The sequence below is a fragment of the Variovorax sp. PBL-H6 genome (genome assembly GCF_901827155.1).
In the GTDB taxonomy this organism is placed as follows: Bacteria; Pseudomonadota; Gammaproteobacteria; order Burkholderiales; family Burkholderiaceae_C; genus Variovorax.
This window is the reverse complement of record NZ_LR594659.1, coordinates 334,213-1,233,143: the sequence shown is the minus strand read 5'-3', so window position 1 is coordinate 1,233,143 and position 898,931 is coordinate 334,213. Positions and strand designations below refer to the sequence as shown.

Genomic DNA, 898,931 nt, shown 5'->3' with positions numbered 1-898,931 from the left:
CTGGGTTGCAGGGTGCCTAAAGACACGCCTGCTGCTCGAGTCCATATGGTCGTTGATCAAAGCGTTGCCGCCAATCGCGTTGAGGCAAACCATATGCGTGACTTGCGTCCGTCCACAAAAGGCCGACGCCCAGATGCAGCACACGTCCATGTCGCATCAGCCCAGCCTTCCTGGTTAATGTTGTACACCAAATCTGCAAATCAACTCCAAGAATGGAAATTTGAAGATGGAAAATCCACCAATCGATCAGCGCGCAGCTTATTTGACACTCGCCTCGTGCTTCGCCATTATGGCGATTTACTATTTCATCGATCCGCCTTTCTCACGTCCGGCAGGAGGGCGATGGTCAAGTTTTTTGCATGGATCTGGGACATTTTTGGAGCAAGCGGAATTCAAGGTTATTGTTGGCGACAATTTTCTTTGGTTGTTATCTTGGGATCAAAAGATGAGTTATGTCTTTTTATAACCCGCGTCCTCTTGGCGCCGAGATGGTGGATTTGCAGCCACCGTAGCGCTGACTACAAAAGAGTTTGCAGAAACAAGTGAATTGATTGTTGAGGGCAGACTTCGTTCAATGTGGGCGACGTCGCTCAAGTCATCCTCGGTGGAGAATTTTGCATTTTTGAACTATGAATAAATCAAATTATATTCTTAATTTATTGATTATGACATCCTGTCTTGGCCCGGCAGCATTGTTGTTGGCGGGCCAATTTGAGAACGTGGATTTAATTGCTATTTCCATGGCTGGCGTTGCTCTCTTGACCTTTGTTGCCTCGATCATTTTAATGAAGAGAATAAAGAAGGAAGAGTCCTTCCTTGTACCAGTTAGTCCATTCAAAGATGTAGCTGCACGCGAGCTGTCCAAGTTGGAGCTTGGTGGAGTTTGGATATTTCCCAGTGAACATGCATGGAAGATTAGTGATCATCAATGGAGATTGGCAACCAACTCCTTTGGATTGACGGTCAATGCTGCCTTCGAGGCAACCAAAAATTTACCTTATCTGCTTTTTGGATTTTTGTGTTTGATGAGCTTATATATAGGCTTGACAGGTGACTTTGGGCCGAGCTTTAGGCTTTTTATCAACAAAGAGGTCGGGGGCTGGTTTGCGCAGGTTGTTGCCACCTTAACTTCTTCTTGGGCCGCATCTGGTTTTTTGCTGTTGGGTTCAAATCGCTTGATTTTTAGGTTAATGAGGAGAAGGTTAATATGAATGCCTACTACTATTTCGAAGGCGGAGTTATAGCAGTCCGTGGCGGCCCCGAGGCCATTGGTGCCTTGAGAAATTTTGCAGATGATATCGCATCGCGATTAAATAGGATCAAGGATATTGGGGATCAAGCTGATCTTTTGCTAAAAGAATTCAAATCAGCAATCGATTTTGCAAGTGGCTCGGAAGAGTTGGGAAAGAGTCTCGCGATCACGGGAGGCGTAGCCTTTGGCATTGGACTGGGGCTTGCTATTGGAGGCGCCGGAGCTCTTGCGGTTGGCGCGGGGTTGGCCCTCGGCTGGTTGGGGGACAAGTTGTATGAAAAGGCTATTCAGGAAGCTAACGGAATCGGCCAACGGGCCGGGGAGGCGGCTTATGACTTATGGGGGCGGCCAAAAGCCGATGACTTCACTAATGAAGGATTCCGTAGCGCCCGCAATTGGCGCCAACCCGTCGATCCCCTGATGCTCGACCTCGACGGCGACGGCCTCGAACTCAAGCGCGCCGACGGCTCCGTCCTCTTCGACCACAACGCCGACACCATCCGCACCGCCACCGGCTGGCTCGGCGCCGATGACGGCATCCTCGTGCGCGACCTCAACGCCAACGGCACCATCGATTCCGGCCGTGAGCTCTTCGGCATCGACACGATCAAGTCCGATGGCCAGAACGCCGTGAACGGCTTTGATGCCCTGGCCGATCTGGACAGCAACGCCGACGGCCAGCTCAATGACGCCGACCTCGCCTGGGGTTCATTGCAGGTCTGGCGCGACCTCGACCAGGACGGCATCGCCGACGCAGGCGAACTCTTCAGCCTCGACGCCCTGGGCATCAGCCGCATCGGCGTGGTCGGCAGCACCACCAACGCCACCGGCGGCACCCAGGCCGGCACCACTGTCAACGGCAACCTCATCGCCCAAAGCGCCAGCTTCACGCGCGAGGTCGATGGCGTGCAGGTCAATCGCACGGTCGGCGCGATCGACGTCGAATCGAATCCCTTCTACCGCGAGTTCACCGTGGCCGTGCCGCTGACCGAGGAGGCCAAGGGGCTGCCCCAGATGCAGGGCTCGGGCCGTGCCCGGGACTTGGCCGAGGCCGTCAGCCTGAGCCCGACCCTCGGGATCAGCCTTTCTGCCTTCGGCAGCGCCACCACCCGCGATGCCCAGCGCGCCCAGCTCGACGAGCTGATATCCCAATGGGCCCAGGGCTCGGACTTCTGGCAGAGCCTGGAGACCAGCCTCGACGGCAACGTCAAGATCAGCGGCCTGCCCACGGGCATGACCGAGGCCCAGTACCGCAACCTCGTGGGCGTGCTGGAGGTCTTCAACGGCGAGCGCTTCTACAGCACCGGGGCCAACGGCATCACCATGACCGCGGGCACCACCCGTACCACCACCACCGACGCAGCCACCAATGTGACGCGCGCGGGCTACGGCATCGCCCCGCCAGCGGCGCAACTCACCCTTCTGCAGCAGAGCTACGACGCCTTGAAGGAAAGTATCTACGGCGCGTTGGTGCTGCAGACCCGGCTCAAGCCCTATCTGGATGCGATCGAACTCACCATCGACGAGAACGGCATCCGATTCGACACCACGGCGCTCGCCGGCCTGCTCGATCAACGCAAGGCCGCTGGCGATCGCGAGGCCATCATCGATCTGGTGGAGCTCAACCGCTTTGCGCTGCCCACCCTGCAGGCCGTGGGCTTCGCGGGCCTGGACCAGCTGCGCGGCTGGGTCGAGGCCTTGCCGGCTGGCTCGGCGCTGAGAACCGAACTCGCCAGCTTGAATGTCTACGCAGGAGCAGCCACCAGCGGCACGGCCAAGCCGGACATCTACCTGGGCGATGCCAATGCCAACAGCTTCAGCGGCGGGGCCGGGAATGACATCGCCGATGGGGGTGCAGGCAACGACATGCTGTATGGCGGGGATGGCGACGACCGCCTGTTGGGCGGGGCCGGCAACGACAGCCTCTGTGGCGACGCCGGCAATGACATCCTCGACGGCGGAGCGGGCAACGACTACCTCAATGGCGGCGCCGGCTCGGACCTCTACAGGTTTGCCCGTGGCTGGGGCCAGGATGTCATCTCCAACTACGACACCAGCACCGGCAAGACCGATGCGATCGAGTTCGCCGAAGGCATCGCGGCCAGCGACATCGTGGCCACCCGCTTGGGCGACGACCTGGTCCTCAGCCTCAGGGGCAGCACCGACCGCATCACTGTCAGCGCCTGCTTCTACACCGATGGCGTCAGCGGCTACAAGATCGAGGAGATCCGCTTTGCCGACGGCACACGCTGGGACATGGCCCAGCTCAAGCAGATGGTGCAGCAAGGCACCGAGGGCAACGACACCCTGCAGGGCTATGCCACGGCCGACACGCTGTCCGGCGGCGCGGGCAACGACTACATCCGCGGCTGGGGAGGCAACGACACCCTGGACGGCGGGGCCGGCAACGACACGCTGGTCGGCGACGAGGGCGACGACGCCCTCGCCGGCGGCACGGGCGACGACTCGCTGTCGGGTGGGAGCGGCAACGACACCCTGCTCGGCGGCGACGGCAACGACACCCTCTATGGCGAGGCCGGCAATGACATCCTCGACGGTGGAGCCGGCAACGACTACCTCAATGGCGGCGCCGGCTCGGACCTCTACAGGTTCGCCCGTGGCTGGGGCCAGGATGTCATCTCCAACTACGACACCAGCACCGGCAAGACCGATGCGATCGAGTTCGCCGAAGGCATCGCGGCCAGCGACATCGTCGCGACCCGCTCGGGCGACGATCTGATCCTCAGCCTAAGGGGCAGCACCGACCGCGTCGCTGTCAGTTCCTGCTTCTACACCGATGGCGTCAGCGGCTACAAGATCGAGGAGATCCGCTTTGCCGACGGCACTCGGTGGGACATGACCCAGCTCAAGCAGATGGTGCAGCAAGGCACCGAGGGCAACGACTCCCTGCAGGGCTATGCCATCGCCGACACGTTGTCCGGGGGCGCGGGCAACGACAACATCCGTGGCTGGGGAGGCAACGACACCCTGGATGGTGGGGCTGGCAACGACACCCTGTCCGGCGACGACGGAGACGACGCCCTCGCCGGCGGCACGGGCGACGACTGGCTGTCGGGTGGAAACGGCAGCGACACCCTGCTCGGCGGCGAAGGCAACGACACTCTCTATGGCGAGGCCGGCAATGACACGCTCGAGGGTGGCGCAGGCAACGACTACCTCAACGGCGGCGCCGGCTCGGATCTCTACAGGTTCGCCCGTGGCTGGGGCCAGGATGTCATCAACAACTACGACATCAGCACCGGCAAGACCGATGCGATCGAGTTCGCCGAAGGCATCGCGGCCAGCGACATCGTCGCGACCCGCTCGGGCGACGATCTGATCCTCAGCCTAAGGGGCAGCACCGACCGCGTCGCTGTCAGTTCCTGCTTCTACACCGATGGCGTCAGCGGCTACAAGATCGAGGAGATCCGCTTTGCCGACGGCACCCGCTGGGACATGGCCCAGCTCAAGCAGATGGTGCAGCAAGGCACCGAGGGCAATGACACCCTGCAGGGCTACGCCACGGCCGACACGCTGTCCGGCGGTGCGGGCAACGACAACATCCGCGGCTGGGGCGGCAACGACACCCTGGACGGCGGAGTCGGCAACGACACGCTGATTGGGGACGACGGCGACGATCGCCTCACCGGAGGTGCGGGCGACGACTCGCTGTCAGGTGGGAACGGCAACGACACCCTGATCGGCGGCGACGGCAACGACACTCTCTATGGCGAGGCCGGCAATGACATCCTCGACGGTGGAGCCGGCAACGACTACCTCAATGGCGGCGCCGGCTCGGACCTCTACAGGTTCGCCCGTGGCTGGGGCCAGGACGTCATCAACAACTACGACACCAGCACCGGCAAGACCGATGCGATCGAGTTCGCCGAAGGCATCGCGGCCAGCGACATCGTCGCGACCCGCTCGGGCGATGACCTGGTCCTCAGCCTCAGGGGCAGCACCGACCGCATCACTGTCAGCGCCTGCTTCTACACCGATGGCGTCAGCGGCTACAAGATCGAGGAGATCCGCTTCGCCGACGGCACCCGCTGGGACATGGCCCAGCTCAAGCAGATGGTGCAGCAAGGCACCGAGGGCAATGACACCCTGCAGGGCTACGCCACGGCCGACACGCTGTCCGGCGGTGCGGGCAACGACAACATCCGCGGCTGGGGCGGCAACGACATCCTGGATGGTGGGGCTGGCAACGACACCCTGTCCGGCGACGAGGGCGACGACGCCCTCGCCGGCGGAACGGGAGACGATTGGCTGGGGGGCGGGAATGGCAACGACACCCTGCTCGGCGGCGAAGGCAACGACACCCTCTATGGCGAGGCCGGCAATGACATCCTCGACGGTGGAGCCGGCAACGACTACCTCAATGGCGGCGCCGGCTCGGATCTCTACAGGTTCGCCCGTGGCTGGGGCCAGGACGTCATCTCCAACTACGACACCAGCACCGGCAAGACCGATGCGATCGAGTTCGCCGAAGGGATCGCGGCAAGCGACATCGTGGCCACCCGCTTGGGCGATGACCTGGTCCTCAGCCTCAGGGGCAGCACCGACCGCGTCACCGTCAGCTCCTGCTTCTACACCGATGGCGTCAACAGCTACAAGATCGAGGAGATCCGCTTTGCCGATGGCACTCGATGGGACATGACCCAGCTCAAGCAGATGGTGCAGCAGGGCACCGATGGCAACGACTCCCTGCAGGGCTATGCCATCGCCGACACGCTGTCCGGGGGTGCGGGCAACGACAACATCCGCGGCTGGGCAGGCAACGACACCCTTGACGGCGGAGCCGGCAACGACACCCTGGTCGGCGACGAAGGCGACGACGCCCTCGGTGGCGGCACGGGCGACGACACGCTCTACGGCGGGAACGGCAACGACACCCTGCTCGGCGGCGAAGGCAACGACAGCCTGTATGGCGACGCCGGCAATGACATCCTCGACGGTGGAGCGGGCAACGACTACCTCAATGGCGGCGCCGGCAACGACACCTATGTATTCGGCCGAGACTCGGGCCGGGATACGGTGAACGACTACGACACGACCAGCGGCAATACCGATGTGGTGGCATTCGGCTCGAATGTGTCAATGGACCAGCTCTGGTTCCGCCACATCGGCAACAGCCTAGAGGTCAGCATTCTGGGCACCGACGACAAGCTCACCTTGAGCAACTGGTACTCCGCCGGCGCGTACCACGTCGAGCAGTTCAAGACCTCCGACAGCAAGGTGCTGCTGGACAGCCAGGTCGATGTGCTGGTCGCCGCCATGGCCGCCTTTGCGCCCCCTGCACCTGGCCAGACCTCACTGCCGCCTGACTACCAGACGGCGTTGAACCCGGTGATTGCCGCGAACTGGAAGTAGGCGCCCCGCCCGAGGGAATCGCCCGTCCCCCTCGCTCTGCCCAGAAGGCTACTGGCCGGAGCTTGGGGGTTTTTTGTATTGCTAGGGCTTCTGCTTACGACCAATGGCTGTCGACGCTGCCAACCTTTGCGCGTATCCTACAAAAGTTCCTGCTTGTTGATCGCGGGACGCTAGCCACCCCGGGCTCCGGTCCAGAGAACCGCGAGGGTGGAGCGATCCTTGTGGGGGAGGACGACTGCCGGTTCAGCGCTCATCGATACATCCATTACCGGAGGTGGCATGGAGCTAAGGACGGAGCAACTGGCTGCGGGCATCGAGAAGATCAGCCTCATCGGCCGCCTGGACAGCGCCGGCACCCAAGAGATCGACAGGCGCTTCTCCGCGCTCGTCGCGACCCGGAAACTTCTCGCTGTGGTCGACATGTCCGAGGTGTCGTTTCTGGCGTCCATCGGCATCCGGGCCCTGATCACCAATGCGAGAGCCCAGAAGCAGCGCGGCGGCGAGATGGCCCTGGCGGGCCCTCCGCCGCTGGTAGCGGATGTGCTCAAGGTTGCGGGGGTCGACACGATCATTCCGCTGTACCCCGATGTCGACACCGCCTTCAGTGCGCTGAAGGCGGGAGCCGAGTGAGGCCCTGATGTCCTCCAGCGACAGGGAGCCCCAGGCCTCCCTGATCGTCGGCTCCGAGCTGTGCGAGCTCTCGCGTGTGAGCGCATGGGTGCACGACTGGGCGCAGCGCCAGCGGCTTCCGAACCGGGTTGCGCAGCAACTCGACCTCTGCTCGACCGAAGCGCTGACCAACATCATGACGCACGGCAGCAGCGAGGAGGCTGCGCATTGCAGCATCTTCCTGCGGCTGGGGTGGCAAGGCGAGGACGTGGCCCTGGAAGTCGAGGACGAGGGGCGCCCCTTCGATCCGCTGCAGGCACCGAACCCGACGCATGCGAACAGCCTCGATGACGCGCAGGTCGGCGGCTGGGGCATTCCCATCGTTCGCCATTTCTCCGACGGCATGCACTACTGCCGCGAAGACGGCCGCAATCGCCTGACGCTGCTCTTCCGGCCGACGGCGCCGCCCTGAATGAGCGGCCCGGCATCCACCACCCCACGGGCGCCGCCCCAACGGCGTCAACCTTCACGAAGCACCACCACGAGGAATCACACCATGGCAACCACAGCAAAACCCCTCCCCACCATCGACGCGCAGACGGCGCTGGCCGCGCAAGCGGCGCTTGCCACCCAGTCCAACGGACAGGGCGAGGCCTCCTCGGGGGTCGACAAGATGCGCGAGCTGCTGTTCGGCAACCAGATGCAGGACTACGACAAGCGCTTCTCGGTTCTCGACGACCGCTTCCAGCACAGGCTGCGCGACCTGGAGGCGGAGTCGTCCCGAAGCCTGACCAACCTCGAGGGCACGATCAAGAAGCAGCTCGAATCGGTCGCCGGGCAGTTCCGCGAAGAGAAGGACCTGCGCGCCGACGCCGACAAGGAGCTGGAGCGCAACCTGCGAGAGCAGACGCAGGCCCTCGAGAAGCGCCTCGCCCAGTTGTCCGACCAGCTCGCGCGACAGGGCCGCGAGTTCACCGAGAGCCTCGGCCATGAGGTCCAGGGCCTGCGCGACGACATGCGCAAGCGCCAGGACGACACCCGCGCCACCATCGAGCGCATGTTCTCCGAGCTCAGCAACGTCAAGACCGACCGCAACCTGCTCGCGGGGCTGTTCGTCGAGATCGCCAAATGCCTGAACCAGGACACGTCGCCGAAGAGCGGCAACGGCGCAAGCGCTTGAGCCGCACGGTCGCTCCGAAGGCGAAGGTGCTTCCGTGAGCCGCGTGGAGGCCACGTGACAGCGCGCCTGCCGCTGGCCGCGACCAGTGCGCCTGGCGGTGCTTCCGAAGAAACTCCGAATCAGCGCCTGGCCGGGCTGTTGCTCGAGCTGGCGCGCTGCGTCGACCCGACGGTGGTTGCGACGCTGCCGCCCCGCCCCGCAGTCGATCCGCGGCTGGAGGCGCTGCGCGACGTGCTGCTCCAACGCGAGCAGGTCGCGCTGGCGAGGCTGCAGCGCAAGTTCGACGATCCGCAAGAGTTCGCCGATGCGGTGGGCGCCGTGCTGCCCGCCGCCTTCGAGCTGGCGGCGCAGGACGAGCGGCTCGGCCAGGTGATCGCCCCCACCGTCGAGAAGGCGACTCAGGCGTCGATCCGGAAAAATCCGGACACCATGGTCGACATCCTGTACCCCGTCATGGGGCCGGCGATCCGCAAGGCCATCGCCGAGACGCTCGAAGGCAAGCTGCAGTCGCTCAACCAGGCGCTCAAGCACAGCCTTTCGTGGCGCGGCCTCAAGTGGCGCCTCGAAGCGTGGCGCAGCGGCAGCGCCTTTGCCGACGTGGTGCTCAGGCACACCGCCGTGTTCCGCGTCGAGCACCTGTTCCTGGTCCACCGCAAGACCGGCCTGCTGCTGGCGCACGAGGCGGCGGAAGACGCCACCACGCGCGACCCGCAGCTCGTATCGGCCATGCTTTCGGCCATCCAGGACTTCGTGCGCGACTCCTTCGATGAATCCGCCGAAGGCGGCGCGAAGGGCCGCAGCATCGACAGCCTGCGCCTGGGGGACCTGCTGCTGTGGTGCGAGGAAGGACCGTCGGCCTTTCTCGCCGCGGTGATCCACGGCAACCCGCCCCCGGCGCTGCGCGAATGCCTGGGGGAGACGCTGGCTGCCATCCACGACGAATGGCGCAGCGCGCTCGATGAGTTCGAGGGCGATACCACTCCCTTCGAAGAGGGCGCACAGCAGCGCCTGCGGCCCACCCTGTGGTCCCAGTCGGCCGAGTCGAAGAGAAGGCTGTCGCCGCTGCTCTGGGCCATCCCCCTGGCGCTGCTGCTGGCACTCGGCTGGTGGATCGGGCAGCGGGTGATCGAGGGCCAGCACGTCGACGACTACGTCGCGGCGCTGCGCGACGAGCCCGGCATCGTCGTGATGGGCGCCGATCGCCACGACGGCAAATGGTGGGTGTCCGGCCTGCGCGATCCGCTCGCCACGCGGCCGGAAGCCCTGCTGGATCCGGCGAAGCTGGACCCCGCACTCATCGTCGGCCGCTGGGAGCCCTACCAGGCGCTGCATCCGGCCATCATGCTGAAACGCCTGCAGGCGACCCTGAATCCGCCACCGACCGTCAGCCTGTCGCAGGACGCGGACGGCATCCGCGCCGACGGCAGCGCCCCGCAGCACTGGATGGACAAGGCGCGGGCGTTCGTGCAGAGCCTGCCCGCGGGCGCACCGCCGGTGGACCTGAGCGCCCTCAAGGACGTGCAGGACCCGAACTACATCCGCCTGCGGGACGCCCTCCAGGCTCACGTCATCCCCTTCGAGAACAACGCACCGCGGCCCACTGCCGAGCAGGGCATCGAGCTCGACACCGTGGCCGCGGAACTTCGCGAGCTGGTGCGCGTGGCCCGCGGACTCGGCTTTTCGGTGCGCGTGACGATCGTCGGCCATGCCGACGCCACCGGCAAGGACACCGCCAACCTCGCCCTCAGCCTGGGGCGCGCCGAGGTCGTGCGCTCCATGCTGCGGGCGCGTGGCATCGACCCCAACCTGCTCTCCGTGCGCGGCGCCGGCCCGCTGGAGCCGCTGCGGCCCGGCGCCAGCGCCGACGAGTTGTCGATCAACCGGCGCGTGTCCTTCGTTGTCGGCACCAGCGACTAGGACCCTCTCCCCATGCTGCAAAAAAAGATCTGCCTGCTCGGGGCATTCGGTGTCGGAAAGACCAGCCTGGTGCGCCGCTATGTCGACACCATCTTCTCCGACGCCTATCTCACCACCGTCGGCGTGAAGATCGACAAGAAGGTGATGACCCTCGGCACCGAGCCGCTCGCGCTGATCCTCTGGGACATCGCCGGCGAGGACGACATGGCCGCGGTGCGGCTGAGCTACCTGCGCGGCGCCGCCGGCTACCTGCTGGTGGTGGACGGCACGCGGCCCGAAACGCTGGAGACCGCGGCATCGATCCAGTCGCGCGTCAACGCGGAGGTGGGCCGCATTCCCTTCCTCGCCCTGCTCAACAAGGCGGACCTCGTGGAAGACTGGGCGCTGCCGCCGGAACGCATCGAGACTTTGCAGGCCGCGGGATGGACCTTCCGCCGCACCAGCGCCAAGACGGGCGATGGGGTCGAGGCAAGCTTCCAGGACCTCGCGGCGCTTCTGGCGCGGTAGCCATGCTGGACCTGCCGGAGCGCATTTCCGACTCGCTCATGGTGCTGGTCCATGGGCAGCGCGTGCTGGCGCACCTGGCGGTCGACGAGGCGCAGAAGCTGGTGCATGCCGGCGGCGAGCTGGCGCACTATGGCCTGGCGGGCATCCGGCCCGGCGACTCCGCCTGCGACCAGGTCCCCTTTCTCGAGGGCCTGCTGCCGCTGGCGGAGAACCCGTTCCTGCTTCGTTCCATGGAAATGCCCAGCGGGCGAGTGGCCGACGTCCACTTCTTCGCGGACGACGCCACGGTCTGGATCGTGCTGCTCGACGTGACGAGCGAACACGAGGAGGCGCAGCGGGTGCAGCAGAAGGCCTACGACATGACCCTGCTCAGCCAGCGCGAAGCCAGGCTGATCGAGCAGCTCGAGGCCGCCAACCTGGAACTCACGCGCGCGCATCGCGAGCTCGCCGCTTCGCGCGAAGCGCTGCAGCGCACCCACGACCGGTTGCAGCAGGAATTGCGCGATGCCGAGCGCTACGTTCTTTCCATCCTGCCGGCACCGTTGACGGAACCGATGACGGTCGACTGGCGCTTCGTGCCTTCGACCGAACTGGGCGGCGATTCCTTCGGCTATCACTGGATCGACGCCGATCACTTCGCGCTCTACCTCATCGATGTCTGCGGCCATGGCGTGGGCGCCGCCCTGCTCTCGGTGGCGGTCGCCGACACACTGCGCTCGGAGGCCCTGCCGCGGACCGATTTCCACCGGCCCGCGGAGGTGCTCGCCGCGCTCAACCTCGCCTACCAGATGGAGCGCCACAACGAGCTGTTCTGCACGGTCTGGTATGGCGTCTATCACCGCGGCAGCGGCCAGCTGCGCTACGCGTCTGCAGGCCACCCCCCGGCGGTCCTGGTGAGCGGGGCGCGCGAGTCACCCGGCGAATGCCAATCCCTGAAGGCAAGCGGCCCGTGTATCGGCCTTTCGCCGACTGCGCGCTACGGCGACGAACAGTGCGTCCTGCGGTCGCCCGCGCGGTTGTTCGTGTTCAGCGACGGGACTTACGAGATCACCCGGCCCGACGGGTCCATGCTGGCGTTCTCCGACTTCACCGACGTGCTCGCGCAGCCGGTGCGTGACGGACAGTGCGAGCTCGACAGGCTGCTCGACTACGCGCGGGACGTGCACGGGCCTGGCGTGCTCGAGGACGACTTCACCGTCATCGAGATGGCTCTGTGAGCGCGGTTTCGATGCGTGTTCCCGGCGCTCGCTCGGCTGGATGCAAATCGTCGCTGGGTGCAGCCCGTCAACCGTGCACCCGCCCCAGCTGCAGCTCCCTCAGCCGCTTCACGTCCCGTGCCGGCGGCGAGCCGAAGAAGCGGCTGTACTCCCGGTTGAACTGCGACTGGCTTTCATAGCCCACGCGGTGGCCGGCCGTGGCGGCATCCACGTTCTCGCCGAACATGATGCGGCGCGCCTCCTGCAGGCGCAGCTGCTTCTGGAACTGCAGCGGGCTCATCGCAGTGACGGCCTTGAAGTGGTGGTGCAGCGATGACACGCTCATGTGAACCTCTTCGGCGAGCGCCTCGACGCGCAGTGGCTCCTGGAAGCGTCGCGAGAGCACGCTGATGGCCTGGGTGATGCGCTGGCTGTGACTGTCCACCATCGCCATCTGGGCCAGGCGCCAGCCATCGGGCGACTTCAGCAGCCGGTACAGGATCTCGCGAATGACCAGCGGCGCCAGCGCAGGAAGGTCCTCGGGCGAAGCCAGCAGCTTGACCAGGCGCAGCACCGGGTCGAGCACCGCCGTGGACAGCTCGCCGGTGTAGATCCCACGCGGCGAGGCGCGCGCGGGAGCAGCCTCGCCGAGGCTGAATTCCAGCGCCGCGGCAGCGATGTCCTTCACGTCGAAGCTCAGCTTGAGGCCGAGATACGGCGCATCGGGCGACGCGTCGATCACCTGGCCCGACACGGGCAGGTTCTGCGCGACCACGAGGTACTGGCCGCTGTCGTAGATATAGACCTCGTCGGCCAGCAGCACGCGCTTGCTGCCCTGCGCGAGCACGCAGAAGGCCGGATCGTAGACCGCGTGCACCGGATGCTGCGATTGCGTGGCACGCGCAATCGACAGGCGCGGGACCGCGGTCGCGTGAAGGCCGTCGGCACCGCCGGCGAGCCGGTCGATCAATGCAGCAAGTTCGGCCCGCATGACGGTGACCTGCAACTGCTCCGAGGAGCGGTCCTCGTGCGGCGCTTTCTGGATGGATGTCAGCATGCGCGCAAGCTTAAGCAGCTCGCTGCCGTTTGTCTCGACCGCGGCTTGCGGGTTGCAGGATCGTGCAAACATGCGCAACGATCCTGCAACCCGCACCGGGCCCGCGCGCTACTGCCCGACGCGGAGCATGCCGCCGAGCACCCGGTGCTTGGACTGCTCGATGTGGGACATCATGCGCTCGAGCGCGCCTTCGGCATCCCCGTCGGCCAGGGCGCGAAGGAACTCGAGGTGTTCGCGCATGGCAGGCACGACCTGCACCGGGCGCATCGAATCCGCGTCGTACCGGATCAAGCGTACGTGCAGGCTGTTGACCCGATAGATCTCCGACAGGATCTCGTTGCCGATGCTGTCGACCATGCTGTCGTGCAGGCCCCAGTCGACCGCCTGCGCGTCCTTCTCGAGTGCATCGTCCGGCCGAGGCTGCAGTGCGCGCTCGAGGATGGCCTCATGGTCGGCAATGAGGCGCGCAATGGTCTCGGCACTGGCGACGCGCGCGAAGTGCACGACGGCTTCACGCTCCACCATCGCACGGACCTGCCAGGCGTTGCGGATCAGTTTCATGTCCACCGTGGCGATCTGCAACCCCCGCTTGGGAACCGCCTTGATGAGCCCGGCCGCCTCGAGCCTGGGCACCAGCTCGCGCACGGCGGCCAGTGGCATTTCGAGCAGCTGCATCAGCTCGCGCTGCGAGACGAACTGCCCCGGCCGGATCCGCGCGTCGATGATCTGCTGGCGAAACCCCTGGTAGGCCCGGTTCCGCTGAGTGACCGGCTCGGGTTCGGGGCCCCGGCGCGAAGACGCTTTCTGCAACTCGGAGGGCGCGATGGCGGAGGTGTTCATGCCCGGATGGTACGGGCAAACATGTTTCAGGGAAGCGCTGATGGACAACCTAGGGTTATCACTAGCACCTTTCTAACATGTTAGTCGGGTTATAGTCCGGTGCAAGCACGGACCATCACGCGGCGCATCGCTGCCGCACCGCTGAGCCGTTTCACCACCGCAAACCTGGAGCCTTTTCATGGGTCTTGATCTCTCGGGCGTCATTCCGCCCCTCGTCACCCCCTTCACCGCCGACGGCGACATCGATGAAGCCGCATTCCGCAAGGTCATCCGCTTCAACCTCGACAAGAAGGTGCACGGACTGTGCCCCGGCGGCAGCAGCGGCGAAGGCCATACGCTCACGATCGACGAGTTCAAGCGGCTCCTGGAAATCACCAGGGAGGAAGTCGCGGGCGCCGTGCCGGTCGTCGCCGGCATCATTTCCAACAGCACGCGCGATGCGATCAACCGTGCCAAGGCGATTTCGCACCTGCCTGTCGCGGCGCTGCAGGTCACGCCCGTGCACTACCTCTTCAAGCCCGACGAGGACGCGACCTTCCGGCACTTCAAGGCGCTGACGGAGGCCGTGGACATCCCGGTCATCATCTACAACGTCGTGCCCTGGAACTACCTGAACCCGGCGCAGATGATCCGGCTGATGAAGGAACTGCCCGGCGTGCAGGGCATCAAGCAGAGCCAGGGCGACCTGAAGCTCATGGCCGACCTGCTCCTGGGCGTGCCCCAAGGCTGCAAGGTCTTCTCCGCCGTGGATGCGCTGCTGTATTCGTCGTTTGCACTGGGCGCGCACGGCACGATCGCTGCGACCCCGGCCGCGCTGCCGGGCGTCTGCGTCGCGCTGTGGAACGCCGTGCAGGCAGGCGACCATGCCAAGGCTTTGGAGATGCACAAGTCGATGCTGGCGTTCTGGAACGCGGTCGTGGCCGACAACCTGCCTGCAAACCTGAAGACCTCCATCACGCTGCAAGGCTGCAACGCGGGCCTCCCGCGCGCGCCGATGCCGCCGACGAGCGAGGCACAGCTCGCAAAGATCAAGAGCGCGCTCGACGACGTCCTGCGTTTCGACAACTGATGCGCAAACCAGGTCCCCTCGACACAGGTATCGGAGACAGGCAATCATGAACATTCAACGTCGCAAACTGCTGAACCTCGGCGCAGTCACTGCCGCCGGCAGCCTCCTGGGCACGAGCGCCTGGGCGCAGGCATTCCCCAACAAGCCGGTCACGCTCGTCGTGCCCTTCACGCCGGGCGGCAACACCGACATCGTCGCGCGCACGGTGGCGGTCGCCCTGGGCAAGGTGCTGGGCCAGTCGGTGATCGTGGACAACCGTGCCGGCGCGGGCGGCTCCATTGGCGCGATGCAGGTCGCACGTGCCGCCGCCGACGGCTACACGCTGCTGCTGTGCGGGGCCGGCGTGATCGTCACTGTCCCGGAGATGGTCAAGACCAGCTACAGCCGGTCGAGCTTCGCGCCGATCGGGCTCGTGAACAAGAGCTCGATGGTGCTGCTGTCGCGCAAGAACGAGACCCGCTTCAAGAACTTCAAGGAACTCGCCGCCTATGCACGCTCGGGCGACGGCAAGCTGATCGCCGCCCACTCCGGGCCGGGCACGCCGAACCATCTTGCGCTGCTGCAGCTGGAGAGCCTGCTCAAGACGAAGTTCACCGTCGTCAGCTACAAGGGTTCGGGCCCGGCGCTGGTCGATCTGATCGGCGGCCAGGTCGACGTGCACTTCGACCAGGTCACGAGCTCGCTCCAGCATGTGAAGGCCGGCACGCTGCAAGCGCTGGCCGTCCTCGGCCCGGCGCAGGACCCCTCGCTGCCCGGCGTGCAGACGGTGGCCGAGCAGGGTTTCGGCGAGCTCGACGGCACCACCTACGTCGGTGTGCTGGCGCCTAGCGGAACCCCGAAGGATGTGCAGGACAAGCTCGCTGCCGCGCTCGCCCAGGCCGTCAAGGACCCGCAGACGGTCAACAGCGCCCGGGAGCTCGGGAGCGTCGCCTTCTCCGGTACGCCGCAGGAATTCGCGCGCATCCTCGACGCCGAATACGCGCTGGCCACCCAGGCCACCAAGGACGGCCGGCTCAAGGCGGACTGAACCGGTGAAGAAGATCCTCAACGCCTCCGGAGATTAGGTCGACGAGATGCTCGACGGCCTGTGCATGGCCCACCCCGAGCTGCAGCGCCGCGGCGATGGCGGACGCTCGTAGGGCGCTATGCCACCTCGATGGAAATGGCCGGCGCTTCGCTCAGCTCCGGCCGAGTGTCCATTCTGGAGGGTGCGTTGATGCTGAACGCAGCGCGACTCGCGGCCGCCCTGCGCCAATGGTGCGCCGGCGTGCATGCCGCGGCAGTCGAACTTAACGCACTCGACCATCGGGCTCGACGAACCCGGCATGGTCGCGTTGCCAACGGATGATCGACAGCCTGTAAGTGGCCGCGCTGCCAGCGCCATTGCCTCGTCACGAATGGAGTGCAATTGCGAAGCGCATTCGCTCGCAGAATTACCGTTCCGGGACACCAGTTTTGCAGGGCTCGCCAATAAGATTAAAGTCGAGTCTTCTTCACATCCTGGAATTCAAACCGAATGACTCAGAGTTACGAGCAGATTCAGAAGCAGATCGAGACTCTCCAGCGTCAGGCTGAAAAGCTTCGCGTGCGAGAAATCGATGAAGTCGTCGCCCGTATCAAGGTCGCCATCGAGCACTATGGGCTCAGCGCCGAGCAACTGGGCTTTGGCGCTTCAACCAACGGCGCGAAGAGGAATGCGAAAAAGGCAGCCCCCGTCCGCGTGGCGAAATACAGCGATGGCCAGGGCAATTCCTGGTCAGGCATGGGGAAGCGGCCAGGCTGGCTGCGCACTGCACTCGACGGCGGCAGGACACTCGAGGAATTCGCCACACAAGGCGCCTCACCGGCAACGGCAGGCGGCAAGCGCAAGGCGGCAAAGAAGCGCAAAGCGAAGATTGCCTATAAGGATGATGCCGGGCATACATGGTCCGGCATGGGCCCGAAGCCTCGCTGGTTGAAAGAAGCGCTCGATGCGGGAAAGACGCTCGACCAAATGATGGCCTGACGAAGAATCTTGCCCGCACGTCCCTTCACGGCCGTCGGGCTCGATCCTGAATGGATGCTGACCTGACCCGAGGTCCTGCAAGCTGAGCGCCGCGACCGCGATCAGCATAGATTGATCCGCAAGGAGCCCCTTGCTCCCATCTCTGCCCCTGCGAGTCCACACATGCTGCGCCTCTATGACAGCCGCTTCTCCGGCAACTGCTGGAAAGTCCGCATCCTGCTGAACCAGCTCGGAATTCCGATCGAGCGGGTGACGCTCGATCTCGCCAAAGGGGAAGCCGCCGATGCGTCGTTCCAGCAGAAGAGCCGCTTTGGGCGCGTCCCGGCACTCGAACTGGAGGACGGCCGCACACTGGTCGAATCGGCAGCCATCCTGCTCTATCTGGCCGAGGGCACCCGATTCATCCCCGAGGACCTGTTCCTGCGGGCGGAGATGCTGGGCTGGTTGTTTTTCGAGCAGGCGGATCTTCAAAAGCCGATCGCGACACCACGCGTCTATCACCTGCGGGGCCTGGCGGCCGAGATGGCGGATGAGATCGCCCGTTTCCAGAAGGACGGCAACGCCGCGCTCGCGAAACTCGAGCACTGGCTCGACAAGCACACCTGGTTGGTCGGCGAGCGCTACACGCTCGCCGACCTGGCAGTCTCATGCTATGTGTCGCTTGCCGGGCAAGGCGGCTACGACATGGCCCGCTACCCGGCCATCCAGGCGTGGACGGCCCGCGTCAGCGAGCAGCCCGGGTGGGTTCCGCTGCTGAGCGGCGAATGACCTGCCTTCTCAGGCGACGGTGACGCCGTTCGGCGTGCCGCGCAAGGCCCTGGCGACGGTGGCGACCCGCCGCCCCTGGAAGCGGGCCACGTCGAGGTGCTCGGAATCGGGCTCGACGGTGTCGAGCTTCGAGACGTGCGTTGCGCCATAGGGCGTGCCTGCCTTGAACATCGCGGCATCGGCATAGCCCAGCGGAACAATGATCAGCCCCAGGTGTGCCATCGGCGTGTACATCGACAGCAAGGTCGACTCGTTGCCGCCATGCAGCGACGAGGTCGCGCCGAAGGCCGAGCCCACCTTCCCATTGAGCTTGCCCTGGAACCACAGTCCCCCGAGCCCATCGATGTAGACCTTGAGCTCTGAAGAGATGGAGCCGAAGCGCGTCGGCGTGCCCAACACGATCGCATCGGCCCATTCGGCATCGGCTTCGGTCGGCGCCTCGTACCGTGCGTTCATCTGTTCCGCGCGCTCGGTCCAGCCGGGCGACTGCTGCATGACGGCCGGACTGACCACTTCGCGCGCCCGCCGCAGCCGCACCTCGGCGCCCTCGCCTGCCGCGCCTTCGGCGATCGCCCTGGCCAGCAGCTCCGTCGAGCTGTTGCGCGAGTAGAAGGCGACCAGGACCTTGGGTTTGAAGATCGCGTTCATACCGAGATGGGCTCCAGCCGGCCGAGCAGTTCTTGCTTGCGCTCTTCAAGCCATGGCGGCAACTGGAACTCTTCGCCGAAGTGACCCGGCTCCTCGTCGATGGCAAACCCGATGTCGGTGGTGGCCGCCTCGAAGATCACGCCGCCCGGCATCTTGAAATACATCGAACGGAAGTAGTTCCGGTTGACCGACTCGGAGGTGTCGATGTAGCCCATGCCCATCAGCTTGTCCTTGATCTGCATCTGCTGCTCCTGGCTGTCGACCGCGAAGGCGACATGGTGGATGGTGCCTTCGCCATAGATCGACGATCCCTGCAGGCGATCCGGCTCGTGAAGAAACTCGACGATGGTGCCGGGCGCGCCGCCCTGCGTCTCGAAACGGTGGTAAGGCCCCGCCTCGCCCGCATAACGAAAGTCGATGGCTTCCTGCATGAAGGTGATGGACTCGGCAACCTCCCGCAACGACAGCGTGATGCTGTGCACGCCACGGATCGCGAACGCTTCGGGAATGTCATTGGCCAGGCACGGCAAACGTTGATCGCGGTCCGACGCAACCAGGTCGAACTCGATGCCGCAGGGGTGATGAAAGCGCTGGCGCTGCTCCCCGAAACGATCGACCACCTCCTTGTCGAAGGCAATGCCATGGGTCGCAAAGCGCTCGCGCCAGAAGTCCAGCGAACCCGCGGGCACAGAGTAGTTGATGACTCGGATCTGGCCCGAGCCGCGCCGTCCCTTCACGCCTTTCTGGCTGAAGGGAAACGACGTGACGAGCGTTCCGGCATCGCCCTTCGGGTTGCCGTAGTAGAGGTGATAGATCGGGTCTTCCCCGTCCAGCAGCACGGTCTTCTTGACCAGGCTCTGGCCGAGCAGCTTGACGTAGAAATCCACGTCCTCCTGCGCACCGCTGACGCAGGCGGTCAGGTGATGAAAGCCTTTGATGATCGACATCCGGGTTCCTTGTTGAGTGGTTTGGGTGGGTGAAGCGCTGAATGCATTCAGGCGGCGATGAAGGTGGTGAACTCCTCGACCTCCAGCTTGTGCAGGGCCATGCGGTTCTCCGGCATGCTGTTGTCCGCATAGCCGAGCGACATTCCCGCGACGACCATCTCGTCCTCGGGAATTCCGAGCTCGGCGCGAAGCACCGGGTACTGCAGCGACCAGATCTGCTGCGGGCAGGTGTCCAGGTCCCGTGCCTTGGCAGCGAGCATGATGTTCTGCAGGAAGCAGCCGTAGCAGATGAAGCTGGCCCATTCCAGGCGCCGGTCCATCGTGAAGATGATTCCGACCGGCGCATCGAAGAAGAGGAACTGCCGCTCCACGTCCCGCATGCGGCCCGCCTTGTCGCTGCGGTGCACGCCCTGCGCGTCGCCGAGCTGGCCGCGGAAGGTGTTGAAGCGCGACGAGTAGGGATCGGGCAGCGGCTGCGGGAAGAAGGGGTACTCGGGGGCGAGTTTCTCGGGCCCGGCGCGGAACGCCTCGACGGCCGCCGTGGTCACACGATTGCGCGCCTCGCCCGTGACCACGTAGCAGCGCCACGGCTGCGTATTGCTGGAGCTGGGCGCGTACTTTGCGACAGAGAGGATGTCCCTCACTGTCCCGATGGATACCGGGCGTTCGAGGAAGCCGCGCTTGGTGCGGCGCTCGCAAATGAGTTCGTCGATGAGCGAGTTCATTGAAGTGTCTCCATCCGTGGGTGGTGGTGGTCGTGAGCGGCTGCGATCGACCAGGCGGAGCAAATCGTATGAACCGCGGGCACGCTTGAGAAGCCGGCGCGGCTTGCACGCAAGGTTGCGGATTCCTGGACGATGGCCGGTTCGTGGCGCCGCGGCGATATGCTCGCCGCGATTCCTCCCCGACACGGCACACCGATGCTCGATCTCAAGGACGTCTACTACTTCGTGCAGGTCGTCGACCGCGGCGGCTTCACCTCGGCCGGCCAGGCACTGCGCCTGCCCAAATCGACACTGAGCCATCGCGTGCAGGAACTCGAGGCATCGCTTGGCGTGCGGCTGCTCAACCGGACCTCGCGCCAGTTCGGCACGACCGACATCGGCAAGGAGTTCTACCAGTACGCCGTCGCGATGCTGCGCAGCTCGGACATCGCCGAAGAGGCCATTCGACAGCGACTCGGCGAACCCAGCGGGGTGATCCGCATCACGACCGCAGTGGAGATCGCGCAGTTCGCCTTGCGGGACCTCCTGCCGGTTTTCCTCAACCGCCATCCCAAGGTCCAGATCGTCGAGATTGCGACGGACAGGCTGGTCGACATCGTGGGCGAGGGCTTCGACCTGGCCATTCGCGGGCATACGGTGCCGCTTCAGAACTCGACACTCGTGCAGCGCGCCATTGCGAGCGTGCCCTGGTACCTCTTTGCCAGCCCGGCCTACCTGGCGAAGATGAAGGAACCGCAAAGCCCGGAAGACCTCCTGCACCATGCGAGCATCTCGATCGTGCGAAACGGCCCGGTGCAGTGGCAGCTGAAGGGGCCTGGCGGCAAGGAGTTCGTCGTGGCCATGGCCCCGCGCTTCCAGAGCAACAACATGGTGTCCCTCAAGGAAGCTGCCTGCACCGGGCTCGGCATCGCGGCATTGCCGGGCTACATCTGCCGAAGCGAAATCGCGGCAGGTTCGCTGCGCCAGATCCTGCCCGGATGGATCGCCGCCGATGCGCGCCTCGCGGCGCTCATTCCCTACCGCACCGGCCTGCTGCCCGCCGTGCGGTCGCTGGTGGATTTTCTGGCTGTCGAGATTCCGAAGGTGACCCACTTCGGCGGCCACTGACGCTCGTGCAGCCATCGTCCAGAACATTGGACGCAGAGTCCTTGCCGAGGTAGCCCCAGCACGGCACGAGCGCCTTTATCGTCGCGGTCCACCGACTCCATCGGATCAGGACTGCCGACATGAACCATCTGAACTGCCTGCCGCAAGACGCGGTGTTCTGGGGCGAGAACACGCTGACCCATGCGCTCCCGCGCATCGGGGACTACGGCATCGAGCGGCCGATCCTCTTCACTGTCGAACCGCTCGAAGCGCTGGCCCGCGACCACGTCGAGCCGCACCTCGACGGCATGGCCGGCCGCTTCCTCGACCTGCCCGCGCATGTGCCGGACGTGGCCGTGCAAGCGGGGCTCGAGGCCTGCCTGCGCTCGAATGCGCGCGCCATCGTGGGACTCGGCGGCGGCTCGGTGCTCGACGCCGCCAAGGCGGTCTCCCACCTGCATCACGGCCGGACCGGCAGGTATCTCCCGATCGTCGCGCTGCCGACGACGCTCTCGGGCTCGGAGTTCTCGCACTACTTCGGCATCACCGAGACCGACGGGCGGCAGAAATTCAAGCGCAGCTACGCGGTACGCGAGACCACGCCGAAGGTCGTGCTCATCGATCCGCTGCTGGTGCGCGGCACCCCGCGGGCGCTGCTGCTGTCGTCCGCCATCAAGGGCATCGACCACGCGGTCGAGGGCATGCGCAAAGTGATGCCGAGCCATCCGCACGCGGTCATGGCGGCCAGCGGCGTGGACCGCTTTCTCCGGGTCCTCGAGAAGTGGCCCGCCAGGCTCGAGACGCGCCAGGCCCTCGAGGCAGGGCTCGTGACCGACGACGACCTGCTGCAGCTGCAGCTCGGCGCCTGGCAGTGCTATTTCTCGCCGGCCTCCGTGGTCTATGGATTGAGCCACCGCATCGGCCACATCCTGGGCGGCAGCTTCGGCCTGCCGCACAGCGCGACCTCGTGCATCACCCTCGCGCCGGTCATCCAGGCGTGCGCCCCTTTCTACGGTGACAAGCTCGAAGCCCTGTCTCCCGGTGGGCCGGGCGCGGCGGCGCGGCTGGCAGGGCGCATCGCCGCGGCCGTCGAGGCGCTCGGCTTGCCGAGCCGCGTGTCCGGGTTCGACCTCGACCGTGCGAAGCTGCCGGAAGTGGCCGCGCTGCTCAAGGCCAACTATCCCCAGGAGGTCGCGGATCTCGGCGACGACGCACCCACGCGCCTCGATGCGCTCCTGGAGCGCCTGTGGTGAGCCCGCACGCGCCGCGCGCCGCGCCATCGCTGCGGCAATCGCTGGACGATCTCGGCGCTGGCCGGATGAGCGCAAGCGAGCTCGTGCGCGACACGCTGCAGCGGGCCGACGACACGCAGCGCAGGCTGAACGCCTTTGCCGTCATTCCGCGCGAACTGGCCATGGCCGCGGCGGACGCGAGCGACCGCCGGTACGCCGACGGCACGCAGCGCCCGCTCGAAGGCCTGCCCATCGGCGTCAAGGACCTGATCGACACCCAGGGGATCGAAACGCGCTACGGATCGCCGGCCTTCGTCGGCAACATTCCTTCGGCGGACGCTGCGGTCGTGCGCACGCTCGTGGAACAAGGTGCGATCGTTGTCGGCAAGACGACCACGCACGAATTCGCCTGGGGCGTCACCACGGCGAGCGCGGCGTTCGGCGACACGCTCCATCCGCTCGACGCCGGTCGCATTCCGGGCGGCTCGAGCGGCGGCGCGGCCGTGGCCATCGCCGATGGTGTGATGGCCGCCGGGCTGGGTACGGACACGGGAGGCTCCGTGCGCATTCCCGCCGCGCTCTGCGGTGTTACCGGATTCAAGCCGAGCTACGGTGCGCTGCCGACCGAGGGCGTCTTTCCACTGGCCGCGAGCCTCGATCATCCGGGTCTGCTCGGCGCCAGTGTCGGCGACGTGAGCGTTCTTGCCGAGGCGCTGCGCATCGTCGGCCGCAGCGACACAGCGGATGAATTCGATGGCGCACGGGTCGGTGTGATCTGCGGCATCCCTTCGCTGCCGCCGGCCACGAACGTCGCATGCGCATTCGCCATCGCAGCGGATGCGCTGTCCTCTGCCCTCCGTCTCGAGGAGTTGAACCCGGGGGATCTCTTCAGCGGCAGCTTCGATGCGTTCGCGCGCATCGTGCTGGCCGAAGGCGCACTCGTCCACTTCGCGAGAAGAGACCCGGACTGGATCGCCTCGCACTACGGCGAGGAGACCGTCGAACGGCTCACCCATGCGAGGGCGACGCGAGTGGAGGACTACGCGTTGGCACAACAGGCGCGACGAATGTTCACGGCGGGGCTCGAGCGCCTCATGGGCAGGCACCGCTTCATCGTGCTGCCCGCCACACCGTGCAGCGCGCCGCTCGTCGGCGAGACAAGGCTGGCGATCGGCGGCTGGACCGGCAGCGTGCGCGAAGCCCTGATGACCTATACGGCGCCCTTCAACCTTGCCGGCTGCCCCGCCATTTCGATCCCGCTGCGCCGAAGTACCGGCGCGCTCCCGGTCGGGCTGCAGGTCGTCGGCCGCCGCGGCGATGACGCCGCACTGCTGCGGATCGCAAGGCAGATGGAGCGAGTGCTGCATCCACCCCATCGATCTGCCTGCCTGCCATGCCAGGCCGATCGTGAATCGTCGACCTGCCAGCCGCACAGAAAAGGAGAAACGAGATGACACACCCGTTGATGACGATGGCCGCTTCCGCCCGCGCCGCCATCCAGGACCCAGGCCGCACCACGGTCGTGGGTGACAGCGCGAATCCGCGCTTCGAGCTGTTCCACGCTGCGAGCTCTCTCTGCTCGCAGAAGGTGCGCACGGTGTTGTACGAGAAGGCGCTGCCCTATCGCTCGAACGACATGCTCATCCTCAGTTCGATGGGACCGGCCGGCCTCGTGCCGGCCGAGCACTACAGCCCGGCCTACATCCGCCTGCGGCTGATCGCTGCGCGCGAGCTGGATCTGGAATTCGTGAGCGGCTACAGCGGGCGCACCTCGGTCCAAACCGAAGGCTTCGACCCTTGCGTGGTGCCATTGCTCGTCGACTACCAGGCAGGTCGCGTGGTGGCGGATTCGCGGCGGATCTGCTGCTATCTCGATGCGGTCTCGCACGCGCCGGTCCGGCTCGTGCCGGACGACCCCGAAGCGCGCACAGAGGTGATGCGCCAGGTCGGCATTGTCGACAGGATTCCGAATGGAGCATTGCTCTACGGCTTTCATCCTGATGCCGACCGGCGGCCCAATCCGCTCAAGTCATCCATGGAGACGGTCTACGACTACAAGATCATGGCGCTGGAGCGATTGATCGCTACCCATCCCGACGACGCCGAGCTGGTTGCCGCCTGCCGCGCCAAGATCGCGAAGGAGAGTGGCGGCAAGAAGGTATGCCGCGACCCTGCGTTTCAGCGTGCATCTCGCCAGCACGCGGGCGATCTCTTGAAGGCCCTGGAACGAGACCTCGCGGCGAAGTCGTTCTCCTGCCTGTGGGGTAACGCCTTTTCGCTCGCCGACGTGCTGTGGGGCGTCAATCTTGTCCGCCTCAACTATCTCGGGCTGGGCTCCCTGTGGGCAGGGCTTCCCCACGTCGAGCGCTACTTCGACACGCTCACCCACCGGCCTTCGCTTTGCAAGGAAGCGGTCCAGGCATCCGTCCAGTCGATGCCGCACTCTGCGTACATGAAAGCCGTCGCGGACTGCGCCGCTGTCACCGCGGCTTGAACTCGTCGGCACCCCGTGAACACAACCAGGAGCACGAAATGAGCGATACCGATACCCTCCAGAGCCTCGCGAACGCCGAAGCGCCGCGCACGGCCGCCGGCCAGACGCCCTACAGCGCATGGATCCAGACCGACGTGCTTCACTCGCTGCAGCGCACGGTCAGCGACCATCCGGGCGAGCATGCGTGGATCGTCCACGTGCAGGTGTCCGAGCTCTACTGGATGCTCATCATCAAGGAGATCCAGACCGCACAGACGTACCTGCGCGCCGACGACCTGGCCCAGGCCCGGCGGACCTTGCGGAGGGTGGTTGCCCATCAGGAGCCGCTGGACGCGATCTGGCGTTCCATCGCGTGGATGACGCCCAACGACCTGCTCGCCATCCTGTCGCGCGCGGCGGCGACGCACGGCAAGGACACGGCGCTGCAGGGATGGACCTACCGGCACATGGCCTATCTGCTGGGCATCAAGCAGGCGGAGCATCTGCAGCACTTCGCTCCCCAGCCTCAGCGCCTCGCCCAGCTCACCAAGGCACTGGCCGAGCCGAGCCTCTACGACGACGTGCTGGCCTGCTTCGCACGCCTGGGCATGGAGGTGCCGCGTGCCTGGCTCGAGCGCGACCTGAGCGCACGCTACGTGCCCAGCAAAGAGGTCGAGCAGGTCTGGCGCAACATCTATGCAGACCCGGACAGGCACCTCGAACTGCAGCAGCTCGGCGAGACGCTCGCCGATATCGCAGAGGGTTTCACGCACTGGAAGTACCGCCACCTGATGGCAACGCGCCGGACCTTCGGCGCCAGGCCGGCGTACTTCGGCACCGAAGGCATCGCCTGGCTGGCGCCCACGATGGACGAGATCCCGTTCCCCGAGCTCTGGTCGGCTCGCACCTTCATTGGTGATCCGCAGCCGGGTTCGCTCGCGGTGTGCCCGCACATGTCCAGGCGATGACGGCGCGGTCCGGGGCCCTTATTCAGGCTGCGCGTCCAGCGCGGCCGCGCGAATCCGGCCCCGCTCGCTGTGCAGCATGTAGAGCCCCGAGCCGACCAGCAGCGCAATTCCCAGCCAGGCCCACCCGCTGGGGACCTCGCTCCATACGGCGTAGCCCAGCAGCATGGCGAAGAGAACGGCCGTGTAGCGGAAGGGCGCCGTCAGCGAGACCTCACCGGAGCGCATGCATTGCACCAGCAGGAAATAGCCCGATGCCAGGAAGCCTGCCGCGACGCCCAGCAAGCCCAGGTCGCGCAGCGCGAATGACTGCCAGCCGCTCACCAGGGTCAGGCAGCCGGCCAGCAAGGTGACGGCCAAGGCCGTGGCAAGGGTGATGATGACGGACGGAATGGCCCGATCGATACGCCGCGTCATCAGGTCGCGCGTGGCGTGGAACAGCGTGCCGCCCAGGCACAGCAGCGCCCACGCGTTGAAGCCTTCCCCGTTGGGCTGGACCACGCAGAGCACGCCCACGAAGCCCAGCACCACGGCGGACCAGCGCGCCACCCCGGCGCGCTCGCCCAGGAAAAGCACCGCGAACACCGTCATGAAGAGCGGCGCAGCGAGGTTGATGGCGGTGGCGTTCGCAATCGGCAGCCGGAACAGCGACAGCAGGTACATCATGGTCGCGCAGGCGTCGACCGTGCCGCGAAGCGCCACCAGCGGATTCAGCACCGCGCTCGCGTGGCGCAGCGCGCCCAGGCGCCGTGCGACCAGCAGCACCAGCGCCGAGGCCATCAACCCGCGCACGAAAATCAGCTGCGCCGAGGGCATGGACTGGCTGACGTACTTGACCAGCGCATCGTTGAGCACGAAGCAGCACATCGCACCGATCATCATGGCGATGGCGCGCCCGTTGACGCGGGCGGGGGACAGGGAGGAGAGGAGCTGCGCGGCCATGAGACCTCGAAAAAAGGCCCGCACGAGGCGGGCCTGAAAGGGTTGGTCCTTGATGCCCACCCGGGAGAAACCAGAACGAAGATTAGTAGGATGTTTCCTACAAATCAAGTCCGGAGAAAGTTCGCGTTCCGGCTTGTTACACATGTCCCGGACCACTGAGGTCGAGCCGCGGTGCCGCCACCTTGCCGTGCTCGAGTTCGAGGGCGAAATGCACCTGCCGGCCGTCGACAAAGAGCTGGAGCTTGAGTCCCGCCGCGATCTCGTCGCATGCCAGCTGCGCGCCCTTCCACTTCGCGACTGCGTTGCGGGCCGCCAATGAAGCCATCTCGACCGCCAGCCCGCGGCCCACGGCCTCGGAGCGCAGGCCTACCGCATTGCGGCCTTCGCTGCGTCCCTCCATCTGCACCTGGAGGCCCGGCACGGCGAAGCGCCCATCGCCCAGTTGCACTTCGCCCGACAGCGCGGTGCGGCCCAGCAACAGGCGGGCCTGCTCCGTCAATCCCTGGCCCTGGCCGCCGCGCCCCTGGCGCAGCATCGATTGGGCGAAGGGCTGCAGCTCCAGCTTCCCGCGTTCGGAGACCCACGGACTCAGCAAGGCGCCGCGACGCTCGAATTCCACGCCTGCGATGGGTGCCGACGTGAACTGGTAGAGATAGCTGCGACCATTCGGCGCATCGACATAGAGGCCCAGCCGGCTCACGCCCATGCGGGAATCAGGCCCCACGTGCTCGACCGTCGCGTCGTTGAAGTCGATCTGCCCGTGCCGTATGGGCACGGTCACGTCGGCGTCGAACAGCAGGTGCGCGTCGGTGATCTTCCCGCGGATGGTCCCGTCGGCCTCGCCGAGGGGGCCGAGGCACCAGGCATCGGCTGCAGCCTGGCGCGCCGTGACCTCGGCAGGTGCTGCTGCCCGGCCCGGTCCCGGCAAGCCGTCCCACACCTGCTGGAGCTGCGGCGACATGCTCAGCGGACCCTGCAGCTTCACGCCCGAGAACTCGGCCTCTGCCGCTGCGAGTGCCGAGAGACGCGGCACGCCGGCCTCGACACGCACCTGGCCGGCCAGTTCATGCAAGGCGATCCGGCCGATCTCCAGCATGAGGGCGCCCGATGCGAGCCGAAGCGCTGTCGCCTCGAGTTTGCGGATCCGGACATCGATCGCTCCCGCCTGGCCGGGATGCCAGGTGACGCCCTCGACCGCGCAGCGGTTGGAAGCCGACTTGTCGGAAGGCCCGAGTTCAAGGCCGAGCACGAGATCGATGAGTGATGCCGCGAGTGGGACGGTCATGCGGCTTTGTACCGCATCGGATGCGAGTGCCCGGGCAGGACTGCGCGCCGCGCTGCGCACCGGTCTGATCGCTGGCGCAATGGCCAGACGGACTTCTTCATCTCTTCCTTTCTGGTTCAGCCGCGTCTCCATCCCCGCGCTCGCGAGCGCGACGCTTGCGTTCGTGGATGGCGCCCTGCAATGCCGCATGGCTGCGCTTGGCCGCTGCTTCGCAGCGTTCATGAAGCACGGCGAGTTGCTTGTCGGTCAGCTTCTCGATGCCGATGAATTCGTCGCCGGCACTCGATGAACGGATCAGTTCGTCGAGCTTGGTCTGAAGCGCGACGCCATCGCGGTTCTGCGTGTTCTGGATCAGGAACACCATCAGGAAGGTGATGATGGTGGTCGCGGTATTGATGACCAGTTGCCAGTTTTCAGAGAAACCAAAGAGGGGACCTGAAACCGCCCAGCCGATGACCAAGGCAACACAAAAAAGAAAGGCGAACGGACTGCCGGCGGCACGCGCGGTCGCGTTGGCGAAAGAGGCAAAGAACTTGTCCATGGGTTCATGCTGGGATGCTTTTGAACCAGCGTGGCGCATTCGCAGGCCAAAGGCGGTCGTCCATTTCCCACAGAAGCACGCTGAAAATTCCCACGGCGCTGTGAGTCGCAACCCATTTGTTCAGGCGCTTGCACCACCGCTGGCCGAAGTCATCCGCTACGAGCGCTCGTCGGCCAGCGCGTGATCCCGGTTGACCGCGTGCGACAGCAGATTCTGCCGTCGCGACCCGCACAACCGCAGCCTGCTTTGTGCAAGCCCCTCATTGAAGCACCGGCTCGCAGGGCGTGCAGCCTAGACTTTTGGACATCCAAAAGGCCAGGCCCCAGCCCCTTCATGCCCTACCCCTCGCACCACCCGGCATCCGTGGCCACGCCTGCGCAGAGATCGCAATGAACAATCCTCACAACATTTCCGAAGGGCCCACTCCATGAACGCCTCCGTCATCGAGCACTTCAAGAGAGCTGGTCATCTGGATCGCATGTTCATCGGCGGCGAGTGGGTCCTGCCGGAAACGCTGGCGCGCGTCGGCGTGGTCGACCCTTCGACCGAAGAGACTGTCGCGGAGATCGCACTGGGCAGTGCAAGAGATGTCGATGCAGCGGTGGCACAGGCGCGAAGCGCCTTCACCACCTGGTCGGTGAGTCCGGTCCAGGGCAGGGCCTTGCTTCTCGATCGCGTCCACGCGCTGATCCTCGAGCGCGCAGAACTGTTCGCCCAGGCGATCTCGCTGGAGATGGGCGCTGCCATCTGCTTTGCGCGCAGCACGCAGGTGCCATCTGCGGCACAGCACATCCGCGTGGCACGGGACAACCTGACCCGCTATCCGTTCATCACCCATCGCGGGGACATGGCCATCGTGCGCGAGGCCATTGGCGTCTGCGGCCTGATCACACCGTGGAACTGGCCGCTCTATCAGATCACCGCCAAGGTCGGACCAGCCCTGGCAGCCGGATGTACGGTCGTCTTGAAGCCCAGCGAGCTGTCGCCACTGAGCGCCCTGCTCTTCGCCGAAGTGATGCACGACGCCGGCATCCCCCCGGGCGTCTTCAACCTGGTGAACGGCAATGGTCCGGAGGTCGGTGCCGCCTTGGCTTCGCATCCGGACGTGGACATGATCTCGATCACCGGTTCGACGAGGGCCGGTGTCCTCGTTGCCCAGGCCGCCGCCCCGACGGTAAAGCGCGTGGCCCAGGAGCTCGGCGGCAAATCTCCCAACCTCATCCTGCCGGATGCGGACCTCGCGCGTGCCGTACCGCCAGGCATCGCGGCCGCCTTTCGCAACGTCGGCCAATCCTGCAGTGCACCGACCCGCATGATCGTGCCCCGCGAGCGTCTCCGGGAGGTCGAGCGGATCGCGCTCGAAGCGGTGTCGGGCATCGTCGTGGGCGATCCGCGTTCGCAGCAGACGACCCACGGCCCGGTGGCGAATCGCGCGCAGTTCAATCGGGTGCAGGAAATGATCGGCATCGGAATCGCCGAAGGCGCGCGACTCATCTGCGGCGGCGCCGGCCGGCCCGAGGGCTCGAGCCGCGGCTTCTACTGCCGTGCGACCATCTTCACCTCGGTGCAGTCTCACATGCAGATCGCGCAGGAGGAGATCTTCGGCCCGGTGCTCGCGATCATTCCCTATGACAGCGTGGACGAAGCGGTGGAGATCGCCAACGACACCGTCTACGGCCTGGGCGCCCACGTGCAAGGCCATGACCTCGGCGCGGCACGTGCCATCGCGGCGCGCATCCGCTGCGGGCAGGTGCACATCAACTACCCGGCCTGGAATCCCCATGCCCCCTTCGGCGGCTACAAGCGCTCGGGAAATGGCCGCGAGTACGGCCTGGAGGGCTTCGAGGAGTACCTGGAAACCAAAGCCATTCTGGGCTCCCAGGATGCCCCTGCCGCACCGACGCGAAATCCCGAGAGCCAGGCTTTCGATGAGTCGAACGGACTTTGAATCACCAGCGAGATCCATCATGTCCCCTCCGCTGCAACACATCCAGACTTCGCCCACGCTGCCGGCCTCGGCCGATGTCGTCGTGATCGGCGGCGGGATCATCGGTGTCTTTACCGCCTACTACCTGGCCAAGCGCGGCGTTTCGGTCGCCCTGGTGGAAAAGGGCAGGATCGGCGCCGAGCAGTCCAGCCGCAACTGGGGCTGGTGCCGCCAGCAGAACCGCGACGCGCGCGAACTGCCGATCGCAAGCAAGAGCCTGGATCTCTGGGAACGGTTCGCCGCCGACAGCGGCGAAGACACGGGCTTCCATCGCTGCGGGCTCCTGTACCTCAGCAACGACGAAGCCGAAATTTCCCGCTGGGCCCACTGGCGCGATTTCGCGAAAACCGCAGGCGTGACGACCTACATGCTGAGTGGCCGCGAAGCCGCCGAGCGCGGGGAGGCCACCGGCCGCGCCTGGAAAGGCGGCGTTTTCTCGCCGAGCGACGGCACTGCCGATCCCGCCAAGGCTGCGCCGGCCGTGGCCGCTGCGCTCATCAAGCTCGGGGGCAGCATTCATCAGAATTGCGCAGCCCGCGGCATCGAGACGGAAGGTGGGCGGGTCAGCGGTGTCATCACGGAAGCCGGTGTCATCAAGACCAGGACGGCCGTGCTCGCCGGTGGCGCCTGGGCGTCCTCGTTCTGCCGGCAGCTCGGCATCCGTTTTCCCCAAGCCTCGGTCCGCCAATCCATTCTCAGCGTGTCCCCCGTGGAACATCGCTTGCCGGATGCCCTGGTGAGCGCGGGCGTGTCCGCCACGCGTCGCAACGACGGACGCTACGCACTGGCCATCAGCGGCCGCGCGCGCGTGGACGTGACGCCGCAGTTCATGCGCTTTGCCCCGCAGTTCCTGCCGATGTTCGCCAAGCGCTGGCGCAGTCTTCTGCCGGGAGGCCTGGAAGGCATTCGTGGCGGACATGAAACGCTGAAGCGGTGGCGGCTCGATGCGCCGACCCCGATGGAGCATGTGCGCATCCTGGACCCGAAGCCGGATCTGGCGGCGGTCAGGGAGACCCATCGGCGCGCCGTCGAACTGCTGCCCCAGCTTCGCGATGCCAGGATCACGCACGCCTGGGCAGGCTTCGTCGACAGCACGCCGGACGGTGTTCCGGGCATCGGCGAAGTGCCGTCGATGCCGGGCTTCATCCTGGCCGCTGGTTTTTCCGGACACGGCTTCGGCATCGGCCCTGGCGCTGGCCACCTGATCGCGGACCTTGCCACCGGTGCCGAACCGATTGTTGATCCCGCGCCGTACAGGCCGGGGCGGTTCAGCGGCTCCGCCTGGGGCAAGGTCGCTGACTTCTAGGCTGCGCCTGCGCTGGCTTCCAGGCTGCGCCTGGGTCGCGACAACCGGCAGCGAAGCCGCATTCGTCGCGCGAGCGATGTGGCCCGAAGAACTGCTACAGCTGCCCCTGGCACAGGTACTTGATGTGCATGTAGTCGTCCAGGCCATGCACCGAGCCCTCGCGGCCGTAGCCCGACTCCTTCACGCCGCCGAAGGGCGCCGCCTCGGCGGCCAATGCGCCTTCGTTGATGCCGACGATGCCCGACTCCAGCGCCTCGGCGACGCGCCAGATGCGGCGCACGTCGTTCGAATAGAAGTAGGCCGCCAGGCCGAAGGGCGTGTCGTTGGCGGCGGCGATCACCTCGGCTTCGCTCTCGAAGCGCGTGACCGGCACCACCGGCCCGAAGGTCTCCTCGCAGCTGCATTCCATCCTGGCGTCGGCGTTCACCAGCACGGTCGGTGCGTAGTAGTGCGGGCCGTCGCAGGTCGCGGAGCGCAGCCGCTGGCCGCCGACCACGATGCGTGCGCCCTTGGCAACCGCGTCCTTCACATGGCGCTCGATCTTCTCGACTGCACGCGCGTTGATCATCGGGCCGATCTGCGAATCCGGCTGCGTCGCCGGGCCAACCTTCAACGCACCGACGCGCGTGGCGAGCTTGTCGACGAATGCGTCATGCACCTTCGCCTGCACGAACACGCGGTTCGGGCATACGCAGGTCTGCCCTCCATTGCGGAACTTGGCCGCCATCAAGCCTTCCACCGCGGCATCGAGGTCGGCATCCTCGAACACGATGAAGGGCGCATTGCCGCCCAGCTCGAGCGACAGCTTCTTCAGCGTATCGGCCGAGGCGCGCGCAAGGTGCTTGCCCACCGGCGTGGAACCGGTGAAGGTGATCTTGCGCACGCGCGCATCGGCCAGCCACGCGTCCACCACCCCGGGCGTGCGTTCGCGCGAGGCGGTCACGATGTTGAGCACGCCCGCCGGCACGCCGGCCTCCTGGGCCAGCTTGACCAGCGCAAGCGAGGTGAGCGGCGTGTCCTCGGCCGGCTTGCACACCACCGTGCAGCCAGCCGCCAGCGCCGGCGCGATCTTGCGCGCGATCATGGCAGCCGGAAAGTTCCACGGCGTGATCGCCGCCACCACGCCGACCGGCTCCTTCAGAGCGAGCATGCGGCGGCCCGTCACCGGCGCCGGAATCACCTCGCCGTTGGCGCGCGTGGCCTCCTCGGCAAACCACTCCACGTAACTCGCGGCATAGGCGACCTCGCCGCGTCCCTCGGCGAGCGGCTTGCCCTGTTCGCGCGAGATCAGGCGGGCCAGGTCTTCCTGATGCGCGAGCATGAGGTCGTTCCAGCGCTTGAGGATCTGCGCGCGTTGCTTCGCGGGCACGGCGCGCCAGGCCGGGAAGGCGGCGTGCGCCGCATCGACCGCGGCGCGCGCATCGGCAGCCGTGCCGTCGGGCACGCTGGCGAAGACGGCGTCGCTGGCGGGGTCGGTGACGTCGAGGCGGCGCTCGTCGCCGGCTTCGCGCCAGTCGGCGCCGATGAGTTGCAGGCCGGGCATCAGGTCCTGGCGTTCGAGGGTCAGTGTCATGGTTGGGAGTCGGAGTGGAAAAGGTTCAGCCCGCGGCAACGCGCTCGGCGATCGCAATGCCGATCTCGGTGGTCGAGGCCGTGCCGCCGAGGTCGCGCGAGCGCGGCCCTTCCCTCAGCACCGCCTCGATCGCGCCGAGGATCGCGTCATGTGCGGCGCGCCCTGCGCCCTGCCCCTGCGTGAGGAAATCCAGCATCAGCGCCCCCGACCAGATCATCGCGATCGGGTTGGCGATGTTCTGGCCGTAGATGTCGGGCGCCGAGCCGTGCACGGGCTCGAACAGCGAGGGGAACTTGCGGTCCGGGTTGAGGTTGGCCGACGGCGCGAGTCCGATGGTGCCGGTGGTCGCGGGGCCGAGGTCGGAGAGGATGTCGCCGAACAGGTTGCTCGCCACCACCACGTCGAAGCGCGTGGGCTGCAGCACGAAGCGCGCCGACAGGATGTCGATGTGCTGCTTGTCCATCTGCACCTCGGGATAGTCGCGACCGATGACGTCGGCGCGCCCGTCCCACCAGGGCATGCTGATCGCGATGCCGTTGCTCTTGGTCGCCACCGTCAGGCGCTTTCTCGGGCGCGCGTGGGCGAGCTCGTAGGCGTACTTCAGCACGCGGTCGGCGCCGTGGCGCGAGAACACCGATTCCTGGATCACGATCTCGCGCTCGGTCCCTTCGTACATCACGCCACCCAGCGAGGTGTACTCGCCCTCGGTGTTCTCGCGCACCACCAGGTAGTCGATGTCCCCGGGCTTGCGGCCGGCGAGGGGGCACGGCACGCCCTCGAACAGGCGCACCGGGCGCAAGTTGATGTACTGATCGAACTCGCGGCGGAACTTCAGGAGCGATCCCCAGAGCGAGACATGGTCCGGCACGGTGGCGGGCCAGCCGACCGCGCCGAAGTACAGCGCGTCGACGCCCTTCAGCTGCTGCTTCCAGTCGTCCGGCATCATCTGGCCGTGCTCGGCGTGGTAGTCGCAGCTCGCCCAGTCGATGGTGCGGCAGTCGAGCTCGAAACCGAAGCGCGCTGCCGCTGCCTGCACCACGCGCACGCCTTCGGGCATCACTTCCTTGCCGATGCCATCGCCGGCGATCAATGCGATGCGGAAGGTCGGTGTCATTTCGGTTCTGATCATCTTGCTGCCGCGGCAATGCGGTCCATGTCGTCCAGCCAGCCCTGGCGCAGCTCGGGCACCGAACGGGCGAGCAGTTCGTAATAGGGGTGGTGCGGCCCACGCTCGTAGTCGCAGCGCGCCACCTGCGCCAGCTTGCGGCCGTGCTGCATGACGACGATCTCGTCGCACACCGCGCGCACCGTGTGCAGGTCGTGGCTGATGAACAGGTAGGACACGCCGAGCTCGCGCCGGAGCTCGGCCATCAGGTCGAGCACTGCCGCGGCCACCACGGTGTCGAGCGCGGAGGTCACCTCGTCGCAGAGGATGAGGTCGGGGTCGGCCGCGAGTGCGCGCGCCAGGTTCACGCGCTGCTTCTGCCCGCCCGAGAGGCCGCCCGGCAAGCGGCCGGCGACGGATTGCGGCAGCTTCACCAGGTCCAGCAGCTCGCGGATGCGGCGTTTCAGCGGCTCGCCGCGCAAGCCCTTGTAGAACTCCAGCGGGCGCGCCAGGATGCGCTCGATGGACTGCGAAGGATTGAGCGCCGTGTCGGCCATCTGGAACACGATCTGGATGCGGCGCAGTTCATCGCGGTCGCGCTGCTGCAGCGTCGGCTTGAGCGCGTGCCCGCGGAACAGCACGCTGCCCTGGCTGGGCTTCAGGAGACCGGCCACCGCCCGCGCAAGCGTGGTCTTGCCGGAGCCCGACTCGCCGATCACGCCGATGGCCTGCCCGCGGTGCAGCTGGAGGTTGATGTCCTGCAGGATCGGCATGGCCGGGCGCCCCTGCGCATCCACCGGACCGTAGCCCGCCGAAAGCTGGCGTATGTCGAGCAGCAGCTCGGGGTCGTCGTTCGCTGCCTTGGCCGACGCACGCGGCACGGGGCGCGCGGCGGCCAGCAGGCACTTGGTGTAGTCGTCCACCGGTGCCGACAGGACCTGCCCGGTCGCGTTGAGCTCGCGCATCTTGCCGTCGCGCAGCACCAGGATGTGGTCGGCCATCTGCGCGACCACGGCCAGGTCGTGGCTCACGTACACCGCAGTGGCGCGGCGCTCGCGCACCACGCGGCGAAAGGCGCGCAGCACCTCGATCTGCGTGGTGACGTCGAGTGCGGTGGTCGGCTCGTCGAGGATGACGAGCTCGGGGTCGCCGATCAGCGCCATCGCCGCCATCAGCCGCTGCAGCTGGCCACCGGAGACCTGGTGCGGATAGCGGTCGCCGATGGTTTCCGGGTCGGGCAGCGCCAGCTCGCGGAACAGCTGCACCGCCTTCGCCTCGGCCTCCGAGCGCTTGCACAAGCCGTGGATCACGGTCGGTTCGACCACCTGGTCCATGATCGTGCGCGAGGGATTGAAGGAGGCGGCCGCGCTCTGCGCGATGTAGGAGACGGTGCGGCCGCGCAGCGCACGCTGCTGCGCCACGTCCAGCGCGAGCACGTCCGTGGCGCCGATCTGCACGCGCCCCGCCGAGATGCGGCAGCCGTGGCGGGCATAGCCCATCAGCGCCAGCGCGGTGGTGGTCTTGCCGGAGCCCGACTCGCCGATCAGCGCCAGCACCTCGCCGGGCTGCACGGAGAAGCTCAGGCTGTCGACCAGCGTGTTCGCCCCGGCGCAGATGCTGAGGCCCTGGACGGTGAGTGGTGCGCCCATCAGCGTGCTCCTCTTTCGCGGGCGGTGCGGCCCGGCAGGTTGTCGATGACGAGGTTGACTGCGATGGTCAGGCTCGCGATGGCCAGCGCCGGCACGATCACCGAAGCGCCGCCCATGGCCAGCGCGCCGATGTTCTCGCGCACCAGCGAGCCCCAGTCGGCCGCCGGCGGCTGGATGCCCAGGCCGAGGAAGCTCAGGCTCGCCAGCAGCAGCACCACGTACACGAAGCGCAGGCCCAGGTCGGCCAGCATCGGGCCCACGATGTTGGGCAGGATCTCGCGCAGCATGATGTAGAGCGTGCCTTCGCCGCGCGTGCGCGCCACCGTCACATAGTCGAGCGCATTGATGTTGACGGCGAGCGAGCGCGCCATGCGATAGGCGCCCGGCACGTAGATGATGCCGGCCGTGACCACCAGCATGGGCACCGAGGAGCCGAAGCCGGCCACCATGATCAGCGCAAACATCTTGCTGGGGATCGCGGTCAGCGTGTCGAGCCCGCGACTGAGCACCGCATCGGTCCAGCGCCCGCTGGCGGCGGCCAGCAGCGCCAGCGTGATGCCGGTGCCGCTCGCCAGCACGGTGGCCAGCAGCGCGACGCCGATCGTGTAGCGCGCGCCTTCGACGACGAGCGCCAGCATGTCGCGGCCAAGGAAGTCGGTACCCAGCCAGTGCGTTGCGCTGATCGGCGCGAAGACGTTCGAGGTGCCCGAGACCGCCGTGCCCTGCGAGAGGAGCCAGGGTCCGAGCAGCGCCGCGAGCAGCCAGAACAGCAGCACCGCGAGGCCGAGCAGTCCCGAGGGCCCGAAGCCGCCGAGCCAGCGCAGCGGGCCGCGCCTGCGTTCTTGTGGCGCCAGCGCCAGGGAAGCCGTGGCGCTCACGACCGTGGCAGAGGTGGACGTTTCCATGGTGCCTCCCCTCAACGGTGCCGAAGCCGTGGGTTGGCGAGGATGCCGCAGATGTCGGCCGTCGTCACCAGGATCAGGTAGGCGCAGCAGAAGATCATGGCGCAGGTCTGCACCAACGGCATGTCCCGCTGCGAGACGCCGTCGACCATCAGCTTTGCGATGCCGGGGTAGTTGAAGATGGTCTCCACGATGATCACGCCGCCCAGCAGGTACGACAGGCTCAGCGCCACCGCGTTGGCGATCGGGCCCACCGCATTGGGCAGCGCATGCGCCAGCACCATGCGCATCGGCGAGGCCCCCTTGAGCCGCACCATCTCGATGTAGGGCGCCTCGAGCTGGTCGATCACCGCGGCACGCGTCATGCGCATCATCTGCGCCACGATCACGCAGCACAGCACCAGCACCGGCATGGCGAAGGCACGCAGCATCTGCCCGATCGACTCGATGTCGTTGACGAAGGACAGCGCGGGCAGCCAGCGCAGCTGCACCGCGAACACCAGCACCGCCAATGTCGCCACCAGGAACTCCGGCACCGACACCACCCCGACCGCCGCAGTCGAGGCCGCACGGTCGAACCAAGAGCCGCGCCACACGGCCGAGGCGATACCGAGCGTGAGAGCGATCGGCACCGAGAACAGCGCCGTCACCGCCGCCAGCAGCAGCGAGTTGGGCAGGCGGCTGGCAACCAGCTCGGCCACCGGCATCTGCGTCGTTGATGAGCGGCCGGGATCGCCCTTCACCATGCCGAGCAGCCACTTGGCATAGCGCTCGGGCGCCGGCACATCCAGGCCCATCTGGGCGCGCAGCGCGGCGACCGTCTCGGGCGTCGCGTCCTGGCCGAGCTGTTCCTGCGCGGCATCGCCGGGCAGCACCGCAGTGATGGCGAAGACGACGACCGACACCGCCAGCAGCGACAGCAGCGCCAGCGCAATGCGCTGGGCGAGAAGCTTCAGGATCACGTGGTTCATCTCGGTGCTCCTTGAGGGGAGGCGAGCGGCTGGGCAGCCGTCATGCCTCCAGCCATACGTTCTCGGCAAAGTTGTAGCCCATGAGGCCGCCCAGCGGGATCGGCGACAGGCCCTTGAGCTTGGAGGTGTGGCCGTCGATGCTCGCGAGGAACAGCGGGATGCCGATGCCGGCGTCCTGGTGGATCATGGTCTGCATGTCGGCATACATCTGCTTGCGCCTGGCCAGGTCGGTCTCGGCGCGCGAGGCCAGCAGCAACTGGTCGAACTTCTCGCTCTTCCAGCGCGATTCGTTCCACGCCGCACCCGACTGGAAGAACTGGGTCAGCAGCACGTCGGCACTCGGGCGTGGGTTGACGTTGCCGAAGCCCACGTGGCTGTTGAGCCAGTGGTTCGACCAGTAGCCGTCGGCCGGCATGCGCTTGATGTCGAGCTCCAGTCCGGCGCGCTGCGCCGTCTGCTGCAGCAACAGGGCCATCTCCACCGAGTAGAGTGCCGCGGGCGACACCACCACCGGCACCTTGCCCGTGACGCCTGCCTTCTGCAGATGGAACTTCGCCTTGTCGAGGTCGAAGGGGCGCTGCGGCAGCCCGGCGAAGTAGAAGCGGTTGGTCGGGTCGATCGGCTGGTCGTTGCCGAGCACTGCGTAGTCGAGCGCGATGGTCTTCTTCATCTGCTCGCGGTCGAACAGGTGCTTGATCGCCAGCACGAACTCCGGGTTGGCGCCGGGCCCTACGTCCTTGCGCATCACGAGGTCGGAGTATTGGCCGGACTGGGTGGTGAAGATGGCGAAGCCGGGGGTTCCCTTCACGCGCTCGACCGAACGCGGATTGACCGAACCCACCAGGTCCATGCCGCCCGACAGCAGCGCGTTGACGCGTGCGCTCTCGTCGCCGATGCCCACGAATTCGATCTCGTCGAGGTAGGGCTTGCCCGGCTTCCAGTAGGCGTCGTTGCGCACCACCAGCGAGCGCACGCCCGGCTTGAATTCCTTGAGCTTGTAGGGGCCGGTGCCGATGCCGGCATTGAAATCGGTCGTGCCTTCCTTGACGATCTGGAAGTGGAAGGTGCCGAGGATGACCGGCAGGTCGGCATTCGGCGCGCTGAGCACGAAAGTCACCTCGTTCGGGCCCGTGGCCTTGACGCTTTCGATCTGGTCGGCGAGCACCTTGGCCTTGGAAGCGGTGGCCGGGTCCTTGTGGCGCATCACCGAGAACACGACATCGGCCGGCGAGAGCGCCTTGCCATCGTGGAACACCACACCCTTGCGCAGGGTGAAGACCCAGGTCTTGGCGTCCTTGGTGGTGAAGGACTCGGCCAGCGCGGGCTGCGGCGTCAGGCTGCCGTCCAGCGAGGTCAAGCCGTTGTAGACCATGTTGCAGCGCGAGTAGTCGGTCTGGTTCGACTGCTTGGCGGGATCGAGCGTGTCGGTGGCGGCGGCGGTGGCGCTGGCGACCCGGATGCGCCCGCCCTTTCTCGGGGTCTGCGCGTGGGCAGACATCGCGGCGCCAGCGATGCCTCCGGCCAGCGTGGCCTGCATGCCGCCGGCCATCAGCATCGCGAGGATGTCGCGACGCGTGGCGCCGCGCTTGAGCGACTCCATCACGCGAAGGCTTTCGCCGGGACCGACGAGCGTCTCGAAGCGAGTGTTGCTGGTGCTGTTCATGGGGTGTCTCCTCTTGGTGGGTCGATGATGAAGGGGCGCTCAGGCCAGCCGGTCCTTGAGCGTGTAGTACAGGCCAACCGCCGGCAGGAACCAGGGCGGGCCGAGGTGGCCGGGGATGGCGGGCCAGTCGTGGTCGCGCCATGGGTTGGCGCCCGCATCGCCCGCCATCACGGCCGCCATGCGCTGGCCCATGTGCACCGACATCTGCGTGCCGTGGCCGCTGTAGCCCATCGCGTAGTACAGGCCCTCGCGCTCGCCCGCATGCGGCAGGCGGTCCTGCGTGATGTCGACCAGGCCGCCCCAGCAGTAGTCCAGCCGCACGTTGCCGAGTTGCGGGAAGATCCGGGCGAGCCCTGCGCGCAGGATCTCGCCGCTGGCGGCATCCGATTGCGGGCTGGAGATCGCGAAGCGCGCGCGCCCGCCGAACACCAGGCGGTGGTCCGTGGTGAGCCGGAAATAGTGGTGGATGTTCGCGACCGTCACGTAGGTGCGCCGTGCCGCGAGCAGGGCTTGCGCGCGCTCGGCGCCCAGCGGCTCGGTGACCACGATGAAGCTGCCGATCGGCACGATGCGCCGGCGCAGCCAGCCGAAGCTGCCGTAGCCGCCGTGGCGCGTCGCGCCGGTGGCCAGCAGCACCTGTTGGGCAGTGACGGTGCCGCGCCCGGTGTGGAGCCGGTGCGCATGGCCCCGGTCCAGGCGCTCGATGCGCTGCACCCCGGTGCCGAGGTGGATCTGCGCGCCATTGCGCTCGGCCGCGTTCGCCAGGCCCTGGGCGAAGCGGCCCATGTGCATCTGGCCGCTGCGCCTGTAGAGCAGCCCTCCCTGGAAGTGGTCGCTCTGCACTTCGTCCCGCACGCGCGCCGCGTCGAGGATCTCGACATCGGTGTCGACACCATCGCCGATCAGGCGCTCGGCACTGCGTTCGAGCGCAGCCATCTGGCCCGGCCGCGTGGCGAGCTTGAGCTTGCCATTGCGCAGGAAGTCGCAGTCGATCGCTTCGTCGCGCACCAGCCGTTCCACCGTGTCGACCGCGTCGTCGTAGGCGCAGTACCAGGCGCGTGCGCGCTCGGCGCCGAACTTGGCAGCCACCTCGGCGTAATCCACGGCCAGCCCGTTGTTGACATGGCCGCCATTGCGCCCCGAGGCTTCGGCCGCGACACGCTCGCCGGCCTCGAATACCGCCACCTTGGCGCCGCGCCTGGCCAGGGCCAGCGCCGCAGACAGACCCGTGAAGCCGCCGCCGACGATCGCGACGTCGGCCTGCGCCGGGAGCTCGCGCGACTGCGCAGCGAAGGCGGGCGCCGAATCGGTCCAGTAGGAGTCGAGCTTCATGGCGTGGTGCGCTCGCAGAACTTCAGAGACCGACGACGCCCGGCAGGCCGCCGATGTCCTTGATCTCGACGTAGCGGTAGGCCGGATTGCCGGGGCCGTGACCGCGGTTGACGAACACCTTGTTGACGATGCCCAGGTCGTCCGCCGACATCAGGTCGTAGCGCAGGCTGGAGGACACGTGCAGCAAGTCTTCGGGGTTGCAGCCCAGAGAGTCGAGCATGTACTCGAAGGCCTTGAGCCGCGGCTTGTAGGCCTGCGCCTGCTGCGCGGTGTAGACGCGGTGGAAGGGCGCGCCGAGCAGCGCCACGTTCTTCTGGATCTGGTCGTCCGACGCGTTCGAGAGGATCACCAGCGGGATCTCCTTCGCGATCCTGGAGAGCCCGGCCGAGACGTCTGCATGCGGGGTCCAGGTCGGCACCGCGTCGTAGTATTTCTGCGCCTCGTGGTCGAGGTACTGGATCTTCCACTTCTTGCACAAGCGGCGCAACGAGTTCTTCAGCACCACTTCGTAGGGCTGCCAGTCGCCCAGCACTTCATCGAAGCGGTAGGCACTGAAGTCTGCGACGAACCGCTCCATCTGCTCGGCAGGGATACGGTCGGCGAACATGTCGCGAGCCAGGTCGCCCATGCGAAAGCGCGTGAGGGTGCCGTAGCAGTCGAAGGTGATGTACTTGGGACGAATGGTCATGATGGTCTCGGTTCCTTGGATGACAAACACAACAAGCTCAGTACGACGTGATTGCAGCATGCCGTCGCATCGAGGTTGTAGGGAAATGCGGCACGCGGCGCGCGGAAGCTGCGGTTTGGAGGGGGTGCCGCGGCATGCCGTGCGGTCTGCCCCTTGCGTGTGCAGCGACGCACCTCGGCGCGTCGCTGATGCGCACGCTTTTGAAGCGGCAGCGGCTGCGCCATGCTCAGGCCATGATCCATACCTTGCGCACGGTCTCGAGCGTGCGCCAGGTGCCGGTGTAGCCGGGCTTCATGATGAAGCAGTCCCCGGACCTGTAGGTCACCGGAGGCTGCCCCTCCTCGGTGAGTTCGACCACGCCGGACAGGATCAGGCAGAACTCCCAGGTCTCGCCCTTGATGGAGCGGTTGACGCCGGGTGTCGACTCCCAGACGCCGGCACGCACCTTGTCGTCCTTGGCGCTGTCGATGTCCCAGTTGCGGCACACGATGTCGCCTTCGATGACGCGTTCGGCCGGCGGCCGGTATTCGCGCGGGATGCCGAGTTGGTCGAAGTTGAAGTTGATAAGCAGATTCTTTGACATGGAGAATGAACTCTCAGGAGGGGTGGAACACGGCACTGATGCTAGGTTTGTGTGTCGTCGCGTGGGTGCCGAAACCGGCGTCGAAAACAGCGGCAAATGCGCGATTGGCTGGCGCCAAAGCGCAATCTGCTTGCCCGGCTCTCCGCATCGGGATTGCCCGGGCCGATTGCAGAAGAGGGATGGCAGTCGTTGCCTGGAGACTCGCGGCATATAGATGCGTAAGCAGGCCCGTCGCCGCAGCGAATTGCAAAACAGGCACGCCTTGCAGGCGAAGCTTGCGAGTTGACTGGGAGCGCGCATCAGGTCTGGTGCGAGCCGTCGAAGTCGTCCAAGATGAAGGCGTCTTCCTTCGCAGAAAGAGCCTCTTCAATGCCTGATCGCACCCTGGATGCACCTACCGCAGACGGCGTGGTGCTGAGACCGATGACGACCGACGACTTGCCGTTTGCGCACGCACTGTCGGCGCAGATGCGCTGGCCGCACCGCCCGGCGGACTTCGCGCAGTCGTTCTCGCATGCCGAAGGGATCGTTGTCGAGTCCGACGGCGAAATCGTTGGCACCGCGCAGCGCTGGCGCTGGGGCGCGCGCCACGCCACCATCGGCCTCGTGATCGTGGCGCCCGCCTGCCAGGGGCGACGCATCGGCCACCGGTTGATGAGCGCGCTGCTCGAAGGTCTCGACGAACACACCGTGCTGCTGCACGCCACTCCCGAAGGCCGCGCACTGTACGAGCGGCTGGGCTTCGTGCGCACCGGCGAGCTGCGCCAGCACCAGGGGATTGCGCAACCCGCGCCCCTGGTCGCGCTGCGCCCGGGCTGGCGCCTGCGGCCCGCGGGCCTGAACGAGGCATCGGCGCTGCAGGCGCTCGACGCTGCCGCGCGCGGCATGCCGCGCGATGCACTCATTGCCGACCTGCTCGGCAGCGCCGATGCTTGCGTGGTGCTCGACCAGGACAATGCGCCGCGCGGCTTCGCCATGCTGCGCCGTTTCGGTCGCGGGCACGCGATCGGCCCCGTCGTCGCACCCGATGCCCAAGGCGCGAAGGCGATGATCGCGCACCTCGTCAGCCAGAACGCAGGGCATTTCACGCGCATCGACATCGACGTCGCGAGCGGGCTGGCCGAATGGCTCGAGGGCAGCGGCCTGCCGGGCGTGGATGCGCCGACGACGATGGTGCGCGGCACGCCGCTCGCCGTGACGCCGGAGGGCCCGGCCCTGTTCGCCATCGTGACCCAGGCCATGGGCTGAAGGGGCAGGCGAAATGGGCACCACGACCTTCCTTTACAAATCCGACCCGGTGCGCGGCCGCCAGTGGGCCGAGGTGTTTCGGCGCCGGGCGCCGGAGATCGACTTCCGCATCTGGCCCGACATCGGCGACGCAGCGCGTGTGCGCTTCCTCGCGGCCTGGGAGCCGCCGGAGGCGCTGGGCTCGCGCTTTCCCAACCTCGAGGTGTTGTTTTCCTCGGGCGCTGGCGTCGACCAGTTCGACTTTGCCGCGCTGCCCCCCGCGTTGCCCGTGGTGCGCATGGTGGAGCCCGGCATCGTGCAGGGCATGGTCGAGTACGTGACGCATGCGGTGCTCGGACTGCATCGCGACATGCCGCGCTACCGGCGCCAGCAGCAGCAGGGCCAGTGGCGCCCCTTGCCCGTGCGGCCGGCCGGGGAGCGGCGCGTGGGCGTGCTGGGGCTCGGCTCGCTTGGGCAGGCGGTGCTGGCGCAACTGGTGAGCCTGGGCTTCGACTGCGCGGGATGGAGCCGCTCGCGGCACGCGGTCGACAGCGTGCAGTGCCATGCGGGCACCGACGAATTGCCCGCTTTCCTCGCGCGCACCGAGATCCTCGTGTGCCTGCTGCCACTGACCGATTCAACGCGCGGCTTCCTCGATGCGCGGCTGTTCTCGATGTTGCCTTCCGGCGCAGCGCTGGTCCATGTCGGCAGGGGGCCGCAACTGGTCGACGCAGACCTGCTGGCCGCACTGGCCTGCGGCCAGATCGGCGATGCCGTGCTCGATGTGACCGACCCCGAGCCGCTGCCGCCGGCGCATGCCTTCTGGCGCCATCCCAACATCCAGCTCACACCGCACATCGCGAGCGTGACGCAGCCGTTGAGCGCGGCGGAGGTGGTCCTGGACAACCTGCGGCGCTTCGAGGACGGCGAGCCGATGATCGGGCTCGTCGATCGCGCGCGGGGGTATTGAGGCCCTTCATGCACGACGGCAGGATCTGCTGTCGCGACGCGCACAACCGCAGCCTGCTTCGCACGAGACCCTCAATGCAGCACCCCGATGAGGGACGCGCGGCCTAAGCTTTGGACATCCAACGGCTCGACCAACGCCCCTCATGACACACCCCAATGCATTGCCCAACAAGGCCGCGCTCGACGCGATCGACCGCGCCCATCTCATCCACCCTGTCTCGCCCTGGCGCGTGCACGAGGAGCGCGGCCCCACCGTGCTCGCCTCGGGCCGCGGCGCCTGGCTGACCGACGCCAACGGCCATGAACTGCTCGACGCCTTCGCAGGCCTGTGGTGCGTGAACGTGGGCTATGGGCAAGAGAGCGTGGTGCAGGCCGCGGCCGAGCAGATGCGTCGGCTGCCGTATGCCACGGGCTACTTCCATTTCAGCAGCGAGCCTGCCATCCGCCTGGCGGAGAAGCTGGTCCAGATCACACCCGCCTCGCTGACCCGCGTGTACCTCACGCTGGGCGGCTCCGACTCGGTCGATGCCGCGGTGCGCTTCATCGTGCAGTACTACAACGCGATCGGCAAACCGTCGAAGAAGCATTTCATCGCGCTGGAGCGCGGCTATCACGGCTCGTCGTCCACCGGCGCGGGGCTCACGGCGCTGCCGGCCTTCCATCGTGGGTTCGACCTGCCGCTGGCCACGCAGCACTACATCCCCTCGCCCAACCCGTACCGCCAGGCCGACGGCGCCGATGCGCAGGCGCTGATCGCGGGCTCGGTGGCGTCGCTGCGGGCCAAGGTCGCGGAGCTCGGCGCGCACAACGTGGCGGCCTTCTTCTGCGAGCCGATCCAGGGCTCCGGCGGCGTGATCGTGCCGCCCAAGGGCTGGCTCAAGGCGATGCGCGAGGCCGCGCGCGAGTTGGACATCCTCTTCGTGGTGGACGAGGTCATCACGGGCTTCGGCCGCACCGGCCCCATGTTCGCGTGCGGCGCCGAAGGTGTGGAGCCTGACCTCATGACCGTGGCCAAGGGCCTGACCGCGGGCTATGCGCCGATGGGCGCGACGCTGATGTCGGAGCAGGTCTATGCAGGAATTGCCGACGGTGCGCCGGCCGGCGCATCGATCGGCCACGGCGCCACGTATTCGGCGCACCCGGTGAGCGCCGCGGTCGCCCTCGAGGTGCTGCGGCTGTACGAGGAAGGCGGCGTCCTCGCCAACGGCCAGCGCGGCGCCGTGCATTTCGCGGCCGGACTCGACGCGCTGCATGCGCACCCGCTGGTGGGCGATGCGCGCCACCGCGGCCTGCTCGGCGCGCTTGAGCTGGTGAGCGACAAGGCGAGCAAGCGCGGCTTCGACGCGTCGCTCGGGTTGTCGGACCGCATCTTCGCGGCGGGCTACCGCAACGGCCTGGTGTTCAGATCCTTCGCGGACCACATTCTCGGATTCGCGCCGGCGCTCACCTTCACCGAGGACGAGTTCGCGCAGATGTTCGTGCGGCTGCGCAAGACGCTCGACGAGGTGCTCCAGGCACCCGACGTTCGCGCTGCGCTGGCGGGCTGAGGAGGACAAGGGAGAACACTGGACTCGGCGCGCCACGGCAGACGCAGAATCGAGTTCTCCGCGTTCATCGGCACCACCCATGTCAGAAGCATTCAAGATCGACCGACTCGACCTGCGCATCCTCGCCCAGCTGCAGAAGAACGGCCGCATGACCAACGTGGACCTCGCCGATGCGGTGGGCCTGTCGCCCAGCCCCTGCCTGATTCGCGTCAAGCGGCTGGAGCAGGCCGGCTACATCGCCGGCTACGGCGCGCACCTGCGGCTGGAGAAGCTGGGCGACACGCTGACCGTGTTCACCGAGGTGACGCTGCAGGATCACCATCGCGAGGACTTCGTGCGCTTCGAGGCCGCGATCCGCGACGTCGACGAGGTGCTCGAATGCCATCTGGTGAGCGGGGGCTACGACTACCTGCTGCGCTTCCTCACGCGCGGCGTCAACCACTACCAGGAAGTGGTCGAGGAGCTGCTCGAACGCAACATCGGCATCGCGAAGTACTTCAGCTACATCGTGATCAAGTCGCCCTTCATCAAGACGCACTGCCCGATCGAAAAGCTGTTCCCCAACCCGCGGTGACGGGGAGCAAGTTCACCCCGGTGATGCTCATGCATCGGCTTGAAGGCCGAGGTGGAGGTGCTCATCCCGCGAGTGCACGCTCGGCCACTTCGCACAGCCAGCGCACGCCCGGTGCCAGCGCGTCGTCGTTGAAGTCGTAGCAAGGATGGTGAAGCGCACGCTCCCCGTCCGGGCCCGGGTGGGCGCTGCCCTGCCCCAGCCACAGGTAGGCACCCGGGCGGCGCTGCAGCATGAAGGCGAAGTCTTCGGAGGTGAAGGCTGGACGCGGCGCCATGCCCGCGTCCAGGCCCACCGCCCGGGCCGCAGAGAGCGCGAGCGCTGCTTCTTCGGGCGTGTTGAGCGTGGCGGGGTAGTAGCGCACATAGCGCAGATCGGCCGTCACGCCGCTCGCCAGCGCCACGCCTTCGACGGTGGCGCGCAATGCGGCCTCGATGCGGTCCTGCGAAGCGGGATCGAAGCTGCGCACGGTGCCGGTGATCGAGACCTCCGCCGGCAGCACGTTGTGGCTGTGCCCGCCCTCGATGCGCGTGACCGAGAGCACCGCCGATTCGCCCGGATCGATCCGCCGGGAGACGATGGTGTGCAGTTGCGCGACGAGCTGGCTTGCCGCGAGGATGGCGTCGGGCGTGTGATGCGGCTGCGCGGCATGGCCGCCGCGGCCGCGCAGCACGATGTCGAAGCGGTCGGCCGCCGCCATGATCGGGCCGGCGCGCGTCTGCGCGCTGCCGAGAGGCAGGTCGGGCCAGTTGTGCAGCGCGTAGACGCTGTCGCAGGGGAAGCGCTCGAACAGGCCGTCCCCGATCATGGCGCGCGCGCCGCCCTTGCCCTCTTCGGCCGGCTGGAAGATGAAGTGCACGGTGCCATCGAAGTGCCGCGTGCGTGCCAGCTGGCGCGCGGCCCCGATCAGCATGCTGGTATGGCCGTCATGGCCGCAGCCGTGATGGATGCCTTGCGTGCGACTGGCATGGGCGGGGCGCCCCAGCTCGACCATCGGCAGCGCGTCCATGTCGGCGCGCAAGCCGACACTTCGCGAACCGCTGCCGCAGCGCAGCGTGCCCACCACGCCGGTGCCGCCCACGCCTTCGTGCACCTCGAGGCCCAGCAGGCGCAGCGCCTGTGCCGCGACACCAGCCGTGCGCCGTTCCTCGAAGGCGAGCTCCGGGTGCGCGTGCAGATCGCGTCGCAGTGCAATCAGCTCGGGCAGCAGGTCGGCGACCGGCGCGGCGATCACGTCCGGGCTCAACGCGCGGCTTCGACAGCGTCGGCCAGCGCGGCCAGCGTGTGGAAGTGATAGTCGGGTACTGTGTGCTCGGATTCGAGCGTGCCGCCGGAGCCCTTCTGCCCATGGCGCCGCTCGATCCAGCACGTGGCGATACCGAGCCGCTTGGACACGCCGATGTCGTGGTACTGGCTTTGCGCGACGTGCAGGTTGTCAGCCTGCTTGTAGCCCCAGGCACCCTCGAAGCGACCGCGGGCGTAGGCGAAGTAGCGCGGGTCCGGCTTCTCGCACAGCGCGTCGTCGCAGCTCAGCAGCATGTCGAAGGGCGAGCCCAGGGTCTTGTCGAAGTGGGCCAGTGCCCACTGCTGCGCGTTGGTCATGGTCACCAGCTTGAAGTGCTTGCGCAGGCGCTTCAACGCTTCCACCGAATCGGGGAAGGCGGGCCATTGCGCCACCGAATCGCGCAGGCCCTGCGCGAGTGCGCCGGTGTCCGGCAGGCCCAGCTTCGCTGCGATGGCATGCCAGCAGCGCTCCAGATCGTCGGGGTACCAGCCGGCGTTGCCGTCGGCGCGCGCGTGACGGTAGGTGGCGAGGAAGTCCTCGTCCGTCACGCGGGCCTCCGGTACCGCGGAGCGCAGGTAGGCGAGCATGCCGCCCTCGAAGTCGATCAGCGTGCCGACGACGTCGAAGGTGAGCACCTTGAAATCTTGCAGGGACATGTTGAAGAGCTCCAGTGATGACGGCAATGCCGTTGCCACCAGCATAGGGGCCGCCCTCTGCGCCGCTGAACCGAAGTGGGTCCGCGCCGCGGCACAAGATTTCGTTGTCGGAGCGCCAGCGGAATGTTCTTCCGTGGCCTTGCCGCGTTGCGGTGCCCAGCTCAACGTGCGACGGTAAAACGCGCGCGCAGGTGCCTGGGTTGCTCGATTTCGTCGACGATGGCAACGGCCAGGTCGGCCACTGAAATGCCGGCGGGCTTGCCGTCTTCGAGCAGCAGGTCTTCGCCGCCGAGGCGGTACTTGCCGGTGCGCTCGCCCGGCGCCAGCATGGCAGCAGGGCTCAGGAAGGTCCAGTCGAGCGCCGTGTTGCCGCGCATCGCGGTCAGCGTGTCGCGCGCCGCCTTCGCGCCGGGTACGACGTTGGGGGGCACATGCGATGCGAACTCGGGCGTGTCGACCACCTGCACGCCGGGCGCGACGAACAGGCTGCCGGCGCCGCCGACGACCAGCAGGCGCTTGACGCCCGAGGCCTCGACGGCGCGGTTGATGCCAGCGGCACCTTGCATGAACTTGTCGTAGAGGCCTTCGACGTCCCAGCCGGGATTGAACGCGGAGATCACCGCATCGTGGCCGCGCAGGGCGACAGCCAACGCGTCCACGTCGTTCACGTCCAGCGCCAAAGGGCTGACGTCGGGGCGCGGATGGAGCTTGGCGGGGTCGCGCACCAGCGCGGTGACGTGATGGCCGCGCGCGAGGAGTTCGGCGAGAACGGCGGTGCCGACGAATCCGGAGGCACCGATCAAAGCGATTTTCATGAGTTGTTCCAGCGAGTTGTTGTCGACGGCTACGATAGCCAGCGCCCACCGGTTCGATAAGCCAGGGCCCATCGCTATGAACTTGAAGCGGAGCTTATAAGTGGACGATCTGAAGCCGCTGGCGGTATTCGCCGAAACCGTGGCGGCCGGCTCCATGAGCGCGGCGGCGCGGCGCTTGGGCATGAGCCCTTCGGCCGTGAGCCAGGTGATCCGGACGCTCGAGGTGCAAGGCGGCGTGACGCTGCTGCACCGTTCGACGCGCAAGCTCGCGCTGACCGAAGCCGGCGAGCGCTACTACCCCCACTGCAAGCGCCTGCTGGAGGCCGCGCGCGCGGCGGCAGAGTCGCTGCAGCAGGCGCGCGATGCACCCACCGGGGAGCTTCGGGTGTCCGCGCCGGTGGGGTTCGCGAACCACATCGCACCGGCGCTCGCGCCCCTGCTGGCCGAGGCGCCGCAGCTGCGACTTCGCCTGCTGGTGGACGACGCGATGATCGACCTGATCGACGCGCGCATCGACGTCGCCGTCCGCGTGGGACGGCTCGCCGATTCGAGCTGGGTTGCGCGGCGGCTGTGCGACTTCGGGACCGTGCTTTGCGCTTCGCCCGCATACCTCGAGCGCCGAGGCGCGCCGGTTGGCCCGGAAGAACTCCCCGCGCATCAGTGGCTGGCATTCTGGCGGGAAGCATCGATCGAGACACCGCAGGAGAGCTTCGTCGCGCCGGAAGGCGTTGGAACACACGGCTTTCGGCGCGGCGCGCTCAAGCGGGCGATGTCGACGTCGCAGGCGGAGTCGATGCCGCTGGACCTGTACGCCGCGGATGGACAGCACCAGCGCGTGCACGTCGAGGCACGCATTGCCAGCAACAACGCGATCGCACTGCAGCAGATGTGCGAACACGGCCTCGGCATCGCGCGGCTGGCGCGCGCCGACGTGCTGCCCTCGCTGCAACGCGGCATGCTCGTCGAGGTGCTGGCGCCGTGGAGGCTGCCGTCGATGCCTGTGTGGGCGATGACGCCGCGGCGCGAAGGTCAGGCTGCGAAGGTGAGCGCCGCGGTGAACTACCTCAAACGGCATTTCGCGATGCTCCCTGGAACCATTGACGCAAACGCAGGCATCGTCAAGGCCGCGCCAGCGCGTTGACGGCCGCGCCGCAACCCGCCCGGCGAGCGGCCCGAGGGTTGGCGCGGCAAGGTGGCTAGCGGCGACCGGTGACGAACGGGTCGGCGACCGATCCGCTGCTCAGCCTCGCGTCTTGCCGACCAGTCGTATGCCCGGCATGAGTTCAGCGGCGAGCTCCGGGCGTTCCAGCGCGTAGTCGAGGTTCATGCGGGCGATCTCGACATGCTCTTCTCCCAATGCCTGTGCGCGCGAGCCCTGCCCTCGTTCGATCGCCTGCACCAGCGAATGGTGGGTGCGGTGCGCCTGCTTCATCCACTGGTGACCTTCCTCCATGGACGACTGCATGGGCAGCATCGCGCTGGGGGACGCAAAGGGCTGCCGGTCGAGCATCTCCATGACGTGACCTGGCCACCTATGCCGTGCGCGTCGAAGGGCACCAGAACCATCACCTGCAATGACGGCACGGCGTTGCAGTACGACTTCCTGCTGATCGCCACCGGCGGAATGCCGCGCCGCCTGGGCTTGCCGGGCGCCGATCTGGACAACGTGCATTGCCTGCGTCGCGCGAGCGATGCCGCCGCACTGAGGCAATCCATCCAGCGATGCGCGCAGATGCGTCTGCGGCTGCTGGTTGTCGGAGGCAGCTGGATCGGACTGGAGGTGGCCGCCACCGCGCGAGGAGCGGGCGTCGAGGTCACTGTCGTCGAGCCGGCACAACAGCTGTGCAGCCGTACGCTTCCCTCAGCGCCCGCGCACCTGCTCGAGACACTTCACACTGCGCGTGGCGTGGACCTTCGACTCCGGACTTCCGTCGTCGGCCTGGAGGGCGACCGGGAGGTGCGGAGCGCGCGACTGTCCGACGGGTCGGCGTTCTCGGTCGGCGCGGTCGTGGTGGGCATCGGAATCACGCCGAACACCTCCCTGGCGCAGCAACTGGGCCTTCTGATTCGCAATGGCATCGTGGTCGATCGCCATTGCAGATCCTCGGTTCCGGAGATCTATGCAGCCGGCGACGTCGCCGAGCAGGCGTGCCTCTGGCATGACGATTCCCTTCGCATCGAAACCTGGGAGAACGCCAACCGCCAGGGTGAGAGTGCCGCGATGCATATGGCGGCCCTGGCCGCCGGCGCCGCAGAACCCGATGCGCCCGATCCCGGGGCCCCGCCCTGGTTCTGGGTCGGATCAATACGACATGAACCTGCAGGTGCTCGGCGCGCCGGTGTGCAGCGACGCAGTGCTGGCCGCTCAGTCGAGCGAAGGCGAGCGGCTCTTCGTTCACCTGAGAGGCGACCTGGTGGTCGGTGCCATCGGCATGAACAAGCCGCGTGAAATGCGGCGGCTTCGCAAGCTCCTGACGCAGCGCCTCGATCTGCGAAGGTCCGAACTGCCGCAAGAAGTCTTCGGTGTTCATTGAGCGCTTCGTCGAGACGGCAGCTGATTCAACTCTGCAACGGATCGGCAAGGCACACTGTTGCCCACCGTGGCCGGCGATTCCGGCTTTTGGGCTGCTACCTCAATCCCACCTGGCGATCCGCCATGTTCACCAGCTGCACCAGGCTGGGACCGATCGTCTTCAGGAGGTCCGCGGGTTTGGCCCGGTAGCCCGGAACCGCGCAGTTGAACAGCAGACGCCTCGATCCATAACGGATGTTCGAAGCAACGCCTACAGCGAGCACGCCGAGCCCGGCATCGCCCATGTTGATGGCAAAGCCGCGCTTGCCGTAGTTGGCCAGGCTGTCCTTCAGGCCTTGCGTGCTGCGCGAATACTCGTCGGCGCGCTCCTGCCGCGCGCGCGCCAGGAAGCGGTTGCGCTCCGCCGCCGTGAGTTGTGCAAGCCAGGCCCGGCCCATCGCAGTCTCCGCGATGCCACGCACGGCGCCGACGCCGGGCCGCTTGAGCGTGCCGTGCTCATGCGCGCACGTCTCGACGTACACCACGTCGAGGTCCATTGCCACACCCACGGATACCGCGCCTTCGAAGCGGTCGGCCGTTGATTGCAGCGCAGGCCGCAGCTGCGCGAGCAGCGGCGTGTTGATGACATACGGGTAGCCCAATGTCACCGCGGCCGGTCCGATGAAGTAACGATCGAGCCGATCGTCGTGGTCGAGAAAGCCGAGTGCCTGCAGGCTTCGGCAAAGGCGGCTGACAGTCGGCCGCGGCAAGCCGAGGCGTTCGGCGAATTCGCTGTTGGCGTGAGCGCGCGGGTCCCTGACGAAGCTCTGCAGAATCATCAGTCCCTTGGCCAGGGTCCCGGAGAAGTTCGGGTCGTCCTCGCGCACCCGTCGGAGATCCTTCTGGTCCTTGAGCTGGTGCACGGCGCGGGGTTGTCGCATGAGGCAATTCTCGGCGATCAGGAGAAAAGTCGAATCGTCGTTTCAATATTTGAAACGCATGTTCGGTATGGGGGACTCCCCGGCCTACAGTGCGCCGCATGATTCGTGATCAAGCAAGCCTCGAGGTCCTGCTCGCCCGCACCCGCCGCTTCGTGCGCGAACGTTGGCACCCGCTCGAAGACCAGGTCGACCGGGCCGGTGAGATCCCGTGCGCCCTTGTCGACGAGTTGCGTCGCGAGGGCTTCTTCGGCTGGAGCATTCCCGAGGCGTACGGGGGACTGGGCCTCACCGCGGAAGAGCTGGTCCTGTGCGCGATGGAGCTCTCGCAGTCCTCGGTGGCCTTGCGTGCGCGCGTCGGCACCAACACCGGCATCGGCTCCGAGGCACTTGCTGCCGACGGCACCGAGGCGCAGAAGGCCCAATGGCTGCCGCGCATGGCGCATGGCGAGCTCACCGGCTGCCTCGCCCTGACCGAGCCGGATGCAGGCTCGGACGCCACCAACATCCAGACCACTGCACGCAGGGAAGGAGACCACTACGTCCTGAACGGCACCAAGCGTTTCATCACCAACGCGCCCGTCGCCGACGTCTTCACCGTGGTCGCTCGAACCGCGGAAGACACGCGCGGTCACGCAGGGCTGACCGCGTTCCTGGTGGAACGTGGCCCCGGCCTGCGCACCGGCGAGCCGTACCGCAAGATGGGCCAGGCCGGCTCGCCCGTGTCCGACGTGGTCTTCGAGGACTGCCGCGTGCCGGCGGGCCAAGTCATCGGCGAGAAGGAAGGCGTCGGGTTCCAGACGGTGATGAAGGTGCTCAACAAGCAGCGGCTGCACCTGGCCGCGCTGTGCACCGGACCGGCCATCCGCATGCTGGACCTGGCGGTGGCGCATACGTCGAGGCGAGAGCAGTTCGGCCAATCCGTTGCCGGTTTCCAGCTGGTGCAGGCCATGATCGCCGACTGCCGCACCGAGATCTTTGCCGCCCGATCGATGATCCTGGAGGCTGCGCGCGCGCGCGACCGCGGCGAGGACGTCGCGCTTGCCGCCTCGATGTGCAAATACTTCGCTTCCGAGATGTGCGGGCGCGTGGCCGACCGGTGCGTGCAGATGTTCGGCGGGTCCGGCTACATCGCGGACTTCAGCCCCATCGAGCGCTACTACCGCGACGTGCGCCTGTTCCGGCTGTACGAAGGCACGAGCCAGATCCACCAGCTGAACATCGCCAAGCTGACGCTGCGCGAGCACGAGGCGAGCCGGCGATGAACCTCATGGACGTACAGCGCGATCCCGCATTGGCCGAGTTGCGCCGGCGAGTGCGCGACTTCGTGGCGCAGCACGCCATACCGCTCGAAACCCGGGCCCATGTGCACGACCCACGTGCCCTGGACACCGCGCTGGCGCAGCTGCGGCCCATCGCACGCAGCCTGGGCCTCTATCTTCCCCAGCTGCCGCGCGAGCACGGCGGGCTCGGTCTCGGCTGGGTCGAGCGCAGCGTGGTCCTGGAGGAGGCCGGCCGCAGCTACCTGGGCCCCGGCGCACTCAACTGCGCCGCGCCGGACCAGCCGAACATGATCAGCCTGCTGCGCCAGGGCAGCGCGGGCCAACGGCGTGCCTATCTCGGCCCGCTCGCTGCCGGGGAGATCCGTTCGTGCTTCGCCATGACGGAGCCGGCGCCCGGCGCAGGGTCCGATCCGTCGATGCTGGCCACGCGTGCCGAGCGCCGGCCGGGTGGATGGGTCATCAACGGGCGCAAGTGGTTCATCACCGGCGCGGTCGGGGCGAGTTTCGCCATCGTGCTCGCGACGACGGACGCCGGGCCCACGCAGTTCATCGTCGAGACCTCGAACCCGGGTTTCCGGCTCCTGCGTGCCATCCCCGCCATCGATCCCTATGCGATCGGCGGCCATGGCGACATCGAGCTGGCGGATTGCTTCGTGACCGACGAGGCCGTGCTCGGTGAAGCCGGCGAGGGATTCGCCTATGCGCAGCAACGGCTCGAGCCTGCGCGGCTCTCGCACTGCATGCGCCTGCTGGGACGCGCGCGCCGCGCTCTCGAACTCGCCCAGGACTACGTCAATGAGCGGCGCTCGTTCGGCGAGCGCCTGGCCGATCTGCAGCAGGTGCAGGCGATGGTGGCCGACTGCCACATGGACCTGCACGCCAGCCGGTTGATGACGCTCGATTGCGCCGCGCGCATGGACGCGGGCCTGCCCGTCAAGACCGAGTCCGCGATGGCCAAGGTGTTCGTGTCGGAGGCGCTGTACCGCGTCGCCGACCGGTCCGCGCAGCTGATGGGAGCGCTCGGCATGTCCGAGGACGCTCCCGTCTCGCTGATTCTGCGGGAGCTGCGGCCCTTTCGCATCTACGACGGCGCCTCCGAGCTGCACAGGGCCACGCTCGGGCGCCGGTTTCTCTCATCCAGACAAGGAGACATCCGATGAACCCCCACCGAATCCGCCGCGCCGTCGTGGCGCTGTCCGCCACGCTCGTTGCCACCGCCGCCCTGGCCGCCTATCCCGAGCAGCCGATCAAGCTGATCGTCCCATTCCCTGCCGCGGGCAGCACGGACCTCGTGGCGCGCACGCTCGCGGTCGACCTCGGCGCCGCACTCGGGCAGCCGATCGTGGTCGAGAACAAGGCGGGTGCCGGGAGCCTCATCGGCTCGGAGTTCGTGGCCAAGGCGCAGCCCGACGGCTACACCATCCTGATGGCCGGGCTCACCAACGTGTTCCTTCCCTACGTGCACAAGGATCTCAAGTGGAGTCCGGTCGACGACTTCGTGGGCATCGGGCTCGTGGCCGACCTGCCCAACGTGATCGCTGTCAACACCAGGACGCCGTACCGGAAGCTCTCTGACCTGATCGCGGCGGACAAGGCCAACCCCCGCTCGCTGTCGTTCGGCTCCGCCGGCGTAGCCACTCCGTCGCACCTGGTGTGCGAGATGGTGAACCACCAGACGAAGTCCCAGCTGCAGCACGTGCCCTACAAGGGCAACGCCCCGGCCGTCAACGACCTGATGGCCGGCCATATCCCGGTGATGTGCAACAACCTCGGCGGCACTCTTCCGTACATGCAAGGCGGGCAGATCCGCATCCTGGCTCAGACCGGCAAGACGCGTTCGGCCTCGGTGCCCGACGTCCCCACATTCGCCGAGCTGGGCCTGCCGGGCCTCGATGCGGGCTTGTGGATGGGGCTCGTCGCACCCAAGGGCACGCCGAGGGACGTGGTGGACACGCTCAACCGGGCGCTGACGAAGGTCCTGGCGACGCCCACCATGAAGGAGAAGCTGGCGAAGCTCGGCGCCACCCCGCTCAACCCGAGTGCAGCCGCCTTCAAGGAACGCCTGAAGGCCGACAAAGCAGCATGGGACCCGGTGCTCAAGGCGGTTGAACTGAAGACGAACTGATGCAGCAGAGCGAATATCCGCTTCGCGGCATCCGCATCCTGGACATGGCGACCGTCCTGGCGGCGCCGTTTTCGTCCACGCTCTGCGGCGACATGGGCGCCGAGGTCGTCAAGCTCGAGCTGCCGCAGGGCAACGACGCGCTGCGAGGCCTGGCGCCCGTGCACGAAGGTCACGCGCTGTTCTGGAAGACCGCCAACCGCGGCAAGAAAGGTATCTCGCTCGACGTGCGGCAAGCCGAGGGGCGCGACCTGTTCCTTCGGCTGATCGAGGGCTTCGACGTGCTGGTGGAGAACTTCCGCACCGGCACGCTGGACAACTGGGGCCTCGACCTGGCAACGCTGCACACCCGCAATCCGCGGCTCATCGTCCTGCGGCTGACCGGCTTCGGTCAGACCGGGCCCTACGCGCGCAAGCCCGGCTTCGCGCGCATCTTCGAGGCCATGAGCGGGTTCACGCACCTCAGCGGCGAGGCCGCCGGGCCGCCGCAGCACATGAACTATCCGCTCGGGGATGCCATCGCGGGCCTGTTCGGCGCATTCGCCATCGCCACCGCGCTGGCCGAGCGCAACGCCATGCCGCGCGAGGAACAGCGCGGCTCGGAGATCGACCTCTCGGCGACCGAAGCCTTGCTCCGCCTGCTCGACCCGCTCGCGGCGGAGTACCGGTTTTCCGGGGCTGCGCGCGATCGCACCGGCTCCCGCGCCGGGTACACCGCGCCCTCCAATGTGTACCGGACCGCGGATGGCGCCTGGGTGACGCTGGTCGGCTCGTCCGATCCGATCTTCGTGCGTCTCTGCTCGGCCATGGAGCAGCCCTCCCTGGCGATCGACCCGCGATTCAGCACCAACGTGAACCGCACGAGGCACCACGTGGAGATCGACGACATCGTCGCCGCTTGGTGTTCGAGCCTGCCGCTGCAGGCGCTGTCTGCCAGGCTCGAGCGCCACGAGGTGCCGTTCAGCAAGGTGTATTCCATTGCGGACGTGCTGGAAGACCCGCATCTGCGCGCCCGGAACGCACTCATCGAGCTCCAGGACCCGGAACTCGGCGCAATACCGGCACCGGCGGTGGTTCCACGCTTCGTCGGTCGCACGCCCGGCGTCCCGGCCGTGGGGCCGCGCACGGGACAGGACAACGCGGCGGTGTACGGCACGCTTGGCGTCGGCCCGGAGGAACTGGAGCGCCTGGGCCTGCGACGGGTGATCTGACGAGAAGCAGATCACCTGCATGCCAGTGCTTCCGAGCGCTCAGCCGGCCCGCACCAGCGTGCGCACCGCCTCCCCGGCCTGCGCGCGCAGCCGCGCCAGGTCCAACCCGGGGATGCCATCGTCCTCCACGGCCACGTCGCCGGCGCACAGCAGCCAGCGCAGGCGCGGCCGGCCCCCGCTCACGATCGGGCCGATCGCCGGATCATGCAGGCCGAAGTAGCGCGGGTCGTCCAGGTCGAAGACGGCGAGGTCGGCCGCCTGGCCCACCTGCAGCGTGCCGACCCCCTCGAAGCCGAGCACGCCGGCGCCGCCGGCCGTGGCCCAGTGCACGATCTGCTCCACCGTCACCGCATCGGCGCCGGTTTCGCCCTCGCCTTCCGGGCGCGGCCGTGACAGCGCACCGGCCTGGGCGCGATGCACCAGCCAGGCGAAATGCAGCTCGCTGATCATGTCGGCGGCCTCGTTCGAAGCCGCGCCATCGACCCCGATCGACACCCGCGCACCCAGGCGATCCAGCGCCGGCGCAGGTGCGATCCCGTCGGCCAGGCGCGCATTGCTCTGCGGGCAGTGCGCGATGCCGGTGCCGCTGTCGCCCAGCATCTTCATCTCGGCGGGCGCCAGGTGGACCAGGTGCGCGAGCCACACGTCCGGCCCGAGCCATTCGTTGTCCGCGAGGTACTCGATCGGCAGGCAGCGGTGCACCTCGCGGCAGTACTCGATGTACGCGACCGACTCCGACATGTGGCTGTGCAGCGGCACGCCGAGGGCCCGTGCGGCGCGTGCCACCACCTTGAGGTGCTCGCGCGGGAGCGACACGTGCACCGAGGTGGGCGCCATCGCGACGCGGCGGTGCGCGAAGGGGCCGTGCTGGTGGAAACGCGCCGCGGTCTGCTCGACGGCGGCGAGCATCTGGTCGAGCGTCTCGGGCGCCTGGTGCAGGCGTTCGCTGTCCTCGAGCTGTCGCGTGACGGTGGCACCGCCGCGCAGCAGCATGAAACGCATGCCGAGCGCCTCTGCCTCCTCGAACAGCAGCGCCGCCGCGTCGTGGTCGGCGCCAGGCTGGAACAGGTAGTGGTGGTCGGCCACGGTGGTGCAGCCCGAGCGCAGCAGTTCCACCAGGCCGATGCGCGCGGCGATGCGCAGGCGCTGTTCGTCGAAAGCGCGACGGAAGGCGAAGGGCACGGCCTGCAGCCAAGGGCTGAGCGTGGCGTCGATGCCCGCCGGCACGCCCTTGAGCAGCGACTGGAAGAGGTGATGGTGGGTGTTGACCCAGCCCGGGTAGATCACGCAGTCGCTCGCGTCCAGCACGCGCTCGCCAACGTCCGCGCGAAGGCCGCGGCCCATTTCGGTGATGAGGCCGTCGGCGATGCGCAGGTCGGTGGCGCCGCTGCGCGCCGGGGCGCCGCGCAGCCCGGTGAACAGGCTGTGGGCATTCGTGATCAGCAAGCGCTGGGTCATGGCTTGGGCAACAGGCCTTCGACGCCCTGCACCAGGTAGTTCATGCCGGCCAGGTCGGCCGCCGAGATGGTTTGACCGGCCGGTACGCGCACCTTGCCTTCCTGGTCGAGCACCGGCCCGGCGAAGGGATGCAGCCGCCCTTCGGCGATGTCCTTCTCGAGGCGGCCCACCTTCTCGCGCAGGTCGGCCGGCAGCGCGGGGTTGAGCGGCGCCATCCTGATCATTCCTTCGCGCAGCCCGCCCATCACGTTGTCGGACTTCCAGCGCCCCGCCAGCACGTCCTCCACCACCTTGATGTAGTAGCCACCCCAGTTCTGCACCACGGAGGTGAGGTTCGTCTTCGGGCCGAAGCGCGACATGTCGGAGTAGTAGCCGAGCGTGTAGACGCCCTTCTCCTCGCCGGTGGCGACGATCGACACGCCCGAAGTCGCGTAGGCCAGCGTGTCCGCGCCGAGCTTCACCAGCGCATTGGCCGCATCGCGCTCGCGCCCCGGGTCGTACCAGGCGTTGACCCAGATGAGCCGGAGCTGCGCCTTCGGGTTCACGCTGCGCATGCCTTGCGCGAACGCGTTCACGCCCTGCAGCACCTCCGGGATCGGGAAGGCACCCACGTAGCCGACCACGCCGCTCTTGCTCATGGAACCGGCGATGACGCCTTCCAGGTAGCGGCCCTCGTAGTAGCGCGCGTTGTACACGCCGACGTTCGCCGTGGTCTTGTAGCCGGTGCCGTTCATGAAGATCACCTTCGGCGCCTGGCGTGCCACCTTGAGGGTCGGCTCCATAAAGCCGAAGGACGGCGTGAAGATCAGCTTGCAGCCCTCCTGCACGAAGTTGCGGATCACGCGCTCGGCATCCGGCCCCTCGGCGATGTTCTCGACATACTTGGTGGTGATGCGATCGCCCATGGCGGCGACCAGTTCCTTGCGGGCCAGCTCGTGCTGGTAGGTCCAGCCGCTCTCGCCGATCGGATTCGAATAGAGGAAGCAGGTCTGCAGCGGCTCGCTTGCGGATGCGGTCGCACCCAGCGACGCCAGCAGGCCGGCTGTCAAGAAGAATCGGCGGGCCTTGCGGCGCGCGAGCAATAGTCCTGGTGTCATCGGGTTGTCTCCGTGTGTGATGGAACGAGCGAGAAATCAGCGGTCGGGCCGGAAGGCCCGCCCGAGAGACGCCGGCGAGTTCAGCCGGATCGCGGCGGGGTTGCGCGAGATCAGCACCAGCACGCCGATGGTGGCCAGGTACGGCAGCGCGGACAGCAGTTGCGCCGGGACCTCGATGCGCAGCCCGGCACCCTGCACGAACAGCTGCGACACCAGCACGCCACCGAACAGGTAAGCGCCCAGCATCACGCGCAGCGGCCGCCAGGTCGCGAAGACCACCAGCGCCAGCGCGATCCAGCCCCGCCCGGCCACCATGCCTTCGGACCACAGCGGCGTGTAGAACACCGAGAGGAACGCCCCGCCCAGCCCCGCCATCGCGCCGCCGAAGGCCACCGCCGCATAGCGGATGGCGATCACCGGATAGCCGACCGCATGCGCCGCGGAGGGCGACTCGCCCACCGCACGCAGCACCAGCCCGGCGCGGCTGCGCTCGAGGAACCAGGCCGTGCCCGCGACCAGCAGCCACGACACGTACACCAGCACCTGCTGGTTGAACAGCGCCGGCCCGATCAGCGGCAGGTCTGCCAGCCCGGGGATGCGCAGCGGGGGCACCGCGGGCAGCGGTGCCGACTCGTAGGACTTGCCGAAGAAGGCCGCGAGGCCGACGCCGAAGATCGCCAGCGCCAGCCCCGAGGCCACCTGGTTGGCCTGCATCGTCAGCGCCAGATAGCCGAACAGCAGCGCCATCGCGGCGCCTGCAGCCATGCCCATGGCCGCGGCCAGCCATGGATAGGCCCCCGCATGGGCCGCAGCGAAGCCGGCGACGGCGCCGACGGCCATCATCCCCTCGGCGCCCAGGTTGAGCACCCCGGCGCGTTCGGTGACCAGCTCGCCGAGGGCCACGATGATCAGCGGCGTGCCGGCCACCAGCGTGGCGGCGATGACGGAGGCGATCAGCGACGAGTCCATGCGAACCTCCTCCAGGCGATGCGCTCCCAGCGCAGCCGATAGCCGATGAAAAGATCGGAAGCCAGGAGGAAGAACAACAGCATCCCCTGGAACACCTTCGAGATCGACGAGGGCAGGTTCAGGTGCTGCTGCGCCTGCTCGCCGCCCAGGAAGAGCAGCGCCATCAGCAGGCTGGCACCGAAGATGCCGGCCGGATGCAGCCGGCCGACGAAGGCGACGATGATGGCCGCGAAGCCATAGCCGGCGGACACCTGGGCGGTGAGCTGCCCCATCGGCCCGGCCACTTCGGTCATGCCCGCGATGCCGGCCAGCAGGCCGCCGCCCAGCAGCCCGACCCAGACTGCGCGCCGAGCGGAAAAGCCGGCATAGCGCCCGGCCTGCCCGGCCTGGCCCGCCACCTGGAGCTGGAAGCCCTGGAAGCTCAGCTGCAGGAACACGTAGCCCCCCAGCAGCGCCGCGAGCGCCAGCAGGAAGCCCGCGTGCAGGCGCGTGCCCTCCACCAGGATCGGCAGCAGCGCGCTGTCGCCGAAGCTGCGGGTCTGCGGGAAGTTGTAGCCGCCCGGGTCCTTCCAGGGGCCGTAGATGAGCCAGGACGCCAGCAGCTGCGCCACGTAGACCAGCATCAGCGACACCAGGATCTCGTTGGTGCCCCAGCGGGTGCGAAGCCATGCCGGTATGGCCGCCCACAGGGCGCCGCCGAGCGCACCGGCGAGCACCATGGCAGGCATTGCCCACGGGGCCGCCGCATCGCCGACGCGCAGTGCGACGGCGCTCGCGCACAGTGCTCCGAGGATGAACTGGCCCTCCGCGCCGATGTTCCACACGCCCGCGCGAAAGCCGGCTGCCAGCCCGATGCCGATCAGCATCAGCGGCGTGGCCTTCAAGAGCAGCTCGCTCAGGCCATACAGGTCGCCCAGCGGCTGCAGGAAGTACACCCTGAAACCCACCAGGGGGTTCTGACCGAGCGCGGCGAACAATGCCAGCCCGCCTGCCATCGTCAGCCCCATCGCCAGCAGCGGCGAGAGCCAGCGCATGCGGCGCGAAGCCTCGGGACGCGCCTCAAGCCTGGGCCACATGGCGCACCTCCGCATCGGTTGCAGGCGTGCGCGGCGACACGGTCGCGGTCGCGGCGCCGGCCTCGGGCCACATGCCGCTCATCCACAAGCCGATCGTCTCCACGTCGGTCTGCTGCGTGGGCACGGCGGGCGACAGCCGTCCGTTGGCCATGACCGCGATGCGGTCGCAGACCTCGAACAGCTCGTCGAGTTCTTCCGACACCACCAGCAGTGCGGCGCCCGCGTCGCGCAGGGCGATCAACGACTGGCGAATGAAGGCCGCCGCCCCCACGTCCACGCCCCACGTAGGCTGCGCGGCGACGAGCACGCGCGGGCGTTGCAGCAGCTCGCGCCCCACGATGAACTTCTGCAGGTTGCCGCCCGACAGGGCCTCGGCGTGTGCCTGCGGACCTGCACACTTGACCGAGAAGTCGGCGATGCAGCGCTGCGCGAAGGCCCGCACCGCGCCGCGCCTGACCAGGCCGCGCCTGACCAGGCCTTGCCGGTGCGCGGTCAGCAACGCGTTGTCGGCCAGGCTCATCGCCGGCACGGCGCCGCGGCCCAGCCGCTCCTCCGGCACGAAGCCCAGGCCACGCGCACGGCGAGCACCGCTGCCCAGGTGGCCCACCGGCCGGCCGTCCAGCGACACGGAAGCGGCCGCCGCGCGCGGCAACGGCGCCTCGCCGGACAGGGCCTGCAGCAGTTCCTGCTGGCCGTTGCCCGACACGCCGGCGATGCCGACGATCTCGCCCGCGCGCACCTCCAGCCCCACGTCCCGCAACGCGACGCCGAAGGGATGCTGCGCGCGCTGGGTGAGCGCGTGCAGCGCGAGCCGCACCTCGCCGGGCTCGGCTGGCACGCCGCGCCTGCAGGCCGTCAGTTCCTTGCCGATCATCATCCGGGCCATGGAGGCCGGCGTCTCGCATGCGGGCACGCAGTGGCCCGTGACCCGCCCGCCGCGCAGCACGGTGGCGTTGTGGCAGAGCTCGCGCACCTCGTCGAGCTTGTGGCTGATGTAGAGGATGCTGCAGCCCTCGTCGGCCAACTGGCGCAGCGTCTCGAACAGCTTGCGCACCGCCTGAGGCGTGAGCACCGAGGTGGGCTCGTCCATGATGAGCAGGCGCGGGTTCTGAAGCAGGCAGCGGATGATCTCCACGCGCTGGCGCTCGCCGACCGACAGCGAATGCACCCAGCGGCGCGGGTCCACCGGCAACCCGTAGCGGCGGCCGACGGCGTCGATGCGCTGCGCCAGGTCGTCCAGGTCGGGCCGGCCGGGCAGCGCGAGCGCCACGTTCTGCACGACCGTCAGCGTCTCGAACAGCACGAAGTGCTGGAACACCATGCCGATGCCCAGGCTGCGCGCGCGGCTCGGACTGCCGATCGCCACGCGCTCGCCGCGCCAGCGGATCTCGCCCGCGGTCGGCGCGGTCACGCCGTAGATGATCTTCATCAGCGTGGACTTGCCCGCGCCGTTCTCCCCGAGGATCGCGTGGATCTCGCCGGGCTGCACCACCAGGTCGATGCCGTCGTTGGCGACCACCGAGGCGTAGACCTTGCGGATACCGGCGAGCTCCAGCTGCGGCCCGGCGAGTGCACCGGCCGCGCTGCGCAGATGCGCGCCCACCTCAGGCGACTCCGCGCGCGACGCTGGTCGACGGATGGGTCGACTCGCGGGTATTGAACAGCAGGTTCAGCAGCACGGCCGCGAGCGTGCCCAGCAGGATGCCGTTCTGGCAGAAACGGGCCAGCAGGTCCGGCAGCTGCACGAAGAAGCGGTCGGCCACCAGCGGGATCATGCCCAGCGCCAGGCTGACCGCCACGATGTACGGATTCTTCTTGTTGCCCACGAAGTCCACGTGTCCGAGGATGCGGATGCCGGTGGCCGCCACCATGCCGAACATCACCAGCGCCGCCCCGCCGAGCGCGTACTGCGGGATCGAGGCGGCCAGCACGGCGAGCTTGGGCAGGCAGCCCAGCACCATCAGCAGCACGCCCGCCGCCGCGCACACCCAGCGGCTGCGCACGCCGGTGACCTGCACCAGGCCGATGTTCTGCGCGTAGGAGGTGTAGGTGAAGGTGTTGAACACCCCGCCCACGATCGCGCCCACGCCGTCGGCGCGCAGCCCGCGCGCCACGTCGTCCTTCTGCAGCGGACGCCCCACGACTTCGCTGAGCGCGAGGAACTGCCCGACGCCCTCCACCATGATGACCACCATCACCACGCACAGCGTGACGGAAGTCATCAGGTCGAAGGTCGGCAGCCCGAAGTGGAAGGGCGTGATGACCTGGACCCACGACGCAGTGGCCAGCCCGGCGAAGCTCACCTGGCCCAGCACCAGCGCGATGACGAAGCCGGTTGCAATGCCCAGCAGCACCGCGATGTTGCACAGGAAGCCCTTGCAGGTGGCGATGATGAACAGGATGGTGAGCAGCACCACGCCGGAGATCGCCAGGTGCATCGGCACGCCGTAGTTCGGATTGGGAATCGGGCCGGTCGGGCTCGAAAGGGTCGGACTGCCGCCGGCTGCCCAGTTGATGCCCACGCGCATCAGCGAGATGCCGATGACGAGCACCACCGTGCCCGTGACCACGGGCGGGAACCATCGCACCATCTTGCCGACCTGTCCCGCGACCATCAGCGTGAAGAGGCCGGCAACGATCACCGCCCCGAACACCGCGCGCAAGCCGAGATCCGGATTGGACCCGGCCGTGATGATGGGCGCGATGGCCGTGAAGGTGACGCCCATCATCATCGGCAGGCGGATGCCCACCTTGCCGATGCCCACGCACTGGAGGATGGTCACCAGGCCGCAGCAGAACAGGTCGGCCGAGATCAGGAAGGCAATGTCCCCCTTGGGGAGCTTGAGCGCGCCGCCGATGATGAGCGGCACCGCGATGGCGCCGGCGTACATCACCAGCACGTGCTGCAGCGCCAGCGTGCCCATCTTGGGCAGCGGCAGGATCTCGTCGACGGGATGCACGGAGGACGTGTCGGACCGCGCGTTGGCAGATTCAATCATGGTGCTTGTCTCCTGGTTTTTGTGTGCTTGCAATTCAGCGGCGGCCAGCGCGGGCGAGGAAGGCCGCGGCGCGTGCCATGGCCGCATCGTCGATGCGGGCGCGCACGCCATCGAAGGCGGGGCCCCGCGTCGCATCCAGCCCCATGCGCGAGGTGGTCCCCGCACCGGAGGCCGAGGGGTCGAGCGCGCTGCCCGGCAGGCCCTCGACCATCACGATGTCGAGGTGCGGCTGGAAGTGCGTGGCCATGGCCCAGAGCACTTCTTCATCGCGCGTGATGTCCACGTCCTCGTCCACCGCGATCACGGTCTTGAGATACGGGTCCCAGCCCAGCAGCCCCAGCATCACCTGGCGCGCCTCGCCGGGACGCGACTGCTTCAGCGCCACGTAGGCGTGGAAGTGCGTGCCCGAGCTCGGGTAGTGCACCGCGGTCACGCCGGGGAAGCGCTCCCTGAGCTTCTCCACCATCTCCGACTCGCGCGGGATGCGGCCCAGGTTGAGGTGCTCAGCCGAATTGCCGCCCACCACGTCGAGCAGCCAGGCGTCGTCGCGGCGCATCAGCGTTTCGACCCGCAGCAGGTTGTTGGTGGAGCGGTCGGACGAGTAGCCGGTGAACTCGCCGAAGGGGCCTTCCTCGGCATGGCCCTCGGGGTCGATCACGCCTTCCAGCACGAACTCCGCGTGCGCCGGTACGGCGATGCCGTACCTCGGGGTGCGCACCACGTCCAGCGGGGCGCCGAACAACCCGCCTGCCACGTGGCGCTCGTCCACGCCGTAGGGCAGCCGCGCCGCGCCGGCCAGCATGAAAAGCGGATGCGCGCCGATCACCATGGCCACGGCGAGTGGCTTGCCACGGGCCTGGGCCGCCTGCAGCATGCGCCACAGGTGGCCGCGCGAGTGCAGGCTGGTGGCGATCTCGTCGCGCGAATGCACCATCGAGCGGTGATAGCTCAGGTTGCCGATGCCGGCCTCCCGGTCTTCCGCGGCAATGATGGCGTTGGTGATGTAGGGACCGCGGTCGGTCGCGAAGTGGCGGATGGTCGGGAGCTCGGAGAGGTCCACCGGCCCGCTCGTCACCCGCTGCGTCACCGCGCCGGATGCAACTTCGCGCGGGGCCGTCATGCGACGGCTTCGCGCCTGGTATTCGGCGTGGATGCCCGCGGGCGAGACCCCGCCGAGCATGCGTCCCACGCGCTCGCGGGAGGCGAACAGGTTGGTGACCAGCGGCGCGCCGATCCCCCGGACCTTTTCGAACACCAGCGCCGGATGGCGGCCCTGCGCCGCCAGCGACCAGACCGCCGCGGTCACGTCCTGGTCCGGCTCGACGGGCTCGCGCAAGGTCAGCACGTCGTCCGGGAAGAGCTCGCGATAGGCGGCCATGAACCGGTGCAGGTCCTGGCCGTTGTCCTCGAGCAGCTTGGCTTGCAATGTCATGAAGCAACTCCTGGGCGGGTCCGGGGTCCGTGCGCCGGCCCTCGCGGGCCGGCGGCGGACGCTCTACTTCAGCGTGGCGTAGGTGCCGGTCAGGCGCACCTTCGCCTCTTCCTGGTCGCGCGGCGGCCGCGTGGTCTCGATGCCGCACAAGCGCGCGATGTTGTTGCCCAGGTAGTCCTCGAGCTGGTCCTCGTCGATGCCGATCCCGTGCGGCGGGGGCCGGCACAGCATCTCGAGCTCGCGCAGCCACATGCCGGGCTCGTTGGGCGGGCTGTCCGTTCCGAACACGAGCTTGTGGCGCGGCAGCTCCTTGGCGAACTCCGCGATGCGGGCCTGGAAGCACCAGCCCGATTCCACATACACGTTGGGTGTGTCCATCGCCATCCAGAAAGTCTCGAACGAGTAGTTGCCGCCGGTCTGGATGCCGAAGTGCGCGATGACGAAGTTCACCATCGGGAACTCTCGGATGATCGGGTAGAACATCGTCGGGATGGTGAAGGGCCCGTCGCCGGTGTGGATCAGCACCACGGTGTTGTACTTGGCGCAGACCTTCATCGCGGGGCGCAGCCATTCGAGCGCGCGATCGGGCCGGTAGCCATGCATGTTGGCGTGCAGCTTGATCATCTTGAAGCCGTACTCCTTGATGTGGAATTCAAGCTCCGCCGCGCCGTTCTCGGGGCCCCAGCGCGGGTTGTAGTTGAAGTTGCCGATGAAGCGGTCCGGGTACTTCTGCGTCAGCTCGGCGATGTAGGCCATGTAGTCGCGGATGCCCTCGCGGCCTCGCCGGTTGCCGTCGCGGTAGCCCGTGTTGCCGGGCGGCGGCTGGATGAAGCCCATGTCGATGCGGCGCGGCTTGCCGTTGATCATGTAGGGCCCGTCCATCAGCTTGAGCATTCGTTCGCCGTTGAAGGGCGTGCCGGTGTGGCGCCAGGCCTCGTCGACCAGGTTGGTGGGGTGCAGGTGGGTGTCGATGATCATGTTCTCGTCTCCGGAAGGTCTTGTCAGTAGAGGTCGATCACGGGCTGCGGATCGAGCTGGCGGCCCAGGCGCTTGCAGGCTTCGTCGAAGCTGCGCGGGGCGGAAGACGTCTCCAGGCCCACCATGCGAGCGATGTTGTTGCCCAGGTAGTCCTCCAGCGTGTCCTCGCTGAGGTTCAGGCCTTGCGGCGGGTTGGTGCACAGCACCTCGAGCAGCCGCAGCCACATGCCGGGCTCGTTGGGCGGCGTGTCGGAACCGAAGATGATCTTGCTCGGGTGCAGCACCTTGGCGAACTCGACGATGCGCGACTGCAGGCACCAGCCGGATTCGCAGAACACGTTGGGCAGCTCCTGCGCCCACTGGAAGGGCTCGAAGCAGTAGACGCCGCCGGTCTGCACGCCGAAGTGCGCCATGATGAAGTTGACGCTCGGAAAGGCCTTGATCATGGGCACCCACTCGGTGGGGATGCTGTAGGGCCCGTCGCCGGTGTGCAGCTTGACGGGCACCCCCAGTTCGGCGCACTTCTCGAAAGCCGGGCGCACCCAGTCCAGCGCGCGGTCGGGCCGGTAGGCATGCATGTTGGCCTGCATCTGGACCATCTTGAAGCCGTGCTCCTTGACGTAGCGCTCGATGGCATCGACGCCGTTCTTCACGCCGCAGCGCGGGTTGTAGACGAAGCAGCCGATGAAGCGGTCGGGATGTTCCTGCACGCACTTGAGCGTGTAGGCCATGTAGTCGTCGATGGACTGGCGGCCCGACTTGTCGCCGTCGGTCCAGGTGTAGATGGTGTTGCCCTGCGGCGGCTGGATGAAGGCCTTGTCGATGCGCCGCGGCTTGCCGTTGACCCAGTAGGGGCCGTCCATCGTCTCCAGCAGGCGCTCGGCGGTGTAGGGCTCGCCGTCATGCCACCAGGCCAGGTCGACCTGGTCGGTGGGGTAGCAGCTGATGTCGATGATCATGGTTGGTGTCTCCTGGTCGAAAAAGTTGAAGCGCTTCAGGCGGCTTCCAGGGCCTCGTGGGATGCGGTCGGGGTTCGGGGGTCGGCCAGGCAGGCCTCCAGCCGGGCGCGCAGCTTCTGGTCCTGCAGGTGGCGGCCGATGAAGACCAGCTTGCTGGCCGGTGTTTCGTCCCACCAGGGCATGGAGGGCTTGAGCTCGAGGATGCGGTGCACGCCTTGCAGGACGTGCCGGCGATCGTCGCCCTGCACGTGCAGGATGCCCTTCACCCGGAAGATGTCGTCGCCTCGGATCGACAGCAGTTCCCCGAGCGAGCGCTGCAGGCGCTGCGCGTCGAAGGGGCGGTCGAAGGTGAAGGACACCGAGGCGACCGAGGGGTCGTGGGTGTGGCCGGGTGCCGCGACGAGGGGCGGCACGGCACCGTGCCCGCAGTGCGCGTCGCAAACGTGGTCGTGGTCGTGGCCGCGCCCTTGCACATCCTCCAGGAAGTGCGGATCGGTCATCGACAGCGCGTCCGATTCGAAGGACTGCAGTCCCAGGATGAGCGACAGGTCCACTTGCGCCTGCACCGTGCGCAGGATGGGCGCGCTCTGGTTCAACGACCGGATGCGGCGCTCGATCTCCTGCAGCTGCGCGGGCGCTACCAGGTCGGACTTGTTCAGCAGGATGCGGTCGGCCACGACGATCTGCGTCACGGCCTGGTTGTCGTATTCGGCCAGGGCCGGATCGTCCAGGTGAGGCTGCACGTGCAGTGCGTCGACCAGGGTGACCACGCCGTCGAGCACCACCTTCTTCGCGACCTCGTTGTCCATGAAGAAGGTGGCTGCGACCGGCGACGGGTCGGCCAGTCCGCTGGTCTCGACCAGGATGTGATCGAACTGGTCCTGCCGCTCGAGCAGCTTCTGCAGGATCTTCACCAGGTCGTTGCGCACGTCGACCACGCAGCAGATGCAGCCATTGGCGACCTGGAAGATCTCCTCTTCGGAGGCCAGCACCAGGTCGGAGTCCACGTCCACCTCGCCGAACTCGTTCTCGATCACCGCGATGCGGTGGCCGTGGCGCTCGGTGAGGATGTGGTTGAGCAGCGTCGTCTTGCCGGCGCCCAGGAAGCCGGTGAGGATGGTGACGGGGACCGGGCGCCGTGCTTCGTTGTCGTTCATGCGGAAACTCCTTCTTCGTGCGGGGAATACAGATCGGCCTGCTGCTCGCGGAGCGCCTGCAGCACCTGTTCGGGTTTGATCGGGTAATGGCGAAAGCGCACGCCGATGGCGTCGTACACGGCGTTGGCGATCGCCGGGCCGATGGCGACGATCGGGTCTTCGCCCACGCCCTTGGCACCGAAGGGACCGCCGGGGTCGGGCGCGGTCTCCAGGATCACGGTGCGGATCGACGGCATGTCCATCGACAGCGGCATCTTGTAGTCGACGAAGTTCGCGTTGAGCGAGCGGCCGGTCTTGAGGTCGATCTGGTAGTCCTCGTACAGCGTGTGGCCGATGCCTTGCTGGATGCCGCCCTCGATCTGGCCTGCAGCGGCGACCGGATGGATCACCTTGCCGATCTCGTGCACCGGCACCACCTGCAGCACGGTGATCTGCCCGGTCTCGATGTCGACGTTCACTTCGACGAAGTGGGCTGCGAACGAGTACGACTTGGTCGGGTGGTAGGTCGCGCTGCCGACGAACTGCGCCGCCGGAATGCCCTTGCGCGGCGCCACTGCGTCCCGCACGCTGAGGCTGCGGTCCGTGCCGCGCACGTGGATCATGCCGTCCGCGGACTCGAGGTCGCCGGGCATCGCCTCGAGCAGTGCGGCGGCGCGCTCGAAGAGCTGGCGCTTGATCTCCTGGGCCGCGAGCTGCGCCGCCCTGCCGCCGAGGTAGGTGGTGTGGCTGGCGAAGGCGCCGATGTCCCAGGGGACCACATCGGTGTCGCCATGCATGACGGAGACCGACTCGAAGCGCACGCCCAGTTCCTCGGCCACGATCTGCGCGAGCGCGGTGTGCGCGCCGGTGCCGAGGCCCGCCGTGCCGGTGAGCAGCACCACGGTGCCGTCCTCGTTCATCTTCACGATGGCGTTGCCCTGCTCCTTGATGCCGGGGTAGGCGCTGCTGCCGTGCATCTCGCAGCCCATGCCCCAGCCGCGGCGCTGGGCACCCTCCTCATGACGCGAACGCCGGCGCAGTGCGGCCCAGCCCACCTCCTGCATGCCGCGACGGATGCAGTCTTCCAGCCCGTGGCCGATCAGCGGATGGTTCGACGGTGCGAGGTCGCCCTCGCGCACCGCGTTCTTCAGCTTCAGCTCGGCCGGGTCGATGCCGAGCTTTTCGGCAGCCTCGTCCATCTGGATGTCGAGCGCGTAGTAGGTCTGCACTACGCCGTAGCCGCGGAACGCGCCTGCGATCGGGCTGTTGGTGTAGAGGCAGCGGCCTTCGAGCTGGACGTTGTCGCAGCGGTACAGCGAGGTCATCGCGTTGGTGCCGACGATGGTCACGCCCGGGCCGTGCGAGCCATAGGCGCCGGAGTTGTAGACGATGCGCGCCTGCCGCGCGGTGAGGGTGCCGTCCTTGCGGAACCCCTGCTTGAGCCAGATCTTGACCGGGTGCCGCGTGCGCCCGCCCAGGAAGGTTTCCTCGCGGGTGAACTCCATGCGCACCGGCCGGCGCGTCTGGCGGGCCAGCAGCGCGCAGAGGAACTCGCTCTGGAACAGGTCCTGCTTCGCGCCGAAGCCGCCGCCCATGTGGTCGACCAGCACGCGCACCTTGTGCAGCGGCAGTCCCAGCACCTCGGCCATGATGCCGCGCACCATGAACGCGGTCTGCGTGGAGATCCACACCGTGAGGTTGCCGTTGCCGTCCCACTGGCACATGCAGGCGTTGGGCTCCATGTAGGCGGGCGTGGGGCGGCCGCCCTCGTACTCGCCCTCGATGATGAGGTCGGCCTGCGCGAACCCTTGCGCGATGTCGCCGCGGCTCACCACCACCGGCGGCAGCACCAGGTTGCCACCGGGCTCGCGGTCGTGGATCTGCGGCGCGTCCGGACGCGCGGCGTCCTCGAGGGTGAAGACCGCGGGCAGGGGCTCGTACTCCACCTCGATCAGGTCCAGTGCCGCTTCGGCGATCTCCTCGCTCGTGGCCGCCACCACGGCGACGGTCTCGCCCCAGTAGCGCACCTTGTCGTCGAGGATGTACTGGTCGCAGGTCACCGAGGCGGAGCGCGGATGCGGCGAGCCCGCATGCAGCACGCGCGGCACGTTCTCGTGCGTCAGCACCGCCTTGACGCCCGGCAGCGCCAGCGCGCGGCGGGTGTCGATGCGGCGGATGCGCGCATGCGCGACGTTGCTGCGCTTGCTTAGGGCATAGAGCAGTCCCGGCAGCGCCATGTCGGCGACGTACTTGGCATCGCCCGTGACTTTGGCGAGCAGGTCGGCGCGCTTGACGCTGGTGCCGACGATCGCCTGGCCGGGCTTCTTCATGGCGCCACCTCTTCATGGCTGTCCCGGCGTTCCGCCCGGCCCCCGCTTCGCGCGGCCAGCGAGATGGCGTCGATGATCTTGGTGTAGCCCGTGCAGCGGCAGATGTTGCCGGCGATGGCGAAACGGATCTCGTCCACGCTGGGTTCGGGGTTCTCGTCGAGCAGTGCCTTGGCGGCGACCAGGATGCCGGGCGTGCAGAAGCCGCACTGCGCCGCGCCGCACTGCATGAAGCACTCCTGCAGCGCGTGGGGGGTGCCGTCGCTTGCCTGCAGCCCCTCCACCGTCGTGATCTCGCTGCCCTCGGCCTCCATCGCGAGCACCAGGCACGCGTTCACGGGGCGTCCGTCCATGAGGACGGTGCAAGAGCCGCACTCGCCGACGTCGCAGCCCTTCTTGGTGCCGGTGAGTCCGGCCTCGTTGCGCAGCGCGTCGAGCAGGCTTCGGTTGGGTGCCACAGCGATCTCGCGTGCCTCGCCGTTGACGGTGAAGGAAACGGCTCTCTGCTTCATGCCTGGATCTCCTCTAGAGCCTGCTCGAGTGCGCGGCGCGTGAGCACGCGCACCATGTCGCGCCGGTAGGCGGCGCTGCCGCGCACGTCGCCGATGGGGCGGGCTTCCCCGCTCGCCGCCAGCGCGGCCTCGGCCAGCCGTTCGGCCGTGGGCCTGCGTCCGCGCAGCACCGCTTCGGCCCCTGCGGCGCGCAGCGGCGTGGGCGCCACCGCGGCCAGCACGATGGCCAGGTCGTCCACGGCGCCGCGCTCGTCGAGCGTGACCCGCACCGCCACGCCGACGGTGGCCAGCTCCATCTGCGAGCGCCGCCCGTGCTTGAGGTAGGCCTTGCCGGTGCGCGGCGGCGGCGCGGGGATCTCGATGTGGGTGACGATCTCGTCCGGCGACAGCACGGTGCGTCCCGGGCCGGTGCAGTAGTCCTCGACCGCGCAGCGTCGCGGGCCGGCGGGGCCGTGGATGCGCAGCACCGCGCCGTCCGCGATCAGGGGCGGCAGCGTGTCGGCCGAGGGCGAGGCGCGGCACACGTTGCCGACCACGGTGGCGCGATGGCGCACCTGGATGGAGGCGAAATCGGTGGCCGCGCGTGCCAGGCTCGCGTAGTGGCGCAGCGTGACGGGCGAGGTCTCGACCTGCCGCGTGGTGACCAGCGCGCCGAGCAGCAGGCCGCCGCGCGGGTCGAACGCGAAATCGTCCATCCCCGGGATCTTCTTGATGTTGATCACGTGGGCCGGCTGGCGCACGTGCTCCTTCATCTGCACGATCAGATCGGTGCCGCCCGCGATCAGGCTGGCCGGCGCGGGCCCGCCGCGCAGCAGCGCGACCGCCTCGTCCAGCGAGGCCGGCTCGCTGTACTCGAAGTACTTCATGGTTCGTTGTTTCCTGCCTTGGCTTCGTCGAAGGAACGCCCCGAAGCGGGCCCCGTCCAGCGCCTGACTGCGCCGACGTCGATGTCGAACAGGTCCAGCACCCGCCCGAGGGTGTGGTCCACCATCTCGTCCAGGTCCTGCGGCCGTGCGTAGAAGGCCGGCACCGGCGGCGCGACGATCGCGCCCATCTCGGTGACGGCCAGCATGTTGCGGATGTGCGTGAGCGTCAGCGGCGTCTCGCGCGCCAGCAGCACCAGGCGGCGGCGCTCCTTGAGCATCACGTCGGCGGCGCGCGCCACCAGCGTGCCGCCGGTGCCATGGGCGATCTCGGCCAGCGTCTTCATCGAGCACGGGGCGACCACCATGCCGAGGGTCCGGTAGGAGCCGCTGGCGATGCAGGCACCGATGTCCTCGTTCTTGTGGAGCTTCGTGGCGAGGGCCGTCACGTCGGACAGGTGAAGCGTGGTCTCGCAGGCCATGGTGAGCTGGGCGGCACGGCTCACGATCAGGTGGACCTCGATGCCGGTGGGACGCAGCAGCTCGAGCAGGCGATGGCCGTAGACGAAGCCCGAGGCGCCGGTGATGGCAACGATCAGGCGCGAAGGGGTGTTCAGTGGCGTACCTTCGCCTTGGGCTGCGGTGCCATTCGCCTTCGGAGCAGCTATGTGGCTCATGCACCAGCCCTCCCGCTTGCGCGCACATTCGGGCATAGTGGCGCCGCCACCTCGCCACCCGCATGCGCACCCTCGACCCCGACACTGCCTGGAACGGCATCGCAGCGCTCTATGCCGATGCCGCGCTGGCGCAATCGCTGCTGCGCCGCCAGGACGAGGAGCAGCTCGACGTGGTGCTGCACCTGTTCGCGCAGTGGGCGGCCACGCAGGGCCATGCACTCGACGCCGACGCACTGGCGCAGGCCGATGCGCTCGTGGCCCCGTGGCGCGCCGAGGTCATCGCCCCGCTGCGCGCGCTGCGCCGCTCGATGAAGACGATGCCCGCCGACCTGGACTCGCGCGAAGCGGTGCGCGACAAGGTGAAGGCGGCCGAGCTGGCAGCGGAGCGCGCACAGGTGCAAATGCTGTGCGAGTGGCTGCAGGCGCGATGACATCGGGCTCGTCATGGCAGCGCTTGGGCTCCTGGGAACGTTGGAAGCCGACCCGGCGAAAAACCGCTTCGCCACGGGCATGGCCCCATGCTGTCAGAACTGCCCTATCTGAAAAACACTCGCATCGCTATATATTCATCGTCTTTCACTATGAATATCAGCCTGCGTCAGTTGCGTGTGTTTGTCGCGGTCGCCGAGGCGCTGAGCTTCACGCGTGCGGGCGACGCCCTCGGGCTGCCGCAGTCCAGCGTCAGCACGCAGTTGCGGGAGTTGGAGGATGTGCTGGGGCTGCGCCTGTTCGACCGACACACCCGGATGCTGCGGCTGACGGAAGCTGGCGGCGAGATTCTGCCGCTCGCGCGCAAGACCTTGGCCGACCTCGATGCCGTCGTCGGCAGCTCGGCGGAGCTCAAGACGCTGGGGCGCGGGCGGGTGTCGATCGCCGCGTCCTCGCTCCAGGCCGCCATGGTGCTGCCGCGCGTGATGGGCGCGTTTGCCGAGCGCCATCCCGGCATCAAGGTCGAACTGTTCGATGTGTCGCAGGACGAGGTGCTGAGCATGGTGCACAGCGGTGCGGTCGATTTCGGGCTCGGCACCGCCTTCGGCAGCCACCAGGAACTCGGCATGCGATCACTGTGGCACGAGAACTTCTTCGCGGTGCTGCCGAAGGGCCACTCGCTGGCGACCAAGCGCGACCTGGCCTGGCGCGACCTGCTCGCCGAGCCGCTGATCGGCCCGCGCAAGGGCAACCCGGTGCGCACGCTGCTGGACTTCGCGCTGGCCAGCGAGGGCCTCGTGCTGACCCTGCGGCACGAGGTTTCGCTGCCGCTCACGATCGCCGGCATGGTCGAAGGTGGCCTGGGCATCGGCATCCTCACGAGCTCGATGCAGCCGCTGGCGGAGGCGCTGCACCTGCAACTGCGGCCGATCCACCGTCCGACCATCCAGCGCGAGGTGGTGCTGGTGCTGCATACCGGACGCTCGCTGTCGCCGGCAGCCAAGCAGTTCAGCGACGCGTTGATCGCCTGGTCGCGCAAGCTCGGCTGAAGCCGCCCGGTCGCGCCACTTGACCGAGCTGGTCGTTCCGGGGTCGGGCCACTGGCTGATGCAAGAGACGACCGACACGACATTGAAGGCGGTGCAGGATTTCCTGGCGTCCCCCTGGAACATCGGCTCGCCCGTGGGCAGATGCTTCTGGCCAGTCCTCAAGCCAGGCCGAGCGTCTTTCTCAGGCTTGCATCGACAGGTCCCGCAGGCATGAAGCGGCGCAACTTGCTCAAGAGGGATGCCTGCCCTGCCGGCGTGCGGCGCATGCGCCAAGTGCCAAGCGCCGCTTCGACGATCGTGTTTGCCACGCCATCGGGTTCAGGGGCATCGCTCACGCTGCGAGCGACAGAGCGCGATGCGATGTCGCGTTCGCGCTCGTAGTCCGCGATTCCTGACTTTGCCTGAGGCGAATTGGCTTCCAGATTGGTCCTGGTGAAAGTCGGCTCGACCAGCGAGACGCGGATGCCGAACTGCCGCACCTCGTGATCCAGGGTTTCGGAAAGACCCTCCACCGCATGCTTCGACGCCGAGTAGAGCCCCATGTACGGCGCCGGGAGAAAGCCCAGCACGGAGCTGACGTTGACAATCCTTCCCCGACGTTGCGCTCGCATGTGCGGAAGTACTGCCCGTGCTGTGCGCAACATGCCGAACACGTTGATGTCGAACAGCGATGCGGCCTCGCCGGGGGTTGTTTCCTCGACCGCGCCGATCATGTTCATTCCCGCGTTGTTGACCAGTACGTCGATATGGCCGGTCTGCTCGATGACAAGTGTGATTCCACGCTGGACGGAAGCCTCGTCACGAACATCCATCTCGACAAGTTCCACGCCGGCCAACGGGACCGTTTTGCCGATGCTGCGCACGGTGCCGAAAACACGGCAATCCCGCTTGGCAAACTTCTCGGCGGCGGCACGTCCAATGCCTGACGACACACCAGTAATGACTACAACTGTCGAATTCAACATGGGAATTTCCTTTCAGCACACATGGAAGAAGATGAAAAGCGGATCAACGGCGCGACCACTCATGCCGGCTTCTCCACCAAGGACCTGCTGGCGTCTTCCGGCCTGATCCTGAACCAGATGGCGTACATGGCCGGCAAGAACACCAGGGTCAAGACCGTTCCCGCAAAGGTCCCGCCGATCAGCGTGTAAGCGAGCGCCCCCCAGAAGACCGAGTGGGTGAGCGGAATGAAGGCCAGGATCGCGGCCAGGGCAGTCAGGATCACCGGTCGAGCACGCTGCACGGTTGCCTCGACGACCGCGCGGAACGGGTCCAGACCCGCCTGTTCGTTGTGGTGGATCTGCCCAATCAATATCAGCGTGTTGCGCATCAGGATTCCCGACAACGCAATCAGGCCGACCAGCGCGTTGATGCCGAATGGCTGCTGGAACAGAATCAGGGTTGGCACTACACCGATCAGTCCCAGCGGGCTGGTCAGGAAGACCATGACCATCGCGGAGATCGAGCGCACCTGCAGGATGATGATGAGGAGTGTGATTGCCAGCATGATGGGGAAGAGCGGCAACATCGCGACCGTTGCCTTGCCTGACTCCTCGATGGAACCAGCCTCCTCGATGCGGTAGCCGCTCGGCAGTTTCTCCATGACGGTCTGGAGCTGCCGGGTGATGGCCTCCGACACGTCAGGCGGCTGCAAGCCATCTGCGATGTCGCCCCGAACGGTGATGGTCGGCATTCGGTCGCGCCGACGCATGATCGGTTCCTCCATGCGCACCTCGGCGTTTCCCACCTGTGACAGCGGAATACGCTCCCCGTTTGCCCCGGCCAGCGTGAAGTCTCCGATCCTGCCCGGGTCGAGCCTGATGTCGCCGGCCGAGCGTGCGACGACCTGTACCGTTCGAATATCCTCGCGCACTGCAGTGACAGGTACGCCGCTGAGCAGGAACTGGAGTTGTTGCGCCACCGAACTGGAGCTCAGCCCCACGGCCTGCAGTCGGTCCTGCTGCAAGGTGAAGTGCAGCGTGGGCGTGCGCGTGCCCCAGTCGGTGTTGACCGCGCGCATCATCGGGCTGGCGTCCATGACCTGCTGCACGTCAGCAGCAATCTTGCGCAGCCGGTGCGGATCAGGGCCACTGACCCGGTAGGCCACCGGGAACGGCGAATACGGGCCGAATATGAGCTGGGTGACGCGCAAGCGGGCCTCAGGAGCGAGACCGTCGGCGATGGCCTGTCGCAATCGGTGTTTCAATGCCTCGCGCTCGTCCTGGCTGTCCGTGCGCACCACGATCTTGGCGAATGCCGGATCGGGCAGCTCCGGCTCCATGGAGAAATAGAAACGTGGCGCACCCTGGCCGACGTAGGCCGTGACGATCCTGGCTTCCTCCTGTTTGCCCAGCCAGTCTTCCACCTTCGCCGCGGCGGCGCTGGTCTGGGCGATCGACGTGCCATGGGGCATCTGCACCTCGATCAGCACTTCGGGGCGGTCGGAGATCGGGAAGAACTGTTTCTTGACCACCGCCATGCCGAGTACGGCCAAGACGAAGAGGCCCATGACCGAAGCCGCGACCCACCACTTGCGGTTGATGACGCGCTCCAGCAGCTGACGGAAGCGGTTGTAGCGAGGCGTGTCGTAGAGCGTGTCGTGGCCGCCTTCGAGCTTCTTGAAGTCGGGCAGCAGCTTGACGCCCAGGTAGGGTGTGAAGATCACTGCGACCACCCATGAAGCGATCAACGCGATGCCGACGATCCAGAACATGTTGCTGGTGTACTCACCCGCAGTGGATCGGGCGAAGCCGTTGGGCATGAAGCCAACAGCGGTCACCAGCGTGCCCGAGAGCATCGGCGCTGCCGTATGGCTCCAGGCGTAGGCGGAGGCGGCAGCGCGGCTGTAGCCCTCTTCCATCTTCACCACCATCATCTCGATGGCGATGATGGCGTCGTCGACCAGCAATCCGAGCGCGAGGATCAGGGATCCCAAGGTGATGCGATCGAAATTCTTGCCGGTCGCGAGCATCACCACGAAGACCATTGCGAGTGTCAGCGGCACGGCCGCGGCGACCACGAGGCCCACGCGCCAGCCCATGCTCACGAAGCTCACCAGCATGACCACCAGCAGTGCGGCGAAGAACTTGACCATGAACTCATCGACCGCAGCGCTGATGTTGACGGATTGGTCCGTCACCTTCGTCAGGCTCATGCCCAGCGGCAGCCCGGCGTTGATGGCACCGACCTCGCTGTCCAGGGCCTTGCCCAGGTCGAGTCCGTTCCAGCCCTCGCGCATGACAATGCCCAGCAGCAGGGCCGGCTCGCCGCCGTTGCGGACCAGGAAAGTCGCCGGGTCTTCATAGCCGCGCTTGACCGTGGCGATGTCCGACAGCTTCAGCGTGCGCCCCTGCGCCACCACGGGCGTGTCGCGGATCTTCTGCAGCTCGTCGAAGGCGCCGTCGAGGCGAACAAGCACTTGCGGCCCCTTGGTTTCCACGGAGCCGGCCGGCGTCAGGACATTCTGGCTGTTGAGTCCGGCGAACACCTCCTGCGGAGCGACACCCAGTGTCGCCAAGCGCTCGTGCGAGAACTCGACATAGATGCGCTCCGACTGCTCGCCGACGATGTTGACCTTCTTCACGCCCGGCACGTGCAACAGCCGCTGGCGCAGCGTCTCCGCGTCGCGTACCAGCAAGCGCTGTGGTTCACCCTGGGCCTTGAGCGCGAACAAGGCGAAGCTCACGTCGGAGTACTCGTCGTTGAGAAACGGCCCGATGACGCCGGTCGGCAGGTTGCGCGCCTCGTCTCCGAGTTTCTTGCGAGCCTGGTAGAACTCTTCCTGCACGTCCGACGGGGGAGTGCTGTCCAGCAAGGTCAGCGTGGTGAATGCGAGGCCAGGGCGGGTGTAGGTCTCGGTGCGGTCGTACCACCGCAGTTCCTGCATGCGCTTTTCGAGCTTCTCGGCGACCTGATCCTGCATTTCCTGCGCGGTGGCGCCGGGCCAGGCAGTGACGATCGTCATTACCTTGATCGTGAAGGCCGGGTCTTCGGCACGGCCCAGTCTCCAGAATGAAACGAGTCCCGCCAACGAGATCAGGCAGATCAGGAACAAGATGATGGAGCGCTCGCGCACGGCGAGCGCAGACAGGTTGAAACCGCCTTCGCTCACGGACGTGTTGCCCCGGTCGCAGCGGCGGCGGCTGGGTCGGCCACTCGCACCACCTCGCCCTCGCGCAGAAGGTGTGCGCCCAGCGCGACGATCCGGTCGCCCTGCTTGAGCTGACCGGCGATGCGTGCGCCATCATCGTCCACGCGCTGGACAAGGACCGGCCGCCAGTTGACTTTCGCTGGCTCACCGCCGATGACCCACACGCCCGGTCCCTTGCCAGCGTCGAAGAGGGCTCCGATCGGCACTTGCAGGCCACCTTCCAAGGAAGCAAGTCCATCGGCAATCTGGATGGTGACCGTGGTGCCCAACGGCGCGTTGGCCAGCTCTCCTTCGAGCACATAACGGGCCTCGAAAGTGCGGGTCAGCCGGTCCGCGACATCCGAGAGCTGTCGAAGTCTGGCCGCAGTGCCAACGCCCTCCTTGCCGAAGAGCGTGGCGTGCCCGATCGAACCGACCACGGGGCGCAGGGTTTCCGGCAGCTGGATCACGGCCTCGCGTCGCCCGGCGTGGGCCAGGCGCACCACGGCTTGTCCCGCGTTCACGACTTGGCCGGGTTCGGCCAAGGTTTCCATGACGACGCCATCGGCATCGGCCACCAGCTCCGCATAGCGGTTCGCATTGCGGGCGACTTCGGCCTGGGCTTCAGCCGCACGGAGCTGGGCCTTGGCGGCATCCGCGGAAGCCTTGCTCTGGTCGTAGGCAGAAGCCGATATGGCACCGGTGCCGCGCAGGTCGCGGTGGCGCGCTTCGTCCTCTGCCGTCTGCTGCGCCCGCGCTCGCGCTGCTGCCACCGTTTCTTGCTGTGCATGCGCGGCAAGTTTCAGATCGACGGCGTCCATGCGCATGAGCGGCTGGCCGCGTTTGACGTTCTGCCCGCCATCCACGAGCCGCTCGAGCACCTTGCCGGCGACGCGAAACCCCAAGTCGCTCTGGACCCGGGCGGCTACTGTCCCCGTGAACGAACGTGAGGCCGGGTGCGCTCCCTGGATGGCGACGGCCCGCACCAGCTGCGCCTGGGTGCGCGGATCCGGTCTTGCCTTTTCGCCGCATGCGGCCAGCGCAAAGGGCAATGCACAGAGGACCGTAGAGCTAACGAGGCGGCGCCGAAGCATGAGAGTCCCATCGAATGGATGATCAGGACCTTCATTTTGGTTCTTGTGACCAAACTAGTCAATAGTCACTACAGTTTCGATCACGGCGAGAGGCTGCGCAGCACCAGGTTGGACAGGCGCGCCGGCGCCTCCTCGATATGGTCAGCGCTGTTCTTCAGCAACACAGGGTGGACGTAGGGGCGCAGGACCAGGTAGATCGCCATCGCCGTTTCGTCCAGCGGCGTCTTGCGCTCGAAGTCCCCCGTCTGCCGACCGGCCTGCAAGACATCCCGAAGCAACGTCTGGATGCGTTCCTCGTAGGCAAGCACCGACTGCCAACGCTCCATGGCGGCCGATGCCGCAATCTCGTAAAGCTTGGGGTCTTGCAAAAACAAGCGCAGGCTCGCCTCTGTAGTGGCCTTGAAGAGCCGCCGCAACTTCTCTGGCGGCAGGTCGGTCTCTGCCAACGCCGCACCGACCTCGGTTTCGATCTTGCGCAGACAGTTCGCGCAGATCATCTCGCCGATGGCTTGCTTGGATTCGAAGAACTTGTAGATGTAAGCCTTGGAAAAGCCGATGGCCTTGGCAAGGTCGGAGACGGTCGTTTTCTCGTAGCCGTAGTGGCTGAAGTGCTCGGTGGCCGCGACAACGATCTGGTCTCTCACCTCATGGTCGGCCGGGCCCCGCGCCGAAACAGGGTAAGTACTTGATTTCGTCATGGGTTCCAGCTTACGCGAGCCGCGATCATCGGGCAACTTGTGACTCTTTTGTCATTTGGTCACACAGCGACCTCTCTTCATGACATCGGCTCAGAGTGGCCGGGCGCGCGGCTGAGAAGATGGGTTCGAAGGTTGGCGCTGAGCGAGCGGTAGCGCTCGTACTGGCGCAAGATGTCCGCAATGACCTCCTCCATGCGCAAGTACTGGATGTCATAGCCCTGCCGACCGTCCTCGAAGAACGTGGTCGGCTCGAACACTTGTGCCCGCCCATCCTCGCTCGCGTCCTGAACCGTGAAGACCGGAAGGTGGCGATGAGCGATGCGAACGCCGTAGATGAAATCGCGCAACTCCGGGTCCGGTATGGTGAGGCGGACCGTGGCGCCTTCGTCCAGGTCATGCTGCACATCGGCCAGGACGCCACGCCTGCGCAATTCGTCGGACACCTGATGCATTGCAGGCAGCACGGTCGCCTGCATGAATCGGAAGACATCCTCGCGCGTCGAATCATGAACGATCTGCTCCAGGCGGCGGCGCCAGTGCTGTCCGCTCCAGAAACTGGTTGCGGGCGCCAGGTCCTGCGTCGAATGTGCCTGATCGGCAAGCAGCCCCCGCCACAGGCCATAGCAGAGCATCAACAGAATCAGCGTGACGGGCAGTGCCGCAACCAATGTCAATGCCTGCAGCGCCTTCAACCCGCCCGACAGCAGCAACACCATGGCCGTCAAGCCGAGCACCATGGCCCAGAACAGGCGTTGCCAGACCGGGGACCGGGGATGACCGCGCGAGCCGATCGCATCGACAACGAAAGCACCCGAGTCCGCAGAGGTGACGAAGAAGATGGCGATCAACACGACGGCCAGCCATGACGCTGCCCTCGTTGCGGGCAGGTACTCGAAAAAGCGAAACAGCAGTGCATCGACATTGCTCGCGGTCTGGGCCAGAGCACCATTTGCAACGTGCGAATCCATCCAGATGGCGCCATTTCCGAACGCAGTCATCCAGAGCAGGTTGAATGCGGTCGGCACCAGCAAGACGCCGATGATGAACTCCCTGATCGTGCGTCCGCGCGAGATGCGCGCGATGAACATGCCGACGAATGGCGACCAGGAGATCCACCAGGCCCAATAGAGGATGGTCCACCCCGCGAACCATCCCTGCTCGCGCGGCGGCTCATAGGCGAAGGTCCGCAGCGACAGGTCGACAAGACTCGAGAGGTACCCGCCGACGTTCTCGGCCAACGCTTGCAAGAGAAAGACCGTCGGTCCCGTGATGACGACGAATCCGAGCAATAGCAGCGCAAGCGACAGGTTCAGTTCACTCAGCCTGCGCACGCCCTTGTCGAGGCCGGACACCGCCGAAACTCCCGCGAGGCCGACCACCACGACGATGATGCCCAGGCGAAAGGCGGCAGTCGAGGTGTTCCAGCCTGTCAGCAAGTGCAATCCGGCAGCGAGTTGCAGCGCGCCATAGCCTAAGGTCGTGGCGATGCCTGCGATGGTTCCCACCAGCGCGAAGGCGTCGACGCCATGCCCGATGGGTCCGTTGATCCGACCCCTGAGTATTGGATACAGGCCTGAGCGCATTGTCAGAGGCAAGTTGTAGCGAAACCCGAAATAGGCAAGCACGAGGCCCATCGTTCCGTAGACCGACCACGCATGAAACCCCCAGTGAAAGAACGTGACCTGAAGTGCCTCCTTCGCCGCCGCTGGCGTGCCTCCGAGCGCGGTGGGAGGCTTCAGGAAGTGCTGCAGCGGCTCGGCGACGCCAAAGTACATCAGGCCAATGCCCATCCCGGCCGCAAACAGCATCGCGGTCCAGGACAGGAAGGTGAAGTCGGGAACGGCATCTTCCGGGCCCAGCCTGATTTGGCCGAAGCGGCTGACAGCCAGCAGCAGCAGGAATACCAGGAAGATGGACACCGCCACGGTATAGAACCAGTCGAACTGCCGGACCACCCAGGCCTGGACGCTCGGGAAGATCCGACCCGCCTGCTCCGGGTAAAGGGCACAAAAGGCCAGCAACGCGCCGAGGCCGAGGAGTGCAGGAAGCACGACAGGCGCGGAAAACGTGGTCTTGGGGCGCTGCTCCTCTTGATTGCTGTCCTTCATGAACGCGCCCTTTCACCTTCAGATCACCTGAATCGTGTGAGTCGCTGCGTTCGGCAAATGGCGTGCCTGACAAGGCGTCAGTGCGCCGCTCCCGGAGCTGGTTGGCGAGGACTCTCGCGAGATTTGAAATTTCGCACACGACCGTGCAAACAGAACTTGTTGCCCTCGCGCAAACCGATGGGGAATTTCATCACTTCGGGAGGGACGATTCGGACCACGGCAACGCGATCAGGCATTCGGTTCACCAGTGAATGTGCAGGCCGCGTGTGACTCGGCTGGGCATCAGGCAAGCCGTAGAAATTGCAGCAATCTTTGCAGTGGGCCATGCTCGGTGTCGTGGGGAGGCCAGGCAACGCCGGGGCTGCTGACGGCGGTGTTTTCCTATCTCGCAAGGATCACGCTGGTATGGACGCCCGGCATTCCCATCGCGCTGTCGGTCTTGGCCGTTGCGCAGATGGGCATGCACCTGGTGCTCTTCCTGCATCTCCTCAGTGCGCAACGCGCACGGTCATGCCCCCGATTTCCGGAATCGACGCCTCCAGAACGTCGCCGGGCACGACCGGCCCCACCCCCGCAGGCGTGCCGGTCATGATCACGTCCCCCGGGTTCAGCGTATAGATGGCCGAGGCGTACTCGATGAGGCGCTGCACGTCGAAGATCAGGTACTTCGTGTTCGAGGCCTGCTTCACCTCCTGATTCACACGGATGCTCAAGTCCAGCACGTTCGGGTCGGCGATCTCGTCCTTCGTGACAATCCACGGGCCGAGCACGCAAAAGGTGTCGGGGGACTTGCGATAGGTCGGGAACTCCGGGCCACGCACGGTCATGTCGAGGCCGATCGTGTAGCCGAACACGTAGTCCAATGCTTCTTCCCGAGACACGCGTTTGGCCTTGCGGCCAATGACGACCGCGAGTTCGACCTCATGGTCCGTGCGGCGATCAGCGAAAGGAATCTCGATTTCCTGGCTGCACCCGATGAGCGAGCTGTTCGCCTTCAAGAACAGGCCGAATTGGTCCAGTTCGGTGAACGTCTTGCCGTGGTTGATCTGTGCGTCGGCGTTGGCCTCCGCAATGTGGTCCTTGTAATTGATCGGCGCGCCGATGATCTTGCCCGGGTTCGCCACCGGGGAGCGCAAGCTCACCTCCGACAAGGGCGTGCGCGCGCTGGTCCGGGACAGCTCCTCGACCTTGCCGCGCACATCGTCGAAATGCTGGATCACCCAGTCGGACTGCGGGTACGGCCAGGTTGGCTTCGGGACAGCCGCAAACGCTTCGGTGACGTCGACCACGTCTTCCTCAACAGCGATGCCGATCCTGCAGTCGTTGAATAGGCAGAGTTTCATGAAACAGGTTCTTCAGGTTGAAGCGGCTTGCTCAGCCGCGGAGTTCGCGCAAGAGCCCGAGCTTTTCGTGCACGGGGCGATCGGAGTAGCTGAAGACAACTGCGTCCTGCTGCGCCGCGACGGTCCACTCGCTCCAGCCCGGTACGACGGCGATGTCATTCGGGCCGATCCTCAGGGTGGTCCCGGACACCCGGATCTCGGCCTCGCCTTCGAGGCCGACGAGGACCGTGCTGTCGGTCGAGCGGTAAGGCCTCGTCGTGAAACCTTGGGGGTAGTAGCGCAGCACCGTGCCAATCGTCGGCATCGTCCAGCCTCCCGTGACCGGGTTCACATAGCGCAGGCATACACCCAGGTGCGGATCGGGCGGCGCGGAACGCGCCTGCACCTCGATGGCTTCTCGCGAGCGCGCGTAGGGGTAGCTGAATAGCGGCGAGGTGAGTCCGCGAGGGACATAGTCCAGCGGAAGCAGGCCGGAGCTAAAGCGCGCCGCGCTCTCGCCTGCTGCCTGGAATGTGGTCTGCGCCTTCTGCGTGTATTCCTCACGGAAGCCGGTTCGCAGGAACGAGACGAGTGGAACGTCCAGCCCGTCAAGCCACACCACGGGCTCGCTGCCTTCGTGCCCGTGGTCATGCCAGGTCCAATGCGGCGTGATGATGAAATCGCCGCGCTCCATCGGAGTCTTTTCACCATCGACCGCGGTGTACGCGCCCGATCCGTGGAGGACAAAGCGCAGCGCCGACTGGGTATGCCGGTGCGCCGGCGCCGTCTCGCCCGGCAGGATCAGTTGCAGCCCTCCGTAGAGCGTGTCGGTGATCTTCGACTTGCCCGGCAAGCCAGGATTCTCCAGCACCAGGACCCTGCGTTCGGCCTCCTCCGCAGAGATGAGCCCGCCTGCGCGCAGCAGTTGCGGATACACCTCGTCCCAAGCCCACTTGCATGGCTCGGCCTCGGGTACCGGCTGGGCAGGGACAAGGCCTTTCAGCACGCTCCATAGCGGAGCGAGGTTCAACGGCCGGATTTCGTCGTAGTAGCGCTCGCGCGCAGCGTGGTCGGCTTGCGACGTTCCACTGTCATTCATGTTGATTTCCTCGGTTGATGTCCCTGGTCAGGCCGCCTTCCGCCAAGCCTCGTATCCCTCGACGAAGCGCGGTGACATCGCCCTCAGACGTTCGGTGTCGATCCGCCCGGACCGGCCGATGTAGTTCATGGCAAATTCCCAGGCCGGCAACTTCAGGTGCTCCGCGAAGCTGTCGTACCAGGTCGCGCTGCGCGTGGCCGCTGCCGCGAGCTTGTCCACGATAGGTCGCCGCTGTGCCTCGAACGCAGCGAGCGCATCCTGAACGTTGCGCGGATGGTCGGCCAGCGCATGCGCGAGTGCCTGGACGTCTTCGAGCGCCAGCCGCGTTCCCGAGCCGATGGAGAAGTGGGCGGTACGAAGCGCATCACCGACCAGCACCCGATTGCCGACGGACCAGCGCTTGTTGCTGATCACCGGGAAGCGTCGCCATAGCGACTTGTTGGTCACCAGCCTGGCACCATCGAGCTCCTCGGAGAAGACGTCCTCACAATACGCACGGGACTCGTCTTCGGTCATGCGGTCGAAGCCCACGCGCTCGAAGGTACGGGCATTCACCTCTACCAGAAAGGTGCTCATCGAAGGCGTGTAGCGGTAGTGGTGCGCGTTGATGCTGCCCTGTCCGAGCTCCTTGAAGGTCTGCGTCAGGAAATCAAAAGGGCGCGTTGCAGCGAACCACGCGAACCGGTTGTTCAACAGCGTGACCTCCGTGCCGAACTCCGCCTCGTGTGACTTGCGCACCAACGAGTTGACGCCGTCGGCGCCGATCACCAGGTCGGCATCCTCCAGTTCTGCCATGTCGCGCACCAAGTGGCTGTTGATCAGCTTCGCCCCAACGGATAGCGCGCGCTGGCGCAAGATCTCGAGCAGGCGCAAGCGTGCGATGGCAGTGAACCCGACGCCATCGATCCGGATACGTTCGCCGTGCACGCGCAGCTCGATATCACTCCACTTCTCGAGGCCCGCGGTGATGAGAGCCAGTGTCTGCGAATCTTCCGCGCCGAGGAACTCCAGCGCCTTGTCAGAAAACACCACGCCGAAGCCAAAGGTCGTTTGCGAGTCGTTCTGCTCGTACACCATCACGTCGGCATCGGGCAGTTCGCACCGGATGCGGTAGGCGGCGTAGAGGCCCGCCGGACCTCCACCGAGGATCTTGACCTTCATCATTCGTTTCCCTTGCTCGTTCGGTTGTCAATCTGCCCAGCATCTCCGGCGCCTTGCTGCAGCAAGGCCCGCACGTGCTCCGGCACTTGCAGGGTGCGCAAGGCGCGTGGGTTGCCGAGCGGGTGCTCCGCCCATACACGCGTCTCTTCCGCCTCCATCAGCAACTCGTCGCCGCGCAAGAATCGATGCTGGAATGCCATCGATTTGCCGCCGACCTTTGTCACGGTGATGTGGTGGCTCACGGTGTCGTGCAGAGCGGGCGCGCTCAAGAACTTCATCGAAAGACCGAGTACGGGCAGGCCGCCCAAGGCGTTGCCGCCCGTCGGCGCGTTCGGATCGATCCCGAGGCTGAGGAACATCTCGTTCAGGCCGTCGACCATCCATCGCGCGTAGTGCGGGAAAAAAATGATCCCGCCCGGATCACATTCGCTCCAGTTCAAGCGGCGGTCATAGGTGTAGTGGCGCATGACGCTGCTTAGCCCCCCTGGGTCTCGCCTGCGAGCTTCTCGGCAATCGCCTGGCGCATCTGCTGCCGGTCGAGTTTTCCCACACGCGTGATCGGGAAGGTGCTGACCGCCTCGATGTGCTCGGGGCACTTGTACTTGGCGAGCCCGCGTGAAACGAGAAACGCCGCAAGCTCCGGCACCGACGGGAGGGCAGCACCCTCCCGCGGGATCAGGTAGGCGCACGCCTTCTCGCCATAGATCGGGTCTGGCATGGCAACAACTTTTCCGTCCGCGATCTGCGGATGCCGCGCGAGCAGCAGTTCGATGTCCTCTGTGCCGAACTTCTCGCCGCCGCGATTGATGTTGTCGCGCATGCGCCCTTCGAACTGGTAGACGGTCAGTTGGCCTTCACGGCAGGCGCGGACCATGTCTGCAGTCCGGAAAAATCCGTCGGAAGTCATGGATGCGGCCGTGATTTCAGGGGCGGCGTAGTAGCCCCGCAGGGACGACGGACCGCGGAAGCACAGCTCCCCGGATTCGCCCAAAGGAACCTCCTTCTCCGTTCCAGGCTCAAGAATGCGAACTTCGTCGTGCTCCCAGCAAGCCGTCCCGATCGAGCCGTGCCGGACGGCGGGCGGGAAATGGGGTGCGCTGGCCAGCACAAGGCCCTCGGTGATGCCGTACATGTTCGTCGCCGGGCGCGCCGTGCCGCGCTCGATCGGCTCCGCGCCAATGAGCGTCAGCGTGAGTTTCAGCGAGGAAAGGTCATGATTCGCTGCGCCGGGAAAACCGGCAATCGATGGCGCATGCGGCCCGATCGTGAACGCGTGCTGCACGCGCTCGCGTTCCATCAGCGAAAAGAAGCGCGCGACATCCCATTTCGGCATCAGCACGGTCGTGGCGCCATACAGCACGGAGCGCAACAGCGAGAACATCATCCCGGCGTTGTGCAGCATGGGAAGCGCCCAGATCCCGACATCCCCATCGCCGCACCCGAAGTGGTCGCACCACGCCTTGGTGTGCGCGAGGTATTCACCGTGGTATCGGGGAATGACCTTGGGCACGCCCGTAGAACCACCCGACAGCTGCAAAGCCGCCACATCGCAATGGTTCCACTCCTCCGGCGGCGCCCCTGACGGATGCTGCGCCATCAGCGATTCGATGCTGCACCCGGGCGAGCTCGCATGTCCGCCGCTCACCAGCAAGTGCGGGATGTGGTGCGCCTCGGCCATCTCGGCGGCGAAGCCCACCTGGTCGAAGTTGGGCGAAACGTCGGCCTGCACGAAGAATGCGCGGGGTCGAGTCACCTGGGCCAAGGCAGAGATCTCCACGGAGCGGTACTGCGGGATGGTGCATACCGGCAGCACGCCGGCCTTGAAGCAGCCGAAGAGCGCCAGCGCCGTCTTGATGTCGGTTCCCATCTGGAAGAGCGCGCGATCTCCGGGCCGAAGCCCCAAGGCGTGCAGACCTGCCGCGAGCCGCGAGCTCTTCTCGTCCACCTCGGCGAAGCTGATGCGACGGTCATCGCAGACGTAGGCAGTTCTCTGCGGAAACTCACGAGCGGCTTGCCGCAATGCGTTCCCGATGGTGATCGGCCGCCAAGCGCCTTCTCGAAGGTACCGCTCGGCCTGCGCCGCAGGCGTGTAGACGACCTCGGGCAGCGGAAGCCGGGGGCGGGTTTCGATTCCGCTCATTTGATGATTCCTGGCAGCCAGGTGGCTAGGGGTGGGAAGAAGAACATGGCGGCGAGCAGCAACACGCTCATCGCAACGTAAGGCACGACTGCGCGGAAGATGTGGGCCATGCTCACACTCGACGGCGCGACGCCCTTCATGGTCATCAGAAGCAGGCCGTGCGGGGGCAGCAGCAGGCCCATCTGCATGCACATGAGAAACATGATTCCGAACCAGATCGGATCGACCCCGAGCTTCTGGACGATCGGCATGAAGATGGGGATCGTGATGAGCATCATGCTCACCTGGTCGACGAAGATGCCCAGGAAGATCAGGATCAGCATCATCCCCGCGATGATCGCCATCGGTCCCAGTCCGGTGCCGGTGATCGCCTCGACGATGCCATTGGACGCACCGGAGAAGGTGAGGATCTGCGCGAAGGTGGTCGCGCCCATGATGATCAGCAGGATCATTCCCGAGATTCCGATCGTCCCACGCAGCGACTTCATCAGCGCTTCCATGGACAGCGCTCGGTAAGCCAGGGCGATGACCAGGGTCGCGACCACCCCCAGCGCTGCGCTCTCGGTCGGCGTGGACCAGCCCGCCACCATGGCACCGACGACCACTCCGAAAATCGAGAGCAGCGGCAGCACGTACTGGAAGAACGGCTCGAATCGTTCCCACCCGTGGAAGTGCTTGAATTCGGTGGCCGGTGCCAGGGATGGATTCATCGCGGAGCGCAGCACGATCCAGGCGACGAAGCCGATCGAAAGCAGGACGCCGGGGACGATCCCGCCAATCAGAAGCCCCGAGATCGAGATGTTCGCGAGGCTTCCCAGAAGCACCGAAAGCGCGCTCGGCGGGATCAGCATGTCGACCGCGCCAATTGCCATGATGGGGCCGGTGGCCATGGTCGGGTGATACCCCCGCTGCAACATGACGGGCACCATCAGGGAGCCCAACATCGCCGTGGTGGCAATCGTCGACCCGGAGATTGCGGAGAACACGGTTCCGGCAACCACCGCCACGACCGCCAGCCGGCCCGGCACGCCCGTGATCAGCCGCTCGACGCCCTCGATCACCTTCACCGCCAAGCCGGTGTGGAAGAGGATCTCGCCCATGAGAATGAACAGCGGAATCGGCGTCAACGAGAAGCTGGTCACTGCAACGACGCTGTTGCGCACCAGCTGCCCCAGTCCAGCCTCACCGCCCAGATAGATCCAGGCGCCGAGCAGGTTGGTGACCAGGAAGGCGAACGCCACCGGCAGGCCGACGAAGAGAAGCAACGTGGACCCGCCGAGGAGCAGCCACGCAGGAAGGATCCAGGCACTCATGCTGCTGACACCGCGTCGGAACGCGGCTCCTTGGGACCCTGCGCCAGTCGCCGCATGCGAAATGCAAACTCGATGGCAAGCAGCGCAAACACGACTGGAAGCGGCGCCATCACCCACCATTCCGGAATGACGATGCTCTTGATCTGGATCGCGCCGCTTGCATAGCTCTTGAACGCCATGACAACGCCCATCCATGCCAGCACGAAGCAGCCCCCGAGGGCCATGACGTCCGACAGCCACTCACAGCCATAGGCAAGCCTGGGCGGAATGGCACGCAGCACGATGTCGACGCGAATGTGCTGGCCTGCGCGTAGCAGCCAAGGGGCACCCAGCAGAGTGCAGAAGTACAAGGCGTACTCGGAGATGTCGTTGGAAGCGGGAAAGCCGCGAGGCAGGCCCGGTATCTCGATGTTCCGCAGGAGCACGTCGAGGGTGATGGAGCTCACCATGACCAGCAGCAGCAGGCAGGCCGCCAACATCATGAGCTCGTACAGGCGCCCGCAGGCCGCCGCCAGGGTATCCAGGGTGTGGCCTGCGGCCGGCGCGGCCAAGGCTTCTTGGTGGGCCATGCTGCTCACGGCTTCCTGGACAGCAATGCGCGCAGCTTCGGTCCATGCACCGGGCTGGTCTTGATGAGGTCGGCCCAGCCCGCTTCGTACACGGCGTCGAGGTACTTCGCGGTGTCCGTCGCGCTGAAGGTCAGCGGCTGGATGCCCGAAGCATTCTGCTTCTTCTTCTCGTCCTCTCCCTCCTTGCGCCAGTAGGCAGTGTTGGCCTCCACCTCCATGGCCATCTTCTGGATGAACTCACGCTGCTGCGGTGTCATGGCCCTCCACTTGTCGAGGTTCATGATCAACGACACGTCAGCGTCATAGAACCCGGGGTCGACGCGGAATTTCGTGTGGCTCGCGAGGTTCAGATCGAAGATGCCGCCGACCGACCACCCGTACCCGTCGATCACGCTGCGTTCCAACGCGGTGTAGATCTCGCCCGGCGGGATATTGATCACGTTGCCGTTCAGCGTCTGCACCGCCGGCCGAATGGCGGGGGATACGCGAATCTTCTTGCCGGTGAGGTCCAGCTTGTCGATCTTCTTCGACAGGAAGATGTGGAACGGGTAGCCCTCGACCATCCGCGCGAGGTACTGCATGTTCCCCTTCTCGTTCCAGACCGCGTTGATGTAGTCGACAGCGCCGTTCTTGCGCTGCTCGGAAACCGGGATCTGCGCCATCTTGAGCATGTCCGCCTCGGGGAACACATTCGTGTAGAACGCGCCAGGGCTCAAGGCCATGTCGACGACGCCGCTTTTCACCGCATTGCCGATCTCGAAGGTCGGGACCGCCCGCGGGCCGCCGATGAAGTTGATCTTGACAAGCCCCTTGCCCTGCGCGTTCACCCGCTCGCTCCACTTCACGAGTTCCTGCGACCAGGCGGTGTTCTCAGGGAATGCCGTGACCAGCCGTATCTGCATTTCCTGTGCAGCCGCCGGGAAGGCCAGGAGCCCCAGGGCGACCGTGGCCGCCAGGCGCTTGAATGCAATGATCATGATCTGTCTCCTTTTGTGATTGATGGAACGTGGCGTCAGGCCGCGAGTGCGACGGGCACGATCTCGATGCTGCGAGGCCGCTTCAGGCCGGACAGCAGGCGCTGCGCCTCTGCCTTCGCTTCCGTCGCGGCCGCTGACTTCACCGACTCGTAGCCGCGTATGGCTTGGGGCAGCCGCATGAGCTCGGCGACTCCGGCGGCGTTGCGCCCGTCCAGCAGTTCCAGCCCTTGCGCCAACACACTCTCGTACCAGGCAAGCAGGGCACGCTCCTCCCGCCGGGATTGCAGCGCGCCGAACGGATCCAACGCCGTCCCACGAAGGACCTTCAGTGCAGCGAGGACCTTCAGCATGGGGTACATCCATCCGCCGACGCGTACCTTCCCCTTCAGGCCCAGCGTGCGTGCAAGAGGCGGCTGCAGGTTGTATTTCAGGCGGACGGTCCCGGAGAACATGTCGGCCACTCGTTTCTCGAAGCCCGAACTGGTGAGCAGCCGGGCCACCTCGTACTCGTCCTTGTACGCCATCATCTTGTGCAGGCCGTCGGCAACAGCCGCGGTCACCTCATAGGCGTGGCGCTCTCCGCGGGCAGCCGCCTCGGCTTCGACGAAGGACGTCACCCGCTCCAGATAGCGCACCGCATACGCCATGTTCTGGTAGTCCGCCAGGTCCACGGAACGCAGCAGCACACGGTCACGAAGCTGCGTTGGCAGCTTCGCCAATCGCGCCTCGAAGGCGACCAGCTCGCCCAACCGGCCCTCGCTGCGCAGGGCATGCAGGCGCTCCGTGCGGTCCGCGAGCGGTTGCAGCCTGAGCGTGCCCAAGGCCTGGATGCGCTCTGGTGCGTGCACCCACAGCCGGCCTGCCCGGAAGGCCGTGGTGTTCGCGTTCACCTGAGTGCCGTTCAGGGCGATGGCGGCCTCGATCCATTCCGCGCGGATCGGCAACCAGCCCGCCTGGTAGGCAGCACCGATGGCAACCATGTTGGTCATCATGTAGTCGCCGAACAGCGCCTCGGCGATGCGCTGGGCATCCAGCGTCAAGGCGCCGTCTTCCCGAACGGCGGCGGCGACGGTTTCGCACAACTCCTGGGTCGGAAGAGCCTTGCGAGAGTCCCTGATGACCTCTCCGTTCGGGAACACGCCAGCGTTGATGACAGACCGCGTGCGTTCGGCATCGCAGCACTTCAGATTGCTCACGTCCACCGCCGCCAGGAGATCGAGTGCGAGATAGAGATCCGCTTTGCCAATGCCGACCTTGTTCGTGTGCGGCGGCCGGTCCGCGGGAGCGAGGATGAGGCTGGAGAGCACCGCGCCCCACTTCTGGGACGCTCCGGTCTGGTCATAGGTCTTGACCTGCAGGCCTTGCATGGCCGCCGCCTGCGCGAGGATGGCGCTGGCCGTGAGGACACCGGACCCGCCGAGGCCCGGGATGTACACGTGGTACGGCGCCTGCAAGGCTTGCGGCTCGATCTCCGGAATTCCCGCTGCGTCGATGGAGGGCAGAGCCGGCTTGCGGAGCCCCTTGCCCGGCTCCACTTCGACTGTCACGAAAGAAGGGCATTCGCCCTGGATGCAGGCCTGATCCTGGTTGCACGTCGACTGGTGGATCTGCGTCTTGGCACCGAACTCCGTCGGCACCTTCTGCAGCGACATGCAATTCGCCTTGGCGCCGCAGTCGCCGCAGTTCTCGCACACCTCTTCGTTCACAAACGTGAAGACCGAGGGCGCGGGCAGCAGCCCCCGCTTCTGGCGGCGGCGCCGTTCGTTCGCGCAGGCCCCGTCGTAGATCAGGATGGTGACGCCCTGGGTCTCCGAGAGCTCCTTCATGGATTGTTCGAGCTCGTCGGGCGAACGGCGCACCAGACCGGCGGGGAGCTGTACTTTTGCGTACTGGGCAAGCTCCTTCGAGACCAGGACCACGCGGGACGCGCCGTCCTGCAACAGGCGGCCGGCCAGGTCCGCGATCGCGCTTGCGCCCACGGCTTCCTGCCCGCCGGTATTCGCTAGAACACCGTTGATCAGGAGCTTGAACGTCATGTTCGCGCCGGTGGTGATCGCAAAGCGGATGTTCTGATAGCTGGAGTGGAACAAGGCGCCGTCACCGACGTTCTGAACGATGTGAGGGCGGCTCGTGTACGGGGCGAGTCCCAGCCAGGGCACCCCTTCGCCACCCAAGGGCGTCGTGGCTTCGACGCGCTTCTGCGGCTTGTCCATGAGGGCTGCGAACAGGTGACAGCCTGGGGCGCCCCATGCCATCTGGCCAGGCGCGAGCAGCGTGGAAACGTTGTGCGGACAGCCCGAGCAATAGTTCGGTGCACGACCGGGCAGTGCGGGGTTGCGCTGCACCGTCTTCTGCTGCAGGTATCGCACGCGCTCCCGGCCGCGCACTGGCAAGGTGATGCTGCGCGCCAGCACGCGGCCGAGGCGTTCGGCCACCATGTCGCTGGTCATGCCGCCTTCGACAGGGAAGAGGCGGGTTCCGTCCACGTCTTGCTTGCCGAGCAGTGCACGCACGCTGGTTCCGACGATGCCCGCAGCGACCTGCCTTTCGAGAAAGTCGCGTTTCTCTTCGACCACGATGACGCTTTCGAGGCCCTCGGCGAATTCGCGGAAGAACGTGCTGTCGGAGGGGCAAAGCAGGCCGACCTTGGCCAGGCGGATGCCATTCGCCTCGAGCGCGCGCGCGTCGAGTCCAAGATCCTCGAGGGCCTGCATGGTGTCGGCCCAGCTCTTGCCAGCGCTGAGGATTCCGATCCGATCCTCCGGTGACGATCGCACGATCCGGTTGAGCCCGTTCGCCCGCGAGTAAGCCAGGACGGCGGCATGGCGCTCGTCGTAGAGGCGCCGCTCCGTCTCCACGTTGGTAACCGGGAAGAAGCGGTGATTGGCGAGCTTGGCGAAAGGCTTGCCCGCGATCTGCAGGTCCGGGGTTCGGGTCGTGATCCCTGCAGGGTGCAGTTGCACCACCTCACCCCCGTCGCATAGCGTGCCAACGAGCTTCAGGGCCACCCAGCAGCCGGAGTACCGCGACAGCGCCGCAGCATGCAGGCCGTAGTCCAGAAACTCCTGCACGCACGACGGATACAGCACCGGCATGCCGTGGTGCTCGAAGGAGAAATCCTGCTGGTACGGCACCGTGGAGCTCTTTGCCTCATGGTCCTCGCCGCTCAGAATGACGACGGCCCCATGACGGCTCGTGCCCGCAAAGTTCGCATGCTTGAGAACGTCGCCCGAACGGTCCAGGCCGGGTCCCTTCCCATACCAATAGCCCACCACCCCGTCCACTTCCGGGTGCGGGTGCTCGTCGAGCATCTGGGTGCCGCTCAGCATCGAGACCGCAAACTCCTCGTTCTGAGCGGCCCGGTGCGTGATGCCATGCGCATCGAGTGTTCTGCGTGCCTGGCGCAATGCGATGTCGATGCTTCCCAAAGGGGAGCCGGGATAACCCGTGACGAAGGCCTTGGTGCGCAAGCCGGCTGCAGCATCGGAGCGCATCTGCTCCGTCATCATGCGGATGAGCGCGTGATTCCCGTTCAGGAATGCGACCGGCGAATCCGGTTCGAAGCGAGCATCCAGGCTGCCGGTCATCGATTCACCCCGCTGGCGAAGCCCGCATACGAGTCGGCGTTGCCGCCCGGAATCCCCAGGATCTGCATGTGTTGTCTCCGGCTGCCGGGCGGCTGGTGCCCGTGCTGTTGCTGTCAAGGGTCGGGAGGATTGACCAGTAACGAGATTTGGGCAATAAACGCCGGCTTAATTCCAATATTTACGCCGCAAATGTCATCGCGCTTCGACCTCAACCTGCTGCGTGTGCTGGTTGCCCTTCACCGTTGGCGCAGCGTGTCGAAGGCTTCGGCGGACCTGGGGCTCAGCCAACCGGCAACGAGCCTTGCCCTCGGCCGGCTTCGCAAGAGTCTCGGAGACCCTCTGTTCGTGCGATCACCTTCTGGAATGCTGCCCACGCCCAGGTGCACGGAGGTGGTTGAATGCGCAGTCGAGGCGCTTTCCGGCATCGACGAAACGGTTCTCCACCGCAAGACCTTCGATCCAGCCAGTTCCAGGCGCGACTTCGTCGTCACCATGGCGGACGTGGGCGAATTGCACTTTGCGCCGCCGCTGATGGCCTACCTCGAGCGCGAGGCACCTCTTTGCAACCTGAGATGCGAAACGTTCGCGAGGCAAGACATCGAAGCGGCCCTGGAGGAAGGTCGCTGCGATCTCGCTCTCGGCTTTTTCCCGAATCTGCACCGCCCGGCGCTCTATGCGCAAACACTGTTCATGCACACACTCGTCTGCCTGGTGCGCGCCGACCATCCGCAAGTCAAGTCGTCGCGCATCAGCATGAAAAGGTTCCTCCAGCTGTCGCATGCGGTGGTGACGCCGATGGGCCGAAGCGGCGAGTTGTTCGAAACCAGGCTCAAGGAAATGGGACTCCAGCGTCGAGTGCAGCTCGCATCCGTTCACTTCCTCACGGTGCCCGCGATCATTGCGACGACCGACATGATCGTGACGGTCCCTCGCTCGATCGCGGACTACTACACGCGGCTGGAGAACCTCCGCATCATCGATCCACCCATTCACATCAAGCCCTACGCAGTCAAGCAGTTCTGGCATCCCAGGTTCAATGCGGATCCCGCCATCCGTTGGCTGCGTGAGTCTGTCGTTCGTCTTTTCGGACCGTCGGCCGAGGCTGTCCGAACCTAGAAAGGAGCTTCGTGGCTGCCGTGGGCCACTGCCCGCGTCCCCCGCAGCGGGACATACGTCCGGGCAAGTTCAGAAGAACATGGACCTCTCACAGCGAGGTAGAGAGCCATGCAGAGCGTCGTGATACTCGGAGCCGGGCACGCCGGCTTCCAATGCGCAGCCGCCTTGCGACAGCAAGGTTTCACGGGCGACGTGTCCCTTGTCTCCGAGGAGCGCGGATTGCCCTATCAGCGCCCCCCTCTTTCAAAGGCGTACCTGCTCGGCAAGACCTGCGTCGCCGATCTGGCCTTTCGTGCAGAGGCCTTCTTCAGCGAGCACCGGATCACGCTCATCTCTCACGCCGCAGAGCACATCGACCGCGGTGCACAACGGGTCACACTCGGCAATGGTGAGTCGCTGGCCTACGACTACCTGGTCATCGCGACCGGCTCGCGACCTCGGGCGCTGCCGGTCGCGGGTGCAGGACTTGCCGGGGTGCTGCCCCTGCAAACACTGGACGACGCCGATCGGCTCCTCGCGGCACTTGCGGGCTGCACGAGAGTCGCCGTGATCGGCGCGGGCTTCATCGGCCTCGAATTTGCTGCTTCCGCGCGCCTGCTCGGCCACGATGTCACCGTCGTGGACATCGCCGATCGTCCGATGGCGCGCGTGTTGTCTCCGGAATGCGCCGTCGCGTTTACCAACGCGCATCGCGCGCTTGGCACGAAGCTGCTGCTGCAGACCGGCGTGGAACGGCTCGAAGGAGAAGATGGAAAGGTCGCGGCGGTCGTCACCACGCGTGGAGAGCGGATTCCCGCGGACCTCGTCCTTGTCGGGATTGGCGCGATTCCACGGGTCGAGCTCGCAATGGAAGCCGGCCTTGCCGTCGACAACGGAATTGTCGTGGACGCCATGTTGCGCACCGCCGATCCACGAGTCTCGGCCATCGGCGACGTCGCATCGTTTCCGAGGCGCGATGGTGGCCCGCGAGTTCGGCTCGAGTCAGTCCAGAACGCAACCGATCAGGCGCGCGCGGTGGCGGCCCGCATCGCCGGACATGCCGCGCTCCCGTACGAGGCCGTGCCATGGTTCTGGAGCGACCAAGGGAGGCTGAAGCTCCAGATCGCCGGGCTGCGCGGCGACGCCGATGAATGCGTGGTGACCGGCGATGTGACGGCCGGGAATTTTTCCGTCCTGTGTATTTCAGACGGCATGCTGTGCGCCGTGGAATCGGTGAACCGGCCAGCAGACCATATGCTGGCACGCAGGCTTCTCGCCAGGCAAACCCGTGTTTCGCCGGACAACGTGCGCGAGCCCGGATTCACGCTGAAGATGCTTTGATCCGGCTGGTACGCCGCCGCGCATTCACGCCTGCAGATCCCCGCGCTCGAAGAGCAGTTGCCGAATGTCCTTCTTGACGATCTTCCCGTAGCCCGACTTCGGCAGGGCGTCCCAGAAGAACACATGGTGCGGCCACCGATAGCGCGCACAACGGTTTTCCAGATGCGCCAGGAGCGCGTCGACATCGAGCTGCGCGCCTCCACGAGGGACCACGACCGCAACACCGACTTCGCCCCATTTCGGATCCGGCACGCCAAGGACCGCAACCTCCGCCACGGCAGGATGCGTCAGCAACACCTCTTCCACTTCACGCGGATAGACGTTGGAGCCCCCTGAGATGTACATGTCCGACTCGCGGCCGGTGATGTACAGCAGACCACGTTCGTCCAGCCTTCCGAGGTCGCCCGTGTGGAACCAGCCGCCGCGAAGCGCCTTTGCCGTCGCATCGGGGTTGTCGTGATAGCCGGAGAAAACTGCAGGACCGCGCACGCAGATCTCACCCACTTCACGCACGGGCACCGGCTCGAGCTCCGCGTCGAGGATGGCGACTTCCATGCCGGTGCGAGGGCGCCCGCACGAGCCGATGTTCGCGTTCGGGTCGTCGTCATCGGCCGAATGCATGTCGGGCGACAGAACGGTGATATTGCCCGTGACCTCGCCGAGCCCGAAATACTGCACCAGCACCTTGCCCAGCTTCTGCAGCGCGAGCTTCTGGTCGGCGCGATACATGGGCGCTCCCGCGTAGATCATGTATCGCAGACTGGAGTGGTCGTAGCGATCGACGGCGGGATGCTCCACGAGCATCTTGACGATCGTCGGGACCGTGAACAGGTTGGTCACGCGATGCTTCTGGACCGCTTGCCAGAAGATCTCGGCGTCCAGCTTCTCGCCAGGCAGCAGCACGGAAGCTGCCCCTCGAGCCACGTTCAGCAAGGCGTGGATGCCCGCGCCATGCGATAGCGGCGCCACCACGATGGAGCAATCGCGCTCGCTCGTCCCGGGAATGAGGTCGGCGAGGTGATTGGTCACCACGAACGCCATCTGGCCGTGCGTCAGCACACCGGCCTTCGGGCGGCCCGTCGTTCCCGAGGTGTAGAAGAACCAGAGCGGGTCGTCATACGCAACCGTTTCGTGAGCGCCTTGCGCGCCCAGGTGATTGCGAACGAGCGCTTCATAGCTGTGCTCGCCGGGACGCGGTTCGCCGATCGTGATGACGTGCTGCAGCGCAGGCGCTTCGGCACACACCGCGTCGACATGGCCGGCAAACGCGTCCTCCACGATCATTGCGCTTGCGCCGCTGGAGGCGCCCAGGTAGGCGACCTCGGGCGGCGTGAGCCGGAAATTCGTGGGCACCCAGACGCAACCGAGGCGGAACGCCACCCAGCAGCTCTCGAACAGCTGCACGTTGTTGCGCGACTGGACCAGGATGCGATCACCCTTGCGAAGGCCCAGCCCACGCAGAGCATCCGTCATCGCGGCCACGCGCTGCTCGACTTCGGCCCAGGTCCAGGTCTGTTCCCCCCGGATCAATGCGGGACGGCCCGGAAACAAGCGGGCGGTCTGCGTGAGCAGCTGCCCGAGGTTCATGACCTGCGCTGCGTTCACGCCGACTCCAGGAGGCTCAGGTAGCTGGCGACCGCGGAGCCTCCCATGTTGAACACGGCGCCCGCACTGGCATTGGGCACCTGCATGCCCCCAGCCGTGCCCGACAGCTGCATCGCCGCCATCACGTGCTGCGAGACGCCGGTAGCGCCGATGGGATGGCCCTTGGACTTGAGGCCGCCCGACGGGTTGACCGGCAGCCTGCCATCCTTGCGCGTGACGCCATCGAGGATGACACGTGCGCCTTGCCCGTGCGGTGCCAGGCCCATTGCCTCGTACTCCAGCATCTCGGCGATCGTGAAGCAGTCGTGCGTCTCGACGAAAGACAGATCTCCCAGGTCCATTTGCGCAGCGGCGAGTCCCCTTTGCCACGCCAGCGCTGCGCCTTCGAAACGCGTCGGGTCGCGCCGCGACATCGGCAGGAAATCGTTGACGTGCGTGCGCGAACGCCAGCGGACCGGCGCGACCTTTGCGCCACGCAGCGGCTCGGTCGAAAGCACCAGCGCAGCGGCGCCATCGGAAACGAGCGAACAATCCGAGCGCTTGAGAGGGCCCGACACGAACGGGTTCTTCTCCGACGGCGTGCGGCAGAAGTCGAACCCGAAGTCACGCCGCATGTGCGCGTACGGGTTGTGCATCCCGTTGCTGTGGTTCTTGGCCGAGATCGCCGCCAGCGCATCGGACTGGTCGCCGAAGCGCTCGAAATACTTGCTGGCGATGCCGCCGAAGATCCCTGCGAAGCCGGCAGGATCAGTGCCTTCTTCCTTCACGTAGGAGCACTTGATCAACGTGGCCGCCACTTGCGGGGTGGTGAGCTCGTTCATCTTCTCCATGCCGATCACCAGCGTGCGCTTCATGCGCCCGGCCGCCATTGCATCCAGTGCTGCCCAGATCGCGGCGGAGCCGGTGGCGCAGGCGTTCTCGGCGCGCACCGCGGGCGTGTGACGGAACTCGGGGATGGCCACGGCCGGCAGGGAAGCCGTGAAGTCCTGGCCCACGAAGCCGGCGTTGAAGTGGCCCACGAAGATGCCGTCGATGTCCTTGGCCTCGAGTCCTGCGCTGTCGAGCGCGGGCTGCACCGCATCGCGGATCATCTGCTCCAGGTCCAGCTTGTCGAGTTTGCCGAAGGGCGTGTGGCCCCAGCCGACGATGTATGCGTTGCTCATGATGGTCCTTTGTGACGAATGCGGAGAGATCAGGCTGCTTCAAGCAGCTTGCGCTCGATCAGCCAGCCCCGGATCAGGGCGGTGGCGACCTTCAGCAGCTCGGGCTGCCCTGCGTAGTAGTGTGTCGCGCCATTGACGACGCGGAAAGTCTTGTCGGCGGAGGCCGCGGCTTCGAACAGCATCTTGGGATGCGTCTGCGGTACCGCGTCGTCCGCGCTGTTCTCGATCACCAGCAGCGGGGCTCGCATGCGCTTCGCATTCTCCAGTCCGTTGCCGCAGGAGTCGTCGAGCGACCATTGCGAGAGCCAGGAGCGCAAGGTGGTGAATCGCGCCAGCCCCACAGGGCCCGTGTTCACCGTCTCCGGATTGCCCATGTAGCACCAGCGCGGCCTGCGGTCGTTCGGGTCGAGCGAAGGATCGAGAAACCGCGGATCGGCCAACGTGCGATGGACGATGAACGGCCGCTCCATCTCGCCGGTGTTGCGTTCCTTCAGTTCCTGCAGCCTGGCCTTCGCCCACGCCGTGATGCGCCGCATGCGCGCAAGCTGCGCCGCGCGGTAGTGCGCCATGAACGCCTGCGAGTACGGCGGCTGGTTGGGGTTGCGCGGATCATAGATGTCGAGTTCGACGTCGCGATCGTCCGGATTTGCTTCGTCGCGAACGGAAGGATCGATCGCCTCGGCCAGCAGATGCGCGCGCGACAGGTGGGCGGCCTGGTAGATGATGGCGTCCGCCGGGATAAGGCCTGCACCCTTCACAGTGACAGGGTCGCCCGCGGGCGTGTGCGTCAAGCTGGGGTTCTCCGCTTCCGCCTGGTAGCTCACGGCGAGCGCGCCACCGCCGCTCCAGCCAACGAGGACCACGTACTTGTAGCCCCACACCTGCCTGGCATGCCGTATGTAGGCGCCCAGGTCCAGCAGCACCTTTTCCATGATGAGTGCCGCGTCGTTGCGCTGATAGCGGCTGCCCGCACACAGCACGTGCGCACCCGTTGCGGCCATCGCACGAGGGACGGGCAACAACTGCAGCGTGGATGCGGGATGCATGAACACCATGAGCGTGTCCGAGGCGTGTCCCTCGGGACGGAAGCGGATGCCTTCCAGGTTCACCGCTCCCTGGTTGCCGGCGAAACCATAGGTTTCGGTGAAAGTGGAGCGCTCCTCGTACTGGAGGTGCACCCACTCGGTCTGGATGTCGAATGCTTGCGTCATGGGGTCACTCTAGGGGCGAGCCGACCAGCCCGCAGTCCCCCACGAGGGGACAGACACCGCGCCGCCTCCGCCGGACAGTCAGCAATGAACAGCGTGTTAGGCTCGTTTCCTTCGAGGCATGGAAGTACAGGAGCCCAGGGGATGAAAGGCGAGCACGAACCTGTGGCCGACAGCGACGCCGATGTCGAAAGCGGCGGAGTGCAGGCGGTCGATACTGCACTGCGAGTGCTCACCGCCCTGGTGGAAATGGGCCCCCCGCTCATGCTCAAGACGGTGGCGGAGCGCGCCGACATGCCGCCACCGAAGGCACATCGGTATCTGGTGAGTTTCTGCCGTGGCGGCCTGGCGGAGCGCGACCCTGCTTCCGGCGGCTACCGGCTCGGGCCGCTTGCGGTGCGCCTGGGGCTCGCGGCAATCCGACACCTGCATGTGGTGAACGTGGCCGCGCAGGCGCTCGGCGAGTTGCGCGACGAGGTGGGCTACACCGCCGGCCTTGCGATCTGGGGCGCCAGCGGCCCGACCTTCGTCCGCGTCGAGGAGACCAACGACGCCTTGATCGTCAGCGGCCGTCCCGGCTCTGTCATGCCGCTCCTGTCGTCATCGACCGGCCGGGTGTTCGGAGCGTACATGCCGCGCAGCATCACGGAGCCCTTCTTGCGCCGGGAGCTGGCCGGCGAGCGCCATCCGGGCGCCAGCCCTTCCACGATTCCGCGACTCACGAAGCAACAGATGGAAGCTCTCTTCCAGCATGTGCGCGAGCATGGCTTGGCACAGGTGCGCGGAGACCTCAACCCTGGCCTGCACGGCCTGTCCGCGCCTGTGTTCGACCATGCGGGTGGCATTGCCGGGGTGATCACCGTGATGGGGCCGGCCGGGGTCATCGACGTCGAGCTGGAAGGGCCTATCGCACGGGCATTGCGAACGAAGGCACAGCAGGTCTCCAGGCGCATGGGCGCCTCCTGAAAAAACACCTGCAGCTCAGCCACGACGTGACGCGCGTCGGGGCGAATCTCCAAGGCGTGCGCAGACGCAAGTACATGCCCGAGCCTCACCGGCCCGGGTCAAAACAGCCAACGAGTGAGCCCTCCGGTCAAGGGTATTCCCTCATCGCTTCAATTACGTTAAGCGTAATATGATTACTCTGTGGGTAAACGCCAGCGAACTTCGCGGAGCGCTGGCAGCTCATCGGTGGGCCCTTCAGGAGACAAGCGATGACGATCATGACCATTCATCAGGGCATGGCCTCCATGTCCACAAACGACCGCGCCATCGCCACTCTGGTGGACACCATTGGTGAAGACGGATTCGGACCGGCCCTTGCCCGCTTCTTGAACGAACTCTGCGGTGCTGATCACTTCGCCGCATTCCGGCTGCAGCAGGACGAACTGCACGAAGTCGCGGCCTGCTGCGTCGAACCCGCGCGGACGGCGCGGGACCGTGTGGAAACCTATGTCAACCAGGGCTGGTGGAAGCGCGACCCGGCGATGGCTGAAGCGCAGCGCTGCGCGCAGGCAGTTCGCCCCAGCATCATCCACGTGGATTTCAGCGCGGACGGCTATGCCGCGTTGCGACCCAGCGTGTTTCCCACCGTCCGCGACCGCTTGCTGCTTTGTGGCCGCACCACGAACGCCGACTTCGGCCTGAGCATCGTGCGCGCGGACCCCAATGCCCCGTTTGCCGACGAGGCGATCGAGCAGGTTGCCCACTCTGCCCAGCTCCTCATGGCCCTGCTGGCCAAGCATGCAGACATCCGGCGCACGCGGCCCAACGTGGCACAGGCTCTCACGGCGCTCGATGAAATCGAGCACTGCATCGACGCGATGAAAGCGCTGCCCAGGCGAGAGGCCGAGGTGGCCGCGCGCATCCTGTATGGCATGTCCTCTGTGGGCATCGCGCTCGACCTGTCGGTCAGTGAAGAGACGGTGAAGACCTATCGCAAGCGCGCCTATCACCGACTTGCGATCGGCAGCGAACGCGAACTGCTCACGTGGTACCTGGCGCACTGGAGCGAGTGGCGCGGGCACCATTTCGAGCTCGCCCCTGCCGGCGCATTGCACTGACCTGACCCCTCGCCGGGGACTGGCCGTTGGCAAGGCCAACCATGCAGTTGCCCCGCTCTCGAGCGCCTCCTGGAAGACCACGAGGCGCTGGCCTCGTTGCTCATGTGAGCTCACCGTCGTGACCACCGTCCCGTTCGAGGGGGACTGACCGCAACGCCGCCCGGCACTAGGCTTCACCCATACCGGCATGAAGCCGGCCCAAGGAGATTCCATGCGGCTTCTATCCACCGACGCGTCCTCGCAAGCGCAAGGTCCGATCACACCGGCGAGCGAACGCTTCAACCCGTTCGACCCCGACTACGTCCGCGATCCCTACCCGACTCTGAAGGAACTGCGGGAGAGCGAGCCCGTGTTCTTCTCGCCCGAGATCGGTTCCTGGGTGGTCACGCGCTTCGAGACCGTGAAGGCCATCCTGCGCGACACGCAACGGTTCTCCGCCTTGATCGCATCCGATCCGCTGACGCCGCTGTGTCCGCATGCACGCAGCATCATCACCGAGTCAGGGTTCGACGTGCCACCGATGCTGGTCAACAACGATCCGCCATCGCACACGAAGTATCGAGCGTTCTTTGGGGCGCCGCTCACGCGCGAGCGCTTGCAGTCGCTCAAGCCGTTCACGGAGAACACCGTCGACACCTACATCGACCGCATGCTGGCCGGCTCACAGCCCGCCGACCTCGTGGCCGGCCTCACGTGGGACGTGCCCGCGCTGGTCCTGTTCCAGTTGCTGGGGGTGCCGGCCGAGGATGTGGCACGCGTCAAGGAATGGGCTTCCAGCCGCGTGGTGATGACGTGGGGGCGGCCCACGGAAGCCGAACAGGTAGAGCTTTCGACCGGCACTGTCTCCTACTATCGATACGCCCTCGACCTCGTGCGCAAGAAGGCCGAGGCACCTCAAGACGACTACATCAGCGACCTGCTGCGTGCCCACAAGGACGGCAGTGAGGTGACGATGCACGAGATCGGCGCCACTGCCTTCAACCTGCTGTTCGCAGGCCACGAGACGACTTCCAGCGCCACAGCCAACATGTTCAAGGCCGTGCTGGCCGACCGCAAGCTCTGGAAGGCAATCTGCGCGGGTGAGCAGCCGATCGCGCCGGTCCTGGAGGAATCACTGCGGATCGATCCGCCCGTGCAGGCCTGGCGCCGGCAGGCCAAGGAAGATGTCGTGCTCGATGGCGTCGCGATCCCTGCCGGAAGCCGCATCCTGATGGAATTTGCAGCGGCCAATCACGATCCCCAGCAATTCCCGGAACCCGATGCTTTCACGCCGGGCCGTCGCAATGTGCTGCAGCAAGTGGCATTCGGCGCCGGTACCCACTTCTGCCTCGGCGCGCCACTCGCACGCTTGGAGATGGAGGTGATGCTGAGACGTGTCGCTGCGCGCATGCCGGATCTGGCGCTGGTGCCGGATCAGTCGTTTCCGTACACCCCCAATACCTCATTTCGCGCGCTGCGGCGCCTCCTGGTGACTTGGTAGCACCTGCGGGCACAGGGCCCATGCATCCGGGGCGGTGTCGCGAGGACAACACTGCTCGCGAGGCTCGGCACCGAGACACCTTCCATTCACTCCGAAACAGATCATGCATATCACCCGACGTCATTTCGCTATCAGCACCGCGGCATCCGTCATCGCGCCGGCCTGGGCATCGGCTACGGCGCTGGCGGTGGTGTCGATGTGGTCATGCGAAATCTGGCGCCGGGCCTGGGACAGCGGCTGGGCCAGTCGGTGATCGTTGAAAACCGGCCCGGTGCAAGCGGCATCCTTGCCGCAAGCTACGTCGCCAAGTCGGCTGCCGAAGGCCACACCTTGTTCGGCACCGACGGGGGCGCCCTCGCCCTCAACGGTGCGCTGTTCTCCAAGCTGCCGTATGACCCTGCGGATTTCGCGCTCGTCTCGATGGTCATCCGTGCGCCGATCCTCATCGTCGCGCATCCAGAGGCTCCGTTCTCCGACTTGCGCGGACTGATCAGCCATGCCAAGCGCGAGCAAGGCGGTATCGCATACGCCTCACCAGGCAGCGGCACCTACCACCAGCTCTCGATGGAGTTGCTCAGGCGGCGCGCCGGGTTCGAAGCCAGGGCGGTCCAATACAAGGGAGCCGGACCTGCCGTGCAGGACGTGGTCAGCGGCCAGGTGTCGATCGGGGCCATCGATTCGATCGTCGCGATGCAGCAGGTTCTCGGCGGAAAGCTGAAAGCGCTCGTGGTGCTGGCTCCCAAGAGGATCGCGCAACTGCCGAACGTCCCCACGGCCGCAGAAGCCGGTGTCGAAGGCGTGGAGGCCTCCCCTTGGGTCGGCGTTGCCGCTCCACGCGGAACGCCGGCGAACATCGTTTCGCGCCTCAGCTCCGACATTCGCGAAGTCGTCACCAGCCCGGAGATTTCCAAGCGATTCACCAGCCTGGGCATGGAGCCATTCGCAACGACACCGGAGCAGTTCGGCGCGTTCGTGAAGCAGGAGATCGCCCGTTGGCATCCCCTCATCAAGGAATTGAACATCCGGCTCGATTGAGCCTGGTCGTCGCGAGACCGCTGCGCTGGTCGACATCCGTTCACACAAAGGAGACAACATGCAAATCACTCGGCGGCAGTTCACCATCGGGGCCGCGGCAGCGGCCATTCAGCCCGCCTGGGCCCAGACCTATCCCACCAAGCCCATCACGGTCGTCGTGGGCTTTGCGGCTGGCGGGGGCGTCGACGTGGTCATGCGAAACATCGCGCCTGGCCTGTCGCAGCGCCTCGGCCAGACCGTCATCATCGACAACAAGCCCGGCGCCAGCGGCATCCTTGCCGCGAGCCAGGTCGCCAAGGCCGCCGCGGACGGTCACACATTGCTGGGGGGCGAGGGAGGCTCGCTCGTCCTCAACGGCGCCTTGTTCTCGAAGCTGCCCTACGACCCTGTCGCCGATTTCGCGCCGGTCTCGCTGGTGATCCGGGCGCCGATGCTGATCGTGGCTCACCCACAGGCTCCGTTCAACGATTTGCGCGGCCTGATCGAGCATGCCAAGCGCGAGCCGGGCGGAATCCCCTACGCCTCGCCTGGCAACGGCACATACCACCAGCTGTCGATGGAACTGCTCAGACGCAAGGCCGGGTTTCCGGCGCAGGTCATCCAGTACAAGGGCGCAGGCGCCGCCATCCAGGATGTCATCAGCGGTCAGGTGCCGATCGGGCCTATCGATTCGATCGTCGCACTCCAGCAGATCCTCGGGGGCAAGCTGAAGGCACTGGCCGTGCTGGCGCCGAAGCGCATTCCGCAACTTCCCAACGTCCCGACCGCGGCCGAATCGGGTATCGAAGGGGTGGAGGTCTACCCTTGGGTGGGCGTGGCCGCTCCACGATCCACTCCCACCGGCATCGTCTCGCGCCTGAGTTCCGACATCCGCGAAGTGGTCATGAGCCCCGAAATCTCGAAGCGATTCACCGACCTCGGGATGGAGCCGTTTGCGACCACCCCGGAGCAATTCAGCACCTTCATCAAGCAGGAAGTCGCACGCTGGCATCCGTTGATCAAGGAACTGAATATCCGCCTCGATTGAAACCCGACAACCAGGACGCTCATGAAAGCTTTCATCGCCACCGCCAACGGCCTTCGGCTCGTGGACACACCCCGGCCCACCCCGAAAGCCAACGAAATCCTCGTGCGCACGCGTGCGGTCGGCGTCAACCGCATCGACCTTCACTCGCTCGCGAACCCCGCCGACCAGACCATCGGCATGGAATGGTCCGGCGAGGTGGTCGAGGTCGGCGCCGAGTGCCAGTCATTCAGCGTCGGCGATCGTGTGATGGGCACCGGGTCCGCCGCCTACGCGGAATACGTGGTGACGGACCATGGCCGCGCGGCGCCCATCCCCAAGCCGGAGGTCGACTGGGCGGCAGCGGCCTCGGCCATGCTCGGGCTGCAGACGATGCACGATGCCCTCGTGACGCGCGGAAGGCTCCGGCCCGGCCACGCTGTCCTCATGCAGGGCGCCGCTTCCGTGATGGGACTGATCGGCATGCAGATCGCCAAGGCGCTTGGCGCTGGCCTCGTCCTGGGAACTTCCGGAAACGCGGAACGACGCGGAAAACTCGAGGCGTTCGGCTGCGATGCAGCGATCGACAGCAGCGAGGAAGGATGGTCGCGCAAGGTGCTGGATGCCACCGACGGCAAGGGAGCGGACATCGTCGTGGACAACGTCTCCGGAACCGCGTTCAACCAGTGCATGGCGGCGGCCGCGCTCGAAGGCCGTCTGGTCAACGTGGGCCGACTCGGTGGTGCCACGGCAGCATTCGACTTCAACCTGCACGCACTTCGCCGGCTCGAGTACATCGGCGTGACCTTTCGCACCCGCACCGTCGAACAGGTGCGGAGCCTCAATTCGCGCATGCTCGCCGACCTTGGTCAGATGCTGGTGGATGGCGGGCCTCGCATCCCCATCGCGGGTCGGTTTGCGTTCGACCGGGCTGCGGAGGCTCTGGAGGCGATGCGACGCAGTGAGCACTTCGGCAAGCTGGTGCTGGAGTTCTGATGGATCGAGGGAACGCGCTTCTGCAAGCGAGTGAGATTCTCTGGAATGAATGGCAGCACGGAACGGTGATCCCTTCACTGTCTGGTGATTGCCGCCCAAGCACGCGTGCCGAGGGGTACCAGGTGCAGGCGGCGATCGAGGCGCGCTCGGCGGGCCCGCTCTTTGGGTGGAAGATCGCGGCGACAAGTCCGGCAGGTCAACGCCACATCAACGTGAAGGGTCCGATCGCAGGCCGCCTGCTGCGCGAGCGTGTGCATGCCTCGGGGTCACGGCTGTCGCTCGCACGAAACCGCATGGCGGTCGCCGAGCCCGAGTTCGCGTTCCGGATGCGTTGCGACCTCCCGCCCAAGGGGCTGCCCTACTCCAAGGAGGAGGTGCTGGCGGCAACCGCCAGCTTGCATCCTGCCATCGAGGTCCCGGACTCGCGCTTCGTCGACTTCACCATCGTGGGTGAGGCACAGCTCATTGCGGACAACGCATGCGCGCATGACTTCATCCTGGGCGACCCGGCGCCGAACGACTGGCGCACCATGGATCTTTCGCAACACCAAGTGCGGGGACAAGTCTCTGGCGCGGCACGCAGCTATTTGCGTGAAGGCAGCGGGGCGGCCGTGCTCGGCAATCCCCTCGACGCGCTCGTCTGGCTCGTCAACGAGTTGTCCTCGCTGGGCATCACATTGCATTCGGGCCAGGTGGTGACCACGGGGGCATGCACCGTGCCCCTCGAAGTTCTGCCAGGGGACACGGTGGTCGCCGGTTTCGGGCCATGCGGGACAGTCTTCGCGAGCTTCAGCGACTGAACCTTCCAAGACACGAGGAGAGATTCGATGACGGCAGGCAAAGGCTACCTGTTTGCGGAGCTGGACGTGGTCGACGCGGCGCATTTCTACAACGAGTACATGCCACGCGTGCGCCCGGTCCTCGAGAAATATGGTGCCGCTTTCCTGGCGGCGAGCGACGCACCCGTCGTCAAGGAGGGGGACAGGAACGTCAAGCGCATCGTGCTGCTGGAATTCGAGTCCTTGCAGCGGGCGGAAGCTTTCTATCACTCCGACGACTACCAAGCCGTCATCGGCTACCGCCTCGACTCGGCGCGCTCGCACCTGTACATCTTCGAAGGACTGGGGCCGCGGCAGCCTGGCTAGTGCTGTGCTCCTGGCCTCACGCCGACTCGCGCGGCGGGCACGAGCCGTAACGTCCCCGCAGAGGGGACTGACACCACTGCACACGTGGAAGACATTGGAGCCATGCCCCACGTCATTTACACCCATCCCACCGGCGAGCGCAGAGAGGTTGAAGTGCCTGTTGGCCAGAACCTCATGCTGGGCGCCGCCGCCCACGGCATCGACGGCATCGTCGGCGACTGCGGCGGCGCCATGAGCTGCGCCACCTGTCATGTCATCGTGGACGAGGCGTTCGCCGCGTTGCTGCCTGCGCCCGACGACACCGAGAGCCAGATGCTGGACTTCACGGCAGCGCCGCGTGAAGCGAACAGCCGCCTGTCTTGTCAGATCATGATGAGCGACAGCCTTGACGGGATCGCCATCCGCATCGCCCACACTCAAGTCTGAACCGCAATCAACCGGAGAATCCATCATGCAAACTGCAGCGCCCGAAGTGACCAATGTCAGGCCCGCGGCCCTGACGCCCAATCCTGGCCTGACGCCGATGATGCTGAATCATGCCGCCTGGGTGACGCCCGATGCCGCCGCGACGACCGACTTCTACACCCGCATCATGGGAATGGAGCTGGCGAGCACGGTCCTGGACGACAGCATCCCCTCCACCGGTGACGACATCCCCTACTTCCACATCTTCTTCCGCATGCAGGACGGCTCGACGCTGGCCTTCTTCGAAGCGCCCGGCGTGCCGCCGCCGGCGAAGGCCAGCCATCCTGCGTATGACCTCTTCAACCACATCGCCCTGCAAGCGAAGGACCGTGCCGAGGTACTGCGCTGGTATGAGTGGCTGACATCGCAAGGCGTAAAGGTCATCGGCCCGACGGACCACAAGGGGCTGATCCTGTCGATCTACTTCCACGACCCTGCGGGCGTCCGCATGGAAATCACGACACCACTCGATGTGGAGTGGAACCGCCACACCGAGAAGGGCTACGCCGACCTGAAGCTATGGGAAGACTGCAAGGCCAGGGCCAAGGCGGAGGGCAAAGATGTGCCCCAGGCCCTCGTCGAGATGATCAAGGACGTGCGCAAGCGCTACGAGGCGAAGGCCTGACTCCTGACCTGACATGACCGACACGATCGACGCTCTCCCGAAGCGACCCGACCTCTCGCTGAGTGTGTCCGGGCCGCCCAATCCCGGCCTGACACCGATGATGCTCAATCATGCGGCGTGGGTGACCCCGGACGCCGCGGCAACGGCCGAGTTCTACACCCGGATCATGGGGATGGACCTGGTCAGCACGGTGATCGAAGACACCAGTCCGTCTACCGGCCTGAAGATCCCCTACTTTCACCTTTTCTTCCGGATGGGCGACGGATCGACCCTCGCGTTCTTCGAAGCGCCTGGCGTGCCGCCTCCGGCGAAGTCCTCGCACATCGCCTACGACGTGTTCACGCACGTGGCGCTGCAGGCTGCCGATCGAGACGAGGTGATGCGGTGGCATGAGTGGCTGACGTCCAACGGCGTGGACGTCCAGGGCCCCACCGACCACAAGGGCTTGATCCTCAGCATCTACTTCACCGACCCGGCCGGCCTTCGCATGGAGATCACGACACCGCTGGACAAGAACTGGAACCGCCACGATGCAAAGGCAAAAGCAGATCTTGACCTGTGGGTGCAGACCAGGAAGAAGGCGATGCAGGAGGGGCGCGACGTCGTTGAAGCACTGACCGATCTTTGCGTGCAAGTGCGAAAGCGGCATGAACGCGACACGCAGGCCGCTGGTCACGGGTTGCCGGGGTAGGCTCTCGCTTCCATGCAAGCTGATCGGCTTGCCCGCCGAACAGTCCGGACTATCTTGTTGGCCGCGACCTGCGCGATGACGTCGAGCTGCCCACCACCGGTTTTGGATTCAGCGGTAGAAGGCGGGCACTCCGACTCAACCCGGTCCTACACCAGGACCTGCTTGGTTCGGGCCAATGTCGCGCAAAGGAGATTCAGCATGAAAATCATTCTTTGGATCATCGGAATTATTTTCCTCATCGGCCTGCTCACTGTGCTTGGTGTTGGCAAATTGATCTTCTAACCCTCGATACCTTGCGTGTGCGAAAGGGCGCGACCTCCGCTCCGGCTCCCGCGCCCATAGCGCACGACGCAGCCCGCGCAAAGGCCGGAGTTCGATTTCAGCACGAGATAGAGAGAGAAGCACATGAAAAGTCTGGTTTCCCTTCTGGTGGCTACTGCGTTCGCAGCTGGCCTCGCCGGATGCGCCGGCATCGCCACGCAGGCGCCGCCGGCGCTGCAGCCGACCCCACCGGGGGCCATTGCGAAGGGCAAGGCGGAAGTGCTCTGGCTCGGTCAGTCTGCCATGCGCATCACCACGCCCGGCGGCAAGGTCATCGTGATCGACCCCTGGCTTATCACCAACCCGAAGACGCCCGCCGGCTTCAAGCAGCTGAACGCGCTCGGCAAGGTCGACCGGATCCTCGTGACGCATGCCCATTCAGACCATTTCGCCGATGCCCCCGCGCTGGCCAAAATGCACAACGCGCCCATCTACAGCGCGGGCGGGCTGGGCCAGAGCATCGTCACCCTGGGCATCGTGCCAGCGGCGCTCTCGCAGCGCTTCGGCAAGGGCGGCACGGTCGCGCCCTTCGGCCCGACAGGCCCGAAGATCACCGCGGTGCATGCCGAGCATGCCTCCGAGCTGGTATGGAAGAACCCGGCCAACGACAAGGACGAGACGCACTACGGCGGCGAGCCCGTGGGCTACATCATCGAACTGGAGAACGGCTTCAAGATCTGGCACATGGGCGATACCGCCCTGTTCGGCGACATGCGGCTGATCGGCGAGACCTACAAGCCCGACCTGGTGCTGATCCCGATCGGCGGGCACTTCACCATGGGCCCGCAGGACGCCGCCACGGCGGTGCGCGACATGATCAAGCCGAAGTACGCGATCCCCATGCACTACGGCACCTTCCCCCTGCTGCGCGGCACGCCCACGGAGTTTGCTTCCGCGCTCGGCACCGCTTCCGCCACCCGCGTGGTGGTGCCGGAGCCGGGCCAGAAGGTGGACTTCTGAGGACCGCCACGCGCCGGGACAGACCGCCGCCCAGTGAGCTCGATGCTCAGGATGCGGCGGCTTTCAGGACCGCCCACCCCGATTCGATGTGCTTGCGCATCGCGAGCATGGCGCCGGAGGCGTCGCCGGTGGTGAGCGCGCGCAGGATCTCTTCGTGCTCGTGCACCGCATCCTTGCCGCGGCCCTCGACCGCGTTGATCAGATCGAAGGGATAGCGCGCCCAGAGGATCTGCACGAAATGCAGGGTCTGCGGCATCTCCGCGATGTCGGACAAGCGGCGGTGGAAACGGTAGTTGATCCCGCGCGCCGTGGCGCGGTCGCCGCTCTCGAAAGCCTTCTCGAACTCTTTGGCCAGCGCGCGCAGTTCGGTGATGTCCTGTGACGTGACCTTCTCCACCGCGCCGCGCACGAGTTGCGTTTCGAGAAGCAGCCGAAGCTGGAGGATTTCGCCGGAGGCCGCGGCATCGAAGGGCACGACGCGCGCACCGCGGTAAGAGTCGCCGTTGACATAGCCTTCTGCCGCCAGCAACTTGAGTGCCTCGCGTACCGGCGTGATACTCAGGTGAAGTTGTTCGGCGATCTCCGCCTGCTTCAGGCGTGAACCGCGCGGGTACACCCCGGAGATGATCCGCTCGCGCAGGTAGTCGGCAACCTGCTCTTCTTTTGTTCGATAGTCCATCTGCTGCAGCCTGATTCGATTGTTTTCGCCCGGCTGCCCCGCGACATGGGCCTCGTCCGCGGTCAACGCCCCGGCGTGCCACCTGTCCCTTTCTATTCTATGCGGCGCCCGCTGCCTGAACCCCGTCGACGATGCGCCGCGCGCGCTCGACGACGGGCTTGTCGACCATCTTGCCGTCGACGACTGTCGCCGCGCCGCGGCTGGCGCGGAATGCATCGAGCACGCGCAGCGCCCATTGCAGTTCGGCCGGCGTCGGCTCGAACGCGGCGTTGACCACCGCCACCTGGCGCGGGTGGATGCACAACTTGCCGCCGAAGCCCAGTTGCCTCGAACGCAGGGCATGGGCGCGCATGGCCTCGGCATCGCCCAATTCGAGGCTGACGCCATCCACGGGCGCCGGCAGGCCGGCGTGGCAGGACTCCAGCGCGATCTGGGTACGAATGGCGGTCATCGCGTCGCCCTCGTCCACGATGCCGCTCTCGACGGCAAAGTCCACGCTACCAAATGCGAGGCGTGCCACGCCCGCGACGGCGGCGAGCGCCCGCAACCCCAGATAGCCCGCCACCGTCTCGACCAGCGCGACGATCGGCCGGCCGCGCAGAACGCCGGCCGTGCGGGCCAGCGTGTGCGCCTCGGCCTTGGGCAACATCACGCCCGCGCCCGGCACCGATGCCAGCATCGCCAGGTCGTCCTCATGCCACGCGGTGTCGGCCGCATTGATGCGCACGATGGCCCGGGTTTGGCCGCCCTCGAGCCAGCGCGCCACGGCATCCCGCGCGCCCGACTTGCCCGCCGGTGCCACCGCGTCCTCCAGGTCCAGGATCACCGCGTGCGCACCGCTCATGGCGGCCTTGGCGAAGCGCTCCGGGCGGTCGCCCGGAACGAAGAGCAGGCTGCGCGCCACGCGCCCTGCCTGCGCCTCACTCGAAGACGACATCGTGCGAATTCGTGATGCGGCAGAAGCGGCGCAGACCGTTGATGGCCTGCTCGTGCTCCTCCGCCGAGAGGCCGCAGCAGGCGTCCTCGAGCACCACCATCTCGTAGTCGCGATCGTGGCCCTCGCGCACGGTGGCCTGTACCACCGCATTGGTGGAAATGCCTGAGCAGTAGATGCGCCGGATCGCGTGCGCGCGCAGGACCGCCTCGAGCGACGTGGCGTAGAACGGGCTTACGCGATGCTTGACGATGTCGAAGTCGCCGGGCTGCTGGCCAAGGTCGGGGTGCACTTGCGTGCCCCACTCGCCCAGCTTGAAGATGCCGTTCTTGCGAGCACCCGAGAAGATCGGCGAGTCCGGCGGGCACTCACGGTAGTCGGGCGAGAAGCCGACGCGCACGAACCCGATGTGCATGCCGGCCGCGCGCGCCTTGTCGAGCGCCGTGCGCGTGTGCTCCAGGACGCGGCGGCCGCGCACCTGTTCGCCGTAGGCGGCCCTGCCGTTCGGCCCTTCTGCGTGGACCAGGTCGTTCTCCATGTCCAGCACCAGGTAGATGGCGTCTTTCACGAGAGGCTCCTTTCGTTCGTTGAATGGATGCAGATGCGCGATGGCCAGGAATTCACAGGATCACCTCCCGCGCCTCGAGGTCCGCGCGCTGCGCGGAGTTCAGGCCCAACAACTCGCCGAACACGTAGTCCTCGTCCTGGCCCAGCGAAGGTGTCAGGCGGCGGATGCCGACGTCGTCGGTGCGCCCGAAGCGCGCGGGCGCGCCCACGGCAAGGCGCGGCGGGATGTCCGGCGCGCTCACTTCGACAAGCGCCTGGCGCTCACGCAGGTGCGCATCGTCGGCGATGTCCTGCATGTTCCAGGAAACATGGGCGCTGACGCCCGCCTGCTGCAGGCGCGCCGCAGTGTCGTCGGCGTCGCAGGCCGAGAGCCAGCGCGCGACAAGCGGGTCGAGCTCGTCGCGATGGCGCAGCCGCCCCTGTACGGTGGCGAAGCGCGCGTCAGGCCTGTATTGGCGCAGCACGCGCACGAGCGCCTGCCATTGCAGGTCGGTGCGCACAGCCAGCGTGAGCCAGCGGTCGGGCGCGGCCGTCGCGTATACGCCATGTGGCGCCATCGCAAGATCGCCATTGCCCGGACGTTCGGGCGTGCCGCCCACGCTCGCCTGCACCAGCGCGTCGCCGATCATGGCCGAGGCCACTTCGCGCGCCGCCAGGTCGACATGCTGCGCCCCGCCGGTGCGGCGCCGCTGGTGCAGGGCCGCCATCGTCGCCAGCGCAGCATGCAAGCCCGCGGAATGGTCCATCACGTGCCGCATCTCCATCGGCGGGCCGTCGCTGTAGCCGCTCATCCACCCCAGGCCGCCCCAGGCGCCGAACAGCGGCGCGTAACCGGCAAAGTGCGAGTCGGGCCCGGTCTGGCCGCAGGAGGACAGCGAGAGCATCACGATGTCCGGCTTGACTTCCCGCAGCGCATCGAAGTCGAGGCCGAGGCGCCTCATCACGCCGGCCCGGAAGCTCTCCGCCGCGATGTCGGACCGGGCCACGAGCCGCTTGGCCAGCGCCAAAGCCTCCGGTTGCTTCAGGTTGAGCCGCACGGAAAGCTTGTTGGCCGAAACCTGGTCGAAGGTGGCCGCCTGCATCCGGCCATAGACAGCATGTGGCTTGCGGAAGGCGTCAGGGCGGGTTCGGCTCTCGATCTTGATGCACTCCGCGCCGAGCTGCGACAGCAGGTGGGTGCAGAACGGACCGGCGGCATGGATCGTGAAGTCGGCGATGCGCACGCCGGCAAGCGGTGCCGCGCCTCGGTTCATGGCAGCGCCTCCTGCGCCGTCTCGTGCGCGGCCTCTTGCGACATCTCGCCGAGCGCGGGCACCCGGCCGCCGCCGGCCAGCGGCGTGCACCGGAACTGGAACGGCGCCACCAGCACCTGGGCTGGCGTCCCGCCTTCGAGCACCGCGGGGGCGAACAGGCCCCGAGCGCGCTCCTGCTCGCCGTGAATCACCTCGTCGGGTGTGCGGTACTTGGCCGCCGGCACGCCGAGCTGCTGGGCGCGCCGAACGATGTCTTCCACCGCGTGGCACGCCATCCATGCGCGGATGTGGCCGTTGATCTCGTCGCCGCGGCGGCTGCGTTCGAGCGGGTCGCGCAGCGCCTCGTCGGTGGCCCAGGCCGGGCTGCCGAGAAGTTCCACCAGCGCGCTCCACTGGCGATCTTCCAGCGTCAGCAGTTCGATGAAGCCGCCCTGCGCCTCGAACACCCCGCCGTAGCGAAAGCGCCGGCTCGTGCGGTGCTCGAGCGAGCCGTCGCCCAGGCGCTGCAGCGCGAATGCGCCCACCGAGAGCACCGCGTCCTGCACCGAGACGTCGACGAACTGGCCGCCGGCCGTGGGCTGCACCCACCAGGCGCTGAGCGCGCTCAACGCCGCCATGCACCCGCCCTGGTAGCCGCCGAAGTGGCCGTAAATCTTGAGCGGCGCACGATCGGGAAAGAGCTCGTTCGACAGCCCGTTGGGCAGCAGGAAACCCTCGCCGCCGGCGTGCAGCAGATTGACCTCCTCCGCGCTCCAGTCCGCCTTGGGGCCGGTAGCGCCGAAGGGCAGCACGCTCACATGCACCAGCTGCGGATGGTGCGCCCCGATCTTCAGCGCATCCAGCCCCTGGGCGGCACGCTCGCGCAGCGGCGTGTCATCGATGAAGATGTCGGTGCTGTCCAGTTCGCGCGCCAGCAGCGCGCGCCCCGCGGCGCTCGTCACGTCGCACACGAGGCTGCGCTTGCCGACCGCAAGATAGGCGAAGAGCGCGCTGTCTCCGCTGTTCTCGAGCAGCGGCGGCGCCTGCCGAAGCGGCGAGCCGTCCGGTGGTTCGAGCATCACCACCTGCGCCCCCAGCGCGGCGAGCATGCGGCCCGCATACGCGGCGGCAACCGTGCGCGAGCGCTCCAGGACCCGGCAGCCCGCCAAGGGCAGCAGCTCTGTGGTTTGCGGCGAGTCATCAGACACCATGTGAACTCTCTCTCGCGGGATTGCCGTGGGCGGGCCGATCAACGGACGATCGGCAGTTCGAGATCAATGCCGGAACCGTCGATGAAGGCCGGCAGCCGGACATCGCGCGAGGGCAGCGCCACGGTAGCGATGCCGGGCGTGGTCACCTCGCCGCGCTGGTTCTCGGCGGCGATCTCGATGTCCACCAGCGCCGTCTCGTCCTTCACGTACTTGCGCACGACCTTGCCCTTGCAGAAGGTGGTGTCGCCGACGATGTTGAAGCGACGCATCTCGGTGCGCACGCGCTTGAGCACGCCTGCGTCACCCATCCAGTTGGTGACCAGCGAGCACATCCACGCCGAGCGCTGCGGGCCGTAGTCGTAGGTGCCGGGCACGCCGACTTCCTTTGCAACCGACTCGCGGTGGTGGCCGATGCCGGTGTACTCCACGCCGCCGCCCGCCTCCGGGTTGCGAAAGTAGTGGCCCGGGTGCTTGACCGCCGCCTGCAGCACCACGCCGTGCGTGTGGCCGCGGCCGCAGCCCACCAGGAAGCCCATGGTATCCATCAGGGACAGCGGGCCGCGCGCAATGGTGGGGAGCTGCTCGCCCTCCTTCACGTCTTCCCAGAAGCGCACGTTGGCGCCTCGCACGTTCTTCGGCTCATCGAGCACCATCTGGTCGATGCGGTCCTGCTCCTCGTTCGTGTACTCGTGCTGGACGATTTCCTTGTACTTGCCAGCGTCGCGCGCCGCCTTTCGCTCGTGCCGCGTGCAGGTGCCCAGCGCGCGCGCCACCAGCTCGCTGCGCTGGTTGTAGTAGCAGGCCTCGACGTACTGCAGCACCAGGCGGCCGGAGAATTTGCTCTCCTTTTCCTCGACGCCGACGACGCGTTCGATCGCCGTGATGCGGTCGCCCGGGCGCACGTGGCGGAACAGCTCCCAGTCGTTGCCGGCGTAAAAGCCGTGCACGCCGGGCAAGCCCCAGCGGGTGCGCCCGAGCCACCCGAAGGCCATCGGAAACATCGGGTGGCCGACCATCGAACCGTAACGCGTGGCGTTGCCGTAGCCGATATCGCGGTACAGCGGATTCAGGTCGCCGATGCCGTTGCACCAGTTGCGCAGCGTGTCGGGCGTAGCGTCCTGAAGGTACGGCCCTTCGGGCCGCAAATGCAGGCCGATCATGGCCCTCGCGTCGGCGACGGCCTGGTCGGTAATACGGCCTTCGGCGGGTGCGTTCCCGACTTCTGCTTGGGGTGCGTCAATGACAGTGCTCACGTTTCAACTCCTGGTTTCAAAATTGAGAATGCAGAATGCATTCCTGTGGAAAAGACAATTGGGCTTCGTTCACGCGAATGCCCAAGCGTTAGTCGACGCGGATCTCGGCCGCCTTGATGATTCCGCCCCACTTCGGGCGCTCTGCCCTGACAAACGCTTCGAGCTGGGCCGGGCCCATGTAGAGGGGCTCGACACCGCTGTCCATCATCCGACGGCGGGTCTCGGGCTGTTGCAGCGCGCGCTGCAAGTGCTCGCTCAACTTCTGCACTGCCTCCGCGGGCGTGCCGCGGGGCGCGAACAATGCATCCCAGGCCACGACGTCGAAGCCCGGAACACCCTGCTCCGACACCGGCTTGACACCCGGCAGCATCTCGCTGGCTTTCAACGAGGTGATGCCGAGCACCCGCAGCTTGCCGCCTGCGATCTGCGGCCGCGCGGCCGTCACGGTGTCGATGGCCAGCGGGATCTGGCCGCCGAGCACGTCGGTCATCGACTGGCTCGAGGACTTGTACTTCACACCGAACAGGGGCGCCTGCGCGGACTTCACGAACTGCGCGAACACCACGCTCGCCGTGGTGCTGGGCAGCCCTACATTCAAGGTGTTGGGCTTGCTGCGCGCGTGGGCGATCAGGTCGGCGATGCCATTGATCGGGAGATCGGTCGCCGAGGTGACGATCACCATCGGCAGCAGCCCGATCATGGCCACGGCCTCGAAATCGGTCGCGGGATTGAAGCCCGGGTTCGGGTAGAGGAATTCGTTGGCAGAGTTGGTTGCGTTCGTGCCCAGCATGAAGGTGTAGCCATCGGGGGTGGCCTTGGCCGCGAGCGCCGCGCCGATGTTGCCGCCGGCACCGGCGCGGTTCTCCACCACGATGCTCTGGTTGAGCGACTTCGACAGCTCCTGCCCCACCAGCCGCATCAACGCATCGGCACCCTGCCCCGCCGCGTAGGGAACGATGATGCGGATCGGCCGATCGGGCCAGGCCTGCTGCGCGGTGGCGGGCACCGTCACCGCGCCGAAGGCCACGGCCATCAGGGTCGCACTGGCATGCAGGAAGTCGCGCAGGCCTTTGGGAGTGACTGAGTTCATGGAAGCTTTCATGCGAAGAGTGGCAGGCCGGCCCGCGGCCACGGCGCGGCAATCAACTGGCCGTAGCCGGACAAGGTGACGAAGGCGGTGCGCCGGTCGGCGCCACCGAAGGCGATGTTGGTGCAGTAGCCCTCTGGCGCCGCGTGGAACTCGAGCAGTTCGCCAGCGGGCGAGAACACGCTGATGCCACCGCGCACCAGCGTCGCGACGCAGATGTTGCCGCCCTCCTCCACTGCCAGCGAATCGAAGCGCTGGAAGCCACCCAGGCCGTGCACCAGCCTTCCGCCATTGGGCGACGGCCAGGGCTCGATCCCGAGCTCGCCCGGCCCCTGGATCGGGTACGACCAGAGCCGGCTGGTCTCGGTCTCGCTCACGTAGAGCGTGCGACCGTCGGGCGACAGGCCCACGCCGTTGGGCGTGAGGAACGGATGGGCGGCACGCCGGATGAAGCGGCCGTCGGTGCGCGCGTAGTAGACGGCGCCGCGCAGGATGCGGTCCTCGAAGGTCTTGCCGAAGTCGCTGAACCAGAAGCCGCCGTGCGCATCGAAGACGATGTCGTTCGGGCCGTGCAGCGGAATGCCGTCGCAATGGGTGTAGAGCATTTCCACCCCGCCGGTCGAGAGGTTCACGCGCTGGATGGCGCCACCCTCGTAGTCCACTGCGGCGCCTGTGGGCCGCGAGAAGCCGTTGTCGGTGCGCCAGCTGAAGCCGCCGTTGTTGCAGACATAGCAGTGGCCGTCGGGCCCGAGCGCTGCGCCGTTGGGACCGCCGCCCAATCGGGCCACGACATGGATCGCGCCATCGGGCGCGACGCGCACCAGCCGGCCGGCGGCGATCTCCACGACGAGCACGCTACCGTCGGGCATCGCCACCGGGCCTTCGGGGAACTGCAAGCCGGTCGCGATCACGCGGCCCCCCAACTCGAGATTCATGGCATTGACCCCATTGACGTTGTTCATGCGGGCACCCCTGCGCCTGCGCCCTGCCGCGCGCCGAGGTAGGCATCGATGGCCTGCTGGCGGCCCTCGCGGCTGCGCAGCGCCTCTGCATCGAGTTCGCCCACGATGCGCCCTTGCCGCATCACCCAGGCCCGCGCCGCGAGCTTGGCCGCCGCGTGAAAGCTCTGCTCCACCAGGAGCGCCGAGAGCTTCTGCTCCTTCTGGATCGCGGCGAGGCGCTCGTAGACCCGGGTGACCAGCATCGGCGCCAGGCCGAGCGAGGGCTCGTCCAGCAGCAGCAGCCGCGGCGCCGACATCAGGGCACGCCCGATCGCCAGCATCTGCTGTTCCCCGCCGCTCAGCAGGCCTGCGGGCGCATCGAGCCGGTTGGCGATTTCGGGAAAGAATTCCAGCACCACCCGCCGGCGCCGCGCGCGGGTCCGGCCGTCGACGAAGAACGAGCCGAGCGTGAGGTTCTCGGCGACGGACAGGTCGGCCACGATGGCACGGCCTTCGGGCACGTACACGATCCCCGCGCGAAACCGCGCCGCGCTCGAGAGCCTGGAGATGTCGTGCCCGTCGAAACGCACCGGGCCGTGCGAGGGGATGAGTCCGGCGATGGCCTGCAGCGTGCTCGACTTGCCCGCGCCGTTGGCACCCAGCAGTGCCGCGACCGTGCCACCCGCGACGCCGAAGCCGACGCCGTGCACCACCGGGCCCGCGCCGTAGCGCACCGTGAGGCCTTCCACCTGCAGCAGGTCGGACATCGACTCACTCATCGTCGTCTCCCAGGTACACGCCCACCACCTCGGGGTTCGCCCGGATCTGCTCGGGCTTGCCCGAGGCCAGCAGGCGGCCGACGTTGAGCACGTGGATCGTGTCGCAGATTTCCATGATCAGGTCCATGTCGTGCTCCACCACCACCATGACCAGTTGCGGCGAGCGCAGCTTCATGAGCGCGGTGGACAGGTCGGCCGTCTCGACCGAGTTCAGGCCCGCGGCCGGCTCGTCGAGCAGCAGCACGCACGGCGAACCCGCGATGGCCCGCGCGATCTCGGCCAGGCGCAGCACGCCGGGCGGCAGCTGCGACGGCGATTCGTCCGCGACATGGGCGATGCCCAGCCGCGCCAGCGCCGCGAGTGCGAGTTCGCGATTCAGTGCGCGTTCGTGCCGACCGGCGGCCCACGGCAGAAACGCGTCGAGCCAGCCCGCGCGCGACTGGCGGTCGAGTCCGATCATCACGTTCTCCCCGACGCTGAGCTCGGGACACAGGGCCACGTGCTGGAAGCTGCGCGAGAAACCGAGCGCCGCGCGCCGCGTGGGCGGCACGTTCTCCAGACGCACGTCGCCCAGCCTGATGCTGCCTTGGCGCGGCGAATAGAGGCCCGTGAGGCAGTTGAAGAAGCTTGTCTTGCCCGCGCCGTTGGGGCCGATGAGGCCGGTGATCTCGCCGGGCCGCAGCTGCAGCGCGATGTCCTGAAGGACATGGTTTCCACCGAAGGAAAGCGCGAGTCCTTCGACCACCAGCGGCATGGCGTGGGCGACGGCGACGCGGCTCACTGGAGTGCCTGCGCCTTCGGCTGCGGTGCCATTCGCCTTCGGAGCGGCCGTGCGGCTCACTGGAGTACCTTCGCCTTCGGCTGCGGTGCTATTCGCCTTCGGAGCGGCCGTGCGGCTCATTGGAGTACCTGCGCCTTCGGCTGCGGTGCTATTCGCCTTCGGAGCGGCCGTGCGGCTCATGTCTGTCCTCCTGCGAGCCGCGCCCGCACCGACGCCGGCAATGCATTGACGCCCAGCACCACCGCGAGCAGCGCGCCGCCATAGAAGATCGGCACCCAGTTGCCGGCGCCCGCCAGCAGCAAGGGAATCAGCGTGAGGAACAGTCCGCCCACGATGCTGCCCACCAGGGACAGCGAGTACAGGCTCACGACCGAGCCGACCAGAAGGAAGATCGACGTCCACAGCGTGAAGCTGTTGGGCGACACCGTCGACGAGCTGAAGGACAACAGCGCACCGCCGACTGCGGCGATGGCCGCGCTCAATGCCATGCAGGACAGGCGCGCCCAGCTGCGGCGCACGCCGAAGGATTCGGCCGCGTGCGGCGAGGTGCGGATCAGCAGAAGCGCCATCGCCTGGCGCGAGCGGCGGAAGTGCCGCAGCAGCAGAACGACCACCATCGCGCCCACGAGCGGCAGGTAGTAGCGCTGCAGCGATTTGGGCATGCCCGGCAACGCGTCGAGCTTGACGTACAGCCCTTCGTAGCCACCGGTGATGCTGGAGAAATGCAGCAGCACTTCCGGCAGCGCCAGTGCGAGCGCCATCGTGGCCACGGCCAGGTAGATGCCCGACAGGTTGCGCGACGGAAACGCGAACAACATTCCGAGCACCCCGCCCGCGACGGCAGCCAGCGGAAGGCTCGCCAGCACCGACCAGCCGAGGTACTTCTCGACCAGCGCCACGGTGTACGCACCTGCCGCGACGAACACGCCATGGCCGATCGAGACCTCGCCGGCGTAGCGCACCAGGAAGCTCACCGACATGATCGCGATCGCGTTGGCGAAGCACACGCCCAGCGTGAAGGTCCAGTAGCCGCCTGCCACCAGGGGCAACAGCAGAAGCGCCGCGAGACCCAGCGCGCTGCCGATGTTCAGCGGCCAGCGGCGCGCGGCCGGCCGCGTGGCGCCATCCGTCGATGCAGCGGTTGTGTCGGCAGTCATGGGCACGCTAGACACGGGCACCTCCGCGCACGGCGAGCACGCCCTTGGGGAACAGGTTGAGCACGATCAGGATCGTGAGCAGCACGTAGGTGTTGTTGAACTCCGCCGCCACGTAGAACGACAGCAGGTTCATCAACACACCGATGAAAATGCCGCCCAGCACCGCGCCCGGCAGGCTGCTGAAGCCGCCGACCACCGCGGCTGCGAAGGCCTGCAGCATGAATGACGCGACGCTGGTGGACGACAGGAAGGTCGTCGGCACGATCAACAGTGACGCCACCAGCCCCAGCAGCCCCGCGACCACCCAGGAGAACAGGTGCACGCGCCGCAGGTTCAGCCCGCACACCCGGCTCGCGAAGGGGTTCGCCGACACGGCACGAAAGGCGATGCCAATGCGCGTGCGCTCGATCAGCAGGTACAGGAGGCCGATGGCGAGACCGGTCACCGCGATCACCGCGAGGTCGTATGCGGACACGCGGAGCAGGCCGAGGTCTGCACGCCACCGTGGCAAGGGCAGATCCATCGACACCACGTTGGAGCCGAACATCAGCTGCGTCGCGCCCTGCGCGACCAGGCCGACGCCGAGCGTCGCGATCGTGCTGGTCAGGTCGGACTTGAACACCAGCGGCGCAATCAGCAGATAGGTCGCGGCCATGACGGCGACCATGATCGCGAGCGTCAGCAGCACCGCCGGCGCCCAGGCCATCTGCGCGAAGGTGCCAGCGGTGAATCCGTAGACCAGGAAGGCCGCGAGCCCGGCCAGGTTGCCATGCGCGAAGTTCACGACGTTCGAGCTCTTGAAGATCAGCACGATGCCGATGGCGCCCATGGCATACAGGCAGCCGCTCACCATGCCTGCCCAGACCAGGCCGATGAAATCGCTCATGGCATCAGGCCTTGGCCTCGGCCTGCGCCGGGCCGATATTGCGGTCGATCACCTCGATCACCGCCGGAAAGTAGCGCCCGCCGAATCCGTTGGCCGCCGTCGCTGCGTAGTACCGCTGCGCAAGCTCGGTCACATGCGCCGAGACGCCGGTCTGGGTGGCGAGTTCGAGCACGTAGCCAATGTCCTTCAGCGCGTACTCGGGCGGGAAGGATTTCTCCGGGAACTGCCGCGGCAGCATCGACTTGCGGCCGTGGTTGCGCAGCACGAAGCTGTCGCCCGAGCCTTTGGAGACCGCGTCCAGCAGCACCGCCGATTGCACGCCGGCGCGCTCGCCCAGCACCATCATCTCGGCCAGCGCCACCGTGTTCTCGAACACCAGTGCGTTATTGATCAGCTTCACGACCTGCCCGCAGCCCACGTCGCCGCAATGGGTCACGTCGGTGGCGATGTAGCGCAGCAGCGGCTCGATGCGCGCATAGAGCGATTCATCGGCGCCGACCATGATGCTCAGCTCGCCCCGCTGCGCGGCCTCGCGGGTGCGGGCCACCGGCGCATCCGAGAAAGCGGTGCCCAGGGAGGCGAGCTTCGCGCCCACGGCGCGTGCGGAGGCCACGGTGGTGGTGCTCAGGTCGACGATCACCGCAGGCTTCCTCGCGCCGCTGGTCAGGCCCTGGGCACCCAGGCACACGGCCTCCACCTGCGGCCCGCCGGGCAGCGACAGGAACACCACGTCGGCCTTTGCCGAGAGTTCGGCCACCGTACCGACGATGCGCGCCTTCGTGCCCTCCAGCACCTCGAAGGCCTTCGGGTTCGTGTCGAACGCGATCACCTCGCCGGCATGCTTCAGGGCCATGTTGCGGCACATCGCGCCGCCCATGACGCCGAGACCGATGAAGCCGATGACCGGCACTGCGTTGGCTGCCATTGCGCTTCCTTCGCCTCAGTTCATCCACATGCCGCCGCTGATGTCCAGCGACGTGCCCGTGATCCAGTTGGAAGCCGGCGAGCACAGGAAGAGCGCCGCCTGCGCGATGTCGTCGGCGTTGCCGTAGCGGCCAAGCGGCACCGTGGTATTTGCCGAGGGTGCCGCGGTGCCGCCGGTGACGTTGGCCCACATGGCGGTCTCGACCGGTCCGGGCGCCAGGGTGTTGGCATAGACGCCGTGCGGGGCGCCGGCCTTGGCGATCCAGCGCATCATCCCGTGCACCGCGGCCTTGGACGCCACGTAGGCGGGCCCCGAAGCCACGCCGCCGTTCTTCGCGGCAATCGAACCGGCCGCCAGGATCTTCCCGAAGCCGCGCTCGCACATCAGCGGAAAGAGCTTGCGCGCGGGATTGACCACGCCACGCACGTTGACCGACATGATGGCGTCCCACTCGTCGTCCGTGCTGTCGCCCAGCGGCGTGCGCGCGATGATGCCGGCGCACAGCACGAGGATGTCGACCCTGCCGTGCTCCGCGAGCACCGCATCGATGACCTTGTCGGTTTCCGAGCGCGAGGTGACGTCGTACGCGCGGTACTGGATGCCCGGGCCGATGTCCTCGTGCGCCGCGCGGTCGGTGGCAACCACGCGCGCGCCCGCCGCATGGAAGGCCTTGGCGATCGCGCGGCCCATGCCGCCTGCGCCGCCCGTGATCAGGGCAACCTGGCCTTCGAGGTTCGCGGGGCCGCTCAGATGTTGTGCCATGTTGTTCGTCTCCTTGCGATGTGAATTGGTCTCTGTTCGGATCGATGGTTCATCGGAACGCGGCGGTGGCGGACATCGCCAGTTCGCCGGCGGGACCACGCGCCCACAGCGCGAGCGTGCCGTCCTCGGCCTCGCGGCCTTCGAGCTTGAAGGCGCGACCGACGAACAGCGGGCTGACGCCGCGGAACTCGAAACGCCCCAGCGGGCGCCCGCCGCCTTGCGCCAGCGCAAGCTGCTGCAGCAGCGTGGCGGTGAGCGGGCCGTGCACCACGAGATCGGCATAGCCCTCTTCGTCGCGCGCATAGGCCTGGTCGTAGTGGATGCGGTGGCCGTTGAAGGTCAGCGCCGAGTAGCGGAAGAGCAAGGTCGTATCGGGGACGACCTCGCGGCCCCACTGCGCGACGCCGTCGTGCGGCTGCGGTGTGGCTGCCGGTGTCGCGGGTGGTGTCGCTTCGCGGTAGACGATGTCCTGCTCTTCGACAATGCAGGTCTGGCCCGCACAGGTGGTGGTGTGCTCCACGGTCACGAACCACAGCGCGCCGCGCTTGCCCGTCTTGTTCTCGACCTTGAGGATTCGGCTGCGGCGCGTCGCCTGGGCATCCACCGGCAGGTCCGCGAGATAGCGCAGACGGCTGCCGGCCCACATGCGGCGCGGCAACTCGATCGGCGGCAGGAAGCCTCCTCGCTTCGGGTGACCGTCAGGGCCGAGCCCGCTGCGCGCCACGGCGGGATTGAAGAACATCCACTGCCACCCGGGCGGCAGCGGCTCGCCCGCCGCAGGCGCGGCATCCAGGTCGAGCGTGGCCGCCATGGCCTGCGCCGCCTTGGCCAGCACGCGTTCGCTGCGCTCTTCCTCGCGGCCGATCCAGGCGTCGTAGGCGTTGCTCATGCGGTACGTCCTCTCATGCGAGCTTGGCGTCGAACACTTCGGCCGGGTACGGGTGGAACTCACGTACCAGCTTGAAGCTGCCGTTCGCCTGCGCCTGGATGATCCCCTCGGCCCGCGCGCCCCGGTGGTCACCGGCCTTGAAGCTCACGCCTCTGGCGCCACCGATGTTCTGGTTGGTCATGGTCTCCATCACGGCCACCAGGTTTTCGCGCGTCAACGGCTTGCCGCTGGCCAGGAGCATCTGGAAGCCTTTCACGAACAGCGCGCCGTTGCTCCAGCCGTTGAGGCCGAAGACGCCGATCGGGTCATTGGGGTAGAGCTTGCCGACGTTGTCGCGGTAGGCCTTCACGTCCACGTCGTCCGAGGTCACAGGCAAGAGCCACGACGAGAAGTACACACCGTCGAGGAGGGGTCCGGCAAGCTTGCGCGTGGTCGGGTCAGCGGTGAAGAACGGCGCCATCCACTTGGCCTCGTAGCCGATGCGCTCCGCGGCCTTGAGCGCCGCGGCCAGGTTGGCGTTGGAGCCGAACAGGATCACCACCTCCGCCTTCGCGTTGGCCAGGCGGCGCACGTGCGGCGTGAAGTCCGTGTTGCGCACTTCGAAGGGAATCGACTCCGCCGGCTCCTTCTTGCTCGAGGCCATGTGCAGGTCGAGCCCGCGCTTGGCCGAGCGGCCGAGTTCGTCGTTTTCCCAGAGCAACGCGACGCGGCTGGCCTTGAGGTCGGTCCAGGCGTAGTCGAGGTTCGCGGCGGCCGACCAGCCATAGTCGGGCAGGAGTGGGAACACCAGCCGCTCCGAGAACAGCGCCGAGGCGCCGCCGATCGGGCCGATCATGGGGAGACCGATTTCCTTCGCATAGGGGATGACGGCCACCGACTGCGCGGTGCCCGTGGCGGCCGTAAGCGCGAAGATCTTGTTCTCTTCCACCAGGCGCCGCGTGACGGCCACGCTGCGGGCCGGCTCGTAGCCGTCGTCGTAGGTGACGAAATTGATCTTCCAGCCATTGAGCGCGTTGGTCTCGTTGGCCCATTTGAAGCAGGACTCCGCCGCGTGCGTGAGGATCGTATAGAAGGGCACCGGTCCCGAAATGGGCGTAAACGCGCCCACGGTGACGGTCTTGCTCGCTGCATCGATGCCGGGCGACGCCGGCTGCGCCTGCGCCCAGCCCGGCAGGGCCACTGAGGCTGCAACGGCACTGCTGGAGAGAAAAGTCCTTCTGCGCATGTCTTGTCTCCGGAAAGGTTGGAGGGCTCGCGTTGGCGGGACATTGCCGCCCCTAAGAATGCATTGTATATGAGCTATCGCACCGCCTTGAACCGGGTTTTCCCCCAGTAAACCTGGTAGAGCTGGCCTTATCCTGCAATATAGAATGCATTCTTTTAAGGAAGAGACCTGAAATGGACCAAGCTCCCCTGGCGGGCCGCCGCGTGATCGAACTGGGAACCATGCTGGCCGCCCCTTTCGCGACTCACATCCTTTCGCAGCTCGGCGCGGAAGTGATCAAGGTGGAGTCCCCCGCCGGCGACCCCACCCGAAGCCTGGTGCGCGGTGGCCCGAGCGGCACCTTCATCGCGTACAGCCACGGCAAGAAGAGCGTGTGCATCGATCTGTCCAGGCCGGACGGCCACGCGGCCTTTTGCAAGCTGCTCGCCACGGCCGACGCCCTTGTCCACAACCTGGCGCCGAAGGCGGCACGCAAGCTCAGGCTGACGCGCGAGGAATGCGAGGCCGTCAACCCCCGCCTCATCTACTGCCACATTCGCGGCTACGCCGCCGGACCGCAGGCCGACGACCTCGCCTCGAACCCGGTGGCCGAAGCCTCGACGGGCGTGATGGAGGCCAACCGCATCAATGGACGGCCGAGCCGCCTCGGGCCCTCCTACCACGACCAGTTCGCGGGCGCGTACGCGGTGATCGGCATCCTCGTGTCGATGCTTCAGGCCCAGGCGGGCCGCCCCGCCCGGCCGGTGGAGGTCGGCCTTTATGAGACCGGCCTGCACGTCGCGTCGCGCGACCTCGTGGGCGTGCAGCTGAAGACGCAGTTGCTGGGCCGCGCCGAGCGTGAGCCGCACGGCGAATTCAGCATGCCGGGCTATGGCGCCTACCTCACGTCCGACGAGCGCTGGATATACCTGCTGATGCTCAACGACGGCCATTGGCTGAAGTTCTGCCAAGCGATGCAGTTGCCGCAGGCGAACGACGCATCGCTCGCCACCCTGCGCCAGCGCAAGAAGGCACGCGAGCAGTGCGAAAGCCTTGTGAAGGCAGCCATCGCGGCCCATCGTTTCGACGACGCCGCGGCGCGCCTGCGGGCCGCCGGCATGGGCTTCACCGAGGTGCTTCCGCTGGAGCGCGTGCTCGAAGCGCCGCAGGCCCATCAGCCCGGCAAGCTGCGGGACGTGCGCTTTCGCGGCCTGGCCTTCGAGGTGCCCGAGTTCCCCGCACTCGATGCCTCGCGAGAAGGTGTGCAGACCCTTCCGCCGGCGGACCTCGGCGAACACACGCTGGAAGTGCTCCAGACGGCCGGAGTGTCGCCGCGCGAATGCGAGGCGCTGGTCATGGCGGGGGCCGTCGCCACCACAAAGCCGGGAAATTTCGCCTGGGCACCAGTGCGCGAGGTCGCGTGAGCCGACAACGCCGGAGCTGGCGATGACCGATCACATCGAACGCAAGGAGATCCACCACCGCCGGCTCGCGCAGCTGTGGCCGCATCTCGACCGGCCTGCGCCGAACGAAGACATCGTCCGCCCGGAATGAGCGCACGCCGGCGCCGAATCAACTGCAAGGAGACAAACATGCGCAACTCAGTTCCGGGCCGGCGAAAGGCGTTGGTCACCTGCCTGCTGCTCGTGGCCGCGGCCGCGGCCCATGCGGCGGGGTTCCCAGAGCGCCCGATCCGCCTGATCGTGGGCTTCCCGGCCGGTGGAGGCGCCGACTTCGTCGCGCGTCAGGTAGCGCAGAACCTGGGGCAGGCCCTCGGCGGCAGTGTCGTCGTCGAAAACCGGCCCGGTGCCAACGGCACGATCGCCGCCGCCGACGTCGCGCGCAGTCCGGCCGATGGCTACACGCTGCTGCTGGGAGCGACTGCCAGCCAGTCGATCAGCCCCGCGCTTACGTCCAAGCTGCCGTACGACGCGCTGCGCGATTTCACGCCGATCACGATGGTGGGCTCCACGCCGCTGGTGCTGGTCGTCAATCCGAAGATGCCGGCCAAGACGGTGGGCGAATTCCTCGCCCACGTGAACACCGGCGACAAGCCTCTCACCTACGGATCCGCGGGCACGGGCAACATCACGCACATGACGGCGGAACTCTTCATGCAGTCGACAGGCGCGACCCGGCTGCAGCACATTCCCTACAAGGGCAGCAGCCAGGTCATTGCGGACCTGCTGGGCGGCCACATCGGCGCCTACTTCGACACGCTGCCTTCGTCCCTGCCCTTCATTCGCAACAGCCAGTTGCGGGCGCTGGCCGTGACGAGCGCAGAGCGCGCGGGCGCCGCGCCCGAGATCCCGACCATGCGGGAATCGGGCGTGGCCGGCTTCAACGCCAGCACCTGGTTCGGCGTGCTCGCACCGGCGAAGCTGAGCCCAGAGCTGACGAACCGCCTCTACGAAGCGCTGCGCAGCAGTGGCAGCACACCCCAGGCACGCCAGGCCATGACGGAACGCGGCGTTGAACCGGTGTTCGTCACGCCTGCGCACTTCCAGGCGGAACTCGAGGCGGATCTCGCGCGGTGGCGTGAGGTCACGCAAAAGGCCAGGATCAGCCTGGACTGAAGTCCCGCCGACCAGGCGCAGTTCGCGGATCGAAGCCGAAGTGCCGACACAATGGCGACGGGTACATAAAGACCCATTCCGGCACAGGTGGCTATTCCACGATGACAGCGTGCCCGGCGTTTTCGCTGCGGGCGATGTACAGGATCATGTCTACAGGCAGGTGCTCCTGCGTGACTTGAGGCAAGCGTCCGCGGCGGCGCGCTTAAACTCGACCGCAAATGGTCGACACGCTTTCTGCCGTCACGCGAGAGCGGCTGCGGCGCTTCATGCGCATCTTGCGCATGGCCGCGGTCATTGGTGTTGGCGTCGGGGCAGTCTACGGCGCCGCCATTGCCGGACCGGGCGTTCGCGCGCTACTGCGTTCAGCACTGATCTCTATCCCGATTGGTGTCGTTGACGCCTTGCTCACGGCTGCATGGATCGCCGGCATCGAGCTTTTCCTGCTGCCTCGCGTTTCAATGCGATGGCTCGACGCACTGCCCTTCGTCGCGGTGTTTGCCCTGAAGACGCTTGTCTATGGCGCCATCGCAGGGTTGGTTCTCGCTGGACAGCCGGGAGAGCGCTTGTTAGGCGTTGTCACCGTCTATAACGCGCGCACCGGCCTGATTGCGGTTTTCCTGTCGCTCGTGCCAGTTGCCGTCATCGTGATGATGTTTCAGGCCGCCGGCCTCGTTGGCTACCGCACTTTCATGGCCCTTTTGCTCGGAAAGTATCGCCGGCCCTTCGTCGAGCGACGCTTCTTCCTTTTCGTCGACGTGGTGGGCTCCACCGCGATCGCCGAGCGCCTCGGGCCGCTCGAGGCACACCGCTTCCTCGCCGCTGTATTTTCTACGGTCGCCGAACCGATCGAGATGTGTCGGGGCGAAATCTACCAATACGTCGGTGACGAGATCGTCATCACCTGGGTCGAGGCCGACGGCGTTGCCGACGCGAGGGCGTTGCGCTGCTTCTTCGCGATGCGCGCGGCGCTCAGCGCGGACGCAAACCGGTTCGTTCAACGCTTTGGAGTTCAACCGGAGTTGCGCGCGGCCCTGCATCTGGGCGAAGTCATTGCCGGCGAGGTCGGCCAGGTGCGCCGTGCGATCGTCTTCCATGGCGACGTCATGAACACGACCGGGCGGCTCGAGCAGGCGACCCGCGAAATCGGATGTTTGTTCATCGCATCGGAAGACGCGCTCGCCTGCCTTGTTCCACCGTCCGAAATCCGTATTCAGGACCTTGGTGCGCTGGCGCTGCGCGGTAGAGTCGAGCCCATTCATGCCTTCCGTGTCGATCATTCCGAAGGCAGCGCTCCGAGGAGCGGTTGAAGTTCGGGTTGGTCTCTCAACGATCATCGGGTGGCGCTGATTTGTCGGTGATCCTGCGGCCAATCCCCGTAGTCGCCTCACCAACAGCGATCGTCAATTTCGCATCTGCGCGCGACCTCATCAAGGACCTCGCGGTCATAGGTGATTCCCGGCGCGGACCGCGATCAGTATGGAGAGTGTGCATGTGAGCGATCCCAATGGGTTCGAGAGCTGTCGGCGGGAAGAGGATCAGATCGATCCGGCCGGCGCAACGGCAGGAAAGTCCTTCTCTGGGTCGAACACGTTGTTGAAGAAGTTCGTCAGCGAGTACATCGCCACAAGCGCGACGATCTCGATGACGTTCGCTTCCGTGTAGCCGGCGTCGCGCACGGCTTGCACATCGGCATCACCGACCTTGCCTCGGCTCTCGATGACTTGGCGCGCAAACTGGACGGCAGCGTCCCGTTTGGAATCGCTCGCGTGGCCCTTTCGCGCGAGGATGATGTCATCGGCCGGCATCTTGGCCATGTGCTCGGCGGTGAAGCTATGCACCCCCAGGCAGTAGTCGCAGCCGTTCACTTCGGAGACGGCCAGGCCGATGCTGTCGCGGGTCTTCACATCGAGCGCCTTGCTCAAGGAGCCAAGCAGGGAGGCCCATGCATTGAAAGCGATCGGGCTCTGCGCGAAGGCGGCCATCATGTTCGGGGTGAATCCAATGTTCCTGGTGAACGCATCGAGAGTCGACTTGGATTCGGCCGGCACTTGTTCCGGCTTGAGAGCGTTGGTTCGGGTCATGGTGTTTCTCAGTTGGTTGAGCAGAGGTCAAACAAAGTCCAGTACATCGGCCACTGGCATGCGCGGCTTCTGAGGCCAGTTGCCAATGCGCTCCGGCCCAACGGTCAGCAACATCACCGGGATTTCATCGTCGGCGAGGTCGAACTCGCGATGCACAGCTTCTGCGTCGAAACCGATCATCGGCGTCGAACCCCAGCCCAGCGAGCGGGCTGTGTAGATCATTGCCGCGGTGCCAAAGGTCGCAGTGCGCACCGCCTCGTCTCGTTGCCGTTGGGGTTGATCGTCATACAACCCGCGAGCTGGCATCTCCCATTCCGGCACGAACCGCGCCGGCATGATGCCGGCCTCCACCACTGGCGCGAGCCGATCGGGGATGGTGCTGGCATCGGCCAACCGGCCAATGACGATGAACGTGACAGCTGCGTCGGTGATCGCCGGCTGATCCCAGGCGATCGGGCGCAACCGGGCCTTGGCCTCAGGTGTGCGCACGGCAATGAATCGCCAGTTCTGCAGATGAAAGGATGTCGGCGCGGAAGTACCGATACGCACGAGGTCGCGGATCTGATCGTCGCTCAGGGTCGCTGCAGGGTCGTAATACTTGGCGGCACTACGGCTCAGGATGGTTTCGATGACGGCGTTGCTCATGGTGAATTCCGTTGGGTGGAGGTAATGAAAGAGCCTCCACTGTAGGGCGACGAAATGAGTGTTTCGAGACTTCATTTGCTCAAAAACATGCTCTGAAGGATCACGTTAGAGGTGGCGCGGAAGCGCTCCAAAAAAGAGAGGGGCCCGAGGGGTTTGGTTGTGAACTGGCGGCATCCCCTAAGCAGCGGGTGGCGCGATGCCCCAAAAGCCGCTGCTGCATGAGCCAGCCTCATGCAGTTCAGTGTGGATGCGCCAACGCCGGTAGGGGCGCGCAGGCTTTCGAGGCCACGAGCCGCCGCATCGGGCGGAGGCTCGAACACTGGATCACACGCCCCGAGGCGCCGACCCAGCCTGAGGCCACATCGAGGCGGCTGATGGTCAGTCCTTCTCGGCTACGGGCGTGCGTGCCTGAAGGTTTCACCATGGATCGCCAATTCCGGCTGGACAGTAAAGAAGAACGCGGCGCCCTTGCGTACTCTGCCCTTGGCCCAGATGCGCCCGCCGTGGCGTTGGATGATGCGCTGAGCGGCCGTGAGGCCGATGCCTTGTCCCTCAAACTCCGCTGAAGTCGGGAGTCGATGGAATGGCTTGAAGATCCACTTCGCGTCACCCGGATCGAAACCGGGGCCGTTGTCGCGCACGAAGAAGATCGTTTCGGTCAGTCCCGCCCGCGCCCCGACCTCGATGATGGCCGCCGGCGTGAGCGCCGTGAACTTCCATGCGTTGCCAATGAGGTTAAACAGCACCACCTTCAGAAGTCTGGCATCTGCCGTCGCGTACATCTTCTCCTGAATGCGGACGTCGACCGAGCGGGTCGGATTTGCGGCCTCTAGCGACCGCACGATTTCATGCGCCATCAACGTCACGTCGAGATCCTGCCGCTTGACGGCGGTCTTTCGCGCAAGCGCCAAGGCTCCCACATCTTGAGCGAGTCTTTCCATCTTGATCGTGGACGCTACGATTTCGTCGCGCAACGCGGTCACCTCCTCGGGGTCAGCTTGCAGGATGTTGCGCAACCGACCGAGCGGTGTCGAGACTTTCTGCGACAGCGAGATCGACATGTCTTCGATCTGATCGATTTCTTGGCGCAGCTCGCTTTCCTTCCTTTCGAAGCCTTCTTCCACAGCTCGTATTTGCTGGCTATATCTCTGGTAAACAAACCAACCTGCGTAGCACAGCGCAGCAAACACGCTCAGGCACGACGCCGTCCAGGTCACACGTTCTCGGGCGAAGTCTCGCCATGGTGCAAGCACCTGATCCAGAGGAAAGCCAACCCGCATCACGACATCGATGCCTTCGAGTTCTCGATAGCTGAGGATCCGCGTAACGCCATCAAGCTCGCTCGTGGATTCGTATGAGCCGTCCTCATGGATCGGACTACGGTAGAAACCAATGACGCCGTCGATGAAGGGGTGGCGGAGAATGACCTCCCCGTTGCGCGCAAGGATCGAAAAGCTGGCGCGCCGCAGATTTCCCAGCTTCTCGTAAAGGTCTCGAATGTACGAGAGGTTGATCGCCACGCCGACCACGCCCAGCATCTTTCCCTCGCTCGACGCAACGATGCGTGAAATGGGCAGAACCCATCCACCGGTCATCTCGGAATACTTGGCATGGTCGATGTGAAATCCGAGATCCGTCGGGTGGCTGAGGTGGTAGGCGACCACCGGGCGGCTTCGCACCGACTGACCTTCCTGAGTCTTAGTCATCCCAACGCTCGCCACGACCGTCCCGGTCGCATCGACCACGAACATTGCTTGCGTGCCGACAGAGTCACCGGCTGCGCGCTGTAGTTCCGCGCGCACTTCTGAGGCTGCGAGACCGCGCGGCCCCCCGTGCGCTTCCATCGAGATGCAAACGGCGTTCAGGCTGGAGATGGCGCTGCGCGTGACCGCGGAGAATTGCTCCGCGAGACTGAGAGTCTCGTGCTGTGTCTCTTGGCGCGCGTTCTCAAGCGCCGCGTCACGCATGGGTAGCGTCGACCACCAGGCGGCAAAGGTGACAAGAACGATGGCAGCGAGGACGGCCAGCCCCGAGAGAACGCGGAGTGCTACGGAGCGGGACAACATGCCATCGAGGGGAAACTAGAGGGGCGTGATACTAGTGGCGGCGCCAGCAGATTGATTTCGCCCGCGCGCGCGAACCACTTGCGTTTGCCGGGCCGCGTCAGAGCGGGCCGATGTACTCGCCGCGCGCCGGGTAGGCGTTCTTCACGATGAAGTCCAGGGCCTGGACCATCTCGCCGAAGGGGGGCCGCACGAACGGCATCGACTGGACGGAAAGATAGTAGACAGTACGATCTGGCCGAATCAGGAACACGCCGGGTTCCGAGAAGAGCGGAGGTTCCTCGATGCCGATGGATGTCTTCCCGCGGGACTCGGAGATGTACAGGCCCCAGTCGCGCGCCACCGCCAGTGGCAGACCGTACCCGACGCGGAGCTGCGACGCCCGGATCTTGTGCGACATTTCCCTCGCACGCGCTTCGCCGTCGGAGCTGATGGCGATCGTACTCACGCCGCGCTCCTCGAAGACCGGCGTCAGCCGCTCCAGCTCCTTGAGGTAGTTCGTGCAGATGGGGCAGTGCAGGCCACGATAGAAGCAGACGAGCGTCATGCTCCGAGGCTCTTCCCGGGCAAGATCGAAAGAACCGTGGGCGACAGTGTCGACGATGAGTTGCGGTGCGGCTTGGCGTGGAACGAGCATGGCACGGGGGCTGGGTAAGTGGAGGTGGATGGCATTGTTTCGCGTCGAGCAGTCTCGACCGTCCGGATTCTGTGTCGGCGAGTCCAGGTCTTCCGCCGAGCCCATGTCGTCGCGCCGTGGTCCATGAGCGGTGTATGCCGACTGTTCTCGCAGAGGTATGCGCTACATTGGGCGCTGGTACCAGGACGACGGAAAAGAATGCCAGCCGGAGCATTCCGCGCCGGTGGGTCGGGTTGGTGTCTCGTGCCACCGTTTCGGCGACTTCACCGTCCATCGACGAGGAGTGCAAACTCGCTTGTCCTTCCCGAGCCGTCACGAGCGGACGCGGATGATCGTCTTCCCAGGGCGTCGCACGGTCGGACTGAAGGCCGCGACGGCATCTTCAAGGGACGCGGCGGTGCCGATGTTCGTCCGCAGTCGCCCATCCCGCACACGCTGCACGATCTCATGCAGTTGGGCGCGATCGGACGCGACGACGAAGTCGATCGCCACACCGTCGGCGGGTCTCACCTCCGACGGCCCTACGATGGACACCAGCGTCCCTCCCGCCCGAAGCAGGCGCGCCGACCGTTTCCCGATCTCGCCGCCAATCAGATCGAACACCAGGTCGACTCGGCCAACGTCTTCCAGCGCCTCGCTGTCGAGGTCGACAAACTCGTTCGCCCCGAAGTCGAGCGCAGCCTGGCGGTCGGCGGCGCGCCCGGTGCCGATGACGTAAGCACCGAATTCCCGCGCGAGTTGCGTCACCATCGATCCGACCGCGCCTGCAGCACCATGCGCAATGACGCTCTGCCCTGAACGAAGGCGGCCGTGCTCGTGCAGGCCCTGCCACGCAGTCAGGCCGGAAATCGGCAGGCTCGCGCCGACGGTGAAGTCGACGTCACCCGGCAACGGTGCGAGGTTGCGTGCCTCGACGGCCACGTACTCGGCGAGGGTGCCGTCGCGGTACCAGTCCGCGAGGCCCAACACACGCTGCCCGACCGACAGACCCGTCGTGCCATAACCGAGGGACGTGACCACTCCGGCCAGCTCGTGCCCCGGAATGGTCGGCATCCGGTCGCGGCCGGAGCGGTCGGCCCAGGTCGAAGGCCAACTCAGCTCGGTGTTGACGAATCCCGACGAATGCACTTGAACCACTACATCGTTGATCGCCGCCTGCGGCTCGGGCCGCTCCGCCAGCTTCATTCCGGCCATTCCCGCGGCCTGGTCCGTGACTGTGATTGCCTTCATCGTCCACCTTTCATGTTGAGTGTTCGCCTGCACTGCAGGTAATCCATCTGTTGAGCGCCCTAGTGTGGTGCTCTCGAAACTCCAGGGATCGCTGACCATGCCGTTCGTCCGAACTGCGATGCGTCGAATCGCGCACTCCGTTGTCGAGGACACAGAATGGCCGGTCTTCGAGACTTGCCCAGATGCATGCACGTATGCACGCAATGACAATCCGAGAATCCTGTGCCAAGGGCACGCTCCGCAGGGTGATCAACATGGGAATTGCGTCGGACGCAAAGCTACAGCGACTCGTTGATAAGTACAGAACAGAGTGGCGCAAACACTAGCGACCCGCCTTCGTCGCAGGAAGCACCCAATCCGGCCGGACGTAATGGCAGGTGTAGCCGTTCGGCCTGCGTTCCAGATAGTCTTGATGTTCCGGCTCTGCTTCCCAGAAATCACCCGCCGGCACAACCTCTGTCACGATCTTTCCCGGCCACAAGCCGGTCGCATCCGCTTCGGCGATGGTCTCTTGCGCGATGCGCTTCTGCTCCTCGCTGGTGTAGAAGATGGCAGACCGGTAGCTCGTGCCGGTGTCGTTGACCTGCCGGTTCCGGGTCGAGGGATCGTGAACCTGGAAGAAGAACTCCAGCAGATCGCGAAAGCCAAGTCTTTTGGGATCGAAGATGACTTCGATGGCTTCGGCGTGCGTGCCGTGGTTGCGGTACGTGGCGTTAAAGACGTCCCCGCCTGAATACCCCACCCGGGTTGTTATGACGCCGTCACGGCGCCGGAACAGCTGCTGCATCCCCCAGAAGCAGCCACCGGCGAGAATCGCGCGTTCCGTGGTCATGGTCATGCCGTCTCCTCTTCGCTGCGAAACTTGATCATGGTGAACCTTTCCTGGCCGCTTCGTCGGACCCTCGACGATCCACAACTTTCGGGTCGCCATTCCCCTGCGCCAGGGAGAATTCTCCCCGGCGCCATCAGCCTCCCCGTCCGGCAAATGTGTCGACCCGTCCTCGAGTGCCGTCGAGCTGGCTGCGAGTTGGGTGAACTGGACACGCGGGTCTTCCTCGGGAAATCGGAAGTTCGAACGCGCTTGAGGAGGGTCGGTGCTCCGGAGTCCGGAAAACGTTGCAACGCGTCTCCGGCATCTAGGCCGGCCGGCCCTCGCTGGATACGATGGGACTCTGCTCACTCGCGCAGTCAGACCAAAGAAGGAGCTCCCCGTGGCAACCAGAGGCTTTACCGGCCGTCGCGTCGATCCCGAAACCGCTGCTCGCTTGCCGCCGGGACAGCACGCGACCCAGGACTTTCCGGTTCTGTCGGCGACCCCGACACCGCAGATCGATCTGGGCGACTGGAGGTTCACCTTGAAGCAGGGTTCCAGGCCGATCGCCAGTTGGTCATGGCTGGAATTCAGCCGGCTGCCTCGCACCCTTTGGACAGGCGACATCCACTGCGTCACCTCATGGTCGAAGTTCGATACGGCCTGGGAGGGGGTGTCCATCGACCACCTCTTGAAGGAGGCGGGTGTCGGGGAGCTGACATCATTCGTTCTGGCCGAGTGCTACGGCGGCTACACGACCAACGTCCCCACTGCGGATCTGGTGGGCGGGAAGGCGATGGTGGCGACCATGTACGGAGGGCGCCCCCTGTCTGCGCAGCACGGAGGCCCTTCGCGCCTGCTGGTTCCGCACCTGTATTTCTGGAAGAGCGCCAAGTGGTGCAATGGCCTGAAATTCACCGAGCGCGACGAAGCAGGATTCTGGGAACTGCGCGGCTATCACATGCGGGGCGATCCGTGGAAAGAGCAACGGTACTCCGGTGACCGTTAGCCCAATGACTCGCCTGCCCTGGTCGCCGGCGACGGTACAGGCGAAGCGCCTTGCCACCCCTGACGCCGTCAGCCTGCTGCTGGAGAACACCATCGGCGAATACCTGGCAGGCCAGCACGTGGACGTGCGTCTCGTCGCCGAAGACGGGTACGAGGCGCGGCGCAGCTACTCGATCGCGTCCGCCCCCGGCAGTTCGGCGCTGGAGTTCCTGGTCGAGCGCCTTCCCGGCGGAGAGGCGTCCCCGTTCATCGCGGACGAACTCCAGCCTGGCGACACTCTCGAGATTCGCGGCCCTGTCGGCGGACATTTCACGTGGACGCCTTCGGATCGCCACCCCATTGCCCTCATCGCGGGCGGCTCGGGCATCGCACCGCTGATGTCGATGGTCCGGCATCGGTCTGCAGCGCCGGACCCGGAAGCTCCGGCGCTGCTCCTGTACAGCGCCAAGAAGTGGTCGCACATGGCGTTCGCGGCGGAACTGGAGAGCCTGGCGGCGAGCGACTCAAGCTTCTCCTTCGTCGCAACGACGACCAGAGAACCGGCGCGCCGGCCCGGCGACTTCGGCCGACGCATCGACATGGAAATGCTGGCTGCGGTGCTTGACTCCCGGGGCGACCGCCGGGAACTGGCGTGCTTCATCTGCGGGGCCACCGAATTCGTGGAAACGGCGGCCACCGCCCTCGTGCGGCTGGGGGTACCAGCGGAGGCGGTGAAGACGGAGCGATACGGAGGCGCCTGATCCAGCCTCCAGCGACGCCCCTCGTCGTCGCCCTCCGGGCCTCAGGCAACCGCCTGGATCTTCCAGTCGCGCCCGCGGAATGCAACGGCATCGCCAGCCGCCGCCCCTTCGAGAGCCTTGTAGATGGGAGCGTCCGTTGAGATTCCCATGTACGTCACGCCGTCGCACTCGAAAGCCTGGCTTGCAACGCCTATGACGTACCAACGGTCGTCGACCTGGACGGCAGCGCCCTCCTCCACGCGCGACTTCGGCCCGAAGTCGATGGACTGCAGGCGCTTCAGCGCAGCCTCATAGGTTCGCGTCGGCCCCTCGAAGTACTCCGCCAGTTCGGCATTGCCGAATTCTCGCGACGCCTGGTCCTGGTCGGCGGGTTCCGTGCGGTCCCGCCTCGCTGCGGCGAGGTAAGCCGCATAGGCATCGCGCGACTGCCGCAATTGCGCCTCCTGGAGATTCCTGATGGTCGTCTGAAGGGAAGTCTTGCTCAACATGGTCTGCTTTCGGTGGAAGGATCGGTAGCGAACACGGGATGCGGAACGTCGCACCCGGCAGCAAAGCTTGCGCCCGGTAGTCGCGGAGGTCCATCCCATAGGCATTGCGGAACGCACGAATACCGATGGGTGCAGGCGCGGTCCGCTCAGGTTTCCGCCAGGACGATGGCTCCGTCGCAGACGTACCGGCAGAAATTCGCGAACGGCATGGCCGCCTCCTCTCGCCAATTGTCTTCCGACCACGTGAACACGGCGTCACCTGAGGAGAATGTGATCTCGACCGAGCCCTTCCGGATCTCCAGGAGCGGACCTTCTCCCAGGCGAAACTCCACGCGTCCCAGGATGTTCGCCGTCACGGAGGAGGGCGTTTCCGTACTGAGCTTGAAGAACGAGTTCAGCTCCCTGCCGCTTGCAGGCCTGCCGAAGTAGAAGCGGCCGTCTTCGGCGATCGACCGCGCGGCGCGCATGAAACCACCCCAGGCGCTGCGCGCGAGCGCCGCCCCTACGCTGATGCGCCGCACGCCGAGGGAGGCAATGTCGTCGAAGGTCAAGGCCGTGCCTGGCCCGACGAGCACGTTCAGCGGCTTGGGGCGCACGGCATTCACGAGCGCCGCGATGTCCTCGCGCCTCGTAATTCCGGGGGCGTAAAGGACGTCGGCGCCTGCTTCGGCATAGGCCCGCAGGCGCAGGATGGTGTCCTCAAGGTCGGGATTCCCGGCCGAGAAGTTCTCCGCCCGTCCGATTAAAAGTGGTGCATCGGACCCGTGCCCGTCGAGCACGGCACGTGCCACCCGCAGCCGTGCGACAGAGGAGGCGATGTCCCGAACGGGATTGGAAGGAATGCCGCTGGCATCCTCGAGCGAGATGCCGGCGACCCCGGTGTCTACGGCCTTGCGAAGGTTATCGGCGAGTCCGGCCGCACTTTGCGCGAAGCCGGATTCGAAGTCGGCGTGCACGGGAATGGCCGTCGCGTCGACGATGTCCTGCAGGTGCTCGAGCATATCGTCCAGTGACAGGTTCCCGTCCGCGCGTGCTCGCGACCAGGCTGCGCCTGCACTGGTGGTTCCCAAGGCCTTGAACCCCAGAGCCTGGAGGTAGCGTGCACTGCCCCGGTCCCAGGGATTTGGCATGACGAAGCATCCGGACCGATGCAGTTCACGAAAGGCGCGGCGACGTTGGGCAATGTCGGAGGATTGGGGTGACATGGAATTGCTCCTGATATCGCCAGCGAGCCGGTATGCGGCGATGCCTTCGTGTTCCAGTGCGAGGGCCGCCTGCATGACCGACACGTCCCTGGATGCGTCGTTCGACTTGCGCCCAGCCGCCATCGCGGGAGTGGATGCGGCAACGAGGCCCGAGCCTGCCAGGCCGAGGAATACCCGGCGCGGCTCCTGCGCGATCGGCTGATTCAGGGGTGAAGACATATAGCTGGCGTTCCTTCGGTGAATTGAAATTCCGTTGCACACGGGCCCACAGTTCCCATGATTGAGTCCACTCGGTTTCGCGCGTGCGCCAATGTCGCACCCGCCTGGCGATTCACTCTAGCGGCCATCTCACGCCAAAGACCGGATGAAGGCGTTGAAACGGATGCGGTGGTCCATGTGCAAGACTTCAGGACACGGACCCGTCACTGCCCATTGCGCCGAGCGTGCTGCCGCGCCCGAGTTCAGTCCGCGCTGTACTCCTGGACGCTGCCGATCCGGATGCGGCGTGCGGAGAAAACGGCAAAGTAACCGTCCGGAAGCACTTGGAATGGGGAATTTCGCATCGGAAGGAAACCGAGAATTTCTGCAGCGCACCGACATCCACGGGACATCGAGACAACGTCCGGCGCCGCGAGAGCGGAGCCGCATTCGGCCCCGCTACAGCTGTCGTGGCCTCCTGATTCGGTCGCGTCCCATCCCGTGGTGTAGCTCCACAGCCCGGAGAAGGCTGAGCTGCACGGTACTCAGCGTGCCACTGCGGACAGCCGAGTGGGCGCAGTATCGCTCAGCGTCTGCAAGCCCTCCAACTGCATATAGCGCCGGTTGAGCGACCACTCGTCGTTCTGCTCGAGCATCATGGCGCCGACGAGCCGGGTGATCGAGGCGTCGTTGGGGAAGATGCCCACGACGTTCGTGCGACGCTTGATCTCGGCGTTCAGCCGTTCCAGAGGATTCGTGCTGTAGATCTGCGTCCAGTGCGCCCGCGGGAAGGTCATGAAGGCCAGCACATCGTTCTCCGCTTCGTCCATCAAGGTGCCGAGCTTGGGGAACTTGTCTCGGAGCTGGTCGGCCACCGACCTCCATTGGGCTCGCGCAGCATCGGCGGAGTCCTGCACGAACACCGTGCCGATGGCGGCCGAGACCATGCGCCGCTGCGTCTTGCCGGCATGCGCCAGAGCGTTGCGCATGAAGTGCACCCGGCAACGCTGCCAGGTGGCCTTCAGGACCTTCGCAGCCGCCGCCTTGATGCCTTCGTGGCTGTCGCTGATCACGAGCTTCACACCGCGAAGACCTCGACGGTTCAGGCTGCGCAGGAACTCGGTCCAGAAGGGCTCGGCTTCCGACGCACCGACCTTCAAACCCAGCACTTCACGCTGGCCGTCGGTATTCACGCCCACGGCCACTATCACCGCCACGCTCACGATGCGGCCGGCCTCGCGCGTCTTCACGTAGGTGGCGTCGATCCACAGGTAGGGCCAGTCGCCCTCGATCTGCCGTCCCAGGAAGGCGTTGACGCGCTCATCGAGCTCGCCGCACAGTCGGCTGACCTGGCTCTTGGAGACGCCGCTCATGCCCAGCGACTTGACCAGGTCGTCTACCGAGCGGGTGGAGATGCCCTGAACGTAGGCTTCCTGGATGACGGCGGTGAGCGCCTTCTCGGCGGTGCGCCGAGGCTCCAGGAACTCGGGGAAGTAGCTGCCTTGGCGTAGCTTGGGGATCTTCAGTTCGACGCTGCCCGCACGGGTATCCCAGGTGCGCTCGCGGTAGCCGTTGCGGCTGTTGAGCCGTTCGGCGGGATTCTTCTCGTCGTAGGCAGCGCCGCAGCGGCCTTCGACATCGAGCTCCATCAGGCGCTGGGCCATGAACTGCACCATCTGGCGCAGGACGTCGACATCAGCTCCCTTCTCGGCGAGCTCGGCTAATGCCATAGTGGCGGTGGTCATTGTGATTTCCTTTATGGACAGGTTTGGTGGGTCGCACCTCAAACTTATCCGGACTTCACGATGGCCACCCCCGAAGGGAGCGGTCGCTGCGCGGCAAGCCGCTCCGGGCTACGCCCTACGCGCCTTGCCGCGCAGCGAGTGAAAGAAGACTTACACCACTTCCCGGGACATCAACCCTGATTCTTCCCACCAGGCGCTACAACGGTCAACGCGCGGATGTGCTCGCCCGCCCGGCAAATGCATCCAAAAAGTCGCAAGCGCCTTGCGGGCGGCGAGAGGACCACCGATGATTTCGTACCATCCGGGGTCGGGACGCGTTTCTTCAGAGCGTCACCTGGAGCCTGAGCTTGCACGAACATTCAGTCCTACGCGCTTCTCCCGCTGATCTCGAGAGCCTTCTCGGAACTCTGGAGGTGAACTTCGTGGCCCTCACCGAGTGCTTGGTCAGCATGGGATACAGCCTGGAGTTAGGCGGCGTGAACGCGCCGGGAATCCACTACAACCTGGTCGGCAACGGTCGGGCCGTGGTGGATAACGGGGATCCCATCCCATTGATGCCGCACACGCTGATCGTCGTTCCGCCCAAGTCACTGTTCCGCATAGAGGTTGAAGGGACCAACGGCTTTTCCGGCTTGCTGTCGATCAACGGTCGAGTGCAAAACAGGTCCCCGGACGCAATCCGGAAGGTCACGGCAGGAAATGACGACCCGTCGCTGGTTCTTGTCTGCGGTTACTTTCACGCCACCTATGGCGCGTGCACGGACCTCTTCGGCGGGTTGACGGAACCGATTTTCGAGCAGTTCAGTGCCGAAGATCAGGTGGATGTCAAACTGCAAGCAGCAATCAACGAGCTCGTCGCGCAGGAGATCGGAAGCGGCGCGATGAGTGCCGCCTTGTTGAAGCAGGTCATCGTCCTACTCTTGCGCAGGTCACTTGTTTCGATGAACGCATGGGTGGAGCGCTTCTCGGTCATCAGTGATCCCCTGGTTGCGCGCGCCTTCGCCGCGATGGCCATGCGCCCCGGGGACGACCACTCGCTCCACAGCCTTGCCCATCTGGCTTGTCTCAGTCGCTCCGCCTTCGTGGCCCGATTCACGGACACCGTCGGAAAGCCGCCGATGCAGGTCCTTCGGGCGCTGCGATTGCGACAGGCGATGTCCCAGCTCAAGGCGAGCGGCTTGCCAATCGAAGCAGTCGCCCGCAACGCGGGATATGCCAGTCGCAGCAGCTTCGTCAAGGCGTTTCGCAAGAGTTTTGGGATCGAACCTTCCGAGGTGCGTCGCATTAAGCCCGCGCAGGGATGACGCCACGTGTCTGCGTTTGTCCGGTGCAACTTGGGGTGCCGCACACGCCACCACCACGACCGTCATTCGTTCCACAACTTTGGTAAACCTACGGCGCTCGTAGGTTTCCTAAAGTTGTGGTCATTCTTGACTAAACCTGGGTGCCCGCCGTCGCTTTTCTGCAGCGCATCTCCGCCTCCACTCTCTTGGGGCCAGTCACCGAAACCAGCCTGCGTCCCATGGTTGTTTAGAGCGCGACGATTGGCTTGAGCGCCTCGGCTTGATGCTGCTAGAGATCCCCGCCATCTCGGCCAAATGCCATCCTCTTGCCGACATGCTCGGCAAAGGCTTTCACCTTGGCTGAGTGCCTGCGCTCCTGAGGACTCACCAGATGGATGGGCATAGTGACCGTCTGCCAATCCGGCAGCAACTGCTGGAGCTCGCCGCTTGCGATCTCCCTGTCGAAGAGCCATTCCGGCGAGTAGCCGATGCCCATGCCCGAAAGGATCGATGCCCTGATCACCTCGCTGCTGTTGGTCTGCAGGTTGCCTTCCACATGCACGGTCCGCTTCGTGCCCACCGGTTGCGCCGCTCCGGGGCCGGCCGTGAAGCCCCAGGCTTTGCGCATCGGGACCTCCGTATAGACCACGCAGTTGTGGCGGGCTAGGTCCTCCGGCACCTTGGGCGCCTTCGTGCCCTTCGGCAGCAAACGCAGATAGCTGCGGTGGGCCACCAGGACACGGCTCGACGTCCCCACGCGCCTGGCGAGCAGACTGCTGTCCGGCAGTTCGCCGATGCGCACCGCCACATCGATGCCCTGTTCAACCAGGTCAATGAAGCCGTCGTGAAGACGCGGGTCACGAGGCAGGCCAGGCCCTGGCCGCCGAGCTGCGCGCGCTGGGCGCTGAAGCCGAGTTCCTGCGGGCCGACGTTCGCTTTGAGGCAGAGGTCCGCAGCCTCGTCGAGCAGACCGTCGAACGCTTCGGCCGCATTGATGTGGCAGTGAACAACGCCGGCACCGAAGGGGAACTGAGCCCGATCGCGGAGCAGACGGTCGCCAACTACGAAGCCACCTTCGCGACCAATGTGCTCGGCACGCTGCTGTCGCTCAAGCATGAGATGCGCGTGATGCTGGCCCAGGGCTCGGGCTCCATCATCAATCTCTCCTCGATCGCGGGCCAGGTCGGCATTGCGGGCGCTTCGGTCTATGCCGCCAGCAAGCACGCCGTCGAGGGCCTGACCAAGAGCGCCGCGCTCGAAGGCGCTGCCGCCGGCGTGCGCGCGAACGCCGTGGCGCCCGGGCCCGTGGCTACCGAAATGCTCGACCGCTTCGTCGGCGGCAGCGAGGAAGCCAAGGCGGGCTTTCTCTCCACGATCCCTGCCCGCCGCGCCGCGACGCCGGAGGAGATTGCCGAGACCATCGTGTTCCTCGCCAGCGACAAGGCGCGCTACCTCACCGGGCAGCGCATCGCGGTCGACGGCGGCTACACGGCGCAGTGACGCGTCGCTCGCTCCCTTCCCCTCAACCGTCCTTTCAACCGAACTTTTCCATTGGAGAACACCATGACCACGATCAACGTCCCCACCCGCGAAGAAGTTTCCCCTGCCAATCAGGCGCTCTTCGACCAGCTCACAAAGAGCATCGGCAAGGTCCCGAACCTGTATGCGACCTTCGCTCATTCCGAGACCGCGCTGGGCGCCTATCTCGCTTTCCAGAACGCCAAGAGCAGCATCACCGGCAAGGCGCGTGAGGCGGTGAACCTGGCCGTAAGCCAGGTGAATGGCTGCGAGTACTGCCTGGCGGCGCACACCGTCATGGCAAGATGCACGGCTTCAGCGATGCGCAGATCCTCGAGGTCGGCGGCGGCAGGGCCAGCTTCGATGCCAAGCTCGATGCGCTGGCGCAGCTGGTGCGCAACATCGCCAGTGAACGCGGCCATGCCGATCCGGCGCTGGTGGAGGCCTTCCTCGCCGCCGGCTGGACCAAGGCCAACCTGGTGGACACGATCGTGGCGATTGGCGACAAGACGGTGACCAACTACCTGCACGCGACCACACGCGTCCCGGTGGACTTCCCCGCCGCTCCCAATCTCTCGGTCTAAGCATCGGCCACGCAAGTAGAGCAGCATGACTCTGCACAATCCGGCTTTGCCCCTCGTGGCATCCAAGGAAGATTTCAGACGGCTTGCCCACGGCGTGGCAGTCGGATTGCTGGCGGCGGGTATAGGCGCCGTCTACACCGTCTATGCTCATTAAGGCATTGCCCGTGTCCCTGTGCCACGCGAGCCCGGTGGCCGCTGCTCGGGGGGCTGCGACCGCTATCGGTTAGTCTGAAGCGGAAGCCGGTCGGCCAATAGTTGGTCTGCTTCTGGCCAACTGTAGGGCCGTCACGGCCGCCCATTGGAGAACTCGGGCCACAAGTGGAGGAGCAATGCGCCGCATATAAGACCGAATGCAAGGCGCGGCGCAACGAAAGCGACAACCGTCGCTACGGCAAAGATCGCAAGAGCCGCGAGAGATCGGCGCCTCGCCATGCGCCTTGCCCGGGCGGGCACCTGCGAGGCATCCGCTCGCCGTAATACCTCTCGCTCGAAAACGTTGAAGGCAATGTCCACGCATACGAAGAGCGCCGCGTAGAACACGACAGGCGCCGACGCAAGCTGGGTACGGGCAATCCATGCTGTCGCGAACGGCAGGAACGACACCAGGAAGAGATGGGCGAAGTTGAACCAAATCAATCGAAGCGTGGGAGGGCCCACGAGGCTCATAAGGTAGTGGTGATTGATCCAAATGATGGCGATGAACAGGTAGCTGACGGCATAGCTGACAACCGTGTGCCAAAGGGGCCAGAGGGCAGAGAAATCAGCGTGCTCCGGTGCTTTGAGTTCAAGCACCATCACGGTCATGATCACCGCGATGACTGCGTCTGAGAACACACCCAACCGATGCGCGCTTACCGCGCTTGTCCTTTCTGCGTGCATTTCTTGCTCCAAGGATTGGGCGATCTGCCTGCTATCGGTGCTTGAGCAGCTACTTGGCCTTGCTGCCGCGAGGTGCCCGCTCGCGATGCGCAGCCTGCTTGGCCCGATTTCCGCATACAGCCATGCTGCACCAGCGACGCATGTGTCCCCTCGTGGTGTCGACGAACAGCAAGGTGCAGGTGTGCCACTCGCAACCCTTGACTTGCGTGAAATCGACCGTGGTGACCAGGTCTGCCATCACCTTCGCAAGCGGCAGCAGCAAGGTGTCTGGGGAGCGCCAGCGTCGGTCCGCAACGAACTCGAGTCCCGAGATGGTTTCGCCGTCCGAGCCCGCGCTTCGGGGAACTATCTGGCCATACACCTCGTCGCGAGCCAGCAGCCGGTTCAAAGGCTCCAGCTCTTGAATCGCCTTGGGCCGGAGCCGGGCGCCCATGTGAGATGTCACGAACGAGCGAAACCAGTTGCGAAGCGCCCGCGCCTGCGCTGCCACGGCATCGAGCTCCCCAGGGCCGGCCGACCTGCGCATGTGCTCCAGCGTTTCTGGCTGAACCAGATTCGCCTTCGACAACCAGTTCAAGAAATCTTCGCCTGAGCCGAGCCATTCCACCGGGACGTCCACTGGCGATGCAATCGAATTGAGGAAGTCCAACGCGAGGACGCCCCCGATGAAGAAAGGCGAAGGCAACTCCTGTGTGGCACGAGGTGTTGCGGTCTTCTCATGACTGGGGTGTGGTCGAGCTGCCACCGCGGCTTTCCGTGAGTTCATGTGAATACCCATTCTCGCCGATAACCCTTGTTTAGGCGCTTGACAGGTTACCAGGCCGGTGAGTAACCTCTGAGTAGATGGTAGCAGGGTTACAGCTCTCGAAGAGTCAGATCGGACGTATCCATGTATCTCGCGGCGTTTGCTGACTAGGGCGAAGTACAGATCGATGTTTCATACACCGACAGCTGAAGCACTACGTAACCTATCAGAAGTTAGCGCCAAGGTTAACCGGCTTGAAAAGGATGAAGATGAACGCCATCAAATACAACCGTGTCGATGTCGACGGTTACGGCGTAGCCTATCGAGAGGCCGGTCCGGCGAACGCCCCGGCGCTGCTCCTGCTGCACGGGTTTCCGACTTCAAGCCACATGTTCCGGGACTTGATTCCGAAGCTTGCCGACCGATACAGAGTGGTCGCGCCGGACCTGCCTGGCTTCGGGCAGTCCGATTTGCCCTCACGTGAAGAGTTCAAGTACACCTTCTCGAACCTGGCGAAAGTGATGACGCGTTTCACCGAGGTGCTGAAGCTCGATCGCTTCGCGATATATGTGTTCGACTACGGCTCGCCTACGGGCCTGCGAATGGCGGTCGAACATCCAGAGCGGGTGACCGCGATCATCACGCAGAACGGCAACGCCTACGTCGAAGGACTGAGCGACGGCTGGAATCCCATTCGGGCGTACTGGAAGGAGCCATCGCAGGCCAACCGGGACGCATTGCGGGCGTTGTTGACGCCCGAGACAACCTACTGGCAGTACACGACCGGCGTCAAAGAGAGATCGCTGGTTTCTCCGGACGGCTACAACCTGGACAACCACTACATGACCCGACCCGGCGCGCACGAGGTGCAGCTGGATCTATTCCTTGACTACGCAAGCAACGTCGATATGTACCCGGAGTTCCAGGCTTACTTTCGGAAGCACCAGCCAGCGCTGCTCGCCGCATGGGGCAGTGGGGACCCGTTCTTCCTTCCCGCAGGCGCCGAGGCCTTCAAGCGCGACATCAAGGATGCCAAGGTCACGTTCTTCGACACGGGACACTTCGCTCTCGAGACGCATTGCGACGAAATCGCCGCGGCCATCCGGGACTTCCTGCCGGCGGAGAGGTGATGACTCCGCGCATCGGCGACGCACCGCGGGAGTGATGATGCTCGCCTTGGAAGTCGTTCAGCTGCCTGTGGCCGACATCGACCGTGCGCTCGCCTTCTATACGGCGCAGGCCGGCTTCTCCCTCGACGTCGATTACCGTCCCACGGCCGACTTCCGGGTCGTGCAGCTCACCCCGCCCGGCTCCGCATGTTCGATACAACTGGTCGTTGCAGACTCTCCTGTGCGGGTGCACAACCTGTACCTGGTGACGACTGACCTCGCGCATGGGCGCGCAGAACTCATCGCGCGCGGCGTGGCCGTCGGCGCCGTCCGGCACAAGGATCCTGTGCCGACATGGGCCGGCGCTTGGGGCACGGGGCTGGACCCACAGCGCCGCGACTACGCCAGCATCGCCGATCTCGCTGATCCCGATGGCAACACCTGGATCCTGCAGGAACGCGGTCACCGCCCACAATGATCTCGCCCACCAGCACCAAAGGAACACATTGCCGGCTTGATCGCCTCCCCGACGACCCGAGCGTTCGTGCGCTGCGCGAGATCGCCGCAATACTGCGAGCGATGATCTTGGTCCAGGTGACCTTCTTGCGCCTTACCATTCAGCGGCGCCCTCTACTCAGAGGGCTTTGACCAGTTCCGGCACCGCGGTGAACAGGTCCGCCGCGAGGCCATAGTCGGCCACCGAGAAGATCGGCGCTTCTTCGTCCTTGTTGATCGCGACGATCACCTTCGAATCCTTCATGCCCGCCAGATGCTGGATCGGGCCGGAGATGCCCGCGGCGATGTAGAGCTGCGGGGCGACGATCTTGCCGGTCTGGCCCACTTGCCAGTCGTTCGGGGCGTAGCCCGCGTCCACTGCGGCGCGGCTGGCACCCAGGCCCGCGTTGAGCTTGTCCGCCAGAGGCGTCATCACTTCGGTGAACTTCTCGGCGCTGCCGAGTGCTCGGCCGCCGCTGATGATGATCTTGGCTGCGGTGAGTTCAGGACGATCGCTCTTGGTCACTTCGCGGCCGACGAAGCTCGACTTGCCGCTGTCCGCCACGCCTTCGGCGTTCTCCACCGTGGCATTGCCGCCGGTCGCTGCTGCCGGGTCGAAGCCGGTGCGCACCGTGACCACCTTGATCGCATCGCTGCTCTGCACGATGGAAATGGCGTTGCCCGCGTAGATCGGGCGCTCGAAGGTGTCGGGTCTGTCGACCTTGGTGATGTCGCTGATCTGCGCGACGTCGAGCTTGGCGGCAACGCGGGGCGCCACGTTCTTGCCGTTGGCCGTGGCCGGGAACAGGATGTGGCTGTAGTTCTTGGCGATCGCCAGGACTTGCGCGGCGACGTTCTCCGCCAGGTTCTCGGCGAGGCTCGGGCTGTCGGCCGCGATGACCTTGGCGACGCCCACAATCTTGGCTGCGGCGGCCGCGGCTTCGGCTGCATTGGCACCGGCCACCAGCACATGCACATCGCCGCTCTGGCAGGCGATGCCCGCGGTCACGGTGTTGAGGGTCGCCGGCTTGACGGTGGCGTGGTCGTGTTCGGCAATGACGAGGACGGTCATGTTCAGATCACCTTTGCTTCGTTCTTGAGTTTGTCGACCAGCGTGGCCACATCGGGCACCTTGATGCCGGCGCCGCGCTTGGGCGGCTCGCTGACCTTCAGGGTCTTCAGGCGCGGCTTGACGTCCACGCCCAGGTCCTCGGGCTTCACGACGTCGGGATCTGCCGCAGATTGCGCCGCTGTTTCCGCGATTTGGTGGCCTCGATCGCGAGCGAGGTCGCGAGCTTGTCGGCATAGGGATCGAGCTTGCTCGAGCTCGCCCGCTTGGCGTAGCGCGGCGCTTCTTCGCCGGCTCGCAGGTACTTCTTTACGGTGTTGCGAGACAGGCCTGTACGCCTGGCTATCTCGCGAATGGACATCTGCTCGCGCAGGGCCCAGCGTCTGATGACACTCAATGTCGCCACGTCTATCACTCCTAGGATCCCCTGCCTTAAAAATGAGCAGGGTAGAGTTTTACGTGGGTCAGTCTTAGACGGAAATTAGTGCGTTAGCCGGGTCAATTTTCGGCGGCAATCAACAACTAAGGACGCTTACGCGCCGAGCCACCGAAATCACTCCACCGTCACACTCTTCGCCAGGTTGCGCGGCTTGTCGACGTCCGTGCCCCGCGCACACGCAGTGTGATATGCCAGCAACTGCAGCGGCACGACGTGCAGCATGGGCGACAGCGCTCCGTAGTGCTCGGGCATGCGGATCACGTGCAGGCCCTCGCCGTGCTCGATGTGCGTGTCGCCGTCGGCCAGCACGTAGAGCACACCGCCACGCGCACGCACTTCCTGCAGGTTGCTCTTGAGCTTTTCCAGCAGCGCATCGTTGGGCGCTACGGCCACCACCGGCATCTCGCTCGTGACCAGGGCGAGCGGCCCGTGCTTGAGCTCGCCGGCGGCATAGGCCTCCGCGTGGATGTAGGTGACTTCCTTGAGCTTGAGCGCGCCCTCGAGCGCGATCGGGTAGTGCAGGCCGCGGCCCAGGAAGAGCGCGTTCTCCTTGCGCGCGAAATCCTCGGCCCAGCTGATGATCTGCGGTTCCAGCGCCAGCACGGACTGCAGTGCGACGGGCAGGTGCCGCATCTCCTTGAGGTAGCGCGCCTCGTCCGCTTCGCTCAGGCGCTCCTTGGCCTGCGCCAGCGCGAGCGTGAGAAGGAACAGGCCCGCAAGCTGCGTGGTGAAGGCCTTGGTAGAAGCCACGCCGATCTCGACGCCGGCTCGGGTGATGTAGGCCAGCTTGCATTCGCGCACCATCGCGCTGGTCGCAACGTTGCAGATGGTCAGGGTCTGCTCCATGCCCAATGAGCGCGCATGCTTGAGGGCGGCCAGCGTATCGGCTGTCTCGCCGGACTGGCTGATGGTCACGACCAGGGTCTTCGGGTCGGGGACTGAATCGCGGTAGCGGTACTCGCTCGCGATCTCGACCTGGGTCGGCACCTTCGCGATGCTCTCGAGCCAGTACTTGGCGGTGCAGCCGCTGTAATAACTGGTGCCGCAGGCCAGGATGAGCACCTTGTCGATCTCCTTGAAAACGCGCCAGGCGGCGGCGCCCGGAGTGCCGTCCTGGCCCACGCCGTCGAAAAGCTCGGGCACGATGCCTTCGATGCCCTCCAGCGTGTCGCCGATGGCGCGCGGCTGCTCGAAGATCTCCTTCTGCATGTAGTGGCGGTACGGGCCGAGCTCGGCCGCGCCGCTGTGGGCGAGCACGGTGCGCACCGGCCGCGTGACGGGCTTGTGGGCGCGATCGACGATCCAGTACCGGCCTGGCTGGATGTCGACCACGTCGCCCTCTTCCAGGTAGACGATCTGGTCGGTCACGCCGGCCAGCGCCATGGCGTCGCTGGCGAGGAAGTTCTCGCCGCCTTCCGGACCGGCGCCGAGGATCAGCGGCGAGCCGGCACGCGCACCCACGACGCGGTGCGGCTCGTCGCGGCAGATCGCCGCTATCGCATAGGCGCCCTGCAGTTGAAGCACGCTGGCCTTCACTGCCTCGAACAGGTCGCCGTCGTAGTGGCTGTCGATCAGGTGGGCGATGACCTCGGTGTCGGTCTGGCTCGCGAACACATAGCCCTTGGCCTGCAGCTTCGCGCGAAGGGCCTCGTGGTTCTCGATGATGCCGTTGTGCACCAGCGCCACGCGACCGGGACGGGCGGCCTCGGCGTCGTCCCCCGGGCCATGGCTGAAATGCGGATGCGCGTTGTGCACGGCCGGCGCACCATGTGTGGCCCAGCGCGTGTGAGCGATGCCCGTGCTGCCTTCGATGCGATCGTCGCGCACCTGCGCCAGCAGATCCGCCACGCGAGCGGTGGTGCGGGCACGCGACAGGCCGTTCGCATGCACGGCAACGCCGCAGGAGTCGTAACCGCGGTATTCAAGGCGCTGCAGGCCCTGGACGAGGATGGGAACGATGTTGCGGCCGGAGACGGCGCCGACGATGCCACACATGGGAAGCTCCTGCGAATTGAAGTCGGAGGATGGTAATCAGCCGCGAACGAAATTTCTGGTCCAATTCCGCGCACAAACGACTCAGGATTTCATTTTTTCGGGTTGAGGCAATTATCATTCATTATGATTTTGTATTTGAAATAATTGATCATGGATTCCGTCGACTGGCAGCTGCTCGATGCGCTTCAGCAGGACTCGTCCCAAAGCAACCAATCGCTCGCCGAGCGCTTCGGCCTTTCCCCCGCGACCTGCCTGCGGCGTGTTCGCCGGTTGCGCGAGGCGGGCTGGATCGTGCGCGAGGCCGCGATCCTCGACCCCGAGCGGGTGGGGGCCCTGCTCACGGCGGTGATCGAGGTCTCCCTGGACCGCCAGGACGCCGGCGCGCTCGATGCCTTCGAGACGAGGGTCGTGGCCGAGCAAGCGGTGCAGCAGTGCTACCGCGTTTCGCCAGGGCCTGATTTCGTGCTGATCGCCACGGTGCGCGACATGCCCGGCTACCAGGCGCTCGCGCAACGCCTGTTCACCACCGACGCCAATGTGCGCAACGTGAAGGCCTTCTTCAGCGTCAAGCGCGCGAAGTTCGATCCGCGCGTCCCGCTGCCTAGCCCTTCGGAGCCTTCTGCGGCCGCTTCCAGTTCGCGAAGCTGACCTGCCGGCCGCGCGAAATGGTCAACACGCCAGGCTCGGTGCTCTTGGTGACGGTCGAGCCGCCCCCCACCGTGCCGCCGGCGCCGATGGTGACCGGCGCCACCAGCACGCAGTTGCTGCCCACGTGCACGTCGTCGCCGATCACCGTGCGGTGCTTGTTGGCGCCGTCATAGTTGGCGGTGATGCTGCCGGCGCCGTAGTTGACGCGGGCGCCCACGCTGGCATCGCCGAGGTAGGCCAGGTGGTTGGCCTTGGCGCCGGCCGCCAACGTGGAGTTCTTGACCTCGACGAAGTTGCCGATGTGCACCTCGGCACCGAGCCGGGCGCCGGGCCGCAGCCGTGCGAAGGGGCCGATGCGCGAGCTGGCGCCGACCGTCACGCCGGCCCTCTCCCCGTCGATGTGGGTGAAGGGATGGATCACGGCGCCGGTCTCGATCCGCGCATTGGCGATCACGCAGTTGGCCCCCACGCGGACGCCGGCGCCCAGCGACACCGCGCCCTCGAAGACGCAGTTGACGTCGATCTCGACGTCCGACTCGCAGGCCAATGTGCCGCGCACGTCGATGCGCGCCGGATCGGCCAGCCGCACGCCCTGCGCCATCAACGCATCCGCCTGGCGCCGCTGGTAGGCGCGTTCGAGCGCCGCCAACTGGGCCGGCGTGTTGATCCCGGCCACCTCCAGCGGGTCATCGATGCGATGCGCCAGCACGGGCACGCCGTCGATCGTGGCGAAGCCGACGACGTCGGTCAGGTAGAACTCGCCCTGCGCGTTCTTGTTGTCCAGCCGCGCGAGCCAGGGCTTGAGGAGTTGGGCCGGCACGGCCATCACGCCGGTGTAGACCTCGCGGATGGCGCGCTGCGTCTCGCTCGCGTCCTTCTCTTCCACGATCGCCTGCACCTCGCCTTCGCCTTCCGCGGCGGGCGCCCGCACGATGCGCCCGTAGCCGGTGGGATCTTCCACGCGGATGGTGAGCAGCGCGAGCCGGCGACCGGCGCTCTGGGCGATCAACGCGCGCAGGGTGGCGTCGCCGATCAGGGGCACGTCGCCCGAAAGCACCACCACCGTGCCGTCGTCGGGCAGGAGCGGAGCGGCCTGTTGCATCGCATGGCCGGTGCCCAGTTGCGGCACCTGTCGCGCGAATTGCGGCAGCACGCCCGCGGCACCGTCGCCGAGCGCAGCCTCGACGTCGGTCGCGCCATGGCCGGTGACCACCACCACCTTGCGCGCGCCGACGCGCGCGGCCGTGTCCACGACGTGTGCCACGAGCGCGCGGCCACCTAAACGATGCAACACTTTGGGCAGGCTGCTTTTCATGCGCGTGCCCTTGCCCGCCGCCATGATGACGACATCGACCGGTTCCCGGTTGTCCTGCGGAATCTTGTTCATGCCACTTTCTCGAATACGTTGGGTCTGGCTGGCGCGCATTATCGGCGCGCTGCTCGCCGCCGCCACGATGGCAGCCTGCAGCACCCTCAAGCTGGCCTACAACAACTTCCCCGAGCTGAGCTACTGGTGGCTGGACGGCTACCTGGATTTCAACGGCGCGCAGATGCCCCGGGTGCGCGATGACCTGGCCGAGCTGCTTGCCTGGCACCGCCGCCACGAGCTGCCGCGGCTGGCCGAGCTGCTGCGGCGCGCGCAAGCGCTGGGGCCGAACGATGTCACGCCCCAGCAGGTCTGCGAGTTCGCCGATCGGATCCGCGAGCGGCTGCTCGCAGTCGCGGTGCAGGCCGAGGGCCCGGGCACCGGCCTGGCGCTGAGCCTGGGCGAGGCCCAGCTGCAGCAGCTGGAGCGCAAGTATGCAAAGAACAACGCCGAGTACCACAAGGACTGGGTCGAAGGCGGTCCGGCGCGCTGGCAGAAAAAGCGCTACGAGCGGCTTCTCGAGCGCACCGAGGACTTCTACGGCCCGCTCGAGCCGGCCCAGCGCGAAATGCTGAAACAGCAGGCAGCGCAGTCCGCCTTCGATCCGCGTGCCGTCGACGCCGAGCGCCGCCGGAACCAGCACGAAGTGCTCTCGATGCTGCGCCGCTTCCAGGCCGAGCGCACACCGGCCGCAGAGGCGCACGCGGCCATTCATGCCTACGTGCTTCGCGTCGCCGACCCACCGCCGGGGGCGTGGCACGATCGTCAGCGGGCGCTTCAGCAGGAAGGCTGTCGCAACGTGGCGGCCCTGCACAAGACCGCCAGCGCGGCGCAGCGCGAGCAGGCGGTGCGCCGTCTGCAGGGCTACGAGCGCGACCTCGACGCATTGTTTGCCTCGCATTGAGCCGGATGTCACGCGAGCATATAGAACATTTGTTTACACTCAAACCGCAACGCTTCAACACGCTTCATGAACATCACGCTCTGCACGCTCTTCGAGAAAAACTATCACTTCGGCGTGGCGGCGCTGGCGAACTCACTGGTCGCGGCGGGCTACGAAGGCGAGCTCTGGGTGGGCTACCGCGGCGCCCTGCCCGCCTGGATCGTCGACGCACCCGCCTTCGATCGCGCCAGCGGCCGGCTGCAGGTGGCGCCCCGGCTGACGCTGTGCATGCTGGAACTCGACACGCCACTGCACTTCACCTACTACAAGCCCACCTTCATTCGCGAGATGCTGGAAAAGCACGCGCCGCAGGCTGACATCTGCGCCTACATCGACCCCGACATCGTGGTGAAGTGCGACTGGCCGTCGCTCGCGGGCTGGTTCACCGAAGACGGCATCTCGCTGGCCGAGGACGTCAACTGGTGCTTTCCGGCGCGGCATCCCAAGCGACTGCTGTGGGCCCGATTTTTCGCGCCGCACGGCGCCGCACCGCGGCGGGGGCTGGACCGCTACTACAACGCGGGCTTCATCGCGGTCTCGCGCGCGCACTTCGAGTTCCTGGACCTGTGGCGCCGGCTGTGCGACCTGGTGGTGGACTACAACGAGGGCGCCAAGCAGCTCAAGGCGGGTGGTTCGGCCGCGCTCTTCCATTCGACCGACCAGGATGCGCTCAACTTCGCGCTGACGGTGTGCGAGGCCCCCCTGAACACGGCCGGCCCGGAAGCGATGGACTTTGCGCCCGGTGGCTACTACCTCTCGCACGCGATCGGCTCGGTCAAGCCCTGGCACGGTGGCTTCATCGGACAGGCGCTGCGCGGGCGGCCGCCATCGCTCGCGAGCAAGTGGTACTGGCGCTATGCCAATGCGCCGATTCGTGTGTATTCCGATGGCGCGCTGCGCAAGAGCGAGCTAGCCTTGAAGATCGCGGCAGCGATCGGGCGGGTCTACAAGCGCGCCTGAGCGTCGTCCTTGCGCCACTCCCGCCAGCGCATTGCCAGCAGCGCGTACTGGTAGGCGAAGTTGGCCAGGCTGGTGGCAATGCCGAACCACAGCACCGAGCGCAGATCGCTCACGCCCACCAGCCACAGGAAGAGCACTTGCGTGATCAGCGTCACCGCGATGCTGTAGGTCTGGCCGGCTGTCGCGCCGCGAACCGAGAGGGTGCGAAAGGCAAAGCCGGATGCGTTCATCACGATGGATGCCAGGAAAACCATCCACACCAGCGGCGTCATGCTCGCGTACTGCTTGCCCAGCAGCAGAATCCAATATTCCGGGAAGACGACGGAGGTCAGCAGCACGGCTGTGCCCATGGCGAAGTAGGCCAGGTGGGCCTGCGCCACGATGGCGCCCAGGCGCGGGCCCATCGGCGCACGCGCGATCGCGGGGAACAGCAGCACGTTGGTCACGCGATCCACCACCATCAGCACCATGGCGAGCCGGCCGAAGGCACCCACCTCGGCCAGCATGCTGGCAGTGCCGAACAGCGATACCAGGAACACGGTGATCACTCCCTGCACCTGGTAGAAAACGCCCGGCAGCACCAGCGGCTTTGCGATGCGCAGGATTTCGGTGTCCACCTTTTTCGTGTCGCCGGCGTCCAGGTCCGCGTTGGGCACCTGCTGCGTGCGGAAGGCCCTGCGATAGAGCACCACGCTGACGAAGCTGGCGGCCGCCGTCGCAGCCACGATGCCAACCATCGACCAGGAGGTGATCGGCAAGAGCAGCACTGCGCCGACGAATGCGATGCGCACGCTGTACGAGGCGAGTGCGATGCGGTTCAGCGTGCCGATCTGGCTGAGGATCAGCAGCACCGTGCTGGCATAGTGTTCCCTGAGCGTGAGCAGGACCACCGACACCATCAGGACCGAACCGGCGAGGTAGGCGGCGCCGGACCAGCCGTGCTGCTGCGAGCTGTAGTACCAATAGGGCCCGACCAGCACCAGCCCCAGCGCCAGCAGCACCCATCGCTTGCGGAAGACCTGGTGGCACACGCCCACGACCCACGGCCGCTCGTTTGCACGCTGGCCCACGATGGGCATGCAGCAGTGTGCCAACCCCAGGTCCGTGACCCCGATGATCAGGGTCATGCAGGCCACCAGGAAGGTGTACGCCGCATATTGATCCTTGGGCAGGACGTTGACGATGAGCAGGCCGGCGATGCCGCCGATGGCCACGCCGAAGGTTTCGACGCTGCCGACCATGGCGATCTGGCGCAGACGGGGCAGGAGCTTCACGGATGAGCGGGCGACGGTCAATGGAGTTGCCGGCAGTTGCCGGTTCAGGCTTCGTCCACGTTGCGGACAGGGCCTCTACGATACGCGATGGCGGTTGCGCAACGGCGCCTCAGGTGTCGATAGCGCGCGCGCAGCGGGCGGAATGAACGTGCGGCGCGTATTCGTTCACACCTGCTTCAGATCAGGGGCGTGGGCTGCAGCGGCCGATCGAAGTAGTCGCCCAGCGTCTCGAGCGCATGCGGCTCGAGGATGCGCAGCCATCCGGCATCGAGCTTGTAGAGCCCCAGTTGCTGCAGCCGTCTCAAGGTCTTGTTGGTGTGCACCAGCGACAGACCCAGCGCATCGGCGATGTGCTGCTGGTTGAAGGGAAACTGGACCCAGCCCTCGCGCGCCATGCCGACCCGCTCGGCGCGCCGGTAGAGATGCATCAGCAGCATCGCGACCCGCTCGGCCGCATTGCGGCGGCCCGCGGTCACGAGGTTGTCGTCGACGATCTTCTCCTCGCGCGCCGCCAGCCAGGTGATGTGGTAGCCCAGCTTGGGCTGGGCATGGAACAGCTCCCACAGGCGGTCGCGGGCGAAGCAGCAGACCGTGACGTCAGTCACCGCCTCGACGCCGTGCGTGTGGCTTTCGGCGAACTCGTCCTGCAGCCCGACGAAGTCCCCCGGGAGCAAAAAGCCCAGGATCTGCCGCCGGCCGTCGCTCAGCGTCTTGAATCGGAAGGCCCAGCCGGAGTAGATCGTGTAGAGCAGCGGGCTGGGACGGTCTTCCTCGATCAGTGGGCGGCCCGCGTCGATGGTGCGCGTGCCGGTGCGGAAAGACTCGATGAGGCGCAATTCCTCGATCGTGATGGGCAGGAAGGCGGGAGTGGAGCGCAGCAGGCAGCGGTCGCAAGGGTTCTGACCGGTGGGCGGATGACTGAGCGCTGGATAGTCGAAAGTCACCTTCGGACTATAGGGCGGCGATCTATGTCTTTTCACATTTCGCTCGCTGCGAGGCACTCCTACACTGCGGGCGCCCTCCACCCACGAACGAATGACAGAACTCCACGAGATCCTCTATTGCAGCCTGCTGGCGCCGGACCAGCCCGCCTCCGTCGTGGGCCAGATCGTGGCCCGGGCGCGCGCCCGCAACGCGAAGGAGGGGATCACGGGCCTGCTGGTCTTCGACGGCATGCGCTTCTGCCAACACTTCGAAGGCCCGCGCCGCAACGTCCTGCACCTGATGGAGCGCCTCGACACGGACTCCAGGCACGTGCAGATGCGGGTGGTGTATGAAGGCGCGCTCTTGCAGCGCCGCTACCACGCCTTCGATCTTGGACTCGCCGAGGTGGAGGACAGCGAGGAATTCGCGGTCGTCGAGAAGTTCGACGGGCCGGAGGCGCTCGCGAGCTTTCTCGCGCTGCGCCCCCGGCTGGACATCTAGGCCGGCGCTCAGGCCCTTTCGGAGGCGGAAGCGAGGTCCCAGCTGTAGGTGGCGCCCTGGCCGTCCCACGGCTCCATCACGATGCGCTCGCCGGACTCGACGCGCAACGTCTCGCCCGGCGCCAGCACCAGGTCCTCGCTGCCCCATTGGGCAGTCGCGTCGCGCGTGACCCAGACCCGGCCCTGCCGTATGCGCAGGATGCTCGCCCCGGATGCCCGGAGACTGGTCGCTTCGCCCGCGCTCAGCTGCCACGCACCGCGGCGAACAGCCGGCGGAACTGCGGCCGGACGTGTCGCCAGGGCCGGGGACGTCGGAAATGTGGAAGTGGTGCAGGCGGCGGACATGAGGAGCTCCTGGAAGAGGGTTTCTTCGTCAGCGCAATGGCGCGCTTCGGGAATGAATGATCGACGCTGGCTCGGTCGCGGTCCAATGAAAACGCGGTACTCTACTGATTCCGCTTTCGCATCAATCCGCGGACCGCGGCCCCATCGCCATGCAGCATTCCCAGACCCACCTGCGCTCCCGCCCGATCTCCGCCGGCCACCTGCGCGCCTTCGAGGCGGTGGCCCGCCACCTGAACTTCCGGGCCGCCGCCGAAGAGATGGCGCTGACTCAATCCGCCGTCAGCCGGCAGATCCAGTCGCTGGAAGAAGAGGTGGGCGTCGGCCTGTTCCTGCGGCATACGCGCGCCGTCGAGCTCACCAGCGCCGGCGCCCAGCTGCTGCTGTCGGTGCAGCAGGCGCTGCCGCGCATCGACGGCGCGGTGCGCCAGATCCGGCAAAGCGCGGGGCGCAAGAGCGTCTCGCTCACCACCTTCGCCTCATTTGCCTCGATGTGGCTGATCCCGCGGCTGGAAGCCTTCCAGCGCGACAACCCCGAAATCGACATCCGCATCGACGCGAGCGATTCGGCGCTGGACCTGGACCTCGCTGACATCGACATCGCCCTGCGCTATGGGCCCGGCGAGAACATGCCGGCGGGGTCGATACGCCTGTTCGGCGAGAACCTCACGCCCGTGGCCAGCCCGTGGCTGATCAAGAGCAACCCACCGATCAAGACGCCGGCAGACATTGCGCGTTTCGCGCTGATCGAGGCCGGCGACGCGCACCGCACGCACCTCGAATGGCTGACCTGGCGTCGTTGGTTCGAGGTGAACGACCTGCAGCGCGCGCAGCCCAGGCGCTGGCTCTACTTCAATTACGCCTACCAGATGGTGCAGGCCGCGCTCACCGGCCAAGGCGTGGTGCTGGCGCGCAGCTCGCTGATTGCCGAGAGCCTGGCCAACGGCGACCTGGTGGAGGTGCTGCCGCAGCACCGCATGGATTCACCCATGGCCTATTGGCTGATCGTCGGCCCGCGCAGCGCCCAGCGGCCCGAGATCCAGGCCTTTCGCGACTGGCTGGAGGCGCAGGCGGCCACCACGCGAGAGACCATCGGGGAGGTGCCCGACCCCGATACCGTGGATCAGTTCGACTGAAGGAGCCGGCAAGCGGCGATTCAACCCACCGGCCAGACCACCCCGTTGTCGTTGAGGATCGCGTCCAGTGGCAGGTCATGCGGCTCCGGCTCGAAGTCCTCGAGAAAGCCGTTGGTGAAGCCCAGCCCGACGGTGAAGGGCCGGGGCTCCAGCGCCGCCAGCGTCCGGTCGTAAAAGCCGCCGCCGTAACCGAGCCGGTAGCCGCCGGCGCTGTAGCCGACGCAGGGCACGAAGAGCAGCGTGGGCACGATCAGCTCGGTGTCCTTCGGCTTCGGGATTCCGAAGGCGTCCTCTTCCATGGGGCAGCCAGGGTGCCAGGCATGGAAGGTCAAGGTCTTGTGCACCTTGTTCATGACCGGCAGGCCGATGCGGCGGCGCTGCGGCTCGCCCTGCAACTCGCCGTCTTCCTTCCAGCGGTGCAGCGCCGGCAGCGGATCGAACTCGCCCTTGATCGGCCAGTAGGCGCCGATCACCGTGTCGGGCCGGCCCACCAGCCAGATCCGCATCACCCGCTGCAGCAAGTCGGCGCGCGCCAGCCGGTCGGGCAGGGCAAGCCGCTGCGCAACAAGTGCAGAACGCAGCTGTTGCTTGAGAAAGTTGGCAGTTGCCGAGGTGTCGGCGCCCTTTGACTTGTCCATAATGCCCCGATGCAGTTCGCAAGCATTTTGTCACCTGCGCGCAGTCGTCCTCGCGCCCCCTTTCCCACCCTTCTTCTTTCGCTCGCATTCGCCGCCGCGGCATGGCTGCAGCCGGCACACGCGCAGAACGGAAGCGACGACGTGATCGTGCAGATGAAGCAGACTGCGCAGCGCGGCGACAAGGCCCGCCTGTCTGCCCTGTTGCCGCAGGCCCGCGGTCACCTGCTCGAGCCGTGGGCAGCGTATTGGGAGCTCAAGGCGCGCCTCGATGAAGCCAGTCCCTCGGAGGTGCAGGACTTCCTCACGCGCTACGCCGGCACCTACCAGGAGGACCGCCTGCGCAACGACTGGCTCATCCTGCTCGGCCAGCGCCGTGACTGGGATGGCTTCGCCGCACTGCACCCGGCGTACCGCATGAAGGACGATGCCCAGGTGCGCTGCTACGCCGTGCTCGTCGCGGCGCTGCGCTCGGGCAGCCCCACCGCCGAACAAGCCGCCGAGGTGCGCCGCAATTGGCTGGGCCAGCGCGAGCTCGACGACGGCTGCCTGAGCGCGGCCGACCGCATGATCTCGGCACGCATGATGTCGCCCAATGACGCCTGGAAGAAGGCGCGGCTGGCAGTCGAGGCAAACCGCCCGCAGGCTGCACGCGCCGCAGTGCTGCTGGCCGCGCCCGATGCGGTCCCGCAGTTCGACGAGCTCAATGCCAGCATGGCCAAGTTCCTGGCCGGCCGTGGCGTGGCACCGGGCAAGGCGCGGCGCGAGCTGGTGGTGCTGGCGCTCATCAAGATGACCATCGCCGACCCGGACATGGCCGCCTCCCAGCTCGAGAGCAAATGGAGCGTGATGCTCTCGCCCGAGGAACGCAACTGGGTCTGGGGCGCAATCGGCCGCCAATACGCGGTGAAGCTCTCGCCGGCCGCCGGCGGTGCCTTCGCCCACGTCACCAAGAACGCCGACCTGTCCGACGACATGCTCGCCTGGAAGGCCCGCGCCGCCCTGCGCAGCGGCAACTGGAAGGAAGTGCGCACCGCCATTGCCGCCATGAGCGAATCGACCCAGGAAGACCCGACCTGGGTGTACTGGAAGGCGCGCGCCCTGCAGGCGCAGGGCGGTGACGAGCGCCGGGCCGAGGCACGCACGCTGTACGAGAGCATTGCCGGCACCCGCGGCTTCTACGAGCTGCTGGCGCTGGAGGAGCTGGGCCAGCGCGCTAGCGTGCCGACGCGTCCCGCGCCGCTCACGCTCGAGGAGAAGGCGGCAGCGCGCAGCAATCCGGCGCTGGCCCGCGCGCTGTACGCGATCGAGATCGGCCTTCGTTCCGAAGGCGTGCGCGAGTGGAATTACGCGACCAACCTGCACGACAAGGGCGGCATGGGCGACCGCGAGCTGCTCGCCGCCGCGGACCTCGCCTGCCAGCGCGAGGTCTGGGACCGCTGCATCAACACGAGCGAGCGCACCAAGGGCATGATCGACGTCGAGCAGCGCTATCCCATGCCCTTCCGCGAAACGGTCGTTGCCAAGAGCGTGGAGATCGGCCTCGACCCCGCTTACGTCTACGGCCTGATCCGCCAGGAGAGCCGCTTCATCATGGACGCGCGCTCCGGCGTCGGCGCCTCGGGCCTGATGCAGGTGATGCCCGCCACGGCGCGCTGGACCGCGCGCAAGATCGGCCTCTCCGGCTTCACGCCCGGCCAGATCACCGACCGCGACACCAACATCACTATCGGCACCAACTACCTCAAGCTCGCGCTCGACGACTTCGACGGCTCCATGGCGCTGGCTGCCGCGGCCTACAACGCCGGCCCGGGCCGGCCGCGCAACTGGCGCAATGGCCCGGTGGTGGAGGCGGCGATCTGGGCCGAGAACGTGCCCTTCAACGAAACCCGCGACTACGTCAAGAAGGTGCTGGCCAACACCACCAACTACGCGGCCCTGATCACCGGCCGTCCACAGTCGCTCAAGGACCGCCTCGGCACCGTGGGTCCGCGCGACGCCGCCGAGCCCGAGCCCAGCAAGGACCTGCCCTGAGCGTGGCCCGGAAGTACACGAAGTGACAAGCCCCGGGAAGGTCGTCGAATGACCTGGTGGGATCAAATCGCAGCCACGGTCGCGGCCGAGTTCTCGGACGTGGGCGATGTCGCCCAGCTCACCCGCATCGCGGTGCGCCTGGTGCTGGCCTCGGTGCTGGGATTCGTGCTCGGCTTCGAGCGTGAGCAGCAGGGCAAGGCGGCCGGCGTGCGCACCCACATGCTGGTGGCGATCGGTTCGGCGCTCTTCGTGCTCATCCCGCAGCAGACAGGCATCGAGCCCGCCGACATGAGCCGCGTGATCCAGGGCCTGGTGGCGGGTGTGGGGTTCCTTTGTGCCGGCACGATCCTCAAGCAGGGCCGCGACGAGCGGCATGTGCAGGGCCTGACCACCGCGGCCGGCCTCTGGATGACGGCCGCCATCGGGATGGCCTGCGGTCTCGGCCGCGAGGTGACGGCGGTGCTCAGCACCCTGCTCGCACTGGCCGTGCTCTCGCTGGTGCCGCATGTGGTGAAGGCGGATGAAGGCGCGGCCGGCCCGCAGCCAGGGCGCGACGGCAAACGCAAGTTCGCTCCGCCGGGCAGCGATGAGGGCGACGACGACGCGGGCAGGCGCTGAGCATCAATTCCACGCGACTTCAGCATCAATCGCCCGGCGGCCGGGCACTAGCATCGCAGCCTTTTCCAGCAAAAACCGGAGATCGCATGCTCAAGCTCTACATCGGCAACAAGAACTACTCGTCCTGGTCGATGCGTCCGTGGGTGCTCATGAAGGAGGCCGGAATCGACTTCCAGGAGGTGATGGTGCCCTTCGACTCCTTCGATGCCGACTCGCACTTCAAGAAGACCATCGGGGCCTTGAACCCGGCCGGCCGCGTGCCCGTGCTGGTCGACGGCGAGATCGTCGTCTACGACACGCTGGCGATCTGCGAGTACCTCGCCGAGACCCACCCTGACCACGCCCTCTGGCCGCGCGACAAGGCCCTCCGCGCGCATGCGCGCAGCGTCTGCGCCGAGATGCACGCGGGCTTCGCCGCGCTGCGCACCCACTGCGGCATGAACATCGAGGCCGACCTGCGCGTGCAGGGCAAGATCATCCTTCGGGACCAGCCGCAGGTGCGCGCCGACCTCGCGCGCATCGTGCAGATGTGGAGCGGCCTGCTGGAAGCGCATGGCGGGCCGATGCTGTTCGGCGCGTTCGGCATCGCTGACGCGTACTTCGCACCGGTCGGGGTGCGCATCAAGACCTTCGGCCTGCCGGTGCCCGCCGGGATCGCCACCTACATCGAGCGCGTGCAGCAATTGCCTGGCGTCAAGGCCTGGATCGAGGAGGCGTTGGTCGAGAAGCGCTTCGTCGTCATGGACGAGCCCTACCGCATCACTGGCTGAAAGAACACGGACATCTCGCGTATTGCGCGTACCGATGTCCGCTTTCTCTCGACAGCTCGCGTGACGCCGCAGCACCTAAACTGAGGCGCATGCAAACCTACCTCGTCGGCGGCGCCATCCGCGATGCCCTGCTGGGCCGTCCCGGAAGCGACCGCGACTGGGTCGTGGTCGGCGCCACGCCCGAGGAAATGACCGCGCAAGGCTACCTGCCCGTCGGCCGCGATTTCCCCGTTTTCCTGCACCCCGAGACCCGCGAGGAGTACGCGCTGGCCCGCACCGAGCGCAAGAGCGCGCCCGGCTACCGCGGCTTCGTCGTCCATGCGTCGCCGGAGGTGACGCTGGAGCAGGACCTCGCGCGGCGCGACCTCACGGTCAACGCCATCGCGCTGCCGTCCGGCAAGGCCGGCGCCACGCTGGACCTCGCGCATGTGGTGGACCCCTTCGATGGCCGGCGCGACCTTCGCGAGAAGGTGCTGCGCCACGTGACCGATGCCTTCCGCGAGGACCCGGTGCGCATCCTGCGCGTCGCGCGTTTCGCCGCGCGCTTCGCCGACTTCCGCATTGCGCTCGAAACCATGTCGCTGATGCGCGAGATGATCGCTGCAGGCGAGGCCGATGCACTGGTGCCCGAGCGCGTCTGGCAGGAACTCGCTCGCGGCCTCATGGAAGCCAAGCCCTCGCGCATGTTCGAGCTGCTGCGCGAATGCGGCGCCCTCGCCGTGCTGCTGCCCGAGGTGGATCGGCTCTGGGGCGTGCCCCAGCCCGAGGCCCATCATCCCGAGGTCGACACTGGCCGGCACCTGATGATGGTGCTGGACATGGCAGCACGCCTGGACGCACCGCTCCCGGTGCGCTTCGCCTGCCTGGTGCACGACCTCGGCAAGGGCACCACGCCGGCGGAGGTGCTGCCGCGCCACATCGGCCACGAACAGCGCAGCGTGGGCCTGCTGCGCGAGGTCTGCGAGCGCTGGCGCGTGCCGGTGGAGCTGCGCGAACTTGCGGAGGTGGTGGCGCGAGAGCACGGCAACATCCACCGCAGCGGCGAATTCGGCGCGCTGGCGTTGGTGCGGCTGCTCGAGCGCTGCGACGCATTCAGAAAGCCGGCGCGCTTCGAGCAGGCGCTTCTGGCCTGCGAATGCGACGCGCGCGGGCGGCTGGGGATGGAAGAGCGGCCGTACCCGCAGCGGGAACGCCTGCGGGCAGCGCTGGCGGCCGCGCGGTCGGTGGCAACCGCGCCGATCGCAGCGCAGGCGCAGGCCGAGGGCGCGGCCGGAACGAAGATCGCCGAAAGTATCGCCCGGGCCCGCGTGACGGCCGTGGCAGAGGCTCTCGCGCTCCCGCCCTGAACCCGGATAGGAGTTGCGCGCACACGGGCAGATCGATGCAGCCCACCGCGCCCGCGTTGTTTCAATTGAATTGGTTTCTTGCCGTCCCCCCTGGCTCGCGGAGTCTGCTATGGTTTTCCCCATGCAGATGCCCCCCCACCTCAACCATGACGCCGCGCTCTTCCTCGACTTCGACGGCACGCTGGTGGCGATCGCCGAGACGCCGGAGGCGATCCAGGTGCCCAGCGCCCTGGTCCCGCTGCTCAGCGACCTGCATGACCTGCTGGGCGGCGCGCTGGCGGTGGTCTCCGGCCGGCAGATCGACGTGCTCGACCGCTTTCTCGCGCCGCTGCGCCTGCCCGCCGCCGGCGAGCACGGCGTGCAGCGCCGCGATGCCGAAGGCGAGATGCAGGAGCAGCGCCCGCCCGATCTGACCGACGTGCTGGAAACGGCCAACGAACTGGCCCGCATCTACGAAGGCCTTCTGGTGGAACGCAAGCACGCTGCGATCGCACTCCACTACCGGCTCGCACCGCAGCTCGAGGCGGTGTGCCGCGATGCCCTGCTGCGCACCATCACCGACCAGCCGCAGCTGGAGCTGATGCACGGCAAGTTCGTGTTCGAGGTCAAGCCCTCCGGCGTCAACAAGGGAATCGCGATCGACGCCTTCATGCGGGAGGCGCCGTTTGCCGGCCGCACGCCGGTCTTCGCCGGCGACGACACCACCGACGAAAGCGGGTTTGCCGTCGTGCAGCCGCGCGGCGGCGTGGCCATCAAGGTCGGATCGGGCCCCAGCCTGGCGTTGCACCGGCTGGATTCCCCGCTCGCCGTGTTCGAATGGCTGGTCGAAGCCCGCAAACTGCTGGCTGACACGCCGTCCGGCACCCAAGGAAAACCCGCATGACAAAAAACCTTCAAGAGGTCGAGCCCAAGGAGGAGGAACTGCAGCAGCGAAGCCGAGCCGGCGACTCGATCGCCGGCGCCGCCAGCGCCAGCGACAAGCCTGCCGACCACCCCCAAGCCGTGACCCGGCCGGCCGCGCGCGGCGGCTTCGGCCCCCCGGCCGATCCTTCGCTCAATCTCGGCGTGATCGGCAACTGTTCCTTCAGCGCGCTGATCGACGCGCGCGGCCGCGTGGTCTGGTGCTGCCTGCCGCGCTTCGATGGCGAGCCGGTGTTCAATGCGCTGCTGCACACGGGCGAGGACGCGAGCGCCTGGGCCATCGAGATCGAGGACTTCGCCTCCAGCAAGCAGTGGTACGAGCCGAACACGGCCGTTCTGCGCACCCAGCTCTTCGACAGCGCCGGCCAGGGCGTGGAAATCACGGATTTCGCACCGCGCTTCTACAGCCGATCGCGCTACTTCCGGCCACTCACCATGGTGCGCCGGGTGAAACCCATCCAGGGCACGCCGCGGGTGCGCGTCTCGCTCGCGCCGCGCTTCCAGTGGGGCAGCACGCCGCCGCAGATCACGCGCGGCAGCAACCACATCCGCTACGTGGGCCCGGACTTCGCGTTGCGCCTCAACACCGACGCGCCGGTCTCGCACGTGCTCTCCAAGCAACCCTTCGTGCTCTCGCGCGAGCACAACTTCGTGCTCGGCGCCGACGAGACGCTGATGGACGGCATCGCCGACACGGCGCGCCACTTCGAGCAGGAGACCATCGCCTACTGGCGCACCTGGAGCAAGCGGCTCGCGATCCCCTTCGAATGGCAGGACGCGGTGATCCGTGCCGCCATCACGCTCAAGATGTCCCTCTACGAGGACACGGGCGCCATCGTGGCCGCGATGACCACCAGCATCCCCGAGGCGCCGGGCAGCGAGCGCAACTGGGACTATCGCTACTGCTGGCTGCGCGATGCCTTCTTCGTGGTGCGTGCGCTCAACAGCCTGTCCGAAGTCGGCACCATGGAGGACTACCTGCGCTGGCTGGCCAACGTGGTGATCGGTTCGCACGGCGAGCACATCCAGCCGCTCTACGGCATCGGCCTCGAGCGCGAGCTGCCCGAGTCCTTCGTCGAGGGCCTCGGCGGCTACCGCGGCATGGGCCCGGTGCGTTTGGGCAACCAGGCGCAGGAGCATTTCCAGCACGATGTCTACGGCAACATCGTGCTGGGCGCCTCGCAGGCCTTCCACGACCACCGGCTGCTCAGCCGCGGCGGGGTGGCCGAGTTCCCGCACCTCGAGGCGGTGGGCGAGCAGGCGATCCGCGTCTACGGCACGCCCGACGCCGGCATGTGGGAGCTGCGCACGCGCGCGCGCGTGCACACCAGCTCGGCGCTGATGAGCTGGGCCGCTTGCGACCGGCTGGCCAAGGTGGCGCGCGCGCTGGGCCTGACGGATCGCGCAGCCTACTGGCACGGCCATTCCTCGCGAATGCGCGAGGAGATCCTCGCCAAGTCCTGGTGCGAAGAGCGCCAGGCCTTCGCCGAGAGCTTCGGCGGCCACGAGCTCGATGCGAGCATCCTGCTGATGACCGAGGTCGGCCTGATCGACGCGCGCGACCCGCGCTTCATCTCCACGGTTGAGGCCATGGAGAAGTCGCTGTGCGACGGCCCCTACATGCGCCGCTATGAAGCGGCCGATGACTTCGGCAAGCCTGAAACCGCCTTCAACATCTGCACCTTCTGGCGCATCGACGCCCTCGCCAAGATCGGCCGCAAGGCCGAGGCGCGGCAGATCTTCGAAACCATGCTGGCCGCGCGCAACCCGCTGGGCCTGCTGTCGGAAGACACCCACCCGGTCACGGGCGAGATGTGGGGCAACTTCCCGCAGACCTACTCGATGGTGGGGATCATCAACGCGGCCGTGCGGCTGTCTGCACCTTGGGACTCCTGCATATGACCATTACAAACCCATGAGTCGTCTCGTCGTCCTTTCAAATCGCATCGCCGATCCACGCAAGCCTGCTGCCGGAGGACTGGCCGTCGCGCTCGGCGAAAGCCTTCAGCAGACCGGTGGGCTGTGGTTCGGGTGGAGCGGCAACATCGTCGAGGATGGCCCCACTGGCGAAGGCGAGTTGCGCATCCAGCAGGCCGGCAAGGTCACGCTCGCCACCATCGACCTGAGCCGCGAAGACCACGACAGCTATTACCTGGGCTACGCCAACGACGTGCTCTGGCCGGTGTTCCACGACCGGCTCGACCTCGCGAACTTCGATGCCGGCTTCATCGGCGGTTACCGGCGCGTCAACCAGCTGTTCGCGCGCAAGCTGCTGCCGCTGCTGAAGAGCGACGACATCATCTGGATCCACGACTACCACCTGATCCCGCTGGCGGCCGAACTGCGCGGCATGGGCTGCCGCCAGCGCATCGGCTTCTTCCTGCACATCCCGCTGCCGCCGCACATCATCATGGCCGCGATCCCGCAGCACGAGTGGCTGATGCGTTCGCTCTTCGCCTACGACCTGATCGGCTTCCAGGCCCAGCAGGACGTGCAGCACTTCGAGCAATACGTGCGCAACGAGGCCAACGGCGAGGCTGTGGGCCGCGACTTGTACCGCGCCTACGGCCAGACGGTGCGCTGCAGCGCCTTCCCGATCGGCATCGACGTCGACGAATTCGCGGCCCTTACCCACGGCAAGGAGTCGCGCGACATGTACGAGACGATGCGGCGCGAGTACTCCAGCCGGCGGCTGCTGTTGGGCATCGACCGGCTCGACTATTCAAAGGGCATCCCGAACCGCGTGCGCTCCTTCCGCGAGTTGCTGGCCAACTACCCCGAGAACCGCCGCAGCGCGACGCTGATCCAGATTGCCTCGCCCACGCGCGAGACGGTGGATGCCTACGCCGACATCCGGCGCGAGCTCGAGGCGCTGTGCGGAGCCATCAACGGCGACTACGGCGAGCTCGACTGGATGCCGGTGCGCTATATCCATCGCATGGTGGCACGCAAGCGCGTGCCGGGGCTGTGCCGAGCCGCGGCGGTCGGCCTGGTGACGCCGCTGCGCGACGGCATGAACCTCGTGGCAAAGGAATACATCGCCGCGCAAGACCCGGCAGATCCCGGCGTGCTGGTGCTGTCGCGCTTCGCCGGGGCGGCCGAGCAATTGAGGGAAGCGCTGCTGGTCAATCCCTATGACACGCACGGCACCGCCGAGACCGTGCAGCAGGCGCTTCAGATGCCGCTGGAGGAGCGCCGGGAGCGCCACCAGAAGCTGCTGTCGCGCATCCGCGCACAAGACGTGCACTGGTGGCGGCGCACCTTCCTCGACGCGCTGCGCGAGGCGGAAAGCGTGCGCTAGCAGGCAGCAGGGCTCAGGCGAGCAGCAGGCGCAGCAGCCGGGCCACTGGCGAAGGCCGGGGCGCAGTACTCGACACCGGCTGCGGCAGGCTGTAAATCCGTGCGGGTGCCGAGGCGAGCGCATCGACCTCGACCCAGCCGCCGCGCTCGGCGACATAGGCCTCGCCTTCGTGGAACTCGTTCTTCACGGCGAACGCCGTTTCGCCGAACCAGGACGGCGGCGAAATGATCCGCACGCGACCTTCCAGCACCATCAGCGCGGTGCCGGCATCGAGCGCCACGCGCAACGACTGCCCGGGCAGGAGCTGCGTGGTGGAAGGGAAATCGGTGGACATCATGGCGGGCCTCTGGAGTGGTGGTGGTTGCTGAAATCGTAGGCAGCAAGCCGCTCGAAGAACAGGCACAGCCGGGGACGATCGAAGGCAGAACAGCCGCTCCTTCACCCCATCTGTTATGGTGGTTTTCGCCGCTGTCTGCATCTGTTCCCGCCACCGTCCTTCCCGCAGCATCGCTCCATGGACTCCGCCCCGCTCTACCGGCAGTTGGCCGCGCACTACCTCGACGCGATCCGTGCCGGCTCGCTCAAGCCCGGCGACAAGCTGCCCTCGCTGCGCCACCTGATGCGCCAGCACGGCATCAGCCTGTCGACGGCGCTGCAGCTGTGCCGCTCGATGGAAAGCGAAGGCTGGCTCGAGGCGCGCGAGCGCTCGGGTTATTTCGTTCGCCGGCCCCGGCGCCTGGCGATGGCGCCGATGGATGAGCCGGCGGCCGACCAGGCGCCCGACCCGGCGCAGTACGTGGGCATCCACGCCAAAGTGTCGGACTTCGTGGCGCGGCGCCGGCAGGTGGCCGAGAAGCTCGATCTCTCCATCGCGCGCGGCGCGCCGGAGCTCTATCCCGCAGAGGCCCTGCGCAACGCGATGACACGCTTGCTGCGCCAGCGCCCCGGCATGCTGGCGGTCGCTGCTCCTCTCAAGGGCGATCGCCAGTTTCGCGAAGTGCTCGCGCAGCGGAGCCTGCGCGTGGGCATGGCGATCTCGCCGGACGACATCCTGGTCACCAACGGCTGCATCGAGGCGCTGAACCTCGCGCTGCGCGCCGTCGCGCAGCCGGGCGACACCGTGGCGGTGGAGTCACCCACCTTCTACGGCCTGCTGCAGGTGCTCGAAAGCCTGGGGCTGCAGGCGCTGGAGATCCCGACGAGCCCGCAGACCGGCCTCTCGATCGAGGCCCTGGATCTCGCCATTCGCACCTACGACAACGTCAAGGCGGTGGTGGTCGTGCCGCACCTGCAGAACCCGCTCGGCAGCGTGATGCCCGATGCCCACAAGGCCCGGCTTGCGCAGCTGTGCGAACAGCACGCCATTCCGCTGATCGAGGACGACACCTACAGCGAGCTCATCGAAGCGCCGGTGCCGCCGCGCGCCCTCAAGTCCTTCGACGGCAGCGGCAACGTGATCCACTGCGCCTCGCTGCACAAGATCCTCGCGCCGGGCCTGAGGCTGGGCTGGATCGCGGCCGGTCGCTGGCAGGCGCGGGTGGAGATGCTCAAGTTCGCGCAGACGCGCAACAACGAGGCGCTCGCGCAGGCTGCGGCCGGCGAGTTCATGGGCACCGGCGGCTACGACCGCCACCTGCGCCATCTGCGGCAATGCCTGAAGACGCAACGCGAGCAGACCGCCGACACAATCGCCGGCTGCTTCCCGCCGGGCACGCGCATCAACCTGCCGCCGGGCGGACTGCAGCTGTGGGTGGAGCTGCCCGAGCGCCTTTCCTCGACGCGGCTCTTCGCCGCCGCCCTGGCCGAACGCATCGTGGTGGCGCCGGGCACGCTGTTCTCGAACTCCTCGCGCTTCGACCACTACCTGCGCATCAACTGCGGCTGGCCCTACGGCGAGGCGGTCGATGCCGCGCTGCGGCGCCTGGGCGCCATCGCCACCGACTTGCGCACTAGCGCAGCAAAGGCGACAGTGTCTGCGCCAGCCAGTCGAGCATCGCCTGCACGCGCTGCGACAGGTTCCGCCGATGCGGATAGAGCAGCGTCACCGGCATCGGCTGAGCCGTGGCCTGCGGCATGACCTCCTCCAGCAGCCCCTGGTCAATTCGCGCCTGCAAGCCGAGCACCGGCGCCTGGATCAGGCCCAGGCCTGCGAGGCACGCGGCTTCGTAGGCCTCGGAGCTGTTGACCGTGATCAGGCCACCCATGGGCTGCAGGCGGTAGCGCTCGCCGTCGTGGTATTCCCAGCCGGGCGCCGGACTGCCCAACGTGGGCGCGTAGTGCACCAGGCAATGCCGTGCCAGGTCCTCCAGTGTCCTTGGGACGCCGTGGGCGCGCAGATAGCCGGGACTCGCGCAGTTGATCAGCCGCAGTTGGCCGAGCGGGCGCGCCACCAGCCCCGAATCGCGCAGCGGCCCGATGCGCAGCACGCAATCGAAGCCTTCGTGCACCGGGTCGACCAGCCGGTCGGTGGTGCTGAGCTCCAGCGCCAGTTGCGGATGCGCGGCAAAGAACTCCGGCAGCCGCGGAATCACGATGCGGCGCGCGATGCCCACGGGCAGGTCCACGCGCAGCCGCCCGCGCAATGCGCTGGGCGCCTGCTGGAACATCGATTGGAGTTCTTCCGCGTCCGCCACCAGCTCCTTGGCACGTTCGAGGAATTGCTCGCCGTCTTGCGTCAGTCGCACGCTGCGCGTCGTCCGGTGCAGCAAGCGGGTGCCGAGCTGGCCTTCGAGCTGCTGCACGGCGGTGGAGACGCGCGCCTTCGGATGGCCCAGCTGCTCGGCGGCACGGGTGAAGCTGGCCAGTTCGGCCACCTTGGCAAAGATGCGGAGTGTGTCGAGGTCCATTGCGAGAAGGCGCTTGCCAGGCGCTTGCCGGCAGTGATTGTTCTACGTATTTGAACAGTCCTATCTGATTCAGGCAGTTTATCGGCTTACTGTTCTTCCCTAGAGTTCACTCACCGGAGCACTCTTTCAAAGGAAGCCACATGAGCACCCCAACCAGCACCCCCGTCGCCCTCATCACCGGCGGCAGCCGCGGCCTGGGCAAGAACACCGCGCTGAAGCTGGCCGAGCGCGGCGTCGACATCCTGCTGACCTACCGCAGCGGCGCCGACGAGGCGCAGCAGGTGGTAGCGCAGGTCGCAGCCCTCGGCCGGCGCGCGGTCGCCTTGCCGCTCGACGTTGCGAACAGCGCGAGCTTTGCCGGCTTTGCGGCGCAGGTGAAGACCGCCCTGAGCGAGGTCTGGCAGCGCGAGCGCTTCGACTACCTGGTGAACAACGCCGGCATCGGCATTCACGCGAGCTTCGAAGAGACCAGCGAGGAACAATTCGACCAGTTGATGAACATCCAGCTGAAGGGCCCCTTCTTTCTGACCCAGAAGCTGCTGCCGCTGATCGCCGATGGCGGGCGCATCGTCAACATTTCGACCGGCCTCGCGCGCTTTACCCTCCCGGGCCATGCGGCCTACGCGGCAATGAAGGGCGGCATCGAGGTGCTGACGCGCTACCAGGCCAAGGAGCTGGGCGCGCGCGGCATTGCCGTCAACGTCGTGGCACCGGGCGCGGTCGAGACCGATTTCAGCGGCGGCCTGGTGCGCGACAACGCCCAGGTGAACAGCATGATCGCCTCGCAAACCACGCTGGGTCGCGTGGGCCAGCCCGACGATATCGGCGGTGCAATCTCTTCGCTGCTCCGGCCGGAGAACCGCTGGATCACCGGGCAGCGCATCGAAGTGTCGGGCGGGATGTTCCTTTAATCGAGCAAGGCCAGGGCGGCGTAGTCGCCGACCGCATCGCCCAGCCCCGCGGGCACCAGCACCGCCTCGCGGGTGAGCGCGACCAGTTTGCCGTCGATCTCGGCCTGCAGGCGTGGCAACAGGAAATCGCGGTTGTGCCAGAACACGCTGCCGCCGAGGCTGATGCGCTCGAGGTCGAGCGTGGCGATCAGGTTGTAGAGCATGCGGCCCATGACCCGGCACAGCGCCGTCGTGGTGGCCAGCGCTTGCGCTTCGCCGGCGGCGGCGGCGGCGAACAGGTCCGGCGACGGCTGCCCGAAGCGGCGAGCGATGGAGTTGCCGGCGACCAGGGCTTCGACGTCCCCGACATTGCCGCAGCCGCACAACGCATCGCTGTCGTCGTCGGCCACGAAGCTGTGGCCCGCGTGGCCGGCATTGCCGTTCTTGCCGTGCAGGATGCGGCCGTCCACACACAGCCCCACGCCGACGCCGGTGCTCCAGGTGACATAGGCGCAATGGTCCATGCCTTGCAGCGCACCCCAGGTGCGCTCGGCCTCGAGCGCGGCCACGGCGTCGTTCTCCACCCGCACATGGCTGAAGCGCTTGCTGAGCGGCGCCTCCAGCACAGCCGTCATCCAGTCGTTGGGCAGGCCGCGCGCCGGGCCGGCGATGCCGCCGCAGATGTTGGGCGTGGCGAGCTCGACCCGACCGTCGCGCAGCACGAAGGGACCGGCCGAGGACACGCCCACGCGGTCGACCGATGCGCCGGCGATGCCCTGCTCGGCGCAGATCTCGTCGATGAGCCGCAGGATCTGCTGCGCCACGGCATCGTTGCTGCCGGTCTTGGCGGTGGGCTCGCTGCGGCGGCCGATCAGCTCGGTGCTGCCGTCGGGCGAGAGGCTCACGGCCAGCTTGGTGCCGCCGATATCGACGCAGGCTCTCATGGGGTCAGATCCATCGTGCAATCAAGGCCGCGATCATGCTGAGCACCACGGTGCTCCCGATCGGCAGCTGCCATTCGCGCCCGAAGGCGCGAAACTCGAAGTCGCCAGGCAGGCGACCGAAACCGAAGCGCCGCAGCCATTGCGTCAGGCCGCTCATCAGGAGCAGCGCGAGCACGACAACGATCAGCCAGCGAATCATGCGGACAGTCTAGCGCCCGCGGTGGCGAGACGTGTTTGCACGCGCCGCAGGCGATGTCCTTGGACAGCCGTTCGCCGCTCAGGCCGCCAGCCGCAGCGCCTCTGGTTCGCGGCCGGCCGGCAGCATGATCATGCGCTGCGCGAAGGCCGCCCGCAGCGCGCGGGCGGGGCCTCCGCCCTCGCGCAGCTGGCGCGGCGTCACGCCGGCCGTCTCCGAGAAGGCGCGCGTCATGTGGGCCTGGTCGGCATAGCCCTGCTCCGCCGCCACATGGGCCAGCGGCACGCCCTCGGCGATCCCGCAGGCGGCGCGCTGGAAGCGCACCAGCCGCGCATAGCCTGCCGGCGCGACGCCCAGCCAGTGGCGGAAGTCGCGCTCCAGCTGGCGCCGGCTCACCAGATGCTGGCAGGCCAACATGTCGACCGACAGCGCCGGCGCCTCCAGCAGCGACATCGCTGCCGCCGCGACGCGCTCGGCCTGCCAGCCCAGCGCGCGGCGCTCGCCGATGCGGGCCTCGAGCCAGCGCCCGAAGACCAGGCAACGCTCCGGACCCGCCGCCGCATCGATCAGCGCGCCATGCAGCATCGCCTCCAGGTACGGCGGGACGAGCTCGCGCAGCGGCAGGCGTTCGTTGCACAGGTTGTCCCAGGGCCGTCCGAAGGCGCGCAGCAAGCCCAGCGGCGTGAGCATCGCGACCGCCATCTGGCCGCGGCCCTGCGTCTGGAAGTCCACGGGGCGGGTGCGCAGGGCCGACACCATCACGCGCAGCGCGCCGCCATCGCTGGCGCTTCGGCAGTCCAGCCGCTCGTCGCAGTAGGCCGTGACCATGAAGAGCTCATGCGGCAGCCCCCGGTGCACACCGCCTCCGAAGGCGTCGACATCGACCAGGCCCAACGAGGCCACGTGCAGCCCCGGCAGCGCCGCTGCGGCGCAGGCATGCGCAACATGGAAGCGCTTGGCGGGCGCGGCATGGATCGCATGGATGGACATCGAGGACTCCCATGAACCATGAAGGGGAGCATCGATTGTTCGCTGCCGTTTGCATCCCGTCCCAGGACGCCTGTCCCGTTTTTTCCCGGACCAGGCCCATGGCGCGGCGCAAGAGTGGGACATCCGTCCCGTCCGCACTCGCGCACTGCGAAAGGCGGGCAATGAAGGGAAATCCATAGGCTCAGGGTAAGTACTTGGCACTACACTGAATTGGGATTGAGGCCAATCTACGGGCGAGCGGAGCTTGTCCAGCCCAGGGGTCTGCTGCTCTTAAGAAAAATTCTTAACGCGAGAAGAAGAGGAATGCCATGCTCCGATCACCTGGGCGCAATGAGGGGGCTCGCCCAAGCCCTTCGACCGGTCTCATCGACCTGACTGACCGGGAACCCTGGAGCAACCTGAACAAGAACGCCTTCGCGTTCAGGCACAACCTGCAGGGACATCCGCTCTTCACCATCCAGAAGCTCGCGGAGCTTTCGAAACATGTGTTCGATTGGCCCGACTACCAGCGCTACTTCCCCTTCGACCAGCGATCGCTTCCGACGTCCGAGCTGAAGCGCATCTTGAGAGACAGCATCCTCGACGTCGCCAACAATGGCCGCTGGCTTGCGCTTCATCAGATCGACATGGTGGCGCCGGAGTACGCCGAGTTGCTGGATCAACTCTTTGCGGACATCGAGGAACTCACCGGCACGCCGATCCGCTCGCGCATGGCCTGGGGCAGCATGTCGATCTTCATGAATGCACCGGGGCTCAGCGTTCCGTATCACTTCGACCACGAGACCAATTTCCTCATGCAGATCGAAGGCGAAAAGGAGGCGAGGCTTTATCCGCCGGCACTCCAGACGTTGACGATCGAGGAGATCGAGGACTTCTACCGTCACAACCCGATTGCCGCTCGCTACCGAGACGAACTCGCCACTGCGGGAACGGTATTCACGCTCACCCCGGGGATAGCGGTTCATCATCCTCCGCTGGCTGCCCACAAGATCCAGAACGGCAACTCCGTGTCGGTGAGCCTCTCGATCTACTACACGACGCCGGATATGGAAGACCGTGCGCGCGTTCATCAGGCCAATTACTGCATGCGCAAGCTTGGCCTGAAGCCGCGCCCGATCGACGAATCCACATTCTGGGATGGTGCCAAGGCCAAGTTCATGCGAACGCTGTCGAAGTCCAATCCGAAGACGCACGATGAAATGCTGTATTCGGGTGTCGAGCGCCTGGGCGCGCCGTTCCGATGGGCAAAGGCACTGAAGCAACGGACGCGGCAGCCGTCCATCCCGGTGTAAGCCCTTGCGCTGACCGCCGCCCTCGCGGGGCGCTCACAAGAATGCTCAATCTTCGACGATCGGCACATGTCGTCCTCGGCACTTTCGCCGTGCTGGTGCTGCTGGTCGTCGGTGTGGTGGCGTTCTGGGACGATGATGTGCCCGCCGCGGTGGCCGGCTCTTCCGTGCCCGCGAATGCAATACCGCTGGCCGTGCTCGGCGACTCGACGAGCCACTCCTACCAGGATCTCACGGCCTTCCCACCTGGAACTCCGCTGCGTGGCGGCAAGTTCCATGCGCGTACCTTCCAATGGACCGAGGTGCTGGCACGACTGCGCGGCAACGAGATCGACCTCGGCCCCTGGGTTGCCTGGGGACAGCCCGGTGGCATTGCCTTCATGCGCGAATCGATCGGGCTGCCAACCTCCCGTGCTCCGCGAAAGGAAGACTACCTCTACAACTTCGCGAATTCGGGCGCCGCCTGCAAGAACCTCATGGGCGAGCGGCTCGGCCAGCGGTTCCGGCAGGTGCCTCGCCTCGTCGCGCTGATGAATCGCGAGCCCGAACGCTGGCGTCGCGGCGTCGTGGTCATCTACATGGGTGGCAACAACTGGAACGGCTGGCTCGATCTGCAATCCCGAGACCCGCTGGCGGCCGAACTGCGAGAGACGATCGACTACTGCACGCAACAGATACGTGCCGCGATCACGCTGATCCATGCGTCACATCCGTCGACCCGCATTCTTCTCGTGGGCCTGGTCAACCAGGCAGACGACCCGGAGAACCTCGCCAAGTACCGCAGCAGCATCGCGACGGCGAATATCAAGAAGTCGCTGGCGAATGCGAACGCCGAACTGCGCAAGATCGCCGAAGCGGATCGGCAGCGCATCACATTCGCCGACATCAACGACTGGTTTTCTCAGCGGTGGGGCGAGCGCAGCCCGAACGGAGATCCCGACTACAACACGGTCACGATCAGCCCGGGTCTGCGCGTCACCAACACCGGCGGCGACAGTCCCAGCCATACCGTGCTGAGCGATGGACACTGGGGGGTGGTGCCCAACGCCATCTGGGCGCAATCATTCGTCGCGCAGCTGCGCGAGGCGTTCGGCCTGCCGTTGACGCCGATCAGCAACGAGGAACTGGCCCGCTTTCTCGCCGGATAGCCTCACTCGGCCAGGCTGCGAGCACACGAATCGGGCACGCTGCTGGCGCTGGCTCGATGTCCGGATGCCGATCGCCCGACTACCGCCTGACCCAACGCCCTTCAGGCGTTGCACTGTTCTCCGGCCGCGCATACATCGACATCTCGGTCTGGATCTTCCACTCCAGCAATGCCTGTTTCAGCGAGTTCGCTTCAGCCGCCTTCGGTGCTGGCAGCGGGACGTTTTCGGCGGGATCGGCCGCCAGGTCGAACACCATGAAAGGCGCGCGGTCGAAGTTGTAGATGTACTTCTTCTCGCCGCGACGCAGCGCGAGGTACGACGATTCGATGCTTGCGGAAAAAAACATCTCGCGCTCAGCCGACACGGGCTGCAGCAGCGAAACGCCCGGCAGCCTCGCGTTCTGCACCTCGTAGCCGAGCAGCTCGGCAACGGTCGGCAACACGTCGATCTGCTGGCGTGGACCCTTGATCACGCCCTTCAGCTCGGCCACACCTGGCGCATAGATGACCATGGGGATATGAACGCCTTCCTGGTAAAGCGCATTGAACGCCTGGTTCACGCCATGCTCACCGAAGAACTGCCCGTGGTCTCCGAGAAACAGGAACACGGTGTCGTCCAGCACACCCAGTTCCTTGTAGCCGGCCATGAGCTTGGCAATGACATCATCGATGTAGGCCAGGCAGTTGTAGTACGCCTCGAGCGTCGGATTCGCCGCGTTCGGAAATGACAACTTCTTCCAGGTGCTCGGCGTCGTGTAGGGATGATGGCCCACGCTCGTCATCACAGCCGTCATGAAGGGCCGGTTGGCCATTTTCTGCGCGCGTGTCCAATCGAGGATGGGCTTGATCATCACCTCGTCGGCGCCGCCCATGTAGTTCGCATGAAGCGACTGCAGCTTGCTGAAGTCTTCGTCATCCATCACGGTCTCGAAGCCCAGGGCGTCGACCATCCGGTTCTCGTTGAGCAGGTGCAGGTGGGTTGGCGTGAAGAACGAAGTGGCATAGCCCACATCGCGCAGTGCCGCGGGCAGTGCCCGGATGCGTGGCAATTTGCTGTTCTCGGCACTCCAGCGCACGCTGCCCTCGTTGGTCAGCGGATACTGTCCTCCCAGGATCGCGATCCAGGCGCTGGAGGTGCGCGGCACCACGGCACTCATGTCCGACACCACCAGTCCGTCCTGGCCCAGCTTTGCGAGAAAAGGCGTCGTCCCCAGGTCGGGGCGGTGGATCGACGTGGATGCCGCTCGCACCGACTCCATCATCACGATGACCACGTTCTTCACTTTCTTGGGAGCTCCGGTGGGCTGCAATTTCATGCCGGCGCTGTGCCAGCGCGGCCGGTTCTCGTCATTGAATGCCTTTTGCGCAGCAGCTTCGGCTTCGGCATAGGGTGCCGAGATGGCTGTCTTCGACAGTGCGATCAACGAGCCCTCGGCATAGCGTTCCAGCGGCACGCTGCCGACCGGAATGACCGGCAGGAACAGCGCGGCGGTGCCCACCAGCGCAAACACCAGACCGCGTCCGGCACGCGGTTCCGCCTCCCGCGGGCCCGGAGTTCCGATGTCCCGAAAATACCAGGCCCAGCCGAGCGGCAGCAGGATACAAAGCGTGAGCGCGGCGACCCGCCCAAGCGTCACTTCAGCACCCACCAGCGGAGCGAGATCCTGCGGATGCGAGAGGCTGAACAGCAGCACTGCGACATTGGGCGGCTGGCCCACCGTGACCTCGTAGACCAGGTCGACGCCGACCAGCGCGCACAGCACGACGATGAGGGCCTGGAACAGTCTGTACGCGCTGCGGAACACAGGCGCGGGTGCGAACCTGAGCACGGCGCCCATCAACAATGCAAGCAAGGAGATCGTGGCAAATTCTCGCCAGACGATGGTCGCGAAGACCACCGGCTCCTTGTAGAGGTTATAGGCCCAGTCCCACAGGACGCCGACAACCGTCATCTCCGGCTTGGCACGCAACATCACGATCACCGAGGCGAGGAACACCCCGGCAAAGATGACGACGCTCGCGATGCGGCGCTTCGGAAAAAGGAATCGCTGGACCAGCCAGGAGAAAGCAATCATTCCCGCGAGCCGCAAGACCCGGACACTGAGCGGGCTGGAAAACACGATCGCGGCCATCGCGACGTCGACCTTCATCATCTTGGCCCCGATGAGGCACAAGGCCAGCGGGGCCACCAGCAGCCAGGCGACAAGCCAGGGATTCTGTGAGGTCAATCCGCGCAATTTGGGTGGGGTTCGCTGCACCGGAAGTCCTTTGGAGGGGCGGCCAAACGCCCGGTAGGTCACACCCATCGATTTGATGAGAACTTTTGTCATCAAATTTTCACATGAAATTACGCAAACGCTGAACCGGCAAAACCCCCTTCTTGCTTCAGCTCGGGTGAACAACCCGTTGGGAAACTACAGCTAGGGATTCAGGATCGCCAGTGCCTCGCGGTGCAGCGCGGGCGTGGCGGCGGCAACGACGCGGCCGTTCGAGGCCAGCCCCAGCGGCCGGCCCTCCCAGTCGGTGATCACGCCGCCGGCCGCCTCGATCAGACCGGCGGGACCGAGGTAGTCGTAGGGCTGCAGGCCGGTTTCCACCACGAGGTCGATGGTGCCGCCGGCGAGTTGAGCGTAGCTGTAGCAGTCACCGCCGAAGCGGCGCATCGCGCAGCGCCGGCTCAGCCGGTCGAAGGCGTCCCAGTCGGCGGGCCCGAAGATGTCCGGGGACGTGGTGAAGATGCGCGCCGCCACGACGCTGTCGCACGCGCTCACGCGAACCGGCTGCCCGTTGCGCTGCGCACCCAGCCCGGCTTGTCCGACCCAGCGCTCGCCCAGCACCGGCATGTCGACCATTCCCAACTCGACGCGGCCGCCGCGCAGGAGTCCGATGAGCGTCCCCCAGAGCGGCGAGCCAGTGATGAAGCTGCGCGTGCCGTCGATCGGATCGAGCACCCACACGGCCTCTGCGTCCACGCGCGCAACGCCGTGCTCCTCGCCAAAGATGCCGTCGGCTGGCCGCTCGCTGCCCAGGATCTCGCGCATCGCTGCCTCTGCCGCGCGGTCGGCCATCGTGACCGGGCTTTCGTCGGCTTTCGTGATGACCTCCAACGGCGTGCGGAACAGGCGCAGCGAATGGGCGGCGGCGGCGTCGGCAAGGGCGTTGGCGATGCGCAGGGCATCCTGAGGCGAGGCAGTGGAGCTCATGGAAGAACGGGTCAAAGAAGCCGATTAGACCCGAGGCAACGGTTTGACACGCCGCCCGGGCTGGGCGAGCATGGCCTTCAAACAGCTCGAACAAGAAGGCCACATGCCCGATCGTCGCCGGTGCCTGCGCATCGCAACCCTCGCCCTGCTTGCCGCCATGGCGCCGCTCGCCGCCGCCACCCCATCGGAGCAGGAACACAAGTTGATCCTGGCCCTGATCGCGCATGTCCAGGGCATGACGACAATGAAATTCCTGCGCAATGGCGAGCCGCACGACGCCGCCGAGGCGGCCGAGCACATGCAGGCCAAGTACAAGCACTTCCGCGAAGAGATCGTGACGGCGGAGGACTTCATCGAGCGCTGCGCCTCGCGCTCGGAGCTGACGGGCAAGCCCTACATGGTCACGCTCGCGGACGGCAAGGCGCGCGAGGCGCGCGGCTTCCTGATGCAGGAACTGCGCACCATGAGGCAACAGGGACGCGGCTGACACACTGCCGACGGACGCGATGGTCCTGATGCGGCCCGTTCCCACATCTGCCGGACGGGCTGCCGCGGCCAAGCCGCTGACGCGCCTGCCGGTTCGTGAATCCTGCCCGCGTACGGCTCGAGGCTAAGCCGGCCCGTCTTCCAAGGCAGACAGCAGGTCGAGCGGATGCACCATGGCCTCTCGCACGCGCTTCGCGGTTTCGTACTGGTACAGCGCCGAGCGCAATCGAGGCTCTTTCGCCAATGCGTCCCATACAGGAAGGAGGTCAGAAGCCGGCGGCGCCTCGCCGCGAGCAAGCCGGCACGCGAATTCGAAGGCCGCGGGTTCGCCGAGCAGGACCGCCTTGGTCGCCGCACTCAAGAACGGCGGATGCGATTCGGTCGGCGCGGAACAGCAATAGATCACGTGCGGCGGGAGCGAATGGCCGTCGGGCCGGAGCCTGCAAAGCGACATGCCTGCAACATGCGCCTCGCCGGCTGCCGAAGCAAAGGCATAGGTACGATCGGGGTCGGCATGCGCGAGTCGCTTCAAGCCGCGCAGGAGTCGCGAGAAGTCGGACGTCGCAGCAGCGGGCGAAGCCTTGATCTCGGCAAGAAGAACGATCTCGCCGGCACCGCCCTGGCCGCTTCGCACGATCGCCGCGTCCCATTCGTCCTTTGCCTTGTTCGTCTCTCCGGGGAAGCCTCGCGGTGGCCGAAGGCTTCGCACGACACGGTAAGCGGCGCCCTGTTCGTGGTGGCGGTTCAGCAGGTCGGTGATGGCGCCGAAAGCCTGCGCCGTGGCGTGCTCGGCCATCTCGCCCAGGCGTGCCGAGGCGCGCCCCGACGCAGCCGCGGCATCGCTGCCTCCCAGCGGCCCCCTTCGCTCGCTCAGCCGCAGGTAGCGTTGCACGGCTTCGTCGCGCAACAATGCGCTGCCATGCACTAGGCGCTGCAGCGACGGGCTCGATCGGAGCTCCTCCAGCAGTGGACGCACCGGCTCCCCTGCCGCGATGTCCTGCGCAGACGGCTTCTCGGCCGCCGCGGCAAGCTCTGTCCAGGCACCGTCGGCCGCGAGACGATGCAATCGGGCCAGCGCATCCCGGGTCCTGCCGCTCGGCATGTCGCGCAGCTTGCCGGGATGTCCCATGGCATCGGTGGCGGCACGGACTGCACGACGGTCGCTCGCGACCTGCGCAGCCAGGCGCACATGCTCGCGAACCTCCGCGCTCTGCGCCTGCAGCACCAGTGCCTGGAATGCCGGATCGCCGCCCTCCGGCGCGAGCGCTCTGCGGATCAGCTCGGCGAGCGCGTGCGTAAAGAATGCCTCCGTGCGAGGCGGTGTCGGCGATCCGCTTTCGTGCACGGTGCGTGCGCCTTCGAGCGCGAAGGCCAGTGTGGCGCCCACTCCGACCGACGCGGCCGCAGCGGCATCCGGCGGCAACGGCGGCATGCAGTACCTGCGCGGCGCGGCGCGCACAGCGGCCAGTAGAAATGTGTCGAGGTCCTGCAATCGCGCTCCGGGCCGGGTGCCCGCCTGTTCCACGCTGGTGAGGACGATCCTACAGGCGCAGCATGCACGCGCCCACAGCGGGCGTCTGAACGGCGTCCAGCATGGTGGATCGGCACTTTCGCCGCCAGCGACATGAAAGGAAACACCATGCCCAAGCGCCCACAGAACGACCCTGGAGACGACAGCGGCCGCCCCGATGCGATCGGCCCGCACGGCATCAACCCCCCCTCACGCGGACGCGCGAGCGGTGGCGATGCCGGCGCGGAACCTCAAGTCGACTTCGACGACGATGAGATTCTTTCCGGCACCGGCAACAACGCACGCCGCGGCGGGACCTGGAAGGCGACCGGCGGCGACAGCGGCGAACTCGGGCCACCCTCCGAGCAGCTGTCGGACAGCAACCAGCCGCGCGAAAAGCATCCGCCCGGAACCACGGGGGGACAGAGCGGCAGTGCCTGAGGCCGTCTCAGGATCCCGCGATGGCCTGCCAGGTGGAACTGGTGCAGCACGTGGATCTCGAGCGGCCCGAAGCGGCGGCAGAAATCGATGTGCTGGTCGGGCGTGATCCGCTGCTCGCGGAAGACCAGCACAGGGTGGCCAGGTGCGCGCGACGGATGCGTGCGAACTTATGTCACGTCACAGCGTATGGCTGCGGTCGCCCTCGGCGAAGCCGACCGCATCCCAGCCCTCGCCGGCCGCGAAGCCGATCACCTTGAACAACTCGCCCATCTCGTGCTCGTGGATCAGCCGCGCCGCCAGCGTTCGCTCGGCGAGCGAGGCCGCTTCCATCATCGGCAGGAGCCCGGCATTGAGCAGGAATCTCGCCTGGCTGGTGTAGCCCAATACCGCGAGGCCGGCGTCCTGCCCGGCCAGGGCGATGCCCGTGAAATCGACATGGGCGGTGATGTCCTTGGCGCCGACATCGGCCAGCGGATCGGTGTCGGCCAGATGGCCACGGTGGCACATCACGGTGCCCATGTGCCGCTGCGGGTGGTAGTACTCGGCCTCGGGAAAGCCATAGTCGATGAAGAAGGCGGCGCCCCGTTCCAGGCGCTCCGCCAGCGTGGGGATGAAGGCGCGGGCCTGTGGGTGGATCTCGGTCAGGTAGTCGTGCGCGCCGGCGATCTCCACCGGCGGACGCAGTTCGGTCGGACGGTCTTCCCAGCCAAAACCCGCATCCCGCGCGAGCACGCCGCGCTCGAACCACGCCCCACCACGGCGCGCCAGCAACTGGACGGGCATCGCGTCGAGCACTTCGTTGCCCACCACGACGCCACGCATCCGCTGCGGCAGCTCAGAAAGCCATTCGACCTTGGCGGCCCAGGGCGCGAGCGCCTGCTGCTGGCGCTCGCGCAAGCTGCCGGACAGGTCGACGATGCGGTAGCGCGCGACGCGTTCGCCCAGTGCGCCGAGCAGCTGCGCGGCCAGCGCGCCCGAGCCGGCGCCGAACTCCCAGATCTCGTCGGTTCCTGTGCGATCCAGCGCTTCGGCCAGCTGCAGTGCCAGCGTCCGGCCGAAGAGCGGCGTGAGTTCGGGCGCGGTGACGAAGTCACTGCCCGAGTTGGGCATGCGGCCGAACTTGCGGCTCGCGTTGGCGTAGTAGCCCAGCCCCGGCGCGTACAAGGCCAGGGCCATGAAGCGGTCGAAGGACAGCCAGCCGCCGTCGCGCTGCAGGGCGGCGTCGATAATCCGGGTCAGGGGGTTGGCGCGCGCGGCGCCCGGCTCCTCGTTCATAAGACAGGAAATCTATCAGCATGCGCGAATCCACCCCAAGCCCCGGCGTGCTCGTGACCGGCGGCGGCCGACGGCTCGGCGCCGCGCTCTGCGAAGCCTTTGCGCGCGCGGGCTGGCCGGTGTGGTGCCAGTACCGCGCCTCGCAAGAAGAGGCCGAGGCGCTGTGCAGACGGCTGCGCGGCGAAGGGCACCGGGCCACCGCGGTCGAGGCAGACATCGGCAGCGCCGCGGGACGGCGCGCCCTGCTCGATCGCATCGAGGGCCCTCTCGGGTGCATCGTCAACAACGCCTCGGCCTTCGAGCCCGACACTGGCATGGACTTCGACGAGGAAACCGCCCTGCGCCAGATTGGCGTCAACCTGATCGCGCCGCTGGACTTCGCGCGCCTGTTGGCGCAGCGCGCCACGGCAGGCGACGGCATTGACCGCTGCGCAATCCACATCCTCGACCAGAAGGTCCACAACCTGAACCCCGACTATTTCTCCTACACCGTGTCCAAGCTCGCACTGGAGCGCGCGGTGGCGCTGCAGGCGCAATCACTGGCGCCGGCGGTGCGCGTGTGCGGCGTGGCGCCGGGCATCCTCTACCGCAGCGGCCCGCAGGACGAGGACAACTTCCAGCAGGCAGCATGCGCCAACCTGCTGCGCCGGCCCATCGATCCGGCCGATGTCGCGCGCACCTGCGTCTTCCTGGCCGGCACGCCCAGCGTGACCGGCAGCACCCTCAACGTGGACAACGGCCAGCACCTGGTGCCGCTGCCGCGCGACATCATGTTCGTCGTCGACGAGCTGCTGAAAGGACCCAAGCCATGAGCCGCACGGCCGCTCCGAAGGCGAATAGCACCGTAGCCGGAGGCGAAGGTACTCCACTGAGCCGCCGGGCCGTTCCCAAGTCGAATACCGTAGCGCGCAGCGCGGAGGTTTCCTTATGAGCTCAAACTCCATCGACCCGCTGCTGAGCACCTGCCGGCGTCTCTTCCTGCGCGACTACGAGGTCTGGATCAACATCGGCGTGCACGAGTTCGAGAAGCGCGCCGAGCAGCGCGTGATCATCAACGTCGATCTCTACGTGCCGCTGGACGTCTCGACACCGAAGGCCGACGAGCTCGACGAGGTGGTCGACTACGACTTCATCCGCCGCACGGTCGCCACTCGCCTGTCGAAGGGGCACATCCACTTGCAGGAGACGCTGTGCGACGACATCCTCACGCAGGTGCTCTTGCATCCGAAGGTGCAGGCAGCGCGGGTGTCCACAGCCAAGCCCGACGTGTATCCCGACTGCGCCGCCGTCGGCGTCGAAGTATTCAGGAGCAAATGAATGGCTCTCCCCCAGGTTGGCTCACTTCGTGTAGCCGCCCACCCCCTCACCGGGGGCAACACCAGCGGCCTGGCAAAGCCAGTTCCGCGGTGTTCCTGGAATCAGTTTCTTGTTAGCTGTATCGGAAAGCGGGTTGCACCATGAGCGCTCTTTGGACTGACGTTGAAATCGGGCCGCCTCGCGCCACACTGCCCAGGATCGAGCGCGAGACCCACAAGCTCGAGAAGCGGCTTTGCCGCGAAGTCGGCCGCGCCATCTTCGACTACAACATGATCGAGGCGGGCGACAAGGTCATGGTCTGTGTCTCGGGCGGCAAGGACAGCTACGCGCTGCTGGACATCCTGCTCAAGCTGCGCGCCCGTGCCCCGGTGCACTTCGACATCGTCGCCGTCAACCTCGACCAGAAGCAGCCCGGCTTTCCGGAGGAAGTGCTGCCTACCTACCTGAAGGCGCTGGGCGTGCCCTTCCACATCGAGGAGCAGGACACCTACTCGATCGTCAAGCGCGTCATTCCGGAGGGCAAGACCACCTGCGGCCTGTGCAGCCGGCTGCGGCGCGGCATTCTCTACCGCGTGGCCGACGAGCTGGGTGCCACCAAGGTGGCGCTGGGGCATCACCGCGACGACATGCTGCAGACCTTCTTCCTCAACATGTTCTTCGCCGGCAAGCTCAAGTCGATGCCGCCCAAGCTGGTGAGCGACGACGGCCGGCACATCGTGATCCGGCCGCTGGCCTACGTGGCAGAGAAGGACCTCGTGCGCTGGGCGCAGCACCGCGCCTTCCCGATCATTCCGTGCACGCTCTGCGGCAGCCAGGAGAACCTGCAGCGCAAGCAGGTCGGCGAGATGCTGCGCGAATGGGAGCGCAAGCATCCTGGGCGCATCGAGAACATGTTCAACGCGCTGCAGAACGTGGTGCCCTCCCATCTGCTGGACGGAACGGCCTTCGACTTCAAGGGTCTGAGGACCACCGGCGTAGCCGATGAAGGAGGCGACAAGGCCTTCGATCCGCCGGATTTCCCGTCGCCTTCGCCCCTGCGCGTCGTGCAGCTTTGAGGGCGGGGCCTCTCGCGGGGCCTCCGCCGGACGAGGAGATTTGCATGAAACACACACTCGCAGTCCTCTCGCTTTGCACCGGCCTCGCGGGCTGCGCCACCCGTTGGGTCGTCGACAGCGATGTCCGCAGCTTCTCGAGCCTTGGCGCCCTGCCGGCTGGCGCCACCTACCGCTTCGAGCGCCTGCCCTCCCAGCAGGCCAGCGAGGCGCGACAACAGCAACTGGAGGCGATGGCCGCCACCGCGCTCGAGCGCGTCGGCCTGCGCCGCGACGATGCCAGCTCCCAATACGCGGCGCAGATCGGCGCGCGCGTCACAGCCGAACTCTCGCCCTGGGCCGACCCCTGGTACTTCCAGGGCGCCTGGGGCCCAGGCTACCGGCCCTGGGGCTACGGCCCGAGCGGGTACGGGCGCGGCTGGTATGGCAGCGGCTGGTATGGCAGCGGCTGGTACGGGCCAGCCTTCACGCCGCCGGCCAACCCCTGGTACGCGCGCGAGGTCAGCATCGTGCTGCGCGAGCTGCCCTCCCACCGCGTGGTCTACGAAACGCACGCCCGCAACGACGGCCCCTACACCGCGAGCGGCGCGGTGCTGCCTGTCATGTTCCAGGCCGCGCTGCAGGGATTCCCCAATCCGCCCGTGGGCGAGCGGCGGGTGAACATCGAGATCCCCACCACCAGGAACTGATCTTCGGTGCACCCCTCCTAGAATCTTCCGAATGGAGGCCACCCGACTCATCGCCGTGCGTCACGGCGAAACCGCCTGGAATGTCGACACCCGCATCCAGGGCCAGCTCGACATCGGCCTGAACGACACCGGCCTGTGGCAGGCCCGGCGTCTCGGACAGGCGCTGGTGGATGAGCCGATCGCCGCCATCTATGCCAGCGACCTGGCGCGCGCCTGGGAGACCGCCCTCGAGATCGCGCGTCCGCGCGGCATCGAGGTGCAGCCCGAGCCGGGGCTGCGCGAGCGGGCCTTCGGCCACTTCGAGGGCCGCACCTTTGCCGACATCGACGCCTCGCTGCCCGAGCAGGCCCGCCTCTGGCGCACCCGCGACCCGGCATTCGCGCCCGAGGGCGGTGGCGAATCGCTGCTGGCGTTCAGGGAGCGGGTGACGGGCATCGCGGGGCAGCTCGCCCAGCGGCATCCGGGCGAGCTGGTGGTGCTGGTCGCGCATGGCGGCGTGATGGACGTGCTTTACCGCGCCGCCACCCGCCAGGAACTTCAGGCACCGCGTACCTGGCACCTGGGCAATGCCGCCATCAACCGGCTCCTCTGGACCCCACAGGGCTTCGCGCTCGTCGGCTGGGGCGATATCGGGCACCTCGACCAAGGCACGCTGGACGAAGCAACGGTCTGATTCGCCTGTGCGGTGCTTCGCACTCGAAATAGAACTTTTCTATGAGTTTTTTCCTATTTCGAGGCCATGATCGTAGCCTGTTTGTATTCAATTTGTAAAAACGCGGGCAGAATCGTGTCCGTCCGAGGTTTTGGCTGACACGCCGAACGCAAGCGAATGCGTCAAGTGTTGCAAGGCATCCAAACGGCATAGGCGACCGGCATGGCTTTCGTAAGAGTGGCGCATTGCGCGCTCCCGGAGCAATATCGGCCGGCAGCGGTTTGAATGCTTTGTAATTACCACCGCAGAAGCGGATGCATGTGTTGCAGAACCGACGTGGCGAGATCGACACACACTGGGTTACGAAGAGCAAGGGGCCTGTTCAATGCGAAGTCAACAGTTCATGGAGCACGAACCTCTTCCCCCTTCCTCGGCCGAGACCGATGCATTGACGCTCGCCGACCTCTTCGCTCCTCGTTCGGGCAAGGCGGCGCAGGCCGCGGTGCAGGTCTCCAGCCTCGACCTCCCGACGGCGCTCGCGGCGCGCTGGGCCGTGGAAGCCCAACAGGGCGGCTACCTCCCCGACACGCTGTTCGCCGCGGCCTGGCTCCTGTTGCAATCCCGCTGGCTGGGCACGCCGACGCCAGAGTTCCACGAGGCGCTGGGCACCGGCGCCTCGGCGCGGCTCACGCTGCACTGCAATCCCGACAGCTCCGCCTGGCAGTGGATCACCGAGGTCGACGGCGCCCGCCGCAACCCCCATCCGGTCGAAGCATCGTCCCGCGTTTTCGCGCGGTGGTTGCGCGAAGGCGCGGCCCATGAATCCGACGGCACGGTCATGCTCCAGCTGGGCGTCCAGGCACCGACCGGGGGGGCGCCGGCGCTGCGGTTGACCGGCGCTTCCGCGCTGCTTGACAGCGGAGCCCTGCTGCTGGCCGTGGCTGAAGCCGCCGCCGACCTGCTCGATCACCCCGAGGCACGCCTGCGCGAGATCCGCACCCTGCCGGCCTCGGACCGGCAGCGGCAGCTCGAAACCTGGAACGCCCCGCCCGGCCCCTTCGACCTGGCGCTGAGCGTCCACGCCCTGTTCGAGCGCCAGGTCGCCGCGCGCGGCGACGCTGACGCGCTGATCGGCGAGACGGGTGCGCTGAGCTATCGCGAGCTGGACCGGCAGGCCGAATCGCTGGCCCGCCGACTGCAGGCGCGCGGCGTGCGCGCCGGCCATACCGTGGGCGTGCTGCTCGACCGCTCGAGCGCCGCCGTGGTCGCGCTGCTCGGCATCCTGAAGGCCGGTGCCGCCTATGTGCCGGTGCAACCCGACTTCCCGGCCGAGCGTATCGCCTTCATGCTGGCGCATGCCGATGTGGGCCTGGTCCTGACGCAGGCTGCCTACAAGGCGCTCGTGCCCGCGGAGCGGCCGCTGCTGGCGATCGACGAGCCAGGCACGGGCGCAAGCGAAGCCGCGCTGCCGCCCTTCGCGCCCGCGGCCGCGACCGCAAATGGCGAATCCGTCGCCTACGTGATGTACACCTCCGGCTCGACCGGCACGCCCAAGGGCATCGAGATCTGCCATCGCTCGATCCTGCGGCTGGTGGTCGATGCGAACTACGTCGAGCTGCCGGCCGGCGAGGCCATGCTGCATGCCGCGCCGCTCGGCTTCGACGCCTCGACGCTGGAGATCTGGGGCCCGCTCCTCAACGGCGGCATCTGCGTGGTGCACGACGAAAAGGTGCCCAGCGGCGCAGGCCTGGCGCGCACCATCGACCGGCACCAGGTCAAGACTGCCTGGCTGACCGCGGGCCTGTTCAACGCCGTGATCGACGACGACCCGGCGCAGCTGGCCGGCCTGCGGCAGCTGCTGACCGGCGGCGAGGCGCTGTCGGTGCCGCACGTGCGGCGCGCACTCGACGCGCTTCCCGGCACCACGCTGATCAACGGCTACGGGCCGACCGAGTGCACCACCTTCGCGGCCACCCACCGCATTCCGCGCGAGTTGCCCGCGGATGCGCGCTCGGTGCCGATCGGCCGTCCCATCAACGAGACCGTGCTGCGCGTGCTGAGCCCCACCATGGCGCTGCTGCCCGCGGGCCTGGTGGGCGAGCTGTGCATCGGCGGGCGCGGCCTGGCGCGTGGCTACCTGCAGAACCCCGCGCTCACGGCCGAGCGCTTCGTGCGCGATCCCTTTGTCGACGGCGAGCGCCTCTATCGCACCGGCGACCAGGTCCGATGGCTGCCGGACGGCACCATCGAGTACATCGGCCGCATCGACGGCCAGGTGAAGATCCGCGGCCACCGCATCGAGACCGGCGAGGTCGAGACCGCGCTGCTGGCCCACCCCGCCCTCAAGTCCTGCGCGGTCGTGCCGCAGAAGGACGCGGCCGGCCGCCTGCGCCTGATCGCCTACCTCGTGGCGCGCGACACCGAGCTGCCCTGGAACGCGCTGCGGCAGCACCTGGCCGAGCGCCTGCCCGAAGCCATGATTCCCTCGGCGGCCGTGTGGCTCTCGCAGCTGCCCGTCACGACCAACGGCAAGCTGGACCGCCGCGCCCTCCCCGAGCCGGCGCGCCAGCGCCCCGAGCTCGCGCAGCCCTATGCGGAAGCGCGCAACGAAACAGAGCGCCGCGTCTGCGCGGCCTTCGCCCGCGCACTCGGCATCGACCAGGTCGGGCGCGACGACAACTTCTTCGACCTGGGCGGCGATTCGCTGCTGGTGCTGCGGGTACTCAAGGACCTGCAGCAAGGCAGCACGCGCCGGCTCAGCACCAACCTGTTCTTCCGCCAGCCCACGCCCGCAGCGCTGGCAGCCGACATGCAGGCCGCCGAAACCCCCGCTGCGGTGGCAGCCCCTGCCGAACGCGCCCCAGCCCGGCACGCGGCCGGCGCCGACAGCGAAGCCGTCGCCCTCGTGGCGATGGCCGGGCGCTTCCCGGGCGCCGCGGATGTCGAGCAGTTCTGGGACAACCTGATGGCCGGGCGGGAGTCGATCAGCTTCTTCGACGACGCGACGCTCGATGCCGGCGTGAGCGCCGCGTTGCGCGCCGACCCGCTGTACGTGCGCGCCCGCGGCGTGCTCGATGGCATCGAGAACTTCGACGCCGCCTTCTTCGGCATCAATCCGAAGGAAGCCGAGCTGATGGACCCGCAGCAGCGCGTCTTCCTCGAGATCTGCTGGGAATGCCTGGAGCGCGGCGGCTATGTGCCCGACCAGGCGCCGGGCCCGGTCGCCGTGTACGCCGGCATGTACAACGCCAGCTACTTCCAGCGCCACGTGTCCACGCGGCCCGACCTGGTCGAGATGGTCGGCGAGTTCCAGGTGATGCTGGCCAACGAGAAGGACTACATCACCACGCGCGTGGCGAACAAGCTCAACCTGACCGGCCCGGCCGTCAGCGTGCACACCGCCTGCTCGACGTCGCTGGTGGCGGTGGCACAGGCCTTCCACGCGCTGCGCACCGGGCAATGCCGCATGGCGCTGGCCGGCGGCGCGTCGGTCACCTGCCCGCCGAGGAGCGGGTATCTCTACAACGAGGGCTCGATGCTCTCGCCTGACGGCCACACGCGCAGCTTCGATGCCAAGGCCACGGGCACGGTCTTCAGCGACGGCGCGACGGTGGTACTGCTCAAGCGCCTGTCCGACGCGATCGCCGACGGCGACACGATCTATGCCGTGCTGCGCGGCGCGGCGGTCAACAACGACGGCGGCGCCAAGGCCAGCTTCACCGCGCCCAGCGTGGACGGCCAGGCCGCCGTGATCGAGGCCGCACTCGCGCAGTCCGGGGTGGAAGCGCGCAGCATCTCCTACGTCGAGACGCACGGCACCGCCACGCCGATGGGCGACCCGATCGAAGTCGAGGGGCTGGCGCGCGCGTATGCCGCGCACACCTCCGACAAGGGCTTCTGCACGATCGGCTCGCTCAAGAGCAATGTGGGCCACATGGTCACCGCCGCCGGCGCGGCGGGGCTGATCAAGACCGCGCTCGCGCTGCACTGCGAGGCCATCCCGGCCAGCCTGCACTACGAGGCGCCGAACCCGGCCATCGACTTCGACGCCACGCCCTTCAGCGTCAACAGCCAGCTGCGGCCCTGGCCGCGCGGCGCCGCGCCACGGCGAGCCGGCGTCAGCGCCTTCGGCGTGGGCGGCACCAATGCGCACGTGATCGTGGAAGAAGCGCCGCCGCGCGAGCCCTCCGATGCTGCCACCGGCCCGCAGCTCCTGGTGCTGTCGGCGCGCTCACCGGCCGCCCTCGCCACAGCCGCGGCCCAGCTGGCCGATCATCTCGATGCCCACCGCGAATTGCCGCTGGCAGACGTCGCGCACACCCTGCGCGTCGGCCGCAAGGCCTTCGCCCAGCGCGCCTGCGTGGTGGCCTCGTCCATCGACGAGGCCGTGGCCGCCCTGCGGACTGCTGATTCCCCCGCACGTGCCGGCGCCGCCGCACCGGCCTGGGTGCCGCAGCCGGTGTTCATGTTCCCGGGCCAGGGCGCGCAGTACGCGGGCATGGGCCTGGCGCTGCACGCCGCCGAGCCGGTGTTCCGCGCCGCTTTCGACGAATGCCTGCAGGCCTTCGAAGGCGTGGTGGACTTCGATCTGCGCGAGCGCATCGCCTCCGACGACCCGGCCGCGCTCTCGCCCACGTCGGTGACGCAGCCGGCCACCTTCGCGCTCGAATATGCGCTGGCCCGCCAGCTGATGTCGCTCGGGGTGCAACCGGTCGCGATGATCGGCCATAGCGTGGGCGAGTTCGCCGCCGCCGTGCTGGCCGGCGTGATGCGCCTGGAAGACGCAGCGCGGCTGGTCGCGCGCCGCGGCGCGCTGATGCAGGCGCAGCCGGCGGGCATCATGCTCTCGGTGCGCCTGGGCGCGGCCGAGCTGCTGCCCCTGCTGCCCGAAGGCATTTCGCTGGCTGCCGACAACGGCCCCGCGGTCTCGGTCGCCGCCGGGCCGGCCGCGGCCATCGAGCAGCTGCGCGCCGCGCTCGAGGCCAAGGGCATCGTCGCCAAGGCGCTGCAGACCTCGCATGCCTTCCACTCCGCGATGATGGAACCGGCCGTCGCGCCCTTCGAGGCGCTTGTGGGCGAGCTCAGCCTCTCGGCGCCACGCCTGCCGATCTACTCCACGCTCACGGGCCGCCTGCTGACGGCCGAAGAAGCGACCGACCCGCGCTACTGGGCCCGCCATCTGCGCGAGACGGTGCGCTTCTCGCCCGCGGTGCGCGAGGTGCTGGCCCAGCTCGCGCATCCGCTCTTCGTCGAACTCGGCCCGCGCAACACCCTGGCCACGCTGGTGCGCCAGCACGCGAGCAAGGCCCAGCCGGCGCCCGCCGTCTCGCTGCTGGCCGACCAGCCTGCGAACGAATGCGCCGCGTGGCGGCTCGCCGCGGGCCGGCTGTGGGCGCAAGGAGCGGAGATCGATCTCTCGCCGCTGGACCGTCGTGCGCGCAAGCACCGCGTGCGCCTGCCCACCACGCCCTTCGAGCGCAAGCGCTTCTGGGTCGACATCGCATCGTCGGTACAGGCAGCGCCTGCACCGGCTTCTTCTTTCATACCCGAACCTGGACCCCAGGCCCTCTCGATTCCGGAGTTGACACCCATGTCCGTCGCAGCCGCCATTTCCCCACCGCCCGCGCGCCGCGCCTCGCTCGTCACACGCCTGCGGGAGCTGTTCGAGAACCTCTCCGGCGCCGACATGGCCGAGGTCGACGGAGCCGCACCGTTCGTCGAGATCGGGCTGGATTCGCTGACGCTCACCCAGGCCGCGCTGCAGGTCAAGAAGACCTTCAAGGTCAACCTGAGCTTCCGCCAGCTGATGGAGAGCTATCGCAGCTTCGATGCGCTGGCCGAATTCCTCGATGCAACGCTGCCTCCGGAGGCCGCGCCCGCCATGCCGCCCGCCGCGCCCATGCCCGCGGCCGTGGCGCCCCAGCAGGCCGTGGCAGCGGTGCCGACGATGGCAGTGCCAATGCAGGCCCTGCAGCCCGTATCTGCCGCCGCGCAGGCCGGCGGCAGCCTGGTCCAGCAGGTCATCGCGCAACAGATGCAATTGATGCAACAGCAACTCGCATTGCTGTCGGCGGCGCCGACGGTACCGGTCAGCCCCGTGCTGCCGGTGCCGGCGGTGGAGCAACCCACGCCCATGGCCACCGCCGCGGCCACGGCGTCCAACACCCCCGAGCCGGCTGCCGAGGCGCCGGCTCCGGCGCCGACGTACGACGTGAAGAAGGCCTTCGGCGCGATCGCACGCATCCACACGCAAAGCAAGGAGCCGACCGAGCGCCAGAAGGCGCGGCTGGCGGCCTTCATGCGCCGCTACGTGGAGCGCACGCAAAAGAGCAAGGCCTTCACCGAGCACAACCGTTCGCACATGGCCGACCCGCGCGTGGTCAACGGCTTCCGGCCGGCGACCAAGGAGATCACCTACCAGATCGTGATCGAGCGCTCCAAGGGCTCGCGCATGTGGGATATCGACGGCAACGAGTACGTCGACACACTCAACGGCTTCGGCATGAACCTCTTCGGCTGGACGCCGGACTTCATCAACGAGGCCGTGAAGAAGCAGCTCGAGCTGGGTTACGAGATCGGCCCGCAGCACCCGCTCGCAGCCGACGTGACCCGGCTGCTGTGCGAGCTCACCGGCTTCGACCGCGCAGGCCTGTGCAACACCGGCTCCGAAGCCGTGATGGCGGCGCTGCGCATCGCGCGCACCGTGACCGGCCGCAGCACGGTGGTGCTGTTCACCGGCTCCTACCACGGCACTTTCGACGAGGTGCTGGTGCGTGCCGGCCGCAGCGCCAAGGGCATGTCGGCCGCTCCGGGCGTGCTGCAGGGCATGTTCGGCGACGTGCGCGTGCTGGACTACGGCACGCCCGAGGCGCTCGAATTCATCCGCGCCAATGCCGACGACCTGGCCGCGGTGCTGGTCGAGCCGGTGCAGAGCCGCCGGCCCGACTTCCAGCCGCGCGAGTTCCTGCGCGAGGTGCGTGCCATCACAGAAAAGTCCGAGACCTGCCTGATCTTCGACGAGGTCATCACCGGCTTCCGCTGCGACCTGGGCGGGGCGCAGGCGCTGTTCGGCATCCGCGCCGACCTCGCCACCTACGGCAAGGTCCTGGGCGGCGGGATGCCCGTGGGCGTGATCGCCGGCAAGCGCACCTACATGGATGCGCTGGACGGCGGGCCCTGGCAGTACGGCGACGACTCGGTGCCCAGCGTGGGCGTGACCTACTTCGCGGGCACCTTCGTGCGGCATCCGCTCGCGCTCGCCGCCTCCAAGGCTGCGCTGGAGCACCTCAAGCAGGACAACAACAAGCTGCAGACCCAGCTGAACCTGCACACTGCAGCCATGGCCGATGAGCTCACGGCCTTCTGCCGCGAGGTGGGTGCGCCGCTGGAGATCCGCTATTTCTCGTCGCTCTGGCGCGTGAGCTGGCTGGAAGACCATCCGCTGCAGGACCTGCTGTTCGCGATGATGCGCAGCCGCGGGGTGCACATCCTGGACAACTTCCCCTGCTTCATGACCACCGCGCACTCGCAGCAGGACATCGCGACCATCAAGTCGGCCTTCAAGGAATCGGTCGCCGAGATGCAGGAAGCCGAGCTGCTGCCGCGCCGCGCGGCCCCTCGGATGGCGCTCGATCCGGCGCATCCTCCTACGCCCAACGCCCGCCTCGGACGCGACAAGGACGGCCAGCCGGCCTGGTTCGTGCCGGACCCGAAAGCCCAAGGCAAATTCACGAAGTACCAAGCATGAGCCGCCCCGCCGTTTCGAACAACGCTCACCGCACCGCAGCCCGCAGGGCAGAGGTGATTCGATGAGCGCAGTCGCCACTCTCGCTCCCGACGACACCGCCGAAGATTTCGACCCGTTCGCCTCGGGGCTGATCGAGCGCATCGTTCCCACCACGGAGGCTCAGCGCGAGGTCTGGCTCGGCGATCGCCTGAGCCCGGAAGCCTCGCTGGCCTACAACGAATCGATGTGCCTGCGCCTGAAGGGCTCCCTGGACACGGCCGCGCTCGCACTGGCGCTGGACCGCCTGGTGGGACGCCACGAGTCGCTGCGTGCCACCATTTCCCCGGACGGCACGCAACTGCTGATCGGCGAGCCGGCCCCGATCGTCCTGGCCGAGCATGACCTGAGCACGCTCGATGCGGCGGCGCAGGAGCGCCGGCTGGAGGACGAAGGCCTGGCCGTGGTGCTCGAGCGATTCAACCTGGAGCAGGGCCCGCTGTTCCGCGCTGCGCTCTACCGGCTCTCGTCCGTCGACCATGTGCTGGTGCTGAGCGCGCACCACGCCATCTGCGACGGCTGGTCCTGGGGCGTGATCAGCGAGGACCTGGGGGCGCTGTACGCCGAGCAGATCGGCGCCGGTCCGGCGCTGGAGCCGGCCGCCCAGTACTCCGACTACGCCGCATGGGAAGCCCAGGAGGCGAACAGTCCGGAGATGAACGCCCACATCGGCTACTGGCTCTCCCGCTTCGCCGGCGGCAGCCTGCCGGTGCTGGAGCTGCCGCTGGACCGCCCGCGTCCGCCGGTGCGCACCTTCAACGCCTACCGCATCGAACATCTGCTGGAGCAGCCCCTCATCGATGGCCTGCGCAAGTCCGGCGCCCGCGCCGGCACCAGCCTGTTCGCCACGATGTTCAGCGCCTTCGCGGCCATGCTGCACCGACTCACGGCGCAGGACGACCTGGTGATCGGCATCGCCGCTGCCGGCCAGATGCCGAGCGACATGCCCTCGCTGGTGGGCCACTGCGTCAACCTGCTGCCCATCCGGGTCGCGGTCGACGCGCAAGTGCCCTTCGACAAACTGGCAGGCGCCTGCGGCAGCGCGCTGCTCGACGCCTTCGAGCACCAGACGCTGACCTACGGCGCGCTGCTCAGGAAGCTGCCGGTGCCGCGCGATCCCAGCCGCCTGCCGCTGGTGAACGTGCTGTTCAACGTGGACCGCGACGGGGCGCCCGGCGACGGCAACTTCCCGGATATCAAGGTCGAGCAGAGCACCATCGGACGCCGCTACGAGAACTTCGAACTCTTCCTGAACGTGACGCCCGTTGCAGGCGGCATGCAGATGGAGGCGCAGTACAACGCCGACCTCTACGACGAGGAGACCGTGCGCCGCTGGCTCGCGATCTACGAGCAGTTGCTGCGCTCCGTGGCACGCGAGCCCTCGCAGGCCGTCGGCCGGCTTGGCCTCCTGTCGCCCGAGGAAGGCCGCGCGCTTGCAGCGCTGCAGCCGCCGCTGACGCCGCTGACGGGCGCGCCGCTGATGCATGCGGGCTTCGTGGCCCGCGCCGGGTCGCAGCCGGATCGCCCGGCGCTGCGCGACGGCAGCCAGCGGATGCGCTACGGCGAACTCGACGAGCGCTCCAACCGGCTGGCCCATGCGCTGCGCGCACGCGGCATGGGCCGTGGCGAGCGCGTCGGCATCTGCCTGGACCGGGGCTTCGACATGGTCGTCGCCCTCCTCGCAGTCCTCAAGAGCGGCGCCGCCTATGTGCCGCTGGACCCGGCCTTCCCGCAGGCACGGCTGGACTATTACGCGGAAGACGCGAAGCTCGGCCTGCTGCTGACATCGAGCACCATCGCCGCCGCCCCGATGGCCTGGCGTGAAGACGCTGCCCAGCGCGTGCTGCTGCTGGACCGCGACAAGGCGTGGCTCGAACAGCCGGGCACCGCCCTTCCGCCGAGCCCGCAGGACGCGCAGGCCGAGGACGCCGCCTACGTGATCTACACCTCGGGTTCTACCGGGAAGCCCAAGGGCGTGTGCGTGCCGCACCGTGCGGTTGCCAACCTGATCGAGAGCATGCAGCGCGAACCGGGCATCGGCCCGGACGACCGCCTCGCGGCCGTGACCACGCTGTCCTTCGACATCGCGGTGGCCGAGATCGCCCTGCCACTGGCCACGGGCGCGGAGGTCGTGATCGTTCAGCGCGAGGATGCGATGGACGGGAACCGCCTGCGCGCGCTGCTCGAGTCCGAAGCGGTCACCATCCTGCAGGCCACGCCCGGGATGTGGCGCATCCTGCTGGACGCGCAGTGGTCGGGGCCGCGCGGCTTCCGTGCCTGGGTCGGCGGAGAGCCGGTGCCGGCGGACCTCGCCTTCGCGCTGATGGACCGCACCAGCGAAGCCTGGAACGTCTATGGCCCGACCGAAACCACCGTGTGGTCCACCACCTGGCGCATGGAGCGGCCGATCGTGGCGGCGCGCGGCGTCTCGATCGGCAAGCCGATCGCCAACACCGGCGTCTGGATTCTCGATGGCAATCTGCAGCGTTGTCCGATCGGCGTGCCGGGCGAGATCTGCATCAGCGGCCTGGGTGTGACCCTGGGCTACCTGGAGCGCCCGGAGCTCACGGCCGACCGTTTCGTCACCACCGCGATCGACGACACGCAGACGCTCGTCTACCGCACCGGAGACCGCGGCCGCTGGCGCAACGACGGCTTGCTGGAACACATGGGCCGCTTCGACTTCCAGGTGAAGGTGCGCGGCTACCGCGTCGAGCTCGGCGAGATCGAGGCGCGCTGCAACGAGATCGACGGGGTGGCGCGCAGCGTGGTGATCACCCGCGAGGACCAGCCCGGCGATGTGCGCCTGGCGGCCTATCTCGCGCCATCGCCCGGCGCCGCGGTAGACCTGGACGTGCTCGACCGCCACCTGCGCGCCTGCCTGCCGCAGTACATGGTGCCGCAGCATGTGGTGGTGCTCGACGCCATTCCGCTGCTGCCCAACGGCAAGGTGGACCGCAAGGCCCTGCCCCAGCCCAGCGCCACGCACAAGGACGACAGCGAGCGCCTGGCGCCGCGCAACGAGCGCGAGCGCGTCGTGCTGCAGACGATGGAGCGCGTACTCAATCTGCCGGGCCTGGGCATTCGCGACGACTTCTTTTCGCTCGGCGGCCATTCGCTGCTGGCGGCGCGGCTGACCACGCTGCTGAGCCGCGAGTTCGAGCTCACGGTACCGCTGCGCATGCTCTTCGAGGCACCGACCGCCGAGCGGCTGGCCGCGGCGATCGATGGGCTGAGCGGCAGCAACGCGCCGCGCAGCGCGCCGATTGCGCACGTGGCCGATCGCCGCAGCGCGCCACTCACGCCGATGCAGGAGCGCATCCGTTTCGTCGAGGAGCTGCACCCGGGTCGGCCGACCTACAACGCGCCCTCCGCGCACCGCCTCGGCGGACCGCTGGACGTCGAGAAGTTCAAGGCGGCGCTCGCCATGATCATCGAGCGCCAGCCCTCCCTGCGCACTGCAATCGGCCCCGATCCGGCCACCGGCGTGCCCGCCGCGCTGATCGCGAGGGAGCTGTCCTACGAGCTGCCCGTCGTCGACCTCGGCACGCTGCCGGCAGACCAGCGCGAGGCCGAGCTGGTCGAGCGCATGCATGCCATGGCCGAGCGGCCGATCGACATCCACCGGGCCCCGATGTTCCACGCGGCGCTGTTCCGCATCGCGGATGACGACCACGCCTTCGTGTTCGTGCCGCACCACCTGATCTGGGACGGCTGGTCCTTCGACGTGCTGCAGAGCGAGCTCTCGACCATCTACGGCGCGCTGGTGCGAGGCGAGCCGCATGGCCTGCCCGAACTGGCCGTGACCCACGGCGACTACGCCGACTGGTATGCGAACTGGCTGACCGGGCCCGAGTTCGAGCCGCAGCTGCGCTACTGGAAGGACCGTTTCGCCAACTCGCCCGCGCCCAAGGCGCCGCGCACCGACATGCCGCGCAAGGCGGGCATGAGCGGCGAGGGCGGCGCCCACTGGATTACCGTCGAGAAGGCACTCGCCGAGCGCCTGCGCGAGATCGGCCAGCGCAACGACGTCACGCTCAACATGCTGACGCTGGGCGTGTACATCCTCATGATGAGCAGCATCATCGACACCCGCACCGTCGTCATCGCGACGCCGGTGCGCGGCCGGGAGGCGCCCGAGCTCGAGCCGGTGATGGGCTTCTTCAACAACGTGCTGCCGCTGTCCTTCCAGGTCGATCCCTCCCTGCGCTTCGGCGAATTCATGCGCTATGTCAGGCAAGAGCTGATCGCGGTGATGAGCCACCAGCAGATCCCCTTCGAGCGCCTGGTGAGCGAGCCCGAGTTCGTGGAGCGGGCGCAGGGCGCGGGGCTGTACCAGGCCCTGTTCTCTTTCCAGGACGCACGCGAGCGCCCGCGCGACATCGGTGGCCTCGCGCATCGGCAGATGCACCTGCCGCAGCGCGGCGCGACGGACGACCTCGGCATCTGGCTGATGGACAAGCCGCAGGGCCTCGAGGGCGCCGTGGTCTACAACGCCGATATCTACCGGCGCGAGACCGGCGAGGCCTTCAAGGAGCGCTACATGGAGCTGCTGCGCCGGGTGGCCCAGCTTCCGGACGCGACGCTCTCGGCGCTCTCGGCGCCCGAGGGTTCGGCAAGTGCCGTCTACCTGGAACGCCTGGCCGCCGACTCGGCACCCGCGCCCAGCACGGCCGAGACCGTGGCCGCGCGTCCGGCACAGGTGCAGCCGGTGCTTCTGCTGCCCGAGCAGGCCAAGCTGGCACAGATCTGGGCCAGCGCGCTCACCATCGACGTCAACGACATCCGCGTCAACGACAACTTCTTCGATCTGGGCGGCGACTCCTTGCTGGCCATGCGCGTGGTGCAGCAGGCCGAACAGGTGATGGGCTTCCGCGTGGAGCCGCGCCGCTACGTGTTCGAGAGCCTGGGACAGCTGGCCTCCGCCGCCGCCGGAACCGCGATCGAGACGCCCCCCGAAAAGCCCGCCGACAGTGGCGAGAAGCGCGGCGGGCTGCTCGGGCGGGTGCTGGGCTGGGGACGCAAGAGTTGAGGGACATCGGCATGACGATCCTGCAGCTCCCCTCCTCGATGAACTGCCGCCTCTGGCAGGTGGACCTGGACGCCGCGCCGGCGCCGCAGGCCGTCGCCGCCCTTTCGGAAGCCGAATGGGACCGCGCCCGGCGCTTCGTCTTCAAGCGCGACCGCAGCCGCTTCATCGCCGCCCATGCCGCGCTGCGCGAGACGCTTTCCTCGCAATGCGGCAGCCCGGCCTCCACGCTGGAATTCGCGCTGGGGCCCTTCGGCAAGCCCGCCCTGATCGAGCACGGCGAGCTGCGCTTCAACCTGAGCCACAGCGAGTCGCTGGCCCTGATCGCAGTCAGCGACGACGCCGAAGTGGGCGTGGACATCGAGCTGCTGCGCCCGATGCCCGACGCCGAGGCGTTGGCCGAGACCTACTTCAGCGCGGCCGAGCGGCGCGCGCTGGCCGCGCTGCCGCAGGAGGCTCGCGGCCGTGCCTTTCTCTGCTGCTGGACGCGCAAGGAGGCCTGCCTCAAGGCCACCGGCATGGGCCTGTCGGTGGACACGCGCAGCTTCGAGGTGGGCGTTTCGCCCGAAGCGCGCGAAGTGCAGATCGACGCCGCGGACGGCTGCGCGCGGCTCGCGCTATCCTCTTTCCACGATGTCCAGGGAGCGCAATGCGCCGTGGCCCGCGTGCTGGCCTGCGGGCCGGCCCAGGCAGCGTGCCGGCCCCTGGTCGACAACGAGATGTACGCATGACCCCCATGCTCTTCGGTCCGGCCTCCCGGCAGCTGTTCGGCCTTTTTCACGCCCCCGAGCGCGACGCGAAGCTCGCGGTGGTGATCTGCATGCCGCTCGGCCAGGAAGCCGTGCGCGCCCACCGGCTGTTCCGCGTGCTTGCCGACCGGCTTGCGCGGGCAGGCGTGGCGGTGCTGCGCTTCGACTATCACGGCAGCGGCGACTCGCCCGGCGAGGACACCGACGGCGACCTCGAGGGTTGGCGCCGCGATGTCTGCGCCGCGCACGAGGAACTGCGGCGGCGCACCGGCAGCCGGAGCATCGTCTGGCTGGGTGCGCGCCTGGGCGCGACCCTGGCGGTGATGGCGGCCAAGAGCGGGCGCTGCGATCCGGCACGGCTGATCCTGTGGGACCCGATCGTGGACGGCGCGCGTTATGTGGACACCTTGCGCGCGGGCCACGTCGATGCGCTGGAGCGCTCGTTCTGCGTGCCGAAGCTGGCCTGGCGCCGCCAGCTGGCCCGCGATCCCGATGTCTTCACCGAGGAGCTCTTCGGCTTCGGCGTGTCGCCGCTGATGCGCGAGCAGCTGCGCGCGCTCTCACCGTCCAGCCTGCAGCTGACGGCGCTGCACGACACGGTGGTCCTGGCCGACGCCGAGGACCAGGCGGCCCGACAATGGGCGGACCAGGAGACGGCCCGCCACATGCCGCTGCGGATCTCGGCCTTCCAGCACCCGCTGGTCTGGACCTCCGATCCGCATCCCAATAACGCGATGGTTCCCACGGAGGCGCTGCAGCGACTGCTGGCGGTCATACATGAGTGAATACAAAGAGACACCCGTTCAGTTCGGACCCGACGGCTCGCTGATCGGCATCATCACGACGCCGGCCGAGGGGCCGCTGGCGCCGGTGGCCTGCCTCATGCTGAACATGGGCGCCAACCACCGCATCGGGCCGCGGCGCATCAACGTCAAGCTGGCGCGAGAGATGGCGTCACGCGGCATCAGCTGCGTCCGCATGGACCTCGCCGGCCTCGGCGACAGCGGGCCCGCCAGCGGCGCCGAGCACTTCCTCACGCAGGCCGTGCTCGACCTTCAGGCGGCGATGAACCTGATCCAGACCATGCTGGGCGTGCGCCGCTTCATCGTGATCGGCCTGTGCTCCGGCGCAACCAACGGCTTGTCGCTGGCGGTGGCCGACTCCCGCGTGGTGGGCCTGCTGATGTTCGACGGCTATGCCTTCCCCGGCCGGCGCGCGCAGCTGGAGCGCAGCTTGTGGCGCGCGTTGGCACTGACCAATCCCGCGGTGATCGGCAAGACGGTGCGCTGGTTGCAGCGCAAGTTCTCTGCCGCTGCTGCAGCCGCCGCCGCGCCGCAGATCTTCGAGCCCGATCCGCCGGAGGTGACCGCCGCGCTGTTCCGCCGCTCGATGACGCAGATCGCGGAGCGCAACGTGGCCGTGCTGCTGCTCTACAGCGGCACCATGCACGTGACCGATCGCAAGCGCGACCAGCTCGGCCCCTTCGCGAAGGAGGCCTTCACCCAGCGCTTCGAGTACCAGTTCATCGGCGAGATCGACCACAGCCTCACTTCGATGGCCTCGCAGCAGATCTTCATCGAAGTGGTGTGCGACTGGGCGCTGCGGGTGGTGCAGGGTGCGCCGGTGACTACTTCCTTGCCGCATGCCGCGGCAACAGCTCGCGCCGGAGGCCAGTTCGCGAGCAGCAGGCCGGCGGTGGCATTGCAGCGCGATCCGGTGATCTGAGATTCCTGCTCGACGAAGTGGTGTGCCCTTGACCCGGTCAGCCCGGGGCGCAGGGCGGTCCATCCCTGGGGAACTCCGATGTGGGAGCGAGCTACTCAGTTCGCGTCTGGACGCTACCGCCCCCCGCCCTTGGCCGGGGCAAGAGGGAGCAAGACCTGCACGCGCGCTCAGGCGGCCGGTCCAGGCGCCACGTGTGCCAGCTTCTCCCCCGGCAGCTCCTGCATCGGCCCGCTGCCGCTGTAGCGGTCCAGCGCCAGGTAGATGGCGGGCGTGATGTAAAGCGTGATCACCTGCGAGAACAGCAGGCCCCCGACCACCGCCACGCCCAGCGGCTGGCGCAGCTCGGCGCCGGCACCCAGGCCCAGCGCGAGCGGCAGCGCACCCATGAGGGCAGCCAGGGTGGTCATCAGGATCGGGCGGAAGCGCAGCCGGCAGGCCTCGCGGATCGCGTCGACCGGCTGCATGCCCTGGGAGCGCTGCGCGTCCAGCGCGAAGTCGATCATCATGATCGCGTTCTTCTTGACGATGCCGATGAGCAGCAGGATGCCGATGGTGGCGATCAGCGTCAGGTCGAAGCCGAAGAGCTTGAGCGAGAGCAACGCACCCACCGCCGCCGAGGGCAGGCCGGCCAGGATGGTGAGCGGGTGGATGTAGCTCTCGTAGAGCACGCCCAGCAGCACGTAGATGACCAGCACCGCAAGCACGAGCAGCACGGCCTGGCTGGCCTGCGAGCTCTGGAACACCGCGGCGTCGCCGCCGTAGCTGGTGATGATCGAGGGCGGAATCTTCAGCTCGGCCTTGAGCCGGTCGATCTTCGCGGTCGCGTTGCCCAGCGGCACGTCGGGTGCGAGGTTGAACGACACCGTCACTGCCTGCAGCTGCCCCTGGTGGTTGACGGAGGTCGGCCCCACCGTGCGCTTGACGGTCGAGAAGGCCGACAGCGGCACCAGCTGCCCCGCCTTGTTGCGCACCGACAGGCGCGACATGTCCTCCTCGAACTGGCGGTCGTCGTCGGCCGCCGAGAGGATCACCTGGTAGGTGTTGCTGGGCGCGTAGATGCTGCCGATCTGGCGGTCGCCGTAAGCGTTGTAGAGCGCGGTGCGCAGGTCGCCCACCGCGACGCCGAGCACGCCGGCCTTGTCGCGGTCGATGTCGAGGGTGGCCTGCAGGCCGCGGTTCTGGGAGTCGCTGGTGACGTCGCGGAAATCGGGGTCGGCGCGCATGCGCTCCATCAGCTTGTCGGCCCAGCCGACGAGGGCGCCTGCGTTCACGCTCTGCAGCGTGTACTGGAAGCGGGCCTTGCTCTGGCGCCCGCCCAGGCGCAGGTTCTGCACCGGCTGCATGTAGACGGCGACGCCCGGGATGTCGCGGAAGCGCTTGCGCAGCTGCTCGAGCACCTGCGGCATCCGCGGCCGCTCGCTGCGCGGCTTGAGCACCGCGAACAGCCGGCCGGCGTTCTGCGTGGCGGTCGGCCCGCCAACGCCGATGAAGGAGTTGACGTAGGCCACGCTCGGGTCGGCCATCAGCGCATCGGCCACGCGGTCTTGCAGGGCCTTCATCGCGGGAAACGAGATGTCCTCGGCGGCCTCGGTCGTGATCTGGATCTGGCCGATGTCTTCCTCGGGGAAGAAGCCCTTCGGGATGGTGACGAACATCCAGGCCGTCAGGACGAAGGTCGCAGCCGCCAGGCCCAGCATGAGATGGCGGTGGTGCAGCGTCCAGTCGAGCGTGCGCATGTAGCTGCCATGCACCCAGCGGTAGCCTCGCTCGAAGGCGCGGCCGATGGCGGTGCCGGGTTCGGGATGCACTTCCTCGTGGTCAATATCGGCCCCCCAGCTCGCCACTTCGTGTGCTTCGCCACCCCCCGAGGGGGAGGCGTGGCCGCCTTGGGGCGGCCCGGCGGCGGCCACGGCGGCCACGCCGCCCTCGCGCGGCTGGTGTCGCAACAGCCGGCTCGCCAGCATGGGCACCAGCGTCAGCGACACGATGGCCGAGACCATCACCGCCAGGCCCACGACCACCGCGAACTCATGGAACAGCAGGCCGATCACACCCGGCATGAAGAAGACCGGGATGAACACCGCCACCAGCGAGATGGAGATCGAGATGATGGTGAAGCCCACCTCGCGCGAGCCGCGCAGCGCGGCAGCCATCGGCTCCATGCCCTTTTCGACGTAGCGCATGATGTTTTCGAGCACCACGATGGCATCGTCCACCACCAGGCCGACCGCCAGCGTGATGCCCAGCAGCGACACGTTGTCCAGGCTGTACCCGAAAGCGTAGAGCAGCGCCACGGCACCGATCAGCGAGATCGGGATGGTGGCGGCGGGGATGAGCGTGGCCACCACGCGGTGCAGGAACAGGAAGATCACCAGCACCACCAGCAGCACGGTGCCCAGCAGCGTGAGCTGCACGTCGTGCACTGCCTGGCGGATGGAGATCGAGCGGTCGTTGACCATGTTGATCTCGACCGACTGCGGCAGCTCGTCGCGGAAGCGCGGCATCAGCGCGCGCACGGCGTCGACCACCTGCACCGTGTTGGCGTTCGGCTGGCGCAGCACCGCGAGCGAGATCGAGCTCTCGCCGTTGAAGCTGCTCGCCGTCTTGACGGACTCGAAGCTGTCCTCGATGGTGGCGACCTCGTCGAGCCGCACCGGCGCGCCGTTGCGCTGGCCGACGATCACCTTGGCGAAGTCGGCGGCCTTGAGCATCTGCTCGTTGGCCTGGATGGTGAGGGTCTGGCGCGGGCCGTCGAGAACGCCGACCGGCGTGTTGGCATTGGCCAGGCGCACCGCGTTGGCCAGCTCGTCGAGCGTGATGTTGCGTGCGTTCAGCAGGTCGGCATCGGCCTTGACGCGCACCGCGAACGCCTTGCGCCCGTAGACCGCGACCTGGGCCACGCCGTCGATGGTGGAAAGCGTGGGCGAGATCAGGTTCTCGGCATAGTCATTCAGCTCCGCGGGATTCATCGAGGGGGAGACCAGCGAGATGAACAGCACGGGCGCGTCGGCAGGGTTGACCTTGCGGTACGAGGGCATCTGCGTCAGCTCGACAGGCAGCTGTCGCTGCGCCCGAAGCAGCGCCGCCTGCACGTCGACGGCGGCGGCATCGATGTCGCGGCTGCTGACGAATTCGAGCGTGATCGAACTCACGCCCTGGGTGTTCGACGAGCTGATCGTCGAAAGGCCCGGGATGGTGGAGAACTGCTTCTCCAGCGGCAGCGCCACCGAGGACGCCATGGTCTCCGGACTGGCCCCCGGCAACTGTGCGTTGACGTTGATGACCGGCGTGTTGTAGCTCGGGAGGGCCGCAACCGGGATCTGGAAGTACGCGAAGATGCCGGCCACCACCGCCGCGGCCGAGAGCAGCACCGTCATCGCGGGACGACGGATGCAGAGCTCGGAGATGTTCATGTGCGCTCCCGCTCCGCCACCACGCTCCCTTTGCCCGGCGACGCGGCGGCCGCGCTGCCGGGCGCTGCCTCGGGCGCGTTGCCGTTGGGGCGCTGCTGCGGCTGCGCTGCGGTGTCGAGCCGCACCTTGCCACCCGGGCGCACGTTCTGCTTGCCCTCGATCACCACCTGTTCGCCGGGCTCCACGCCGCGCACCGCGACCTGCGTGCCGAAGGTGTACAGCGCCTGGACCTTGCGGCGCGTGGCCGTCCGCTCGGCATCGACCACGTAGACCGAGCTGCCCTCGGCCAGCATCATGATCGCGGCCGCGGGAACCACGGTGGCGCCCTCGAGCGTGCGCACGGTCACGCGAGTCTCGACGAACTGGCCCGGCCAGAGGCCCTGGTCGGCGTTGTCGAACACGGCCTTGGCACGCACGGTGCCGATCAGCGGGTCGACGGTGTTGTCGACGAAGTTGAGGGCACCCTTCATCGGCGTCTTGCGCCCGCTCACCAGCGCCTCGACCGGCGTGTGCGAGCGCGCCGCGGCCAGCAGGTCCTGCAGCCTGCCTTCGGGCACCGGGAAGCTGACCGCGATCGGGTCGAGCTGGGTGATGGTCACGAGCGACAGGCTGGGCTGCACCAGCGTGCCAGGGTAGATGTTGATCGCGCCGATGCGTCCGGCAATGGGTGCGCGCAGCGTGGCGTAGCCCAGCGCCACCTGGGCCGATTGCACCGCGGCTTTGTCAGCCGCCACGGCAGCGCGCTGCGCCTCGAGCTGCGAGAGCGTGGCATCGGCCGCGGCCTTCGCGATGAAGTTCTGCGCCACCAGTTCCTGGCTGCGCCGGTACTGGCGCTCCAGGTCGGCCATCGTGGCCTCGTCCTTCTGCTGCTGGGCGCGGGCCTTGGCGAGGTTGGCCTGGTCGGGGCGGTCGTCGAGCGTGAAGAGCAGTTGACCTTGCTTGACGAACTGGCCCTCCTTCACGTGCACCTCGCGCACTGTGTTCGTGACCTGCGGGCGCAGGTCCACGCTGTTGAGCGAGACCACGCTGCCGTTGACCTGCACGGTGACCGGAACGTCCTGCTTCTGCGCCGCCGCCAGCGTGACCAGGGCCGGCGTGGCGGCGCCCGGACCGGCGCCCTTGCCGGGCGCGGAGGCGCTTCCGGCGGCGGGCGCGCCTGTGTGCGCCACGTCCTGCGTCCTGTTTCCCGCCCAGCGCCACGCGCCGGCTGCGGTCAGGATCAGCACACCCGCAAGGGCGAGGACGAATTTCTTGTTCATGAGCACTTCTGGATTGGTAGAAAGCCGGCCGCTGTTTTTTGGCGCGCACTTTTGCCTGACATTTGCTATTGGAGCAGGGGTCAGGGACTGCCGTCCATCGGTGCCGTAAAGATAAGTAAAGCGGGTATGAAGCACCGCACGGAAGGCGCTCCGATCTCGGGGAAGCGCCGGAAGCGCGCCGCTAGAATCGCCGCTGCCCCACAGCCTCTGGATGAACACCATGAACCGCTGCAACATCCCTTGGACTGCTCTCTTTCTGGCAGCCATGTGCGCCGTCACCGCACCCGCTGCCGCCCAGGAGCCCGTCCAGACCCAGAACGAGGCCGCCCTCGGCGGTCGCAACTTTCCCATCGGCACCCTGCGCGGTCGCTTCATGGTCGTGAATGCGCCCGAGATCCAGCTCGACGGCCAGTCCGAGCGGCTCTCGCCGGGCGCACGCATCCGCAGCGCTCAGCAGATGCTGGTCATGCCGGCCGCCCTCACTGGGCAGAACCTGCTGGTCAACTACAAGCGCGATCCTGCCGGCATGGTGAGCGAGGTCTGGATCCTCACGCCCGAGGAAGCCCAGGCCAAGCGCGAAACTGCCGAGAAGCCGCTGCTGAACTTCTGGCCCTTCGTGGCCGACACCGGCCCGCGCGACGACGGCAAGACGCCGTTCGACCAATTGCCGCGCTACGGCCAGTAGCTCTCGAATTCCGGGTACCGGGTGCGTTTCCTGGTTCCCTTTTCTTCTTCTCGGAATCCATGCACCCAGCAGCCGGATGTCCGCTTTCCGACGGCACCACCACGGAGCCCCTCATGACCCCCAGAGTTTTCATCAAGACCTTCGGCTGCCAGATGAACGAGTACGACTCGGACAAGATGGCCGACGTGCTGCGCGCCGCCGACGGCTACGAGCCCACCACCAACGTCGAAGAGGCCGACCTGATTCTCTTCAACACCTGCTCGGTACGCGAGAAGGCCCAGGAGAAGGTGTTTTCCGACCTCGGCCGTGTCAAGCACCTCAAGGCGCGCGGCGTGAAGATCGGCGTCGGCGGCTGCGTGGCCAGCCAGGAAGGTGCGGCGATCATCGCGCGCGCCCCGTACGTCGACGTGGTCTTCGGCCCCCAGACGCTGCACCGCCTGCCCGAGCTGCTGCACCAGCGGGAGCGGGCCGGCCAGCCGCAGGTGGACATCAGTTTCCCGGAGATCGAGAAATTCGACCACCTGCCGCCAGCACGCGTCGAAGGCGCGACCGCCTTCGTGTCGATCATGGAAGGCTGCTCCAAATACTGCAGCTACTGCGTGGTGCCGTACACGCGCGGCGAGGAGGTGAACCGGCCGCTGGACGACGTGCTGATCGAGGTCGCCGGCCTCGCCGACCAGGGCGTTCGCGAGGTCACGCTGCTGGGCCAGAACGTCAATGCCTACCGCGGCCGCATGGGCGACACGACCGAAATCGCCGACTTCGCGCTGCTGATCGAGTACATCGCCGAGATCCCCGGCATCGAGCGCATCCGCTACACCACAAGCCATCCCAACGAGTTCACGCCCCGCCTGATCGAGGCCTATGCCCGCGTGCCCAAGCTGGTGAGCCACCTGCACCTGCCGGTGCAGCACGGCAGCGACCGCATCCTGATGGCGATGAAACGCGGCTACACGGCGATGGAATACAAGAGCACGGTCCGCAAGCTGCGCGCGATCCGCCCCGGGCTCTCGCTGAGCAGCGACTTCATCGTCGGCTTCCCCGGCGAGACCGACGCGGACTTCGAGAAGATGATGAAGCTGATCGACGAGCTCGAGTTCGACAACAGCTTCAGCTTCATCTTCAGCCCGCGACCCGGCACGCCGGCGGCGCAGTTGCACGACGACACCACGCACGACATCAAGCTTGCGCGACTGCAGCGGCTGCAGGCCGTGGTCGACGGCAACGTCAAGCGTTTTGGCCAGGCGCTCGTGGGCACGACACAGCGCGTCCTCGTCGAAGGCCGCTCGCGCAAGGATGAGAGCGAGCTGATGGGCCGCACCGAGTGCAATCGGGTGGTCAATTTCGAGGGCGATCCGCGCCTGGCCGGCCGCATGATCGACGTGCGCATCACCCGTTCGCTGGCCTACACGCTGCGCGGCGAGGTGCCCACTGCGGAATCGACCGCGTCACCGGCCGGCCTCGCCGCGCCAGCGGCCTGATGGCGAGCCTGAAGTCGGCGCGCGGCTCGTTCCAGCAGTTGCTGTTGTTCGCGTTCCTGCTGATCACGGCGCTGCTGGTGGGCGTGGCCCTGCGCTCGGTGTTCCAGTACGACGTGCTGATGACCCAGAGCCGCAACGCAGCGGGCCGCGCACTCACGCTTTCGGGCGCGGCGCAGTCCCTGGCCGAGCGCAGCGCCGCGATGGAGCGCGCCGGGCGCCAGTCGCTGGTGCTCAACGATGCGGTGCTGCGCCGCCGCTTCGACGACGCAGCCCGCGACGCACACCACGCGCTCGACCGCCTGGGCGCGAACGGCCTGCCCGCCACCGGCCTCGATCTCTGGCGGGCGCAGCTCGCCGTGATCGAGGGCTTGATGAGCGGCGCGTCCGAGACCGCGCTCGCGCGGGAGAGCTCGATGGCGATGCAGTTTCGCGACCTCGACGCGCTCAACACCAACATCGCCCAGCAGGCCCAGATCCTGATCGAGGCGCAGAACAACGCACTGGCGCAGCGCATCGAGAACGCACGCCGGCGGCTGATGCGCGAAGTGCTGGCCGCCAGCGCACTGGCCGTGGCGCTGGCGCTGGCCTTCGGTGTGTGGCTGGCGCGGCCCTTGAAGCGGCTGCAGCGCGCGATCGTCGGGCTGGGCGAGAACCGGCTCGACGAGCCGATCGACATCCGCGGGCCGGCCGACGTGCGCCGCATCGCGCAACAGCTCGAATGGCTGCGGCTGCGGCTGACGGAGCTGGACGCCGACAAGGCACGCTTCCTGCGCCACGTCTCGCATGAGCTCAAGACCCCCCTGGCGGCGCTGCGCGAAGGCGTCTCGCTGCTGGAGGATGGTGTGACCGGCGCGCTGAACCCGGCTCAGCGTGAAGTGGCGCAAATCCTTCAGCAGAACACGGTCGCGCTGCAGGGACAGATCGAAGCCCTGCTGCGCTTCAATGCGGCGGCGTTCGAGGCGCGCGAGCTGCGTCGACAGCGCACGCCGCTGCTGCCGCTGATCGAGGAACAGATCGAGGCCCAGCGCCTGCAATGGCAGGCCAGCGGGCTCACGGTGAGGGCCGAAGGCGAGCCGATTGCGGTGGTGGTCGATCCGGTGAAGCTGGGCACTGCGGTGGCCAACCTGCTGTCCAACGCGATCCGCTATTCGACACGCGGCGGCACCATCGCGATCACCGTATCGAGCACGCCCGACATCGTCTGCATCGACATCCAGGACGCCGGGCCCGGCATCGCCGAAGGCGACCGCGACCGCATCTTCGAGCCCTTCTACCGCGGCGAGCGCCAACCCCAGCATGCCGTCAAGGGAACTGGCATCGGGCTGTCGATCGTGCAGGAGTACATTGCAGCCCATGGCGGTCGCATCACGCTGCTGCCGGAGGGACCCGGGGCGCGCTTCCGAATCGAGCTGCCGCGCTCCACCTGACCACAGCCCCCCTTCAAGCGTTTGCTCCGACCCATGCTCTTCAGTCCGATCGCTCGCAGATCCGCATTCGCCATGACCGTCCTCGTCATGCCGCTGCTGCTCGCTGCATGCGCCGCCCCGCTCAAGCCCCCGCCGGAACCAGTGGCCGTGCGGCCGCCGCCACCGCCTCCGCCCCCGCCGCCGCCTGTGCAGCCGGTCGAGGCCGAACCGATGGCGCCGGCCACGCAGCCGGCGCTGGTCTTCACTCAGCTCACGCAGGGCCCGGTGGCCGCCCTGCTCGGTTACGCCGACAAGGTGCGCCCTCTTGGCGGCAACGAGCTTGCCAACGAGATTTCACGCCTGGGTGAGCCGGGCGAGCAGCCCCTGGTGCAGATGCAGCTGGCACTGCTGCTCTCGCAAACGCGCGTGCCGGCCGACCTCGCGCGGGCGCTTGGCCTGGTGCAGCGCGTGATCGCGAATTCGGCGAGCGAAGCCCAGCCCCTGCACCCGCTTGCCCGGTTGCTGGCGGCGCGCTACCAGGAGCAGCGACGCGTCGAGGACGAGCGCGACCGGCAGGCGCAGCAGGTGCGAGACAGCCAGCGACGCATCGACCAGCTGAGCGACCGCATCGAGGCGCTGCGTGCCATCGAGCGCAGCTTCTCGCGCCCCAACAGCCCGCCACCACCGGTCGCGCCGGCGGCTCCGAAGCCCGCACCATGAACAATTCCGGCCCCGCCAAGGAATCGGCCAGCCCGCCCGGCGCCCGCCTGCTGGTGGTAGACGACGACGCGGACATGCTGCGCCTGCTCTCGATGCGGCTGACGGGCGCCGGCTACCAAGTCACCGCCGTGACCTCGGCCGAGTCGGCACTGACGCAGCTCGAGATCGAGCATCCCCAACTGGTGTTGAGCGATGTGCGGCTGCCAGGCCGCGATGGCCTGCAGCTCTTCGACGAGATCCGCAAGCGCCACCCCACGCTGCCGGTGATCCTGCTGACTGCGCACGGCACCATTCCCGACGCGGTCGAAGCCACGGCTCGCGGTGTCTTCACCTATCTCACCAAGCCCTACGACGCCCGCGAGCTGCTCGACAAGATCGCGCAGGCGCTGGCGCTCGGTGCGCCGGCTCCCAGCGGCGGGAAGGGCATCGACGAGAGCTGGCGCTCGGAGATCGTGAGCCGCAGCAATCGCATGGCCGAGCTGCTGGCCGAGGCCCGGATGGTGGCCAAGTCCGATGCCAGCGTGCTGCTGCGCGGCGACAGCGGCGCCGGCAAGGAACTACTCGCCCGCGCCATTCATCGAGCCAGTGCGCGCGCCGAGAAGCCCTTCGTGGCGGTCAACTGCGGCGCCATTCCCGAGGCACTGTTGGAGTCAGAGCTGTTCGGCCATGTGAAGGGCGCCTTCACCGACGCCGTGGCCAATCACAAGGGACTGTTCCAGCAGGCAGACGGCGGCACCCTGCTGCTCGACGAGATCGGCGACATGCCGCCGGCGTTGCAGGTCAAGCTGTTGCGGGTGCTGCAGGAGCATGCGGTGAGGCCGGTGGGCTCGACCCAGTCCATTGACGTCGACGTGCGGATCATCTCCGCCACCCATCGCGACCTCGATGCCGCCATGGAGGCCGGGCAGTTCCGGGAGGACCTGTACTACCGTCTCAACGTCGTGACGCTCCAACTGCCGCCGCTGTCGGCGCGGCGCGAGGACATCCCGCTGCTGGCCAATCATTTCCTGAATCGGCTGTCGAGCAAGTACGGCAAGCGCCTGTCGGGCTTCGCGCCCGAAGCGCTCAAGGCGCTCACCATGGCGCCTTGGCCGGGCAATGTGCGCCAATTGTTCAACGTGGTCGAGCAGGTCTGTGCACTGTCCAGCTCGCCGCTGATTCCCCTGGCGCTGGTGCAACGGGCACTGCGCTCGCCCAGCGTTGAGGTCCAGACCTATGCAGAGGCCAAGCAGCGCTTCGAGCGCGAGTACCTGGTCGGCCTGCTCAAATTGACCGATGGCAACGTGGCCGACGCGGCACGTCTGGCGGATCGCAACCGCACGGAGTTCTACCGGCTGCTGCAGAAGCATCAACTCACACCTGGGCACTTCAAATCCGATGCCGCGTCGCCGGGCGGCGATGCGTCGCTGACGAGCGACAACCCTAAGTAGTTGATTTTGCTGCGAATTAACGCAGGCTTTACCGAGGCTGTCGGGAACCGGCGACAGATTCGGGGTTTTTGGTGGCCTTTTGGTTTCAAAAACCGCCCCGGGGACTGCCGATCAGGCGCAAGCCCTTGATCTAAAAGGCTTTTTCGAGGCTGGCACGGGGTTTGCCCTAAGAAGGGCATGACAGCACTTACCAGCCCATCTTTCGCACTGCGTCCGCAGCGCGACGGCCTGCGTCAAAAGCAGTTTTCCCTCTCGCGGTCCCGCGCCGCGGGTCATCCGCCTGCTGGCCTGAGCAACGCCGGCGGCGCGGCACCGGACTGTGTCTTCAAGCGTCTTCCGGCGATTGGCGACACCCCTTCCGTCGACAAGCAACGTTGATGAGCCGCACATGAAGCCCAACGATTTCTCCCAGCTCAACGTTCTCACCGAGGCGGATTTCTCCCGCCGCAGCGTGCTGCGTGAAGAACGCCATCCCAACTCGGTGACAGCGCCGCCGATCAACCGCGGCTCCATGGCCCCACGCCCCTGGCGCGGCTTTTGGAACAGCATCGGCACGGCACTGCTGGTCAAGCTCGGCGCCGGCGGCAAGGCCGCAGCCGGCGCATCCCACGCGCCGCGACGCTCGCAGGCGTGGGAACGCGCGGCCCAGCAACGCCGCATGGCCTTCATGGCGCTGACACTGTTCAGCACGGTCGTGGCCTCCACGCTGTTCGCCCGCGTGCAGCCCGACTACGACAACCTCTGGCTCGAATACAGCCAGATCGCGCTCTACGGTCTGCTCTCGGGCTGGGTGGTGACCGGCTTCGTGACTGCGCTCATGGGCTTTTACGTCGCTGTGCGCGGGGACAAACACGCGCTATCGGCCAAACAGGTCGCCGACCACCCGATGAACCCGGAAGCGCGCACGGCGATCATCATGCCGATCTGCAACGAGGACGTGGCCACGGTCTTTGCCGGCCTGCGCGCGACCTGCGAATCGGTGGCCGCGACCGGTCATGCGCGGCAGTTCGACGTCTTCGTGCTGTCCGACAGCTACACGCCCGAGGTCGCCGCCGCCGAGCGCGCCGCCTGGGAAGATCTGCGCGCCGCGTTGGCCGACAGCCCGAACCAGCCGCAGGTCGAGGTGTATTACCGCCTGCGCAAGCGCCGCACCCACCGCAAGGCCGGCAACGTGGCCGACTTCTGCCGCCGCTGGGGCAAGGACTATCGCTACATGGTGGTGCTCGATGCCGACAGCGTGATGAGCGGCGACTGCCTGACGTCGATGGTCAAGCTGATGGAGGCCAATCCGACGGCCGGCATCATCCAGACCGCGACGCAGGCCATCGGCCACGTCACCCTGCACGCTCGCGCCCAGCAGTTCGCCTCGCGCGTGACGGGCCGCCTGTTCACGCTGGGCATGCAGTTCTGGCAACTCGGCGAGTCGCACTACTGGGGCCACAACGCCATCATCCGCGTCGAGCCCTTCATGCAGCACTGCGCGCTGGCACCGATCAAGGGCACCGGCGGCATGTCGGGCGGCATCATGTCGCACGACTTTGTCGAGGCTGGGCTGATGCGCCGCGCCGGCTACCACGTGTGGCTGGTTGCCGACCTGGTCGGCAGCTACGAGCAGCAACCGCCGGACCTGCTGGCCGAGCTGCAGCGTGATCGCCGCTGGTGCCAGGGCAACCTGCAGAACGCTCGCCTCATGGCCGAGCCCGGCCTGCACCCGGTGCACCGCGCGATGTTCGTTACCGGCACCATGGCTTATGCCTCCGCGCCGATGTGGCTTGCGTTCCTGACACTTGGCACGGCTCTGTGGCTCACGGGCTCGAGCGTGGTCGCGCATTGGCTGGCAATGCCGATGGAACTGGCCGGGCTCTGGCTGTGGACCTTGTGCCTGCTGTTCCTGCCGCGCATGCTCGGCATTGCAGCGGTGGTGCTGCGTCGCGAGCAGCGCCAGTACGGCGGTGTCGGCGGCCTGCTCAAGAGCGCGGCACTTGAAAGCGCGCTGGCCATCGTGCAGGCGCCTGTGCGCATGCTGGCCCACTCGCTGTTCGTGGTAGTGGCGCTTACCGGCATCAAGCTCGACTGGAAGTCGCCGCCTCGGGAAGCCGCCGCCGTGCCGTGGCGCATTGCTTTCAGCCAACTCGCGCCGATGTCGCTGGTCATTGCCGCCCTGGCGGTGGGCATTGCGCTGATCGACGCCAGCGCGCTGGTCTGGCTGATGCCGGTTGGACTGCCGCTGCTGCTGGCCATCCCGCTGACCGTGCTGACCAGCCAGATCGCGCTCGGCAATGCAATGCGCGACCGCGGCTTCCTGGTGATTCCCGAGGAGTCGCGTTCCCCGGCGGTGTTGCGCAGGGCGTGGATGCACGCTGTGAGGCTGGCACGCGCCTGACGGTTCGCCGCCCATGAAAAAGCCCGCTCGATCAGCGGGCTTTTTCTTTGCGCCTCACCGCGAAGGGGCGGGGAGCGAAGTCAGAAGCGCGGCATGCCGCCCCCGCCTCCGCCCATGCCAGGCAGCCCCTTCATGCCGCCCATGCGCTTCATCATCTTCATCAAACCGCCGCCCTTCATCTTCTTCATCATCTGCTGCATCTGCTCGAACTCGTTGAGCAGCCGGTTCACCTCTTGAACCTGCACCCCCGCCCCGGCCGCGATGCGCCGCTTGCGGGTGGCCTTCAGCAGCTCCGGCTTGCGCCGCTCCAGCGGCGTCATGCTGTTGATGATGCCCTCCTTGCGCCGGATGTCGCGCTCCGCGCGGTTCATGTCGGCATCGGTGGCCTTGGCGGCCAGCTGCTGCGGCAGCTTGTCCATGATGCTGGACAGCCCGCCCATCTGCTTCATTTGCTGCAGCTGGCCGAGGAAGTCGTTCAGGTCGAAGCCCGCGCCGCTCTTGACCTTGGCAGCCAGCTTCTGTGCCGCGGCGACGTCGACGCCGGCCGTGACCTGCTCGACGAGCGCCACGATGTCGCCCATGCCGAGGATGCGACCGGCATGGCGCTCGGCGTCGAATACCTCCAGGCCGTCGATCTTTTCGCTGACACCCGCGAACTTGATCGGCACACCCGTCACCTGCCGCACCGACAGCGCGGCGCCGCCTCGCGAGTCGCCGTCGGTCTTGGTGAGAACGATGCCGGTCAGCGGCAGCGCCTCCTTGAAGGCCTTGGCGGTATTGATCGCATCCTGTCCCTGCATCGCGTCGACCACGAACAGCGTCTCGACAGGGTTCAGCGCCGCGTGCAGTTGCTGGATCTCGTTCATCAACACCTCGTCGATGGCGAGGCGTCCGGCCGTGTCGACCAGCAGCACATCGAAGAAATGGCGCCGGGCGTGATCGAGCGCCGCGCGGGCGATGTCGAGCGGCTTCTGGTCGGGCGTGCTCGGGAACCACTCGGCCCCGGCCTGTTTCGTGACGGTCTTGAGCTGCTCGATGGCCGCCGGCCGATACACGTCGCCCGAGACGGTGAGCACTTTCTTCTTGCGCTTCTCGATCAGGTGCTTGGCCAGCTTGGCCGTGGTGGTGGTCTTGCCGGCGCCCTGCAGGCCGGCCATCAGGATCACGGCGGGCGGTTGCGCCACCAGGTTGATGTCTGCCACGCCTTCGCCCATGGTCGCGGCGAGCTCGCGGTTGACGATGCCCACGAGCGCCTGGCCGGGCTTGAGCGAGCCCAGCACCTCCTGGCCCATCGCCTTGTCCTTGACGCGGGCCACGAAGTCGCGCACCACTGGGAGTGCGACGTCGGCCTCCAGCAGGGCCATGCGCACCTCGCGCAGCATGTCCTGCACATTGGCTTCGGTGATGCGGGCCTGTCCGCTGACCTGCTTGACGAGGCGTGAGAATTTTTCGGTGAGGGCGCTGGCCATGGTGTTTCCCGCGGGCGGGATCGGTAGGTGGGGAGCGGGGGCGTCCTCGCGAAGGACCACGCAAAGGCGAGACGCTAAACTCCGACCGATGATTTTAGCGATCCCCTCTCCACTCGGCGTGGCGCTGGGCATCGCCACCGCCGCCGCCTACGGCGCCACTGCCGCAGCCTCTTCCTTGCTCGGGCGGCCTTCCACGCAATGGATGCTCGGCCTGGCCTGGGTGCTGCACGCCTGCGTGCTCGCCTGGTCGCTGGTCGGCGGCGACCCGCGCTTCGGCTTCGCACCGGCGCTGTCGGTGACCGGGTGGCTGGTGATGACCGTCTACGCGATCGAAAGCCGCCTCTATCCGCAACTCAAGGTTCGGCGCGTGCTCGCGGTGCTGGGCGCGGCGGCCGTGCTGCTCGCGATGATCTTTCCGGGTACGCCACTGCACGTCTCGGCCTCGCCCTGGCTGCCCTTGCACCTGGCGCTGGGCATCGCCTCGTACGGACTGTTCGGCGCGGCGGTCATCCACGCCTGGCTCATGACGCGCGCCGAGAAGCAGATCCGGCTGGCCACCGAACCGCAGGCGGGCGTGCCCCTGCTCACCATGGAGCGGCTGACCTTTCGCTTCGTGACCGCCGGCTTCGTGCTGCTGTCGGCCACCCTGCTCGCCGGGCTGCTGTTCAGCGAGCAGCTATACGGCGCCAATGCGCGAGGCTGGAAATGGGACCACAAGACCGTGTTCTCGGTGCTTGCCTGGATCAGCTTCGCGGTGCTGCTGATCGGGCGGGCACGCTTCGGCTGGCGTGGCCGCACCGCGCGACGCGTGCTCTATGCCGGCGCCGCCCTGCTGCTGCTGGCCTATGTGGGGTCGCGCTTCGTGCTCGAGGTGGTACTGGGGCGCGCAGCGACATGAAATACCTGCTGGTCCTCGCGATCATCCTGGTGGCGGTATGGCTCTGGCGCAAGGGGCGGCGCGAAGAGCTGCAGTCGCGCACGCCGCCGCGCCCTCCTGCGCCTCCACCGGACAGCATCGGGCCTCCGCAAGCCATGCTGCGCTGCGCGCATTGCGGGCTGCACCTGCCGGCCAGCGACGCGCTGCGCGGTGCCGATGGCACGGCGTACTGCAGCGCGGCGCATCGCAGGGCGGCAACGCACTGATCGGGGCTCCATCCATGAGCCGCACGGCCGCTCCGAAGGCGAATAGCACCGCAGCCCAAGGCGAAGGTGCAGTGAGCTGCCGGGCCGCTCCGAAGGCCACCGGCAGCGCAGCCCGCAAGACGGAAGTTGCCCGATGAGCACTTTCCTCTGGTCGCGCGCAGAGACCAGGACCGACTGGACGCCGCTCGACCAGGCGCCCGGCCGCGAAAGCTCGGCCCTGCTGCGCTTGTGGCGCGGCTTCGTGACCGCGCGCAGCTGCGTCGCCGTCGTGCTGCTGCTACTCCAGGCCCTCGTGCTGGCGCTAGGACAGGCCGTGCAGCCGATCGTCGTTGCGCTGACGGGCGGCTATGTGGTCGCCACTCTGCTGGTCGCGCGCTATGCGCACTTCCAGCCGCCGGTGCGGCGCTTCGGCACGGCCTGGCTGTCGACGATCGGCGTCGACCTGGTGGTCTTCAGCGCACTGCAGCTGCTGCAGGTGGGCAGCATCAACTACACGCCGCTGTTCGCCCTGCCGGTGCTGATGGGCGCCGTGTTGGGCAGCGGAGCCGTCGGCCTGGGCACCACGGCCATCGTCACCCTGCTGCTGCTGGCGCATGCCGGCTGGTACTGGCTGCAGCAGCAGGCAGAACCTTCGGCGCGCTTCGTGCAGGCCGCGCTGACCGGCACCGGCCTGTTCGTGGTGGCGCTGCTGGCGCACGAGCTGGCGCGGCGCCTGATGCGCGAGGAGGCATTGGCGCATCGCAACCGGGGCACGGCGCAGATGCATGCCCTGGTGAACGACCTCGTGATCGAAACGCTCAGCGAAGGCGTGCTCGTGATCGACGCCAAGGGCCAGGTGCACGCAGCCAACCCCGCGGCCGACGCGATCCTCGGGCAGGGACTGGCCCAACTCGAGCTGCCCTTCACGCTGGGCACGCAGCCGGCCTGGATGCCACTGGCCGCGATTGCGCGCAATACCTTCGCGCGGCGCTCACCGCAGTCGCGCGAGATCCCGATCGCGCAGGCCCAAGGCGCGCCGCGCGAGGTGCGGGTGCGCACCCGGCTCACGCGCGCGGCCGATCGCGGTATCGAGAGCCTGTGCGTGATGTTCCTGCAGGATCTGCGCGAGCTCGAGGCACGCATTCGCACCGAAAAGCTCGCGGCCATGGGGCGCATGTCGGCCGCGGTCGCGCACGAGATCCGCAACCCACTTGCCGCCATCACCCAGGCCAGCGCGCTGCTGGGCGAGGACCTGGTCGATCCGGGTCATCGGCGGCTGACGACCATGGTCCAGCAGAACGCACAGCGCCTGTCGCGCATCGTCGACGACGTGCTCGACGTCGCGCGGGCTCGTCAACAGCGCGTGCTGCCGCTGGGGGAGCAGCTGGTGCTCGATCCGACAGTGCGCACGCTGGCCGAGGAGTGGGTGCGGCAAACGCAGCGCCAGGGCGTGTTGCTGGTCCTCGAGGCGCCCGGCAGCGTGGTGCGCTTCGACATCGAGCACTTGCGGCGCATCCTGGTGAACCTGCTCGACAACGCGGCGCGCTACGCCGGCGCGCGCGACGGCTCGATCCAGGTGGCGACGCGGCTGAACGCTGCCGGTCGCGCCAGCCTTCAGGTGTGGAGCGATGGTGCGCCGCTCGAGCCCGCGGTGCAGCGCCATCTGTTCGAGCCCTTCTTTTCGTCCGAGAGCCGCTCCAGCGGCCTCGGCCTCTATCTGTGCCGCGAGCTGTGCGAGCGCCATGGCGCCACCATCGGCTACGAGCGCCGCGCCCTGCCTGCAGGCGGGCCGGAGGGAAATGAATTCGCCGTCGTCTTCATGCCAGGCGAAGTCGGGCTGACACAATAGCGCCGTGAGCAGCCCCAATCCGCCCGCGCCGCGCCCCGCCCAGATCCTGGTCGTCGACGACGAGCCCGACCTGCGCACGCTCTACGAGCTCACGCTGCTGCGCGAGGGCTACCGCGTCGAGGCGGCAGGCAGCGTGTCGGAAGCACGCGAACACCTGGACGCGGGCCGCTTCGATGCCGTGATCACCGACATGCGCCTGCCCGACGGGCTGGGCATGGAGATCCTGCAGCGCATCCAGCAGGAGCAGCGCAGCGAGCGCTGCGTGGTGATGACCGCCTACGGCTCGGCAGAGAACGCGGTCGAGGCCCTGAAGGCGGGCGCCTTCGACTACCTGACCAAGCCGGTGGACCTGAAGCAGTTCCGTACCGTCGTGGCTTCGGCGGTACAGGCGCGGGGCGCGCCCGCGCGGCCAGTGCGCCAGGCAGAGGGCAACGGCACCAAGCTGGCAGCGACCATCGGCAACGTCGGCACGGCGGCGCTCGAAAGGCTGGTCGGCAACTCCGAGCCGATGCGTCAGGTCAAGTCCCGCATTGCCAAGGTCGCGCGCGGCATGGCCCCGGTGCTCGTACGCGGCGAGTCCGGCACCGGCAAGGAGTTGGCGGCGCGGGCGGTGCATGCGTGCAGCCAGCGCAGCGATGGCCCCTTCGTCGCGGTCAACTGCGGTGCCATTCCCGAGAACCTGCTCGAGGCCGAATTCTTCGGCGCCAGAAAAGGCTCCTATACCGGTTCCTCGCAGGACCGCGACGGCTATTTCCAGGCCGCCCGCGGCGGCACGCTCTTCCTCGACGAGATCGGCGACCTGCCGCTTGCGATGCAGTCCAAGCTGCTGCGCGCGATCCAGGAACGCAGCGTGCGGCCGATCGGCTCGACGCAGGAAGACGCCGTCGACGTGCGCATCGTGAGCGCCACGCACAAGGACCTGCAGGCCGAGGTGCAGGCCGGCCGCTTCCGCCAGGACCTTTTCTATCGTCTCAACGTGATCGAGATCGCGGTGCCGGCGCTGCGCGAGCGCCGCGAGGACCTGCCGGCGCTCTGCGAGGCGCTGCTGGCCCGGATAGCGCGCGACGCCGGCATGCCGATCCCGGCACTGTCGCCCGACGTGCTGCACCGGCTGTCGCAGCACCCGCTCAACGGCAATGTGCGCGAGCTCGAAAACTTGCTGCACCGGGCCGTCGCCCTGAGCGACGGCGATGTGCTGCACATCGATGTCTCCAGCGGCGCTGCGCTGTTGGAGCCGGCGAGCACGCCGCCCGCGACTGTGGTGCAGGCACCGGCCGAACAATCGCCGGCCGCGCCGCTTGCGTCGAAGCCCGCCTCGGTCCCGAGCGACCTGCAAAGCTATCTGGATCAGCAGGAACGCGAGATCCTCGTGCGCGCGCTGCAGGACAGCGGGTTCAACCGCACCGCAGCCGCGGCGCGACTGGGCCTCAGCCTGCGGCAGATCCGCTATCGCATTGCGCGCCTCGGCATTGCGACGCCCGGTGGCGACGACAACAATGGCAGCGGCACCGACGACTGACGCGCCCGGCAACGAGCTCTGGCAGGACGGCTGGTACCGATTCGCCCGATCGTTGCGCTCGCCCAACTTCGGCCCGCGCCCACCAGGCGCGCAGATCGACCTGATCGTGCTGCACTCCATCAGCCTCCCGCCCGGGCGCTATGGCGGCGACGAGGTGCAGCGGCTCTTCACGAACCAGCTGGACTGGAATGCGCATCCCTATTTCGACAGCATCCGCGGCCTCGAGGTCTCGGCCCATTTCTACGTGCGCCGCAACGGCGAGCTCTGGCAGTTCGTGAGCTGCGACGAGCGCGCCTGGCATGCCGGACCCTCGTTCTGGCGCGGCCGCGCCAACTGCAACGACGATTCGATCGGCATCGAGCTCGAGGGCCAGGAGGGCGAGCGCTTCGAGCTCGCGCAATACGAAACGCTTGCCAGTCTTTGTCCCGCCATCGCGCAGCGCTACGCCATCGCCTTCGTCGCGGGCCATGAACACATTGCGCCAAACCGCAAGGCGGACCCGGGCGGTGGCTTCGACTGGCTGCTTCTGCAACAGCAGCTGGGCTGGCAACGCGCGATGTTCCCCGACACGGTCATGGCGCGCTGAATTTTTTCAATCTTCACCTCGGCCCTGATGCGCCGGCGCCACGTGACGCGATCTGCGCCTTCGATCGCAGCTGCTCAGCAACCATGCGCCTTCCAGGCCCAAATGCGTGCGCAGGGCGCATGGGGAGTGGCACGCGCTAAGGTCGTTCAGTAACGATGCGGGATAACTCCCCATCCAGCCCGTTTTCGGGTGAATGCATGCCATTGAACTACAAGGAAAACACTACATCTAGTGGGTTGTAGCCCTCTGAGACCCCAGATATAGTGTGCCCTGCCCCGTGCCTTCATCCAAGCCACCGGCCACACGCGGCACGGCCGCCCCAACAAGAATTGCCCAACAGAGGACCGAATGCAAACTGCCCAGAACCATCCCGCCACGCCCCGCGCCGTTTCCTCGACGCCGCAACAAGCCCGTGACAAGGCCGGCTCGCCCGCCGGGAATGCGCTCGCCAACTATCAGATCATCCGCCGCAACGGCGCGGTCGTTCCCTTCGAGCCCAACAAGATCGCCATCGCGATGATGAAGGCCTTCCTCGCCGTGCACGGCACGCAGGGCGCCGCATCCGCCAGCGTGCGCGAGACAGTCGATACCCTGACCCAGGGCGTGGTGCGTGCCATGCTTCGCTCGCGCCCCGGCGGCGGCACCTTCCACATCGAGGATGTGCAAGACCAGGTCGAGCTGGGCCTGATGCGCGGCGGCCACCACGAGATCGCCCGCGCCTATGTGCTGTACCGCGAGCGTCGCGCGCAGGAGCGCTCGAAGCAGGGCGAGCAGGAGGCCCCTATCGCCGTCTCCACGCTGCATGTGCTCGACCGCGGGGAGCGGGTTGCGCTCGACCTCAACGAGCTCAAGGGACTGATCGCGTCCGCCTGTGCCGGCCTGGGCGAGAGCATCACCGACGGGCCGATCGTGGCCGAGACCATGCGCAACCTCTACGACGGCGTGCCGCTCGACGAGGTCTACAAGGCTTCCATCCTCGCCGCCCGCACCCTGATCGAGAAAGACCCTGACTACACCTTTGCGACCGCGCGCCTGCTGCTGCACACGATCTTCAAGGAAGTGATCGGCCGCGAAGTGCCGGCAGCCGAGCGCGCTCAGGCCTACGCCGACTACTTCCCGCAGTTCATCAAGAAAGGCGTCGACAACGAGCTGCTCGACGAACGGCTGCAGCAGTACGACCTGGCCCGCCTGGGCGCCGCGCTCAAGCCCCAGCGCGATCTGCAGTTCGACTACCTCGGCCTGCAAACCCTCTACGACCGCTACTTCCTGCACGTGCGCAAGACCCGCATCGAGCTGCCGCAGGCTTTCTTCATGCGCGTGGCGATGGGCCTCGCGCTGAACGAGATCGACCGCGAGGCGCGCGCGATCGAGTTCTACGAAGTGCTGTCCTCCTTCGACTTCATGTCCAGCACGCCCACGCTGTTCAACAGCGGCACGCTGCGCTCGCAGCTCTCGAGCTGCTACCTGACCACGGTGCCCGACGACCTGGACGGCATCTACGAGTCCATCAAGGAAAACGCCCTGCTCTCCAAGTTCGCAGGCGGCCTGGGCAACGACTGGACCCGCGTGCGCGCGCTGGGCAGCCACATCAAGGGCACCAACGGCGAATCGCAAGGCGTGGTTCCCTTCCTCAAGGTCGTGAACGATACCGCCGTCGCGGTCAACCAGGGCGGCAAGCGCAAGGGCGCGGTCTGCACCTACCTGGAAACATGGCACCTCGACATCGAGGAGTTCCTGGAGCTGCGCAAGAACACGGGCGACGACCGCCGCCGCACGCACGACATGAACACGGCGAACTGGATTCCTGACCTGTTCATGCGCCGCGTGATGGAAAAGGGCAGCTGGACGCTGTTCTCGCCCTCCAACGTGCCCGACCTGCACGACAAGTTCGGCGCCGACTTCGAGGCTGCCTACGTGGCCTATGAAGAGAAGGCCGCTCGCGGCGAGATCAAGCCCAGTCGCACGGTCCAGGCCACGGATCTCTGGCGCAAGATGCTCACGATGCTGTTCGAAACCGGCCATCCCTGGATCACCTTCAAGGACGCCTGCAACGTGCGCTCGCCCCAGCAGCATGCGGGCGTGGTCCACTCGTCCAATCTCTGCACCGAGATCACGCTCAACACCAGCGACACCGAAACGGCCGTCTGCAACCTGGGCTCGGTGAACCTGCTGCAGCACCTGAAGGACGGCAAGGTCGACCAGGAAAAGCTGCAACGCACGGTCGCGACCGCGATGCGCATGCTCGACAACGTGATCGACATCAACTACTACGCGGTCAAGAAGGCGCGCGACTCCAACCTGCGCCACCGCCCGGTCGGCCTGGGCCTGATGGGCTTCCAGGACGCCCTGTACGAGCTGCGCATCCCCTACGCCTCGCAGGAGGCAGTGCAGTTCGCCGACGAATCGATGGAAGCGATCTGCTACCACGCCTACTGGGCTTCGACGGAGCTGGCGCGCGAGCGCGGCCGTTATTCCAGCTACAAGGGATCGCTGTGGGACAAGGGCGTGCTGCCGCCCGACACGCTGGACCTGCTCGAGAAGGCGCGCGGCGGCTACGTCGAGGTCGACCGCTCGTCCACGCTGGACTGGGACGCGCTGCGCCAGAAGATCAAGGCCGACGGCATGCGCAATTCCAACTGCGTCGCCATCGCGCCGACCGCCACCATCTCCAACATCATCGGCGTGGACGCCTCGATCGAGCCCTGCTTCGGCAATCTCTCGGTCAAGTCCAACCTCTCCGGCGAGTTCACCGTGATCAACCACTACCTCGTGCGCGATCTCAAGCGCCTGGGCCTTTGGGACGACGTGATGGTGATGGACCTCAAGCACTTCGACGGCTCACTGCGCCCGATCGATCGCGTGCCGCAGGACGTGAAGTCGCTCTACGCGACCGCTTTCGAGGTCGAGACCACCTGGCTGGTCGAGGCCGCCGCGCGCCGTCAGAAGTGGATTGACCAGGCGCAATCGCTGAACATCTACATGGCCGGCGCCTCGGGCAAGAAGCTCGACGATACCTACAAGCTCGCGTGGCTGCGCGGCTTGAAGACCACCTATTACCTGCGCACGCAGAGCGCCACGCACGCCGAGAAGTCGACGGTGCAATCAGGTCGCCTCAATGCGGTGTCCTCGGGCTCGATGGATGCGCCTTCATCGGGCATGAGCGCGCTCGAAGCAGCCGCGGCGGCTGCGCAAGCGCAGCTCAGCGCAATGCCCGCGACCGACATCGCCTTCTGCGGCGTTGACGATCCGACGTGCGAAGCATGCCAGTGATGTCGGCGTGAAGGCGCATCGATTCGCGGCATCGCCCGACAAATGACGATGCATGCGAACAACATAACGGCAACATAAACAGAGCGCGATGTGAAGAGCACTTTGCAACTCACATCGTTGCTCACATAATTTGAGCATTGGATTTTTCTATGTTGACCTGGGACGAAGAAGTCAAGCCCTCCTTGCCAAAGGATCTGCAACAAGGCATGCGGCAACCATCGAGCAGCGACGCGCAAGCCAGCCGCTCGCTGGAGCATCCGACTTCGCAAACAGCGCCCTCACTCGCTCCCATCGCGCGCACGCTTGATGACGGCGCCGTCACGCGCGCACCGCAGCAGACCGCGCCCGCGATGCCGGCCGCACGCCGCGTCAAGGCGGCGGACAAGCGCATCATCAACGGCCAGACGGACGTGAACCAGCTGGTGCCGTTCAAGTACAAGTGGGCGTGGGAGAAGTACCTCGCCACCTGCGCCAACCACTGGATGCCGCAGGAAGTGAACATGACGCGCGACATCGCGCTCTGGAAAGACCCGAACGGCTTGAGCGAGGACGAGCGCCGCATCGTCAAACGCAACCTCGGCTTCTTCGTGACAGCCGACTCGCTGGCCGCCAACAACATCGTGTTGGGCACCTACCGCCACATCACGGCGCCCGAATGCCGCCAGTTCCTGCTGCGCCAAGCCTTCGAGGAGGCGATCCACACGCACGCCTACCAGTACATCGTCGAGTCGCTGGGCCTGGACGAGAGCGAGATCTTCAACGCCTACAACGAGGTGCCGTCGATCCGCGAGAAGGACCAGTTCCTGATCCCGTTCATCGACGCCATCAGCGATCCGAACTTCCACACCGGCACGCACGAGAACGACCAGACGCTGCTCAAGTCGCTGATCGTCTTCGCCTGCCTGATGGAAGGCCTGTTCTTCTATGTCGGCTTCACGCAGATCCTCGCGCTGGGCCGCCAGAACAAGATGACCGGTGCTGCCGAGCAGTACCAGTACATCCTGCGCGACGAGTCGATGCACTGCAATTTCGGCATCGACCTGATCAACCAGCTGAAGCTCGAGAACCCCAACCTCTGGACCGCAGAGTTCAAGGCGGAAATCAAGGCCCTCTTCCTGAAGGCCGTGGAGCTCGAGTACCGCTACGCCGAAGACACCATGCCTCGCGGCGTGCTCGGCATGAATGCCTCCATGTTCAAGGGCTACCTGCGCTACATCGCCAACCGGCGCGCACAGCAGATCGGCCTCGAAACGCTCTTCCCGAACGAGGAAAACCCCTTCCCGTGGATGAGCGAGATGATTGACCTGAAGAAGGAGCGCAATTTCTTCGAGACCCGGGTGATCGAGTATCAGTCGGGTGGTGCGCTTTCCTGGGATTGAATTGTTCCGACAACAAAAATGCATCAAGAATAGCCATCACCGCCGACATGCACCGGAGAGTGCAGCGGCGGTGAAGGCGCAGGTGTTCATTGCGCTGGAGCTCGATCCAACGCCATGAATCGCTTCACGTTGACCAACATGCGTGGAGTGCTTCAAAGGTTGATTTTTTCAACTTGATCAAGGAGAAAAGAGAAATGGCAACTGCAAAGAAAGCGCCGGCTAAGAAAGCCGCTGCAAAGAAGGCTCCGGCCAAGAAGGTCGCTGCTGCAAAGAAGGCACCGGCCAAGAAGGTCGCAGCGAAGAAGGCTCCTGCCAAGAAGGTAGCGGCCAAGAAGGCGCCGGCCAAGAAGGTCGCAGCGAAGAAGGCTCCCGCCAAGAAGGTAGCGGCGAAGAAGGCGCCGGCCAAGAAGGCAGCAGCGAAGAAGGCTCCCGCCAAGAAGGCAGCAGCCAAGAAGGCGCCGGCCAAGAAGGCAGCAGCGAAGAAGGCTCCCGCGAAAAAGGCGCCGGCGAAGAAGGCAGCGGCCAAGAAGCCTGCCGCCAAGAAAGCAGCGAAGAAGCCTGCTGCCAAGAAGGCCGCGAAAGCGCCCGCCGCTGCTGCTGCGCCTGCGCCTGCAGCGCAAACGACGCTGAACCCCCAGGCAGCCTGGCCGTTCCCGACGGCCAGCAAGCCCTGAGTCGCTCAGCAGCCTCGAAGGCGAAAGCCCGGCACTTCGGTGCCGGGCTTTTTTTGTTTCAGCGTGGGGCTCAGAGGCCCAGCGCCTGGCGATCCACCTGGTAGTTCTGCGGGCCGCGCTGTGCGATCTTGAGTGCGCCGAGGCGATTGCCCAGTGCCGCGCAGCGCGAGAGCGGCCAGCCCTGCTCCAGGCCATACAGCAGCGCGCCGCGCCAGGCGTCACCGCAACCCGTGGGCTCGATCACGGCGGTGGGCTTGACGGCCGGCACATGCTCGCGCTCGCCCCGGGTCCACACCTCGCAGCCCTCCGCGGCGAGGGTGACAACCAGGCCCTTCACCCGTTCGGAGATCTCAGCGAAACTCCAGCCCGTACGCTGCGAGAGCATTTTCCCTTCGTAATCGTTGACGACCACCCAACTCGCCAACTCCACAAAATGCCGCAGCGCCTCACCGTCGAACATCGGCAGGCCCTGCCCCGGGTCGAAGACGAAGGGGATGTTGGCAGCCTTGAACTGTTCTGCATGCTGCAGCATGGCCTCGCGTCCGTCGGGCGCCACGATGCCCAGCCGAATATCGTCCCGCCCCGTCACCTTGGTGATGTGGGCCTGCTGCATGGCCCCCGGATGAAAGGCCGTGATCTGGTTGTTGTCACGGTCATTCATGATCATCGCCTGCGCGGTGAAGCTGTGCTCCACCTGCCGCACGAACTCCGTGCTGATGCCGAGCGAACGCAGCCGCTCCACATAGTCGCCGCCATCGCTGCCAACCGTTGCCATCGGCAACGCCCTTCCGCCCAGCGCGTTGAGGCTGTAAGCGATGTTGCCGGCGCAGCCTCCGAAATCGCGCCGCAGGCCAGGAACCAGGAAGGACACGTTGAGGATGTGCAGTTGATCAGGAAGGATCTGATCGGCGAACCGTCCCTCGAAAGTCATGATCGTGTCGAACGCGAGAGAACCGCAAATCACTGCTGCCATGGATGGACCACTGGTTGATTGAAAGACAAGAGAAGAAGAGAGACCATCTTCAGGGATAGAAGGCCAGCAGGTGAAAGCCTGCGACCGGCGGCAGCGCCGCCGCCTCGGGTCCTGTGAGCGCGAGCGGCAGCGAGGCTGCGCGCTCGGCGCGCCCCGGCAGCACGGACGGCGCACCGAACTCCGCGGGCATGAGCACGCGCCGCACCACCGCCCGCTCCTGGGTGTCGAGCAGGGACAGCTCGATGGCCGGCATCGCGAGCGGCAGTGGCGCGCCGTTGCGCAAGGTGAAGTTCAGCCGAAAGGCGTCGCCGCTCTTCTCGCGCGCGAAGGAGGCACCATCGATCGTGATGTCGGCGATCTGCTTCGGCGCCGAGAGTTCGCAGCCCGTCAGCCCACACAAGGCCGCGAGCGCAGGTCGCAGCGAAGGCTGCCGCGCCGCGAGCAGGTCGCGCTCTTGATGCAGCACCTGCAGGACCAGGAGGATTGCCGCGAAAACGGCCACACCCACCAAGGCGCGACGCACACTCGTGCGCTGCCAAAATGCCGCGCCCCCGGCGGCGGCCGCAGCAAAGTAGGGCAGGCGCCGCGGATGGTCGAGCAGGGGCTCGGGCTCGCTGGCCGCCAGCACCACGGGCGCCGACTCGCGCGCAGCGCGCTCTTCGCCCCGTGCCTTCGCGCGTGCGATCTTGGCGGATTTGGCGCGCGCGCGGCGCAAGGCTTTCTGCAGTTGCACACTCGCCGCGTCCTCCTCGGCGGTGCTTGCAGGCACGGCCTTCGCCTCGAGCGGCTCCGGCGTTGCCGAACGCGCCTCGCGGCCGATGGGCGGCTCGGGCAGGTTCAGGTCGATATTCGGGAAGGGCGGAAAGGAAGGGTACGGCGGCACCACATGCGAGCTTGCTTCGACCGTGGGCGCTGGTGTCTCGGGCCAAGGTTCGTCGGCCACGACGCCTGTGAAGTACTGAGAATCGGATTTCTGCAGTGGTGCCTCCTCCTCTCGAGCAGGCATGGCCGACGCCGCTGCAAGTGCAGGTGCAGGTGCAGGTGCAGGTGCCGGTGCTGGAGGCGGCGCGCTTTCCGCTGTGTCGTCGAGCGCCGGTGGCATCTTCGACGCAACGGCCGCGTCGGGTGTCTCGTGCAGCTCGAGCGTTGCATCGAAGACTTCACTGCAGCGACCGCAGCGCACCCAGCCCTCGGAAATGCGAAGCTGATCCCTCACCACCTTGAAGGTGGTGCCGCAGGCAGGGCAGCGGGTGACCAGGCTCATGAGGCGCCGATTGTATTGGGGCGCGCCCCAACGCCGGCGAACTCAGAGGCTGGCGGTCATCAGTATCCAGCCATCTTCGGCGTCGCTCACTTCGAGCGCGGCATAGGGCGCATAGGCCAGCTTCAGCTCATCGGCCTGGCGCTCGAGAATGCCGGCGAGCACCAGGGCGCCGCCGCACGCCACGTGATCGCACAGGAGCGGCGCCAGTACCTTGAGCGGGGTGGCGAGGATGTTCGCGAGCACGATGTCGTAACGACCCCGCGCGAGCTCGCTCAGGCCGGCCTTCAGCTGCACGCCGTTGGCCTCGGCATTGAGGCGAGTCGCGTCGACCGCGGCCTCGTCGATGTCCACGGCGTCGATCTCGGCAGCGCCGAACTTGGCCGCGCCGATCGCGAGGATGCCGGAGCCGCAGCCGTAGTCCAGCACGCGCTTGCCGTCCACCTCGGCTCGTGACGCAATCCAGCGCAGGCACATGCGCGTGGTCGGGTGCGTGCCGGTGCCGAAGGCCAGCCCCGGGTCCAGCCGGATCACCTGCCGCGCTCCCGCCGGCGGATCGTGCCAGGTGGGCACGATCCAGAACTCAGGCGTGATCTCGACCGGCGTGAACTGCGATTGCGTGAGCCGCACCCAGTCCTGTTCGGGCACGTCGACCAGGCCCAGCAGTTGGCAGCCGTCGAAGAAGTCCTGCGCCGCCAGCACCTTGGCCGCCTCGCGCGCCTGCGCTTCATCGGCAAAGAGAGCGATCACGCGTGAGCGCAGCCAGCCCTCCTTCGGCGGCGGCATGCCCGGCTCGCCGAAGAGCGCCTGCTCGGCATCGGTCTGGGCATCCGCGTCTTCGACCGAGACGCTCAGCGCGTCCAACGCCTCGAGCGCTTCGCTCAGCGTCTCGACATGGTCTTCCGGGACGAGCAGGCGAAGTTCGAACATGGGGTGGCGCTGCTCAACGCTTGTGGGCCGCGAGCCATTCTTCGAGGTAGTGGATGTTGGTGCCGCCGCTCATGAACTTGGCGTCGACCATCAGCTCCCGGTGCAGCGGGATGTTGGTCTGGATGCCCTCCACCACCGTCTCGTTCAGCGCCGTGCGCATGCGCGCCAGCGCCTGTTCGCGGGTGTCGCCGTGCACGATGATCTTGCCGATCATCGAGTCATAGTTCGGGGGCACGAAGTAGTTCGTGTAGACGTGGGAATCCACCCGCACCCCCGGGCCGCCCGGCGGATGCCACATGGTGATGCGACCCGGCGAAGGCGTGAACTTGTACGGGTCCTCGGCGTTGATGCGGCACTCGATGGCATGGCCCCGCATCTCGATCTGCCGCTGCGTGAAGGGCAGCCGCTCGCCGGCAGCGACCATGATCTGTGTCTTCACGATATCGATGCCGGTGGTGAACTCGGTGACCGGATGCTCGACCTGCACGCGCGTGTTCATCTCGATGAAGTAGAACTCGCCGTTCTCGTAGAGGAACTCGAAGGTACCGGCGCCGCGATAGCCGATCTTCTTGCAGGCCAGGGCGCACCGCTCGCCGATCTTCTCGAGCAGCTTGCGCGGAATGCCCGGCGCCGGCGATTCTTCGATGACCTTCTGGTGGCGCCGCTGCATCGAGCAGTCGCGCTCGCCTAGATAGACGGCGTTCTTGTGCTTGTCGGCCAGCACCTGGATCTCGATGTGGCGCGGGTTCTGGAGGAACTTCTCCATGTAGACCGAGGGATTGTTGAAGGCCGCAGCGGCCTCGGCCTTGGTCATCTGGATCGCGTTGACCAGCGCCGCCTCGGTATGCACCACGCGCATGCCGCGCCCGCCCCCGCCGCCCGAGGCCTTGATGATGACGGGGTAGCCGATGGCGCGCGCTATGCGCTTGTTGATGGCGGCGTCATCGGACAACTCGCCCTCCGAGCCGGGAACGCAGGGCACGCCGGCCTTGATCATCGTCTGCTTGGCCGACACCTTGTCGCCCATGATGCGGATCGACTCCGGCGTCGGGCCGATGAACTGGAAGCCGCTCTGCTCGACGCGCTCGGCGAAGTTGGCGTTCTCGCTCAGGAATCCGTAGCCCGGGTGGATGGCCTCGGAATCCGTCACCTCGGCAGCCGAGATGATCGCAGGCATGTTCAGATAGCTCTGGGAAGAAGGCGCGGGGCCGATGCAGACTGCTTCTTCGGCCAGCTTCACATACTTGGCTTCGCGATCGGCCTCGGAATAAACCATCACTGCCTTGATGCCCAGTTCACTGCAGGCGCGCTGAACGCGCAGGGCAATCTCTCCGCGATTAGCGACCAGAATCTTCTTGAACATGGTCACTCGATGATGAACAGCGGCTGGCCATATTCGACCGCCTGACCGTTTTCGCCGAGGATCTGTGTGACAGTGCCGGACTTGTCGGCCTCGATTTCGTTGAGGATCTTCATCGCTTCGATGATGCAGACCGTGTCGCCTTCCTTCACCTGACTGCCGACTTCGACGAAGGCCGGCGCGCCCGGACTGGAAGAGCGATAGAAGGTGCCGACCATGGGCGACTTGACCACGTGGCCGGTAGGCGCAGCCTCCGGGACGGCCGCCGCCGGCGCGGCCGCAGCAATGGCGCCCGCGGGTGCGGCGCCAGCCACTGGCGAAGCCAGAGGAGCCGGGACCGCTTGTACGTATTGGATCGGCGCCGCCGCTCCAGCCTTCACGATTCGGACCTTGCCTTCGGTCTCAGTGATTTCCAGTTCGGAAATATTCGATTCGGACACCAGGTCGATCAGTGTCTTCAGCTTGCGCAGATCCATGGGACTCCAACGCCGGGATTCCGGCCATGAGGACATAACTCACGAGAAAATCGGGCTATTTCGGCGTTCAGCCGCCAAAGCGCTCGATTCGGGAGAGCGATTCTAGCTTTGAACTATGCCCGTCGCCACGCCTGCAGGTCAGCCGGCTCGATCTTGCCGATCTTACGCGCCGCAATTGCGCCTCCGGCGTCCACCACCAAGCTGAAGGGCAGGCCGCCGGCCGTGTTTCCCAGATTCTTGACAAGTTCGGTGCCCTGCAGGCCAGCCAAACCGATCGAGTAGCTGACTGGCGTCTTGGCGAGAAACTTGCGGACGGCGCTGGGCTGATCGATCGCGAGGCCAACCACTTGCCAGCTGTTCGAAGCATTTTCGCGGAAGAACGCGTCGATCATCGGCATTTCTTCAACGCACGGCGGACACCAGGTTGCCCAGAAATTGATCAGAAGAGGCTTGCCTCGAAACTGCTCCAGGACGATCTCGCCGCCTTCAGGCCGCTCGAAGCGCTGGGTCCAGAAACCGGCATCCAGCGGCTCGCCACCGCCAGTGGCGCGCCGGTGCCATACCGCGCCGCCGATGCCGGCGATCGCCGCCAGGGTGGCAACGCCTCCGAAGAGCCAGCCGCGGCGCGTGGGCGTCGAATTCATCCGCTTTCCTTCTCGATGAGCCTCCGCAAGGCAGCCATATTGCCCCTGGGTACGCGCCCCTGCGCGTCGGGCTTGAGAGCGCCCCGCAGGTCGTCGAGGTCATAGATCAGCAGATGGACCCCGATCTCCTCGCCGAGCGCGCGGCTGGCCACATGGACGCTTAGCGCCTCCACCTGCTCGCCATGAAAGCCTGTGACCATGCGCGGCTCGTAGTCGACATGGTGGTCGATCAGCGTGATCTCCGCGGACTTCGAGTCGTCGCAGAACAGCTGGATATAGATGTCCGAGAGCCGCGTCGCCGTGCCGTGCCACACGGCGCCGCCGATGTGCGGCCGGTACTGCGCCATGTGCTCCATCCATTCGAGCGCCAGCATGCGCAATGCATACAGCTCCTTCGGCTGCGTGTCGGCGCAGTAGAGCCGTATGTAGTCCCTCACTTCGGCCTCGACATCGTCGTTGTGGGGCAGCGCGGTGCGCGCAGGCAGGCCCAGGTCGCGCAGCGCGCGGCGTTTGGCCGGGCCGTACTCCAGCCCCTCCTCGACGATGAGGCGGGCGGCTGCGGCGGCTATTTCCTGCTTGGGCACGTCCATCGACCCATTTTGCACAAAGGAGGGCGCCTACAGAAGAGCCGCCTTCGGGTGGTCCCTAGAATCGGCCGATGCACATTCACATCCTCGGCATCTGCGGCACCTTCATGGGAGGTCTGGCAGCGCTGGCGCGCGAGGCCGGCCACCGGGTGACCGGCTGCGATGCCGGCGTCTATCCGCCGATGAGCGACCAGCTGCGCGCCCTCGGCATCGAGCTGATCGAAGGCTACGGCGCCGATCAGATGGCGCTGGCGCCGGATGTCTTCGTCGTCGGAAATGTGGTGTCGCGGCTCCGGCTTGCCGACGGGACGCCCAAGTTCCCGCTGATGGAAGCGATCCTGGACGCTGGCGCGCGCTACACCAGCGGCCCTCAATGGCTGGCGGCAGAGGTGCTGCAGGGCCGGCATGTGCTGGCCGTTGCCGGCACGCACGGCAAGACCACCACGACCTCCATGCTCGCCTGGATCCTCGAGCGCGCCGGCCATTCACCGGGCTTCCTGGTGGGCGGCGTGCCGCTGGACTTCGGTGTCTCGGCCCGGCTGGGCAGCAACACGCAAAAGCTTTTCGTGATCGAGGCCGACGAGTACGACACCGCATTCTTCGACAAGCGCAGCAAATTCGTTCACTACCGGCCGCGCACCGCGATCCTCAACAACCTCGAGTTCGACCACGCCGACATCTTCGATGACCTGGCTGCGATCGAACGGCAGTTCCACCACCTGGTGCGCACGGTACCGGCCAGCGGCCGCGTGGTCGTCAACGCGACGGAAGACAGCCTGCAGCGCGTGCTGGCCCAAGGCTGCTGGAGCGAGCTGGCCCGCTTCGGCCCCAGCGGCGAATGGCAGGCGCGGGGGACTCACGACGCCTTCGATGTCCTTCGGCAAGGCGAGAAGGTCGGGCGCGTCGAGTGGGCGCTTTCGGGGCTGCACAACCAGATGAACGGGCTGGCCGCGATCGCCGCGGCCGAGCATGTGGGCGTGGCGCCGGCCGAGGCAGCCGCGGCGCTGGCGGGCTTTCGCAACGTGCGCCGACGCATGGAGGTGCGAGGCACGGTGGATCGGCCGGGCGGGCCGATCACCGTGTACGACGATTTCGCCCACCACCCGACCGCCATCCGCACCACGCTCGAGGGCCTTCGCAACAAGCTGGACGCCGGCGGGCATCGCGGCGAGCGGATCCTGGCCGCGTTCGAGCCGCGCAGCAACACCATGAAGCTGGGCACCATGGCCGCCCAGCTGCCGTGGAGCCTGGAGCAGGCCGATCTCGCCTTTTGTCACAGCGGCGGCCTCGAATGGGACGCAGCGGCCGAGCTCGTGCCGATGGGCGCACGCGCTCGCGTTGCCGGCACCCTCGAGCCGCTGATCGCGCAGATCGTGGCTGCCGCGCAACCGGGCGACCATATCGTCTGCATGAGCAACGGCGGTTTCGGCGGCGTGCACGAGAAGCTCCTTTCGGCCCTGCGCGCGGCAGAATGAGCGGATGCGCGCACAGGAACTGATCGACACCCTGAAGTTGGCGCCCCATCCCGAGGGCGGCTGGTACCGCGAGGTGTTCCGCTCTGCGGCGCAGGTCTCGCCGGCTGACGGGCGCACGCCGCGACAGGCGCTCACCACCATTTATTTCCTGCTCGAGGCGCAGCAGCATTCACGCTGGCACCGCGTGCTCTCCGACGAGGTCTGGGTCCATCTCGAGGGGGCACCGCTGGCGCTGTGGACCAGCGACGCGGCCTTGCGAACGCCGCCGGCGCACATACGGCTCGGCCCGGTCGACGTGCATGGAACCCATCCGCAGCACACGGTCACGGCCGGCCGCTGGCAGGCGGCGAAGCCGCTGGTGTCGCCGGGAAGCGCCGACTACACCCTGGTCAATTGCACCGTGGGACCTGGCTTCGATTTCAACGACTTTTCCTTCATGCAGCCCGACGGCGACGAGGCGGCGCTTCTGCGGCACCACTGGCCTGCGCTCACCGAGCTGATCTGAATCGGCGAACAGGCCTTTTTCTTCAACCCCGGCGTGCCTTGACTGCCTCCGACAGCAGCGTCAGCACCTGCGCCGAATCGTCCCAGCCCAGGCAGGCGTCGGTGATGCTCTTGCCGTATTCGAGATTGGCGACGCTGTCCTTGCCGGCGCTGAACTTCTGGGCACCGGCGTTCAGATGGCTCTCGACCATCAGGCCGAAGATGCTGCGTCCCCCATGCGCGATCTGTCCCGCGATGTCCTGGGCCACCTCGATCTGCTTCTGGTGCTGCTTGCTGCTGTTGGCATGGCTGCAGTCCACCATCAGTGTCGGCGGCAGCCTGGCGGCCTCCAGGTCCTTGCAGGCGGCAGCCACGCTCGTGGCATCGTAGTTGGGCGTCTTGCCGCCGCGCAGGATGACGTGGCAGTCCTTGTTGCCGTTGGTCTGCACGATCGCAACCTGGCCGTTCTTGTGCACCGAGAGGAAATGATGGCCGCGCGCCGCAGCCTGGATCGCATCGGTGGCGATGCGGATGTTGCCGTCCGTGCCATTCTTGAAGCCGATGGGCGCCGACAGCCCCGAAGCGAGTTCGCGGTGCACCTGGCTCTCCGTGGTCCGCGCGCCGATGGCGCCCCAGGAAATCAGGTCGCCGATGTACTGGGGCGAGATCACGTCGAGGAACTCGCTGCCGGCCGGCAGGCCGAGCCGGTTGATCTCGATCAGCAATTGGCGCGCGATGCGCAGCCCTTCGTCGATGCGGAAGCTCTCGTCGAGGTAGGGGTCGTTGATCAGCCCCTTCCAGCCCACCGTGGTGCGCGGCTTCTCGAAGTAGACCCGCATCACGATCTCCAGCGTGCCGGCGTACTTGTCGCGCTCCGCCTTCAGGCGCCGGGCATATTCGAGCGCGGCATCGGGATCGTGGATCGAACAGGGACCCATCACCACCAGCAGCCGGTCGTCCTTGCCGCTCATGATGTTGTGAATGGACCGGCGGGTGCCGGTGATCAGCGTCTCGACGGGCGTGCCGCGGATCGGGAAGAAACGGATCAGGTGTTCGGGAGGGGGCAGCACGGTGATGTCCTTGATGCGTTCGTCGTCGGTTCGGCTGGTTTTCTCGACGCTCGCATGCCAGTTCTCGGTCGCGGGGACGGTGCTCGTGCTCATGGTTCGTTCCTTCAAGGGATGGAAATCATCGGGGCATAAAAAAACCGCCGGGGCTCGAGGCGCCGGCGGTTCTGGGAGGGGTGTTCAGTGTGCTTTACGCGCTCGCCTCTCGTCCGCCGGAGTCCGGGAACCAAAAGTACGAAAAGAAAAACACGGCGCGCGAAGACATAGGGGCGGAATGTAGCACAGGAAAACGAAGCGGCCGTTGCGCAAATGCCTCAGGCCGTGCCGCCGACGGTCAGGCCGTCGATGCGCAGGGTGGGCTGCCCAACGCCCACCGGCACGCTCTGGCCTTCCTTGCCGCAGGTGCCCACGCCGGAATCGAGCGCCATGTCGTTGCCGATCATGGTGACGCGCGTCAGTGCGTCCGGACCGTTGCCCACCAGGGTCGCGCCTTTCACCGGATACTGGATCTTGCCGTTTTCCACCCAGTAGGCCTCGCTGGCCGAGAACACGAACTTGCCGCTCGTGATGTCGACCTGGCCGCCGCCGAAGTTGGTGGCGTAGAGCCCTTTCTTGATGCTGGCGACGATCTCTTCTGGCACCTTGTTGCCGCCAAGCATGTAGGTGTTGGTCATGCGCGGCATCGGCACGTGGGCATAGCTCTCGCGGCGGCCGTTGCCGGTGGGTTTGACCTTCATCAGGCGCGCATTGAGCGAGTCCTGGATGTAGCCCTTGAGGATGCCGTCCTCGATCAGCACGTTGCGCTGTGTGGCGTTGCCCTCGTCGTCGACGTTGAGCGAGCCGCGGCGATCGGCGATGGTGCCGTCGTCCAGCACGTGCACGCCCTTGGCGGCCACGCGTTCGCCGATACGCCCGGAGAAGGCGCTCGAACCCTTGCGGTTGAAGTCACCCTCCAGCCCGTGGCCGATCGCCTCGTGCAGCAGGATGCCGGGCCAGCCCGGACCGAGCACCACGGTCATCTCGCCCGCGGGTGCCGGACGCGAATCCAGATTGGTGAGCGCCTGCTGGACCGCCTGGTCGACGAACTCGGCAATGCGCGCCTCGTCGAAGTAGGCAAGGCCGAAGCGCCCGCCCCCGCCGCCCGAACCGACCTCGCGGCGGCCGTTCTGCTCGGCGATCACCGTGACCGAGAGACGCACCAGCGGCCGCACGTCGGCCGCCAGGGTTCCGTCGGCCCGAGCCACCAGCACCACGTCGTACTCGCTCGCCAGGCCTGCCATCACCTGGGCGACGCGCGGATCGCGCGAGCGCGCGAGCTTCTCGACCTTGCCCAGCAGTTCGACCTTGGCGGCGCTGTCGAGCGTCGAGATCGGATCCACCCCGCCGTACAGCGAACGGCTGGTCGCGACCTTGCGCGTCGGCGCCTTCACACGGCCGTTGCGTCCGGCGGCGGAAATGGTGCGCACGGTGCGCGCCGCGTCGAGCAGCGAAGCCTCGGAAATGTCGTCGGAATAGGCGAAGGCCGTCTTCTCGCCGCTGACGGCGCGCACGCCTACGCCCTGGTCGATGCTGAAGCTGCCGGTCTTGACGATCCCCTCCTCCAGGCTCCAGCCTTCGCTGCGGGTGTACTGGAAGTAGAGGTCGGCGTCGTCCACCTTGTGGGCCGTGATCTCGGCCAGGGCGCGCAACAGATGCGATTCGTCCAGGCCGAAGGGCGTGAGCAGGAGCTGCTGCGCCGTGGCGAGGCGCTCGAGGGTGGGTTCGCGGGAGATCATCGAGGGATTCTAGGCTCGCCCCCTGGATGGTGCTCGGAATCCGTGAATGCGCTTCTCAGCTCTGCATCAGCCTCTTGGCCCGCGCGATCGCCATCAGGATGCCCAGCCCCGATCCCAGCGTCACCATCGCAGTGCCGCCGTAGCTGATGAAAGGCAAGGGCACGCCCACGACCGGAAGAATGCCGCTGACCATGCCCATGTTCACGAATGCATAGGTAAAGAAGATCATCGTCACCGCTCCGGCCAGGAGGCGCGAGAACAAGGTGGGCGCGTCCAGCGCGATGGCCAGTCCACGGAAGATCAGGAATATGAAGCCCGCGATCAGCGCCAGGTTGCCTGCAAGGCCGAACTCCTCGGAATAGGCGGCGAAGATGAAGTCCGTGGTGCGCTCTGGAATGAACTCCAGGTGCGTCTGCGTGCCCTGCATGAAGCCCTTGCCGCCAATCCCGCCGGAGCCGATGGCGATCATGCCCTGGATGATGTGGAAGCCTTTGCCCAGCGGGTCCTTGGTCGGGTCGAGCAGCGTGCAGATGCGCTGCTTCTGGTAGTCGTGCAGGACGCGCCAATCCACGCCGTCGGCGCACAGTTGCGATTCGAAGCCCACGATCAGCGACACCGCGATCGCTGCGATGATCACAGGCGGAATGATCAGCTTCCACGAGAGGCCGGCAAAGAAGATCACCGACAGGCCGGCGGCCAGGACCAGCAGTGCCGTGCCCAGGTCGGGCTGCTTCATGATGAGCCCGACGGGCACCGCCAGCAGCACTGTCGCGACCACGAAGTCCAGTGGGCGAAGCTGGCCTTCGCGACGCTGGAACCACCAGGCCAGCATCAGCGGCATGGCGATCTTCAGGATCTCGCTCGGCTGGATCACCATGCCGACATTGATCCAGCGGGTGGCGCCCTTCTTGGTGATGCCGAACAGCGCCACCGCGACCAGCAGCCCCACGCCCACCACGTAGATCGGCACGGCGAAGAACATCAGTCGCTGCGGCGGCACCTGTGCCACCACGAACATGATGAAGCCGGCCAGCAGCATATTCCGGCCGTGATCCATGAAGCGCGTGCCGTGGTCGTAACCGGACGAGTACATGGTCAGCAGCCCGGCGCAGGCCAGCAGCAGCACCGCGAAGGCGAGAAAGCCGTCGAAGCCCTGGAACACGGGCGCGATGCGTCGTGCGAAGGACGGCTGGTGGAACACGGCAGACATGGGCGCGGATTATCCGCTGGCGCCGCCTGCTTCACCGACAATCGCGGAAGCACTGCGGCCCTTGAGTAAGACAAAGGCATGAACCTCGCGCCCGCCACCCACCTGCTGTACCTCCACGGCTTTCGTTCCTCGCCGCAGTCCACCAAGGCACGGCAGATGGCGCAGCGTGTCCGCGAGCGGCATCCGCAGGTGCACTGGTGGTGCCCGCAGCTGCCGCCTTCGCCGCAGGCGGCCATCGACCTGGTCATGCGAGGCATCGCGCAATGGCCGCGCGACGGCATGGCAGTCGTCGGCTCCTCGCTGGGCGGCTTCTATGCCACCTACGTGACCGGCCTGACGCGCTGCCGCGCGGTGCTGCTGAACCCGGCCGTGCATCCGGCGCGGGACCTGGCGAACTACATCGGCGAGCAGACGGCGTGGCACGATCCGTCCGACCATTTCTATTTCTGCCCCGAGTACATCGACGAGTTGCGCGCGCTCGACGCCGGCCCGCTGGCGCAGCCGGAACGCGTCTTCGCCGTCATCGCCAAGGGGGACGAGCTGCTGGACTGGCGGGAAATGTCGGCCCGCTATCCCGGCAGCCGCATCAAGCTGCTGGACGGCGGTGACCACGCCCTGTCCGATTTCGAGCGCAATCACCTGGACGAGACGATGGCCTTCATCGATCCAGTCTGAGGCGCGGCGCGCGCCGGCCCCCATGGGACAATCCGCCCCATGTTTGTATTGTTCGAAGAAGCCGGCAAATACCTGGGCGGCCGTGTCCTGTCGGAGGCGGAGTCCTCGGCACAGGTGGAGCTCGATTCCGGCAAGCGCGTCAAGGTGAAGGCCGCCAACATCGTGCTGCGCTTCGAGAAGCCGGCGCCGGCCCAACTGCTCGATGAAGCCCGCGCGCTCGCCGCCGGCATGGACCTCGACCTGGCCTGGGAATTCGCCCCCGAAGGGGAATTCGGATTCGCCGAGCTGGCCTCCGACTATTTCCAGGCCCAGCCCGCTCTGGCGCAGCAGGCCGCTTCGCTGCTGGCGCTGTTCGAGGCGCCGCACTACTTCCGCCGCGCCGGCAAGGGCCGGTTCAAGAAGGCGCCGACCGAGATCGTGCAGCAGGCGCTCGCCGCCATCGAGAAGAAGAAGCTGGTGCAGGCCCAGATTGCCGGATGGGCGGCGCAGCTCGGCGCCGGCGAGTGCCCCGCGCCGGTGCGCGAGCAGCTGTACAAGATCCTCTTCAAGCCCGACAAGAACGCGCCCGAATACAAGGCCGTCGTGGAGGCCGCGCGTTCCACGCAGCGCCCGCCCCTCGAACTGCTGCAGCGCGCCGGAGCCATCGACTCGCCCTACCAGTTCCACTGGCGCCGATTCCTCTTCGAGAACTTCCCCAAGGGCACCGGCTTCCCGGTGCTCAAGGCCCCGGCCATCGCCGACGAGCTGCCACTCGCCGAGGTGCAGGCCTTCTCGGTCGACGATTCCCATACCACCGAGATCGACGACGCGCTTTCGGTCAATCGCCTCGGCAGCGGCACGGTGCGCGTCGGAATCCACATCGCGGCGCCGGCCCTTGCGCTGGCGCCCGGCAGCCCGATCGACCAGGTGGCGCGCGCGCGCATGTCCACCGTCTACATGCCCGGCCACAAGATCACCATGCTGCCCGACGAGGTGGTGGAAACCTACACCCTTCAGGAAGGCCGCGACTGCCCGGCTGTCTCGCTGTATGCCGACTTCGACGAGGCCACGCTGGCACTGAAAGCCACGGAGACCCGCCTCGAGCGCGTGCCCATCGTGGCGAACCTGCGGCACGACCAGCTCGACGGCTTCATCACTCAAGCCTGGCTCGAAGACGCCTCGGTCGTCAGCGCGGGCACGCCCGAGGTGGCCGTGCGCCTGCGCGAGCCGCTGTCTTTCCTGTTCCGACTGGCCAAGCAGCTGAAGGCGCAGCGCGAGGTGGTGCGCGGCAAGCCTGAGAGCTTCAACCGGCCCGACTACAACTTCCGCTTGACCGACGCGCAGGGCGAGCCCACCGGCGACGAGCGGGTGCAGATCACGACGCGCCAGCGCGGCGCGCCGCTGGACCTGATCGTGTCCGAGGCGATGATCCTGGCCAACAGCAGCTGGGGCAGCTGGCTCGGCGAGCTCGGCGTGCCGGCCCTCTACCGCAGCCAGGCCAGCCTGGCACCCGGCATCAAGGTGCGCATGGGCACCAAGGCGCTTCCGCATGCCGGACTCGGCGTGAAGAGCTACGCCTGGAGCACCTCTCCACTGCGCCGCTACACCGACCTGGTGAACCAATGGCAGATCATCGCGGCGGCGCGCCATGGCAAGACCGCCGCGCTGGCAGCGCCCTTCAAGCCCAAGGACGCCGATCTGTTCTCCATCCTCTCGGGCTTCGATGCCGCCTATGCCGCCTACAACGCGCACCAGGGCGCCATGGAGCGCTTCTGGACGCTGAAGTACCTCGAGCAGCAGGGCATCTCCGAGCTCGATGCGACGCTGATCAAGGACGTGCCCAACGGTGCCCTCGCGCGTGCCGACGCACTGCCGCTGGTGTTGCAGGTCACCGGCAACCAGGGCCTCGCGCGCGGAGCCCGCGTGCGCGTCAAGCTCGGTGAGGTCGACGAGATCGCCCTCGATGTGCACGGCACCGTCATCGAGCGCCTCGATGCCGCGCCGGCCGAACCAGCGGCCGAAGAGGAAGGCGACGAAGAGGAAGTCGCCGGGCCGATTGCCATTGCGGTGGACCTGGCCGACGGCGACGAGGCGCCTGCGCCCTCGAAGGTGCCTGCATGAACCTGCGCGACCTGAGCAGGCTGCAGCTCGCGCTCGGCATCTCGGTCGCCGCGCACGCCCTCCTGCTCGCGTTTCGCTTTGCCGATCCCGAGTCCTTCAACCGCGTCTTCACCGAGACGCCGCTGGAGGTCATCCTGGTCAACGCCAAGACCAACGATCGTCCCGAGAAAGCCGTGGCCATCGCCCAGAGCTCGCTGGCCGGCGGGGGCGACCTCGAACGCGGGCGCGCCACCAGCCCGCTTCCGCCCTCCACCTTCACCACCATCGGCGACTCGATGGAAGACGCGCAGCGCCAGGTCGAGGCCATGCAGGCCCAGCAAATGCTGCTGCTGACACAGATCAAGGAGCAACTCGCCGCAATGCCACTGCCGGACCCGCGGCACCAGGGCAACCCCAGCGAGAACGCCGCGCGCGAGGAAAAGCGCCGCCAGCTGGTCAAGATCCTGGCCGAGATCGAGCGCCGGGTGAACGAGGAGAACGCGCGCCCCAAGAAGCGCTACCTCAGCCCGGCCACGCGTGAGGCTACCTACGCTGTCTACGTGGACGCGCTGCGCCGCAAGATCGAGGCGCGCGGCACCGCAAACTTCCCGGAGCTCGCCGGCAAGAAGCTCTATGGCGAGCTCACGATGATGGTGACGGTCAACTTCGACGGCGCGATCCTCGGCACCGAGGTCATCGAAGGGTCGGGCAATTCCACGCTTGACCGGCGCGCGCAGGCCATCGTTCGCAGCATCGGCAGCTTCGGCAAATTCACGGACGCGATGCGGCGGCAGACCGACCAGATCGTGCTGCCTTCGCGCTTCAAGTTCACGCGCGACGAGACGCTCGAGGCCCAGGTCTCCTCGTCGTCCAAGCAGTGAGCGAGCGAGACACCATGGACCTTTACTGTGTGATGGGCAACCCGGTCGAGCACAGCCGCTCGCCCTGGATTCACGCGCGCTTTGCCGAACTGACCGGCCAGGTGCTGGATTACGGCCGCCGCCTGGTGCCGCTCGACGGCTTCGAGGCGGCCGTGGCAGCGTTTCGCGCCGAGACAGCCGGCACGGCGCGCGGCTGCAACATCACCGTGCCCTTCAAGTTCGAGGCCGCAGCGCTGGCGCAGCACCTGAGCCCCCGCGCCATGCTGGCGCGCGCGGTCAACACGCTGCGCTTCGACGTGGACGGCATCCACGGCGACAACACCGACGGCGCCGGGCTCGTGGCAGACATCACGCAGCACGCCGGCGTCACACTGGCGGGCCACGAGCTGCTGCTGCTGGGCGCCGGCGGTGCCGCGGCCGGCGTGCTGGGCCCGCTGCTGGAAGCCGGCCCGCGCCGCGTGGTGGTGGCCAACCGCACGCTCGCCAAGGCGATCGCCCTGGTGCGGCACCATGCGGCACTTGCGCTGCAGCACGGCATCACCCTGGAAGCGCACGAACTGCAATCCGTGCCCGGCGAGTTCGACATCATGGTGAACGGCACCGCGTCCAGTCTCGCTGGGGGTGAAGTGCCGGTGAAGGCCCGCGTGCTGCGGCGCGGCGCACTGGCCATCGACATGATGTACGGCCCGGCGGCCGCCGGCTTCCTCGACTGGGCCCGCGAACATGGCGCCGTGCCGCGCGACGGGCTGGGTATGCTGGTTGAACAGGCTGCCGAGTCCTTCGCCTTCTGGCGCGGCGTGCGGCCGCCCTCGGCGCAGGTGCTCGCCGAGCTGCGCGCGGTGGTCGACCGCCAATGAAGGCCCTCCTGCGGTGGGTGCTCTGCCTGTTGTTCGCGGCGGTCGCGCTCGAGGTCTTCTTCATCGGGCGCATCGCCGCGATGGCGGTGTTCGATCCGCAGTCGACCGCTTTCCAGCGCTCAGAGGCCTGGCAGCTCGCGACCGAGGAGCGCAGCAACGGCGAGCGCGGCTGGAAACAGCGATGGGTGCCGTATGGCCAGATCGCCGACAACTTGAAGCGCGCCGTCATCGCGAGCGAGGACGGCGAGTTCATCTATCACAACGGCGTCGAGTGGGAGGCCGTCGAACGTGCGCGCCAGCGCAATGCCAGGGCCGAGCAGATCGCTGCCCGTCGCGCCGCACAGATGCGTGCGCGCGGCAAGGAGCCACGCGCGGTGCAACTGCGCGGCGGCTCGACCATCACGCAGCAACTCGCGAAGAACCTGCTGCTGTCGGGCGAGCGCACGCTGCTGCGCAAGGGCCAGGAGCTGGTGCTCGCGGTCGTGCTGGAACTGCTGCTGGACAAGCAGCGCATCCTGGAGATCTATCTCAACAGCGTGGAGTGGGGCGAAGGCATCTTCGGTGCCGAGGCGGCTGCGCAGCACTACTTCAGGAAACCGGCCTCGCGGCTCGGTACCCAGGAGGCGGCGCGGCTGGCGGTGATGCTGCCGAGCCCCAAGCTCTTCGAGCGGCGCTCCCAGTCTGCCTATCTTGCAGCCCGCGCGGCCACCATTGCGGCGCGCATGCCCTCGGCCGAGCTGCCCTGATCTGACACGCAGCTCGGGTCTTGGCGTGGCACCGGCTGGGGGTAGGCGAGGAGAAATCTGGAGCGGGAAAAGAGTCTCGAACTCTCGACCTCAACCTTGGCAAGGTTGCGCTCTACCAACTGAGCTATTCCCGCGTTTGAAGGGTGCGAATCATAGCCGAGAAAAACACGCATGCGCGGCCCGTATCATCGCCGCCATGCTTGCAAAGTTCACGGGGTGGGTGTTGCTGGGCCTGATCCGGCTTCTCACCGGTGCCCAGGCGCGCTGGTGGGGCTGTCCGCCCAAGGCCGAGCAGCGCATCTACTTCGCCAATCACCAAAGCCATCTCGACCTGGTGATGATCTGGGCCGCGCTGCCGGAGGAACTGCGCAGCATCACACGGCCGATCGCGGCGCGCGACTACTGGGCCACGACGCCCTTCAAACGCTGGATCACCACCGAGGTGTTCAACGCCATCTACGTGGAACGCGGCGGCAGCGCGCCCGTGCCCACTCCCGTCGCGGCGCCGCGCGAACGCATCGAGCCCGTGTTCGAAGAGGCCATGCCGATGGTCTCCGAGCCGATCGAATCCGCCGATCCGGCGCCCATGCCGCAGCCGGGCAGCGCCGAAGCCCTGGTGCCGCTGCAGCCGCTGATCGATGCGCTCCAAAGCGGCGACTCGATCATCATCTTCCCCGAGGGCACGCGCGGCCACACCGGCGAGCCGCAGAAGTTCAAGTCGGGCCTCTACGCACTGGCGCAGATGTTCCCCGAGGCGGTGCTTGTCCCGGCCTGGATCGACAACGTGCAGCGTGTGATGCCCAAGGGCGAGGTGGTGCCGGTGCCGATCCTCTGCTCGGTCACCTTCGGCGAACCCATCCGGCTCGAAGAGAGCGAGGAGCGCCGCCCCTTCCTCGACCGAGCGCGCGAAGCCGTGGTCGCATTGCGCTACGTGTAGGGCCTGCCGACCGAATGAACGAATACCTTCGCCAGCTCTCGCCCACCCACCAGGTCGCGGCGCTGTTCTTTATCGTCTTCGGCCTGCTCGTCATGGTGAGCACCGTGGCTTTCCTGCTGACCTTCCGCGAGCGTCGCAACCCCCAGCACGACGAGCGCTGGCAGCGCGAACTGGCGCACTTCCGCGGGCTGCTGGGAACCACCTGGTTCATGGCGGTGATCTTCTGGATCGGCTGGGCGCTGGGGGAAACCGTGGCCACGGTGCTGTTCGCGCTGATCTCCTTCTTCACGCTGCGCGAGTTCATCACGCTGTCGCCCACGCGGCGCGGCGACCACCGCAGCCTGATCCTCGCCTTCTTCGTGGTGCTGCCGATCCAGTTCTGGCTGGTCGCGACGGCGCGCTTCGACCTGTTCACCGTGTTCATCCCGGTCTACGTCTTCCTCGCCATCCCGGTGGTGAGCGCGCTGGCCGACGACCCCCATCACTTCCTCGAGCGCAATGCGAAGCTGCAGTGGGGCATCATGGTCTGCGTCTATGGCATGAGCCACGTGCCGGCGCTGCTGCTGCTCTCCTTTCCCGGCTACGAGGGCAAGAGCGCATTCCTGGTGTTCTTCCTGGTTTTCGTGGTGCAGACCTGTGTCCTGGTGCAGCACCTGATCTCGCGGCGCAGCAGCGTGCCGGGCAGTGGGGACGAGGACGGCATCGAGCTACGTCGAGGCTTCCTGAGGCGAACCGGCGACTGGCTATTCAGGGACGCGCCGGCCGCACCGCACGTGAGCAGCAGTTTCAACTGGCGCAGCTGGGCCATCGGCATGGCGATCGCGAGCCTGGTCGGCGCGATGTTCTCGTTCGTCACCCCCTTCCGCTTCGGCCAGGCGCTGGCCGTCTCCCTGCTCGCCTGCGTGGCAGGCTCCATGGGTCACCTGGTGATGAAGGCGCTCAAGCGCGACCGCGGCATCCCCAACTGGGGCGGGCGCGGCATGGGCGTGACCGGCGCCAACGGCCTGCTGGACCGCGTCGATGCGCTGTGCTTCGCGGCCCCGGTGTTCTTCCACTCGGTCCGCTGGTACTTCGACGCCTAGAACATGCGCATCCTCGGCATCGACCCCGGCCTGCAGACCACCGGCTTTGGCGTGGTGGACATGGACGGCCATGCGCTGCGCTACGTCGCCAGCGGCACCATCAGCACCCGCAGCGTGCTCAAGGGCGAACTGCCGGCGCGCCTCAAGGTGCTGTACGACGGCATCGGCGAGATCGTGGCGACCTACCGGCCCGATGCGGCGGCGATAGAAATCGTGTTCGTCAACGTCAATCCGCAATCCACCCTGCTGCTCGGCCAGGCGAGAGGCGCCTGCATCACTGCGCTTGTGACCAACGCCCTTCCCGTCGCCGAGTACACCGCCCTGCAGATGAAGCAGGCCGTCGCCGGCCATGGCCGCGCCGCCAAGCCTCAGGTGCAGGAAATGGTGCGACGCTTGTTGTCGCTGCCCGGCGTCCCGGGCAGCGATGCCGCTGACGCCCTGGGCATTGCGATCACCCACGCACACGTGGGCAGCTCGATGGCACGTATCGGCCAGGCGGCCGTGCTGATGCGCGGGACCCTCAGCGCGTACCGCGGAGGCCGCACGCGCTGATGGCGCCGGCGAAGCAATGACTGCTGCGCCGCCGCTGCTGCTCGCACTTGCCGGGCTGGCGCTCGCACTCGGTTTGGCCCTCCTGACATGGCTCGCCAGCCTCGTGCGCGGCGATGCGAGCCTGGCCGACCGGGCCTGGCCCTTCCTGATTGCGGGCCCGGCACTGCTCTACCTTGGGATGCAGCCCGGCACAGGTTCGCGCACCTGGCTCATGGCGGCCCTCGGGCTGGTCTGGGGGCTGCGGCTCGGCATCTACATCACCTGGCGCAACTGGGGGCATGGCGAAGACCGCCGCTACCGGGACATGCGGCAGCGCAACGAGCCGGGGTTCGGCTGGAAGAGCCTGTACCTCGTCTTCGGACTGCAGGCGGTTCTGGCCTGGATCGTCTCGGCCCCTTTCCTGGCCGCAGCCGACTCCGCGCGCCCGCCCAACTGGCTCGACGCCGCAGGTGCTTCCCTGGCCGCGTTCGGTATCGCGTTCGAGGCGATCGGCGATATGCAGCTCGCGCGCTTCAGGGCCGATCCCGCGCACCGCGGCGAAGTCATGGACCGGGGCCTGTGGCGCTACTCACGCCATCCCAACTACTTCGGTGAAGCTTGCGTGTGGTGGGGCTTCTGGTTGATGGCCCTTGGCGCATCGGGATTTCAAGCCCTGTGGAGCGCGATTTCGCCGTTGCTCATGACGGGGCTGCTGCTCGAGGTCTCGGGCGTGCGCCTGCTCGAGAAGGACATCGAGGAACGCCGGCCCGCCTACCGCGACTACATGGCACGCACCAGCGCCTTCGTGCCGGCGCCGCCTCGCAGGGAGCGTTCATGAATCTCGCAGGCGCAGCCGGCCGAGCCGGCACCCCAACGTGATCTGCGAACGGCTTTCGAGCGTAGAGAGCCCTGGGGTCGCCTCGGCTCCTTGGTCCCAGGAGCCTCCATGTTCATGCGCCAGTTCCTCACCGCCTATGCCAGCTCGGCCCTCGTGTTCCTGGCGCTCGACGCCGCCTGGCTGGGCACGATGGCCAGCCGCGTGTATCGGCCTGCGATCGGCCACCTCATGCGGCCCGACATGGACGTGAAAGCCGCCTTGACCTTCTACGTGCTGTATGTCGCTGGCATCGTGATCTTTGCCGTCGCGCCGGCGGTGGAGGCACGATCGTGGACCTCGGCTCTCGGGCGTGGCGCATTGCTCGGCCTGTTCGCCTATGCGACCTACGACTTCACCAATCAGGCCACGCTGAAGGACTGGCCTTGGCGGTTGACCCTCATCGACCTGGGCTGGGGCACCTTCGTCACGGCGGCGGCTGCAGCGGCGGGATGCCGCGCCGTGCTGGCTTTCGGCGGCGCCGCCCGCTGAGGCGTCGCGGCGGCTACATGCCGATCAACGCGGCCAGCGTTCGCGCCAGGCGGCCGTCGAAGCGCATGCGGCCCTCGACCGAGGCGAGACAGATGCAGTCGCCGCCGTCCTGCACCATCGGCTGGTGATGAACGGTGTCGTCGGCAGCATCGAAGTCCCCCGCACCGAACAGGTCGCGGCCGTCATGGAAAGCGCCATGCAGCACCTGCGTGAGCTCGCAATCGCTGTGCGTGTGAGGTGCCAGGCTCATGCCCGCGCCGATGCGCAGCAGGAACAGCTTGGCTTTCGGATCGGCCGGCAGCACCAGTCGGCTCCAGCGCATGCCAGGGCCCAGCCAGCGCCAGGGCGTGGCACTGCAGGCTTCGAGTGCGCGCGGCCAGGCCATGCCGGGCGGCAGTGGCGGTCGTGCGCGCGGCACCACGTCGGGGGCGCGCGTACGAAGCGGCGGGGCGTCAATGGCGGCCAGGGTCTTCGCCAATGCCTGGGAAGAGAGCGTCTCGGGCGGCAACGCCTCGAGCATCACGCCGCCGGCTATCTCCAGCGAATGCAGCCGGCCGCGGCAATCGGCGCACGTCTCCAGGTGGCTGGCCACGACCAGCTCGGGTCCGGCGGACAAAGTGCCCGCCGCCATCGACAGCAGCAGATCGTCCGGCGGATGGTGGCGGATCATGGTTCGAGCCCCTCGAGCAATCGCCGCAGGTGGTTCACCGCGAGGCGCACGCGCGACTTGACCGTGCCCAGCGGAAGCCCGAGCTCCTCCGCGATCCGGGCGTGGGGATGCTCTTCGAAGAAGGACAACCGCAGGATGTGCGCCTGGTCTTGCGAGAGCCGGGACATCGCCACTCGAACGCGCGACTCGCGCTGCCTGGCGAGCACCTGCTCGTCGAGACCGGGCAGCGGATCTGGAATCTGGCTCGCCTGATCGTCCTCATCGGCAACGGCACGGTTCGCCGGACGCCGGAGGTGGTCGACCCGCAGGTTGCGGGCAATGGCGAAGATCCAGGTGGACAGCCCCGCCCGTTCAGGGTCGAACAGGGCGGCCTTGCGCCAAAGGGTGACCATGGTTTCCTGCGTCAACTCTTCGGCCACGGCCTCGCCGGTGCCGCGCAGCATCAGGTAGGCCTTGACGCGCGGTGCGAAGTGCTTGAACAGCGCCGCGAAAGCCTGCCGGTCGCCGGCAAGGGCCACGGCTCTGAACAATGCGTTGAGTTCCTCGGGGGTCGGCACGGATCCTCGCCGCTCTTCCTTGGTCACGATCGACAGCCAGGGCGCTCGCAGTCCGGCGGGTCCGGAAGCGGCGTTCTCTGACTGTGGGGCGATGCGCATGCGGTTCTTACGCGTCGCGCGCGGCATTAGATCACAGCGTTTCGCGCAATCAGATCCAAAAGCGTCGCTGGCACGTACAACTCCCAGCGTCAAAACCGAAACCATCACCCACAAGGCCAGCCATGCGCCTCGCGAACGGCATCGAAGAGCATCCGCCATCCCCCGTGGGCCCGGACGGCCCCGTGCTCGACATTGCCGTCGTCGGCAGCGGCATCTCCGGCCTGTCGGCCGCCTGGCTGCTGGGGCAGCAGCACCAGGTGACGGTGTTCGAGGCCGATGGCCGGCCGGGCGGCCACAGCAACACGGTCGAGCTCTCCGGCCCCACCGGCGCCGTGGCGGTCGATACCGGGTTCATCGTCTACAACGAGGCGACCTACCCGAACCTGAGCGCGCTCTTCGCGCACCTCGGCGTGGCGACCGATCCCACCGATATGTCATTCGCGGTGAGCCTGGACGGCGGCGCCCTGGAGTACGCCGGCACGGACCTGCGCGCCCTGTTTGCCCAGCGTCGCAACCTGGTCAGCCCGCGCTTCTGGTCGATGCTGCGCGACGTGCTCCGCTTCTACCGGCGGGCGCCGGCGGACGCGGGGTCCGTCGGACTCATGCCGCTGGACGCCTACCTGGACCTGCACGGCTACGGCCGCGCCTTTCGCGAGGACCATCTCTATCCGATGGCCGCCGCCATCTGGTCCGCCTCGCCAGCGCGCATCGGCAAGTATCCGACCGAAGCCTTCGTGCGCTTCTGCGAAAACCACCAACTGCTGGCGCTCGGGCAGCGCCACGCGTGGCGCACGGTGCGGGGCGGCAGCCGACGCTATGTCGAGCGCCTGACGAAAGGGCTGGGACCACGCCTTCGCCTGGGCAGCGCCGTGGTCCAGGTGCAGGCCGGCGCGGGAGGCGTGCTCGTGCAGACGGCGGACCGGCCGGCGCCCGAGCGCTTCGACCACGTCGTGATCGCGACCCATGCCGACCAGGCCCTGCGCCTGCTGGCCGATGCGAACGCCGAAGAGCGAAGACTGCTCGGCGCGTTCGAATACACCCGCAACCACGCCGTGCTCCACGGCGACGCCACGGTGATGCCCCATCGACATCGCCTGTGGTCGAGCTGGAACTACACCGGAACGCGAGGGATTGCGGAAGCGCCTCGCGTGAGCTACTGGATGAACCGCCTGCAGCAGCTGCCCGGCGCCGCTCCCTTGTTCCTCACGCTGAATCCCAGGGACGAGCCGGCACAGGTGTTCCACACCGAGGTGTACGAGCATCCTCTCTTCGACGCCGCCGCGATCCGGGCCCAGCACGCGCTCTGGTCGCTGCAGGGCCGGCGCGGCGTCTGGTTTTGCGGCGCCTATTTCGGCGCGGGCTTCCACGAAGACGGGTTGCAGGCCGGACTCGCCGTTGCCGAGGCGCTGGGCGGCGTGCGCAGGCCCTGGGCAGTGGCCGACGAGTCGGGTCGCATTCACCGGCATGCGACGCTGGCCCGTGCTTCATGAGCGAACACTCCGCGCTCTACAGCGGCAGCGTCATGCACCAGCGGCTGCGGCCGGTGGTGCATCGGCTGCGCTACCGCGTGTTCTCGCTGCTGCTCGACCTCGACGAGTTGCCTCGGCTGGCAGACCGGCTGCGGTTCTTCTCTCTCGACCGCTTCAATCTCTTCAGCCTGCACCAGCGCGACCACGGCGCTGGCGGCGATCAGGGCTTGCGCCCCTACGTCGAAGATCAGCTCCACGCCGCAGGTTTCGCCACCGGCGGCGCCATCCGCCTGCTGGCCATGCCGCGCATCCTGGGCTACGCCTTCAATCCCCTGAGCGTCTACTTCTGCCACCACCCGGTCGGCGGCCTTCAGGCCATCCTCTACGAGGTCAACAACACCTTCGGCGAGCGGCACAGCTACCTCATCCCGGTGGACGAGGCGCATCGCCAGGCAGGCGAGCTCACGCAGCACTGCGCGAAACGCTTCCACGTCTCGCCCTTTCTTGCCCTCGACATGCGCTACCGCTTCGCCATCACCACCCCGCGAGAGCACGACGAACGGCTGCGCATCGCCGTGACGGCGAGCGACGGTGAGGGGCCAGTGCTCACGGCCTGCTTCGATGCACGGCGGCGCACGCTCGACGACCGGCAGCTGCTGCGTGCCTTCGTCGCCTTCCCGCTGCTCACGCTGAAGGTGATTGCGGCTATCCACTGGGAGGCCCTGCATCTCTGGGCCAAGGGCCTTCGGCTGCGTCGGCGTCCAGGCGCGCCCGAGCGGAAGGTCACCGTCGTCGACAACAAGCATTCATGAGCACCTCATCTCCCACGCCGCAAGACCCTTCGGGCCTGTTCGACGCGATGGCGACGGCCAAGCCCTCCATCGGCCCTTTGGCGGCCCTGGCCACGCGCCCATTGCGCCACCTGATGACGCGCCTGCTGCGCCGCCTGCACTTCGGCACGCTCTCGGTCGAGCTGCCGGACGGCGAACGCCTCGAGGGCCGTGGTGCCGCCCCGGGCCCGCACGCCTCGGTCGTGCTGCATCGCTGGCGCCCGCTGCTGCGTCTGCTGCTGCAGGGCGACATCGGCCTGGCCCGCTCGTACCGCGACGGCGACTGGTCGAGCCCGGACCTGGCCGCGCTGCTGGCGTCGGGCCTGCACAATGAGTCGAGCTGGGCCGGATCGCTCGAGGCCGCCCTGCCGGCACACTGGCTGCACCGGTTGCACCACCTCGCAAGGCGCAACACGCGCCGTGGCAGCCGCGAGAACATCGCCTTCCACTACGACCTCGGCAACGACTTCTATGGGAAGTGGCTCGACCAGGAGCTGATCTACTCGAGCGCGCTCTACACGCGCGGGGACGAGCCGCTCGAAGCCGCGCAGGCGGCCAAGCTCGACCGCATTCTTGATCTGCTCGCACTCGAAGCCGACGCCTCGGTGCTGGAGATCGGCTGCGGCTGGGGCGCACTTGCGGTGGCGATGGCGAGGCGCCATCGTGCGCGGGTGACCGGACTGACGCTGTCTCTGGAGCAATTGACGCATGCGCGCCGGCGTGCTGTCGACGAGGGCCTGGCCACGCGGCTGGACCTGCGCCTGCAGGACTACCGTGATGTCGGCGGACAGTACGACCGCATCGTCTCGATCGAGATGCTCGAAGCCGTCGGTGAAAGCTACTGGCCGCTGTACTTCAACACCCTGCGCCGCCGGCTGAAGCCTGATGGCGTCGCCGTGCTGCAGGTGATCACCATCGCCGACGCCCACTTCGATCGCTACCGCGAAGCTGCGGACTTCATCCAGCGCTTCATCTTTCCTGGCGGAATGCTGCCGCCGGAAGCTGCACTGCACGCGCATGCACAGCGCGCCGGCATGGTGCTGGAAAAGGCGCTGTCCTTTGGCGAAAGCTACGCGGCCACGCTGGTCGAATGGCGGGAGCGATTCCTGCGTGCCTGGCCCGACATCGAGAAACTGGGCTTCGACGCGTCCTTTCGCAGACTGTGGGAGTACTACCTCTGCTATTGCGAGGCCGGATTCCGTGCGGGGCGCGTCGATGTCGGTTTGTACAGGCTGAAGTTCCCGGCCAGCGCCTAGGCGACGCGCTCGGCAATGAGCACGGCGAAGAAACCCAGGGCCGCCAGCAGCGTCCACTTGAGCACGACCCAGCCGAAGCGCTTGTACTTGGGCTGACCGGTGCCCGCATAGAAGGCGAAGGAAGCGCCGGCCACGAGCAGCAGCAACAGGATGGCCCAGCGGAACAGCAGCATCGTGTGTCTTGGCGACTTACCAGGCCCGCGCGACTTCGGCGAAGCCGGCCGGCGCCTGCCGCTGGTCGTCGAAGCTGACGATCTCGTAGGCGTCCGGCTGGGCCAGCAGCTCGCGCAGCAGCTTGTTGTTGAGCGCATGCCCCGATCGGAACGCGCTATAGGCCGCGAGCAGTTGGCGGCCGATGACGTAGAGGTCGCCCATGGCGTCGAGGATCTTGTGCTTGACGAATTCATCGTCGTAGCGAAGCCCGCCGGCATTGAGCACCTTGGTGTCGTCCATCACGATCGCGTTGTCGAGACCGCCGCCGAGCGCCAGGCCCTTGGAGCGCATGTACTCGACCTCTTTTGTGAAGCCGAAGGTGCGCGCGCGCGCGATGTCGCGGCTGTAGGAGCCCGAGCCCAGGTCGAATTCGAAGCGCTGGCCGCTCGCGTTGACGACGCGGTGATCGAAGTCGATCTCGAAGCTCAGCTTGTAGCCGTGGTAGGGCACGAGGCGCGCCCACTTGAGCTCATGCCCCTCGCCCTCGCGCACCTCGACAGGCCGGGTGACGCGGATGAAGCGGCGCGGCGCGTTCTGCAGCTCGATGCCCGCGCTCTGCAGCAGGAACACGAAGGACGAGGCCGAGCCGTCGAGGATCGGCACTTCGTCGGCCGTGATGTCGATCAGCAGGTTGTCGATGCCCAGCCCCGCGCAGGCCGACATCAGGTGTTCGACGGTCTGCACCTTGGCGCCCTTGGCAGAGACGGTCGATGCCAGCCGTGTATCGGTCACGGCCTCGGCCCGCATCGGGATCTCGACGGGCTCGGGCAGGTCGACGCGGCGGAACACGATGCCGGCATCGACCGGCGCCGGCCGAAGCGTGAGCTCGACCCGCTGGCCGCTGTGCAGCCCCACGCCAACGGCGCGGGTGATGGATTTCAGGGTTCGTTGCTGGAGCACGGCAGCGATTCTAGGAGCGCGAGGCATCCGGCGCGCCGTGCGCCTCGCTATCTCCGCAATAGCCGTCATCGAGCCGTCCGCCGCCGGGCCGCCCCAAGGCGGACGCAGCCCCCTCGGGAGGCAGCGAGGACACGAAGTGCCGAGCGTGGGGGCAACATCAGTCTGCCTGGCGGCGCAGGAAGGCCGGGATCTCGATGTCGTCCATGCCCCCTGTCGACAGCGCATCCACCTTGGCCGCAGCCATGGTGCGGTTGGTGCGCCACACACTGGGCACGGCCATGCCGTCGTAGTTGGGCTGGCCAGGCTGACCCTGCATCGTGCCGCCGAGCGTCGGCACGCCGAACGGGATGTTGTCCGTGCCGGTACGGATCACCTCCAGGGTCGGCGCCTGGCGGCGCGCGTCCTGGCGCGACAGGCCGGTGGCGACCACGGTCACGCGCATCTCGTCGCCCAGGCTCTCGTCGTAGGCGGCGCCGTAGATCACGTGCGCGTCTTCCGCGGCGAAGGCGCGGATGGTGGTCATTGCCAACTTCGATTCGCTCAGCTTGAGCGAGTTCTTCGACGCCGTGACCAGCACCAGCACGCCCTTGGCGCCCGACAGGTCGATGCCCTCGAGCAGCGGGCAGGCCACCGCCTGCTCGGCTGCGATGCGCGCGCGATCGGGGCCGGAGGCCGCGGCCGTGCCCATCATGGCCTTGCCGGGCTCGCCCATGACGGTGCGCACGTCCTCGAAGTCGACGTTCACGCCGCCGTACTCGTTGATGATCTCCGAGATGCCCCCGACGGCGTTCTTCAGCACATCGTTGGCGTGCGCGAAGGCCTCGTCCTGCGTGACGTCCTCGCCCAGCACGTCGAGCAGCTTCTCGTTGAGCACCACGATCAGCGAGTCGACGTTCGCCTCGAGCTCGGTCAGGCCGCTGTCGGCATTGGTCATGCGGCGGCCGCCTTCCCAGTCGAAGGGCTTGGTCACCACGCCGACCGTGAGGATGCCCATCTCCTTGGCCACGCGCGCAATCACCGGCGCCGCGCCGGTGCCGGTGCCGCCGCCCATGCCGGCCGTGATGAACAGCATGTGCGCACCGTTGATGGCGCCGCGGATGTCGTCCACCGCCGCCTCGGCCGCATCGCGCCCTCTCTCGGGCTTGCTGCCCGCGCCCAGTCCGTTGGTACCGAGCTGGATGGTCTTGTGCGCGTTGCTGCGCTGGAGCGCCTGCGCGTCGGTGTTGGCGCAGATGAACTCGACACCCTGCACACGGCGCTCGATCATGTGGGCGACCGCATTGCCGCCGCCGCCGCCCACGCCGATCACCTTGATCTGCGTGCCTTGGTTGAACTCTTCGATTTCGATCATTTCGATGGCCATTTCTGACTCCTTGATATTGCAGTTGCCTTGTTTGTACGAATGGGTTGTTTTGAGGGTCACCGTCTACGCTCCTTTGGCGGTCCGGTGCGCCGCCATCGCTCATTGAAATGCCGTGGGGGGCTGCCCCTTGCGCGCCAAAGTGGTGTGCTGTCCATCGTCAGAAGTTCCCCACGATGAAGTCCTTGAACCGGCCGAACGCGGTTTTCACCGAGCCGTTCTTCTGGGCCACCTTGAAGCCGCGCAGCCGTGCATGGCGTGCCTCCTCGAGCAGGCCCATCACGGTCGCGGCGCGCGGCTGCGCGACCATGTCCGAGAGCGCGCTCGAATACTTCGGAATGCCGCGCCGCACCGGCTTCAGGAAGATGTCTTCGCCGAGCTCGACCATGCCGGGCATCACCGCGCTGCCGCCGGTCAGCACCACGCCGGAGGACAAGACCTCTTCGTAGCCCGACTCGCGCACCACCTGCTGCACCAGCGAGAAGATCTCTTCAACGCGCGGCTCGATCACGCCGGCGAGCGCCTGCTTGCTGAGCATGCGCGGCCCGCGGTCGCCGAGCCCGGGCACCTCGACCTGCGTCTCGGGATCGGCCAGCAGCTGCTTGGCATAGCCGTTCTCGACCTTGATGTCCTCGGCGTCCTTGGTGGGCGTGCGCAGCGCCATCGCGATGTCGCTGGTGATGAGGTCGCCCGCAATCGGGATCACCGCGGTGTGGCGGATCGCGCCGTTGGTGAAGATGGCCACGTCGGTGGTGCCCGCGCCGATGTCCACCAGCACCACGCCGAGCTCGCGCTCGTCCTCGGTCAGCACCGCCAGGCTGGAGGCCAGCGGGTTCAGCATCAGCTGGTCGACCTCCAGGCCGCAGCGGCGCACGCACTTGATGATGTTCTCGGCCGCGCTCTGCGCGCCGGTGACGATGTGGACCTTGGCTTCCAGGCGCATGCCGCTCATGCCGATCGGCTCCTTCACGTCCTGGCCGTCGATGACGAATTCCTGCGGCTCCACCAGCAGCAAACGCTGGTCGCTGGAGATGTTGATCGCACGCGCGGTCTCCACCACGCGCGCCACGTCGGCCTGCGTGACTTCCTTGTCCTTGACCGCCACCATGCCACTCGAATTGATGCCGCGGATGTGGCTGCCCGTGATGCCGGTGTAGACGCGGCTGATCTTGCAGTCGGCCATCAGCTCCGCTTCCTTCAGCGCCTGCTGGATGCTCTGCACCGTGGCGTCGATGTTCACCACGACGCCGCGCTTGAGCCCGTTGCTCGGCGCGATGCCCAGCCCCGCCAGCTTGAGCTCGCCCGTCGGCAGCACCTCGGCCACCACCGCCATCACCTTGGCGGTGCCGATGTCGAGTCCGACAACCAGGTCTTTGTATTCCTTGGACATGAATTCCTCTGTTCTCTATTTCTTCCTGGGGGATGGCGGCTCTGTCGTGACCGTGGTGACGCCGCGCAGCCGGAGCGCATAGCCCTCGTTGTGCCGCAGGTCGGCGCCCTCGATGGAGGCAACGGTGCGCCCGTACTGCCGGGCGACCTGCGTCACCGTGGTCAGGAAACGCTGCGTACGCGCGGCCACTTCCTCGGCGCGACCGCGCCCGAGTTCGAGCACCGCGCCGCTGTCCAGCACCACGCTCCAGCTGCCGCGGCGCGACAGCTTCAATTCCTCGATCACCAGCTCGTGGGGCGCGAACAGCGGTTGCAGCACGCGGTACATGCCCAGCACCTGGCCCGCCTGCTCCGGCGGGCCGTCGAGCCGAGGGAGCAGGTCGTCGACCTCGGCGACATTGGCATCGAAGACTTCGCCGAAGCCGTTGATCAGGCGCGAATCCGCCTCTTCGCCCCAGTGCGCCACCGGCACATGCTCGGTCAGCGTCGCGCGCAGCTTGTTGGGGAACTCGCGCCGCACCACCGCCTTGCGCACCCAGGGCACGGCCTCGAAGGCGGCGCGGGCCTTCGCCAGGTCGACAGTGAAGAAGTTGCCGGCCAGTTGCGGCGCGACATTGGCGCGCAGCGTGACCGCATTGTTGTGCGTGACTTCGCCGTCGACCTTGATCCCGGCGAGCGGAAAGAAGGGCTGGCGCAGCACCCACCACGCACCCGCCGCGAGCAGCACGAGCGCGAACAACGCGTACACCAGCGTCGCGGTCACGTTCATGAGCTTGACGTCGAAGGGCACGGGGATGCTCTCGGCCATCAGATCTCCGCCTTCGAATCGAGCGTGGCGGAAGCCAGCACGCGCAGGCACAAGTCCTCGTAGGAAATGCCCGCCGCGCGCGCCGACATCGGCACCAGCGAATGGCTGGTCATGCCCGGCGAGGTGTTCATTTCCAGCAGGAAGGGCTTGCGGTCGCTGGCGCGGATCATCAGGTCGGCGCGGCCCCAGCCGCGGCAGCCGAGCTGGTGGTAGGCCGCCAGCGAGATCCGACGGATCTCCTGCTCCTCGGTCTCTGGCAGGCCGCTCGGGCAGTGGTATTTCACGTCGTCGGTGAAGTACTTGTTCTGGTAGTCGTAGGCGCCCTCGGGCGCGGCGATGCGCACCACGGGCAGCGCCTGCGCGTCGAGGCCGCTGCCCAGCACGGCGCAGGTGACTTCCTCGCCTTCGATGAACTCCTCGCACAGCACGTCGGAGTCGTAGCGCACGGCGAGGGCGACGGCGTCCTGCATCTGCGAGTAGCCCTGGACCTTGGTCACGCCGATGGAGGAGCCCTCGCGCGGCGGCTTCACGATCAGCGGCAGGCCCAGCACGTCGGGGACCGCCATGATCTGCTTGCGGCTCTGCTGGTCGAAGGCCAGGCGCGCGTAGCGCGGGGTGGGCAGCCCATCGGCCTGCCAGATGCGCTTGGTCATGACCTTGTCCATGGCCACGGCAGAGGCCATGACGCCGGAGCCGGTGTAAGGGATGCCCAGCAGCTCCAGCGCCCCCTGCACCGTGCCGTCCTCGCCATGGCGGCCGTGCAGCACCACGAAGCAGCGCGCGAAAGCCTCGTGCTTGAGTTCGACCAGCTCGCGGTCGGCCGGGTCGAAGGCGTGCGCATCGACGCCGCGCGAGCGAAGTGCCTCGAGCACGCCGGTGCCCGACATGATGGAAATCTCGCGCTCTGCCGAGGTGCCGCCGAACAGCACCGCAACCTTGCCGAAGTCTTGCGGGTTCACAGGGACCTCCCTTCGCGCATGTCCTGCCCGGACGTGCGCTCGGATGTGATGGAGGACGACGCCGCGCCGCCCTGCTCGACCACCCTGGCGGGCACGGCGCCGATGGAGCCCGCGCCCATGCAGATGACGACGTCGCCGTCGCGTGCGTTGTCCAGGATGGCCTGCGGCATGGCGGTGATGTCGTCGACGAACACCGGCTCGACCTTGCCCGCCACGCGCAAGGCGCGCGCCAGCGAGCGGCCGTCGGCGGCCACGATGGGCGGCTCGCCGGCGGCATAGACCTCGCCCAGCAGCACCGCGTCGGCAGCGCCGATGACCTTGACGAAATCCTCGAAGCAGTCGCGCGTGCGGGTGTAGCGGTGCGGCTGGAAGGCCAGCATCAGGCGGCGCCCCGGGAAGGCACCGCGCGCGGCGGCAATGGTGGCCGCCATCTCGACCGGGTGGTGGCCGTAGTCGTCGATCAGCGTGAAGCTGCCCAGGCTCTGCGCGCTGCCGCCCAGTGCGACATCCCCATAGCGCTGGAAACGCCGGCCCACGCCCTTGAAATCGGCCAGGCCGCGCTGCACCGCCTCGTCAGGCACGCCGAGCTCGACCGCGACCGCGATCACCGCCAGCGCGTTGCGCACGTTGTGCTCGCCGGGCAGGTTGAGCACGATGTCCAGGTCGGGCAGCGTGACGCCGTTGCGCCGCTGCGCGGTGAAGTGCATCTGCTGGCCCACTGCGCGCACGTCGATGGCGCGCACCTGGGCGTCGTCGCCGAAGCCGTAGCTGGTGATCGGGCAGGAGACCTCCGTCAAGATCGTGCGCACTGCCGGGTCGTCGGTGCACAGGATCGCCACGCCGTAGAAGGGCATGCGGTGCAGGAAGTCGACGAAGGCCTTCTTGAGCTTCGCGAAGTCGTGTCCGTAGGTCTCCATGTGGTCGGCATCGATGTTCGTCACCACGGCCATGACCGGCAGCAGGTTGAGGAAGGAAGCGTCCGACTCGTCGGCCTCCACCACGATGTAGTCGCCGCTGCCCAGCTGCGCATTGGCGCCCGCGCTGTTGAGCCGGCCGCCGATGACGAAGGTCGGGTCCAGTCCGGCGGCGGCGAGCACGCTGGCCACCAGGCTGGTCGTGGTGGTCTTGCCGTGCGTGCCGGCGATGGCAATGCCCTGCTTGAGGCGCATCAGCTCGGCCAGCATCAGCGCGCGCGGCACCACGGGAATGCGCTTCTCGCGTGCAGCCACCACCTCGGGATTGCCTGCATGCACGGCGGTGGAGGTCACGACCGCATCGGCGCCCGCGATGTGGGCCGCATCGTGGCCCACGAAGGTGCCGATGCCCAGGCCGCCGAGGCGCTTGAGCGTGGCGCTGTCGGCCAGGTCCGAACCCGTGATCTTGTAGCCCAGGTTGAACAGGACCTCGGCGATGCCGCTCATGCCGGAGCCGCCGATGCCGACGAAGTGGATATGTCGGATTGCATGCTTCATGCGCGGCCTTTCGTGCAGCCCGGTTCGTCGGCGTGCTCGCTGGACGCGACGAAGTGGTCGATGTGCCTGATGGCGTGCTTCATTTGGCCAGTTCCTCGCAGGCGCGCACCATCACTTCGACGGCCTCGGTCTTCTGCATCGTCTTGGCCTTCACGGCGCGTTCCATGAGCGCGGGGCGCCCGGTCTTCTGTAGCAAGTCGGCCAGCAATTCGGGTGTCAATTCGGTTTGTTGGACAAGCCAGCCCCCGCCCGCGTCGACCAGGAAGCGGGCGTTGGTGGTCTGGTGGTCGTCCACGGCGGAAGGGAAAGGCACGAACAGGGCAGCCGCGCCGACGGCCGCGATCTCGGTGACGGTGCTGGCGCCGGCGCGCGCGACGATCAGGTCGGCATCGGCATAGGCGCGTGCGGTGTCTTCGATGAAGGGGGTGAGCTCGCCCTCGACGCCGGCAGCGGCGTAGTTGGCGCGCAGCTCGTCGATCTGCTTCGCGCCGCTCTGGTGCGTGACGGTCGGCCGCTGCTCGGGGGCGATGCAGGCCAGGGCCTTGGGCACCACGGCATTGAGCGCCTTCGCGCCGAGGCTGCCGCCCACCACCAGCAGCTTGAGCGGGCCGTTGCGGCTTGCGAAGCGCGCCGCCGGGTCGGGCTGCGAGAGGAAGGCTGCGCGCAACGGGTTGCCGATCCATTGCGCCTTCTTCATCACGTTCGGGAAGGCGGTGAAGACGCGGTCGGCCACGCCGGCCAGGATCTTGTTGGCGAGCCCGGCCACCGAGTTTTGTTCGTGCAGCACGAGCGGCTTGTTGAGCAGCACGCTCATCATGCCGCCAGGAAAGGTGATGTAGCCGCCCAGGCCCAGCACCACGTCGGGCCGCACGCGGCGCACGACGGCGAGGCTTTGCCAGAAGGCGCGAAGCAGGCGCATGGGCAGGAGGGCCAGGGTGATGGGGCCCTTGCCGCGCACGCCGCCGAACTGCACGGGCTCGAAGGCGAAGCCGCGCGGCGGCACCAGCTTCTCTTCCATGCTGCCGGGCGCGCCCAGCCAGTGCACGCGCCAGCCGCGCTCGCGCAGGGCTTCGGCCACGGCCAGGCCGGGGAAGATGTGGCCGCCTGTGCCGCCCGCCATGACCAATGCCGTTCTGCTCATGTGTGGACCCCCACGCTCGGCACTGGCGTGTCCTCGCTGCCCCCCGAGGGGGCGTTCGCTTGCTTGGGGCGGCCCGGCGCGGCGCTCATACCGACCCCCACGCTCGGCACTGGCGTGTCCTCGCTGCCCCCCGAGGGGGCGTTCGCTTGCTTGGGGCGGCCCGGCGCGGCGCTCATACGCGGCCTCCCCGCATCAGCACGCGGTTCTCGTAATCGATGCGCAGGACGATGGCCAGCGCCACCACGTTCATCAGGATCGCCGAGCCGCCGAAGCTCATCAGCGGCAGGGTGAGCCCCTTGGTCGGCAGCGCGCCCAGGTTGACGCCCATGTTGATGAAGGTCTGGAAACCGATCCAGATGCCGACGCCCTGCGCCACCAGGCCCGCGAACACGCGGTCGAGCGCAATGGCCTGGCGGCCGATGTGCATGATGCGGCGGGTCAGCCAGAGAAAGAGGCCGATGGCCAGCAGCACGCCGACGAGGCCGAACTCCTCGCCGATCACCGCCATCAGGAAGTCGGTGTGCGCCTCGGGCAGCCAGTGCAGCTTCTCGACGCTGCCGCCCAGGCCGACGCCGAAGATCTCGCCGCGGCCGATGGCGATCAGCGAATGCGAAAGCTGGTACCCCTTGCCCAGCGCATGCTCTTCGCTCCACGGGTCGAGGTAGGCAAAGATGCGCTCGCGCCGCCACGAGCTGGAGGCCACGATGGTGGAGAAGGCCACCACCACCAGCGCCGCGATCAGGAAGAACATGCGCGCATTGACCCCGCCCAGGAACAGGATGCCCATGGCGATCACGGCGATCACCATGAAGGCGCCCATGTCGGGCTCGGCCATCACCAGCATGCCGACCACCACCACCGCCACGCCCATGGGCAGCACGGCGCGGAAGAAGCGCTCCTTGATCTCCATCTTGCGCACCATGTAGCTGGCGGCGTAGAGGATCATCGCGAGCTTGGCCAGCTCCGAGGGCTGGAAGCGCATGAAACCCATCGGCAGCCAGCGGCGCGCACCGTTGACGTTGATGCCGATGTGCGGGATCAGCACCGCGACCAGCAGCAGCAGCGAGGCCACGAAGAGCCACGGCGCCGCGCGCTCCCAGGTCCGCATCGGCACCTGGAAGGCCAGCAGCGCCGCGACGAAGGCGATCACGATCGAGGCGATGTGCCGCGTGAGGAAGAAGACCGGGCTGTAGCCGGCGCGCGCAAAGCGCGGGTTGTCGGGCAGCGCGATCGAGGCCGAATAGACCATCACCAACCCCCAGGCCAGCAGCGCGACCGTGACCCAGGCCAGCGCCTGGTCGAAGCCCAGCACGCGCACCGGCGCGGCCTTGGTCTGCGTCATGCCGGCGCTGCCCAGGCGCACCGGCAGGTGCATGGGCAGGGCGTCCATGCCGCTCTTGGCACGGCTGAACCAGCCCTCCCAGAAGCGCGGGGCCTTGTTGGGCGTTGCGGCTGCCGTCGAGCTCATAGAACCGCCCCGTTCGGCAAGTCCGCATCGAGGCCCGCCTCGCGCGGCGACTCGGCCCAGTCCTGCACGGCCTCGCAGAACACCGCAGCGCGGTGCGCGTAGTCCTTGAACATGTCGAAGCTGGCGCAAGCCGGCGACAGCAGCACTGCATTGCCGGGATGCGCGCGGCCGGCGGCGGCCTTCACCGCCTCTTCCATCGACGCGGCGTGGAGCAGCGGCACGCCGGTGGAGGCGAGCGCCGCCTCGATCAGCGGCGCGTCGCGGCCGATCAGCACCACCGCGCGTGCGTACTGACGCACCGGCTCGGCCAGCGGCGCGAAGTCCTGGCCCTTGCCGTCGCCTCCGAGGATCACGACAACGCGGCGCTCCTCGCCGAGGCCGCCCAGGGCCGCGACCGTCGCACCGACATTCGTGCCCTTGCTGTCGTCGAAGAACTCGACCTCGTCCACGATGGTGACCGGCTCCACCCGGTGCGGCTCACCGCGGTATTCGCGCAGGCCGTAGAGCATGGGTCCGAGCTGGCAACCGGCCGCAGTGGCGAGCGCGAGTGCGGCCAGCGCATTGAGCGCGTTGTGCCGCCCGCGGATGCGCAGTGCATCGGCCGGGATCAGGCGCTGGATATGGATCTCTTCCTCTTCGACCGCCGCGCCGCGCTTGCGCTTCTGCGTCTCGTCGGCCTCCAGGGCGCGCACCAGCCAGGCCATGCCGTGGACGCGCTCGATGCCGTAGTCGCCTGGGCGCAAGGGCATGCCGGCGCCGAAGGTCACGACCGGGCGGGGCGACTGGCCCCTGGCCAGCTTGACCTGCGGCGGCTTCATCGCCATGACAAGGTCGTCTTCGCGGTTCAGCACCACGATGCTCTTGCTGCCGAAGATGCGCGTCTTGGCGGCGGCATAGGCTGCCATGTCGCCGTGCCAGTCGAGGTGGTCCTGCGTGACGTTGAGCACGGTCGCCGCGGTGGGCTCGAAGTCCTGCACGCCGTCGAGCTGGAAGCTCGAGAGCTCCAGCACCCACACCTCGGGCAGCGTGCCGGCATCGATGTGTGCTGCGAGGGTGTCGAGCAGCGTGGGGCCGATGTTCCCGGCCACCGCCACCGTCTTGCCGGCGCGCGCGACCAGCTGGCCGGTGAGCGCCGTGACGGTGGTCTTGCCGTTGGTGCCTGTCACGGCCAGTACCGCGGGCCCGTAGCCCTTGCGGGCCGGCGGAACGGGCACGGGCACCGGCGTCGGTGCCTCGGCATCGTCGTCGTCTTCGACGGGCTCGGGCTCGGGGCTGGCTTCGGCTTCGGCTTCGGCTTCGGCTTCGGCGGCAAGCTGCGGATCGTTGGCCGCAGCGGTTTCCTCCGCCTGCGGCATCACCGATGATTCCGGCGCACCGTCGGGCTGCAACGCCTCCAGGGCCGCATTCGTTTCCGGCCGGGCCGGCGGCGCTGGCTCTTCTGTGCGCTCTGGCACCCGCAGGTCCGCCAACGCGCGCGCGAACAGGTCCAGTTCGCTCCCCACAGGCAAGCCCACCGCCTTGGCCGCCTCGACGACCACCGCGATCGAGGCCGGCGACAAGCCCGGCGAACGGTAGACCGCGCGCACCGCGGTGCCCTCGATCAGCGCGGCCGACAAGGGCCCGCCGACGAAGACCGCGTCGGGCAGCCCGGCACGCAGCGCTTCGAGCTGCGGCGGCGCCTCGCGGGTGTCGGCCACGGTGACCTTCGCTCCGTGGCGCGCGCACCAGCGCGCCATCGCCAGGCCTGAGGCGCCCAGGCCCAGGATCAGCACGTGTTGGTCTTGAAGATGGCGCATCGAGCTCACCTCAGCTTCAAGGTCGACAGGCCCACCAGGCACAGCAGCATGGTGATGATCCAGAAGCGCACGACAACCTGCGTCTCGCGCCAGCCGCTCTTCTCGAAGTGGTGATGCAGCGGCGCCATCTTGAGCACGCGGCGGCCTTCGCCGAAGCGCTTCTTGGTGTACTTGAAGTAGGCCACCTGCGCCATCACCGAGATCGCCTCGACCACGAAGATGCCGCCCATGACGAAGAAGACGATCTCCTGGCGCACGATGATCGCGATGGTGCCCAGCGCGCCGCCCAGCGCGAGCGCGCCCACGTCACCCATGAAGACCTGCGCCGGATGGGTGTTGAACCAGAGGAAGGCGAGGCCCGCACCGGCCATCGCGGAGCAGAACACCAGCAGTTCGCCCGAACCCGGGATGTGCGGGAACAGCAGGTAGCGCGAATAGACCGCGCTGCCGGTCACGTAGGCGAAGACGCCCAGGGCGGAGCCGACCATCACCACCGGCATGATGGCCAGGCCGTCGAGGCCGTCGGTCAGGTTGACGGCGTTGCTGGCACCCACGATCACCAGGTAGGTCAGGATCACGAAGCCGATGCCGCCGAGCGGGTAGCTCACTTCCTTGAAGAAGGGCACCAGCAGGTTGATCTTGGGCGGGAAGTCGAGGTCGAAACCCGAGCCTACCCAGGCGTAGAACAGCTCGAGCACGCGCCAGTTGGAGCTCTCCGAGATGCTGAAGAGCAGGTAGAAGGCGGCGGTCAGGCCGACTGCCGACTGCCAGAAGTACTTCTCGCGCGAGCGCATGCCCTCGGGGTCCTTGCGCACCACCTTGCGCCAGTCGTCGACCCAGCCGATGGCACCGAAGCCCAGCGTGACCCACAGCACGATCCAGACGAAGCGGTTGGAGAGGTCGAACCACAGCAAGGTCGCGAAGGCGATCGAGAACAGCACCAGCACGCCGCCCATGGTCGGCGTGCCGCTCTTGCTCAGGTGAGTTTCCATGGCATAGCCGCGCACCGGCTGGCCGATCTTGAGCGCGGTCAGGCGGCGGATCACGTACGGCCCCGCGCCCAGGCCGAGCAGCAGCGCGCTCAGCGCCGCCATCAGCGCGCGAAAGGTGAGGTATTGGAAGACGCGCAGGAAACCGAGATCCGGCGAGACCGTCTGCAACCATTGGGCGAGACTCATCAGCATGATGCGAACGTGCGCGGCGCATGAATCACGGCCGGCCCTCCTTGTTGTTGTCTTGTTGTGCTGAAGCGCAGGCGAGGGCCTGGACGACGCGCTCCATCCGCATGAAGCGCGAGCCCTTGACCAGCACGCTGGCGACGCGCGGCAGTTGCGCCAGCACGGCGGCGTTGAGCCTGTCGATGTCGTCGAAGTGGCGCGCCTCGCTGCCACCGCTGCGCGTGTAGGCCGCGGTCGCATGGATCGATGCGTCGCCCATTGCGAACAGCGATTCGATGCCGCGCTCGGCCGCCCAGGCGCCGACCTCGGCATGGAACTGCGGACCACGATCGCCGACCTCGCCCATGTCGCCCAGCACCAGCAGGCGCGGGCCCGGCAGGCCGCCGAGCACGTCGACGGCGGCGCGCACGGAATCGGGGTTGGCGTTGTAGCTGTCGTCGACCACCGTGATCGCCCGGCCGTCCGCCAGCAGTACCTCGCTCGCCCGCGAGCGCCCCTTGACCGGCTCGAAGGCGGCGAGCCCTTCGGCGATCTTTTCGAGCGATACCCCGCAGGCCAGCGCGCAGGCGATGGCCGCCAGTGCGTTCACCACGTTGTGACGCCCGGCGATGCGCAGGGTGGTGGAGATTTCGCCGAGCGGCGTGCGGGCCTCGAACTGCCAGGCGCCATGCTTCCACTCGGCATGGCCGAGCGCGATGTCCGCGTTGGCTTGCTCGCCGAAGCTCAGGCAGCGCCGCGGCGCGCCCTCGTGCGCCATCTCGTTCCACAGCGACGTGAAGGTGTCGCCGTAGGGGAAGACGGCGGTGCCGTTGTCCGGCAGCGCGGCGAACACCGCGCCGTTCTCGCGCGCGACGGCCTCGACCGTGGCCATGAACTCCTGGTGCTCGCGCTGCGCGTTATTGACCAGCGCGATGGTGGGACACGCGATTGCCGACAGCCGGGCGATTTCGCCCGGATGGTTCATGCCCAGCTCGACCACGGCCAGCTGGTGCCGCTCGCGCAGGCGCAGCAGCGTCAGCGGCAGGCCGATCTCGTTGTTGAGGTTGCCGATGGTGGCCAGCGCCCGGTCCACACCGGCAGCCCGCAGGATCGAGGCGATCATCTGCGTGACGGTTGTCTTGCCGTTGCTGCCGGTGACCGCGACCAGCGGCAGATCGAACTGGGCTCGCCAGCCCGCGGCCAGGGCGCCGAGTGCGGCGAGGGTGTCGGGCACTTCCAGCCCGGCCAGCCCGGCCGCCTCAAGCCCGCGATGGGCGATGGCCGCGACCGCGCCGCGCGCACGCGCATCGGCCAGGAAATCGTTGGCGTCGAAGCGCTCACCCTTCAGCGCGACGAACAGGTCGCCTGCCGCGAGAGTACGGGTGTCGGTGTGCACGCGCGAGACGGCCACTTCCGGGTCGCCGACCAGGCGTGCGCCGGGCACCCAGGCGAGCGCCTTGGCGAGCGTCATCATCGGTGCGTCTTCCTGCGGCGCGCTCATCTTGCGCTCCTTGCATGCGTCAACGCATCGATGGCGTGCGCCCGGTCGGAGAACGCGATGCGCTCACCGGCGATTTCCTGCCAGGCTTCGTGGCCGCGGCCGGCGAGCAGCACCACGTCGTCGGGCGCGGCCTGTGCCAAGGTCTGGCGGATCGCCTCGGCGCGGTCGGGCTCGACCTGGGCCGCTTCGGGGCGCGACAGCCCCAGCAGGATCTGGCTGATGATCGCGCCGGGCTTCTCGCTGCGCGGGTTGTCGCTGGTCAGCACGACCCGGTCGGCCTGCTTCTCGGCCACGGCCCCCATCATCGGCCGCTTGACGGTGTCGCGGTCGCCGCCGCAGCCGAACATGCACCAGAGCTGCCCACCGCGCTGGCGCGCCAGCGGCCGCAGGCCGGCCAGCGCCTTGTCGAGCGCGTCGGGCGTGTGGGCGTAGTCCACCACCGCCAGCGGCCGACCCGGAACGCTCACACGCTCCATGCGGCCGGGCACGCTGTCCAGCCGCGCGCAGGCGGCCACGGCCTGGGCGAGCGTGAGGCCGAGCGCGCGCAGGGTGCCGAGCACGCCCAGCAGGTTGGCCACGTTGTACTGGCCGATCAACTGCGTCTCCAGGCGCAGCGGCGCCTCGCCCTGCTCCACCACAGTGAACTGCAGGCCCTGGGCGTCGTGGCCGATGTTCTTCGCCGCGAGCCGGGCCGGCGCGCCGGCGGCCGACACCGTCCAGACCTCGGGCGCACCCTCGCCGCGTTCGACGAGGCTGGCCACGAGGCTGGCGCCGTGAACGTCGTCGATGTTGACCACCGCGGCGCGCAGGCCCGGCCAGCGGAACAGCTCGGCCTTCGCTTGCCAGTACGCGTCCATGCTGCCGTGGTAGTCCAGGTGGTCCTGGGTGAAATTGGTGAACACTGCCACCGCGATGCGCGTGCCGTCGAGCCGGCGTTCGGCGATGCCGATCGAGGAGGCCTCGACGGCGCAGGCACCGAAACCGCGATCCGCAAAGGCGAGCAGCTCGCGCTGCAGCATCACCGGGTCGGGCGTGGTGAGGCCGGTGTAGGTGAGATCCGGGGGCACGCCGATGCCGAGCGTGCCCATCACGGCGCAGGGCCGCGTGGCGTCGTGCGCGGCAAGCGCCTGCGCCAGCCACCACGCGGTCGAGGTCTTGCCGTTGGTGCCGGTGACGGCCAGCAGGTCCAGGCGCGATGACGGGTCGCCGTGGAAGGCGGCAGCGATCGGCCCGGTGGCCGCCTTCAGGCCGGCATAGCGCGCAATGCGCTCGTCGCCCTCGTCGAAGCCGAAGGACTCGACGCCGTCTGCCTCCACCAGGCAGGCCACCGCGCCCTGGCCAAGCGCGGCCGCGACGTGGCGGCGACCGTCGGTGGCAGCGCCCGGCCAGGCGACGAAGCCGTCGCCCGCGCGCAGCGGGCGGCTGTCGCCATGCAGCGCGCCGCCCACGCGGGACTTCAACCAGCCCGCGGCATCGAGAGGACTGTGGAGCGCCAGCATCAGAAGCTCTCCTCCACGCCGTTGGTCACGACCAGCGGTTTGACTGCGAGATCCGGCGGTACGTTCATCATGCGCAGCGTCTGCTGCACGACCTCGCTGAACACGGGTGCCGCCACCAGGCCGCCGAAGTACTGGCCGGCGCTCGGCTCGTCGATCATCACCGCCACGATGATGCGCGGCTTCTCGATGGGCGCCATGCCGGTGAACCAGGCACGGTACTTGTTGCTCGCGTAGCCCTTGCCGACCTGCTTGTGCGCAGTGCCCGACTTGCCTCCCACCGAGTAGCCGATGGTCTGCGCGCGCTGGCCGGTGCCGCCCGGGCCGGCCGCCATCTGCAGCATCTTGCGCACGGCCAGCGCGTTCTGCGCCGAAAACACCTGCACGCCTACCGCCGGATCGGGGCTCTTGAGAATGCTCGCGGGAATGATGGCGCCGTCGTGCGCGAAGGCGGTGTACGAATGCGCCATCTGGAAGAGCGAGGCCGAGAGGCCGTAGCCATAGGCCATGGTGGCCTGCTCGACCGGCTTCCAGCTCTTCCAAGGGCGCAGGCGACCGGTCACGGCGCCGGGGAACCGGAGCTGCGGCTTCTGCCCGTAGCCGAGCGCGGTGTAGGTGTCCCACATCTCGTGCGGGGTCATCTTCTGCGCGATCTTGAGCGCGCCCACGTTGCTGGACTTCTGGATCACGCCCTCGACCGTCAGCAGGCCGTAATTGTGGGTGTCGCTGATGGTGAAGCCGCCAATGCTGTAGCGGCCCGGGGAGGTATCGACCGGCGTCTGCGGCTTGATGCGCCCTGCCTCCAGCGCCATCGCGATCGTGATGGGCTTCATGGTCGAGCCTGGCTCGAAGGTGTCGGTGAGCGCGCGGTTGCGCAACTGCTCGCCGGTGAGGCTCTGCCGCTTGTCGGGCACGTAGCTCGGGTAGTTGGCCATTGCCAGCACTTCGCCGGTGATGGCGTCCAGCACCACCACGCTGCCCGCCTTGGCCTTGTTGGCCGTGACCGCGTCGCGCAGCTTCTGATAGGCGAAAAACTGCACCTTGCTGTCGACCGAGAGCTGGATGTCCTTGCCGTCGAGCGGAGGGACCTGCTCGCCGATGCCTTCGACCACGCGGCCGAGCCGGTCCTTGATCACGCGCCTGGAGCCTGGGCGTCCGGCCAGTTCCTTGTTGAAGGCCAGCTCGATGCCTTCCTGGCCGTTGTCCTCCACGTTGGTGAAGCCCACCACGTGCGCGGCGGCTTCGCCCTCCGGGTACTGGCGCTTGTATTCCTTGCGCTGGTACAGGCCCTTGATGTTGAGGGCAGCGATCTGCTTGGCGATCGGCTCGTCGACCTGGCGCTGGATCCAGACGAAGGTCTTGTCCTCGTCCTCCAGCTTCTTGTCGAAGTCCTTCTGCGCCATGCCGAGCAGCTTCGCGACCTGGCGCAGCTTGGCCTTGACGTCCGGGTCTTCGCGCTCGATGTCCTCGGGAATGGCCCAGATGCTGGGCGCCACCACGCTGGAGGCGAGAAGCAGCCCGTTGCGATCCAGGATGCGGCCGCGATTGGCTGGCAGCTCCAGCGTGCGGGCGAAGCGCACCTCGCCCTGGCGCTGAAAGAACGCGTTGCCGACCACCTGCACATAGGCCGCACGGCCGGCGAGCACCAGGAAGCCGAAGGCGATGGTGGCGACGATGAACTTGCTGCGCCAGACTGGCGTCTTGCTCGCCAGCAGCGGGCTGGTGGTGTATTGGACGCTGCGGCTGCGACGGCTCATTGCGCGCTCCTGCGGGCTGGCGCGGCGGCGGCTCCGGGGCGCACTGATGGCGCCGCAGTCGGGGTCGCGGGCGCCGCGACCGCCGGAATCACCGTGCCGTCGGCGCGCACGTACTGCGTGATGGCCGGCGTGGTGGTGCGCATCTTCAGCTGTTCCTTGGCCAGCCGTTCGACCCGCAACGGCGTGGCCTGGGCACGCTTCTCCACCTCCAGCCGGTCGCGTTCGAGCTCCAGCCGGCGCGCTTCGTTTTGCACCCGGTGCAGCTCGGTGAACAGCTGGCGCGACTGGTATTGCGTATGCACCAGGTAGATCGCAGAGGCGATGACCGCGGTGAGCAGGAGGAGGTTCAAGCGCACCATATCAGCGCCCGCCCGGCCGCCCGAAGGGCGATGAGCGCCCCCTCGGGGGGCCGCAATACACGAAGTGATGAGCGTGGGGGCCAAACATTTTTCACGGCTCCCCGGTGCGTTCGGCCACCCGCAGGATGGCACTGCGGGCCCGGGGATTCGCGTCCACCTCGGCCTGCGTGGGCCTGATGCGGCCAAGTGCGCGCATCTTCATCGCGCGCGGCGCGGCAAAGGGCGCGCGGCGATCGTAGACCTCGCGCGAATGCCTGGCGATGAACTGCTTCACGATGCGGTCTTCCAGCGAGTGGAAGCTGATCACCGCAAGCCGGCCCTGGGGGTGCAGCACGGAAAGACTCGCCTCTAACGCCTGTTGCAGCTCTTCAAGCTCGGCATTGATGAAAATCCGAAGAGCCTGAAATGTGCGCGTTGCAGGGTTCTGGCCCGGCTCGCGGGTTTTGACCGTGCCAGCCACGAGCTCGGCCAGCTCGGCGGTGGTTGAAATTGGGCCCCGTTCTTGTCGGCGAGCTGCAATCGCCTTTGCAATCTGAACAGCAAACCGTTCTTCGCCATAGTCACGAATTACCTCCGCCATCTGCTGCACTTCGGCCGTTGCCAGCCATTCGGCCACGCTCTGCCCGCGCGTGGTGTCCATGCGCATGTCGAGCGGGCCGTCGAAACGAAAAGAAAAACCCCGAACGGGGTTGTCGATCTGGGGGGAGCTCACGCCGAGGTCCATCAGCACGCCAGCGACGCTGCGCGGCGGCAGCTCCCCCAGGTGGTCGAAGCTCTGGTGCCTGATGGAAAAACGCGCATCCTCGATGCGCGCTGCCTCGGCCACCGCTTCCGCGTCCTTGTCGAACGCGATCAAGTGACCGGCCTCTGACAGTCTTTCGAGGATTGCCCGGGAATGGCCGCCTCGCCCAAAGGTGGCATCCACGTAGGTGCCAGAGCCGGGCGCGGTGCCGGGAAGGAGTGCCTCCACTGCCTCCTTCAACAACACGGTCGTATGGCTCCATGGCGCTTGCACTGCCGGCCTCAAAAAGAGAAATCCTGGAACACATCGGGCATCTCTCCCTGGGTGGCCTCGGCCTCCTTCGCGTCGTAGGTGGCCTTGTCCCAGAGCTCGAAGTGGTTGCCCATGCCGAGCAGCAGCGCGTCGCGCGTGATGCCGGCCGCCGCGCGCAGCTCGGGGGAGATCAACACGCGGCCCGTGCCGTCCATGTCCACGTCCATCGCATTGCCGAGGAAAACCCGCTTCCACCACTGTGCCGACATCGGGAGCTCCGCGATGCGATCGCGGAATTTCTCCCACTCAGGACGCGGGAACACCATGAGGCAGCCGTGGGGGTGCTTGGTGATCGTGAGCTGGCTTCCTGCCGTCGCGCTCAGGACGTCACGATGCCGGGTCGGCACGGAAAGCCGCCCCTTGGCATCGAGATTGAGCGATGAAGCCCCTTGAAACACGACCGCGAACCCCTGTCTTGGAAAGGCACCGTGCACCTCGGCGAGGCACGAACGGACACTTTTTCCCACTTAACTGCACTTTTTTCCACTGTAGCAGGAAACACCTACCCTGCAACGAGGGGTCGCGGCTATTTTTTGTAATGGAATCAACAACTTAGCAGTGTTTTCGAAGGCTCGAAAACACCGAATTCCCGTTGCAGGCTAAGTACTTAGCTCACGCAATGAATGTGTTGCGCGAACCGTATGAGTGCAGAAGCCGGATCAGAGGATGAACCGGGACAGGTCTTCGTCCTGACTCAGCGCCGACAGACGTGCGTCCACGTAGGCGGCATCGATAAGCACCGCCTGGCCTTCCAGCTTGGCGGCGTCGAAGCTCACCTCGTCGAGCAGGCGCTCCATGACAGTCGACAGGCGGCGGGCGCCGATGTTCTCGGTGCGCTCGTTGACCTCGTAGGCGATGCTGGCAAGCCGGGTGATGCCGTCCGCCGTGAACTCCAGCGTCACACCCTCGGTCGCCAGCAGCGCCTGGTACTGCTTGACCAGCGAGGCGCGGGTCTGGGTCAGGATGCTTTCGAAATCTGCCACCGAGAGCGATTGCAACTCGACGCGAATCGGAAAGCGGCCTTGCAGTTCGGGAATCAGGTCGCTGGGCTTGCTCAGGTGGAAGGCGCCGCTGGCGATGAAGAGGATATGGTCGGTGCGCACCACCCCGTACTTGGTACTGACCGCGGTACCCTCCACCAGCGGCAGCAGGTCGCGCTGGACGCCCTGGCGCGACACGTCGGCGCCCTGTGCTTCGCTGCGGGTGGCAACCTTGTCGATCTCGTCGATGAAGACGATGCCGTTCTGCTCGGCGTTGTGAATCGCCTGGGTGCGGATCTCTTCCTCGTTGACCAGCTTGGCCGCCTCCTCGTCGATCAGCAGACGCATCGCCTCGCCGATCTTGAGCTTGCGCGTCTTTCGCCGGCCCTGCGTCAGCTGGCCGAACATGCCGCGCAGTTGCTCGGTCATGTCCTCCATGCCGGCCGGGCCCATGATCTCGAGCGGGGCCCGTTGCTCGGCCAGCTCGATGTCGATTTCCTTGTCGTCGAGCTGATGCTCGCGCAGCTTCTTGCGGAAGGCCTGGCGGGTGGCGTTGCTGCTCTCGGCATTCGAGCCGTCCGCGGTACGGGCCGGGGGCAGCAGCACGTCGAGGATGCGCTCCTCGGCGCCATCCTCGGCGCGCATGCGCACCTTGGCGCTCTCACTCTCGCGGGTCTGCTTGACGGCCATCTCGGCCAGGTCGCGCACGATCGAGTCGACGTCCTTGCCCACGTAGCCCACCTCGGTGAACTTGGTGGCCTCGACCTTGATGAAGGGCGCATCGGCCAGGCGCGCAAGCCGGCGCGCGATCTCGGTCTTGCCCACGCCGGTGGGGCCGATCATGAGGATGTTCTTGGGCGTGATCTCGCTGCGCAGCTTCTCGTCGACCTGCTGGCGGCGCCAGCGGTTGCGCAGCGCAATGGCGACGGCGCGCTTGGCATCGGGTTGCCCGACGATGTGATTGTCGAGCTCGGAGACGATTTCCTGTGGGGTCATGGGCATGGGGTCACTCGCTGGGCTCACAGGGTCTCGATGGTGTGGTGCATGTTGGTGTAGATGCAGAGTTCGCCCGCAATCTCGAGCGACTTCTTCACGATGTCGGCTGCGCTCAGCTCGGTGTGGTCGAGCAGCGCCTTGGCCGCGGCCTGGGCATAGGCGCCGCCGGAGCCGATCGCGATGATGCCGTTCTCGGGCTCCAGCACGTCGCCGTTGCCGGTGATGATCAGTGAACTATGGGCGTCGGCGACGGCCAGCATCGCCTCCAGGCGGCGCAGCACGCGGTCGGTGCGCCAGTCCTTGGTCAGCTCGATGGCAGCACGCGCCAACTGCCCCTGGTGCTTCTCGAGCTTGCCCTCGAAGCGTTCGAAGAGGGTGAAGGCATCGGCGGTCGCGCCGGCGAAACCGGCGAGTACCTTGCCCTGGTAGAGCCGGCGCACCTTGCGCGCGCTGCCCTTGATGACGATGTTGCCCAGCGTGACCTGGCCATCACCACCGATCGCGACCTGGTCGCCGTTCGGGGTCTTGCGGCGCACGCTGATGATCGTGGTTCCGTGAAATTGTTCCATCGAGGAAATATGGCGATAGCCTGCACGAATGCAAGCCGGGATGGGGATTGGGTGGGAAACAGAATACCGTGTTGTGGCGACCTCTTTGGCGCAGAGGCCAACACCCGGCGCATGGCGCCCGTGAGCTCGGGTCTCAGTTCGCCCTGATGGCGACGTCGGCGTGGTCCGCGATCCCGATCACGCCAAAGAAGGCGGCGATCAGGCGATGGGCATCGACAAAGGCGACCCGCTCGCCGCGCGCGTCGCGGGCAGTGACCCAGTTCAGCAGCGAACCGCCCGCCACGAAGTCCAGGCGCACCAGCCCCGAGCAGGAAATGGACAAGCCCTGCGCACCGGCCAGTTCCCGGTCGAGCCGCTCCCAGGTCGAGAGCGATTCGCCATCGAGCTCTCCTGCCAGCGAGCCGTGGCCGGCCGCGGCGTGCGTCGGCGTGGCGTCGGCCCCGATCAGTTCGTCGTCGTGCCCCGAGATCGAGAATCCCGATGACACGGAGGGGCTCGTATCGGACGACACGGGGGACCGCGTCGTCGACGACGACACCTCGAGCTCACCAAAATCGCCCTTCGGGTCTTCCCAAGGCGGGGGCGACACTTCGTAGGTAATGCAGTAGTTGAGCGCCAGCAGTTCGAACTCGTCGGGGCGGTGCATGACACGCAATGCGGCCATGTGCAGCTGCCACCAGATGGCGTCGACACGGCGTTCGTTGACCGGCGTGGCCCCGGTGAGCGCGATCTGCAGCCGGTCGGCGCCAGCAAAGCGCAACTGCACGGCCGAGTCGGCCCAATGGTTGAAGAGCGCACGCAGCGGACCGGCGGCATCGGGCTCGATGGCGTCGAGCACGCTCCAATCCAGCTTCCAGGTGGGGCCCGCCGCGCCGAGCGCGCGCGTCAGGCCGAGCAGGTCTTCGCGCCTGAGCACCGCGGGGCTGGCCCAGTCGGCGCCGCCTGCGGGCGCCGGCGGCGGGGCGCTCAAGGCCGATGCCGCCGAGACCTGGGCATGGCGCGCCACAGCAGGCAGCGAGATCCATACGGGCGGATTCCGCCGGGTGCGCTGCGTGTAGCGCACAGCCGCTGCCGCGAACTTCTCGGCATCGCCGACAGCGCGATAGAAGTCGAACAGCGCTCGCCAGGTGTCGTCGTGATCGGCACTCGACGCTTCGGGCGCCAGCGCCTGCAGAAGAATGGCTTCCGCGCCGGCGTCGTCTCCATGGGCGAAGCGGATCGCGGCCTCTTCGATGCAGCCGTCGGAAACCGAGGGCGCGGCGGCCGTGCCGGAGGCGCCCTGCTGCTGCGATACCCCAGGCACGGTGTCGGCATAGGCGCGCGCGTGCTGGGCCGCCATGTCGCCGCTTGCCTTGTTCTCCCCGGGGCCCTGTTCTCCGCCCGGGCCGCGGTTCTTCCACCATTGCTGCGACATCTGCTCTTCGATCTCGGCGATCTTCTTGAGCGTGAGAGCACGGCCTTCGGTCTTGCCGGTGGTGCTGCTGATGTTGAAGGAGGACGGCGTGCCCCCCGGATCGCGGCCGCCGGCCGCCTCGCGCTGGCGCAATTTGCGCAGCATGTCGAACTCGCGGCGACGCACGAAGTCATTGCGCTGCCGCCGCTCAATCATTTCCTTGAGCATCTCGCGGCTGTAGCCGTTCTCGAGCTGCGAGGACTCCTCGGCATCGAGCTCGGACCAATCCTTGAGCGGATTGCGAACGAACTTCGCCACCTTGGACAGCAGCCGGCCGGTGTCTTCCTTCGCCATGCGCAACGACTCCCTTCGATGCTGCGGCGACTCAGTCGCCGAACATCTTCTGCTTGAGCTCCCGGCGCTGCTGCGCCTCGAGCGACAGCGTGGCGGTGGGGCGGGCCAGCAGGCGGCCGACGCCGATCGGCTCGCCCGTCTCGTCGCAGTAGCCGTAGTCGCCGGCGTCGATGCGCTGGATCGACTGCTCGATCTTCTTCAGCAGCTTGCGCTCACGGTCACGCGTACGCAGTTCGAGCGCGTGTTCTTCCTCGATGGTGGCACGGTCGGCCGGGTCGGGCACCACGACGGTGTCCTCCCGCAGGTGCTCGGTGGTCTCACCGGCGTTCTCGAGAATCCCGCGCTTGAGCTCTTGCAGCTTGAGCCGGAAGAAGGCCATCTGCTTTTCGTTCATGTACTCCGAGTCCGGCATGGCAATCACCTCGGCGTCGGTGAGCTCCTCGACCGGCTTCGTCTTCCAGTTGTTGGCCAGCTTGGGATCTTTCTTGATGGCGACGGGCGGGGGCGGCACCAGCGCGGTCTTCAAGTCCTGGACGAAGCTGGACTTGGCCGCTGTGGAGGCCACCGATTGCGGCATCGAGGGCACGGTCAGCTGCGACAGCCGCGAGACGCGCCCACCGCGAGCGGGTGCCGGTGCGTTGGAGGAAGAAGTGTCGGTGGGAGTGGTCGGAGTGGTCATAGCAGGTGTCGCTGCGGCAGGGGCCGCAGCCGCCTTTTTAACGGGAATCGATGAAGCTGGTGCGGCGGCTCGTGGGCCGGCCGCCAGGGTTGATGAGGAAGCACCTGCACCCGCAGCCTTGGCCTTGCTCGTGGCAGAAGGCTTCGGCGGCGCGACAGGCCCGACGGTCTTGGGCGCGGAAACCTGCTTCGCGGCGGGCACAGCCTGCTTTGCAACCTCCGTCTTCTTGACGGCCGGCTTGGACACGGGCTCTGCCTGGGCGACTGGTTTCTTCACGGTGACTGGCTCCTTCGACGAACTGGTACGCGCTTTCAAAGGGATCTACTTCCATGGGAACCACTGCTGCCCGAGGGCTTCGCGGGACCCCGCCTTGTCAGGGGCTCGCCAGCGGCGAACCCAGGGGTTATACCCCCGAAAGCAGGCCGAAAACGTGTGCCGCCCTATGCCAAAAGTCACACATCGTCCCGGGAAGGACGATGCCTGACCTCCGGAACAGGCGCGCGATTGTATAGAAGGTCAGCCGACGACGGTCAGACCAGACACTGCTCCAGTCCCTGTTCCAGGATCTCGCGCGGCAGGTCGATGCCGATGAACACCATGCGGCTGTTGCGCTTCTCATCCGGCCCCCAGGCCGGGCCGAGGTCGCTGCCCATCAGCTGGTGCACGCCCTGGAAGATCACCTTGCGCTCGGTGCCCTGCATGTCCAGCACGCCCTTGTAGCGCAGCATGCGCGGGCCGTAGATGTTGACGATCGCGCCCAGGAAGTCCTCCAGCCGGGCCGGGTCGAAGGGCCGGTCGGCGCGGAAGACGAAGCTCTTCACGTCGTCATCGTGGTGATGGTGGTGGCCGTGGCCCTCTTGCTCGTGCGAGGGGTGGTCGCAATGCTCGCCGTGCGCGTGATCGTGGTGGTCGTGCTCGTCTTCCTCCTTCAGGAAGTCCGGGTCGATGTCCAGCTTGGCGTTGAGGTTGAAGCCGCGCAGGTCGAACACGTCCGAAAGCGGTACCTCGCCGAAATGCACCTTCTGCTGCGGGGCACGCGGGTTCATGTGCTTGAGGCGGTGGATCAGCGCATCGGTCTCCTCGCCCGCCACCAGGTCGGTCTTGCTGATGAAGATCTGGTCGGCAAAGCCCACCTGGCGGCGTGCTTCCTGGCGGTCGTTGAGCTGCTGCGGCGCATGCTTGGCGTCCACCAGCGTGAGGATCGAGTCGAGCAGATAGCTTTCGGCGATCTCGTCGTCCATGAAGAAGGTCTGCGCCACGGGGCCCGGGTCGGCCAGGCCGGTGGTCTCGATCACCACGCGGTCGAAGTCGAGCAGCCCCTTGCGCTTCTTGGCGGCCAGCAGCTGCAGGGCTTCGCGCAGGTCCTCGCGAATGGTGCAGCAGATGCAGCCGTTGTTCATCTGCACGATCTGCTCCTTGGACTCGGTGACCAGGATGTCGTTGTCGATGTTCTCCTCGCCGAACTCGTTCTCGATCACGGCGATCTTCTGCCCGTGCGCCTCGGTCAGGATGCGCTTGAGCAGCGTGGTCTTGCCGGAGCCGAGAAAGCCGGTGAGGATGGTGGCGGGGATCAGGGCCATGGGTGCTCCGGGAATGGGGGACGAGGGGGAAGGCGGGAAGTTTAGCCACGCGCCCCAAGCCGCGCTCCGACAGGGGCTAAGGGGCCACGCGCCGCTGATTCTTCGCAAGGGCCGTGCGGCTCACTTGCGCACCACCACCAGGCCTTTCAGGTACTCGCCCTCCGGAAACTCGATGGTCATCGGATGGTCCGGCGCCGCGCCAAGACGCTCGCTGATGTAGCCGTCCACGCCCGCATCGATGCCGGCAGAGGCCACGATCTTGTGGAACAGGTCGGCGCCGATGCCGCCCGAGCAGGAGAAGGTCAGCAACACCCCGCCCGGCTCCAGCAGCTTCAGGGCCAGGCGGTTGAGGTCCTTGTAGGCCCGCGCCGCGCGCTCGGCATGGGCCACGGTGGGGGCGAACTTGGGCGGGTCGAGCACGATGGCATCGAAGCTGCGGCCCTCGTCGAGAAAGCGGCGCAGCGAGGCATTGACGTCCGCATCCAGGAACTCGGCGCGGGCTCCTCCGAAACCATTGAGGGCCACGTGTGCACGCGCACGCTCCAGCGCCGGCAGCGACGAATCGATGGACAGCAGTTCCGCCCCGTCGAGCGCACCCGCGGCCTTCAGCCCCGCCATCGCCGCCACCGTGAAGCCGCCCGTGTAGCAGAAGCAGTTGAGCACCCGCCGGAAGCGCCGGTGCCGCGCCAGTTCGGCGAAGCGCCCGCGGCTGTCGCGCTGGTCGAGGTAGAAGCCGGTCTTGTGCCCCGTGGCGATGTCCAGCGTGAGCTGCCAGTCGTGCTCGCGGATGGCCAGCTGGGTGGGCCCGCTACCGCGGAGCCAGCCGGCTTCGGGCGCCAATCCCTCTCGCTCTCGCCCGCTCGCGTCGGAACGCTCGTAGAGCTTCTCGAGTGCGGTGGCCGCAAGCAGCGCATCGGCCAGCACGCTCTTCCAGCGCTCGGCCCCGGCCGACAGGAACTGCGCCACCAGCGTGTCGCCGTAGCGGTCGACGATCAGCCCCGGCAGGCCATCGGCCTCGCCGTGCACCAGGCGCACGCCGTCGCTCGGGAGCTCGAAGCGCTCCCGTGCCGCCACCGCGCTCGCTACCCGCGATGCCATGAAGGTGGCATCGATGCGCTGCTGCTCGTCGAAGCTCCAGGCGCGCGCGCGGATCTTGGAATGCGGGCTGAAGGCCGCCCATGCCAGGAAGCGGCCGTCGTCGGTCTCGATGCGCACCGTCTCGCCGGCATCGCCGCCGCCCTTGGCGATCGCCGATTCGAAGATCCACGGATGGCGGCGCAGCAGAGAGCGTTCCTTGCCGGGGCGCAGGCGGAGTGTTTTCATTTCTTGCCGCCCTCTTCTTTCACCCGGGCACGCGGATGCGCCGCATCGTAGGCCTTCGCCAGGTGCTGGAAATCCAGCCGCGTATAGACCTGCGTCGTCGAGATGCTCGCGTGTCCCAGCAGTTCTTGCACCGCACGCAGGTCGCTGCTGGACTGCAGCAGGTGGCTCGCGAAGGAGTGGCGCAGCATGTGCGGATGCACGGGCGCCGCGAGGCCCGCCTTCAGGCTGCGCTGGCGCAGCTGGCGCCAGATGGCATGGGGCGACAGGCGCGTGCCCGTGCGGCCGATGAAGAGCGCCGCGGCGCCGGCCGGATCGCGCAGCCGCGCAGCGGGCAGGGCCGCGCAGTCTTCGCGCCGCGCCAGCCAGTCCGCCAGCGCCTCGGCCGCCTTGGCGCCCACCGGCACGGTGCGCCGCTTGCTGCCCTTGCCGAGCACGCTGGCTTCCTGCGCGTCGAGATCCACCCAGCCGCGCGCCGTGTTGCTCGCGCGCAGATCAAGGCCGGTGAGCTCGCCCACGCGCAGGCCGCAGCCGTAGAGCAGCTCCACGATGGCGCGGTCGCGGGCCTCGGTCCAGGGATCGGCCTCCTCGTCGTGCAGTTGCGCAAGTTGCACCGCCTCGTCGACCGCCAGCGCCTTCGGCAGCGGCCGCGCTGCCTTGGGTGCGTGCACGTCCTGCACCGGGTTCGAGCCGATCCGCCCCTCGTGGCCGAGCCAGCGGTAGAAGCCGCGCCAGCAGGACAGCACCAGCGCGATGCCGCGCGACTCCCGGCCCGCGCTGTGCAGCTGCGCCATCCAACGGCGCACATGTGCGGTCTGCACCTGTTCCAGGGCCAGGCCGGCGGCCGCGGCGTTCTCGATCAGCGTCTCGAGGTGGATCGCATAGAGCTCGACCGTGCGATCTGCCAATCGACGCTCGACCCGCACGTGCTCGAGGTAGCGCTCGACGAGCGGCGATTCAGTGGAGGTATCCATGGGCGGCATTGTTCACGATGGCCAGCGGCTCGCGCAACGCACCCCGGAACGCCATGCCCCAGCGCTGCCAGCAGGTGGTGGGCGCGGCGGCGTACTGCACCTCGAAGCGGCGATCGAAGCCCGCCGCATGCGCCAGCCGCTCGACGCGCCACAGGTGGTAAGGCTCGGATACGACGATCACGCGTTTCACACCCGCCGCCTCGAGCAGCGGGCGCGACATCGCGAGGTTCTCGCGCGTGGACTGCGAGACCGTCTCCAGCAGCAGCGCGCCCTCGTAGCCCGCGGCACGCGCATGCTGCTGCATCACCTCGGCCTCGATGCGGCCGTCTTCCTTGTCCATGCCGCCCGAGAACAGGAGCTGGCGCACGAGGCCGGCGCGCGCCAATGCAACGGCGGCATCGACGCGCCCGGTCAGGCACGGATTGGGCCGACCGTCGCGGTATGCACGGTTGCCGAGCACCAGCGCCACATCGGCCACGCGCGCCGGCGGATGCGCAAGCCGCTTGCGCGCATGCAGCCAGACCGCGACATGGACAGCGGCGTAACCCATGAGCAGCACGACGAGCGCGCCAGTGAGCGCGCGCCGCGCAATCAAGAACGCAGCCGCGACAGCGCCGCCGAGGCCAGCTCGGCGATGCGCTCCAGGAAGTCGGTGCCCATCTCGGCGTTGAAACGATGCGCATCGGGCGAAGCGAGCACCAGCAGGCCGAAGGCCGGCGTCTCGGGGTCGGGCCGAAGCGGGATCAGCGCAATCGACACCGCCGCCTGCGGTTCGGTCAGCCAGCCGGCGACCTCGAAGCCGGCGTTGAGGCCGCAGTAAGGCGCGGTCAGCGAGGTGGCCAGTGCCTTCATGTCCTCGCTCACCTGCTGCGCATAGGGCTCGTGGAGGTAGCTGCTGTCGCAGTCCCAGATCTTGATCGTGACCTGCGGCACGACGAACAGCGTCTCCAGGTCGCTCGCGATCCGCATCGGCAGCGCGCGCGGATCGCGCGTGGTCAGCAGGCCGCGGGTCCAGCGCTGCAGGCGATCGGCGGTGACGACGTTCTCGGTGCCGTGGCGCACCATGTCCATCACGCGGTGCTCCAGCGCCTTGATCTTCTCGCGCAGCATCTCGGCCTGGCGCTCCTGCAGGCTGACGGCGCGGTTGCCGTGCGGGCTGGTGAGCTGCACCTGGGCCAGCAGCTGCGCATGGCGTTCGAAGAAGTCGGGCGTGTTCGAGAGGTAGTTGGCGATGTCGTCTTCGGTGATGGGATTCATGGCGTCTTGGTGGATGGGGTTCATGGGGCGTCGGGGACCTCGATGTCGCCCTCGAACACGGTGACGGCAGGGCCGGTCATCAGCACCGGCGCGCCGTCTCCGGCCCACTCGATGGTCAGCAGGCCGCCACGGGTCTGCACGTCGACCCGGGCGTCGAGCCGCGCGAGGCGGATGCCCGCGACCACCGCGGCGCAGGCGCCGGTGCCGCAGGCCAGGGTCTCGCCAGCGCCGCGCTCGAACACGCGCAACCGCACATGGCCGCGGTCGACGATCTGCATGAAGCCGGCATTCACGCGCTGGGGAAAGCGCGGATGGTGCTCGATGGCCGGCCCCTGTTTCGCGACCGGCGCGGCATCGACATCGGGCACGATCTGGACGGCGTGCGGATTGCCCATCGAGAGCACCGCCACCGACACCTTCGCACTCTCGGCGTGCGTTCCCAGGGCCAGGTTCCAGGTATGCCAGCCGTTGTCGCTTTGCGGGTCCAGGCCGGCGGTGTCGAAAGGCACCCGCTGCGGCTCGAAGATGGGGGCGCCCATGTCCACCGTCACGCGGCCGTCTTCGCCCATCCTCGGCTCGATCACGCCGGAGAGCGTCTGCACCCGCACCTGGTCCTTGTCGGTCAGGCCGTGCTCGCGCACGAAGCGCATGAAGCAGCGCGCGCCGTTGCCGCACTGCTCGACCTCGCCGCCGTCGGCGTTGTGGATCACGTACTGGAAATCGACGCCTTCGGCCGGCGCGGGCCGCACGCTGAGGATCTGGTCGGCGCCCACGCCGAAATGGCGGTCGGCAAGGAAGCGGTACTGCGCGTTGTCAAGGCCGAGCGCGCCGCGGGTCTCGTCCAGAACGACGAAGTCGTTGCCGGCGCCCTGCATCTTGGTGAAGCGGATTCGCATCGCCGGATTATCTGCCGCGCCGCGCAGTGCTTGCGGTCAGCTGCGCAGCCGGTCGAGCGCCCGGTCCAGGAAGCCCAGCCGGTCCTGCCCCCAGAAGCGCTCGCCTTCGAGAACGAAGGTCGGCGAGCCGAACACCCCCTGCTCCACCGCCTCGGCACTGTAGGCGCGATAGGCGGCCTGCGTCTCGGCGGCCAGTTCGAGCGCCTGCAGCGACGCGCCGTCGTAGCCGTTCTCGTCAGCCACTGCAACGCGGACCTCGGCCTCCGAGGTGTCTCGTTCCTCGGCCCACAGCGCGCGCAGCAGCGCATGCGACAGCGGCTGCGCGTCCAGCCCCTTCGACTGGGCAGCGATCACCATCCAGCCGGGGTACTTGTTCCAGTCCGGATCGGCGGGCTGGCCTTTCGGATAGTGAGCGGGCTCCAGCACCAGCGGCATGCCCAGGTAGTCGCGCCAGCGCGCGAGCTCGAGCGCGTGATAGGTGCGGCGAGCCTGCGGCCGCGTCTTGAGCGGGATGCCGCCGGTCTGCGGCACCACGGCCTGGAAGTCGTATGGCTTGAGCGTGAGGTGCACGTGATGGCGGCGCACGATGTCCTGCAGTTGCGGGCCGCCGAGGTAGGCCCACGGCGAGGAGAGGCTGTAATAGCAGTCGAGGGCAATCATCATCTGGATTATCTTCACGCCATGCCCCAGGACACTTCCATCGCCGCATTGCCGCCGGTGCCCCCTCAGTTCACCACGAGCCCGCGCAACGCCGCAGCGCTCGAAGCCCTGGCGACCCAGGCCCGTGCCGACCTCGAACGCATCAACGTTCCGCCTCCCGCCTGGATGCTCCCGGCCGAGGCCGCCACCGACGCGCAGCCGGTCCTCGACGTGCTGGTGGCAGGCGCCGGCATGTGCGGCCAGACGGCTGCCTTCGCCCTGCGCCGCGAGGGCCTGACGAACATCCGCGTGATCGACCGCGCCGCACGCGGCGAGGAAGGCCCCTGGGGCACCTACGCGCGGATGCTCACCCTGCGCAGCCCGAAGCAGGTCGGCGGGCCGGACCTGGGCATGCCTTCGCTCTCCTTTCGTGCCTGGTACGAGGCGCAGCACGGCAGCGACGGCTGGCAGGCACTGCACAAGATCGGCCGCATCGACTGGCGCGACTACCTGCTGTGGGTGCGCGACACCGCCGGCCTGGCGGTGGACAACGGCGTCAGCCTGCGCTCGGTTTCTCACGGCGAAGGCGGCCGCCTGCTCTCGATCGAGCTGGAAAGCCCCGGCGGCCGGCGCGAGACCGTGCGCGCGCGTCAGCTCGTGCTGGCGCTGGGCCGAGACGGCAGCGGCGCGCCACGCTGGCCGGATTTCCCGTCGCTGCGGCACGACGACCCTTTGGCGGCCGGCCGGGTGTTCCACTCGGCCGATGCGATCGACTTCGCAGTCCTCGAAGGCAAGCGCATCGGCGTGCTGGGCGCCGGCGCATCGGCCTTCGACAACGCGGGCAGCGCGCTGGAGGCCGGCGCCGCCGAAGTCCAGCTGTTCGCCCGCCGGCCGCAGCTCCCGCAGGTCAACAAGAGCAAGGCGGCCTCGAGCCACGGCTTCCTGCGTGGCTTCGAGGAGTTGGACGACCCGCGCAAGTGGCGGGTCTACACCTACATCTTCGACGAGCAGGTGCCGCCGCCCTGGGAGAGCGTGCGCCGCTGCGACGCGCATGCGGCCTTCACGCTGCGCCTGGGCACGCCCTGGCTGGACGTCGCGCCCGGCGAAGGCGGGGTGAACGTCGCCCTGCCCGATGGCAGCAGCGAGCGCTTCGACGCCGTGATCTTCGGCACGGGCTTCGACGTCGACCTGCTCGACCGGCCCGAGATCGGCCGCTACACGCCGCTGATCGACACGTGGGCGCGCCACGTGCCCCCCGAGGAGGCGCGGCGCCATCCCGAGCCCGCGCGCTTTCCGTATCTCGGCTCCGGCTTCGAGCTGCGTACCCACGCCCAAAGCTCCCAGGAAACGGCCGAGGCGCTCTCGCGCATGCGCCTCTTCAACTGGGGTGCCACCATGAGCCACGGCGCGCTCGCGGGCGACATTCCCGGCCTCGCCATCGGCGCCACCCGAGTGGCCCAGGCGATCGCGCGCGACCTGTTCGTGGAAGACGCGGACCGCCATTGGGCACGGCTGCAGGCGCATGACGAGCCGGAGCTGATCGCGACCCGCTGGCATGTGCCCGGCGGAAGCGCCGAATGAGCCGTCGCGGAATTCGCTGATGGACACCCGCCAGATGCGCTGCATCCTCGCCATCAGCGAGGCGGGCAGCCTCACGCGCGCGGCCGAGCAGTTGGGCATCGCCCAACCGGCCCTCACCCAGACGCTGAACCGGCTCGAGCGCGAGATCGGCACGCCGCTCTTCACGCGCACGCGGCGCGGCGCGACGCTCACCGAAGCCGGGCTCGCGGTCGTGGACGACGTGCGCGCCAGCCTGGCCCATTCCGACGCGGCGGCCGAGCGCGCACGCGCCATCGCGGCGGGTCGCGCAGGCCGGCTCACGGTCGGCTTCGTGACCCATGCCATTTACGAAGTGCTGCCGCGCGCGCTGCGCCTGCTGCGCGCCGAGCACCCGCGGCTCGAAGTGGTGCTGCGCGAGATGAGCAACGCAGAGCAGGTCGATGCGCTGGCGGGCGGGCGCATCGACATCGCGCTGCTGCACCCGCCTGTGTCGGTCGATGCGCGCGTGAACGAACTGCACCTGGGCGAGGACCCGATGATCGCCGCGCTTCCGGCGAACTTCGAGGTGGCCGAGGACGGCTGCGTGTCCTTGGCCGAGGTCGCGGAGCACGGCCTCGTCTGGTTCCCCGAGCAGCAGATCCCCGCCTTGCGCAGCCAGATGCTGGGCGCAATCCGCCGAGCCGGGCATCCCGTGCAGGTGGTGCAGGACGCGAACCGCACGCTGACCGTGCTGGCCTGCGTGGCGGCCGGACTCGGCTGGTCGCTGCTGCCGCGCTCGGCGCGCGCGCTGCGCCACGAGGGCGTGCGCTATGCCGAAGTGCGCGATGGCGAGGGCCTTCCCGCTTTCGAGCTGTCGGCGATGTGGCTGGCGCGCTCGCGGCCGACTTTCGCCGACGCGTTCGCGCAGAAGCTGGGGCCGCTTCAGTCGAGCTGAAGCTTGTTGTCTTTCGCGAGCCGGCTCCATTTGACGAGCTCGGCGCGGCGGAAGGCATCGAGTTCGACCGGGCCGGCGCCGATCACTTCGGCGCCCAGGGCCTCCAGCCGCTGGCGCACGTCTGCATCCTTGAGCGTCGCGGCGATATCGCCGGAAAGGCGTTCGATCACCGCTGCCGGCGTGCCCGCGGGCACGAACACCGCGTTCCACTCGTACATCTCGTAGCCCGGCAGGCCCGACTCGGCGATGGTCGGCACCTCGGGCAGCGCGGGCGAGCGCGTCCTGCCGCCGATCGCGATCGGCCGCAGCTTGCCTGCCTGGATGTAGGGCATGCCCGAGCCCAGGCTGGCAAAGAACACCGGCACCTGCCCTGCCATCACGTCGGTGAGCGCAGGGCCGCCGCCCTTGTAGGCCACGTGCGTCATGCGCGTCTTCGCCATCGAATCGAAGAGCTCGGCGGCCAGGTGCGGCGATGAGCCGTTGCCGGAAGACGCGTAGTTGATCTCGCCCGGCCGCGCCTTGGCCTGCGCGATCAGGTCCTTGACGCTCCGGATCGGCGCCGCGGGATGCACCACCAGGATGTTCGGGACCTTGACCAGGAGCGACACCGGCGCGAAGTCGCGCAGCGTATCGAAGGGCATCTTGCTGCGCAGCGCCGGGTTCTGCGCATGGTTGGACGCGTCGAGCATCACGGTGTAGCCATCGGCCGGACTCTTGGCGACCAGCTCGCCGCCGATCGCGCCGCCGGCGCCACCGCGGTTGTCGACCACCACAGGCTGGCCGAGCCGCGCCGAGAGCTTCGGGGCGAGGATGCGGGCCACCGCATCCACAGTGCCGCCGGGTGGGTAAGTCACGACCAGGCGTACCGGCTTGGCCGGCCAGCCCTGCGCCTGCGTGGCGAGTGCCGCCAACAGAAGGGCAGCGCCGCCGAAGGCTTGGAGGACGACTCGCCTCAAGCATGAACCATGGGCCATTTCTTGTCTCCTTTGCGCCCTGCCGGGCGCCTCTTGTCGTGCGGTCAGGCGAAGCGGAACAGCGCCGCCGGCGTGTCGACCAGGATGCGACGCCGAGCATGGTCATCCTGCACCCAGTCGGCCAGTGCCTGCCGGGTGGCCCCGAAGTCCGCCAGCGCCTGGTGCTGCGTATGCGGCCAGTCGCTGCCCCAGAGAAGGCGCCCGGCGCCGAGCGCCAGCAGCAGCGCCTGGGCGGCGGCCCGGGCGGCACTGCCGCGCTGGTCGGGCCAGCTGCGGTAGGCCGCGGCCAGCTTGACCCAGACGCGCTGCGTGGTCGCGCTGTCAAGCAGCCATGCGAAGCCCTCATCGTCGGCGAGCACCTCGCCGGGGCGGCCGAAATGGTCGACCACCAGCTTGCAGCCGGCGTCGAGGATGGGCTGGCCGGCACGCCGCAGGTCGCGCGATTCGCGATGCAGTTCCACATGCCAGTCGAGCGCGCGCACCCGCCCAAACAGGCTGCGCCATTCGGCGCTCCCGAAATCGGGAATGGGCAACCCCACCAGGTTGAGCCGGATGCCGCGGACGCCTTGCCGGTCCAGGTCCGCCAGCGCTTCGTCGCCGAGCGTGGGTTCGATGATGACCACGCCGCGCAGCCGCTCCGGACAGGCACGCAGCGCATCGAGCAGGAAGCCGTTGTCGGTGCCCAGGAAGCTCGGCTGGACCAGCACGCCGTGCGACACCGCATGCGCATCGAGCAAGGCCAGGTAGTCGGGCAGGAGGGCGTCGTAGTCCGGCGCATGGCGGTGCACCGGCGCCAGCGGCAGGCCGCGCCGGAACACGTGGGCGTGGCTGTCGATCGCGGTGATCGCGCGGACCGCGCAGGTCGCTGCGATCGGCTCAGGCATAGCGCCGGTCGAGCGCGTCGTACTCGTTCTTGCGCACCAGCGCCTGGCGCTCGGCAAAGGTCGCAACGAGGCCACTCGCCTCGTCGAGCCGGCCGCCGTCGCGCAGGGCCTGCAAGGCCTGTGTCATGCCACGCACGGCGCCCTGGAGCGCGGCGTTGGCGTACAGCACCAGGCCGAAGCCCATCGCACCGAACTCCGCCGCATCCAGCGTGGGTGTCTTGCCGCCGATCACCACGTTGACCACCTGCGGGCAGGCCAGCTCGCGCGGAATGCGGCGCAGCGCGTCCAGCGACTCGGGCGCCTCGACGAAGGTGATGTCGGCGCCGGCCTCGGCATAGGCCGCGGCGCGTGCGATCGCAGCATCGATGCCTTCGATCGCAGCCGCGTCGGTGCGCGCGATCACCAGGAAATCGCCGTGCGCGCGCGCGTCGACCGCCGCCTTCACCTTGCCCAGCATCTCGTCGCGCGCGATCACGGCCTTGCCCTCGAAGTGCCCGCACTTCTTGGGACTGACCTGGTCCTCCAGCTGGATCGCGTTGGCGCCTGCGCGTTCCAGCGTGCGCACCGTGTGCTGCACGTTCAGCGCGTTGCCGAAGCCGGTGTCGGCGTCGACGACGATCGGCAGCTTCACCGCATCCCGCAACGCGGCCGTGTGCTGTGCCAGGTCGCCCAGGTGGACGAAGCCCAGGTCGGGCATGCCGTAGAAGGTGTTGGTGAGCCCCGCACCGCTCAGGTAGACGGCTTCGAAGCCGAGTTCCTCGATGACGCGCGCGGCCAGTGCATTGGCCGCGCCCGGCACGACAAGACCGCGCTTTGCCGCCACCTTCTGGCGCAGCAGCGTACCGGGATGGAGGTCGTCGTTGCTCATCTTCATTCGTCCTTCATGCCGGTGGCCTTGACCACTGCGCCCAGGCGGCCGCGCTCGGCATCGACGAACTGCACGAAGGAGGCGCGCGTCCCGCCGACGGGCTCGATGCCCATGCCCTTGAGCTTCTCGGCGGTGGCCGGCGTCTTCATGGCCGTGTCGATGGCCGCGCTCATCTTGTCGAGGATCGCGTCGGGCGTCCCGTGCGGCGCATGCACGCCGGCCCAGTGGGCGATCCGCACGTCGGGGAAGCCCTGCTCCGCGGCGGTGGTCAGCTGCGGGTAGGCCGAGATGCGCGTCGTCCAGGTATTGGCCAGCGCCTTCAGCTTGCCGCTCTTGAGGTAGGGCAGCGCGACGATGCTGGCTTCCGACGTGGCCTCGACCTGCTTGCCGAGCACCGCGGTGATCGACTCCGAGCCGCTCTTGTAGGGCACCACGTCCAGCTTGGCGCCGTATTTCGTCTCCAGCATGCCCTCGACGAAATGCGGCGTGCTGCCGGTTCCGGCCGTGGCCCAGTGGAAGCCCTGGCCGGTCTTCGAGGCAGCGATGAACTCCTTCAGGTCCTTGTAGGGCGCGTCGGCCGGCACCAGGATCACCGAGGGCGCGAGACCGATCATGCCGACCGGCACCAGGTCGCTGTCCTTGTAGGGCAGGTTCTTCTTGATCATGCTGTTCGAGATCACGCCCGCCGCGCTCACCAGGAAGGTATAGCCGTCGGGCGCACTCTTGGCGACGATGTCCGCACCCAGCGTGGCGCCGGCGCCCGGCTTGTTGTCGACGACGATGGGCTGGCCCAGGGCCTTGGAGGCGCCATCGGCCGCGGCGCGTGCCATCAGGTCGTTGGCCCCGCCGGCCGAGAAGGGCACGACCAGGCGGATCGGCTTGGCGGGCCAGCCCTGCGCGGCGGCGCCGTTGGCGGCGAGAAGAGTGGCAAGGCCGGCCAGCAAGGCCAGACGACGAGAAGGATGCATGAACGGGTCTCCAGGAGTGTGGGTATGCCTGGAAGTATCGGCATGAGCCCGCCCGAACAGAACGCCCCTGCCCGTTGCTTTTGCATAAGCAACGGTTATGGCCGCGGCCGCCCCGACTGCGGCAGAACTAGCCTTCTGACCGGATGCCCCGCATCAGGATCACGCCGCCCAGCTGCGACGTGTCGGTCCGCATGCGATAGGCCAGCGCCTGCGGCGTCCCGGCCTCGCTCTGCCAGCCCGCCTTCAGCAACTGCGTCTGGATTTCGGGAGCGCGCAGGACCTCGCCAAGCGCCGCATTCAGCCGCGCCACCGCCGGCCTGGCCATTCCGGCCGGCGCCGCAAGCGCGGTCCAGATCTCCAGGTCGGCGCCACGCACCTCGGCCTCGCGCAGCGTGGGCAGTTCCGCGAAGAGCGGGCTGCGCAGCGGCGAAGTCACGCCGATGGCCTTGAACTTGCCCGAGGCCACATGCGGCCTGGCGAGCCCGGGCGGCAGCAGCGCCAATTGGATCTTGCCGGCGAGCATGGCCTCGATCACCTGCGGGTTGCCGTTGAAGGGCACGTGTTTCGGCGCAATGCTGGTGCGGGTCTTCAAGAGCTCCATGCCGAGATGGCCCACGGTGCCGACGCCGGGGGTGCCGTACCTGCCCTTGTCGCCCAGGTTGCGCGCCCACAGCAGCAGCTCGGCCGGCGTGTTGCCCACCGCGTCGCCGGAGGCCGCCAGCACCAGCGGGGCAGTGCCGATCAGCCCGATAGGCGCGAAGTCCTTCTCGGGGTCGAAGGGGGTGGCCGGATTGAGCAGCTTGGCGATCGTGAGATTGCCGTTGATCAGGGCGCCGATGGTGTGGTCGTCCCGCGCCTTTGCCACCAGGTCGGCCGCCACGTTACCGCTGGCGCCGGGCTTGTTCTCCACGAGGAACGGCTGGCCCAGCAGCTTGGCGAGCGGCTCGGCAATCGCCCGCGCCGCCAGGTCGGGGGAAGCGCCGGCGGGAAAGCCGACCAGGACGCGGACGGGCTGGGTCGGCCAGGCGCCCGGCGATGCGCTGGCGCGGGGAGCACGCGGCGTCGCCGCCGAAAGAGTCTGCTGAGCCCAGGCGGCACTGCCGCACAGGGAAGCGGCCAGGCCTTGAAGCAGGCGGCGTTTGGTGATCATGAGAAAGCTCTGGGAGTGTTGCACTTGTCGGTAACCGGAAGTTACGCGACCCCTTGCCGCTGCGCAAGACAACCAAATGCTTCACCGGCCGGGCCGGGCCGGGCCGGGCCGGGCCGGCTGCGGTCGGGCGTTAACGCGCCCGCAGCGAGAGCTGAACCGTCGCGCCGTCGACGGTCACCGGGTAGCCGAGGCCATCGGCCAGCGCCTGGAACGCCACGGCATCGATGGCCAGCTTGCGCGGCGCGCGCAGCGCACCGGCTATCGGTATCGGGTCGGCGGACACCGAATCGCCGGGGCTCGCGATGAAGCGCAGGCCCTCGGGTCCGTCCGGCTCGACGCGGATCGCCCCGAGCCGCTGCGTGTTGTCATGCAGGTAGCCCAGCGCGCCCAGCACCATGTAGCGCAAGGCCGCACCTTCCGGAAAGCGCGCTTCGTCCGGCTCGCCGGCGGCCAACGCGTCGTCGAGGTGCAGCCGGATGCCATGGAGTTCATAGGCCGCGCGCATCAGGGACGTGCAGCGCTGCACCAGCGCGCTGCGCGTGATGCCCTCGTCGCTTGCGGCCAGCTCCCAGTCGCGCAGCGATCGAACACCGTTGGCGAGCGCGTCGACCTGCTCGGAGATCGATTGAAACTGGTGTTCCCAGCCCCCGTCGTCGGCCGTCGCGGCCGAGGCTGCGCGATGGCGAAGGAGCAGCAGGCTCATGCGAATCACCGACAGCGGCGCCGCCATGTCGTGGCGAAGTGCCGGCAGGGCGCGCGTGAGCAATTCGTGCCGCACGCCGGCGACGATCCAGCTGCTGGCTCCAGGCGAGGCTTTCACTTTCAATCGATCGTTTTCGGGAATTGAGGGCTCCGAAGTATGGGCGTGCTCCGGAGCTCGGCCATGTAGGAGGAGACCTTCTGCTCCGGCGCTGTCATCCGCTACGAGGCGCGAGGCATGGCGCCGCGCGCCCGGCGAAAAGCCCGCGCGTCGCCTGCGCGTGGCGCCGCGGGTCGAAGCAGGCCGTCATCGGCAGCAACGCCAGGACCACGGCGGCCAGGTACACCCAGGCTGCGCCGAAACCGCCGCTCGCCGCGCGCACCCAACCGGTGGCAAAGGGCGCGAGCGCTGCGATCATGAAGCCGAAGCATTGCATGAAGGCGGCCAGCGCGCCGGCCTCCGCGGGGTCGGTCCGGTGATCGAGCGCGAGGACCATGCACAGCGAGAAGGCGCCGCCGAGCCCGAAGCCCAGCAGCACGACCACGCCCGCGGCCGCGGGCAGTTCCGCCAGCAGGCCGCCGAAGCCGGCGAGCTGCATCAGCAGCAGCGCCGCGAGCCACGCACGCAGATCGCGCCGCCCTCGTGCCAGCACCGGCATCGCGAGTGCGGCCAGCACCTGCGCGGCCGTCATCAGCGCGAGCAGCGCGCCCGCCTCCTGATTGCTCCAGCCCCGCTGCGCAAAGGCAGGCGGGAGCCAGGCGACGAGGCTGGTGTAGCCGCCATTGAGAAGACCGAAGTAAAGGGCCAGCAGCCAGGCCCGCCGGTTGCGCAGGCACTGCGCCAGCCAGCCGCCGCCGGTGCCCCCGACGCCGGCCGGCGCCGTGGCGGAGCGACCGGCCAGCCCCCAGGCCACCAGCGCCCCGAGCGCGGGCAGCGCCCAGACCGCCAGCCCCGCGTGCCAGTCGCCGGCCTCGCGCGCCACCCACGGCGCGCCCACGGCGCCGAGTCCGCCGCCGCCCATGAGCGCGGCCGAGTAAAAACCCATGGCCAGGCCCATGCCCACCGGATAGGCCCGCTTGATGATCGCGGGCATCAGCGCCTGCACCAGCCCGACGCCCAGGCCCGCCAGCACGGCACTGCCGAGCAGCGGTGCCGCGGCGTTCGCCAAGCCGCGGGTCGCGCAGGCCAGCGCGATAGCGGCCAACCCCAGCAGGATCGCTGCGCGCTCGCCGAGCCGCCGGCCCAGCGTGACGCCGGCGAGCGACATCGGCCCCATCGCCAGCATCGGCAGCACGGTGAGCATTGCCGCCTCGCGAAAGTCGAGCCCCGTGGCGGCGCGGATCTCGCCCAGCAGCGGACTGCTGGCCGTGAGAAAGGCGCGCAGGTTGAGCGCGACCGCCACGATCACCAGCGCGAAGCCGAGGCCGCGCCGCGCGTCTGCACTCATGCCGGCACCGCTTCAGGCAGCAGCGTCCCGTCGCGCGCCACGATGCGTCCGCCCGAGACCACCAGCCGCCGCGGCGGGCGGGCGACCACGGCGTGGGCAAAGGTCTGCGCCTCGACCAGCACCAGGTCGGCGCGGCAGCCGGGCGCCAGGCCGTAGGCCTCGAAGCCGCAGCCGCGCGCGCCCGCCCCGGTCACGCAGTCGAGCGCGATCGCGAGCTCGTCGTCGCGCCGCAGGTTGAAGCGCAGGCCGATCAGCATCGCGCGCTCGAGCATGTCGGGCGTGCCGTAGGGGGTCCAGGTGTCGCGGATGCCGTCGTTGCCGCCCAGCACCGTCACGCCGGCGCGCCGGCAGGCCAGCAGCGGCGGCACGGCGCGCGCAGCCGGGGCGCTGGTGATCAGCACCACGCCCAGCTTCGCCATGCGCGCCAGCAGCGCCTCGCATTCGCGCTCGGGCAGGTCGCCCAGGCAGAAGCCGTGGCTGATCGCGACCCGGCCCTGCAGGCCCAGGGCGGCCGTGCGATCGAGGATCAGTTCGAGCGAGAAGGCGCCCATCGCGCCGGGCTCGTGCAGGTGGATGTCGAGCGGCCGGCCGTGGCGCTGCGCGATCTCGAACAGCACGTCCAGCGAACGCACCGGGTCGCCGTCGATCGCGCACGGATCGAGGCCGCCCAGCACGTCGGCACCCCGGGCCAGGGCCTGGCCCAGCAGTTCGGCGGTGCCGGGGCGGCCCAGCAGGCCGGATTGCGGGAAGGCCACGATCTGGATCTGCTGCACCTCCTTCATCGCGTCGCGGGTGCGCAGCACGCCTTCGAGATGGCGCAGACCGGCCTCGGTATCGACGTCCACATGGGTGCGCAGCCGCGTCGTGCCCAGGGCCAGGAAGGCCTTGGCCAGCGCCAGCGACTGCGCCGCCGCGTCGTGGCCGCTGGCCCGGCGAAAGTCGCGCTCGTTGTCGATGCGGTCGACGAGGCGCGGGCCGACCTCGTTGCAGTACCAGTCGAGTCCCCACAGGGTCTTGTCCAGGTGGGTATGGCCCTCGACCAGGCCGGGCAGCAGCAGTGCGCCGCCACCCTCCTCCACCGCGCCATCCGCCGGTGCTTCGAGCGCAGGGCCGAGAGCGGCGATGCGGCCGTCCTGCACGAGCAGGTCGATTGCGGCGCCGCCCCGCGGGCGCACATTGCGAAGCAGCAGCGGGGGCGAAGCATGTGACATGGCAGATCCAAGGAGAAAGAGGAACCGGCCGGCAGCAAGCCAAAAAAGCCGATACTGGATACCGAGATTGGTTAACGATTATTATATTTTTTGGTTAACCAAATTCATGTTAAAGATTGACCATGACTTCGTCAATCCTGGCGAAGCGCGCCCCCGCGAGAGAGCGCCGGTTAATATTTCGGCACGCCTCTCCTGCTTCTTCATGCCTACCGCTCGCAGCCGCACGCCCTCCGCATCTTCCCCCTCACGAACACGCGCCGTGCGCGCGCGCGAGCTTGTGTCAGAGGCTCCCATTGCCGACACGAGCGTGGACGAGCGCGTCTACGCGGCCGTGTCGAAGGCCCTGCTGAGCGGCAAGCTGCGCCCCGGCACGCCATTGCGCGAACGGGCCCTGGCCGACGCGCTGGGCTGCACCCGCGGCGCCGTGCGCAAGGTGCTGGCGCGGTTGGGCACGGAGAAGAAGCTGGTGCTCGAGCACAACCGCGGCGCCTTCGTGCCCAACCCTTCGATCGAGGACATGCGCGGCATCTACCGGGCGCGACGCATCGTCGAGGCCGGGGTGGTCGCCACGCTGTTCGGACAGCTGTCGCGCGAGCAGGGCGCGGCGCTGCGCAAGCATGTCCAGGTGGAGCAGCGCGCCTTCAAGGAAGGGCGGCGCGAAGACGCGATCCGCCTGGCGGGCGAATTCCACCTGCTGCTCGCACGCATGACGCACAGCGAGGAGCTGCTGTCCTATCTTCAAAGGCTGATCGCCAACACCGAGCTCTACAAGGCCCTGTACGACGCGGCCGAGGCCGCGAGCTGCGCGCCACGGGAGCACGGGCAGATCATCGAGGCGCTCTCGGGTCCCTCGCTCGCGCGCGCCCTGGCCGTGTCCCTGGAGCACCTCGACGAGCTGGAGCAGCGCGTGATCGCCGGGGCCGCCGCCGCGCAGCAGGCGCCTGACCTGGCCAGCCTCTTCGCCCCTGGTCCGTAGCGGCCCTCTAGACCCACCCCGCGCGCCGGAAGCGGTAGTACAGGTAACTGCAGAAGCTCGCAATCAGGCCCAGCGCGGTCCAATAGCCGTAGCGCCACTTCAGCTCCGGCATGTGCTCGAAGTTCATGCCCCAGATGCCGGCGAAGGCCGTGCACACGGCAAAGATGGCGGCCCAGGCCGCAAGGCGCTTCGTGACCTCGTTGTCTTCGATGGTGACCATCGACAGGTTCACGCTGATGGCGGTTCCGATGGTGTCGCGCATCGAATCGATGGAGCTGTTGATGCGGCCCAGGTGATCCACCACGTCGCGGAAGTACTCCTGCGTGCCGGCGCAGATCTGCGGCACCCGTCCACCGTGCAGCTTGCTGGTGCCCTCGAGCAGCGGCGCAACGGCGTGCTTGAGCAGCGTAAGACGCTGCTTGAGCTCGTAGAGCTGCTTGATGTTCTCGCGGGCCGAGCCCTTGGTGAAGATGCGCTGCTCGATGGCCTCGAGCTCGACCTCGAAGGCATCGATGACGGGGAAGTAGCGGTCGACCACGGCGTCCATCAGCGCATAGAGCACGAAGCCGGACCCGTTCTTCAGCAGCTCGGGCTCGCGCTCGCAGCGCTCGCGCACCTCGACGAAGCCGTGGTCGCTGCCGTTGCGCACCGAGACCACGTAGCTGCGGCCGACGAAGACGTCGAGCTCGCCCACGGACAGCTCGGAAGTGTCGCCGGCCTGGCCCGGCTCCAGCAGGTGCATCACGACGAACAGCGAGTCCGCGTACTCCTCGACCTTGGGCCGCTGATGGCCGTGCTGCGCATCCTCGACCGCCAGCGGGTGCAGTCCGAACTCTTCCTGCACCTCCGCCAGCTCCTGCGGCGATGCGTCACGCAGCGCGACCCAGACGAAGCAGCCGGGCAGCGAGACGTACTCGCTGATCTCTGAAACGGGAATATCGGCCAGCTTGGTGCCGTTCTCGTAGACGACGCAGTTGATGAGCATGCGAGGGCCAGGGGTGTGAGGGAACAGGACGCGGCATCTTGCCATGCGACGCAACGGAGGGCCGTGGACAGGCCGGGTGCCCTCTGACCCACCCTCGAACTATTTGCGCAACGACTGCAACAGCGGCCCCACGATATCCAGCGGCAGCGGAAAGATGATGGTGGAGTTCTTGTCTGCCGCGATCACCGTCAGGGTCTCCAGGTAGCGCAGCTGCAGCGCCTGCGGCTCGCGCGCGAGGATCTCGGCCGCCTCCGCCAGCTTGACCGAGGCCTGCAATTCGCCTTCCGCATGGATCACCTTGGCGCGGCGCTCGCGCTCGGCCTCGGCCTGGCGAGCGATGGCGCGCACCATGTTCTCGTTGAGGTCCACGTGCTTGATCTCGACGTTGGTCACCTTGATGCCCCAGGCGTCGGTCTGCGACTCCAGCGTCTTCTGGATGTCGAGGTTGAGGCGCTCGCGCTCGGCCAGCAGGTCGTCGAGCTCGTGCTTGCCCAGGACCGCCCGCAGCGTGGTCTGCGCCAGCTGGCTGGTCGCCTCGAAATACCTCTCGACCTGGATGATCGCCTTCTCCGCATCGACCACCCGGAAGTAGAGCACCGCGTTCACTTTCACCGAGACGTTGTCGCGCGTGATCACGTCCTGGCTCGGGATGTCCAGCACCATCACCCGCAGGCCCACGCGCACCATCTGCTGGATGCCGGGGATCAGGATCACCAGCCCGGGGCCCTTGACCTTCCAGAAGCGGCCGAGCTGGAACACCACCGCGCGCTCGTACTCGCGCAGGATGCGCAGCGAGGCGGCGATGAGCAGCACCGCCAACACCATGACGAAAAGCGTGAGCGCAATGCCGAGATTGGAGAACATGTTCAGACCTTCGCGGCCGACTCCTGGCCTTCCGGCGCCACCTGCAGCGCACTGCCCTGCACGCCGCTGACGCGGACCCGCCGCCCCGCGTACAGGTCGCCCGCGCCGGTCACGCGCCAGTAGTCTCCCTGGATGTGCGCCCAGCCTTCGCCGTCTGCGAACTCGACCAGCTCGCCCGTGGTACCCACCAACGTCGTGACGCCGCTGACCACCGGGCGCCGGTTCGCCCTGGCCGCCATCCCTGCGACCACGATGATGAAGAGCGCGGAGACGGCGCTGCTCAGCGCGATCACCCAGAGCGGCACCCCGAAGCCCGGAACGTCGTTGTCGATCAGCAGCACCGCGCCGAAGGCAAAAGCGGCGATACCCCCTAACCCGAGCACGCCGAAGCTGGGCAGGAAGGCCTCGGCGATCAGGAAGGCGACTCCCAGCAGGATCAGCGCGAGGCCGGCGTAGTTGACCGGCAACATCTGCAGCCCGAAGAGCGCCAGCGTCAGGCAGATCCCGCCCACCACCCCGGGCAGCACGAAGCCCGGGCTGGAGAACTCGAACAACAGGCCGTAGATGCCGATCATCAGGAGGATCAGCGCCAGGCTGGGCTCCGTGATCACCGACAGCAGGCGGCTGCGCCAGTCGGCCTCGAACACCAGCAGCTGCGCGCGCTGCGTGGCGAGCCGAACGGAGCCGCGCTCCATCTCCACGTCGCGCCCGTTGACCTGCATCAGCAGGTCGGCCACGTCCTGCGCGACGTAGTCGACCACCCGCTTCGCCCGGGCCTCCTGCGCGGAGAGGCTGACCGATTCGCGCACCGCCTGCTCGGCCCATTCGGCGTTGCGATTGCGCAGCTGCGCGAGGCTTCGGATGTAGGCCGAGGCATCGGACAGGCGCTTGGCCGTCATGGCATCGGCCGTGGGCTCGGCCGCCTTCTCGCTCTTGCCGCGCTGTTCGCCGCTTTCGCTCTTGTCGTCCTTGTTGTCCTTGCCGCCAGGCTTCGGGTCCGCCCGGCCCGGCGTCGGCATGCCGATGGCCACGGGTGTCGCGGCGCCGAGATTGGAGGCGGGCGCCATCGCGGCGATGTGGCTGGCATAGAGGATGTACGTGCCGGCACTGGCGGCCCGCGCACCGCTGGGTGCGACAAAGGTCGCGACCGGCACGCGGGAGACGAGGATGTCCTTGACGATGTTGCGCATCGAGGTGTCGAGCCCGCCGGGGGTGTCGATCTGGAGCACCGCGAGCTTCGCGTCCTTGGCGGCTGCCAGCGCAAGACCGCGCCGCACGTAGTCGGCAGACGCCGGGCCGATCGCGCCTTCGAGCTGCATGAGGACCACGAGCCGGGGCGAAGTGGCCGCGGGAGACCCGGCTTCAGCGCTGGCCGCTGCTCCAGGCGCGCCGCCCGGCCGCCCGAGGGCGCTCACACCGAAGCCCCAGGCGAAAGTACTCCCATACCAAAGGAGGACCAGTCCCATCAACCATGTTCTGGCGGACCTCATGCGGCGGATTCTAGGAGTGGGCTGCGGCGGTGTCATACGCTCGCAAACCCTCGCGCTCCTGCTCAGCCCTCCATGAAAAGGAGCGCGGGGGACTCGAGCGCGGCCCGCACCGCCTGCACGAACTCGGCCGCGAGCTGGCCGTCGATGACGCGGTGGTCGAAGGAGCAGGACAGGTTCATCATGCTGCGCGGCTGCATCGCACCATCGCGCACGACGGGCCGCTGCACGATGCGGTTGACGCCGACGATCGCCACTTCGGGCTGGTTGATGATGGGCGTCGAGGCGATGCCGCCGAGCGCGCCCAGGCTGGTGATGGTGATGGTGGAGCCGCTCAGTTCGTCGCGCGTGGCATGGCCGGCGCGTGCGGCGGCGGCAAGGCGTGCGATCTCGGCCGCGCTCGACCACACGTCGCGCGCCTCGGCGTTGCGCAAGACCGGCACCATCAGGCCGGCCTCGGTCTGGGTGGCGATCCCCACATGCGCCGCACCATGGCGCGTGAGCACGCCGGCCTCGTCGTCGAAGCGGGCGTTGACCTGCGGATGGCGCTGCACCGCCAGCACCACGGCACGCACCAGCAGCGGCAGCAGCGTCAGGTGCGGGCGCTCGCCGGCCCACCGTTCGTTCAGCGTGGCACGCAGGCGCTCGATCTCGCCGACGTCGATTTCCTCGACGTAGGTGAAGTGCGGGATGCGGCGTGCCGACTCCTGGGTGCGCTGCGCAATGCGGCGGCGCACGCCGGTGATGGGCACGGCCTCTTCGTCGTGGCGCTCCACGCCGCTCGGCACCGCTGCGGCCTGTTGGGGCGCGCGCGGCGCACCGGGGTGGCGGGCCAGCCAGGCGTCGAGGTCGGCCTGCACGATGCGGCCGGCCGTGCCGCTGGCCGTGATCTGCCGCAGGTCGATGCCGAGCTCCCACGCACGACGGCGCACCGCGGGCGAGGCGATGGGGCGCTCGCCTGCTTGCGCTTGCGCTTGAGCGCCCGGTGAGGCGAACGCGCGCGCCGGTGCGGGCTTGCGAGCGGCAGGTGCAGGTGCCGGGGCGTTTGCAGGCGCAGGCGCAGGCGCAGGCGCGGGTGCGGGTGCCGGTGCGGGTGCAGGCGCAGGCCCCAGCGTCGGCCCGTCCGTCTGCGTCGCGGTGATCTCGGTACGCCCACCCCCCTCCACCTCGATGCGAATGAGCTCCGCGCCCACCGCGACCAGTTGCCCGACGGTTCCGCCCAGCGCGAGCACCTTGCCAGCCACGGGCGAGGGAATCTCGACCGTGGCCTTGTCGGTCATCACGTCGGCCAGCACCTGGTCTTCGGCCACGGTCTCGCCGGGCTGGACCCACCAGGCGACCAGTTCCACCTCGGCGATGCCTTCGCCGATGTCCGGCACCTTGATCGCGAGTTCGCCCATTCGCTCAGTCCTCCATCACGCGCCGAAAGGCGGCGCCGACACGCGCCGGGCCGGGGAAGTAGGCCCATTCCTGCGCATGCGGGTACGGCGTGTCCCAGCCGGCCACGCGCTCGATCGGCGCCTCGAGGTGGTAGAAGCAGTGCTCCTGCACCAGGGCCGCCAGCTCGGCGCCGAAGCCGCTGGTGCGTGTGGCCTCGTGCACGATCACGCAGCGGCCGGTCTTCTTCACCGAGGCGACGAGCGTGGGCAGGTCGAGCGGCCACAGGCTGCGCAGGTCGATGATCTCGGCGTCGATGCCGGTCTCGCGCGCGGCGGCCTCGCAGACGAAGACCATCGTGCCGTAGGTCAGGGCCGTGAGCGCGTTGCCGGGCCGGAACACCGCGGCCGATTCCATCGGCACCGTGTAGTAGCCCTCGGGCACCTCGCCGAGCGGATGCTGGGACCAAGGCACCAGCGGCCGGTCGTGGTGGCCGTCGAAGGGCCCGTTGTACAGGCGCTTGGGCTCCAGGAAGATGACCGGGTCGTCGTTCTCGATCGAGGCGATCAGCAGGCCTTTGGCATCGTGCGGGTTGGAGGGCATCACCGTGCGCAGCCCGCACACGTGGGTGAACAGCACTTCGGGGCTCTGGCTGTGCGTCTGGCCGCCGTAGATGCCGCCGCCGCATGGCATGCGGATGGTGATGGGAGCGAAGAAATCGCCTGCGGAGCGGTAGCGCAGTCGCGCGGCCTCGGACACGATCTGGTCGTACGCGGGGTAGAAGTAATCGGCGAACTGAACCTCCACGACCGGGCGCAGGCCGTAGGCGCCCATGCCGATGGCCGTGCCGACGATACCGCCCTCGGAGATCGGCGCATCGAAGACGCGCGAGCGGCCGTACTTGGCCTGCAGGCCCTCGGTGACGCGGAAGACACCGCCGAAGTAGCCGACGTCCTGGCCGTAGATCACGACGTTGTCGTCGCGTTCGAGCATCAGGTCCATGGCGGAGCGCAGGGCCTGGATCATGGTCATGGCGGGCATTCGAAAGCCTCCTCCAAGGTGCTGCGCCCGTCTTGCTCCCTCGCCCTCTGTGGGTTGGCTGGGGTGGGGGCACCGGGCCCTTGTTGTTGCATTGCGCCTGGATTGAGGCTGGAGCCGGGGCGTCGTCCCGGCAGCCGAGTCACTTTCCTTTGCTTCGCCAAAAGAAAGTAACCAAAGAAAAGGCGACCCCACTGCGCGTGACCCTTCGCTTCGCTACGGGCAACCTGCGGTGCTCGCTTTTCGCGGGGTCCGCGCAAACTCGCTGCGCTCAAACACGCGCGGCCCTGATCCGCGAAACGCTGCGCTCCTCGGCGCGGCCAGAGGGGATCTGAACTCCAACGCGCCATGGCGCGTCCTTGTGTGGAATGCAGATTGGCGTGAGCCTCGGGTCCTCGCACACGATGACTCTCGCGCACACGCACACGCACACGCTCATGCCCATGCATACACACACGCCCGTGCCGGTGCCGGTGCCGGTGCCGGTGCCGGTGCTCGTGCTCGTGCTCGTGCTCGTGCTCGTGCTCGTGCTCGTGCTCGTGCTCACGATCGAACGCGCACGCATGCCCCTGTTCCAGGCCTCGCGCAGCGAGGCCGTTGGTGGCCGAGCGAAGCAATGGCCCGAATGGTTTCCACTCCCCTCTGCGCGTGCCGAGGAGCGCAGCTTTTCGCGGATCAGGGCCGCGCGTGTTTGAGCGCAGCGAGTTTGCGCGGACCCCGCGAAAAGCGAGCACCGCAGGTTGCCCGTAGCGAAGCGGAGGGTCACGCGCAGTGGGGTCGCCTTTTCTTTGGTTACTTTCTTTTGGCGAAGCAAAAGAAAGTGACTCGGCCGCCGGGACGAACCCCCGGCTCCGGCCTCCGAACAAGCGCAACGTAAAAATCGAAGTAAACGTACAAATCAAAGGCCCGGTGCCCTCACCCCAACCCTCTCCCAGAGGGAGAGGGAGAGGGAGCAGGACGGTGCCCCCACCCCACCCCTCCCCCAGAGAGCAAGACAGCAAGACCGAAGCGCGTCGAAGCGGCCGCGTGAAGCTCATGCGCATCACCCTTTCCGCACCAGCCCAAGCTGCCGCCGCTGTTCCTCAAGATGCCGCGGCATGACCTTGTAGACGTCCTCGAACATCGCCGCCGGGCTGTGCAGGTGCCCGTCGGCCAGCGAGCCGTAGCGCTCGGCCTCTTTCATTGCGGCACTCACCTGCGCGTCGAGTTCGGATTGCGCCTTCTGGTGCTCCTCCTCCGACCACGCGCCGATCCTGCGCAGATGCTGGGCGAGCCGCGCGACCGGGTCCCCCAGCGGGAAGTGCTTCCAGTCATCGGAAGGCCGGTAGCGCGAGGGATCGTCCGAGGTGGAATGAGCCCCTGCCCGGTAGGTCACCCATTCGATCAGCGTCGGCCCGAGATTGCTGCGCGCTCGCTGCGCCGCCCAGCGCGAAGCCGCGATCACCGCGAGGAAATCGTTGCCGTCCACGCGCAGCGAAGCGATGCCGCAGCCGACGCCACGCGCCGCGAAGGTGGTGGCCTCGCCGCCCGCAATGGCCTGGAACGTGGAGATCGCCCACTGGTTGTTGACCACGTTGAGGATCACCGGCGCGCGGTACACGTGGGCGAAGGTCAGCGCCGTGTGGAAGTCGGATTCGGCTGTGGCGCCGTCGCCAATCCAGGCCGAGGCGATGCGCGTGTCGCCCTTGATCGCCGAGGCCATGCCCCAGCCCACTGCCTGGACGAACTGCGTGGCCAGGTTGCCCGAGATCGAGAAGAAGCCGGCACGCTTCATCGAATAGCACACCGGCAGTTGCCGCCCCTTGAGCGGGTCACGCTCGTTGGACAACAGCTCGCAGATCAGGTCGACCATCGGCACATCGTCGCGCGCCAGCAAAAGCCCCTGCTGGCGATAGGTCGGAAAGCACATGTCGCCCTGCCGCAGCGCCAGCGCATGGCCGGTGGCGATGGCCTCCTCGCCCAGGCACTGCATGTAGAACGAGATCTTCTTCTGCCGCTGCGCGATCAGCATGCGGGCGTCGAAGGTCCGGGTCTTCATCATCGCGAGCAGGCCGCGGCGCAGCAGCGCGGCATCGGCCTCGGGCGCCCAGGGCCCAATGGCGTCGCCTTCGTCGTCGAGCACGCGCACCAGCGTGTAGGCCAGGTCGCTGGTGTCGGCCGGCGAGGCCTCCACGGGCGGGCGCCGCACCTCGCCGGCCCGCGAGAGATGCAGGTAGGAGAAGTCGGTCTCGTGGCCCGGCCGGCCAGTGGGCTCCGGCACGTGCAGACGAAGAGGGGTTTCGTCCTGGCTCATCGCGTTGTCTCCGCGTTGTCGTGAGCCAAAGCCTAGCGAATTTCGGCCGCCAGCGCAGCCGGGCAAGTGCGCGAAGTCTTTTCTGACGTGCTACTGATAGTCCTTTTCCCGCTGGTGGCGAACTGCGCACATGGTGACAAGCGCCTCGTAGCGAGCGGCGTCAATCGATGCTGACCTTCGCCGCCTTCGCCACCTCGGCCCACTTCACGCGGTTGGCATGGACCGTCTGCTTGAACTGGGCCGGCGCCTCGATGCGCACGGTATTGCCCTGCGCCTCGAATTTCTCGCGGATCTCGGGCTGCTCCAGCACGGCGGCGATCGCGGCGTTGAGCTTCTCGACGATGCGCGCGTCGGTGCCCTTGGGTGCGAACACGCCGAACCAGATCGAGCTGTCGAAGCCCTGCGTGCCCGGAAGCCCGCTGGACGCGATGGTCGGCACCTCCTTGACTGCCGTGACCGGCTTGGCCGTCGTCACGCCCAACAGCCGCACCTTTCCCGCCTTGTACTGCGGCAGCACGGTCTGCACCTGGTTCATGATGCAGCAGGTTTCGCCGCGCACCACCGAGGTGATGGCCTCCGGTCCGCCCTTGTAGGGCACGTGGATCATGTCCAGGCCCAGGCGCGAATTGAACTCGGCAAAGGCCATGTGGGTGCCGGCTCCGTTCCCGGTCGAGGCATAGTTGTACTTGCCCGGGTTCGCCTTGACGAGATCGACGAAGTCCTTGAGCGTCTTCACGTTGATCACGTCCGGATTGATAGTGAGCACGTTCGAGACATCGAGCACCGGCGCCACCGGCACGAAGTCGGCCTCGACGTCGAAGGGCAGCTTCTTGTAGAGCGCGGCGTTGCTGCCGTGCGTGGCGGCGGTCCCGAAGGCCAGCGTGTAGCCGTCCGGCTTGGCGCGCGCCACGTACTCGCTGGCGATGTTGCCGGCGGCGCCCGACTTGTAGTCGATCACGACCGGCTGGCCGAGCTTCTGCGCGAGCGGCTCCTGGATGGTGCGGGCCACCACATCCACGCCGGAACCGGCGGGGAATCCCATGATCAGCGTGACCTGCTGTTGCGGCCAGTCGGCCTGGGCGATGGCGAGGGGTGCCGCCAGGACGAAGCCGGCAGCGGTGAGGAGCGAGCGGCGCAGGCGGCCGCGAAGAAAAGCAGGCATGACAGTCCTTCGAAGAAGACGGAAGCGAGTGCACATTGTGGCGCGCGGCTCATGCGTGATGGCATCGAAGCTTATGCAACACGACCATGCCATGTGCAGGCCGCCGACCGCCTCCGATAATGACGGCCCATGGTCCGCCCCACGCAACAACTCCATCCCTCGCGCGAGCCCGCCGCCGTGCTGCCCGCCGCCACCGTCCTGCTTCTGCGCGACACGCCAGAAGGCCTCGAAGTGCTGATGACGCGGCGCTCCGCCAGCGCCAGCTTCGCACCCGGCGCCTATGTGTTCCCGGGCGGGCGCATCGAGGCCGCGGATGCCGTGGCCCAGGCCGTCGCCACGCGCCGACCCGCACAGAGCGATCTGCAGCTCACCCAATCGGTCGCCGCGGTTCGCGAATGCTTCGAGGAGCTCGGCGTGCTGCTCGCCCGCCATCCGGACGGTCGCCCCGTCGACCCCGACGTGGTCGCGGCGATGGACCGCAGCACCACCTCCGCGGTGGCGCTGGCAGACCAGTGCACGGCACTCGGCCTGCTTCTGGCCACCGACCAGGTCTACACGCTGGCCCACTGGATCACCGACCGCGACCTGCCCAAGCGCTTCGACGTGCCCTTCCTGGTCGCGCGCATGCCCGAGGGCCAGACGCCGGTGGCCGACGAGGCCGAGCAATTCGAGCCCTGCTGGGTGCGGCCGGCCGACGCGCTGGCGCGCCACCAGGCGGGCGGCTTCTTCATGATCTTCCCGACGCTGCGCACGCTGGAGCGGCTGGCGTCCTACGCAACCGTCACGGCGGTGCTCGACGCCTGCGCAAACCGCCCCGGCGGCGAAGGCCCGTTGTGGACCAGCTGCCCACGTGCCGGCCTGCTGCGCGGCAAGGAAGCGCGCTACATGGAGCACGAGTCGCCCTACGGCGAGCTGGCGATGGTCTGTCCCGACGGCCAGATCGTGCACGAGCTCGGCTGGCAGAGCGAGGCGCCGGTCGCGCTGCTGAAGAACCTGCGGCGCCTCACCGCGCCCAACCCCGGCGCGATGACCGGCCCCGGCACCAACAGCTACATCGTGGGGGACGCGGCGACCGGCTACATCGTGATCGACCCGGGCCCGAACGACCCCGCCCACATCGAGCGGCTGCGGCAGGCGACCGGCGGCGACATCCGCCTGATCGTCTGCACCCATTCGCATGCCGACCATTCCCCGGGCGCGGCGCCGCTGCAGGCGCTGTGCGCGGCGCCCAGGCCGCCCATCCTGGGCCTGCCCTCGGCGCCGACAGCGCGACCGGCGTCGCATTTCGCGCCCGAGCGCGTGCTGCACGACGGCGAGCGCCTGTTGCTGCAGGACGGCCAGGGCACGACGCACACCCTGCGCGCCGTGCATACGCCGGGCCACGCGGCCAACCACCTGTGCCTGGTGCTGGAGGAAGATGGCCTGCTCTTCTCCGGCGACCATGTGCTCAACGGCAGCACGACGGTGGTCGACCCGCCCGACGGCAACATGAATGCCTACCTCGATTCGCTCGACCGGCTCGATGCGGTGTGCGCCGAGGGCGGCATCCGCTTCATCCTGCCGGCGCACGGCCATGTGCTGGGGGAGGCGCGTGCCGCCATCGCCTACCTGAAGGCGCATCGCCTGAAGCGGGAGGCCAGGATCGCCGCCGCCATGGAGCGCCTGCCCCAGGGCACGCCCGAGGACTGGCTGCCGCTCGCCTACGACGACGTGCCGCAGCGACTGTGGCCGGTGGCCGCGCGCTCGCTGGCCGCCCACGTGGAGCGCATCCGCCAGCGCGCGACGCAATGAACGACAGCGACGAAGGCATCCGCCTGGCCAAGCGCGTGGCCGCGCTGGCCGGCTGCTCGCGGCGGGAGGCCGAGCTGCTGATCGAGAACGGCGCGGTGCGCGTCGATGGCGCGCCGGCGCTGGTTCCGCAATCGCGCGTGCAGCCGCACCAGCAGGTCGAGATCGAGGCCGGCGCGCGGCCCGCCCCGGTGGTGCCGGTCACGCTGCTGCTGCACAAGCCGGCCGGCACCGCGATGGAGCAGGCGCATCGCCTGCTCGTGCCCGCGAACCACCACGCGCCCGAGCGCGCCGGCCTGCGCTTCCTGCCGCGCCACGTGGCGGGGCAGCGCGGCATGACGCCGCTGGAGACCGGGGCCAGCGGCCTGGTCGCCTTCACGCAGGAATGGCGTATCGAGCGCAAGCTGCAGGAAGACGCGGCGCTGCTGGAGCACGAGGTCATTGTCGACGTGGCCGGCCCCGTCGGGCCGGAGCACCTGGCGCGGCTGAACCGGGCGCCCGCACGCGTGAGCGTCAGCCAGCAGGCGGAGGGGCACACCGGGCTGCGCTTCGCCGTCAAGGGGCTTCAGCCTGGCCAGATCGCGCACGAGTGCCAAGCCGTGGGCTTGCAAATCCTGGGCATGCGGCGCCTGCGCATCGGCCGTGTGGCGCTGTCAGGCCTGCTGTCAGGCCAGTGGCGCTATCTGCTGCCGAGCGAGCGCTTCTGAACATCGGCCATCGGTGGCAATCGGCCGCTCGAAGCCGATCTGAAGAAAGTGTGAAGCGCGCCTGTAAGCCGGATTCTGTGCGTTGGAGTTTCCCCCAACGTGACCGCCATTACTCTGGGCCGTTCGTCGCCGAACGGCTCGGTGCCACCTACCCGCCAGCTCTCCTTGCGGAACCACAAGGTGGAGAGTCACGGCGAACCGCGCCGCTCCAGGCTGGCCTACTTGGTGTTGCTGCGCGCAGAGATTGCCCGTTTCACCCGGCCGGGTTGCCCCGGCCGACTCGTCTCTGTTGCTCTGATCCTCACCTCGCGGTGGAGAGCCGTTAACTCCTGCGCTGTCCTGTGCAGTCCGGACTTTCCTCCAGTGCGCCCTTTCGGGACTTGCACCAGCGGCGGTCCGGCGCGCTTCACGGGCACGATTATCTCCTGCAGGGCGGGCGGCCGCTGGCGAACCGCTGCCGACACACCGGTCATATGGCCAATGACCGCAGCATGCCAGCCGGCGGCGCGGAGACAGGCGCGTTCGGCTCCATTCGGCCGAGGATCGTTTCCGCGCGGGCGATGAGCTGGTCTGCATCGACGATCTCATCGACGAGGCCGTTCCGCTGTGCCTCTGTCGCGTCGATCGTGTCCGCCGTGAGGATGAGCTGCAGCGCGCGGCCCCGGCCGACGAGACGCAGGAGCCGCTGCATTCCGCCGAAGCCGCGAACGAAACCAGGCAGCGCTTCCGGCCGGCCGAATCGCGCATGCGCCGTTGCAAGACGCAAGCTGCAAGCCATCGCCAGTTCGCACCCTTCGCCCGACACGCAGCCATTCACGGCGGCGATGACGGGCTTGCCAAGCTGCTCGATCAGGTCGAACGCAGATCGGCGGCTATGCATCAACTCTTCCGCGCCCATCGAGGAGTCCCATGCATTCCCTGTCACTTCGGCGCCGGTGACGAAGGCCTTGTCGCCTGCGCCGGTCACGATGACGCCGTGGACAGTGGGGTCCGCCCGCGCGTCCTCCATCACCGATCGCAGCTCGTCGAGCACCTTGTGGCTCAGCGCATTCATCGCCTGCGGGCGGTTGATCGTGATGTAGGCGATCCCCGCCCTCTTTTCATAGAGGAGGTCTTGCAGCAATTGCATGTGGGTCTTCCGTCACCGCCAATTCGGGTGCAATGAGCTGATGAGCTTGTTGCAGTCGCCGCGCGTCAGGAGGGCGTGCACATGCACCTCTCGGGGGGTCAGGTCCTGCAGAACGAAGGAAGCGGCCAGGTCTTCCGCCATCCGCGCCGAAAGGTAGCGTTGCGAGCGTGCGGCCGCGACGAGCGCGGTGCGGATCTCGGCGGGCTGGTCAGTCTTTTCGACAAAGCCGCTGGCACCCCAACGTATCGCCTCGCGCACAAAGTGCGGCGAATGCACGTCGCTGATGAGCACGACGCGCACGCCGGCAGCCATCATCCGGAGCAATTGCATGAATGCGCGCAGCCCGTGCGGCCCAAGGGCCGGATCCATCAGAGCGATGCAATCCCCGCTGTCCATGCAGCCGGCGATCAGACGGTCTGTCGTGGGCGCCGAGCACCCGAAAGCGAGCCCCGTGGTGCTGCTCACCAGCGATTCCAGCTCGCACCGAAGTGTGGGCGAGGGGACGCCGATGATGACCTTCACAAAACTGCCGGATGGACCGGGGTTGGCATGCATGGCGGTGTGCTCGTGGTTCATGTCGATGACGCAGCGCCAGGAAGCAAGACTTGCCCGGGTCCGCGCAGCGCGGTCTCGATGCAGGCGAGCAGGTCTTCCGGACGGAACGGCTTCGCGAGAAAGCAGGTCACTCCCGTCTTCAAGGCGCGCACGCACACTTGTTCGTCGGCGTATGCGGTGATGAGGACCGTGGGAATCGGAGTGCCGCAGGAGACCAGATGGCTGTACAGCTCGAGCCCCGTCATGCCTGGCATGCGCATGTCGGCAACGAGGCATCGGATGGCGCACGTGCTCTTCGATTGCAGGAAGCTCTCGGCCGAGTCGAAGGTGGCGCAGGACAAGCCCGCCGAGTCGAGCAGGTCCTTGGTGGTATCGCGGACCGACGCATCGTCGTCCACGATCGCAATGGTTGGCTTGTCGGGCACTTGGATTTCCTGGCGGGTCTTGAGCGTCGACGCAAGACTAGGCCGCTTGCGCGCGCACGACCATTGCACATGCGTCGCGCGCTCTACGACTTTGGTTTAGGCGCCTACGGCGTCGGCGCGGAAAGGCCGAGCGTGTCGGCGATGCGCACGAGCTGCGCCAGCGATTTCGCCTGCATCTTGCGCATGATCTGCCCGCGATGGACCTTGACCGTGGCCTCGCTGATGCCCAGGTCGGCGGCGATCTGCTTGTTCACGCGTCCCGCGCTCACCAGCGCCATGACCTCGCGCTCGCGCGGCGTGAGCGCGGCGAAGCGCTGCCGCAAGTGCGCGGCGTGCGTCGTTTCGCGGCGCTTCCCACGGTGCCGCTCGACCGCGGCATCGATCGCATCGAGAAGCTCCTGGTCGCGGAAGGGTTTGCTCAGGAACTCGACGGCACCGGCCTTCATCGCGCGCACCGTCATCGGAATGTCGCCGTGCCCCGTGATGAAGATCACCGGAAGATCGATGCCCGCTCGCGGCAGGTCTTCCTGGAAGCTCAATCCGCTTGCGCGGGGCAGCCGCACGTCGAGCACCAGGCAGCCGGGCGCGTCCGGGCGCTGCGCCTGCATGAACTCTTGCGTCGAGCCGAATACCCGCACCTCCATGCCGACGGAGGCGAGGAGATCCTGAAGCGCCTCGCGCATGGCCAGGTCGTCGTCGACCACGTAGACGACGGGCTGCTCGGTTGCCACTACGGCTCCTGGTGCCCGGCCGGCAGCGAAAACCGGAACACGGCGCCGTAGGGCAGGTTCGGCATGGTCCAGAGCCGGCCGGCATGGGCTTCGATGATGGAGCGGCTGATCGAAAGCCCCATGCCGATGCCCTGCGCCTTGGAGGTGTGGAAAGGCTCGAAGAGCTTGTCCGAAATCTCGGGCGAGATGCCCGGGCCGGAGTCGCGCACTTCGATGAACACGCCGCCCTCCGCTTCGCTGGCACTGACGAGCAGCTGTCGTGGGCGATCGCCGGGCCCGGGCCCCGTCATGGCCTCGATGGCGTTGACGATCAGGTTGAGGACCACCTGCTGGAGCTGCACCCGGTCTCCCCACACGGGCGGCAGGCGATCGGCGAGCGCGGTCTCGAGCGCAATGTCGTTGCGGCGCACCTGGTCGCGCGTGAACGCGACGACGTCGAGGACAAGCTGGTTGACGTCGATGCGATCCCGCCGTGGCGGCTGGCGCATGACCAGGGCGCGAATGCGGTCGATGACTTCGCTCGCGCGCTTGCCGTCCCTGGCGATTCGTTCGAGCGAGCGCTGTGCCTTTTGGAGCTCGGGCGGCTGGGCCGCGAGCCACCGCGCACAGGACCCGGCGCTCGCCACCATCGCCCCCAGCGGCTGGTTGACCTCGTGCGCGATCGAAGCTGCGAGCACCCCGAGCGTGGTCACGCGGTTGACTCGCGCAAGCGCTGCCTGCGCCTCCCGAAGGGCTTCCGACGCGAGGACGTGGTGCGTGAGATCGCGCGTGATCACCAGCGCAGCCTCCAGGCGCTCCGTGCCGAGCCGCAGTGGCGAGTACGACACCGACAGGTAGGCGCGCCCCGGCTCGGTCGTGAACCATTCTGCGAACGTGAACTGCTCTCCGGAAAAACAGCGGTCGAGACTCGGCTTCACGGCGTGCTCGAAGAAGTCGTTGCCCAGGATATCGGCGACATGCATGCCGACGATCGTCTCGGCCGCCATGCCCCAAGTGCGCCCGTAGACCTCATTGACCCTTCGGTAGCGGTAGTCGCGGCCGATCACGGCCACGCCATCGGAGGCGCTCTCGAACACCTGTCTTGTCAAATGCTCGCTCTCGCGCAGGCTGCGGAAGATGAAAAGACTGGTGAGCGCGTCGGCCAACCGATGTCCGATCTCCTCGAACAGCCGCCTTTCCTGCGCCGTCCAGGTGCGCGGGCGCGAGCACTGGTGCAGCCCGAACAGATAAGGCTGATCGGCCTTCGGATACAGCGCCATGGCAAGCACGGATCGGATGCTGAATCGCTCCGCGAGCTGCGCCGGCACCTCGAGCTCGCAGCCAGGACCAAAGGGCACGGCACCGGTCGCGGCGCGCGCTGCCCGGAACACCATGGCGACGTCGGGATCGAGGGGCAGCTCGGCGCCGAGCCTGAACGCGCCAGGAAACCCGGGCCCGGTCTGTTCCATGACCGCGCGCCAGGAGTCCGCCTCCGGGTCGCACGGATAGGTGAGCCATGCCCGGTCGCAGGCAAAAATGCCGAGGACTGCATCGAGCACATCGCTCATCATCTTCTCGAGGTCATTGGTCCCCTGCATGGCGCGGTTGACGCGATCCATGCTTTCCAGAAACCACAGATGCGCGCGCAGCGCATCTTCAGCGCGCTTGCGCTCGGTAATGTCCCGCCCGACGCCGCGGTAGCCGATAAAGCGCTCCGCCTCGTCGAACATCGGCAGCCCGGAAACCGACACATGGCGTATGCCGCCGTCGGGCGTAGCCCGCGCGAGTTCGAAGTCACGGAACGGCACATGGGCATCGAGCCCTGCGCGGTGCCGGCGCCAAGCCTCCTCGTCCGGCGCCAGATAGGGCACCTCCCATCGCGTCTGTCCGATCTCCGAGCCGGCCGCCGGCGCGCGGTCGAACTTGGCGGAATACTCCTGCCGGGTAAAGCGATGCTGGACGTCGCTCTCCCAGTACACGTCGAAAGAGAACTTCACCAGCGTGCGAAAGCGCTCCTCGCTCTCGCGCAACGCCTCCTCGGCGAGCCTGCGCTCCGTGATGTCCTCGCACGCCACGAGCAGCACCGGCCCGCTCCGGAGGACGACCACGTTCGCCGACTCCCGGACCCACAGTACCTTGCCGTCCTTGCGGATCTTGCGCGCCTTCCAGCGCATCACGCGCCCGGGTTGCCGGAAAGCCTGGTCCGCGTTGCGCTGGACAAACTCCCGATCGGCTTCGTGGAACACGTCCAGCACCGGCTGGCCGATCAGCTGGCTCACGCGCCAGCCCAACTGCTCCGCGCCGACGGGGTTCACCGACTGGATCGCACCGGCCGCATCGATGATGAAGTACATCGTGGGATTCGCTTCGAAAGCGGCTCGCCATTGCTCCTCGAGATCCTGCCGAGCGTCCTCGGCCCGCTTGTGCCGCGTGATGTCCGTATTGGTCGCCAGGACCGCCACCGGCTCGCCCTGCTCGTCTCGCTGCAATGCCATGCGGCTCGCCACGACCAGCGGCGTTCCGTCTCGCCTGTGATGCACCAGCTCGCCTTCCCAGCGTCCGGTGCGCAGCACCTGCGATTCGATCTGCTCGAGGGGCTCGGTGGACATGGTCTTGAGCAGCTGCAGGGCGGACTTGCCGAGCACCTCCTCGGCCGTCCATCCATACATCTCCTCGGCCCCGCGGTTCCAATACTTGATCGCTGCTTCCATGTCGCGCACGAACATGGCGTCGTGCGTGAGATCCAGCAGGTCGGCGCGCTCGCGCAGCAAGGCTTCGGCCTGCCGCTCGAAAGGCTGGCATGCTGGACGGGACTGGGTTTCCTCGCCTTTGCGTTTCGTCACGAGCGACTCCCGAGAGGCGTCGCGGCATGTGGGCCGCAGCATGTCGCGCAGCGCCTGTGATAAGGCCTTCTGCCCGTTGGGCAGTGGCGAGCGCTATTCTGAACGCCCTCGCCACCGCTGTCACGGCGCAGCACGGGAATCTACAATCGCAGCCCCCTCAAGCGCCACCTGCCCGATCACCACGGGCCGCCCGCCATGATCCGCGTCTCTGAACTCAAGCTCCCCCTCGACCACGCGCCCGAGGCGCTGCCCGCGCTGGTCGCGTCCACGCTGGGCATCGCGCCCGGCGACATCGTCTCGCACACCGTCTACAAGCGCAGCTTCGATGCGCGCAAGGCCGAGCTGCTCACGGTCTACATCGTCGACGTGTCGCTCGTCGACGCGCAGGCCGATGCCGCGGTGCTGGCGAAGCATGCCGGGCGCCCGCATGTGCAGCCCACCCCCGACATGGCCTATCGGCCGCCCGCGCGAGCGTCCCACGCTGCGCCGCGGCCGGTGGTCGTGGGCTTCGGCCCCTGCGGCATCTTCTGTGCGTTGATGCTGGCGCAGATGGGCTTCAAGCCGATCGTGCTGGAACGCGGCAAGACCGTGCGCCAGCGCACCAGGGACACCTGGGGCCTCTGGCGCAAGAGCACGCTGAACCCGGAGTCGAACGTGCAGTTCGGCGAGGGCGGGGCCGGCACCTTCTCGGACGGCAAGCTCTACAGCCAGATCAAGGACCCGCGCTTCCTCGGGCGCAAGGTGATGGAGGAGTTCGTCAAGGCCGGCGCGCCGCCGGAGATCCTCTACGTTGCGCATCCACACATCGGCACCTTCAAGCTGGTGAAGGTGGTGGAGAACATCCGCGAGCAGATCGTCGCGCTGGGCGGCGAGATCCGCTTCGAGCAGCGCGTCACCGACGTGCTTGTCGAGGATGGGCAATTGCGCGGCCTGACCGTGCTCGACCAGCGCACCGGCACGAGCAGCGAGTTGCGCGCGGACCATGTGGTGATGGCCCTGGGCCACAGCTCGCGCGATACCTTCGAGATGCTGCACGAGCGCGGCGTGCACATCGAGGCCAAGCCCTTCTCCATCGGCTTTCGCGTGGAGCACCCGCAGGGCCTCATCGACCGCGCGCGCTGGGGCCGGCATGCCGGCCATCCGCTGCTGGGCGCGGCCGACTACAAGCTGGTGCACCACGCGAACAACGGCCGCTCGGTCTACAGCTTCTGCATGTGCCCGGGCGGCACGGTGGTCGCGGCCACCAGCGAGCCTGGCCGCGTGGTCACCAATGGCATGAGCCAGTACTCGCGCAACGAGCGCAACGCCAACGCGGGGATCGTGGTGGGCATCGATCCAAGCGACTACCCCGGATGGGAGGACGGCCGCACCGGATCGCCGCTGGCGGGCATCGCGCTGCAGCGGACGCTGGAATCCAACGCCTTCGTGCTCGGCGGCGGCGACTACCGTGCGCCGGGCCAGCTGGTGGGCGACTTCGTCGCCGGCAGGCCCTCCAGCGCACTCGGCAGTGTCGAGCCCTCGTACAAGCCAGGCGTGACGCCGTGCGACCTGCATGCCGCCCTGCCCGCCTACGCCATCGAGGCCATGCGCGAGGCCTTCCCCGCGTTCGGCCGCAAGATCAAGGGCTTCGACCTGCACGACGCGGTGCTGACCGGCGTGGAGACTCGCACCTCCTCCCCGATCAGGATCACGCGCGGCGAGGATCTCCAGAGCCTGAATGTGCGCGGCCTCTACCCGGCGGGCGAAGGCGCGAGCTACGCCGGGGGCATCCTCTCGGCGGGGGTGGACGGCATCAAGGTCGCGGAAGCGGTTGCGCGCGGGATCGCAGAACCCCGTAAAAAAGCCGCCTGAACGGCGGCTTCTTGCTCGAACCAGAGGCCTTCAAGCCTGCGCGCTGTTCTGCAGCGCCGCGATGCGCTCCTCGATCGGCGGGTGCGTCGCAAACAGCTTGCCGATGCTGCCCGTGATGCCCATCGCTTCCACCGCCTTCGGCAGCTCGCCGGGCGGCAGGCCGCCCAGGCGGGCCAGGGCATTCACCATCGGCTGCTTGCGGCCCATCAGCTGGGCCGCACCGGCATCGGCGCGGAACTCGCGCTGGCGCGAGAACCAGGCCACGACGATCGCGGCTGCGAAGCCCAGCACGATGTCGAGCACCAGCGTCGTGACCATGTACCCGATGCCGGGGCCCGTGTTGTTGTCGCTGCCGCGGCGCAGGAAGCCGTCGATCGCATAGCCGATCACACGCGAGAGGAACACGACGAAGGTGTTCATCACGCCCTGGATCAGGGTCATGGTCACCATGTCGCCGTTGGCCACGTGCGCCACCTCGTGGCCGATCACGGCCTCGACCTCTTCGCGCGTCATGTTGGCGAGCAGTCCGGTGGACACCGCCACCAGCGAGGAGTTCTTGAAGGCACCGGTGGCGAAGGCATTGGGCTCGCCCTCGAAGATGCCGACCTCGGGCATGCCGATGCCGGCCTTGTCGGCGAACTTGCGCACGGTCTGCACGATCCAGGCCTCGTCGGGCGACTGCGGGTCGTTGATGATGCGCACCCCGGCCGTCCACTTGGCCATGGGCTTGCTGATCAGCAGCGAGATGATGGCGCCGCCGAAGCCGATCACCAGCGCGAAGCCCAGCAAGGCCGTCAGGTTGAGACCGTTGGGCGTGAGGTAGCGGTTGACGCCGAGCAGGCTGGCCACGATGCCCAGCACCGCGACCACCAGCACGTTGGTCAGGACGAACAGAAGGATGCGTTTCAAGCTGATTTCTCCGTGGATTCAGGCGAGGCGCTCGCCGTGGCGAAAAGATGAGGCCCCGCAGTGGAGTTTCAAGCGCGCGGGGCGGATCGTGTTGTCTTGGTCGAGGGCGGCCGCAACGCAGGGCTTCGGATTGATCATAGGAGCAAAAGTTCGCGCTCCATGAACACGCCACTACGTTCACTCGGGATAAAGCCGGCCCGACAGCGTGGCGCTGGCCTTGCGCAGCGCCGGCAGGAAGGCGTCGCGGAACTCGACGAAGCTCATGCGCTCCGTGCGCACCGCGATGCTCATGGCAGCGACCATCGCGCCGCTGCGGTCGTGCACCGGCACGGCCATGGAGCGCACGCCGAGCTCCAGCTCGCCGTCGTTGCCGGCGTAGCCCTCCTCGCGGCAGCGCGCGAGCAGCGCCAGCACCGGCTTCAGCTCGTACACGGTGCGCGCGGTGAGCGGCTCCCGCGGCATCGCGCGCACGCGCCGCTCGGCCTGGGCCGGAGGCAGGCTGGCGAGCAGCACGCGCCCGAGCGCCGAACAGTAGGCCGGCAGCCTGGAGCCGATGCCCAGGCCGGCGCTGAGGCTGCGCCGCGCCGTGGAGCGGGCAATGATGATCGCGTCGTCGCCCAGCAGCTTGCCGAGAGAAGCCGACTCGCGCGTGCGCTCCGACAGCGCATCGAGCAGCGGCTGCGCCAGCGAGGGCGTGGCCCGCGAAGCGAGGTAGGCATGGGCCACCAGCAGCGCCTTGGGCAGCATCCAGAATCGCTTGCCGTCACTGTCGAGATAGCCCAGCGCCTGCAGGGTCAGCAGCGAGCGGCGCGCCGAGGCCGGCGAGCAGCCGGTGAGGCGTCCGACCTCCGACACGGTGAGGCGGCTGTGCTGGCGGCCGAAGCAGGTCAGCACCTCCAGGCCCTTCTGCAGCGAGGCGACGAAATTCTTGCCTTCGACAACGGCAGCTCCAGGCGACTCGACGAGTTTCTTGCGCATGGCGCAAATCTAGCTTGTCCGCGATGCCCTCGGGCGAGACACTTATTGCAGCCCCCTGAATGTCTAGCCACGGAGACAAGACCCCCATGCTGAAATCCTTTGCACGGCGCGCAAGTGCCGCCTGCCTGGCCGGCGCCTGCCTGCTCGGCACCGCCACCGCCCAAGGCCCCCAGGCGCTGAAACTCGTCGTGCCCTACCCGGCCGGCGGCACCGCCGACATCCTGCCCCGCGTGGTCGCCGAAAAGCTGCGCCCGCAGTTCCCCGGCGGCGTGCTGATCGACAACCGCACCGGTGCAGGCGGCAACATCGGCGCCGAGGTGGTGTTCCGCTCCGAGCCCGACGGCAACACCTTGATGGTCTCGCCGCCCGCGCCGATCGCGATCAACCAGCACCTCTACAAGAAGCTCTCCTTCGACCCGTCCAGATGGGTGCCTGTCACGGTGCTCGCGACGGTTCCCAACGTGCTGGTGGTGAACCCCAAGCTGCCGGTGAAGAACGTTCAGGAGTTCATCGCCTACGCCAAGGCCAACCCCGGGAAGCTGAGCTATGGCTCGCAGGGCAACGGGACCACCTCGCACCTGACGGCCAGCATGTTCATGCAGTTGACGGGCGTGGAGATGGTCCACATCCCCTACAAGGGCACGGCACCCGCGCTGGTGGACCTGGTGGGCGGCCAGATCGACGTGTTCTTCGACAACCTCAGCTCTTCGCTGCCTTTCCACCAGGCCGGCAAGCTGCGCATCCTGGGCGTCGCCGACGGGCAGCGCTCGCCGGCGCTGCCCGATGTGCCCACCTTCGCCGAGCAGAAGCTGCCCGCCATGAACGCGGTGACCTGGTTCGCGGTGGTGGCGCCGCCCGGCACGCCGGCGTCCAAGGTCGCTTCGACGCAGAAGGCCTTCGCCGACGCGCTGGCACAGCCCGAGGTCAAGCAGAAGTTTGCCGAGCAAGGCGCCGAGCCCCGTGGCTGGAACCCTGCCCAGACCGGCAAGTTCATCCAGGCCGAGTCCGCCAAGTGGGAAAAGGTCATCAAGAGCGCGAAGGTCTCGCTCGATTGAAGTCGACATCGAAGTTGAAGCCATGAACGACATCGCATCCCAACCCGTCCGTTGGGCCGGACCCGGCCTCACGCGCATCCCCTTCGCGCTCTACAGCGATGCGCAGACTGCCGCCGACGAGCAGGCCCGCATCTTTCGCGGCGAGGTCTGGAACTATCTCTGCCTCGAGGCCGAGCTGCCCGACAGCGGCAGCTACCGCACCACCTTCGCGGGCGAAACGCCGGTGGTGGTGGTGCGCGACGAAGACGGCGAGATCTACGCCTTCGAGAACCGCTGCGCCCACCGCGGCGCGCTCATCGCGCTGGAGAAGTCCGGCCGGGCCGAGAACTTCCAGTGCGTCTATCACGCCTGGAGCTACAACCGCCAGGGCGACCTCACCGGCGTCGCCTTCGAGAAGGGCGTCAAGGGCCAGGGCGGCATGCCGCCCGATTTCTGCAAGGAAGCCCACGGCCCGCGCAAGCTGCGCATCGCCACCTTCTGCGGCCTGGTGTTCGGCAGCTTCAGCGAAGACGTCCCCGCCATCGAGGACTACCTGGGCGAGGAGATCTGCGCGCGCATCGAGCGCGTGCTGCACAAGCCGGTGGAGGTCATCGGCCGCTTCACGCAGGCGCTGCCCAACAACTGGAAGCTCTACGTGGAGAACGTGAAGGACAGCTACCACGCGAGCCTGCTGCACCTGTTCTTCACCACCTTCGAGCTCAACCGCCTGTCGCAGAAGGGCGGCGTGATCGTCGACGAGAGCGGCGGCCACCACGTAAGCTACTCGATGATCGATCCGGCGGCGGAGAAGGACGCCTCGTACAAGGAGCAGGCGCTGCGCTCCGACAACGACCGCTATCGCCTGAAGGATCCGAGCCTGCTCGCCGGCTTCAAGGAATACGAGGACGGCGTGACCCTGCAGATCCTCTCGGTCTTTCCCGGCTTCGTGCTGCAGCAGATCCAGAACTGCCTGGCGGTGCGCCAGGTGCTGCCCAAGGGGGTGGCGCGCACCGAGCTCAACTGGACCTACCTGGGCTATGCCGACGACACGCCCGAGCAGCGCCGCGTGCGCCTGAAGCAGTCGAACCTGATCGGGCCCGCGGGCTTCATCTCGATGGAGGACGGTGCGGTCGGCGGCTTCGTGCAGCGCGGCATCGCCGGCGCGCGCGACCAGCAAGCGGTGGTCGAGATGGGCGGCGACAGCGCCGGATCGAGCGAAGGGCGCGCCACCGAGGCTTCGGTGCGCGGCTTCTGGAAAGCCTACCGCCACCACATGGGTGCCTGAGACAAGAGAGAGACACGATGATCGACCTGCTGGCGCTGTGCGCCTTCAACGCGGCCTATGCCCACACCATCGACAGCGACGCGCTGGAGCAATGGCCCGACTACTTCACCGAGGACTGCCACTACCGCATCACGCACGTCGAGAACGAGCGCGACGGCCTGGCAGCCGGCATCGTCTACGCGGACTCGCGCGCGATGCTGGAAGACCGCATCGCGGCACTGCGCGAGGCCAACATCTACGAGCGGCAGCGCTATCGCCATCTGCTGGGCATTCCGCTCGTGCAGCAAGCCAGTGCTGACAGTGCCGAGGCGAGCACACCCTTCGTCGTGGCACGCATCATGGCCACCGGCCAGACCGAGGTCTTCGCCACGGGCGTCTACCAGGACCGCTTCGTGCAGCAGGACGGCCAGCTGAAGTTGCAGTCGCGCGTGGCCGTGTGCGACAGCACGGTGACCGATACCTTGCTGGCGCTGCCGCTGTGATGACGCCCGTTCGACGGCTCGCGCTCGCTGCGGGCGATCCCAACGGCATCGGGCCCGAGATCGCGCTGAAGGCGCTTGCCGCGCTGCCGTCGCAGGCGCGCGCGCGCATCACCCTCTTCGCGCCGCCGAGCGTGCTCGAACGCACGGCCGCGCAACTCGGGCTCGAATCATTGCTGGCGGATCAGGCCGTGGTCGGCGCAGGCGAGTTGCCGGCCGCAGCGGCGCGCCCCGGGCAGATCGACGCGGCGGCCGGGGCCTCGGCCGTGGCCTCGGCCAGCGCCGCCATCGAAGCCTGCCGGCGCGGCGAATTCGATGCCGTGGTGGCCTGCCCGCACCACGAGACCGCGATCCACCGGGCCGGCATCGCCTTCAGCGGCTACCCCTCGCTGGTGGCGCGCGTCTGCGGCCAGCCGGAAGACAGCGTGTTCCTCATGCTGGTGGGCGGCGGCCTGCGCATCGTGCATGCAACGCTGCACGAAAGCGTGCGCACCGCGCTCGGCCGGCTCACGCCCGGACTCGTTGCGGACGCGGCGCGCGCCGGTGCCCGCGCCTGTGCGCTGCTGGGCGTCGCGGCACCGTCCATCGGCGTCTTCGGGATCAACCCGCATGCCTCCGAAGGCGGGCTCTTCGGGCCCGAGGACGAAGCCATCGTCGAGCCAGCGGTACGCATGCTGCGCGCCGAGGGCCTTCAGGTCGACGGTCCGCAGGGCGCCGACCTGCTGCTGGCGCAGCGCAGGCACGACCTCTATGTCGCGATGCTGCACGACCAGGGCCACATTCCCATCAAGCTGCTGGCGCCGAACGCGGCCAGCGCGCTGTCCATCGGCGCCGATGTGTTGCTGTCCAGCGTGGGCCATGGCAGCGCGATGGACATCGCGGGCCGCGGCATGGCCGACGCCGGTGCGCTGCTTCGCACCATCCACCTTTTGTCCGGCATGGGGAACATCACACCATGAGCCGCGCAGCCGTTCCGAACGCGAATAGCACAGCAGCCGGAGGCGAAGGTACTCCAGTGAGCCATCGCATCGCCATCGCCGGCACCGAGATCGCCTTCGACTGCGCCGAGAACCAGAGCGTGCTCGACGCTGCGCTGCGCGCCGGCATCGAGCTGCCCTATTCCTGCCGCAAAGGCGTGTGCGGCAACTGCGCCGGCGGCATCGCGCAGGGCGAGGTTGCCGGCCTCGAAGGCAGCTCGATACGCAACGAGAGCTGCACGCCGGAGCAGGTGCTCTATTGCATGTGCACGCCGACGGCGGATCTGCAGATCGCGCCGGTGTCCTGGCACCGCATCGACCCCGGCGCGCGCAAGCGCTTCACCGCCAAGGTGTTTCGCAACCAGTTGGCAGCGCCCGATGTGTCGGTGCTGCAGTTGCGCCTTCCGGCCGGCCAGCGCGCCAAGTTCCATGCCGGGCAGTACCTGCAGCTCGCGGTGGGCGACGGCAGCACGCGCTGCTACTCGATGGCCAATGCACCGCACGAGAGCGATGCGCTCACCCTGCACATCCGCCACGTGGAGGGCGGCGCCTTCAGCGCCCGCGTGCCGGCACTGCAGCAGGGAGACCTGCTCGATGTCGAGCTGCCCTTCGGCGCCGTGACGCTGGAGGCCGCCTCGACGCGGCCCATCGTCTTCGTGGCCGGCGGCACCGGCTTCGCGCCCATCAAGTCCATCCTCGACGACATGGCGAAGCGCCGCATCGAGCGGCCCGTCACGCTGATCTGGGGAGCACGCCGCGCCGAGGGCATCTACCTGCAATCGGCAGTGGCGAAGTGGCAGCGGCAATGGCCGGGCTCCTTCCGCTTCGTCGCCGCCTTGAGCGAGGAAGCCGGCGATGCGGCCGAGGACGCGTTCTCGGGCCGCGTTGACCAGGCCCTGCAGGCCCACTGCTGCGAGCTTGCGGGACACGAGCTCTACTGCTGCGGCTCACCCGGCATGGTGCAGGCGGTGCGCGACCTGGCGGTGCGGCAGTTGGGCCTCGCCGCCGCCGACTTCCATGCCGATGTGTTCGTGGATGGGCCGGCGCTCAGTGCCGCGGAGACCGCGGCGGCCTGAAGACTGCCACGTCGTCGTAGAAGCCGGGCACCTCGTTGGCCGGCCACCAGCCCGGCACGCCCAGCACCGGCAGCGGCGCAAAGGGCTTGGCGGCGAGGTGCGAGGGTGCCAGCGCGGCCGCGATGGCTGCATCGTCGATCGCGATCGACCGGATCGCACCGGGCGCCCACAGCACATGTGCCGTGAGCGCCTTGCGCGGCATGGCCAGCTTTTCGAGCAAGGCGTGGCCGAAGACCAGCAGCCGTGCTTCGTGCCACCGCGCGCGTTCGCTCACGAAAAGGCGCGGCCAGTCGCGCGCGAGCAGCGCCTGCCACAACGCCGCGGGCGCATCGAGTACCGCTCCGTTCTCGTCGAACACGGTCAGTGCATCCCGCAGGGGACCGCGCGTCGCGCCGATGCCGGCGCGCGCAATCTCGCCCGCCTGCAACTCGTTGAGCCGTTGCTTGGCGCGCGGGAAGTGCAGCCAGACCAGGCCATTGAAGAAGTCGTGCAGGTCGTCGCGGGTGGGCACCTGCGCCGTCCGGAAGATGAAGGCCTCGTAGGCTTCGCCGGCCGGCGCGGCATCGGGTTGCACGAAGCGCAAGGGGCCGGCCGGCAACTCGATGCCGGGCGCCGCATTCGACAGCACCGCCGCCGCATCATGGCCCTGCGCCAGCGATGCCGCCATGGACGCGGCCCGCGGCGCATAGGGCGCGAGCCAGGGCCGGCCGGGGTCGAAGCTCCGCGCGGCGCTCACCGGAGTACCCTGCCCTCGGCTGCCGTGTCGTTTGCCTTGGATACGGCTGCGCGCCTCACGTCCCGGCAGGGCCGACGTACTTCACCTTGTTCGGTGTCTTCTCCGGCGTCAGCAGGAAGTGCTCCGGGAATTTCTTGAACAGCTTGGGCGAGCTCGCGCTCTTGCCCAGCAGCTTGGCGCCCCGCAGGCGCTCGGCCGCGTGATTGAGCTCGACCCGCTCGCCGCGAAGGAGTTCGGGCACCGCATCGAGGATGCGCAGCACGTCATCCGGCAGCACGGGCGCCGGCGGCGCCACTTCCTCGGCCTTGGTGCGTCGCGCGCGAGCGGGCCGCTTGGCCGCGGCAGGCCGGCTGGCGGGCTGGTGCTGCAGGTCGATGAAGCTGTCGTAGACGGCCACCGTGTCTTCGCCGGTCTTGCCTTGCTGCCCGATGCCGCACACGCGGCAGCCCTTCTCGCGCAGGCGAATCACCAGCGGCGCGAAGTCCGAATCGGAGGACACCAGCACCACGAGATCAGGCCGTTCCGTCACCGCGAGGTCCATGGCGTCGACCGCGAGCGCGATGTCGGTGCAGTTCTTGCCGGCGGCGAGGTTGACCATCGGCCGCACGGAAAGCCGCTTGAAGAGCGCTTGCTGCTTGAGCGCGGTCTCGGCATTGCAGTAGGCCCGCCGCACATGGATCGCGCCCTGGTCGGCCAGCGTGCGTTGCACGGCCTGCTCGATCACGTCGGCCGAGACATTGTCGGCATCGATCAGCAACATCACCATGCTCATGCCAGCCTCCAGGCCAGCGTCTCGCCGCCGCGCAACGGCTTGAGCGTGGCCTCGCCGTAGGGAAGTGTCTCGGGCACGGTCCAGCTTTCGCGCTTCAGCGTGACCGTGTCGGTATTGCGCGGCAGGCCGTAGAAGTCGGCGCCATGAAAGCTCGCGAAGCCTTCGAGCCAATCGAGCGCACCCGCGTTGTCGAAAGCTTCGGCGTAGAGCTCCAGCGCGGTCAGCGCGGTGTAGCAGCCGGCGCACCCCAGCGCGTGCTCCTTGAGATGCGCCGGATGCGGGGCACTGTCGGTGCCGAGGAAAAAGCGCGGGCTGCCGCTGGTGGCGGCCTCGACCAGGGCCAGGCGATGGGTCTCGCGCTTGAGGACCGGCAGGCAGTAGTAGTGCGGCCGGATGCCGCCGGTGAAGATCGCGTTGCGGTTGTAGAGCAGGTGGTGCGCGGTGATGGTGGCGGCGGTGAAGCGGTCCGCATCGCGCACGTAATGGGCGCCCTCCTTCGTCGTCAGGTGCTCGAACACGATCTTGAGCTCGGGGAAGTCGCGGCGCAGCGGGATCATCACGCGCTCGATGAAGACCGCCTCGCGGTCGAAGAGATCGACCGCCGGGTCGGTCACCTCGCCGTGCACCAGCAACAGCAGGCCGTGCTCCTGCATGGCTTCGAGCGTCGGGTAGGTCTTGCGGATGTCGGTGACGCCGGCATCGCTGTTGGTGGTGGCGCCCGCGGGGTAGAGCTTGAGGGCGCACACGCCGGCGGCGGCAGCGCGCGGGATCTCCGCGGGGGGCAGCTTGTCGGTCAGGTACAGCGACATGACCGGCTCGAAGTCCAGGCCCTCGGGCACCGCAGCGCGGATGCGGTCGCGGTAGGCCTTCGCCTGCTCGGCGGTGGTCACCGGCGGGCGCAGGTTGGGCATGATCAACGCCCGGCCGAACTGGCGCGCCGAATGCGGCACCACCGCTTCCAGGGCGGCGCCGTCGCGCACATGCAGGTGCCAGTCGTCGGGGCGGGTGAGGGTGAGGGTCTGTGCGGGGCTGGTCATGGGGCGGATTGTCCCATTGGGCCGGCATGGGGTGCACGTCGACGAGTCACGGCTGACGGTGTCGCGACTTGGCTATGCTGCTGAGTCCTTTCAAAATCCGAAAGAAACTGAACTGCGATCAAGGGAGAGGAAATGGCGTATCTCAAGGAACTCAAGGTCACCTTCACGAGAAGGCGAGTCGACGATGACCTCCTGAACAGGCCGGTCGAAAGCCCACGCCATGTTTACGAGCTGTTCAGGGACATGCAGGACGAAGCCAAGGAGAAGGTGATCGTTCTTCACCTGAACCCCCAACTCGAGGTGCTCTCGTATGAGGTGGCAGCGATCGGCACAGGGCGCGGTGCGCTGATCGAGCCTGTCGAGATTTTCAGGAACGCGATACTTGCCCGCGCCACGACGATCATCGTGGTCCACAACCATCCCTCCGGTCACTGCCAGCCTTCGGTGGCAGACATCGAAACAGCCGATCGCTTGCACGCACTTGGCGAGCTGCACCAGCTGCTTCTGCAGGACTTCATCATCATCGGCGACGGCGAGTTCTACAGCTTCAGGGAGCACTCGCGCTTCTGATTGTTTTGCCCAAGCGCATCGCCGAAGCTCGCCGCGGTGATGCAAGGCCCAGGTCTGGGCCCGCTCAGCTTTGCCAGCGCGGCGTCGACAGGGGCCCTTGCCCTGCAGGGCCCGCCTCCGCGAAACTCCCGCTCCTCATCAATCGGAGAATCGCATGGCAAAGGGATACTGGATCGCACGGGTCGATGTGGCCGACACCGAAAAGTACAAGGCCTACGTCGCGGCCAACGCCGAGCCGTTCGGCAAGTTCGGCGCCCGCTTCCTGGTGCGCGCGGGCAACTTCGAGAATCCGGAAGGAACGAGCCGAAGCCGCAACGTGGTGATCGAGTTCCCTACCTACCAGGCTGCGCTGGATTGCTGGAACTCACCCGAGTACCAGGCGGCCATCGCGCTGAGGGCGCCGCCGGTGTCGACCATCGACCTGGTCATCATCGAAGGCTACGACGGACCGCAACCGGGCTGATGCGGGCGATGCAGGTCGAGCAGGCCTGGATGAACGCGAGCAGATTGGTGTTCACCTCGTCCTTGTGGGTGGCGCAGGGGGCGTGCGGCGCGCCGGTCAGCTCGGCAATGTCGTCGTGGCTTCCTCAGTGGTGGGATGGCGGAAAAGGAAGCGAAAGAAAGTGGTGCACCTCGGGCTTCCCGGGCCCGGTGTGAAAGCGCAGCGCCTCGGCCTGCAGATCGGCGTCGGCATGCGACACGCGCCGGTGCTGGCGCAGATGCTCGGCCCAGGACTCGACAAGGAACCACTCGATCACGCGTTCGGGGTCGCCGGTGTGCTCGGCCACGCCCCACGCGTAGGCACCGTCGCGGCGGCGCTCGAACGACAGGCGCTTCATCGCTTCCATGAACGCGGGCCGGTCTTCGTGGCGGATGCGGTAGTCGACCTGGACCATCACCGGCCCGCGGTCATTCGCCACGGGCTCGGCCAGCAGCGGCTCCGGCCAGTGGTTCGAGGCTTGCAGGTCGGCTTCGCCGGTGGGCAGGCGAACCCTGTGGAACAGGAGGCCGGCCAGGACGAGCCCCACGGCGCCCGCCACCAGCGTGTACGGCACACCGACCTGCTGCGCGACGAGGCCCCACCCCAGGCTGCCGGCCGCCATGGCGCCGTTGAACACCGTGAGGTAGACGGCCAGGCCACGGCCGCGCACCCAGTTCGGCAAGATGGACTGCGCCACGCCGTTGAGCGTGGTGAGCGCAATGATCCAGCCGAGGCCCAGCAGCAGAAGCAGCAATATCGCGAGCCACTGCGGCGGCGCGAAGACCAGCCCGCCCATGACGGCAGCACTGAGCAGCGACGCCAGCAGCAGCATGCCGTCTGCATCGAGCCGGGCGCGCAACCGCGGCATCACCAGCGCACCGCCGATGGCGCCCGCGCCCACGGCGCCAAGGAGCACGCCGTAGAAGCCGGCGCTGCCGCCGAGCATCTGGCGTGCGACGAGGGGCAGCAGCGCCCAGACGGAGCTCGCGAAGAGAAAGAACACCGCCGCGCGCAGCAGCACCACGTGCAGTTCCTTGCTCGCTCGCGTGTAGCGGATGCCCGCGCGGAAGGCGCCGAAGAAGTTCTCGGAAAGTCCGGTGTCGACGGCCGCCGGGCGCTTCCACCACAGCAGCGCCGCAATGACGAACAGGTAGCTCAGCACGTCCAGCCCGTAGGTGACCGCGGCGCCGAAGCTCGCGAGAATCAGCCCGCCCGCCGCCGGCCCGATGGAGCGCGCAATGTTGATGCCCAGCGAGTTCAGCGCCACGGCGCTCTTCAAGTCGCTGCGCGGCACGAGCTCGGGCACGATCGATTGCCACGTCGGCCCCATCAGCGCGGCCCCGATGCCGCCCACGAAGGTCAGCGCGATCAGGTACTCGACCGTGAGTGCACCGGTGTGCGAGAGCACCAGCAGGGTGCCGCTCACGGCCGCGAGCACCAGCTGCACGAAGATCAGGAAGCGGCGGCGGTCGAGGATGTCCGAGAGCACGCCGGCCGGAATCGCCAGCAGGAAGATCGGCAGCGTCGCTGCGGTCTGGATCAGCGCCACTGCGGTCGGACTGGCGGAGAGATCGGTCACCAGCCACGAGCTCGCCACGTCGCGCATGAAGCTGCCGATGTTGCCGAGCACGGTGGCCGCCCACAGCACGGCAAAGACCGGTTGGCGCAACGGTGCAAAGGCGCCGGGCGACACGGGCGGCGAAGCGGCGGCACCTTTGGGGATATCAGTCATGGGTACGCGCTTTCAGGTCGAACCAGGCCACGAGCAGAAAGCCGCCGACCAGTCCCAGATGCTCGAAGAAGGAGTTGGCCGCCATGAAGCGCCCGGGCTGCGGCATTTCCCAGAAGCGCAGCGCGACGAAGGTCGCGAGCAGCGTGAAGCCGCCCAGCGCCAGCGCACCGAGCCAACGCAGGAAGCCCGTGAGGATGAGCGCCGAGGCGCCCAGTTCGAGCACGATGACGGCCACCGCCATTGGCGCGGCCGGCGACAGACCGAAGTGGTTCATTTCGGCGATGGCCGCGTTGAAGTCCATGGCCTTGTTCAGCCCGCCCTGCAGGTAGGCCGCGCACAGCAGCAGCAAGGCGACCCAGCGCACTGCGGGTGAGGTGGTCCAGCGCGCTGCCATCACACCGCCCAGCAGGCGCAGCCCAGCGCACCCCAGAAGCTCTTCAAGTCGGCAATCGGCAGCTTGCTGCTCCAGGCCGTCGCGTGCTGGTGGCCATGCACGCTGCAGTTGTTGGCACAGGCACAGGACATGGCTGCGTGGCGCCTGGCGTTCTGCAGCGGCGCGCCCTCGGCGTTGCCCCAGCCGGCATAGCCACCGAAGCTGCGCACCGGCGACCAGTCGGGCATGGCCGGCGGCGGCGCGCCCTCGTCGTGCGGCTGGAATGGCCCTGCGGCATACACCACCTTGCCACCGACCAGGGTCAGGAGCGCCGTGGTATCGGCAATCTCCGATTCCGGGCAGTTGAAGAAGTCGCGGTCGGGCACCATCAGGTCGGCGAGCATGCCGGCTTCGATGCGGCCCTTCTTGCCCACCTCGTTCGAGAACCAGGTGACGTTCTCGGTCCACATGCGAAGGGCAGCCTCGCGGTCGAGGCAGTTGCGCTGCGGATAGAGCTGCATGCCGCCGACGGTCTTGCCCGTGACCAGCCACGAGAGCGATACCCACGGGTTGTACGAAGCGACGCGCGTGGCGTCGGTGCCCGCGGACACCTTCACGCCACTTTCGAGCATGCGCTTGACCGGCGGCGTCGCCTCTGCCGCGCCGGCGCCGTAGCGCTCGACGAAGTATTCGCCCTGGTAGGCCATGCGGTGCTGCACCGCGATGCCGCCGCCGAGCGCCGCGATGCGGTCGATCGATCTTTCGGAGATGGTCTCGCAATGGTCGAAGAACCAGTTCAGGCCCGCGAGCGGCGTGTCCCGGTCGACCTTCTCGAACACGTCGAGCGCGCGGTCGATGGTCTCGTCATAGGTGGCATGCAGGCGCCACGGCCACTTGTTCTGCACCAGCACGCGCACCACTTCCTCGAGCTCGCCTTCCATCTCGGGCGCCATGTCGGGTCGCGGCTGGCGGAAGTCCTCGAAGTCGGCGGCCGAGAAGACCAGCATCTCGCCCGCGCCGTTGTGGCGAAAGTAGTCGTCGCCCTGCTTGTACTTCGACGTGGCGGTCCAGTCGAGGAAGTCCTGCTTTTCCTGCTTGGGCTTTTGCGTGAACAGGTTGTAGGCCAGGCGGATCGTGAGCTGGCCGGCATCGGCCAGCTGCTGGATCACCTGGTAGTCCTCGGGGAAGTTCTGGAAGCCGCCGCCTGCGTCGATCGCCCCGGTCATGCCGAGGCGGTTGAGCTCGCGCATGAAGTGGCGCGTCGAGTTGAGCTGGTAGTCGAAAGGCAGCTTGGGGCCCTTGGCCAGCGTGGCATAGAGGATGCTCGCATTGGGCTTGGCGAGCAGCAGGCCGGTCGGGTTGCCGGCAGCATCGCGCACGATCTCTCCGCCGGGCGGCGCGGGCGTGTCCTTGGTGTAGCCCACCGCCCGCAGCGCCGCGCCGTTGAGCAGCGCGCGGTCGTACAGGTGCAGCAGGAACACCGGCGTGTCGGGCGCTGCCGCATTGAGTTCATCAATGGTCGGCAGGCGCTTTTCAACGAACTGGTGCTCGGTGAAGCCGCCCACCACCCGCACCCATTGCGGCGCCGGCGTGATCGCGACCTGGCGCCTCAGCATCGCCATGGCATCGGCCAGGCTGCGCACGCCGTCCCAGCGCAACTCGAGGTTGAAGTTGAGACCGCCGCGAATGATGTGGAGGTGGTTGTCGATCAAGCCCGGCAGCACGCGCCGGCCCTGCAGGTCGATGCGCCGTGTGCTGCCGTCCGCCAGCGGCAGGATGTCCTCGCCGCGGCCCACGCGGGTGAAGCGCCCGTCCGTGATGGCCACGGCATCGGCCACCGGGTTGGCGCGGTCCAGCGTGGTGAAGCGGCCGTTGTGAAGGATCAGTTGGGGGGCGGTGGTGCCTGCCATGTCGGGTGGCCTCGATGGATGGGGTTGGGCCGGTGCGGAACCGGCAAGCGCGGCGCCGAGCGTACCGAGGCAGAGCCGGCGGCGTTGCGCGTCGAAGGACGAGTCGCTCATGTTGGCTTCGCGGGCGTGGCGGCCGGATCGGCCTTGGCGCATTGCGGCAGCTCGCCGAACACGTGCGGCTTGACCTGGTGCCGCAGCCACGAGGTGGCGGTGGACTCGGTCTTGAACGCGCTCTTGATGAGCGGCGGAATCTGCTCGCCGAGCAGGATTCCGAAAAGCCCCACCAGGGCGATCACCGGCGGCGCCGGGGAGCGCACCTGGAAGAGCGCGTAGATCACGCCGACCAGGAGGCCCAGCGCAAGCGACAGGACATAGGGCTTCATCGGAACGCGCCCGTTCAGCCTTCGTGCGCGCCGAACATGGTCTTGGCGTAGGTTACGCCCAGGCCGTAGGCGCCGCCGAACTTCCTGGCGATGCCGGTGGTCAGCTCGTAGGTGTCGCTGCGGGCCCAGTCCCGCTGCAACTCCAGCAGATATTGCAGCGAGGTCATCGGCTGCGCGCCGGCCTGCACCATGCGGTCCATGGCGCGGTTGTGCGCCTCGGCGGACACGTCGCCGCAGGCGTCGGCAATCACGAACACCTCGAAGCCCTGGTCGATGGCCGAGAGCGCCGGCCCGACGATGCACACGCCGGTCCACAGGCCCGCGAGCACGATGCGCGGCTTGCCGATTTCGTTGATGCGCCTGATCACCGCCGCATCTTCCCAGGTGTTCATCGAGGTGCGGTCGAGCATCTTCTGGCCCGGGAAGGCCTCGGTGATCTCGCTGAACATCGGGCCTGAAAAGCTCTTCTCGGCGACCGTCGTGAGGATGGTGGAGACACCGAAGCCTGCGGCCGCGTGAGCCACGAGGGCGGCGTTGTTGCGCAGGTTGACTGCGTCGATCGAGTGTGTGGCAAACGCCATCTGCGACTGGAAGTCGATCATGACCAGCGTGTGGTCGGCGGGGGTCAGCAGCTTCGCGCCGGGGGTGGGGGTGGCTTGGATGGACATGAGGCTCTCCGTGGGTTGGCTTGAAGAAAACTGCGCTTGGGTGTCGATGCTGTGTTCGATCTGATTCACAATGAGACGGAGAACATGCCTCCGAGCCATGACTGAATCATCATTGGTTCAGTGAAGCCTATCGACGAAATTTTTGCCTTTCGATCATCGAATTTTTCGATGATCGATTTCCAAGGACCCGCCCTTGCTCAGACTCAGCCTCGAAGCCATCGAACTCGTGGACGCCATCGCGCACCACGGCTCCTTCGCCGCCGCCGGCGCGCGCCTGAACAAGGTGCCTTCGACCATCTCCTACGCGGTGGGCAAGCTCGAGCAGCAGCTCGGCATGCCGCTGTTCGTGCGCAACGGGCCGCGCGTGACCCTCACTCCGGCCGGCAAGGAAATGCTCAAGGAAGGCCGTTGGCTGCTTGGCGCTGCGAGCGATCTCGAATCGCGCATGCGGCAGATCGCCACCGGGTTCGAGTCCGAGTTGCGGCTGGTGCACGATTCGCTGATTCCCACGCAGGCACTGATGGACGACATCCGCGCGTTCGAGGCGTTGCGCTGCGGAACGCGGCTGCGCATCGGGTGCGAGGCGCTCAACGGCTGCTGGGAGGCATTGCGCGAAGGGCGGGCCGACATCGTCGTTGCCGCGGGCGAAGGGCCCGCCGGCGGTGGCTACCAGGCGGTGATGGTGGGCAGCCTCGATTTCGCCTTCTGCGTTGCCCCCACGCATCCGCTGACCCGGCTCGACCGGCCTGTGCATCGAGCCGACCTGCTGGAACACAACGCCATCGTGGTGAGCGACAGCGCACGCACCCTCTCCGACCGCACCGTCGGGCTGCTCGCCGGCCAGCACCGCATTGCCGTACCGAGCATCGCCGCGAAGATCGCCTGCCAGGTTGCAGGCCTGGGGCACGGATTCCTGCCGCGGGCCTGCATCGGGGGCGAACTGAAGCGCGGCGCGCTGGTCGAGCTGCAGACCGAGGAGCCGCGCGCGCCCGAGGCCTTCTGGCTGGCGTGGAAGACCGGCGCGAAGGGAAAGGCGCTGCAGTGGTGGGGCAAGCAGCTGGACCGGCAACTGGTGCCGGCGCTGCTGCCGAGGTCGACCTGAACGCGAGCGGGAGCATGACGTGCTCGGCGAGCCAGCCCGCGCGCACGGACGGCCACCGGCACCGAGCTCACGCCGCGGGCATCCCCCGCGCCCGCTCCAGGATGAACTCGATGAAGGTCCGGGTCGCCCTCGTGTGCTGCCGATTCGGCATGTACAGCATGAACATCTGCGTGCCGAAGATGCTGAGCCGCCAGTCGTCCAGCGTGGTCAGCACCTCGCCGCGCCGGACGTCCTCCTGCACCACGTAGTCGGGCACCAGCCCGATGCCGAGTCCGGCGAGGATCGCCTGGCGCAGGAACAGGAAGTTCTCCGAGATCAGCGTCGGCTCGAGCACCACCTCGCGCCGCTCCTCGCCCTGGTAGGCCGACATGCGCAGCTGCCTGCCGATCACGGCCGCGGTCACGACCGGCGCGCTGCTCAGCTGGTCGAGCTGCGTGGGCAGGGCGTGTTCCTGCGCGTAGGCGCGCGAGGCGCAAGCCACGTAGCGCACCGGGCCGAGCGCGCGCGCGACCAGGTTCTGCGGCGGCTCGGGAATCACGCGGACCGCGATGTCGACCTCGTCGCGCAACAGGTCCTCGATGCGGTTCTCGAACAGCACGTCGAGCACGATGCCGGGATAGAGCCGCTTGAAGTCGATCAGCCAGTCGGACATCACCAATTGCCCGTAGCCGCTGGGCACACTGAGCCGCACCCGGCCCACCAGCCCCTGCCCCAGCGCCGAGGCGGATTCGCGCGCGGCCTGCAGCTCGCTCTGGATCGCCAGGCCGTGCTGGTAGAGCCGCTGCCCGATCTCGGTGGCCTCGGCGCGGCGCGTGGTGCGGCGCACGAGCTGGGCACCGACCGAGCGCTCCAGCTGGTTCAGGTGGTAGCTGACGTTGGCGCGGCTCATCTTGAGCCGGCGCGCGGCGGCGCTCAGGTTGCCGGCATCGAGGATCTCGACCAGCAGGGTCAGCGACTGCAAATCCATGTGGCGGCATTCTGTCAAAGATTCTTTGACAGTCTGTCAACAGCCCAGGCAATTGTCAAAGCGCGAGCGCTGACCAAGAATGCTGGGTTACCGCCGTTTTTCCGCCTTTTCCCCGCGAGCCGGCACAGGTTCGCTCCCATGGAGACACTCCACATGGCCACCACCGCCACTTCTTCTTCCGTTCCCGAACCCGTCCGCTTCGAGCGCCAGGCCGATGTGCTGGTCGTGACCATCGACAACCCGCCCGTCAATGCGCTGGGCGTGGACGTGCGCCGCGGCCTCGTGGCCGCCATCGAGGCGGCCGAGGCCGATGCCGCCGTGGCCGCGGTGCTGCTCGTGGGCGCCGGCCGCAACTTCATCGCCGGTGCCGACATCCGCGAGTTCGGCAAGCCGCCGCAGCAGCCCTCGCTGCCCGAGGTTTGCGGCCGCATCGAGGCTTGCAAGAAGCTGGTGGTCGCCGCCATCCACGGCGCAGCGCTCGGCGGGGGCCTGGAGATCGCGCTGTCGGCGCACTACCGCCTGGCCACGCCTTCCGCCAAGCTGGGCCTTCCCGAGGTGCAGCTGGGCCTGATGCCCGGCTCCGGCGGCACGCAGCGCGCGCCGCGGCTGATCGGCGTGAAGGCGGCGCTGGACCTGATGCTGAGCGGGCGCCACGTGGGCGCCCAGGAAGCGATGGACCTGGGCCTGGTCGATCGCCTCGGCAACGGCGCGGATGCGCGGGCCGAAGGGCTGGCTCTTGCGCACGATTTGATCAGGCTCAAGTCGCCATTGCGCCGCTCGCGCGATGCGACCCTGGCCTTGGTCGACAAGGAGGCGCAGCGTGCCGCGCTCGAAGCGGCCCGCGCAGAGACCGCGAAGAAAAGCCGCGGCCTGTTCTCGCCGATGAAGATCGTCGAAGCCGTCGAGGCCGCGCTCACGTTGCCCTTCGACGAAGGCATGGCGCTGGAGCGCAAGCTCTTCCTGCAGTGCATCGACAGCCCGCAGCGCGCCGGCCTGATCCATGCCTTCTTCGCCGAGCGCGAAGTGCTGAAAGCGCCCGAGACCAAGGCGGCGAAGCCGCGCCCGATCGAATCCTGCGGCATCGTGGGTGGCGGCACCATGGGCGCGGGCATCGCGGTCGCGATGCTCGATGCCGGCCTGCCGGTGACCATGATCGAGCGCGACGAGCCCAGCCTCGCGCGCGGCCGCGCCCACATCGAGAAGGTGTACGACGGCCTGGTCCAGAAAGGCCGCATGACGGCCGAGAGCAAGGCAGCGGTGATGGCGCGCTTTTCGGGCTCGACGGCCTACGACGCGCTCGCGAACGTCGACCTCGTGGTGGAGGCCGTGTTCGAGGACATGGCGGTCAAGAAGGCCGTCTTTGCCGAGCTCGACCGCGTGTGCAAGCCAGGGGCGGTGCTGGCGACCAACACCTCCTACCTCGACATCGACGAGATCGCGGCCAGCATCTCGCGCCCCGGCGACGTGCTGGGCCTGCATTTCTTCTCGCCGGCCAACATCATGAAGCTGCTGGAGATCGTGGTGCCGGCGAAGGTCAGCGCCGACGTGGTCGCCACCGGCTTCGAGCTGGCCAAGAAGCTGAAGAAGACGCCGGTGCGCGCTGGCGTGTGCGACGGCTTCATCGGCAACCGCATCCTCGCGGTGTACCGCCAGGCGGCCGACCACATGATGGAAGACGGCGCCTCGCCCTACCAGATCGACAAGGCGGTGCGCGACTTCGGCTACCCGATGGGGCCCTTCCAGGTGTCCGACCTGGCCGGTGGCGACATCGGCTGGGCCACGCGCAAGCGCAAGGCGGCCACGCGCGACCCGAAGGCGCGCTACGTGCAGATTGCCGACCGCATCTGCGAGCGCGGCTGGTTCGGCCAGAAGACGGGCCGCGGCTATTACCTGTACCCCGAGGGCGCGCGCACCGGCACGCCGGATCCGGAGGTGGAGGCGATCGTCGACGCCGAGCGCCAGCGCGCCGGCATCACGCCGCGCACCTTCACCGACGAAGAGATCATGCGCCGCTACATGGCCGCGATGATCAACGAGGGCGCCAACGTCGTGCACCAGCGCATCGCGCTGCGCCCGCTGGACGTGGACGTGACCTTCCTCTACGGCTACGGCTTTCCGCGGCACCGCGGCGGGCCGATGAAGTACGCCGACACGGTGGGCCTGCCGAAGGTGCTCGCCGACATCCGCGAGTTCGCCAAGGAAGACCCGCTGTTCTGGAAGCCGTCGCCGCTGCTTGTCGAGCTGGTCGAACGCGGCGCAGACTTCGCGAGCCTGAACCGATCCGAGTAAGCCGAGGAGACACTCACCATGCGCGAAGCCGTCATCGTTTCCACCGCACGCACCCCGCTCACCAAGGCGCACCGCGGCGAGTTCAATGCCACACCCGGACCCACGCTCGCCGCCTTTGCGGTGCGCGCGGCGGTCGACCGGGCGGGCATCGACCCGGCGCTGATCGAGGACGCGATCCTCGGCTGCGGCTACCCCGAAGGCACCACCGGCCGCAACGTGGCGCGCCAGGCGCTCGTGCGCGCCGGGCTGCCGATCAGCATCGCCGGCACCACGGTCAACCGCTTCTGCGCCTCGGGGCTGCAGGCCATCGCAATGGCGGCGGGCCGCATCGTGGTCGAGGGCGCGCCGGCGATGATCGCGGGCGGCGTGGAGAGCATCTCGCAAATCCGCACCCGCAGCGCGACCGACAGCGGCGATTCCGGCATGGACCCCTGGATCGTCGAGCACAAGCCGGCTCTCTACCTCTCGATGATCGAGACCGCCGACATCGTGGCCAAGCGCTACGGCATCAGCCGCGAGGCGCAGGACCGCTTCTCGGCCGAGAGCCAGCGCAAGACGGAAGAGGCGCAACTCGCGGGCCGCTACAAGGACGAGATCGTGGCCTGCACCACGACCATGGCGGTGACGGACAAGGAAACCAGGCTGGTCAGCTACAAGGAGGTGACTGCCGACGCCGACACCTGCAACCGCCGGGGCACCACCTACGAGGCGCTGGCCAGGCTGGAGCCGGTGATGGGCGCCGGCAAGTTCGTCACCGCAGGCAATGCCTCGCAGCTCTCCGATGGCGCTTCGGCCTGCGTGCTGATGGAAGCCAGGGAGGCCGAGCGTGCCAACCTGAAGCCGCTGGGCGCCTTCCGCGGCTTGGCGCTGGCCGGCTGCGAGCCTGACGAGATGGGCATCGGCCCGGTGTTCGCGGTGCCGAAACTGCTGGCGCGCAACGGCCTCAAGGTCGACGATATCGACCTGTGGGAACTCAACGAGGCCTTTGCCTCGCAGTCCCTCTACTGCCAGGAGAAGCTCGGCATTCCGGCCGATCGGCTCAATGTCGACGGCGGCGCGATCTCGATCGGCCACCCCTTCGGCATGACGGGCGCGCGGCTCGCGGGCCACGTGCTGATCGAGGGACGGCGCCGCGGCGCGAAGTACGCGGTGGTCACGATGTGCATCGCCGGCGGCATGGGCGCTGCCGGCTTGTTCGAAATCTTCTGAGGAGCTCGGCAATGGACCTCAACTTCACGCCTGAAGAACAAGCCTTCCGCAAGGAGGTGCGCAGCTTCCTCGCGGAAAAGCTGCCCAAGCGCCTCTCCGACAAGGTCGCTTGCGGCAAACACCTGAGCAAGGCCGACATGGAGGAGTGGCACGCCATCCTCAACGCGCGCGGCTGGCTCGCGAATCACTGGCCCGAACAATACGGCGGCCCGGGCTGGACCGCGGTCGAGAAGTTCATCTTCGAGAACGAATGCGCGCTGGCCCATGCGCCGCGCATCGTGCCCTTCGGCGTCAACATGCTGGGGCCGGTGCTGATCAAGTACGGCAACGAGGAACAGAAGCGCCATTGGCTGCCGCGCATCCTCGACGGCTCGGACTGGTGGTGCCAGGGCTACTCCGAACCCGGCGCGGGCTCGGACCTGGCCTCGGTCAAGACCTCGGCCGTCAAAGGCGTCGATGCGCAGGGCCCGCACTACATCGTGAACGGCCAGAAGACCTGGACCACGCTGGGCCAGCACGCCAACATGATCTTCTGCCTGGTGCGCACCAACCGCGAGGCGAAGAAGCAGGAGGGCATCAGCTTCCTGCTGATCGACATGAAGTCGCCGGGGGTCGAGGTGCGGCCGATCATCACGCTGGACGGCGACCACGAGGTCAACGAAGTGTTCTTCTCCGACGTGCGCGTGCCGGCCGAGAACCTGGTGGGCGAGGAGGACAAGGGCTGGACCTGTGCCAAGTACCTGCTGACCTACGAGCGCACCAACATCGCGGGCGTGGGCTTCTCGGTGGCGGCCATGGAGCAGCTCAAGACCATCGCGGACAGGCAGACGAAGAACGGCAAGCCGCTGTCGGAAGACCCGGCTTTCGCGGCGCGCATGGCGCGCGTCGAGATCGACCTGGAGAACATGAAGACCACCAACCTGCGCGTGATCGCGGCGGTGGCGGGCGGCGGCGTGCCGGGGGCCGAGAGCTCGATGCTCAAGATTCGCGGGACGGAGATCCGCCAGGAGATCTCGTCGCTGATCCGGCGCGCGATGGGGCCGTATGCGCGGCCTTACGTCGAAGCGGCGCTCGAAGAAGGCTTCACCGGCACGCCCTTTGGCCCGGCCGAGGCGGCGCCTGCCGCGGCCAAGTACTTCAACAACCGCAAGCTGTCGATCTTCGGCGGCTCCAACGAGATCCAGAAAAACATCATCTCCAAGATGATCCTGGGACTGTGAACAAGCTCGCCCCCCAGGTTGGCCCACTTCGTGTAGCCGCCCACCCCCGACCGGGGGCAACACCAGCGGCCCGGCAAAGCCGGTTCCGCGGTGGAGATGTTGCTCACCCCCAGGTTGGCTCACTTCGTGTAGCCGTCCACCCCCGACCGGGGGCAACACCAGCGGCCCGGCAAAGCCGGTTCCGCGGTGTTTCTGGAATTGCCCTTTTTTTGGCCGCTCCTGTCCACGCGGCGCGCGTTGCACAAGACGCATAAGGAGAGTTGGAATGAATTTCGAACACACCGAAGACCGGCGCATGCTCGCCGACAGCCTGAACCGCTTCATCGCCGAGCAGTACGCCTTCGAGACGCGTGACCGCATCGCGAAGTCGGATCAGGGCTTCAGCACGAAGATCTGGGAGCAGTTCGCCGAGCTGGGCGTGATCGGCGCGCTCTTCCGCGAAGAGGATGGTGGCTTCGGCGGTGGCGGCTTCGATGTCGCCGTGGTCTTCGAGGCGCTGGGCCGCGGCCTGGTGGTCGAGCCGGTGCTGGGCGCGGTGATGGCCGGCGAGGCGATTGCCGCGGCGGGCAACGAAGCGCAGAAGGAACACCTGGCCGCCATCATCGCGGGCAGCACCATCGCGGCGCTGGCGCACGACGAGCCGGGCGCGCACTACGAACCCGCGCAGGTGCAGACGCGCGCCGAACGCAGCGGCGATGGATGGCTGCTCAACGGCGCCAAGGCCGTGGTGCCCCACGGCGAGCAGGCGGATGTCTTCGTGGTCTCCGCACGCACCTCCGGAGCGAACGACGACCAAGCCGGCATCTCGCTCTTCCTCGTGCCGGCAAAGGCGCAGGGCTTGCACGTGCGCGGCTGCCCCGCCATCGACGGCGGCCGCGTGGCCGAGCTCGCGTTCGACGGGCTGAAGCTGGAAAGCGGCGCGCTGCTGGGCAGCGAAGGCCAGGGCTACCCGACGCTGGAGCGCGCCATCGGCCGCGGCCTGCTCGCCTTGTGCGCCGAAAGCCTGGGCGCGATGGAAGCGGCCAAGGCGGCCACGCTCGAGTACCTGCGCACGCGCAAGCAGTTCGGCCAATTGATCGGCAGCTTCCAGGCGCTGCAGCACCGCATGGCCGACCTGCTGCTCGAAGTGGAGCAGGCGCGCTCGGCCGTGATCAATGCAGCGGCGGCGATCGACGGCGACGACCGCGTGGCGCGCGAGCGCGCGCTCTCCGCCGCCAAGGCGAGCATCGGGCGCATCGGCACACTGGTGGCCGAGGAAAGCATCCAGATGCACGGCGGCATCGGCATGACGTGGGAGCTGCCGCTGGCCCACTATGCGAAGCGGCTGGTGATGATCGACCACCAGCTCGGCGACGAGGACCATCATCTGCAGCGCTTTGCCACGCTCGGGCGGCAAGCCCTCCCCGCGGCGCACTGACGCATCCACAATGGGCCATGCGTGCCGCGGCGATTCGGCAGCCCGGCGCGCATCGGCCCACGCCAGAACGAGGAGACCCGTCATGAGCACGAGCGAGACACGCGCCACGGGCGCGCCCTTCAGCGCGACCTTCCCCATCCGCAGCATCGACGACGTGCGCCGGCTCGAGCAAACCCCGCTGTCCGAGGCGCTGACGGTGCGCAGCACCTACGAGATCTTTCGCAACGCCGCCGCGGCTTTCGGCGACAACACGGCGCTGACCTTCCTGCGCAGCGGCGACCCGGCCGACGAGCCGATTCGCTGGTCGTATGCCCAACTGCTCGCAGGCATCCACCAGACCGCGAACCTGCTGCACACGCTGGGCGTGGGGCCGGAGGATGCAGTGGCGATCCTGCTGCCGGGCTGCCTCGAGTACCACCTGGCGCTGTGGGGCGGCGCGGCGGCGGGCATTGCGCAGCCGCTCAATCCGCTGCTCACCGACGAAAAGCTGGTCTCGCTGATGAAGGCCGGCCGCGCCAAGGTGCTGATCGCCTGGGGCGCGGACGACGACGGCGGCATGTGGTCGAAAGCGATGCGCCTCCGCAGCCAGGTGCCGACGCTCACCACCGTGCTGCGCGTGGCGCCGCACGATGAGCCGCCGGGTGCCGCGGGCGCGCTGCCCGAGGGCGTGCTCGACTTCGCTGCGCGACGCGCGATGGAGCCCGACGACCACCTCGCAAGCGGCCGCGACATCGCGCCGGCCGACATCGCCGCCTACTTCCACACCGGCGGCACCACGGGTGCGCCCAAGCTGGCGCGCCACAGCCACGGTGCGCAAGTGTTCACGGCCTTCGCCAGCATCAAGATGACGAGCCAGGGGCCGCACGACATTTCCATCAACGGCTACCCGCTGTTCCATGTGGCGGGCGTGCTGCCGGCGTCGCTGGCCTCGCTCTCGGCCGGGGTGGAGGTGATCATTCCCACCACCACCCTGCTGCGCAACCGGCAGGTGATGGCGAACTACTGGAAGCTGGTGGAGAAGCACCGCCCGACTTCGCTGTCGGCCGTGCCCACCGTGCTCGCGGCGCTGGCCAATGTGCCGCTGGACGGCGCCGACATCTCCTCCATCCGCTACTGCCGCACGGGCGCCGCAGTGCTGCCGCCCGAGCTGGCGGCACGCTTCGAGCGCCTGTTCGGCCTGCACGTGCACGAGAGCCTGGGCATGACCGAGATGGCGGGCATTTCCACCATCACGCCGCCGGGCGTGATCGGGCCGCCGGGCTGCGTGGGCTTGCGCCTGCCGTGGACGCAGATCCGCATCGTGGCGCTGGATGCGCACGGCAATGCCAGCGACCAGGAGCTTCCGCCGGGCGAGCAGGGCATGGTGCTCTTCAAGTCGCCCAACCTGTTCTCCGGCTTCGTCGATCCGGCCGACAACGCGAAGACCTTCACCGCCGACGGCTGGCTGGCGAGCGGCGACCTCGGCTGGATCGACCAGGAGGAGCGCCTCCATCTCAGCGGCCGCTCCAAGGACCTGATCATCCGCAGCGGCCACAACATCGACCCCAAGACCATCGAGGACGCGCTGGGCGCGCATCCCGCGGTGCAGCTGTGCGCCGCGGTCGGCGCGCCCGATGCCTATGCGGGCGAGCTGCCGGTGGCCTTCGCCACGCTGGTCCCGGGCAAGACGGCGAGCGAGGCCGAGCTGCTGGCCTTCACCGCCGCGCGCGTGGACGAGGCGCCGGCCAAGCCGAAATCGGTGGTGGTGATCGAGCAGATGCCCATGACCAATGTCGGCAAGATCTTCAAGCCCGACCTGCGCGCCCTTGCCGCGCGCCGCGTGGCGGAGGCGCTGGTGGAGGAGGCCTGGGCCGACCTCGACCTCCCCGGCACCGCGCGCCCGGCGGTGCGGGCCGAGGGCGAGAAGGCGCTGATGGTGACCATCGACGCCGCCACGACCGGCCCGGCGACGCAGGCGCTGCAGGGCCGGCTGCAGGACACGCTCGGGCGCCTGCCGCTCAAGGTTCAGGTGCTGGTGAAGTAAGGGGCGCTTCTCGGCGCCGGGCGCGTCGGCCGACTGGATCGACCCCGGCCCTAAGGAAAGCCCCGATGGGGCAAACGGTTATGGATCGTTACGATCCTGGGTGGCCGAATCCTGGCCGCTGCCTCCGTTCCCCCTGATGTCCTCCCCTCCCGAGTCCGGCCCCACGCTGGACGCCGCCAGTCCCCTGCCCCCCGAGATCGAAGCCGCCGACGAGCCCACCCGCGTGCCGCTGGCCATCGAGGACTGGGCCACGGTGATCATCATGGGCCTGCTGGCCTGCATCACCTTCGCCAACGTGCTGGTGCGCTACTTCACCGATTCCTCCTTCGCCTGGACCGAGGAGTTCTCGGTGTTCCTCATGATCCTGCTGGCCATGGTCGCGGGCTCGGCCGCGGTGGCGCGCGACCGGCACATCCGCATCGAGTACTTCGCGGACAGCGGCTCCATCGGCCGGCGCAAGCGGCTCGCGCAGTTCGGCGCGCTGATGGTGGCTGCGCTCTTCTTCCTGATCGCGGCGCTGAGCGTGCGCGTGGTGTGGGACGACTATCGCTTCGAGGAGACCTCGCCCGGCATCGGCGTGCCGCAGTGGTGGTACTCGGTCTGGCTGCCGATCGTCTGCTTCGCGATCGGGTTGCGCGCGGTGGGCCTGTTCATTCGGCGCAGCCGCGAGCGGCGCGTCGAGGACGCGCGCGAATGATCCCCGCACTGCTCTTCGCCGCCTTCATCCTGATGATGCTGGTGGGCGTGCCGATCGGCGCGGCGCTGGGACTCGCGGGTGCCGTCGCCATCGGGCTGGCGAATGCCGATGCCCAGTGGTTCGGGCTGCTCGCGGTGCCGCAGAACTTCTATGCAGGGCTGGGCAAGTACCCGCTGCTCGCGATCCCGATGTTCGTGCTGGTGGGTTCGATCTTCGACCGCTCGGGCGTGGCGCTGCGCCTGGTCAATTTCGCGATCGCCATCGTCGGGCGCGGGCCCGGCATGCTGCCCCTGGTGGCGATCGTCGTCGCGATGTTCCTGGGCGGCATCTCGGGCTCGGGCCCTGCCAATGCAGCGGCGGTCGGCGCGGTGATGATCGGGGCGATGTCGCGCGCGGGCTATCCGGCCGCCTACTCGGCGAGCGTGGTCGGCGCCGCCGCCGCGACCGACATCCTGATTCCTCCCTCGGTGGCCTTCATCGTCTACTCGGTGCTGGTGCCGGGCGCCTCGGTGCCTGCGCTGTTCGCGGCCGGCATGGTGCCCGGTGTGCTGGCGGGCCTGGCGTTGATCGTGCCTGCCGTGTGGATGGCGCGCCGCCATCGCATGGGCGCGCTCGAGGCCACGCTGCCGCGGCCGCCCTTCTGGCAGAGCCTGCGCGATGCGATCTGGGGCCTGGCGGCGCCGGTGCTCATCCTCGGCGGCATGCGCGCGGGCTGGTTCACGCCGACCGAGGCGGCGGTGGTGGCGGTGTTCTACGGTCTCTTCGTCGGCATGGCGGTGCACCGCACGATCCGGGTCAAGGACCTGTTCGTGATCCTGCGCGAGTCGGGCGAGCTGTCGGCGGTGATCCTGCTGGTGGTCTCGCTGGCGGGGATCTTCGCCTACTCGCTGTCGACGCTGGGCGTGATCGATCCGGTGACGCGCGCGATCGTGAACTCCGGGCTGGGCGAATACGGCGTGCTGTCGCTGCTGATCCTGCTGCTCATCACGGTCGGCATGTTCCTCGATGGCGTTTCGATCTTCCTGATCTTCGTGCCGCTGCTGTGGCCGATCGTGCAGCACTACAAATGGGACCCGGTGTGGTTCGGCGTGATCCTCACGCTGAAGGTGGCACTGGGCCAGTTCACGCCGCCGCTGGCGGTCAACCTGATGGTGTCGTGCCGCATCGCCAAAGTGCGCATGGAAGAGACCGTGCGCTGGGTGGGCTGGATGCTGTTCGCGATGTTCCTGGTGATGGTGGCGGTGATCGTGTGGCCGCAGCTGGCGCTGTGGCTGCCGCATGCGCTGGGTTACTAGGGAAGTTGATTCTTATTGTTCACATGAAGGAGACGCACATGAAATTCCGTCGTTCACTGATCGGCCTGCTGGCGGTGGCTGCCACGCTGGGCAGCTTCTCGGTCTCCGCGCCGGCGCAAGGCTACAAGGCCGAATACAAGATGTCGCTCGTGCTGGGCCCGCCCACGCCCTGGGGCCAGGCCGGCAAGATCTGGGCCGACCTGGTGAAGGAGCGCACGCAGGGCCGCATCAACATCAAGCTCTACCCTGGCGTCTCGCTGATCCAGGGCGACCAGACGCGCGAGTTCAGCGCGTTGCGCCAAGGCGTGATCGACATGGCGGTGGGCTCGACCATCAACTGGTCGCCTCAGGTGAAGCAGCTCAACCTGTTCTCGCTGCCTTTCCTGATGCCCGACTACGCGGCCGTCGATGCGCTGACGCAGGGCGAGGTCGGCAAGGAGATCTTCAAGACGCTGGACAAGTCGGGCGTGGTGCCTTTGGCGTGGGGCGAGAACGGCTACCGCGAGATCACCAACTCCAAGCGTGCCATCAAGTCGCCTGAAGACCTGAAGGGCATGAAGATCCGTGTGGTCGGCTCGCCCATCTTTTCCGACATGTTCAGCGCGCTGGGCGCCAATCCGACGCAGATGAGCTGGGCCGATGCGCAGCCCGCCCTGGCGAGCGGCGCGGTGGACGGGCAGGAGAACCCGCTGTTCCTCTTCACCGTGCTCAAGATGCACACGGTCGGGCAGAAGTACGTCACGACCTGGGGCTACATGGCGGATCCGCTGGTGTTCGTGGTCAACAAGGACACCTGGGCCTCGTGGACGCCGGCCGACCAGGCCATCGTGCGCCAGGCGGCCATCGATGCCGGCAAGCAGGAGATCGAGATCGCGCGCAAGGGCCTGGTGGAAGCCGACAAGCCGGTCCTGAAGGAGATCGCGGGAATGGGCGTGACGGTGACGCAGCTCACCCCGGAAGAGCGCGAAGCCTTCGTGAAGGCGACGCGTCCTGTGTATGCCAAGTGGAAGCCGCAGATTGGCGCGGACCTGGTGACGAAGGCTGAGCAGGCGATTGCTGCTCGTAAAAAGTAGCGCGCGTTCGGCCCGTGGACGCGGCGGAAAGAGCGTTCTACGGCCAGGTGTGCGAAGGCGTGGATAAGCTCGGGGTGAGGCTCCAGACGTTCGAGGTCTGAGGTCCGAGGTGCACGCAACGCCCGAACACTCCCAAGCCCGGTATGCGGTGCGGGTTGGGCGACCCCTCTGCGGCGCCGAGGAGCGCAGCCTTTCGCGGATCAGGGCTCGCGACTGTTTGAGCCGCAGGCGAGTTTGAGCGAGACCCCGCGAAAGGCGAGCACCGCAGGGAAGCCCCGAAGGGGCCGCCGCAGTGGGGTCGACCGGCCCGTATCGCGTGCCGGGCGCCCTTCCATGGGGCAAGCCCCGAACCAAAGCGCGAACAAAAAAGGCCCCACATTGGAGGCCTTTTTTAACTGAGACGGCAATTCCGTTCAGTGCTGCAGGATCTTGTTGAGAAAGTCCCGCGTCCGTGCCTGCCGGTTCTCGGGATGCGCGAAGAACTCGTCCTTCGAGCAGTCTTCGAGAATCCGCCCACCCACGTCGATGAAGATGACACGACTCGCCACCTTGCGCGCGAAGCCCATCTCGTGCGTCACCACCATCATGGTCATGCCTTCCTTGGCAAGCGCCACCATCACGTCCAGCACCTCGCCGACCATCTCGGGGTCGAGCGCCGAGGTCGGCTCGTCGAACAGCATCACCATCGGGTCCATGCTCAGTGCGCGCGCGATCGCCACGCGCTGCTGCTGGCCACCGGAGAGCTGACCGGGGTACTTGTCCTTGTGCGCCATCAGGCCCACGCGGTCGAGCATCTTCAGGCCGCGGGTCTTGGCCTCGTCCTGCGAGCGCCCCAGCACCTTGATCTGCGCGATCGTGAGGTTCTCCGTCACCGACAGGTGCGGGAACAGCTCGAAATGCTGGAACACCATGCCCACCTTGGAGCGCAGCTTCGGCAGGTTGGTCTTGGGGTCGTGCAGCGGAATGCCATTGACCGTGATCTCGCCCTTCTGGAAGGGCTCGAGCGCGTTCACCGTCTTGATCAGCGTCGACTTGCCCGAACCCGACGGGCCGCACACCACCACCACGTCGCCCTTGGCGATGCTGACGGAGCAGTCGTTGAGCACCTGGACCGGCCCATACCACTTCGAGACGTTCTTGATTTCGATCATTTTGTCGGCCATGACTTTGCCTTTCGATGTTCAGCGGATGATGGCGATCTTCTTGTGAAGACGCTTGACCAGGAATGACAGCGCATAGCAGATGACGAAGTACACCACCGCCGCCAGCAGGTAGGACTCGATCGGCCGGCCGAAATTCTTGCCCGCCGTCTCGAAGCCCTTCAACAGGTCGTAGGCGCCGATGGCGTACACCAGCGACGTGTCCTGGAACAGGATGATGGTCTGCGTCAACAGCACCGGCAGCATGTTGCGGAAGGCCTGCGGCAGGATCACCAGCGTCATGTTCTGCTTGTAGGTCATGCCCACCGCCTGCGCGGCATGGACCTGGCCGCGCGGGATCGACTGGATGCCCGCGCGCATGATCTCGCTGAAGTAGGCGGCTTCGAACGCGACAAAGGTGACGATGGCCGAGATCTCGGCGCCGATCGGCCGGCCGATGATGAACGGCACCAGCAGGAAGAACCACAGGATCACCATCACCAGCGGAATGCTGCGCATGCCGTTGACGTAGATCGCGGCCGGCGCGTCCAGCCACTTCTTGCCCGACAGCCGCATCAAGGCCAGCAGCGTGCCGAAGAGAATGCCGCCGAGCGTCGAAACGACGGTGAGGAAGACGCTGAAGTACAGGCCCTTCAGCAGGAAGCCGCTGACGACGTTCCAGTTGTAGAAGGAGAAATCGAGGTTGGCCAGCATGTCAGTGCCCTCCCCCGCCCGCTTGGGCAATGAAGCCGGGTACGCGCGTGCGCTTTTCGATCGACGCCATGATCCGGTTGATCGCAAATGCCGAGATGACGTACAGCACCGTGACCGCCAGGTACATCTCCATGGGACGGGCAGTCTCTTCGCCGGCCTGCATGGCGAACTGCGTCATTTCGGCGATCGACACGGCGAAGGCCACCGACGAGTTCTTGAAGATGTTCATCGACTCGCTGGTCAGCGGCGGAATGATGATGCGGTAGGCCATCGGCAGCAGCACGTAGCGGTAGTACTGCGGCGTCGTGAAGCCCACCGCCATGCCAGCGTAACGCTGCCCGCGCGGCAGCGCCTGGATGCCGGAGCGCAGCTGCTCCGCGATGCGCGAGGAGGTGAAGAAGCCCAGCGCCAGCACCACCAGTAGCAAGGGAGGCACGTCGCGCATGACCGGGAACAGCGCCGGCACCACGTGGTACCAGAGGAAGATCTGCACGAGCAGCGGAATATTGCGGAACAGCTCGACCCATGCATTGCCCAGCCGCACCAGGAACGGGCTGTTGGGCAGTGTGCGGATCACGCCGACGATGGAGCCGAGAACCAGTGCCACGACCAGGGCCGACAGGGCCACGGACACCGTCCAGCCCCATGCGGAGAGCAGCCATTGCCAATACGTCGGGTCCTTGCCGCCCGGGTCCTGCAGGAAGACCTGCCAATCCCAACTTCCCATCGGGACCTCCTCGTCGTTGTTGCTTGAAGAAGAAGAAAAGAAAACCTGAAAACAAACGCCCGCCGAAGAGGGCGGGCGCTTCGATTCAACCCATGCGCATCATTTCTTGACGTAGTCTTCCATCGGCTTGCTGTTGGGCGCGGCCCACGCGGCCTTGGTGGCTTCGGACAGGGGCAGGCCCACCTTGGTGTTGGTCGGCGGGATCGGCTGCATGAACCACTTGTCGTACAGCTTGGCCAGCGAGCCGTCCTTCATCTGCGCCTCGATGCTCTTGTTGACGGCTTCGAGGAAAGCCTTGTCGCCCTTGCGCACCATGCAGGCGATCGGCTCGACCGACAGCGGGTCGCCGACGATCTTGAAGCCGGCCGGGTTCTTGGATTTCGAGATGTTGCCGGCGAGGATCTGACCGTCCATCACGAAGGCGTCGGCACGGCCGGACTCGAGCAGCAGGAAGCTGTCGGCGTGGTCCTTGCCCATGACTTCCTTGAAGTCGATGCCCTGCGCGCGCTCGTTCTTGCGCAGCGTCTGCACGGAGGTCGTGCCAGTGGTCGTGGCCACGCTCTTGCCGTTGAGGTCGGCGACCTTGGTGATGCCGGAGTCGGCCTTGACGGCGATGCGCACTTCCTCGACGAAAGTGGTGACGGCAAAGTCCACGTCCTTCTGGCGGGTGGCGTTGTTGGTGGTCGAGCCGCACTCCAGGTCGACGGTGCCGTTCTGCACCAGAGGAATGCGGTTCTGCGAGGTGACCAGCTGCTCCTTGACCTCCAGCTTGGGCAGGCCCAGTTGCTTCTGGATGTCGCTCAGGATCTTGCGGGACATCTCGGTGTGGAAGCCGACGTACTTGCCGTCGCCGATGGTGTAGGCCAGTGCACCGGAAGAATCGCGCACCCCCATCGTGACAACGCCGCTGGCCTTGATCTTGGCCAACGTGTCATTGGCCTGCGCCAGTGCGCCGCCGGCGGCGAGCGCCATCACGGCCAGTGCCAATACTTGCTTCTTCATGTGGAAAACTCCTGTGACTGAGAGGATACAAATTCTAGACATCCGCATTCTGCGCCACACCCGGGCCAACCCGGTGCGCAGCGCACCGTCCGCAATCGCGCGAAGTGTGCCGCAGTTCCGAGTCGGTGCGGTGTGTTGCAGAGCGCTTCATGCAACCACACCAAGCAGCCTTTGTGCCCGCAAGAAAGCACTCGCGCGGCGCGCGTCTTCCAGGCCTCGGGTGATGAAAGGTCGGGGCAGACTTTAGGGGGGCGGCAGTGCGGAAGGCAAATGCCCATTGCAGCAGTCCGCATGCCGGCGCGTCATAGTTTGTGCACTGCACAACATGAGCGGGGGCGCGCCTCCTCAGGTGGGCGGCTGGGTACCGACCAGGTACGCCCACAACGCGTCGACCGTGCTTTTGTCTGCGCGCGCGCCGATGCCTTCTCCCTTGCCGGCGCGTGTACCGGGTTTGGCGGGGACGATGGCGCCCGGACGCTCGCGGTAGGCGCGGATCTCCATCGTGGCCTCGAGCTTCTCGATCTCGGGCGGCAGCGCGCTGACCAGCGTGCGGGCCCGCGCCTCCTTGCGCACTGCGCTCTGCGGCAGGAAGGCGATGCCGTGGCCTTCGAGCGCCATCACCTTGAGGCCTTCGGCCATGTCGGTCTCATAGACCCGGTCGAGGTGGATTGGCGTGTGCGATTCCTTCAGCAATTGATCGACCACGCGGCCCAGGTAGGCGCCGGGCGCATAGCCCAGGTACGGCAGCGGCTGGCCCGCACGGCCCGGAAGCCGGTAGCGCGGCGCGCCCTCCGCATCGGGCTTGACCCAGGGCGCGACCACCTCCTCGCCGAGGCTCACCATCTCGTAGCGGGTCGCATCCAGCGGCAGCGGCTGCGAGGGATGGTGATAGGCGATCAACAGGTCGCAGCTGCCTTCGACGAGGCGCAGCACGGCATCGTGCACGTTAAGCGCGATGAGCCGGCTCTTCAGCGGGCCGAACTGCTCGCGCAGGCTGGTGACCCAGGCGGGGAAGAAGGTGAAGGCCAGGGTGTGCGGCACCGCAACTTCGATCACGTCCTGCGCCGCCGCCGAATGGCCGCGCAGCATGGCGCGCGTGCTTTGCAGGGCCTGCAGCATCTCGATGGCCTGTCCGTAGAGCGTCTGGCCGGCCGGCGTGAGCCGCGTCGGATAGGAGCTGCGGTCGACCAGGTCGGTGCCCGCCCAGCCCTCGAGGGCCTGGATGCGGCGCGAGAAGGCCGGCTGGGTCACATGGCGCAACTGGGCCGAACGGCTGAAGCTGCGTGTCTCTGCAAGGCTGACGAAGTCTTCAAGCCACTTGGTTTCCATGAACGGCGATTATGTCCGGGCAGTCCCTCGTGCCTGGAACGAGGCGCCGCTGCACACTACACTCCAAGTATTAAACAAGCGATTAATTTATGGATTCCCCGAGCCAGTCGCCTCATGTCGCGAGCGCCGCAACGGCCGCGCACAAGCGCCGCAGCAAGCAGAAGGGCCCGGGCCGCCCCGGCGGCGCGAGCGTGGTGCGCGAGGAGATCCTCGACGCGGCAGAAGGCCAGTTCGCCAATCTCGGCTACGCAGGCACCACGTTGCGCGAAGTCGCCAACCAGGCCAAGGTCACGCAGGCCCTGATCAGCTACTACTTCGGCTCCAAGTACGGCCTGTACGAGGCAGTGTTCCTGCGCCGCGGCCAGGTCATCTCGCAGCAGCGCATGGACAACCTGGATGCCCTGGGCAAGGGCGGCAAGCCGCGCGTGCGCGACATCGTGCGCGCCTTCCTGCTGCCCACGTTGCAGCTGCGCGCCACGCCGCAGGGGCGCTCCTTCCTGCGGCTGCAGGCACGGCTGCACACCGAGCCGCCGGAGATCTCGTACAAGCTGCGCACCGATGCCTACGGCGGCTCGACGCGGCGCTATGTGGAGGTGCTGCGGGAGGCCCTCCCCAAGCTCGGAGAGCTCGACGCGTACTGGCGCGTGACGCTGATGATCGGCACGTACCTCTACGCCTTCTCCGACACCCACCGCATGGAGGAGATGACGCCCAAGGGCCTGTACGACCCGGACGATACGGACGCCCTCATCGAGCAGGTCACGCGCTTCGTGGTCGGCGGCTTCGAGGCGCGCTGAGCGCCTTCAGGCCGCAGCAGGCAGGCGCTCGCGCAGCTCGGCCGACGTCATCACGTCGGCGTACTTCTGTTGCATGTCGAACAGGCTGGCCTCGTGCGGCGCGATGGCGCGGTCGCCCACGCAATCGGCCAGCACCAGCGGTCGAAAGCCCCAGCACATGGCATCGACCACGCTGGCGCGCACGCAGCCGCTGGTCACGCAGCCCGCGACCAGCAGCGTGCGCACGCCCCGCTGCACGAGCCAGGGCGCGAGCGTGGTGCCGAAGAAGGCGGACGGAACGTTCTTGCGCACCACCAGCTCGCCCGCCTGCGGCGCGAGCGCGTCGACGATCGCGCTGGCAGGCGAGGCTTCCTTCAGCGTCAGCATGCCGGGCACCTTGTCGCTGAAGACGTTGGCGTCGCCGTCGTCGTCGGCATAGACGATGCGGCTGTGCGCCACCGGCCAGCCGCGCTCGCGCACGAGCGCCAGCAGCGGCACCGTGCTCGCGATCGCCTGCGGGATGTTGCCGCCGCCGAACACGGCAGGGTCGGCGAAGCCGTTGACGAAGTCGACGATCAGAAGCCCGAGCGGCGGCTGCACGCCCAGGCCGGCGCCGAAGCCCTGGCGGCGGTAGACCTCGGTCTCTTCAGGCATGGGCCGCCTCTTTGCGCGGCGGCTGCGCCGTCATGAGTTCCTCGACCACCTGGCCGTCGCGCACCACCTGCAGCTCGTCGACGAAGACGTTGCAGCGGCGCATCGGAATGTCGATGTGGCAGGCCGTGGTCCGGCTGCCGCCTGCCTCGTTGTTGGGGCCGAGCGAGAACAGGAAGTTGCCGCTGACCGCGCGTGCATCCATGCCCAGCGTGGCTTCGCGGTCGTAGAGGCCGAGCGTCGACCAGTAGGCGCGCTTCTGCAGGCCCCAGCCAATGTGCGAGATGGCGTAGGCCTCGGGGTCGCCGAAGGACTCGATGTACTCGCGCAGCATCTCGGCCTCGACCGCGCCATCGATGCGCGTGACGAAGCCGTCCTTCACCGTCAGCTCGATCGGCTCGCCCACATAGGACTTCATCGGCAGCAGCACGTCGCCCTTGGCCAGCACGATGCGGCCCTGCGCGCCGCCCTCGTTCGGCCAGGTGAACGCGAAGCCGCTGGGCCAATGGTCCCAGCGGCCGGGCTGGTCGACGAAGCCGTACTCGGCGGTGATCGGGTATTCGCCCAGCGGCAAGTGCAGGTCGGTGCCGGCGGCCGAGCTCACGCGCATGGTGCGGCGGCCCTTCAGCAGCGCGACGCCCGCCTGCACGCGCTCGAAGTCCTCCAGCGTGGGCACCATGCGCAGCAGCACCTCGGGCGGCTCGACGGCCAGCAGGATCTTCGTGCCGCCTTGCAGGATCTCGTGCTGCTCGGGCGAGAACAGCAGGGTCATGAGGTCGAGCACGAGGTCGCTGGCCTTGAGCGCCGCGATGGCAGCGCGATTGCCGGTGAGCGGCGTGGTGCCGAGGTAGGCCAGCGGATCGCGGCTCAGGGACTTCTCGGCATTGACGGGGGGCAAGTCCAGCCGGCTGACGCAGGCACCCATCATCGTCGCGGCGGTGATGGCGCAGCGCAGCGTCTGCGGGTGCGTGTGCTCGCTGGTGAGGACGGTGACGGCGTCGCCGGCCTTCAGTTTCGAAAGGGTGAGGACCTGCGTCCAGGCGCGGATCAGGTCGGTGTCGCGGACAGCCATGAAGTTCTCCTTTCTTCTCAATCGAGCGGATGGCCCAGGAAGTCGCCGAAGGCCCGATAGAAATTCGCCTCGTGGTCCCAGGGAATCATGTGGCCGGCGTCGGGCACGCGCACTTCGGCCAGCTGGGGAGCGAGGCGGCGCATCTCCTCGACGTCGCCGGGCCGCACCACGTCGCCGCGCTCGGCGGTGATCAGCAGGAGGGGCACCGCGATGCGCGGCAGGTCGGCATGGATGTCGTCGGTCTGGAACGCCTCGAAGCTGGTCACGATGGCGCGCTCGTCGCAGGTGTGCAGCCATTGCGCGCGCAGGCGCAGCTGCTCCTCGGTCCAGGTGGGACAGAACTCGCGCATCTGGTCCAGCGTGATGCCGCGACGCGCGAGACGAATGGAGTCGACGTACCAGGGCAGCTTTGCCGGGTACGCACGCCGGCCGGGCCCGGAGACCGGCGGATCGACTGCGACCACGCGCGTGAGCCCTGCTGGCTGCCGCCCGGCGGCGCGGATCGCGATGCGTCCGCCCATCGAGTGCCCGACCAGCGCGAAGCGCGGCAGCGCCAGCGCCTCGGCCAGCGCGATCACGTCGGCGGCTTGCGCATCGAGGCTGTAGTCCAGCGTGTCCGAGGCCTCGCTGAGGCCGCGGCCGCGCACGTCGAGCACATAGGTGTCGAAGTGGCGGCCGAAGCGCTCGGCCACGAAACCCCAGGTCACGGCCGGGCTGGTGATGCCGGGGACCAGGATCACCGCATCGCGCGTTGCGCGCTCGCCGCCGGAGCCGCCGTAGCGCAGGTAGTGCTGGCGGATGCCATTGGCGTGCACATGCGCGCCATACAGGTAGTGGCTGCTGCTCATCGCTTCTCTCCCGGATAGGCCCCGGAGAGCAGCGCGCCCGCGCCGGGCACCACCGGCTCCAGGCCGAGCGCACCGAGCATCGCGTAGGTGGTCGCCACGGCCGCCGTGATCACCGGCTTGCCGGTGGCCGCCTCGACGCGCGCGATCGCGGGCAGCGAGGGCATCTGGACGCAGGCGGAGAGCACGATCGCATCCACGTCCGAGGTCTTCATGCCGGCGACGATGCCCGGCAGCCGCGCCGGGTCGTGGCGGCCGACCTCCAGGTTGTCGGGAATCTCGAGCGCGCGCCAGTCCGCCACCTCGAAGCCTTCATGCTCGATGTAGTCGATCACCAGCTTGGTCAGCGGCACCATGTACGGCGCGACCAGCGCGATGCGGCGCGCACCGATGACGCGCAGCGCATCCACCAGGGCCCCGGCGCTGGTGACCACCGGCGCCTCGCCCTGGTTGCTTGCCGTGGCCGAGCGCAGGCGCGTCTCGGACTGGCGGTGATAGCCGCGGCCCATTGCCATGATGGCAACCAGGCAGGCATAGCCGAGCACGTCCACGCGTGCATCGCTGAGCTCCAGCGCGCAGCGGTCGGATTCGGCGTCCATGGCCGCGAGCTCTTCCTTGTTGACCTGCTTCATGCGCATGCGCGCCGAATGGAAGGTGAAGCGCTCCGGCCGCACCTGCTCGCGCAGGCGCAGCATGGCGGGGATCTCGGTCTCCATCGTGGTGTTCGAACTCGGCACGATCTGGCCGATGCGATAGCTCTTCATGTTCATCCTCCGGTTCAGGCCACCGAGGCCAAGGTGTCGAAGCGTTCCTCGCAGCGGGTCGCGTCGTATTCGTAGACCCATTCGGCCTTGATGCCGACGGCGTTCGGATCCTTCGCCTGCTGCTGCTGGAAGGCCAGGTCGCGCTGGCGCTGCTCCTCGGGCGTGGACAGGTGATAGGTGCGGCCGCGCTCGCGCGCCTCGAGCTGAACGCGCGCCGTGCGCGGCAGACGCTCGGCCTCGTAGGCGCGCAGCGCAGCCGTGCAGTCGCCGGCGTGGTGCGCCAGCGCGGCGGCCAGCACGTAGGCGTCCTCGATCGCCATCGCCGCACCTTGCGACAGGAAGGGCAGCATCGGGTGCGCGGCGTCGCCCAGCAAGGTGGCCCGCCCCTGCGACCAGGAGGTCATCGGGTCGCGGTCGAACAGCCCCCACTTGAAGATCTGCGAAGTGTCGGTGCGCTCGAAGAGGCGAATGATGTTCGGGTGCCAGCCTGCATAGGCGCCCAGCAGTTCCTCGCGGGTGCTGGGCTCGGTCCACGACTCGGCCACCCATTGCGCGCTCTCGTTGACGGCCACGATGTTGACGGCCGCGCCGCCCTTCACGTAGTAGGTCACGATGTGCGCCTTCGGCCCCATCCAGAACGAGGCGTCCGGGCTCACGAACGGCAGCGGATGGTGCTCCACCGGCACCAGCGCGCGCCAGCACATGTGGCCGGTGAAACGCGCATCCGTCTTGCCCCACAGCGAATCGCGCACGGCGGAATGGATGCCGTCGGCGCCGACGATCAGGTCGGCCTCGAAGCGGGTGCCGTCCGAGAACAGCGCAACCGCCCGCTCGCCGTGCTGCTCGACGCCGGTGCACTGCACATTGAATCGCACGCGGTCCGCCGGGATGCCGTCGCAGAGGATGGCGTGCAGGTCGGCGCGGTGCACGTGATAGAAGCCGGCCCCGAAGATCCGCGGGCACACCTCGCGCAAGGGGGTCCGGAACAGCTCGCGCGCGTCGTTCCAGTTGCGCCCGACCATCGCCTCGGGCAGGAAGCCGATGCGCTCGAGCCCCTCGCCCACGCCCAGCCCCTTCAGCACCTTGGCGGCGTTGGGCGTCATCTGCACGCCGGCGCCGATCTCGCCGAAGGCGGAGGCGCGCTCGAAAACATGGGCGTCGATGCCGCGCAGCCGCAGCGCCCGTGCCAGCGCGACACCGCCGATGCCGCCGCCGACAATGCCTACGCGCATTGCTTTGCTCATACCAGATCTCCTGTTGGATTGCTTTTGAATGAATGAACGAATGAACGAATGAACGAATGAACGAATCGTTGCTCGATGAAGGCCGCGGGGTTGATGACGCCCGCGCGGCTCACTGGAATACCTTCGCCTTCAGCTGCGTTGCCACTCGCCTGCGGAGCGGTTGTGCGGCTCACGCGCCGAGGTAGGCGCTCAACAGTTCCGGGTCCTGCAACAGCCCGGCCGCATCGCGCTCGGCGACCACCCGACCGGTCTCGAAGACATAAGCCCGCGACGCGACCGACAGCGCGTTGTGCACGTTCTGCTCGACCAGCAGCACCGTCACGCCGTGCCCATGGATCTCGCGCACGAAGTCGAACACCTCCTCGGCCATGCGCGGGCTCAGGCCCAGGCTGGGCTCGTCGAGCAGCAGCAGCCGGGGCTCGGACATCAGCGCGCGGCCGATGGCCAGCATCTGCTGCTCGCCGCCACTGAGCGTGCCGGCCAGCTGCCGGTGGCGCTCCTTCAACCGCGGGAAGCGGGCGTAGACCTTGGCGATGCGCTGCTCGATGTCCGCGGCCGACTTGCACAGGTAGGCCCCGAGCGAGAGGTTCTCGTACACGGTCATCGCCGGCCAGACGTGGCGCTCCTCGGGCGACTGCGCGATGCCCAGCGCGACCACGCGGTCGGCCGGCATGCCGCCGATGGCGCGGCCATCGAACAGGACCTCGCCGCGCGTCGGGCGCATCAGGCCGGAGATCGTGCGCAGCGTGGTGCTCTTGCCGGCGCCATTGGCACCGATGAGCGCGATCACCTCGCCGGGCTGCACCGTGAGGCTGACACCGTGCAACGCGGCGGTCTTGCCGTAGCTGACATGCACGTCCTTCAGCTCGAGCAGGTGGCCGCCGGCGGGGCGGGCGCCTTGCAGGATGGGGTTCGGCATCACGGCGCTCATGACTTCTTTCCTCTGCCCAGATAGGCCTCGATCACCCGGGCATCGCTCTGCACCTCGGCTGGCGCGCCCTCGGCCAGCTTCTCGCCGAAGTGCATCACCACCACGCGATCGCACACGCCCATCACCAGGCCCATGTTGTGCTCCACGATCAGGATCGACTGCACCAAGGCGCCACGCAGCTTCCTGAGGATCTCGCCGAAGGTCTTCGCTTCCTGGCTGTTGAGGCCGGCCGCAGGCTCGTCGAGCATCAGGATCTCGGGCTTGGCGGACAGCGCCAGCGCCACTTCGAGGAGGCGGAGCTCGCCGCAGGACAGCATGTACGCAGGCACATCCATGCGCTGCGCGAGCCCCATCGTGTGCACGATCCGCTCCGCGCTCTCTCGCACCGCACGCTCGGTGCTGCGCACGCGCGCGCCCGGGAAGAAGGTGCGCCAGAGCGGCTGGCGCGCTTCCAGGTAGTGGCCCGTGAGCACGTTCTCGAACACCGTCAACGACTTGAGGATGTTGGTCTTCTGGAAGCTGCGCACGATGCCCAGCCGCGCCATGCGGTAGGGCTTCTCGCCCGTCACGTCGCTGCCGCGGAAGTGCACCCTGCCCTCGCTGGGCGAGTAGAAGCCGGTGATCAGGTTGAAGCAGGTGGTCTTGCCCGCGCCGTTGGGCCCGATCAGGCCCACGATCTCGCCGGGCTGGACGTCGAAGCTGATGTCCTTCACGGCATGGATGCCGCCGAAGGACTTGCTGAGGCCGCGGACCTCCAGGGTGCCCGCCGCGTTCATGCGGGCCTCCGGGTTGCGCGCGGGGTACTCGGTGTGGCTGCGGGCGCTGCAGCCATGGCACGCGTCTCCCGCCGCCGCGCGATGAAGCCCATCAGGCCGCGCGGCAGGAAGAGCACGATCGCGATCACCGCCAGCCCGAAGAGGGACAGGCGCAGCTCCTTGGCTTCGCGCAGGTACTCCTCGAGGAAGGTCACGAGCAGCGCCCCGATCAGCGGCCCCACCAGCGTGCCCTTGCCGCCGATCAGCACCATGATGATCATGCTCACCATGAAGGCGAAGCGGAACACCTCGGGCCCGACGAAGGAGATGTAGTGCGCATAGAAGCCGCCGGCCATGCCCGACAGGAAGGCGCCGAGCACCAGCGCGAACATCGAGTAGGTCAGCGGCCGGATGCCGATCGATTGCGCGACGTAGCGGTTCTCGCGGATGGCGACGGCGGCACGGCCCGCATTCGAGTTCACGAAGCGGTACGAGAGGTACAGCGCGATCGCGAGCAGCAGCCACGCAACGGCGTAGTAGAACTGCTTCGCCCCGAGGTTGTCGGCTTGTGCCAGCAGCGCCGGCTGCGGCACGCCCGCGATGCCCATCGGCCCGTTGGTGAGGGCGATCCAGTTGTCCGCGACCAGGCGCAACACCTCGGCGAAGGACAGGGTCACGATCACGAAGAACGGCCCCTGCAGCCGCAGCGTGATCGCGCCGATGATCACGCCCATCAGCGCAGCCAGCAAGCCGGCGACGGGGATGGTGGCCCAGATCGGCCAACCATGCACGCTCGACAGCAGGGCCGCCGCATAGGCCCCCGTGCCGAGGAAGGCGGTATGGCCGAGCGAGAACTCCCCGACGTAGCCCACCACGAGGTTGAGGCTGGTGGCGAGCACCGCGTAGAACAGCACCATGATGGCGATGTGCAGGAGGTACTGGTCGCGCACCAGCAAGGGCACCAGGGCCGCGAGCAGCATCAGCGCCCAGAGACAGCGACGTTCGAATTTCATGCGCGCTCCACCCGCCTCGCGAAGAGGCCGTAGGGCCGGAACACCAGCGCCAGGATCACCAGCGCGAAGCCGATGATGTCGACCCAGCCGGTGGCGACATAGCCGCCCCACAGTGCTTCCGCCACGCCGAGCAGCAGGCCACCGGCGATGGCACCGGCAAAGCTGCCCATGCCGCCGAGGATCACGACCACGAAGGCTTTCATGCTGACCAGCCCGCCCACCGACACCTGCGCCGAGTAGATCGAGCCGAGCAGCATGCCCGCCATCGACGCGATCACCGTGCCCATGGCGAAGGTGCTGGCGTAAACGCTGGAGGTGCGGATGCCCACCAGTCGCGCGGCCATCGGGTCCTGGAAGGTGGCGCGCATCGCGCGGCCGAGCCGGGTCTTGTGGATCGTGAGCCAGGCGGCCACGATCAACAGCGCGCACACCGCGACGGCGAACAGCCGCAGCTTGGTGAGCACCACCGTGCCGAGGAAGACCGGGCCCGCGGCGATCGGCGCCTCCACTTTCAACGGCGCGGTGCCGACCATCAGCAGCGCGGTGTTGGCCAGGAAGATCGACAGGCCGATGGTCAGCAGGATGCCGGGCTCCTCGCCCTGGTCGCGGATGCGCTCGATCAGCAGGCGGTCGACCAGCCAGCCGAAGGCGCCCATTGCGACGGCCACCAGCAGCAGGCCGCTGAAGAAGTCGAGGCCGAGGCGCGTGGTCGCCCACCAGCCCATGACGCCCCCCATCATGTACAGCTCGCCATGCGCGAAGTTGACGACGCGCATGAGGCCGAGGATGAGCGTCAGGCCCAAGGCCGACAGGGCGTAGAACGAGCCCGTCACCAGGCCGTTCACGAGATACTGTGGCAGTTGCTCCATGCCGTTCCTCAGGGCTTCTCGGTCGCGCTCTGCGCCACGACGCGCGGTTCCTTGTTCACGATCTGCACCAGCACCACGTCGAAGCCGTAGCCCTCGCCCTTCTCGGTGAAGCGGTAGCGGCCGTTCGGGGCGGCGTAGTCGGTCTTGCGCAGGGCATCGCGCACTGCGTCGGGCTCGGCCTTTCCGGCGCGGGCGAGCGCTTCCATCATGATGTTGAGCGCGTTGTAGCCGGCCGCGTCGTACTTGCCCGGCTTCTGCTTGTAGCTCGCGGCGTAGAGATCGACGAAGGCCTTGTTGCGCTCGCCCGGCAGGCTCGACGCGTAGGGAACGGCGGCGTAGATGCCCTCCGAGGCCTCGCCGGCCAGGCCGACGAAGTCCGCCGTCGCCCAGGAGCCGACGCCGAAGATCTTGGTCTTGAGGCCGAACTCCTTGAACTGCTTGACCAGGATCGATCCGTCCTGCGTCTCGGCCGCGACGAACACGCCATCGGCGTTGCTGGCCTTGAGCTTGGTGAGCAGCGTGTAGAAGTCGGTCGCCCCGTGGTCGAAGTACTCCTTCATCACGGTCTTGACGCCGAGCTCGCCGAGGTCCTTGGAGAAGTCCTCGACGCCGCCGCGGCCCCAGTCGTCGTTCACGCCGATGTAGGCAACGGTCTTGAGCTGCAGCTTCTCGGCCAGGATCTTGCTGAAGGTCTTGGACATGAGCCGGTCGGTCTCGGCCGAGCGGAAGAAGTACTGCATGCCCTTCTCGGTGAGGTCGGCCTTGGAAGACACGCCGGTCAGCAGCGGCACCTTGTACTTCTCCGCCACCGGCATCACCGCGGCGGTGGCCGAGCTGCAGAAGGCGCCGGTCAGCGCCACGACCTTGTCGCGCTGGATCAGCTTCTCGGCCGCATTGACCGAGTTGGCGGGGCGGCACTGCCCGTCTTCGATCACCAGTTCCACCTTGCGGCCGAACACGCCGCCGGCTGCGTTGCGGCGCTCCACCGCCAGCTTCGCGCCGCTCACGAAGGCCTGGCCGTTGTAGGCCACCGAACCGGTCAGCGGCTGAATGACGCCGACCTTCACCGTGTCTTGCGCCCAGGCGCCTCCAGCGGCCAGGCCCAGGACGCCCGCCGCGCCGAACACACGCATCAACTTCTGCATTTCGATCTCCAATCAAGGGGAAGGCCCGGGGCCGGCAGTCCGGTCGGGCGTCTAACTAATTAATCACCCAATTAATTAACGTGCGAGGTTAGCCTCGCTCCTCGTGCACCGAGATGGGGTTAACCCTGCTTCTTAATTAATCGTTCAGCCAAATAGCAAGACCAATGCCAGCGCGCCGGCGCTGGCGCGTCGGTGTCGCACCCGGCCTTCAGATCGGCGACACCACGCCGCGCCCGGCAAAGTGCCCTTCGGCATTTGCCATGAAGCGGTCGACCGAGGCCTGCGTGGCCTCGGGCGACCAGCCCGCCATGTGCGGCGTGAGCAGCACGTTGTCGAGGCCGATCAGCGGCTCGGGACGTTCGGGCTCGCTTTCGTAGACGTCGAGCCCTGCACCTGCGATGCGCCCCTCGCGCAGCGCGGCGGCGAGCGCCTCGGTGTCGACCACGCTGCCGCGGGAGATGTTGACCAGGAAGCCCTGCGGCCCGAGCGCATCGAGGATGCCGGCATCGACCATGTGCCGCGTGCCGGGGCCGCCGGGGGTGGCGATCATCAGTACGTCCGCCCAGCCGGCCAGCGCCTTCAGGCTGTCGAAGTAGCGGTGCGCCGCGCCCTCGCGCGGCTTGCGGTTGTGATACCCGACCTCCATGTCGAAGCCGGCGGCGCGCTTGGCGATCTTCTGGCCGATGGTGCCCAGGCCGAGGATGCCCAGGCGCTTGCCCGAGACGTTGGGCGGCTGGGGGATCGACTCACGCCATACGCCCTCGCGGCATTGCCGGTCGAGCATGCGGATGCCGCGCACGATGCCGATCAGCAGGCCGAAGGCATGGTCGGCCACGCAGTCGTCGTTGGTGCCGGCGCCGTTGGCGAGCGCAATGCCGCGCGAGCGCGCCGCCTCCAGTGGCAGGCACTCGTAGCCTGCACCCATGGCGCAGATCAGCTCGACCTTCGGCATCGCTGCCAGCTCGTCGGGCGTGAGCCCGATCACGCCGATGGTCAGCACCGCGCGGTAACGGGCACCCTGCGCGGCGATGGCAGCCGCGCGCTCGGCTGCAGTGGGCGCGTAAGTCATGTCATAGACGGCGGCAATCTGGGCCTGGTGGGCGCTCGACAGGCTGTTGAGCACCAGGAGGGGAATCTTGTCGGGCATCCGATCTCCGGAAACAGTAGGAATCAAAGAACGGGCTCGGCAGCCTCGATCTGCTGCAGGGCCCACATCTGGGCATAGCGCGCATCCCTGGCGAGCAACTGCGCATGGGTGCCGCGCTCGACGATCACGCCGCTTTCGAGCACCAGGATCTCGTGCGCGTCGACCACGGTCGAAAGGCGGTGTGCGATGACCAGGGTGGTCTTGTTCTGCGCCGCGCTCTTGAGCTCGGCCTGGATGGCGCGCTCGTTCGCCGAGTCCAATGCCGAAGTCGCTTCGTCGAAGATCAGGATCGGCGGGTCCTTCAGCAGCGTGCGCGCGATCGCCACCCGCTGCTTCTCGCCGCCCGAGAGCTTGAGGCCGCGCTCGCCGACCGGTGTCTCGTAGCCCTTTGGCGTTGCGGCGATGAAGTCGTGGATGCGCGCGGCCCGCGCCGCCTGCTCGACCTCGGCTCGGCTGGCGCCCGGGCGGCCATAGGCAATGTTGTATTCGATGGTGTCATTGAAGAGCACCGTGTCCTGCGGCACGATGCCGATGGCCTGGCGCACGCTGGCCTGGGTCACCTCACGGATGTCCTCGCCGCCGATGAGGATGCGGCCCCCGCCGGCGCCGGGCCGCCCCAAGCCGGCGGCGGCCCCCTCGGGGGGCAGGGAGCCACGCGTAGCGGGCGACCGTGGGGGCTCGATACCGACGTCGTAGAAGCGATAGAGCAGCCGCGCCAAGGTGGACTTACCAGAGCCCGACGGCCCGACCACCGCCACGGTCTTCCCGGCCGGAATCTCGAAACTCACATGCTTCAGGATCGGCCGCGAGGGCTCGTAGGCAAAGCTCACGTCCTCGAAGCGCACGCTGGCGTCACGCCCCGCGAGCGGCCGGGCGCCCGGGGCATCGCGCACCTCGCGCTCCTTCTCCATCAGCACGAACATCTTGTCGAGGTCGGTCAGGCTCTGCTTGATTTCGCGGTAGATCACGCCCAGGAAGTTGAGCGGGATGTACAACTGGATCATGAAGGCGTTGACCATGACCAGGTCGCCCAGCGTCATGCGGCCTTCGACCACGCCCGCGGTCGCGCGCCACAGCATCAGCACCAGGCTCACCGCGATCAGCATCTGCTGGCCGGTGTTGAGCAGGCTCAGCGTTCTCTGGCTCTTGATGGCGGCGCGGCGGTAGCGGTCGAGGCTGGCGTCGTAGCGCGTCGCCTCGAACTCCTCGTTGTTGAAGTACTTGACGGTCTCGTAGTTCAGCAGCGAATCGATGGCACGGCTCTGCGCCAGCGAGTCGAGCTCGTTCATGGTCTTGCGGAACTGCGTGCGCCACTCGGTCACCGTGACGGTGAAGGCGATGTAGAGCACCAGCGCGGCACCCGTGATCCAGACGAAGAGCGCATCGAACTTCACGCCCAATATCGTCAGCACCAGCGTCAGCTCGATGATGGTGGGCACGATGCTGTAGAGCGACATCGAGATCAGCGAATGCACGCCGCGCGTGCCGCGCTCGATGTCGCGCGTCATGCCGCCGGTCTGCCGCTCCAGATGAAAACGCAGCGACAGCGCATGCAGGTGCCGAAACACCTCCAGCGAGATGCTGCGCGCCGCGCCCTCGGTCGCCTTGGCGAAGACCAGTTCGCGGAGCTCGCCGAACAGCGAGGTCGAAAAGCGCAGCAACCCGTAGGCGACCAGCAGCGCGATCGGCACCACCAGCAGCGCCTGCGCGATGTCGGGCTTGGGCGTCATCGTGTCGACCAGGTTCTTGAGCAGCACCGGCACGCCGACGTTGGCCACCTTGGCACCCACCATGAAGAGCAGCGCCGCCAGCACCCGCCATTTGTAGCGCCAGAGGTAGGGAAACAGCCGGCGAAGCGTGGCCCAGTCGGAGCGGTCGCTCCGGGCCGGCTCGCTGGCCGAGGCGTGATGGGGATGGGAAAGGGCTTCGCCGCTGCGGCGCATAGGGAGACAATCGTGGCTGTTGCTTTCCCCGGATTGTGCCCATGTCTGTTCCCGCCAACGTCTCCGCCACCCTCAAGAGCCTGCCTGCCGATATGGAACTCGTGCTCAAGGTGATCCCGCTGCCGGCCGACGTCAACGCCAACGGGGACATCTTCGGCGGCTGGGTCATGGCCCAGTGCGACCTCGCGGGCTCGGTCATCCCGGCGCGCTACGCCAAGGGCCGCATGGCCACCGTCGCCGTCAACGAGTTCGTCTTCAAGCAGCCGGTGCGGCTGGGGGACATCCTGTCCTTCTATTCGAAGCTGGTGCGGATCGGCCGGACCTCGGTGACGGTCTTGGTCGAGGTCTTCGCGGAGCGCTTCAAGGCGCAGGGCGAGTACATCAAGGTGACCGAGGCCACGTTCACCTATGTTGCGATCGACGAGAACGGAAGGCCGCGGGCGATCGTCAGGGAGTGATTGCGCCGCGCGGTCAGACGGGGATGCGGTGAGGCGGCCTGCGTGCCGCGGCAGGCCGGCTGCGCGAGCCTCGCAGGGCAGTCGGCGCGAAGCGACGACCGCCACAGTGGCACGCCGCCCCGCACACCCGCAGGCGCCTTTGCAGCGCGCAGCCCATCAAGCGCGCTCTTCGACCTTCGGTCGCCTTGCCATCACACCTTCGAGAAGTCCGGCTTGCGCTTCTCCATGAACGCGGTGAACGCCTCCTTGGCGGCCGGCTCGCGCAGCAAGCGACCGAAGGTCTCGCCCTCTTCACCCATGCGTTCGACCACGCTCGCCTGCTGGCCCTTCTTCATCAGGCGCTTGATCTCCATCAGCGCCGACAGCGGCTTGGCGGCCAGCTTGCGCGCCTGGGCCTGAGCGATGGAATTGGCCTCCGTGGGCGGCAAGATGCGGTTGACCAGGCCGACCTCGAGGGCCGCCTCGGCCATGAAGGGCTCGCCCAGCAGCAGCGCCTCGGCCGCACGGTGGTAGCCGAACATCTGCGGCACCAGCAGGCTGGACGCGGCCTCGGGACACAAGCCGAGGTTGACGAAAGGCATCGAGAAGGCCGCGTTGTCGCCGGCGTAGACCAGGTCGCAATGGAAAAGCATCGTGGTGCCGATGCCCACCGCCGGGCCGCACACTGCGGCGACCAGCGGCTTCGGAAAGGCCGCGATGCCATGCAGGAATCGGAACGCCGGCGAATCCGATGTCGAGGGCGGCGCGTTCAAGAAGTCGCCGATGTCGTTGCCGGCGCTGAAGATGGTGGCATCGCCCTGGATCAGCACGGCGCGCACCGCGCTGTCCCCGGCGGCCTTCTCCAGCGCGTCGGCCAGATCCACATACATGGCGCGAGTGATGGAGTTCTTCTTGTCGAGCCGGTTGAAGGTCAGGGTCATCACGCCGGCTTCGGTGTGGACGAGGATGTCGCTCATGAAAGGTCCTTGCTGCAAAGAAGTGGGCAGAGTATCGGGCCTCGCGGAGGCTCTCACTCCTTGAAGTAGACGATCTGGTTCGAGGTGGCGAGCAGGGCACCGGCCTCGCTCCACAGCTGGGCAGCCTGGTCGAAGTAGCCGTTGCGAAACTGCTGGCCGGTGGCGCGGCCGAGCAGGTGGCCGTCGCCCACCTCGGCCAGTTGCACTGCGTCGACATGGAAATAGGTGGTGATCGACACCGTGCCGATCGGCACCGGCTTGGCGCGCCGCAGCCAGACACGCGGGAAGAAGCAGTCGCTCAGCGCTGCGAGCGCCGCGAAGTCGAGCGGCCGGGGCGGCACATCGCGTACCCACATCCGGGTCTCGCTTTGATCGCCGCTGCCGTCCCACCGCTTGGGAAGCGTTCCGCTGATCGGGCGCATCTCATAGCGTTCGATCCAGGCCACCTTGGCCGGCCCGATGCTCAGGCGCTCGACTTCCATCGGCGGCGGCACCTCGGGCATCGGCAGGTCGTTGGCGCCCCATGTCTCGCGCCGCAGGGCCGTCACCGCGGTCCCGGTGCCCACCACCTGCGACTGGCCCTCGGCATCAGCTTGCGACAGCTGGATCGTCCAGTGCTGCGTGGAGCGGTTGGTGCGCACCGGTACGGCCAGCACTTCGAAGGCACCCGCCTCGAGCGCGGCTGCGTAGTTCACCGTCAATGCGACCGGTGCTCCGAGCAGCTCGGGATGCTTCAGCACCGACTGCAGCATCACCGCCGCGGTCGTGCCGCCGAAGGGCCCGACCATGTTCCAGTAGTCGGGGCTGGTGGCGCCGCTGAAGTGGCCGGCGCGCACGTCGCTGTGTGCGAGCGCAAGCGCCTTGTCCAGGGGGTGTGTGCTCATGTCGGGAGTGTGCTCCGGCTGAAGAACTGAGGCAGTCGTTTGCGGGACGTTTGCTGTTGCCAAGGAGGAGCTCAAGGGTGCGATCCGCTGCAGGCCGTGCCAGCGATCACACCCGTTCGAAAATGCCGGCGGCGCCCTGCCCCATGCCCACGCACATCGTGACCATGCCGTACTTGAGCTTCCTGCGCTGCAGCGCGTGCACCACGGTGGCCGAGCGGATCGCACCGGTCGCACCCAGCGGATGACCCAGCGCGATCGCGCCGCCCATCGGATTGACCTTGGCCGGGTCCAGGCCCAGGGTGTCGATGACCGCCAGCGACTGCGCGGCGAAGGCCTCGTTGAGCTCGATCCAGTCGAGGGCGTCCTGCGTCAGGCCCGCGTAGCGCAGCGCAGCGGGAATGGCCTCGATCGGCCCGATGCCCATGATCTGCGGCGGCACGCCCTTGCTCGCAAAGCTCACGAAGCGCGCCAGCGGCTTCAGGTCGAACTGCTGGCAGGCCTTCTCGCTCGCCAGGATCAGCGCGCCGGCGCCGTCGGAGGTCTGCGAGCTGTTGCCGGCGGTGACGGTGCCACGCGCGGCGAAAACGGTGCGCAGCTTCGCCAGGCCCTCGAGGCTGGTGTCCGGGCGCGGGCCTTCGTCGAGAGTCACCACGCGGGTCTTGACGACAGCCTCGCCGCTGTCCAGGTCGGGTGTGCGCTCCGTCACCTCGACCGGCGTGATCTCGCCGTTGAATTCGCCGGCCTGCTGCGCCGCCAGCGCGCGCTGGTGCGACTGCAGCGCAAAGGCGTCCTGCGCCTCGCGGCTCACCTTCCACTGCTGCGCCACCTTCTCGGCCGTGAGGCCCATGCCGTAGGCGATGCCGACGTCGCCGTCGCGCTCGAAGATCGAAGGCGACAGCGATGGCGAGTTGCCCATCATCGGCACCATGCTCATGCTTTCGACCCCTGCGGCGATCATCACCTCGGCCTCGCCGACGCGGATGCGGTCAGCCGCCATCTGCACCGCCGAGAGACCCGAGGCGCAAAAGCGATTGACGGTGATGCCGCCGATGCTGGTCGGCAGCCCGGCCAGCACGGCGCCGATGCGTGCCACGTTCAGGCCCTGCTGCCCCTCGGGAATGGCACAGCCGCAGACGATGTCCTCGATGAGCTTCGGGTCCAGGTTCGGCACCGCCGCGAGCGCCGCCTTCAGCGTGGTCGCGAGCAAGTCGTCGGGGCGGGTGTTGCGAAAGTAGCCACGGTGCGAGCGGCCGATGGGAGTGCGGGTGGCGGAGACGATGTAGGCGTCTTGGAGTTGCTTGCTCATGGGGATTCCTTCAGTTGCGCAGCGGCTTGCCGGTATTGAGCATCCCCATGATCCGCTCCTGCGTCCTGGGATGAAGAATCAGCGAGCAGAAGGCCTTGCGCTCCAGCGCCATCAGGTATTCCTCGCTCACGAGGCTGCCCGCATCGACATCGCCGCCGGTGACCACGCCCGCGATGAGGCTCGCGATGTGGAAGTCGTGCTCACTGATGAAGCCGCCGTCGCGCATGTTGACCAGCTGCCCCTTGATGGTGGCGGCACCGCTGCGTCCGGCGACCTTGAAGCGCCGCCGCATCGGCGCACGCCAGCTGCCGTCGGCCATCGCCTTGGCCTCCTGCAGCGCGACGTACAGCAGTTCGTCCTTGTTGGGCACGATCACGTCGCTGTCCAGCAGGTAGCCCAGCTTCCTCGATTCGAGCGCACTGGTGCCGACCTTGGCCATCGCAGCGGCGGTGAAGCCTTCGGTCAGGAAGGGCAACAGGTCGCTGCCGGTGGAGGCTGCCGCGTTCTCGGCCGCGCGGCGCGCGATGTAGGTCAGTCCGCCCGCGCCGGGCACCAGGCCCACGCCGACCTCGACCAGGCCGATGTAGCTCTCCATCGCCGCGACGCGCCGTGCCGAATGGATGGCCAGCTCGCAGCCACCGCCGAGCGCCATGCCGCGCACCGCCGAAACCACCGGCACGCCGGCGTAACGGATCTTGAGCATCACGCTCTGAAGCTCCTGCTCCGCCCCCTCGACCGCGCCGATGCCGGCGACCACGAAGGCCGGCAGCATGGCCTGCAGGTCGGCACCCACGGAGAACATCTCGTCGGGCGACCAGATCACCATCGCCTTGTACTCGCGCTCGGCCAGCTCGACACCGGCCGCCAGTGCGTCGGCCACATCGGGGCTGATGGCGTGCATCTTCGAATGGATGCTCGCGATGAGCACCTCGCCGTCCAGCGTCCAGAGGCGCACGTCGCCCTCGTCCTGGATGGTGGTGCCGGCCTGGGTCGGGACGGGCGCGTTGCTGCCCAGCACGCTCTCGGGGAACAGCTGGCGCGCGTGCACCGGCAGTCGGCGCTGCGTGACGAACCGGCTCTCCGAGGCGCTCCATGAACCCTCGGGCGTGTGCACGCCGCCGGCCTCGGCCACCGGGCCTTCGAACACCCACTTCGGCAGTGGCGCGTTCGACAGTGCCTCGCCGGCATCGATGTCCTGCTGGATCCACTGTGCGACTTGCGTCCAGCCCGCCTCTTGCCAGAGCTCGAACGGGCCCTGCTTCATGCCGAAGCCCCAGCGCATTGCGAAGTCGACGTCGCGCGCACTCTCGGCGATGTTGGCCAGGTGCACGGCCGCATAGTGAAAGCTGTCGCGCAGGATCGCCCAGAGGAAGCGGCCCTGCGCGCCCTCGCTCTCGCGCAGCAGCTTCAGCCGTTGCGCTGCCGGCTTCCTGAGCATGCGCCCGTAGACCTCGTCGGCCTTCTCGCCCGAGGGTACGTAGTCACCCTTCGCCAAGTCGAAGCGAAGGATGTCCCGGCCCGCCTTCTTGTAGAAGCCCGCCTTCGTCTTCTGCCCCAGGTTGCCCAGCTCCAGCAGCTTGGCCAGCACGGGCGGCGTCGCGAAGTTCGCATAGAAGGGATCGGTGTCGGCGCTCAGGTTGTCCTGCAGCGTCTTCACGACATGGGCCAGGGTGTCCAGGCCCACCACGTCCGCCGTGCGGAAGGTGCCCGAGCTCGCACGGCCCAGCTTCTTGCCGGTGAGATCGTCCACCACGTCGGGCGTGAGGCCGAACTTCTCGACCTCCTTCAAGGTGGCCAGCATGCCGGCGATGCCCACGCGGTTCGCGATGAAGTTGGGCGTGTCGTGCGCGCGCACCACGCCCTTGCCGAGCGCGCTGGTGACGAAGGCCTCGAGCTGGTCCAGCACCTGCACCTCGGTGGTCGGCGTATCGATCAGCTCGACCAGGAACATGTAGCGCGGCGGATTGAAGAAGTGGATGCCGCAGAAGCGCGGCTTGAGTGGCTCGGGCAGTGCCTCGCTCAGCCTGGTGATCGACAGGCCCGAGGTGTTGGAGGCCAGGATCGCGTGCCTGGCGACATGGGGCGCGATCTTCTTGTAGAGATCGAGCTTCCAGTCCATGCGCTCGGCTATGGCTTCGATCACCAGGTCGCACTCGCCGAGTTTCGCGAGGTCGTCCTCGTAGTTGGCCTGCTCGATCAGCTCGGCATCGGCGACGTCGCCGAGCGGCGCGGGCTTGAGCTTCTTGAGGTTGTCGATGGCGCGCGCCACGATGCCGTTCCTGGCCCCCTCCTTCGCAGGAAGATCGAACAGCACGACGGGCACGCGCACATTGACGAGATGCGCCGCGATCTGCGCGCCCATCACGCCGGCGCCGAGCACGGCGACCTTCTTCACTTGAAACTTGGACATGGAATTTCCAACAAATAGGTGTCTTACTGGACGCGGACCCAGGTCTGCGTGCGGCCGATGCCCAGCACCGAGCCGCGCACTTCGAGCTTCTTGCCACCGTCGATGGGTGTGAGCCGCAGCGTGTAGCTCTTGCCGTTCTCGGGGTCGAGGATCTTTCCGTCTTCCCAGACCTCCTTGCCATCGGCCTTCTTCGCGCCGCGGATGATCTCGAGGCCCACGAGCGGCTTGCCCTTGCGGTCGTCGGTGCATTCGTCGCACACCGCGTCCTGCTTCGCTTCCTTGCGCAGCAGCTTCTCGATTCGCCCGCTGAGCGCGCCATCCGCTTCGCCGATGCGGATCTGCGACTTGGCCTCCCCGGTCTTGTCGTCGATGCTCTGCCACACGCCCACGGGTGTCGTCTGCGCGAAAACCGTGCCGGCCCATGCGAAGGCCATCACTGCCAACAGTCGCTTCATGGTGATCAAGCCAGGGCGGCGTCGGTGTTCATGAGCGGCGCCGCGCCCGCGCGTGCGGTGCGCATCAGCGTTGCGGTCTCGGGAAAGAGCTTCGCGAAATAGAAACGCGCGGTCTGCAGCTTGGCCTGGTAGAACGGGTCGGCATTGCCCGCTGCGATGGCGGCGAGCGCCACGCGTGCCTGCAGCGCGAACATGTAGCCGAACACGAAATGGCCCGCGACGCGCAGGTAGTCGACCGCCGCGGCGCCCACCTCATCGGGGTTCTGGAAACCGCGGAAGCCCAGCTCGGTCGTGAACTTGGTGAGCTGCTCGCCGAGCACGGCGATGGGTGTGATGAACTCGCTCATCTTTTCGTTCACGCCCTCTTCCTCCACCAGCTTCGCCACCAGCTTGCCGAACTTCCTGAGCGTGGCGCCGTTGTTGCCCAGCACCTTGCGCCCCAGCAGGTCGAGCGACTGGATGGTGTTGGTGCCCTCGTAGATCATGTTGATGCGGTTGTCGCGCACGAACTGCTCCATGCCCCATTCCTTGATGTAGCCATGCCCTCCGAAGACCTGCATGCAGGCGTTGGTCGAGATGTGGCCGTTGTCGGTGATGAAGGCTTTCACGATGGGCGTGAGCAACGCGACCAGCTCGCCCGCCTCCTTGCGCACCTTCTCGTCGGGGTGGTGATGCTCCTTGTCGAGCAGCAGCGTGCAGAAGATGGCCAGCGCGCGGCCGCCTTCGGCATAGGCTTTGGCCGTCATCAGCATCTTGCGCACGTCGGGGTGCACGATGATCGGGTCGGCGTCCTTGTCCTTGGCCTTCACGCCCGAGAGCGAGCGCATCTGGATGCGGTCCTTGGCATAGGCCAGCGCGTTCTGGAAGGCCACCTCGGTCAGGCCCAGCGACTGGTTGCCCACGCCCAGGCGCGCCGCGTTCATCATCACGAACATCGCGGCCAGCCCCTTGTTGGGATCACCCACCAGCGTGCCGCTGGCGCCTTCGAGCACGATCTGTGCGGTGGCGTTGCCGTGGATGCCCATCTTGTGCTCCAGGCCGCCGCAGTAGATGCCGTTGCGTGTGCCGAGCGAGCCATCGGGCTTGACGTTGAACTTGGGCACCACGAACAGGCTGATGCCCTTGCTGCCCTTGGGCGCGTCCGGCAGGCGGGCCAGCACCAGGTGGATGATGTTCTCGGCCATGTCGTGCTCGCCGGCCGAGATGAAGATCTTGTTGCCGGTCAGCCGGTAGGTGCCATCCGGCTGCGGCTCGGCCTTGGTGCGCAGCAGGCCCAGGTCGGTGCCGCAGTGTGGCTCGGTCAGGCACATGGTGCCGGTCCATTCGCCGCTGGTGAGCTTGGGCAGGTAGGTCTTCTTCTGCTCGTCCGTGCCATGCGCAACGAGCGCCTCGTAGGCGCCATGCGAGAGGCCGGGATACATGGTCCAGGCCTGGTTGGCCGAGTTGAGCATCTCGTAGAAGCACTGGTTGACCACGAAGGGCAGGCCCTGTCCGCCGTACTGCGGGTCGCAGGACAGCGCCGCCCAGCCGCCCTCGACGTACTTGGCGTAGGCCTCCTTGAAGCCCTTGGGCGTCTTCACCTCGTGCGTGGTCTTGTCGAGCACGCAGCCTTCCTCGTCGCCCGAGATGTTGAGCGGGAAGGTCACCTCGGCGGCGAACTTGCCGCCCTCTTCGAGTACTGCGTTGATGGTGTCGGCGTCGACCTCTGCATGCTTGGGCAGTGCCTTGAGTTCATCGGTGACCTTGAGCACTTCGTGCATCACGAACTGCATGTCGCGAAGGGGCGGGGTGTAGGCGGGCATGGAAAAAGTCTCCGGAAGAAAGAGGAAAAGAGTTTGAAAAAGTTGTCGAGTCGCGTGCGCTCAGCGCACCGGCTTGAACCTGCGCGACGAGGCGGTGGCCGCTGCGGAGGCGGCCAGCGCATCGGGCGTTGCGCAGCGCGCGAGGATGTTGTCGAAGCCGGCGTTGGCACGTGCCAGCGAGTCGGGAGAGCGAAGGAAGCGTGCTTCGTAGTGCAGCGCGAGGATCAGCGCGTGGATCTCGAAGGAGATCTGCTTGGCGTCCGCATCGGCGTGCAGTTGGCCTTCCTCCTGCGCCTGCAGCACGGCGCGCAGCATGGCGGCCAGCCAGGTGTTCACCGATTCGGCCAGCGCGTCGCGCACCGGCCCGGGCCGGTCGTCAAACTCGACGGCGCCGCTGATGTAGATGCAGCCGGAGTCGATCTCGGCCGAGGTGCGCTTCATCCAGTTGGCGAACAGCGCACGCAGCCGCGGCAGCCCGCGCGGCGCCTGCACCGCCGGATAGAACACCTCCTGCTCGAAGCGCGCGTGGTATTCGCGCACCACCGAGATCTGCAGTTCCTCGCGCGAGCCGAAATGGGCGAACACGCCCGACTTGCTCATGCCGGTGACCTCGGCCAGAGCGCCGATCGACAAGCCCTCCAGGCCGATCTGCGCGGCCAGGTTCAGTGCCGCGTCGACGATGACGGCCTTGGTCTGCTGGCCTTTCTGGGGCGCGCGGGAAAGTTTGGAGGAGCCGGGGGTTGGCATGAGCGATCGGGCCTGGCAATAAAACGAACGATCGTGCTATTTTGCAGGCCTTTCGCCGCCGGCTCGATGAAAGCCCGACAGCGGCAGAAGGTTATGGACCTGGGTCAGGCGACTCATCAGGTTCTTTGTCCGCCATCACCGCTCAGGCCGCGAACCCGTCCTTCAACGACTCCCTCAGCCAGGCCACGAACACCGTCACCGCCGTCGGCACATGGCTGGCGTAGGGGCGCACGGCAAAGAGCTGCTCCGCAAAGGCGCCCACGGGCGTCCATTGCGGCAACACCTGCACCAGCTTGCCGGCCTGCAGTGCGCCTTGTGCGCTGAAGTCAGGGACCAGCGCGATGCCCAAGCCGGCCAGCGCTGCATCGCGCAGGGCCTCGCTGTTGTTCGCGGCGAAGGGGCCGGCCACCGGGATCGTGACGCGTTCAAGCGGGCGGCGGCCGTTCGACGACTCCAGCGTCCACGCCGGCTGGTCCTGCGCGCGCGGGTAATGCAGGCAGTCGTGTTGCGACAGCGCCTGCGGCGTTTGCGGCGCGGGACGGCGGCGCAGGTAGGCCCGGCTCGCGACCAGCACCGATCGCGTGGCGCACAGCCGCCAGGCGACGTGGGTGTCGGGGACCGAGGCGGCATGCCGGATCGCGAGGTCGAAGCCTTCCACCGCCAGCGCGCTGAGCCGGTCCGACAGGTCGAGCGCCAGGCGCACCTCGGGATTGGCGCGCAGGAAATCAGCGGTCCGCGGCACCAGTTGCTGGCGCGCGAAGGCAACCGGTGCAGTCACCCGCAAGAGACCGCGCGGCACGCCCGCGAGGTCGCGCACGCCGGCGAAGCTGTGGGCAATCTGATCGAAGGGCGCGCGCGTGTCGTCCACCAGCCGCTGGCCGGCCTCGGTCAGGCGCACGCTCCGGGTGGTGCGGCGCACCAGCGGCACGCCGGCGGCGCGCTCCAGTTCGGCGATGCGCTGGCTCATCGCTGCCTTGCTCACGCCCAGGCGAGCGGCAGCGGCCGTGAAGCTGCCCTGCTGCTCCAGCACGGTGAGCCAGTGGATGTGGGTCCAGAGCAGCTCGATATTTTTGGCATCCATGGCTGGATTGTTCACCATTGCGAACAATCAATTCAGTCCTGTCGCCTTGGCAGGATGCATCGTGCTTCCTAGACTCGCCAGACTTCCAGTACGCAGCAGCAACCGCAGGAGATCCGCCATGACCAAGCAGCCCTCGACCCCCACGCCCATCGCGCACTACATCGGCGGCCAGCGCGCCGGCGGCACGTCCGAGCGTGCGCAGGACGTCTTCAACCCCGCCATCGGCGCCGTCACCGGCCGCGTGTCGCTGGCCGGCCGTGCCGACGTGGATGCAGCCGTTGCGGCCGCCCGCGCCGCCTTCCCGGCCTGGGCCGACACGCCGCCGATCCGGCGCGCACGGGTGATGTTCAAGTTCCTGGAGCTGCTCAACAAGCACCGCGACGAGCTGGCCCGCCTGATCACCGCCGAGCACGGCAAGGTCTTCACCGATGCGCAGGGCGAGGTTTCGCGCGGCATCGACATCGTCGAGTTCGCCTGCGGCATCCCGCAGCTGCTGAAGGGCGACTACACCGACCAGGTCTCCACCGGCATCGACAACTGGACGATGCGCCAGCCGCTGGGCGTGGTGGCCGGCATCACGCCCTTCAACTTTCCGGTGATGGTGCCGATGTGGATGTTCCCGGTCGCCATCGCAGCGGGCAACTGCTTCATCCTCAAGCCCAGCCCGATCGATCCCAGCGCCTCGCTGCGCATGGCCGAGCTGCTGAAGGAGGCAGGCCTGCCCGATGGCGTGTTCAACGTGGTCCAGGGCGACAAGGAAGCGGTCGACGCGCTGCTGGAGCACCCCGAGGTGAAGGCCGTGAGCTTCGTCGGCTCCACCCCGATCGCCAACTACATCTACGAGACCGGCGCGCGCCACGGCAAGCGCGTACAGGCGCTGGGCGGCGCCAAGAACCACATGGTGGTCATGCCGGATGCCGACCTCGAGCAGGCGGTGGACGCACTGATCGGCGCCGGCTACGGCTCGGCCGGGGAGCGCTGCATGGCGATCAGCGTCGCCGTGCTGGTGGGCGACGTGGCAGACAAGCTGGTGCCGATGCTGGCCGAGCGAGCCCGCACCCTGAAGGTGCTCGACGGCATGAACCTCGCGGCCGAAATGGGCCCGATCGTCACCCGCGCTGCGCACGAGCGCATCGCCGGCTACATCGCGCTCGGCGAACAGGAAGGCGCCAAGCTGGTCTTCGACGGGCGCAAGTTCGACGGCAGGCAAGCGGGTGAAGGCAACGGAGCCGACACGTCCGGCGGCTTCTGGATGGGCGGCACGCTTTTCGACCATGTCACGCCCGAGATGCGCATCTACAAGGAAGAGATCTTCGGCCCGGTGCTTTCGTGCGTGCGCGTGCGCGACCTGAAAGAGGCGGTGGAGCTCGTCAACGCACACGAGTTCGGCAACGGCGTGGCCTGCTTCACCCGCGATGGCAACGTGGCGCGCGAGTTCTCGCGGCGCATCGAAGTGGGCATGGTGGGCATCAACGTGCCGATCCCCGTGCCCATGGCCTGGCACGGCTTCGGCGGCTGGAAGCGCTCGCTGTTCGGCGACATGCACGCCTACGGCGAGGAAGGCGTGCGCTTCTACACGCGCCAGAAGTCGATCATGCAGCGCTGGCCGGAGAGCACGCCCAAGGGGGCCGAGTTCGTGATGCCGACGGCCAAGTAGGCATTGTTCCCTCCCTCGAGAAGGGAGGGAACAAGCGTCAGGCCTTGAACCCGATCACTTCCTGTCGCTGCTCGCCCAGCCCGTCGATTCCCAGCGTCATCACGTCGCCCTTTTTCAGATAGAGCGGCGGCTTCATGCCCAGCCCCACGCCGGGCGGGGTGCCGGTGGTGATCACGTCGCCGGGCACCAGCGTCATGAACTGGCTCACATAGCTCACGATCTTGGCGATGTTGAAGATCATGGTCTTGGTATTGCCGGTCTGCATGCGCTTGCCGTTGAGGTCCAGCCACATCGCGAGCTTCTGCGGGTTGGGCACTTCGTCGCGCGTCACCAGCCAGGGGCCGATGGGGCCGAAGGTGTCGCAGCCCTTGCCCTTGTCCCAGGTGCCGCCGCGCTCGATCTGGTACTCGCGCTCGCTCACATCGTTGATCACGCAGTAGCCGGCCACGCAGTCGAGCGCGCTCTTCTGCGAGACATAGCGCGCGTTCGCGCCGATCACCACGCCCAGCTCCACTTCCCAGTCGCTCTTGACCGAATTCTTGGGCAGCATCACCGGATCGTTCGGGCCCTGGACGCAGCTGTTGGCCTTCATGAAGACGACGGGCTCGGCCGGAATCGGCAGGCCCGATTCGGCCGCATGGTCGGCGTAGTTGAGGCCGATGGCGATGAACTTGCCGACGTTGGCCACCGGGCAGCCGTAGCGCGGCTTGCCCCTGACCAGCGGCAGCTTGTCGAGCTTGACCTTGCGCAGCTTGGCCAGGGCGGCATCGCCGAGCTGCTCGGGGCCGATGTCCTTGACCACCGCGCTGAGGTCGCGCAGCTGGCCGTTGTCGTCGACGAGCCCGGGCTTCTCCTTTCCCGGATTGCCATAGCGAACGAGTTTCATGAGGTCCTTTCTTCTGGGAAAAACTAATAGGTGGAGCGGCCGCCCGACAGGTCGAACACCGCGCCCGTGGAAAAAGAGCAATCATCGGTGCAAAGCCACGCCACCATGGCGGCAACCTCCTCCACCGTTCCGAAGCGGCCCATCGGGATCTTGGAAAGCATGAAGCCGATGTGCTCCGGCGTCATCTGATCGAAGATCGCCGTCTTGACCGCGGCCGGCGTCACGCAGTTGACGCGCACGCCGGTGTCGGCCAGCTCCTTGCCCAGCGACTTGGTGAGCGCGATCACCGCCGCCTTGCTCGCGCTGTAGGCGCTGGCATTGGGATTTCCCTCCTTGCCCGCGACCGAGGCGATGTTGACGATGCGCCCGGAGCCCTGCTTGCGCATCTGCGGCACCACCTCGCGGCAGCAGAGAAAGAGGCCGTTGAGATTGACTTCCATGACTTGGCGCCAGGCATCCACCGGGTAATCCCACAGCTTGACGTTGGGGCCGGTGATGCCCGCGCTGTTGACCAGCGCGTCGATGCGCCCGGCCTGCGAAAGCGTCGCCTCCACTGCAGCGGCGACCGAGGGCTGTTGTGCGACGTCGACCTTCAGCGCGGAAGCCCCTGGGCCGAGGGCCCAGGCCGCCTTCTCCGCGGCTTCGGCATCGCGGTCCCACAGCGTGACGGTGCCGCCCGACTCGATGAGCCGCTGCGCAATACCGCGCCCGAGCCCGGTGGCGCCGCCGGTCACGACCGCATGCCGGTCGCGAAAGTCGAGCTGGTTCATATGGTGATCCCGCCGTCGGCCGCATAGGCCTGGCCGGTGACGAACTGCGACTCGTCGCTGGCGAGGAAGACCACCAGCGGCGCGATCTCCTCGGCCTGCGCCAGCCGGCCCATGGGCTGGCGGGCGATGAAGGCCTTGCGCGCCTCCGCCGGGTCGGCATTGGCGTTGATGCGGTCGGCCAGCGAGGGGGTGTCCACCGTGCCCGGGCACACCGCGTTGCAGCGGATGCCCTGGCCCACGTAGTCGGCCGCGATGCTCTTCGTCAGCCCCAGCACCGCCGCCTTGGTGGTGCCGTAGACGCAGCGGTTCGGCAGGCCCTTGATGCTGGAACACACGCTCGCCATGTTGATGATGCTGCCTCGCCCCGCGGCCAGCATGCCCGGGAGCACGGCCTGGATGGTCCACAGCTGGGCGCGCACGTTGAGCCGGAAGGCGAAGTCCAGGTCCTCGTCCGTGGCCTGCAGCGCGGCGCCGTTGTGGACCACGCCGGCGCAGTTGAAGAGGATGTCGAGCGCGGGCAGCGTCTTCGCGAAGCCGTCGATCGCGGCCTTGTCGAGCACGTCGAGCTTCGCGATGGTGATGTTGTCGACGCCCGCAAAGCGCGCCAGGAGTGCCTCGTTGATGTCGGTCGCCCAGACCTGCGCGCCCTCGGCGGCCAATGCGAGCGCGCTCGCGTGGCCGATGCCCTGACCGGCCGCGGTGACGAGCGCGGTCTTGCCCTTGAGTCTCATGGGATGTCCTTGTCGCTGTGGAACGGATCGACGATGCCGGCGTTCAGGGTTTGGCCCGATGGCTGCATCGCGCGGCGCCTCGTATTCTGAATTGGCCTGACCACCTGGCCAATCCAGGACAACCCCTAAGTGCCGCTGCAGACTCTCGAACCCCGACGCCTCTACCGCCAGATCGCCGACCAGCTCAGTGCGCTGATCGCGAAGGGCGAGTTTGCCGCGGGTGCGCGCCTACCAGCCGAGCGCGACCTGGCCAAGCAGCTGGGCGTGAGCCGGCCCTCGGTGCGCGAGGCGCTCATCGCGCTCGAGGTCGAGGGCTGGGTCGAGGTGCGCACGGGCTCCGGCGTGTACGTGCTCGACCGCCCGCGGCCTGCGCCGGCGCCCGCGCCGGAGGCCAGCACCGAATGGGGCCCGCTCGAGCTGATTCGTGCACGCCGCGTGGTCGAGGGCGAGACCGCGGCCATTGCGGCGACCACGGCCAGGCGCAAGGACATCGAGGCGATGACGCGCGCCATCGAGCTCATGCGCGGCCTGGCCGACCGCAACGTGATGCCGCTGGAGGGCGATCGCGCCTTCCACATGGCCATCGTCGAATGCTGCGGCAACGTGGTGTTGTCGGAGACGGTGCAAGGCTTCTGGGATTCGCGCCGCGGGCCGATCTTCACGCGGCTGGGGGGCTACTTCGAGAGCATGAAATCCTGGCGCTCGGCAATCGCCGAGCACGAGGCGATCCGCGACGCCATTGCCGGGCGGGACGCCGAAGGTGCCCGCCGCGCGATGCACGCCCACATGGACAAGTCGCACCAGCGTTTCAGCGCCAGCTGGCGCCGCGCCAACCTCTTCTTTCAACCACCGATGGAGACAAGAAAATGACCCCTGCCAAGCGAGTCGCACTCAAGACGATCGCCGCCTGCCTTCTCGCCGCGGGTGCCCTCGGCGCCGCGCAGGCGCAAACCAAGCTCAAGTGGGCCCACGTCTACGAGACTTCGGAGCCCTTCCACAAGTACTCGGTCTGGGCCGGCGAGGAGATCAAGAAGCGCACCAACGGCAAGTACGAAGTCCAGGTGTTCCCGGCCTCCACCCTGGGCAAGGAGGCCGACATCAACCAGGGCCTGACGCTGGGCACCGTCGACATCATCCTCTCGGGCGCGAGCTTTGCGGGGCGCACGTACCAGCCTTTGGCGGTGTCGTACTTTCCCTTCATCTTCCGCGACGCGGAGCACCAGCTGAAGTACGCCAAGAGCGATGTCTTCAAGGAACTGGCCAAGGGCTACGACGACAAGAGCGGCAACCACATCACGGCGCTGACCTACTACGGCGCGCGCCACGTCACCTCCAGCGCCGCCAGGCCGGTGGCCAAGCCCGAGGACATGAAGGGCCTGAAGATCCGCGTGCCGGATGCGCCGGCGTACCTGGCCTTCCCGAAGGCATTGGGTGCCAACCCGACGCCGATCGCCTTCGCGGAGGTGTACCTCGCGCTGCAGAACGGCACGGTCGATGCGCAGGAGAACCCGCTGCCGACCATCGAGGCCAAGAAGTTCTTCGAGGTGCAGAAGAACATCTCGCTGACGGGGCACATCGTCGATTCGCTGCTGACCATCACCTCCGGGCAGCTGTGGGGCAAGCTCTCCGCCGACGAGAAGAAGATCTTCACCGAGGTGATGCAGGAGGCCGCGGAGAAGACCGGGCGCGAGATCATCGCCTCGGAAGCGCGGCTGGTGGAGGAGTTCAAGAAGAAGGGGAACAACGTGATCACGGTGGACAAGAACGCGTTCCGCGAGGCGGTGTTGAAGAACACCAAGCCGACGGACCATGGCTACCGGCAGCAGGACTACGACCGGATCACCGCGATCAAGTGACTTCACTCCCTCCCCCTCCGGGTGGGGGAGACCAAGCCATGACCGAACAAAAAATCATCGACGACGAAGGCCACTTCCACGCCGAGGACGAGGAGGTGGACCTCTCCGACACCATCGTCGAGGGTTGGGCCGCGCTCGCGATCTTCTGGCTCCTGGGGCTCACCGTCTTCTACCAATTCGTCACCCGCTACGTGATGAACGACTCCGCCGCGTGGACCGAGGAGGTGGCGCGCTACATGCTCATCGGCGTCGTCTTCATCGGCGCCGCCATCGGCGTCTCGAAGAACAACCAGATCCAGGTCGACTTCTTCTACCGCTACCTGCCCGGCGCGATCGGCCTCTGGATATCGCGCGCGGTCGACGTGCTGCGCGTCGCCTTCTTCGCGGCGGCGGTCGTGATGACCGTGCAGATGATGCTGAAGATCGGCAACCAGACGCGCATGACCATTGTCGACCTGCCGATGAACCTCGTGTATGGCCTGTGCCTGCTCGGCTTCGCGGCGATGGCCTGGCGCTCGCTGCAGGTGGCACGGGTGCACTGGCGGCGCGGCTATAGCGTGCTCGAACGCCCCGAGTCCACGCTGGCCGATTCGTGAGCGCGCCTCCGGCCCGCCTATAACCAACCCAAAAATGCTCAAGATCTTCTTCCTGCTCTTCATGGCCGGCGGCGTTCCCGTCGCCATCGCCATGGCCGGCGCCTCGCTGGTCTACATCCTGCTGTCGGAAAGTCTCCCGCCCTTCGTCGTCATCCACCGCATGGTCAGCGGCATCGACAGCTTTCCGCTGCTGGCGGTGCCCTTCTTCATCCTGGCCGGCAACCTGATGAACAACGCCGGCATCACCACCCGCATCTACAACTTCGCGCTGGCACTGGTGGGTTGGCTCAAGGGCGGACTGGGGCATGTGAACGTGCTGGGCTCGGTCATCTTCGCGGGCATGAGCGGCACCGCCATCGCCGACGCCGCGGGCCTCGGCACCATCGAGATCAAGGCGATGAAGGAGCACGGCTACTCGACCGAGTTTGCGGTGGGCGTGACGGCGGCTTCGGCCACGCTGGGGCCGATCATCCCCCCGAGCCTGCCCTTCGTGATCTACGGAATGATGGCCAACGTCTCGGTCGGCGCGCTCTTCCTGGCGGGCATCCTGCCCGGCGCCCTTCTGGCGCTGCTGATGATGTTCACCGTCGGCTGGTACGCGCACCGCAACAGCTGGGGCGGCGACGTCAAGTTCTCCAGCACGCGGCTCTTCAAGGCGCTGTGCGAGTTGGCGGTGGTGATCGGCTGGCCGCTCCTGCTGTGGGTCGCGGTGACGAAGCTGGGCGCGCCGGCGCAGATCACCGTCTTCGTGGGCCTGGCGCTGCTCTTCGTGCTCGACCGGATCTTCGCGTTCGAGGCGCTGCTGCCCATCATGACGCCGGTGCTGCTGATCGGCGGCATGAGCACCGGCCTCTTCACGCCCACGGAGGGCGCGATCGCCGCCTGCGTGTGGGCCATGATCCTCGGCTTCGGGTGGTACCGCACGCTGTCGTGGAAGATGTTCGTCAAGGTCTGCCTCGACACCATCGAGACCACCTCCACGGTGCTCTTCATCGTCGCCGCGGCCTCCATCTTCGGCTGGATGCTGACGGCCACCGGCGTCACCACCGACATCGCCAGCTGGGTTCTGGGCTTCACCAAGGAGGCCTGGGTCTTCCTGCTGCTGGCCAACCTGTTGATGCTGTTCGTCGGCTGCTTCCTGGAGCCGACCGCGGCGATCACGATCCTGGTGCCCATCCTGCTGCCCATTGCGACGCAGCTGGGCGTGGACCCGATCCACTTCGGCCTGGTGATGGTGCTGAACCTGATGATCGGCCTGCTGCACCCGCCGATGGGCATGGTGCTGTTCGTGCTGGCGCGGGTGGCCGGCCTGAGCTTCGAGCGCACCACCATGGCGATCCTGCCCTGGCTGGTGCCGCTGCTGCTGAGCCTGGGCATCATCACCTACATGCCCAAGTTGGTACTGTGGCTGCCGAAAATGTTCTTCTGATCTTCCGACGCAGGACATCCACGATGAATCCCTTTATTCGACTCCACCCGGCTGACGACGTCGTGATCGCCCGGGGCCAGCTGGTCGGCGGCACGCCCATCGAAGGCGTGACTGCCCGCGGCCTGGTCCCGCCCGGCCACAAGGTCGCCGTGCGCGCCATCGCCCAGGGCGAACCGGTGCGCCGCTACAACCAGATCATCGGCTTCGCGAGCCGGCCGATCGCACCCGGCGAGCACGTACACACGCACAACCTCGACATGGGCCCCGACAAGGGCCACTTCGAGCGCGACTACGCCTTCGGCGCCGACGTGAAGCCGCCGCCCGCGCGGCGCGAGGCGAGCTTCATGGGCATCCGGCGCGCCGACGGCCGCGTGGCCACGCGCAACTACATCGGCGTGCTGACGAGCGTGAACTGCTCGGCCACCGCGGCACGCGCGATCGCCGACCACTTCTCGCGCCGGACCAACCCGTCGGCACTCGCGCCGTATCCCAACGTCGACGGCGTCGTCGCGCTCACGCACGGCACCGGCTGCGGCATGGACACCGGCGGCATGGGCATGCAGCTGCTGGAACGCACGCTCACCGGCTATGCGACGCACGCCAACTTCGCCGCCGTGCTGGTGGTGGGCCTGGGCTGCGAGGCGAACCAGATCAATGCCTGGCTGGCCACCGGCAACCTGCGCGAGGGCGACAACCTGCGCGTCTTCAACATCCAGGACACGGGCGGCACGCGCAAGACGGTGGACAAGGGCGTGGCGCTGATCAACGAGATGCTGCCGCGCGCCAACGCGTCGGAGCGCGAGCCCTGCAGCGCCGAGCACATCACCATCGGCCTGCAGTGCGGCGGCTCCGACGGCTATTCCGGCATCAGTGCCAACCCGGCGCTCGGTGCGGCGGTGGACCTGCTGGTGGCGCACGGCGGAACCGCCATCCTCTCGGAGACGCCAGAGATCTACGGCGCCGAGCACCTGCTCACGCGCCGCGCGGTTCAGCGCGAAGTGGGCGAGAAGCTGGTGGAGCGCATCCGCTGGTGGGAGCACTACACCGCCATCAACGAAGGCGAGATGAACAACAACCCCTCGCCCGGCAACAAGGCCGGCGGGCTCACCACCATCCTCGAGAAGAGCCTGGGCGCGGTGGCCAAGGGCGGCACCAGCAACCTCGAGGCGGTGTACGAATACGCGGAGCCGGTGAGCGCGCACGGGTTCGTCTACATGGACACGCCGGGCTACGACCCGGTGAGCGCGACCGGGCAGGTGGCGGGCGGCGCCAACATGATCTGCTTCACCACGGGCCGCGGCTCGGCCTACGGCTGCGCGCCCTCCCCTTCGCTCAAGCTGGCCACCAACTCGGCGCTGTGGCAGCGGCAGGAGGAGGACATGGACATCAACTGCGGCGAGATCGTCGAGGGCAGCGTGTCGATCCAGGAGATGGGCCAGCGCATCTTCGAGCTGGTGCTGGCGACGGCATCCGGCGCGCCGAGCAAGAGCGAGAAGCACGGGTACGGGCAGAACGAGTTCGTGCCGTGGCAGGTCGGGGCGGTGATGTGATGGCCCGGACACTTTCCGCCTCCACCCTCCGCACGCAGGTCGCCGCCATCATCGCCGGCACCGGCAGCACCGCTGCCGAAGCCGAGCAGGTCGCCGCCAACCTCGTGCTCGCCAACCTCAGCGGCCATGACTCGCACGGCGTCGGCATGGTGCCGCGCTACGTCGACGCGGCGGCCGAGGGCGGCCTGAAGCCCAACACTGCCGTCAAGATCAACCTCGACAGCGGGCCCATGCTCGCCCTCGACGGCCAGCGCGGCTACGGGCAGATCGTCGGCGTGCAGGCCATGCAGATGGCCATCGAACGCGCGAAGCAGCACGGCAGCTGCGTGCTCTCACTTGCCAATGCGCACCACCTGGGCCGCATCGGGCACTTCGCGGAAATGGCGACGGGGCAGGGCCTGGTCTCCATGCACTTCGTCAACGTGCTTTCGCGTCCGGTGGTCGCGCCGTGGGGCGGCGGTGACGGGCGCTTCGGCACCAATCCCTGCTGCATCGGGATTCCGCTGAAGGGCGCCGAGACCCGCCCCGCCGCCGGGCCGCCCCAAGGCGGGGCAGCCCCCTCGGGGAGTGGCGACCCACACGCAGTGGGGGAGCCTGGGGGCCAACATTTCATCCTGGACTACGCGACCAGCCGCGTCGCCCAGGGCAAGATGCGCGTCGCCCACAACAAGGGCGAGCGGGTGCCGCCTGGCTACCTCATCGACGAGCACGGCGCCCCCACGGACGACCCGGGCGTCGTCGTGGTGCCGCAGAGCAACGGACTGTTCGGCGCGTTGATGACCTTCGGCGAGCACAAGGGCTACGGCATGGCCGTGGCTTGCGAGTTGCTGGGCGGCGCGCTCACGGGCGGCGGCACCTGGCATCGCCAGCCCGACACCGCTCGCACCGTGCTCAACGGCATGCTCGCCATCGTCATCGACCCGGCGAAACTCGGCACCCAGGCCAGCTTCGAGCAGGAGGCCCGCCTCTTCATCGAATGGCTGCGCCAAAGCCCGCCGGGCCAGGGCTTCGAGGGCGTGCAGATCGCCGGCGAGCCCGAGCGCCAGGCGCGCGCGGCGCGCGAGCGCGAGGGCATCTGGATCGACGACGCAACCTGGGGCGAGATCGTGGCCGCCGGCGCAAAGGTGGGCGTGGCGATCGGCTGACCGGCCGGGAGCCTGCCTACAGCAAGGCCATGAACTCGCTCAGGTTCAGCGGCTTCAGCAGGTGGTGGTCGAAGCCGGCCGACGCGATGCGGTCCCGGTAGCCCTGCTGCCCCCAGCCCGTCAGCGCAATCAGCTTCAGGTTTGCGCCTCGGGGCTCGGCGCGCAGGTGGCGCGCCAGCTCGCAGCCGTCCATGCCCGGCATGCCGATGTCGAGCACGGCGATGTCGATCTCGTGCTCCCGAGCCACTTGCAGCGCTTCTTCGCCGCCGTAGGCCACCAGCGCGTTCGCGCCCATCGTCCCCAGCAGCTCGGCCAGGCTGTCGGCCGCGTCCCGGTTGTCGTCGACGACCAGGATCGTGCCTTCGATAGAGGGCGCCCAGCCGTCCTGCGACACCCGCGTGCGCCGCCGGGACACGGACGTGCTCTTGGCCAGTGGCAGGCGCACCGTGAAGGTCGCGCCGCGGCCCAGCCCCTCGCTCGTGGCCTCGATGCTGCCGCCTTGCAGTTCGACCAGGCTCTTCACCAGCGTCAGGCCGATGCCGAGCCCGCCTTGCGCCTCGCGTGAGGTGCCGCTCACCTGGACGAACATCTCGAAGATCGACTTGAGCATGTCCGGCGCCAGGCCGGTTCCCGTGTCGCTCACCGCAACGACGGCCTGCCGGCTTTCCTGCCGCGCGGTGACCGTCACCCGGCCTCCCGGCGGCGTGTACTTGGCGGCGTTGTTCAGCAGGTTCGAAAAGACCTGGGTGAGGCGCACCGCATCGCCCCGCACCACCAGCGGGTCGGGCCCCAACTCGAGGGTGAGCGAATGGCCGGCGCGATCGAACAGCGGCCGGCTCAGCTCGATCGCGTCCTCGATCACCGCGTCGAGCAGCACGGGGCCCAGGTGCAGCTCGATCTTGCCGCGCGTGATGCGAGAGACCTCCATCAGGTCGTTCACCAGCCGCACCATGTGCTCGACCTGGCGGCTCATCAGCTCGTAATACTTCACGGCCTCGTCCGGCGGAGGCTTCTTGCGCGACAGCAGCGACAGCGCCGTGCCCAGGGGTGCCAGCGGGTTGCGCAGCTCGTGGGCCAGGGTGGCGAGGAATTCGGTCTTGCGCTGGTCGGCATCGCGCAGCCCTTCGAGGAGGCTGCGCAGCTCGTACTGGCGGCGGCGCGAGCGCAGTGCCGTGCGCACGGCGCTCACCAGCGCGGCCACGCGCATCGGCCGCTCGATCACCGTGACGTTGGCGAACTCGTCCATGGCGTTGGCCACTGCGCGGGAGTCTGCCCCCTGCCGCGCCAGGACCAGCACCGGCACGTCGGACCAGGCCGGCTGCGCGCCGAGCGCACCCGTGAGTTCGACCAGGGGCGGGCCCGCGAGCACCTCCTCCGCGAGCATGATGGCGCCGGCACCAAGCGCCAGCTCACGCACCAGCGCGCCCATGTCCTCGCACACGTGGGAGACGAAGTGCGCGCGGTCGAGCACCGCGCTTGCCATTGCGGCGTCCCTCGAGGTCGCCGTCCGCAGCAGGATGCGCTCGTCGCGATCGGAAGGCGCCGCGCTCACGATGGCGTCCGGACGCCGTCGATCGGGATAGGGATACCGGTGAGGATGCCTCTGAAGTTGCGCAGCGGCAGGCCGACATGGATGCCCTGCGCATCCAGCGAGAAGGAGCGGATGCTGCGCTCGTGCGCGCCGCTGCGCTTCTTGAGCACCGAGATGGCCTGCCTCACCTCGCCCTCGTCCTCGAAATAGCGCAGCAGCACCACGGAGTCCGCCAGGTAGCTCGCGTCCACCGGCGTCTGCATCTGCATGCCGATCAAGCCATGCTGCGCGCCGATCAGCATGGTGGCCACGCCATGCTGACCGAGGTAGGTCAGCAGCTCATGCAGCTGGACGATCAGGAAGCGTTCGTCCGGCATGGCATTGAGATAGCCGTTCAGGCTGTCGATCACCACCACCGTCGCATGGTGCTGCTCGACGGCCTCGCGGATCTCATGGACGAACTCGCCGGGCGACAGCTCCGCGGGGTCGACCTGGCGCACGCGGATTTGGCCTGACTCGAGGAAGGGCCCGAGGTCCATGCCCAGGCCCAGGCAGCGCGTGCGCAGGGTGTTGATGCTCTCGTCGAAGATGAAGAGCGCCGCGCATTCGCCCCGCTTTGCCGCTGAAAGCGCGAACTGGACCGCCACGGTCGACTTCCCGGTGCCCGGCGCACCCACGAAGAGCGTGCTGGTGCCCCTCTCGATGCCACCACCGAGCAACTCATCGAGCGCGGGCAGCCCACTGGCCATGCGCGTCTGCTGCACCGGCAGCGCGTGCTCCGAGGCGACCAGCCGCGGAAACACCTGCAGCCCGCCGCGGGTGATCTTGTAGTCGTGATAGCCCGCGCGGAACTCCTTGCCGCGGTACTTGGTGACCACCAGCCGCCGGCGCGATGTGCCGTACTCGGGGTTGAGCTGCTCCAGCCGGATCACCGCGTGCGCGATGCTCTGCACCTGCAGGTCCTGGTCCGTGGCCGTGAGGTCGTCCAGCAGCAGGACCGCGCATTGCCGGCCGGTGAAGAACTGCTTGAGCGCCAGGATCTGCCGGCGGTAGCGCAGCGACCCGCCCGCCAGCAGGCGCAGCTCGGAGAGCGAGTCGAACACCACCCGGCTGGGCTTGATCTTGTCGACGTCGGCCAGGATCCTGATGGTGGTCTCGCCGAGCTCCACCTCCGAGGGGTGAAACATCGTGTATTGGTCGTCTGGCTCCAGTGCGTCCTGCGACGGCAGCATTTCCCGCACCTCGATGCCGGTGAGGTCCCAGCCATGCGAGCTCGCCACGCCCTGCAGCTCTTGCATCGTTTCCGAAAGGGTGATGTACAACACCGCCTCGCCATTGGCGACCCCCTCGCGCAGGAACTGGATCGCCACAGTCGTCTTGCCCGCGCCAGGCGCCCCCTCCAGAAGGTAGAGCCGGTGGGCGGTGAGCCCCCCGCCGAGCACGTCGTCGAGGCCGGGCACGCCCATTTTGAGCAGCCGGTCCTCATGCTCATGGTGGTTGCCGCCGCCGCGTGGCAGGGTGCTTGCGCTCATTTCCAGTTCCAAAAGACGTTATAAAAAATAAATCAAATAGGCGCCGAATTTAAGGCTTGTCGGCCAAACACGTTGTAGGGGGTCATCCCCTTCCTTGTGTCCGCCGGCGCCTGCCCCGCTCGTGTTCTCGTCCTCCCGGAGGATGACGGCCGGGCCGCGCCGGGGCCCAATCGGCTCACGCGGTCGAGGGTTCGGCCGCGAGGGAGCACGACATGAAGTCACCAGTTTCCGTACCCGCGCTCGCGCTGGGCTGCGCGCTGCTCGCAGCCTGCAACTTGCAGCCGGGCATCCTCTACACCACCAACGGCGCCGATTTCGACGTGATGAGCCTCACGGATGCCCAGGGCGATTGCGAGGGCCTCGCCCGCGTCGCCTACCTGACCTGGTGGGGCAGCGAGACCGTGAAGGGCTGCTGGGTGCGGGAGCGCGGCGAGGTCGTCGGGCGCTTTCCGGGGCTGGAGGACCGCCGGCTGCCGGTGGGCGAGTTCCAGCGGACCGAGCTCGCCGAGTACCGGGGAGCCGCGCTCAACTGAGGCAGTGCTCCGGGGCGGGACCCCGTTGCATGCGGCGGCGCTTTGGACTGACACTCGCCTGCATCGGATTGCGTCACGATGCGCAGATGCCTCCAGACGACCGCCAACCCGAACAACGCCCTCCCCCTTCCGCGGGAGAGTCCGCGGGGCCCCGCGCAACCCGACCCATGCCTCTTCGCCGAGCTCTCGCAGTGCGCCTGGGGTCGCGCCCCTTCGCTGCCCTGCGCACGCTGGTCTTGCCGCTCGTCGCCGGGTTGGGCGTCGTGTTGTTGCTGTTGGCGTTTTCGCTCCTGGCCAGCGAAGTGCTCGAGGGCGACACCCACAGCCTCGACATGCAACTGCTCGAGGCCGCCGAGCGCATCAGGTCGGCACACCCGCGCTTCGGCGTGGTCATGCGAGACCTGAGCGGCCTGGGCAGCGCCGTGGTGCTGAGCTTTCTGGTCGTCGCCACCGTGATCTACCTGGCGCTGCTTTCGGCGCGCACCTCCGCGGTCCTGGTGGCCGCTTCTACGGCGGCTGGTGCCGTGCTGATCCACCTGCTGCTCAAGCCCGCTTTCGGGCGCCTGCGGCCCGACCTCGCCTTTGCCGATCATGCGGCGTGGGGCATGAGCTTTCCGAGCGGGCACGCGAGCATGTCGGCGATCGTGTTCCTCACGCTCGGGGCGTTGTTGGCGAACACGCGCAGCCGCCGGGTGGAGCGCGTGTTCATTCTGGCGATGGCCGCCGTGGCGACCTTCCTGGTGGGCGTGAGCCGCGTGGCGCTGGGGGTGCACTGGGCGACGGATGTGCTGGCGGGCTGGGCGCTCGGGGCCGCATGGGCCACCGGTTGGCTGCTGATGGCGCATTGGGTGCTGCGTGCGAAAAGGACGGATTCCCGCGACAGCGGAGACAGAGCGGGCTAAGGCAGGGCAGTTGCAGATCCCGGACAGGCGTGCCGCGTCGAGAATGCGCCCAGGAGGGAAAGCAATGCAAAAAGTTGCAGTCATCGGTTCCGGGCCCGGCGGGTTGGTCGCCGCGCGCTACCTTCAATCCGAAGGCTTCGCGCCCGTCCTGTTCGAGCAGGCGGCGATGCCGGGCGGCCAGTGGAGTGGCGACGCGAGTTGCAGCGGCGTATGGCCGTCCATGCGCACGAACACCAGCCGCGTGCTCACGCAATTCAGCGACCTGCCGCACGCGCCGGGGCTGGCCACCTACCCCTCGAACCGCGAGATCGGCGAATACCTCCAGCGATATGCGGGCAGTTTCGGGCTGCCCGGCCGGACTCGTCTGGGTACGCCCGTGCGCGAGATCCGTGCAGCACCCGGCGGATGGGCGGTTCGGCACGGCGCTCGGGAGGAAGTCTTCGAGAAGGTCGTGGTCGCCAGCGGCCGGTTCCAGCAGGCGTGCGTTCCCCAGGTGGCGGGCCTGGAGTCGTTCGCAGGCGATGCCGGCGTGGCGCATACCAGCGCCTACAAGGACCCGGAGCGATACCGAGGCAAGCGCGTTCTCGTGGCGGGCTGTGCCATCAGCGCCCTCGAAATCGCCGGCGATCTCTGCATGCTCGGCGCGGACCGCGTCGTCGTCTGCAACCGGCGACAGCGCTACGTGCTTCCCAAGCTGATCGCCGGGGTCCCGTCCGACCATCGCGTGTTCACGCGCTACCAGGCCCTGGCAGAAGAGTCGCTGCCACCCGCCGAGTTCGGTGCGATGCTGAAGGAACTGGTGCTCGATGCGGTGGGCAGCCCCGAACAGTACGGCGCACCCAAGCCCGCCGACAGCATCTTCGACGCTGGCCTGACGCTCAGCCAGCACTATCTCCCGCTGGTCGCAGAAGGCCGCATCGAGGTGCGTCCGTGGTTCGACCGTGTCGATGGCACGCAGGTCCGCTTCGTCGACGGGCGAACCGAGGCGTTCGACGGCATTCTCTTCGGCACGGGCTTCGAACTGCGTCTGCCGTTCCTGAGCGAACCGATCCGCCGCACGCTCGACATGGCTGCACAGCGCCTCGACCTGTACAAGCACACCTTCCATCCGGAACTGCCGGGCCTGGCATTCGTGGGCATGTGGGACCAGTCCGGGCCGATGTTCCCACCGCTTGAACTACAGGCGCGATGGCTGGCTTACGTCTGGAGCGGCGCCATCGCATTTCCGACGCCCGAAGCGATGCATCTGGGCCTTGCCGAATGTCGCGCCCTTGGCGACAAGCCGCGGAAAACGAAGATGAACCTGATGGCGTTGCTGTTCGCGCGCGCCGCCGGCGTGGAGCCCGACCTGGAACGCTGGCCTGGGCTGCAGCGTGCCCTGCTCTTCGGCCCGCTCGCGCCGATTTCATTTCGACTGCAAGGCCGGGATGCGCTGCCCGACGCGGCGAGCCGGTTTGCCAGCGAGGCCATGGCGTTCGGGTGCGTGCGGTCCCCCGAGTTCTGCACTGCGGAGTTGCAGAAGCTGGAGCGATTGGGCTCAGGGCCCATGAACTGCCCCATCAGCCCGGGGATGGCCGGCCGGCGTTGACCGCCCATTGCGCGGCGAATGCGCGCTTGTATGCGGGCCGCGCTTCCCCGCGCGCGACATAGGCTGCCAGGCTTGGGAATTCGTCGAGGATGCCCGAAGGCCTCAGCCTGAGCAGCACCGACACCATCATCAGGTCGCCCGCGCTGAAACCGCCGTCGAGCCATTCGGCATCGCCGAGGCGAGCAGCAAGCTGGCCCAGCCGATCGCGGATGCGATCCACCACCAGAGGCAGGCGCTCCTTGCTCCACGACTTGTCGCGCTCCAGGATTCTCGCGGTGACGAGGTCGAGAATCACCGGCTCTACGGTGTTGAGCGCAGCGAACATCCACGTGATTGCACGTGCACGCGCATTCGCATCGTCCGGCAACAGGCCCGCATGCCGCTCGGCGAGATGCAGGACGATCGCGCCCGTCTCGAACAGGGTGAGATCGCCTTCCTCATAAGTGGGAATCTGGCCGAAAGGATGAAGGGCCAGGTGGGCGGGTTCCTTCATTGCACGGAAAGAAACGAGACGAACCTCGTAAGGCTGGGCGACTTCTTCGAGCGCCCACCGAACGCGCGTGTCGCGCGCCAAACCCTTGCCGCCATCGGGCGATCGTTCGAAGGCGGTCATGGTGATGGTCATCGCAAGGCTCTCCTGTTCATCGGTTGCGGACGTACTCTGGCATGCCAGAGACCATGGTAAGTGCTTCGGGCTTGCTGATTGCCGTCTCCTAAAAGGCTTATGGTTCTACGCGGAGTTGCAATGAACTCGACGTCATCACAATCCACATGTGCCTTGCCGGCGCCCTAACCCCTGAAAACGCCTGAGACATGACACCACTCCGAAATGCAGCAAGAATTCTCTCGTTCATTGCTGCTTCCAGCTTCCTCGTCGCCATCGATTCCGCGGCAATCTGGAAAGCCGTCGTCCGACGTTCTCTGCCGTTGACCATAGGTCTGTGCCTACTCGCATTCGGGCAGCTGGGGCATGCGCAGTTGCCCACACTGGGCTTCATGCAGTTGCCACAACCCGGCGGCGGTCTCGTCACTGTCTTTTATCCGTCGTCCGACACTGAGGCGCCTTTCATGCAGGGGCCGTTCAGGCTGTCGTGGGCTGCCAACGGCCACGTGTTGAAGGGCAATGGACACCTCATCGTGATCTCGCACGGCTCGGGTGGCAGCCCTTGGGTGCATGTGGACTTGGCGCGGGTATTGGTGCAGAGGGGATTCACGGTCGCCATGCCTCAGCACGAAGGCGACAACTATCTTGACCCATCGGAGCCAGGGCCTGCGAGCTGGATCAAACGGCCCATCGAAGTCTCTCGGTCAATCGATGCTGTAGCCGGTAGCAAGCCACTGGCAGCGACGCTGCGCCTTGATTCGGTAGGCATGCTTGGAGGGTCTGCTGGTGGACATACGGCTTTGTCCTTAGCGGGCGGGAAATGGTCAAAGGCGCGCTTCAGGAACCATTGCGAAGAGCACATTCGAGACGACTTCTCATCGTGCGTCGGTTTCTTCACGCTACTCAAGGGCAACTGGCTGGACGGCCCAAAGATTTGGCTGGCTAAGTCCGTCATCGCGGCGCGTTTCTCCGACGACACAGTTCAAGGCGGCTTCGACCCGCGAATCAGGTCCGTGCTGGCCATGGTTCCATTCGGCGCGGACTTCGATCCCGAAAGCTTGAAGCAACCTACGACTGCCCTCGGGCTCGTGATTGCGGAAAAAGACATCAACCAGGTGCCTCGCTTCCACGCGGAAGCAATCCTTGCTGCATGTGAACCTCGCTGCGAAGTCGTCATGCGCCTGCCGGAAGGTGGCCATGGTGCGATGCTCTCGCCAATGCCTCCGTTGGAGGCTGGCAGCGTGGCGCAACGCCTCCTGAGTGACCCGCCTGATTTTGACCGGGGACGGGTGGTACCCACACTCAATTCGCGAATTGCCGATTTCTTCCTTCGGACCCTGGGTCGTGAGTCAAGCCATCCAGGAATACCTCGATAGCGACGACGGACTGGACGCTGCGCCTTTCAGACCCAGCTCAAGTTGCTCTTGAACGGCCGCATGACGAAGCTCGTGCGGCAATCCTGCACGCTGGGATGCTTGAGCAGCGTGTCCATGACAAACCGGGTGTAGTGGTCCATGTCGGCCACTACCACCTTCAGCAGGAAGTCCATTTCTCCCGTGAGAGACACGCACTCCACCACTTCGGGCCAGGTCTCCACGGCCACGGCGAACAGGTCCATCGGATTGCGCTTCTCGCGGCCGCTCTGCTTTTCCATGCGCACGTTGATGTAGGCAGTAAGGCCCAGGCCGATGCGCCGCGCGCGCACCAGGGCCACGTAGCCCGCGATCACGCCGGCGTCTTCCAGGCGCTTGACCCGGCGCAAGGTAGCGGATGCAGAAAGGCCCACCTTGCCGCCCAACTCCTCGTAGGACAGGCGACCGCTCCGCTGCAGCGCAGCAACAATGCGCTGATCCATCGCGTCCAGTTCGACTGAGTCTTCCACTCGCCCATTGTTGCATGATTCGTGCGTCGAATCCGATCCTTGCCGCTGATCTGCACGATAACTGCAGGCCGAAGTGCCTACAGTGAACCATTCATGCAGAACCCCACTTCACCGGAGCAAAGAGACATGGCCGACCTGTTTGACAACCCCATGGGACTGTGCGGATTCGAGTTCGTCGAATTCGCGTCGCCCGACGCCAACCTGCTGGAGCCCTTGTTCAAGAAGATGGGCTTCTCCCTCATCGCGAAGCACCGGTCGAAGGATGTGGTGCTCTACCGCCAGGGCGACATCAATTTCGTCGTCAACCGTGAGCCCAAGAGCCTGGCCGGCTACTTCGCAGCGGAGCACGGCCCCGCGGCCTGCGCGCTCGCCTTTCGTGTCAAGGATTCCCACAAGGCCTATGCCCGGGCGCTGGAGCTCGGGGCGCAGCCCGTCGAAGTGCCCACCGGTCCGATGGAACTGCGCCTGCCCGCCATCAAGGGCATCGGCGGCGCCCCGCTTTACCTGATCGACCGCTTCGAGGACGGCAAGTCGATCTACGACATCGATTTCGAGTTCCTGCCGGGTGTCGACCGGCACCCGAAGGGCGTGGGCCTCAAGGTGATGGACCATCTCACGCATAACGTCTACCGCGGCCGCATGGCCCACTGGGCCGCCTTCTACGAGCGGCTGTTCAACTTCCGCGAGATCCGCTACTTCGACATCAAGGGTGAATACACCGGCCTGACCTCCAAGGCCATGACCGCGCCGGACGGCCTGATCCGCATCCCGCTCAATGAGGAGGCCGGCAAGACCTCGGGCCAGATCGAAGAATTCCTGATGAAGTTCAGCGGCGAGGGCATCCAGCACATCGCCCTGTCGACGGACAACCTGATCGAGACGGTGGACCAGTTGCAGATGGCCGGCGTGCCGCTGATGACAGCCCCGAATGACATCTACTACGAGATGCTGGAACAGCGGCTGCCCGGCCACGGTCAACCCGTCCCGCAACTGCAGGCCCGGGGCATTCTTCTCGATGGCGACACCGGCAATGGTCAGCAACGCCTGCTGCTGCAGATCTTCAGCGAGACGCTGCTGGGCCCGGTGTTCTTCGAGTTCATCCAGCGCGCCGGCGACGAGGGCTTCGGCAACGGCAACTTCAAGGCGCTGTTCGAGTCCCTGGAGCGCGACCAGATCCGCCGTGGCGTGCTGCAAGTCGAGAAGGATGCGGCATGACGCGCGCGACCGAAGCTGCCCAGAAGCTCGACGCGCACCAGCTCGATCCTCTTCTGGCGGGCCTGCCGCAATGGAAGCTGAGCCCCGAACGCGGCGGGACCTTGAAGCGCGAGTTCGTGTTTCACGACTTCGCGCAGGCAATCGGCTTCATGACGCAGGCTGCCGTGCATTGATCCCGAGGTAGCACGATGCTCCAACAATTGAAGGAAATCACCAGGCACGGCCTGGCGGCCGGCACCGAACAGCCCGTGCGGCCGAACTGGACGATCGACCAAGGGTGGGACAGGTACACGCCGCAGGAACACGCGGTGTGGAAGACCTTGTTCGAGCGGCAAAGCAAGCTGCTGCCCGGGCGCGCATGCGACGAGTTCGTCCGCGGCATGCAGAACCTGCCGATCGGGCCCGATCAGATCCCGCATTTCGAGCAGTTGTCCGAGACGCTGATGAAGCGCACAGGCTGGCAGGTCGTTGCCGTGCCCGGACTGGTTCCCGACGACGTCTTCTTCGAGCACCTGGCAAACCGTCGCTTTCCGGCGGGGAACTTCATCCGCAAGCCATCCGAGCTGGACTACCTGGAGGAGCCCGACGTATTTCACGACGTGTTCGGCCACGTTCCCATGCTGATGAACTCGGTGATCGCCGACTACATCCAGGCCTACGGCGAAGGCGGTCTGCGAGCGAAGCGCATGGGCGTGCTTGAAAAGCTCGCGCGCGTGTACTGGTACACCGTCGAATTCGGGCTCGTGAAGCAGCCCGATGGCTTGCGAATCTACGGCGCTGGCATCGCCTCCTCGGCAACGGAGACGCTCTTCAGCGTCGAGGATGCCTCGCCCAACCGGATCGGCTTCGACCTCGAGCGCGTGATGCGCACCCGCTACCGCATCGACGACTTCCAGGAAAGCTACTTCGTGCTGGACCATCTGGACGACCTGCTGCGGCTGGCGCACATCGACTTCGCTCCGCTGTACGAGCGGGTCGGCGGCGCCAACGACTTCGAGCCGGGGGAGGTACTGCCTGCCGATACGGTGGTCACGCGCGGCACCGGCCGCTACCACGCCGCCAAGCGCAGTGGAGCGGGCGCATGAACGTGCTTCCGGCCCGGCTTCGCCACTTGGGTCACGAACGGACTTTTCCGCGCCTGATCTGCAGCCGCCGAGCGCTATGCGGCCGAGGGCGCGCCGCGTTTTCTCACCGCAGCAGGCTTGCGAATGCTTGAGGCTGCGCGCCTCACGTCGCCTTGATCGCAAACCGCTTGATGATGTCCCCGTACTGCTTCGTCTCCGCACGCATGCGCTCGGCAAACTCCTTGCCGCGCATCGCGACCAGGTCGGTGCCCAGCGCGGTGAGCTTGGTGCGCGTGTCGGGCCGCTGAAGCACCGCAAAGGCGGCCTTCTCCAGCTGCTGGACGATCTCCGCCGGCGTGCGCGCAGGCACCAGCACCCCGTACCACGCGACGAAGTCCTCGTCACGCATGATGCCCAACGCCTCGCCCACCGTCGGCACCGCAGGCACGAGCGGCGAGCGCTTCGGCTGCGTCACCGCCAGCGCCAGCAGCTTCCCCGTCGCGAGGTGCGACAGCAGCGGCGGCGCGCCCACCAGCGCGAAGGACACCTCGCCGCCCAGGACCCCGACCGTTGCCGGCGCGGCGCCCTTGTAGGGCACGTGCACGATGTCCAGGCCCGTCTGCGAGCGCATCAGCTCCACCGCGATGTGCTGCGGCGTGCCGTTGCCGGGGGTGCCGATGGTGATGCCGCCCGATGTCTTGCGCGCCGCATCGAGCGCCTCGCGCAACGTCTTCGCGCCCAGCGACGCGTTGGCAACCAGCAGGTTGGGCGACTGGGACACCAGCGCCACCGGCGTGAAGTCGGTCAGCGGCGCATACGACATCCTGGCGTGGAGAGAGGGCGTGATGGTCAGCTCGGGGTTGCCCGCGAGCAGCACGGTGTAGCCGTCCGGCGCCGCCCTGGCCGCGGCCTCGGCACCGAGCATGCCGCCGGCGCCCGCGCGGTTGTCGACCACGAAGTTCTGCTTCAGCTCCTCGCCCAATCCTTGCGCCATCAGACGGGCGACCGCATCGATGCCGCCCCCGGCGGAATAGGGCACGATCATCTTGACGGGCGCGTTGGGGTAGCCCTGCGCGAAGGCCGTGCCGATGCCCCCGAACAGGGAGGCGCCTAGGCCAGCGAGGACGGTTCTGCGTTGCATGCGATGTCTCCTTCGTTCTGATCGAATATGCGGCCGGGGTTGAGCAACCGGGCCGGATCGAGCGCCTGCTTCAGCCGACGCATCAGCTCGACTTCCGCCGGGCTGCGCGACACCTGCAGGAACTCCTTCTTCAAGCGACCGATGCCATGCTCGGCGCTGATAGTTCCGCGGCGCCCGCGCAGCGCGCCGTAGGCGATCTCGTCGACCTCGTGCAGGGCCTGTGCATCGACCGGGCCGCTGATGAGGTGCAGGTTGTTGTCACCAAGGTGGCCGAGGAACAGGTGATCGGCCGACGGAATGCGCTGCCGCAAGGCCGCCTCGACCTCGCCGATGTAGCCGGCCGTCTCGGCCCAGGGCATGCCGATGTCCAGCGCAGCCGTGGGCTTGAGGTGCGACAGCAACTCGGGAATCGACTCGCGCAGGCGCCAGAAGGCCTCGCGGTGGGCGAGCGTGGCGGCGAAGGCGCAGTTGGCGATCTCTTCGTTCTCCAGCGCATCGGCCAGGGCCGACTGCAGCTCGTCTTCCATCGACTGGCCGGCCGATCCGGCGGCCTCGATCAACACGTGCCAGGGCGCCGCGCTGCCCAGCGGGGGCTCCTGCTTGCAGAGCTCCGACGCCATTTGCACGAAGCGGCCCGACATGAACTCGAAGGCGCACAGCCCCGGCCCCATGCGGCTCTTGAGCGCGCGCAGCAATGCCGGCAGCGCCTCGAAGCGAGCGGCCGTCACCCAGGCCGCCGCCACCTCCCCCATCGGCGGATGCAGCCGCAGCGTGAGCCGAGTGATGATGCCCAGCGTGCCCTCGGTGCCGATGAAAAGGAAGCGCGGATCGAAACCCGTGCTGTTCTTGACCAGCCGCGTGAGCGACGACACCACCGTGCCGTCGGCCAGCACCGCCTCGACGCCCAGCACCGAATCGCGCATGGTTCCGTAGCGGATGACGCGGATGCCGCCTGCATTGGTCGCCGCATTGCCGCCCACCGTGCAGCTGCCGCGCGCGCCCAGGTCGACCGCGAACATCCAGCCCTGTGCGGCCGCCGCTTCCTGCACCTGCTGCAGCGTGGCGCCGGCCTGGACCTGCATCACGCCTTCGAGCTCGTCGATGTCCTCGATGCGGTTCATGCGCTCGAGATTGATCACCACGTCGCCGTCGCCAGGCACCGCGCCGCCGGCCAGGCCGGTCATGCCGCCCTGCACGGTAATGCGCCGCTTCTCGTCGCGGCAGCGGCGCACCAGGGCAGCGACCTCCTCCGTGGTGGTCGGCCGGTGCAGCTCGCTCGGCATGCCGTGCGGCAGGCCGCTCCAGTCCTTCAGGTAGCGCTCGTCGATGCCGGTCGTGATCATGTTGCGTGCCTCACACCTTGACCGGGGTCGACGTGGACGATCCCAGCCGGTGCGCCGCATCCGGCCCACCGTAGTGCTGGATCAGCCGCGCCTGGTCGACCTGCGCCTGGCGGTCGACCGCATCGGGGTCGCAGATCGCCAGCAGCGCCTCGTGCATGGCCTCCAGCACATCCGCATGCGCCGCGCTGCCGGCGAGGTCGGCCAGCTCTTCCGGATCGTCCTGCAGGTCGAAGAGCTCGGGCCGGAAGCCGACGTAGTAGTGATACTTCCAGCGGCCCTTGCGCAGCATGAAGCCGCCCGTGTTGCTGCCGGCGGCGTGATATTCGCTCAAGATCGGGCGCTCGGGCTCCGGCGCGGACGCGGCCACTTCGTACAGCGAGCGGCCAGGCCGCCCCGCCATCTCCGGTGCCGGGTCGAGCCCCGCACCTTCGAGGATGGTGGGGAAGAGATCCAGCAGGTCGACCGGCGTGTCGCACACCGAGGGCGTGACGCCCGGACCGGCCAGCAGCATCGGCACCTTCACGCTCTCTTCGTACAGCGTCGACTTGCCCCACACGCCGCGCGCGCCCAGATTGTCACCATGGTCGGAGGTGTAGATCACCTGGGTGCTGTCTTCCAGCCCCGCGGTGTGCAGGGCCGCCATCATCTGGCCCACGTTGTGGTCGAGCCAGGTGCACAGGCCGTAGTAGGCCGCGAAGGCGCGCCGCCGCTCGTTGGCATCGACGAAGCGCTCTTCGGAGGCCATAAAGTCGCAGTACTCCTGCACCCAGGGGTGGCGCTGATAGCCGGTGGCGGGGTGCAGCTTGGGCTCGGGCAGGCGGTCGGTGGGGTAGAGGTTGTAGAAGGCCTCGGGCACCACCAGCGGGAAATGCGGTGCCACCAGGCCCACGTACAGCACGAAGCCCTGCTCGGCGCGCTGGGCGGCCTCGCCCAGCCATTGCGCGGCGCGCTGCGTCACCGCGCGGTCGTACTGCGTGTACGACGATTCGCCGGGGCCGATGCGCTCGCCCAGCATGCGCGGGCCGTCGGACCGCGGGCGGAAAGGGTTGCGAATCGACGCCCACACCATCCCGTGGCCGCCGACCACATGCATGGGCAAGTGCTCGGCGTCGAAGCCCGCCGGGTCTTCCTCGCTGCGGTAGTGCAGCTTGCCGATGCTCTCCACGCGAATGCGATGCTCCTGCAGCACATGGCCCCAGCCGCGCTGCTCGCCGGTGTAGGGCATCGCGTTGTCCCAGAGGCGCAGCTGGTGTACCCGCAGGCCGGTCGCGAAGGCGGCCCGTGCCGGCACGCAGATCGGGCTGGGCGTGTACGCGTTGGTGAAGCGCACGCCGCGGTGCGCGAGCGCGTCGAGGTGGGGTGTCTGGACGAAGGGATGGCCGGAACATCCCATCATCCGCGGGTCGTGCTCATCGGACATGATGACCACGACGTTTCTCTTCTGTGCCATGCGTTGTGTCTCCTGGTGCGCCGTGCGCCGTGCGTCGGCACCGGCGCCTGGTGGAGACTGTGATCGCTGCTGCGCCAGGAATCCAATACTGTCTCGGGATACGCCGCTTTCATTTTTTCTTATGGCTCGCGCCGGGGATGCGGCCGTTCAGCCGGCCTTCGCGCACCATGCCGCGCACGACCTCGACCAGCGTGTCGCGCACCGCCAGCGCCGCGAGGCTGAGCGGGCGGTCGCGCGGCCACACAACCGCCTGCATGCGCGTGAGCTCCGGCTCGACCACCAGTCGCCCCGCGATGGCCTTCGCCGCCACCGCCTCCTGGCAGGCACTGGGCGGCATGATCGAAAACGCCAGCCCTTCGCGCACCACCGAGATCAGCATGGCCGGGCTGTTGAGCTCGTAGCGCACGTCGAGCCGCTTGTCAGCGGCGCTCGCGGCCCGTTCGATGATCTTGCGCAGGTCGTGGGCGCCGTCGGGCTCCGCCAGCGCGAGCGCCGCGACCTCGGCAAAGGGTATCTGCGCCGGCTTCCGGCGCATCGCCGCACAGGTGCCGAAAAGCATGAAGCGCTCCTCGAACACCGGCAGCGACTCCATGCCTTGCAGCTCCGACGGGCTCGGCATCGCCGCCAGCTGCGCCTGGCCCGACTCCACCTGCGTGCGCACTTCGGACGACATCCCTTCGCGCACCGTCAGCTCGACCTCGGGGAATCGCTCGGCCACCGCCCGCAGCAGCGGCGCGACCAGCAGGCCGGCGAGCGAGCCGGCGATCGACAGGCGCACCGTGCCGGAGGGCCGCACGTCGCGGCCCGCGACCTGCTCCTTGAGCGCGTCCGTGCGCGCCAGCAGGTCAACGGCCTTGTCGAAGAGCAGCCGGCCCGCGGGGGAGAGCTCCGCGCCGCGGGCATGGCGCTTGAAAAGCACCACCTCGAGGTCTTCCTCCAGCGCGGCGATGTTCTGGCTCAGCGCGGGCTGGGCGATGCTGAGATGCTCGGCCGCACGAGAGAAGCTGCGGCTCTGGGCAATCTCGACGAAGTAGCGGAGCTGGCGCAGGGTGATGTTCATCGGGTGGCTCTCCTGCAACCGAGGAGCCCCGCCCGAATCGGCAGTGGCTCGGCAGGCCTCAGCCCTTCAGCGCCGCCTCGATCGCAGCGACATCGATCTTCCGCATGGTCATCATCGCGTCGAACGCGCGCTTGGCTGCCGCGCGATCGGGGTTGACCAGCGCCTCGGTGAGCACGCGCGGGGTGATCTGCCACGACAGCCCCCACCGGTCCTTGCACCAGCCGCATTCGCTTTCCTGGCCGCCGTTGCCGACGATCGCGTTCCACAGGCGGTCGGTCTCGGCCTGGTCGTCGGTCGCGATCTGGAAGGAGAAGGCCTCGTTGTGCTTGAAGAGGGGGCCGCCGTTCAGCCCGATGCAGGGGATGCCGGCGACAGTGAACTCGACCACCAGGACATTGCCCTGCTTGCCGTCGGGATAGTTGCCTGGTGCGTGGATGACGGCGCCGACAGCGCTCTCGGGGAAGGTTTCGGCGTAGAAGGTTGCGGCCTCGAGAGCAGTGCCGTCGTACCAAAGGCACACGGTGTTCTTGCTGGTCATTCGTGTCTCCTGAAGAGTCTGCGGGCGGCAGTGTACGCCCTCACCCCCAGCGACTCCTTCAAGAGCCGATGACCTGCGGATGCGGGTCCCCGCTCGCGCTCAGGTGCTGGCGCACCTGCTGCGCCAGCGAGCCGAAGATTCTTCCAGCCACGCCCGGTTCATCGTCGCCGAAGACGATGCGGTCGCAGCCATAGTCGCGCGCGGCCATCGCAATGGTCTCTGCAGTGCGCCCCACCAGCACGGTGCTGGCGTAGGGCACGCCAGCCAGGTCGAGCAGGCTCTGCGCGTACTGCAGATCCTCGGCGCCTGCGTCGAGCTGCAGCTCGAGCAGCTCGCGGGCATTGAAGAGCATCGCGACATGGCCCGAGACCCTGGGCTGCACCCGCAGCAGGCGAACGGTCACGCGGTCGCTTCGACGCATGCGCACGACCTGCTCGATGGCCGAGCGCGTTCGTGCCGGCTCCTCCGGATCGATGGGGACCAGGATGCGCGTCATGCGGGCACCTTCAGACGGCGGGGCGCTTGGACGCCTTGGCCGCTTGCGGCGCCTCGGCGCGGGCTGCGCGCCGGCTGCTCAGCCACTTGCCGATCGCCACCACGAACATGGCGCCGAGCGCTGGGACCACCGTGTGCAGCGCGTGCTGGTTGGCAGCCCAGCCGGCAATGGAAGGATCCGACATCGCCATTTCGCCGGCGACCCAGCCGAGCAGCGCAGCACCGAAGACGATGATGACCGGGAAACGGTCCATCAGCTTGAGGATGAGGGTGCTGCCGAAGATGATGAGGGGAATGCTGATCACGAGACCGAAGACCAGCAGCGGGACATTGCCCTTGGCCGCAGCGGCAACGCCGACGACGTTGTCGAGGCTCATGACGAGGTCGGCCACCACGATGGTCTTGATGGCCGCGGCCAGGCCGGAGTGGCCTTCGAGGTTCGCTTCCTCTTCCTCCTCGCGAAGCAGGCCGATGCCGATCCAGACCAGCAGCGCCGCGCCGACCAGCTTCAGGTACGGCAGCGTGAGCAGATAGACGGCAAAGAAGGTCAGGACGACGCGCAGCACGATGGCGCCCACGCTCCCGAACAGGATCGCCTTCTTTTGCTGGGCGGGCGGCAGCGAGCGGGAGGCCATCGCGATGACGACGGCGTTGTCGCCGCTCAGGACGATGTTGATGAGGATGATCTGCGACAGGGCGATCCAGAAATCGGGACTCGACAAAAACGACACGGTGTCTCCTTGGTGGATGGGTCCGGAACCACGGCGGTTCCGCCACGTCCGAGGGTAGAGACCTGTGCTGTCACCTTTCTGCCGGCGCGCTGACAGCCGGTTGTCTGCCAGCTGTCAAAAAGCTTACAAGGCGCCGCCGGGCCGATCGGCATCGCGCAGGGGGAAGAAGACGCTGAAGGTGTTTCCCACGCCATCGGCGTCTTCCTCCAGCGTGATGCGCGCGCCATGCATCGTGGCGATCTCGCTGACGATGGCGAGACCGAGGCCGCTGCCGTCCTCCTGCGTCCCGAGGAGGCGATGGAAGCGATGAAAGATGCGCACGCGCTCCTGGATGGGAATTCGCGGACCGTCGTCGCTGATGGCCAGGCGGCATTGGTCGATTCCGGCCGGGCCGGCTTGCACAGTCACCCGGCCGCCCGCCTGGCTGTAGCGGATCGCGTTGTCGATGAGGTTGTTGACCAGCTCGCGCAGGCGGTCCCCGTCGGCGTCGATCATCAGCGGATGGTCCGCACCTTCGAAGCCCAGGTCGATGTTCCGTCTGATGGCCTGCGGCACCCAGTCCATGCTCACCGCCAGGGCGTGGGCATTCAGGTCCAGCGGCTGCAGTTGCATGGAGTCGAGCGCGCCGGGCTCGTTGCGCGCCAGCGAAAGCAGCTGGCGCACCAGCCTCGACAGCCGGTCGGCACTGATATAGAGCTGCGCGAGCGAATGGCGTACGCGTTGCGGATCGCTCTCGCGCAGGGCCAGCTCGATCTGCGCCTTCAGGCCGCTGACCGGCGTCTTCAGCTGGTGCGCGGCGTCTGCGACAAAGCGGTTCTGGAAGTCGAAGGTGCGACCGAGGCGTGCCATCAACTCGTTGACGTCGTCCACCAGCGGGCGCACTTCTCCAGGCACGTCGTGCGTGTCGATCGGACTGAGGTCCAGGTGCGAACGGTCGGATACGGCGCGGCGCAGGCGCTGCAGCGGCTCGAGCCCGCGCGAAACGCCGAACCAGACCACCGCAGTCGCCATGACGATCAAGAGCAGCTGCGGCAGCACCACGTTGGCAACCATCTCCCAGGTGAAGCGCGCTCGCTTGTTGAGCGTTTCGGCCACCTGCACCAGGACCAGCGGAGGCCCCGCGTCCGGGCCGATCGGCATCCACCCGACCATCATTCGCACGGGCTCGCCGCGCACCGCGTCGCCATAGAAGACCGGCTTGGCGGTCTTTTCGATGCGCCGCGGCGGCAACTGCGCATCGCCGCCCAGGTCGGCGCCGTCCTCGCCGAGCACGCGGTAGTAGAGCTGGTCTTCCTGGTCGAGCAGGAGGATGTTGGCCGCGGGCTCCGAGAGCTCGAGCCGCGGCCGCGTTCCGTCGAGCTTCACATGCAGCGCGATCTCGCGTCCGATCTCGTGCAGCGCTCGGTCGTAGGCCAGGTTGGAGAAGCGCAGCGAATTCCAGTAGGCCACGCCGGTATCGAGCACCAGCAGCACGGCGAGCGGCCCGAGCAGCCAGGCCAGCAGCTTGCGCTGCAGCCGAGGCTCAGGCACCCACATCGCTGCTGTCGATGAGGTAGCCCATGCCGCGCACGGTCCGGATCTCGCAACCGAGCGGCTCCAGCTTCTTTCGCAAGCGGTAGACGTTGACCTCGATCGCGTTGTCGCCAACCTCTTCGCCCCAGCCGTAGAGATGGTTGACCATGTGCTCCTTGCTCACGACACGCCCCGCGCGCATGAGCAGCAGTTCGAGCAAGGCGAGCTCGCGCGGCGACAGGTCCAACGGCCGCTTGTCGTGGAAGACGCGGCGGCCTACGGTGTCGAAGCGCAGCTGGCCATGTTCGAGATCGGGGGTGGACTGGGTACTGCGACGCAGCAGCGCCCGCACGCGTGCTTCGAGCTCGGGGAGGTCGAAGGGCTTGGCCAGGTAATCGTCGGCGCCCAGATCGAGGCCGCGAACACGGTCTGCGAGCGTGTCGAAGGCCGTGAGCATCAGCACGGGCATGGTGGACTTGCGGCCCCGCAGCCGCTTCAGCACGTCGAGACCGCTCAGTCCAGGCAGGCCGATGTCCAGGATGGCCAGGTCGTAGGTGCCCGGGGCGAGCGCATGGTCTGCTTCCTCGCCGGTGGAGACGACGTCGACGGCATGCGCAGACTGCACCAGCGCGCGCGAGAGCGCATCCGCCAGCACCCGGTCATCCTCGACGAGCAATATCCGCATTGAATTCCTGACTGCATGTCTCCCTCCCGGCGATGCTAACCCCAAGTCCCTCGCGCGTACCGCCTGCATGGGTTGCACCGCGCGGGACGCATACCTCGGGTGGCGCACTTCGCGCACACTCCGGGTTGCCCATTCCACGCCTGCACTCATGTCCGCCCCCCGCCCCGACCTCGCCAGAACAACCTTCAGTGTCCTCACGCTCGCCTTGCTCATCGGCTCATCGCTGTGGATCCTGCGGCCCTTCCTGGGTGCCACCATCTGGGCCGCCATGGTCGTCGTCGCCACCTGGCCCGCCTTCCTCTGGATCCAGGCGCGGCTATGGAAGCGCCGCAGCCTTGCCGTGCTGGTGATGGTCGTGATCCTGCTGCTGCTGTTCGTGCTGCCGCTCACGCTGGCGATCTCGACCATCGTGGCCAATACGGAGGAAGTGGTCGCGTGGGTCCGACTGCTGATCAGCCAGGGCGCGCCCACGCTGCCTGGCTGGGTGGAGCGCCTGCCGGTGGTCGGGGCGCGGCTGACGCAGGCCTGGAACGAGCTGGTTGCGGCCGGCGTCGCAGGCCTGGAAGCCAAGGTCACGCCCTACATCCGGCAGGTCACCGCATGGCTGCTTGCGCAAGCCGGCGTGGTGGGGGCTCTCACGCTGCAGTTCCTGCTCACGGTGGTGATCGCCGGGATGATGTATGCGGGCGGCGAGTCGGCGGCGGATGTGGTGCGGCGCTTCGGCTTCAAGCTCGGCGGCCAGCGCGGGGAAGATGCGGTGGTGCTGGCCGGCAAGGCAATCCGCGGCGTGGCGCTGGGCGTGGGGGTCACGGCCTTCGTTCAGGCGGTGATGGGCGGCATCGGCCTGGCGATCGCGGGCGTGCCCTTCGCGGCGCTGCTCACGGCCGTGATGTTCATGCTGTGCATCGTGCAGGTCGGCCCGACGCTGGTGCTGGCGCCGGCGGTGATCTGGGTCTTCTGGAGCGGATCGACCGGCTGGGGCATCTTCCTTCTGGTGTGGACGGTGATCGTCGGCACGATGGACAACTTCCTGCGCCCGATACTGATCCGCCGCGGCGCCGACCTGCCGCTGGTGCTGATCTTCGCCGGGGTGATCGGCGGGCTGCTGGGCTTCGGCCTCGTCGGCATCTTCGTCGGGCCGGTGATGCTGGCCGTGTCGTACACGCTGGTCCACGCCTGGCTGCACGATGCCGAGCCGCTGGCGGTCGACGCCGCACGGAAGTAGGTAGAGCCGGGGCGGCAACGGCTGCAAAGGGCCGCCGCCGGAACCTGTCAGCAGCTCCTGGATGAGTTGCGGGCGGGCAACTCTGCAGACATCGCACCGGCCCACTACATCGACTGCGGGCGCGCGCTGACAATGCCTGCGATCTCCATCACCCACGCTGCATCCCTTGTTGCACCGCGATGGCGCGCCCGCACTCGCAGGCGTGCTGGCGCCACTTGCTGGAGTGAAGGCGATGGATATTCCGGAACGGGCACACGGGACAGGCGTGACGGGCCTGCTGCTGATCATCATCGGCCTGGTGTTGGCCGCCGCGGGGATCTGGCTCGCGGCGCTGGGAGGCAGCTGGTACTACATCGGGGCGGCGCTGGCCTTCGCGGCCACGGGCCTGCTGCTGTGGCGCCGCTCTGCGTCGGCGCTGTGGGTGTATGGGATCTTCTTCATCGCCACGCTGCTCTGGAGCGTGTGGGAAGTGGGCATCGACTGGTGGCCACTCGCGGCCCGGCTCGGCGTGCCCTTCCTTGTCGGTGCGCTGCTGCTGACCCCCTGGATCACGCGTCCACTCTCGGGGGCTGCCAGGCGCGTTCCGAGCGCCGAGCCCGAACGGCGGCGCATCCGTCGCCACGAGGCGTCGCCCTGGCGCGGCGGCGGGATGCTGCTTTCGCTCGGCCTGCTCGCCTTCGCAGGCGTCGCGGCGTGGTCCTGGATGCATGACCCACACACCGTGAAAGGCGCGCTTCCGCCAGCACGGGCAGCGACTGCCGGCGGCGACAGCGTGCCGCCGGGCGAGTGGCAGGCCTATGGACGGACCGGCATGGGGCAGCGCTATTCGCCTCTGACGCAGATCACGCCTGCCAACGCAGGTCAGCTCCAACTGGCCTGGGAGTTCCGCACCGGCGACGTGCGCGGCCAGCCGGGGGACCCGGAAGAGACGACGTTCGAGGTCACGCCGCTGAAGATCGGCAACCGCCTCTTCCTGTGCACGCCGCATCAGTCGGTGGTGGCGCTCGATGCCACTACGGGCGCGCAGATCTGGCGTCGCGACCTGCACGTCGAGAAGGGGCTGGCGCTGCAGCATCTCACCTGCCGCGGCCTGTCGTACCAGCCGCCGGCCGAAGCCGTTGCAGGCACGGGGCCGGGCGGGTGCGCTTCCAAGCTCTTCATGCCGACAGCCGATGGCCGCCTGGTGGCGCTCAATCCGGAGAACGGCGAATCCTGCTCGAGTTTCGGCAAGGGCCAGGGCCAGATCGACCTGTGGGCCAACATGCCCAACCACCGCCCGGGCGCCTACTACTCGACCTCGCCGGTGGTGGTGACGAAGAAGCTGCTGATCGTCGGCGGCACGGTGCTGGACAACGTCTCCACGCATGAACAGTCGGGCGTGATCCGCGCCTTCGACATCGAAACGGGCGCGCTGGTGTGGAACTGGGATTCAGCCAATCCAGATGCGACCGCGCCGATCGCGGCAGGCCAGACCTACACGCCCAACTCGCCGAACAGCTGGTCGATCTCGAGCGTGGACGAGGCGCTGGGCCTGGTTTACGTGCCGATGGGCAACCACACGCCCGACGTGTGGGGTGGCGACCGCAGCGAGGCGGTGGAGCGCTACTCCTCTTCGGTCGTCGCTCTCGAGCTCGCCACCGGACGGGTGCGCTGGGCGTACCAGACCGTGCATCACGATCTCTGGGACTACGACGTGCCCTCGCAGCCTTCGCTGGTCGACCTGCGCATCGGCGGCCAGACGGTGCCGGCGCTGGTGCAGCCGACCAAGCAAGGCGAGCTCTTCGTGCTGGACCGCCGCACCGGCGCGCCGCTGCACCCGGTGTCAGAGGTGCCGGCGCCCGGCGGCGCGGCAAAGGGCGACCACACGGCGCCGTCGCAGCCGAAGACGCAGCTGTCCTTCGACCCGCCGAAGCTGTCGGGCAGCGACATGTGGGGCGCGACCATGTTCGACCAGCTTTACTGCCGCATCGCCTTCCAGCGCCTTCGCTACGAAGGCCGCTTCACTCCGCCATCCACGCAGGGCACGCTCGTCTACCCGGGCAACTTCGGCGTCTTCAACTGGGGCAGCGTGGCCGTGGACCCGGTCCGGCAGGTCGCCTTCACGACGCCGGCTTACCTGGCCTTCGTGTCGAAGCTGGTGGCGCGGCCCGACGATACGTCGCTGATGGTCCAGGGCAAGGAGCGCCCCAAGAACGCGCTGCCCTCGCTCAACGAAAACTTCGGTGCCCCATTTGCGGTCAAGCTCAGCGCCTTCACCTCGCCGCTCGGCATACCCTGCCACGCGCCGCCGTGGGGCTACGTGGCCGGGATCGACCTGGCGTCGGGGCAGATCGCCTGGAAGCATCGCAACGGTACGGTGCGCGACCTGGCGCCGGTGCCGCTGCCTTTCAAGATGGGCGTGCCGAATCTTGGCGGGCCGATCATGACGGCAGGTGGCGTGGCCTTTCTCTCAGGCACGCTGGACTACTACGTGCGCGCCTACGACGTGAGCGACGGCCGCGAACTGTGGCGAAGCCGGCTGCCCGCCGGCGGCCAGGCCACGCCGATGACCTACACCGGCGCAGACGGCCGGCAATTCCTGCTGGTGGCAGCGGGGGGCCACGGCTCGACCGGTACGAAGGCGGGTGACTACGTGCTGGCGTATGCCTTGCCGAAGCCCTGAACTGCGGCATCAGACCGCACGCCGCGAAGCAGTAGCATTCGGGCGCACTCGACCCATGAGCGAACGCCTCTTCCTCCGCCTCGACGACGACCCGGTGCAAGGGCCGGAGGCGGATGCACCCGCGGGCACGCTGCAGGCCGCGCCGGTGAGCACGGCGCTGCGCTTGCATATCTCGCACATCCTGCTGTGCAGCGAGCGCGTGGCGGCAGGGCATGAGGTGCTCGAACGCGTGCTGCCCGACGGGGCGGTGCGGCTGATCTTCAACCTCGGCGAGGTCTGCAGTCCTTCCGCGGTCGTGGTCGGCGCTTCGACGGCCCCGGCACTGGTGCGGCTGCGCGGCCGGATCGATGGCGTGTCGCTCACCTTGCGGCCCGGCAGGGCGGCCGGCCTGCTCGGGCTTCCCGCAGGCGAGTTGGCGGGAACGACCGTTCACCTGGAAACGCTGTGGGGAGGCGAAGGCACCCGGTTGCTGGAGCGAATGGCCCGGACGCCGGACGACGCCGCACGCATGGCGATGCTGCATGCTGCCTTGCAGCGCCGGCTGTGCGAGGCGGACGGCAACGCTAGGTCGCAGCGAGCCGCCACGCATGCGGCGCGGCTCATCGCCGCCTCGGGCGGAGGGCGGCCGCTGCGCGAGGTGGCGGAGACCGTCGGCGTCGGGGAACGGCGTCTGCAGCAGCTGTTCCATGCCCACGTCGGCCTGCCGCCGCGTGCGTGGAGCAGGCTGGCGCGGCTGCACGGCTGCCTGCGCGCACTGCGTCGGCAGACGAATCCCGACTGGGCCCAGATGGCGATCGACCACGGCTACTACGACCAGTCGCACCTGGCCAACGAGTTCCGCGCGCTCTGCGGGCTGACGCCGACCGAGTTCCTGGGACGCGCCGTTTCGGGTTCTTCCAAGACACCGGATTGAAGGCACCCTATCGTTCCCGGACTCGGCAAGGAAGCGAAGAAAGGAACAGCGGATGCTGCAACAGCCATCAACTCTCAAGGACTGCGTGGCCGTGGTGACCGGCGCGAGCCGCGGCGCCGGGCGCGCGATTGCCCAGGAGCTGGGCGCGGCCGGCGCGACCGTGTACGTGACTGGGCGCAGCACGCGCGGGGAGCCGGCCCGGAGCTACGGGCAGCTGATGGGACTGTCGGGCCTCGACACCCTCCCCGGCAGCATCGACGAGACGGCAGAGGAAGTCACCCAGATGGGCGGGCGAGGCATCGCGGTGCGCTGCGACCACACGCGCGAGGAGGAGGTCGCGGCGCTGTTCGCCCGCGTGGAGCACGAGGCCGGCCGCATCGATCTGCTGGTGAACAACGCCTGGGGCGGGCACGAGACCTTCAATGGCGTGTTCGACGCGCCGTTCTGGGAGCATCCGCTTTCCAACTGGGACTCGATGTTCGACCGCGGTGTGCGCAACCATCTGCTGGCCAGCCGCTTCGCAGCGCCCATGATGGTGCGCCGCGGGCGCGGGCTGATCGTCACGACCACCTTCCGGGATCGCGATCGTTACCTGCGCGGCAACCTGTTCTACGACCTGGCCAAGGCTTCGATGACGCGACTGGCCTTCGGAATGGCGCAGGAGCTGCTGCCCCACGGCGTCGCCTCCATCGCCGTGTCGCCCGGATGGATGCGCACGGAGTTCGTCCTGGCCGGGCACCAGACCGACGAGGCGCATTGGCAGGAGCGGCCGGCGCTGTCGCGGACGGAATCGCCGCGGTATCTGGGGCGGGCAGTAGTGGCGCTGGCGGGCGATGCCGGCGTGCTGGACAAGAGCGGCCGCGTGTACTGCGTCGCGGATCTCGCGCACGAATACGGGTTCACGGATGTCGACGGACGGCAGGTGCCGGCCTTCGAACTCGGCGAAGGCTGAGTCCCCTGCCCTGGCCCGCAAGCTGCCTGCGGGAGAGAAGGTCCGGCAGCTCAGCTCAGCCGGCGCCCAGGTTCGCCCGCCTTGCGCCGTGCTGGGCAATCCCGTACCCTGAGCCGCCCACTGGGCGGAGCACGCAAGGAGATGTCCATGCCAAGCCGATCGAACGGCCTCGCGGCCGAAATGGAAGCGGTGCGAACCCTGGCGCTCGTCGGAGCGCCTGCCTCCGGCAAGACCACCCTTGCGGAGGCCCTGCTGCTCAAGTCCGGCGCCATCGGAGCGCCGGGCAGCGTGGAGCGCGGCAGCACCGTCAGCGACTTCGATCCGCTCGAGCGCCGCATGCAGCACTCGCTCAATTCTTCGGTGATGCATCTCGCGCATGCGGGCACGCGCATCCACTTGCTCGACACGCCCGGCGGCGCCGACTTCCTCGGCCAGAGCCTGCCGGCGCTGGAGGCGGTGGAAACGGCGGCGGTCGTGATCAACGCCGCCATCGGCATCGAGTCCATGGCGGTGCGCATGATGGAGCATGCGGCCAGGCGCAAGCTGGCGCGCATGGTGATCGTCAACAAGATCGATTCGCAGGGCGTGGACATGGCGGGCCTGCTGGCGCAGATCCAGGCCGCCTTCGGCCGCGAATGCCTGCCGGTGAACCTGCCCGACGACGGCGGCACCGGGGTGCTCGACTGCTTCTACAACCGCGAGGGCGGCTGCACGATGGGCGACGTCGAGGCGGCGCACCGCGCGCTGGTCGAGCAGGTGGTGGAAGTGGATGCAGCCTTCGTCGATCGCTACCTGGAACAGGGCGACGTCGACCCCGGCGAACTGCATGCGCCGCTGGAGCAGGCGCTGCGCGAAGGGCATTTGATCCCCGTGTGCTTCGTCTCCGCGCGCAACGGCGCAGGGCTGGGCGAGTTGCTGGACGTGATCGTCAAGCTGCTCCCCGATCCGACCGAAGCCAACCCGCCGGCCTTCCTCGTCGGCGAGGGCGACGAGACGCGGCCGATGGAGGCGAAGCCCGACCCGTCGCTGCACGTGCTGGGGCATGTGTTCAAGGTCACGGTCGATCCGTACGTGGGCAAGATGGGCATCTTCCGCGTGCACCAGGGCACCGTCACGCGCGACAGCCTGCTCTTCGCCGGCGACGGCCGCAAGCCCTTCAAGGTGAACCATCTGTTCATGCTGCAGGGCAAGGAGTACACCGAAGTGGCGCGCGCGCTGCCGGGCGACATCGTCGCGGTGGCGAAGGTGGAGGACGCCCATTTCGACGCGGTACTGCACGACGCGGCCGAGGACGACCATGTGCACCTTGCGCCGCTGGACTTTCCGATCCCGGTGCATGGACTTGCGATCGAGCCGCAGCGGCACGGCGACGAGCAGCGGCTCTGGGAGATTCTGGGCAAGCTGGTGGACGAGGACCCCTGCCTGCGCGTGGAGCACGTGGCGGTGACCAACGAGACGATCGTCTACGGCCTGGGCGAGCTGCACCTGCGCGTGCTGCTCGAACGGCTGCGCGAGGTGTACCGCTTCGAGGTCAACACGCGGCCGCCGCGCATCGCCTACCGCGAGACGGTGACCGCGCCGGCCGAAGGCCATCATCGCCACAAGAAGCAGACCGGCGGCGCCGGCCAGTTCGGCGAGGTGTTCCTGCGGGTGGAGCCGCTGGCGCGCGGCGCCGGCTTCGAATTCAAGGACGAGGTAAAGGGCGGGGCCATTCCCTACCAGTTCATCCCTGCCGTCGAGAAGGGCGTGCGCGAGGTGCTGGAGCACGGCGCGATCGCCGGCTACCCGGTGGTGGACGTGCGCGTGACGGTGTACGACGGCAAGAGCCACACCGTGGACAGCAAGGACATCGCCTTCGCCACCGCGGGGCGCAAGGCCTTCGTCGCGGCGATCCAGGAAGCGCGGCCGATCGTGCTGGAGCCGGTGGTGAAGATCGAGATCGCCGCGCCGGAGAGCGCGATCGGCGACATCACCGGTGACCTGTCGTCGCGGCGCGGACTGGTCAGCGGCACTGCCAACGCGGCGGCGGGGATGGTGCTGGTGCGCGGCCAGGTGCCGATGTCGGAGCTCTCCGGGTATCAGTCGCGGCTCAATGCCATGACCAGCGGGCAGGGGCGCTACACCATCGAGCTGTCGCACTATGAGCCGGTGCCACCCGCGACACAGCAGCAGCTGATGTCGCAGCACAAGGTGCGCGACGCCGACTGAGTCAGCGGCGCGCCGACCTGCGCCTCGCGGCGGGTGGCGGGGCGATTCCCCGTTCCATCGTCGAAGCCGGCCTACACCGTGCGTGGAGCGCGGCGTCTATGAACAAGATGACGAACTAGGAGTTTTCATGGAACAGAAATCCTGGCTGGCCGCGCTGAAGGAAGCGGACGCGCGCCGGCCCGACCTGCCGGGCGAACACCTGATCGTCCTGGCCACCGGCGTGCTGCTGATGATGGCAACCGGGCGCAGCCGCTCCCTTTTCGGTCGTGTGCTGATCGGTGCCGCGGCGGGCGCCTTCATCGGCCGCGCAGCCAGCGGCACGGGCGGTGTGGCGCGCCTGGCGGCCATGCTGGAGCAGTTTCGCGGCGGCCGATGGCTGCGATGAGGGGAACGACCATGAGCGTGAACGACGCGCTGCTCCCGCGCTTGCTGCGACTGCACTGCGCCTTCCTGCTGGCGGGGGCGGTGCTCGTTTCGCTCTCTGCCTGCAGCGATCGGCAGGCCGCCGAGAGCCGAGCGAACGTCGACGCCGCCGTCGAGAAATCCAAGGACGCGACGGTTTCCGCCGCGCACAAGGCCGCGGACCTCGCGGACAAGGCGCGCGACAACACGGTGAACTACTTCAAATCACCGGGCGTGAAGGAAGACGTCAACTCGGCTAAGGAGGCGCTGAGGAACGCCGGTAGCGCGCTGAGTTCGTCGGCCAACGACACGGCCATCACGGCCTCGGTGTCGGCCGCGATCGCGCGCGATCCGGAGCTCGGCCCACGGCAGATCGATGTCGCCTCCAGCGCGGGCACCGTGCGGCTGAGCGGATCTGCGCCGAGCACCGAGGCAAGGACGCGCGCCGAACAGATTGCGCGCACCGTCAATGGCGTCGACAAGGTGGACAACCAGATCACGGTGACGGCGGTGAATTGAGCGACGCTCCTTGCGCTACCGGCTCAGTTTGCCGCGCGAGGCTGTCGGCTCGAATACTTCAAAGCATCAGTGCGACAGCGGCTTCGAGATGCTCGGAAGGCTGGCGCCGGAAGCCCGAGCGCGCGAAGCGTTGCAGGCGCCCTACCACGAACGCCGCGAGTGCAGAGGCGCGCACTTGCGCATCGACGCTCGGCGTGGCCGAGCCGTCGGCCGCGGCGGCGCCGCGCAGGGCCTGGCGCAGCGTCGCCTCGATCTTGTCGAAGAACTGGTTCATCCGATTCTGCAGGCGCTCGTTCTCATAGACCAGCGCATCGCCGACCATCACGCGGGTCATGCCCGGGTTCTTCTCGGCGAACTGGACCAGCATCGCGATGATGCGTGCGGCCTGCTCCTGTCCCGGGGCGGAGCGCTCGATGATCTGGTTGATCAGCGTGAACACGCTCTGCTCGATGAAGTCGATCAAGCCCTCGAACATTTGCGCCTTGCTCGCGAAGTGCCGGTACAGCGCGGCCTCGCTGACCTCGAGCCGAGCGGCAAGCGCCGCGGTCGTGACTCGCTCGGCGCCGGGCTGCTCCAGCATGGCCGCCAGGGCCTGGAGGATCTGCACGCGCCGCTCGCCCGGCTTCGGACGTTTGCGCGTCGGTGCGGCCACCGGCTCTGAACTCACGGAACTCAGCGGGGCACCAGGGGCGCTTGTCTCTTCGTTCTGCATGGGCAGGGCAAATTGTAAAAAAATGATTCTCGCACAGCGCAGTGAGCGCGTGCCAACCGACGCCGAACTGTAACGTCGCGCAGAATCAACGGATTCCAAACGACATCCTCGAAAGGGAACGATGAGCCCAACGATTCTGGTGACCGGCGGGGCCGGCTTCATCGGCAGCCACACCTGCGTCGCGCTGGCCGCTGCAGGCTATGCGCCGCTGATCCTGGACAATCTCGGCAACAGCGATGTGCGCGTGCTCGACCGGCTGGCCCGGATCATCGGCACCGCGCCCCGCTTCGTGGAGGGTGACGTGCGCGACCGCGCGCTGCTCGACCGGCTGTTCCGTGAGGAGGCCATCAGCGGCGTGATCCATTTCGCCGGGCTCAAGGCCGTGGGCGACTCGGTGGCCGACCCGATCACCTACTACCAGAACAATGTACACGGCAGCTTCGTGCTGACCGAAGCCATGCAGGCGGCGGGCGTGCGCACGCTGATCTTCTCCTCCTCCGCCACGGTGTACGGCGATCCGGACAGTTCGCCCATCCCCGAGAGCGCGGCACTGCGCCCTGCCAATCCCTACGGCCGATCGAAGCTGATGGTGGAGGACGCGCTGCGCGACCTGCGTCGCGCCGATCCGGCCTGGCGCATCGCCCTCCTGCGCTACTTCAACCCCGTGGGTGCGCATGAAAGCGGTTTGATCGGCGAGCATCCCCAGGGCAAGCCGAACAACCTCATGCCCTTCGTGAGCCAGGTGGCAGTGGGCCTGCGCGACAAGCTCTCGGTGCATGGTGGCGACTACCCGACGGCGGACGGCACCGGCGTGCGTGACTACGTGCATGTGATGGACCTGGCCGAGGGGCATGTGGCGGCGCTGCGCCATGCCGAAAAGCAGCCGGGCCTGGTGACGCTGAACCTCGGCACAGGCCAGGGCGCCTCGGTGCTCGACGTTGTGAAAGCCTTCGAGCGGGCCAGCGGAAAGACCATCGCCTATGAGGTCGGACCGAGGCGACCGGGCGATGTGCCGGCCTACTGGGGCGACCCGGCGCTCGCCGAGTCACTCCTGGGCTGGCGTGCGCGACGGGGGCTGGACCAGATGTGCGAGGACAGCTGGCGGTGGCAGCAGGGGAATCCGACGGGCTACGCCTGAGCGTCCGGCAGGTAGGTCTCGCGCGCCACCATCCGGTAGGCACGGTAAGCCCTGTCGGCTTCCGCAACCGCCTTGTCCAGATCGATCAACGAGTACACCAACTGCCCTGAGTCCCACGGCTCGCGGGCTTGCTCCATCTCCACCTGGATGGCTGAGAGGTCACCGATTTGCTCAGCAAATGCCGATCCCGCAACTGAAGGTGAGATCGGCGCCCGAGGATTCGTAGGCGCTGTCTCGCCGAGCCGGCCTCCCTTACCTGGCCCGGATCATCGTCCCGTAGGCCTGGTCCGTGAGGATTTCCAGCAGCATCGCATGCGGCACTCGTCCGTCGATGATGTGGACGGCATTGACGCCGCTCTTGGCTGCGTCCAGCGCGCCTTCGATCTTCGGCAGCATGCCGCCGGAGATGGTGCCGTCGGCGAACAGGTCGTCGATCTCGCGCGCGCTGAGGTTGGTCAGCAGCTTGCCGTCCTTGTCGAGCACGCCGGGCGTGTTGGTCAGCAGCATGAGCTTCTCGGCCTTGAGCACGATGGCCAGCTTGCCGGCCACCACGTCGGCGTTGATGTTGTAGCTCTCGTTCTCCTCGCCGAAGCCGATGGGGCTCACGACGGGGATGAAGGCGTCGTCCTGCAGCGCCTTCACCACGCCCGGGTCGATGGCGACGATGTCGCCAACCTGGCCCACGTCGTGCTCGATGCTCGGGTCGTTGCGGTCCGCCATCTTGAGCTTCTGGGCTCGGATCAGGCCGCCGTCGCGCCCGGTCAGGCCCACTGCCTTGCCGCCGGCCTGATTGATCAGGCCCACGATGTCCTGCTGCACCTCGCCTGCCAGTACCCATTCGACGACTTCCATGGTCTCGGCGTCCGTCACGCGCATGCCCTGGATGAAGTGGCCCTTCTTGCCCAGCCGGTTGAGTGCGGCCTCGATCTGGGGGCCGCCGCCGTGGACCACGACAGGGTTCATGCCGACCAGCTTGAGCAGCACCACGTCTTCGGCAAAGTCGGCCTGCAAGGCCGGGTCGGTCATGGCGTTGCCGCCGTACTTGATGACGATCGTCTTGCCGTGGAACTTGCGGATGTACGGCAACGCCTGCGCCAGGATCTCGGCCTTGTCGCGCGGTGGAATATTGAGGACAGGATCGGTCATGGTGCTCACACTGGGAAGACGACAGGATTTTGCCGGTAAATTCAGGAAACACCGCGGAACCGGCTTCGCCGGGCCGCTGGTGTTGCCCCCGGTAGGGGGTGGGCGGCTACACGAAGTAAGCCAACCTGGGGGAGAGCCAAGTGACACCGCGGAACCGGCTTTGCCGGGCCGCTGGTGTTGCCCCCGGTAGGGGGTGGGCGGCTACACGAAGTGAGCCAACCTGGGGGCGAGCAACATGCCCACCGCGGAACCGGCTTCGCCGGGCCGCTGGTGTTGCCCCCGGTAGGGGGTGGGCGGCTACAAGAAGTGAGCCAACCTGGGGGAGAGCTTAGTCCTAAGGGCGCAGCCAGCGCGGTACCTTGAAGCGCACGATCATGAAATACGCCGCCACGTAGGTGGCGACGAAGAGCGCGCAGAAAGCCATCAGCACCGGCGTGTTGTTCCAGAACAGCACGGCCGGCACCACCGTGAGCGCGGCGAAGATCCACAGGTAGGGCGAGGTGCGGTTGTTGCGCGCCAGCAGCTGGCGTGCCTCGTCGTCGGCGAAGGCCACGCGCACGATGCGGCGGAAGATCAGCTGGTGGAAATGCAGCGCGTCGGGGTCCCCGGGCGACTGCCCACGAACGAAGCGGCGGTAGACCGAGAACACGGTTTCCCAGACCGGGTAGATCAGCAGCAGCATCGGGAACCAGGGTGAGACCACGCGGTGCCGCTGCACCAGCGTGACCGCGGCCAGGGCGACCACCATGCCCCAGACATAGGCGCCGCCGTCGCCGGCGAAGATCTTGCCGCGCGGGTAGTTCCAGATCAGGAAGCCCGCCGTCGCGCCGACGAGGCAGATCACCATCGCGGCGAGCTGCCGGTCTCCCACCTGCAGGGCCACGTGGGAGATGGCCAGGCAGACCAGGATTGCCACCGTAGCGGCCAGGCCGTTGTAGCCATCGATGATGTTGAAGGCGTGCGGCAAGCCGCCGATGGCGACCACCGCGAACAGCATCGCGGCATAGGGCCAGGCTTGCAGCCAGCCGTCGACCGCGGGAATGCCGAGTCGCGCGACGCCGAGCTTGAGCAGCCAGCACAGGAGCAGCGCCGAGCCGACGGTGATGCCGAGCCGGTAGCGCACCGAGACGCGCTGGGTCAGGTCCTCGACGATGCCGGCGAGCACGGCCGGGGCGATGCACAGCAGCGCAACCCCGGAAGCCTTGACGGGCCAGTTGACGTTGAAGGGATCGGAAGGCAATCCCGCCACCAGCCAGGCGATGCCGGTGCCCAGAAACATGCCGGCACCGCCGAGCCGCGGCACATGGCCCTTGTGGAAGCGCTGCGGCATGTCGGTGCCGTAGCGCCGCGCATGGCGGCGCGCGCGCCGCATGAACAGCTGCACTGCAATGGCGGAGATGAGGAAGCTGACGACGATCAGGGTAAGCATGGGTGGAAGGCGGGAAGGCTCGGGAGGCTGCTCCTAGAATCCCCGGGCGAAATTAGACCATGCCCACATCTCCGTCCCCTCCCCCTCTCGTCACGGTCTCGATCGTGAGCCATGGTCAGCTCGAACTCATCCGCCCGCTGCTGGATCAGCTCGACCGCTTCAGCCGCGCGACGACCGCCAAGGTGCTGCTCACGCTGAACATCCCCGAGCCCGATGCGTTGGCGGGCGGGCACTGGGGCTTTCCGATCGAGCGCATCGAGAACCGGCGGCGCATGGGCTTCGGGGCCAACCACAACCAGGCCTTCGCGCGCTGCGAGACGCCCTGGTTCCTGGTACTCAACCCCGACATCCGATTCGACGCCGACGTGCTGGCGCCTCTGGTCGATCACGCCCCGGCGGATGCCGGCCTGCTGGCCCCGCGCATCCTCGAGCCCGGCAAGACCACGGCGGAGCAGCACCGGGCGATCATCACGCCGCTGGAGATCCTCACGCGACGGCGGCCGGGCTACGCGATACCGGCCGAGCCGGCCTGGATCCCGGGCCTCTTCATGCTGTTCCGCAGCGAGGCGTACCGCCAGATCGGCGGCTTCGACGAGCGCTTCTTCATGTACGGCGAGGACTTCGACATCTGCGCGCGCCTGCGGCTGGCAGGCTGGAGGCTCTCGATCGCGGAGCAGCTGCAGACCCGCCACGATGCGCAGCGTGCGAGCCACAGCAGCAAGCGGCACCTGTACTGGCACATCACGAGCCTGCTGAAGCTGTGGAGTTCGGCCGCCTTCTGGCGCTATCGGCGATTGGTGGCGGCGTCGCGCTCCGCGGGGCGTTAGCCGCGTTCCAGCAGATCCTGCGCAATGGCCTGCTTGCCGCGGCCGAAGCGCTCGTAGCGGCCGCTCGCGGCCTCGCGCAGCACCGGCAGCAGGCGTGCCACGCGCGAGGCCGGCAGCTCGGCCCGGAAGCGCTGGTGCGCGACCTTTTCTCGCTGCGCCTCGACGATGGACTCCGGCACTTGCGCCCCCAGTGCATGCAGGCGATCGAGCAGCGCCTGCGCGCGGCGCCAACGCTGCATGTGCTTGCTGCCGCGCGCCTGCATCGCCTTGGCGAGCTTGTCGGCGAGCGTGGGCCGCTTGGCGCCGATCTGGTTGTTGCCGTGCTGGCGGTAGTCGATGAGGGCTTCGGGCAGCACGTCCAGTCGGCCGGTGGCCGCCGCCAGCGCGGCCAGCCATTCGTCGTGCACCCACTCATCGGAAAAAGGCAGCGCCGCTGCGAGCAGGCGGCGCCGGAACATCGCGGTCGCGCCGGTCACGAGGTTGCGCCGCAGGAACACGTCGAAGGCGTGCCCCTGCGAAATGGCCTCGAGCTCCCCAGGCTGCACTTCCAGCGCATGGAACAGCGTGTCGCCCAGCGGCTTCAGTTCGGCGTCCACCAACCGGGCATCGGTGTGCAGCAGCAGCAGTTCCGGCTGTGCTTCGAAGCGGGCCACCATGCGCGCGAGGCGACCGGGATGCCAGACGTCGTCCTGGTCGCTGAGGGCGATGAGCTCGTGCCGGCAGGCGCGTATCGCCTGCTCGAAGTTGCGCGTGACGCCCAGCGGCGGCTTGTTCTCGAGCACGGTCAACGCAAGCTTCGACGCAGCACCGCAGTCCGCCATGGCCCGCCGCACGACCGCCACGCTGTCATCGCTGGAACCGTCGTCCGACAGCACGATCTCGCGCGGCGGGGGCTCCTGGGTGCAGACGCTGTGCACCTGCGCCGGCAGATAGCGCGCACCATTGCGCGTGCACAGCGCGACCGAGACGCCGAGCGCCATCAGAGCGGCGCCAGGCGCGGGGGCCAGGCGTAGCTGAAGTCCTCGCGCGCCAGCATGAGATTGGGGCTGTAGGCGGGGTCGTTCTCCAGCAGCGCACCCCAGCGCTCGCGCATCGCGGCGAGCTCGCGCTGGAAGCGGGCCTGGCGCTCGGGCGACACGTTCTTGCCGCGGGTGGCCGACTCGTGATGGATCAGCTCGGCATAGGGCGTCCAGACGTTGCGCAGGCCGGCCTCGCGCAGGCGCAGGCAGAAGTCGATGTCGTTGAAGGCTTCCGCGAAGTGCACCTCGTCGAGGCCGCCCAGCTGCTCGTAGAGGGCCTTGCGGATCACGAGGCAGGCGGCCGTCACCGCCGAGAAGGACTGGATGAGCGCGGCCCGGCCACCATAGCCTTCGCGGCCGGCCGGCATGCCGCGGTGCGAATGGGCGGCGGTGCCGCCCACGCCGAGAATGACTCCGGCGTGCTGCAACGTCATGTTGGGGTACCACAGGCGCGCACCGACCGCCCCGACGCCGGGCTGCAGCGCGATGCTCACCATCTCGGACAGCCAGTCGGGCGTGAGCACCTCGATGTCGTTGTTGACGAGCGCGACCACCTCGCCGCGCGCCTGCGCGACTGCCGTGTTGTTGAGCTGCGCGTAGTTGAACGGGCGCTCGTCTCGCAGCACGCGGATGTTGGGCTGCCGCGCCAGAGATTCAAAGTACGCGAGCGCGGCGGGATCGTCGGAGGCGTTGTCGACGAGCAGGATCTCGTAGCTGGGGTAGGTGGTCTTCTCGACGATGGAACCGACGCATTGGCGCACCAGCGCGAGCGCATTGCGGGTCGGAATGATCAGCGAGACGAGCGGCGGGCTCGCCGGCAGCGCATAGCGCACGCGGTAGCCGAAGCCCTGGTGCTCCGCGCTGGCCCGCACGCCGGTGCGCGCGAGGTGCTCGTTGAGCGCGCGCTCGCCCGCGATCGCCGCGTAGGGCTTGGCATCCATCGACTTGGCGGTGCTCTCGCCGTGCACGCGCCAGTGGTAGAGAACGCGCGGGATATGCCGGATCTGGCGCGTCTCGATGCGCTCCATGCAGCGCAGCACCAGGTCCCAGTCCTGCGATCCCTCGAGCCCGACACGGAAGCCGCCGACCTCCCGCACCAGTTCGGTGGCCAGCACGCCGAGGTGGCTGAACATGTTCTGCGAGCGGAACAGGTCGACGTTCCAGTCCGGCTTGAAGTAGGGACCGAAGCGGTGTCCGTGCTCGTCGACCTTGTCCTCGTCCGAATAGATCAACTGGACATCCGGGTGGGCCGCGATGCACTCGGCCACCCAGAAGAGCGCATGCGCGGGCAGGAGGTCGTCGTGGTCCATCAACGCCAGCCAGGGTCCGCTGGCGAGCTCGATCGCGCTGTTCGACGACGCCGAGATGTGGCCGTTCTTCGGCCTGAACACGACCTTGATGCGGGGATCGCTGCGGGTGTATTCCTCGAGGATCTGCCGCACATCGCCGGAGGTCGAGGCGTCGTCGGCGATGCACAGCTCCCAGGCCGGATAGATCTGCGCGCGAACCGATTCGATGGCCTCGCGCAGCCAGGCGGGATTGGGGTTGTAGGTGGGCATGACCACCGAGATCAGCGGGCGCTCTTTCATGAGCGAAACGCGCTGCTCGATCTTCTGGCGCAGCGCCGGGGTCAGCGTGTCGTAGCGGCGGACCCATTTGTCGTAGTCGTTGTGGCCGCCGATACGCCGCCCGAGTTCCCAGCGCACGCCGGCCCAGCCCGACTTGCCGAAGATGCGCCAGGCGCGCTGCACGCGGCCCAGCAGTCCCGGCCCGCGAAGCAGCGCGAAGGGACTGACGAGAAAACGATAGATCAGGGCTTTCATGGTGACACCGTGAGCGCGGGATCGAGGAAGGTCGCCGCCTTGCGCACGAACTCGGCGCGCAGGTGGGCACCGTCCTTGTAGACGGGATCGCCGCCCACACCCGTGAGCATGCATTGGCTGTCGGTGACGCACACGGTGGGTGCCGGGTCGAGAACGACGGCGCCCGCACGCTGCCCCAGCTCACGCAGTTGCTCCTGCAGTCGCTTCTGCGTCGGCGGGAACGGCGCCGAGACGGGAGATGTCGAAGCCGTCATGGTGCCGAGACGGCTGCCGTGGATCAGCCCCCGGGGTTCGAAGTTGGTGCTCAGCGGCGGATTGAGGATGAGGTAGACCTTCTTGTCGGCGGCTCGCAGCAGCTTGATCAGCGTCTCCAGCGACACCAGCGAGCGCGCCACGCCATCGCCGCCGCGCAGCATGTGACGGCCCTGGAGGTCGAGGAAGTAGTAGTGGTCGGGCGCTGGGGGCGCGCTGGAACCCGGGGTCGTCTCCTCGATGTCGAAGTAGCAGGTCCAGCAGGCGCCGAGCACGACCGTGTCGATTTCCTCGCTGAAGGCGAACTTCAGCAGCTGCTCGCGGCGCGGGCCGCAGGCCAGGTCGCGGTCCTCGAAGAGCTGCGGCACCGGCGGACAGGCGCCGCGGGTGCCGAAGTACAAGGTCTTCAGCGCGCCGGGCGCAATGCGGGCGAGCTCGACGGCGCGCGGGCCGAACTGCTCGACATGGCTGTCGCCCAGCAACAGCACGCGCTCCTTGCCCTCGCCGATGGTGTAGACGGTCTCGCCCCTGACCTTGGTCTCCTTCAGGCCGTCGGGGTAGGCCCAGTCGCCGCCGGCCGCGACGATGGCCTGGACGCCCGGGTCGTCGTTGCGCGGCGGCAGCAGGCGCCCGGCCAGCACCATGCCGATGACGGCCACCGCCACCATGCCCGAGGCCAGGCCCTTGACCACGCCCTCGCTGCGGCGCCGGCGCAGCCCCAGCTCGACAAAGCGATACGTGAGCCAGGCCAGCAGCACCGAGGCGATCACGGCCGCGATGCGCGTGGTGCGATCGGGGTCGGCGCCTTCGACGATGCGCGCGTAAGCCAACAGCGGCCAGTGCCACAGGTAGAGCGGGTAGCTGATCAGGCCCACCCACACCATCGGACGGGACCCCAGCAGTTGCCGGTTGAGCCAGGCGCCCGGCCCCGCCGAGATGCAGAGGCAGGCGCCCAGCACGGGCAGCAGAGCCCACCAGCCCGGAAAGGACTTGCCCCGGGTGATCAGCACCAGCCCCAGCCCGATCAGCACCAGGCCGGACACGCTGCGCAGCTCGCGCCGGTACCAGTTGCGATGCGGCTCGCGCCGCAGCGCGTTCCAGGCCAGCAAGGCGCCGGCCGCCAGCTCCCAGATGCGCGGCAGCGGCGAATAGAAGGTCGCGGTCGGGTGGCGATGCACGGCATACACGTTGAGAAGGAAGGACAGCCCCGTCGCGATCCACATCCAGGTGCCCAGGTGTCGGCCGTTGCCCCCCCTGAAACGCCAGGCCAGGCCGAGCAACACGGGCCAGAAGATGTAGAACTGCTCTTCCACCGCCAGCGACCACAGGTGCAGCAGCGGCTTGGTCTCGGCGCTGGTGTCGAAGTAGCCGGCCTCGTTCCACAGCGCTAGGTTGACCACGAAGCCCGCGCTGGCCAGCAGATGCTTGCCCAGCTGGCGGAACTCGTCGGCCAGCAACACATACCAACCGAACGCGAAGGTCGCGGCCATCACCACCAGCAGCGCCGGGAAGATGCGCCGGATGCGCCTGGCATAGAACTCGCGGTAGCTGAAGCCCTCGCCCGCCAGACTGCCGAAGATGATCGTGGAAATCAGGTAGCCGGAAATGACGAAGAAGATGTCGACGCCGATGAAGCCCCCCTTGACCCAGCCCGGGAAGGCATGGAAGCCCACGACCGAGAGCACCGCAATGGCGCGCAGGCCATCGATGTCCGGTCGGTACTTCGGGTGGGCAAGGAGGGACTGTTCTTCTTGTCGGGGCATGCGGAACGCGGTCTTGGGCTGGGTCGGGTCGGTCGGCGACGTGGCGTCGCGGCGCAGCGCGTGATTATCTTCGCAACGTGGTGCGCCCCTGGCGCGCATCTCGTCGCGCGGATGCGCCCCGGCTTCGGCCGGTAAAATCGCCCGCTCTCAAAGAGAAGGTCAAAAATGCGATTGCTTTCTGTGGTGCTCTCGGGAGGATCCGGCTCCAGGCTCTGGCCAGTTTCCAGGCAGGCGCTGCCGAAGCCGTTCATGAGGCTGGGCGGCTCCACCCTGCTGCAGCAGGCCATCGAGCGCGGACAGGCTTGCGGCACCGGCGACCTGATGGTCATCACCAACAAGGACCATCAGTTCCTCACCAAGGACGTGCTGCGCCAGATGAGCGATCCGCCGTCAACCACCTACCTGCTCGAACCCAGGGGCCGCAACACGGCACCGGCGATCGCGCTGGCGGCCTTGCAGTGCGAGCGCCAGTTCAGCGGTGACACGGTGATGCTGGTGCTCTCGGCCGACCACCTCGTCCCCGACGTGGAAGCGTTTGTCGCGAGTGCGAGCGAAGCCTTCCGGCTGGCGCAGCAGGGCGCGCTCGTGCTGTTCGGCATCCCGCCGACGGTGCCGGAGACCGGATTCGGCTACGTCGAGGTCGAGCGGGTCTCGCGCGAGAGCCAGCCGGTGAAGCGCTTCGTCGAGAAGCCGGACCTGGCCACCGCCGTGGAATACCTGGGGACCGGACGCTACTACTGGAACAGCGGCATGTTCTGCTTCACCGCGGCCGCGATCCTCTCGGCCCTGGAAAAGCATGCGCCCGAGGTGCTCGACGCGGCGCGCCATGCGCTCGAAGGCGCGCAGACCAAGGGCGACGCGATCAACTTCGACCTGCACGCCTTCGGCCTGCAGCCGGACATCAGCATCGACTACGCGGTCATGGAGCGCGCCGACAACGTGCGCGTGGTGCCCGCCAAGTTCGCCTGGAACGACGTGGGCACGTGGCCAGCCGTCGCCCAGGCGCAGCCCTGCGACCCGAGCGGCAACACCTTTCCCGACGATCACGTGGTGGCGGTCGACACCACCGGCACCCACATCCAGGTCGAGAGCCATGGACCCAAGATCGTCGCTGTGCTGGGCGTGCACGACCTGGTGATCGTCGACACGCCTGACGCGCTGCTGGTGGCCCACAAGGACAGCGCCCAGCAGGTCAGGAAGGTGGTGGACATCCTCAAGGCGCGCAGCCACGAGACGGTGCAGTTGCCCGCCGTGGTCCACCGTCCCTGGGGCACTACGCATCGCTCAAGGAAGAAGACGGCTACAAGGTCAAGCGCATCACCGTGAAGCCAGGCGAGGCGCTTTCGCTGCAGTACCACCACAAGCGCGCGGAGCACTGGGTCGTGGTGCAAGGCACTGCGATCGTCCAGATCGGCGACGTGGAGCACAAGACCTTGCCCGGCGAGTACCGATACATCCCGCTCAAGGAGAAGCATCGATTGACGAACATCGGACAGGACGAACTGGTGCTCATCGAAGTCCAGTGCGGCAGCTACCTCGGCGAGGACGACATCGTGCGCCTGGTAGACACCTACGGACGCGTATGAGCAGCAGCACCGCCGCTCCGAAGGCAAATAGCACCGCACCCCAAGTCGAAGGTACTCCAGTGAGCCAGGCGCACTCCAATCTTCATCGCAGCGCGTGGTCCGACTGGTGGGAAGGCTCCCGCCGCACCGACATCTGGTGGACGCTGGCCTGGTTCGACATCGTGCTGCGCTACCGTCGCTCGATGCTCGGTCCGCTGTGGCTGACCCTCAGCATGGGCGCCATGATCGGTGGCATGGGGCCGCTGTACAGCTCGCTGTTCGGCACCGAGCTGTCGAAGTTCTTCCCGCACCTGGCGCTCGGCATCATCTTCTGGAGCTTCTTCTCCAGCATGGTGACCGACGCCTGCAACGCCTTCATCGGCTCCAGCAACTACCTGAAGCAGGGCTACTTCCCGATCAGCCTTTTCGTCTGGCGCAGCATGGCGCGCAACCTGATCCAGTTCGCGCACCAGATCGTGCTCTATGTTCCGGTGGCGCTGTGGGCGGGCATCTCGCTGTCCTGGTCGGCGCTGCTTTTCATACCGGCCTTCCTGCTGCTGCTCATCAATGCCCAGGCCCTCGGATTGGCGCTGGGCCTGGTCTGCACGCGCTTTCGCGACGTCACCCAGATCGTCACCAGCGTGATGCAGATGCTGATGTTCCTGACGCCGGTCTTCTGGCTCCCGGAGAGCCTCCCCGGTCGCGCGCAGTACATCCTTTACAACCCGTTCGCGCAGATGCTCGACCTGCTGCGCACGCCCCTGATGGGCGGCGTGGCCGATGCCCACAACTGGTGGGGCATCCTGGGATGGACGGTGCTGAGCGTGGTCGCCTCGGGCCTGCTGTTCGCGAAATATCGCCGCCGCGTGGTCTACTGGCTCTGAGAAAACAATGGCTTTCATTTCCCTCAAGAATGTTTCGGTCAACTTCCCCATCTACGGTGCGGGCGCTGCTTCGCTGAAGAAGACGCTGGCCGCCTCCGTGACCGGCGGGCGCTTCGGCAAGGAAACCGGCGTCAACGTGGTGCAGGCACTGAGCAACATCAACCTGGAGCTCAAGAGCGGCGACCGCCTTGGCCTGGTGGGCCACAATGGCGCGGGCAAATCGACGCTGCTGCGCGCGCTGGCGGGTGTCTACGAGCCTTCCTCAGGAGAGTTCGTCCGGCAGGGCACCGTCTCGAGCTTGATCGATCCGGCGCTTGGCATCGAATCCGATGCCACAGGAATCGAGAACATCATGCTGCGCGGCTTGGTCATGGGAATGAGCAAGAAGCAGATCGACGCGCTCACCCCCGAGATCTGCGAGTTCAGCGGATTGGGCGAGTACGTCAACATGCCGGTGCGCACCTATTCCACCGGCATGCTGATGCGCCTGGCGTTCTCCATCTCGACCAGCGTCGAGGCCGACATCCTGCTGATGGACGAGTGGCTCTCGGTGGGCGATGCGGAGTTCACCGAGAAAGCCGAGCAGCGGATGAAGGACGTGGTGGCGAAGTCCGGCATTCTTGTGCTGGCGTCGCACTCGCCCGGCCTGATCGCGAAGGAGTGCAACCGGGTGATCCACCTGGAGCACGGGCGGATCGTCGAGCAGTCTTCGAGCGACGCTGTCAGCCAGTCGCTCGCCGCCGCAACGATCTGATCTCCTCGAGCCGACCGGCGATGCGCCGGCCTGCGGCTTCCAGCGACAGATTGGCTTCGGCGCTCGCCTTGCCGCGCGCCCCCACCTCCCGTGCCCAGGCCTGGTTGTCGTAGACCCGGCGCATGAGCTGCGCCGCGTGCCCGATCGACGGCTCGGCCCACTCCAGGTCGGCGTCGTAGGGCGGAATGGGCTTGCCCAGCTTCACCAGCTCGTAAGGGACGAGCAGGCTGTTGCTCTCGTCCATGAAGTCGACGTTGCCGGAGAAGTTGGTGGCGATTACCGGCTTGCCCATGAGCATGGCCTCGGCCATCGTCAGGCCGAGGCCCTCGCTGCGGTGGAGCGAGACGTAGGCATCGCAGGCATCCATGAGGGAGAGGACCTCGTCGGGACTCAGGACCTGGTCGATGATGGTGATGTTGGCGTTGGCGGCGGCGTCGCGCAGTTCCTGCATTTGCGCCGGGTGGCGGTCGCCGAACGAGGTCTTGAGCACGAGCTGGGCGCCATCAGCCTCTCCGAATGCTTCCTTGAACGCAGAGATCAGCCCCTTGGGGTTCTTGCGCTCCATCACGCTCATCATGTGAAACGTGAAGAGGAATGTGAATACACCTTCCCTCAGCCCGAAGTAGCTCTTGCTGCGTGAGGTGTAGGGCGCCAGCTTGACCCCGGGAAACAACGTGCGGACCGGAATGGAAAGCCGATCGCGCAGCCCTCGGGCGACGAATTCCGTGGCAGTCCACACCTCATCGACCTTTTCGGCATGGTCCACCCACGAATCGGGAATGGTGTCGAACTCCCAGTACCAATAGCCGATCCGATAGGTCCGAGGGTGGCGCTCGAACAGGTGCGCGCGTCGATACGCCTCGTCGAAGAAGGGCTCCGGCTGGGTATGCAGGACGGTGACATCGTGGACCTCCATGCCTCGAAAGTCGACATGATGAGGATCATCCTTGGCGTCAGTCCAGACATCCCGCAGCGAGGTAGACACCCCGACGCGCCCCATCGCCTCGACCATGGACTCGGCCGAGACGCGCAGCCCGGACGCATAGCAGAAATGGCCGATCATGTTGACCCCCGGCCGGACGAGCTCGCGAGCGACGGCGCCTGCATCGAGGCGGGCGCACCAGATGCGGGCTGCATCCGACAGCCGAGCTGCCGGTGACGAAAGCCAATCGAGCAGCGCGCGTGCACGGTCTTCATCCGCCAGTGCATCGGGATGGGCCGCGCGCCATGTGTCGCGCGCCCAGTACGCGGTTCGGATCTGCAATGCCGGGTTCTCCCAATCCGGCCAGGTCGACGAGTCGACCCAGCCGCCCGAGGCACCGTATTCCGAAGCAAACCAGGCGCAGAAGGCCTCGCGCCCGATAACCGTGAGGCCATCGGGGTGCAGTTCCTGCCATGCCGGCGTGAAGGAATAGGCCAGCATCAGCTCGCGCGCCGGGTTTTGCGCTGCTTGCAGAAAGAGCCACCAGAGCTCTTCGTGCCTCGGGCCGGGTTCGCCGGCACTGTGCCGCATGAGCCACCGGAAAAGGCGCGGCATGCCGGCCGGGGTCAAGCCATGCGGCCACACGGGCGCCACCATCTGGTTGGCCAGCAGCGACTGTCGCGCGCGATCGGCCATGCCGGCATCCAGCACGTCCAGCGTCAGCGCCAACGCCACCTCGCCGAGGTGCAGTTCGCCGGCGCCTTCGTTCTGCAACCAGTGCCCGAAGTCGGTGTGCCGGTTGCCTTCGAGTGCAAGCGGGTAGAGCGAGCGCAGGTCGCTGCGCTTGCGCCACTGATCGATCAGGAACCGCGCGGCCGACCAACGGTCCGTGACGTCCTGGGGCGCCACGGGCGGCCACAGTATTTTCTCGAGCGGCAGTCCGCCCGCATTGCACACCGCCGCATCGTCGAACAGATCGAGCGGCTCAACCGCAGGAATCGGGATCCCGCTCTCGCGCGCCGCGCGCCGCATCCGCTCTGCGTCGACCAGGAGCGCGAACTCGGTCGCGCGCGCCTGTGCTTCCGCACGCTGGCGCAGGAAGTCCAGCCTCTCACCGATGCGCCAAGGCGTGGCAAGCCACCAGGCGCCCTTGGCGACACGCCTCACATAGCGTCTCAAGATTTGTTCAGCCATGACGCTGGAGAAAGTCGCGGTAAGCGTTCTTGAGACCAACATCGAGCGGTGTCCGGGCTTTCCATCCAAGAGAGGCAAGCCGCGCCACGTCCAGCAGCTTGCGCGGTGTTCCGTCCGGTTTGGTGGCGTCCAGCTTGAGCTCGCCCTCGTAGCCCACGGTCGCTTTCACGCGCTCGGCGACCTCGCGAATGGTCACGTCCGCGCCCACGCCAATGTTGATCAGCGGAGTCGTCTCTGCACGGGTGAGCCCGGCGAAACGGTCGTCAGGGAGTTCCAGGAGGAACAGGATCGCTTCCCCGAGATCGGAGGAGTACATGAATTCCCTGCGCGGCGTGCCGGAGCCCCAGACGACCACCTCCGGGTCGCCGTTGATCTTGGCTTGATGGAAGCGGCGGATCAGCGCCGGCAGCACATGCGAGTGCTCGGGGTGGTAGTTGTCGCCCGGGCCGTACATGTTGGTCGGCATGGCGGCCAGGTAGCGCGTGCCGTACTGGCGATTGAAGGCCCAGCAGGATTCCACCCCCGCGATCTTGGCCAGCGCATAGGGGCGATTGGTCGCCTCCAATGGACCGGTCAGGAGGTAGTCCTCCTTGATGGGCTGTGGACAGTCACGCGGGTAGATGCAGGAGGAGCCGAGGAAGATCATCCGATCGATGCCCGCCTGGTGGGCCGCGTCGAAGACATTCAGCTGGATGCGCAGATTGTTGTGCAGGAAGTCGACCGGCAGGCTCGAGTTCGCGAGGATGCCGCCGACCTTGGCGGCGCACATCACGACGTGGTCTGGGCGGTGCTCCAGGAAGAATGCCCGGGTCGCGTCGCGGTCCTCGAGGTCGAGCTCGGCGTGGGTGCGCGTGAGAACTTCGTAGTCAGGCCGACCGCTCAGAGCCTGCAGGGTGGCAGTGCCGACGAGCCCTCTGTGACCGGCAACGAAGACCTTTTTCTTTTCCATCGTGGATTTCATGAACTTCGAACGGGTGCGATGAAGGGTAGCGCATCGCCAACCTCAACGGCCGACCAGTTGCCGGGCCAGGCGGATCATCGGATACCAGATGAAACGCGTGGATCGGAAGAACGCGTGGCGCTGTGAGAGGGCCCGCAAATGGGCCATCGGTGAGGCGGCGGGCTGTGCGTCGGGCGGCTGCACCGAAGGCGCGCCGACCATGAATGGATGCTGGTATCGCCCGGCATAGAGCGCCTCGCTGGGCGTGAGAATGAAGCGCACGAGCTCTTCCTCGGCGCTCTCCCACGCTGCGCGGCCTGCCACCGTGCTTTCCCGGGCCCGCTGGCCCAACCGGAGAACGTCGGAGAAATCGAGTGGCTTCGGGCTATGGATGTCGAAGAGCAAACCATTGAGTCCGGGCAGGATGTATTCGTTCATCGTGCCCTGGTTGGGCGCCACGACGCATTGCCCCCGACCCATGGCCTCCAGGAAGGACTGGCCGATGCCCTCCTCCACCCGAGGTGCGAAATAGACGTTGGCGCGTTCCATCACGGCATGGAGATCCGCCTTGTGCTCGAACCATGTGGAGGTCGTGATGCGATGCCTTTCGATGTCTTCAGCCGAAGGCAGCTGCGGCGCCGGTGTGCCGGGATCGGTCGCAAGATGGATGTGAAAGCTGTCGAAGCGCACCCCCCCGATGAGCTGGCGAATGGTCTGCCACGGCAACTGCAGCTCCCGGCGCAGCCAGAAGAAGCCATGAAGGCCGTTTCGTACAGAGGCTGGTGACGCGCTGACCGGCTGGTAGTAGCGAGCGAAGTGGCTCGCGATGCCGAAAGCAGTCGTCATCGACTGCAGCGCGTTCGAGAAGTTGAGCACCTTGGAGCCTTGGAATGGCTCCCAGAACGCCGAGAGGTTGTAGATCGGCCCTTGCCAGAGGCCGAATTGGTCGAGCATCGGAATGTAGACGACGTTCGGATGCGCCTGCCTGAAGTACGGACCATCAGGCCTGCAGAACGACTGGAACATGAGTACGACGTCGTGCGAGGCGACCTCGCTCCAGGGCACAGGCTCGCCACCCTGCCAAGCATCGTCCCAGAAGTGCTCGACGACGTGTCCGTGACGGCTCAGGATCTCCGGAAGAAATTCCGTCGAGCGCGTGGTTCGGTGGAACGAGTGATCGATATAGGCAATTCGCGCCACGTCGCTCATCCTCGCAGGCGCCGATACCCGCGCGCGGCGGCGCCGTAGAGGCCCGGGTGCTTGTAGAGAATGCTCTTGGCAAGCTCCTTGATCGAACGCTTGAAACTCGGCACCGCAGGCGCCTGGGCCGGCTGAGCAGCAACGACCGCATCGACCGGGTGTTGCAAGGTCGCCATCGCAGCCCACCCGAGAGCACTCACAAAATCGGGCTTGCTTTCATGGGCTGCGAACACCCTGCGCAGAAACTGCGTGTGGTTGCTGGGACGGCCGCCCTGCTCTGCCGAGAATGCCCCCGTGAACATGAAGAAGCTGTGATAGAGGCCGCTCACCTCCATGGGGGAGAGAAAATCAAATCGCTCGCTCACCACGCGCATGCAATCCATGCTGTGCTGGCGCTGATCACTCGAGGTGCCGCCCATCGAATAATTGACCGTCGGCTCCTTGGTGTAGACGAACTTCGAGGCTGAGTCCAGGGACGTCATGATCCACTTGAAATCCGCGGCTATCTTGTAGGAGCTGTCGTAGGGGCCGGAACGCTCGTAGGCGGCGCGGGTGGCATAGATGCCGTTGTGGCAATCGTTGGCACAGATGAAATAAGTGCCGGGATGCACGAACGCGGGGTGCCATTCGTGAAGGATGTCGCCATCGCGCACAAAGGCGGCGGTCATCAGCAGCGTCGGCTCCTCATACATGCCCAGCGTGCGGCGCACGGCAATCTCGGCGGCATGGGGCTCGAGCCAGTCATCGGAATTCAGAACGCAGATGAGCTGGCCCCTGGCGAGCGGGACCGCCTTGTTGACGGCATCGTACAAGCCGGCGTCCGGTTCGGACACGTAGTAGTCGAGGCGATCTGCGTACTGCAGGATGACATCGAGCGTCCCGTCCGTCGAAGCACCATCCAGCACGATGTGCTCGACCTTGCCGTAAGTCTGGCGCTGAACGCTCTCGATGGTCCGCGCCAGCGTCGCCTTGTTGTTGCGAACCACGGTGATGTAGCTGACAAGCGGCATGTCTGGCGTGCCAGTTTTCAGATGCCCATGCGCGCGCAAGCCGCCCTCCAGGCGCTCGGCCCCCGCGCCGGCCGGGATCGGCAGACGATCCGACCAAAGGGGCCAAGGCATTGTTGCGGCTTTCGGCAGCGGCGCGCCATGCGCGCCAAAGCTGGGGCCGAGGCTACCGTTCCGGTAGCCGAAGAAGCTGGCCTCGGGCATGCTGTCGACACTGACGGCAGCCAATCCTTCCGGCGTTGCGGGAAGCACCGCGGCCCGGCGCTTCAGGTATGCGGGCCGAGCGGCATGCCGTTCGTAAGCGGTAGCCAGCGTGTCCATGACGATGTCGGCGCAGCGATCCCAATTGAAGAGCGCGGCCCTTTGGATGCCTCGATGAGAAAGCTCCCGCCTCAACTCGGGGGAATCCGAAATCCTGCGGACAGCGTGCACGACACCTTGCACGTCGTCGGCATCCAGCATCACGCCCGCGTCACCCACGACCTCGGGGAGGGAAGAATTTTCAGCGCAGATCACCGGCGTTCCGCAAGCCATGGCCTCGAGGGGCGGTAGGCCAAATCCTTCATACCGCGACAGATAAATGAAGCAAAGTGCATCGCTGTAGAGCGCAGACAGGTCTTCATCGGCAACAAAGCCAGTCAGCACGATGCGATCACGCCATCGACCAGCCGCAGCCAGCGCGGCATCGAGCTTCTCGAGCTTCCAGCCGGACATGCCGGCCAGCACCAGGCGCATGGGACTGGCTTCGTCCTGCTCGAGGTACTCGACGAAGGCGTTCACCACCTGGTCCAGGTTCTTCCGAATCTCCAGCGTTGCCAGGCTCAGCACATACGGCACGTCGCTGGGGATCCCGTACTTCGCCCTCGCCGAAGACCGCACTTCCGCATCGCCGCAGGGCTTGAAGCGTGAGCCCGCAGCCAGGGGGATCAACGTGACCTGCCCAGGGCTCAATTCGGGACGGTAGGCCAGGAGTTCCTTCTTCGTGTACTCGGAGTTCACGAAAATCACGGTGCGCTCATCCAGGCTTTCGATGATGGCCCGAACTTCCGCCGACGCCTCCTGGCTGAAGTACTCGGGCCGATGAATCGCGATCAGGTCGTGGATGATGTGCGCCTGAAGCACATGGTCATCATCGAGCCACTGTCTCGGCGCGACGCCGAACGGCGAAAGAAGAATGTCTGCGCCAGCCGAGGGGAGCGAAACGCTGCCGTCCAGCACAACGCCTGAGAGGCTGTTTGCAGCGATGTACTCGCCGGCTTTGCCTTCATCGCCTGGCCTGACAAGCAGGCGAGGGCTGAAGCGCGGAGAAGCGGCCAGCCGCCCATAGAGCTCGTCGCAAACGCGATAAACGCCGGTCTTCACGCCTTGCGCGAGTACATACATGTCCAGCGCAAGGCGTGGTGTCGTTTTGTTCATCATCGAAAAGGTTCAAGCCAACGTGCAGGGGCGGACGAACAACGACGTTCGCACACAGCACGCACCTCCACTGCGACGCATCCGATCGGGACACAAGACACAGCACAATCCAGGTCTCTGCCTGGTCAACCGAAAATCACAGAAGAATGTATCGAACGGTACGGGGCGCCGGCAACTACTCCTGCCGGCGGGGGTGCCGATGCGTCGTCGTCTGAATATATTGACGTATCGGGTTGTCCCACCGCTTGCCCCTCACGATCCAGAACGCTCCGCCGTCTCTTCGCCTCTTCGGTACCCCCGCGATTTTAAGTGACACGCAAGGGGCTCGATCTTCAAGTCGCGGCCTGGGAGGAAAGGAACGGCCGGGGCTTTAGGGCAAAATCCGACGGTTCAGCGCCGTGCAGATGCGCGGCTGTATCTATCGGAAGGACCTCATGAAGAAACGTGCTGTAGTCACGGGTATCACCGGCCAGGATGGCGCTTATCTTGCCGAACTCTTGCTGACCAAGGGCTATGTTGTGTACGGCACGTACCGTCGGACCAGCTCCGTCAATTTCTGGCGCATCGAAGAGCTTGGGATCCAGGATCATCCGGACCTGCACCTGATCGAATACGACCTCACCGACCTCGGCAGCTCGTTGACCCTGATGAAGGAAGCGGCGCCCGACGAGGTCTACAACCTTGCCGCACAGAGCTTTGTCGGCGTGAGCTTCAACCAACCCGACGCAACGGCCCAGATCACCGCGATGGGCGCCTTGCACCTGCTTGAAGCCATCCGGCTCACCAACCCGAGGATCCGCTTCTACCAGGCCTCCACCTCCGAAATGTTCGGCAAGGTACAGGCCATTCCCCAGGTGGAGGAGACCCCCTTCTACCCCCGCAGCCCCTACGGCGTCGCCAAGCTGTTCGCCCACTGGATGACGATCAACTACCGCGAGAGCTACGACATCTTCGGCTGCAGCGGCATCCTCTTCAACCACGAAAGTCCGCTGCGCGGCCGCGAGTTCGTGACGCGCAAGATCACGGACGGCGTGGCCAAGATCAAGCTGGGGAAGGCCAAGGTGCTCGAGCTCGGCAATCTCGGCGCCAAGCGCGACTGGGGCTTTGCCAAGGAATACGTCGAAGGCATGTGGATGATGCTGCAGGCCAAGGAGCCCGACAGCTTCGTGCTGGCGACCAACCGGACCGAGACGGTCCGGGAGTTCGTCGACATGGCCTTCAAGGCAGGCGGTTATGAGCTGCGGTTCGAAGGCGAGGAACAGGCGGAGGTCGGCATAGACGTGAAGAGCGGCAAGACACTGGTGCAGGTGAATCCCAAGTACTACCGACCCGCGGAAGTCGATCTTCTGATCGGCAATCCGGCACGGGCAAAGGAGAAGTTGGGCTGGGAGCCGAAGACCACCTTGGAAGAGCTGTGCACGATGATGGTCGAGGCGGATCTGCGCCGGAATGCGGAAGGACGCTCTTTCTAGAATTCTGTGCTGGACAGGGCCGTGACGAAAGCGAGACCCGCCAGTTCGCATGCGATAGGGGCATCTTGCGCCCCGCCGTGCAGCCGGCCTCCCGTGGGACGGCCTGTGCGGCAGCGCCCTTGCTCCGGTTCGACAACAGCTAGGTTGATGCACGCTGGCCTGGAAAGCGGCCAGGACCATCTTCGATGAACAACACAGAACGAACAGGGCCCGACATCCGCGTGGCGCTCAATGCCGCCGCCCGTGAGCTGTCGCCTGAGCCGATGGAAGCGAGGCGCGAGCAGAACTCGTCAAGCTCGCCGCCCGCGAAGGCAGCCATTGACGGACCGGCGAGCGGGGGTGGGGAGCCTTCGATCAAGGTACGTCTGCGGTCCGCAGTCGGGAGGCTTTACCGCGCCGCCAAGCCCGTGCTGCGGCCGGCAGCCTTTCGCCTCCGGTCCTATCTCGTCGCGCCGCTCCTCGCCGAAATCCGGAGCGCCGCGGAGGAGCGGCACCGCGCCATCTTCGGCGGACTGCACTCCCTCCGGGTGTTGATCGAGCACAACAAGCAATTGCAGCGCAATGAGCTGGCGTCGATCGGCCTGCAGTTGATCCAAGAAAACCAGTTTGCTCGAGACGCGCTGACGCAGACCCTGAACCATCGGCAGTTGCGCCTCGACGCGTTCCTGGCACGTCTCCAAAGCAGCGAGGAAGCGTTCACGGCTCGCCTGGAGCGCGCCGAGCAAGCGTTCGCGGCCCGTCTGGAGCGCATCGAACAGTATGCGTACGCATCGGCTCGGCGCGTGGCGGTTCCGGGCGCACCAGGGGAAGTCCTCGTCCGCTCGTCGGTGGGCTATCTGCTTTGCCCCGCATCCGACTATCCGCTGCTGGCGACCCTTGTCGATGCGGGTGAGCTTGGCGACGAAGTGGGTACGCGCCTGCTGATCCAGAAGCTGTTGCGGCCTGGAGAAACATTCGTCGATGTCGGCGCCAATATTGGGATGCATACCCTTGCTGCGGCAAGCGCCATGCAGTCGAGTGGCCGCATCATCGCGTTCGAACCGCATCCCATGACGCACGACCTGTTGCGCAAGTCTCTCGTACTGAATGGCTTCGCCGGCATGACCGAGACGCATCAGGTCGCTGCTTCCAACCGTACGGGGCACCTCCCCCTTCATCTCGGACCTACGTGCGGACACCACTCGCTCTACCCGCTCGAAGGTGCCGGTCAAGGCGCTACCACGATTGACGTGCCGCTCGTCCGAATCGACGACATGATCGACGCCAGCACCTCGGTAGACCTGATGAAGATCGACGTCGAGGGCGCCGAACTCGATGTGATCGAGGGGGCAGCAACCACGATCGGGCGCAACGCCGACCTCGGCATCATCATGGAGTTCGGCCATTCGCATGTTCTTCGCGCGGGCCACACCACAACGGTTTGGCTGCGCGCGCTCGAAAGTTTCGGCTTGGCGTTTCGCGCCATCGATCCCGCGAGCGGATCGTTGTTGGAGTGGACGGCCGGACAGCTCGAGGCGGTGGATTCCATCAACCTCCTGTTTGCGCGACCGACCTCGAAGGTCTGGGCTCGCGCACAAGGCAACGCATGACTGCGGGTGTGATCGTCCTGGGCTCGAGCGGCCACGCCAAAGTCTGCATCGAGTTGCTGCGCTCGGCAGGGGCATCTGTCGCCTACTGCATCGGCGCCGCTGAAAGCAGCACCGAGTGCCTGGGGGTACCGGTTCTGAACGGCGATGAGCATCTGAAGAGATTGCAGAGTGAAGGCTACGAAGAAGTGTTCGTGGCCATCGGCGCCAATGCGCTTCGCCAAAGGCTGGCGCTCTTCGCCACCGGGCTGGGCTTTCGCCTTGTCAATGCGATCAGCCCACGGGCCGTGATATCGCCCACCGCGACAATCGGGGCCGGCGTCGCAATCATGGCGGGCGCTGTCGTCAACGCCGAATGCGTGGTGGGCGACCTCGCCATCATCAATACCCTCGCGAGTGTCGACCACGATGGACGGATCGGCGATGCGGCCCACATTGCACCGCATTGCGGACTTGCCGGCAACGTGGCCGTCGGCGAGCGCAGCTTCCTGGGTGTGGGCTGCAAGGTCATTCCCGACATCACCATCGGCGAGGACGTCCTGGCAGGAGCCGGATCGGTCATTGTCAAGAATGTCGAATCGGGGTCGAGAATCGCCGGCGTGCCGGCCAAGGCAATACACAAGAGGGCATAGACAAATGAACCGCATTTCGGTAGCTCACCCCAAGCTTGAAGGGAACGAACGAAAGTACGTCCTGGACTGCCTCGACACCAACTGGATTTCTTCCAACGGCAAGTACATTGCCGCCTTCGAAGAAGCCTTCGCCAAGTTCTGCGGAGTCAAGCATGCGGTCGCGGCAAACAATGGGACGACTGCATTGCATCTTGCATTGGTTGCGCTCGACCTGCAGCCCGGCGACGAGGTGATCATCCCGACCGTGACCTACATCGCAACCGCGAACGCCGTACGCTACTGCGGCGCCGTGCCGGTTCTGGTCGACGTCTGTGCCGACACGATGAACATCGATCCGGCAGACGTCGAACGCAAGATCACGCCCCGCACCCGGGGAGTCATTCCCGTGCATCTCTACGGCCATCCGGCCGACATGAACGCACTCACCTCCATCGCCAGGCGGCATGGCCTGTGGCTGCTCGAAGACGCTGCCGAAGCGCATGGCGCCGAAGTCGCTGGCAGGCGCGTCGGTTCGCTGGGCGACTGCGCAACCTTCAGCTTCTTCGGCAACAAGATCGTCACCACCGGCGAAGGAGGCATGGTCACCACAGACGACGACGAGTTGGCCAGGAAGTTGAGGCTCTACCGAGGCCAGGGCGTCGACCCCGAGCGTCGCTACTGGTTTCCGGTGGTGGGCTACAACTACCGCATGACCAATATTCAGGCGGCGATCGGCCTCGCGCAGATGGAAACCGTGGATGCAGCCCTGGCCGAGCGCCAGACGCTCGCGCGCCTTTACGACGAGGCGTTGGCCCCCCTCGGCGACGCGCTCGTGCTGCCCACTGTTCATCGGGACATGCACCACGTTTACTGGATGTATACGGTTTACTTGCGCGAAGGTGACGAGGCGCGGCGCGACGCCGTCATGAAGGCGCTGGACAACGATGGCATCGAGACGCGCCCCGTCTTCCACCCGATGCATGTGCTGCCGCCCTACCGGGAGTCGACCGCGTACCCGGTGGCGGATGAATGGGCTCACCGTGGAATGAACCTCCCTACCCACCAGTTCCTGACACCGGCGGACATCAGCCGTATTGCCAACAGTCTCGAGCGAGCTCTGTCTCGATGAGGATTGCGCTCTGTTCGTCGTTCGTTCCCTTCGTCAACGGCGGCTACAGGAACATCGTCGAGTGGCTGGAAACGATGCTGCTCGAAGCCGGGCACGAGGTCGAGCGGATATACCTGCCTGAGGTCGACTCCCCCGATCTGCTCTTTCGCCAGATGGCAGCATTTCGCTTCGTCGATCTCTCTGCGGCAGACCGCGTCATCTGCTTTCGCCCGCAAGCGCACCTCGTCCCTCATCCGAACAAGATCGTCTGGTTCATTCATCATCTGCGTGCCTTCTACGACCTCTGGGACACGGAGTACCGCGGGTTTCCGGACGACGTGAAGCACAGAGGTATCCGGGACGCACTGCGCGCGGCCGACACCGCGGCGCTGCGGGAGGCACGACGCGTCTTCTCCAATTCGCGTGTGGTCGGCCAACGGCTTATGCGGTTCAATGGCATCGAAAGCGAACCGCTCTTTCCGCCGGTGCTTCGACCTGAGCGCTTTCGCTTTCGCGGCCTCAACGACGAGATCGTCTGCATCTGCCGAATCGAACACCACAAGCGCCAGCAACTGCTGGTCGAAGCCTTGAAATACTGCCGCTCCCCTGTTCGGCTCAGGCTGTGCGGCACGAGTGCCGGGTCCGGCTTCTCGGCTGAAGTGGCACGGTTGGCTGGCACGTTCGGCGTGGCCGACCGCATCACGATCGATGACCGTTGGATCACGGAAGAGGAAAAAGCTGAACTACTGGCGGATTGCCTGGCGGCAGCCTATCTTCCGGTCGACGAGGACTCCTATGGCTACCCTACGCTCGAGGCGGCGCATGCCGGCAAGGCCGTGCTGACCACGAGCGATGCGGGCGGCGTGCTCGAGTTCGTGACGCATGGCGTCAATGGATTGGTCGCAGAGCCTGATCCCGCATCTGTCGCAAGCGCGATGGATCAACTCTTCGAGGACCGCACTGCCACAAGGCGTCTTGGAGAAGCCGCCACCGCGCGCATCGTCGAAATGAACATCGGCTGGCCTCATGTGATCGAAAGGCTCTTGGCGTGAAGGTGCTTGTCGTCAACAACATGGCCCCTTTCGTGCGAGGCGGCGCCGAGTCGCTCGCGGAACATCTGCTGCGCAATCTCGAGATGGCCGGGCATCAGGCCGAGTTGCTCCGTGTGCCATTCCAATGGGAACCGGCCACGCGCATACCGTCGCAAATGCTGATGGCGCGTTCGCTCGAGCTGCAGAACGTCGACCACGTCATCGCTCTCAAGTTTCCCGCCTACCTGATCCAGCACCCGCGCAAGACCCTCTGGTTGGTCCACCAGTACAGGCAGGCCTACGATCTGTATGACGCAGGCCAGACCAACCTGCCGGACGGACAGATCGGCGTCGACATCCGCAAACTCATCAAGAATGCGGACGATGAATGCTTCAGGGGGGCACGGCGCATCTTCGCGATATCCGACGTCACCCAACAGCGTCTTCTGCGCTACAACGGCCCGCATGCCGAGATCCTGCGCGCGCCGATCAACGATCCCGAGCGGTTCACAGGGGGGCCCTCCGAGGGCTACGTCTTCGCAGGCGGACGTGTCAACGGCGCGAAACGCCAGCATCTGCTCGTCGAAGCCGTCGCACATGCCTCGAAGCAGGTCCGGCTCATCGTCGGAGGGCCTCCCGATACGCCGGGCGATGCACGAGTACTGCACGAAACAGTGGAACGGCTCGGCCTCCGGGACCGCGTGCGGCTCGACCTGCGCTACCTCGGTCGCCAGGAGTATGCCGACTACATCAACGGCGCCCTCGCCGTTGCATCTCTGCCTTTCGACGAAGAGTCATTCAGCTACGTTGCCATGGAGGCAGCTACCGCGGAGAAGGCCCTGCTCAGCACCACGGACAGTGGCGGCGTGCTGGGCCTTGCAAGACATGGCGAGACGGGCTGGGTTGCCGAGCCAACCGCTCAGGCGCTTGCTTCAGCCCTCAGTGCCGTGTATGCAGACGTGACTCGCACACGCAGGCTCGGCGTCGCCGCGAGATCTCTTTGGGAAAGCCACGGCATCACCTGGCCCGCAACCGTTGCCGCCTTGATGTCATGAAGTTCATCCTGTTCAGTCCACTCGCAAACACGTCAGCCATCGGACGTGTCACGGCGCTGATTGCGCCGTCGCTCATGCAGTTGGGCCATGAGCTGACGTTAGTCCGCACCGAGCAAGCTCATCTTCTTGCCGTGCCACCGCATGCGGTGGCTGCACCAGTGATCGACTGGACGGACGAAGCAGCGGTCAACGAAGCCATCGAGGCCGCCGATGCCCTGGTGTACCAGATCGGCAACAGCTACGAGTACCACTGCGGCGGCCTGCACTGGCTCCAGAAGCAGCCGGGCATCGTGTGCCTCCACGATTTCGTCGTTGCGCACCTGTTTGCCGCCTGGGCGGAGACGCGTCGGGCACAGGCTGAGCAGGTGCTCGGCAGCTGGTACGGCAAGGCCGTGGCGGACGTCTTCTTCGCTGCCCGTGACCATCGTGAGTTCATCGATTCGGCGAGTCGCGATCACCCGATGACAGAGTGGGTCTGCGCCATGGCAAACGGCGTCGTTTCCCACAGTCATTGGGGGATGCCTCGGGTCATGCGGTCCTGCGCGGGCCCGGTGCGGGTCGTACCCCTGGCCTACAACGCGCCGTCAGCCCAGTCCGTGACCGATCAAGGCACTGGGTCCGAACTGGTGCAGCTATTGACCGTCGGCCACGCCAACGTGAACAAGCGCATCGATAGCGTGATTCGCGCCATTGGTTCAAGCGCCCTCTTGCGCAGCCGCGTCCAGTATCAACTATGCGGCCTCATCGACCCGCGCTATGCGTTGGAACTCGCCCAACTCGCACGCTCTCTCCGCGTTCTACTCACGATCACGGGCGAAGCGGAGGATACCGTGCTGCAGGCAGCGATGAACGACGCCGATATCGTCTGCTGCCTGCGCTGGCCGAGCCTGGAGGCAGCATCCGCCACCGCGATAGAAGGCTTGCTCTATGGCAAGGCAGTGGTGGTCACCGACACCGGCTTCTACGGCGAACTGCCCGATGATTGCGTTTGCAAGGTCTCGCCGGACGACGAGATCTCTCAGTTGAGGTCAAAGCTCGAGCAACTCGTCAGCAACCCTTCTGCACGGCAGGACATGGCCGCTCGTGGTCAGCGCTGGGCACGGCAGACGTTTCACGCGGATGGCTACGCCCGCGGCCTCGTCGAGATGTCGCAACTCGTCGCCACCGCGAGACCCATCCTCGAGATGGCGAAAACTTTGAGCGCCAGCCTGGCCGATTGGGGTGCCTCGTCGACGTTGATCGATGCTGAGGACATTGCCGGTCCGCTGGCGCTGTTTCAAATTCCGCGGCGGGAAGCAGGCTCGCCTTTCACCGAGCCTGCAAGTCAAGAAGGTGCCAAGCCATGATCCCTCTCTTTTCAGCAAGTCAAGCCAACGTCGGGCTTGATCTCGAATCAGCCCTGATGCGAGTCGTCCAGAGCAACTGGTACGTCCTCGGTGGCGAGGTCAGTGCATTCGAGAGGGAATTTGCCGCGTACATCGGAACGCCCGAATGCGTGTCGCTTGCCAACGGCACGGATGCCCTCGAGCTGGCCTTGCGCGCCGTCGGCGTTTCGGCGGACGATCGGGTCGTCTGCGTTGCCAACGCAGGCTTCTATGGCAGTACCGCCATCCATGCCGTGGGCGCCACGCCACTCTACGTCGATGTCGAGGAACGATCGCTCAACATGGCGCCCGCCGCCCTGGCAGAAGCGCTCCAGCACAAGCCCAAGGCGATCATCGTGACGCATCTCTACGGCCAACTCGCGGACATCGAGGCGCTCGCCGAATTGGCGCGGGAAGCCGGTGTGGCTGTGATCGAAGACTGTGCACAGGCGCACGGAGCGGCGCTAAGAGGGCGGCGCGCAGGGAGCTTCGGCGACGTTGGTTGCTTCAGCTTCTACCCGACCAAGAATCTGGGCGCACTCGGCGACGGCGGTGCCGTGGTGTGCCGAGACCGCGAGATTGCGCAGTCGGTGCGCATGCTTCGCCAATACGGTTGGTCGACCAAATACCAAGTGTCGGTGCCGCATGGCCGAAACAGCCGCCTTGACGAGATGCAGGCGGCGGTGCTTCGCACCAAGCTTCCCCGGCTGGACGCGTCGAATGACCAGCGCCGCAATATCGCAGCGAGATACAACGCGGCCTTCGTCGACCTGCCGCTCACGCTTCCGCCATCCACGGGAGAGGCCTACGCCGGCCATCTCTATGTCGTACGTGTCGATGCACGCGAAGCGTTCAGGGAGCACCTCCGATCGCATGACGTCGCGACCGATGTGCACTATCCGGTGCCCGATCATCTGCAGGCGGCCTATCCCGGCGCACAACGCGTCGGGACACTGGCGTTCACGGAGCGGGCGTGCCGCACCGTGGTCTCGCTCCCGTGCTTTCCGGGACTCCCGGACGGCGATGTGGCGCAGGTGATCCACGCCGTTCGCTCATTCTTCGCGCGTTGAGACAAGCCCGTGCTGACTCTCGTGATTCCCGTCTACCGCAACGAAGGCTCCATTCCGGCCTTGCTGGATGCCGTCAGCGGCCTGCACCGCGATCTTGAGGGTCAGATTCACGTTGTCTTCGTCGTCGATGGCAGTCCCGATCGAAGCTTCGAACTGCTGCGCGATGCGCTGCCTGAGCAGCCTTTCGCTTCCCAGCTCGCATTGCTGTCCCGCAACTTCGGATCTTTTTCGGCGATCCGCGCTGGCCTGGAGCTGTCGGAGACCGAGCGCTATGCGGTAATGGCCGCGGACCTGCAGGAGCCGCCGGAGCTGGTGCTCGAGATGGACAAGGCACTGCGCACCGAACCCGTGGACGTCGTCGTCGGCACGCGCCAGGGACGGGAAGATCCGTTGATGACCCGCCTGCCTGCGCAGCTCTTCTGGTGGCTCTACCGCAAGTACGTGGTGCCCGAAGTCCCACCCGGCGGAGTCGACGTGTTCGGCTGCAACCGCGACTTCCGCGACAACCTGCTGCGCCTGGACGAGCGCCACAGCTCGCTGATCGCCCAGCTCTTCTGGCTCGGCTTCCGACGCAAGCTGATCTACTACACACGCCAGACACGCCAGCACGGCAAGTCGGCCTGGACTCTCAGAAAGAAAGTCAACTACCTGATGGACAGCGTGTTCTCGTTCACCGACCTGCCCATCCGGCTGCTGGTACGCGTAGGCGGTGCGACGGCCCTGCTTGCAGGGCTGTTCGGAATCGTCGTCGCCGTGGGACGGTTGATGGGAATGATCGACGTGCCCGGTTATGCCATGACGATCCTCACGATCGTCTTTCTGGGCGCGGTCAATCTCTTCGGCCTGGGCGTGGTGGGATCGTATGCATGGCGCATCTACGAGAACACCAAGGGCCGTCCGCACACGGTCATGATGCGCCTGCACCGGTACAACGAGACCACCAGGGACTGAGCCATGGATCACTTCACGCACCCTCATGCGCTGTGCGAAAGCCAGCAGATCGGGCCCGGCACGCGGGTCTGGGCGTTCGCTCACGTGCTTCCGCAGGCACGCATCGGCGGCGACTGCAACATCTGCGACCACGTCTTCATCGAGAACGACGTCGTCATCGGCGACCGTGTCACCATCAAATGCGGCGTGCAGGTGTGGGACGGCGTACGCATCGAAGACGACGTGTTCGTCGGGCCGAACGTCACCTTCACCAACGACCTCTTCCCGCGCAGCAAGCGGTACCCTGAGCGCTTTGGGCGCACCACCATCCAGACAGGCGCCTCGCTGGGTGCCAATGCAACCATCCTGCCTGGCATCACCATCGGGCGCAACGCGATGATCGGCGCCGGCGCGGTGGTGACGCGTTCGGTGCCGCCGAATGCCATCGTGGTGGGCAATCCGGCGCGCATCACGGGCTACGTGGACGCAGATGCGCAGGCCGTATCGAAGCAGGAAGCACAGGGCGTCAAGGCCCCCGGGGTGACGGCCACTTCGGTAGCCGGTGTCACCCTGCACCAGCTGCGCGCGGTCCCGGACATGCGAGGCAGCCTCTCGGTGGGCGAGTTCGAGCGCGACATACCGTTCAAGCCGATGCGCTACTTCATCGTCTACGACGTGCCGACGGCCGAGACTCGTGGAGAACATGCGCATCACAAATGCCATCAGTTCCTTGTCGCGATCAAGGGCGAAGTCAGCGTGGTGGCCGACGACGGGACCCGGCGCCAGGAGTTCAAACTGGATCATCCGTCGATCGGCATCTACTTGCCGCCGATGACCTGGGGCATTCAATACCGCTATTCGTCGGACGCAGTGCTGCTGGTGTTCGCATCCGACTATTACGACGGCAACGACTACATCCGGGACCACGCGGAGTTCCTGCGCCTGAAGGCTGTGGAAAAGACGCAGGGCTGATCGCGCCATGATTGCGCGGCAGATTGCGTCCCCGCTGATCCGCTTCCTGATCTCCGGGGGCCTGAACACGCTCGGTACGTACCTTCTGTACCTGGTCCTGCTCCGGTTCATGCCGTACTGGGTGAGTTACGCGATCGCTTTCGTCTCCGGGATCGCACTGGCGTATGCGCTCAACCGTTTCTTCGTCTTTGGGGCGCCGCGCAACGAGGGAAAGGCAGCGCTGCTGCCACTCGTGTACCTGGCGCAGTACGGACTGGGAGCGCTGATCGTCTATGGATGGGTCGATCTGCTGCGCCTTCCGCCCACTCTCGCACCGCTGGCGAGCATCGCCGTCACGATCCCCCTCACCTTCGTGGCGAGCCGGTGGTTGTTTCGCTGAAGCAGCGATCCGGCCGACGAGCACATTCCCCATGCGCGAAGATAACAATGACGTTCAGAGTTCCATGAAGCTCAAGAGAAGGACCTTGGTTGCCCTGATCCTGCCCACGGCCGTCGCGATCGCGCTGCTGTGGATCCCGTTCGGGTTCAGCCTGCACGGCCTCATCGAGGAATGGGACGTCCTCGGCATCTTCACCATCTCCGGCCCGGTGCTGTTCGTACAACCGCACACGCTGCTGGAGGCTCATCGACTTCGTCCGCTGACCGTGTTCCCCCACGCGCTGGGATACATGCTGAACCCGGATTCCTTTGATGCGTGGCATTGGATCCTGATCGCGATCCTGCTCGTCAAGGGCGCCACCTGCGCGTATATCGGCGCCTGCATCACTCGCTCTCTTCGCTGGGGCGCACTGTTCGGCTTGCTCGTGCTTCTGTATCCCGCCGATACGATGCAGTTGTCGTTCCGCAGCCAGCACATCAATATGTCGATGGCGCTGATCCTGCTCGGATCGGCCATGCTGGTTCATGCGCAGACACAAGCGCCGGGTTGGTCGCGCAGGCTCGGCATCGCCGCAGCCGCGATATTCATGCTGGCCGCGCAGCTGATGTACGAGGTCGCGCTGATGCTTTGCATGCTCCCCCTGCTCGTGCAGTGGTGCCGTCACGGGTTTGTCGGGGCGTGGCAGGTCGTGCGCAAGAACCCCTGGCCAACCCTGGCCTGGCTCACGGCGGCGGTCTCGTATGTCTTTTACGTCCTGTACGCATCGGCGTCGGGAGGCGATTCCTACCAGCAGACCATCACCGATCGGCATGCACCGTTCGCGGCCTTGTATCGCTCGCTGCCGCGGCTGTTCGATACCGGCTTTGCCCGTGCCCTTGCAGGCGGCTGGCTCGATGCCTGGGGCATGGCTCGCAAAGAGTTCACGAGCCCTTGGTACCTGCTGGCTTTCGGAGGCATCTGCGCACTCTGCGTTCTGCTGAGCCCACGCAGCCGCCTGCCGCTGTTGCCCGGTTCGGAAACGATGCGCCAAGACGGCGGCCCGCCATTGCTGCGCATGGCTGCCATGGGCGTGGTTCTGCTCGCGCTCGGCTACGTGCCATTCATGTTCTCCAACTCGCACCTGCAGATCTCACAGCGCACCTTCCTGTTCGCGAGTTTCGGGGCCGCGCTGGTGGTCCTGGTGCTCGTGATCGGTCTGGGCATGCTGCTGCGCCCATTGGGGGGCGTCGTGGCGCTGTGGCTTCTCAGTTGCGGCGCCGCGGCCCAGCTCTTCCAGTTCCATCACTACATCGACATTGCCGAAGCCCAGCGGAAGGTGCTGCGGACCATCGTAGAAAACTACGATGCGGACAGCCAAGGCCATCGGTCGCTCCTCATCCTGGACCATTCGAACCAGCTCGCCCATGTCTGGATGCTGCGCGACAACCTGGTCCATGTGCTGACCTACCTCTATGGCAGGCCCATCGCGCCGCCCGAGATCTGCCTCATGCCGGGCGGCTACTGGCAACGGATGGACGGCTTGAACCGGCCCGGCCGCTGCATCGAAGGCGCGGACGAATGGTCCTTCACATACGCCGACGCGCCCTCCGGGATTCCGCCGCCGCAGACCAAGCCATTTGCCCGCCCCAAGTCGCAAATGCAGCCCCTCGTGATCGATATCGACGGGCATGCCACGGGCGATCCGGCCCTCGATGGCTATCGCCAGCGCCTTCAAGAGGCGGAGACGCCAGTGGCAAGGCGCTACCGAGCCATCCTCAGGCAGACACCGGCCGGCGGCGGAGATCGGCTCGGCTTGTTCAAGCCAGCCGGTGCCACGGCGAGCTACCGCTGGGACTTCGGCACGTGGTGGAGCCTGGAAAAGCCCACCCGCGGAAACGGCTGGCACGAGGCTGAATGGATGCGGCGACACCTGCGCTATGACGCCGCTGCCTGGAAGTCCCAGGAGCATTCCAGGCTGCTGTTCCCGCTTGAATCTGCCGACAAGCCCTATGTACTTTCGGGTAGGTTCGACATCATTCTGTCGGCGGCGATCCAGAGCAGCCTGCGGGTGCAGGTCAACGGAGTCGACCTGCCGATCACGTGGGGGCAGGATCTTCGATTCGTCGCTTCCGTGCCCCGGGGAGCATTGCGGACAGGCATCAATACCATCGAGTTCGATTCCTTGATCGACCCAGCGGCCTCGGGTCTGTCGGCGCGGCTCAGCGAGTTCGAGGTACGGCCGACCCGCGACTAAGTGCCCGTTTGGAAGCCGGCGTTAGAAATCTGCCTTTGAAACACAGCACATCTGGCCCGACACGGTCGCTTTGTCACGCAAAGCCTTGGTCAAGTACTCGCATCGCGAAAGGACGCCCCCGCTATCGAGATTCTTCAGGAACTCCGGGAGCTTGGGGCCGATATCCATTCCGAACGCATAGTCGGACACGTAGAACACGTTGATCGGCTGCCTCCCCCTCTGGAAGTGGAAATAGGCGCCGCCGTCCAGCACCAGGCGATCATCGCCATCCTTGATGTCGCATCGCTTGGCTAGCGCGAACAGCCGTGCGCGCTGCTCCTCGCGCACGAATGCCGGCGTCGACAACGGCTGACCCACGATCACGGCGTCGCCGGTGCGCGCAATTCTCAGCAGCTCGGGCGTCTGGAGGGCCAGCAACAGCACCATGCTCGCCATGGCAAGCAACATCCAATAGCACGCAAAAGCACCCGAGGCCGAGCGCATCCAGTTCGGTGCGGTCATCGCTGCGGGCAGCACCAGCAACAGCAGCACGACCAGCGCAGGCACGATGAGGCCAGGCGTGTAGAAATGCCAGGCACTCGGGTTGTACACGGTGCCGTGCAGCACCAGCCCTGCGACCAGCGCGATGCCGAGCAGGACGGTCCTGTCGAGCCGCTTGCCCGCGACTTGCACTGCGAAGCGAAGGACAGCGGCAACGAGCAACGTCAGGGCCAGCGCGTACAGGCTGGCCTTGAGCAGCATTCCGAAACGGTTGAGCCATGGCGCCATCCATTCGCTTTGGATCGCCGGCAGCCAGCTCGATTGATAGGCGGTGGTCACCGGCATGCGATCCATCACCAGTCCGAGCGAGGAAGTCAGGTTGCGCAAGGCCTCGCGCAGAAGAGCAGGCTTGTCGCTCGCGAGCAGACGGAAGTCCAATGTGTGCTGCGCGAGAACTTTCGCCATCTCTGGCGCGCCTGCGCAGCTCGCAGACAGCTGGGCATACTGGAACGACTGGAAAATGGCGAAGCCGGTCACGAGCATCGCGCCGGCCGCCCACAGCCGCCCAGCATCTCGAAAGACGAGCCAGGTGGAGGCCACCACCACCGGCGCAAAGAACAAGGCCTTGGGATGGGTCAGCAGGAACACCGATCCCATCAAGAAGAGCGCCGCGCATTTCAGGCTCTTCATGAGCAAGCCGTCCGATGCCTTGGCGGGCCAGAACAGCGCGAGCATGCAGTGCGCGACGAGCCCCAGCACCAGGAGCTGCTCCGAGCGCGCGAGGACGAGCACGAAGGGCAGCACGCCAAGCAGGTTGAACGAGAGGATCAGCGCCTGGAAGCGCCGCCTCGGAACAAGCGTTTGCGGATGGCGGCCAGCCCACACCCACAGCAGCAGCAGCCAAGCCGTACACAGTGCGATTCCCCTGATCCGGAGACCGATGCCCGTCGCATCCGAATACACGATGGCATTGAAGACGGCACCTGGATACCACGATGCCGGGATGGCTGCCAGCAACGGACGGCATTGGGGGAACAGGTTCAGCAGCGCGCCTCCTTCGATCAGGAAGCGTGCGCGGGCCATCTGGATCGCGATCTCGTCGGAGTAGATCGGAATCAGCAGGGCGACCACCGCCGTCGCGATGGCGAATGCGAGGATGACCAGGGACGCCCAGTCCTTCGATCTTGCTGCTGAGGGCGCTCGACGCTGAATAATCACGTGCGAAGACGAGGAGGCGCAACCTTCAGGCGCCGCACCCCGAGGTCAGGAAGATGATTCGCTTGACAGGAAGCTATTGCCACCCGCCGTTCATCCAGTTAGATGGCGCCAGGCCCTGCAGTTTCCTGTTCCAGGCTTCCAGAAGAAATGCCTCGAGTTCCTGGCTGCTGGGCTCACTCTCCACGTAGCGGGACGACTTTTGCTTGATTTCCGATGAGAGCCGACCTCGCCAGTCCTTGTCCGATGCCAACCTCAACGCCAAATTGACGTAGTCGTCCCGGCTCTTCGCGATCAGCGTCTCGGCGCCGATGTATTCATAGATGGCTGCAGTCCAGCGGCCAAATGGAACGTCCGCAGGCAGCGTGACCGTCGGTATACCCAGCATGGCGCCGTCGAAGCTCGAGGACATGCCGCAGAGAGGATAGGAATCCAGGCAGCAATCCACCGACTGCAGCAACAAGTGAGCATCGTCCTTGCTCATGGTCGACATGAAGACGACCCTTTCGTAGCAAGGACCGAGTCTTTCACGCAAGCGACTTCTCAGTGTCTTGGCCGGAGGATATTCCCCGCGAAGAAGCACCAGGATCGCCTCTTTATCGCGCTCCAATATCTCTTGAAAGATCCCGTCCATGTCGGGATGGATCTTGGGAGGCGTATTGGCGCACAGGTAAATGCGTGCATCAGGGCCCGCATTGAGCAACCTCTTCCTGATTTCTGCGCGTGCTTCCGGGCTGATGGCGCCCTTCTGCTCCACCTCCGGCCTTTCGATCCAGTAGGGAGGATGCCGGAAGAGCGACACCTTCGTCTTGTAAAAGTCGTCCAGTTGGACTGGCTCGGCCGGCTGCCAGGAAATGTAGTAGTCCGCGTGAGTCAGACCATCGGTCCAGTTCGGCTCCAACAGAACCATCTGGAGCGGTGCGAGCCGGGCCATCATCGGGTAGAACACCGCTGCAATGGAAGGACCCGACACGATGATGTCGAGTTCTTCGTCGGCGATGGTCTGGATAGCGGCATACATGTCGACATCCGAATACTGAACGGTCTTGCCAGCGCGAGCAATCCAGCTTTTGGCCGCAGCGGTTTTGCCAGCCTTTCCAGGACGCAGGAATACGGTCTCGAAGCGATCCTTGTCGAGCCGAGGCAAAAACCCCGACATCATCGGCATCGAATCGTGAACGATGAACCCGAGGCGCAGTTTCTTTCCTGATCTCTTTTGAACATCGACCGCATCCCTGACGTGCGCCGCTGTGAAGTTGAGCTTGGGCCAGGTATTGAAGACCACTTTCTCGAAGGCGCCCATCGCAGTCCCATACAGTTCGGGCGCAACGAGGCAGAAGATGTACTGCCAAGGCGTCCAATTGTTGGTCATATCCGCGATCGGCTCCGTCAGCTCCACCAGATTTTCAGAGATGCGAAGGGCGGCCTCGATGAACCCGCCAATGTCGATGTCGGGCGAGATCGGATGCCGCGGGATCATGGGCGGCGTCATTTCGTCAAGGATCTGAAGCGCCCTGCTCGCCTTGCCATGGCCTTGGAACGCAAGTCGCAGGGCATCGTAGACCCCCGCACTGAAATCTGCAGGCAGGTGCAGGTAGCGGCAGAAGAACACCAGCACCTTTGCAATCTTGAGGGGCTGGGGATTCTTCCGAAGATAAGTGAGAAAGTCCTGCCTCAGAAAGGGCACATCGCTTGGCCCAACTCGCAGTTCGATGTCCTGAAGATTGATCACGAAATCGACTGGAGCACTCATGCTGGCCCGGTAAAAGTCCAGCATGGAGACGGGCGGTGGCAGTTTTGACGCTTCCAGCGAATCCAGGAAGTCCCTATAGCGGTCGTACTCGAATCTCTTGGCACAAATCTTCACGTACAGCGCCATGAGCTTGGCTGCGCCCGGATAGTGAAGGAGCCCCTGTTCGAGCAGTTCCAGGCATTCGTCCAATTCGGACAAACAGACGAAGGCCAAGCTCGAGAGATGATAGTCCTCCAGATCCTTGGGGATACGTGCAGCCAATTTGCGGTGAACAGCATTTGCCTCATCGGTCCGTTCCCTGAGCAACAGCAGCTCAGAAACCTGCCAAAGCGCGAGAGCGTCGTCCGAACTCTCCCAGATCGAACGGATCTTTTGCTCCGCAAGCTGCTCGAGCCCGTGGCTGAGGCAATGGTCGATCAGTCCCACCTGGATTTGTGGATCGGGGAACCTGGCAAAAAGGACCTCGCAAGCTTCCACTTCCGAATTCGCGCCCGGGACTGCAGTCCGGACCACGCGATTCATCTGGCGCAGCTGCGCGCAAATGAGTGCAAAGTGATCGATCAGCTCCAGCGCATCGGGGAAGGTCCGGATCCCCGACTCGAACATATCGGCAGCTCGCTCCGGATTGCCCAGCCTGTATTCCGAGAGAGCCGAATGCACGAGCCCCAGTGGATTTTCCGCAGGGCGTGCCGCCAATCGCCGGTAGATGGCCATCGCTTCCTCGCTGCGCTCGTGAGACAAGAGCACATCCGCAAGCCGCCAGAGGAGGACGTTGTCATCCGAGCTTTCCAGGAGGCGACTGACCTTTTGTCCGGCCAGGTCTGTGAAGCCGCTTTGCAGGCAATGCGCGATCAAGCTGGACTGAACCTGGGAGTCCGGATACCTGTCGAACATCTGCTCGCAGACTTGCCTTTCATCTTCCTTGTCCGCAGCGAAATGCCGAATGGCGCGATCGATCTGGTCGAGTTCGGAACAGATGCGTACATAGTGCTCCAGCAACAACGGCAGATCCGGGTACTGTCGAAGTCCCGCTTCCATCGCGGCAATCGACTCGCTCGGCCTGTGCAGTCGTTGCTCGGAGAGGCCGGCATACAAATACGCCTCCGGGCTCTTCAGCTTGGCGCTCGCCAAGCCCCGATAGATTGCTGTGGCTTGCGACTGATTGCCGGCGATGAGGGCGAGATCAGCTTGCGCCCAGAGACTCTGCGAATTGATGGATCGAGAAAACCACGGACGCAGCAACGCCTTCAACTTGCTCATGGCTTCAATATTTCTTCCACACAACGCGATTCACGTAGTCGACATAGCTGTGGAGGACCCGAAGCACCTTGTCGGAAACATTGGGCATGCTGTAGTCGGCGACCAAGCGCAGGCTCCGATCAGCCCCTCGCGGTTGCGTTTCGAGGATGGCAAGGCCCTGTCGGACGCGCTCGACGCCCAGTCCCACCATCATCACTGCGGCCTCCTCCATGCCCTCGGGCCGCTCGTGGGCCTCGCGCAGGTTGAGCGCCGGGAAATTCAGGATCGAGGATTCTTCGTTGATCGTGCCGCTGTCCGAAAGCACTGCCCTCGCAGACATCTGCAGCTTCACATAGTCATGGAAGCCGAGAGGCTTCAGTAGGCGGACCTGCGGGTGAAAGCTGGTCGACGTGGCCTGGACTCGTTTCTGCGTTCGCGGGTGCGTGGAAACGATCACGGGCAGGTCGTGGTCTTCGGCTATCGCGTTCAAGGTGGAGACCAGGTTGCCGAAAGAGGCGTCTGACTCGATGTTCTCCTCTCGATGTGCACTGACCACGAAGTAGTTGCCCTCGGTCAGGTCCAGGCGCTGCAGCACATCGGATGCCTGGATCTGGGGCATGTAATAGTGCAGCACCTCGTACATGGGACTGCCGGTCTTGATCACCTGGTCGGGCGGCAATCCCTCCCGCAGCAGGTAGTCGCGTGCAATCGTGCTGTAGGTGAGATTGATGTCAGCCGTGTGATCGACGATTCGGCGATTGATCTCTTCCGGCACCCGCAGATCGAAGCATCGATTGCCGGCCTCCATGTGAAAGATCGGAATCTTGCGTCGCTTGGCCGGAATCACCGACAGGCAACTGTTGGTATCGCCGAGCACCAGCATTGCCTCAGGCTGGACTTCTCCGAGGACACGATCGACCTCGATGATGAGATTGCCGATGGTGTGCGCCGCGCTGGTGCTCCCGGTTGCGCTGTTCAGGAAGTGATCCGGCTTGCGCAGCTTCAGGTCATCGAAGAAGACCTGGTTCAACTCGTAGTCGTAATTCTGCCCCGTGTGGACCAGCACGTGTTCGCAGTGCTCGTCCAGCGCCGCGAACACACGCGACAAACGAATGATCTCGGGTCGCGTGCCGACCACCGACATGACTTTCAGCTTCTTCATAACTCAGAGTGTCAGAGCGGACTGGCGTAGGTGTCCGGCTTGGCCCGGTCGAAAAGCTCGTTCGCCCACAGCATGACGATCATCTCGTCCTGCCCGATGTTGGTAATGTCGTGCGTCCAGCCCGGCGCGGTCTCGACGATCTCGGCCTCGTCGCCCTTCGTGGTGAACTCGTAAGCCTCGCCGGTCTGCATGTGGCGGAACTTGAAGCGCGCATGGCCCTTGATGACCAGGAACTTCTCGGTTTTGCTGTGGTGGTAGTGGCCGCCGCGGGTGATGCCGGGATGCGCGGTGAAGTAGGAGAACTGGCCGCTGTCGTGCGTTCTGAGCATCTCCACGAACACGCCACGCGGGTCCGCATGGCGCGGCACGCCGTACTTGAACTCCTCCACCGGAAAGTAGCTGACGTAAGTCGAATACAAGGCCCTCACGAGCCCGGTCCCGACGCGCTCGGTCACCAAGGTGCCCCGGCTTTCCTTGAATCTGGCGATCAGGTCCGCCACCTCGCCCACCGTGGTCGAGTATTGGGGCGCTACCGTCGCGAAGCCGGCGGCGTCCACCGATGCATCGGCGCCGTCCAGCAGTTCGGTGAAACGCGCCACGAGGTCGTCGATGTAGACGAGCGCCAGAGGCGCTGACGGATCGCGCACCTCGATCGGGAGGCCGCGAGCAATGTTGTGGCAGAAGGTGGCCACGGCCGAGTTGTAGTTCGGGCGGCACCATTTGCCGAACACATTGGGCAGCCGAAAGACATGCGCCGGGAAGCCATGGCGCTTTGCGGCGGCCAGGACAGCCTGCTCCGCTCCTCGCTTGCTCTGGCCGTAGGCGTTGTCCCGCTCAGCCTGGATGGAGGAGGTCAGGACAAAGGGAATCTTCCTGCCGCTCGCCTCGATTTCCCGGGCAACCGCGTCGCACAGCGACTGCGTCAGCTCAAGGTTTCCCGTGGTGAACTCCTTCGGGTCCTGCGGCCGATTGACGCCCGCGAGATGGAACACGAATGTCACGCCGTGCAGCAGTTCCGGCAGCTGTGAGACGCTGTTGCCGGATTCGAAAGCGACGACCTCCACGTCCTTGCGCTCGGAGAGCGCCAGGCGGAGATTCTTGCCGACAAAACCGCCGGCACCGGTGATGAGCACCTTCACCCGATCACCCTTCCAGCACGGCTGGCTCGCCGCGAGCGACCTTTTGCATGAAGTCGAGCCTCAGAAGCAGTTGCTTCATGCCCTCGACGTCCAGGCGCGTGGTGTTGTGCGAGTTGTACTCTTCGCCGTGCAGAGCCCGCGTGATGCGGCTTTCGCCCTCTTCGACGAACTTCGCGTAGTTCAGGTCGCGTCCGTCCGGCGGCACACGGAAGTAGTCGCCCAGGTCCTCCGCGCAGGCGCGCTCCTCTTTGCTGAGGAGCGACTCGAACAGCTTCTCGCCATGCCGCGACCCGATGATGGCAATGGGGTGGTCCTTCTTCTTCATCAGGTCCAGGATGGCCTGGCTGAGGACATCCATGGTGGCGGCAGGCGACTTCTGGACGAAGATGTCGCCGTTCTGCCCGTGCTCGAAGGCGTAGAGCACCAGGTCGACCGCGTCCGGCAGCGTCATCATGAAGCGCGTCATGTCCGGGTCGGTGATCGTGATCTCCTGGCCGTCGAGGACCTGCTGCACGAACAGCGGAATGACCGACCCCCGGGAGGCCATCACGTTGCCGTAGCGCGTGCCGCAGATCACGGTCCCGGTGCCTTCGAGGTTTCGACTCGCGGCCACCATGACCTTCTCCATCATCGCCTTGCTGATGCCCATGGCGTTGATCGGATAGACCGCCTTGTCGGTGCTCAGGCACACCACCCGCTTGACGCCCGCGGCGACCGCGGCCTCGAGGACGTTCTCGCCGCCGAGTACGTTGGTGCGAACCGCCTGCATCGGATGGAATTCACACGACGGCACCTGCTTGAGGGCGGCCGCGTGGAACACGTAGTCGACGCCACGCATGGCAGCGGCCAGGCCGTGTGCATCACGCACGTCGCCGATGTAGAACTTGAGCTTGGCGTGGTTGTAACGCTTGCGCATGTCGTCCTGTTTTTTCTCGTCCCGGCTGAAGATCCTGATCTCGCCGATGTCCGTCTGGAGAAAGCGCTTGATGACGGCGTTTCCGAAGGACCCCGTGCCGCCTGTGATCAATAAGGTCTTGTTGCTGAATGGCGTTTGCATCTGAAATTGGGGCTCGAGGCTCGATGTGGGTTGACTGGGTCGGCGAGGGGAAAGCCTGTCCGCCGGGGCCGCGCGAACGTCACTTGCGTGAGATGGCGGCAACCAATCGCGCACTGTAGCGCAATCTCCAGCCGGGGCTTGCGCGAACGCGCCGCCACGGCCGCCCTGAACAGGCTCTGAAAGCGTCCTCAGGATTGCGCGGAGATCGCGTCTGCGAGCACCTGGACGACGCCATCCTGCATTTCCCGCGTCAGCCCCACCCAGAGAGGGAGGCGGATGAGGGATTCGGATTGGCGATCAGTGACATCCAATGTGCCATGCGCCCTTCCATAGCGTCGTCCCGCCGGCGAAGAGTGCAACGGAACGTAATGGAAGACAGCCGCGATGTCGGCCCGCTTGAGCGCATCCAGCACTTTTTGCCGATCGATCCTGGGTGAGAGCACCACGTAGTACATGTGAGCGTTGTGCCGGCAACCCTCAGGCACTGTTGGCCGACGGAGAGCCCCGGCTGTCTCCAGATGCTCCACAAGGACGTGGTAGCGGTCCCAGGCATCCATGCGCATCTGCGTGATGCGCTCGGCCTCTTCGAACTGCGCCCACAGGAAGGCGGCGATCAGTTCGCCCGGCAGAAAGGAGGAGCCGACCGACTGCCACGTGTATTTGTCCACCTCGCCCCTGAAAAAGCGACCGCGGTCGGTGCCCTTCTCACGGATGATCTCCGCCATCTGGACCAGGGCTGGTTCGTTGACGAGGAGCGCCCCGCCTTCCCCGGAGATCACGTTCTTGGTTTCGTGGAAGCTGTAGGCCCCCAGTTGGCCGATGCTGCCCAGGGGCTTGCCTTTGTAGCTCGCCATGACACCCTGCGCGGCGTCCTCGACCACCGTCAATCCATGCCGTTCGGCGATGGCCATGATCGCGTCCATCTCGCAGGCTACGCCCGCATAGTGGACCACCGCGATGCCGCGCGTGCGCGGGGTGATCGCCGCCTCGATGAGCGATTCGTCGATGTTCAGCGTGTCGGCGCGGATGTCAACAAACACAGGGACGCCGCCCCTCAGCACGAATGCGTTGGCCGTCGATACGAAGGTGTAGGACGGCATGATGATCTCGTCGCCGGGCTTCACATCCATCAGCAGCGCAGCCATCTCCAGCGCCGCAGTGCACGAGTGCGTGAGCAGCGCCTTGCTACAGCCGGTGCGCTCTTCGATCCATCGGTGACAGCGGCTCGTGAACAGCCCGTCTCCTGCGAGCCGGCCATTGAAGTGCGACTCGGCGATGTAGTAGAGCTCCTTGCCCGTCATGTACGGCCAATTGAAGGGGATCTTGCTGTTTGCCATATTGGTTGTTTGCTTGCTGCCACCGATCCGGTGCTGCGTCAGCGTCCTTGGACGCAACGATAGCGACTCGGCCCGCCGGCAGCCTCTGGAGGTCTTTCGGTTTGCTGCAATTGTCCACCGTGGTGCTCCCGGCAGTAAACGCCAAGCAGGCGGATCTCCTCGTCCGAGGCGACCAGCGGCACCCCCTCCCCCGACAGCAGGCGCGCAATCATTCCCCGGCCTGCGCGGGCTTCCGCGTGGGCGACAGAGAATGGCGCCAGGGTCGAGACGCCCAATCCGTAGAGCTTGTAGTCCAGCACTGCCTGCGAGGCGCCGAGGACCGGGTACGCGGCCTCGAAGGGAAAGCCTCCGCCCCAGATCACCACGGGATAATCAGGAAACCCGGCGATGCGGGCGCGCGCGTGCGCGTCGACTGTGTTCGTCGACCTCGACTCGGAGAGCACGTTGAACGCATTGACCGCCACCGCCATGAGGAGCAACGCGAAAAGCGCCCGATTGCGAACCGAGACAGCGCGAGCCCCCTGCAGCAGCGGAGCGATCGCCAGGAGGCTGACCACCGGCAGGTAGACGCGAATGATGCCGGGCCTCCCGAGGAAACCCATCGCGACGATGGCGGCGAGAAAGATTGCCCACGCCATGAACAACCCTCGGCTCGGCCGCAGCATGGCACCGAGCACTCCGACGACGACGAAAACCCAGAGCGATGGATGCCCTAGCGCCTTGAGACTGATCAGCGCATTGGCCCACGCATGATCCTGGCGCGGCAGAGGACCGGCCTCTGACAGCATGGCGTCCAGCCTTACCGGATTGGCAATCCCTGGGTCGACGAAGAACCACTTTTCCATCAAGGCGACATCGTTGAGGCTGTAGCCATGCCGCTCGACAATGTCCGGGCGGTTGCGCAAGGACTCGCCGGCACGAAAGTCCGTCAGTCGAGCGCGAACCGGGTTGAGTGCATTGAACTCTTGCCACTCTTTCGTCTGGTACGCACGATGATCGAAGATCGCAGCGGCTGCAATGGCACAGCAGACTGCCAACAGGACGACCTGCACGCGCCTGGATCGCAGCGGGCGCCAGGGAAGAAGCGGAAGGGCGACCGCCAGCACGAGCAGACACTCCTGGCTCCGGATCACATAGCTCAAGAGGGCGAGCAACGCGCTCGCCACCAGTGTCCGCGCAGGGCGTTCGACCGAATGCACGCACCAGAGGATCGCAGCTGCGACCATGAGCATGCCCGCGTTCACGGTGAACTGGGGAAAGAGCATCGGGCGCACGAACAGGAGGCCGGCGGCTGACAGGCTCAGCACACGACCCGCACCGAGACGCAGCATCCCGTACGTCAACCCGGCGCACGCGATGAGGAGGGCCGCGATCGTCGCGCTCGAGTAGCCCAGCAGTCCGCCGAAAGCTGGAATGCTGCGCGCCATGTAGCCCCACAGCACGTTCGAGAACATGAGGTAGGGAGGTGCGCCCGGCGCGGCGATGCCGTAGCCGTGCGTCACCATGGACATGGCGACGTCGTCGTTGGTCTCCCACCTCGGTGGCGAGAGCATGTACAAGACGACCAGCAGCGCCGATGCAGTTGCGAGCGCCGTCGCCAACGCGAGCCACGCCGGCGAGCGCCGTGCTTCCCCGCCTGCTTCAGCCACGGGCAATCGCCACCGTACCGATCACGATCATCGCGACGCCAAACACCTTTGCCAGCGTGACCGGCTCGTTCAGCAACCAGGCGCTGAGAGCCAGGACGATCACGAAGTTCAGGCTCATGAAGGGATAGGCGTGGCTGAGTTGAAACTTGGTCATCGCCGCGATCCACGTGAGCGAGGCCAAAAAGGCCGCCGTCAAGCCGGAAACAACCCACGGATCGAACAGCACGCCGAAAATGTAGCGGACCTTGTCGGCGAGTTCCGCGGGCAGGTGGCCGTGGAATCCGACGCGCCACTTGAGAATGAGTTGGCCGTAGACGGTGAAGCCTATGGTCGCTGCGATATAGATGTAATCGGTCAGCCGCGCGATCATGAGCCGTCCTGCACGGCAAGTCCGAAGCCGCTCTTTCCGTAGCCGTTGCCGTTGTAGAGCATGTATCTCGAGCCCCCATGCTCGAACACGAAGGGGTACTCGATCATTTCGGCATCCCATCCTTCTTTGGAGACCTCGATGCCCGCTTCTTCCAGCCGGAGCGTCCAGTCGGATCCGTTTTCACTCGACGCATAGCCGATTCGATAAGTCTGGCCCGTGCCGCTGCGATACGAGAACCACATGTGATAGCCCTGCGCATCCTTCAGGACCGTCGGGCGCGAGAACGCCTGAGCCTTGTCGACTTCGTAGGGCACGGCCGCGCCCTCGCGACGCCAACGGTTGCCATCCTCGGACGAGGCATGGCGGATGACGTGCACCATCTCGCCATTTCCTCCATCCCAGGTGAGGGTCGAGCCATACCACATGCGGCATCGGTCGCCCGGGCCGTCGCTCATCACCCACGGATACGAAAGACTGACCGGATCGACCGCATCCAGCGACATGAACGCACCATCCCCGTCCAATGCGAGCCGCAGATCGCGGTCGACGGCCAGGCGCCCGATCTCGCCGCGCCAATGTGCATCGGGCGGGTTCTGCCAGCCCATGAAAAGCATGTAGTGCCCGAAGCTCGTCTCGTAGCAGTTGCCGATGCTCACGCCGTCTGCGTAGAAGCTGCCGGCGGGGCCATGCTCGAACAGCGGTGCAAAGTGCTCGTGGAGCACCCGCCGCTTCACGATATCGATGTCGACCGCACCTACCGATGAGCGCTGCCGATCATCGCGGCCACTGTAGAACACGCGGTAGGTATCCCCGGCCAATGGCACTGCCAACGGGTTGGCCGCATGCGTGAGGAGCTTGGGATGGCGGTCTCCGCCAGGGCAGTAGAGACAGCCCAGCTTCTTCCAGGGCACAGTCATATGCCTCTCAAGCGGGTGCTCGGCACGCGTGATCGCTCGGTGGCCGGACCGATGTAGACCCCTTCGGCTTCGGCATCGGCCAGCAGCAGCGCGCCAGCGCCGATCACGCATCGCTCGCCGATCTTGATGTGATCCCGCAGCGTCGCGTTCACACCGATGAAGCATTGCTCCCCGATCTCGACGCCGCCCGAGACAACGACATGGGAGGCAAGGAAGCAATGGTCCTTGATCGTCGAGTGATGTCCGATGTGGTTGCCGCTCCAAAGCGTCACGTTGTTGCCGATCCGCACGAAGGGCTGGATCGTGTTGTCCTCGAAGATGAAACAGTTCTCGCCGATCTGCCCATCGTTGCGCACGGTCGCGGCCGGACTGACAAAGCTTGCAAGGCGATAGCCTTTTGCCTTGGCGGCCAGGTACTTCTCCTTGCGGGTCGCGTTCAAGCGGGAGTAGCTGAGCGCCACGAACATCTCGAAATCAGCCGGCGAATAGCGATCGAGGACATCCTCGAAGGGGATCACCGGCAGTCCGCAGAAGGTCGGCGCAGTCACGAAGGCAGCATCCACCGTGAAGGCCGCGACCTCGAAATCGGATTCCGAACTGAAGTAGTAATGGGCCAATTCGGCAATGTCGCCGGTTCCGAAGATGACAAGACGCTTGGTCATACCTGCTTCCTGACAAGGATGGTGAATTCGTACAGCCCATAGTCATGCAGCAGGGCCACGTTCTTTGCATAGCGGCGCTTGCACAGGTCGAAAAGACGGCACGGGTCCGCGTAGTACAGGTCTGGCCGCATGCGATCGGCGTCGGAGTACGAGGTCAGGCAGTTGAACGCGAATCCGAACCGGCTGGTCCGGTCGAGCTGGTCCAAGGTCGCCTCCAGGTACGCCTGCCACTGCGCATCCGTACGCTCCATCCGGACATTGAAGATGCCGCTCGCCACCCCATAGTCCCCGATGTCGTCGGGAACGCTCGCCTGGATGAAGCGCGCATTGGGATGGTCCTTCAGTCGCTCGCGTGCCGCATCGATCATGCTGGCAGAAACGTCGACACCCAGATAACGGATCTCCGGGCGATCCGCCGCCAGAAGATCGAACAGTGCACCATAGCCGCAGCCCAGGTCGTTGACGGACACCTCCCCGGGCCGGTCGATGATTCTGCAAAGCTGGCGGAAACGCAGGACCTGGCTCTCCTCCCCGTTCCAATCGACCCCGCGCGGGCTCAGACCATGCTCGGCCAGCTTGCCCGAATAGTAGGCGGCCACGTCCGCCAAGAGATTCTGATTGCCTTCTTCAACCATTTCGCGCTCCAGATCGGGGGTTGGCCTCGAAGTACAGGACCAGGGCTTTCTCGGACCGCGAGAAGCATTTTTGAATCAGGTGGGCAGGCAACATCGTGCTCCGATTGAGAACCATGCCGAGTACGGATGGAAAGTGCGTCTTGAACTTGACCTGGCGTCGGCCCGATTCCTTTGTACGCTCCAGTTGCGACATGCCGAGCTTGGAACTCTCGCTTCGCTTCACCAGGAAGTTCGAGATCGGCAGCAGGAGGTTCGAGACAGGAAAAGTCAGCCCTGCGAGGTGCTGCAAGCTCCACTGGTTGGCAGCGGCCAAGGCCTCGATGCTCGACCTCGTGTATCGCCTGCAGTGCCCGGCGATGTCATCCTCGATGCCCCAATGCGCGGGAGACCCGGGCACAAGGCCGATCATCAGCCCCGACGGCTTCAAGACTCGCTCGGCCACTCGCAGGAATTGGGACTGCATCGGATCTTCCAGGTGCTCCATCACCATGCACGAGATGACGAGGTCCGCCTTGCTCTCCTGATCGGTCGCAAGAAAGTCCTGGTTGACCGCAGAGAATCGATGTTCGGAAATCTCGGCGGCGAAGCGCTCCCGCAGTCTGCGGATCGTCCTGGGCTCCAGGTCGTAGGAACACCCCGTCCAACCGCGGCGCAGGAGCACTTGCGTGATCTCGCCGCTGCCCGGTCCGATCTCGATGAAGCGGCCGGGCGGAAGCCGCCGCAGCCTCTCGTCGAGGTACATCAATTGAAGAATGGTTCCGGGTGGCAATACCGCCATGCTGCGACCTTCGATGTCAGGACCGGGCTTCGCGCGATCGTTCAAGTGCCTGGCTTCCTGCGCGACTCGAGATAACCGTTCACCGAGAGCGGCTCCTGGAAATCAAAGCCCAGGATCTCTCGTGCGTGCGGCGGCAAGAGAACGCCATCGAGGACGCCCGCAATCTTGATCTGCTGCTTGAAGTAAGGAATGTTGTAGACGTGGTTCACCGCGCGACGCGCCCGGACGCTGCGGTTGTAGCCGCCCGAATGGAAAGCCATGCAATCGAGAAGGATGAACTGGCCCGCCCTGGCTTCGATCTGCACGGCATTCTTGCGAATGTGGCCCGGCGACGGAAAGGGCCCCATCCTGTGCGACGCAGGCAGCACGAAGGTCGCGCCATTGTCGGCCGTGAAATCGTCCATGCAGAACAGGGCGTTGATGGCCAGGGGCGTGCTTGAAACGAAGTGCTGGTACGGCAGGTCCCGGTGCCAGGCGCCCTGGTTGTAATTCTCCAGGGGCGGGTTGATCACCCCGTTCTGCTGATTCAGCACGAACTTTCCGCTGATCAGCATGCCGACGGCTTTCAGTACGTGTTCGTTCAATGCCAGCCGCAGGAAAGCGCCATCGCCGTAGGCCAGCATCAGGCGGATATTGTTGAGTTCGTCGAGGCTCTCGAGAAAGGCCTGGCCGTGGCGAGCGACGTAGGCCTCCCGGATTTCATCGAAGGCGTTGGAGAGGTCCTGGAGCTCGGACTGCGTGTAGCCCGAATCGATCGTGGCATATCCGAGGACGCGCACCTGCTCCGCCGCCTCCGCGAGCGGCCCTTCTGCCGCCGCCCGCTCCAGAACACCGTAGCAGGACGACGGAATCTCACGCGTTTCCTGATTCAAGGATGGCCCTCCTGTCCCCGGCCGTACACCTGTCGCACGATGGTGTATGGCCGCTGCTTCACTTCCGAGAATATCTTGGCAATGTAGATGCCCTGCACCCCGATGAAGAAGATGATGAGCCCGGAAAAGAGCCAGATCGACGCGATGATCGATGTATAGCCGTCCGGCGGCGCCGACGACGAGAAGTAGCGGGCCCCCAGGTACAGGATGTAGAACACGGCTGTCATCGAGATCAGCAACCCCGAATAGAACGTGAACACCAAGGGCAGACTGCTGAACGAAGTCACTGCATTGACCAGGTGACTGAGCTTGCGCGACAACGAGTAGGTCGTCGGGCTCGTCGCATGCTTCTGGACCGTGAGTTGCACCTGCTTGAAGCCGGTCGTCACCCAAAGCCCACCGATGTTGAGCTCACGCTCCTGGTGCCGCAGGAGCCCCTCGACGTACCTTCGCGACATCAGCCGGGCCGTCACGATGTTGTTGGGCTGCGCGACGCCGGTCAGCAGACGAAAGGCCCGATAGAACACGGCGCCGCTCACCTGCTCGAAGAAGCCGCCGCGGCGGCTGGACTGGGCGCCATAGACCACGTCGCACGACGCCTCCTCCATTTGGGCAGCGAAGGGGATCAGCCACTCGGGTTCTTCTTCCAGATCACTGTCGATCAGAAAGACGTGCTGGCCCCTGGCGGCCGCAAGGCCGGTCATCATGGCCTTGTGGTGCCCGAAGTTGCGCGAAAGATCGACCACAACCACATGCGGGTCGGCCTCCGTCAGCGCGATGGCTCTCGCGAGACTGTCGTCCGGGGAGCCGTCGTTGACGAGAACGATCTCGAACGCCTCACCCGCCAGTTGCCGGGCCGCCTCGGTGGCGCGTCGATGGAATTCGGCAATGTAGGGCGCCGATTGGTACAGCGTCGCAACGATCGAGAGTTTCACGCTGCAGACCTCATGCAATGCCGCGCATCCTTGCCGCAGTTGAACAGGAGATCGAGGACCGTCACGCCATGGGTGAATTCGCCCCACAACTGCGGATACTCCGGATAGCCCGCATAGTCGAACCAGGCAAGCGCAACGCCTCGCTCACGGAAGACTTCCTCATCCACGTAGCTCTTGGCCGACGGGCCGGAGATGTATTCGGTGCCGCCGGCCTGCACGCACAAGTCGGCCAGGCGCTCGGTCTTGCCCTCTGCCAGGGAATACTGGGCGGAGTCGCTAATGGTCGTATCGATACCCAGGTACTTGCAGATCGCCTCGATGAACCGCCTGTTCAAATCGGACAGGTGCGAATACGTCTGCCCATACAACGGCTCGACCCACTCGGCGATCTCATCGAAGTGCGCGGCACGCGCATAGTTCTGGGCCAGAGACTTCCAGTGCGTGCCTCTCCAGTCCTGCCCATCGATTTCCGTTTCCCTGATCTTTTGCTCGTACTTCCCTTTCACGCGAACAGGAACCGTCAACCACTGAAGCCCTTGCGGGGTCTTGATCTGGTTCCGATTGCGCCAATCCCGCCGGGTGTACTGCATGTCGTCGTAGAGAATGAACTCATCGACTGCGGCAATGAGGTCGAAGTAACCCTTCCAAGGGATGTAGTTCGACTGGACAATGGCAATTTTCTTCAATTCGTGTCTCGTGCGCGAGGTTCTCGAGGCGCCGCGCACGGCGCGAGGTCGTGCATGCCGGTGACCTCAATCGAACACTTCGGCCGTTCGGAATGCGGCGGCCGCGGAATCCTTGGCCGACAGGCTCGGCAGGCCGCCGACATCAGGCCAGCGGATGTCCAGTTCCGGGTCGTCCCAGGCGATTGCGCGCTCATGGGCCGGCGCGTAGTAGTCGGTCGTCTTGTACATGAAATCCGCTGTCTCACTCAGCACGAGAAAGGCGTGTGCAAAGCCTGCGGGCACCCACATCTGCTTATGGTTGTCCTCGCTCAGTTCCACGCCGACCCATTGGCCGAAGGTCGGCGACGACTTTCTGACGTCCACTGCGACATCGAACACCGCTCCGCGAGCCACGCGGACCAGCTTGCCTTGTGGCTGCTCGATCTGATAGTGCAATCCACGAAGCACGCCTCTCGCCGAGCGCGAATGATTGTCCTGAACGAATTCGACGTGCTCACCGACGACTTCGTCAAAAGCCTTCTGATTGAAGCTTTCAAGAAAGAACCCACGCGAGTCGCCGAAAACCTTGGGCTCGATGACCAGGACCTCTGGGATGTTTGTAGGCGTGACCTTCATGAGCGAACCCCTTCAGCAAGCAAATGATTCAGGTACTTCCCATACCCGCTCTTTTCCAACGGACCTGCCAACTTCGCCAGTTGCTCGGTGCTGATGAACCCGTTGCGCCACGCCACCTCCTCCGGACACGCAATCTTCAGCCCCTGCCGATGCTCCAGCGTGGCGATGAACTGCCCGGCCTCGAGCAGGCTCTCGTGCGTTCCGGTATCCAGCCAGGCATAGCCGCGCTGCATGATCTGCACGTTCAGCTCGTCGCGCTCGAGGTAGGCCTGGTTGACGGCGGTGATCTCCAGCTCGCCTCGTGCGCTCGGCTTCACATCCTTGGCAATGTCGACCACCTGGTTGTCATAGAAATAAAGCCCCGTCACTGCGTAGCTGCTCTTGGGCTTGGCCGGCTTCTCCTCGATGCTGCTGGCCTTGCCCTTCGCATCGAAGGCGACCACGCCATAGCGCTCCGGGTCGTGCACATGATAGGCAAACACCGTCGCGCCCTTTTGCTTCCGGTCGGCGTCGGAGAGCAAGTGGAAGAAGTCGTGCCCGTAGAAGATGTTGTCTCCCAGCACCAGCGCGCTCGGTGAATCGCCCACGAACTTGTCGCCGATGATGAAGGCCTGCGCCAGCCCGTCGGGGTTCGGCTGCACCGCATACTGCAGGTTGATGCCCCATTGGCTCCCGTCGCCCAGCAATTGCTGGAAGCGCGGCGTGTCCTGTGGCGTGCTGATGATCAGGATGTCGCGCATGCCGCCCAGCATCAGCGTGCTCAAGGGGTAGTAAATCATCGGCTTGTCATAAACCGGCAGCAGCTGCTTGCTGATCGCCAGCGTGGCCGGGTGCAGGCGTGTGCCGGAGCCGCCAGCCAGGATGATGCCTTTGCGTTGCGTCATGGATTATTTCCGGTGGTGAGTCAGAGCGTCTCGTGCAGCATGCGCGCGACGCCGGTCTGCCAGGACGGCAGGCTGAGGCCGAAAGTGGACTGCAGCTTCAGGGTACTCAGGCGCGAATTGTGGGGCCGCGTGGCGGGGGTAGGAAAAGCGCTGGTCGGCACGGCATCGACCGCATCGGGTCCGGCCTTGAGCACGACACCGGCCGCCTGGGCTTGCTCGAGCACGAAGCGCGCATAGCCATGCCAGGTGGTCTCGCCGCCGGCCGCCAGGTGATACAGCCCGGCCTTCGCCGGATCGCGCAGTGTGTCGCGGATCGCATGAGCCGTCACATCAGCCAGCAACTCGGCGCCGGTGGGCGCGCCGAACTGGTCGTCGATCACGGTCAGCCGCTCGCGCTCACGGGCGAGCCGCAGCATCGTCTTGGCGAAGTTGCCGCCGCGCGCGGCATAGACCCAGCTGGTGCGGAAGATCAGGTGCACAGGGCCATGGGCGGCGATCAGCTGCTCGCCTTCCAGCTTGGTGCGGCCGTAGACGCTGAGCGGCGCTGTGGCATCGTCTTCCTGCCAGGGCCGCTCGCCGGTACCGTCGAACACGTAGTCGGTGGAGTAATGCACCATCAGGGCGCCGACCTGCTGCGCGGCCTTCGCGATGGCACCGGGGGCGAACGCGTTCAACGTGCGCGCCAACTCGGGCTCGCTCTCGGCCTTGTCCACCGCCGTGTGAGCGGCGGCATTGACGACCACATCGGGCCGCAGCGCAAGCACTGTCTGCGCCACGCGCCCGGGATCGCGAAAGTCGGCATGGAACTCGGTGCTTCTGGAGTCCAGCGCGACCAGTTCGCCCAGCGGCGCCAGGCTGCGCTGCAGCTCCCAGCCCACCTGCCCCGTCTTGCCGAGCAGCAATACCTTCATGCGGCCTCGTACTGCTTCTTCACCCAGTCGCGGTAGGCACCGCTTTGCACGTTGTGCACCCAGGCGGCGTTGTCCAGATACCACTCGACGGTCTTGCGGATGCCGCTGTCGAAGGTCTCGGCGGGCTTCCAGCCCAGCTCGCGTTCGAGCTTGCGCGCATCGATGGCGTAGCGCCGGTCGTGGCCGGGGCGGTCGGTCACGTAAGCGATCTGCTCCTTGTAGCTGCGGCCATCAGCGCGCGGGCGCAGTTCGTCGAGCAGCGCGCACACGGTGTGCACGATCTCGATGTTGGGCTTCTCGTTCCAGCCGCCGACGTTGTAGGTCTCGCCCAGCTTGCCAGCCTCGAGCACGCGGCGGATGGCGCTGCAATGGTCCTTCACGTAGAGCCAGTCGCGGACCTGCATGCCGTCGCCATACACCGGCAGCGGCTTGCCTGCGAGCGCATTGACGATCATCAGCGGGATCAGCTTCTCGGGGAAATGGAACGGGCCGTAGTTGTTCGAGCAGTTGGTGGTGAGCACCGGCAGTCCGTAGGTGTGGTGCCAGGCGCGCACCAGGTGGTCGCTCGCGGCCTTGCTCGCCGAGTAGGGACTGTTGGGCTCGTACTTGTTCTCTTCGGTGAAGGCGGGGTCACTGGACGAGAGCGAGCCGTAGACCTCGTCGGTCGAGACGTGGAGGAGGCGGAAGGCCGTCTTCTGCTCCTCCGGCAAGGAGCTCCAGTAGCCGCGAACGGATTCGAGCAGGCGGAAGGTGCCCAGCACGTTGGTCTGGACGAAATCTTCAGGCCCGTGGATGGAGCGGTCCACGTGCGACTCGGCCGCGAAGTTGAGCAGAGCGCGTGGCCGGTGTTCGGCCAGCAGGCGGTCGACGAGGGCGCTGTCTCCGATGTCGCCCTGGACGAAGATGTGTTTGGGATTGTTCTCGAGCGAGGCCAGCGTCTCGAGGTTGCCGGCGTAGGTGAGCTTGTCGAGGTTGACCACAGCCTCGTCGCTCTGAGCGAGCCAATCGAGAACGAAGTTGGCGCCGATGAATCCGGCGCCGCCGGTAACCAGAATCATGAAGTCCCCCGCTGTGGCAATGAAAACGCCGCCTGCCGGCAGGCAATCGGGGATTATCCCATCGCCGCATGCGCCAGAAGGCGCCGGGGGCCCTTCGCGCGGGCCGCCTCAAATAGCTGCAAGGGCATGGGGCACAATGTCGGCCGCTGATTGGCTGCAGCCTCAGCCCCGCGGCCTCATCGGCCCGTCTGCCTGCGATCTTCTTCCTTCCCCTGATGAGTCCCCTCCCTTTTGTCGTCATCACGCCTGTCTTCGAAGACAGCGAAGCCTCGACCCACCTGTTTCACGAGCTGTTCGATGCGTTCGGTGGGCAGGTGCATGTCGTGGCGGTGGACGACGGCTCGGTCCGGCAGCCGGTCGACATCGCGCAGATGGAGGCCATCGGCCTCGGCGGCACCGTGATCCGCCTGCGGCGCAACGTGGGCCATCAGCGTGCGATAGCGGTCGGGCTCGGCTACGTGGCCGAGCACCTGGCCGAGGCCCAGCGGGTCGTGGTGATGGACTCCGACGGCGAAGACCTTCCCGCTTCCATTCCCGAATTGCTCCAGACGCTCGACCGGGACGAGATCGACGTGGTCGTCGCAGAGCGCCGCACGCGCGTGGAGACGCTGCGCTTCAAGCTCTTCTACACGGTCTACCGGCGGCTCTTCAAGCTTCTCACCGGGCGCAGCATCAGTTTCGGCAACTTCATGGGGCTCAAGCCCCACGCGGTAAAGCGCCTGGCGGCCATGCAGGAGCTCTGGACGCATGTCGCGAGTTGCGTACTCGGCTCCCGCCTGCGGATCGCCATCTGCGCGCTCGATCGCGGCCCACGCTACGCCGGACAGAGCAAGATGAATTTCGTCGGGCTGACCTTGCACGGCTTCCGCGGCATCATGGTCTTCGCCGAGGATGTGCTCGTGCGGGTCGGCATCGCCGCGGCACTGCTGGGCGCACTGACCTTGCTGGGCGGCATCGCTTCCGTGGTGCTCAAGGTGTCAGGCTACGCAACGCCCGGGTGGTTCTCGGTGGCGCTGGGCATCCTGCTGCTGGTGTTCCTGCAGACAGGCACGCTGGCACTGATGAGCCTCATGCTCACCGGCGTGAGCAGGTCGGGCGCGTCGCTGCAAGCGGCCTACACCGATTTTGTCGATACGGTGACGCACACCGGCCGCACCGCATGATCCTGCGCGCCCGACTGGCAGATCCCCGCGTTGCCGAGGTGGGGCGCTTCATCCTCAACGGACTGCTCGCGACAGCCATCCACTATGGCGTGCTGAGCTTCAACCTGCGGGTACTGGGCATGCCGTCCGCAGGGGTGGCGAACTTCGTGGCCGCCTGGTTCGGCATCGCAGCCTCCTTCGTGGGCAGTCGCTATTTCGTCTTCCGCAAGGCCAGCGCGCCGTGGGCACATCAGGCCTTGCGCTTTCTCGCGCTGTATGCCTCGATCGCATGCCTGCATGGCCTGCTGCTCTTCGCCTGGACCGACGTCCTGCATCTGGACTACAGGATCGGGTTCCTGATCGCCACGGTGCTGCAGACAGTGCTGAGCTACGTGGGCAACAAGCTCCTCGTGTTCTCTGCACCATGAAAATCATTCGATTCGCCGCGGCAAGCGCCTTCTTTCTCGTGCTGGCCTGCGCCATCTACTGGCTGCACATCTCCTATATGCACGTGAACGTGGTGTTCTACAGCGCCATCGTCGACGGGGTGATGGCTGCATTCATCACCGCGGGGCTGGTCATGGCGCTGCGGTCCTTTTCGGTGTTCAGCGGCTTCGAGAAGCTTCAGATGCTGATCATCTGGCTGCTGACCGCCTATGCGCTCGCGATCTCGGTGCCCACGGTGCTCGATCGCTCACTGTCCTTCTACATCCTCGAGAAATTGCAGCAGCGCGGCGGCGGCATCCAGCAGAGCCGCTTCGCCGAAGTCTTCACCGACGAGTACCTCAAGGAGCACCGGCTGGTTGACGTGCGGCTCACCGAGCAGCTGGAATCCGGCACGATCCGCATCGAGAACGGCTGCGTGCGCCTCACGCCCAAGGGCGACGGTCTCGCGAGCTTCAGCCGGTTCTTCCGGCGGCACCTGCTGCCGAAACAAAGACTGCTGATGGGCCAGTACAGCGACGATCTGACGGACCCCTTCCGCCACAGCGCCGCGCAGAAGGACTACACCTGCCGATGAGCTCGACGGCGACGCACGCAGGCTGGCATGCGGCCCCCGGCTATCGGCTCGCGCCGCTGGCACTGGCGGCGGTCGGACTGTGCTTCTACATCCTGCGGGCGACGAACTGGTTCACGGCGGTGCCGGGCGACCTGGGCGATGCACGCTTCAACAGCGTGCTCCTCGAGCACCTGTTCCAGCGGGCGAGTGGCGATTGGCCTTCGCTGTGGTCGCCAGGCTTTTTCTATCCGGCACCGGGCGCGCTGGCTTTCAGCGACAACCACTTCGGCTCCGGCCTCGTCTACGTTCTCTTTCGCGCACTGGGACTCGCTCGCGAGCCAGCATTCGATGCCTGGCTGACCGTCGGGTTCGGGCTCGACTTCATCGCGATGTACCTGGTAATGCGCAGGCTGGGCTTCTCGTCGCTCGCCGCGTCGGTCGCCGCCTTCGTGTACACGTTCTCGCTGCCGGCTTTGGCGCAGGAATCCCATGCACAGCTGACCTACCGGTTCGCGATCCCGTTGGCGTGGCTGGCGTGGCTGCAGTTCATCCAGGAGCGGCGGCTGACGCATCTTGCGCGGCTCGCGGCCTGGGGCGCGCTGCAGTTCTACTGCTCGATCTATCTGGGCGTCTTCACGGCCTACCTGCTCGCTGCGACGGCAGCGGCCATGCTCGTTCCCGCGTTCCGGCCGCCAGCGGCCCGGCGCAGGCCGGGAAGCTCTGCGGGCCTGTTCGATTGGAGAGCGCTCCTGGTCATCGCGGCATCGGCCACGGCGGTCGGCTACCTGCTGCTGAAGTACCACGCCATCAGCCGCCTCTACGGCTTCAGCCGGATGCCCGACGAGGTGCTGCTGATGCTGCCCCGGCCGCAGAGCTACCTGTTGGCGGACGCGGTGCCGGGCTACCGATGGCTTGGCGCCGCCGTGTCCGGGCTGGAGGCGCGCAACGAGCACCAGTTGTTCATCGGCTTCGTTCCGCTCGTGCTCGCCGCCTGGGCGCTGGTCACGGCAAGAACCGAATCAGCGGCGCCCTGGCGCAGGCTTCTCGGGCTTTCGCTGGCCACGCTGGCACTGCTGGTGGCCTCCACCCTGCATGTGAACGGAAAGTCCTTGTACCAGCACGCCATGGCGCTGCCCGGCATCTCGTCCTTGCGGGCGGTGAGCCGCGTCATTCTGGTAATGGCACTGCCGGTCGCCGTCATGGCGGCTATCGGCGTCGAGCACCTGCAGCGGCATCGCAGCCTCCGATGGCTGGTTTCCAGCCTGATCGTGCTTGCGTTCTCCCTCGAGACCCTGGCTTACCGCCCGTCGTTCGCCGGCTTCGACCAGTGGCGCGGCCGCATGGCCGCCGTGGAGCAGGCCGCCGGCACCACGGTCTTCAAGCCCGATTCCGTGCTGTATGTCAGCGGACGCGCGAACGAGCCCTTCTACCTGACCGAGCTCGACGGCATGCTCTTCGCGCAGGACCGAAAGATGCCGACCTTGAACGGCTATTCGGGCAATGCGCCGCCTGGCTACATCCACCCATTGCCCTGTCATTCGGCCGCGAGCCGCATCTACAGCATGGCGCCAGCGCCCTGGGCTGCCGGAAAGTGGGCGCCCGATGCGCTGCTGGCGCGGACGGCCTGGGTCTCGCTCGAGCCCTGCCCGGCCCGTCACCTGCCCACCGACGCCGCGCCGCGCCCCCCGGACGAGGCACAGGCCAGGCAGATCCAACTCACGCCCACGGCGGACGAGGCCGGCGCGCACGAGCTGAAGGTCGTTGTGCGCATCCGGAACGACAGTGCGCAGCCCCTGCATTCGCTGTCGCGCGTGGGGCATCCGCTGCGCTTGACCTGGCGCTTCGTACCCACTTTGGCAACCGATCCAGCGGCTCCGGCGACTGCGGCCGGATGGCTGGCCCGGCAGGACCTGAACTTTTCCCTTGCACCTGGTGAGGAGGAGGCGATCAGCGTCAAGATTGCCAAGCCTTCGGCCGAAGGCAGCTACGACCTCCAGTTCTCGATCGCAGCAGAAGGCTATCGGTATCTCCATGAGCTGGACATGCCGATCCCGCACATCCCGGTCGTCGTGGGCCCTGCCGCCAAGTAGGGGCATGCCGCCCGCGCGCCGCTAGGCCGCAGGCTCTACACGCAGACCCGCAGGCCCAGCTAGAGTTTCGCCATTCACTCTCAGGAACGGACCATGGCCAGCACGAACGACGACAAGCCCGACGACAAGACCGACCGCATCAAGGACTCCGCCCAGCAGATCTGGCTCGCGGGCCTCGGTGCCTTTGCCAAGATGCAGCAGGAGGGCAGCAAAGCCTTCGAGGCGCTGGTGAAGGACGGGCTCGGGGTGCAGAAGAAAACCCAGCACGCCGCCGAGGAAACGCTGGCCCAGGCGCAGGCCCGGATGGCCGGCTTCGCCAGCGAGTTCGGCACCAAGGCTGCGGGCGGATGGGGCAAGCTCGAATCCATCTTCGAGGAACGCGTCGCGCGCGCGCTCGAGAAGCTCGGCATGCCCTCGGCGCAGGAGGTGGCGGAACTGCAGACCCGGGTCGAGGCGCTCGAAGCCCAGCTCAGGCACAAGCAGCCGGCGGACCGGCCGGTACGGGCGCCGCGCAAGATGGCCGCGCGCCATCCGGCCGAAGCCGCGGCGAAGCCCTCGCGGCGGCGCAAACCGAGCAGCGACGCCTGATCCAGCGCGGCCGTTGATCGGCCGAACCAGGGCTTCGCAGCTCAGCAATGCAGCGGCGGCACGGGACTTGCGCTAGAGTGGCCTCAGGAGACAAACCGGGGTCCACGAGCTCATGGCCAAGAAGGCGCCACGCCGCACTGCACAACGCATCCTCGAAGCCGCATTGGACCTGTTCAACCGGTTTGGGGAGCCGAACGTCTCGACCACGCTGGTGGCGGGCGAGCTCAACATCAGCCCCGGCAATCTCTACTACCACTACCCCGCCAAGGATGAGCTGATCAACCGGCTCTACGAGACCTACGAGGCCGAGCTCAACGAGCTGCTGCACGCGAGCGAAGGCGTGCGCGACGTGGAGGACGCCTGGTTTTTCATGCACAGCCTCTTCGAGCTGATCTGGCGCTATCGATTCCTGTACCGCGATCTCAACGACCTGCTCTCCAAGAACCGGCACCTGGAGACTCAGTTCCAGCTGGTGCTCCAGAACAAGGCGCGCGCGATTCGGGCACTGCTGGCGGGCATGAGCCGGTCAGGCCACCTGGACATCGACGCGCCCGAGGTCGATCCGCTGGCCCAGAGCATGGTCGTGGTGCTGACCTACTGGTTAAGTTACGAGTACGTGCGCAATCCTCGAGAGGCACTGGAGCCCGGCCATGCCCAGAACGCCCTGCTGCGCGGCGCGCATCACACGCTGCATCTGCTTGCGCCCTACCTCGCCGCCGAACAGCGGCAGCATCTGCTGACGCTGAGCAACGCCTACGCAGGCGAGGCTCAGCCGATAACCGTCTGAGCATCGCATGGCCCATCCCGATCTCCAACCCTTCTCGCTGCTGGCGACCGGCACGGTGCCTTCCTCGGAGCCATGGGTCCAGATGCCCTACCGGGACGCGCCGCGCTTCGACGCTGCCGAAGTGCTGCAGCACTGGGCCAGGCTGCACGTCGGGCATGCGCTGCCGCCGCCGGCACCGGGTCCGCTGGCCGAGGGCTGGGCGCTCTACCACAGCGGCGACTTCGAACGCGCGGCCAAGCTGGGGCTGCGGCACGGCGGCGACGGGCTGATGCTGGCCAACCAGGCCACCGCCATCTATGCCAACTACCTGGAGCCGCGTGAGGCAATGCGGCAGCTCCTGTTCAAGCAGGTGGCCGAGCGCGCCGCAGCCCAGGTGGCGGAGGAGCCGGACAACTGCCACGCGCTCTACTGGCAAGCCTATGCCCTGGGCCGTTACAGCCAGGGCATCAGCGTGGCACGGGCGCTGGCGCAGGGCCTCGGCACCAAGGTCAAGGGCGCGCTCGAACGCGTGATTGCACTCGAGCCTCGGCATGCCGCAGCCCATGTGGCGCTCGCGGCCTTCCACGCCGAGGTCATCGACAAGGTCGGCGCGCTGGTCGGCCGCATGACCTACGGCGTGCGCGCCGAGATCGCGATCGAGCTCTTCGAGCGCGGCCTCGAGCTCCACCCACGCTCGCCCGGCGCGCTGATGGAATACGCCCGCGGCCTGCTGATGCTGGAAGGCGATGCGCGCCTGGCCGAGGCCACCCGCCTCTACGAGCGGGCCGCGGCGGTGGACCCGGTCGATGCGCGAGAGCGGCTCGACGTCGAGCTGGCCCGCGCGGGATTGTCCGACTGAGCTCCTCGTTTATTGACGGAATGGTCACTTAAGATGCGAGGCCCAGTCACACCATCCGCATCATGTCCAACCTGAACGTACTGTTCGAAGCCGCCCAAGCCAACTCCAAACTGCTCGCGGAGCGTCCGGACAACCCGACGCTGCTCAAGATCTACGGCCTGTTCAAGCAGGCGACGCTGGGCGACAACACCGAGAAGAAGCCCAGTTTCAGCGACATCGTTGCGCGTGCCAAATGGGACGCATGGACCGCGCAGAAGGGCCTGAGCGCGGACGAGGCCAAACAGAAATACATCGACCTCATCGAATCGCTGCGCGGCTGAGCGCCAGCAGCAGCGCCGGCGCGGCGTTCAACGCCAGTCCTTGTCGTTGTAGGCGTCGTCGTCGTCTGCGCCATCGGGGCGGCCCAGCAGATCGTCCAGCTTCTGCCGCAGGCGTTCCTCGATCTGCCCGCTGAAACTGGCAAACAGTCCGGCCAGCGTGGCCCGCAGCGTCAAGCTGTCGCCGCTGACCTCCACGCTGCCGTCGATGCCCGCGCGGCTGAAGTGGCCGATGTCACGATCCTGACCTTGCTCATAGCTGCACGCGAGGCCGTAGTCCTGCTCGACCTGGCCGATCCATTTGCGCGCGATCGCGCGCGCGGCCTCGATGCCGAGTTGATGGCTGCGTTCGATGTGGATATCAGGCACCGGGGCCTCCCTGTCGGCCGTGTCGGCCAGGTTCTTCGGTCGGCCTGCGGGCCGAGGGCGCCACGGCGTCTCCGGTCCGCAGCGCCAGCATTCTCTCGTCCTTGGGCAGTGCGGCCAGGCGCTTGACTGCCGCATAGAAGCGCGGCCAGTCGTGCCCTTCGCGCTCGAACAGCGCCTCGAAGCCGGGCACCATTTCGTCATACGCGGCCTGCGCGCCGAACAGCGCATTGTTGGCGCGTGCCACCCAGCGGTCGTACGCGGCCTGCCGAGGGCCGCTCCATCCGGCGCGCAGGGCTGCGTAGCGCTGGCGGAAATCTTCCATGGCGGCCTTCTTCTGCGCGTCGACTGTCGCCCAGTCGCCGGCCTGTGCCTCCTTCGAGGCGTAGATGTCCGAGAGCACCCGGCGCGTACCGGCCGTGAGCGCGCGGAACTGCTGGCGCCGCCGGTCGAACTGCGCGTACTCGAGCTGCGCGGCTTCGCCGGCCTGCGTCTGCAGCCATCGGGCGCCGCCGATGCGCTCCACCGCGGTCGCGAAAGACTCGTTGAACATCGTGTCGCCCGACACGTAGAGCACCTGGTGCGCCAGCTCGTGGAAGACGATGCGCGCCAGCTCGCCTTCGGGATAGCCGATGAAGGTGGACAGCAGCGGGTCGCCGCCTGCCCAGTTCATCCAGCCCAGCGTGGAGTAGGCGGGCACCGGGTAGACGGCCGCCTCCAGGCCCTCGGCGGCCAAGGCGGCAGCCTCAGCGCGCGCTGCCGCCTCGTCGTAGTAGCCGCGGTAACCGACGCAGCCCGCGACCGGGAAGCACCAGGTCTTGAGGATGAGCGAATGCGCGGGGGCCGCCACCACATTCCAGATCGCGGCGGGGCGGTGCAGGTCGGCATAGGCCTTGTAGCTTGGGTTGTCCGGCAGGCCGAGCTCGGTGACTGCGAAGCGACGGATGCGCTGTGTCAGTGCCAGCTTGGCCTTGAGCACCTCGCCAGTGGCCGGGTCCTGCAGCCACTCCGGCACCGGCCGCGCCGCACGCATGAGTGCCAGGTGGCCGCTGGCCGACTGCCAGTAGTAGCCCAGGTCGGCGCAGCCGGCCAGGGCCACGGCGGCCAGGGCGGCCAGGGCAGCAAAGGCAGCGCGCCCTTTGCTCATTCCAGCACCTCAGGCATCCGGCCTGACCTCTACCAGGCAGTCATAGAAAGTGGGCCCGCGGCCGATGTCCGTCAGCCGCTGGCTGGTGAGCTGGTTCACGTTGGTGCCGTCCGCACCGAGCTTGCGCCACCAGACGCCGAGCCCATGCACCACACCGGGCCGCGCGCGGCGCGAGACCTCGACCCGGCAGCGATGCTCGCCACGGCGGTTGAACACGCGCACCATCGTGCCGTCGACGATGCCGCGCGCGGCGGCATCGACCTCATGGATCTCGAGCAGCGGCTCGCCCTCGATTGCGCGCAGGCTCTTCACGTTCACGAAGGTCGAGTTGAGGAAGTTGCGCGCGGGCGGCGAGATCATCGCGAGCGGAAACTCCGTCGAGCTGCCGGCCGGCTCGTAATTGGGGACGTGGTCGGGCAGGCCATCCTGGCCTTGGGCCGCGAGTCGCGCGCTGAAGAATTCGCAGCGGCCCGAGGGGGTGGGGAAGCCACCTTGCGCAAACGGAGCGTCCGGCACCTTCAGGCTGGTGAAGCCACGGGACTGCAGTTCCTCGATGTCGATCACGCCGGGCGGGAAGGCGCTGCGGCACAGCGTCTCGTCGTCGTCGGAGAAGCAGGGCTCGTCGAAGCCCATGCGGCGCGCCAGCTCGCGGAACACCCAGGTATTGCTGCGCGCCTCGCCGCGCGGCGCCAGCGCGGGCCGGTTGAGCAGCACATCGGTGTGGCCGTAACTGGTGTGGATGTCCCAGTGCTCGAGCTGGGTGGTGGCCGGCAGCAGGTAGTCCGCATAGTCGGCGGTGTCGGTCTGGAACTGCTCGAGCACCACGGTGAACAAGTCCTCGCGCGCGAAGCCTGCCACCACCTTGCCGGAGTCCGGCGCGACCGCGACCGGGTTGCTGTTGTAGACCACCAGCGCGCGGATCGGGTTTGCGGTGTCGAGCAGCGCATCGCCGATGGCGCTCATGTTGATGGTGCGCGGCCGCCGCCCCGCCAGCAGGTCGGGCCGCTGCAGCGTGGCGCGGTCGACCGGGAACTGGCCGGAGCTGCTCAGCAGCAGCCCGCCCGCACGCTCGCGCCAGGCGCCGACCAGCGCCGGCAGGCAGGCGATGGCGCGCGTCGCATTGCCGCCGCCGCGTACGCGCTGCATGCCGTAGTTGAGACGGATCGCCGCCGGCTTCGTGGTGCCGTAGGCGCGCGCCAGCGCGACGATCTGCGCCTCGGGCACGCCGCAGACAGCGGCGGCGCGGGCCGGCGGCCATTGCAAGGCGCGCTCGCGCAATTGCGCCCAGCCGAGCGTGTGGCGCTCGATGTAGTCGTGGTCGAGCCAGTCGTTGACGATCAGCTCATGCATCAGCGCGAAGGCCAACGCGGCGTCGGTGCCGGGAAGGAGCGCGACGTGCTCGTCGCATTTGTCGGCTGTCTCGGTCTGGCGCGGGTCGATGCACACCAGCCTGGCACCGGCCCGCTTGGCTGCCTGCGCATGGCGCCAGAAATGCAGGTTGCTCCCGATCGAGTTGCTGCCCCAGATCAGGATCAGCTTTGCCTCGGCAAAGAACTGGACCCGCATGCCGACCTTGCCGCCAAGGGTAAAACTTAAGGCCTCACCCCCAGCCGTCGAGCAGATCGTGCGATCCAGCAGCGACGCGCCCAGCTTGTGGAAAAAACGACGATCCATCGATTCGCCCTGCACAAGACCCATCGTTCCTGCATAGCTGTAGGGCAGAATCGATTCTGACGAATTGTTACCACGTAACACATTCAGGCGTTCGGCGATGTCGGAGAGTGCCGCGTCCCAGCTCACCGGTTCGAATCGGCCGCTGCCCTTTGGCCCGACCCGCTTCATGGGCTGCCGCAGACGCTCGGCATGTTCGTTGCGTTCGATGTAGCGAGAGACCTTGGTGCACAGCACGCCCGCGGTGTGCGGATGCGCTGGATTCCCCTGCAGCTTGATGGCCCGGCCGTCCTGCACGGTGGTCACGAGCGAGCAGGTGTCGGGGCAGTCGTGGGGGCAGGCGCCGAGCACCTGGGTCGGGGAGTTCATGGGCGGCCGGGCAATGAGTGGACCGGTCAAGTCTAAGTTCTGCGCCGCGGCGGCGCTCTGGAGTTTTCACGATGATTCAACGCAGGCAGTTTTCGATTGCGGCGGGTGCTGCGGCACTCGGCGGCTTCGGCATCGCGAGGGCTCAAGGCGAAGCGCCCGTGATGCTGGGCCAGTCGGCGCCTTTCACGGGCCCGGCGGCGCAGCTGGGCATCCAGTTCCACCAAGGCGCCAAGCTGTACCTCGACCAGTACAACGCGCAGCCCGGCCATCGCGACGTGCAGATCAAGTTTCTGGACGACGGCTACGAGCCCGAGCGCTGCGCCGCCAACACGCAGAAGCTGATCGACGAGGAGGCGTTCGCGCTGTTCGGCTACATCGGCACGCCCACCAGCCTGGCGGCCCTGCCGCTGGCGGTGAATGCAAAGGTGCCCTTCATCGCGCCTTTCACCGGCGCCATGGCCCTGCGCGAGCCCTTCCACCGCAACGTGTTCCATCTGCGCGCCTCGTACAACGACGAAACGGCGCTGATCGTGAAGCAGCTCACCCACCTGGGGCTGAAGAAGATCGCTGTCTTCTACCAGAACGATGCGTATGGCAAGGCCGGCCTGGACGGCGTGACACTCGCGCTGTCGCAGCTCAACCTGAAACCGGCGGCTCTCGCCACGGTGGAGCGCAACACGGTCGACGTCGCGGCGGCGGTGAAGACCATCGTGGCGGCCGCCCCGGACGCCGTGGTCCAGGTCAGTGCGTACAAGTCCTGCGCCGCCTTCATTCGCGAGGCGCGCAAGGCGGGCTTTGGCGGCACCTTCTACAACGTGTCCTTCGTGGGCACGCAGGCGCTGTCCGACGAGCTGGGCAAGGACGGCGCCGGCGTGGTCGTCACCCAGGTCGTGCCTTCTCCCTACTACGCCGCGAATGGCATCACGCGCGAGTTCAACGAGGCGGTGAAGAAGAGCGGCGGCACGGTGCAGTCCAACTTCTCAAGCATGGAAGGCTACCTGGCTGCCAAGGTGCTGGCCGAGGGCCTGCGCCGCGCGCCCGGCAAGCTCACGCGCGAGAGCCTGATCGCGGGACTGGAGAGCATCGACCGCCAGCAGTTCGGCGGCTTCGAGGTCTCCTTCTCGCCGCGCAACCACGTGGCGTCGAAGTTCGTGGAGCTGTCGATGATCACCGGCGACGGGCGTATCCGGACGTGAGGGTCAGCTCGGCCCCGCCAGGCCGTCCACCGCCTGGAACATCGCCTGCCGCGCCTGGCTGATCACCTGCCCGCGCCAGGCATCGGTGTCGCTGTAGAAGGCGGCAAGCATCTCGGCATGAATCGCATCCGCCAGCTCGGCCGGCGCCTCGGGGTGGCGATGCAGCCAATGGTCCCCCCGCAGGGCCACGGTCACTGCGAGCATCGGCTCGGTGCCGTACTCCAGCGCAATCGAGGTGTGCTCGGCCTGGGGGCATTCGTCGTACAGGGCGTAGCACATCAGCCCGGTCAGGAAGGCCGAGGTCGAGGAGCCGTCATACATCGAGGTGACCGGCGCCGCCGCCGTGCCCCACCAGGCGTTCGCCCTTGCATACGCAGCCTTGTCGTCGCGGCCCGCGAAGATGCGCTCGCCGATTCCGTTGAGGCCGAGGCCGGTGTGAATGTCGATCCAGCCCACGCGCCGCGCCTGGCCTGCATGCGTGCGCAGCACCTCGCGCAGCGCCTTGTTGCTCCAGGTGGGCGCACTGCCGCCATAGAACAAGCCGTCCGCGAACTGGTACTGCCCGCGCGTGACCGCGGCCTGGTAGAAGCCCAGCCCCTCGCGCGCGATGAGGGCATCGATCTCCGCCTGGTTGGCCGCCGATGGTGGCCAGTGCTCGGGCAGCAGCAGCGCCTGGAGGCTGGCATAGGCCTCGTTCACCGGCAGCGGTTGCGAGAAGTCGAGAAAGTTGCGGTTCAGGTCCACGTTCTCGTGCGTGACGCGCCGCGTGTGCGAAAAGCCGTGCGGGTTCAGCGCGTGCACATACAGCACGGCCACGCCCTGCTCGCGCGCCTTGTCGCGCCACTCGGCATCGTGCAGCGCGAACACCTGCACGCCGCTGCCGCAATGGCCCTCGACGCCGTGGCAGCCGCTGCTCACGATCAGCAGGTTCTCGGCTTGCGCGTCGCCGTCGAGGGCCACGTCCATGGCCAGTTCCTCGCCGTCGCGGCCCGGGAGCGGGTGCACATGGGAGCGCACCGCCAGCCCCGCCGCGGCGCAGCCCTCCAGGAACTTCTGGCGGGCGAGGGCGTAGCGCGCCGCAAAGGCTTCGCCGACGCCGATCATGCCGCCCGCCCCCCGGCCGCCGCGGGGCGGCCAAGGAACTCCTCGGCCAGCCGGACCCAGCAGGTCGCGCCCAGCGGGATCAGTTCGTCGTTGAAGTCGTAGCTCGCGTTGTGCAGCATGCAGGGGCCGCCGCCATGGTGCAGGTCGCGATGGCCGCCGTCGCCGTTGCCGATGAACGCATAGGCGCCGGGCCGGGCCTGCAGCATGAAGGCGAAGTCCTCGGCCGTCATCGCGGGCTCCTGCGCCAGCACGTTCTCCTCGCCGACGATGCCGGCCATCACGCGGCGCGCGAAGTCCGCCTCGGCGGCCGTGTTGATGGTGGGCGGGTAGTTGCGGTGGAAGTGGAAGTCGCACCCGGCCTCGTGCGCCGCGCTCACGTGCTCGGCGATTTTCCTCATGCGCGCCTCGATCAGGTCCAGCACCTCCAGCGAGAAGGTGCGCACCGTGCCCTTGAGCTCGCAGCGGTCGGGGATCACGTTGCTCGCCTCCCCGCCGTGGATCATGGTGACCGAGATCACGGCGGCTTCGGCCGGCTTCTTGTTGCGGGTGATGATGGTCTGGAACGCCTGCACCATCTCGCAGGCGATCGGCACCGGATCGATGCCCGTGTGGGGCAGCGCCGCATGGCCGCCCTTGCCGTGAATGGTGATGACGAACTCATTGCTCGAGGCCATCGCCGGCCCGGGGCTGACGGCGAACTGGCCGGCCTTCATGCCGGGCCAGTTGTGCATCCCGAAGACGGCCTCCATCGGGAACCGCTCGAAGAGTCCTTCCTTGACCATCTCGCGCGCCCCGCCGCCGCCCTCCTCGGCCGGCTGGAAGATCAGGTAGACCGTGCCGTCGAAGTTGCGGTGCTTCGCCAGGTGCTGTGCCGCCGCCAGCAGCATCGCGGTGTGGCCGTCATGGCCGCAGGCGTGCATCTTGCCGGGGTGCTTGCTGGCATGGGCGAAGGTGTTGAGCTCGGTGACGGGCAGCGCATCCATGTCGGCGCGCAAGCCGACAGCCCGGGGGCTGCTGCCATTCTTCACGATGCCGATCACGCCGGTGGTGGCCAGGCCGCGGTGGATGGGGATGCCCCATTCGGTGAGCTTGGCCGCCACCACGTCGGCGGTACGCTGCTCCTGGAAACAGAGTTCGGGATGGGCATGCAGGTCGCGCCGGACGGTGGCGATGCCGGCCGCCTGGGTGACCACTGAGTCGATGAGTTTCATGTGAAGGAGTCTAGGCTTAGCCGGAAGTACTCGCCAAGCCCGGACCTCTCCGGATAAGTGCCCGTTTTCCTTACGCCCGTCGCAAAACTTCCGGGACAATCGCCTGAATGCCGTCCCCCCACCTCTCCAACCGCAGCCTCGATTTCGCTCAGAGCCTGGTGCGCATGAATACCGTGAGCAGTCGCAGCAACCTGGAGCTGATCGACTTCGCGCGCGACCACCTGGCCGGCCTGGGCGTGCGCAGCCGGCTCACCTACAACGCCGACCGGACCAAGGCCAACCTGTTCGCCACGCTGGGCGCAGGCAAGCCGGCGGGCGTGATCGTCTCGGGCCACACCGACACCGTGCCCTGGGACGGGCAGGCCTGGAGCATGGACCCGCTCTCGGCGCTGGTCCAGGACTGGCCGCAGGACGAGCACGACGGCGAGGCGATGCAGGTCGAGCCCCGGCTCTACGGCCGCGGCTCGGCCGACATGAAGAGCTTCATCGCGATCGCGCTGGCCAATGCCCAGCGCTTCATCGAGAGCGACTCGCCCTTCGCGGTGCACTTCGCCTTCAGCTACGACGAGGAGGTGGGCTGCTTCGGCGTGCGCGAGCTGATCGCCGACATGAAGGAGCAGGGCGTCCGGCCGCTGGCCTGCATCGTCGGCGAGCCGACGATGATGGTGCCGGCCATCGCGCACAAGGGCGTCTACCGCTACCGCTGCTGCGTGCGGGGCAAGGAAGCGCATTCCTCGCTCACGCCACGCTCCGTCAACGCGATCGAGATGGCCGCGCGCCTGGTCGGCAAGCTGCGCGACATGGCCGAGGGCTTCGAGCGCGAGGAGCCTCGCTACGCGGGCTTCGACGTGCCCTACAGCACCGCCAGCGTCGGCCAGTTCCACGGTGGCATCGCCGACAACGTGGTGCCGCGCGACGCCGAGTTCCGCTACGAGTTCCGCGACCTGCCCACCGCCGACGCCCAGAGGATGCAGAAGGAAATGCGGCTGCACGCCAATCGCCTCGAGGCCGGCATGAAAAAGATCGCGCCCGAGGCGGGCTTCAGCTTCGAGACCATCTGCGAGATCCCCAGCTTCCTGACCACGGCCGAGGACCCCGTCACACGGCTCGCGCAACGCCTGGCCGGCGAGGCGGGTACCACGCTCGTGGCCTTCGGCACCGAGGCTGGCCTCTTCAAGCAGGCCGGCATCCCGACGGTGGTCTGCGGCCCCGGCAGCATCACCCAGGCCCACCAGCCCGACGAGTACGTGACGCTGGCCCAGCTCGCACGCTGCGAGCAGTTCCTGCAGGGACTCGCGGCGACCCGGGAGATCCGCTGAAGCGCGTCGCCCTCGCCCTGCTCGGCGCCGCCGCACTTCTCTATGCGGTGGCGACGGCGCTCGGTGCTCGGCATCCCAATCCCGCCTGGGGTTACGTCGCGGCCTTTGCCGAGGCCGCAATGGTGGGCGCGATCGCCGACTGGTTCGCGGTGGTCGCGCTCTTTCGGCATCCCATGGGGTTGCCCATTCCGCACACCGCGATCATCCCGTCGAACAAGGACCGCATCGGCGCGCGGCTGGCAGGCTTCATCTGCAACAACTTCCTGAGCACCCAGCAGGTGCTGTCAAAGCTGGAGCAGCTCGATCCGGCCGCTCGGCTGGCCCGCTGGCTCGCGCAACCCACGCATGCCGCCACGCTCGGCGCTCACCTGGTGAGCGCGGCGCGGTACGGACTGGCGGCCTTCGACGACACGCGCGTGCGCGAATTCCTGGGTCGCGCGGCGGCCGCGGGCCTGGCCCAGGTCGACATGGCGCGGCTGTCGGGGCAGGCCCTGGATGCCTTGACTGCGCATGGGCGGCACCAGGCCTTGTTGGACGACCTGCTGGCCCAGGTCGCGGCAGCGGTCGAAGGCGAGGAGGTGCAGGCGCAGATCACCGAGGCGATTGCGCGCGAGATCCGGGCGCTGCGCTATGTCGGCCTGGACCAGGTCACGGCTCGGCTGGCCACGCGCAAGGTCGTGTCGGCAGCCGCGCGCACGGTCGCCGACATGGCGGGCGACCCCGCGCATCCGGTGCGGCAGCGCTTCGATGCGTTCATGCACGAGTTCGTCCACAAGCTCAAGACCGACCCCGAGTTCAAGCGCCGCGGAGAAGCCATCCGCGCTGAGCTGCAGGCGCATCCGGCCATCGGCGAGTACCTTCACGGGCTCTGGAGCGAGCTGCTGGCCTGGTTGCACGACGACCTGGCGAAGAGCGACTCGGAGATCCGGCGGCGCATCGTTGCGATGGCGGGGACGCTGGGCGCGCGCCTGGAGGCCGACGAGGCGATGAGGCGCTGGATCAACGAGCAGATCGTCGATGCGGCGCCGCGTGCCATCGAACGGTACCGGGAGGACATCCGGCGCTACATCGTGGAGCGGGTGGGGCAGTGGAACGCGGAGGAGATGAGCGTGGAACTGGAGAAGCACATCGGGCGGGATCTGCAGTTCATACGGGTCAATGGGACGCTGGTGGGGGGGTTGGTGGGGCTGCTGATTCATTCGGTCACGCAGGCGCTGGCTTGAACTCCCTTGCTCTCTCTGGCAAGTGAGGGCACGCGGGTCGTCGATGCTTACGGTGCGCTTGGGTTGAGGCTGGAGCCGGGGCGTCGTCCCGGCAGCCGAGTCACTTTCTTTTGCTTCGCCAAAAGAAAGTAACCAAAGAAAAGGCGACCCCACTGGCCGCGACCCTCCGCTTCGCTACGGGCAACCTGCGGTGCTCGCTTTTCGCGGGGTCCGCGCAAACTCGCTTCGCTCAAACACGCGCGGCCCTGATCCGCGAAAAGCTGCGCTCCTCGGCGCGGCCAGAGGGGATTTGGGATTCAACGCGCCATGGCGCGTCCTTGTGTGGGGTGCGGGTTGGCGTGAGCCTCGGGTCCTCGCTCACGCTGACTTCGGCGCACGCGCACGCGCGCGCACACGCACACGCACACGCACACGCACACGCGCACTCGCACTCGCACTCGCACTTGCGCAGCCGCACGCACACGCACACGCAGAGGCAGAGGCACTCGCACATGCACATGCACATGCACATGCACATGCACATGCACATGCTCGTGCTCGTGCTCGTGCTCGTGCTCGTGCTCGTGCTCATCGTGCTCACGTTCGAGCGCATACGCATGCCCCTGTTTCAGGCCTTGCGCAGCGAGGCCGTTGTTGGCCGAGCGAAGCAATGGCCCGAGAGGTCCCCAATCCCCTCTGCGCGTGCCGAGGAGCGCAGCTTTTCGCGGATCAGGGCCGCGCGTGTTTGAGCGAAGCGAGTTTGCGCGGACCCCGCGAAAAGCGAGCACCGCAGGTTGCCCGTAGCGAAGCGGAGGGTCACGCGCAGTGGGGTCGCCTTTTCTTTGGTTACTTTCTTTTGGCGAAGCAAAAGAAAGTGACTCGGCCGCCGGGACGAACCCCCGGCTCCTGCCTTTGAACAAGCGCAATGTACGAATCGCAAGCCCGGCGCCCTCCCCTCAATCTCGCAAAGGCAAAGGCAAAGGCAGAGGCAGAGGCAGAGAGCAAAGAACATCAAGCCCGAAACCGCTTCCGAGTCAGCCCCAACGCCACCCAGAACGCCCCTACCGTATACACCACCAGCACAACCGCAGGCCACCCCCAATCCTTCGGCCATTGATCCATGAACAGCGGCCGCACCAGCGCCACCGCGTTCGCCAGCGGCAGCCAGTTCGCGATCCGATGCACCAGCCCAGGCAGTTGATCCAGCGGAAAGAACACGCCGGACAAGAACATCATCGGTGTCATGAACAGCGTGAAGTAGTAGGTGAAGAAGTCGTACCCCTTCGCCAGCGCGTTGAAGATCAGCGCGATGCATGAGAACGTCACGCCGACGCCCGCGAGCACCAGCCAGGCGACCAGCAGTTTGGGGCTGTGGCTGATGCCCAGCGCCAGCATCACGAACAGGATCGCGGTGGTGGTGAAGATGGCCTTGAAGGCGGCCCACAGCATCTCCGCGAGCACCACGTCGTCGAGCCCTACAGGCGCGTTCATGATGCCGTCCCAGGTCTTCTGCACGTGCATGCGCGAGAACGCCGAATAGAGCGCCTCGAAGGAAGCGGCGTTCATCGAGCTCATGCAAATCGAGCCGCTGGCAAGAAACAGGATGTAGGGCACCTTGGCGCCGTCCACCGACACCTGCCCCACCAGCGCCCCCATGCCATAGCCGAACGCCACCAGCCAGATCAGCGGTTCGGCGATGTTGCCGATCAGGCTGGGAATCGCAAGCTTGCGCCACACCAGCAGGTTGCGCAGGAACACCGGCCACCAGCGCATCGACAGCTCGGGCGGCCGCCACACCGAAGGCGCGGCTGGCAGTGCGTCATCGATCGAGGCGCTCATGTCTTTCTCCATGCGGGGAACACCGCGGAACCGGCTTTGCCGGGCCGCCGGTGTTGCCCCCGGTGAGGGGGTGGGCGGCTACACGAAGTGAGCCAACCTGGGGGAGAGCTCATCTTCAAGCATCTTCCCGGATCTGGCGGCCTGTCAGCTTGAGGAACAGATCCTCGAGGTTCGCGGGCCGATGAAAGGTCCGCAGGCCCTTGTGGCTGTCGAGTGCGTTCAGCAGCCCGCGCGCATCCTGCGTGTAGAAGAACACCGTCTCGCCGCTGACCTCGACGCGCGCGGCGTAGTCCTTGAGCGGCGACTGCGCCAACCCGAGCGCGCCATTGCCGTAGACCTCGACCACGTCGGGCTCGAGATATTCGGCGATCAGGTCGCGCGGGCGGCCTTCAGCGATCTTGCGCCCATGGTCGATCACGATCAGCCGCGAGCACAGGCGCTCGGCCTCGTCCATGAAGTGGGTGGTCAGCAGGATGGACTTGCCCTGCTGCAGCAGCAGCTGCAAGCGCTCCCACATGAGATGGCGCGCCTGCGGGTCCAGGCCGGTGGTGGGCTCGTCGAGCATCAGCAGCTTCGGGTCGTTGACCAGCGCGCGCGCCAGCGACAGCCGGCGCCGCATTCCGCCGGACAGCTCGCCCGGCCGGACATCGGCCTTGTGCGACAGCGAAGCGAACTCCAGCAGCTCCGGAATGCGCGGCGCGATCTGGCGCCAGCGCATGCCGAAGTAGCGGGCATAGACCATCAGGTTCTCGGCGCAGCTGAAGTCGGGGTCCAGGGTGTCGAACTGGCTCACCACGCCGAGCTGCGCCTTGATCGCGCGTGCGTCGCGCGGCATCGAGAGCCCGCCCAGCGCCTCGATGCGGCCGCCGTCGGGCGCGGTGAGCCCCAGGCACATGCGGATGGTGGTGGTCTTGCCGGCGCCGTTGGGGCCGATCACCCCCAGGCATTCGCCAGGGGCGATGGTGAACGAGAGGTCGTCGACCACCGTGGTCGCGCCGTAGCGCTTGTGCAGGTGACTCGCTTGGAAGAGTGGGGCGGACGGAGTAGGCACCGGGTCATTGTGGCGCAGCGGGCCAAATTCATCGGGCTCCATGAAGCGACGCGTCCTTGCGGCGCATGACCGGGCAAACGAAGTGCGCCAACCTGGGGGCGAGCTAAAGCCGAAGCCCCTCGAACTCGTTCTTCATCCATTCGATGAAGGCTCGCGTGCGCGCCGGCAGCAGCCGCGCATGCGGGTAGATCAGGCTCACCGGCCGCGGCGCCAGCTCGAAGTCCTCGAGCACGATACGAAGCCGCCCCGCCCCCACCAGCGGAAGCACCTGGTAGGAGAAGAAGAAGCCGAAGCCCATGCCGGCGGCGCAAGCTTCCACCGCCGGCGCGATGTGGTTGAACTCCAGGTTGCCGCGAGCCGCGACCGCAAAAGTGCGGCCGTTGTCGCGGAAGTGCACGGGCGCGCCCGGGTGGACGCGCACGCAGTTGGCGTCCAGCAACTCTCGCGGATGCCGTGGCGTGCCGTGGGTGCGCAGGTAGTCCGGGCTCGCGACCGCCACGCGGCGGATGGTGCCGAGCTGCTGGGCCACCAGCGACGAGTCCTCCAGCGGGCTGATGCGGATGCCGACATCGACGCCCTCTTCCAACAGATTCACCGTGCGGTCGTGCAGCAGCACGCTGCAACGCATCCTGTCGTAGCGCTTCAGGAAACGCACGATGGCCGGCGCCACGTACATGTGACCGAAGAGCACGGGCGCAGTGACGGTGAGCTGCCCGGCGGGCTCGGCCGCCTCCTGGCTCAGTGCCCGGTCGGCGGCGTCGGCCGCAGCCAGCACCTCGCGCGCGCTCTGCAGGTACTGGCGGCCTTCCTCGGTCAGCGAGATGCGGCGCGTGGTGCGGTGGAAGAGGCGCACGCCGAGGTGCGCCTCCAGCGCGGCCAGCGAGCGGACCACCGCGGGCAGTGAGCTCTCGAGCGCATCGGCGGCCTTGGTCAGGCTACCTTGCTCGGCGATCTGCACGAAGGTCTGCATGGCTTTGAGACGGTCCATGGAGCGCAATTAGACCGCACTGCGCAGCAGTGAAATGCAGCCTGCGCCATTACTCCATCTTGCGGATCAAAGAACAATCGCTTCATCCCACACTCGCAGGAGAAAGCCGATGACCGCCGCCCATTCCGCTCGCCCGATGACCGTGTACAGCTCGTCCATTTCCGGCCACAGCCATCGCGTGCGCCTGTTCCTGTCGCTGCTTCGCATCGGGCTGGCGACATGAACGCGCTTGCCTGGCACGAAGGCGAACGCATGCTGCAGGCGCGTGCCGGCATCGCCGAGCGCATGGCGGAAATCGGGCCGCGCGTACTGCGCGACTACATGCCCGAGCAGCACCGTAGCTTCTTCGCACAGCTGCCCTTCCTGGTCGCCGGCAGCCTGGATGGCGAAGGGCGCCCCTGGGCCAGCGTTCTGGCAGCCGCACCCGGCTTTGCCCATTCGCCCGACCCGCGGCATCTGCGGGTCGACGTGCTGCCGCAGGCCAACGATCCGCTCGCAGCAGCGTTGGCGGTCGGCGCGCAAGTCGGTCTGCTCGGCATCGAGCCGCATACGCGGCGCCGCAACCGCTTGAATGGCACCGTCCATGCGCTCGATGCACGGGGCTTTTCGATCGAGGTGGGTCAGAGCTTCGGCAACTGCCCGAGGTACATCCAGGCGCGCGAACCGGTGTTCGTCGGCGGCGCGCCGGCACCGGGCTTCGGGCCGCGTGTGCATGGCCTGGACGCGAAAGCCCGGCGCATGGTGCGTGCGGCCGACACCTTCTTCATCGCCACGGCGCATCCCTCGGCGGCCAATCCACGCTTGCCGGCCGAAGGTGTCGACGTCTCGCACCGGGGTGGGCGCCCGGGCTTCGTGCGTGTCGAAGGCGAAGGCACGTTGACGGCGCCGGACTTCACCGGCAACAGCTTCTTCAACACGCTGGGCAACCTCGCGCTGAATCCGGTGGCCGGATTGCTCTTCGTCGACTTCGAGTCGGGGGACCTGCTGCAGTTGTCGGTGAGAGCCGAGGTGCTGTGGGATGGACCGCAGGTCGAAGCCTTTGCAGGCGCCGAACGCTTGCTGCGGATGGAAGTGCTGGCTGCCCAACATGCCCCGGGCGCGCTGCCGGTTCGCTTCGGGCCGGCGAGCCTCTCGCCCTTTCTGGAGGCGACGGGTCTCTGGCCGGAAGAGCGCTGACGCGATGCGCCCCTCTCAATGGAAGACGGGGATGCGGGCATTGACCGAGGGCCGATAACCCCAGCCGCGCTCGCGCAACGCGGGCAGATCGAGGCCACGCGCCAGCAGCACCTCGACCCCCGCCGCCGCCAGCGTGCAGGCCAGCGCCTGGCCCGGGCAGCCGTGCGGGCCGTGGCCGAAGCCCAGCAAGCGCCGACTGTCGCGGTCGAGCAAGAAACGATCGGGCTGCGCGTTCAGGCGCGGATCGCGGTTCGCCGCCCCCATCACCAGCAGCACTGTGTCGCCTGCCTCGAGGCGCGTCCCTGCCACGGCGGTGGGTTCGGCGACGAAGCGGCGGGTGTTCTGAACCGAAGGGTCGTGGCGTGCCGTTTCCTCCACCAACGGCGCAAGCAGTTCAGGACGGGCGGAGATCGCATCGTTGGCGCCGGGCTCGCGCGCCAGCGCGACCAGGCTGTTGCCCATCAGCCCGGCGGTGGCCTCGCAGGTCTGCGACAAGAGGCCGACGAGGTTGGCCACCAGCGGGTGCGATGCGTCGCCGAGCGCTTGTGCGCGCACTGCCGCCAGGAGGCTGCCCTCACGTGCCGGCCGTGCCGCCACGACGGCTTCGAAGCGCGCCATCAGCGCCGCAGCCGCCTTGCTGGCGCCGTCCAGCTGGGCCTCGGTGGAAAGCGGCGAGAGGCAGGCGATGAAATCGTGCGTCCAGTCCGCAAGAACCGACAGTTCTTCATCCGCGAAGCCCATCAGATGGGCCACGCCCGCGACCGGCCAGGCGAAGCAGGCCTGCGCCACGGTAGAGGCCGGAACCTGCTCCGCAACGCGCCGCATGTCCGCGCGCACGCCGCGCAACTCGAGACCGGCCAACGCTCGCTGCAGCAGGGGCTTGTGAGCGGCATGCGGTGCACCGTCGTTCATGCGCACCAGCCTGCCGAAGAGTTCGCCGGCCGGCGTACCCGCGACAGCGCGCGGCACTGGCTCTGCAGCCGGACGCACCCGCAACGCAGGGTTGGCGAAGGCCTCCTGCAGCACCTCGGCCCGGCTCGCGACCCAGAGGCCCAGGCGCGCGTCGCGCATGAGTGGCGGGCCTTCCCGCAAGCGCGCGTACCAGGCATAGGGGTCGGGATGGGTGACGGCCGCGACGGCGTCGGCGGGCAGGGCAATGTGCGGTTCTTCCATGTGGCGCAGTGTCGGCCTTCTCGCACATCCACACTTCGCTTAGCATCGAACTATGGATGCATCGAATGCCGACACCCACCTGGCGCGCCTGGCCGGCGCAATCGCCGAGCCGGCCCGGGCGCGCATGCTCTGCTGCCTGCTGGACGGCCATGCCCGCACGGCCACCGAGCTGGCGGCGGTCGGCGAGGTCGCGGCCTCCACCGCAAGCGCCCACCTGGCAAGGCTGAAGGAGCAGCGGCTGGTCGAATCGGTGGCGCAGGGCAAGCACCGCTACTTCCGTCTTGCTGGCAGCGAGGTGGCCGCGGTGCTCGAGGGATTGCTGGTGGTGGCCGGCGCGCCGCGCAGCGAGTTCAAGCCGGGCACGCCGAGCCGGCTGCGCGCGGCACGCACCTGCTACGACCACATGGCCGGCACGGCCGGCGTGGCGCTGCACGACCGGCTGCATGCCCAGGGATGGCTGCATGCTACGGCAGGAGGCGACGATTACGAGCTCACGGCCGAGGGCGCGATAGCGCTGGAAAGCCTGGGCATCGACATCGACGGAGCGCGCCGTTCGCGCCGGCGCTTCGCCTGCGCCTGTCTTGACTGGAGCGAGCGGCGACCGCATCTCGGTGGCGCGCTGGGCGCCGCCTGCCTGCAGTTGTCGCTGCGCCGCGGCTGGGTGCGCCAGGCGCTCGACGGCCGCGCGCTCGCGTTGACGCCCAAGGCGCAGCGTGAAATTCCTGAACTGTTCGGGCCTTGACTGGCGCGGGGAGAATCAGTGGCGCCTGCCGGTGCATCTCCAGGCGGGCCCGAGGATGAACCTGCTTCAGCTTTTCAGCTTGAGGATGTAGGTCAGGATGCCGGCCATCGACTGGTCCAGTTCGAGGAAGCCCCGGAAGTCTTTTCCTTCCATCCAGTAGCCGTCCCAGTTGCTGCGCTTGAGGCTTTTCTGCCAGGCGTCTGTGGCGACGGCACGCCGCACGGCGTCGAGCAGCACGGCCTGTCGCTGCACGGGCACCGCCTTGCCGGTGAAGACGCCGCGCCAGTTGGCGAGGTCGGCGTCGACGCCCTGTTGCCGAACCGAGGATACGCCCATGAAGGCATTCTTCGACGACACGCCGATCGCACGGAGCTTGCCGCTTGCGATGTTTTCACTGAATTCGCTGTAGCCGGAGATACCGGCCACGGCCTTGCCCGACTCCACGGCCGACACGACCTGCGCCCCACCCGCAAAGGGCTGGTAGACCAGCGCGGAGGTGTTGCCGGCTGCGCGCGACAGGATGCCCGCGAACATGTGATCGACCCCGCCGGCCGAGCCGCCTGCGATGATGGTGTTGGCCGGATCGGCGCGCATCTTGGCGATCAGGTCCTTGGCCGTCACGATGGGCGAGTCGCCTTTCACCACTACCACCTCGTAATCGCTGGTCAGGCGCGCCAGCGGCGCGATGCGGCTCATGTCCACCGCGGGCTTCTGCAGCGCGACGGCGCCGACCATCACCATGCCGCTCATCAGCACGGCATCGGGGTCGGCGTCGTACTTCTCGACGTAGCGCGCCAGCCCGATGGTGCCGCCCTTGCCGCCGATGTTCTCGTACTCGACCTGCGCCACCGCGCCGGCGGCCGTCATGGCCGCGCCGAGCGCTCGCCCGGTCTGGTCCCAGCCGCCGCCTTCGTTGGCGGGAATGACGATGCGCAGCCGCGGGATCGCAGCGGCAGCGGCTGCGGGGGCGGGCTTCGCGGCCTGGGCCAACACGGATGCCGGCGTCATGCAGGCGGCGGTGGCGGCGGCCGTGGCGGCGAGCCAGGAGTTGAAGATGCGGCGCGTCGAATCAACCATGCGAGTCCTCCCTGACACGTTGTGTCAATTTGTTGCAACGGAGGAATCGTAGCCACGCCCCACGCGGCCGACACGGCGACCGTCACGAAGAAACAGGCGCCGCGTGCCAACAAAATCTCGGAATGGGCTGCGTACCAGGCTACTGGAACGCCACTTCCGCAAAACTGCGCAACTTGCGGCTGTGCAGGCGGCTCGAGCCCTCGCGCCGCAACACGTCGATCGCGGCCATGCCGATGCGCAGGTGCTGCTCGACGCGCTCGCGGTAGAAATGGTTGGCCATGCCGGGCAGCTTGATCTCGCCGTGCAGCGGCTTGTCGCTGACGCACAGCAGGGTGCCGTAGGGCACGCGAAACCGAAAGCCGTTGGCCGCGATCGTCGCGCTCTCCATGTCGAGCGCCACCGCGCGGCTCTGGCTGAAGCGGCGCTGCGGCTGGTTGCCGGGCAGGAGCTCCCAGTTGCGGTTGTCGGTACTCGCCACGGTGCCGGTGCGCATGATCTTCTTGAGCTGGGTGCCCTGCATGCCGGTGACATCGGCCACCGCCTTCTCCAGTGCGAGCTGGATTTCCGAGAGCGCAGGGATCGGCACCCACAGCGGGAGTTCCTCGTCGAGCACATGGTCCTCGCGCACGTAGGCGTGGGCCAGCACGTAGTCGCCCAGCTGCTGTCCCTGGCGCAGGCCGGCGCAATGGCCGAGCATCATCCAGGCATGCGGCCGCAGCACCGCGACGTGGTCGGTGATGGTCTTGGCATTGGCCGGGCCGACCCCGATGTTGACCATGCTGATGCCGCTGCAGTCCTCGCGCACAAGGTGGTAGGCCGGCATCTGCGGCAGGCGCCCGGGCGGCGTGCCCTGGCTGCCGTCGAGCAGCGCGCCGTAGAAGGCGCTCGAGCCGGCCTCCAGTCCGCGGCGCCGCGTGACCACGTTGCCCGGCTCGATGAAGGCGATGTACTCGCTCTTCTCGTCGGCCATCGCCTCCCGCCCCAGACGCACGAACTCGTCGATGTAGAACTGGTAGTTGGTGAAGAGGACGAAGTTCTGGAACCACTCGGGCGCGGTGCCGGTGTAGTGGCGCAGCCGGTGCAGCGAGTAGTCCACCCGCGCCGCGGTGAAGAGCGCGAGCGGCTGCGGCTCGCCGGGCCGTGCTTCGAAGGTGCCGTTGGCGATGCCGTCGTCCATCGCGGCCAGGTCCGGCAGGTCGAAGACATCGCGCATCAGCACGCGCCTCTCTTCGCTCATGGTGCCTTCGATGTGCTCGTTCTCCGCAAACGAGAAGTGGATCGGGATCGGCTGGGTGCTGGTGCCGACCTCGAGCTCGACCTCATGGTTCTCGAGCAGCAGGCGAAATTGCTCGCGGTAGTAGCGCTCGAAGAGATCGGGCCGCGTCAGCGTGGTCTCGTAGCGGCCAGGCCCGGCCACGAAGCCATAGCTCAGCCACGCGTTGGCCGCCGGTGTGCGGCGCGACACGGTGTGGGTGTGCACCCGCACGAAGGGATAGCAGGCACGCACCCGGCCCGGCAGGCTCTCGCCGGCGATGAAGCGCTGCATCGCCTCTCGCAGGTGCGCGAGGCCGCTGTCATAGATAAGCCGTACCTGCTCGAGAACGGCGGCGGAATCGGAAAAGCGGGCCGGGGCGATGAAGGTGGGCATGTAGGGCATGAGACGATTGTGCCGCCTGTGCCCGGCGCTGAATCGCGTCAGTGCTTGGGATCAATGCCCTTGATCGGATCCTTCTTCAGGTCCTTGCCGATCTCGACAACCTTGTCCTCGTTGGCCTGGTCGCGAAACTCGCCAGGCTGCTTCTCTGTGCTCTTCTCCATGTTGTCCTTCACGCTCTCGCGATCGGTCGTTGTCGAGGGGTTCTTCGTCTCCTTCGGGTCCATGGCAGCTCCTTGGTAGGGCCGGTCGTCCGCAGCGAGGCATCGTGCGGATCATTCGGCGCATCGACAGCGTTGCCAAAGCGCCGGTGGCGTGGTGTCAGGCAAGAAGAAGTTCGTGCGTCAGCTACACCGCCCGGTCTTTGAGCGCCCTGGCGGCCCGGCGATAGATCAGGATCATGGCTAAGAGGCCGAAGAGGGACATCATGGTCGCGGTGAGCGCCAGCGCGAACAATGCACCCGGCACGGAATCGTCCGTCGTGACAAGCGCCAGAACGAGGCAAGCGGCCCACAGCGCCCCCCAGCGGAGGATGTAGATGTCCATGTACGTCTTCAGCCAGACGTAGTTGCGGGTCCTGATCGCCGCACGCTCAGGCGCGCTTGCATGCGCCGGCGTCGGCTCCAGGGCGGCCGTGGGCCACCAGAACCGGATCCAGACCGACCCGGCGCGGCTGCCTTGCTGGGAAGGGCTCATTGCACCGAGCCTCTATCCGGGCATCGGTTCCCGCATGGTGACGAACTCCTCGGCGACCGTCGGGTGGATGCCGATGGTGCTGTCGAACACCCGCTTGGTCGCGCCTGCGCGCATCGCGACCGCAAAGCCCTGCACCACCTCGCCCGCATCGGGTCCCACCATGTGCAGGCCCACCACGCGATCGGTGGCGCGCTCGACCACCAGCTTCATGAAGGTGCGCTCGCCGCTTTGCGAGAGCGTGTGGCGCAGCGCCTTGAACTCGCTCGAGAACACCCGGACCTTGCCGAATTTCGCGCGTGCCTCGGCCTCGGTGTAGCCGCAGGTGCCGATGTTGGGATGCGTGAAGACGGCCGTGGGCGTGAACTCGTAGTCCAGTTCGCGCGGTCCTTGGCCGAACAGGGTGTCCACGACCACCATGGCCTCGGCCAGCGCCACGGGGGTGAGCTGCTGCGTCGTCGACACGTCGCCTACCGCGTAGACAGAGGGCACCGAACTGCGGTAGTGCGCATCGACCACCACGCCGCCGCGCTCGTCGAGCTCGACGCCGGCCGCCTGCAGCCCCAGGCCCTCGGTGTTGGGCTTCCGGCCGGTGGCATAGAGGATGACGTCGGCCTCCACGCGCACGCCGCGCGAGAGCAGCGCACACAGTCCGCCGTCGACGCGCGTGATCATGTCGATCTCGTTGTTGAAGCGGATGTCGATGCCGGCACGCCCCATTTCCTTGGCCAGGAAATGGCGCAGGTCCTCGTCGAAGCCGTTGAGCAGGTGCGGCCCGCGGTACAGCTGGGTGACCTGCGCGCCCAGTCCGTTGAAGATGGAGGCGAACTCGCAGGCGATGTAGCCGCCGCCCACCACCAGCAGGCGCTTGGGAAAGGGGTCGAGGTCGAACATCGCGTCCGACACCACCGCGTGCTCGCGCCCCGTGAGCTCAGGCACGAAGGGCATGCCGCCGGTGGCCACCAGGATGTGGCGCGCCGTGTGCTTCTTTTCGCCGATCTGCACGGTGTGCGCGTCGGCGAGGCATGCCCAGCCCTGGATCAGCCTGACGCCCGCGCCTTCGAGCAGGTTGCGGTAGACGCCGTTGAGGCGCGAAATCTCCCTGGCGCGATGGGTCTTCAGCCGGTTCCAGTCGAAGCGCGGGGGGGTGTCGAGCGTCCAGCCGAAGCCGACCGCCTCCTCGAAGGACTCTGCATAGCCCGCTGCATAGCTGTACAGCTTCTTGGGGATGCAGCCTACGTTGACGCAGGTGCCGCCGAGTTCCGCGCATTCGGCCAGCGCCACGCGCGCGCCACGCTGGGCCGCCATGCGTGCCGCGCGCACGCCGCCGCTGCCGCCGCCGATCACGAAGAGGTCGAAGTCGAATGTGCGCATGAAAGCCGCTCCTTGCGGCCGACTGTAGCCGCCCGAAGGAAAGGCTGCCGCCGCAGGTGCTCACACCCGCTTCAGGGCCGATCGAACTGCTGGGCGGAATCGCGCGAGGTCCAGCGCTGCCGCGGATCGCCGCCGCCGGCACGCTGCTGCTGTTGCTGCTGTTGCTGCTGTTGCTGCAAGGCGCGCTGCTGGTGTTCCTGCGCCTGGCGCAGCGTGTTCTGTTGCTGCATCTGGATCTGCTGGACCTGCTGCTGCGCCTGCATCTGCTGCTGTGCGCGCAGGGCCTGCTGCTGTTGCACCTGCTGGAGCTGCTGGGCCTGGGCTTGGGCGGCGCGCTGCTGCATCTCCTGCTGCGCGCGCAGAGCCTGTTGTTGATGTTGCTGTTGCTGTTGCTGTTGCTGCAGCTGGAACTGCTGCTGAGCTTGGGCCTGTGCGGCGCGCTGTTGAAGTTCTTGCTGCTGGCGCAGCGCGTCGCGTTGCTGGATTTGTGGCAGCTGCGGCGCGGGCTGCGGCTGCTGCGCTTGCTGCTGCTGGAAGCGCTGCATCTGCTGCGCTTGAAGCTGCTGCTGCGCCTGGACGGCGCGCTGTTGCAACTGAAGTGTAAGCGTTCCGCGAACCCATCTTTCATCTCACCGTTGAAGCTGCGAACCTCGGGTCTTCGCAATCAACGAACGAGACGAGGTGGACATGGATCGACAGCAGATGGAACGGTGCCTGGAGCAAGTGGCGGCGTATCGTGCCTCTGGCCAGAAGGCGCAGGTATGGGCCGAGGCCAACGGGGTGCCAGCGGGAACGCTGCAAAGCTGGTGCGCACATGCGCGGCGCTGGCAGGCGCGGCTCGACGGCGTCAGCCCTGAGCCCTCGCCAGCCGCCAGGCCGAGCGGCTTCGTGGCCGCCCGCGTGGCGCCTGGTGCCGCATCGACATCGGTGCGCGTCGAATTGAACGTGGGAGGCACCCGGCTCGATCTGCATTGGCCGCTGGCGCACACGCGTGAACTCGCTTCGCTGCTGCGGGAGTTCGGCCGATGATTCGCATCGACGTCATCTGGCTGGCGCTTGGCGCGGCCGACCTGCGCGGGGGCATCGACACGCTGTTGGCCCAAGTGGTGCGCGGCTTCGCGCTGGGCGCGCAAGCCCACCACGCCTACGTGTTTGCCAACCGCCGCGCCGACCGGCTCAAGGTGCTGGTCTACGACGGCGCGGGCATGTGGCTGTGCACCCGGCGGCTGCAAGCGGGCAGCTTCGCCTGGCCGCGCCAGGACACGGGGTCACTTCAACTCACGCGCGAGCAGTTCGACTGGCTCGTCGCGGGCCTGCCGTGGCAGCGCCTGGGCAGCGCGCAGCCGCAGTCGATCACGGTGGTCTGAATGCGCTCGATTCGAGGTCGGGATTTGCGCGTTTGTCTATTGGAGAAAGTCATGCCTCGCGCGCACGCGCGCGCGAGGCATGATGGCGGCCATGCTCGAAGGCCCGGACACCCACACGATCGATGCGCCGGGCGCACTGGATTCGATGCAGGAGCTGCGCGATGTGATCGGGCGCATGCAAGGCGAGCTGAAGTTCAAGCAAACCAGGATCGAGGCGCTGAACTTCGAGATCGCGCGGCTGAAGCGCTGGCGCTTCGGCTCCTCCAGCGAGAGCCTGGAGACGAGCACGCAGGCGGTGCTGTTCGATCAGATCCTGGCCGACACGGCGCTGGAAGACCGCGCCGCCCAGCAAGACCAGAAGCCACCGGTAGCGCCACCCCGGGCCAAAGGCCAGGCGGTGCGCCAGGCGCTGCCGGCGAGCCTGCCGCGCATCGATCACCATCACGAGATCGAGCAGACCCACTGCGAGTGCGGCCAGCCCTTCAAGCGCATCGGCCAAGAAGTCAGCGAGCAGCTCGATTGCGTGCCGGCCCAATTCTTCGTGCTGCGCCATATCCGCGGCAAGTACGCCTGCACGTGCTGCCAGACGATCCAGGCCGCGCCGATGCCCGCGCAGATCATCGACAAAGGCATCCCCGCGCCGGGCCTGCTCGCGCAGGTGGTGGTGGCCAAGCACGACGATCACTTGCCGCTGTACCGGCAGGAAGAGATCTACGCGCGCTCTGGCGTGCACATCCCGCGCTCGAGCATGGCCCAGTGGATCGGCATCTGCGGGGTGCGTCTGGCACCGCTGGCCGATGCACTGAAGGGCTTCATCCTCAGCCACGGTGTGATCCACGCCGACGAGACGCCGGTGTCGCTGCTGGCGCCGGGGCGCGGCAAGACCAAACGGGCCTACGTCTGGGTCTACCGCACGACCAACTTCGTGGCCCAGCGCGCGGTGCTGTTCGACTTCACCGCCAGCCGCGCCGGCGAACATCCGCGGCGCGTGCTGCGAGGCTTCGGCGGCACGCTGGTCAGCGACGATTACAGCGGCTATTTTGGGCTTCAGGCGCAAGGCGTCAGCGCCGCACTATGCTGGGCCCACGCGCGGCGCAAGCTGTTCGAGGCGCACGAGTTCAACGCCAGCCAGATCGCCGGCCAGGCGGTGGCGCTGATCGCAAAGCTGTACGAGGTCGAGCGCGAGGCGCGCGAACTCGAACCCCAGGCACGGTGGCTGCTGCGCCAGCAACGCTCCAGGCCCATCGTCCAGGCCCTGCACCTCTGGCTGACCGGGCAGCGCCAGAAGCTGGCCAATGCCGACGTGACGGCCAAGGCGATCGATTATTCGCTGAGCAATTGGCGCGCGCTCACGCGCTACCTGGACGACGGCGACGTCCCAATCGACAACAACGCGGCGGAGAACGCGGTGCGCCCGCTGTGCGTTGGCCGCAAGAATTGGCTTTTTGTAGGCTCGCAGCAGGCCGGCGAGCGCGCTGGCGTGGTCATGAGCCTGATCGAGTCGGCCAAACTAAACGGGCACGATCCCTGGGCCTACCTCAAGGACGTCTTCGAGCGTCTGCCCACGCTCAAGCAGCGCGACCTCGCGCAGCTGCTGCCGCACAACTGGCGGCCTGCCACCGACATCGCCGTGCCAAACGCGGCGCTCGCCGCCGCCGCGTAGAACCATCCTTCAACACGCCGTCATCGACGGCGCAAGGGTGTCGTTCGCGGAACGCTTACACTGAAGTTGCTGCCGGGCCTGCTGAACTTGCTGCGACTGCTGCAGTTGCTGCGACTGCTGCACCTGCTGGGCCTGTTGCTGCTGCCGCCCCCTCAGGTCGGGCGGCGGCAGCGCGCTCGCCGAACGCCCGAAGCCGCCGGAATGCCGGTCGCCCCGCGCGGGAATCGGCGCGGTGGCGACGATGGGCAATTGCGCCGTGGCGCCCTCCGGCGTGCGCAGGAAGTCGCGGCGCGCAATGGGCCCGCGGCCGAAGATGTCCACCGGTACCAGCGAGAGCGCTCCCGGCGTGTTGCGGTGCAGGTAGTCCGTGCGTGCGAGCTGCCGCTGGTAGGCGATGGCGCGGTTGACCTCGTCCGCGTAGCGCTGACTTGCGCGGTCGCCCGGCCGCCACGCTTCACCGGGCGCGAGCGGGAACCACCCCACGCTCGGGCGCCCGCCGGCCACGACGTTGGCATGGACACCGCCGCCCACGAAGCCGACCAGCGCCGGCGCATACACCGGCCGCGTGTTCGCCCGCCCCGGCACCCAGGCCCAGCGCGGACCGATGCGGGCCCAGCGGCCGTAGTGCGAAGGCGCGAAGCCCCATGGCGCGGCGTCGACCCAGGTCCAGCCCCAAGGGGCGATGTCGACCCACTGGCCGTCGCGGTAGGGGGCCCAATCGGCATCCACGCTGCGCGGGTACCAGACGTTGCCGTAGTTTGCGTCGCTTTGCCAGTCGCCGTAACGGTCGAGCTGCTGGTAGCCCAGCACGTCGCGCGACACATAGCGCGCCGAAATCGACTGGTCTTCCAGCCGATCACGTTCGGCCACCCAGCGGTCGAAAGCATCGCCGGCGCGCACGGCCTCGCCGCTCACCGCCGCCAGCTCGCGCCCCGACACGGTGAGCTGCTGGTGGGCGCCGAGCGCCACCGATTCGCCGTTCTCGCCAAAGAGCGTGAGGCCACCGGCGGCGACCGCCACCCGCGTGGTGCCGGCGGCCGGATCCACCTCGATGCGGTAGTCGCCGGAAGTCTCGATCACCGCCGCCAGGTTGGCCGTGCCAATTTCGAGACGCTGCCCGGCCGGGGCCTCGCGCACCCGCAGCTGCAGGCGGCCCCGGGTCGCGGTGAAGCGCGCGCTGTCGTCGTCGAGCTCGGACACCACCAGCAGCGTCTGGTCGTCCAGGCGCAGGGCGGTCGAATCGACATGCAGTTCGGCCCGCGCGTTGCGATCGGTCCAGAGCCGGTCGCCGGTGGTGATCGGCCTGTTGGGCACCGCGTCGTACCAGGTGTCGTCGCCCGCCGGCGAAAAGCTGACGGTGCCTTGCTGATCGTCCAGGCGGGCCACGCGGCCCGGCGGATCCTGCTGCGCCCAGGCCGCGGCACCCGCGGCGAGCAGCAGCACCAAGCCCAGCAGCCCGCCGAAGGCGCGGCGTGCCACGTGAGACCAGATGCGATGTTTCATGTCCGTTCCTTGGCTGCAGACCCTGCAACGCGCCAGCGTGCGCCGCCGCTGGCATCTGCATTGCAAAGCTTTGGAACTATCCCGCCAGCCGCGCAACGGCGTGTAAGCAAGCGGCTTATCGCACCCTAGTCCGCTCGATCATCGGATGGCTGAGAAAGAAGCGCAGCATCTCGGCACTCGCATCCGGCCCGGTGGGGTCGGTGAAGGAGCCGTCGGCGCTGCCGCCCGCCCAGGCATGGCCGCCGCCATGCAGCAGCCAGTGTTCGACCATGACGGCGCCACGGGCGTCGGCATGGGTCCGGCGGGTGAAGGCGCGGCCACCTTCCGAGCGCCCCCGCATCTCATGCGCCGGTGGGTGATCGCCGCCCGCCAGCAGCCCCGCCACCGCATCCGCCGCCACCTGCTCCCCATTGCGCGGATGTACCGTCTCGTCGGCGTCGCCGTGGAAGACGATGGTCGGTCGCAAGACCTCGCCGCCGCTGGCCTTGCCGGGCCCATTCTTCATCGCGCCGAGCGCCGAGAGGAGGTCGCGCGCCGCGCCGCTCGGCAGGCCCGAGTGCACGCCTACGGCGGCGAAGAGCTCGGGATGGGTCCGGCCCAGGATGTCGGCCATCGAGCCGCCGGCGGACAGGCCGGCCACGCAGACGCGCGCCGGATCGGCCCCGTGCTCCTGCATGACTGCTTGCGTGAGCGCCGCCAGCAGCGCAGGCTCGCCGCGGGCGGCCTGCTGGTGCTGCGGCAGGAACCAGTTCCAGCACTTGCCCGCGTTGGCCTTCTGGGTCTGCGCCGGATAGAGCACGAGAAACCCGAGCTCGGCGGCGACGTGGTTCATCCGCGTGCCGGTGGCGAAGTCTTCCGGGTCCTGGCTGCAGCCGTGCAGCATCAGCAGCAGGGGGCGCGGCCTGCCGGCGCCGCGGGCCGGGATGAAGAGCTTGTAGCCCAGCTCACGGTGCTGGTGCTCGAAATCGCCGTCGAGCCACTGGTCCGGTGCCAAGGGCCGCAGCAGGCCGATGCGCCGCAATGCGCGCGGCACGGCGCGCGTCCAGCGCGCAAGTCGTTCGAGCAGGGATGTCACGGCAAGGGCGGGCAAAAGGGCCGATTGTCGACCCCAGCCCTGCCTGCTTGCCTACTTGTACAGCAGCTGCGGCAGCCACAACCCGATTTGCGGCCAGATGTACAGCAGCAGGATCGCCAGGATCTGGATGCCCATGAAGGGCAGCATGCCCAGGAAGATCTGGTTGAGCGACACATGGGGCGGGCTCACACCCTTGAGGTAGAAGGCGGCCATGGCGACAGGAGGCGACAGGAATGCGGTCTGCAGATTCATTGCCACCAGCAGCCCGAAGAACAACGGGTCGACCCCGAAGTTGTCCAGCAGCGGAATGAAGATCGGCATGAAGATCACGATGATCTCGGTCCATTCCAGGGGCCAGCCCAGGATGAAGATGATCACCTGGCTCAGCACCAGGAACTGGACTTTCGACAGGTTCATGCTCAGAACCCATTCCTCGACCAGCTGCTGCCCGCCGAGCAGCGCGAAGGCGGCCGAGAAAATGGCCGAGCCCACGAACAGCCAGCACACCATGGCCGACGTCTTCGCCGTGAGGAAGACCGATTCCTTGAGCACGCCCAGTGTCAGCCGACGGTAGGCGGCCGCCAGCAGGAAGCCCCCGAGCGCTCCCATGGCGGCCGCCTCCGTCGGAGTCGCCAAGCCCAGCACGATGGACCCGAGCACCGCCACGATGAGGATCATCAGCGGAAAGAACGAGGCCAGCAGCATCTTGAAAATTTCAAGCCGCGCGAAGCTGAGGAACAGGTAGAACAGTGCGGCGAGCGCGCCGAACACCGCGAAGCAGACCCACCACCAGGTGGGCGCGGGCCGTGTAGTGGCGCCCTCGGCGGCCGGCGCAGTGCCTGCCTTCGCGGCGGTTGACGCCACGACACTGCCCGACGGCACCCGCGCCGCGCCGGCACCTGCACCCGGGGGCTCCTGCACGGCGCCGGCACCTGCACCCGGGGGCTCCTGCACGGCGCCGGCGCCTGGCGGCTCGGCGAGTCCGCCCTCGCTCGGCGGCTCCTGCAGCCCGCCCTCCTCCTCGGCGGGCGGCTCCTGCAACCCGCCCGAGGCCGCCTCTGGCGCGCTGCGCCCGGCGCCGATTTCCTGAATCTCGTACTGCTCCACGGCCTCCACCGTGGTCACGGCGCGATAGCTGGTGATCGCCGATAGCGCGAAGAGCAGCCCGGGCAGCAGCACGATGCCGAGCTGGCGCAGCAGGAAGCCGGCGGGCACGTCGGCATTGCGGCGGCCCTTGAGTCCGGCAACCAGGCCCGTGAGCGCATAGCGGCCCGAATCAACCGTGAGCCGTTGCGTCAGCGGCGGCAGCGTCACGGCCCGGTCGGCGGCCGACAGCGGCGGCGCCCAGGCAGGCTTGAGCTTGGCCACGAGAACCACATAGAGCACGTACAGCGAGGCGAGCATCACGCCAGGAAAAAACGCGCCCGCGTAGAGCTGCACCACCGACACGCCGGCGGTCGCGCCGTAAACGATCAGCAGCACCGAAGGGGGGATCAGGATGCCGAGGCAGCCGCCCGCCGTGATCGCCCCCGCGGACAGCGGAATGCTGTAGCCGGCGCGCAGCATGGCCGGCAGCGCCAGCAGGCCCATCAGCGTCACCACTGCGCCCACGATGCCGGTGGCCGTGGCGAAGATCGTGCAGGTCACCAGCGTGGCCACCGCCAATGCGCCAGGAAGGCGCGCCAGTGCCAGGTGGAGGCTCTTGAACAGGGTCTCGATCAGGTTGGCGCGCTCCACCAGATAGCCCATGAAGACGAACAACGGCACTGCGATCAGCACGTCGTTGGCCATGGTCTTGTAGGCCGCCTGCACCATCAGGTCGAGCGTGTGCGTGATGTTCCGGTCGTAGGCGAACCAGGTGAAGATCATGCCCATGCCCATCAGCGTGAAGGCCGTCGGGAAGCCCAGCATGATCGCGACCACCACCAGCGACAGCATCAGCAGGCCGAGGTGGCCGTTGGTGATGGTGTCTGCGCGCAGCAGCATGATCCCCGCCGCGGCGACGATCAGCACCATGAACGACAGGCCGAACCAGAGCTCGCGCCGGATCATTGCCTGGCCTCCTTGGCGACGACCACCGCGTCCAGTGCCCGGATGTCGGCGTCGTCCACGTTCACCATTTCCTTGAGCTTCTCGACGTCCACTTCCTCGACGTCCTGCTCGCGCGAGGGCCACGCGCCGTCGCGAATGCATTGCACGCAGCGCACGATCTCGACGACGCCCTGCAGCAGCAGGGTGACGCCTGCGAGGGGGATGATGTACTTGAACGGATAGAGCGGGATCGGCTCCGCGGAGAAAGTCTGCTCTCGGATCGACAGCGACTCCCCGGCATAGATCCAGCCGGCCCAGGTCAGCGCGACGATGCCCGGCAGGAAGAAGAGGATGTACAGCGTCAGGTCGACGATTGCCTGCGTGCGCGGCCGGAAGAAGCCGTAGAGCACGTCACCGCGCACATGCCCGTTCTTGGCGAGCGTGTAGGCACCGGCGGTCATGAACAGGGTGCCGTACAGCATGATCTGCGCATCGAGCACCCAGGCATGAGGCCGGTTGAGCGCGTAGCGGGAGAACACCTCCCAGCTGATGAGCAGGGTGAGCAGCACGGCGCACCACGCGAAGGTCTTGCCGATCCAGGTCGAGAAACGGTCGACCGCCAACAGAAATGATTGCATTGAGAAACCCAGGCGCGCAGCGCGCGGAAAAAAGGAGGGGCACCGCAGTGCCCCTCGCGATGGCCGATGAAGGTCAGGATTTCTTGGGCTGGCGGCCGAAGTAGTGGTTGTAGGCCATCTTGAAGTCGACGGTGTAGTCGTTGTACCACTGGCCTGCACGCTCCGCGAAGGCTCGCTGGGAGTCCAGCACCTTCTTGAAGGAGGCGTTCTCGGTCGCCTTCTTGGCTACCGTCTTGTCCCACGAGGCGAGCTGCGCGCGCAGGATGGCGTCGGGCGTCTTGTAGAACTTGATGCCGGCCTTCTTCAGCTCGATGTAATCCGCCGAATTGCGTTCGATCGCCTTCCAGCTCATGTCCGCGCTGGCCGCCTGCACGCCGTAATCGATGATCGCCTTCAGCTCGGCCGGCAGCGCATTGAGCTTGGTCCGGTTGAACAGGATCTCGAACTGCTCGCCCGATTGGTGAAAGCTCTGCAGCATGCAATTCTTGGCCACGTCGGGGAAGCCGAGCACGCGGTCGCTGGAGGCGTTGTTGAACTCCGCCGCATCGATCAGGCCGCGGTCCAGTGCAGGCACGATCTCGCCCCCCGGCAGCGGATTGACCGCCGTGCCCATGTCGGTGAACACGTCCACCGCCAGGCCCACGGTGCGGAACTTCAGGCCCTTCATGTCCTCGACCTTGGCCACGGGCTTCTTGAACCAGCCCAGCGGCTGCGTGGGCATGGGCCCGTAGAGATAGGAGGCGACATCCAGGTTCAGTTCCTTGTAGATCTCGTCCAGCAGCGCCTTGCCGCCGCCGTAGTTGTGCCAGGCGAGCACCATGTTGGCATCCATGCCGAAGCCCGGCCCCGAGCCCCACAGCGCGAGTGCGGAGTTCTTGCCGTACCAGTAGGCGACCACCCCGTGCCCGCCATCGAGCGTGCCCTTGGCCACGGCATCCAGCAGCTGGAAGGCCGGCACCACGGAGCCGGCGGGCAGCACCTCGATCTTGAGACGGCTGCCCGCCATGTCGTTCACCTTCTTGGCGAAATCCTGCGCGTATTCGTGGAAGATGTCCTTCGCAGGCCAGGTGCTCTGGAAGCGGAACGACGTGGTCTGCGCCATGCTGACCATGGGCGCGGACATGGCGCCGGCCGCCACGGCTGCGCCCTTGAGCAGGCTGCGGCGGCGGTTCGGTTTGGTGTCGGTCATTGTGTGTGTCTCCGTAGGTGTGACTGGAAAAACCCCAGACCTGCCATCTTTGGACATGTGAACAAGCGTGACAAAGAGGGTTTTCACGAACTGGTGAAAAATCATTGATCGGCTGGTGTGCACCCCCTACGCACTAACCCTGAAACCCTGAGCGACCTTGAAGGAAAGAAAGCCTCATGACTCAAGCAACCCCCATCCCGGCGCGCACGGCCAACTCACTGGCTGGTGAACAGCAGGCCGTCCGGCCCGCCGAGGGCTACGCTGGCGACGTGCTGCCCGAACTGGCCCACGCCTGGATCACGAATGGCGACGCCGTGCTGGTCGACGTGCGCAGCGACGCCGAGCGCGAGTGGGTGGGCTATGTCCCTGGCGCTGTCGGCCTGGCCTGGAAGCAGTGGCCGGGCATGGCCTTGAATCCCGGCTTCGACAGCGGACTGCGCGCTGCCGTGCCGCCCGGCAAGAAGGCCGTGCTGCTGTGCCGCAGCGGCGTGCGCTCGATCGCGGCGGCGCGCCGCGCCACCGAGCTGGGCGTGGAGGCCTACAACATCCTCGAGGGGTTCGAGGGCGACGCCGACGCCGAGGGTCACCGCGGGCGCAAGGGCGGCTGGCGCCTGCGCGGGCTGCCGTGGAAGCAGAACTAGGCGCAGGAAAAGCGTCCGCCCTGCATACGCGCAATTTCTTGTGAGCCGATCGATCGACGGCGTTGCAGCCGCGGCGGGCGGCGGGGCCGCGGCTGCCTGTGCGCTATGCGCTCACTTCAGCGGGGGAATCCGCAGCTTCTGCCCCGGATAGATCTTGTCCGGGTGGCTCAGCATCGGCTTGTTGGCCTCGAAGATCGCGTTGTACTTGTTCGCGTCGCCGTAGTACTTCTTGGAAATGGCCGAGAGCGTGTCGCCCTTCACCACGTCGTGGTACTGCGCCGGGTCGGCTGCGGGCGCGACGAGCTGGTTGTCGACCTTCGTCACATTGGCCACGTTGCCCGCGGCCAGCGTGGCCTTTTCGCTGGCTTCCTGCGAAGGCGCGTTGCCCTTGAGCGTTACCAGGCCTTCGGCGGCGACGTAGGTCACTTCGAGGTTGGTGAGGCCGAGGTTCTGCGTCTCGATGTAGGTCTTGATGGCATCGCCTGCCACCTTGTTGGCATCCGGCTCGGCGGCGTGCGCGGACGAGCCGCCGAAGAGCTTTTCTCCTGCCTCCTTGATGAAACTGAGCAATCCCATGGGTTTCTCCTTGTGCCTTGGTTGAGGGAGGCCCACTGTAACGGCAGGCCGTGACGGCCCCGCGTAGGCGGGCATCGGAACTGCAACCATCGGTCAGGACAAGCCGCAATAATGCCCCGCATGGCATTCCTCGCGATCGACATCGGCAACACCCGGCTCAAGTGGTCGCTCTACGACGCAGCCAGGCCGGGTGCATCGTTGCTGGCGCATGGCGCCGAGTTCCTCGACCACATCGAACGGCTGGCCGACGGGCCTTGGGCCGAGCTGCCGGGGCCCTCGTCGATGCTGGGCTGCGCGGTGGCCGGTGATGCGGTGCGGCGGCGTGCGGAAGAACAGGTCGTCGAGCGCTTCGACTGCTCGCCGCGCTGGGTGGTCTCGAGCGCAGCCGAGGCCGGGATCGTCAACGGCTACGACCATCCGACGCGCCTGGGTGCCGATCGCTGGGTTGCGATGATCGGCGCGCACCACCGCATGCTCGCCCAGGGTCCGGCGCGCCCGATGGTCGTCGTGATGATCGGCACCGCCGTCACGGTGGAGGCGGTGGATGTCCATGGCAAGTTCCTCGGCGGCCTGATCCTGCCGGGCCACGGCATCATGCTGCGTGCCCTCGAGTCGGGCACCGCCGGCCTGCACGTGCCCACCGGCGACGTGCGCGAGTTCCCCACCAACACCAGCGACGCGCTGACCAGCGGCGGCACCTATGCCATCGCCGGGGCAGTGGAGCGCATGGTGCAGCATGTGCGCGCGCACTGCGGGGCCGAGCCGGCCTGCTACATGACCGGCGGCGCGGCATGGAAGATGGCCCCGAGCATGAACGGGAACTTCGAGCTGGTGGACAGCTTGATCATGGATGGGCTGCTGGCAATCGCGCAGGAGCGCCTGCTGGCGTCCTGATGACTTGGAGCCGGAAGTGCCACGCGTTTTCGTCGCCGCCCTGCTCGCTTCGGTGCTCGCCCTCGGCGCCTGCACTGTTCCCGCCCCGCGCACCGTTGCCTCCGCGCCCACCCGCCCCGCGAGCTGGGGCCCGCCCGAGGCGCTGGTGGCGCCCTCCTCCTTCTCCGGCGTCCACGGCCTCGCAATCGACCGCCAGGGCCGCCTGCTCGCCGGCACGGTGGTCGGCAGCCAGCTATGGGCCGTCGACCGCGGCACCGGCGCGGCGCGCGTACTGATCGACGCGCCCGATGGCCAGGCCGACGACATCGCGATCGGCCCGCACGGCGAGCTCGCCTGGACCAACTACCTGACGGGCATGGTGCGCCTGCGCGAGCACGACGGCGCGCCGATGCGCGTGCTCGCCAAGGACCTGCCCGGCATCAACTCGCTCGATTTCGACCGCCGCAACGGCAAGCTCTACGCCTCGCAGGTCTTCCTCGGCGATGCACTTTGGGAGATCGACGTTGCCGGCCAGAAGCCGCCGCGCCTGATCAGGAAGGACATGGGCGGCTTCAACGGCTTCGAGGTGGGGCCGGACGGCCTGCTCTACGGCCCGCTCTGGTTCAAGGGCCAGGTGGTGAAGATCGATCCGGCCGATGGCAGGCTCACGGTGATCGCCGAGGGCTTCCAGGTCCCGGCCGCTGCCAACCTCGACGGCAAGGGCAATCTCTGGGTGGTCGACGCCCGCAGCGGGGAGCTGGTGCGCATCGAGCTCGCCAGCGGGCGCAAGACGGTCGCGAAGCGGTTCAAGCCCTCCCTCGACAACCTCGCGATCGCGCCCGAGGGGACGATCTACGTCTCGAACATGGCCGACAACTCGATCGAGGCCTTCGAGCCCGAGACCGGCACCTCCCGACTGCTGACCGGCGGCAAGCTCGCGGTGCCGGCCGGCCTCAAGATCGATGGCGACTCGCTCTTCGTGGCCGATGTCTTCGGCTTCCGCGAGGTCGATGCGCAGACCGGCGAGGTGCGCGACATCTTCCGCATGCAGCGCGATCCGGAGCTCGAGTACCCGTTCGGCGTGGGGCTGTCGGCCTCGCGCATCGCGCTGTCCTCCTGGTTCACCGGATCGGTGCAGGTGGTGGACCGCAAGACCTTCCAGACCACCGCCGTGCTGCACGGCCTCAAGGCGCCGGTGGATGCGATCCCGATGGCCGACGGCAGCCTGCTCTACGCCGAGATCGCCACCGGCAGCGTGACGCGTGCGAGCGGCCCGAAGTTCGAGACCCGGCAGCTGATCGCCAGCGGACTGGGCGGGCCGGTGCAGATGGTGCTGGGCCGCGATGGCGCGCTCTACCTGACGGAGGCCGCTGGCAAGCTCACGCGCATTCCGCTGGATGCCAGCGCGCCGCTGCGCGTCGTCGCCAATGGCCTGGCGCTGCCCGAAGGCCTGGCCCAGACGCCCTGGGGCAGCTTCATCGTCGCGGAGAGTGCGGCGCGGCGGCTGGTGGAGATCGACCCTGCGAACGGCACGCGCCGCACCGTCGCCGAGAACCTGCCGATCGGCCTGCCCGGCGGCGCGGGCCTGCCGCCCTCGTATGTGCCGACAGGCGTGGCGGTGGGCGCCGACGGCACCATCTACCTGTCGGCCGACCGCGACAACGGGCTCTATCGAATTCGGCCGCAGCGCTGATTGACGGTGCTGATCTTCATCCTCTGGGTGGGTGGCCTGACCGGGCGCGCACTGGATGAGCCCAAGGCAGCAGGCGCGCCTTGACAAGCGTCGTCGATCAGGCGCCACCGGCGCGCCCGGGCCGCGCTTCCACGAACATCGACAGATCACTACCTCATCAGCAGCGGCGAGAAGATGTGGATCACCAACAGGCTGCAGGCCGACTGGCACTCGTTTCGCGCTTCATTTCGTACGTTGCCGTTGGATTGAGGCTGGAGCCGGGGCGTCGTCCCGGCAGCCGAGTCACTTTCTTTTGCTTCGCCAAAAGAAAGTAACCAAAGAAAAGGCGACCCCACTGGCCGCGACCCTCCGCTTCGCTACGGGCAACCTGCGGTGCTCGCTTTTCGCGGGGTCCGCGCAAACTCGCCTGCGGCTCAAACACGCGCGGCCCTTTTTCCGCGAAAAGCTGCGCTCCTCGGCGCGGCCAGAGGGGATTTGAACTCCAACGCGCCATGGCGCGTACTTGTGTGGAATGCAGTTTGACGTGAGCTTCTGGCCCTTGCTCATGCTGACACTCACGCACACGCACACGCACACGCACACGCACGTGCTTCTGCTTTGCTTCTGCTCGCTTGTGCTCATGCTCATGCTCATGCTCATGCTCATGCTCATGCTCATGCTCATGCTCATGATCGTGCTCTGCTCTGCTCTGCTCTGCTCGTGCTCGTGCGCTGGCGCATGCACTGCCACACGCGCATGCTCTTGCACTTGTTCAAGGCCTCGCGCAGCGAGGCCGTTGTTGGCCGAGCTAAGCGATGGCCCGAGCGGTTCCCCATCCCCTCTGCGCGTGCCGAGGAGCGGAGCTTTTCGCGGATCAGGGCCGCGCGTGTTTGAGCGCAGCGAGTTTGCGCGGACCCCGCGAAAAGCGAGCACCGCAGGTTGCCCGTAGCGAAGCGGAGGGTCACGCGCAGTGGGGTCGCCTTTTCTTTGGTTACTTTCTTTTGGCGAAGCAAAAGAAAGTGACTCGGCCGCCGGGACGAACCCCCGGCTCCAGCCCCCGAACAAGCGCAACGTACAAACAGAAGACCAGTACCCTCATCCAGCCCTCTCCCAAAGCGAATGGGAGAGAAAGAGGGAGAAGTGACCCAAGCCCGATACGTGGAAGTCCGTACAGTACCGGTCAGCCAGCAGTCAGCCGCCCCCGACGACCCTCGTAGGGTTCACTACGAGGATCGAGACAATGCGTATCAAGAGTCAGGCTGACTTCTATTCGGGAGTCATGTTCACTGTGGTCGGAGGGAGCTTTGCCATCGGCTCCACCAGCTACAACATCGGAGACGGCGCCCGCATGGGCCCCGGCTATTTCCCGCTCATGCTGGGCATCCTGCTGGCCATCCTCGGCGCCGGCATCATGTTCCAGGGCCTGGTCATCGAAACAGCCGACGGCGAGAAGATCGGCAAGTGGGCATGGAAGCCGCTGGCTTTCGTGCTCGGCGCCAACCTCGCGTTCGGCGTGCTGCTCGGCGGCCTCCCCTCCATCGGCCTGCCAGCCATGGGCTTGATCATCGCGATCTACGCCCTGACGATCATCTCCAGCCTGGCCGGCGCACATTTCAAGCTGCGCGACGTGCTGGTGCTCGCCACCATCCTGGCGGCCGGCAGCTACGTGGCCTTCATCTGGGCGCTCAAGCTCCAGATCCAGGTCTGGCCAACCTTCATTTCCGGCTGAGGACGACAACGCCATGGACCTGATCCACAACCTGGCGACCGGCTTCGGCGTCGCCTTTACCTTCACCAACCTGCTGTATTGCCTCGTCGGGTGCATCCTGGGCACGCTGATCGGCGTGCTCCCCGGCATCGGCCCGGTGGCGACCATCGCCATGCTGCTGCCGGCCACCTACGCGCTGCCACCCGTATCGGCCCTCATCATGCTCGCGGGCATCTACTACGGGGCGCAGTACGGCGGCTCCACCACCGCCATCCTGGTCAACCTGCCAGGTGAATCGTCCTCGGTGGTGACCTGCATCGACGGCTACCAGATGGCCCGGCAGGGACGCGCAGGGCCCGCGCTCGCGGCAGCCGGGCTGGGCTCCTTCTTCGCAGGCTGCGTCGGCACGCTGATCCTGGCCGCCTTCGCGCCGCCACTGACCGAGCTCGCCTTCAAGTTCGGCCCGGCCGAATACTTCTCGCTGATGATCCTGGGCCTGATCGGCGCCGTGGTGCTGGCCTCCGGCTCGCTCCTCAAGGCCGTGGCGATGATCGTGCTGGGCCTGCTGCTGGGCATCGTCGGCACCGACGTGAACTCGGGCGTGGCGCGCTTCAGCTTCGACATCCCCGAGCTGACCGACGGCATCGGCTTCGTGGTGATCGCCATGGGCGTGTTCGGGTACGGCGAGATCATCGGCAACCTCTCGCAGCCCGATGACGAGCGCGAGGTGTTCACCTCCAAGGTCAAGGGCCTGTGGCCCACCAAGGAGGACTTCAAGAACATGGCGCCTGCAGTGCTGCGCGGCACCGCGCTGGGCTCGGCGCTGGGCATCCTGCCCGGCGGTGGCGCGCTGCTGGCGGCCTTTGCGGCCTATGCGTTGGAGAAGAAGATCAAGATGCGCCCCGGCGAGATCGCCTTCGGCAAGGGCAACATCCGCGGCGTGGCCTCACCCGAGTCGGCCAACAACGCCGGTGCCCAGACCTCCTTCATCCCGCTGCTGACGCTGGGCATCCCGCCCAACGCGGTGATGGCGCTGATGGTGGGCGCGATGACCATCCACAACATCCAGCCCGGCCCGCAGGTGATGACCAGCAACCCGGAGCTCTTCTGGGGCCTGATCGCCTCGATGTGGATCGGCAACGCGATGCTGATCATCCTGAACCTGCCGCTGATCGGCATGTGGATCAAGCTGCTGACGGTGCCCTACAAGTTCCTGTTCCCGGCCATCGTGCTGTTCTGCGCCATCGGCGTGTACTCGACCAACAACAACACCTTCGACGTGTGGATGGTCGCGATCTTCGGCTTCATCGGCTACACCTTCCTCAAGCTGCGCACCGAGCCGGCACCGCTGCTGCTGGGCTTCATCCTGGGGCCGATGATGGAAGAGAACCTGCGCCGCGCGCTGCTGCTGTCGCGCGGGACCTGGAGCGTGTTCGTGTCGCGGCCGCTGTCGGCGGGGTTGCTGGTTGCGGCGCTGCTGCTGCTGGGGATCGTGCTGCTGCCTTCGATCAAGGCCAAGCGGGAAGAGGCATTCGTGGAGGATTGAGCGAACTTGCAGACCACGACGACCGCCCTCGGGCGGTCTTTTTTTTGGGCGGCCCCTGCCCGAGCGCCCGCTGTCAACGGAGCTTGCGCGCGAGAGGTCCTGTAGAAGGCTGTCTCGCGGCTCGCGCTCTCAGCCGCTGCCTGGCGTCGTCCCAGGTCACCGTGTTGCCGGTTTCTACCACCCGGGTCCATCGCGTTTGCGCCACATGCTGAAGGTCCTCCAATCCCAGCAGCTCCATGGTCAGCCCATGCGTTCGCGAACTCGGGTCCGCCAACTCATTCAGAACATCCATGTGATTGCGCCCGGGCACGCGTTCCGCCGCAATGACGCGCGGGCTCCAGGCACGTCCGATCAGCTCGACTTGGCGATGGAACTCCTCGCTTTCGTCGCCACCCACCACGGTCACCAGCAAGCCTTGCAAGGGCGCGGGCATGGCCGCAGGACTCAGTCGCAGGGCCGACGCCTCGGTCAGCCCGATGTCCCCAGCCAGGAAGGGCGCATGCCGCAGCGGCTCGAGTTCGTACAGGCCGGAGATCGAGAGCACCGACTTCACCAGGTCCACCGGCAAGTCCGGCGCCACGGCCTTCCAGTCGCAGGCCAGCAGCATCGTCGCCAGGTGCCCGCCCGCGGAATGGCCTGCCACCACGATCCGGGCCGGATCGCCGCCATGCGCCTGCGCATGGCGATGGACCCAGGCGAGGGCCCGCACCAGCTGCAGCACGATGTGCTCGATCGTGACCGCCGGGCAGAGCGCGTAGTTGGCAAGCACGACCATCGCACCCGCGTCGGCGAACGGCGGCGCCACGAAGCTCTGGTCGCGCTTGTCCAGCGCGCGCCAGTAACCGCCGTGGATATAGACCAGCACGGGCGCGCCGGGCTGCGTGGCAGCCAGCACATCGACCCGCTCGCCGGCACCGTTCCCGTAAGGGAGATCGAGCACCCAGCCCGGCCGCGCGTACGCGCGAGCCGAAGCGTCGGCCCAGTACTGCAGGATCTCGGGATGCCCGGGGATGCGCGCGCGGTTGTTGTACTGCGCGTCGTACCAGGCAGCGGACGGGGTGACTTCGGTCATGTTCAGGCAGAACTCCGGCGCAACTTCGGCCGCGTTCAACGGCGCTTTGCCGCGGCCGCTGCTGATACCCGCGCACCGTTGGGCTTCGGGCGGCCGCTCGGCGCCGGCTTCTGCTCCGACTCGCGCAGCGCGGCGTCGATCAGCGCATCGGCCATCCACAGCGCGGTGCGTTCGACCTCGCGGTCTTGCAGGCCCCAGATGTCCTTCAGGATCACGTAGGGCTCGATGCCGTAGACCACCGACAGGGCATGGTGCAGGCGCTTGCGAACGGCGGGCCGGAGCTGCGGCACCAAAGGCTGGATTGCGTGCTCGAGGATGCGCACCCGGTGGCCGCGCCGGTACGGCTCCTCCTCCAGCAGCCCGGCGCGCTCCAGCCCCCACTGCTCGAGCGACAGCTGCGCCGCGGCGCGCAGCTGGGCCTCGAATTCCTTGAAGCGGGGGAAGGTCTGCACGAACAGCTCGTGCACCCGCTCGCGGCCGCTCGGGTTGTCGGAGGCCAGCTTGCGCACCGGCCCCAGCGAGCTGTCGATGACCGCCGTGACCAGCGCGCTGCGGCTCGGGAAGTAGCGATACGCCGTCGCGCGCGAGACCTTCGAGCGGGCCGCCGCTTCCGCCACCGAAGGGATATGGCCGCTCTCCTGGATGATGTCCATGGCGGTGTCGAGCAGCAGCTTGAAGGTCGCTGCCTTGACTCCGCGCTCGGGGGGCAATGGCGGTTCGCTCAGCTTGTGCTTCAGTCGCGTCATGGGGTTTGTACGGAGTGCGGAAGGGCTTTGTCTTGCTTGTGGAGTGCCGAGCTCGGCACGTATGATGCACCGGTCCCGATTTGAGACGCAAGTCTCATCGACGACATTTTCCAGTTCCCTGATCTCGGGGCTGCGCAGCAAGCGGCGCGCGTAACACTCGAGACAAGACGGAGACAACGGCGATGCGCTTTGCAAGCTGGAGTTGGGGCGGCCGCGACTACGCGGGCATGGTCTCGGCCGATGGCCGCGAGGCCACGCCGCTCGCCGTGCGCGACGCATCGCTCGGCGTGCTCCCATTGATCCAGGCGCTCGCGCGCAACGAGCCCTTGCCCTCCCCTTCCGGCGCCCGGCTGCCGGTCGAAGTGCTCACGCTGCGCGCGCCATTGCCGCGCCCGCTGCGCGGCCTGTTCTGCGTCGGCCGAAACTACCGCGCGCATGCCAGCGAGCTCGCCGGCACCGTGTTCCGCGAGTCCATGCCGCAGAGCGACCCCTGGCCGATCGTCTTCGGCAAGCTGGCCGAATGCGTGATCGGCCCGCGCGACGCGGTGCGCCTGCCCTCGCCCGCCGCGTCGGTGCAGATCGACTACGAGTCGGAGCTCGCGGTGGTCATCGGCCGCGGCGGGCGCGACATCCCGCGTTCGCGCGCGATGGACCACGTGTTCGGCTACACGGTGGTCAACGACGTGACCGCCCGCGACGTGCAGATGCGCCACCAGCAGTGGGATCTGGGCAAGAGCTTCGACACCTTCTGCCCGATGGGACCATGGATCGTGACGGCCGACGAGCTCGACGGCCGCGCCACGCGCGTGCGCGGCTGGGTCAACGGCGCGCTGCGCCAGGACGGCCAGACGCGCGACATGATCTTCGACATCCCCACGCTGATCGAGACCTGCTCTCGCGGCATCACGCTCCACCCCGGCGACGTGATCGCCACCGGCACGCCGGCCGGCGTAGGCATGGGGCAGACGCCGCCGCAGTGGCTGAAATCCGGCGACGTGGTGCGCATCGAGATCGATGGCTTGGGCGTCATCGAGAACCCATTCGAATAGGTCGAGGCAACGATGTCATTCCATTTGATCGACCGTGTGGCGGTGGAAGAAGAAGGCGAGGGCCCGGCCGTTGTCTGCGTGCACGGTCTCGGCGGCAGCTCCAACAGCTTCACGCCGTTGATGCCGGCGCTCGCGCGGCATCGCGTGCTGCGGGTGGACCTGCCCGGCAGCGGCCGTTCGCAGCGGGCCGAGGGCGAGCTCTCGATCGAGCGCTATGTCGACGTGCTGCTGCGCATCTGCGAGCGCCTGGGCATCGCGCGCGCCCACTGGGTGGGGCATTCGATGGGCACCATCGTCTGTCAGCACATCGCGGCCGATCACCCGAAGCTGGCGTCGAGCGTCGCGCTTTTCGGCCCGCTGATCGCGCCGCCCGACGCTGCGCGCACGGCGATGAAGGCGCGCGCCGCCAAGGCCCGCGAAGGAGCGGCCGGCATGCACGAGATCACGCAAGGCCTGCTCCAGGGCGCCATTTCCGCCGACACCCGCCAGCGCCTGCCGCTTGCCGTGGCCTTCGTGCGCGAGAGCCTGATGCGGCAGGAAGGCGACGCCTATGCGCGCAGTTGCGAGGCGCTGGCGGGTGCGCAGGCCGCGGCGGTGGAGCGCATCGAGGCGCCGGTACTGCTGGTCACCGGCGACGAAGACGGCGTGGCGCCGCCGCAGTCGGTGCGCGCCATGGCCGACCGGCTGCACGGCGCGGCCCGCAAGCGCGTGGTGGTGCTGTCGCGCTGCGGGCACTGGACCCCGGTCGAGCGCCCCGACGAGTGCCAGCGCGAGCTGCGCGACTTCCTGGCCGCGAACGCGAGGAGCTGAAACCATGGCGGACGTTCTCTTCACCAATGTCCGGGTCTTCGACGGCGGCGGCGAGGCGCCCTTCACCGGCGACGTGCTGGTGCAGGGCAACCGCATCGCGCGCGTCGTGAAGACCGGCTACGGCCAGCGTGCGGCGCCGGTGATGGGCGCGCAGACGATCGACGGCGCCGGCGCCTTCCTGATGCCGGGCATGGTGGAGGCGCACACGCACTTCTCATGGAACGACCAGCCCAGCCTGGACGCCATCCAGCGCATGCCCCCGGAGGAGCACATCCTCTGGTGTGCCGAGGTCGCGAAGCGCTACCTGGACATGGGCTGGACCAGCTGTGTCGGCGCCGCGGCCGCCAAGCCCCGGCTGGACGTGGTGATCCGCAACGCCATCGCCGACGGCACCATCATCGGCCCGCGCTACCTGGCCGCGAGCCAGGAGATCACCGTGCCGGGCGGCCTCGGAGACACCACCCAGCCGCACCTGCCGCAGCCCGAGTTCGCATTCGGCGCGGTGGTCAGCGGCGCCGAGGAGATGCGCCGCTGCGTGCGCATGTTCGCCAAGTACGGGGTGGACTCGCTGAAGATCAATCTCTCGGGCGAATCCATCACCGGCATGGCCAGCGAGATGAGCCAGTTCACCGAGGAAGAGATCACGGTGTGCGTGCAGGAGGCCAAGGCCTGGGGCAAGCGGGTCGCGGCGCATGCGCGCTCGACCTGGTCGATCAAGCAGTGCGTGAAGCAGGGCATCGAGGTGATCTACCACGCCAGCTTCACCGACGAGGAGGCGCTGGACATGCTCGAGGCGCACAAGTTCGAGCACTTCATCGCACCCGGCCTGGCCTGGCTGATCAACACCTGCCACCACGCGAGCGAATGGGGACTGACGCCCGAGGTCACGCGGCGCATGGGCTACCACCGCGAGCTCGAGGCGGCGGTCGAGAGCATGCGCGCGATGCGCAAGCGCGGCATCCGCATCCTGCCCGGCGGCGACTACGGCTTCGCGTGGACGCCGCACGGCACCAATGCCAAGGACCTGGAGTACTTCGTCAAGTACGTGGGCATGAGCACCATGGAGGCGCTGCTGTCGGCCACCGCCTGGGGCGCGCCGATGATGCGCATGGGCAAGGTGCTGGGCTATGTGCGCGAAGGCTATCTCGCCGACCTGCTGCTGGTCGACGGCGATCCGCTGGCGGACATCACGGTGCTGCAGGACAAGGCGCGCATCCTTGCGGTGATGAAGGACGGCGAGTTCCACCGTGCGCCGCCGGTGCGGCGCTCGCAGATGACGCGCTGGGCAGCCTGACGGAGAAACACATGAGCGATGTCGTCTTCACCAACGTCCGCATCCTCGACGGCACGGGCCAGAACCCCTACACCGGCAGCGTGCTGGTGCGCGGCAACCGCATCCGCCAGGTCGGGCGCAGCACCGCGCCCATTGCACCCGGCGGTGCGATGGTGGTCGACGGGGCCGGCGCCACGCTGATGCCGGGCATGTGCGAGGCCCATACGCATTTCTCGTGGAACGACGCGGCCACGCTGTCTGCGATCCAGCGCATGCCGCTGGAGGAGCACGTCCTGTGGTGCGCCAAGGTCGCCAGGCGCTACCTCGAGGCCGGCTTCACCTCCTGCGTCGGCGCCGCCTGCGCCAAGCCGCGGCTGGACGTGGTGATCCGCAACGCCATCAACGCGGGCCAGATCCCCGGCCCGCGCTACCTGGCGGCGAGCCAGGAGATCACCGTGCCCGGTGGCCTCGGCGACGAGACGCTGCCGCACCTGCCCTTTCCCGAGTTCAGTTTCGGTGTCAACGTGAACTGCGCGGACGAGATGCGCAAGGTCGTGCGCATGTTCCTCAAGTACGGCGTCGATTCGATCAAGCTCAACCTCTCGGGCGACAACTTCACGCCCGACTCGCCGGCCGACACCACCTGGATGAGCGACGCCGAGGTGGCCGTCGCGATGGAGGAGGTCCGCGTGCGCGGCAAGCGCGGCACTGCGCATGCGCGCTCGGCCGCTTCGGTCAAGCAGGCGCTGCGCCACGGCATTGAGGTGATCTACCACGCCAGCTTCACCGACGAGGAGACGCTGGACATGCTCGAGGCGGCGAAGGACCGCGTCTTCGTCGCACCCGGCATCGCCATCCTCTACGCCATGCTGCACGAGGCCGAGGCCTACGGCATCACGCATGAGAAGGCGGTCGCGATGGGCTACCAGGTCGAATGGGACGCGGCGCTCGAATCGCTCAAGGCGATGCACCGGCGCGGCGTGCGCATCCTGCCGGGGGGCGACTACGGCTTCGCCTTTACGCCGCATTGCCAGAACGCGCGCGACCTGGAGTTCTTCGTGCGCTACCTGGGCTTCACGCCGATGGAGGCGATTCGCTGCGCCACGCTCTACGGCGGCCAGATCATGAAGCGCGGCAACGAGCTCGGCGCCATCCAGGACGGCTATCTGGCCGACCTGCTGCTGGTCGACGGCGACCCGCTGGCCAACCTCGCGATCCTGCGCGACCCGAAGCGCATCCTCGCGGTGATGAAGGACGGCGAGTTCGCCAAGGCGCCGGAAGTCGCCTCGCAGCGGACTTGGGAGCATGCCGCATGAAAAATTCGCGCTGGGTCCCGTGGCTGCTGTTCGGCCTGCCCCTCGCGGTGTTCGCGGTCTGGGCCGTGGCCGACAACTCGCCGCTCTTCTTCAAGACCCTGCTCAATGGCCTCACGCTGGCCTCGCTCTACTTCCTGGTGGCGAGCGGCTTCACGCTCGTCTTCGGGCTGATGCGCAACGTCAACCTGGCGCACGGCTCGCTCTACCTGATCGGCGCCTATGTCGGCTGGATGGTGGGCGAGCGCACCGGCTCCTGGGTACTGGCGGTGTTCGCGGGCTTCCTCTCGGCCGCCTTGCTGGGCGTGCTGATGCAACTGCTGATCTTCCGCCACATGCAGGGGCAGGACCTGCGGCAGACGCTGGTGACCATCGGCCTGTCGATCGTGCTGGCCGATGTCGCGCTGTGGATCTGGGGAGCCGAGATCTACACCTTCGACCCGCCGGCCTGGATCTACGGCTCGACCACGCTGCCGCTGGTCAACAAGTTCCCGACCTACCGGCTCTTCGTGCTGTTGGCATCGATCGTGATCGGTGTCGGCCTGTGGCTGCTGCTGGCGCGCACCCGGATCGGCATGATGATCCGGGCCGGTGTGGACGACCGCGGCATGCTCGCCGCCTCGGGCGTCAACGTGCAGCGCGTGTTCGCCCTGACCTTCGCGATCGGCGCCGGCCTCGCCGGCCTCGCCGGCGTGGTCGGCGGCACGGCGCTGTCGATCTCGCCGGGCGAGGACACGCGCTATCTGCTCGCCTCGCTGGTGGTGGTGATCGTGGGCGGCATGGGCAGCGTGGTGGGCGCCGCGATCGGGGCGTTGCTGATCGGGCTGGCCGAGCAGTTCGGGCAAGCCTACGCACCGACGTACAGCGTGGTCTTCACCTTCGTGATCATGGTCGTTGCGCTGGCCTTCAAGCCGCGTGGGTTGATGGGGAAGGCGGCATGAGATATCGAATCGGGGAGGGTTGGGGAGGGTGCAGAGAGACTTTGACTCGCACGTCTATGTCGATTCGTGCGTTGCGCTTCTTCGGAGGCTGGAGCCGGGGCGTCAAACAGGTGCAAGAGCGAGGACCAAGGGCTCAAGTCCACCTGCATTCCACACAAGTACGCGCCATGGCGCGTTGGAGTTCAAATCCCCTCTGGCCGCGCCGAGGAGCGCAGCTTTTCGCGGAAAAAGGGCCGCGCGTGTTTGAGCCGCAGGCGAGTTTGCGCGGACCCCGCGAAAAGCGAGCACCGCAGGTTGCCCGTAGCGAAGCGGAGGGTCGCGGCCAGTGGGGTCGCCTTTTCTTTGGTTACTTTCTTTTGGCGAAGCAAAAGAAAGTGACTCGGCTGCCGGGACGACGCCCCGGCTCCAGCCTCAACCCAAGCACACGGTACGAATCGAAATCCCGGTGCCCTCACCCCACCCCTCTCCCAGAGGAAGAGGGAGCAAGCCAGGAGCATTCTTCACCGGATGCGCCGAGTACACGGAGAGACAAACCCGAGGAGTCTGCCCAATGAGCGCCGCCCAGTGGCGAAAGGCCATGAATGCCTCCGCCGCTGCCGCCGGCGTCGCGCGGGTTCCCAGCCGGTCCGCCCCCGCGCACCGGACAGCCACGCCCGCCCCGGTCTCGACCCAGCCCACGCAACCATGGACGCGCCGCCTCGGCACCCAGTTGCGCGCGGTGCGGGCGCGGCATGCGATCGTCCTGCTCCTTGTCCTCGCCTATCCCTTCTTCGCCTCGCCCTTCTTCACCTTCCAGATCGGCGCGCAGTCGCTCGCGCTCGGCCTGATCGCGCTCTCGCTCACCTTTCTCGGCGGCTATGGCGGCATGGTGTCGCTGGCGCAGATGACGGTGGCCGGCTTCGCGGCCTACATGCTGGCCATCTTCGGCACCAGCAGCAACGTCGCGATCAGCCTCGGCTGGCCCTGGTGGCTGGCGCTGGCGATCGCCGTCGCGCTCGCCACGCTGTTTGCCGCGGCGGTGGGCTGGCTCTCGGTGCGCACCGAGGGCATCTACACCATCATGATCACGTTGGCGGTGGGCGTTGCCTTCTTCTACCTGGCACAGCAGAACTACACGCTCTTCAACGGCTTCCAGGGTTTCAGCCGCATCGCGGCGCCGACGATCTTCGAACTCGACCTTCGCGAACCCCTGCCCTTCTACTTCCTGACCCTGGCCTGCGCGCTCGGCGGCTACTTCTCCATCAAGTACCTGGTTCGCGCTCCGTTCGGAGTCGCGCTCCAGGGCATACGCGACAACCCGCGCCGCATGCAGGCGCTGGGCTACAACGTGACTGCGCACCGGGTCGCCGCCTATGCCGTGGCAGGCTTTCTCGCAGCGGTGGGCGGCGTGCTGATGGTCTGGTACAACGGCCGCATCTCGCCCGGCACGGTCGGCACCGGCGCGATGATCAACATCCTCATCATCGCCGTGCTCGGCGGCATGAAGCACCCGATCGGCGCCTTCGTCGGCGCGATCGTGTTCGTGCTCCTGCAGAACTTCGCGATCGACCTGGTCGACCGCGAGCGCTTCAACCTCGTCATCGGCGGCGTGTTCCTCGCCATCGTCCTGTTTTCCCCCGACGGGCTGCTGGGCTTGTGGCAGAGCCTGCGCACGCGCCTTGGCGGCCCGTTCACCGCACGCGGCCTCGGCCGCATTCGTTCATCAATGACAACCAGGAGCGAGACATGAAGACAAGCAGAAGAGTGTTCGGACGCAGCCTCGTCGGCGCCGCAGCGCTGGTCGCGGTGGTCGGGCTTGCGCAGGCGCAGGAGACCCTCAAGGTCGGCCTGCTGGCCTCGCTGGAAGGCCCGTTCGCGGCGCCGGGGCAGGACGGGATGCGCGGCGCGGAGCTCGCGCTCAAGCAGAAGAACGGCATGGCCGGCGGCAAGAAGATCGAGTTCGTCAAGGTGTCTTCCGACGCCACGCCCGACAAGGCAGTCAACGCCACGCGCAAGGCGGTGGAACAGGACAAGGTACAGGTCATGATCGGCCCGTTGTCGGGCGACGAAGGCATCGCGGTCAAGAACTACGCGAAGACGCAGCCCAACATCACCTTCATCAACGGCTCCTCCGGCGCGCAGGCGGCGACGCTGACCGACCCGGCACCCAACTTCTACCGCTTCAACACCGAGGGCGCGCAGTGGATGGTGGGCCTGGGCGAACATGCGTTGGCCAAGGGCTACAAGAAGACCTTCCTGATCGCCGAGGACTACGGCTTCCCCTATTCGCAGGTGCAGGGCTTCATGGCCAGCTACTGCGCCAAGGGCGGCAAGGTGATCGACAAGGCCTGGGTGCCGCTGGGCACCAAGGACTATGCCTCGGTGATCGCGAAGATCCCGAAGGACGTGGACGCGCTGGTGGTCGTCCTGGGCGGCTCGGACGCGGTGAACTTCCTCACGCAGTACGAGCAGGCCGGCGGCGACAAGCCGATGATCGGCGGCTCCATCACCGTCGACCAGACGGTGCTCAACTTCAAGGGCAAGCGCCGCGAGTCGCTGCTGGGCACGGCCTCGGCCGGCCCGATGGCCGATTCGATCGACACGCCCGAGTGGAAGAAGTTCGTGGCCGACTACAAGGCCAACTTCAAGGACGGCTTCCCCAGCCCCTCGCTGTTTGCGTACCTCTACTACATCAACACCAAGGCTGCGCTCGATGCACTCGACACGGTCAAGGGCGACCTGTCGGGTGGCCAGAAGGCGTACCGCGATGCGCTGCAGAAGACCAACTTCAACGGTCCGGCCGGCGTGGTGAAGATCGACGCCAACCGCAACGGCGTCGGCACCACCTACATCACCGAGGTGACGAAGGCGCCGGACGGCTCGTTCTACAACAAGGTGGTGAAGTCGGTGCCCGACATCTCGCAGACGCTGGGCTTGCCCGAACCCGAGTTCAAGAAGATGGGCCTGGGCACGCGCGACGTGCCGGATTGTCGCAAGTAGAGGGGCAAGGGCACGGCACGATGGCCACGATCACTCCCCTGCGACCGTCTGCGCCGCGCAGCAGCGGCGGCAGCGCGCAGCTGCTGTCCGGCGATGCGCTGCGCCTGACGGGAGTGACGCGCGCCTTCGGCGCACTGCGCGCGGTCGACGATGTGTCGCTCACGGTCGCGGCCGGGCAGAAGTACGCCATCCTCGGCTCCAATGGCGCGGGCAAGACGACACTCTTCAACGCCATCACCGGAGACTTCCCGCCCACGGCCGGCCGAATCCATTTCTTCGGCGAGGACATCACCACGCTGCCGCCCTACGAGCGCATCCGCAAGGGACTGCGGCGCACCTACCAATCCTCGCTGCTGTTCCGCGAGCTGACGGTGCGCGACAACCTCTTCCTCGCGGTGCGCGGCGTGGCCAACGGGCGCTTCAGCTTCCTGCGGGCCGGCCCGGGGCATGCATCGACGCAGGCCACGCAGGACCTTCTGGAGCGCACGCGCCTGGCGCATCTCGCCGACGAGCGCGTGGCCAACCTGGCCCATGGCCAACAGCGCCAGCTCGAGATCGGCATGGCACTGGCGGGGGCGCCCCGCCTGATCCTGTTCGACGAGCCGGCCGCCGGCCTCTCGCCGGCCGAGCGCCGCGAGCTGGTAGCGCTGCTGCGCTCGCTGCCGGCGCACATGAGCTTCGTCCTGATCGAGCATGACCTCGACATCGCACTGCGCGTGGTCGACCGCGTCACCGTGATGCACAACGGCCGCACGCTGCGCACCGGGAGCCCCGAAGAGATCGAGAACGATGCCGAGGTGCAGGCGATCTACATGGGGAGCCGGCACTGATGGCCTGGTTCGGCAGCACCCCCGACAAAACGGCGAGCAGCACCGCACCGGTGCTGGCGATCGAAGCGTTGGACGTGTTCTACGGCCGCGCCCATGCGCTGCAGGGCGTGAGCCTGGCGTTGGAACGCGGCGTGCTCGGCATCGTGGGCCGCAACGGCATGGGCAAGACCACGCTGTGCAATGCGATCACCGGCCTGGTGCCGGCGCGCGGCAGCATTCGCCTGGCCGGCGAGCAGATCCTCGGCCTCGCGCCGCATGAGATCACGCAGCGCGGCATCGCCTACGTGCCGCAAGGCCGGCGGGTCTGGCCCTCGTTGTCGGTGGACGAGACCCTGCGCCTGGTCGCGCGGCAGCGGCGCGAGGTGGATCGCGTGTACACCATGTTCCCGCGCCTGGCAGAGCGCCGCGGCCACGGAGGGGCGCAGCTCTCGGGCGGCGAGCAGCAGATGCTCGCCATCGGCCGGGCGCTGCTGCTGAACCCGACCCTGCTGGTCATGGACGAGCCCACCGAGGGCCTCGCGCCAGTGATCGTCGAGCAGGTGGCGCAGGCGCTGCGCGAACTCGCGGCAGAGGGGCGCATCTCGGTATTGCTGATCGAGCAGAACCTGGGCGTTGCGATCTCGGTGGCCGATCGCATCGGCGTGATGGTCAACGGACGCATCACGCAACAGATGCCCAGCGCGCAACTGGCCGGCGACCGCGAGCTGCAGGAGCGCCTGCTGGGCGTGCGCTCGAACGGGCATGACGAGGAAGGCGCCAGCCCGGGGCCGGAGACAGGGCCCGGGGTCTCCGCGCCGGTGCAGGTCTACACGGTGCGGCGCGCGCATGGCGACGGCGCGCCCTCGCTCGACGGGGTCGCGCCGGGGAGGGTGCGCGGCTTCACGCGCTGGAACGCGGGCGGCGAGGCGGGGCCGGTGGTGGACATCGCGCGCTCTGCACCAGCGGACTCGCCCTCACCCCAGCCCTCTCCCGCAAGCGGGAGAGCGAGCGGGAGAGCGACCGCGGATCGCGATGGCGGCAACGCCGGGCGGCTCTTCGACTTTTCGGTGGCAGCGGGCAGCACCCGCGCCGCGTACATCGCCGGCACCTTCGACACCAAGGCCCGCGAGCTGTTTTTCCTGCGTCAGTGCCTGGAGCGGCTGGGCTTGCGGGTGGTCACCGTGGACCTCTCGACCTCCGGCAGGACCTCGCTGGCCAGCGTGCATCCGCGCGAGGTGGCGCGCCATCATCCGCAAGGCGAGGCGGCCGTCTTCAGCGGTGACCGCGGCAGCGCAACCGCCGCCATGGCGCAGGCTTTCGAGGCCTTCGTCGGCACGCGGCGCGACCTCGGCGGGATCATCGCCGCCGGCGGTTCCGGCAACACCTCGATGGCCACGCAAGGCATGCGCGCGCTGCCGATCGGCGTGCCCAAGGTCATGGTCTCGACCATGGCGAGCGGCGACACGCGGCCCTACGTGGGGCCGAGCGACATCTGCATGATGTATTCGGTCACCGACGTGCAGGGCATCCATCGCATCAGCGAGCGCGTGCTGGCCAATGCGGCGCATGCACTGGCGGGGATGATCGCGCATCCGCCCGTCGTTTCGGCCGACAGCAAGCCCGCGCTCGGTCTCACCATGTTCGGCGTGACCACGCCCTGCGTGCAGGCAGTGGCCAAGCGCCTCGAGGAAGGGTGCGACTGCCTGGTCTTCCATGCCACTGGCGTCGGCGGCCAATCGATGGAAAAGCTGGTGGACTCCGGCCTGCTCGCCGGCGTGATCGACGTCACCACGACCGAGATCGCCGACGAGATCGCGGGCGGCGTGCTCTCCGCCGGGCCCACGCGCATGGACGTGTTCGCGCGCCGCGCCCTGCCCTACGTGGGCTCCTGCGGTGCGCTGGACATGGTGAACTTCGGCGCCTGGGACACGGTGCCCGAACGCTTCAGGGCGCGCAAGCTGTACCGCCACAACCCGACCGTGACGCTGATGCGCACCACGCCCGAGGAATGCCGGGCGATCGGCACCTTCATCGCCACCAAGCTCAACGCGATGCGCGGGCCGCTGCGCTTCCTGATCCCCGAGGGCGGCGTATCGGCGATCGACCGCCCGGGCCAGCCCTTCCACAACCCCGAGGCCGACCGGGCGCTGTTCGCCGCCATCGAGCAATCGTTCCGGCCCGGACCGGATCGCAAGCTGCAGCGCCTGCCCCTGCACATCAACGACGAGGCCTTCGCCGATGCGCTCGTAGCGGCCTGGCAAGAGCTGTCCATCAACCCCAGCCACGCGCGACGCGCCTGACGACCATGCCCCGCATCGCCCGATCCACCCTGCTCGAACGCTTCCGCGCCAAGATCGCCGAGGGCCGCCCGATCATCGGCGGCGGCGCCGGCACCGGCCTCTCGGCCAAATGCGAGGAGGCCGGCGGCATCGACCTGATCGTGATCTACAACTCGGGCCGCTACCGCATGGCAGGCCGCGGCTCACTGGCGGGCCTGCTCGCCTACGGCAACGCCAACGAGATCGTCTGCGAGATGGCGCACGAGGTGCTGCCGGTGGTGAAGCACACGCCGGTGCTGGCGGGCGTCAACGGCACCGACCCGTTCATGATCCCGGAGGAGTTCTTGCGGCGGCTGGTCTCGCTCGGCTTCTCCGGCGTGCAGAACTTTCCCACGGTGGGGCTGATCGACGGCACCTTTCGCGCCAACCTCGAGGAAACCGGCATGGGCTACGCGCTGGAGGTCGAGCTCATCGCACGCGCCCACGCGATGAACATGCTGACCACGCCCTATGTGTTCAGCGAGGCCGATGCGCGCGCCATGGCGGCGGCCGGGGCGGACATCGTCGTGTGCCACCTGGGCCTCACCACCGGCGGGGCCATCGGCGCGGGCACCGCGCTCACGCTCGACGACTGCGTGCACCGCATCAACGCCTGGGCGCAGGCAGCGCATTCGGTGAACCCGCAGGTCATCGTGCTGTGCCACGGCGGCCCCATCGCCACGCCCGACGACGCGCGGCACGTGCTTGCCCGCTGCCCCGCGTGCCACGGCTTCTACGGCGCCAGCTCGATGGAGCGGCTGCCCACCGAAACGGCGCTGACCGAGACCACGCGGCGCTTCCTGCAGATCACGAGATAAAGAGGAGACGACATCCATGTCCGGCGCTCAATTCGGCAACTTCATCCTGGGGCTCATCGTGGTCGCGATCGTGGTCGCGATCGCGGTCTGGCTGCTCCACTGGCTCTACCTGCGCAGCTCGAAGGAGCGGGCCTTCGTGCGCACCGGCCTGGGCGGGCAGAAGGTGGTGCTCGACGGCGGCGCCTTCGTGCTGCCCATCGTGCACGACGTGATCCCGGTCAACATGAACACACTGCGCCTCGAGGTGAGCCGCGGGCGCGACAAGGCGCTCATCACCAAGGACCGCATGCGGGTGGACGTGATCGCCGAGTTCTACGTGCGGGTGGCCGCCAGCGCCGACGCGGTGGCAGCGGCCGCGCAGACGCTGGGCCTGCGCACCATGGAGCCCGAGCAGCTGAAGGAGCTGGTCGAGGGCAAGTTCGTCGACGCCCTGCGCACCGCTGCCGCCGAGATGACGATGGAGGAACTGCACGAGAAGCGCGGCGCCTACGTGAAGCGCGTGCGCGAATCGGTGGCCGAGGACCTCACCAAGAACGGCCTCGAGCTGGAGGCCGCCTCGCTGACGCAGCTGGACCAGACCGGCATGGAGTTCTTCAACCCGAGCAACGCCTTCGACGCCGAAGGCCTGACGCGCCTGACCGAGCAGATCGAGCACCGCAAGAAGCAGCGCAACGACGTCGAGCAGGACACGCTGATCGCGATCCGCAACAAGAACCTCGAGGCCGAGAAGCTCTCGCTGGAGATCGACCGCGAGGGCGAGCATGCGCGCCTCGCGCAGCAGCGCGAGGTGGAGATCGCGCGTGCCCGCCAGCGCGCCGAGCTGGCAACCGAGCGCGCCCAGCGCGAGCAGGACGCCGAGGGCGCGCAGATCGCAGCCAAGCAGAGCATCGATGCCGCGCGCATCCGGGCCGAGCAGACCATCGAGCAGGAGCGCATCGCCAAGGAACGCGCGATCCAGGGCGCCGAGATCGAGCGCCGCCTGTCGCAGGAGCTGGCCGAGCAGCAGCGCGCGATTGCGGTGGCGCGCGAGAGCAAGGCGCAGAGCGAGGCGCAGGCCGAGGCCGAATCCGCGCGCGCCCAGGCCGTCTCGGCCGAAGAGAAGGTGTTCACCGCGCGCGAGGTGGAGATGGCCGAGCGCAGGAAAGCCATCGAGCTGATCGGCGCGGCCCAGGCTGCCGAGCGCGATGCGCTGCGCCTGACGACCGCCGCGCAGGCGGAGAAGGAGGCCAGCGCCGACCGCGGCGCCGCGCTGCGCGCCCAGGCCGAGGCGGACGCCGATGCGGACAAGATCAAGTCGATGGCGATGCGCGTGCGCGCCGAGATCGAGGCCGAGGCGCAGCGCATGATGAACGAGGCGCACAACATGCTCTCGGCCGATGCCCGCATGTCGGCCCTGCGCATGAAGCTGGTGGAGAAGGCCGAAGCCATCATCCGCGAGTCGGTGCGGCCGATGGAGCGCATCGAGGGCATCAAGATCCTGCATGTGGAGGGACTGGGTGGAGGCGGGTCGCACGGGGGCGTTCCCAACGGCGATGCGAACGGCGGCTTTGCCGACGGACTGGTGAATTCCGCTTTGCGCTTCCGCGCGCAGGCGCCGCTGGTCGACCAGCTGCTGCGCGAGATCGGCATCGAGGGTGGCGACATCCAGCGCCTGGTGGGCGACCCCGCGGGCACGCAGGCGCCGCTGCTGTCGGGCGTCGGCAACAAGAAGGAATGACGGATGGTGCAGGTCTACGTCTCCAGCGTCATCGATTCGACTGCCGACAACGTGTGGTCGCGCATCCGCGACTTCAACGGCCTGCCGCAGTGGCACCCGTCGATCGCGGACAGCCGCATCGAGAACGGGCAGCCAGCGGACCGCGTGGGTTGCATCCGGCAGTTCCATACGAAGGACGGGGGGACGATCCGCGAGCGGCTGTTGGCGCTGTCGGATTACGAGTACAGCTGCAGCTACGAGATCCTCGAGAGCCCGATGGGGGTGGCGAACTACATCGCGACGCTCAAGCTCACGCCGGTGACGGACGGCGGGCGCTGCTTCGCGGAGTGGAGCGCGGAGTTCGACTGCGGCGAGGGCCGCGAGCGCGAGTTGGCCGAGTCGATCGGGCAAGGCGTCTTCCAGGGCGGATTCGAGGCCTTGAAGCGCCACTTCGGACGAGGCTGAAGATATGGCCCCCCGCGCTCATCATCACTTCGCGTATTCGCTGCCCCCCGAGGGGACGCAGTCCGCCCTTGGGGCGGCCCGGCGGACGGCCTGATGCTCCAACGGGTGGTTCGCTCGACCCTCATCGACGCGCCGATCGAGCGCGTCTGGGCGGTGCTGCGCGACTTCAACAGCCACGACCAGTGGCACGAGGCGGTGGAGACCAGCCGGATCGAGGGCGGCGAGCGCAGCGACCAGGTGGGCTGCATTCGCAGCTTCACCCTCAGGGACGGCAACCGCATCCGCGAGCAGTTGCTGACGCTGTCGGACCGCGAGCACAAGAGCACCTACTGCATCGTCGAGGCGACGGTGCCGCTGCAACGCTACGTGGCCACGGTCACGCTGAAGCCGGTGACCGACGGCAACCGCACCTTCTGGCATTGGGAATCGCGCTTCGACACGCCGCCGGGCATGGAGCGCGAGCTGCGCGACATGGTGGCGCAAGGGGTGTACGAGGCGGGCTTCGAGAACCTGCGGCGCTACCTGCGCCAGGGTGGCGATCTGCGCGCGAGCGCTGCGTCGGCGCCGATGCCGGACGCCCTGCCCTTGCCCACGCGCCGCGTGGCGCTCGAGCGCCATGGCGGGCCCGAAATGCTGCGGACGCAGGACGGCGAAGCGCCGGCGCCGCGTGCGGGCGAGGTGCGCATCCGCCAGCGTGCGATCGGCGTCAACTACATCGACATCTACCTGCGGCGCGGATGGATCCCGTCGGCCTTGCCGCTGGTGCCCGGCATGGAGGCTGCGGGCAGCGTGCTCGATGTGGGGCCGCAGGTAAGCGGGCTGCTGCCGGGCGATCGCGTGGCCTACCTCGGTCCGGTACCCGGTGCCTACTGCGGCGTGCGCTGCGTGCCGGCGGACTGGGTGGTGCGCCTGCCCGCGGAGATCGAGGACGAGACCGCGGCCGCCTTGCTGCTCAAGGGCATCACCGCCGACTACCTGCTGCACGATCTGGGCCGGGTGCAGCGCGGCACGCGGCTGCTGGTGCACGCAGCGGCCGGCGGCGTGGGCCTGCTGGTTTGCGCCTGGGCACGCCGGATGGGCGCGACGGTGCTGGGCACCGTGTCCAGCGAGGCGAAGGCCCGCGTCGCGCGTGAGCACGGATGCGAACATGCGATCGTGACGCGCGACTACCGCTTCGCCGATGCCGTGCAGCGCGCCTGCGGCGGTGTCGACGTGTTGATCGACGGGCTGGGCGATGCGGCTCGCGACGAAAACCTGGCGTCGCTGGCGCGCCGCGGCCACTGGATCAGCCTCGGCCAGGCCAGTGGCCCGCTGGCACCGCTGCCGCCCGATGCGCTGGTCGCGAAGTCGCTGAGTTTCTCGCGGCCGGTGGTGTTCGACTATGTGGCGGGCCGGGCGCAGCTGGCCGAGCGGGCGCAGCGCGTGTGGGATGCGCTCGCCGACGGCAGCATCCGGCTGCCGCCCATCGAGCGCCATTCGCTGGAATCCGCGGCGCAGGCGCACGCGCGGCTCGAATCACGCGCAACGCTGGGCGCATTGGTCCTGCTGCCCTGAACAAACCAAGAAGGAGCCATCCCATGATCATCGGAATGAACCACTTCACCGTCATTGCGGAGGACGAGAAGAAAACGCTGGAGTTCTACACCGGCCTGCTCGGGCTGCGGATCGGCCACCGGCCGAACCTCGGTTTTCCCGGCGCCTGGCTCTACGGCGAGGGCCCGCAAGCGCTGGTGCACCTCTACTTCGATCGCCCAGTGCCCGCGCAGCGCGCGGGCGTGATCGACCACATGGCCTTCACCGCGCGCGACCTGCGCACCGTGAAGGCGCGCTTCGACGCAAGCGGGACGAAGTACGAGCTGCGGCAGCTGCCCGGTGGGGGGATCTGGCAACTCTTCTGCCATGACCCCAACGGCGCCAAGGTGGAACTGGACTTCGACGCGTCCGAGGCCGCGGGCTAGGCCAGGGCGGGGTCGGAAGGCGGGTGCTCGCGTCCGTCCGCGCTCGCCAGCAGGCGCGCCGCCGCTCCCGCGGCCACTTCGAGGCGCCGCACATCGCGCTCGTCGAGCTCGGTCACGCCGCTCATGTTGAAGCCGCACAACATGCCGTAGAGCGTGCCGTCGGCCATGCGGACCGGCACTCCGATGTGCGTGCCCATGCCCTCGAAGTTGCGCGGCAGCCCTTGCGCGTCGCGCACTGCGCTGACATCGCGCACCACGTTCGGCATGCGGCCATCGAGGATGCGCTGGCAGATCGTCTGCTCGAGCGGTGCGGAGTCGCCGGGCCGGATCGGCGAGGCGTTGTCCTGCGACTCGATATGGCGAAAGACGCGGCGGCCGTTCACGACCTCGCTGACGAAGACCACGTCGAGCTTCAGCAGGTCGCGCACGAGGCCCAGCAATTCGCCGATGGCGCGCTGCACCGACACCTCTCCGGCTTGAAAGCGCCCGGCCGCGGTGATGATGCGCAGCTGATCCACCCATGCCTCCGTGGCGGGCTGCGTGGGAGGATCCGGATAAGTTTGCATGTATAACGATCTGGGGGGTTGCGGCCATCGTAAGCGCGGGCTTGCTCGGATGGGTGTGAAGGACGACGCAAAAAGCGGCCCGCGCTGAAACTTGTCGCCTTGGACGTGATTTCCGTCGTCGGGCATTAGTTCTAGTGCGTGGGTGCGGTGAAGCTGACGCAGCCTGGCCGGGGCTCAGGCGATCATGAGCTCGAGGTCGGCGGCAAGTTCGGAAGGCGGCGGCATGTCCTCGACGCTTTCCCGCGAGAGGCCGGCCGCTCGCCCGACCTCCGATGGCCAGCTCTCGAAGTCGACGGACAGCGCCGGCCCGTCGCGGTCCAGCGCCACGCGCCACGCGGCCACGTGCACGACGCCGGCCAGCGCATCGAAGGGCTGCGCTCGCAGCGGCCGCGCGAAACCGCTCAGCGCCGTGACGAATTCGTCGGAGAAATTCCAGCGCGAGGCCAGCTTCGCGCTGACGTCGCCGAAGTGGTAGCCGAAGGCCTGCTCCTCGGCGTCCAGCCTGCCCATGGCGTCGATCGGGCAGGCCTTGTTGAGCGGCGCCATCTCATCGGGCATGACGATGCACATGATCAGGTGGCCGATCGCATGCATGCTGCCCACGGTGAAGGCGAGGTTCGGGTCGGCGGCGCGGCTCGCGCCGGCCAGGTGGCGGGCGGCGGAGGCGACGCGCAGGCTGTGGCGCCAGAACTTCGGCAGGTCCACATGGGGGACTTTCTTGAAGGTCCCCGTGAGGTTGGCGCTGATGACCAGCGTGCGGATGGACGACAGACCGAGCATCCGGATCGCCTCTTCCATGGTCGAGATCTTCCGGCGGACGCCGTAGAAGGGCGAGTTGGCCAGGCGCAGCATCCGGGCGGTGAGCACCTGGTCCACATCGATCTTGCGGGCCACCTGCGAGAGCGTGGCGTTGTCGTTGCTCAGGACTTCGATGAGGTCCCGGACCACCTTCGGGACCGAGGGCAGCGAATGGTTCTCGGCAAACAGCTCGTCCAGGCTTGCTGCGGTCATGTCTCGTTGCTCGGAATGTGTTCTTTCGGGGACCCCATTCTCCTCCAGCGTCGAACACGCCTCGCTGCTGTCCCCCATCAGGGTGCCACGTAGTCCGACACCACCTTCCAGCGCCCATCCACGATCTGCGACAGCCGGGACAGGTCGTTGCCCAATCGCTTGGTGGCGGTATAGGTGCTCTTCGGCGCGCCGAACATGTCGGGCTCGAAGGTCATGGTGTCCATGGCCTTCACGAAGCTGTCGGTGCTGAGGTTGGGCCCGGCCTTCTGCGCGGCCTTGATGAAGGAGTCGATGATCATGTAGCCGTAGACCGAGAACACGGTCGGGTCCTCGTTGAACTTGGTCTTGTACTTGTTGGCCCAGAAGCGCAGCGGCGGCGAAGCCTCGTCGAGGTAGGGGTGCTGCACCGTGTGCGTGGCGTAGATGCCGTCCATGGCCTTGCCGCCCAGCTTGTGGATCAGGTCGGTGTAGGCCGCGCTGGAGCCGAGAAAGATCGGGTTGAAACCGGTCTTGCGCGCCTCGCCGACGGTGCCGATGGTCTCGCGGATGATGGTGCCGAGCACCACCAGGTCGCAGTCGGCAGCCTTCATCTTCGCGACCTGCGAGGAGAAGTCGGTCGCGCCGCGCTTGTACGAGGTCTTCTCGGCGAGCTCCATGCCCGCGGCCTTGAGGGCGGCCTCGGCGCCGCGTTGCACCTCGAGTCCGAACTCGTCGTCCTGATAGATGGTGCACACCTTCTTGGCACCCTTGTCCTTGATCAACTTGGGGAGCGCCAGGCGGATCTGGTCGTAGTAGGTGGCGGCAAAGGAGTACTTGAGCCTGTGGTAGGGCTCGTACATCTCGCGTGCCGCTGTAATGGGCATGAAATTGACCACGTTCTTTTCGAACTGCACCGGCATGGCCGCCATGTTCTGGGCGGTGCCGATGTGGCCGGCCATGATGAAGATCTTGTCCTGGTTGACCAGCTTCTGCGCGGCCAGCACCGCCTTCTTGGGATCGTAGCCGGAGTCCTCGACGAAGAGCTTGAGCTTGCGGCCATTGACGTTGCCCTGCTCGTTGAGTTCGTCCACCCGCAGCTGCATGCCGTTGCGCGCCTGCTTGCCGAAGCCGGCGAGCGGGCCCGACAGATCCTGGATGGTGCCGATGCGGATCTCGTCCTTGCTGACGCCCTGTTGCGCGAACGCTGCCGAGCCGGTGAGCGCGAGCCAGATCCACGCCAAACGAATGCCTGCTTTCATCAACTATCTCCTTGGTTGTAAACAGTGCGCTTCGGGGAACACCGCGGAACCGGCTTTGCCGGGCCGCTGGTGTTGCCCCCGGTGAGGGGGTGGACGGCTACACGAAGTGAGCCAACCTGGGGGAGAGCTCATTGATACATCGCATCGATGCGTTCGGCGTACTTGCTCTGCACCAGCTTGCGCTTGAGCTTCATGGTGGGGGTGAGCTCCTCGTCCTCGGCGCTCAGCTGGGTCTCGAGCAGGAAGAACTTCTTGATCTGCTCGACACGGGCGAAGGTGGCGTTGACGCGGTCGAGCTCGCCCCGGATCAGGTCCTGCACTTCCTGCGCGCGCGTGAGGCTCTCGTAGTTGCTGAAGGGCACGTCGTGGTCCTGGGCAAACTTCTCGACGTTTTCCTGGTCGATCATGATGATCACCGTCAGATAGGGCCTCGCATCGCCGATGACCACGGCGTCGGTGATGTAGGGGCTGACCTTGAGTTCGTTCTCCAGCTCGCTGGGCGTGATGTTCTTCCCGCCTGCCGTGATGATGATGTCCTTCATCCGGTCGGTAATGCGGAAATACCCGTCCTCGTCGACGACGCCGACGTCGCCGGTGTGCAGCCAGCCGTCGGCATCGAGGGTCTCGGCGGTCTTCTCGGGCAGGTTGATGTAGCCCATGAAGACGTTGGCGCCGCGCACCAGGATCTCGCCGGTGGCGGGGTCGACGCGCACCTCGTTGTAGCCCGCGGCCGGGCCGATGGAGCCGGGCTTGATGCGCCCCGCCGGCACGCCGGTGGCGGCGCCGCAGGTCTCGGTCATGCCCCAGACCTCGATCATGGGGACGCCCAGCGCCAGGTACCACTTGACCAGCTCCGGTGAGATCGGCGCCGCGCCTGTGACCAGGAAGCGTGCGCGGTGAATGCCGATGAGCTTGCGCACGTTGTCCAGTGCCAGCCAGCGCGCCAGCCGGAACTTGAAACGCCATGTGGCCCCCACCGGCCGGCCGGCGAGCACGCGTTCGGCAATGGCGCTGCCCACGCCGATGCTCCAGCGGTAGGCGGCCCGCTGCAGGCCGCTCGCTTCCTTCAGCGCGATCGTCACGCCCGAGTAGAACTTCTCCCACACCCGCGGCACCGCGGTGAAGACGGTGGGCGCGATCTCGCGCACGTTCTCGGGCACGGACTCGGGGTTCTCGACGAAGTTCAGGATGGCGCCGGTGTACATCGAGAAGTACTCGCCGCCCAGGCGTTCGGCGATATGGCACAGGGGAAGAAAGCACATGCGCTCGTCGCGCTCGTCCTGCGCGATCAGGGTGTTGTAGCCCCTCACGGTGTGGACCAGGCCGCGGTGGGAGTGCATCGCACCCTTGGGCTTGCCGGTCGTGCCCGAGGTGTAGACGAGGATGGCAAGATCTTCGGGGCGGCAGGCGGCGACGCGCTCCTCGAGCGCCCGGGGATGGGCCTGCAGGTGCTCGCGGCCGAGGGCGCGCAGGGCTTCCAGGCTCATGACGCCGGGGTCGTGCAGATCGCGCAGCCCTTTCATGTCGAACACGATCACCTTGCGCAGCAGCGGCAGCCCTGTGCGCGCCTCCAGCGCCTTGTCGAGCTGCTCGTCGTCCTCGACGAAAAGCACGGTGGTGCGCGAGTCCTCGCAGAGGTAGTGCGCCTGCGATGCTGCATCGGTCGGGTAGATGCCGTTGGCCACGCCGCCGCAGCTGAGCACGGCGAGGTCGGCCAGCACCCATTCGACGACCGTGTTGGCGAGGATGGAGGCGCACTCGCCGGGCGCGAAGCCGAGGGCCATCAGCCCACCGGCAATCTCGCGCACCGCGTCGGCGGCCTCGCGCCAGCTCCAGCTGCGCCAGATGCCGAATTGCTTCTGTCGCATCCAGACGCGGTCGCCGCGCTCGCGCACGGCGTTCCAGAAGACGGTGGGAAGGGTGTCACCGGGCACGACGATGTCGTAGCGCGGCTGGATGTGTGCGGTGTCCCAGAGTCCCTGCATGGCCTTCACCTCCAGGTTTTCTTCTTTTTCCAGCGCCGTTCGCCGCGCACGCCCTCGTCCTTCAGGCCGAGGTAGAACTCCTTGATGTCCTCCTTCTCGCGCAGCCGCTCGCAGGTGTCTTCCATCACGATGCGCCCGTTCTCCAGCACGTAGCCATGGTCGGAGGCATTGAGCGCCATGTTGGCGTTCTGCTCGACCAGCAAGATCGTGGTGCCGCGCTCGCGGTTGATGCGCACCACGATCTCGAAGATCTCGCGCGTGAGCTTGGGCGACAGGCCGAGGCTGGGCTCGTCGAGGAGGATCAGCTTGGGCGCAGCCATGATGGCGCGCGAGATGGCAAGCATCTGCTGCTGACCGCCGGAGAGCAGGCCGGCGTGCTGCGTGGCACGCTCGCGCAGAATGGGGAAGTAGCCGTGGACGGCCTCGATGTCGCGCGCAACGCCGTCGCGGTCGCTTCGGGTGTAGGCCCCCATCAGCAGGTTGTCCCTGACCGACAGCAGCGGGAAGACTTCGCGGCCCTCGGGGACATGGCTGAGGCCCTGCTGAACGATGCGGGCCGGGTCCTGCGCGGTGATGTTGCGGCCTTCGAATTCGATGCTGCCCTTGCGCGGATCGATGATGCCGGAGATGGTCTTGAGGATGGTGCTCTTGCCGGCGCCGTTCGAGCCGAGCACGGTGGCGATCTCGCCCCGGCGCACCTGGAGGCTGACGCCGCGGATCGCCTTGATGGGGCCGTAGGCGCTTTCGACGTTCAGCAGTCGAAGGACTGTGTTGTCGTCGCTCATGAAGACCCCCGCCTCAGGCTGCTCAGATCATCCATCGCCCCGAGATAGGCCTCGATCACCCGCACATCCGACTGCACCTCCCGCGGCGTGCCAAAAGCCAGTGCTTCACCCATGTTCATCGCCAGCACCCGGTCGGACACCTTCGACACCAGCGACATGTCGTGCTCCACCATCAGCACCGAGATGCCCAGCTCCTTCTGGATGTCCTGGATCCAGAATGCCATGTCCGCCGTCTCCTCCACGTTGAGCCCCGAGGACGGCTCGTCGAGCAGCAGCAGCTTCGGCTCGGTACACAGCGCACGCGCCAGCTCCACCACCTTGCGCACGCCGTAGGGCAGCCCCGCCACCATCGAATCGCGGTGGTGCTGCAGGTCCAGCAAGTCGATCACCCGTTCCACCTTCTCGCGCGCCTCGATCTCGGCGCGCCGCGTGGCCGGGGTGAAGAAGATCTCGCTCCAGAAGCCGGAGCGCCGATGCGTGTGGCGCCCGATCAGCAGGTTGTGCAGCACCGTCGCATGCTCGAAGAGCTCGATGTTCTGGAAGGTGCGCGCGATACCGAGCGCGGCGATCTCGTGCGGCGCTTGCCTGTTCAAAACGATCGGCACGCCCTCGCCGCCGCGCCACAGGATCTCGCCCGCGCTCGGCGCGTAGATGCGGCTGATCAGGTTGAACACTGTCGTCTTGCCGGCGCCGTTGGGCCCGATGAGCGTGAACACCTCGCCGCGCCGCACCTCGAAGCTCACCTTGTTGACGGCCAGCACGCCGCCGAAGCGCACGCTCAGATCGTTCGCCGAGAGGAGCGCGTCGGAGCTCATCTCAATCGGTCCGATCTGGTGAAGGCCTTCTGCCGCTTGAACAGTCCCTTGCGATAGAACGGGAACAGTTGCAGGTAGGTGCGCACCTTGAGCCAGCGCCCGTACAGCCCCAGCGGTTCGAAGAGCACGAAGCCGATCAGCACCAGCCCGTAGACCAGCCCCTGAAGCCCCGGCGCCTGCCCGATCACCGGCGGCAGCCAGTCCTTGCCCAGCGCGATCAGCTGCGGCATCGCGATCAGGAAGATCGCGCCGAGGAAGGCGCCGTGCACCGAGCCGAGTCCGCCGATCACCACCATCAGCAGCAGGTCGATGGACTGCAGGATGTTGAACTGGTCCGGCGAGATGAAGCTCAGCTTGTGCGCATACAGCGCACCGCCCAGCCCGGCCAGCGCCGCCGAGATGGCGAAAGACATCGTCTTGTAGCGCGCCAGTTGGATGCCCATGCTCTGGGCCGAGATCTCCGAGTCGCGGATGGCGACGAAGGCGCGGCCGGTGGGCGAGCGCAGCAGGTTCAGGATCGCGAAGGTGCACAGCACCGCGATCAGCAGGCACACGATGTAGAAGCTCTCGCTCGAGCCCATGTCCAGCCCGAAGAGCCGGGGCGACTTCACATGCAGCCCCGAGTTGCCACCGGTCACGCGCTCCCAGCGCGCGAACACCTCCTCGACGATGAAGCCGAAGGACAGGGTCGCGATGCCCAGGTAGATGCCCTTGACCCGCAGCGCCGGCAGCCCCACAACCACGCCCACCGCCGCCGACAACGCCGCCGCCGCGGCCAATGCGACGGGAAAGGGCACGCCCGCATTGGCCAGCACCGCCTGCGTGTAGGCGCCGGTACCGAGAAAGGCCGCATGGCCGATCGAGAACTGCCCGGTAAAGCCGGCCAGCAGCATCAGCCCAAGGCCGACGATGCCGTAGATCAGCACGAAGGTCAGCTGCGCGAGCCAGTACTCGGGCAGCAGCCACGGCGCCGCGATCAGCAACGCGCCCAGCAGGCTGTACCAGAGCACGTGTCCGCCATGCCTGGCCAGGGCGATGTCCTGCGCGTAGCTGGTCTTGAAGATGAAGCGCATCAGGCCAGGCGCCGGGCCGCCCCAGGGCAGGCCTGCGCCCCCTCGGGGGGCAGCGAGTACACGAAGTGACGAGCGTGGGGGCACATGTCTTTAGACTTTCTTCCGCAGCGTCTCGCCGAACAGGCCATTGGGCTTCACCATCAGCATGACCAGCACCACGATGTAGGGCGCCGTGTCCTTGAAGCCATCGGGCAGGTAGAAGCCCGCGAAGGACTCGACGATGCCGATCACCAGCCCGCCGACGATCGCGCCCGGCAGGCTGCCGAAGCCGCCCACCACCGCCGCCGGAAAGGCCTTGAGCCCGATGAAGCCCATGTTGGCGTGCACGAAAGTGATGGGCGCGAGCAGCATGCCCGCGATGGCCGCCACCGCGGCCGCCAGTCCCCACACCAACCCGTTGAGGCGCTTGACCGGAATGCCCATGTAGTAGGCCGCGAGCTGGTTCTGCGAGGAGGCCTGCATCGCGATGCCCAGCTTGCTGTAGCGGAACATCGCGAACAGCAACCCGCACAGGACGGCCGTGGCGCCGATGATCGCCGCCTGCTCCACGTTGACCACCAGCGCGCCGAGCTTCCAGATCTCGTCCTTGTAGGGCACGGCGAGCGCGTGCGTGTCGGTGCCGATGCCGGGAATCATGGTGATCAGCCCGCGCGCCACGTACGCGATGCCGATGGTCAGCATCACGATCGAGAACTGCGGCTGCCCGAGGATGGGCCGGATCACCACCAGTTCCAGCAGCACGCCGAAGGCCGCCATCGCTGCGATGGCCAGCAGCGCCGCCAGCCAGAAGGGCAGCCCGACCAGCGACATGCCGGCAAACGCGCAGAAGGCGCCCAGCATCATCAGGTCGCCCTGGGCGAAGCTCACTGTCTCGGTGGCCTTGTAGATCAGCACGAACCCTAGCGCGATCAGGCCGTAGATGCAGCCTTGCGCGATGCCTGAGAGCAGGAGTTGAAGGATTTGAAGCAACGGGGCCTCGATGGGATTGGCGGTTTATATCGGTCGCCTGCGCCGCGGCGCAGAGGGTTGACCCGCATGCGGGGGCGGCACGCCGGCAGCCCCCTCAACCATGCACGGCGAGGCGGTGCGATCCGGCGAGGTTGGCACCACTTGTAGCGTCCTCTCATTCGAGGAGGCGATGGCGCGCATCCAATGCTTTCTTGTTGACCGAGGACAGGTTCAAGGCGTCGCGCCCGTCCAGGTAGCGTGCCCCTTCCTCGGCAAAGTGATCGACCAGGTCGTTCGAGAGCCGATACCCCGAACTGTTCAGCATTGCGCGCAAGGCAGAAAACCTGAAGGCCGCTCTGTTGCGCTTGAGACAAGCAAGGAGGGCACGGCGGTCGACACCGGCGGTAGCCTCGAAGCTGAGACGGCGCAACGACGTGTTGTGCTCCAACGCCTCGGTCAGCTGCTTCAGTTCGCCCTGAGTGACGAGGTGTTCGACTTTGGCCCCATGAATGTCACGGCCCTTGGCATCTTCGAATGAGAGTGACAGCAGAGTCCTGTTTTTCATCAGCAGGAATGCCATCGCAGCGACAGTGCTGTCTCCGATGAAATTGCCGCTCAGGTTCAGATGCCGCAGGCAAGTTCCGCCTTGTCCCAGTGCGACGAGGATTGCCGCTGTCGTCCTGCCAGGAAGAAGGTTTCCGCTCAGATCCAGCAATCGAAGGCTTGGAATTTCGTACACGGGTGTTTTCTGGACAAGATGATGCCCCGAGCCTTGGACAGGGTTCATTGCGTCCTGGACATGCACCAGCGCGCGGCACCGCTTGATCCGCAACACCTGCAGTTCGGATTGGCGGCAGAGCGCCTGGCCCAGCCTTGTATTCTGGTCGACCGTGACAACCGGCCCCTCCAGCTTCCCGCTTCCCGAACCAGAAACTTTGAAACGCAAGCCGTTGATGCTCAGATTCTGGACTTGGCAAACCCCCAGAAGCTTGATCAGCAAGTCACAGACGCTGTCCTTGCTTTCTGACGCGTAGCCTGGTTCACCAAAGCCTGCTTCAACGACGCTCAGGGTATTGAGCTGTTTCAAGGCCGGACATTCCGAAGCGTCCATCACTCCAGCCTCGGCGCCGACCCTGTGGAGGCTCAGGTCAACGAGCGCAGGCATCTTGCCTAGGGCCTGGAACAGCAACTCGGCTGCGAATCTGTCGAAGACAAGATCCGAAAGCGTCAGCACCGCAAGGGTGAAGCCGTGGGGAATTGCATTGGCCAAGGTTCCCCACCCTCCCCCGTCCAACGGCCCCTGTATGCGCAAGGTCCTCATCTCCTTGAAGAACGCCAGGACCTCGCGAAGCACACCTACCTCGTCGTGCTTCATGCATTCGCAGACCAGGCGGCTCGGGTCCGGCAGCCGGCCTTTGCTGTTGAAGTCGCAGACGAGTTCGTCGAACGCGGCCATCAACTCGCGCGTTTTCGACGATGGGGGACGGGCCGAATCAGGTACGTTCGTGGGCACCGCTCGTGCAAGTGCGAATGGATTTAGAGAAGCGCTGAGAGAGTTCATGATGGATATTCCTGGGGTGGTTGGTTGTCATGGAAGCGTTTCCGCTTGGATCGCGAAAGGCTGGATCGGTGACGCCGGATCAGCGACGCGTGCCGGCCTCACTCGCGCGATGGGGCAGGGATTTTCCCTAGGCCGCGCCAGGACGCCCCATTCCAAGCCGCCTTGTTGATCGATGACATGTTCCGCGCGTCGCTCGGGGCCAACCCCTGCTTGTGCGATCCGCCCCGGCGGCAGGGCTGAAGCGAGAGCTCCTGGAGCGTCCTGTTCGCACGCAGCAGGGCTGCGGTCGCGGCAATGGCTCGCGATCCGATCGAATTCCCGTTCAGGCTCAGGAGCATCAGGCACGTCTGCTCTTGCTTGAGCGCAAGAAGCAACTGCACCATCGTGTCGTCTTCAAGAGAATTCCATCCGAGATCCAGGGCAAGGAGATTGCGCGTGCCTGCCAGGGGCGCGATCTGAACAGGCTCGGATTCCGCCTCTTTGAGAAACGTGAAATTGCACAGCGAAAGACTCGTCAAGGTGGGCTTGTTCCGCTGCCAGGATTTCCTTCAGGACGTCCGGTTCCGGAAGTGCCATGCACTTCACGATCAGGCGGTTCAAGTACTTCTTGCCTTCGGCGGGCCCGCTCCGCACGTATTGGTCTATCGATCGCTCGAACGCGGGGGGCCTGTCATGCAGGGTGGTCTGCAACTTCGACTTGAGCGCGGCCTTCCAGTCGCCTGACTTCGCCGCAGGGCTTTTGACCGTATCGGGAATGTCGAGCGCGGCGGTGGAGGCTTTGGCCGAATCGGGCACGTTCGTTGGCACTGCTCGTGCCATCGCGAATCGATTGAGATAGGCACTGAAAGAGTTCAAGATGCGTGTTCCGGGTTGATTGTTGTCATGAAGGCACTTTCCGCGTGAATCGCGGAAAGCTTGAATGGGTGACACCGGATACGTGAACCGTTCCATGAGACCGGGTTTACCCGGCGTTATCACGACGATGACCGCGCTCCCTGGTCCCGCCCGAGCGGCGTCTGCATGCTGATCGAGGCGAATGCGCGGTTCTCTTCACTCAGTTGTCACGAAGGCCGCATACCGTCCGTCGGCCACATCCCGAGGAGAACATCCATGAACCGCCTGAAGAGCCTCTGCTCCGCCCTGCTGGGCCTGGGTCTGCTGCTGACGGCTGCCGCGCCGGCCGCGGCGCACGACGAAGGCGCGCGCCGGCGCGCCGACAACGCGCCGCTCGTGATCGGCCACCGCGGCGGCGCCAGCGGCTACCTGCCCGAGCACACACTGGAAGCCTATGCACTCGGCATCGAATTGGGCGCCGACTACATCGAGCCCGACCTGGTCGCCACCAAGGACGGCCACCTGATCGCCCGCCACGAGCCCAATCTGATCGACACCACCAATGTCAAGAGCCTGCCGCAGTTCGCCGAGCGCCGCAGGACGGTGATGCTCGATGGCGTTCCCACCGACGGCTTCTTCGCCAGCGACTTCACGCTGGACGAAATCAAGCAGTTGCGCGCGGTCCAGTCTTTTCCGGAGCGGGACCAGTCCTTCAATGGCAAGTTCCAGATCCCGACGCTGGTCGAGGTGATCGAGCTGGCCAAGCGCAAGTCGCGCGAGGAAGACCGCCGCATCGGCATCTATCCCGAGACCAAGCACCCGACCTACCACCAAGGCATCGGCCTGCCGCTGGAAGACCGGCTGCTGGGCGTGCTCGGCAGGGCCGGCTGGAACCATCGCAACGCGCCGGTCTTCATCCAGTCCTTCGAGACGGCCAACCTGCGCTATCTCCGAACCAAGACCAGCGTGCGCCTGATCCAGCTGGTGGACGCCAACGACGTCAAGCCCGACGGCTCGCTCGACTTCACCAAGCCCTACGACAAGCCCTACGACTGGGTGGTGTCGAACCGCGACGGCCTGTTCGCGGACCTGCTGACGCCACGCGGGTTGCAGGAAGTCAAGGGCTATGCCGATGGCATCGGGCCCTGGAAGCCCTACCTGATCCCCAGCGCCTGCAAGTCGGTGCAGAACGGCGCCTGCGCCGATGTGACGGGCGACGGCGTGGTCGACGAGCGCGACCGCGTGCTGCTGCCGCCGACCGACGTGATCGCCAATGCGCACAAGCTGGGGCTGTTGGTGCACCCCTACACCTTCCGCAGTGAGCAGAAGCGGCTGACCGGCACCTTCGAGGGGAACGCGGTCAACGAGTACCTCGCGTTCTACGAGGCGGGCGTCGATGGCCTGTTCAGCGACTTCGCGGACACCGCAGTCGCTGCGCGCGCGATGTTCCTGCTGAAGCACGATCCGGACTACGCGCGCTGCCTGGTGAATGGGCGGCGTTGCGAGAGGAACAACGACTGATGGGGGAGGGTCGCCGCGTGCGGCTCGCGAGCGTCCTGCCGGCGTGACTCAAGAGCCGATTTTTCGCAGGGATTCCTCGTGCGCCGTTCGAGTCTCGTGGTTGAGCGAAGAGAGAGTCAAGGCGTCGTGTTCGGTCAGCCCCTGTCTGATGATGTGCTGAATCATGTCTTGAGGGTATTGCAGGTCCCCGGCGAACAGGGGCATGACGAACGCCGCGGCGGCTTCCAAGGCGGCCTCCATGAAGGCCCGCTGAGGAGCATACCTGTTGCGATAGAGGCTGGCATTCACGCTTGCACGGTATTCGTCGAGGTCCCGAGTCCACCGAAACTGAAGTTCCAGCAAGGACTTGTTGTGCTCCACGGCTTGAACCAGCTCCAACATCGCAGCGGAGTCGCCGAGATCAGCTTGAAACACGGGAGGGTCGCACAAGATTCGAACCAGCGTCTTGCTCTCCAGTAGCAAGTCCGCTATTGCGGAAACGGTTGGCGATCCGATCTGGTTTCCGCTCACGTTCAGGGTCACGAGAGGAGTTTCGCCTCCTTCAGCGCCTTGAGCAACGCCACCATCTTGCCCTTTGGAAGATGATTGCTGCTGAGATCCAGATGCTGGAGTCTTTTCACTCTGGCCAAGGGCAAGAGGTCGATGATGTTGACTATCTCCCGGTAGTTGGGATCGCCAGCCACCGAGCACGCTCCAATCAAGAGACTCTCCAACGCCGGCTGATTCGAAGACAGCGCTTCGATCAGCTTATTGAAGTTGCCCACTTGAACACAGCAGCCGGTCAGGTCCAACTCAACAAGTGGTGTTGGTGTCTTGCCGCAAAGAAACGGCATATAGCACTCGAATTCCTCCGGCGTTGCGCGGCGCTCGATCCTCAGTCGGAGGGAACTCATCCGGTTTTGTTTGTGAAGCAAACCAGCCAGCTTTGAATGCTGGCGGGCTGTGATCGCTCCCGACACGTCGATGCTCAGGGATTGGACCTGGCAAGCCTTGAGAATTTCCCGGACCAGCGGATAGACGCCGACCTTCGGATTGGACGAGCCGGAGATCTGCAGCTTTGCGAGCATTGGCAAGGCTGGGCATCTCAATTGGTCGAACAGGAAACCACGCTTGACCTTGACACTCCTCAGCGACAGATTCTCCAGTGCTGGCATGCGGCTCAGCACTCTGAACAGATCCTCGCACTTGCCAGCATCGAGGATTACCTTTTGAGACAGCTGCAGCTCCGCGACAAGAAGGCTGTCCGGCATGGCCTTGGCCAAGGTCTTCCATCCTCGCCCATCAACAGGGCCCTCGATGCACAGCGTTCTGATGTCCTCGTTCGCCAGAATGCAGGCAAGCACGTCCACGTTACCGTGCTTGATGCATTCACAGACAACGAGACTCACGTCCGGTTTTTCGTCCTCGGTGAGATAGTCGCTGATCAGCTGGTCGAATGGAGACCTGTCATGCAGAGGGGGCAACTGCCCGGCGAGCCTGGCCTTCCAGGCGCCGGAGTCTGTCGGCTCTTCATTGGAGTCTGTCGGCTCTTCATTGACCAGAGGGGTGTACTGCTGTTGCGCTGGCGTGATTCTCTTTTGAAGAGAGGAGAAGAGTCGCATGTTTGTATTGCTGTGGGGGCTGATGGTTTTGGGAATACGTTTCGCGTGCCATGCGAGCGCTTTGATAAGTGGCACCGTTGCGCGAATCGTTCCACGACTCCATCTCCAGCAATGACTGCATGCGGGTCGAACGCGAGGCGTAGTGCGCCCCGCCTGTTTCCGTCAATTGGCGGGCTTTCCTCCAAGCGCCCGCCGCAGCTCGGCCGCGCACATCGACACCGCCGCGTTCGCCTCGTCGATCAGCCGGCCCATGGTGATGAAGCCATGGATCTCTCGCTCGAAGCAGACGTACGCCGCACGGTTGCCGGCTGCGGTCAGCGCTCGCGCATAGTCCAGGCCCTCGTCGCGCAGCGGGTCGTACCCGGCCGTCAGCACCAGCGCCGGCGGCAGGCGCGACAGATCGGGGTGCAGCAGCGGCGAGGCGCGCCAGTCGAGGTCGTGCCGCGGGTCGTCGATGTAGTGGTCGTGGAAGTAGCGGATGCTGTCGCTCGTCAACACGAAGCCCTGGCCATTGCTGGTGTGCGAGGCATGCACGCAGCGCATGTCGGTGGCGGGATAGATCAGCAGCTGGAAGGCGATGGGCAGGTCGCCGGCATCGCGCGCCGCGATCGCGACCACGGCAGCGAGGTTGCCTCCGGCGCTGTCGCCGCCGACCGCGAGTCGGCTCGCGTCGATGCCGAGCGTCGCTGCCTGCGCGCGAACCCAATAGGTGGCGGCCAGCGCATCGTCGACCGCTGCGGGAAAGCGATGCTCCGGGCCCATGCGGTAGTCGACTGCCACCACGGCGCAGCCCGAGAGATTGCAGAGCTCGCGGCACAGCGTGTCGTGCGTGTCGAGATCACCGATCGTCCAGCCGCCGCCGTGGTAGTACACCAGCACCGGCAGCACAGTCCCAGCCTCGCTGCCGAGCGGACGGTAGTAGCGCAAGGGGATCGCCCCCCGCGGACCCGGCGCATTCAACTCGCGCACCTCGGCAACCTCACCGGGCTCAGGCTGCGTGACCGCCCGGCGCTCCCGGTAGAACTTGCGGGCGTCCGCCGGCGCCAGCGTATGGGTGGGCGGCACATTGCGCTCGATGAGCAGATCGATGAAGGCCTGGGCTTGGGGGTGCAGCATGGCGAAGACTCCTGCTTGGGGGATTCAGGCGACGCGCGGCTTGACGCGCGAGGCGGCTTCCTTGGCGTTGCGGCGCGCGGTCTCGACGTCGGCGGCATGCGCCAGCGCAACGCCCATGCGGCGCTTGACAAAGCTCTCGGGCTTGCCGAACAGGCGCACATCGCTGCCCGGCACCTGCAGCGCATGCGCCACGCCATCGAAGACGATGCCCTGCGCGTCCACGCCGCCGTAGATGACGGAACTGGCGCCCGGGCTCTTGAGCGCGGTGTCCACCGGCAGGCCGAGGATGGCGCGGGCGTGCAGCTCGAACTCGTTCTGCCATTGAGTGGCCATGGTCACCATGCCGGTGTCGTGCGGCCGCGGGCTGACCTCGCTGAACCAGACCTCTTCGCCCTTGACGAAGAGCTCCACGCCGAACAGGCCCTGGCCGCCCAGGTCGGCCGTGACGGCCTGGGCGATCTGCTGCGCCTTCTCGAGCGCGGCCGGGGCCATCGGGTGCGGCTGCCAGCTCTCGACGTAGTCGCCGCTGACCTGCACATGGCCGATGGGAGCGCAGAACTGCGTCTGCACCGTGCCATCTGCGCCGAGCGCACGCACGGTCAGCAGCGTGATCTCGTAATCGAAGTCGATGAAGCCTTCGACGATCACCCGCCCATGGCTCACGCGCCCACCGGCCATGGCGTAGTCCCAGGCCTTCTGCACGTCGGCCGGGCCGTCGATCCGGCTCTGGCCCTTGCCCGAGCTGCTCATGACGGGCTTGACGATGCAGGGGAAGCCGATGCCGGCGTCGATGGCAGCCTGCAGCTCGGCCAGCGAGTCGCAGAACTTGTAGGGGCTGGTGGGCAGGCGCAGCGTCTCGGCCGCGAGCCGGCGGATGCCCTCGCGGTCCATGGTGAGGCGCGCGGCACGCGCGGTAGGAATCACGCGCACCGTGCCGGCGTCTTCCAGTTGCTGCAGCATCGGCGTGGCGATGGCCTCGATCTCGGGCACCACCAGCTGCGGCTTCTCGGCTTCGATCAGCGCCTTGAGCTGCGCCGGATCGCTCATCGCGATGGTGCGTGCATGGTGCGCCACCTGCTGGCCGGGCGCGTTCTCGTAGCGGTCGACCGCGATGGTCTCCACGCCCAGGCGCTGCAGCGCAATCAGCACCTCCTTGCCGAGCTCGCCGGAGCCGAGCAGCATCGCGCGGGTGGCGGTGGGGGAAAGGGGCGTGCCGAGGGGAGTCATGAGGCGGTCCGTCGCGTTGGGGTCAGAAGGAGATCGCGGCATTTTGAATCACCGCGGCTGTCACCGGCGGCAACACCTGGCCGGCGTGGGCTGTTCCACAATGGCCGGTTTCAGTTCAAGGAGCATTTCACATGGCTATCCAGACCGTCGGCATCATCGGGGCCGGCACGATGGGCAACGGCATTGCCCAGGCCTGCGCAGTCGCGGGCGTCAACGTCGTCATGGTCGATATCGCGCAGGCCGCGGTCGACAAGGGCCTGGCTACGGTGGCCGGCAGCCTCGACCGGCTGATCAAGAAGGACAAGCTCACCTCCGCGCAGAAGGACGCGGCGCTGGCGCTGATCAAGGGTTCGACGAACTACGAGGACCTGAAGGCCGCCGAGCTCGTGATCGAGGCCGCAACCGAGAACCACGAACTCAAGCTGAAGATCCTGAAGCAGATCGACGGCCTGCTTGCGCCGGAGGCGATCATCGCCTCCAACACGTCCTCGATCTCCATCACGCAACTCGCCGCCGCCACTTCGCGTGCGGACCGCTTCATCGGCATGCACTTCTTCAACCCGGTGCCGATGATGGCGCTGGTGGAGATCATCCGCGGCTACCTGACCAGCGACGCCACCCACGACGCGGTGAAGGCGCTGGCGGTGCGCTTGGGCAAGTCGCCGATCACGGTGAAGAACGCGCCGGGCTTCGTGGTCAACCGCATCCTCGTGCCGATGATCAACGAGGCCTTTTTCGTGCTGGCCGACGGGTTGGCGACGGCCGAGGACATCGATGCCGGGATGAAGCTGGGGTGCAACCAGCCGATCGGCCCGCTCGCGCTGGCCGACATGATCGGGCTGGATGTGTGCCTGGCCGTGATGGAGGTGTACCTGGCGCAGTTCGGCGATTCCAAGTACCGGCCCTGCCCGCTGCTGAAGGAGATGGTGGCCGCGGGTCAGCTGGGGCGCAAGACGGGACGCGGGGTCTACACCTACTGAGCGCGGACGACACCATGACCGCCACCCCCACGACACCGCCGCCCGAAGGCTGCATCGACACCCAGGTGCTCGAGCATGTGCTGCTGATCGGCATCAACCGCCCCGCCAAGCGCAACGGCTGGACGCCGCGCATGTTCCGCGAGCTGGCCGAGGCCTACACGCGGCTCGACGACGACCCGGCGCTGCGCGTGGGCGTGCTGCATGCCTTTGGCGATCACTTCACGGCCGGCCTGGACCTGCCGGCCGTGGCGGAGTACATGAAGCGCGGCGAGAAGGCGATTCCCGAAGGCCTGGTGGAGCCACACGATTTCGGGCTGCCCAACTATCGCCGTCGCACGAAACCGATGGTGGTCGCGGTCAAGGGCATCTGCTTTACCGTCGGCATCGAGCTGATGCTGGGCGCCGATATCGTGGTGGCGGCGGACAACTGCCGCTTCTCGCAGATGGAGGTGCAGCGCGGCATCATGGCGACCGGCGGCGCCACGCTGCGCATGGCGGAGCGCGCCGGGCTGGGCAACGCGATGCTGCACCTGCTGACGGCGGACGAATTTGGCAGTGCGGAAGCGTATCGCCTGAACTTCGTGCAGAAGGTGGTGCCGGCCGGGCAGGAGCTGGACGAGGCCTTGGCGCTCGCCCAGCGCATTGCCGCGCAGGCGCCGCTGGCGGTGGTGGCGACGCGGCTCAATGTGATGAAGGCGATCGAACAGGGGCCGCTGGCAGCGGTCGAAGACTTCATTGCGGTGCAGCAGCGCCTGGCGAACAGCGAGGATGCGGCGGAAGGGGTGCGCTCTTTCGTGGAACGGCGGCCGGCACGCTTCAGCGGACGCTGATGTCTGCCCTCTGCCGGAGAGTATCGGGACCGGACGGCCCTCCCAAAATCGAAGTACCCGATTAGATTGCGCACTATTTAATAGAGCACTACAATTCGCCTCATGCCCTCCAGAGCTCCTACCGCCGACGAGATGCTCCAGCTCGACAACCAGCTGTGCTTCGCGGTCTATTCCGCCTCGCTGGCAATGACCAAGCTGTACAAGCCGCTGCTCGAGAAGCTCAAGCTCACCTATCCCCAGTACCTCGTCATGCTGGTGTTGTGGGAGCGTGACGGCCTGATGGTCTCCGAGCTGGGCGAGCGTCTGTCGCTCGACTCGGGCACGCTGACGCCGCTGCTCAAGCGCCTCGAAGCCAATGGCCTGGTGGCACGCATCCGCGACGCGACCGACGAGCGGCGCGTGCACGTCAGCCTCACCACCGCCGGGCGCCGCCTCAAGGCGCGTGCGGCTTCCGTTCCGGCCTGCCTGATGGCCGCCAGCCAGTGCTCCATCGACGAGCTGGTGGCGCTCACGCACCAGCTTCAGCAGCTGCGCGACCGCGTGAAGGCGGCGGCCTAGGCTCTTTACCGTTCCCAACCGCTTCGGCATCGAAGCACCTTTTCCCACCCCCAACCTGAAGGAATCAACCCATGGTCAAGCAGCTCGACAAGGTCCTGTACACCGCCCAGTCCCACACCACCGGCGGCCGCGACGGCGGCGCCGGCCAATCCAGCGACAACGCGCTGGAGGTCAAGCTCAACCCGCCTGGCTCCGGCAAGGCCGGCACCAACCCCGAGCAGCTGTTCGCGATCGGCTACTCGGCCTGCTTCATCGGTGCGATGAAGGCCGTGGCGCCGAAGATCAATGTCAAGGTGCCGGAAGACGTCGCGATCGACGCGAGCGTCTCCCTCGGCCCGACGGACGGCGGCAAGGCCTACGGCATCGCGGTCAAGCTGGCGATCACGCTGCCGGGACTGGACGACGCGCAGAAGAAGCTGCTGGTCGACACCGCCCACCAGGTGTGCCCGTACTCGAACGCCACGCGCGGCAACATCGAGGTCGAGCTCGCGATCGCCTGACAGCGGTTCAGGCACGCACGGCCCGCCGCCACGTCACGCAGGTGACGTGGCGGCGGGCTTTCTTCATGCGCCGGACGCGGCTTCGCGCTATGGTGCCGTTCATGAGCACCACGACGCAGCTGCTGGTCCGCAAGGACGACCTTCCTTCCACGCGGGTGCACACGACCGAGGACGCAGCGCTGGCCGAGGGCCAGGTCCGGCTGCGAATCGACCGCTTCGCCCTGACGTCCAACAACATCACCTACGCTGCCTTCGGCGACTCGATGAACTATTGGCAGTTCTTCCCGACCGGGGAAGAAGGCTGGGGCTGCATCCCGGTCTGGGGCTTCGGCTCGGTGGTGCAATCGCTCCATCCAGGCGTGGCAGTGGGTGAGCGGCTCTACGGCTATGTGCCGATGGCCTCGAGCCTGGTGCTTTCGCCCGAACGGCTCTCGCCCGCGCGCTTCACCGACGGCACGGCGCATCGAACCGCACTCCCGGCGGTCTACAACCAGTACCTTCGCTGCGCCGGCGATCCGCTCTACACCGCGGGGACGGAGGACTTGCAGGCCTTGCTGCGCCCGCTTTTCATCACCTCGTGGCTGATCGACGACTTCTTCGACGACAACGACTTCTTCGGCGCGCGGCCGGGCATTGCACTGCTCTCCAGCGCCTCGAGCAAGACGGCCTATGGCACTGCCTTCCAGATGCACCAGCGGCCCGGCATCGAGGTGGTCGGCCTGACCTCGGCCGCCAACAAGGCCTTCTGCGAGAGCCTGGGCTGCTACGACCGTGTGCTGGCCTACGAGGAGCTCGACCAGGTCGCAGCGGATGTCCCTTGCGTGTACGTGGACTTCGCCGGCAACGGCGAGCTGCGGCGGGCGATCCACACGCGCTTCTCGCAACTGCGCCACGACTGCGTGATCGGCGGCACACACGTGGAGCAGCTCGCGCCGGCCGGCAGTGCCAAGGAGCTGCCCGGCCCGCGCGCCACCTTCTTCTTCGCGCCGGCTCAAATCAGGAAGCGCACCGGGGAATGGGGTGCCGAGGGCTTCAGCCAGCGAATGGTGAAGGCTTGGCAGGGCTTCCTCGCGACCGTGGCGCAGCCGGTGGCGCCCTGGCTGGCGGCCGAGCACCACGATGGCGCGGCGGCGGTGCAGGCCGCGTATGTGCAGGTGCTGTCCGGCAGGAGCGATCCGCGCATCGGACATGTGCTGTCGCTCTCGAGGTAGCGACAATGCGCGGATGACATCCGCAGAGCAATCGGCCAGCACCCATCCCTACGAATCGCTCAGGCCCGAAGTGGTGCTGGACGCGCTCGCCGGGCTGGGCCTCTATGGCGACGGCCGCCTGATGGCGCTGAACTCCTACGAAAACCGCGTGTACCAGGCCTACCTGGAAGATGGCCGCGCGGTGGTGCTCAAGTTCTACCGGCCGGGCCGCTGGAGCGATGCCCAGATCGCCGAGGAACACCGCTTTTCCGCCGAGCTGGCCACGGCCGAGATCCCGGCAATCGCGCCGCTCGCAGTGGAAGGTGGCACGCTCCACCATCACGGCGGCTTCGCCTTCAGCGTGAGTCCCTACCGCGGCGGACGCCGGCCGGAGCTGGACGACTTCGAGGTGCTCGAATGGGTGGGCCGCTTCCTCGCGCGCATCCACACCGTGGGCGCGGCGCGGCCCTTCGTCGAACGGCCTTCGCTCGACCTGCAGACCTTCGGCCTCGCGTCGCGCGACTGGCTGCTGGAGCACCAGATGATCCCGCTGGACGTGCAGCGCGACTGGGAGAAGGCGTGCACCGAGGCGTTCGAGATGATTGCAGTCACCGCGCTGGGTGCAGACACCTACACCGAGATGCAGAAGCTGCGCCTTCACGGCGACGTGCACCCCGGCAACATCCTCTGGACCCCGACCGATCGCCCGGATGGCGGCCCCCATTTCGTCGACCTTGACGACGCCCGCACCGGCTTCGCGGTGCAGGACCTCTGGATGCTCCTGTCGGGTGACCGCGCCCAACGCACGGCGCAGCTCAGCGGCCTGCTCGAGGGCTACGAGCAGTTCCGCTCCTTCGACCGCCGCGAGCTGGCGCTGATCGAACCGTTGCGAACCCTGCGCCAGATCCACTACAGCGCCTGGCTCGCGCGGCGCTGGCAAGACCCGATCTTTCCGATCAACTTTCCCTGGTTCGGCACGAGCGACTACTGGAAGGAGCAGATCCAGATGCTGCAGGACCAGTGCGAGGCGATGGCGGAGGAACCGCTTTACGCGTGAGCTGGGCCGCCCCCAATTGCCAGCGCCCTGGCTTCAGGACTCGATCGGCAGTCCCAGGCTCAGCGGCACGCGCAGGTAGCCGCGAAAGCGCACGCGTCCGCCGCGCACCACCGGCGCGCAAAGCCGGTAGTCCGGGAAGCGCGCGAGGAAAGCGGAGATGGCAATCCGCGCCTCCAGCCGCGCGAGGTTCATGCCCACGCACTGGTGCGTGCCGGAGCCGAAGGCGAGGTGGCGATTGGGCGAACGCGTGATGTCCAGCCGATCGGGCTCGGCAAACACCGCCGGGTCGCGGTTGGCCGCGCCGATGCACAGGGTGATCCGCGTGCCGGGCTGCACCTCGACGCCGCCCACGCGCGCCGCTGCGGTCGCGATGCGATTGCCGAGCTGGTTGGAACTCTCGAAGCGCAGGAACTCCTCGATCGCGCCGCGCAGGAGCGAGGGGTCGTCCAGCAGGCGCTGCTTCTCCTCGGGCCATTCGAGCAGCGCAACCAGGCCATTGCCGATCAGGTTGGTGGTGGTCTCGTGTCCGGCGTTGAGGATGAAGATGCAGTTCTGGTAGAGCTCGTTCTCGGTCAACCGATCTCCGCCGTCTTCCTCACCCTGGATCAGGCGCGTGAGCACGTCGTGCGCGGGGTCGCCCGGGTGCCGCCGGCGTTCGAGCACCAGCCCGCGCAGGCAGGCCACCATCTCCGTCACGGCGCGGTTGCCGGCCTCCAGCTGCGCCGCACTGGGCTGCGGCTCCAGTGCGCCGAGGATGGCAAGCGACCAGTGGCGCAGCGGGCCTCGCTCCTCGCGCGGCACGCCGAGCAGGTTGCCGATGACTTCCACGGGAATGGCAGCGGCGAAGTCCTCGATCAGGTCGACCTCGCCGCCGGCGCGCTGCCGCTCCTCGATGCGGTCGAGCAGGCCCGCGACAAGGTGCGTCAGCCCGTCCTCCATCGACTCGATCGCGCGCGCCGTGAGCGCCCCGGCGATCAGCCCGCGCACGCGCGTGTGCAGCGGCGGGTCGTTGAACACCAGGCTGGTGGTGTGATGCTCGTAGAGCGGGCTTCCCGCTCCGTACTTGGGCGCGTATTCGGCACGCTTGTCGGAGCTGAAACTGTGCGTGTCCTTGTAGACGGCCACGCAGTCGGCATGCCGCGTGAGCAGCAGCGAGCCGTCGGGCATGCGGCGCACGGGCGTTGCGTCGCGCAGCGCCGCATACCATGGGTAGGGGTTCTCGTAGAAGGCCGTGCCGGGACTTCGCAGGTCGAAGCCCGAGAGATCGACGACACAAGGCTCGGCGTTCATGGATGCCCCCTCTGCGGGATTCGGGCCGGCCGGTGGCACGGCCTCGGGTCCCCGCCTTAGACCAGCAGCGCGTTCACTCGCCGCACGTAGGCGGCCGGGTCGGCGGGCAGGCCGCCTTCGGCGAGCAGGGCCTGATCGAACAGGATGTTCGCGAGGTCCTCGAAATGCGGCGAGCCCTCGAGCTTCTTCACCAGCGGGTGCTCGGCATTCACTTCAAGCACTGGCTTGAGCTCCGGCGCCGGCTGGCCGGCCTGCTTGAGCATGCGCGCCAGCTGCGTGCTCATGCCGCCGTCCTGCACCACCAGGCAGGCGGGCGAATCGACCAGGCGGGTGGTCACGCGCACATCCTCGGCCTTGTCCTTCAGCGTTTCCTTGAGCCGCTCCAGCAGCGGCTTGAAGGCCTCGGCCGCTTCCTCGGCTGCCTTCTTCTCGGTCTCGTCCTGCAGCTTGCCCAGGTCGACCGCCCCCTTGGCCACGCTCTGCAGCGGCGTGCCGTCGAAGTCGGTGAGGTAGTTGAGCGCCCATTCGTCTACGCGGTCGGTCATCAGCAACACCTCGATGCCCTTCTTCTTGAAGATCTCGAGCTGCGGGCTGTTCCGGGCGGCGGCCAGCGTCTCGGCCGTGATGTAGTAGATCGCCTCCTGGCCTTCCTTCATGCGCGACTTGTAGTCGGCAAAGCTCACGCTCATTGTGTCGCTGCTGGTGGAGGCGAAGCGCAGCAGCTTGGCGATGCGCTCGCGGTTGGCGAAGTCCTCGCCCAGGCCTTCCTTGAGCACGGCGCCGAACTCGGCGTAGAACTTGGCGTACTTGCCCGATTCATCGCCGTACTCGGCCGCGGCCTCGGCGGCCAGGGTGGTGTCGGCGTTCTTGTCGACCACGTCGGTCACGCCGTCGGCCGGGTTGGGCGCGGGCACCGACTCGCCGGAGCCGATGTCGAGTTTTCCCTCATCGCCGCTGCTCGTCGTGGTCTTGCGTTGCTTCTTCGCCAGGTCTTCGAGCATGCCGAGCACGCGCTTGGTGCTGCCCTCGCGAATCGCCTTCACGTCCCGGCTTTCCTGCAGCAGCTCGCGGCTCACATTGAGCGGCAGGTCGGCCGAGTCGATCACGCCCTTGACGAAGCGCAGGTAGCTCGGCAGCAGCGCCTCGGCATCGTCCATGATGAAGACGCGCTTGACATAGAGCTTGACGCCCGCGCTCTTCTCGCGGTTCCAGAGGTCCATCGGCGCCTTGGAGGGGATGTAGAGCAGCTGCGTGTACTCGGTGTTGCCCTCGACGCGGTTGTGGCTCCAGGCCAGCGGCGGCTCGTAGTCGTGGCTGACGTTCTTGTAGAACTCGACGTACTGCTCGTCCGTGATGTCCTTCTTGGGGCGGCTCCACAGCGCGTTGGCTTGGTTCACCGGCTCCCATTCGCCGGTCTTGACCATCTGGCCGCCCTTGTTGTCCTCGCCCTCCTTCCACTCTTCCTTCTCCATCAGGATGGGCAATGAGATGTGGTCCGAGTACTTGGAGATGATGGACTTGAGCTTCCAGAGATTCAGGTACTCCTCGGCGTCGTCGCGCAGGTGCAGGGTCACGCTGGTGCCCCGCTGCGGGCGGGTGATGGTGTCGACCTCGAAGTCGCCGGCGCCGGTGCTGACCCAGCGCACGCCCTCTTCGGCCGGCAGGCCGGCGCGGCGCGACTCCACCGTGATCTTGTCGGCCACGATGAAGCCGGAATAGAAGCCCACCCCGAACTGGCCGATGAGCTGCGCGTCGGCTTTCTGGTCGCCCGACAGTTTGCTCATGAACTCCTTGGTGCCGCTCTTGGCGATGGTGCCCAGGTTGTCGATGGCCTCCTGCTGCGACAGCCCGATGCCGTTGTCGGCGATCGTGAGGGTCTTGGCGTCCTTGTCGAAGGACACGCGCACCTCCAGCGTGGGCTGGTCCTCGTAGAGCGCCGGCTGGTCGATGGCTTCGAAGCGCAACTTGTCGCAGGCATCGGAGGCGTTCGAGATCAGCTCGCGCAGGAAGATTTCCTTGTTCGAGTAGAGCGAGTGCGTCACCAGGTGGAGCAGCTGGGCGACTTCGGCCTGGAAAGGAAGTTTGGTCTTGGAAAGCGTCATGACTGGCTCGAGAGAAATGGAAACGTGGGTGAACTCGGGGCGAACCGAGAACTTTACAAGACCGCGCAGATGCAAATCTAAGCGGCAGCAGACTGGCAGATCGTTTCGCAGACGCCCAAGAGTGCAGGCGCCGGACTTAGAGCAAACCCCTAGCAGAGGCCGAATACATAAGCATTCTCCGTAATATTTTTGAATTCTTAAGTTCTAAAAAAACAAGAAATTTCTCGCCTACATTTGCCCACCTTCGACCAGGGCAACATGAACAAGAAAATTCTTCTGCTGGCCGCTCTAGCTGCCATCGCGCCGCTCATAGCGCGTGCTGAATCGAATTCGACCACCGGCGCCGGCAGTCTCTCGGCGACCGCAAGTCTGCGCTTCGGGATCACCATTCCCAAGGTGTTGTTCCTTCAAATTGGCACGGGCACCAGCTACACCGCCAACCCGACGGTGGACAACATCAATTTCGTCGTGCCGGCCAGCAGCGTCGGCAACGGCACGGTGCTGGCTGGCACCGGAGGCGACCTCTTCTTGTCAAGCATTGTCACCGTCCGCCTGCTCGGCAACAGCGGCGACATCTTGCTCAACAGCACGACCACCGGCGCACTGAGCAGCGGCGTCGCGAGCAATCCCACGGTGCCTTGGAGCGACATCCTCGTGACGACCAGCGCCTTGCCGAATGCGACCTTCGGCTTCATCAACGGAGCCATCGCCCACCCCGCGTTCAGCACCGGCCCCGTCGGCGGCCCAGGCACCCCCGTCACGGTGGCCGCCACTGGCGGCAGGGTGCGCCGGGAAGGCCTCTGGTTTTACAGGTACGCCAATTCGCAAGCAGTGCCAGCAGGCACCTACGGTGGCTCCGCCGCCAAGAACGGCCTCGTTGTTTACAGCGCGACGGTGCCCTGAGTCAGGGATGCCGAAATCCCGCCCCTCGCCGGTGAAAACATTTAGCGCAACTTTTTAACGGAAGTATTCAATGGTAATTTTCTGAGAACTTTAGTGTTCACATTTTTTGCAGGTACTCACCTACATTGCGGCCACCTTAACAACCCACTTTCTTCGGATCCCTATGAAAAAACTCCTCGTGATCGCTGCCTTTGCCGCTATCGCACCGCTGGCGGCCCATGCCGAATCGAATTTCGTGACCGGCGCTGGCGCCCTGTCAGCGAGCGCAAGGCTGAACTTCAGCATCACCATTCCGAAGGTGCTATTCCTGCAAGTGGGTACGGGCACCATCTACGCGACCAACGCAACGGTAGATGCCATCGATTTCAGTGTGGCGGCCGGAAACGTCGGCGGCGGCGCAGTGGCGGGCACCGGCGGTGACCTGACGGCTGGCGCCGTCACGGTTCGCGTGCTCGGCAACACCGGCACGGTGACGCTCAACAGCGGGGTCACTGGCCCGCTGAGCACCGGCGTTGCCGGCAATCCCACGGTGCCGTGGAGCGACATCACGGTGGCGTCCGGCGCGTTGGGGTCTACCACCGCCGGATTCATTAACACGGGCATCGCCCACCCGGCCTTCAACACTGCTGCAGCCGGCGGCAGTTCGACGACTGGGACCACGCTCGCGGCCACGGGTGGCCTGGTGCGCCAGGAAGGCAAATGGACCTTCGCGTACGCCAACACTGCGACGCTGCCGGCGGGCACCTATGGCAGCACGGCGGGCAACAACGGCGTCGTGACTTACACCGCCACCGCGCCCTGATCCAGGCCAGCCCCTGCAGTCACCCGGGCAGCCCTCGACACAACCATCGCCGGAGCCGGCGGCAACCTGAGCCCACCGCCGCAAGGCAGCGTCGACCGTGAAAACCTTGCCCGCCTTTTTCCAACGTGCCGGACGACGCCCCTTGCTGGCGCTGGTTGCGGCACTCTGCAGTGCGGGCCCGCCGGCGGCCCTAGGCTTCACGGTCGACATCACCCCCGGTAGCCGGGCGCTCTTCCTGCAGGTCGGCGCGGGCACGGTGACGGGCGGCAACTTCAACAGCGGCGGCACGCCCGGCAGCAACACCACGGTCAACAGCGCCTCGGTCACCGTGCCCAGCGCACAGATCGGTTCCGGCGCCGGACAGACCATGACGACCGACAGCACGCTCACGGCCAGTGCGTGGGATGGCCGCGCGTTCTGCACCTCGCCCGCCAGCACCGGACAGGTGTATGTCGGCGGCTTCTTTCGGAGGCCGGGAAACGGCAGCGGCGGCAGCGACGCCATGCTCAGCGTCAGCACGCCTGCCGCGCTGATCAACGCGGATGGCGCCACCCTCGCCTTCAGCAACGTCGCCTGGACCTCGTCGGGAAACGGAGATTCAACACCGACCCTTCCGAGCGGCGCGTTCACCGGGGGCGCGCAGACCCTGCTCACGGTCACCCGCAACACCTGGTTCGAAAGCTGCCTCGCGTTCCGCTACCTCAATACCCAGCTGGTCCCCGCGGGCACCTTCACCGGACGTGCGACCTTCACGCTGAGCACGCCATGAAGGTCTGCTGTCTTCACTGGCCGATTGCCGCCCTGTTCGCGCTGGCGTTGCAGGCCGCAGCGCATGCAGCCACCTACCGCGTCGACGACACAGGCACCTATCTCAGCCAGCCCACGACGCCGATGCGCTGGCGCCAGCTGGCGCCCGGCCGCGCAGGCGACAACACGGTGGACGGCCGCCTCGCCGTGGCGCTGCGGCTCAACCTCTCGCCCTGGTTGAACCGGTCCGCGCGCCTCTACATGGGCCTGGCACCGACCGAGGGCGAACAGATGGTCGCCACCTGGCGCACGCAGGGCCGGCTCTTGCCCGGCACGGTGCGCGGGGGTGGCCGCACCCTGGTGTTCGAGGGCGCGGTGCGCGAGCCCTTCCTCCATGAAAGCATCGTGCTCGACCTGATGGCCGACGGGCGTGCCGTGGAGCGGGCGCAATCGCTCCAGTTCTACTTCGAAATCGAGGTCACGCCTTGAAGAGCCTTGCCGCTTTCCGCATCGCCGCTGCCCTCGCCATGGGGGTGGCGGCCATCTTGCCAGCCCACGCCCAGTTCTCGCTGGCCGTCTCGCCGCCGCGCTTCGAGCTCTCCGCCAAGCCCGGCCAGCGGGTGAGCGAGGTGCTCGAGCTGACGCACCGCGACGAGCGCGCCGGTGCCTACAAGCTCAAGACGGCAGACTGGACGCTGCGTCCGGATGGCTCGGTCGACTTCAGCGACGAGCTGCTGCCCGGCAGCTGCCGCCCCTGGGTGGCGATCGAGCGGCGCGAGCTCAGCATCACACCCGGGCGGCCCTACCGCTTCCGCTTCGAGGTGGCGCCACCGGCCGACGCGCCGCCGACGGAGTGCCGGTTCGCCGTGATGATCGAAGGCCAGCAGCCGACGGCCGCGCCGAGCATGCCGATCGCGCTGGGCGCGCGCATCGGCGTCATCGTGTATGTCGCCGTGGGCGAGGTGGCGCCTGTGCTGGAACTGGCGGGCGCCACCGTCAAGACTGTCGACGGCCGCCCCACGCCCGTGCTCAAGGTCCGAAACACCGGCAACGCGCATGGCCGGCTGGCCGGCTTCCTCGGCGGCAAGGACGCCGACGGCACCGCGCTGGAAATTCAGGCTGCCACAACGCCCGTCATGGCGGGCGAGACACGCGAGATCGCGCTGGTCGCGACCAAGGCCGGCGACACCGAGACCGCCGTCGCGATCCGCTACCCCCTCGTGGTCAGCGGCAAGCTCGAATGGGGCCGCAAGGGCTCGATGGCCATCGAGCAGCGATTCGCGCCGTGAGACGAACGCTCGCGCGTCACGCCCTCGAACTGTGCTGGGCGGGCGCCACCCTGGCCGGAGCGTCTGCGTGGGCCCAATCCGCGCCGCCCGCTGCGGCATCCGCCGGCGCTGGCGAGTACGTCGACCGCGTCCTCGACGACAGCCCTCAGGCGGCACAGGGCGAAGAGGCGATGGGCCTCCGCGACACCGGCTGGCCGCGCGACTGGAGCGTGGAGGGGCAGTCCACCCGGCAGAGCGGCGCGGTGCGCCAGGCCAGCCAGTCGCTGCTGTTCTCCGGCCATGTCGACACGCCCGACTACGGCACGATCTCGGCCAATCTCAACCTGAACCGCGACAGCGCACCCGTCACGGGCCTCGGCCTCGTCGGCAGCACCGGCACGCCGACCACGGTGGTGCCCTACAGCTACCGCACCGGCAGCACGTGGCGCATCGATCAGCGCGGCATGCCTTTCGACGGCGGCTGGTTCGCCAACAACAGCGTGGGCAACATCAACATGGCGAGCACGCCGCTGTCGCGCGGCATCGGCCGGGTCTATCTGCCGAACCTGCCGATCGAGGGCGTGGCCGCCACGCTGGAGCAGCCGGGCCGCACCAGCTTCAATGCCTCGGCGGGGCGGCTCGGTTTCTTCGACGGTCTCAACTTCCAGGGCTTCACCGCCGGGCGCGGAAGCGCGGTAAGCCTGGGAGCCCAAACGCAACTGGCCGGCGCCGAGGGCGCGTTGGCGCCGAATCGGGTGGACGCGGCGGCACAGATGACCGAGACGCGTGACGTCAACGGTAACGGGGTGCCCGGCTACGCGCAGAACACGCGTTCGCTCTGGACCGCCGTGGCCTGGCAAGGCCTGGCACCTTGGGCCGACTCACTGGGCAGTGGTTTCGGCGGCCTGGCCGACAAGGTGGGCGGCATGCGCATCCAGGCCAATCTGGCGCGCAGCCAGGGCCGGCCTTCGGACGCCGGTTCGCTGGCGCGGAGTGACTCGGCCACGGGCGCCTGGGTCGACGCTGCCTGGCGCAGCGAGCTGATGCAGCAAGCGGCATCGGTGTTCTATTTCGAGCCATCGCTGCGCTGGGGCGGCGACTCGCTGCCGAACAACCTGCGCGGCGCGTCCTGGCGCGGCGACATCGCGACGCGCCAGTGGCAACTCGGCGGCAACGTCGAAGCCAGCGACAGCGTCAGCGGCCTGCGGCGCAGCTCGATCTTCGGCAACCTCTTCGGCCACTGGCGCTTCGACTCGCGCGACGCGATCTCCGCCACCCTGGCGGCGCGCAGCGGCAACTTCGCCGCACAGTCCATGCAGCTCACCTGGGAGCACAGGTCCGACTGGGGCTACACGCAGTGGCGCACCGATGTCGCCCACGGCACCGAGCTGCGCGTGCTGCGCAGCGGCGTCGACCATGCCTGGGCCGTGGGCGAGACGCAGTGGCTCTCGACCTCGCTGGCGCTGGAGCACTCGCGCGAGCAGGGGGTCGAACGGCGCACGGTGTATTGGGGCGTGCTCGGCACCACGCCGCTGCCGGCCGGCGCGCGCCTGGACCTGAGCCTGCGCGGCAGCAACGGCACTGGCGACAACAGCGCGCGCTTCCTGAGCGCCAACGCGCGGCTGAGCTGGCCGCTCGGCCTGGGCTGGTCCTTCATTGCCCAATACACCGCGGCGCACGGGCAGGAATCGCTCAATCCGGCGGTGGTGTCAGCGCTGTCTGCTGCGACGCAGGCACCGGTGCTGACCACGCCTTCGAGCCGCAGCTTCATGGTCGCGCTACGTTACGAGAACCGAAGCGGCCTGGCGAGCGCGCCGATCGGCGGCATGCCCGGCAGCGGAGCAGGCCGGCTCGAAGGTCATGTGTTCTTCGACCAGGACAACAGCGGTCGGCGCGAAGCCAGCGAGGGCGGCGTGGCTAACGTGACGCTGGTGCTCGACCGCCGCTACGTGGCGCGCACCGATGCCCAGGGCTTCTACAGCTTTCCTCAGGTCGTGGCCGGCCCGCACGAGATCGAGCTCGTCCAGGACAACCTGCCCCTGCCATGGAGCAGCGCTGCCCCCTCGCGGCGCATCGAGGTGCGCGTGCGCGACACCGTGACGGCAGACTACCCGGTGCAGAAAGAGCGCTGAGCGGCTGACGGCGCGGCGTTCCGCGCGAGCTTCAATCCGGCCGAGCGAACTTTCGGCTGATTGCGCAGGACACTTCCGTCGGATCTACTCCGGACAGATCCACGAGCGTACCGGCGGCGCCTCAACTTTGGCGCGGCGCTGCCGATATGCGGAGACCGGGCGTCGCTGCGACGTCTCCCGTCTTCACTGCCTCGTGCCGTCCGTGTCCGCCAGCGTCTTCTCCAAGGGGTTTGCATGAAAAGCGCCCTGATTGCCCTGCTCCTGCTGCCGCTGGCTTGCGCGGCGGAAACGCAGGTGGGCGCCAACAGCGCAAGGGCCCGGCTGACTTTCACGGTCATCGTGCCGCCGGTGTTCCGGGTCCTGCAGGCGACGCCCATGGCAGGCGGTTTCGAGTACCGCGTCTGGACCAACCAGCGCTCCGTGGTGCTCAATGGCCGCGAATTTCGCTTCACCCACGCTGGCGAGAGCACGTTGAACCTGCCTGCAGCGCCGTCGGCCCTCTGCGTGGTGCACGGGCTTTAGCGAGCCTGGCTGCGCGGCTCAGTGCGCTTCTCGGCGAGGCGCTGCGATTCAGGCGCGCGCAACCGACAGGAGGCCATCGATGGCGTGGACGACGCCTTGCCGCGCCTCGACCGTGGGCGTGCCCTCGACCAGCATCGTGCGGATCAATCCGAGGGTGTTGAGGAGCTCGGCCTCCATGTCGGTGAGCAGCGGAATCATCTCGTAGCGTGGGTACTGGCCGCGCGCGCCCAAGGGGCGGCCGGGTCCGGACAGATCCACGTTGTAGCCTTCGCAAATAGCTTCGGTTTGGGTCTTCATGGTCTCGATTTGCCGAGTTCCGCACGAGGCGGGATTGCCGATACTTCAGCTCAGCTCAGTTGCATCAATTCCGACAGTCGCCGGCCGACAGCCTGCATCTTCGTGCTCTTTTCCCGGGCGCGACGCTGCGCCAGTTGCTCGAGCGCCATGGCCACGGACTCGGCCCCGGCATCGCCTTCCTCGCAGCGGCGGCGCCACTTCTGTGCGAGCGCCGAAAGCTGTTCGCTGCTGAGACGCTTGGGCGGCGAGTCCAGCTCGGCTTCGGCCTGCACCCGGCGTCCACCCGACGGCGGAAGCGTGGCGCGCAACAGACGAAGAAGGCCGTTGGACGACCATTGGGTGCGGGTGTTGGTGTGAACTTGCATGTAATACATTGTGCCTAGTTAAACACAAAGTAACAAGCGCTTTTTTACTACTTTCGCCTGCATTCAACGCCGCAGGCTCAGGCCGGCAGATAGACCCTCGCGATCAGTCCGGTGCCGCCTTCCTCCTGCTCGCTGCGGTTGCTGAGCGCGATGCGCAGCCCGTGCCGCAGCGCCGCCGTGCGAGCGATGGCAAGGCCCAGCCCGCTTCCGCCGGCCGAGGTGCCGGGCACGCGGAAGAAGCGGTCGAACACCCGCGTCATGAACTCCGGCGGGATGCCGGGCCCGTTGTCCACCACGTCCACCACCGGCCGGCCCTGCACCGCGTGCAGGCGCACGTCGACCACGCTGCCCTCGGGCGCGTGACGCAAAGCGTTGTCGATCAGGTTGTCGAACACGCTGCGCAGCTCGGCCGCGGGCGCGCTGACCACGGGCGCCACCGTGCCGTCGAAGCCGACATCGATGCGGCGCCGATCCGCCACCACCATCAGCTGGCCCAGGCTTTCGCGCAGCAGCGCGGCGACATCGACCGGCTCGGCGGTCGACGCCGGTGCGGCACTTTCCTGGCGCGACAACCGCAGCAGTTGCTCGATCAGGTGCTGCGCACGGGTGACGCCGGCCTCGAGCTGGGCGAAGCGCTCTGCCGCGTCGCCCGCCGGCACATGGGCGCGCAAGTTTTCGAGCTGCAGGCCGATGGCAGCGACCGGGGTGCGCAACTCGTGCGCCGCGTCCTGCCCGAAGCGGCGCTGGGCCGCGAAAGCGTCGCGCAGGCGTGCCAGCAGGCTGTTGAAGGCGCTCACCAACGGCGCGATCTCGTCGGGCACGCGCGCCAGCGAGAGCTGCGAGAGGCTGCGCTCGTCCTGTGCGGCCACCTCGCGCGCCACGGCGTGCAGCGAGTAGGAGCTGAGCCACACCACCATCCAGAGCACCGCCAGGGAAACCGGCAGCAGCAGCGCGATCGGCAATGCCGCGAACAGGGCGCGGTGTGCCACCTCGTGGCGCAGGAAGCTGCCGCTCTGCGCGATCTGCACGCGGAGCTGAAGGGGCCGGGCGCCGGCCTCGGCGGTGTAGACGCGCCAGTCGTCGTCGCGGTCGGCGCCGGTGCGCACGTTGCGCAGCCCGGGCCCGGCCTGCAGGGGCACGGCGAGCCGGGGCCAGGAGCTGGCGAGCAGCCGGCCGTCGGGGCTCCAGATCTGGACCACGAAGGCGCCCCACTTGAAGACGCTCTCGTCCGCCTGCGGCTGCAGCACCGGCGTGTTGTCGTTCGCGGCGTAGGAGTTGGCCAGCAGCTGCATCTGGTCGTCCATGAAGGTGTGGACCATGCGCCCGTAGCTCATGTAAGAGGCCCAGGCCGCAACGCCGGCGGCGATCAGGTGCAGGGAAACCAGCCACAGCAGCAGCTTGCCGCGCAGCGAGCAGGGCATGTACCAAGGCCGCGGGTAGTGCATGTATTTCTTCATGCCCCCGCCACTCGCCATCCGAGCCCTCGCACGTTGCGGATTGCGTCGGGCCCGAGCTTGCGCCGCATGCCGTGGATCAGCACGTCCACCGCGTTGCTGGTGACCTCCTCGCCCCAGCCGTAGATGCGGTTCTCGAGCTGCTCGCGCGACAGGATGGCGCCCGGCCGCTCCAGGAGCGCGTGCAGCAGCGCGAACTCGCGCGCCGTCAGGGCCTCGCGATCGCCGTTGCGCAACACCTCGCGCGTGGTCAGGTCCAGCTGCAGGCCGTCGCCGCCGATCACCGAATGCGCCGCGCCGTCGCGGCGGCGGATCACGGCGCGCATGCGCGCCAGCAGCTCGCGGAACTCGAAGGGCTTGAGCAGGTAGTCGTCGGCGCCGAGGTCGAGGCCGTGGATGCGGTCCTCCAGGCCATCACGCGCGGTGAGCACCAGCACGGGCGTGGTATCGCCCCGCTCCCGCGCCCTGCGCAGCACCTCGGTGCCATCCTGCCGGGGCAAGCCGAGGTCGAGCAGCACGCAGGTATAGCCGCCATCGGCGAAGGCGCTCTGCGCCAGCGCGCCGTCACGCACCCAGTCGACCGACCAGCCGGCGCCCTCGAGCGCATGCCGCAGGCTGCTCCCGATCATCTCGTCGTCTTCCACCAGCAGCGTGCGCACGGCGCCTCCTTTTTGCGAACCCAGCGAAGACTACAGGCCGATTGTTAGCGCGTCGTGAGGTGTTTCGCTAGAAGCGCTCGTGCGGGCCGAGGTAGCGCCACTGCCCTACCGGGAGGTGTCCGAGCACCACGCGGCCGATGCGGATTCGCTTCAAGCCCACCACCTTGAGCCCGACCAGCTCGCACATGCGACGGATCTGGCGCTTCTTGCCCTCTGTCAGCACGAAGCGCAGCTGCTCCGGGTTCTGCCAGTCGACCAGCGCCGGCTTGAGCGGCTGGCCGTCCAGGCTCAGTCCATGGCGCAAGCGCTGCAGCTGCTCGCGCGGGAAGGTGGCCTGCGGGTTCTGCGCCACATCGCCGTAGCTCACGCGCACCAGGTACTCCTTCTCCATGCCTGAGCCCTCGCCGATCAGCTGGCGCGCGACACGGCCGTCCTGCGTCAGCACCAGCAGGCCCACCGAATCGATGTCCAGCCGGCCGGCCGGTGCCAGGCCGCGCAGCTGGGGCGGCGAGAAGCGCACGTGGCTCGGGTCCTCGCGCCAGTGCGTTCGCGGGTTGATCAGCACCACCGCGGGCTCGTGGCCGTCCTCGGCCTGGCCGCTGACATAGCCCATCGGCTTGTGCAGCAGGATGGTGACCTGTTGCTGCTGCTGGTTCTGGGCCTTGCGATCGACCTCGATGCGATCGGCAGGGCCGACCTTGAGCCCCATTTCAGCGGGCCGGCCGTTGACCTTGACCCACCCCTGCGCGATCCAGTCGTCGGCCTCGCGCCGCGAGCACAGGCCGAGCTCGGCCATGCGCTTGTTGAGTCGGGTCAGTTCGGGGATGTCGGACATGTGCAACGAGGGGCTCGGACGCGGCGCGCCATTGTCTGCCATTCGACAGAGCGGCGCCGAGGGTTGGCCGGATGGCACATCGCATTCCGGCGCGCCGCCGGCCATACTGGAGCGAGCGCTTCGCCACCCTTCACCGGAGGACACGCCATGCCACGCTATGTCATCGAACGCACGCTCCCGGGCGCCGGAAAGCTGTCGGATCGCGACCTCAAGGCGCTGTCCATCAAGTCCCGCGGCGGCCGTGCGGCTCACGGCACCAGGCGGTACCCGACGGCAGTCTCGGTCAGCAGGTGCATCGGCTGGGCCGGGTCGGCTTCCAGCTTCTGGCGCAGGTGCCCCATGTAGATGCGCAGGTAATGGCTCTGCTCGGCATGCGAGGGCCCCCACACTTCGCGCAAGAGCTGGCGATGCGTGAGCACGCGGCCGGCATTGGCGATCAGCACCGACAGCAACCGGTACTCGGTGGGCGTCAGGTGCACCTCTGCGCCGGCGCGCCGCACCAGGCGCGCGCTGCGGTCGACCTCGACCTCGCCGAAGCGGAACACCGGCTCGGTGTCTTCGCTGCCGTTGGCAGTGCGCGGCCGGCGCAGGTTGGCGCGCACCCGGGCCAGCAGCTCGCCGGTCCCGAAGGGCTTGGTCAGGTAGTCGTCGGCGCCGGCATCGAGCGCGGCGACCTTGTCGGCTTCGTCGGTGCGCGCCGAGAGCACGATGATCGGCACGCCCGACCATCCCCGCACATCGCGGATCAAACCGACGCCATCGCCGTCGGGCAGGCCGAGATCCAGCACCACCAGGTCGGGCTGCCGCGTACCGGCCGCCACCAGCCCCTCGCGCAGCGTCGCCGCCTCATGCACCTGCCAGCCCTCGGCCTCCAGCGCGCCGCGCACGAAGCGCCGGATCTGGGGCTCGTCCTCGATCACGATGGCGGTGGGGGATGGCATGTTGAGGTAGGCGGGAACGGGGGCCGAACGAATGTCCGAATTCTCACACCGCCTCCTCGGTCACAGGGGCCTCCCGCCGAGGCAGCGTCACGGTGAACACCGCCCCGCCGTCCACCGCATTGGCGGCCGTGATCTCGCCGCCATGGGCGCTGACCACCGCCTTGCAGATGGCCAGGCCCAGCCCCACGCCAGGCGTGGCCGACTCGGCCTGCCCACGCGTGAACTTGTCGAAGAGCGTCTGCTCGCGGCCCTCGAGCGCGGCCGGCAGGCCCGGCCCATGGTCGCGCACGCTCAGCACCAGCGAGCGTTCAGTGGCACGGGCGGCGACCACGACCGGCGCGGCGCCGTACTTGCCGGCGTTCTCCAGCAGGTTGACCAGCACGCGCTCGATCAGCACGGCGTCGAACTCGACCAGCGGCAGGTCGGGCGGCAGATCGGTCTGCACCGCGATCTCGCCAAGCGCGGGCCGCGCGGCGCGGATGGCCGCGCCCACCACCTCCTCGACCGACTGCCATTCGCGCCGCAGCTGGACCGCGCTGCCGGCGATGCCGCTTTCGAGACGCGCCATGTCCAGCAGGTTGTTCACCAACGCGTGCAGCTGGTGCGCCTGCGCGACGATGGCCCGCGCCACCGCGGGCCCATCCACCCCGGGTGCCCCGGGTGCCGCGGGTGCCGCCTGCAGCGATTCGGCCAACGCAATCAGCGCCGTCAAGGGCGTGCGCACATCGTGCGAGATCGCGCCGAGCAAGGCGTTGCGCAGCCGCTCCGATTCCATCTCGACCACCGCCTGCTGCGCCACGTCGACGTAATGCACCCGCTCCAGCGCGATCGCGATCTGCCGCGCCAGCGTGTCGAGCTGCTGCGCCTGCTCCGGGATCATCAGCCAGCGCGGCTGCGCCGGCTCCAGCGCGAGCACGCCGCGCACCCGCATCGGCGCCTTGAGCGGCACGTAGTGCCAGGGCTGGGCCGCCAGCGTGGCGGTGGCGAGGCCGGCCGGCTGGCCGTGGCGGAAGGTCCAGTCGGCGACGCTGGGATCGAAGCCGATCGGCAGCTCGGCAGGCATCGCCAGGCGGTCGCCGGCATCGGTCACCAGCACCAGCGCCCGGCCGCCGAAGTGGCCCTGCACCGCGGCCGCGCCCAGTTGCACGACCTGCGAAGTCTCGAGCGCGGCCGACAGTTCGCGCGTCAGCTCGAACAGCGATTGCGCACGCCGCTCGCGGCTGGTCGAGACGCCGACGGCAAAGCGCAAGCCGGCGGTCAGCTGGCCAACCAGCAGGCCCACGCCCAGCATGACCGCGAAGGTCAGGACGTACTGCACGTCGCTGACCGCGAACGAGAGGCGCGGCGAGACGAAGAAGAAGTCGAAGGCCGCGACGTTGAGCAGCGCCGCGAAGGCGGCCGGCCCACGGCCGAAGCGCATCGCGACGCCGACCACGCCGAGCAGGAACAGCATCACGATGTTGGCCAGCTCCAGCACGCCCGCCAGCGGCGTCGCCAGCAGGGTGACGGCCACACTGCTGGCCGCGGCCCAGGCATAGCCGCGCCAGCGGACCTCCGGGGGGTCGCTGTCTTCCGCGCCGGGGTCGCGGCGCCGGCCGGGCCGTTGGGGAAGGCGGCGCACGCTGTCTGCGCGCGCCGCTTCGACGATGTCGATACCAGGTGCATGGCGCGCCAGCTGGCGCATCAGCACGCGCGGCGGCCACCAGCGCCGCCAGCCTCGCTCCGGCTCCGGCCGCCCCACCACCAGCGTGGCGCAATTGAGGCGCCGTGCCTGCGCGGACAGCGCCTCGGCCACGTTCTCGCCAGTCAGCACCGCGGTCTCGGCGCCCAGCTCTTCGGCGAGCTGGAGCACCGCCAGAATGCGGTCGCGACGCCCCGCAGGCAGCCGCTGCAGGCGCGGCGTCTCGACGTACGCCGCATGCCAGCGCACGTTGAGCTGTCCCGCGAGCCGCGCTGCGGTGCGCACCGTCTGGCTCGCACCTTCGTGCGGCCCGACGCACGCGAGGATTGCGCCGGAAGTATTCCAGGCCGGCGGCCCGGCCTCACCGCCGCGCCCCGACTGCTCGATGCGCCAGCCGCGCACGTCGTCTTCCACGTGCTCGGCGGTGCGCCGCAGCGCGATCTCGCGCAGCGCGATGAGGTTGCCCTTGCGGAAGAAGTTCTGCGCCGCGCGCTCGGCCTGCTGCGGCAGGTAGACCTTGCCGGCCGCGAGCCGCGCCGTGAGCTCGTCGGCCGTGACGTCGACCAGCACCACCTCGTCGGCCTCGTCGAGCACGGTGTCGGGCACGGTCTCGTGCACGCGCACACCGGTGATCGCGCCCACCGTGCCGTTGAGGCTTTCCAGGTGCTGCACGTTGAGGGCGGACCAGACCTCGATGCCCGCGGCCTGCAGCTCCTGCACGTCCTGCCAGCGCTTGGCGTGGCGCGAGCCGGGCGCGTTGGAATGCGCGAGCTCGTCGACCAGCAGCACGGCGGGCTTGCGCGCCAGCGCGCCATCGAGGTCGAACTCGGCCAGGGTGCGGCCTCGGTAGGACAGCTCGCGCGGCGGCAAGGTCTCCAGGCCGGCGAGCAGCGCCGCGGTCTCGCTGCGGCCATGCGTCTCGACCACCCCGATCACCACGTCGCGGCCGCCCGCGCGCTCGCGCTGCGCGGCGCTCAGCATGGCCCAGGTCTTGCCGACGCCCGCGCTGGCGCCGAAGTAGATGCGCAGCTTGCCGCGTCGGGCTTGCGCTTCCTGCGCGCGCAGCTCGGCCAGCAGGGCATCGGGGTCGGGGCGTACGGCGTCGTTCATGGACAGGGAAGCGAGTCAGGTTACCGCAGGCCCGCTGTTGGACGCCCGCAGCTCAGCGCGCCGAGTCGAGCGCCAGGTTGAGCGCAAGCACGTTCACCCGCGGCTCGCCGACGAGGCCGAGCCACCGCCCTTCGGTGTGATCGTCGATCAGCTGCTCGACACGGTCGATCGGCAGTTGGTGCAGCCGCGCCACGCGTGCCGCCTGGTAGCGCGCCGCGGCCGGGGTGATGTGCGGATCGAGCCCGCTGGCCGAGGCCGTGACCAGGTCGACAGGCACCGGCTGCGCGTTGCCGGGATCGGCCGCGCGCAGCACCTCGACGCGGCGCTTCACCGCATCGGCGAGCGCCGGGTTCAGCGGCCCCTGGTTGGAGCCGCCGGAAGCGCCCGCGTTGTAGGGCATGGGTGCCGTGGCCGACGGCCGCCCCCAGAAGTGCGCCGGATCGCCGAAGTTCTGCCCGACCAGCGAGGAGCCCACCGGCTTGCCGCCGCGCAGCACGAGGCTGCCCTCGGCCTGCGCCGGGAACAGCGCATGTGCGGCGCCGGTGACGGCCAGGGGATAGAGCAGCCCGGTCAGACCGCTGAGCAGCACGAAGATGACGAGCGCGGGACGAAGAATCTTGAACATGAGGTGCTTCCTTCAGACCAGGCCGATGGCGACCAGCAGCGAGTCGATGAGCTTGATGCCGACGAAGGGAACGACCAGCCCGCCGAGGCCGTAGATCGCGAGGTTGCGGCGCAGCAGCGCGGCGGCGCCCACCGGCCGGTAGCGCACGCCCTTCAGCGCGAGCGGGATCAGGAACACGATGATCAGCGCGTTGAAGATCACCGCCGACAGGATGGCCGACGAAGGACTCGCCAGCCGCATCACGTTGAGCGCTGCGAGCTGCGGGTAGGTCGACACGAAGATCGCCGGGATGATGGCGAAGTACTTCGCCACGTCGTTCGCGATGGAGAAGGTGGTGAGCGAGCCGCGCGTCATCAGCAGGGCCTTGCCGGTCTCCACCACTTCCAGCAGCTTGGTCGGGTTGGAGTCCAGGTCGACCATGTTGCCGGCCTCCTTGGCCGCCTGCGTGCCGCTACCCATGGCCACTGCCACGTCGGCCTGGGCAAGCGCGGGCGCGTCATTGGTGCCGTCGCCGGTCATCGCGACCAGGCGGCCTTCGGACTGGTACTTGCGGATCAGCGCCAGCTTGTCCTCCGGCGTGGCCTCGGCCAGGAAGTCGTCCACGCCGGCCTCGGCCGCGATGGCAGCGGCCGTGAGCCTGTTGTCGCCGGTGATCATCACCGTGCGGATGCCCATTCGGCGCAGCTCGGCGAAGCGCTCGCGGATACCGGTCTTGACGATGTCCTTGAGCTCGACGATGCCCAGCACCCGGTGGCCCTCGGCCACTGCGAGCGGCGTGCTGCCGCGGCGCGCGACTTGGTCGGCGGCGCGCAGCAGCTCGGCCGGCATGGCGCCGCCGAGCGCCTCGACGTGGCGGCGCACGGCATCGACCGCGCCCTTGCGCAGCGACACGTAGTCGGCGTCGAGGGCCTTGGGCGTGGCGGGCAGGTCCACGCCGCTCATGCGCGTCTGCGCGGTGAAAGGCACGAAGCGCGTGCCTTCGCTTGCCGGCTCGTCGATGCCGCCGCGGCGCGCCAGCTCGACGATGCTGCGGCCCTCGGGCGTCTCGTCTGCCAGGGAGGCCAACAGCGCGGCGCGTGCGAGCCGCGGCTGCATCACGTTGGGGGCCGGCAGGAAAGCACTTGCCTGGCGGTTGCCCAACGTGATGGTGCCGGTCTTGTCGAGGAGCAGCACGTCGACGTCGCCCGCCGCCTCGACCGCGCGGCCCGAGGTCGCGATCACGTTGGCCTGCATCATGCGGCTCATGCCCGCGACCCCGACCGCCGACAGCAGGCCTCCGATGGTGGTCGGAATCAGGCACACCAGCAGCGCCACGAGAGCCGTCAGCGACACCACCGTGCCCGCGTGCATCGCGCCCACGCTGAAGATGGAATAGGGCAGCAGCGTGACCGTGACCATCAGGAACACCAGGGTCAGCGCGACCAGCAGGATGGTCAGCGCGATCTCGTTGGGCGTCTTCTGGCGCTTGGCGGCCTCGACCATGCCGATCATGCGGTCGAGGAAGGACTCGCCCGGGTTGACTGTCACGCGCACCACCAGCCAGTCGGACAGCACGCGCGTGCCGCCGGTCACGGCCGAGAAGTCGCCGCCGGACTCGCGCACCACCGGCGCCGATTCACCGGTGATGGCGCTCTCGTCGACCGAGGCCACCCCCTCGATCACCTCGCCGTCCAGCGGGATCACGTCATGCGCCTCGACCAGCACCACGTCGCCGCGGCGCAGTTCGGGTGCCTGCAGAGGCAGCCACTTGCCGCCGTGATGCGGCTCGACCATCTTCTTGGCCCAGGTGTCCTTGCGCAGGCCGCGCAGCGAGGCAGCCTGCGCCTTGCTGCGGCCCTCGGCCAGGGCCTCGGCGAAGTTGGCGAAGAGCACGGTGAACCACAGCCAGGTCGAGATCGCCAGCACGAAGGGCGGCGCCATGCCGGTGTCGCCCGGAAAGCTCAGCGCGTGGACCCACAGCAACGTCGTGAGAATGCTGCCGATGTAGACGATGAACATCACCGGGTTGCGCCACTGGACGCGCGGGTCCAGCTTGGCGACGGCGGCCCACAGCGCGGGGCGCACCAGGGAGCCGTCGAACAGAGGAAGGGACGATTTCATTTGCATCTCGATGGCATCAAGGCTTCCACAGCATCAGGTGCTCGACGACAGGGCCGAGCGCCAGGGCCGGCACGTAGTTGAGCAAGCCGACGAGCAGCACGGTGCCGATCAGCAGCGTGACGAACAGCGGGCCGTGCGTGGGCATGGTGCCGGCCGTGACCGGCAGGCGCTTCTTGGCGGCCAGCGAGCCCGCGATGGCGAGCACCGGCACGATCACGCCGAAGCGGCCGAACCACATTGCGAGCGCCAGCATCGCGTTGTAGAAGGGCGTGTTGGCCGAGAGGCCGGCAAAGGCGCTGCCGTTGTTGTTGCCGGCCGAAGTGAAGGCATAGAGGACCTCGGAGAAGCCGTGCGCGCCCGGGTTCGCGATGCCTGCCTTGCCCGGATCGGCCATCACGGCGACGGCGGTTCCGGCGAGCACCAGGATCGGCGTGACCAGGATCGCGATCGAGGTCAGCTTCATCTCGCGGATCTCGATCTTCTTGCCCAGGTACTCGGGTGTGCGGCCGATCATCAGGCCGGCGATGAACACCGCCAGCACCGCGAAGACCAGCATGCCGTACAGGCCGGTGCCGACGCCGCCGAACACCACTTCGCCGAGCTGCATCAGCACCAGCGGCACCATGCCGCCCAGCGGCGTGAAGGAGTCGTGCATGGCGATCACCGCGCCGCAGGATGCAGCCGTGGTGATGGCGGCGAAGAGCGCGGAGGCGTCGATGCCGAAGCGCACCTCCTTGCCTTCCATGTTGCCGCCGGCCTGGAGCGCGCTCGAGGCCTGGTCGACACCCAGCGGCGCCAGCAGCGGATTGCCGGCGTGCTCGGCCGAGATCAAGGCGACCACGGCCAGCACGAACATCACCGTCATCGCCGCCAGGATTGCCCAGCCTTGCCGCGGGTCGCCCACCACGCGGCCGAAGGCGAAGCACAGCGCGGTGGGGATCAGGAAGATCGCGATCATCTGCACGAAGTTGGCGAGTGCCGTCGGGTTCTCGTAAGGGTGCGCCGAGTTGGCGTTGAAGAAGCCGCCGCCGTTGGTGCCGAGCATCTTGATCGCCTCCTGCGAGGCGACCGGGCCCATGGCGAGGGTCTGCGTGGTGGTGCTCGCGTCCTCGGTCAGCGCGTTGCCGGCCGCATCCTTCAGTGGCTGCCCGGCAGCGTCGAGCCTGGGGTTCTGGTAGGCCGTGGCTTCCAGCGTCGTCACTGTCTTGTAGGTGTCGAAGTTCTGGATCACGCCCTGGCCCACGAACACCATGGCGATCACGAACGAGATCGGCAGCAGCAGCCAGGTGGTGATGCGGGTCACGTCGACCCAGAAATTGCCGACGAAGCCCTTGCCGTCCGTGTTGCGCGCCGCGAAGCCGCGCGCCAGCGCGAAGGCGACCGCGATGCCGGTGGCAGCGGACAAGAAGTTCTGCACCGTGAGCCCCAGCATCTGCGTGAGATAGCTCAGGGTCGACTCCCCCGCATAGCCCTGCCAGTTGGTGTTGGAAACGAAGCTCACGGCCGTGTTGAAGGCCGAGTCGGGCGACACCGCGCTCATGCCGGCCGGGTTCAGCGGCAGCAAGTGCTGCAGGCGCTGCAGGCCATAGAGGGCCAGCGCGCCAACGGCGTTGAAGGCCAGCAGCGCCAGCGCATAGCCGCGCCAGTGCATCGCGTGGCCAACGTCCACGCCGGCGAGCTTGTAGAGCGGCGCTTCGGCGCGCTGCATCCAGGCGGGGACCCCGCCTTCGCACAGCGCCGCCAACCAGCGGCCCAGCGGCCAGGCGAGCAGGCCCAGAACCACGAGGTAAAGACCCAGAAGCATCCAGGCGGCGCTATTCACGGAACGGGCCTCCGCAGCGGAATGCCTTCGCCAGCGAACACCGCGGAACCGGCTTTGCCGGGCCGCTGGTGTTGCCCCCGGTAGGGGGGTGGGCGGCTACACGAAGTGAGCCAACCTGGGGGCGAGCCAAGTGACACCGCGGAACCGGCTTTGCCGGGCCGCTGGTGTTGCCCCCGGTGAGGGGGTGGGCGGCTACACGAAGTGAGCCAACCTGGGGGAGAGCTTGATTCATCAGAATTCCTCGGCGCAGATGAGCGCGAACACCAGGTAGGCGAAGAGCATCACGGCCAGCAGGCCGGCGAATCCATAGAGCACATCGAGGCTGATCATTGGGCCCCTCTCTTGGGCGCGTCGAGCCTGGCGAGGCCGATGACCGCCTCCGCCATCACGACCCAGAACACCCCGATGGCGGCAATCCATACGAAATCCATCTTTCAACTCCTCATGCGAAGCACGTGCAGGCAGTCTCGCGAGGCACGCGTAAAGATGGGGAACAGAGTCGGGCGCCGGCCGTAAAAAAGGCGTAAAGGCGACATGGCGTGCGCATTTGCACACTCGCCGGGCTTTTGTCGCGCGGCGGGGCCCGCTTCGTGAATTCCTCGCTACCGGATAGGCCCCGGCCTGCGTACAACCGGTGCATGCATTGAAAGACGAGGATTCACATGGAAACGGAAGCCATCGCACTCATCGTGGACGAACCGATCGCCGGCCACTTCTACTGGGTGCTGCAGAAGCAGGACGGCAGCGACTGCCGCCCCATCGACGCCGCCGAGGGGCCGATGCCGACCTACGGCGCGGCCATGATGGCCGGCATCGCGGCGCTGCAGCGGCGCGCCGATGCGCGCGGCGAGTCGCAGACGATGCATTGAGGGGCAAAAGGCGGCCTGACACTCACGCGAACGAGGCAACCCTTCGCGGCATATCCCGAGCAATCGAATCACGGTGGCCTCGCCGGATGCCCCATCGCCAGGGAGCCGGGGCAAGGTGATCGCTGCAATGGCAACGCGCATTCGCTGCAGGACGTCGTCGATGGCGGCATGGGTGTCCGATGGCCGAAGTCCGGCTATCGCAGAGACAGCAAGAAAGTCGGCCCGCTTCAGCCGCTCGTCCGATGGTCTCGTCGGCGAGGTGGAGGGCCATCAGCCGCGCCCGGTATTCGCGCTTCGATAAGATCGCCATCGCGAATCGCGCACCCTCCATTCTTCCCGATCCGGCACACTGCCCGCCCCATCCCGCGCAGCCTCCCGGCTGCGCCTGAACGAAGAGACAACATCCCATGATCCGAAAGCTGCTGACCACCGCGGCCCTGGCACTGGCGTTCGCCGCCGTGCAGGCCCAGCCCTATCCCGCCAAGCCCGTGCGCCTGATCGTGCCCTTCCCGCCTGGGGGCGGCACCGACATCCTGTCGCGACTGGTGGCGACCAAGCTCACCGAGGTCAGCAAATGGACCGTGGTGCCTGACAACCGGGCCGGCGCCGGCGGCACCATCGGCATCGCCGAGGCGGTGCGCGCGCAGCCGACCGGCTACGACATCGTGATGGGCCAGAAGGACAACATGGTCGTCGCACCCTGGCTCTACAAGAACCTCAGCTACGAGCCGACCAAGGACCTGACCGCCGTGGCGCACGTGGCCTATACGCCTGTGGTGATCGTCACGCGCACCGAATCGAAGTTCAAGACGCTGAAGGACGTGGTCGATGCCGCGCGCGCGGCACCCGACACCATCACCTACGGCTCGCCCGGCAATGGCACCACCATCCACCTGGCGGGCGAGATCTTCAAGAGCGCCGCCAACGTCAAGATGCGCCACGTGCCCTACAAGGGTTCGAACCCAGCCATGATGGACGTGCTGGCCGGGAACGTGGACCTGATGGTTTCCTCGCTGCCCTCGGCCATGGGGCAAATCAAGTCCGGCAAGCTGCGCGCGTTGGCGGTGACATCAGCAAAGCGCAGCAGCTCGCTGCCCGAGGTGCCGACGGTCGCCGAGCTGGGCTACAAGGACTTCGACGTGAGCACCTGGTACGGGCTCTTCGCACCGGCGGGCACGCCCAAGGAGATCGTCACCACGTTGAACGCCGAGGTGAACAAGCTGCTGGCCACGCCCGAGATGAAGGCCGCGATCATCGCCCAGGGCGCGGAGCCGCAGGGCATGACGCCGGAGCAGTTCGGCACGCTGTTGAAGACCGACTACCTGAAGTGGCGCGACATCGTGAAGGCCTCCGGCGCGGTCATTGAGTAGATAAGCTCGCCGCTTTTTACTACGCGTCGCGGACGTCGGCGACGGGCTTGCTGCCGAAGTCGGGGCGGGCCAGGTACGCGAGGACCTTCGCTGCCGCCGACTCTGGCGTATCCAGCTGGCCCTGGGCCTTCAGGCGCTCGAATCGCGCGCGGTCGGGGAACATGTCGGCCTCGGCACCGCGAAGCTGCACCTGCATGTCGGTGTCGATCACGCCCGGTGCGAGCGAGACGATCTTCGCGCCGCCGCCCAGAGCCTCCTCCTCCAGCGCCACGGCGCGCGAGAAATGGTCCATGCCGGCCTTCGCCGCGCAGTAAGGGGCTTGGCTCGCCATGGCGTTGCGGCCAAGGCCGGAGGAAATGTTGAGCACCTTGCGCTCTGCGCGCCAGCCGCTCGTGGCGGCGAGGAAGGCCGAGGTCAATAGCAGCGGCGCTTCCAGGCCCACGCGCAGCGCCTGCGACAGCTCGGTGGCCACCGCCTGCGAAAGCGGGCGGGTGCGGCCCACGGTACCGGCGTTGTTGATCAGCGTGACGCCTGCGAAAGTCTGCCCGTCCAGGCCCTGCAGCCAGGCCGCAAGCCGGGCGGCGGCCGGCACCGGATCGGCCAGGTCCTGCTGCCATTGCTCGAGCTCGGCGCCGGCTTTGCTGGCGCGAGCGGCGAGCGCATCGTCGACACGCCGGGAAATGCACAGCAGGCGCTGGCCGGGCACGGCCAGCAGCTGCTCGGCCATGGCGCGGCCGAGGCCGCGCGAGGCGCCGGTGATGATCGTGAGTTGCGATGTATTCATGAATGATCCCGTGAAATTCGTCATCGACGGCAATGTGCCGTGTGGCGCCGATCCTATAGGTGGATTGACGAAGCGCGGTACGCCTTCTTAAAGTCGGCCATGCCCATCCAGTACGAGCCTACGCGCGACGCGCGCCATTTCCTCGAGGGCTTCGGACTTTCCAGCCCCGCACAGCCGCCGGTGATCCGCCCCGGCGGGCAGGGCGTGTTCATCCGCAGGCCGCGTGGCGACCGCGAAGGCAGCGCCGTCACCGCGCGCTTCGAGGCGGCCGCAGGGCGCTGGGGGCTGATCCCGCTGTTCGCCAAGGAGCGCGAGTACCCCTTCACCTTCGAGGCACGCAGCGAAACGGCCTCGAGCGAGCGTGACTTCCACCAGCCGTGGAAGCGCGGCCACCGCTGCGTGGTGCTGGCCGATGCGCTGTACCGCCGCGGCGACAGCGAAGACTCGGTGGTGCGCGTCAGCCGCGCCGACGGCAAGCCGCTGGCGCTGGCCGGCCTGTGGAATGGCTGGCGCGCGCCTGATGGCACATGCGTCGAAAGCTTCGCGCTGCTGACGCTGCCCGCCGTGGAGCAGCCCGCCCAGCGCCGGGTCGTCTTCCTGCGCGAAGCCTGGATCGACGACTGGCTGCATTGCCCCGTCGAGGAGACCGCCGCCTACCTGCGCCCCTACGCGCTTGACAAGCTGGTGCGCCGCACGATCGTGAACGACCCTGCCATTCCATTGCCGGAGCGCGCGCCTGCGGCTTCCTGATTGATCACCCCCCACCCGCGCGCAAGGCCACAAGGTCGAGCACGCGCACCCCGCCGTACTCGACGCGGATCGCACCCTTTGCCTGCAGCGTCCGCAGCGCCTCGTTGACGCGCTGGCGCGACAAGCCGATCAGGTAGGCCAGCTCCTGCTGGGTGATGCGCAGCAGCTCCCCCACGCCAGGGAAGAGCACCGGGTTGAACAGCGCCGCCAGATTGCGCGCGACACGCGCGTCGGGGTTGTTGAGCCGGTCGGCTTCGCGCGCCGCTATGAACTGGCCGAGGCGCTCGTTGAGCTGGTTCATCACGAAGCGATTGAAGCCGATGGAATGGTCCAGCAGCCAGTGGAAGTCATCCACCGGCAGGCCTGCCACCACGCTGCGGCGCAGCGCCTGGATGTTGTAGCGGTAGGGCTCGCGCTTGAGGGCCGTGCCTTCGCCGAACCAGCCGCCGGGCGGCAGGCCGCTGTAGGTCATCGACGTGCCATCGGCGTTGTCGTTGCTCATCTTGAGCAGGCCCTCGACGACACCGAACCAGAAGGTGGGCGGACGGCCGATGCGGCAGACCAGGTCGCCCGACTCGGCGTCGCCCACCACCACCGCTGCCTCGGCGCGGCGCCGCTCGGCAGGCGTGAGGGTGTGAAGCCAGGGGATGTTCTGCAGCTCTTGCGCCGTGGCGGGCCGCACGCGCTCGCGCAGGGAAGAAACGCCGTACGAACTGCCGCGGGTCATCGGGAAACTCCGGGGAGTAGTGTCCCTAGGATTGTCGTTGAAACGACAAGCTGGCGACAAGCGCGGCCCTACAGTCCGCCCATCGTGCAAACCACCGCCAACACCTTTCCCCGCCTGTTGCTGGCCCATGCGCAGCGCCAGCCCGACGCGCCGGCCGTGCGCGAGAAGGATCTCGGCATCTGGCAGACCTGGAGCTGGTCGGCGGTGGCCCGCGAGGTGCGCGAGATCGCCTGCGGGCTCGCCAGCCTGGGCTTCAAGCCGGGCGACAACCTGGCGATCGTCGGCGCCAACCGCCCGCACCTGTACATGGCGGTGCTGGCGGCACAGAGCCTGCGCGGCGTGCCGGTGCCGCTTTACCAGGACGCAGTGGCAGGCGAGATGGTCTTCATGCTGGAGGACGCAGCCATCGACTTCGTAATTGCGGAGGACCAGGAGCAGGTCGACAAGCTGCTGGAATGCCGAGAGCTGATGGCGCTACAAGGCAAGCCGGGCCTCCACCACATCGTCTACGACGACCCGCGCGGGTTGCGGCACTACGCGCAGCCCGGCCTGCTCGGATACGACCGCCTGCGGGAGCTGGGCCGCGCCTTCGACAGCGCACAGCCCGCATTCTTCGAACAGAGCCTGAACGGCGCCGAACCCGGTGACGTCGCGGTGATCCTCTACACCTCCGGCACGACGGGCCGACCCAAGGGCGTGTGCCAGACGCACGCCAGCTTCATCGCGGCAGGCCGCGGCGGCGTCGAGACCGACCGGCTCGGCCCCGGCGACAACATCATGAGCTACCTGCCGATGGCCTGGGTCGGCGACCACCTGTTCTCGGTGGCGCAGTGGATGGTGGGCGGCTTCACGCTCAACTGCCCCGAGTCCTCGGCCACGGTGATGAACGACATGCGCGAGATCGGCCCCAGCTACTACTTCGGCCCGCCTCGCACCTTCGAGGGCCTGTTGACGGCGGTCTCGATCCGCATGGAAGACGCGGCTGCGCCCAAGCGCTGGCTCTACGCGAAGTTCATGTCGCTGGCACAGCGTGTGGGCGCCGACATCCTGAACGGGGCGAAGGTGGGCCTCGGCGACCGGCTGCTCTACGGCCTGGGCGACCTGCTGGTCTATGGACCGCTGCGCAACGTACTGGGCATGAGCCGCATCCGCGTGGCCTACACCGCGGGCGCGGCGATCGGGCCCGACCTGTTCCGCTTCTACCGCTCGATCGGCGTCAACCTCAAGCAGTTCTACGGTCAGACGGAGACCTGCGCCTACGTCTGCCTTCAGCAGGACGGCAAGGTCAAGCTGCAGACCGTGGGCAGCGCGGCGCCCGGCATCGAGTTGCGCATCGCACCGGACGGCGAGGTGCTGGTGCGGGGCGTCTCGGTGCTGAAGGAGTACTACAAGCGCCCCGACGCCACGGCCGAGGTGCTCGATGCAGAGGGCTACTTCCACACCGGCGACGCCGGCGTGATCGACGCCGAGGGCCATCTCCGCATCATCGACCGCGCCAAGGACGTCGGCAAACTCTCGCGCGGCGCGATCTTCGCGCCCAACTACATCGAGAACAAGCTGAAGTTCTTCCCGCAGATCAAGGAAGCGGTGTGCTTCGGCAACGGGCGCGAGGAGGTCTGCGCCGCCATCAACATCGACTACGAGGCCGTGGGCAACTGGGCCGAGCGCCGCGGACTGCCCTACGGCGGCTACGTCGACCTCGCCGGCAAGGCCGAGGTGCTGCAGCTGATCGCCGAATGCGTCGAGAAGGTGAACGCCGACCTGGCGAGCGAGGAAGGCATGGGCGAAACGCAGATCGCGCGCTTCCTGGTGCTGCACAAGGAACTGGACCCCGACGACGACGAGCTCACCCGCACGCGCAAGGTGCGGCGCGGCTTCATCGCCGACAAGTACCGCGTGCTCGTCGATGCGCTCTACGGCGGCAAGGCCGAGCAGTACATCGAGACGCAGGTCAAGTTCGAGGACGGGCGCACGGGCGTGGTGAACGCCACGCTGAAGATCGTCGAAGCCAGGCGCTTCCCGCCGCTGAAGGCCGCCGCATGAACGCGCAGAACATCGCCGAAGCCGCGATGCTCGCGAGCGCCACCCACGGCGGCCGGAACATCGGCGAGGTCATCCTCGACGTGCAGAACATCTCGCTGTCCTTCGGCGGCGTCAAGGCGCTGACCGACATCAGCTTCGACGTGCGCGAGCACGAGGTGCGCGCCATCATCGGCCCCAACGGTGCGGGCAAGAGCTCCATGCTCAACTGCATCAACGGCGTCTACCAGCCGCAGCAGGGCTCCATCACCTTTCGCGGAAAGCACTTCAGGCACATGAACTCGCGCCAGGTCGCCGAGATGGGCGTGGCGCGCACCTTCCAGAACCTGGCGCTGTTCAAGGGCATGAGCGTGCTCGACAACATCATGACGGGCCGCAACCTCAAGATGAAGAGCGGCCTGCTCGCGCAGGCGCTGCGCTGGGGCCCGGCCGAGCGCGAGGAGCTCGCGCAGCGCGAGTTCGTCGAACGCATCATCGACTTCCTCGAGATCCAGTTGCACCGCAAGACGCCGGTGGGGCGCCTGCCCTACGGCCTGCAGAAGCGCGTCGACCTTGGCCGCGCGCTGGCCATGGAGCCGCAGGTGCTGCTGCTGGACGAGCCGATGGCCGGCATGAACGTGGAGGAGAAGCAGGACATGAGCCGCTTCATCCTCGACGTGAACGACGAGTTCGGCACCACCATCGTGCTGATCGAACATGACATGGGCGTGGTGATGGACATCTCGGACCGCGTGGTGGTGCTCGACTACGGCAAGAAGATCGGCGACGGTACGCCGGACGACGTGCGCAACAACGAGGACGTGATCCGGGCTTACCTCGGCACGGAACACTGATGGGATTCTTCCTCGAAACACTCTTCGGCGGCCTGATGGTCGGCATGCTGTACTCGCTGATCGCGATCGGCTTCGTGCTGATCTACAAGGCCTCCGGCGTCTTCAACTTTGCGCAGGGCGCGATGGTGCTGTTCGCCGCGCTGGCAATGGCGCGCTTCGCGGAATGGTTCCCACGATGGCTGGGCTTCGAGAGCCAGGTGCTCGCCAACCTGCTGGCCTTCGTCGCCGCGATGGCGGTGATGATCGTGGTGGCGTGGCTGATCGAGCGGCTCGCGCTCAGCAGGCTGGTCAACCAGGAAGGCATCACGCTGCTGATGGCCACGCTGGGCATCGCCTACTTCCTCGACGGTCTCGGCCAGACGCTGTTCGGCAACGACATCTACAAGATCGATGTCGGCATGCCCAAGGAACCGCTGATGGTGCTGGAGAGCACTTTCCAGGGCGGCCTGCTGCTGAGCCAGGAAGACCTGATCGCCGCAGGCGTCGCCGCCGCGCTGGTGGCGGTCCTGGCTCTGTTCTTCCAGAAGACGGCCACGGGCCGCGCGCTGCGCGCGGTGGCGGACGACCACCAGGCTGCGCAGTCCATCGGCATTCCGCTCAACCGGATCTGGGTCATCGTGTGGTCGGTGGCGGGCTTCGCGGCGCTGGTGGCCGGGATCATCTGGGGCTCGAAGCTCGGCGTGCAGTTCTCGCTCTCGCTGGTGGCGCTGAAGGCACTGCCGGTGGTGATCCTTGGCGGGCTGACCTCGGTGCCCGGCGCGATCATCGGCGGGCTGCTGATCGGCGTGGGCGAAAAGCTCTCGGAGATCTACCTGGGGCCGATGCTCGGCGGCGGCATCGAGATCTGGTTCGCCTACGTGCTGGCGCTGGCCTTTCTGCTCGTGCGACCGCAAGGCCTCTTCGGCGAAAAGATCATCGACCGGGTCTAGACATGAACCCCCACGCTCATCACTTCGTGTATCGCTGCCCCCCGAGGGGGCTTTCAACGCCCTTCGGGCGGCCGGGCGGGCGCTGACATGATTTACAGAGAAAACGGCCAGTTCAAGTCCACCTACCGCGCGGACCAGCAGGTCTTCCCGATCCTGCAGGACCGCGTCTTCATGCTGGCACTGCTCGCCATCGCCTTCGCGGTGGTGCCGCTGGTCGCCTCGGAATACTTCTTCCGTGCGATCCTGATTCCCTTCCTGATCCTCTCGCTGGCGGCGCTTGGGCTCAACATCCTGGTGGGCTATTGCGGGCAGATCTCATTGGGTACGGGCGCCTTCATGGCGGTGGGCGCCTACGCGGCCTACAACTTCCACGTGCGCATCGAGGGCATGCCGCTCATCGCCTCGCTGCTGCTGGGCGGGCTGTGCGCCACCGTCGTGGGCGTGCTCTTCGGCATTCCGAGCCTGCGCATCAAGGGGCTCTACCTGGCGGTGGCGACGCTGGCCGCGCAGTTCTTCCTCGATTGGGCCTTCCTGCGCATCAACTGGCTGACCAACAACTCGGCGTCGGGCTCGGTGAGTGTCGCCGGGCTCAACGTGTTCGGGCTGCCGGTGCAGACGGCGGTGCAGAAATACCTGCTGTGCCTTGCGCTGCTGGTGCTGTTCGCGATGCTGGCCAAGAATCTCGTGCGCAGCGCCATCGGGCGCGAGTGGATGGCCATACGCGACATGGACGTGGCCGCAGCGGTGATCGGCATCCGCCCGGTGTACGCCAAGCTGACGGCTTTCGCGGTGAGTTCCTTCATCGTCGGCGTGGCGGGCGCGTTGTGGGGCTTCGTCCACCTGAGCACCTGGGAGCCGGCGGCGTTCAACATCGACCGCTCTTTTCAACTGCTCTTCATGGTGATCATCGGCGGGTTGGGCTCGATCATGGGCAGCTTCTTTGGCGCGGCGTTCATCGTGCTGCTGCCGATCGTCCTTAACCAGCTCCCGGGCTGGTTCGGCTTGTCGATGTCGACCGCGCTGGCCTCGCATCTCGAGTTCATGATCTTCGGCGCGCTGATCGTGTTCTTTCTGATCGTGGAGCCGCACGGGCTCGCGCGGCTCTGGTCCACCGCCAAGGAAAAGCTGCGGCTCTGGCCCTTCCCTCATTGATTTCAACCGGCACCAACGCACCTTTCCAAAAGGAGACAACCATGAAGCTGAAGTCACTCGCACTCGCCATCGCAACAATCTCGGCACTCGCGGGCGTGGCCCCTGCGTTCGCCCAGGCCAAGGAGCAGTTCTTCCCGCTGCTGGTCTACCGCACCGGCCCTTATGCGCCGAACGGCACGCCCTGGGCCAACGGCAAGCAGGACTACATCAAGCTCATCAACGCGACCGGCGGCATCAACGGCGTGAAGATCAGCTACGAGGAATGCGAGACCGGCTACGCCACCGACAAGGGGGTGGAGTGCTATGAGCGGCTCAAGGACAAGGGCGCGACGCTGATCGATCCGCAGGCCACCGGCATCACTTTCGCGCTCACGGACAAGGCCCCGGTCGACAAGATTCCGCTCATCACGCTCGGCTACGGCCTCTCGGCCTCGCAGGACGGCAGCGTGTTCAAGTGGAACTTCCCGCTGATGGGCAGCTACTGGACAGCGGCGGACATCCTGATCCAGCACATCGCGAAGAAGGAAGGCGGCCCCGACAAGCTCAAGGGCAAGAAGATCACGCTGGTCTACCACGACTCGCCCTTCGGCAAGGAGCCGATTCCGCTGCTGCAGGAACGCGCGAAGATGAACGGCTTCGAGCTCACGCTGATCCCCGTGGCCGCGCCCGGCATCGAGCAGAAGTCGGCCTGGCTGCAGGTGCGCCAGCAGCGGCCCGACTACGTGCTGCTGTGGGGCTGGGGCGTGATGAACTCGACCGCGCTGAAGGAAGCGGTCGCCACCGGCTATCCGCGCGAGAAGATGTACGGCGTGTGGTGGGCCGGCGCCGAGCCGGACGTGAAGGACGTGGGCGCAGCAGCCAAGGGCTACAACGCGCTGGCGCTCAACACCTCGGGCACGCAACCCAAGGTGATCCAGGACATCCTGAAGGTCGTGCATGACAAGGGCCAGGGCACGGGTCCGCGCGACGAGGTCGGCTCGGTGCTCTACACGCGCGGCCTGATCATCCAGATGCTGGGCGTGGAGGCGGTGCGCCGCGCACAGGAGCGCTTCGGCAAGGGCAAGGTCATGACCGGCGAGCAGGTGCGCTGGGGGCTGGAGAACCTCGCGCTCGATCAGAAGAAGCTCGATGCGCTCGGCTTCTCGGGCGTGCTGCGGCCGATCAGCACCTCGTGCCAGGACCACATGGGCTCCACCTGGGCGCGCGTCCACACCTGGGACGGCAGCAAGTGGGGCGGCATGAGCGACTGGTACCAGGCCGACGAGCAGATCATCAAGCCGATGGTGAAAGCCGCGGGCGACAAGTACGCGACAGAGAAGAAGCTGCCCAAGCGCGAGGCGTCGGACTGCGCGGCTTAGTCCACCCAGGCTTCGCAACGCAACCTCGATACGCACGTTGACTTTTCCAGCATGAGTACGTCCAACACCCTCCTCAACGTCAACGGCATCGAGGTCATCTACAACCACGTGATCCTGGTGCTCAAGGGCGTCTCGCTGAAGGTGCCGGAGGGCGGCATCGTGGCGCTGCTCGGGGGCAACGGCGCGGGCAAGACCACCACGCTGCGCGCGGTGTCGAACCTGCTGGCGGGCGAGCGCGGCGCGGTGACCAAGGGCACGATCGAGCTGCGTGGCGAGCGCATCGAGGCACTGTCGCCGGCGGAGCTGGTCAAGCGCGGGCTGATCCAGGTGATGGAGGGCCGCCACTGCTTCGCCCACCTCACCATCGAGGACAACCTGATGACCGGCGCCTACACCCGCACCGACGGCAAGGCTGCCGTGGCGCAGACGCTGGAGAAGGTCTATGCCTATTTCCCGCGCCTCAAGACGCGTCGAGGCTCGCAGGCCGCCTATACGTCAGGCGGCGAGCAGCAGATGTGCGCCATCGGCCGCGCGCTGATGGCCAACCCCAGCATGGTGCTGCTCGACGAGCCCTCCATGGGCCTGGCGCCGCAGATCGTGGACGAGGTCTTCGGCATCGTGAAGGACCTGAACCAGAAGGAGCGCGTGACCTTCCTGCTGGCCGAGCAGAACACCAACATGGCGCTGCGCTATGCCGACTACGGCTACATCCTGGAGAACGGCCGCATCGTGATGGACGGGGAAGCGCAGAGCCTGCGCGAGAACGAGGACGTCAAGGAGTTCTACCTGGGCGTCGGCGGCGCGGACCGCAAGAGCTTTCGCGACGCCAAGAGCTACAAGCGCCGCAAGAGGTGGCTGGCGTAATGGCTCGCCCCCAGGTTGGCTCACTTCGTGTAGCCGCCCACCCCCTACCGGGGGCGACACCAGCGGCCCGGCAAAGCCGGTTCCGCGGTGTTCCCCGAACAGGGCTGATCCAGGACAACGGCTATGAATGATTTCTACGATGCGCTTGAAGTGCGCGACCCGGCGCAGCGCGAACAGGACCTGCTCGCGGCGTTGCCGAAGCAGATCGCCCAGGCCCAGACCGCAGCGCCCGCTTTCGCGAAGATCCTCGACGGCGTGAAGCCCGCAGACATCGCCAGCCGCGAGGCGCTGGCGCGACTGCCCGTCACGCGCAAGTCCGAGCTGCTGGAGCGGCAGAAGGCCGAGCGCGCGCGCGACCCGTTCGGCGGCTTCTCCGCCATCCGCTTCGGGCCGCGCATGCTGCGCGTGTTTGCGAGCCCGGGAACCATCTACGAGCCTGAAGGGGAGGCGCGCGACTATTGGCGCACGGCCCGTGCACTGCATGCCGCCGGCTTTCGTAGCGGCGAGCTGGTGCACAACGCCTTCAGCTACCACATGACGCCCGCAGGCGCGATCATGGAAAGCGGGGCGCGCGCGCTGGGTTGCACGGTGTTCGCCGGCGGCACGGGCCAGACCGAGCAGCAGGTGGACGCGATGGCCGAGCTCAGGCCTGCGGGCTACGCCGGCACGCCGAGCTTTCTGAAGATCCTGCTGGAGAAGGCGGCCGAGCGCGCTATCGCCCTGCCCTCGCTGACCAAGGCCCTCGTCTCGGGCGAGGCCTTCCCGCCCAGCCTGCGCGACTGGATCGCCGAGCGCGGCGTCGACGGTACGCAGTGCTATGCGACGGCGGACCTGGGCCTGATCGCCTACGAGACCACCGCACGCGAGGGCCTGGTGCTCGACGAAGGCGTGATCGTCGAGATCGTGCGCCCCGGCACGGGCGACCCGGTGCCCGAGGGCGAGGTGGGCGAGATCGTCGTCACCACGCTGAACCCCGACTATCCGCTGATCCGCTTCGGCACCGGCGACCTTTCGGCGGTGCTGCCGGGTCCCTGCCCGACCGGCCGAACCAACACCCGCATCAAGGGCTGGCTCGGTCGCGCCGACCAGACCACCAAGGTGCGCGGCATGTTCGTGCATCCGGGCCAGGTGGCGGAGATCGCGCGGCGCTTCCCGGAGGTGCGGCGCGCGCGGTTGGTGGTCGAGGGCGAGATGGGCGAAGACCGCATGACGCTGCGGCTCGAATGCGCCTCCGAGCCCGAGGGACTGGCCGGGCGCGTTGCCGAGGCGGTGCGCGACGTCACCAAGCTGCGCAGCGAAGTCGAGCTGATGGAGCCTGGCAGCCTGCCCAACGATGGCAAGGTGATCGAGGACGCGCGCAGCTACCGCTAGCCTCGGCCGTTCGTCGGCGGAAAAGAGGGACGCAAGTCACAGGTGTCTGGCGAGTGCTTCCCACTTGCTCGGCCCCGCCCGACTTGCGAATGCCTATTCGTCATCGGCCCTGCGAGAGGCGAGTTCGAGCGCCCTCGATAAGATGCCCGTCGTAGCAACATTGGGGTCGGGCGTCCGATGAGCCAGAGTCAAGAGCAAGACAAGCAGGATGGTGTCCTGTCCGACGCTTTGCCAACAAGCGCGCCTGCGCGGCGAGGCTCGGCCATTGAGGTGCTCCTGGCCTTCTTGAAGCTCGGGCTGACCTCATTCGGCGGGCCCGTTGCTCACCTTGGCTACTTCCGCACCGAGTTCGTCGAGCGTCGAGCGTGGCTAGACGACAAGAACTACTCCGACCTGGTCGCGCTTTGTCAGTTCTTGCCGGGTCCTGCGAGTAGCCAGGTAGGCATTGCGCTGGGACTTGGGCGCGCAGGGTGGCTTGGCGCGCTTTGCGCTTGGATTGGTTTCACTCTCCCGTCGGCCATCGTGCTCATCCTGTTCGCATTCGGTGTCACCCAATGGGCTGCCCTGTCGCAATCCGGTGCGGTCCACGGCCTCAAGGTCGTCGCAGTTGCCATCGTCGCGCAGGCAGTCTGGGGCATGGCCAAGACGCTTTGTCCGGACCGTCTGAGAGCGGGTGTTGCTATCGTCGCCTCTTTGCTGGTGCTGGCCATTCCGTCGGCGATCGGTCAGGTCGGGGCCATCGTCGCAGGCGGTATCGCAGGACGATGGGCAGTACATCTCCGACAGCTGCCTGTTGCAGAGCACCGCGACTACGGCGTGAGCAAGAGAACCGGTGCAGCGATGCTGCTGCTATTCGGCCTGTTGCTAGTTCTGCTGCCGGTTCTGGCGGCTGCAGTTCGGTCGCCAGCGCTTGCCGTCATCTCGTCCTTCTACCAATCGGGCGCACTCGTGTTCGGAGGGGGGCATGTCGTGCTACCGCTTCTGCAAACGAGTGTTGTGCCCGCTGGGCTGGTCACCAACGATGCCTTCCTCGCCGGATACGGGGCCGCGCAGGCCGTACCCGGCCCCTTGTTCACTTTCGCCGCATACCTCGGCGCGGTGATGACAGGCACGCTGGGCGGGTGGGCCGGCGGCTTGACGCTCCTCGTCGTCATCTTTGTTCCTGCGTTCCTGATGGTGGCCGGCGCTCTCCCGTTCTGGGAGCCTCTGCGCCAGCGCGACGGCGTGCAGCGTGCGATGGCCGGCATCAACGCTGCTGTGGTCGGTGTTCTGGCAGCTGCGCTGTACGACCCGGTATGGACGAGCGCCATCCATTCACGCGCCGATTTCGGTCTTGCTCTGGGCGCTTTCGGCTTGCTGGTCTATGGGCGGCAGTCGCCTGTGTGGGTCGTGGCGCTTGCGGCGGTAGCGGGTTGGCTGCTCGCGCGTTGATAGAGCAGTTCGTCTACTGCTACTGAAGGCGCGAGCATCGGGGTTCAGCGATAGAGCCCCCTCGGTCAACCTGGCCGCGTTATCTGCAACGCTTTCATCGCACTCCGGGCTCCAACGATGCGGTAGATCCGAGTGCGCCTTGCCCTCACGCGTGCGCGTGGGCGTCGGCGAAAGCTTCGAGCATCACGCGGTTGAAGGACGGCAGATCGGCGGGCTTGCGGCTCGTGATCAGCGGCCCGTCGGCCACGACCTCGAGGTCGACCCACTTTGCGCCGGCGTTCTTCAAGTCCGTGCGCAGGGAGGGCCAGGAGGTCATCGTGCGGCCCTTGACCGCATCCGCCTCGATCAGGGTCCACGGTCCATGGCAGATCGCGGCGATGGGCTTGCCGGCCTTGACGAAGTCGCGCACGAAGGCCACTGCCTGTTCGTTCGTGCGCAGCGCGTCGGGGTTCATGACCCCGCCCGGCAGCACGAGGGCATCGTATTCGTGGGCGGCGGCCTGCTGGAGCGGCACATCGACATCGAAGGCGTCCGCCGGTGTGTGGTGCTTCCAGCCGCGCACGGCGCCTTGACTCGGCGACACCAGGCTGGTGTCCGCGCCTGCGGCGTCGAGCGCCTTGCGCGGCTCGGTCATCTCGGATTGCTCGAAGCCGTCCGTTACGAGGAGGGCGACCTTCATGCCCTCAAGCTGGCGTTTCATCATGGGAACATCCTTTCATGCGAGCCTGTCACCCTAAGCCGCAGCAGGCGGCGATGGATCGGCATGGGTCGGCTCAACCTGTCGGACCAGGACCACGGCGGTTGCGTTGGCAAGCGCCGGCCTCTGGGGCATTGCGTAGGAGATCGCTGACAGACAGGCGCGACTTGACGTGGACAGTGGATGGATTCGGTATTACACGGAGGAACTCATCCATGCCCGTCGTTTGTACGGCTTGCGGGAGCAGCAACCGGGAGAACGCGAAGTTCTGCATCGGCTGTGCACGCCGCCTGCCCGGCTTCGTACCCACGGGACCCTCGGCCCTGGAGGCCATCGACAACGCGCGGCCGGCGCGCACGCCCGTTCGCACGACGCGGCGTGCCTGGCGGCGCGACGATCCGCTGACGCTGCTGCCCGCGGAAACAGCGGGCTTCTGGCTGCGGCTCGCCTTGCTGGGGCTGGCGATGAGCATCGGCTTCATCGGCTGGTATCTCTACGTCACGCGTCAATTGACAGCACCGTCTTTCCTGGAGCCGATCACGGCAGCGCTGGCGGGGGAAGACCGGAAGCCGCCCACCGAGGGATCGGTCGCGCTCGCCGCGCCGAGCGCTTCGACAGCCCCCGCCCCGACGCCAACGCCGGAAGGGACGACCGCAGCAAAAGTACCCGCCACGCCCGCCAGGGCCTCCACGCAGACGCCCGCCCCGCCGGCGCCACGCACAACGACCGAAAGCGCCGCGCCGGCTTCCACGAAGGCGCAGCCGACTGCTTCGAAGGCAGAACCCCCGGTCGCGAAGGCGGAGCCGGCCGGCGCGGGTGCATCTCGCGCCCCCTCCGGGGCCCCGGCCGATCGCGACCGCGACAGCGCGGCGGGCTCGCCACGGCGCAACCGCGCTCCGGCCTGGGCTGAGGAGGCACCGTCGGTGCCGCTCGCCATCGTGCCCGCCACCGTTTCGCCGGGTCCCGCGCGCGCGCCGGCCTGGTCCCGCGACGATTCCAGTCCGCCGAGCACTTCCGGCCCGCAACCGGTATTCAGCGCAACTCGTTCGCCATCGTGGAACCGTGGCGACGGAGGCCCGCCGGTCGTCGCTGGGCCAGGGCCGTTGGTCACGCCCTCCAGAGCTCCTTCGCCCGTGCTTGCCGGTGACGGAGGTCCCCCGATCGTGCCGGGTCCGGGCCCGACTTTCAGTTCGGTGCGCACGCCGAGCTGGGCGGCCAATGACCCGGGGCCGCCGATCACGATCGGCCCCGGCCCGGTCTACAACCGCACCAGGGAGCCGTAGCCCGCAGGTAAGAAATGCGCGCAGCGGTCCCTGAACGCGCAGGAAGCGTGCAGGTTCGTTAGGGGCATTCCGGGTGGGGCGTCCGGCAGGGCCGCAATAAAATCGCGGCCCTTGAACTTGGATTGAACACGGAGAAGAGACCCATGAAAAAACTGTTCGCCCTGACGGCAATCGCGTGCGCCGCAGCGGGCGTCCACGCCCAGGATTTCCCGGGCAGCAAGCCCATCACCATCGTGGTGCCCTTCTCCGCCGGCGGCCCGACCGACCGGGTGGCCCGCGACTTGGCCGAAGCCCTGCGCAAGCCGCTGGGCGGCGGCAGCGTGGTGATCGACAACGTGCCCGGTGCCGGCAGCTCGATCGGCGCAGCCAAGGTCGCGCGTGCCGCGCCGGACGGCTATACGCTGCTCCTCAACCACATCGGCATGGCGACCGTCCCGACGCTGGTGCGCAACGTGCCCTTCAAGGTCGAGAGCGATTTCGAATACCTGGGCATCGTCAACGACGTGCCGATGACGCTCATCGCCAAGCCCTCGATGAAGGCCAACAACTACAAGGAATTGACGGCTTGGCTCGCTGAAAACAAAGGCAAGATCAACCTCGGCAATGCGGGCGTGGGCTCGGCCTCGCACCTGTGCGGCTTGTTGTTCCAGAGTGCGACCAAGACCGAGATGACACCGGTGCCGTACAAGGGCACCGCGCCCGCCATCACCGACCTGATCGGCGGCCAGATCGACCTGCTGTGCGACCAGACCACCAACACCTCGCCGCAGATCGAGGCCAAGAAGGTCAAGGCCTATGCCGTGACCACCTCCAAGCGCCTGAGCACGCCGCTGCTCAAGGACCTGCCGACGCTGCAGGAAGTGGGTTTGAAGGACTTCCAGATCACCATCTGGCACGGGCTCTACGCGCCCAAGGGCACGCCGGCGGCGGTCACCAAGAAACTCAACGATGCGCTCAAGGTGGCACTGAAGGACCCGGACTTCATCAAGAAGCAGGAAGGCCTGGGCGCCGTGGTCACCAGCGACAGCCGCGTCGAACCGGCCGAGCACAAGAAGTTCGTCATCGCCGAGATCGCCAAGTGGAGCCCGATCATCAAGGCGGCCGGGGTCTACGCGGACTGATGCGGCCCGTCGGCCGGCGCGCGATCATGTCGCGTGCTCGGCCCGGGCCTTCCCGCCGGGCCGCTTGCCCTCGATGATCAAGCCGAGTACCTCGTCCTCGTCGACTTCGGCGGTGCGGTAGGTTCCGACCAGCGGGCCATTCTTCACCACGGCCAGGCGATCGCTCAGGCCGAACACAACGGGCAGATCGCCGTGACCACGTGGCCATCCCGGCCCTGCGCCTGCACGCAGCCATGCAGGCCATGTCGAGGCCCGTTCTCCGTGTCGTCAATGCGCCAGGCACCGCGATGCTTGCCGGCTGCAAGGGGTTCGAGGACCTGCCCGGTCCCTGAACGTCACTCGAAGCTGACGCGCGTCGCGATGAGCACCCCGTTCACCACCTGCGCCCCCTCGACGTTGACCCTGACCCCATTGCCCAGATTGGCGGCCGTGCCGTTGACGAACATCACGCCCGGGCCGCTGGCATCGATGGGCTGGCCTCTCACGCGGAAGCTCGCGGGCGAGAGGAAGTTGCCGACGTTGCCGATCAGGGTGAACGAAGAGGGTCCGCCGGTGCCCGGCACGTGCCGGATCTTGAGCTTGGTGGCCTGGAGCACGCCGTTGGATATGACACCGCCCACTTCCACCTTGACCCCGTTGCCCACCGAGCGTGCAGGCCCGCCGGTGATCTGGGCCGACGCCGCGTTCACCGGGACATTGAGCACGGTCAGCGAACCCAGTCCGGCGTAGTCGGTGACGATGCCCGCGAGCTGAAGCGGGGTGCCGTTGGCCCTCGACACCGGATACCACCACTGGACCTGAGTGGCGGACAGCCGGCCGGGCAGCACGCTGGCCGCGCGCACGCGCACGAGGGTGCCGTTGGCCAGCGGGCTGCCGTCCAGGCTACCGGACAACACCGCGGTGCCGTAGTCGACCGTGAAGGTGCCGATGGTGAAGGTGCGGCGGCCAGGATCGAGGTTCTGCACCGTACCCGTCAGGATCGGCGTGGAGGTGCCGCGCTGTTCCACGCGCGTGGCGCGCAGGACCCCCGGCGCGCCCGGCAAGCCCCACACCTGCAGCGTGCTGCCAGCGGGGATCGCCGCGAGGCCCGTGGAATCGGCCCAAACAGTGGAATCGTCGGTGGTGACGGTGGTGCCCAGGATGACGAAGCTGCCTTGGGCAAGGTTGACCGAAGACAAGGTCCCGCGCAGATCCGCGGCGGAATCGACCCGGCGCGCGACACCGCTGGTGAAGTCGGCGCTGAAAGGCCCCGTGACCTTCGCACTCATGCCCAATTGCAGGGACGGTGCATCCTCCACGTTCAGGACGGCAGTGTCGGTGTTGTAGCGCACGCCGTTGACGATGATGCTGCCCGCTCCGTCGACCCCGCCCACGCCGGACGCATCGGCGGTGCTGACGCCGGTGCCGCCGGAGCCCACGCCCGATCCGTCGTCGCCCGAGGCCGCCGTCGAAGTGCCGCCGGTGCCCGTCGAACTGCCGCCGGACGAGGTGCCACCGACGCCCGTGGAGCTGCCGCCTGCGCCCGCGGAGCTGCCGCCTGCGCCCGCGGAGCTGCCGCCTGTGCCTGCGGAGCTGCCGCCAGCGCCTGTGGAGCTGCCGCCGTTCCCTGTCGAAGTGCCATCGGCGCCCCCCAGGCCACCCCCGGTCGCAGACGCGCTGCCGCCCTGGCCATCGGCTGCGGCGATGCCTGCCGGACTGCCGCTCACGTCTCCCCGGCTCGAACCGGTGACCGAAGCCGTTCCCCCAACGCCGACGAGCGCAACGCTGCCGCCGCCGCTCCCGCCGCCGCCGCACGAGAGCAGCAGCGCGGTCGACAGCGCCGCCAGGGCAGCGCGAAGGAAGGCTTTCTTCATGCTTCTTTTCCGTCCGATCGTTTTGCGGGAGTCACCGCGCGATGTTGTGCCACATCCGCGGCGTCCTCGTAGTAGGTGTAGATCCCGACACGAATGCGACCCGAGGCCGTGTCTTGCGCGCCCTCGGCGGCCTCGAACGCACGCGTCATCTCGCTTGTCAGTTCGTGATGGAGTGTGCTCCAGCGTTGCCGCACGAGCTGGTGGATCCGCTCGCAGTCCTCGACCGCAATGCCGGTGGCGAACACCGCCCGCTCGAGCAAAGGCGCAGTGGCACCCAAGGTGTTGGCCACGCTGGCGAGTAGGTGGTCGCGCGCGTTGTCGCCGAGGAAGGCAAGCATGCCCTTGAGATCGTTCGACGGCACGAACCCGGCGGCGTTGAGTGCCACCCGGCCGGCCTGTTCGGTCGCCAGGTTCAGGCGCACCAGCTCATCGAGGATGGTGCGGTGGTGCACGTTTCCGCGGCTGACATGGCGGGCCACGGCCTCGAAGGAGGGTGCCCCGCCTTCTGCGACGAGGGGCAGCTCCACCAGGCCGGGGTCATCGGTGGACATCTGCAGCCACAGGGTGAGCGTCTTGGCCGCCGCCGACATCTCGGTGTGGGGCAGCGGTTCCTCGGCTTCCCGGACCTTGGCCGTCACCGCCTTGCGGTTCAATCCGGTGGTCACCGAAAGCTGGCTGAGATTCGGCTCCACCCCCTTGTCGAGCCAGGCCCGCCGGGCCTCGTCGATGAGAAGTTCGCGCAGCACCAGCTCCAGATGGGCGTGCTTCAGTCCCAGGGCCAATGCGAGCCGGACGATCGGCCGCATGACGCGTGCGCAAGCCTGGAGGGCCCAGCCCATCGGGCCTTCGCCGCCAGCGGCACCCGCCACGGGGGGCGCGGCGTCGTCGCCCGGGTCATGCCTGGCGTTTTTCAATCCAGTGCGTTTGATCGCCATAAAGCGTATTGCCGAAGGCCACGGCTTTGTCGAGCCGGTCCCGATTGCGCGGTGTGTCTGGGACCCACAAGCCGCCGCCATAGGGGCGAGGTTCTTCCTGGATGACTTTGTCGGACCAGCGCAGCCTGATCTCGAACAGGGCGCGCAACGTCCTGCGGGACACGATGCTCCTCGGTGCAGAAGATGGTGACACTGACGCGCTCCGTTACGAAATGGACAACGACATGCGGAACCGTCTTACAAAACGGTGCCTGTGACTATAAGACAAGAGCACTATTGATGTGAAGTTTTCACATCCAAACGACCGACGCATCAAAGGTAGAAATGTGAAGCCTGTCACACACAAGAAGAGCTCCGCGGCGTGGCGCAGCAGCCGATCGATTGGCGGGGCGCGCTACGCGAGATCGTCATCGCGGAGCTGGAGGGAGCCCCGCGAGAAGAAGGCACGGGACGCATGGATCGCCGCGATGCGCGTGAGGAGGGCCATGCAGGCGCGCATCGTCGAGGCCTTCGGCGCCTACGTCAACGGGTCGGGACCTGGCCCCAGCGACGAAGAGCTTCTGACCTTCGCAAGACTGGCGATCGCAGAACAACGGCTGGCGCGCCGCCTGCGCCAGTCGCCTTGAACCCATCTGTCGCGAGGAGAGCACCATGACCTCAGCCGCCGCTGCCAATCCATCGCTGCCTTCGGACGTTGCCTTCGGAAACCTGATCGATCTGGCCATGCTTCGGACGGGCGCGGTGTCTGTTGAAGTCTGCGAGGCTTGCAACACCATCAACCTCGGCGCCGCTCGATTCTGCAAGGGCTGCTCGCACAAGCTGCCAGCGTTCTATGGCGCGACGCCTGCCGGCGAGCCGACAGCTCCTCTGGGCGGATGGGGCGCCACGCGGCGGCAGGGTTGGACCTGGGACCTGGCGGCCTTCTGGCTCGTCATCAATTCCCTGGCCGGCGTGACGGCGCTCGGCACCGTCTGGTAGTCAACGCCCGCCGGCTGATCTCCTCGCCAGCGACAGGTCGCGCAGCCGCTCGGGGTTAGCCACCTCACGCGCGCGGGGTCGCGATCGATACGATTCCCGGCGAAGCGCAGCCGTGCTCTGCGCTGGAGCCGAGATGAACACCGAGATCCCAGAGACCGAGCGCCTGGCGCTCTACCGGACGATGCGCCGCATTCGCGCCTTCGAGAACGCTGCCGAGGTGGCCAGCCAAGGCGGCGTCAGTGCCTATGGCCAGGAAGCCGCGGGCGCCGCCAGGGTGCGTGGCCCGCTGCACCTGTCGACCGGCCAGGAGGCCGTGGCCGCGGGTGTCTGCGCCCACCTCGCGAAGACCGACTACCTGACCTCCACGCACCGCGGCCACGGCCACACGCTGGCCAAGGGCGCCGATCTGACGCGCATGATGTGCGAGCTGTTCGGCAAGGCCAGCGGCTTCAACGGCGGCAAGGGCGGTTCCATGCACATCGCCGATTTCTCCGTGGGCATGCTGGGCGCCAATGGCGTGGTCGCCGCCGGGCTGCCGATCGCGGTGGGCGCGGCGCATGCGCAGAAGCTGCAGCGCAAGGACGCGATCACCGTGTGCTTCTTCGGCGACGGTGCGATCAACCGCGGTCCCTTCCTCGAATCGCTCAACTGGGCGCGTGTCTACGCGCTGCCGGTGCTCTTCGTCTGCGAGGACAACCAATGGAGCGCGACCACGGCCAGCGGGCCGATGACGGGCGGCGACGGCGCGTCGGCCCGCGCCGAGGCGCTGGACATCGCGGCAACGCGCGTGGATGGCAACGATGTATTCGCCGTGCACGCGGCCGCGGGCGCGCTCGTGGCCCAGGTGCGCAGTGGGCGCGGGCCGCGGCTGCTGCATGCCCTCACCTACCGCGTCAAGGGCCATGTGTCGGTCGACCCGGCGGGCTACCGCGATCCGGCGGAGTTGGCTGCCGCACTCGAGACCGACCCCATCGACCGCGCTCGTGCGCGGCTGCTGGCCGGCGGCGCCGAGGCGGCCGTGCTCGACGCCATCGAGCACGAGGCGCAGGCGGAGGTCGAGGCCGCCTTGGCTGCGGCCGACGCCGCGCCCTGGCCCGAGGCCGCGGCCGCCTTCACCGACGTGCAAAGCACCGGAGCCGGCCAATGGACATGAGCAGCGACACGGCGCCGGGCGGCGGGCGTGCGGCCACAGTCCGGGAGCTGAGCTACGCCGAGGCTGCGGCGCTGGCCGTGCAACGCGAGATGGAGGCCGATGCCCGCGTGGTGGTGCTCGGCGAGGACGTGGGCCGGGGTGGCATCTTCGGCCAGTACAAGGGCCTGCAGCAGCGCTTCGGCGCCGAGCGGGTGATCGACACGCCGATCTCCGAAGCCGCGATCATGGGTGCCGGCGTGGGCATGGCGCTCGCGGGGCTCAGGCCGGTCGTCGAGATGCGTGTGGTGGATTTCGCGCTCTGCGGCATGGACGAGCTGGTGAACCAGGCCGCCAAGAACCGCTTCATGTTCGGCGGCCAGGGCCGGGTGCCGCTGGTGGCGCGCATGCCGGGCGGCATCTGGGATGCGTCGGCCGCGCAGCATTCGCAATCGCTGGAAGCCTGGTTCGCGCACCTGCCGGGCGTGGTCGTGGTGTGCCCGTCGACGCCGCAGGACAACCATTCGCTGCTGCGCGCGGCCCTCCAATGCGGGGACCCGGTGGTCTACATCGAGCACAAGAACCTGTGGGGTTCGCGCGGCGCCGTGGACGAATCGGTCAAGGTGCCGCTGGGCAAGGCTGCGCGCCTGCGCGCGGGCGACGCGTTGACACTGGTCAGCTGGAGCCGCCAGTTGCAAGCCTGCAGCGCCGCCTGCGATGTGCTCGCCACCGAGGGAATCGCGGTCGAGCTGATCGACTTGCGTACCGTGTGGCCGTGGGACCGCGAGATGGTGTTCGGCTCGTGCGCGCGCACCGGGCGACTGCTGGTGGTGCACGAGGCGGTGCAGGCCGCCGGTTTCGGCGCCGAGATCGCAGCCAGCGCCGCCGAGGCCACCGGCTGCCGCATCGCGCGGCTGGGGGCGCCGCGCATCCCGGTGGGCTATGCGCCGGTTCTGGAAGCGCAATCGCGCGTGGGCGCCCAGCGCATCGTCGACGCGGCCCGGGCGATGTGCCGATGAGCGAGCCGGCCGGCCAGCGGCAGTGGCCTGCTTCGGTCAGGCCGCGAAGCCTCCGTCGATGTTGAGGCTGGCGCCAGTGACGAAGGCGGCCTCGGGGCCTGCAAGGTAAGCCACCATGCCCGCGATCTCGTCACCGCGGCCGTGTCTCGGAATGGCCATGAACCCGTGCATGGTCGAAGCCATCGGCCCATCGGCCGGGTTCATGTCGGTGTCGACCGGGCCGGGTTGCACGTTGTTGATCGTGATGCCGCGCGGCCCGAGGTCGCGCGCGAAGCCTTGCACGAGGCCGGTCAGCGCGGATTTGCTCATGGCATAGACGCCGCCCCCCGGAAAGGGCATGCGCTCGGCGTTGGTGCTGCCGATGTTGATGATGCGGCCACCTTCGCCGATGTGCCGCAGGGCCGCCTGAATGGCGACGAAGACGGCGCGCACGTTGACGTTCAACGTGAGGTCGAAATCTTCCAGCGAGATCTGATCGGCGGTGCCGAGCTTGAGCACGCCGGCATTGTTGACCAGGATGTCGAGCCGGCCGAATGCTTGCGCAGCCTGGTCGATGGCTGAGCGCAGCGCATCCGCATCGGCGCTGTCGACGCGCAGCGCCATCGCGCGTCCGCCTGCGGCTTCGATGCTTGCGGACAGATCACGGGCGGCGGCATCGTTGCTGGCATAGCTGAAGGCGACGGCAGCCCCGTCCTGCGCGAGACGCCGCACGATGGAGGCGCCGATGCCGCGCGAACCGCCGGTGACGAAGGCGGCCTTGCCGCTGAAGAGGGGCTTGGGGGAAGTGGCTTGGGACATGGTGGACTTTGGAAAGTGTGTTGCGATGACTGCAGTGTCGGGATTCGATTGCGCCTCCGGTAGCGCCCCAACGGCCTTATCAATTTCAACTTTGGGTTGAAAATGGGCGCGTGCAACCCCTGAGTCACCTCGAGTCCTTTGTCCGCAGCGCCGAAACTGGCAGTTTCTCCGCTGCCGCGCGGCAACTGGGGCTGACGCCCGCAGCGGTGAGCAAGAACGTCGCGCGACTGGAAGCCCGCCTGGGCCTGCGCCTGTTTCAGCGCAGCACGCGCAAGCTGACCCTGACCGAGGGCGGCGAGCGACTGCTGCACCAGGTCGCCGGTGCGCTCGGGACGCTGGCCGACGCCGTGGCCGGCGCCGCCGACGCCGATCGGCAGCCGGCGGGCACCCTCAAGGTCAGCATGGGGCAGGCCTTCGGACGCGAGTACGTCGTGCCACTGCTCGGCGATTTCCTGGCGCTTTATCCGGCCGTGCTGCCCGACTGGCATTTCGAGAACCGGCAGGTGGACTTGATCGGCGAGGGCTTCGACGCGGCGATCGGCGGCGGCATCGAGCTCACGCCGGGGCTGGTCGCGCGCGAGCTGGCGCGCATCCATGTAGTTGCCGTCGCCGCGCCGGACTACCTGGCCGGCAAGGCGATGCCGTCGCACCCGGCAGAGCTGGCCGCCTTCGACAGCATCGTGCGCCGCTCCTCGCCCACCGGGCGCATCCGCCCCTGGACGCTGCGCAACACCGCCGGTGACGAAGTGGCGGTGGCAGTCCGGGCCCGCCTGATCTTCAGCGACCCCGAAGCGATGTGCCGCGCGGCGATGCTGGGTCTGGGCGTCGCGCTGGTGCCGATGCCGTTTGCTCTGCCCGGGCTGCAGAGCGGCGCGCTGCTGCGGCTGCTGCCGGGCTGGTATGACGATGCGGGGCCGTTGTCGCTGTACTACCCGAGCCGGAAGCTGCTGCCGGCGAAGACCCGCGTGTTCGTCGACTTCGTGGTGGAGCAGTTCCGCGCGCGTGGCTTTGCGCAGAGCGTACATGGGGGGTCCGTCACGCCTGCATGGGCGAGCGCGCAGCCGAGGGCAAAGGTACTCCGGTGAACACGGGGTAATTCCCTGCGCCGGATGTGACGCGAGCCCTGTACAACACGACGCGATGCATCAACAGGAATTCCGCATGAGCTCAGCATTCATTCCCCGCCGCGCCGCACTGGCCCTCGCCGCCGCCGCGGTACTCGCCGCGGGTCCCGCCACCGCGCAAGGCACCTGGCCCACCAAGCCGGTGCGCATCGTCGTGCCCTTTGCGCCAGGCGGCACCACCGACATCCTGGCGCGCGCGATCGCGCCCGAATTGTCCAAGGCATTCGGGCAGCAGTTCATCGTCGACAACCGCGCGGGCGCCGGCGGCAACGTCGGGGCTGAAATCGTCGCCAGGGCGCCGAACGACGGCTATACGCTGCTGATGGGCACCGTCGGCACGCATGGCATCAACCGCGCGCTCTACCCCAAGCTGCCTTACGACCCGATCAAGGACTTCGTGCCGATCACGCTTGTGGCGGCGGTGCCGAACGTCATGGAGATGAATGTCGACAAGGCGAAGGCGCTCAACATCAACAGCGTGACAGACTTCATCAAATACGCGAAGGCCAACCCGGGCAAGCTCAACATGGCTTCCAGCGGCAGCGGCACCTCGATCCACCTGGCCGGCGAGCTCTTCAAGACGATGACCGGCAGCTTCATGACGCACATCCCGTACCGTGGCTCGAGCCCCGCGCTGCTGGACCTGGTGGGCGGCAATTCCGACGTGATGTTCGATAACCTGCCCTCGTCGATGCAGCAGATCAAGGGCGGCAAGCTCAAGGCGTTGGCCGTGACGAGCGCGCAGCGTTCACCGGCCCTGCCCGATGTGCCGACCGTCGAGGAGGCCGGCGGCCCGGCGCTCAAGGGCTACGAGGCGAGCTCGTGGTTCGGCCTGCTGGCGCCGGCCGGCACCTCGCCGGAGATCGTGAACCGCATCCAGCAGGAGGTCGCCAAGTCGCTGGGCACTCCGGCCATCAAGGAGAAGATGACGGCCCAGGGCGCGATCCCGAGCGGGAATACGCCGGCCGAGTTCGCCAAGCTGATCGAAAGCGAACACATCAAGTGGGCGAAGGTGGTGAAGGCCTCAGGCGCAAAAGTGGACTGAGCGGGGGACTTCCCCCAGGCCGCGCGAAGCGCCGCCCGTTCGGGAGACACCGCGGAACCGGCTTCGCCGGGCCCCTGGGGGCGAACTAAACCTCCCAGGTCACGTCCTTGCCGTCAGCCAGGGATTCTTTCAGCATGTGCAGCAACGGCACGGCGCGCTGGTGCAGCCCGATATGCTGCTTCTCGGCTTCGTTGTCGTGGCCCTCGACGGCATAGTCGTCGTGGTTGTGGGTGTTGCGGCTTTCGCGCGCAATGGCGGACTCGAGCGCGGAAATGGCGGCGGGCATCTGCTCGCCCGTGATGACACCCTTGGGCGCCGGCGCCTTGCCGATGATGTCGAACAGCTGCCGTGCATGTGTCTCGAGCATTACGAAGGGAGGGCTGGCGCGGGAGTTGAATCGATACAGCATGGGTGACTCGCTTTACTTGTACATGTAGTTGCGCACGAAAGGATACGCCGACTGTGCGCCGAACAGCGGCCCCGCCTTGACCTTGCCGTCAGGCTTGGTGGACAGCATCTGGTGCAGCGCAATCCAGCCCTGCTCGAAGCTCATCGCCGAGCCCGCAAGATACAGGCGGTACGCGCGCAGGACGCGCTCGGCCCTTTCCGCGCCGCTCGTGCGCACCAGGACCTCTCGTGCCTCGTCGAAACGCGCATCAAGCGCGTCGGACCAATGCCACAGCGTGCGCGCATAGTGCGGCCGCAGGTTCTCGGTATCGACCATCTCGAGTCCTGCAGCGGCGGTCTCGCGCAGGATGGTGGTAACGTGCAGCAGCTCGCCACCCGGGAAGATGTACTTCTCGATGAAGTCGCCAAGACCGGCGCCCAGTTGCGCATAGTCGAGCTGGCCAGAAGTGATGCCGTGGTTCAACGCCAGCCCTCCCGGTTTGAGCAGGGCGTGGATCTTGCGGAAATAGGTGCCCATGTTGGCGCTGCCCACGTGCTCGAACATGCCCACGGAAGAGATCTTGTCGAAGGGCTTGTCCTCTTCGAGCAGGCGGTAGTCGCGCAGCTCGACCCGCACCCGGCCTTGCAGCCCCTTCTCCTCGATCAGGCGCGTCACGTACGCCTGCTGGTTCTTCGACAGCGTAATGCCGGTTGCATCGACGCCGTAGTGCTCGGCGGCCCACAGCAGCAGTGCACCCCAGCCCGAGCCGACGTCCAGATAGCGGTCGCCAGGCTGCAGCATGAGCTTGCGGCAAATATGGTCGAGCTTGGCCTCCTGGGCCTGCGCCAGGGTCATGTCGGCGTCGCGGAAATAGGCGCATGAATAGACGCGACGCGCGTCGAGCCACAGCGCATAGAAGTCGTCGGATACATCGTAGTGGAACTCGATCTGTTGGGCGTCCTTGCCCAGCGAATGCGCGCTGCGCGAGCGCGCACGCCGCTGCAGCTTGCTCCACCAGCCATGCGTGATCTCGACCGGATTGCGCGGCAGCAGCCCGACCGTCACATCGACCAGGTCACGCATGGCGCCCTGGATCTGGACCTTGCCTTCGACATAGGCCTCGCCGATTGCGCCGAGCTGCCGGGCACCCAGCTTGGCGAGCGCCGACCAGTCCGAAAAAGCCAGTGTGATGCGTGAACCTGGCCGACTCACCTGTCGCCCATCGGGCAACTGCAGAGTCAGCGGAACCGGCAGATCGGAAAGCTGCGATTCGATCTTCGGCATCAGGCTTGGTATGGAGCTTGGCATCAGACTTGGCATGGAGCGATTCTTGCCAGCACTCGCAAAGTCGTCAACCGACCTTCAGGGAAAGCCCTTCATGGAGTTGACATCACATTGTTTAGGTCTAAACTATTGATCCATGAATAGCTCAGCACCCAACCTGCAGCGCATCCTGTGCATCGGCGGCGGCCCCGCCGGCCTCTACTTCGCGCTCCTGATGAAGGCCAGGCAGCCCGGCCTCGAGGTCACCGTCGTCGAACGCAACCGCCCCTTCGACACCTTCGGGTGGGGCGTGGTGCTGAGCGACCAGACGCTGGACAACCTGCGCGCAGCCGACCCGCAGACCGCCGCGCTGATCGGCGACGAGTTTCATCATTGGGACGACATCCAGGTCTTCTTCAAGGGCCGCCAGGTGCGCTCGGGGGGCCACGGGTTCTGCGGCATCGGGCGCAAACGGCTGCTCAACATCCTGCAGGAGCGCTGCCTGGCCTTGGGCGTCAAGCTGGTGTTCGAGACCGACGTGACGGACGACCAGGCCCTTGCTGCCCAGTACAACGCCGACCTGGTGATCGCCAGCGACGGCCTCAACAGCCGCATCCGCCAGCGCTATGCCGAAGTGTTCGAGCCCGACGTCGACCTGCGCCAGTGCCGTTTCGTCTGGCTCGGCACGCACCAGACCTTCGATGCCTTCACCTTCGCCTTCGAACAGACGGAGCATGGCTGGTTCCAGGCGCATGCCTACCAGTTCGACGACAAGACCTCGACCTTCATCGTGGAGACGCCCGAGGAGGTCTGGAAGGCCCATGGCCTGGACCAGATGGAGCAGCCCGAGGCCGTTGCGTTCTGCGAGAAGATGTTCGCGAAGTACCTGGACGGGCACGCGCTGATCAGCAACGCAACCCACCTGCGCGGCTCTGCCAACTGGATCCGCTTCCCGCGCGTGGTCTGCAAGCACTGGACGCACCGCATCGAGGTTCACGGCAAGAGCGTGCCTGTGGTGCTGATGGGCGATGCGGCGCACACGGCTCATTTCTCGATCGGCTCGGGCACCAAGCTGGCACTCGAAGACGCGATCGACCTGTGCAACGAGTTCGAGCGCGGCGGCGAGGTCGATGACGTCATCGAGGCCTACGAAGCGCGGCGCAGCGTCGAGGTGCTGAAGATCCAGAACGCAGCACGCAACTCGACCGAGTGGTTCGAGAACGTGAAGCGCTATACAGGCATGGAGATCGAGCAGTTCGCCTACTCGCTGCTGACGCGCTCGCAGCGCATCAGCCATGAGAACCTGCGACTGCGTGACACGCAATGGCTGGGCGGCTACGAGAAATGGCTCTCGGGCGGCAAGCCCCTGCCGCCCATGCTGATGCCACTGAAGGTGCGTGGCCTGACGCTCAAGAACCGCATCATGGTCTCGCCGATGGCGACCTACAGCTCGGTGGATGGCGTGCCGCAGGATTTTCTGCTCGTGCACCTTGGCGCCCGCGCGCTCGGCGGCGCCGCCATCGTTTTCGTGGAGATGACAAGTCCCACACCGGAAGGGCGCATCACGCCGGGTTGCACCGGGCTCTACAACGATGCGCAGTCGGCCGCCTTCGAGCGCATCGTCGACTTCGTCCACTCACAGACCAGCGCAAAGATCGGCATGCAGCTGGGCCACAGCGGACCGAAGGGCTCCACACAACTCGGCTGGGAAGCCATCGATGAGCCGCTGCCGAAAGGCAACTGGCCGCTGATCGCCGCCAGCCCCGTGGCGTACGGAGAACAAAATCAGTTGCCCGCGGCGATGACGCGCGCCCAGATGGATGAGTTGCGCGAGCAATTCGTGGCTTCGACACGGCGTGCGGCCGAAGCAGGCTTCGACTGGCTCGAGCTGCACTGCGCGCACGGCTACCTGCTGGCCTCCTTCGTCAGCCCGCTGACCAACCTGCGAACCGACGAGTACGGCGGCAGCCTCGAGAACCGCTGCCGCTATCCGCTGGAAGTCTTTCGCGCGATGCGGGCAGCCTGGCCCGAGGACAAGCCGATGAGCGTGCGCATCTCGGCCCATGATTGGGCGCCAGGCGGCAATACCGATGCGGATGCCGTCGCCGTGGCACGCATGTTCAAGGAAGCGGGTTGCGACTTCATCGACGTCTCGTCTGGCCAGACCACGCGCGCCGCCAAGCCGGTGTACGGCCGCATGTACCAGACGCCTTTTGCCGACCGCATCCGCAACGAGGTGGGCATCTCGACGATTGCAGTGGGCGCCATCACCGATGCCGACCAAGCCAACAGCATCATCGCTGCGGGCCGAGCCGACCTTTGCGCCATCGCGCGGCCGCATTTGGCCGATCCGGCCTGGACCCTTCACGAGACTGCCAAGCTCCAGAGCCGCGACGTCGAGTGGCCGAGGCAATACCTGAGCGGCCGCGACCAGATGTACCGCGAGATTGCCAAACAGCAGCAACTCGCCGCGGCAATGGCAGCGAGCGCAGTGCCGCGCAATGCCGAGGAGGAGCAATAAGCATGGACCTCGAAGCACGCGCCCACAGCGAGCATCCGGAGGAGCTGCGGCTCTGGCTGCGACTCCTGACCTGCACGCAGCTGATCGAAAAGCAGGTGCGCAACGAGCTGCGCGAACGGTTCGGCACCACCCTGCCCCGCTTCGACCTCATGTCGCAGCTGGAACGCGCACCCGACGGGCTCAAGATGAACGAGTTGTCGCGCCGAATGATGGTGACGGGCGGCAACGTCACCGGCGTCACCGACCAGCTGGTGGCCGAAGGGCTCGTCGAGCGCGTCGATGTGGAAGGCGACCGCCGCGCCTGGCGCGTGCGCCTCACGCCGCGCGGGCGGCGGCTCTTCAACGACATGGCACAGCAGCACGAGGCATGGATCGTCGACGCTTTCGCAGCGCTCAATGCCAAGGAGATCGCGCAACTGCACAAGCTGCTCGGCAAGGTCAAGCAGCATTCCCATCAGCAACTGGCGGAGGCCGTATGAAGCACTACATCGGCGCAGGCAATCCCATGCATGCGCAATTCGAACCTAAATCCGCCTACCGGGCCGAGCACTTCAGCTGGGCCTTCGAGGCCGGTGTCGGCACCATCACCCTGAACCGGCCGGAACGCAAGAATCCGTTGACCTTCGACTCCTATGCAGAGCTGCGCGACCTGTTCCGTGCGCTGAACTTCGCGACCGACGTCAAGGCGATCGTGGTGACGGGCGCGGGCGGCAACTTCTGCTCCGGCGGGGACGTGCACGAAATCATCGGCCCGCTGACCAAGATGCGCATGCCGGAGCTGCTGGAGTTCACGCGCATGACGGGCGACCTGGTGAAGGCGATGCGCCATTGCCCGCAGCCCATCGTGGGCGCGATCGACGGCGTGTGCGGGGGCGCAGGCGCGATGATTGCGCTGGCGTGCGACCTGCGCTACGGCACGCCATCCACCAATACCGCCTTTCTGTTCACGCGCGTCGGGCTGGCCGGCGCCGACATGGGGGCCTGCGCATTGCTGCCGCGTGTGATCGGCCAGGGCCGCGCCTCGGAGCTGCTGTTCACCGGCCGCGCCATGACGGCGCAAGAGGGCCAGGCCTGGGGCTTTTTCAATGCCTTGCACGAGGGCGATGCGCTCCTGTCCGCCGCCACCACTATTGCGCGCAAGCTGGCCGAAGGGCCGAGTTTCGCGCACGGCATGACCAAGACCATGCTGTCCCAGGAATGGGCGATGACCATCGATCAGGCGATCGAGGCCGAAGCCCAGGCCCAGGCGATCTGCATGCAGACCGAGGACTTCAAGCGAGCCTTCGAGGCCTTCGCGGCCAAGCGCAAGCCGGTGTTCGGGGGGGACTGAAGCGATGACTGCATCCGCAACGCCCCCCTCCACAGCGCATCTGGCGCTGCCCTTTTTCGATGACGCGCACCGCGCGCTGTCACGCGAGCTGCTGCCCTGGGCGGCGGCGCAATCGGTGGACGAGCGCGACGACCGCGCCGCCTGCCGCGATTGGGTGAAGCGCCTTGGCCAGGGCGGCTGGCTGCGCTATTGCGTGCCGGCCGCGTCGGGCGGCGCGCTGGAACGCCTCGACTCTCGCGCATTGGTGCTGCTGCGCGAGACGCTGGCCTTCCATTCGCCGCTGGCGGATTTCGCCTTCGCCATGCAGGGCCTGGGCAGCGGCGCGATTACGCTGGCGGGCAGCGCCGCGCAGCAGCGCGACTACCTGGGCGCCGTGGCGCGCGGAGACAAGATCGCGGCCTTCGCGCTCAGCGAGCCCGAAGCCGGCTCGGACGTGGGCGCGATGGCGATGCAGGCTGTTGCAACGCCGCAAGGCTGGCGCCTCGATGGCCAGAAGACCTGGATCAGCAACGGTGGCATCGCTGATTTTTATTGCGTGTTCGCCAAGACCGATCCGGCGGCAGGTTCGCGCGGCATCACGGCCTTCGTCGTCGATGCGAGCGCTCCGGGTCTCGACACCTCGGAACACATCGAAGTGATGGCGCCGCATCCGCTGGCCACGCTGCGCTTCGAGGCCTGCGCAGTCCCGCGTGAAGCCCAGCTGGGCGAGCTGAACGGCGGCTTCAAGCTCGCCATGCGCACGCTCGACATCTTTCGTGCCTCGGTCGCCGGGGCCGCACTCGGCATGGCGCGCCGTGCGCTGGCAGACGCCGTGCGGCATGCGAGCAACCGCCGCATGTTCGGGCAGAGGTTGGCGGACTTCCAGCTTACGCAAGCCAAGCTTGGCGAGATGGCAGCGCTGGTCGACAGCGCCGCGCTGCTGACTTACCGGGCCGCGTGGATGCGCGACGACAGCGAGCGTCGCGGCGCTCCCCCGGCCGGAGACATCACCGCCGCCGCCGCCATGGCCAAGATGTGCGCCACCGAGAACGCAAGCCGCGTGATCGACATGGCGCTGCAGATGCACGGCGGCCTGGGCGTCAAGGTGGGCAGCAAGGTCGAGAGCCTCTACCGTGACATCCGTTCTCTGCGGATTTATGAAGGCGCGACGGAGGTGCAGCAGCTGATCATCGGCAAGGCCGTGTTGCGGAGCATGTCGTGAGCGCCCAGGTGGATCGCTTCGTTCACGATCGGCTGCCGCCAGCGGAGCAATTGCCGATGTTCCGCTACGACCTGCCGGAGTTGCGGCTTCCGGCCCAGTTGAACCTGGTCGAGGAACTGCTGGACAAGGCCGCCTCCAAGCCCTGGGCAAGACAACCGATGCTGCGCTCGCCTGCGCGTACGCTGAGTTATTCCGAAGCCGCTGCGGAGGTGAACCGTATCGCGCAGGTGCTGGTGGAAGACCTCGGCTTGGTGCCCGGCAACCGCGTGCTGTTGCGTGGCGGCAATTCGATCGCGATGGCGCTGGGATGGCTCGCGGTCGTGAAGGCAGGGCTCATCGCCGTCGCCACCATGCCATTGCTGCGCGCCAAGGAATTGGGCGACATCATTGAGAAGGCACGGCCCACGGTCGCACTGTGTGACGGCCGCTTGCTGGGTGAGATCCGGAGCGCACAGGAGGCCCATCCGGTGCTCGAGACGGTGATCGCGTTCAATGAGCCCAAGGTGCCTGGCTCTCTGGAGACCCGCGCCGGTGCCAAGTCTGGCGTGTTCAAGGCCTGCCCCACCGCCGCAGACGATATCGCCCTGCTGGCCTTCACGTCCGGCACGACCGGCAAGCCGAAAGCGCCGGTGACCACGCATCGCGACGTACTCGCGATGTGCGAGACCTGGCCGCGCCACGTGCTGCGGGCCCGCAGCGAAGACATCGTGCTGGGCTCGCCGCCCTTGGCCTTTACCTTCGGGCTCGGCGGGCTGTTGATTTTCCCGATGTGGGCTGGCGCCTCCGTTTATTTCAACGATGGCCCGTATACGCCGGAGAGCATGGTCGAGGCCATCCGCGACGTGGGCGCCACGATCTGCTATACCGCGCCCACCTTTTATCGGCAAATGGCGCCATTTGCCAAAGCCTCGGGCGTGCCAACGCTGCGGATCAGCGTCAGCGCCGGGGAGGCGCTTCCGGATGCGACGCGCAAGCTGTGGAAGGAGGCTTGTGGCATCGAGATGCTGGATGGCATCGGCGGCACCGAGGTGTTCCACATCTACATCTCGTCAGCCGGCGACGAAGTCCGACGCGGCGCAGTGGGCAAGGTCGTGCCTGGCTTCACCGCAAAGGTAGTCGATGACGAGGGGAACGAGCTGCCGCGCGGCACTGTCGGCAAGCTGGCCCTGATCGGTCCGGTCGGCTGCCGCTACCTCGATGACCCGCGCCAGACCGACTACGTGAAGGACGGCTGGAACTATCCGGGCGACGCCTTCGTGCAGGATGAAGATGGCTACTTTTTCTATCAATCGCGCGCCGACGACATGATCATCACGGCCGGCTACAACGTGGGCGGACCGGAGGTCGAAGATGCGCTGCTCAAGCACCCCGCCGTCGCCGAGTGTGGCGTGATCGGCAAGCCGGACGAGGAGCGCGGGATGATCGTCAAGGCCTTCTGCGTGCTCAAGCCCGGCCACACCGGCGATGCAGCCCTGGTCAAGGCGCTCCAGGATCACGTCAAGGCCACCATTGCGCCCTTCAAATATCCACGGGAGATCGAGTTCGTTGGCGGCTTGCCGCGAACCGAAACCGGAAAGCTCCAACGATTCAAACTGAGGCAGATGACACCATGAACAAACTCTTGCAACCGCCCGGCTGGGCACCCCCCAAGGGCTACGCGAACGGCGTCGCCGCTCGGGGCACGATGATCTTCGTTGGCGGGCAGGTGGGCTGGAATGCCCAGCAGCAGTTCGTCTCCGACGACTTCATCGCGCAGGCCGGCCAAGCGCTGCGCAACATCGTAGAGATCCTGAGCGCAGGCGGCGCGGGTCCAGAGCACATGGTGCGCATGACCTGGTATGTGACCGATCGGGACGAGTACAACCGGCGCTTGGCCGAACTTGGGCCGGTGTACCGCGACGCGATGGGTCGGAACTTTCCGGCGATGACCTGCGTTCAAGTCGCGGCGCTGGTGGAAGCAAGCGCCAAGGTGGAAATCGAAGTCACGGCTGTCATTCCCGACTGAGTGCCCGTGGCCTTAGCCATGGATGCTGTTCCTGCGCCTGGGCCGAAAGCACTAGCCGCGCGTGTGATGCACGGACCAGCCGCCGAGCGCCGCCTTTCCCGACAGCTGATCGCGTTCGGCCGGCTCATCCACCTGCGGCTTGTCAAGCAATGAATCCGCATAGGGCCAACCCAGCGGATGCCGAAATTAGGCAAATACTAGGCATTGGGCGGGTCGGATAATTTGCCTGCTGCCCCGCCAAGGCTCCGTTTTTCTAATTGCGAGGGCTACCAAGATGGTGAAATGGGCGACCAGTCCGTCAGCCGCTGGCAACTGCGAATGCTGTCACGTCGTACTGCAGAAACAAAAACGCCCACTCGAAAGTGGGCGTTTTGCAATTACGAGAAGCTCGGACTCGTAAAAAATCTGGTTGCGCGAGCAAGATTTGAACTTGCGACCTTTGGGTTATGAGCCCAACGAGCTACCAGGCTGCTCCATCGCGCGGCAGATAAATATTATAGCTTATTCTTCACCGGTTTGCTCGTCAGCAGGGGCATCGGCGATTTCGGGGCGGTCGACCAACTCGACCAAAGCCATGGGAGCGTTATCGCCCACGCGGAAGCCCATCTTCAAGATGCGCGTGTAGCCGCCCGGGCGCGCCTGGTAGCGGGGCCCCAGCTCGCCGAACAGCTTGACCACGCTTTCGCGGTCGCGCAGGCGATTGAATGCCAGGCGCTTGTTGGCGACCGTCGGCTTCTTGGCCAGAGTGATCATCGGCTCGATGACGCGGCGCAGTTCCTTGGCTTTGGGGACCGTGGTCTTGATGACCTCGTGCTCGATGAGCGAGTTCATCATGTTCTGCAGCATCGCCAAACGATGGGAGCTGGTGCGGTTGAGTTTGCGGAGTCCGTGTCCGTGACGCATGGTGAGTTCCTTTCCTTATAAGACTCGCAGCCGTATCAGGTACTGCAAGGCGCTTCGCGGAGGCGAAAGCAAGGCTGCCGCGGCATGCGGTCGACCTTGCACCTGTGGCTTATCGCTTGTCGAGGCCGGCCGGTGGCCAGCTTTCAAGCTTCATGCCCAAAGTCAGCCCGCGGGAGGCGAGCACTTCCTTGATTTCGTTGAGCGACTTACGACCCAGGTTCGGCGTCTTCAGCAGCTCGTTCTCGGTACGCTGGATCAGGTCACCGATGTAGTAGATGTTTTCGGCCTTCAGACAGTTGGCCGACCGCACGGTCAGCTCGAGCTCGTCAACCGGGCGCAGCAAGATGGGGTCGAACTGCTGGGCACTGCGCGGCGCGGGCTGATCGAAAGCGGCCAGTTCACCACCCTCTAGCTGCGCAAACACGGCCAGTTGCTCAACCAAGATCTTGGCCGAGGCGCGGACCGCGTCTTCGGCCGTGATCGCACCATTGGTCTCGATCTCAATCAGCAGCTTGTCCAAGTCGGTGCGCTGCTCGACGCGAGCGCTCTCGACCGTGTAGCTCACGCGCTTGACCGGCGAGAAGGAAGCGTCAAGCACGATGCGCCCGATCGACTTGGTCGGTTCGTCGGCATAACGGCGCATGGTTCCGGGAACATACCCGCGGCCCTTCTCCACCTTGATCTGCATGTCCAACTTGCCGCCTTGCGACAGGTGCGCGATTACGTGGTCGGGATTGATGATCTCCACGTCATGCGGCGTCTGGATGTCCGAGGCGGTGACAGCGCCTTCGCCGTCCTTGCGCAGGCTCAGCGTCACCTCGTCGCGGTTGTGGAGTTTGAACACCACACCCTTGAGGTTCAGCAGAATGTTGACGACGTCTTCTTGCACGCCATCGATGGACGAGTACTCGTGCAGCACGCCGGCGATCGTCACTTCGGTGGCGGAGTAACCCACCATCGATGACAACAGCACGCGACGCAGCGCGTTGCCGAGCGTATGCCCGTAGCCGCGCTCGAAAGGCTCGAGCGTGACTTTCGCCTTGTTGGCGGCCAACTGCTCGACCTGGATGGTCTTGGGTTTCAACAGGGTGGTTTGCATGCAGACTTCCTCTCAATACCCCCGGCTCGTTACACCGGTAAGGCTGGTGAAGTGCCCGGTCGCGCTATCCGCGACAGGGAACAAGATTCAAAAATTCGGACCGCGCAAGGGCGGCACGTTATCGCCTGTTACCTCGAATACAGCTCGACGATCAGCGATTCGTTGATGTCAGCGCCGAATTCGTCGCGATCGGGTACCTTCTTGAACGTGCCTTCGGCCTTGTCGATGTTCACTTCGACCCAAGCCGGGATGCCGACCTGCTGGGCCAATTGCAGCGCCTCGACAATGCGGTTCTGCTTCTTGGACTTGTCGCGCACCGCGACTACGTCACCCGTCTTGACGAGGTACGACGGGATGTTGACCGACTGGCCATTCACCGTTATCGCCTTGTGCGAGACCAACTGACGCGCTTCGGCACGCGTGGAGCCGAAGCCCATTCGGTAGACGACGTTGTCCAATCGCGACTCCAGCAGGAACAGCAGGTTGGCGCCGGTGTTTCCGCGGCGGCGATCGGCTTCCTCGAAGTAGCGGCGGAACTGCTTCTCAAGCACCCCGTACATGCGCTTGACCTTCTGCTTCTCGCGAAGCTGCAGACCGAAGTCGGATGTGCGCTGACCCGAGGTGCGGCCATGCTGACCAGGCTTGGAGTCGAACTTGGCCTTGTCCTGGATAGAACGACGCGCGCTCTTCAGGAACAGGTCGGTGCCTTCGCGGCGAGAGAGTTTAGCTTTGGGTCCGAGGTAACGTGCCACTTGATCTTCCTTTGTGTCATCTGCCGCAGATGTCTGCGGGAGCCATCAGCGGCGTGCCGATGGCGGTGGGCTTGTTGAAAAAAAGCAAACGCGCAGCCGGCCCGGAAGCTGGCTGCGCTAGACGCCTTCGCCTCAAATGCGACGGCGCTTTTGGGGACGGCAGCCGTTGTGAGGAACCGGCGTCACATCGGCGATCGAGTTGATGCGGATACCCAGTGCGGCCAGCGCGCGCACCGAAGACTCGCGACCCGGACCGGGACCTTTGATCTCTACGTCGAGATTCTTGATACCTTGTTCCACCGCAGCGCGGCCGGCAACTTCCGAAGCAACCTGCGCAGCGAAGGGCGTCGACTTGCGCGAGCCCTTGAAGCCCTGGCCGCCCGATGACGCCCATGACAGGGCGTTGCCTTGGCGATCGGTAATCGTGATGATCGTGTTGTTGAACGAGGCATGCACGTGCGCGATGCCGTCCGCCACGTTCTTGCGGACCTTCTTGCGAACGCGCTGTGCGGCGTTGTTGGCAGGAGCTTTAGCCATGCTTGTCTATCCTTACTTCTTCAGAGACTGCGCGGCCTTGCGCGGACCCTTGCGGGTGCGGGCGTTGGTGCGCGTGCGCTGGCCGCGCATCGGCAGGCCGCGACGGTGACGGAAGCCGCGATAGCAGCCGATGTCCATCAAGCGCTTGATGTTCATCGTCGTCTCGCGACGCAGGTCCCCCTCGATGGTGAAGAGCGCGATCTGATCGCGGATCTTCTCGAGATCGGCGTCAGTCAGATCCTTGATCTTCTTTGAATACTCGATACCGCTCGCTTCGCAGATCTTGCGGGCGCGGGTGCGACCGATGCCGAAGATGGCGGTCAGGCCGATTTCAGCGTGCTTGTGTGGCGGAATGTTGATGCCAGCAATACGTGCCATGTGCGTCCTCTTAAATCTCTAGGTCAACCCTGGCGCTGCTTGTGGCGCGGGTCAGTGCAGATCACGCGCACAACACCTTTGCGGCGGATGATCTTGCAATTGCGGCAAATGGTCTTGACCGAAGCCGAAACTCTCATTTCACTCTCCTAAAACTCTGTTCAACCCGGCGACTCACTTCGCCCTAAACACAATGCGCGCCCGGCTCTAGTCAGGGGCGTCAACTCGACGGTGACCTTGTCACCTGGAAGGATGCAGTTGCAGTTCATACGCATCTTTCCGGAAATGTGTCCCAGCACGATGCATCCATTTTCCACTTTGATCCGAAGGTCGCATTCGAAATGACTCGACCTCGACATCTCGCTTGCCTGCTAGGAAGTCTTGAAATTGGCCTTCTTTAACAGGGATTCGTACTGCTGCGACATCATGTAGTTCTGCACTTGGGCCATGAAGTCCATCGTGACCACCACGATAATCAGCAAAGAGGTACCACCGAAATAGAACGGCACGTTGTATTTCAGAATCAGGAACTCCGGCAGCAGGCAGACGAATGTGATGTACACCGCGCCTGCCAGCGTCAGTCGAACCAGGATCTTGTCGATGTAGCGCGCAGTCTGGTCACCTGGGCGAATGCCCGGGATGAATGCACCGCTTTTCTTCAGATTGTCGGCGGTCTCGCGGCTGTTGAATACGAGTGCCGTGTAGAAGAAACAGAAGAACACGATTGCGGCCGCATAAAGCAGCACGTAGATCGGTTGCCCCGGCGTCAGCGCACTCGCGATGTCCTTGATCCAGCGCATGCTGTCGCCGGTGCTGAACCAACTTACCACCGTGGTTGGCAGCAAGATGATCGAAGAGGCAAAGATCGGCGGGATCACCCCAGCCATGTTGAGCTTCAGCGGGAGATGGGAGGACTGGCCGCCGTAGACTTTATTGCCGACTTGCCGACGCGCGTAATTCACCAGAATCTTGCGCTGGCCACGTTCCACGAATACCACGAAGTATGTGACCAGCATCACCACCGCAACGATAAACAGCGCAACGAGCACATTCATGGCACCGGTGCGCACCAATTCGAGCAGGCCGCCGATGGCGCTGGGCAGGCCGGCTGCGATGCCGGCGAAGATCAGGATCGAGATCCCGTTGCCCAGACCTCTCTCGGTGATCTGCTCACCCAGCCACATCAGGAACATCGAACCAGCCGTGAGGCTGACCATTGCCGTGAGGCGAAAGCCGAAGCCAGGCGAGATCACCAGGCCTGCCGAAGATTCCAGCGCCACAGCGATGCTGAAAGACTGAAAGAGCGCGAGGCCTAGCGTCCCATAGCGCGTGTACTGCGTGATCTTGCGCCGGCCGCTCTCGCCTTCCTTTTTCAGTTGTTCGAAGGTCGGCACGACGTAGGTCATCAACTGCATGATGATCGACGCGGAGATGTACGGCATGATACCCAGCGCGAACACGGTGAAGCGCGATAGCGCACCGCCCGAGAACATGTTGAAGAGGCTTAGGATGCCGCCTTGCTGGCCCTGGAACAACTGCGCCAATTGGTCCGGGTTGATGCCCGGCACCGGAATGTGAGCTCCGATGCGATAGACCACGAGGGCGAGCAGCAAGAAGACGAGCCGGCGACGCAGATCGCCGAACTTGCCTGTCTTTGCGAGCGTCGCCGCGTTCGTTGCCACTATGACCTTCTTTCGCTTGCGATCAGGCCACGCTGCCGCCGACCGCTTCGATTGCGGTCTTGGCACCGGCAGTCGCGCCGATACCCGTCAGCTTGACGGCCTTGGTCAGCTCGCCCGACTTGATAACCTTCACCACCTTGGCGATCTGGCCCACCAGGCCGGCTTGCTTGAGCGCGAGCAGGTCCACTTCGGCCAAGCCCAGCTTCTCGAGCCCCGTCAGCGTCACCTCGGCGTTGTACTTGAGCGATTGTGATTTGAACCCCCGCTTGGGCAGGCGGCGCTGCAGCGGCATCTGGCCGCCCTCGAATCCCACCTTGTGAAAGCCGCCCGCGCGCGACTTCTGACCCTTGTGACCACGACCCGCAGTCTTGCCCAGGCCGGAGCCAATACCGCGGCCGACACGGCGCTTGGCGTGCTTGGCGCCCGCCGCCGGCTTGATGCCATTGAGTTCCATATGCGTCTCTCTCAGTGACTCTGTTTAGAGCACTTTGACCAGATAACTGATCTTGTTGATCATGCCGCGCACCGCGGGCGTGTCCTGCAGTTCGCTCACGCTGTTGAGCTTGCGCAGGCCCAGGCCGCGCACGGTGTCGCGATGCGATTGCTTGGTGCCGATCGGGCTCTTGACCAGTTGCACCTTGAGCGTTTGTTGTTGCGTTGTCATGTCGATACTCCCGTTCAGGCGAAGAGTTGCTCGACGGTCAGGCCGCGCTTGGCTGCGACTTCGGACGCCGTCGTCGAATTGCGCAGACCGTCGAGCGTGGCACGCACCATGTTGTAGGGATTAGACGAACCGTGGCTCTTGGCCACAATGTCAGTGATGCCCATTACTTCGAACACTGCGCGCATCGGGCCGCCGGCGATGATGCCGGTACCCTTCGGCGCCGGGATCATGACCACCGAGGCGGCACCCCAATGGCCCGTCACGCGATGGTGCAACGTGCCGTTCTTGATCGAGATCTTCGCGAGATTACGACGGGCTTCTTCCATCGCCTTCTGCACGGCGGCCGGCACTTCCTTCGACTTGCCCTTGCCCATGCCGACGCGACCATCGCCGTCACCGACCACGGTGAGGGCTGCGAAACCCAGGATACGACCACCCTTCACCACCTTGGTGACGCGATTGATCGCAATCATCTTCTCGCGCAAACCGTCTTCGGGGCCTTCGCTTTGCGTTCTTGCCTGAATCTTTGCCATATTTGAATCTCGTGTCCGGTTAGAACTGCAGGCCGGCTTCGCGAGCCGCATCGGCCAGCGCCTTGACGCGTCCGTGGTAGGCGAAACCGGCACGGTCGAAGGCGACCTTCTCGACACCGGCGGCCTTCGCCTTTTCAGCGATGCGCTTGCCGATGATGGTGGCTGCCGCGGTGTTGCCGCCCTTGCCGGAACCACCTAACGAGTTGCGCACTTCGACTTCCGCCGTTGAGGCGGACGCGATCACCTTGGTGCCGTCGTCAGAGATGACAGCGGCATAGATGTGCAGGTTGGTACGGTTCACCGTCAGGCGCGCCACGCCTTGCGTCGCAATGCGGATGCGGGTCTGGCGCGAGCGGCGAAGACGCTGTGCTTTCTTGGTCAACATCATTTTGCTGCCCCTTATTTCTTCTTGGTCTCTTTGATCACGATCTTCTCGTCCGCATAGCGGATGCCTTTGCCCTTGTAGGGTTCGGGCGGACGAACAGCTCGGATCTCAGCGGCGATCTGGCCTACGCGCTGGCGGTCGGCACCCTTGATCACGACTTCGGTCGGGGTGGGCGTCGCCACCGTGATGCCTTCGGGCATCAGCTTGTCGACCGGGTGCGAGTAGCCGACCTGCAGGTTCAGCTTGGCGCCTTGCGCCTGGGCCTTGTAGCCCACGCCGACCAGGTTCAGCTTCTTCTCGAAGCCCTTGGTCACACCGACCACCATGTTGTTGACCAGCTGGCGCACTGTACCGCTCATCGCGTTCGCGTCACGCGACTCGTTGGCGGGTTCGAAGCTCAGCTTGCCGTCCTTGTTGACGATGTTCACCAGCGCATTCAGCGGCAGGCTGAGCGTGCCGCCCTTGCCCTTGATGCTGATCTGCTCTTCCTTGATCGCCACATCCACGTCTTGGGGAATGGCGATCGGCATTTTTCCTACTCGGGACATTTCAGTGTTCTCCTCGATGTCTCGGTCAGGCGACGTAGCACAGCACTTCGCCGCCGACGCCGCTGGCGCGAGCCTTGCGGTCGGTCATCACACCCTTGGGGGTGGTGACGATCGCGACGCCCAGGCCGTTCTGCACTTGCGGGATTGCAGCGCTGGCCTTGTAGACGCGCAGCCCGGGACGGCTCACGCGTTCGATGCGCTCGATGACCGGACGGCCGGCGTAGTACTTCAGCGCGATCTCGAGTTCGCTCTTGCCGGCTTCGGTCTTGACCTGGAAACCGTCGATGTAGCCCTCGTCCTTCAGGACCTGCGCGATCGCGATCTTCACCTTGGAAGACGGGACCGACACCGTGGGCTTCGCCACCATCTGCGCGTTGCGGATCCGCGTCAGCAGGTCGGCAATGGGATCACTCATGCTCATGTTCTTTGCTCCTGCCTGGCTTACCAGCTGGCCTTGGTGACACCGGGAATGTCGCCGCTGAAGGCCAATTCGCGGATCTTGGCGCGGGCCAGACCGAACTGGCGGAAGGTGCCACGCGGACGGCCGGTGATTTCGCAGCGGTTGCGCTGGCGCGTCGGATTGGCGTTGCGCGGGAGCTTCTGCAGCCCCAGGCGGGCGGCCGCGCGCTCTTCGTCGCTCTTCTTCGCGTCGTTGGCGATCGCCTTCAGTTCCGCATGCTTGGCGGCGTACTTTGCGACCAGTTTTTCTCGCTTGAGCTCGCGCTCGATCAAAGCTACTTTAGCCACAAGTCACCTCAGTTCTTGAACGGGAAACGGAAGCCCGCGAGCAGCGCCTTGGCTTCTTCGTCGGTCTTGGCCGTGGTCGTGATGCTGATATTGAGACCGCGCAGGGCGTCGACCTTGTCGTACTCGATCTCAGGAAAAATGATCTGCTCTTTCACGCCGATGTTGTAGTTGCCGCGACCATCGAAAGCACGCCCGGAGATGCCGCGAAAGTCGCGCACCCGCGGCAGCGCCACGGTTACGAAGCGGTCCAGGAATTCGTACATCTGGATGCCGCGCAGCGTGACCATGCAGCCGATCGGCTGGTTCTCACGGATCTTGAAGCCCGCGATGGCCTTCTTCGACTTGGTCACGACCGGCTTCTGGCCGGCAATCTTGGTCAGGTCGGCGACCGCATTGTCGAGCACCTTCTTGTCGGCGACCGCTTCGCCCACGCCCATGTTGAGCGTGATCTTGGTGAGGCGGGGAACCTGCATCGGCGAGGTGTAGCCGAACTTCTCGATCAGGTCCTTCGCGATCTTTTCGCGATAGTGTTGTTGGAGACGTGCCATGTGAGTACCTCTTAGGCGGCCTTGATTTCTTCGCCGCTGGACTTGAAGACGCGAACGCGCTTGCCGTCCGTGACCTTGATGCCCACGCGATCGGCCTTGCCGGTCGCGGCATTGAAGATCGCCACGTTGGATTGGTGAATCGGCATGGCCTTCTCGACGATGCCACCGGTCGTTCCCTTGAGAGGATTCGGCTTGGTGTGCTTCTTGACCAGGTTGATGCCGTCGACGATCAGGTGCGAGTCGTCCTTGCGCAGCGACACCGTGCCGCGCTTGCCCTTGTCGCGCCCGGCCAGCACGACGACCTGGTCGCCCTTGCGAATCTTGTTCATGGCGTTGTCCTTACAGAACTTCGGGGGCCAGCGACACGATCTTCATGAACTTTTCGGTACGCAGCTCGCGCGTGACCGGTCCGAAGATGCGGGTGCCGATGGGCTCCAGCTTGGCGTTGAGCAGAACGGCGGCATTGCCGTCGAACTTGACGAGCGAGCCGTCGGCGCGACGGATGCCCTTGGCGGTACGAACCACCACAGCACTGTAGATCTCGCCCTTCTTGACGCGACCGCGCGGAGCGGCCTCCTTGATGCTGACCTTGATGACATCGCCCACGCTGGCATAGCGCCGCTTGGAGCCACCGAGCACCTTGATACACAGGACGGATTTCGCGCCCGTGTTGTCGGCCACATCGAGCCGGGATTCAGTTTGGATCATTTCGTGTATTCCCAACTTGTACCGATCGCCACTCCCGAACACCGGAAGCAGCTACCAGTCAGTCTTGGGCCCGTCGTCCATGCATCGAAACCACTTCGTCGCATCTCCGTTGGGCAGAAGCTCTATCGCTGTTTTCGCCTTTGAAAAGCGAAGCCCGCGATTGTGGCACGGGAGTGCATGGCTGTCAAACGCTGATGTTGTGCAGCATTTCGGGACTGCATCTCGTCGATGGACTGCGCGCCATCGAGTGCTCGCAAGAAAGCATTGGATGTGAGTGTCTGCTTCTCGAAGGACATCGGCCGGGCCTCATACTATACGATTCAGCCCCGCGAGATCGGGGCTCGTCCGACATGACCGGGCGGCAGCCGCCGGGCCATGACGGCAAGCAGCGACAATTTCAATCCGCTGTAGCCCCGCAGTTCGCCGCTTTCGAATTCACTGGATTGAGCATGAACATCGCCGTCACCTTCCTGCCCCGCCAGGAGCGGGCTCCCCTTCCGCCGATCGGCTTCATCGGCGGAGGCAACATGGCCTGCGCCATCATTGGCGGGCTGATCAAACGACAGGTGCCGACCGCGACCTTCGAGGTCGTCGAACCCCAGGCCGAAGCCCGCGAACGGCTCCGGCACGACTTCGGCATCTCGGCGCACGCCGTGGCCAGCGCGGCGCTCGAGCGCTGCGGGGTGCTGGTCTGGGCTGTCAAACCACAGAGTTTTGCGCAGGCCGCGCAGGGCGTCCGGGGGCTGGCCCCGGACGCCCTGCATATAAGCGTCGCCGCCGGCATCCCCTCCGACAGCATCGCGCGATGGCTCGCCACCGAGCAGGTGGTCCGCGCCATGCCGAACACGCCGGCACTGGTCGGCAGGGGCATGACCGGCCTGTTCGCGCGGGCGGCCGTTGACCCGGCCGGGCGCAATCAGGTGGAGCAGGTGCTGGGGGCCACCGGCGAGTTGCTCTGGGTGGACGCCGAGAGCGCGCTGGACGCGGTCACCGCAGTGTCCGGCTCGGGACCCGCCTATGTGTTCTATTTCATCGAGGCCATGACCGAGGCGGGCCTCGAGCTGGGACTCACGCCCGAGCAGGCGCACCGACTGGCCGTTGGCACCTTCACCGGTGCCTCGATCCTGGCGAACGATGCAAGCGAACCGCCCGCCGTGCTGCGCGAGCGGGTGACCTCCAAGGGCGGAACCACCTACGCCGCGATGACCTCGCTTGAGAACGCCGATGTCAAGGCGAAATTCAAGACTGCGATCCGCGCCGCCCACCAACGCGCGGCAGAACTGGCTGAGGAGTTCGGCCGCGGCTGAGACCGCAGCCTCCAGGTTCAGCGCAGCAGATAGCCAGCTACGACGCCTGCAAACACGGTGAAGCCCAGCCAGTGGTTGAGCCGAAAGGCCTTGAAGCACCCCTCCCGGGCGCGCTGGCGGATCAGCCACCAATGCCACAGTGCCTGCACCGCTGCCAAGGCAATGCCGCAGTGGAAGATGGGAGCCAACTCGCGGCTCGTGCCGGCGGCGGCCCAGATGCCGAGATAGATGGCATAGCTCGCCACGACCGCGGTCACATCGAAGCGCCCGAAGGTGATGGCCGAGGTCTTCATCCCGATCTTGAGATCGTCGTCGCGGTCGACCATCGCATACTCGGTGTCGTAGGCCAAGACCCAGAACAGATTGCCCGCCAGCAACCACCAGGCGAAGGCCGGCACCGAGGATTGCACCGCCGCAAAAGCCATCGGAATGCCGAAACTGAAGGCGATGCCCAGGACCGCCTGCGGGATGGACATGAAGCGCTTGGCGAACGGGTAAACCAGCGTGACCGCAAGCGCCGCGAAGGACCACAGCACCGTCGCACGATTCGTCGTGAGCACCAAGGCGAAAGCGGCCAGCGCGAGCACGGCCCCAACGGTCAGCGCCTCGGCGACCGACAGCGCACCGCTGGTGACCGGCCGCTGCGCGGTGCGCTTGACGTGGCGATCGAAATCGCGGTCGGCCACGTCATTGACGCAGCAGCCGGCGCTACGCATCAGGATGGTGCCGAGCACAAAGACCGTGAGCAAGTGCCAGCCGGGAAATCCATCGGCCGCAAACCAGAGCGCCGACAGCGAAGGCCATAGCAGCAGCAGCCAGCCGGCCGGCCGATTCCAGCGGATCAGGTCCAGGTAGAGCGAGAGACGGCCGCGAGTAGCGATGGCGGTGGATACGGACATGCCGCGATTTTGCGCCACGGCCCCAAAAGAAGGCCACTTGCGGCCCCTGCGCGAAGCGCCGCGGCCCGGGAGGCAGCTCAGTCTTCGAGCAGCGAACGCAACATCCAGGCCGTCTGGTCGTGCACGGTGCAGCGCGCAGTCAGCATGTCGGCAGTGGGATCGTCGCCGGCCTCCTCGGCCACGGGGATGAACTCGCGCGCGATGCGGGAGACCGTCTCGTGACCCTTCACGAGTATGCGCACCATCTCCATTGCCTTGGGCGGGTCCTTGGGCACGTCGGGCACGGTCGCGATATTGCTGAACTCGGCATAGGAGCCCGGTGCGTAGTGCCCCAGCGCACGGATGCGCTCGGCGATCACATCGGTGGCGCCCCACAGCTCCGTGTACTGCTCCATGAACATTGCATGCAGCGAGTTGAAATGCGGCCCCGTCACGTTCCAGTGGAAGTTGTGCGTCGTGAGATAGAGCGTGTACGTGTCCGCCAGCACGCGACTCAAGCCTTCCGCGATGGCGGCACGGTCCTCACTCTCGATGCCGATGTTGATGATCGGCGCATTGCGGCCGCCCGATTCCTGTGCCACGAGCGTACCGCCCTTGTTGGGCACCTTGCCGGCGGAGGCGGCCGGCGCGTTGCCGAAGGCGGACTTGGACTTCTTGTCGACTTTGGCCATGGCGAGGATTCTTTCTTCGAGGTTGTTGAACCGGAAGAAACTTTAAAAGCCAAACGCCGGCTTCGCAACAGCCGCACTCTATCGCGGCGATTGCGTCGCCGCCTGCCAGAGATGGTGGAGTTCGGCGGCCGAGCGCGGCAGCTACGAGAGCCGTCTCACGCCCGGCAGCTCGCAGGCGTAGATCGCGTTTCGCAGCGCGGCGATGGCCTCGTAGCGAGTAAAGCTGCGGCGCCAGGCCAGCACCACGCGGCGCGTCGGCGGCTCGCCGCCCTGCAGGTCGCGCACGGGGAGGTAGCGCACGATTTGCTCGGGCTCTCTGCCCCGGCCCTTCGCGGCGCGGGGCTTCAGCGCATCGGCCGGCACCGACAATCGCGGCACCAGCGTCACGCCCATGCCAGCCGCCACCATGTGCTTGATGGTCTCCAGCGAGGAGCCTTCGAAGCTCTTGCGAATGCCCTCGGCATCGCTCGAGAAGCGTGCGAACTCCGGACAGACCTCGAGCACATGGTCGCGAAAGCAATGGCCCGTGCCGAGCAGCAGCATGGTCTCCTTCTTGAGCTCGTCGGAGCTCACGGACTCGCGCTCTGCCAGCGGATGGTGGATGGGAACGGCAGCCATGAAGGGCTCGTCGTACAGCTGCGCCACCGCAAGTCCGGCATCCGGGAAGGGCTCGGCCATGATCGCGCAGTCGATCTCCCCGGCACGCAGCATCTCCAGCAGCTTGACGGTGAAGTTCTCCTGCAGTACCAGCGGCATCTGCGGGGTGCGCGCGATGTTCTGGCGCACCAGGTCCGGCAGCAGGTAGGGGCCGATCGTGTAGATCACACCCAGATTGAGCGGCCCCGACAGCGGGTCCTTTCCTCGCTTGGCGATCTCCTTGATGCTGGCGGCCTGGTCAAGCACGCTCTGCGCCTGCTGCACGATCTGCTCGCCCAGAGGGGTGACCGTGACCTCGCCCGCGCTGCGCTCGAAGAGCTTGACCTCGAGCTCGTCCTCCAGCTTCTTGATCGCGACCGAGAGGGTGGGTTGAGATACGTAGCAGGCCTCGGCCGCCTTGCCGAAATGCCGCTCGCGCGCGACCGCAACGATGTATTTGAGTTCCGTGAGGGTCATAGCTTGCGTCAATTATGCGCAAGAGCTCCCAAAGCTGTCGGGAGCATCGCCCCATTGCCTGCATTCAGGCCTTGAGGTATTCGGCTTTGCTGCCCAGCCACCGGTCGATGTGCTTCTCAGCCAGCTCGGCATGCCGGTCCAGCATGCGCGGGGCCACGGCGCGAGCCCAGTCGAGCAGCAGGACGTCGGTGCTGAGGTCCGCGAAGCGCAGCAACGGTGCGCCTGACTGGCGTGCGCCGAGGAACTCCCCGGGGCCGCGGATGTCGAGGTCGCGCCGCGCGATCTCGAAGCCGTCGCTGGTCTCGGCCATGGCCTTGAGCCTCTGTCGCGCGGCCTCCCCGACGCGGCCGCCCTCGTTCGGTGCGTAGAGCAGGACACACGCCGAGGCCGCCGCGCCGCGGCCCACGCGCCCGCGAAGCTGATGCAGCTGCGAGAGTCCGAAACGCTCGGCATGCTCGATCACCATCAGCGAAGCATTGGGAACATCGACGCCAACCTCGATCACGGTGGTGCTGACCAGCACCTGCAGCCTGTTGGCGGTGAAGCTTTCCATCACGGCCTGTTTTTCGGCCGTCGGCATGCGCGAATGCAGGAGCCCGACGCCGACTTGATCCCCCAGCGCCGCGGCGAGCTCGTCGCGGGTCTCGGTGGCGTTGCGCAGGTCGACGGCCTCGCTTTCCTCGATCAGGGGGCAAACCCAGTAGACCTGCCGGCCCTGCTCGAGTTGGACGCGGATGCGGTCGACGACCTCGTCGCGCCGGTGCTCGGCCACCAGCTTGGTGACGATGGGCGTGCGGCCCGGCGGAAGCTCATCGAGGGTGGAGACGTCGAGATCGGCGTAGTAGCTCATCGCCAGGGTGCGCGGGATGGGGGTGGCGCTCATCATCAGCAGGTGAGGTTCCAGCTGCCCGCCGGCTTTGCCTCGCAGAGCCAGGCGCTGCGCGACACCGAAGCGGTGCTGCTCGTCGATGATCGCCAGCGCCAGCCGCCGGAAGCGCACCTTCTCCGAGATCACCGCATGCGTGCCGATCACCAGCGCGGCCTCGCCGTTCTCGGCCGCGGCCGACATTGCGTCGCGCTCTTTCTTCTTCTGGCTGCCGGTGAGCCAAGCCACCCGTAGGCCGCGCTCTGCCAGCAGCGGATCGAGCCACCCGACCAACTTGCCGAAATGCTGGGCTGCCAGGATCTCGGTGGGCGCCATCAGCGCGCACTGGTGGCCCGCGTCGATGCAACGGGCGGCGGCAAGCGCCGCGACGACGGTCTTGCCGGAGCCCACATCGCCCTGCAGCAGCCGGTGCATCGGCACCTCGCGAGCCAGGTCATGGACGATCTCTTCCACCACGCGCTGCTGGGCACCCGTCAGGGCGAAGGGCAAGGCAGCCCGCAGCACATCGCCCAACGCGTCTTTGGTGGGCACCGCCGCCAGCACTGGCGCCCTTTGCACCGCGCGGGCTTGCCGCGCCTGCAGCTGTGACAGCTGCTGCGCCAGCAGCTCGTCGGCCTTCAACCGCTGCCATGCCGGATGGCTGTGATCCTCCAGCGTGGCCATCGCGACGTCGGGAGCCGGGTAGTGCAGAAAATGGAGCGCACGCCGCAAATCCCAGGCCCCATCCGGAATGTCGGCAGCAGGAATCGTTTCGTCGAGCACAGCGCGAGCAAGTCCGGAGCGCACTTCCCGCCGCAGCACGGGCTGCGGCAGACCCGCGATCGTCGAGTACACCGGTGTCAGTGCTTCGGGCAACTCCGTGCCGGCCGCCTTGACGTTCGGATGCATCATCTGCCGCCCGACAAAGCCGCCCCTCACTTCACCGCGCACGCGCACCCTTGCGCCCACCGCCAGCTGCTTCTGTTGCGAGGGATAGAAGTTGAAGAAGCGCAGCTGGCAGGTGTCGCTGCCGTCGTCCACCGTCACGATCAGCTGGCGGCGTGGGCGAAAGACCACCTCGCACTCGATCACCATCGCCTCGATCTGCGCCATGTCGCCATCGCGCGTGTCCGCGAGCCGAACGACCCGGGTCTCGTCCTCGTAGCGCATCGGCAGGTAGAGCGCGAAATCGATGTCCCGCACCAGGCCCAGCTTGCGGAGCGCGCGCTGCACCGCGCTCAGGCCGGCGCCGGGCGCCGCGGTTTGTGCGGGCTCTTCCGGTGGCAAGGACTTGGCAGTGGCGGGCATGGGACAATTCTGCCCGCCTCTCCCGCTTCCCTCCCATTGCCTCCTTGGCACGGGTCCGTCCGGCCCTCAAGACTCATGCGCGCCTTCACGCTTTCCGATTTCGATTTCAAGCTGCCGCCCGAGCTGGTGGCTCAGCATCCCGCAACCGAACGCAGCGCCTCGCGCCTGCTCGACGGCACTGGAGACCCACCCGCCGATCGCATCTTCAAAGAACTCCCCTCGCTGCTGCGCGCGGGCGACCTGCTGGTCTTCAACGACACCCGCGTCGTCAAGGCGCGGCTCTTCGGCGAGAAGCCCACCGGCGGCAAGCTCGAGCTGCTGGTCGAGCGCGTGCTGCAGGGCCATGAGGTCGTGGCCCACATGAAGGTCAGCAAGAAGCCGCCGGTCGGCACCGTGCTGGCGATGGCGGGCGGCTTCGAGGCGACACTGCTGGGCCGCTGGCCCGACGAGCACGGCGCGCTGTTCCGCCTGCGCTTCGACAGCCCCACGGGCGAGGATCCCTACGCGCTGATGGCGCGCTGCGGCCACGTGCCCTTGCCTCCCTATATCGAGCACGCCGATTCGCAGCAGGACGAGCACCGCTACCAGACCGTGTTCGCCCGCGTGCCAGGGGCGGTTGCCGCACCCACGGCAGCGCTGCACTTCGACGAGGCGCTGCTCGACGAGCTCGAGGCGCGCGGCGTTCAACGCACCAACGTCACGCTGCACGTAGGCGCGGGCACATTCCAGCCGGTCAAGACCGAGAACATTGCCGAGCACCAGATGCATACCGAACGCTACGATGTGCCCGAGGCAACCCAGCACGCCATCGCCGAGGCCAAGGCGCGCGGCGGCCGCATCGTCGCTGTCGGCACCACCACCGTGCGCACGCTCGAGTCGTGGGCCAGGAGCGGCGAAGCCAGCGGCGACACAGGCATCTTCATCACGCCCGGCTTCGCCTTCGCCCACGTGGACCTGCTCGTCACCAACTTCCACCTACCCAAGAGCACGCTCATGATGCTGGTGAGTGCCTTCGCCGGCCACGAGCGCGTGATGGCGCTCTATGCCCACGCGATCCACGCGCGCTATCGCTTCTTCAGCTACGGCGACGCGATGCTCCTGGCCCTGGCGAACTGATCAAGACACGACGCATGCTGAATTTCGAACTCCTCGCCACCGACCCCGGCAGCCACGCCCGCCGCGGCACCCTGACGCTCAACCACGGCGTGGTGCAGACGCCGATCTTCATGCCCGTGGGCACCTACGGCACAGTCAAGGGCGTGATGCCCCGCAGCCTCGAGGAGATGGGCGCACAGATCATCCTCGGCAACACCTTTCACCTCTGGATGCGCCCCGGCCTCGACGTGATGGCCGGCTTCGGCGGCCTTCATCAATTCGAGAAATGGAACAAGCCCATCCTCACCGATTCCGGCGGCTTCCAGGTCTGGTCGCTGGGTGCAATGCGCAAGATCAGCGAGGAAGGCGTGAAGTTCGCCTCACCGGTCAACGGCGACAAGCTCTTCCTCACGCCCGAGGTCTCGATGCAGATCCAGACCATCCTCAATAGCGACATCGTCATGCAGTTCGACGAGTGCACGCCCTACGACACCGATGGTCACATCACCACCGAGGCCGAGGCGCACTCGTCGATGGCGTTGAGCCTGCGCTGGGCACGGCGCTGCCAGGCCGAATTCGCGCGACTGGCAAACCCCAACGCGCTCTTCGGCATCGTGCAGGGCGGCATGTACGAGAACCTGCGCGAAGAGTCGCTGGCGCAACTGGTGGAGCTCGACTTTCCGGGCTATGCAATCGGCGGCGTGAGCGTGGGCGAGCCCAAGGAGGAAATGCTGCGCATCATGGCGCACACGCCGCACCGGCTACCCCCCCACAAGCCGCGCTACCTGATGGGCGTCGGCACGCCCGAGGACCTGGTTGAAGGCGTCGCTCAGGGTGTCGACATGTTCGATTGCGTGATGCCCACGCGCAATGCGCGCAACGGGACCCTCTTCACGCGCTTCGGCGATCTGAAGATGCGCAACGCGCGCCACAAGAACGACCCGCAGCCCATCGATCCAAGCTGCAGCTGCCATGCCTGCGCGGGGGCCTCCGGCGTGCCGTGGAACGAAGGCGGGCGCGAAGGCTTCAGCCGCGCCTACCTGCATCACCTGGACCGCTGCGGCGAGATGCTCGGGCCGATGCTCACGACCATCCACAACCTGCACTACTACCTGAACTTGATGCACGAGATCCGCGCGGCCCTCGATGCGGGCACCTATCCGCAGTTCCGCGCGCGATTCAAGACCGATCGCGCGCGCGGCATCTGAGCTACTCCGCGGTGCCTGGGGTCTCGAAGACCAGCGGCGCGATGTGAGCCTCGAACAGGTGGATCTCGTCCGGTTCCTTGGCATTGGCGACCAGGCTAGCCGCCGACAGCAAGGCGGCGGCTACCGATGCAAGGTAAAGGCCGGCAGCGGCGTGGCGGCGAAGGAGCTGGCTGAACATGGTTGCACGTCTCGTATCGAAGGAATCGAGCGTAGTCAGAAGCCGCGCGCGTGGGAACACGACCTAAGCCATACGCCGCATGCAAGGCCTGTGGGTGCAACTGGCACGCGCCGACCACGGCGGAGAGAATCACTCTGCCGCCCAAGTCGCGGCAGCCCTCTCCACTCGCACGGAACCTGACCATGACGGCAACGAACTCCACCTATTCGGCGCGCTATCCATCGCTCGCGGGCCGCAGCGTTTTCATCTCCGGTGGCGCCACCGGCATCGGCGAAGCGCTGGTGCGTGCCTTCCATGCGCAAGGCGCGAATGTCGGCTTCTGCGATATCGATGTCGCGGCGGGCCAGGCACTGGCGAACACCCTGCAGGGCGACAACGCGGTGCTCTTTTGCGAGTGCGATGTGACCGACGTCGCCGCACTGCAAGCGGCGATTGCCGCAACCCGTGCGCGCTTCGGGCCGATCCGCGTGCTGCTCAACAACGCCGCCAACGATCGGCGCCACGACATGGCCGATGTCACGAGCGAGGATTTCGATGCGCTGGTGGCGATCAACTTCAAGCACCAGTTTTTTGCTGCGCAGGCGGTGGCCGAGGACATGCGCGCGGCCGGCGGCGGCTCGATCATCAACTTCGGCTCGATCAGCTGGATGATCAAGGGCGCCGGCTATCCGGTCTACCAGGCCTGCAAGGCCGCCGCGCGAGGCCTCACGCGCTCCCTGGCACGCGACCTCGGCAAGGCCAACATCCGCGTCAACTCCATCGTGCCCGGCTGGGTGATGACCGAGCGCCAGCTGAAACTGTGGGTCAAGCCCGAGTCAGAGGCCCAGATCGACGCCGCGCAGTGCCTGCCCGGCCGCGTGAGGGCCGAGGACATCGCCAGCATGGCACTCTTTCTCGCGGCCGACGATTCGAGGATGTGCAGCGCGCAGGACTACGTGGTTGACGCGGGCTGGACCTGAAGCGGCGGTACACCGGCTGGCAGAGGCACTGCCGCAGCGGTCCCGCAGGCATGGCAGAAGAGGGAGAAAGCGCTCTTGCGCGCCTTGCACGCGCGGCAATGGTCGAACAGGCCGATGCCGCAATGCGGGCAGAAGTCGATCTCGGTGTTCTTGAGATCCACCGGCCGTTCGCAGCCGGGGCAGACGCTCTTGGCAAGCCGCGCGAGGGCGGTGTCGTAACTCAGCTCGTTGCGCCGCACCATGTCGGGCTGCGCCTCGGCCAGCTTCTGGCGTGCGAGGTAGCGGTTGAGCGCGATGATCGCGTAGCGCCCCACCAGCACGGTCAGCACGATGCCCACCGCGTACCGCACATAGCCTCCGTAGCTCGGCAGGTAGGGCACGAGCTCGACGAAGAAGGCGAACAGCGCAAAGAAGATGAAGCCCCAGACGAAGGGCCACCAGGTGCTCTTGCGCTTCTTCGCGAACAGCCAGCCCGCGACCACCAGGAGCGGCAGGGTGAGCGCCAGCCGGTAGCCGAACACGCGCAACTCGACGCGCCGGTTCTCCGCCTCGAGCGCCTTGCGCGCCGTCTCCTCCAGTGCCGCGAGCTTCTCCTGCGCGGCCTGGCGCGCCTGGCGGGCGTCGAGCGCAATCTGGCGCTGCGTCCCAACGGCGCGCTGCGCTTCGTCTTCCTTGCCCTTCAGCGCATCGAGCGCCTTGGTGCGAGCGATGAGCTCGCTGTCCTGGTCGGGCTGCGCGGTGACGCGCCGCGTGGCCAGCCAGTTGCCGAAGGTCTCGCGCGCCGCGCGGCTGGCTTGCTGTGCAGCGAGCAGCGCGAGTTCGGCCTGCTCGCGCTCGCGCGTGGACTCCTGCTCGGTTCGCTGGCTGGCCCGGATGGTCTGGCGCAGCGGCTCGGCGGCCGGGCGGTCGATGAAGTCGTCGAGCGTCAATGTGCGCTCGACCCGCGGCAGATCGCCCACGATGGTGCTGCCAAGCCCGATCAGGAAGCTTGCGAACACGAGCGCTACCACCCACAGGCCGCGGCGGAACCACTTCTCGGACAGGCGCAGGGATTTACTGCTCATTTCACTCCTCGTTTCTGGAACTGCCGCATTAGAGCCTGAGCACCACAGGCGCCGCCCCGAGCCCTGCGCGCGGTAGCCAGGCGAAGACCGAGTCGACCGTCACGGTCTCGATGCGGTCGGAAAAGCGCTTCTCGTTCGGATGGTCGTCAAAGGCCACGTTGGCCGCGCCGAGGCGGCCGCCGAGCCGCGTCAGCGGCCCGAGCTTAAGCGTGGTGGGCTCGTAGCCCTTGAACTTCAACCATGCCTGCGCTTGCCCGCGCGTAAGGATGGTCGCCGGCTCCATTGCCGCGGCGAGCGTCTCGATGGCCCACTGGTTCGACTGCTGGTACCTGTCGCCCCAGGCATAGCTCACGATGCTGTAGGGCGCCGTATGCAACCGGGTGATGCGCAACGCTGATTCATCGAGCGCAGCCCGCAGGTGCGCCTGCACATCCGGCGTCGGCACCACCCAGGCCGCTTCGTTGCGCCACAGGTCGTCAAGGAAGAACTCGCCCAGTCCCTGGCGGTAGATCGCCGCCGTCGCGGTGTTGCACTGATTGAGCTTGTGCACCACGCGCCAGGCCCCTGCCTCGGTCTTGTAGGCAAGGCCCATGTGGGAGTAGCGCAGCCCGTACTTGCCCAGGTCCTGCCCCGCTCTCGCCAGCAGCACTACCTGCGCGCCGCTGGCATCCAGTTGCTGCGCGGTGCGCTGCGCGAGCTCCATGCCCTTGATGATCGAAGCTGCGGCCAGCCGGTGTTCCTCGCAGGACCGGCCCGCGTGCGCGTTGAGCGGGAACAGGAAGAGGCCCGCCAGCACCACCGCCGTCGCGGCCGCGAGCAGGTGCATCACCGCCCGCAGCCCGCGCCGTGCGCGCGACATGCGGCTGCGGTACTCGGTCTCATAGCTGCCGAAGTTGGTGGGGATCCGTTTCACGACAGCCTCTCGTTGTAGAGCAGCGCGCGGCCGATGGCGTTCGGCACGAAGGCGAGCACCTCGCCAGCCGCCGATAGCACGACGCCAGTGCCGATCACGCTCACCGTCACCACCGTACCGGTCACCACGACGCTGCCATGAACGACGCGCCCCATGACCTTGACGCTGGCGCGCGCGCCGTCGGAAGCGCGCTCCAGCAGATAGACCGTGCCGTCCACGGACGCCTCCACCGCCACCACGGTGAGCGCCGCCCCGGCCACCGACAGCGCCGCCGGCACGGCCACGACCGCACTGGCTGCGCTGCCGGCCAGCGACGCGGTCCCGATCACCGAGGCCACCGGAAGCATCGACAGTGCGGCCGAGGCGTCGCTCTGCGCATGGGCCTGCAACGGAGCAAAGGCGCCCACGAGCGCGGCACAGGCCGCGATCAACGCCGCGACAAAGGACTTCTTCATGTTGTGTTCTCCGGAAAAGATTGATGGGAGAGACCCGGCGCTCATTCGCTTCGATCCACTTCGTCGCGGGCTTCGCGACGGCCCTGCAGACGCGCTTCGGTGATGTCGGCTTCATGGCGGTCGCGCAGGCTCTTGGCCAGCGTGAAGGCACTGCTGATCAGGAACACCCAGCTCACGCCGAGGAAAGCCTTGTAGGTCTCGCTGATCTCCATGCGCAGCAGGCCCCAGCCGGTCAGGCCCATGGCGGTGAAGAAGCCGCCCCACACCACGAGCTTCCACATCGGCGTGTCGCCGGCGCCGGGCGACGCGCCATGCTGGTTGTCACGCACGAACTTGGCGAGCACGAAGGCAGCAGACAGGCAGAACACGTAGCCCATCACCATGAACGCCCGGTCCAGCGCCTGTCCCGGTAGCCAGCCAAGGCCGGTCGCACACAGGAACACGGCCAGGCCGAAGGAGATCCAGACCTGGACTTGCCAGGCGCGGGTGTCGCGCTGAATGGAGACGATGGACTGAGAGGGTTGCATGGATGCCTCGCGGCGTAGTGAAGGTGCGCGAATGATGGTTCGCGCGGCCCCCGCAGGGCGCAAATTCCTGCACCGGTCGCGGATCTGGCCGCCGCCGGTATCGTCAATCAGTACCGATGCGCTGTTGACGGCGCCGCAACAGGTCGTCGCGCGTGAAGGGCCGGTCGGTGCCGGCCAGCCGCACGGCGATCACCCCGAGCGCGTCGTGCGTGGGCGCTGGCGTGCCGGGGCGCAGGAACAGCAGCGGCGACACGATGCTGATGAGCAGCAGGACCCAGTGGAGCCGAGGCGGCCGGTGATTCTGTCGCCAGAGGAAGAATCCACTGACCGCCGCGCCAAGCAGGAAGCCGGCCGCCACCTCGGACTTGGAATGGGCATAGATGGCCAGCCTCGACAGCCCGATGAGGGCGGCAAAGGCCCAGCCGAGCGCAGCAGCGGCGGCGCGCACACGTGGCTGCCAGTGCGCGGCGACCAGCCAGAACGCGACCGGCCAGATGCTGGCCGACAGCATGGTGTGCCCGCTGATGCCGGTGAAATTGAGCATGGCGCTGCCGATGCCCCAGCCCATGAAGGCGATCTTCGAAGCTGCTACCAATGCGCCGGCAGCGCCGAAGAGCGCGAGCCAACGCCATGCGATCGGCCGCGTGGCCGTCCGCACTCCCAGCCACACGGCGATCCAGGCCGCGACCGGCAACAGGAAGCCGCTGTCACCGAACCAGGTGATCGAATACCAGAAGTCGTCAGGCAGGGACAGCATCAGGCCGGCTGGCTCCCCAGCAGCCCGCTCACGCGCCGCTGCAGGGATTCGGGCTGGACTTCCGCGTGCGCCATGGCGCTGCCGACATGGAGCCCGACCCGGCTGAAGAAGCCGCGCCGGAAGGGACGCACCATCGCGACGCGCTTGCCGTCCCGAACCTCGAAGCGGCTGAAATAGGAACCCCAGAGATTGGTCAGCGCCATCGGGACGACCGGTGCGTCGACGCCTTCGGCGCGGGCGTCATCCAGGATCTTCATCACGCCGCCCTTGAAGGTCTGCAGCGTGCCGTCGCGCGTGATCGCGCCCTCGGGAAAAATGGCGAGCAGGTCGCCCTCGCGCAGCACCTGCACCGCACTCGCGAAGGCCGCCTCGTAAGCATCCGGATCTTCCTTTTGCGGCGCAATGGGAATGGCCTTCGCCAGGCGGAAGAGCCAGCCGAGCACCGGCACGCGAAAGATCCGGTGGTCCATGATGAAGCGGATGGGGCGGGGGCTGGCGGCCATCAGCAATACCGCGTCGATGAAGCTCACATGGTTGCAGACCAGCACGGCGGCGCCTTCGGCCGGGATGTGCTCCTCGCCCTTGACCTCGAAGCGGTAGACCAGGCGCGTCAGCACCCACGCGACGAAGCGCAGCAGGTATTCCGGCACCAGCATGAAGATGTAGAAGGCCACCACTGCATTGGCGATGCCCGTGAAGAGAAAGATCTGCGGGATGGTGAAGCCGGTCTTGAGCAGCACCCCCGCAATCACCGCGCTGGCGATCATGAAGAGCGCGTTGAGGATGTTGTTGGCCGCAATGATGCGAGCACGGTGCGTGGCCTGGCTGCGCAGCTGGATCAGTGCGTACATCGGCACGCTGTAGAGGCCAGCGAAGAGCGAAAGCAGGCCCAGGTCGGCCATCACCCGCCAGTGCGGCGCCTGGGCCACGAAGCTTTGCAAGCCCATCTCGGCCGCGGGCGGCAAGCCGCGCGCGGCGAAATAGAGGTCGATGGCGAACACGCTCATTCCGATCGCGCCCAGCGGCACCAAGCCGATTTCTACCTGGCGGCGGCTCAGCGTTTCGCACAGCAGCGATCCGATGCCGATGCCGACCGAGAACACCACCAGCAGCAGCGAGGCAACCTGCTCGTTGCCATGCAGCACTTCCTTGGCGAAGCTCGGGAACTGGCTCAGGAAGACGGCGCCGAAGAACCACATCCACGAAATGCCCAGCAGCGAACGGAACACCACCACGTTGCCGTGCGCAAGCCGCAGGTTGCGCCAGGTCTCGGCCACCGGGTTCCAGTGGATCGCCAGGCCCGGGTCGGTCGCTGGCGCAGGCGGAATAGCCTGCGCCACGCCGCGCCCCACCAGCGCCAGCAGCAGGCAAGCCACCGCCACGGTGGTATGCCCGATGCCCGGCAGCGCGACCAGCAGACCGCCGGCCACCTGCCCCAACAGGATGGCGACGAAGGTGCCCATCTCGACCATGCCGTTGCCGCCGGTGAGCTCGCGCGCATCGAGCACCTGCGGCAGGTAGGCGAACTTGACGGGGCCGAAGAGCGTCGAATGGAGCCCCATCAGGAACACGCAGCCCAGCAGCAGCACCGCATCGCCACGGATGAAGCCCCACGCGGCCAGCACCATGATCGCGATCTCGAGGTTCTTGACGAAGCGGATCATCTTCGTCTTGTCGTACTTGTCGGTGAGCTGCCCCGCGGTCGCCGAAAACAGCAGGAAGGGCAGGATGAACAACGCACCGATCACCAGGCCCGCCATGGCCGGCGGCATCCAGTCGAGCTGCAGCTGGTAGGTCACCATCACCGTGAAGGCGAACTTGAACAGGTTGTCATTCGCCGCGCCTGCGAACTGGGTCCAGAAGAAGGGCGCGAAGCGCCGCTGGCCGAGCAGGGAGAACTGGTTGGCGTGGGAGTTCGGCGCCGGCGCGCCGACGAGCGGGGAGGTATCGGTGGATGCGGTCATTCGAAATCTCCCTGGCGGGCTCCTCAGGCCGTCACTGCGGCCCCGCCCGAATTGTGCCGCAGCGTCTCGCGCCCCATGGCCTGGAGCGCGTGCAGAACCGGCAACGCAGCCAGTGCGGCCGTCAGGTGCTTGAGGCTGTGGCCTGCCAACAGATGGTGCGTCGCCTCGTAGATGGCCTGGTCCGCGAGCTCGAAGAGCTTGGCCATGGCATAGAAAAAGATCACCCATCCCAGCCGGAGGCCAATGGCGCCCTGGCCGGGCCTGACCAGCGCCAGCGCGAGCACCAGCAACATGCCGCCGAACTGGACCAGCGCCCAGGGCAGCACGTTGCCCGTGGCGTGACAGACCGCGACTGCCAACAAGCCGACTGCAAGCACGAACCAGGCGACGAGCCATCCGGCGCGCGCGCTGACCCGCTCGCAAACGGCGCAACCGATCAATCCGGCGAAGGCCACCGTCATCCCGGCACGGTCGGCAGCGAGGCGCACGGCGTCGGGTTGCAGATGGTAGAAGGCCGAGCCCGCGGCCGTAAGGACCAAGCCGGCAAAGAACATCCAGGCGCAGTCGAGCAGGTTGACAGGCGGCTGCGTCGCAGGGTGCAGGGGCGCCGCGTCCTGCACGTGCTCGTGCGTCCGGTCGTACCAGTGCAGCCAGCGCAGGCCCCAGACGCCGAGTGCCGCGAAGGGCAGGTTGCTCAACACGTCCATGGCGTGCGGCAGTCCGGCCCAGCCGCGCTCGTCGGCAAAGGGCTCGCTGCCGACCCCAGGCGCGACCAGCGCGGGCCCGAACACGCCTGTCAGCAGGAGCAACGTGAAGAAGAGCAGCAGAGCACGTTCGCGGCGGGAGAGAAGAGACAACGGGGACATGGCGGCTCCGGTGGTGGATGTCGGTTCCGCGGAATGTAGGTTGCCAGCGCCTCCAGCAGCATCGAGAATCGATACGGAGTACTTATTCACGCCCTTTGGTATCGAGCCGCAATACCCAACGCCATGAGCACCACCGTCGATCTCATCCAGGCTCTCAAGAACGAACTCAAAACGGCACGCATGACCTATGCGGACCTCGCCAAGTCGCTGGACATGGCCGAGTCGAGCGTCAAGCGCATGCTGGCCAAGGGCGACATGCCTCTGACCCGGGTCGACGCGATCTGCCGCGCCCTGAAGATCGACTTCGCGGAACTGGCCCGACGCGTCGCCGACGCACAGCCGCTGCTCAAGGAGCTGACGCTGGAGCAGGAGAAGGCCGTGGTCAAGGACAAGAAGCTGCTGCTCATGGCCATCTGTGTACTGAGCCAGTGGACACTGGAGCAGATCGTTGCCGCCTACCGCCTGACCGATGCCGAGTGCATCGGCTACCTGGCGCAGCTGGACCGCATCGGCATCATCGAGCTCAGGCCGCTCAACCGCTACCGACTCAAGCTGGCCAAGACCTTCCGCTGGCGCCCGCACGGGCCGGTGATGGATTTCTTCCGCGAGAACGTGGTGCTGGACTATTACCGCGGGGGCTTTGATGGGCCGGCCGAGGGCCTGCTGCTGGTGCACGGTTCGATCAGCAAGTCGCTGGCGCCGGCCTTTCTCGATCGCCTGCAGCGCGTGGCGCAGGATTTCGCGCAGCAGCACCAGACCGACCAGAAGCTCTCTCCCAAGGAGCGCGAGGGCTACACGCTGCTGCTGGGCATGCGCAACTGGGAATTCGAGCTGTTCACACGGCTGCGGCGTTGATGAGCCCACTTTGCCGCGACCTCAGCACATCCGCTGCGAGGCCACCGTGCGGCGCGTCGAAGAACTCGCCCGCGGTGACGGCGACGCCACACGGGTGCAGCGCTTCGCTGGCGCCTGATCTTCAGTCCCGCATGATCGCCTGCATCAGCGTGCGCAGGACGGCCAGCGCCGGCGCCTCGGTTCGCCGGCGCAAGGTCACGAGCCCGAAGCGAGCCATACCATCAAGCGGCGGCGTCATCTTCATCTCGACCAGGTCGGGCGCCGCCGCGCGGATGGCCAGCAGCACGGCATCGCTGCGTCGCACGACTTCCACCAGGCTGGGCACCTCCTCGCATTGCAGGGTCACGCAATGGGAAGGGTGCGCTTCCGGGCCGTAGGCCTCGACCAGCGTGCGTGCCACCTGGTCGCTCAGCGGCGTCGAGGCGATCGGGTAGCGCTGCACCGCCTCGAAGGACACGCCGGTGCGCAGCCGCGTGAGCGGATGGCCGCGCCGGCACATGAAGGTGCCGCGCATGTTGCGCACCAGCCCGAGTTCGAGGTCGGGCGCGGGCTTCAGGGAGAACGCATCGACCACCAGCGCATCGAGGCTGCGCGCACGCAGCGACTGCACGAGCAGATCGGTGCCGCCGCGCGCCACCGCCACGCGCATCTTCGGGTGGTTCTCGGCCATGTACATCAGGTAAGGCGTCATCAGCATCGCGCCCGGACCCGAGCCCATGCCAATGCGCACGGTGCCGCCCTCTCCTTCGCGCAACCGGCGGCCGCTGTCGCGCAGCTCGTCGGCCTCGAAGACGAGGTGGCGCGAGCGCTCCAGGACCTCGCGGCCGAAGGCGGTGAGCTCGTTGCGGCGACCCACGCGGTCGAACAGCGGCATGCCCAGTTCGTCCTCCAGCGCGCGGATGCTGCGGCTCAAGGCCGGCTGCGTCAGATGCAGGGCCTGCGCGGACTGGCTGAACGAGCCTGTGTGGGCCAGCGAAATGAGGTGCCTGAGTTGAACCAGCGTCATGAAGAAGCTCTGCGGAGTGGCTGCATTGAACTCATGCTAATGCAGCCAACAATGCATTGGACGTTCAACGTTTCCACTCCTAGGATTCGTTGGCCTCCGGCAATCGCGCCGGTGCACAACCGGAGTTCCGATGACATCGTTCTTTCAGCGTTCGCACCTCCTCGCCTGTGGCCTGCTGCTGGCCGCCGGTACGGCCTTGGCCCAGGGCTACCCGGCCAAGCCCGTCAACCTGATGGTTCCGTATCCGGCCGGCGGACCTTCAGACGCGACAGCGCGCATCTTCACGATCCCGTTGGCCAAGGAGCTGGGCCAGCAGGTGCTGGTCGAGAACCTGGGCGGCGTGAGCGGTGCAATGGCGGCGCAGAAAGTGCTGGCGGCGCCGGCCGATGGCTACTACATCTTCCAGGGCTCGCCCAACGAGGTGATCCTTTCGCCGCTGGCCAACGCGGCCGTCAAGCTCAAGGCCGAGGACTTTCGCCTGGTGCATCCCGTGGCTGACGCCGTGATGGTCTTCGTTGCCCGCAAGGACCTGCCGGCCAACAGCGTGGATGAGCTCATCGCGCTGGCGCGCAAGTCGGCCGACAAGCCGCTCTCGTACGGGAGCGTCGGCGTCGGCTCGCTCTACCACCTGATCCTGGAGAAGGTGCAACAGGACGCGGGCATCAAGCTGATGCACGCGCCCTACAAGGGCAACGCGCCGCTGCTGCAGGACCTTGGCGGCGGGCAGGTGGACTTCGCCGTGCTGGTGTACAGCGCCGCGATGGGCGCGCTGGCCGAGCAGGGCCGGCTCAAGGTGATCGGCCAGCTCGGCGCGCAACGCTCCGAGCTGCTGAAGAACGTGCCTACCGCCAGCGAAGGCAAGGAGCTGAAGAACTTCGCCTACAAGACCTGGAGCGGCTTCATGGTGCCAAAGAACACGCCGGATGACGTGGTGCAGAAGCTGCACAAGGCCATCGGCGCGACCCTGAAGGATCCAAGCGTGCGCACGCAGCTCGCAGCGCAGACGCAGGTCGCATCGCCGCCGATGTCGCTGGCCGAATCCGCGAAGTTCTTCGAGGCCGAGACCGCGCGCTATCGGGAGATCGCCAAGTCCATTCACCTGCAGCCGCAGTAAGCTGAATCCATGAGCACACTTCTCGAAGACCTGCACGCACAGGCCGATGCCTTCATCGACATCCGCCGCGACATCCACCGTCATCCCGAGCTCGGCTTCGACGAGCACCGCACCTCGGCTCTTGTCGCCGAGCGGCTCGATGCCTGGGGCTACCAGGTCGAGCGCGGCCTCGGCGGCACCGGCGTGGTGGGCCGGCTGGTGCGTGGCGACGGCGAACGCCGCCTGGGCCTGCGCGCCGACATGGACGCGCTGCCCATCGACGAAGCCACCGGCCTGGCCTACGCCAGCAGCCACGCCGGGGTGATGCACGCCTGCGGCCACGACGGCCACACCGCGATGCTGCTGGCCGCCGCGCACCACCTGGCCGAGCGCGGGCGCTTTTCCGGCACGCTGAACCTGATCTTCCAGCCGGCCGAAGAAGGCGGCGGCGGGGCGGTGCGCATGATGGAGCAAGGCCTGTTCGACAAGTACCCGTGCGACGCCATCTTCGCGATGCACAACATGCCCGGCCTGGCGCAGGGCCGGCTGGCGCTGCGCGAAGGGCCGGCGATGGCCTCTTCCGACTACGCGACCGTCACGCTCACCGGCATCGGCGGCCACGGCGCCATGCCGCATTGCACGGCGGACCCCATCGTGGCGGCGGCCAGCATCGTGATGGCGCTCCAGACGGTGGTATCGCGCAACATCGACCCGCTGCAGATGGCGGTGGTGACGGTCGGCGCCATCCATGCGGGCAAGGCCAACAACGTGATCCCGCAAAGCGCCACGCTGGAGCTCAGCGTGCGCGCGCTCGACCGCGATGTGCGAAGCCGATTGGAGGAACGCATCAAGGCCCTGATCGCGGCCCAGGCCGAAAGCTTCGGCGTCCAGGCGCAGATCGACTGGCGGCCCGGTTACGCGGTGCTGGTCAATACGCCGCAGGAGACCGCCTTTGCGCGCGAGGTGGCGCTGGAGCTGCTGGGGCCCGAACGCGTCACGCTGCAGGCTCCGGCATTGCCGGGAAGCGAGGACTTTGCCTTCATGCTGGAGCACGTACCCGGGAGCTACCTGCTGATCGGCAATGGCGAAGGCGACAGCCACGGCGCCTGCATGGTGCACAACCCCGGTTACGACTTCAACGACGGCAACGTCGCGATCGGCGCGGCCTACTGGGTGCTCCTGGCCGAGCGCTTTTTGCGCTAATCGTTTGCGGCGAACACGGTCAACACGCCCGTGTAGCCATACAGATGGTGCCGCGCGATCTCGCCGGCAGCGAAGAAGCCGACCAGCGGCACGTCGCCGAGCGCATGGCGCACGATCTGCAGCTCGGCGCCCGGCGCGCCGAAATGCGGACCGCCCCGCCCCGAGCAGCTCACGTACACGGCGCCCGCAATGCGGCGCGCCGGATGAGGAGCGGCCTCTGCTTCGCCGGCGGCCACGGCGCGCGCTGTCGCGAGCGTCTGCTCCTGCGGCTCGAGTTCCTCGCGGACCTCGGCGCAGATGCGCATCAGGTCGGCACGCGCGGCCTGCGCGTTCCGGCGCACGAAGCTCATGCGCATGCCCGACTCCGCCACGTCCGCGATGGCGATCCCGCGGCGGGTGGGATCGAGGCCGATGATGTGGCGCACCAGCACGTCGGCGCCCAGGTCGCCGGTGCGCCGGATGCCGTCGCTGCCGGCGTCGACCAGTCCTACCAGCGTGGCACGCACCGCCTCGATCGCTTCCTGCGGCGCCTCCAGCGATACACCGAGCTCGGCCAGCAGCACGTCGAGCGCCGGCTCGCCGTCGAGCCCGAGCAGCAGGTTGCCTTCGGCTTCGGTGATCTCCCGTTCGCGCGAGACCGGCTGGCAGCCCTGGGTGACACGCGACACCAGGCGCACGCCATCGCCGAAGGCCACGCCCGACAGGCCGCCCGAGAAAACACCGCTCGCGGCTCCGTGGCCGCGGATGTTGCCGTTACCGCCGATCGCGAACTGGAGCGCCCCGTTGCGCCCCGATGACAGGCCACCGAAAAGGTAGCCGGTGTCGGTGCGCCCTGCCATTTCGGCCACCAGTTCCGGCAGGTCCGGCGTGCCGGGATCGGCATGCACCAGGGCCGTGTGGGCCGCGAAGCCGCTCATTTCGGAGCCGGCCAGCGGCGCCACGCCCGAGAACACGCGGTACTGGTCGCTCGGAAGCATGCACAGCATGACCGACAGCGCGGGCTCGTCGAAGTATTCGGCATTGTTGGCCGACACGCCGATGCCGACGGTGCCGGACCAGTCGGTGATCTCGGGCAGCTCGGCGCCCAGGTGATCGAGGATCTCCTGCGCCTCCGCGGCGTAGTGGTCCGTGATGTAGAGCAGGCCCAGCGTGGGCGCGCGCGCATAGTCCGGCAGCGCCATCTGCGCGCGCAGTTGCGCGAGCACGAGCCCCGCTGCCATGCGCCATTGGGGATGGGTGGCGTGGCCCGTGGGGAAGAGCTTCATGGCCTCGGACTCCCAGGCAAAGGTTGCAAATCAGCGCGCGCGCGTTCGCTTGCGCGCCGCCGTTTTCTTGGTTGCTGCGGGTGCCTTCTTCGCGGTGGCGCCTGTCTTGCGCGCCGCGGGGGGCGCTGCCGCGTTCATCGCCTCGCTCATCGCATCCGCGATCGGCTGGGCCACGGCCGGCATCTTCAGCTGCGACGCATCCTGCAAGGCGGAGCTCGCGATCTGCTGGAACTGCTGCGTGAGCGCGCCCCACCACTGAAGCGGGTCGATCAAGCCCCCGGCAGCACCCGGCGCGGCAGGTCCGTTGGCGGCCTCCGCCCTGGCGCCGGGCCTGGGCGCCGGCACTTCGGCTGACTCCTCCGGCTCAGCGGCCTCGGGTTCGGATTCCGGCACGGGCACCTGAGCTTGCGGTGCGGGGGCCGCCGAGGCTGGCCGCGGCTCGGCGGGCCGCGTGAAGGCATTGGCCAGATCTTCCATGCGCAGATTCATGCCGCGCAGGGTCGACAGTGTCATCTTCTGCACTTCCAGTGCCTGGATGGTGGCCTTGAGTGCGTGGCCGTTCTGCTCCAGCCAGTACTGCACCGTCTTGAGTTCCTGGATGCGCTTGTCGACTTCCTCCACGCTCAGTGTCGGCGCGACCCAGCTCGACAGGCTGGGCATGCCGGGCACGGCGCTGGCGCCGCCGGCAGCACCCTTCGCGAGGCTCTGAAGGAAGTCGAAGCCCGGAACGAATTGGCTGAAGGCGAATGGCTTGGCGTCGCTCATGGGATGGTCTCCTGCGAAGAGGTTTTCTTGTGCCCGGCCAGCTTACTCCATGCGCATGGACCCGGAAGCGATCAGTGCTTGTGTGCGCCGCCCGCGGGTGCTGCAGAGCCTGCCGGTCCGGCGAGCACCGGGACCTTCAGCTCCAGCGTGCTCGTCTGCCCCTTCGGATCCTCGAAGCGCAGTGTCAGCGGCACGGTGCTGCCCTTGGCCAAAGGCTTCTTCAGGTCCATGAGCATCAGGTGGAAGCCGCCCGGCTTGAGCTCGACGGTTTGACGCGCCGGAAGCTCGAGGGCGTGTTCCAGCCCGCGCATGCGCATGGTGTCGCCTTCCATCTTCATCTCGTGGACTTCGGCCACACCGGCCACGGGCGTGGAAGCGCCGACCAGGCGTGCGCCCGCGGGGGCATTGAGTTTCATGAAGGCGCCGGTACCGCTCTGGCCCGGCACCGAGGCGCGGATCCATGCATCGCGCACGTCGACCGCCGGGGCCTGGGCCAGGGCGCTGCCGGCAATTGCCAGCAGGAGAAGGGAGGTGGAGATGCGGCGCGGGAGCCGCGGGAGAAAGCGAGTGTTCATGGCAGGGTCCTTGCTGAAGTGTGAATCAAAGGTCGAAGCGGAGTTCAGCGCTGTAGGAGCGCTGCGGGTAGGGATGAAAGTTCCAGTACTGCTGGTTGTTGGCGTTGTCGATGCCGAAGGCCGCCGACCAGCGCTTGTCGATCTGGTAGCGCACGCGCAGGTCGACGGTGAAGTAGCGGCTGGCGCCGAAGTAGGCGAAGGCGTTGACGTCGGTGTTGTCCAGGCTCGAATATTGGCGGCCGCTGTAGCGCGCCGCAGCGGTGAAGGCCCAGCGCGCGTCGGGCTTGTAGCTGGCGTAGACCGTGGAGCGCCAGCGCGGCACGCGCGGCTGCCATTTGCCGACGCTGGCCGGGAAGGCTGCGTTGGCGACGATCGTGGAATCGGCATAGGTCAGGCTGGCACCCATGTCCAGGCCGCGGACCCCCACGTCCTGGCCGGCGTAGGCCAGCTCGAGGCCGGTGGTGCGCACCTTGTCGACGTTCTGCACGCGAGAGACGGTGGAGTTCGGAATCAGTTGGCTGTAGAGCGCGTTTTTGGTGGTCTCGTGGAACAGCGTGGCGCGCGCGAGGCCGCTGCCCAGGTCCTTCTCGGCGGAAAGCTCGCCGGTCCACGACTTCTCGGGCTTGAGGTTCGGGTCGTTGATGAAGGAGAGCGCCCCGCCCGAGGTTGCGCCGTACAGTTCGCCCACGGTCGGGTAGCGCACTGCGCGGCCCAACGACGCCTTCAGCACCGTGTCCTTCGACAGTTGCCAGGCGAGCGCGGCTTTCGGCGACACATCCGATTCGCTGCGTGCGGCGTAAGGCTGCGAACCGGTGGCGATGGCGGTGAAGCCGTCCTTCGCCTTCCAATTCTCGTAGCGCAGGCCGAGCACGGCCTTCCATTTCGGTGCGAAGCCCCAACTGTCCTGCACCCAGACGCTCTGCGTCACGGTGCGTCCGCCGACATTGCTGACCAGCGACCCCGGCAGGACCGGGCCGTCCCGCCAGTTGCCCGACACGTCGTCCTTCGCGATGGCGAGCTTGTACGCATCGCGGCCGATGCCGAAGTCGACGATGTGCGCGCCACCCACGCCTTGCGGCCGCCAGGTGCCCTTGGCAACGAGGGTGTTCCAGCCGGTACCGTCCTGGTCCTGCAGCGTGCCGGCGCCACCGATGGCCGCGAGCGGCAGCGCGACGGTGGGCGCGCGCTGCCGGTCCCGGGCGTAGTCGTACAGGCTGGCGGCCACTTCCCAGTCCCATTCGCCCCGGGTGTTGCTCCTGACCGAAAGCCCGTGCATGTAGTGCGTCTGGGCGTCGTTGGTCAGCGGGAAAGCAGTGGGTGCCAGCGTGTAGCCGCGCCCGCCGATGACGATCGGCCCGCTGAAGACCGGCTGGCCGGCCGCATTGACCAGGTAGCTGTCGGGCCGGCCTTCCGCGCTGTTCTGCCACCAGCCCAGCGTGTAGGTGGCGCGAATACTGGGCGAGAAGTCGTAGGCCAGCTTCAGCTTCGCGTGATCCTGCACCGTGCGGTAGGCAGTGCCGGTGCCCAGGATGTACCAGGGCGTATTGGTGGTGTTGAGCCCCGCGACGGCGCCCGCCACCGGCGTGCCGGCGCGGCCCGGCACGCCTGAAGCCAAGGTAGCGGTGGTGAAGGTCAGCGGCTGACCGCGGCTGTCGGTGCGGTTGACGTCGATCCACCAGGACCAGTCGCCGCTCCTGCTGCCGAGCGAGGCGCTGGTCTGCCAGCCGTCGAAGGTGCGGTGCGTGTTGTAGAGGTCGAAGGGCTGCGAGAAGTAGCCGGCCTTCACATGCGCCTCGAGCCGGGTGGGCATGCGCGTCACGTAGTCGACCACGGCGCCGGCCGAGTTGCCGGGGTAGGCCGCGGAGAAGGGGCCGTACATCACGTCGACGCGCTCGATCTCCTCGGGCGTGACCAGGCCCCAGCGCGGCGCATAGTTGGTGCCGTTGGCGATGCCGTTGCCCAGGTAGTTGGACAGCAGGATGCCGTCCGCATAGACCGCCGAACGTGCGCTGTTGCCAGTGCCGGATGCGCGGGTCGAGAGAATGGCGTGGTTGTAGTCGCCGACATAGCGTTTGCGCACCAGCAGGCTGGGCAGGTACTTGAGCGCGTCCTCGCTGTCGGTAGCGTTGATGCGGGTCTCGATCTCCTCGCGCGTCACGCCTTCGATGGTGGTGGGAATCTGCGTGGGCAGCGAGGTCGGCTGGCCGCCGGTAACGGTCACTACGCCGAGCGACTTGATGCGCTCGGGCGCCTGGTCGTCGGCTGGCATCGGAGAGGCCTGGGCGAATGCCGGTCCGGCCAGCCAGGGGAAAGCCGCGCCCAGGGCGAGGGACAGCACGTTGTTCTTGTTCATGGAAAGCGCTCCTCGGCGCCGCGAAGCACCGGTGCATTGCAAGGAGATCAGCGCGCAGGCGCCGGATCGACGCGCTGCACGCTACGGGATCGACAGCAAGCTCAGAGCGCGGGCGGCCCGCGCGCAGGCAGCGGGGCCGCAGTGGCCGCGGCGATGCGCGCGGCCGGTATGGGCTGGACCGCATGGGCCAGCGGGACGGGATGCGGCAACGCGGCCATCGGCGCTGACGGCGGCGCCGCACCGGTCAGCAGGCACATCGGGCAGTCCAGGTGAGTGGCGCCCAGGTCCTGCGCGCCGTCCTCGCCCTGGACCACGACCTTGATGGTGCCGACGCTGGAACACACCAGTTCCATCGCCTGCGGATGCACGATCGGCGAGGCGATCGCCGCGCCCAGCGACAGCGCAAACCACAGCAGCACGAGGCGGCCGAGGCAGTGGGCGTGGCGCAGGCAGGACATGGATTCGCGATTATGGGCGAGGTCCGGCGGTGCATCGCATCGGCTCGGGGGACGAGCGCAAGAATGAGCGCGAGAGCGGGCACGCAGTGGGAATGTATCCAGGGGTGTCAAGACGGCGCGGCGCCGCTATGCTCCCCCAATGCGCAGCATATTTCACCTTGCCTTCAATGTCCGGAATCTCGACGAGGCGCGTCGCTTCTACGGCGGCCGCCTCGGCTGCACCGAAGGCCGCAGCACCGACACCTGGGTCGACTTCGACTTCTTCGGCCACCAGATCTCGCTTCACCTGGGCGAGCCCTTCGCCACCGCGCGCACGGGCCATGTGGGCGATGTCATGGTGCCGATGCCGCACCTGGGCCTTATTCTCGAGCTGCCCGACTGGCAGGCACTGGCCGAGCGCCTGGAAGCCGCCGGCACCGAGTTCGTGCTGAAGCCGCAGGTGCGCTTCGAGGGCCAGCCGGGGGAGCAGCGGACCATGTTCTTCTGCGACCCCTTCGGCAACCCGATCGAGGTCAAGGGCTTCCGCTCGCTGGATGCCGTCTACGCCACCTGATCCGACATGCCCCAGTTCCTGCGTCCGGCCGGACTTGCGGCCGTTCTGATCGCCCTGTTGCCGCTCGCGGCGCAGGCGGTGCAGGATTGCGAGCTCAACGGCCAGGACGTGAATCCGGCCAACGGCCACACCACGGCCGGCAAGACCGGACTGATGCGCTGCAAGGACCGCGACAGCGGCGCGCTGATGCGCGAACAGCAGCTCCAGAACGGTGTCTTCATGGGGCTACTGCGCTATTACGAGCGCGGCAAACTGGTGAAGGAACACAGCGTCAACGCGCGCGGCAACATGGAAGGCGGGGCGCGCGAGTTCTCACCGGCGACGGGCCGGGTGCTGCGCGAGGCCACGTACGACGACGGCCACGAGACCGGACTCACGCGCAGCTTCCACCCCAACGGTCAGCTGCGCCGCGCCACCTTCTACGCCGAGCCGGGCGAGCGCGCGTATGCCGAGTTCACCGAACGCGGCCAGCTGTCGGCGCTGCGCTGCGGGGACAAGCCCCTGCTCGCCCCGGTCGTCGACGACGCGCAGCTGTGCGGGTTCGTGGGCAGCACGCCCTCGCAAGTCGAGCTCTTCGACGCCAAGGGCACCCTGCGCACGCGCCTCGCCTACCTGGCCGGCAAGCGGGTGCGCAGCGAGGAGCTCTACGACAACGGCAAGCCGGCCATGCAGGACGAGATCAGCGGCAACCAGCGCACCGAGCGGCGCTGGTCCTCCGAGGGCATCAAGCGCCGGGAGGTCGTCTATCTGCTGCTGGAACGCGGCGCGATCAAGCGGCGCGAGCAGGAGTTCTCAGAGAAGGGCATGCTGGTGCGCGACCAGCGCTGGGGCCTCGCGGGCGAGCCGCTGTCCGACGAGAGCTACTACCTCAACGGCCAGCCCCGCAGCAAGGCGGTTTACGGTGAAGGCAACGAGGCGCGCACCGTCGAGATCACCGAGTTCCGAGACAACGGCCAGCGCGCCGCGCAGGGGCGCTTCGCAGTCGTCAGCCGCTACCGCCAGATTCCGATCGGCCTGCACCAGCGCTTCGGCGACAACGGGACGCTGCGCGCCGAATCGCGCTACGACGACAAGGGCCGCGTCACGCGCGAGCGCAGCTGGGACGCCGCCGGCAGGCTGGAACGGGACGACGAAGTCTTCGAGGATGGGTCCCGAAAGGCCTACGCCAGGTAGGCGTTCGAGACCCTCAATCCAGCTTGATGCCGGCCGACTTGATGATCGGCCCCCAGCGCTTCGACTCGGCACGCGACAGCGCCGCGAATTGCTGCGGCGTGCCGGGCATGGCCTCCATGCCGAAGTCGTTGAAGCGCTTCTGCACGGCCGGCACGCTGAAGGCGCGGTTGAGTTCCGCGTTGAGCCTGCTCACCACCGGCGCGGGCAGGCCGGCCGGGCCCAGGATGCCCTGGAAGGCGAACACCTCGGTGTTGGGCACGCCCACTTCCGCCAGCGTGGGCACATCGGGCAGCAGCTTGGAGCGCGCGCCCGAGCCGATGGCCAGCACCCGCACCTTGTGGCCCTGCATGATCGGCAGGCCCGAGGCGAGGTCGAGGAACATGCACGGCACCTGGCCGCCCATCACGTCCGCCATCGCCGGCGCTGCGCCACGGTAAGGAATGTGCGTGATGAAGGTGCCGGTGCGGTTCTTGAACATCTCCATCGCCAGGTGGTGCGGCGAGCCGTTGCCCGGCGAGGCGTAATTGACCTTGCCCGGGTTGGCCTTGACGTAGGCGAGGAAGGCCTTGAAGTCCTTGGCCGGGAAGTCCGGGTGCACCACCAGCGCCAGCGGGAACTTGCCGATGGCGCCGATGTAGCTGAAGTCCTTCTCGGGGTTGAAGGGCAGCTTGCTGAACAGGTACTCGTTGAAGGCGAGCACCGCGTTGTCGGCCGACATGATGGTGTAGCCGTCCGGCTTGGCCCTGGCGACCAGATCGGCGCCGATGTTGGTCGACGCGCCGGGGCGGTTGTCGATGACGATCTGCTGGCCCAGCGCCTGGCGCATGGCCTCGGCGAGGGTGCGCGCGATGACGTCGGTGCCGCCGCCCGCCGGGTACGGCACCACCCACTTGATGATCTGCTCGGGGTAGTTCTGGGCGCGCGCCCACGGTGCGGCGCTGGCGGCCGCGGTAGCGGCGAGGGTGGTGAGCAGGGTTCTGCGGTCCATGATGATGAAGTCTCCAGGGTTTCGAATGAGTCAAGCCGTATCGGCAGCGTCCGGCGCAGCGGACAGCGAGGGCAGCGGCAAATCGCGCAGCGCCTCCGCCATCGCGGTCCGGCAACGCGCCTCGTCGCCGAGCTGCTCGAACAGCAGCAGGGCGAGTCGCGCGAGGAAAAGCGATTCTCGCCCGGCACCGGCTTCGCTGATGGCGCGGGCACATTCTGCGTAGAGCCGGTCGCGTGCTTCGAGGCTCAGGGGGGTGACTGGCGTTCCTTCGCCTTCGGCTGCGGTGCTATTCGCCCTCGGAGCGGCCGTGCGGCTCACTGGCGTACCTTCGCCTTCGGCTGCGGTGCTATTCGCCTTCGGAGCGGCCGTGCGGCTCACTGGAGCACCTTCGCCTTCGGCTGCGGTGCTATTCGCCTTCGGAGCGGCCGTGCGGCTCATGCTGCCTCCTTCGTGACCAGCGCCGAGGCACGTGCCAGCGCCTGCGCCAATGCGCCTGGCGGCACGCGGCGCCAGCGCGCGGCCACATGGCCGTCAGGGCGCAGCAGGTAGACCGCGCCCTCTTGCGCACCCAGGGCTTCGAACACCGGACGATGCGCCGCGGAAGGCGGCAACGTACGCAGCACGGCCTTCAACGGACCGGCCTGTGCCGCGGCGAGCTCGGCCTCGAAAGCGGAATCCGGTCGCTCGGTGTTCAGGACGAGCACGGTGAACTGCGGGCCTATCCAATCGGTGAGATGCAGCCCGGGCCCCAGCGGCTGCTCCGGCAGGGTCTCGCCGGGCCGCGGCCCGGCCGGCAGCGGCTCGCTCTCGCTGGACAGCGCAGAGTCCTCGTAATGAACGGCCTGCGTCTGCCGCGGGTTGATCAGGTTGGCGATCCCGCGGTGCGCGCCCGCGAGCGACAGCGCCGCCTCGCGCAGCAGGTCGAAGCCACGCGAGGGCGGCGACATGAACTCGGTGCTGCGCATCGCGCTCTCGGCGTTGATGTGGAAGGCGGCGATGCGCTCCTGCGAATAGCTGTCGAGCAACGCATCGCCAGACACGCCGCGTGCCACCAGCGCCAGCTTCCAGGCCAGGTTGTCGGCATCGTCGAAGCCTGAATTGAGGCCGCGCACGCCGAAGATGGGCATGGCATGCGCGGCGTTGCCGGCGAAGAGCACGCGGCCATGGCGGTAGCTCTGCAGCGTCATTGCGCCGGCCCGGTAGACCGAGGTCCAGACCGTCTTCCAGGGCAGGTGGCCTTCGCCGATGGCGTCGAGGTGGCGCTGCACGAACTCGGCCACCGCGTCGGGCTTCAGCGCCTCTTCCGTGCTCTGGCCGGCGCGCAGCTGGTAGTCGATGCGCCAGATGTCGTCGGGCTGGCGGTGCATCAGCACCGTCGAGCCGGGGTTCCACGGCGGGTCGAACCAGGCGCGGCGCTCGGTCGGGTAAGTGCTGTGCAGTTCGATATCGATGATCACGTAGCGGCCTTCGTAGCCCGTGCCCTCGAGGCTGAGGTCCAGCGACTTGCGCACGAAGCTCTGGCCGCCGTCGCAGCCGACCAGCCACGCGGCATTCAGCGCATAGCTGCCCAGCGCATTGCGCGCCTGGAGCGAGACGCCATCGGGCTCCTGCGCGAGGCCGGTGAGCTCCGTGCCCCAGCGGATGTCGATCAGCCCCGGCTCGGCCGCGTTACGGCGCACGATCTCGTCGAGGAGGTATTGCTCGATGTAGTACTGCTCGAGGTTAATCATCGGCGGCAGTTTCTGCCGCTCGTCGTGCGGCATCTCGAAGCGGAACACCTCCTCGGTCTTGTAGAAGCTGCGTCCGCCGGTCCAGGGCAGGCCCTTGGCCAGGAAGGATCGGACAGCACCGAGCCGCTCGACGATCTCCAGGCTGCGGCGCGAGATGCAGGCCGCGCGGCTGCCGACGCACACGGTGTCGTCGGCCTCCAGGATCACGCTGCGCACCCCGTGGTTGGCCAGGCCCAGCGCCAGCGCCATGCCGACCGGGCCGCCGCCCGCGATCACGACCGGATGGCGGCCGGTCTCGACCCCATGCTCGAGTGGGGGCAGCATGGGCGCGAAGCGGGTGTATCGGAAGTCGCCAACCGACGGCGGCAAGGCGCCGGCCGCGGGCGGCAACGGGCCGGTGGCGGCGTCGCCGGGGCGCGCTGCCGGCGAGGTCAGGACTGCGGTGTTCATGAGAAGGGATTGTCCGGATGCGGTCCGCCGGCCGATGTCCTAACTTCGTACGAAGTGTTAACCCTGAGATTTCGATGAGGCGGTGGCCCCTGAACAACGTGGAAGAGCGCGTGCTTGCGGCTCCCGTGGTGAGTGGCGTGCTCGCCGGCATCGGAACGCCGCACCTGGCGGCCAGTTACCTTGGCGCCATGCAGCGGGTGATGCCGGTGACCTTCTGCACTGTCTTCGCCGTGAGCGCCGCTGGCCGCATCGAGACCGTGTCAGCCGCGAGCAGCTACGGCAGCACCGCCGAGCGCACCGCAGACCGCTACGTGGCCCAGCGCTTCGACCGGCTCGATCCGAACATGGTGTGGCTCGCGGCCCGCAAGCTGCCCACGCGGCCGCAGCTCTGGATGGGGCACCAGGTCGCCGAGGAGGTCGCGGACCCGGCCTACCGCGCCGCCTGCTATGGCGACGTGGGCATCCGCGAGCGCGTCTCGGTGCTGTTGTTGCTGCCAACGGGGCAGCGCACAGCGGTGAGCTTCTATCGCAGCCTCGCGCAGCCCGAGTTCGGCGATTCGGACTTCGCGCGTCTGGAGGGTCATGCCACGCTGTTGGCCGATGCGACCCTCGCGCACGGCCGCAGCGCGATGGCGGCTCGCGAGGCGGCCGAACCCACGCTGAGCACCCGCCTTCTCGCGCTCAGCCTGCGAGAACGGGAGGTCGTCGGCCACCTTTTAGCCGGGAAGACCGCCAAGGAAACGGCGCGGGAGATCGGCGTCGAGCTGTCCACGGTGCGGACCCACCAGTACCGGGCGTTTCGGCGGTTGGGGATACGGGGTCTGAAGGACCTGCTGCGGGGCGCGGCAGCGAGCTAGAAGAAACCGCGCAATGGACCACGGTGAAAGCGATCAGGGCGCCGCCACTTCCTGATCGATCGCCCCGAACACCGACTGCCCATCCCGCCCCTTCATTTCGATGCGAATGGTGTCCCCGTACTTCATGAACTCGGTGGCGGGCTGGCCGTCCTGGATGGTCTCGATGCACCGCTTCTCGGCGATGCAGCTGTAGCCCTTGGGCCACTCCATCCGGCCGTTCTTCTCGACGCCCTTGTTGCTGACCGTGCCGCTGCCCACGATGCTGCCGGCGCGTACGTTGCGCGTCTTGGCGATATGCGCGATCAGCTGGCCGAAATGGAAGGTCATCTCCTCCCCTGCATCGCACATGCCCACCTTGCGGCCGTTCCAGCTGCTCTGCAGCGTGAGGTGCACGCGACCGCCTTGCCACGCCTCGCCCAATTCGTCGGGCGTCACGGCCACCGGGCTGAACGCGGTCGCCGGCTTGCTCTGGAAGAAGCCGAAGCCCTTGGCCAGCTCGGCCGGGATCAGGTTGCGCAGGCTCACGTCGTTGGCGAGCATCAGCAGGCGGATCCCGTCGAGCGCCTGTTCAGGCGTGGCGCCCATCTTCACGTCGCCGGTGACGACGGCGACCTCGGCCTCGAAGTCGATGCCGCAAGCCTCGCTGGGCACCACGATGCGATCGCACGGGCCGATGAAGTCGTCGCTGCCCCCCTGGTACATCAGCGGGTCGGTGTAGAAGCTCTCCGGTACTTCGGCATTGCGCGCCTTGCGCACCAGCTCCACGTGGTTGAGGTAGGCCGAGCCGTCCGCCCACTGGTAGGCGCGCGGCAGGGGCGCCATGCATTGCGAGGGATCGAAGGGGAAGCCGTGCCGGGCACGGCCGCCATTGAGGGCGTCCGACAGATCCTGCAGTTGCGGGCTGATGAAGCCCCAATCGTCGAGCGCCTGCTGCAGGCGGTTGGCGATGCCGGTCGCATAGTGGGCGCTGGCCAGGTCGCGCGAAACGACGACGAGTTGGCCGTCGCGCGAGCCGTCTTTGAGAGTGGCAAGTTTCATGGATGAAGCGGGTGCGGATGCCGGCGCGGCATCGCTGCTACTAAACTGATTGGACGGGCGGCAGTGTACCGAGCTGAACCTTGGCAGCGGCCTCCGATCCACCCCCGATGCACCTGCGCTCCGCCTCTCCAGCCCTCCCCGGCGTCCCGCGTCCGCCCTGGCGCGCGCTGGCGCTGCTGGCCGGCGCCGTGCTGCTCGCGCACCTGGCACTGCTGGGCCTGGCGCCACTGGCGGGAGGGCCGCATCCCTCGCCGCTGGCGGGCAAGTTCGTCACGCGGACCCTCGTGATCCCACCGCCGCCGGAGCAGGCGCCGGAAACCGCTCCAGCGCCGCCGCGCGCCTCAACGCCGCCCGCGCCCGCACCCAAGCCCGCGCCCGCGCGGCCGCGGCCCGCGCCCCGGCCGGAAGCGCCCGCGGCGCCAAACCCACCTTCCGTCAGCAGCCCGGCCCCCGAACAGGCGCCGCCCGAAGCGTCAGGTCCGGCGGCTTCGGCCGCGCCCGAGGCCGCTTCCGAACCTGCTGCGGGCGCCCCGGCCGGCGCGGCATCCAACGGTGCCGCTACCGCCGCGGGCCAGGCCGAAGCACCGCCCCCGACGAACGTCCCCGGCTCGGTCCAGCTCGCTTTTGCGGTGACGGGGCAGGTCGGCAGCGCACCGATGCAAGGCGTGTTCGGCACCTTGGTCTGGCAGCAGGACGGCCAGCAGTACGATGCCCAGCTGTCGCTTCGCTTTCTTTTCAAGACCATTCGAAGCCAGCACAGCAACGGCGCGATCGGCGCCGGCGGCATCGAACCCGCGCGTTTCTCGGACACCCGCCGCAGCGAGGTGGCCGCGCATTTCATGCGCGAGCAGGGCCAGGTGGTGTTCAGCAACAACGCGCCCGTCGTGCCGCTCCTGCCTGGTGCGCAGGACCGGCTCAGCGTCATGCTGCAGCTCGGTGCCCTCATGGCCGGCGACCCGGCGCGCTATCCGCCCGGCGCAGCCTTCGCGATTCAGACAATCGGCCCGCGCGAGGCCGACCTCTGGATCTTCAAGGTCGACGAAGACGAGCACCTGGCGCTACCGGCCGGCCAATACAACGCGCGCAAGCTCACGCGCAACCCGCGCAAGCCTTACGACGACAAGGTCGAGCTCTGGCTCGCGCCCGAGCTCGGCTACCTGCCGGTGCGGATCCGGCAGACCCAGGCCAATGGCGATTTCGCGGATTTCCAGCTGCGCGATGTCCAGGGCGCGCGGCCCTGAATCCGAATAAAGCACAAGAAATGGCGGCCGATGCCTACAAAACAACAGCCCTTATTGAAACTGGCGCGTTGATTGCTATCTAACAATCATGAACGCTATCGACATCCTCACTGGACCCGCCATGCAAATGCTTTACGACTCCGACTCCTTCGTCGTCGTGCACGTGCAACCGACCGAAGATGACACGCCGCCGGCGCCGAACATCCCCGTGCTCGCACGCCACGGCTTCGAGATCGTGGACAAGCGATCCGGCAAGGAGGTCTACCTCGACGGCTCGTGGGCCGAGCTGTTCCAGCAACAGATCGCCGCCTGGCAGCTCAACACCCCGACCCAGGAAGAGGTCGAAGACACGCTCGAGGGCTACGCCGAGCTCGCCCACACGCCCGTCCTGGTCCACTAGATCCCCAGGCAAAGGGCTTCTTTTTCGTTTCGCACAAGCGGCCCTCCATCGGCCCGACGATCAGCAGCACGGCCACCCATCGGCACACCTGTAACGCCGTCACGACCGGCATTCCCAACTGAAGCACCTTGGCGGTGATCGCCATCTCGGCAATGCCACCGGGCGAGCTGCCGAGAATCAGTGTGGCCGGATGCAGCCCTGTGCCCCAGGCCAGCAGCCATGCGAAGGGACGATGGATGGCGACCCGGCGCGAGCGCCCTCGCGTAGTATGGCCCGATGCCGCATCGCCTCCTGTTCCCGCCCGCCTGGCTGCCGTCCCTGCTGGCCGTCGCGCTGCTCGCCGGCTGCTCGGCAGCGGGGCTGGCCGATGCGCCGGTCGCCCGTCGCACCGTCGCCCTGCTGCCGGCCGATGCGTTGCTGCTCGGCGAGCAGCACGATGCGCCCGAACATCATGCGATCGAGCGCGAGGCCGTGGAGGCGCTGTCGGCACGCGGGCGCCTGGCCGCGCTGGCGATCGAGATGGCAGAGGAAGGCAGCAGCACGGCCCACCTCGACCGCGCCGCGACAGAAGCCCAAGTGCAAACGGCCCTCGGCTGGGACGAGAAGGCCTGGCCCTGGAGCGCCTACGGACCCGCCGTGATGGCCGCCGTGCGTGCCGGCGTCCCGGTGCTCGGCGCCAACCTGCCGCGCGCGCACATGAAGGACGCCATGGCCGACGTGTCCCTCGACGTGCAACTCGGGGCCGAGGCACACAAGGCCCAGGAGGAAGCGGTGCGCAGCGGCCACTGCAACCTGCTGCCCGAGTCGCAGATCAGGCCCATGACGCGCATCCAGATCGCACGCGACCGCGCAATGGCGCAAACCATCGTCAAGGCGCGCGTGCCGGGCAAGACGGTGCTGTTGCTGAGCGGTGCCGGCCACACCGCCAAGGCGCTCGGCGTGCCGCAGCACCTGCCGAGCGATCTCTCGGTGAAGGCGGTGCAACTGCAGGCCGGTGCCACACCCGACTCGCTGCGCGAGGCGGGCGCCTTCGATGCCGTGTGGCAAACGCCCGCGTTGCCCGAGAAGGACTATTGCGCGACCCTCCGGGCGCAGCCCGGGCCCCGGAGCTGAAAGGCGGGTAGGCCGCGCCGAACTGGTTCAGGCGTTCTTCCGGATCGAGTCGGCCAGCGTGTTCACCAGCGAGTCGATGTGCGACTTCTCGACCACGAAGGGCGGCGCAATCACGATCACCTCGCCGGCCGGGCGCACCAGCGACCCCTTGTGGAAGCAGTCCAGGAAGATGTCGTAGGCGCGCTTGCCCGGTGCGCCGGCGATGGGCGCGAACTCCACCGCCGCGGCCAGTCCGAGGCTGCGGATGCTGATCACGTTGGGCAGACCCTTGAGCGTGCCGTGGAAAGCATCGCCCAGCACCTTGCCCATTTCGCCTGCACGCGCAAAGAGCTTTTCCCGCTGCAGCAGCTCGAGCGTTGCGATCGCCGCGGCACAGGCCACCGGATGGCCCGAGTAGGTGTAGCCGTGGAAGAACTCCACCACGTGCTCGGGCGCCGAGTTGTTCATCATCGCGTCGTAGAGCTTGTCGCGGCAGATCACGCCGCCCAGCGGAATCACGCCGTTGGTCACGCACTTGGCGAAGTTCAGCATGTCGGGCACCACGCCGTAGAAGTCCGACGCGAAGTTCGTGCCCATGCGGCCGAAGCCGGTGATGACCTCGTCGAAGATCAGGAGGATGCCGTGCCGGTCGCAGATCTCGCGCAGCTTCTGCAAGTAGCCCTTGGGCGGCAGGTACCAGCCGGCCGAGCCCGCCACGGGCTCCACGATGATGGCCGCCACGTTGCTCGGATCGTGCAGCGGCAGGATGCGCTGCTCGAGGTCGGCCAGCGCATCTTCGGCCCAGACCGGCTCCTCGTTGTGGATATAGGCATGGTTCACCGGATCGTGGATGAAGCGCATGTGGTCCACCCTCGGCAGGAAGGCCGAGCCGAACACCTTCCGGTTGCCCGGGATGCCGCCCACCGACATGCCGCCGAAACCCACGCCGTGGTAGCCCTTCTCGCGGCCGATGAAGACGTTGCGATGCCCTTCGCCACGGGCGCGGTGGTAGGCCAGCGCCACCTTCAGCGAGGTGTCCGCCGCCTCGCTGCCCGAGTTGCAGAACAGCACCTTGTTGAGGTCGCCCGGCGCCATCGAGGCGATCATCTCGGCCGCCTTGAAGGCCTTGTCGTTGCTGACCTGGAAGGCCGTTGCGTAGTCCAGCGTGTCGAGCTGCTTCTTGATCGCCTCGTTGATGGGCTTGCGGTTGTGGCCCGCGCCCACGCACCAGAGCGAGGAGATCCCGTCGATGACCTTGCGCCCGTCGTGCGTGGTGAATTCCATGCCGTCGGCGGCCACGAAGACCCGCGGGTCCTTCTTGAAGTGGCGGTTGGGGGTGAAGGGCAACCACTGGTTGTCCATGCTGAAGTCGTTGTAAGCCATGTTGTTCGCTCCTGCAGGTGGGTGGACGCTGGGGAAGGGCATTGTGGCACCGGGCGCGTTCTTCGGCAGCCCTGCGACAATCCTGGCCCTTATGACCCCCGCGTACATCCTCACCCTTTCCTGTCCCGACCGCACCGGCATCGTCCATGCCGTGTCCGGCTTCCTGCTCGAGCGCGGCGGCAACATCGAAGAAGCGGCGCAGTACAACGACCATGGCACCGGCCTGTTCTTCATGCGCGTGCGCTTCGCGTGCGCCGACCATGGCGAAGCGGTGCTGCGCGAGCAGATCGGCGGCCTGGCCCAGGGCTTCGACATGCGCTGGAAGCTGCACGTGGCCACCGAGCCGATGAAGACGGTGATCCTCGTCAGCAAGGAAGGCCACTGCCTGAACGACCTGCTGTTCCGCTGGAAGAGCGGCCTGCTCTCGATCGACGTGCGCGCCATCATCTCGAACCATCGCGACTTCTACCAGCTGGCCGCCAGCTACAACGTGCCCTTCCACCACATCCCGGTGACAGGCGCCACCAAGGCGCAGGCCGAGTCGAAGCAGCTGGAGATCATCGAGGCGGAGGGCGCCGAGCTGGTGGTGCTGGCGCGCTACATGCAGATCCTCAGCAACGACCTGTGCGCGCAGCTCGCGGGCCGGGCCATCAACATCCACCACTCCTTCCTGCCCAGCTTCAAGGGCGCCAAGCCCTACTACCAGGCGCACGACCGCGGCGTGAAGCTGATCGGCGCCACGGCCCACTACGTGACGGCCGACCTGGACGAGGGCCCGATCATCGAGCAGGACGTGGAGCGATCCGACCACACCGACACCGTCGAGGACCTCACCGCCCGCGGCCGCGACACCGAGAGCCAGGTGCTGGCCCGCGCAGTGAAGTGGCACAGCGAACACCGGGTGCTGCTCAACGGGCACCGCACCGTCGTTTTCAAGTAGCGCGCAACGCGGCCCTTGCCGTAGAGTCGAGCCGATGAACGCGCCCACGACGACCACCCAGCGCGAGCTGCTGCAGGCTTTCGAGCGCCAGGCCGAGGTGGTGCGCGCGCTGCAGGCCTGCCTGCCCGCCCATGCGCTGATCTGGCAGCCCGAGGACACCACCCCCTACGAATGCGACGGCCTCACGGCCTATCGCCAGCGCCCGTTGGCGGTAGCACTGCCCGAGACCGAGGCGCAGGTGCAGGCGGTGCTGCAGGCCTGCCATGCGCTGGGCGTGCCGGTGGTGGCGCGCGGCGCGGGCACCGGCCTCTCCGGCGGCGCGATGCCGCATGCGATGGGCGTCACGCTCTCGCTCGCCAAGTTCAACAACATCCTGAAGGTCGACCCGGTCAGCCGCACCGCCGTGGTCCAGTGCGGCGTGCGCAACCTCGCAATCAGCGAAGCGGCGGCGCCCTTCAACCTCTACTACGCGCCCGACCCCTCGAGCCAGATCGCCTGCACCATCGGCGGCAACGTGGCCGAGAACTCCGGCGGCGTGCACTGCCTCAAGTACGGCCTGACGCTGCACAACGTGCTGCGCGTGCGCGGCTTCACGGCCGAGGGCGAAGCGGTCGAGTTCGGCAGCGAGGCGCTGGACTGCGCGGGGCTCGACCTGCTGGCGCTGGTGGTGGGCAGCGAAGGCATGCTGGCGGTCACCACCGAAGTCACGGTCAGGCTGGTGCCCAAGCCGCAACTGGCGCGCTGCATCATGGCCAGCTTCGATGACGTGCGCAGAGCCGGCGACGCAGTGGCCGCGGTGATTGCGGCCGGCATCATCCCGGCCGGCCTCGAGATGATGGACAAGCCGATGACGGCCGCGGTCGAGGATTTCGTGCGCGCCGGCTACGACCTCGAGGCCGAGGCCATCCTGCTGTGTGAATCCGACGGCACGCCGGAAGAAGTGGAGGAAGAGATCGGCCGCATGAGCGAGGTGCTGCGCGCCTCGGGCGCAACTGCGCTATCGGTGAGCACCAGCGAGGAAGAGCGCCTGAAGTTCTGGAGCGGACGCAAGAACGCCTTCCCGGCCTCGGGCCGCATCAGCCCCGACTACATGTGCCTCGACTCCACCATTCCGCGCAAGCGCCTGGCCGACATCCTCCTCGCGATCCAGCAGATGGAGAAGAAGTACGGCCTGCGCTGCTGCAACGTGTTCCACGCGGGCGACGGCAACCTGCACCCGCTGGTGCTGTTCGATGCCAACGACCCCGACGAGCTGCACCGCTGCGAGCTCTTCGGCGCCGACATCCTCGAGACCAGCGTGGCCATGGGCGGCACCGTCTCGGGCGAGCACGGCGTGGGCGTGGAGAAGCTCAACAGCATGTGCGTGCAGTTCACGGCCGAGGAGAACGAGCAGATGTTCGGCGTCAAGCGCGCCTTCGATCCCGCGGGCCTGCTCAATCCCGGCAAGACCATCCCGACGCTGCAGCGCTGCGCCGAGTACGGCAGGCAGGTGGTGCGCGGCGGCCGGCTGCCGCATTCCGAGCTGCCACGCTTCTGACGATGAAGGGACTGCGCGGCCTCGCCTGGCTTCTGGTCCTGCAATCGATCGGCGAGCTGCTGTCGCGCGGGCTTGCTCTTCCGCTGCCCGGACCAGTGCTCGGCCTGGTGCTGCTGCTCGCGGCGCTCAGGTTCGAGCTCGTGCGCGAGCCGGTCGCGGAATGCGCCAACTTCCTGCTCTCGCACCTGTCGCTGCTCTTCATTCCGGTCGGTGTGGGCGTGATGACGCACCTCGCGCTGCTTGCCCAGTACGGCGGCCGCATGCTGTTCGTGATCGTGCTGTCGACCTGGATCGGATTGGCCGTGACCGCCACGGTGCTCTACTGGCCCGATCGCAAGCGCAGCCATGAGAAGGGGCGCTGACCCATGCCTCGCTTCGTCGAACTCTGGATCTATCTTTCCGCCACGCCGCTCTTCGGCCTCACCGCCACGCTGGTGACCTACCTGCTCGCGAACGCGGCCTACGCGCGGCTGGGCAGCGCGCCCTGGGCCAATCCGGTGCTGTGGTCGGTGATCGCGCTGGCCGGCGGGCTGCTCGCGACCGGGGTGGACTACCCCAGCTACTTCGCGGGCGCCCAGTTCATCCATTTCCTGCTCGGCCCCGCTGTGGTCGCGCTGGCCTGGCCACTGTGGCAGCGCCGCGCCGAGCTCAAGGCGCGCTTCGGCCGGCTGCTGCTGGCGGCGGTGCTGGGCGGCATTGCCGCGAGCGCCTCGGCCGTGGCCCTGGCGTGGGCCGTGGGGCTGCCGCACGACGTGGTGCTTTCGCTGGCACCCAAGTCAGTGACGGCGCCCGTCGCAATGGGCATTTCCGAGAAGATCGGCGGTATCCCCGCCTTGTCGGCAGTGTTCGCGGTGCTGACCGGCATGATCGGCGCGCTCTCGGGCAAGTACCTCTTCGATGCCCTGCGCATCGGCACCGGGCCGGCCGGACTCGCGGCGCGCGGCTTCGCACTCGGCACGGCGGCCCATGGCATCGGCGCCGCGCGTGCCCTGCACGTGGATGCGGATGCGGGGGCCTACGCGGGGCTCGCGCTGGGGATGCAGGTGGTGCTGGCAGCGCTGTTGATGCCATTGGCCTTCAGCCTGCTCGGCTAAAGAGAAACGCCCGCTTGCGCGGGCGTTTCTCCGAGCTCACATCACATCAGCTGCGATTCGGATTGTTGGGCCGGCTGTCGCGGCGGTTCGGCACGCCGTCGTTGTCGCGGTCGCGGTCCAGGCGGTTCGGCACGCCGTCGTTGTCGCGGTCGCGGTCGAAGCGGTTCGGCACGCCATCGCGATCGCGGTCCCAGCGGCCGCGGTTGTATTCCCAGCGCCCATCGCGCTCACGCCATTCCGGCGCACGGTAGGCATAGCCCGGCCGGGCACGCACCCAGGTGCCGGGCACCCACGCATGGTGGTTGCGGCGCCACTCGTAATGGCCCGGCGCCCATACATAGCCACGGCGCGGCGGTGGCACGCGCTCCGCGCGCGGAGGGGGTGGCGCGGTCCGGATGACGATCGCTGGCTGGGCCTGTGCGGTGGTTGGCGCCATCACGACAGTGCCCAGCGACAAAAGCGACGCGGCGCCGACGGCAAAAGAAATCGCGAGTTTTTTCATGGGGATGCCCTCATGAGTTGTTGGAGCCTTCATCCTCCCGGGACCGTGTGAAGCGCGTGTAAGCCCCGCGCGCAGCCTTTTGTAAACGGGTGTCTCCTTTTGTTGCAACACGACGGCGCGCTATTCGCTCAGCTCTCGCAGGTCGATGGCATCGCCCATGGCCGCATAGCCGGGGGGGCCGGGGTGCAGGTGGTCGCCGCTGTCGTACTGCGGGTTCATGGCAGCCGGGTCGGCGGCGTCGCGCAGCGCTCGGTCGAAATCCACCACCGCATCGACGTCCTGGCGGCCCCGGATCCAGCGATTCAGGGCCTGCCGGCGCAGCTCCTTTTCTTCGCTCCAATAGGCGGCACCCTTGAAAGGCGTGATCGTGCCCAGCAGCACCTTCACGGCTTGCTCGCGCGCCTGCCCGACCAGTTGCTGCAGCCCCGCCGCGAGCTGCTCGGTGCTGGCCGGCCTGAAGGCCGGGGACAAGCCCTGCATCGCCTCGGGCAGGCTGACCCCGAGATCGTTGATGCCGATGAGAATCAGCACATGCGTCACGCCGCTCTGCCCCAGCGCGTCGCGCCGGAATCGATCGAGGCCGCGGGGGCCCGTGCCCTCCAGGAGCAGCCGGTTGCCGCCGATCCCCGCGTTGACGACGCAGAAGCCGCCGTGCTTGCCGGGGTGCTCGCGCAGCCGCTGCGCCAGCCGCTCCGGATAGCTCGCCGGCGCAATCTCGCCATTGCCGGTGCCCTGGGTGATCGAATCGCCGAAGGCCACGATCACGCGCGGCGTCGCTTGCGCGGCGACATCCAAGCCCGTGACGATGTGCGCGATGGGCGAAGGCGCGGCACCGCGCCAGTTCGCGCGCATCACGGCAGCGCCGGCCATGGTCAGCGTCGCGCCGAACGGATGCACGGTGGCGAAAGGCGTACCGGGTTCCACCTGGTAGCTCACGGCCACGGTCTGTCCCGGCTCGATGCCGAGCAGGGCCGGGTCGCTCCAGGCCTCGCGTCCAGGCGCGATCGTGATGCCGCTGCGCCCGTTGAATCGCAGCCGCTGCAGGGTGGCCGGCGCCACCGTGTCGCTGCCGGCAGCAAGCCCTGCGCTGGCCTCGATGATCCGCAGGGGCTGGCGTCCGAAGAGGTTCGAGAAGCGCACACGCACTCGCTCGCCGCCCAATGCCGACACCATCAGCTGGCGCAGGCTTTGCCCGTCGAAGCGCTGCGGCCTGGGAGGCAGCGCCGGCAGGCCCGGGAACAGCGGCGCCGGCACGTAGTCGAACGGCGCCGCGGCCCAGCTCGCAGCCCAGCGCGGTCGCTGCCCCGAGGCGGGCTGCGCAAGCAGGGGCAGCGGAACGCCAGCCAGCAGCGCCAGGCCCGCGCCGTGTGCGAGCCCGGCCTTGGCGAATCGTCGTCGTGAGAACAGGTCCGTGCGCAAGCCGGGCAGTTTACGCAAGCCCTCGCCTGCGGGTGTGTCGGACGCAGGCCCGCGCGGGCTACCAGGTATCGACGAACGGCAGGGCCGGCCGGGGCGCCACCGTCGCCGAGGCAAGCCCGCGCACCAGCCAGGCGCGCGTATCGGCGGGGTCGATGACCGCGTCGATCTCCAGCGTCTGCGCCATATGGATCGCCTCGCCATTCGCATACTGCTGCGCCACCAGCTCCTTGAACAAGGCATCGCGCTCGTGCCCCTCGGCCGCGGCCTGGAGCTCCTTGCGAAAGCCCAGGCGCACCGCGCCCTCGAGCCCCATCGCACCGAACTCGCCGGTGGGCCAGGCCACGGTGAAGACCGGCGCGTCGAAGCCGCCGGCCGTCATCGCCTGCGCGCCCAGCCCGTAGCCCTTGCGCAGCACCACCGCGAAGTAAGGCACGCGCAGGTGCGAGGCCACCATGAACATGCGGCACACATGACGCACCTGTGCTTGCGCCTCGATCTCGGGGCCCACCATGAAGCCCGGCGTGTCGCACAGCGCCACCAGCGGCAGGCCGTGCGCGTTGCAAAGCTGCATGAAGCGCGCGGCCTTGTCGGCAGCCTCCGCGTCGATCGCGCCGCCGAGGTGATGCGGGTTGTTCGCGAGCAGGCCGATCGGCTTGCCTTCGATGCGAGCCAATGCAGTGACGATGCCGGCGCCGAAGCCGGCGCGCAACTCGAGCAGCGACCCGGTGTCGGCCACGCCGCGCATCGCGGCGCGCACGTCGTACACGCGCAGCCGGTTCTCCGGCACCACATGGCGCAGCGTGCGCGGGTCGGCGCATTGCCATTCGGGCGTCGGCCCCTGGAAGTACGAGAGGTACTGCTTCGCCGCCGCCACCGCGGCCGCCTCGTCCTTCACGAGGATGTCGATCACGCCATTGCGCGACTGCACGCCACTGGGTCCGATCTGCTCGGGCGCATAGGTGCCGAGGCCACCGCCCTCGATCATGGCGGGGCCGCTCATGCCGATGTTGCTGGCCTCGGTCGCGATGATCACGTCGGCGCAGCCCAGCAGCGCGGCGTTGCCCGCAAAGCAGCGCCCGTGCACGATGCCCACCACCGGCACATGGCCCGAGAGCGCCGCGAACCGAGTGAAGGTGTGATTGTTGAGACCCGCGACGATCGGCATGTCGGTGTCGCCCGGCCGGCCGCCGCCGCCTTCGGCGAACAGCACGACCGGCAGCTTCAACTGGTGTGCGATGCCCAGCATGCGATCGGTCTTGTGGTGGTTGCGCATGCCCTGCGTGCCGGCGAGCACGGTGTAGTCGTAGGCCATGACCACGCAGCGCGACTTCTCGGGGCCGAACTGCTTCGCGTTGACGCTGCCGATGCCGGTGACCATGCCGTCGGCCGGCGTGTTGGCGATCAGGTCATCGAGCGCGCGGCGGCGCGTCTGTGCCGCGATCGCGAGTGCGCCGTACTCGCTGAAATTGCCCGGCTCCTCGGCGAGGTCGCACAGGTCCGCGATATTGGCGCGCGCAGTGCGGCCGCCCTGGGCCTGCCGCTTCGCGACCGCTGCGCCTCGATGGGCGTCCAGCGTGAAGGCATGGCGGTCGATGACCTTCTGCAGGTCGGGCCGGATCGCATCGAGGTCCTGCTCGGCGCGCGCGTCGGCCTCGGCCGCCTGCGCATCCACCGGCTCGAGCCGCAGCAGCGACTGCCCCTCGACCAGGTAGTCGCCGGGCACCGCCAGCAGCGCGACCACGCGGCCTGCAGCAGGCGCATGGAGCAGATGCTCCATCTTCATCGCCTCGAGCACCCCGAGCTGCGCGCCGGCCGGCAGCACGTCGCCGACCTCGACCTCGAACTGGACCAGCCGCGCGGGCATCGGGGCCTTGACCACGAGGCCGCCGTCGTCCTGCTCCGGCGGCATCGCCTTCGGCTCGACCGCGTGCGGATGGGCCGCGTGCGCGGTCGCCGCATCGATGCGCGAGGCCGACGCGAGCAGGTCGCCCAGATGCTCCTCGACGAAGCGGGTGTGGAGCTTCTGGGTCGCGAACTCCGGCCGCTCGCCGATCGCACGCAGCAGCGCAAGGTTGGTCGAGATGCCCTCGATGCGGCATTCCTCGAGTGCGCGCAACGAACGCCGCAGCACGTCCTCGAAGCGCGGCGAAGCGGCATGCACGATCAGCTTGGCAAGCAGCGTGTCGTAATGCGGCGAGGGCGAAAGGCCCACGTAGCCGTGGGTGTCGATACGCACGCCGGGGCCGGCCGGCAGGTCGAAGCGCGACAGCGCGCCGCTTGCCGGGCGCGCCTGGCCCTGCGCGTCGAGTGTCTCGGCGTTGAGGCGCCATTGCACCGCGAAGCCGCGCTGCGCCGCGCTGCGATCGGCTTCGACGCCCAGCTCGTCGAGCCGCTGCCCCGCCGCGACGCCGATCTGCAGCTGCACCAGGTCGAGGCCGGTAACGGCCTCGGTCACCGTGTGCTCGACCTGCAGGCGCGGATTGGCCTCGATGAAGACGAAGGGCAGGCCCGTGGATTTCTCATCCACCAGGAATTCGAAGGTGCCCAGGCCCTGATAGCTCACGGCCTTGGCCATCCGCAGCGCAGCCTGTGTCAGCCGCTCGCGCAGCGCCGGCGACAGAGAAGGGCTCGGCGCGATCTCTACCAGTTTCTGGAAGCGCCGCTGCAGGGTGCATTCGCGCTCGCCCAGGCTCGCGACCGCGCGGCCGTCGCCCAGCACCTGGATCTCGACGTGGCGCGCGTGCCGCATCAGGCGCTCGACGTACACGCCGTCGACGCCGAAGGCGGCCTTGGCCTCGGACATGCAGCGCGCATGCGCTTCAGGCAAATCCGACGCGCTGAGTACGGCGCGCATGCCGCGGCCCCCGCCGCCGCCGATGGCCTTGACCATGACGCCCGCCCCGTCCGCTTGCTGCTCGGCAAAGAAGGCCCGCGCCTCGGCGAGCGTCACGGCACCGGCACTGCCGGGCATGACGGGCACATCGCATTGCTGCGCCAGCGCGCGGGCACGCGCCTTGTCGCCGAAGAGCGCGAGCTGGTCGGGCGTGGGGCCGATGAAGCACAAGCCGGCGTCCGCACAGGCCTGCGCGAAATCGGCGCGTTCACTGAGAAAGCCATAGCCGGGATGCACGGCATCGCAGCCCTCGGCACGCGCGATCTCGATCAGCGCCGTGCTGTCGAGGTAGGCGGCGGGCCCCGTGAGCCCGAGCGCAACCGCCTTGTCGGCCAATTGAACGTGCAGGGCCGCGGCGTCGTCCTTCGCATGGACGGCAACGCTCGCGATGCCGAGATCGCGCAACGCGCGCACCAGCCGCACCGCGATCTCGCCGCGATTGGCCACAAGGATCTTCTTGAACAACGGACAGCCTTTCAGGGATGGTCTTTCAACAGCCGGCGCAGCACCTTGCCCGCGCCCGTGGTGGGCAGCGCATCGATGAAGCGCACGCTGCGCGGCGCCTTGTAGGGCGCCATGTTCTCGCGCGCCCAGGCCACCAGCGCGTCGGCTTCGAGCGCGGCACCGGGCTTGCGCACGATGAAGGCCTTCACCACCTCGCCCTTGTCCGCATCGGGCTCGGCAATCACCGCCGCCTGCGCCACAGCCGGGTGCTTGACGAGGATGGTCTCGACTTCCTCCGGGAAGACGCTGTAGCCCGAGACCTTGATCATTTCCTTGAAGCGGCCGATGAAGGTGAGGTAGCCCTCGGCATCGAGCTTGCCCATGTCGCCGGTATGCACCCAGCCGTTGCGCAGCGTCGCGGCAGTCGCTTCCGGCTTGTTCCAGTAGCCCTTGAAGCTGCCGGGACTGGTGAGCACGATCTCGCCGATCTCGCCCACGGGCCGGTCCGCGCCGGTGTCGGGATCGACGATGCGGATGGTGACACCCGGCACCGCGATGCCTTGCGTGCCCCAGCGCGGCGCATGGTGGGGCGTGTAGGTGTCGCAGGTGTGGGTCTCCGACAAGCCGTACGCGGCCTCGAAGGACACGCAGTTCTTCGCATGGCCGCGCCACTGCGCGGCCAGGGGCTCGGTGAAGGTGATGCCGAAGCTGGTGACCGGGTTCATGCGCAGGCTGGACAGGTCGAAGCCGCCGATGCCCTCCACCTGCATGCACGCCACGTTCATCGGCGCGATGCTGTACCACCAGCTCACCCGATAGCGCTCGATGGCCTGCAGCACCACGCGCGGCTCGAAGCGGTGCAGCAGCACCGAGGTTGCGCCGGTCAGCACGGGCACGTTGACGCCCATCAGCATGCCGGCGATGTGATAGAGCGGCGCGATCGACAGCAGCACGTCGCCTGCTGCAACGCCGTTGCAGTCGGCCGCCGCGCGCGTCTTGAAGAGCGCATTGCCGTAGCTCAGCATCGCGCCCTTGGGCAGGCCCGTGGTGCCGGAGGTGTAGGTCATCAGGGCCACGTCGTCCATCGAGAGTGCGACAGGATTCGGGCTCGAGCCGCTCTTCATGACGGCCATGAAGTCCTCGCAGCCCTCGGGCACGACGCGCGGTTCGCGCTGGGCCGCAGCCAGGTCGCTCGGAATGTCGAGCGCCGGTTCCGGCGGCAGCAAGTCGGCGTAGTGCACGACGAACACGTGCGCCAGTGCACTCTGCGCACGCACCTTGTCCACCACCGGCAGCAGCGAAGAGGCCGTGACGATCACGCGCGCATTCAGGTCATTGACCTGGTAGGCCAGCTCATGCTCCTTGTTGAGCGGGCCACTCGGGCACACGATCGCACCGATCTTCTGGATGCCGTAGTGTGCCGCCAGGTACTGCGGGCAGTTGTTGAGGAAGAGCACCACCGGGTCGCCCTTCTTGACGCCGATCGCCTGCAGGCGCGCAGCGAACGCGTCGCTGGCAGCGTCGAGCTCGGCGTAGCTCATCGCATGGCCGTACCAGATGCAGGCGGAATGCCCGCCGCGCTCGCGCGCATGTGCGCGCAGGTACTCGTGCAGGGGCTGCTCGGGGCGAACGGGGAGCTGGGTCATTGTCTCCATGGCGTCACTCTCACAGGGTTATCGATAGGACTGGCCGCTTGCCAAGCCTCCATGGTGCTCCAACAATCCTACCCATGGGTATAACTTCGGCGACACCGCACAAACCCTCTGGGCGTTCCGACCTGCCGCAGGGCACCGGCCGCCAGCGCGCGGCCACCGCGGGGACCGACGTGCAACGCGAGCGCATTCTGCAGGCCGCCGCGCAGCTCTTCGCGGCGCAGGGCTACGCCAACACCACCATGGCGCAGATCGTGCGCGCGCTCGACGTCACCAAGCCCTTTGTCTACTACTACTTCCGCGACAAGCAGGAGATCTTCGAGACGCTCTCCTGGCAGCCGACGGTCGATTGCTTCACCTCGCTGGACTTTGCGCAGGGCGATCCGCGGCCCGCCGTCGAGAAGGTGAAAGAAGGCATCGAGCGCCTGATCCGTGCCACGGTGGCCCATCATCCCTGTGCTTTCTTCCCGTACCGCGAGCCCCAGGTCTACCGCCCCGAGTACGTCGCGGCGCAGAAGAAGCTGGCGCACCACTTCTACGATCGCCTCTGCCCTCTGCTCGAAGAGGCGCGGCGCGACGGTGACCTGGACTTTCGCGAGACCAAGATCACCGCACTGGCCGCGCTCAGTCTGCCCGGCTTTCTCTTCAGCTGGTACCGGCCCGAAGGCCGGCTCTCGCCCGACGACGTGGTAGGCGAGCTGGTGCAGCTCTCCTGGCGCGTGCTGGGCCTGCGCGAGCGCGGTGGCTGAAGAGCCCGCGCGTCTTTCCTTCCGTTCCCCCAACTTCCAGAGACAAGCCATGAAGTCCACCTTCGCGTTCGCGCCGCTGGCCGCCGCCGCCGTGCTCGCCGCCAGCGCCGCACATGCCCAGCAGACCTACAAGATCGCCTACATCGACCCGCTCTCGGGCCCCTTCGCGAACGTCGGCGAGCTGATGCTCACGCACACGCAGTACGCGATCGAGGACATCAACGCCAAGGGCGGCGTCCTCGGCGGCACCAGGCTGCAGCTGCTGCAGTTCGACAGCAAGCTCTCGGCGCAGGAGAGCCAGAGCGCGCTGCAGGCCGCGATCGACCAGGGCGCGCAGGCCATCGTGACCGGCGGCTCGGGCTCCTCGGTGGTGACGGCGCTGGTGCAGTCGGTCAACCGATGGAACCAGCGCAATCCGGGCAAGGAGCTGATCGTGCTCAACCACTCGTCGATCGACCCCGAGATGACGGGCAAGGCCTGCAGCTTCTGGCACTTCCAGACCGAGGCCAACACGGCGATGAAGATGAAGGCGCTGGCCAACTACATCAAGAAGACGCCCGAGATCAAGAAGGTCTACCTGCTCAACCAGGACTACGCACATGGCAAGCAATGGGCCAGCTACGGCCGGCAGCTGGTCGGGCTGGCGCGGCCCGACATCCAGTTCGTGGGCGAAACGCTGCACCCCATCGGGCGCGTGAAGGACTTTGCGCCCTATCTCGCCAACGTGCGGCAAGCCGGCGCCGACTCGGTGATCACCGGCAACTGGGGCCAGGACATGACGCTGCTGCTGAAGGCCGCAGGCGATGCGGGTTATGACCTGCACTACTTCAACCACAGCGCGGGCTCGGTGCCCGGCACGGTGCTGGCCATGTCGCAAGCCAAGCTGGGCAAGCTCACCTGGGTGGCCGAATGGCATCCTGGCCAGGCCGATCGGCCAAAGGCCGATGCGCTGGCCAAGGCCTACAAGGCCAAGACGGGCAAGGACTTCCTCGCGCCGCGGATCGAGCTCACGCAGCGGCTGCTCGCAGCCGCGATCAACAAGGCCGGCAGCACCGACACCACGAAGGTGGCGCGCGCGATGGAAGACATGAGCTTCGATTCGGTGGTCGGCCCCGTGCGCATGCGCGCGGAGGACCACCAGCTGTTGCTGCCGCAGGTGGTCAACACCATCGCGCCGGTGGACGGCAAGGCGGTGAAGGTGGGCTGGGAAGGCACGAACTACGGCTTCCGCACCGACGCGATCTACACGGGCAACGAGCTGGCGCAGGGCACGGAGTGCAAGATGGCTCGGCCCGCGTCGTGATCGCCCTGCGCTAAGGGATAGCCCTGCCTGCTGCGTGCGGCGGCATCGAGATACTGCGATGTCGCTCGCAAAGGGCTGACGAGGAGGTCGAAGAACACCATGGCAGGCAAGAACCCGCTCCATCCGATTCCGCACCCCGCGAGGAAGCCCTTCGTCGGCAACATCCTGTCGATCGGCTCCGAGTCGCCGGTGCTCGACATGTGGAGGATCGCGCAGGAGCTGGGCCCGATCTACTGGCTGGACATGCCGGGCATGCCCGTGATCGTCGTCTCCTCGGCCGCGCTGGTCGACGAGCTGTGCGACGAGAAGCGATTCGACAAGAGCACCAAGGGCACGCTGCGCCGGCTGCGCGCGCTTTCGCACGGCCTCTTCACCTCCGACACCCACGAATCGACGTGGTCGAAGCCGCACAACATCCTGCTGGCCAATTTCAGCCAGCGCGCGATGCAGGCCTATCACCCGATGATGCTCGACATCGCCGAGCAGCTGGTGACCAAGTGGGAGCGCCTGAACTTCGACGAAGAGGTCGACGTGGTGCGCGACATGACCGCGCTCACGCTCGACACCATCGGCCTGTGCGGCTTCGGCTACCGCTTCAACTCCTTCTACCGCGAGGGCTTTCACCCGTTCGTCGACGCGATGGTGCGCACGCTGGAGACGGTGCAGAACCGGCGCGGCATTCCGCTCGAGGAGCTGATGCTGAAGAAGCCGCTGGCGCAGCAGCGCAAGGACATCCGCTTCATGCACACGATGGTGGAGAACATCATCCAGGAGCGGCGCCAGAGCGGCGCCGACATCGCGACCAAGCCGGACCTGCTGAGCTACATGATCGCCGGGGTGGACAAGAAGACCGGCGAGCGGCTGGACGACCGGCAGATCCGCGACGAATGCATCGAGTTCCTGATCGCGGGCCACGAGACCACCAGCGGACTGCTGTCCTTCGCGATCTACTTCCTGCTCAACAACCCCGAGGCGATGGCCAAGGCGCGCGCCGAGGTCGACCAGGTGTTCGGCCCCGATCCATCGGTGAAGCCGACCTACGCGCAGGTCAATCGCCTGGTCTACGTACTGCAGGTGCTCAAGGAATCGCTGCGCATGTTTCCAACCGCGCCCGCGGTCGCGATGGCGGCGAAGGAGGACACGACCATCGGCGGCCAGTACACGATCAAGCGGCGCAACATGGTGATCCTGCACGCGCTCGCCTTGCACCGCGACAAGGCGGTGTGGGGCGAGGACGCGGACCGCTTCAACCCCGACCACTTCAGCCGCGAGGCCGAGCGGGAGCGCCCGGTCAACGCCTTCAAGCCGTTCGGGAATGGGCAGCGCGCGTGCATCGGGCGCCAGTTCGCGCTGCAGGAGGCTGTGCTCACGCTGGGCATGATCCTGCAGCGCTTCGACCTGGTCGACCACACCGGCTACCAGCTGAAGATCCGCGAGGCGCTCACCATCAAGCCCGAGGGCTTCAGGATTCGGGCCGTGCCGCGCGATCCGGCAACACGCCCGCGCGGCGATTTCACCGCATCGCAGCCCGCGCCGGCGGCGGCGCCGCGGCCTTCTGCGGACAGGGCACAAGCAGCGCGCCACGGCACCTCGCTGCTGGTGCTGCAGGGCTCGAACCTCGGCACGGCGGAAGACCTGGCGCGCCAGCTGGCCGAGGCCGGCGAGCTGCGCGGCTACTCGACCCAGCTCGCGTCGCTGGACGACTATGCCGAGCGGCTGCCGGCGAGCGGCGCGGTCGCCATCGTCTGCGCTTCCTACAACGGCACGGCGCCGGACAACGCGGCGGAGTTCCATCGCTGGCTGGACACCGCGGACGATTCGCTCAATGGCGTGCGCTTCAGTGTCTTCGGCTGCGGCAACACCGATTGGGCCTCCACCTACCAGGCGGTGCCGCGGCGGATCGACGAGCGCCTCGGAGCGCTGGGCGCCACCCGCGTGCATGCGCGCGGCGAGGGCGACGCGCGCGAGGACATGGACGGAAGTTTCCAGGACTGGAGCGATGCGCTGTGGCCGCAGCTCGCGGAAGCCCTCGATCTCAAGGACACCGACTCCGCGCCCTTGCAGAGCGAGCCGCTGTATACGCTGGAGGAGATGCCGCCGCCTCAAAAGAACGCACTGCTCGATGCACTGGGTGCAGTGGGCCTGCGGGTGCTCGAAAACCGCGAGCTGCAAGGCACCGGCGGCGATCCCTCGCAGGGCCGTTCCACACGCCACGTCGAGCTGCAATTGCCCGAAGGCGTGAGCTACCGCGCCGGCGACCACCTGAGCGTGGTGCCACGCAACGGCGCGGCGCAGGTGGAGCGTGCCATGGCGCGCTTCGGCTTCGATCGCAAGGCCCACGTGCGACTGCAGACCGCGCCGGGGCGCAAGGCCGCGCTGCCGGTGGACGAGGTGATCGCGGTGGACAGGCTGCTGGGCGACTACGTCGAACTGCAGGACGTGGCCACGCGCAAGCAGATCGCCCAGTTGGCAGCGCACACGCAATGCCCCTTCACGCGGCCCAGGCTGGAGGCGCTTTCGGGCGCGGACGAGGACTCGGCTGCGCTCTACAGGAGCGAGGTGCTGCACAAGCGCAAGTCGGTGCTCGACCTGCTGGAGGAATTCCCGGCCTGCCAGCCGGCCTTCGCGCTCTTCCTGGAAATGCTGTCGCCGCTCTCGCTTCGCTATTACTCCATCTCCTCATCGCCAGTGGTCGACGGCGGACGCTGCAGCATCACCGTCGGGGTGGTGGCGGAGCCGGCGCGCTCGGGCCTGGGAAAGTTCGAGGGCGTGTGCTCGAACTACCTGGCGCGCGCCGAGGCCGGCGAGCTGGTCCACGGTGTCGTGCGCGAGACAACGGCGGAGGGCTTCCGGCTGCCCGACGACCTGCAGCGGCCGCTGATCATGGTGGGGCCGGGCACGGGCCTCGCGCCCTTTCGGGGTTTCCTGCAAGAGCGCGAGGCGCAGATTGCCAAGGGCACGGCACCCGGCGAGGCGCTGCTCTTCTTCGGCTGCCGGCATCCGGAGCAGGATTTCATCTATGCCGACGAACTGAACGGATGGGCCGAGCGCGGCGTGGTGCGGCTTTTTACCGCCTTCTCGCGCGCGGGCGAGCGCAAGGTCTACGTGCAGGATCGCATTCGCGAACAGGGCGCCGAGGTCTGGCGGCTGCTGACGCAGGGCGCGATCGTCTATGTGTGCGGCGACGGCTCGCGCATGGAGCCCGACGTGCGGCGGGCGCTATCGGACATCGCGCGCGAGCATGGGCAGGACGGCGATGCCTGGCTGGAGCGGATGATCGCCGACAGGCGCTACGTGCTGGACGTGTGGGCCGGCACCTGAGGCCCGGATGCTTCAGGCGCGCTTGCGTGCAGTGACCTCGATCTCGATCTTCATCCGCGGGTCTGCCAGACCTGCAGAGATCATCATCGCGGCCGGCCTGGTTTCTCCGAAGTACTGGCGCAGCACCGGCCAGCAGGCGGGGAAGTCGTCCGCCCTGGGCAGTACGTAGGTGACGCGCACGACATCGGCGAAGGAGGCGCCGGCCTCTGCCAGGGCCGCGCCGATGTTGCGCAGGCATTGCTCGGCTTGCTCGACCACGCCCTCGGCAATGGTCATGGCCGCGTAGTCGAACCCGGTGGTGCCGGAGATGAACACCCACTCGCCGTCCACCACGGCGCGGGAATAGCCGATGTCCTGCTCGAAGGTCGAGCCGGAGCTGATGAGTCTGCGTGTCATGGTTGGCTTGCGAAGTCGAGGAAATGCGATTCTGGCCCTCAGCACCATCGCGTTCCCATCTCACTTCTTCGACTTGCGCCGGCTCTCGTACTTTCGCCACCAGTACTGGAACTCGTCCTCATGGATCTCGATGTCGATCTCCGAAATCCGCGCCTGCAGAACCTACTCGGACCGGCTCGGGTCCGGGTAGACCAGCGGCCCCCACAGCCTGCGATCGAACGGCTTCCACTGCCCTTCGGCCTGCGCCAGCCGGTCTGCCAGTGCATAGAGCACGGCCGGATGCGCACCCAGTCCCAGGTGACTGGCGATCACCTCGATGTTCTCGGATTGCGGCCCCGGCTCCTCCACGCTGCAGCGCCAGGCGACCACGCCATCGCTGCGGCTGAAGATGGAGGTGGTGGGCACCGGCGGCGTGGGGCGCACGTGCTTCATGCGCCGCGGGTCCTCGGCGCTCTGGCCGCTCACGCCTTCGTAGACTCGCCACGCGTGGGTCGCCCGCGCACTGCCGGTGAAGGGGCTCCCCAGCGTGACGACGCTGCGAACCCATTGCGGATGGCGCGCGGCGAGCAGGCGCGCGTAGACGCCGCCCAGGCTCCAGCCCACCAGGCTGACCTTTCGGCCGCTTTCGGCGTGCAGCGCCTCGAGCTTGGCGATCATGCCGTCCTCGATGCCCTCCCTCGGGCCGAGGTTGCGCCCCAGTCCCCAGCCCTGGGCATCGTAGCCGCGGCCTTCGAGATAGCGCCGCAGCAGCTTGGTCGACATGTCGCTGGCCACCAGCCCTGGCAGCACCAGGACGGGATGACCATCGCCGCGCGGCGTGAGTTGCAGCAGCGGCCACAGCGCCAGCGCGGCGCCGGCTTCCCACAAGGCACGCCCTTCGGCCAGCAGCAGCAGGCGCGAAGGGGGTTTGATCGGTTCACCGGCGGCTGCCATCATGAATGTTCCTTCGTTCTGAGTCACCGCACGCGCGCGCGTGGTTCCTTCTTGTACCGGACTGTGCGGGTTATCCGAGGTATTTGCCACGCAGGTAATCAAGATAAGCCCTCGATTCGCGGGAAACATACGGGGAAACCAGCGTCAGCGTATAGAAGGCCGCAAGCCCGGGATCGGCCTGCCGCAGCGCATCGCGCCCCGGCACGAGCCGCTCGAAGGAGAGCCAGCAGGTGGTGGTGAAGACCATCTGCAGGGCCAGCATCTGCGCCTCTTCGGCCGTCGCCTCGATGACCCCTGCGACGACGAGCGCCTCGCACAGCGATTGCGCAGCCAGCAGGTTCTGCGCGGTCAGCGCCTGTGCTCGCTGGCCCAGCGCCGGGTACTCGCCCGACAGGAAGGCCATGTCGCGGTAGACGAAGCGGTAGGCGTCGATGGCCTCGAAGCGCAGGTGCAGCGCAAGCCACAGGTCGTCGATGGCACGCACCGAATTCGAAGAAGCATTGAGCAGCTCGAGCCGCTCCTCGAAGCGCCGGAACAGGCGATCGACGATCAACTGCTTCGCCTTGAAGTGGTAGTGCAGGTTGCCGGAGCTCATCTCCAGCTCGGCCGCGATGCGGTGCGTGGACACGGCGGCGAGCCCCTGCGCGTTGAACAGCGCCAGGCTGGTCTCGAGGATGCGCTCGCGGGTGGTGGGACTCGCCACGGTCTCGACAGGCTTGTCAGCGTTTGCGGCCGGACTCGATGCGTTCCAGGTGTTCGAGCAGACGCTTGATCTGCTCGCGAAGTTCCTGGACCTCCTGCGCCGTTGGCATGCCCAGCCGCTGCAGGGCCGTGGCGACGCGCTGATCGAACACGTCCTCGAACTTGCGGATACCGAAGCTTTCGAGCGCGAAGCCGCGCGGCGTCCCGTCGCCTTTGGCCTGGCCCATGCCGAGCAGACTCTCGATGACGTTGGTCTGGCGCTTGACCACGTCGTCACGCACGTTGCCCAAGGCCTTGAGCCCGGCTCGCAGCAGGCCTTGTGCGCCTGGCTGCTTGTTGTCTTGCGCTGCCTTCCTGGCGGGCACCAGTTTCTTCGCCGGCGCCGCCTTCTTGCGCGGCGCCGCCGTCTTCCTGGCAACCACGGCCTTCTTGCCGGCGATGGACGCCTTCTTCTTCAGGCTGACAGTTTCATCGCGGCGAGTTGCCATGCGTTGCTCCAGGACAGGTCGATCGGAAAGAGGGCCGGCCGGCGCGCCGTAGCGCTTGCGCTCAGGCGGCCTTGCGGGCGGTGCGCACCGGGCGGCGCACGGCCGTGCGGGCTTTGGTCTTCATGGTCTTGACCGGCGCAGCTTCGTCGGAGGTACCTGCCACGCGACTCTCGATCTGCTTGGCGCCGGCGGCGATGCGGTCAGCGATCTGCACCGAGACAGCGGCGATCGGCTGGTGCAGGTTGCCCAGCGCCTGCAGCACCGAGCCGCCCAAGGGCGACTCGATGCGGGCAGCGGCGTTGGCGGCCGATTCGATACCGCTCGTGGTCGTGCCGGCGATGCGATCCAGCACCGCGACCACGCGACCCGTGTCGATGTCGAGCCGGTTGGCCAGGAAGCCGTTGACCTTCTCCTGCGCGCCGATCAGGCGGGCCTTCAAGGTCTCGCTCACCAGCGGCAGCTGGCGGGCATTGAGGAATTCGCTGGAGCGCGAAGCGGCGCCGTTCAGCAGGCGATGAGCGCCGGCGCGATAGGCGCCGATGAGGGTCTTGCCGGCCTCGTTGTACTGGCCAACCACGTGGACGGCGGCGCTGGAGAAGTTTTGCGTGGACATGACGATTTCCTTGAAGTGGGATGAGAACATGACGCCGGGAACCATCCCGTCATCGCTCGCGTCATGTTTCCGACGCGATGGCCGCATCTTCTTCGCAAAGCCCTAGGCCTTGAAAACTAGAAGCGTCGGATAGTTAGGCCAACTGCCCCAATTTCTTCGAAGTTCGCTACGCGTTGACGCGCAGACCGGCGGGCCCAGCCTCCATGCGGCCGATCGCACAGGCGGCGTCGAAGCCTTGTTCGTGGAACAACGCCAGCACCTGCGCCACGCTGTCAGGTGCGCAGCTCACGAGCAGCCCGCCCGAGGTCTGCGGGTCGCTCAGCAGATCCTGCGCGACCGGCGGCAGCGCGGCATCGAGCTGCACCTCGGCGCCATAGCCGGCCCAGTTGCGGCCCGAGGCGCCGGTGACGAAGCCGTCGGCCGCCATCTCGGCGACACGGGGCAGCAGCGGCACCAGCGGCCAGTCGATCACCGCCCGCAGTCCGGCGCCGCGGGCCATTTCGAGCATGTGGCCGGCCAGGCCGAAGCCGGTCACGTCGGTCAGCGCATGCACGCCCTCGAGCGCGGCCAATGCGATGCCCGGCTTGTTGAGCCGCGTGGTGTTGGCAACCAGCTGCGCATAGCCCTCCGCGTCGAGCTTCTCTTTCTTGAGCGCAGCCGACAGCACGCCCACGCCCAACGGCTTGCCGAGCACCAGCACGTCGCCCGCCTTCGCATCGGCATTGCGCTTGAGGCGTTTCGGGTGCACCAGCCCCATGACGACCAGCCCGTAGATCGGCTCGACCGAGTCGATCGTGTGACCGCCCGCGATCGGGATGCCGGCTTCGCGGCACACCGCCTGGCCGCCGCGCACCACCTCGCCGATGACCTCCAGCGGCAACTGGTTGACCGGCATCGCGACCAGCGCCAGCGCCATGATCGGCGTGCCGCCCATGGCGTAGACATCGCTGATGGCGTTCGTCGCGGCGATGCGGCCGAAGTCGTAGGGGTCGTCGACGATCGGCATGAAGAAATCGGTGGTGGCGATCAGCGCCTGCTCGTCGTTGAGCTGGTACACCGCGGCGTCGTCGGCGGTCTCGATGCCGACCAGCAGCTCGGGCGGGATGATGCCGCTGCCGCTGTTTCGCAGGATTTCCGACAGCACGCCCGGCGCGATCTTGCAGCCGCAGCCGCCTCCGTGAGAAAAGCTGGTGAGGCGGATGGCCGGGGCGGTGATTCGATCGTTCATGGTGTCTCGCTTTCGAGGTCTGGCCAATTATGGTGGCGCGAGCAGATCGCGCAGCAGGCGCCGCACGCATTCACGTTCGGCCACCGGGGTGAACAGCGGCTCGCGCAGCGCGCACTGCGCTGCCAGGCGCGCCGCGAAGGCGGGTTCGGCCGCGAAGCGTTCCATCAGCGCCGCCAGCGCCGCGGCGTCGCCGGCCGGAAAGCAGCCCTCGTAGTCCGCGCCCAGCAGCCCCAGATTGCCGCCGATGCGGCTGGCCAGCACCGGCACGCCCGAGCGCACGGCCTCGATCACGACCTGCGCGCCGCCCTCCATCCGGCTCATGTGCACCAACGCCCGGCCGCGCGCGATCCAGCGCCGCGTCGCGTCGGGCGGGAGCCCGCCGAACCAGCAGTAGTTCGGACACTCGGCCATCGTGCGGCGCGCCGCATCGCCGAGCTCAGGCGCGAGCGCGTCGCCGATGTGGACGATGCGGATCGGCGTTGTCGCGGGCAAGCGGCGCGCGGCGGCCATCAGGGTGAGCGGGTCCTTCTCGTCGCGCAGATGCCCGACCGCAACCAGGTTGAAGCTGCGAACCGCTGCGCCGCGGCGCAGCCGGGCGGCCGACTGCAGGATGACCCGGCACTTCGCGCGCTCGGCCGCGCCGAGGCGATCGAGCGCATCAGGCTGCAGCACCACCAGTTGGCTGGCACACTGCAGCGAATGCCGGGCAGCCTCGTTCTCTTCGATGTCGCGATACACGTCGGTGCCGGTCAGGACCAGCGCGATCGGGCAGCCCGGCCGCGCCGCGCGCAGCTGCGAGATGGCCTCGGCGGAGCGGCGGGCATGCAGGGCGATCATGGCGTCGCAGGCCGTGCCGTTCCAGGACCGCGCGATCTCGACCTCGGCCACGCCCGAGAGAAACGAGGCCCAGCGCGAAGCGGTACGCCAGTTGCCATTGTTCGCATCCGCCAGCGCGGGCGAGACGATCAGCACCCGCGGCTTCTTGCTCATCGGTCGATTCTGGCAGGGCAAGGTCGGCATGGCTGAGGCGCGCACCCTCGCCGGCGACTCGCTCGCAGCCGCACTGCGCGAATGCCGCGCGCGCACGCGCGCCTGGACCTTCGACCTGAGCGACATGCAATGGCGGATGCCGCGCCAAGCCGGCGTGAACCTCGTCGCGTGGGAGTTGTCGCACCTCGCCTGGTTCGGTGAGTTCTGGGTGCTGCGCGGCCCGCACGCGGTCGACGCGCTCGGTCATGTGCAGCCCGGTGCGCCGGCGCGCATCGCGGGGCCCGACGCCCTGTTCGACTCGTCGCGGCTGGCCCATATCGCCCGCTGGTCCGCGCGGCTGCCGACACGCGAGCAGATCGACGCGCGCCTCGATGCCCAGCTCGACGCCTGCCTCGCCGCGCTCGCTACCTGCGAAGGCAGCGACGAGGCCCTCTATTTCCATCGACTGGCGCTTTTCCACGAGGACATGCACGCCGAGGCTTTCGCCTGGCTGCGCGCGACGCTGGGCTACCCCGCGCCCGACGGGCTCGCCGCGCTGCCGCGGCTGGCCGATGCGCCCGCGATCGAAGTGCCCGCCTCGCAGGCCCGCATCGGCTGGCCCGCGGCGCGCGGCGGCTTCGCCTTCGACAACGAACTCGGCGAGCACACGGTCAGCCTGCCGGGCTACGAGATCGACGCCACGCCGGTCACGGCGGGCCGCTACCTGCGCTTCGTGGAAGCCGGCGGGTACGACGATCCGAGCTTCTGGCCCGGGGAGGGTGGGCGCTGGCGAGCGATGCAGTCCCGCAGCCACCCTGCGCGTTGGCGGCGCGTCTCCCGCGTCTCGCAGCAATGGGAGGCGCGCTGGTTCGAACGCTGGCTGCCGCTCGACCCCGCGCAGCCGGTGATCCATGTGAGCGCCTGGGAAGCCGAGGCCTATGCGCGCTGGGCCGGCCGCCGCCTGCCCACGGCCGCCGAATGGGAGCATGCGGCCGCCACGCAGCCCGGCTTCGCCTGGGGCCACGGCGTGTGGGAATGGACCGCCAGCACCTTCGCGCCTTATCCGGGCTTCGCGCCCGGCCCTTACCGCGACTATTCCGCCCCATGGTTCGGTGACCACCGGGAACTGCGCGGCGGCGCCTTCGCCACGCATGCGCGGCTGCACGACCTGCGTTACCGCAACTTCTTCCAGCCCGGCCGCAATGATGTGTTCGCCGGGTTCAGGACCGCGGCTCCTTAAACTGCGGACCTCTTCCCATCCGCGACGCCATTCATGAAACGACACTTCCTCCAGACCCTCCTCTTGTGCCTGCTCGGGCTGGCCGCCGGCCTGTCGGTCCATGCGCAGACCCCAACCACGCTGCGCGTCTCGGCCATCCCCGATGAGGCGCCGACCGAGCTGCAGCGCAAGTTCAAGCCGCTGGGCGAGTACCTGAAGAAGGAGACCGGCCTCGACGTGCAGTTCACGCCGGTCACCGACTATGCCGCCGTGGTCGAGGGCCTGGCCGGCAACAAGATCGACCTGGCCTGGCTCGGCGGCTTCACCTTCGTGCAGGCGAGGCTGCGCACGCAAGGTGGCGTGGTGCCGCTGGTGCAGCGCGCCGAGGACGAGGTCTTCACCAGCAAGTTCATCGTGCCGGTCGACAGCAAGGCGAAGACCCTGGCCGATCTGAAGGGCGCGACCTTCACCTTCGGGGCCCCCTCTTCCACCTCGGGCAGCCTGATGCCGCGCCACTTCCTGCTGCAGGCCGGCATCGATCCTGAAAAAGATTTCAAGACCGTCGCCTACTCGGGTGCGCACGACGCCACGGTGGCCTTCGTGGCGGCGGGCCGGGCCGAGGCCGGCGTGCTCAACGCCTCGGTCTGGGACAAGCTGGTCGAGGCGAAGAACCCGAACGCTTCCAAGGTGCGGGTGCTGGCCACCACCGCGCCCTATTACGACTACAACTGGACGGCGAGGCCCGGCCTCGATCCCGCTGTTCAAAAGAAGCTCACCGAGGCCTTCCTCAAGCTGGATGCGGGCAACCCCGCGCACCGCGAGATCCTCGCGCTGCAGCGCGCCTCGAAGTTCATCCCGACGAAGGCCTCGAACTACGACAGCATCGAGTCGGCGGCCCGCTCGGCCGGGCTCATCAAGTAGGCGGGCCGCGCCGTTGACTGCCGAAGCCGCGCTCACGCTGGAGGACGTCGGCCTGGTCCATGCCAACGGGCAGCGCGCACTGCAGGGCGTGACGCTCCGGGTGCCGCGGGGAGCGCGGGTAGCCATCATCGGTCCTTCGGGAGCCGGCAAGACCAGCCTGCTGCGCATCGCCGCTTGCGCGCTGCGCGCCGGCGAGGGGCGCGTCGAGCTGCTGGGCGAGCGGCCGTGGCAGTTGCGCGCCCGCCCACTGAAGGCGCTGCGCGCGCGCATCGGGCTGATCCACCAGGTGCCGCCGATCCCGCCTCGGCTGCGCGTGATCACGGCGGTGCTGGCCGGCCGGCTGGGCGCCTGGTCGGGCGCGCACGCCCTGGCCTCGCTGATGGTGCCGGGCGACATCGCCGGCGCGCAGGCCGCGCTGGCCCGGCTGGACCTGGCGGACCGGCTGTTCGACCGCTGCGACCGGCTTTCCGGCGGCCAGCTGCAGCGCGTCGGCATGGCGCGCGTGCTCTACCAGGCGCCCGAACTGCTGCTGGCCGACGAGCCGGTGTCGGCGCTCGACCCCGCGCTGGCCGACCTGGCGGTGGGCGAGCTGATCGCGCAGAGCCGGTCCACCGGTGCCACGCTGGTCGCTTCGCTGCACGCGGTGGACCTGGCGCTGAAGTGGTTCGACCGCATCGTCGGCCTGCGTGCCGGCGTGGTGGTCTTCGATGCGCCGGCCGCCGCCGTCAGCCGCACGATGCTGCAGGAGCTCTATGCAACCGAGGGCAGCGCGCTGCCGACCCAGGCGCCGGACTTCTTGCTCGAGGAGCGTCGCGCGCAGGTGCTGCCGGGTCTCTGCCGATGAACGCGGTGCAGCACCCGCCGGCCTTGCGCGACCCACTTGCGCGCGGGCGGCTGGCCGCGCTGCTGCTTGCGATGGTGATGCTGTGGCCGATGCTGGTGATCGCCGAGTTCAAGCCGCAGGCGCTGCTCGCGCCCGGCACATTGCGCGTGATGGGCACCTTCCTGGCCGGCTTCCTGCCGCCCGCCCTGAACGCGGATTTTCTCGGCCTGCTGGCGCGCGCGACACTGGAAACCCTCGCGATGGCGACCGCGGGCATCGCACTCGCCTTCCTGCTGGCAGTGCCGCTGGCCTGCGTGGTGACGCGCTCGCTGTCGATCTCGCGCATCGGGCCCGGCACCGGGCGATGGCGCGGCGCGGGCATCCGGACGGTGGCGCGCGGCCTGCTCACCGTGCTGCGCGCGATTCCGGAACTGGTGTGGGCGCTGCTGCTGGTGCGAGCCTTCGGCCTGGGCCCGGCGGCAGGCGTGCTGGCGCTGGCGATCACCTACGGCGGCATGCTCGGCAAGGTCTACGCGGAGATTCTCGAATCGGGCGACACGCGGCCCGCCCGTGCACTGCTCGAAGCCGGCAGCGGGCGCATCGCCGCGCTGTTCTACGGGCTGCTGCCGGGCGCGGCGCAGGAGCTGGCTTCCTACACCGTCTACCGCTGGGAATGCGCAGTGCGCGCCTCGGTGGTGATGGGCTTCGTCGGTGCCGGCGGCCTGGGCCAGCTGATGGACCAGTCCATGAAAATGCTCAACGGCGGCGAGGCCTGCAGCATCCTGATCGTGTTCCTGCTGCTGGTGCTGATGGCCGACGCCTTGAGCGCGGGCTTGCGAAAGTGGCTTGCATGAGCCGCACGGCCGTTCCGATGGCGAAGGTACTCCAGTGAATTCGATTCGTCCCACGGCCGCCGAACGTGCCCGCGCCGCCGGGCCCTGCCTCGGCTGCATGCTGGCAACCGTCGCAGTGCTGGCCGCGGTGATCGCCAGCTTCCTCTACCTGGGCATCGACTTCCGCGCGCTCGTGGCACGCGAGTCGCTGGTTTCCATGGCGAAGTTCGTGGCCGAATTCTTTCCGCCCGACCTGTCGCCCGCCTTCCTCGCCAAGACAGCCTGGGGCGCGCTGCAGACGCTGGCGGTCTCGGCGCTGGGCACGCTGCTCGCGATGCTGGGCGGCGCCGCGCTGGCGCTGCCTGCATCGGGCCGCTTCGGCCCGGCACTTCGCCAAGCTTCGCGCTTCGTGCTGAACCTGCTGCGCAGCGTGCCCGAGCTGGTGTGGGCCGCGCTGATGGTGCTGGCGGCCGGGCTGGGTCCGTTCGCCGGCGTGCTGGCCCTGGCACTGCACACCAGCGGCGTGTTCGGCCGGCTATTCGGCGAGACGCTGGAGAACGTGCCGCCCGCGCCGGAGCGCGCGCTGCGCGACGCCGGCAGCGGCGCGGTCGCGGCCTTCGCCTACGGCAGCTTGCCGATGGCATGGCCCCAATGGCTGGCCTATGCGCTGTACCGTTGGGAAATGAATATCCGCATGGCCGCCGTGCTCGGCTTCGTCGGTGCCGGCGGGCTCGGGCAGATGCTGTACTTTCACCTTTCGCTGTTCCAGCAGGCGCAGTCGGCGACCGTGATCGGCGCCATGTTCGTGCTGGTCTTCATCGTGGACACGGCGAGCGCCCTCCTTCGGCGCGGCCTGGCGCCCGCCCATGCCTGAAAGGAAGATGACACTTCCGGAGATTCGCCCATGAACACCTTCACCACGGTCGAACTGATCGGCGCTCCCACGGACATCGGCGCCAGCGTGCGCGGCGCCGGCATGGGGCCGGACGCGCTGCGCGTGGCGGACATCGCCGGCACGCTCTCGCGCCTGGGCTTCGAAATCGTGGACCGCGGCAACCTCGCCGGCCCCGCGACGCCTTGGGCCGATCCGGCCAACGGGCTGCGGCACCTGGACGAAGTGGTGAGCTGGAACCGCGCCGTGTACGACGCCGTGGACGGCGCGCTCGGCGCTGGCCACCTGCCGCTCCTGATGGGCGGCGACCACTGCCTCGCGATCGGCTCGATCAGCGCCATTGCATGGCATGCGCGCCGCCGCGGCAAGAAGCTGCGCGTGCTGTGGCTGGATGCGCATTCCGACGTCAACACCGAGCGCACCAGCCCCAGCGGCAACATCCACGGCATGCCGGTCGCCTGCCTGCTCGGGCACGGACCGCAAGCGCTGACCGGCTGGAGCGGCGAATCCGCGGCGCTGGAGCACGATGCGATCCGCTTCATCGGCATCCGCAGCGTCGACGCGGAGGAGAAGGCGGCGATCCGCGCGCTCGGCCTCAATGTCTTCGACATGCGCCACATCGACGAGCACGGCATGCGCACCACCATGACCGAGGCGCTGCAGGACATCGACGAGGACACTCACCTGCACGTGAGCTTCGACCTCGATTGCCTGGACCCGGACTACGCGCCGGGCGTGGGCACCGGCGTGCGTGGCGGCCCGACCTGGCGCGAGATGCAGCTGTGTGTGGAAATGATCGCCGACACCGGCCGGCTCGCCTCGCTCGATGTCGTCGAGCTCAATCCCGCGCTGGATGTGCGCAACCGCACGGCGGAAGTGGCGGTGGAACTCATCGAGAGCCTGTTCGGCAAGTCGACGCTGGTGCGCTGAAGCGCGTCGTCAAATCAGGCGCGCGAACACGCTGGGGAACACGCGCACCGAAAGGCCGAGGCTGCGCCGCACGGCCACGTCCTCCAGCCTCGCCCACTCGGTGGACGAGACCAGCGGCTGGCCGGTCTCGGGCAGCGTGCCCGCATCGCTCTCTTCAAGGGACCGGGCCCACTCTTCAAAAGTGCGCTTTGGATGGCAGGAGGACATCACGCGAAATCTCCATCGACGAACAAGATGGGCGAAGCGTACCGGTCCCTCTCACGCAGCCGCAGTGAATAGTTCACCAAAGAGTACGAAAAGCCAAACGCAACATCACGAACTCCTGAGAATGTAGAACCTTTGAATTCCTCTGGTTCGACGTTCGAAGCCTCGGCGCTTCTGAGAACCCCGCGAAAACGAGCTCGTGGCGACCGCAAAAGAAGATGAACCGTGAACTTTTAAGCGCTCGAAAGTAGTCACATAGTCTTACATTCTTTGGTACTCAATATCAAGAGCGAGGAGCAGGACATGGATGTGAGAAAGATCGGGTTGCTGGTGGAACAACCGTTCGACGGTTCCTACTACTGGGTGATCCACGAGGACGTGCGCCACGACGGCCGCTTCGAGGCGATGCAGCGCGCCGAGCGCCCCTTCGCGACTTATGCCGCCGCGCTCGCGCAGGGTTATGGCGTGCTGCAACGCCTCTGCGGCCTGACCGGCCTGCCGGCCCACGCGGCGCGCTCCGTGTCGATCTGACCCGAGGCTCAGCCCCGCGAGGGCGACAGCGGCACCGGACGCAGCGGCGTATCGGTGCTCGGCGCCGGCAACGCGGGCGGTGCGATGGGCGTGCTCTGCACCGCCTCGGGCACGAGGAAGCGGTCGATCAGGGCGAAGAAGCGATCGTAGAAGCGCTCGTCGGTCAGCGTCTCGCTGGCAACCTTGACCAGCGCGTCATCGCTCGATGAGAAGGGCAGCGACAGCGAACCGAGCGCGCCGACGCCGACGCTCGCCGAGTTGTTGACCTTCTTGAGGCCGTAGCGGTCCTGCAGTGCGCTGGCGAAGGCGATGGTGCTCACGCCCCCGCTGTCGCGCGCGCAGACCACGCGCAGTTCGACTTCCACATGAACCTCGCTGGCAGGCTGGAAGCTCTTGCGGCCGGCCACGAGGTCGCCGTTGGCCGCCGTCACCAGGTAGCCCTGGCTCAGCAGCGCCCGTCGCGCCGCCTCGCAGGTGTCGGCCTGAGATGCGCGAAAGCTGCGCGTGTGGGTGGTGGTCGAATCGAATTCCTCGGGGTCGTAGGAGACCTGCTTGGGGGAAGTGATGCTGCAGCCCGCGAGAACGAGCGTGAACAGCAGCGCGAGGGCTGAGCGGGATAAGAGAGGACGCATGGAGAACAGAAGCCGATATCGGGGCATGGAATGCTAGCGGCACCCCGCCGCCTTTTCGCAGTCCCGATTCGATGCGGGGGGCCGCGCCGCGTTCCCCGACTTCTTGCGACGTTCGCAGCCTGGATGTCCGGCGCAGCGATCAGGGGTAGAGCCCGCGCTCCTGGCGCGCCATGAGAATGCGCTCGCAGGCCACTGCGAAGGTCGCAGTGCGCAGTGTGATCCGGTGCCTGTCGGCGGTGTCCCAGATCTGGTTGAGCGCGTTCATCATGATGCGGTCCAGCCGCTGGTTGATCTCGTCCTCGTCCCAGAAGAACGACGAGAAGTCCTGCACCCACTCGAAATAGCTGACCGTCACGCCGCCGGCGTTGCAGATCACGTCCGGCACCACCAGCACGCCGCGCTCGGCCAGGATGTCGTCGGCCGCCGGCACGGTGGGACCGTTGGCGCCTTCGAGCACGAGCCTGGCCCGGGTCTTCTGCGCGCGTTCGGCGGTCACCTGGCCCTCGAGGGCCGCGGGGATGAGGATGTCGCAGGCCACGTCCCAGAAGGACTCGTTGGCAATCACGTCACCGCCCTCGAAGCCGGCCACCCCTTCGGTGCGCGCCAGCGGCAGCAGGGTTTTCAAGTCGAGCCCGTTGGCGTTGACGATGGTGCCGGTGTGGTCCTGCACCGCCACGATCTTCGCGCCGGCCTCGGCAAACAATTCCGCCGCCACCGAGCCGACGTTGCCGAAGCCCTGCACCGCGATGCGCGCGCCGCGCAGGTCCAGGCCCAGCCGGCGCGCCGCCTCGCGGCCCGTGACGAACACGCCGCGCCCGGTCGCCTTGACCCGGCCGAGCGATCCGCCCAGGTGCAGCGGCTTTCCGGTGACGACGCCGGTTGCCGTGCCGCCCACGTTCATCGAGTAGGTGTCCATCATCCAGGCCATGATCTGGGCGTTGGTGTTGACGTCGGGCGCGGGAATGTCCTGCTGCGGGCCGATGATGATGCCGATCTCGCTGGTGTAGCGGCGCGTCACCCGCTCGAGTTCCTTGTGCGTGAGCTTCTTCGGGTCGACGCGGATGCCGCCCTTGGCGCCACCGTAGGGCAGGTTCACCGCGGCGGTCTTGACGGTCATCCAGGCCGACAGGGCCATCACTTCCTCCAGCGTCACGTCCGGGTGGAAGCGCACGCCGCCCTTGCCCGGGCCGCGCGACATGTTGTGCTGCACGCGGTAGCCCTCGAAGTGGGCGATGCTGCCGTCGTCCATCTCGATCGGCACGTCGACGATCAGCGCGCGCTTGGGGCGCTTGAGCGTCTCGACCCAGCGGGACAGCTCGCCCAGGTAGGGCACCACGCGGTCCACCTGCGAGAGGTAGGTGCCCCAGGGGCTGTTGGGGGTCGGTTGGACGTAGGACAGATCGGCGGCGGACATGGCGCTCCAGGCGTTGTTGCGAAGCGGTGCACGATAGCCCTGCCGGCGCTGCCGCGCCATGGCCTATGCGCAATCCGTCGCGTCTTATGCGCTTGCGGCAAGCAGGGCCGCATTGCCGCCAGCAGCGGTGGTGTTGATGGTGAGCGTCTGCTCCGCGCAAAAACGCACCAGGTAATGGGGACCGCCGGCCTTCGGGCCGGTGCCGCTCAGGCCTTCGCCGCCGAAGGGCTGCACGCCGACCACCGCGCCGATGATGTTGCGGTTGACGTACACGTTGCCCACGTGGGCGCGCGCGGCCAGCGCCCGGGCACGGCTGTCGATGCGCGTCTGGATGCCGAGCGTGAGGCCGAAGCCCAGCGCGTTGATGCGGTCGATCACCGCCTGCGGCTCGCCCGACCAGCGCACCACGTGCAGCACGGGGCCGAAGATCTCGCAGTGCACGCGCTCGATCGAAGGCAACTCGTAGGCATGCGGCGCGATCAGGTGGGGGACGCCGTCGGTCGGGCTGCTGCCGCCCACCAGCACGCGGGCTTCCGAATCCAGGCGCCTCAGGTGCTGCCGGATGCCTTCGCAGGCTTCGCGGTCGATCACCGGCCCGACATCGGTCGAGAGCAGGGCCGGGTCGCCGGCCGCCAGTTCGGCCGCCGCGCCCTGAAGCATGCGGATCACTTCGTCGGCGATGCTCTCGTGCAGGATCAGCAGGCGCAGTGCCGAGCAGCGCTGCCCGGCCGAGCGGAAGGCGCTCTGCACCACTGCATCGACCACCTGCTCGGGCAGCGCACTGGAATCCACCAGCATGGCGTTGATCCCGCCGGTCTCGGCGATCAGCGGCACGATGGGCCCGTCCTTGACGGCCAGCGCGCGGTGGATGGTCTTTGCGACCTGCGTCGAGCCGGTGAACACCACGCCCGCGACGCCTGGCGCCGCGACCAGCGCAGCGCCGACAGTGTCGCCAGGGCCGTGCAGCAGCTGCAGCGCATCGGCCGGTACGCCAGCCGCGTGCAGCAGGCGGACGGCTTCCGAGGCAACGGCCGGCGTCTGCTCGGCTGGCTTGGCAAGCACCGTGTTGCCCGTCGCGAGCGCGGCCGCCACCTGGCCCAGGAAGATCGCGAGCGGAAAGTTCCACGGGCTGATGCAGACCCAGGGGCCGCGCCCGGTCAGCCGCAGCTCGTTGCTCTCGCCGGTGGGGCCGGGCAGCGCGACCGGCTGCATCACGCGCTCGGCCTCGTCGGCGTAGTAGCGCAGGAAGTCGATGGCCTCGCGCACCTCGGCGACCGCGTCGCCCCATGTCTTGCAGGCTTCCTTGACCAGCAGCGCGCAGAAGCGCGGCAGTTGGGCCTGCAGCGCGTCAGCGGCGTGGCGCAGGATGGTGGCGCGCTGCAAAACCGGCGCCTTGCGCCACGCGGTGTAGCTGGCCATCGACTTCGCCACGGCCACGGCCGCCTGCGAAGGATCGAACTCGGCGATGGCGGGCACCACGCAATCCGCATGGGCGGCCAGCAGCGGCGCTCGCATCGAGGCATCGGCCAGGTCCAGCCCGAGGCTGTTGCGCCGCGCCGGTGGCGGGCCGTAGAGGTCGCTGGGCAAGGGCAGCGCGGCGCGGTTGTCCAGCCATAGCGGTGAGACCAGCAGCTCGTCCACGCCGACGTTTTTGTCACCCAGCTGGTTGACGAAGGAGGAATTGGCGCCGTTCTCCAACAGCCGGCGCACCAGGTAGGCCAGCAGGTCCTTATGGCGGCCGACCGGGGCATAGATGCGCACGGGCGCGCTGGTGTGCTTCATCACTTCGCGGTAGATGCCCTCGCCCATTCCATGCAGCCGCTGCAGCTCGAAAGGCGTGTTCCCAGCCATCTGGAGGATGGCCGCGATGGTGCCTGCGTTGTGCGTCGCGAACTGCGGATAGATGGCGTCGGGCGCGGCGAGCAGCACGCGGGCGCACGCGAGATAGCTGATGTCGCTGTGGTGCTTGTGCGTGAACACCGGGTAGTGCGGCAGGCCCAGTTCCTGGGCGCGCTTGATCTCCGCATCCCAATAGGCGCCCTTGACCAGCCGGCACATCAGGCGCAGCTTGTAGCGGCGCGCGAGGACGACCAGATGCTCGACCAGCTCAAGAGCGCGCGTCTGGTAGGCCTGTATGGCAAGGCCGAAGCCGCGCCAACTCGGCCGTTCTGCCGCGACGCGCGCCGCCAGGGCCTCGAAGACATCGAGCGAGAGCTCGAGACGGTCGACCTCCTCCGCGTCGATCGTGAAGTTCAGGCGTGCGTCGGCGGCCAGCTCGCAGAGCTGCCACACGCACGGCACCAGCTCGCGCAGCACGCGCTCGCGCTGCGCGTCCTCGTAGCGCGGATGCAAGGCGCTGAGCTTGATGGAGATCCCGTCGTTGTGCTCGGGCGCGCCCTCGCGGTCCGCGTGCGCGGCGATCGAGCGGATGGCGTTCGCATAGCTGTCGAGGTAGCGCCGCGCATCGGCCTCGGTGCGCGCCCCCTCGCCGAGCATGTCGTAGCTGAAGCGCAGGGCCTGGTGCTTCTGGTGCGCCGAGCGCGCCTCGCTCATCGCCTCGTCGATGGTCTGGCCCAGCACGAACTGGCGGCCCAGCAACTGCACCGCCCGCAAGGTGGCGGCCACTACCGTGCGGGCGCCGACGCGGGCCATCAGGCCCGGCTCGCCGCCGGACTCACCCGGGTCGGGCAGGAACTTCTTCGACAGCGCGATGGCGGAACCAGACAGGCGCGCCAACGTGGAATCGGCGGCGCCCTCGAAATCGGCGCGGCCCAGCTGATCGGCCGTCAGCGCGATGGCGGTCTCGGCATCGGGCACCCGCAGCAGCGCCTCGGCGAGCCGCATCAACGCCAAGCCCTCGGCACTGGAGATCGGGTATTCGCGCAGCAGGCTTTCCATGGCCCAGAAATGCGGAGGATGCTCGCGCACGGCCCGCACCCAGGGTGCGGCTGCGGGGGCGGCCGACGGCCAGTCGAGAGCACCTTTCAACGAAGCCAGGCGATGGGAAACGATCTCGGCTTCGGGCTGGTAGGCAGTGGGCAGGCGCATGACAGGACTCCGGTGGGCGATTTGCCGATGGTCCGCCATTCTTCGCCGAGTGATTCAGCAAAAAAACCCGCCGCAGCTGTCGAGAGGGCGCTCAGCGTGCGCCGAAGATCGCAGTGCCGACACGCACCATCGTGCTGCCCGCCGCAATCGCGGCCTCGAGATCCGACGACATGCCCAACGAGAGCGTATCGACCTCGAGCCCTGCGCCGCGCATCTCCTCGAAGACGGCTGCGGCGCGGAGGAACAAGGCACGTTGCGCCTCGAAATCCGCCGCCGGCTCGGGAATCGCCATCAGCCCGCGCAGGCGCAAGCGTGGCAAGCCAGCAACACCCAGCGCCAAGGCCAGCGCGTCTTTCGGCGCGACGCCGGACTTGTTGGCGCCGCCGTCCACATTGACCTGCAGACAGACCTGAAGCGGTGGCAGCTCGGCCGGGCGCTGCTCGGCGAGGCGCTCGGCGATCTTCAGCCGATCGATGCTGTGCACCCAATCGAAGTGCGTCGCCACCAGCCGCGTCTTGTTGCTCTGCAGGGGGCCGATGCAGTGCCATTCGAGCTCGCCGCGCAGTTCGGACAACGCCTCGATCTTCGCGACGCCCTCTTGCACATAGTTCTCGCCAAAGGCAATCTGGCCGGCGGCGCGGGCCTCGCGCACCGCCTCGGCGGGGAAGGTCTTCGACACCGCAAGCAAGCGCACGCTCGCCGTATCGCGGCCGGCGGCCGTGCATGCGGTCACGATCCGGGCCCGAACTTGCTGGAGCTTGTCACCAATCATCGTCATAATCGTCAAACGTATCAAAACGTCACCGAGGAGCTTCGTGGACATCACCCAACTGCTGGCCTTCAGCGTGAAGAACAAGGCCTCGGACTTGCATCTGTCATCCGGCCTGCCACCCATGATCCGCGTGCACGGCGACGTGCGGCGCATCAACGTCGACGCGCTCGACCACAAGGCCGTGCACGCCATGGTGTACGACATCATGAGCGACACGCACCGCAAGCACTACGAAGAATTCCTCGAGGTCGACTTCTCCTTCGAGATCGACGGCCTCGCGCGCTTCCGCGTCAATGCCTTTAACCAGGCGCGCGGCGCGGCGGCGGTGTTCCGGACCATTCCGTCCAAGATCCTCACGCTGGAGCAGCTCAACGCGCCGAAGATTTTCGGCGACCTCGCCCTCAAGCCCCGCGGCCTGGTGCTGGTGACCGGCCCCACCGGCTCGGGCAAGTCCACCACGTTGGCCGCGATGATCAACTTCCTCAACGAGACCGAGTACGGCCACATCCTGACGGTGGAGGACCCGATCGAGTTCGTGCACGAATCGAAGAAGTGCCTGATCAACCAGCGCGAGGTCGGGCCGATGACGCTGTCCTTCGCCAATGCGCTGCGTTCGGCGCTTCGCGAGGACCCCGACGCGATCCTGGTTGGCGAAATGCGCGACCTGGAGACCATCCGCCTCGCCATGACTGCGGCCGAGACGGGCCACCTGGTGTTCGGCACCCTGCACACCTCCTCGGCCGCCAAGACGATCGACCGGATCATCGACGTGTTCCCGGGCGAGGAGAAGGAAATGATCCGCGCCATGCTGTCGGAGTCGCTGCAGGCCGTGGTCTCGCAGACCCTGTGCAAGACCAAGGACGGCCAGGGCCGGGTGGCGGCGCACGAAATCATGCTGGGCACCTCGGCCATCCGCAACCTGATCCGCGAAGGCAAGGTGGCGCAGATGTATTCCTCGATCCAGACCGGCAGCGGCCAGGGCATGCAGACGCTGGACCAGTGCCTGACGGACCTTGTGCGGCGCAATGTCATTTCCGCCGCAGAAGCCCGCGGCAAGGCCAAGATCCCCGAGAATTTCCCCGGGTGAATATGGCTCACCCCCAGGTTGGCTCACTTCGTGTAGCCGCCCACCCCCTCTCCGGGGGCAACACCAGCGGCCCGGCAAAGCCGGTTCCGCGGTGTCACTTGGCTCATCCCCAGGTTGGCTCACTTCGTGTAGCCGCCCACCCCCCTACCGGGGGCAACACCAGCGGCCCGGCAAAGCCGGTTCCGCGGTGTTACTTGGCTCACCCCCAGGTTGGCTCACTTCGTGTAGCCGCCCACCCCCTCTCCGGGGGCAACACCAGCGGCCCGGCAAAGCCGGTTCCGCGGTGTCACTTGGCTCACCCCCAGGTTGGCTCACTTCGTGTAGCCGCCCACCCCCTCTCCGGGGGCAACACCAGCGGCCCGGCAAAGCCGGTTCCGCGGTGTCACTTGGCTCACCCCCAGGTTGGCTCACTTCGTGTAGCCGCCCACCCCCTCTCCGGGGGCAACACCAGCGGCCCGGCAAAGCCGGTTCCGCGGTGTTTCCCGAATGGGATAACCTTGAATGCCGCGCTCGGCCAGCGACGCCGGCCAAACTGAACCAGGAGTCGTCAGATGGAACGCGATCAAGCCAGCCAGTTCATCAACGAACTGCTCAAGCTCATGGTGAGCCGCAATGGCAGCGACCTGTTCATCACGGCCGACTTCCCGCCCGCGATCAAGGTCGACGGCAAGGTCACCAAGGTGTCGCAGCAGGCGCTGGGCGCGCAGCACACGCTGGCGCTCACGCGCTCCGTCATGAACGACCGACAGACGGCCGAGTTCGAGCGCACCAAGGAGTGCAACTTCGCGATCTCGCCCACCGCCATCGGCCGCTTCCGCGTCAACGCCTTCGTGCAGCAGGGCAAGGTCGGCATGGTGCTGCGGACCATCCCCGCCAAGCTCCCCACCATCGACGGACTGGGCATGCCGCAGGTGCTGAAGGACGTGACGATGACCAAGCGCGGCCTGTGCATCCTGGTCGGCGCCACCGGCTCGGGCAAATCGACCACGCTGGCCGCGATGATCGACTGGCGCAACGAGAACTCCTTCGGCCACATCGTGACGGTAGAGGACCCGGTCGAATTCGTGCACCCGCACAAGAACTGCGTGGTGACGCAGCGCGAAGTGGGCATCGACACCGACAGCTGGGAGGCCGCGCTCAAGAACACGCTGCGCCAGGCGCCCGACGTCATCTTGATGGGCGAGATTCGCGACCGCGAGACCATGGAGCATGCGGTAGCCTTCGCCGAGACCGGCCACCTGTGCATGGCCACGCTGCATGCCAACAGCGCCAACCAGGCGCTCGACCGCATCATCAACTTCTTCCCCGAGGAGCGCCGCGCCCAGCTGCTGATGGACCTGTCGCTGAACCTGCGCTCGCTGATCTCGCAGCGCCTGATCCCCACCGAGGACGGCCGCGGCCGCATCGCCGCAGTGGAGATCCTGCTGAACACGCCGCTCATCACCGACCTGATCTACAAGGGCGAGGTGGGCGAGATCAAGGAGGTCATGAAGAAGAGCCGCAACCTCGGCATGCAGACCTTCGACCAGGCACTGTTCGACCTGTTCGAGACCAACATGATTTCCTTCGAGGACGCGCTGCGCAATGCGGACTCGGCCAACGACCTGCGGCTGCAGATCAAGCTCAACAGCCAGCGCGCGCGCACGACCGACCTGTCCGCCGGCACCGAGCACTTCGCGATCGTCTGAGCACGAAGGCGGCAAGGGGCGATAAGCTCGCCCTCATGAGCAGTCTCAACCCCAAATCCTACGACCCCATTCCGGCGCACCGAACCGCCTTCCTCGGCCTCGGTGTGATGGGCTACCCCATGGCCGGGCACCTCGCCCTGGCCGGCCACAGCGTCGCGGTCTACAACCGCACCGCGGCGAAGTCCACCGCCTGGCAGCAGGAGTTCGGCTCCCAGGCCAAGGGCAGCCTGCGCCATGCGCCCACCCCGCGCGAAGCCGCGGCCGGCGCCGACATCGTGTTCTGCTGCGTCGGCAACGACGACGACCTGCGCTCGGTGGTGCTGGGCGAGGACGGCGCCCTCGCCGGCACGGCCAAGGGCACGGTCTTCGTCGACCACACCACCGCTTCGGCCGACGTGGCGCGCGAGCTGTCGAAGGCTGCGTTGGAACGCGGCGTGCAGTTCATCGATGCGCCCGTCTCCGGCGGCCAGGCCGGTGCGCAAAACGGCGCATTGACGGTGATGTGCGGCGGCGATGCGACGGCCTTCGCGCGCGTGGAACCCGTCATCGCGGCGTTCGCGCGCGCCGTCACGCGGCTCGGTGACAGCGGCGCCGGCCAGCTCGCGAAGATGGTCAACCAGATCGCCATCGCGGGCCTGGTGCAGGGCCTGTCGGAAGCCATCGCCTTCGGCCAGCGCGCCGGTCTCGACATGAACGAGGTACTGGCCGTGATCGGCAAGGGCGCAGCGCAGAGCTGGCAAATGGACAACCGCGGCAAGACGATGGCCGAAGGCAAGTTCGACTTCGGCTTCGCCGTCGACTGGATGCGCAAGGACCTCGGCCTGGTGCTCGACGAGGCCAAGCGCAACGGCGCGCGGCTGCCGGTGACCGCGCTGGTGGACCAGTTCTATGCCGACGTGCAGCAGGCCGGCGGGCGGCGTTGGGATACGTCGAGCCTGATCACGCGGCTGAAATAAGCTCGCCCCCAGGTTGGCTCACTTCGTGTAGCCGCCCACCCCCTCACCGGGGGCAACACCAGCGGCCCGGCAAAGCCGGTTCCGCGGTGTCACTTGGCTCTCCCCCAGGTTGGCTCACTTCGTGTAGCCGCCCACCCCTCACCGGGGGCAACACCAGCGGCCCGGCAAAGCCGGTTCCGCGGTGTCACTTGGCTCGCCCCCAGGTTGGCTCACTTCGTGTAGCCGCCCACCCCCTACCGGGGGCAACACCAGCGGCCCGGCAAAGCCGGTTCCGCGGTGTTCCTGGAATCGCCTATCGGACGGGGGTGGTGATCGCACCGCCGGAGGGCTGCGAAGACCCGGCTGGGGGCAGCGGCTCCATCGGCGGGAGCGGTACGTTGGAGCGCGAGCCGCCCGGCGCTGTACCGGTGCCGCCCTGCTGCGGCTGGCCAGCCAACTCCGCCTCGCTGACAATCTCGACGACGCGCACGACCTTCTGCACGCCGGAGACGCCGCGGGCGACTTCTGTGGCGCGATCGGTCTCGCGCCGCGTGGCCAGGCCCATCAGGTAGACCGTGCCGCGCTCCACGACCACCTTGAAGGAATTGGCGAAGATGTCCTTGGCGTCAAGCAGCGAAGCCTTGATCTTGCCGGCGACGAGGGTGTCGCTGGAGCGCTCCTGGAAGGTGCTGGGCGCGCCGATCGTCAGCTCGTTGACCACCGAGCGCACGTTGTCGACGCGGCGCACCACGTCCTCGACGCGGCGGCGGTCGGCCTCGCTGCCCACCGCGCCGGTCAGAAGCACCTGGCGGTTGTAGCTGGTGACGCTGACGTACATCTGGTCGTTCGCGATTTCGCGCACCCGCGCGCTCGCGCGCAGTTCGATGCCCTGATCGTCGAGCTGCGCGCCTGAGCTGCGGCGGTCGGTCGCCACCATGCCCGCGCCCACCACCGCTGCACCGCCAACCACCAGCGGAACGCAAGCGGAAAGGCTGGCAGCCAGTGCAGCGCCCGCGGTCAAGGCCAGCGCGAGGCGCTGGAGGGATGTCGTCGTCATAAGGAACCTTCCTGTTCTCCGAGTAACTGGGCATCCACGCCGTCGCACAGGCAGTGCAGCACGAGCAGGTGGACTTCGTGGATGCGCGCCGCGCGCTCGTGCGGCACGCAGATCTGGACATCGGTTTCGCGCAGGGCACGCCCGACGGCGCCGCCGGGATTGCTGCTGCTGGCGCCTCCGTTCGTGGCGTTGCCCAGCAGCGCGACGACCGTCATGTCGCGCGCGTGCGCCGCCTCGACGGCGGCCAGCACCGCGGCGGATTGACCGCTGGCGCTGAGGGCCAGCAGCACGTCGCCGCCCTGTCCGAGCGCACGCACCTGGCGCGCGAAGCGGTCCGGGTCGCCGACCTCGGGCGTATCCGCGGTGGGGTCGATGGCGTCGAGCGGCAGCGCGATGGCGCCGAGCCCGGGGCGATCACGTTCGAAGCGGCCGACGAACTGCGCGGCGAACTGCGCCGCCAGCAGGCCGGAGACTCCCGCGCCACACGCCAGGATCTTGCCGCCGCTGGTCACGCAGGCAAGCAGCGCCTGCATGGCCTGGGAGATCGGTTTGCCGAGAAGCGGGCCGGCCTGGTATTTGAGGTCCGCGCTGTCGATGAAGTGCTGCTGGATCCGTTGCTCGAGCATGGGGCGGGATGATAACTGCGGCTCGCGCAACAAAAGGTTATTGCCTCACTTGAGTGCGGCGGCCGGCCCGGGTTCCCCGTTCCGGAAGAACATCAATCGGCATCGAAGGCGGCGCGGATCCATTCGATGTGCGCCTCGACCAGCACCACGTCGAAGCGGCAGGGCGGCAGCGTGCGCAGGCGGCTCAGGTAGTGTCGCGCCGCGAAGACGATGCGCCGCCGCTTCACGCCGGTGATGCTGGAGGCCGCGCCGCCATGGCTTGCCCCGGCGCGATGGCGCACCTCGACGAAGACCAGCGTGCCGTCGCGCGGCTCGCGCATGATCAGGTCGATCTCGCCGCCACCGCGGCCCGGGGTTCGATAATTGCGCGCGACCAGCACCAGGCCGGCCGACTGCAGATGCGCGAGCGCGGCCGCCTCGGCCGCATCGCCGCGCTGCTTGGTGGTGGCCTCGGCCACCTTCTTGTTCTGGAGAAACACCTTTGACCTCCCTCGCCCCTGCTTCCTTCGGCGCAGCCCTTCCGGCAGCGCGCGATGCCGCGGGCGCGCAGCATTATCCCGAAGGCACGCTGTACGTCGTCGCCACGCCGATCGGTAACCTGGCGGACATCACGCTGCGCGCGCTCCACGTGCTGCAGCTGGTCGATGCCGTGGCCTGCGAGGACACGCGGCACACGCAGGGCCTGCTGCGCGCCTACGGCATCGAGCGGCCCGCGGCCAGCCTGCTGGCGCTGCACCAGCACAACGAGGCCGAGGCGGCGCAGGCCGTGATCGCGCGGCTCGCCGCCGGTGAGCGCATCGCCTATGTCAGTGATGCCGGCACCCCCGGCGTCAGCGACCCGGGCGCACGCTTGGCCACCGCGGTGCGCGCAGCGGGCCTGCGCGTGCTGCCGCTGCCGGGCGCGAGCAGCGTGACCACGCTCGTGTCGGCCGCAGGGCTGATCGCTGGCGGCGATGCCGAGAGTGCCTTCGTCTTCGCCGGCTTCCTGCCCGCCAAGCCCGGCGAGCGCGATGCCGCCGTGCAGACGCTCGCCGCCGAGCCTCGCAGTGTGGTGCTGCTGGAGGCGCCGCATCGCATCGAGGCGCTGGCGCGCTCGCTGGCCGTGCTGGGCGAACGGCGCGTGACGGTCGGGCGCGAGCTCACCAAGCAGTTCGAGGAAATCGCCACGCTGCCCGCCGCCGAGCTGCCCGCCTGGCTCGCGGCCAGCCGCGACCGCACGCGCGGCGAGTTCGCGCTGGCGCTGCATCCTGCGCCGGCGGCAGGGGACGACGACGCCGAAGCCCGGCGCGTCCTGCAGTTGCTGCTCGCCGAGCTGCCGCTCAAGAGCGCGGTGCGCCTCGCGGCCGAGATCAGCGGCGCGCCGCGCAACGCGCTCTACGAGCTGGCGCTGCGCCTGCGCGAAGACGAGCGCTGAGCGGGCCCCCGAACGGGCTCACAACCTGCAGCCGTTCTGGGCTTGCACCGCCTCCACGGCCACGCGCGCATGAGGGCGCGTGCAAGATTTGCGCGACAAAAAACGATTTTTTGTTTGCGTCCGGCTCGACTACAGTCCGCGGCACCAAAAAGAATCGAGTTCCCCCAATGAATAAGAAGACTGCTGTATTGCCAGCGCATGCATCGAGCTCGCACGCACCGATGCCATCCGATCGCCATGTGCCGACACGGATGTTGAGCCGCACAGTTCTTGCCGCTTGCCTGTGCGCCGCCGCGCTCGCAGGCCATCCGGCCAACGCGGGTTCCGTGAGTTACAGCTACGACGCGCTGGGCCGACTGGCCAGTGCCGTGTACAGCGACGGCGCCTCCACCACCACGATCACCTACAGCTACGACGCAGCAGGCAATCGCAGCTCGGTCGCGGCCACCTCGTCGTAGTCGGCCGGTTCCCGCTGCACGACAAGCGCGTGCAGCCCGTTCTCGAATAAAAACCCCAGGGAGTTCCCATGTCCAAGCTCGCGCGCGCGTGCGCCGTTGCCGTGGTCGTTGCCACATCGCTTGTAGGCGGCATTGCGGCTGCACAGATCCAGGGAGGCGTTGCGCGCAAGGCTGCACCGCCGGCCATCGCCCTCGGCGTTCCGGGTACCAAGTCCGGTGTCAGCCTGCGTTCTTCCTCCACCAGCACATCAGGCTCGGGCAGTTCGTTGAGCTTCGCAAGCGGCCAGCCCGCTCTGCGCTACCAACCTGTGGACCTTCCCACCGCCAAGGACCCGGTGCGACGCGAGGCCGTCAAGGACGGCGCCAAGGAGGCCAACGTCTCGGCGCGAGGTGCAGCCGCTACCGGCAGCACCACGAGCACCCCCGGCACCCCCGGCGAATTCGCTCCCGCCCCCGGCGTCCTTCGCGCCAACATGCCCCCGGTCACCTTCGCCGATGCCCAGCGCATCCTGAAGTCGAGAGTCCTTCCGGCCAACGTCAATCAAGGCGTCACTGCGGCATCCACGGCGACCAAGACCAGCAAGACTTCGAGATCCACCTCCGCCGCAAAGATCTCCGGCGACGCCGCTGCCTCCGGTCCGGCCTCCATCGCCGAGCTCGCCCGGTCCCTGCGCAATCACCCCGACCTCATCTACCAGTACGTGCGCAACAACGTCGAGTACTACCCCACCTTCGGCATCCAGAAGGGTGCCCTCGGCGCCGTGCTCGACAACCAGGCCACCGCCCACGACCAGGCGGCCTTGATGGTCGAGCTGCTGCGCGCCTCCGGCATGGAGGCCAACTACGTGCGCGGCATCGCCAAGCTCAGCGCCGCTCAGTTGACTGAGTGGTGGGGCGTGAGCACCGCCAATGCCTGCGGTGTCCTCTCGCTCCTGGGCCAGGCCCAGATCCCGGTCTACGAGATCAACGCCACCACCGCGGGCAGTTGCCCCGGCACCGTCGCCGCATTGACGGATGTCTCCATCGAGCACGTCTGGGTCAAGACCAAGATCAACGGCAGCTGGTACGTCTTCGACCCGAGCTACAAGCCCCACACCTTCAAGAGCGGCATCGACCTCGCCAGCTACGCCGGCTACAACGCCGCCAACTACCTGGCCTCCGCCCAGAGCGGCGCCACCGTCGCGGCCGACTACGTCCAGAACATCAACCGCAACAACATCCGCTTCAACCTCGAGAAGTACGCTGGCATCCTCGCGGTCTCCCTGCGCACCTCCAAACAAACCGCCACCCTGGACGACGTCCTCGGCGGCAAGACCATCGTCCCCTTCTACGGCGCCTTGCGCCAGACATCACTGCCTTACCAGAACACCGCCTGGGGCAGCGAGGAGCTGGCCGAGCTCCCGGGCTACATGAAGCCCACCCTGCGCGTGCAGTACCAAGGCATCGACCAGACCTACACCTCCGATGCGATCTACGGCAAGCGCCTGACCCTCACCTACAACGGGGCGAATCAACCCATCCTCAAGCTCGATGGCGTCGCCGTCGGTGCGCCCGGCACGGCCGTCACTCCCGGTGCCTCGACCGCCGTCACCTTCACCGTCACCCACAACGCCTACGTCTCCACCTGGGCGAACCACAGCTTCACCCAGAGGATCTTGGGTGGCGGCACCAACACCTTCCTCATTGCGAACGGATGGGGTCCCGCAGGCCGTGGCCCGGCCGAGAACTACCGGCGCGTGTTGAGCGACCTCAAGGCCTCCGGTGCCGCCGACGCTTCCGAACCGCTGCTGGGCAGCACCCTGGGCGTCATCGGCGCCCAGTGGATCGCCCAGAACACCCACGCCGGCACCATCACCGAGCGCATCGCCGACACCACCTTGCTGCACCAGCACCAGGTGGGCATCGTGGGCTACACCGGCAGCGCCTACGTCGACCTGCCCAGCAACGTGCTGGCCGTGGCCAACCTCGCAGGCAACACCGACAAGGAGAGCGCGGCGTTCGCCAACTGGGCCATGCACCTGAGCATCCTCGAGTCCACGGCGGTGCAGCAGACCACCGGGGTTCCGGCCGTATCAACGGTCAAGCTCATGGACCTCGCCTCGGCGGCCGGCCAGCGCATCTACAACGCCACGTCGGCCAACTACGCGAGCGCCGTGCAGCCCAACCTGGTGAACTGCGGGGCGCATCTCGGCAACTTCAGCAGCTATTTGGCCTCCGGGCTGCGCCTGATCCTGCCCGCGCGCTGCGACATCGCCGAGAACAGCTGGAGCGGCGCGGGCTACTTCACCGTGGGCTCGGGCCTTTACCTGGGCTCCGTCATCAGCAATGGCCTGTCGGGCGGCTACGCGACGTACGAGCAGTCGGCAGGGGCGGCCAGCGCGACCGTGGTCCAAGCAACCAGAGAACAAAGCGATCTGACCCAAGCCGGCCCGCAACTCCTCGGCGACCCGATCGACATGGTCCAGGGCCACTTCCTTTACAACCACGAGGACCTCAATGTCGGCGTCGGCAGCTTCCCGCAGAGCCTGGGCTTCCAGCGCCTGTACAGCTCCGGCATGCGCAACCAGAACGGCCCTCTGGGCAAGGGCTGGACCCACAACTTCAACGCCACTGCCGCCGTCAACTCCGATGGCTTCCAAGCCATGGGCGAGGACTCCGCCCTGGATGCCGTGGGCACCATCGTCGAGCACAAGGCCTCCTTCGACCTGCTGATGGACCCGGCACGCCCGCTTGCCAAGCTCGTGGCCGCCACGCTCGGCCAACGCTGGTTCGGCGACCAACTGATCAACAACACCGTGGTGGTGACCCAGGGTCTCAATGCCGAGGTGTTCGTCAAGCTGCCCGACGGAACCGGCATGTACAACCCGCCCCCTGGCAAATCCGGCAAGCTGACGAAGAGCACCGACGGCACCTACGCGTATGAGTTCCTCAACCGCGCCGCCCTGAAGTTCAACGCCGCCGGCAAGGCCGAAACCTACACCGAGCCCAGCGGCGTCCAGGCCAAGTTCACCTACTCGGGCAACGACCTCGCGCAGGTCCAGAACAGCCTGGGCCGCACGTTGACCTTTACTAACGCCAACGGGCGCATCGCGCAGGTCAGCGACGGAACGCGCTCCGTGAGCTTCGGCTACGACGCCAACTCGAACCTCGCCACCTTCACCAACACACTGGGTCAAGGCACGACCTTCTCGTACACCCTACCGGGACAGATCCGCAGCATCTACAACCCCAGCCTCCCGGCCACCGCCGCGCTCACCAACACCTACGACAGCCTCGGGCGCGTGAAGAACCAGGTGAATGCGCGGGGCAAGAGCTACGACTACTACTTCGCCGGATCTCGAACCGAGGAAGTGGGTCCGGGCGCAGTCGCCCGCACCAGCTATCTCGATGGGCAGGGCAATGTCATTCAGTTCAGCACCCCCGCGGGCAACTGGACCACCAACACCTACGACGGCCAGTCGCGACTGATCCGCAAGCAACTCCCCGAGGGCAACGCCACCGAGTACGCCTACGACGACGCTACCTGCACCAACCCGACGTTCCGCTGCACGCACAACGTCCAGAGCATCACCAGCATTGCCAAGCCCGGCAGCGGCCTGGCCAACCGGGTGCAGCGCTTCTACTACGAGAACGCCTTCAACAAGGTGGCCACCGCCATCGACGCGCGGGGCAAAACCACCACCTACACCTACACCGCGCAAGGCCTGCCGCTGGCCATCACCGCGCCGGCCGATGCGGCCGGAGTGGCACCTCAGACCACCTACGCCTACAGCGCCTTCACGCCGAGCGGCTTCCCGAGCTTCTACCTGCCGAGCTCGCAGACCGTCAAGACCAGCGCCAGCAACAGCGTGGTGACCGCCACCACCTACAACGCTGCGAACAAGTACGTGCCGCAGACCAGCACGGTTGATGCGGGCACCGGCAAGCTGAATCTGACGACCAGCTTTACGTATGACCTGACCGGAAACCTTACCGGGGTCGATGGGCCCCGCACCGATGTGGCGGACACGATCGCCACGGCTTACGACACTGAGCGCCGGCCTACGCAGGTCACCGATGCGGTGGGCAAGCAGAGCCGCGTGGCCTATGACGCGGACGGCCGCGCGGTCAAGAGCGCGGCGCAGCAGGGGACTCAATGGCTCGTGAGCTGCCGCCGCTACAGCGAGACCGGCAAGGTCACCCGGACTTGGGGCCCGGGCGTCACCGCCGCGGCCACGACCTGTCCGACCGAAGCGGCTCCCGTCCCCATCACCGACACGGCCTACGACGACCTGGACCGGCCGTTCCGGACGACCCAGTACCTCGCCGCCGCCGATGGGGGCAACCGCGTCACCGAGACCGTCTACAACCTCGACGACACCGTGCAGGCGATCAACAAGGCCGTGGGCACGGCACTGGCCCAGGCTTATGCGACCTACACCTACACGCCCAACGGCAATGTCGATTCGGTCAAGGACGCCAAGAACAACCTCACCGTCCACACCTACGACGGCTTCGACCGGCTCGCCAGGACGTACTACCCGCTGCCGGCCACCCCTCTCTACGGCAACGCGAACGACTACGAGGAGAACGCGTACGACGCCAACGGCAACATCATCTCGATGCGCAGGCGCAACGGGCAGGTGGTCACTCAGGCCTGGGACAACCTCAACCGCCTGAGCACACGCAGCTATCCCAACACCGCCGACAACGTCCAGTTCGGCTACGACCTGCGAGGGCTGCGCACCTCGGCCCAGTTCGCCAACGGCACGCACGCCATCAGCTACGCCTGGGACAACGCCGGGCGCCTCGCGAGCACCACCGCGGGCGGCAAGACCCTGAGCCAACAGTACGACGCCGCGGGCAACCGCATCCGCACCACGTGGCCCGATGCGTTCTACACGACCACCAGCTACGACGCGGCCAACCGGCCGAGCGTCATCCAGGAGAACGGCAGCGTCAGCCTCGCCAGCTACGCCTACGACGACCTGGGACGGCGCACCACCGTGACGCTCGGCAATGGGACCACCATCCAGCGCAGCTACGACAACCAGGGGGCACTCGCCACGCTGAAGAACTTCCTCGCTTCGCCGTCTCAGGAAGTGCAATACAGCTACACGCGCAACCAAGTCAGAGAACTCAAGAGCGTCGCCTGGACCAACAACCTGTACCAGTGGAGCGGGGCAAGCGCGGGCACGAAGAGCTACACCAGCAATGGGCTGAACCAGTACACCGCGGCGGGTGGCGCAACGCAGAGCTACGACGCCAACGGCAACCTCACGGGCGATGGCACCTGGAGCTATGGCTACGACCTGGACAACCGGCTGAAGACGGCGAGCAAGACGGGCACTGCAGCGACCTTGAGCTATGACGCGGAAGGGCGCCTGCGGCAAACGGCGATCGGAGCCAGCACGGCGAACCTGCTGTACGACGTGGTGAACCTGATCGCCGAGTACGACGCGGCGGGCACGACGCTGCAACGACGCTATGTACATGGCCCCGGCACCGACGAGCCGATCGTCTGGTACGAAGGATCAGGCACCACGGCCAAGAACTGGTTCTACGCGGACCACCTGGGCAGCATCGTGGCCACGGCCAATGCGACAGGCGCCTCCACGGGCACCTACAGCTACGGGCCCTACGGCGAGCCGAACACGGCGACGGGACCGAGGTTCCGGTACACCGGCCAGCAGCTCATCGGCGAGCTGGGGCTGTACTACTACAAGGCACGCTTTTACTTGCCGGGCCTCGGCAGGTTCCTGCAGACGGACCCGATTGGCTACAAAGACGATGTCAACCTGTACGCCTACGTGGGCAACAACCCGGCAAACCGGACGGACCCCTCCGGATTGAGAGCCAGCGAAGCAGCAGCGCTGGCTGCTGGCGTTGGAGGAGCTGGTAGCGGATCGGGCCCGGCGGACTACGTCATCGGCAGTGGCTCCGATCCCAACATGATCAGGACCAATGCTGCTGTGGTTGGGGTGCCTGTGATAGGTGGCCTTCTGGTCTGCCAGGCAATGCCTTCGTGCCGCGACGGCCTCGCGCAAGGAGCGGCTGCGCTTGGGAATTGGATGTTTAATGACGGAGTCGACGCCCAAGCAGATGGGGCCTCCACGGGCAAGGAGAAGGATGTGCCCAATCGCGGTGAGCCGGGAGGCACAAAGGAAGGTCAGCGCCGCACAAGGGAATACGGACTAGACGGCGTTCCAATGCGGGACTACGACAAGCCACATCAAGGCTACGAACGGCCCCATGTCCATGAGTGGCAGAACGGAGTTCGGGAGCATCCGGGGCGTGACTATTCGCCGTGGCCGAAGCAAGGGGATTGACATGAGTAACTGGGACTCTTTGGTTGAGGCGACTATCGACGCCGTCTACGTTGATTCGGTGTGCAACAAAATCTGCATTGAGTTGACATGCGCCTGGGAAAGCAAGGACCGAGTGCGAATCGTAGCGACAGGCGTCGATGATTTCGTTGTGAATGAAATGCGGCTCTCGAACATTGTTGATCGAGTGCGCCGATACGAGGCGAACGCCAGCAATGGCGAAGACCTTGAGATTGCGCGACGCTTGTTCTTCTTGATGCGGGGGGAAGAGCCGAGCGCGTTGGACTTGGAATGGCCTGCTCTTCGAGAGAAACTGACTCGCGTCCAAAAGGGAGCGCTCGCATTGCTCGAGATCGAGCCGGTCTACGGCGCAACGATCCTGGTTCTGGCTGAAGACTTCAGGATTGAGAATGCGCTGAAAACGACTCTGTCCAGAATGTGAGGAACAACCTCAACGTCCACATCTATAGCGATCAATCGGTAGGACACGTCAAAGGCGGCGCAACGATCATAGAGGATCATCCAGAACGGATCGTCACAATCGCACGAGGGTTGGTGTGCTCACCCTGAACCAATTCGCGAGCCGGTAAGAATTGACGGACGGGATTTCACGGGGCACTCACTCGGCCAAATCCAGGGGCGCGGAGTTACGCCGACGCGGGTCGATGACAGGCGGCGCGAAGTTGTGCGGGGACTCGTGGAGCCCTTGATATCGAGGTAGTCGTTGAGCCCAACGGCCGCTCCGGTCACATCAACCATCCAACTCCGGATAGCATCTGAAAATGCCCTCCTCATTGAATGCGATGCGCCGTGCACTCTGTAGGTACTCACGCACCCGCTGCCGTCGCGCGATGTTCGCGTGCAGCTTGACCACAGCCGGCGTACGCGCCAGCGCCCGCGACGTCGCCTTCGGGAAGGCGTAACGCAGGCCCGCCACCAGCTGGAACAGCGAGAGGTCGGCGTAGGTCAGGCTGTCCCCCACCAGGTGCAGGTCGCCCGCCGGGTTGCGTTGCAACACGCGCTCGAACCAGTCCAGGTACTTCGGAATCCGCTCCTCGCGGAAGCACTTGGCGCGCGCCTGCGCGGCCTCGCGCTGGTCCTCGTAGTAGTCGCCGACGGAAATCGGGTGGTGCGCGTCGTGCGCTTCGGCCACGACGTCGGCAATGGTGAGCTGCAACTGGTGCGTCCAGAGGGCGTCACGCTCGCCGGTGCCGGCCAACCCGAGGCGCGGGCCCAGGTACAGGAGGATCGCGGCCGTCTGGCCGACCACGATGTCGCCGTCGACCAGGAAGGGCGGCGCGAAGGAAGCGCGCGGATTGTCAAGATCGCTCAGCCGCCGTCCCAAGGCCGCCTCGCCGCCGCCCCGGCCCGCCGGCTCGCGCGCAACGTCGACGTACTCGGCGCCGGCCGCCTCGAGTGCGAGCCGCACGAATTCGCCGCGGCCCTGGATGGTGGGCCAGTAGTGGAGCTGATAAGTCACGTCGCGTCCTTTCGCGCGCATGCTATCGCGCCACGTTTCTCCGTCAACGCCCCCAGCGCAGCACCATCGGATCGAGCCGCCTGGCCGTCTCGATCAGCCCCTTGCGCGTCTCCGGATGCAGCGCCGGCCACGGGTGGCGCGGCGCCTCGCAGGCGATCACGCCGCCCTCCTTCATCAGCGCCTTGGCGGCCAGGAAGCCCGCCTGCCGGTTCTCGTAGTTGATCAGCGGCAGCCAACGCTCGTAGAGCGCATAGGCCCGCTCGCGGTCTCCGTTGCGATGTGCCTCGATGATGGGGCGGATGCCATCGGGATAGCCCCCGCCCGTCATCGACCCCGTGGCGCCGGCGTCCAGGTCGGGCAGCAGCGTGATCGCCTCTTCGCCATCCCAAGGCCCCTCGATCGCCTGGCCACCCAGGCGGATCAGCTCCCGCAGCTTCGATGCGGCACCCGCAGTCTCGATCTTGAAGTAGGCGACATGCTCGATCTCCACGGCCAGGCGCGCGAGGAACGAAGCCGACAGCGGCGTGCCGCTCGCCGGCGCATCCTGGATCATGATGGGGATGTCGATGGCGTCCGACAGGCGCGCATAGAACTGCTGGATCTGCGGCTCGATGCAGCGGAAGGTGGCGCCGTGGTAGGGCGGCATCACCATCACCATGGCAGCGCCCATGTCCTGCGCACGGCGACTGCGCTCGGCGCAGACGCGGGTGCTGGTGTGCGTGGTGGTGACGATCACCGGCACACGGCCCGCGACATGTTCGAGCACGGCGCGCGTGAGCACCTCGCGCTCCTCGTCCGATAGCAGGAACTGCTCGGAGAAGTTCGCCAGGATGCAGATGCCGTCCGAGCCGGCGTCGATCATGAAGTCGATGCAGCGCTTCTGGCTCTCGAGGTCGAGCTCGCCGGATTCGGTGAAGGTGGTAGGCGCGACGGGATAGATGCCGCGATGGCGGGGGTTGTCGAGGGTCATGCTGGCTCCACGGAGAAGAGGCCGATCGAAGCGATCGGAAAGTCAGTGCGAGTGCCGCGGCACCTCGGCACCGCGGCAGCCCACCAGGAAGTCGAAGTCGCATCCCTCGTCGGCCTGCAGCACATGGTCGATGTACAGGCGCCGGTAGCCGCCCCGTGCCTTGGCGGCGGGCGGCTCGTCGGTCCGTTCGGCCGACGCCGCCAGCGCGGCCAGGCGAGCGGCGAGTTCCTCGTCGCTGATATCCAGGTGCAGGCGCCCCCCTTCGCAGTCCAGCTCAATCCAGTCGCCATCGCGCACCGCCGCAAGCGGACCGCCTGCCGCGGCCTCGGGCGCGACATGCAGCACCACCGTGCCGTAGGCGGTGCCGCTCATGCGCGCGTCGGAGATGCGCACCATGTCCTTGACACCCTGGCGCAGCAGCTTGGGCGGCAGGCCCATGTTGCCGACCTCGGCCATGCCGGGATAGCCGCGGGGGCCGCAGTTCTTCATCACCAGCACCGAGCTCGCGTCGACGTCCAAGGACTCGTCGTCGATGCGCTGCTTGTAATGGTCGAAGTCCTCGAACACCACCGCACGCCCCCGGTGCTGCAGCAGTTCGGGCGTGGCGGCGGAGGGCTTGAGCACCGCGCCGCGCGGCGACAGGTTGCCGCGCAGGATGCGGATGCTGCCGTCGTCCATCAGCGGCCGGTCGAGCGGGCGGATCACCTCGTCGTCGTAGCTGGGCGCCTCGCGCACGTTGTCCCACAGCGTGCGGCCGTTGACGGTGAGCGCGCCCGGATGCGGCAGCAGCCCCGCCTCGCCCAGCCGGCGCAGCACCGCGGGCAGGCCACCCGCGTAATAGAACTCCTCCATGAGGAAGCGCCCCGAAGGCAGCAGGTCGACGATGGTCGGCGTGCCGCGGCCGATGCGGGTCCAGTCTTCCAGCGCCAGTTCGACGCCGATGCGCCCGGCGATGGCCTTGAGGTGGATCACCGCGTTGGTCGATCCGCCGATCGCCGCATTCACGCGGATGGCGTTCTCGAAGGCTTCGCGCGTGAGGATCTTCGACAGCGTCAGGCCCTCGCGCGCCATGGCGACCGCACGCGCGCCCGACATCTGCGCCAGCACGTAGCGGCGCGCATCGACCGCCGGGATCGCCGCGTTGTGCGGCAGCGATGTGCCCAGCGCCTCCGCCATGCAGGCCATGGTCGAGGCCGTGCCCATGGTGTTGCAGGTGCCGGCCGAGCGCGACATGCCGCCTTCGGCCGCGAGAAAGTGGTGCAGGTCGATCTCGCCCGCCTTCAACGACTCGTGCAGCTGCCACACCGCCGTCCCCGAGCCGATGTTGCGTCCCTCGAGCTTGCCGTTGAGCATCGGCCCGCCGGTCACAACGATCGCAGGGATGTCGCAGCTGGCCGCGCCCATCAGCAGCGCAGGCGTGGTCTTGTCGCAACCCGTGAGCAGCACCACCGCATCGATCGGGTTGCCGCGGATCGCCTCCTCCACGTCCATGCTCGCAAGATTGCGCGTGAACATCGCAGTCGGCCGCAGGTTCGACTCGCCATTGGAAAACACCGGGAACTCCACCGGGAAGCCGCCGGCCTCCGAGATGCCGCGCTTCACATGCTCGGCAATCTTGCGGAAGTGCGCGTTGCACGGCGTGAGCTCCGACCAGGTGTTGCAGATGCCGACAATGGGCCGGCCGTCGAACTCGTGGTCCGGAATGCCCTGGTTCTTCATCCAGCTGCGGTACATGAAGCCGTTCTTGTCGGCCGGGCCGAACCATTGGGCGGAACGTAGTTTCTTGGGAGCATCCGGCATGGGCGGGCTTTCTCGGGAACGGTGGTGGAAGAGGCTCAGCGCCGCGGCGCGCGCGCCGTGAAGAAGCGCTGCAGCAGGCAGAAGAAGAAGAGCAGAGCGCCCACGACGATGCGCGTCCACCAGGAGCTCAGCGTGCCGTCGAAGGCGATCAGCGTCTGGATGATTCCGAGCGTGAGCACGCCGAACAGCGTGCCGGCCACATAACCCACGCCGCCGGTCAGCAGCGTGCCGCCGATCACTACGGCCGCGATGGCGTCGAGCTCCAGCCCCATCGCGTGCAGCCCATAGCCCGAGAGCATGTAGAAGGTGAAGATCACGCCCGCCAGCGCCGAGCAGAAGCCCGAGAGCGCATACACCCCGACGAGCGTGGAGCGCACCGGCAAGCCCATCAGCATCGCCGAGTGCTCGCTCCCGCCGATCGCGTAGACGGTGCGGCCGAAGGGCGTCCAGTGGGCGACGAACACCGCGAGCACCAGCACCGCCAGGGCGATCAAGGCGCTGACCGACAGCGAAGCCCCGAAGCCCACCGGAATGCGCAGCTGGGAAACGGACGAATAGAGCTCGTTGGTGATGCTGATCGAATCGATGCTGATCAGGTAGCAGAGCCCGCGTGCCAGGAACATGCCCGCGAGCGTGACGATGAAGGGCTGCAGCCGGAAGCGCTCGATCAGCACGCCCATCACCCCGCCGAAGGCCGTGCCCATCAGCAGCACCAGCGGGATCACCGCAGCGGGGTGCCAGCCCTGCTTCTCGACCAGCGACGCCGAAACCATGGTCGTCAGCGCGATGACCGATCCCACCGACAGGTCGATGCCGCCCGACAGGATCACGAAGCTCATGCCGACGGCCACCACGATCAGGAAGGCGTTGTCGATCAGCAGGTTGAGGAAGACCTGCGCCGAGAAGAAGCCGTCGTAGAGCACCGAGCCGAGCGCGGCCATCCCGACGAAAAGCGAGATGGTGGCGGCCAGCGGCAGGTACTTGGGGTTGAAGCGCGGGTGCCGTGTCGTGCCGGCCGCTGCACCGGGCACGGCCGTCTCGTGCTCTCGCATCACAGCGCTCATCGGTCCGCTCCTTCGAGCGCCGGGCGCCGCGCCAGGCTGCCGACTGCAGCACGGAACTCCGGCGACTGCAGCAGCATCACTGCGAACACCACCGCCGCCTTCACAACCAGGTTGATCTCGGGCGGTACGCCCAGCGAGTAGATCGCATAGGTCAGCGTCTGGATGATGAGCGCGCCGATCACGCTGCCCACCAGGCTGAATCGCCCGCCGGTAAGCGCGGTACCGCCCAGCGTGACGGCCAGGATCGCGTCGAGCTCGAGCAGCTGGCCGGCGTTGTTGCCGTCCGCGCTCTTCACGTTCGAGCTGATCAAGAGCCCCGCGACGCCCGCGCATGCGCCGCAGAAGGCATACGCGCCCACGACCAGGCGGCGCGCTTGCACACCGGCCACGCGCGCCGCCGTCGGGTTGATGCCCACCGCCTGGATGAACAGGCCGAGCGCGGTGCGCGTGAGCGCGAGATAGAGCACGATGAACACCATCGCCGCGACGAAAAGCGAGAACGGCAAGCCCAGCAGGTAGCCGCTGCCCAGGAAGAAGAAGGGCTGGTAGTAGATGGTGATGATCTGTCCACCGGTGATGAGCTGCGCGATGCCGCGGCCCGCCACCATCAGGATCAGCGTGGCGATGATGGGCTGCATGCCCACGCGTGCGACCAGCAGGCCGTTCCACAACCCGCAAACCAGGGCCACGCCGATGGCCGAGGCGATGGCCACCGGCATCGGAAAGCGGCTGACGTTGCCCGAGACGGAGCCGCCGATCATCCAGGCCGCGAGCGCCGCCGCGATGGCGACCACCGCGCCCACCGAGATGTCGATGCCGCGCGTCGCGATCACCAGCGTCATGCCCAGCGAGACCAGCACGAGAGGCGCCGCGCGGTTGAGGATGTCGATCAGGCTGCCGTAGAGATGGCCGTCGCGCCACTCGAGGCGCAGGAAGCCGGGGTTGAATGCCGCGTTGAGCGCGAGCAGCAGTGCCAACGTGAGCAGCGGCCAAACGAGCCGGTGCCGCAAGGCCGTGGCCGCGAAACCAGAAGAGGGAGCGGTGCTCACTGGAGCGGCCGTGCGGCTCATGGCGTGGCCGCGATCATTTCGCATACATCTTCCTCGCTGCTGCCGGCGGGCAGTTCGCCCACCTTGCGGCGGTCCCGGAGCACCACGATGCGGTGCGCCACGCGCACCACCTCGCTCATCTCCGACGAGATGAAGAGCACCGCCATGCCGGCCTGCGCGAGCCGCAGGATCTGGTCCATGATTTCCTGCTTGGCCCCGACGTCGATTCCGCGCGTCGGCTCGTCGAGGATCAGCAGCCGAGGCTCGGTGGCGAGCCAGCGCGCGATCATGGCCTTCTGCTGGTTTCCGCCGGAGAGCAGGCCGATCGGCGTCTCGATGCTCGCCGTCTTGATGCCGAGCGCAGCCACGTAGCGCTCGGCCAGCGCGGTCTGATCCGCGCGCGAGAGGAAGCGCCGTGCGCCCCGCCTCGCCTGCAGCGCCAGCACGATGTTCTCGCGCACCGACAGCTCCGCCACGATGCCGTCGGTCTTGCGCTCCTCCGGGCACAGCGCCAGGCCGTGCCGCACCGCGTCGGCCGGGCTGGCGAAGCGCACCCACTCGCCATCGATGCGCAGCTGCCCGCGGTCGGGCACCTCCAGGCCGAAGAGCAGCCGCGCGAGTTCCGTTCGCCCGGCACCCAGCAGGCCGGCGAGGCCGACGATCTCGCCGGCGCGAATGCGCAGGTCGATCGGCTGCAGCAGCCCCGACTGGCCGAGGCCCTGCGTTTCCAGCATCGCGGGGCTGTCGATGGCGACCACGGGCAGCGCAGCCGGCCGCGCCGACTGCGCCGCCAACTCACGCCCGAGCATCGCGGCGATCAGCGCCTGCGGCCCCAGCTCGCTCGCCCGCCACTCGCCGACCCACGCGCCGTTGCGCAGCACGGTAATGCGGTCCGACACCTCGTACACCTGGTTCAGGAAGTGCGTGACGAACACGATCGCCAGGCCTTCACCGCGCAGCCGGCGCAGCACCTCGAAGAGCTTGCGCACCTCGTCATCGTCCAGGCTGGAGGTCGGCTCATCGAGGATCAGCACCTTGGAGGACAGGCCGAGTGCGCGCGCGATTGCGACCATCTGCTGCACCGCCACCGGGTAGCTCGACAGCAGCCGGCCAACGTCGATCTCCAGCCCGATGCGCGCCAGCAGCTCGCGCGCACGCCGGTGCACGGCCGACCAGTCGATGCGAAAGCCCTCGATCGCGCCGCGGCGCGGATAGCGGCCTGCGAACACGTTCTCGGCCACCGAGAGGTTAGGACAGAGATTGACCTCCTGGTAGACGGTGCTGATGCCCAGCTTCTGCGCCTCCAGCGGCGAGGCGGGCCGGATCGGCTGCCCTTCCAGCCGCATGGTGCCGCCGCCCGAGGGCAGCGCGCCGGTGAGTACCTTGATCAGCGTGGACTTGCCCGCGCCGTTCTGCCCCATCAGCGCATGGATCTCGCCCGCATGCAGGCGCAACTGAACGTCGCGCAGCGCGCTGACGCCGGCAAACTGCTTGTGGATGCCCGAGAGTTCCAGGACCGGCTGCATGTCTGCACTCATCGCGGCCTCACTTGTTCTTGTTGTACACGTCGACGAACACCGCCGCCAGCAGCACGAGGCCCTTGATGACCTGCTGGTAGTCGATGCCGACGCCGAGGATCGACATGCCGTTGTTCATCACGCCCATCACGAAGGCGCCGATCACCGCGCCCATCACCTTGCCCACGCCGCCCGAGGCCGAGGCGCCGCCGATGAAGCAGGCCGCGATCACGTCCAGCTCGAAGCCCAGGCCCGCCTTGGGCGTGGCGGTGTTCAGGCGCGCCGCGAACACCAGCCCTGCCAGCGCGGCCAGCACGCCCATGTTGACGAAGGCCAGGAAGGCCAGGCGCTGCGTCTTGATGCCCGAGAGCCGCGCCGCCTTCTCGTTGCCGCCGAGCGCATAGATGCGGCGCCCGACCGTGGTCCGCGTGGTCACGAAGTCGTAGGCCACGATCAGCACCGCCATCACGATCAGCACGTTGGGCAGCCCCTTGTACGAAGCCAGCAGCCAGCTGAAGAACAGGATGATGGCCGCGAACAGCACGTTCTTCAGCAGGAAGAAGGCGAAGGGCTCCGCCTCCATGCCGTGGCGCGCCAGCCGGGCGCGTCCGCGCAGCTTGAAGAACACGAGGGCCCCAGCGGCCAACGCGCCGAGGAGCAGCGAGGTCAGCCGCAGCCCACTGGTCGCCAGGCCTTCGGGGATGAAGCCCGAGCTCAGGCGCTGGAAAGCGACCGGAAAGGGGCCGACCGATTGCCCCGCCAGGAGCGCCAGCGTCAGGCCCTTGAACACCAGCATGCCCGCCAGCGTGACGATGAAGGACGGGATGCGAAAGTAGGCGACGAACCAGCCCTGTGCGGCACCAACCGCGCCACCGGCGATCAGGCAGGCGAGAAAGGTGGGAACGAAATGCCACTCGTACTCCACCATCAGCACCGCCGCCAGCGCGCCGATGAAGCCACACACGGAGCCCACCGACAGGTCGATGTGGCCGGCCACGATCACCAGCAGCATGCCCAGCGCCATGATCACGATATAGCTGTTCTGCAGCACCAGGTTGGTGAGGTTGAGCGGCTGCAGCAGCGTGCCGTCCGTCAGCACCTGGAACAGCACCATGATCGCGACCAGCGAGATCAGCATGCCGTACTCGCGCAGGTTGCTCTTCAGGAATCCCTGATGGATGGAGGCCTTCGCGGCAGCGCCCTCCATGCCCGTGACGGCCTTTGCCGCCTGCGCTTCATTGGCCATGGACGCCACCTCCCGAGTTCACGATCGCGCGCATGATGCGCTCCTGCGACGCTTCGGCCACCGGGTATTCGGCCACGAAGCGCCCCTCGTTCATCACATAGATCCGGTCGCACATCCCGAGCAGTTCCGGCATTTCCGAAGAGATCAACAGGATGCCCTTGCCCTCGCTCGCGAGCTGGTCGATGAGGGTGTAGATCTCGTACTTGGCCCCCACGTCGATGCCGCGCGTCGGCTCGTCGAGGATCAGCAGCTGCGGGTTGGCAAAGAGCCACTTGCTCAGCACCACCTTCTGCTGGTTGCCGCCCGAGAGGTTCACCACCTGCTGGTAGACGTCGGCGCTGCGGATGCGCAGCGCCTTGCGGTAGTCGTTCGCCACCTTGTACTCGCGGCCCTCGTCGATCACCATCGCGCTCGAGACGGCCTCGAGGTTCGCGAGGCTGATGTTGGTGCGGATGTCTTCCTCCAGCACCAGCCCGGCACCCTTGCGGTCCTCGGTGACGTAGGCGATGCCGTGGTCGATGGCCTTGCGGATGGTGCCGACGTCGACCTCCTTGCCATGCATGCGCACCGTGCCGCTGATGCGCTGGCCGTACGAACGGCCGAAGACGCTCATCGCGAACTCGGTGCGCCCGGCGCCCATCAGGCCCGCGATGCCGACGATCTCGCCGCGGCACACGTGCAGGTTCACGCCCTTGATCTGCTCGCGGTCGGCGTGCAGCGCATGGTGCACCCGCCAGTCGCGCACTTCGAGCATGCGCTCGCCGATGCGGGGCGTGCGCTGCGGATAGCGGTGCGCCATGTCGCGCCCGACCATGCCGCGGATGATGCGGTCCTCGCTGATCGGCTCGCGCCGGCAGTCGATGGTCTCGACCGTGCTGCCGTCGCGCAGCACGGTGATCGCATCGGCCACCTTGGCGATCTCGTTGAGCTTGTGCGAGATCAGGATCGAGGCGATGCCCTGCGCCTTGAGCCCCAGCAACAGCGCGAGCAGTGCTTCGCTGTCGCTCTCGTTCAGGCTGGCGGTGGGCTCGTCGAGGATCAGCAGCCGCACCCGCTTGGACAGCGCCTTCGCGATCTCGACCAGCTGCTGCTTGCCCACGCCCAGGTCGGAAACCAGTGTGGTCGGCCGCTCGTTCAGGCCCACCTTGGCCAGCAGCTCTCGCGTGCGGCGCCAGGCCTCGCTCCAGTCGATGATGCCGCCGCGCGCCGTCTCGTTGCCGAGGAAGATGTTCTCGGCGATCGAGAGCAGCGGCACCAGCGCCAGCTCCTGGTGGATGATGATGATGCCGAGTGCCTCGCTGTCGGCGATGCCGCGGAAGCGGCGCGGCTCGCCGTCGAAGTGGATCTCGCCGGTGTAGGACTCGCAGGGGTAGACGCCGCTGAGCACCTTCATCAGCGTGGACTTGCCGGCGCCGTTCTCGCCCACCACGGCATGGATCTCGGCCGGGCGCACCGCGAGGTTGACCTTGTCCAGCGCGTTCACGCCGGGGAAGGTCTTGGTGATGCCGCGCATTTCCAGAAGAACGGCGTTCTTCGCACGGCTCGCCTCGCTCGGTTCGATCACTTCGCTCACTTCGCTCAAGAGGCCTCCTTCGCAGCCGCGGGCCCAAGGTCCCGCTCGCCCTGCCACCCGCTCACTTGACCTGGCTTTCCTTGTAGTAGCCGCTGTCGATCAGCACCGGCTTCCAGTTGGATGCGTCCACGCTCACCGGTTTCAGCAGGTACGAAGGCACCACCTTCACGCCGTTGTTGTAGGTCTTGGTGTCGTTCACTTCCGGCGTCTTGCCGGCCAGCATGGCGTCGACCATCGCGACCGTGACCTTGGCCAGCTCGCGCGTGTCCTTGAACACGGTCGATGTCTGCTCCTTGCGCAGGATCGACTTGACCGAAGGCACTTCCGCATCCTGCCCCGACACCACCGGCATCGGCTGCTGCGGCGTGCCGTAGCCCACGCCCTTGAGCGACGAGAGGATGCCGATCGACAGCCCGTCATAGGGCGAGAGCACCGCGTCGACGCGATCCTTGGTGTAGTAGGCCGACAGCAGGTTGTCCATGCGCGACTGCGCGACCGCGCCGTCCCAGCGCAGCGTGCCGACCTTGTCCATGCCCATCTGCTTGCTGCGAACCACCAGCTTGCCGCTCTTGATGTAGGGGTCGAGCACCGACATGGCGCCGTTGTAGAAGAAGAAGGCGTTGTTGTCGTCGGGCGAGCCGCCGAAGAGCTCGATGTTGAAAGGCCCCTTGCCGGACTTGAGGTCGAGCGCCTTCTCGATCGACTGGGCCTGCAGCACGCCGACCTGGAAGTTGTCGAAAGTCGCGTAGTAGTCCACGTTCTTCGAGCCCTTGATGAGCCGGTCGTAGGCGATGACCTTCACGCCCTTGTCCGCGGCCTTCTGCAGCACGTCCGACAGCGTGCTGCCGTCGATGGCCGCGATCACCAGCACCTTCGACCCCTTGGTCACCATGTTCTCGATCTGCGCAAGCTGGTTGGGGATGTCGTCGTCGGCATACTGCAGATCGGTCTTGTAGCCCTTCTCCTTGAAGTACTTGACCATGTTCGCGCCGTCGGAGATCCAGCGGGCCGAGGACTTGGTGGGCATCGAGATCGCGATCGGGCCCTTGTCCTGTGCCTGGGCGAGCAAGGGAATGCCGGCCGAGCCGGCGATCGCTAGGGCGGCCGCGGCAAGCGCGGACTTGAGAAAGCTGCGTTTCATGGACTTGTGTCTCCTGATGTTGATCGGTCCCATTCGAGGAACACCGCGGAACCGGCTTTGCCGGGCCGCTGGTGTTGCCCCCGGTAGGGGGTGGGCGGCTACACGAAGTGAGCCAACCTGGGGGCGAGCTCAATACTTGCGCTTCGGGAATTCCTTGGCCGCGACTTCCATCGGGAAGATCGTTTCTTCCGTCACGATGCGCTTGGGCAGCGACTTGCCGGCCTTGATGTCCTTCACGGCAGACATCAGTTGCGGGCCGAGCAGCGGGCTGCACTCGACCGAGACGTTCAACTTGCCGGCCATCATGGCCTCGAAGGCGCCCTTCACCGCGTCGACGGAGATGATGGTGATGTCCTTCGCGGGCTTCAGGCCCGCCTCCTCGATCGCCTGGATGGCGCCGATGGCCATGTCGTCGTTGTGCGCGTAGAGCACGTTGATCTTCTTGCCGTCGGCCTTGAGGAACGCTTCCATGACCTCCTTGCCCTTGGCCCGGGTGAAGTCGCCGGTCTGCGATCGGATGATCTTGAACTTGGGGTCGGCCTTGATGATTTCCTCGAAGCCCTTCTTGCGGTCGATCGCGGGCGCAGAGCCCACGGTGCCCTGCAGCTCGACGATGTTGACCTCGCCCTTCTGGTCCTTCATCTTCTCGACCAGCCAGCGCCCGGCCTTGCGGCCTTCCTCGACGAAGTCAGAACCCATGAAGCTCACGTAGAGCGAGTCGTCCTTGGTGTTGACGGAGCGGTCGGTCAGCACGACCGGAATGTTGGCGGCCTTGGCCTCGCGCAGCACCGTTTCCCAGCCCGACTCGACCACCGGCGAGAACGCGATCACGTCCACCTTCTGCGCGATGAAGGAGCGGATGGCCTTGATCTGGTTCTCCTGCTTCTGCTGCGCGTCGGAGAACTTGAGCTCGATGCCCGCGTCCTTCGCGGCCGACTTGATCGACTCGGTGTTGGCGGTGCGCCATTCGCTTTCGGCGCCGACCTGGCTGAAGCCCAGGACGATCTTCTTCTGCGCGAGCGCGGTGGCCGGCAGAAGCGCGGCCAGCGAGGCCGCGGCGAAGGCGGTGGTCAATGTGCGGCGGTTGAGTTTCATGCTGTCGTCTCCTGGTTGAAAAGATGCTTCAAGCGCGCATGTAGCCGGTCTTCACCGTGGTGTAGAACTCGGCCGCGTGGCGCCCCTGCTCCCGTGCGCCGTAGCTCGACGCCTTGCGCCCGCCGAAGGGCACGTGGTAGTCGATGCCGGCCGTCGGCAGGTTGACCATGGTCATGCCCACGCGCGCATGGCGGCGGAAGTGCATCGCATGGCGCAGCGAGTTGGTGCAGATGCCGGCGCACAGGCCGTAGGGCGTGTCGTTGGCCAGCGCGAGGGCGTGTTCGGCATCGTCGGCGCGCAGCACGCACGCCACCGGGCCGAACACTTCATCGCGGGCGATCCGGTGCGTGGGCCGGGCCATGAACAGCGCGGGGCTCATGAAATGGCCTTCGCTCGGCCGCTGCAGCAGGTCGCCCCCGCAGACGTGCTCGGCGCCCTCTTCGCGCGCGCTCGCGATGGCAGCGATGTTTGCCTCGAGCTGCGCGCGATCGACCACCGGGCCGATGTCGATGCCCGGCTCCAGCGCGTGGCCGACCTTCAACGCAGCCATGCGCTGCTTGAGCCGCGCGACGAACGCATCATGCAGCGGCGTCTCGACGATGAGGCGGCTCGAGGCCGTGCAGCGCTGGCCGGTCGAGAAGTAGGCGCCCTGCACCGCGCAGTCGACAGCCAGTTCCAGATCGGCATCGGCCAGCACCACGAGGGGGTTCTTGCCGCCCATCTCGAGCTGCACCTTGGCCCGCCGCGCCGCGGCGGCCTGCAGCACGCGCTCGCCGGTCGCGGCCGAGCCGGTGAAGCTGATCGCATCGACCAGCGGATGCTCGACCAGGGCCTGGCCGACCTCGCGCCCGCTGCCCATCACCAGGTTGAAGGTGCCTGCCGGCAGCGCGGCGCGGCTGATGATCTCGGCCAGCGCCCAGCCGCAGGCGGGCACCAGCTCCGAAGGCTTGAACACCACCGCGTTGCCGCAGGCGAGCGCCGGCGCGATCTTCCAGGCGGGAATGGCCAGCGGAAAGTTCCAGGGCGTGATCAGGCCCGCCACGCCCACCGGCTCGCGCGTGACGTCCACGTGGACGCCGGGCCGCAACGAGGCGATGGTTTCGCCGCCGACGCGCAGGGCCTCGCCCGCGAAGAACTTGAAGATCTGCCCGGCGCGAGCGGCTTCGGCAACGGCTTCCGGCAGGGTCTTGCCTTCCTCGCGCGCCAGCAGCAGGCCCAGCTCGTCCTTGCGCGCCAGGATCTCGCTGCCGATCTGGTCGAGCGCATCGGCGCGGCGCTGCGGCGTGGTCATGCTCCAGGCGCGGAAGGCGTCGGCTGCGGCGCGCACGGCCAGGTCCGTCTGGCTGCGATCGGCGCGGGCGTACTCGGCCACGGTCTCGCGCAGGTCCGAAGGGTTGGTGCTCTGCCCGCTGGTCACGCCCGTCTCCCAGCGGCCATTGATGTAATGGCGGGCACTGAGCTGGACCTCGGGGCTGCGCTTCAACGTCGGAACTCCTATGGATGAGTGGGGCGGAGTGTAGGAATCACACCGATATCTTTCCAATAGATATTTGGATCGAATCGATACCGGAAACAGGATTCAGGAAAACCCGATGACGAACTACACGCACTGGTTCATCCGTGCGCGCCTCAAGACGCGGCAGCTGCTGCTGCTCGTCGCGCTGGCGGAGGAAGGCAACATCCACCGCGCCGCGCAGGTGCTGAACATGACCCAGCCGGCCGCGTCGAAGCTGCTCAAGGACCTGGAGGACGTGCTGGAGGTGCCACTGTTCGAGCGGCTACCGAGGGGGATGCGGCCCACCTGGTATGGCGAAAGCATGATCCGCCACGCGCGCATGGCGCTGGCCAGCCTGAACGAAGCGCATGACGAACTGGTCGCGCTCAAGGCCGGACGCTTCGGCCAGGTCAGCGTGGGCACCATCACCGCGCCGGGGCTGACCCTGATGCCGCCGGCCATCGCGCTGGTCAAGCGCGACCAGCCCAACCTGCGTGTCGCACTCGAGATCGAGACCAGCCGGGTGCTGATGGAGCGCTTCGAGCAGGGCAAGCTCGACATCCTGGTGGCGCGGCTTTCCGCCGAGCACGACAAGGCCAAGCTGCATTACGAACCGCTCACCGAAGAGCCGGTGTCGGCACTGGTGCGGACCGGCCATCCGCTGCTGGGGATGACCGGCCTCACGCTGCGAGACCTGGTGAGCGCCGGCTGGATCGTGCCGCAGGCGGGCAGTGTGCTGCGGCACCGCTTCGAGCTGATGTTCAGGGAAGAAGGACTGGCGCCACCGATGAACGTGATCGAGAGCTCGGCGCTGCTCTTCATCACCCGCATGCTGCAGCAGTCGGACATGCTCGCGGTGCTGGCCACCGACGTGGCGCGCTATTACGCGGCGCACGGCCTGGGTGCGGTCTTGCCTGTGGCGGTGCCTTGCCACATGGATTCCTTCGGCATCATCACGCACACCGACCGGCTGCTCTCGCCAGCGGCGAAGGTGATGATGCGCGCGCTCAAGGCGGCAAGCCTCACCGTCTACGGAAGGCGGCTGGAGGTCGAAGCCTGAACTTCGATGTTGGGTCCGGGGCGATCCTCAAACCCAGCCGGCGTCGACCTTGAACTCCTGCGCGGTGCACATCGCCCCGTCGTCGGAGGCGAGGAACAGCACCATGCGCGCGATGTCGTGCGGCTGCAGGCGGTCGGGCAGGCACTGGTTGCGCGCGAGGGCCTGCTCGCCCTCGGCATCCAGCCACAGGCGCACCTGGCGCTCGGTCATGACCCAGCCGGGCGACACGGTGTTGATGCGGATGCGGTCGCGGCCCAGGTTCACGGCCAGCCCGCGGGTGAGCCCGTTGACCGAAGACTTGGCAATGGCATAGCACGGGTACGCACCGCCCTTGCCCTGCCACCCGGTCGAGCCGAGGTTGATGACCGCCCCGCCGCCCAGGCGCTTCATGCCGGGCACCACAGACTGGATCGCGAAGAAGGCCGGCCGCTCGTTGATGGCCATGCGCTCGTCGTAGTAGTCGGGCGTGACGGACTCGAGCGTGTGGCGGTCGTCGCTGGCCACGTTGTTGACCAGCACGGAAAAGTCGCCGAGCTCGCGCCCGGCATCGGCGATCGCAGCCTGCAACGCGGCGATGTCGCGCACATCGCAGCGCCGCCACCACGGTGCGCGATGGCCGGCTTCGGCGATCTGCGCCGCGAGCGCCGCGCTGGCGTCTTCCGCGATGTCGATGAAGGCGACCCGCGCGCCCTGTTCGGCGAAGGCGGCGACCATCGCGGCGCCGATGCCGCTGCCGCCGCCGGTCACGAACACGGTCTTGTCGCGCAGGCTCGGGTAAGTGGAAGCAGGAGACGCGTGCGCGCCTGCGACGGTGTCGGTCAAGAAGGTCTCCTGTGAGTTGACATTGCAAACTGCGTATCGATGCATACGCGTCTGACTACTTTCTCTTATCAATATGCCTTGCTACGATGCGGCGCGTCAAGGGCACCGAGTGGCCCGCGCACTTTGCACCGGAGACAACCCGTGAGCCCTTCCTCGACCTTTCCCGCCCCGCGCTTCGAAGGCACGCTGCGCTGCATCCACGCCGCGGGCGCGAGCCTCGGCGAAGGGCTGCTGTGGTCGGCGCGCGAACAGGCGCTGTACTGGGTCGACATTCTCGAAAAACGCCTGTGGCGGCTCGATCCCGCGACGGGCAAGCAGGACCAGTGGGACTTCACCGAAGAGATCTCGGCCCTCGCGGAACGCGAGAACGCACCGGGCCTGATCGTGACGCTGCGGCGCGGCTTCGCCTTCTTCGATCCGGCGAACGCAGGCGCCGGGCCCCAGTGGCTGCACCGGCCCGAGCCGCAACTTCTCACCAACCGCTTCAACGATGGCAAGTGCGATGCCCGCGGCCGCTTCTGGGGCGGCACCATGGACTTCGACTGCGTGGCTCCCAGTGGTGCGTTGTACCGCTTCGACCCCGATGGAAAGTGCAGCCAGCATGACAGCGGCTTCGCGGTCACCAACGGACCGACCTGGTCGCTGGACGGCCGCACGATGTACTTCAACGATACGGCCCAGGGCGGCATCCATGCCTACGACTTCGACCCGGAACATGGCACCGTCGCCCATCGCCGGCTCTGGCTGCGCTTCGCGCGCGGCGACGGCCTGCCCGACGGCATGACGACCGACGCGGCGGGCCGGCTCTGGATCGCCCATTGGGCCGGCGCTTGCGTGAGCTGCCACCACCCATCCAGCGGCGAGGAGCTGGGGCGCATCGGGCTGCCGGTGAGCCAGGTCACCAACTGCACCTTCGGGGGACCCGACTTGCGCACGCTGTACATCACCTCGGCCAGCACCGGGCTGGACGAAGCCCGCCGCGCAGCCGAGCCGCTGGCCGGCGGGCTGTTCGCGATCGAGGTCGACAGCCCCGGACTGCCGGCCTTCCGCTTCGGCGGCTGAACCCATGAGTGCGAACCCTGCGCACCCCGTGGTCTGGCTTCGCCATGATCGCCAGCGCCTGGGCCTCGTGCCCTCGCTCGGCGGCAGCGTCGCTGCCTGGCAGATCGAACGCGCGGAGGGGCCCTTCGACCTGTGGCGGCCGTGGGACGGCGCCACGCCCGACCTGTACCGCACGGCCTCCTTCCCGATGGTGCCGTGGTCCAACCGCATCAGCGGCGGCGGCTTCGAAGCGGCGGGCGAATTCCAGCCGGTGCGCCCCAATCGCGCGGGCGAGCCCTACCCCATCCATGGCGATGGCTGGCTGCAGGGTTGGCAGCTCGACGGCCTGGCCGACGATGCCGCCACGATGACGCTCCAGTCACGGCGCTTCGACGACAACCCGTACGAATACGAGGCAAGCCAGCACTTTCGCCTGGTCGACGGCGGCCTCGATCAGACGCTCGAGGTCCGGCATCTGGGCCAGGCACCGCTGCCCTACGGCTTGGGCGTGCATCCCTGGTTCATGCGAACGGCGGGCACGCGCGTCGTCGCGCCGGTGCAAGGTGTCTGGCTCTGCGGCAGCGACCCGCTGCCGACGCGGCACACGCAGGACCTTCCGCAGGACTGGGACCTCCGGCGCGGCGCACCCGCCTTTGGCAGCTTCGTCGACAACGCCTACACCGGCTGGGGCGGCCACGCGCGCATCGAGTGGCCGGAGCACGGATTGCAGCTCAGCCTGGCGATGCCGGACTTCGCGCAGGACGGAGGTGCCGAGCGCCACTATTGCCTGATGTATCGGCCCCGGGACGGCGATGCCTTCTGCTTCGAGCCGATCACCCAGCCGATCGACGCCTTTCACCTGCAAGGACGGCCGGGGCTGCGCACGCTGCAGTCCGGGCAGACGCTGAAGATGCGCATGCAATGGCGCGTCCGCGCCCTTTGAAGGGATAGCGACGCGCAGGTGACGGCAGCCGCTGGCCTGCCTGCGGCAATCCATCGAGGATGTCCGACAGACCGCGGGCACCGCCGCCGTGTATGACCACGCCAGCATGGCTGAAAAAGTCTCCGATTTCTTCTGGCAGCGCCTGCACCAATGGGGCATTCGCCGGATCTTCGGCTATCCGGGCGATGGCATCAACGGACTGTTGGGTGGGCTCGCGCGCGCCGGCGACAAGTTCGAGTTCGTGCAGGCCAGGCACGAGGAGATGGCCGCGTTCATGGCCTCGGCGCATGCCAAGTTCACAGGCGAACTGGGCGTGTGCCTGGCCACCTCCGGCCCCGGCGCTTCGCACCTGATCACCGGCCTCTACGACGCGCGCATGGACCACGTGCCGGTGCTGGCGATCGTCGGGCAGCAGGCGAGAACGGCGATCGGCTCGCACTATCAACAGGAACTCGACCTGAACGCGATGTTCAAGGACGTGGCCGCCGACTTCGTCGCCACCGCGAGCGTGCCCGCCCAGGTTCGCCACCTGATCGACCGGGCCGCCCGCATTGCGCTCGGGCGCCGGTGCGTCACCGCGCTCATCATCCCGAACGACCTGCAGGACATGCCGATGGAGCAGCCGCCTCGTGCACACGGCTCGGTCTTCTCCGGTGTCGGCTGGTCCGCGCCGCGCGTGCTGCCCGCCGAGGCTGAGCTGTCGCGGGCGGCGGAGGCGCTCAACGCCGGCAGGAAAGTGGCCCTGCTCGTGGGCGCGGGCGGCAATGCGGCGACCGACGAGATCATCGCCGTCGCCGACAAGCTCGGCGCCGGCGCCGCCAAGGCGCTGCTGGGCAAGCAGGCGCTGCCCGACGACCTGCCGTGGGTCACCGGTTCCATCGGGCTCCTGGGCACCAAGCCCAGCGACGAACTCATCGCCGGCTGCGACACGTTCCTGATGCTGGGCTCCGGCTTTCCCTATGCGGAGTTCCTGCCTAAGGAGGGCCAGGCGCGCGGGGTCCAGGTCGACCTCGACCCCGGCATGCTGTCGCTTCGCTATCCGATGGAAGTCAACCTCGAGGGCGACGTCAAGGCCACGCTGCAGGCATTGCTCCCGCTGCTCGATCAGAAGACCGACACCGGATGGCGCGAAGACATCGCCGGCTGGAAGGACGCGTGGGCGAAGACGCTTCACGAACGTGCGATGGCGGCGGCCACGCCCGTCAATCCGCAGCTGCCGTTCGTGGAGTTGTCGCGGCGGCTGCCCGACCGCGCCATCCTGACCTCCGACTCCGGCTCCTGCGCCAACTGGTATGCGCGCGACATCCAGGTGCGGCGCGGAATGATGTGCTCGCTGTCGGGCGGGCTCGCTTCGATGGGGGCCGCCGTGCCCTACGCGATTGCCGCGAAGTTCGCGCATCCCGATCGCCCGGTGATCGCGATGGTCGGGGACGGTGCCATGCAGATGAACAACATGGCCGAGCTGATCACGGTGGCGAAATACTGGCGTCAATGGAGCGATCCGCGCTGGATCGTCATGGTCCTCAACAACGAGGACCTGAACCAGGTCACCTGGGAGCAGCGCATCATGGAAGGCGATCCGAAGTTCGAGGCCAGCCAGACGCTGCCGAATGTGCCGTATCACAAGTTCGCAGAACTCATCGGCCTGGAAGGCATCTACGTCGACGAGCCAGAGGCCGTCGGCCCCGCATGGGACAGGGCGCTTTCAGCGACCCGGCCCGTGCTGCTCGAATTCAAGACCGACCCGGAGGTGCCGCCGCTCCCGCCGCACATCAACCTGAAGCAGGCGCGCAACTTCGTCACGTCGCTGGTCAAGGGCGATGCAGAAGGCGCCTCGATGATCGCGAACACGGCGCGGCAGGTGCTCAGTCACATCCTTCCGGAAAAGAAGGAGTGACGAGTTCCAGCCTTGATGGAAGCGCCGCGGGGCCGATGTCTTCTGGCAGGTGCTGTGCGCGCGTGGCTGGGCCATCCTGGCGCTGAACGCGGTCGGCTCCGCGACCTATGGACACGAGTTCTGCCGAAGGCTCGCCGGCCACTGGGGCGAACTGGCCGCGCATTCGGCCCCGGGCTCCCGGTAGCGCATCGTCGTCGAAGGAGTCAGCATGCTGGGTACCGCAGGGCGGTCGGTGTGCGAAGAAGGGAGCCCCCATTCAGGCCCGGCGGTTCTTCAGCACGATGAGCTTGGAGAGGCCGAGCAGATTGACGGACTCGATGCTGGCCACTTGCCAATCGTGCGAGAGGATCTGCTCCTCGTACCGGAAGTCGGATCGAAAGCCGACGTGCTCGGCCGCAGAGCGAAAGGCCCGCTCCATGAGCCACCAGAACCTGCTTCCACTGAAGTGGTTGAGCACGACGATCGTCCCATCCGGCTTGCATATGCGGCGGATCTCGCGCACCAGTTCGGCTGGCCGCGGCGTGACGGAGAGTACGTAAGGCAGGGTGACGCAGTCGAACGATCCGTCCGCGAAGCTTGTGCGCTCCGCGTTCATGTACTCGACGGTGATCTGGTGGTCCGGCAGGGCACGCGCACGTTCGCGCGCCCGCTCGAGCATTTCGCGGGACAGGTCGATGCCCACGATTCTCGAAGTGTGCGGATAGTGGGCCAAGGCGAGCCCGGTCCCGACGCCGACCTCGAGAAGCGACGCGGGCTGCAGCTTGCGCACGATCTCCGCCATCCGCCTTCGACCGGGTTCGAGCACTTGCCCGAAAAGCAGGTCATAGACCGGCGCGAGACGCTTGTAGGCCCGGGCGACCCCTGCCTCCGATAGGGCCCTCTCGGGCTTCGATTCGACGGAGAGACTGGGCGGGCCGAAGTCTTCCGATCGTGCTCTGCTTTCCTTCATCGTCTAGCCTCCAGGCTGTGCGGCGTTGCTGCGCCTGCGCGCAGATCATGGGGATCCTCGCTCCTACGGGAGTGCCGGCAGGCATCTCCCCGAAGCACGAAGAAGCTTCTTTCACCGGTCAGAGCAAGCCGGGTGCCCGAACTGCGATCGCACGAGGGGTCACCTTCCGGGCAGTGGCCATTCCCTAAGTTGCAGCAAAAGGGTTCCGCAAAACCCGGCACGGCGCAAGTGCGTTCCCGCGGTGATGCTTGCGCGGCCCGCTCCTACATGCACCCGCCGTCGCGAAGGTCTACGGTGCTCGATCACCATGTGGAATCGTCTTTACCGCGTGCCCGTAAGTTCTGGAGGCCTGTTCGATGGATCTGCACGACAAGACTGCCTTGGTCACCGGCGCCTCGCAGGGGATCGGCAAGGCCATCGCACTGCGTCTTGCAGAGTCGGGCGCCGACGTTGCCCTCAATGTCCGCCAGGCTGATGAACGCTCGGAAGCCCTGCGCGTTCAGATCGAAGGCCTGGGTCGCCGATGCGTCGTGATGCCGTGCGACGTGTCGCAGATCGAGCCGTTGCAGGCAGCGTTCGTGAGAGTGGCCGATCAGCTCGGGGCGATCGACATCCTGGTCAACAACGCAGGCATCGAGAGGCGAGCGGACTTTCTCGACGTGGCCGAAGCCGACTACGACGAGGTGATGAACGTGAACCTGAAGGGGGCGTTCTTCCTTGCCCAGGCCTTTGCGGCCCGGTGCAAGCAGGCCGGCCGCGGCGGCAGGATCATCAACATCAGCTCTGTCCACGAGGACCTGCCCTTCCCTCACTTCGCTGCCTATTGCATCAGCAAGGGCGGCATGAGGATGATGACGCGCAATCTGGCGATCGAACTCGCGCCTTTCGGAATCACCGTCAACAACATCGCGCCGGGTGCCATCGAGACACCCATCAATGCGCGCGTGCTGAACGACCCCGCCATGCGCGATGCCTTGCTCGCGAACATTCCTCTGAAGCGCCTGGGCCGGCCCGGCGATGTCGCGGGCATGGCCGCCTTCCTGGCCTCTGCGGACGCCGACTACATCACGGGCACGACGAGCGTGGTGGATGGCGGCTTGCTCTGGAACTATGCCGAGCAGTGACTACGAGGTGCTCGGCACACAAGGTGACGCGCAGCGTTCGAGAAAGGCAGCGCAGGCGCCCGCGCCCGACACGCTCACGCCGGCAGATCGCTACCAGGAGCTGTTCACCGCGGTCCAGCAGTCGAGCATCTTCTCCGACAGCAAGACCTTCGTGGACTGCGCCCCGCGCGGCGAACCGGCAGCCATCCTCGCGGCCTACCGCGCCAGATTCCGAGAGCCGGGTTTCGACCTCGCGGAATTCGTGCACGCGAACTTCAGGCCCACGCATCCTCCAACCGGCGAGTACGTCTCGGTTCCGGGTCAACCCATCGGCGAGCACATCGGGAGCCTCTGGAAAGTCCTGACTCGGCATCCCCGCGTGCATCCGCCGCATGCCTCGCTGCTGCAGCTGCCGCATCCCTACGTGGTGCCGGGCGGGCGCTTCGGCGAGCTCTACTACTGGGACTCGTACTTCACGATGCTGGGACTCGCCGGCGCTGGTCACTCGCAGATGGTGGGCGACATGGTCCACAACTTCGCCTACCTGGTCGACACCTACGGGCACATTCCGAATGGGACGCGAACGTACTACCTGAGCCGCTCGCAGCCGCCGGTGTTTGCGCTGATGGTCGAGCTCGCGCAGCGGTACGGTGCCGCGGAAGAGACGAAGTTCCTGCCGCAGCTGCGCCAGGAGCATGCCTACTGGATGGCAGGATGCGAGGGGCTCGCACCCGGCCAGGCGGGGCGCCGCGTCGTGCGCCTGCGCGACGGCAAGCTGCTCAATCGCTACTGGGACGACCGGGACACGCCCCGCGAGGAGTCGTGGCTCGAGGATGTGGCAACGGTGAGGGCATGCCGGCGCGAGCCCGCCGAGGTCTACCGCCATCTGCGAGCTGCGTGCGAATCGGGCTGGGACTTCAGCACGCGCTGGTTGCGCGAAGCGCCGCCACGTGGCCGCGGCCCGGTGCCGTTGCACGCGCGCGCCGCCACGGCACCCTCGCTGACGAGCATCTGCACCACGGACATACTGCCGGTCGACCTCAACGCGTTCCTCTACAAGCTGGAGGCGAAGATCGCGGAACTTGCGAAGCGTACCGGCGATGCGGCGAGCGCCCGCGAGTTTGCGGATCGCGCCCGTGAACGTCGGACCGCGGTCATCGAACTTTGCTGGGACTCCGGGCAAGCAGCCTTCTTCGACTACGACTGGCGCAGCGACGCGCGGCGGAACTGCCTGACGGCCGCATCCGTCGTCCCTCTTTTCGTGGGACTCGCCGATCCGGCGCAGGCACGAGCGCTGGCCGGGACCGTGTCGGCAAGGATGCTCGCCCCGGGCGGACTGTCGACCACGGAGTACTGGAGTGACCAGCAATGGGACCGGCCCAATGGTTGGGCGCCGCTGCAGTGGATGGGGATTTGGGGATTCGCCGCCTACGGATGCCGGTCGCTCTCGAGCACGATCGCGAGCCGTTGGCTCGCCACCGTCGCGGCGGTGTACGAACGCGAGGGCAAGCTGGTCGAAAAGTATGCGCTGCGCTCGGTAAAGGAAGAGCGATCCGCGGGCGGCGGCGGCGGGGAGTATCCGTTGCAGGACGGGTTCGGGTGGACGAACGGCGTCACGAGCGCGCTGTTGCAGAAACGGCCGAGACACAGTGCCGGGCGCTGCGTCTCGCATGATCCGTCGCCGCGGCACCTGTGAGCGGTTGTCGGCGCCGGCGTGGCGGCTGCGTCCTCGACATTCAACAGCGACTCGACTAGACTCGCAGCCGCAGGAGAGCGGACCGACTTGAGAAGACGGTCCCACCGAAGGCGCAAACTCCCATGAACGCTCAGGTCGGCTCACGCAACGAGCCTGTACTGCACCAAGTGTCAAAGCCGTCTGGAGAGCCATCACGCACGTGATGCACCGAAGGAGCAAACCCGCCGCGGGCGCCGCGGGTGAAACTCTCAGGTACCGAGGACAGGGGGAGCGGCAACTCGGATTCACAGTCCGGTTGCTCCCGTTTTTCAAAGAGCTTCCGTTTCCGTGCGTTCGAGCGCTGCAACCTTCAAAGGGTTTGATATGCGCGTGATCGTTCTCGGCGCCGGCCTGCTCGGCGTCACCTCGGCTTACTACCTTCAGCAACTCGGCCACGAAGTGACGGTCATCGACCGCCAGGCCACGCCGGCCGCCGAAACCAGCTTCGCCAATGGCGGGCAGATCTCGGTGAGCCACGCCGAACCCTGGGCTAACCCGAGTGCGCCCATCAAGGTACTGCAATGGCTCGGCAAGGAAGATGCGCCGCTGCTGTTTCGCATTCGCGCGGATATGCGTCAATGGCTCTGGGGCCTGCAATTCCTGCGGGAATGCTCGCCCGCGCGCACGCGCCACAACATCGAGCAGATCGTGCGCCTGGGGACCTACAGCCGCGAGACGCTGCAGCAATTGCGCGCCGACACCGGTCTTGCCTACGAGCAACGCACGCAGGGCATCCTGCACTTCTACACCACGCAGAAGGAGTTCGACGGTGCGTTGAAGCCGGCGCAGCAAATGCGCGCACTGGGCTGTGAGCGCGAGGTAATTTCGGCCGAGGAGGCGGTGAAGATCGAGCCCGCCCTGGCGCACATCCGACCGCAGCTGGCCGGCGCCACCTACACGGCCGAAGACGAGTCGGGCGACGCCAATCGCTTCGCGCGCGAACTGGTCAACATCTGCGCAGCAGCGGGCGTCAAGTTCCTGATGAGCCACACGATCACCGCGATTCGCGAGGCTGGCGGTCAGGTCGATCACGTCGAAGCGACCGACCACGAAGGTCGCTTCCAACGCATCCGCGGCGATGCCTTCGTGCTCGCCATGGGTTCGCTCAGCCCGCTCTACGCGGCACCGCTGGGCATCCGGCTGCCGATCTATCCGGCGAAAGGCTATTCGGTCACCCTGCCGGTCAAGGATGCGTCCAAGGCTTACCAGGTGTCGTTGACGGACGATGAATTCAAGCTCGTGTTTTCTCGCTACACGTCGGCCGCCGGCGACCGGCTGCGCGTCGCGGGCACGGCCGAACTCAACGGCTACGACCGCGACCTGAACCGCGTTCGCTGCGAGGCGATCGTGCGGCGCGTCGAAGAACTGTTCCCCGGCGCCGGAGACAGCACGCAGGCGCAATTCTGGACAGGTCTTCGGCCAGCGACACCCAGCAATGTCCCCTTGATCGGCGCGACGAAGATGCCCAACCTCTTCCTCAATACGGGCCATGGCACGCTCGGCTGGACGCATTCATGCGGCTCGGGCAAGTCGATCGCGCGCATCGTGAGCGGGCTTGCGCCCGAGGTGGACTTCGCGTTCACCGGGGGCTTGTCGAGGCGACCGGCAATCCAGTTGGCGCAGGCCTAGGAAAAAGAGCGGGGCCACGCCCCGCCCGCACGTCCTGTTGCGAGCAGGGGGCCGCCTCGCGTTACTCGATCGCCTTGCCCATGTCCTCGACCACCTTCTTGGCGTCGCCGAAGACCATCATGGTCTTGTCCATGTAGAACAGCTCGTTGTCCAGCCCGGCATAACCCGCGGCCATCGAGCGCTTGTTCACGATCACCGTCTTGGCCTTGTACGCCTCCAGGATCGGCATGCCGTAGATCGGCGTGCCCTTGGTGAGCGCAGCAGGGTTCACCACGTCGTTGGCCCCCAGGATGATCGCCACGTCGGCCTGCGCGAACTCGCCGTTGATGTCCTCCATCTCGAACACCTGGTCGTAGGGCACCTCGGCCTCGGCCAGCAGCACGTTCATGTGCCCCGGCATGCGCCCGGCCACCGGGTGGATCGCGTACTTCACCGTCACGCCCTTCTCGGTGAGCTTTTGCGCCAGCTCGTTGACCGCGTGCTGCGCACGCGCCACCGCCAGGCCGTAGCCCGGCACGATGATCACCGTCTCGGCGTTGGAGAGCATGTAGGCCGCATCGTCCGCACTGCCGCTCTTGACCGGGCGCTGCTCCTTGGCTGCGCCGGTGGCAGCCGTCGCCTCGCCGCCGAAGCCGCCCAGGATCACGTTGAAGAACGAGCGGTTCATCGCCTTGCACATGATGTAGCTCAGGATCGCGCCGGAGCTGCCCACCAACGAGCCGGCCACGATGAGCATCGCGTTGTTCAAGCTGAAGCCGATGCCCGCGGCCGCCCAGCCCGAGTAGCTGTTGAGCATCGAGACCACCACCGGCATGTCCGCCCCGCCGATCGGGATGATGATCAGCACGCCCATCACGAAGGCCAGCAGCAGCATCAGGAAGAAGGCGCTCCAGCTCTCGGTGGCCATGTAGACCAGCCCGAGCCCGATGGTCAGCAGCCCGAGCACCAGGTTGAGCATGTGCTGGCCCTTGAACTGCACCGGTGCGCCCTGGAACAGGCGGAACTTGTACTTGCCCGAGAGCTTGCCGAAGGCGATGACGGAGCCGCTGAAGGTGATGGCGCCGATGGCGGCACCCAGGAAGAGCTCGAGGCGGTTGCCCGCGGGAATGGCGAAGCGCGCGAAGCCGTCGACCAGGTACGCGCCTTCGGGGGTGTTGGCGCCGAGGACCGCGGCGACCGGAGGCGGCGTGATGCCGAAGGCCCAGGGCTCGACCACGGCGGCCACCGCGATGAAGACGGCCGCCAGGCCGATCATGCTGTGGAAGAAGGCCACCAGCTCGGGCATCTGGGTCATCTCGACGGTCTTGGCGCGCCAGGCGCCGTAGCCGCCGCCCACGACCAGGCCCAGCAGCACCCAGGCCATGCCCTGGCCCTTGCCGCCGGCGAGCTGCACGATCAGCGCGGCGGTGGTGAGGATGGCGATGGTCATGCCCGCCATGCCGAAGAGGTTGCCGCGGATGGAGGTGGTGGGATGGCTCAGGCCCTTGAGGGCCTGGATGAAGCAGACGCTGGCGACCAGGTACAGCAGGGTGACGATGTTCATCGACATGGTCAGTGGCCCCCGCCTTGGCGGCTGCGGGGGCGGCCTTCTTGTCCTTCTTCCTGAACATCTCGAGCATGCGCCGGGTGACGAGGAAGCCGCCGAAGACGTTGACCGCGGCGAGCGCCACGGCCAGCACGCCCATGCCCTTGCCCAGCCAGCTGGTGGTGAGGGCGGCTGCGAGCATGGCGCCGACGATGACGATGGCGGAGATGGCGTTGGTCACGGCCATCAGGGGGGTGTGCAGCGCGGGGGTGACGGTCCAGACGACGTGGTAGCCCACGTAGATGGCGAGCACGAAGATGATCAGGTTGATGACGGTGTGGGAGACGGGGTCCATGGGCTGTGCTTCCTCGTTCTTACTTGCGGGTCACTTGGCCGTCCCTGCTCATGAGGCAGGCGGCGACGATGTCGTCTTCGAGGTCGATCTTGAAGCCGCCCTCCTTGGGGAGCACGAGCTTGAGGAAGTCGAGGACGTTGCGCGCGTAGAGCGAGGAGGCGTCGGCGGCCACGAGGGCGGGCAGGTTGGTCTCGCCCACGAGCGTGACGCCGTGCTTGACGACGGTGCGCCCGGGCTCGGTCAGGGGGCAGTTGCCGCCTTGGGGGGCGGCGAGGTCGACGACGACGCTGCCGGGCTTCATGGCCTTGACCATGTCCTCGGTGACGAGCACGGGGGCGGGCCGGCCGGGGATGAGCGCGGTGGTGATGACGATGTCGGCCTGGGTGACGCGCTTGGCCACTTCGATCTTCTGCCGGTCGAGCCAGCTCTGGGGCATGGGCTTGGCGTAGCCGCCGACGCCCTGGGCAGCTTCCTTCTCTTCATCGGTGTCGTAGGAGACATCGATGAACTTGGCGCCCAGGGACTCGACCTGCTCCTTGACGGAGGGGCGCACGTCGGAGGCCTCGATGACGGCGCCCAGGCGCTTGGCGGTGGCGATGGCCTGCAGGCCGGCAACGCCGACGCCGAGGATGACGACGCGGGCGGCCTTGACGGTGCCGGCGGCGGTCATGAGCATGGGGAAGAAGCGCTGGTACCTGTCGGCGGCGATGATGACGGCCTTGTAGCCGGCGATGTTGGCCTGGGAGGAGAGCACGTCCATGCTCTGGGCGCGGGTGGTGCGGGGAGCGGCTTCGAGGGCGAAGGCGGTGAGGCCGCCAGCAGCAAGCCTTTGCAGGCCCTCGGGATCGAAGGGGTTGAGCATGCCCACGACGACGGTGCCGGGCTTCATGAGTGCAACCTCGGCCCCGGAGGGGGAGCGCACCTTGAGGACGAGCTCGCAGGCAAAGGCGCCGGGGGCATCAGTGATCTCGGCTCCAGCGCCCTGGTAGGCAGCATCGGTGATGGACGCAGCAACGCCAGCGCCAGACTGCACGCGCACCGTGTGCCCCTGCGCAACAAGCTTCCTGGCCGTCTCCGATGTGACGGCCACTCGGGTTTCGCCGGGCACAGTCTCGGCCGGCACGCCTAGCAGCATGGGGATCTCTCTCTCTGGTTGGTCAGACATGACGATGCACGGCTCGCACGGCCGTGCATCGTTGGCAAATGAGCCCGCCTCCGTGGATGCGGGCGAGTCCGCTCAGGCGGTCGCGCCCACCTGGTACAGCTCGACGCGCGTGCCGTCCGGATCGGTCACGTAGATCGTCAGGCCATAGGGCCCGTCATGCAGGTCCTGCTGGAACTCGACGTCGGATTGCTTCAGCTTGTCGCGCAACGCCCGCACGTCGTTGACCTCGAATGCGATGTGGTCGATCTGACGATGCGATGGTGCGCGACCGCCCACGACGGCCATCCCTTGATGGAAGGCGGTGAACGGCCGCCCGTCCGCGAGCGGCTTCGCTGGCCGGATCGAAAAGCCGAGCTGGTCGACATAGAAACCGACCGAGCGCGGCACGTCCTGCACCATCAGCAGCATGTGGCCGAAGCCGAGCGTGCGCGGCGCCGACTGCGCATCGATCCACGCGCGCATCTCCTGCGAATCGGAGACTTCGCAGAAGTACTGCTTCCAGACCTTCTTGGCGGTCTGTTCCCATTCGCCATTGACGCCGGAGATGCAATCGTCGAGCGCCACCACGTCATAGTCGCGCAGATAGGCTTCGCGGATGCTGGTCTCCACGCAGGCGTTGGTGGTGGTCCCGGCCACGAACAAGGTCCGGGTGCCGAGCATCTTCAGCATCATCTCGAGCCGCGTCTCGTAGAAGGCGCCGAAGCGGTGCTTGCGGATCACATAGGCCGGATTGACCGCCGCGAGCGGCTTGAGCTCCTCGACGATCTCCTCGTCCCAGCTTCCCGCCAGCGCGGAAACCTGCTTGCGCCGCGAGGTGTGGCCGGCGAGCTTCTTGCGGGCCCGACTCGCATCGACGGCGAAATGTTCCTGCACGGTCCAGATCACCGGAATGCCGGCCGCCTGGCAACGCGGGATCAACTCGGCAAGCGTCGGCACGATGGCCGAGAGCCGCTGGGTGTCGACCCCCGAGATGCCGAGCGTGCCCTTGTCATGAATGAAGGCGTTCTGAAGATCGATGACCAACAAGGCGGAGGTGCGCGGGTCGAGATTGTCGAGAGTCATCATTTTTCCTTCATGTCGATGCCGAGCACGCCATCGCGTCCCCAGCTGTCCTTGGGCGTGTCGTGGATCACCACGTGCAGGTGGTCAGGCTTGCAGCCGGCATGGTCGACCATGGCCTGCGTGATGGCCTTGACCAGGTTGCGCTTCTGCTCGACGGTGCGGCCTTGCCACATTTCGACGATCACGAATGGCATGTCATTTCTCCTTGAGTTGAGTGCCGGCCCAGCGGGGCACCGGCGGCGAAAAGCCTGTCACGAAATCACTGCCGGCTCGATCCTCTCCACGCATCAGCCAGAGAGGACGGGTCGCGTAGTTGACAAGGGGCTGCTCCTCCATGGCCACCCAGTTCGCGAGCGAGCGGCCGTCGCGCACGAAGCGGCTCGTCGCCGGCATGTAGCGCAGGACATAAAGCGGCGACATCGGGTCCAGCGCCGGCAAATCCTTCCGTGCGATCCGCGCAAGGTCCATGAAGCTCACGGACTTCGGCGCCGGCCCTGCCGGCACCAGCACGACTGCGCCCTCCAGCGGCATCGCAGGCCAGTAGCGCCCCTCCCGCCCTTCTCTCACGAAGCGCTCGTATGCGCCGGCTTCGAGATACAGCTCGGTATCCCACAGGACGATGTCATGGCCGACGAGCTGCTCCACGCCGCCGAGGATGCAGGGGTCCTGGCACAGATCGAGCAGCAGCCAGGCATCGACCTGCGGGGTCCCATAGCCCCATGGGTTGTGGATGCCGGACAGATATTCCTGCCGCGGGCGAGGGCTGCGCTGCGCGAGTTCGCGCGCTGCGGCGGCCAGCGCGTCGATGCGCTCGTCGAGGCTGTGCGCAGCGGGCGCAGCGCTGCCCCTGATCGGGGTGTCGAGCCCGGTTTCCATGCGTGTACGCGTCCTCAGGCGGGAACCGAGAGACAGCGTCCTCGCCCGAACTGGCTCTCGTCGACGGCGCCGTTCTCGTAAAGCACCGCGCCCCGGGACACGGTGAGCACTGGCCATCCCTTGAGCTTCCAGCCTTCGTAGATGCAGGTGCCCTTGCCCGTGTGGCGGACCGTACGCTCTTCGTCGAGGTCGACCAGCACCATGTCGGCATCGAAACCGACCTCGATGTTGCCCTTGCGCGGCCACAGCCCGAAGCGGCGCGCAGGATTGGCCGAATTGAGCTGCACCAGCCGCGACAGAGGCAGCCCACGTTGGTGAACGCCGAAGTGCAGCATCAGCGAAAGCTCCCACGGGAAGGACACCACGCCGGGCAGTTCGCTCCAGAGGTCTTCCAGTTTCTTCGGCAGGAAGGGAACGTGGTCGGTGCCCAGGCTGTAGACGGAGCCGTTCAGGACTCCACGCCACAGGCCGTCCTGCTCTTCCTTGTCGCGCAACGGCGGCGAGATCTTTGCGCGCATGTCGAGGTCGCTGTCGTAGGCCGTGCGCGTGAGGTAGTGCTGGCACGTTTCGACCGTCACGTGCACGCCGCGCGCCTGCGCCTCGGCGGCGAGGACGGGCCCCATGCCGACCGACGTGTGCACCAGGTGCAGCGAGCAGCCCGTGCGCTCGGCGAGGAAGATCATGCGGCGAATCGTCTCCACCTCGCAGAAGGCCGGGCGAGACTCGGTGTAGGCGCCCAGGTCCTGCCGCCCCGTCGCCTTGATCTCGTTCTTCAGCCAGGAGGCGATCTGCGTGTTCTCGCAGTGCACATTGATCAGCCCACCTGGAATTTTCGCGAGGATCCGCATCGCCGCGTACACCCAGCCATCGGTCGCGGGCACGATGCCGATCGGATTGTCCGGCTCATACCCGAAGTAGCATTTGAAGGAGCGCACGCCCGTCTTGGCGACGATCTCGGGAATCTCCGCGATGTGCTCTTCGCGCTGGATGCCGAAGTGAAACCCGAAGTCGATGATGGAGTTCTCTTCGCCGACCGCCTTGCGCTCTTCGTAGAACGGCAGGTAGGAGGGCTTCAGGTTGCGGATGTACAGCAGCGCGGTGGTCACGCCGCCCGAGGCTGCCGCAGCCATTTCCGTGCGCATGTCCTCCGCATACGGATACTTGACGCCGAGATGGCAGTGCGGATCGATGACGCCGGGCATCAGCACCCGGCCGCCCGCATCGATCTCGCGATGGCCCTTGGGCAGGGCGCTGTCGGCACCCGTCATGATGATCTTTCCGTCCTCCACGGCCACGCCGCCGTGAAACTCCCCGTCATGGCGCACCACGCGCGCGTTGCGAATCACCAGGTCGGCGTTGCTCATTGCGTTTCCTTCAGGATGTTGTCGATTCGCCGGTGTACGCCGCTCCATTGGCTTCGCCCGACCGTGATGGGTGCCCTGGCGCCGAGGCCGCGCGCCCAGACGAACTTGAGGCCCAGTTCCTGGGCGGCATCGCGATCGATGCCGCCGGGGGGCGCGGCCAGGTCGACCAGCAGGGCATGCGCAGGCAGCTTCTCCAAAAGGTCGCGCCCGAGCACGCGCGCCGGCACGCTCGCAATGACGATGTCGGTGCCGGGCAGCACGTCGGCGAGCGCGCTCAACTCGTGCGATTCGGCGCCGGCCGCATGCGCGGCCGCGCGCTGCACGGCATTGCGCGCCGCCACATGGACACGTGCGCCGAGCCCCAGCAGGGTGTGCGTGACCAGGGAGCCGATGGTCCCCTGCCCCACCAGGCACACCTTGGCCTTGTGGATGGTGATGTCGGTGTTCTCGATCAGCACCTTGAGCATCCCCTCGACGATCGCCGGCCCGCGCAGCAGCATGAGGTCCTCGTCCCATTCGTACTCGTGCAAGCCGATGCCGAGTTTCTCGCAATGTGCCTTGAGCTTGGGGTCGGCCCATCCGAGGATGATGTGGCCCGGGCGGCGCATGCCGCCGAGCATGGCGGCGTCCGGAATGATGCGTTCTGCGCATTGGGGCGCGAACAGCGCCCCATCGGGTGCGATGCCGGGAATCGGAAAGAGCGCGATGTCGGCACCCTCCAGCGCTTCGCGGGCACTGGCCGCATGCCGCACCCCTTCGATGCCCGGGTCGGGCCAGGGAAAGCCGTAGGCACGCACTTGCGCCCCGGCGGCCACTGCGCAGCGCGCAATCTCCTGTTCGCGTCGATCGCCGCCGACGATCGCGATGACGGCTTGGTCCCAGTTCATGGCTGCCTCACATGTTGTAGAAGTTCGTTCTTGGACATCCCGGCAATTCCCATCGCCTCTGCGGTGCGCCCGCCCTTCGCGTAATCGACGCCGACGAAGGCCTGCGCGAGCGTGTAGAGCGATCGCGCCACCGGCGTGGCGACGGCGGCAACCGCCGCAAGCTCGAGGAATGGCAACAGGCCGTGCCCGAAGTCCTCGCGGTAATAGCGATGCTGGAGCGAGTCGGGCCCCTTGATGCGCTTGTTCGCCTCGCCCCCCGCGATCGCGGCCACGAAGTCCTGGGTGTCGCTCACCGAGGACTCCACCGTGCCGATCAGCTGCATCTCGCCGATCAAGTTCGGCAGGTGATGGCCGAAGGCCGCGGCAACGGCAAGTCGTTCGTCGTCGAGCGCACGCATCGTGCGAGCGACACCTGGCGTCATGGCCTGGACGTAGAAGGTGAAATCGCCATGCGTCGCCTCGACCCATGCGGCGGCCAGCACCGCACCGGGCGGATGCAGGACCAGGTTGGCATTGGCGAGTGCGGAGGCGAGCACGTCGCCGACGGGCGTGGCGCCCGGGAACAGCGCACAGGCCGCGGTCAGTGCCGCATTGCCGCCCGGCAGCGCTGCGGCGCGGACCTGGCGCGCACGGCCGGTGACGGTCACGCCGTCGGCCTGGTATTTGCGGGCCACGTAGGTCAGCGTGGAGAACTCGGCGATGGGCGGCAGGTCGGGGCGCACTTCGCGCCAGGCATGGGCGAACTCCAGCGCGCCGCCGGTATGGCCGGGGTTCAGGACGACCGGCCGGTTCGCCGGCCAGCCGGCAGCAGCCAGTGCGCGAGCAACCGGCGCGTGAGAAAAGGTCGGAAGCGTGACCACCGCCGCGTCGGCGCCTTCGATGGCAGCCCTCAGATCGGCGGTGATCAGGCGCGGACGAGCGATTCCCGTGCCGAGCACGCCGTCGTAGCGAACGCCCTCGAGCGCTTGAAACGGCGCGAGGGTTTCAGGAGAGCGGTTCCACAGAACCACGTCATGGCCGGCCTGCGTGAGCTCGGCCACGGACGCGGCACCGCCGGCGCCGGCGCCCAGAATCGAAACTTTCATGCTGTACCTCAGTGTGCGACCAGGACGCCCTTGGCTTCGAACATCTCCCGCACCTGTCGCACGTGGTGCTGAAAGGCGGGGTTCTCGTGGATGCCGCTCCAGCGGCGCGGTCGCGGAATGTCGATGGCCAGGTCGAGGTCCACGCGGCCTGGGCGTGGGGACATGACGATCACCCGGTCCGCGAGAAACACCGCCTCGTCGATGCCGTGCGTGATGAACAACACGGTGTTGCCCAACCGCAGCCACATGGTCTGCAGATCCATGATCATCTGCTCGCGCGTCAGGGCGTCCAGCGCGCCGAAGGGCTCGTCCATCAGCAGCAGCCCCGGTTCCTGGATCAGGGCGCGGCAGATTGCCACGCGCTGGCGCATACCGCCCGAGAGTTCGAACGGGAACTTGTTGTCGAATCCCTGCAGGCCCACCTGCGCGAGCAGTTCGCGCGCGCGGCCGATGCTGGCGGCCCGGTTCCGCCCCTTGATCTCGACCGGCAGCAACACGTTGTCGATGATGCTCCTCCAAGGCAACAGCAGATCGGACTGAAAAACCACACCGGCCTTCGGATGCGGCTTGAGGATTTCGTCGCCATCGATGCGCAGGCGGCCCGAGGACACGGGGGTCAATCCGGCCAGGAGCGACAGCAGCGTGCTCTTGCCGCATCCGCTGGGCCCGACGATGGCCACGAAGCTGCCGGGGGCGATGTCGAGGTCGACGCGGTCGAGCGCCCTGACATCGTCGCCGGCACGCACTTCATAGGTCTTGGAGACGCCTTCGACCCGCACATTGGCTGCATTACTCATGGCGGCCCTCCTCCAACTCCATGAGGCACGAGACTCCGATGAATGTCATGTCGCTGCTTTCGGTCATTTGGCGCTTTCACGTTGATAGGAGACCTTGGACTCGATCAGCGCCAGAACGAAATAGAGCAGCACGCCGAGCAGGGAGATGGTGACGACGGTGGCGAAGTTCAGCGTCGTATCGAACTGCGAGGTCGCCTGCAGTTGAAGGTAGCCGAGGCCTCGCTCCGCGGCGATGTACTCGCCGATGATGGCGCCGATCACGGCCAGGGAGATGGCCACCTTCAGGCCGCCGAAGATGCTCGGCATGGCGGCGGGCAGCCTGACCTTGAAGAAGGTCTGCCATTCGGTGGACCCCATGGAGCGCACCATGTTCACCAGGCCCTTGTCCAGCGACTGGAGGCCGACCACCGTCGAGATCACGATCGGGAAGAAGGAGATCAGGAACGCGAGGCTGATCTTGGGGCCCCAGCCGTAGCCGAGGTAGAGAACCAGCAGGGGTGCCAGCGCGATCTTCGGCACGGTCTGCAGCGCCACCAGCAGCGGATAGACGGCACGCTCGAACGCTTTCGAATAGAAGATCGCCAGCGCCAGGGGAATGCCAATCAGCACCCCGGCAAGAAAGCCCGCAAGCACTTCGAGCAAGGTGATGTACGAGTGGGCCGCGAGCAGATCGAAGTCCGTCACGATCCGCTTGCCGATGGCCAGCGGCGTCGGGAGTACGAATTCCGACAGGCCGAGAAGCGGGACCGCGACCTGCCACGCGAGCAGGATGGCCGCAGCCAGCAGCACGGACGCATAGCGCTCGGTGAAGCTGCCGCCTGCGGCTTTCTTCCTGGACTTGTCCACAGTGGGCACCGCAACGGCTTGGGAGTGTTTGAGTTGGGTCATGCACGGACCTTTGCTGGGTTCACAGGGCAGGCAGGAGGTCGTTGGTGAAGAAAGTCTCCACGGGCTTGGGTGTCCCGATCGCCTCGTCGGTCTTGATCAGGTCCAGCGCCTGCGAGATCGCCTTCGCATCGATCCAGCCGACCGGCTTGCCGGCCTCGGTTTTCACTGCGTCCATCGTGGCTTGCACCTGCGCTTGCACGACATCCTGGGGCGGGCTGCCCTGCCAGGACTTCATCAAGGCGGCGGCGGCCGACTTCGGATCCTTGCGCGTTGCGGCGATGCCTTCATTGACCGCCGCGAGGTAGCGCCTCAGCACATCGGGCCTCTTGGCGATGATCGCATTGCTCGACACCGCGGCCAGCCCGGGAATGGCGAGACCGTTCTCAGCCAGGTCGAGCAGCGGGAACTTGGTGCCGGCCTTGGCCTCGAGCACCGGCAGATCACTGGTGCGATAGAGGCTCACTGCATCCACCTGCTTCTGAAGAAACTGGGGAACGCGCGACTGCGCATCCATTTGCACCTTCTTGACCTTGTCGCAGTCGATGCCGTTGACCGCACAGAAGACGGCCAGGTAGGAGGTGCCTGTCTCTCCCACCGAGTGGGCGACCGTCTTGCCTTCCAGGTCCTTCGGTTGCTTCACGGGCTTGTCGGGGTGGGAAATCAGTACCACGGGAGTCTTCGGGTGGTAGAGCGCGACGATCTTGACCGGCATGCCTTTCTGGATCGCCGACACCGCAAAGATGGCGGGCATCACCACCACGTCTTCCTGCCCCTGCAACAGCGCGCCGAGGGCGGCGGGCGCGCCCGCGCCCTCGCCCATCCGCACGGTCAGATCCTTGGCGGCGTAGAGGCCCTGCTCCTGTGCCAGGTAGAGGTGTCCGTACTCGCCCTTGAGCTTCCAGCTGAACCGCACTTTCACTTCATCGGCGGCCCATGCGGTGGAAGTGGCGGCAAGCGCGGCCGCCAGGGCAGCCGTGCGGAGGCGGGAGAACGAGGGAATGCGCAGTTGCAGGAGTCGCATGGGATACCGTCCGTGTCGTTGAGTGTGTGAATGAACCAACTCTTGCCCTCTTGGCCATGGAGGCTTAGGGTTGAACTGTCGAAGGCCTGAAAACTCGTCTTGATCACATAGTGTGATCACACTTATAATCACGGACAACCGGGATAACCCGCATCACACACGCAACGAGAGAGTCCCATGGAAAAGACCGCCGAGCGCCTTCCACAAACCACACCTGAAGTACCGGGCAAACGCGCGCGCGGCAGCGTCCCGGAGGAAGTCTTCCAACGCCTTCGGCGCGGCCTGATGGTCGGTGCTTTCGTGCCCGGGCAGGTGATGAGCCTGCGCAAGCTGGCCAGCAGCTTCGGCACCAGTCCGATGCCGATCCGGGAGGCGCTGGCGCGGCTGGTCGTCATCAATGCGCTGGAAGACACCGCCAGCGGTTCTGTTCGCGTTCCGCGGCTCACCCCCAAGAAGCTGAAGGAACTCTTCGCCGTGCGGGAGCTGATCGAGGGCATGGCGACGGAGATGGCGTGCCGCAACGGCACCCCGGCCTTGCTGAGCACCTTGACCGGCATCAACGACGAGCTGCTGGAGGCGATTGCGAAGCGCAACCTGCTCGGCTGCCTGTCCTCGAACCAGCGCTTTCACTTCACGCTGTACGAGGCCTCCAAGACCGAGGTGGTCATGCCGCTGGTGGAGTCGCTGTGGCTGCAGTTCGGACCCACCATGTACTTGTCGCTGCTGTCCCCGAGCACGCCGTGGGATGCCTCGGCGCATGTCGAGATCTTGGAGGGCCTGCGCACCAGGAAGCCCGCGATGGCCAGGCAGGGCGTGCTGCGCGACATTCGAAGCACGGGCAGCTCGCTCGCCCCTGCGCTCAGCGAATCGAATGGGGACGACCTGCTTTCCGCTCCGCTCGACGATCTCTATTTCGGCAACTGACACTCACCTCCAAGGACTCCAGAGAATGACAACCCAAGGACCCGAAGCACGCCTGGCCCAACTCGGCATCGAACTGCCGAAGGCAGTCGCTCCAGCCGCCAACTATGTTCCCGCCCGCAAGAGCGGCTCTCTGATCTACATCGCGGGGCAGGTCCCGACTGCCGATGGCAAGGACCAGTACGTGGGCAAGGTGGGCAAGGACTTGTCGGTCGAGCAAGCGCAGCAGGCGGCGCGACTTTGCGCCATCAACATTCTTGCCCAGCTGCGCACCGCATTGGGTGGCAGCCTGGAAGGCGTCGCAGGCTGTGTGCGCCTCGGCGGCTTCGTCAACGCCACGCCCGAGTTCGGCGAGCATCCCAAGGTGATCAACGGCGCCTCCGACCTCATGGTCGAGGTGTTCGGCGATGCAGGCCGCCATGCACGTGCGGCGGTCGGCTGCAATTCGCTGCCGCGCAATGTCGCCGTCGAGGTCGATGCCATTTTCGAGCTGGCCTGACGATGGAAGACGAAAGGCTCCCGGCCGACGGCCGCGTGCCGATCCATGTGCTGACCGGCTTCCTCGGCAGCGGCAAGACCACGCTGCTGCGTCACCTGCTGGCAGAACCTGATCTCGCAGACACCGCGGTCGTCATCAATGAGTTCGGAGAAGTCGGCCTTGACCACCTGCTGGTGCGCGAGGTTGCCGAAGATGTCGTGCTGCTGAGCTCGGGCTGCCTGTGCTGCTCGGTGCGCGACGACCTGGTGTCCACGCTGGCCGAACTGCATGCCCTGATGCGCACCGGCGAGATTCCAGCCTTTGCACGTGTCGTCGTCGAGACCACCGGACTGGCGGACCCGGCACCGATCATGCAGGCCATCCTGAGCGAGACCACGCTCGTGCGGTGGTTCCGTCTCGGCCAGGTGATCACGACGGTGGACGCCGTCAACGGCGAGCAGACGCTGGCTCGTCATCGCGAAGCGAGGCAGCAGCTCGCCATGGCCGACCGGCTGATCCTGAGCAAGACCGATCTGGTCGGCGAGTCCGAAGCCGACGCGCTGGGCGACAAGCTGCGGGCGATGAATCCGTCGGCGAGCCTGCTCTTCTCGCGCAAGGCGCAGCTGCCGGCCGCCGAGATCCTCAAGGAAGCCGATGGCCAATGGCGTGCCGCTGCAGCACCTCAGCTCGGACCGGTCTTTGACCGCGCGGACGGGACGCCTGCGATGCCTTCCGCACAAGGACACGATGACGCCATCAAGTCGTTCACGGTATCGCTCCCGCAGCCGGTCGAGTGGCCTGCCTTCGTCGAATGGCTGCAACTGCTGCTCGCCGCCCGCGGCGATTCGATCCTGCGCGTCAAAGGCCTGTTGGCGGTGAACGATGATTCGCGCCCCGTCGTTGTGCAGGGCGTGCAGCACGTGCTGTACCCGATCGAGCGCCTGCCGGCATGGCCCGGCGCCTCGGCAGGGCCCGGCTGGATTGTCTTCATCGCACGCGACCTGACGCAGCAGGCGATCGAGAACTCAATCCGCAGCGTCTACGAGACCAGCCTGGCCTGAGACCGCTGCCATCGCACCGCGCGCGGCGGCCCCCACTTCCTCCCCTCGCCGCAGCAGCACGCGCCCGGCGGGGCGTCTTGCGAGTGCATCGTCGAAGCACGAGGCCGGTACCAGCAGCAGGTCCGCCAGATCGCCGACTTCGATGCGCCGCCGGCCGCCGCAGATCAATGCGCCGAGTTCCTCCGCGGCATCGACCTGCGAGGCCAAGGCACCGACGAAGCCGGTCTCGAGCATGTCGCCATCCCCGAACGGAAAGAACCAGTCCCTGACATTGTCGGTGCCGAAACGAACCGGGACACCCGACTTCAACGCCTCGATGACAGGCGCCAACCCGCGCACGCGCGGCGCACCGTCGCCACGCGCCTGCAGATAGAGATTCAGCTCGGGCAGCACCACCAACACAATGCCTGCGGCAGCCATCCGGTCGAGGAGCCGGCGGACATCGGCGCACGGCAGGGCCGAAAGCACGCAGGCGTGACTCACCGTGACGCGACCCTGCAGGCCACGCGCCTCGGTCGCTTCCACCAGCCGGTGGATCAGTGCGCCCGGCGCGTCGAGATGTTCGTCGAGATGAACGTCGACTGGAACGTCCAGCGCCATCGCGGTGTCGAGCAGTGCGTCCAGCGCCCGCGCGGGGTGGGCGCAAAGCGCCGGCACGGCGCCGATCAGCGAAGCACCTCGGCCGACCGCCTCGGAGAACAGCGCTCGCGTCTCGGGATGACTCGGATCAGCAGCCGCGCTCGCAAAGGCCACGATCTCGACATCGAGCGCCGATGTCACTTCGGATGCGGCCGCCAGCACCCCGTCGATCGCGCGCATGCCGGTGACGACATCGATGTCGGTGTGCGTGCGTACTGAGGAAACGCCATGCTCGATTGACCTGCGCAGCAGCTTGGAAGCTCGCGCCCTGATGTCCTCGGTGGTGGCGCTGGCGCGCTCGCGCTTCGCCGAAGCCACCGCATCGCCGAGCGACGACGGACGCCGTGCCGGCGCCGCATACGCACGGTTGGCATGCGCATGCAGGTTGACCAGCGATGGCATGGCCAGCCAGCGCGGCGCTGCCGCATCCGCGGCGGCCGAGATGTCACGCACGCGCTCGCCCTCGAGCACAAGATCGAAACTGCCCGCGCGATCGATCAGCGCGACGGAACGCAGGATCCGCATCAGTTGCCGTTGTCGTACAGCGTCGTCGTGGTTTCGACGTCCTCGTCGTGCAGCCCCGCGCGCTCCACGGCTGCGGCCGCCAGTTCCCTGGCCTTGCGACGCAGCGCAGGCTCATCCACCCCGTGGACCTTGCCTTCGCTGTAGAGCGTCTTGCCGTCGACCCAGGTTTGCGAGATCGACGCTGTCGATGCCGAGAAGACCAGTGCCTGCAGCGGATCGTGAAAAGGCGTCCATTCGATGTGATCGAGATCGAACAGGATGAAGTCGGCCTTCTTGCCGACCTCGAGCGAACCAATCTCGTGGTCCCACATTGCCGCCTTGGCGCCGTCGATCGTCGCTGCCCTGAGGGCCTGCCGGGCCGTGAACACGTCGGGCTTCATGCGTGCGTCCTTGAACATGCCGGCGACGATCAGCATCTGGCGCATGAGGTTCATGTTGCCGGCAGCCGACACGCCATCGGTACCGAGCCCGACCGTCACGCCGGCAGCGACCATCTCGGGATACTTGCCGATCGCCGTCGCGCCCTTGCCGAGCTTGAACGAGGAGCACGGGCAGAACGCGACCTTGGCGCCGCGGGCCGCGAGCAGCTTCACTTCCTCGTCGCTGACCGCCGCACCGTGGGCGATGACCAGGTTGGAGCCGATGCCCCCCGCGCGGTCGATGCGCGTGATCGGCCAGCAACCATACTTGTCCTCGCAGACCTTGGCCTCCTCGATCGAGGTCGCCAGGTGGTAGGTGGTGCCGACGCCGAGCCGCTCCGCCAGCTTCTGGGCGCCGACGTGGAGCTCGAGCGTGCAGGGTTCCTTGCCTTCGATGTTCACCCAGCAACGCACGCGACCGTCGAGAGCGCCGTCGTACTTGCGCACACAGGCTTCCAGCTCGGCGAGTGCCGCTTGTGCATTCGGGAAGAAATGGTGCCGCGCCATTTCCTCGGTCCAGCCGCGCGGCAGTTCGGGCGGCGGATTGTCGGCGGCATGCCGGCCGGTCACGCCGCGGATGCCGGTCTTCTCCATCGCACGGACCGTGATGCCTGGGTCGTACTGCGAGCCCATGTCGATGAAGCAGGTGGTGCCGTTGCGCAGCATCTCGGTGATGCCGAGCAACGCACCCCAGTACTCGTCTTCCTCCGTGATGTGTGCGTAGAACGGCTTGGCCCAGTGGAAGACCCAGGCGCGCGTGTTCAGGTTGTCCGGGAACACGGCGCGTGACAGGGTCTCGGACAAATGGACATGGCTGTCGACGAAGCCGGGACAGATGCCGAGCATGCGCCCGTCCATCACCCGGTCGAAGTGCTCGCCGCGGTGTCGTGCCGCGACGTCCGCCGCCCGCCCGATGTCGACGATGCGGTCGTTGTCGAGGAGGATGCTGGCGTCGCGCACCACCGTGTCGTCGGCATCGACGAGGAACGCGAATTCAAGGTGCTCGATGAGCGTGCGCATGGAGAACTTTCCAGAAGGGATTGTGGGCCGCTGCTCAGCCTTTGACGACCAGCAGCTTGTCGGTATCGGCGTAGTCGGACAGCAGTTCGCAGCCATTGGCCGTGACCAGCAGCATGTCCTTGTTCTGCATGCCGAAGCCGTGCCCCGTTTCATAGCACAGGGGTTCGAAGCCGAGCACCATGCCCTCCTCGATCAGCGCATCGGTTCCGGGCCGGCCGAGGACAGGTGTCTTGCCCAGGTAAGGGTCTTCGTGCAGGTGCAGCCCGATGCCATGGCCGACGAAGGAGATCGGCGGCAGGTCCATTTCGGCCAGCTTGGCAATGAAGGCGTCGTAGATGGCATGGCAGCTCGCGCCGGGCTTCACCATTTCCATGATGCGGTACTTGCAGTCCACCAGGTGCTGCCAGATGGCCTCCGCCTTGGGAGGCGCCTCGTGCACGACCGCGGTGCGGCACACCCCCGCCTGGTAGCCGTCGATCACCGAGAAGATCTCGACGCGGCAGACGTCGCGCGGCTTGAGCCTGCGCTCGCTCGGGCCCACGTTGGGCAGCACGCTGCGCTCGCCGGTCGCGATGATCATCAGCTTGAAGTGCTCGGCACCCAAGGCATAGACGTTGCGGGTCAGGTGCCCGGCGATGTCCATTTCCGAATCGCCGGCCCTGACCGACGCGAGCGCGTCCGTGATGGCCTGATCGGCGATGCGCGACAGGCGGCGCAGCAAGGCGATCTCCTCCGGCGTCTTGATCTGGCGCAGTCGCGCGAGGATCTGCTCGCAGTGCACGAACTGCGCCCCGGGGAGCGCCTTCTGCAGTCGCGACAGGTCGCCGGCCGGCAGGTAGTCCATCTCGATGCCGATGCGCGCGCGCCCGAGTCCGAGCTTGTCCAGTTGGTCGGCCAGCACGACCATCGCGTCGTCGGTGAACTCGGCCCAGATGCGCGTGGGCACCTCCGGTGCACGGCGCTTCACGGTGCTGGCTTCCATATCGACCGAGAACAGCTCCGTCGTGCCGTCAGCCGTGACGATCGCCATCGCATGGCGGTGCCTGATGAGTGGTTGCGAGGGCACGACGAAGCCGGTGGCGTAGGCGTAGTTTTCCGGGGAACACGACACCATGGCGTCGAGCTTGTGCTCGGCGATCGCCTTGACCTGCCGCTCGATGATTACTTTGCGCATCTGGAACTTCCTTGGATGTATGTTGTGGGTCAGTCGCGCACCGTGTACTTCTCGATCTTGGCGAGATCGGCATCGATGCCCATGCCGGGCGCGCTCGGGACTTCGATGCCGCCGTCGACAAGCTTCATCGGCGCGGCGATCAGGTCGTCGCGGTAGTAGATGCCTCCGACCTGGCCGTTTTGCCATTCGGCCGGCGTGGACACCGGGACCACGCAGGACAGGGTCGCAGCAGGCGCCGCCGCGGCCAGGTGGATGTTGGCGAGGTTGCCGATGCCGGTCTCGACCGAACCGTTCACGTTGCAGATGATTCCGGCCGCACGGCATACGGCCGCGACTTCCATGGCCTTGTAGAGCCCGCCCGGCTTGGTGCTGTAGATCGACACGATCTGCGCTGCGCGGTGCTCGCTGATCTGGATCACGTCGTGCGCGTTCCAGGCCGACTCGTCCGCCATCACCGGCGGGTCGATCGCGCGCGCCACCTCGGCAATGCGCTCGATGCCCATCACCGGCTGCTCGACATACTTGAGTCTGTACGGCTCCATGGCCCGCACCGTGGCGATGGCCTCGCCGGGCGTGCGATAGCCTTCGTTTGCGTCCACGCACAGTTCGACATCGTCACCGACCGCTGCCCGGACCGTGCGCACCATGTCGATGTCGCGCTTCGCGTCGACCCCGATCTTGATCTTGATCGTCCGGATCCCTTCGGCCGCGACCTGCGCCACTTCTTTTTCCGCCTCGGCGATCGGGATCAGCCCGATCGAGTGGGTCACCATGATTCGTGAGCGCACCTTGCCGCCGAGCAGCATATGGACCGGAAGGCCGAGCCAGCGGCCGGTGACGTCGTAGGCCGCAAACTCGACGGCGGCCTTGGCATACGGATATCCGCGGATCACCGCGTCCATGCGCGCGTGCATCTCAGCGAAGTTCCCGAGTTCGACGCCGACGAGCGAAGGGGCGAGGTACTTCTCGATGACCATCCGGGCGATGGCCGTGGACTCGCCGAAGTAGCGGCCGAACTCACCCCCCCAATCTTTCAACGCCGGGGCCTCGCCCCAACCGATGCGCCCGTCGCTGTCGACCACGCGCGTCAGCAGATAGCGGCCGATGGATTCGGTCAGACCGGTCCACTTGTGCTCTCGTCGCGTGGGAAGCTGGACCAGCAGCGTGTCTATGGACCGGATCGTCGGCATCGATGAACTCCTCGCAGGGGTGCTGAGGTCCGCGCAGCCTATCTGCGGGACCCGTACTGTGATCACAGTGTGTGATCAAACATCGTGATTGTCAAGCGATCAACCACCGATGCTCGAGGTGCAGCGCGTCTCCACAATGCGTCCACTGTTGCCCACTCAGGAGACCGCTTCATGGTTATCGAAATCACCAACTACTACGCACTGCCCGGTCAGGTCGAGGCGGTCTTGGCGCAGCGGCGGCGCGCGAGCGAGATCCGGATGCGCCTCGGGCTGCCGGGCGGTCGCATCTTCACAAAGCTGGAGGGGCCTGGTCCGGATGTACGCTGGGAGTGCGCATTCGACACGCGCGCAGACTATGAGCAGGATCTGGCCGTGCGTCAGAGTTCAGAAGACTTCTCCGCAGCGCGTCGCACCATGCACACACTGCTGGAGCGGTTCGAGCGCAACCTGCAGCAGGAAGCGCGATAGCAGGCATAGAGAAACCGGCAATGCCGGGAAGCCCTGCGTGACCGGCCGTCCGACAGCGGGCCGTATCATTGCCCGCTCACGGCCTGCCGCAATCCTTGCGCGCTCTTCGCGAGCAGCAGCCCTCGTTTCCCGACCCCGCCCCATGACCTCCGGTCTCAATCTCGCGCAGCAAGAAGCAGTCAACGATCGACATGGCCCCTGTCTGGCCCTGGCCGGAGCGGGCTCGGGCTCCAAACCCTGGGCGTGAGCCTGTCGGATTTCTGATTTCATGGAACTGCGTCACCTTCGCTACCTGGTCGCCATCGCCGGCACCGGCAGCTTCACGCGAGCCGCGGAGGTGCTCGGCATCGCGCAGCCCACGCTCTCCCACCAGATCAAGCAGATGGAGACCGAACTCGGCGCGGTGCTGTTCGATCGCTTCCCGCGCGTCGTGGTCTTGACGGAGGCGGGCCGCGGCCTGTTGCCGCATGCGCAGCGGATGCTGGTCGAGATGGATGCCGCGATCAACACCGTCTCCGAACTGCAAGGGTTGTTGCGCGGCACGTTGAACGTCGGGCTGTTCCACTCGTTCTCGCGCTCGCAGGTCAGCTCGGTGCTGGCGAAGTTCGCACAGGAGCACCCCGGCCTTCAAGTCGTCGCGCGCCTCTTGCCGCGTGCCGCGATGGAGCGCGAATTGCTGGACGGCAGCCTGGATCTTGCGATCGCCTACGTGTCCGAGGACACCGAGCACATCGCCGCCGAGAAGCTGTTCGAGGAGGAGCTGGTGCTTGCCGTCGGGCCGTCGCATCCGCTCGCCAATGCCCCCTCGGTGGAGATGCAGGCGCTGCGCGATGAGCGCATGGTCCTGCTCACGCGCGAGTTCTCGTCGCGCCAGATGCTCAATCGATTTCTCGGCGACCTGGGCGCGACACCCAACGTGGTGCTCGAAGTCAACTCCATCGAGGCCATCCTGTCGATCGTGCGCAGCACGGCGCTGTCCTCGGTGCTCGCAGCGGGTGCCATCGATGCGCTCGCGGGCGTGAGCAAGGTGCGCCTGCTCACGCCGACGCCGCGCCGCTGGGTGGCATTGCTGTGGCGCAAGGACGGGCATCGCACCGCCGCCGCGCTGCGCATGGCGGACATGATCCGCGACGTGTACGCACGCGCCAGCGCGGCCAACGACGATGCATAGACCAGCAGAATTCGACCGATTTCGTCTGTCTATTTGATGCGTTGAGCATCTCTTCCTATAGTCGCCTGCACGCCAACCGCTCGAACGGTTGCAAAGATGCAGGAGACAAAATTGGATGTGAACTCGCCGTCGGCACAACGGATTCCCGTTGCCGTGATCACTGGCTTTCTCGGTAGCGGAAAGACGACCCTTGTCAATGCGGTGCTGAAGAAGCCCGCCTGCGGCCAGGCCGCCGTGGTGGTCAGCGAGTACGGCGAGGTCGGCGTCGACCACGTGCTGATCCAGGCCCCGAGCAAGCGCATGCGCCTGGTCGATGGCGGCTGCATGTGCGAATACGTTCACGAGGAAGTCGCCGCCAGCCTCCTCAACCTGCTGGACCGACGGGTCGCCGGCACCGAGACCGATTTCGACCGCGTGCTGATCGAGACCTCGGGCCTCGGTGATCCGGTCCCGATCATCCAGATGCTGCAGGTCGATCCCGAGATCAGCCGCCACTTCGAGCTGCGCGTGGTGCTGACGATGGCCGACAGCCTGCACGCGCTGCAGCACCTCGACAGGTACGCACAGTCGATCAAGCAGGTCGCCGTGGCCGACGTGCTGGTGCTCAGCAAGGTCGACGTCGCCGAGCCACAGGCCGTCGAAGCGCTGTCCGCCCGCCTGCGCACCCTGAACCCCGGCGCGCGACAGGTCCGTGCCGCTCACGGCGATCTCGACGCGCGCCTGCTGGACGGGACGCCGCACCAGGCCGGCGGCAGCCTCGCGGAAGTCCGCCAGTGGCTGGCGAGCGAGGCCTTCGCGTCGCCGACAGCCGACGACCGCTCGCCGGTGCGCACCTTCTCGCTGGTGCACGAGGGCGAGGCCACCGTGCCCGGGCTGGTGCTGTGGCAGCACCTGCTGTCCGGCTTCCGCGGCGCGGGGTTGCTGCGCGTCAAGGGCATCGTCAACGTCGAGGGCCGACCCTATGCGGTCCACGCCGTGCAGACCATCGTGAGCGAACCGGTCCCGCTGGACCAATGGCCCGACGATGACCGCCGCTCGCGCATGGTCTTCATCGTGCGCGGACTCGACGAGCAGGCGCTGCGCGACACCTTCGCCGCACTGCGGTTCGAGGGCGGCCGCGACCTCCGGAACATGGTGATCCGGCCCGAGGTCTATGCACGCTTCCGCGACACGATTTCCCTGTTCCGCCAGCGCGCGCCCGAACCGGCGGAAGCCGCGAGCGCACGCTGAATTTCCGATCCGTTTTTCCACGCACGAGAAAGAGCCAGCCGCCATGAGCTTGAACGCCTCCGTCGTCCAGTCGACCACGCCCGCGCAGACCGGGATCCGCTACGTCACCGGCAAGAAAATGATCGACTGCACCGGCGCCGACCCGGTGGACGACCCGGTGATCGTGATCGAAGACGGCCGCATCAAGCAGATCGGCAACAAGCATTCGATCCGCGTCCCTGACCACGCCGAGGTGCTGGACTGCGGCTCCGCGACCCTCATCCCCGGCATGCTGGACGTGCACCTGCACACCATGATGTTCAACTGCCTCACCTTCCACAACTTCCGGGTGGCGCAGTGGGAGATCACGCCCGAGCTGCAGCAGATGTACGGGCTCTTCCATGCGCAGCTGTGTTTCGACATGGGCTTCACGACGCTGCGCGACATGGGCTTGTCGGCATCGCGCGGGCTGCTGGTGCGCGAGGCCTGCGCCATCCGGGACGCGATCGAGATGGGCATCGTCGAGGGGCCGCGCATGCTGGTCGCGGCATTCACCTCGATCACCGGTTCGCACCTCGACCTGATCCAGCCGCGCGCCGCGTTGCGCATCGGCTTCCAGACCGCCGACGGCCCCTGGGAGCTGCGCAAGCTCGCCCGCACCAACCTGCTGCAGGGCTGCGACGTCATCAAGACCTGCGCCTCGGGCGGCGGCGGCACCGACAAGGAGGAGCCGGACATTCGCAACATGACGCAGGAGGAACTGGACGCCCTTGCCGACGAGGCCCACGCCTTCCACAAGATCCTCGCGGTGCACTGCTTCACGCCGCAGGCCCAGCGCATGGCCCTGAAGGCCGGCGCCGACACCATCGAGCACATGGTGTTCTGCGACAGCGAGAGCGTCGACGCCATCGTGAAGACCGGCACCTATGTCACGCCCACGCTGTCGCATCGCACCGACCATGCCATCGACCTGCGTCGCGAGCAGGGCACCTCGCAGTTCGTGCTGAAGAAGATGAAGGGCCTGCAGCACAACTGCTTCGAGACCTTCCAGACCATGTACAAGGCCGGCGTGAACATCGCGATGGGCACCGACATGGGCTTCGACCCCGAGATGGGCACCAATGCGTCCGAGCTTGCGCTCTACGTCGACCTCGGCATGAAGCCCATGCACGCGCTGCAGACGGCGACCATCAATGCGGCACGCGCGATCAAGCTCGACAAGGACATCGGCTCGCTCGAGGTCGGCAAGATCGCCGACCTGGTCGCAGTCGGCGGCGACCCGCTCCAGGACATCCGCTGCCTGCAGGACAAGAAGAACATCCAGATCGTGATGAAGGAAGGCAGGGTGTATGCCGACCGCCGGCCGGGCAAGTCGACCAAGAACGTGGTGAACGCCGAGCCCGGCAGCTGGAAGATCGTGGACTACCTGTGAGCCGCGATCGCGTCGTCGTGGTCACCGGTGCCAGCTCGGGCATCGGCGAGGCCGTCGCGCAGAAGCTGCTGGCAGACGGCATGACCGTCATCGCCGTGCAGCGTTCTGCGCCGCGGGAGAGCCATCCGCGGCTCGTGTTCTACCCGGCGGACCTGTCCGACATGGCGGCCACGCGCGAAGCGGGCCGCCGCATCGCCGAGCGCCATGCGGTCGATTCGCTGGTGAACAACGCCGGCGCCAACTGCCCGGCGCTGCTGATGGACGCCACCATCGACGAGCTGCGCTACGTGACCGACATCACCCTTGGCGCGGCCTTGCTGCTCACCCAGGCGCTGGTGCCGGGCATGAAGGAGCGCGGCTTCGGGCGCATCGTCAACATCTCCTCGCGGGCGGTGCTGGGCAAGTCGGCGCGCAGCGTCTACGCGTCGGCCAAGGCCGGCCTGCTCGGCCTGACGCGCACCGTTGCCATCGAGACCGGGGCGCACGGCATCACGGTCAACGCCGTGCTGCCCGGCCCGGTCGCCACCACGCATTTCAACCGAGGGCATCCGTTCGGCAGCGTGCAGCGGCAGACCGTTGTCGAGAACATCCTGGTCGGCCGCGTCGGCGAGCCCGGCGATGTCGCGCATGCGGTGGGCTTCCTGCTCGACGAGCGCAGCGGCTTCATCACCGGGCAGTCGCTCTTCGTCTGCGGAGGCACCAGCATCACGGGCACCGGCGGGCAGTGAGCCGCCGCGCGTTGCGGGCGCCCCGCCGGCAATCGGCATCGAACAACAGGAGACAGCCAGCATGGCAGAAGCGATCGCAATCGAGCACGTGTCCTACCGCTACCAGTCCGCCGGCCGCGAGGTGCTCGCGGTGGACGATGTGTCGCTCCAGGTCGCGCCCGCCGAATTCGTCTGCGTGCTCGGCCCGAGCGGCTGCGGCAAGACGACCATCATGAACATGATCGTCGGCTTCCTGCATCCGACGCAGGGCACCATCCGCATCGGCGATGGCAGCGATGACGCGGGCAGCAATCGCGGCGTGGTGTTCCAGGACTTCGCGCAGCTCTTCCCATGGCGCACCGCGCGGCGCAACGTCGAATTCGGGCTGGAGATGCGGAAGATCCCGACGGCCGAGCGGCGCGAAACGGCCATGGAATTCCTGCGGCTGGTCGGGCTGACCAAGTTCGCGGACGCCTTTCCGCACGAGTTGTCCGGCGGCATGCAGCAGCGCGTCGCGATCGCCCGCGCGCTGGCCTACAACCCCGGCGTGCTGCTCATGGACGAGCCTTTCGCCGCGCTCGACGCCATGACGCGCGAGGAGATGCAGCGGCTGGTGACGGACATCTGGCAGAAGACGCGCAAGACCGTGGTCTACGTCACCCACAACATCTCCGAAGCGGTCTACCTGGCCGACCGGGTGATCGTGCTGGCGGCGCACCCGGGCAAGCTGAAGGCCGAGTTCCGCCTGACGCTGCCGCGCCCGCGCGATCCGCTTGCGCCCGAGTTCATCGAGGCGCAGCGGGAGATATCCGCCGCGCTCGGCGTGCACTGAAGGTCGCCCGCGCCGCGGCATCGGTTCCATCAACAACGAAGGAGACAAGCGCATGACCAAGGACATCCAGAGACGCCAGGTGCTCGCCGCGATCGGGGCGCTCGCCGCCACCGGTCCGCTGCTGGCAACGCCGGCACTGGCGCAGGGCACGCCTATCCGCGTCGGCTACCAGAACACCTCGTGGGGCGCGATCGCGATGATCGCGGCGGCGGAGAAGACCTTCGAAGCGGCGGGCGCCAACGTGCAGCTGCTGCAGTTCGCGGACGGCAAGAGCACGCGCGATGCGATGGTGTCCGGCCGGGTGGATGTCGGCGTGCTGGGCGCCACGCCCTTCATCGTGGGCGCGGCCAAGAGCGACATGCTGGCACTGGCCGCCTGCATGTACGCCGGGCGCACGAACGCGGTGGTGGCGGCCAAGGACAGCGGCATCAAGACCATCGCCGACCTGAAGGGCAAGCGCGTCGCGTCGCAGCTCGGCTCCGCCACCGACAGCGTGTTCCAGAACAAGATCCTGGCGAAGTACGGCCTCGGCAAGGCCGACGTGCAGGGCGTCAACGTGTCGTTCCAGAACCAGGTGGCCTCGCTGGTCAGCAAGTCGGTGGATGCCTTCGCGGGCGTCGAGCCGTTCCCGTCGATCGCCGAGGTGGAGGGCATCGGCACGGTGCTGGTCGACTACGCTGACTTCGACATGCAGCCGGTCTTCCTCTCGGCCAACCGCGCGGTGGTGGACAAGCGGCAGCCCGAACTCGTCAAGTTCATGCGCGGCTGGCTGGCCGCGGCCAGGATCCTCGAGAAGGACCCGAAACGCGCCACGCAGATCGTCTTCAACCATTTCAAGTCGCAAGGCATGGATATCAAGGAGCCGGTGGTGGCCCGGATGCTGTCGAAGGTCGACGCCGACGCGAGCTATCGCCCCAACCTGGTCCAGTACCTCGACGAGAGCGCGGCCGACCTGGTGAAGCAGAAGCAGATCGACGCCGCGCCCGACTGGAAACGGGTGCTCGAAACCCGCACCGCCGCTGAAGCGGCCCGGGCATGAGCGCGGTGGGTGCCCCGCCCGCCGCGACCCTTCCGCCGCGGCGCCGCGCCACGACGCCCGCCCTGCCGCTGCGGACCTGGGCGGCGTCGATCGCGCTCTTCGTGCTGGCCGCCGTGGCCTGGGAGGCGGTCGCGCGCGCGGGCATCTTCCCGGCCAAGCTGTTCCCGACGCTGGAGGCCATCGGCAGCGCGCTGGTCCGCATCACCGCGAACGGCACGCTGCTGGCCTCGGTCGTCGCGACCCTGTACCGGCTCGCGATGGGCTTTCTGCTCGCGGCGGCGGTGGGCGTGACGCTCGGCCTGCTGATGGGCCGTCACCCCTGGGCCGAAGACCTGCTGCTGCCGGTGGTGAGCTTCATGTATCCGATTCCCGGCATCGCCTACGCACCGCTCTTCGTGCTGTGGTTCGGCCTCGGCGACGTGCCGGCGATCCTGCTGGTCGGCGTCGCATCGTGCTTCACGGTCATCATCAACACCTGGCGCGGCGTCAAGGGCGTGAAGCCGATCTGGGTACGCTCGGCCACCGTGATGGGCGCCGGCGACGCGGCGATGTTCCTGAAGGTGGTGCTGCCCGCCGCGCTGCCCTCGGTGCTGTCGGGTCTGCGCCTCGGGCTGGCCGGCGCATGGCGCATCCTGATCGCGGTGGAGATGCTGATGTCGGTCGATCGGGGCCTCGGGTGGCTGATCTTCGGCTCGCAGCAGTTCCTCAACACCGACGTGATGCTCGCCACCATCGCGGTGATCGGCGTGATCGGGGTGCTGCTCGAAAAGCAGCTGTTCGAACGGCTCGAACGGCGCACCGTGGTGCGCTGGGGAATGATCAAGGCTTGAACGAAACATGAACTCCACTCTCTCGGCCGGCGGCAGCCAGGGCATGGGCCGGCTGCTGCGCCGCGTCACAGGCGCGGTGGTCCTGCTGTGCGCCTGGGAATACTTCGCGCGCAGCGGCATGTACTCCCCGGCGATCACGCCGCCGCTGGCGGCCATCCTCCAATCGCTCGGCGCTTCGCTGGCGGACGGCAGCCTGGCCAGGCACACCGGCGCCACGCTGCTGCGCGTGTTCGTGGGCATGGGCATCGCCACCGCCGTGGCGGTGCCGATGGCGGTGCTGATGGGCCGCTACCCCGGCTGGGAGAACCTGCTGCGCGCGCCGCTCAACGTGCTGCTGCCGATCCCGTCGCTGGCGTGGGTGCCGCTGGTGGTGCTCTGGTTCGGCATCGGCAACACGGCGACCGTGGCGGTGGTGGTGTACGCCGCGCTCTTCCCGCTGCTGTTCAACGTGTGGATGGGCGTGCGGGCCGTCAACCCCTTGTGGCTGCGCGCCGCGACCGTGATGAACGCCGGTCCCGTCGCGCTGCTCGTCAAGGTCGTCATGCCGGGCACGCTGCCTTACCTGATCACCGGCCTGCGCCTGTCCTTCGGCCGCGCGTGGATCGCGGTGATCGGCGGCGAGCTGCTGGCCAGTCCGGAATGGGGATTGGGCAAGGTGATCTTCGATGCCAAGGAATTCCTCAATGCCAGCGTGATGCTCGCGGCACTGCTGCTGATCGGCATCCTGGGCGTGCTGTTCGAGCGATTCGTCTTCCAGCGGCTGGAAGCGGCGACCATCGAGCGTTGGGGCATGGGCGCCAGGCGCGAATGACGAGAGAGGACGAACAGGTGACCGATCGATTGAAGGACGCGCTGGCCGGCGTGGTCGGGCCGCGCAACGTGCTGACCGCGCCGGACGAGCAGGTGCCTTTCGTCACCGACTGGCGCGGCGCCTATTCGGGCCGTGCGCTGGCGGTGGTGCGGCCCGGATCGACCGATGAAGTCTCGCGCGTCGTCGGGCTCTGCGCAGAGGCGGGCGTGGCGGTCGTGCCGCAGGGCGGCAATACCGGCATGTGCGGCGGTGCCGTGCCGGACGAGAGCGGGCAAGCGGTGGTGCTCTCGCTGTCGCGCATGAACCGTGTGCTGTCGGTCGATCCGCTGAACCTCACCATGACGCTGCAGGCGGGCTGCGTGCTGCAGGTGGCGCAGCAGGCGGCGCTGGAGGCCGGCCGCCTGTTCCCGTTGAGCCTGGCCGCGCAGGGCAGCTGCCAGATCGGCGGCAATATCTCGACCAACGCCGGCGGCATCAACGTGCTGCGCTACGGCAACACGCGCGACCTGGTGCTCGGCCTCGAGGTCGTGCTGCCGGACGGCCGCGTGTGGGACGGACTGCGCGGCCTGCGCAAGGACAACCGGGGCTACGACCTCAAGCACCTTTTCATCGGCGCCGAGGGAACGCTCGGCATCGTGACGCGCGCCGTGCTCAAGCTGCATCCGGCGGCGCCGAGCAGCGCGACGGCATTCGTCGGCGTTGCCGATCCCGCCGCCGCGGTGCGCCTGCTCGCCCGCTTGCAGGGGGCCTGCGGCACGCACCTGAGCGCGTTCGAGCTGATCGGCCGCAAGTGCCTGGACCTGGTGGTGCGGCATCGCGGCGAACGCGACCCCTTCGAGCAGCGGCACGCCTGGTACGTGCTGATGCAGCTGGCGGGCGGCGGCGAGGAGGCGACACTGCGCGAGGGCCTGGAGCAGGTCCTGGCGGACGCGCTGGCCGCCGGCGACGCGGACGACGCGATCGTGGCGGGCACGATGGCGCAGGCCGACGGCCTGTGGCGGCTGCGCGAGACGATCCCCGAGGCCACGGTCGCAAACGGACCGGCGTTCCGTTCCGACATCGCGGTCGCGACCGCGGACGTGCCGGCGTTCATCGAGGCCGCTGCCGAGGAACTGGCGGCGCGGCATCCGGGCGCCGAGATGCTCTGCTTCGGCCACCTGGGAGACGGCAACCTGCACTTCAACGCGACCTCGCCGCCCGATGGAGCCGACTGGCCGCGCGGCGTCTCGGAAGCGGTCTACCCGGTGGTGGAGCGCTTCAACGGAAGCTTCAGCGCCGAGCATGGCGTCGGGCAGGCCAAGCGTGCCGAGCTGGTGCGCTACAAGAGCGCGATCGAGATCGAGCTGATGCGCACGATCAAGCAGGCACTGGACCCGCGGGGGCTGATGAACCCGGGCAAGGTGCTATGACGCGGCCATCCGGCGCGGGCGGGTCTGCCGGCCAGGCCGATGCAGCGCCGTGACAGGCCCCGACGGAGCCGACGATGGAGCTGAGGCACCTGCGTTACTTCGTCAGCGTGGTGAAGCTCGGCAGCTTCACGCGCGCCGCCGACGAGTTGTGCATCACGCAGCCCACGCTGTCGCACCAGATCCGCCAACTCGAGGACGAGCTGGGATGCGAGGTGTTCGAGCGCGGTGCCCGCAGCGTGCGGCTGACTGGCGCCGGCGAGATCTTCACCGCCTATGCCGGCCGCGCGCTGCGCGAGGCCGAGGACGGCAAGGCCGCGGTGCGCGCCTTCCAGGGGCTGCGCGAGGGACGGCTGGCCTTCGGGGTGGTCTCGTCGTTCACCAACACGCTTCTCCCGCCGGTGCTCTCGCGCTTCCAGGCCGAGTACCCCGGCATCGAGCTGAACGTGCTGGAGCTGCCCACGGCCGAACTGGAGCGCCAGGTGCGCGATGGCGAACTTTCCTTCGGGGTGGCCTACGGGCCCGCGCACAGCGAGCTGGTGGCACTGGAGGAAATGTTCGAGGAAGAGCTGGCGCTGATCGTCGTCCGGGAGCATCCGCTCGCCGGGCGGAAGTCGATCGGCCTCGGCGAACTCGGCGAGGTGCCGCTCGCGCTGCTGCCGCGCAGCTTCGTCTCGCGCAAGTTGGTCGATGCGGCCTTCGCGGAGGCGTCCTGCCGCCCGATGGTGAAGCTCGAACTCAACTCGATCGACGCGTTGTTGCAGATGGCGGCGAAGACCCGCCTCGGCACCATCCTCGCGACGCGCATGGCCAGCCGCACCGGGCCGCTGGTGGCCGTGCCGATCCGCCCTGTGTTGCGGCGCATCGCCTGCATCTTCACGCGGCGCGGGACCGGCCTGCCACCTGCCGCGAAGGTCATCCTCGAGATGGTGCGCACCGCGAACCGAAGCGGCGCGGGTGCGCAGCGGCCCGAGTCGCTCAAGCAATGACCGGCGCGACGGCCCGCGCCATCGACATGCACTTCACTCACGAAAGGCCAGGCACATGATCGAGCTGGGCATCATCGGACTCGGCAAATGGGCGGGCGTGCTGGCCCGCGCGGCGGCAAGCTCGGACAAGCTCCGGATCACGCGCGGCTTCAGCCGGTCGGCCGGAACCCGGGCGAGCTTTGCGAGCGACTTCGGCATCGACTGCCCGGACCGGGTGGAGGATCTGCTCGCAGACCCGGCGCTGCAAGGGATCATCCTCACGGTGCCGAACGAGCTGCACCTGGAATACGCGCTGCGCTGCGCGGAGGCCGGCAAGCACGTCTACATCGAGAAGCCGATCACGCAGCGGCTGGACGAGGCGCTGTCCCTGCGCACGGCCTGCGAGGCGGCGGGCGTGCGCGTCTTCGTCGGCCATTGCGCCAAGCTGCTGGCGGGCGTGCAGGCGATCCGGCAGCACATCGATGCGGGCGAGCTGGGCGACCTCTGCCTGCTCGAGGGCCACTTCTTCAATCCGCGCGCCCTTTCCCTCACGCGCGAGGACTGGCGCTGGTACCAGGACAAGGCGCCCGGCGGTCCGCTGAGCCAGATCGCGATCCACCAGCTGGACGTGCAGCGCTTCCTGGGCGGTCCGGTGGCCAGCGTCGGCGCGACCTCCGCCCGCAGATCGCCGGCGCGGCCGGAGGTGGAAGACCAGTGGCTGCTGTCGCTGGTGTTCGAGAGCGGTGCCCTGGGCAGCATCGGCAGCTCGTGGACCGCCGCGGGCGTGTTCGACATTCGCGTGGTGGGCACGCGCGCCACCATGCACTACCGCATCGACCAGACCCTGTGGCCGACGGCCGGGCGGCTGCACGAGTCCGCCACGCTGACGCTGCAGCGCCAGGGTCAGGCCTTCCACCAGGCGGAGCGCCTTCCGGTGGCCGCGGGCGACATGTTCCAGGACGAACTCGAGCGATTCGCAGAGGCGATCGGAGGCAGGCCCCAGCCGGATTTCGATGCGGACTACGGCATCGAGATCCTCGGCATGGTCGAGGCCGCGCGTCATTCCGACCGGCACCAGGGCGCGCGGGTCGACCTGCGCGAGTTCGTCCGCCAGGGCCTGGCGAAGGGCGCACCCATAGACAGGAACATTGGCTCGCATACATGAAGATCATTTGATCAATGGCCGGCTGCGCGGCACATTGGAAGCTCCCAAAAAAACAAGCAGGAGACAAGCACCCATGCATGCATCGATAAGGCGCCTCGCCATGGCGCTGCTGTTGCCGCTTCTGGCCGCGCCGGCGGCGTTGCAGGCGCAGGACAACACACGCACCATCCGGCTCGTGGTGCCGTTCACTGCCGGCGGCGGCGCCGATTTCATGGGCCGGGAGATCGGTCGAACGATGGGCCAGATCCTTGGCCAGACGGTGGTGATCGACAACAAGGCCGGCGCCTCGGGCATCGTCGGATCGCGCGAGGTGGCCGGCGCCCGGCCGGACGGCCAGACGCTGCTGCTGGGAACCACCGGCACCCACGCCACCAACTTCGCCACCATCGAAGGCCTGGCCTACCACCCGTTGAACGACTTCGAGACGGTGGCGATCTTCGGCAACGCGCCCTTCCTGTTGTGCCTGAACCCCGCGATCCCGGCCACCAGCCTGGGCGAGCTGACCGCGCTCGCCAAGGCGCAGCCCGGCAAGCTGACGCACGGCTCCTCGGGCCTGGGCAGTTCCACCCACTTGGGGTTCGAGGCGCTCAAGAGCAGGCTGGGCATCGAGATCCAGCATGTGCCGTACAAGGGCCTGCCGAATGCGATGGTCGACGTGATGGGCGGCCAGATCTCCATGACCATGGACTCGATCCCCAGCGTGGCACCGCACGCCAAGAGCGGCCGGGTGCGCTGCATCGCCACCGGCGGCACCAGCCGGACGCCGGTGTTTCCCGAGTTGCCGACGCTGGCCGAGGCCGGCGTGCCCGGGCTGGAGATCGGATCGTGGTACGGCCTCTTCGCTCCGAAAGGCACGCCGCCCGCGGTGGTCGAACGCTTGTCGCGCGCGGTGCGCGAGGCGCTGGCGCGGGACGACATGCGCACCTCGCTCGATCGCGTCGGCGCGGTCGCGATGCCGCTGAATCCGGCGCAAGCGCGCAGCTACCTCGAACAGGACATCGCGCGCTGGGTGAAGGTCGCCAAGGACCTCAACATCCGGATACAGCCATGAGCCAGGACCTGAGGCTTCCCCTCGGCGCACGGGCGCCGCGCATTCGCCGCGCGGACGCGATGGCGGTGTCGATCCCGCTGCGCAAGCCGATGCGGATGGCCGGCGTGCGCCTGACGCACGCCGAGAACCTGCTGGTGCGCATCGAGGCCGAGGACGGCAGCGTGGGCTGGGGCGAGGCCGCGTCGGCCCCGACCATGACCGGCGACCTGCAGGGCAGCATGCTCACTGCGGCGACCCAGGTGTTCTGCCCGCTGCTCGGCGGCCAGAATCCGCTCGACCGCGTCGGCCTGATGACGCGGGTGGACCGCGCGATGCTGCGCAATACCGGCGCCAAGTGCGCGGTCGAGGAAGCGCTGCTCGACCTGTGCGGCCGGCTCCTGAAGGTGCCCGTCTACGAGCTTCTCGGCGGCGCCCGGCGCGACGTGGTGCGCCCCATGCACCTGCTGGGCAACGACAGCGTGGAAGACGACGTGGACGAGGCCAAGGCCCGGCGCGCCGACGGTGTCGACTTCTTCAAGATCAAGGTCGGCGTCAAGCCGCTTTCGGAGGAAGTGCGCAGCACGCGGCTGCTGCGCGAGGCGCTCGGCTGGGATGTCGTGTTGTGCGCCGACGGCAACATGGGGCTGGATGCGCAGGACGTGCTGGACTATTGCGCCCAGGTCGCGGACCAGAAGCTGCTGTTCCTGGAGCAACCGCTGCGCAGCGACGACCTGCGCGGCATGGCGCGGCTGGCCGCGCGCGTGTCGATCCCGATGTGCGCCGACGAATCGGTCGGCTCGGCCGCCGATGTCATGGCGCTGGCCGAGGCGCAGGCGGTGGCGGGCGTGAACCTGAAGACCATCAAGTTCGGCGGACTGTCGGCGGTGGTCCACGCCTCCCACTTGTGCGAGCAGCTCGGGCTGCACATCAACCTGGCCTGCAAGGTGGGCGAATCCAGCATCGGCTGCGCCGGCCTCGCGCAGCTCGGCGCGGTCATGTGCAACCTCGACTGGGGCATCAACCTGACCAACCACTACCTGGCCGACGACCTGGTCGTCACGCCCCTGCTGCCCACCGGCGGCGCGCTGGCGATTCCGTCGGGGCCGGGGCTGGGCATCGAGGTCGACGAGGCCAAGATCGATCGCTATCGTGTGCGCTGAGAACAAGGAGACTTTCAGATGAAGATCATTGCCCTGCCGAACGCGCTGGGGGCCGAGGTGGTCGGCCTGGACCTGACCCGCGAGATCCCCGAGGCCGATTTCCAGATGCTCTACCAGGCCTACCTCGACCACCTGCTGCTGCTGGTTCGCGGCCAGAAGATCGGCGACGACGACCTGCTGCGGCTGGCCTCGCGCTTCGGCGAGCTGATGCTGCCGCCCGCCGCGCACGAACGCTCGGGCCACCAGGTGAGCGATGCGCCGCCGGCCATTACCGTGGTCTCCAACGTCAAGGTCAACGGGCTGCCGATCGGCGAGCTTGGCGATGGCGAGGTGGTCTGGCACAGCGACTACTCGTTCAAGGAAGTCGTCGGCGGCATGCGCGTGCTGCACGGCGTGAAGATCCCGCCCGCCGAGGCCGGCGGCACGACCTGGTTCGCCAACATGTACGCGGCGTTCGACACCTTGCCGCCGGACCTGCGACAGGTCGCGCTGCAGCGGGCAATCAGGCACGACACCGCCTACGACACCAACCGCAACCTGCGCATGGGCGCGAAGCCGGGAGAGAGCAGCGGCCCGGTCCATCCGATCGTGAACACCCATTCCGAAACCGGGGCGAACTCGCTGTTCCTCGGGCGGCGGCTGGCGCACGCCATCGACGGCCTGCCCGCCGGCGAGTCCGACCGGCTGCTCGATGCGATGTGGCAGCACGCCACCCAGGATCGCTTCACCTACGAGCACCATTGGCGGCAGGGCGACGTGGTGCTCTGGGACAACCGCTGCACGCTGCACCGGCGCGGCCCGTTCGACGCGCGCCAGGAGCGCATCCTGCATGCCGCGCAGGTCAAGGGCGACCGGCCGCTTCGCGCGCCCGACGCCCACAGCCGGCCGCCGCACCCGCGCGCGCGCGCCGTCGTCGAGGCGCAGCCTGCATGAGCGACGCCGTTCAGGCCAAGCCCTCCGGCGAGATCTCGCTGTCGGGCCTGCGGCTGTGGGGGCGCGAGGCGGCGTTCAACGTGCAGAAGGTGCTGTGGTGCCTGGACGAACTCGGCATCGACGACTTCGAGCGCATCGACGCCGGCCAGCACCACGGGCGCAACAAGGAGCCGGCGTTTCTCGCCATGAATCCGAACGGCCGCATCCCGGTGCTGCAGGCCGGCGACTTCGCGCTCTGGGAATCGCACGCGATCATCCGCTTCCTTTGCGCGCAACACGGCCAGGGTGCGCTCGGTGCGGCCGACATCCGCGCCTGGGCGATCGCGGACCAATGGATGGACTGGGCTGCGACCACCCTCTACTACCCGACCTTTCGCACCTACTACATCTATCGCGCCCGCACGCCGAAGGCCGACCAGGACGACGCGCTGGTGCAGCGCATGACGCGCGAGGTGCACGACATCCTGCGCATCGCCGAACAGCAGCTGACCCGCACGCCCTACATCGCCGGGGAGGCCCTCACCATGGCGGATTTCGCCTTCGGCGTGATGGTCGACAAGTGGGCGCGGCTCGACGACACGGGCGAACGCTTTCCGGCGCTATTGCGCTATCACGGCCGGCTGGCCGGGCGGCGGGCCTTCGAGCGGCGCGTGGCACGGTTCGCGCCCGACGCAGTCTGAGATCCACCAGGAGACAAATGCAATGACCGATCCAACCTTCCACCGGCGCCGCATCGTGCAGATGCTGGCCGCACTCGGCGCCCTGCCGTCCCTGGCCATGGCCCAGGGCGGCTGGCCGAGCAGGCCCATCAAGGTCGTGGTGCCCTTCCCGGCGGGCGGCGCGCTCGACACGGTGGCGCGCGCGCTCTCGGAGCCGATGCAGCAACGCCTCGGTCAAAGCATGGTGATCGACAACAAGCCCGGCGCCGGCGCGCGGCTGGGCACCGAGGTCGCCGCCAAATCGCCCGGCGACGGCTACACGCTGCTGGTCGCGACGCCGTCGTCGACCTCGGTGGCGCTCGCGCTGGTGCCGGGCCTGACCTACGACCCGATGAAGGACCTGGTCCCGATCGCGAACCTTGCCGAGATCATCAACGTCATCGTCGTGCCCGCGCCGCGGCCCTACCGCAACGTCGCCGAGTTCGTCACGTGGGCCCGGCAGCAGAACCGGCCGATCACTTTCGGCACCTCGGGCGTCGGCTCGGCGGACCACCTGGGCGGCGAGATGTTCAAGCTCAAGACCGGGCTGCCGATGGAACACGTTCCCTACAAGGGCGGCGGCCTCGCGATGGCCGACCTCGCGACCGAGCGCCTGGACGTCGCCTTCGCCACGCAGGCCGCGGCCGGCCCGATGCTGGCCAGCGGCAAGGTGCGCGCTATCGCGGTCACCACGCCGACCCGCAGCAAGCTGCTGCCCGACCTCCCGGCCGTGAGCGAGACCGTGCCCGGCTTCGGCATGAGCAACTGGGCGGGCATGTTCCTGCCCAAGGGCACGCCGGACAGGATTCGGGACCGGCTGTTCAAGGAGTTCGCGGAAGTCGCGAACATGCCGGCGGTGCGCGAGACCATCGCCCGCGGCGGGATGGAGGTGAAGGTCAGCCAGTCGCCGCAGGAGTTCTCCCGGCAACTGCACGAAGAGACGCAGGTCTGGACCGCGCTGGTCAAGGCGCTGGACCTGAAGCCCGAATGAGCGAGCCCGCGGACGCAGTCGTCGGCGGGACGGTCGGCGTGGTCGGGCTCGGGCTCATGGGGCAGGCACTGGCGACGCGCCTCCTCGCGGCGGGCACCCGTACGGCGGGCTACGACATCGACCCGGCCAAGCGCAGCCGGCTGGCCGCGAATGGCGGGCAAGCCTGCGAGAGCCTGGCCGCGCTGTTCGACGTGGCCACGGACGTCGTGCTGTGCGTCTTCAATGCCGCGCAGGCGCGTGACGTGGCGCAGGCCTTGCCGCAGCGCGCGCCGGGCGAAGGCGGCGAATCGGCACGGCGCCTCACGGTGGTCTGCACCAGCACCTGCGATCCGGCCGACATGGCGGCGCTGGGCCGCGAGGTCGAGTCGCGCGGCCACGATTTCATCGAAATGCCCATCTCGGGATCGAGCCGACAGTTCGCGGACGGGCAGGCGGTCGGGCTGGTCGCCTGCCGCGAAGCCGTCAACGAAAGGCGCGGCGACCTCATGCGGGCGATCTGCCGGCAGCACCCCTACCTCGGCCCGGTCTTCGGCGACGCGAGCCGGGCCAAGTTGGCGATCAACCTCGTGCTGGGCGTCAACCGCGCCGCGCTGGCCGAAGGACTGGCATTCGCGGGCGCGCTGGGCCTCGACCCCGCGCGCTTTCTGGAGGTGCTGAAGGGTTCGGCCGCCTACTCGCAAGTGATGGACGTGAAGGGTCCGCTCATGTTGCACCGCCGCTTCGAGCCGCCGCAAAGCCGGGTCGACCAGAGCCACAAGGATTTCTCGCTGATCGTCGGCCTGGGCGAGCAGGTGGGCCTCGGCCTGCCCTTCGCCCGCCGCTACCGCGCGTTGATGGCCGAGTGCATCGATCGCGGCGAGGCCCACCTGGACAACGCCATCATCATCGGCGCCATCGAGCGCCAGATCCCTCCAACTGAAAAGGAAGCACAGTGAATCAATTCGAAGGACGGACGGCCATCGTCACCGGCGCGGCCACCGGCATCGGCGCCGCGACGGCCGCGACATTGGCGCGGGAAGGCGCCATCGTCTGCATCATGGACATGAACCGCGAAGGCGCCGAAGAGAGCGCGCGCGCCATCACCGAGGAAGGCGGACGCGCCGAGGTGCGCATCGTGGACCTGGGCAGCTGGGAGCAGACCCGCGATGCCATCGACGGGTTCGCCAAGGCGCACGGGCGACTGGACATCGTGGTTCATTCCGCCGGCGGCTTCCCCGCGTACGTCAGCCTCATCGACTGCCCGGTCGAGGCATGGGACCCGGTGGTCAATTCGAATCTGCGCTCGATGTTCTATCTGCTCAAGGCCGCCGCGCCGCACATGATGGAGCGCAACTTCGGACGCTTCGTCTCGCTGTCCAGCATGGCGGCGCGCAGCGGCGTGAACCCGAATCCGCCGCACTACACCGCCGCCAAGGGCGGCATGCTGGCACTGACCCGGCAGGCCGCGCGCGATCTCGGACCGCACGGGATCACCGTGAACGCCGTCGCGCCCGCGAATGTCGAGACGCCGCGAACACTGGGGATCCGCTCGGCCGAGCGGATCGCGCACATCCAGCGCACGACGCCGCTGGGAAGGCTCGCCCAGCCGCAGGAGATCGCGAACGCCGTCGTCTGGCTCGCCTCGCCGCAAGCCAGCTATGTCACGGGGATCACGATGGACGTGAACGGCGGCGCGACGATGATCTGAAACCGGCTGCGCGGATCCGACCTGCGAGCCAGGGCCAGGCCTGGCGGATCGGACTCAATCGGACCATGAAAGGGCCTTCTCAGAGGGAGAAATGAAAAAGGCCGGAAGCATGTTGATGCTTCCGGCCTTTGAATTGGTCCCGCCGCCAGGAATCGAACCTGGATCTCAGCCTTCGGAGGGCCGAATTCTATCCGTTGAAATACAGCGAGAGGAGGCTTCAGGCCAAAGCCCGAAGCCGATGATTATCACTGATCACGCAAGCTGCCTGCAGTTCCCCTTCACCACCACCGCCGCCCTGCGCTCGAATCCCAGCCCTGCCAGATAGACGTTGAACAGATGCCGTCCCGCCGGCACGAGGTCGAAGGCGCCGGGGTCGAGCAGCCAGTCCTGGATCAGACCGCTGATCACCGCGTGGAGCCCGTACGCCGCGGTCTTGACCGGGATCGGCAGTTCGATGCCCGCGCGGCTCGCAGCATGCTGCAGGGCGTGGACGAAATCGGTCACGCATTCGTTGCGCGCGCTGCGATGGCGCTGCAGCACCGGTGCCATTTCGTCCGTGTACTCGACCTTGAGCGTAGCCACCTCGAAGACCCGGCGCGCCTGCGGGTCGGTGACCATCAGGTTCAGGGCCTGCACCATCACCTGCTCGATCGCCGCCAGCGGGTCCTCGTGGGCCGCGCTTGCTTCGCGCGTGGCGGACTCCAACGGCAGGGTGACACGCTCCATCATGGCGTTGAAGAGGTCGGGCTTGTCCTTGAAATGCCAGTAGATCGCACCGCGGGTGGCGCCGGCTTCCTGCGCGATCTGCTGCAGCGTGGTCCGCGATACGCCCTGGGACTGGAACAGCACCTCCGCGGCATCGAGCAGACGATGCCGGGTGGCCAGTGCCTCTTCCTTGGTACGACGGACCACTTTGCCCCCTTCTCTTGAAACATGTAAAACATCGAACCCGCGTGAGACTGCCACTATACATTCACGAATGTATGTAAACTCGGGCCCCTCCCCGATGGCCAAGCTCGCCGTGGTGCTATAGGCATCCGCCGCGACCACGCGCCGTTCCCCGTCCCTGCTTCAAAGGAATCGCATGCCCGTTCTGCATGTCTCGCGTCATTCGTTGTTGTCCATGCCGCGTCGCACCGTCTTCGCTGCCATCGCAGCTGCCGCGGTGCTGACCCTCGCTGCCTGTGGCAAGAGCGAGGCGCCGGCCGGAGGGGCCCCGGGAGGCGGTGCCGCCGGCGGCGCTCCGCCCCCGCCCGAAGTGGGCGTGGTGGTGGCGACGCCGACCGATGTCGGGCTGGTCACCGAGCTGCCGGGTCGCCTCGAAGCCTCGCGCGTGGCCGAGGTGCGCGCCCGAGCCGCCGGCATCCTGCAGAAGCGGCTGTTCCGCGAGGGCAGCGACGTGAAGGCCGGCCAGCCGCTGTTCAGCATCGATCCGGCGCCCTACCTCGCGACGCAGCAGAGCGCCCAGGCGAGCCTGGCGCGCGCCGAGGCGAACGCGGTCCAGGCCAAGGCACTGGCGGAGCGCTACAAGCCGCTGGTGGAGGCCAACGCCGTCAGCAAGCAGGAATACCTGAATGCCGTGGCCTCCGCCAAGACTGCCGAGGCGGACATCGCTGTCGCGCGCGCCGAGCTGCAGACGGCAAGGATCAACCTCGGCTATGCGAGCGTCACCGCGCCGATCGCGGGCCGCATCGGCCGCGCACTGGTGACCGAAGGCGCGCTGGTCGGCCAGGGCGACGCCACGCCGCTGGCCGTGATCCAGCAGATCGACCCGGTCTACGTGAACTTCACCCAGTCGGCCAACGAGGTGCTCAAGCTGCGCCGCGCCATGGACGCCGGCCAGTTCAAGCGCGCGAGCGGCAGCGATGCGGCCAGCGTGCGCATCCTGCTGGAAGGTGGCAGCGAGTACGCGATGCCCGGCAAGCTGCTGTTCTCGGATCTGACGGTGGACGCGACCACGGGGCAAGTCATGCTGCGCGCCGAGGTGCCGAACCCGAAGGGCGAACTGCTGCCGGGCCTTTACGTTCGGGTGAAGGTGGAGCAGGCGCAGGCAACCAACGCGATCACGGTGCCGCAGCAGGCGGTCACGCGCACCCAGCAGGGCGACACGCTGACCGTCGTCGGCCCCGACGGCAAGCTGAGCAAGCGCACGGTGAAGATCACCGCCGCGCAGAACAACCAGTGGGTGGTCACCGAAGGCCTGAAGGCTGGCGAGCAGGTCATGGTCGACGGCTTCCAGAAGCTGATGATGATGCCGCCCGGCGCGCCCGTGAAGCCGGTGCCGTGGAAGGCGCCCGAACCGGCCTCTGCCGCTGCCCCGGCTGCGCCGCCCGCCAACGCTGCCCCGGCCCCGGCCGCGAAGCAGTAAGGAGCGCGCCCGAATGGCAAAGTTCTTCATCGACCGCCCCATCTTCGCGTGGGTGATCGCGCTGTTCGTCATCGTGGTGGGCGGCGTGGCGATCACGCAGCTGCCGATCGCGCAGTACCCGCCGGTGGCGCCGCCTGCCATCGTCATCAATGTCGCCTATCCCGGCGCTTCGGCCCAGACGCTGGAGGACAGCGTGCTGTCCGTCATCGAGCGCGAGATGAACGGCTCGCCCGGGCTCATCTACATGGAATCGGTGGCGCAGGCCGACGGCACGGGCACCATCACCATCACCTTCGAGACCGGCACCAACGCGGACCTCGCGCAGGTGGACGTGCAGAACCGACTGTCGCGCGCCACGCCCCGGCTGCCGGCAGCGGTGACGCAGCAGGGCGTGCGCGTGGACAAGTCGCGCAACAACTTCCTGCTGTTCACGATGCTGTCGTCCGACAACCCGGCGATCGACACGACGGCGCTGGGCGACTATGCCTCGCGCAATGTCGTGCCGGAGCTGCAGCGCGTGGCCGGCATCGGCCAGGCGCAGCTGTTCGGCACCGAGCGCGCCATGCGCATCTGGATCGATCCCGCCAGGCTGCAGGGGTACAACCTGTCGGCCGCCGACGTCAACGCGGCGATCCGCGCGCAGAACGCGCAGGTGTCCTCCGGCACCATCGGGGACCTGCCCAACGTGCCCGGCCAGGCGATCGCGGCGACCGTGGTGGTCAACGGACAGCTCACCACCACCGAGCAGTTCGGCAACATCGTGCTGCGCGCGAACACCAACGGCTCCACCGTGCGGCTCAAGGACGTGGCGCGCATCGAGCTCGGCGGGCAGGGCTACGCGACCTCGGCACGCCTGAACGGACAGCAGGCCGTCGGCGTCGGCGTGCAGCTCGCGCCCAGCGGCAACGCGCTGGCCGCGGCGAAAGCGATCCGGGCCAAGATGGCCGAGCTCGAGCGCTTCTTCCCGCAAGGCGTGAAGTGGAGCATTCCCTACGACAGCTCGCGCTTCGTCAACATCTCCATCACGGAGGTGGTGAAGACGCTGTTCGAAGCGGTGGCGCTGGTGTTCCTGGTGATGTTCCTGTTCCTGCAGAACTGGCGCTACACGCTCATTCCGACGATCGTCGTGCCGATCGCGCTGCTGGGCACCTTCGGCGTCCTGCTGGCGCTGGGTTTCTCGATCAACGTGCTGACCATGTTCGGCATGGTGCTGGTGATCGGCATCGTGGTGGACGACGCCATCGTGGTCGTGGAGAACGTCGAACGCATCATGAGCGAGGAGGGGCTCTCTCCGCTCGAGGCCACGCGAAAGGCAATGCGCCAGATCTCCGGCGCCATCATCGGCGTGACGGTGGTGCTGATCTCGGTGTTCGTGCCGCTGGCTTTCTTCGCGGGCTCCACCGGCAACATCTACCGCCAGTTCTCGGCGGTGATGGTGGCGTCGATCAGCTTCTCGGCCTTCATGGCGCTGTCGCTCACGCCCGCGCTGTGCGCCACGCTGCTGAAGCCGGTGGAGGCCGGCCACCACCACGAAAAGCGCGGCTTCTTCGGCTGGTTCAACCGCGGCTTCACGCGCACCGCCAAGGGCTACGAGAGTCTCGTGGCGCGCATCCTCAAGCGCGCGGCGCGCTACCTGGTGATCTACGCCGCCATCATCGGCGCGGTGGTCCTGGTGTACCGGCAGCTGCCGACCTCCTTCCTGCCGCAGGAGGACCAGGGCTACATCATCGTCAACGTGCAATTGCCCCCGGGGGCAACCCAGGAGCGCATGCTGTCGGTCATGCAGGAGGTCGAGAAGTACATCCTGAAGCAACCGGAGGTGCAGAGCATCGTCGGCGTGCTCGGCTTCAGCTTCTCGGGGCAGGGCCAGAACGCGGGCCTCGCCTTCGTGACGCTCAAGGACTGGGCCCAGCGTCACGAGCCGGGCCAGGCGGCCGATGCGGTGGCGGGCCGCGCCTTCGGGGCGCTGTCGAGCATCCGCGATGCCTTCATCTATCCGCTGTCGCCGCCGCCCATTCCCGAGCTGGGCAACGCCAGCGGCTTCAGCTTCCGCCTGCAGGACCGCGGCGGCGCCGGCCACGAGGCACTGACCAACGCACGCAACCAGTTGCTGGGCATGGCCAGCAAGAGCCCGCTGCTGACGCAGGTGCGGCCCGAGGGCCTGGAAGACGCGCCGCAGCTGCAGATCGACATCGACCGCGACAAGGCGAACGCGCTGGGCGTGAGCTTCGATGCCATCAACAGCACGCTGTCGACGGCGCTGGGCTCCAGCTACATCAACGACTTCCCGAACCAGGGCCGCCTGCAGCGCGTGGTGGTGCAGGCCGATGCGCCGGCGCGCATGCAACCTGACGATCTGCTCCGGCTCAACGCGAGCAACAGCAAGGGCGAACCGGTGCCGCTCTCGTCATTCGCGAGCACGCGCTGGATCACCGGCGCGCAGCAGACGGTGCGCTACAACGGCTACCCGGCCGTCCGCATCTCGGGCTCGGCCGCCCCGGGCTACAGCTCGGGCGCCGCGATGGCCGAGGTGGAGAAGCTCGCCGCGCAACTGCCCCCGGGCTTCGGCTACGAGTGGACCGGCCAGTCGCGCGAGGAAAAGCTCGCGGGCTCGCAGGCCATCGCGCTGTATGCCTTCTCGATCCTCGCGGTGTTCCTGTGCCTGGCCGCGCTCTACGAGAGCTGGACCATTCCGCTGGCGGTGATCCTGGTCGTGCCGCTGGGGGTGCTGGGCGTGCTGCTCGCGACCCTGCTGCGCGCCTATTCGAATGACGTGTACTTCCAGGTCGGGCTGATCACGATCATCGGTCTGTCGGCGAAGAACGCGATCCTGATCATCGAGTTCGCCAAGGACCTGCAGGCGCAGGGCAAGGGCGTGGTCGAGTCCGCACTGGCGGCCGCCCACCTGCGGTTCCGGCCCATCATCATGACCTCGCTGGCGTTCGGGCTCGGCGTGCTGCCGCTCGTGCTGGCGTCGGGCGCGGGCTCGGCAAGCCAGCGCGCGATCGGCACCGGCGTGATCGGAGGGATGGTGACCGGCACAACGCTCGCCGTGATCTTCGTGCCGGTGTTCTTCGTGGTGGTGCGCAGCCTTTTCAGGGGCAGCGAGCGCCAGCGCGAGGCCGATCGCCGCCACGCCCAGGCCGCAGGCATTGAAGAAAGCCCCGCCCATGACTAAGAAGAACTTCGCTTCCACCGCCCTCGCCGGCGCAGCCGCCTTGCTCCTGGCCGGCTGCTCGCTGATCCCGACCTACGAGCGCCCCGCGGCGCCGGTGCCGGCCAGCTATCCTGGCGCGCAGCCCACAGCCACCAGCGCGTCGCCGGTCTCCACGCTGGCCTGGCAGGACTACTTCACCGATCCTCGGCTGGCGCAGCTGATCGAAATGGCGCTTGCCAACAACCGCGACCTGCGCGTGGCGGTCGCCAACATCGAGCAGGCCCGCGCCCAGTTCCAGATCCAGCGCTCGGCGCAATTCCCGGCGCTCGGGCTGGCGGCCAGCGGATCGCGCTCGAGCCCCAACCCGCTGCAGGCAGCGGGCCTGGGCGGCAGCGTCGCGTCCACGTATTCGGTCAACCTCGGCCTCACGGCCTGGGAGCTCGACTTCTTCGGCCGCATCGCGAGCCTCAAGGAGCAGGCGCTGGCGCAATTCCTTGCCACCGAGGAGTCGCGCAAGGCCACCCAGATCAGCCTGGTCAGCGCAGTGGCCAACGGCTGGCTCACGTTGATCGCGGATGACCAGCTGCTCGCACTCACGCGCCAGACGCTGGCCACCCGTGAAGAATCGCAGAAGCTCACCCTTCTGCGCTTCGACAGCGGCGTGGTCTCGGAGATCGACCTGCGGCTGGCCGATTCGCTGGCCGAGAGCGCACGTGCCTCCTACGCGGAGCAGCAGCGCCTGCGCATGCAGGACGAGAACGCGCTGGCCCTGTTGCTCGGTGCGCCGGTGCCGACGCAGGCCACCGAAGGCGGTACGCGCGGCCTGGATGCGGTGGCGCCGATGGCGGAGCTGCCCGCCGGCCTGCCCTCCGATCTGCTGGGCGAACGGCCCGATATCCGCGCGGCCGAGCAGCAGCTGATCGCGGCCAACGCGAACATCGGCGCGGCGCGGGCCGCCTTCTTTCCGCGCGTGGCGCTGACCACCTCGATCGGCACCGCCAGCAGCGAGTTCTCGAACCTGTTCGAGCGCGGAACCAAGGCCTGGGCCTTCTCTCCGCAGGTGACGCTGCCGATCTTCGACGCCGGCCGAAACCAGGCCGGGCTGGATGCGGCCAGGGCCGGCCGCGACATCGCAGTGGCGCAATACGAGAAGTCGATCCAGACCGCTTTCCGCGAGGTCGCCGACGCGCTCGCAGGCCGCGCGACGCTGGGCGAGCAGCTGCGCGCGCTGCGCGCGCAGACGGAAGCCGAATCGGTGCGCTTCAGGCTTTCGGACCTGCGCTACCGCAACGGCGTCGCCAGCGCGCTGGAACTGCTCGACGCGCAACGCTCGCTCTACGGCGCGCAACTGGCCGCCGTACAGATCCAGCTCGCGCAGTTGCAGAACCAGGTGGTGCTGTACAAGACGCTGGGCGGCGGATGGGCCACGCGCTGAAGCCCGGAGGGAACCGCCAGAGGGCGCGCCTTCGGGCGCCTTCGAACGCCTCTCTATAATCCGCGGTTGATTACAAAAAGCCCGACGAGCCCCCACACTGAGGACCCAATGAGCGACGACGCGCACTACCAGGCCACAGAAGATGCCCACACCGGCCCGATCAAGAACCCAAAGCAACTGCTGCTGGCAGTCTTCTTCTCCTTCATTGCGCCGATCCTGATCATCGTCGGCCTGGTCTCGTATGTGACCTCCGCCAACCACCCCTCGGGGGAGGTGCAGGGCTCGGGCATGGCCCTCTATGGCGTGACGAAGGAAGAGCGCGACCGGGAACTCGCCGATCGCCTCAAGAAGGTCGGCTCGATCGAGATCCGCGACGCCAACCGCGCGCTGGCCACCGGCGAGGCGGTGTTCAAGGCACAGTGCGTGGCCTGCCATGGCGCCCCCGGCATCCCGGGCGCCCCGCACTTCAACGACGCCGCGGCCTGGGGGCCGCGCATCGGACAAGGCTACGAAACCCTGCTGGAACACGCGCTCAAGGGCAAGGGTGCCATGCCCCCCCAGGGCGGCGGCGACTTCGAGGACACCGAGATCGGCCGTGCGGTGGTCTACATGGCCAATGCCGGCGGCGCCAAGTTCCCGGTGCCCGACCGACCGGCTGCCGCGGGTGCCCAGGAGGGCGCAGCTGAGAATGCGGCTGCGGCGCCGGCCTCGGAACCCGCCAAGCAGTAAGCAGGTCCTCGTGCCTCGCAAAAAGAGCCCGCATGCGGGCTCTTTTTTTTGACGCGCCGGCGTTCGGCCTCTCAGTGCGCTGGCTGGACAGGCGCGGTCGCCGCCGGGCTCATGACATGCCCGTAGCGCCCCGGCAGGTCCGCGGCACGCACGTCCTCCGGCACCCAGCGCCCCTGCTCGACCGCGTCGGCCGCAAACCCCATGTCTTGCGTGTGCACCAGGCCCAGCCCGATCGGCGTGGCCAGGTAGAGCCGGCCCTCCTCGTCGACCAGACAGGCCGAAGGCTCGACCCGATCGCCCGCTTGCGATCGCACGCTGAAATCCTCGCCGATCCGCCACACCCACGGCGCGGCCTCCAGCTCCACATAGACGCGCTGCGGCCCGTTCTGGAAAAACCACTGGCCGCGCTCGTCGTGCTCGTAGTTGCGCTGGATGAAGTCGATCAACTTCTCGTGCTTCAGCAGCGAGCCCTTGGCCGTCGGGAAGGGCCCCGCGGCCTGCGTTCGGTCGTCCCGCATGTACCAGTTGCCGCGTGCGTCGAGGCCGAGCCAGCCATAGCAGTGCGGCACGTTGGGCCATTTGGCGAGCGCCTGTTTGACGATGTCGTCCATGGTGCCGATTCTGGCGCGGATGGTGCCGCCGCGCCATCGGACGAAGCCGCGTCAGAGGTACTGCGCGAGCCAGTCGCCGACCCGTTCAGGCAGGCCGCGTACATGACCCGGCGGCGGCCCCATCGGAAAGCCCACATGCCCCCCATGTGCCGGTTGCCATAGCGTGACATGGCGGCCCGCCTCCTCGGGACGCGGCAGGCTGGCGGCCGGGACGAAGGGATCGTTCGTCGCGTTCACGATCAGCGCCGGGATGCGGATCGCGCCCAGGTGCGGCTTGGCGGAGGCGCGCCGCCAGTAATCGTCGGTGTCGCGAAAGCCGTGCAGCGGCGCGGTGAAGACGTTGTCGAAGGCACGCAGGTCGGCTGCGGCCATCAACGCCTCGCGGTCGAACAGGCCCGGGTGCTGGGCCAGCTTGGCCAGCGCCTTGGGCTTCATGCTGGCGAGGAACATGCGCGTGTAGACCAGCCGGTTGAAACCTTGCCCGATTGCGGCGCCGCCGGCCGCGAGGTCCAGCGGCGCGCTGATCGAGGCGACCGCACTGACGACCTTCGACGCTTCCGCCCCCGCCTCCTCGACCCAGCGGAGCAGGGCGTTGCCGCCCAGCGAGACGCCCGCCGCAAAGATGGGTGCCCCAACGCTCGGCACCTCGTGTCCTCGCTGCCCCCCAAGGGCGCGCTCGCTTACCTGGGGCAGCCCGGCGCCGCGCTCGGGTCCGACCTGCCGCTCACGCAGGCGCGCAAGAATCCAGCCCACCTCCTCGTAGTCCCCCGAGTGGTAGGCCCGCGGCGCGAGATTGATCTCGCCGCTGCAGCCGCGGAAATGCGGCACCGCGTAGTCCCAGCCGCGCGCCAGTGCATGGGCCGCGAAGGCCTCCGCATAGTGGCTCCTCGAGGAGCCCTCGAGCCCATGGAAGAGCACCAGCAGCGGCCGCGGCGCGGGCCCTTGCGCCGCGAGGAAGTCGACGTCGATGAAGTCGCCGTCCGGCGCGGTCCAGCGCTCGCGGCGGTAAGCCGGCAGCGGCGCCTCGACGCGACGCGCCCAGAGCGCGGGCCAGATGGTCTGGAGGTTGCCGCCCGGCAGCCAGCGCGGGGCCACATACTGCATCAGCATCAGTGAAGAACCGGCGGGATCTCGTCGGCCTCCTCGGGCGCATGAACCATGCCCGGGCTCGCATGGTGGGCGACCATGCGCCAGCCCTGCGCGGTCTTGTGATAGACGTTGGTGGCCAGCACGAAGGCATGGCGCGGTCCCTCGGCCGTCAGCACCTCGATGCGCTCCAGCACGTTGTGCACCGCACTCGCCAGCGACTCCACCCTGCGCACATGGGCCGGCGTGGCATGGATCGCGCCGTTGGCGAACATCTGTTCGAAAGCCGCGCGGATCGCGCCGGCGCCCACGAGGCGCGGGCCGCCGGGATGCACGCAGAACACCTCGTCCTCGTCGGCCCAGCAGGCCATCAGGGCGTCGATGTCGCCGCGCTGCAGCGCCTCGTAAAAGATCGCCTCGGTATCGTCTGCGGTGCCGGCCACGGCGGCGGCGCGGAGTTTGGGCTTGGACATGGTGACTGAGACTGGAGTGGCGATTTTGCCTCGGACGCTTGGCGCGCATCGCTCGCCCGCGCGCCGCAGGGCCAGAGTGAGCCCGGAATGGGTCGCTCGTTCACGCCTCCACGCTGCGGACCTCCCCGAGCGCAGCGAGCAGCCAGCCCTCGGCCACTGCCTGCAGCTCGCCCTGGGCCGCCTGCCACACCAGCTCGGGCGCGGCCACGTGCACGCCCGGCGGCGCGATGCGCAGTGCCACTTCGACCAGCTCCGCGACCTTGCCGGCGCGCACCGGCTGCTCGCTGGCCGGCACCATGAAGCGTGCGACCGACAGCATCCAGGCCGCCAGCCGCTCGGCCGGATTGCCGAAGCGCGCCGCAGCGGGCTTGCGCGCCGTGCGCACGATGATCACGCGCTCGAAGCCCTGGGCCACGACTGCCTCCTCGTCGAGGCTGGCCAGCCCGCGCTTGAGCGCCTCCGGCAGCCGGCCCTGGTCGTGCGGCTGCACGACGGCCAGCGTGCGCACGCCGCAGGCCTTCAGCCAGGCCGCGAGTGCAGGCAACTGTGCCGGCTCGGGCGTCCATAGCGCGCGTTCGCGGTCGTAGTAGAGGCGCGGCGGTTCGAACAGGACCAGCGCCGCGTCGGCCGCGGTGCGCGGCCAGTGCGCGATGTCGGGGCCGGGCGCCAGCACGGTCTCGACACCGCGCAGCCCGGCGCGGATCGGCTCGCGCACCAGCACGCGCGTGTGCTCGAAGCGATGCCGGCCGGCGAGCCGCCGGACCAGCTCCTGGCCCAGCGCTCCGGTGGCGCCGGCGATCAGCAGCGTGCCCTCGTCCCGGCGCAGCGGCGGCGGCTTGCGGTTCGCGGCCTGCAATGCCTGAAGAGAATCGACCACCATCAGCCTATGCTACCTTCGCCGTTTCGCACGAACGACGAAGAGGGCTTCGATATGGTGAGCATCCAACGCTGGCTCCTGATCCTCCTTGCGACGCTGTCGCTCGCAGGCTGCGGCTACAACGACTTCCAGCGCCTCGACGAGGCGAGCAAATCGGCCTGGAGCGAGGTGCTCAACCAGTACCAGCGCCGCGCCGATCTCGTGCCCAACATCGTGGCCACGGTCAAGGGCGAAGCCAACTTCGAACAGGAGACGCTGACCAAGGTGATCGAGGCGCGGGCCAAGGCCACCTCGATCCAGGTCACGCCCGAGACGCTCAACAACCCGGAGGCGTTCAACCGCTTCCAGCAGGCGCAGGGCGAGCTCTCCAGCGCCCTGTCGCGCCTGATGGTGGTGGCCGAGCAGTACCCCAACCTCAAGGCCAACCAGGCCTTCCGCGACCTGCGCGTGACGCTGGAGGGAACCGAGAACCGCATCACCGTGGCGCGCAATCGCTACATCCAGACCGTGCAGGAGTACAACGTGCTCGCGCGCAGCTTTCCCACCAACCTCACGGCCAAGATCTTCAGCTACGACCCCAAGGCCAACTTCAGCGTGCAGAACGAGGCCCAGATCTCCACCCCGCCGACGGTCGACTTCGGCCAGCAGCAGCAACAGCCGAAGAAGTAAGCCTCGATGATGGCCGCCCGCATCCGGCGCGCGCTGGCAGCACTCTTCCTGCTGGCCGTCGCGTTCGCGGGCGTGCACGCGCAAGACCTGCTGCCGGTTCCACCGCCAAGCGCACGGGTCATCGACCAGACCGGCACGCTCGACGCTGCAAAGCGCCAGGCACTCGAAGCCAAGCTGGCCGCCTTCGAGCAGGAGAAGGGCTCGCAGATCGTGATGCTGATGGTCCCGACCACGGCACCCGAGGACATCGCGAGCTACGCCAACCGCGTGGGCAACGCCTGGAAAATCGGCCGCAAGGAGGTTGGCGACGGCATCCTCGTCGTCGTCGCCAAGAACGACCGCAAGATGCGCATCGAAGTTGCGAAGACGCTCGAAGGCGCGGTGCCCGACATCGCGGCGGCACGCATCATCGACCTCGCGATGAAGCCACGCTTTCGCGAGAACGATTTCGCCGGCGGACTCGACGCCGCGGCCGACCAGCTGATCGCGCGCGTCAAGGGCGAGCCGCTGCCGGAGGTGGATGCCAGGAGCGGTGACTTCGGCGGTGCGCAGGAGGAGCCCGGCTTCGACTGGGGCGACCTGGCCGTCTTCCTGTTCTTCGGCGTGCTGATCGGCGCGCCGATTGCGCGCGCCATCCTCGGCAAGGTGCTGGGGCCGGTGGCGCTGGGCGGCGTGGCGGGCGTGGTGGTGATGATGCTGACCGCGAGCCTGGTGATCGCCGTGCTGGCGGGGCTCGCAGCGCTGCTCTTCACCTTGCTGTCGAGCGCCTTCGGCGCGGGCGCCGGGCGGCGCGGCGGTCGCCGCGGCGGTTGGGGGCCGGGCCTCGGTGGGCTTGGCGGCGGCCTGGGGGGTGGCGGCTGGGGCGGCGGATCCTCGTCCGGCGGTGGCTTCAGCTCGGGCGGTGGCGGCGATTTCGGCGGCGGCGGCGCGTCGGGGGACTGGTAGCGATGGCCACGCAATCCCTTCCTTCCACGCTCCGGCGGCTCTGGCGCCATCGCTGGACCGACGAGGCCGATGTGCGGCGCGTGCTGCCCGCCGAGACCCTGGAACGCCTGAAGGCGAGGGTCGCGGCCAGCGAGCGCCGGCATCGCGGCGAGGTGCGAATCTGCATCGAGGCCGGTCTGCCGTGGTCGTACATCCAGCGCGGCGCACCTGCGCGCGAGCGCGCGATTACCCTGTTCGGCAAGCTGCGCGTATGGGACACCGCGGAAAACAACGGCGTGCTCATCTATCTGCTGCTGGCCGAGCACGCGATCGAGATCGTGGCCGACCGAGGCATCGATGCCCACGTGAGCGCGGAAGAATGGGCTGCAATGGCCAGGCGAATGGCGTCCGCGTTCCGGGAAGGCCGCTTCGAGGACGGGCTCACGCAGGCGCTGGAAGAAGTGTCTGCGCTGCTGGTGGCGCACTTCCCGCTTGCCGAGGGAGCGCCCGACCGCAACGAGCTGCCCGACGAACCGGTCCTGGTGGTGTAGCAGGCAGAAGGATCGGGCTACCCGCGCGCGCCGCTCAGGCGCCGCGTCCGATCTGCTCCTCCAGCAGCCGCCGGTTGACCGCATGGACCGCGTCCAGCTCCAGCTGCAGCGCGCGCGACACCTGCGACAGCGTGCGCAAACGGCGGTTGCCTTCGCGCAGGCGCCCCACAAGGATCGTAGAGATGCCCAGCATCATGCGGGCCGCGACCATCGGATGGCTCTCGACCAGGGCCAGCAGCGAAGCGCGCGGGAGCACGCCCAGCTTGACGTCCGTGAGCGCCGTGCAACTGGCGGAGCGCGGCCCGCCGTCGATCACCCCCATCTCACCCAACAGGCTGCCGGCACCGACCACCGTGATCACGACTTCGCCATCGGGAATGCCGGAGCTGTTCACGGCCCGCAGCTGGCCTTCGAGCACGAGCACCAGATAGTCGCTGTCGGCCGCATCGCCCTCCTCGAACAGCAGCGTGTCTGCCAGCACATGCACCGGCTTCATGGCGTCGACCACGACTTCCGCTTCGGCGCGGCTCATGCCAGCCAGCGGAGCGGCCTGCATCATCAGTTCGACGGCATGTTCGCGCAGGTCATTGCGCCGGGGAGGCTCGGGTGCTTGTGCCATGAGTGGAAGTCTTCAGATCGGCAAGGGCCACACGGCATCGCCGCCGATGCCATAGAAACGCCGGCCAGGCACGGGCTCCATCAGCCAGCCACCGGTGAACTCGCCGAAGGCCGGCAGGATCAGGCGCCCTTCCTCGCGCACGAAGCAGGGCATGCGCAGGCTGTCGCGCGCACTGCCCTGCAACTTGCAGACCGGATGGAGATGACCACCGAGGACGAAGTGCGTCGGATGAGGCCGGGGGTGGTGACAGGCGGCGAAGGGGCCGCTCAGGTAGGGCTCGTCGACGCTCTCGAAGCGAAGCGTCGCTGGCGGGTCGCCGGCATGGCTGTCGTGGTTGCCGCGCACCAGCGTGCAGCCAAGATCCGCGTGCACTTCGCGCCAGGCCTGGAGGCTCGCCAGCAGCTGCGGCGTGCGCGCCTGAGCGTCATGCAGGAAATCGCCGAGCACGACGAGCTCGCGCGGATGGTGCTGCTCGATCAGGCGGTCGAGGCGGGCAAGGTTCTGCCCCGTGGTGCCGTGCGGCACCGGTTGCCCCAGTGCCCGGAAGCTGGCCGCCTTGCCCAGGTGAAGATCGGCGACGAAGAGCGTCTCGGCGGCCGGCCACCAGAGGGCTCGCTCTGGAAGAAGGTCGAGGGATTCGCCGGCGACGTCGAGCCGGCAGGAGGAGGAAGCGGCATGCACGTGTTCGAGTTTCCCAGAAGGCCGCGCAGCAAAATCTTGCGAATTGTCACGTCGCGCCTCCGCTCTTCCGCGCTTCCGGGATTTTTCCGCGCGGGCGTGAACTGCGGCGCGACACGCCTTGCCGGGTCTCGGCCTGAGCGTCCTCCACCGGCCGCTCGAAGGCCAGTGTCCTGCGCACCCGGTCAGCGTCTGCGTCCTCGGCCGCGCCCCCCGCGGCCCGCTCCAGCTGCGCGACCATGCGCGCGATACGCTCGGCCGCGCTCTCGTTCGACAGCTTCTCGCGAAACAGCTCCACCATCAATGGAAAGGCGAAGGGCGTGGGCCGCTGCAGCGTCCGGACCACGAGCCGCTGCGAGGCCATGCGGGCCAGCGCCGCGCGCAGCCGCCCGATCTCCAGCTCCTGCGCGAGCAGTTCCTCCTCGGCCTGCTGCAGCAGGCGGTTGGCGGGGTCGTACTTGCGGAACACCTCGTAGAACAGCGAGGAGGAGGCCTGCAGCTGCCGGCTGCTGCGCCGCTCGCCGGGATAGCCCTGGAAGATCAGGCCGGAGACGCGCGCGATCTCGCGAAAGCGCCGGCGGGCCAGCTCGGTGGCGTTGAGGGAGGCGAGCACCTCGTGCAGCAACTCCGTCTCGTCCACCGGTGCCAGCACCTGCGGCAGCAGCGCCGGCCAGTCCGGATCGGCCGCGCAAAGCAGCTCGAAGCCGTAGTCGTTCACCGCGATCGAGAAGGTACGCGGCTGGTGCTGCGCGAGTCGCCAGGCCAGCAGACTGGCCAGGCCCAGGTGCACCAACCTCCCCGCAAAGGGATACAGGAAGAGATGCCAGCCCTCGCGCGTCTTCAGCAACTCGGCCAGCAGCGTCTCCGGCGTGGGCAGGGCCGACCAGCGCTGCTGGATCTCGAGCAGCGGCCGGACGGATTGCAGCTCGGGCGTGTCGTAGCGACCTTCATTCGCCCGCGCCAGCTGCCGCACGACGGCATCGGCCAGGGTGCTGGTCAGCGGCATGCGCCCGCCGTTCCATCGCGGCACGGAGGGCTTGCGGCCGCTCGCGCGCCGCACCCAGGCCGTCATGTCATGCACCCGCACCAGCTCCAGCAGCCGGCCGCCGAAGAGGAAGCAGTCGCCCGGCTTCATGCGGGCGACGAAGCTTTCCTCCACGCTGCCGATCCTGGTGCCGCGCAGGTACTGCACGGCCATGCTGGCGTCGCTGACGATGGTGCCGATGTTCATGCGATGCCGGCGCGCCAGGCGTGTATCGGGCACGCGCCAGACGCCCTCCGCGTCGGCCACGGCGCGGCGGTAGTCGGGGTAGGCCGCGAGCGAAGGCCCGCCCTGCGCCACGAAATCCAGGCACCACTGCCAGCTCTCGCGGGACAGCCCGGCATAGGCCACGGTGGCACGCACCTCCGCATAGAGGTCGTCGGGCACGAAGCCGCCGCCGAGCGCGACCGTGACCAGGTGCTGCACCAGCACATCCAGCGGCTGCGCCGGGGATCGGCGCTCCTCGATGCGCCCCTGCGCCACGGCGTCGCGCACGGCGGCACCCTCCACGATCTCGATGCTGTGCGTGGGCACGAGGGTGATGCGCGACGGCCGTCCCGGCGCGTGGCCCGAACGGCCCGCGCGCTGGAGCAGGCGCGCCACGCCTTTGGCCGAGCCGATCTGCAACACGCGCTCGACCGGCAGGAAGTCCACGCCCAGGTCCAGGCTCGAGGTGCACACCACCGCCTTGAGCGCGCCGGACTTCAGGCCCAGCTCCACCCACTCGCGTACCGCGCGGTCCAGCGAGCCGTGGTGCAGCGCGATCTGCCCGGCCCACTCGGGCCGCGCCTCGAGCAGGGCCTGGTACCAGATCTCGGACTGGGAGCGCGTGTTGGTGAAGACCAGCGTGCTCGCGCTGGCGGCGATCTCCCCCACCACCTGCGGCAGCATGGTGAGCCCCAGGTGCCCGCCCCACGGAAAGCGCTCGGCGCGCCCGGGCAGCAGCGAGTCGATGAGCAACTGCTTGGGCACCTCGCCCTGCACCAGCACACCGTCGCCGCCGGCCAGCAGCGTGCGCATGGCGTCCTGCAGATTGCCGAGCGTGGCCGACATGCCCCAGATGCACAGGCCGGCATTCCAGCGGCGCAGCCGTGCCAGCGCGAGCTGCACCTGCACGCCGCGCTTGTTGCCCAGCAGCTCGTGCCATTCGTCGACCACGACCAGGCGCACCGAGCCCAGCACCGTCCTGGCATCGGCGCGCGCGAGCTGCAGAGCGAGGCTCTCGGGCGTCGTGACCAGCACGGTCGGCAGGCGCAGGTTCTGCGCGCTGCGCTCGGCCGAGGAGGTGTCGCCGCTGCGGGCAGCTGCGCTCCAGCCGGGCTGCAGGGCCTCGAGGGCCTGCTGCAAGGCGCGCAAGGTATCGGCAGCCAGCGCGCGCATCGGCGTCAGCCACAGCACGGTGAGCGGCGGCGGCGACTTGCTCGCGTCCTTCGTCGCGAAAGCCTGCAGCGCACCGAGCCAGACGGCGTAGGTCTTGCCGGCACCCGTGGTGGCGTGGAGCAGGCCGGAGCGCCCTTCGGCCAGGGCTTGCCAGACGCGGCGTTGAAAGTCGAAGGCCTTCCAGCCGCGCGACGCGAACCAATCGTCGAGTCGGCTCAAGGTCTTGCTCCTTCGCCCTGTGCCCCCGCCCCTGCCCGCCCCCGGAAGCGGAGGGAGAAAGACTGGGCCGGGTTGCTGCTCACGGCGATGTCGATGCGGGTTGCGGCAACAGTGCCGCCAGCGTCTGCAAGGTATCCGCCTCCTCCACCGGCTTGTCCTCGCGCCAGCGCAGCATTCGCGGAAAGCGCACCGCGATGCCGCTCTTGTGCCGCGCACTGCGCGCGATGCCCTCGAAACCGAGTTCGAAGACCAGCGTGGGCGTCACGCTCCTCACCGGTCCGAAGCTCTCGATGGTGGTGCGGCGGACGATCGCGTCCACGCGCGCCATCTCGGCATCGCTCAGGCCGGAATAGGCCTTGGCGAACGGCACGAGCTTGCGCCCGTCCACCTCGGGCGGTGCGTCCCACACGGCGAAGGTGTAGTCGCTGTAGAGGCTCGCGCGCCGTCCGTGCCCGCGCTGCGCGTAGACCAGCACGGCGTCGACCGAGAGCGGATCGATCTTCCACTTCCACCACAGGCCGACGTCCTTGGTGCGGCCGACGCCGTAGGCCGCGTGGCGCTGCTTGAGCATCATGCCTTCCACGCCCATCGCCCGCGCCGATTCGCGCTGGCGCGCGAGGTCCTGCCAGCTCTCGCCGTGCAGCATCGGGCTCGCGATCAGCGCCGGGTGCTGCACCGTCGCGATGAGATCGTCGAGCAGCACGCGCCGCTCGTGCTGCGGCAGCGCGCGCAGGTCGCGGCCTTGCCATTCGAGCAGGTCGTAGCCCAGCAGCACCGCCGGGATTTCGCGCAGCAGCTTCGGCGTCAGCGTCTTTCGGCCGATGCGCTTCTGCAGCTCGGCAAAGGGCTGCACGCGATCTTCGCGCCAGACCACCACCTCGCCATCGAGCACCGTGCCGTCAGGCAGCGCCCGGCCCATCTCGGCCAGCTCGGGAAAGCGGTCCGTCACCAGTTCCTCGCCGCGCGACCACAGGCACACCTGGCCGGCGCGCCGCACCAGCTGGGCGCGGATGCCGTCCCACTTCCATTCGATGATCCACTGCGAGGGTGGTCCCAGCACCGCATCGAACTGATCGAGCGGCAACGCAAAAGGATGTGCGAGGAAGAAGGGGTAGGGGTGCCCGCCCGCCTGGCGGTCCTGCTCGTGGCCGCTCTCGGGCGCGATCAGCGCCGTGAAATCGGCCGGGCCCGGCCGGCCCGTGATGTGGGTGTAGCCCATGAGCCGCTGCGCGACGCGCTTGGGGTCGAGCCCGCTCATCGTCGCCAATACCTGCGTGACCTGCAGGCGCGAGACGCCGACGCGGAAGGCGCCCGTGATGAGCTTGAAGTAGACGAGGCGCTCCTCCGGCGCCAACTGGCGCCACTGGGCACGCAGCGCATCGGCGAGCGGCTCGGGCGGCATTCCGCGCAACGGCAGCAGGTGTTGCTCGATCCAGGTCGCAAGGCCGAGGTCGTGCGCCTCGGTGGGTGGCGGCAGCAACAGCGAGAGCGTCTCGGCAAGGTCGCCGACCGCTTCGTAGCTCTCGTCGAACAGCCACTCCGGAAGGCTGGCAGCCTGCTGTGCGAGCAGGCGCAGCAGCTTGGTCGGCACCAGTTGCCGCGGCCGCCCGCCTGCGAGGAAGTACACAGCCCACGCGGCGTCCTCGGGGGCGGCGGCCTGCAGGTAGCGCTGCAGCGCCGCCTGCTTCACGAGGTTGGAGGTGCTCGCATCGAGCTCGCGGTAGAGCGCAGCGAACTGCTTCATGGCGAGGCGACGTCCTCCTCCCTCTCGGGCTTCTCTCCTTTTGCTTCCGGGCTCGCGTCGTTTGCACCGCCTTCCATGTCCTCGTCGCCGTATTCGGTCTGGAAGGCGCGCGCATCCAGTCCGCTTTCCTGCAGCCATCGCACCATCACGGCCACGCTGCCGTGCGTCACGAACACGCGCTCGGCGCCGGTCGCGGCGATGGCCTGCTGCAGGCCGGGCCAATCCGCGTGGTCCGACATCACGAAGCCGCGGTCCACGCCGCGCCGCCTCCGTGTGCCGCGCAGTTGCATCCAGCCGCTGGCGAAGGCATCCGAGTACTGGCCGAAGCGCCGCATCCATGGCGTACCGGCGGCCGATGGCGGCGCCAGCACCAGCGCGCGCTTGAGCAGCGCGGCGTCCACGCCGGGGTCCGTCACGCGCAAGGTGGGCGGCAGTGCCACGCCCGCCGCGCGATAGACCGCGTTCAACGGCTCCACAGCGCCATGCACGACGATCGGCCCGATGCTCGCATCGACGCCGTGCAGGATGCGCTGCGCCTTGCCGAAGGCATAGCACAGCAGCACGGAGGCGCGCCCGTGGTTCGCGTTGGCGCGCCACCAGCCGTCGATTTCGGCGAAGAGCGCGGCCTGTGCAGGCCAACGGTAGATCGGCAGGCCGAAGGTGGATTCGGTGATGAAGGTGTCGCAGGGCACCGGCTCGAAGGGCGCGCAGGTACCGTCCGGCTCGGTCTTGTAGTCGCCGGAGGCGACCCACACGCGGCCGCCATGTTCGAGCCGCACCTGCGCCGAGCCCAGCACGTGGCCGGCCGGATGCAGCGACAGGCGCACGCCGCGATGATCGATCGCGCTGCCATAGGGAAGCGTCTGCAGCGTGATGTCGCCAAGCCGCGCGCGCAAGGTCCCGGCGCTGTCCTCGTGCGCGAGGTAGTGGCCATGGCCCACGCGCGCATGATCGGAATGCGCGTGGGTGATGACCGCGCGGTCCACCGGCCGCCACGGGTCGATGTAGAAGTCACCGGGCGGGCAGTAGAGGCCTTCGCGGCGCGCAACGACGAGGTCTTCGGCGGGCATGGCAGGCGATCCTAGCCCCGCCTCGACGCGCGCGCGTGTAGGCCCGCGTCGCGCCCTGCCCACGCGCGAAGCCGCTTGCGAGACCCTGCTGCCGCGCTCCGCGGACACCCCGGGCGATCGGCCTGTTCGGGTTGGAGGGCAGCCCGGATGGCTGATCTCCTACAAATTGTCGAAACCAAGGTCCCTACGGTGGGTCTCCCTGACGAGCACAAGCCAGGCATTCAGGAGCAAAGCCATGAAGACCACGGCAGAAGGAGCGCGCGGTGGCGCGCAGCCCGAACGCATCGACATCAGCAGCGCCCGAGAGCTGGACAAATGGTCGCGCCGGCTCGACGTCTCGCACGACTGTCTGCGTGAAGCCGTGCGCGCCGTCGGCAGCCGCGCGATGGACATCGAATGGCACCTGAGGGCGGGCCGAAGCGGCGCGTCCGCGCTCCGCAAGACAAGCGCCTCGGCCTAGCATGCCAGGGGCGCACCCCGCGCAGGCCGCGCTCTTCGATGAGGCCCCTGCCGCGCTGCTGCAGGGTTGGCGCTACGAAGACGACTTCCTGGACGCGGACGAGGAAAGCGAGTTGCTGCACATCGTGCGGGCCTTGCCGCTGGAGCAGATGCGCTACAAGGACTACACGGCACGGCGCCGCGGCATCAGCTTCGGTGGCCACTACGACTTCGACGCCAACCGGCTTCGGCCTTCGCCGGACCTGCCAGCCCGGCTGGTGCCGCTGCGCGACAAGGTTGCGCGGTGGATGAAGGTGGCGCCGGAGATGCTGGTGCACATGCTGGTCGCGGAATACAGCCCAGGCACGCCCTTGGGCTGGCACCGGGATGTGCCGGAATTCGAGGAAGTCGTGGGCATCTCGCTGCTGGGCGCGGGCCTGATGCAGTTCAGGCCCTATCCGCCTGTCAGGGACGCGCGGGGCCGCCCCGGTCCCCACATCGATCTCGTGGTTGCACCTCGTTCGATCTACCGGATGCGCGGGCCTGCGCGGTGGCGCTGGCAGCACCGAGTGACACCCGTCCAGTCGCTGCGCTATTCGATCACGCTGCGCACGGCGGCGGTGCACGAGCCCTGAGCCACAGCCAAACGCTTGCTCAGGACTCCGGCACGCGCTTCAGGTCTTCCAGCCAGACCTCGGCCTCGGAATCGCTGGGCGCGCGCCAGTCACCCCGCGGGGACAGCGAGCCGCCCGAGCCGACCTTGGGCGAATTCGGCACGCAGGAGCGCTTGAACTGGCTGGTCTTGAAGAAGCGGTAGAGGAAAGTGCCGAGGTGGCGCTTGATGTCTGCAAGCCCGTACTCGTTGCGCTCCTTCTGCAGCTCGTCGGGCCAGCGGCCGCGTGCGCGATCGCCCCAGGCCGCGTGCGCCAGGAAGGCGACCTTGCTCGGCCTGAAGCCGTAGCGCAGCGTGTAGTAGAGATGGAAGTCCTGCAGCTCGTAAGGGCCGATGGTGTCCTCGGTACGCTGGCCGGGCTGGGCCTCGACGCCCTCGCCTGCCGCAGGCGCATCGGTTGCAGGAATCAGCTCGGGGCTGACCTCGGTCTCGAGGATGTCGCGCAGCACGCCACTGCCCTCGTCGCCCAGCAGCTTCTTGGTCTCGACCCAGTGCACCAGGTGCTTGATCAGCGTCTTGGGCACGCTCGCGTTCACGTTGTAGTGCGACATGTGGTCGCCCACACCATAAGTGCACCAGCCGAGCGCGAGCTCGCTCAAGTCACCGGTGCCCACCACGATGCCCTGGTGGAAGTTGGCAAGCCGGAACAGGTGGCTGGTGCGCTCGCCGGCCTGCACGTTCTCGAAGGCGATGTCGTACTGCGGCTCGCCCCGCGCAAAGGGATGGCCCAGGTCCTCCAGCATCTGGCGGCAGCTGGGTCGGATGTCGATCTCGCGCGCGGTGCAGCCGATGCTGGTCATCAGCCGGTGCGCCTGCGCCAGCGTGCGGCCGGTGGTCGCGAAGCCGGGCATGGTGAACCCGAGGATGTCGGAGCGCGGCTTGCCGAGACGGTCCATGGCTTGCGCGCATACCAGCAGCGCGTGCGTGGAGTCGAGCCCGCCGGAGACGCCGATCACCAGCTTGTCGATGCGGGCTGCCTCGATGCGCTGCACCAGGGACTGCACCTGGATGTTGAAGACCTCGCTGCAGCGCGCATCGCGCGTGGCCGCGTCCGACGGCACGTAGGGGAAGCGCGCCACCTGGCGCAGCAGGCCGTGCGGCACCTGCGACGGGACCGGCAGCTCGAACTCGACGGTGCGCCAGCCCGCGAGCGCCTCCTTGTGCTTGTGGACCGAGGTGCCGAAGCTGTTCTGTCGCATGCGCTCGCGCGATACGCGCTCCAGGTCCACGTCGGCTGCAACGATGTGCGAGCGGTTGCTGAAGCGCTCGCTCTCGGCCAGCATGTCGCCGCTTTCGTAGATGAGCGCCTGGCCGTCCCAGGCCAGGTCGGTGGTCGATTCGCCGATGCCGGCCGAGGTGTAGAGGTAGGCCGCCAGGCAGCGCGCCGATTGCAGGCTGACCAGACGATGACGATAGTCCGACTTGCCGATCGTGATGTTGGACGCCGACAGATTGACCAGCACCGTGGCGCCCGCGAGGGCCGCATAGCTGGACGGCGGAATGGGCACCCACACGTCCTCGCAGATTTCCACGTGCAGCTTGAAGAGCGGCAGCTGGCGCGACTGGAACAGCAGGTCGGTGCCGAAGGGAATGCGCTCTTCGCCGAGCACCAGCTCCGTGGCCAACGCCATGTCGGCGCCGTTGAACTGGCGCGCCTCGTAGAACTCGCCGTAGTTCGGCAGGTAGGTCTTCGGCAGCACGCCCAGCACCCGCCCGTCGGCCACGACCGCGGCGCAGTTGAAAAGCCGGTGGTCCACCCGCAGCGGCAGGCCCACGACCGCGACGGCACCGATGCCCCGCGAGGCGGCGGCCACCTCCAGCAGGGCGCGCTCGCAGGCATCGAGCAACGCGGCTTGGTGGAACAGGTCGTCGCAGGTGTAGGCCGAGAGCCCCAGTTCCGGGAAGGCCACCAGCACTGCGCCATCAGCCGCGGCCTCGCGGTACAGGCGCAGGGTCTCGGCCGTGTTGAACACCGGGTCGGCCACCCGGTTGCGCGGCACCGCGACGGCCATGCGCGCGAAGCCGTGGGTGTAGGGATTGTGGAACTCGTGCTCGGTCATGGCCGGATTGTGGCCTCACGCCGCGGATGCCGCCCGCGGGCTGCAAGCCGGCCTTTCCGGCGACGGCCCCGACATTTACTGCGAGCCGCCGCCCTTGCGCAAGGCCGGGTCCTCGCCCTTCGCGTGCGACTTGCCCTCCAGCTCGGCCTTGCGCATCGCTTCGGCTTCGGACTCGCTCTTCGGACGCGCATTGCGCGCGGCTTCATCGACCTTGCCCGATTTCACGAAGTCCGTGGTGGCCTTGTCGTAGCGCCGCGTGGCTTCGTAGTTGCCTTCGCCCTGGATGTCAGGGCTCTTGGGGTCTTGTGGATCGTTCATGTTGCACTCCTTCAAACAGGAAAAGCCCAGCCGCGCGCGGGCCGCGTCGCCATCAGTCCTTCTCGGTCAACTGGCCGGCGGCTCCCCCGGCAGTCGACTTCGCACTGCGGCCGGTGCTCGCACCTTCGGAAGAGCGGCGCTTCGGCGCGTCAGTCCCGACGCGCTGCCGCAGGAAGGGGGTGTGGCCCGGAGCCTTGCCTGCGTCGCGCGGCGGTGAGTCGGCATCGGTTCTTCTTTGCACCATCACAACCTCCCGATCACAGCGAGAGCAACCGCTGCATGAAGGCGCGATAGCGACGCAGGGCGACGCGCAACTTCTCCGTCGAGGCGGCATCCGCCGCTCCGCCGCCGCGCGTATCCAGTCCCGCCCGCTCGTCCGAGAAGGTCTGCGAGAGGTTCTGCAGCATCTGCCTTACCAATTCATCGGCCTGGCGCACGGCCTGCTGCGGATCGTCGACGAAGCCGATCTGCACTGCGTCCCAACTGGCACGGAAATCCCGTGCTGCCTCGGGCGCGAAGAGCGGGGCCAGCGACTCGTCCGCACGATCCTGCTGCACCGTGTGGGGCCGCTGTGGCACCTGTGACGCCTGCAACTGCTCCTGTTGCCGCGGCTGCCGCGACGGCTCTGGCTGCCGCGAAACCGGCTGCTCGAGGTCGTCCGGCGCGATGCGGGCATCCGCATTCCGGCTCTGCGTGTTCTGCGTGTTCTGCATGGGTCGGGCGGCAACGTCGTGCTCGCTGCGCTCACCACGCCTGGTATCGAAGATCATGATCGTGCCTCCACCGGTCTCGCCGGCATCGCGCGCGGCGGGTTTTCCACGCGCACTTCAAGTAATTCATCGAACAACGCACGGTAGTGAACCACGGCCTTGCGCAGCTCCTCGGTCTCTACCTCGCCGCTCAGGGTGCGCGCATGGATGGCCTGCGCCGCGCGGTAGTTCCTCACCACCGCGGGATGGTCCACCGAGATGTCGGCCGCACGATGCTCGAAGTCGCCCATCGGATAGCCTCGCTTCTGCATCAGCTCGCGCACCAGTTGGTCCGCCTGCGTCACCGCGCCGGACGGGTTGTCGACGAACTCGGCCTGCACCTTGTTCCACGCGCTGCTGAAGCGCGCCGCTTCGCCAGGCGCCAGCGGAACGATGCGCAGCCGCTCGACCCTCGCCGTGCGCTGCCGGAGTTCGGCTTCTGCCTTCGCCCGGCTGCCATGGTGCTTGACGGCGCGGTCGTACTCGTCGCCGAAGCGCGCCGCGAGCAGGCCCGACTGTCGTTTTCGGTGGAACAAATAGGCAGCCAGCGCGACCAGGGCAAGAACCACGACGATTCCCACTACCCACAGGGCTTGCGTGCTCTCGGCGTCCATACGTCTCCCCTTCACATCGAAGCACCGTCCGTGCGCGCCGCGGATGCAGCAGCGACCACGTGCGGATGCATGAATGCTGATAACGGCCGTGGCGCCGGGCCGGCAGCGTATGGACGTAACTTCTGTGGGATCGAACCTACGCATCGCAGCACGCGTCCCGGCCCTGACGTGCCGGACAATGAGCGCGTCCCCTCGGAAGATCCAGCGACCACGAACGCGACCATGCACCAGCCCCGACCTCCCCGGCCTCGCGTCTACCTCGCCGGCCCGGACATCTTCTTTCGCGATTGCGAACAGATCTACCGGGACCTGAAAGCCGCGTGCGAGCGGCTGGGCCTGAAGGGCATCGCGCCATCGGACGGCGGCCTCGACGCGGACTTCACGGGCAGCGACGACGAGCGCGCACGCCGGATCTATGAGGGCAACATCGCGCTCATCCGGCAGGTCGATGGCGTGATCGCCAACCTGATGAACTTCCGCGGCCTCGAGCCGGACTCGGGCACCGTGTTCGAGGTCGGCTTCGCGGTGGCACTGGGCAAGCCGGTCGTCGTCTACGGCGTGCCTGCCGGCAGCTACGCGAGACGCGTGGGAGCCGCAATGGCGTGCACGCAGGACGCAACCGGTGTGACGCGCGAGCGCGACAGCGGCGTCATGGTCGAAGGCCTGGGACAGCGGCTGAACCTGATGCTGGCCTGCTCGACGGCGATGGCATCTTCTGCCGAAGCGGCGCTCTCGCAGCTGGCACGGCTGATTGGACGCGCTGCGCATCCTTGATTCGACGCACCTCACCGCGCATAACGCCCGGCCGATCAGCGGCGTGAGCAGTCCTTCACGAGGACAGTCCGGCAACTCTCGCGAAATGTCTCTTCGCTGCGTGCATTGGCACTGCCATCGATACCATCCGCTGCTTTCGATTGCCGGGACCATGATCCGCCTCCTCCTTGCTTTGGCCTTCGCGCTGGCTTGGCTCGCCGCCCGGGCCGACGAAGGCCAGCAGCCGTTGCCGCCCCTGTCGCCGGAACAGGAAACCGCCGCACTGGAGAGCGCTGAAGTGATGGGCAGGGCGGTCCACCAGCATGAGCGCGCCATTGCGGCGGCCAGCGAGGCGGCGCTCAAGATTCCGGCCTTCCGCCGCGACGCGCGCGTGCGGGGATGGATCACCGAAGAGCACGACGGCCTCGTCACGGTGACCTTCGTGGACCGACGGCCCGCTGCGCTCTACCGCGTGGCCGTATCGATCGAGGACGACAAGATCCAGGAACTCACCACGCTCGACCAGCCCTCGCCCTTGACACCCTTCGAGGCAGGCGCCGCTGCCGCCCGCGAGCTGGCGGTCGGGTCCGGGTTCCAGCCCTGCACCGAGCAATACAACACGGTGGTCCTGCCGGCCGATGCCGGCGACGTCCCCCGCAGGTGGGTGGTCTACCTGCTGCCCACGACCAGCGGGAACAACACGGTTCCGCTCGGCGGCACCTACCGCGTGATCACCGAGGGAGCATCGGTGATCGCGCAACGCAGCTTCACGCGCAGCTGCCTGACCCTGCGGCAGGACCCTCGAGCGGCCAGCCTGTACGTGACGCACGTCCTCGACAACATCCCGACGGAGGCCCATGTCTTCTGGAGTCTCTGGGCGCGCCAGCCCATGTTCGTGGGCACGCCGGATGGCAGGGTGTGGGCGGTGCAGAAGGGCAGGATCACCCTGGGGAAGGGGCGCCCGTCGAGCTGAGGCGCGCCTGGGCTCGTGCCGTCCTCACCACGCCGTCCACTTCGTCGTGCTGCCTGCCGACGCCACCACGCGCTCGATGAAGCGCACACCGCGGGCGCCGTCCTCCACCCCCGGGTAGTCTGCCTCCAGCGCGTCGGCCTGTCTGCCGTCGAGCCGCGCGCGAACATCGGCGAAGACGCCGGCATACACGTTGGCGAAGGCCTCGATGAAACCCTCCGGATGCCCGCTGGGCAGCCGGCTCGCGCGCCGCGCCGACTCGCCCAACCACGGTGCGCCGCGCGTGAGCACGCGCCGCGGCCCGTCGTGCGGCAGATGCAGCAGCTCGCTGGGCTGCTCCTGCCGCCAGACCAGCGTGCCCAGCGTTCCGGAGACGCGAAGGCGCAAGTCGTTCTCCAGCCCGGTATTGACCTGCGAGGCGATGAGCACGCCGCGCGCCCCGCCGCGGAAACGCAGCAGCACGCTGCCGTCGTCGTCGAGCGCGCGGCCCGGAACCAGCGTGCTCAGGTCCGCGCAGAGGCTTTCGATCTCCAGCCCGGTCACGGTGGCGACCAGGTTCTCGGCATGCGAGCCGATGTCGCCGATGGCACCGGCCGCGCCGCTCCTGGCGGGATCGCTGCGCCAGGCCGCCTGCTTGTTGCCTCCCTTCTCGAGCTGGGTTGCGAGCCAGCCCTGGTTGTATTCGACGACCACCTTGCGGATATCGCCAAGCCGGCCGCTTCTCACGATCTCGCGCGCCTCGCGCACCATCGGGTAGCCGGTGTAGTTGTAGGTCACGGCGAACACGGTGCCCTGCCGCGCCACGGCCGCGACCAGCGCATCGGCCTGCGCGCCGGTGTGCACCAGCGGCTTGTCGCACACCACGTGGAAGCCGGCCTCGACGAAGGCCTGCGCGACGGGGAAGTGCAGATGGTTGGGCGTGACGATCGAGACGAAGTCGATGCGCTCTTCCTGGGGGCGCCTCAGCTCGTCGTCGAGCAGGGCTTGCCAGTCGCCGTGGTTGCGGTCGTCGGCCAGCCAGAGCTCGCGCCCGGAGGCCTTCGCTTTCTCGGCGCTGGAAGATAGCGCGCCGGCGAGCAACTCTGCTTGGCCGTCGAGCGCGATGGCCTTGCGGTGCACCGCGCCGATGAAGGCATCGCGCCCGCCGCCGACCATGGCGTAGCGCAACTTGCGTGAAGTGATCGGTTGAATCATGGGGTGCAGTGCAGGGCCCGGGCCAGCGCCCTCGGGGACACCGCGGAACCGGCTTTGCCGGACCGCTGGTGTCGCCCCCGGAAGGGGGTTGGCGAGAGCGACACCAAGTGCGCGAAGCCTGGGAGAGCGCTTAGAAAGGCGAATTCGGGTGGTAGAAGTCCTTGGCGTTTTCCTTGGTGATCAGCACCGAGGGAATGATCGTCGTCGCCGGCAGCTTCTCGCCCTTGAGGCGCGCCTCGGCCGTGAGCTTGATGGCGTTGTAGATGAACTTGGGCGAGTAGCTGACGTCGGCCTGGATGCGCGGGTCCTTGCCGTCGAGGATGGTCTTGACCATGCCCTTGGCGCCGGCACCGCCGAAGATGACCTTGATGTCGTCGCGCTTGGCCTGCTCGATGGCCTTGAGCACACCGACGGCCATGTCGTCGTCGGCTGCCCAGATGGCGTCGATCTTCTTGAAGCGCGTCAGGTAGTCCTGCGTGACCTTGAAGGCGTCGTCGCGGTTCCAGTTGGCGTACTTGGCGTCGAGCAGCTTGATGTCGGGGTAGTTCTTGAGCACGCCGTTGAAGGCGTCCATGCGCTCGTTGTCCAGCGTGGTGGCGATGCCGCGCAGCGCCACGACGTCGCCCTTGCCGCCCAGCTTCTTGGCGATGTACTCGGCCGGGATCTTGCCGAAGGCTGTGTTGTCGCCGGCCACGTAGGCGTCCTGCGCGCTGGTGTCGGTCAGGCCGCGGTCGACCACCGTGACGTAGGTGCCCTTGGCCTTGACCTGGGCCACGGGCTTGGTGAGCGCGGCGGATTCGAAGGGGAAGATCACCAGCGCGTTGATCTTGGTCACCGTCGAGAGGTCCTGCAGCTGGTTGGCCTGCTCGGGCGCATTGGCCGCCGTCTTGATGGTGATCTTGAGGTCCTTGTGTTCCTTCTCCAGGTCCTTCTTTGCCTGGTTGGCCCAGTAGTTGATGCCGCCCATGAAGCTGTGCGTCGCGGCCGGGATCGAGACGCCGAGGTTGACCTTCTCGGCGGCGAAGGCCGGACCGGCGGCAAGCGCTGCAGCGGCGACCGCGGTGAGTGCGAGGCGTCGTGTGATGGGATTCATTTGCTGTCTCCTTGTTGAAAAACTGTCATGAAAATTCTTGCGAGGCGCGCTAGCGTCGCCCGCGCTGCAGGAATGCGACCACGATGATCACGAAGCCCTGCACAGCGGCATTGAGGTACACGCTGATGATGCTCGTGAGATTGAGGATGTTGCTGATGACCGAGAGCAGGATGGCGCCGATCACGGTACCGGTGATGCTCCCGGCGCCGCCTTTGAGCGCGGTGCCGCCGACGATGACGGCGGCAATCGCCTCCAGCTCCCACAGGAGGCCGGTGGTGGGCGAGGCCGAGCCCAGGCGCGGCACGTAGAGCAGCGTTGCGATGCCCACGCATACACCCAGCAGCACATAGGTGAGGATCTTCACGCCGTCGACGCCCACGGCGGCGTAGCGTGCGACCTGCTCGTTCGAGCCGATGGCCTGCACGTAGCGGCCATAGGCGGTGCGGTTGAGGATGACGCCACCGACGACCGCGACGACCAGGAACACCCATACCGGCACAGGGATGCCCAGGAGGCTCGCGTAGTAGACCGGCGCATAGAGGTCGGACAGCTCGTTGTCCAGCGTGAGCGCACCGCCGTCGGCGAAGTAGGTGAGATAGGCACGGAAGATGCCCAGCGTTCCGAGCGTGACGATGAAGGGCTCGATGCGCCCCTTGGTGATGAGCAGGCCGTGCGCCAGCCCGAAGATCGCGCCCAGCACCACCGCGAGCACGGCACCCAGCCCCACCGCCAGCAGCGGCGAGCCAAGCGCCGGACCCATCGCGTTGATGAACATGATCACGCAGCCTGCAATGAGCGCGGCCATCGAGCCGACCGAGAGATCGATGCCGCCCGAGATGATCACGAAGCACATACCGACCGCGATGATGCCGATGAAGGCGGTGCGGGTGAGCACGTTCATGGCATTGTCGAGAGTGGCGAAGTCGCTGTTGAGCAACGTGCCGGCGATGCACAGCAGCACCAGGCCGATGACGGGGCCGAGACCGTGCAGGCGCTCGGTCCAGCGCGGCTTGGATTCGCTGCGGTGCATGACGCCCGCTGCTTCAGGCTTGGCTTGCTGCGGTTCCGGTGGCATGGGCGATGAGTTCCTCTTCGGTCAGTTGGTTCGCGTCGAGCGTGGCGACGAGCCGGCCGGCGCGCATCACCGCGACGCGGTGGCACAGGCCGATCAGCTCCATCAATTCGGAAGAGACGACGATCACGGCGAGCCCCTCGCGAGCCAGCCGCTGGATCAGGAAATAGATGTCGCGCTTGGCGCCGACGTCTACGCCGCGCGTGGGCTCGTCGAGCACCACGACCCTTGGCTTCGGCTGCAGCACCTTGGCCAGCGCGAGCTTCTGCTGGTTGCCGCCCGAGAGCGATGAAGCGCGCGCATCCAGGTCCCCCGTGCGGATGCCGAAGTCCTTCACTGCCGCGGCCAGCGCGCTGCGCTCGGCCTCGGGCTTGAGCCAAGGCTGGGCATAGCGCTCCAGCGCCATCAGCGTGAGGTTCTGGCGCAGGCCCAGGTGGACGTGCAGGCCCTTGCCCTTGCGGTCCTCGCTGAGGTAGGTGAGGCCGTGTCGCGCGGCGTCGCGGGGATTGCGCAGCTGAACGGATTTGCCGCCGATCTCGACCCTGCCGCCGCTGGCAGGGCGCAGGCCCAGCAGTCCTTCGAAGAGCTCCGTGCGGCCGGCGCCCACCAGGCCGGCAAAGCCCAGGATCTCGCCGGGCCGCACCTCGAAGCTGGCGCTGTCGGCCCAGCCGGGCACGCTGAAATCGCGCACTTGCATCGCGGGCGCATGCGCCGCGGTGACGGGATCGCGTGGCGGGTACAGGTCAGCCAGTTCGCGGCCCACCATCAGGTTGGCCATCTGGTGGCGCGTGAGTTCGGCGGTGGGGGCACGCGTGACGAAGCGGCCGTCCCGCATCACGATCACCTCGTCGGTCACGCGTTCGACCTCGTCGAGCTTGTGCGAGATGTAGACGATGGTCACCCCGTCGTCGCGAAGCTGCGCGATCAGTCGGAACAGCCGCTCGGTCTCGCCGGGCGTGAGCGTGGCGGTGGGCTCGTCCATCACGAGCAGGCGGGCATGGCGCGAGACCGCCTTGGCGATCTCGACGAGCTGCTTCTCGGCCACGATCAGGCGGCGCACCTTGGTGCGGGGGTCGATCTTCAGGCCGACCTGCGCGAGCGCGGCCGCGGCGTCGCGCTCCATCGCGGGGTCGTCGAGCAGGAAACCCTTCTTCTTTTCGTGGCCGAGAAAGATGTTCTGCGCCACGGTCAAGTCCTCGGCAAGGTTGAACTCCTGGTGGATGAGCACGATGCCCAGCGCCTCGGCCTCGCGCGAGCTGGCAAACTGCTGCGGCTCGCCGTTGACGCGCACCGTGCCGCCGGTGATCGGCTCGTAGCCGGCCAGGATCTTCATCAGCGTGGATTTGCCGGCGCCGTTCTCGCCAAGCAGGCCATAGACGCGCCCAGGCTCCAAGGAGAAGCTCACGCCGTGCAGGACCTGTACCGGGCCGAAGGCCTTCACGACCTGCTCGAACTCGACGGCGACGCTGCGCTTCGGCGAATGGGGCTGCGGCTGCTGCTGCTGCTGCGGCATGGTCATGGCGCGACTCCGCGGGCCTTGAGCGTCTCGTGCATCGCAAGCGCGCCGGCACCGACCAGCCCGGCCTGCGAACCCAGAGGGGTGTATTGGATCTCCAGGTGTCGCGTCGACAGCGCCAGGGAGCGGTGATAGACGCTCTGGCGCAGCGCCGCCAGGAACAGCGGCCCTATGCGGGTAATGCCGCCGCCGATGAACACGTGCGATGGATTGAAGAAGTTGACGATGGAGGCCAGCATCTGCCCAATCAGCTGGCCGGCCCGCTGCACGATGGCGTTGGCGGCCGCGTCTCCGGCGCGGCTGGCCTGGCCCACGTCGACAGCGTCGATACGGCCCTGCGCGCGCAGCCGTTCGGCCAGCGCAATGCTCTCCCCGGCTTCGGCCGCCTGTACAGCCATGCGCGTGATGGCCGGACCGGCCGCCATCACCTCGACACAGCCCAGGTTGCCGCAATGGCACAGCGGCCCTTCCTGGTCGACGCAGATGTGGCCCACGTCCCCGGCCGAGCCGGCCGCCCCGCGGTACACCTCGCCGTGGCAGACGATGCCGCAGCCGATACCGGTCCCGACCTTGATGACGAGGAAGTTGGAGAGCGAGCGCTTGAGCCGCCAGAGCTCCCCGAGCGCCATCAAGTTCACGTCGTTGTCGACGAAGACCGGTGCGGCGTAGTCCTCGCGCAGGTAGTCGCGGATCGAGAAGCTGTCCCAGGCGGGCATGAGCGGCGGATTCACCAACTGGCCGATCTCGAAGTTGACCGGGCCCGGCACGCCGATGCCAATGCCGATCACCAGCTTCGGCTCGAGGCCGCAGCGGCTCAGCAACTCGCGCATCAGCAGGCGGACGCGGGCCAGCACGACGCCGGGGCCCTCGCGAACGTCGGCCGGCTCGGCATGCTGGGCCAGCACGCTCAGGTCAGGCCGCAGCACGGCGACGTCGAGGCTGGTGGCGCCGATGTCCACGCCGATCAGTACGCCAAGGCCCTCATGCAACTTCAGGTTCTCGGCACGGCGCCCGCCCGAGGAGCGCTGCAGCCCAGACTCGGCCAGCAGGCCCTGCTCGACCAGCCCGGCGATCAGCGCGTTGGCCTTGCTCTTGGAGAAACCAAGCCGCTCCGCCATGACATGGCGCGAGCCGCCGGCCGACCAGAAGGTCGTTTCCAGCAGCGCCATCTCGTCGGCGGTGAGGCCGTTCCAGGTTGCCACGCTTTTTTGTCTCCGTTCGTCTCGGATCCGGCCAGTGGCACCGACCGGATTCGAGCGCGAATACTAGGCGCTGAGCTTCAGCCGAACAAGCCTGAACTTCGGCCAATTTTGGACTTAAGGTACCAGCCCCCTCGATGGGTTGCTCAAAAAGAAAGCCGCCCGATGGGCGGCTTTTTGGCTGGCAGTGGCGGGCCTTGCTTATTTTTTCTGGCGGTACTTGCGCAACGCCGCGATCTGAGCAGCCATCACGGCAAGCTCCGATTGAGCCAACGCGATATCTATATCGCTCTTGGCCTTCTTGAGCGCTTCCTCGGCAGCGGCCTTGGACTTGTTGGCCTTCTCTTCATCGAGGTCCTTGCCACGGATCGCGGTGTCGGACAGCACGGTGACGGTATTGGGCTGCACTTCCAGAATGCCGCCCGCCACGAAGACGAATTCCTCGCCGCCGTCGGCCGTCTCGATGCGCACCGCACCAGGACGGATGCGCGTGATCAGCGGCGTGTGGCGCGGATAGATGCCGAGCTCGCCGGCTTCACCCGGCAGCGCGACGAACTTGGCCTCGCCCGAGAAGATGGACTCCTCGGCGCTGACCACGTCGACGTGAATGGTGTTTGCCATCTGGATTCCTATGCAGCCGCTTTACGCGACCTTCTTGGCCTTTTCGAAGGCCTCGTCGATGCTGCCCACCATGTAGAAGGCCTGCTCGGGCAGGTGGTCGGCTTCGCCGTTCACGATCATCTTGAAGCCGCGGATGGTCTCGGCCAGCGGCACGTACTTGCCAGGCGAGCCGGTGAACACCTCGGCCACATGGAAGGGCTGCGACAGGAAGCGCTGGATCTTGCGGGCGCGTGCCACGGCCAGCTTGTCGTCCGGTGCCAGTTCGTCCATGCCCAGGATGGCGATGATGTCGCGCAGTTCCTTGTAGCGCTGCAGCGTGCCCTGCACGGCGCGTGCCACGTTGTAGTGTTCTTCGCCGACGACGTGCGGGTCGAGCTGGCGCGAGGTCGAGTCCAGCGGATCCACGGCGGGGTAGATGCCCAGCGAGGCAATGTCGCGCGACAGCACCACGGTGGAATCCAGGTGGGCGAAGGTGGTCGCGGGCGACGGGTCGGTCAAGTCGTCGGCCGGCACGTACACGGCCTGGATCGAGGTGATCGAGCCCACCTTGGTGGAGGTAATGCGCTCCTGCAGGCGCCCCATTTCCTCGGCCAGCGTCGGCTGGTAGCCCACGGCGGAAGGCATGCGGCCCAGCAGCGCGGACACTTCAGTACCGGCCAGCGTGTAGCGGTAGATGTTGTCGACGAAGAAGAGCACGTCGCGGCCTTCGTCACGGAAGGACTCGGCGATGGTCAGGCCGGTCAACGCCACGCGCAGACGGTTGCCCGGGGGCTCGTTCATCTGGCCGTAGACCATGGCCACTTTCGATTCGCCGAGGTTCTCCAGGTTGACCACGCCCGAGTCGGACATCTCGTGATAGAAGTCGTTGCCTTCGCGGGTACGTTCACCCACCCCGGCGAACACCGACAGGCCCGAGTGGGCCTTGGCGATGTTGTTGATGAGCTCCATCATGTTCACGGTCTTGCCCACGCCGGCACCGCCGAACAGGCCCACCTTGCCGCCCTTGGCGAAGGGGCAGACCAGGTCGATCACCTTGATGCCCGTTTCCAGCAGGTCCTGCGAGGGCGAGAGCTCGTCGTAGGCTGGCGCCTTGCGGTGAATCGAAGCGGTGACTTCCTGGCCGACCGGGCCGCGCTCGTCGATCGGGCGACCGAGCACGTCCATGATGCGGCCCAAGGTCGCCTTGCCCACGGGCACGGTGATCGGGTTGCCGGTGTTGGTCACGACGAGGCCGCGGCGCAGGCCGTCGGACGAGCCGAGCGCGATGGTGCGCACCACGCCGTCGCCGAGCAACTGCTGCACTTCGAGGGTCAGCGTGCCGCCTTGGTATTGCAGGGCATCGTAGACCTTAGGCATCTGGTCGCGCGGGAATTCCACGTCGACCACGGCGCCGATACATTGAACGATCTTGCCTTGCGTTGTATTTGCTTGAGCCATCATCTGCTCCGATAAAAACTAAATCTGGTTGAGGTCGAGGGACCCAGCGCCTTCAAACGCCTGCGGCCGCCGCAGCGCCCGAAACGATCTCCGACAGCTCTTTGGTAATGCCGGCCTGGCGGGTCTTGTTGTAGACCAGCTTGAGCTCGTCGATCACGTTGCCGGCGTTGTCGGTGGCGGACTTCATCGCGACCATGCGCGCCGACTGCTCCGAGGCCATGTTCTCGGCCACCGCCTGGTAGGCGAGCGACTCCACGTAGCGCACCAGCAACTCGTCGATCACGCTCTGCGCGTCGGGCTCGTAGATGTAGTCCCACGAGTGCTGGCCCTTTTCCATCTTCAGCGCGTCGGCGGCCAGCGGGAGCAGTTGCTCCACCACCGATTCCTGCCGCATCGTGTTGATGAACTTGGTGTAGCACAGGTAGACCGCGTTCAGCTTGCCCTCGGCATAGGCGTCGAGCAGCACCTTCATGGGGCCGATCAGCTTGTCGAGGTGCGGCGTGTCGCCCAGCTGGGTGACATGCGAGACCACGCGCGCGCCGATTCGGTTCAGGAAGCCCAGGCCCTTGTTGCCGATGGCCACCGCCTCGACCGCGTTGCCGGCTTTTTGCTGCTCGCGCAGCTTGGCGGTCACGGCGCGCAGCACGTTGGTGTTCATGCCGCCGCACAGGCCCTTGTCGGTCGTCACGACGATGAAGCCCACGGCCTTCGCTTCGTTGACCTTCATGAAGGCGTGCGTGTACTCCGGGTTCGCCTGGCCGAGGTTGGCCGCGATGTTGCGGATCTTCTCGCTGTACGGCCGGGCGGCACGCATGCGGTCCTGCGCCTTACGCATCTTCGACGCGGCCACCATTTCCATGGCCTTGGTGATCTTCTTGGTGTTCTCCACCGATTTGATCTTGCCGCGGATTTCCTTACCGGCTGCCATTGAGACTACTCCTTGGGTCGGTCAGGCGAAGGACTTCTTGAAGGAAGTGATCGCCGCCGTCAACTCGGACTCGGAATCCTTGTCTAGCGCCTTGGCCTGCTCGATCTTGTCGAGCAGCGCGCCGTGGCTGGACTTGAGGAACTGGTGCAGGCCGTGCTCGAAAGGGAGCACCTGCTTGACTTCGAGGTCGTCCATGAAGCCCTTGTTGACCGCGAACAGCGAGGCACCCATCAGCGAGATGGGCAGCGGGCTGTATTGCGCCTGCTTCAGGAGCTCGGTCACGCGGGCGCCGCGGTCCAGCTGCTTGCGGGTGGCTTCGTCCAGGTCCGAGGCGAACTGCGCGAAGGCCGCGAGTTCGCGGTACTGCGCGAGGTCGGTACGAATACCGCCCGAGAGGCCCTTGATGACCTTGGTCTGCGCCGACGAGCCCACCCGCGATACCGAGATACCGGCGTTGATGGCGGGGCGGATGCCGGCGTTGAAAAGGCTGGTTTCCAGAAAGATCTGGCCGTCGGTGATCGAGATCACGTTGGTCGGCACGAAGGCGGACACGTCGCCGGCCTGCGTTTCGATGATCGGCAACGCGGTCAGCGAGCCGGTCTTGCCCTTGACCTCACCCTTGGTAAAGGCCTCGACGTAATCGGCGTTCACGCGGGCGGCGCGCTCCAGCAGGCGGCTGTGCAGGTAGAACACGTCGCCGGGATAGGCTTCGCGGCCTGGCGGGCGGCGCAGCAGCAGCGACACCTGACGGTAAGCGACGGCCTGCTTGGACAGGTCGTCATAGACGATCAGCGCGTCCTGGCCGCGATCGCGGAAGTACTCGCCCATCGTGCAGCCCGAATACGCGCTCACGTACTGCATCGCGGCAGATTCGGACGCCGAGGCTGCGACCACGATGGTGTAGTCCATCGCACCGGCCTGCTCGAGCGCGCGCACGATGTTCTTGATGGTCGAAGCCTTCTGGCCGATCGCAACGTAGACGCAGGTCATGTTCTGACCCTTCTGGTTGATGATCGTGTCGACAGCCACGGCCGATTTGCCAGTCTGGCGGTCGCCGATGATCAGCTCGCGCTGGCCGCGGCCGATCGGCACCATCGAGTCGATCGCCTTCAGGCCGGTCTGCATCGGCTGGTCGACCGACTTGCGGGCGATCACGCCCGGGGCGACCTTCTCGATCACGTCCGTCAGCTTGGCGTTGATCGGGCCCTTGCCGTCGATCGGCTGGCCCAAGGCATTCACCACGCGGCCGACGAGCTCGGGGCCGACAGGAACTTCCAGGATGCGGCCCGTGCACTTGACGGTGTCGCCTTCGGAAATGTGCTCGTACTCGCCCAGAATCACGGCGCCGACCGAGTCGCGCTCGAGGTTCAGCGCCAGGCCGAAGGACGGCGTGCCGTCGGCGGTGGGTGGGAACTCGAGCATTTCGCCCTGCATCGCGTCCGACAGGCCGTGCACGCGCACGATGCCGTCGGTCACAGACACCACGGTGCCTTCGTTGCGGATGTTCGCACTGACGCCAAGACCTTCGATGCGGCTCTTGATCAGTTCGGAAATTTCTGCGGGATTGAGTTGCATGACTCTTTCCTTCTTTCGTTGAGGGGGCTGGCGGCCTCAGGCTGCCAGCGCAACTTTCATTTGTTCGAGGCGCGCCTTGACGGAGGTGTCGAGCACCTCGTCACCCACCACCACGCGGATACCGCCGATCAGGGACGGGTCTTGCTCGACGGCGATCTGCAGCTTGCGGCCGAAGCGTTTCTCGAGCGCAGCGGCCACGCCATTGAGGGCGCCAGCTTCGATCGGGAAGGCGCTGTACACCACCGCATCGGACGAGCCGCTCTGTGCATTCGCCAGCGCCCGGAATTGCCTGGCGATCTCCTGCAGTGCCGTGAAGCGGCCGTTCTCGAGCAGAGCCATCATGAAGTTGTTGGCAGCGGGAGGCAGCGCGGCACCGTTAGCACTGACAATCACATCCAGTACCTGCTCGGGCGTGGCCTTGGGGTTGTCGGCGAACTGCTGCAGCTCGGGATTGGCGGCGATGGCCGCCACCCTGTCGAGCCATGCGCCGGTGCCGGCGAGGTCCGAAGAAGATGCCTTGAACAGCGCTTCGGCGTAGGGGCGTGCAATGGTGGCGAGTTCAGCCATGGCGTCCGTTTCAGAGTTCGGTCTGCAGACGCGAAAGCAGATCGGCGTGCACGGCCGGATTCACTTCCTTGCGCAGGATCTGCTCGGCGCCCTTGACGGCCAGCACGGCCACCTGCTCGCGCAGCGTCTCGCGCGCCTTCACGGCCTGTTGCTCGGCTTCGGCGCGGGCAGCCGCCACGATCTTGTTGCCTTCTTCCGTGGCGCGGGCCTTGGCCTCTTCAACGATGGCCTGCGCTCGACGTTCGGCATCGGCCAAGCGTTGCGCGGACTCATTGCGCGCCTTGCCCAACTCGACTTCCACCCGCTTGTCCGCCTCGGACAGCGCGACCTTGGCCTTGTCGGCCGCAGCCAGGCCGTCCGCGATCTTCTGGGCACGCTCGTCCAGCGCCTTGGCGATCGGCGGCCACACGAACTTCATCGTGAACCCGACCAGGATCAGGAACACGATCATCTGGACGATCAGGGTACCGGTAATGCTCACTTTTCACCCTCTCTTTGAGATTGAAATCCAGCGCCGTTCTTCATGAAAAGGAAGCACGCGCGGTTTCGACGAGAAGCCTGGGTTCTATTACTTCGGCAGGTTCGCGATTTGCGAGAGGAAGGGGTTGGCGGTGGCGAACCACAACGCAATACCGGTACCGATGATGAACGCGGCGTCGATCAGACCGGCCAGCAGGAACATCTTGGTCTGCAGTTCACCCATCAGCTCGGGCTGGCGCGCGGCCGACTCGAGGTACTTGCTGCCCATGATGCCGATGCCGATACAAGCGCCCACTGCGCCGAGACCGATGATCAGGCCGGCGGCGAGAGCGACAAAGCTAATAACTTCCATGATGACTCCTAAGGACTTTGGTTGAAGTGAAAAGAAAAAACGAAAACGAAAAAACGGGATCAGTGGTGGTCGTGCGCCTGGCCGACGTACACGAGCGTCAGCATCATGAAGACGAAGGCTTGCAGGATGATGATCAGGATGTGGAAGATGGCCCAGGCAGTGCCGGCGACGATGTGGCCGAGCGCGAGCAAGATGCCGGTTGCCGACAACGTCCAGGCTCCACCCATCAGCGCGATCAGCAGGAAGATCAGTTCGCCCGCATACATGTTGCCGAACAGACGCATGCCGTGCGAGACGGTCTTGGCGACGAACTCGATGATCTGCATCGCGAAGTTGAAGGGATAGAGCGCCCAGTGGTTGCCGAAGGGCGCCGTGAAGAGTTCGTGCACCCAGCCACCCGCGCCCTTGATCTTGATGTTGTAGTAGAGGCAGATCAGCAGCACCGAGACAGACAGGCCCATCGAGACCGAAAGGTCGGCAGTGGGAACGACCCGCAGGTAGGCGTGGTGCGGGTCGCCGCCGGCAGCACCGAAGAGCTTGGCCCAGATGGCGGGCAGCAGATCGACCGGCAGCAGGTCCATCCCGTTGAGCATGACGATCCAGACGAACACGGTGAGCGCGAGCGGTGCCACGAACTTACGGCTCTTTGCGTTGTGCACGATGCCCTTGGCCTGCTGGTCGACCATTTCGACGAGCATCTCGACGGCCGCCTGAAAGCGGCCCGGGACGCCCGAGGTCGCCTTGCGCGCACCCAGCCAGAGCAGCCAGCAGCCAACAATGCCGAGCAGGATCGCGAAGAAGAGCGAGTCGAAATTGAATACGGAGAAATCAGCCACACCTGACGGTGTACGGCTTTGAAGATGGGTCAAGTGGTGAACGATGTATTCACCAGCGGTCTGACCATGTTCCGCAGCGTTTTCAGCAGCCATCCGTTACTCGTCTTTAAATTTCGGGCGTTTGGGCGCCAGCATCACCGCCACCCACGCCGCCTTCATTGTCACCACCAAGCCCACCAGCATCGCCGGCCAACTCAGCGCCACCACCAGTCTTGGCGCGGCGAGCAGCATCGCCACCGACAAGACCAGCTTGACCATTTCCCACAAGAAGAACCCGAGCACCGCAGTGCCCGCATTCAGCGAAGAAAACCTCCCGGTCAGTCCTCTTGCGAACACCGCGGAAGGGATCACCACCGCAAGTGCGCCGTATCCGGCGGACCACCCCAAATTCTGCCTCCCCGACAAGCCCCAGGCGGCCAACGCCACCAGAAGCCCCGCCACGACCTGAACCATGATCACGCGCCACGGCGAGATCAGCGGCTTTCGCTCGCGCAACCGCTGGGCCTCCTCGGCAGTCAGCGGCTTGAAGTTGGCATCCGGGTCCTGCCCGTCCTCACGGACATCTACACCGCGGGCGATTGTTTTCATTTCGAATGAAGCCCGGATGACGACCCAGAATTTCTACAAAGCCACTGATTATAAGTAGAAACCCACGTCCCTTCGCCAGCTTCCCGTCAGGTTTGGCAACACCCTTGCTCCCGCGCGGGCGCCTGGGTCTGCATTGGAAAGCACGGCGCCGCCCCCACCATAATTCCATATGCACCCGATCGCCGAAGCCCTCCCCGATTCTCTTTGCTATCTCGATGGTGCCTACACGCCGCTGCGGGACGCGAAGATCAGCGTGCTCGACCGCGGCTTCATCTTCGGCGACGGTGTCTACGAAGTGGTACCGATCTACGGTGGCGTTCCCTTCTGCTTCGAAGAGCACATGGCACGGCTGGACCGCTCGCTGGCCGAGCTGCGCATCGCCAACCCGCTCTCGCACGAAGGATGGCACGCGATCGCGGCGCACCTGATCGAGACCAGCCCAGCCGACCAGCGCTCGGCTGTACAAGCTCTCTACATCCAGCTCACGCGTGGCGTCGCGCCGCGCGAGCATGCGATGCCCCAAGGGCTGGCACCCACCGTGTTCGTGATGCTGAACCCGATGAAGCCGGTCCCCGATGCGGTGCGCGCCAAGGGCGTGCCCTGTGTCAGCGCGCAGGACTTCCGCTGGCAGAAGGCGCACATCAAGAGCACGAGCCTGCTGGGCGCGGTGCTGGCGCGCCAGATCAGCGTGGAGGCCGGCGCGGCCGAGACCATCATGTTCCGCGGCGATTGGCTCAGCGAAGCCTCGTCGAGCAACGTCTGGGTCGTGAAGGACGGCGCGGTGAGCGGGCCGCCCAAGGACGAGCTGGTGCTCGCGGGCATTCGCTACGGCCTGATCGAGCGCATCTGCGCCGATGCCGGCATCCCCTTCTCGCTGCGCCGCATCGCGCGCGACGAGGTCTTCGGCGCCGACGAGCTGCTGCTGTCCTCGGCCAGCAAGGAGGTTTTGCCGGTCGTCACACTCGACGGGCAGCCCATCGGGACGGGGCACCCGGGCCCGGTCTTCCAGGCACTCGAAGCCGGTTATCGGCGCGCCAAGGAACGCAGCGCACAAGACTACGGAGCGACAGCATGACCACCACCCCTCCCGACACGCCGAACGAAGCGCACAAGGAATCGCTGATCGAGTATCCGTCCAAGTTCCCGATCAAGGTGATGGGGGCGAAGGCAGACGGCTTCGTGCACGCGATCACGCAGATCGCCGAGCAGTTCGACCCCGTCTTCGACGCGACCACCGTCGAACTGCGCAACAGCAAGGCCGGCAACTACCTTGGCGTGACCATCACGGTGACCGCCACGAGTCGCGAGCAATTGGACGACATCTACCGCGCGCTGACCGCGCATCCGATGGTCAAGGTGGTGCTGTGACGCTGGAGGTCGACTGGCTGGGCCAGGTCGACTACGCATCCACCTACGCGGCGATGCAGCGCCTCACCCAGGGACGCACGCCCGAATCGGGCGACCGGCTGTGGGTCTGCGAGCATGCGCCGGTCTATACGCAAGGCCTCGCCGGCAAGGCCGACCATGTGCTGAATCCAGGTCAGATCGCCGTGGTGCAGACCGACCGCGGCGGACAGGTGACCTACCACGGGCCTGGGCAGGTGGTGGCCTATCCGCTGGTCGACCTCAAGCGCGCGGGCTACTACGTCAAGGAATACGTCTATCGGATCGAGGAGTCGGTCATCCGCACGCTGGCGCATTTCGGAGTGACCGGGCACCGGGTATCGGGTGCGCCCGGCATCTATGTTCGATTGGACGATCCGTTCTCGCATGCGCGGCTACAGCCCTCACCGGACGGCGACTCCATGCCCTTCCATGGCCTCGGCAAGATCGCCGCTCTCGGCATCAAGATCACCCGCCACCGCACCTACCACGGCGTCGCCCTCAACGTCGCGATGGACCTCGAACCCTTCTCCCGCATCAATCCTTGCGGTTACCCGGGCCTGAAAACGGTCGACCTTTCTACAATCGGCGTTCAAACAACCTGGGACGAAGCCGCGCAGGTACTGGCCAGCAAGCTGGCCATCTATCTCGCGCCCTGAGCCCCGCCCACGCACCATGAGCACCCCCGAAGTCGTCCGCGACGCCCAAGGCCCCGCCACCTACAACCCGCTGGCCAAGCAGAAGGCGGCTGCCAAGCTCTCGCGCATTCCGGTGAAGGTGGTGCAGGGCGAGGTGCTCAAGAAGCCCGAGTGGATCCGCGTCAAGGCCGGCAGCCCGACGACGCGCTTCTACGAGATCAAGCAGATCCTGCGCGAGAGCAACCTGCACACGGTCTGCGAGGAGGCCTCCTGCCCCAACATCGGCGAATGCTTCGGCAAGGGCACGGCCACCTTCATGATCATGGGCGACAAGTGCACCCGCCGGTGCCCCTTCTGTGACGTGGGCCACGGCCGGCCCGACCCGCTCGACAAGGACGAGCCGCTCAACCTTGCCAAGACCATCGCAAAGCTGCGCCTCAAGTACGTGGTGATCACCAGCGTGGACCGCGACGACCTGCGAGACGGCGGCAGCCAGCATTTCGTGGACTGCATCCGCAGCATTCGCGAGCTCTCGCCGCAGACGCAGATCGAGATCCTGGTGCCCGACTTCCGCGGCCGCGACGACCGCGCGCTCGAGATCCTCAAGGCCGCGCCGCCGGACGTGATGAACCACAACCTCGAGACCGCGCCTCGCCTCTACAAGGAAGCGCGTCCGGGCAGCGACTACCAGTTCAGCCTCAACCTGCTGAAGAAGTTCAAGGCGCTGCATCCGACGGTGCCGACCAAGAGCGGCATCATGGTGGGCCTGGGCGAAAGCGACGAGGAGATCCTGCAGGTCATGCGCGACATGCGCGCACATGACATCGACATGCTGACCATCGGCCAGTACCTCGCGCCCAGCAGCAGCCACCTGCCGGTGCGCCGCTATGTGCATCCCGACACCTTCAAGATGTTCGAGGAAGAGGCCTACAAGATGGGCTTCAGCCACGCCGCAGTGGGCGCAATGGTGCGCAGCAGCTACCACGCGGACCAGCAGGCGCACGCGGCCGGGGTCTGACGGAAGCCGCGGATGAGCGCAATCGACGCCGCGATGGCACGCGAGTTCGGCGTCATCGCCGAGCTGATCCGCCTGCATGCGCAGGAAGCACCGTCCCGGCCCGCGCTTGTCGATGCCCAACTCACGCTGGACTATGGCACGCTGGATGCGTTGATGGACCGCATCGCGGCATCCCTGCAGCGTGACGGGCTGCGCCCCGGCGATGCCATTGCGATCTGCGCTTCGTCGAGCACGCATTACGCAGCCTTGTTCCTCGGCGCATTGCGGGCCGGCATCGCGGTAGCGCCGCTGGCGCCCGGCTCCACGCCCGCCAGCCTTGCAAGGATGATCGAAGATGCGCAGGCGCGCATCCTCTTTCTCGATGCCGCGGCGGCTGAGGTGATCGGCTCAGCGGCTCAGGACGGCATCGCGCGCATTGCGCTCGACGGTTCCGAGGCCGGGCAGGCTTTCGAAGCATGGCTTGCACCGGCCGGATCGCAGCCTGTCTCCGTCAAGCCGCAGCCCTCCTGGCCCTTCAACATCATCTATTCCTCCGGCACCACGGGCGAGCCCAAGGGCATCGTGCAGGGCCACGGCATGCGCTGGGCCCATGTGCAGCGCGGCGCGAAGTACGGCTACGGGCAGGACACCGTGACACTGATGTCGACGCCGCTGTACTCCAACACCACGCTCGTGGTCTTCTTCCCGACCCTGGCCCACGGCGGCTGCGTGGTGCTGATGCCGAAGTTCGATGCCGCCGGCTACCTGAAGCTCGCCGAGCAGCACCGCGTGACGCACACGATGCTGGTGCCGGTGCAGTACCAGCGACTGATGGCGCATCCGCAATTCGACACGTACGATCTTTCCAGCTTCCGCTTCAAGTTCAGCACCAGTGCGCCGTTCGGTGCGGCGCTCAAGGCCGACGTGCTCAAGCGCTGGCCTGGCGGCCTGGTCGAGTTCTACGGCATGACTGAGGGCGGCGGCACCTGCATCCTGGAAGCGCATCTGCACCCCGGCAAGCTGCACACCGTCGGCCAGCCAGCCGAGGGCAGCGACATCCGCCTGATCGACGAATCCGGCCGCGAGGTCGAGCGCGGCGAGGCGGGCGAGGTGGTGGGCCACTCGGCCGGCATGATGGTCGGCTACCACCGCCAGCCCGAGAAGACGCGCGAAGCCGAGTGGTTCGATCCGGCGGGCAAGCGCTTCATCCGCACCGGCGACATCGGCCGCTTCGACGAGGACGGCTTCCTCATCCTTTTCGATCGAAAGAAGGACATGATCATCAGCGGCGGGTTCAACATCTACCCGAGCGATCTCGAGGCGGTGCTGCGCGGCCATCCTGCGGTGGCCGAAGCCGCGGTGGTCGGCGTGCCCTCGGAGCAATGGGGCGAGACGCCGGTGGCCTTCGTCGTGCGCCGTGCCGGTGACGAAACCCCGGACGCGACCTTGCTGCAATGGGCCAACGCCCAGCTTGGCAAGACTCAACGGCTCGCGCGCCTGCACCTGCTCGACGAACTCCCGCGCAGCGCGATCGGAAAGGTCCTGAAACGCGAGCTTCGTGAGCGCGACGCCCACTGAAGCCGAGCCTCCCGCGGCCGAGCATGGCGGCGGCCACGGGCTTCTCTGGGTGCTGCTGGCGGTAGCCGCGGGCTTTGCGGTCGTGCAGCCGCGCGGTCCGTTGGACTATCTGAATTTGGTCGATTGGCAGACGCTGGGCGCGCTGGCCGGCCTGCTCGCCATCACGCAGGGCGTCGAGCGCAGCGGCATGCTGCAGTCCGTGGCGGCGCGAATGCTCGCGCGGACCACCGAGCTGCGCCACCTGGTCTTCTTCCTCGTCGCGAGCGCGGCCGGGCTCTCTGCGCTCGTGACGAACGACGTCAGCCTGTTCCTGCTGGTGCCGCTCACAAGGGTGCTGGCCGCGCAGGCCCACCTGCCGCTGGCCCGGCTGGTGGTGCTGGAGGCGTTGGCCGTCAATGCAGGCTCGGCCCTCACACCGATCGGCAATCCGCAGAACCTCTACCTCTGGCACCGCTCCGGCGAGAGCTTTCTTGGCTTCATGGGCATGATGGCGCCCACGGTGGCCGTGATGCTGTTCTGGCTCTTCGCCGCGGTACGTTTCCTGGCGCCGCGAGTGGAAATCCAGCTCAAGCCGGCGAGCGATGCCGAGCCGGTGCAGCCGCGCTTGCTGGCGCTTTCAGCGCTGCTCTTCATCGTCTTCGTCATCGCACTCGACCAGCGTTGGCTGCTCGCCGGTCTCGGGCTGGTGTTCGGTACCTTCCTGCTGCTGCGCCCGCGCGTGCTGCTGGGCATCGACTGGGTGCTGCTCGCGATCATTGCACTGATGTTCATCGATCTGCGCCAGCTGGCCGAGCTGCCGACGGTCGCCGCGCTGCTGCAGCAATGGCCGATCAGCGAGGGCTGGCGCGCCTACCTGGCCGCCATCGCCGCCTCGCAGTTCATCAGCAATGTGCCGGCCACGATCCTTCTGGACCGTTACGTGCACGACCTGCCCGCGCTCGCCGCCGGCGTCAGCGTTGGCGGATTCGGCTGCGTGCTGGGTTCGCTGGCCAACCTGATCGCGCTGCGGTTGGCGAAGGTGCAGCACGGCTTGCGCGAATTCCACCGCATCAGCATCCCGTTTCTGCTGGTATGCGCGGCATCGGCCCTGCTCCTCAGGCTTTAGCCGACGCCCGCCATCGGCTTGGGGTCGACCAGCCCATGCAGGTCGTGCGCCGCTACCTCGACGCGGAGGGCGAGACGATCGACGTGACAGTCACCCTCCATCCGTCGGCGCGCTTCTCGCTCACCATGCGGCAGCAGCGCTCGGCCGGCTGAGCAGTTGGACGAGCGGCACGATCCATGCAGTTCGACGACACCACGCCATTGCTCTCGTTTGACGACGAGCTCTGCTTTAAGCTCAGGCGCATGTCCGCCGCCACGTTGTACGCCCTCGCCGCCATCGCCCTCTGGGGGACGCTCGCCTCACTCGGCGCGTCGCTCTCGCACTTGCCGCCCTTCCTGCTGACCGGGCTTGCGCTGATGATCGGCAGCGTGATGAGCTGGCCGGCAGTGCTGCGCAACCGCAAGGCCTGGGCCGTGCCGCCGCGCACGCTCGCGCTGGGAATCTACGGCCTGTTCGGCTTTCACTTCCTGCTCTTCATCGCGCTGCGCCACGCGCCACCCGTGGAGGCAAACCTGGTGAACTATCTTTGGCCGCTCTTCATGGTCGTGCTGGCACCGGTGCTGCTGCCGGGTCTGTCGCTGCGCCCACTGCATATGGTGGCAGCCCTGCTCGGCTTCGCGGGCGCCGCGATCGCGATCCTCGGCGCGCGCAACGCAGGGCCGGCGACCACCGATGCCACCTACTGGGGCTTCCTGCCAGCACTGGGCTCGGCATTCATCTGGGCCAGCTATTCGCTATGGACGAAGCGTGTTGCCGGATTCCCGACAGCGGCCATTGGACTGTTCGGCCTGGTGTCGGGCGTGCTCGCGCTCGTCTGCCATGCGCTGCTGGAACCGCAGGCGTCGCTCACGGCGTCCGACTGGCTGCTGGTCTCGTTGTGCGGCCTGGGCCCATTGGGCGCGGCCTTCTTCCTCTGGGACATGGCGCTCAAGCGCGGCGACGCGCGGCAGATCGGAATCCTGAGCTACATCACGCCGCTCGCCTCGACGGCGCTGCTGATGGTAGTTACTCAGCGGCCGCTGAGCTGGACCATTGCATTGGCGGCGTTCCTGATCTTGTCAGCAGCAGTGATGGGATCACGGGTACGGGCTTGACGGGCCGGGCACCCGCTTTCGATCAGTCCTTCGCCACCTGCAGCACCAGCTTGCCGAAGTTCTGCCCCGTGAACAGCCGCGTGAGCGCCTCGGGGAAGGTGTCGATGCCCTCGACCACGTCCTCGCGGCTCTTCATGCGGCCATCCTTCAGGTAGGTCGCCAACTCGGCCACGGCGACGTGGTAGCGGTCGACATAGTCGAACACCACCATGCCCTGCATGCGCGCCCGGTTGACCAGCAGGCTCAGGTAGTTCTTCGGGCCTTGCGCGGGAGCGCTGTTGGCGTTGTTGTACTGGCTGATGGCGCCGCAGATGATGATGCGCGCGCCGCGCGCCAGTCGGGCCAGCGCGGCGTCGAGAATCTCGCCGCCGACGTTGTCGAAGTAGATGTCGATGCCCTTGGGGCAGTGCGCCTTGAGGCCGTCGCGCACGGCCGAGGGGCCGGCCTTGTAGTCGATGCAGGCGTCGAAGCCGAGCTCCTTGACCACCCAGTCGCATTTCTCCGCCCCGCCGGCGATGCCGACTGCGCGGCAGCCCTTGATCTTCGCGAGCTGGCCCACCGTCTGGCCGACCGCGCCGGCGGCGCCCGAGACAACCACCGTTTCGCCAGGCTTCGGCTGGCCGATGTCCATCAGGCCGAAGTAGCCGGTCATGCCCGGCATGCCCAGGACGTTGAGCCACTGCGTGATCGAGCCGGCGCGCAGGTCGACCTTGGTGAGCCCGCTGCGCTTGACCTCTTCCTGCGGGATCAGGATGTATTCCTGCACGCCCAGCGTGCCGTACACCGTGTCGCCGACCGCGAAGGCCGGGTGACGCGATGCGATCACCCGGCCGACGCCGCCCGCACGCATGACGGCACCGATCTCCACCGGCGGGATGTAGCTCTTGCCCTCGTTCATCCACCCGCGCATGGCGGGGTCGAGCGAGAGCGACAGGGTCTTGACGAGCACGCCGCCCTCCGCCGGTTCGCCGACCGGCTCGGTGGTGAACTGCCAGTTGTCGCGGGTGGCCGCGCCTTCGGGGCGCTTGGCGAGGCGGACCTGGCGATTGCTGAGAGTGCTGCTCATGGGTTTGTCTCCTGCCTGCGATGTTCGGGGAAGGATCGTAGCCCCGGCCGGACGACACGGCGGTAGCACAGGCGACAAGGTGCGTGCTGGTTCAGGCGCCAGGCAGCACGACGCTGACCGCCAGACCGGGCTGGGCGTTGCGCACCATCAGGGAGCCGCCATGCGCCTGAGCCACGAGGCGGCAGAGGTACATGCCGAGCCCAACGCCGCCGGTCGCGCGCTGGCGTGCGCTGTCGGTGCGGTAGAAGGGCTCGGTCAAGTGCTCCAGCTGAGCGGCATCGACGCCAGGGCCGAAGTCGCGCACCTCGAGCTCGATGCCGCTCCGCTCCGCCACGCGCAGCGCAATGCGCGGCGGCTCGGGCGCATCGACGCCGTAGCGCAACGCGTTCTCGAGCAGGTTGCGCACCAGCAGACGGATGCGCAGGCGGTCGACCGCGAGCGCGGGCAGGTCTTCTGCGATGTCGAGCACGACGCACCCGCCCTCGGGATGCTCGGCCACGACATCGCGCACCAGCGCCGCCAGGTCGACCGGCTCGCGCTGAAGCGCCACATGCGGGCTGGCGAGGCGCTCGCTTTCGAGCAGGTCGCTGATCAGGTCGCGCATCTCGGCCAGGTCACGCAGGAGTGCCGCGCGCTCCGTCTCGCCCTCCGGCGTGGCGGGCAGCAACTCGGCGTTGAGGCGGGCGCGCGTGAGCGGGGAGCGCAGCTCGTGGCTCAGCGCGAGCAGCAGCGCGCGCTTGGCATCGAGCATGCCCTGGATGTCATGCGCCATGGTGTTGATGCGCTGCGCCAGGTCGCCCAGCTCATCGTGCCGGCGCAGCGGAATCGGCTGGTCGAAGGCGCCGCGGCCGAAGCGCTCGGCGCCGTCGCGGATATCGTCGAGCGGGCGCAGCAGGCGGCGCACGTAGGCATAGGCGAGCACGATGAGTGCAAGCAGCAGGGCCAGCGTGATCCAGCCGATGCCGTGCGGCTCGCGCTGCCACGGCAGCGTGCCGAGCCCGAAGCTGATGCGATGCCCGTCCGTGGTGCTGCGCGTGAGCCAGTCGCCTCGGCCTGGGCCGAAGTTGCGCCAGCGGCGCTGCGGATGCGAGTCCCAGTTGACCACCGGCCCCTCGATGCGGATCGAGATCGGCAGCCGCGTGACCAGCGCCTCGGCACGCGCTACATCGGGCGGCGAGCCGAGCTCGGCGACCAGCCGGTCCATGTAGTCGCCCACCAGTGGCTGCGCCGCCTCGCGCCAGCCGTTGGAGAAGGCGCGCTGCATGCCGCCCAGGAACACCGCCGCCATCGCCATGGCGAGCAGGACAAAGACGGTGATCAGCCGCAGGCGCAGCGAATGCCGCCAGCGTCGGCGCCAGTGGCGGGGCGAATGCGGGCGCCGGTTCACGGATCGCTCTTGCCGACCGCGAGCATGTAGCCTGCGTTGCGCAGGGTCTTGATGCAGTCCAGCGGCTCCAGCTTCTTGCGCAGGCGGCTCACCACGATGTCGACGGCGCGGGTGTAGAGCTCGGCCTCGTGGCCGCGCAGCCGGTTGAGGATGTCGTCACGACTCCACACCTTGCCTGGCGGGTCGGCCAGGAGGGCGAGCAGTTCGAACTCGGTGCCGGTCAGCTCCACGCGCTCGCCCTGGCGCAGCACCTCCCGCCGGTCGAGGTCGATCGAGAGGCCTTCGAAGACCCGGCGCTGGGCAGGCGCCACGGCCGGCACTGCGCGCTGGCGGCGCAGGATGGTCTGCACCCGCGCCACGAGTTCGCGCGGCTCGAAGGGCTTGGGCAGGTAATCGTCGGCGCCGAGCTCGAGGCCGACCACCCGGTCCATGACGTCGCCGCGGGCGGTCAGCATCACGATGGGGATGTCACTGTCCTTGCGGATCTCGCGGCACAGGGCAAAGCCGTCCATCTCGGGCAGCATGACGTCGAGGATGGCGCAGTCGTAGGCCTGGGCCCGCAGCTTGGCCAAGCCCTCGCTGGGCCGCTGCGCGCTCTCGAGCACGCAGTCGAAGCGCGCAAAGTAGCTCGCCAGCGGCGCGGCCAGGTGCTCGTCGTCGTCGATCAGCAGGATGCGGGGCATGCGATGGGGATTGTGCCTACGGGCGAAGAGCAGGCTGGCGATCAGGCCGGCCGCCATCTCAGCGCGAAGACCCGCCTTGCGCGTGGCCGGCGGAATCCGTCATGCGGCGCGGTGCTCACCATGGATCTGTGGGGCCGACGCGGCCGAGATGGGTAAGACCGAACTCGCTTCCGTACTTGAGGCCATAGCCCAAGGCATGGTCCAGGCCGATGTGCGCACTCCAGACCAGGCCGAGCGCCACCACGGCCGGCGTGCCGCTGATCAGGCCCAGGCCCAGCAAGACGACCGGGCCGATGTACGAGTGCGCCGCGTTGTAAGCGGCGGCGCCCATTCGAGAGCTGGCGAGATAGCCGAGGAAGCTCAGGTCAGGCAGCAGGAACAGCATGGCGAAGGCGGCCCAGCTTGCGCCGAGGTGCACGTAGGCGGCCACCGCTGCTGCGAGCACGACCAGGCCTTCGAGCCGCAGCAGGATGCGCACGCCGCCCTGCGCTGCGCCGGATGGCGTGCTGTGCGTGTCCGACATCGGCCGCGACCGCGGCGGGTTCGAGCGCCTCTCGACCGGAAGCAGTGGTGCGGAAAGATCAGCCACGGTGGCCCCAGCGACGGCCGCGCTCCATGAACTCGCGCACCCTCTGCTGCTGGGTGGGATTCAGGTTGTCGAAGAAGTCGGCTGCCGCCGCAATCACCTCCGGGCTGCCGGCCTGGATTGCAGCCGTCTTGTCCCCGACCAGCTTCTTCGCCCGCTCCTGATCGAGCTTGGCCCCGGCGAACAAGGCGCGGAATTCCGCGCGCGGATCGCCGCCGCCGCGCAGCGCCTGGCGCTGGGCCTGGATCTTCTCGGCGAGCACATTGAGCTTCTGTTTCTGCGTGGCATCGAGCTCCAGCTTGCTGCCGACACGCTCGACCATGCGGGCGCGGAACTCGGCGCGGTCCTGCTCGGAGCCGCCGCCCCAACCGTGGCGATGGCTGGAGCAACCGGCAAGGCTACTGGCAACCAGCGCCGCGCCGGCAAAACCAAAGAGAGAGCGTTTGAACCAGGGTTTCATGAGAGTCTTCCTTCCAGTGCGATCGGGATCGATCAGGGGAGACTCGATGGTGCAATCCGGCCGCCTCGAAGTCCTTTCGTGGCAGTTTCGGCGTGTTTCGTTTTATTGCGGCGCGGCGAGCGCTATCAGGCTGGCCGGGTCGTCGGCCTCGAGCACCTGCTGCGTCCACGCCTGCAATTTGCTCGTGTCCGCGCGCAGCACCTCCTGCTTGACCGCCAGAATTTGCGAAGGGTGCATCGAGAAGCTGCGCAGGCCCATGCCCAGCAACAGGCGCGTGAAGGCGACGTCGCCCGCCATCTCGCCGCAAACACTCACCCCCTTGCCCTGGCGTCGGCACTCGGCAATGGTCTCGGCCACCAGGCGCAGCACGGCCGGGTGGGCAGGGTCGTAGAGATGAGCCACGGATTCGTCGGCGCGATCGATGGCCAGGGTGTACTGGATCAGGTCGTTGGTGCCGATCGACAGGAAGTCGAAATGCTTGAGGAAGATCTTGAGGGTGAGCGCCGCGGCCGGAACCTCGATCATTGCGCCCAGCTTGACTTTGCCATGCACGACACCGCGGTTGTCGAGCTCGGCGCGTGCAAAGTCGATCAGCGCCAGCGTCTGACGGATCTCGCTGGCGTGCGCAAGCATGGGGATCAGCAGGTGGATCTCGCCATGGGCCGCCGCGCGCAGGATCGCGCGGATCTGGGTCAGGAACATTGCAGGGTCGGCCAGGCTCCAGCGGATCGCGCGAAGGCCGAGCGCCGGGTTGAGGTGGGACTCGTCGTCGCGCATCATCTTGCCGTCGAGCGGCTTGTCGGCGCCGACGTCGATGGTGCGGATGGTGACCGGCATGCCCTGCATGCCCTCGATGGCGCGCCGGTAGGCCTGGTACTGCTCTTCCTCGTCGGGCAGGCGCGTCATGCGCTGGGCCTCGCGGCCCATGAAGAGGAACTCGCTGCGGAACAGGCCAACGCCGACCGCGCCAGCCTTCACCGCGCCGATCGTGTCCTCGGGCATCTCGATGTTGGCCAGCAGGTCGACCTTCTGGCCGTCCAGCGTGACGGCCGGCTTGTGGCGCAGGCGCGCCAGCCGGCCACGCTCGAGGTCGCCCTGGCGTTGCTTGAATCCGTATTCGGCCAGGATGATCGGCGAGGGATCGACGATCACCACGCCGGCATCGCCGTCGATGATGACCCAGTCGTCCTGCCGCACCAGCTGGCTGGCGCTGCGCGCCCCGACCACGGCCGGGATGTCCATGCTGCGGGCGACGATCGCGGTGTGCGAGGTGCGTCCGCCCACGTCGGTAACGAAGCCGGCGAACACGCTCTTCTTGAACTGCAGCATGTCGGCCGGGGAAAGGTCGTGGGCGATCAGCACCAGGGGAGCATCGATGGCGTCGCGGGCGGTCGGGTCGCTGTCCTCGTCATCGGCGGTGCGCTTGCGCCGCGGCGGCGTGGGAGCCAGCACCGCGGCGGTGCCCTTCATGCGGTGCAGCAGGCGCTCGACCACCTGCTCGAGGTCGGCCTTGCGCTCGCGCAGGTACTCGTCCTCCATCTCGTCGAATTGGCGCGCGACCACCTCCAACTGGGTGGTCAGCGCCCACTCGGCGTTGTAGAGACGCTCGACAATCCAGTGCTTGACGCCGCCGGTCAGCACCTCGTCCTGCAGCAGCATCAGGTGCACCTCGAGCAGCGCAGCGAGTTCATGGGGCGCGTCGTTGGGGCCCATCAAGGCCACGCTGGCCTGCAGCTTCTGCAGTTCCTCGGCGACCGCGTTGCGCGCGATGCGCACGCGATCGATCTCCGTCTCGACCTCTTCCGGCTTGATGAAGTAGTGGGCAACGTCCAGGCGGCTCGAGACCACGAGCACGGCGCGTCCGATCGCAATGCCACGGGCCACGGGCAGCCCATGGACGGCAAAAGTCATTCGCCTTCTCCGAACTTGTCGTTCATCAACGCGACGATCGCATCCATCGCTTCCTGCTCCCGCTCGCCATCGGTCTCGATCTCGACCGTCACCCCGATTCCCGCGGCCAGCATCATCACGCCCATGATGCTCTTGGCATTGACCCGCCGGTCGCCGCGTGCGAGCCAGACCTCGCATGGATAGCTGCCTGCGAGCTTGGTGAGTTTGGCCGAGGCCCGTGCATGCAGACCCAGCTTATTGCTGATGGTCACGGATGTCTTGATCACTGTGCTTTCTTCTTGCCTGATTCTGGGGTGCCGCCACGGCCACCTGCATCACCCCCGCGGTGCCACCGGTTAGCGCACGCTGCACCAGCGTCTCGAGGGGCTCGTTGCGGTAGCTTACGGCACGCAGCAGCATCGGCAGATTGACGCCGGCCACCAGACGCGAGCGCACGCCGTCGACCAGCTTCTGCGCCACGTTGCAGGGGGTGGCGCCGAACACATCGGCCAGCACCAGCACCTGCGAGCGAGGCGTGCGCTCCAGCTGGGCCAAGGTGATGCGTGCCGCCGCGAGGGTTTCGTCGGGGGACACGTTGGGCAGCACGTCGAGCGCCGCAATCGAGGGTTCGCTGTCGGGGAACACATGCAGAGCGCACTGCCGCAACGCCTGGGCGAGCGGCGAATGGGCAATGATGAAGATGCTGTTCATGCGAGTTGACGGCGGGTTCGTCGATTATGCGGGGGCGCCCAGTGGAAGTAGAAATAAGATAACAAACAGCATTTCATAGACAGTCCCAGCGCGCCCCGGAACACCGCATCGAAAGCCGGCAACCTCAGCAGGTCGAGTGAGGCCGTGCGAGTCACTGGACGACCTTCTTCTGGCTCGGTGCTATTCGCCTTCGGAGCGGCCGTGCGGCTCACTTGAGTACCTCCGCCTTCGGCTGCGGTGCTATTCGCCTTCGAACGGCCGTGCGGCTCACTGGAGTACCTTCGCCTTCGGCTGCGGTGCTATTCGCCTTCGGCCGTGCGGCTCATGGGAGCCGCAGGCCCTCGAAAAAGACGGTCGCCGCATCTGCCGACGTGGGGCTGCCCAGCACGGTGGCTTGGTAAAGCGCCGTCTTGCCGCCCCGTTGCTGGGCAAACCAGAGCATCCGAGTGGACGCAAGGTCTCCAGCGCCCTCTTGCCGCACCTCGAGGCGCACTGGCGCCGGGGAGGTGGTGGCGCGCGGCAGCGTGGCAGGGACTTCAGCCACCGTCGCGCCGGCCAGCTGGTTGCGGGTGGCGATGCGCCAGGCGCGCATCCAGCTTTCGGCCTGGCCCGCGTCCTCAGCGGTGGCATGGGCCACCGCGAAGGTGGCGCCGCCGGCCTCGCAGCCGGTCATGTCCACGGCGATCGATGTGCTGCCGCTACCCAGCGGCAGGTTGCGGGTCGCGCGGTCGGGCTTGCAGGGCAGCAGCGCGACCAGCCCGTCATCCGCGATCGGGACTTCGCGCCAGTTGAAGACCGGGCTGCAGGCGCCGAGGGCAGCGGCGAGCAGGACGAGGGGCGGCAATCGAGAACGGAACGGCATCGGCATCGGCAGCGGCACGGCATCGGAAGCAACGATTATCAAGCCGCCTTCCGGGAGGAAGGCAAAGGCGCCCTCAGGTGGGCGCGCGCGGCATGGCTGCCGGAACTAAAATGACGTCCGCCCATCTATCTTCTCGCCCATGAAAAAGCTTGTCCCCGTCGCCGCCATCGCAATCGCCCTGATTGCTGGCGTCGGCGTGTACCTGAATACAGGCGTCTCGGCGGCTCCCGCCTCCAGCTTCGTGCTGCTCGACGGGAGCAAGAAGAGCACGGAAGATCTGAAGGGCAAGGTTACGCTGGTCAATTTCTGGGCCACCAGTTGCGTCACCTGCGTGGCCGAGATGCCGAAGGTCATCGCCACCTACGACAAGTACAAGGACCGAGGCTACGACACCCTGGCGGTGGCGATGAGCTACGACCCGCCCAGTTATGTCGTGAACTTCGCCCAGACGCGCAAGCTGCCTTTCAAGGTGGCAATCGATAACACCGGTGCGGTGGCCCAGGCCTGGGGCGACGTGAAGCTGACGCCCACCACCTACGTCGTCAACAAGCGCGGCGAGATCGTTAAGCGCTATGTGGGCGAGCCCGACTTTGCCGAGCTGCACCGGCTCATCGAGAAGCTGCTCGCCGAAGCGTAGTCCAGCGCCGGGGGTGGTGTCATTCGAACACGGCCTTTGCCTTCACTTGCTGCGGAAGGTGTCGTGGCAGGACTTGCAGGTCTCGCCGACCGCCGAAACCGCGGTTTTGAGTGCATCCAGGTTACCGGCTTTCGAAGCGACCAGGAGCTTGCCTGTCTCGCTTACCAGTTTGTCGCTGAGTTCCCCGAACTTCGGCTGCTCTTTCCAGATCTCCGGCTTGGCCTTGCCGCCCTCCATGCCGGCGCCGAAGCCGATCCACGGCAGCTTCGAGATCTGCGCCACCATCTCGGCGTTCGACGTGGCGCTCGCGGCGTCATAGGGCGCGCGGCCACTGGACATGGCGCCCAGGCGGCTCATGTGGTATCCCTGCATGAACATCGCGCTCTGGCGGTACTTGATGGCGTCCTCGGGCTTTGCGAACTGGGCGATCGCGGGCAGGGACAGCGCGGCACCAGCCGCAGCAAGGATCATGGAGGCAAGGCGATTCATCGTGGTTCTTTCTTCTTGAAGCAACGCCAGGAGAACGGCGGCGCGCCAGTTTAGTGGCGCGTCATCGTGGGGCGTGCATAGCGACAACCCGTAGTCGCACTGGCTTCGACTTTGCTAATCTGCGCCTTCCGACGCTTCGCGCCCAGCCCTCCCGATGCCGCCCGCCCTTGAGTCCTCTTCGCGCTCCGCGAGCCTGGACGAAGTCAGCGTGACCCACACCCGCGTGTGGGACCTGCCAACACGCGTGTTTCACTGGGCCCTTGCGGGGGCGGTGACCGGACAGCTCGCCACCGGCTTCGGCGGGGCCATGGAGTGGCACTTCCGGGTGGGCTACGCGGTGCTTTCGCTGTTGCTGTTTCGTGTGGTCTGGGGCTTCATCGGCGGGCGATGGTCGCGCTTCGCCGCCTTCGCCTATTCGCCTCGCTCGATCCTGAACTATCTGCGCGGACGTGCGCATCCGGACCACCTCATCGGGCACACGCCGCTCGGCGCGCTCTCGGTTTTCGCGCTGTTGGCGATCCTGGCACTGCAGGTGGCGAGCGGTTTGATCGCTGACGACGAGATCATGGCCTCGGGGCCGCTCACGCGTTTCGTTTCGGGCGCGACGGTCAGCTTGGCCACCGCCTGGCACACCACGTTCGGCAAGTGGCTCGCGATTGCGTTGGTGAGCCTGCACGTGCTGGCAGTGCTCTTCTATGTGGCGATCAAGCGTCATCCGTTGGTAAGGCCGATGATCTTCGGCGACAAACCGGTCCCGGACAGCAGCCCAGCGCCCAGCCGGGACGACATCGCGTCCCGGTTGCTGGCCTTGATGGTTTTCGTGGCATGCGCAGCGTTCGCGACATGGATTGCTTCGCTCCGAGCATGAGCTATTCCATCTCCCGACCGCTACCTCTGGAAGGCACGCCCGACATCGTCCTGGTAACGCCGGACGCGCCGCACGAGATCGAAGCCACGCAGGCGATCTTCAGGGATTACGCGGCCTCGCTGGAGATTGACCTGTGCTTTCAGAATTTCGACGAGGAGCTGGCCACGCTGCCCGGGGACTACGCCGAGCCGCGCGGCGCGCTGCTGCTGGCCTTGGTCGACGTTGAAGGCAGCGGCGCGTCCTCCTCGCAGATCGATGCACCCATGATGCGTCGCGCGCACGGCGGTATGGCCTACGTGGCCGGCTGCTGCGCGCTGCGCCCACTGGACACGGCCGACTATCCGAACGCCGCCGAGATGAAACGGCTTTATGTGCGCCCGGCGTTTCGCGGCCTCGGGCTCGGCCGCCAGATGGCCGAGGCGATCCTGGACGCGGCACGCGGCGCTGGCTACGCGTGCGTGCTGCTGGACACCCTGGACGACATGGAATCGGCCCGCGAGCTCTACGAAGACCTCGGCTTCGTGGAGGTCCCGCCCTACTATCACAACCCCATTGCCGGGGCGCACTATCTCAAGGCAGAGCTCTAAGCACGTGAGCGCTCAGCCGCGCGCCTGCTTGAGCAGCGTCTCGGCGTCACTGACCTCGAACTTGCCTGGCGCCTCGACGTTGAGCGAGGCGATCTTGCCATTTTTCACCAGCATCGAATAGCGGTTGCTGCGCACCCCCATGCCTCGCGCCGTCAGGTCCAGCGTGAGTCCGGTCGCGTTCGCAAACGCGCCACTGCCGTCGGCCAGCATACGCACCTTGGTGCCGGTCTTCTGGTCGCGCGCCCAGGCGCCCATTACGAAAGCGTCGTTGACGCTCACGCACCAAATCTCGTCCACCCCTGCGGCCTTGAGTGCCTCATGGTTTTGCACGTAACCTGGCACGTGCTTGGCAGAGCAGGTCGGCGTAAATGCGCCGGGCAAACCGAAAATCGCGATCGTCTTGCCGGCTACGGCCTTGCTCACGTCGACCGGGTTCGGCCCGATGCTGCAGCCTTCGCCTTCGACCTCGGAATATTCCTGCAGGGTGGCGGATGGAAGGGTGTCACCGACTTGGATCATGGAGTGTGCTCCTGAAAAAGAAAAACGGCCCACATTGTGGGCCGCTTTTGCTTTGACTGCGTTGCCGCTGCGATCAGACCAGGACAGCCTTCTCGACCAAGCGGGTCACCACCCAGTTCTTGGACTTGGAGATCGGCCGACTCTCGGTGATCTCGATCAGGTCGCCCATCTTGTACTCGCCTTTTTCATCATGGGCGTGGTACTTGCTCGAGCGCATCACGATCTTGTCGTAGATCGGGTGCTTAACACGGCGCTCGACGAGCACCGTCACGGTCTTTTCACGCTTGTCGCTGACCACCTTGCCGATCAGGGTGCGCTTGAGGGATTTTTTAGCTTCCGTCATGGTCACTCCTTACTTGGCGGATTCTTGCTGCTTCTGCGCAAGAATGGTCTTGGCACGGGCGATGTCGCGACGTGTGACGCGCAGCGTGGCCGTGTTCGACAGCTGTTGAGTAGCCTTCTGCATGCGCAGGCCGAAATGAGCCTTCTGCAGATCCTTGATCTCGGTCTGCAGCGCGGCGACGTCCTTGTCGCGCAACGCTGCGGCCTTCGACACCTTGGCCGAAGCCGCCGTGTCCTTCTTCTTACGTGTTGCCATCAGTGTTCTCCTCGATCAGGCGCCGAGCTGGCGCGCGACGAAGGTGGTGCGCAGCGGCAGCTTGGCGGCAGCCAGTCGGAACGCTTCGCGGGCGAGTTCTTCGGGCACGCCGACGATCTCGTAAATCACCTTGCCGGGCTGAATTTCGGCCACGTAGTACTCGGGGTTGCCCTTGCCATTTCCCATCCGCACTTCGGCGGGCTTGGTAGAGATTGGCTTGTCGGGAAACACGCGGATCCAGATGCGGCCACCCCGCTTCACATGGCGCGAAATCGCGCGACGAGCGGCTTCGATCTGGCGTGCCGTCAGGCGGCCACGGTCGATCGACTTGAGGCCGAAGTCACCGAAGGACACCGCGTTGCCGCGGGTCGCGATGCCGGTGTTGCGGCCCTTTTGTTCCTTGCGGAACTTTCTGCGTGCAGGTTGCAGCATTTTTCTTACTCCGTAGTTCTAAGAACGATCACTCGTTCTTGGCACCGTCCGCTGCTGCAGCGGGCGCGGCTTTGCGGACGCGCTTAACGGCGGGTTTCGAGTCTGCACCCGGCTGTGCGCCGGTCGCTTCTGCGGGCTTGTCGCTGCCGTCGGCCGGGGCGACGTTGCCGCCGATCGGGCCGCGGGCACCGGCACGAGGGCCGCCGCGACGATCCGACCCCGGGCGGTCGCCGCCTGGACGGCCATCGCGCCGAGGGCCACGCGGGCGGCGCTCTTCTTCGGGACGCGGGGTCTCGACGGCGGGCAGGTCGTTGCGTCCCAGCGTGTCACCCTTGTAGACCCAGACCTTGACCCCAATGACGCCGTAGGTGGTCTTGGCTTCCGAGGTGCCGTAATCGATGTCGGCGCGCAGCGTGTGCAGCGGCACGCGGCCCTCGCGGTACCACTCGGTGCGGGCTATTTCGATGCCGTTCAGGCGGCCGGCCGACATGATCTTGATGCCCTGGGCGCCCAGACGCATGGCGTTCTGCATGGCGCGCTTCATGGCGCGGCGGAACATGATCCGCTTTTCGAGCTGCTGCGTGATGCTGTCGGCGATCAGCTGTGCATCGATCTCCGGCTTGCGCACTTCTTCGATGTTCACGGCAACTGGGACGCCCAGTTGCTTGCCGAGCTCGCGCTTCAGGTTCTCGATGTCCTCGCCCTTCTTGCCGATCACGACGCCCGGACGTGCCGAGTAGATCGTGATGCGGGCGTTCTTGGCAGGCCTCTCGATCATGACGCGCGACACGGAGGCGTTCTTGAGCTTCTTCTTCAGGTACTCGCGGACCTTGATGTCTTCGGCCAGCATGCCCGCGAAGTCGCGGTTGCTTGCGTACCAGCGGCTGGACCAGTTACGGCTGACCGCAAGGCGGAAGCCGGTCGGGTGGATTTTCTGTCCCATATGTGTTCCAGCCTGTTAGTTGCCCACCGTCACGTACACGTGGCACGTGGGCTTGCTGATGCGGTTGCCGCGGCCCTTGGCGCGCGCGGTGAAGCGCTTGAGCGTGGCGCCCTGCTCGACGTAGATGGTCTTGACCTTCAACTCGTCGATGTCGGCACCGTCGTTGTGCTCGGCATTGGCGATCGCCGACTCGAGCACCTTCTTCACAATCACAGCGGCCTTCTTCTGCGTGAACTGCAGAATGTTGAGCGCCTGATCGACCTTCTTGCCGCGGATCAGATCGGCGACCAGCCGGCCTTTGTCGACCGAAAGGCGGACGCCGCGGAGGACTGCACGTGTTTCAGACATGGTCGTTCCTTACTTCTTCTGGACTTTCTTGTCCGCGGGATGCCCCTTGAACGTACGCGTGAGCGCAAATTCGCCGAGCTTGTGCCCGACCATCTGGTCGGTGATGTAGACAGGCACGTGCTGCTTGCCGTTGTGCACGGCGATGGTCAGGCCGATGAACTCCGGCAGAACCATCGAGCGGCGCGACCATGTCTTGATCGGCTTCTTGTCCTTGTTCGTCACAGCCTTGTCGGCCTTGGCCACCAGGTGATGGTCGACGAAGGGACCTTTCTTGAGAGAGCGAGTCATTGTGCTGTCCCTTACTTCTTGCGACGCGACACGATGAAGACCTGCGTGCGCTTGTTGTTGCGGGTGCGATAACCCTTGGTGAGATTGCCCCACGGATCGACAGGATGGCGGCCTTCGCCAGTCTTGCCTTCGCCGCCACCGTGCGGGTGGTCGACCGGGTTCATCACCACGCCGCGAACGGTCGGGCGAATACCCATCCAGCGCTTCACACCGGCCTTGCCAAGCTGGCGCAGGCTGTGCTCTTCATTGGCGACTTCACCGATGGTCGCGCGGCACTCGACGTGTACGCGGCGCACTTCGCCCGAACGCATGCGGACCTGGGCGTAGACGCCTTCGCGGGCCAGCAGCGTGGCCGAGGTACCAGCCGAGCGGGCGATCTGCGCGCCCTTGCCAGGCTGCAGCTCGATGCAATGGATCGTCGAACCCACGGGGATGTTGCGGATAGGCAATGTGTTGCCGGCGCGGATCGGCGCTTCGGCACCACTCAGCAGCGTTGCGCCGGCTTCCAAGCCGCGCGGAGCGATGATGTAGCGGCGCTCGCCGTCGGCGTAGCAGACGAGCGCGATGTGGGCGGTGCGATTCGGGTCGTACTCGATGCGTTCGACCTTGGCCGGAATACCGTCCTTGTTGCGCACGAAGTCCACGACACGATAGTGGTGCTTGTGGCCGCCGCCCTTGTGACGGGTCGTGATGTGGCCGTTGTTGTTGCGGCCGGCCTTTTGGAACTGGGGCTCCAGAAGGGCAGCGTGCGGCGCACCCTTGTACAGGTGGTCCCGCGAGACCTTCACCGCGCCACGCTGGCCCGGCGAAGTCGGTTTCATCTTGATGACAGCCATAATTAAGCGCCCTCCCCGACCAGATTGAGCTCTTGACCGGCCTTGAGCGTGACGTAGGCCTTGCGAACGTTGTCGCGGCGGCCGACCGACTTGCCAAAGCGCTTGCTCTTGCCCTTGGTGTTGAGCACGGACACGCCTTTCACTTCGACCTTGAACATCAGTTCGACGGCCGCCTTGATCTCGGGCTTGGTGGCGTCCTGCAACACCTTGAAAGTAACTGCATTCGACTTCTCCCCGACCATCGTGGCCTTTTCGGACACGATCGGTGCGACCAGCACGTTCATCAGACGACCTTCGTCGAACTGACGCTGCTGAGGCGTAGGATTCATGCGGCTCATGCGAACATCTCCTTGAGCTTGTCGACGGCACCCTTGGTGACCAGCACCTTCTTGTAGTGAACCAGCGACACCGGGTCGGCGTAACGCGGCTCGACCACGAGCACGTTCATCAGGTTGCGAGAAGCCAAGTAAAGGTTCTCGTCGACTTCCTCGGCGATCACGAGCACGGACTCGAGATTCATCGCCTTGAACTTGGCAGCCAGCGCCTTGGTCTTGGGGGAATCGACCTTGATCGATTCGACCACCGCCACCCGGCCTTCGCGTGCAAGCTGCGAAAAAATGGACGCCATGCCGGCGCGATACATCTTTTTGTTGATCTTCTGTGAGAAGTTCTCGTCAGGCATGTTCGGGAAGATGCGGCCACCCCCACGCCACAGCGGCGAGGAAGTCATACCGGCACGGGCGCGGCCCGTTCCCTTTTGTTTGAATGGCTTCTTGGTGGAATGCTTGACCTGCTCGCGGTCCTTCTGGGCACGCGTGCCCTGGCGAGCATTGGCTTGGTAGGCGACCACCACCTGGTGCACCAGGTCTTCGTTGTAGTCACGGCCGAACACAGTCTCCGGCGCGTCGTACTTGGACGCGGCTTGACCTTGTTCGTTCAGGAGTTCGAGTTGCATTGCTTTTGCTCCTTAGGCCGCCGGCGCGGTCTTGGCCTTGACGGCTGGGCGAATGGTCACGAAGCCACCCTTCGCACCCGGAATCGCGCCCCTGATCAGAAGCAGCTGACGCGCTTCATCGATACGGATCACATCGAGGTTTTGGGTCGTCACGGTAACGTCGCCGAGATGACCCGTCATGCGCTTGCCCGGGAAAACCCGGCCGGGGTCCTGCGCCATGCCGATGGAGCCCGGCACGTTGTGCGAACGGCTGTTGCCGTGCGAGGCGCGCTGCGAGGACATGTTGTGGCGCTTGATTGTGCCGGCGTAGCCTTTGCCGATGGAGGTGCCCTGCACGTCGACCTTCTGGCCCACTGCGAATACGCTGCCCACGGCGATCGCGCCGCCAGCTTTGTGCTGGGCAGCCGCATCGGGGGTGAGGCGGAATTCCTGGATGATTTCGCCCGCTTCGACGCCGGCCTTGGCGAGATGACCTGCTTCGGGCTTGGTAACGCGCGACGCCTTGCGCGAGCCAAACGTCACCTGCAGCGCGACGTAGCCGTCGGTCTCTTGGGTTTTGATCTGGGTCACGCGGTTGTTGGACACATCCACCACCGTGACGGGAACAGCGTCCCCATCATCGGTGAAGAGACGCATCATCCCCACCTTGCGGCCCAGCAACCCGAGGGAGTTGCTCAGACTCATGGTTTTTTCTCCAAGACTCCCGCCGCTGCCACTTCAATTGGCGACAGCGTTTGGTATGCGGAAGAAGGTTGATAAAGGTCTGCCCCAAGTAGCGCCTAGCGTGCGCAAATTGGGCAGAGCCAAAGATTATAGCTCCCGAGGCTTTCGAAGCGCAAGTAGACGGCCTTCACTGCCAGTCGGGCTCACTTGACCGGCATGGAGATGATCTTGTCCCCATCGGGCGCTTGCTTCAGTCCGCTGCTAGCGGGCATGGCGGAAGGCGCCTTGCCTACCTGGACGGCGATGGAGGTCGCACTGGTCGCGCCATTTTGGGTCGTGAACACGTGGAGATAGCCGGTGCCACCGGCGTCAGGAACAACCTGAACGGTCAATGCCGATGCTTGGCCGGCCGGCAGCGTGTGCGGCCCTGCCGAGCCGGCGATGGCCAAGCCCCCGTCTGCCGCGAGCTTGACAGTGCCGCCCGCGGGATCGCTGACGCCGTCGAAATTCAGCACGACTGGAACCGGACTGCCGGGCTGCGGCGTGCCGTCAATACGATACTGAACGCCGATACCCGAGCCGCCGGGTTTCACGGGTGCTGCGGTCATTCCTGCCGAAGCAGCATGCCCGGGCTTCGCGTTTTGCGCACAAGCCTGCAAGGACAGGCCCATGACCAGCGCTGCCATGGCGATGGCTGGGAGGCTGCGAGGTGCAAGCATGGCTGTGCTCCTAGTTGATGGTGACGGTGAAGCATGTGCTCGCCGCCGAGTTGTTGAAGTCGTTGACCACCAGAATGGCCTCGCCCGCAGCCAAGCTGACAGAGCCCGTTTCGTTACCGCCGACGGTGGACAGGCCCTCGCCTGCGCGCCGCCCCTGGTACACCACGAAGTCCGGATCCGATGCGGCCGGTCCACCGGTAACGGCGATGCTGTAGGTGCGCTGGGCCGGGGCAGTGAAGCGCAGGTAGGCATAGCTGCCCAGCTTGTTGCCGGCACGCGCTGGGTCGGCTTCGCTCGTCACGCAGGCCGGCGTGCCGGCCCCAAGCGCTGCCGGTTTGTACATGGGGAGAGCGAATGCGCCGAGGCCGCCATCGTTGGTCTCGTTGTTCGCAAACGGATCGTTCGGGACCGCAATACTTTGGCTGGCCAGCAATGAATTTAACGCTGCGGCGCTCCCCGGCGCGACGACGTTGAAGGTCACGGAAAACGGATGGATGGAGGTCACCGCCAGACCGTTCTTGAACGACGGCGCGGTGAGTGCATCATGAATCGGCTTGAAGCCGACCTGGCCGTTCAGATTCCAGAGAACAGACTGGATCGATGCCTCGCGGAACCAGCCCGGATTGGACGTCGTTCCCGTGGTCAAATCGAGATTGGAGCCCAAGGCTTGGTTGGCGCCGGCCGAATCGGTGTAGTTGCTGCGCCCCAGGGCGATGCCTGACCAGGCATTGCCCCAGCCCTCCGAAAAGGCCAAGCGCCGATCCAAGCGTTCACTGAGGGAATGACTGCCACCAGGCGAATCGTCGCGGCTGAAGGCTGACTGGTAGTAGTGCCCCCATTCGTGGGCTACCACAGAGCTGTCGTACTCATCGGTATCGACGTTCTCCTTGCCCAGCACATAGATGGCACGGACCGCGCCGGTCCCGCTCGAACTGGTGAAGAAGGTCGTCCCGATCTGCCCTAGCGCAGGATTCCCTGAGGCGGGCACATTGTTGACGCTCCAGAAGATGCGTAGAGGCGGAAAGACCGTGCTTGGCGCGACCGAGAGCACCTTGGCCTGGGTCGCGTAGACCGTGTCGAGCACGGCGAAAGGCCCGGCGACACGGGTCGAGTCGTAGCTCGAGCCGCTCCAGCCTGAAGGCGCATGGACGTTGCGCGTCACCGCCGCACCGCCAGTGGAGAAACTCCCGCTCTCCATCGAATAAAGGGCTTCGCTCTGGGTGTTGTCGCGCACGGTGACATCCCAGCTTGCGCCGGAACCCGTCTGCAGCAGTTGGGCCTTGACTCGTACGTTGACGGTCGTGTTGGCAGGGACGGACACAGAATAAGCGCCGTTGCCGTCAGCCGCGGTGCTGGCCAGCACAGTGCCATTGGCATCGAGGATCTCGACGACCGCACCCCGGACCGGCTTGGCAGTCATGGCTCCATAGCTCAGCCCGCCGTTGGTGTTGGGCACCGAATCAAAAGTTACGTTGCCGCTCAACGTGACTGTGGTCGCGCCCGGCACACTGGTGACCGGAAAGAAGCCACCCCCTCCGCCTCCCCCGCCGCCGCCACACGCCCCGAGAACCGCCAGGGCAAGTAGCGCCATGCTCCGCAGGAACCAAGTTTTCATGATCTCTTACTCCCCAGGGCGACCATGCCCGGCAGATCGCCGTCGACGAAGGATGCCACATCACAGGTCAAAAAAAAAAGCCCGCCAGCGTTTCCGCGAGCGAGCTTATTCCTACAAAGCCAAACCGGCTTTACTGCAGCTTGATTTCGACGTCCACGCCGGCCGGCAGATCGAGCTTCATCAGCGCGTCTACGGTCTTGTCGGTCGGATCAACGATGTCCATGAGGCGCTGGTGCGTGCGGATTTCAAACTGGTCGCGGCTCGTCTTGTTGACGTGCGGCGAACGCAGGATGTCGAAACGCTTCATGCGGGTCGGCAGGGGCACGGGGCCCTTGACTATCGCGCCGGTGCGCTTGGCGGTGTCGACGATCTCGGCAGCCGACTGGTCAATCAGCTTGTAATCGAACGCCTTCAGGCGGATGCGGATTTTTTGCTTGGCAGCCATGGTGATTCCTTTGCGTTCGATCAGATGTCGAGGATCTTCGCCACCACGCCCGAGCCCACGGTGCGGCCGCCTTCGCGAATGGCGAAGCGCAGGCCCTCCTCCATGGCGATGGGGTTGATCAGCTTCACCGTGATGGACACGTTGTCGCCGGGCATGACCATCTCCTTGTCCTGGGGCAGCTCGATCGCACCGGTCACATCGGTGGTGCGGAAGTAGAACTGCGGACGGTAGTTGTTGAAGAAAGGCGTGTGACGCCCGCCCTCGTCCTTGCTCAGCACATACACCTCGGCGGTGAAGTGCGTGTGGGGCTTGATGGAGCCCGGCTTGCACAGCACCTGCCCGCGCTCGACATCCTCACGCTTGGTGCCGCGCAGCAGCACACCCACGTTGTCGCCAGCCTGGCCCTGGTCCAGCAGCTTGCGGAACATCTCAACGCCCGTGCAGGTGGTCTTCTGGGTCGCTCGGATGCCGACAATCTCGATTTCCTCGCCAACCTTGATGACGCCGCGCTCAACGGCTCCGGTCACCACGGTGCCGCGGCCAGAGATGGAGAAGACGTCTTCCACAGGCATGAGGAAGGTGCCGTCCACCGCACGCTCAGGGGTGGGGATGTAGCTGTCCAGGGCCTCGGCCAGCTTCATGATGGAGCCCTCGCCGAGTTCGCCCTTGTCGCCTTCCAGGGCCAGCTTGGCCGAGCCGTGAATGATGGGGGTGTCGTCGCCCGGGAATTCGTACTTGTCCAGCAGCTCGCGCACCTCCATCTCGACGAGCTCCAGCAGCTCCTTGTCGTCGACCATGTCGCACTTGTTGAGGTAAACGATGATGTAGCCCACACCCACCTGGCGCGCCAGCAGGATGTGCTCACGGGTCTGGGGCATCGGGCCGTCGGCTGCCGAGCACACGAGGATGGCGCCGTCCATCTGGGCGGCACCGGTGATCATGTTCTTGACGTAGTCGGCGTGGCCAGGGCAATCAACGTGCGCGTAGTGGCGATTGGCCGTCTCGTACTCGACGTGGGCCGTGTTGATGGTGATGCCGCGCGCCTTTTCTTCGGGCGCCGCATCGATCTGGTCGTAGGCCTTGGCTTCACCGCCGAACTTGGCCGACAGCACGGTCGCAATCGCCGCCGTCAGGGTCGTCTTGCCATGGTCCACGTGACCGATCGTGCCCACGTTCACGTGCGGCTTCGTGCGGGTGAATTTTCCTTTTGCCATTTTTCAATCCTTGAAAGAGCAGGCCCGTGTGTTGGTTTTACGTCTGCATCTTGTTGCTGCTTCCTCCGCCACGGGCAACGGAGGGCACAAGATCGCAGACAGAACTGGGGAAGAACAAGGACGGCCAAGCGCCTTCGTTCGGGGCCGCGCGCTACTTCGTGCGTGCAGCGACGATGGCTTCAGCAACGTTGCGCGGAGCTTCCGCGTACTGCTTGAATTCCATTGTGTAGGTGGCGCGGCCTTGCGACATCGAGCGCAGCGTGGTCGAGTAGCCGAACATCTCCGACAGCGGAACTTCGGCCTTGATCGCCTTGCCGCCGCCGACCATGTCTTCCATGCCCTGAACCATGCCTCGGCGGGAGGACAGGTCGCCCATCACATTGCCGGCGTAGTCCTCCGGCGTCTCGACTTCCACGGCCATCATCGGCTCGAGGATCACGGGGTTGGCCTTGCGGGCACCCTCCTTGAAACCGAAGATCGCGGCCATCTTGAAGGCCATTTCGTTCGAGTCCACATCGTGGTACGAACCGAAGTGCAGCGTGACCTTGACGTCCACGACCGGATAGCCGGCCAGCACGCCCTGTGTCAGCGCTTCCAGTACGCCCTTTTCCACTGCGGGGATGTACTCGCGCGGCACCACTCCGCCCTTGATCGCATCGACGAACTCGAAGCCCTTGCCGGCTTCCTGCGGTTCGATCTTGAGCACGACATGGCCGTACTGGCCCTTGCCGCCCGACTGGCGCACGAACTTGCCTTCGGCGTCTTCAACGGTCTTGCGGATGGTCTCGCGGTAGGCCACCTGGGGCTTGCCTACGTTGGCTTCAACACCGAACTCGCGCTTCATGCGGTCCACGATGATTTCGAGGTGCAGTTCGCCCATGCCCGAGATGATGGTCTGGCCGGATTCCTCGTCCGTCTTGACGCGGAACGACGGGTCTTCCTGCGCGAGACGCTGCAGGGCAATGCCCATCTTTTCCTGATCGGCCTTGGTCTTGGGCTCGACGGCCTGCGAGATCACCGACTCGGGGAACACCATCCGCTCGAGCATGACGATGGCGTTCGGATCGCACAGGGTTTCGCCCGTTGTCACTTCCTTCAGGCCCACGCACGCGGCGATGTCGCCGGCACGAATTTCGCTGACTTCTTCGCGATTGTTGGCGTGCATCTGCACGATACGGCCGATGCGCTCCTTCTTGCCGCGCACCGGGTTGTAGACGCTGTCGCCCTTGGACAACACGCCCGAGTACACACGCACGAAGGTCAGTTGACCCACGAAGGGGTCGGTCATCAGCTTGAACGCGAGGGCCGAGAACTTCTCTTCGTCGTCGGCCTTGCGCACCACCGGTGCTTCGTCTTCGTCGGTGCCGGCTACAGGGGGAATGTCCGTCGGCGCGGGCATGTATTCGATGACTGCGTCCAGCATGGCCTGCACGCCCTTGTTCTTGAAGGCCGAGCCGCACAGCATTGGCTGAATCTCACCGGCGATGGTGCGCTGGCGGATGGCCTTCTTGATTTCTTCCTCGGAAAGCGTCTCGCCTTCGAGGTACTTGTTCATCAGCTCTTCGCTGGCCTCGGCAGCGGCTTCGACGAGCTTTTCGTGGTATTCGTTGCAGACATCGACCAAGTCGGCCGGGATCTCACCATAGGTGAAGGTCACGCCCTTGTCCTCGTCCCAGATGATGGCCTTCATCTTCACCAGGTCGACGATGCCGCGGAACTTGTCCTCGGCGCCGATCGGGATCTGGATCACGACCGGATTGGCCTTCAGGCGGTCGATCATCATCTGGCGAACGCGCAAAAAGTTGGCACCGGTGCGATCCATCTTGTTGACGAACGCGAGGCGGGGCACCTTGTACTTATTGGCTTGGCGCCAAACGGTTTCCGATTGAGGCTGCACGCCGCCAACAGCGTCATAAACCATCACGGCACCGTCGAGCACACGCATGGAGCGCTCGACCTCGATGGTGAAGTCAACGTGGCCGGGGGTGTCAATGATGTTGATGCGGTGCTCGGGGAAGTTCTGCGCCATGCCTTTCCAGAAGCAGGTGGTAGCAGCCGAGGTGATGGTGATGCCGCGCTCTTGCTCCTGCTCCATCCAGTCCATCGTGGCGGCGCCGTCGTGCACTTCGCCGATCTTGTGGTTCACACCGGTGTAGAACAGGATGCGCTCGGTGGTGGTCGTCTTGCCGGCGTCGATGTGCGCAGAGATACCGATATTGCGGTAGCGCTCGATGGGGGTCTTGCGGGACATGAAATTACTCCAATAACGGATGAAAGCCCGCCCACCACACGGTGGGTCGGGCTTCCAGCCAATGCTCTTGTTGAGGGCGGTTTCTAGAAGCGGAAGTGACTGAAGGCCTTGTTGGCCTCGGCCATGCGGTGCACTTCGTCGCGCTTCTTCATGGCGCCGCCACGGCCTTCCGTGGCTTCCATGAGCTCGTTGGCCAAGCGAAGAGCCATCGACTTCTCGCCGCGCTTGCGAGCGGCTTCCTTGATCCAGCGCATCGACAGCGCCAGTCGGCGCACCGGGCGCACTTCCACAGGCACTTGATAGTTGGCGCCGCCGACGCGGCGCGACTTCACTTCGACCATAGGCTTGACGTTGTTGATCGCCATGGTGAAGGCCTCGACCGGGTCCTTGCCCGGGTTCTTTTTCTCGATCTGGTCCAGGGCACCGTAGATGATGCGCTCGGCAACAGCCTTTTTGCCGCCTTCCATGATCACGTTCATGAATTTGGACAGCTCGACATTGCCGTACTTGGGATCCGGCAGGATTTCACGTTTGGGGACTTCGCGACGACGTGGCATTTCTCTAACCTCTTTGCTTCAGTTGGCGCCTCTTTTCAGAGACACCGCGAGAACCGACGGGAGCTCTCACTTACTCGACCCGACAGTGGGTCACTTCGTTCGACGCGACCGACAGGCGCGCCCAACACCGATTGAACACTCGAAAGCTCAAGCCTTCTTGGGACGCTTCGCGCCGTACTTGGAACGCGACTGCTTGCGATCCTTCACTCCCTGCAGATCCAGCGAGCCGCGCACGATGTGGTAGCGAACGCCGGGCAGGTCCTTGACACGACCTCCGCGAACCAGCACCACGCTGTGTTCCTGGAGATTGTGGCCTTCACCGCCGATGTAGGAAATGACTTCGAACCCGTTGGTCAGGCGCACCTTGGCGACCTTGCGCAGTGCCGAGTTAGGCTTCTTGGGGGTCGTGGTGTAGACCCGGGTACAGACACCGCGGCGTTGCGGCGAGTTCTGCATGGCAGGGCTCTTCGACTTGATCTTTTCGACCTCGCGACCCTGACGCACCAGTTGATTGATGGTTGGCATGAATGAATAAGTCCCAAAACATCCCGGTCGAGCCCCTCACCGTGACATGAGGCAACCGAGAGATGACGAAAACGTGAAACCCTTCGGAAATTTCCGAAAAGCCCGCGAGTATAACACTGAGCGCAGACAGCACAGCTCACGGGACCACCGCTCGCTGGGGTGTCGGCGCGTGGTCGGCGCCGTCGTCGAAGCCGCGCAGACTGGAATGCTCGTCTTCGGCCGGCTAGAGAAGAACGCGCCTAGGGCGAGCTCTACTTGATCCAGAGGCGGATGGCATCCCAGGCGCGGCCCAGGACGCCGGCCTGTTCCACCGGCTCCAGCGCAATCAGCGGCACCTCGGCGACCGGCTGGTCGGCCAGCGTGATCCTGAGCGAGCCAATCGGCTGGTTGCGGGCAAAGGGGGCGACCAGGGGATCGGGCCGCGCCACTTGCGTCTTGATCTTTCCTGCAGCGCCCGCCGGCACCGCCACCACGATCGGCTCGACGCGACCGAGCTTGACGGTGTTCTCCTTTCCCTTCCAGACCGGCGGCGTGGCGACCGGTTGGTTGGCATCGAACAGGCGGACCGCATCGTACGCCGTATAGCCCCAGTTCAGCAGCTTCTGCGATTCGTTGGCGCGAGCGTTCTCACTGGCCGCACCGAGCACGACAGACAGCAGGCGTCGACCGCCGGGAAGGTTGGGGAAATCGCGCTTGGAGGTCACGACCACGCAGTAGCCCGCCGCGTCGGTATGGCCTGTCTTGAGCCCGTCAACCGTCGGGTCGCGGAACAGCAGCAGGTTACGGTTCGTGTCGTTGATCGAGGGCGTCCCGGGATAGCGGTACTTTTTGATCGAGTAGTAGTGCAGATATTCGGGGAAGTCGCGCATCAGCCGCATCGCAAGAATGCTCAGGTCGCGCGCCGTGGTCGTGTGACCCGGTGCCGTCTGGCCCTCGGGGTTCTTGTAGCTGGTGTTCTTCATGCCCAGAGCCTTGGCCTGGTCGTTCATGAGCTCGACAAAATGCTCCACCGTGCCGCCCACGCTCTCGGCCAGCGCAATGGTGGCGTCGTTGCCCGACTGCACGATCATCCCTTTGATGAGGTCCTCGACGGGCACCTGCATCTTCGGATCGATGAACATGCGCGAGCCCGGCATCTTCCAGGCACGGGTGCTGACCGGCAGGGCCTGCTGCAGGGTGATCTTCCTGGCGTTGAGTGCGTCGAAGACCAGGTAGGCCGACATCAGTTTGGTGAGCGAACCCGGCTCGACCTGCGTATCGATGTCCTTCTGCGCCAGCATCTGGTTGGCCGTCACGTCCAGCAGCAAGTAGCTGCGCGCCGCGATTTCCGGAGGTTGCGGCACCTGGGCTGCGGCGATCAGGCAGAAGAATGCGGCGGCGGCTGCGAAGGCGCGCAGCGAGCCGAGAAGACGAGTCATTGAGGTGCGAAGAGAGACAAACGCTAAGCGGCGCGCAGATGGCGAACGACCAGACCTTTGAGCAGCGGCAATTGTCCGTGAAAGAAATGGCCGCCTCCGGGAACCACCGTAACCGGAAGTGACTGCGGTCGCGCCCAATCGAGCACGGCAGCCAGCGGGACGGTGTCGTCCTGCTCACCGTGCACGACCAGCGTACGCACGTGCGCCTCGGTCGGCAGAGTCGCCACCGAGAAGCGGGCGGCGGCGGTGCCCACCAGCACCATTTGGCGGATGTCCCGCCGTGCCCACAGCGGCTCTGCCGCGCAGCTTGCCACGAAAGCCCCGAAGGAAAAGCCGGCGATGGCCAGCGCCCCCTCCGGCGCCATCTGCTCGATGACCTGGAGCATGTCGTCGCGCTCGCCGCGTCCCTCGTCGTGAACGCCCTCACTGCCGTCCACGCCGCGAAAATTGAAGCGCACCGCCGTCCATCCGCAGGCGACGAAAGCGCGCGCGAGCGTCTGGACCACCTTGTTGTCCATGGTGCCCCCGAAGAGCGGATGCGGATGCGCGATCACGGCGACGCCGCGCGGGGCAACGTCTTCGGCAGCGGCATCGCGCAAGGCGGCGATCGCCCCGGCGGCGCCCTGGAGCTGGATCTTTTCAGTTTGCGAATTCATGGTCTCAGCGGCCCACGTCAGGTGGCAGGAGCAAGCGCTCGACCACCTTCCCGTGGCGCAGGTGCGAGTCGACGATCTCGTCGATGTCCTGCTCATCAACGAAGGTGTACCAGACGGCTTCCGGATAGACCACCGCCACCGGTCCGCCGGCGCAGCGGTCGAGACAACCAGCCTTGTTGACTCGCACCTTGCCCGGGCCCGCCAACCCCGCTTGCTTGACGCGCGCCTTGCAGCGGTCGAAGCCCTGCTGCGCGTTGTGCTGTGAGCAGGATTCCTCGCCGTTCTTGCGTTCGTTCAGGCAAAAGAAGATGTGGCGGGCGTAGTAGCCGCGCGACTGCGTCGTGCTGGAGGTGGACATCGGCTCATTCTATTGAGCGGGACTGCCCACGTGTCGCAGAGGGCCTAGGCGCGCGCTCTGCGCGACAAGGCCGCCAGCACATAAAGAAGCGTGGAGAAGGGCCAGAGCCAGCCCAGCCATTGAGCCAGTCCGTGGAAGCGAATGAACCGCCCCTGCTCCCAGGTCGCCAGGGTCTGGGCGAAGTAGGCGCTCTCGGGTGCCTGGTTGAGCAGGCTCAGATGCACCACCAGCGCGATCAGTAGCAGTGCCCCGCACAGGCGACGCGGCGCGGACAGCAGCAGCACGCCAAGGAAGAAGGCGGCCGCGATGCCGACCTGCACGGGGAGGCTGAGCCAAGCCCAGGCATGCTCGGGTCCATAGCTCAGGGCCGCCGACAAGGCGGAGGCCACCACGCCACTCAGCAGCACCAGCGGGAGCAGCATGGCTCGGCGGGCTACGGAACGTGTCACCAGGAAGCCCAGCAGGCACGGCACCAGCGCGCCAAGGGCGACGCACAGCAGTTCGACGCCCGGCACCAGCGGTTCGAGTTCGAACTGCCGGACCGGCATCCAGTCGATGAAGGGCGTGTCCAGCAGCCACTCGGAGATGGCCGCCTCGAGACGCTCGAACACCTGGCCAAGCCCGAAGGTGACCGCGGCCGGGAACAGCAGCGCCAACGGCCACAACGCCAGCAGCACCAGCGCGCCACGCGAATCCTCGACGAACCAGTTCGAGCGGGTGCGGTGCCAGTGCGCCACCGCCCCAAGACGTTCGAGCGCCGCCGCCAGTACGGCACCCGCCAGCGCGCCCAGGCTGTTGAGGCCGAGGTCCACGTTAGATGGAATGCGTGCTGGCAGGTAGCTCTGCAGTGTCTCCATGACAAAAGCGATGGCGGCGCCGATCAGCGTCGCGGCCAGAACCGCGCGCACCGACCCGATCCCGGGCTGCGTGCGCAGAACGGCGATCGCCGTCAGGAAGCCCAGCGGCATGTAGCCGGCCACATTGATCCCGAAGTCGAACCCCGTCCAGTACCTGGGCCATGGCGCCGTCAGATAAGACCAGGGGGCGATGCCCTGGTCACGCCAGTCGGCAAAGGGATAGAGGCTCGCGTAGACGATCAGCGCCGCATAGGCGAGCGCCAGGGGCAGCGCTGCGGACTTATGTTGCTGCGTGGCCACCGTTCAGAAGGGCTTGACCACGACCAGCACCACGATTGCCAACAGCAGTAGCACCGGCACCTCGTTGAACCAGCGGTACCAGCGTTCGCTGCGGTGGTGCTGGCCCGCCACGAACGTGCGTAGCAGCACCCCGCACCCATGGTGATAGCCGACCACCCCCAGCACCAGCGCCAGCTTCGCGTGCATCCAGCCATTGCCGGGTCCACGTCCGATGCCATAGCCCAACCAGAGCCAGAGGCCAAAGCCAATCGCCGGCACCGCAAGGAAGGTCGTGAAACGGAACAGTTTGCGCGCCATCAGGATCAGCCGGGCCCGCTCCGCCACGGACTCCGGCGCAACCATGGCGAGATTGACGAAGATCCTGGGCAGATAGAACAGTCCTGCGAACCAGCTCGCGACGAACACGATGTGCAGCGATTTGACCCAGAGCATGTCGGCAGTTTAGTGGGGGGCCCTCTCGCAGGCGGGGCTGCGCCTGGACAAAAAAAAGCCCGGCGCCAAAACGCCGGGCTGGGAAGCCCTTTTGCTGTCACACATCAAGGCACCCGCTCAGGGAGGAAAAGCGGGGAGCGGCAAGCCGCCCACCGCGGAATTTAGCAAAGGCATTACGTGCGATCAAGCAAGTTCTAATTTTTTGTAGATTTTTGGCACTTGTGTTAGTTCTAAGGCATTACTAAATTGAGCAATCGTGACCTTGCAGTGACTCGAAAGCACTTCAGGCACAATTTTCGCCATGACCCTCCACGCCCCCTTTCCGTCGGGCCGGCCGCGCCGGCTACGCCGGGACACCTTCACGCGAAATCTGGTACGTGAGCACACGCTCAGCGTCCACGATCTCATTTATCCAGTGTTCGTGCAGGAAGGCCAGAAGCGGCGAGATGCCGTGGCGTCGATGCCCGGAGTCGAGCGGCTCAGCCTGGACCTGCTGCTGCCTGTGGCCGAGCAATGCCTTTCGTTGGGCATTCCGGTCATGGCGCTGTTCCCGGTGATCGACGCCGGCCTCAAGAGCCCGGCAGGCGACGAAGCCTTCAATCCCGACGGCCTGATCCCTCGCGTGGTGGCGGAGCTCAAGTCGCGCTTTCCCGAACTGGGCGTGATGACCGACGTCGCGCTGGATCCCTACACCAGCCATGGCCAGGATGGCCTGCTCGACGACACCGGCTACATCCTCAACGACCCCACCGTCGAGGTGCTGGTCAGGCAGGCGTTGGTGCAGGCCGAGGCCGGCGTGGACATCGTGGCGCCCAGCGACATGATGGACGGCCGCATCGGCGCAATCCGTGGTGCTCTCGAGTCTGCCGGTCGCATCCACACCCGCATCATGGCCTACAGCGCCAAGTACGCGAGCGCCTTCTATGGCCCCTTCCGCGATGCCGTGGGCTCGGCCGCCAACCTCGGCAAGAGCGACAAGAAGGTCTACCAGATGGACCCGGGCAACAGCGACGAGGCGCTGCGCGAGGTCGGCATCGACATCGCAGAAGGCGCCGACATGGTGATGGTGAAGCCCGGCATGCCTTACCTGGACATCGTGCGGCGGGTGAAGGACGAATTTCACGTGCCGACCTTCGCCTACCAGGTCAGTGGTGAGTACGCGATGCTCAAGGCCGCGGCGCAGAACGGCTGGCTGGACCACGACGCCGTGATGCTCGAGAGCCTGCTGGCATTCAAGCGCGCCGGCGCCGACGGCGTACTCACCTACTTCGCTCTCGACGCTGCGCGGCTGCTGCCGAGACGCTAGCCCTCGGGCACCCCGAAGGCCGCAGCGCGCCGCGAGGCGGGCCGGCCGGTCCGGCCGACCTGATGCTGCGCGTCATCAACCTGATCGTCGACACCTGCACGGATCTGCGCGGCGACCTGGCCCGGCAGCTGGACCATCGGCAGGCCGAGCTGATCGGCTGGTGCCTGTATTCTGGCGCAAGCGCTATCTGGAGAGAAACAGATAGCGGCAGACAAAAGAAAGACCGGGCAGCACTCGCGCGCTGCCCGGTCTTTTTCGGGGGCCTTGGGGATTACTTCGCTGCAGGGGCGCCCTGCTTCTGTGCCTGCTGCAGCGTGTCGGCGCGGTTCGTCATCGTCGAGATCACGCGGCTGTTGACCCGCGAGCCACCGCTGACGTTCTGGTCCGGCGCGTTGGCGGTCGCGATGGCTTGGGCGTACACGGCCTCGGGGTTCGCGACCGACTTGAAGGCCTCGGCGCCGCGCGAGCCGCGCACCACGTTCTGGTTAGGAGCGGCAGCCGTGCGAGCGGCTTCCGCGTCGACGTCGGCGCGGCTCAGCGCGGAGACCGGCGCTTGCACGCCATGGTAGGTTTCTGCATGGGCGGCGGCGGCAGCCAGGAGGGAGAGCGCGGCGGCGGCGAGAATGTGAGAGGTCTTCATTTTCAGGTCCTTGAATCGTCGGAGGTGGTTTCAAACCAGGCTCGCAGCAGGGCTGGCCTGTGCGAGCGAGTGTGCTGTCGAACCTCCTCGGGCAACTACCTAGAAAAGAGACACGGCGTTTCCTGGATCGAAACAATCTCGCGCTGATTTTCTGACCGCAGCTTGCGCTCTCGAGAGCAGGGTGGCCGCCGGCGGCGCGGCGGCCAAGCCGTCGAATGCTGCTGGCCCATTGCCTCCGATCAGCCGAGGTGCTTGGCGAAGAAAGACAGAGTGCGCTCGCGCGCCAGCTTGGCGGCCTCGGCGTTGTACGAGCCGCGCTGGTCGCAGTTGAAGCCGTGGCCCGATTCATAGACATGCACCTCGACCTCGGGGTGCGCCTTCTTGAAGGCCTCGATGGTGTCGAGCGGAATCCAGTGGTCGTTGTTGCCGAAATGCGCCAGCACTGGAACTTTGGGGGTGATCGCGCTTTCCTCCGGCGTGGTCATCCCGCCACCGTAGTAGGGCACCGCGGCCGACAGGCCCTGCAGCTTCGCCGACGCACGCCAGGTCAGGAGCCCGCCCCAGCAATAGCCGACGATGCCGACCTTGCCGCCGCGGGCGGCGTACTCCACCGCGGCCTGGAGGTCTTGCAGCACGCCAGGCTGCGGCAGCGCTTCGACGGCGGTCTTGAGCGCGAAGCCGGCCTTCATGTCCTCTTCGCTGTAGCCGATATCGACGCCAGGCTTGACGCGGTGGAATGTCGATGGCGCGACAGCAAGATAGCCCTCTGCCGCGTAGCCGTCGGCCACCGAGCGAATGTGTGAGTTGACGCCGAAGATCTCCTGCACGACGACCACTGCTCCCCTGGGCTTGCCCGAGGGTTCCGCGACGTAGGCGGGAAAGCTGAAGCCATCCTTGGCAGTGAGATCGATGAATTGGCCCATGGTCATGCTCCTGTGTTGATGTGGGGGATTGCTCTTCAATGCACGTTCAATGCGCGGGCGACGAAATCCAGCCGGTCCTGCCCCCAGAAGATCTCGCCGTCGATCACGTAGCTGGGTGCACCGAAGACCTTGGCGTCGATCGCCTGCTGCGTGTAGTCCTCGTATCGCTCCTGCACGGCCTGGCTCAGCGATTGCTCGATTCGCTTGGCAGGCAGGCCGGATTCGGCGGTCAGCGCCTCCAGTGCCTTCGGGTCCGCGATGTTGCGCTCCTGGGCCCAGACCGCGGCGAATACCGCGCCGCACAGCTTCATCGCGGCCTCGCAGCCATCGTGCAGGTCAACGGCGATGATGAGCTTGGCAGCGTCGTCGCCCGCGACGGGAAAGAACTTCGGCGTCGGATTGAGCGGGATATCCATATGCCGCGAGAAGCGCGCCAGGTCGACGAGCCGGTAGGCCTGGCGCTGCGGTGCGCGCTTGCCGAGTGGCAAGCCGCCGGAGACGGGGAAGATGGCGCCGAAATCGACGGGCCGCACGCGGACGGTGGCGCCGGCAGCCTTGGCAAGCGCAGCGAAGCGCGCGTGCCCCAGGTAGGTCCAGGGGCTCTGGGGTGTGAAGTAGTAGTCGATGCTGCGGGTCACAAGCCTCTCCTCGGTGATGTAATCGACGCGGATGGTTTTAACTGACGCACGGCTTTCGTGCAGGAGGCGGGATTTGGACCAGGTACTCTTGATCACTGGTGGCAGCCGCGGGATTGGTGCCGCTACCGCGCTGCTCGCGGCGCAACGTGGCTTCGCGGTGGCCATCAACTATGCCAGCAATTCGCTGGCCGCTGACGAGGTGGTTCGCACGATCCGCGAGCGCGGCGGCCGCGCCATCAGCGTGCAGGCCGACGTGGGCGACGAGGCCCAGGTCAAGGCGATGTTCGAGAAGCTCGACGCCAAGTTCGGCCGTCTCGGCGCGCTGGTCAACAACGCCGGCGTCGTCGACGTGCAGGCGAGGGTCGACGGCATGAGCCTCGAGCGGCTCGAGCGCATGTTCCGCGTCAACGTGATCGGCAGCTTCCTATGCGCCCGCGAGGCGGTTCGCCGCATGAGCACGAAACATGGCGGCAGCGGCGGCGCCATCGTCAACCTCTCCAGCGCCGCGGCGCTCCTGGGCTCGCCCGGCCAATATGTCGACTATGCGGCCAGCAAGGGCGCAATCGACAGCTTCACCATCGGCCTGGCCAAGGAGGTCGCGGAGGAAGGCATCCGCGTCAATGCCGTGCGCCCTGGCCTCATCGACACCGAAATCCACGCCTCGGGCGGCATGCCCGATCGCGCCTTCCAGCTCGCTTCCACCGTGCCGATGAAGCGCACCGGGAGTGCGCAAGAGGTCGCAAACGGCATCGTCTGGCTGTTGAGCGAAGAGGCGAGCTATGTCACGGGCACCTTCCTGGACATCACGGGCGGACGATAATGAAAGGCTCCCACGCTCACTTCGCCTGCGGGCGGCCGGGCGGGCATTGATGCCCACCCCCGCCATGGACCTGGTCAAGCCGCTCATCACGCTGCTGGCCATCGTCAATCCACTGGCGATCGTGCCCTTCTTCATCCATTACACGCAGGGCTACACCGAGGCGCAGCGCAAGCGAACAGCCTGGGTCTCGGCCTTCAGCGCCTTCGTGGTCATCGCGATCAGCGCATTGCTCGGCCTGCAGCTGCTCTCGTTCTTCGGCATCTCGATCGCAAGCTTCCAGGTCGGCGGCGGCATGCTGCTGCTGATCAGCTCGCTCAGCATGCTGAACGCCCAGCCGGCCGAAGCGAAAACCAACCAGGAGGAGCTCCGGGCCACCGAGATCAAGGCGTCGCTGGGCGCCTCGATCGCCGTGGTGCCGCTCACCATCCCGCTGCTGACAGGGCCGGCGACCATGTCGACCGTCGTGATCTACGCCGACAAGACGCAGCACGTCTGGGAGCTCGCGATCCTGGTGGGCTATGGCATGGTGATCGGCGCGGTGACCGGCGTCATCTTTTCCCTCGCCGACCCGATCGCGCGGGTGCTCGGCAAGACCGGCATCAATGTCATGACCCGACTGATGGGCCTCATCCTCGCGGCATTGGCGGTCGAAGTGATGGCCGACGGGCTGTCCACGCTGTTCCCGGCGCTGGCCCGCACGCACTGAGCCCTCAGCGCTTCACCAGCTCGACAATCCGCGGCGTGACGATGCCGTTGTCGACGATCAGCTCCGCCGCCGAGATCGGCAGGCGGAATCGCGGCGGGCCGGCACTGCCGGGGTTGACGTACCAGACACCGCCGCGCTCCTCGGCCTTGGGCCGGTGCGAATGGCCGCACACCACCACGCGCACGCCCTCTGCCGCAGGTTCGATCGCCAGCTCGGCGAGATCGTGGACCACATAGAGCTGGAGTCCGTACATTTGCACCCTCGCCGTGTCCGGCACGGCGTCGGCCCAGGCGTCGCGGTCGTTGTTGCCGCGCACCGCCGTGACGGGCGCGAGCGCCGCCAGTTGCTCGAGGATGCGCGGATCCCCGATATCGCCGCCGTGCACGATGTGCTCGCAACCCTGCAGGAAGGCCAGCGCCTCGGACCGCAGCAGTCCGTGCGTGTCGGAGATCAGGCCGATGCGATGCATGGCAGACCTGCCTCAGCGCGGCTGCTCCACCCAGGCTACGAGTTCGGCCACCGCCGCATCGCTCGCCGCCGCCAGGCCCTTGACCCCGCCGGCCGCATCCGGCGTCGGCGCGGGCCGTTGCACCGCGAAGCTGCGCTGCGCGAGCACGCGATCACCCCCGCTGCCGCCGCGAATCAGCGTGGCACGCAGCCGCACCAGGCCCACGCTCGCAGCCGGTGACTCGAAGTAGTGGCTGAATTCATCGAGCGTGACTCTCAGTGTGTCCGGCACCCGCCCTTCGGCACGTGCGATGGTCGCACTCTCCTCCGGGCCCAGCACGGTACGCCGAGCGGCGAGCGCATCGCGCAGCCGCTGATGCAGCAGTTGCGCTGGCGCCAGGCTCCAACGCGCCTTGCCATACGGCCGCAGTTCGTTGGGATCGCTGTAGCCCAGGCGATAGAGCAGCTGAGTGCCTTCGAGCCGCACGCTCGCGTCGATCTCGGCCAGCGCGATCGGCGGCAGAGCCGCAGCGTTCGCCGATGCCGGCGCCACCGCCGCCGCGAGGTTGGGCCCGAAGTCGTAGAGCGTCGCGCGCACGGGTTTGTCGGGCAGGGCGCCGCAGCCCGCCATGAACAGTGCGGCGCCTGCGGCAAGCGCGGCAAGGACCGGAAGGCAACGGGCGGGCGCCGGCGTGCAGGGGTGTGCGTTGTTCTTCATGTTCGTCACTGTCAGCGCCGCGCGGCCGGCGCGGAGAAACCGGCCTCGCCCGGCCCTGCCACCGCGCCGCCATTGCCGAAGAGCAGCGATTGCGGGTTGTCGTTGATGCTGTCGGCCGTGCGGCCCAGCCGGCGCACCGCGCGCGAGGTGTCGTCGGCGACGCGGTTCACGCGCGGCAGCGTGGCGGCGTTGAAGGAGTCGACCGCCTGCGCCAGCGCCCGGGTGCCCTCGCTCAGCCGCTCGACCGGCCCGTCCTTGGCGTTGAGGCGCGTCACGGTGGTGTTCGCATTGTTCGCGACGCGCGAGACATCGGTGGCCGCCGTCTTCACGGTGCCCATCGTGTCCCTGGTTCGCTCGATCAACGGCGGCAGCGCCGCCAAGGCCGGGTTGAGCCCGTTCTTGACCGTGTTGTCGAGCGAGCGCGTGAGCTGGTTGGCGCTGGCCGTGGCCTGCGCGATGCTCTCCAGTGCGTCGGCGATGCGCTTCTGGTTGGGGTCGCCCAGCAGCACGTTGGCGCGCTTCGTCACCTCCTCGATCTGGTTGATGATGGCTTCGCCGCGGTCCTGGAGCTGGGCCAGCACCGAGGGCTTGAGAGGGATGCGCGGCGGGTCGTCGTTGTTGGGCGAGAGGGCCACCTGCGATTCGCCCTTGTCGTCCAGTGCGATGAAGGCGAGGCCGGTCACGCCCTGATAGGACAGGGTGGCATAGCTCGAGGTGGTGAGCGGCACCCGCTGGTCCACCGTGATTCGCACCCGCACATTGCCCTTGACTTCGGGATCGAAGTCGATCGACGTCACCTTGCCGACTGCAATGCCCCGGTAGCGCACCATGGCCTGCGGCTGCAGGCCGCTGACGGCGTCGCGCGTGGACAGCTCGTAAGTGTTTCGCACCGTGTCGTCCCCCGTGAGCCAGAGCACCAGCGCGATCAGCGCAGCAACCAGACCGAGCACGAAGGCGCCGGCGGCAATGGCATGGGCCTTGTTTTCCATGGCAGCTACCTTTCAGTGAATGAGGCCGCGGGCGTTCCCGGGTGCCCCGCGACGAGCGACGAGGGCGCGCCATCGTGCAGGGCTTCCATGGCACGCTGACCGCGGCCGCCGAGGAAGTACTCGTGGATGAAGGGATGCGGATAGGCGATCACGTCGCGCGCGGTGCCCGCGACGATCACGCGCTGGTCGGCCAGCACCGCGATGCGGGTGCTGAGGTCGAACAGCGTGTCGAGGTCGTGCGTGACCATCACCACCGTGAGCCCGAGCTCCCGGTGCAGCCCACGCAGCAGGTTGCAGAAGCCGTCGGCGCTCTCGGGGTCCAGCCCTGCGGTGGGCTCGTCGAGCAGGAGCAGCGGCGGGTCCATGATCAGCGCCCGCGCCAGTGCCACCCGCTTGATCATGCCGCCCGAGAGGTCGGATGGGCTCTTGGTGGCGTGCTGCGGCTCGAGGCCCACCATCTGCAGCTTGACGAGCGCGGCGTCGCGGATCAGTTCATCGGGCAGCAGCTTGAGCTCGCGCAACGGAAAGGCGATGTTGTCGAGCACGCTGAAGGCCGAGAACAGGGCGCCGTGCTGGAACAGCATGCCGACGTTGGCTGCGCCCGTCGCGCTCATCCGCCCGGGCGGATGACCGAGCACCGAAACCTCGCCCTTGTCGGGATGCTCCAGGCCCAGGATCTGGCGCAGCAGCACGGTCTTGCCGGTGCCCGAGCCGCCCACCAGCGACAGCACCTCGCCGCGGTGGATCGTCAGGTCGAGGTCGCGGTGCACCACCTGGTCGCCGTCCGGCGACTCGAAGATGGTCCAGAGCTTGCGGATCTCGACGACCGCGGGTGCCTGGCTCGCGCTGCTATCGTTGCTCATGCCCTGAACCCCACGCCCTTGAACAGCACCGCGAACAGCGCATCGACCAGGATCACGACCGTGATCGAAGCCACCACGGATGAGGTGGTGCCGCGCCCCAGGCTCTCGGTGTTGGGCTTGACCTTCATGCCGAAGTAGCAGGCGATCAACGCGATCATCACGCCGAAAACCGCCGACTTGCCCATCGCCAGCCACAAGTTGGTCAACGGCACCGCGCGCGGCAGCGCCGTCATGAAATAGGCCGGCCCGATGTCCAGCGTGAGGTCGGCCGCGATCATGCCGCCGAACAGCGCCGCCATCGAGGTCCACATGCTGATCAGCGGCATCGCGATGGCGAGGGCGAGCACCCGCGGCATGACCAGGCGAAACCCGTGCGGAATGCCCATCACGCGCATCGCGTCGAGCTCCTCGGTCACGCGCATCACGCCGATCTGCGCGGTGATCGCCGAGCCCGAGCGGCCGGCAATCAGCACCGCCGCCAGCACCGGACCCAGCTCCCGGATCAGCGACAACCCGAGGATGTTGACGATGAAGGCCTCGCCCCCATACTGGCGCAGTTGCTGCGAGGTCAGATAGGCCAGCACCACGCCGATCAGCAGGCCCACCAGCGCAGTGATCGGCAGCGCGGTTGCGCCGAACTGGTAGAGGTGGCCCGAGAAATCGCGCCAGGGCGCGCGGTGCGGCGCGCGCAGCAGCTTGCCGATGTCGAGGGTGAGTTGGCCGATCAGGCGCAGGAAGTCGCGCGCGACAAACAGGACGCCTGTGCCGATGTGGGCGAAGTCGCGCAGGCGCTCGGCCAGGGTCTTGCCGGGCTCGGCCGGCGCGCGGCAGGTGTACTGCGCCACCTGATCGAGCACTGCCTTGTGCTGCGACTCCATCTCCAGCCGGGCCGGCCATGCGTGCTGCCAGTGGTTCCACAGCAGCTGGGCGCCGATGTGATCGAGCTGGTCGATGGGACGCAGGTCCCAGGCCCGGCCGTCCTTCGCCGGCGTGCGCCTGAGACTCTTCTCGAGCGCGTCCCAGCTGGTTCGGGAGGACATGGCCATCGCGGTCCAGCAGCCGCTGGCAACCGCCCACTGGTCGCCTGCTTCCTCGCGCTGCTCGACACGGGGGCGCACACTGTCGGCCTCTTGCGCGGCGGCGGTCGGCAGCGGGACAGTCGACATGGAGGGTGGGCGCTTCTGCAGAACGGAGATCACAACATCGTAACCGCCGCACTTGACAGCCCCTCACCCTTTCGCCGCGCGAGGGCGTAGGCCGTCGCGCAATGCGCAGCCCTTTGCCACAATCCCCGCATCCCAATGAACGACAACACCACCTTCGACTACATCATCGTCGGCGCCGGCACCGCCGGGGCCTTGATGGCCAACCGCCTGAGCGCAGACAGGAACTGCCGCGTGCTGCTGATCGAGGCCGGCCGCAAGGACGACTACCACTGGATCCACATCCCCGTGGGTTATCTCTACTGCATCGGCAACCCGCGCACCGACTGGCTCTACACGACGGAGTCCGACGCCGGACTCAACGGGCGCAGCCTGCGCTATCCGCGCGGCAAGACGCTCGGCGGCTCCTCCTCCATCAACGGCATGATCTACATGCGTGGCCAGTCGCGCGACTACGAGCAGTGGGCGCAGCTCACCGGGGACGACACCTGGCGCTGGGAGCAGGTGCTGCCCGCCTTCAAGCAGCACGAAGACTACTACCTCGGCGCCGACGAGATGCACGGCGCCGGCGGCGAGTGGCGGGTCGAGCGCCAGCGCCTGCGCTGGGACATCCTGGACGCCTTCGCCGAGGCGGCGCAGCAGGCCGGCATCCCGCATTCGAGCGACTTCAACCGCGGCAGCAACGAGGGCGTGGGCTATTTCCAGGTCAACCAGAAGAACGGCTGGCGCTGGAATACCGCCAAGGCCTTCCTGCGGCCCACCTGCTACGGCCGGCCCAACTTCGAGCTGTGGACCGGCGCGCAGGTCTCGCGCCTGCTGATCGATACCGCACCTGACGGCCGCCGGCATTGCAACGGCGTGCAGGTCTGGGACGGCCACGAGATGGTCGTGGCCCACGCGGCCCGCGAGGTGATCCTGTGCGCAGGCAGCATCGGCTCGCCGCAGATCCTGCAGCTCTCGGGCATCGGGCCGCCCGAGCTGCTGCGCCGGCACGGCATCGACGTGGCGCTCGACGCGCCCGGCGTCGGCGCCAACCTGCAGGACCATCTGCAGATCCGCGCGGTCTACAAGGTCAAGGACGCACCCACGCTCAACGTGCTGGCGTCCACCTACTATGGCAAGGCGAAGATCGGCTTCGAATACCTGCTGAAGCGCAGCGGTCCGATGAGCATGGCCCCCTCGCAGCTCGGCGCCTTCACCCGCAGCGGACCCGAGCACGCATGGCCGAACCTCGAATACCACGTGCAGCCGCTCTCGCTCGATGCATTCGGCGAGCCGCTGCACAGCTTTCCGGCTTTCACCGCAAGCGTGTGCAACCTGAACCCGACCAGCCGCGGCACGGTGCAGATCAAGAGCCACCGCTTCTCGGATGCGCCGGCGATCGCCCCCTGCTACCTGAGCACCGAGGAGGACCGCAAGGTGGCGGCCGACTCCCTGCGGGTGACGCGCCGCATCGTGGCCCAGCCCGCGCTGGCGAAGTACCGCCCGGAGGAATGGAAGCCCGGCCTCGAGTACCAGAGCGACGAGGAACTGGCGCGGCTGGCCGGCGACATCGCGACCACCATCTTCCATCCGGTGGGCACCACCCGCATGGGCGCCGATGGCGATCCGATGGCCGTGCTGGATTCGCGGCTGCGGGTGCGCGGCATTGCAGGCCTGCGGGTGGTCGATGCCGGTGCGATGCCCACGATCACCAGCGGCAACACCAACAGCCCCACGCTGATGATCGCGGAGAAGGCGGCAAGCTGGATTCGCGGGACCGAGGGCCACTGAGTAACCGGGATGACATCTCTTTTTATGGCGGCTTGTTGCGGCTTGTTGCGCAGTGGCGGGTAATCCCCGATGCACTGGCACGGTGCGTCCGCCTAAAGTCTCGCCACTCGCAAACGGGCCTGCCCGCAGCGCGGGGGACCGAGGAGACACTTGGAGAAGAACTAGAACAGGCTACAGACAAGGCATCCGCACGAGATGCCGGCATTTTGAAAGGCGCCGCTGGTCGGCGCCTTTTTCTTTGGCGGATCGATGCGCGCGAAGGACACCCGCCGCACACCTGCACCAACACGCGTGCAGGGCGCCTCCATCTGGGGCGGGCATCCTGACGCCCGGCGGTGTTCAGGGCGCCGTCGCAGCGCCGCTCACGATGGGCCAGGGCAACTCGCTCCCCACGCGCGGCTTTCCTATGGGCGCCCCAGCCTTGCCAGCCTGCACCGCCGACAGGTCCTGCTCGTTCGGGTATTGGTCAGCCAGCCAGTAGTCGAACACACGGCGCACGATGGGCGCCGCCGCCGCCGCTCCGAAGCCGGCGTTCTCGACGATCACGGCAATCGCGATTTTCGGCGCCTCGGCCGGCGCGAAGGCCGCGAACAGCGAGTGGTCGCGTTGGTGTTCCTCGAGTGCCTTGGCGTTGTACTTGGTGTTCTGGCCCCATGTCACCGCTTGTGCGGTTCCGGTCTTGCCGGCCGAGTTGTAGGGCGCGCCCGCGAAAACGCGCGTGCCGGTGCCGCCCTTGTTCACCGCCACGAGCGCGTTGCGCACCAGGTCCACGTGCTTGGGCTGGTAGCCGAGGCTCTCGCCCGGCGCCTGCGGGAGTTCGTTCACCTCCCCGGTCACCGTGTCCTTGATGGCCTGCACCAGGTGCGGGCGGTACTTGGTGCCGCCGTTGGCCAGCGTGGCCTCGGCCATCGCGAGCTGCAGCATGGTGAAGCTGTTGTAGCCTTGGCCGATGCCGAGTGAGACGGTCTCGCCCGGGTACCACTTCTTCATCTCGGGGCGCTTGTAGGCTTCGCGCTTCCAGGTCGTGCTGGGCAGCAGACCGCGCACCTCCCCTTGAAGGTCGATGCCGGTGATCTGGCCGAAACCCAGCGGCTTCATGAAGTCGTGGATGGCGTCCACGCCCAGGTCGACCGCCAGCGAATAGAAGTAGGTGTTGCTCGACATCTGGATGGCGCGGTGCATGTCGACGCCGCCCAGGCCGCCCTCGTGGCTTCGGAAGGTGTGGCCGCCGAAGGTGTAGAAGCCGGGATCGTTGACCACCAGGCTCGGCGCGCGCTTGTTGAGCTGCAGCGCGGCCAGCGCCATGAAGGGCTTGTAGGTGGAACCCGGCGGGTAGGTGCCGCGAAGCGCCCGGTTCAGCAGCGGCTTGTCGATCGACTCGTTGAGCGCCTGCCAGCTCTCGTTGTCGATGCCCTCCACGAACAGGTTCGGATCGAAGGTGGGCTTGGACACGAAGGCCAGGATCTCGCCCGTGTTGGGATCGACCGCCACCAGGGCACCGCGACGCTCGCCGAACATGTCTTCGACCAGCTTCTGCAGCTTGATGTCGAGCGAGAGCTTGACCGTGTTTCCCGGGGTGGCCGGGTGGCTGCCGAGCCGCCGCACCGCACGGCCGCCGGCCGAGGTTTCCATTTGCTCGACGCCGGTCTGCCCGTGCAGCGTCTTCTCGTAGCTCTGCTCGATGCCCAGCTTGCCGATGTAGTCGGTGCCCTTGTAGTTGGCCTGGTCTTCCTCGCTCCACTCCTCCATCGCCGCCTTCTCGCGCTGGTTGATGCGGCCGATGTAGCCGAGCACGTGGGAAGCAAGTTCGCCGTTGGGATAGTTCCGGAACAGCCGCGCCTTGATCTCGACGCCCGGAAAGCGGTAGCGCTGCGCTGCGAAGCGGGCGACTTCCTCGTCGCTCAGGCGGGTGCGGATCGGGATCGAGTCGAAGCTGCGCGAGTCTTCGCGCAGGCGCTTGAAGCGGCGGCGGTCGCGTTGCGAAACCTCTACCACCTCGCCCAGGCTGTCGATGGTGTCCTCCAGGCTGTCGACCTTCGAGGGCGTGATCTCCAGCGTGTACGCCGAATAGTTGGAGGCCAGCACGATGCCATTGCGGTCCAGGATCAGGCCGCGGTTGGGCACCACGGGCACCACTGCCGTGCGGTTGCTCTCGGCCTGCTCCGCGAGGTCTTCATGCCGCACCACCTGCAGGAAGAAGAGCCGCGCGCACAGGAGTCCGAAGGCGACCAGTACCACGAGGCCGATCACCAGCACGCGGCGCTTGAAGCGTGCGAGATCTGCGGCGACGTTGCGGAGTTCGGTCATGGCGCGCGAAGCCTACGCTGCCCGCGGGCGCGGAGCAAGACGGCCTCGGGGTCTGTTACAGGGGTCGGTTGGCATCGGGCTCGGGAGCACGCCGTTGCGGCGCCAGCAGCAGCAGGGTCACGAAGGGCCACAGGGCCGCCTCGACAACCGGCCCGACCAGGAAGTCCCAGCCGGGGAAAATGCCACCACCGAGCATGCGGATCGCCACCTCGATCAGGTGCGAGATGACGAACAGCGGCAGCACCTGCAGCGCCTGCGACAGCAGCGGATACCAGAGCAGCCGCCGATGGACCATGATTGCGAAGAAGCCCAGCGTGGTGTACGACAGCGCATGCTGACCCAGCAGCGCGGTCTGGTGCACGTCCATCAGCAGCCCGAACACGAAGGCGGCGCCGATGCCGATGCGCGCCGGCTGGTGCACGCTCCAGAACACGATGGCCAACGCCAGCAAGTCGGGCAGCCACGCGGCGCGGCCGATCGGCACCATGTTGATCAGCAGCGCCACGATCAGGCTGGCCCAGATGAACAGCGGGTTGACCGGCAGCAGCAGCTGCTGGTGGCCGGGACGCATGATCATGGGGTGCGGCCCTCTTTCTTCTCGGCTTTGTCGGCCTTTCCGGCCTTCTCCGCCTTGGCGCCGGCCCGGTCCGCCCTCTTTTTGGCCGACGGATTGGCGTCAGCCGCTGCGGCGGGCGCCGCCTTGGGCAGCTGGTTGCCCGTGGGCGACAGCACGAGCACGTAGCGCGCGGCCGTCACATGGGCCATGGGCTGGCAGTGGATGCGGGCGAAGGCGGAGTCGGCGCGACGGTCGATGCGGTCGATCTTCGCCACCGGCAAACCCGGCGGGTAGACGCCGTCGACCCCGCTGGTGGTGAGGAGGTCACCCTCCTGCACATCGGCGTTGGCGGCCGTGAAGCGCAGCTCCAGGCCGCCGCCATGCGCGCTGGCATCGCCGAAGGCGACGCTGCGCGCGCCGGTGCGCACGTTCTGCACCGGGATCGACAGGTCGCGGTCGATCACCAGCGTGATCTCGCTGGTGAAGGGCTGGACCTGCGTGACCTGCCCCACCACGCCATGCTCGTCGATCACCGGCGAGCCGGCCGCGATGCCGTGGGTCATACCTTGATCGATCACCAGCTTGCGGGTGTAAGGGTCGGCTGCGTCGTACAGCACCTCGGCCGCGCGGCCCGGCGTCTGCGTAATCTGGCGCAACTCGAGCAGCGAGCGCAGCCGGGCGTTCTCCTGCGCCAGGGTGTCGGCCTGCCCGGCGCGTTCGGACTGCAGCGCCAGCGCCTTGCGCGCATCGGCCTCCCTGGCCTGCGCGGTTTGCAGGTCTTCGAGGTAGCGGCCGCCGCCCACCACCAGTTGCACGGGCTTCAGGGCGAGCCACTGCACCGGATAAAGCACCGCTCCGATTGCCGCGCGCAGCGGCTGCACGATGTTGAAGCGGGCATCGGCCACCATCAGGAATAGCGCCAACGCGCTGAAGAAGATCAGCTTGCTGAGCGCCGAGGGTCCCTGGTTGAACAGGGGCGGCGCAGTGCGGTCAAGGGTGCCGAGCGGCATGCTGCTTTATGCCATGAGCCGGACTGTTCGGGGCGTGCCGCGGGACCGGCTTTGCCGGAGCGCAGGCGCCGCCCCCGTTCGGGACGGGGAGCGCGACCTGAAGTGCGCGCGACCTGGAGGCGAGCAACATTTATTCGCTGGTGAAGATGCTGCCCAGGCGGTCCATGCGCTCAAGGGCGATGCCGCAGCCGCGCACCACGCAGGTCAGGGGGTCTTCGGCCACCAGCACCGGCAGGCCGGTTTCCTCGGCCAGGAGGCGGTCCAGGTCGCGCAGCAGGGCGCCGCCGCCAGTCAGCATCATGCCGCGCTCGGCGATGTCGGCGCCCAGCTCCGGAGGCGTCTGCTCCAGGGCATTCTTGACGGCAGAGACGATGTTGTTGAGCGGATCGGTCAGTGCCTCCAGCACCTCGTTGCTGCTGATGGTGAAGCTGCGCGGCACGCCCTCGCTGAGGTTGCGACCTTTGACTTCCATCTCCTTGACCTCGGAGCCCGGAAAGGCCGAGCCGATGCTCTTCTTGATGACCTCGGCCGTCGGCTCGCCGATGAGCATGCCGTAGTTGCGGCGGATGTAGTTGATGATCGCCTCGTCGAAGCGGTCGCCGCCGACCCGCACGCTGCCCTTGTAGACCATGCCGCCCAGCGAGATCACGCCCACTTCGGTGGTGCCGCCGCCGATGTCCACGACCATCGAGCCGCTGGCCTCCGACACCGGGAGGCCGGCGCCGATGGCGGCGGCCATGGGTTCCTCGATCAGGTAGACGGAGGTGGCGCCAGCCGCCTCCGCGGCGTCCTTGATGGCGCGGCGCTCGACCTGGGTCGAGCCGCAGGGCACGCAGATGATGATGCGCGGGCTGGGCGTGAGCAGCGATCGCGGGTGCACCATCTTGATGAACTGCTTGATCATCTGTTCGGTGATCACGAAATCGGCGATCACGCCGTCCTTCATGGGACGGATGGCTTCGATGTTCCCGGGAACCTTGCCGAGCATGGCCTTGGCTTCGCGGCCGACCGCCTGGATCACCTTCTTGCCGTGCGGCCCGCCCTCGTGGCGAATGGCGACCACCGAAGGCTCGTCGAGCACGATGCCCTTGTTGCGGGCAAAGATCAGGGTGTTGGCGGTGCCGAGGTCGATCGCGAGGTCGGTCGAGAAGTACCGACGGAAAGCTCCGAACATTCTGGAATCCTCTGGAGCACGGCATGCGCGCCGGCATGTCGTCGCCCTCTTGATGGGTCGTTTTTGGACGGGATGGATGGACGTTTTTGCAGCAAATGCCGTCGCGTTCGCGGGGGTTGCGGCAAAGGCGGGATAATACCCGAATCCCCTCCGCATCCCGCCTCAGGCGCACCCTCCAACGGTGCAAAGTATGACCTTTGGCGGCACTCGGGGCTCTGTTCTTTCCCCGCTGTTTCCGATGTCCCTCACTTCTTCAGATATCGCGCGCATCGCATCGCTCGCCCGGCTCGAACTCGCGCCCGCCGAAAGCGAGCGAATGCTGGGCCAGATCAACGGCTTCTTCGAATTGGTGGAACGCATGCGCGCGGTCGACACCACCGGTGTCGAGCCGCTGTCCCATCCCGTGGCGGCCATCCAGGACGTGACGCTGCGTCTGGCGGAGGACGTGGCCAGCGAGCCGAATCAGCGCGAGCTCAATCAGCGCAGCGCACCCGCCGTCGAGAACGGGCTGTTCCTGGTACCGAAGGTGATCGAATGAGCGGAGAACTCCATGAGATGGGTGTGGCCGAGCTGGCCCACGCCCTGCGCGAGCGCAAGGTCTCGGCCGTCGAAGTCGCCCAGCACCAGCTGGCACGCATCCGGGAGCACCAGGACCTCGGTGCCTTCGTGGCGCTCGACGACGCATTCGCCCTGTCCCAGGCGCGAGCGGCCGATGCCCAACTGGCTGCCGGCACCGCCCAGCCCTTGTCGGGCGTGCCGATCGCGCACAAGGACATCTTCGTCACCGCCGACCTGCCGACCACCGCAGGCTCACGCATCCTGGCCGGATACCGCTCGCCCTTCGATGCGACGGTGGTGCGCAAGCTGGCCGAGGCGGGGGCCGTGAACCTCGGCAAGCTCAGCTGCGACGAGTTCGCGATGGGCTCGGCCAACGAGAACGTGGCCGTGCCCGCCGTGGGCTTCGACCATGCCGTGCCGGTGCGCAACCCCTGGGACCGCACGCGCATTCCGGGTGGCTCCTCCGGCGGCAGCGCCGTCGCCGTGGCCGCGCGCCTGGTGCCGGCGGCCACCGGCACCGACACCGGCGGCTCGATCCGGCAGCCCGCCTCCTTCTGCGGTGTGACCGGCATCAAGCCCACGTACGGACGCGCCTCGCGTTACGGCATGGTGGCCTTCGCCTCCAGCTTGGACCAGGCCGGCCCCCTGGCCCGCTCGGCCGAGGACTGCGCCCTGATGCTGTCCGCCCTCTGCGGACCGGACCCGGAGCGCGACTCGACTTCGCTCGACAAGCCGGCCGAGGACTTCACCCGTGGCCTGGGCGATTCGCTCGCGGGCCTGCGCATCGGCGTGCCGCGCGAGTTCCTGGGCGGTGGCGTGGCCCCTGGCGTGCGTGCCGCCGTAGAGGCTGCTCTGGCCGAGTACGAGAAGCTGGGTGCGAAGCGGGTCGAGGTCACCCTGCCGCGTACCGAACTCTCGATCCCGGTCTACTACATCATCGCGGCGGCCGAGGCGAGCTCCAACCTCAGCCGCTTCGATGGCGTCAAGTTCGGCCACCGCGCAGCCGACTATCGTGATCTCGCCGACATGTACGCCAGAACGCGCGAGGAAGGTTTCGGCGACGAGGTCAAGCGCCGCATCATGATCGGCACCTACGTGCTTTCGCACGGTTATTACGACGCCTACTACCTGCAGGCGCAGAAGGTGCGCCGCATGATCGCCGACGACTTCCAGCAGGCTTTCGCGCATTGCGACCTGATCGCCGGCCCGGCCGCGCCCACGGTCGCATGGAAGCTGGGCGAGCATGGCGACGACCCGGTGGCCGACTACCTGGCCGACATCTTCACCCTGCCCGCCTCGCTGGCAGGCCTGCCGGGCATGAGCGTGCCGGCCGGCTTCGACGGCGGCATGCCGGTAGGCCTGCAGCTGATCGGCAACTACTTCGGCGAAGTGAAGCTGCTGAACGCCGCGCACCGCTTCCAGCAGGCCACCGACTGGCACCGGCACAAGCCGCAGGGCTTTTGACATGAACTCGTTCGAACAAATGCAGGAAGGCCGCCCGACCGGCCCATTGGTGCAGGGCTATGAAGTCATCATCGGCTTCGAGACCCACGCGCAGCTCTCGACCGCAAGCAAGATCTTCAGCCGCGCCTCCACTGCTTTCGGGGCGGAGCCCAACACCCAGGCCAGCGCAGTCGACCTGGCGCTGCCCGGCACGCTGCCGGTGATGAACAAGGGCGCCGTCGAGCGCGCCATCAAGCTCGGGCTGGCGCTCGGCTCGCACATCGCGCCACGCAGCGTGTTCGCGCGCAAGAACTACTTCTACCCCGACCTGCCCAAGGGCTACCAGATCAGCCAATACGAGATCCCGGTCGTGCAGGGCGGCTCGGTGGCCTTCTTCCTCGGCGACGAGAAGAAGACCGTGCGCCTGGTGCGCGCCCACCTCGAGGAAGACGCGGGCAAGTCGCTGCACGAGGACTTCGTCGGCCAGTCGGGCATCGACCTGAACCGCGCCGGCACGCCGCTGCTGGAGATCGTGACCGAGCCCGACATGCGCTCCACCGCCGAGGCCGTTGCCTACGCGCGCGAGCTGCACAAGATCGTGACCTGGATCGGCATCTGCGACGGCAACATGCAGGAAGGCAGTTTCCGCTGCGACGCCAACGTCTCGGTGCGGCGGCCCGGCGCGCCGCTGGGCACGCGACGCGAAATCAAGAACCTCAACAGTTTCAAGTTCATGCAGCAGGCGATCGACTACGAGATCCGCTGGCAGATCGGCGAGCTGGAGGACGGGCGCGCGATCCAGCAGGCCACCGTGCTGTTCGACCCCGAAACGGGCGAGACCCGCGCCATGCGCACCAAGGAAGACGCGGCCGATTACCGCTACTTCCCCGATCCCGACCTGCCGCCGCTGGCGATCGCGCCGGAGTGGATCGAGCGCGTGCGCGCCCAGATGCCCGAACTGCCGCGCGCCATGGCGGAGCGCTATGTCCGCGAGCACGGCCTCTCCGACTACGACGCGACGCAGCTCACCCAGAGCCCGGCCCTGGCCCGCTACTTCGACGAGGCCGTGCGGGCGGGCGCCGCGCCCAAGCTCGCGAGCAACTGGATCACCGGCGAGATCGCCCGCCGGCTGAACCAGCAGGACATCGACATCGCCCAGGCGCCGGTCACGGCCACCCAGCTCGCGGCGCTGATCGGGCGCATTGGCGACGGAACCGTCTCCAACAACGCCGCGCGCCAGGTTTTCGATGCAATGTGGACCGGCGAAGGCCAGGAGGTCGACGCGCTCATCGAGGCCAAGGGCCTGAAGCAGATGAGCGACACCGGCGCGCTCGAGAAGATCATTGACGCCGTGCTGGCCGCCAACCCCAGGAACATCGATGAATACCGCGCCGGCAAGGACAAGGCCTTCAATGCGCTGGTCGGCCAGGTGATGAAGGCCAGCCAGGGCAAGGCCAACCCGGCGCAGGTCAATGCGCTGCTGAAGGCGAAGCTGGGATAGGGGACGACGTCAGCGCGTGGTGATAGCCGGTGCAGTGCCGGCCCACAGCGGCCGCAGGCGCGTACGCTCTTCATCGAAGCGGGCGTTCACGCGCTTCTTCTCGTCGTCCTGGTCGGCAATGAAGCGGTTCTGCACCGTCATGCTCTTCGTGTTGTCGTCGACCTTGCGCCGCAGGGCAGCCGGGGCCTTGGCGACATCCTTGGCGTAGAACTCGAGCTCGTCGTCGATCTTGCGGCGCTCCTCGGCGAGCTCACTCAGGCGCCTGCGAGCGGCAGTGATCACCGCATCGATCTGCACCAGCGCCTCGGCGCGCTCGCGGTCGTGCGCGGCCGGGTTCGGATAGCGGATCAGCAGCGCGCGCTCGCGCCGCTGCTCTTCACGCTGGCGTGCTGCCTGCAGCTGTACCTGTCGCTCGCGCTCGTCGCGCTCGGCCTGCTCGCGCGCCGTGTAGGTGGGTTCGAGCTTGCGCCGCACGCTTCCGCTGGGGCTGAGCTCGCGCTGTTCGCGGTCGGCGCAATCGGGGATCGGCCGGTCGGCCGTGATCGTGCGGCCGCGGGCGTCGGTGCAGCTGTAGATGCCGGGACCGCCGGTGGCCCGCTGGGCATGGACCACGGCCGCCGCAGCCAGCGGCAGCAGCGCCAGCATTCGAATCCGTGTGTACTGCATGCGCGCCACCGTCGATCCTTCAAGCGGTTGAGGTCAACCCGCGCCGTAGCGGGCCCGATAGTCCAGCACTCCCTGCCGGTGGGCGCTCAACTCGTCGTCCGCGCGCCCCGACAGATACTGTAACAAGTCGTCAAGCGTCGCGATCGCCACCACCTGCATTCCGAGCTGCTGGCGGACATATTGCACAGCGCTGTGGTCGACATCGACGCCGTTCTCGGTCGCCTTCTCCTGGCGGTCCAGCGCGATGGCCACCGCATGCGGCGTGGCGCCCGCGCTGCGGATGGCGGCGATCGACTCGCGCACCGCCGTGCCCGCCGACATGACGTCGTCGACGATCAGCACCCGGCCCGACAGCGGCGCACCGACGAGCGTGCCGCCCTCGCCGTGGTCCTTGGCTTCCTTGCGGTTGTAGGCGAAGGGCACGTTGCGCCCACGCCGGGCCAGCTCGGCCGCCACCGTCGCGCCCAGCGGGATGCCCTTGTAGGCGGGGCCGAAGATCATGTCGAATTCAAGCCCGCTGGCGATCAACCGGTCTGCATAAAATGCCGCCAGCCGCGCGAGCTTCGCGCCGTCGTCGAACAGCCCCGCATTGAAGAAGTAGGGACTCATGCGGCCGGCCTTGGTCTTGAACTGGCCGAAGCGCAGCACCCCGGATTCGAGCGCGAAGTGCACGAATGCCTGGGCCAGCGCGCCCTCTTCTCCTGTCTTTGCCATCTTTTCAGCCATCCGGAACGTCCTCGTGTTCAAACTCACCAGCCTCAACCTCAATGGCCTGCGCTCGGCTGCGACCAAGGGTGTCGCCGACTGGGTGGCCGAACTGGCGCCGGATTGTATTTGCATGCAGGAGATCCGCGTCCAGGCGAGCGACATCGAAGGCCGCTTCGAGGCCATGGCCGGCCTCAAAGGCTACTTCCATTTTGCGGAGAAGAAGGGCTACGCGGGCACTGCGATCTACACCAGGCACGAGCCCGGCGAAGTCGTGGTGGGCTGGGGCGACAGGGAATTCGACGCTGAAGGCCGCTACCTCGAGCTGCGCTTCGATACGCCGCAGCGCAAGTTCTCGGTGATCAGCTGCTATTTCCCGAGCGGCTCCTCGGGCGAGGAGAGACAGGCGGCGAAGTACCGCTTCCTCAAGGGCTTCTTCCCGCATCTCATCGCCCTCAAGCGCGAGCGGGAGTTCGTGCTGTGCGGCGACATCAACATCGCGCACAAGGAGATCGACCTCAAGAACTGGCGCGGCAACCAGAAGAACAGCGGCTTCCTGCCCGAGGAGCGGGCCTGGATGACCCGGCTGCTCGACGAGGGCGCCGAGGGCGCGGGCCTGGTCGACGTCTACCGCATGCTCAAGCCCGACGCCACCGACGAGGCCTACACCTGGTGGAGCAACCGCGGACAGGCGTACGCAAAGAACGTGGGCTGGCGGCTGGACTACCACCTGGCCACGCCGGCCATCGCCAGGCACGCGCGCAACGAGCAGATCTTCAAGACCATCAAGTTCAGCGACCACGCGCCGATCACGGTCGACTACGACTTCACGCTGTAACTGCGGCGCGAGCTATCGCGACAAGGCCGGCAAGGCCTTGACCAGCGTCTTGCAGAAGGCCTGCATGGCCTCGGTCTCCTGCACGCCGCGCTTGGTGATGCGGTAGAAGTCCAGTTCGACCTTCGGCTTGACCAGCAGGTCGGTCCGCACCCGGTGCCGCCGGCAGGCCGCCAGCGCGAAGGTCGGCATCACGGCGCTGCCGAATCCCGCCTCGACCATCGAGATCAGGGTTCCGAAGAAGTTGAACGCAAGGCGGTTCGGATCGGCCTGGCCGACGCTCGCCAGGTGGCCGTCGATCAGCTTCTGGATCGGATTGCTCGGCGGCAGGCCGAGCAGCTGCGCGCCACGCAGCGAGGACCATGGTGCGCTGCCGACGGGCGTCGCTTCATCGTCCTGCGCCGGCGTCACGCGCATCAGCTGGAAGTGGCCCACGGGCGAACGGTCCAGCCCCGGCGCTGCCTTGAAGAAGAAGCCCAGGCCCATGTCGGCCTCGCCCTCGACCACCAGCGCTTCCACGGCGCGAAGGTCGGCATCGAAGAGCTTGAGCCGGATGCGTGGATGGCTTTCGCGGAAGCGGGCGAAGACCTGTGGCAGCAGGTTCGAGGACACCAGCGGGGTGGCGGCAACTCGCAGCGTCTGTCGAGCTTCGTCGCCCTCGGCGCCAAGGCGGCCCGTGACCTCGTCCAGCTCGCCCAGCACGCGCTCGACCACCGGCAGCAGGCGCCGCCCCGCGGCCGTCAGGCCGACCATGCGTGTAGTGCGGTCGAACAGGCGCGCGCCGAGTTGGCGCTCCATCTCTCGCACCAGCGTGCTGAGGCCTGCCTGCGTCATGTGGGCCTGCTCGGCCGCGCGGGTGAAGTTGCCGATTCGCGCCACGTGCAGGAATGCGCGCATCTGGCGCATGGACAAATTCATACCAGATCATGATAAATCCATACGACATCTAAATTTCACAGATGAACGTCGGCCCGATCTAATCCGGGGTTTCCCATTGTGAAGAAGACCCCGGAGACATGAGCGAGACCCAAGTGATCATTCTGGGCGCGGGCATCGGTGGCCTGAGCTTGGCACTGAGCCTGCACCAGGCCGGCATCCCCTGCCGCATCTACGAAGCGGTGCCCGAGCTGAAGCCGCTCGGCGTCGGCATCAACCTGCTGCCGCATGCGGCGCGCGAGCTTGGCGAACTTGGCCTTCTGCCGGCGCTGGATGCCGTGGGCGTGCGTACGCAGGAAGCGGTGTTCTTCAACTCCCATGGCCAGCTGGTGTTCCGCGAAGCCGCCGGGACAGCGGCGGGCTATGACTGGCCCCAGTACTCCATCCACCGCGGCGACCTGCACACGGTGCTTCTGGATGCGGTGCGCGAACGGCTCGGCGCGGACAGCGTGGTCTGCGGGCATCGCTGCGTGGGCGTGGAGCAGGACGAACATGCCGTCGTTGCCCGCTTCATCGCGCCCGATGGCGCCGCTCTTCCACCGGTGCGCGCCGCGCTCGCCGTGGGCTGCGACGGCATCCACTCGGTACTGCGCAAGCAGCTCTACCCCAACGAAGGCGCGCCGCGCTACTCCGGCGTCAACATGTGGCGTGGCACCGCAAAGCACAAGCCCTTCCTCTCGGGTGCGAGCATGGTGCGTGCGGGCTGGCTGGACCAGGGCAAGATGGTCATCTATCCCATCCGCGACAACGTCGATGGCGAGGGCAACCAGCTCGTCAATTGGGTGGCAGAGATCCACGCACCGCAGCCCGCGCTGCAGGACTGGAGCCGCGCCGGCCGGCTGGAGGATTTCATGCCCGCTTTCGAGCGCTGGCATTTCGACTGGCTCGACATCCCCGCGCTGATCCGCTCGTCGGACTCCATCCTGGAGTACCCGATGGTCGACCAGGACCCCCTGCCGCGCTGGACCCATGGCCGCCTCACGCTGCTCGGAGATGCTGCGCACCCGATGGTGCCGCGCGGCTCCAATGGCGCGGGCCAGGCCATCATCGATGCCCGCTACCTGGCCGGCACGCTGAAGCGGCTCGGCGTCGGCACGGCGGCCCTGGAGGACTACGACCGGGTGCGCGTGCAGGCCACGACCAACGTGGTACTCACCAACCGCAGCAACCCGCCGGACACCATCCTGCGCGAGGTGTTCCAGCGCTCCGGCGGCAAGCGCTTCGAGCGCCTCGAGGACATCGTCAGCACCGCGGAGCTGCAGGCCATCTCGGACAACTACAAGCGCGTCGCCGGCTACGACCCGGCGTCGCTGAAGGCCCGGCCTTCCTTCCTTTGAACACAGGACCGACGGAGACGACAGCATGCTTGCATTCAAGAAAATACTCGCCCTCCTGCTGCTGGCCGCGGGCGCCACGGCTGCGCAGGCGTGGCCCGACCAGCCGATCACGCTGGTGGTGCCCTACACGCCCGGCACCGGCATCGACCTGATCGCACGCCAGCTCTCGGCCCGGCTGCCGGCCGTGCTCGGGCAGCCGGTGGTGGTCGACAACGTGGCCGGCGCCAGCGGCAACATCGGCAGCGAGAAAGTCGCGCGCGCCAAGCCCGACGGCTACACGCTGCTCGTGCAGGTCAACACGCTGGTGATGAACAAGAGCCTCTACAAGTCGCTGGCCTACGATCCGCTGAACGACTTCACGCCGGTCTCGCTCACCTCCTGGGGCACGCTGCTGCTGGTGACCAACCCGAACGTGCAGAAGACCACCTCGGTGGCGCAGGTCGTGGCCGCGGCCAAGGCCAGCCCCGGCAAGCTCACCTATGCCACCCCCGGCGTGGGCACGCCGCATCACCTGTCGATGGCGCTGCTGCTGCAGAGCACCGGCACCGAGATGCTGCATGTGCCGTACAAGGGCACGGCTGGGGCGGTCACCGACCTGCTGGGCGGACGCATCGACTACATGTTCCTGCCGGTGCACGTGGCACTGCAGCACATCCAGGCCGGCAAGCTGAAGGCGATCGCGACCGGCAGCGACAAGCGGCTGGCGCAGCTGCCAGATGTCCCGACCTTGGCCGAGTCCGGCATCAAGGGCGGCAACGTCGACATGTGGTACGGCGTGCTGGCGCCGAAGGGAACACCGAGCGCGGTGGTGGCGCGGCTCAACAAGGAGATCGCCGCGGTGCTGAAGCAGCCCGAGGTCGCGGCTGCCTTCGAGTCACAGGGCATGGTGCCGGCGAGCTCGGGGCCGAACGAGTTCAAGGAACTGATGGCCAAGGATGCGCAGCGTTGGGCCGGCGTGGTTCAGCGCGGCGGCATCACTGCGGAATGAAATGGCTGTCGGGGAATGGGTCGGTCGCTGGCGCCGGGTGACCTGTCGGGCCATGTGAACCTGGTGCAGCGTGATCGTGCGCACCTCGGCCCGGGCGGTCTCGTCGCTCGATCGCGAGGGCGATGGCACGTGCAAGGGCCTCCGACGCGCCGTCCGCTTCGGACCCGATCGAGCCGGGCGTGATCACGGTGGCGCCGGCGCTGAGCTCGTCCAGCATCGACAGCGGCATCACGCCGACGTTGTCGACGATCACGTCGACGCGGCCGAACACCCGCGTCGCCTCGTCGATGAAACATCGCATGCTCGCGCGCCGCGCGACGTCGAGCACCTGGTAGTGCGCCGAGCCGCCCGCCCTGGCGATCTCGTGGGCGAGCGCATACAGGCGGCCAATGCGCCGCGCGCCGAGCATTACCTTGGCGCCCTGCGCAGCCAGCAGCCGGGCGGCGGCTTCGCCAATGCCGCTGCTGGCACCCGCGATGGCAATGACTTTGTGCTGAATTCCCGACATGCTGCGCTCCTGGATGAAGAGCCCTGGCGCAGGTGCGGCAGGGACTGGAGCAAGTCTAGGAATGAGGAGGCGAAAGGCGGTAGCCGATTAAGCGGCGCTTCTTGCCCGATCCTGCAAAGGCGCAGCGACCGGCAACGCGAAACTTATTTCGCCGCGCGGTAGAGGCCCTCGACCTTGGGCACGTTGGCCTCGAGCTTGGCGATGCGGTCGGTCCCGCTCGGGTGGGTCGACAGGAAGCTCAGGCCGCCCTGGCTCTTCGAGGCCTGGCCCATCTTCTTCCACAGCGACACCGCGGCCTGCGGGTTGTAGCCGGCGCGTGCGGCGAGCTCGAGCCCGACCAGGTCGGCATCGCTTTCGTCGCTGCGGCTGAACTTGAGGGTGAGCAGTTGCGTGCCGGCACGCGCCGCGAGATCGCCGGCCTGGCCCAGCCCCAGCAGTTGGGCTCCGATCGACAGCGCGGCGCCGGTGCCCGCGCTCTTGGCCAGGCGCGCGCGTGCATGCTCGCGCAGGGCGTGCGCCATCTCGTGGCCCATGACCATCGCGACCTCGTCGTCGGTGAGCTTGAGCTGGTCGAGGATGCCGGTGAAGAAGGCGATCTTGCCGCCCGGCATGCAGAAGGCGTTGATCTGCTTGCTGCCGATCAGGTTGACCTCCCATTTCCAGCGCGCTGCGCGTTCGTTCCACTGGGCCGCGAAGGGAATGATGCGGCCCGCGATGGCGTGCAGGCGCTGCAGCTGCGGATTGCCCGCGCCCGCCAGCGCGCCCTTGGCCTTGGCCTGGGCCAGCAGTTCGCCATACTGCTGCACGCCGGCCTGCTCCACGTTCTCGGCCGGCACCAGGTTGCGCGCCACGGAGGCCTTGCCCACCTCCACCTGCCCCATGACCGGCGTGACTGCCGCGGCGGCCGCGGCGGCCGCGGCCAGCAGGAACGCGCGACGGCGGCGCCACGGGCGGGAGCGGAAGGGGCAGTCCAGACACATGCGGGAATAATAAGAGAGCCTCAAAGATCAACTTCATGTCCGCACCACCGGCCGACCAGAATCCCCCCGCCCTGCCCTGGCGCGACGCGCTCAAGGTGTATCTCGAACCCGCGACCCTGCGCATGCTCGCGCTGGGCTTCTCCGCGGGCCTTCCACTGCTGCTGGTGCTGGGAACGCTCAGCTTCCGGCTGCGCGAGGCCGGCATCGACCGCACGACCATCGGCTATCTGAGCTGGGTCGGTCTGGCCTACGGCTTCAAGTGGATGTGGGCGCCGCTGGTGGACCGGCTGCCGGTGCCGCCGCTGACCACGCTGCTCGGGCGGCGGCGCGGCTGGCTGCTGCTGGCGCAGCTGATCGTGATGGCCGGGCTCGTCGGCATGGCCTTCAACGATCCCCGCGCCGGCCTCCCGCCGCTGGTGTGGTGCGCATTGCTGGTCGCCTTCGGCTCGGCGACTCAGGACATCGCGCTGGATGCCTTCCGCATCGAATCGGCGGCCACGCGCAAGCAGGCGGCGCTCGCGGCGGCCTACCAGACGGGCTACCGGCTCGCGATGATCTGGGCCGGCGCAGGCGTGCTGTGGATCGCTGCCTGGGCCGAGCTGGCCGGCAGCACTGGCTACCAGAACGGCGCCTGGAAGACCGCCTATCTCGCAATGGCCGCGTCGATGGCGGTCGGCGTGATCACGGTGCTGCTGTCGCCCGAACCCGCGCGCGTGGCGCTGCCGAAAGCGAAGAACGCCGCCGAATGGCTGGAGAGCGTGGTGATCGAGCCCTTCGCCGACTTCTTCCGCCGTTATCGCTGGCAGGCGGCACTGATCCTCGCGCTGATCGCGGTCTACCGCATCAGCGACGTGGTGATGGGCATCATGGCCAACCCGTTCTATGTCGACATGGGCTTCACCAAGGACGAGGTGGCCACGGTCAGCAAGGTCTACGGCGTGGTGATGACGCTGGCCGGTGCCTTCGTGGGCGGCGTGCTCTCGATGCGGCTCGGCGTCATGCGGGTGCTGATGCTGGGGGCGGTGCTGAGCGCCGCCAGCAACCTGCTGTTCGCCGCGCTCGCCAGCCGCGGACACGACCTCACTGCGTTGGTGCTGGTGGTCTCTGCCGACAACCTGGCAGGCGGCATCGCCTCGGCGGCTTTCATCGCCTACCTGTCGAGTCTCACCAACATCAGCTACTCGGCCACGCAGTACGCGCTGTTCAGTTCCCTGATGCTGCTGCTGCCCAAGTTCATCGCGGGTTATTCCGGGGCCTTCGTCGACGCCTACGGCTATCACGCCTTCTTCACTGGCACGGCAGCGCTCGGGGTGCCGGTGCTGCTGCTGGTGGCCCTGGCGGCGCGAAATGCGCCCGCACGAAAGCACCCTCTTGTCTCCGAAGTGGCGCCATAATGGCTCCATATTGGAGGTATCGATGGCAAATCTCTCGGTCAAGGACGTGCCCGAGGAACTGGCAGAGCGGCTGCGGCAGCAGGCCGCCCGCAATCACCGGTCTCTGCAAGGCGAGCTGATGGCCATCCTCGAGCAGGCCATCTACGCGCCGGCTCCCACGCCCATGCCGCGCCCGGGTGTCGTCAGCATCGGCTGGAGCGGCCACCCGGTCTTGCGACGCGGCGGCAAACCCATCGAGCAAATCGCGGCCGAGCACCGCGTGCGCTTCCCGCAACCCATCCACGGCGGACCTGACGCGGTGGACATCATTCGCGCCGAGCGCGACGCCCGATGAGCCGCCTGGCCGCTCCAGGGCGGATGGCTCCAAAGCGCGCAGGGCCAGGGTTTCCGTGACCTGCCGGGCCGCTCCCAAGCCGAATGGCCTGGCAACGCGTAGTGCGGGGCTTGCGTCATGAGCGCGTCTGCCGCGGCCTTGTACCTCGCTGAACCGCCAGCGCTCTTCACCGCGCGCCCGCCCATGGTGGTGGATTGCAGCGCGCTCAGCGCCATCCTGTTCGACGAGCCGGCGCGCGACGAAGCGCTGGCCCGGCTGATCGGCCGCAGCCTGCATGCGCCCAACCTGCTGGATCACGAGATCGCGAGCATCGCGCTCGAGAAGCGTCGAAAGGATGGGCCCGTCGAAGCGATCGCCCAGGCGCTGCGCGACTACGCCACTTTCGACATCGAGCTTCATCCGGTCGATCCGGTTGCGCAGTACGAACTGGCGGCACGCTACGACCTCACCGCCTACGACGCCGCCTACCTCTGGCTCGCAGCCGAACTCAAGGCGCCGCTCGCCACTTTCGACCGGCGGCTCGCCGAGGCGACCCAGGCGCACCTCGGCACCTTGTCCTGAGGCCGTAGGACATTCACGCCCACGCGATGGGCGAAGTAGCTGGTAGGCTGTGACGTTTTTCACGCTTCGCATCACCGCCCTACCGTGCCGCCTTCCCGCATCCCTCCCCTCCAGATCACCGCCTTCACCGCGACCTCGGCCGTCGGCGTCGGCAAGGAACCCCTGCTCGGCGCGCTCGAGCAATCGACGAGCGGCCTGCGCGCCAACGACTTCGGCGCCACGCCGCTGCCGACCTGGATCGGCCGGGTCGACGGCCTCGAAGAGATGCGCCTGCCGGAAGACCTGGCGCGCTGGGACTGCCGCAACAACCGCCTCGCCTGGCTCGGGCTGCAGGCCGACGGCTTCATCGAAGCGGTGGCGGCGGCGCGCGAGCGTTACGGACCGGCGCGCATCGCATTGATCCTGGGCACCTCCACATCGAGCATCGGCGAGACCGAGCTCGCCTACACCCAGCTCGACGCCGACGGCCGCTTTCCCGCGGAGCAGCACCGGCCGCGCGTGCACACGCCGCATTCACTCACGATGTTCGTGCAGGAAGCGCTCGGCCTCGAGGGGCCGGCCGAGACCCTCTCTACGGCCTGCTCCTCCAGCGGCAAGGTGTTTGCCTCGGCGGAACGGCTGATCCGTCTTGGCCTGGTGGACGCGGCCGTGGTGGGCGGGGTGGACACGCTCTGCGGCAGCGTGCTGTTCGGCTTCAACTCGCTCGAGCTGGTCTCGCCCGAGCCCTGCCGCCCCTTCGACGCGCAACGCAACGGCATCAGCCTGGGCGAAGCCGCGGGCTTCGCGCTGCTGGAGCGCGGCCCGGGCCGGCTGGAACTGCTCGGTTACGGCGAGGCGAGCGATGCGCACCACATGTCCACGCCGCATCCCGAGGGCTTGGGCGCCGAGCGCGCGCTCGACGACGCGCTGGCCCGTGCCGGGCTGGCGGCGGAGGCCATCGACTACATCAACATGCACGGTACGGCCAGCGCCAAGAACGACGAGGTCGAAGGCGCCCTGGTGGCGCGCCGCTTTCCGCCGGGCACCCATGCCAGCTCGACAAAGGGTTTCACGGGCCACACGCTGGGCGCGGCAGGTGTCGTCGAGGCAGTGATCAGCCTGCTCGCCATCGAGCGCGGACTGATGCCTGGCACCGTCAACACCGGCATGCTCGACCCCGTCTGCGGGCCGCAGATCCGGCTGGAGCCCGCGCGCGGCGAGGTGCGCTATGCGCTGTCCAACTCATTCGGGTTCGGCGGCAACAACTGCGCCTTGCTGTTCGGCAAGGGGGCTGCCGAATGACGCCGACGCTCTACATCGAAGGGCCGGCCTTCTGGGCGTCCACGCTGCCCAGCTGGAGCACCGCCCGCGCAGTCTTCCGCGGCGACGCTGCGCCGGCCGATCCCCCGGCCAAGCGGCCGTCGCCGCAGATGCTGGCGCCGGCCGAGCGGCGGCGCGCGCCCGACACGGTCGCGCTTGCGCTGGAGGTCGCGGCCGCCGCGGTCGAGGCCTCGGGTCGCTCGGCGAAGGACCTCCCTTGCGTGTTCGCCTCGGCGCACGGCGACCTGGGCATCAACGACTACATGTGTGCAACGCTGGCGAACGACCCCAAGCTGCTGTCGCCCATCAAGTTCCACAACTCGGTCCACAACGCCGCGGTCGGCTACTGGACCATCGGCACCGGCTGCACGGCCGCGAGCAATTCGCTGGCGGCCTACGAGCACAGCTTCGCGGCCGGCCTGCTCGAAGCTGCGACACAGTGCGCGGCTGATCAGCAAGCAGTGCTGCTGGCCGGCTTCGACATCCCATCCGTAGGGGCGCTCGGCTCGGTGATCGACAGCCGCGAGCTGCTGGCCGTGGCCCTGGTGGTCGCGCCCACGCGCACGGAGCGCACGGTGGCGGCGTTCGACTGGTCCCTGTCGACCGGCACACCCGCACCGCAACGTCCGCTCCCGAAAGCGGTAGTCGCGCTGAAGGCCAACGCGATGGCCGACGCGCTCCCCTTCTTCGACGCGCTGGCGCGCGCCGAACCGGACTCGCTGGACCTGCCGCTCGGCGCCCGGCTCTCGCTGCGGCTGCGGCTGCGGCTGCGGCTCGAATCCCAGGGCTGATCCGCCGTGGAGACCACGTCCTCTCACCACGATGTCGTCATCATGGGGGGAGGGCTCGGGGGACTCACCCTCGCGTTGCAGCTCAGGCAGCGCTTCGGCGACATCGACGTAGTGGTGCTGGAGCGCCGCGCCCATCCGGTGCCGCATGCCGCGCACAAGGTGGGCGAATCCTCGGTCGAGATCGGCGCCCACTACTTCGACACGGTGCTGGGCCTGAAGGCCCACATGCACGGTGCCCAGTTGCGCAAGTTCGGCTTTCGCTTCTTCTTCAGCGAGGGCCGCCGCGACATCGACCAGGTGACCGAGATCGGCTCGAGCCGCTACCTCTCGGTGCCCAGCTACCAGATCGACCGCGGCATCTTCGAGAACTACCTGGCCAAGGAGGCCACGCGTGCCGGCGTGCGCTTCATCGACGACGCGCTGGTGCGCCGCATCGAGCTGGCCGAGGATGCCCATGCGCCGCATCGGCTCGAATGGACGCGCGGCGGCGAGACGCACATCGTGCACGCCCGCTGGCTGGTGGACGCCTGCGGCCGCGCCGGCCTGCTCAAGCGCAAGCTGGGGCTCGCGCAGCCCAACGCGCACGTGTGCAACGCGGTCTGGTTCCGCATCGGCGAGCGCATCACCATCGACCACTGGTCCGACAGTGCCGAATGGCGCGAGCGCTGCGAGCCGCAGGCGCGCTGGCTATCGACCAACCACCTGGTCGGCACGGGCTATTGGGTCTGGCTGATCCCGCTGGCCTCCGGCTCACATTCGGTCGGCATCGTGGCCGACCCGCGGCAGCATCCGCTCGAGGCCATGGACAGCTTCGACAAGGCGATGGCGTGGCTGCGCACCTGGCAGCCGCGCCTCTTCGACGAGCTCGACGGCAAGCGGCATCTGTTGCAGGACTTCGCCTTCTTTCGCGACTTCTCGTACGGCTGCAAGCAGGTGTTCTCCGGGCAGCGCTGGGCATTGACCGGCGAGGCCGGGCTCTTCCTCGACCCCTTCTACTCGCCGGGCAGCGACTTCATCGCGATGAGCAACACCTACATCACCGACCTGATCGCGCACGACCGCGCCGGGCGCTCGGTGGAGGCGCGCGCGCGGCTCTACGACCAGATCTACCACTCCTTCTACGAGAGCACGCTCGCGCTCTACACCGACCAGTACGCGCTCTTCGGCGACCCGGAGGTGCTGCCGGTCAAGGTGATCTGGGACTACACCTACTACTGGGGCGTGCTCTCGCAGATCTTTTTCCAGCAGCGCCTCACCGACCTTGCGCTGCTCGGCAGCCTTCGCGACGAGCTGCAGCACTGCCAGCACCTGAACTTCGCAATGCAGGACTTCCTGCGCGCCTGGTCAAGCAAGAGCGCCAAGCGCAACCCGGCCGTGATGCTGGACCAGGCCGCCCTGCCGTGGTTCGCCGAGCTCAACCGCAGCCTCGGCGACCGCCTGGACGACGCCGCTTTCCAGGCGCGCATGCGGGACTCGGCCGAGCAGCTGCGGGCGCTGGCCGGCGAGATCCTGCGTCGTGCCGGCGGCGAGCATCCGGACCTGGACGATGGGACCCTGCGCGGCGTGCTGGCCGAGAGGGTCGGCGCCGCGCCCCCGCCCGACGGTGCCGCTGCAGCCTCCATGCTGTTTGCCGCCCCGTGACGATGGATACCATCCGCTGCGAGGTTTACGCCAACTTTACGGAGCGTTCAAGCCTTCTTGTCTCCGCCCGGCGACGCTAGGCTCCAGCATTTCCCCCGGCTTCCTGCCGGGCCGAACAAACCGGCGAAACGCCGGCCGAGGATTCCGATGAGCACACCCCAACTCCTGATGATCGAAGACGACGCCCGCCTGGCTCAGATGGTCGGGGAGTACCTGACGCAGTCAGGCTTCGGCTTCCACCATGCACTCGATGGCGCCAGCGGGCTCGAGACGCTGCAGCAGCGCTCGCCCGACCTCGTCATCCTCGACCTGATGCTGCCGGACCTCGACGGTCTCGAGGTCTGCCGACGTATCCGTGCCCTGCCCAACAGCGCGCTCGCCAAGGTGTCGGTGCTGATGCTCACCGCCAAGGGCGACCCGATGGACCGCATCATCGGCCTGGAGATCGGCGCCGACGACTACCTGCCCAAGCCCTTCGAGCCGCGCGAGCTGCTGGCGCGCATCCGTGCGGTACTGCGCCGGCGCAGCGAAGGCGGCAGCGAGGCGACGCCCGCTGCCGTGATGCGCTTCGGCACGCTGGAGATCGACCGCAACGCCCGCAGCGTGGCGGTGGGCGGCGCGATGGCCGACCTGACCTCCTACCAGTTCGACCTGCTGGTCGCCATGGCCGAACGCGCAGGCCGCGTGCTCACGCGCGACCAGATCATGGAAGCCGTCCGCGGCCGCGAGCTGGAAGCCTTCGATCGCTCGATCGACGTGCACATGGGCCGCATCCGCGCAGCCATCGAAGCCGATGCCAAGAACCCCAAGCGCATCCTGACCGTGCGGGGCGTGGGCTACGTGTTCGCCAAGCAGCAGGACTGATGTTGCTCAATCTGTACAGGCGCCATCTCTACGTCCGCATCTGGCTGGCGGTGGTGGGCGGCGTCGTCATCCTCACCCTGTGCGCCAACTGGATCGTGCGCGAAGCCGCCGAGAACGAGCGCGAGCGCCTCTCTGCCGTGCCGCGCGAGGTGGTGGTGCTCGACGCCAAGGACCGGGCTATCGGCAGTGGCAGCGCGGTGCGCGTTCCGGGCCAAGGACTGGAGTTCGAGGTGATGCTCGAGGACGGCCGCGCGATGTCGCTGCGCGTTGCGCCGCGCGCCCGGCCCACGGGCAGCACCGGCCTCGCGGCCTGGCGGACGCCTTTCGGCCTGGGCTGGATGGTCGCGTTGGTGGGCATGGCGGTGGCGCTGGGTGTCTACCCCATCGTGCGCCGCCTCACCAAGCGGCTCGAAGCGCTGCAGCGCGGCGTGCAGCGCTGGGGCGAAGGCGACCTGTCCACGCGCGTGGCCGAAGAGGGGCAGGACGAGGTGGCCGACCTCTCCAATCGCTTCAATGCCGCCGCGGCGCGCATCGAGGAGCTGGTGCGTTCGCACAAGTCGCTGCTCGCCAATGCCTCGCACGAGCTGCGCTCGCCCCTGGCGCGCATTCGCATGGGCCTTGAGCTCATGAGCGACCGGCCGAGCCCGACCGCACGCGACGAGATCGCGCGCAACATCGCCGAGCTCGATCAGCTGATCGACGAGATCCTGCTGTCCAGCCGGCTGGATGCCAAGGAAGCCGACATGGGCACGGTCGAGATCGTGGACCTCACCGGCCTGGCCGCCGAGGAGTGTGCGCGTGTCGACGCCGAGCTCGACGTGGCCGAGGACGCCAGCAGCGACGCCCTCACGGTACGCGGCGTGCCGCGCCTCCTTCGCCGCGCCATCCGCAACCTGCTCGAGAACGCGCGCCGCTACGGCGCCGGTGAGATCAGCGTGGAGCTCGGCAGCCGGTACGGCGCGGCGGAAATCCGCGTCAACGATCGCGGCCCGGGCGTCCCGGCCGCGCTACGCGATCGCATCTTCGAGCCCTTCTACCGGCTGCCGGGCGCCAGCGAGCGCAACGGCGGCGTGGGCCTCGGCCTCGCACTGGTGAAGTCGATCACCGAGCGCCACGGCGGCAGCGTGCGCTGCGAGGAGCGGCCCGGCGGCGGTGCGAGCTTCGTGATTGCACTTCCGAACTAGACCGCGCTCGATCCGTTCGAAGCCCGAGGGGTGCGGGCGCGTGAAAGGCGATATCGCCACCAGTGCAGGCCGGCTGCACCACCCTACGGCGAAGTCGGCAAGCTGTGGGCGTCAGGTGGAGACACCCGCGTGAAGTCGCAGCTCAATGCTTCGGCGGGGCTGCGGGTGCGCTGGTAGTCGAAGCGCCCCGCACGGAGACCGGCTCGCGAAGCGGGCGACTGCTCGGCGGGCCGTCGACTCCAGCGCGCGAGCGATGGCGCGCCGCGGCGGCCCAAGTAGACCCGCAAAGTCAGGCAGCGCTCGATCTGCGACCCCTAGAATCCGCCACCATGCAGAGATCGCAACTCGTCCGCCCCGCGGCCATGTTCTGGGGGCTGACAGTGTTCATGCCGGTCGGCGTTCCTTACCTGGCAGCCTTGCTGATGCTTGCCGCCCTGCTCGTGGCCGGCAACTGGCGCGAGCGCGAGCGACGGCTGCGTGCCAACCCGATGTGGTGGCCGATCGTGGCCTACGTGGTGTGGACGCTGGTGATACTGGCGCTGCGCCCCTGGTATCCGCAGACGCCGTCGAACCTCACCCACGGCCTGCGCATCGCGGCCACGCTGCTGATGGCGCTGGCCCTCACCCGCGAGGAGGCGATCTGGGCGCTGCGGGGCTTCCTCGTCATGGCGCTCTTCAACATCCTCCTGATCGCGGCGTTCTGGTCGGCGATCGCCCTGAAGATCTATTTCCCGGTGCTGGAGCCCTGGCGCGGCGTGATCTTCCTGGTCGGCAACAAGTCCATCAGCAACGCGCTGCTCTTCACGATCCTGGGCGCGACCGCGGCCGTGTTCGGCCTGCAGGCGCTCTCGGAGCACCGGCCGCTGCGCGCGGTGGCGGCCTTCGTGGTCATGTTGGCGGTCATCGTGGTCATCACCTTCAGCCTGCCCTCGCGCACCTCGCTGCTGGCGCTGCTGCTGGTGATTCCGGCGGCCTGTGTGCACCAGTGGCGGCGGCAGCTCAAGGTGCTGGCGCTGGTGCTGATCGCCGTCGGTGCGATCGCAGCCGTGGGCCTGTGGAATTCACCGGCGGTGCAGCAGAAGTTCGAGCTCGGCGTGCAGGAACTCGAGGCCGCGCAGGGCGGCGCCGTGTCCGAGGGCAGCTGGGTGGTGCGCTACTACATGTACCGCGACACCGGCCGCATGATCCTCGACCGGCCCCTCACCGGCTGGGGCATCGGCGGCTGGACCGAGCAATGGCACCTGCGCGGGCCCAAGCTGCTCGCCGACTACAACATGCCGCACAACGACCTTCTGTGGATGGGCTCGCAAGCCGGCATTCCGGGCGCTCTGACCTTGCTGGCAATCCTGCTGACGGGTGTCTGGGTGTCCTGGCGGCGCGACGACCTGTACGGCCGCTACGCTTTCGCCGCGCAGCTGATCGCGCTGATCGCGACCAACGCGAACTCGGCCCTGCGCGATGCGCAGATCGGGCTCAGCCTGCTCTGGGTGTCGACGATCTACCTGAGGCTGGCCCAGGCTCCGGGGGATTCATGGCGCGGGCTGTTGCCCCGCCGCCGGGCGGCGCCCGTCGTCAGTGGCGATGCGCCACCGCCTCGCCCGCTTTGAGCCGGTAGACCGTGCCGCAGTAAGGGCACTTGGCCTCGCCGGTACGCGCCACGTCCAGGTAGATCTTGGGGTGCGCGCTCCACAGCTTCATGTCGGCCTTCGGATTGGGGCAGAACACCCCGCCCTGGTGGTTCAGGTCCTGGCCCGACAGTTCGATCACGGCATTGGCACTCATTCTTTTCTCTCAGACCTTGGTGAGCCAGTGGGCGTACTTGGGATTGCGGCCGTTCACGATGTCGAAGAAGGCGCTCTGGATCTTCTCGGTGACGGGCCCGCGCGACCCCTGGCCGATCTCGATGCGATCGAGCTCACGGATCGGTGTGACCTCGGCCGCCGTGCCGGTGAAGAAGGCTTCCTCGGCGATGTAGACCTCGTCGCGCGTGATGCGCTTCTGCACCAGCTCGATGCCGAGGTCCTTGCAGATGTGGAGGATGGTGTTTCGCGTGATGCCGTTCAGCGCGCCAGCCGACAGGTCGGGCGTGTAGACCACGCCGCCCTTGACCACGAAGATGTTCTCGCCGGCGCCCTCGCTCACGAAGCCGGACGCGTCGAGCAGCAGTGCCTCGTCGTAGCCGTCGTCCAGTGCTTCCATGTTGGCGAGGATGGAGTTGCTGTAGTTGCTCACCGCCTTGGCCTGCGTCATCGTGATGTTGACGTGATGGCGCGTGTAGCTCGAGGTCTTGACGCGGATGCCGCGCTTCATGCCTTCGTCGCCCAGGTAGGCGCCCCAGGCCCAGGCCGCGACCATCGCGTGGATGCGGTTGCCCTTGGGACTCACGCCCAGCTTCTCGGAGCCGATCCACACCAGCGGACGCAGGTAGCAGCTCTCAAGATTGTTGGCCCGCACCACCTGCTTTTGCGCCTCGTTGAGCTGCTCGGGTGTGAAGGGAATCTTCATGCGCAGGATCTTGGCGCTGTTGAAGAGCCGCTCGGTATGCTCGGCCAGGCGGAAGATCGCAGTGCCGTCGACCGTCTTGTAGGCCCTGACCCCCTCGAAAGCGCCGCAGCCGTAGTGCAGCGTGTGGCTCAGCACGTGGATCTTGGCGTCGCGCCAGTCCACGAGATCACCGTCCATCCAGATCTTTCCGTCACGATCGTCCAGTGCAGGGGGCAGCGCGCTCATTTCTTTGTCCTTTGGGGCAGGGATGTCGCAAAAGCTTGCGATTTTACGGCGCGGCCCCAGTTCGTCCCGCCGACAATGCTCGGCTTTGCCAAACAGCCAGGAAAAGGGTTCTCTTCTCGTGTCCGTCTTCAAGAACGTCATCGTCTATCGCATCGAATCCACGTGGTCGCAAACGCTCACCGACGCCGAGCAGCGCCTGGACGCCTTTCGCTTCGTGCCCTGCAGCCCCTCGCAGGAGAAAGCCGCCGGCTGGACCGAGCCCCGCGGCCAGGAACACGGGCCACTGGTCGAATCCGTCGGCGGCCAATGGCTGCTCGAATACATGATCGAGAGCAAGACCCTTCCGGGCTCCGTGGTGCGCCGCAAGGTCGAGGAGCGCGCCGCGCAGATCGAGGCCACCACCGGCCGCAAGCCCGGCAAGAAGGAGAAGAAGGAGCTCAAGGAGGACATCACGCAGGAGCTGCTGCCGCTGGCCTTCACCCGCCATGTGCGCATCGCGGTCTGGATCGATCCGGCCGCGCGCCGACTGGTCGTGAATGCGAGCAACGCGGCGCGCGCCGACGAGGTCGTGACCAGCCTGGTGAAGGCACTGGAAGGCTTCGCGGTAGCGCAGATCAACACGCAAGTGGAGCCGGCCGTTGCCATGTCGGACTGGCTGTCGACGCAGGAGCCGCCAGCCGGCTTCACCATCGACCGCGAATGCGAGCTCAAGGCTACCGACGAATCGAAGGCGGTGGTGCGCTACGCCAAGCACCCGCTGGACATCGACGAGGTGCGCCAGCACATCGCGGATGGCAAGCGCCCCACGCGACTGGCCATGACCTGGGACGACCGCGTGTCCTTCGAGCTGACCGAGGGCATGCAGCTGCGCAAGATCGTGTTCATCGAAGGCACGCTGGACGAGACGCCGGGCTCGGCCAAGGAAGACAACTTCGATGCCGACGCCGCCATTGCGACCGGCGAGCTCGGGCAACTGGTGCCGGAGCTGATCGAGGCGCTGGGCGGGGAAATGCAGCTGGGCGCGGCGCCGGTCGATGCGCCGCCGAAGGCCTCGGCGCCTGCTGAGGAATTGGCGGACGAATCGGCGCCGTTCTGAGGCGACATTGGTTGCTCCGGATCGAACGACGGCCGATCAATTGGCGGCGTCAGTGCCCGCCATTGCGTTTCACCTTGATGGCACGCAAAGCCAAGCCCATGAGCGTGATCGCACAGCAGACAAGGACCGCTATCCAAATCAAGGCGGTTCTGTCATGGCTCGCACCATAGGCCTCGAGCTTCGAATACGCATTGCCTAGCACGAGGAGCGCCAGCGCAAGGTAAAGGAGAGCCCGGATGTAACGTGGCAGGTTTTCTTTCATGAGCTCTTGACCAAAAGCGAGCGGGTGGGGCTGCGGCCAGACCTGACACCTAGTCTGTGCTTGCGCTGTCGCCAGCGCTGCACCCATCGGCACAGCTGCCGGCACTCCCATTACCGTCGGAGCCATCGACGCTGGCATCCACACAGGCGTTGTCAGGCGCGCAGTTCACACTGACCGGCGCGCTTTGGCTCGCAACACCGCACAAGCCCAATGCGACGCCGATCATGCCAATGCTGGGAGCCTCCAGTGCTGCGAGTGCAGCCAATGCACACGCCAATGCATCGGAGTTGGCATCTCCCCCCGAGACAAGGTGGATTTCTTCCTCTCTCAGTTCGCGCACGCCGGTGTAGGCGAGCGGGCGCTGAAATGTCTGCCTGCTATCTGGAGCAAAAGTGAGCATATGTTTCCCATTCGTGTGTCAAGCCCGCAAGTCACATGGGCTGCGGGAGCATGCGCGAACAGGTGAAACTGAGCAATACACCCGATCGGGTGATTGACGACGTTCAATCAACCTTATAGAGCGTGAGGCACGCAAGGCCGAACGCGCTACACCGGCGGCCGCAGTGCATCCGCGGCACCGGGCTTGACGGCGTCGGCGCTCGGCGGAGCGGCCGGCTGCCCCTCGTTCTCGGCCGGTGCCTCCGGCCGCACCAGTTGCCATTCGGTCAGCTTTCCGTTGACGAAGGTGGCATCGACCCAGGAGCCGCCGTTGTCGGTCCAGCGGTAGACCTCGGGCTGCGCATCCTTGGGCGTGCGCTGCTCGCCGAGCGCGCGGGTCATTGCGATCACGTGGAGCAGGGTCACCTTGGGCTTGAGCTTGGCGTTGAGCATCACCGCACTCGCCACCGTGCCAATGGGCCGGTCGGCCGCGCGCTTCAGCACCTGCATCGTGCGATTGAAGTGCATCAGCAGGAACATGATGATGGCACCTCCGGCGAAGGCGACGCCAGGCCAGCCATAGGCGCGATAGGACGCGCCGAGCAGAAGCAGCCCTGCGAGAGGGATGAAGATTTTCCCGAAATTCATGGACTGCATTGTCGCCGGACTCAATGCGGAAGCCCGACGGTTCAATCCAGCCCGCGCACCACCTCCATCGCCTCCTCGATGCGCTCCACTGCATGGATCGTCAGCCCTTCGATCTCCTTGGCGCCCTTGCGCGGCGCGTTGGCCTTGGGCACCACCGCCACGCTGAAGCCCAGCTTGGCGGCTTCACGCAGCCGCTCCTGCCCGCGCGGCGCCGGTCGCACCTCACCCGCCAGACCCACCTCGCCGAAGGCGATGAAACCCTTGGGCAATGGCTTGCCGCGCAGGCTGGAGGTGATGGACAGCATCACCGCCAGGTCGGCCGCCGGCTCGCTGATGCGCACGCCGCCCACCGCGTTGACGAACACGTCCTGATCCATGCACGCCACGCCCGCATGGCGGTGCAGCACCGCGAGCAGCATGGCCAGCCGGTCGCGGTCGAGACCCACGGAAAGGCGCCGCGGGCTGGGCCCGCCGTCGTCGACCAGCGCCTGGATCTCGACCAGCATTGGGCGTGTTCCCTCGAGCGTGACCAGCACCACGCTGCCGGGTACCGGTTCGGCGTGCTGGCTCAGGAAGATCGCACTGGGATTGGCCACGCCCTTGAGACCGCGCTCGGTCATCGCGAACACGCCGATCTCGTTGACCGCGCCGAAGCGGTTCTTGATGGCGCGCACCAGGCGAAAGCTCGAATGCGTGTCCCCCTCGAAATACAGCACCGTGTCGACCATGTGCTCGAGCACGCGCGGGCCAGCGAGCGCGCCCTCCTTGGTCACATGGCCGACCAGCACCACCGCCGTGCCGCTGGCCTTGGCGAAGCGCGTGAGGTGGGCCGCGCATTCGCGCACCTGCGCCACCGAACCGGGCGCCGAGGTCAGCTGGTCGGAGTACACGGTCTGGATCGAGTCGATCACCGCGATGGCCGGCCGCGTGGCGTCGAGCGTGGCGAGTATCTTCTCGAGCTGGATCTCGGCCAGCACCTGCACTTGCGACTGCTCGAGGCCGAGCCGCCGCGAGCGCATCGCCACCTGGGCACCGCTCTCCTCACCGGTGACATAGAGCGCGTTGCGTCCCGCCCGCTGAAGCGCATCGACCGCCTGCAGCAGCAGCGTGGACTTGCCGATGCCCGGGTCGCCCCCGATGAGCGTCACCCCGCCGGCGACGATTCCGCCGCCCAGCACGCGGTCGAGCTCGTCCAGTCCGGTGGGCGTGCGCGGGACCTCGCCGGCCTCGATTTCCGAGAGCACCGCCAACTCGGACGACCCGGCGAGCGATGCGAACGGCGCGCCGAAGCGGTTGTTGCCACCGCCGGCCGAGGCGGCGGCCACCTGCTCGATCAGCGTGTTCCAGGCGCCGCAACTGGGGCAGCGGCCGAGCCACTTGGGGCTGGTGCCGCCGCATTCGGAGCAGACGAAGAGTGATTTTTCCTTGGCCATCGCCCAAGTGTAGGGAGCGCTCGACATTGCGACGCCCTGGAACGCAGGGAAAACCCGACTGAAGTGTTCATCGCAAGGGCTTGCCAAAAATTTAACATGTTAAATAATCGAGCCCTCATGAGCACTCCTTTCGTCCACCGCAACTTGCCCCGCCTGCTGCTGCAGGCGCGCGAGGCGGTCATGGCGCACACCCGGCCCAGCCTGCGCGAACATGGGCTCAGCGACCAGCAATGGCGCGTGCTGCGGGTGCTGGGCGAGCACGGCATGGTCGAGACCGGCCGCGTCGCACGCGAGGCGTTCATCCTCGGCCCCAGCTTGACCGGCGTGCTCGCGCGCATGGAGCGCGACGGCCTGATCCGGCGCGCGCGCGATCCCGCCGATCAGCGCCGCACCGTCGTGGAGGCCACGGCCAAGGGCACGCGCATGGTCCGGCAGCTTTCGCAGACCATCGAGTCGCACTACGCGTGGATGGAAAAGTCGCTGGGCAAGCAGAAGCTGTCGCAGCTCTACGTGCTGCTCGATGAAGTGATCGAACTGGAGCAACCATGAGCTTTCTGCCCACCGGCACCGTCTACGGCGTGCTGCTCAATTTCCGTGCGGAGGTCGAGGCACTCGCGCCGCAGATGACGCAGCCGCCCTACAAGGCGCCGCCCAGGGCGCCGGTGCTGTATGTGAAAACGGCCAACACCTGGAGCCCGCACGGCCGCGCGATTCCCGTGCCCGTTCGCATCCCCGAGGTCGAGGTCGGCGCCACCATCGCGATGGTGATCGGCGCCGACGGCGACGTCGAAGGCTTTGTGCCGATGAACGATCTCTCGATCCCGCACGCGAGCTTCTTCCGCCCGCCGGTCAAGTTCAAGTGCGTGGACGGCTTCCTCGGCATCGGCCCTGCGATGCGCGACGCGCAGGAGGTGGCGGACCCGGCCGAGTTCAGGCTCGAGGTGCGCATCAACGGCGAGCTGCGCCAGTCGGCCGACTTCTCGCAACTGGTGCGCAATGCGGCGCAGCTGCTGGCCGACGTGAGCGAGTTCATGACGCTCGCGCACGGCGATGTGCTGATGCTGGGCTGCGACGCCGGGCGTCCATTGGCCCGCCCCGGCGACCGCATCGAGATCAGCGCGCCGGGCTTCGAGACACTGGTCAACACGCTCGTGGGAGACGTGGCATGAAGCACGCACGCATCGCCTTCGAAGGCGTCGAGCAGCCCGCCATCGAGCGCGATGGCCGTCTGCTGCTGGCCGACGGCCGCAGCGTCGCCTTCGACGATGCGCTGTGGCTGCCGCCGCTCGCACCCACGCCGCGCCCGCGCACCATCCTCGCACTCGGCCTCAACTACGCCGACCATGCGAAGGAGCTGGAATTCAAGGCGCCCGAAGAGCCGCTGGTCTTCGTCAAGGGCCAGAGCACGCTCATCGGCCATCGCCAGAAGACGCAGCGCCCGGCCGGCGTGTCCTTCATGCACTATGAATGCGAGCTCGCGGTGGTCGTCGGAAAGACGGCGCGCAAGGTGCGGCGCGACGATGCCTACGACTTCATCGCCGGCTACACGGTGGCCAACGACTACGCGATCCGCGACTACCTGGAGAACTGGTATCGCCCCAACCTGCGCGTGAAGAACCGCGACACCTGCACGCCGATCGGGCCTTGGCGGGTGGACGCGCAGGACGTGCCCGACCCGATGTCCCTCGCACTGCAGACCACCGTCAACGGGAAGGTCACTCAATCGGGGAACACCAGGGACATGATCTTCGACGTGCCCTTCCTGATCGAGTATTTCTCGAGCTTCATGACGCTCGCGCCCGGCGACCTGATCCTCACCGGCACGCCCGACGGCGTGGTCGATTGCAGGCCGGGCGATGTGGTCGTCACGGAGATCGAGCACATCGGCGCGTTGGCCAACACGATCGCCGTGCGCTGAAAGCGGAAGTCCGCCCTCTTCACGGAAAACCAGGAGACAACATGCTCAAGACACCGAGGTTCGCCGCAGCCCTGCTCGCCATCAGCGCAACGATGCTCGCCCTCGATGCGCCCGCCCAGTCCTACCCGACCCGGCAGGTGCGCTGGGTGGTCGGCTATCCGGCCGGCGGCGGGACCGACTTTCTCGCGCGCACCGTCGGCGCGCAGCTCTCGCAGCAGCTGGGGCAGCCGGTCGTCATCGACAACCGGCCCGGTGCCGGCGCGATGATCGCGTCGGAGCACGTGGCCCGCTCGGCGCCCGACGGCTACACGGTGTTCTCCGCCGACAACGGCGTGCTCGTCTACAACCCGGTGCTCTACAAGAAGGTGCCCTACGACCCCGAGAAGGACTTCGCGCTGCTCGGCATGATGGGGCGCTCGGCGCTGGTCATCACCGCCGGGCCCAATGCCGGCTTCACCGATGCCAAGGCACTGCTCGCCGAACTCAAGCGCTCGCCGGGCAAGTACAGCATCGGGACGCCCGGCAACGGCAGCCCGCACCACCTGGCGCTCGAGCTGTTCCAGCGCGAGGCAGGCGTCTCGCTGCTGCATGTGCCGTACAAGGGCGGCGCGCCCGCCATGCAGGACCTGCTGGCCGGACAGGTGCCGCTGATCGTCCTGGACCTGCCGAGCGGCGTCGGCGCCGTCAAGGCCGGCAAGATCACACCGCTGATTGCCCTCTCGGCCGAACGCATGCCGCAGCTGCCCAACGTGCAGACGGCCAAGGAGCTGGGCTTTGCCAATGTAGAGGCCTACGCCTGGCAAGGGTTGGTGGCGCCGGCCGCCACGCCCAAGGACGTGCAGGCCCGGCTCGGCGCGGAACTCGGCAAGACCATGAACGATCCGGCGGTGCGTCAGAAACTCTTCGATGCCGGCTGGGACGCACGTCCGGCCGACGCCGCGGAGATGACGCGCTACGCCGAATCGGAACGAAAGAAGTGGCACGCGCTGATCAAGGCGCGCGACATCAAACTGGACTGAGAGCCCAAATGAAGATCGATCACCTCATCGACGGCAAGCCGGTCGCAGGCACCGACTATTTCGAGACCGTCAACCCGGCCACGCAGGAAGTGCTGGCTGAAGTCGCTTCGGGCGGCGAAGCGGAAGTGAACGCGGCCGTGGCCGCCGCAAAGGCCGCCTTTCCGAAATGGGCGGGGATGCCCGCGCCCCAGCGCGCAAAACTGATCCGCACGCTGGGCGACCTGATCGCGGCCCACGTGCCCGAGCTGGCACGCACCGAGACCGATGACTGCGGCCAGGTCATCGCCCAGACCGGCAAGCAACTGGTGCCGCGCGCGGCCGACAACTTCTACTACTTCGCCGAGATGTGCACGCGCGTCGACGGCCACACCTATCCCACCGAGACGCACCTCAACTACACGCTCTTCCACCCGGTGGGCGTGTGCGCGCTGATCTCGCCGTGGAACGTGCCCTTCATGACCGCGACCTGGAAGGTCGCGCCCTGCCTGGCCTTCGGCAACACGGCGGTGCTCAAGATGAGCGAGCTGTCGCCGCTCACCGCGGCGCGCCTGGGCGAGCTGGCGCTGGAAGCAGGCATTCCGCCAGGCGTGCTGAACCTGGTGCACGGCTACGGAAAGGAGGCCGGCGAGCCGCTGGTGGCGCACCCGGACGTGCGCGCGATCTCCTTCACCGGCTCCACGGCGACCGGCAACCGCATCGTGAAGAGCGCGGGCCTGAAGAAGTTCAGCATGGAGCTGGGCGGCAAGAGCCCGTTCGTGATCTTCGACGACGCGGACCTGGACCGCGCACTCGATGCAGCCGTGTTCATGATCTTCAGCAACAACGGCGAGCGCTGCACCGCGGGCTCGCGCATCCTGGTCCAGCAGTCGATCTACGCCGACTTCGCGGCGAAGTTCGCCGAACGCGCCAGGCGCATCGTGGTCGGCGACCCGCTGGATGAGAAGACGATCGTCGGTCCGATGATTTCGCAGGCCCATCGGGCCAAGGTGCGCAGCTACATCGAACTCGGGCCGAAGGAAGGCGCGACGCTGCTGTGCGGCGGGCTCGAGGTGCCGCAGCTGCCGGAGCGCGTGCGCCGCGGCAACTACATCGCGCCCACGGTCTTCGCCGACGTCGACAACCGCATGAAGATCGCGCAGGACGAGATCTTCGGACCCGTGGCCTGCCTGATCCCCTTCAAGGACGAGGCCGACGCGATCCGGCTGGCCAACGACATCCAGTACGGGTTGAGCAGCTACGTGTGGACCGAGAACATCGGTCGCGCACACCGCGTGGCCGCGGCCGTGGAAGTCGGCATGTGCTTCGTCAACAGCCAGAACGTCAGGGACCTGCGCCAACCCTTCGGCGGCACCAAGGCCTCGGGCACCGGCCGCGAGGGCGGCACCTGGAGCTACGAGGTCTTCTGCGAGCCGAAGAACGTGGCGGTGTCGCTGGGCTCGCACCACATCCCGCACTGGGGAGTCTGAGCATGGGCACCCTCGCACTCGCCGCCAAGATCACGCATGTCCCGTCGATGTACCTGTCGGAGTTCCCCGGCCCGAACTTCGGCTGCCGCGATGCAGCGATCAACGGCCACAAGGAAATCGACCGGCGCTGCCGCGAACTCGGCGTCGACACCATCGTGGTGTTCGACGTGCACTGGCAGGTCAACAGCGAATACCACATCAATTGCGGCCCGAAGTTCGAGGGCACCTACACCAGCAACGAGCTGCCGCACTTCATCAAGAACATGCCCTATGCCTACCCGGGCAACCCGGCGCTCGGACACCTGATCGCCGACGTGGCGAACGAGATGGGCGTGAAGAGCCGTGCCCACAGCGACACCACGCTGGGGCTGGAATACGGCACGCTGGTGCCGATGCGATACATGAACGCCGACCAGCACTACAAGGTGATCAGCATCAGCGGCTGGTGCGACTGGCACGACCTCTCCGAATCCGGCCGCTTCGGCCTTGCCGTGCGCCGCGCCATCGAGGAGCGCTACGAGGGCACGGTTGCGGTGTTCGCGAGCGGCTCGCTGTCGCACCATTTCGCCGACAACGGCCGCGCGCCGGAGTTCATGCACAAGGTCTACGACCCCTTCCTCGAGCAGATCGACCATCGCGTGGTCGAGCTGTGGAAGGCAGGCGAATGGAAGACCTTCGTCGGCATGCTTCCGATGTATGCCGAGAAATGCTGGGGCGAAGGCGACATGCACGACACCGCGATGCTGCTGGGCCTGCTCGGCTGGGACCGCTACACCGCGTCGGTCGAAATCGTCACGCCCTACTTCGGCAGCTCCGGCACCGGGCAGATCAACGCGATCTTTCCGGTGACGCCGCTGCCGGCACCAGCCGCCGTTTGAGAAAGCCCGCACATGCCCCATCTCGTGATCCTCTACACGCCCGACGTCGAGGCCGACGCCGACATGCCGGCGCTGTGCCGCGCCCTCGCCGACACCATGCTCGAACAGCGCGACGACCAGGACCGCCCGGTGTTCCCGGTCGGCGGAACGCGGGTGCTGGCTTATCCGGCTGCACACTTCGCAGTGGCTGACGGCTCGGGCGAACACGGTTTCGTCTACCTCAACCTGCGCATGGCCGCGGGGCGCGCCGAGGCGGTGAAGAAGCGCGTCGGCGACGCCTTGCTCGCGCGGCTGAAGCGGCACGTCGAACCCTTGCTTGCGAAGCGGCACGTCGGCATCACGCTGCAGATCGACGAAGCGCCCGGTCAGGTCTACGACGGCAAGTGCGGCAACCTCCATTCCCTCTTCCAGTCCTGACATGCTCGACAAGAAGCTGATCCAGCAACTCGCGGCCGAGCTGCACGAAAGCGAGAGGTCGCGCGTGCAGCTGCGGCATTTCTCGATGCGGCACCCCGAGATGACGGTGGAGGACGGCTACGCCATCTCGCGCGAATGGGTGAAGACCAAGCTGGCCGAAGGGCGCGTCGTGCGAGGCCACAAGATCGGCCTCACCTCGCGCGCCATGCAGCAGGCCAGCCAGATCACCGAGCCGGACTACGGCACGTTGCTCGACGACATGTTCTTCGAGCAGGGCGCGGACATCCCCTTCACGCGCTTCATCGCGCCGAGGATCGAGGTCGAGCTCGCCTTTGTACTGGGCAAGCGGCTGCAGGGGCCGAACGTGAGCATCTTCGACGTGCTCGCCGCGACCGACTACGTGGTGCCGGCGATCGAGATCATCGACGCGCGCATCGAGCAGCTCGACCGCGAGACGGGCGCCATGCGCAAGGTCTTCGACACCATCGCCGACAACGCGGCCAATGCCGGGATCGTGACCGGCGGCCGGCCGGTGAAGCCCGATGCGGTGGACCTGCGCTGGGTCGGCGCGCTGCTCTACAAGAACGGCGTGATCGAGGAGTCGGGCCTGGCCGCGGCCGTGCTCAACCATCCTGCCACCGGCGTCGCCTGGCTGGCCAACAAGCTCGCACCCTGGGGCGAGTGCCTGGAGGCCGGCGAGGTGGTGCTGGGCGGCTCATTCACCCGGCCGACCACCGCCAGGCCCGGCGATACATTCCACGCAGACTACGGCCCCCTGGGCTCCATCGCCTTCCGCATTGCTTGAGAAAGAACACACCATGCAGACACCCACCAATCCCTTCAAGCAGGCCCTGGTCGAGAGGCGCGCACAGATCGGCCTCTGGCTCGGCTTGTCCGACGCCTACAGCGCCGAGATCTGCGCCGGCGCCGGCTTCGACTGGCTGCTGATCGACGGCGAGCATTCGCCCAACGGCTTGCGCAGCGTGCTCGAGCAGGCGCAGGCGATCGCGGCCTATCCGGGCGTCAACGCCATCGCGCGCGTGCCCGTGGGACACGGCGACGCGGGCACGGCGCTGATCAAGCAATACCTCGACCTCGGCGTGCAGACGCTGCTGGTGCCGATGGTCGACACGCCCGAGCAGGCCACGGCCATCGTGCGCGCGATGCGCTACCCGCCGCAGGGCATTCGCGGCATGGGAGGCGCGCGCGCCTCGCGCTGGGGCCGCTACCCGTCCTATGCCAGGGAGGCCAACTCGCAGGTCTGCCTGCTGGTGCAGGCCGAGTCGCGCGAAGCGCTGGCGAACCTGGATGCGATCGCGGCCGTCGAGGGCGTCGATGGCGTTTTCATCGGGCCGGCCGACCTGTCCGCCTCGCTCGGCCACGTCGGCGATTCGAACCATGCCGAGGTGCAGACGGCCATCGACGATGCGATCGCACGCATCCAGCGGGCCGGCAAGGCCGCCGGCATCCTGACGCCCGACGAGACGCTGGCGCAGAAGTACCTGGATCTGGGCGCCCTCTTCGTCGCGGTCGGACTGGACACCAACCTCCTGGTGCGCAGCACGAATGCGCTGGCCGCCCGCTTCAAGGGCGGCGCGAAGCCAAGCTCGGCGGGCGGCACGTACTGACACCGCCGTGCGCCGCAGGGCCGCTCCCAGGTCGAATAGCACCGTAGAAGAAGGCGAAGATATTCCAGTGACCGATCCCAAGCGCTTCCGCTCCGCGATCATCCGCGAGGGCACCATCCGCGCCACCACGCGCAGCTTCCTGCATGCCCTGGGCCAGGACGACGAGGACATCGCGCGCCCGCACATCGGCGTGTTCCACACCGGCGGCGAGATGAGCCCGTGCAACCTCAACCTGCGCGAGCAGGCGCAGCATGCCAAGACCGGCATCTACGCGGGCGGCGGCACGCCGCACGAGTGCCCGGTGGTGTCGGTGAGCGACGGCTTGACCATGGCGCACTCGGGCATGCGCTTTTCGCTGATCTCGCGCGAACTGATCGCCGACAGCGTGGAAGCATCCACCCGCGGCCACCAGTGGGACGGCATCTTCGCCATTGGCGCCTGCGACAAGAACCTCCCCGGCCTGATGATGGGCATGGTCCGCTGCAATGTGCCCAGCGTGTTCGTGCACGGCGGCTCGGCCCTGCCCGGCCAGATGCCGGGGCCTGACGGCCGCGACCTCAACGTGGTCGACACCTACGAGACCATCGGCAAGGTGCTCGCCGGCGACGCAACACACGAAGAGCTCGACGCGATGAGCCGCGCCTGCCTGCCGACCGCCGGCGCCTGTGCGGGCCAGTTCACCGCCAACACCATGGGCATGGTGTCGGAGGCGCTGGGCTTGGCGCCGATCGGCTCCAGCATGGTGCCGGCCGTGTTCAGCGAGCGCGCGCCGCTGATGCGCCGCGCGGCGCGGCAGCTGATGAAGGCCGTGATGGGCGAGGGCCCGTTGCCGCGCGATGTCGTGACGCGCCAGGCGCTGGAGAACGCCTGCGCCCTGGTCTCGGCCACCGGCGGCTCGACCAATGCCGCGCTGCACCTGCCGGCCATCGCGCACGAGGCCGGCATCAAGTTCCACCTCGACGACGTGGCCGAGGTCTTCGCACGCACGCCGCTCGTCGCCGACCTGCGGCCGGGCGGCCAATACCTGGCGCGGGACGTGTTCTACATCGGCGGTGCCGGCGTGATCCTGCGCACGCTGCTCGAACAGGGCTATCTGCATGGCGACGCACTCACTTTCACCGGCCGCACGCTGGCCGAGGAAGTGGCCGATGCGCCCGCGCCCGATGGCCGGGTGGTGCGCAAGGCCGGCGAGCCGATCACGCGCGACGGCGGCCTCGCCGTGCTCAAGGGCAACCTGTGCCCTGACGGAGCCCTGCTCAAGACCGCGGGCCTGAAGACGCTGGTGCACCGCGGGCCTGCGCGCGTCTTCGAGTCCGAGGAAGAAGCGCAGGCCGCCGTGCAGAACCGCCGCTACCAGGCCGGCGACGTGATCGTGATCCGCAACGAAGGCCCCAAGGGCAGCCCCGGGATGCGCGAGATGCTGGGCATCACCGCCCTGCTCTACGGCCAGGGCATGGGCGACAAGGTCGCGCTGCTGACCGACGGCCGCTTCTCCGGCGCGACCCGCGGCCTGTGCATCGGCTACGCGGGGCCGGAGGCGGCCGAGGGCGGCCCGATCGCCGCATTGCGCGACGGCGACATCGTCGCCATCGATGCGCGTGCCGAGGCGCGCAGCATCACCGTGGCGTTGAGCGATGGAGAAATCGCCGCGCGCCTGGCCGGACGTCAGGTAAACGCGGGGGTCCGGCACACCGGGTTGCTGGAAAAATACGCGCTCACCGTGCGCCCCAGTCACCAGGGCGCCGTGACCCATTCGGGCGCAGTCACCTGGCTGCGCGACGAATCCTGAAACCGCCCTCACACGGAGACACCCCCATCATGACCCTCACCCGCCGCCACCTGCTGCAGACCACCGGCGCCTCGGCGCTGCTCGCCAGCCTCGGCCAGCAGGCCTTCGCGCAGGCGCAGCCCTTCGAGACCGCGCGCCTGATCACCGGCTTTGCGGCCGGCGGCACCTCCGACACCCTGTGCCGCCGCGTCGCGACCCGCCTCCAGCCCGACTACGGCAAGGCCGTGGTGGTCGAGAACCGCACCGGCGCCGGCGGCCAGATTGCGGTCACCTACGTCAAGGGCCAGCCGGCCGATGGCGCGACGATCCTGCAGACGCCGACCTCGATCCTCACCATCTATCCGCACATCTACAAGAAGCTGCCCTACGAGCCGCTGGCGGACCTCACGCCGCTGACGGTCGCCTGCCAGTTCGACTTCGGCTTTGCCGTCGGGCCCGCCGTGCCGGCCTCCGTGAAGTCGGTGCCCGAGTACCTCGCCTGGGCCAAGACCCATCCCGAAGGCGCCAACTACGGATCGCCTGCTGCCGGCTCGACGCCGCACTTCATCGGCGCACTGCTCGGCAAGAACGCGGGGGTGGACCTCAAGCACGCGGCCTATCGCGGCACGCAGCCCGCCATGCTCGACCTGCTGGGGGGCAACGTAGCAGCCGTATCGGGCCCGATCGGCGACATCACCCAGCACCTGGCCTCGGGCAAGGTGCGCATCCTCGGCGTCTCGGGTGCCAAGCGCAGCCGCTTCGCGCCCGACGTGCCCACCTTCGAGGAACAGGGCGTCAAGAACGTCACGCACAGCGAATGGTTCGCCTTCCTGCTGCCGGCCAAGGCTTCGCCCGAAGTGGTCGCGCGCGCCAATGCGGCCATGAAGACGGCGCTCGCGCAGAAGGACGTGGTCGACGGACTGGCCACCTTCGGGCTGGAGGCGATGTCCTCCACGCCGGGGGAGCTGACGGAGCTGATCAAGAAAGACACCGCCAAGTGGGCCCCCATCGTGAAGCAGATCGGCTTCACCGCTGAGGGCTAAGCCCACCCCCGTTGCTTGCTCACTTCGTGGAGCCGCCTCCCCTCAAGGGGGCGACACCAGCGGTCCGGCAAAGCCGGTCCCGCGGTGTCCCCCAAACAGGCGGGGGGCTCCTAGAGTGGCAAGTCGCTGACAGAAAAGGAACTGCCGATGAATACCCCGCTCGCCCCCCAGGCCGTCAGCACGGCCCGTCCCGCCATCCATCCCGATGAACAGGAGGCGCGGCTGCAGCTCGCCGCCTGCTACCGCGTGTTCGCGATGCTGGGCTGGACCGAGATGATCTACAACCACATCACGGTGCGGCTGCCCGATAGCGTGACGGGGGGCGAGAAGCAGTTCCTGATCAATCCCTTCGGCCTGCACTACAGCGAGGTCACGGCCGGCAACCTGGTCAAGATCGATCTGCAGGGCAAGGTGCTCGACGGCTCGCGCCATCCGGTCAACCCCGCCGGCTTTACCGTGCATGCCGCCATTCACGACGGGCTGCCCGATGCGCACTGCGTGATGCACACGCACACCACGGCCGGGGTGGCGGTGGCCTGCCTCCAGGGCGGCCTGCAGCAGAGCAACTTCTACACCGCGCAGCTGCACGACATGGTGGCGTACCACGACTTCGAGGGCATCACCATCCATGCCGACGAAGGGCCGCGACTGTTGAAGAGCATCGGCAGCCGGCCGGCCGTGATCCTGCGCAACCATGGCCTGCTGGCCTGGGGCCAGACGCTGCCCCAGACCTTCGCCATCCTCTGGACCCTGCAGCGCGCCTGCGAGATCCAGATGACCACCCTGTCGATGGGCGCGCCGATTCCGGTGTCCGAAGAGATCGCGCGCAGGTGCACCCGCGACGCGCTGCAGTTCAACCCGAAGCATGGCGGCGGGCAGGACGTGTTCGACGCGCTGGTGCGGCAGGTCGATCGCATCGACGATTCCTACAAGCATTGAACGGACTGTGATGAAAGTGTGCATCTACGGCGCCGGCGCGATCGGCGGCTGGATCGGTGTCGGTCTCGCGCAGGCCGGCTGCCCACTGAATGTGGTCGCGCGCGGCGCAACGCTCGACGCCCTGCAGCGTGACGGCTTGAGCTTGTTGCGCGGCGACCAGCGCACGCGCGTCACAGTCCATGCGGTGGCAGACCCGGCCGAGCTGGGCGTGCAGGACCTCGTGGTGATTGCGGTGAAGGCGCCTGCCTTGCCGGCCGTGGCCGCGCGGATCGCGCCGCTGCTCGGGCCCGACACGATCGTCCTGACCGCGATGAACGGCGTGCCATGGTGGTTCCTGCAGGGTGGCTTCGGCGGCCCGCTCGCCGGCACGCAGCTGGAGGCGGTGGACCCGGGCGGGAAGATCGACGCCGCGATTCCTGCGCGCCATGTGATCGGCGGCGTGGTGCACGCCAGCTGTTCGCTCGACGGACCCGCCGTGGTCCGCCATCACTTCGGCAACGGCCTGATCATCGGAGAGCCGTCGGGCGCGGCGACACCGCGTGCGCAAGAGCTCGAGGCCCTGCTGAAGCAGGCCGGCTTCGAGGCCCGCCTCTCGGCGCGAATCCAGAAGGACGTCTGGTACAAGCTCTGGGGCAACATGACGGTCAACCCGATCAGTGCGCTGACCGGCGCCACCACCGACCTCATCCTCAACGACGAGCTGGTGCGCGGCTTCATCTCGACCATCATGCTGGAGGCGCGCGAGATCGGCGAACGCATCGGCGTGCCCATCGCCGAGAGCCCTGAGGACCGGCATGCGGTCACCCGAAGGCTGGGGGCATTCAAGACTTCGATGCTGCAGGATGTGGAAGCGCATCGACCGGTGGAACTCGATGCGCTGGTGTCGGTGGTGCGCGAGCTGGGGCAGCGTGCGGGCGTCGCTACGCCTTTTACGGATGCGCTGCTGGGGCTTGCGCGGTTGCAGGCGCGGCAGCTTGGTTTGTATTGAAGCGAAGGCCCTCAGCGCTTGAGCAGCACCCGCACCGCCTCCGGCAGAGAGTTCACCTTCGGCATGAAGCGGTCCAGCGCCGCGCCCAGCAGCACCGCGCACAGCAGCGCGCCGAGCAGCGGTTTCCAGGTCAGCCTCACCGCCGCCGTGAGCCAGCCTTCGCGCGCCACGCGCATCGCGGCGGTGGCGGTCGCGTAGCCGAAGGCCAACTCGATCGCCACCGCGAGCAGGGCCTCGGAGCCGAAGTACAGCAGCGACAGCGCACCGGCACCGAAAACGATGGCCAGGCCGACCAGGGTACCCGAGGTAGCCCACGCCCAGCGTCAGCAGGTAGCGCAGCGCCAGCGATTCGACGCCGGCCTTCATCTGCAGCCAGGACGCGAGCCACATGAAGAGCAGCGTCGATGTTCCGATCAGCAGGCCGTGCAGGCGCAGGTCGTTGTCGCGGTGCAGGTCGCGCTCGACCTGCGTTTCCCAGAGGCGCACGGAGCGCCAGTTGGACAGCACCTTCAAGCGGCCTGCTCCCTTGCTCAGTCCACGGCCACGGGCACGCGGGGTGCCACCGCGCACATCAGCTCGTAGCCGACGGTCCCCGCGGCCTGCGCGACCTCGTCGATGGACAGCACGGCGCCATTCGACGCGCGCCCCCACAGCGTGACCTCGGCGCCGAAGCGCGCGTCGGGCACCGGCGTGAGGTCCACCGTGATCATGTCCATGCTGACGCGCCCGACCATGCGCGTGCGCACGCCGTTCACCAGCACGGGTGTGCCGGTGTCGCAGTGGCGCGGATAGCCATCGGCATAGCCGACCGCGGCGACGCCGACGGTGAGCGGGCCGTCGGCGGTGAAGCGCGAGCCGTAGCCGACGGTGTCCCCGGCCTTCAGCGCCTGCACCGAGATCAGGCGCGTGGAGAGCGTCATCGTCGGCTGCAGCTGCCAGTGCGCCGCATCGTGCTCGGGAAAGTCGGGGGCGCTGCCGTACAGCAGGATGCCGGGGCGCACCCAGTCGGCCCGTGTCGCGGCGGCATGGCGCAAGGTGGCGGCGCTGTTGGCCATCGAGCGCTCCCCCGGCAGGTCGCGCGTGAAGCGTTCAAAAACCTCGAGCTGGCGGGCCACACCGCGCTCGCCGTCGGCGTCGCTGAAGTGGGTCATCAGCGAGATCTCGTCGACCTGCGGCAGCGCGTCGAGCCGCGTCCAGGCGGCGCGGAAGCGCTCGGGCGGGAAGCCGAGGCGGTTCATTCCCGAGTTCATCTTGAGGAAGACACGCTGCGGCACCTGGGTCTTGTGCGCGGCGAGCATGTCGATCTGCGCGTCGCAGTGCACGGTGTGCCAGAGGTCGAGTCGCGAGCACAGCTCCAGGTCGCGCGACTCGAACACACCTTCCAGCAGCAGCACCGGGCCGCGCCAGCCAAGGGCGCGCACGCGCTCGGCCTCGGCCAGGTCGAGCAGCGCGAAGCCGTCGGCGGCGCGGAAGGACTCGAACACGCGCTCGATGCCATGGCCATAGGCATTGGCCTTGACCACGGCCCAGACGCGCGCGTCGACCGCGGCACGGCGCGCGCGCTCCAGGTTGTGCGCCAGGGCGGCGCCATGGATGGTGGCGAGGATCGGACGAGGCAAGGCGAAACCCGTTCAGGACATGAGGACAAACACCCGCACAAGACGGGCGGTGGCGTCATTTTGACACTGCACCCCCATGCTATAACCGCCCATTTCCGCCAGTGCCGCGGCCTACTTCCACTATTGCCAGCAGCCCCTCTGGCCAGCCAGCCCATCGATGAAGCGCGGTTTCTACACGATCATGTCGGCCCAGTTCTTCTCGTCGCTGGCCGACAACGCGCTTTTCGTGGCGGCGGTGGAATTGATGCGAACAGGCGGCGCGGCCGAGTGGCAGCGCGCGGCGCTGGTGCCGATCTTCACCATCTTCTACGTGGCGCTGGCGCCGCTGGTCGGCGCCTTCGCCGATGCGCTGCCGAAGGGCCGCGTGATGTTCATCAGCAATGCGATCAAGGTGGTCGGCTGCGTGATGATGCTGTTCGGCTCGCATCCGCTGGTGGCCTATGCGGTGGTCGGCCTCGGGGCAGCGGCGTATTCGCCGGCCAAGTACGGCATCCTGACCGAGCTGCTGCCGGCCTCGCAGCTGGTCAAGGCCAATGGCTGGATCGAGGGCCTGACCATTGCCTCCATCATCCTGGGCATCGTGCTCGGCGGTCAGCTGGTGGGGCATGCGCTGTCGACCCGTCTGCTGGCACTGGACTTCCCGGTGCTCGACACCGGCATCGACACCCCGCCCGAGGCGGCTATTGCGTCGCTGATCTTCATCTACATCATCGCGGCCTGGTTCAACACGCGCATCCCCGACACCGGCGTCGAGATGCGGCCGCTGCGCGCCAATCCGCAGCACGGCATGCTGCGCAACCTGCTGGCGCTGCTGCCCGATTTCTGGCACTGCAACTCGCGCTTGTGGCGCGACAAACTGGGCCAGATCTCGCTGGCGACCACCACGCTGTTCTGGGGCGCGGGCGGAAACCTCAAATACATCGTGCTGGCATGGGCCTCGCTCGCGCTGGGCTACAGCACGGCGCAGGCATCCTCGCTGACCGGCGTGGTGGCGATCGGCACCGCGGTAGGCGCCGTGGTGGCGTCGATGCGCATGCGCCTGGACATGGCCACACGCGTGATCCCGCTGGGCATCGGCATGGGCATCCTGGTGATCGCGATGAACTTCATCGGCAACATCTGGGTCGCGGTGCCTTTCCTCATCCTGCTGGGCGGGCTGGGCGGGTTCCTGGTGGTGCCGATGAATGCGCTGCTGCAGCACCGCGGCCACAACCTGATGGGCTCCGGCCGCTCGATCGCGGTGCAGAACTTCAACGAGCAGGCCTGCATCCTGATCCTCGGCGCCTTCTACAGTGCCTGCACCGGCCTCGGGCTGTCGGCGTATTCGGCGATCACCGCCTTCGGGATGGTGGTGGCGGGTTTCATGTGGCTCATCAAGCGCTGGCACCGCACCAACCTGCAGCGCTATCCAGAAGAAGTCGAACACCTGCTCGCGATCGCCCGCAGCGACAAGCATCACTGAGTCTGCCGCCGCCTTGCCCGCACTCGCACTCGTCGTCAACGCCTTCGTCTGGGGCGTGTCCTGGTTCCCGTTCCGCCAGATCGAAGCCCATGGCCTGCACCCGGTGTGGGCCACTGCGCTGATCTATGCGTCGATCACGCTTGCGATGGGATGGCTGCGCCGTCCTGCCTGGCAGGCCTTCGCGACGTGGCCGGGACTGGCGCTCCTGGGGTTGGCCGCCGGTTTCACCAACGTGGGCTTCAACTGGGCGGTGACACAGGGCGACGTGGTGCGGGTGGTGCTGCTGTTCTACCTGATGCCGTTGTGGAGCGTGCTGCTGGCCTGGATCTTCCTGGGCGAGCGGCCCCGCGCCGCGGCACTCGCGCGCATGGCGCTCGCGCTGGCCGGCGTGGCCGTCGTGCTCAAGACACCGGAAACCGACTGGCCCGTGCCTTCGAGCCTGCCTGACTGGCTGGGCGTGGCGGCCGGATTCTGCTTCGCGGCGACCAACATCGTGCTGCGCCAGCTGCGCGCGGCTCCTGGCGAATCGCGTGCTCTCGCGATGTTCCTCGGTTGCGCGCTGGTGGCGAGCCTGGCGGCGGCGGCCGGCACAACGCTGGGCGCCATCGCACCGCCGCCCTTGCAACTGCCGGCGGCGACAGGATGGGCGGGCTGGGCCGCGCTGCTGGGCGCCGGCTTCGTCTTCGCCAACATCTGCCTGCAGTACGGCGCCGCGCGGCTGGCGGCCAGCGCCACCGCGGTGATCATGCTGTCGGAGGTGCTGTTCGCCAGCGTGTCGTCGGTGGCGCTGGGCGCGGCCACGCTGGATTCCCGCATCTGGGCCGGTGGCGCGCTGATCGTGCTGGCGGCCTTGTGGTCCTCGTTTGCACGAACGAACGGGCGCGACGATGATCGGCGTTCCCGCATCCTGGAGGACACGCCATCATGACCAGCGTCTACGACTTCGAAGCCCGGCAGATCGATGGCATCGATGTGCCGCTGTCCAGGTACAAGGGCCAGGTGCTCCTGATCGTCAACACCGCCAGCAAGTGCGGCTTCACGCCGCAGTTCGAGGGCCTGGAGGCGCTCTACAAGAAGTACGCCGCCCAGGGGCTCGCGGTGCTCGGCTTCCCATCCAACCAGTTCGCCAACCAGGACCCGGGCACGAACGAGGAAATCGGCGCCTTCTGCGTGAAGAACTATGGCGTGAGCTTCCCCATGATGGAGAAGATCGAGGTCAACGGCTCCGGCGCGACGCCGCTCTACAAGTGGCTCACGAAGGAGGCGCCGGGCCTGCTGGGCAGCACGGCCATCAAGTGGAACTTCACCAAGTTCCTCGTCGGCAAGGACGGGCGGGTGCTGAAACGCTACGCGCCGATGGACACGCCGGCTTCGATGGAGCGGGACATCGAAAAGGCGCTGGCGGGCTGAGGTGCCTGGCGCTCAGAAACGGAAGTCAGCCGTCTGCGAGCCGCGGCCGACGGTGACGGTGTGGGTCTTGACCATGCCCTCCGTCGCCGCCTCCACCGTGTAGCGGCCGGCCGGCAGGTCGACCAGGCACACGGGACCGGAAGCACGCATCGCCAGTGCCGTGTCGCCACCGGCGGACTTGATGGTGACGTCCACGTTCGCCAGGTAGGCGCCGTCGGCGCGCGCGAACAGGAGCGCGAGGGGGTGATCCTTCATCGCGGCGCGCATGGCGTCCGATTCGTCCGAGCCGATGCCTCCGCATGCGAAGCGTGCGTTTCCCTGCACCTTCATGGCGGGTGGCGTGCCGGTGCCCGGGTTCATGGTCTGCGCGTAGGAGGCCAGCGGTACGGCCGCGCAGGCACATGCGAAGGCCGCGCCGCGGAACAGCCGATGGAGACGAAGGTTCTGCATATCTTGCTCCCGAGGTGAACAACAGGCCATGGTGCTGCACCAGCGCGAGCTAAGGGAGTCGGACCATGGCTCCTTCGCCTGTGCGATCAGGCCGCCGTTGCTGGCGCGAGGCGCCTGGGGACGAGCGCCGAACGAGGGTTTGCCCCGCCCTCTCTAGCGAATATTCGTCAGATTTGACGCCGGAATTCACGACAAGAATCTCGCCGTCCATCCCGGCGCCAGGGCATGAACAGGGGTCGGTCCGCTCGACATCGGCGCCAGCAACCATCAGGTCTATCGAACATGCGCCTCCTCACTGCACCTCTTCGTCCTCTGGCCTCCGCCGTCCTCTGCCTGTCTCTCGCGGCCTGCGGCGGCGGCGGTGATGGCGGCTGTTCGACATGCGCGCTGCTGGCTTTGACGCCGAGTGCCCCGGCAGCGACCACGACGCCCCAGGTGCCCGCGGACCCCACAAGCCCCGTGGATCCCGCGGAGCCCGGCGTATCCGGAAGCCCCGCGGCGGGCGACCCGACACCTCCAACGCCCAGCTACGCCATCGGCGGCACCCTCTCGGGACTGGCGGGCAACACCAAGCTGGTCCTGCTCGACAACGGTGGCGACGCGCTGACATTGGCAGCCGATGGCGCCTTCAGCTTTGCTGCGCCCATTGCATTCAATACCGCTTATGCGGTGACGGTGGGCACGCAGCCTCTGTGGCAGAACTGCAGCGTGAGCAACGGCGGCGGCACGGCCACCGCGGATGTAAGCAGCGTGCAGGTGAAATGCGTCGAAGCGCAGGCACAGGTCTCGACGTTCGCCGGCTCCACTGCAGCAGGCTCCGCCGACGGAACGGGCGCGGCGGCGTCATTCAATGGTCCACAAGCTCTCGCGGTGGATGCCAGCGGAAATGTGTATGTGGCAGATACCAGTAACCACCAGATCCGGAAGATCACACCGGCGGGCGTTGTCACTACCCTCGCCGGATCGACGGCGCCAGGGGACGCCGACGGCAAAGGCGCTGCGGCGCAATTCAGGCTTCCGGACAGCGTCGCAATGGACGCCAACGGCGATATCTATGTAGCGGACTACAACCACAAGATTCGCAAGATCACGCCGGACGGGGTGGTCACCACCTTCGCGGGCTCCGGAACAGCAGGCCCGGCCGACGGCACCGGTGCTGCTGCGCAATTCAACAATCCGGGGGGCATCGCAGTCGATGCAAACGGCAACTTCTACGTGGCGGATATCGACAACCACATGATTCGCAAGATCACGCCGGACGGCGTTGTCACCACCCTGGCAGGCTCGACGACGCCCGGCTTCGCCGACGGCACCGGCGCGGCCGCACGATTCAATACACCGGTTGGCGTCGCAGTCGACCTCGGCGGCAATGTCTACGTGACGGACTGGAGTAGCAACGTGATCCGCAAGATCACACCCGCTGGAGTCGTCACGACATTCGCCGGTTCGGGTACGTTGGGCCCGGCCGACGGCACCGGCACCAATGCGCAATTCAGCACTCCGTCGGGCATCTCAGTCGATGGCGCCGGCAATGTCTACGTGTCGGACGCGGGCAACCGCGCGATCCGCAAGATCACACCGGCTGGCGTTGTGACGACATTGGCCGGCTCCAGAACGCGGGGCTCTGCCGACGGCATCGGGACCGCGGCGCAGTTCGATTCTCCCTACGACGTGCAGCTGGACGCCAGCGGCAACCTTTATGCAACTTCCGGCAATGCGATCCGCAAGATTACGCCGGTGCGCTGATTCGACGTGATCGGTGCCCGAAGACCGCAGCGATGCAACGGCAAGTTGGATTGAACGCTGTCACGCCGTCAGCGCCTCGTCCAGCACTTCCACCCAATGCCGCACCGGTAGCCCGCTGCCGCTTTGCAGGTGCGTGATGCAGCCGATGTTGGCCGAGACGATGGCGGTGGGCCGGAGCTGGTCGAGGTGGCCCAGCTTGCGGTCGCGCAGCGCATAGGCCAGCTCGGGCTGCAGCACCGAGTACGTGCCGGCCGAGCCGCAGCACAGGTGCGACTCGTTCTTCGCGACCTGGATGTCGAAACCGAGTGCGCGCAGGTTCACTTCGACCCCGCCGCGCAGCTTCTGCCCGTGCTGCAGCGTACAAGGCGGGTGGTAGGCGAAGACACCGGGCGGCGCGCTCACGCGGTCCTTCAAGAGCGGCACGAGTTCGGGCAGCAGTTCGCTCAAATCGCGCGTGAGTGCGCTGATGCGCTCGGCCTTGTGCGCATAGGCCGGC

General features: G+C 67.1%; 846 protein-coding genes, 3 tRNA genes, 1 other RNA gene, 15 pseudogenes and 1 riboswitch (1 of these 866 running past the window's edge). Of the genes and pseudogenes, 377 read left to right on the top strand and 488 right to left on the bottom strand.

Translation table 11 applies throughout. The features are described 5' to 3' along the window. Positions 1-226 precede the first annotated feature (226 nt). The 9 genes from G3W89_RS05885 (at position 227) to G3W89_RS05845 (ending at position 12,055) form a co-directional block, all read left to right on the top strand. On the top strand, positions 227-466 hold the full coding sequence (locus tag G3W89_RS05885; RefSeq protein ID WP_162573210.1) for a hypothetical protein: 240 nt from the start codon (positions 227-229) through the stop codon (positions 464-466). A 163-nt stretch (positions 467-629) separates the two neighbouring features. After that, on the top strand, positions 630-1,211 hold the full coding sequence (locus tag G3W89_RS05880; protein ID WP_162573209.1) for a hypothetical protein: 582 nt from the start codon (positions 630-632) through the stop codon (positions 1,209-1,211). 461 nt (positions 1,212-1,672) lie between these two features. Then, entirely contained in the window at positions 1,673-6,625 is a 4,953-nt protein-coding gene (locus G3W89_RS05875; RefSeq protein WP_162573208.1) for a calcium-binding protein, read from the top strand. A gap of 279 nt (positions 6,626-6,904) precedes the next feature. Next, complete coding sequence (locus tag G3W89_RS05870; protein WP_162573207.1) at positions 6,905-7,255, top strand: STAS domain-containing protein; 351 nt, start codon at positions 6,905-6,907, stop codon at positions 7,253-7,255. Positions 7,256-7,262: 7 nt separating this feature from the next. After that, positions 7,263-7,706: an ATP-binding protein gene (locus tag G3W89_RS05865; RefSeq protein ID WP_162573206.1), complete on the top strand. Its 444-nt coding sequence runs from the start codon at positions 7,263-7,265 to the stop codon at positions 7,704-7,706. Positions 7,707-7,790: 84 nt separating this feature from the next. Next, a complete protein-coding gene (locus G3W89_RS05860; protein WP_197893529.1) occupies positions 7,791-8,414 on the top strand; it encodes a hypothetical protein in 624 nt (207 codons plus the stop codon). Positions 8,415-8,468: 54 nt separating this feature from the next. After that, positions 8,469-10,331, top strand: coding sequence for an OmpA family protein (locus tag G3W89_RS05855; protein WP_162573205.1), 1,863 nt, complete (start codon positions 8,469-8,471; stop codon positions 10,329-10,331). Between the two features lie 12 nt (positions 10,332-10,343). Continuing rightward, positions 10,344-10,838 (top strand): Rab family GTPase, encoded by a 495-nt coding sequence (locus tag G3W89_RS05850; RefSeq protein WP_162573204.1) that lies wholly within the window; start codon positions 10,344-10,346, stop codon positions 10,836-10,838. A 2-nt stretch (positions 10,839-10,840) separates the two neighbouring features. Then, positions 10,841-12,055, top strand: coding sequence for a PP2C family protein-serine/threonine phosphatase (locus G3W89_RS05845; RefSeq protein ID WP_162573203.1), 1,215 nt, complete (start codon positions 10,841-10,843; stop codon positions 12,053-12,055). A 67-nt stretch (positions 12,056-12,122) separates the two neighbouring features. Here the strand turns inward: G3W89_RS05845 and G3W89_RS05840 are convergent, their stop codons facing one another. Both G3W89_RS05840 and G3W89_RS05835 read right to left on the bottom strand, forming a co-directional pair. Then, positions 12,123-13,163, bottom strand: coding sequence for an AraC family transcriptional regulator (locus G3W89_RS05840; RefSeq protein ID WP_232076365.1), 1,041 nt, complete (start codon positions 13,161-13,163; stop codon positions 12,123-12,125). Between the two features lie 36 nt (positions 13,164-13,199). Further along, on the bottom strand, positions 13,200-13,931 hold the full coding sequence (locus G3W89_RS05835) for a GntR family transcriptional regulator (RefSeq protein ID WP_162573202.1): 732 nt from the start codon (positions 13,929-13,931) through the stop codon (positions 13,200-13,202). A gap of 178 nt (positions 13,932-14,109) precedes the next feature. On the opposite strand from G3W89_RS05835, the gene G3W89_RS05830 reads away from it, so the two are divergent. From G3W89_RS05830 to G3W89_RS05815, 4 genes are all read left to right on the top strand, one after another. Beyond that, positions 14,110-15,000, top strand: a complete 891-nt coding sequence (locus G3W89_RS05830) for a dihydrodipicolinate synthase family protein (RefSeq protein ID WP_162573201.1) — start codon at positions 14,110-14,112, stop codon at positions 14,998-15,000. Positions 15,001-15,046: 46 nt separating this feature from the next. After that, positions 15,047-16,027 (top strand): Bug family tripartite tricarboxylate transporter substrate binding protein, encoded by a 981-nt coding sequence (locus G3W89_RS05825; RefSeq protein WP_162573200.1) that lies wholly within the window; start codon positions 15,047-15,049, stop codon positions 16,025-16,027. A gap of 489 nt (positions 16,028-16,516) precedes the next feature. Then, positions 16,517-17,005, top strand: coding sequence for an H-NS family nucleoid-associated regulatory protein (locus G3W89_RS05820; protein ID WP_162573199.1), 489 nt, complete (start codon positions 16,517-16,519; stop codon positions 17,003-17,005). 162 nt (positions 17,006-17,167) lie between these two features. Beyond that, a complete protein-coding gene (locus tag G3W89_RS05815) occupies positions 17,168-17,773 on the top strand; it encodes a glutathione S-transferase family protein (protein WP_162573198.1) in 606 nt (201 codons plus the stop codon). Between the two features lie 9 nt (positions 17,774-17,782). Here the strand turns inward: G3W89_RS05815 and wrbA are convergent, their stop codons facing one another. The 3 genes from wrbA to G3W89_RS05800 are packed head-to-tail and all read right to left on the bottom strand — an operon-like array spanning position 17,783 to position 20,093. Continuing rightward, complete coding sequence (wrbA, locus tag G3W89_RS05810) at positions 17,783-18,412, bottom strand: NAD(P)H:quinone oxidoreductase (protein WP_162577345.1); 630 nt, start codon at positions 18,410-18,412, stop codon at positions 17,783-17,785. 5 nt (positions 18,413-18,417) lie between these two features. Further along, a complete protein-coding gene (locus G3W89_RS05805; protein WP_162573197.1) occupies positions 18,418-19,368 on the bottom strand; it encodes a ring-cleaving dioxygenase in 951 nt (316 codons plus the stop codon). Between the two features lie 47 nt (positions 19,369-19,415). Beyond that, the gene (locus tag G3W89_RS05800) at positions 19,416-20,093 is read right to left on the bottom strand and encodes a nitroreductase (RefSeq protein ID WP_162573196.1); all 678 of its coding nucleotides are present in this window, start codon (positions 20,091-20,093) and stop codon (positions 19,416-19,418) included. A 195-nt stretch (positions 20,094-20,288) separates the two neighbouring features. Between G3W89_RS05800 and G3W89_RS05795 the strand changes: the two genes are divergently transcribed. The 5 genes from G3W89_RS05795 to G3W89_RS05775 all read left to right on the top strand — a co-directional run bounded on the left by G3W89_RS05795 (position 20,289) and on the right by G3W89_RS05775 (position 25,852). Further along, entirely contained in the window at positions 20,289-21,200 is a 912-nt protein-coding gene (locus G3W89_RS05795) for a LysR substrate-binding domain-containing protein (protein WP_162573195.1), read from the top strand. A 119-nt stretch (positions 21,201-21,319) separates the two neighbouring features. After that, the gene (locus G3W89_RS05790) at positions 21,320-22,432 is read left to right on the top strand and encodes an iron-containing alcohol dehydrogenase (protein WP_162573194.1); all 1,113 of its coding nucleotides are present in this window, start codon (positions 21,320-21,322) and stop codon (positions 22,430-22,432) included. Beyond that, positions 22,429-23,865, top strand: a complete 1,437-nt coding sequence (locus tag G3W89_RS05785) for an amidase (RefSeq protein WP_232076363.1) — start codon at positions 22,429-22,431, stop codon at positions 23,863-23,865. Before G3W89_RS05790 ends, G3W89_RS05785 begins: the two co-directional genes overlap by 4 nt. Next, positions 23,862-24,905: a glutathione S-transferase family protein gene (locus tag G3W89_RS05780; protein ID WP_162573193.1), complete on the top strand. Its 1,044-nt coding sequence runs from the start codon at positions 23,862-23,864 to the stop codon at positions 24,903-24,905. Before G3W89_RS05785 ends, G3W89_RS05780 begins: the two co-directional genes overlap by 4 nt. Positions 24,906-24,943: 38 nt before the next feature. Continuing rightward, entirely contained in the window at positions 24,944-25,852 is a 909-nt protein-coding gene (locus G3W89_RS05775; RefSeq protein WP_162573192.1) for a tryptophan 2,3-dioxygenase, read from the top strand. Positions 25,853-25,870: 18 nt separating this feature from the next. Here G3W89_RS05775 and G3W89_RS05770 read toward each other — a convergent pair whose 3' ends face one another. The 3 genes from G3W89_RS05770 to G3W89_RS05760 all read right to left on the bottom strand — a co-directional run bounded on the left by G3W89_RS05770 (position 25,871) and on the right by G3W89_RS05760 (position 28,617). Then, the gene (locus G3W89_RS05770) at positions 25,871-26,791 is read right to left on the bottom strand and encodes a DMT family transporter (RefSeq protein WP_162573191.1); all 921 of its coding nucleotides are present in this window, start codon (positions 26,789-26,791) and stop codon (positions 25,871-25,873) included. Between the two features lie 136 nt (positions 26,792-26,927). Continuing rightward, positions 26,928-28,076: a hypothetical protein gene (locus G3W89_RS05765; RefSeq protein ID WP_162573190.1), complete on the bottom strand. Its 1,149-nt coding sequence runs from the start codon at positions 28,074-28,076 to the stop codon at positions 26,928-26,930. 97 nt (positions 28,077-28,173) lie between these two features. Beyond that, the gene (locus G3W89_RS05760; RefSeq protein ID WP_162573189.1) at positions 28,174-28,617 is read right to left on the bottom strand and encodes a low affinity iron permease family protein; all 444 of its coding nucleotides are present in this window, start codon (positions 28,615-28,617) and stop codon (positions 28,174-28,176) included. A 427-nt stretch (positions 28,618-29,044) separates the two neighbouring features. Here G3W89_RS05760 and G3W89_RS05755 point away from each other — a divergent pair, with 427 nt between their 5' ends. Both G3W89_RS05755 and G3W89_RS05750 read left to right on the top strand, forming a co-directional pair. Further along, the gene (locus G3W89_RS05755) at positions 29,045-30,565 is read left to right on the top strand and encodes an aldehyde dehydrogenase family protein (RefSeq protein ID WP_162573188.1); all 1,521 of its coding nucleotides are present in this window, start codon (positions 29,045-29,047) and stop codon (positions 30,563-30,565) included. Positions 30,566-30,584: 19 nt separating this feature from the next. Further along, the gene (locus tag G3W89_RS05750) at positions 30,585-31,910 is read left to right on the top strand and encodes an NAD(P)/FAD-dependent oxidoreductase (RefSeq protein WP_162573187.1); all 1,326 of its coding nucleotides are present in this window, start codon (positions 30,585-30,587) and stop codon (positions 31,908-31,910) included. Positions 31,911-32,004: 94 nt separating this feature from the next. On the opposite strand, the gene G3W89_RS05745 is transcribed toward G3W89_RS05750, so the two are convergent. The 9 genes from G3W89_RS05745 to G3W89_RS05705 form a co-directional block, all read right to left on the bottom strand. Beyond that, complete coding sequence (locus G3W89_RS05745; RefSeq protein ID WP_162573186.1) at positions 32,005-33,483, bottom strand: NAD-dependent succinate-semialdehyde dehydrogenase; 1,479 nt, start codon at positions 33,481-33,483, stop codon at positions 32,005-32,007. A 25-nt stretch (positions 33,484-33,508) separates the two neighbouring features. Then, the gene (locus G3W89_RS05740) at positions 33,509-34,597 is read right to left on the bottom strand and encodes a tartrate dehydrogenase (protein ID WP_162577343.1); all 1,089 of its coding nucleotides are present in this window, start codon (positions 34,595-34,597) and stop codon (positions 33,509-33,511) included. Between the two features lie 11 nt (positions 34,598-34,608). Next, entirely contained in the window at positions 34,609-36,237 is a 1,629-nt protein-coding gene (locus G3W89_RS05735; protein WP_162573185.1) for an ABC transporter ATP-binding protein, read from the bottom strand. After that, on the bottom strand, positions 36,237-37,142 hold the full coding sequence (locus tag G3W89_RS05730) for an ABC transporter permease (RefSeq protein WP_162573184.1): 906 nt from the start codon (positions 37,140-37,142) through the stop codon (positions 36,237-36,239). The genes G3W89_RS05735 and G3W89_RS05730 overlap by 1 nt, the downstream gene beginning before the upstream one ends. Positions 37,143-37,153: 11 nt before the next feature. After that, positions 37,154-38,110, bottom strand: coding sequence for an ABC transporter permease (locus G3W89_RS05725; RefSeq protein WP_162573183.1), 957 nt, complete (start codon positions 38,108-38,110; stop codon positions 37,154-37,156). A 40-nt stretch (positions 38,111-38,150) separates the two neighbouring features. Next, positions 38,151-39,773: an ABC transporter substrate-binding protein gene (locus tag G3W89_RS05720; RefSeq protein WP_162573182.1), complete on the bottom strand. Its 1,623-nt coding sequence runs from the start codon at positions 39,771-39,773 to the stop codon at positions 38,151-38,153. 39 nt (positions 39,774-39,812) lie between these two features. Further along, on the bottom strand, positions 39,813-41,105 hold the full coding sequence (locus G3W89_RS05715; protein WP_162573181.1) for an NAD(P)/FAD-dependent oxidoreductase: 1,293 nt from the start codon (positions 41,103-41,105) through the stop codon (positions 39,813-39,815). Positions 41,106-41,127: 22 nt separating this feature from the next. Continuing rightward, positions 41,128-41,793: a haloacid dehalogenase type II gene (locus tag G3W89_RS05710; protein ID WP_162573180.1), complete on the bottom strand. Its 666-nt coding sequence runs from the start codon at positions 41,791-41,793 to the stop codon at positions 41,128-41,130. 226 nt (positions 41,794-42,019) lie between these two features. Then, complete coding sequence (locus tag G3W89_RS05705; RefSeq protein WP_162573179.1) at positions 42,020-42,376, bottom strand: cupin domain-containing protein; 357 nt, start codon at positions 42,374-42,376, stop codon at positions 42,020-42,022. 369 nt (positions 42,377-42,745) lie between these two features. Between G3W89_RS05705 and G3W89_RS05700 the strand changes: the two genes are divergently transcribed. The 4 genes from G3W89_RS05700 to G3W89_RS05685 all read left to right on the top strand — a co-directional run bounded on the left by G3W89_RS05700 (position 42,746) and on the right by G3W89_RS05685 (position 46,693). Next, positions 42,746-43,624 (top strand): GNAT family N-acetyltransferase, encoded by an 879-nt coding sequence (locus tag G3W89_RS05700; protein ID WP_162573178.1) that lies wholly within the window; start codon positions 42,746-42,748, stop codon positions 43,622-43,624. Between the two features lie 13 nt (positions 43,625-43,637). Next, positions 43,638-44,573 carry a 2-hydroxyacid dehydrogenase gene (locus G3W89_RS05695; RefSeq protein WP_162573177.1) on the top strand — a complete coding sequence of 312 codons (936 nt, stop codon included), beginning with the start codon at positions 43,638-43,640 and terminating at the stop codon, positions 44,571-44,573. 142 nt (positions 44,574-44,715) lie between these two features. Then, a complete protein-coding gene (locus G3W89_RS05690; RefSeq protein ID WP_162573176.1) occupies positions 44,716-46,119 on the top strand; it encodes an aspartate aminotransferase family protein in 1,404 nt (467 codons plus the stop codon). A 79-nt stretch (positions 46,120-46,198) separates the two neighbouring features. Next, entirely contained in the window at positions 46,199-46,693 is a 495-nt protein-coding gene (locus tag G3W89_RS05685) for an Lrp/AsnC family transcriptional regulator (protein ID WP_162573175.1), read from the top strand. A 61-nt stretch (positions 46,694-46,754) separates the two neighbouring features. Here G3W89_RS05685 and G3W89_RS05680 read toward each other — a convergent pair whose 3' ends face one another. The 3 genes from G3W89_RS05680 to G3W89_RS05670 all read right to left on the bottom strand — a co-directional run bounded on the left by G3W89_RS05680 (position 46,755) and on the right by G3W89_RS05670 (position 49,446). After that, entirely contained in the window at positions 46,755-47,936 is a 1,182-nt protein-coding gene (locus tag G3W89_RS05680; protein WP_162573174.1) for a M20 aminoacylase family protein, read from the bottom strand. Then, entirely contained in the window at positions 47,933-48,631 is a 699-nt protein-coding gene (locus tag G3W89_RS05675) for an HAD-IA family hydrolase (protein WP_162573173.1), read from the bottom strand. The genes G3W89_RS05680 and G3W89_RS05675 overlap by 4 nt, the downstream gene beginning before the upstream one ends. 161 nt (positions 48,632-48,792) lie before the next feature. After that, on the bottom strand, positions 48,793-49,446 hold the full coding sequence (locus G3W89_RS05670; protein WP_162573172.1) for an NAD(P)-dependent oxidoreductase: 654 nt from the start codon (positions 49,444-49,446) through the stop codon (positions 48,793-48,795). Between the two features lie 100 nt (positions 49,447-49,546). Between G3W89_RS05670 and G3W89_RS05665 the strand changes: the two genes are divergently transcribed. Beyond that, positions 49,547-50,587 carry a LysR family transcriptional regulator gene (locus tag G3W89_RS05665; RefSeq protein ID WP_162573171.1) on the top strand — a complete coding sequence of 347 codons (1,041 nt, stop codon included), beginning with the start codon at positions 49,547-49,549 and terminating at the stop codon, positions 50,585-50,587. Positions 50,588-50,686: 99 nt separating this feature from the next. On the opposite strand, the gene G3W89_RS05660 is transcribed toward G3W89_RS05665, so the two are convergent. Next, positions 50,687-50,962, bottom strand: coding sequence for an FCD domain-containing protein (locus tag G3W89_RS05660; protein WP_162573170.1), 276 nt, complete (start codon positions 50,960-50,962; stop codon positions 50,687-50,689). Here G3W89_RS05660 and G3W89_RS05655 point away from each other — a divergent pair. Continuing rightward, positions 50,852-51,595, top strand: a pseudogene (locus tag G3W89_RS05655) (NAD(P)/FAD-dependent oxidoreductase); the annotation flags it as partial. The gene G3W89_RS05660 and the pseudogene G3W89_RS05655 overlap by 111 nt on opposite strands. Further along, positions 51,519-51,980, top strand: a complete 462-nt coding sequence (locus tag G3W89_RS33620; RefSeq protein WP_443083195.1) for an oxidoreductase C-terminal domain-containing protein — start codon at positions 51,519-51,521, stop codon at positions 51,978-51,980. The pseudogene G3W89_RS05655 and the gene G3W89_RS33620, both read left to right, overlap by 77 nt. A gap of 94 nt (positions 51,981-52,074) precedes the next feature. On the opposite strand, the gene G3W89_RS05645 is transcribed toward G3W89_RS33620, so the two are convergent. Continuing rightward, positions 52,075-52,899, bottom strand: a complete 825-nt coding sequence (locus G3W89_RS05645) for an IclR family transcriptional regulator (RefSeq protein WP_232076361.1) — start codon at positions 52,897-52,899, stop codon at positions 52,075-52,077. A gap of 98 nt (positions 52,900-52,997) precedes the next feature. On the opposite strand from G3W89_RS05645, the gene G3W89_RS05640 reads away from it, so the two are divergent. From G3W89_RS05640 to G3W89_RS05625, 4 genes are read left to right on the top strand one after another with little or no spacing between them, the layout of a single operon-like run. Continuing rightward, entirely contained in the window at positions 52,998-54,161 is a 1,164-nt protein-coding gene (locus G3W89_RS05640; RefSeq protein WP_162573167.1) for an acyl-CoA dehydrogenase family protein, read from the top strand. Beyond that, positions 54,158-55,339 (top strand): acyl-CoA dehydrogenase family protein, encoded by a 1,182-nt coding sequence (locus tag G3W89_RS05635; protein WP_232076359.1) that lies wholly within the window; start codon positions 54,158-54,160, stop codon positions 55,337-55,339. The genes G3W89_RS05640 and G3W89_RS05635 overlap by 4 nt, the downstream gene beginning before the upstream one ends. After that, the gene (locus G3W89_RS05630; protein WP_162573166.1) at positions 55,336-56,304 is read left to right on the top strand and encodes a Bug family tripartite tricarboxylate transporter substrate binding protein; all 969 of its coding nucleotides are present in this window, start codon (positions 55,336-55,338) and stop codon (positions 56,302-56,304) included. Before G3W89_RS05635 ends, G3W89_RS05630 begins: the two co-directional genes overlap by 4 nt. Then, positions 56,304-57,512: a CaiB/BaiF CoA transferase family protein gene (locus tag G3W89_RS05625; protein ID WP_162573165.1), complete on the top strand. Its 1,209-nt coding sequence runs from the start codon at positions 56,304-56,306 to the stop codon at positions 57,510-57,512. Before G3W89_RS05630 ends, G3W89_RS05625 begins: the two co-directional genes overlap by 1 nt. Positions 57,513-57,551: 39 nt before the next feature. Here the strand turns inward: G3W89_RS05625 and G3W89_RS05620 are convergent, their stop codons facing one another. The 14 genes from G3W89_RS05620 to G3W89_RS05555 all read right to left on the bottom strand — a co-directional run bounded on the left by G3W89_RS05620 (position 57,552) and on the right by G3W89_RS05555 (position 73,995). Beyond that, complete coding sequence (locus G3W89_RS05620; RefSeq protein WP_162573164.1) at positions 57,552-58,970, bottom strand: amidohydrolase family protein; 1,419 nt, start codon at positions 58,968-58,970, stop codon at positions 57,552-57,554. Next, positions 58,967-60,067 (bottom strand): BMP family ABC transporter substrate-binding protein, encoded by a 1,101-nt coding sequence (locus tag G3W89_RS05615; RefSeq protein WP_162573163.1) that lies wholly within the window; start codon positions 60,065-60,067, stop codon positions 58,967-58,969. The genes G3W89_RS05620 and G3W89_RS05615 overlap by 4 nt, the downstream gene beginning before the upstream one ends. Positions 60,068-60,103: 36 nt before the next feature. Continuing rightward, on the bottom strand, positions 60,104-61,036 hold the full coding sequence (locus G3W89_RS05610; protein WP_162573162.1) for an ABC transporter permease: 933 nt from the start codon (positions 61,034-61,036) through the stop codon (positions 60,104-60,106). Next, a complete protein-coding gene (locus G3W89_RS05605; protein ID WP_162573161.1) occupies positions 61,021-62,112 on the bottom strand; it encodes an ABC transporter permease in 1,092 nt (363 codons plus the stop codon). Before G3W89_RS05605 ends, G3W89_RS05610 begins: the two co-directional genes overlap by 16 nt. Then, positions 62,096-63,715: an ABC transporter ATP-binding protein gene (locus G3W89_RS05600; protein WP_162573160.1), complete on the bottom strand. Its 1,620-nt coding sequence runs from the start codon at positions 63,713-63,715 to the stop codon at positions 62,096-62,098. Before G3W89_RS05600 ends, G3W89_RS05605 begins: the two co-directional genes overlap by 17 nt. Position 63,716: 1 nt before the next feature. Further along, positions 63,717-65,111 carry a nucleobase:cation symporter-2 family protein gene (locus tag G3W89_RS05595; RefSeq protein ID WP_162573159.1) on the bottom strand — a complete coding sequence of 465 codons (1,395 nt, stop codon included), beginning with the start codon at positions 65,109-65,111 and terminating at the stop codon, positions 63,717-63,719. Positions 65,112-65,145: 34 nt separating this feature from the next. Next, a complete protein-coding gene (locus G3W89_RS05590) occupies positions 65,146-66,543 on the bottom strand; it encodes a UbiD family decarboxylase (protein ID WP_162573158.1) in 1,398 nt (465 codons plus the stop codon). A 63-nt stretch (positions 66,544-66,606) separates the two neighbouring features. After that, a complete protein-coding gene (locus G3W89_RS05585; RefSeq protein ID WP_162573157.1) occupies positions 66,607-67,521 on the bottom strand; it encodes an amidohydrolase family protein in 915 nt (304 codons plus the stop codon). Positions 67,522-67,544: 23 nt separating this feature from the next. Further along, positions 67,545-68,480, bottom strand: a complete 936-nt coding sequence (locus tag G3W89_RS05580) for an amidohydrolase family protein (RefSeq protein WP_162573156.1) — start codon at positions 68,478-68,480, stop codon at positions 67,545-67,547. Between the two features lie 35 nt (positions 68,481-68,515). Next, entirely contained in the window at positions 68,516-69,637 is a 1,122-nt protein-coding gene (locus G3W89_RS05575) for a CobW family GTP-binding protein (RefSeq protein WP_162573155.1), read from the bottom strand. Next, complete coding sequence (locus tag G3W89_RS05570) at positions 69,634-71,946, bottom strand: xanthine dehydrogenase family protein molybdopterin-binding subunit (RefSeq protein ID WP_162573154.1); 2,313 nt, start codon at positions 71,944-71,946, stop codon at positions 69,634-69,636. The genes G3W89_RS05575 and G3W89_RS05570 overlap by 4 nt, the downstream gene beginning before the upstream one ends. Further along, positions 71,943-72,455, bottom strand: a complete 513-nt coding sequence (locus G3W89_RS05565; protein WP_162573153.1) for a (2Fe-2S)-binding protein — start codon at positions 72,453-72,455, stop codon at positions 71,943-71,945. Before G3W89_RS05565 ends, G3W89_RS05570 begins: the two co-directional genes overlap by 4 nt. After that, positions 72,452-73,321, bottom strand: coding sequence for an FAD binding domain-containing protein (locus tag G3W89_RS05560; protein WP_162573152.1), 870 nt, complete (start codon positions 73,319-73,321; stop codon positions 72,452-72,454). Before G3W89_RS05560 ends, G3W89_RS05565 begins: the two co-directional genes overlap by 4 nt. Further along, complete coding sequence (locus G3W89_RS05555) at positions 73,318-73,995, bottom strand: UbiX family flavin prenyltransferase (RefSeq protein ID WP_162573151.1); 678 nt, start codon at positions 73,993-73,995, stop codon at positions 73,318-73,320. Before G3W89_RS05555 ends, G3W89_RS05560 begins: the two co-directional genes overlap by 4 nt. 62 nt (positions 73,996-74,057) lie before the next feature. Here G3W89_RS05555 and G3W89_RS05550 point away from each other — a divergent pair, with 62 nt between their 5' ends. Further along, positions 74,058-74,426: a TIGR02444 family protein gene (locus G3W89_RS05550; RefSeq protein ID WP_162573150.1), complete on the top strand. Its 369-nt coding sequence runs from the start codon at positions 74,058-74,060 to the stop codon at positions 74,424-74,426. A 150-nt stretch (positions 74,427-74,576) separates the two neighbouring features. Continuing rightward, the gene (locus tag G3W89_RS05545) at positions 74,577-75,473 is read left to right on the top strand and encodes a LysR family transcriptional regulator (RefSeq protein WP_162573149.1); all 897 of its coding nucleotides are present in this window, start codon (positions 74,577-74,579) and stop codon (positions 75,471-75,473) included. A 158-nt stretch (positions 75,474-75,631) separates the two neighbouring features. On the opposite strand, the gene G3W89_RS05540 is transcribed toward G3W89_RS05545, so the two are convergent. The 14 genes from G3W89_RS05540 to G3W89_RS05475 form a co-directional block, all read right to left on the bottom strand. Then, positions 75,632-76,438: an oxidoreductase gene (locus G3W89_RS05540; protein ID WP_162573148.1), complete on the bottom strand. Its 807-nt coding sequence runs from the start codon at positions 76,436-76,438 to the stop codon at positions 75,632-75,634. A gap of 59 nt (positions 76,439-76,497) precedes the next feature. Continuing rightward, a complete protein-coding gene (locus G3W89_RS05535; RefSeq protein ID WP_162573147.1) occupies positions 76,498-79,587 on the bottom strand; it encodes an efflux RND transporter permease subunit in 3,090 nt (1,029 codons plus the stop codon). Continuing rightward, complete coding sequence (locus G3W89_RS05530; RefSeq protein ID WP_162573146.1) at positions 79,584-80,699, bottom strand: efflux RND transporter periplasmic adaptor subunit; 1,116 nt, start codon at positions 80,697-80,699, stop codon at positions 79,584-79,586. Before G3W89_RS05530 ends, G3W89_RS05535 begins: the two co-directional genes overlap by 4 nt. Before the next feature lie 80 nt (positions 80,700-80,779). Next, the gene (locus G3W89_RS05525; RefSeq protein ID WP_162573145.1) at positions 80,780-81,397 is read right to left on the bottom strand and encodes a TetR/AcrR family transcriptional regulator; all 618 of its coding nucleotides are present in this window, start codon (positions 81,395-81,397) and stop codon (positions 80,780-80,782) included. Positions 81,398-81,474: 77 nt separating this feature from the next. Further along, positions 81,475-83,505 (bottom strand): BCCT family transporter, encoded by a 2,031-nt coding sequence (locus G3W89_RS05520; RefSeq protein ID WP_162573144.1) that lies wholly within the window; start codon positions 83,503-83,505, stop codon positions 81,475-81,477. A 488-nt stretch (positions 83,506-83,993) separates the two neighbouring features. After that, positions 83,994-84,848: a fumarylacetoacetate hydrolase family protein gene (locus tag G3W89_RS05515; RefSeq protein WP_162573143.1), complete on the bottom strand. Its 855-nt coding sequence runs from the start codon at positions 84,846-84,848 to the stop codon at positions 83,994-83,996. Positions 84,849-84,879: 31 nt separating this feature from the next. Continuing rightward, positions 84,880-85,926 carry a gentisate 1,2-dioxygenase gene (gene gtdA / locus G3W89_RS05510; RefSeq protein WP_162573142.1) on the bottom strand — a complete coding sequence of 349 codons (1,047 nt, stop codon included), beginning with the start codon at positions 85,924-85,926 and terminating at the stop codon, positions 84,880-84,882. 27 nt (positions 85,927-85,953) lie between these two features. After that, entirely contained in the window at positions 85,954-87,090 is a 1,137-nt protein-coding gene (locus G3W89_RS05505) for an FAD-dependent monooxygenase (protein WP_197893528.1), read from the bottom strand. Continuing rightward, entirely contained in the window at positions 87,087-87,554 is a 468-nt protein-coding gene (locus G3W89_RS05500; RefSeq protein ID WP_162573141.1) for an acyl-CoA thioesterase, read from the bottom strand. Before G3W89_RS05500 ends, G3W89_RS05505 begins: the two co-directional genes overlap by 4 nt. Positions 87,555-87,562: 8 nt before the next feature. Further along, a complete protein-coding gene (locus G3W89_RS05495; protein ID WP_162573140.1) occupies positions 87,563-89,227 on the bottom strand; it encodes an AMP-binding protein in 1,665 nt (554 codons plus the stop codon). Then, the gene (locus G3W89_RS05490; protein ID WP_162573139.1) at positions 89,224-90,540 is read right to left on the bottom strand and encodes a TRAP transporter large permease; all 1,317 of its coding nucleotides are present in this window, start codon (positions 90,538-90,540) and stop codon (positions 89,224-89,226) included. The genes G3W89_RS05495 and G3W89_RS05490 overlap by 4 nt, the downstream gene beginning before the upstream one ends. Next, complete coding sequence (locus G3W89_RS05485) at positions 90,537-91,109, bottom strand: TRAP transporter small permease (RefSeq protein ID WP_232076357.1); 573 nt, start codon at positions 91,107-91,109, stop codon at positions 90,537-90,539. The genes G3W89_RS05490 and G3W89_RS05485 overlap by 4 nt, the downstream gene beginning before the upstream one ends. Positions 91,110-91,114: 5 nt before the next feature. Beyond that, positions 91,115-92,086 carry a TRAP transporter substrate-binding protein DctP gene (gene dctP / locus G3W89_RS05480; RefSeq protein ID WP_162573138.1) on the bottom strand — a complete coding sequence of 324 codons (972 nt, stop codon included), beginning with the start codon at positions 92,084-92,086 and terminating at the stop codon, positions 91,115-91,117. Between the two features lie 35 nt (positions 92,087-92,121). Continuing rightward, positions 92,122-95,673 (bottom strand): indolepyruvate ferredoxin oxidoreductase family protein, encoded by a 3,552-nt coding sequence (locus tag G3W89_RS05475; RefSeq protein ID WP_162573137.1) that lies wholly within the window; start codon positions 95,671-95,673, stop codon positions 92,122-92,124. Between G3W89_RS05475 and G3W89_RS05470 the strand changes: the two genes are divergently transcribed. Then, complete coding sequence (locus G3W89_RS05470) at positions 95,608-96,789, top strand: LysR family transcriptional regulator (RefSeq protein ID WP_162573136.1); 1,182 nt, start codon at positions 95,608-95,610, stop codon at positions 96,787-96,789. The two genes, G3W89_RS05475 and G3W89_RS05470, sit on opposite strands and share 66 nt — an antisense overlap. A 108-nt stretch (positions 96,790-96,897) precedes the next feature. Next, positions 96,898-98,109, top strand: a complete 1,212-nt coding sequence (locus tag G3W89_RS05465) for an NAD(P)/FAD-dependent oxidoreductase (RefSeq protein WP_162573135.1) — start codon at positions 96,898-96,900, stop codon at positions 98,107-98,109. A gap of 24 nt (positions 98,110-98,133) precedes the next feature. Here G3W89_RS05465 and G3W89_RS05460 read toward each other — a convergent pair whose 3' ends face one another. From G3W89_RS05460 to G3W89_RS05450, 3 genes are read right to left on the bottom strand one after another with little or no spacing between them, the layout of a single operon-like run. Then, positions 98,134-99,696: an acyl-CoA synthetase gene (locus G3W89_RS05460; protein ID WP_232076789.1), complete on the bottom strand. Its 1,563-nt coding sequence runs from the start codon at positions 99,694-99,696 to the stop codon at positions 98,134-98,136. A gap of 14 nt (positions 99,697-99,710) precedes the next feature. Next, positions 99,711-100,877 (bottom strand): acetyl-CoA acetyltransferase, encoded by a 1,167-nt coding sequence (locus tag G3W89_RS05455; protein WP_162573133.1) that lies wholly within the window; start codon positions 100,875-100,877, stop codon positions 99,711-99,713. 29 nt (positions 100,878-100,906) lie between these two features. Next, complete coding sequence (locus G3W89_RS05450) at positions 100,907-102,088, bottom strand: alpha/beta hydrolase family protein (protein WP_162573132.1); 1,182 nt, start codon at positions 102,086-102,088, stop codon at positions 100,907-100,909. 141 nt (positions 102,089-102,229) lie between these two features. On the opposite strand from G3W89_RS05450, the gene G3W89_RS05445 reads away from it, so the two are divergent. The 13 genes from G3W89_RS05445 (at position 102,230) to G3W89_RS05390 (ending at position 112,869) form a co-directional block, all read left to right on the top strand. Further along, positions 102,230-103,051 carry an IclR family transcriptional regulator gene (locus G3W89_RS05445; protein WP_162573131.1) on the top strand — a complete coding sequence of 274 codons (822 nt, stop codon included), beginning with the start codon at positions 102,230-102,232 and terminating at the stop codon, positions 103,049-103,051. Positions 103,052-103,299: 248 nt separating this feature from the next. Continuing rightward, entirely contained in the window at positions 103,300-104,148 is an 849-nt protein-coding gene (locus tag G3W89_RS05440; RefSeq protein ID WP_162573130.1) for a LuxR family transcriptional regulator, read from the top strand. A 211-nt stretch (positions 104,149-104,359) separates the two neighbouring features. Next, positions 104,360-105,628, top strand: coding sequence for a cytochrome P450 (locus tag G3W89_RS05435; protein WP_162573129.1), 1,269 nt, complete (start codon positions 104,360-104,362; stop codon positions 105,626-105,628). A gap of 204 nt (positions 105,629-105,832) precedes the next feature. Continuing rightward, complete coding sequence (locus tag G3W89_RS05430; RefSeq protein WP_162573128.1) at positions 105,833-106,663, top strand: Bug family tripartite tricarboxylate transporter substrate binding protein; 831 nt, start codon at positions 105,833-105,835, stop codon at positions 106,661-106,663. Positions 106,664-106,721: 58 nt separating this feature from the next. Then, positions 106,722-107,690 carry a Bug family tripartite tricarboxylate transporter substrate binding protein gene (locus G3W89_RS05425; RefSeq protein ID WP_162573127.1) on the top strand — a complete coding sequence of 323 codons (969 nt, stop codon included), beginning with the start codon at positions 106,722-106,724 and terminating at the stop codon, positions 107,688-107,690. 21 nt (positions 107,691-107,711) lie between these two features. Then, on the top strand, positions 107,712-108,662 hold the full coding sequence (locus tag G3W89_RS05420; RefSeq protein WP_162573126.1) for a quinone oxidoreductase family protein: 951 nt from the start codon (positions 107,712-107,714) through the stop codon (positions 108,660-108,662). Beyond that, positions 108,662-109,462 carry a 2-keto-4-pentenoate hydratase gene (locus G3W89_RS05415; RefSeq protein ID WP_162573125.1) on the top strand — a complete coding sequence of 267 codons (801 nt, stop codon included), beginning with the start codon at positions 108,662-108,664 and terminating at the stop codon, positions 109,460-109,462. The genes G3W89_RS05420 and G3W89_RS05415 overlap by 1 nt, the downstream gene beginning before the upstream one ends. Positions 109,463-109,489: 27 nt before the next feature. Continuing rightward, positions 109,490-109,807: a DUF1330 domain-containing protein gene (locus G3W89_RS05410; protein WP_162573124.1), complete on the top strand. Its 318-nt coding sequence runs from the start codon at positions 109,490-109,492 to the stop codon at positions 109,805-109,807. A gap of 102 nt (positions 109,808-109,909) precedes the next feature. Beyond that, positions 109,910-110,233 (top strand): 2Fe-2S iron-sulfur cluster-binding protein, encoded by a 324-nt coding sequence (locus G3W89_RS05405; protein ID WP_162573123.1) that lies wholly within the window; start codon positions 109,910-109,912, stop codon positions 110,231-110,233. Between the two features lie 25 nt (positions 110,234-110,258). Further along, on the top strand, positions 110,259-110,897 hold the full coding sequence (locus G3W89_RS05400; RefSeq protein WP_232076355.1) for a VOC family protein: 639 nt from the start codon (positions 110,259-110,261) through the stop codon (positions 110,895-110,897). Positions 110,898-110,910: 13 nt separating this feature from the next. Then, on the top strand, positions 110,911-111,588 hold the full coding sequence (locus G3W89_RS05395; RefSeq protein WP_232076354.1) for a VOC family protein: 678 nt from the start codon (positions 110,911-110,913) through the stop codon (positions 111,586-111,588). Positions 111,589-111,600: 12 nt separating this feature from the next. Next, complete coding sequence (locus G3W89_RS33615) at positions 111,601-111,870, top strand: hypothetical protein (protein WP_443083149.1); 270 nt, start codon at positions 111,601-111,603, stop codon at positions 111,868-111,870. Between the two features lie 123 nt (positions 111,871-111,993). Next, the gene (locus G3W89_RS05390; protein ID WP_162573122.1) at positions 111,994-112,869 is read left to right on the top strand and encodes a metal-dependent hydrolase; all 876 of its coding nucleotides are present in this window, start codon (positions 111,994-111,996) and stop codon (positions 112,867-112,869) included. 46 nt (positions 112,870-112,915) lie between these two features. Here G3W89_RS05390 and G3W89_RS05385 read toward each other — a convergent pair whose 3' ends face one another. From G3W89_RS05385 to G3W89_RS05310, 16 genes are all read right to left on the bottom strand, one after another. Beyond that, on the bottom strand, positions 112,916-113,614 hold the full coding sequence (locus tag G3W89_RS05385) for a GntR family transcriptional regulator (protein ID WP_232076352.1): 699 nt from the start codon (positions 113,612-113,614) through the stop codon (positions 112,916-112,918). Between the two features lie 31 nt (positions 113,615-113,645). Next, entirely contained in the window at positions 113,646-114,485 is an 840-nt protein-coding gene (locus G3W89_RS05380; RefSeq protein ID WP_162573121.1) for an HpcH/HpaI aldolase/citrate lyase family protein, read from the bottom strand. Beyond that, positions 114,469-115,050: a cysteine hydrolase gene (locus tag G3W89_RS05375; RefSeq protein ID WP_162573120.1), complete on the bottom strand. Its 582-nt coding sequence runs from the start codon at positions 115,048-115,050 to the stop codon at positions 114,469-114,471. The genes G3W89_RS05380 and G3W89_RS05375 overlap by 17 nt, the downstream gene beginning before the upstream one ends. A gap of 52 nt (positions 115,051-115,102) precedes the next feature. Continuing rightward, a complete protein-coding gene (locus tag G3W89_RS05370; RefSeq protein WP_162573119.1) occupies positions 115,103-116,302 on the bottom strand; it encodes a CaiB/BaiF CoA transferase family protein in 1,200 nt (399 codons plus the stop codon). Further along, positions 116,299-117,492 carry a CoA transferase gene (locus G3W89_RS05365; protein WP_162573118.1) on the bottom strand — a complete coding sequence of 398 codons (1,194 nt, stop codon included), beginning with the start codon at positions 117,490-117,492 and terminating at the stop codon, positions 116,299-116,301. The genes G3W89_RS05370 and G3W89_RS05365 overlap by 4 nt, the downstream gene beginning before the upstream one ends. A gap of 38 nt (positions 117,493-117,530) precedes the next feature. Further along, positions 117,531-118,745 (bottom strand): FAS1-like dehydratase domain-containing protein, encoded by a 1,215-nt coding sequence (locus G3W89_RS05360; RefSeq protein WP_232076350.1) that lies wholly within the window; start codon positions 118,743-118,745, stop codon positions 117,531-117,533. A gap of 88 nt (positions 118,746-118,833) precedes the next feature. Next, a complete protein-coding gene (locus tag G3W89_RS05355; protein ID WP_197893527.1) occupies positions 118,834-119,835 on the bottom strand; it encodes a Bug family tripartite tricarboxylate transporter substrate binding protein in 1,002 nt (333 codons plus the stop codon). Between the two features lie 8 nt (positions 119,836-119,843). After that, positions 119,844-120,794, bottom strand: a complete 951-nt coding sequence (locus tag G3W89_RS05350) for an SMP-30/gluconolactonase/LRE family protein (protein WP_232076348.1) — start codon at positions 120,792-120,794, stop codon at positions 119,844-119,846. Beyond that, positions 120,791-121,552, bottom strand: coding sequence for an ABC transporter ATP-binding protein (locus tag G3W89_RS05345; RefSeq protein WP_162573117.1), 762 nt, complete (start codon positions 121,550-121,552; stop codon positions 120,791-120,793). The genes G3W89_RS05350 and G3W89_RS05345 overlap by 4 nt, the downstream gene beginning before the upstream one ends. Then, positions 121,545-122,513 (bottom strand): ABC transporter ATP-binding protein, encoded by a 969-nt coding sequence (locus G3W89_RS05340; protein ID WP_232076347.1) that lies wholly within the window; start codon positions 122,511-122,513, stop codon positions 121,545-121,547. Before G3W89_RS05340 ends, G3W89_RS05345 begins: the two co-directional genes overlap by 8 nt. Beyond that, positions 122,510-123,490 carry a branched-chain amino acid ABC transporter permease gene (locus tag G3W89_RS05335; RefSeq protein WP_162573116.1) on the bottom strand — a complete coding sequence of 327 codons (981 nt, stop codon included), beginning with the start codon at positions 123,488-123,490 and terminating at the stop codon, positions 122,510-122,512. The genes G3W89_RS05340 and G3W89_RS05335 overlap by 4 nt, the downstream gene beginning before the upstream one ends. Before the next feature lie 7 nt (positions 123,491-123,497). After that, positions 123,498-124,376, bottom strand: a complete 879-nt coding sequence (locus G3W89_RS05330) for a branched-chain amino acid ABC transporter permease (protein ID WP_162573115.1) — start codon at positions 124,374-124,376, stop codon at positions 123,498-123,500. A 4-nt stretch (positions 124,377-124,380) separates the two neighbouring features. Next, entirely contained in the window at positions 124,381-125,301 is a 921-nt protein-coding gene (locus tag G3W89_RS05325; RefSeq protein WP_162573114.1) for an NAD(P)-dependent oxidoreductase, read from the bottom strand. 15 nt (positions 125,302-125,316) lie between these two features. Beyond that, positions 125,317-126,063, bottom strand: coding sequence for an SDR family NAD(P)-dependent oxidoreductase (locus G3W89_RS05320; RefSeq protein ID WP_162573113.1), 747 nt, complete (start codon positions 126,061-126,063; stop codon positions 125,317-125,319). 49 nt (positions 126,064-126,112) lie between these two features. Then, on the bottom strand, positions 126,113-126,952 hold the full coding sequence (locus G3W89_RS05315) for an FAS1-like dehydratase domain-containing protein (RefSeq protein WP_162573112.1): 840 nt from the start codon (positions 126,950-126,952) through the stop codon (positions 126,113-126,115). Between the two features lie 13 nt (positions 126,953-126,965). Continuing rightward, positions 126,966-128,177: an ABC transporter substrate-binding protein gene (locus tag G3W89_RS05310; protein ID WP_162573111.1), complete on the bottom strand. Its 1,212-nt coding sequence runs from the start codon at positions 128,175-128,177 to the stop codon at positions 126,966-126,968. Positions 128,178-128,350: 173 nt separating this feature from the next. Between G3W89_RS05310 and G3W89_RS05305 the strand changes: the two genes are divergently transcribed. The 4 genes and pseudogenes from G3W89_RS05305 (at position 128,351) to G3W89_RS05290 (ending at position 132,039) form a co-directional block, all read left to right on the top strand. After that, on the top strand, positions 128,351-129,580 hold the full coding sequence (locus G3W89_RS05305) for a CaiB/BaiF CoA transferase family protein (protein WP_162573110.1): 1,230 nt from the start codon (positions 128,351-128,353) through the stop codon (positions 129,578-129,580). 168 nt (positions 129,581-129,748) lie between these two features. Further along, positions 129,749-130,732 carry a Bug family tripartite tricarboxylate transporter substrate binding protein gene (locus G3W89_RS05300; RefSeq protein WP_162573109.1) on the top strand — a complete coding sequence of 328 codons (984 nt, stop codon included), beginning with the start codon at positions 129,749-129,751 and terminating at the stop codon, positions 130,730-130,732. Between the two features lie 56 nt (positions 130,733-130,788). After that, a pseudogene (locus G3W89_RS05295) lies at positions 130,789-130,898 on the top strand (thioredoxin-disulfide reductase); the annotation flags it as partial. Positions 130,899-130,950: 52 nt separating this feature from the next. Further along, entirely contained in the window at positions 130,951-132,039 is a 1,089-nt protein-coding gene (locus G3W89_RS05290; protein WP_162573108.1) for an adenylate/guanylate cyclase domain-containing protein, read from the top strand. Positions 132,040-132,267: 228 nt separating this feature from the next. Here the strand turns inward: G3W89_RS05290 and G3W89_RS05285 are convergent, their stop codons facing one another. From G3W89_RS05285 to msrA, 6 genes are all read right to left on the bottom strand, one after another. Beyond that, on the bottom strand, positions 132,268-132,813 hold the full coding sequence (locus tag G3W89_RS05285) for a carboxymuconolactone decarboxylase family protein (RefSeq protein WP_162573107.1): 546 nt from the start codon (positions 132,811-132,813) through the stop codon (positions 132,268-132,270). A gap of 27 nt (positions 132,814-132,840) precedes the next feature. Further along, positions 132,841-133,458 (bottom strand): nitroreductase family protein, encoded by a 618-nt coding sequence (locus tag G3W89_RS05280; RefSeq protein ID WP_162573106.1) that lies wholly within the window; start codon positions 133,456-133,458, stop codon positions 132,841-132,843. Between the two features lie 392 nt (positions 133,459-133,850). Then, a complete protein-coding gene (locus tag G3W89_RS05275) occupies positions 133,851-135,524 on the bottom strand; it encodes a sensor histidine kinase (RefSeq protein ID WP_162573105.1) in 1,674 nt (557 codons plus the stop codon). Positions 135,525-135,621: 97 nt separating this feature from the next. Continuing rightward, complete coding sequence (locus G3W89_RS05270) at positions 135,622-136,158, bottom strand: peroxiredoxin-like family protein (RefSeq protein ID WP_162573104.1); 537 nt, start codon at positions 136,156-136,158, stop codon at positions 135,622-135,624. A 312-nt stretch (positions 136,159-136,470) separates the two neighbouring features. Further along, complete coding sequence (locus G3W89_RS05265; protein ID WP_162573103.1) at positions 136,471-137,388, bottom strand: NADP-dependent oxidoreductase; 918 nt, start codon at positions 137,386-137,388, stop codon at positions 136,471-136,473. 322 nt (positions 137,389-137,710) lie between these two features. Beyond that, positions 137,711-138,226 carry a peptide-methionine (S)-S-oxide reductase MsrA gene (gene msrA, locus G3W89_RS05260; RefSeq protein WP_197893526.1) on the bottom strand — a complete coding sequence of 172 codons (516 nt, stop codon included), beginning with the start codon at positions 138,224-138,226 and terminating at the stop codon, positions 137,711-137,713. A gap of 373 nt (positions 138,227-138,599) precedes the next feature. Between msrA and G3W89_RS05255 the strand changes: the two genes are divergently transcribed. Further along, positions 138,600-139,208 (top strand): sulfite oxidase-like oxidoreductase, encoded by a 609-nt coding sequence (locus tag G3W89_RS05255; protein ID WP_162573102.1) that lies wholly within the window; start codon positions 138,600-138,602, stop codon positions 139,206-139,208. 4 nt (positions 139,209-139,212) lie between these two features. Next, positions 139,213-139,947, top strand: a complete 735-nt coding sequence (locus G3W89_RS05250; protein ID WP_162573101.1) for an FAD-binding oxidoreductase — start codon at positions 139,213-139,215, stop codon at positions 139,945-139,947. Between the two features lie 41 nt (positions 139,948-139,988). Here the strand turns inward: G3W89_RS05250 and G3W89_RS05245 are convergent, their stop codons facing one another. The 3 genes and pseudogenes from G3W89_RS05245 to G3W89_RS05235 form a co-directional block, all read right to left on the bottom strand. After that, entirely contained in the window at positions 139,989-140,435 is a 447-nt protein-coding gene (locus G3W89_RS05245; RefSeq protein WP_162573100.1) for a flagellar biosynthetic protein FliO, read from the bottom strand. Positions 140,436-140,815: 380 nt separating this feature from the next. Then, positions 140,816-141,640: pseudogene (locus G3W89_RS05240) on the bottom strand (isocitrate lyase/PEP mutase family protein); the annotation flags it as partial. 743 nt (positions 141,641-142,383) lie between these two features. Continuing rightward, positions 142,384-143,583 carry an IS256 family transposase gene (locus tag G3W89_RS05235; protein WP_162573099.1) on the bottom strand — a complete coding sequence of 400 codons (1,200 nt, stop codon included), beginning with the start codon at positions 143,581-143,583 and terminating at the stop codon, positions 142,384-142,386. Between the two features lie 422 nt (positions 143,584-144,005). Between G3W89_RS05235 and G3W89_RS05230 the strand changes: the two genes are divergently transcribed. Then, positions 144,006-144,887 carry an AraC family transcriptional regulator gene (locus G3W89_RS05230; RefSeq protein WP_232076344.1) on the top strand — a complete coding sequence of 294 codons (882 nt, stop codon included), beginning with the start codon at positions 144,006-144,008 and terminating at the stop codon, positions 144,885-144,887. A gap of 268 nt (positions 144,888-145,155) precedes the next feature. Here the strand turns inward: G3W89_RS05230 and G3W89_RS05225 are convergent, their stop codons facing one another. Continuing rightward, positions 145,156-145,668, bottom strand: coding sequence for a substrate binding domain-containing protein (locus tag G3W89_RS05225; RefSeq protein WP_232076342.1), 513 nt, complete (start codon positions 145,666-145,668; stop codon positions 145,156-145,158). A gap of 65 nt (positions 145,669-145,733) precedes the next feature. Between G3W89_RS05225 and G3W89_RS05220 the strand changes: the two are divergent. The 3 genes and pseudogenes from G3W89_RS05220 to G3W89_RS33185 form a co-directional block, all read left to right on the top strand. Then, a pseudogene (locus G3W89_RS05220) lies at positions 145,734-146,366 on the top strand (SDR family NAD(P)-dependent oxidoreductase); the annotation flags it as partial. A 63-nt stretch (positions 146,367-146,429) separates the two neighbouring features. Continuing rightward, a pseudogene (locus G3W89_RS33190) lies at positions 146,430-146,651 on the top strand (carboxymuconolactone decarboxylase family protein); the annotation flags it as partial. Positions 146,652-146,689: 38 nt separating this feature from the next. Further along, the gene (locus G3W89_RS33185) at positions 146,690-146,968 is read left to right on the top strand and encodes a carboxymuconolactone decarboxylase family protein (protein ID WP_232076878.1); all 279 of its coding nucleotides are present in this window, start codon (positions 146,690-146,692) and stop codon (positions 146,966-146,968) included. Positions 146,969-147,253: 285 nt separating this feature from the next. Here G3W89_RS33185 and G3W89_RS05210 read toward each other — a convergent pair whose 3' ends face one another. Next, positions 147,254-147,847: a TMEM175 family protein gene (locus G3W89_RS05210; protein ID WP_162573097.1), complete on the bottom strand. Its 594-nt coding sequence runs from the start codon at positions 147,845-147,847 to the stop codon at positions 147,254-147,256. Positions 147,848-147,896: 49 nt separating this feature from the next. Next, the gene (locus tag G3W89_RS05205; protein WP_332107457.1) at positions 147,897-148,592 is read right to left on the bottom strand and encodes a CGNR zinc finger domain-containing protein; all 696 of its coding nucleotides are present in this window, start codon (positions 148,590-148,592) and stop codon (positions 147,897-147,899) included. A gap of 269 nt (positions 148,593-148,861) precedes the next feature. On the opposite strand from G3W89_RS05205, the gene G3W89_RS05200 reads away from it, so the two are divergent. Further along, positions 148,862-149,722, top strand: coding sequence for an alpha/beta fold hydrolase (locus G3W89_RS05200; protein ID WP_162573095.1), 861 nt, complete (start codon positions 148,862-148,864; stop codon positions 149,720-149,722). 34 nt (positions 149,723-149,756) lie between these two features. Beyond that, positions 149,757-150,179: a VOC family protein gene (locus G3W89_RS05195; RefSeq protein WP_162573094.1), complete on the top strand. Its 423-nt coding sequence runs from the start codon at positions 149,757-149,759 to the stop codon at positions 150,177-150,179. A gap of 156 nt (positions 150,180-150,335) precedes the next feature. Here G3W89_RS05195 and G3W89_RS05190 read toward each other — a convergent pair whose 3' ends face one another. The 4 genes and pseudogenes from G3W89_RS05190 to glmS all read right to left on the bottom strand — a co-directional run bounded on the left by G3W89_RS05190 (position 150,336) and on the right by glmS (position 153,699). Continuing rightward, complete coding sequence (locus G3W89_RS05190; RefSeq protein WP_162573093.1) at positions 150,336-151,268, bottom strand: electron transfer flavoprotein subunit alpha/FixB family protein; 933 nt, start codon at positions 151,266-151,268, stop codon at positions 150,336-150,338. 2 nt (positions 151,269-151,270) lie between these two features. Then, positions 151,271-151,423: pseudogene (locus G3W89_RS05185) on the bottom strand (electron transfer flavoprotein subunit beta/FixA family protein); the annotation flags it as partial. Positions 151,424-151,425: 2 nt separating this feature from the next. Then, positions 151,426-151,680 (bottom strand): annotated as a pseudogene (locus G3W89_RS05180) (helix-turn-helix domain-containing protein); the annotation flags it as partial. 138 nt (positions 151,681-151,818) lie between these two features. Beyond that, the gene (gene glmS / locus G3W89_RS05175; RefSeq protein ID WP_162573092.1) at positions 151,819-153,699 is read right to left on the bottom strand and encodes a glutamine--fructose-6-phosphate transaminase (isomerizing); all 1,881 of its coding nucleotides are present in this window, start codon (positions 153,697-153,699) and stop codon (positions 151,819-151,821) included. A gap of 150 nt (positions 153,700-153,849) precedes the next feature. Between glmS and G3W89_RS05170 the strand changes: the two genes are divergently transcribed. Continuing rightward, a complete protein-coding gene (locus G3W89_RS05170) occupies positions 153,850-154,347 on the top strand; it encodes an Lrp/AsnC family transcriptional regulator (RefSeq protein WP_162573091.1) in 498 nt (165 codons plus the stop codon). Here the strand turns inward: G3W89_RS05170 and glmU are convergent. After that, on the bottom strand, positions 154,301-155,734 hold the full coding sequence (gene glmU / locus G3W89_RS05165; protein ID WP_162573090.1) for a bifunctional UDP-N-acetylglucosamine diphosphorylase/glucosamine-1-phosphate N-acetyltransferase GlmU: 1,434 nt from the start codon (positions 155,732-155,734) through the stop codon (positions 154,301-154,303). The genes G3W89_RS05170 and glmU overlap by 47 nt on opposite strands. Between glmU and G3W89_RS05160 the strand changes: the two genes are divergently transcribed. Then, entirely contained in the window at positions 155,733-156,617 is an 885-nt protein-coding gene (locus G3W89_RS05160; RefSeq protein ID WP_232076340.1) for a DUF6279 family lipoprotein, read from the top strand. The two genes, glmU and G3W89_RS05160, sit on opposite strands and share 2 nt — an antisense overlap. A 66-nt stretch (positions 156,618-156,683) precedes the next feature. Beyond that, a complete protein-coding gene (locus G3W89_RS05155) occupies positions 156,684-157,616 on the top strand; it encodes a hypothetical protein (protein ID WP_162573089.1) in 933 nt (310 codons plus the stop codon). On the opposite strand, the gene G3W89_RS05150 is transcribed toward G3W89_RS05155, so the two are convergent. Next, the gene (locus G3W89_RS05150; protein ID WP_162573088.1) at positions 157,601-158,890 is read right to left on the bottom strand and encodes a hypothetical protein; all 1,290 of its coding nucleotides are present in this window, start codon (positions 158,888-158,890) and stop codon (positions 157,601-157,603) included. The two genes, G3W89_RS05155 and G3W89_RS05150, sit on opposite strands and share 16 nt — an antisense overlap. Positions 158,891-159,066: 176 nt before the next feature. Continuing rightward, positions 159,067-159,768 carry a Crp/Fnr family transcriptional regulator gene (locus G3W89_RS05145; RefSeq protein ID WP_232076787.1) on the bottom strand — a complete coding sequence of 234 codons (702 nt, stop codon included), beginning with the start codon at positions 159,766-159,768 and terminating at the stop codon, positions 159,067-159,069. 157 nt (positions 159,769-159,925) lie between these two features. On the opposite strand from G3W89_RS05145, the gene G3W89_RS05140 reads away from it, so the two are divergent. Next, entirely contained in the window at positions 159,926-160,315 is a 390-nt protein-coding gene (locus G3W89_RS05140; protein WP_162573087.1) for a BLUF domain-containing protein, read from the top strand. 8 nt (positions 160,316-160,323) lie between these two features. On the opposite strand, the gene G3W89_RS05135 is transcribed toward G3W89_RS05140, so the two are convergent. After that, positions 160,324-160,659 carry a DUF2917 domain-containing protein gene (locus G3W89_RS05135; protein WP_162573086.1) on the bottom strand — a complete coding sequence of 112 codons (336 nt, stop codon included), beginning with the start codon at positions 160,657-160,659 and terminating at the stop codon, positions 160,324-160,326. Positions 160,660-160,808: 149 nt separating this feature from the next. Between G3W89_RS05135 and G3W89_RS05130 the strand changes: the two genes are divergently transcribed. Further along, complete coding sequence (locus G3W89_RS05130; protein ID WP_162573085.1) at positions 160,809-161,792, top strand: LysR substrate-binding domain-containing protein; 984 nt, start codon at positions 160,809-160,811, stop codon at positions 161,790-161,792. A 20-nt stretch (positions 161,793-161,812) separates the two neighbouring features. Here G3W89_RS05130 and G3W89_RS05125 read toward each other — a convergent pair whose 3' ends face one another. Next, positions 161,813-162,430 (bottom strand): 5-formyltetrahydrofolate cyclo-ligase, encoded by a 618-nt coding sequence (locus G3W89_RS05125; RefSeq protein WP_162573084.1) that lies wholly within the window; start codon positions 162,428-162,430, stop codon positions 161,813-161,815. Positions 162,431-162,439: 9 nt separating this feature from the next. Here G3W89_RS05125 and G3W89_RS05120 point away from each other — a divergent pair, with 9 nt between their 5' ends. From G3W89_RS05120 to otsA, 7 genes are all read left to right on the top strand, one after another. Continuing rightward, on the top strand, positions 162,440-164,461 hold the full coding sequence (locus G3W89_RS05120) for a lytic transglycosylase domain-containing protein (protein WP_162573083.1): 2,022 nt from the start codon (positions 162,440-162,442) through the stop codon (positions 164,459-164,461). A gap of 48 nt (positions 164,462-164,509) precedes the next feature. Beyond that, positions 164,510-165,079: an MgtC/SapB family protein gene (locus G3W89_RS05115; RefSeq protein WP_162573082.1), complete on the top strand. Its 570-nt coding sequence runs from the start codon at positions 164,510-164,512 to the stop codon at positions 165,077-165,079. 86 nt (positions 165,080-165,165) lie between these two features. Continuing rightward, positions 165,166-165,849: a glutathione S-transferase family protein gene (locus tag G3W89_RS05110; RefSeq protein ID WP_162573081.1), complete on the top strand. Its 684-nt coding sequence runs from the start codon at positions 165,166-165,168 to the stop codon at positions 165,847-165,849. Between the two features lie 89 nt (positions 165,850-165,938). Beyond that, positions 165,939-167,195 carry a multifunctional CCA addition/repair protein gene (locus tag G3W89_RS05105; protein ID WP_162573080.1) on the top strand — a complete coding sequence of 419 codons (1,257 nt, stop codon included), beginning with the start codon at positions 165,939-165,941 and terminating at the stop codon, positions 167,193-167,195. 121 nt (positions 167,196-167,316) lie between these two features. Then, positions 167,317-168,078: a trehalose-phosphatase gene (gene otsB, locus G3W89_RS05100; RefSeq protein WP_162573079.1), complete on the top strand. Its 762-nt coding sequence runs from the start codon at positions 167,317-167,319 to the stop codon at positions 168,076-168,078. Beyond that, positions 168,075-170,018 (top strand): glycoside hydrolase family 15 protein, encoded by a 1,944-nt coding sequence (locus G3W89_RS05095; RefSeq protein ID WP_162573078.1) that lies wholly within the window; start codon positions 168,075-168,077, stop codon positions 170,016-170,018. Before otsB ends, G3W89_RS05095 begins: the two co-directional genes overlap by 4 nt. A 13-nt stretch (positions 170,019-170,031) precedes the next feature. After that, complete coding sequence (gene otsA / locus G3W89_RS05090; RefSeq protein WP_162573077.1) at positions 170,032-171,417, top strand: alpha,alpha-trehalose-phosphate synthase (UDP-forming); 1,386 nt, start codon at positions 170,032-170,034, stop codon at positions 171,415-171,417. Positions 171,418-171,430: 13 nt separating this feature from the next. Here otsA and G3W89_RS05085 read toward each other — a convergent pair whose 3' ends face one another. Next, positions 171,431-171,754 carry a hypothetical protein gene (locus G3W89_RS05085; protein ID WP_162573076.1) on the bottom strand — a complete coding sequence of 108 codons (324 nt, stop codon included), beginning with the start codon at positions 171,752-171,754 and terminating at the stop codon, positions 171,431-171,433. A 177-nt stretch (positions 171,755-171,931) separates the two neighbouring features. Here G3W89_RS05085 and G3W89_RS05080 point away from each other — a divergent pair. Continuing rightward, positions 171,932-173,365, top strand: a pseudogene (locus G3W89_RS05080) (aminotransferase-like domain-containing protein); the annotation flags it as partial. A 1-nt stretch (position 173,366) separates the two neighbouring features. On the opposite strand, the gene G3W89_RS05075 reads toward G3W89_RS05080, so the two are convergent. Next, a complete protein-coding gene (locus G3W89_RS05075; RefSeq protein WP_232076337.1) occupies positions 173,367-174,263 on the bottom strand; it encodes a LysR family transcriptional regulator in 897 nt (298 codons plus the stop codon). 140 nt (positions 174,264-174,403) lie between these two features. Between G3W89_RS05075 and G3W89_RS05070 the strand changes: the two genes are divergently transcribed. Further along, positions 174,404-175,174, top strand: a complete 771-nt coding sequence (locus G3W89_RS05070; protein ID WP_162573074.1) for an SDR family NAD(P)-dependent oxidoreductase — start codon at positions 174,404-174,406, stop codon at positions 175,172-175,174. On the opposite strand, the gene G3W89_RS05065 is transcribed toward G3W89_RS05070, so the two are convergent. The 3 genes from G3W89_RS05065 to G3W89_RS05055 all read right to left on the bottom strand — a co-directional run bounded on the left by G3W89_RS05065 (position 175,171) and on the right by G3W89_RS05055 (position 177,283). After that, positions 175,171-176,097: an ROK family protein gene (locus tag G3W89_RS05065; RefSeq protein ID WP_162573073.1), complete on the bottom strand. Its 927-nt coding sequence runs from the start codon at positions 176,095-176,097 to the stop codon at positions 175,171-175,173. The two genes, G3W89_RS05070 and G3W89_RS05065, sit on opposite strands and share 4 nt — an antisense overlap. A 4-nt stretch (positions 176,098-176,101) precedes the next feature. Next, positions 176,102-176,296 carry a DUF2905 domain-containing protein gene (locus G3W89_RS05060; protein ID WP_068677862.1) on the bottom strand — a complete coding sequence of 65 codons (195 nt, stop codon included), beginning with the start codon at positions 176,294-176,296 and terminating at the stop codon, positions 176,102-176,104. Positions 176,297-176,374: 78 nt separating this feature from the next. After that, positions 176,375-177,283 carry an AraC family transcriptional regulator gene (locus G3W89_RS05055; RefSeq protein ID WP_162573072.1) on the bottom strand — a complete coding sequence of 303 codons (909 nt, stop codon included), beginning with the start codon at positions 177,281-177,283 and terminating at the stop codon, positions 176,375-176,377. A 308-nt stretch (positions 177,284-177,591) separates the two neighbouring features. On the opposite strand from G3W89_RS05055, the gene G3W89_RS05050 reads away from it, so the two are divergent. Further along, positions 177,592-178,575, top strand: coding sequence for a cupin-like domain-containing protein (locus G3W89_RS05050; RefSeq protein WP_162573071.1), 984 nt, complete (start codon positions 177,592-177,594; stop codon positions 178,573-178,575). 89 nt (positions 178,576-178,664) lie between these two features. Beyond that, a complete protein-coding gene (locus tag G3W89_RS05045; protein ID WP_162573070.1) occupies positions 178,665-179,720 on the top strand; it encodes an SGNH/GDSL hydrolase family protein in 1,056 nt (351 codons plus the stop codon). Positions 179,721-179,799: 79 nt separating this feature from the next. Here G3W89_RS05045 and G3W89_RS05040 read toward each other — a convergent pair whose 3' ends face one another. After that, a complete protein-coding gene (locus G3W89_RS05040) occupies positions 179,800-181,947 on the bottom strand; it encodes an LTA synthase family protein (protein WP_162573069.1) in 2,148 nt (715 codons plus the stop codon). 192 nt (positions 181,948-182,139) lie between these two features. Beyond that, positions 182,140-182,922: a histidinol-phosphatase gene (gene hisN, locus G3W89_RS05035; protein ID WP_162573068.1), complete on the bottom strand. Its 783-nt coding sequence runs from the start codon at positions 182,920-182,922 to the stop codon at positions 182,140-182,142. 103 nt (positions 182,923-183,025) lie between these two features. On the opposite strand from hisN, the gene G3W89_RS05030 reads away from it, so the two are divergent. After that, a complete protein-coding gene (locus G3W89_RS05030; protein WP_162573067.1) occupies positions 183,026-183,409 on the top strand; it encodes a DUF5329 family protein in 384 nt (127 codons plus the stop codon). Positions 183,410-183,532: 123 nt separating this feature from the next. On the opposite strand, the gene G3W89_RS05025 is transcribed toward G3W89_RS05030, so the two are convergent. Next, positions 183,533-184,900, bottom strand: a complete 1,368-nt coding sequence (locus G3W89_RS05025; RefSeq protein WP_232076335.1) for a hypothetical protein — start codon at positions 184,898-184,900, stop codon at positions 183,533-183,535. Between the two features lie 147 nt (positions 184,901-185,047). Here G3W89_RS05025 and G3W89_RS05020 point away from each other — a divergent pair, with 147 nt between their 5' ends. Beyond that, positions 185,048-185,359 carry a hypothetical protein gene (locus G3W89_RS05020; RefSeq protein ID WP_162573065.1) on the top strand — a complete coding sequence of 104 codons (312 nt, stop codon included), beginning with the start codon at positions 185,048-185,050 and terminating at the stop codon, positions 185,357-185,359. Between the two features lie 8 nt (positions 185,360-185,367). Here the strand turns inward: G3W89_RS05020 and G3W89_RS33180 are convergent. Together G3W89_RS33180 and G3W89_RS05010 are read right to left on the bottom strand one after the other, a co-directional pair. After that, a pseudogene (locus tag G3W89_RS33180) lies at positions 185,368-185,525 on the bottom strand (TauD/TfdA family dioxygenase); the annotation flags it as partial. A gap of 11 nt (positions 185,526-185,536) precedes the next feature. Next, positions 185,537-186,634 carry a class I SAM-dependent methyltransferase gene (locus G3W89_RS05010; protein WP_162573064.1) on the bottom strand — a complete coding sequence of 366 codons (1,098 nt, stop codon included), beginning with the start codon at positions 186,632-186,634 and terminating at the stop codon, positions 185,537-185,539. A 20-nt stretch (positions 186,635-186,654) separates the two neighbouring features. Here G3W89_RS05010 and G3W89_RS05005 point away from each other — a divergent pair, with 20 nt between their 5' ends. The 10 genes from G3W89_RS05005 to G3W89_RS04960 all read left to right on the top strand — a co-directional run bounded on the left by G3W89_RS05005 (position 186,655) and on the right by G3W89_RS04960 (position 205,630). Continuing rightward, the gene (locus tag G3W89_RS05005; RefSeq protein WP_162573063.1) at positions 186,655-187,446 is read left to right on the top strand and encodes an SDR family oxidoreductase; all 792 of its coding nucleotides are present in this window, start codon (positions 186,655-186,657) and stop codon (positions 187,444-187,446) included. A 115-nt stretch (positions 187,447-187,561) separates the two neighbouring features. Further along, positions 187,562-187,951 carry a dihydroneopterin aldolase gene (locus G3W89_RS05000; RefSeq protein WP_162573062.1) on the top strand — a complete coding sequence of 130 codons (390 nt, stop codon included), beginning with the start codon at positions 187,562-187,564 and terminating at the stop codon, positions 187,949-187,951. A gap of 140 nt (positions 187,952-188,091) precedes the next feature. Next, complete coding sequence (ttcA, locus tag G3W89_RS04995) at positions 188,092-189,006, top strand: tRNA 2-thiocytidine(32) synthetase TtcA (protein WP_162573061.1); 915 nt, start codon at positions 188,092-188,094, stop codon at positions 189,004-189,006. 44 nt (positions 189,007-189,050) lie between these two features. Then, a complete protein-coding gene (locus tag G3W89_RS04990; RefSeq protein WP_162573060.1) occupies positions 189,051-189,692 on the top strand; it encodes a DUF4136 domain-containing protein in 642 nt (213 codons plus the stop codon). Between the two features lie 31 nt (positions 189,693-189,723). Beyond that, positions 189,724-190,365 carry a histidine phosphatase family protein gene (locus tag G3W89_RS04985; protein WP_162573059.1) on the top strand — a complete coding sequence of 214 codons (642 nt, stop codon included), beginning with the start codon at positions 189,724-189,726 and terminating at the stop codon, positions 190,363-190,365. A 364-nt stretch (positions 190,366-190,729) separates the two neighbouring features. Continuing rightward, positions 190,730-198,091 carry a polyketide synthase gene (locus G3W89_RS04980; RefSeq protein WP_232076333.1) on the top strand — a complete coding sequence of 2,454 codons (7,362 nt, stop codon included), beginning with the start codon at positions 190,730-190,732 and terminating at the stop codon, positions 198,089-198,091. Between the two features lie 61 nt (positions 198,092-198,152). Beyond that, positions 198,153-203,159, top strand: coding sequence for a non-ribosomal peptide synthetase (locus tag G3W89_RS04975; protein ID WP_162573058.1), 5,007 nt, complete (start codon positions 198,153-198,155; stop codon positions 203,157-203,159). Positions 203,160-203,170: 11 nt separating this feature from the next. Further along, complete coding sequence (locus tag G3W89_RS04970) at positions 203,171-203,887, top strand: 4'-phosphopantetheinyl transferase family protein (protein ID WP_162573057.1); 717 nt, start codon at positions 203,171-203,173, stop codon at positions 203,885-203,887. Continuing rightward, positions 203,884-204,690 (top strand): serine aminopeptidase domain-containing protein, encoded by an 807-nt coding sequence (locus G3W89_RS04965; RefSeq protein WP_162573056.1) that lies wholly within the window; start codon positions 203,884-203,886, stop codon positions 204,688-204,690. Before G3W89_RS04970 ends, G3W89_RS04965 begins: the two co-directional genes overlap by 4 nt. Beyond that, complete coding sequence (locus tag G3W89_RS04960) at positions 204,683-205,630, top strand: alpha/beta hydrolase (protein ID WP_162573055.1); 948 nt, start codon at positions 204,683-204,685, stop codon at positions 205,628-205,630. The genes G3W89_RS04965 and G3W89_RS04960 overlap by 8 nt, the downstream gene beginning before the upstream one ends. A 167-nt stretch (positions 205,631-205,797) precedes the next feature. On the opposite strand, the gene G3W89_RS04955 is transcribed toward G3W89_RS04960, so the two are convergent. After that, entirely contained in the window at positions 205,798-209,043 is a 3,246-nt protein-coding gene (locus G3W89_RS04955; protein ID WP_162573054.1) for an efflux RND transporter permease subunit, read from the bottom strand. Beyond that, complete coding sequence (locus G3W89_RS04950; protein ID WP_162573053.1) at positions 209,040-210,302, bottom strand: efflux RND transporter periplasmic adaptor subunit; 1,263 nt, start codon at positions 210,300-210,302, stop codon at positions 209,040-209,042. The genes G3W89_RS04955 and G3W89_RS04950 overlap by 4 nt, the downstream gene beginning before the upstream one ends. A 220-nt stretch (positions 210,303-210,522) precedes the next feature. On the opposite strand from G3W89_RS04950, the gene G3W89_RS04945 reads away from it, so the two are divergent. The 6 genes from G3W89_RS04945 (at position 210,523) to mdoH (ending at position 218,407) form a co-directional block, all read left to right on the top strand. Further along, positions 210,523-210,987, top strand: coding sequence for a hypothetical protein (locus G3W89_RS04945; RefSeq protein WP_162573052.1), 465 nt, complete (start codon positions 210,523-210,525; stop codon positions 210,985-210,987). A gap of 113 nt (positions 210,988-211,100) precedes the next feature. After that, positions 211,101-212,468: a tRNA (N6-isopentenyl adenosine(37)-C2)-methylthiotransferase MiaB gene (gene miaB, locus G3W89_RS04940; protein ID WP_162573051.1), complete on the top strand. Its 1,368-nt coding sequence runs from the start codon at positions 211,101-211,103 to the stop codon at positions 212,466-212,468. Continuing rightward, complete coding sequence (locus tag G3W89_RS04935; protein ID WP_162573050.1) at positions 212,468-213,895, top strand: sensor histidine kinase; 1,428 nt, start codon at positions 212,468-212,470, stop codon at positions 213,893-213,895. The genes miaB and G3W89_RS04935 overlap by 1 nt, the downstream gene beginning before the upstream one ends. Positions 213,896-213,967: 72 nt before the next feature. Continuing rightward, positions 213,968-214,594, top strand: a complete 627-nt coding sequence (locus G3W89_RS04930) for a hypothetical protein (protein ID WP_332107432.1) — start codon at positions 213,968-213,970, stop codon at positions 214,592-214,594. Continuing rightward, on the top strand, positions 214,591-216,024 hold the full coding sequence (locus G3W89_RS04925; protein ID WP_162573048.1) for a sigma 54-interacting transcriptional regulator: 1,434 nt from the start codon (positions 214,591-214,593) through the stop codon (positions 216,022-216,024). Before G3W89_RS04930 ends, G3W89_RS04925 begins: the two co-directional genes overlap by 4 nt. A gap of 388 nt (positions 216,025-216,412) precedes the next feature. Then, complete coding sequence (gene mdoH / locus G3W89_RS04920) at positions 216,413-218,407, top strand: glucans biosynthesis glucosyltransferase MdoH (protein ID WP_162573047.1); 1,995 nt, start codon at positions 216,413-216,415, stop codon at positions 218,405-218,407. Between the two features lie 80 nt (positions 218,408-218,487). Here mdoH and ffh read toward each other — a convergent pair whose 3' ends face one another. Further along, a complete protein-coding gene (ffh, locus tag G3W89_RS04915; RefSeq protein WP_162573046.1) occupies positions 218,488-219,876 on the bottom strand; it encodes a signal recognition particle protein in 1,389 nt (462 codons plus the stop codon). Positions 219,877-219,964: 88 nt separating this feature from the next. On the opposite strand from ffh, the gene G3W89_RS04910 reads away from it, so the two are divergent. The 8 genes from G3W89_RS04910 to G3W89_RS04875 all read left to right on the top strand — a co-directional run bounded on the left by G3W89_RS04910 (position 219,965) and on the right by G3W89_RS04875 (position 230,275). Beyond that, positions 219,965-220,774 carry a cytochrome C assembly family protein gene (locus G3W89_RS04910; RefSeq protein ID WP_162573045.1) on the top strand — a complete coding sequence of 270 codons (810 nt, stop codon included), beginning with the start codon at positions 219,965-219,967 and terminating at the stop codon, positions 220,772-220,774. After that, positions 220,771-221,019, top strand: coding sequence for a PP0621 family protein (locus G3W89_RS04905; protein WP_162573044.1), 249 nt, complete (start codon positions 220,771-220,773; stop codon positions 221,017-221,019). The genes G3W89_RS04910 and G3W89_RS04905 overlap by 4 nt, the downstream gene beginning before the upstream one ends. A gap of 133 nt (positions 221,020-221,152) precedes the next feature. Continuing rightward, the gene (locus G3W89_RS04900) at positions 221,153-222,847 is read left to right on the top strand and encodes a two-component system sensor histidine kinase NtrB (protein WP_162573043.1); all 1,695 of its coding nucleotides are present in this window, start codon (positions 221,153-221,155) and stop codon (positions 222,845-222,847) included. A gap of 4 nt (positions 222,848-222,851) precedes the next feature. Then, positions 222,852-224,366 carry a sigma-54-dependent transcriptional regulator gene (locus G3W89_RS04895; RefSeq protein WP_162573042.1) on the top strand — a complete coding sequence of 505 codons (1,515 nt, stop codon included), beginning with the start codon at positions 222,852-222,854 and terminating at the stop codon, positions 224,364-224,366. Continuing rightward, positions 224,344-224,952 (top strand): 1,6-anhydro-N-acetylmuramyl-L-alanine amidase AmpD, encoded by a 609-nt coding sequence (gene ampD / locus G3W89_RS04890; RefSeq protein WP_162573041.1) that lies wholly within the window; start codon positions 224,344-224,346, stop codon positions 224,950-224,952. Before G3W89_RS04895 ends, ampD begins: the two co-directional genes overlap by 23 nt. Before the next feature lie 348 nt (positions 224,953-225,300). Beyond that, complete coding sequence (locus tag G3W89_RS04885) at positions 225,301-228,222, top strand: ribonucleoside-diphosphate reductase subunit alpha (RefSeq protein WP_162573040.1); 2,922 nt, start codon at positions 225,301-225,303, stop codon at positions 228,220-228,222. A 149-nt stretch (positions 228,223-228,371) separates the two neighbouring features. After that, positions 228,372-229,601, top strand: coding sequence for a ribonucleotide-diphosphate reductase subunit beta (locus G3W89_RS04880; RefSeq protein WP_162573039.1), 1,230 nt, complete (start codon positions 228,372-228,374; stop codon positions 229,599-229,601). Positions 229,602-229,795: 194 nt separating this feature from the next. Next, entirely contained in the window at positions 229,796-230,275 is a 480-nt protein-coding gene (locus tag G3W89_RS04875) for a histone H1-like DNA-binding protein (RefSeq protein WP_162573038.1), read from the top strand. A gap of 70 nt (positions 230,276-230,345) precedes the next feature. Here the strand turns inward: G3W89_RS04875 and G3W89_RS04870 are convergent, their stop codons facing one another. From G3W89_RS04870 to G3W89_RS04840, 7 genes are all read right to left on the bottom strand, one after another. Then, positions 230,346-231,248, bottom strand: coding sequence for a carbohydrate kinase family protein (locus G3W89_RS04870; protein WP_162573037.1), 903 nt, complete (start codon positions 231,246-231,248; stop codon positions 230,346-230,348). A 49-nt stretch (positions 231,249-231,297) separates the two neighbouring features. Further along, on the bottom strand, positions 231,298-232,512 hold the full coding sequence (locus G3W89_RS04865) for a DUF3426 domain-containing protein (RefSeq protein WP_162573036.1): 1,215 nt from the start codon (positions 232,510-232,512) through the stop codon (positions 231,298-231,300). A gap of 42 nt (positions 232,513-232,554) precedes the next feature. Next, positions 232,555-233,439 (bottom strand): 50S ribosomal protein L11 methyltransferase, encoded by an 885-nt coding sequence (gene prmA / locus G3W89_RS04860; protein ID WP_162573035.1) that lies wholly within the window; start codon positions 233,437-233,439, stop codon positions 232,555-232,557. A 13-nt stretch (positions 233,440-233,452) separates the two neighbouring features. After that, entirely contained in the window at positions 233,453-234,802 is a 1,350-nt protein-coding gene (gene accC, locus G3W89_RS04855; protein ID WP_162573034.1) for an acetyl-CoA carboxylase biotin carboxylase subunit, read from the bottom strand. A gap of 2 nt (positions 234,803-234,804) precedes the next feature. Then, positions 234,805-235,275, bottom strand: a complete 471-nt coding sequence (gene accB / locus G3W89_RS04850; RefSeq protein WP_162573033.1) for an acetyl-CoA carboxylase biotin carboxyl carrier protein — start codon at positions 235,273-235,275, stop codon at positions 234,805-234,807. Between the two features lie 113 nt (positions 235,276-235,388). Then, positions 235,389-235,919, bottom strand: coding sequence for a TlpA family protein disulfide reductase (locus G3W89_RS04845; RefSeq protein WP_162573032.1), 531 nt, complete (start codon positions 235,917-235,919; stop codon positions 235,389-235,391). After that, on the bottom strand, positions 235,916-236,509 hold the full coding sequence (locus G3W89_RS04840) for a hypothetical protein (RefSeq protein ID WP_162573031.1): 594 nt from the start codon (positions 236,507-236,509) through the stop codon (positions 235,916-235,918). Before G3W89_RS04840 ends, G3W89_RS04845 begins: the two co-directional genes overlap by 4 nt. Before the next feature lie 68 nt (positions 236,510-236,577). Here G3W89_RS04840 and mpl point away from each other — a divergent pair, with 68 nt between their 5' ends. After that, positions 236,578-237,981 carry a UDP-N-acetylmuramate:L-alanyl-gamma-D-glutamyl-meso-diaminopimelate ligase gene (mpl, locus tag G3W89_RS04835; RefSeq protein ID WP_162573030.1) on the top strand — a complete coding sequence of 468 codons (1,404 nt, stop codon included), beginning with the start codon at positions 236,578-236,580 and terminating at the stop codon, positions 237,979-237,981. 4 nt (positions 237,982-237,985) lie between these two features. Beyond that, the gene (locus G3W89_RS04830) at positions 237,986-238,486 is read left to right on the top strand and encodes a cupin domain-containing protein (protein ID WP_162573029.1); all 501 of its coding nucleotides are present in this window, start codon (positions 237,986-237,988) and stop codon (positions 238,484-238,486) included. A 22-nt stretch (positions 238,487-238,508) separates the two neighbouring features. Here G3W89_RS04830 and G3W89_RS04825 read toward each other — a convergent pair whose 3' ends face one another. The 3 genes from G3W89_RS04825 to rodA all read right to left on the bottom strand — a co-directional run bounded on the left by G3W89_RS04825 (position 238,509) and on the right by rodA (position 242,516). Next, positions 238,509-239,627 carry a 3-deoxy-7-phosphoheptulonate synthase gene (locus G3W89_RS04825; RefSeq protein WP_162573028.1) on the bottom strand — a complete coding sequence of 373 codons (1,119 nt, stop codon included), beginning with the start codon at positions 239,625-239,627 and terminating at the stop codon, positions 238,509-238,511. A gap of 218 nt (positions 239,628-239,845) precedes the next feature. Continuing rightward, positions 239,846-241,306, bottom strand: coding sequence for a metalloprotease TldD (gene tldD, locus G3W89_RS04820; RefSeq protein ID WP_162573027.1), 1,461 nt, complete (start codon positions 241,304-241,306; stop codon positions 239,846-239,848). Positions 241,307-241,361: 55 nt separating this feature from the next. Beyond that, on the bottom strand, positions 241,362-242,516 hold the full coding sequence (gene rodA, locus G3W89_RS04815) for a rod shape-determining protein RodA (protein ID WP_162573026.1): 1,155 nt from the start codon (positions 242,514-242,516) through the stop codon (positions 241,362-241,364). A gap of 78 nt (positions 242,517-242,594) precedes the next feature. On the opposite strand from rodA, the gene G3W89_RS04810 reads away from it, so the two are divergent. Genes G3W89_RS04810 through mtgA form a run of 5 tightly spaced genes read left to right on the top strand, consistent with a single transcriptional unit; the run spans position 242,595 to position 247,754 of the window. Beyond that, positions 242,595-243,191 (top strand): YqiA/YcfP family alpha/beta fold hydrolase, encoded by a 597-nt coding sequence (locus tag G3W89_RS04810; RefSeq protein WP_162573025.1) that lies wholly within the window; start codon positions 242,595-242,597, stop codon positions 243,189-243,191. Between the two features lie 39 nt (positions 243,192-243,230). After that, complete coding sequence (locus G3W89_RS04805; protein ID WP_162573024.1) at positions 243,231-245,291, top strand: ribonuclease catalytic domain-containing protein; 2,061 nt, start codon at positions 243,231-243,233, stop codon at positions 245,289-245,291. Further along, positions 245,288-246,151 carry an energy transducer TonB gene (locus G3W89_RS04800; protein WP_162573023.1) on the top strand — a complete coding sequence of 288 codons (864 nt, stop codon included), beginning with the start codon at positions 245,288-245,290 and terminating at the stop codon, positions 246,149-246,151. Before G3W89_RS04805 ends, G3W89_RS04800 begins: the two co-directional genes overlap by 4 nt. Before the next feature lie 14 nt (positions 246,152-246,165). Then, complete coding sequence (aroE, locus tag G3W89_RS04795) at positions 246,166-247,008, top strand: shikimate dehydrogenase (RefSeq protein ID WP_162573022.1); 843 nt, start codon at positions 246,166-246,168, stop codon at positions 247,006-247,008. Beyond that, positions 247,005-247,754 carry a monofunctional biosynthetic peptidoglycan transglycosylase gene (mtgA, locus tag G3W89_RS04790; RefSeq protein ID WP_162573021.1) on the top strand — a complete coding sequence of 250 codons (750 nt, stop codon included), beginning with the start codon at positions 247,005-247,007 and terminating at the stop codon, positions 247,752-247,754. The genes aroE and mtgA overlap by 4 nt, the downstream gene beginning before the upstream one ends. A 58-nt stretch (positions 247,755-247,812) precedes the next feature. Here the strand turns inward: mtgA and G3W89_RS04785 are convergent. Beyond that, positions 247,813-247,888 (bottom strand) — tRNA-Gly (locus tag G3W89_RS04785). A gap of 62 nt (positions 247,889-247,950) precedes the next feature. Between G3W89_RS04785 and G3W89_RS04780 the strand changes: the two genes are divergently transcribed. The 5 genes from G3W89_RS04780 to G3W89_RS04760 all read left to right on the top strand — a co-directional run bounded on the left by G3W89_RS04780 (position 247,951) and on the right by G3W89_RS04760 (position 251,670). Beyond that, complete coding sequence (locus G3W89_RS04780) at positions 247,951-248,691, top strand: lysophospholipid acyltransferase family protein (RefSeq protein WP_162573020.1); 741 nt, start codon at positions 247,951-247,953, stop codon at positions 248,689-248,691. 14 nt (positions 248,692-248,705) lie between these two features. Beyond that, positions 248,706-249,773: a phosphatidate cytidylyltransferase gene (locus G3W89_RS04775; RefSeq protein WP_162573019.1), complete on the top strand. Its 1,068-nt coding sequence runs from the start codon at positions 248,706-248,708 to the stop codon at positions 249,771-249,773. Positions 249,774-249,776: 3 nt separating this feature from the next. Next, positions 249,777-250,325: a crossover junction endodeoxyribonuclease RuvC gene (gene ruvC / locus G3W89_RS04770; protein ID WP_162573018.1), complete on the top strand. Its 549-nt coding sequence runs from the start codon at positions 249,777-249,779 to the stop codon at positions 250,323-250,325. A 16-nt stretch (positions 250,326-250,341) separates the two neighbouring features. Next, entirely contained in the window at positions 250,342-251,142 is an 801-nt protein-coding gene (locus G3W89_RS04765; protein WP_162573017.1) for a DUF1295 domain-containing protein, read from the top strand. A 108-nt stretch (positions 251,143-251,250) separates the two neighbouring features. Then, positions 251,251-251,670: a DUF2177 family protein gene (locus G3W89_RS04760; RefSeq protein ID WP_232076331.1), complete on the top strand. Its 420-nt coding sequence runs from the start codon at positions 251,251-251,253 to the stop codon at positions 251,668-251,670. A 13-nt stretch (positions 251,671-251,683) separates the two neighbouring features. On the opposite strand, the gene G3W89_RS04755 is transcribed toward G3W89_RS04760, so the two are convergent. After that, entirely contained in the window at positions 251,684-252,340 is a 657-nt protein-coding gene (locus G3W89_RS04755) for a ChrR family anti-sigma-E factor (RefSeq protein ID WP_162573016.1), read from the bottom strand. Beyond that, positions 252,337-252,924 carry a sigma-70 family RNA polymerase sigma factor gene (locus tag G3W89_RS04750; RefSeq protein WP_232076329.1) on the bottom strand — a complete coding sequence of 196 codons (588 nt, stop codon included), beginning with the start codon at positions 252,922-252,924 and terminating at the stop codon, positions 252,337-252,339. The genes G3W89_RS04755 and G3W89_RS04750 overlap by 4 nt, the downstream gene beginning before the upstream one ends. Positions 252,925-253,118: 194 nt before the next feature. On the opposite strand from G3W89_RS04750, the gene G3W89_RS04745 reads away from it, so the two are divergent. Genes G3W89_RS04745 through G3W89_RS04735 form a run of 3 tightly spaced genes read left to right on the top strand, consistent with a single transcriptional unit; the run spans position 253,119 to position 256,551 of the window. Next, the gene (locus tag G3W89_RS04745; protein ID WP_162573015.1) at positions 253,119-254,486 is read left to right on the top strand and encodes an NAD(P)/FAD-dependent oxidoreductase; all 1,368 of its coding nucleotides are present in this window, start codon (positions 253,119-253,121) and stop codon (positions 254,484-254,486) included. Beyond that, positions 254,483-255,277 (top strand): DUF1365 domain-containing protein, encoded by a 795-nt coding sequence (locus tag G3W89_RS04740; protein WP_162573014.1) that lies wholly within the window; start codon positions 254,483-254,485, stop codon positions 255,275-255,277. Before G3W89_RS04745 ends, G3W89_RS04740 begins: the two co-directional genes overlap by 4 nt. Continuing rightward, entirely contained in the window at positions 255,274-256,551 is a 1,278-nt protein-coding gene (locus tag G3W89_RS04735; protein WP_162573013.1) for an SAM-dependent methyltransferase, read from the top strand. Before G3W89_RS04740 ends, G3W89_RS04735 begins: the two co-directional genes overlap by 4 nt. Here G3W89_RS04735 and G3W89_RS32935 read toward each other — a convergent pair. From G3W89_RS32935 to G3W89_RS04600, 28 genes are all read right to left on the bottom strand, one after another. Continuing rightward, positions 256,548-256,724 carry a hypothetical protein gene (locus G3W89_RS32935; RefSeq protein WP_174258234.1) on the bottom strand — a complete coding sequence of 59 codons (177 nt, stop codon included), beginning with the start codon at positions 256,722-256,724 and terminating at the stop codon, positions 256,548-256,550. The genes G3W89_RS04735 and G3W89_RS32935 overlap by 4 nt on opposite strands. A 16-nt stretch (positions 256,725-256,740) precedes the next feature. Beyond that, positions 256,741-257,664, bottom strand: a complete 924-nt coding sequence (gene lpxC, locus G3W89_RS04730; RefSeq protein ID WP_174258233.1) for a UDP-3-O-acyl-N-acetylglucosamine deacetylase — start codon at positions 257,662-257,664, stop codon at positions 256,741-256,743. A gap of 157 nt (positions 257,665-257,821) precedes the next feature. Further along, on the bottom strand, positions 257,822-259,027 hold the full coding sequence (gene ftsZ / locus G3W89_RS04725) for a cell division protein FtsZ (RefSeq protein WP_162573011.1): 1,206 nt from the start codon (positions 259,025-259,027) through the stop codon (positions 257,822-257,824). 157 nt (positions 259,028-259,184) lie between these two features. Then, positions 259,185-260,414, bottom strand: coding sequence for a cell division protein FtsA (gene ftsA / locus G3W89_RS04720; protein ID WP_162573010.1), 1,230 nt, complete (start codon positions 260,412-260,414; stop codon positions 259,185-259,187). Positions 260,415-260,429: 15 nt separating this feature from the next. Continuing rightward, positions 260,430-261,221 (bottom strand): cell division protein FtsQ/DivIB, encoded by a 792-nt coding sequence (locus G3W89_RS04715; protein ID WP_162573009.1) that lies wholly within the window; start codon positions 261,219-261,221, stop codon positions 260,430-260,432. Further along, positions 261,221-262,180 carry a D-alanine--D-alanine ligase gene (locus G3W89_RS04710; RefSeq protein WP_162573008.1) on the bottom strand — a complete coding sequence of 320 codons (960 nt, stop codon included), beginning with the start codon at positions 262,178-262,180 and terminating at the stop codon, positions 261,221-261,223. Before G3W89_RS04710 ends, G3W89_RS04715 begins: the two co-directional genes overlap by 1 nt. Next, positions 262,177-263,652: a UDP-N-acetylmuramate--L-alanine ligase gene (gene murC, locus G3W89_RS04705; RefSeq protein ID WP_162573007.1), complete on the bottom strand. Its 1,476-nt coding sequence runs from the start codon at positions 263,650-263,652 to the stop codon at positions 262,177-262,179. Before murC ends, G3W89_RS04710 begins: the two co-directional genes overlap by 4 nt. A 79-nt stretch (positions 263,653-263,731) precedes the next feature. Next, positions 263,732-264,793, bottom strand: coding sequence for an undecaprenyldiphospho-muramoylpentapeptide beta-N-acetylglucosaminyltransferase (gene murG / locus G3W89_RS04700; protein ID WP_162573006.1), 1,062 nt, complete (start codon positions 264,791-264,793; stop codon positions 263,732-263,734). Between the two features lie 172 nt (positions 264,794-264,965). Beyond that, on the bottom strand, positions 264,966-266,261 hold the full coding sequence (gene ftsW / locus G3W89_RS04695; RefSeq protein WP_162573005.1) for a putative lipid II flippase FtsW: 1,296 nt from the start codon (positions 266,259-266,261) through the stop codon (positions 264,966-264,968). Beyond that, on the bottom strand, positions 266,258-268,057 hold the full coding sequence (gene murD, locus G3W89_RS04690) for a UDP-N-acetylmuramoyl-L-alanine--D-glutamate ligase (protein WP_162573004.1): 1,800 nt from the start codon (positions 268,055-268,057) through the stop codon (positions 266,258-266,260). The genes ftsW and murD overlap by 4 nt, the downstream gene beginning before the upstream one ends. A 5-nt stretch (positions 268,058-268,062) precedes the next feature. Then, entirely contained in the window at positions 268,063-269,241 is a 1,179-nt protein-coding gene (mraY, locus tag G3W89_RS04685; RefSeq protein WP_162573003.1) for a phospho-N-acetylmuramoyl-pentapeptide-transferase, read from the bottom strand. A 25-nt stretch (positions 269,242-269,266) separates the two neighbouring features. Beyond that, positions 269,267-270,715 carry a UDP-N-acetylmuramoyl-tripeptide--D-alanyl-D-alanine ligase gene (locus tag G3W89_RS04680; protein WP_162573002.1) on the bottom strand — a complete coding sequence of 483 codons (1,449 nt, stop codon included), beginning with the start codon at positions 270,713-270,715 and terminating at the stop codon, positions 269,267-269,269. Then, positions 270,712-272,214 (bottom strand): UDP-N-acetylmuramoyl-L-alanyl-D-glutamate--2,6-diaminopimelate ligase, encoded by a 1,503-nt coding sequence (locus G3W89_RS04675; RefSeq protein WP_162573001.1) that lies wholly within the window; start codon positions 272,212-272,214, stop codon positions 270,712-270,714. Before G3W89_RS04675 ends, G3W89_RS04680 begins: the two co-directional genes overlap by 4 nt. Continuing rightward, on the bottom strand, positions 272,214-273,968 hold the full coding sequence (locus G3W89_RS04670) for a peptidoglycan D,D-transpeptidase FtsI family protein (RefSeq protein ID WP_162573000.1): 1,755 nt from the start codon (positions 273,966-273,968) through the stop codon (positions 272,214-272,216). The genes G3W89_RS04675 and G3W89_RS04670 overlap by 1 nt, the downstream gene beginning before the upstream one ends. After that, positions 273,965-274,327, bottom strand: a complete 363-nt coding sequence (gene ftsL, locus G3W89_RS04665) for a cell division protein FtsL (protein ID WP_162572999.1) — start codon at positions 274,325-274,327, stop codon at positions 273,965-273,967. Before ftsL ends, G3W89_RS04670 begins: the two co-directional genes overlap by 4 nt. A gap of 91 nt (positions 274,328-274,418) precedes the next feature. Then, on the bottom strand, positions 274,419-275,342 hold the full coding sequence (rsmH, locus tag G3W89_RS04660) for a 16S rRNA (cytosine(1402)-N(4))-methyltransferase RsmH (protein WP_162572998.1): 924 nt from the start codon (positions 275,340-275,342) through the stop codon (positions 274,419-274,421). Between the two features lie 8 nt (positions 275,343-275,350). Continuing rightward, positions 275,351-275,779, bottom strand: a complete 429-nt coding sequence (mraZ, locus tag G3W89_RS04655) for a division/cell wall cluster transcriptional repressor MraZ (RefSeq protein ID WP_162572997.1) — start codon at positions 275,777-275,779, stop codon at positions 275,351-275,353. 261 nt (positions 275,780-276,040) lie between these two features. Beyond that, positions 276,041-277,363: an ATP-dependent protease ATPase subunit HslU gene (gene hslU / locus G3W89_RS04650; RefSeq protein ID WP_162572996.1), complete on the bottom strand. Its 1,323-nt coding sequence runs from the start codon at positions 277,361-277,363 to the stop codon at positions 276,041-276,043. Between the two features lie 17 nt (positions 277,364-277,380). After that, positions 277,381-277,926: an ATP-dependent protease subunit HslV gene (hslV, locus tag G3W89_RS04645; protein ID WP_162572995.1), complete on the bottom strand. Its 546-nt coding sequence runs from the start codon at positions 277,924-277,926 to the stop codon at positions 277,381-277,383. 133 nt (positions 277,927-278,059) lie between these two features. Further along, positions 278,060-279,673 carry an STAS domain-containing protein gene (locus G3W89_RS04640; RefSeq protein WP_162572994.1) on the bottom strand — a complete coding sequence of 538 codons (1,614 nt, stop codon included), beginning with the start codon at positions 279,671-279,673 and terminating at the stop codon, positions 278,060-278,062. A gap of 31 nt (positions 279,674-279,704) precedes the next feature. Then, complete coding sequence (gene dksA / locus G3W89_RS04635) at positions 279,705-280,439, bottom strand: RNA polymerase-binding protein DksA (protein WP_443083194.1); 735 nt, start codon at positions 280,437-280,439, stop codon at positions 279,705-279,707. A gap of 443 nt (positions 280,440-280,882) precedes the next feature. Continuing rightward, the gene (locus G3W89_RS04630; RefSeq protein WP_162572992.1) at positions 280,883-281,932 is read right to left on the bottom strand and encodes a CobW family GTP-binding protein; all 1,050 of its coding nucleotides are present in this window, start codon (positions 281,930-281,932) and stop codon (positions 280,883-280,885) included. 120 nt (positions 281,933-282,052) lie between these two features. Then, positions 282,053-283,255 (bottom strand): class I SAM-dependent rRNA methyltransferase, encoded by a 1,203-nt coding sequence (locus G3W89_RS04625; protein ID WP_162572991.1) that lies wholly within the window; start codon positions 283,253-283,255, stop codon positions 282,053-282,055. Next, positions 283,252-284,226: a tyrosine recombinase XerC gene (locus tag G3W89_RS04620; RefSeq protein ID WP_162572990.1), complete on the bottom strand. Its 975-nt coding sequence runs from the start codon at positions 284,224-284,226 to the stop codon at positions 283,252-283,254. The genes G3W89_RS04625 and G3W89_RS04620 overlap by 4 nt, the downstream gene beginning before the upstream one ends. Beyond that, positions 284,210-284,821, bottom strand: a complete 612-nt coding sequence (locus G3W89_RS04615; RefSeq protein WP_232076327.1) for a YdcF family protein — start codon at positions 284,819-284,821, stop codon at positions 284,210-284,212. Before G3W89_RS04615 ends, G3W89_RS04620 begins: the two co-directional genes overlap by 17 nt. Beyond that, a complete protein-coding gene (locus tag G3W89_RS04610) occupies positions 284,818-285,483 on the bottom strand; it encodes a DUF484 family protein (protein WP_232076325.1) in 666 nt (221 codons plus the stop codon). The genes G3W89_RS04615 and G3W89_RS04610 overlap by 4 nt, the downstream gene beginning before the upstream one ends. 20 nt (positions 285,484-285,503) lie before the next feature. After that, a complete protein-coding gene (gene dapF / locus G3W89_RS04605) occupies positions 285,504-286,379 on the bottom strand; it encodes a diaminopimelate epimerase (protein ID WP_162572988.1) in 876 nt (291 codons plus the stop codon). Positions 286,380-286,415: 36 nt separating this feature from the next. Further along, positions 286,416-287,042 carry a 2-hydroxychromene-2-carboxylate isomerase gene (locus G3W89_RS04600; RefSeq protein ID WP_232076323.1) on the bottom strand — a complete coding sequence of 209 codons (627 nt, stop codon included), beginning with the start codon at positions 287,040-287,042 and terminating at the stop codon, positions 286,416-286,418. Positions 287,043-287,060: 18 nt separating this feature from the next. Here G3W89_RS04600 and G3W89_RS04595 point away from each other — a divergent pair, with 18 nt between their 5' ends. Both G3W89_RS04595 and G3W89_RS04590 read left to right on the top strand, forming a co-directional pair. After that, positions 287,061-288,599 carry an FAD-dependent oxidoreductase gene (locus G3W89_RS04595; RefSeq protein ID WP_162572987.1) on the top strand — a complete coding sequence of 513 codons (1,539 nt, stop codon included), beginning with the start codon at positions 287,061-287,063 and terminating at the stop codon, positions 288,597-288,599. A 19-nt stretch (positions 288,600-288,618) separates the two neighbouring features. Then, the gene (locus tag G3W89_RS04590) at positions 288,619-289,512 is read left to right on the top strand and encodes a LysR family transcriptional regulator (protein WP_162572986.1); all 894 of its coding nucleotides are present in this window, start codon (positions 288,619-288,621) and stop codon (positions 289,510-289,512) included. Here G3W89_RS04590 and G3W89_RS04585 read toward each other — a convergent pair. The 8 genes from G3W89_RS04585 to G3W89_RS04550 all read right to left on the bottom strand — a co-directional run bounded on the left by G3W89_RS04585 (position 289,500) and on the right by G3W89_RS04550 (position 297,714). Beyond that, a complete protein-coding gene (locus G3W89_RS04585; protein WP_162572985.1) occupies positions 289,500-290,486 on the bottom strand; it encodes a tripartite tricarboxylate transporter substrate binding protein in 987 nt (328 codons plus the stop codon). The genes G3W89_RS04590 and G3W89_RS04585 overlap by 13 nt on opposite strands. Before the next feature lie 44 nt (positions 290,487-290,530). After that, a complete protein-coding gene (locus G3W89_RS04580; RefSeq protein WP_162572984.1) occupies positions 290,531-291,370 on the bottom strand; it encodes an amidohydrolase family protein in 840 nt (279 codons plus the stop codon). After that, positions 291,363-292,238, bottom strand: coding sequence for an isocitrate lyase/PEP mutase family protein (locus G3W89_RS04575; RefSeq protein WP_232076321.1), 876 nt, complete (start codon positions 292,236-292,238; stop codon positions 291,363-291,365). The genes G3W89_RS04580 and G3W89_RS04575 overlap by 8 nt, the downstream gene beginning before the upstream one ends. 2 nt (positions 292,239-292,240) lie before the next feature. Next, positions 292,241-293,206: a Bug family tripartite tricarboxylate transporter substrate binding protein gene (locus G3W89_RS04570; RefSeq protein ID WP_162572982.1), complete on the bottom strand. Its 966-nt coding sequence runs from the start codon at positions 293,204-293,206 to the stop codon at positions 292,241-292,243. 127 nt (positions 293,207-293,333) lie between these two features. Next, positions 293,334-294,356 carry a Bug family tripartite tricarboxylate transporter substrate binding protein gene (locus G3W89_RS04565; protein ID WP_162572981.1) on the bottom strand — a complete coding sequence of 341 codons (1,023 nt, stop codon included), beginning with the start codon at positions 294,354-294,356 and terminating at the stop codon, positions 293,334-293,336. A gap of 130 nt (positions 294,357-294,486) precedes the next feature. After that, positions 294,487-295,176, bottom strand: a complete 690-nt coding sequence (locus tag G3W89_RS04560; RefSeq protein ID WP_162577321.1) for a hypothetical protein — start codon at positions 295,174-295,176, stop codon at positions 294,487-294,489. A 94-nt stretch (positions 295,177-295,270) separates the two neighbouring features. After that, on the bottom strand, positions 295,271-296,503 hold the full coding sequence (locus G3W89_RS04555; protein ID WP_162572980.1) for a cyanate transporter: 1,233 nt from the start codon (positions 296,501-296,503) through the stop codon (positions 295,271-295,273). Then, complete coding sequence (locus G3W89_RS04550; RefSeq protein WP_162572979.1) at positions 296,500-297,714, bottom strand: amidohydrolase family protein; 1,215 nt, start codon at positions 297,712-297,714, stop codon at positions 296,500-296,502. Before G3W89_RS04550 ends, G3W89_RS04555 begins: the two co-directional genes overlap by 4 nt. 202 nt (positions 297,715-297,916) lie before the next feature. On the opposite strand from G3W89_RS04550, the gene G3W89_RS04545 reads away from it, so the two are divergent. Next, positions 297,917-298,690, top strand: a complete 774-nt coding sequence (locus tag G3W89_RS04545; RefSeq protein ID WP_162572978.1) for a GntR family transcriptional regulator — start codon at positions 297,917-297,919, stop codon at positions 298,688-298,690. A 7-nt stretch (positions 298,691-298,697) separates the two neighbouring features. Here G3W89_RS04545 and corA read toward each other — a convergent pair whose 3' ends face one another. From corA to G3W89_RS04520, 5 genes are all read right to left on the bottom strand, one after another. Next, entirely contained in the window at positions 298,698-299,675 is a 978-nt protein-coding gene (gene corA / locus G3W89_RS04540) for a magnesium/cobalt transporter CorA (protein ID WP_162572977.1), read from the bottom strand. 99 nt (positions 299,676-299,774) lie between these two features. After that, on the bottom strand, positions 299,775-300,539 hold the full coding sequence (locus G3W89_RS04535) for a slipin family protein (protein WP_162572976.1): 765 nt from the start codon (positions 300,537-300,539) through the stop codon (positions 299,775-299,777). Positions 300,540-300,541: 2 nt separating this feature from the next. Continuing rightward, on the bottom strand, positions 300,542-302,005 hold the full coding sequence (locus tag G3W89_RS04530; protein ID WP_162572975.1) for an NfeD family protein: 1,464 nt from the start codon (positions 302,003-302,005) through the stop codon (positions 300,542-300,544). A gap of 86 nt (positions 302,006-302,091) precedes the next feature. Next, on the bottom strand, positions 302,092-303,426 hold the full coding sequence (locus tag G3W89_RS04525; RefSeq protein ID WP_162572974.1) for a dihydrolipoamide acetyltransferase family protein: 1,335 nt from the start codon (positions 303,424-303,426) through the stop codon (positions 302,092-302,094). Positions 303,427-303,430: 4 nt separating this feature from the next. Then, complete coding sequence (locus tag G3W89_RS04520; protein WP_162572973.1) at positions 303,431-304,444, bottom strand: alpha-ketoacid dehydrogenase subunit beta; 1,014 nt, start codon at positions 304,442-304,444, stop codon at positions 303,431-303,433. Positions 304,445-304,878: 434 nt separating this feature from the next. Here G3W89_RS04520 and G3W89_RS04515 point away from each other — a divergent pair, with 434 nt between their 5' ends. Further along, complete coding sequence (locus tag G3W89_RS04515; protein ID WP_162572972.1) at positions 304,879-305,136, top strand: hypothetical protein; 258 nt, start codon at positions 304,879-304,881, stop codon at positions 305,134-305,136. 347 nt (positions 305,137-305,483) lie between these two features. Here the strand turns inward: G3W89_RS04515 and G3W89_RS04510 are convergent, their stop codons facing one another. Together G3W89_RS04510 and G3W89_RS04505 are read right to left on the bottom strand one after the other, a co-directional pair. Next, positions 305,484-306,734, bottom strand: a complete 1,251-nt coding sequence (locus tag G3W89_RS04510; RefSeq protein ID WP_162572971.1) for a 3-methyl-2-oxobutanoate dehydrogenase (2-methylpropanoyl-transferring) subunit alpha — start codon at positions 306,732-306,734, stop codon at positions 305,484-305,486. A gap of 160 nt (positions 306,735-306,894) precedes the next feature. Then, the gene (locus G3W89_RS04505) at positions 306,895-307,896 is read right to left on the bottom strand and encodes a Bug family tripartite tricarboxylate transporter substrate binding protein (RefSeq protein WP_162572970.1); all 1,002 of its coding nucleotides are present in this window, start codon (positions 307,894-307,896) and stop codon (positions 306,895-306,897) included. A 129-nt stretch (positions 307,897-308,025) separates the two neighbouring features. Between G3W89_RS04505 and G3W89_RS04500 the strand changes: the two genes are divergently transcribed. Together G3W89_RS04500 and G3W89_RS04495 are read left to right on the top strand one after the other, a co-directional pair. Next, the gene (locus tag G3W89_RS04500; RefSeq protein ID WP_162572969.1) at positions 308,026-309,687 is read left to right on the top strand and encodes an MBL fold metallo-hydrolase; all 1,662 of its coding nucleotides are present in this window, start codon (positions 308,026-308,028) and stop codon (positions 309,685-309,687) included. After that, positions 309,684-310,391: an RNA pseudouridine synthase gene (locus tag G3W89_RS04495; protein ID WP_162572968.1), complete on the top strand. Its 708-nt coding sequence runs from the start codon at positions 309,684-309,686 to the stop codon at positions 310,389-310,391. Before G3W89_RS04500 ends, G3W89_RS04495 begins: the two co-directional genes overlap by 4 nt. 48 nt (positions 310,392-310,439) lie before the next feature. Here the strand turns inward: G3W89_RS04495 and rnpB are convergent. The 6 genes from rnpB to G3W89_RS04465 form a co-directional block, all read right to left on the bottom strand. After that, an RNA gene (rnpB, locus tag G3W89_RS04490) (RNase P RNA component class A) lies at positions 310,440-310,799 on the bottom strand. 61 nt (positions 310,800-310,860) lie between these two features. Next, the gene (locus G3W89_RS04485; RefSeq protein ID WP_162572967.1) at positions 310,861-311,520 is read right to left on the bottom strand and encodes an enoyl-CoA hydratase-related protein; all 660 of its coding nucleotides are present in this window, start codon (positions 311,518-311,520) and stop codon (positions 310,861-310,863) included. Between the two features lie 12 nt (positions 311,521-311,532). Then, positions 311,533-312,096 carry a response regulator transcription factor gene (locus tag G3W89_RS04480; protein ID WP_162572966.1) on the bottom strand — a complete coding sequence of 188 codons (564 nt, stop codon included), beginning with the start codon at positions 312,094-312,096 and terminating at the stop codon, positions 311,533-311,535. Next, positions 312,093-312,500, bottom strand: coding sequence for a response regulator transcription factor (locus tag G3W89_RS04475; RefSeq protein WP_197893525.1), 408 nt, complete (start codon positions 312,498-312,500; stop codon positions 312,093-312,095). Before G3W89_RS04475 ends, G3W89_RS04480 begins: the two co-directional genes overlap by 4 nt. Before the next feature lie 104 nt (positions 312,501-312,604). Further along, positions 312,605-313,231 (bottom strand): response regulator transcription factor, encoded by a 627-nt coding sequence (locus G3W89_RS04470; RefSeq protein WP_162572965.1) that lies wholly within the window; start codon positions 313,229-313,231, stop codon positions 312,605-312,607. Beyond that, positions 313,231-316,053, bottom strand: coding sequence for a PAS domain S-box protein (locus tag G3W89_RS04465; RefSeq protein ID WP_162572964.1), 2,823 nt, complete (start codon positions 316,051-316,053; stop codon positions 313,231-313,233). The genes G3W89_RS04470 and G3W89_RS04465 overlap by 1 nt, the downstream gene beginning before the upstream one ends. A gap of 195 nt (positions 316,054-316,248) precedes the next feature. Between G3W89_RS04465 and G3W89_RS04460 the strand changes: the two genes are divergently transcribed. Further along, positions 316,249-317,904, top strand: a complete 1,656-nt coding sequence (locus tag G3W89_RS04460; RefSeq protein ID WP_162572963.1) for an NAD(P)/FAD-dependent oxidoreductase — start codon at positions 316,249-316,251, stop codon at positions 317,902-317,904. A 30-nt stretch (positions 317,905-317,934) separates the two neighbouring features. On the opposite strand, the gene htpX is transcribed toward G3W89_RS04460, so the two are convergent. Both htpX and G3W89_RS04450 read right to left on the bottom strand, forming a co-directional pair. After that, a complete protein-coding gene (htpX, locus tag G3W89_RS04455) occupies positions 317,935-318,813 on the bottom strand; it encodes a protease HtpX (RefSeq protein ID WP_162572962.1) in 879 nt (292 codons plus the stop codon). Between the two features lie 177 nt (positions 318,814-318,990). Next, entirely contained in the window at positions 318,991-319,791 is an 801-nt protein-coding gene (locus tag G3W89_RS04450; RefSeq protein ID WP_162572961.1) for an IclR family transcriptional regulator domain-containing protein, read from the bottom strand. Between the two features lie 86 nt (positions 319,792-319,877). On the opposite strand from G3W89_RS04450, the gene G3W89_RS04445 reads away from it, so the two are divergent. The 5 genes from G3W89_RS04445 to G3W89_RS04425 are packed head-to-tail and all read left to right on the top strand — an operon-like array spanning position 319,878 to position 324,642. Further along, on the top strand, positions 319,878-320,846 hold the full coding sequence (locus G3W89_RS04445) for a Bug family tripartite tricarboxylate transporter substrate binding protein (RefSeq protein ID WP_162572960.1): 969 nt from the start codon (positions 319,878-319,880) through the stop codon (positions 320,844-320,846). 22 nt (positions 320,847-320,868) lie between these two features. Further along, complete coding sequence (locus G3W89_RS04440) at positions 320,869-322,110, top strand: aromatic ring-hydroxylating dioxygenase subunit alpha (protein WP_162572959.1); 1,242 nt, start codon at positions 320,869-320,871, stop codon at positions 322,108-322,110. 17 nt (positions 322,111-322,127) lie between these two features. Beyond that, positions 322,128-322,592: an aromatic-ring-hydroxylating dioxygenase subunit beta gene (locus G3W89_RS04435; RefSeq protein ID WP_162572958.1), complete on the top strand. Its 465-nt coding sequence runs from the start codon at positions 322,128-322,130 to the stop codon at positions 322,590-322,592. Further along, on the top strand, positions 322,592-323,548 hold the full coding sequence (locus tag G3W89_RS04430) for a PdxA family dehydrogenase (protein WP_162572957.1): 957 nt from the start codon (positions 322,592-322,594) through the stop codon (positions 323,546-323,548). Before G3W89_RS04435 ends, G3W89_RS04430 begins: the two co-directional genes overlap by 1 nt. A gap of 56 nt (positions 323,549-323,604) precedes the next feature. Next, entirely contained in the window at positions 323,605-324,642 is a 1,038-nt protein-coding gene (locus G3W89_RS04425; RefSeq protein ID WP_162572956.1) for a 2Fe-2S iron-sulfur cluster-binding protein, read from the top strand. Here G3W89_RS04425 and G3W89_RS04420 read toward each other — a convergent pair. From G3W89_RS04420 to pyrC, 3 genes are read right to left on the bottom strand one after another with little or no spacing between them, the layout of a single operon-like run. Further along, positions 324,614-325,378, bottom strand: coding sequence for a DUF3025 domain-containing protein (locus G3W89_RS04420; protein WP_232076319.1), 765 nt, complete (start codon positions 325,376-325,378; stop codon positions 324,614-324,616). The genes G3W89_RS04425 and G3W89_RS04420 overlap by 29 nt on opposite strands. Positions 325,379-325,433: 55 nt before the next feature. After that, positions 325,434-326,150, bottom strand: a complete 717-nt coding sequence (locus tag G3W89_RS04415; RefSeq protein ID WP_162572955.1) for an NYN domain-containing protein — start codon at positions 326,148-326,150, stop codon at positions 325,434-325,436. Then, on the bottom strand, positions 326,147-327,187 hold the full coding sequence (gene pyrC / locus G3W89_RS04410) for a dihydroorotase (RefSeq protein ID WP_162572954.1): 1,041 nt from the start codon (positions 327,185-327,187) through the stop codon (positions 326,147-326,149). The genes G3W89_RS04415 and pyrC overlap by 4 nt, the downstream gene beginning before the upstream one ends. A gap of 132 nt (positions 327,188-327,319) precedes the next feature. Between pyrC and G3W89_RS04405 the strand changes: the two genes are divergently transcribed. Next, positions 327,320-327,757 (top strand): JAB domain-containing protein, encoded by a 438-nt coding sequence (locus G3W89_RS04405; RefSeq protein WP_162572953.1) that lies wholly within the window; start codon positions 327,320-327,322, stop codon positions 327,755-327,757. 154 nt (positions 327,758-327,911) lie between these two features. Then, complete coding sequence (locus G3W89_RS04400; RefSeq protein ID WP_162572952.1) at positions 327,912-328,220, top strand: DUF1330 domain-containing protein; 309 nt, start codon at positions 327,912-327,914, stop codon at positions 328,218-328,220. Between the two features lie 124 nt (positions 328,221-328,344). Here G3W89_RS04400 and G3W89_RS04395 read toward each other — a convergent pair whose 3' ends face one another. From G3W89_RS04395 to G3W89_RS04375, 5 genes are all read right to left on the bottom strand, one after another. Then, a complete protein-coding gene (locus G3W89_RS04395; protein WP_162572951.1) occupies positions 328,345-329,970 on the bottom strand; it encodes an MFS transporter in 1,626 nt (541 codons plus the stop codon). Next, positions 329,963-330,364 carry a DoxX family protein gene (locus G3W89_RS04390; protein WP_162572950.1) on the bottom strand — a complete coding sequence of 134 codons (402 nt, stop codon included), beginning with the start codon at positions 330,362-330,364 and terminating at the stop codon, positions 329,963-329,965. The genes G3W89_RS04395 and G3W89_RS04390 overlap by 8 nt, the downstream gene beginning before the upstream one ends. Beyond that, positions 330,364-332,253, bottom strand: coding sequence for an amidohydrolase (locus G3W89_RS04385; RefSeq protein ID WP_162577318.1), 1,890 nt, complete (start codon positions 332,251-332,253; stop codon positions 330,364-330,366). Before G3W89_RS04385 ends, G3W89_RS04390 begins: the two co-directional genes overlap by 1 nt. A gap of 107 nt (positions 332,254-332,360) precedes the next feature. Continuing rightward, a complete protein-coding gene (locus tag G3W89_RS04380; RefSeq protein ID WP_162572949.1) occupies positions 332,361-332,636 on the bottom strand; it encodes a XapX domain-containing protein in 276 nt (91 codons plus the stop codon). Between the two features lie 14 nt (positions 332,637-332,650). Beyond that, on the bottom strand, positions 332,651-333,304 hold the full coding sequence (locus G3W89_RS04375; protein WP_162572948.1) for a hydrolase: 654 nt from the start codon (positions 333,302-333,304) through the stop codon (positions 332,651-332,653). A gap of 193 nt (positions 333,305-333,497) precedes the next feature. Between G3W89_RS04375 and G3W89_RS04370 the strand changes: the two genes are divergently transcribed. Continuing rightward, entirely contained in the window at positions 333,498-334,406 is a 909-nt protein-coding gene (locus G3W89_RS04370) for a LysR family transcriptional regulator (protein WP_162572947.1), read from the top strand. 67 nt (positions 334,407-334,473) lie between these two features. Here G3W89_RS04370 and G3W89_RS04365 read toward each other — a convergent pair whose 3' ends face one another. Further along, entirely contained in the window at positions 334,474-335,373 is a 900-nt protein-coding gene (locus G3W89_RS04365) for a LysR family transcriptional regulator (protein ID WP_162572946.1), read from the bottom strand. 153 nt (positions 335,374-335,526) lie between these two features. Here G3W89_RS04365 and G3W89_RS04360 point away from each other — a divergent pair, with 153 nt between their 5' ends. The 8 genes from G3W89_RS04360 to G3W89_RS04325 all read left to right on the top strand — a co-directional run bounded on the left by G3W89_RS04360 (position 335,527) and on the right by G3W89_RS04325 (position 346,596). Beyond that, positions 335,527-337,662, top strand: a complete 2,136-nt coding sequence (locus G3W89_RS04360) for a 3-hydroxyacyl-CoA dehydrogenase NAD-binding domain-containing protein (protein WP_162572945.1) — start codon at positions 335,527-335,529, stop codon at positions 337,660-337,662. Positions 337,663-337,680: 18 nt separating this feature from the next. Beyond that, positions 337,681-338,871, top strand: a complete 1,191-nt coding sequence (locus G3W89_RS04355) for an acetyl-CoA C-acyltransferase (protein ID WP_162572944.1) — start codon at positions 337,681-337,683, stop codon at positions 338,869-338,871. Between the two features lie 11 nt (positions 338,872-338,882). After that, positions 338,883-340,091 carry an acyl-CoA dehydrogenase family protein gene (locus tag G3W89_RS04350; protein WP_162572943.1) on the top strand — a complete coding sequence of 403 codons (1,209 nt, stop codon included), beginning with the start codon at positions 338,883-338,885 and terminating at the stop codon, positions 340,089-340,091. Positions 340,092-340,356: 265 nt separating this feature from the next. Then, positions 340,357-341,508: an acyl-CoA dehydrogenase family protein gene (locus G3W89_RS04345; RefSeq protein ID WP_162572942.1), complete on the top strand. Its 1,152-nt coding sequence runs from the start codon at positions 340,357-340,359 to the stop codon at positions 341,506-341,508. A gap of 82 nt (positions 341,509-341,590) precedes the next feature. Continuing rightward, the gene (locus G3W89_RS04340; protein ID WP_162572941.1) at positions 341,591-343,531 is read left to right on the top strand and encodes an acyl-CoA synthetase; all 1,941 of its coding nucleotides are present in this window, start codon (positions 341,591-341,593) and stop codon (positions 343,529-343,531) included. A 136-nt stretch (positions 343,532-343,667) separates the two neighbouring features. Continuing rightward, positions 343,668-344,228, top strand: coding sequence for a TRAP transporter small permease (locus G3W89_RS04335; RefSeq protein WP_162572940.1), 561 nt, complete (start codon positions 343,668-343,670; stop codon positions 344,226-344,228). Further along, the gene (locus G3W89_RS04330; protein ID WP_162572939.1) at positions 344,225-345,523 is read left to right on the top strand and encodes a TRAP transporter large permease; all 1,299 of its coding nucleotides are present in this window, start codon (positions 344,225-344,227) and stop codon (positions 345,521-345,523) included. The genes G3W89_RS04335 and G3W89_RS04330 overlap by 4 nt, the downstream gene beginning before the upstream one ends. Positions 345,524-345,561: 38 nt before the next feature. Then, complete coding sequence (locus tag G3W89_RS04325) at positions 345,562-346,596, top strand: DctP family TRAP transporter solute-binding subunit (protein ID WP_162572938.1); 1,035 nt, start codon at positions 345,562-345,564, stop codon at positions 346,594-346,596. 413 nt (positions 346,597-347,009) lie between these two features. Here the strand turns inward: G3W89_RS04325 and G3W89_RS04320 are convergent, their stop codons facing one another. From G3W89_RS04320 to G3W89_RS04300, 5 genes are all read right to left on the bottom strand, one after another. After that, the gene (locus G3W89_RS04320; protein WP_162577317.1) at positions 347,010-347,747 is read right to left on the bottom strand and encodes an amino acid ABC transporter ATP-binding protein; all 738 of its coding nucleotides are present in this window, start codon (positions 347,745-347,747) and stop codon (positions 347,010-347,012) included. A gap of 30 nt (positions 347,748-347,777) precedes the next feature. Beyond that, the gene (locus G3W89_RS04315; RefSeq protein WP_162572937.1) at positions 347,778-348,449 is read right to left on the bottom strand and encodes an amino acid ABC transporter permease; all 672 of its coding nucleotides are present in this window, start codon (positions 348,447-348,449) and stop codon (positions 347,778-347,780) included. A 1-nt stretch (position 348,450) separates the two neighbouring features. After that, on the bottom strand, positions 348,451-349,176 hold the full coding sequence (locus tag G3W89_RS04310) for an amino acid ABC transporter permease (RefSeq protein WP_162572936.1): 726 nt from the start codon (positions 349,174-349,176) through the stop codon (positions 348,451-348,453). 99 nt (positions 349,177-349,275) lie between these two features. Beyond that, the gene (locus G3W89_RS04305) at positions 349,276-350,178 is read right to left on the bottom strand and encodes an amino acid ABC transporter substrate-binding protein (RefSeq protein ID WP_162572935.1); all 903 of its coding nucleotides are present in this window, start codon (positions 350,176-350,178) and stop codon (positions 349,276-349,278) included. 345 nt (positions 350,179-350,523) lie between these two features. Continuing rightward, positions 350,524-351,507, bottom strand: a complete 984-nt coding sequence (locus G3W89_RS04300; protein WP_162572934.1) for a LysR substrate-binding domain-containing protein — start codon at positions 351,505-351,507, stop codon at positions 350,524-350,526. Between the two features lie 89 nt (positions 351,508-351,596). Between G3W89_RS04300 and G3W89_RS04295 the strand changes: the two genes are divergently transcribed. Beyond that, positions 351,597-352,304, top strand: coding sequence for a TetR/AcrR family transcriptional regulator (locus G3W89_RS04295; RefSeq protein ID WP_162572933.1), 708 nt, complete (start codon positions 351,597-351,599; stop codon positions 352,302-352,304). 6 nt (positions 352,305-352,310) lie between these two features. On the opposite strand, the gene G3W89_RS04290 is transcribed toward G3W89_RS04295, so the two are convergent. The 12 genes from G3W89_RS04290 to G3W89_RS04235 form a co-directional block, all read right to left on the bottom strand. Then, positions 352,311-352,937, bottom strand: a complete 627-nt coding sequence (locus tag G3W89_RS04290; protein ID WP_162572932.1) for an N-carbamoylsarcosine amidohydrolase — start codon at positions 352,935-352,937, stop codon at positions 352,311-352,313. Continuing rightward, positions 352,930-354,006, bottom strand: a complete 1,077-nt coding sequence (locus G3W89_RS04285) for a 2,5-dihydroxypyridine 5,6-dioxygenase (RefSeq protein WP_162572931.1) — start codon at positions 354,004-354,006, stop codon at positions 352,930-352,932. The genes G3W89_RS04290 and G3W89_RS04285 overlap by 8 nt, the downstream gene beginning before the upstream one ends. A gap of 17 nt (positions 354,007-354,023) precedes the next feature. Further along, positions 354,024-354,854: an alpha/beta fold hydrolase gene (locus G3W89_RS04280; protein ID WP_162572930.1), complete on the bottom strand. Its 831-nt coding sequence runs from the start codon at positions 354,852-354,854 to the stop codon at positions 354,024-354,026. Next, positions 354,851-355,615, bottom strand: coding sequence for a maleate cis-trans isomerase family protein (locus G3W89_RS04275; RefSeq protein ID WP_162572929.1), 765 nt, complete (start codon positions 355,613-355,615; stop codon positions 354,851-354,853). Before G3W89_RS04275 ends, G3W89_RS04280 begins: the two co-directional genes overlap by 4 nt. 14 nt (positions 355,616-355,629) lie before the next feature. Next, the gene (locus G3W89_RS04270; protein WP_162572928.1) at positions 355,630-356,859 is read right to left on the bottom strand and encodes an FAD-dependent monooxygenase; all 1,230 of its coding nucleotides are present in this window, start codon (positions 356,857-356,859) and stop codon (positions 355,630-355,632) included. A 169-nt stretch (positions 356,860-357,028) separates the two neighbouring features. Beyond that, complete coding sequence (locus G3W89_RS04265) at positions 357,029-357,790, bottom strand: ABC transporter ATP-binding protein (protein WP_162572927.1); 762 nt, start codon at positions 357,788-357,790, stop codon at positions 357,029-357,031. After that, positions 357,787-358,566: an ABC transporter ATP-binding protein gene (locus G3W89_RS04260; RefSeq protein WP_162572926.1), complete on the bottom strand. Its 780-nt coding sequence runs from the start codon at positions 358,564-358,566 to the stop codon at positions 357,787-357,789. Before G3W89_RS04260 ends, G3W89_RS04265 begins: the two co-directional genes overlap by 4 nt. Next, entirely contained in the window at positions 358,563-359,558 is a 996-nt protein-coding gene (locus G3W89_RS04255; protein ID WP_162572925.1) for a branched-chain amino acid ABC transporter permease, read from the bottom strand. The genes G3W89_RS04260 and G3W89_RS04255 overlap by 4 nt, the downstream gene beginning before the upstream one ends. After that, positions 359,555-360,427 carry a branched-chain amino acid ABC transporter permease gene (locus tag G3W89_RS04250; protein ID WP_162572924.1) on the bottom strand — a complete coding sequence of 291 codons (873 nt, stop codon included), beginning with the start codon at positions 360,425-360,427 and terminating at the stop codon, positions 359,555-359,557. The genes G3W89_RS04255 and G3W89_RS04250 overlap by 4 nt, the downstream gene beginning before the upstream one ends. Before the next feature lie 8 nt (positions 360,428-360,435). Then, a complete protein-coding gene (locus G3W89_RS04245; protein WP_232076317.1) occupies positions 360,436-361,572 on the bottom strand; it encodes an ABC transporter substrate-binding protein in 1,137 nt (378 codons plus the stop codon). A gap of 208 nt (positions 361,573-361,780) precedes the next feature. Continuing rightward, positions 361,781-362,719 (bottom strand): 2-hydroxyacid dehydrogenase, encoded by a 939-nt coding sequence (locus G3W89_RS04240; RefSeq protein ID WP_162572923.1) that lies wholly within the window; start codon positions 362,717-362,719, stop codon positions 361,781-361,783. 23 nt (positions 362,720-362,742) lie between these two features. Beyond that, on the bottom strand, positions 362,743-364,662 hold the full coding sequence (locus G3W89_RS04235; protein ID WP_162572922.1) for an ABCB family ABC transporter ATP-binding protein/permease: 1,920 nt from the start codon (positions 364,660-364,662) through the stop codon (positions 362,743-362,745). Between the two features lie 41 nt (positions 364,663-364,703). On the opposite strand from G3W89_RS04235, the gene G3W89_RS04230 reads away from it, so the two are divergent. Continuing rightward, positions 364,704-365,120 carry an acyl-CoA thioesterase gene (locus tag G3W89_RS04230; RefSeq protein ID WP_068680479.1) on the top strand — a complete coding sequence of 139 codons (417 nt, stop codon included), beginning with the start codon at positions 364,704-364,706 and terminating at the stop codon, positions 365,118-365,120. A gap of 191 nt (positions 365,121-365,311) precedes the next feature. Here G3W89_RS04230 and G3W89_RS04225 read toward each other — a convergent pair whose 3' ends face one another. From G3W89_RS04225 to G3W89_RS04190, 8 genes are all read right to left on the bottom strand, one after another. Then, positions 365,312-366,076: an enoyl-CoA hydratase gene (locus G3W89_RS04225; RefSeq protein WP_162572921.1), complete on the bottom strand. Its 765-nt coding sequence runs from the start codon at positions 366,074-366,076 to the stop codon at positions 365,312-365,314. Between the two features lie 53 nt (positions 366,077-366,129). Then, entirely contained in the window at positions 366,130-366,960 is an 831-nt protein-coding gene (locus G3W89_RS04220; RefSeq protein ID WP_162572920.1) for an acyl-CoA thioesterase, read from the bottom strand. A gap of 106 nt (positions 366,961-367,066) precedes the next feature. Beyond that, a complete protein-coding gene (locus tag G3W89_RS04215; protein ID WP_162572919.1) occupies positions 367,067-368,266 on the bottom strand; it encodes an acetyl-CoA C-acyltransferase in 1,200 nt (399 codons plus the stop codon). Positions 368,267-368,276: 10 nt separating this feature from the next. Then, the gene (locus tag G3W89_RS04210; protein ID WP_162572918.1) at positions 368,277-370,676 is read right to left on the bottom strand and encodes a 3-hydroxyacyl-CoA dehydrogenase/enoyl-CoA hydratase family protein; all 2,400 of its coding nucleotides are present in this window, start codon (positions 370,674-370,676) and stop codon (positions 368,277-368,279) included. Positions 370,677-370,699: 23 nt separating this feature from the next. Continuing rightward, the gene (locus G3W89_RS04205; protein WP_162572917.1) at positions 370,700-371,131 is read right to left on the bottom strand and encodes a DUF2147 domain-containing protein; all 432 of its coding nucleotides are present in this window, start codon (positions 371,129-371,131) and stop codon (positions 370,700-370,702) included. 5 nt (positions 371,132-371,136) lie between these two features. Then, positions 371,137-372,933, bottom strand: coding sequence for an acyl-CoA dehydrogenase C-terminal domain-containing protein (locus tag G3W89_RS04200; RefSeq protein WP_162572916.1), 1,797 nt, complete (start codon positions 372,931-372,933; stop codon positions 371,137-371,139). A gap of 60 nt (positions 372,934-372,993) precedes the next feature. Beyond that, positions 372,994-373,680 carry a TetR/AcrR family transcriptional regulator gene (locus tag G3W89_RS04195; protein ID WP_162572915.1) on the bottom strand — a complete coding sequence of 229 codons (687 nt, stop codon included), beginning with the start codon at positions 373,678-373,680 and terminating at the stop codon, positions 372,994-372,996. A 142-nt stretch (positions 373,681-373,822) separates the two neighbouring features. After that, on the bottom strand, positions 373,823-374,761 hold the full coding sequence (locus G3W89_RS04190; RefSeq protein ID WP_162572914.1) for a LysR family transcriptional regulator: 939 nt from the start codon (positions 374,759-374,761) through the stop codon (positions 373,823-373,825). Between the two features lie 118 nt (positions 374,762-374,879). On the opposite strand from G3W89_RS04190, the gene G3W89_RS04185 reads away from it, so the two are divergent. Beyond that, positions 374,880-376,418 (top strand): CoA-acylating methylmalonate-semialdehyde dehydrogenase, encoded by a 1,539-nt coding sequence (locus G3W89_RS04185; protein ID WP_162572913.1) that lies wholly within the window; start codon positions 374,880-374,882, stop codon positions 376,416-376,418. A gap of 37 nt (positions 376,419-376,455) precedes the next feature. Here the strand turns inward: G3W89_RS04185 and G3W89_RS04180 are convergent, their stop codons facing one another. Genes G3W89_RS04180 through G3W89_RS04170 form a run of 3 tightly spaced genes read right to left on the bottom strand, consistent with a single transcriptional unit; the run spans position 376,456 to position 378,805 of the window. Continuing rightward, a complete protein-coding gene (locus G3W89_RS04180) occupies positions 376,456-377,304 on the bottom strand; it encodes a fumarylacetoacetate hydrolase family protein (protein ID WP_162572912.1) in 849 nt (282 codons plus the stop codon). A 23-nt stretch (positions 377,305-377,327) separates the two neighbouring features. Then, positions 377,328-378,074: an SDR family NAD(P)-dependent oxidoreductase gene (locus G3W89_RS04175; RefSeq protein ID WP_162572911.1), complete on the bottom strand. Its 747-nt coding sequence runs from the start codon at positions 378,072-378,074 to the stop codon at positions 377,328-377,330. Then, positions 378,071-378,805, bottom strand: a complete 735-nt coding sequence (locus tag G3W89_RS04170; RefSeq protein WP_162572910.1) for an SDR family oxidoreductase — start codon at positions 378,803-378,805, stop codon at positions 378,071-378,073. The genes G3W89_RS04175 and G3W89_RS04170 overlap by 4 nt, the downstream gene beginning before the upstream one ends. Positions 378,806-378,934: 129 nt before the next feature. On the opposite strand from G3W89_RS04170, the gene G3W89_RS04165 reads away from it, so the two are divergent. From G3W89_RS04165 to G3W89_RS04140, 6 genes are read left to right on the top strand one after another with little or no spacing between them, the layout of a single operon-like run. Continuing rightward, on the top strand, positions 378,935-379,675 hold the full coding sequence (locus tag G3W89_RS04165; protein ID WP_162572909.1) for a FadR/GntR family transcriptional regulator: 741 nt from the start codon (positions 378,935-378,937) through the stop codon (positions 379,673-379,675). After that, positions 379,672-380,661 carry a sialic acid TRAP transporter substrate-binding protein SiaP gene (locus G3W89_RS04160; protein WP_162572908.1) on the top strand — a complete coding sequence of 330 codons (990 nt, stop codon included), beginning with the start codon at positions 379,672-379,674 and terminating at the stop codon, positions 380,659-380,661. Before G3W89_RS04165 ends, G3W89_RS04160 begins: the two co-directional genes overlap by 4 nt. Positions 380,662-380,699: 38 nt before the next feature. Then, entirely contained in the window at positions 380,700-381,257 is a 558-nt protein-coding gene (locus G3W89_RS04155) for a TRAP transporter small permease (protein WP_162572907.1), read from the top strand. 34 nt (positions 381,258-381,291) lie between these two features. Further along, entirely contained in the window at positions 381,292-382,686 is a 1,395-nt protein-coding gene (locus G3W89_RS04150; protein WP_162572906.1) for a TRAP transporter large permease, read from the top strand. A 23-nt stretch (positions 382,687-382,709) separates the two neighbouring features. Continuing rightward, positions 382,710-384,236: a UxaA family hydrolase gene (locus G3W89_RS04145; protein ID WP_162572905.1), complete on the top strand. Its 1,527-nt coding sequence runs from the start codon at positions 382,710-382,712 to the stop codon at positions 384,234-384,236. Then, positions 384,236-385,381 carry an Ldh family oxidoreductase gene (locus tag G3W89_RS04140; RefSeq protein WP_162572904.1) on the top strand — a complete coding sequence of 382 codons (1,146 nt, stop codon included), beginning with the start codon at positions 384,236-384,238 and terminating at the stop codon, positions 385,379-385,381. Before G3W89_RS04145 ends, G3W89_RS04140 begins: the two co-directional genes overlap by 1 nt. A gap of 16 nt (positions 385,382-385,397) precedes the next feature. Here G3W89_RS04140 and G3W89_RS04135 read toward each other — a convergent pair whose 3' ends face one another. Continuing rightward, on the bottom strand, positions 385,398-386,933 hold the full coding sequence (locus G3W89_RS04135; RefSeq protein WP_232076315.1) for a hybrid sensor histidine kinase/response regulator: 1,536 nt from the start codon (positions 386,931-386,933) through the stop codon (positions 385,398-385,400). Beyond that, a complete protein-coding gene (locus G3W89_RS04130) occupies positions 386,930-388,444 on the bottom strand; it encodes an ATPase domain-containing protein (RefSeq protein WP_232076313.1) in 1,515 nt (504 codons plus the stop codon). The genes G3W89_RS04135 and G3W89_RS04130 overlap by 4 nt, the downstream gene beginning before the upstream one ends. Before the next feature lie 212 nt (positions 388,445-388,656). Between G3W89_RS04130 and G3W89_RS04125 the strand changes: the two genes are divergently transcribed. The 3 genes from G3W89_RS04125 to G3W89_RS04115 all read left to right on the top strand — a co-directional run bounded on the left by G3W89_RS04125 (position 388,657) and on the right by G3W89_RS04115 (position 391,467). Continuing rightward, positions 388,657-388,977 (top strand): hypothetical protein, encoded by a 321-nt coding sequence (locus G3W89_RS04125; RefSeq protein ID WP_162572903.1) that lies wholly within the window; start codon positions 388,657-388,659, stop codon positions 388,975-388,977. A gap of 167 nt (positions 388,978-389,144) precedes the next feature. Continuing rightward, positions 389,145-389,879 (top strand): phosphatase PAP2 family protein, encoded by a 735-nt coding sequence (locus G3W89_RS04120; protein WP_162572902.1) that lies wholly within the window; start codon positions 389,145-389,147, stop codon positions 389,877-389,879. A gap of 64 nt (positions 389,880-389,943) precedes the next feature. Beyond that, positions 389,944-391,467: a flavin-containing monooxygenase gene (locus G3W89_RS04115; protein WP_162572901.1), complete on the top strand. Its 1,524-nt coding sequence runs from the start codon at positions 389,944-389,946 to the stop codon at positions 391,465-391,467. Here the strand turns inward: G3W89_RS04115 and G3W89_RS04110 are convergent. After that, complete coding sequence (locus tag G3W89_RS04110; RefSeq protein WP_162572900.1) at positions 391,439-392,092, bottom strand: glutathione S-transferase family protein; 654 nt, start codon at positions 392,090-392,092, stop codon at positions 391,439-391,441. The genes G3W89_RS04115 and G3W89_RS04110 overlap by 29 nt on opposite strands. 188 nt (positions 392,093-392,280) lie before the next feature. Here G3W89_RS04110 and G3W89_RS04105 point away from each other — a divergent pair, with 188 nt between their 5' ends. Then, positions 392,281-393,447 carry an alpha/beta hydrolase family protein gene (locus tag G3W89_RS04105; protein ID WP_232076311.1) on the top strand — a complete coding sequence of 389 codons (1,167 nt, stop codon included), beginning with the start codon at positions 392,281-392,283 and terminating at the stop codon, positions 393,445-393,447. Between the two features lie 26 nt (positions 393,448-393,473). On the opposite strand, the gene G3W89_RS04100 is transcribed toward G3W89_RS04105, so the two are convergent. Further along, complete coding sequence (locus tag G3W89_RS04100; RefSeq protein WP_443083148.1) at positions 393,474-393,953, bottom strand: Lrp/AsnC family transcriptional regulator; 480 nt, start codon at positions 393,951-393,953, stop codon at positions 393,474-393,476. Between the two features lie 126 nt (positions 393,954-394,079). On the opposite strand from G3W89_RS04100, the gene hppD reads away from it, so the two are divergent. The 3 genes from hppD to phhA are packed head-to-tail and all read left to right on the top strand — an operon-like array spanning position 394,080 to position 396,253. Beyond that, positions 394,080-395,168: a 4-hydroxyphenylpyruvate dioxygenase gene (gene hppD, locus G3W89_RS04095; protein WP_162572899.1), complete on the top strand. Its 1,089-nt coding sequence runs from the start codon at positions 394,080-394,082 to the stop codon at positions 395,166-395,168. Further along, positions 395,165-395,341 (top strand): 4a-hydroxytetrahydrobiopterin dehydratase, encoded by a 177-nt coding sequence (locus G3W89_RS04090; protein WP_162572898.1) that lies wholly within the window; start codon positions 395,165-395,167, stop codon positions 395,339-395,341. Before hppD ends, G3W89_RS04090 begins: the two co-directional genes overlap by 4 nt. 15 nt (positions 395,342-395,356) lie before the next feature. Continuing rightward, entirely contained in the window at positions 395,357-396,253 is an 897-nt protein-coding gene (gene phhA / locus G3W89_RS04085) for a phenylalanine 4-monooxygenase (RefSeq protein WP_162572897.1), read from the top strand. A gap of 142 nt (positions 396,254-396,395) precedes the next feature. Here the strand turns inward: phhA and G3W89_RS04080 are convergent, their stop codons facing one another. The 9 genes from G3W89_RS04080 to G3W89_RS04040 form a co-directional block, all read right to left on the bottom strand. Then, positions 396,396-397,373 (bottom strand): Bug family tripartite tricarboxylate transporter substrate binding protein, encoded by a 978-nt coding sequence (locus G3W89_RS04080; RefSeq protein WP_162572896.1) that lies wholly within the window; start codon positions 397,371-397,373, stop codon positions 396,396-396,398. Further along, positions 397,343-398,716, bottom strand: a complete 1,374-nt coding sequence (locus G3W89_RS04075; protein WP_162572895.1) for an FAD-binding oxidoreductase — start codon at positions 398,714-398,716, stop codon at positions 397,343-397,345. Before G3W89_RS04075 ends, G3W89_RS04080 begins: the two co-directional genes overlap by 31 nt. A 10-nt stretch (positions 398,717-398,726) precedes the next feature. Further along, positions 398,727-400,166, bottom strand: coding sequence for a sulfatase-like hydrolase/transferase (locus G3W89_RS04070; RefSeq protein ID WP_162572894.1), 1,440 nt, complete (start codon positions 400,164-400,166; stop codon positions 398,727-398,729). Between the two features lie 109 nt (positions 400,167-400,275). Further along, a complete protein-coding gene (locus tag G3W89_RS04065) occupies positions 400,276-401,226 on the bottom strand; it encodes a LysR family transcriptional regulator (RefSeq protein ID WP_162572893.1) in 951 nt (316 codons plus the stop codon). Between the two features lie 58 nt (positions 401,227-401,284). Continuing rightward, positions 401,285-401,764, bottom strand: coding sequence for a VOC family protein (locus tag G3W89_RS04060; RefSeq protein WP_162572892.1), 480 nt, complete (start codon positions 401,762-401,764; stop codon positions 401,285-401,287). Between the two features lie 58 nt (positions 401,765-401,822). Next, positions 401,823-402,260 (bottom strand): universal stress protein, encoded by a 438-nt coding sequence (locus G3W89_RS04055; RefSeq protein WP_162572891.1) that lies wholly within the window; start codon positions 402,258-402,260, stop codon positions 401,823-401,825. A 10-nt stretch (positions 402,261-402,270) separates the two neighbouring features. Continuing rightward, the gene (locus G3W89_RS04050; protein WP_162572890.1) at positions 402,271-402,990 is read right to left on the bottom strand and encodes a TerC family protein; all 720 of its coding nucleotides are present in this window, start codon (positions 402,988-402,990) and stop codon (positions 402,271-402,273) included. Between the two features lie 123 nt (positions 402,991-403,113). Then, positions 403,114-404,520 carry a sensor histidine kinase gene (locus tag G3W89_RS04045; protein ID WP_443083147.1) on the bottom strand — a complete coding sequence of 469 codons (1,407 nt, stop codon included), beginning with the start codon at positions 404,518-404,520 and terminating at the stop codon, positions 403,114-403,116. Beyond that, entirely contained in the window at positions 404,513-405,187 is a 675-nt protein-coding gene (locus tag G3W89_RS04040; protein ID WP_162572888.1) for a response regulator transcription factor, read from the bottom strand. Before G3W89_RS04040 ends, G3W89_RS04045 begins: the two co-directional genes overlap by 8 nt. Positions 405,188-405,335: 148 nt before the next feature. Between G3W89_RS04040 and ydiK the strand changes: the two genes are divergently transcribed. The 7 genes from ydiK (at position 405,336) to G3W89_RS04005 (ending at position 414,068) form a co-directional block, all read left to right on the top strand. After that, positions 405,336-406,412, top strand: a complete 1,077-nt coding sequence (gene ydiK, locus G3W89_RS04035; protein ID WP_162572887.1) for an AI-2E family transporter YdiK — start codon at positions 405,336-405,338, stop codon at positions 406,410-406,412. 232 nt (positions 406,413-406,644) lie between these two features. Then, positions 406,645-409,074 (top strand): membrane-bound PQQ-dependent dehydrogenase, glucose/quinate/shikimate family, encoded by a 2,430-nt coding sequence (locus tag G3W89_RS04030; RefSeq protein ID WP_162572886.1) that lies wholly within the window; start codon positions 406,645-406,647, stop codon positions 409,072-409,074. 55 nt (positions 409,075-409,129) lie between these two features. After that, the gene (locus G3W89_RS04025) at positions 409,130-409,987 is read left to right on the top strand and encodes a helix-turn-helix domain-containing protein (RefSeq protein WP_162572885.1); all 858 of its coding nucleotides are present in this window, start codon (positions 409,130-409,132) and stop codon (positions 409,985-409,987) included. 52 nt (positions 409,988-410,039) lie between these two features. Continuing rightward, on the top strand, positions 410,040-410,939 hold the full coding sequence (locus G3W89_RS04020) for an SDR family oxidoreductase (RefSeq protein WP_162572884.1): 900 nt from the start codon (positions 410,040-410,042) through the stop codon (positions 410,937-410,939). Between the two features lie 147 nt (positions 410,940-411,086). Further along, complete coding sequence (gene fusA, locus G3W89_RS04015; RefSeq protein ID WP_162572883.1) at positions 411,087-413,147, top strand: elongation factor G; 2,061 nt, start codon at positions 411,087-411,089, stop codon at positions 413,145-413,147. A 127-nt stretch (positions 413,148-413,274) separates the two neighbouring features. Continuing rightward, positions 413,275-413,532 (top strand): hypothetical protein, encoded by a 258-nt coding sequence (locus G3W89_RS04010; RefSeq protein WP_162572882.1) that lies wholly within the window; start codon positions 413,275-413,277, stop codon positions 413,530-413,532. Positions 413,533-413,543: 11 nt separating this feature from the next. Further along, positions 413,544-414,068, top strand: a complete 525-nt coding sequence (locus G3W89_RS04005; RefSeq protein WP_162572881.1) for a BON domain-containing protein — start codon at positions 413,544-413,546, stop codon at positions 414,066-414,068. A 58-nt stretch (positions 414,069-414,126) separates the two neighbouring features. Here G3W89_RS04005 and slmA read toward each other — a convergent pair whose 3' ends face one another. Further along, on the bottom strand, positions 414,127-414,780 hold the full coding sequence (slmA, locus tag G3W89_RS04000; RefSeq protein ID WP_162572880.1) for a nucleoid occlusion factor SlmA: 654 nt from the start codon (positions 414,778-414,780) through the stop codon (positions 414,127-414,129). 121 nt (positions 414,781-414,901) lie between these two features. Between slmA and galE the strand changes: the two genes are divergently transcribed. Next, entirely contained in the window at positions 414,902-415,918 is a 1,017-nt protein-coding gene (galE, locus tag G3W89_RS03995; RefSeq protein WP_162572879.1) for a UDP-glucose 4-epimerase GalE, read from the top strand. On the opposite strand, the gene G3W89_RS03990 is transcribed toward galE, so the two are convergent. The 3 genes from G3W89_RS03990 to G3W89_RS03980 all read right to left on the bottom strand — a co-directional run bounded on the left by G3W89_RS03990 (position 415,909) and on the right by G3W89_RS03980 (position 418,493). Then, entirely contained in the window at positions 415,909-416,061 is a 153-nt protein-coding gene (locus tag G3W89_RS03990) for a hypothetical protein (protein WP_162572878.1), read from the bottom strand. The two genes, galE and G3W89_RS03990, sit on opposite strands and share 10 nt — an antisense overlap. 109 nt (positions 416,062-416,170) lie before the next feature. Further along, positions 416,171-417,064, bottom strand: a complete 894-nt coding sequence (argB, locus tag G3W89_RS03985; RefSeq protein ID WP_162572877.1) for an acetylglutamate kinase — start codon at positions 417,062-417,064, stop codon at positions 416,171-416,173. 334 nt (positions 417,065-417,398) lie between these two features. Beyond that, entirely contained in the window at positions 417,399-418,493 is a 1,095-nt protein-coding gene (locus tag G3W89_RS03980; RefSeq protein ID WP_162572876.1) for a glycosyltransferase family 4 protein, read from the bottom strand. Between the two features lie 59 nt (positions 418,494-418,552). On the opposite strand from G3W89_RS03980, the gene G3W89_RS03975 reads away from it, so the two are divergent. Then, positions 418,553-419,320 (top strand): glycosyltransferase family 2 protein, encoded by a 768-nt coding sequence (locus G3W89_RS03975; RefSeq protein ID WP_162572875.1) that lies wholly within the window; start codon positions 418,553-418,555, stop codon positions 419,318-419,320. On the opposite strand, the gene G3W89_RS03970 is transcribed toward G3W89_RS03975, so the two are convergent. From G3W89_RS03970 to G3W89_RS03960, 3 genes are read right to left on the bottom strand one after another with little or no spacing between them, the layout of a single operon-like run. Next, positions 419,317-420,300, bottom strand: a complete 984-nt coding sequence (locus tag G3W89_RS03970; RefSeq protein ID WP_162572874.1) for a glycosyltransferase — start codon at positions 420,298-420,300, stop codon at positions 419,317-419,319. The two genes, G3W89_RS03975 and G3W89_RS03970, sit on opposite strands and share 4 nt — an antisense overlap. After that, positions 420,300-422,162, bottom strand: a complete 1,863-nt coding sequence (locus G3W89_RS03965) for a glycosyltransferase family 2 protein (RefSeq protein ID WP_162572873.1) — start codon at positions 422,160-422,162, stop codon at positions 420,300-420,302. Before G3W89_RS03965 ends, G3W89_RS03970 begins: the two co-directional genes overlap by 1 nt. Beyond that, positions 422,159-424,177 (bottom strand): acyltransferase family protein, encoded by a 2,019-nt coding sequence (locus G3W89_RS03960; RefSeq protein ID WP_162572872.1) that lies wholly within the window; start codon positions 424,175-424,177, stop codon positions 422,159-422,161. Before G3W89_RS03960 ends, G3W89_RS03965 begins: the two co-directional genes overlap by 4 nt. Before the next feature lie 165 nt (positions 424,178-424,342). On the opposite strand from G3W89_RS03960, the pseudogene G3W89_RS03955 reads away from it, so the two are divergent. The 3 genes and pseudogenes from G3W89_RS03955 to G3W89_RS03945 all read left to right on the top strand — a co-directional run bounded on the left by G3W89_RS03955 (position 424,343) and on the right by G3W89_RS03945 (position 427,380). Continuing rightward, positions 424,343-425,763, top strand: a pseudogene (locus tag G3W89_RS03955) (mannose-1-phosphate guanylyltransferase/mannose-6-phosphate isomerase). Then, complete coding sequence (locus G3W89_RS03950; protein ID WP_232076309.1) at positions 425,760-426,626, top strand: ABC transporter permease; 867 nt, start codon at positions 425,760-425,762, stop codon at positions 426,624-426,626. The pseudogene G3W89_RS03955 and the gene G3W89_RS03950 overlap by 4 nt, the downstream one beginning before the upstream one ends. Positions 426,627-426,633: 7 nt before the next feature. Then, positions 426,634-427,380 (top strand): ABC transporter ATP-binding protein, encoded by a 747-nt coding sequence (locus G3W89_RS03945; RefSeq protein ID WP_162572871.1) that lies wholly within the window; start codon positions 426,634-426,636, stop codon positions 427,378-427,380. Here the strand turns inward: G3W89_RS03945 and G3W89_RS03940 are convergent. The 4 genes from G3W89_RS03940 to G3W89_RS03925 are packed head-to-tail and all read right to left on the bottom strand — an operon-like array spanning position 427,349 to position 433,861. Then, positions 427,349-429,496, bottom strand: a complete 2,148-nt coding sequence (locus G3W89_RS03940; protein WP_162572870.1) for a glycosyltransferase family 4 protein — start codon at positions 429,494-429,496, stop codon at positions 427,349-427,351. The genes G3W89_RS03945 and G3W89_RS03940 overlap by 32 nt on opposite strands. Further along, a complete protein-coding gene (locus G3W89_RS03935) occupies positions 429,489-430,445 on the bottom strand; it encodes a GDP-L-fucose synthase family protein (RefSeq protein ID WP_162572869.1) in 957 nt (318 codons plus the stop codon). The genes G3W89_RS03940 and G3W89_RS03935 overlap by 8 nt, the downstream gene beginning before the upstream one ends. A 54-nt stretch (positions 430,446-430,499) precedes the next feature. Further along, entirely contained in the window at positions 430,500-431,636 is a 1,137-nt protein-coding gene (locus G3W89_RS03930; protein ID WP_162572868.1) for a glycosyltransferase, read from the bottom strand. A gap of 5 nt (positions 431,637-431,641) precedes the next feature. Continuing rightward, the gene (locus tag G3W89_RS03925; protein WP_162572867.1) at positions 431,642-433,861 is read right to left on the bottom strand and encodes a glycosyltransferase; all 2,220 of its coding nucleotides are present in this window, start codon (positions 433,859-433,861) and stop codon (positions 431,642-431,644) included. Positions 433,862-434,493: 632 nt separating this feature from the next. On the opposite strand from G3W89_RS03925, the gene gmd reads away from it, so the two are divergent. From gmd to G3W89_RS03865, 12 genes are all read left to right on the top strand, one after another. Next, positions 434,494-435,531 carry a GDP-mannose 4,6-dehydratase gene (gmd, locus tag G3W89_RS03920; RefSeq protein ID WP_162572866.1) on the top strand — a complete coding sequence of 346 codons (1,038 nt, stop codon included), beginning with the start codon at positions 434,494-434,496 and terminating at the stop codon, positions 435,529-435,531. Between the two features lie 185 nt (positions 435,532-435,716). Beyond that, positions 435,717-437,120, top strand: coding sequence for an FkbM family methyltransferase (locus tag G3W89_RS03915; RefSeq protein WP_162572865.1), 1,404 nt, complete (start codon positions 435,717-435,719; stop codon positions 437,118-437,120). After that, the gene (locus G3W89_RS03910) at positions 437,117-437,749 is read left to right on the top strand and encodes an acetyltransferase (RefSeq protein WP_162572864.1); all 633 of its coding nucleotides are present in this window, start codon (positions 437,117-437,119) and stop codon (positions 437,747-437,749) included. Before G3W89_RS03915 ends, G3W89_RS03910 begins: the two co-directional genes overlap by 4 nt. Before the next feature lie 4 nt (positions 437,750-437,753). Next, positions 437,754-438,857, top strand: coding sequence for a DegT/DnrJ/EryC1/StrS family aminotransferase (locus tag G3W89_RS03905; RefSeq protein WP_162572863.1), 1,104 nt, complete (start codon positions 437,754-437,756; stop codon positions 438,855-438,857). Positions 438,858-438,931: 74 nt separating this feature from the next. Then, positions 438,932-439,888 (top strand): glycosyltransferase family 4 protein, encoded by a 957-nt coding sequence (locus G3W89_RS03900; protein WP_197893524.1) that lies wholly within the window; start codon positions 438,932-438,934, stop codon positions 439,886-439,888. A 32-nt stretch (positions 439,889-439,920) separates the two neighbouring features. Then, positions 439,921-440,922 (top strand): glycosyltransferase family 4 protein, encoded by a 1,002-nt coding sequence (locus tag G3W89_RS03895; protein ID WP_232076307.1) that lies wholly within the window; start codon positions 439,921-439,923, stop codon positions 440,920-440,922. Beyond that, complete coding sequence (locus G3W89_RS03890; protein ID WP_162572861.1) at positions 440,919-442,268, top strand: glycosyltransferase family 4 protein; 1,350 nt, start codon at positions 440,919-440,921, stop codon at positions 442,266-442,268. Before G3W89_RS03895 ends, G3W89_RS03890 begins: the two co-directional genes overlap by 4 nt. Before the next feature lie 56 nt (positions 442,269-442,324). Beyond that, positions 442,325-443,356 (top strand): DegT/DnrJ/EryC1/StrS family aminotransferase, encoded by a 1,032-nt coding sequence (locus G3W89_RS03885; protein WP_232076305.1) that lies wholly within the window; start codon positions 442,325-442,327, stop codon positions 443,354-443,356. A gap of 9 nt (positions 443,357-443,365) precedes the next feature. Beyond that, complete coding sequence (locus tag G3W89_RS03880) at positions 443,366-444,307, top strand: glycosyltransferase family 2 protein (RefSeq protein ID WP_162572859.1); 942 nt, start codon at positions 443,366-443,368, stop codon at positions 444,305-444,307. A 3-nt stretch (positions 444,308-444,310) separates the two neighbouring features. Continuing rightward, on the top strand, positions 444,311-445,258 hold the full coding sequence (locus tag G3W89_RS03875) for a WxcM-like domain-containing protein (RefSeq protein WP_162572858.1): 948 nt from the start codon (positions 444,311-444,313) through the stop codon (positions 445,256-445,258). A 7-nt stretch (positions 445,259-445,265) separates the two neighbouring features. Beyond that, positions 445,266-445,637 carry a GtrA family protein gene (locus tag G3W89_RS03870; protein WP_162572857.1) on the top strand — a complete coding sequence of 124 codons (372 nt, stop codon included), beginning with the start codon at positions 445,266-445,268 and terminating at the stop codon, positions 445,635-445,637. A 31-nt stretch (positions 445,638-445,668) separates the two neighbouring features. Continuing rightward, the gene (locus G3W89_RS03865) at positions 445,669-447,870 is read left to right on the top strand and encodes a hypothetical protein (RefSeq protein WP_162572856.1); all 2,202 of its coding nucleotides are present in this window, start codon (positions 445,669-445,671) and stop codon (positions 447,868-447,870) included. 21 nt (positions 447,871-447,891) lie between these two features. Here G3W89_RS03865 and G3W89_RS03860 read toward each other — a convergent pair whose 3' ends face one another. From G3W89_RS03860 to rfbB, 19 genes are all read right to left on the bottom strand, one after another. After that, complete coding sequence (locus G3W89_RS03860; protein WP_162572855.1) at positions 447,892-449,568, bottom strand: hypothetical protein; 1,677 nt, start codon at positions 449,566-449,568, stop codon at positions 447,892-447,894. A 73-nt stretch (positions 449,569-449,641) separates the two neighbouring features. Further along, a complete protein-coding gene (locus G3W89_RS03855; protein ID WP_162572854.1) occupies positions 449,642-452,578 on the bottom strand; it encodes a tetratricopeptide repeat protein in 2,937 nt (978 codons plus the stop codon). A gap of 4 nt (positions 452,579-452,582) precedes the next feature. Next, complete coding sequence (wecB, locus tag G3W89_RS03850; RefSeq protein ID WP_162572853.1) at positions 452,583-453,719, bottom strand: non-hydrolyzing UDP-N-acetylglucosamine 2-epimerase; 1,137 nt, start codon at positions 453,717-453,719, stop codon at positions 452,583-452,585. An 11-nt stretch (positions 453,720-453,730) separates the two neighbouring features. Then, positions 453,731-454,858: a UDP-2-acetamido-2,6-beta-L-arabino-hexul-4-ose reductase gene (wbjC, locus tag G3W89_RS03845; RefSeq protein ID WP_162572852.1), complete on the bottom strand. Its 1,128-nt coding sequence runs from the start codon at positions 454,856-454,858 to the stop codon at positions 453,731-453,733. Between the two features lie 4 nt (positions 454,859-454,862). Then, the gene (locus G3W89_RS03840) at positions 454,863-455,915 is read right to left on the bottom strand and encodes a polysaccharide biosynthesis protein (RefSeq protein ID WP_162572851.1); all 1,053 of its coding nucleotides are present in this window, start codon (positions 455,913-455,915) and stop codon (positions 454,863-454,865) included. A 188-nt stretch (positions 455,916-456,103) separates the two neighbouring features. Further along, a complete protein-coding gene (rffA, locus tag G3W89_RS03835; RefSeq protein WP_162572850.1) occupies positions 456,104-457,252 on the bottom strand; it encodes a dTDP-4-amino-4,6-dideoxygalactose transaminase in 1,149 nt (382 codons plus the stop codon). A gap of 38 nt (positions 457,253-457,290) precedes the next feature. Beyond that, the gene (locus G3W89_RS03830; RefSeq protein WP_162572849.1) at positions 457,291-458,901 is read right to left on the bottom strand and encodes a hypothetical protein; all 1,611 of its coding nucleotides are present in this window, start codon (positions 458,899-458,901) and stop codon (positions 457,291-457,293) included. Then, complete coding sequence (locus tag G3W89_RS03825; RefSeq protein ID WP_162572848.1) at positions 458,894-459,271, bottom strand: EamA family transporter; 378 nt, start codon at positions 459,269-459,271, stop codon at positions 458,894-458,896. Before G3W89_RS03825 ends, G3W89_RS03830 begins: the two co-directional genes overlap by 8 nt. Continuing rightward, positions 459,268-460,188: a hypothetical protein gene (locus tag G3W89_RS03820; RefSeq protein WP_162572847.1), complete on the bottom strand. Its 921-nt coding sequence runs from the start codon at positions 460,186-460,188 to the stop codon at positions 459,268-459,270. Before G3W89_RS03820 ends, G3W89_RS03825 begins: the two co-directional genes overlap by 4 nt. Then, positions 460,185-460,850 carry an acetyltransferase gene (locus G3W89_RS03815; protein ID WP_162572846.1) on the bottom strand — a complete coding sequence of 222 codons (666 nt, stop codon included), beginning with the start codon at positions 460,848-460,850 and terminating at the stop codon, positions 460,185-460,187. Before G3W89_RS03815 ends, G3W89_RS03820 begins: the two co-directional genes overlap by 4 nt. Beyond that, positions 460,847-461,485, bottom strand: a complete 639-nt coding sequence (locus tag G3W89_RS03810; RefSeq protein WP_162572845.1) for a class I SAM-dependent methyltransferase — start codon at positions 461,483-461,485, stop codon at positions 460,847-460,849. The genes G3W89_RS03815 and G3W89_RS03810 overlap by 4 nt, the downstream gene beginning before the upstream one ends. After that, positions 461,478-462,308, bottom strand: coding sequence for a class I SAM-dependent methyltransferase (locus G3W89_RS03805; RefSeq protein ID WP_197893523.1), 831 nt, complete (start codon positions 462,306-462,308; stop codon positions 461,478-461,480). The genes G3W89_RS03810 and G3W89_RS03805 overlap by 8 nt, the downstream gene beginning before the upstream one ends. Then, positions 462,305-463,135, bottom strand: coding sequence for a phytanoyl-CoA dioxygenase family protein (locus G3W89_RS03800; RefSeq protein WP_232076304.1), 831 nt, complete (start codon positions 463,133-463,135; stop codon positions 462,305-462,307). The genes G3W89_RS03805 and G3W89_RS03800 overlap by 4 nt, the downstream gene beginning before the upstream one ends. Beyond that, positions 463,132-464,070: a glycosyltransferase family 2 protein gene (locus tag G3W89_RS03795; protein ID WP_162572844.1), complete on the bottom strand. Its 939-nt coding sequence runs from the start codon at positions 464,068-464,070 to the stop codon at positions 463,132-463,134. Before G3W89_RS03795 ends, G3W89_RS03800 begins: the two co-directional genes overlap by 4 nt. Beyond that, a complete protein-coding gene (locus G3W89_RS03790; RefSeq protein WP_162572843.1) occupies positions 464,067-464,756 on the bottom strand; it encodes a WbqC family protein in 690 nt (229 codons plus the stop codon). The genes G3W89_RS03795 and G3W89_RS03790 overlap by 4 nt, the downstream gene beginning before the upstream one ends. 66 nt (positions 464,757-464,822) lie before the next feature. After that, positions 464,823-465,371 (bottom strand): dTDP-4-dehydrorhamnose 3,5-epimerase, encoded by a 549-nt coding sequence (rfbC, locus tag G3W89_RS03785; protein ID WP_162572842.1) that lies wholly within the window; start codon positions 465,369-465,371, stop codon positions 464,823-464,825. Continuing rightward, positions 465,368-466,255: a glucose-1-phosphate thymidylyltransferase RfbA gene (gene rfbA / locus G3W89_RS03780; protein ID WP_162572841.1), complete on the bottom strand. Its 888-nt coding sequence runs from the start codon at positions 466,253-466,255 to the stop codon at positions 465,368-465,370. The genes rfbC and rfbA overlap by 4 nt, the downstream gene beginning before the upstream one ends. A gap of 20 nt (positions 466,256-466,275) precedes the next feature. Then, positions 466,276-467,166 (bottom strand): dTDP-4-dehydrorhamnose reductase, encoded by an 891-nt coding sequence (gene rfbD / locus G3W89_RS03775; RefSeq protein ID WP_162572840.1) that lies wholly within the window; start codon positions 467,164-467,166, stop codon positions 466,276-466,278. After that, the gene (gene rfbB / locus G3W89_RS03770) at positions 467,163-468,224 is read right to left on the bottom strand and encodes a dTDP-glucose 4,6-dehydratase (RefSeq protein WP_162572839.1); all 1,062 of its coding nucleotides are present in this window, start codon (positions 468,222-468,224) and stop codon (positions 467,163-467,165) included. The genes rfbD and rfbB overlap by 4 nt, the downstream gene beginning before the upstream one ends. 215 nt (positions 468,225-468,439) lie before the next feature. Here rfbB and G3W89_RS03765 point away from each other — a divergent pair, with 215 nt between their 5' ends. The 8 genes from G3W89_RS03765 (at position 468,440) to G3W89_RS03730 (ending at position 474,989) form a co-directional block, all read left to right on the top strand. Continuing rightward, positions 468,440-469,387: a glycosyltransferase gene (locus G3W89_RS03765; protein WP_162572838.1), complete on the top strand. Its 948-nt coding sequence runs from the start codon at positions 468,440-468,442 to the stop codon at positions 469,385-469,387. Continuing rightward, positions 469,384-469,794 (top strand): GtrA family protein, encoded by a 411-nt coding sequence (locus G3W89_RS03760; protein ID WP_162572837.1) that lies wholly within the window; start codon positions 469,384-469,386, stop codon positions 469,792-469,794. The genes G3W89_RS03765 and G3W89_RS03760 overlap by 4 nt, the downstream gene beginning before the upstream one ends. Beyond that, positions 469,791-470,387 (top strand): hypothetical protein, encoded by a 597-nt coding sequence (locus G3W89_RS03755; protein WP_162572836.1) that lies wholly within the window; start codon positions 469,791-469,793, stop codon positions 470,385-470,387. Before G3W89_RS03760 ends, G3W89_RS03755 begins: the two co-directional genes overlap by 4 nt. After that, entirely contained in the window at positions 470,384-472,456 is a 2,073-nt protein-coding gene (locus tag G3W89_RS03750; protein WP_162572835.1) for a hypothetical protein, read from the top strand. Before G3W89_RS03755 ends, G3W89_RS03750 begins: the two co-directional genes overlap by 4 nt. Positions 472,457-472,549: 93 nt before the next feature. After that, positions 472,550-473,044, top strand: coding sequence for a phasin family protein (locus G3W89_RS03745; protein ID WP_162572834.1), 495 nt, complete (start codon positions 472,550-472,552; stop codon positions 473,042-473,044). 112 nt (positions 473,045-473,156) lie between these two features. After that, entirely contained in the window at positions 473,157-473,831 is a 675-nt protein-coding gene (locus G3W89_RS03740; RefSeq protein WP_162572833.1) for a TetR/AcrR family transcriptional regulator, read from the top strand. Between the two features lie 7 nt (positions 473,832-473,838). Then, the gene (locus G3W89_RS03735; RefSeq protein WP_174258232.1) at positions 473,839-474,669 is read left to right on the top strand and encodes a hypothetical protein; all 831 of its coding nucleotides are present in this window, start codon (positions 473,839-473,841) and stop codon (positions 474,667-474,669) included. 62 nt (positions 474,670-474,731) lie between these two features. Beyond that, positions 474,732-474,989 (top strand): acyl-CoA-binding protein, encoded by a 258-nt coding sequence (locus tag G3W89_RS03730; protein WP_162572832.1) that lies wholly within the window; start codon positions 474,732-474,734, stop codon positions 474,987-474,989. Positions 474,990-475,016: 27 nt separating this feature from the next. Here the strand turns inward: G3W89_RS03730 and G3W89_RS03725 are convergent, their stop codons facing one another. The 3 genes from G3W89_RS03725 to G3W89_RS03715 are packed head-to-tail and all read right to left on the bottom strand — an operon-like array spanning position 475,017 to position 478,539. Further along, positions 475,017-475,355 (bottom strand): polyhydroxyalkanoic acid system family protein, encoded by a 339-nt coding sequence (locus tag G3W89_RS03725; RefSeq protein WP_162572831.1) that lies wholly within the window; start codon positions 475,353-475,355, stop codon positions 475,017-475,019. Beyond that, complete coding sequence (locus G3W89_RS03720) at positions 475,348-476,499, bottom strand: aminopeptidase (protein WP_162572830.1); 1,152 nt, start codon at positions 476,497-476,499, stop codon at positions 475,348-475,350. The genes G3W89_RS03725 and G3W89_RS03720 overlap by 8 nt, the downstream gene beginning before the upstream one ends. Before the next feature lie 9 nt (positions 476,500-476,508). Continuing rightward, a complete protein-coding gene (locus G3W89_RS03715; RefSeq protein WP_162572829.1) occupies positions 476,509-478,539 on the bottom strand; it encodes a molybdopterin-containing oxidoreductase family protein in 2,031 nt (676 codons plus the stop codon). A gap of 71 nt (positions 478,540-478,610) precedes the next feature. On the opposite strand from G3W89_RS03715, the gene G3W89_RS03710 reads away from it, so the two are divergent. Beyond that, on the top strand, positions 478,611-479,735 hold the full coding sequence (locus G3W89_RS03710; RefSeq protein WP_162572828.1) for an ABC transporter substrate-binding protein: 1,125 nt from the start codon (positions 478,611-478,613) through the stop codon (positions 479,733-479,735). Positions 479,736-479,738: 3 nt separating this feature from the next. Here the strand turns inward: G3W89_RS03710 and G3W89_RS03705 are convergent, their stop codons facing one another. Both G3W89_RS03705 and G3W89_RS03700 read right to left on the bottom strand, forming a co-directional pair. Then, positions 479,739-480,839 (bottom strand): M14 family metallopeptidase, encoded by a 1,101-nt coding sequence (locus G3W89_RS03705; protein ID WP_162572827.1) that lies wholly within the window; start codon positions 480,837-480,839, stop codon positions 479,739-479,741. Beyond that, positions 480,836-482,050 (bottom strand): M20 aminoacylase family protein, encoded by a 1,215-nt coding sequence (locus G3W89_RS03700; protein WP_162572826.1) that lies wholly within the window; start codon positions 482,048-482,050, stop codon positions 480,836-480,838. The genes G3W89_RS03705 and G3W89_RS03700 overlap by 4 nt, the downstream gene beginning before the upstream one ends. Positions 482,051-482,157: 107 nt before the next feature. Between G3W89_RS03700 and argE the strand changes: the two genes are divergently transcribed. The 3 genes from argE (at position 482,158) to G3W89_RS03685 (ending at position 485,320) form a co-directional block, all read left to right on the top strand. Further along, complete coding sequence (gene argE / locus G3W89_RS03695) at positions 482,158-483,369, top strand: acetylornithine deacetylase (RefSeq protein ID WP_162572825.1); 1,212 nt, start codon at positions 482,158-482,160, stop codon at positions 483,367-483,369. After that, a complete protein-coding gene (locus G3W89_RS03690) occupies positions 483,366-484,592 on the top strand; it encodes a DUF445 domain-containing protein (RefSeq protein ID WP_162577306.1) in 1,227 nt (408 codons plus the stop codon). The genes argE and G3W89_RS03690 overlap by 4 nt, the downstream gene beginning before the upstream one ends. A gap of 491 nt (positions 484,593-485,083) precedes the next feature. After that, positions 485,084-485,320 (top strand): hypothetical protein, encoded by a 237-nt coding sequence (locus tag G3W89_RS03685; RefSeq protein ID WP_162572824.1) that lies wholly within the window; start codon positions 485,084-485,086, stop codon positions 485,318-485,320. A gap of 262 nt (positions 485,321-485,582) precedes the next feature. On the opposite strand, the gene G3W89_RS03680 is transcribed toward G3W89_RS03685, so the two are convergent. The 3 genes from G3W89_RS03680 to G3W89_RS03670 form a co-directional block, all read right to left on the bottom strand. Continuing rightward, complete coding sequence (locus G3W89_RS03680) at positions 485,583-486,410, bottom strand: ABC transporter permease (protein WP_162572823.1); 828 nt, start codon at positions 486,408-486,410, stop codon at positions 485,583-485,585. Positions 486,411-486,525: 115 nt separating this feature from the next. Next, positions 486,526-487,503 carry an ATP-binding cassette domain-containing protein gene (locus tag G3W89_RS03675; protein WP_162572822.1) on the bottom strand — a complete coding sequence of 326 codons (978 nt, stop codon included), beginning with the start codon at positions 487,501-487,503 and terminating at the stop codon, positions 486,526-486,528. A gap of 61 nt (positions 487,504-487,564) precedes the next feature. Continuing rightward, positions 487,565-488,449, bottom strand: a complete 885-nt coding sequence (locus tag G3W89_RS03670; protein ID WP_162572821.1) for a LysR family transcriptional regulator — start codon at positions 488,447-488,449, stop codon at positions 487,565-487,567. Positions 488,450-488,668: 219 nt separating this feature from the next. Between G3W89_RS03670 and G3W89_RS03660 the strand changes: the two genes are divergently transcribed. Next, a complete protein-coding gene (locus tag G3W89_RS03660; protein ID WP_162572820.1) occupies positions 488,669-489,625 on the top strand; it encodes a pyridoxamine 5'-phosphate oxidase family protein in 957 nt (318 codons plus the stop codon). A 15-nt stretch (positions 489,626-489,640) separates the two neighbouring features. Here G3W89_RS03660 and G3W89_RS03655 read toward each other — a convergent pair whose 3' ends face one another. Next, complete coding sequence (locus tag G3W89_RS03655; RefSeq protein ID WP_174258231.1) at positions 489,641-490,798, bottom strand: cytochrome P450; 1,158 nt, start codon at positions 490,796-490,798, stop codon at positions 489,641-489,643. A 52-nt stretch (positions 490,799-490,850) separates the two neighbouring features. Here G3W89_RS03655 and G3W89_RS03650 point away from each other — a divergent pair, with 52 nt between their 5' ends. Continuing rightward, complete coding sequence (locus G3W89_RS03650; protein ID WP_162572819.1) at positions 490,851-491,540, top strand: ArsR/SmtB family transcription factor; 690 nt, start codon at positions 490,851-490,853, stop codon at positions 491,538-491,540. 66 nt (positions 491,541-491,606) lie between these two features. On the opposite strand, the gene G3W89_RS03645 is transcribed toward G3W89_RS03650, so the two are convergent. The 6 genes from G3W89_RS03645 to G3W89_RS33610 form a co-directional block, all read right to left on the bottom strand. Further along, the gene (locus G3W89_RS03645; RefSeq protein ID WP_174258230.1) at positions 491,607-492,617 is read right to left on the bottom strand and encodes a Bug family tripartite tricarboxylate transporter substrate binding protein; all 1,011 of its coding nucleotides are present in this window, start codon (positions 492,615-492,617) and stop codon (positions 491,607-491,609) included. A gap of 139 nt (positions 492,618-492,756) precedes the next feature. Further along, positions 492,757-494,274 carry an AMP nucleosidase gene (locus G3W89_RS03640; protein ID WP_162572818.1) on the bottom strand — a complete coding sequence of 506 codons (1,518 nt, stop codon included), beginning with the start codon at positions 494,272-494,274 and terminating at the stop codon, positions 492,757-492,759. Between the two features lie 38 nt (positions 494,275-494,312). Next, positions 494,313-494,498, bottom strand: coding sequence for a hypothetical protein (locus G3W89_RS03635; protein ID WP_162572817.1), 186 nt, complete (start codon positions 494,496-494,498; stop codon positions 494,313-494,315). Between the two features lie 121 nt (positions 494,499-494,619). Continuing rightward, positions 494,620-494,967, bottom strand: a complete 348-nt coding sequence (locus tag G3W89_RS03630; protein ID WP_162572816.1) for a hypothetical protein — start codon at positions 494,965-494,967, stop codon at positions 494,620-494,622. A gap of 12 nt (positions 494,968-494,979) precedes the next feature. Beyond that, positions 494,980-496,338, bottom strand: a complete 1,359-nt coding sequence (gene gorA / locus G3W89_RS03625; protein WP_162572815.1) for a glutathione-disulfide reductase — start codon at positions 496,336-496,338, stop codon at positions 494,980-494,982. 71 nt (positions 496,339-496,409) lie between these two features. After that, positions 496,410-496,931, bottom strand: coding sequence for a hypothetical protein (locus G3W89_RS33610; RefSeq protein ID WP_443083146.1), 522 nt, complete (start codon positions 496,929-496,931; stop codon positions 496,410-496,412). Positions 496,932-497,025: 94 nt separating this feature from the next. Between G3W89_RS33610 and tnpA the strand changes: the two genes are divergently transcribed. The 3 genes from tnpA (at position 497,026) to tnpC (ending at position 499,368) form a co-directional block, all read left to right on the top strand. Next, on the top strand, positions 497,026-497,367 hold the full coding sequence (tnpA, locus tag G3W89_RS33605; protein ID WP_014386446.1) for an IS66 family insertion sequence element accessory protein TnpA: 342 nt from the start codon (positions 497,026-497,028) through the stop codon (positions 497,365-497,367). Continuing rightward, a complete protein-coding gene (tnpB, locus tag G3W89_RS03610) occupies positions 497,364-497,705 on the top strand; it encodes an IS66 family insertion sequence element accessory protein TnpB (protein WP_014386445.1) in 342 nt (113 codons plus the stop codon). Before tnpA ends, tnpB begins: the two co-directional genes overlap by 4 nt. A 145-nt stretch (positions 497,706-497,850) precedes the next feature. Then, on the top strand, positions 497,851-499,368 hold the full coding sequence (tnpC, locus tag G3W89_RS03605; protein WP_059153614.1) for an IS66 family transposase: 1,518 nt from the start codon (positions 497,851-497,853) through the stop codon (positions 499,366-499,368). 9 nt (positions 499,369-499,377) lie between these two features. On the opposite strand, the gene G3W89_RS03600 is transcribed toward tnpC, so the two are convergent. The 5 genes from G3W89_RS03600 to G3W89_RS03580 form a co-directional block, all read right to left on the bottom strand. Further along, positions 499,378-500,871 carry a DUF6600 domain-containing protein gene (locus tag G3W89_RS03600; protein ID WP_162572812.1) on the bottom strand — a complete coding sequence of 498 codons (1,494 nt, stop codon included), beginning with the start codon at positions 500,869-500,871 and terminating at the stop codon, positions 499,378-499,380. A gap of 115 nt (positions 500,872-500,986) precedes the next feature. Then, positions 500,987-501,946, bottom strand: coding sequence for an extracellular catalytic domain type 1 short-chain-length polyhydroxyalkanoate depolymerase (locus G3W89_RS03595; protein ID WP_232076301.1), 960 nt, complete (start codon positions 501,944-501,946; stop codon positions 500,987-500,989). A 51-nt stretch (positions 501,947-501,997) separates the two neighbouring features. After that, entirely contained in the window at positions 501,998-503,998 is a 2,001-nt protein-coding gene (locus G3W89_RS03590) for a TRAP transporter large permease (protein WP_162572810.1), read from the bottom strand. Next, positions 503,995-504,615, bottom strand: coding sequence for a TRAP transporter small permease subunit (locus G3W89_RS03585; protein ID WP_162572809.1), 621 nt, complete (start codon positions 504,613-504,615; stop codon positions 503,995-503,997). Before G3W89_RS03585 ends, G3W89_RS03590 begins: the two co-directional genes overlap by 4 nt. A 73-nt stretch (positions 504,616-504,688) precedes the next feature. Next, entirely contained in the window at positions 504,689-505,804 is a 1,116-nt protein-coding gene (locus G3W89_RS03580) for a TRAP transporter substrate-binding protein (protein WP_162572808.1), read from the bottom strand. 176 nt (positions 505,805-505,980) lie between these two features. On the opposite strand from G3W89_RS03580, the gene G3W89_RS03575 reads away from it, so the two are divergent. Then, on the top strand, positions 505,981-506,445 hold the full coding sequence (locus G3W89_RS03575; protein ID WP_162572807.1) for a rhodanese-like domain-containing protein: 465 nt from the start codon (positions 505,981-505,983) through the stop codon (positions 506,443-506,445). Between the two features lie 111 nt (positions 506,446-506,556). On the opposite strand, the gene lysM is transcribed toward G3W89_RS03575, so the two are convergent. Further along, positions 506,557-507,021 (bottom strand): peptidoglycan-binding protein LysM, encoded by a 465-nt coding sequence (gene lysM / locus G3W89_RS03570; RefSeq protein WP_162572806.1) that lies wholly within the window; start codon positions 507,019-507,021, stop codon positions 506,557-506,559. Positions 507,022-507,141: 120 nt separating this feature from the next. On the opposite strand from lysM, the gene G3W89_RS03565 reads away from it, so the two are divergent. From G3W89_RS03565 to G3W89_RS03550, 4 genes are all read left to right on the top strand, one after another. Beyond that, entirely contained in the window at positions 507,142-507,915 is a 774-nt protein-coding gene (locus G3W89_RS03565) for a type III pantothenate kinase (RefSeq protein WP_162572805.1), read from the top strand. Positions 507,916-507,931: 16 nt separating this feature from the next. Next, a complete protein-coding gene (locus tag G3W89_RS03560; protein ID WP_162572804.1) occupies positions 507,932-509,587 on the top strand; it encodes a Vgb family protein in 1,656 nt (551 codons plus the stop codon). Between the two features lie 1,219 nt (positions 509,588-510,806). After that, on the top strand, positions 510,807-511,295 hold the full coding sequence (locus G3W89_RS03555) for a tripartite tricarboxylate transporter TctB family protein (protein WP_162572803.1): 489 nt from the start codon (positions 510,807-510,809) through the stop codon (positions 511,293-511,295). A gap of 13 nt (positions 511,296-511,308) precedes the next feature. Beyond that, the gene (locus tag G3W89_RS03550) at positions 511,309-512,820 is read left to right on the top strand and encodes a tripartite tricarboxylate transporter permease (RefSeq protein WP_162572802.1); all 1,512 of its coding nucleotides are present in this window, start codon (positions 511,309-511,311) and stop codon (positions 512,818-512,820) included. A 73-nt stretch (positions 512,821-512,893) separates the two neighbouring features. Here G3W89_RS03550 and G3W89_RS03545 read toward each other — a convergent pair whose 3' ends face one another. Then, entirely contained in the window at positions 512,894-513,892 is a 999-nt protein-coding gene (locus G3W89_RS03545; RefSeq protein WP_162572801.1) for an alpha/beta hydrolase, read from the bottom strand. Between the two features lie 35 nt (positions 513,893-513,927). Continuing rightward, positions 513,928-514,638, bottom strand: a complete 711-nt coding sequence (locus G3W89_RS03540) for a TetR/AcrR family transcriptional regulator (RefSeq protein WP_162572800.1) — start codon at positions 514,636-514,638, stop codon at positions 513,928-513,930. Positions 514,639-514,820: 182 nt separating this feature from the next. Between G3W89_RS03540 and G3W89_RS03535 the strand changes: the two genes are divergently transcribed. From G3W89_RS03535 to G3W89_RS03470, 15 genes and pseudogenes are all read left to right on the top strand, one after another. Beyond that, the gene (locus G3W89_RS03535; RefSeq protein ID WP_162572799.1) at positions 514,821-515,687 is read left to right on the top strand and encodes a fumarylacetoacetate hydrolase family protein; all 867 of its coding nucleotides are present in this window, start codon (positions 514,821-514,823) and stop codon (positions 515,685-515,687) included. Between the two features lie 12 nt (positions 515,688-515,699). Then, on the top strand, positions 515,700-516,497 hold the full coding sequence (locus G3W89_RS03530) for an alpha/beta fold hydrolase (RefSeq protein ID WP_162572798.1): 798 nt from the start codon (positions 515,700-515,702) through the stop codon (positions 516,495-516,497). Between the two features lie 4 nt (positions 516,498-516,501). Further along, positions 516,502-517,791 carry a metal-dependent hydrolase family protein gene (locus G3W89_RS03525; protein ID WP_162572797.1) on the top strand — a complete coding sequence of 430 codons (1,290 nt, stop codon included), beginning with the start codon at positions 516,502-516,504 and terminating at the stop codon, positions 517,789-517,791. A gap of 11 nt (positions 517,792-517,802) precedes the next feature. Beyond that, positions 517,803-519,086: a metal-dependent hydrolase family protein gene (locus G3W89_RS03520; RefSeq protein ID WP_162572796.1), complete on the top strand. Its 1,284-nt coding sequence runs from the start codon at positions 517,803-517,805 to the stop codon at positions 519,084-519,086. Next, positions 519,083-520,024: a branched-chain amino acid ABC transporter permease gene (locus G3W89_RS03515; protein ID WP_162572795.1), complete on the top strand. Its 942-nt coding sequence runs from the start codon at positions 519,083-519,085 to the stop codon at positions 520,022-520,024. Before G3W89_RS03520 ends, G3W89_RS03515 begins: the two co-directional genes overlap by 4 nt. A gap of 550 nt (positions 520,025-520,574) precedes the next feature. Then, complete coding sequence (locus tag G3W89_RS03510; RefSeq protein ID WP_197893522.1) at positions 520,575-521,753, top strand: branched-chain amino acid ABC transporter permease; 1,179 nt, start codon at positions 520,575-520,577, stop codon at positions 521,751-521,753. Next, positions 521,750-523,003: an ABC transporter substrate-binding protein gene (locus G3W89_RS03505; RefSeq protein ID WP_162572794.1), complete on the top strand. Its 1,254-nt coding sequence runs from the start codon at positions 521,750-521,752 to the stop codon at positions 523,001-523,003. The genes G3W89_RS03510 and G3W89_RS03505 overlap by 4 nt, the downstream gene beginning before the upstream one ends. A 20-nt stretch (positions 523,004-523,023) precedes the next feature. Continuing rightward, entirely contained in the window at positions 523,024-523,833 is an 810-nt protein-coding gene (locus G3W89_RS03500) for an ABC transporter ATP-binding protein (protein WP_162572793.1), read from the top strand. Continuing rightward, positions 523,833-524,330: pseudogene (locus tag G3W89_RS33465) on the top strand (ABC transporter ATP-binding protein); the annotation flags it as partial. The gene G3W89_RS03500 and the pseudogene G3W89_RS33465, both read left to right, overlap by 1 nt. Before the next feature lie 549 nt (positions 524,331-524,879). Then, positions 524,880-526,112: a Tm-1-like ATP-binding domain-containing protein gene (locus G3W89_RS03495; RefSeq protein ID WP_232076786.1), complete on the top strand. Its 1,233-nt coding sequence runs from the start codon at positions 524,880-524,882 to the stop codon at positions 526,110-526,112. Between the two features lie 5 nt (positions 526,113-526,117). After that, on the top strand, positions 526,118-526,948 hold the full coding sequence (locus tag G3W89_RS03490) for a phosphoenolpyruvate hydrolase family protein (protein WP_162572791.1): 831 nt from the start codon (positions 526,118-526,120) through the stop codon (positions 526,946-526,948). A 16-nt stretch (positions 526,949-526,964) separates the two neighbouring features. After that, a complete protein-coding gene (locus G3W89_RS03485; RefSeq protein ID WP_162572790.1) occupies positions 526,965-528,665 on the top strand; it encodes a flotillin family protein in 1,701 nt (566 codons plus the stop codon). A gap of 3 nt (positions 528,666-528,668) precedes the next feature. Next, positions 528,669-529,109: an SRPBCC family protein gene (locus G3W89_RS03480; RefSeq protein WP_162572789.1), complete on the top strand. Its 441-nt coding sequence runs from the start codon at positions 528,669-528,671 to the stop codon at positions 529,107-529,109. 93 nt (positions 529,110-529,202) lie between these two features. Continuing rightward, on the top strand, positions 529,203-530,663 hold the full coding sequence (locus G3W89_RS03475; RefSeq protein WP_162572788.1) for an SRPBCC family protein: 1,461 nt from the start codon (positions 529,203-529,205) through the stop codon (positions 530,661-530,663). Between the two features lie 23 nt (positions 530,664-530,686). After that, positions 530,687-531,067, top strand: a complete 381-nt coding sequence (locus G3W89_RS03470; protein WP_162572787.1) for a VOC family protein — start codon at positions 530,687-530,689, stop codon at positions 531,065-531,067. Here G3W89_RS03470 and G3W89_RS03465 read toward each other — a convergent pair. The 10 genes from G3W89_RS03465 to G3W89_RS03420 all read right to left on the bottom strand — a co-directional run bounded on the left by G3W89_RS03465 (position 531,064) and on the right by G3W89_RS03420 (position 541,567). Continuing rightward, on the bottom strand, positions 531,064-531,633 hold the full coding sequence (locus G3W89_RS03465) for a GAF domain-containing protein (protein WP_162572786.1): 570 nt from the start codon (positions 531,631-531,633) through the stop codon (positions 531,064-531,066). The genes G3W89_RS03470 and G3W89_RS03465 overlap by 4 nt on opposite strands. A 174-nt stretch (positions 531,634-531,807) precedes the next feature. After that, on the bottom strand, positions 531,808-532,644 hold the full coding sequence (locus tag G3W89_RS03460; RefSeq protein ID WP_162572785.1) for an HDOD domain-containing protein: 837 nt from the start codon (positions 532,642-532,644) through the stop codon (positions 531,808-531,810). A 77-nt stretch (positions 532,645-532,721) separates the two neighbouring features. Continuing rightward, the gene (locus G3W89_RS03455) at positions 532,722-533,882 is read right to left on the bottom strand and encodes an ABC transporter substrate-binding protein (protein WP_162572784.1); all 1,161 of its coding nucleotides are present in this window, start codon (positions 533,880-533,882) and stop codon (positions 532,722-532,724) included. Positions 533,883-534,010: 128 nt separating this feature from the next. Continuing rightward, positions 534,011-535,867 carry an AMP-dependent synthetase/ligase gene (locus tag G3W89_RS03450; RefSeq protein ID WP_162572783.1) on the bottom strand — a complete coding sequence of 619 codons (1,857 nt, stop codon included), beginning with the start codon at positions 535,865-535,867 and terminating at the stop codon, positions 534,011-534,013. Between the two features lie 5 nt (positions 535,868-535,872). Then, positions 535,873-536,652, bottom strand: coding sequence for an ABC transporter ATP-binding protein (locus G3W89_RS03445; protein ID WP_162572782.1), 780 nt, complete (start codon positions 536,650-536,652; stop codon positions 535,873-535,875). Continuing rightward, the gene (locus G3W89_RS03440; RefSeq protein ID WP_162572781.1) at positions 536,649-537,467 is read right to left on the bottom strand and encodes an ABC transporter ATP-binding protein; all 819 of its coding nucleotides are present in this window, start codon (positions 537,465-537,467) and stop codon (positions 536,649-536,651) included. The genes G3W89_RS03445 and G3W89_RS03440 overlap by 4 nt, the downstream gene beginning before the upstream one ends. After that, complete coding sequence (locus G3W89_RS03435; protein ID WP_162572780.1) at positions 537,464-538,540, bottom strand: branched-chain amino acid ABC transporter permease; 1,077 nt, start codon at positions 538,538-538,540, stop codon at positions 537,464-537,466. The genes G3W89_RS03440 and G3W89_RS03435 overlap by 4 nt, the downstream gene beginning before the upstream one ends. A gap of 90 nt (positions 538,541-538,630) precedes the next feature. Beyond that, on the bottom strand, positions 538,631-539,509 hold the full coding sequence (locus G3W89_RS03430) for a branched-chain amino acid ABC transporter permease (protein WP_162572779.1): 879 nt from the start codon (positions 539,507-539,509) through the stop codon (positions 538,631-538,633). Positions 539,510-539,663: 154 nt separating this feature from the next. Further along, on the bottom strand, positions 539,664-541,049 hold the full coding sequence (locus G3W89_RS03425; protein ID WP_162572778.1) for a hypothetical protein: 1,386 nt from the start codon (positions 541,047-541,049) through the stop codon (positions 539,664-539,666). A gap of 98 nt (positions 541,050-541,147) precedes the next feature. After that, positions 541,148-541,567 (bottom strand): hypothetical protein, encoded by a 420-nt coding sequence (locus tag G3W89_RS03420; protein ID WP_162572777.1) that lies wholly within the window; start codon positions 541,565-541,567, stop codon positions 541,148-541,150. Between the two features lie 592 nt (positions 541,568-542,159). On the opposite strand from G3W89_RS03420, the gene G3W89_RS03415 reads away from it, so the two are divergent. Further along, entirely contained in the window at positions 542,160-543,404 is a 1,245-nt protein-coding gene (locus tag G3W89_RS03415) for a glycerophosphodiester phosphodiesterase (protein ID WP_162572776.1), read from the top strand. 48 nt (positions 543,405-543,452) lie between these two features. Here G3W89_RS03415 and G3W89_RS03410 read toward each other — a convergent pair whose 3' ends face one another. From G3W89_RS03410 to purT, 4 genes are all read right to left on the bottom strand, one after another. Next, positions 543,453-543,926, bottom strand: a complete 474-nt coding sequence (locus G3W89_RS03410; RefSeq protein ID WP_162572775.1) for a hypothetical protein — start codon at positions 543,924-543,926, stop codon at positions 543,453-543,455. Continuing rightward, the gene (locus G3W89_RS03405) at positions 543,923-545,005 is read right to left on the bottom strand and encodes a hypothetical protein (protein WP_162572774.1); all 1,083 of its coding nucleotides are present in this window, start codon (positions 545,003-545,005) and stop codon (positions 543,923-543,925) included. Before G3W89_RS03405 ends, G3W89_RS03410 begins: the two co-directional genes overlap by 4 nt. 162 nt (positions 545,006-545,167) lie before the next feature. After that, complete coding sequence (locus G3W89_RS03400) at positions 545,168-546,121, bottom strand: alpha/beta hydrolase (RefSeq protein WP_162572773.1); 954 nt, start codon at positions 546,119-546,121, stop codon at positions 545,168-545,170. Between the two features lie 24 nt (positions 546,122-546,145). Further along, positions 546,146-547,348 (bottom strand): formate-dependent phosphoribosylglycinamide formyltransferase, encoded by a 1,203-nt coding sequence (gene purT / locus G3W89_RS03395; protein WP_162572772.1) that lies wholly within the window; start codon positions 547,346-547,348, stop codon positions 546,146-546,148. 131 nt (positions 547,349-547,479) lie between these two features. Between purT and G3W89_RS03390 the strand changes: the two genes are divergently transcribed. The 6 genes from G3W89_RS03390 (at position 547,480) to G3W89_RS03365 (ending at position 552,463) form a co-directional block, all read left to right on the top strand. Then, on the top strand, positions 547,480-548,328 hold the full coding sequence (locus G3W89_RS03390) for a 3-hydroxybutyryl-CoA dehydrogenase (protein WP_162572771.1): 849 nt from the start codon (positions 547,480-547,482) through the stop codon (positions 548,326-548,328). A gap of 14 nt (positions 548,329-548,342) precedes the next feature. Continuing rightward, positions 548,343-549,158 (top strand): crotonase/enoyl-CoA hydratase family protein, encoded by an 816-nt coding sequence (locus G3W89_RS03385; RefSeq protein ID WP_162572770.1) that lies wholly within the window; start codon positions 548,343-548,345, stop codon positions 549,156-549,158. A 102-nt stretch (positions 549,159-549,260) separates the two neighbouring features. After that, on the top strand, positions 549,261-549,716 hold the full coding sequence (locus G3W89_RS03380; protein ID WP_162572769.1) for a MarR family winged helix-turn-helix transcriptional regulator: 456 nt from the start codon (positions 549,261-549,263) through the stop codon (positions 549,714-549,716). A gap of 71 nt (positions 549,717-549,787) precedes the next feature. Next, positions 549,788-550,216, top strand: a complete 429-nt coding sequence (locus G3W89_RS03375; protein WP_162572768.1) for an organic hydroperoxide resistance protein — start codon at positions 549,788-549,790, stop codon at positions 550,214-550,216. A gap of 101 nt (positions 550,217-550,317) precedes the next feature. After that, entirely contained in the window at positions 550,318-551,427 is a 1,110-nt protein-coding gene (locus tag G3W89_RS03370; RefSeq protein WP_162572767.1) for a DUF2855 family protein, read from the top strand. A 13-nt stretch (positions 551,428-551,440) separates the two neighbouring features. Then, positions 551,441-552,463 (top strand): serine/threonine protein kinase, encoded by a 1,023-nt coding sequence (locus tag G3W89_RS03365; protein ID WP_162572766.1) that lies wholly within the window; start codon positions 551,441-551,443, stop codon positions 552,461-552,463. 33 nt (positions 552,464-552,496) lie between these two features. Here the strand turns inward: G3W89_RS03365 and G3W89_RS03360 are convergent, their stop codons facing one another. Continuing rightward, positions 552,497-553,753 carry a cytochrome P450 gene (locus tag G3W89_RS03360; RefSeq protein ID WP_162572765.1) on the bottom strand — a complete coding sequence of 419 codons (1,257 nt, stop codon included), beginning with the start codon at positions 553,751-553,753 and terminating at the stop codon, positions 552,497-552,499. A 56-nt stretch (positions 553,754-553,809) separates the two neighbouring features. After that, a complete protein-coding gene (gene htpG / locus G3W89_RS03355; protein ID WP_162572764.1) occupies positions 553,810-555,855 on the bottom strand; it encodes a molecular chaperone HtpG in 2,046 nt (681 codons plus the stop codon). A 258-nt stretch (positions 555,856-556,113) separates the two neighbouring features. Between htpG and G3W89_RS03350 the strand changes: the two genes are divergently transcribed. The 7 genes from G3W89_RS03350 to G3W89_RS03320 all read left to right on the top strand — a co-directional run bounded on the left by G3W89_RS03350 (position 556,114) and on the right by G3W89_RS03320 (position 562,229). Next, positions 556,114-556,758: a hypothetical protein gene (locus G3W89_RS03350; protein ID WP_162572763.1), complete on the top strand. Its 645-nt coding sequence runs from the start codon at positions 556,114-556,116 to the stop codon at positions 556,756-556,758. 163 nt (positions 556,759-556,921) lie between these two features. Further along, entirely contained in the window at positions 556,922-557,560 is a 639-nt protein-coding gene (locus G3W89_RS03345) for a hypothetical protein (protein WP_162572762.1), read from the top strand. Positions 557,561-557,657: 97 nt separating this feature from the next. Beyond that, positions 557,658-558,329 carry a hypothetical protein gene (locus tag G3W89_RS03340; protein ID WP_162572761.1) on the top strand — a complete coding sequence of 224 codons (672 nt, stop codon included), beginning with the start codon at positions 557,658-557,660 and terminating at the stop codon, positions 558,327-558,329. Then, positions 558,326-558,796 carry a hypothetical protein gene (locus tag G3W89_RS03335; RefSeq protein ID WP_162572760.1) on the top strand — a complete coding sequence of 157 codons (471 nt, stop codon included), beginning with the start codon at positions 558,326-558,328 and terminating at the stop codon, positions 558,794-558,796. Before G3W89_RS03340 ends, G3W89_RS03335 begins: the two co-directional genes overlap by 4 nt. Then, on the top strand, positions 558,793-559,596 hold the full coding sequence (locus G3W89_RS03330; protein WP_162572759.1) for a hypothetical protein: 804 nt from the start codon (positions 558,793-558,795) through the stop codon (positions 559,594-559,596). The genes G3W89_RS03335 and G3W89_RS03330 overlap by 4 nt, the downstream gene beginning before the upstream one ends. Next, positions 559,593-561,707, top strand: a complete 2,115-nt coding sequence (locus tag G3W89_RS03325; protein WP_162572758.1) for a hypothetical protein — start codon at positions 559,593-559,595, stop codon at positions 561,705-561,707. The genes G3W89_RS03330 and G3W89_RS03325 overlap by 4 nt, the downstream gene beginning before the upstream one ends. A gap of 234 nt (positions 561,708-561,941) precedes the next feature. Next, positions 561,942-562,229, top strand: a complete 288-nt coding sequence (locus G3W89_RS03320) for a hypothetical protein (RefSeq protein ID WP_162572757.1) — start codon at positions 561,942-561,944, stop codon at positions 562,227-562,229. Positions 562,230-562,277: 48 nt separating this feature from the next. Here G3W89_RS03320 and G3W89_RS03315 read toward each other — a convergent pair whose 3' ends face one another. From G3W89_RS03315 to kdpF, 11 genes are all read right to left on the bottom strand, one after another. After that, positions 562,278-562,526: a hypothetical protein gene (locus G3W89_RS03315; protein WP_162572756.1), complete on the bottom strand. Its 249-nt coding sequence runs from the start codon at positions 562,524-562,526 to the stop codon at positions 562,278-562,280. 50 nt (positions 562,527-562,576) lie between these two features. Further along, a complete protein-coding gene (locus G3W89_RS03310) occupies positions 562,577-562,891 on the bottom strand; it encodes a hypothetical protein (RefSeq protein WP_162572755.1) in 315 nt (104 codons plus the stop codon). A 77-nt stretch (positions 562,892-562,968) separates the two neighbouring features. Further along, positions 562,969-564,348, bottom strand: coding sequence for a sensor histidine kinase (locus G3W89_RS03305; protein ID WP_232076298.1), 1,380 nt, complete (start codon positions 564,346-564,348; stop codon positions 562,969-562,971). Further along, a complete protein-coding gene (locus G3W89_RS03300; RefSeq protein ID WP_162572754.1) occupies positions 564,345-565,004 on the bottom strand; it encodes a response regulator in 660 nt (219 codons plus the stop codon). The genes G3W89_RS03305 and G3W89_RS03300 overlap by 4 nt, the downstream gene beginning before the upstream one ends. Positions 565,005-565,071: 67 nt before the next feature. Continuing rightward, positions 565,072-565,839, bottom strand: coding sequence for a pseudouridine synthase (locus tag G3W89_RS03295; protein WP_162572753.1), 768 nt, complete (start codon positions 565,837-565,839; stop codon positions 565,072-565,074). A 248-nt stretch (positions 565,840-566,087) separates the two neighbouring features. Next, entirely contained in the window at positions 566,088-566,780 is a 693-nt protein-coding gene (kdpE, locus tag G3W89_RS03290; RefSeq protein WP_162572752.1) for a two-component system response regulator KdpE, read from the bottom strand. Positions 566,781-566,823: 43 nt separating this feature from the next. Next, a complete protein-coding gene (locus tag G3W89_RS03285; RefSeq protein WP_162572751.1) occupies positions 566,824-569,571 on the bottom strand; it encodes a DUF4118 domain-containing protein in 2,748 nt (915 codons plus the stop codon). Between the two features lie 52 nt (positions 569,572-569,623). Next, complete coding sequence (gene kdpC / locus G3W89_RS03280; protein ID WP_162572750.1) at positions 569,624-570,196, bottom strand: potassium-transporting ATPase subunit KdpC; 573 nt, start codon at positions 570,194-570,196, stop codon at positions 569,624-569,626. A gap of 12 nt (positions 570,197-570,208) precedes the next feature. Next, positions 570,209-572,302: a potassium-transporting ATPase subunit KdpB gene (kdpB, locus tag G3W89_RS03275; RefSeq protein ID WP_162572749.1), complete on the bottom strand. Its 2,094-nt coding sequence runs from the start codon at positions 572,300-572,302 to the stop codon at positions 570,209-570,211. A gap of 10 nt (positions 572,303-572,312) precedes the next feature. Continuing rightward, positions 572,313-574,100, bottom strand: a complete 1,788-nt coding sequence (gene kdpA, locus G3W89_RS03270) for a potassium-transporting ATPase subunit KdpA (protein WP_443083193.1) — start codon at positions 574,098-574,100, stop codon at positions 572,313-572,315. A 249-nt stretch (positions 574,101-574,349) separates the two neighbouring features. Then, complete coding sequence (gene kdpF, locus G3W89_RS03265) at positions 574,350-574,448, bottom strand: K(+)-transporting ATPase subunit F (protein WP_162572747.1); 99 nt, start codon at positions 574,446-574,448, stop codon at positions 574,350-574,352. A gap of 332 nt (positions 574,449-574,780) precedes the next feature. On the opposite strand from kdpF, the gene G3W89_RS03260 reads away from it, so the two are divergent. Further along, the gene (locus G3W89_RS03260) at positions 574,781-574,987 is read left to right on the top strand and encodes a hypothetical protein (protein WP_162572746.1); all 207 of its coding nucleotides are present in this window, start codon (positions 574,781-574,783) and stop codon (positions 574,985-574,987) included. Between the two features lie 407 nt (positions 574,988-575,394). Continuing rightward, positions 575,395-576,357 (top strand): Bug family tripartite tricarboxylate transporter substrate binding protein, encoded by a 963-nt coding sequence (locus G3W89_RS03255; protein WP_162572745.1) that lies wholly within the window; start codon positions 575,395-575,397, stop codon positions 576,355-576,357. Positions 576,358-576,376: 19 nt separating this feature from the next. Here the strand turns inward: G3W89_RS03255 and G3W89_RS03250 are convergent, their stop codons facing one another. Beyond that, a complete protein-coding gene (locus G3W89_RS03250) occupies positions 576,377-577,141 on the bottom strand; it encodes an SDR family NAD(P)-dependent oxidoreductase (RefSeq protein WP_162572744.1) in 765 nt (254 codons plus the stop codon). A 99-nt stretch (positions 577,142-577,240) separates the two neighbouring features. On the opposite strand from G3W89_RS03250, the gene G3W89_RS03245 reads away from it, so the two are divergent. Next, on the top strand, positions 577,241-577,891 hold the full coding sequence (locus tag G3W89_RS03245) for an SOS response-associated peptidase family protein (RefSeq protein WP_162572743.1): 651 nt from the start codon (positions 577,241-577,243) through the stop codon (positions 577,889-577,891). 4 nt (positions 577,892-577,895) lie between these two features. Here G3W89_RS03245 and G3W89_RS03240 read toward each other — a convergent pair whose 3' ends face one another. Next, positions 577,896-578,618, bottom strand: coding sequence for a Crp/Fnr family transcriptional regulator (locus G3W89_RS03240; RefSeq protein ID WP_162572742.1), 723 nt, complete (start codon positions 578,616-578,618; stop codon positions 577,896-577,898). Positions 578,619-578,702: 84 nt separating this feature from the next. On the opposite strand from G3W89_RS03240, the gene G3W89_RS03235 reads away from it, so the two are divergent. From G3W89_RS03235 to chrA, 8 genes are all read left to right on the top strand, one after another. Then, the gene (locus G3W89_RS03235) at positions 578,703-580,661 is read left to right on the top strand and encodes an AMP-dependent synthetase/ligase (protein WP_162572741.1); all 1,959 of its coding nucleotides are present in this window, start codon (positions 578,703-578,705) and stop codon (positions 580,659-580,661) included. Next, positions 580,658-581,491, top strand: coding sequence for an ABC transporter ATP-binding protein (locus tag G3W89_RS03230; RefSeq protein ID WP_443083145.1), 834 nt, complete (start codon positions 580,658-580,660; stop codon positions 581,489-581,491). The genes G3W89_RS03235 and G3W89_RS03230 overlap by 4 nt, the downstream gene beginning before the upstream one ends. Continuing rightward, positions 581,491-582,420, top strand: coding sequence for a branched-chain amino acid ABC transporter permease (locus G3W89_RS03225; protein WP_162572740.1), 930 nt, complete (start codon positions 581,491-581,493; stop codon positions 582,418-582,420). The genes G3W89_RS03230 and G3W89_RS03225 overlap by 1 nt, the downstream gene beginning before the upstream one ends. Positions 582,421-582,507: 87 nt before the next feature. Beyond that, positions 582,508-583,572 (top strand): branched-chain amino acid ABC transporter permease, encoded by a 1,065-nt coding sequence (locus tag G3W89_RS03220; protein WP_162572739.1) that lies wholly within the window; start codon positions 582,508-582,510, stop codon positions 583,570-583,572. Between the two features lie 41 nt (positions 583,573-583,613). Continuing rightward, positions 583,614-584,930, top strand: a complete 1,317-nt coding sequence (locus tag G3W89_RS03215; RefSeq protein ID WP_162572738.1) for an ABC transporter substrate-binding protein — start codon at positions 583,614-583,616, stop codon at positions 584,928-584,930. Between the two features lie 51 nt (positions 584,931-584,981). Then, positions 584,982-585,794 (top strand): ABC transporter ATP-binding protein, encoded by an 813-nt coding sequence (locus tag G3W89_RS03210; protein WP_162572737.1) that lies wholly within the window; start codon positions 584,982-584,984, stop codon positions 585,792-585,794. Positions 585,795-585,917: 123 nt separating this feature from the next. After that, on the top strand, positions 585,918-587,165 hold the full coding sequence (locus tag G3W89_RS03205) for a phenylacetate--CoA ligase family protein (RefSeq protein ID WP_162572736.1): 1,248 nt from the start codon (positions 585,918-585,920) through the stop codon (positions 587,163-587,165). 177 nt (positions 587,166-587,342) lie between these two features. After that, positions 587,343-588,596, top strand: a complete 1,254-nt coding sequence (chrA, locus tag G3W89_RS03200; RefSeq protein WP_162572735.1) for a chromate efflux transporter — start codon at positions 587,343-587,345, stop codon at positions 588,594-588,596. Between the two features lie 145 nt (positions 588,597-588,741). Here chrA and G3W89_RS03195 read toward each other — a convergent pair whose 3' ends face one another. After that, a complete protein-coding gene (locus tag G3W89_RS03195; RefSeq protein ID WP_162572734.1) occupies positions 588,742-589,299 on the bottom strand; it encodes a type 1 glutamine amidotransferase domain-containing protein in 558 nt (185 codons plus the stop codon). A 209-nt stretch (positions 589,300-589,508) separates the two neighbouring features. Between G3W89_RS03195 and G3W89_RS03190 the strand changes: the two genes are divergently transcribed. Together G3W89_RS03190 and G3W89_RS03185 are read left to right on the top strand one after the other, a co-directional pair. Then, positions 589,509-590,576, top strand: a complete 1,068-nt coding sequence (locus G3W89_RS03190) for a hypothetical protein (RefSeq protein WP_162572733.1) — start codon at positions 589,509-589,511, stop codon at positions 590,574-590,576. Positions 590,577-590,719: 143 nt separating this feature from the next. After that, positions 590,720-591,697 (top strand): tripartite tricarboxylate transporter substrate-binding protein, encoded by a 978-nt coding sequence (locus G3W89_RS03185; RefSeq protein ID WP_162572732.1) that lies wholly within the window; start codon positions 590,720-590,722, stop codon positions 591,695-591,697. 24 nt (positions 591,698-591,721) lie between these two features. On the opposite strand, the gene G3W89_RS03180 is transcribed toward G3W89_RS03185, so the two are convergent. The 4 genes from G3W89_RS03180 to G3W89_RS03165 all read right to left on the bottom strand — a co-directional run bounded on the left by G3W89_RS03180 (position 591,722) and on the right by G3W89_RS03165 (position 594,648). Beyond that, entirely contained in the window at positions 591,722-591,874 is a 153-nt protein-coding gene (locus G3W89_RS03180; protein ID WP_232076294.1) for a hypothetical protein, read from the bottom strand. 158 nt (positions 591,875-592,032) lie between these two features. Beyond that, the gene (locus tag G3W89_RS03175) at positions 592,033-593,550 is read right to left on the bottom strand and encodes a DUF5666 domain-containing protein (protein ID WP_162572731.1); all 1,518 of its coding nucleotides are present in this window, start codon (positions 593,548-593,550) and stop codon (positions 592,033-592,035) included. Then, a complete protein-coding gene (locus G3W89_RS03170; protein WP_332107430.1) occupies positions 593,547-594,485 on the bottom strand; it encodes a DUF6502 family protein in 939 nt (312 codons plus the stop codon). Before G3W89_RS03170 ends, G3W89_RS03175 begins: the two co-directional genes overlap by 4 nt. Further along, on the bottom strand, positions 594,445-594,648 hold the full coding sequence (locus tag G3W89_RS03165) for a hypothetical protein (protein ID WP_162572730.1): 204 nt from the start codon (positions 594,646-594,648) through the stop codon (positions 594,445-594,447). Before G3W89_RS03165 ends, G3W89_RS03170 begins: the two co-directional genes overlap by 41 nt. Before the next feature lie 322 nt (positions 594,649-594,970). Here G3W89_RS03165 and G3W89_RS03160 point away from each other — a divergent pair, with 322 nt between their 5' ends. From G3W89_RS03160 to G3W89_RS03145, 4 genes are all read left to right on the top strand, one after another. Next, the gene (locus G3W89_RS03160; RefSeq protein ID WP_232076293.1) at positions 594,971-595,111 is read left to right on the top strand and encodes a hypothetical protein; all 141 of its coding nucleotides are present in this window, start codon (positions 594,971-594,973) and stop codon (positions 595,109-595,111) included. A gap of 25 nt (positions 595,112-595,136) precedes the next feature. Continuing rightward, positions 595,137-595,463, top strand: coding sequence for a hypothetical protein (locus G3W89_RS03155; protein ID WP_162572728.1), 327 nt, complete (start codon positions 595,137-595,139; stop codon positions 595,461-595,463). A gap of 133 nt (positions 595,464-595,596) precedes the next feature. Further along, positions 595,597-596,616: a thiamine pyrophosphate-dependent dehydrogenase E1 component subunit alpha gene (locus G3W89_RS03150; RefSeq protein WP_162572727.1), complete on the top strand. Its 1,020-nt coding sequence runs from the start codon at positions 595,597-595,599 to the stop codon at positions 596,614-596,616. Beyond that, entirely contained in the window at positions 596,607-597,611 is a 1,005-nt protein-coding gene (locus G3W89_RS03145; protein ID WP_232076291.1) for an alpha-ketoacid dehydrogenase subunit beta, read from the top strand. Before G3W89_RS03150 ends, G3W89_RS03145 begins: the two co-directional genes overlap by 10 nt. A 36-nt stretch (positions 597,612-597,647) precedes the next feature. Here the strand turns inward: G3W89_RS03145 and G3W89_RS03140 are convergent, their stop codons facing one another. Next, entirely contained in the window at positions 597,648-598,409 is a 762-nt protein-coding gene (locus G3W89_RS03140; RefSeq protein WP_162572726.1) for an SDR family oxidoreductase, read from the bottom strand. 110 nt (positions 598,410-598,519) lie between these two features. Here G3W89_RS03140 and G3W89_RS03135 point away from each other — a divergent pair, with 110 nt between their 5' ends. Continuing rightward, on the top strand, positions 598,520-599,494 hold the full coding sequence (locus tag G3W89_RS03135; protein WP_162572725.1) for a LysR family transcriptional regulator: 975 nt from the start codon (positions 598,520-598,522) through the stop codon (positions 599,492-599,494). A gap of 76 nt (positions 599,495-599,570) precedes the next feature. Continuing rightward, on the top strand, positions 599,571-600,578 hold the full coding sequence (locus G3W89_RS03130) for a Bug family tripartite tricarboxylate transporter substrate binding protein (protein ID WP_162572724.1): 1,008 nt from the start codon (positions 599,571-599,573) through the stop codon (positions 600,576-600,578). An 85-nt stretch (positions 600,579-600,663) separates the two neighbouring features. On the opposite strand, the gene G3W89_RS03125 is transcribed toward G3W89_RS03130, so the two are convergent. Both G3W89_RS03125 and G3W89_RS03120 read right to left on the bottom strand, forming a co-directional pair. Further along, on the bottom strand, positions 600,664-600,987 hold the full coding sequence (locus tag G3W89_RS03125; protein WP_162572723.1) for a DUF1840 domain-containing protein: 324 nt from the start codon (positions 600,985-600,987) through the stop codon (positions 600,664-600,666). A 12-nt stretch (positions 600,988-600,999) separates the two neighbouring features. Then, on the bottom strand, positions 601,000-602,286 hold the full coding sequence (locus tag G3W89_RS03120; RefSeq protein ID WP_232076289.1) for an SAM-dependent methyltransferase: 1,287 nt from the start codon (positions 602,284-602,286) through the stop codon (positions 601,000-601,002). Positions 602,287-602,386: 100 nt separating this feature from the next. Between G3W89_RS03120 and G3W89_RS03115 the strand changes: the two genes are divergently transcribed. From G3W89_RS03115 to G3W89_RS03090, 6 genes are read left to right on the top strand one after another with little or no spacing between them, the layout of a single operon-like run. Further along, on the top strand, positions 602,387-604,750 hold the full coding sequence (locus tag G3W89_RS03115; RefSeq protein WP_162572722.1) for a bifunctional salicylyl-CoA 5-hydroxylase/oxidoreductase: 2,364 nt from the start codon (positions 602,387-602,389) through the stop codon (positions 604,748-604,750). A 2-nt stretch (positions 604,751-604,752) separates the two neighbouring features. After that, positions 604,753-605,229, top strand: coding sequence for a MarR family winged helix-turn-helix transcriptional regulator (locus tag G3W89_RS03110; protein WP_162572721.1), 477 nt, complete (start codon positions 604,753-604,755; stop codon positions 605,227-605,229). After that, positions 605,226-606,080: an enoyl-CoA hydratase family protein gene (locus tag G3W89_RS03105; RefSeq protein WP_162572720.1), complete on the top strand. Its 855-nt coding sequence runs from the start codon at positions 605,226-605,228 to the stop codon at positions 606,078-606,080. Before G3W89_RS03110 ends, G3W89_RS03105 begins: the two co-directional genes overlap by 4 nt. Positions 606,081-606,084: 4 nt before the next feature. Continuing rightward, entirely contained in the window at positions 606,085-607,281 is a 1,197-nt protein-coding gene (locus tag G3W89_RS03100) for an acyl-CoA dehydrogenase family protein (RefSeq protein ID WP_162572719.1), read from the top strand. Continuing rightward, positions 607,278-608,894, top strand: coding sequence for an AMP-binding protein (locus tag G3W89_RS03095; RefSeq protein ID WP_162572718.1), 1,617 nt, complete (start codon positions 607,278-607,280; stop codon positions 608,892-608,894). Before G3W89_RS03100 ends, G3W89_RS03095 begins: the two co-directional genes overlap by 4 nt. Further along, positions 608,891-609,286, top strand: coding sequence for a RidA family protein (locus tag G3W89_RS03090; RefSeq protein ID WP_162572717.1), 396 nt, complete (start codon positions 608,891-608,893; stop codon positions 609,284-609,286). Before G3W89_RS03095 ends, G3W89_RS03090 begins: the two co-directional genes overlap by 4 nt. A gap of 406 nt (positions 609,287-609,692) precedes the next feature. Here the strand turns inward: G3W89_RS03090 and G3W89_RS03085 are convergent. The 19 genes and pseudogenes from G3W89_RS03085 to rplN all read right to left on the bottom strand — a co-directional run bounded on the left by G3W89_RS03085 (position 609,693) and on the right by rplN (position 618,767). Beyond that, positions 609,693-609,769, bottom strand: a tRNA-Met gene (locus tag G3W89_RS03085). Positions 609,770-609,787: 18 nt separating this feature from the next. Then, entirely contained in the window at positions 609,788-610,189 is a 402-nt protein-coding gene (rplQ, locus tag G3W89_RS03080) for a 50S ribosomal protein L17 (protein WP_162572716.1), read from the bottom strand. Between the two features lie 109 nt (positions 610,190-610,298). Then, the gene (locus G3W89_RS03075; RefSeq protein ID WP_162572715.1) at positions 610,299-611,288 is read right to left on the bottom strand and encodes a DNA-directed RNA polymerase subunit alpha; all 990 of its coding nucleotides are present in this window, start codon (positions 611,286-611,288) and stop codon (positions 610,299-610,301) included. Between the two features lie 128 nt (positions 611,289-611,416). Continuing rightward, entirely contained in the window at positions 611,417-612,040 is a 624-nt protein-coding gene (gene rpsD, locus G3W89_RS03070; protein WP_077002176.1) for a 30S ribosomal protein S4, read from the bottom strand. Between the two features lie 132 nt (positions 612,041-612,172). After that, positions 612,173-612,577 carry a 30S ribosomal protein S11 gene (gene rpsK, locus G3W89_RS03065; RefSeq protein ID WP_009124825.1) on the bottom strand — a complete coding sequence of 135 codons (405 nt, stop codon included), beginning with the start codon at positions 612,575-612,577 and terminating at the stop codon, positions 612,173-612,175. Between the two features lie 12 nt (positions 612,578-612,589). Continuing rightward, on the bottom strand, positions 612,590-612,955 hold the full coding sequence (gene rpsM, locus G3W89_RS03060) for a 30S ribosomal protein S13 (RefSeq protein ID WP_019653977.1): 366 nt from the start codon (positions 612,953-612,955) through the stop codon (positions 612,590-612,592). Positions 612,956-612,978: 23 nt separating this feature from the next. Further along, positions 612,979-613,092 (bottom strand): 50S ribosomal protein L36, encoded by a 114-nt coding sequence (gene rpmJ, locus G3W89_RS03055; RefSeq protein ID WP_038201958.1) that lies wholly within the window; start codon positions 613,090-613,092, stop codon positions 612,979-612,981. Positions 613,093-613,126: 34 nt separating this feature from the next. Beyond that, positions 613,127-613,311 (bottom strand): annotated as a pseudogene (infA, locus tag G3W89_RS03050) (translation initiation factor IF-1). A 12-nt stretch (positions 613,312-613,323) separates the two neighbouring features. Beyond that, entirely contained in the window at positions 613,324-614,634 is a 1,311-nt protein-coding gene (gene secY, locus G3W89_RS03045; RefSeq protein ID WP_162572714.1) for a preprotein translocase subunit SecY, read from the bottom strand. Between the two features lie 22 nt (positions 614,635-614,656). After that, positions 614,657-615,088, bottom strand: a complete 432-nt coding sequence (gene rplO / locus G3W89_RS03040) for a 50S ribosomal protein L15 (protein WP_162572713.1) — start codon at positions 615,086-615,088, stop codon at positions 614,657-614,659. A gap of 24 nt (positions 615,089-615,112) precedes the next feature. Next, the gene (gene rpmD / locus G3W89_RS03035; protein ID WP_057593150.1) at positions 615,113-615,298 is read right to left on the bottom strand and encodes a 50S ribosomal protein L30; all 186 of its coding nucleotides are present in this window, start codon (positions 615,296-615,298) and stop codon (positions 615,113-615,115) included. Between the two features lie 14 nt (positions 615,299-615,312). Continuing rightward, positions 615,313-615,831, bottom strand: coding sequence for a 30S ribosomal protein S5 (rpsE, locus tag G3W89_RS03030; RefSeq protein ID WP_068674573.1), 519 nt, complete (start codon positions 615,829-615,831; stop codon positions 615,313-615,315). 19 nt (positions 615,832-615,850) lie between these two features. Next, entirely contained in the window at positions 615,851-616,216 is a 366-nt protein-coding gene (gene rplR / locus G3W89_RS03025; RefSeq protein WP_162577297.1) for a 50S ribosomal protein L18, read from the bottom strand. A gap of 14 nt (positions 616,217-616,230) precedes the next feature. Continuing rightward, a complete protein-coding gene (gene rplF / locus G3W89_RS03020; RefSeq protein ID WP_162572712.1) occupies positions 616,231-616,764 on the bottom strand; it encodes a 50S ribosomal protein L6 in 534 nt (177 codons plus the stop codon). A gap of 25 nt (positions 616,765-616,789) precedes the next feature. Next, a complete protein-coding gene (gene rpsH / locus G3W89_RS03015; RefSeq protein ID WP_162572711.1) occupies positions 616,790-617,185 on the bottom strand; it encodes a 30S ribosomal protein S8 in 396 nt (131 codons plus the stop codon). A gap of 20 nt (positions 617,186-617,205) precedes the next feature. Further along, the gene (gene rpsN / locus G3W89_RS03010; protein ID WP_162572710.1) at positions 617,206-617,511 is read right to left on the bottom strand and encodes a 30S ribosomal protein S14; all 306 of its coding nucleotides are present in this window, start codon (positions 617,509-617,511) and stop codon (positions 617,206-617,208) included. Positions 617,512-617,519: 8 nt separating this feature from the next. After that, positions 617,520-618,059: a 50S ribosomal protein L5 gene (rplE, locus tag G3W89_RS03005; protein ID WP_162572709.1), complete on the bottom strand. Its 540-nt coding sequence runs from the start codon at positions 618,057-618,059 to the stop codon at positions 617,520-617,522. A gap of 11 nt (positions 618,060-618,070) precedes the next feature. Then, complete coding sequence (gene rplX / locus G3W89_RS03000; protein WP_162572708.1) at positions 618,071-618,388, bottom strand: 50S ribosomal protein L24; 318 nt, start codon at positions 618,386-618,388, stop codon at positions 618,071-618,073. Between the two features lie 10 nt (positions 618,389-618,398). Further along, positions 618,399-618,767 carry a 50S ribosomal protein L14 gene (rplN, locus tag G3W89_RS02995; protein WP_068674584.1) on the bottom strand — a complete coding sequence of 123 codons (369 nt, stop codon included), beginning with the start codon at positions 618,765-618,767 and terminating at the stop codon, positions 618,399-618,401. A gap of 449 nt (positions 618,768-619,216) precedes the next feature. Here rplN and proC point away from each other — a divergent pair, with 449 nt between their 5' ends. Beyond that, positions 619,217-620,074, top strand: a complete 858-nt coding sequence (proC, locus tag G3W89_RS02990; protein WP_162572707.1) for a pyrroline-5-carboxylate reductase — start codon at positions 619,217-619,219, stop codon at positions 620,072-620,074. 17 nt (positions 620,075-620,091) lie between these two features. On the opposite strand, the gene ubiA is transcribed toward proC, so the two are convergent. The 4 genes from ubiA to recG all read right to left on the bottom strand — a co-directional run bounded on the left by ubiA (position 620,092) and on the right by recG (position 624,930). Beyond that, positions 620,092-620,973 carry a 4-hydroxybenzoate octaprenyltransferase gene (gene ubiA, locus G3W89_RS02985; protein ID WP_162572706.1) on the bottom strand — a complete coding sequence of 294 codons (882 nt, stop codon included), beginning with the start codon at positions 620,971-620,973 and terminating at the stop codon, positions 620,092-620,094. A gap of 77 nt (positions 620,974-621,050) precedes the next feature. After that, positions 621,051-621,644, bottom strand: a complete 594-nt coding sequence (locus G3W89_RS02980; RefSeq protein WP_162572705.1) for a Dps family protein — start codon at positions 621,642-621,644, stop codon at positions 621,051-621,053. Positions 621,645-621,785: 141 nt separating this feature from the next. Next, positions 621,786-622,757 carry a LysR substrate-binding domain-containing protein gene (locus G3W89_RS02975; RefSeq protein WP_162572704.1) on the bottom strand — a complete coding sequence of 324 codons (972 nt, stop codon included), beginning with the start codon at positions 622,755-622,757 and terminating at the stop codon, positions 621,786-621,788. A gap of 64 nt (positions 622,758-622,821) precedes the next feature. After that, a complete protein-coding gene (recG, locus tag G3W89_RS02970) occupies positions 622,822-624,930 on the bottom strand; it encodes an ATP-dependent DNA helicase RecG (RefSeq protein ID WP_162572703.1) in 2,109 nt (702 codons plus the stop codon). A gap of 75 nt (positions 624,931-625,005) precedes the next feature. Between recG and queA the strand changes: the two genes are divergently transcribed. Together queA and tgt are read left to right on the top strand one after the other, a co-directional pair. Further along, positions 625,006-626,046 (top strand): tRNA preQ1(34) S-adenosylmethionine ribosyltransferase-isomerase QueA, encoded by a 1,041-nt coding sequence (queA, locus tag G3W89_RS02965; RefSeq protein WP_162572702.1) that lies wholly within the window; start codon positions 625,006-625,008, stop codon positions 626,044-626,046. Between the two features lie 14 nt (positions 626,047-626,060). After that, positions 626,061-627,233, top strand: coding sequence for a tRNA guanosine(34) transglycosylase Tgt (tgt, locus tag G3W89_RS02960; protein ID WP_162572701.1), 1,173 nt, complete (start codon positions 626,061-626,063; stop codon positions 627,231-627,233). A 1-nt stretch (position 627,234) separates the two neighbouring features. Here tgt and G3W89_RS02955 read toward each other — a convergent pair whose 3' ends face one another. Further along, entirely contained in the window at positions 627,235-627,411 is a 177-nt protein-coding gene (locus G3W89_RS02955; protein ID WP_162572700.1) for a hypothetical protein, read from the bottom strand. A gap of 182 nt (positions 627,412-627,593) precedes the next feature. Here G3W89_RS02955 and G3W89_RS02950 point away from each other — a divergent pair, with 182 nt between their 5' ends. After that, positions 627,594-628,370: an SDR family NAD(P)-dependent oxidoreductase gene (locus G3W89_RS02950; RefSeq protein WP_162572699.1), complete on the top strand. Its 777-nt coding sequence runs from the start codon at positions 627,594-627,596 to the stop codon at positions 628,368-628,370. Here the strand turns inward: G3W89_RS02950 and G3W89_RS02945 are convergent. The 7 genes from G3W89_RS02945 to G3W89_RS02915 form a co-directional block, all read right to left on the bottom strand. Next, on the bottom strand, positions 628,343-629,434 hold the full coding sequence (locus G3W89_RS02945; RefSeq protein ID WP_162572698.1) for a serine endopeptidase: 1,092 nt from the start codon (positions 629,432-629,434) through the stop codon (positions 628,343-628,345). The genes G3W89_RS02950 and G3W89_RS02945 overlap by 28 nt on opposite strands. A gap of 28 nt (positions 629,435-629,462) precedes the next feature. Beyond that, positions 629,463-630,260 carry a DUF2145 domain-containing protein gene (locus G3W89_RS02940; RefSeq protein ID WP_162577296.1) on the bottom strand — a complete coding sequence of 266 codons (798 nt, stop codon included), beginning with the start codon at positions 630,258-630,260 and terminating at the stop codon, positions 629,463-629,465. 83 nt (positions 630,261-630,343) lie between these two features. Then, on the bottom strand, positions 630,344-630,802 hold the full coding sequence (locus G3W89_RS02935; RefSeq protein WP_162572697.1) for a hypothetical protein: 459 nt from the start codon (positions 630,800-630,802) through the stop codon (positions 630,344-630,346). 41 nt (positions 630,803-630,843) lie between these two features. Continuing rightward, positions 630,844-631,329 carry a YiaA/YiaB family inner membrane protein gene (locus tag G3W89_RS02930; protein ID WP_162572696.1) on the bottom strand — a complete coding sequence of 162 codons (486 nt, stop codon included), beginning with the start codon at positions 631,327-631,329 and terminating at the stop codon, positions 630,844-630,846. Positions 631,330-631,432: 103 nt separating this feature from the next. Then, a complete protein-coding gene (locus G3W89_RS02925) occupies positions 631,433-632,086 on the bottom strand; it encodes a phosphatase PAP2 family protein (RefSeq protein WP_162572695.1) in 654 nt (217 codons plus the stop codon). Further along, complete coding sequence (locus G3W89_RS02920) at positions 632,086-634,050, bottom strand: MFS transporter (protein WP_162572694.1); 1,965 nt, start codon at positions 634,048-634,050, stop codon at positions 632,086-632,088. Before G3W89_RS02920 ends, G3W89_RS02925 begins: the two co-directional genes overlap by 1 nt. 23 nt (positions 634,051-634,073) lie before the next feature. Then, positions 634,074-634,916 (bottom strand): hypothetical protein, encoded by an 843-nt coding sequence (locus tag G3W89_RS02915; protein WP_162572693.1) that lies wholly within the window; start codon positions 634,914-634,916, stop codon positions 634,074-634,076. Positions 634,917-635,039: 123 nt separating this feature from the next. On the opposite strand from G3W89_RS02915, the gene G3W89_RS02910 reads away from it, so the two are divergent. Then, positions 635,040-635,771 (top strand): helix-turn-helix domain-containing protein, encoded by a 732-nt coding sequence (locus G3W89_RS02910; RefSeq protein WP_162572692.1) that lies wholly within the window; start codon positions 635,040-635,042, stop codon positions 635,769-635,771. A 121-nt stretch (positions 635,772-635,892) separates the two neighbouring features. Here G3W89_RS02910 and G3W89_RS02905 read toward each other — a convergent pair whose 3' ends face one another. Continuing rightward, on the bottom strand, positions 635,893-636,777 hold the full coding sequence (locus G3W89_RS02905) for a LysR family transcriptional regulator (RefSeq protein WP_162572691.1): 885 nt from the start codon (positions 636,775-636,777) through the stop codon (positions 635,893-635,895). A gap of 130 nt (positions 636,778-636,907) precedes the next feature. Between G3W89_RS02905 and G3W89_RS02900 the strand changes: the two genes are divergently transcribed. Both G3W89_RS02900 and G3W89_RS02895 read left to right on the top strand, forming a co-directional pair. After that, on the top strand, positions 636,908-637,891 hold the full coding sequence (locus G3W89_RS02900) for a tripartite tricarboxylate transporter substrate binding protein (protein ID WP_162572690.1): 984 nt from the start codon (positions 636,908-636,910) through the stop codon (positions 637,889-637,891). A gap of 9 nt (positions 637,892-637,900) precedes the next feature. Next, on the top strand, positions 637,901-639,073 hold the full coding sequence (locus G3W89_RS02895) for a M20 aminoacylase family protein (RefSeq protein WP_162572689.1): 1,173 nt from the start codon (positions 637,901-637,903) through the stop codon (positions 639,071-639,073). Here G3W89_RS02895 and G3W89_RS02890 read toward each other — a convergent pair. The 5 genes from G3W89_RS02890 to G3W89_RS02870 form a co-directional block, all read right to left on the bottom strand. Continuing rightward, on the bottom strand, positions 639,070-640,338 hold the full coding sequence (locus tag G3W89_RS02890; RefSeq protein ID WP_162572688.1) for an FIST signal transduction protein: 1,269 nt from the start codon (positions 640,336-640,338) through the stop codon (positions 639,070-639,072). The genes G3W89_RS02895 and G3W89_RS02890 overlap by 4 nt on opposite strands. Positions 640,339-640,368: 30 nt before the next feature. Continuing rightward, positions 640,369-641,103 carry a PhaM family polyhydroxyalkanoate granule multifunctional regulatory protein gene (locus G3W89_RS02885; protein ID WP_162572687.1) on the bottom strand — a complete coding sequence of 245 codons (735 nt, stop codon included), beginning with the start codon at positions 641,101-641,103 and terminating at the stop codon, positions 640,369-640,371. Positions 641,104-641,174: 71 nt separating this feature from the next. Then, on the bottom strand, positions 641,175-641,678 hold the full coding sequence (locus G3W89_RS02880; protein ID WP_162572686.1) for a copper chaperone PCu(A)C: 504 nt from the start codon (positions 641,676-641,678) through the stop codon (positions 641,175-641,177). Positions 641,679-641,703: 25 nt separating this feature from the next. After that, positions 641,704-644,031: a TonB-dependent receptor gene (locus G3W89_RS02875; RefSeq protein WP_162572685.1), complete on the bottom strand. Its 2,328-nt coding sequence runs from the start codon at positions 644,029-644,031 to the stop codon at positions 641,704-641,706. Positions 644,032-644,132: 101 nt separating this feature from the next. After that, positions 644,133-644,489: a hypothetical protein gene (locus G3W89_RS02870; RefSeq protein WP_162572684.1), complete on the bottom strand. Its 357-nt coding sequence runs from the start codon at positions 644,487-644,489 to the stop codon at positions 644,133-644,135. Positions 644,490-644,628: 139 nt separating this feature from the next. Here G3W89_RS02870 and G3W89_RS02865 point away from each other — a divergent pair, with 139 nt between their 5' ends. Together G3W89_RS02865 and G3W89_RS02860 are read left to right on the top strand one after the other, a co-directional pair. After that, positions 644,629-645,042 (top strand): VOC family protein, encoded by a 414-nt coding sequence (locus G3W89_RS02865; RefSeq protein ID WP_162572683.1) that lies wholly within the window; start codon positions 644,629-644,631, stop codon positions 645,040-645,042. A gap of 6 nt (positions 645,043-645,048) precedes the next feature. Continuing rightward, a complete protein-coding gene (locus G3W89_RS02860) occupies positions 645,049-646,215 on the top strand; it encodes a toxin-antitoxin system YwqK family antitoxin (protein ID WP_197893521.1) in 1,167 nt (388 codons plus the stop codon). A gap of 13 nt (positions 646,216-646,228) precedes the next feature. On the opposite strand, the gene G3W89_RS02855 is transcribed toward G3W89_RS02860, so the two are convergent. From G3W89_RS02855 to G3W89_RS02845, 3 genes are read right to left on the bottom strand one after another with little or no spacing between them, the layout of a single operon-like run. Then, entirely contained in the window at positions 646,229-647,203 is a 975-nt protein-coding gene (locus G3W89_RS02855) for a Bug family tripartite tricarboxylate transporter substrate binding protein (RefSeq protein ID WP_162572682.1), read from the bottom strand. A 30-nt stretch (positions 647,204-647,233) separates the two neighbouring features. Then, positions 647,234-647,641 (bottom strand): hypothetical protein, encoded by a 408-nt coding sequence (locus G3W89_RS33170; protein ID WP_232076286.1) that lies wholly within the window; start codon positions 647,639-647,641, stop codon positions 647,234-647,236. After that, the gene (locus G3W89_RS02845; protein ID WP_162572681.1) at positions 647,638-649,383 is read right to left on the bottom strand and encodes an FAD-dependent monooxygenase; all 1,746 of its coding nucleotides are present in this window, start codon (positions 649,381-649,383) and stop codon (positions 647,638-647,640) included. Before G3W89_RS02845 ends, G3W89_RS33170 begins: the two co-directional genes overlap by 4 nt. A gap of 74 nt (positions 649,384-649,457) precedes the next feature. On the opposite strand from G3W89_RS02845, the gene G3W89_RS02840 reads away from it, so the two are divergent. Beyond that, positions 649,458-650,240 carry a LuxR C-terminal-related transcriptional regulator gene (locus G3W89_RS02840; RefSeq protein WP_162572680.1) on the top strand — a complete coding sequence of 261 codons (783 nt, stop codon included), beginning with the start codon at positions 649,458-649,460 and terminating at the stop codon, positions 650,238-650,240. A 33-nt stretch (positions 650,241-650,273) separates the two neighbouring features. On the opposite strand, the gene G3W89_RS02835 is transcribed toward G3W89_RS02840, so the two are convergent. After that, positions 650,274-651,278: a fumarylacetoacetate hydrolase family protein gene (locus G3W89_RS02835; RefSeq protein WP_162572679.1), complete on the bottom strand. Its 1,005-nt coding sequence runs from the start codon at positions 651,276-651,278 to the stop codon at positions 650,274-650,276. A gap of 107 nt (positions 651,279-651,385) precedes the next feature. On the opposite strand from G3W89_RS02835, the gene G3W89_RS02830 reads away from it, so the two are divergent. Next, positions 651,386-652,519: a DUF3108 domain-containing protein gene (locus G3W89_RS02830; protein ID WP_162572678.1), complete on the top strand. Its 1,134-nt coding sequence runs from the start codon at positions 651,386-651,388 to the stop codon at positions 652,517-652,519. A gap of 121 nt (positions 652,520-652,640) precedes the next feature. Then, the gene (locus G3W89_RS02825) at positions 652,641-652,919 is read left to right on the top strand and encodes a BTH_I0359 family protein (protein WP_174258229.1); all 279 of its coding nucleotides are present in this window, start codon (positions 652,641-652,643) and stop codon (positions 652,917-652,919) included. On the opposite strand, the pseudogene G3W89_RS33600 reads toward G3W89_RS02825, so the two are convergent. Then, positions 652,837-653,145: pseudogene (locus G3W89_RS33600) on the bottom strand (AbrB family transcriptional regulator); the annotation flags it as partial. The gene G3W89_RS02825 and the pseudogene G3W89_RS33600 sit on opposite strands and share 83 nt — an antisense overlap. A 50-nt stretch (positions 653,146-653,195) precedes the next feature. On the opposite strand from G3W89_RS33600, the gene G3W89_RS02815 reads away from it, so the two are divergent. Beyond that, a complete protein-coding gene (locus G3W89_RS02815; protein WP_162572676.1) occupies positions 653,196-654,032 on the top strand; it encodes a ChaN family lipoprotein in 837 nt (278 codons plus the stop codon). A gap of 27 nt (positions 654,033-654,059) precedes the next feature. On the opposite strand, the gene G3W89_RS02810 is transcribed toward G3W89_RS02815, so the two are convergent. Next, a complete protein-coding gene (locus G3W89_RS02810; RefSeq protein ID WP_162572675.1) occupies positions 654,060-655,394 on the bottom strand; it encodes an aminotransferase class III-fold pyridoxal phosphate-dependent enzyme in 1,335 nt (444 codons plus the stop codon). A 91-nt stretch (positions 655,395-655,485) separates the two neighbouring features. Here G3W89_RS02810 and purU point away from each other — a divergent pair, with 91 nt between their 5' ends. From purU to G3W89_RS02790, 4 genes are read left to right on the top strand one after another with little or no spacing between them, the layout of a single operon-like run. Continuing rightward, complete coding sequence (gene purU / locus G3W89_RS02805; RefSeq protein WP_162572674.1) at positions 655,486-656,334, top strand: formyltetrahydrofolate deformylase; 849 nt, start codon at positions 655,486-655,488, stop codon at positions 656,332-656,334. Positions 656,335-656,368: 34 nt separating this feature from the next. Then, a complete protein-coding gene (locus G3W89_RS02800; protein WP_162572673.1) occupies positions 656,369-657,871 on the top strand; it encodes an FAD-linked oxidase C-terminal domain-containing protein in 1,503 nt (500 codons plus the stop codon). A 2-nt stretch (positions 657,872-657,873) separates the two neighbouring features. Continuing rightward, complete coding sequence (locus tag G3W89_RS02795; protein WP_162572672.1) at positions 657,874-658,233, top strand: CidA/LrgA family protein; 360 nt, start codon at positions 657,874-657,876, stop codon at positions 658,231-658,233. Between the two features lie 3 nt (positions 658,234-658,236). After that, positions 658,237-658,965, top strand: coding sequence for an LrgB family protein (locus tag G3W89_RS02790; RefSeq protein WP_162572671.1), 729 nt, complete (start codon positions 658,237-658,239; stop codon positions 658,963-658,965). A 46-nt stretch (positions 658,966-659,011) separates the two neighbouring features. Here the strand turns inward: G3W89_RS02790 and G3W89_RS02785 are convergent, their stop codons facing one another. The 4 genes from G3W89_RS02785 to G3W89_RS02770 form a co-directional block, all read right to left on the bottom strand. After that, entirely contained in the window at positions 659,012-659,467 is a 456-nt protein-coding gene (locus G3W89_RS02785) for a thrombospondin type 3 repeat-containing protein (RefSeq protein WP_162572670.1), read from the bottom strand. A gap of 120 nt (positions 659,468-659,587) precedes the next feature. Further along, positions 659,588-660,904: an SGNH/GDSL hydrolase family protein gene (locus G3W89_RS02780; RefSeq protein ID WP_162572669.1), complete on the bottom strand. Its 1,317-nt coding sequence runs from the start codon at positions 660,902-660,904 to the stop codon at positions 659,588-659,590. A 40-nt stretch (positions 660,905-660,944) separates the two neighbouring features. Continuing rightward, entirely contained in the window at positions 660,945-664,244 is a 3,300-nt protein-coding gene (locus tag G3W89_RS02775) for a carboxyl transferase domain-containing protein (RefSeq protein ID WP_162572668.1), read from the bottom strand. Positions 664,245-664,255: 11 nt separating this feature from the next. Beyond that, a complete protein-coding gene (locus G3W89_RS02770) occupies positions 664,256-665,869 on the bottom strand; it encodes an AMP-binding protein (RefSeq protein ID WP_162572667.1) in 1,614 nt (537 codons plus the stop codon). Positions 665,870-665,952: 83 nt separating this feature from the next. Between G3W89_RS02770 and G3W89_RS02765 the strand changes: the two genes are divergently transcribed. The 3 genes from G3W89_RS02765 (at position 665,953) to G3W89_RS02755 (ending at position 671,248) form a co-directional block, all read left to right on the top strand. Next, a complete protein-coding gene (locus tag G3W89_RS02765) occupies positions 665,953-666,624 on the top strand; it encodes a TetR/AcrR family transcriptional regulator (protein ID WP_162572666.1) in 672 nt (223 codons plus the stop codon). Positions 666,625-666,673: 49 nt separating this feature from the next. Beyond that, on the top strand, positions 666,674-667,927 hold the full coding sequence (locus G3W89_RS02760; protein ID WP_162572665.1) for a branched-chain amino acid ABC transporter substrate-binding protein: 1,254 nt from the start codon (positions 666,674-666,676) through the stop codon (positions 667,925-667,927). A 99-nt stretch (positions 667,928-668,026) separates the two neighbouring features. Then, positions 668,027-671,248: a bifunctional cytochrome P450/NADPH--P450 reductase gene (locus G3W89_RS02755; protein WP_162572664.1), complete on the top strand. Its 3,222-nt coding sequence runs from the start codon at positions 668,027-668,029 to the stop codon at positions 671,246-671,248. 12 nt (positions 671,249-671,260) lie between these two features. Here G3W89_RS02755 and G3W89_RS02750 read toward each other — a convergent pair whose 3' ends face one another. From G3W89_RS02750 to senB, 7 genes are all read right to left on the bottom strand, one after another. After that, positions 671,261-671,644: a RidA family protein gene (locus tag G3W89_RS02750; protein WP_162572663.1), complete on the bottom strand. Its 384-nt coding sequence runs from the start codon at positions 671,642-671,644 to the stop codon at positions 671,261-671,263. Positions 671,645-671,806: 162 nt separating this feature from the next. Then, a complete protein-coding gene (locus G3W89_RS02745) occupies positions 671,807-672,580 on the bottom strand; it encodes an esterase/lipase family protein (RefSeq protein WP_197893520.1) in 774 nt (257 codons plus the stop codon). Positions 672,581-672,647: 67 nt separating this feature from the next. Further along, the gene (locus tag G3W89_RS02740) at positions 672,648-673,280 is read right to left on the bottom strand and encodes a TetR/AcrR family transcriptional regulator (protein WP_162572662.1); all 633 of its coding nucleotides are present in this window, start codon (positions 673,278-673,280) and stop codon (positions 672,648-672,650) included. Positions 673,281-673,296: 16 nt separating this feature from the next. Beyond that, positions 673,297-673,767, bottom strand: a complete 471-nt coding sequence (locus tag G3W89_RS02735; RefSeq protein ID WP_162572661.1) for a phasin family protein — start codon at positions 673,765-673,767, stop codon at positions 673,297-673,299. Between the two features lie 61 nt (positions 673,768-673,828). Then, positions 673,829-674,380 carry a hypothetical protein gene (locus G3W89_RS02730; protein WP_162572660.1) on the bottom strand — a complete coding sequence of 184 codons (552 nt, stop codon included), beginning with the start codon at positions 674,378-674,380 and terminating at the stop codon, positions 673,829-673,831. A gap of 166 nt (positions 674,381-674,546) precedes the next feature. Further along, positions 674,547-675,608 carry a selenide, water dikinase SelD gene (gene selD / locus G3W89_RS02725; protein WP_162572659.1) on the bottom strand — a complete coding sequence of 354 codons (1,062 nt, stop codon included), beginning with the start codon at positions 675,606-675,608 and terminating at the stop codon, positions 674,547-674,549. 27 nt (positions 675,609-675,635) lie between these two features. Further along, positions 675,636-676,598, bottom strand: a complete 963-nt coding sequence (gene senB, locus G3W89_RS02720; RefSeq protein WP_162572658.1) for a selenoneine biosynthesis selenosugar synthase SenB — start codon at positions 676,596-676,598, stop codon at positions 675,636-675,638. Between senB and senA the strand changes: the two genes are divergently transcribed. The 6 genes from senA to rocF all read left to right on the top strand — a co-directional run bounded on the left by senA (position 676,591) and on the right by rocF (position 682,195). Further along, positions 676,591-677,817 (top strand): selenoneine synthase SenA, encoded by a 1,227-nt coding sequence (gene senA, locus G3W89_RS02715; protein ID WP_162572657.1) that lies wholly within the window; start codon positions 676,591-676,593, stop codon positions 677,815-677,817. The two genes, senB and senA, sit on opposite strands and share 8 nt — an antisense overlap. A 33-nt stretch (positions 677,818-677,850) precedes the next feature. Further along, on the top strand, positions 677,851-678,717 hold the full coding sequence (locus G3W89_RS02710; RefSeq protein WP_162572656.1) for a putative selenate ABC transporter substrate-binding protein: 867 nt from the start codon (positions 677,851-677,853) through the stop codon (positions 678,715-678,717). 13 nt (positions 678,718-678,730) lie between these two features. Continuing rightward, positions 678,731-679,561 (top strand): phosphonate ABC transporter ATP-binding protein, encoded by an 831-nt coding sequence (locus G3W89_RS02705; protein ID WP_162572655.1) that lies wholly within the window; start codon positions 678,731-678,733, stop codon positions 679,559-679,561. Then, entirely contained in the window at positions 679,558-680,394 is an 837-nt protein-coding gene (locus G3W89_RS02700; RefSeq protein ID WP_162572654.1) for a PhnE/PtxC family ABC transporter permease, read from the top strand. The genes G3W89_RS02705 and G3W89_RS02700 overlap by 4 nt, the downstream gene beginning before the upstream one ends. Before the next feature lie 97 nt (positions 680,395-680,491). Beyond that, a complete protein-coding gene (phnE, locus tag G3W89_RS02695) occupies positions 680,492-681,247 on the top strand; it encodes a phosphonate ABC transporter, permease protein PhnE (protein ID WP_162577293.1) in 756 nt (251 codons plus the stop codon). Between the two features lie 30 nt (positions 681,248-681,277). Then, the gene (gene rocF / locus G3W89_RS02690; RefSeq protein ID WP_162572653.1) at positions 681,278-682,195 is read left to right on the top strand and encodes an arginase; all 918 of its coding nucleotides are present in this window, start codon (positions 681,278-681,280) and stop codon (positions 682,193-682,195) included. A gap of 9 nt (positions 682,196-682,204) precedes the next feature. Here the strand turns inward: rocF and G3W89_RS02685 are convergent, their stop codons facing one another. Continuing rightward, positions 682,205-682,405, bottom strand: a complete 201-nt coding sequence (locus G3W89_RS02685; RefSeq protein ID WP_162572652.1) for a hypothetical protein — start codon at positions 682,403-682,405, stop codon at positions 682,205-682,207. Positions 682,406-682,702: 297 nt separating this feature from the next. Here G3W89_RS02685 and G3W89_RS02680 point away from each other — a divergent pair, with 297 nt between their 5' ends. Continuing rightward, a complete protein-coding gene (locus tag G3W89_RS02680; RefSeq protein WP_162572651.1) occupies positions 682,703-682,930 on the top strand; it encodes a hypothetical protein in 228 nt (75 codons plus the stop codon). An 8-nt stretch (positions 682,931-682,938) separates the two neighbouring features. Here G3W89_RS02680 and G3W89_RS02675 read toward each other — a convergent pair whose 3' ends face one another. From G3W89_RS02675 to G3W89_RS02660, 4 genes are all read right to left on the bottom strand, one after another. Beyond that, the gene (locus tag G3W89_RS02675; protein WP_232076284.1) at positions 682,939-683,562 is read right to left on the bottom strand and encodes a DUF2242 domain-containing protein; all 624 of its coding nucleotides are present in this window, start codon (positions 683,560-683,562) and stop codon (positions 682,939-682,941) included. 139 nt (positions 683,563-683,701) lie between these two features. Then, the gene (locus G3W89_RS02670) at positions 683,702-684,976 is read right to left on the bottom strand and encodes a Glu/Leu/Phe/Val family dehydrogenase (protein ID WP_162572649.1); all 1,275 of its coding nucleotides are present in this window, start codon (positions 684,974-684,976) and stop codon (positions 683,702-683,704) included. An 84-nt stretch (positions 684,977-685,060) separates the two neighbouring features. After that, positions 685,061-688,024, bottom strand: a complete 2,964-nt coding sequence (locus tag G3W89_RS02665; protein WP_162572648.1) for an L-glutamate gamma-semialdehyde dehydrogenase — start codon at positions 688,022-688,024, stop codon at positions 685,061-685,063. Positions 688,025-688,115: 91 nt separating this feature from the next. Beyond that, the gene (locus G3W89_RS02660) at positions 688,116-688,802 is read right to left on the bottom strand and encodes a YggS family pyridoxal phosphate-dependent enzyme (protein WP_162577292.1); all 687 of its coding nucleotides are present in this window, start codon (positions 688,800-688,802) and stop codon (positions 688,116-688,118) included. A gap of 37 nt (positions 688,803-688,839) precedes the next feature. Between G3W89_RS02660 and G3W89_RS02655 the strand changes: the two genes are divergently transcribed. The 3 genes from G3W89_RS02655 to G3W89_RS02645 all read left to right on the top strand — a co-directional run bounded on the left by G3W89_RS02655 (position 688,840) and on the right by G3W89_RS02645 (position 692,527). Further along, positions 688,840-689,883: a type IV pilus twitching motility protein PilT gene (locus tag G3W89_RS02655; protein WP_162572647.1), complete on the top strand. Its 1,044-nt coding sequence runs from the start codon at positions 688,840-688,842 to the stop codon at positions 689,881-689,883. Between the two features lie 551 nt (positions 689,884-690,434). Then, positions 690,435-691,571: a PilT/PilU family type 4a pilus ATPase gene (locus G3W89_RS02650; RefSeq protein ID WP_162572646.1), complete on the top strand. Its 1,137-nt coding sequence runs from the start codon at positions 690,435-690,437 to the stop codon at positions 691,569-691,571. A gap of 35 nt (positions 691,572-691,606) precedes the next feature. Continuing rightward, positions 691,607-692,527 (top strand): NAD(P)-dependent oxidoreductase, encoded by a 921-nt coding sequence (locus G3W89_RS02645; RefSeq protein ID WP_162572645.1) that lies wholly within the window; start codon positions 691,607-691,609, stop codon positions 692,525-692,527. A 292-nt stretch (positions 692,528-692,819) separates the two neighbouring features. On the opposite strand, the gene G3W89_RS02640 is transcribed toward G3W89_RS02645, so the two are convergent. The 3 genes from G3W89_RS02640 to G3W89_RS02630 all read right to left on the bottom strand — a co-directional run bounded on the left by G3W89_RS02640 (position 692,820) and on the right by G3W89_RS02630 (position 694,647). Continuing rightward, a complete protein-coding gene (locus G3W89_RS02640) occupies positions 692,820-693,563 on the bottom strand; it encodes a BON domain-containing protein (protein WP_162572644.1) in 744 nt (247 codons plus the stop codon). Continuing rightward, on the bottom strand, positions 693,560-694,189 hold the full coding sequence (locus tag G3W89_RS02635) for an SIS domain-containing protein (protein ID WP_162572643.1): 630 nt from the start codon (positions 694,187-694,189) through the stop codon (positions 693,560-693,562). The genes G3W89_RS02640 and G3W89_RS02635 overlap by 4 nt, the downstream gene beginning before the upstream one ends. 92 nt (positions 694,190-694,281) lie before the next feature. Further along, positions 694,282-694,647 (bottom strand): YraN family protein, encoded by a 366-nt coding sequence (locus tag G3W89_RS02630; RefSeq protein WP_162577291.1) that lies wholly within the window; start codon positions 694,645-694,647, stop codon positions 694,282-694,284. A 23-nt stretch (positions 694,648-694,670) separates the two neighbouring features. On the opposite strand from G3W89_RS02630, the gene rsmI reads away from it, so the two are divergent. The 4 genes from rsmI (at position 694,671) to G3W89_RS02610 (ending at position 702,808) form a co-directional block, all read left to right on the top strand. Continuing rightward, entirely contained in the window at positions 694,671-695,603 is a 933-nt protein-coding gene (gene rsmI / locus G3W89_RS02625) for a 16S rRNA (cytidine(1402)-2'-O)-methyltransferase (protein ID WP_162572642.1), read from the top strand. A 167-nt stretch (positions 695,604-695,770) separates the two neighbouring features. After that, positions 695,771-696,061 (top strand): RHS repeat domain-containing protein, encoded by a 291-nt coding sequence (locus G3W89_RS02620; protein ID WP_162572172.1) that lies wholly within the window; start codon positions 695,771-695,773, stop codon positions 696,059-696,061. A gap of 68 nt (positions 696,062-696,129) precedes the next feature. After that, a complete protein-coding gene (locus G3W89_RS02615) occupies positions 696,130-702,369 on the top strand; it encodes an RHS repeat-associated core domain-containing protein (RefSeq protein ID WP_162572641.1) in 6,240 nt (2,079 codons plus the stop codon). A 1-nt stretch (position 702,370) separates the two neighbouring features. Further along, positions 702,371-702,808, top strand: coding sequence for a hypothetical protein (locus G3W89_RS02610; RefSeq protein WP_162572640.1), 438 nt, complete (start codon positions 702,371-702,373; stop codon positions 702,806-702,808). 309 nt (positions 702,809-703,117) lie between these two features. On the opposite strand, the gene G3W89_RS02605 is transcribed toward G3W89_RS02610, so the two are convergent. From G3W89_RS02605 to G3W89_RS02555, 11 genes are all read right to left on the bottom strand, one after another. Further along, the gene (locus tag G3W89_RS02605; RefSeq protein ID WP_162572639.1) at positions 703,118-703,846 is read right to left on the bottom strand and encodes a glutathione S-transferase; all 729 of its coding nucleotides are present in this window, start codon (positions 703,844-703,846) and stop codon (positions 703,118-703,120) included. 43 nt (positions 703,847-703,889) lie between these two features. Continuing rightward, the gene (locus tag G3W89_RS02600) at positions 703,890-704,816 is read right to left on the bottom strand and encodes a dihydrodipicolinate synthase family protein (protein WP_162572638.1); all 927 of its coding nucleotides are present in this window, start codon (positions 704,814-704,816) and stop codon (positions 703,890-703,892) included. Positions 704,817-704,858: 42 nt separating this feature from the next. Next, complete coding sequence (locus tag G3W89_RS02595; RefSeq protein WP_162572637.1) at positions 704,859-706,616, bottom strand: IlvD/Edd family dehydratase; 1,758 nt, start codon at positions 706,614-706,616, stop codon at positions 704,859-704,861. Positions 706,617-706,651: 35 nt separating this feature from the next. Then, positions 706,652-707,680: a galactofuranose ABC transporter, permease protein YjfF gene (yjfF, locus tag G3W89_RS02590; protein WP_162572636.1), complete on the bottom strand. Its 1,029-nt coding sequence runs from the start codon at positions 707,678-707,680 to the stop codon at positions 706,652-706,654. Further along, the gene (locus tag G3W89_RS02585) at positions 707,677-708,750 is read right to left on the bottom strand and encodes an ABC transporter permease (protein ID WP_162577290.1); all 1,074 of its coding nucleotides are present in this window, start codon (positions 708,748-708,750) and stop codon (positions 707,677-707,679) included. Before G3W89_RS02585 ends, yjfF begins: the two co-directional genes overlap by 4 nt. Next, a complete protein-coding gene (locus G3W89_RS02580) occupies positions 708,747-710,267 on the bottom strand; it encodes a sugar ABC transporter ATP-binding protein (protein WP_162572635.1) in 1,521 nt (506 codons plus the stop codon). Before G3W89_RS02580 ends, G3W89_RS02585 begins: the two co-directional genes overlap by 4 nt. A 7-nt stretch (positions 710,268-710,274) precedes the next feature. After that, positions 710,275-711,453 (bottom strand): multiple monosaccharide ABC transporter permease, encoded by a 1,179-nt coding sequence (gene mmsB / locus G3W89_RS02575; protein ID WP_197893591.1) that lies wholly within the window; start codon positions 711,451-711,453, stop codon positions 710,275-710,277. Positions 711,454-711,481: 28 nt separating this feature from the next. Beyond that, the gene (gene mmsA / locus G3W89_RS02570; protein ID WP_162577289.1) at positions 711,482-713,005 is read right to left on the bottom strand and encodes a multiple monosaccharide ABC transporter ATP-binding protein; all 1,524 of its coding nucleotides are present in this window, start codon (positions 713,003-713,005) and stop codon (positions 711,482-711,484) included. A gap of 121 nt (positions 713,006-713,126) precedes the next feature. After that, entirely contained in the window at positions 713,127-714,206 is a 1,080-nt protein-coding gene (gene chvE, locus G3W89_RS02565; RefSeq protein WP_162572633.1) for a multiple monosaccharide ABC transporter substrate-binding protein, read from the bottom strand. Between the two features lie 129 nt (positions 714,207-714,335). Further along, positions 714,336-715,301: an ABC transporter substrate-binding protein gene (locus tag G3W89_RS02560; RefSeq protein WP_162572632.1), complete on the bottom strand. Its 966-nt coding sequence runs from the start codon at positions 715,299-715,301 to the stop codon at positions 714,336-714,338. Between the two features lie 28 nt (positions 715,302-715,329). Continuing rightward, positions 715,330-716,784, bottom strand: a complete 1,455-nt coding sequence (locus tag G3W89_RS02555; protein WP_162572631.1) for an aldehyde dehydrogenase family protein — start codon at positions 716,782-716,784, stop codon at positions 715,330-715,332. Between the two features lie 109 nt (positions 716,785-716,893). On the opposite strand from G3W89_RS02555, the gene G3W89_RS02550 reads away from it, so the two are divergent. Then, a complete protein-coding gene (locus G3W89_RS02550) occupies positions 716,894-717,856 on the top strand; it encodes a LysR family transcriptional regulator (protein WP_162572630.1) in 963 nt (320 codons plus the stop codon). Between the two features lie 27 nt (positions 717,857-717,883). Here the strand turns inward: G3W89_RS02550 and G3W89_RS02545 are convergent, their stop codons facing one another. Next, positions 717,884-718,723 (bottom strand): SDR family oxidoreductase, encoded by an 840-nt coding sequence (locus tag G3W89_RS02545; protein WP_162572629.1) that lies wholly within the window; start codon positions 718,721-718,723, stop codon positions 717,884-717,886. A gap of 96 nt (positions 718,724-718,819) precedes the next feature. On the opposite strand from G3W89_RS02545, the gene G3W89_RS02540 reads away from it, so the two are divergent. The 3 genes from G3W89_RS02540 to G3W89_RS02530 all read left to right on the top strand — a co-directional run bounded on the left by G3W89_RS02540 (position 718,820) and on the right by G3W89_RS02530 (position 722,559). Beyond that, positions 718,820-719,740, top strand: a complete 921-nt coding sequence (locus G3W89_RS02540) for an SMP-30/gluconolactonase/LRE family protein (RefSeq protein WP_232076281.1) — start codon at positions 718,820-718,822, stop codon at positions 719,738-719,740. Positions 719,741-719,744: 4 nt separating this feature from the next. Beyond that, entirely contained in the window at positions 719,745-720,662 is a 918-nt protein-coding gene (locus tag G3W89_RS02535; RefSeq protein ID WP_162572627.1) for an aldose 1-epimerase, read from the top strand. A gap of 106 nt (positions 720,663-720,768) precedes the next feature. Further along, positions 720,769-722,559, top strand: a complete 1,791-nt coding sequence (locus G3W89_RS02530; protein WP_162572626.1) for a thiamine pyrophosphate-requiring protein — start codon at positions 720,769-720,771, stop codon at positions 722,557-722,559. Between the two features lie 256 nt (positions 722,560-722,815). On the opposite strand, the gene G3W89_RS02525 is transcribed toward G3W89_RS02530, so the two are convergent. Continuing rightward, on the bottom strand, positions 722,816-723,508 hold the full coding sequence (locus G3W89_RS02525) for a class I SAM-dependent methyltransferase (protein WP_162572625.1): 693 nt from the start codon (positions 723,506-723,508) through the stop codon (positions 722,816-722,818). Positions 723,509-723,864: 356 nt separating this feature from the next. Between G3W89_RS02525 and G3W89_RS02520 the strand changes: the two genes are divergently transcribed. The 3 genes from G3W89_RS02520 (at position 723,865) to G3W89_RS02510 (ending at position 727,975) form a co-directional block, all read left to right on the top strand. Next, the gene (locus G3W89_RS02520; RefSeq protein ID WP_162572624.1) at positions 723,865-724,632 is read left to right on the top strand and encodes an SDR family NAD(P)-dependent oxidoreductase; all 768 of its coding nucleotides are present in this window, start codon (positions 723,865-723,867) and stop codon (positions 724,630-724,632) included. Beyond that, the gene (gene treF, locus G3W89_RS02515; protein WP_162572623.1) at positions 724,619-726,307 is read left to right on the top strand and encodes an alpha,alpha-trehalase TreF; all 1,689 of its coding nucleotides are present in this window, start codon (positions 724,619-724,621) and stop codon (positions 726,305-726,307) included. The genes G3W89_RS02520 and treF overlap by 14 nt, the downstream gene beginning before the upstream one ends. A 170-nt stretch (positions 726,308-726,477) precedes the next feature. Further along, positions 726,478-726,582: riboswitch (glycine riboswitch) on the top strand. Between the two features lie 88 nt (positions 726,583-726,670). After that, the gene (locus tag G3W89_RS02510) at positions 726,671-727,975 is read left to right on the top strand and encodes a D-amino acid dehydrogenase (RefSeq protein WP_162572622.1); all 1,305 of its coding nucleotides are present in this window, start codon (positions 726,671-726,673) and stop codon (positions 727,973-727,975) included. Positions 727,976-728,036: 61 nt separating this feature from the next. Here the strand turns inward: G3W89_RS02510 and G3W89_RS02505 are convergent, their stop codons facing one another. The 12 genes and pseudogenes from G3W89_RS02505 to G3W89_RS02450 form a co-directional block, all read right to left on the bottom strand. Next, complete coding sequence (locus G3W89_RS02505; protein WP_162572621.1) at positions 728,037-729,524, bottom strand: NAD(P)(+) transhydrogenase (Re/Si-specific) subunit beta; 1,488 nt, start codon at positions 729,522-729,524, stop codon at positions 728,037-728,039. 13 nt (positions 729,525-729,537) lie between these two features. Continuing rightward, positions 729,538-729,855, bottom strand: a pseudogene (locus G3W89_RS02500) (proton-translocating transhydrogenase family protein); the annotation flags it as partial. 19 nt (positions 729,856-729,874) lie between these two features. Continuing rightward, positions 729,875-730,990, bottom strand: a complete 1,116-nt coding sequence (locus G3W89_RS02495) for a Re/Si-specific NAD(P)(+) transhydrogenase subunit alpha (protein ID WP_162577288.1) — start codon at positions 730,988-730,990, stop codon at positions 729,875-729,877. A gap of 102 nt (positions 730,991-731,092) precedes the next feature. Further along, positions 731,093-732,085 (bottom strand): isochorismatase family protein, encoded by a 993-nt coding sequence (locus G3W89_RS02490; protein WP_232076279.1) that lies wholly within the window; start codon positions 732,083-732,085, stop codon positions 731,093-731,095. After that, a complete protein-coding gene (locus tag G3W89_RS02485) occupies positions 732,082-732,276 on the bottom strand; it encodes a 2-hydroxymuconate tautomerase (protein ID WP_086925772.1) in 195 nt (64 codons plus the stop codon). Before G3W89_RS02485 ends, G3W89_RS02490 begins: the two co-directional genes overlap by 4 nt. Before the next feature lies 1 nt (position 732,277). Further along, positions 732,278-732,958, bottom strand: coding sequence for a resolvase (locus tag G3W89_RS02480; RefSeq protein WP_162572619.1), 681 nt, complete (start codon positions 732,956-732,958; stop codon positions 732,278-732,280). A gap of 14 nt (positions 732,959-732,972) precedes the next feature. Further along, positions 732,973-734,322, bottom strand: a complete 1,350-nt coding sequence (locus G3W89_RS02475) for a dihydroorotase (protein WP_162572618.1) — start codon at positions 734,320-734,322, stop codon at positions 732,973-732,975. Then, a complete protein-coding gene (locus tag G3W89_RS02470; protein ID WP_162572617.1) occupies positions 734,319-735,209 on the bottom strand; it encodes a dipicolinate synthase subunit DpsA in 891 nt (296 codons plus the stop codon). Before G3W89_RS02470 ends, G3W89_RS02475 begins: the two co-directional genes overlap by 4 nt. Then, complete coding sequence (locus tag G3W89_RS02465; protein WP_162572616.1) at positions 735,206-736,294, bottom strand: NAD/NADP octopine/nopaline dehydrogenase family protein; 1,089 nt, start codon at positions 736,292-736,294, stop codon at positions 735,206-735,208. The genes G3W89_RS02470 and G3W89_RS02465 overlap by 4 nt, the downstream gene beginning before the upstream one ends. 8 nt (positions 736,295-736,302) lie before the next feature. Next, on the bottom strand, positions 736,303-737,091 hold the full coding sequence (locus tag G3W89_RS02460) for an ABC transporter ATP-binding protein (RefSeq protein ID WP_162572615.1): 789 nt from the start codon (positions 737,089-737,091) through the stop codon (positions 736,303-736,305). Positions 737,092-737,154: 63 nt separating this feature from the next. Beyond that, entirely contained in the window at positions 737,155-737,979 is an 825-nt protein-coding gene (locus tag G3W89_RS02455) for an ABC transporter permease (RefSeq protein WP_162572614.1), read from the bottom strand. A 19-nt stretch (positions 737,980-737,998) separates the two neighbouring features. Continuing rightward, complete coding sequence (locus G3W89_RS02450) at positions 737,999-739,000, bottom strand: ABC transporter substrate-binding protein (protein WP_162572613.1); 1,002 nt, start codon at positions 738,998-739,000, stop codon at positions 737,999-738,001. A 177-nt stretch (positions 739,001-739,177) separates the two neighbouring features. Between G3W89_RS02450 and G3W89_RS02445 the strand changes: the two genes are divergently transcribed. From G3W89_RS02445 to G3W89_RS02435, 3 genes are read left to right on the top strand one after another with little or no spacing between them, the layout of a single operon-like run. Next, entirely contained in the window at positions 739,178-739,924 is a 747-nt protein-coding gene (locus G3W89_RS02445) for a GntR family transcriptional regulator (RefSeq protein ID WP_162572612.1), read from the top strand. 25 nt (positions 739,925-739,949) lie between these two features. Beyond that, complete coding sequence (locus tag G3W89_RS02440; RefSeq protein ID WP_162572611.1) at positions 739,950-740,420, top strand: RidA family protein; 471 nt, start codon at positions 739,950-739,952, stop codon at positions 740,418-740,420. A 2-nt stretch (positions 740,421-740,422) separates the two neighbouring features. After that, entirely contained in the window at positions 740,423-741,460 is a 1,038-nt protein-coding gene (locus G3W89_RS02435; RefSeq protein ID WP_162572610.1) for a CobW family GTP-binding protein, read from the top strand. On the opposite strand, the gene G3W89_RS02430 is transcribed toward G3W89_RS02435, so the two are convergent. From G3W89_RS02430 to G3W89_RS02415, 4 genes are read right to left on the bottom strand one after another with little or no spacing between them, the layout of a single operon-like run. After that, positions 741,425-742,624, bottom strand: coding sequence for an amidohydrolase family protein (locus tag G3W89_RS02430; protein WP_162572609.1), 1,200 nt, complete (start codon positions 742,622-742,624; stop codon positions 741,425-741,427). The genes G3W89_RS02435 and G3W89_RS02430 overlap by 36 nt on opposite strands. Further along, positions 742,624-744,063, bottom strand: coding sequence for an amidohydrolase family protein (locus G3W89_RS02425; RefSeq protein ID WP_162572608.1), 1,440 nt, complete (start codon positions 744,061-744,063; stop codon positions 742,624-742,626). The genes G3W89_RS02430 and G3W89_RS02425 overlap by 1 nt, the downstream gene beginning before the upstream one ends. Positions 744,064-744,097: 34 nt before the next feature. Next, positions 744,098-745,237: a M24 family metallopeptidase gene (locus G3W89_RS02420; RefSeq protein WP_162572607.1), complete on the bottom strand. Its 1,140-nt coding sequence runs from the start codon at positions 745,235-745,237 to the stop codon at positions 744,098-744,100. 29 nt (positions 745,238-745,266) lie between these two features. After that, entirely contained in the window at positions 745,267-746,427 is a 1,161-nt protein-coding gene (locus G3W89_RS02415) for a mandelate racemase/muconate lactonizing enzyme family protein (protein ID WP_162572606.1), read from the bottom strand. Between the two features lie 171 nt (positions 746,428-746,598). Here G3W89_RS02415 and G3W89_RS02410 point away from each other — a divergent pair, with 171 nt between their 5' ends. The 19 genes from G3W89_RS02410 (at position 746,599) to G3W89_RS02320 (ending at position 764,964) form a co-directional block, all read left to right on the top strand. Beyond that, entirely contained in the window at positions 746,599-746,895 is a 297-nt protein-coding gene (locus G3W89_RS02410; protein ID WP_162572605.1) for a hypothetical protein, read from the top strand. A gap of 268 nt (positions 746,896-747,163) precedes the next feature. Beyond that, on the top strand, positions 747,164-748,066 hold the full coding sequence (locus tag G3W89_RS02405) for a LysR substrate-binding domain-containing protein (protein ID WP_162572604.1): 903 nt from the start codon (positions 747,164-747,166) through the stop codon (positions 748,064-748,066). A gap of 117 nt (positions 748,067-748,183) precedes the next feature. Beyond that, positions 748,184-749,296: a CobW family GTP-binding protein gene (locus tag G3W89_RS02400; RefSeq protein WP_232076784.1), complete on the top strand. Its 1,113-nt coding sequence runs from the start codon at positions 748,184-748,186 to the stop codon at positions 749,294-749,296. 43 nt (positions 749,297-749,339) lie between these two features. Beyond that, complete coding sequence (locus G3W89_RS02395) at positions 749,340-750,707, top strand: metal-dependent hydrolase family protein (RefSeq protein WP_162572602.1); 1,368 nt, start codon at positions 749,340-749,342, stop codon at positions 750,705-750,707. Next, positions 750,704-751,435 (top strand): SDR family oxidoreductase, encoded by a 732-nt coding sequence (locus tag G3W89_RS02390; RefSeq protein ID WP_162572601.1) that lies wholly within the window; start codon positions 750,704-750,706, stop codon positions 751,433-751,435. The genes G3W89_RS02395 and G3W89_RS02390 overlap by 4 nt, the downstream gene beginning before the upstream one ends. 61 nt (positions 751,436-751,496) lie before the next feature. Continuing rightward, complete coding sequence (locus G3W89_RS02385; RefSeq protein WP_162572600.1) at positions 751,497-752,246, top strand: ABC transporter ATP-binding protein; 750 nt, start codon at positions 751,497-751,499, stop codon at positions 752,244-752,246. Between the two features lie 52 nt (positions 752,247-752,298). Continuing rightward, complete coding sequence (locus tag G3W89_RS02380) at positions 752,299-753,285, top strand: ABC transporter substrate-binding protein (RefSeq protein WP_162572599.1); 987 nt, start codon at positions 752,299-752,301, stop codon at positions 753,283-753,285. Continuing rightward, the gene (locus G3W89_RS02375) at positions 753,282-754,115 is read left to right on the top strand and encodes an ABC transporter permease (RefSeq protein WP_162572598.1); all 834 of its coding nucleotides are present in this window, start codon (positions 753,282-753,284) and stop codon (positions 754,113-754,115) included. Before G3W89_RS02380 ends, G3W89_RS02375 begins: the two co-directional genes overlap by 4 nt. Positions 754,116-754,122: 7 nt before the next feature. Continuing rightward, the gene (locus G3W89_RS02370) at positions 754,123-754,926 is read left to right on the top strand and encodes an ABC transporter permease (RefSeq protein WP_162572597.1); all 804 of its coding nucleotides are present in this window, start codon (positions 754,123-754,125) and stop codon (positions 754,924-754,926) included. Then, positions 754,923-756,335 carry an FAD-binding oxidoreductase gene (locus G3W89_RS02365; protein ID WP_162572596.1) on the top strand — a complete coding sequence of 471 codons (1,413 nt, stop codon included), beginning with the start codon at positions 754,923-754,925 and terminating at the stop codon, positions 756,333-756,335. Before G3W89_RS02370 ends, G3W89_RS02365 begins: the two co-directional genes overlap by 4 nt. A gap of 74 nt (positions 756,336-756,409) precedes the next feature. Then, on the top strand, positions 756,410-757,321 hold the full coding sequence (locus G3W89_RS02360) for a LysR substrate-binding domain-containing protein (RefSeq protein ID WP_162572595.1): 912 nt from the start codon (positions 756,410-756,412) through the stop codon (positions 757,319-757,321). A gap of 55 nt (positions 757,322-757,376) precedes the next feature. Next, positions 757,377-758,465 (top strand): Gfo/Idh/MocA family protein, encoded by a 1,089-nt coding sequence (locus tag G3W89_RS02355; protein WP_162572594.1) that lies wholly within the window; start codon positions 757,377-757,379, stop codon positions 758,463-758,465. Between the two features lie 73 nt (positions 758,466-758,538). Further along, the gene (locus G3W89_RS02350; RefSeq protein WP_162572593.1) at positions 758,539-759,516 is read left to right on the top strand and encodes a Bug family tripartite tricarboxylate transporter substrate binding protein; all 978 of its coding nucleotides are present in this window, start codon (positions 758,539-758,541) and stop codon (positions 759,514-759,516) included. Continuing rightward, positions 759,513-760,655, top strand: a complete 1,143-nt coding sequence (locus G3W89_RS02345) for a mandelate racemase/muconate lactonizing enzyme family protein (RefSeq protein ID WP_162572592.1) — start codon at positions 759,513-759,515, stop codon at positions 760,653-760,655. Before G3W89_RS02350 ends, G3W89_RS02345 begins: the two co-directional genes overlap by 4 nt. 18 nt (positions 760,656-760,673) lie before the next feature. Beyond that, positions 760,674-761,588 (top strand): TauD/TfdA dioxygenase family protein, encoded by a 915-nt coding sequence (locus G3W89_RS02340; RefSeq protein WP_162572591.1) that lies wholly within the window; start codon positions 760,674-760,676, stop codon positions 761,586-761,588. Beyond that, positions 761,585-762,268: a glutathione S-transferase family protein gene (locus G3W89_RS02335; protein ID WP_162572590.1), complete on the top strand. Its 684-nt coding sequence runs from the start codon at positions 761,585-761,587 to the stop codon at positions 762,266-762,268. The genes G3W89_RS02340 and G3W89_RS02335 overlap by 4 nt, the downstream gene beginning before the upstream one ends. A gap of 22 nt (positions 762,269-762,290) precedes the next feature. Continuing rightward, positions 762,291-763,277 (top strand): Bug family tripartite tricarboxylate transporter substrate binding protein, encoded by a 987-nt coding sequence (locus tag G3W89_RS02330; protein WP_162572589.1) that lies wholly within the window; start codon positions 762,291-762,293, stop codon positions 763,275-763,277. Beyond that, positions 763,274-764,212, top strand: coding sequence for an NAD(P)-dependent oxidoreductase (locus tag G3W89_RS02325; RefSeq protein ID WP_162572588.1), 939 nt, complete (start codon positions 763,274-763,276; stop codon positions 764,210-764,212). The genes G3W89_RS02330 and G3W89_RS02325 overlap by 4 nt, the downstream gene beginning before the upstream one ends. Next, the gene (locus tag G3W89_RS02320; protein ID WP_162572587.1) at positions 764,209-764,964 is read left to right on the top strand and encodes an SDR family NAD(P)-dependent oxidoreductase; all 756 of its coding nucleotides are present in this window, start codon (positions 764,209-764,211) and stop codon (positions 764,962-764,964) included. Before G3W89_RS02325 ends, G3W89_RS02320 begins: the two co-directional genes overlap by 4 nt. A gap of 134 nt (positions 764,965-765,098) precedes the next feature. Here G3W89_RS02320 and G3W89_RS02315 read toward each other — a convergent pair. Next, positions 765,099-765,173: transfer RNA gene (locus G3W89_RS02315), tRNA-Arg, on the bottom strand. 43 nt (positions 765,174-765,216) lie between these two features. Continuing rightward, a complete protein-coding gene (locus G3W89_RS02310) occupies positions 765,217-765,876 on the bottom strand; it encodes a TetR family transcriptional regulator (protein ID WP_162572586.1) in 660 nt (219 codons plus the stop codon). A 172-nt stretch (positions 765,877-766,048) separates the two neighbouring features. Between G3W89_RS02310 and G3W89_RS02305 the strand changes: the two genes are divergently transcribed. The 4 genes from G3W89_RS02305 (at position 766,049) to G3W89_RS02290 (ending at position 772,653) form a co-directional block, all read left to right on the top strand. Further along, the gene (locus G3W89_RS02305; RefSeq protein ID WP_162572585.1) at positions 766,049-767,332 is read left to right on the top strand and encodes an efflux RND transporter periplasmic adaptor subunit; all 1,284 of its coding nucleotides are present in this window, start codon (positions 766,049-766,051) and stop codon (positions 767,330-767,332) included. 13 nt (positions 767,333-767,345) lie between these two features. Next, positions 767,346-770,510 carry an efflux RND transporter permease subunit gene (locus G3W89_RS02300; RefSeq protein WP_162572584.1) on the top strand — a complete coding sequence of 1,055 codons (3,165 nt, stop codon included), beginning with the start codon at positions 767,346-767,348 and terminating at the stop codon, positions 770,508-770,510. Continuing rightward, positions 770,503-771,924 (top strand): efflux transporter outer membrane subunit, encoded by a 1,422-nt coding sequence (locus G3W89_RS02295; protein WP_162572583.1) that lies wholly within the window; start codon positions 770,503-770,505, stop codon positions 771,922-771,924. The genes G3W89_RS02300 and G3W89_RS02295 overlap by 8 nt, the downstream gene beginning before the upstream one ends. 108 nt (positions 771,925-772,032) lie before the next feature. Next, entirely contained in the window at positions 772,033-772,653 is a 621-nt protein-coding gene (locus tag G3W89_RS02290) for a c-type cytochrome (RefSeq protein ID WP_162572582.1), read from the top strand. A 71-nt stretch (positions 772,654-772,724) separates the two neighbouring features. Here the strand turns inward: G3W89_RS02290 and G3W89_RS02285 are convergent, their stop codons facing one another. The 4 genes from G3W89_RS02285 to G3W89_RS02270 form a co-directional block, all read right to left on the bottom strand. After that, positions 772,725-773,264, bottom strand: coding sequence for a DUF2946 family protein (locus G3W89_RS02285; RefSeq protein WP_162572581.1), 540 nt, complete (start codon positions 773,262-773,264; stop codon positions 772,725-772,727). 51 nt (positions 773,265-773,315) lie between these two features. Beyond that, entirely contained in the window at positions 773,316-774,368 is a 1,053-nt protein-coding gene (locus G3W89_RS02280; RefSeq protein ID WP_162577287.1) for a YheT family hydrolase, read from the bottom strand. Positions 774,369-774,373: 5 nt separating this feature from the next. After that, positions 774,374-774,823, bottom strand: coding sequence for a YybH family protein (locus tag G3W89_RS02275; protein WP_162572580.1), 450 nt, complete (start codon positions 774,821-774,823; stop codon positions 774,374-774,376). 100 nt (positions 774,824-774,923) lie between these two features. Then, a complete protein-coding gene (locus G3W89_RS02270) occupies positions 774,924-775,703 on the bottom strand; it encodes a hypothetical protein (protein WP_162572579.1) in 780 nt (259 codons plus the stop codon). 51 nt (positions 775,704-775,754) lie between these two features. Between G3W89_RS02270 and G3W89_RS02265 the strand changes: the two genes are divergently transcribed. From G3W89_RS02265 to G3W89_RS02255, 3 genes are read left to right on the top strand one after another with little or no spacing between them, the layout of a single operon-like run. Continuing rightward, positions 775,755-776,369 (top strand): LemA family protein, encoded by a 615-nt coding sequence (locus tag G3W89_RS02265; RefSeq protein WP_174258228.1) that lies wholly within the window; start codon positions 775,755-775,757, stop codon positions 776,367-776,369. Between the two features lie 6 nt (positions 776,370-776,375). Continuing rightward, a complete protein-coding gene (locus G3W89_RS02260; protein WP_162572578.1) occupies positions 776,376-777,314 on the top strand; it encodes a TPM domain-containing protein in 939 nt (312 codons plus the stop codon). A gap of 2 nt (positions 777,315-777,316) precedes the next feature. Next, positions 777,317-777,844, top strand: a complete 528-nt coding sequence (locus G3W89_RS02255; RefSeq protein ID WP_162572577.1) for a TPM domain-containing protein — start codon at positions 777,317-777,319, stop codon at positions 777,842-777,844. Between the two features lie 34 nt (positions 777,845-777,878). Here G3W89_RS02255 and G3W89_RS02250 read toward each other — a convergent pair whose 3' ends face one another. The 5 genes from G3W89_RS02250 to G3W89_RS02230 all read right to left on the bottom strand — a co-directional run bounded on the left by G3W89_RS02250 (position 777,879) and on the right by G3W89_RS02230 (position 784,596). Beyond that, positions 777,879-778,463 (bottom strand): cyclic nucleotide-binding domain-containing protein, encoded by a 585-nt coding sequence (locus G3W89_RS02250; RefSeq protein WP_162572576.1) that lies wholly within the window; start codon positions 778,461-778,463, stop codon positions 777,879-777,881. Between the two features lie 12 nt (positions 778,464-778,475). Next, complete coding sequence (pdeM, locus tag G3W89_RS02245) at positions 778,476-779,144, bottom strand: ligase-associated DNA damage response endonuclease PdeM (protein WP_162572575.1); 669 nt, start codon at positions 779,142-779,144, stop codon at positions 778,476-778,478. 46 nt (positions 779,145-779,190) lie between these two features. Then, positions 779,191-781,782 (bottom strand): ligase-associated DNA damage response DEXH box helicase, encoded by a 2,592-nt coding sequence (locus G3W89_RS02240; RefSeq protein ID WP_232076277.1) that lies wholly within the window; start codon positions 781,780-781,782, stop codon positions 779,191-779,193. Between the two features lie 79 nt (positions 781,783-781,861). Continuing rightward, positions 781,862-783,526, bottom strand: a complete 1,665-nt coding sequence (locus tag G3W89_RS02235) for an ATP-dependent DNA ligase (protein WP_162572574.1) — start codon at positions 783,524-783,526, stop codon at positions 781,862-781,864. After that, on the bottom strand, positions 783,523-784,596 hold the full coding sequence (locus tag G3W89_RS02230; RefSeq protein WP_162572573.1) for a ligase-associated DNA damage response exonuclease: 1,074 nt from the start codon (positions 784,594-784,596) through the stop codon (positions 783,523-783,525). The genes G3W89_RS02235 and G3W89_RS02230 overlap by 4 nt, the downstream gene beginning before the upstream one ends. A gap of 235 nt (positions 784,597-784,831) precedes the next feature. Between G3W89_RS02230 and G3W89_RS02225 the strand changes: the two genes are divergently transcribed. Beyond that, a complete protein-coding gene (locus tag G3W89_RS02225) occupies positions 784,832-785,056 on the top strand; it encodes a DUF3606 domain-containing protein (protein WP_162572572.1) in 225 nt (74 codons plus the stop codon). Position 785,057: 1 nt separating this feature from the next. Further along, the gene (locus tag G3W89_RS02220) at positions 785,058-785,669 is read left to right on the top strand and encodes an alpha-ketoglutarate-dependent dioxygenase AlkB (protein ID WP_162572571.1); all 612 of its coding nucleotides are present in this window, start codon (positions 785,058-785,060) and stop codon (positions 785,667-785,669) included. A 19-nt stretch (positions 785,670-785,688) separates the two neighbouring features. On the opposite strand, the gene G3W89_RS02215 is transcribed toward G3W89_RS02220, so the two are convergent. The 5 genes from G3W89_RS02215 to G3W89_RS02195 form a co-directional block, all read right to left on the bottom strand. Beyond that, entirely contained in the window at positions 785,689-787,767 is a 2,079-nt protein-coding gene (locus G3W89_RS02215; protein WP_162572570.1) for an NAD(+) synthase, read from the bottom strand. A 75-nt stretch (positions 787,768-787,842) separates the two neighbouring features. Continuing rightward, the gene (locus G3W89_RS02210; protein ID WP_162572569.1) at positions 787,843-788,085 is read right to left on the bottom strand and encodes a hypothetical protein; all 243 of its coding nucleotides are present in this window, start codon (positions 788,083-788,085) and stop codon (positions 787,843-787,845) included. Between the two features lie 52 nt (positions 788,086-788,137). Continuing rightward, the gene (locus G3W89_RS02205; protein WP_162572568.1) at positions 788,138-788,329 is read right to left on the bottom strand and encodes a hypothetical protein; all 192 of its coding nucleotides are present in this window, start codon (positions 788,327-788,329) and stop codon (positions 788,138-788,140) included. 13 nt (positions 788,330-788,342) lie between these two features. After that, positions 788,343-788,855 carry a hypothetical protein gene (locus tag G3W89_RS02200; RefSeq protein WP_162572567.1) on the bottom strand — a complete coding sequence of 171 codons (513 nt, stop codon included), beginning with the start codon at positions 788,853-788,855 and terminating at the stop codon, positions 788,343-788,345. Beyond that, a complete protein-coding gene (locus tag G3W89_RS02195; RefSeq protein WP_162572566.1) occupies positions 788,852-789,448 on the bottom strand; it encodes a hypothetical protein in 597 nt (198 codons plus the stop codon). Before G3W89_RS02195 ends, G3W89_RS02200 begins: the two co-directional genes overlap by 4 nt. A 222-nt stretch (positions 789,449-789,670) precedes the next feature. Between G3W89_RS02195 and G3W89_RS02190 the strand changes: the two genes are divergently transcribed. Then, positions 789,671-790,222 carry a nucleoside 2-deoxyribosyltransferase gene (locus G3W89_RS02190; RefSeq protein WP_162572565.1) on the top strand — a complete coding sequence of 184 codons (552 nt, stop codon included), beginning with the start codon at positions 789,671-789,673 and terminating at the stop codon, positions 790,220-790,222. A 151-nt stretch (positions 790,223-790,373) separates the two neighbouring features. Then, entirely contained in the window at positions 790,374-791,174 is an 801-nt protein-coding gene (locus G3W89_RS02185) for a hypothetical protein (protein ID WP_162572564.1), read from the top strand. A 24-nt stretch (positions 791,175-791,198) separates the two neighbouring features. On the opposite strand, the gene G3W89_RS02180 is transcribed toward G3W89_RS02185, so the two are convergent. The 14 genes from G3W89_RS02180 to G3W89_RS02115 all read right to left on the bottom strand — a co-directional run bounded on the left by G3W89_RS02180 (position 791,199) and on the right by G3W89_RS02115 (position 804,629). Further along, positions 791,199-792,365, bottom strand: coding sequence for a Gfo/Idh/MocA family protein (locus G3W89_RS02180; RefSeq protein WP_162572563.1), 1,167 nt, complete (start codon positions 792,363-792,365; stop codon positions 791,199-791,201). A 130-nt stretch (positions 792,366-792,495) separates the two neighbouring features. Then, on the bottom strand, positions 792,496-793,458 hold the full coding sequence (locus tag G3W89_RS02175) for a substrate-binding domain-containing protein (RefSeq protein ID WP_162572562.1): 963 nt from the start codon (positions 793,456-793,458) through the stop codon (positions 792,496-792,498). Between the two features lie 49 nt (positions 793,459-793,507). Beyond that, positions 793,508-794,533, bottom strand: a complete 1,026-nt coding sequence (locus G3W89_RS02170) for an ABC transporter permease (protein WP_162572561.1) — start codon at positions 794,531-794,533, stop codon at positions 793,508-793,510. Next, positions 794,502-796,043 (bottom strand): sugar ABC transporter ATP-binding protein, encoded by a 1,542-nt coding sequence (locus G3W89_RS02165; protein ID WP_162577284.1) that lies wholly within the window; start codon positions 796,041-796,043, stop codon positions 794,502-794,504. Before G3W89_RS02165 ends, G3W89_RS02170 begins: the two co-directional genes overlap by 32 nt. A gap of 2 nt (positions 796,044-796,045) precedes the next feature. Continuing rightward, positions 796,046-797,215, bottom strand: a complete 1,170-nt coding sequence (locus G3W89_RS02160) for an ROK family protein (RefSeq protein WP_162577283.1) — start codon at positions 797,213-797,215, stop codon at positions 796,046-796,048. A gap of 231 nt (positions 797,216-797,446) precedes the next feature. Then, positions 797,447-797,866, bottom strand: coding sequence for a F0F1 ATP synthase subunit epsilon (locus tag G3W89_RS02155; protein ID WP_106559272.1), 420 nt, complete (start codon positions 797,864-797,866; stop codon positions 797,447-797,449). A 21-nt stretch (positions 797,867-797,887) separates the two neighbouring features. Further along, entirely contained in the window at positions 797,888-799,303 is a 1,416-nt protein-coding gene (atpD, locus tag G3W89_RS02150; RefSeq protein WP_162572560.1) for a F0F1 ATP synthase subunit beta, read from the bottom strand. Positions 799,304-799,355: 52 nt separating this feature from the next. After that, positions 799,356-800,231 carry a F0F1 ATP synthase subunit gamma gene (atpG, locus tag G3W89_RS02145; RefSeq protein WP_162572559.1) on the bottom strand — a complete coding sequence of 292 codons (876 nt, stop codon included), beginning with the start codon at positions 800,229-800,231 and terminating at the stop codon, positions 799,356-799,358. Between the two features lie 21 nt (positions 800,232-800,252). Next, positions 800,253-801,806 (bottom strand): F0F1 ATP synthase subunit alpha, encoded by a 1,554-nt coding sequence (atpA, locus tag G3W89_RS02140; protein WP_162572558.1) that lies wholly within the window; start codon positions 801,804-801,806, stop codon positions 800,253-800,255. A 36-nt stretch (positions 801,807-801,842) separates the two neighbouring features. Further along, a complete protein-coding gene (locus tag G3W89_RS02135; protein WP_162572557.1) occupies positions 801,843-802,373 on the bottom strand; it encodes a F0F1 ATP synthase subunit delta in 531 nt (176 codons plus the stop codon). Between the two features lie 10 nt (positions 802,374-802,383). Further along, entirely contained in the window at positions 802,384-802,854 is a 471-nt protein-coding gene (locus tag G3W89_RS02130; RefSeq protein ID WP_162572556.1) for a F0F1 ATP synthase subunit B, read from the bottom strand. A gap of 87 nt (positions 802,855-802,941) precedes the next feature. Further along, entirely contained in the window at positions 802,942-803,205 is a 264-nt protein-coding gene (atpE, locus tag G3W89_RS02125; RefSeq protein WP_019657641.1) for a F0F1 ATP synthase subunit C, read from the bottom strand. A gap of 59 nt (positions 803,206-803,264) precedes the next feature. After that, positions 803,265-804,134 (bottom strand): F0F1 ATP synthase subunit A, encoded by an 870-nt coding sequence (atpB, locus tag G3W89_RS02120; RefSeq protein ID WP_162572555.1) that lies wholly within the window; start codon positions 804,132-804,134, stop codon positions 803,265-803,267. 3 nt (positions 804,135-804,137) lie between these two features. Further along, positions 804,138-804,629 (bottom strand): ATP synthase subunit I, encoded by a 492-nt coding sequence (locus G3W89_RS02115; RefSeq protein ID WP_162572554.1) that lies wholly within the window; start codon positions 804,627-804,629, stop codon positions 804,138-804,140. A 169-nt stretch (positions 804,630-804,798) separates the two neighbouring features. Here G3W89_RS02115 and G3W89_RS02110 point away from each other — a divergent pair, with 169 nt between their 5' ends. The 7 genes from G3W89_RS02110 (at position 804,799) to G3W89_RS02080 (ending at position 811,424) form a co-directional block, all read left to right on the top strand. After that, positions 804,799-805,704 (top strand): D-amino acid aminotransferase, encoded by a 906-nt coding sequence (locus tag G3W89_RS02110; protein WP_162572553.1) that lies wholly within the window; start codon positions 804,799-804,801, stop codon positions 805,702-805,704. Further along, complete coding sequence (locus tag G3W89_RS02105; protein WP_162572552.1) at positions 805,701-805,997, top strand: YbeD family protein; 297 nt, start codon at positions 805,701-805,703, stop codon at positions 805,995-805,997. The genes G3W89_RS02110 and G3W89_RS02105 overlap by 4 nt, the downstream gene beginning before the upstream one ends. Continuing rightward, positions 805,994-806,671, top strand: coding sequence for a lipoyl(octanoyl) transferase LipB (gene lipB, locus G3W89_RS02100; RefSeq protein WP_162572551.1), 678 nt, complete (start codon positions 805,994-805,996; stop codon positions 806,669-806,671). The genes G3W89_RS02105 and lipB overlap by 4 nt, the downstream gene beginning before the upstream one ends. Before the next feature lie 16 nt (positions 806,672-806,687). Continuing rightward, on the top strand, positions 806,688-807,668 hold the full coding sequence (gene lipA / locus G3W89_RS02095; RefSeq protein ID WP_162572550.1) for a lipoyl synthase: 981 nt from the start codon (positions 806,688-806,690) through the stop codon (positions 807,666-807,668). Between the two features lie 33 nt (positions 807,669-807,701). Further along, a complete protein-coding gene (locus G3W89_RS02090; RefSeq protein WP_162577282.1) occupies positions 807,702-809,225 on the top strand; it encodes a class I adenylate-forming enzyme family protein in 1,524 nt (507 codons plus the stop codon). After that, positions 809,206-810,330, top strand: coding sequence for an SLC13 family permease (locus tag G3W89_RS02085; RefSeq protein WP_162572549.1), 1,125 nt, complete (start codon positions 809,206-809,208; stop codon positions 810,328-810,330). Before G3W89_RS02090 ends, G3W89_RS02085 begins: the two co-directional genes overlap by 20 nt. Before the next feature lie 242 nt (positions 810,331-810,572). Continuing rightward, positions 810,573-811,424, top strand: coding sequence for a DMT family transporter (locus G3W89_RS02080; RefSeq protein ID WP_162577281.1), 852 nt, complete (start codon positions 810,573-810,575; stop codon positions 811,422-811,424). Positions 811,425-811,446: 22 nt separating this feature from the next. Here G3W89_RS02080 and G3W89_RS02075 read toward each other — a convergent pair whose 3' ends face one another. From G3W89_RS02075 to G3W89_RS02035, 9 genes are all read right to left on the bottom strand, one after another. Then, positions 811,447-812,490 (bottom strand): NADP-dependent oxidoreductase, encoded by a 1,044-nt coding sequence (locus G3W89_RS02075; RefSeq protein ID WP_162572548.1) that lies wholly within the window; start codon positions 812,488-812,490, stop codon positions 811,447-811,449. A 91-nt stretch (positions 812,491-812,581) separates the two neighbouring features. Next, the gene (locus tag G3W89_RS02070) at positions 812,582-813,877 is read right to left on the bottom strand and encodes a HAMP domain-containing sensor histidine kinase (RefSeq protein WP_232076273.1); all 1,296 of its coding nucleotides are present in this window, start codon (positions 813,875-813,877) and stop codon (positions 812,582-812,584) included. Continuing rightward, positions 813,874-814,560 (bottom strand): response regulator transcription factor, encoded by a 687-nt coding sequence (locus tag G3W89_RS02065; protein WP_162572547.1) that lies wholly within the window; start codon positions 814,558-814,560, stop codon positions 813,874-813,876. Before G3W89_RS02065 ends, G3W89_RS02070 begins: the two co-directional genes overlap by 4 nt. Positions 814,561-814,675: 115 nt before the next feature. Then, positions 814,676-815,083: a DUF4260 domain-containing protein gene (locus G3W89_RS02060; RefSeq protein ID WP_162577279.1), complete on the bottom strand. Its 408-nt coding sequence runs from the start codon at positions 815,081-815,083 to the stop codon at positions 814,676-814,678. A 58-nt stretch (positions 815,084-815,141) separates the two neighbouring features. After that, positions 815,142-815,606: a Spy/CpxP family protein refolding chaperone gene (locus tag G3W89_RS02055; RefSeq protein WP_162572546.1), complete on the bottom strand. Its 465-nt coding sequence runs from the start codon at positions 815,604-815,606 to the stop codon at positions 815,142-815,144. Between the two features lie 102 nt (positions 815,607-815,708). Beyond that, positions 815,709-817,517 (bottom strand): phosphoenolpyruvate--protein phosphotransferase, encoded by a 1,809-nt coding sequence (gene ptsP / locus G3W89_RS02050; RefSeq protein WP_162572545.1) that lies wholly within the window; start codon positions 817,515-817,517, stop codon positions 815,709-815,711. Beyond that, complete coding sequence (locus G3W89_RS02045; protein WP_068674839.1) at positions 817,514-817,783, bottom strand: HPr family phosphocarrier protein; 270 nt, start codon at positions 817,781-817,783, stop codon at positions 817,514-817,516. Before G3W89_RS02045 ends, ptsP begins: the two co-directional genes overlap by 4 nt. Further along, the gene (locus tag G3W89_RS02040) at positions 817,752-818,207 is read right to left on the bottom strand and encodes a PTS sugar transporter subunit IIA (RefSeq protein ID WP_162572544.1); all 456 of its coding nucleotides are present in this window, start codon (positions 818,205-818,207) and stop codon (positions 817,752-817,754) included. The genes G3W89_RS02045 and G3W89_RS02040 overlap by 32 nt, the downstream gene beginning before the upstream one ends. Before the next feature lie 322 nt (positions 818,208-818,529). Then, entirely contained in the window at positions 818,530-819,111 is a 582-nt protein-coding gene (locus tag G3W89_RS02035; RefSeq protein WP_232076272.1) for a hypothetical protein, read from the bottom strand. A 97-nt stretch (positions 819,112-819,208) separates the two neighbouring features. Here G3W89_RS02035 and G3W89_RS02030 point away from each other — a divergent pair, with 97 nt between their 5' ends. Further along, on the top strand, positions 819,209-819,706 hold the full coding sequence (locus G3W89_RS02030) for a TlpA disulfide reductase family protein (RefSeq protein WP_162572543.1): 498 nt from the start codon (positions 819,209-819,211) through the stop codon (positions 819,704-819,706). 42 nt (positions 819,707-819,748) lie between these two features. Here the strand turns inward: G3W89_RS02030 and G3W89_RS02025 are convergent, their stop codons facing one another. Further along, the gene (locus tag G3W89_RS02025; RefSeq protein ID WP_162572542.1) at positions 819,749-820,195 is read right to left on the bottom strand and encodes a c-type cytochrome; all 447 of its coding nucleotides are present in this window, start codon (positions 820,193-820,195) and stop codon (positions 819,749-819,751) included. 154 nt (positions 820,196-820,349) lie between these two features. Here G3W89_RS02025 and G3W89_RS02020 point away from each other — a divergent pair, with 154 nt between their 5' ends. Continuing rightward, the gene (locus G3W89_RS02020) at positions 820,350-821,063 is read left to right on the top strand and encodes a cytochrome b/b6 domain-containing protein (protein WP_162572541.1); all 714 of its coding nucleotides are present in this window, start codon (positions 820,350-820,352) and stop codon (positions 821,061-821,063) included. Then, positions 821,060-821,650 carry a GNAT family N-acetyltransferase gene (locus G3W89_RS02015; RefSeq protein ID WP_162572540.1) on the top strand — a complete coding sequence of 197 codons (591 nt, stop codon included), beginning with the start codon at positions 821,060-821,062 and terminating at the stop codon, positions 821,648-821,650. Before G3W89_RS02020 ends, G3W89_RS02015 begins: the two co-directional genes overlap by 4 nt. 12 nt (positions 821,651-821,662) lie before the next feature. Here G3W89_RS02015 and G3W89_RS02010 read toward each other — a convergent pair whose 3' ends face one another. The 23 genes from G3W89_RS02010 to G3W89_RS01900 all read right to left on the bottom strand — a co-directional run bounded on the left by G3W89_RS02010 (position 821,663) and on the right by G3W89_RS01900 (position 838,579). Next, on the bottom strand, positions 821,663-822,169 hold the full coding sequence (locus G3W89_RS02010) for a peroxiredoxin (RefSeq protein ID WP_162572539.1): 507 nt from the start codon (positions 822,167-822,169) through the stop codon (positions 821,663-821,665). Positions 822,170-822,242: 73 nt separating this feature from the next. Further along, positions 822,243-822,512, bottom strand: coding sequence for a 30S ribosomal protein S17 (gene rpsQ, locus G3W89_RS02005; RefSeq protein WP_162572538.1), 270 nt, complete (start codon positions 822,510-822,512; stop codon positions 822,243-822,245). Between the two features lie 9 nt (positions 822,513-822,521). Then, on the bottom strand, positions 822,522-822,725 hold the full coding sequence (gene rpmC / locus G3W89_RS02000) for a 50S ribosomal protein L29 (RefSeq protein WP_068674931.1): 204 nt from the start codon (positions 822,723-822,725) through the stop codon (positions 822,522-822,524). Positions 822,726-822,782: 57 nt separating this feature from the next. Next, positions 822,783-823,199, bottom strand: a complete 417-nt coding sequence (gene rplP / locus G3W89_RS01995; RefSeq protein WP_068674864.1) for a 50S ribosomal protein L16 — start codon at positions 823,197-823,199, stop codon at positions 822,783-822,785. 28 nt (positions 823,200-823,227) lie between these two features. Continuing rightward, on the bottom strand, positions 823,228-824,142 hold the full coding sequence (gene rpsC, locus G3W89_RS01990; protein ID WP_162572537.1) for a 30S ribosomal protein S3: 915 nt from the start codon (positions 824,140-824,142) through the stop codon (positions 823,228-823,230). Positions 824,143-824,157: 15 nt separating this feature from the next. Beyond that, positions 824,158-824,490, bottom strand: coding sequence for a 50S ribosomal protein L22 (rplV, locus tag G3W89_RS01985; RefSeq protein ID WP_019657678.1), 333 nt, complete (start codon positions 824,488-824,490; stop codon positions 824,158-824,160). A gap of 9 nt (positions 824,491-824,499) precedes the next feature. Next, entirely contained in the window at positions 824,500-824,778 is a 279-nt protein-coding gene (gene rpsS / locus G3W89_RS01980) for a 30S ribosomal protein S19 (RefSeq protein WP_062478874.1), read from the bottom strand. Between the two features lie 11 nt (positions 824,779-824,789). Beyond that, positions 824,790-825,614, bottom strand: coding sequence for a 50S ribosomal protein L2 (gene rplB, locus G3W89_RS01975; protein ID WP_162572536.1), 825 nt, complete (start codon positions 825,612-825,614; stop codon positions 824,790-824,792). A gap of 2 nt (positions 825,615-825,616) precedes the next feature. After that, on the bottom strand, positions 825,617-825,943 hold the full coding sequence (gene rplW, locus G3W89_RS01970; protein WP_174258301.1) for a 50S ribosomal protein L23: 327 nt from the start codon (positions 825,941-825,943) through the stop codon (positions 825,617-825,619). 5 nt (positions 825,944-825,948) lie between these two features. Further along, on the bottom strand, positions 825,949-826,569 hold the full coding sequence (gene rplD / locus G3W89_RS01965; protein WP_162572534.1) for a 50S ribosomal protein L4: 621 nt from the start codon (positions 826,567-826,569) through the stop codon (positions 825,949-825,951). 12 nt (positions 826,570-826,581) lie between these two features. Further along, positions 826,582-827,253, bottom strand: a complete 672-nt coding sequence (gene rplC / locus G3W89_RS01960) for a 50S ribosomal protein L3 (RefSeq protein WP_162572533.1) — start codon at positions 827,251-827,253, stop codon at positions 826,582-826,584. A 182-nt stretch (positions 827,254-827,435) separates the two neighbouring features. Further along, a complete protein-coding gene (locus G3W89_RS01955) occupies positions 827,436-827,951 on the bottom strand; it encodes a hypothetical protein (RefSeq protein ID WP_162572532.1) in 516 nt (171 codons plus the stop codon). Between the two features lie 10 nt (positions 827,952-827,961). Next, positions 827,962-829,566, bottom strand: a complete 1,605-nt coding sequence (locus tag G3W89_RS01950; RefSeq protein WP_162572531.1) for a hypothetical protein — start codon at positions 829,564-829,566, stop codon at positions 827,962-827,964. A gap of 130 nt (positions 829,567-829,696) precedes the next feature. Beyond that, positions 829,697-830,011 (bottom strand): 30S ribosomal protein S10, encoded by a 315-nt coding sequence (gene rpsJ / locus G3W89_RS01945; RefSeq protein ID WP_106560600.1) that lies wholly within the window; start codon positions 830,009-830,011, stop codon positions 829,697-829,699. Positions 830,012-830,031: 20 nt separating this feature from the next. After that, a complete protein-coding gene (gene tuf / locus G3W89_RS01940) occupies positions 830,032-831,225 on the bottom strand; it encodes an elongation factor Tu (protein WP_162572530.1) in 1,194 nt (397 codons plus the stop codon). A gap of 151 nt (positions 831,226-831,376) precedes the next feature. Then, positions 831,377-833,476, bottom strand: coding sequence for an elongation factor G (gene fusA, locus G3W89_RS01935; RefSeq protein ID WP_162572529.1), 2,100 nt, complete (start codon positions 833,474-833,476; stop codon positions 831,377-831,379). Positions 833,477-833,559: 83 nt separating this feature from the next. Further along, complete coding sequence (gene rpsG / locus G3W89_RS01930) at positions 833,560-834,033, bottom strand: 30S ribosomal protein S7 (RefSeq protein WP_106560959.1); 474 nt, start codon at positions 834,031-834,033, stop codon at positions 833,560-833,562. A gap of 147 nt (positions 834,034-834,180) precedes the next feature. Continuing rightward, positions 834,181-834,558, bottom strand: coding sequence for a 30S ribosomal protein S12 (gene rpsL / locus G3W89_RS01925; RefSeq protein ID WP_028249584.1), 378 nt, complete (start codon positions 834,556-834,558; stop codon positions 834,181-834,183). Between the two features lie 251 nt (positions 834,559-834,809). Beyond that, the gene (locus G3W89_RS01920) at positions 834,810-835,976 is read right to left on the bottom strand and encodes a D-alanyl-D-alanine carboxypeptidase family protein (protein ID WP_162572528.1); all 1,167 of its coding nucleotides are present in this window, start codon (positions 835,974-835,976) and stop codon (positions 834,810-834,812) included. 23 nt (positions 835,977-835,999) lie between these two features. Continuing rightward, on the bottom strand, positions 836,000-836,632 hold the full coding sequence (locus G3W89_RS01915; protein ID WP_162572527.1) for an alpha/beta hydrolase: 633 nt from the start codon (positions 836,630-836,632) through the stop codon (positions 836,000-836,002). A gap of 4 nt (positions 836,633-836,636) precedes the next feature. Further along, positions 836,637-836,990, bottom strand: a complete 354-nt coding sequence (locus tag G3W89_RS01910) for a (2Fe-2S) ferredoxin domain-containing protein (RefSeq protein WP_162572526.1) — start codon at positions 836,988-836,990, stop codon at positions 836,637-836,639. A gap of 44 nt (positions 836,991-837,034) precedes the next feature. Next, positions 837,035-838,147: a VanZ family protein gene (locus tag G3W89_RS01905; protein WP_162572525.1), complete on the bottom strand. Its 1,113-nt coding sequence runs from the start codon at positions 838,145-838,147 to the stop codon at positions 837,035-837,037. 3 nt (positions 838,148-838,150) lie between these two features. After that, a complete protein-coding gene (locus tag G3W89_RS01900; RefSeq protein WP_162572524.1) occupies positions 838,151-838,579 on the bottom strand; it encodes a CopD family protein in 429 nt (142 codons plus the stop codon). Between the two features lie 301 nt (positions 838,580-838,880). Between G3W89_RS01900 and hemB the strand changes: the two genes are divergently transcribed. Next, positions 838,881-839,885 carry a porphobilinogen synthase gene (gene hemB, locus G3W89_RS01895; protein WP_162572523.1) on the top strand — a complete coding sequence of 335 codons (1,005 nt, stop codon included), beginning with the start codon at positions 838,881-838,883 and terminating at the stop codon, positions 839,883-839,885. A gap of 271 nt (positions 839,886-840,156) precedes the next feature. Here hemB and G3W89_RS01890 read toward each other — a convergent pair whose 3' ends face one another. The 3 genes from G3W89_RS01890 to G3W89_RS01880 form a co-directional block, all read right to left on the bottom strand. Beyond that, positions 840,157-840,525 carry a DUF4148 domain-containing protein gene (locus tag G3W89_RS01890; RefSeq protein ID WP_162572522.1) on the bottom strand — a complete coding sequence of 123 codons (369 nt, stop codon included), beginning with the start codon at positions 840,523-840,525 and terminating at the stop codon, positions 840,157-840,159. Positions 840,526-840,764: 239 nt separating this feature from the next. Next, entirely contained in the window at positions 840,765-841,448 is a 684-nt protein-coding gene (locus G3W89_RS01885) for a dienelactone hydrolase family protein (protein WP_162572521.1), read from the bottom strand. A 35-nt stretch (positions 841,449-841,483) separates the two neighbouring features. Then, positions 841,484-842,086, bottom strand: coding sequence for a 2-hydroxychromene-2-carboxylate isomerase (locus G3W89_RS01880; RefSeq protein WP_162572520.1), 603 nt, complete (start codon positions 842,084-842,086; stop codon positions 841,484-841,486). A gap of 73 nt (positions 842,087-842,159) precedes the next feature. Between G3W89_RS01880 and G3W89_RS01875 the strand changes: the two genes are divergently transcribed. Both G3W89_RS01875 and G3W89_RS01870 read left to right on the top strand, forming a co-directional pair. Next, positions 842,160-842,906 carry an SDR family oxidoreductase gene (locus tag G3W89_RS01875; protein WP_162572519.1) on the top strand — a complete coding sequence of 249 codons (747 nt, stop codon included), beginning with the start codon at positions 842,160-842,162 and terminating at the stop codon, positions 842,904-842,906. Positions 842,907-842,955: 49 nt separating this feature from the next. Further along, complete coding sequence (locus tag G3W89_RS01870) at positions 842,956-843,612, top strand: MarC family protein (RefSeq protein ID WP_443083144.1); 657 nt, start codon at positions 842,956-842,958, stop codon at positions 843,610-843,612. A gap of 4 nt (positions 843,613-843,616) precedes the next feature. Here the strand turns inward: G3W89_RS01870 and G3W89_RS01865 are convergent, their stop codons facing one another. From G3W89_RS01865 to G3W89_RS01845, 5 genes are read right to left on the bottom strand one after another with little or no spacing between them, the layout of a single operon-like run. After that, the gene (locus G3W89_RS01865) at positions 843,617-844,081 is read right to left on the bottom strand and encodes a metallophosphoesterase family protein (RefSeq protein ID WP_162572518.1); all 465 of its coding nucleotides are present in this window, start codon (positions 844,079-844,081) and stop codon (positions 843,617-843,619) included. 12 nt (positions 844,082-844,093) lie between these two features. Next, complete coding sequence (locus tag G3W89_RS01860) at positions 844,094-844,777, bottom strand: ABC-type transport auxiliary lipoprotein family protein (protein ID WP_162572517.1); 684 nt, start codon at positions 844,775-844,777, stop codon at positions 844,094-844,096. Between the two features lie 11 nt (positions 844,778-844,788). Next, complete coding sequence (locus tag G3W89_RS01855; protein ID WP_162572516.1) at positions 844,789-845,766, bottom strand: MlaD family protein; 978 nt, start codon at positions 845,764-845,766, stop codon at positions 844,789-844,791. Between the two features lie 5 nt (positions 845,767-845,771). Beyond that, positions 845,772-846,629 (bottom strand): ABC transporter ATP-binding protein, encoded by an 858-nt coding sequence (locus tag G3W89_RS01850; RefSeq protein ID WP_162572515.1) that lies wholly within the window; start codon positions 846,627-846,629, stop codon positions 845,772-845,774. Then, positions 846,626-847,795: an MlaE family ABC transporter permease gene (locus tag G3W89_RS01845; protein WP_162572514.1), complete on the bottom strand. Its 1,170-nt coding sequence runs from the start codon at positions 847,793-847,795 to the stop codon at positions 846,626-846,628. Before G3W89_RS01845 ends, G3W89_RS01850 begins: the two co-directional genes overlap by 4 nt. 135 nt (positions 847,796-847,930) lie before the next feature. On the opposite strand from G3W89_RS01845, the gene G3W89_RS01840 reads away from it, so the two are divergent. After that, positions 847,931-849,565: a GMC family oxidoreductase gene (locus tag G3W89_RS01840; RefSeq protein ID WP_162572513.1), complete on the top strand. Its 1,635-nt coding sequence runs from the start codon at positions 847,931-847,933 to the stop codon at positions 849,563-849,565. Between the two features lie 339 nt (positions 849,566-849,904). Here the strand turns inward: G3W89_RS01840 and mrdA are convergent, their stop codons facing one another. From mrdA to G3W89_RS01820, 4 genes are all read right to left on the bottom strand, one after another. Next, positions 849,905-851,872, bottom strand: coding sequence for a penicillin-binding protein 2 (mrdA, locus tag G3W89_RS01835; protein WP_162572512.1), 1,968 nt, complete (start codon positions 851,870-851,872; stop codon positions 849,905-849,907). Positions 851,873-851,927: 55 nt separating this feature from the next. Further along, positions 851,928-852,449 carry a rod shape-determining protein MreD gene (gene mreD, locus G3W89_RS01830; protein WP_162572511.1) on the bottom strand — a complete coding sequence of 174 codons (522 nt, stop codon included), beginning with the start codon at positions 852,447-852,449 and terminating at the stop codon, positions 851,928-851,930. Beyond that, positions 852,446-853,438, bottom strand: a complete 993-nt coding sequence (gene mreC, locus G3W89_RS01825) for a rod shape-determining protein MreC (protein WP_162572510.1) — start codon at positions 853,436-853,438, stop codon at positions 852,446-852,448. The genes mreD and mreC overlap by 4 nt, the downstream gene beginning before the upstream one ends. A gap of 130 nt (positions 853,439-853,568) precedes the next feature. Next, on the bottom strand, positions 853,569-854,612 hold the full coding sequence (locus G3W89_RS01820; protein ID WP_028249609.1) for a rod shape-determining protein: 1,044 nt from the start codon (positions 854,610-854,612) through the stop codon (positions 853,569-853,571). Between the two features lie 238 nt (positions 854,613-854,850). Here G3W89_RS01820 and gatC point away from each other — a divergent pair, with 238 nt between their 5' ends. The 3 genes from gatC to gatB are packed head-to-tail and all read left to right on the top strand — an operon-like array spanning position 854,851 to position 858,114. Beyond that, positions 854,851-855,150: an Asp-tRNA(Asn)/Glu-tRNA(Gln) amidotransferase subunit GatC gene (gatC, locus tag G3W89_RS01815; protein WP_162572509.1), complete on the top strand. Its 300-nt coding sequence runs from the start codon at positions 854,851-854,853 to the stop codon at positions 855,148-855,150. Continuing rightward, the gene (gatA, locus tag G3W89_RS01810; RefSeq protein WP_162572508.1) at positions 855,147-856,634 is read left to right on the top strand and encodes an Asp-tRNA(Asn)/Glu-tRNA(Gln) amidotransferase subunit GatA; all 1,488 of its coding nucleotides are present in this window, start codon (positions 855,147-855,149) and stop codon (positions 856,632-856,634) included. Before gatC ends, gatA begins: the two co-directional genes overlap by 4 nt. Position 856,635: 1 nt before the next feature. Then, a complete protein-coding gene (gatB, locus tag G3W89_RS01805; protein WP_162572507.1) occupies positions 856,636-858,114 on the top strand; it encodes an Asp-tRNA(Asn)/Glu-tRNA(Gln) amidotransferase subunit GatB in 1,479 nt (492 codons plus the stop codon). 9 nt (positions 858,115-858,123) lie between these two features. On the opposite strand, the gene G3W89_RS01800 is transcribed toward gatB, so the two are convergent. Beyond that, the gene (locus G3W89_RS01800) at positions 858,124-858,780 is read right to left on the bottom strand and encodes a DUF4124 domain-containing protein (protein WP_232076270.1); all 657 of its coding nucleotides are present in this window, start codon (positions 858,778-858,780) and stop codon (positions 858,124-858,126) included. A gap of 33 nt (positions 858,781-858,813) precedes the next feature. Beyond that, entirely contained in the window at positions 858,814-859,494 is a 681-nt protein-coding gene (pyrE, locus tag G3W89_RS01795; RefSeq protein WP_162572506.1) for an orotate phosphoribosyltransferase, read from the bottom strand. Between the two features lie 25 nt (positions 859,495-859,519). Here pyrE and G3W89_RS01790 point away from each other — a divergent pair, with 25 nt between their 5' ends. Next, on the top strand, positions 859,520-860,323 hold the full coding sequence (locus G3W89_RS01790; RefSeq protein ID WP_162572505.1) for an exodeoxyribonuclease III: 804 nt from the start codon (positions 859,520-859,522) through the stop codon (positions 860,321-860,323). Between the two features lie 12 nt (positions 860,324-860,335). Here the strand turns inward: G3W89_RS01790 and G3W89_RS01785 are convergent, their stop codons facing one another. Continuing rightward, complete coding sequence (locus G3W89_RS01785) at positions 860,336-861,238, bottom strand: LysR family transcriptional regulator (protein ID WP_162572504.1); 903 nt, start codon at positions 861,236-861,238, stop codon at positions 860,336-860,338. A 98-nt stretch (positions 861,239-861,336) separates the two neighbouring features. Between G3W89_RS01785 and G3W89_RS01780 the strand changes: the two genes are divergently transcribed. Beyond that, positions 861,337-862,593 (top strand): flavin-dependent oxidoreductase, encoded by a 1,257-nt coding sequence (locus tag G3W89_RS01780; protein ID WP_162572503.1) that lies wholly within the window; start codon positions 861,337-861,339, stop codon positions 862,591-862,593. A 25-nt stretch (positions 862,594-862,618) separates the two neighbouring features. Further along, the gene (locus tag G3W89_RS01775) at positions 862,619-863,581 is read left to right on the top strand and encodes a tripartite tricarboxylate transporter substrate binding protein (protein WP_162572502.1); all 963 of its coding nucleotides are present in this window, start codon (positions 862,619-862,621) and stop codon (positions 863,579-863,581) included. On the opposite strand, the gene G3W89_RS01770 is transcribed toward G3W89_RS01775, so the two are convergent. Further along, a complete protein-coding gene (locus tag G3W89_RS01770) occupies positions 863,568-864,089 on the bottom strand; it encodes an SDR family oxidoreductase (protein WP_162572501.1) in 522 nt (173 codons plus the stop codon). The genes G3W89_RS01775 and G3W89_RS01770 overlap by 14 nt on opposite strands. Before the next feature lie 143 nt (positions 864,090-864,232). Further along, positions 864,233-865,069: a M48 family metallopeptidase gene (locus G3W89_RS01765; RefSeq protein WP_162577275.1), complete on the bottom strand. Its 837-nt coding sequence runs from the start codon at positions 865,067-865,069 to the stop codon at positions 864,233-864,235. Between the two features lie 35 nt (positions 865,070-865,104). Here G3W89_RS01765 and G3W89_RS01760 point away from each other — a divergent pair, with 35 nt between their 5' ends. From G3W89_RS01760 to G3W89_RS01720, 9 genes are all read left to right on the top strand, one after another. Further along, positions 865,105-866,463 (top strand): AmpG family muropeptide MFS transporter, encoded by a 1,359-nt coding sequence (locus G3W89_RS01760; protein ID WP_162572500.1) that lies wholly within the window; start codon positions 865,105-865,107, stop codon positions 866,461-866,463. A 22-nt stretch (positions 866,464-866,485) separates the two neighbouring features. Then, on the top strand, positions 866,486-866,797 hold the full coding sequence (locus tag G3W89_RS01755; protein ID WP_162572499.1) for a FitA-like ribbon-helix-helix domain-containing protein: 312 nt from the start codon (positions 866,486-866,488) through the stop codon (positions 866,795-866,797). A gap of 117 nt (positions 866,798-866,914) precedes the next feature. After that, a complete protein-coding gene (locus G3W89_RS01750; protein WP_162572498.1) occupies positions 866,915-867,358 on the top strand; it encodes a type II toxin-antitoxin system VapC family toxin in 444 nt (147 codons plus the stop codon). Positions 867,359-867,442: 84 nt separating this feature from the next. Continuing rightward, on the top strand, positions 867,443-868,639 hold the full coding sequence (locus G3W89_RS01745) for a beta-ketoacyl-[acyl-carrier-protein] synthase family protein (RefSeq protein ID WP_232076268.1): 1,197 nt from the start codon (positions 867,443-867,445) through the stop codon (positions 868,637-868,639). Beyond that, on the top strand, positions 868,636-869,448 hold the full coding sequence (locus G3W89_RS01740; protein ID WP_162572497.1) for a beta-ketoacyl synthase chain length factor: 813 nt from the start codon (positions 868,636-868,638) through the stop codon (positions 869,446-869,448). Before G3W89_RS01745 ends, G3W89_RS01740 begins: the two co-directional genes overlap by 4 nt. A gap of 6 nt (positions 869,449-869,454) precedes the next feature. Beyond that, a complete protein-coding gene (locus tag G3W89_RS01735) occupies positions 869,455-871,089 on the top strand; it encodes an NAD(P)/FAD-dependent oxidoreductase (RefSeq protein ID WP_232076266.1) in 1,635 nt (544 codons plus the stop codon). A 147-nt stretch (positions 871,090-871,236) separates the two neighbouring features. Continuing rightward, the gene (locus tag G3W89_RS01730; protein WP_162572496.1) at positions 871,237-871,953 is read left to right on the top strand and encodes a response regulator transcription factor; all 717 of its coding nucleotides are present in this window, start codon (positions 871,237-871,239) and stop codon (positions 871,951-871,953) included. Beyond that, entirely contained in the window at positions 871,953-873,137 is a 1,185-nt protein-coding gene (locus G3W89_RS01725) for an ATP-binding protein (protein ID WP_162572495.1), read from the top strand. Before G3W89_RS01730 ends, G3W89_RS01725 begins: the two co-directional genes overlap by 1 nt. A gap of 329 nt (positions 873,138-873,466) precedes the next feature. Next, the gene (locus G3W89_RS01720) at positions 873,467-874,744 is read left to right on the top strand and encodes an O-antigen ligase family protein (protein WP_162572494.1); all 1,278 of its coding nucleotides are present in this window, start codon (positions 873,467-873,469) and stop codon (positions 874,742-874,744) included. On the opposite strand, the gene G3W89_RS01715 is transcribed toward G3W89_RS01720, so the two are convergent. Together G3W89_RS01715 and G3W89_RS01710 are read right to left on the bottom strand one after the other, a co-directional pair. After that, entirely contained in the window at positions 874,710-874,919 is a 210-nt protein-coding gene (locus G3W89_RS01715; protein WP_162572493.1) for a zinc-finger domain-containing protein, read from the bottom strand. The genes G3W89_RS01720 and G3W89_RS01715 overlap by 35 nt on opposite strands. Before the next feature lie 9 nt (positions 874,920-874,928). Next, positions 874,929-875,867: a branched-chain amino acid transaminase gene (locus G3W89_RS01710; protein ID WP_162572492.1), complete on the bottom strand. Its 939-nt coding sequence runs from the start codon at positions 875,865-875,867 to the stop codon at positions 874,929-874,931. A 118-nt stretch (positions 875,868-875,985) separates the two neighbouring features. Here G3W89_RS01710 and G3W89_RS01705 point away from each other — a divergent pair, with 118 nt between their 5' ends. After that, positions 875,986-876,963 (top strand): recombination-associated protein RdgC, encoded by a 978-nt coding sequence (locus tag G3W89_RS01705; RefSeq protein WP_162572491.1) that lies wholly within the window; start codon positions 875,986-875,988, stop codon positions 876,961-876,963. 49 nt (positions 876,964-877,012) lie between these two features. Here G3W89_RS01705 and G3W89_RS01700 read toward each other — a convergent pair whose 3' ends face one another. The 4 genes from G3W89_RS01700 to radA all read right to left on the bottom strand — a co-directional run bounded on the left by G3W89_RS01700 (position 877,013) and on the right by radA (position 879,684). Continuing rightward, complete coding sequence (locus G3W89_RS01700) at positions 877,013-877,225, bottom strand: hypothetical protein (RefSeq protein WP_162572490.1); 213 nt, start codon at positions 877,223-877,225, stop codon at positions 877,013-877,015. Between the two features lie 49 nt (positions 877,226-877,274). Further along, complete coding sequence (locus tag G3W89_RS01695) at positions 877,275-877,625, bottom strand: hypothetical protein (RefSeq protein WP_162572489.1); 351 nt, start codon at positions 877,623-877,625, stop codon at positions 877,275-877,277. Positions 877,626-877,771: 146 nt separating this feature from the next. Further along, a complete protein-coding gene (locus G3W89_RS01690) occupies positions 877,772-878,260 on the bottom strand; it encodes a glycerate kinase (protein WP_162572488.1) in 489 nt (162 codons plus the stop codon). Positions 878,261-878,292: 32 nt separating this feature from the next. Then, positions 878,293-879,684: a DNA repair protein RadA gene (gene radA, locus G3W89_RS01685; RefSeq protein WP_162572487.1), complete on the bottom strand. Its 1,392-nt coding sequence runs from the start codon at positions 879,682-879,684 to the stop codon at positions 878,293-878,295. Positions 879,685-879,801: 117 nt separating this feature from the next. Here radA and hpaR point away from each other — a divergent pair, with 117 nt between their 5' ends. The 13 genes from hpaR to G3W89_RS01620 all read left to right on the top strand — a co-directional run bounded on the left by hpaR (position 879,802) and on the right by G3W89_RS01620 (position 891,748). Continuing rightward, entirely contained in the window at positions 879,802-880,233 is a 432-nt protein-coding gene (gene hpaR, locus G3W89_RS01680; RefSeq protein WP_162572486.1) for a homoprotocatechuate degradation operon regulator HpaR, read from the top strand. Further along, positions 880,230-880,853 carry a fumarylacetoacetate hydrolase family protein gene (locus G3W89_RS01675; protein ID WP_162572485.1) on the top strand — a complete coding sequence of 208 codons (624 nt, stop codon included), beginning with the start codon at positions 880,230-880,232 and terminating at the stop codon, positions 880,851-880,853. Before hpaR ends, G3W89_RS01675 begins: the two co-directional genes overlap by 4 nt. Then, positions 880,850-881,602 carry a fumarylacetoacetate hydrolase family protein gene (locus G3W89_RS01670; protein ID WP_162572484.1) on the top strand — a complete coding sequence of 251 codons (753 nt, stop codon included), beginning with the start codon at positions 880,850-880,852 and terminating at the stop codon, positions 881,600-881,602. The genes G3W89_RS01675 and G3W89_RS01670 overlap by 4 nt, the downstream gene beginning before the upstream one ends. 41 nt (positions 881,603-881,643) lie before the next feature. After that, entirely contained in the window at positions 881,644-882,621 is a 978-nt protein-coding gene (locus G3W89_RS01665; RefSeq protein ID WP_162572483.1) for a Bug family tripartite tricarboxylate transporter substrate binding protein, read from the top strand. 8 nt (positions 882,622-882,629) lie between these two features. Further along, positions 882,630-884,087, top strand: coding sequence for a 5-carboxymethyl-2-hydroxymuconate semialdehyde dehydrogenase (gene hpaE / locus G3W89_RS01660; protein WP_162572482.1), 1,458 nt, complete (start codon positions 882,630-882,632; stop codon positions 884,085-884,087). A 2-nt stretch (positions 884,088-884,089) separates the two neighbouring features. After that, on the top strand, positions 884,090-884,965 hold the full coding sequence (gene hpaD, locus G3W89_RS01655) for a 3,4-dihydroxyphenylacetate 2,3-dioxygenase (RefSeq protein ID WP_162572481.1): 876 nt from the start codon (positions 884,090-884,092) through the stop codon (positions 884,963-884,965). A gap of 12 nt (positions 884,966-884,977) precedes the next feature. Then, positions 884,978-885,382 (top strand): 5-carboxymethyl-2-hydroxymuconate Delta-isomerase, encoded by a 405-nt coding sequence (locus tag G3W89_RS01650; protein WP_162572480.1) that lies wholly within the window; start codon positions 884,978-884,980, stop codon positions 885,380-885,382. A gap of 1 nt (position 885,383) precedes the next feature. Then, entirely contained in the window at positions 885,384-886,187 is an 804-nt protein-coding gene (hpaH, locus tag G3W89_RS01645) for a 2-oxo-hept-4-ene-1,7-dioate hydratase (protein ID WP_162572479.1), read from the top strand. 13 nt (positions 886,188-886,200) lie between these two features. Further along, the gene (locus G3W89_RS01640; protein ID WP_162572478.1) at positions 886,201-887,010 is read left to right on the top strand and encodes an aldolase/citrate lyase family protein; all 810 of its coding nucleotides are present in this window, start codon (positions 886,201-886,203) and stop codon (positions 887,008-887,010) included. Between the two features lie 67 nt (positions 887,011-887,077). Beyond that, positions 887,078-888,799: a dihydroxy-acid dehydratase gene (gene ilvD / locus G3W89_RS01635; RefSeq protein ID WP_232076264.1), complete on the top strand. Its 1,722-nt coding sequence runs from the start codon at positions 887,078-887,080 to the stop codon at positions 888,797-888,799. A 29-nt stretch (positions 888,800-888,828) separates the two neighbouring features. Further along, entirely contained in the window at positions 888,829-889,821 is a 993-nt protein-coding gene (locus tag G3W89_RS01630; RefSeq protein WP_162572477.1) for a Bug family tripartite tricarboxylate transporter substrate binding protein, read from the top strand. A gap of 147 nt (positions 889,822-889,968) precedes the next feature. After that, a complete protein-coding gene (locus G3W89_RS01625) occupies positions 889,969-890,760 on the top strand; it encodes a class II aldolase/adducin family protein (RefSeq protein ID WP_162572476.1) in 792 nt (263 codons plus the stop codon). Between the two features lie 10 nt (positions 890,761-890,770). Continuing rightward, a complete protein-coding gene (locus tag G3W89_RS01620) occupies positions 890,771-891,748 on the top strand; it encodes a 2-dehydropantoate 2-reductase (RefSeq protein ID WP_162572475.1) in 978 nt (325 codons plus the stop codon). Between the two features lie 11 nt (positions 891,749-891,759). On the opposite strand, the pseudogene G3W89_RS01615 reads toward G3W89_RS01620, so the two are convergent. Together G3W89_RS01615 and alr are read right to left on the bottom strand one after the other, a co-directional pair. Next, positions 891,760-892,261: pseudogene (locus G3W89_RS01615) on the bottom strand (hypothetical protein). 17 nt (positions 892,262-892,278) lie between these two features. Next, complete coding sequence (gene alr, locus G3W89_RS01610; RefSeq protein ID WP_162572474.1) at positions 892,279-893,367, bottom strand: alanine racemase; 1,089 nt, start codon at positions 893,365-893,367, stop codon at positions 892,279-892,281. Positions 893,368-893,524: 157 nt separating this feature from the next. On the opposite strand from alr, the gene lplT reads away from it, so the two are divergent. The 3 genes from lplT to G3W89_RS01595 are packed head-to-tail and all read left to right on the top strand — an operon-like array spanning position 893,525 to position 896,239. Then, positions 893,525-894,829 (top strand): lysophospholipid transporter LplT, encoded by a 1,305-nt coding sequence (gene lplT, locus G3W89_RS01605; RefSeq protein ID WP_162572473.1) that lies wholly within the window; start codon positions 893,525-893,527, stop codon positions 894,827-894,829. A 13-nt stretch (positions 894,830-894,842) separates the two neighbouring features. After that, on the top strand, positions 894,843-895,757 hold the full coding sequence (locus G3W89_RS01600; RefSeq protein ID WP_162572472.1) for a DMT family transporter: 915 nt from the start codon (positions 894,843-894,845) through the stop codon (positions 895,755-895,757). Then, positions 895,754-896,239, top strand: coding sequence for a glutathione peroxidase (locus tag G3W89_RS01595; protein WP_162572471.1), 486 nt, complete (start codon positions 895,754-895,756; stop codon positions 896,237-896,239). The genes G3W89_RS01600 and G3W89_RS01595 overlap by 4 nt, the downstream gene beginning before the upstream one ends. Positions 896,240-896,251: 12 nt before the next feature. On the opposite strand, the gene G3W89_RS01590 is transcribed toward G3W89_RS01595, so the two are convergent. Further along, positions 896,252-896,689 carry a carboxypeptidase regulatory-like domain-containing protein gene (locus tag G3W89_RS01590; RefSeq protein WP_162572470.1) on the bottom strand — a complete coding sequence of 146 codons (438 nt, stop codon included), beginning with the start codon at positions 896,687-896,689 and terminating at the stop codon, positions 896,252-896,254. A 459-nt stretch (positions 896,690-897,148) separates the two neighbouring features. Here G3W89_RS01590 and G3W89_RS01585 point away from each other — a divergent pair, with 459 nt between their 5' ends. Then, positions 897,149-898,435 (top strand): NHL repeat-containing protein, encoded by a 1,287-nt coding sequence (locus G3W89_RS01585; protein WP_197893518.1) that lies wholly within the window; start codon positions 897,149-897,151, stop codon positions 898,433-898,435. Between the two features lie 60 nt (positions 898,436-898,495). Here the strand turns inward: G3W89_RS01585 and glcF are convergent, their stop codons facing one another. Beyond that, a protein-coding gene (gene glcF / locus G3W89_RS01580) for a glycolate oxidase subunit GlcF (protein WP_162572468.1) crosses the window boundary here: on the bottom strand, positions 898,496-898,931 show its end. It continues 791 nt past the right edge of the window; the window shows 436 of its 1,227 coding nt (coding positions 792-1,227); the start codon falls outside the window, past its right edge; it ends in the stop codon at positions 898,496-898,498.

What these genes read in the sequence shown, in the direction of transcription:
- G3W89_RS01865 (WP_162572518.1), bottom strand. Translation starts at nt 844,081, where the DNA reads ATGCATCGCATCGGCCTGATCTCCGACACGCACGGACTGCTGCGGTCC.
- G3W89_RS03865 (WP_162572856.1), top strand. Translation starts at nt 445,669, where the DNA reads ATGCGCGAAGATAACAATGACGTTCAGAGTTCCATGAAGCTCAAGAGA.
- G3W89_RS05595 (WP_162573159.1), bottom strand. Translation starts at nt 65,111, where the DNA reads ATGATTGAATCTGCCAACGCGCGGTCCGACACGTCCTCCGTGCATCCC.
- G3W89_RS04990 (WP_162573060.1), top strand. Translation starts at nt 189,051, where the DNA reads ATGAAACACACACTCGCAGTCCTCTCGCTTTGCACCGGCCTCGCGGGC.
- G3W89_RS02030 (WP_162572543.1), top strand. Translation starts at nt 819,209, where the DNA reads ATGAAAAAGCTTGTCCCCGTCGCCGCCATCGCAATCGCCCTGATTGCT.
- proC (WP_162572707.1), top strand. Translation starts at nt 619,217, where the DNA reads ATGAACATCGCCGTCACCTTCCTGCCCCGCCAGGAGCGGGCTCCCCTT.
- G3W89_RS04930 (WP_332107432.1), top strand. Translation starts at nt 213,968, where the DNA reads ATGACCGTCCTCGTCATGCCGCTGCTGCTCGCTGCATGCGCCGCCCCG.
- G3W89_RS02840 (WP_162572680.1), top strand. Translation starts at nt 649,458, where the DNA reads ATGAGGCGGTGGCCCCTGAACAACGTGGAAGAGCGCGTGCTTGCGGCT.
- G3W89_RS05550 (WP_162573150.1), top strand. Translation starts at nt 74,058, where the DNA reads ATGCGCACCCTCGACCCCGACACTGCCTGGAACGGCATCGCAGCGCTC.
- G3W89_RS04610 (WP_232076325.1), bottom strand. Translation starts at nt 285,483, where the DNA reads ATGAATCCCATCACCGAAGACGACATCGCCAACTACCTCTCGAACACG.
- G3W89_RS04305 (WP_162572935.1), bottom strand. Translation starts at nt 350,178, where the DNA reads ATGAAGAAGCAAGTATTGGCACTGGCCGTGATGGCGCTCGCCGCCGGC.
- G3W89_RS01915 (WP_162572527.1), bottom strand. Translation starts at nt 836,632, where the DNA reads ATGAATTCGCAAACTGAAAAGATCCAGCTCCAGGGCGCCGCCGGGGCG.
- G3W89_RS03105 (WP_162572720.1), top strand. Translation starts at nt 605,226, where the DNA reads ATGAAGCACTACATCGGCGCAGGCAATCCCATGCATGCGCAATTCGAA.
- G3W89_RS05190 (WP_162573093.1), bottom strand. Translation starts at nt 151,268, where the DNA reads ATGACCGTCCTCGTCATTGCCGAACACGACCACGCCACCGTCAAGCCG.
- kdpE (WP_162572752.1), bottom strand. Translation starts at nt 566,780, where the DNA reads ATGCCATCCCCCACCGCCATCGTGATCGAGGACGAGCCCCAGATCCGG.
- G3W89_RS05500 (WP_162573141.1), bottom strand. Translation starts at nt 87,554, where the DNA reads ATGCGCCACTACACCTATGACCGCCGCTTGAACTGGAGCGAATGTGAT.
- tnpC (WP_059153614.1), top strand. Translation starts at nt 497,851, where the DNA reads ATGCAGGAGCTGCGCGATGTGATCGGGCGCATGCAAGGCGAGCTGAAG.
- ruvC (WP_162573018.1), top strand. Translation starts at nt 249,777, where the DNA reads ATGCGCATCCTCGGCATCGACCCCGGCCTGCAGACCACCGGCTTTGGC.
- mraY (WP_162573003.1), bottom strand. Translation starts at nt 269,241, where the DNA reads ATGCTGATGAGTCTCGCCCAATGGTTGCAGACGGTCTCGCCGGATCTC.
- G3W89_RS05865 (WP_162573206.1), top strand. Translation starts at nt 7,263, where the DNA reads ATGTCCTCCAGCGACAGGGAGCCCCAGGCCTCCCTGATCGTCGGCTCC.
- gatC (WP_162572509.1), top strand. Translation starts at nt 854,851, where the DNA reads ATGTCCCTCACTTCTTCAGATATCGCGCGCATCGCATCGCTCGCCCGG.
- G3W89_RS02460 (WP_162572615.1), bottom strand. Translation starts at nt 737,091, where the DNA reads ATGAGTAATGCAGCCAATGTGCGGGTCGAAGGCGTCTCCAAGACCTAT.
- G3W89_RS04200 (WP_162572916.1), bottom strand. Translation starts at nt 372,933, where the DNA reads ATGCCCGCCTACACCCCGCCCCTTCGCGACATGCAGTTCGTGATGCAC.
- phhA (WP_162572897.1), top strand. Translation starts at nt 395,357, where the DNA reads ATGCTCCAACAATTGAAGGAAATCACCAGGCACGGCCTGGCGGCCGGC.
- G3W89_RS04020 (WP_162572884.1), top strand. Translation starts at nt 410,040, where the DNA reads ATGCTGCAACAGCCATCAACTCTCAAGGACTGCGTGGCCGTGGTGACC.
- G3W89_RS02345 (WP_162572592.1), top strand. Translation starts at nt 759,513, where the DNA reads ATGAGCCAGGACCTGAGGCTTCCCCTCGGCGCACGGGCGCCGCGCATT.
- murD (WP_162573004.1), bottom strand. Translation starts at nt 268,057, where the DNA reads ATGCGCCATCTTCAAGACCAACACGTGCTGATCCTGGGCCTGGGCGCC.
- rfbB (WP_162572839.1), bottom strand. Translation starts at nt 468,224, where the DNA reads ATGATTCTGGTTACCGGCGGCGCCGGATTCATCGGCGCCAACTTCGTT.
- G3W89_RS04570 (WP_162572982.1), bottom strand. Translation starts at nt 293,206, where the DNA reads ATGCATCCTTCTCGTCGTCTGGCCTTGCTGGCCGGCCTTGCCACTCTT.
- G3W89_RS03840 (WP_162572851.1), bottom strand. Translation starts at nt 455,915, where the DNA reads ATGCAAACGCCATTCAGCAACAAGACCTTATTGATCACAGGCGGCACG.
- G3W89_RS04880 (WP_162573039.1), top strand. Translation starts at nt 228,372, where the DNA reads ATGTTGACCTGGGACGAAGAAGTCAAGCCCTCCTTGCCAAAGGATCTG.
- G3W89_RS05640 (WP_162573167.1), top strand. Translation starts at nt 52,998, where the DNA reads ATGATTCGTGATCAAGCAAGCCTCGAGGTCCTGCTCGCCCGCACCCGC.
- G3W89_RS03885 (WP_232076305.1), top strand. Translation starts at nt 442,325, where the DNA reads ATGCGAGTCGTCCAGAGCAACTGGTACGTCCTCGGTGGCGAGGTCAGT.
- G3W89_RS04535 (WP_162572976.1), bottom strand. Translation starts at nt 300,539, where the DNA reads ATGTTCTCCAATCTCGGCATTGCGCTCACGCTTTTCGTCATGGTGTTG.
- G3W89_RS02180 (WP_162572563.1), bottom strand. Translation starts at nt 792,365, where the DNA reads ATGATTCAACCGATCACTTCACGCAAGTTGCGCTACGCCATGGTCGGC.
- G3W89_RS03630 (WP_162572816.1), bottom strand. Translation starts at nt 494,967, where the DNA reads ATGAGCCCTTCCCAGCAAGGCAGCCGCGCCGGGTCGGTCTGGATCCGG.
- G3W89_RS05565 (WP_162573153.1), bottom strand. Translation starts at nt 72,455, where the DNA reads ATGAAGCAGAGAGCCGTTTCCTTCACCGTCAACGGCGAGGCACGCGAG.
- miaB (WP_162573051.1), top strand. Translation starts at nt 211,101, where the DNA reads ATGACCCCCAGAGTTTTCATCAAGACCTTCGGCTGCCAGATGAACGAG.
- G3W89_RS02855 (WP_162572682.1), bottom strand. Translation starts at nt 647,203, where the DNA reads ATGGACCGCAGAACCCTGCTCACCACCCTCGCCGCTACCGCGGCCGCC.
- G3W89_RS04745 (WP_162573015.1), top strand. Translation starts at nt 253,119, where the DNA reads ATGCGCCTCGCGAACGGCATCGAAGAGCATCCGCCATCCCCCGTGGGC.
- G3W89_RS04830 (WP_162573029.1), top strand. Translation starts at nt 237,986, where the DNA reads ATGCGCGCACAGGAACTGATCGACACCCTGAAGTTGGCGCCCCATCCC.
- G3W89_RS01860 (WP_162572517.1), bottom strand. Translation starts at nt 844,777, where the DNA reads ATGAAGAACAACGCACACCCCTGCACGCCGGCGCCCGCCCGTTGCCTT.
- G3W89_RS04315 (WP_162572937.1), bottom strand. Translation starts at nt 348,449, where the DNA reads ATGCTGGCCAACCTCGATTTCTCCTTCTACAACTGGAACGTCGTCAGC.
- G3W89_RS04500 (WP_162572969.1), top strand. Translation starts at nt 308,026, where the DNA reads ATGGTCCGCCCCACGCAACAACTCCATCCCTCGCGCGAGCCCGCCGCC.
- G3W89_RS03440 (WP_162572781.1), bottom strand. Translation starts at nt 537,467, where the DNA reads ATGAGCTCCGACGCGCTCCTCTCGGCGAACGATCTGAGCGTGCGCTTC.
- G3W89_RS02495 (WP_162577288.1), bottom strand. Translation starts at nt 730,990, where the DNA reads ATGCTGCTAGGCGTGCCGGCCGAGACTGTGCCCGGCGAAACCCGAGTG.
- G3W89_RS05455 (WP_162573133.1), bottom strand. Translation starts at nt 100,877, where the DNA reads ATGAGCAACGCATACATCGTCGGCTGGGGCCACACGCCCTTCGGCAAA.
- G3W89_RS02265 (WP_174258228.1), top strand. Translation starts at nt 775,755, where the DNA reads ATGGTGAGCATCCAACGCTGGCTCCTGATCCTCCTTGCGACGCTGTCG.
- G3W89_RS05160 (WP_232076340.1), top strand. Translation starts at nt 155,733, where the DNA reads ATGCCACTTTCTCGAATACGTTGGGTCTGGCTGGCGCGCATTATCGGC.
- G3W89_RS05520 (WP_162573144.1), bottom strand. Translation starts at nt 83,505, where the DNA reads ATGAAGGACAGCAATCAAGAGGAGCAGCGCCCCAAGACCACGTTTTCC.
- G3W89_RS03635 (WP_162572817.1), bottom strand. Translation starts at nt 494,498, where the DNA reads ATGGACCCGAAGGAGACGAAGAACCCCTCGACAACGACCGATCGCGAG.
- G3W89_RS04060 (WP_162572892.1), bottom strand. Translation starts at nt 401,764, where the DNA reads ATGACCAGCAAGAACACCGTGTGCCTTTGGTACGACGGCACTGCTCTC.
- G3W89_RS04885 (WP_162573040.1), top strand. Translation starts at nt 225,301, where the DNA reads ATGCAAACTGCCCAGAACCATCCCGCCACGCCCCGCGCCGTTTCCTCG.
- G3W89_RS05170 (WP_162573091.1), top strand. Translation starts at nt 153,850, where the DNA reads ATGGATTCCGTCGACTGGCAGCTGCTCGATGCGCTTCAGCAGGACTCG.
- G3W89_RS02545 (WP_162572629.1), bottom strand. Translation starts at nt 718,723, where the DNA reads ATGCATCGATACGCAGTTTGCAATGTCAACTCACAGGAGACCTTCTTG.
- G3W89_RS05070 (WP_162573074.1), top strand. Translation starts at nt 174,404, where the DNA reads ATGAGCACCCCAACCAGCACCCCCGTCGCCCTCATCACCGGCGGCAGC.
- G3W89_RS05850 (WP_162573204.1), top strand. Translation starts at nt 10,344, where the DNA reads ATGCTGCAAAAAAAGATCTGCCTGCTCGGGGCATTCGGTGTCGGAAAG.
- G3W89_RS02465 (WP_162572616.1), bottom strand. Translation starts at nt 736,294, where the DNA reads ATGAAAGTTTCGATTCTGGGCGCCGGCGCCGGCGGTGCCGCGTCCGTG.
- tgt (WP_162572701.1), top strand. Translation starts at nt 626,061, where the DNA reads ATGCTGAATTTCGAACTCCTCGCCACCGACCCCGGCAGCCACGCCCGC.
- ftsW (WP_162573005.1), bottom strand. Translation starts at nt 266,261, where the DNA reads ATGAGCTCGACGGCAGCCGCAACGCCCAACAAGGCCCCGCGCTTCTGG.
- G3W89_RS02220 (WP_162572571.1), top strand. Translation starts at nt 785,058, where the DNA reads ATGCCAGGGGCGCACCCCGCGCAGGCCGCGCTCTTCGATGAGGCCCCT.
- G3W89_RS02810 (WP_162572675.1), bottom strand. Translation starts at nt 655,394, where the DNA reads ATGGCTTACAACGACTTCAGCATGGACAACCAGTGGTTGCCCTTCACC.
- G3W89_RS03190 (WP_162572733.1), top strand. Translation starts at nt 589,509, where the DNA reads ATGCCCGTCGTTTGTACGGCTTGCGGGAGCAGCAACCGGGAGAACGCG.
- G3W89_RS02670 (WP_162572649.1), bottom strand. Translation starts at nt 684,976, where the DNA reads ATGTCCGCCGCCGATCTGTCCTACGTCCAACCGACCCCCAACAGCCCC.
- G3W89_RS05320 (WP_162573113.1), bottom strand. Translation starts at nt 126,063, where the DNA reads ATGGCACAACATCTGAGCGGCCCCGCGAACCTCGAAGGCCAGGTTGCC.
- G3W89_RS04430 (WP_162572957.1), top strand. Translation starts at nt 322,592, where the DNA reads ATGACGCCCGTTCGACGGCTCGCGCTCGCTGCGGGCGATCCCAACGGC.
- G3W89_RS32935 (WP_174258234.1), bottom strand. Translation starts at nt 256,724, where the DNA reads ATGCTGCTGTTCCGCTGGGCCATCCTGTTGCTGCTGCTCGTGGCCGGC.
- G3W89_RS04365 (WP_162572946.1), bottom strand. Translation starts at nt 335,373, where the DNA reads ATGGATTTGCAGTCGCTGACCCTGCTGGTCGAGATCCTCGATGCCGGC.
- G3W89_RS02275 (WP_162572580.1), bottom strand. Translation starts at nt 774,823, where the DNA reads ATGTCCAAGCCCAAACTCCGCGCCGCCGCCGTGGCCGGCACCGCAGAC.
- G3W89_RS03110 (WP_162572721.1), top strand. Translation starts at nt 604,753, where the DNA reads ATGGACCTCGAAGCACGCGCCCACAGCGAGCATCCGGAGGAGCTGCGG.
- G3W89_RS05420 (WP_162573126.1), top strand. Translation starts at nt 107,712, where the DNA reads ATGAAAGCTTTCATCGCCACCGCCAACGGCCTTCGGCTCGTGGACACA.
- ydiK (WP_162572887.1), top strand. Translation starts at nt 405,336, where the DNA reads ATGTCCGCCCCCCGCCCCGACCTCGCCAGAACAACCTTCAGTGTCCTC.
- G3W89_RS03125 (WP_162572723.1), bottom strand. Translation starts at nt 600,987, where the DNA reads ATGCTGTATCGATTCAACTCCCGCGCCAGCCCTCCCTTCGTAATGCTC.
- G3W89_RS05735 (WP_162573185.1), bottom strand. Translation starts at nt 36,237, where the DNA reads ATGGGCGCACCACTCACCGTCCAGGGCCTCAGCATCTGCGCCGGGGCG.
- G3W89_RS33185 (WP_232076878.1), top strand. Translation starts at nt 146,690, where the DNA reads ATGCACGGCTTCAGCGATGCGCAGATCCTCGAGGTCGGCGGCGGCAGG.
- G3W89_RS02580 (WP_162572635.1), bottom strand. Translation starts at nt 710,267, where the DNA reads ATGAGTGCAGACATGCAGCCGGTCCTGGAACTCTCGGGCATCCACAAG.
- G3W89_RS02010 (WP_162572539.1), bottom strand. Translation starts at nt 822,169, where the DNA reads ATGATCCAAGTCGGTGACACCCTTCCATCCGCCACCCTGCAGGAATAT.
- G3W89_RS05415 (WP_162573125.1), top strand. Translation starts at nt 108,662, where the DNA reads ATGGATCGAGGGAACGCGCTTCTGCAAGCGAGTGAGATTCTCTGGAAT.
- G3W89_RS01725 (WP_162572495.1), top strand. Translation starts at nt 871,953, where the DNA reads ATGTTGCTCAATCTGTACAGGCGCCATCTCTACGTCCGCATCTGGCTG.
- G3W89_RS02115 (WP_162572554.1), bottom strand. Translation starts at nt 804,629, where the DNA reads ATGAAAACAATCGCCCGCGGTGTAGATGTCCGTGAGGACGGGCAGGAC.
- G3W89_RS04525 (WP_162572974.1), bottom strand. Translation starts at nt 303,426, where the DNA reads ATGGGCGAACTCGCGATCAAGGTGCCGGACATCGGCGAAGGCATCGCC.
- G3W89_RS03525 (WP_162572797.1), top strand. Translation starts at nt 516,502, where the DNA reads ATGGCGGACGTTCTCTTCACCAATGTCCGGGTCTTCGACGGCGGCGGC.
- G3W89_RS03825 (WP_162572848.1), bottom strand. Translation starts at nt 459,271, where the DNA reads ATGATCGCGCGGCTGACCGATTACATCTATATCGCAGCGACCATAGGC.
- G3W89_RS04580 (WP_162572984.1), bottom strand. Translation starts at nt 291,370, where the DNA reads ATGCCTGAGCCGATCGCAGCGACCTGCGCGGTCCGCGCGATCACCGCG.
- G3W89_RS02595 (WP_162572637.1), bottom strand. Translation starts at nt 706,616, where the DNA reads ATGCCGGATGCTCCCAAGAAACTACGTTCCGCCCAATGGTTCGGCCCG.
- G3W89_RS02765 (WP_162572666.1), top strand. Translation starts at nt 665,953, where the DNA reads ATGGGTATAACTTCGGCGACACCGCACAAACCCTCTGGGCGTTCCGAC.
- G3W89_RS05845 (WP_162573203.1), top strand. Translation starts at nt 10,841, where the DNA reads ATGCTGGACCTGCCGGAGCGCATTTCCGACTCGCTCATGGTGCTGGTC.
- G3W89_RS02945 (WP_162572698.1), bottom strand. Translation starts at nt 629,434, where the DNA reads ATGAGCAGTAAATCCCTGCGCCTGTCCGAGAAGTGGTTCCGCCGCGGC.
- G3W89_RS03380 (WP_162572769.1), top strand. Translation starts at nt 549,261, where the DNA reads ATGCCCTCCAGAGCTCCTACCGCCGACGAGATGCTCCAGCTCGACAAC.
- gmd (WP_162572866.1), top strand. Translation starts at nt 434,494, where the DNA reads ATGAAGAAACGTGCTGTAGTCACGGGTATCACCGGCCAGGATGGCGCT.
- G3W89_RS02435 (WP_162572610.1), top strand. Translation starts at nt 740,423, where the DNA reads ATGGAAGACGAAAGGCTCCCGGCCGACGGCCGCGTGCCGATCCATGTG.
- G3W89_RS02380 (WP_162572599.1), top strand. Translation starts at nt 752,299, where the DNA reads ATGACCAAGGACATCCAGAGACGCCAGGTGCTCGCCGCGATCGGGGCG.
- G3W89_RS04875 (WP_162573038.1), top strand. Translation starts at nt 229,796, where the DNA reads ATGGCAACTGCAAAGAAAGCGCCGGCTAAGAAAGCCGCTGCAAAGAAG.
- G3W89_RS02205 (WP_162572568.1), bottom strand. Translation starts at nt 788,329, where the DNA reads ATGGTGCAAAGAAGAACCGATGCCGACTCACCGCCGCGCGACGCAGGC.
- G3W89_RS05625 (WP_162573165.1), top strand. Translation starts at nt 56,304, where the DNA reads ATGCAGCAGAGCGAATATCCGCTTCGCGGCATCCGCATCCTGGACATG.
- G3W89_RS05525 (WP_162573145.1), bottom strand. Translation starts at nt 81,397, where the DNA reads ATGACGAAATCAAGTACTTACCCTGTTTCGGCGCGGGGCCCGGCCGAC.
- G3W89_RS02925 (WP_162572695.1), bottom strand. Translation starts at nt 632,086, where the DNA reads ATGCTGTCCCTGCCTGACGACTTCTGGTATTCGATCACCTGGTTCGGT.
- ttcA (WP_162573061.1), top strand. Translation starts at nt 188,092, where the DNA reads ATGAGCGCTCTTTGGACTGACGTTGAAATCGGGCCGCCTCGCGCCACA.
- G3W89_RS05790 (WP_162573194.1), top strand. Translation starts at nt 21,320, where the DNA reads ATGAACCATCTGAACTGCCTGCCGCAAGACGCGGTGTTCTGGGGCGAG.
- G3W89_RS02755 (WP_162572664.1), top strand. Translation starts at nt 668,027, where the DNA reads ATGGCAGGCAAGAACCCGCTCCATCCGATTCCGCACCCCGCGAGGAAG.
- G3W89_RS04445 (WP_162572960.1), top strand. Translation starts at nt 319,878, where the DNA reads ATGCTGAAATCCTTTGCACGGCGCGCAAGTGCCGCCTGCCTGGCCGGC.
- G3W89_RS05555 (WP_162573151.1), bottom strand. Translation starts at nt 73,995, where the DNA reads ATGAGCCACATAGCTGCTCCGAAGGCGAATGGCACCGCAGCCCAAGGC.
- G3W89_RS02490 (WP_232076279.1), bottom strand. Translation starts at nt 732,085, where the DNA reads ATGATGACTCTCGACAATCTCGACCCGCGCACCTCCGCCTTGTTGGTC.
- G3W89_RS03645 (WP_174258230.1), bottom strand. Translation starts at nt 492,617, where the DNA reads ATGGTTGATTCGACGCGCCGCATCTTCAACTCCTGGCTCGCCGCCACG.
- rpsJ (WP_106560600.1), bottom strand. Translation starts at nt 830,011, where the DNA reads ATGGCTGCCAAGCAAAAAATCCGCATCCGCCTGAAGGCGTTCGATTAC.
- G3W89_RS02090 (WP_162577282.1), top strand. Translation starts at nt 807,702, where the DNA reads ATGGCACGCGAGTTCGGCGTCATCGCCGAGCTGATCCGCCTGCATGCG.
- G3W89_RS01845 (WP_162572514.1), bottom strand. Translation starts at nt 847,795, where the DNA reads ATGTCGACTGTCCCGCTGCCGACCGCCGCCGCGCAAGAGGCCGACAGT.
- G3W89_RS05155 (WP_162573089.1), top strand. Translation starts at nt 156,684, where the DNA reads ATGAACATCACGCTCTGCACGCTCTTCGAGAAAAACTATCACTTCGGC.
- G3W89_RS02235 (WP_162572574.1), bottom strand. Translation starts at nt 783,526, where the DNA reads ATGAAGCAGTTCGCTGCGCTCTACCGCGAGCTCGATGCGAGCACCTCC.
- G3W89_RS01665 (WP_162572483.1), top strand. Translation starts at nt 881,644, where the DNA reads ATGCTCAAGACACCGAGGTTCGCCGCAGCCCTGCTCGCCATCAGCGCA.
- G3W89_RS02900 (WP_162572690.1), top strand. Translation starts at nt 636,908, where the DNA reads ATGACATCGTTCTTTCAGCGTTCGCACCTCCTCGCCTGTGGCCTGCTG.
- G3W89_RS02905 (WP_162572691.1), bottom strand. Translation starts at nt 636,777, where the DNA reads ATGACGCTGGTTCAACTCAGGCACCTCATTTCGCTGGCCCACACAGGC.
- G3W89_RS02700 (WP_162572654.1), top strand. Translation starts at nt 679,558, where the DNA reads ATGAACGCGGTGCAGCACCCGCCGGCCTTGCGCGACCCACTTGCGCGC.
- G3W89_RS05440 (WP_162573130.1), top strand. Translation starts at nt 103,300, where the DNA reads ATGACGATCATGACCATTCATCAGGGCATGGCCTCCATGTCCACAAAC.
- G3W89_RS05335 (WP_162573116.1), bottom strand. Translation starts at nt 123,490, where the DNA reads ATGACTGCCGACACAACCGCTGCATCGACGGATGGCGCCACGCGGCCG.
- rplX (WP_162572708.1), bottom strand. Translation starts at nt 618,388, where the DNA reads ATGAACAAGATTCGCAAGGGCGACCAGGTCGTCGTGCTGGCCGGGCGC.
- G3W89_RS01870 (WP_443083144.1), top strand. Translation starts at nt 842,956, where the DNA reads ATGCCCACCCCCGCCATGGACCTGGTCAAGCCGCTCATCACGCTGCTG.
- G3W89_RS02880 (WP_162572686.1), bottom strand. Translation starts at nt 641,678, where the DNA reads ATGAACACTCGCTTTCTCCCGCGGCTCCCGCGCCGCATCTCCACCTCC.
- G3W89_RS03875 (WP_162572858.1), top strand. Translation starts at nt 444,311, where the DNA reads ATGGATCACTTCACGCACCCTCATGCGCTGTGCGAAAGCCAGCAGATC.
- G3W89_RS03305 (WP_232076298.1), bottom strand. Translation starts at nt 564,348, where the DNA reads ATGAAGAAATACATGCACTACCCGCGGCCTTGGTACATGCCCTGCTCG.
- G3W89_RS02785 (WP_162572670.1), bottom strand. Translation starts at nt 659,467, where the DNA reads ATGAAAAAACTCGCGATTTCTTTTGCCGTCGGCGCCGCGTCGCTTTTG.
- G3W89_RS04775 (WP_162573019.1), top strand. Translation starts at nt 248,706, where the DNA reads ATGAACGAATACCTTCGCCAGCTCTCGCCCACCCACCAGGTCGCGGCG.
- G3W89_RS04175 (WP_162572911.1), bottom strand. Translation starts at nt 378,074, where the DNA reads ATGAACCAGCTCGACTTTCGCGACCGGCATGCGGTCGTGACCGGCGGC.
- G3W89_RS05770 (WP_162573191.1), bottom strand. Translation starts at nt 26,791, where the DNA reads ATGGCCGCGCAGCTCCTCTCCTCCCTGTCCCCCGCCCGCGTCAACGGG.
- G3W89_RS03350 (WP_162572763.1), top strand. Translation starts at nt 556,114, where the DNA reads ATGAACAAGAAAATTCTTCTGCTGGCCGCTCTAGCTGCCATCGCGCCG.
- G3W89_RS02350 (WP_162572593.1), top strand. Translation starts at nt 758,539, where the DNA reads ATGCATGCATCGATAAGGCGCCTCGCCATGGCGCTGCTGTTGCCGCTT.
- G3W89_RS05805 (WP_162573197.1), bottom strand. Translation starts at nt 19,368, where the DNA reads ATGTCGATCATCAAAGGCTTTCATCACCTGACCGCCTGCGTCAGCGGT.
- G3W89_RS02040 (WP_162572544.1), bottom strand. Translation starts at nt 818,207, where the DNA reads ATGAACAGCATCTTCATCATTGCCCATTCGCCGCTCGCCCAGGCGTTG.
- G3W89_RS05085 (WP_162573076.1), bottom strand. Translation starts at nt 171,754, where the DNA reads ATGATGTCCACCGATTTCCCTTCCACCACGCAGCTCCTGCCCGGGCAG.
- G3W89_RS05780 (WP_162573193.1), top strand. Translation starts at nt 23,862, where the DNA reads ATGACACACCCGTTGATGACGATGGCCGCTTCCGCCCGCGCCGCCATC.
- G3W89_RS02080 (WP_162577281.1), top strand. Translation starts at nt 810,573, where the DNA reads ATGTCCGCCGCCACGTTGTACGCCCTCGCCGCCATCGCCCTCTGGGGG.
- hslV (WP_162572995.1), bottom strand. Translation starts at nt 277,926, where the DNA reads ATGGAACAATTTCACGGAACCACGATCATCAGCGTGCGCCGCAAGACC.
- rpmD (WP_057593150.1), bottom strand. Translation starts at nt 615,298, where the DNA reads ATGACAACGCAACAACAAACGCTCAAGGTGCAACTGGTCAAGAGCCCG.
- G3W89_RS02920 (WP_162572694.1), bottom strand. Translation starts at nt 634,050, where the DNA reads ATGACCGCATCCACCGATACCTCCCCGCTCGTCGGCGCGCCGGCGCCG.
- G3W89_RS02325 (WP_162572588.1), top strand. Translation starts at nt 763,274, where the DNA reads ATGAGCGAGCCCGCGGACGCAGTCGTCGGCGGGACGGTCGGCGTGGTC.
- G3W89_RS04780 (WP_162573020.1), top strand. Translation starts at nt 247,951, where the DNA reads ATGCTTGCAAAGTTCACGGGGTGGGTGTTGCTGGGCCTGATCCGGCTT.
- G3W89_RS02165 (WP_162577284.1), bottom strand. Translation starts at nt 796,043, where the DNA reads ATGCCGCAGCAGCAGCAGCAGCCGCAGCCCCATTCGCCGAAGCGCAGC.
- G3W89_RS04980 (WP_232076333.1), top strand. Translation starts at nt 190,730, where the DNA reads ATGCGAAGTCAACAGTTCATGGAGCACGAACCTCTTCCCCCTTCCTCG.
- G3W89_RS02470 (WP_162572617.1), bottom strand. Translation starts at nt 735,209, where the DNA reads ATGAACTGGGACCAAGCCGTCATCGCGATCGTCGGCGGCGATCGACGC.
- G3W89_RS03685 (WP_162572824.1), top strand. Translation starts at nt 485,084, where the DNA reads ATGCACATGCACATGCACATGCACATGCACATGCACATGCTCGTGCTC.
- murC (WP_162573007.1), bottom strand. Translation starts at nt 263,652, where the DNA reads ATGAAGCATGCAATCCGACATATCCACTTCGTCGGCATCGGCGGCTCC.
- G3W89_RS04600 (WP_232076323.1), bottom strand. Translation starts at nt 287,042, where the DNA reads ATGATGATTGCCCTCGACTGCTATTACAGCCTCTCCTCGCCGTGGGCC.
- G3W89_RS04800 (WP_162573023.1), top strand. Translation starts at nt 245,288, where the DNA reads ATGAACCTGCGCGACCTGAGCAGGCTGCAGCTCGCGCTCGGCATCTCG.
- G3W89_RS05505 (WP_197893528.1), bottom strand. Translation starts at nt 87,090, where the DNA reads ATGATGAAGGTCAAGATCCTCGGTGGAGGTCCGGCGGGCCTCTACGCC.
- G3W89_RS03555 (WP_162572803.1), top strand. Translation starts at nt 510,807, where the DNA reads ATGCGTATCAAGAGTCAGGCTGACTTCTATTCGGGAGTCATGTTCACT.
- G3W89_RS03390 (WP_162572771.1), top strand. Translation starts at nt 547,480, where the DNA reads ATGGCTATCCAGACCGTCGGCATCATCGGGGCCGGCACGATGGGCAAC.
- G3W89_RS04735 (WP_162573013.1), top strand. Translation starts at nt 255,274, where the DNA reads ATGAGCACCTCATCTCCCACGCCGCAAGACCCTTCGGGCCTGTTCGAC.
- G3W89_RS02200 (WP_162572567.1), bottom strand. Translation starts at nt 788,855, where the DNA reads ATGATCTTCGATACCAGGCGTGGTGAGCGCAGCGAGCACGACGTTGCC.
- phnE (WP_162577293.1), top strand. Translation starts at nt 680,492, where the DNA reads ATGCTGGCAACCGTCGCAGTGCTGGCCGCGGTGATCGCCAGCTTCCTC.
- G3W89_RS05475 (WP_162573137.1), bottom strand. Translation starts at nt 95,673, where the DNA reads ATGACCGGCAGCCTGGATGCTCGCTTCGAACCGGATTCGCCGGTCGCA.
- G3W89_RS05745 (WP_162573186.1), bottom strand. Translation starts at nt 33,483, where the DNA reads ATGACACTGACCCTCGAACGCCAGGACCTGATGCCCGGCCTGCAACTC.
- lplT (WP_162572473.1), top strand. Translation starts at nt 893,525, where the DNA reads ATGAAGCGCGGTTTCTACACGATCATGTCGGCCCAGTTCTTCTCGTCG.
- hppD (WP_162572899.1), top strand. Translation starts at nt 394,080, where the DNA reads ATGGCCGACCTGTTTGACAACCCCATGGGACTGTGCGGATTCGAGTTC.
- G3W89_RS03815 (WP_162572846.1), bottom strand. Translation starts at nt 460,850, where the DNA reads ATGACCAAGCGTCTTGTCATCTTCGGAACCGGCGACATTGCCGAATTG.
- G3W89_RS04505 (WP_162572970.1), bottom strand. Translation starts at nt 307,896, where the DNA reads ATGCCTGCTTTTCTTCGCGGCCGCCTGCGCCGCTCGCTCCTCACCGCT.
- G3W89_RS05835 (WP_162573202.1), bottom strand. Translation starts at nt 13,931, where the DNA reads ATGAACACCTCCGCCATCGCGCCCTCCGAGTTGCAGAAAGCGTCTTCG.
- G3W89_RS02600 (WP_162572638.1), bottom strand. Translation starts at nt 704,816, where the DNA reads ATGACCCTCGACAACCCCCGCCATCGCGGCATCTATCCCGTCGCGCCT.
- G3W89_RS05705 (WP_162573179.1), bottom strand. Translation starts at nt 42,376, where the DNA reads ATGTCAAAGAATCTGCTTATCAACTTCAACTTCGACCAACTCGGCATC.
- G3W89_RS02530 (WP_162572626.1), top strand. Translation starts at nt 720,769, where the DNA reads ATGGCTGAAAAAGTCTCCGATTTCTTCTGGCAGCGCCTGCACCAATGG.
- G3W89_RS04630 (WP_162572992.1), bottom strand. Translation starts at nt 281,932, where the DNA reads ATGGCCCTGATCCCCGCCACCATCCTCACCGGCTTTCTCGGCTCCGGC.
- recG (WP_162572703.1), bottom strand. Translation starts at nt 624,930, where the DNA reads ATGCCCGCCACTGCCAAGTCCTTGCCACCGGAAGAGCCCGCACAAACC.
- G3W89_RS05725 (WP_162573183.1), bottom strand. Translation starts at nt 38,110, where the DNA reads ATGAACCACGTGATCCTGAAGCTTCTCGCCCAGCGCATTGCGCTGGCG.
- G3W89_RS02525 (WP_162572625.1), bottom strand. Translation starts at nt 723,508, where the DNA reads ATGAAGGAAAGCAGAGCACGATCGGAAGACTTCGGCCCGCCCAGTCTC.
- dctP (WP_162573138.1), bottom strand. Translation starts at nt 92,086, where the DNA reads ATGATCATTGCATTCAAGCGCCTGGCGGCCACGGTCGCCCTGGGGCTC.
- G3W89_RS05695 (WP_162573177.1), top strand. Translation starts at nt 43,638, where the DNA reads ATGGGCACCACGACCTTCCTTTACAAATCCGACCCGGTGCGCGGCCGC.
- G3W89_RS02875 (WP_162572685.1), bottom strand. Translation starts at nt 644,031, where the DNA reads ATGAACAAGAACAACGTGCTGTCCCTCGCCCTGGGCGCGGCTTTCCCC.
- G3W89_RS04270 (WP_162572928.1), bottom strand. Translation starts at nt 356,859, where the DNA reads ATGAGCAAAGCAATGCGCGTAGGCATTGTCGGCGGCGGCATCGGCGGT.
- G3W89_RS03765 (WP_162572838.1), top strand. Translation starts at nt 468,440, where the DNA reads ATGAGTCCCCTCCCTTTTGTCGTCATCACGCCTGTCTTCGAAGACAGC.
- G3W89_RS03855 (WP_162572854.1), bottom strand. Translation starts at nt 452,578, where the DNA reads ATGAGCAAGTTGAAGGCGTTGCTGCGTCCGTGGTTTTCTCGATCCATC.
- G3W89_RS05460 (WP_232076789.1), bottom strand. Translation starts at nt 99,696, where the DNA reads ATGAACCTCGGGCAGCTGCTCACGCAGACCGCCCGCTTGTTTCCGGGC.
- G3W89_RS05775 (WP_162573192.1), top strand. Translation starts at nt 24,944, where the DNA reads ATGAGCGATACCGATACCCTCCAGAGCCTCGCGAACGCCGAAGCGCCG.
- atpD (WP_162572560.1), bottom strand. Translation starts at nt 799,303, where the DNA reads ATGGCTCAAGCAAATACAACGCAAGGCAAGATCGTTCAATGTATCGGC.
- G3W89_RS02645 (WP_162572645.1), top strand. Translation starts at nt 691,607, where the DNA reads ATGAGCAGTCTCAACCCCAAATCCTACGACCCCATTCCGGCGCACCGA.
- G3W89_RS03075 (WP_162572715.1), bottom strand. Translation starts at nt 611,288, where the DNA reads ATGCAAACCACCCTGTTGAAACCCAAGACCATCCAGGTCGAGCAGTTG.
- G3W89_RS04265 (WP_162572927.1), bottom strand. Translation starts at nt 357,790, where the DNA reads ATGAGCGCCGTGATGCCGAACCCCATCCTGCAAGGCGCCCGCCCCGCC.
- G3W89_RS02885 (WP_162572687.1), bottom strand. Translation starts at nt 641,103, where the DNA reads ATGAGCGACGCCAAGCCATTCGCCTTCAGCCAATTCGTTCCGGGCTTC.
- G3W89_RS05195 (WP_162573094.1), top strand. Translation starts at nt 149,757, where the DNA reads ATGATGCTCGCCTTGGAAGTCGTTCAGCTGCCTGTGGCCGACATCGAC.
- G3W89_RS05795 (WP_162573195.1), top strand. Translation starts at nt 20,289, where the DNA reads ATGCTCGATCTCAAGGACGTCTACTACTTCGTGCAGGTCGTCGACCGC.
- G3W89_RS05830 (WP_162573201.1), top strand. Translation starts at nt 14,110, where the DNA reads ATGGGTCTTGATCTCTCGGGCGTCATTCCGCCCCTCGTCACCCCCTTC.
- G3W89_RS03255 (WP_162572745.1), top strand. Translation starts at nt 575,395, where the DNA reads ATGATCCGAAAGCTGCTGACCACCGCGGCCCTGGCACTGGCGTTCGCC.
- G3W89_RS03965 (WP_162572873.1), bottom strand. Translation starts at nt 422,162, where the DNA reads ATGAAAGCCCTGATCTATCGTTTTCTCGTCAGTCCCTTCGCGCTGCTT.
- G3W89_RS02870 (WP_162572684.1), bottom strand. Translation starts at nt 644,489, where the DNA reads ATGTCCTGCCTGCGCCACGCCCACTGCCTCGGCCGCCTCGTGCTGCTG.
- G3W89_RS04250 (WP_162572924.1), bottom strand. Translation starts at nt 360,427, where the DNA reads ATGGAGCAACTGCCACAGTATCTCGTGAACGGCCTGGTGACGGGCTCG.
- fusA (WP_162572883.1), top strand. Translation starts at nt 411,087, where the DNA reads ATGCCAAGCCGATCGAACGGCCTCGCGGCCGAAATGGAAGCGGTGCGA.
- G3W89_RS04760 (WP_232076331.1), top strand. Translation starts at nt 251,251, where the DNA reads ATGTTCATGCGCCAGTTCCTCACCGCCTATGCCAGCTCGGCCCTCGTG.
- G3W89_RS04180 (WP_162572912.1), bottom strand. Translation starts at nt 377,304, where the DNA reads ATGAAACTCGTTCGCTATGGCAATCCGGGAAAGGAGAAGCCCGGGCTC.
- G3W89_RS04225 (WP_162572921.1), bottom strand. Translation starts at nt 366,076, where the DNA reads ATGAGCGACATCCTCGTCCACACCGAAGCCGGCGTGATGACCCTGACC.
- fusA (WP_162572529.1), bottom strand. Translation starts at nt 833,476, where the DNA reads ATGTCCCGCAAGACCCCCATCGAGCGCTACCGCAATATCGGTATCTCT.
- G3W89_RS02815 (WP_162572676.1), top strand. Translation starts at nt 653,196, where the DNA reads ATGCCGCATCGCCTCCTGTTCCCGCCCGCCTGGCTGCCGTCCCTGCTG.
- chrA (WP_162572735.1), top strand. Translation starts at nt 587,343, where the DNA reads ATGAGCCAGAGTCAAGAGCAAGACAAGCAGGATGGTGTCCTGTCCGAC.
- aroE (WP_162573022.1), top strand. Translation starts at nt 246,166, where the DNA reads ATGGACCTTTACTGTGTGATGGGCAACCCGGTCGAGCACAGCCGCTCG.
- G3W89_RS03400 (WP_162572773.1), bottom strand. Translation starts at nt 546,121, where the DNA reads ATGCTGCACCCCCAAGCCCAGGCCTTCATCGATCTGCTCATCGAGCGC.
- G3W89_RS03585 (WP_162572809.1), bottom strand. Translation starts at nt 504,615, where the DNA reads ATGCAATCATTTCTGTTGGCGGTCGACCGTTTCTCGACCTGGATCGGC.
- G3W89_RS05645 (WP_232076361.1), bottom strand. Translation starts at nt 52,899, where the DNA reads ATGCGACAACCCCGCGCCGTGCACCAGCTCAAGGACCAGAAGGATCTC.
- G3W89_RS04435 (WP_162572958.1), top strand. Translation starts at nt 322,128, where the DNA reads ATGATCGACCTGCTGGCGCTGTGCGCCTTCAACGCGGCCTATGCCCAC.
- G3W89_RS04625 (WP_162572991.1), bottom strand. Translation starts at nt 283,255, where the DNA reads ATGAAAACACTCCGCCTGCGCCCCGGCAAGGAACGCTCTCTGCTGCGC.
- G3W89_RS04335 (WP_162572940.1), top strand. Translation starts at nt 343,668, where the DNA reads ATGTCCTCCCCTCCCGAGTCCGGCCCCACGCTGGACGCCGCCAGTCCC.
- G3W89_RS03210 (WP_162572737.1), top strand. Translation starts at nt 584,982, where the DNA reads ATGAGTACGTCCAACACCCTCCTCAACGTCAACGGCATCGAGGTCATC.
- G3W89_RS02980 (WP_162572705.1), bottom strand. Translation starts at nt 621,644, where the DNA reads ATGGCCAAAGTCGACAAGAAGTCCAAGTCCGCCTTCGGCAACGCGCCG.
- G3W89_RS01650 (WP_162572480.1), top strand. Translation starts at nt 884,978, where the DNA reads ATGCCCCATCTCGTGATCCTCTACACGCCCGACGTCGAGGCCGACGCC.
- G3W89_RS02665 (WP_162572648.1), bottom strand. Translation starts at nt 688,024, where the DNA reads ATGCGCCTGCCCACTGCCTACCAGCCCGAAGCCGAGATCGTTTCCCAT.
- G3W89_RS02065 (WP_162572547.1), bottom strand. Translation starts at nt 814,560, where the DNA reads ATGCCCCGCATCCTGCTGATCGACGACGACGAGCACCTGGCCGCGCCG.
- G3W89_RS05515 (WP_162573143.1), bottom strand. Translation starts at nt 84,848, where the DNA reads ATGAAACTCTGCCTATTCAACGACTGCAGGATCGGCATCGCTGTTGAG.
- G3W89_RS03975 (WP_162572875.1), top strand. Translation starts at nt 418,553, where the DNA reads ATGCCCACATCTCCGTCCCCTCCCCCTCTCGTCACGGTCTCGATCGTG.
- G3W89_RS02750 (WP_162572663.1), bottom strand. Translation starts at nt 671,644, where the DNA reads ATGACACGCAGACTCATCAGCTCCGGCTCGACCTTCGAGCAGGACATC.
- G3W89_RS01955 (WP_162572532.1), bottom strand. Translation starts at nt 827,951, where the DNA reads ATGCTTGCACCTCGCAGCCTCCCAGCCATCGCCATGGCAGCGCTGGTC.
- mdoH (WP_162573047.1), top strand. Translation starts at nt 216,413, where the DNA reads ATGAAGCCCAACGATTTCTCCCAGCTCAACGTTCTCACCGAGGCGGAT.
- G3W89_RS03505 (WP_162572794.1), top strand. Translation starts at nt 521,750, where the DNA reads ATGAAGACAAGCAGAAGAGTGTTCGGACGCAGCCTCGTCGGCGCCGCA.
- G3W89_RS02135 (WP_162572557.1), bottom strand. Translation starts at nt 802,373, where the DNA reads ATGGCTGAACTCGCCACCATTGCACGCCCCTACGCCGAAGCGCTGTTC.
- G3W89_RS04960 (WP_162573055.1), top strand. Translation starts at nt 204,683, where the DNA reads ATGAGTGAATACAAAGAGACACCCGTTCAGTTCGGACCCGACGGCTCG.
- G3W89_RS03730 (WP_162572832.1), top strand. Translation starts at nt 474,732, where the DNA reads ATGTCCAACCTGAACGTACTGTTCGAAGCCGCCCAAGCCAACTCCAAA.
- G3W89_RS05815 (WP_162573198.1), top strand. Translation starts at nt 17,168, where the DNA reads ATGCTGCGCCTCTATGACAGCCGCTTCTCCGGCAACTGCTGGAAAGTC.
- G3W89_RS03320 (WP_162572757.1), top strand. Translation starts at nt 561,942, where the DNA reads ATGAAAAGCGCCCTGATTGCCCTGCTCCTGCTGCCGCTGGCTTGCGCG.
- G3W89_RS04925 (WP_162573048.1), top strand. Translation starts at nt 214,591, where the DNA reads ATGAACAATTCCGGCCCCGCCAAGGAATCGGCCAGCCCGCCCGGCGCC.
- G3W89_RS04245 (WP_232076317.1), bottom strand. Translation starts at nt 361,572, where the DNA reads ATGCAGAAGTTGATGCGTGTGTTCGGCGCGGCGGGCGTCCTGGGCCTG.
- G3W89_RS03195 (WP_162572734.1), bottom strand. Translation starts at nt 589,299, where the DNA reads ATGATGAAACGCCAGCTTGAGGGCATGAAGGTCGCCCTCCTCGTAACG.
- G3W89_RS03185 (WP_162572732.1), top strand. Translation starts at nt 590,720, where the DNA reads ATGAAAAAACTGTTCGCCCTGACGGCAATCGCGTGCGCCGCAGCGGGC.
- murG (WP_162573006.1), bottom strand. Translation starts at nt 264,793, where the DNA reads ATGAGCAGAACGGCATTGGTCATGGCGGGCGGCACAGGCGGCCACATC.
- G3W89_RS03115 (WP_162572722.1), top strand. Translation starts at nt 602,387, where the DNA reads ATGAATAGCTCAGCACCCAACCTGCAGCGCATCCTGTGCATCGGCGGC.
- G3W89_RS03460 (WP_162572785.1), bottom strand. Translation starts at nt 532,644, where the DNA reads ATGACCGCAGCAAGCCTGGACGAGCTGTTTGCCGAGAACCATTCGCTG.
- G3W89_RS05430 (WP_162573128.1), top strand. Translation starts at nt 105,833, where the DNA reads ATGCGAAATCTGGCGCCGGGCCTGGGACAGCGGCTGGGCCAGTCGGTG.
- G3W89_RS05210 (WP_162573097.1), bottom strand. Translation starts at nt 147,847, where the DNA reads ATGCACGCAGAAAGGACAAGCGCGGTAAGCGCGCATCGGTTGGGTGTG.
- kdpB (WP_162572749.1), bottom strand. Translation starts at nt 572,302, where the DNA reads ATGCAAATGAAATCGTCCCTTCCTCTGTTCGACGGCTCCCTGGTGCGC.
- G3W89_RS05750 (WP_162573187.1), top strand. Translation starts at nt 30,585, where the DNA reads ATGTCCCCTCCGCTGCAACACATCCAGACTTCGCCCACGCTGCCGGCC.
- G3W89_RS05410 (WP_162573124.1), top strand. Translation starts at nt 109,490, where the DNA reads ATGACGGCAGGCAAAGGCTACCTGTTTGCGGAGCTGGACGTGGTCGAC.
- G3W89_RS05485 (WP_232076357.1), bottom strand. Translation starts at nt 91,109, where the DNA reads ATGGCCCACCAAGAAGCCTTGGCCGCGCCGGCCGCAGGCCACACCCTG.
- rpsC (WP_162572537.1), bottom strand. Translation starts at nt 824,142, where the DNA reads ATGGGACAGAAAATCCACCCGACCGGCTTCCGCCTTGCGGTCAGCCGT.
- G3W89_RS04845 (WP_162573032.1), bottom strand. Translation starts at nt 235,919, where the DNA reads ATGAATTCGACGCCCACGCGCCGCGGCTGGCTCTTCGGAGGCGTTGCC.
- G3W89_RS04905 (WP_162573044.1), top strand. Translation starts at nt 220,771, where the DNA reads ATGAAATACCTGCTGGTCCTCGCGATCATCCTGGTGGCGGTATGGCTC.
- purT (WP_162572772.1), bottom strand. Translation starts at nt 547,348, where the DNA reads ATGACTCCCCTCGGCACGCCCCTTTCCCCCACCGCCACCCGCGCGATG.
- G3W89_RS02650 (WP_162572646.1), top strand. Translation starts at nt 690,435, where the DNA reads ATGGAACGCGATCAAGCCAGCCAGTTCATCAACGAACTGCTCAAGCTC.
- G3W89_RS02370 (WP_162572597.1), top strand. Translation starts at nt 754,123, where the DNA reads ATGAACTCCACTCTCTCGGCCGGCGGCAGCCAGGGCATGGGCCGGCTG.
- G3W89_RS05300 (WP_162573109.1), top strand. Translation starts at nt 129,749, where the DNA reads ATGCGCAACTCAGTTCCGGGCCGGCGAAAGGCGTTGGTCACCTGCCTG.
- ubiA (WP_162572706.1), bottom strand. Translation starts at nt 620,973, where the DNA reads ATGTCCGTATCCACCGCCATCGCTACTCGCGGCCGTCTCTCGCTCTAC.
- G3W89_RS03700 (WP_162572826.1), bottom strand. Translation starts at nt 482,050, where the DNA reads ATGAAACTCATCGACTCAGTGGTCACCCAGGCGGCCGGCATCGCCACC.
- G3W89_RS02445 (WP_162572612.1), top strand. Translation starts at nt 739,178, where the DNA reads ATGGAAAAGACCGCCGAGCGCCTTCCACAAACCACACCTGAAGTACCG.
- G3W89_RS05405 (WP_162573123.1), top strand. Translation starts at nt 109,910, where the DNA reads ATGCCCCACGTCATTTACACCCATCCCACCGGCGAGCGCAGAGAGGTT.
- G3W89_RS02910 (WP_162572692.1), top strand. Translation starts at nt 635,040, where the DNA reads ATGAGCACCACCGTCGATCTCATCCAGGCTCTCAAGAACGAACTCAAA.
- selD (WP_162572659.1), bottom strand. Translation starts at nt 675,608, where the DNA reads ATGAACGATCGAATCACCGCCCCGGCCATCCGCCTCACCAGCTTTTCT.
- otsA (WP_162573077.1), top strand. Translation starts at nt 170,032, where the DNA reads ATGAGTCGTCTCGTCGTCCTTTCAAATCGCATCGCCGATCCACGCAAG.
- G3W89_RS03870 (WP_162572857.1), top strand. Translation starts at nt 445,266, where the DNA reads ATGATTGCGCGGCAGATTGCGTCCCCGCTGATCCGCTTCCTGATCTCC.
- G3W89_RS05660 (WP_162573170.1), bottom strand. Translation starts at nt 50,962, where the DNA reads ATGGAGATGCTCGACCGGCAGCCCTTTGCGTCCCCCAGCGCGATGCTG.
- G3W89_RS02105 (WP_162572552.1), top strand. Translation starts at nt 805,701, where the DNA reads ATGACCACCACCCCTCCCGACACGCCGAACGAAGCGCACAAGGAATCG.
- G3W89_RS01800 (WP_232076270.1), bottom strand. Translation starts at nt 858,780, where the DNA reads ATGCAGTACACACGGATTCGAATGCTGGCGCTGCTGCCGCTGGCTGCG.
- G3W89_RS02795 (WP_162572672.1), top strand. Translation starts at nt 657,874, where the DNA reads ATGAAGGGACTGCGCGGCCTCGCCTGGCTTCTGGTCCTGCAATCGATC.
- G3W89_RS05350 (WP_232076348.1), bottom strand. Translation starts at nt 120,794, where the DNA reads ATGAACAACGTCAATGGGGTCAATGCCATGAATCTCGAGTTGGGGGGC.
- G3W89_RS02290 (WP_162572582.1), top strand. Translation starts at nt 772,033, where the DNA reads ATGAGCGACGACGCGCACTACCAGGCCACAGAAGATGCCCACACCGGC.
- G3W89_RS04550 (WP_162572979.1), bottom strand. Translation starts at nt 297,714, where the DNA reads ATGTCACATGCTTCGCCCCCGCTGCTGCTTCGCAATGTGCGCCCGCGG.
- G3W89_RS05585 (WP_162573157.1), bottom strand. Translation starts at nt 67,521, where the DNA reads ATGATCATCGACACCCACCTGCACCCCACCAACCTGGTCGACGAGGCC.
- G3W89_RS04680 (WP_162573002.1), bottom strand. Translation starts at nt 270,715, where the DNA reads ATGAGCGCGCCGCAGGAAGACGCACCGATGATGACGCTCGCCAAGGCG.
- G3W89_RS02060 (WP_162577279.1), bottom strand. Translation starts at nt 815,083, where the DNA reads ATGTCGGACACGCACAGCACGCCATCCGGCGCAGCGCAGGGCGGCGTG.
- G3W89_RS04715 (WP_162573009.1), bottom strand. Translation starts at nt 261,221, where the DNA reads ATGGCCGAGAGCATCCCCGTGCCCTTCGACGTCAAGCTCATGAACGTG.
- G3W89_RS03240 (WP_162572742.1), bottom strand. Translation starts at nt 578,618, where the DNA reads ATGACCCGCGGCAGTTCGTACGGCGTTTCTTCCCTGCGCGAGCGCGTG.
- tldD (WP_162573027.1), bottom strand. Translation starts at nt 241,306, where the DNA reads ATGATCTCCCGCGAACCCACCCTCGAGCGCCTCGCCACGGCGCAGCAG.
- G3W89_RS03310 (WP_162572755.1), bottom strand. Translation starts at nt 562,891, where the DNA reads ATGCAAGTTCACACCAACACCCGCACCCAATGGTCGTCCAACGGCCTT.
- G3W89_RS05310 (WP_162573111.1), bottom strand. Translation starts at nt 128,177, where the DNA reads ATGCGCAGAAGGACTTTTCTCTCCAGCAGTGCCGTTGCAGCCTCAGTG.
- G3W89_RS05670 (WP_162573172.1), bottom strand. Translation starts at nt 49,446, where the DNA reads ATGAAAATCGCTTTGATCGGTGCCTCCGGATTCGTCGGCACCGCCGTT.
- G3W89_RS04025 (WP_162572885.1), top strand. Translation starts at nt 409,130, where the DNA reads ATGAGCGAACGCCTCTTCCTCCGCCTCGACGACGACCCGGTGCAAGGG.
- G3W89_RS04320 (WP_162577317.1), bottom strand. Translation starts at nt 347,747, where the DNA reads ATGATCGAAATCAAGAACGTCTCGAAGTGGTATGGGCCGGTCCAGGTG.
- G3W89_RS01595 (WP_162572471.1), top strand. Translation starts at nt 895,754, where the DNA reads ATGACCAGCGTCTACGACTTCGAAGCCCGGCAGATCGATGGCATCGAT.
- G3W89_RS02675 (WP_232076284.1), bottom strand. Translation starts at nt 683,562, where the DNA reads ATGCGTCCTCTCTTATCCCGCTCAGCCCTCGCGCTGCTGTTCACGCTC.
- G3W89_RS03980 (WP_162572876.1), bottom strand. Translation starts at nt 418,493, where the DNA reads ATGCTTACCCTGATCGTCGTCAGCTTCCTCATCTCCGCCATTGCAGTG.
- corA (WP_162572977.1), bottom strand. Translation starts at nt 299,675, where the DNA reads ATGCTCATCAACTGCGTCGTCTACGAGAACGGCACCAAGCTGGCCGAT.
- G3W89_RS03120 (WP_232076289.1), bottom strand. Translation starts at nt 602,286, where the DNA reads ATGCCAAGTCTGATGCCAAGCTCCATACCAAGCCTGATGCCGAAGATC.
- lipA (WP_162572550.1), top strand. Translation starts at nt 806,688, where the DNA reads ATGAGCACCCCCGAAGTCGTCCGCGACGCCCAAGGCCCCGCCACCTAC.
- G3W89_RS01820 (WP_028249609.1), bottom strand. Translation starts at nt 854,612, where the DNA reads ATGTTCGGAGCTTTCCGTCGGTACTTCTCGACCGACCTCGCGATCGAC.
- G3W89_RS02305 (WP_162572585.1), top strand. Translation starts at nt 766,049, where the DNA reads ATGCCCGTTCTGCATGTCTCGCGTCATTCGTTGTTGTCCATGCCGCGT.
- G3W89_RS04160 (WP_162572908.1), top strand. Translation starts at nt 379,672, where the DNA reads ATGACCCCTGCCAAGCGAGTCGCACTCAAGACGATCGCCGCCTGCCTT.
- G3W89_RS02450 (WP_162572613.1), bottom strand. Translation starts at nt 739,000, where the DNA reads ATGCGACTCCTGCAACTGCGCATTCCCTCGTTCTCCCGCCTCCGCACG.
- G3W89_RS05395 (WP_232076354.1), top strand. Translation starts at nt 110,911, where the DNA reads ATGACCGACACGATCGACGCTCTCCCGAAGCGACCCGACCTCTCGCTG.
- rplR (WP_162577297.1), bottom strand. Translation starts at nt 616,216, where the DNA reads ATGTTGACCAAGAAAGCACAGCGTCTTCGCCGCTCGCGCCAGACCCGC.
- G3W89_RS33170 (WP_232076286.1), bottom strand. Translation starts at nt 647,641, where the DNA reads ATGAGCCGCACGGCCGCTCCGAAGGCGAATAGCACCGCAGCCGAAGGC.
- G3W89_RS05330 (WP_162573115.1), bottom strand. Translation starts at nt 124,376, where the DNA reads ATGAGCGATTTCATCGGCCTGGTCTGGGCAGGCATGGTGAGCGGCTGC.
- G3W89_RS04910 (WP_162573045.1), top strand. Translation starts at nt 219,965, where the DNA reads ATGATTTTAGCGATCCCCTCTCCACTCGGCGTGGCGCTGGGCATCGCC.
- kdpF (WP_162572747.1), bottom strand. Translation starts at nt 574,448, where the DNA reads ATGATCAGCCTCGATGTGCTCTATGGATTCGCCGGCCTGCTGGCCGTG.
- G3W89_RS02075 (WP_162572548.1), bottom strand. Translation starts at nt 812,490, where the DNA reads ATGAGCAGCACTCTCAGCAATCGCCAGGTCCGCCTCGCCAAGCGCCCC.
- G3W89_RS05075 (WP_232076337.1), bottom strand. Translation starts at nt 174,263, where the DNA reads ATGGACCTCGACACACTCCGCATCTTTGCCAAGGTGGCCGAACTGGCC.
- G3W89_RS02250 (WP_162572576.1), bottom strand. Translation starts at nt 778,463, where the DNA reads ATGGCACAAGCACCCGAGCCTCCCCGGCGCAATGACCTGCGCGAACAT.
- G3W89_RS03245 (WP_162572743.1), top strand. Translation starts at nt 577,241, where the DNA reads ATGCCCATCCAGTACGAGCCTACGCGCGACGCGCGCCATTTCCTCGAG.
- G3W89_RS01690 (WP_162572488.1), bottom strand. Translation starts at nt 878,260, where the DNA reads ATGCAGTCCATGAATTTCGGGAAAATCTTCATCCCTCTCGCAGGGCTG.
- hpaE (WP_162572482.1), top strand. Translation starts at nt 882,630, where the DNA reads ATGAAGATCGATCACCTCATCGACGGCAAGCCGGTCGCAGGCACCGAC.
- ftsL (WP_162572999.1), bottom strand. Translation starts at nt 274,327, where the DNA reads ATGGTGCGCTTGAACCTCCTCCTGCTCACCGCGGTCATCGCCTCTGCG.
- G3W89_RS03175 (WP_162572731.1), bottom strand. Translation starts at nt 593,550, where the DNA reads ATGAAGAAAGCCTTCCTTCGCGCTGCCCTGGCGGCGCTGTCGACCGCG.
- ftsZ (WP_162573011.1), bottom strand. Translation starts at nt 259,027, where the DNA reads ATGGCCATCGAAATGATCGAAATCGAAGAGTTCAACCAAGGCACGCAG.
- rpsQ (WP_162572538.1), bottom strand. Translation starts at nt 822,512, where the DNA reads ATGACGGAAGCTAAAAAATCCCTCAAGCGCACCCTGATCGGCAAGGTG.
- G3W89_RS05135 (WP_162573086.1), bottom strand. Translation starts at nt 160,659, where the DNA reads ATGTCCGCCGCCTGCACCACTTCCACATTTCCGACGTCCCCGGCCCTG.
- G3W89_RS05005 (WP_162573063.1), top strand. Translation starts at nt 186,655, where the DNA reads ATGCGCGAATCCACCCCAAGCCCCGGCGTGCTCGTGACCGGCGGCGGC.
- G3W89_RS05265 (WP_162573103.1), bottom strand. Translation starts at nt 137,388, where the DNA reads ATGAAGGCAATCACAGTCACGGACCAGGCCGCGGGAATGGCCGGAATG.
- G3W89_RS04900 (WP_162573043.1), top strand. Translation starts at nt 221,153, where the DNA reads ATGAGCACTTTCCTCTGGTCGCGCGCAGAGACCAGGACCGACTGGACG.
- atpA (WP_162572558.1), bottom strand. Translation starts at nt 801,806, where the DNA reads ATGCAACTCAATCCCGCAGAAATTTCCGAACTGATCAAGAGCCGCATC.
- G3W89_RS02825 (WP_174258229.1), top strand. Translation starts at nt 652,641, where the DNA reads ATGCAAATGCTTTACGACTCCGACTCCTTCGTCGTCGTGCACGTGCAA.
- galE (WP_162572879.1), top strand. Translation starts at nt 414,902, where the DNA reads ATGAGCCCAACGATTCTGGTGACCGGCGGGGCCGGCTTCATCGGCAGC.
- G3W89_RS05060 (WP_068677862.1), bottom strand. Translation starts at nt 176,296, where the DNA reads ATGATTCGCTGGCTGATCGTTGTCGTGCTCGCGCTGCTCCTGATGAGC.
- rfbC (WP_162572842.1), bottom strand. Translation starts at nt 465,371, where the DNA reads ATGAAGGTCACGCCTACAAACATCCCAGAGGTCCTGGTCATCGAGCCC.
- G3W89_RS04515 (WP_162572972.1), top strand. Translation starts at nt 304,879, where the DNA reads ATGCCCATGCATACACACACGCCCGTGCCGGTGCCGGTGCCGGTGCCG.
- G3W89_RS05020 (WP_162573065.1), top strand. Translation starts at nt 185,048, where the DNA reads ATGCCCAAGCGCCCACAGAACGACCCTGGAGACGACAGCGGCCGCCCC.
- rpsS (WP_062478874.1), bottom strand. Translation starts at nt 824,778, where the DNA reads ATGACTCGCTCTCTCAAGAAAGGTCCCTTCGTCGACCATCACCTGGTG.
- G3W89_RS04530 (WP_162572975.1), bottom strand. Translation starts at nt 302,005, where the DNA reads ATGGGACTGGTCCTCCTTTGGTATGGGAGTACTTTCGCCTGGGGCTTC.
- G3W89_RS02475 (WP_162572618.1), bottom strand. Translation starts at nt 734,322, where the DNA reads ATGAGCAACGCCGACCTGGTGATTCGCAACGCGCGCGTGGTGCGCCAT.
- G3W89_RS03590 (WP_162572810.1), bottom strand. Translation starts at nt 503,998, where the DNA reads ATGATCCGGCGCGAGCTCTGGTTCGGCCTGTCGTTCATGGTGCTGATC.
- G3W89_RS05820 (WP_162573199.1), top strand. Translation starts at nt 16,517, where the DNA reads ATGACTCAGAGTTACGAGCAGATTCAGAAGCAGATCGAGACTCTCCAG.
- G3W89_RS02865 (WP_162572683.1), top strand. Translation starts at nt 644,629, where the DNA reads ATGCGCAGCATATTTCACCTTGCCTTCAATGTCCGGAATCTCGACGAG.
- ampD (WP_162573041.1), top strand. Translation starts at nt 224,344, where the DNA reads ATGGCAGCGGCACCGACGACTGACGCGCCCGGCAACGAGCTCTGGCAG.
- G3W89_RS02940 (WP_162577296.1), bottom strand. Translation starts at nt 630,260, where the DNA reads ATGCACCTGCTCGCGGCCGCGACGGCGGTGGTGCTGGCGGGCCTCTTC.
- G3W89_RS04360 (WP_162572945.1), top strand. Translation starts at nt 335,527, where the DNA reads ATGGCCACCACCGCCACTTCTTCTTCCGTTCCCGAACCCGTCCGCTTC.
- G3W89_RS05365 (WP_162573118.1), bottom strand. Translation starts at nt 117,492, where the DNA reads ATGGTGTCTGATGACTCGCCGCAAACCACAGAGCTGCTGCCCTTGGCG.
- G3W89_RS05390 (WP_162573122.1), top strand. Translation starts at nt 111,994, where the DNA reads ATGAAAAGTCTGGTTTCCCTTCTGGTGGCTACTGCGTTCGCAGCTGGC.
- G3W89_RS04355 (WP_162572944.1), top strand. Translation starts at nt 337,681, where the DNA reads ATGCGCGAAGCCGTCATCGTTTCCACCGCACGCACCCCGCTCACCAAG.
- G3W89_RS03090 (WP_162572717.1), top strand. Translation starts at nt 608,891, where the DNA reads ATGAACAAACTCTTGCAACCGCCCGGCTGGGCACCCCCCAAGGGCTAC.
- G3W89_RS02360 (WP_162572595.1), top strand. Translation starts at nt 756,410, where the DNA reads ATGGAGCTGAGGCACCTGCGTTACTTCGTCAGCGTGGTGAAGCTCGGC.
- G3W89_RS04190 (WP_162572914.1), bottom strand. Translation starts at nt 374,761, where the DNA reads ATGGATGCCAAAAATATCGAGCTGCTCTGGACCCACATCCACTGGCTC.
- radA (WP_162572487.1), bottom strand. Translation starts at nt 879,684, where the DNA reads ATGGCCAAGGAAAAATCACTCTTCGTCTGCTCCGAATGCGGCGGCACC.
- G3W89_RS03220 (WP_162572739.1), top strand. Translation starts at nt 582,508, where the DNA reads ATGATTTACAGAGAAAACGGCCAGTTCAAGTCCACCTACCGCGCGGAC.
- G3W89_RS03450 (WP_162572783.1), bottom strand. Translation starts at nt 535,867, where the DNA reads ATGCAGGGACTCTGGGACACCGCACACATCCAGCCGCGCTACGACATC.
- G3W89_RS04275 (WP_162572929.1), bottom strand. Translation starts at nt 355,615, where the DNA reads ATGAAGAGCTATCGCATCGGCCAGATCGTGCCGAGTTCGAACACCACG.
- G3W89_RS04110 (WP_162572900.1), bottom strand. Translation starts at nt 392,092, where the DNA reads ATGACCATCACCATGACCGCCTTCGAACGATCGCCCGATGGCGGCAAG.
- G3W89_RS05400 (WP_232076355.1), top strand. Translation starts at nt 110,259, where the DNA reads ATGCAAACTGCAGCGCCCGAAGTGACCAATGTCAGGCCCGCGGCCCTG.
- G3W89_RS02190 (WP_162572565.1), top strand. Translation starts at nt 789,671, where the DNA reads ATGCACCAGCCCCGACCTCCCCGGCCTCGCGTCTACCTCGCCGGCCCG.
- chvE (WP_162572633.1), bottom strand. Translation starts at nt 714,206, where the DNA reads ATGAAACGCAGCTTTCTCAAGTCCGCGCTTGCCGCGGCCGCCCTAGCG.
- G3W89_RS03225 (WP_162572740.1), top strand. Translation starts at nt 581,491, where the DNA reads ATGGGATTCTTCCTCGAAACACTCTTCGGCGGCCTGATGGTCGGCATG.
- G3W89_RS04230 (WP_068680479.1), top strand. Translation starts at nt 364,704, where the DNA reads ATGTCTGTTCCCGCCAACGTCTCCGCCACCCTCAAGAGCCTGCCTGCC.
- G3W89_RS03360 (WP_162572765.1), bottom strand. Translation starts at nt 553,753, where the DNA reads ATGAACGCCGAGCCTTGTGTCGTCGATCTCTCGGGCTTCGACCTGCGA.
- G3W89_RS02355 (WP_162572594.1), top strand. Translation starts at nt 757,377, where the DNA reads ATGATCGAGCTGGGCATCATCGGACTCGGCAAATGGGCGGGCGTGCTG.
- G3W89_RS05270 (WP_162573104.1), bottom strand. Translation starts at nt 136,158, where the DNA reads ATGCTCGTTCCACGCCAAGCCGCACCGCAACTCATCGTCGACACTGTC.
- G3W89_RS03715 (WP_162572829.1), bottom strand. Translation starts at nt 478,539, where the DNA reads ATGAACTCCCCGACCCAGGTGCTCGGCGCCTGCCCCCACGACTGCCCC.
- G3W89_RS05000 (WP_162573062.1), top strand. Translation starts at nt 187,562, where the DNA reads ATGAGCTCAAACTCCATCGACCCGCTGCTGAGCACCTGCCGGCGTCTC.
- G3W89_RS05760 (WP_162573189.1), bottom strand. Translation starts at nt 28,617, where the DNA reads ATGGACAAGTTCTTTGCCTCTTTCGCCAACGCGACCGCGCGTGCCGCC.
- G3W89_RS05490 (WP_162573139.1), bottom strand. Translation starts at nt 90,540, where the DNA reads ATGAGTGCCTGGATCCTTCCTGCGTGGCTGCTCCTCGGCGGGTCCACG.
- G3W89_RS03655 (WP_174258231.1), bottom strand. Translation starts at nt 490,798, where the DNA reads ATGGAAGAACCGCACATTGCCCTGCCCGCCGACGCCGTCGCGGCCGTC.
- G3W89_RS03295 (WP_162572753.1), bottom strand. Translation starts at nt 565,839, where the DNA reads ATGTCCGACATCCCCGAACTGACCCGACTCAACAAGCGCATGGCCGAG.
- G3W89_RS03170 (WP_332107430.1), bottom strand. Translation starts at nt 594,485, where the DNA reads ATGGCGATCAAACGCACTGGATTGAAAAACGCCAGGCATGACCCGGGC.
- G3W89_RS05800 (WP_162573196.1), bottom strand. Translation starts at nt 20,093, where the DNA reads ATGAACTCGCTCATCGACGAACTCATTTGCGAGCGCCGCACCAAGCGC.
- argE (WP_162572825.1), top strand. Translation starts at nt 482,158, where the DNA reads ATGCCGTCCCCCCACCTCTCCAACCGCAGCCTCGATTTCGCTCAGAGC.
- G3W89_RS01775 (WP_162572502.1), top strand. Translation starts at nt 862,619, where the DNA reads ATGCTTGCATTCAAGAAAATACTCGCCCTCCTGCTGCTGGCCGCGGGC.
- G3W89_RS04280 (WP_162572930.1), bottom strand. Translation starts at nt 354,854, where the DNA reads ATGAGCAGCAGCCACTACCTGTATGGCGCGCATGTGCACGCCAATGGC.
- G3W89_RS03820 (WP_162572847.1), bottom strand. Translation starts at nt 460,188, where the DNA reads ATGACTGTGCCCTGGAAGAAGCTGGGCTGTCTCTACTGCCCTGGCGGA.
- mrdA (WP_162572512.1), bottom strand. Translation starts at nt 851,872, where the DNA reads ATGACCGAACTCCGCAACGTCGCCGCAGATCTCGCACGCTTCAAGCGC.
- hpaR (WP_162572486.1), top strand. Translation starts at nt 879,802, where the DNA reads ATGAGCACTCCTTTCGTCCACCGCAACTTGCCCCGCCTGCTGCTGCAG.
- G3W89_RS02025 (WP_162572542.1), bottom strand. Translation starts at nt 820,195, where the DNA reads ATGAATCGCCTTGCCTCCATGATCCTTGCTGCGGCTGGTGCCGCGCTG.
- G3W89_RS05465 (WP_162573135.1), top strand. Translation starts at nt 96,898, where the DNA reads ATGCAGAGCGTCGTGATACTCGGAGCCGGGCACGCCGGCTTCCAATGC.
- mtgA (WP_162573021.1), top strand. Translation starts at nt 247,005, where the DNA reads ATGAAGGCCCTCCTGCGGTGGGTGCTCTGCCTGTTGTTCGCGGCGGTC.
- G3W89_RS05450 (WP_162573132.1), bottom strand. Translation starts at nt 102,088, where the DNA reads ATGACGCAAGCATTCGACATCCAGACCGAGTGGGTGCACCTCCAGTAC.
- G3W89_RS05685 (WP_162573175.1), top strand. Translation starts at nt 46,199, where the DNA reads ATGTCAGAAGCATTCAAGATCGACCGACTCGACCTGCGCATCCTCGCC.
- G3W89_RS03510 (WP_197893522.1), top strand. Translation starts at nt 520,575, where the DNA reads ATGAGCGCCGCCCAGTGGCGAAAGGCCATGAATGCCTCCGCCGCTGCC.
- mmsA (WP_162577289.1), bottom strand. Translation starts at nt 713,005, where the DNA reads ATGCGCGGCATCACCAAGACCTTCCCCGGCGTGAACGCGCTGGACAAG.
- G3W89_RS03365 (WP_162572766.1), top strand. Translation starts at nt 551,441, where the DNA reads ATGACATCCGCAGAGCAATCGGCCAGCACCCATCCCTACGAATCGCTC.
- G3W89_RS04595 (WP_162572987.1), top strand. Translation starts at nt 287,061, where the DNA reads ATGCCCCAGGACACTTCCATCGCCGCATTGCCGCCGGTGCCCCCTCAG.
- G3W89_RS05435 (WP_162573129.1), top strand. Translation starts at nt 104,360, where the DNA reads ATGCGGCTTCTATCCACCGACGCGTCCTCGCAAGCGCAAGGTCCGATC.
- gatB (WP_162572507.1), top strand. Translation starts at nt 856,636, where the DNA reads ATGAACTCGTTCGAACAAATGCAGGAAGGCCGCCCGACCGGCCCATTG.
- accB (WP_162573033.1), bottom strand. Translation starts at nt 235,275, where the DNA reads ATGGATCTGCGCAAGCTGAAGACACTGATCGACCTGGTGTCCGAATCG.
- G3W89_RS01910 (WP_162572526.1), bottom strand. Translation starts at nt 836,990, where the DNA reads ATGTCCACCTCCAGCACGACGCAGTCGCGCGGCTACTACGCCCGCCAC.
- G3W89_RS02615 (WP_162572641.1), top strand. Translation starts at nt 696,130, where the DNA reads ATGTCCAAGCTCGCGCGCGCGTGCGCCGTTGCCGTGGTCGTTGCCACA.
- G3W89_RS03935 (WP_162572869.1), bottom strand. Translation starts at nt 430,445, where the DNA reads ATGGAAAAGAAAAAGGTCTTCGTTGCCGGTCACAGAGGGCTCGTCGGC.
- tnpA (WP_014386446.1), top strand. Translation starts at nt 497,026, where the DNA reads ATGGATCGACAGCAGATGGAACGGTGCCTGGAGCAAGTGGCGGCGTAT.
- G3W89_RS02640 (WP_162572644.1), bottom strand. Translation starts at nt 693,563, where the DNA reads ATGACGACGACATCCCTCCAGCGCCTCGCGCTGGCCTTGACCGCGGGC.
- G3W89_RS33620 (WP_443083195.1), top strand. Translation starts at nt 51,519, where the DNA reads ATGGCATCGTGGTCGATCGCCATTGCAGATCCTCGGTTCCGGAGATCT.
- G3W89_RS04825 (WP_162573028.1), bottom strand. Translation starts at nt 239,627, where the DNA reads ATGAGCACGAGCACCGTCCCCGCGACCGAGAACTGGCATGCGAGCGTC.
- G3W89_RS04965 (WP_162573056.1), top strand. Translation starts at nt 203,884, where the DNA reads ATGACCCCCATGCTCTTCGGTCCGGCCTCCCGGCAGCTGTTCGGCCTT.
- rplV (WP_019657678.1), bottom strand. Translation starts at nt 824,490, where the DNA reads ATGTCTGAAACACGTGCAGTCCTCCGCGGCGTCCGCCTTTCGGTCGAC.
- G3W89_RS03915 (WP_162572865.1), top strand. Translation starts at nt 435,717, where the DNA reads ATGAACAACACAGAACGAACAGGGCCCGACATCCGCGTGGCGCTCAAT.
- G3W89_RS02835 (WP_162572679.1), bottom strand. Translation starts at nt 651,278, where the DNA reads ATGAAACTTGCCACTCTCAAAGACGGCTCGCGCGACGGCCAACTCGTC.
- G3W89_RS03500 (WP_162572793.1), top strand. Translation starts at nt 523,024, where the DNA reads ATGGCCACGATCACTCCCCTGCGACCGTCTGCGCCGCGCAGCAGCGGC.
- G3W89_RS04325 (WP_162572938.1), top strand. Translation starts at nt 345,562, where the DNA reads ATGAAATTCCGTCGTTCACTGATCGGCCTGCTGGCGGTGGCTGCCACG.
- G3W89_RS02280 (WP_162577287.1), bottom strand. Translation starts at nt 774,368, where the DNA reads ATGCAGTATGTGGCCCCGCGCTGGCTGCCGGGCGGCAACCTCCAGACC.
- G3W89_RS04670 (WP_162573000.1), bottom strand. Translation starts at nt 273,968, where the DNA reads ATGAGCCGTCGCAGCCGCAGCGTCCAATACACCACCAGCCCGCTGCTG.
- rpsE (WP_068674573.1), bottom strand. Translation starts at nt 615,831, where the DNA reads ATGGCAAAGATTCAGGCAAGAACGCAAAGCGAAGGCCCCGAAGACGGT.
- G3W89_RS03520 (WP_162572796.1), top strand. Translation starts at nt 517,803, where the DNA reads ATGAGCGATGTCGTCTTCACCAACGTCCGCATCCTCGACGGCACGGGC.
- G3W89_RS02300 (WP_162572584.1), top strand. Translation starts at nt 767,346, where the DNA reads ATGGCAAAGTTCTTCATCGACCGCCCCATCTTCGCGTGGGTGATCGCG.
- rpsG (WP_106560959.1), bottom strand. Translation starts at nt 834,033, where the DNA reads ATGCCACGTCGTCGCGAAGTCCCCAAACGTGAAATCCTGCCGGATCCC.
- rplN (WP_068674584.1), bottom strand. Translation starts at nt 618,767, where the DNA reads ATGATCCAAACTGAATCCCGGCTCGATGTGGCCGACAACACGGGCGCG.
- G3W89_RS04145 (WP_162572905.1), top strand. Translation starts at nt 382,710, where the DNA reads ATGAATCCCTTTATTCGACTCCACCCGGCTGACGACGTCGTGATCGCC.
- G3W89_RS02710 (WP_162572656.1), top strand. Translation starts at nt 677,851, where the DNA reads ATGAAACGACACTTCCTCCAGACCCTCCTCTTGTGCCTGCTCGGGCTG.
- G3W89_RS01950 (WP_162572531.1), bottom strand. Translation starts at nt 829,566, where the DNA reads ATGAAAACTTGGTTCCTGCGGAGCATGGCGCTACTTGCCCTGGCGGTT.
- ftsA (WP_162573010.1), bottom strand. Translation starts at nt 260,414, where the DNA reads ATGTCCAAGGAATACAAAGACCTGGTTGTCGGACTCGACATCGGCACC.
- G3W89_RS03160 (WP_232076293.1), top strand. Translation starts at nt 594,971, where the DNA reads ATGCAGGCGCGCATCGTCGAGGCCTTCGGCGCCTACGTCAACGGGTCG.
- G3W89_RS02185 (WP_162572564.1), top strand. Translation starts at nt 790,374, where the DNA reads ATGATCCGCCTCCTCCTTGCTTTGGCCTTCGCGCTGGCTTGGCTCGCC.
- pyrC (WP_162572954.1), bottom strand. Translation starts at nt 327,187, where the DNA reads ATGACCAGCCCCGCACAGACCCTCACCCTCACCCGCCCCGACGACTGG.
- rpsH (WP_162572711.1), bottom strand. Translation starts at nt 617,185, where the DNA reads ATGAGCATGAGTGATCCCATTGCCGACCTGCTGACGCGGATCCGCAAC.
- G3W89_RS03470 (WP_162572787.1), top strand. Translation starts at nt 530,687, where the DNA reads ATGATCATCGGAATGAACCACTTCACCGTCATTGCGGAGGACGAGAAG.
- glmS (WP_162573092.1), bottom strand. Translation starts at nt 153,699, where the DNA reads ATGTGTGGCATCGTCGGCGCCGTCTCCGGCCGCAACATCGTTCCCATC.
- G3W89_RS02330 (WP_162572589.1), top strand. Translation starts at nt 762,291, where the DNA reads ATGACCGATCCAACCTTCCACCGGCGCCGCATCGTGCAGATGCTGGCC.
- G3W89_RS03215 (WP_162572738.1), top strand. Translation starts at nt 583,614, where the DNA reads ATGAAGCTGAAGTCACTCGCACTCGCCATCGCAACAATCTCGGCACTC.
- G3W89_RS04395 (WP_162572951.1), bottom strand. Translation starts at nt 329,970, where the DNA reads ATGACTGATATCCCCAAAGGTGCCGCCGCTTCGCCGCCCGTGTCGCCC.
- G3W89_RS02110 (WP_162572553.1), top strand. Translation starts at nt 804,799, where the DNA reads ATGCACCCGATCGCCGAAGCCCTCCCCGATTCTCTTTGCTATCTCGAT.
- atpE (WP_019657641.1), bottom strand. Translation starts at nt 803,205, where the DNA reads ATGGAAGTTATTAGCTTTGTCGCTCTCGCCGCCGGCCTGATCATCGGT.
- G3W89_RS03565 (WP_162572805.1), top strand. Translation starts at nt 507,142, where the DNA reads ATGGCATTCCTCGCGATCGACATCGGCAACACCCGGCTCAAGTGGTCG.
- G3W89_RS03535 (WP_162572799.1), top strand. Translation starts at nt 514,821, where the DNA reads ATGCGCTTTGCAAGCTGGAGTTGGGGCGGCCGCGACTACGCGGGCATG.
- G3W89_RS03940 (WP_162572870.1), bottom strand. Translation starts at nt 429,496, where the DNA reads ATGGCTGAACAAATCTTGAGACGCTATGTGAGGCGTGTCGCCAAGGGC.
- G3W89_RS01700 (WP_162572490.1), bottom strand. Translation starts at nt 877,225, where the DNA reads ATGAAAGAAAACCTGCCACGTTACATCCGGGCTCTCCTTTACCTTGCG.
- G3W89_RS02335 (WP_162572590.1), top strand. Translation starts at nt 761,585, where the DNA reads ATGAGCGACGCCGTTCAGGCCAAGCCCTCCGGCGAGATCTCGCTGTCG.
- G3W89_RS03705 (WP_162572827.1), bottom strand. Translation starts at nt 480,839, where the DNA reads ATGATCGGCGTCGGCGAAGCCTTTGCGGCGCGCTACGCCCTCGCCCGC.
- G3W89_RS01770 (WP_162572501.1), bottom strand. Translation starts at nt 864,089, where the DNA reads ATGTCGGGAATTCAGCACAAAGTCATTGCCATCGCGGGTGCCAGCAGC.
- G3W89_RS03810 (WP_162572845.1), bottom strand. Translation starts at nt 461,485, where the DNA reads ATGGTTGAAGAAGGCAATCAGAATCTCTTGGCGGACGTGGCCGCCTAC.
- G3W89_RS05425 (WP_162573127.1), top strand. Translation starts at nt 106,722, where the DNA reads ATGCAAATCACTCGGCGGCAGTTCACCATCGGGGCCGCGGCAGCGGCC.
- G3W89_RS05245 (WP_162573100.1), bottom strand. Translation starts at nt 140,435, where the DNA reads ATGTTGAGCAAGACTTCCCTTCAGACGACCATCAGGAATCTCCAGGAG.
- rplB (WP_162572536.1), bottom strand. Translation starts at nt 825,614, where the DNA reads ATGGCTGTCATCAAGATGAAACCGACTTCGCCGGGCCAGCGTGGCGCG.
- G3W89_RS05720 (WP_162573182.1), bottom strand. Translation starts at nt 39,773, where the DNA reads ATGAACAGCACCAGCAACACTCGCTTCGAGACGCTCGTCGGTCCCGGC.
- hpaD (WP_162572481.1), top strand. Translation starts at nt 884,090, where the DNA reads ATGGGCACCCTCGCACTCGCCGCCAAGATCACGCATGTCCCGTCGATG.
- G3W89_RS02560 (WP_162572632.1), bottom strand. Translation starts at nt 715,301, where the DNA reads ATGAAACTCAACCGCCGCACATTGACCACCGCCTTCGCCGCGGCCTCG.
- G3W89_RS05570 (WP_162573154.1), bottom strand. Translation starts at nt 71,946, where the DNA reads ATGAAGAAGCCCGGCCAGGCGATCGTCGGCACCAGCGTCAAGCGCGCC.
- G3W89_RS05055 (WP_162573072.1), bottom strand. Translation starts at nt 177,283, where the DNA reads ATGTCCATCCATGCGATCCATGCCGCGCCCGCCAAGCGCTTCCATGTT.
- G3W89_RS03480 (WP_162572789.1), top strand. Translation starts at nt 528,669, where the DNA reads ATGGTGCAGGTCTACGTCTCCAGCGTCATCGATTCGACTGCCGACAAC.
- G3W89_RS04090 (WP_162572898.1), top strand. Translation starts at nt 395,165, where the DNA reads ATGACGCGCGCGACCGAAGCTGCCCAGAAGCTCGACGCGCACCAGCTC.
- G3W89_RS04125 (WP_162572903.1), top strand. Translation starts at nt 388,657, where the DNA reads ATGAAGTCACCAGTTTCCGTACCCGCGCTCGCGCTGGGCTGCGCGCTG.
- G3W89_RS02340 (WP_162572591.1), top strand. Translation starts at nt 760,674, where the DNA reads ATGAAGATCATTGCCCTGCCGAACGCGCTGGGGGCCGAGGTGGTCGGC.
- G3W89_RS02415 (WP_162572606.1), bottom strand. Translation starts at nt 746,427, where the DNA reads ATGCCGACGATCCGGTCCATAGACACGCTGCTGGTCCAGCTTCCCACG.
- G3W89_RS04675 (WP_162573001.1), bottom strand. Translation starts at nt 272,214, where the DNA reads ATGCTGGCGCTCCACAGTCCTCTCGATGCCGCGGGCTGGTTGAAGTCC.
- G3W89_RS05305 (WP_162573110.1), top strand. Translation starts at nt 128,351, where the DNA reads ATGGACCAAGCTCCCCTGGCGGGCCGCCGCGTGATCGAACTGGGAACC.
- G3W89_RS02800 (WP_162572673.1), top strand. Translation starts at nt 656,369, where the DNA reads ATGAACGCGCCCACGACGACCACCCAGCGCGAGCTGCTGCAGGCTTTC.
- G3W89_RS02730 (WP_162572660.1), bottom strand. Translation starts at nt 674,380, where the DNA reads ATGTCCACGCAAAACTTCTCCAGCGCCGCCGTCCACGTGGTTGGCCAG.
- G3W89_RS04030 (WP_162572886.1), top strand. Translation starts at nt 406,645, where the DNA reads ATGGATATTCCGGAACGGGCACACGGGACAGGCGTGACGGGCCTGCTG.
- G3W89_RS03950 (WP_232076309.1), top strand. Translation starts at nt 425,760, where the DNA reads ATGAGCAGCAGCACCGCCGCTCCGAAGGCAAATAGCACCGCACCCCAA.
- ptsP (WP_162572545.1), bottom strand. Translation starts at nt 817,517, where the DNA reads ATGACTTTTGCCGTCCATGGGCTGCCCGTGGCCCGTGGCATTGCGATC.
- G3W89_RS05590 (WP_162573158.1), bottom strand. Translation starts at nt 66,543, where the DNA reads ATGACATTGCAAGCCAAGCTGCTCGAGGACAACGGCCAGGACCTGCAC.
- G3W89_RS02195 (WP_162572566.1), bottom strand. Translation starts at nt 789,448, where the DNA reads ATGGACGCCGAGAGCACGCAAGCCCTGTGGGTAGTGGGAATCGTCGTG.
- rffA (WP_162572850.1), bottom strand. Translation starts at nt 457,252, where the DNA reads ATGGCAAACAGCAAGATCCCCTTCAATTGGCCGTACATGACGGGCAAG.
- G3W89_RS03490 (WP_162572791.1), top strand. Translation starts at nt 526,118, where the DNA reads ATGCCCCGCATCGCCCGATCCACCCTGCTCGAACGCTTCCGCGCCAAG.
- G3W89_RS03250 (WP_162572744.1), bottom strand. Translation starts at nt 577,141, where the DNA reads ATGAATACATCGCAACTCACGATCATCACCGGCGCCTCGCGCGGCCTC.
- G3W89_RS03530 (WP_162572798.1), top strand. Translation starts at nt 515,700, where the DNA reads ATGTCATTCCATTTGATCGACCGTGTGGCGGTGGAAGAAGAAGGCGAG.
- G3W89_RS02770 (WP_162572667.1), bottom strand. Translation starts at nt 665,869, where the DNA reads ATGACCCAGCTCCCCGTTCGCCCCGAGCAGCCCCTGCACGAGTACCTG.
- G3W89_RS05110 (WP_162573081.1), top strand. Translation starts at nt 165,166, where the DNA reads ATGCTCAAGCTCTACATCGGCAACAAGAACTACTCGTCCTGGTCGATG.
- rplF (WP_162572712.1), bottom strand. Translation starts at nt 616,764, where the DNA reads ATGTCCCGAGTAGGAAAAATGCCGATCGCCATTCCCCAAGACGTGGAT.
- G3W89_RS04240 (WP_162572923.1), bottom strand. Translation starts at nt 362,719, where the DNA reads ATGCCCGACAAGATTCCCCTCCTGGTGCTCAACAGCCTGTCGAGCGCC.
- G3W89_RS04285 (WP_162572931.1), bottom strand. Translation starts at nt 354,006, where the DNA reads ATGGCTGTCCGCGACACCGACCTGATCCGCGCCTGGACGCAGGTCCTC.
- G3W89_RS03415 (WP_162572776.1), top strand. Translation starts at nt 542,160, where the DNA reads ATGAACCGCCTGAAGAGCCTCTGCTCCGCCCTGCTGGGCCTGGGTCTG.
- G3W89_RS04970 (WP_162573057.1), top strand. Translation starts at nt 203,171, where the DNA reads ATGACGATCCTGCAGCTCCCCTCCTCGATGAACTGCCGCCTCTGGCAG.
- G3W89_RS04330 (WP_162572939.1), top strand. Translation starts at nt 344,225, where the DNA reads ATGATCCCCGCACTGCTCTTCGCCGCCTTCATCCTGATGATGCTGGTG.
- G3W89_RS01760 (WP_162572500.1), top strand. Translation starts at nt 865,105, where the DNA reads ATGTCCGCACCACCGGCCGACCAGAATCCCCCCGCCCTGCCCTGGCGC.
- G3W89_RS02830 (WP_162572678.1), top strand. Translation starts at nt 651,386, where the DNA reads ATGCACCTGCGCTCCGCCTCTCCAGCCCTCCCCGGCGTCCCGCGTCCG.
- G3W89_RS04575 (WP_232076321.1), bottom strand. Translation starts at nt 292,238, where the DNA reads ATGAGCAACGACGACCTCCATCCCGGTACGCTGCTGCGCCAGAAGGTG.
- G3W89_RS05030 (WP_162573067.1), top strand. Translation starts at nt 183,026, where the DNA reads ATGCCCGATCGTCGCCGGTGCCTGCGCATCGCAACCCTCGCCCTGCTT.
- G3W89_RS05710 (WP_162573180.1), bottom strand. Translation starts at nt 41,793, where the DNA reads ATGACCATTCGTCCCAAGTACATCACCTTCGACTGCTACGGCACCCTC.
- G3W89_RS04375 (WP_162572948.1), bottom strand. Translation starts at nt 333,304, where the DNA reads ATGTCCATCCAAGCCACCCCCACCCCCGGCGCGAAGCTGCTGACCCCC.
- G3W89_RS01750 (WP_162572498.1), top strand. Translation starts at nt 866,915, where the DNA reads ATGAGCGCGTCTGCCGCGGCCTTGTACCTCGCTGAACCGCCAGCGCTC.
- G3W89_RS03455 (WP_162572784.1), bottom strand. Translation starts at nt 533,882, where the DNA reads ATGAAAGCAGGCATTCGTTTGGCGTGGATCTGGCTCGCGCTCACCGGC.
- G3W89_RS03740 (WP_162572833.1), top strand. Translation starts at nt 473,157, where the DNA reads ATGGCCAAGAAGGCGCCACGCCGCACTGCACAACGCATCCTCGAAGCC.
- tnpB (WP_014386445.1), top strand. Translation starts at nt 497,364, where the DNA reads ATGATTCGCATCGACGTCATCTGGCTGGCGCTTGGCGCGGCCGACCTG.
- G3W89_RS03750 (WP_162572835.1), top strand. Translation starts at nt 470,384, where the DNA reads ATGAGCTCGACGGCGACGCACGCAGGCTGGCATGCGGCCCCCGGCTAT.
- G3W89_RS03345 (WP_162572762.1), top strand. Translation starts at nt 556,922, where the DNA reads ATGAAAAAACTCCTCGTGATCGCTGCCTTTGCCGCTATCGCACCGCTG.
- G3W89_RS03475 (WP_162572788.1), top strand. Translation starts at nt 529,203, where the DNA reads ATGCTCCAACGGGTGGTTCGCTCGACCCTCATCGACGCGCCGATCGAG.
- hpaH (WP_162572479.1), top strand. Translation starts at nt 885,384, where the DNA reads ATGCTCGACAAGAAGCTGATCCAGCAACTCGCGGCCGAGCTGCACGAA.
- G3W89_RS02410 (WP_162572605.1), top strand. Translation starts at nt 746,599, where the DNA reads ATGGTTATCGAAATCACCAACTACTACGCACTGCCCGGTCAGGTCGAG.
- G3W89_RS02055 (WP_162572546.1), bottom strand. Translation starts at nt 815,606, where the DNA reads ATGAAACCCTGGTTCAAACGCTCTCTCTTTGGTTTTGCCGGCGCGGCG.
- mreC (WP_162572510.1), bottom strand. Translation starts at nt 853,438, where the DNA reads ATGCCGCTCGGCACCCTTGACCGCACTGCGCCGCCCCTGTTCAACCAG.
- G3W89_RS03760 (WP_162572837.1), top strand. Translation starts at nt 469,384, where the DNA reads ATGATCCTGCGCGCCCGACTGGCAGATCCCCGCGTTGCCGAGGTGGGG.
- rpsK (WP_009124825.1), bottom strand. Translation starts at nt 612,577, where the DNA reads ATGGCTAAAGCTCCTGCCAACAACGCCGCACAGCGCGTTCGCAAGAAG.
- wecB (WP_162572853.1), bottom strand. Translation starts at nt 453,719, where the DNA reads ATGAAGAAGCTGAAAGTCATGTCGGTGGTCGGCACGCGACCCGAGATC.
- G3W89_RS01625 (WP_162572476.1), top strand. Translation starts at nt 889,969, where the DNA reads ATGAATACCCCGCTCGCCCCCCAGGCCGTCAGCACGGCCCGTCCCGCC.
- G3W89_RS03550 (WP_162572802.1), top strand. Translation starts at nt 511,309, where the DNA reads ATGGACCTGATCCACAACCTGGCGACCGGCTTCGGCGTCGCCTTTACC.
- G3W89_RS02455 (WP_162572614.1), bottom strand. Translation starts at nt 737,979, where the DNA reads ATGACCCAACTCAAACACTCCCAAGCCGTTGCGGTGCCCACTGTGGAC.
- G3W89_RS02440 (WP_162572611.1), top strand. Translation starts at nt 739,950, where the DNA reads ATGACAACCCAAGGACCCGAAGCACGCCTGGCCCAACTCGGCATCGAA.
- G3W89_RS05380 (WP_162573121.1), bottom strand. Translation starts at nt 114,485, where the DNA reads ATGTCGTCTTCGAGTGAGGCGCAGGCAGGGCGCGTGGCGCGCAGCCTG.
- G3W89_RS05010 (WP_162573064.1), bottom strand. Translation starts at nt 186,634, where the DNA reads ATGAACGAGGAGCCGGGCGCCGCGCGCGCCAACCCCCTGACCCGGATT.
- G3W89_RS05635 (WP_232076359.1), top strand. Translation starts at nt 54,158, where the DNA reads ATGAACCTCATGGACGTACAGCGCGATCCCGCATTGGCCGAGTTGCGC.
- gatA (WP_162572508.1), top strand. Translation starts at nt 855,147, where the DNA reads ATGAGCGGAGAACTCCATGAGATGGGTGTGGCCGAGCTGGCCCACGCC.
- G3W89_RS04740 (WP_162573014.1), top strand. Translation starts at nt 254,483, where the DNA reads ATGAGCGAACACTCCGCGCTCTACAGCGGCAGCGTCATGCACCAGCGG.
- rpsL (WP_028249584.1), bottom strand. Translation starts at nt 834,558, where the DNA reads ATGCCAACCATCAATCAACTGGTGCGTCAGGGTCGCGAGGTCGAAAAG.
- G3W89_RS01670 (WP_162572484.1), top strand. Translation starts at nt 880,850, where the DNA reads ATGAAGCACGCACGCATCGCCTTCGAAGGCGTCGAGCAGCCCGCCATC.
- rplO (WP_162572713.1), bottom strand. Translation starts at nt 615,088, where the DNA reads ATGGAACTCAATGGCATCAAGCCGGCGGCGGGCGCCAAGCACGCCAAG.
- G3W89_RS05120 (WP_162573083.1), top strand. Translation starts at nt 162,440, where the DNA reads ATGCAGTTCGCAAGCATTTTGTCACCTGCGCGCAGTCGTCCTCGCGCC.
- G3W89_RS03755 (WP_162572836.1), top strand. Translation starts at nt 469,791, where the DNA reads ATGAAAATCATTCGATTCGCCGCGGCAAGCGCCTTCTTTCTCGTGCTG.
- G3W89_RS05575 (WP_162573155.1), bottom strand. Translation starts at nt 69,637, where the DNA reads ATGAACGACAACGAAGCACGGCGCCCGGTCCCCGTCACCATCCTCACC.
- msrA (WP_197893526.1), bottom strand. Translation starts at nt 138,226, where the DNA reads ATGACCATGACCACGGAACGCGCGATTCTCGCCGGTGGCTGCTTCTGG.
- G3W89_RS03385 (WP_162572770.1), top strand. Translation starts at nt 548,343, where the DNA reads ATGACCGCCACCCCCACGACACCGCCGCCCGAAGGCTGCATCGACACC.
- G3W89_RS05290 (WP_162573108.1), top strand. Translation starts at nt 130,951, where the DNA reads ATGGTCGACACGCTTTCTGCCGTCACGCGAGAGCGGCTGCGGCGCTTC.
- G3W89_RS01640 (WP_162572478.1), top strand. Translation starts at nt 886,201, where the DNA reads ATGCAGACACCCACCAATCCCTTCAAGCAGGCCCTGGTCGAGAGGCGC.
- G3W89_RS05495 (WP_162573140.1), bottom strand. Translation starts at nt 89,227, where the DNA reads ATGAGCGGAATCGAAACCCGCCCCCGGCTTCCGCTGCCCGAGGTCGTC.
- G3W89_RS01855 (WP_162572516.1), bottom strand. Translation starts at nt 845,766, where the DNA reads ATGGAAAACAAGGCCCATGCCATTGCCGCCGGCGCCTTCGTGCTCGGT.
- G3W89_RS05765 (WP_162573190.1), bottom strand. Translation starts at nt 28,076, where the DNA reads ATGACCGTCCCACTCGCGGCATCACTCATCGATCTCGTGCTCGGCCTT.
- rplE (WP_162572709.1), bottom strand. Translation starts at nt 618,059, where the DNA reads ATGGCACGTCTCCAACAACACTATCGCGAAAAGATCGCGAAGGACCTG.
- G3W89_RS04010 (WP_162572882.1), top strand. Translation starts at nt 413,275, where the DNA reads ATGGAACAGAAATCCTGGCTGGCCGCGCTGAAGGAAGCGGACGCGCGC.
- G3W89_RS05445 (WP_162573131.1), top strand. Translation starts at nt 102,230, where the DNA reads ATGAAAGGCGAGCACGAACCTGTGGCCGACAGCGACGCCGATGTCGAA.
- G3W89_RS02845 (WP_162572681.1), bottom strand. Translation starts at nt 649,383, where the DNA reads ATGAACACCGCAGTCCTGACCTCGCCGGCAGCGCGCCCCGGCGACGCC.
- G3W89_RS05340 (WP_232076347.1), bottom strand. Translation starts at nt 122,513, where the DNA reads ATGAGCCGCACGGCCGCTCCGAAGGCGAATAGCACCGCAGCCGAAGGC.
- rodA (WP_162573026.1), bottom strand. Translation starts at nt 242,516, where the DNA reads ATGTCTGCCGTGTTCCACCAGCCGTCCTTCGCACGACGCATCGCGCCC.
- G3W89_RS05275 (WP_162573105.1), bottom strand. Translation starts at nt 135,524, where the DNA reads ATGTTGTCCCGCTCCGTAGCACTCCGCGTTCTCTCGGGGCTGGCCGTC.
- G3W89_RS05880 (WP_162573209.1), top strand. Translation starts at nt 630, where the DNA reads ATGAATAAATCAAATTATATTCTTAATTTATTGATTATGACATCCTGT.
- G3W89_RS04120 (WP_162572902.1), top strand. Translation starts at nt 389,145, where the DNA reads ATGCCTCTTCGCCGAGCTCTCGCAGTGCGCCTGGGGTCGCGCCCCTTC.
- G3W89_RS04935 (WP_162573050.1), top strand. Translation starts at nt 212,468, where the DNA reads ATGGCGAGCCTGAAGTCGGCGCGCGGCTCGTTCCAGCAGTTGCTGTTG.
- G3W89_RS01780 (WP_162572503.1), top strand. Translation starts at nt 861,337, where the DNA reads ATGAGCGAGACCCAAGTGATCATTCTGGGCGCGGGCATCGGTGGCCTG.
- G3W89_RS02175 (WP_162572562.1), bottom strand. Translation starts at nt 793,458, where the DNA reads ATGAATCCCATCACACGACGCCTCGCACTCACCGCGGTCGCCGCTGCA.
- G3W89_RS02260 (WP_162572578.1), top strand. Translation starts at nt 776,376, where the DNA reads ATGATGGCCGCCCGCATCCGGCGCGCGCTGGCAGCACTCTTCCTGCTG.
- G3W89_RS04510 (WP_162572971.1), bottom strand. Translation starts at nt 306,734, where the DNA reads ATGAGCCAGGACGAAACCCCTCTTCGTCTGCACGTGCCGGAGCCCACT.
- G3W89_RS04220 (WP_162572920.1), bottom strand. Translation starts at nt 366,960, where the DNA reads ATGAGCACACACCCCCTGGACAAGGCGCTTGCGCTCGCACACAGCGAC.
- gorA (WP_162572815.1), bottom strand. Translation starts at nt 496,338, where the DNA reads ATGCGCACATTCGACTTCGACCTCTTCGTGATCGGCGGCGGCAGCGGC.
- G3W89_RS02585 (WP_162577290.1), bottom strand. Translation starts at nt 708,750, where the DNA reads ATGAGCCGCACGGCCGCTCCAGTGAGCACCGCTCCCTCTTCTGGTTTC.
- G3W89_RS04480 (WP_162572966.1), bottom strand. Translation starts at nt 312,096, where the DNA reads ATGAACCACGAGCACACCGCCATGCATGCCAACCCCGGTCCATCCGGC.
- G3W89_RS03335 (WP_162572760.1), top strand. Translation starts at nt 558,326, where the DNA reads ATGAAGGTCTGCTGTCTTCACTGGCCGATTGCCGCCCTGTTCGCGCTG.
- G3W89_RS02535 (WP_162572627.1), top strand. Translation starts at nt 719,745, where the DNA reads ATGAGTGCGAACCCTGCGCACCCCGTGGTCTGGCTTCGCCATGATCGC.
- G3W89_RS05250 (WP_162573101.1), top strand. Translation starts at nt 139,213, where the DNA reads ATGACTCGCCTGCCCTGGTCGCCGGCGACGGTACAGGCGAAGCGCCTT.
- glmU (WP_162573090.1), bottom strand. Translation starts at nt 155,734, where the DNA reads ATGAACAAGATTCCGCAGGACAACCGGGAACCGGTCGATGTCGTCATC.
- G3W89_RS02385 (WP_162572600.1), top strand. Translation starts at nt 751,497, where the DNA reads ATGGCAGAAGCGATCGCAATCGAGCACGTGTCCTACCGCTACCAGTCC.
- G3W89_RS05740 (WP_162577343.1), bottom strand. Translation starts at nt 34,597, where the DNA reads ATGACACCGACCTTCCGCATCGCATTGATCGCCGGCGATGGCATCGGC.
- rfbA (WP_162572841.1), bottom strand. Translation starts at nt 466,255, where the DNA reads ATGACGCAACGCAAAGGCATCATCCTGGCTGGCGGCTCCGGCACACGC.
- G3W89_RS01695 (WP_162572489.1), bottom strand. Translation starts at nt 877,625, where the DNA reads ATGCTCACTTTTGCTCCAGATAGCAGGCAGACATTTCAGCGCCCGCTC.
- G3W89_RS02225 (WP_162572572.1), top strand. Translation starts at nt 784,832, where the DNA reads ATGAAGACCACGGCAGAAGGAGCGCGCGGTGGCGCGCAGCCCGAACGC.
- G3W89_RS03580 (WP_162572808.1), bottom strand. Translation starts at nt 505,804, where the DNA reads ATGACCGACACCAAACCGAACCGCCGCCGCAGCCTGCTCAAGGGCGCA.
- G3W89_RS03515 (WP_162572795.1), top strand. Translation starts at nt 519,083, where the DNA reads ATGAAAAATTCGCGCTGGGTCCCGTGGCTGCTGTTCGGCCTGCCCCTC.
- G3W89_RS04155 (WP_162572907.1), top strand. Translation starts at nt 380,700, where the DNA reads ATGACCGAACAAAAAATCATCGACGACGAAGGCCACTTCCACGCCGAG.
- G3W89_RS03650 (WP_162572819.1), top strand. Translation starts at nt 490,851, where the DNA reads ATGGATGCATCGAATGCCGACACCCACCTGGCGCGCCTGGCCGGCGCA.
- slmA (WP_162572880.1), bottom strand. Translation starts at nt 414,780, where the DNA reads ATGCAGAACGAAGAGACAAGCGCCCCTGGTGCCCCGCTGAGTTCCGTG.
- G3W89_RS04350 (WP_162572943.1), top strand. Translation starts at nt 338,883, where the DNA reads ATGGACCTCAACTTCACGCCTGAAGAACAAGCCTTCCGCAAGGAGGTG.
- G3W89_RS01885 (WP_162572521.1), bottom strand. Translation starts at nt 841,448, where the DNA reads ATGGGCCAATTCATCGATCTCACTGCCAAGGATGGCTTCAGCTTTCCC.
- rfbD (WP_162572840.1), bottom strand. Translation starts at nt 467,166, where the DNA reads ATGAAGGTATTGCTGCTCGGCAAGACGGGGCAGGTGGGCTGGGAGCTG.
- atpG (WP_162572559.1), bottom strand. Translation starts at nt 800,231, where the DNA reads ATGGCAGCCGGTAAGGAAATCCGCGGCAAGATCAAATCGGTGGAGAAC.
- G3W89_RS33615 (WP_443083149.1), top strand. Translation starts at nt 111,601, where the DNA reads ATGCAAGCTGATCGGCTTGCCCGCCGAACAGTCCGGACTATCTTGTTG.
- G3W89_RS02395 (WP_162572602.1), top strand. Translation starts at nt 749,340, where the DNA reads ATGAGCTTGAACGCCTCCGTCGTCCAGTCGACCACGCCCGCGCAGACC.
- dapF (WP_162572988.1), bottom strand. Translation starts at nt 286,379, where the DNA reads ATGCGAATCCGCTTCACCAAGATGCAGGGCGCCGGCAACGACTTCGTC.
- G3W89_RS03465 (WP_162572786.1), bottom strand. Translation starts at nt 531,633, where the DNA reads ATGCAAACTTATCCGGATCCTCCCACGCAGCCCGCCACGGAGGCATGG.
- argB (WP_162572877.1), bottom strand. Translation starts at nt 417,064, where the DNA reads ATGACCGATCCTGTCCTCAATATTCCACCGCGCGACAAGGCCGAGATC.
- G3W89_RS01620 (WP_162572475.1), top strand. Translation starts at nt 890,771, where the DNA reads ATGAAAGTGTGCATCTACGGCGCCGGCGCGATCGGCGGCTGGATCGGT.
- G3W89_RS02860 (WP_197893521.1), top strand. Translation starts at nt 645,049, where the DNA reads ATGCCCCAGTTCCTGCGTCCGGCCGGACTTGCGGCCGTTCTGATCGCC.
- prmA (WP_162573035.1), bottom strand. Translation starts at nt 233,439, where the DNA reads ATGTTCGAACTTCGCCTGCTCGTCCCGGAAGACCATGTCGAGACGCTG.
- G3W89_RS05115 (WP_162573082.1), top strand. Translation starts at nt 164,510, where the DNA reads ATGACCTGGTGGGATCAAATCGCAGCCACGGTCGCGGCCGAGTTCTCG.
- G3W89_RS03150 (WP_162572727.1), top strand. Translation starts at nt 595,597, where the DNA reads ATGAACACCGAGATCCCAGAGACCGAGCGCCTGGCGCTCTACCGGACG.
- G3W89_RS04415 (WP_162572955.1), bottom strand. Translation starts at nt 326,150, where the DNA reads ATGAGCATGGTGATGTTGCTGATCGATGCCGACAATGTCTCGGCCGAC.
- treF (WP_162572623.1), top strand. Translation starts at nt 724,619, where the DNA reads ATGCCGAGCAGTGACTACGAGGTGCTCGGCACACAAGGTGACGCGCAG.
- G3W89_RS04565 (WP_162572981.1), bottom strand. Translation starts at nt 294,356, where the DNA reads ATGATCACCAAACGCCGCCTGCTTCAAGGCCTGGCCGCTTCCCTGTGC.
- G3W89_RS05095 (WP_162573078.1), top strand. Translation starts at nt 168,075, where the DNA reads ATGACAAAAAACCTTCAAGAGGTCGAGCCCAAGGAGGAGGAACTGCAG.
- G3W89_RS04460 (WP_162572963.1), top strand. Translation starts at nt 316,249, where the DNA reads ATGATCCGCGTCTCTGAACTCAAGCTCCCCCTCGACCACGCGCCCGAG.
- G3W89_RS03155 (WP_162572728.1), top strand. Translation starts at nt 595,137, where the DNA reads ATGACCTCAGCCGCCGCTGCCAATCCATCGCTGCCTTCGGACGTTGCC.
- G3W89_RS05235 (WP_162573099.1), bottom strand. Translation starts at nt 143,583, where the DNA reads ATGACCACCGCCACTATGGCATTAGCCGAGCTCGCCGAGAAGGGAGCT.
- accC (WP_162573034.1), bottom strand. Translation starts at nt 234,802, where the DNA reads ATGTTCAAGAAGATTCTGGTCGCTAATCGCGGAGAGATTGCCCTGCGC.
- G3W89_RS04385 (WP_162577318.1), bottom strand. Translation starts at nt 332,253, where the DNA reads ATGGCAGGCACCACCGCCCCCCAACTGATCCTTCACAACGGCCGCTTC.
- G3W89_RS05715 (WP_162573181.1), bottom strand. Translation starts at nt 41,105, where the DNA reads ATGAAGCTCGACTCCTACTGGACCGATTCGGCGCCCGCCTTCGCTGCG.
- G3W89_RS02420 (WP_162572607.1), bottom strand. Translation starts at nt 745,237, where the DNA reads ATGCGCAAAGTAATCATCGAGCGGCAGGTCAAGGCGATCGCCGAGCAC.
- G3W89_RS01715 (WP_162572493.1), bottom strand. Translation starts at nt 874,919, where the DNA reads ATGAGTGCCAATGCCGTGATCGAACTGTCGGGCCAGGACCTGAACCAC.
- G3W89_RS01675 (WP_162572485.1), top strand. Translation starts at nt 880,230, where the DNA reads ATGAGCTTTCTGCCCACCGGCACCGTCTACGGCGTGCTGCTCAATTTC.
- G3W89_RS05580 (WP_162573156.1), bottom strand. Translation starts at nt 68,480, where the DNA reads ATGATCATCGACATCAGCTGCTACCCCACCGACCAGGTCGACCTGGCC.
- G3W89_RS05690 (WP_162573176.1), top strand. Translation starts at nt 44,716, where the DNA reads ATGACACACCCCAATGCATTGCCCAACAAGGCCGCGCTCGACGCGATC.
- G3W89_RS04075 (WP_162572895.1), bottom strand. Translation starts at nt 398,716, where the DNA reads ATGATCACGACCGGCATCGACGAGCGCTACCTGAAGGACTGGAGCGGC.
- G3W89_RS01765 (WP_162577275.1), bottom strand. Translation starts at nt 865,069, where the DNA reads ATGTGTCTGGACTGCCCCTTCCGCTCCCGCCCGTGGCGCCGCCGTCGC.
- G3W89_RS02365 (WP_162572596.1), top strand. Translation starts at nt 754,923, where the DNA reads ATGACGAGAGAGGACGAACAGGTGACCGATCGATTGAAGGACGCGCTG.
- kdpA (WP_443083193.1), bottom strand. Translation starts at nt 574,100, where the DNA reads ATGCTTCTGGGTCTTTACCTCGTGGTTCTGGGCCTGCTCGCCTGGCCG.
- G3W89_RS05675 (WP_162573173.1), bottom strand. Translation starts at nt 48,631, where the DNA reads ATGTCCCTGCAAGATTTCAAGGTGCTCACCTTCGACGTCGTCGGCACG.
- G3W89_RS02510 (WP_162572622.1), top strand. Translation starts at nt 726,671, where the DNA reads ATGCGCGTGATCGTTCTCGGCGCCGGCCTGCTCGGCGTCACCTCGGCT.
- G3W89_RS04765 (WP_162573017.1), top strand. Translation starts at nt 250,342, where the DNA reads ATGACTGCTGCGCCGCCGCTGCTGCTCGCACTTGCCGGGCTGGCGCTC.
- G3W89_RS03375 (WP_162572768.1), top strand. Translation starts at nt 549,788, where the DNA reads ATGGTCAAGCAGCTCGACAAGGTCCTGTACACCGCCCAGTCCCACACC.
- G3W89_RS05105 (WP_162573080.1), top strand. Translation starts at nt 165,939, where the DNA reads ATGCAAACCTACCTCGTCGGCGGCGCCATCCGCGATGCCCTGCTGGGC.
- hemB (WP_162572523.1), top strand. Translation starts at nt 838,881, where the DNA reads ATGACCCTCCACGCCCCCTTTCCGTCGGGCCGGCCGCGCCGGCTACGC.
- rocF (WP_162572653.1), top strand. Translation starts at nt 681,278, where the DNA reads ATGAACACCTTCACCACGGTCGAACTGATCGGCGCTCCCACGGACATC.
- G3W89_RS04955 (WP_162573054.1), bottom strand. Translation starts at nt 209,043, where the DNA reads ATGAACATCTCCGAGCTCTGCATCCGTCGTCCCGCGATGACGGTGCTG.
- G3W89_RS05530 (WP_162573146.1), bottom strand. Translation starts at nt 80,699, where the DNA reads ATGCTTCGGCGCCGCCTCGTTAGCTCTACGGTCCTCTGTGCATTGCCC.
- G3W89_RS04945 (WP_162573052.1), top strand. Translation starts at nt 210,523, where the DNA reads ATGAACCGCTGCAACATCCCTTGGACTGCTCTCTTTCTGGCAGCCATG.
- yjfF (WP_162572636.1), bottom strand. Translation starts at nt 707,680, where the DNA reads ATGAGCGCTGTGATGCGAGAGCACGAGACGGCCGTGCCCGGTGCAGCG.
- G3W89_RS03710 (WP_162572828.1), top strand. Translation starts at nt 478,611, where the DNA reads ATGATTCAACGCAGGCAGTTTTCGATTGCGGCGGGTGCTGCGGCACTC.
- G3W89_RS03660 (WP_162572820.1), top strand. Translation starts at nt 488,669, where the DNA reads ATGAACGCGCTTGCCTGGCACGAAGGCGAACGCATGCTGCAGGCGCGT.
- G3W89_RS02020 (WP_162572541.1), top strand. Translation starts at nt 820,350, where the DNA reads ATGCCGCCCGCCCTTGAGTCCTCTTCGCGCTCCGCGAGCCTGGACGAA.
- G3W89_RS02895 (WP_162572689.1), top strand. Translation starts at nt 637,901, where the DNA reads ATGAGCACACTTCTCGAAGACCTGCACGCACAGGCCGATGCCTTCATC.
- G3W89_RS05615 (WP_162573163.1), bottom strand. Translation starts at nt 60,067, where the DNA reads ATGACACCAGGACTATTGCTCGCGCGCCGCAAGGCCCGCCGATTCTTC.
- ffh (WP_162573046.1), bottom strand. Translation starts at nt 219,876, where the DNA reads ATGGCCAGCGCCCTCACCGAAAAATTCTCACGCCTCGTCAAGCAGGTC.
- G3W89_RS05605 (WP_162573161.1), bottom strand. Translation starts at nt 62,112, where the DNA reads ATGTGGCCCAGGCTTGAGGCGCGTCCCGAGGCTTCGCGCCGCATGCGC.
- G3W89_RS03905 (WP_162572863.1), top strand. Translation starts at nt 437,754, where the DNA reads ATGAACCGCATTTCGGTAGCTCACCCCAAGCTTGAAGGGAACGAACGA.
- G3W89_RS04555 (WP_162572980.1), bottom strand. Translation starts at nt 296,503, where the DNA reads ATGAGTGCAGACGCGCGGCGCGGCCTCGGCTTCGCGCTGGTGATCGTG.
- G3W89_RS05285 (WP_162573107.1), bottom strand. Translation starts at nt 132,813, where the DNA reads ATGACCCGAACCAACGCTCTCAAGCCGGAACAAGTGCCGGCCGAATCC.
- G3W89_RS03540 (WP_162572800.1), bottom strand. Translation starts at nt 514,638, where the DNA reads ATGACGCGACTGAAGCACAAGCTGAGCGAACCGCCATTGCCCCCCGAG.
- G3W89_RS03640 (WP_162572818.1), bottom strand. Translation starts at nt 494,274, where the DNA reads ATGCCCTACATGCCCACCTTCATCGCCCCGGCCCGCTTTTCCGATTCC.
- G3W89_RS04055 (WP_162572891.1), bottom strand. Translation starts at nt 402,260, where the DNA reads ATGACGCGCATCCTGGTCCCCATCGATCCGGAGGAGCCGGCACGAACG.
- G3W89_RS03445 (WP_162572782.1), bottom strand. Translation starts at nt 536,652, where the DNA reads ATGAGCGACGACAACACAGTCCTTCGACTGCTGAACGTCGAAAGCGCC.
- G3W89_RS03405 (WP_162572774.1), bottom strand. Translation starts at nt 545,005, where the DNA reads ATGCGACTCTTCTCCTCTCTTCAAAAGAGAATCACGCCAGCGCAACAG.
- queA (WP_162572702.1), top strand. Translation starts at nt 625,006, where the DNA reads ATGCGCGCCTTCACGCTTTCCGATTTCGATTTCAAGCTGCCGCCCGAG.
- G3W89_RS05280 (WP_162573106.1), bottom strand. Translation starts at nt 133,458, where the DNA reads ATGAGCAACGCCGTCATCGAAACCATCCTGAGCCGTAGTGCCGCCAAG.
- hslU (WP_162572996.1), bottom strand. Translation starts at nt 277,363, where the DNA reads ATGCCCATGACCCCACAGGAAATCGTCTCCGAGCTCGACAATCACATC.
- purU (WP_162572674.1), top strand. Translation starts at nt 655,486, where the DNA reads ATGACCCCCGCGTACATCCTCACCCTTTCCTGTCCCGACCGCACCGGC.
- G3W89_RS05825 (WP_162573200.1), top strand. Translation starts at nt 15,047, where the DNA reads ATGAACATTCAACGTCGCAAACTGCTGAACCTCGGCGCAGTCACTGCC.
- G3W89_RS05885 (WP_162573210.1), top strand. Translation starts at nt 227, where the DNA reads ATGGAAAATCCACCAATCGATCAGCGCGCAGCTTATTTGACACTCGCC.
- G3W89_RS01890 (WP_162572522.1), bottom strand. Translation starts at nt 840,525, where the DNA reads ATGAAGACCTCTCACATTCTCGCCGCCGCCGCGCTCTCCCTCCTGGCT.
- G3W89_RS04130 (WP_232076313.1), bottom strand. Translation starts at nt 388,444, where the DNA reads ATGAGCGCAAGCACCCTGCCACGCGGCGGCGGCAACCACCATGAGCAT.
- G3W89_RS02480 (WP_162572619.1), bottom strand. Translation starts at nt 732,958, where the DNA reads ATGGAAACCGGGCTCGACACCCCGATCAGGGGCAGCGCTGCGCCCGCT.
- G3W89_RS04340 (WP_162572941.1), top strand. Translation starts at nt 341,591, where the DNA reads ATGAGCACGAGCGAGACACGCGCCACGGGCGCGCCCTTCAGCGCGACC.
- G3W89_RS04640 (WP_162572994.1), bottom strand. Translation starts at nt 279,673, where the DNA reads ATGGCGAAGGAAGACACCGGCCGGCTGCTGTCCAAGGTGGCGAAGTTC.
- G3W89_RS02270 (WP_162572579.1), bottom strand. Translation starts at nt 775,703, where the DNA reads ATGGTGGTCGATTCTCTTCAGGCATTGCAGGCCGCGAACCGCAAGCCG.
- G3W89_RS01590 (WP_162572470.1), bottom strand. Translation starts at nt 896,689, where the DNA reads ATGCAGAACCTTCGTCTCCATCGGCTGTTCCGCGGCGCGGCCTTCGCA.
- G3W89_RS04255 (WP_162572925.1), bottom strand. Translation starts at nt 359,558, where the DNA reads ATGAAATTCGAACGTCGCTGTCTCTGGGCGCTGATGCTGCTCGCGGCC.
- G3W89_RS03575 (WP_162572807.1), top strand. Translation starts at nt 505,981, where the DNA reads ATGACTCAAGCAACCCCCATCCCGGCGCGCACGGCCAACTCACTGGCT.
- G3W89_RS02930 (WP_162572696.1), bottom strand. Translation starts at nt 631,329, where the DNA reads ATGCAACCCTCTCAGTCCATCGTCTCCATTCAGCGCGACACCCGCGCC.
- G3W89_RS02950 (WP_162572699.1), top strand. Translation starts at nt 627,594, where the DNA reads ATGACGGCAACGAACTCCACCTATTCGGCGCGCTATCCATCGCTCGCG.
- G3W89_RS05355 (WP_197893527.1), bottom strand. Translation starts at nt 119,835, where the DNA reads ATGAACTCAGTCACTCCCAAAGGCCTGCGCGACTTCCTGCATGCCAGT.
- G3W89_RS02230 (WP_162572573.1), bottom strand. Translation starts at nt 784,596, where the DNA reads ATGCCCGCCGAAGACCTCGTCGTTGCGCGCCGCGAAGGCCTCTACTGC.
- atpB (WP_162572555.1), bottom strand. Translation starts at nt 804,134, where the DNA reads ATGGCTGCTGAAAACGCTGCGGAACATGGTCAGACCGCTGGTGAATAC.
- G3W89_RS03285 (WP_162572751.1), bottom strand. Translation starts at nt 569,571, where the DNA reads ATGAACGACGCCGTACGCCCCGACCCCGATGCCCTGCTGGCCGAGCTG.
- otsB (WP_162573079.1), top strand. Translation starts at nt 167,317, where the DNA reads ATGCAGATGCCCCCCCACCTCAACCATGACGCCGCGCTCTTCCTCGAC.
- G3W89_RS03485 (WP_162572790.1), top strand. Translation starts at nt 526,965, where the DNA reads ATGTCCGGCGCTCAATTCGGCAACTTCATCCTGGGGCTCATCGTGGTC.
- G3W89_RS02285 (WP_162572581.1), bottom strand. Translation starts at nt 773,264, where the DNA reads ATGGACGACATCGTCAAACAGGCGCTCGCCAAATGGCCCAACGTGCCG.
- G3W89_RS02210 (WP_162572569.1), bottom strand. Translation starts at nt 788,085, where the DNA reads ATGAACGATCCACAAGACCCCAAGAGCCCTGACATCCAGGGCGAAGGC.
- G3W89_RS04810 (WP_162573025.1), top strand. Translation starts at nt 242,595, where the DNA reads ATGAACCTCGCGCCCGCCACCCACCTGCTGTACCTCCACGGCTTTCGT.
- hisN (WP_162573068.1), bottom strand. Translation starts at nt 182,922, where the DNA reads ATGAGCTCCACTGCCTCGCCTCAGGATGCCCTGCGCATCGCCAACGCC.
- lysM (WP_162572806.1), bottom strand. Translation starts at nt 507,021, where the DNA reads ATGGGATTGCTCAGTTTCATCAAGGAGGCAGGAGAAAAGCTCTTCGGC.
- G3W89_RS04065 (WP_162572893.1), bottom strand. Translation starts at nt 401,226, where the DNA reads ATGAACATCACCCTGCGCCAGCTCCGCTACTTCGTCGAGATTGCCCAG.
- G3W89_RS01785 (WP_162572504.1), bottom strand. Translation starts at nt 861,238, where the DNA reads ATGAATTTGTCCATGCGCCAGATGCGCGCATTCCTGCACGTGGCGCGA.
- G3W89_RS04585 (WP_162572985.1), bottom strand. Translation starts at nt 290,486, where the DNA reads ATGGCCCATGGTTCATGCTTGAGGCGAGTCGTCCTCCAAGCCTTCGGC.
- G3W89_RS04235 (WP_162572922.1), bottom strand. Translation starts at nt 364,662, where the DNA reads ATGCGCCGCAGCGGCGAAGCCCTTTCCCATCCCCATCACGCCTCGGCC.
- G3W89_RS04310 (WP_162572936.1), bottom strand. Translation starts at nt 349,176, where the DNA reads ATGGGAAGTTGGGATTGGCAGGTCTTCCTGCAGGACCCGGGCGGCAAG.
- G3W89_RS02375 (WP_162572598.1), top strand. Translation starts at nt 753,282, where the DNA reads ATGAGCGCGGTGGGTGCCCCGCCCGCCGCGACCCTTCCGCCGCGGCGC.
- G3W89_RS03890 (WP_162572861.1), top strand. Translation starts at nt 440,919, where the DNA reads ATGAAGTTCATCCTGTTCAGTCCACTCGCAAACACGTCAGCCATCGGA.
- G3W89_RS05840 (WP_232076365.1), bottom strand. Translation starts at nt 13,163, where the DNA reads ATGTTTGCACGATCCTGCAACCCGCAAGCCGCGGTCGAGACAAACGGC.
- G3W89_RS02215 (WP_162572570.1), bottom strand. Translation starts at nt 787,767, where the DNA reads ATGACCGAGCACGAGTTCCACAATCCCTACACCCACGGCTTCGCGCGC.
- rpsM (WP_019653977.1), bottom strand. Translation starts at nt 612,955, where the DNA reads ATGGCACGTATTGCTGGCATCAACATTCCGCCACACAAGCACGCTGAA.
- G3W89_RS04215 (WP_162572919.1), bottom strand. Translation starts at nt 368,266, where the DNA reads ATGAGCAAGCAACTCCAAGACGCCTACATCGTCTCCGCCACCCGCACT.
- G3W89_RS05860 (WP_197893529.1), top strand. Translation starts at nt 7,791, where the DNA reads ATGGCAACCACAGCAAAACCCCTCCCCACCATCGACGCGCAGACGGCG.
- G3W89_RS03425 (WP_162572778.1), bottom strand. Translation starts at nt 541,049, where the DNA reads ATGAACTCTCTCAGCGCTTCTCTAAATCCATTCGCACTTGCACGAGCG.
- G3W89_RS03315 (WP_162572756.1), bottom strand. Translation starts at nt 562,526, where the DNA reads ATGAAGACCCAAACCGAAGCTATTTGCGAAGGCTACAACGTGGATCTG.
- G3W89_RS01755 (WP_162572499.1), top strand. Translation starts at nt 866,486, where the DNA reads ATGGCAAATCTCTCGGTCAAGGACGTGCCCGAGGAACTGGCAGAGCGG.
- G3W89_RS05540 (WP_162573148.1), bottom strand. Translation starts at nt 76,438, where the DNA reads ATGTTGAATTCGACAGTTGTAGTCATTACTGGTGTGTCGTCAGGCATT.
- G3W89_RS04185 (WP_162572913.1), top strand. Translation starts at nt 374,880, where the DNA reads ATGACCAAGCAGCCCTCGACCCCCACGCCCATCGCGCACTACATCGGC.
- G3W89_RS02015 (WP_162572540.1), top strand. Translation starts at nt 821,060, where the DNA reads ATGAGCTATTCCATCTCCCGACCGCTACCTCTGGAAGGCACGCCCGAC.
- G3W89_RS04485 (WP_162572967.1), bottom strand. Translation starts at nt 311,520, where the DNA reads ATGCAATTGCTGCAAGACCTCCTCTATGAAAAGAGGGCGGGGATCGCC.
- G3W89_RS04870 (WP_162573037.1), bottom strand. Translation starts at nt 231,248, where the DNA reads ATGGCAGCAGTGATTTGCGGTTCTCTCGCGTTCGACACGATCATGACT.
- G3W89_RS04105 (WP_232076311.1), top strand. Translation starts at nt 392,281, where the DNA reads ATGACACCACTCCGAAATGCAGCAAGAATTCTCTCGTTCATTGCTGCT.
- G3W89_RS03675 (WP_162572822.1), bottom strand. Translation starts at nt 487,503, where the DNA reads ATGGAGCCCGATGAATTTGGCCCGCTGCGCCACAATGACCCGGTGCCT.
- G3W89_RS04170 (WP_162572910.1), bottom strand. Translation starts at nt 378,805, where the DNA reads ATGAGACTCAAGGGCAAGACCGCGCTCGTCACCGCGGCCGGTCAGGGC.
- G3W89_RS04070 (WP_162572894.1), bottom strand. Translation starts at nt 400,166, where the DNA reads ATGGCACAGAAGAGAAACGTCGTGGTCATCATGTCCGATGAGCACGAC.
- G3W89_RS05870 (WP_162573207.1), top strand. Translation starts at nt 6,905, where the DNA reads ATGGAGCTAAGGACGGAGCAACTGGCTGCGGGCATCGAGAAGATCAGC.
- kdpC (WP_162572750.1), bottom strand. Translation starts at nt 570,196, where the DNA reads ATGTTCAAGATTCTTCGTCCCGCGCTCGTCATCTTCGTGCTGCTCAGC.
- G3W89_RS04005 (WP_162572881.1), top strand. Translation starts at nt 413,544, where the DNA reads ATGAGCGTGAACGACGCGCTGCTCCCGCGCTTGCTGCGACTGCACTGC.
- G3W89_RS03145 (WP_232076291.1), top strand. Translation starts at nt 596,607, where the DNA reads ATGGACATGAGCAGCGACACGGCGCCGGGCGGCGGGCGTGCGGCCACA.
- G3W89_RS03600 (WP_162572812.1), bottom strand. Translation starts at nt 500,871, where the DNA reads ATGAAACATCGCATCTGGTCTCACGTGGCACGCCGCGCCTTCGGCGGG.
- G3W89_RS03435 (WP_162572780.1), bottom strand. Translation starts at nt 538,540, where the DNA reads ATGCGCTTCATCTTCAAGACCAGCTACGCGCAGGACATCGCCCTGGCC.
- G3W89_RS03910 (WP_162572864.1), top strand. Translation starts at nt 437,117, where the DNA reads ATGACTGCGGGTGTGATCGTCCTGGGCTCGAGCGGCCACGCCAAAGTC.
- G3W89_RS02735 (WP_162572661.1), bottom strand. Translation starts at nt 673,767, where the DNA reads ATGGCAACTCGCCGCGATGAAACTGTCAGCCTGAAGAAGAAGGCGTCC.
- G3W89_RS02160 (WP_162577283.1), bottom strand. Translation starts at nt 797,215, where the DNA reads ATGGCGCTGCTGGAAACGACCTTCTGGTCGGCCGGCGGCTCGCGCCAT.
- rpmJ (WP_038201958.1), bottom strand. Translation starts at nt 613,092, where the DNA reads ATGAGAGTTTCGGCTTCGGTCAAGACCATTTGCCGCAATTGCAAGATC.
- G3W89_RS04140 (WP_162572904.1), top strand. Translation starts at nt 384,236, where the DNA reads ATGGCCCGGACACTTTCCGCCTCCACCCTCCGCACGCAGGTCGCCGCC.
- G3W89_RS04400 (WP_162572952.1), top strand. Translation starts at nt 327,912, where the DNA reads ATGGCAAAGGGATACTGGATCGCACGGGTCGATGTGGCCGACACCGAA.
- G3W89_RS05755 (WP_162573188.1), top strand. Translation starts at nt 29,045, where the DNA reads ATGAACGCCTCCGTCATCGAGCACTTCAAGAGAGCTGGTCATCTGGAT.
- mreD (WP_162572511.1), bottom strand. Translation starts at nt 852,449, where the DNA reads ATGATCATGCGTCCCGGCCACCAGCAGCTGCTGCTGCCGGTCAACCCG.
- pyrE (WP_162572506.1), bottom strand. Translation starts at nt 859,494, where the DNA reads ATGGCAAAGACAGGAGAAGAGGGCGCGCTGGCCCAGGCATTCGTGCAC.
- G3W89_RS05200 (WP_162573095.1), top strand. Translation starts at nt 148,862, where the DNA reads ATGAACGCCATCAAATACAACCGTGTCGATGTCGACGGTTACGGCGTA.
- G3W89_RS04300 (WP_162572934.1), bottom strand. Translation starts at nt 351,507, where the DNA reads ATGGAAACCAAGTGGCTTGAAGACTTCGTCAGCCTTGCAGAGACACGC.
- G3W89_RS01850 (WP_162572515.1), bottom strand. Translation starts at nt 846,629, where the DNA reads ATGAGCAACGATAGCAGCGCGAGCCAGGCACCCGCGGTCGTCGAGATC.
- senB (WP_162572658.1), bottom strand. Translation starts at nt 676,598, where the DNA reads ATGAGCAAGAAGCCGCGGGTGCTGATCGTCTCGCCCGCGCTGGCGGAT.
- G3W89_RS04260 (WP_162572926.1), bottom strand. Translation starts at nt 358,566, where the DNA reads ATGAACGCGGCGGGCACCCTGGAGGTCCGCGGCCTCAGCAAGTCCTTC.
- G3W89_RS04440 (WP_162572959.1), top strand. Translation starts at nt 320,869, where the DNA reads ATGAACGACATCGCATCCCAACCCGTCCGTTGGGCCGGACCCGGCCTC.
- G3W89_RS04345 (WP_162572942.1), top strand. Translation starts at nt 340,357, where the DNA reads ATGAATTTCGAACACACCGAAGACCGGCGCATGCTCGCCGACAGCCTG.
- G3W89_RS02935 (WP_162572697.1), bottom strand. Translation starts at nt 630,802, where the DNA reads ATGAAGAAGTCCTTTGTCGCGGCGTTGATCGCGGCCTGTGCCGCGCTC.
- G3W89_RS04985 (WP_162573059.1), top strand. Translation starts at nt 189,724, where the DNA reads ATGGAGGCCACCCGACTCATCGCCGTGCGTCACGGCGAAACCGCCTGG.
- G3W89_RS05325 (WP_162573114.1), bottom strand. Translation starts at nt 125,301, where the DNA reads ATGGCAGCCAACGCAGTGCCGGTCATCGGCTTCATCGGTCTCGGCGTC.
- G3W89_RS03205 (WP_162572736.1), top strand. Translation starts at nt 585,918, where the DNA reads ATGAATGATTTCTACGATGCGCTTGAAGTGCGCGACCCGGCGCAGCGC.
- G3W89_RS03970 (WP_162572874.1), bottom strand. Translation starts at nt 420,300, where the DNA reads ATGGCGCTCGGCGTCTCGGTCGCGCTGTGCACGCGCAATGGTGCGCGC.
- G3W89_RS02975 (WP_162572704.1), bottom strand. Translation starts at nt 622,757, where the DNA reads ATGACCCTCACGGAACTCAAATACATCGTTGCGGTCGCGCGCGAGCGG.
- G3W89_RS02955 (WP_162572700.1), bottom strand. Translation starts at nt 627,411, where the DNA reads ATGTTCAGCCAGCTCCTTCGCCGCCACGCCGCTGCCGGCCTTTACCTT.
- G3W89_RS02550 (WP_162572630.1), top strand. Translation starts at nt 716,894, where the DNA reads ATGACGAACTACACGCACTGGTTCATCCGTGCGCGCCTCAAGACGCGG.
- G3W89_RS05730 (WP_162573184.1), bottom strand. Translation starts at nt 37,142, where the DNA reads ATGGAAACGTCCACCTCTGCCACGGTCGTGAGCGCCACGGCTTCCCTG.
- G3W89_RS04950 (WP_162573053.1), bottom strand. Translation starts at nt 210,302, where the DNA reads ATGAACAAGAAATTCGTCCTCGCCCTTGCGGGTGTGCTGATCCTGACC.
- rplP (WP_068674864.1), bottom strand. Translation starts at nt 823,199, where the DNA reads ATGCTGCAACCTGCACGCAGAAAGTTCCGCAAGGAACAAAAGGGCCGC.
- G3W89_RS04450 (WP_162572961.1), bottom strand. Translation starts at nt 319,791, where the DNA reads ATGCGCAAGAAACTCGTCGAGTCGCCTGGAGCTGCCGTTGTCGAAGGC.
- G3W89_RS01630 (WP_162572477.1), top strand. Translation starts at nt 888,829, where the DNA reads ATGACCCTCACCCGCCGCCACCTGCTGCAGACCACCGGCGCCTCGGCG.
- G3W89_RS05065 (WP_162573073.1), bottom strand. Translation starts at nt 176,097, where the DNA reads ATGAGAGCCTGCGTCGATATCGGCGGCACCAAGCTGGCCGTGAGCCTC.
- G3W89_RS05050 (WP_162573071.1), top strand. Translation starts at nt 177,592, where the DNA reads ATGCTCCGATCACCTGGGCGCAATGAGGGGGCTCGCCCAAGCCCTTCG.
- G3W89_RS04080 (WP_162572896.1), bottom strand. Translation starts at nt 397,373, where the DNA reads ATGCAACGCAGAACCGTCCTCGCTGGCCTAGGCGCCTCCCTGTTCGGG.
- G3W89_RS03945 (WP_162572871.1), top strand. Translation starts at nt 426,634, where the DNA reads ATGGCTTTCATTTCCCTCAAGAATGTTTCGGTCAACTTCCCCATCTAC.
- G3W89_RS05345 (WP_162573117.1), bottom strand. Translation starts at nt 121,552, where the DNA reads ATGAGTGAGTCGATGTCCGACCTGCTGCAGGTGGAAGGCCTCACGGTG.
- G3W89_RS03545 (WP_162572801.1), bottom strand. Translation starts at nt 513,892, where the DNA reads ATGACCGAAGTCACCCCGTCCGCTGCCTGGTACGACGCGCAGTACAAC.
- G3W89_RS02505 (WP_162572621.1), bottom strand. Translation starts at nt 729,524, where the DNA reads ATGTCGATGAACATCGTCACCCTGCTGTACCTGGTCGCCAGCGTCTGC.
- G3W89_RS01720 (WP_162572494.1), top strand. Translation starts at nt 873,467, where the DNA reads ATGCAGAGATCGCAACTCGTCCGCCCCGCGGCCATGTTCTGGGGGCTG.
- G3W89_RS03130 (WP_162572724.1), top strand. Translation starts at nt 599,571, where the DNA reads ATGAGCTCAGCATTCATTCCCCGCCGCGCCGCACTGGCCCTCGCCGCC.
- G3W89_RS02915 (WP_162572693.1), bottom strand. Translation starts at nt 634,916, where the DNA reads ATGTCCCCGTTGTCTCTTCTCTCCCGCCGCGAACGTGCTCTGCTGCTC.
- G3W89_RS04390 (WP_162572950.1), bottom strand. Translation starts at nt 330,364, where the DNA reads ATGGCAGCGCGCTGGACCACCTCACCCGCAGTGCGCTGGGTCGCCTTG.
- G3W89_RS02425 (WP_162572608.1), bottom strand. Translation starts at nt 744,063, where the DNA reads ATGCGCACGCTCATCGAGCACCTTGAATTCGCGTTCCTCGTCGATGCC.
- G3W89_RS02430 (WP_162572609.1), bottom strand. Translation starts at nt 742,624, where the DNA reads ATGCGGATCCTGCGTTCCGTCGCGCTGATCGATCGCGCGGGCAGTTTC.
- G3W89_RS03140 (WP_162572726.1), bottom strand. Translation starts at nt 598,409, where the DNA reads ATGTCCCAAGCCACTTCCCCCAAGCCCCTCTTCAGCGGCAAGGCCGCC.
- gtdA (WP_162573142.1), bottom strand. Translation starts at nt 85,926, where the DNA reads ATGAATGACAGTGGAACGTCGCAAGCCGACCACGCTGCGCGCGAGCGC.
- G3W89_RS04805 (WP_162573024.1), top strand. Translation starts at nt 243,231, where the DNA reads ATGTTTGTATTGTTCGAAGAAGCCGGCAAATACCTGGGCGGCCGTGTC.
- mmsB (WP_197893591.1), bottom strand. Translation starts at nt 711,453, where the DNA reads ATGGAGGGCGCTGCCGCGAAGGCCTCCATCCATCAGGGATTCCTGAAG.
- G3W89_RS03960 (WP_162572872.1), bottom strand. Translation starts at nt 424,177, where the DNA reads ATGCCCCGACAAGAAGAACAGTCCCTCCTTGCCCACCCGAAGTACCGA.
- G3W89_RS05700 (WP_162573178.1), top strand. Translation starts at nt 42,746, where the DNA reads ATGCCTGATCGCACCCTGGATGCACCTACCGCAGACGGCGTGGTGCTG.
- G3W89_RS02890 (WP_162572688.1), bottom strand. Translation starts at nt 640,338, where the DNA reads ATGAAGCTCTTCCCCACGGGCCACGCCACCCATCCCCAATGGCGCATG.
- G3W89_RS02745 (WP_197893520.1), bottom strand. Translation starts at nt 672,580, where the DNA reads ATGATGGCAGCCGCCGGTGAACCGATCAAACCCCCTTCGCGCCTGCTG.
- G3W89_RS02405 (WP_162572604.1), top strand. Translation starts at nt 747,164, where the DNA reads ATGGAACTGCGTCACCTTCGCTACCTGGTCGCCATCGCCGGCACCGGC.
- G3W89_RS04590 (WP_162572986.1), top strand. Translation starts at nt 288,619, where the DNA reads ATGGACACCCGCCAGATGCGCTGCATCCTCGCCATCAGCGAGGCGGGC.
- G3W89_RS01920 (WP_162572528.1), bottom strand. Translation starts at nt 835,976, where the DNA reads ATGACTCGTCTTCTCGGCTCGCTGCGCGCCTTCGCAGCCGCCGCCGCA.
- G3W89_RS03720 (WP_162572830.1), bottom strand. Translation starts at nt 476,499, where the DNA reads ATGAGCAAAGGGCGCGCTGCCTTTGCTGCCCTGGCCGCCCTGGCCGCC.
- G3W89_RS03370 (WP_162572767.1), top strand. Translation starts at nt 550,318, where the DNA reads ATGAGCACCACGACGCAGCTGCTGGTCCGCAAGGACGACCTTCCTTCC.
- G3W89_RS05130 (WP_162573085.1), top strand. Translation starts at nt 160,809, where the DNA reads ATGCAGCATTCCCAGACCCACCTGCGCTCCCGCCCGATCTCCGCCGGC.
- G3W89_RS02790 (WP_162572671.1), top strand. Translation starts at nt 658,237, where the DNA reads ATGCCTCGCTTCGTCGAACTCTGGATCTATCTTTCCGCCACGCCGCTC.
- G3W89_RS02635 (WP_162572643.1), bottom strand. Translation starts at nt 694,189, where the DNA reads ATGCTCGAGCAACGGATCCAGCAGCACTTCATCGACAGCGCGGACCTC.
- G3W89_RS05370 (WP_162573119.1), bottom strand. Translation starts at nt 116,302, where the DNA reads ATGAACCGAGGCGCGGCACCGCTTGCCGGCGTGCGCATCGCCGACTTC.
- G3W89_RS02295 (WP_162572583.1), top strand. Translation starts at nt 770,503, where the DNA reads ATGACTAAGAAGAACTTCGCTTCCACCGCCCTCGCCGGCGCAGCCGCC.
- G3W89_RS02170 (WP_162572561.1), bottom strand. Translation starts at nt 794,533, where the DNA reads ATGCCACCGGAACCGCAGCAAGCCAAGCCTGAAGCAGCGGGCGTCATG.
- G3W89_RS05620 (WP_162573164.1), bottom strand. Translation starts at nt 58,970, where the DNA reads ATGACCCAGCGCTTGCTGATCACGAATGCCCACAGCCTGTTCACCGGG.
- G3W89_RS04545 (WP_162572978.1), top strand. Translation starts at nt 297,917, where the DNA reads ATGCCTACCGCTCGCAGCCGCACGCCCTCCGCATCTTCCCCCTCACGA.
- G3W89_RS04975 (WP_162573058.1), top strand. Translation starts at nt 198,153, where the DNA reads ATGAGCGCAGTCGCCACTCTCGCTCCCGACGACACCGCCGAAGATTTC.
- G3W89_RS02520 (WP_162572624.1), top strand. Translation starts at nt 723,865, where the DNA reads ATGGATCTGCACGACAAGACTGCCTTGGTCACCGGCGCCTCGCAGGGG.
- G3W89_RS05610 (WP_162573162.1), bottom strand. Translation starts at nt 61,036, where the DNA reads ATGGACTCGTCGCTGATCGCCTCCGTCATCGCCGCCACGCTGGTGGCC.
- G3W89_RS01730 (WP_162572496.1), top strand. Translation starts at nt 871,237, where the DNA reads ATGAGCACACCCCAACTCCTGATGATCGAAGACGACGCCCGCCTGGCT.
- G3W89_RS05630 (WP_162573166.1), top strand. Translation starts at nt 55,336, where the DNA reads ATGAACCCCCACCGAATCCGCCGCGCCGTCGTGGCGCTGTCCGCCACG.
- G3W89_RS04620 (WP_162572990.1), bottom strand. Translation starts at nt 284,226, where the DNA reads ATGGATACCTCCACTGAATCGCCGCTCGTCGAGCGCTACCTCGAGCAC.
- G3W89_RS04840 (WP_162573031.1), bottom strand. Translation starts at nt 236,509, where the DNA reads ATGGACGTGCCCAAGCAGGAAATAGCCGCCGCAGCCGCCCGCCTCATC.
- G3W89_RS01740 (WP_162572497.1), top strand. Translation starts at nt 868,636, where the DNA reads ATGACGCCGACGCTCTACATCGAAGGGCCGGCCTTCTGGGCGTCCACG.
- G3W89_RS02255 (WP_162572577.1), top strand. Translation starts at nt 777,317, where the DNA reads ATGGCCACGCAATCCCTTCCTTCCACGCTCCGGCGGCTCTGGCGCCAT.
- G3W89_RS03745 (WP_162572834.1), top strand. Translation starts at nt 472,550, where the DNA reads ATGGCCAGCACGAACGACGACAAGCCCGACGACAAGACCGACCGCATC.
- G3W89_RS04210 (WP_162572918.1), bottom strand. Translation starts at nt 370,676, where the DNA reads ATGTCCAAGTTTCAAGTGAAGAAGGTCGCCGTGCTCGGCGCCGGCGTG.
- G3W89_RS02760 (WP_162572665.1), top strand. Translation starts at nt 666,674, where the DNA reads ATGAAGTCCACCTTCGCGTTCGCGCCGCTGGCCGCCGCCGCCGTGCTC.
- G3W89_RS04405 (WP_162572953.1), top strand. Translation starts at nt 327,320, where the DNA reads ATGGCGTATCTCAAGGAACTCAAGGTCACCTTCACGAGAAGGCGAGTC.
- G3W89_RS04195 (WP_162572915.1), bottom strand. Translation starts at nt 373,680, where the DNA reads ATGCCAACCCCCGGCTCCTCCAAACTTTCCCGCGCGCCCCAGAAAGGC.
- G3W89_RS02660 (WP_162577292.1), bottom strand. Translation starts at nt 688,802, where the DNA reads ATGACGATGATTGGTGACAAGCTCCAGCAAGTTCGGGCCCGGATCGTG.
- rplD (WP_162572534.1), bottom strand. Translation starts at nt 826,569, where the DNA reads ATGCAACTCGAACTCCTGAACGAACAAGGTCAAGCCGCGTCCAAGTAC.
- G3W89_RS05875 (WP_162573208.1), top strand. Translation starts at nt 1,673, where the DNA reads ATGCTCGACCTCGACGGCGACGGCCTCGAACTCAAGCGCGCCGACGGC.
- mpl (WP_162573030.1), top strand. Translation starts at nt 236,578, where the DNA reads ATGCACATTCACATCCTCGGCATCTGCGGCACCTTCATGGGAGGTCTG.
- G3W89_RS05560 (WP_162573152.1), bottom strand. Translation starts at nt 73,321, where the DNA reads ATGAAGTACTTCGAGTACAGCGAGCCGGCCTCGCTGGACGAGGCGGTC.
- G3W89_RS04115 (WP_162572901.1), top strand. Translation starts at nt 389,944, where the DNA reads ATGCAAAAAGTTGCAGTCATCGGTTCCGGGCCCGGCGGGTTGGTCGCC.
- G3W89_RS03100 (WP_162572719.1), top strand. Translation starts at nt 606,085, where the DNA reads ATGACTGCATCCGCAACGCCCCCCTCCACAGCGCATCTGGCGCTGCCC.
- G3W89_RS04520 (WP_162572973.1), bottom strand. Translation starts at nt 304,444, where the DNA reads ATGCCCGCCATGACCATGATCCAGGCCCTGCGCTCCGCCATGGACCTG.
- G3W89_RS02680 (WP_162572651.1), top strand. Translation starts at nt 682,703, where the DNA reads ATGGATGTGAGAAAGATCGGGTTGCTGGTGGAACAACCGTTCGACGGT.
- G3W89_RS02155 (WP_106559272.1), bottom strand. Translation starts at nt 797,866, where the DNA reads ATGGCAAACACCATTCACGTCGACGTGGTCAGCGCCGAGGAGTCCATC.
- G3W89_RS04495 (WP_162572968.1), top strand. Translation starts at nt 309,684, where the DNA reads ATGAACGACAGCGACGAAGGCATCCGCCTGGCCAAGCGCGTGGCCGCG.
- G3W89_RS03230 (WP_443083145.1), top strand. Translation starts at nt 580,658, where the DNA reads ATGAACGCGCAGAACATCGCCGAAGCCGCGATGCTCGCGAGCGCCACC.
- G3W89_RS03670 (WP_162572821.1), bottom strand. Translation starts at nt 488,449, where the DNA reads ATGGACCGTCTCAAAGCCATGCAGACCTTCGTGCAGATCGCCGAGCAA.
- G3W89_RS05125 (WP_162573084.1), bottom strand. Translation starts at nt 162,430, where the DNA reads ATGGACAAGTCAAAGGGCGCCGACACCTCGGCAACTGCCAACTTTCTC.
- G3W89_RS01840 (WP_162572513.1), top strand. Translation starts at nt 847,931, where the DNA reads ATGAACGACAACACCACCTTCGACTACATCATCGTCGGCGCCGGCACC.
- htpG (WP_162572764.1), bottom strand. Translation starts at nt 555,855, where the DNA reads ATGACGCTTTCCAAGACCAAACTTCCTTTCCAGGCCGAAGTCGCCCAG.
- G3W89_RS04295 (WP_162572933.1), top strand. Translation starts at nt 351,597, where the DNA reads ATGGATTCCCCGAGCCAGTCGCCTCATGTCGCGAGCGCCGCAACGGCC.
- rplW (WP_174258301.1), bottom strand. Translation starts at nt 825,943, where the DNA reads ATGAATCCTACGCCTCAGCAGCGTCAGTTCGACGAAGGTCGTCTGATG.
- G3W89_RS05315 (WP_162573112.1), bottom strand. Translation starts at nt 126,952, where the DNA reads ATGAGCAACGCCTACGACGCCTGGATCGGCCGCGAGGAAGAGCGCAGC.
- G3W89_RS02610 (WP_162572640.1), top strand. Translation starts at nt 702,371, where the DNA reads ATGAGTAACTGGGACTCTTTGGTTGAGGCGACTATCGACGCCGTCTAC.
- G3W89_RS03260 (WP_162572746.1), top strand. Translation starts at nt 574,781, where the DNA reads ATGGAAACGGAAGCCATCGCACTCATCGTGGACGAACCGATCGCCGGC.
- G3W89_RS03735 (WP_174258232.1), top strand. Translation starts at nt 473,839, where the DNA reads ATGGCCCATCCCGATCTCCAACCCTTCTCGCTGCTGGCGACCGGCACG.
- tuf (WP_162572530.1), bottom strand. Translation starts at nt 831,225, where the DNA reads ATGGCAAAAGGAAAATTCACCCGCACGAAGCCGCACGTGAACGTGGGC.
- G3W89_RS01900 (WP_162572524.1), bottom strand. Translation starts at nt 838,579, where the DNA reads ATGCTCTGGGTCAAATCGCTGCACATCGTGTTCGTCGCGAGCTGGTTC.
- G3W89_RS04205 (WP_162572917.1), bottom strand. Translation starts at nt 371,131, where the DNA reads ATGAAGCGACTGTTGGCAGTGATGGCCTTCGCATGGGCCGGCACGGTT.
- rplC (WP_162572533.1), bottom strand. Translation starts at nt 827,253, where the DNA reads ATGAGTCTGAGCAACTCCCTCGGGTTGCTGGGCCGCAAGGTGGGGATG.
- G3W89_RS03680 (WP_162572823.1), bottom strand. Translation starts at nt 486,410, where the DNA reads ATGAGCGCCTCGATCGATGACGCACTGCCAGCCGCGCCTTCGGTGTGG.
- G3W89_RS04380 (WP_162572949.1), bottom strand. Translation starts at nt 332,636, where the DNA reads ATGAAGCCCTATGTCCTGTCGCTTGCGCTGGGCCTCCTGGTCGGCGTG.
- G3W89_RS04040 (WP_162572888.1), bottom strand. Translation starts at nt 405,187, where the DNA reads ATGCGGATATTGCTCGTCGAGGATGACCGGGTGCTGGCGGATGCGCTC.
- G3W89_RS02485 (WP_086925772.1), bottom strand. Translation starts at nt 732,276, where the DNA reads ATGCCATTCGTGATCGTCGAAATGTGGCAAGGCCGCACCGTCGAGCAG.
- G3W89_RS02620 (WP_162572172.1), top strand. Translation starts at nt 695,771, where the DNA reads ATGAATAAGAAGACTGCTGTATTGCCAGCGCATGCATCGAGCTCGCAC.
- G3W89_RS04865 (WP_162573036.1), bottom strand. Translation starts at nt 232,512, where the DNA reads ATGAGCCTGGTCACCCGCTGCCCTGCCTGCGGCACCACCTTCAAGGTG.
- G3W89_RS03900 (WP_197893524.1), top strand. Translation starts at nt 438,932, where the DNA reads ATGCTGCTCGAAGCCGGGCACGAGGTCGAGCGGATATACCTGCCTGAG.
- G3W89_RS04150 (WP_162572906.1), top strand. Translation starts at nt 381,292, where the DNA reads ATGCTCAAGATCTTCTTCCTGCTCTTCATGGCCGGCGGCGTTCCCGTC.
- G3W89_RS05140 (WP_162573087.1), top strand. Translation starts at nt 159,926, where the DNA reads ATGACAGAACTCCACGAGATCCTCTATTGCAGCCTGCTGGCGCCGGAC.
- G3W89_RS04290 (WP_162572932.1), bottom strand. Translation starts at nt 352,937, where the DNA reads ATGCCTGAAGAGACCGAGGTCTACCGCCGCCAGGGCTTCGGCGCCGGC.
- G3W89_RS04755 (WP_162573016.1), bottom strand. Translation starts at nt 252,340, where the DNA reads ATGATCCGCCACCATCCGCCGGACGATCTGCTGCTGTCGATGGCGGCG.
- rplQ (WP_162572716.1), bottom strand. Translation starts at nt 610,189, where the DNA reads ATGCGTCACGGACACGGACTCCGCAAACTCAACCGCACCAGCTCCCAT.
- G3W89_RS01710 (WP_162572492.1), bottom strand. Translation starts at nt 875,867, where the DNA reads ATGAGCGCGCTGCCCCCTGCACTGGACGATCGTGACGGAAAGATCTGG.
- G3W89_RS05545 (WP_162573149.1), top strand. Translation starts at nt 74,577, where the DNA reads ATGAATATCAGCCTGCGTCAGTTGCGTGTGTTTGTCGCGGTCGCCGAG.